This window comes from Sphingomonas cremea (genome assembly GCF_021502585.1).
GTDB classification, from domain to species: domain Bacteria; phylum Pseudomonadota; class Alphaproteobacteria; order Sphingomonadales; family Sphingomonadaceae; genus Sphingomicrobium; species Sphingomicrobium cremea.
In genome coordinates this window covers 332,269-1,224,729 of the sequence record NZ_JAKFGM010000001.1, presented here as the reverse complement: position 1 = coordinate 1,224,729, position 892,461 = coordinate 332,269, and the positions used below count along the sequence as shown (strand labels likewise).

The window sequence follows — 892,461 nt, the reverse complement described above, 5'->3', positions numbered from 1 at the left end:
ACTCGAGCGAGGCGGACGAGCCGGCGAGGCCATAGGTTGGGACGTCACCGATATCAGGATCGGTGGAAGTCAGCGTTCCTGTGACGTTGGGGAAAACATCATTGGCAGCGGTATCGCTGATGGTCGCATCGGTAACGGCACGCAGAACCACGTCGTCGTTTGCGCCGGTGATGTTGATCTTGACGGTCGCCTCGCTGAGCGTGCCGTTGCCAAGGCGGATTGCGTAGACGAATTGGTCGCAAAAGACCTGTCCGGCGCCCAGCGAGTTTACGTCAGCTCCCTGGCCGGGGATCCCGGATCCGTCGGCGATCCGATATTCGATCTTGCCATTGTTGATGCGGACCCAGTTGCCGCCCAGGGTCGCTTCCCATGGCGAAATGCCGCACGAACTCACGTCTTTGGCGAGCAGCTCATAATCGGCGGTGATCGGGTTGCCATCTCCGTCTTCGACCGAGAACAGGCTTTTGGCGCTTCCGCCCAAGTCGTTCGACATGACGTCGAGAAAGATGGTGTTGGTCGCGATGTTGTAGAGCGTCGCGTTATTCCGAAGCGTATCTTCGAGAAATGCGTAATAGTCGTCTTTTGCCTGCGGCGTGTTCGTGAACGATGTCGTCGAGCCGCCGCCCGTCATTTGAGTAGCCATGTCCAAACCCCCGATATGTCCCGATTTCGACTCGGGCTTTTATTAAATTCGTATTAACTATGATTGATTTACGAATTAGATCAAAGAACTAAGCGAGGTTGTTGTCCCAAATCGAGACCGGTGGCGTCCTGGTTAGTTCGCAAGCGACCGGTTTTGCACCATGAGCCCGCACTTCTTGCCCCCAACACCCCTTTGGGCTATGCGCGCCACCGTCCGGCGGGTGCAGTGCGCTCGCGGAAGCCCGTCTCCTGGCGAGCGCGTAGGTCCGAGGCCCAGCGGGTCCGGCACCTGACGCGCTTTTTGCCTTAGGCGGCTTTCGCGCGTTCCGTCATCCAACGGATGCTTCACCGGCATGGGGCCGGCGAGGCGGCAAGGGTTTCTCAAAGCCCGCCAGATGGAAAGCCGACCATGGTGGTCCGGCTGGCGGCCGAAACGCTTAATATTTGAAAGAAGTTTTTCTTTATGGCCACTACGGCATTTCCCAGCCGCGACGATTTCGCGGCGCTTCTCAATGAATCACTCGGCGGCGAAAACGAAACCTTCGAAGGCAAGGTCGTCAAGGGCATCGTCACCGGTATCGAGAATGACCTGGCGGTCATCGACGTCGGCCTGAAGAGCGAAGGCCGTGTCGCGCTGCGCGAATTCGCCGCGCCGGGCCAGAAGGCCGACATCAAGATTGGCGACGAAGTCGAAGTCTATGTCGACCGGGTCGAAAATGCGCAGGGCGAAGCGATGCTCAGCCGCGATCGCGCCCGCCGCGAAGCCGCTTGGGACAAGCTGGAAAAGGAATTCGAAAAGGGCGAGCGCGTCGATGGCGTGATCTTCGGCCGGGTCAAGGGCGGCTTCACCGTCGATCTTGGCGGCGCCGTGGCCTTCCTTCCGGGTAGCCAGGTCGACATCCGCCCCGTGCGCGACGTCCAACCGCTGATGGACCTGCCGCAGCCGTTCGTGATCCTGAAGATGGATCGCCGCCGCGGAAACATCGTGGTTTCGCGCCGCGCCATCCTTGAGGAAACCCGCGCCGAGCAGCGTTCGGGCCTGATCCAGAGCCTCGAGGAAGGCCAGGTCATCGACGGCGTGGTCAAGAACATCACCGACTATGGCGCCTTCGTCGATCTGGGCGGAATCGACGGCCTGCTGCATGTCACCGACATCAGCTACAAGCGCGTCCAGCACCCGAGCGAAGTCATCAACATCGGTGACACGGTCAAGGTGCAGATCATCCGCATCAACCGCGAGACGCAGCGCATCAGCCTTGGCATGAAGCAGCTCGAGAGCGATCCGTGGGCCGGCGCCGCCGCCAAATATCCCGTCGACGGAACCTTCACCGGCCGGGTCACCAACATCACCGAATATGGCGCGTTCGTCGAACTGGAGCCGGGCATCGAAGGCCTGGTCCACGTCAGCGAGATGAGCTGGACCAAGAAGAACGTCCACCCGGGCAAGATCGTCAGCACCAGCCAGGAAGTCGAAGTGAAGATCCTGGAAGTCGACGAGGAAAAGCGCCGCATTTCGCTTGGCCTCAAGCAGGCGCAGTCGAATCCCTGGACCGACTTCGCCGAGAAGCATCCGGTTGGATCGACCGTCGAGGGCGAGGTCAAGAACTCGACCGAATTCGGCCTGTTCATCGGCCTCGACGGCGACGTCGACGGCATGGTCCACATGTCGGACATCGCCTGGGGCGTTTCCGGCGAGGAAGCGCTGGCGCTTCACCGCAAGGGCGAGACTGTCAAGGCGGTCGTGCTCGACGTCGATGTCGAGAAGGAGCGCATCTCGCTTGGCATGAAGCAGCTTGAGCGCGGCGGTGTTGCGGTCGGCGGCGGTGCATCGGCAGGCGGCGTGAACAAGGGCGAGACGGTTACCGTCTCCGTGCTCGAAGTTCGCGACGGCGGGCTTGAAGTTCAGGTCGGCGATGATGGCGCGACCGGCTTCATCAAGCGCACAGATCTTGGCCGCGATCGCGACGAGCAGCGTCCGGAGCGGTTCCAGGTCGGTCAGAAGTTCGACGCGCTGGTCACCGGCTTCGATCGCTCGAAGAAGCCTAACTTCTCGATCAAGGCGCTGCAGATCGCCGAAGAGAAGCAGGCGGTGGCACAGTACGGATCGTCCGACAGCGGTGCGTCGCTTGGCGACATCCTCGGCGCCGCGCTGAAGGAAAAGGAAGCCGCGAAGAAGAAGAAGTAGGCTTCGACCGTAAGCCATTGCTGGCGGGCGTTTATCGTCCCACAGCGATACGAAATGGAAGGGCGTGGATGCAGTGTTGCATCTGCGCCCTTTTCCTTTGGCGAACAGGCTGATACGCAAAGCGCCAACGCCGGGGGGCGGCGCTTCGAAAATTAAACAAATGCGGGGACCTTAATGATCCGTTCCGAGCTGGTGCAGAAGCTGTGCAGTGACTTTCCCGACCTCAGCCAGCGCGAGGTTGAAAATGTCGTCAGCGCGCTGTTCGACTCCATTACCGACCAGCTTGCCAAGGGCGGCCGGGTCGAGCTGCGAGGCTTTGGCGCTTTTTCCACGCGCCAGCGAGATGCGCGCATGGGTCGCAATCCGCGCACCGGCGAAGCCGTCGACGTGGAAGCCAAGCGCGTCCCCTATTTCAAGCCGGGCAAGGAAATGCGCGAGCGGCTGAACTTAAATGGTGAAGTCAGCGCCGAATAGTTGCGCTCCCGCCGGTCCAGCGGCAGGAGAAGCTTAGCGGACGTGGCGGAATGGTAGACGCTGGAGACTTAAAATCTTCTGCCCCTAGAGGCGTGCGGGTTCGAGTCCCGCCGTCCGCACCATCGATAGCTGCATTAGATCCCAGGGATCGGCATTGCTTGCGGTCAACCTTGCGCAGTTGGCGGCAGGCGACCAATTTCACTCCGGCGTGGAGAAAAAATTAAGCAATCCCGATTAATTCTCGGAGTTGTGGGTAGTAATTCGTCAGGAAAGTCCGCGTCGCGGGACTGGAGTAAGTCGCTCGCCAATGCCCGGCGGGACGTGTTGGTCCTTGGCATCCTGATCGCCGCCGTCGTCCTGTTGATCTGGAACGGTAGCGAATTCTTCCAAAAGCTGACCAACGCCCGCAACGGGCTTGGACCGAGCCTGAAGATCGCGCTGATTGCGCTTACCCTCAATGTCGCGCTGATCCTGTTCGGCTGGCGCCGTTACGTCGACCTGCAGCATGAGACGGAGATGCGGATCGAGGGCGAGGAGCGGGCGGCCCTGATCGCGTCGACCGATGGCATGACCGGCCTGCTCAATCGGAAGGGGTTCGCGGACCGGGGGGAAGAATTGCGAAATCGCGCAGCTATCGACGGGCAGCAATTGGTGATCTTCTCGCTGCAGCTGCATCGGTTCAAGGCCATCAACGATCGCCACGGCTATGACGTCGGCGATCGAGTGCTGCGGATGATTGCATCGGCACTGGAGCAGATGGCTGGACCCGATGACCTGGTCGCGCGCCTTGCCGGTGACGAATTTGCGATTGCCCTTGCGATTGCGCCGGAGAAGCTGGCCGAGATCGAGCAATTGGCCGAGCGGGTGCTTCGCACGGTGACCAGGCCCATGGAGGCCGAGGGCCGGCTGGTGCAGGTAGGAGCATTTCTCGGGATCGCTGCTTCGGACCCGGGCGAAGGACAAATTCCCGACTATCTTCGGAGGGCCGACATTGCGCTCGACCGGGCAAAGTCGAGCTGTTCGGCCCGGCCGGTCTGGTTCGATGAAGGCATGGAGCGCGCGCTGATCGTCCATAGCGAGATCGAGCAGGGGATCCGCTACGGTCTGGAGCATGCCCATTTCATTCCCTACTTCGAACCTCAAGTGGAACTGCTGACCGGGGAGATCGTGGGTTTCGAGGTGCTGGCGCGCTGGGATCATCCGCTAAGCGGCCTGATCGAGCCCGATCGCTTCATTCCGGTCGCCGAGGAACATGGCCTGATTGGCCGCCTGTCCGAACAGGTCATCCTTGCCGCCCTGATTCAAGCAGCCAATTGGGATCCGGCGATCAAATTGTCGGTCAACATTTCTCCGTCGCAACTTACCGACAGCTGGCTCGCCCAGCGCATCGTGCGGCTGCTGGCGGAAGCGGGTTTTCCGGCCGAGCGGCTGGTCGTCGAAATCACCGAAAGTTCGCTATTTGCCGACCTGGACCTGGCCCGGACGATCGTCACCAGCCTCAAGAATCAGGGAATCCGGCTCGCTCTCGACGATTTCGGAACCGGCTTTTCATCGCTTGCCCATCTTCGGTCGCTGCCGTTCGACGTGATCAAGATCGACCGAAGTTTCGTTTCAAAGCTGGTCGACGATCCGGAAAGCGCGGCGATCGTTCGCGCCGTTACGACGCTGGCCGAGGCTATTCGGGTTCCAGTCACAGTCGAGGGCATCGAGGATGCTGCCACTCATGCGGCGGTCGCCGGCTTCGGCTGCGCAGTCGGCCAGGGCTGGTACTTCGGCAAGCCGATGAGCGGCGACCAGGCGACAGCGTTGCTGCGATCGCGCCATAGCGTGCCAACGCCGACAGTTTCCGCCCGCCGAAGCGGCTGAACTTCGATCATTGCAGGACTATATCGTCCCGTCGTGGGACGCGTGGATCAGTGTGCCGGTTGGAACCGTTGATGCCTTGGTAAAAAAGGCGTTAAGTATTTCCCATGCTGACCGACGAAACTTCCGACCGCCAGCTCCAATCCAGCCGCTTTGGCCGGAAGGACAACTATGCCGCCGCGGCAGTCGCTGCTCCGTCGACCCTAGCCGACGATATCAGGCTCTTCGCCATTACCTTTGTCGGCGGCTTCCTATTCATGACGGTCTTTCTCGCCTGAATTGGCCGCGCTTAGTCGCAGGCAAGATGAAGCTTCCAACCAAGCCATGCCGCGACAAGGCTGGCCAGGGCGACGATCAGCAGGCTGTCGGCGACGGTCACGCCCGCCTGAACTGCCGCGGTCAAGATCAGCGTTGCCGCGACCATAAGGCCCGAATTGACGATATTGTTGGCGGCAATGGTGCGCGCGGTTTCCGCCTTGGGGACGGTGGTTGTCAGAAACGCGTAAAGGGGGACTACGAACATGCCGCCCGCAATTGCGACGCCCAACAGGTCAAGGACAATCATCCAGGCATTCGGCAGGGCGAGGAATGCGGATAAATCGCGCAATTCAACCTCAGCCGCCGGCCAGCCTTTGATGCGGCGATATAGGTCGAGGACGAAAAGTCCCATCAAAAGGGCGGATGCGGGAGCGTATTGGGCGCCGACCTTCCCCTTGAGCAGGCGGTTCACGGCAATCGAACCGATCGCGACGCCGACAGAAAAAGTAGCCAGAAACAGGGTGGCGACGGTCTGGTCGGCGCCAAGGGCATTTTTGACCAATGGAGGGAATTGGGCGGCAAGCACTGCGCCCATAGCCCAGAAGAAGCTGATCGCCATTATTGCCAGGAACAGCCGGGGGATATGCATGGTCGCCTTCACCAGGGTGATGGACGCCCGCAAAATATGCCAATCCATTCCGCGCGCCGGAAAGCCGGGAATTTCCTTGTCATGCGCGGGCAGGGCGGCGGGGACAAAACCTCCAGCGAACCGGCCGATCGCCGCAACCAATATTACCGCCAATGCTGCCCATTCCGCATGGTAGCTGCCGTCGGGCCTCTGGAGGACCAATATGCCACCGAGAATCGTTCCGCCCAGGATTGCTATGTAGGTACCCGCTTCGATCAGCCCGGTTCCGCCAAGCACCTCATCGCGTTCAAGGTGCTGCGGGAGAATGGCGTATTTGATCGGGCCGAAGAAGGTCGAGTGAATGCCCATGGCGAACAGAGCAAGCAGCAGCAGCGGAATGCTATGAAGGATCAGGCCGGCAGCGCCGGCAAGCATGATCAATATCTCGGCATTTTTGACGATCCGAACGATCAGCGCCTTGTCATGAGCGTCAGCGAGCTGGCCGGAAAGGGCGGACAACAGGAAAAAGGGGGCGATGAAAAGGCCGCCGGCGATGGCGCTGAACGTCGCTTCCTGCTCCGCGTCGCGATAGATGCCATAGATGACCAGCATCACCATCGATGTACGGAATAGGTTATCGTTGAAGGCGCCCAGAAACTGAGTGACGAAAATCGGCAGAAATCGCCGAGTCCTCAAAAGATGCGCACTGTCCTGCATGTCGGCACCCACGCTGATAGCGGCTCAGGCCACACTCGCAAGCGTGACGTTTTGGGTCTGTCCAATCGTTGCGCCTTGCCTTAGCCAGTGTTGCGATGCTGACGCTGCCCAACCTGCTGACCTTGTCACGGATCCTGGCGGTGCCGATCCTGGTCTTCCTGCTGTGGCGTCCGACGCCGATCGACTATGCAATTACGTTCGTCCTCTACTGCATGGTCGGAATAACCGATTATTTCGACGGCTACCTGGCTCGCGCGCAGGGGCGCATCTCCCGGCTGGGGCAATTCCTCGATCCGATCGCCGACAAGATCATGGTGGCGGCGGTAATCCTGATGCTGTCTGCCAGCCGCAAGATGTCCGGCGAACCGGTGATACACGGACTCCATATCATCCCGGCGATGGTCATCCTGCTGCGTGAGATCATTGTCTCCGGCCTCCGCGAGTTTCTTGCCCCGCTGAACGTGTCGATGCCGGTCAGCCGGCTGGCAAAGTGGAAGACGACTTTTCAGCTGGTTTCGCTCGGCGCGCTGATCCTGGGCGGAGCTTTTCCGAACGACCTGTGGGTCCACCAGGTGGGGCTTGCCACCCTATGGACCGCGGCCGTGCTTACCCTGGTCACCGGCTACGATTATCTTCGGATTGGCATCAGACACATGGACTAATCGAAATTCTTGCTCGCACTGAGCAAGTTTAATCGTTTCCGCCGTTCCTTCCGCGGGCCTAGGGCTAATCCGAACGCAAACCAGAGGAGAGGCAGGACCATGGACGCAAAGACCGGTGAATCGATGGGTTGTCCGATGGATAAGCCCTCCACCGCGCGCTCGCTACTCGGCCGCCAGAACCGCGACTGGTGGCCGCAAGCGCTGCCGATCGACATCCTTCATCAGGGCGGCAAGTCGCCGGACCCGATGGGCAAGGATTTCGATTATGCCGAAGCGTTCAAGACGCTCGACTACCAGGCATTGAAGCGCGATCTCACGGCGCTCATGACGGACAGCAAGCCATGGTGGCCTGCTGATTATGGGCATTACGGCCCCTTCATGATCCGGATGGCCTGGCACGCCGCGGGCACTTATCGGACAGCTGACGGGCGTGGTGGAGCGAATAGCGGGCAGCAGCGGTTCGCGCCGCTCAATAGCTGGCCGGATAATGGCAATCTGGACAAGGCGCGGCGGCTGCTGTGGTCGGTCAAGCAGAAATACGGGAAGAATATCAGCTGGGCCGACCTGTTCATCCTTGCCGGCAATGTCGCCATCGAATCCATGGGCGGTCCGATCTTCGGCTTCGGCGGCGGGCGTGCGGATGTGTTCGAACCTGAGCGCGACATTTATTGGGGCGCCGAGGAGAAGTGGGTCAGCGAGGGCGCCGAAACGCGCATCCAGCCCGACCGCGAGTTGGACCTGGAGAATCCATTGGCGGCGATCCAGATGGGCCTGATCTACGTCAATCCCGAAGGGCCCGGCGGCAATCCCGATCCGCTGCAGTCGGCACGCGACATAAAAGTGACGTTCGAGCGCATGGCAATGAACCATGAGGAAACCGTCGCGCTCACCGCCGGCGGCCATACGTTCGGCAAGGCCCATGGAGCGGGCGACGCGAGCCTGGTCGGCGCTGCGCCGGAGGGCGCAGATATCGCCCTGCAGGGGCTGGGTTGGGCTTGCAGCTTCAAGAGCGGGATGGGCGAGCACACCATCACTAGCGGGATCGAAGGCCCGTGGGTGAACACGCCTACCCATTGGTCGGAGAATTATTTCCGCCTGCTGCTCGACTATGACTATGAACTGGTAAGGTCGCCGGCCGGCGCGCAGCAGTGGCAGCCGATCAACCAGCGCGAAGAAGACATGGCGCCGGCAGCGCACGATCCTTCGAAGCGCGTGCCGACGATGATGACCACCGCCGACATGGCGCTGAAGATGGACCCCGAATTCCGCACGATTTCGGAGAAGTTCCGCAACGACCATGAGGCCTTCAAAGACGCCTTTGCTCGCGCCTGGTTCAAATTGACCCACCGTGACATGGGGCCGAAGGTCCGTTACCTCGGCCCGGAAGTACCGGCCGAGGACCTGATCTGGCAGGACCCGGTGCCGGCCGGAACAACGCCGTCCGCCGCAGATGTCGCGGCGTTCAAGGCGAAGATCCTGGACGCGGGCTTCAGCATTGGCCAGCTGGTCAAAACCGCCTGGGCATCGGCGTCGACCTACCGCCGGTCGGACCATCGCGGCGGCGCCAACGGTGCGCGCATCCGCCTCGCGCCGCAGAAGGACTGGGCGGTCAACGAGCCGGATGAGCTCGCCAAGGTCCTGGCCAAGATCGACGAACTGCGCGGCGGCCTGTCGATGGCGGACGCCATCGTCCTTGCCGGCACCGCCGCGGTCGAGCAGGCGGCTAAAGCTGCCGGCTATGCCGTTGACGTGCCCTTCACCGGCGGGCGCGGCGATGCGACGCAGGACTGGACCGACGTGGATAGCTTCGAGGTAATGGAGCCGGCGGCTGACGGTTTCCGCAATTACCTAAAGACGAAGCATTCGGTGCGGACCGAGGAACTGCTCCTGGATCGCGCTTCGCTGCTCGGACTGTCGGCACCGGAGATGACGGTGCTGCTGGGCGGCCTGCGCGTGCTGGGTGCCAACCATGGCGACAAGCCGCATGGGGCCTTCACTAGTCGCAAGGGGCAACTGACGAACGATTTCTTCGTCAACCTGCTCGACAACGACACCTTCTGGGAGGTGGTCGACGAAAGTGGCGACGAGGAGTTCATCGGCTACGACCGCGGCGGCAGGCGCGAAAAATGGCGCGCAACCCGGACCGACCTTATTTTCGGATCGAACAGCCAGTTGCGCGCAACTGCGGAAGTCTATGCCGAGAAGGGCAATGAGGAGAAATTCGTGCGCGACTTCGTGGCCGTATGGACGAAGGTGATGAACGCCGATCGCTTCGATCTGGCATAGCGAACGCGGGATCAGGCGGAACCGGACTCGGCCAAAGCGGGCGTTACCTGCGGCGCGGCTGCGCCGGGTGAGGCCGGTTTGCCTGTCGCTGGGATTCGAATAACAGAGGCGGCGATTTGACGCAGCGTTTCGGCGAGCATCTGGAATTCGACTTCGCGCGGGCTCGACCGGCGCCAGACCAGCGCAATTCGCCGGAAGCCATGGTCGGACTTTAACGGCCGCACGTCGACGCCGGTCCCTTCGAGAATACCTGCGTCGATCGCCATTGCGGGCACGAACGTAAGGCCGAGGCCATTGTCGACCATTTGAACCAGCGTATGCAGCGAGGTCCCCATGATGGCCGCCTCGGCACGCAGTTCGGGCCTGTTGCACGCAGACAATGCATGGTCCTTCAGGCAGTGTCCGTCTTCAAGCAAGAGCAGCCGATTCTCATCGATCGTGCCAGGGTCGACCGCCGCTTCATCGGGAGCTTCGCCTCGGGGAAAGGCGACGAAAAGCCGGTCGTCGAACAAATTGGCCTTGTCGACCTCGCCGCATGCGTAAGGCATGGCGAGAAGTACGCAATCCAGCTGGCCGCGGTGGAGGGCATCGCAGGCGGCCTGGCTGGTTTCCTCCCGCAGATACAGCTTCAGGCTGGGCCATTGATTCCGAAGGCGCGGCAACATGGCCGGCAACAGGAACGGGGCGATGGTCGGTATGACGCCCATTCGCAGCTCGCCATGCAGCGGCTGACCTTCCGCGCGGGCGATGTCGGCCAACTCCTCGCATTCGCGAAGCACCCGAACCGCCTTGTCGGACACCTTTAGGCCCAAAGGGGTAAAGCGAACGACGCGCCTGGTCCGCTCGACGAGCGTCACGCCAAGCAAGGTTTCCAGCTCCCGAAGTCCAGCGGAAAGCGTCGATTGAGTAACGAAGCTGGCCTCGGCCGCTTTGCCGAAATGCCCATGCTGTCGAAGCGCGACCAGATATTGCAGCTGCTTAATTGTCGGAAGATAGGCTGTCATCGATAAATCCAATCAATCCGATTGATATAATGAACTTGAACGATTACGGCCAGCGACTTAGATGCTGCAGTGCACAAGTATAGGAGTAGTAGTTAATGCTGACCGTTGGCGACAAATTGCCCGGCCTTTCCGTTCCAGTTCAGCAGGGTGTCGCTGCGCTTCCCGCAGGGGAAACGCTCGACCTCGGCAAGACCGACGGCAAGTGGAAGATCCTCTTCTACTGGCCCAAGGATTTTACCTTCGTCTGCCCGACCGAAATCGTCGGCTATGGCGAATTGAAGAATGATTTCGCGGACCGCGACGCCGTATTGATCGGCGCCTCGACCGACACCAGCCACGTCCACTTCGCCTGGCGCAAGTCGGATGAGCAGCTGGCGAACGCCGACTTCCCCTGGATCGCGGACAATTCGAAGAAGCTGGCCGAGGCTCTTGGAATTCTCGACCCGGAAGAAGGAGTGGCTTATCGCGCCACTTTCATCATTGATCCGGACAACGTGATCCAGCATGTCACGGTCAATGGGCTCAACGTCGGCCGTAACCCTGCTGAAACATTGCGGGTGTTGGATGCGTTGCAGACCAACGAACTTTGTCCTTGCAACTGGAGCGAGGGTGAAGATTTATTGAGGCCGGCGGCCTAACAGCCGGCCACGAGAAACTGCTGCATCCGCGACGCGAGCAGCAGCGACGGCGGGGGCGTTCTCCCCTATAGAGCCCCCGCCGTCAAACCTCCCGGATTTGGTTCGAGAGCGCGCGTCTTAGGTGATTGCTCGATATAGCCCGAAGCTGCTGGTGAGTGTGAGAAGCGCCCCGACGAACGTTAGTAGCCGGTCGGGGTTAACCCTTTTGGCGATCCACGCTCCAAACGGGGCGGCGATAACGCCGCCGATCAAAAGTCCCAACGTCGCTCCGGTGAATGCAGCCCAACCCAGAGTCGCGATGAAGGTAGCTGAGATGGTCACGGTCAGGAAAAATTCGGCGGTATTGACCGTACCGATGGTTTTGCGCGGATTGCTGCCCTGAACCAGCAGGTTGGACGTGACGATAGCGCCCCAGCCACCGCCGCCGGCCGCGTCGAGGAAGCCGCCGATGACGCCCAGCGGGGCGACGATCTTTGGCTGGCGCTCCGTATGCCGGTGCATCACGCCGCGATAGAAGAGATAGCCGCCGAGGCCGGTGAGATATGTCAGCACAACAGGCTTGGCGGCCTCGGCGCTGATCTGGGTCAAGAGATAGGCCCCGGTAATCCCCGCGAGCACGCCCGGAATGACGATCCTGAAGAACAGCCGCCAATCGACGTTGCGATGGGCGACGTGGCTGATTCCGGATACCGCCGTGGTGAACGTCTCCGCAGTGTGCACGCCGGCCGATGCCGCAGCAGGAGGGACGCCAAGCGTAATCAGCAGCGTGCTGGAAATCTGCCCGAAGGCCATGCCCAGGGCGCCATCGATCATTTGCGCCGCAAATCCAATAAGGATGAAGGGCACGAGGACGGCTGGATCCGCCAAAAAATCCGTGGGAATGTGCTGTCTCCGCCCTGTTTATATTACGTTACCTGCCGAAGATGTTGCGGTGCGACAAGCCATTCCGGCGCGCAGAAAAGGCTATTCGGCTTTTCATTACGGCCCAGACACCTTAAATTGGGGGTAAGTTGATCGAGGATGTAACGCTTGGCTTCGACCCTTGTTGATTATCTGGACTCGGTAAAGGCCCGCGACCCCGCGGCCCGGTCCCGGTGGGAGATTTTGCTCTATCCGGGGGTTTGGGCCGTGGCCTTTCACCGCGTCGCCCATTGGCTTTACGGCGGAAAGCTTTTCTTCCTGGCCCGTTTTGTGAACCATTTTTCGCGAATGGTCACCGCAATCGATATTCATCCAGGCGCGAAGATCGGCGAGCGCTTCTTCATCGACCACGGGTTTACCGTGATCGGAGAAACTGCGGAAATCGGCGACGACGTCACCATCTATCAGTGCGTCACGCTGGGCGGCACCAATCCGTCAACCGGTGTCGGAGGGAAGCGTCACCCGACGTTGAAGTCAGGCGTCGTCATCGGTTCCGGTGCGCAGGTATTGGGGCCAATCGAGGTCGGCGAGGGCGCGAAGATCGGCGCCAATGCCGTGGTTACCAAGGATGTGGAACCCGGAGCGACGATGGTGGGCATCCCGGCAAGGCCGGTGCCGATCGACGCCGTCCATTACAGCCCCGGATTCGTGCCGTATGGAACTCCGTGCGGCGAAGACTGCGATCCCGCTCGCGCACGCCAGTGCGAGCTGGAAGAGCAGATTGAGGCGCTGCGCCGCGAAGTCGCCGAACTTCGCCCCCGTCGCCAGTCCGAGCCAAAGGTCAAAAGCGCTTGAGCGTGGTGACGCCGTTTCCGCATCCGCGGGATCGGCGTCCTGTTGCCGCATTCGACCGAGCGGAACTGCAGCGGATCCTAGACCTTTACGGACGAATGGTCGCGGCCGGTCACTGGCGCGACTACGGCCTGTGGTTCGACCCCGACGTGGCGGTGTTCGCAGCGTTTCGCCGTTCGGCCGAGCGGCCCGAGGTGCGGATAGAAAAGCGCCCCCAGCTTCATTTGAAGCAGGGGGCGTACGCATTGGTTTCCGAACATGGAGCGGTGCTCAAACGGGGCCATGAACTCCATGGAGTCCTGGCCCCGCTCGAGCGCCGGCTCATGCGGCTGGTTGGGGAGTAGCCTGCCGGTCGATCAGGGGCAGCTTTGCCTTCAGCGCTTCCGGCAACTGGCGAACGACCAGCGATCGCGACTGATGCCAGAAAGCCGATAGCAGGAGCAGGGCCGAGCCGATCACCAGCGCCGTTAGCGCAATGTTGAGCTCAACCGCACCGACCTGCTTGAACAGCTCACTCAGCGCGTAGAGGACATAGGCCAGCGCGGAGACGAGCAAGGCGCGACGATCGATCGCAAGCGCCGTGATTCCGAGCACGACGTAAAGCGCAATAACGATCAGGCCCTCGCTGATCGTTGCCGTACCGTCATTGAGGCCGAGCAAGGTGAAGACCGGATGGACGATCATCGGCGCCGCCAGCAGGTGGAGCCAGAAGGCGACATCGGAGCGGCGGGTGACGCGCGCCGGATCGGACGAATCCCAGCGCATCGCGAACAGGAACACGCCGATGCCGAGGACGAGGACGAAGCCGAGCAATATGTCTTCGCGGTTAGGTAGGTTGCCGATAACATATGCAAGGAAGCCCATCGCCATACCGACTACCGCTGCTGCTCCGGCGGCAATGGTGATTGGAACCCGGAACTGCTTCCAGTGCATCCACGCTCCGAGCGCGGCAATTGCCGCCGATGCCGCGACAACAATTCCGACCGCAGGTTCATTATTCTCGAAGAAAGCAGCGCCAATCACCGAGCCGATCGTCAAGGCCGCAGTTGCGAACACACCGCCTACGAATGACAGCAACAGCAATATTGACGGGAGTGCCATTCGGCGCTTGGCCGTGAAGAATAACGCGAGGCCCCAAGCCGTGGCTGCGATCGCCGCTGGAGCGAGGAAACTTGGTCCGTCACTTCCATGCTCGTTAACGATTAGCCCCATCGACTGGCCGATCGATTGACCGATCCAGCCGACCGCGAACAGCAGGATCGCGCTGGCGATCGAAACGAAGATGTCGTTGAAGCCGGTGATTAGCCGGAAATTTTCTTCGTCGGCAGCGGGTGACGCCCTCTGGCTGTCGACGAAGGCGCGAAGCGAAGCGGCGGCATCGGCGCTGAGCGCGCCGGCAACAACGGCCTCGTCGAGATCGTTCTGGCTATACATGAACAATATCCTCCCTGATGCGCGCTAAGTCGCACAGGTGTATTATTGTGTCAATACAGTCAGTCAGGAAGGGGTGGCCGGCGCCCTATCAGGGGGTGGGGGTGGGCGCCGGCCGAGCTCGGTAATTCAGATAATCAGCGGCAATGCACCCGGCTGCGATCGATCTCGCGGCCAACCAAGGCACCTGCGGCAGCGCCAAGGATGGTGCCGGTGGCGCGTTCGCCGTGTGTATCGATCGCGCGACCGAGCAATGCTCCTCCGGCCGCTCCGACGATCATGCCGGTGGTGCCATTGGGCCGCTTGCAGCGATAACGGCCATGGGAGTCCCGCCAAACTCGGCCTTTATAATATCCATCATTGGCGACCGCAGTGCTGGGCAATGCCGGAATGGTCAGAGTGGCGCCGGCAACGACCAGCAAAATCCCCCGCATATTTACTCCTAACTGTCGGTTGTGGCGGCGTCACGCCACGCTTGAGAGCTTGGTTTCATGAAGCCCTGGCAATGCCAAGGCGCGTTTACCGGTTTTGCAGCGGTTTACGACGAACGGTTGGGCTTCGAACGTTGGGAGACCTTGACGGTATGCGCAAGCTTTACGGTGGTGAGCTTGAGGTGCGCTTGCCAAGGGCGGCGGAGGCGAGGATAGGGCGGTTCGATGGCATCGCGCGGGGAACATCTGGTTCGTTCAGGGCGGCTTTTCGTCAATGGCAGCGGCGTGCTTGGGCGGATTGCCGCTCCGGCGTTTGCCGCGCTGTTGGACGAACTTCATGGACGGCTGGACGCGGGTGGGATCGAAGCAACGCTACCTGACGGTTCGCAGCGGCGGATCGGCTTTCACTCGCCTGGCCCGGTAGCGGTCGTCCATCTGCACAGCTGGTTGTCGATGGTCCGCCTGGCGACATCGGGATCGGTGGGATGGTATCGCGCCTGGGAACGGGGAGAATGGTCTTCACCCGATCCCGTGCCGTTGTTCGATTTGTTTATGAGGAACGCAGCACCGCTTGGGGAGGTCGGCCGCGCCAAGGGATCGGCGCGCTGGTTTAATCGTCTGATGCACCGGCGGCGCGACAATGATCGGCGGACCGCCCGGCGCAACATCGCCGCGCATTACGACCTGGGCAACGATTTCTATGCGGCCTGGCTGGACTCCAGCATGACATATTCGTCGGCTCGGTTCGCGCCCGGAGACACGCTGGAGCTAGCCCAGCGCCGTAAGGTAGCGACGCTTCTCGACCGGCTCGATTTCAAGCCGGGAGATCGGCTGCTTGAAATCGGTTGCGGGTGGGGAACGCTGGCCATCGAGGCGGCGCGGCGCGGTGCGAAAGTGGTTGGGCTGACTTTATCTGCGCAGCAGAGAAGTTGGGCAGAGAAAAAGATTGCCGAAGCTGAACTTTCGGACCGGATTGAGATCCGGCTGCAGGATTATCGGGAGATTTCCGAACATTTCGACGCGATCGCCTCGGTCGAGATGGTCGAAGCTGTCGGGCAGCGCTGGTGGCCGGCCTATCTCGATTCAATTGCGCGCAACCTGAAGCCGGGCGGACGCGCGGCGCTGCAATATATCAGCATCGATCATTCGTTGTTCGACGGCTATTCGAAGAATGCCGATTTCATCCAGGCTTATATTTTCCCTGGCGGAATGCTGCTCAACGAGCTGCGGTTCGAGGCCTTGGCCACAGAGCGCGGGCTGAGTTGGGAACAGCGAGAAGGATTCGGCCAGGACTATGCCGAGACGTTGCGCCAATGGCGGCTGCGCTATGATGCGGCGGTTCGGGACGACCGGCTGTCTGGATTTAGCGAAAAATTCCACGACCTTTGGCGTTACTACCTGATGTATTGCGAAGGTGGCTTCCGAGGCGGCGGAATTGACGTCGCGCAGGTGACGATGGTCCGCCGCGGATGAGGGCAATAGTCGATCCGACCAATGCGTTGGACCGTGGGCTCGCCGCAATCCGCCAGCAGTTTCAGGTTCCGGGTAGTTTTCCCCCGGATGTGCTGGCGGCTGCGGAGGCGGCCGCCCGGCGCCCGCCGACGGAACATGTCGATCGAACCGATGAGCGCTTTGTGACGCTTGATCCCGCTTCGTCGACCGACTTGGATCAGGCCTTCGCGATCGAGCGCAGCGGCAACGACCTGCTGCTCCATTATGCGATCGCTGATGTCGCCTGGTTCGTGGACGATGGCGGCCCAGTCGATGCAGAAGCATGGCGGCGGGGGACAACGATCTACCTTCCCGATGGCAAGGCGGGACTTTATCCTCCGATATTGAGCGAGGGCGCAGCCAGTTTACTGCCGGGCGGGCCGCGGCCGGCGGTGATCTTTACCGTTCGTGTCGATTCCGATGGTGAGGTTCGCCTTGACGGAGCCGAGCGGGCGATTGTCCGGAATGCCGCCAAGCTCGCTTACGACAGCGCGGAGCCGGCCGAACTGCCCCCGGACTTTGGCGAATTGGCACAGCGGATCGCGGCAGCCGAGGCTCGTCGCGGCGCGGCCAGGGTCGATCCGCCGGAGCAGGAGGTAGTTCCGCTGGGCGAGGGCCGGTACGAACTGGCATTTCGGCCCATGACCCGATGCGAACAGAGCAATGCGGCACTGTCGCTAGCCGCCAATATGGCCATTGCGGACGCGCTTATCGAACATCACACGGGATTGTTCCGGGTGATGGGCGAGCCTGACAAACGCGCGATCAGGCGGCTGAGGCATACGGCGAAGGCGCTTGGCGTCGACTGGCCCCAGCAAATGACACTCGATGCCTATGAACGGACTCTGGACCACCGCGATCCAAAGCAAGCCGCGTTCATGCTCGCGATTCGTCGGGCCGGGCCGCCCGCGGCCTACATGCCCTTCACCGAAGGCGTGAAGCCCTGGCATTCGGCCATGGCTGCGAGCTACGCGCATGCCACTGCTCCGCTCCGCCGCTTGGCCGATCGTTATGTGGTGCAGGCCACGCTGGCCGTCGCCAATGGCCGGGCTGTTCCGGAGACGGTGACCCAGGCTTTCCCGAAACTGCCGCAGGTCATGGCTCGCGCGGATGCACGGAGCGCACAGGTCCAGCGCGCGGCGGTCGATCTTGCCGAGACGGTGATGCTACACGGCCATGAAGGCGAGAGCTTTTCGTCGGTCGTCACCGACATCGACGAACGTGGCGCGCGGATTCAGCTATGCAGCCGTCCCGTAGTCGCCCGGGTGGATGCCCAAGGCGTTCAGGCCGGCGAAGACTTGCAGGTGCGGCTGGTGTCTGCCGATCCTGACCGCCGCGAGTTGAGGTTCGCGCGCGCCTGATCAGGCGGCGCTGTCGACCCTGGTGCGGGAGCCTGTCGGCGCGTCGCCGAGAAGATGTTCGACGATCGCCGCCGCCACGACTTCGGGGGCCTTGACCGCTTCCGGTTCTTCGCCCGGGAAGGCGAGCTGACGCATTCGGGTGCGGGTAGCGCCTGGATCGATGATCTGCACGCGCAGGCGCCCTGCGTGGGCGGTTTCGTCGGCATAGGCGCCGAGCAAGGTGTCGAACGCCGCCTTGGACGCGCCGTAGCCGCCCCAGAAGGCGCGCGGTTCTTCGCCGACCGACGAAGTGATGCCGATAACTTCGGCCTTGTCGGCGCGGCGGAGGAGAGGGTCGAACGCCCCGATGAGCGCCTGGTTGGCGAGCACGTTCAATTTGAAGACGCGCTCCAGCTCCTTGGGGTCGAGATGCTCGACAGGCGAAAGGCTGCCCAGCATTGCGGCGTTGAGGACCAGGATATCGAGGCTGCCCCAGCGCTCTGCCACGGCCTGGGCCAGCTTGCCGATATTCTCGTGATCATTGAGATCCATTGGCGCGATCGTCGCCGTTCCCCCGGCCGCGTGGATCCTTTCCTCCACCTGCTCAAGCGGTGTTGCTCCGCGTGCCGTAAGGATGACGTGAGCGCCGGCCTCGGCCAGCGCTTCGGCGGTGGCGGCGCCAATGCCGCGGCTTGCACCAGTGACGAGCGAGAGCTTGCCGTCGAACGGCTTCGGGTCGGACATGAATTCCTCTTAGCGGCTGGCGACGAGCGATAAAGGCTTGGGCTTGCCCTCTACATCGCAATCGGTGAGCGTGGTCGGATAGTCGCCGGTGAAGCAGGCATCGCAGCGCTGCGGCGCGGCCCCATCGCGCTGGTCGCCGAGCGCACGGTAGAGGCCGTCGATCGAGATGAAGGCGAGGCTGTCGGCATTGATGTAGCGCGCCATCTCCTCGACGTTCATTTGTGACGCGAGCAGCTTCGAGCGTTCGGGCGTGTCGACGCCGTAGAAGCAGCTGAACTTGGTCGGCGGCGAGGCGATGCGCATGTGCACCTCCTTGGCCCCGGCATCGCGCATCATCTGAACGATCTTGAGGGAAGTCGTGCCGCGGACGATGCTGTCATCGACCAGCACCACCCGCTTGCCGTCGATCAGCGCCGAATTGGCGTTGTGCTTCAGCTTGACGCCCAGGTTGCGGACGTCCTGGCTTGGCTGGATGAAGGTCCGTCCGACATAGTGGGAGCGGATGATGCCCAGCTCAAACGGGATATCCGCTTCCTTGCTGAAGCCCAGAGCGGCGGGCACGCCGGAATCCGGCACCGGCACGACGATATCGGCCTCGACCGGGGCTTCGCGGGCAAGTTCCGCGCCGATGTTCTTGCGCACTTCATAGACCGAAGTGCCGTCGACGATGCTGTCGGGGCGCGAGAAATAGACATGTTCGAAGATGCAGGGGCGGGCCTTGGCCGGCGCGAAGGGCCGATAGCTGCGGACGCCCTGGCCATTGACGATGATCAATTCGCCCGGCTCGACATCGCGCAGGTAGGTCGCGCCGATCACGTCGAGCGCGACGGTTTCGGAAGCGAAGATGGTCGCCTCGCCGAGCTTGCCCATGACGAGCGGGCGGATGCCGAGGGGATCGCGGCAGGCAACTAGACCCTCGGGCGTCAGGCAGACCAGCGAATAGGCACCTTCGACCTGTCCCAACGCATCGGTCAGTCGATCGAGCGGGGACGAATAGCTTGAAGTCGCGACCAGGTGGATGATGACTTCGGTATCGCTGGTCGACTGAAAGATCGAGCCGCGGCGGATAAGCGCCGCGCGGAGCGTCATGGCGTTGGAGAGGTTGCCGTTATGAGCGACCGCAAAGCCGCCTTCTGCGAGGTCGGCGAACAGTGGCTGGACGTTCCGCAGCGCGGTCTCGCCCGTGGTCGAATAGCGGACATGGCCGATCGCGACCTTGCCCGACAATTTTCGGATGATGTCGTCGCGGTCGAAGTTGCCGGCGACATGGCCCATGGCGCGGTGGGCGTGATAGTTGGTGCCGTCGAAGCTGACGATACCTGCGGCTTCCTGCCCGCGATGCTGAAGGGCATGGAGGCCGAGCGCGACGAAGCTAGATGCGCTTTCCGCGCCCCAGATTCCGAAAATGCCGCACTCCTCGCGGAGCTTGTCGTCGTCAAATGGGTTGGTCGTCAGCATGAAATGTTGCGAATCCCTGGGGGCGATTGCGGCGCCTATAACCGCATGTCACCGATTTGTCGCCTTTCGCCTTGCGGCAAGCTGAAGCAAGGTAGGGTCATGCGACCCATGATTCCAGTGGCACTGTTACTCGCCGCCTGCTCGCAGCAGGTGAAAGATCCTTCAATTCCTACAGGTAGTTACGCCGGGCAAGGCCGGGATCGGCTGTGCATCGCTGGAGAAGCGGGCAATTATCGCGGCGGGCTGATCGCTTTTGGCGATGGCGAGACCAACTGCAGTGCGAGCGGCCGCCTATTGGCCGAGGGCGGGAAATATGTGCTCGTTCCGCGCGGAGAGGGCGATTGCCGTATCCCGCTGGAGATCAAGGCTAATTTGGTGAGAGTTGGCCAGCCGCCGGCGGCCTGCGCCTATTATTGTGGACCGGGCGCCGAGATGGCCGGGCGGGCATTTAACAAGGCGGACATGGGTTCCCAGGCCGTCGACCTGGCAGGCGATCCGCTCTGTTGACCTTTACGGAAACGTAAATTAAGCGATGGCACATGCTTCAGCACAAGACCCACTATTCGATTGGCGAGCTGTGCGACGAATTCGACGTAACCGCTCGCGCGCTTCGCTTTTACGAGGATGAGGAGCTGATCGCGCCCGAAAGAAGGGGCACGCAGCGGCTCTACACGGATCGCGACCGAGCCCGCCTGGCGTGGATCCTGCGCGGCAAGCGGGTTGGCCTCAGCCTCGCTGATATCAAGGAACTGCTCGACCTTTACGACATCGGCGATGATCGCCGGACGCAGCGCCTGAAGACGATCGAGCGCTGCCAGGCGCAGGTCGATAGCCTCAAGCGCCAGCGGGTCGACATCGATGCGACGATCAAGGAACTCGAGGGCTTCATCGAGCTGGTGAAGGCCCAGACCGCCGAATAAGCCCGATCAGGAGAAGATGATGCCCATTTACAGCGCGCCAGTCCGCGACACCAAATATGTGCTCGATCACATCGTTGGGATTCAAAACTACTCGAACCTGCCGGGCTTCGGCGACGCTACGCCGGACCTGGTCGAGGCCATTTTGACTGAGGGCGGGCGGTTCTGCGAGGAGGTTCTGCAGCCCCTGAACCGGGTAGGCGACGAAGAAGGTTGCACCCGGCATGACGACGGATCGGTGACGACACCGACCGGATTCAAGGATGCGTGGAACCAGTTCGTCGCCGGGGGGTGGACGACCCTCCACGCGCCGCAGGAATATGGTGGACAAGGACTGCCTTCCGTAATCGCCACCGCGGTCGCCGAATATCTGGGTTCCGCCAACCACAGTTTCGAAATGTACAATGGCCTGACCCAGGGCGCAGTCGCCTCCCTGCTGGTAAAGGGTTCGGACGAGCTCAAGCAGAAATATGTGCCCAACATGGTCGCGGGCCGCTGGACCGGGACGATGAATCTGACCGAGCCGCATTGCGGCACCGACCTTGGCCTGTTGAAGACCAAGGCCGACCCCAATCCCGACGGCAGCTATTCGATCACGGGTACGAAGATCTTCATCTCGTCCGGCGAGCATGACCTGGCCGAGAACATCATTCACCTGGTGCTGGCCAAGATCGCCGGCGCTCCGGACAATGTGAAGGGCATTTCGCTGTTCGTTGTGCCCAAGTTCCTTGTCAACGAGGACGGGTCGCTGGGCGAGCGCAACGGGGTCAGCTGTGGCTCGATCGAGCATAAGATGGGTATTCACGGCAATTCGACCTGCGTGCTCAACTATGACGGGGCCAAGGGTTGGCTGGTCGGCGAGCCGGAGAAGGGCCTTGCCGCAATGTTCATCATGATGAATGCGGCGCGGCTGGGGGTTGGGCTGCAGGGCCTGGCGCAGGGCGAGGTCGCCTATCAGAACGCAGTGGCTTATGCGAAGGACCGGCGGCAGGGCCGGGCCCTGAAACCCGAAGATCGCGATCCGAACGCCAAGGCGGATACGCTGTTCGTCCATCCGGATGTCAGGCGCATGCTGCTGGAAGCCAAGGCGTTCAACGAGGCAGCGCGGGCACTGATCCTGTGGGGCGCTCTGCAGGTCGATCTGAGCCGGAAGGCGCAGACTGAGGAGGAGCGGCTTGCCGCCGACGACCTGATTTCGCTGCTGACGCCGGTCATCAAGGGATATCTTACGGATCGCGGGTTTGAGGTTGCGGTCAATGCCCAGCAGGTCTTCGGAGGACACGGCTATATCCGCGAATGGGGGATGGAGCAGTTCGTTCGCGATGCCCGCATCGCCCAGATCTACGAAGGCACGAACGGCGTCCAGGCGATGGACCTGGTCGGTCGCAAACTGGCCAAGGACGGAGGGCGCGGCGTGCGCGCTTTCTTCGAATTGGTCGGCCACGATATCGCCGAAGCCAAGGCCGCGGGCGATCCGGCGGGAATTGCCGAGCCGCTGGAGAAAGCAGTCGGACATTTGCAGGCAGCGACCATGTGGCTGGCCCAAAATGGAATGGCCGACCCCAACAACGCCGGGGCAGGCGCCTATGCCTATATGCAGCTGATGGGCCTCGTCAGCCTTGGCTGGATGTGGCTGAAGATGGCCGGCGTCTCAGGGCGGCTGAAGGGCGAAGGCGCAGAGGATCAAGCTTTCCATGAAGCCAAGATTGCCACGGCACGCTTCTTCGCGGAACGGGAACTGGTGGTGGCCGGAGCGCTTCGCCGCAAGGTCGAAGCTGGGGCGGATAGCCTTATGGCGTTACCGCTGGAGGCTTTCTGATACGTCGGGCCTAGCTGGCGACCTTGCCCTGACCGACGTACCATGGGCGAAGCATCGTGACGTCATTCGACTTTGGCGGCTTCACCGAGAGACGCGCAAGGTCGAAATGCTCGGTGAATTGAACGCCAAACTTGCCGGCCTGCGCCCAGCGAACGGCGCCGACAACGGGCCCGACGCCGACGATGTCGATCGTCAGGCTGTCACCAGGGGTGACCGGCTGATCGCACTCGACGAGAGCGCCCATGGCGGAAATATTGCGCAGTCGGATTTCCGTCGTCCGGCCGTTGATGGCGGCAATGGCCCGGCGCATCAGGCGCTGCCGCGGTTCGCGAATGCACTGGAAGCCGTCGGCTTCGACACGGCTGCTATTGGCCAGTTCGCGTGCTTCCTCAGCTGGCATGGGCTTGCCGAAAATATAACCCTGGACCTGGCTGACGCCGAGTTCTCGAATAAGGAACAGGTCATCGTGCGTTTCCACGCCCTCGGCCGTGGTATCCATGTCGAGGCTGTCGGCAAGGGTGACGATTGCACGGATGATCGCGCCGTTCCGCTTGGTTGTGGAGGCGGCACCGCGAACGAAGCTCTGGTCGATCTTGATCTTGTCGAACGGTGCGTTCTTCAAATAGCCGAGCGAGGAATAGCCGGTGCCAAAATCATCGAGCGCCAGCCGCACGCCGAGCGATTTCAACCGGGCGAAGGTGCCGGCGGTGGCGTCGCTATCGGCAAGGAAGACCCCTTCGGTAATCTCCAGCTCCAACCTTGAGGGCTTGAAGTCGAAGTCGGCCAGCACTGCCGCGATCGTATCGCAGATGTGGGGATCGTTGAATTGTATAGGCGAAAGGTTGACAGCGATTCGAACCTGTTCGGGCCACTGGGCGGCTTCCGCGACAGCCGAGCGAAGGACGAATTCACCAATCTTGCCGATCATCCCGCATTCTTCGGCGAGGCCGATGAACTTGTCCGGCGAAATTGGACCGCGTGCTGGATGATTCCAGCGTACCAGCGCTTCAAAACCGCTGATCTCTTCACTCGCGGCCCGGACAATCGGCTGATAGGCGATCGTCATTTCCTGTCGCTCGAGTGCCTGGCGAAGGTCGTTTTCGAGGACCTGGCGATCAGTCGCCTCGCTATGCATCGATGCTTCGTAGAAGCAGTGTTTGCCGCGGCCAGCCGCCTTGGCAGCGTAGAGCGCAAGGTCGGCGTTTCGGATCATGCTGTCCGCGCAGCTACGCCCCGGATCGCCGATGGCAACGCCCACGGAGGCTCCGATGACTACCCGGTGACCTTCGATCATATAGGGACGTGACACCTGCTCGATGAGGGTGCGGGCCAGGCTTTCCAACAGGCCCGTCTCGACCGTGCCGGGTAGGACCGCCTTGAATTCGTCGCCACCTAGCCGTCCGACTTGTCCATGATCGCCCATGACGAGTTTGAGGCGATCGGCGACTTGTCGCAGCAGCGCGTCGCCAATCGGATGGCCGAGGGTGTCGTTGACGTTCTTAAACCTGTCGAGATCGATCAGGAACAGCGAGCAGCCTTTTCGCCGGTTGGTAGCATTGCGCAGGGCCTCGTCGAGCGTTTGACGCATCAGTGCCCGATTTGGCAGCCCGGTCAGTGAATCGAAGCGGGCGAGTCGGCTGATTTCCTGTTCCGAGCGGCGCTGCTCGGTGAGGTCGGTTCCGATGCCGCGGAAGCCGAGGAAACGGCCGCGGCCGTCAAACAGCGGGTTGCCGGACAGGGACCAGTGAATATCTTCGTCGCTCGCGGCGCGCACGATCACGTCACTGAACGGGAAGCGCGCGGACAGATGGAAGCCGAGCGTGCGTTCCTCGCGCAGGCTGTCGGGCGAACCGCTGTCAACCGACAAGAGGTCGGTGAACTGCCGGCCGAGCAGGTCTTCGGGATTGCATTTGAAATCGTCGGCAAGCTGCTGTGAGACATAGGAAAGAGTGCCTAGGTTGTTTGTTTCCCAGAACCAGCCACGGCCGCTGTTTTCGAATTCGTCGACGAACTGCAAGGCCTTGCGCGCCTGCGCCTCCAGCTGAAGCCGGGCGCGAGCATTGGTCAGCACCGTTCGGGCGCCGGCCACGCTGTAGGCAATGTTGACGAAGGCGAGGAAGGTGATGCCCGCCAGCACTTCCGGCTGACGCGAAACCGCGGTCGCACCGGCCATTGCAACCAAGGCGTTGACGATCGCGACCGGCGGAGAGGAAATGGAAACAATGGTCGCGGCGCTTAGTCCCGCCCCGAAAGCGAGCGCGATAAAACTCTCGCCCGGCGCATGGCTGGAGGTGCTCAGGCTTAGCCCATAGGCCATCCATAGCGCCCCGCTGATGCCGATATAGATGCAAAGGCCCCATGACAGGATCCGTGGCGGGACGCGGGTCCGATCTCGATACCAGATGGCGGCGAACGCAAGACCGTCAAACAATAGAGCGGCCACGACCGGCACGAGCGGATTGTCGCTAAGCGACGCACCGGCCGCGGCAGGATGGAGCAGGAGGCAGGCGAGGCCCCAGACAAGATGGGTCGCCCCAAGCAGGGCAGGCGCAAGGTCGAACATGGCGACGCGCTGCGCCGCCAGATTTTCGTCATCGATCGTTTCAGGCGCCCTGAGATCGAACGTCAGCGCGTCCTTGACCGATGCCCTTTCATTGATCCTGTCGCCGTCAGAAACGGCGAACCTTGCCCTACGCATCGCCCGAATATGCCCCTTCAGGCGTAAGGGATTAACGGCAAAGGATTAACGGACGGTCAAATGGAGGCGGTTTTCGGTCCTTTAACCTTGTTCTTCGGGAAGGAAATCCGGCACTGACAGATAGCGTTCGCCGGTGTCGTAGTTGAAGCCCAAAACCCGCGGATTTTTGCCGAGCTCCGGCAGCTTCTGGGCAATCGCCGATAGGGTTGCTCCGGAGGATATCCCTACCAGCAAGCCCTCTTCCCTTGCGGAGCGGCGCGCCATTTCCTTGGCATCTTCAGGCGCGACCTGGATGACGCCGTCGAGCACTGAGACATCCAGGTTCACCGGGATGAAGCCGGCGCCGATGCCCTGGATCGGGTGTGGAGAGGGCGCCCCGCCCGAAATAACCGGCGACAGCGTCGGTTCGACTGCAAAAACCTTTAGCGAAGGCCAGGCCTGCTTCAGCACCCGCGCGCACCCGGTGATGTGGCCGCCGGTACCGACGCCGGTGATCAGCACATCGATTGGTTGGTCGCGAAAGTCGCTCAATATTTCCTGGGCCGTGGTCCGAACATGGACGTCGACATTGGCGGGATTATCGAACTGTTGTGGCATCCAGGCGCCGGGTGTTTCATCGACGATTTCCTGTGCCCGGGCGATCGCACCCTTCATTCCCTTTTCACGCGGTGTGAGATCGAATTCCGCGCCGAATGCGAGCATCAGCCTGCGCCGCTCGATCGACATGCTGTCAGGCATGACCAGGATCAAGCGATAACCCTTGACTGCGGCGACCATGGCGAGACCGATGCCGGTGTTGCCGCTTGTGGGCTCGACGATCACCCCTCCGGGCTTGAGCTTTCCCGACCGCTCGGCATCGTCGACCATCGACAATGCAATTCGATCCTTGATCGACGCTGCCGGATTGGATCGTTCCGACTTGATCCAGACTTCCGCCTTTCCGTCGAACAGGCGGTTGATGCGGATGTGGGGCGTGTTGCCGATGGTTTCGAGGACGTTGGCGGCCTTCATGCTATCGTCTCCTTTTCAGCTGTAGCACCATCGGGCGGGCCGAAGCCGGTTGCAAGCGGTCAGGCGCCTCCGGATATCACGGTCGCTTCCTCAGGGGGCGGATCTGTCAATGCGAAGCTGCGGGCGCGACGCAGCTCCGGGAACCACAAGGCCCAAAGCAAGGTCACGCAGATTGCGGCCACGCCCCCAGCGACTGTGGCGGCCACGGGTCCGAGCAATGCAGCCGTGAACCCGCTGCGGGTTTCCCCAAGCTCGTTCGACGCGGAAATTGCCAGCGTGGAGGCAGCTGCGACCCGGCCGCGCATTTCGTCGGGCGTGTGCAGCTGAATGAGCGACTGGCGAATATAGACCGAGAACATGTCGGCGCCGCCGAGCAGGGCGAGCATCGCCAGCGACAGGAAATAGGATTTGGAGAGGCCAAATACGGCGGTAGCCGCCCCGAACACCACGACCGCGGTTAGCATCTTGACGCCCACATCGGTGCGAAGCGGTCTCACAGAGAAGAAGATGGCTGTTAGCGTCGCGCCTGCGGCCGGCGCCGCCCGGAGCGGACCAAGGCCGTCCGCGCCGACCTGCAGGATGTCGCGCGCATAGAGCGGAAGCATTGCCGTGACGCCGCCAAGCAGCACAGCGAACAGATCGAGGGTGATTGCGCCGAGAACGAGGCGATTGCGGCGGACATAGGCCAGGCCGTCGACCATTTGCTGCCAGGGGGTACCGGGCTTCAGGGCCGATCGGGGGATCGGCCGTATCGTGAACAAACACAGGGCGGAGAATGCGAACAGGAATGCGCTCAAGGCATAAGGCAGGTGGGGTAAGACGTCGTAAAGTATGCCGCCGAGCGCAGGGCCGAGGATCGCCCCAGCCTGCCAGGCCGTCGAGCTGAGCGCGATGGCGTTGGGCAATATTTCGCGCGGCACCAGATTGGGCGCCATGGCGCCAAGCGCGGGGCCGGCAAAGGCGCGGGCGACGCCGAGCAGCGCGGCCACACCGAACAGGATAGGCAGGCTGATGAACCCGCCCCAAGTCGCGCCGAACAGGATAAGGGCGCAGACAAGTTCGAGGAGGATAACCGCCCGGGCGACATGACGCCGGTCGAGCCGGTCGGCAACCCAGCCGCTTACCGGCGTCAGGACAAACAATGGGACGAACTGGACCAGCCCGATCAGCCCCAGCTGAAATGCGGCTTCGCGAATTTCCATGGTGGAGCGGGCAATATCGTAGACCTGCCAGCCAATCACGATCACCATCGCCATCTGACCGATCGTCGTGGTCAACCGCGCCAACCAGAAGGCTCGAAAATCGGGAATCCGTAGCGGTTCGGGGATCAAGGACATCGGCGCGCGGTAGCGATGGCAAGCGCGCTAGGCAACCGAGCGGCGGGCCGCTAGCAACAGCTTCATGGCCAAGCTCAAAAGTCGATATGTCTGCCAGGCGTGCGGTTCGGAACAGCATCGATGGCAGGGGCAATGCCCCGACTGCGCGGAATGGAACACGCTGGTCCAGGAAGCGAGTGCGCCGACGGTATTTTCGGCCAAGCATGATCTACGCTCCGGCGGGCGGGCGGTTGATCTGGTCGGGCTGGACGCTGTTGTGGCGTTGCCCGACCGGATGCGGACGGGAATTGCGGAGTTCGACCGCGCGATAGGCGGCGGAATCGTGCCCGGATCGGCGATGCTGCTGGGCGGCGATCCGGGCATCGGTAAGTCGACGCTGTTGCTGCAAATAGCTGCGGAGCTCGCTGCTGCAGAGCGCAGGGTGGTCTATGTTTCGGGCGAGGAAGCGGTCGACCAGGTGCGACTTCGCGCGATCCGGCTGGGGCTTGGAGGGGCGCCGGTCCAGCTGGCGGCGGCAACTTCGGTGCGCGACATATTGACGACCGTCACTACCGGCGAGTCACCGGCATTGCTGGTCATCGATTCGATCCAGACCATGCACAGCGACTTGATCGAAGGGGCGCCCGGGACGGTCAGCCAGGTGCGCGCATCGGCCCAGGAGCTGGTGCGCTTCGCCAAGGAGCGGGGCACGGCGGTGGTGCTGGTCGGTCATGTCACCAAGGACGGAACCATCGCGGGTCCGCGAGTGCTCGAGCATATGGTCGACACGGTGCTCGGCTTCGAAGGCGAGCGCAGCCACCAATATCGGATCCTGCGCGCCGCCAAGAACCGCTTTGGCGGGACCGATGAGATCGGCGTATTCGCGATGGAGGGCGGTGGACTGAAGCAGGTCCCCAACCCGTCGGCGCTGTTCCTGACGCAGCGCGGCGAGGCGGTTAGCGGGACCAGCGTATTTCCGGCGCTGGAAGGGACGCGTCCGGTACTGGTCGAGATACAGGCCCTAACGGTCAGGCTGGCAAGCGGGGCGACGCCGCGCCGGGCGGCGGTGGGCTGGGACAGCGGCCGGTTGGCGATGATCCTTGCCGTTCTGGAGGCGCGTTGCGGGATTAGCTTTGCCACTACCGAGGTATATCTCAACATCGCAGGCGGCTATCGGCTGAGCGATCCGGCGGCTGACCTTGCGGTGGCGGCGGCGCTGGTCTCGGCGATGAGCGAGCGGCCGGTGCCGCAGGATGCGGTGGTCATGGGGGAAGTCGCTCTATCGGGCGAAGTCCGGCCCGTAGCTCATGCCGGCTTGCGCCTGAAGGAAGCGGCGAAGCTGGGCTTTGACCGGGCGTGGGTGCCAAAGGGAACCGAAGGCCCCAGCGGCATTGCTCTGACCCGCTTCGACCGGCTTCGCGAGCTGGTCGATCAGATTCTCGGCCGATAGGGGGCTGGCGGAGGGCCGCGCGGGACGCTAGCCGGAACCGATATGACTGCGCTCGATATCTTCGTCATCCTGTTGCTGGGCGGAGCCGCCCTAATCGGTTTCGTCAGGGGCTTTACCCATGAGGTGCTGGCACTGCTCGCCTGGGTGGCGGGAATTGCCGCGCTAAAGCTGTTCCATACGCCGCTCCAGGAGCGGTTGGTCGAGACGGTGGGAACCGAGGCCGGGGCCAGTGCGGTTGCCTTCGCGCTGCTGTTCCTGCCGGCCTATATCGCCGTGAAGCTTTTTGCCCGGGCGATCGGGGGAAGGGCCCGAAAATCGGTACTGGGTCCTGTCGATCGGCTGCTCGGTGGCGGTTTCGGGATGCTCAAGGGGATGATCGGGGCGACCCTGTTCTTCCTGCTCGCCAACCTTGCGACCGACATGATTTATGGCGGCGATGCCGACCGCCCCGAGTGGATGACCAGTTCGCGCACCTATCCGCTATTGAACGCGACCGGCCGCGCGGTGGTCGACTGGGTCGAGACGCGGCGGCACCCGGGAGTAGAGCTGTGATCCGCCTGCATGACACACTGGCGCGGGCAAAGCGCGAGTTCGAGCCGCAGGATCCGAAGCGCATCACCATGTATGTGTGCGGACCAACCGTCTACGGCCGCGCCCATATCGGCAATGCTCGGCCTGCGGTGGTGTTCGACTTGCTGCGACGAGTATTGGAGCATGAGTATCCGGACGCCGAGGTGATCTATGCGCGCAACGTCACCGACGTTGACGACAAGATCATTGCCTCGGCGAGCGACGAAGGCGTCGACACCTCAGTTATCACCGAGAGGTATGAGCGCTTCTACCTAGAGGACATGGGTGCGCTGGGCGTCGTGCCGCCGACCATCGCGCCGCACGCGACCCAGGAAATCGGGCCGATGGTGGCGATGATCGAGGAACTGATCGCCAAGGGCCATGCCTATGAGGCGGAAGGTCATGTGCTGTTCCATGTCCCGAGCGATCCCGACTATGGCGCCCTGTCGCGGCGTGACCGCGAGGCGATGCTGGCGGGGGCACGGGTCGAGGTGGCCCCCTACAAGCGAGATCCGGCCGACTTTGTGATGTGGAAGCCGAGTGGCGATGGAGTGATCGGCTGGGACAGCCCGTGGGGATGCGGGCGGCCGGGCTGGCATATCGAGTGCTCGGCCATGATCCGCTCTCACCTCGGCGAGACCATCGATATCCACGGAGGGGGGCTCGACCTCATCTTTCCTCACCATGAGAATGAGATAGCGCAGAGCCGTTGCGCCCATGATGGCAAGCCGCTGGCGCGATATTGGGTGCACAACGGCTTCGTCGACATGGGCGCGGAGAAGATGTCCAAGTCGCTCGGCAATGTGATCACGGTCGATCAGCTATTGCATGACGGCCATCGCGGCGAAGTGCTGAGGCTAGCGTTGCTGTCAGCGCATTACAGGCAGCCGCTGCCCTGGACCGAAGGCTTGATTGCGCAATCCAAGACGACACTCGACCGGCTCTATCGCGCAGCAGGCGATGCTAGCTCGGGCGAGGTCGATCGTGGCGTGGCCGAAGCGTTGGCCGACGATCTCAACACGCCTTTGGCCTTGTCCAGGCTGGTGGCGATTGAAGATCCGGGTTCGCTCAAGGCATCCGCGCAGCTGCTTGGCTTGCTGTCGATGAGCACGGAGGAATGGTTCCAGGGCAAGGGCGACGCCGGCGATATCGAAGAGCGAATTGCGGCGCGGACCGCCGCAAAGGCGCGGCGCGATTTCGCCGAAGCCGACCGGATCCGTGATGAGCTGAAGGCCGAAGGCGTGCTGTTGGAGGACAGCGCCTCCGGCACCACATGGCGCAGGGAATGAATGCGCCGCCCTATACTCGTGAAATTCTGCGCCTGGCGGCGGCGATTCCCTACCTTGTACCGTTCGAAGAACTGGAAGTAGCGTCCGAGCGACGCTCTCCGACTTGCGGCAGCCGGATGCGGGTCGCGGTTGAGCTCGATTGGGCGGACCGGGTGAAGAGGCTGCGTCAGGCGGTAGAGGCCTGCGCTTATGGACAAGCGTCGGCGGCATTGATGGGCGGCCACGCAATGGGCCGGAGCGCGGAGGAGATTGCGTTGGGACTAGCCGAGCTCGAGGCCTGGCTCGCAGGCAAGGGCGACCTTCCGACCGCATGGCCCGGCCTCGAGGCGCTGGCGCCCGCTCTGTCCCGCAAGGGACGGCACGGAGCGATTCTTCTGCCGTTCCGGGCGCTACTCGCGGCAATCGAGGAGGAGCGATGAGCGCGGAGGTCCAGGCACTGCAAACGACCAGTACGATGCTTGAAGGCGGGGCGATCATGCTCGGCACCGCGCTGGTTTTCGTCATGCTGTTCCGCAAGCTCGGGCTAGGCGCGACCCTGGGCTATATCGTCGGCGGAATATTGATCGGGCCGCAGGTGCTCGGGCTCATCGCCGATCCAGAGCAGATGGCGAGCATATCCGAAATCGGTATCGCGCTGCTGTTGTTCATCGTCGGCCTGGAACTGCAACCCAGTCGATTGTGGCGCCTGCGCAAGGATATATTCGGGCTGGGCCTGGTCCAGGTCGTGCTGTGCGGACTGGCACTCAGCCTGTTCATCCATCTGGCTTTGTCGGTCACGCCGGCCGCCGCCCTGGCGTTGGGCCTGCCACTGGCGCTTTCGTCGACCGCCCAGGTGTTGCCGATGCTGCGATCGGACAATGAGCTAAACACGCCGCAGGGCGAGCGGGCCTTTTCAATCCTTCTGTTCCAGGACCTGTCGATTGTCCCGCTGATCACCATCGTATCGGCAATGTCCCGGGTGCCGCGCGATCCAAGCGACCCGAGCGGCTGGACGCTCGCGCTGTATACATTGGGGGCGATTTTCACGCTGGTGGCAGTCGGACGGCTGGTGCTCAATCCGATGTTTCGGCTGATCGGCCGGCTTGGCGAGCGGGAGTTGTTCGTAGTCGCCGGTCTGTTCACGGTCATCGCCGCGTCGGCGCTGATGCATATGCTCGGCCTGTCGGTTGCCCTCGGCGCATTCATCGCCGGCGTGATGCTGGCCGAATCGCCCTATCGCCACGAGCTGGAAAGCGATGTCGAGCCGTTCCGATCGATCTTGCTCGGCCTGTTCTTCCTGGCGGTCGGAATGCTGCTCGACCTTGCGACAATCGCCGCGAGGCCCCTGCTGGTGGTCGGGATGGCGCTGGCGGTGATCGTCATCAAGGGGCTGATCATTGCCGGATTGGCGCGCACTTTCGGAAATAGCTGGCCGCGGAGCTTCAGGCTTGGGCTGCTTCTCAGCCAGGCGGGCGAATTTGGATTTGTTCTGTTCGCCCAGGCGGCAAGCGCACAGCTGATCCTTCCTGAAGCCGCCTCGTTATTTGGGGCCGTGGTGACGCTGTCGATGGCGACGACGCCATTCCTGATGCGCTTCATCGACTGGCTGGAACGGCGAGAGGAGCGGGGCGGTGAAGGCCTGGAAGGACCGGAATTGTCGCCAGAAACCAGTGTCATCGTGGTCGGTTATGGCCGCTTCGGGCAGACCGCGGCGCAAATGCTGATGGCCAAAGGCGTCGGCGTGACTCTGATCGACAAAGAACCGGAGATGATCGAGACCGCCGGAAGCTTTGGCACGAAGGTCTATTATGGTGACGGGATGCGGCTCGATTTGCTGCGCATCGCGGGCGCAGAGACCGCGAAGGCCATCCTCTTTTGTAACGACAATAAGGACGGAGGCCTGACGCGCGAGGCGGTTGCGCGAGTGCTGGAGGCGTTCCCGCAGGCAGCGGTGATGCTGCGTGCCTATGACCGAGTGCACCTCATGTCATTTGACGGGCTCGACCTGAATTTCGCGCAGCGCGAGTTGTTCGAAAGTGCCGTGACCATGGGCCGGGCGGCGCTGAAGGCGGTCGGAATGGCGCAGGACGAGGTCGAGCGGGTCGACCGGGAGTATCGGCTGCGCGATTGCGAGCGACTTGAACGTCAAAGCGCCACGGGAGACTTGCGAGCAGGGCTTGAACGATCCTTCTCTCCTGACCGGGCGCTCCCGGACGTTGAAGCTTAGGAAGCGCTATCGAGAAATGCCGCAAGGCGCTGTGTGTCGACGGCCTGCTCAAGGAACGCGCGCCCGATCCCGCGGGTGAGAACCAAGGCGCAGCGGCCCGCACTATTCTTCTTGTCGCGGCCAATCCAGCGAGTGAGTTCCATTCCGCGCTTGCTCAGGCCGATGTCTGCGAGGCGTGTTGGCAAGCCGCAGGCGGAGAAGTGGCTGGCGACCCGTTCCGTATCGGTTGCCGGGCAAATTCCAAGCTCTGACGACAAGCGGAAGGCGAGGACGATGCCCAGGGCAACTGCCTCTCCGTGAAGCATGGCACCGATTCCTCGCTCGGCCTCGATTGCATGGCCGAAGCTATGGCCAAGATTGAGCAATGCCCGCCTGCCGCGGCGGTCTTCGAAATCTTCCACAACGATCCGAGCCTTGGCCCGGACAGCGCTGGTAATCGCCTGATGGCGAAGATCCCGATGTCCGGCGAGGACGCCCCGGCCGTTTGCCTCGCACCATGCGAAGAAGGCGGGATCGTCGATCAGGCCATATTTGACGACTTCGGCATAGCCTGAGCGAAGTTGCGTGGGATCCAATGTATCGAGGAAAGCGGGGTCAGCAACGACCAGCGCAGGCTGGTGAAACGTGCCGATGAGATTCTTTTCGCCAAATGCGTCAATCGCGGTCTTGCCACCGATCGCGCTATCAGCCTGTGCGAGCAGCGTCGTTGGCAGATGGACGATCGGGCAGCCGCGCTTGAACAACGCCGCCGCCAACCCCGCGAGGTCGCCGACGCTTCCGCCACCAAGCGCAACGATTGGCGTGTCGCGGGATGCGTTTCGCTCGGCGAGCCCGGCGAGCAGCTGGTAAAGGTTAGTCCAATCCTTGGCTGATTCTCCCTCCGGCACGAGAATTGGGTCGGCGCCGAGTGCGTCGGCGATGGCCGTTCCATGCAAGGCAAACACCCTCGGTTCGCTGACGAGGATCGGTGCGGTGCCGCGAGCGAGATCTTGAATCCGGTCAATGCTGGCCTCGACAGCACCAATCAACACCTCATAACTGCGTTGGGGAAGGTCGACCCGGATAACGGTCATTCGCCGATATGCTCGCGAATTGCAGCGATAATTGCATCGACAACGTCGCTGTGGGCGCCACTGCTGCTTCGGACGTGAATTTGCGCTTCGGAATAGCTGTGGTGGCGCTCCTCTGCGAGGCGGGCGAGGATCTCGGCCCGATTGCCCTTTTTCAGCAATGGCCGGTTGTCGCGCCGGGCCGTGCGCTCCGCCAACACCTCAATCGGTGCGTCGAGCCAGATGGTTATTGCGCGCTCGTTGAGGAGCTGCCGGGTGCGGGGATCGATGAACGCGCCGCCTCCGGTCGCGATGACCCTAATGTCTCCTTCGACCAGCCGGGCGACCAGCCGTCGCTCGCCGTCGCGAAAGTCATGCTCGCCATAGCGTTCGAACAGATCCGCGGTAGTGGCCCCCGACGCTTCCTCGATTTCGACGTCACTGTCGACGAACGGTAGGCCAAGGCGCTTGGCAAGCCGGCGGCCAACCGTCGATTTTCCCGCGCCCATCAGCCCAACGAGGACAATGGGGCGATCAAGTAGGTCTGTCAGCTTTTGCACGGTTCGGGGCTATACATAGAGGCTCAAGGTCGGGCAAAAGCCTTTCTCCTAATGCCACCCGAAGCGGAGTTACCATGCCTCGAGGCCTGATTTTCCTGATTGTCGTTGTGCTTCTGCTGGTCGGCGGAATGTTCCTGCTGTCGCGGAGTGCGGAAGAGGTCCCGGTACAGACGATGGAAGCCGACGTTTCAAGCAATGCCGCTGCAAACTAAGCAACTTTTGATCGGCGGGGCGGCGCTTGTCGCTGCCATCGCCATCCCGGCGATCGCACAGGATCGACCGGAATCCATTTTGCCGCCTGGCTTCGGCGACCCCGCGACGCCGGCGCCGGAACCGGCGACGAACGAAAGCCAACCGGCCGCTTCGACCGCATCCCGGCGTCCGTCGATCGAAGACTCGATCGTTGAAATGGTCGATTCGCTGATCGGAGAGGAATCGCAAGCCGCGGCTCCCGTGCGTCAGGTCGAATATCCCAATTTCTCGAGGCGTGATCCACGGTTTGCAGGCACGCTCGACCCGGAAACCGTTGGAATCGGCATCAGGCCATGGGGCGCCGCGAGCGGCAGGGCGCTAGAGATTTTGATGCGGCGGATGGATACTCCATTCGCTTCGCGCTGGGCGCAGATCGGCCTCCGCAACGTCCTGCTTGCAAAGACGCCGGGCCCATCGGACGTCAATTCAGCGGATTGGGCAGCGGAACGGGCCTGGTTGCTGCTTCGAATGGGCGAGGCCGATGCCGCGCGGTTGCTGATCGCGAGTGTCGACACCGATCGATTCACCCCCAAGATGAGCCAGGTCGCGCTTCAATCAGCATTGGCGAGCGGCGATCCATCGGCGATGTGCCCCCTTGAAGAGAGGCTAGGAAAGCTGGAGCCCCGGGTATCCGGTGTGGTGGCGGCAATCTGTGCCTCTCTTTCGGGCGACGGCGAGCAGGCCGCAGCGGATATCGAGGCGGCGCGCCGCCGGGGCCGGGTCGGCGGGATCGACCTCTCCCTGGCCGACAAGGTCGTCGGCGCCGGAGCCGAAACGTCGCGCGCGGTGACAATCGAGTGGGAGCCGGTCGATCGGCTCAACAGCTGGCGCTATGGACTATCTACCGCGACTGGCATGATGCCGCCGGAACGGCTGATCAATGCGTCGAGCCTTCAGACCCAGGCGTGGCTTGCCCGGGCGCCGATGTTCTCGGCGGCCCAGCGGTTGCCCGCGGCGCGGATCGCGGCGGCGCTCGGTGTTTTTTCGAGCCAGTCGCTGACGGATCTTTATTCGACCTATTATGATTCCGCCGATCCCGACGAGTTGGGCGGAACCGACGCCTGGCAGTTGAGGCTAGCCTTCATCGGCAAGGACCTGGATGCGCGACTTGCGGCGATGAGGGTCATTTGGGGCAATGCCCAATCGCCGCTTGATCGAGTAGCGGCCCAGGTGTTGCTGGCGCGGCCCGCTAGGCGCGTGGTGCCTGATGCCGAGCTTCAGTCGGATGCGCCTGACCTCGTCGCTTCCCTGCTTGCCGGGGGATTTGACCGCGAGGCCGCACGCTGGGCGCGGACGATTGGCGATATGGATGACGAGCCGGCCGATAAGGTATGGGCGATGTTGGCGCTGGGCGCGCCAGATGCACGCCCGCTCGGGATTGGTGCTGCCCGGATCGAGGAATTTGCCGATCGCGACCAAAGCGAGGACAAGCATCGAACGGCATTGCTGATCGCGGGCCTGGCGGGGCTAGGCAGGATCGATGCCCGGACCGCCGGGAGGCTCAACGCAAAATATAAGCTCGGCCTTGGCGCCCAAACCGGATGGTCGCGAATGATCGACGGAGCCATGCAGCGCCGGCAGGCTGGCACTGCCATGCTGCTGTCGGCCAGCGCGTTGCAGGGCCGCGAATTTGATACGGTCGAGGCGGTATATCTTTATCATTCGGTCAATGCCCTGCGGCGCACCGGCCAGGACTATCTGGCGAGAATGATCGCTGCTGAGGCGCTGGCGCGGACGTGACACCTGACGACCGGGCGCTGGTCGATCGCTTCTGCGACATGCTTGCGGCAGAGGTTGGAGCCTCGCGCAATACATTGCTCGCCTACCGCCGGGATCTGGAGTCCACGGTCGAGGCCATCGGTTCACTGGAAAAGGCCGGGACCGGCGAATTGACGCAGCTGGGCGAAGCCTGGGCCGATCTGGCGCCGTCCACCGTTGCGCGGCGCTCCGCCGCACTTCGCCGCTTTTACGGTTTCCTCCTCGATGAGGGACTGCGCCCGGACGATCCGTCGTCTGCATTGCCGCGCCCAAGCCTGCGGCGGCCACTGCCCAGGATACTCGATACGGGCGAGGTCGAGGCGATGTTTGCGGCAATGGGAGAGCGCGCAGCGAGCGGTGAGCCGCTGGCGCTTCGCAATCTGGCCTTGCTCGAACTGCTGTACGGCTCCGGCCTTCGAGCGACAGAGCTGGTTTCCCTACCGCGACGCGCTGTTCGGCCGAACCAACCATTCCTGATGCTTCGCGGCAAAGGGGATAAGGAGCGATTGGTGCCCGTTTCGTCGCGCGCCGCCGAAGCGGTGCAGAACTGGCTGCCGCATGTCCCCGACGGCAGTCCATGGCTGTTCCCCAGCGGCAAGGCCCATTTGAGCAGGGTCCGATTATTCCAGGTCGTCCGTGCCATGGCGGCGCTGGCGGGGATCGCCCCGGATCGTGTCAGCCCGCACGTGCTCCGTCATGCTTTTGCCACTCACCTGCTGGCCGGCGGCGCGGACCTGCGCGTGCTCCAGTCCCTCCTCGGTCACGCGGACATCGCAACGACCCAAATCTATACCCATGTCGATGCCGCGCGCCTGGTAGAGCTGGTGAATGCGCGCCATCCGCTGGCAACCGGGATTGGCCAGGGCGTTGGCGTTGACGGATGAGCCGCCGCCGCTTACCCCGCGCCGCCAATGCTGACCTATCTTGAATTTGAAAAGCCGATCGCTGCGCTCGACCAGCGGATCAATGAGTTGCGCGACACCGCCACCGCCGGTGACATCGACATCGAGCCCGAGGTTGCGCGGTTAGAGGCCAAGTCCGACAAACTGCTGCGCGAGACCTATGCCAAGCTGTCGCCGTGGCAAAAGACCCAGGTCGCCCGCCACCCCGAACGTCCGCACTTCAAACATTATGTCGCTGGGCTGACAGACGATTTCATGCCGTTGGCCGGCGATCGAGCCTTCGCCGACGATCCCGCGATTATCGGCGGACTGGCGCGGATCGAGGGCCGGCGAGTGATGCTGATCGGCCATGAAAAGGGCGACGATACCGCCAGCCGCCTCAAGCATAATTTCGGAATGGCCAAGCCGGAGGGGTACCGCAAAGCGATCCGTCTGATGCAGCTGGCCGACCGGTTCGGCCTTCCCGTCGTCAGCCTGGTCGACACGTCGGGCGCCTTTCCGGGGGTCCAGGCGGAAGAGCGCGGCCAGGCCGAGGCAATTGCCCGATCGACCGAGCAATGCCTGGCCATGGGCGTACCGATGATCGCCGCAGTCGTGGGCGAGGGCGGATCGGGCGGAGCCGTAGCGATCGCCGCGGCGAACCGGGTCCTGATGTTCGAGCACGCCGTTTATTCGGTCATTTCCCCAGAGGGCTGTGCTTCGATCCTGTGGAGGACCGCGGACAAGGCAGCCGATGCGGCCGAGGCGATGCGGGTCACTGCCGGTGATTTGCAGGCGCTTGGAGTGGTGGATCGCATCGTACCCGAGCCAATGGGCGGAGCGCACCGGGCGCCGGCAGAGGCGATTGGAAATCTGAAAGCGGCGATCCTCGAGGAATTGGATGGCCTGGCCAAATTGGATCGCGCCCAGATTCTCGATCAGCGCCGAGCCAAGTTCCTAGCTATCGGCTAACACGCACGGAACCATCGTTGCCGAATTTCCGTTCATTCGCGGGAAATCCGCTGTCGGCGATGGAGTTATTGATGCGTACGCCTTTTTCCCTGCTCGCCGCGGCTGCGGTGTTCGTCGTGCCCGCTGCTGCGCAAGTCCAGCAGCCCCGCTACCTCAATCCGCGGGACGTCCAGGAAGCTGCCCAGCAGCATAGCGAGGTACTTGCGGAATTCGGCGGTGCCGAGACGGGCCCGCGTGCCGCTTATGTGGAAGGCGTCGGACGTCGCATCGCGGCATATTCCGGCACTGCAAATGCCGGCCAGGTCTATCACTTCACAACGCTGAATAGTGCGGTCGAGAACGCTTTTGCCGTGCCTGGCGGCTATGTCTACATCACCCGTCAGTTGATGGGGATCATGAACGACGAGTCCGAACTGGCGTTCGTCGTCGGCCATGAAACCGGACACGTCGCCGCCAATCATGCCCAGGCTCGACGCTCGGCGGCAAACAATACTGCGATCCTCGGAGTATTGGGGCAAATCCTTGGCGCGGTGGTGGGCAACAATGCCTTTGGCGGGCTCATTTCTCAGAGTGCGCAGCAATTTTCCAAGCTGCGGCTGCTGAGCTTCACCCGCGATCAGGAATATCAGGCGGACGTACTCGGTATCCGATACATGACGGCGGCCGGATATGATCCAAACGGCAGTGCTGGGATGCTTGCCCAGCTGACCAGCACATCGGCCCTTGAGGCGCGTATCCAGGGGGACAAGAACCGCTCGACCCCGGAATGGGCAAGCACCCATCCCTTGAGCGAGAATCGTATGGCCCAGGCGGCGCAGATCGCGCGTCAGACCGGTCGGGCCGGGAATGGTATTCGCAATCGCGATCTGTTCCTGGCGCAGCTGGATGGCGTGATGGTCGATGACGACCCTGCACAGGGCGTCATCGATGGCAGAAGCTTTACTCATCCAGACCTTAGACTGCAGTTTTACGTACCCACCGGCTATCTGATGCAGAACGGGACGCGCGCCGTTACGATTCAAGGCTCCGGCGGCCAGGCCCAATTCTCCGGCGGCCGTTTCTCGGGCGGGATGGACGCATATGTCGCGCAGGTCTTGCAGCAGCTCACCGGCGGGCGCGTGCAGCTTGCGATGGGTCCGATGCAGCGGACGACAATCAACGGAATCCCTGCATCCTACGTGGTCGGGCGGGCCAACACCTCTTCAGGCGGAGTCGATGTTGGGGTCTTCGCATATCAGTGGGACCCGAACACCATCTATCACTTTGTCACCCTGACCAAAGCAGGACAGGGCCTGGCGCCGTTCGCCCAAATGTTCGACTCGCTTCGAAGGATAAGCACCGCCGAAGCTTTGGCTATTCGGCCGAGAATCATCGATGTGGTAACAGTGGGGAGGGGCGATACAATCCAGTCGCTTGCCGGACGAATGGCTTACAAGGACTTTCAGCTGGATCGATTCCTGACACTTAACGGCTTGGCCGCCAGCAGCCGGCTGACCCCCGGTCAGAAGGTCAAGCTGGTCGTCTACGGCAATCGGCAGAGTTAGTTCGAAGCTTCGGAAACTTTCTGGTCAAGCTTCGACCACATCCCACCGGCTCCCCCGCCCAAAGAGCGGAGCGCGCCCATGATCGCAATCGCAATCAGGGCGACGATCAAGCCATATTCTATAACGGTCACGCCCCGCTTGTCCGAGCGAAGCTTGCGACCTATCGTCCGGACAGCGAGCACGCTACCCTCCTCTGGTCTTGGTCCACGAGGCGGGTTTAGCGCCGAAACGATTAAGATTTGATTGGCGGAACGAGGTTAACTGGCCGCTTTCCGCGATTATTTCGCCCAGGCAAGGAAATGCAGAATTTCCACAATTTCCTCGGTGCGACCCTCATTCCCAAGCGCTGAAAACGCCATTCGGGCTTCGAGGGCTTCAGCCTTTGAAAAGGCCGGCGGCCGCTCGGACAAGATGCAGGTGGCGGCCATCGAACGAAGGTCGCTGACGAGACTGCCGAGGTTCTCGTAACGAAGCCGGACCCGGTCGACATCAATCACCGGCATGGCGAAGTCGGCGGCATTGAGCAGCTGCCCCAGCGCTGCCGGTTCGATCCGCGGATGCGTGCGTCCCACGACCCTACCCGCTGAGCGGCCCGCTTCGATAAGGCTGGCGCGCAAGGCCGGCAGGCTGTTGCCGCCAACAATCGCGCCAATCAGCGGGGCATCGGAACGGAGCGAGCGGCAGATCAATTGCAGGGCCCGCTGCACGTCGTTGACCGTGTCCAATGTGCCGATCGCGACGCAGAGGTCATATTGCCGCTCGCCGAAATCGTGGCGATCTTCTTCGGCCTGCGATCCACCGGCCCGCGTTGCGAACGACGCGCCTGGGTCGATGACGTCAACCTGCGTGGAAATCGCACGTAGCCGTTTCGGCCAGTCCACGGACGGGCACCCAAGCAGTAGCGCTCGTGCGAATGGCCGCGAAATATCGCGCAGCCGATCAAGGCAATCTTCAAATGCGCGATCGTACAGGAATGAATCCGCGCCAAATCTGGCGGCACGGTCGCGCCGCAGCACACGGAGATTACGGTCGAACAAGTCTCGGGTCACGGCGGCGCTTGTGCGGCCCGCGGACGCAGGCGACAAGGGGGGGATGACAGGCGACCTTACCCGTCCGATCCGCAATCTGGCCAAGCTAATTCTCGATTTCGCTTTACCGGCGCGCTGCGCCGGTTGCGCGGAGATCATCGACGAAGTCGGAGCTTTCTGTCCTGCCTGTTGGGGCAAGATGGAGTGGCTCGGCAATTCCGGCTGCCGACAGTGCGGCTTGCCGCTGGCCGGTACGGAAGCCGACACCTGTGGCCGCTGCCTTGCCGATCCGCCCAAGCTGGATCGGATGCGCGCAGCGGTTGCCTATGACGATCTACCTCGATCGGTGGCGCTACGCCTTAAATATGGGGGGAAGGTGGCGCTAGCCCGGACGATGGCCCGTTACATGGCACCGTTGAAGGGCGAATGGGAAAGTAGTTCGGTCATCATCCCCGTGCCGCTGCACAGATGGCGACTGTGGAGTCGCGGATTCAACCAATCCGGCCTGATGGCGCGCGAATTGAGCAGGACATGGGGCCTGCCTATGCACAGCGAGTTGCTGCGGCGTGTAAAGCGGACGCAGCCGCTGAAAGGCATGAATCATGCCCAGCGTCGCAAGGTCGTCTCGGGCGCCTTCAAACTTGCCGACGCCGATCGTGTCAGGGGAAGAACCGTCATCCTTGTCGACGATGTGCTGACCAGCGGCAGCACTGCCGAAGCCTGCGCCAAAGTGTTGCGGCGTGCCGGGGCAAGCCGGGTCGAACTGATTTGCTGGGCCAGGGTGGTTCGCCCGGCGCAGCTGATGCGTTAACCCTTGGAGAAATTCGATTCGCGAAGGAGGGCCGAGTTGGCCAAGGTCGAGATTTACACCAAGATGGCTTGCGGCTTTTGCTATCGCGCCAAAAAGCTTCTCGAAATGAAGAAGGTGCCTTTCGAGGAATATTCGATTGACCTTGGCGGGGCCAAGAAGTCGGAAATGCTGGAGCGATCAAATGGCCGGATGACCGTGCCGCAGATCTTCATCAACGGTCGCCACGTCGGAGGTTGCGATGAGCTGATGGCGCTTGAGTATCAGGGCAAACTGGACGAATTGCTGGCCGCATGAGTCGCGTGCGCATCGCCCTTTACCAGTCGCAAACCGGGATCGATCCTGCAGCGAACGCCGAGCGCCTAGTGGGCGCAATTCGCGATTCTGCCGCCGCAGGGGCGGCCATGCTCTTCACCCCGGAAATGTCCGGAATGCTCGACCGCGATCGGGGCAGGGCACTAGGCAAGGCCAAGATTGAAACCGAAGATGAGGTGCTGGCCGCGGTTCGGGTGGCTGCGAAAGAAGCGGGAATCTGGGTCCATCTAGGTTCGTTGGCACTCAAGGGTGAAGGCGGAAAGCTGGTCAATCGTGGGTTCGTGATCGACGACCAAGGCGAGGTGCGGGCGCGCTATGACAAGATCCATTTGTTCGACGTCGACCTGCCGACCGGCGAGAGCTGGCGCGAATCCGCCTTGTACCAGTCCGGCCGGGAGGCGGTCGTGGTGCCGGACACGCCAGTCGGAAAACTTGGCCTCACCATCTGCTACGACCTTCGGTTCCCGGCCCTGTTCGAACGGCTGAGCGAGGCTGGCGCCGACATGATCACCTTGCCAGCCGCATTTACCGTCCCCACCGGACAGGCGCACTGGCAGGTCCTGCTTCGGGCGCGGGCGATCGAATCCGAGCTGTTCGTGGTTGCGGCCGCGCAGGCGGGCCGGCACGAGGATGGGCGGGAAACCTACGGGCACTCCATGGTTGTCGACCCGTGGGGCGAGGTGTTGCTGGAGATGGACGGGGAGCCGAAGCTTGGCTTTGCCGTGATCGACCTCAGCCGCATCGCGGACGTAAGGGCTCGCATTCCCGTCCTGCAGCATCGTCGAGAAATCGGACCGGTCGCGGGCCAATAGATATCCGCTCACCTACGTAGTTCAGCGGATGGACCGCCGTCTTTGCACCCTCTAGGCGCGGCTCATCCGGTTGAGAGGAGCGCTGAATGCGCAAAGCTGTTCTCGCAGGTCTGGCGGCCATAGCTGTTTCCATGACGTCCCCCGCGCGCGCCGACGGCTACTATTACAATCAGCATCATCATCATGATGATCACGATGATGCAGTTGCCGGGGCGGTCGTGGGCGGGCTGATCGGCGCGGTGATCGGCTACGGGATCGGCGGCGGCTATGGATACCGCGGCTACCGCTCGGGATATGGCTACGGATATCCCGCATATGGTTATCAGCAATATGGGTACGTGCCTTATGGCTATGCTGTGCCGGCCTATCCTTATCCCCCGGTCGGCTATGGCTATTATGGATACCGCCCAACCTACGGCTATTACGGCGGCTATCCGGGATACCGGGGTTATGCCGGCGGCTACGGCTATCGTGGAGGTCGCTACGGCAACCGCGGTGACTACGGCCACTATCGCCGCCACCACTAGCGACCACGTAATTGCTGCAATCCGCGCTGCTCCATCTCGCTGGGGCCGTGGTCGATTGATTCGAGTGGCGCGCTTTCCTAATGGGAGTGCGAATGGCTCCGTAGCTCAGCAGGATAGAGCAACGGTTTCCTAAACCGCAGGTCGGGGGTTCGAGTCCCTCCGGGGCCACCATAAGTTATTGAATTTGCAAACAAGGGGACAGACGAGATGCTGGGCCGGCTTTTCTGGGATCACCCGCAGTCTCTGGGGATGAGCTGGGCGGAGCATGGCGCGGGTGCGGTGGTGATCGGCGCGCGGATGGTCGGCGCCGGCCTGGCCTGCGTCATCCACGCCGCGGTCCCAGCCCTGTTTACACAGACCGCGGGGCGGACGATCATGAGCCTCCACGACCATATGATCAGCCGCAAGGCCGGCGCCGCCAACCCCAACGCCTGGCCCGACTATGAAATCTGACGGCTTTGCCGCCGACGTCGTCATCGTCGGCGGCGGCTTTTCGGGAACGATGCTGGCCGCCGAGCTGGCACGCCGGGGCGTGAAATCTCTGTTGATCGAAGGCAATGGCCGCGCGGGCCGCGGAACAGCCTATTCGACCGACGAGGCAGCGCATCTGCTCAATGTTCCCGCTGGGAAAATGGCTGCATGGGCGGATCGGCCGGACGACTTCGCCAAGGCGGTGAAAGCGGAAGGCTATGGACCGGGCGACTTCGTGCCCAGAAAGCGGTTCGGTGACTACTTGCGCTCCACCCTCGACGCCGCGCGTTCTAGCGGGCTCGTGGCGACGGCGGAACGTAGGGCCGTTGGAGTCCAGCGACTGAACGACGGTTGGTCGGTAGGGCTGGATGACGGGTCGGAAGTCGATGCACGGGCGCTAGTGCTTGCACAGGGCAACCAGCCGCCGGGAACTCTCGGATTCGCGCGCTCGATCCCCGAGCATTTGTTCATCAACGACCCGTGGAGCGACGGGGGCCGGGCGGCGGTGGCGCGGGTTGCCGCCAGCGGGGCGGATGTGCTGATCATCGGGACCGGCCTGACCATGGTCGATGTGGTGCTGAGCCTGGATGAGGCGGGGCATCGCGGGCGAATTGTCGCGCTGTCGCGGCGCGGACTTGCGCCGAGGGGCCACTCCGCATTCGATTCCGCTCCAGTCGATCTGGACGATGTCCCGCAGGGATCGGTGCTGGGCCTGTGGCGCTGGCTCAGGCGGCGCGGCGCGAAAGTTGGCTGGCGAGCAGCGGTCGATAGCTTGCGGCCGCATAGCCACGCCTTGTGGCAGGCGCTCGATGACGGCCAGCAGCGGCGCTTCATTCGCCATGCGCGGCCGTGGTGGGATGTTCACCGGCATCGCATCGCGCCGGAAGTGGCCGCGCGGATCGCCCGGTTGATCGGCGAGGATAGGTTGGAGATTGTCGCCGGACGGATCGTCTCGATGCGCGAGGAGGAGGGTGCCCTGTGGGTCGAAATTGCACGGCGGGGCGCTTCCGCGCCCTCCGGCGGTGAGCCGCAGTCCTTTGCGCTGACAGTTAACTGCACCGGGCCCTTGGGGAGCATCGCGGACAGCGGGGACAAGGTTCTGCAAGACCTGTTCAAGGCCGGGCTGGCGCGGCCGGACGGCCTTGGCATGGGGCTCAAAGTCGACAATGGCTCGCGCGTGTTGGGTGCGGAGCAGGCCTGGGCCCTGGGACCGCTGACCAAAGGGAAGTTTTGGGAGATTGTCGCGGTGCCTGATATCAGGGGGCAAGTCGCGGCGGTTGCGGCCGATATTGCCATGGAGCTTGAACATGCCGTGCAGTCCTGAAGATGGCGACCTGGTCCAAGGGGCGCCCAAGGTCGCGGTCCCCGATGACGTGGCGGAGGCGGTGCGAACCTTGATCCGCTGGGCAGGCGACGATCCAGACCGCGAGGGGCTGCTCGATACCCCTAAGCGGGTCGCCAGGGCATGGCGCGAATATGCGCGGGGCTATGCCGAGGACCCGGCGCATCATCTTTCGCGGATCTTTTATGAGGTAGGCGGCTATGACGAGATCGTGTTGCTGAAGGACATTCCGTTCCAGTCGCATTGCGAGCACCATATGGCGCCGATCATCGGCAAGGCGTCGATCGCCTATTTGCCGGCCGATAAAGTGGTTGGAATCAGCAAATTGGCGCGGGTGTTGCACGCTTTTTCGCGCCGGTTGCAGGTCCAGGAGCGGCTGACCGCCGAGGTCGCCGACTGCATCTGGGACAATCTGAACCCCAAGGGTGTCGCAGTGGTGATCGAGGCGAGCCATGCCTGCATGACCGCGCGCGGGGTGGGCACGCCTGGCGTGATGATGACTACCAGCCGGATGATGGGCTGCTTCCGCGAAGATGAGCGGAGCAGGAAAGAGGTATTGGCCCTGATGGGTTACTAGGGCGCTTAGCCCAAAAGGGGGAACCGCAACCTTCCTCCTCCGTTACCACCGGCGTTACGCGAATATATTCGAGGCGTTCGCTGAGCGCCGGCGCGGACCTTATTGCCCCGGCGGCTCCTGTTCCTCTTGCCTGACGAAAGGGGAGGAAGATGACGCACATTGGCTATCACAGCACTTTCCATCGGGCTTGGCTTGCAACCGCGGCGTCGGTCGCGATCGCGCTGCCGGCGGGGACGGCAGCGGGCGGGGTGGTTTCAATCCCGTTCAACACTGCCAATTTCAGCAACCCGCTAACCATCGACAATAAGTTGCTGCCGATGGTGCCGGGCACGACGCAGACCTACAAGGCCGATGGAGCCGACGGCTGCGAAGTGGACGTGGTGACGGTGACCAATGAGACCAGGGCGATCGCAGCCGGCGTGACGGCCCGGGTCGTGCGGGACCTGGCTTACGAGGATGCCGAATGCAACGGCACGCTACATTTGGTCGAGAGAACGGACGATTGGTTTGCACAGGATAATACCGACAATGTCTGGTACCTGGGCGAACATAGCGAAAACTGTGACGGGCCGAGCAATTGCACCTTGAGCGGCGGCTCATGGGAAGCCGGGGTCGATGGCGCCAAGGCCGGCATCATCATGCTGGCCCACCCCAAGGCGGGCGACCAATATCATCAGGAATTTTACGCGGGCCATGCCGAGGACGAGGCCAAAGTTAGCGGTGTCGGCGTGACAGTGAAGCTGACGAGGGACGACGCTTTCCCGCCCGGCACCTTCACCGGATGCCTGAAGACCAAGGAGTGGTCAGACCTGGATACGGGATCCATTGAGCAAAAATATTATTGCCCCGGCATCGGAAATGTCGCGGTCGACGAGCATCACGGCAAGATTCTCCGTGCCGAACTCGTCGATCCGGACGCGGGCGCGGCCGCGAAATCGGATGCATTCCGGTTCCGTACGGTGCCGCCCCATCGATAAGGGAAAGTAGAATTAGAGGGACGCCCAGCCCCCCGGCCAGGCGTCCCTCGGGCGGCGCAAATAACATAGGTTAAGTTTATTTGCGAATCCGCCCACCGGCATTGGCCAGCCGACGTTGACGGCAACCTTGAGGAGATAGAGATGAGCAGCAACTTCAGTTCAGGAACCATCGGTTTCGCGCTTGGGATAGCCTTGGCAGCAGTGGCTGCGAAGGCGGCGCAGCCCGCGCAGCACGAGCATCAAATGGCACCGTCAGCGCAGGGCGCACCCGCTCATGGCATGGACCAGATGCATCAAATGATGGCCGACCCTGCGAAGCATCAGCAGATGATGGAGCAGATGGCCCAGTGCAGGGACATGATGTCCATGATGGTGGAGCATATGAAGTATGAAGGTATGAACAAGGACCAGCCCGCCCCGCATCAGTAGGTAAATCTAAAATTGAACTCGTCGCAATCGTAGCGAGTTTCCGATGACCGCTTTCCACCCATTGCGAATGGGCCGTTAAACAGCATCTATTTTTTGAGCGAATGCGTTCCGAGCGATGCCGCAAATTCAGAGAGTGCCGCGGCAAAGCGATCAGGTTGATCGAGGAACACCGCGTGCGCCGCGTCTCCGATCTCGACGAAACGTGCGTTTGCAATCTGCTTCGCTTCTTCTCGCTGCTCGGCCAACTCCTCCGAATTGCTGGAGGCGATGATGAGGACCGGGCAATCGATATTTGCCAAGGCCGGCGTTCGATCAATTCCAAACATATCCGCCACGAGCATGGCGACCCCTATTGACGGCGGTGTCTTCATGCCTGTTGCGATCGCCCGATCAACCAGGCCGGGCGGTTGCGGTTTGCTGATGATCGCTTCGAACATACCGCGCAGATATTCCTCCTGATCGGTGGCGTAGCTGGCCAGTAGTCTGAATTGGAAGGCAGCCTGCTCCGGACGCGCAGCGATTGATTTAGCGCCGTTGGAAATAGTCGCATCGACAAGGACGATCCCGGCGATATCTCGCGTGCCGTAGAGCGAGACATAAGCCGCAATATCCTGCACAGCTTGCGACCAGCCGACGAGTATCGGCCGGCTGACCTTTCTCTCAGCCAATAGCGCGTGGAGGTCCGCCGCGCGCTGCTCCGGCGTATTGCCGCTCGCTACCTTGGTTGAGTCACCTTGCGAACGAGGGTCGAAGGCGATGACGCGATAGGCATCGTCAAAACGGTCGATCTGGCCCTGCCAGATATCGGCGCCAGCGCTCCAGCCGGGAATGAATATGATTGGAGGCCTTGAATTTGCATCGCCGCTTTCGGTGACGCGAAGAGTGACGCCAGAAGCCACCGGCACCCGGCTTTCAACTGAAGCGTAAGCGGGCCCTGCAAGAGCAACTCCGACGGTCGCTCCCGCGAGCAGCGCCAAGAACCCAATGCTGACGGCAATTTTCACGCTGGACTCTCCGACAAAAAGGGCATGCACCCGGCAACCGCGAGCTGCCTTCAGCAAGACAGCGCGCTTCTTCTGGACACAACTGCGCGGCCATTGAACGCCGGAAATATCTCGCCGAACGTCGGCCTCCATATCGATCCGGATTGATTGCCCGGGCTTAATCCCTTGTCCGTCTTGGACGCATTGCGGGCATTAGAGCTCAGTCAGCTGCGGACTCTTTAGGCGCGGCACGATTGCCGAGCACATAACCGGCGATTCCGCTGAGGAGGGCTATCACCGCCTCGCCAGCGATGACTCCAAGAAGGCCAAGCAGCGAAGCAGCCAGGACTATAAGGATAATGGTCGCCAGTTTCGGAATATCGGTTTGCTGCAATATCCGGGCAATGCTCGCGCCGGAGAAGTTTCCCTTCCAGAACATGGTTGAGTAGACAACGGCCGCACCCGCGATGAGTATTCCGAACGCAATCAGCATGAGCTGACAAAGCGTGATGATGAAGTTCAGTAGCTCCGGGGTGACTCCATTTGGCATGATCGGTCTCCTCCACCCAGTTCGCGGGCTTACCCGATTGGCTTTGAAGTCTCCAACGGATTTACGGACAGCCGGAGCCGGAGCCGGAGCCGGAGCCGTGCCGCCTAATGTGCGCTTTCCACTCATTGCGGACATTAGCTCATCTGTTAGCGTTGCCGTTTCGAGAGGGGGTGGATCATGCTGAAGCGCCGTGACGTCCTTGCCGCCGGGCTTGTCTTGCCGATGGCCGCGCAGGCGGCACCTGCGAAACATCATTCGCAGTCCCGCGTCCCTCTGGTCGGCGCATGGTCGCTGATTGATGCAATGACGGTTCAAAAGGACGGAAGAACGGGCCCCTGGAATGATCTTCCTCGACCTTACAGCGGACTCATCGTTTACGAACCGAACGGCATGATGTCAGTGCAGATCGCGAGTGCCAGGCCGCCGTTGCCGGAGGATGTCGACTTTAAGAATTTGCCGGCCGATCAGCAGCTTGCCTATCTCCACAGCTACTATGCCTATTACGGACGGTATGAGTTCGACCGAGCGAAATCTGTGGTCACTCACTTCGTGGTTTCTTCCCTCGATCCGACAGAGATCGGCATTGATTATCGCAGGAAGGTGAAGCTCGTCGGAGATGTCGTCACACTGACAACCATACCGCGTGCCACTTCCACATCAGGCAGCCACAATGTTTTGAGTTGGCGTCGGGTCTGACTGAGGTTCGTTTCAGTTCGTTGGCAACGTCCGATTTCAGCTCATTGCGGACCTAAGCGATGCGGGACGACTGGCCGAAACTATTCGTCCGCTTTGCTGCGCAGCGGCGCTGCCAGCCTTAGCTTGAGTGCGGCGATCTCCTCTTCTTCGAGCTCTTCGATTCCCGCCAGTTCCTTGCGAGCCAATTTCTCTGCGCGGAGCAACTCGTCAAGCTTTGCATGCATGGCTACGTCGCGGCGACGATCATCTTCCTCTCGCAATTTTTGCCGATTGAGAACCATCTGTGTGAGTGTGATTGCCAGAATGGAAAGTGTTGCCGTCAACACATCAGTGGGTAGGCCAGTGGCCCACCACAGGATGCAAAAGGCAATGACCCCAGCTTGGCAAAGCGGTTGCGCGGCAGCATCAGCGACGAAGCTGGAAATGGAATGACCTGCCTCCGCTATTGTGGTCGCTAGTCGCCGCCGCACCATAAGGTCCCGCCATTCCGTGAGAATGGCAAACTGAACGAAGGCCGACCTTCGAACCATACGTGGATTCCCGGACGAAACACTTGCCGCCTCAACCGGAGCAATGCGCCTATAAAGGGAATCAGGCTGCCAGTTGCTCCAGTTGCTCGCTTGCTTCGAGCCAGCGTGCTTCCGCTGCCTCCAGATCCGCCGCGAGCTTTGCACGACGACGGCTGAGTTCGGTCATTGGCAGCGACGCCAAATCTGGCTCGGCGCTAGCGGGATCGAACATCGCTCGGTCGAGCGCCGAGCATTGCGCGGCGAGCCGGGCGCTGGCCGCTTCGGCCTCCGCGGCGGCCTTCCTGAGCGCGCGCGCGTCCTCGCGTGCTTTTGATCCGGCCTTGCGGTCGGCCTTCGAGATCTTCGGCTTTCGCTCCGCCTTCGGTTGGTTACGGCCGAGGACGAAGTCGATATATCGTCGATGCTGCCGGCATAATCGACCGCCTCTCCATGATCGACGAGTACCAGGCGATCGGCGGTCAGTTCGACCATGTGGCGGTCGTGGCTGATGAGGATGACGGCGCCATCATAGCCGTTAAGCGCCTGGACCAGTGCTTCACGGGCATCGACGTCGAGGTGGTTGGTCGGCTCGTCGAGGATGAGCAGGTGCGGTGCATCGCGGGTGATCAGCGCCAGGGCCAGGCGAGCGCGCTCGCCGCCGGACAGCTTACCAACCAGCGTCGTGGCCTTTTCGCCTGAAAAGCCGAAACGGCCCAGTTGGGCACGCACTGCACCTGGGGTCATCCCCTCCATCGCCCGGGTCATGTGCTGGAGCGGGGTATCGTCGCCGTGCAATTCTTCGACCTGGTACTGGGTGAAATAGCCGACGCGCATCTTACCGGAGGCGTTGACGGCGCCTTCCATCGGCTTGAGCTGTGCGGCCAGCAAGCGGGCGAGGGTGGTCTTGCCGTTGCCGTTGCGGCCGAGCAGCGCGATGCGATCGTCGGGATCGATGCGCAGGTTGAGCCGCCGCAGGACCGGCGTGTCAGCGGCATAGCCGACCGATGCCATGTCAAGCGTGATCAGTGGCGGCTTCAGCTCCGTCGGGCTCGGAAAATCGAAACTGAGGCTCGGGTCGTCGACCAGCGCGGCGATCGGCTGCATTCGCGCCAGCATTTTTGCGCGGGACTGGGCCTGCTTGGCGGTCGATGCCCGTGCGCTGTTACGGGCGATATAGTCCTGCAGTCGGGCCCGTTGCGCGTCCTGTGACGCGCGCGCAGCGGCGATCTGCGCGGCGCGCTCAGCGCGCTGGCGTTCGAAGCCGTCGTAATTGCCGGAGTAGAGGCTAATCTTTCCGCGTTCCAGGTGGAGGATGGTATCGACGACATTGTTGAGAAGGTCGCGTTCGTGACTGATCACGATCAGCGTGCCGGCGTAATTTTTCAGGAAGTTCTCGAGCCACAACGTGGCTTCAAGGTCGAGGTGGTTTGACGGTTCGTCGAGCAGCAGCACGTCCGGCGTTGAGAAGAGCAATGCCGCGAGCGCGACCCGCATTTTCCAGCCGCCCGAATAGCTGTCGAGGGGCAAGCCCTGCATTTGCTCGTCAAATCCAAGGCCCAGGAGGATACGCCCCGCCCGCGCAGGCGCGCTGTAGGCATCGATCGCGAGCAATCGATCATGGATGTCGCCAAGCCGGTGAGGGTCCGTGCAGTGGTCGGCCTCGGCCATCAGGTCCGCGCGCTCGAAATCGGCAGCAAGCACGGTTTCGAACGGAGTCGCGGTGCCGCTCGGCGCTTCCTGTGCAATATAGCCGAGCTTCGTGCGCCGAGGCATTTCGATTTCGCCCTCGTCGGCTTCAAGCTGGCCAACGATGACTTTCATCAGCGTGGACTTGCCGGCGCCGTTCCGCCCGATCAGCCCCAACTTGCTTCCCGGCGGGATCGCAGCGGTGGCGCGGTCGAGGATTGTACGCCCGCCAAGGCGCACGGTGATTCCATTGATGGTCAGCATGGCGGCGCACCTAGCCGCCAATCGTGGCAAACCCAAGACGTATAAGTGTGGAATTCGGCCAGTCGGCTAATGACGACTTGCGACTTGAAGCCAATGCGAAGGGAAGGGCGCCGCACATCGCTGCGGCGCCCTTCGTCAACTTATCGTGACCAAACCAATTCCTGGAGCAGCATATCGCCTCTCAGCTTGCGATATGTGGCGCGGTGCCCGCTACCAGCCGCCGACTGACGCGTAGATTGCGCCATGAACGCATTCATTTCCTTTTCGCGCTGAATGTCTTCAGCGGGCGTAGACACATGATCGAAAATCGTGACGAGATAGAGGTCGGGCTCGCCATCCCGGGGATTGACGTTGGCAAAGATGCGATAGCCTTTGATCCAGCCCTTCGAAACCGAGAAGTCATTCCGCTTGCGGAACTCTCCGGCCAGGAAATCAACATAATCAGGGAAATGCCCATCATCGACGGAGATCGCTGCAACGTCCCAATATTCCCCGGACTTCAGCGGCAGTTCCTGGGCAGGGGCCGGAACGGCAAATGCCATTGTTGCTGCGCCGAGCGCAGCCAAAACCAACTTTCGCATAGATTTGCTCCCTCTTGCGGAAAGCTGACGCTTCCGCAGCTCTTGGGAACGGCATCGCGGTTCAAAGCGGCACGCCTACTAGCGGCGTCGTTCCTCGACCGGCCAAGCATTTTCGTTAATTTAACGCAAGTTTAATTTCAGGAGGGCATCTCGGCGCCTAGGGTGCCCCTCGTTCCCGGGTTATCCTAATTGCTAGCAGTGCGCTCCTATTTCCCTGAGCAGGCGCTCGCGATCCTCATCCGATGATAGCATTCCGGCAAGCCTGCATCCCAATTGCCTGACAGTGCCAGAGGTCTTGCTTTCTTCCCTAACCACGATCGTCGCGATCGGGCCCAGGAATTTGGTCAAGGCAGTTGCAATCCTCTCTAGCTCGAACGGGGAGATGGACTCTGTTTTCGCTGCCGGGTCCATCGTTGCCACGGGTCTTTCGTCATCGGTCGCACCGACGACCCGGGGCGTCATCGAAACGAATTGCTCGCGATCCCTATCATTGGGGATATGCCGTGCCAGGAGGCTGTAGATATCCTCGATCGACGTGGCGCGGGCGGCCGCGCGATCGACCAATATGGAAGCGATTGGTCCCATCACTTTGGCGAGGTGGCCTTTGACCGAGGCCAAGCTCTCCGGATCCGGCGCCGGCGGAGGCGAGTTTCCGGACACGATGCTTCTGATCTCGGCAAGGCACTGCTTCAGGGCGGACGCATAGCTGGCGGTCGCGTCGATCAGGTGCATTCGCGTCAAACGCAGAGGCAATCTGCACGGCTCGATCATCACCGGCAGGATGGTCTTGCGCAAATCGATCGAAAGACTGATCTCGTCGGCGACATTTTCGGAAGCGACCGAGCGGGGCGAAAGTAGCACGACAACGCAGCGACAGCCGACAATGGCGCGCTCGACTGCGCGGTCCCAATGCTCGCTGGGGCGGATGTCGAGCTGATCAACCCAAGTCGCGACCTCCGCGGACCGGAGATCGTTGGCAAAGCGCAAGGCGAATTGTTCGTCGTTGCGGGAATAGCTGATGAAGCAGAGGTCCTTCTGGGCTGCGCCGGCGAGCGACATTCGACTAACCCTGTCCAAGCATACGAAATGCCTGGATGATGCTGCGGTGCATCCTGGTGAAGGATGAGCTCAATCGGCCGAGCTCGTCGGAGCTTTCATAGACATATTCGGGTGCATCGAGATCACCCAGGCTGACTGCTTCGGCGGCCGTCGTGATTCCTTCGATCGGCCGGATCACAACGAAATGCAGAAGGAGATTGATGGCGATAAACAGCATTACGAGGAAGGCGCCGAAGGGCACGACGAACAGCCGTCGAATATGCTCGGCACGGATCAGTGATGCGTTCATCGGCACCGAAACGACTTGCGCGGCAATAATATCATTGGGCTTCCATCCGAACCCGTTCTTGTCACCATAAATTTCGACCATTGAAGCCGGGGCGCTGGCCGCAGTACTGTGACACTCCATGCAGGCGGGCTTGGCCGCAATCGGGCGGGAAAGTACGATAAACCGCCCCGTCGGCGTCGATCGCACGAGCGAAATTTCTTCCTTCGACGGGCTGGCCCGGAATTGCTCGATTATGTCCGCCTCCCAGTCGGAAGCGCGATCTTGAGGATTGGTGGGGTTCAGGGCGGCTTCGCGATAGGTAAATTCAGGATTCTTGGAGTGTATCACGTCGGCGCTCCGCTTCGCTGCATAAGCTGACACCGCTTGAGGATAGAACTGATGTTCGATCCGATCATTGAGCAGCGGTGTGATCTGCTCCGACGTGTACTTTCGGGCGCCAGACGCGCTTTCCATCATGATGCGGGCACTTTGGAGGACTTCGTCCCGGGCCACGCCGTCAACCAGGGGGTTGGCCGCAAGCACGAACAGGCCGACTCCCACGATGGCAACCGCAAGCACCATCAGGTTGAACTTGGCGCGAATTCCCAAAGGAGATTTCCTTTTCCGGGAGCGCCGAAGATTCGGGGCCCCCGCGTAAAATGCCAGATCGGCAATCCGAGCTTAAGTTCACGAATTGAAGGAACCCGCTACAAATTCTATAGCAATGGGCATCCGCGCGTCTGAATGCTTGTTACGACCCCGCGCCAGGAATGACCCTTTATGAATTATGGACAATTTTGTCCGATTGCCAAAGCCACCGAGATTCTCGGGGAGCGGTGGACGATCCTCATCGTCCGCGAATTGCTCATGGGCGGGCGACGGTTCACCGATCTTCAGAGCGGCCTGGGCGATATTTCACCCGCGCTGCTTACGACCCGGCTGAGGTCTCTTGAGCAGCAAGGGCTTGTGTCGCGGCGCCGGATCAGCGGCCAGCGAGGGTATGAATATTTCCCTACCGCGGCTTGTGAGGCGCTGTTACCGATCGTCGTTTCGCTGGGCGAATGGGGACTGACCTGGGCTCGACACATGCTCAACGATGACGATTTCGACATCGATTTCCTGATGTTTTACCTGGGGCGAAGTGTCGATCCCGAACGGTTGCCGGGTGGCGCAACCGTGATTCAATTCAAATTTACGGACCTTAAGGAGCAGCGCGATTGGTGGCTGCTGATCGAAGGCGAAGACGTGCAAATCTGTATCAACCGGCCCTCGCGCGATGTGGACGTCTTTTTCACGACCACGGTTAGAACGATGCACGATGTCTGGATGGGCGATCGGACCTATCGAGAGGCGATCGACGCGGATGACCTGGTCATCGAAGGGGAGCCTGCCCTGACCAGGAATGTCAGCCGGTGGCTGCGCCCTAGCGTTTTCGTGTCAGCGCCGCGTAGCCCGGTCCCTCCGTCGCTTCTGGCATCGTGACTTGGTCGGAGGGCAACCAGACTATGCGGGAACGAATATCTGGTAGCGGCGAAGCCATGCCGGAGTGATCTCCTCGCCGGACGGCGGCTAGGGCCCACGCAACCACTGCCTCTCGAAAGCCAAAGATGCTTTGTTCAATCCCGCTTCTTCTGTCGCTTCGGCCGCTCGAACGGTAGAACTTCACCGCCATCCTGCTGGTTCAGCAAGTCGGCTATCCAGCGCGATAATTCCGCCTGGCCATAGGGCTTGCCGAGCCTCGGAAATTGGGCGCCGGGGCCTTCCGCAATGGTGGAGTAGCCCGTCACCAGCAGCACCTTCATGTCCTTTGCCAGCGCGGTGGCATGTTCGATCAGTGCGACTCCATTCATACCCGGCATCAGGAAATCCGAAATCAGCAGTTCGACCTCAACCCCGGATCGCAACATGCGCAGCGCTTCGGCACCGGAACTTGCCTGAACGACTTCATATCCCAGATCGGTAAGCATTTCGGCTGTCCCAGTCCGGACCATGTCCTCGTCGTCGACCAACAAGATGGTCGCCGCCTCTCGGGCCAGCGTCACGGTCGCCTCATCGCCGACTTCCGTGGCAGGCGTGTCTGTCGAAACCGGAAGCCAGATCGCGGCGGCGGTTCCCTCGTCGGGCTCGCTCTTGATGTCGAGCATGCCGCCCAACTGGGCAGCAAGGCCGTGTACCATCGAAAGGCCAAGCCCAGTCCCCTGGCCAACGCCCTTGGTCGAAAAGAAGGGCTCGATCGCCCGTGCGAGCGTTTCCGGGCTCATTCCCGTTCCCGTGTCTCGAACGGTAATGCAAACATAGTCGCCTGGCGGCAGCCTGTCGTCAGTCCCAACAGTTTCGGATAGCGCCTCGATCCAGAGTGTTCCCCCCGAAGGCATGGCGTCGCGGGCATTGATGGCCAGGTTGAGTATCGCCAGTTCGAGCTGATTGGGGTCGACGCGGGCAGGCGGGAGTCCCGGCTGGCTGTCGAAGCGGACCTTGACGGTCGGGCCTATCGATCGCTGCAGCAGGTCGGTCATCCCATCCAAGAGGACTCCAATTTCCACCGCCCTCGGCTGGAGGTCCTGCCGCCTGGCAAAGGCCAGGAGCCGCTGGACCAGCGTACCCGCACGGCTGGCGGCTTGCAGCGCACCGTCGATCAAGCGGTGACTCTTGTCGCCCGCGGGAAGCCGCCGTCGAAGCAGATCGAGGTTGCCGATTACCGGGGTAAGCAAATTGTTGAAGTCGTGCGCCACGCCCCCGGTCAGCTGGCCGAGTGTTTCGAGCTTTTGGGCCTCGTGCAGCTTGGCGAGCGCGGCCTCACGCTCTCGAGTCCTCTGGTCCACCCGGGCTTCAAGCGTCTCGTTGGCGCGCTGAAGGTCGACGCGACTTTGCCGCAGATCTTCCTCTATGGCCTTTCGCTCGTGAATATCGTCGGTCGTGCCATACCATTTGATGATGCTTCGGGACCCGTCACGCCGCGGCATCGCGCGCGAATGCATCCAATGCCAGCCGCCGTCCTTCATTCGAACGCGGGCTTCGACGTCATAAGGGGTGCCGGTTGCGCAGCTATGTGACCAGGCGGCCATGACCGGCCCAACGTCATCGGGATGAATTGCGAAATTGACATCCGTCCCGATGCCGGTTCTGCCGGTCCATTCGAACCAGCGCGGAGACATTTGGTCGACTTCGCCGTCGGGCGCCGCCGTCCATGCGACCTGAGGGTTCAGCTCGACCGTATGGCGAAAGTGATCCTCGCTCTCTTGAAGCTCTTCCAATCGCGCTCGGGCGTCATATTGACGCCTGCGGGCACGCAGGGCGGATTGCCCGAGGCTGACCAGTGTGGTCGGATGAAATGGCCGCTCCAGGAAGGTGACGTTGCCGAGCGTGTTGAGAAACCGCCCGGCGTCGGGATTGCGTTCCAGGCCTCCGCCGCGGTGAGTGAGGAGCACGAAGGGCATATCCGACCATTCGGGCTGCGAATTAATCCAGGCGGACAGGCCGCGAAGATCCGAGCCAAGGAAGGCTTCCTCCGTCACCAGCACAAACCCCGCACCCGATTCGAGTTCGGCGACCAGCGTCTCGATACAATCGCAGGAAACGCTCCTTATGCCTGCTTCCAGAAGGACGCCGGCGGCAATTTCGCTGTCGCGGCCAATTGGAGCGAGGATGAGCGCCCGTTCGGGCCGTGGCTTTCTCACGCAAGGCCGTCGTTCAATAGGGTGTTTTCACCGATCCATTCAGGCACCCCGCGAAGAACGCCCTGGAAGTTCGTCAGAGGTTCACCTAGCGTAATGCCGTCGGACCCGATCCGATATTCGCGGATCGTATCTTCATGCGCGCTGGTTCTCTTCTTGATGATCGAAATGGCGCGCCTGACCCGCCCGGCCGCCTCGAAATAGCGAAGGAGGACGACCGTGTCGGCGAGATAAGTGACGTCGACCGGCGCTTGCATGTCCCCGACCAGGCCGTGCTGCGCCACGGTCAGGAAGGTGTTCGCACCCTGGCGATTCAGGAACTGCAGAAGCTCGTGCATGTGCAAGACCAGCTGCTTTTCCTCTGGCATCGCCTGCTGGTAGCCATTGAGGCTATCGATGACGACGGTACGCGCGCCCAGACTTTCGACGCACGATCGTACTCGTTGCGAAAATTCGCCCGGACTCATTTCTGCGGCATCGACCTGCTCAATCAACAGGTTTCCGCCATCCTGGAGTGCCTGGAGGTCGATCCCGAGGCCCCTGGCCCGCTCGAACAGCAGCCCGAGTTCTTCGTCGAAAATGAACAACGCGGCTTTTTCGCCGCGCTCGACCGCCTGGACGGCAAAGGTCAAGGTGACGAGCGATTTGCCGGTTCCGGCCGGTCCGAGAACAAGGGTACTGGAACCGCGCTCGATCCCGCCGCCAAGCAGCTTATCGAGCGCCGGACTATTGCTGCTGATCGTTTCGCGTTTGAACTCGGTGCGATGCTCGCCGGAGACGAGCCGCGGAAATACCCGCACTCCGCCCGTCTCGATCACCATGTCGTGATGGCCTCCGCGAAAGCGCTGGCCGCGATATTTGATCACCCGCAGCCGCCGTCGTTCCGCGCCATAGTCGGGTGCCGTCTCCTCCAGGCGGATGACTCCGTGAGCGACGCTGTGAACGGTCTTGTCGAGATTTTCGGTAGTAAGATCGTCGAGCATCAGCACGGTCGCGTCATTGCGCGAGAAATAATGCTTAAGCGCCAGCACCTGGCGCCGGTAACGCAGCGAGCTTTGAGCGAGAAGGCGGATTTCCGACAGGCTGTCGAGGACCACTCGCTTCGGCGACTTGCCTTCTATCGCCTCGAAGATCCGCTTGGTCGTCTCGCCAAGTTCAAGATCCGATGAGTAGAGGAGGCTTTGCTGTTGCTGATCGTCGAGCAGGCTTTCGGGGGGGACGAGTTCGAAGATTGCGTTGGGCGACCCGAACGTCCAGCCGTGCGACTCCGCCGTTTCGCGCAACTCCTCTTCGGTCTCGGAAAGAGTGATGTAGAGCCCGGGCTCGCCATGCTTGGCGCCCTCCAGAAGGAACTGGGCAGCAATGGTTGTCTTGCCGGTGCCCGGGCTTCCTTCCAACAGGTAAACCCGCCCGCGGCGAAAGCCGCCTACCAGGATGTCGTCAAGGCCCTCGATCCCGGTCCCGGCTTTCAAACTTTCTGATTTCATTCGGACAAGTAACGCTCAGGCCGCGAAAAGTTCCGGCTGCTTGAAGGATGAAAGTGCCGCCGGAGGTCGCGCTATCCACGCGCTACCGTCTGATTTTCACCATATCTGGTTCAATTTACGCCGTCGGGGTTAAGCCCGATACGGCCCGCACGCGCGCTCGGCTATTGGCCGATCAGTTCTTCATGATTGGTTCGACTTACGGGAGATCGCCATGCGCTTCGTTATAATTGCTGCCGGACTTCTGCTGGCATCGCCCGCATCCGCGGCCGATCCCATCCAGGGTGAGTGGATTGTCCAGGGCGGGGGAAGCAAGGTTCGAATGGGCGTATGCCCCGGTGACGCCAGCCTGCTGTGCGGCGTGGTCTCGTGGCTTCCCGCCGCCGAGACCAATGACCTGGACTCCAAAAACCCCAATGCGGCGCTGAAGGGCCGGCGAATCCTCGGATCGCAGACTGTCATGGGCTTCAAGCAGTCATCGCCCGGCAAATGGGCCGGCGGCAAGCTGTACGATCCGGAAACCGGCAAAACCTATTCGGGCAAAATTTCGATGAACCCGGACGGCACGCTCAAGGTCCAGGGCTGCGTCATGATGATTTGCGAGGCGGAAACCTGGAAGCGCGACTAGATGAACCTAGCCCCGGCTTTAAAGCGGATTTGGCGCCTTGGATTTCGTCTTGCCGCGCTGGCCGTCGCTTTATGCGCGGCAATTTTGGTTGGATTTGCAGTCTATGCATCGAGCACGCTGCCATCATTGCAACCATGGCATACCGACATTTTGGCCCAAGAGTTTTCGGCGCAACGGGACGGCAATCTCGACTTCGACGGCTACCTGAAGCTTGAAGATCGGCTGTTTGCCGAAATGCGTAACCGCGCGGCTAGGTGGAACGTAAAGAACGAGGCTTATATCTATAGCCGGTTCAATCCAGCCAGCCGGGTGAACCGCCTTGTCGCGGGCGCGCCATTCAACCGATCGTTCCGCCTGAGGCAACCCGACGCCATCGGCCATGCCCTGCTGATACATGGTTTAACCGACTCCCCCTATTCCATGAAGGCATTGGCCGAGTCCCTTCACGCGAAGGGATTCGAGGTGACGGTCTTGCGAATGCCCGGGCACGGCACATTTCCTTCGATGATGACCAAGATGACCGTTCGAGACTGGACGGCTGCGGTGCGGATCGCCGCGCGCGACGTCGCAGCTCATACGCCTCCGGGCCAATTATTTTATGTGGGCGGCTATTCCACGGGCGGGACCCTGGCGCTGGAATATGCGCTCGACGCTTTGGCTGACCCTGCGCTTCGGAAGCCCGATCGCGTCCTGCTGATTTCCCCGGCCATTGAAATTACGAAGGTCGCCGACGTGGCGAACCTGCTGGAGATTCTCACGGTAGTTCCGATCCCGCAGCTCCAGAAAGCCCGCTGGCAGCAGGTGGCTGTCGAATATGATCCCTACAAGTTCAATTCCTTTCCCATCAATGCGACGCGACAGGTCAACCGGGCAACCAAGATCTTGCAGTATGAGCTGGAAAAAGCGGTCGAAACCGGCCGTATCGGAAGGATGCCGCCGGTCATCGCCTTTCAGTCGGTAGTCGATGCGACCGTCGGCGCGGAAGGCGTGGCAAACATCCTGTTCGCCAAATTGCGCGGGCCCCAGCACCGACTGGTCCTGTTCGACGTCAATCGACACGATGCCTTGGGAAGCGTGCAACGGCCCGCCGCCGGCGCCTTGATTAATCGGCTGGCGACTGGGGCACGTTCGTACACGCTGGATGTCGTCAGCAATACCAGTAGCCGGGATCGCCGGGTCAGCGTCCGCCACATGACGCCGGATGGCAGCGTCGCCGTGCAGGATACTGCACTGCAGTGGCCGGAGACTTTGGTCTCGGTTGGCCACGTCGCCCTGCCGTTCCCGCCGAACGACCCGGCCTACGGGGTTCTTCCAGGCAGCGGGCGCAATGGCCTGCCCAGTATCGGCACCTGGCTATATCGGGGGGAGAGCGGCGCGGTCACCGTCGATCTGGGGTCGCTGACCCGCCCGCGAAGCAACCCTTTCTGGGCTTTGATCGACGCGGACGTCAGGGCGTCCGTCGATTCCGATTTGGTCGCTACTCACCATTAGCGGCCACCCGGTTCGTTGCCGGTCCTAGGTGAAAATCCCTTGGTCAAATCTAAGGGATTCGATCGATGGTTGCCTTGCGGCACTATGACCATGTCGTATTCGACCCATCGCCTGGCCTTGCACGCAACTAAGATGCCGTCGAAGCAATCCGCGCCATGAAATGATCAGTTCGTCTTGGTCATTGGAGGCGCCTTCCATTTCCCGTCGAGCGCTTCCTGCTTGGGCCAGTAAAGGCGCATTGCCGAGACGAACGGCCCCTTGGGCGCCGGCAGCCAGTTGGGCTCCTTGTCCTTCCCCGGCGATTCATTCTGGATGTAGAGGGTGATGCCGCCATCAGGATCTTTCACCAGTTGCGGCAGCATCGGCGAGTTGATCAGGTAGCGGTTGATGGGGTTGGCTACGAGCAGGCTTTTCGGCAGCTCATACATCGTCAGCGACCAAAAGGCGTTTACGGGCGGCAGCTGGCCGGGGCCAAAGTGCACGGTATATTTGTTGGCGCCATTGAGCTTCTGGCCGGAGGCGTCGACCGCGTACATCGGGTACATGGCCTCCTCTTTGGAGTTGCCGTAAATGCCGAGCACTGCGGCCGCCATGCGGTACAAATAATTATCCTTGAGGGAGGTGCGCGTGCCGAACAGGTCCCCGGACGTCACCTTCCCAGTTTCAAGCTCCGTCTTCTGAAGATTGGCGAGATCGGCCCAGGCGTCGGCCATTCCCTGTTGATAGGCAGCTTTCAGTTCGGGCGAGAGCGAGCCCACGTCCAACGTCTTACCGGCAGCAATTCCCGCCCGGGCGAAGCGCGCACGCACCGCCTCCTCAGATGGAACGGTCGGAGCGAATTGCATGACGAAGTTGAGGATGTTGAAGAATTCAAGCGAGGTCTTCTCCTCGTCCGGGGTCAGCGGCTTGATGAAGTTGATCGGCGGCGCGGCTGTCGGCGCCGGCTGTCCCAAAAATGCGGAAAGCGGCTGCAACTTATAGCCGGCCTGGATCTTCTTCACATTGTCGAGATCGGCGGGATTGAAGAGTTGCGTGCGAATAACGGGGGACACGAGATTGGTCTCAGACCGAAAGACTTTCTTTATCCCCTTGGGCGTCTCACCCTTCCAGCCTGGCCCGGCGATGACATAGCTGCCGCCGTCGTTGCCGGTCGTGCGGCTGCCGATATAATCGAAGTTGAAGGTGTAGGCGTCGATCAGCTGGACGCTGTAATAGCGCCCTTTCTCGATCGGCGGCACGGTTAGCACCATGGGTTCGGTACGCAGGTCCAGTCCGGCAAAGGAATAAGGCGTATCCGAATTGGGGGTCTGAACTGCCGTGTCGGCAGGGGTGTATACTCGAGGAATATTGACGAGCGTGTTCAAGGGCGCCTTGTATTCAGGATTGGCCTTGTCGACGAAATAGGCGTGCTGGATGCGGTAGCTGTCCACCATCGGGAAGCCGTAGATATAGGCTTCCTTGGCGATCGCCCGCACCTCGGCAGGGGTAATGCCGCTCTCCGCAACCTGCCCGCCCGGGCCAGCTTGCTTGCATGCCGGCAGGAGCTGGCAAATGGCGACCAGGGCCAGTCCGGTAACAACTGTTCTGCGGGTCAAGGCTGCGGTCATGGGGCTCTCCTGGATCGGTAGGGTAGGCCCAGGGGCATATTTCAGCGTCGGGTTCTGTGCCTATCGGGCAAATCCCCTAGGATGACGTTCGGAAGAGATTGCGGGCATTCCTAAAGGGTCATCAGTAGCTCGGCGGGACAGGGCATGGCCTTGGCCGGCGTCGTTACTCGTTGCCGCAAATTTCCGGCGACAAATCGCGACTGCGGGGAACATAGGCTGGCGTTATCCGAATGTGGCGCGCCCGGCGTCCTGTTCATCGGAACTGGTTCAGTAGGAATGATGGCGAGCACTCTCGTGCCCTGCCGGAGTCGGTGGATCGAAAGCTGCCCACCCAATAGTTCGGCCCTTTGCCGCATGCTCGCCAACCCGACGCCGCCGCGAATTTCGAATGTTGGGCAGGAGGCAACGCCCAGGCCGTTATCGTCAATGGTCAGCTGGATCAGTCCCGATTCAACTTTCAACCTAACTGCAATCCGCGATGCGCGAGAATGCCGATGGACATTGACCAAGGCTTCCTGGGCAATCCGGTACAATCCCTGACCAACGGCATGGGAAGCTCCAGCTGCTTCGGGATCAATTTCCAGTTGAGCCTCGATCCCGGCCCGCTTGCCAAATCCGGTTGCAAGGGAATGGATCGCCTGAGCCAGACCGCCGCCATCCAGCTCCTTCGGGTAATGGAGGAATGAAATGGTCCTGATTTCGCTCTCGATCGCATGGATCGTATCGGTCATTTCATCAAGCAGGCCACCAGGCGAATGTTCGGAATGCGCGCTATGCAGCTGCAAAATATTCAGGCGCAGCACGAGAAGCAGCTGGCCGGTCGAGTCGTGAAGCTCCTGCCCGATGCGGCGCCGCTCGGCGTCCTGCCCGCGAAAATAGCTTGCGATACTGTCGTCCGACATCGGCGATCCATCGGCCATCGCGCCCACCCTTAATCCCAAACCTGATGCCCCTGCGTCTCAGGATTAAGGAAAAGTTACCAGCCTGACCCACGCGAGATTGTCCCGTATGTCCCAATCGGTCTTTTTGTGCTGTTTAGTTGACGCACGTTAGTATCGGTTGGGGGGGGTGGGGTGGACAGCCAGAGAGCCAAGGCGTTCCTGCTAGAGCAAAGTTGGCTGAGCGGAACGCCGACCGAGTTTCGGGACGCTGTCGTGTCCGCATGTTACTTTCGTTGGTACGATTCGGGTCAGACGGTTGCCTATGCCGGGATGAAGGAGTCGGGCATTTTCGCAATTGCTTCCGGCTCGATGGCGGTAACTTCGACGAACGGACCAAGGGACGCCAAGCTGACTTACATCATGGGGCCTGGCATCTGGTCAGGCATGGTTCCATTGTTCACTGGAACCGCCCGCACCGCCACCCACGTCGCGCGGGAACGAACATTGATCGCTCATCTAGAATCGAGCGCGATCAAGCGAATGCTGGATGAGAGGCCGGTGTGGTGGCGGCATTTCGGTTACCTGGCCACGATATTCTCGGAAGCGGTGGTGGGCTTTGCTTCCGACTTGCTCATCCAGGACAATCGGCGCCGATGCATTGCGGTCCTGCTGCACAGCGCCAATCTGCGGTGGGGCGCGGTGCCCGAGGGTCCAATAATCGTGCAGGTCAGCCAGGATGAGCTCGGAGCGATTGGCGGCCTTTCCCGAAAGACCGTCGGCCGCGTCTTAAAAGACCTGGAACGGCAAGGACTCGTTGCGGTCGGATACCGGGAAATCCGCATTATCGATCCCGGCCTTTTGCGACATATCGCCGATGGCGATTAATCTTGGCGTGCTGGCAATAGACCCAATGAGTTCTGCGGAGACTATGTCGCGACGAGTTCAGCGAACTTGTTGAGGTCGATGTTGCCTCCGGAAACGATGCACACGATTGGGCCTTGCCCTGCCTGGCCGGTGAGTGCGGCGGCAAGCGAAAGTGCGCCTGCTCCCTCCGCGATTGTCCGCGACTTCTCGGCAATCAGGCGCATGGCCTCGGCGGTTTGCTTGAGCGAGATGGTGATCGTCCCGTCCGTGACCGGCCGCATCCGCTGCCACATCCGTTCGGTGACGCTTTTCCCACCTGCACCGTCGACAAAGGAAGCTTGCCAGTCGGGGAACTTACGAGGGCCGCCTTCGCGCAATGATAGGGCATAGGGAGCGGCTGTTTCGGGCTCCGCGCCAAGGACGGTGACATCCGGGCGTCTCGCTTTGATGGCGCTGCCGACCCCGCTGATCAACCCGCCGCCGCCGATCGCGGCGATCACGGTGCGAACGTCTGGCGCGTCCTCCAATATCTCAAGGCCCATGGTGCCGTGGCCGGCGATGAAATCATGATTGTCGAAAGGATGGATGAAGGTCGCATCGAGGCCGGGAAATTCATGGCTTTCCGCAGCTTTCCAGGCGTCGTCGTAGGTCACCGGCACAATGGTCGCGCCGAGCGCCCGCATGCGATCGAGCTTGGTCTGCGGCGCTGTCTCGATCGCAACAACGGTGCAGGGAATGCCGATCTGCCGCGCGGCATAGGCAACGCCTTGGCCGGCATTGCCCGCGCTAATCGTCCAGACACCGCGCGCGCGCTCGGCGTTGGAGAGTCGTGCAACGGCATTCGTCGCGCCGCGAATCTTGTATGCATTGGTTGGCTGCAGGTTCTCGAGCTTCAGGCGAATGTCCGGCGCGCCGTCGCCCATCTCTAGTTTCACCAACGGCGTACGAAGCACGGTTCCCGCGATCCTGGCGCGCGCCTGCCCGATGTCGTCGATTGAGATCGGCCGTACCGGTTCAATCATCTTCGTTCCTCGCTAATCTGCATCATCCACAGCCGCAGTGCCGTCCGTCCAGCCGTAAGCCAGCAATTGATCGCTTTCCACCAATTGTGGGGAGAAGAATTCCGGCTCCTTCACCCGATCACCGAAAGCCTGGCGGTCGGCCGCTTGCGAGATGATGCGCCTTTGACCGCCTGGCTCAGGATGCGGCGGAACGTCGGGCACTCCATGTGACTTGGTGCGGGGCAAGCAACTGCGTGGCGCAGGCCGTCGCGCATGGCGGTCAGCTTTTTGATTAGCCGGTCCAGTTCGTCCGCTTTTTCCGCAAGTTGCTTCCGATCGATTCTTGGACGTCCGTCTTGTGCGAACATGCTCGCCATTTCGTCGAGCGAGAAGCCGGCGGCGCGGCCGATCCCGACAAGTGCGAGCCGCTCGAGAACCGCGGGCTCAAAAACACGGCGCAGGCCACGCCTGCCGATCGACGAGATCAGCCCCTTTTCCTCATAGTATCGAAGCGCCGAGGCGGGCACTCCGGAGCGTTTTGCCACTTCCGTTATATCCATGCCGAGTTTCCTCTTGACCTCAAGTGAACTTGAAGTGGCACAATGCCTTCGCTGCTTCTGAAACACAAGCAAGAGGAAATGAAATGGACGTTCAGCGCCAGGCGTATGCAGAAGGCCCAGGAAGCGCGATTGGCGCACCCGCCGTCAACTGGGCGCTGGCCAGCCTTTCGCTTGCGATGCTGCTTTCATCGCTTGGTACCAGCATCGCCAATGTAGGCTTGCCCTCGCTTGCCGATGCGTTCGACGCTTCGTTCCAGAAGGTCCAGTGGGTCGTTCTCGCCTATTTGCTGGCGATTACTACCCTAATCGTCGGCGTCGGACGGCTCGGCGACATCATCGGGCGGCGGCGGCTGCTTCTGGCAGGGATTGGCCTGTTCACGCTTGCCTCGGGATTAAGTGGAATCGCGCCCTCGCTCGGGATGCTGATTGCGGCACGTGCGGTTCAAGGCGTTGGGGCGGCGATCATGATGGCCCTCACCATGGCCTTTGTGGCTGAGACGGTTGTGAAGGAGAGAACCGGGAGCGCCATGGGCATGCTCGGATCAATGTCCGCAGTAGGGACCGCACTTGGCCCGTCGCTTGGCGGACTCTTGATTGCCGGGTTCGGTTGGCGGGCGATCTTCCTGGTGAACGTCCCATTGGGTATCGTCGCCCTTGGGTTTGCGTATCGCTACCTGCCGATCGACCGCGTCGCGGCCAAGGCCGATCGACCCGGCTTTGACGTCGCGGGAACGGTTCTGCTTGCGCTGACGCTCGCCGCTTTTGCACTCGCAATGACGATTAGGAGGGGCGAATTCGGGCTGCTCAACCTGGCCTTACTGCTGCCTGCTATCCTTGGCGTCGGCCTCTTCCTGCTTGTCGAGGCGAGGGCTGCCGCGCCTCTGGTCCGGCTGGCAATATTCGGCAATCCGGTGATGAGTTCGAGCCTGGCCATGAGCGGACTCGTCTCGACGGTGATGATGGCGACGCTGGTAGTTGGTCCATTCTATCTCTCGCTTGCGCTCGGGCTTCGCGCGGCAGCCGTCGGACTTATCCTTTCTATCGGCCCGATTGTCGCGGCACTGTCAGGCGTACCGGCTGGCCGGAGCGTCGATCGGTTTGGTGCGCAGAGGATGACCATCGCTGGATTGATCGCAATGGCGGCCGGTTCTCTCGGCCTGTCCATCATTCCGTCGAGCTTCGGAATTGCGGGCTACGTCGGCCCAATGACGGTCATTACCGCCGGCTACGCGCTGTTTCAGGCGGCCAACAACACCACCGTTATGTCGAACGCTCTGACTGACGAGCGGGGCGTGATTTCGGGGATGCTCAACCTATCGCGCAATCTTGGACTCGTTACTGGCGCGTCGGCCATGGGAGCGGTGTTTGCATTCGGCTACGCGACGAACGACATCACTACTGCGCGTGCCGAGGCAGTGACCACCGGTATGCAGACGACCTTTGCAGTCGCGACCATATTGATCGTAGGCGCAATCCTTATTGCAGTTGCATGCGGTGCATTGGCACGGTCGCGAAGTATGGCGATGGCGGGCGGCTGATATCCGCTTTCAACTGAGCGATGACGTCAGTTGAAAATTCGCTGCCATCCGACATTGGAAATTCACACGGGTGTCTACTGATTTGCCAGCTATCGCAGCGCCTGCTGCACCTGTGCGATAGGCTCTACGACAAATGACACGTTGTGAAAGGCCTCGCTGGCGATTGCGTCGGCTACCGCGCGCGTATCCTTTGTATTTGATCCGACGACGATGATCCTCGTGTTATGATCCTCCATAGGCAGCCGGCCATCATCCTTGGCCTGCTTCATCACCCCTTGGTCCTTCCCGGGAAGGAGGCCACTAGCCGCAATATTGCGCGCTCCCAAAATGGTACCGGCCTTGTACGCAGCCGGTTCTCGCGCATCAATCCAAACTGCCGTCTTGTCACCAGTGATGTAGTGCAATGCGGCTAGGTTCGTTTGCATTGCCTCACTTGAAAGCGTGCGCCAGCCAGGGGCCCCAAGTTGATAGCGCCTTACATTCGTATACCCGGCTCCTAGCAGCTCGGTCGCGAGCCGCTTTGTCTTCCCGCAAAACGGACCATTGCAATAAAGAACGAGGGCCTTCTCCTTCGCACCACCCAGCAGGCGTCCGACCTCGGCTACGTCAGAGATGTACAGGTGGGCGGGACGGCCGGGCTGCGGCGCAACGTTCAGAGCACCGGGTATGTGACTAATCGCATATTCCATCGGAGGTCGCGCATCCAACAGAACAGTGTCGCCGTTCTTTATAATTTGCTTCAGTTCCTGCGTGGAGACTTCTGCTGTCTTCTGATTGGCCTCACCCAACGTCGCGTTGAACACGTTTTGAGCTACAGCGGATGTCGCCCCTAGCAAGATGATTGCGGCCCAAGCGGCACAAAGCTGGCGCATGATTGCCTCCTTTGCTTATCCAATGAACGGTCATTTCACCCCGAAACTTGCATGCTCATTCCAGAAATTCCTCCACCACTCGCGCATATTTGGGCCAGCCGGGGTCGGTTTCGAGAAGGAGGTGGTTGGGACTTTCGACGGCAATGAAGCGGGCGCCGGGGATCCGGGCGGCCAGCACCCGACCGGCTTCGAACGGAACGACCGCGTCGCGCGTGCTGTGGCCTACCAGGGTCGGGGTAGTCACCTTGCCGAGCAGGTCACGCACGTCGATCCTTCCGAACACCCGCTGCAGCTCCGCCGCGTTTTCCGGCGACGTGGTGACGCGCTGCATCTCATTATACCAATTGGCCTGCTCCTTGGTCGCTTCGGGCAGGTAAAGTGAAGTGAACATCTGGCGATAGGCGGGGTTGTCCATCGCCCAGCCCTGGAGGGTCAATTCAATCATCATTTCGCGCCGGGTGATCTCCTCAGGGTCGCCGCGGTGGACCCAGCCGAACGCGTAGCCGCCCCATAAGTGCATTTTCCTGACGCGTTCGGGATGGCGGACCGAATAGGCGATCGCGACCGCGGCACCCTGGCTGATCCCGAGCAGATCGAAGCGGTCGAGGCCGGCGGCATCAACAACGCTTTCGAGGTCATTGACGAACGCGTCGAAGTTGAGCGGCGCGTTCCAGTCACTGAGACCATTGCCGCGCTCGTCGTAGCGCCACAACGAACGGATGCTGGAAAGCGCCTTGATCCAGTGTCGCCACAGCGGGCTGGCGAGGTCGGCCTCTAGGTGATTGAGCCAGTTGGCTGCCTTGACCAGCGGCGGGCCCGAACCGGTAACCGCATATGCAAGCGTGGTTCCGTCGCTGGCGGAGCAGAAGCGAATGTCTTGCTTCAGCGGTGCGGGCTTCAGGGCTGAAGACTGGACAGGGACCGGCGCGTCGCGAAGCACAGCAGTTGCCGGGATTCCGGCATCGCCGAGGCGGCGGATGGCGAGCGAGCGCTGCTGCTCCGCCTCGCCATCGCGGCCGGCGGCGTCGAGCAACCTGATCAGCGCCTCGTTGGCATCTAGGTCGTGCGGGCTCCGTTCAACCCAGCCGCGGACGTAGGGGAGCAGCCTGTCGGGGGCTAAGTCGCGCGAGACGAGCTCGGCGGTAACGCGGTCGAGCCAGGAGCGGGCGTCCTCGCATATGGCGATCCGCCAGGCGTTGAATTCGTCGCAATTGGCGAGGTCGAGATCTTCGAGGAACAGGCCTGTGGCCGCCGAGCAAAGCTGCTCCAGTTCCTCGTCCGAGCGGGCCAGGTCATGGTCAATTGCGGATCGAAGGTCGAGATAATCGACCGCGATGCGGCTCGTATCGAGCGTTGCGGTTTCGCGGTCGGCGACTATCGCGTCGCCAAACAGGCCGCGAAGCTTGCTCAGGCTCCAGCGGAGCGCACCTTTGGGGTCGTCGGGGATCTCCCAGAACAAATGGCACAGCCGGTCGCGGCGGACCGGGCGGGACTCGGCCGCGAGATAGCCGAGTAGCGCGCGAGTCTTGCGCGAGGCGGGGAGCGATAAAGGCTCGCCCTCGCGGATGACCGCCATTGGACCCAGCAAGCGCAGTTGCATCGACATCCGCCCCACCGTGGAATCGGACAATGGCGCCGAAGGACCGCCATTCCAACGCTTTTTACCACGGCTGCTTCCACCTTGAAGGCCCAATCGAGCGATGCGGACGAGATGGGGTTCGCTTCAACGGAGCAAAACCATGTTCATTTCCACCTACGGCCAAGACCGGTTGGCCTGCGCGTTCGGCGCGCTGACCTTTGCCGGCCTGTCGCTCGCCGCCGCACTCTATCCCCTATTCTGAACCGGCAAAGGAGTGACATCATGTTTCATGACTTTCGTTATCCGGCGATCCTCGCCGCCTCGACCCGCGCCGCTTGGCAGATCGACGATGTGATCAGCCCTGATGCGGAACTCGATTTCAAGCGGCCGTTCCTGCCGGAGAGTCTGGCCCGGACCGCTCCGCTGCCGATGCTGTCGGGCAAGGAGCGGCTGACCCTGAACCATATCCGGGCGCACGACTATCTGTGCCTGTTCGGCCTGGTCGAGGAATTCATCCTGCCCTTCGTGATGGATCATATCCGTGCCGAACTGCCGGCTGCCGACGACCATCGGATCCGTGCGATGCTCAACTTCGCGGCGGAGGAAGCCAAGCATATCCAGCTGTTCAAGCGCTTCCACGAGACCTTCACCAGGGACTTCGGAATCGATTGCGAAGTGATCGGCCCGCCGGAAGCGGTGGCCAAAGTTGTGCTGGCCCATGAACCGCTCAGCGTCGCGCTGTTCATCCTGATGATCGAGTGGATGACGCAGAGCCATTATGTCGGAAGCGTTCGTGCGGATGCGAACCTGGATCCGCTGTTCGCCAACCTGTTGCGTTGCCACTGGATCGAGGAGGCGCAGCACGCCAAGCTGGACACTCTGATCGTAGAGGTGCTCGCAGAAGGGATGAGCGAGGAGCAGATCCGCTCGGCCGTAGAAGGCATGATCACGATCTGCAGCTTCATGGACACCGGGCTGCTCCAGCAGTCCAAGTTCAACCTCGATGCGCTCGAGCGGGCGACCGGACGGACGTTCAGCGACGATGAGCGCAGGGCGCTGGAGGATCAGCAGCACCAGGCGCTTCGCTGGACCTACATCGGGTCGGGCCTTCGCCACGAGAATTTCCGGGCGACCCTGGGCGCGCTTTCGCCGGACGAGCTGAAGCGCATCGACGCACTCGCCCCCAGCTTTTGCTGAACTTACCCAAGGATAAAATCATGTTGAGTCCGATCATGAAGAGAATCGTCAACGACATTGACGTCGACGCGATCGAGGCGTTCGTCGCCGATGCCAGCGCCAACCCCGAGAATGCGACATTGGAGTTCGGAGTGACGACCCGCTGGACCGGCCAGCTGCGCAGCGAAAGCCGCCCGGCGCCGATCGTGATGGGCAATGGCGAAACGATCGACCGCGATTTCGCGATCACGGCTGACGAGCCCGAGCAGATCTTCGGGAGCAATGAGGCGCCCAACCCGCAGGAACTGCTGTTGGCGGCGCTCAATGCCTGCATGACGGTCGGCTATGTCGCCGGCGCGGCCAATCGCGGGATCAGCCTTTCCAAGCTGGAAATCGAGACCCGGGGCACGCTCGACCTGCGTGGCTTCTTCGGCCTCTCGGACGCAGTGCCGCCGGGTTATCCCGCCCTGGAATATGTGGTGCGGATCGCCGGCGACGGCACGGCGGAGCAGTTCGCCGAGATCCACGCCGAGGTGCAGGCGACCTCGCCCAATTTCGACAATCTTGCCCGCGCCGTTCGATTGAACGCGACGCTCCAGGTGGAAGGCTAGGCGAGGCGGGCGCCGCCCTTCCCCCCACCCCGGGGCGGCACCTTGCGACGGGACCGGATTTCCGTGGGAAGCCCGGTCCCGGCTTTGCAGTTGGAATTAGGCCCGCCGGAAGGCACGCACCGGCGGGCCTGTCCAAGGACCACAAAACGCGTCGGGCCAAAGAACGCCATTCGCGTCGCTGCGTTCCGCAAAAAGAAAACCCCCGACTGTCGGGGGCCAGTCGGGGGTTCTTCCCTGGGGGTGGCATGTTCTCCCCCTCATGCCGAAGAGCTTCCTAGGGTCGTTGGCGACCGGGCAGAAGCTATCTTTAGTTAGTATCTTTGCTTTGGCGGGTGGGGCAAGATGGCGGACTCCGGACGATCAAATCGCCAATGGGAGCCTGCAACCGAAGGCCGGCATCGCAGGGGGAGAAAGCCCATGGCGCCATCGACCCGCCGGAGTATATAAGCACGGACCCCAAAATGGCCCTGCTCCATAAAGTTGCCGCGCAATTGATGCGCCAGATTCCGAGCTCCAAGGCGTTCGGCCTAGCCGGCTATTGGCGCGACCTTGACCGACTCGACAGCGCTGACGTGGCGCTGGTGTCTTTTCCAAAATCGGGCCGGACCTTCGTCCGCGTCATGCTGGCCCGGCTGTATCAAAAGCAATTCGGCATCGACGAGCGCGAAGTTTTGAAGTTTGCGACGCTCCGCGAAGCTCCTCTCGCGGTTCCGCGCATCCTGTTCACCCACAACGGCGACGCGATGCGCCGGCCCGGCAAGATCGCCATCAATCGTAAGGCATATCGGGGACGCAAAGTCGTTCTCCTTGCGCGCCATCCGGGCGACATCATCGTTTCGCGCTATTATCATTTGAGGCACCGCAGCCTTGATCCCGCTCGTCAACGGCTTGCCCAACAACCGCTTGAGGATTTCATCTGGACGAAGCACGGCGGCATCCCATCGATCGTGCGTTTCCTCAACCAGTGGAAGGTGTTGTCCGAACAGCGCGGCGATATTTTGATCCTGCGTTATGAGGATTTCCTAAGCAAACCGGAGCTGACCCTGCGCGCGCTTTCCGATTTCGTCGGGCTGAAAAGCAGCGAAGCAGACATCACGGAAGCGGTAGAGTTCGCACGTTTCGACAACCTCAGGCAGAAAGAGCGCGAGGGGTATTTTTCATCGGGGCGGATGGGCCCCGGCAGGGCGGGGAACCAGGAGTCATACAAGGTGCGTTCCGGGAAGTCCGGTGGATTTCGTGCCAAACTAAGCCCGGACGAACAAAGCCGCGTGGAGGCATATTTTGCCAAGCACCTGGACCCCTCATTCGGCTATTCGGGTTGCTCGCCCCTCATTGTCACAGCCGTGCATCGGGGCTTGGCAGCGGAGACGAGATAGTCGCTTTCTGCACATTGCGGATATTCAGCCAACCCGGCGGAAAGCGCACCAGTTGAATGCCTGTTTCGCACCCCACGGGGTGACATGCACTTCTCGCCATGCGTCAATGAGTTGCAACGACTCCCCTAGAGCGTCGGCCAGGCTTGCCGGATCATAGCGCCGCACTGGCAGCCCGCTGCACCGTTCTGGCCCATCGAGCGCAAATGTGGCGACGATTGCCAGCGCACCTGCAGCAAGTCCCTTCAAGAGTGCTTGACGATAGGCCACGTGTTGTTTGGGTTCAGTAAGGAAATGGAAAACGGCCCGGTCGTGCCAAACGTCAAACTTGCGGGCCGGTGTCCATTCAGTGATGTCGGCCACTTCCCAATGGACCCTGTCTGCCATCGGCCCAATCCGTGACTTGGCAGCTTCAAGGGCGGGCGCGGCTATGTCTAACACGGTGATGTCCTGCCAGCCTTGTTCTAGGAGCGCGTCAACAAGGTTCGACGCACCGCCGCCCACATCAATGAATGCCGAGGACGGGTGCGCTCCAAATCGGCTGAGCGCACGGAGCGAAGGCTCAGGAGAAGCCTGGTACCAGCTCACCTCTGTGGGGGCTTTCCCCTCGTAGACATGGGTCCAGTGTTCTTGGTCGTTGGAAGTCATCACTGCTTGTCTATAACAACGGCGTGTCCGCTTGCCACAGGCCATACTTGCGCGCACACTTACCTGCCCCCTGCAAAGTTCGCGGAGATCGCTATGCGCACGCGTCACTGGTCCAGGTTATTGTTCATTATCGCGCCACTGTTCCTGAACGCCGGATGCCAAACGGCAGAGCAGGAACCCACGCTCGATGAGGTGCGATCAATCGCTGAAAAGTATCGCGATGTGAACGTCGCCAAGGCCGAAGGCTTTACGACCGACAACAAATGCGTGACCGCCGAGATGCTGGGCCATCCCGCAGCGATGGGCACAATGGGATTGCACTACGTCCGCCGCGATATGCTCGGGCTTCCTCCCAAGCCTGCGCCGCCTGGCAGCGGGCGCGTTCATGGCACCGGCACGCACACCGATTTCCGCCAGCCGGCGATGCTCGTGTACGAGCCTCAGCCCGATGGCTCGCTACAACTGGTAGCCGTCGAGAATTTGGTTTTCGCGTCGGCGTGGCACCAAAGGAATAAGGAGCCGCCGACATTCCATGGCCGCACCTACCCTTTGCTAAAGGACGACCCGAACACGAAAGTGGATGAGGCGCACGGATGGGAGCCGCACTACGAGCAGCATCTGTGGGTTTTCCGGGACAATCCGAACGGCGCTTACTCGCCCTTTAACCCGAAGGTGACCTGCAGGTACCACAAGCCGCCTCTGCCAGCGCCGCAGCCGATGTAAGGGGGTTGGAGCATCGTTATGCGGTTTCTTCACAAAAGTTGAACGGCCGGACCGTTCGGCGCAAAATGGTCGCCCAATAGGGGAGCTGGATGGCATCGCTGTTCCTAAGCTACTCGCGCGAGGACGCCAGCCAGGTTGGTCCGCTAGCGGCTGCACTGGAGGGTGAGGGCCACAAGGTCTGGTGGGACCAGCATATCTCGGGCGGGCAAGTATTCGCCGACGCGATCGAACGCGCATTGGAGTCCGCCGATGTCGTGATCGCGTGCTGGACCGAAAAGTCGGTTCGCTCCGGCTGGGTCCGTGACGAAGCCGCCGTCGGGCGGGACAAGAACCGGCTCGTTCCGGTGAGTCTCGACGGCTGCCTGCCCCCGTTGGGCTTTCGCCAATATCATACGATCGACCTCTTGAGCTGGAATGGGCAGCCGCAATCGCCCGCGCTCGTCCCGCTCAAGGTGGCAATCGCAGAAAAGACCGGCGGCATGGCGCAGCCCAAAGCGGCATTCCCGGCGCACGGTTCCGGTTCGCGCACTCGTATCATGTCGCGCCCCTGGGCTCTTGCCTCAACCGCCGCGCTCCTGCTGCTTGCCGGGGGCGCCTTCCTTTATGCCCGCGTTTCGGCGGGGTCCGGCAATGTCGAGCCAAGGGTTGCAATTGGGCAATTCTCCCTGGCCTCCACGGACCTACCTCGGGAGACTCCAAATATGCTCGGGCAGGAAATCGTCGCCGCCTTTGGCGCCGAGAATGCCGTCACCGTGATCTCGCCTGCCGACCGTAAGGCTGGCGCGAAGGCGCCCTTCGTTATGGACGGAAGCGTCAGTCGGCTCGGCCCCGCCGTGCGCTACACGGTCAATCTGAAGAACCAGCGCTCAGGCGTGGTTTTGTGGTCCAACGCATACGAGCACGAAGCCGCCGACGCTGTTGCTGCTCGTCAGGCCGCCGTGGGCGCAAGCCAGGTCGTGCGCTGCGGATTGTGGGGTGCGTCCTCTTACAAGAAGCGCATGTCTGACCAGGCACTCTCTTTGTACTTCAAATGGTGCAACGAACATTGGAGCGGATCGACAAACGAAACGGCGGAGCTGGACGCAGCAAGGCGGGTCACGGTCGCAGTACCTGATTTCTCCTTCGGCTGGTCGGCACTGGCTCTAGCGGCCGTACCACTCGTCGCATCACGGTCGGCCGAAGCAAATCAGCTGCGCACCGAAGCGGATGCCGCGGCGCGCAAGTCGATGCAGCTGGATAGCCAAAACCCCGAGGGGTACATGGCGCTCGCGGGGCTGCTTCCGCTAGACCGTTTTGTCGAACGAGAGGCCCTGCTGAAGAAGGCGCTGAGCGTGCGGCCGACTGAGTGCGGTTGCGAGCGTCAGGCCTATGGCGATTTCCTGGCGTCGGTCGGGCGAATGGAGGAGGCCGTAGAGGAATATGAGCGGGCGCGCGACATGCGGCCGCTGGCTCCATTCAGCAATCTCCGTTTCGCTCAGGCGCTCTATATGACTGGACGCAATGACGAGGCTGACCGGGTTCTCAGCTCGACATTCGAGCTTTGGCCGGATGCGACGTCGCTTCGCTTGCTTAAGATCAAGTCCGCCTTGTGGACCCACCGCTATGATGAAGCGATTACTCAGCTGAGCGCGCCTGACCTCCCGCTGACCAGCATTCAGCGACAGACGCTAGCTGAAGCATTCGCGGCCTTGAAATCCGGGAACCCCGCGCTTCGCGCCAAGTCGGTCGTCGACCTCGAAGGCTTTGCTGGCGACACGCGCTACAATGACAAGGTCGTGGTTGGAGTGCTTGCAGCGCTTGGCGCTCGTGAATCAGCGCTCAAGGCTGCAGCAAATCTTGTACGCACCCGCGGCCTTTTCGACGCGGAAGTGTTGTTTGAGCCCAACATGGCCTTGGCGCGCGCGGAGCCCGGCTATGCCGATCTACTTCGTAAGCTCGGGCTCATCGGCTATTGGCGCTCGACCCCAAACCCGCCGGACATTTGTAGGGATGCTGCACGTCCTCGCTTCTGCTCGCTCGCGTAACGAAAGGAATGGCGATGAAACATCTTGTGCTGCTGATGGCGCTGGCGGCCTCGGCCTGCAACAGCGAACCGCGGGAGGGCGCAGCTTCGCCCGAGCCCCGCGAGCCGAATGAGGTGCTTGTTACACAGGCACCCAAGAGTAGCGCTCCATTGGTACTGCCAATGCCCAAGGACCAGGCAGAGCTGGATCGCATGATCCTAGCCGGCTACACGCCGCACGGAAATCATCTCCATCCCCCAGGCGTCAAGAAATGCCCGCTCGCACAGGAAGGCAGCGAAGCGGTGATGTAGTTTCGGGATGATGACCGCAATCCAGCCATTCCGGTCATTAGCAGAATGTCCGGTTTCGACCCGCCCTGGCCCGCAATGTGCGCGATTTCGGCCTGGCGGGGGATGGGCTGATTACGACCCTCCCACGCTCGCACTTAGAGTGGCCAGAAGCTCGTCGAGTTGTTCGAATTGTTCGGGCATGCCGTCTTCCATCCCGACGATGGCGTCGTCGAGCGCTTCCTTCGATGGATAGAGTTCGCGCAGGGTCAGCAGCGTCTTGTCGCCCATTTCCTCGAAGGTCACCGTGGTGACCGCACCGTCATCACCTTCTTCATTCGTCCAGACGAGGCGCGAGTGAGGTACTACGTCGAGATATTTGCCAAAGAACGCCATGGACGTTGAGGCATCATGGCCGAACTCGACACGGTAACCTCCGCCGGCGCGTACATCCATCTCGCAGGAAAGCATTGGAACGCCGGCCGACTTCGGCGCCCACCACCGCATGAACAGATCGGGCGTCGTCCACGCCTCGAACACGAGGCTCGCCGGGGCGTCGAAGGTTCGCGTAACGACCAGCTCCCGGTCGGATCTCCGTTCGATTGTCGTGCGGCTATTCATCGACCTTCTCCCTGCGTTTCAATTCCTCGACAACATTGTCCAATGCGTTGAAGCGTGCGTCCCAGAGCCGGCGATACGCCTCGATCCATGCCGCCTCTTCCTCCAGTCGGCGCAGGCCTAGCTTGCAGGTCCGCACGCGCCCGACCTTTTCCGTCGTGACGAGTCCCGCCCGCTCCAGGACAACGACGTGCTTTTTCATGCCCGTGAGGGTCATGTGGAATTTCTCTGCAAGCTGCGTGATCGAAGCCCCTTCACGCCCGAGCTGCTCCAGAACGCCGCGTCGGGTGGCGTCCGAGAGCGCGGCAAAAGTGGCATCAAAAGGAGGCATATTACACTGAACCATATGGTTCAGTGTTTAACCCATGGCGTGACGGCGTGCAAGGGGAGGACGCTTTCGGTTCAAAGCCGACGTTAGCGCGGAGAATGCTGGAGGGCGGTGCGAACGCTTGCCAGCCACCCAACGCATGCTAGCCTTGCTGGCAAAAGGGGGGGCGGAAATGAAAGTAACCTGGCTTTTGACAGTTGCGGTAATGGTTGCGGCGCCGGGTTATGCACAAAGCGGCCCGCATACGATGCACGCGGACATGGCCGCTCCGAAAACGCCCATGCTGCTTGAAGGCTATGGCAGCGGCGGGTTCAAGATCACGACCGCCAATCCAACGGCGCAGGCCTATTTCGACAATGGCATGCAGCTTGCCCACGCCTTCGCTCACAAGGCGTCGATCGAGGCCATGACGGAAGCCGTACGGCTCGATCCGCAATGCGCGATGTGTCTGTGGGGCGAAGCTTGGGCCTCGGGGCCCACAATCAATTTCGGGAAGAGTGAGGATGAGACGGCGAAGCTCGCCGAAATGGCCGAAAAAGCGGCGGAGCTCGCCAAGACGAATGGCACCGACCGCGAACGCGCACTGATTCACGCGCTCCAACTGCGTTACAAAAGCGGCGGCGTTGCCAAGAGAGGCGATCTCAATTTCGCAAGGGCGATGGCGGCGCTCGCCAACCGCTATCCAAACGACAATGAAATCGCGGTGATCTCCGCGGACGCATGGCTGATGGCGCCGGCGGATAATGCAGAGGAGTGGAAGCTCAACGCGGGCCTTGCGATGCCGCTGCTGGAAACTGCGCTCAAACGCAACCCTGACGATACCGCCGCGATTCACTTCTACATCCACGCGACCGAACTCGCCGGAGTTCCCGCAAAGGCGGAACCCTTCGCCGACCGACTGGCTGGGCTTGCGCCCAAGGCTAGCCACCTCGTGCACATGCCCAGTCATACCTATTACTGGGTCGGCCGTTACGAAGACGCGGCGAATGCCAACATGCGCGCGGTCGAACTGGGTATCGACAATGCCAAGCGTCTCGGCCTGCCGCCACCCGACGGCGTATGGGGACTGCCGTATCACTCGCACAATGTGACCTTCGGCCTGGGCGGAGCGCTTGAGGCCGGAGATGCCAACATCGCCTTGCGGCTAGGTCGCCCCCTGGTCGCGAGATCGCAGGAACGCAAGGAGGCTTCGCCGGCAAGCCAGCTGATCGCTGCAAACGGATATTACGCCATGGCGCGCTTTGCAGATCCGGCTGAGGTCTTGTCTCTCCCCAAGCCGAAATTGCCTTTTCTCGAGGCAGCCTGGCACTATGCGCGCGGAGAAGCCTTCGCTCGCCGTAATGACATAGCTGGGGTTCGCGCTGAGGCCGCCGCAATCCATGGAGTCACCGGCGAGCTGAGCAAGGACGATGGGTCGCTACAGGCCCAGACCATGACCTTTATTGCCAGGAACGTCCTGATCGGCAGGGCCGCGATGATGGAGCACCGCCCGAAGGAAGCGGCCATGGCCTTCGCGCAGGCCGCCGAGCTCCAGGAGAGCGACGATTTCAGTTCGTTTTCCGACCCGCCAGCCTGGCACTATCCAATCCGGCGCGATTTCGCTTCGGCGCTATTGGCAAGCAACGATCCGGTGGCCGCCCGGCGCGAGGCCGAGGGCGCGCTCAAATATCGCCCGAAAGACCCTGGAACGCTTGCTCTATTGGAGACGCTTGGGGCCGCCACTGCCGCGCGCTAGTTGGGCGGCAACGACGTCATTCCACCGGCCTTGGATGACCGCTCGGTCCGGCCGCGCGCCCGCTTTCCACCCATTTCTGCCATAAACGTAATGGCAGCTTTCGACCCATTCCTGCCATTAGGCTCTGGGTCGCAACCACCACCAAATGAGCGCGCAAGTGCAACCGTAAAAGGCGCATAAGGCGGCGCCTGTTGCCCCACTTTCAGGAAAGATGATGAGGCCTGATAATGTGCCAAATGCCGCACCAGCTAATCCGAAACTAAGTGCATTTTCTGCCTTGAGCCGATGTAGCAAATACGTGGAGGGTAAGCCGAGGACTATAAGACCTACGAGGATGAAAGGGGCCGTAATCGCGGCCATGAATGCAGCGCGCGCCAAGGGCGGCCCCATCGCATAAAGGTCTGGTGCGACGAACAGTTCATAGAGCCAATTTTCAACAGCTCCGACGATTGCAGTGAGTAGCGTCGTAGCAACTACCCGAGCCACCAAGTAAGCAGCGGCACGGCCAATGGGCTGTCGTTCGGCGGAAGCATTCATTGGGCCAATCTTGCACGCCTAATGGCAGCTTTCCACCCAAACCTGCCATTAAGCTAATGACCGCTTTCGACCCATTGCAGACATTAGGAGGCTGGGTAAGGGGGCTGGCTACCTGATATTGCCAGCCTGCCCCTCGAGGAGGCCGACTTTTTCCAGGGTCGCGAGAAATTCGGTGACTTCCTCAATCGGAACAGGGGCGATGGTTGAAGACAAGAAGTCCCGAATTTCCTGGACGTTGCGGGTCCCGTCGACCAGATTCAGCGCTTCATAGGCGAAGCTTGCCGTGTCGCCCGGACCCTCCCGGTCGAGTAGGGCAGGCCGCGGCAGGCCTAGTTTTTCGAGCTGGCTGTCCAGCCAGGAATAGCCGAAGCCAGTCATCGGCCCCTTCGGACCGGCTTTTCGCCGGTAGATCAAAGCACCCGACCCTTGCGTCGCTGCCGCCGGAGCAATGGCCGCTCCGACCATCTCGGTGCCATTTGCCAGTTGAAGTCCAAATCGCGATAGTGATTGCGCTTCGGCGACGTCGGCATTTCGAGAGTAAAGGTCGACTAGGGCGGCGTCCGCAGGCGCCATGGCAGCTGTCTTGCGCAGTTCGGCGGCGTGGCGATCCAGCCGTTCCGCATGCATCATCCGATCGAGCGCGGGGACGTCGTTCTGGCCGAGGTTGGCAAGATACCATCCGGCACTAGCGCCGATGAAAATCGCTCGTTTGAGTTTGGTCGGGTCGAGATTCTCGGGAACGTCTCGCTGGGTGTGGATGAAGCGATCCGGCCAGTCAGCCAGGTAGATGACCGGAATGCGCCAGCTGCTCTCGGCCCAGACCGTGTGATCGCTACCTTCGGTAAAACCGCCGACTTTCGCCTGCAGTGGCCGCTTGCTCCCCTCGGAATCGAGCAGGGGCCAGTCGGCGGCGCCGGTATCCGCGTAGGCCAGCGACTGGCCGTTGACCCACCTGGCGATCGCAAAGGCCACGTCGTCCACGAAACTCGGGAGGCTGGGAGGCGAGCCTTCGACACGGAGGATCGACTTTGTCTTTTCCGTGTCGCCCCCGATCATGTCGAGGTGGATCGTGGCGAGCGTGCGGCTGGCAAACTCTGGCCGCGCATTGAGCAACGAGATGGTGCATTCCACCTCGCATGGCCAGATGAAGCGGATCGTCCGTTCGGGCTTGGGTAACTTCCCTTCCGCAATCAGGCGGTTCAGGACCCGGGCGATTTCCAGTTCACCGGCACAGCCGCTGGCATTGTCGTTGGCGCCCGGCGACGGATGATCGAGGTGGCAGGAAAAGACGATCTCGTGCCCGCGGTCCTTGCCGGGAATGACGGCGGTGGGAATGAGATAGGATCCCGGCGACCTCCCAGCCTCGACACGGGCACGTAGCCGAACCTGCTGGCCGTGACGGAGGCGTTCCTGCCATTCATGCGCACGGGCCGGCGACACCATGAATGCGAAAGCCGGGTTCTTCCAAGTATCGAGATGTCCCCAGCGGATCAGGCTCTCGTCTTCGCCCCACCAGCCCTGCTTCTGATTCTGCGCCCAGGAGACGATTCCGGCAGCGCCATATCTATGCACCGCCAATCCGGCCGCCGCCTCGGGCTGGGCGGAGACCAGGACCAGCTTTCCGCGAACATCCTTGCCCGCATAATCCGCCTCAGTGGTACCCGTGCCGACGTCGACCAGGTCGGCATTGGCGCTTCCGCTGATGCTGTCCTGGGCCAGGGTGATCGGCTGGTCATTCCACGAGGCCACCCGTTCTGCGTCGGCCCAGGCGTTGCCGTTACGGCGCTGTTCCCAAAGCTCCGCGAAGCTGGCGTTCCATGCAGGCCGCGCGCGCTGCGTTCCGTAGAAAATCTTTCCGTCGGCCGGCAGGGCGATGATTTCGACCTCTTCCAGCCCGTAGCTGCGGAGGCGGTCGCGGATCAGCTCGGCGGCCTGACGATAGCCTTCGGACCCGCGCATGCGATGATGAAGTGACAGGAACTGGACGGTCCGCTTGGCAGCCGTCCCCGAAGCTTCGGATGAGATCAATGATGCGGAAGCGGCATCGATTAGCGGAGGCCGTTCCTGAGCTGCGGCAGGAACTGCCATCATCGAACCAGCAAGTAGCAGCAGTTTGCGCAGCATCGACCCATCCCCCTATTCGCTACAACGTTATGCTGAGCCCGGAGCGATGACCAGCGATGTCCGCTTTCCACCCATTCCGGTCGCAAGCCGAATAGCAGCTTACGACCCAAAGCGGACGTTAGGGTTTGTCCTCGAATGCCAAGCTTTTGGCCAAGCGCGTTTGCGCATGATTGCGCGCCGGACTATCCGCGAACCTTGGCGGCGACTGCCGGATCAAAGAAGGGACGAAGGTGAAAATCACCCGCATTGCATTGTGCGCGGCTGTATTCCTCATGCCGTATCAGGCGACGGCACGTGAGAGGGCCGACGTGCTCATTCGCCATGCAGCCGTCGTGGATGTCGAGCACGCCCGTATCATTCCAGATCAGGCGATTGCGATCGAGGGAGACACAATTCGCGCTGTTGGCCCGGATCGTTCCCTGGCCCGCAAGTTTGCCGCACCGCGCACAATCGATGCGGCCGGCAAGTTCGTCATGCCCGGCCTGTGGGACATGCACGTTCATTTCGGCGGCGAAGAGTTAATCGGAGAGAATAAGGCCCTCCTGCCGCTCTATGTGGCTTTTGGAGTCACCACGGTCCGCGATTGCGCGGAGGATATCAGCGCCTCGGTTCTGGAATGGCGGTCCGGGGTGGCCGAGGGCCGGCTGCTTGGGCCTACGATCTACACGTCCGGGCCGAAGCTCGAGGGCTACAAGCCGATCTGGAAGGGTACAATTGAGGTGGGAACGCCCGCCGAGGTCGATGCAGCGCTGGATCGCCTGCAGGCAATGAAAGTCGACTTCGTCAAAATTACCGACAACACGTTGAAGCCCGAGATATTCCTGTATGCAGTGAAGGCCGCCAAATCGCGCGGCCTCAAGACCTCGGCGCATACGCCCTATGCCCTGACCATTGAGCAAGCCGCCACGGCCGGGCTCAACTCGGTCGAACACCTAGATTATCTGATCAAAGCAGGCTCGCCCCAGGAAGCGTCCATCGGTGCCGACTTTGCAGCCAAGAAGCTGAACTATGGCGAGGCCTCCGACAAGTTCGTCGAGACCTTCGATCCCAACTATGCCGTCGAGGAATATCGGCGGCTGGCGGCACTAGGCGTTTACGTCACGCCCACGCTCAACATGAGCCGGATTCTTGCCTATCTCGACCGGGAGGATCACTCGGGCGATGCCGCCCTTGCCTACGTCGGACCGGGTTTGCGCAAGACCTACCAATGGCGGGTCGAACGAGCCGCGAAGGCGACTTCGGCCCAAGTCGAGGCGAGACACCGGGAGTATGAGCTTAGCCTTAAAGTGCTGCCGATGCTTCGTGACGCCGGCATCCCCATCCTCGCAGGAACCGATGCCGGCTATCTCAATAGCTTCAACTATCCCGGCGAAGGCCTCCACGAAGAGCTGGAACGCTATGTGGAGGCCGGGCTGACGCCCCAGCAGGCGCTGGTCACCGCGACTATCACCGGCCCCGCTTTCCTGGGGCATAGTGACCGGTACGGCGGGCTGGCCGATGGAAAAGCCGCGGACATCCTCGTTCTCGACGCCAATCCTCTCAATGACGTAAAAGCCACGCGTGCCATCCGCGGTGTCATGCTCCACGGACAATGGCTGGATCGCGCTGCGCTCGACAAGCTCCTGGCCGACGCGAAAGCGACAGCCGCGCGCTGAGACTTAAGGGAGGGGCCCGCTTCCGCTTTCCGCCCAAAGGGGACGTTAGAGGGCAGTTATAAATTATGGCCGGCCGGATCGGTTGTACCGAGCATGATGCACCGATCCGGCCGCCGATATTCAGAGCGATCGGATAGCGATGGAGTTCAGCACCCAGGCTGAATCGATCGAAATGTCGATGCTGACGTCGTTTATCCACGAGTAGATCCGGTCGGACAGGCCGACATAGACCCATAGATTCTGCCCCGCCGGGAAGGCCATGCTCGTGAACAGGTTTACGATGCGACGCTCGCCCGGTGTGGCCTGGACGCTTGTGCCCGGGAAGCTTTCCCCGTCACCGGAGCAATCCAGCCCCGCGACGAACCAGTCCTGGCTGACCTCGTTCGCTGGGTCATTGTCTTCCCAATTCCAGAACACCGCCGCGATCAGGCGCCCACGCGTGGTCGCGTGGAAGTCGGACCAGCCCCATTCGTCGTAGGTCGACACGTGGTGCCGGCAAAGCAATGCGGTGAGGTCGGCCTTGACCTGCAGGATGCCGGCCTTGAGCGTCTTGAACGGCACGAGGTAGCCGCCCTCGCGATAGGCGCAGATGAGGTCGATGTCTCCGGCGTCATGGTTATGCGCCGAGAGCCGCGCGCCGAACCGCGCCATGCTGCCGTCGAGGTAGGAGAAATTCTCCGTGACCGTCCCGTCGCCGGAAGCCTGGTTCTGTTCGAACCGGTCCCACGATCCATCATAGGCTGGGAAGAACAGCTTTTCCTTGTCGGGATCCGGGGGGAAGAAAAGGATCGGCGGCAGTTCCAGCACGTCGGCCAGGCTTCCAACGACATTTTCGTGAATGTTGAAGGCGGTGTGGCCCTTCACGATCTCGTTGAACCTGCCGTGGAGCCTTTCGTGAAGGCTTTTCAGCCGGATCAGGTCGACGCCATATTCGCGTGCCTTGGCGAGCGACTGGAATCGCTGGCCCGGTCCACGCGGATCTCCGCCGCGCACGATGCTTCCCCGAATCTTCTCGCGCACTTCGGGCGAGAGGATCTCGCGCTGTTCCGCCGCAAACTCTCCGCGCAAGGCGTCGAGCTGGTCGGTCGTCTTGCGCCACTCCGTTTCACGACTGCGCTGGTGGATGGCCTGGAGCCGTTCCAGAAGCAACTCATCCGCGCGCGTGGTCGCCGGCGCGGACGTTGGGCGTTCTAAGGTGTCCTGAGACATAAATCTCTCCTTCCAACGAGAGACTCGGCACGTGCGCTTATAACATGGATCAAGTCTAAACTGCCTGTCGAAATGTGCCCCTGCTCGCCGAGCGTAACGGCAGATTTCGACCCACTGAGGACATTAGGGGGTCCCACCCAAAGCGGAAATTGGCGCCCAAGCCATGAGGGCCTGGGCGCCAATAGCTGAATTAGCTGGCCTTCGATGCCTGCTGCTTTCGATATTCCGGTAGCGGCAGGCCGCCTTGGGACCAGTCTTCTAGTTCGACTTCCTGGAAGATCACCCAGGTCCGGTCGACCTGCTTGTCGAGCACGTCGAGCAATAGCTGGCTGATCCCCTTATAGATCGCGGCCTTCTGGTCGGCGGTCACCCGATCGACGCCAGGCAAATTGCCCTCCCGCGTCACCTGAACGGTTACCATCGGCATGGTCTCACTCCTTCAAATTCAAGCGCTTAGTGACCGGCGACCTGGCCGCCGTCGACGTGCAGTATCTCGCCCGTCACGAAAGGAGCGTGGTCGAGGTAAAGGATTGCATCGACCACATCGGAGACCTCGCCCAGCCGGCCGACCGGATGCAAAGTCGCCAGGAACTCATGCGTTTCGGGGGAATGCATCGGCGTCTTGATGATGCCCGGCGACACGGCGTTCACGCGAATTCCGCGGGTGGCATATTCGACCGCCAGGTTCTTGGTCGCCGCCGCAATTCCGCCCTTTGTGAGGGAGGCGAGAACCGAGGGGACCTGCGAAGTGGGGTTGTCGACCAGCGTGGTGGTGATGCTGACGATATGGCCGCTGCCCTGCTTTTCCATCGCGGCGATCGCCGCCTGGGTCGTGTAGAAGAAGCCGTTCAGGTTGGTCGACACGACGTCGGCATATTGTTCGGCCGTATAGCTAGTGAATGGGCTGGCGATGAAGATGCCGGCATTGTTCACCAGCGTATCGATGCGGCCGAATGCCTTTTGCGCCGCTTCGATCACCTTGGGCCCGGTGGCCGGATCGCCAATGTCGCCGGCAACGGCCAGGACATCGGGGTTGTCGGAAGGCTTGATCGAACGAGACGTGGCGACAACGCGGTAGCCGCGTTCCAGGAAGGCTTCGACGATGCCCGCGCCGATACCCTGCGACGCGCCGGTAACGACGGCGACCTTGCGTAAATCATTCATTTTGCACCTCGACGATTAATTGATCAGGCGCCCGATTGCGCCGCCTGGCCTATCTAATTGACGCCATGTGGCGTGCGAATAGCCGACGTGAGGCAGGCACTCTTCCGATTTTCGCAATAATAGTTATGAAGGGGTGGTGGACCGTATCGATGCAATGAAGGTGTTCATCGCCGCGCTCGACGAGGGAAGCCTCGCCGGAGCGGGAAGGCTGCTCAAGCGGTCGCCGGCCGCGGTCAGTCGCGCGATCGCCTTCCTCGAAGCCCATGTCGGGGTCGAGCTGCTCCATCGAACGACCCGCTCGATCCGGCTAAGCGAGGCGGGCGAACGCTATGCCGTGGCATGCCGCCGAATCCTGACCGAGCTGGAAGAGGCGGAAATCCTGGCCGTCGGAGAGAAGTCGGCGCCAAGGGGACTGCTGACATTGTCGGCTCCGCCGATCGGCGGCGAGGACATATTGCGGCCGATCGTCGATGAATTTCTCGACGCCTACCCGATGGTCTCGGCCCGGCTTCTGCTGCTCGACCGGACGGTCAACCTGGTCGAGGAAGGCGTGGACGTTGCGCTGCGCGTCGCCCAGCTGCCGGATTCATCGCTGATCGCCACGAAGGTCGGCAGCGACGTGCGCCGCGTCGTGGTCGCCTCCCCCGAATATCTCGCGAGCCGGCTGCCGATCGTCGAACCCGCCGACCTCGCGGGGCACGAAATCATCGCCTTTACCAACTTCGGCCTGGACAGCTGGAGCTTCGCGCCGCCGGCAGGCTCGACCATCCCGCGGACGGTTTCGTTTACGCCCCGCCTGACGGTGAATAGTGTTCGGGCGGCAATGGCTTCGGCAATCCGGGGGAGGGGCCTCACCCGCCTCTATTCCTATCACGTCGCCGAAGCGGTCAAGAATGGCGAGCTCAAGGTGGTGATGGCGAGCGCCGAATATCCGGCCCTTCCGGTCCACCTCCTTACCCCGAAGGGTCGCGTTTCCGTACCGAAAGTCAGGGCCTTCCTCGACTTCGCAGCCCCGCGGCTGAGGTCGATTTTCTCGAGGCTCGCGAACGAGGCCCGCGCCCTCAGCTCGTTCGATTATGCCGAGCGCTGAAACTAGGCGCCGCCGAGCGTCCGGGCGAGATCGTAGATGTGCTCAATTCCGTCATAGAAGCTCTTGGCGGGGATCCGCTCGTCGAGGCCGTGTGCGAACATCTCGTCCGGCTTGATGAATACGCCCGACGAAGCCCAGGTCGGAATGCCGACGGTTCGATAAACCATGCCGTCCGTGCCGCCCGACTCCAGATAGGGAGAGAGGGCAACGCCCGGATATGGTTTGTGAATGGACTGGGCGATCGCGCGTTCGATGTCGGGACGCAGCTCCGAAACCGGGCTAGCAAAGGGTGCGCCCACGACCGTCACCGCGATCTTCGGGTCTGCGACGACATTGCTCAGCTGCTGGCGAACGTCGTCGACCGTAACTCCCGGAAATATGCGGCAGTTGACCGTGGCGGTCGCCTTCTGCGGCAGCGCGTTTTCCGCATGCCCGGCGCTGAGCATGGTGGCGACGCAAGTCGTGCGCGTCGTGCCGACGAATTCGGGGTCACCCCAGATTGCATCAGCGGCGGCACTGTCCGCCGGATTGGCGGCAAAACGCCTCAGCGCTTCGCCCGCCGGCCCCGGAGTGACTTTGCCGACGGCGCCCAAATAGGCGCGCGTTAGCTCGTTCGACATGACCGGGAAGCGGTACTCGCCGACCCGCGTAACCGCCTTTGCGAGGTCGTAGATCGCGTTGTCGGCGCGCGGGCGCGAGCTGTGGCCGCCGGGATTGGTTGCCGTCAGCTGGAACGTCGCAAAGGTCTTCTCGGCACCCTGCACGAGGTAGATAATGGGCTTGCCGTCGGGGGCCAGAATACCGCCGCCGGCGTCCGTGTTGATCGCATATTCGGCGTCTTTCACCCATGGATGAGCGGCGATCTGGCGCGTCGTGCCGTCAGCCTCGTCGAGCCCCGTTTCTTCATCGCCAACAAAGGCGAAGACAAGGGTCCTGCGCGGCTTCACGCCTTCCTTGTGCAGGCGAAGGATGGTGGACATGAGCGCGACGACGCCCGCCTTGTTGTCGAGCGTTCCCCGGCCATAAAAATAGCCATTCTCTTCAATCAGCTTGTACGGGTCACGCTTCCAGTCCTCAGGCCGCGCATCGACCACGTCCATATGGGCCGAAAACAGTATGGGCTTCGCGTTGCGGTCGGTGCCCGGGATGCGCACCAGCATGCCGACGGTTTCGCCCTTCGGCAGCTTGGCGATGTTGTCGGAAGCAATGCCGGCATCGCGCAACATGGCTTCAAGGTAATTGGCCATTGCCGGCACCTGGGCGTTGCCCTGCGACGTCCTGAACTCGACCACCTTTGCGAAAATCTGCCGCGATTGGACCTGGTCCGCGTTCTGCTGCGCGGCCAATGAGACGGTTGTCGCGGCAAGTGCAGCGCCGACCGCAAAGCGAAGAAATTGTGGCATGCGACCTCCCCCAATTACCGGGGCAGACTAGCGCGTCGGCGAGCAATGTCGATTCACGGTAGCAGGCATGCATGCCCTATCGCCGGTTATCCAGGGCCCAGTCTGCTAGTTGGTGGATCCGTGTGTCGGAGGTTCGGGCGAGATCGGGCTCTCGGCTTCGATTTCTGCAAGGAGCGCCTCTTCCTGGGCCAGCAGCTGCGTCAAGGTAGCTCTTTGGCGCTCGTCCGCACAGGTCTCCAACTGTTGCCGGAAGCGTTTGATGTTTTCCCGCGCGATATACTTTTTCACGGCGCTTCTCCCGCAACCCGAGCGCTGCAATGTATAATCCCGAAACGGTCCTAAGCACAGCATGTGTAATTTATGCCCGCTGTCGATCAATTACGGTAATTCAATTGTTTATGCGCGAGGCGGCATTAAACGGGTGCCGATTCACCATCTGCGACACGGCGAAGCGATGCAGGATCAAGGATGTCAATTTGGTTGTAATGGCGCGCCACAAGGCCATTTAATTCAAAGTCGCGGAGGATAGCATTTGCGGTCTTGCGCGACAGATTTGCAATGGCGGCGAGGTCGGTTTGGCTGACCGAAGCAAACGCTGGTGCCTGGCCTTGAAAGCGACAGTCGGCAATCCGCAGGAGCGTTGCTGCGCAGCGCCTATCACTTTCCCGTATAAGCAGATCAGCGACGATGTTTGCGGCAACCTCTCCATAATAAAGCGCCAGGCGAGCGAAGTGTTTCCACCGCCCTGGATTTTCACTTAGCAAAGCTTCGGCTGCCGATTTCGTGGCGACAGCAGCATAAACCGGTGTGCGGGCAACAGTAGCGTTGTCCGTTGGCCGCCCGGCGATCAAGGGCACGTAGCCGGCCCACCAGCCGGGATGGCAGATATGGGTAAGCGGCGTGTCTGGAGGGCCTAGTGACGTAACCACTGCAGCCGATCCGGATGCAATACCAACCAGCGGAGCGCAGATATCGCCAGCGGATATCAACGTTTCTCCGGGTTCGAAGTGCCGCCACCGGCAAATTCCCAAGAGCGCTTCCTGAAACTCGCTGTCCCTGTCCGACAACCAGCCCCTGCTTTTCAGGATTGCCGCACCTTCCGCAGGGGAGGAGCTGACCGAAGCTTCAATCAGGAATTCCGCGCGGTTTGACATCAATTGGGACGTTTTGGACAATTGTGTTGTGAAAGCAAGTTAGACGCTCGTCAGAACAGGCGGGAGGCACCCAGATGAAATCGAAGCTTAGATCCTTGGCGTTCTATTCCATGACGGCGTTGACGCCGGTCGCGGCAGGGACCCTGTCAGCCGCGCCGGCCCAGGCACAGCAGGCGGCCCGGCCGAACATCCTCGTCATCATGGGCGACGACATCGGCGGCTTCAATATCAGCGCCTATAACCGTGGCATGATGGGCTATCGTACGCCCAATATCGACAGCATCGCGAACGACGGGTGCCTGTTCACGGATTGGTACGCCCAGCAGAGCTGCACCGCAGGACGCGCGGCATTCATCACCGGCCAATCGCCGATCCGGACCGGCCTGACCAAGGTCGGTTTGCCAGGCGCGAAGGAAGGCATGACGGAGGCGGATCCGACGATCGCGACACTTTTGAAGGCGCAGGGCTATGCGACCGGCCAGTTCGGCAAGAACCATCTTGGCGACGCGGATTCAACGCTGCCGACCAACCACGGCTTCGATGAGTTCTTCGGCAACCTTTACCACCTCAACGCCGAGGAAGAGCCGGAGAATGTCGACTATCCGAAGAACCCCGAGTTCAAGAAGCATTTCGGACCGCGTGGCGTGATCCACAGCTATGCCGGCGGATCCATCACGGACACCGGTCCGCTGACCAAGAAGCGAATGGAAACGGTCGACGAGGAAGTCACCGGCGCGGCGCTCGGCTTCATGGAAAAGAGCGTGCAGGAGGGCAAACCCTTCTTCGTCTGGTGGAACTCCACCCGAATGCACATCTTCACCCACCTGAAGCCGGCGTCGGAAGGGCGGACCGGACAAGGGATCTATGCCGACGGCATGGTCGAGCATGATGCCATGGTTGGGCAGCTGCTGGCCAAACTGAAGGAGTTGGGCGTCGATCAGAATACGATCGTCGTCTACACCACCGACAACGGCGCCGAGACATTCACCTGGCCCGACGGCGGCACCACCATGTTCCGAGGCGAGAAGAATACCCAATGGGAAGGCGGCTATCGCGTGCCCGCGATGGTTCGCTGGACGGGGGTCTGCAAGCCGGGCACCGTCGTCAACGACATTGGCAGCCATGAAGACTTCCTGCCGACCCTGGTCGCCGCAGCCGGCAACCCCAACGCCACCCAGTCATTGCTGGCCGGCCAGAAGATCGGTGAGCGGAATTACAAGGTACACCTTGACGGCTACGATCTGGCGCCTGCCATGCGGGCGCGGAGCGAAGGCCGCACCGACGTCGCATGGCCTCGGCAGGAGTTCCTGTACTGGACCGACGACGGAAGCGTTGCGGCACTGCGTTTCAACGACTGGAAGATCACATTCCTCGAGCAGCAGGCCGAAGGCTTGAAGGTCTGGCAGGAACCATTCGTCCAGTTACGGGCACCCAAGATCACCAATTTGCGGATGGATCCGTTCGAGCGCGCCGAAGAAGAAAATGCGATGGGTTATCAGCGCTGGTACATGGAACGCATGTTCATGATCGCGCCCGCCGGTGCATATGTCGGGCGTTGGTTACAGAGTTTTCGCCAGTTCCCGCCTCGCATGAAACCAGGCAGCTTCAACCTCGACCGGGTCATGGAGGAAGTGTCGAAGCCGCAGGGTACGGGTAGCTGATAGCGGCGCTGCCAGCGCCTGCTACAACAAGGCATTCCTTAACCCGTGAGGGAATGGTGTGCATCCCGGGCGGGCGCTGCATCGCAGGAGGGGGCGGGGCGTAACTTAGAAATATCGATCCGCCCTCGATTCCGACCTGTCATGGCGGCTTGGACAATTTCCTGTTGTGCTGCGGGGCCGCCTCAGCGCACGATGCGGTGCTATGCCCGACAACCATGCCCCGCGCACGATCAGCACGACCAAGTTCTGGCAGGCATATGGGCGTCGTCGCTACGCGATCCTATTCTATGCGTTGCTGCTGATGCTTGTGGCCGAGCCAGTCGCGGCAAGCTTCAACACTCCGCCAATCGTAATCAAGCTGCTGGTCGCCACCTGCCTCTTGCTCGCCGTGCTGCCCAACGCGACCAAGCGAAGCCGGCGCTTTCTTATCGGCGCCATCCTGTTGCTGATCCTGGTCCGCCTAGTGTCAGAGCGTGACGATGTCCCGATCCACTTCGGCATAGTGCTTGCCTTGTTTGCACTGACGGGGTTGGTCGCCGCCGGCGGAACGCTTCGCTTCGCAGTGACATCCCCGAAGGTCGACGGCGAGACGATCCACGCTGCCTTGAGTACCTACCTGCTCGCCGGCCTGTTCTTTGGCGTTCTCTATTCGGCCATCGAATTCAGTTGGCCGGGCAGCTTCACGGGGCCAGACAAGTTTACCGATTCCAGCGCGACCTATTACAGCTTCGTCACCTTGGCGACGCTGGGTTACGGCGACTTCCTGCCTCGCTCGGAACTGGCGCGAGGCATCGCCACGCTCGAGGTCATTGGCGGACAGCTATATCTTGCGGTCATGGTCGCTCGCCTCATCGCTGCATTCGAATTGGTAAAGAAGCCCTAGCGCCGACCTACGCAGCCATCTGCCCGGCATGGGCTCGCTCGATTTCCAGTTTAAGACCGCTTTCCACGCATTGGGCTCATCACCCTGCGCGAAGTCGAAGCAGGCACAGCTGCCAACTACTCAATGACTATTGCGAGCCAGCCGCTTTTTGAACCGCTTGGCTCATCTGGGGGCGCGCGCTGGCCCACGCTTCGTCCCTGCAAGGCTTAGTCATTTCCTCGCCATAAGAGGGTATCGGTGTCGGAATAGCGCACATCTCCATGACAGCCTGGTCGACGCGTTTTTCCATCGCTTGCTGACCGGCAGCAGATTTGAGATCCAGGTCACCGATGTAGACGGACCGCATCAGCCGATCACGCGATGGCGGCAACCCTCGAACGACAATAATCTCATGTTCTTGAGCAGTTGTTTCCGGCACCTGTGCGACTGCCGGGCTTGAAGTCGCAGCTAGACCAATCAGCGCCAACAATGCGAGTTGGGGATTTGGCATCTAACGTCTCCCTTCCTGTATGCTTCAAATGCAGCCAAGGGCACAGGGCCGAATATACGGAATTCCCCGGAGTCAGCAGCCAACAACTGGCTTCTGCTTTTGTCGGTCAGCTTATGGAACCACGGCATCTTCAAGGCGCGTAATTGAGCGAGACAAAATCTACCGGCACAAGGACGCCATCGGCCACGAAAAATACGACTTATTTATTGAATTTAATATCCGATTTCCGCGCTTTGCCCCCGGAACGGGAGATTAATTCCCGCCGCACGCGGCTTGCGTCAGGCAACTGATCCTCTGGGCCTTTTCGGTTTCGTCACGATCTTGCCGGCGTTTTTCTGCCCATTCGGCGCGCGTCGCACAAACGCGTTTGGTCGCAAGCCTGCTGCCGACCGGCTTAATGGTCACTCAGACCTTTTCATTGGGATCGGGCGGTTTCTTGGCCGTGTCGGGTTGGGCCACGGCATTGGTTGCCAAGAAAAGGCCGGTTGTGGCCAGCGCTGCCAAGGGAGGCCTGCCAAGCATAGGAACCTCCTTGCAAGCGGGCATTGGCGCACGGCTCATCCGAGTACGCAACCTCTATTCGACAAACGTGAGTGGGACGTTGCCGCTCCGTCCTAGCCATGGGCTAACGAAGCGCGAACTGAGTTCATGGCAAGCCGCCCCGGTTTCCCGAGGCGGCAGCCGTTTCATCGTGGAGGCAAGCGGGGCCTAGGCGGATGCGTGCCCCTGGCTATGCAATCGGTTGGAGCGATGCATCATCGCGGCTTCGTCGACCATTCGGTCCGGCAGGCCCGCGTCGGCATCGACCGGTTCAGCCTCGCCCGCCGCGACCTGACGGTCGCGCTGGTCGAAGAAGGCGGCTCGCTTCAGCCGCTTCTTCAGCGAAAGTGAAGGGTTGTCGGGAGTCGGGCCGCGCATCGCGCGATCGACATGGCTCTCGGTAGAGCCGCTTCCTGCATTTTGCATGTTCATCGTCATCATGAAGACACAACAACCGCCGGGGCGCCTTGGTCCCACGTTTCCGACGACGCGAGGGTCGGCAGCGCCAGGCCGACGACTTCGTTTGATCGGCAATTTCTGGATCTGATCAGGGTTTGCCCGGATTATTGGGCCATTAGCTGGCGGCTAACCTTCAGGGAGGGGAAGGCGCGCCGGGGCGGCCGGGGCGGACCAAACCGATCGGAGCCAAACGCCCCGGGGAGAGCGACATGCTGCAAAGCTTCGAAGAATGGCTTGCGACGGTACCCCTGTGGATGTTCGCATTCATATTATTCGGCGGAATGTTTGCGTCCTCTGCCACCGGAACCTGGCTTCGCAAGCGCCTTGACCGAAGCAAGGGAACTGATGGGAAATCCCGGGAGGAGGAAAGCGGCCAGCAGGCGCTGATGGTTTCGTCGGTAATGGGGCTGCTGGCCCTGCTGGTCGGCTTCACTTTTTCGATGGCGGTGGATCGTTACGACGCGCGGCGCCTCAACGTGCTGTATGAAGCAAACACCATCGGCACGACATATTTGCGCAGCCAATTGCTGGAGGAGCCGCACAGGGCGCGATTGAGCAAGCTGTTGGTTGATTACACCGATGTGCGCATCGATCTCGCCACCGCGACGCGACGTCCCGATGCGAAAAAGCTTTCTGAAGAAAGCGACCGGCTGATCGCCGACTTATGGACAGCCACTGTGGCTGCGTTTCCATCGATGCGGCCATATGATTTTTCAAACTCTTACCTGCAGGCGATGAACGCGCTGATCGACATGGACTCGGCCCGACGGGCCGGCCGTTCGGCCCATGTGCCATCCGAGGTATTCCTGGTCCTTCTCCTCTATCAGTTCGTCGCGGCGGGGGTGGTCAGCTATGTGCTGATCCGCCACCGGGGACGGGGGATCGCGATTTTCCTGTTCATACTGTTCGGGATCGCCTTCCTTCTGGTCCTCGATATCGATCGGCCAACCAGCGGCGGGATCAAGGAATCGCAGCTGCCGATGCTGCAGCTTCGTGAGTTCATGAAGGCCCAGCCGCCGGAGTCGTTCGATCGGTTCAACCTGCCCGCGAAGGTCCCACCCGAGGCACAATGATCAAAGGAGCGCGGGAGTACAGCGCTGATTGAAAGGGCCGATAATGGACAGCGTCGAGAAGCAGGAAAGCCCCTTCGATACACCGGCATTGGAACTGGCTTCCTGCCAGGCATCGCTTGCATTCGAGCGCACGCTGATCAGCCTCGATCAATCCTTGATGGGCGCGGTCCGAACGTCTTTGGCGCTGATTACCTTTGGGTTCGCGATGGTTCTGTTCTTCCACGAGCTGAGCGGGCAAATCGGCGTCAACCTACGCGTCCCCGCACGCAATTTCGGGCTGGGCCTGGTGGTGATCGGGATAGGATTGGTGCTGATCGGGCTGCTCGGGCATCAAAAGCGCTTCACCGAACTGCGGCACAAGATGGACGACCTGCATAGCAGGAAGCTGCTGATCGAAGGCTGTCCCTATAAGCATTCGCCAATTGCGATAGTCGCCCTGCTGCTTTTACTCGCGGGCCTATTCGTCATGGCGGGGATTGTGGTGCGAATGGGGCCGTTCAAATAATATTAGTGCGAACCATATCGGTAAAAATATCTTGACATCGTCACGCTGATCTGGCACATCATCATATTGAGAATTGCGAGTCGGGCCGGCCTTCCAAGGTTCGGCCCGTTTTTGTTGGCGTTCAGGCTGGAGGGGCGAAGTTTGGCGAAAGGGCTGCAGCTCGGGGGAAGCAAGAAACCCCAGATGCGGGTGCCGGAAGGCCGTAGCTGGACCGCGAAGAAGGAGCGCATGTTCCTCTCGTCACTGGCCGAGACCTGCAACGTCAAGCTGTCGGCCAAGCACGCAGGCGTTTCGCACAATTGTGTCTATGAGCGTCGCAACAAGAACGCCTCGTTCCGTGCCTCTTGGGATGCGGCGCTGGCAACCGGTTATGCGCAGCTAGAGATCATGATGCTGGAGCGCGCGCTTCACGGCGTGGAGAAGACCGTGGTTACGCGAAACGGAACGACGGTGGTGATGCGCGAATATAGCGACCGCACGGCGCTGGCCCTGCTGCGGATGCATCGCGAAAGTGCGACCATCGCCAACGAGAGCGTGGACGATGGCGAGTGGCAGGAAGCGCGAGATCGGATTGTCGCCAGGCTGCAGCGGATCAGGGAGCGCGACCAAGAGGTTGAAACGAAATCGGCGGCGGACCGGGTCGAGCTGGTCCGCTGGGGATTGGGTGGGCGATGAAGCCCAAATTGGGGCCCCAGGATGCATTATGCCTGTCGCGGATGAGCCCCGAGCAGCTGCAGGAGCTTTTGTCGAAGTGCCGGCCCAGGGGCCTGCTGTTGCTCGATGCCGCATTCGAAATGTGGGCTTCGAAGGGGCAGATTGCGCCGAGTGGCGACGGCTGGCGGGTTTGGCTGATGATGGCCGGCCGCGGGTTCGGCGCTCTTCCCGGCGGCCAACCTTGGACTGTCGCTGGGCTATCCCTCTCTAAAATGGAAGGAACTGCACATCGGTTCGGCCGGGGGGATCAAGGTTGACGGGGCGAAGGTAGTGGGAGCGCAGGGCGCAGCGGTGCCCGACGCCAGCGGCGGGACGACGGTCGACGCCGAAGCACGAGCCGCGATCAATTCACTGCTGGCGAAATGCCGGGCGCACGGACTGATCGCGGCATGAAGCGACCCGTCGCATTAAGAAGCGGGCGCTCGACGAGGAGGAAATAGGCGATTCCGGCAGCCATGCCGGCGGCAAGTGCGCCGACAAGTACCAGGGCCCAGGATCCCGCAAACAGGCGCCCGGCGATGGAAATGGCAGGGCCGTGAACGAGGTAGATGGAGTAGGAGGCTGCGCCGAGGAAGATGAGCCAACGGGGGACAGCCAGCCTGCCGGTGGCTTCGGCCCCGACCATCCGCCAAACGAGGAGGGCACAACTCGCACCAACCAGGATCGACCACTCCCTGGACATGCCGATGGCAAGCCAGAGCAACGCGGGAATCGCAGCGAAAGGCAATGGAGGCGGGCGTCGGTGCAGGAACGTTGCGACACCAACGCCCATCAGGAATTCGAGATTGACGATCGCGAGCGGGATGGCGTCCAAGTGGAAGACGGCCGAGTTGAGGATGATGGCAATGCCCCAAATTGCGAGGGTGAGACCGACGCGATTGCAGAACCATGCCACCCCAAAGACGAAATAGAACAGGACCTCATGCTGTAGCGTCCAGGCCACGGTCAGTGCGGGCGACGAAATGGGCAGAAGGGTCAGTGTCGCAAGCCATGACCAGCTGCCGTCACGGCCGCCAATGGCGGGAAGGAACGCATAGATTAGCGCGATGGCGAGGCCGATCGGCAGGTAGGGGATGTAGATCCGCCTGGCCCGCGCGGCGGCATAGGAGCGCGCGGTCTTCGAGCGGCCGACGGTCGAGTGATAGATGATGAAACCCGACAGGACGAAAAAGAAGTCGACCCCAAGGTAACCGAGTTCGAGCCAGCGCTGGCCCGCGAACGGGCCGCGAAAGTCGCGTGCCGCCAAGGATGCATGGTGGATGACAACCGCGATTGCCGCGATCCCGCGCCCCGCCTGCAGGATTTGAATGGTGGCGCTACGGGACGACACGACGGCCCAGCCTAGTGGCTGTCAACCGGAGGTCAACCGGCCGGAAGCAGATGCCGACCGCCCAGTAAAAGGAGACGAGCGAATGGCCATTTCCGCCAATGCGATTGGCGACGCCAGTATTTCCCAGCCTGCCCCGAAATCCGGCGGCAGGAAGGTGGCTCCAAATCGGAAGCTGGTTGCGCTCGGCGACCGGCATGCCGTGCCCGAGCCGCGCTGACGACATCCAGATATCCAAGGAACAAGCATGACGCTTTTGCTCAAGGACCCGGAGGCGACGCTCGATTACAGCGTCGACTGGGGCTGTGAATATCTGGCGGGCGACGCGCTGGCATCAAGCGACTGGGCGATCAGTCCCGCCGAAGTGGGCGGTGTGTCGGTCGTCAGCAGCCGGTTCGACCTTCTTATGGCCGCCGTGCAGGTCGAGGGAGGGATCGCCGGCCGGCTGTATCGGCTGGCCAATCATGTGGTGACGGTCGAGGGGCGTGAGGACAGCCGGTCGATCATGTTGCGCGTGGAGAAACGCTGATGATTGCGACCAATATTGCCGAAGCGGCCGTCAGAATGGCCGAGGCACAGGCCTATGCGCGGGTCGAGACGGGCGAGGAGGAAGCGCGGCCGGCGCCCTGTTGACCGCCACTGCCCATGGCGTCGGCGACGTGCCGCCCTTGCCAAGTGCGCAGCGATTGGTGAGTGGCGAGAGCCAGCGCCCAATATCGCCTTGTCATCTCAAGGTGTTGCGCGAAAGCACCGCGCTCCATTTGCAATGGACCCGTCGCAGTCATCGAGGATGGAGTTGGGTCGATAGCGCAGGCGACGCTGACGACCCGTTCGCCGAGCTTTACCGGCTGACGATTGCCGGGCCGGCGGGGCAGGTGTTGGTCGAGTGCGCCACATCTACCGCGAGCGTCAGTCTGAGCGAACTGCCGGCCGTACCGGGCCAAATGGTTACGCTAAGCGTGGCGACAGTCGGACCAATGGCGCCGTCACACGTGGCGTTCGCAACCTTCATGATTTGAAAGGCACGACATGGATCAAACCCCTCGCTTCGCATTGCCGCATCTGTACCCGGGACAGACCCAGAAGGAATGGTTCCACAATGAGGCTCTCCAGCGCATCGATGTACTGCTTTGCCCCGCGGTTGACGGCCCAGCGATGACCTCGCCCCCCGCCAGTCCCGCGGTCGGCGCCTGCTTCCTGATAGCCAGCGGAGCGACCGGGGCGTGGGCCGGAAAGGACGGGTCGCTGGCCGCCTTTACCGACGGCGGGTGGCGGTTCGTTGCGCCGGTCGAGGGAGCGCAGGTGCTGGACCGGTCAAGCGGGCAATCAGTCATTTACAGAGAGGGAAGCTGGGAAACCGGGATCGTCCGGGCGCAGGAGATACGCATCGATGGGCTGACGATCCTGCGCGATCGCCAGCCGGCAATCGCCGATCCGGCCGGCGGAAGCATCGTCGACGGCCCATGCCGGGCGGCGGTGGCAGCGATGCTGACCGCACTTCGAACCCATGGCCTGATCGCCTAGCGGGCCAATGCTGGGGGCATGGCGGACGATGTATTCGCAAGTGCGGCATTTGGGCAACAGACTGGAGAATTGTAATCTTGCACCGCAACGGACCCTCTCATAAGGTGTTCGGGCAGTTCTGTTTCGGAACTCACGTGAAAGGGGATATCTATGCGGAAGCTGGCCATTATGGCAGCGCTTGCTTCGACCGCGCTGGCGACCCCAGCTGTCGCTCGCGACAATAGCTGGTACGTCGGCGTCGAAGGCGGCGCGATGATCGTCGAGGACACCAGGCTCGACTTCGATATCGACGACGGCGAATTCGTCGACAGTATCAACGATGCAGTCATTGTTGATTATAACACCGGGATCGATCTCGACCTTGTTGGCGGGTACGACTTCGGCGGGTTCCGCCTTGAAGGCGAACTCGGCTGGAAGCGGGCTTCGGTTGGCGACGTGACGTTCGCCGGTCCGTTGGTCGACAGCACGTCGGACTTTACGTTCAATGCTGACGGTCATGGCAATGTCCTGTCGGCAATGGTCAACGGCCTGCTCGACTTCGGCGACGACGATGGCTGGAGCGGCTACGTTGGCGGCGGTATCGGCTGGGCCAAGGTCAAGTACAGCTTCGACACCGACGATATCCTGAGCAGCGATGTCAGTGACAGCGACACCGGTGTCGCGTGGCAGGCCATCGCCGGCGTCCGTCGGGCGATCAGCCAGAACATCGACCTGGGCGTCAAGTATCGCTTCTTCAACACCACGACCATGACGTTTGGCGACAGGCATGATGGTGGGCGGCTTGAAGGCCGGTATCGGTCACACTCGCTGCTGGCGAGCTTGATCTACAACTTCTACACGCCGCCGCCGCCTCCGCCGCCGCCTCCGCCACCGCCTCCGCCGCCCCCACCGGCGACGCAGACGTGCCCGGACGGCTCGGTGATCCTGGCGACGGACGCATGTCCGCCACCGCCGCCGCCGCCGCCGCCGCCGCCGCCTCCTCCGGAACCGGAACGCGGTTAAGCCAAGCAGGCTTAGGCTAAAAGTTACCCCGGGAGCGCTTTGGCACTCCCGGGGTTTCTTTTTGCGCGTTGCCCGGGGACATGGTGCGCCCTAAGCCTTGCCGGTAATGATCAGCGAGGCGAGCCATATGTTGAAGCAGTTGATTGCCGGATCCCTCTTGGTTGCGATTTGCGGGACGGCCGCGTGCCAACAACCCGCCGCGGCGCCGATCGGTGAGACCCCGGCGCAGGCTACCATGCCGGTTCCCTTTCCGATTGCCGGGCCGAACGGTGAGCCGCGCGGGTTCGCCAGCTTCTTCAGCGATGGAAAGCGCACGGCGATCAAGGTCGAAGCCGAAGGACTGGCACCCGGCGCGCACGGAATCCATCTGCATTCGGTGGGGCGCTGCGACGGCCCTGATTTCAAGAGCGCGGGGCCGCACTGGAACCCAGCGGGGCGGCAACATGGGCATGATAACCCGCAAGGCGCGCACCTGGGCGACCTTCCCAATTTGGTGGCAGGGGCGGACGGCAAGGCGACCGCGAGCTTCACGATCGAGGGGGATATGGCTGATGCGGACGGCACCAGCCTGGTGATCCACGCCAAGCCTGACGACAATAAGACGGACCCAAGCGGCAACAGCGGCGACCGGATCGCCTGCGCCGCACTGACGACGCCGGCTGGCCAATAAGAGCGGGATGAACTCGGCAAGGATCATCTTCTACGACTGGCCCTATTCGCCCTTCTGCATGAAGGTGCGGGCGATCCTTGATTACAAGCAGCTAGAATATGAGCGGGTGAACCCGGTCGGGCGCATCGGTGCGATCCGGCGGCGGGGCGGAATTGGCAAGGTCCCGGCGATCGAGATCGATGCTGAGCTGATCGTCGATAGCACCGACATTGCCCATGAGCTCGACCGGCGCTTTCCCGACCCGCCGTTGCTACCAGTCGATCCGCGAGAGCGGGCGTTATGCCATGCGATCGAGGATTGGGCCGATGAGAGCCTCTATTTCATCGGGCTCTATTATCGCTGGTATGAGGCGGAGGGACGCAAACCCATCCCGCGCGCATTTGGCCAGTCGCCGATGGGGCGGATTACCTATCGTTTCTACCTGAGGCGGATCCTGGGACAGCTGCGCGGGCAGGGGACTTCGCGGAAGGCCCCGGAGCATGTGGCGCGCGACCTGGAGCGTCATTTGGACGCGATCGAGGCGATGCTGACGCCGGGGCCATATCTTTTGCCGGAGCCCCATAGGGGTGCTCACTTGTCCCCCGAACAAGCTGCGCGCCCCTATCTGTGCGATTTCGCGCTGTGGGGGCAGCTAAATTATCTGAGCCGCACGCCGGTCGGCGGGAAGGCGATCAAGGGACGACCGGCAATCCAAAACTATTTCGAACTCATGGCCCTGCGCTAGCAATCGCTATTTGCCGAGGCACTTCTTGCAGGGAGTGTCGTCCAACTTGCAGCCGTTGTTGGCGCGGCAATATTTCTGCTGCTCGGTCAGCACACGCTTTGACGATGGCGAAGACATGCCGGAGGCTTGCGGAGCTACCTGGGAAGCCGGCGGTTGCCTCGGCTTGTTGTCTCTTGGCTGTGCCACGGCGGCCGTGGCGAGCGCCGAGGCGGCGCAGGCCGCGACCAGGCAGGAGGCAATCGCCCGCGTCAGGGGCGTCAGCATTGCGCCACACATGGAGCCGACTTTTTCTCCACAACAGTGCCGTTGAAGGTGTCGACGATCTCGTCGAAGCAGCCCTCCGGCGTTTGAACACGGCGCAGGAGCCGGCGGCTGTCGAGGAACTTCTGACAGAGCACGGTCGCGGTCTGGGCGCGATGGAACATCGATGCGGCTGGCCTGGAAAGGCCGAACGGCGCCAGGCCGGACAATGTCGTGGCACTAGCGGTCGGGATGACCGACGCTTCCGACGGTGTAATTTTCACCACCACGTCGTCGAGCGCCAACCAGCGCATGAACCGCTTGTTATCCGGCGTCACGGCCTGCACGAAAATGTCGCCGCTATTGCAGATCGTCGCATCGATCTTCACGTCGTTCGGGCTGTTATACCAGGCAAAAGGTGCGGCGGAGCAGCTGAGATTGCGCTGCCATAATGCCGCTTGCTTGAGTGCTTCTTGCAAACGATCCTGGGCGACGTTCAAACGATGCGCCTGATATTTTTCGATCCACTGCGGCACCGCAGTGATCAGGGCGATCGCCAGCGTCGGATAGACAAGGATCGATTGCCAGACGCTTCTTCTCGATCGGCCGCTACTTGTTTGTCTGGGCTTATTCGCTGCGCTTGTGGCCATTGGACCCTCCCAAGCCTTCCGAGCGCTGTATTAAATAGCAGGTCACGTCATTTTTGTGAACTATAGGTTAACAAAAACAATGAGGCCGGACGGCGGCGGCCCGTCGCCTTATCGGTTGCAGTAGCTTATGATCGGTCGTCGGGGGCATATGAAAACACTCCGCCATAGCGCCTCGATCGCTTCGCTCTCGCGATGCTGCGGCATCGCCGAGGCTTGCTCGCTTACTCCATATGAAGCTGCGGCTAGGCGCCGCGCCGTGGTCGGTGTCTCATGACTCCCTTTGAATTCGTATTCTCGTTGCTGGTGATCCTGCTCAGCCTTGCGCTGGCCGAGGTGCTTGGCGGGCTGGCGCGCGTGGTCAAGCGGCGGCCGAAGATCAGGGTCGGCCTGGCGACCTGGCTGCTGGCGACCTGGGTGACGACCGAAACGATCCTGTTCTGGAGGGTCGTGTGGCGGGCCCGCGATTTCCTGACCGACCAGTCGGCGGTGCTGTTCGCCGGATTTATCGTCACCGCGGCCTGCTATTTCGCCGCCGCCCTGGTGTTTCCCGACGATCTTGAGGGGCGAACCAGCCTCGACGATTATTTCGCGCAGGAGAAAGCGAAGGTGATCGGCGCGCTGCTCGCGGCCAATGCGCTGGCGTTCGGGTTGCGCCCTGCCGCCATGGGCTGGGCGTCGTGGAGCTACATCGAATGGTGGGGTTGGATCCTGCTCTGCTTGCTCTTCGCGGCGGGGATCGTGGCGATCGTGACTAAGCGGCGGACCTTGGCGATCGCCGGCCTGGCGGTGCTGGTCGCGATCGACCTGCTCGACCCGATCGAGAGCATCATCGTGCGGAACTAACGCTCCGCCGCCGCGCAATGAGTGGAATTCCACGGAAATCCGGCTAATCTTCGCGTCATGCCGGTGAAGGGATCATGCCATTGCGGCGCCGTCCGCATAGAAGTGCCGCATGCGCCGGAGTGGGTGGGATCGTGCAACTGCTCCTTGTGCACCAAGACCGGCTGGCTGGTGGCTTATTACCCCGATGCGGACGTCAAGGTGGAGGGGGAGACCGTCGCCTACGTGTGGGGCGACCGCATGATCGGCATCCACCACTGCCCCACCTGCGGCTGCGGGACGCATTGGAAGACGCTGGGCGAGGATTTCGGCAGGATGGGCGTCCATGCCCGGCTGCTGGACGGGTTCGACGCGAGCAAGGTTGAAGTGAGACTGTTCGACAACGCTTGAAGCTGTCGCTGAGGGGAGAACAAGGGCGGCATTGACGTTTTCGCAACCGAGTGGGCATCATTTGTCCGCAATGCCTCCTGAAATACTCACGCTAATCGATCATCCCTTGTCGCTGATCGCAGTATTATTTGTCGGCGCACTTGCCGGGATGATGGTCGAGCAATTTGTCAGCAAGCAACGCCGTGAGGCGTGGAAGCGCAAGAATGAATGGCGCTGGAAGAATAAGGGCAAGGTGAAGGCAGGGCCGTGGACGCCGAAACCCGACGCGGCGCCGGCCAAGGTCCCCGATGCAGCGGACCAGTTGCGGACGGTAATGAAGGCCGATTTCAAGGCGCAGCCGCTGCTCAACAAGAGCGAGACGCGGCTGTTCAAGGCGTTGGACAAGATGGTGATCGAGATGCGCCCCGGATGGCAGGTGATGGCGCAAGTCAGCCTGGGCGAAATCCTCAAGTGCGAGGACAAGGACGCCTACCTCTGCATCAATTCAAAGCGCGTCGACCTGCTGATCGTCGATGGCGACTGCAAGCCCATCCACGCAATCGAATATCAGGGCAGAGGGCACTTCAAGGGCGCGCACCACACCGCCGCGCGCGACGCGGTCAAGAAGGAAGCGCTGCGGCGGGCGGGGATTGGTTATGTCGAGGTGGTTGCTGGTGACACGCCTGCGGAATTGCGGCGAGTGGTGGAGCGGTTGGTGCGGCAATGATCGTCTGCCTGGGATGGGGCTCGCTAATTTGGCGACCCAAGAAATTACCTCTTGTGGATCCTCATCCGCTTGCCTGGAATCCCGACGGACCGAAGTTACCAATCGAGTTCCTCCGCCAATCAAGCAATGGCACTCTCACATTGGTCATAGATAAAGGCGCGGCGCCCCTTCCGGTACTTTGGGCTCCTTTACGGACAGCCAACTTGCAGGAGGCAGTGGAAGCCTTGCGAAGGAGAGAGCGTGCGCCAGTTGACCGAGTAATTGGACGTTGGCCGAGCAACAGCAGCTACGAATTTGCCAATGTCATTGGAGAGTGGGCGCAAGAGCGGGAACTCAAGGGCGTCGTCTGGACCGACCTAAAGGCTCAGTTTGATGGGAAGCGCGGCGTGGGGCCCTCGCGGGTTGAAGCTATTGAATATCTCAACGGTCTGTCGCGGTGGAAGCGTGTCCTTGCTGAAACGTATGTTCGTCGAGCGCCAATGACGATCGACACACCTTACCGCCGCGCGATCGCGCAGAAATTGGGTTGGCAGCCAGTTCCATTGACGCAACCCGTTGAAGACGCATAGCCTCTGCCCTGCTCGGGTAAGGGGGTAATGCGTGCTGGAGAAAACTGCCGTCGACCGAGCGTTGCTGCATTTAACATCCCTCGGCGACACCGACATTTTTCCTTCGCCTTTCGAGTTCGTCTTCTATTCTGAGAAGTCCGAGGAAATTTCGAAACGCGTATGCGAACTTGATCCGTCGAAATATGCACCAAAGAGTTGCATCGAGATTCTCTGCCCCAAGCGAGAACTCGCCTATCGAATAGCGCAGCAACTCTATCCAGCTGACACCTTACTTTACACTAGCGCTGTCATTCAGATTGCACCTTCAATCGAGGCAATGCGCCTTCCGATTGAAAAGGGACCATTTTCATATCGATTCATTGAAAATCCGGAGGAACCTCGCCTCTTTTCAGAAGCTTCCGGGTTTCACGATTGGCTGCTTCATGTTCGAGACGTTTGTACAAACAGCAATCCGTTCGCCGACGTGCGATACGTAATTGAAACCGATATCTCGGATTTTTACTCGCACATTTACTTTCATCGCCTAGAGCACGTTTTGGATGATTGTGGCGCGCCAAATATCGTCCGAAAGATCATCGAAGGTATTATCAAGCACAGTCGAGCAAGGCAGTCGTACGGGCTTCCTGTCGGTACCTCGGCGTCACGGCTTCTAGCCGAAGGTCTACTGAACGATACCGATCAGATGCTGGCCGAACGATCCAGCGGTTACACACGCTACGTCGATGATTTCAGGATCGTCGTAGACCATCAGAGCGCAGTTCACAGTACACTCTGCAAGCTGGCAGAACATCTCATGCTTACCGAAGGATTGGCTCTCAATGCTAGTAAGACACGAACATATAGCACTGATGAGGCAGTAGAGCAGGTTGAGAGAAAACTCTCCGACGTGTTTAACGATGCTGAACTCGCGTCCCTAAACAAGTATATTCGACAAGTTTATGACGATGAAGAGGTGTCCGTTGAGGAAATAGAGGACGTAGAACCAGAAGCTCTTGGGCAGAAGCTCGTAGAGGTATTATCAAGAGACTCAACAGATTATGCAGCCGTCCGTGTCATCCTCAAGGCGCTTAGGGCGGTTGAATATCCAGATCCTTTGGGGTTGATTGAGAGCACATTCCAGCTTCTCTACTACGTCCCGCGAGACTATTGCATACTAGTTGGAGCTTTTGCCCAAAGAAGCAGTGACCTGGCGCCAGAGATCGCCGAAAAAATGGTCAGTTTGCTGGAGACACAACCGTTCTCTGAAATGACGCTTTCACGGGTCTGGGTTACTCATCTCTTTGTTTCCCAGGCGCTGCCGATCACTCGAGCACTTCTCAATAGACTAAAGTTATCGGAATCGACGCTTGAGAAGCGTCAGAGGTTGCTCCTGCTTGGCGTTCTCAATGATCGTAATTATTTTCGGGAGAGTAAAACCAGGTTCGACGAAGCTAGCGATTGGGAAAAGCCAGCGTTACTCTTTGGAGCGTCCTGCCTTTCAAAAGGCGAATACGCTACCTGGCTGAACACGGTCAAAGGACACATCACAGACCCGTTCGGCGATATCTACCGAAGCTGGCTGGAAACAAATCAAGGTGAGTTGTTTTCAAAGCTAAAGGTTCAGTTTGCCGTGAAATCCAAGGCTGAAAGAATAGCAGAGTTGTTCGACGACCTGCCATTCTGAAGCGAACCTGATTTCTACCTACTTCGCCGCCAGCAGGTCCGGCTCGTCCGCCGCAACGCGTTTGGCGCGTTTGCTCGGCTTGGGCACCTTCACCGGTTCGGAACTGACGGGCGTTTTCGCCAGCGTCTCCCGCAGATACTGCCCCGTGAAGCTCCGTTCGTTCGCCGCGACCGCCTCCGGCGTTCCCTCGGCGACAATCTCCCCGCCGTTGACCCCGCCGCCCGGACCCAGGTCGAGGACCCAATCCGCCGTCTTGATGACGTCGAGGTTGTGTTCGATCACGACCACGGTGTTGCCCTGCTCGACCAGCGCGTGGAGGACGTCGAGGAGTTTGCGGACGTCTTCGAAGTGGAGGCCGGTGGTGGGCTCGTCGAGGATGTAGAGGGTCTGGCCGGTGGCGCGGCGGGACAGTTCCTTCGACAGCTTGACCCGCTGCGCCTCGCCGCCGCTAAGGGTCGTCGCCTGCTGCCCGACCTTGATGTAGCCGAGGCCGACTTCGGCCAGCATGGCCATCTTGTCGCGGATGCCGGGGACCGCCTTGAAGAATTCGACCGAGTCTTCGACCGTCATGTCGAGCACGTCGGCGATGCTCCGCCCCTTGAACTTCACCTCCAGCGTTTCGCGGTTGTAGCGCTGGCCGTGGCAGACGTCGCAGGTGACATAGACGTCGGGGAGGAAGTGCATCTCTATCTTCAGCAGGCCGTCACCGGTGCAAGCCTCGCAGCGGCCGCCCTTGACGTTGAAGCTGAACCGGCCGGGCTTGTAGCCGCGGGCCTGGCTTTCGGGGAGGCCGGCGAACCAGTCGCGGATCTGGGTGAAGGCGCCGGTGTAGGTCGCTGGGTTGGAGCGCGGGGTGCGGCCGATCGGCGACTGGTCGATGTCGATGACCTTGTCGAGATGTTCGAGCCCGGTGATGCGGTCATGCTTGCCGGCGAGGATGCGCGCGCCGTTCAGGGTGCGGGCGGCGGCGGCGTAGAGTGTGTCGATGGTCAGCGACGACTTGCCGCTGCCCGAGACGCCGGTGATGCAGGTGAAGGTTCCGAGCGGGATGGACGCGGTAACGTTCGCCAGGTTGTTGGCGGTGGCGCCATGGACGGTGAGCTTCTTGCCGGTGCCCTTGCGGCGGACCCCGCGCATCGGAATGTGGCGGCGGCCGGAGAGATAGTCGGCGGTGAGGCTGTCCTCACAGGCGAGCAGGTCGTCGAGCGTTCCGGCGCAGACCACTTCGCCGCCATGAACGCCCGCGCCGGGGCCCATGTCGATGACATGGTCGGCGGTGCGGATCGCATCCTCGTCATGTTCGACCACCAGCACGGTGTTGCCGAGGCCGCGAAGGCGCTTCAGCGTTTCGAGGAGGCGATCATTGTCCTTCTGGTGGAGGCCGATCGACGGTTCGTCGAGGACATAAAGCACGCCCGACAGGCCCGAGCCTATTTGCGACGCAAGGCGGATGCGCTGGCTCTCGCCACCCGACAGGGTGCCGCTGGTGCGGTCGAGATTGAGGTAATCGAGCCCGACATTGTGGAGGAAGCCGAGGCGCTCGTTGATTTCCTTGAGGATGGCCTTGGCGATTTCGTTCTGGGTCGGGGTGAGGTGCCGGTCGAGGCTGGTGAACCAGGCCAGCGCGTCGGCGACCGAGCGGCGCGACGAGAGGGAGATATCCTCTCCGGCGATCTTGACCGCCAGCGGTTCGGGCCGGAGGCGGGCGCCGCCACAGGTCTCGCACGGGTGCGACGCCTGGTACTTGCTGAGCTCCTCCCGCATCCAGGCGCTTTCGGTCGACAGCATGCGGCGCTCGAGATTGCCGATCACGCCTTCGAACGCCTTCTTCACCTCATAGGATTTGCGGCCGTCGACGAAGCGAAGGGTGACGGGCTTGCCGCCGGTGCCGCGGAGGACGACCCGCTGGGCGTCCTCAGGGAGGTCCTTCCACGGCGTATTGAGGTCGAAATCGTAGGCGCGGGCGAGGCTGCCCAGCACCTGCATATAATAGGGGGAGGGCGGCTGGCTCTTGGCCCAGGGCACGACCGCGCCCTTGGCGATGCTGAGCGAATGGTTGGGGACCACGAGGTCCTCGTCGAACTCGAGCTTCTCGCCGAGCCCGTCGCAGGCAGGGCAGGCACCCTGCGGTGCGTTGAAGCTGAACAGCCGGGGCTCAATCTCGGCGATGGCGAAGCCGCTGACGGGGCAGGCGAATTTTTCGGAGAAAGTGATGCGGCCCTCGGGCGCGTTGGTGGCCAGCACCTGTCGCTCTGCCGCCGCTTCAAGGGCCGCGGCGACGCCGGTGCGCTCGCTTCCGGCAGGGTGGGGCACATCGGCCGGGTCGAGGTAGGCGAGGCCTTCGGCCAGCTTCAGCGCGGTCTCGAAACTGTCGGCGAGGCGGGTTTCGATGCCTTCGCGGATGACGATGCGGTCGACCACCACCTCAAGGTCGTGCTTGTACTTCTTGTCGAGCGCGGGGGCTTCCTCAATCTCATGGAAGACGCCGTCGATGCGCACGCGGGTGAAGCCGGCCTTCTGCCATTCGGCCAGTTCCTTGCGATATTCGCCCTTGCGGCCGCGGACGACCGGGGCGAGCAGGTAATGGCGCGATCCTTCGGGCAGCTTCATGGTCCGGTCGACCATCTGGCTGACTTGCTGCGCCTCGATCGGCAGGCCAGTGGCGGGGGAGTAGGGCACTCCGACCCGCGCCCACAGCAGGCGCATATAATCGTAGATTTCGGTGACGGTGGCGACGGTCGAGCGCGGGTTGCGGCTGGTCGTCTTCTGCTCGATCGAGATGGCCGGGGAGAGGCCGTCGATATGCTCGACATCCGGCTTCTGCATCATCTCCAGGAATTGGCGGGCATAGGCGGAGAGCGACTCCACATAGCGACGCTGTCCCTCGGCATAGATGGTGTCGAAGGCGAGACTGGATTTACCCGAGCCGGAGAGGCCGGTGATGACCGTCAGGCTTTCGCGCGGGATCTGGACGTCGATCCCCTTGAGGTTGTGCTCGCGCGCGCCGCGAACGGTTATGTGAGTCAGCATGGTTCCGTTATTTGTTCCACATTTGTTCGCTTGTCGCAAGTGCAACCGCCGCCAATAACGCTCTGCCGCAACGCGATTTCCGCGTCAAAACAATCATGTTCATCGAACGCAGGGCGTCTCTCGTCGATGGCCGTTAGATTCGCTGCCGCGAGCGTTCAGAGTCCCGCGTTCACGAATCCAGACAATCAGATGGGGGTCATCATGAGTGTTGCAAGGCTGCGGAATTTCCGCGCTGTCCGGAATTTGTTGCTTTTGGCGGCTGCGGCGCCGCTGGCGATGGCGGCGCCAGCCGCTGCGGCCGAGACGGCGGCTGCCGCCACCGACGGAAGCGTCCGTTTCGGAACCTGGGGCGTGGACCTCAGCTCTCGCGACCTCAAGGCTAATCCCGGCGACGATTTCGAGCGCTACGCCAGCGGCGCGTGGATGGATGTTACCGAGATCCCGGCCGACAAGTCGCAGAACGGCGTCGGATCGGAGCTCAGCGACCGCAACCAGGAACGGCTGAAGGAGATCGTCACCGGCGCTCCGACGGACAGCCAGCTTGGGGCGCTTTACGCGAGCTACATGAATGAGGCGCTGCTCGAGCAGCTTGGCGCGGCACCGCTGATGGCCGACCTCGCCCGGATCGACGCGATCAAGACCAAGGCCGACTTCACCAAGTCGATGGCAAGCAGCTTGTCCGACTTTGGCGGGACATTGTTCGCGGCTGGGCTGCTTCCCGACCCGGCCAACCCGACCATCAACATCGCCTTCATCGGAACGGCCGGGATGGGGCTGCCCGATCGCGACTATTACCTGCTGGACAAGTATAAGCCGCAGCGGGATGCCTATCGCGCCTACATCCAACGCACGCTTGAGCTGACGAATACGCCGAACGCTTCGGCAACGGCGGACGCGATCCTGGCGTTCGAAACGGAGATTGCGAAGCTGTCCTGGCCTCAGGCCGACCTTCGCGACCTCGATAAGCTCAACAATCCGATGACGCCGGCCCAGCTTGCGGCCTATGCCCCGGGCCTCGACTGGGATCGCTACCTGACGGATACCGGGGTCGTGTCGCCCAAGCTGATCGTCGGCGACAATACGGCGGTGAAGGCGCTGGCGGCGCTTTACGATAAGACGCCGCTCGACACGCTCAAGCTTTGGCAGCGGTTCAAGGTTGCCGACCAGGCTTCGGATTATCTGTCCAAGAAGTTCGTCGACAGCCGGTTCGAATTCACCAAGAGCCTGACCGGAGCAAAGGAGCTTCGCCCACGCTGGCGCCGCGGTATCGGCCAGATCGACGGCCGGCTCGGCGAAGTACTCGGCGAGACCTATGTACGGCGCTACTTCTCGCCAGAGTCTAAGGCGATGATGGAGCAGCTGGTCATCAACCTGAAAAAGGCAGCGGCGCTGCGGATCCAGGCCAATAGCTGGATGGAAGCCGCGACCAAGCAGGCCGCGATCGCCAAGCTCGACAAGATGGACGTGATGGTCGGCTATCCCGACAAGTTCCGCGACTATTCGAAGCTGGTGATGAAACCGGACGACCTCTACGGCAACGTCAAGCGCAGCGCGGCGTTCGAGTGGGACTATCAGCTCAGCGATCTGGGCAAGCCGGTCGACCGGAAGAAATGGTCGATGAGCCCGGCGACGGTGAACGCCTATAATGGCGGGCTGGAAAACAAGATCGTCTTCCCGGCCGGGATCCTCCAGCCGCCTTTCTTCGATCCGGAGGCCGATGCTGCCGTCAATTACGGTGCGATTGGCGCGATCATCGGCCATGAGATCATGCACGGCTTCGACGACCAGGGGCGGAAAATCGACGCCACGGGCGCAATCCGCGATTGGTGGACGCCCGCCGATGCCGCGCGGTTCAAGAAGCTGACCGATGAGCTCGGCAAGCAATATGCGGCCTATGAGGCGGCGCCGGGCGTGTTCATCAACCCCGACCTGACGATGGGCGAGAATATCGGCGACATGTCCGGCCTGGAGGTCGCTTATGAGGCGTATAAGATTTCGCGCGGCGGGAAGCCGGCGCCGGTGATCGACGGCCTGACCGGCGACCAGCGCTTCTTCCTGTCATTCGCCCAGGCGTGGCGCGGCGAACAGCGGGACGACGCGATCAAGACGCAGGTCGCTTCCGACCCGCACAGCCCGCGCCGGTACCGCGTGATAGGGCCGACCCGGAACCTCGACGCCTGGTACACGGCGTTCAACATCCAGCCCGGATCGAAGTTCTACATCCCGCCGGAGAAGCGCGTCAGGATTTGGTAGTCTCGCGAGCTTGCCAACCTCATGGCGCACGCTAGCGTGGGCGCCATGAGGAAATCTCGTCTTGGGCTGATTGGCCTTTCCGTCCTGCTGGCGTCCTGCGCCACAGTGCAATCTCCACAAGCGGCAGCTGACATCATCCTGCGCGGCGGGACGATTTACGACGGCTCTGGCGGGACGCCCTATGTCGGCGACGTCACGATCAAGGGTGACCGCATCGTCTGCGTGGGACGCTGTGCGGGCTCCGCGAGGCAAAGCATCGATGCCCGCGGGCTCGCGGTGGCGCCGGGTTTCATCAACATGTTGAGCTGGGCAGGCGAGACGCTGATCGCCGACGGGCGCGGGCAAAGCGACATTCGGCAGGGCGTGACTCTCGAGGTGATGGGTGAGGGCGAGTCCATGGGTCCCTGGAACGCCGAGATGAAGGCCAAGGAAGCCGAGCGTCAGGGCGACATCAAATATAACATCGATTGGACGAGCCTTGGCGAGTATCTCCAATATCTTGAGCGGAAGGGGGTTTCTCCAAACGTCGCCAGCTTTGTCGGCGCCACCACCGTCCGCGTACATGAGTTGGGCGAGGGCGACGTTGACCCGACGCCGGAGCAACTGGCGAGGATGCGGGCGCTCGTCAGGAAAGCGATGGACGAAGGGGCAATGGGGGTTGGCTCCTCATTGATCTATGCCCCGGCCAATTTCGCCGAAACGCCGGAGCTGATCGCGCTTACAAGCGAGGCCGGGCGCTGCGGCGGCATGTACATCAGCCACATGCGTGATGAAGGCCCCAAGCTGATCGAGGCGATCGACGAGCTGGTGCAGATTAGCGAGAAATCTGGCGCACCGGCGGAAATCTATCATTTCAAGCAATCGGGGCGCGAGAATTGGGGCAAGATCGACGCGGCGATCGGTCGCGTCGAGGCAGCGCGGGCTCGGGGCCTCAGGATTACGGCGGACATGTACACTTATCCGGCGAGCTCCACCGGCTTTGACGCTGCGATGCCGCTGTGGATCCAGGCCGGCGGGATCGAGCAATGGGTCGAGCGGCTCAAGGATCTGGCGCAGCGGGCGAAGGCGCTAGCTGAGATGAAGCGGCCGGACGCGTCGGAGAATAGCAAGCTTGTTGTCGACGAGCCGGACAAGGTGATCCTCGTGGGGTTCAAGACCGACCAGCTAAAACCGCTGACCGGCAAGACGCTAGGCGAAGTGGCGCGGAGCCGCGGGAAATCGCCCGAAGAGACCGTTGCCGACCTGATCGTCGAGGACGGGACGCGTATCCAGGTGGTCTATTTCGGAATGAGCGAAGAGAATGTCGCACGCGAAATTACGCTTCCGTGGATGAGCTTCGGGTCGGACGCGGCGGCAATGGCCCCGGAAGGAGTGTTCCTCAAGTCTAGCACCCATCCGCGGGCCTATGGGAATGTCGCGCGTTTGCTGGGTAAATATGTTCGAGACGAACAACGAGTGCCGTTGGCCGAGGCAGTCCGGCGCCTCTCAGCTCTACCGGCAAGCAATCTGGGCATAAACGACCGAGGCGCGCTCAAGCCCGGCTATTTCGCCGATATTGCGATATTTGATGCCGGCAAAGTTGCCGACCGCGCAACTTTTGCCAAGCCGCAGCAATATGCCATTGGCATGGTCCACGTTCTGGTCAACGGCGTCCAGGTGCTTCGCGACGGCGAGCATACCGGCGCTATCCCTGGACGCTTTGTGAAAGGGCCCGGCGCAGGGCGCTGTCGTTAGCCCAGCGGATATTCCGCTATCGCCTCGTAATAAGCGCCTTCGTGGCCGAGGCGGCTTTCATAGAGAATGAAGTGGTCAATCGTCTCGGGAGGGGCGCTGAGGCCGGCATGCGCTTCGAGCCAGGCCATAGGGTCGATGGCGGCCTTGCGTCGACGTGCAAGCGTGATGTGAGGGAGGAAGGCGCGACGATCTGGTACCATTCCAGCACCGACCAAGGCCCGGTCGACCTTCTTGTGGAGCGCTTCAAGCGGCTCACGCTCAGTCGCCCGAGCGAACAGCATGCCCTGGCGGCCCTGATCGAAAAAGCCGACTCCGTGCAGCCCGAGATCAACTGTCGAGGCGTGGATTGAGGCCAACGCGGATGCAATGTCCTCCGCCATCGGTCGCTCAACCTCCCCGATGAAGCGAAGCGTGAGGTGCAGCTGATCCTCGCGCTGCCAGGCCCAGCCGGGCGGGCCGCCGGCGATGGCGTCGAGGCAATGGCGGCGGAGGACGACCGAAGGCCGGAGCGCGACGAACAGGCGATGCATGGCGATGTCGTTAGTCGAATGGCCGACTTGCGGCGACCGGTTTTCCTTGAACAAGGGGCGAACATTGCCGATATATCGCGGAGTGAAGGCCTTTCCTTCACGAAGGAGTGAAAATGCAGAACCAATTTGACCCGCGCACGACGACAGGCGGATTTGATCCGGCCGTGTCGGTCGGCGTCCCGCGCGCCGCACGCGATGCGGGCCTTCGGTCCTACATGCTCAGTGTTTACAACTACATGGCGTCCGGTGTGGCGCTGACGGGCATCGTCTCCCTATTGTTCGCACCCTATGCGCGCGAAGTATTGATCAACGCCAACGGCACCGGCCTATCGGGCCTCGGCTGGCTGATCACCTTCTCGCCGCTGGCGTTCGTGTTCGCGATGAGCTTTGGCATCAATCGAATGTCGACGGCCACGTTGCAGCTGATGTTCTTTGCTTTTGCGGCAGTGATGGGCCTGTCGATGTCGACGATCTTCATCGTCTACACAGGCGTGTCGATTGCCCAGACCTTCTTCGCGGTGACCGCGGCGTTCCTGGGCCTTAGCCTGTACGGCTATACGACAAAGAAGGATCTGTCGGGTTTCGGCACTTTCCTGATCATGGGCGTGATCGGCCTGTTGGTGGCGATGGTCATCAACATGTTCCTGCGCTCGCCAGCGATGTATTATGCGATCAGCGCGATCGGTGTCCTGCTATTCGCGGGCCTCACCGCCTATGACACGCAGAAGATCAAGTCGATGTACGCCTATGTCGCGGGCACTGACATGATGGGCAAGACTGCGATTATGGGCGCGCTGAACCTCTATCTCGACTTCATCAACATGTTCCAGTTCCTGTTAAGCTTTATGGGCGACCGCCGCTAAAGCCTATTGCATTGGACAGGTTGGAGGGCTGGCGGAAACGCCGGCCCTTTTTCCATGGGCCGCCCACGGATTTGGCTCGGGCTCGGCGACTCTTATCAAGCGGTTCCGATCGCGATGAAGGAAGGGTTCATCCCGGCCGTGAACAAGAAGGGTGGTATCCAGGATATAACTCCAGGCGCCATCGTCGTGAAATTCGACCTCGATCCGATATGAATCCGTCCGAAAGGCGAGATCGAGGAACGACGTCGAGCAAATGCCATACTCGGTCTGTCCGCGCTCGGCCGTAAGTATGAGCTTTGCGGAATCCGGTTTGGCATGCCCAGCGGCGATCGCCACTTGTCCGCGCGGTATGGCTACCGTCTGGAGGACCAGGCCGGTCGCTGGCTCCCACAGCCAATAGCCGACCTGGTCGTGAAAGGTGATTTGCTCTTCCGGCGTATTGATATGGACATGGTAGCGCAGGCCATAGAAGAGCTGCGGCCCGTTGGCCTGCGCATCGATCGGCTGCATTTCGATGCGCTCGTAATATTCACGCTGCTCAGGGCCTTCGGCCTTTGGATTAATGTCTACGCCGCGACGTCCCTCCCAAACCCCCGCCAGCCGGCGCAGGGGCCCGAGATTGGCGAGAGTTTCAACCGCGACATCTTCTGGCTCGGTAAAGATGTCGGCCGGAATATCCATGCGACTGCCCTCCAAATTCGAATGGGGCAGTCATAGCTCAGCCTCCGGCCGCAAAGGAAGGAATGCCAATCGACCGTTCGCATCCGTCTTGCTCGTCAGGCCAGGCATTGCGCCTGGACAAGCGCGAGTTGAGGAACAGGATGGGAAGCTTCAGGAGCAACAACTCCGAATGTATGAAGCCGTCAATCGCGCGTTCCCACCAGCTCGACTGCCGCCTGCCGTGCGCTTCAAGCCATGCATCATATGGCGCCCAGTGACTGGGTTCGTCCTGCTCGATGATACGAAAGATCTTCATCAATCCCTTTTCGGCGCGAACGATCGGATGTCGAAGCAGGATTTGCACCTGCCGATGCCCACGCTTTTCGGTTAGCGAAATGACGCGGCACATCCGTTCGAACAGTCCGTCATTCGCAATGATCCGCAAGGGATCCAGGTCGTCGATCTTCGACCCGAACATGATTCCGACGAAGCGATCAATATGTCCGCAGGTCCGGTCGACGGCAAGTGGCATGATGCCGCGCCGCTCGAACCAGCTTCGAAACATCAGATAATGTTTGCGCTCGTCAGTGCGGTGGCTTTCGATCGTTGATATCAGCGCGTGATCGTCGGGCCAGCGTGCCCGCACCGCCGCCAGAACGCGGTCGATCGCAGTGTAACCCCGATGTTCGTTGTAGATGTAAATCGATCCGAGCAGATCGAGATATCGGCGCTGAAATCGCTTGATCATCTTGCCTCACTTAGTGGGATAGCATGTCGTCAACGAAGCGTGCGACTGTCGGCTCCGCAATCAGCTCATCACGTCTGCCGGGAGGCGCGCGGCCACGCGCGCTCGATCCTGCCTGCCACAAACCAAATCGCGAGCATGCCGGCGGCTCCGGCCAACCCGTCACTCCCATAGTGCCAGCCCAATTGCACCGAAGCGACCCAGACAAAAATGAAATAGCAGAATGCGACTGGCATAGCGCGGGGCGCCAGTGTCCGCGCGGCGAGGTAGATCCACAGGCTGATTGCGACATGAAGAGACGGAAAGGCCGAGATTCCGGCAACCAGTCCCGGGCGGCCGCTCGCCAGTGCGCCCCACATTGCGTCGGATTCGGCAAGCACGACCCAGGCGCCGCGGGCGCGGAGCATCTCTCGAAGCGGTTCGAACTGGTTGCCGCCGAAGATGCGGTTATAGAAAATTGGTCCCGCCGACGAAAAAGCTGCAGCTGACGCCACCCCCAGCGCGAACCACGCCAGCCCATAGGCGATCAACGCGCGGGACTTTGCCTGCGATGGCGCCGCTAGGATGACGCAGAATAGGGCAAGTGACTGAACCGGAAGCCAGAAGCCGTATATTCGATCAACCGGGATCAGCGCCCAACCCAGGATGCGGTCAAGCAATAGCCAGAGGTCGGCGCCAAACAGGCTCGCTTCAACCGACGCCAGCATGGGATCGAGCCAGAATGCGACTTCAAAAGGGATCGCATATTTCAGCGGGAGAAAGAGGCTTGCCCCAACGCCGACCAGCAAGGTGCCTGCAATGACACCGGGCCATGGCGCTTGCTGCGAACGTGGGCGCACGACCAGGCGGATCACAAATGCCGCCGCAAGTGCTGAAAATGCCAGCATCAGGTAGGTGCCCAGCAACGGCATGGGCGCGTAGCCCGCACTCCAGCTGATCGCCCACCATGCGGTCTCGGCCAGCGTCAGTACCGCCATCACCATAAGCCAGCGGCGGTCCTCACCGAAATTCGGTGTCATGTCAGTTACTTTGGTGTCGTGAATATCCGTTCTCTCCGGGCGCGAAGCCCAACGATGCAAAGTGCAAGCTTAGCTGAGCTCGAGATGGCTGCAATGGGCGGGCGGGGATCGATATTTCGAGCCAACCGACGATGCACGGAACGCTGTTAAACCGATCCAAACGGAGCATGGGCCGAGTTGGGGGCGCGATTTTCCGTGCAGGGCGAAAGATTGCTATGCCAAATGGCGCCTCAAAAAGCACAGGGTTCGCTGCCACGCCAGGTTTGCCGCCGCCCTGTTATAGCGCTCGGCCGACGTGTCGTTGTTGAAGGCGTGGTTGGTGCCGTCATAGTTGAAATAAGTGACGCTTTTGCTGGCCTCACGCAGCGCCGTGATCCACGGGAAGGCGGTCTGGGCTACTCGGTCGTCCAGCCCGGCGAGGTGAATCATTAGCGGAGCCTGGACTTTCACAGCCTCAGACGGATCGGGAGCGGGGCCGTAATAGGAGACCCCGGCATCGAGTTTGTCCCCGGCAGCGACCGCGAGCCGATTGACGAAGGCGCCGCCCCAGCAGAAGCCAACCGCGCCGACTTTGCCACCGCGGCTCGATTTGGAAAGCTCCTCCAGCATCGCCGCCGCTTCTGTCGTCGATTTTGCGAGGTCGAGCTTGCCGATCGCCTCGCGCGCAGCATCCTCATTGGCCGACGTTCCACCCGACGGAGACAGGAAGTCGGGCGCCACAGCCCGGAAGCCTTCGAGCGCGACTCGCCGCGCCACATCACGAATATGGTCGTTGAGACCGCGGTTCTCATGGATCACCAGTACGCTCGCCTTGAGCGAGCGAGTGCGGGGCTCGGCGACATAGGCCTTGTAGCCAGCCGGCCGGTCGAACGTCATCGAACGGGTGGTCAGGCGCTTGTCGTCGGGAGGGACGATTGCCGCGGCGGCCGGACTCGCGGAAATTGCGCCGATAAGGCTAGTCGCGGCAGCAGCACTGCCGGCAATCAGCGTCAACTGGGCGAAGAAGTCCCGCCGACCCATGCCGTCGTGAGTGAAGCGGTCATAGAGATCGATCGCCTGCCGAAGCTTGTCCGGATTCATTGGCGCCCCTCCAAGTATTTCCGACTCAGCCCGCGGCCTGCATCTCCGAGATCAGCTGATTGTCCTCGGCCTTGCCGCGCCGGTAGGCTTCGCGCTGCGACAGGCGATCGGCGTAGGCTACGAAACTGTCGCGCTTTGGCAGGGTGCCGAATTGCGTCCCCCACATCACGGCACTGCCGACATAAACGTCGGCGGCATTGAAGCGGGTGCCGCAAATATAGTCGCGACCCGCGAGGTGATCTGCCAGTGCATTTACTGCCAAGTCGTAATGGCCATAGCCGAACATGCGCTGTTGCTGCTCGCTGCCTTCGAACCCCGCTGCCTTGTTTGTCACCGCCTGTTCCAGAGGCCCGGCAGCGAAAAACAGCCAGCGATAATAGTCGGCCTTTTCCTCCTCGCGCGGTCCGAGACCCGCTTCAGGGAAGACATCCGCAAGATAGGCGCAAATCGCAGCCGCCTCAGTCACCACTCGCCCCTTATGGACGATGGCTGGTACCTTCATCATTGGGTTGATGGCCCGATACTCGTCGCTCTTCATGCTTGAAGTATAGTCGAGGATCTCGGTGTCGTATGGCGCTCCAATCTCCTCCAGCATCCAGCGGATGATCTGCCCTCGGCTCATTGGGTTGGTGTAGAATGTCAACTCACTTGCCATGACGGGTCTCCTTCCCTCGGATTGGATGAATGGCCGGCTCGCCAACATAATTGACCAGCCGGCACATTCGTTTCGTTCATCCACGCTCGCCTGGCTTGGCCGGCGCAGCGGCCGGCTCGCCTCGCTCGCTTGCCGTAGCGTCACGCGCGGCGCGGAATTCACTGTCAGGGCTCCAGTTGGGCCAGTCGTTGCTATTGGCGAGCCTCAGGCCGACGGCGTGCAGCAACTCGGCATCCTGGGCCATCCCGGTGAAATCCCAATCTGGCGAAAACTCATCGTCCGGCTGGTGATACATCTTGGCGGTGTAGTTGGCCTGCCAGGCTTGGTCCCGCGCGCTACCGCCGTCGACCAGGTCCTCGCCGGACTTAAAGCTCATCGCGGGGATGCCGATCTTGGCCAGCGTGAAATGGTCGGAGCGGAAGAAGCCGCCGGTTTCCGGGTGCGGATCGGGGGTATAGGTACGACCGCGCTTTGCGCCCTCCTCGACGAGTATGTCGAGCAGACCGAACTTTTGATTGCCGCGGATCGTGAAGTCGCGCGCCGGACCAAGCACACCAAGGACGTCTGTGTTGATCACGCCGGCGGTCTTGGCCGCCGGATAGAGCGGATTGGCGGCGTAATATTCGCTGCCCAGCAGCCCCTTTTCCTCCGCCGTGACCGCCATGAACACGACAGACCGTTGAGTCCGCGGTCCGGACGCGAAGGAGCGACCTTGCTCGATAAGCTGGGCAAGCCCGGTGCCGTTATCGATCGCGCCGTTATAAATGCGATCGCCGTTGGCGTCCGGCTCACCGATGCCGAGATGGTCCCAGTGCGCGGTATAGATGACCGTCTCGTCGGGCCGTGCCGTGCCGGGCAGCAGCCCGACAACGTTGTGCGAGGTGATAACCTCCGTCTTGGCGTCGCCATGCACGTCGAGCGTGGCTTTCAGGGGAACCGGCTTGAAGTCCTTCCGCTTGGCTGCGGCCTTCATCGCCTCAAAGCTGGTGCCGGAAGCAGCGAACAGCTGCGAAGCGAGATCGCGCTGAATCCAGGCTTCCAACAACGGATGCTCGGCCCGCGGGTTCTTGCGGACGATGTCGAACATGGCATTGGTGTTGGAGTTCTTGACCGTTGCCCAGCCATAGCTGGCCGGTTCGGTCTCGTGGATTACCAATACCCCGACGGCACCCTGCCGGGCACCTTCCTCATATTTGTAGGTCCAACGGCCATAGTAGGTCATCGCCTTGCCGCCGAAGTTGCCTTCACCACCTTCGAAATCGGGGTCATTGACGAGCATGACGAGGATCTTGCCCTTGGCGTCGAGCCCCTTGAAATCGTCCCAGCCTCGCTCGGGCGCCTTGACTCCATAGCCGACGAAAACCAGCTCGGCCTTGTCGATCATCATCGACTTGTCGCCGTTGGTCGGGGCACGGACCGCGATTTGGTCGCCTTGCGCCAGGGCCGTCGGCTTGCCCGCAATGTCGATGCTGACGTGTGGCGGCGCGACGAATTCGGAGCGGAGAAGCGGGACCGCCTGCGTCCACACGCGTTTGCCGTCCTTGATGTCGCCACCGGGTTCCAAACCCGCCTTGGCAAACTGATCAGAAAGATAGGCAACCGTCTTTGTCTCGCCTGCGGTTGCCGGCGCGCGTCCCTCGAAGGCGTCGGAGCCCAGCGTTTGGACGTGAGCCGAAAGCCTCGCCGTATCGAAGGTCGCGGTCTGGGCAGCGAGCGGCGTCGAGGCAAGCAACAGGCCGAGCGACGAAATCAGGGCAAGGTTACGCACGTGTCGGTTCTCCTGGTGGAAAGGGATCGGCGCGGACCTTGGTCGCGCCGACCGTCAGCCGTCAAGCGAACGGATTACTGTCCCGCCCGTTCCGCGGTCTGCGGCTCCCTGCGGGTGCGATATTTGTCGAACCAGGCGATGATTGCCGCCGCCTTCGCCGCAGATTGGGACGGACGCCCAGCGATCCCGCCGTGGCTGGCGTTGGGGACCTTGACCAGCATGGTTGGGACGCCTCTCAGCTTGAGCGCGGAATATAGTTGCTCGGCCTCGCTAACCGGGGTGCGGTAATCTTCCGCGCCGACCACGACCAATGTCGGCGTCTTGACATTGGCCATCAGGCTGAGCGGCGAGCGCGCCCAATAGGATTGGTAATTTTCCCACGGCAGCGCACCCATCCAATAGGGCCCGAAGAACTGAATCCCGTCGCTGGTCAGCGACATGCTGGTCCAGTTGATTACTGGCTTTTGCGATGCGGCGGCGCGAAAACGATCCGTCTTGCCGATCAGCCAGGCGGTAAGAATGCCGCCGCCCGATCCGCCGGTCACAAACACATTTTCAGGATCGGCAATGCCGCTTCCCACCGCGGCATCGACAGCCGCCAACAGGTCTGCGGTATTGCTGTCGGGATAGGTTTTCTCGATGCCGTCGGCGAAGGCCTGGCCATAGCCAGTCGATCCCCGAGGGTTGGTGTAGAGAACCGCATAGCCAGCAGCCGCGTACAGTTGATAGTCCGTCGAGAAATGCTGTCCGTAGGCGGCATAGGGTCCGCCGTGGATTTCCAGGATCGTCGGCACCCGCTGGCCATCCTGGTAGCCAGGCGGAAGCAGGATCCAAGAAGGCACCGGCGATCCGTCCGGCGCCGTAACCGCGAGGGTGCGCAAAGTTCCTAACGACTTCCCCGACAGGGCCAGATCGTTAAGCCGCGTCAACTGTCGCACCTTGCCGCCTGTCGCAACCGCCACATCCGGGGGCCGGCTGACGCTGTCGGTCGTGAATGCGACCGTTCCGTTCCTGGCAAGGCTGAATCCGCCGCCGGCATAGGGCCGGTCGAGGCCACCCCCGGCCACGTCACTGGCTATCCGGGAGACGCGGCCGTCGAGGCCGATCCGGCTGACCACCACCGATCCAGCTTCCTCATAGGAAGCCACGATCGAATGCCCGTCGGACGCCCATTCGAATTGGTCGATCGAGCGGTCGAGCGCAGGGGCAACGCGGCGCGATCCGCCGCCGTCGGCGTTCATCACATAGAGGTCGCCCTGTTCGAACCCCTTCTTGTGATCATCGAAACCGACATAGGCGATGAGGCGGCCGTCGGGCGAAACCTTGGGCGCGTTGTCCGGCCCGCGCCGGTCGGTCAGCGTGCTGACGGTGCCGCTGTCGACATCGAGCCGATAGACTTCGCTATCGTTGGCGATCATCTCCCAATCAGGCTTGCGCACCGCGCTGAACAGGATCGCACGACCGTCCGGCGTCCATGCGGGATTGCCGTCGTGATAGGCGCCGAAGGTAAGCTGGCGCGGTGCGCCGCCCAATGCATCCACCACGAAAATATGATCGAAGCCGGGCTTTACATAGCCGCCATCATCGGTGCGGTATGTGACCTTGTCGATGATCTCCAATGGCTTCGCCCATTCCGCTCCCTCCGGCTTTGGCGGCGCGGATCCAAGCTTGGCGCCCTCGTCCGGCACCGTCATCAAATAGGCGATACGCCGGCCGTCAGGCGACCAAGCGATTCCGTTCGGGCTGTCGGGAAGTCCAGTGATGCGCGCACACTGACCAGTGTCCATCCAGCGCACGAACAGTTGGGGAGCCCCACCTTCGGAGGTCGAATAATAGGCCAAGCGCTTGCCGTCGGGCGACCAACGCGGGCTCATATGATTGCCCGAACCGGCTACCAGTGGCCGCTGATCGCCGGTGGTCGTATCGATGAGCCAGATCGACGATCGGGCGCGGTCGGTCATGATGTCGTTCGACCTGCGCACATAGGCGATCGAGCGACCATCGGGGCTTATCTGCGGATCTGACGCAGCGGCGAGGTTGAACAGATCGCCGCCACTGAATCTGGGATCCGGCGCATTCGCCGGGGCCGCGATTGCGGTCCACGATGTGCCCAACGCAAGCGCAGCCAGCGCGACTCGCCAATGATTCATGAATTACCTCCCTTGCTCGGGCGGCAACAAAGCAGAATGGCGTCGTCGCACAAGAGGCTGCCATCATTCATTTCGCGATCCACAGTCGGACTTATGGCTCGGTGCTGGATTTCTATTGGCTCGATCTGCGGAGCCCCAGTTGAAGTTGATGTTCGAGTTTGACGAGTCTGTTCGGGAAGCCGCGACAGCCGCGACCGCATAACCGCGACCCATAGATGAATTGATTTGGAGACTAGTCGATGAAGTCATTCCCGCGTGTTTTCGGGGCCGTGCTTGCATGCTCGATGTCCGTCCCGGCCCATGCGGCAACGTCAGCGGATGCCGAGATTGCGACCGCGGAACGCTATCGGGCGGCCATGCAGTCCGCTCGCTGGACCGGGCCGATGCTTGCATCGAATGCGGAGACGATCCCCAAAGGCCACTTCTACACAGAGCCCTATTTCTTCGATGTCATTTCCGGCGGCGAACATAGCCCGGGATCGAGCGGCTTCTATCAATATGGGCTGTTCAATGGTTTTACGGTTGGGCTTCAGCCGAATTTCGCGCTCGGCACGGAACAACCAAACCGAACGATAAAGCTTGGCGACTTCAAACTATTGTCGCAGCTTCGCCTGACCCATTTCACGCCGGAAAATCGCATACCGACCGTATCCATCGTGCTCCAGGAAGCGATTCCGACCGGAAAGCACGATCGCCTAGATCCGTCAGAGGACGGTCACGGTTCCGGTTCCTATGCAACTGAGATCGGTGCAAATATTCAGCATTATTTCCTGCTCAAGAACGGTCGCCTGCTGCGAGCCAGGATCAATGTCCTCAAATCCTTTCCGCACGGTTCCGACGTAACTGGCCGAAGCGTATATGGAACCGGTCCCGGCTTTCGCGGCCATGCCAATCCCGGCTCAAAGACGACGCTGATCGGAGCCGTGGAATATAGCCTTACTAAGGAATGGGTGCTGGCGCTCGATGTCATCCGCGAGTCCACGACTGAAACCACTATCAAGGGCCGCTATGGGAGCGTCGGACCGCAAGTGAAGCAGACCTTTCCTTCAAGCCGGCACGTCGGTTTTGCTCCTGCGATCGAATATAACTGGAGCGACAGGACCGGAATCCTCCTTGGCGTATGGATCAATCCAAAAGGGCATAATTCGCCGGCGTCCGTCATTCCGGCACTTGCGTTCAGCCGATTCTGGTAGTGGGGCCGGGCTGATCATCCCGGCCCCAAACTTGATTATCCGACGCTACTCGGCCGCCGGAGCGTTTCCGCTGGCCTTGCGCTTGGCCTTCGCCTTGGGCGGCTCCGGCTTTTTGCCCTTTGGCGCCTTGGGCGGAGCAGGGACGATCTCGAACGACAGGGCATTGTCCTTGATCCGGACCTTTACCTCGCCGCCGTCGACCAGCTTGCCGAACAGCAATTCCTCGGCCAGCGGCTGCTTGATCTTTTCCTGGACCAGCCGGGCCATCGGCCGGGCACCGTAGAGCTTGTCGTAGCCGCGGGTTGTCAGCCATGCGCGCGCCTCATCGTCCAGTTCGATATGGACGTTGCGGTCGGCTAGCTGCAGCTCCAGCTGAAGGATGAACTTGTCGACCACCCGAGCCACGACTGCCGGCGGAAGGTAGGCGAACGGCACTACCGCATCCAGGCGGTTGCGGAATTCGGGCGTGAACATCTTTTTGACCGCATCCTCCTGCGCATCCTCGCGGGTCATCGCGCCGAAGCCGATGCTCTCGCGCGCCATGTCGGCAGCGCCGGCATTGGTTGTCATGATCAGGATGGTGTTGCGGAAATCGACCGTCTTGCCGTGGTGGTCGGTCAATTTGCCGTGGTCCATCACCTGCAGCAGGATGTTGAACAGGTCGGGGTGGGCTTTCTCGATCTCATCGAGCAGCAGCACCGAGTGGGGATGCTGGTCGACCGCGTCGGTCAAGAGGCCGCCCTGGTCATAGCCGACATAGCCTGGCGGCGCGCCGATCAGCCGGCTGACCGCGTGGCGCTCCATATATTCGGACATGTCGAACCGTTGAAGGGGGATGCCCATGACCGAGGCGAGCTGGCGCGCGACTTCGGTCTTGCCGACGCCGGTGGGGCCAGAGAAGAGATAATTGCCGATCGGCTTGTCGGGATCGCGCAGCCCGGCGCGGCTGAGCTTGATCGCCGACGCAAGTTTCTCGATCGCCATATCTTGGCCGAAGACGACGCGCTTCAAATCCGCTTCCAGAGTTTCGAGTACCCGCTTGTCGTCGCTCGACACCGATTTCGGCGGAATCCGCGCCATCGTCGCCACCACCGCCTCAATTTCCTTGGTCGTGATGGTCTTCTTTCGACGGCTGGGCGGGACCAGCATCTGCATCGCGCCAACCTCGTCGATCACGTCGATTGCCTTGTCGGGCAACTTGCGGTCGTGGATGTAGCGTGCGCTGAGCTCGACCGCCGATTTGATCGCGTCGGGCGTATATCGAACTCCATGATGCTGCTCGAACGACGAGCGCAGTCCGGCGATGATCTTGATCGTGTCTTCGACGGTCGGCTCATTGACGTCGATCTTCTGGAACCGGCGGAGCAGCGCCCGGTCCTTTTCGAAGTGATTCCGGAATTCCTTGTAGGTCGTCGAACCGATGCAGCGGATCGCACCTGAGGAAAGGGCAGGCTTCAATAGGTTCGAAGCGTCCATCGCCCCGCCGCTGGTCGCGCCGGCGCCGATCACGGTGTGGATTTCGTCGATGAACAGGATCGCGTTGGGCATTTTTTCAAGTTCGGTCACGACCGACTTCAGTCGTTCCTCGAAATCGCCGCGATAACGGGTGCCGGCTAGCAGCGCGCCCATATCGAGCGCATAGATTACCGCTTCCTTCAGGACATCTGGTACGTCGCCTTCGATAATCTTGCGGGCGAGACCCTCAGCGATGGCGGTCTTACCGACGCCCGGATCGCCGACATAAAGCGGGTTGTTCTTCGACCGTCGGCAGAGGATCTGCACGGTTCGGTCGACCTCCGGCATGCGGCCGATCAGCGGATCGACTTTCCCCGCCCTGGCCTTGTCGTTGAGGTTGACCGTGAATTGCTGGAGCGCGCTTTCCTTTTTGTCACCGCTCTTCTGCTCGGTCTTTTCCTCGGTTCCCTGAGGGGGATTCGGCTCCGCCGAAGTGTCGCCCTTGCCGACGCCATGGCTGATGAAGGTTACCGCATCGAGGCGGCTCATATCCTGCTGCTGCAGGAAATAGACGGCATAGCTCTCCCGCTCACTGAAGAGAGCGACAAGGACGTTGGCGCCAGTGACCTCGTCGCGGCCCGAAGATTGGACGTGTAGGATGGCGCGCTGGACCACTCGCTGGAAGCCGCTGGTCGGGGTCGGATCAGTTGCGCTGTCCGCGACCAGGGCCCCCAACTCGCTATCAAGATATTGCTTTACGGTCGCCTTCAACTCGTCCCGGTTGACTCCGCAACTGGTCATCACCTGGCTGGCGTGCGCATCGTCGACCAGCGCGATCAGGAGATGCTCGAGCGTCGCATATTCGTGGCGGCGCTTCGATGCTTCGCCGAGGGCATTGTGGAGTGTGGTCTCTAGTTCACGCGCAAAACTGGGCATTCGGGTCTCCTTACCCGTTGAATGTCGTGAGGTGGGGCGCTCCGATCAAGGGCGCAGCGGCAAAGTGCAGGATCAGGCTACCGCTTGAACAACTCATCGGCGGCGTTTCGATGGCGGGCGGTATCCGCCAAATGCTGTTCCACCCTGGCGATCTCGGCCTTGAGCGCTTCGATCCGCTCATTGAGCTCGTCGACAGACAGGGGGCCGAGATCCTGGCGAACGAGCAGGGTCAGCGGGTCGCTAGGCTTGCTCGTGAAGAAATCATCTTCGTCCATGACTTTGGCAAGCGTTGACCGATGCAAACGCCAAGTCAATAAGCTTGCGCCGGGTTGAGCGTAGGGGCCGAGAATGAGCGAAATCATCCCGGACGTAATGAGAGCGGTTGAGATCAAAGATGGGCAACTGCATCTTGGATCTCGCCCGACTCCGCGTCCGGGGAAGGGCGAAGTGCTGGTCAAGGTCGCTGCCGCAGGCGTGAATCGGCCGGACGTCATTCAGCGCAAAGGGCTCTATCCGCCGCCCCCGGGCGCCAGCGACATACCGGGATTGGAAATTTCCGGAACGGTTGTCGCAGCGGGGCAGGGCGCGACTCACCTCATCGGCGGCAAGATTTGCGCGCTTGTCACGGGCGGGGGCTATGCCGATTACTGCCTCGCGCCCGCGGGAACCTGCCTTCCGATCCCCGAAGTACTTCGGATGAGCGAGGCGGCGGCAATGCCCGAGACCTTGTTTACCGTTTGGGTGAATCTGTTCGAGCGCGGATTCGCCGCCGAAGGCGACACGGTTCTCGTCCACGGCGGGACCAGCGGGATCGGCACAATGGCGATCAGGCTGGGTACGCTGTTCGGGCTTGAAGTGATCGTTACGTGCGGATCGGACGAAAAATGTGCCGCGGCGATCGAGCTGGGCGCTGCCCATGCGATCAACTACCAGACAACCGACTTTGTCGACGCGGTTCGCCGCTGGACCGAAGAAGATGGCGTCGCCGTCGTGCTCGACATGGTTGGCGGCGATTACGTCGCCCGCAATCTCGCCTGCTTGGCGGACGACGGTCGCCATGTCTCGATCGCCTTCCAGCGTGGCCCCTCGGCGGAGATATCCATCGTCGACATCATGCGCCGCCGCTTGACCTTGACCGGATCGACGCTGCGCCCCCGCGATATTTCCTTCAAGACGATGGTGCGTGACGAGATCGCCCAGACCGTCTGGCCCTATGTCGAGGGCAATCGGCTGAAACCGGTAATGGACATGAGCTTTCCGCTGGAGGAAGCCGGCGCCGCCCATGCGCGCATGGAGGCGGGTGACCATATCGGCAAGATCGTGCTAGTGACCGGCGAATGAGCGGACTTATCCTCCACGAAGATCCGCGGTCGGGGAATTGCTACAAAATCCGACTTACGGCTGCGCATCTCAAGCTACCGCTCGAACGGCGCAGCTACGATATCATGAAGGGTGAGACGCGGACGCCCGAATTCCTCAGCAATATCAGTGCGAATGGCCGAATCCCGGTGTTACAGGACGGCGATCGTTTTCTTACAGAGAGCAACGCCATCTGCTTCTACATCGCCAACGGCAGCGATCTCATTCCCGACGGCCATTACGACCAGGCCGACATGCTCCGGTGGATGTTTTGGGAGCAATATAATCATGAACCCACGATCGCCACTCTGCGCTTCTGGATGCGGTTTGTCGGGCTGGAAGCGCTGACCGACGCACAGCGCATGCAGATCAGCCCGAAGCGCGAGATGGGACTTGCTGCCCTAGACCTAATGGACAAGCATTTGGCCGAACGTAAATGGTTCGTCGCCGACAAGTTCAGCCTCGCGGACATTGCCTTGTTTGCCTACACTCACGTCGCCGACGAGGCCAATTTCGACCTGGAGGCTTATCCCGAGATCGTTCGCTGGATGGAGCGGATCATGGTGATGCCAAAGCATGTCGAGCTGGACGGCTAGACTCTTCTTGCTCTCCGCACGGCGCCGGACTACATCGCCCGGCAACGCTGGCCGCTCCGTGAAGGGGCGGCCCTTATTGTTTGTGGAGACCTAAATGGCCCAGCCGCTCATGCCCCATGCGACCGCTTCCTGGCTGGTCGAGAACACTTCGTTGAGCTTCACCCAGATCGCCGATTTCTGTGGCCTGCATGTGCTCGAGGTACAGGCGATCGCCGACGACACTGCCGCGACCAAGTTGACCGGGCGCGACCCGATCCGTTCGGGCGAGCTGACTCATGAGGAGATCGAGAACGGCCAGGCCGATCCTGACTATGCGCTTCAGATGCATAAGGCGCCGGACCCGGTCACCCGAACCAAAGGCCCGCGCTATACGCCGGTTTCGAAGCGGCAGGACAAGCCGGACGGCATTGCCTGGATCATCCGCAATCATCCGGAAGTCTCTGACGGCCAGATTTCCAAGCTTATCGGCACGACCCGGACGACCATCGCGGCGATCCGGGACCGGACCCATTGGAACATGGCTAACATTCAACCCAAGGATCCGGTGACGCTTGGCCTAACCTCGCAGCGCGAGTTGGATGCAGCGGTGGCCAAGGCACAGAAGGCGGCCGGCACCCAGGCGCCGACCGATACTCGGCTGGACAGCGACCGCGAGGCGTTGATCGTGGAGCTTCGTGCCGAGCGCGAGCAACATGCCCGCGATGTGGAAGCTGCGCTTGCGGGGGAAGCGGGCATCGACACTTCAGACGAGATCGTCCCGGGCATCAAGGACCCGTTCAAGCATTGATTCGCGGCCTAGCAGAGGCCAAGAGTTGATCGATGGAACAGGGCGACATCGAGCAGATGAGCTTCGAGGCGGCGCTGGCCGAGCTCGAGCAGATCGTGCGCAGCCTAGAGCAGGGGCAAGCGCCCCTCGATGAGTCGATCGAGCTTTACCAGCGCGGCGACCGGCTGAAACGGCATTGCGAGGCCCGCCTCAAGGCGGCGCAGGCCCGGATTGAGAAGATTGCACTCGGTCCCGACGGCCAGCCAGAGGGAACGAGCCCGTTCGATGCTGGTTGAGACCGGCGTGTCCGGGGCCGAGCTTCGCTCAGAGGCATCCCGCATCGCCGCGCAGGTCGAAGCGGTTTTTTCCGGATATCTTGTCGGCACCGGCGATGGCCGCGATCGGCTGTTCGAAGCCATGCGCCACGCCGGACTCGGCGGTGGGAAGCGGCTTCGGCCGCTGCTGACCGTTGCCACCGGCCGCCTGTTCGGACTGGCCGAGGACCGGATCGTTCGCGCCGGCGCGGCGATCGAGGCGATTCACGTCTATTCGCTGATCCATGACGATCTTCCGTGCATGGACGATGACGATCTTCGCCGGGGCAAGCCAACCGTTCACCGCGCATTCGACGAATCGACCGCAGTACTGGCAGGCGATTGTTTCCATGATTTGGCGTTCGAGATCATCGCCGACCCGGCCACCCATGAAGACCCATTCGTTCGTGCCGAACTGGTGCTGGAGATGGCGCGTGCCTCGGGACCGCGGGGAATGGCGGGCGGACAGATGCTCGACCTGGTCGCCGAGGGGCAAGCGCTCGACATCGGTTCGATCACGCGATTGCAGCAGCTCAAGACCGGCGCATTGATAGAATTCGCGGTCGAAGCGGCCTGCATCATGGGCCGGCTCCCGCCGGAAGCACGCACCCCATATCGCGGCTACGCTCACGACATCGGTCTCGCCTTCCAGATTGCAGACGACTTGCTCGACCATGCGGGGGACGAAGCTACCGCAGGCAAAAGGCTGCGCAAGGACGAACGCGCGGGCAAGGCAACCTTCGTCTCGCTACTCGGAGAAGACCGCGCCCGGCGGCAGTGCGCGATGCTGGTCAGCCAAGCGATCGAGCATCTTCACGATCATGGGACGGAGGCGGACTTGCTCCGAGCCGTTGCACAATATGTCGAGGAAAGGGACCGTTGATGGCAGCAAGAGAGCGCGTCGGCGTCTACCCAGGAACATTCGACCCAGTCACCCTGGGTCATCTCGATATCATCCGTCGCGGCGTGCATCTGGTCGACCGGTTGGTAATTGGCGTGACGACCAATCCAGCCAAGGAGCCGATGTTTACGGTTGCCGAGCGTTTGGACATTGTCCGACGTGAAGTCGCCGACATCCCTGGCGTTGCGGTAGTCGAGTTCGATTCACTCCTGATGGATTTCGCAGAGGCGCAGGGGGCAAGCCTGATCCTGCGGGGCCTCAGGGCAGTCGCCGATTTCGAATATGAATATCAGATGGCGGGCATGAACCAGCAGCTGAATGACCGGATCGAAACCGTCTTCCTGATGGCTGACGTTTCGCTCCAGCCAATTGCGTCAAGGCTGGTGAAAGAAATTGCGCGCTATGGCGGCGCCATCGACAAGTTCGTGACGCATGCCGTCGCCAACGACGTCGCGGTCAAGCTTGGCCAGAAATAGCGCTGGCATCGGTGGCGGTGCTGCGATAGTCGGTGTGGCCGTTTGGGGGCCGGGGAGTAAGCTATGAACAAGAGCCTGTTTGCGTTGCCTTTTTTGGCCTTTGCGTTGATTGCGGCGAAGCCCGCGCCGACATCTCCGCCCACACCACCAGTGGTACTGGTCACACCAGCCGAGGTTGCTGCCGATCCCGCCAATCGCTGGACACTTGAACTTTCCAACGGCGGCAAGGTCGTAGTGCAACTGAGGCCGGACCTGGCTCCCGGCCATGTCTATCGAATCCAGCTCCTGACGACCCAGGGCTTTTACAACGGCCTTACCTTCCATCGTGTCATCCCCGGCTTCATGGCCCAGGGGGGCGACCCCAAAGGCACGGGGGAGGGCGGATCGACGCTGCCGAACCTGACCGCGGAGTTCAACGACCTGCCGCACTTGCGCGGCGTGACTTCGATGGCCCGGACCGAAGAGCCCAATAGCGCCAACAGCCAGTTCTTCATCATGCTGGCGCCGAAGATGAGCCTGGACCACAAATATAGCGCGTTCGGACGGGTGATAGAGGGAATGGCGACGGTTGACGCGATCGCCGTTGGCGAACCCCCCGCAAATCCGACCCGCATCGCGCGCGCAAGCATTGGCGGACCCCTGCCCGCGCCTCCGGTAATCGCAGCAACGCCAGTCCCCGAAGCGACAAGTGCGCCAGCGCCAGCAGCGGCCTCGCCGCCGACTACGCCGCCCGCTCCGGCTGCGGAGCCGGCACCGGAAGCCGCGCCACCGGTCGAAGGGGTGCCCGACCCCTCGCCAACGGAGCCCGTCCCGCAAGAGGCGCCGCAACCACAATAATGCGCGTCGACCTTTTCGACTTCGACCTTCCTACCGATCGCATCGCCTTACGTCCCGCGCGCCCGCGCGATGCGGCGCGCATGCTGCTCGTGGAAGGAAAGCGCATGTCCGACCGCGGCGTGCTCGACTTGCCGGATATTCTCCGACCCGGCGATGTGCTGGTGTTCAACGACACCAGGGTCATCCCGGCCCAGCTCGAGGGACGGCGGGGCGAAGCAAGCGTCGGCGCGACACTCCATAAACGTGAAGGGCTGAGGAGTTGGTGGGCGTTCGTTCGCAACGCCAAACGGGTCCGTGACGGTGACGTCATCGAGTTTGGGAATCAGGTCAAAGCCAGTGCGGTTTCACGCGACGAGGATGGAGCGATCCTGCTTCACTTTCACGGCGAGGAGCCCGTCGAGCTGCTGCTTGAGCAAGCAGGGCAGATGCCGTTGCCGCCCTACATTGCGAGCAAGCGCGGCACTGACGCGGCCGACAGGGACGATTATCAGACGATGTTTGCGCGGGAATCCGGGGCAGTTGCCGCGCCGACAGCTGCCTTGCACTTTACCGACCGCTTGATTGCGGCACTCGACCGGCGTGGCGTGAAACGAGAGACGCTGACGCTGCATGTCGGTGCGGGCACTTTCCTTCCGGTCAAGGCAGACGATACGATCGATCATCGGATGCATTCGGAATGGGGACGGATCGATCAGGCGGCTGCAGACCGGCTTAATGCCGTGCGCGCCTCGGGAGGCCGGGTAATTGCGGTCGGCACCACATCGCTGCGATTACTGGAAAGCGCTGCAGATGAGGAAGGCACGATTCAGTCCTTCGAAGGCGACACCGCAATCTTCATCACGCCGGGTTATCGATTCCGGGCGGTTGACGGGCTGATGACCAATTTCCACCTGCCCAAGTCGACATTGTTCATGCTGGTATCGGCGCTGATGGGCATCGATGTGATGAAAGCGGCCTACGCCCATGCGATCGAGCAGGGGTACCGCTTCTACAGTTACGGCGATTCCTCGCTGCTGCTACCCGGCTAGACGCTTAGCGCCGCTGTGGCCCTCGGGTTCGCTTCCGGCACACCGCCGAGCCAGTGGCTGAGGTCGCGATCAATCACGCGCGACAGATGAATGACATCATCGCGCATGCGGTCGATGATCGCCTGGCGAAGTTGGGGATCGAGCGGCTCGCGCTTTGCGGATACCTTGTTCCAGTCGAGCAGCCGCTTGCGAACTGCAAAGACAGCGGTGATCGCCCGGCCCTCACCTGCATCCAGCTTCTTCTCGCGAGTGCGGAACTTTTCGCCTGCAAGGACGGTGCGCACGGCTTTCGGCGGACGCTTCAGCAGCCGCTGGAGCCAGCCGATCCGAAACGTCTTGTTGGCGCGCCGTGCGCCGAATTTGGTGCCCGGCCAGGGGTCGAGACCTAGGAAACGGCAAAGTTCGCCATAAGCCCGCTCCGGGTCGCTTGCCAAATCATCGAATAGAACGATGTGGCAACGTTCGCGCCCCACAGCAGCGAGGAACCGGTCGACATGTTTGCCGAGCGCGCCGGCCTCGTCATAGCGCAACCAGCGCGGGTCCATTGCCGAACGGGGAATCGACTTGCCCTGTGCGCGGTCATTGATCTTCGCCCAAGCCTTGGCGAAGTCGGTGATGTTCTCGTCACCGGTCACCAGCAATCGTTGATGGAGCGAGGGAAGCATCGCCAGCGGATCGCGAAGCGCAATGATGAACTTCGCATCGGGCCATCGTTCGAGGATTGGGGCCATTCGCTCAGGCGTATAGAGATAGGTGACCGAGCCTTCAGCACGAAGCTTTTCGGTGCCGCTGCACTGACCGAAAAAGCGCTCAAGATATTCCTCTTCAATCAGCTGGTTGAATTGCTGCTTTCCCAGGCCCTGAAATTCATCGCGGGAAAAGAAATGTGGCTCCTTGACGGCCGAAAAGCAGACTTCCGGATGCTGCTGCAGAAAGCCGGCCAAGGTTGTAGTTCCGCAGCGCGGAGCACCGACAATGAACGCGAAGCGGAAATGATCGGTCAAGGGTAAAGCCTTTGTTTGGCGGGGTCAGGGGGGATTTAGGTCGAGATTGCGGCGGGAGTCAGGCCGTAAAGTATGTCCATAATAGCCTGGCGGTCAGGCCGATCGATAAGATGACCAGCAATGGCCGGATCAGCCGGGCGCCAAAGCGCATCGCGGTATGGCTGCCGATCCAGCCGCCCGCCATTGCCCCCGCGGCCATGCACAGCCCGAGCAACCAGAACATCTTTCCGCCGATCGCGAAAAACAACACGGAGGCGACATTGCTGGTCAGGTTGAACAGCTTGGTTAGCGCGGTCGCCCTAGTCAGTCCCAAACCCCGAAGGCCAACTAGAGTCGCAGTGAAGAAACTGCCCGTTCCCGGTCCGAAGAAACCGTCATATGCGCCGATCGCGGCCCCGACCGGCGCATAGCCGCGAGCGCCAATCCGCTGGTGTGCATCCTCGTCGCTCATTCGAGGGCTGACCAGCACATATAGGGCGACGGCCATGAGGAGCATCGGGATGATTAGCGAAAGCGCCCTGGTATCGATGGTCTGGACCACGATCACCCCCGCAGTCGCCCCGGCGAAAACGAGGCAGATCGTCAGCAAGTTGGCCCGCCAGTCAATCAACCCCGCCCGGGCATAGTTCGAGCAGGCCACTGACGTCCCGAACATCGACTGCAGCTTGTTGGTAGCCAGCGCATTGATCGGCGGTACTCCAGCGGAGAGGAGCGCAGGCATCATGATCAGCCCGCCGCCACCGGCAATAGCGTCGATAAAGCCGGTAAGGACGGCGGTGGCGGTGAGGGCGGCATAGACCCAGGGTTCGATCATGCCGCGAGCCTGTAGCGGCGGCTGCGCCAACCGGCTAGGGAGCGCGCCCAATGACCCGCTTTTCCTTTAGTATCGCTGCCACCGATGGCGCCGCGCGCACTGGTATTATTTCGATGCAGCGCGGAGAAATTCGCACCCCGGCCTTCATGCCGGTCGGCACCGCCGCAACCGTCAAGGCGATGAAACCGGAGAGCGTACGCGCAACCGGGGCCGACATCATTCTCGGCAATACGTATCACTTGATGCTGCGACCTGGCGCGGAGCGGGTGGCGAAGCTGGGCGGGCTACACCGGTTCATGAATTGGGACAGGCCGATCCTGACCGATAGCGGCGGCTACCAGGTGATGAGCCTGTCCGACCTGACGAAAATCACCGAGGAAGGCGTGGCCTTCAAAAGCCACCTCGACGGGTCGCGGCACATGCTCAGCCCGGAACGATCAATGGAGGTTCAGCGGCTACTTGGGTCCGACATTGTCATGGCCTTTGACCAGCTAGTCCCGACCACTTCCACTGATAAGGACCAGCGCGAGGCGATGGAGCGCTCGATGCGCTGGGCGCGGCGTTCTCGCGAGGCGTTCGACCAGGGTGGCGAGCATGCATCTGGGGCTGCGCTGTTCGGGATCCAGCAAGGCGCGCTCGACGATCGGCTCCGCAAGCAGTCTGCCGACGCGCTCATCGACATCGGGTTCGACGGCTATGCGGTCGGCGGGCTGGCCGTCGGCGAGGGGCAGGAGGCAATGCTCGGCTGCCTCGACTTCGCGCCTGGCCAGCTTCCGATAGACAAGCCGCGCTATCTGATGGGCGTCGGCAAGCCCGACGACATCGTGGAGGCGGTCCGGCGCGGGATCGACATGTTCGATTGCGTACTACCGACCCGATCGGGCCGGACCGGCCAGGCTTTCACTGCAGACGGACCGATCAATATCCGCAATGCACGCTTTGCCGAAGACCAGGAGCCTCTGGACCCCGGCTGCGGATGCCCGACCTGCGGGACCTATTCACGCGCCTACGTCCACCACTTGGTAAGATCAGGCGAAATCCTCGGCGCGATGCTGATGACCGACCATAATTTGAGCTTTTACCAGCGGCTGATGCAGGGCTTGCGCGATGCTATCGGCGAGGGCCGTTTCGCGACCCACGCAGCTGAATTCCTCGCCCGCTATCGGCAGGGGAAGAAGGCTGCCTAGACCGCGCTGAACTGGAGGAAACTGGGAACGGGACCGTTCCAGCCGCCGGCCGCATTCTCGCTCCGCTTCGGTTCTACGGTTGTCGCCACCGGCGCATCCCGCACTTCAGGCTCAACTGCGGCAGCCGGAGCCTTCGCCGGCCGCTCGGGCCGGGGCGCCCTTTCACGGGACCGTTCGCGCGATCGGCCGCGGCCCTTGGCCGGCCGTTCCTCACGCGGAGCCTCTTCTTCGACGGTTGCGGCGGCCGGTTGCTCACCGTCACTGCGCGGAAGCTTGATTCCGGTCAGCTTCTCGATCGCCGAAACGGCCTCGTTGTCCTCTCGGGTCGCCAGCGTGATCGCGATGCCCTTGGCACCGGCGCGGCCGGTACGGCCGATGCGGTGGATGTAGTCGTCGGGCTGCCAGGGCACGTCGAAATTAACGACGTGGCTGACTCCCTTGACGTCGAGGCCGCGTGCCGCGACGTCGGAGGCGACGAGGATGGTAATCTCGTCCTTCTTGAACCGGTCGAACTCGGCAATCCGGTCGCTCTGGTCCATATCGCCCTGAATCTGCCCAACCGCGAAGCCGGAGCGCTTGAGGCTGGTGTAAAGCTCGCGAACGGTCGTCTTCTTGTTGCAGAAGATGATGGCGTTCTTGAATTCCTCGCCGCGCAAAATGCTGCGCAGCACGTCGCGCTTCTTGTCGCCGCGAGTGACGACCAGGCGCTGCTCGATATTGACGTTGGCTGTGGCGGGCCGGGCAACCTCGATCGTCTTCGGATCGGTCAGGAACTTGTCGGCCAGCTTCTTGATCGGCGGCGGCATGGTTGCCGAGAACAGCAAGGTCTGGCGCTGTTTCGGCAGCTTGGTGCAGATGTCCTCGATATCGGGGATGAAGCCCATGTCGAGCATCCGGTCGGCTTCGTCGATGACTAGCAGGTTGCAGTCATTGAGCATGATTTTGCCGCGGCTGAACAGGTCCATCAGGCGGCCGGGTGTCGCGATCAATACGTCGACGCCCTTTTCCAGCGCCTTGACCTGGTCGCCCATCTGCACGCCGCCGATCAGCAAGGCCATCGAAAGCTTGTGATATTTGCCGTATTTCTCGAAATTCTCAGCAACCTGGGCCGCGAGTTCACGGGTCGGCTCGAGGATTAGCGAGCGCGGCATGCGCGCCCGGCTGCGGCCTTCGGCGAGGATGTCGATCATTGGCAGCACGAAGCTGGCGGTCTTGCCGGTTCCGGTCTGGGCAATGCCGATCAAGTCCTTTCCCATCAGCACCGACGGGATGGCGCCCTTCTGGATCGGGGTCGGCACATCATAGCCGCTGTCCGCGATGGCGCGCAGCAATTGGTCGGAAAGGCCGAGATCGGCAAAAGGCATTGAATAATCCGGAAAATGAGAATGCGCCCGCGATCCGCGGCGCGCTTGGGCGCGCTACAGGGCAGAGGGGCAAAATGTCAAGGAAGCATCGCGAGCAGGTGGTGCCTCAGTCTGAAATCGCGGGTTATGGAAACTAACACCGTGTTCAGTTTGGCTAACATTTGTCAGCCCGCACCGAGGGGATGCTCTAGCTGGATCGCCGATCATCGCCGTGGGCCTCGGTAACCACCGGCATTGCGATACGAGCCAATGCAAACGTTGCATACAGCATGGCGGTCAGGCTCTAGCGCGGCCGCCGCTACCATGGCGCTCTCTTGCGAATAGAACGGAAGCCATTCCCCCGCTTTCTGATTGCCGCGCCGCTGTCCCTCACCGTGCTTGCAATGGTAACAGTCCGCAGCGTGGACCTTTGCGAGGTAGTGCAAGGTGCTGCGATAGACCCAATGGGTCGGTATCGCATCAGAACTGACCTCCTCGGCCGGATCATCATTTGCCACCTGATTCCTTAGCCTCTCGGCGAGGAATTCACTGGTGCGCTGGACGATTTCATCGACCTCCCAAATGTGATCACTGAGACCGGCGGCCATCGCTGGAGGCATTCTCAACGCCTTATGGACACGGCAGAAGTTGAAATAGAGCGCCCATAGCGCGAGGTGCCGTTTCAGGTTGAGTAGCTTCTTCGAGAACGCGTTCGATTTCCGGCCCAGGCGCTTGATATCCATGCGCAAGTTGAGATTGGTGCGTTCGATGTACGACGTGTGGATGTCCTCATACTTGGGACTTCCAATCAAGGTGACCCGATCAGCTCCGATATATCGCTCGCGTGAGAGCTTTTGGCCCTTTTTGCCCACATCCGAGTATTTCTTGATCATCATGCCGACATCGGCATCTGTGCCGAAGGCGATGGCGGTGGCTTCCTTGCAGGCCGGTAATCCATCTGTGACGATCGTCGGCCGAACTGCAAACCTGCCAAAGGAATCGCGACGCAGCTTGCTCGCTATTGATTTCATAAATCTGGTAGCGTCGTAGACTTCCCGCGTGCCCGGCAGGAAATCCACAATCATCTTGGTGTCCGCATCGACCGCTACGTAGACCCACACGGTCCCCAACCCGGAAGCCACTTCGCCAGTGAGCCGATCAAACCGGTCGCGCGTGCCCACGAAAGTGTGCATCTCGTCAGCTTGAATGCGCGCGCATTCAAGGTCCTTGAGCCCATCAAAGTAGGCAATCGCCATATCCCCAGCGTCTTCAAAGAGCTTCATCACGGTGTTGAAGCTCACTTGATGTTTCCGCTCCGCCGATCGAAGCGAGCCGCCTTCTACTAGGTCGTGAATGATTGCAGCCTGCTTATGCGGGCTCAGCCGGTTCATTGTGGATGTGCCTCCCTGTTTCCGATTCTCGATTCATGGAGACGCATTGCCCGATTTGACACATAGGGTCAAGATTCACGGTTGACTATAAATTGCGAATCGGTAGAACAAAGGGCGAATGGGAGCTCAATTTTGGGACAATTTCGCATTTTCCTCATCGGATGTTCGGAAGGAATGCCGATCCAACTACCGGTCTCATCGCTCGCTCAAATCGAGCGGTTTGCCGGGGCAACTCGGTTTTTGGTCGGAGAACTAATCGACGTGCCGGATGTGGATGGCGTGTGCTCGAACCGGCAAGCACTGATCCCGATTTCGCGGATTCAGATGATCATGGAGGACAATCTGTGACCGACGCGATCAATACGATGCTGCATGCCGGTCGCTGCGAATATGCGGAGTACTCGCCCGGCGAACTCCAAAGGATCAGCGGATTGACCACAGACTTGCAGCGAGTTTGGCGGCGCAGGGGCCAGCTGGTTCCTCACCGTAAATCTGGGCACGCCAAGTTCAGCCCGCTTGAGGTGGTTGAAATCACAATCCGCTACGCTCTTAGTAAGCTCGGCATCCCACCGGGTGAGTGCGAGTTGGACCTATTTGATGCCTTCTCGGGCGCACTATTCCACGCGCTGTTAAACGTGGACGGCGCTTGTGAGGTATTCGGTCCCTCCGAAGATGTTGACTCTTTCCTGGCCGACTTTGCCGAATCAGGCCGAATTGCTCACTACCTCGCGGGAAGCCCGTCCGCCGCCAATTACTTGGTTGTGAACGAGGCACACGAAGTCCGTATCGTCGACGATCCCCAATACGTGTTCGACAAGACAGACCCCTTCCTACTGGTGGTTGATCTGGAGCTAATTGGAGGTCGCCTTGTGGAACGCGGGCGAAAGCCAATTGTGGCGTTCTACCTTCCTGAGCGGAAAGGGACGCGAACCGTCCGCCGACTTACCGGGCTCGGCGCTAACGATTGCTAGACCCCGGATTGTGACTGCCCGAGGTTTCGGGCACCAAGGCCAAGGGTCGAGGGCCGAGGCTAGTCAATCTGACGAGTCCCGGCATCAACAAAAATGCCAAGTACTGAGTGAATGAGGGGGCCTATTGTGTCGCGGCTGACGGACTTAATTGCGGAGACGAAGACTAGAAACGCTGCTCTGGGTCAAGAACTCGAACGGGAGTTCAAGGCGCTGTCGCAGCGTCGTGCCTTCGGGCTGAATTTTGAGCGGCACACACCAGAAACCGTAGAACTTCCTGGCCGCCCGGTCCGCAAAGGCGACAAGGTGCGGATCATGCAACCGCGCCGATCGAGCGCTAAGGGCGACCAGCGCCTCTGGAAGGTGATGGAGCTTGAAGGTAGCGGCACAGCGCGGCAAGCCAAGTTGGGTCTGTTGGCCGGCGAAGAAATCGAAACGCAGACCATTCCCATTGCCGATCTGGTCGTGGTCGCCGAGTTCAAGGATTACATCTACCCGGGCCTTGTTAGCACAGGCAACATACGTCGCGGCGGTAACAAACCATCCCACACTGTAATCAACGGCGAAAACTTCCACGTCCTCGAAGCACTGACCTTTACCCACCGCGGCAAGGTGGATGCGATATACATCGATCCGCCGTACAATACCGGTGCGCGCGACTGGAAATATAACAACGACTACGTCGAGGGTGACGATCTCTATCGCCATTCCAAGTGGCTTGCCATGATGGAGCGCCGCCTACTGGTGGCCCGTCAACTTCTCAAACCGGAAAACTCGGTATTGATCGTCACGATCGATGAGAAGGAGTATCTGCGACTAGGATTGCTGCTTGAGCAGACCTTCCCAGATGGGACCATCCAAATGGTTAGTAGCGTAATCAGTCCCAAGGGGTCTGCTCGGCGCGGGCTATTTTCACGAACAGATGAATATATCTTTTTTGTGTTGATGGGTGCTGCCTACGTCGGCTCGGCTTCATCAGACATGCTACGAGATGCCGCGCCAAAGTCTTCAGCTGTCCGCTGGAAATCATTGCTTCGATCCGCAGGCAACGGGCTTCGCACAGCGCGACCAAATCTCTTCTATCCATTGTATTTCAGCAGGGCGGATGGAAAGTTTGTGGGCGCGGGCCAGGTCCTTCCCAAGGACGCCGCTATTGAGAGTTCGCTTCCACCGGAAGGTGCCGTGGCAGTCTGGCCGCTTGGGAACGATGGAAGAGAGCTGACATGGTCCCTTAGTCGCGAAACCATGCTTGCCAATTTTTCGAAGGGCTATGTTCGGTTCGGCCCTTGGGATGGGAGCAGTCGAACCCCCTATTACCTCACGAGTGGCCAGATAAAAGACATTGAAGGAGGCGGCGGACAGTTCTCAACTTCGGGCTGGGATGACGATGGAGCGCTTATACTTTCTTATGGGGATATTGGCCGCCAATACCAACCTCTCACTGTCTGGAATCAAGTTTCGCATTCAGCGACCGAACACGGTACCGGCGTTCTCAAATCCTTGCTTCCCGGTCGCAATTTCCCATTCCCAAAATCGCTATATGCTGTCGAAGACGCGTTGCGGTTCTTCGTGTCCGACAAGCCTGATGCTGTGATCCTCGACTTCTTCGCTGGGTCCGGCACGACAGCACATGCTGTGATGCGACTAAACCGCCAGGACGGCGGTCGACGGCAGTGCATTTCAGTCACCAATAACGAGGTCGGTGCTGATGAGGACAAGCGATTGCGCGCAAAGGGCCTACGTCCCAACGATCCTGATTGGGAGAAGTGGGGCATCTGCGACTACATCACCAAGCCGCGTATCGGGGCGGCCATCTCGGGTCAGACACCGAACGGTCAGTCAATTCAGGGGGACTACAAGTTCAATGATGTGTTCCCCATGGCAGAGGGTTTCGAGGAGAACGCAGAGTACTTCACGCTGACTTATGAAACGCCCGTCGCTATCAGCCATAACCGGGCCTTCGAGCGTATCGCCCCCCTTTTATGGCTCCGTGCCGGGAGTGAAGGTCGGCGGATCGAAAGGCTACCCGGCCGGGGTTGGGAAGTAGCTGATACCTATGGACTGCTGACTCAACTCGATGATGCAGGCCCCTTTGTAGAAGCAGTAGCGAATGCCGGAGGTATCCGCGTGGCGTACATCGTCACCGACGATGAACGGCGGTTTCAGGCCGTTGTTCGGCAGCTTCCTAGCACTGTTGAGCCGGTGCGGCTCTATGAGAGCTACTTTACCAATTTTCGCTTTTCGACGGTGCGTTGACCGATGAAGTTCACGCTTAAGGATTACCAGGACGACGCCGTCCGCGAAGTTCTCGAACGCCTGAAAAGAGCGCGCAAACGCTGGCACGACGACGGCGACAAGCACGCCTTCTCCCTCTCGGCAACGACCGGATCGGGCAAAACCGTGATGGCCGCTGCTGTGATCGAAGCATTATTTTTTGGGAATGATGATTTCGACTTCGAAGCCGATCCGGGAGCCGCGGTCATCTGGTTCTCTGACGATCCATCACTGAACGAGCAGTCAAAATGGCGCCTACAACAAGCTTCCGACAAGCTGACCGTATCTGATCTGGTCACGGTGGAAAGCACCTTTGGGCGCGAGCGGTTTGAAGCCGGGAAAGTCTATTTTCTCAACACCCAGAAGTTGGGGAAAAACAGCCTGCTGGTCCGTGGCCATGATCCAAGTGATGCATCCATCGAAAAGGATGACCGGCAGGTACCGATAATGCCGGACATGCGATCGCACACCATATGGGATACGATCCGCAACACCGTCGAGGACCCAGACCTTACGCTTTATCTCGTCTTGGACGAGGCTCACCGCGGCATGCGCGACGGCGGCCTTGTAACAGTCACCGGTCGGCCGACGATAGTGCGGCAGTTGATCAATGGTACCGGATCCGTTCCGGGCATTCCCGTCGTTTGGGGAATCTCAGCGACCGTTCAACGGTTTAACGCTGCGATGGAGGGGATGACTGGGCACGACACCCTACGTCCGGTCATCGTCGATTCGAAGTTGGTGCAGGATTCGGGCCTAATTAAAGACACGGTTGACCTCGACTATCCCAAGGAGGTCGGTGACTTCGCTACCAGTTTGTTGAAGCGAGCCACGATCAAGCTCAGCGATATTTCCAAGGCGTGGGCGACGTATGCGAAGCAGCAGCACGATGTGGATACGGTGCTGCCGCTAATGGTGCTGCAAGTGCCGAATTCGCCCGATCACAACGAGATTGCGACTTGGCTGGACGTCGTATTTGAGACCTGGCCTGAGCTTTCTCAGGATTGCATTGCCAATGTGTTTGGAGAACATCGTACGGAGACGTTCGGGAAATACTCTGTACCCTACATCGCACCGGAACGGGTGCAGGAATCGGACTGGGTTCGCATACTCCTTGCCAAAGATGCGATCAGCACGGGATGGGACTGTCCGCGTGCAGAGGTGATGGTTTCTTTCCGGGCTGCCACTGACAAGACACACATCACGCAATTGTTGGGCCGAATGGTACGCACGCCGCTGGCTCGGCGCATCCCGGGTAACGATCGCCTGAATGCGGTCGATTGCCTCCTTCCCCGATTCAACAAGGATGCGGTCAACGCGGTTGTCAGCACCCTGATGAATGGTGGCGAAGCGGGTGATGACCTGCCTATGCGCCGGGTACTGATCAACCCGATCGAGGTCTTGCCTAATAGCGAAATCCCGGCTGGTGTCTGGAACAAGCTGCTTTCGCTCCCCTCCCAAGCCTTGCCCAAAAAACAGGCCCGCCCTGCAAAACGGTTGACTGCATTGGCGCACGAACTGTCCGTGGATGGACTGCTGCCCGGTGCAGGGCTCAAAGCCCATGCTGAGATGCATAAGGTTCTTGACCGAGCGCAGGCCCGGCTGGCTGACCGGATCAAAGAAGCGCGAGAGGCTGTGCTGACAGTCGAAGGCTCAACACTCACCGCCAACACCCAAACGCAGACCAAGACGTTCAACGACTTCGTGATGAAGGCTGACTATGCCGTAATTGAGGACGCCTACAAGCGGGCAGGCCGCGTGATCAGCCCCGATCTTGCCCGGACATATGCTGAACACCTGGCCAGTCAGGACAAGGAAGCGGAAGATGACGACGAGGCGCTCATCGACGCCCACACTACGATAGCTGCGCTGGGCCTCATCGGCAGCATCAAGGAGGAATTAGAGACGGCGGCGGAAGTGCTATCGAAGCAATGGCTAGCCGAGTACCGGGAGTCGATCAGGGTACTGACCGACGAGCGGCAGGAAGCATACCGCGAAATCAGGGAAATGAGCGCCGATCCCGTGGATGTCGATCTAGCGCGGCCGAACGCCTGGCTACAGCCGACAACTGCAAAGGAAGCGAACGGCACCGAAGTCGCCCTGCCGAGATACGAACGACACCTGCTATGCGATCCTGAGGGAAAATTCCCAGATGAGTTGAACAAGTGGGAGCGAGCCGTACTTGAGGCAGAAATGAAGCTTGGCGATCGGGTGGCTTGGTATCGCAACCCGGCGCGCGCGAGCCAAGAATCCCTTGGCATTGTCTACGATGACGATGGGGAATCAAAAATTGTGCGGCCGGATTTCGTATTCTTCTCGGCCACTGACGGGGGTGGAATCGTTGCCGATATTGTTGATCCCCATGGGCATCATTTGGCCGACGCACTCCCCAAGCTAAGAGGCTTAGCCCGATATGCGGCTGCGAATGGTTCGGTTTATCGCAGGATAGAGGCGGTGTCGGAGATCGACGGGAAATATCGGATGCTTGATTTGACCAATGATGAGGTCCGAGATGCCATCGCATCGGCAGCCAGCGCCAAGTCAGTCTACCTCGGGGCCATGGGGCGCGACTATGATGGCTAGGCGCTCTCAAAACGCCTCAACGCTAGCCGCCAGAATGTTAGCGAAACTAAACAACCGTTAGTTTCCATAACACCCCATTTCAAACTGAGGCACCACCCGCGAGCAAGTTGTCCGAGAGAAAGCCAAGTATGGTGCTTCGCGCGCAGGTAATCCGAGCGCGATCGGGCACCGTGCTCAGCGTTTGACCTGCTTATACTGCGGCACCAGCATCTTGAACTTCTCGATCCGGCAGCTTCCGCCGATCCGCGAATGGATCGTTTCCCGCTTCGCGCAAATAAATTCATCATCGGGTTGCAGGTAGAATCGGCCGTAAAAATCGAGGGCAGGACAATCATTGTCCATCAGCGCCCGGACTCGTTGCCGGTTGCGCATTAGGAAGTCGATCGACGATGGCCCAGACAGGACTGCCCCCGCGATGCGGTTGGCAGGGAGGCATTTCGGCCCCTTCTTCTCGACCCATTCGATCGGTCGAGACAGGCGCGGCCGGATCGGGATCCGCAGAATCACTTCATCGCGAATGATCACGCGGCGCACGACCTGGTCTTCGGCGGGCGCTTGCGCAGCCGCGCCGAACAGGGCGGGGAAAAGGCCAAAAAAAGCCAATAGGGTCATGCTGAAAGAACCATTGCGGCAAGGCGGTCTAGCGGCAAGCGTTGAATGGATGATGAACTCATCGGCGGCGACTGTCCGCGTGCAAATTTACAAGCCCCGCAAACGCCTTGCACTTGGCTGGTCCTGCCACTAGAGGCGGGCGCGCAGTTTTCCGCGAGGCAGGCCGACGGATTGATTCCAGGGCCAGTCCGCCCCTTCTTTGGAGTCGATCCTATGGCGAGCCAAGCGCCGAACATGTTGCCGCTTCTCTATAACGGCCTGGAGGCGCTCAACCGCAATCTCCATGCCAATTACAAGGTTCGCCGCCTGAACGGTCTCGACCGGGTGGCGTCGACGCACGCCATCCCGGTGACCGTGGACGAATTCGCAATGATACAGCGCCACTTCCCGATCGTCTTCTCCGCCGGCGAATCTCCGGTGCCGATCGCTCTGATGGGCTTGCACGAAGGCACCAACACCTTCTTCGATGAGAAGGGGGTTGCACGCGAAGGCAATGTCTATTTGCCCGCCTATCTCCGCCGTTTCCCGTTCGTGCTGGCTCGCCTGCGCGAGGATAGCGATGAGCTGTCCCTGTGTTTCGATCCGACCTCCGGCGCCGTAGGCGAGTTCAGTGAGGGAGAGCCGCTCTTCGAGGGCGAGAATCCGTCGGAAGCGACCAATGCCATTCTTCAGTTCTGCGAGCAGTTCGAGCAGGCAGGTCAGCGCACGCAGTTCTTTATGAACGAGCTCAAGGAAGCGGGCCTCCTCATGGAAGGAGAGGTCGCGATCCAGCCGGAAGGCTCCGAGCAGCCATTCATTTATCGCGGCTTCCAGATGGTCGACGAAGAAAAGTTCCGAAACCTTCGCGGCGACGAGCTGCGCAAGCTGAACCAGAACGGCGCCCTTCCGCTGATCATGGCCCATCTTTTCTCCCTGTCGGTGATCCGCGAAATCTTCGCGCGCCAGGTCCAGCAGGGGACCGGACCCATCGCCGCGCCGCAGCCGGTACCTGCCGAGGCGTGACGCGCATGAGGCGGAGCGTTGCTCCGCGGGATTGAAATGGCGCGGCGGTCACCCACATCGGATCATTGCCGCGCCGTTTTTTTGCCTGTTTCCCCTTCAGTCGAAAAAGCGACCGGCGCGCACCTTCTGGTGCGTTCCTCCCTGACTTCCGGCCATCCCGGCGCCAATGCCGGGGTGGCCGCTTTTTTATTCGGCGGCCTCGCGCAGGCCACGAACGCAAAGCGCGTCACCGAGCTTTGTCGCCAGGACCTCAATTAGCGAAGCAATTCGGTCGAACCCAGGTCCGGCCGTCCGTCCATCCGATTCGAGATAAAGCGACCGGTCGATCTCCAGCTGAAGCGCGTGGATGCCATTCCGCGGCGTTCCGTGCCGGGCAACGATCGCCCCACCAGCATAGGGGTCGTTGAGCGCCGCGCGAAAGCCGGCGGCCCTCACGATCCGAAATGCTTCCGCGCTGACCCAGGCCGAGGAGGTGGTGCCGTGGCGGTCTCCAATGACGATATTGGCTTGGCCGCTCGGCCGGACGGGCATGGAATGACAGTCGAGCAGCAACGCTTCACCATGCATGCTCCGCAGCGCTTCCAGCCCGTCGGCGAGCGATTGATGGTAGGGGCGATGGATCTCATCGATCCGGCAATAAAGCTCCGTCCGGTCGATTGGCCGTCGCCATAGCGCGCCATGGCGATGCGTGCGTGAGGGCACCAGGCCGAGCCCGTGCCGGGCACGCTGTCCCACCGGGGCCGGGCTGACTCCGGCAATTGCCGCTGGATCGACCTCCGTCTCGTCGCGATTGCAGTCGATTACGGCGCGCGGCACCGGCTGGACGACCGCACCGGTCCCTGCAGCGATCGCCCGCCATGCCAGCCGATCTACCAGCGGGTCTTCCAGCGTCTCCAGCGCCCGACGGCCCTGCGCCGCGTTGGCAAGAACTGCGGTTTCATAGTCCCGCCCGGAATGGGGCACCGACAACAGCACTGGCAGTGCGCCGCGCGATGCATGGATTATCGGGGAAGGATAGCGGCTCATGTGCAACAGGGATGAGACTAGTCGTACCATTTGCGGACAGCAATCTGCATAAGGAACGGCAAGCGCTGGAAAATCTTTACGCATGCGAGCATAGAGAGGTCACGATGATCAGGATCCTTCTTGCCGAAGACGATACGTCGATGCGCGAATATCTGCAGCGCGCTCTGCAGCGTGTCGGCTATGAAGTTGAATCCGTCGGCTGCGGTACCGAGGCGATGCCATTGCTCGAGGCCGGCAAATACGACCTGCTCCTGACCGACATCGTCATGCCGGAAATGGACGGGATCGAGCTGGCTCAGAAGGCCAGCGCAATCGATCCGGCCATCCGGGTGATGTTCATCACGGGCTTCGCCGCGGTCGCGCTTCAGGGCGGCCGGACCGCACCGGAAGCGAAGCTGCTGTCGAAGCCTTTCCATTTGAAAGACCTTGTGGCCGAGGTCGATCGGCTGTTTCAGTCCGAAGACCAGCACGGGCGGCTATAGTCCGCCTTTAACCCCTTGCGATAAGCGGATCGGCCCCTTAAAGGCCCCCTTCAGAGTGGGCGTGTAGCTCAGTGGTAGAGCACTGTGTTGACATCGCAGGGGTCGCAAGTTCAATCCTTGCCACGCCCACCATTATTTTCCCGTAAGAACAGCTATTTAGGGATTGAATTTGCTTCCCTGCCGCGGGGGGAAGTGGGTCAGGCCGATTTGGCCGCGGAGATACCCCAGCTGTTCTTTTCCGCAGGGTGCATCATCACGGCGCCGCTGTCGCCAACAGTGAAGCTGTCCGTGTGCCCGAAGCCTTTGCCGTAATCGAGCACGGACACATATTTGCAGGCGGCGCACATCAGCGCCGCTTCGGACTCGTCCGGTACTCCGAAGTCGGCGAGGTTAGGGTGCCGCTGCGTAAGCAGCCGCCACGCATGGGTCCGTTGGTCGGCATCCGTCACTTCCCACGCGTTGGCGCCGGCAAAGACGGCCTTGAGGCTTTGGAAGTCCCTCGGTTCGTCGCCGACCGCAATGGAGACGCGGTCATCGCGCTGGATGTTGGCCAATTTCTGGCTCGATCGGAAAATCATGAAATAGAGAAGCAACCCGTCATTGGCGTAGCCAACGATCGTGGTCTGCGGCCATCCATCGGGACGAAGCGTCGAAATAGCCATAAGCCGATGCGATTCCAGTATTTTGACGGCTGATTGTTCCATCTGGTCCTCAAGTCATGAAACGGAATTGCGCGCCTCGGCTATGCGCAATCAATGCGCTTTGTCAGGATCGTGAGGTTCGTGTCATCAGTGCAAGGACGTCCGGTAAACCCCATTTCCTCTTCGAGCGCGATAGTGGACCGATTGTCGCTAAACACGACGGTGTGGAGTTCCTTGATCCCGCGCGCCTTCGCGTAATCGCAGGCGTGCTGAAGCATTGCCCATCCGACACCCCGGTCCTTAAGGTCGGAGCGGACCGAAACCGCCACTTCAGCGCCGCCGCCTGAATCATCGGCGGCAATCATGGCCGTGGCGGCCAGCTTGCCATCGCTGGCGTCGAAGGCAAGCAGGCTCTCCGTTTCTGTATGGTCGACGTCGACAAGCTGCTGAACCAGCCCCGGGCCGATTGACTTGATGGAGCTGAGAAACCGGTAGCGAAGATCGTCGGGGGTTACCCGCCGATAAAATTCGCCAACGTCTGCCTGGTCCTGGAGCGAGGCTGGTCGAACATTCAGCTTCAGGCCCGATCGGGTTGTGAGCTCGGCGCTCCATTCGGGCAGCATCAATGGTTTTCCACTGATCTCCACGGTATCTCTCCTTTCAAGCGCACGGCCCAATCATAGTCTTGTTGGCGCAACCGGGCTGCAACGTCATTCCGTAGATGTCCCTATTGGGAGAACTCCGGAGTGAAATGCGCCACGAGCATTGGTATGCCGACTGGCCTATGCGCCGACTTTATTGCGTCGAGCGCCCTTCTTTGCCTTTTTCGCCTTGGGTACATTGACGGTCAAAACCCCGCGCTTGAACTTGGTCTTGATCGCTTGGCCCGCATCGACTGAAGGTAGCTCAATGAAGCGTTCGAAGGCACCATAGCTTCGCTCGGACAAGCGATAGCCTCGCTCCTTCTGGCTTCGCCGCTCCCTCTTTTCTCCGGCAATGCGCAGGATGCCCCTGTCGAAGGTGACGTCCACATTATCGGGCTCAATTCCCGGCAGCTCAGCGGTGATCTTATAGGATTTGTCGGTCTCGCTCATCTCGATCGCCGGAGCGGCAAAGTGGAGGCGCGCGAACTCGAGACCCGGCAGGCCCAGCGGAAAGCTTTCGAAGAGCCGGTTCACCTCATTTCGCAATTGCGTAAACGGCTCGATGAGCTGCTCGCTAAAATCCGGTGCCTGGCGCTTTGCTACGGCCGGCGAGCGAGTTGGTTTCTCTTTGACGTCCATGAACTTACTCCTTTCAGAGCTTGGCTCTTAGGCTGCCGGGATATCGCAATCCGATACGCAATCTTCCTGATGGCTGCTCGCTGCCGGTTTGCAGGCGGGGGCCATCAAAAGCCGTCTAGGTAGCATTACGAACTGCACAGCTGATCATTTCCGCCGATCCTGCCCGAAGGAAGGAGATCGTCATGCGGAATATCAGTCCGGCGAAAGCTGCCATTTCCGTAGGCTTGGTGATTGCTCTTTATCACTTGGCGTGGGTCATCCTGGTCGCGGCAGGGCTGGCAAAGCCGTTCATGGACTTCGTGCTGCGCCTTCACTTTATCAAATTCGACTTTGCGATGGCGCCGTTCGACCTTGGCACTGCTGCGGCACTCCTGGCGCTGACCTTTTCGATAGGGGCGGCCTTTGGGCTGGTGTTTGCGCTCGTATGGAACTGGCTTGCGCGCAGGGCCGAAGGCGTGGCCAATTGACGCGCCCGGCCAGCATAGTTGCCGACAGAGGATGACCGCTTAAGTCAGGCCGTCCGTTCAGCTTTCCTGGGCAGCGAATGCAAGGCGAAGCGCCTCCGAGAGGCTGCGGACTTCCAGCTTCGTCATCAGGTTGGCGCGATGAATCTCGACCGTGCGCGGGCTAATGCCCAGGTCGTAGGCAATGGTCTTGTTAGGCAAGCCATTGGCGAGGCCGTCGAGCACTTCACGTTCACGCGGCGTGAGAACGTGCAGCCTTATCTGCGCTTCATTGGCGCGATCGCGACCGGTTTCGGACTTCTGCAGCGAACTGAACCCCAGTTCGATTGCTGCAAGGAGAACTGCCTTCTCGAATGGTTTTTCGATGAAGTCGATCGCCCCGGCTTTCATTGCCCGGACCGACAGCGGCACGTCGCCATGTCCGGTCATGATGATGACGGGGAGGATCACTCCTTGGTCCCGAAGGGCTTGTTGCACCTCCAGCCCGTCCATACCCGCCATTCGAATGTCGAGGAGAATGCAGCCTGCCTCAAGCGCTTTGACGTCTTTCAGAAGTTCCGTGCCGGATTCATAACTCTTCACCCGATACCCGGACGTCTTGAGCATGAAACCCACCGATCGCCGGACCGATTCATCGTCGTCAACCAGGTGAACCAATTTCCCTTCGCTCATTCCTCTGCTCCAGCTGTGGGAATTGTAAAGCGGAACGCCGTGCCCCCCGCGGCCACGGGTTCGAACCAGATTCGGCCGCCATGATCTTCGACGATGGTGCGGCAGAGTGAGAGGCCGATACCCATTCCTGTCTTCTTCGTCGTGATGAATGGTTGAAACAGGTGGCTGGCAATTTCGTCGCTGATGCCGCTGCCCGTGTCGACAACGCTGACGGTCACAAAGCCTTTCGGTTTGCACTCGGTTTGAACGGTGAGCGAACGGAATGGACTGTCCAGCATCGCATCAATGGCATTGCGGATGAGGTTGGTGAGAACCTGCTGAATCTGGATGCGGTCGACGAAGACGCTGTCAGCAATTGAATCCAGTCTAAGTTGAACCTCGATCCCATGCTCTCTCGATCCAACCAGCGCCAATGCATTGGCTTCGGTGACGAGGCGCGAAAGGCTTTCGACGCGGCGCTCGGCGTCCCCATGGCTTATAAAGTCGCGCAACCGTCGAACAATTTGCCCGGCACGAACCGCTTCCTTGGCGGCGTCTTCCAACGCCTCGCGCACAATTTCGGTCGTCTCCTCGTCGAGTTCGCGGGCAAGCAATTCGCGCGCGCCTTCGCAATAGTTTGCAATTGCCGTCAGCGGTTGGTTGAGCTCATGAGCGAGTGACGACGCAAGCGTTCCCATTTCACTGACCCGGCCAACATGCGCCAACTCGGATTGAAGGTCCTGCAGCCTGGACTCAGCCTCCTGGCGATGAGTGATGTCATGGATGAAGCCGGTGAAAATTCGCTTTTCGCCGAGCCAGGCTTCGCCGATCGATAATTCGATGGGGAAGGTGTAGCCGTCTCGGTGCCGGGCGGTTGTTACTCGGCCAATGCCGATAATCTTGCGCTCGCCGGTTTGGCGGTAATTGGCGAGATACCCATCATGCCGTTCGCGGTCCGGCGACGGCATCAACATCTCCACATTTTCTCCGACAACTTCGGTTTCCAGGTATCCGAACATCTTTTCGGCGGCCGCGCTGAACGAGAGAATAATGCCGAGCTCGTCGATAACGACCATCGCGTCCGGCACGGTGGCCAGAATGGAGCGAAGGTGGGCCTCGCTCTCGTCAAAACCAATCGGTCCGGAATTGCCCGCCTCGTCCATCCGCCGACTTGATAGCATCAGTTCGTGAAATGACTATCGCGTGCGCGGCGGGGAGGTGTCGAGCTGCTTGACGCTTGTCACTCGGAACCGGGAAGGAACGCCGTCGGGTCCTTCGACCGTTACTTCACCTCCAAGATGGAGAGCCTCCGAGCGCAGCCGGAAAATCGCTTCGCCGGCGTCGCGGTCATAGCAGAGCAGCCAATGCCCATCGGCCCGGACGACCTTTCCATATTCATCGGGCTCTGACGACCAGAAACGCCGCACGGTTGCGCGCGTGGGGTAACGCTCAATTTCGACAGCATCGATTTCCCCGCTCTCGTTCACCGGCACCTGCAGCAGGTATGACCGCCCAGGAGAGCCCTTAGGAAAGCCGGGGGTTGGAGCCAGTTCTAGCCTGACCTTTTTCCAGTATAATGGACACATACGGCATTACTGCCAAACATGGGCGGGAACACAGAATACGCAATGTTACGGAATGCGCTGGCGGGTCACTAGGACCAGACTATCCATTCGGATTGCCAACCCTGCATTGAGGCCGACCATTGCTGACCCAACTCTCTCTAGCCAGTGTGATGGTGCTGATTACGGTACTTGTGCACCTTACCGGACTGGCGATCCTCGTGCGCGTTCTCCGCTCGCACCATAAGCTGGTTCGCCCCTTGAGGGGATCTCCCCTGGCGCTACTCCTTGGCGCCTCCCTCGGCATCTTTGCGATCCACACGATCGAAATCTGGCTCTATGCATTGCTCTACGTCTGGATTGGCGCGAGCCATCATTTCGAGCAGGCGCTGTACTTTTCAACGGTAACCTACGCGACGATTGGTTACGGGGACCTGATTTTGTCCAAGGATTGGCGGATCCTTGGAGCAATTGAAGGCACTACCGGGATTATCATGCTCGGCTGGTCAACCGCGTTTCTCGTTTCGTTGCTCGCGCAGCTGCGACTTTTGGCACATGATTGGCTGACCCCCGATCTGTTCGAAACAGATCGAAGGGAATCGTCACAAGAGAATAAGAAGTAAGGAAATTCGCCAAGCAATTTCAGAGAAGGCATAAGGACTATTCCCTATGAAGATTGCCAAGAAGGAAGCCTAATCTGAGATTTGAGGATTTATCATCGGAGCGCCGATATGCGATCGAATATTGGAAAGGCATCGCGAATGCTTTTCGGATTGACGCTGTTCGCATCGATCGCTGCATGCACGACTGCAACGCCATATCAGCCGTATCGGCCCGAGTCCGTTAGCGGCGTGCACGGCGGATATTCCGACCAGCGGATTGCAGCCGACCAATATAGGGTGCGCTTTCACGGCAACGAACTCACTTCGCGAGAACGCGTCGAAGGCTATCTGCTCTATCGGGCAGCAGAATTGTCGCTGCAGCAGGGTTATGACTGGTTCACGATCCTGGACCGCCATACCGAGCACGACGTCCAAACCTATGTCGCGCCCGACCCACTGTACCGGCCTTATTATGGCAGCGGCTACGGTTACTGGCGCCCCTACTGGCGCTACTACGATCGGCGTAATGGCTGGGATGTGTGGTATCCCGAATGGGGCACGTCCTTTTGGTATGACCGGGTGGACGTAACCAGGATCGAATCATTCGAGGCGGATGCGGAGATTCAATTGCATCACGGACCGTTCCCCGTCGGTGAGCCGCGCGCGTTTGACGCTCGCAAGGTGATCAGCGATCTTGGACCTACAATAGAGCTGCCGAGGAAGCCGTGATAATTGGATACGCAGCATTACCTATTTCGCCAGTGAGCATTTTGGCCGAATTTCAATATTAAGGTCTTCCGGAAAGCGAATGACTCCCCCAGCCCCGCCAACCGGAAGACCTGACTTTAACGGGTCAGCCGCATCGGCGGCCGAGCGGACTCCGAAATGGAGGAACCTGTGGAGACCGTGCTGAAGCCAACGCAAAGATCAAATCGTGCGCTGTTCATCGGCGGAGGCGGGGTTGCCATTATCCTGCTGGCCGCCCGGGCTGCATTCATGCCAACTGACAAGGGTTGGTCCGACGCTGACTTGGTCGCCACGCTGCTCGTATTTGCAGGACTAATCGAGCTTGCTGCAGGCGCGGCGCGCGACAAAGCTAAGGTGCTCGCAATGCTCGCTGGCGCGATATCACTGACGGCTGGCTTGATGCTGGCCGCAGAGCCTAGCGCTTCTCTTGTAAGGGTAACCTACCTTATCATTGCGTGGCTCGGCCTGCGGAGCTTGGTTCTCTTCAGCTCTGGCTTGTTGGCCAATGGTTTCGTCCAAGGCTGGACGATCCTTTCGGCGGCAACCGATTTGATCCTGGCCATAATGATCCTGACCGGATTGGCCGCGGCGGCCGCTCCAATTGCTTTCTTTGGGCCAACAACCGCCGTGATCAGCAGCTTTGTCTGGGTTTTGGCGCTAAGTTTCGTTGCCACGGGAACATATCTAATAGGGGTCGCGTACGCCGTTCAAAGGCGTCTCTGATTGGCAATGCCGATCTTCAACCAACCCCAAGGCGGCTGCGTGAAGTAACCGCAGCTTGCGAGGCAATTAAAGGCAGGCTTCGAGATAGGGTTGGTCGAATCCGTACTGCTTGGCTTTTTCGAGGGAATATGGGCGAAGGCCCATGGAGCGATATTCGCCGACGATTTTGCCGTCTGCCGTCTCGTCGAGATATTCGAAACGGAACAGTTCCTGGGTAACGATGACGTCGCCCTCCATCCCGATCACCTCGGTAATATTGGTCGTGCGGCGCGAGCCGTCGCGAAGACGCTTTACCTGGACGATCAGGTCGACCGAGTCCGCGATCTGGCGGCTGATCGCCTCCTTCGGGATCTTGATTTCGCCCATCATGACCATGTTTTCCATACGCGCCAGGCACTCGCGCGGGCTGTTCGAGTGGAGCGTCGCCATCGATCCGTCGTGACCCGTGTTCATCGCCGCCAGAAGGTCGAAACACTCCTGGCCGCGAATTTCGCCCAGGATGATGCGGTCCGGGCGCATACGCAGTGCGTTGATGACCAGGTCGCGAATGGTGATCGCACCCTGACCCTCAAGGTTCGGCGGGCGGGTTTCAAGCGGCAGCCAGTGCGGCTGCTGCAACCGAAGTTCGGCCGCGTCTTCGATTGTGATTACGCGCTCGCCCGGGTCGATCATTTTCGACATGGCGTTGAGCATCGTCGTCTTGCCCGAGCCGGTACCGCCAGAGATGACGACATTCATGCGGCTGGCACCGGCGATCTTCAGCACCGTCGCCATTTTCTCCGACATCGAGCCGAAGCCGCGCATCATGTCGAGCGTGATCGGCTTTTCGGAGAATTTACGAATGGAGATAGCGGTGCCGCGCAGCGACAGCGGCGGAATGATGACGTTGACGCGGCTGCCGTCCTGAAGGCGGGCGTCGGCAAGCGGGGTGGTCTGGTCGACGCGGCGGCCGACCTTGTTGACGATGCGCTGCGCGATCTGGAACAAATGTTCCTCGTCGCGGAACTGGATCTTGGCGAGCTCGAGCTTGCCCTTGCGCTCGACGAATGTCTGGTCGGGTCCGTTGACCATGATATCGCTGACTGCCGGGTCGGACAGTAGTTCTTCAAGCGGACCAAGGCCGAGCAGTTCGTCGACCAGCACTTTTTCCAGCGCGAACTGCTCACGGCGATTGAGGTTGATTTTAAGCTCGGTGAGGACCTCACCGATGATCGGGCGAAATTCCTCGGCCAGCTCTTCCTTGCCGAGCGTCGCTGCCGCTTCCGGATCGACGCGCTCGAGCAGGCGGGGAAGCACCTGTTCCTTGATGCGGTGGACCGAGGCTTCGAAGCCCTCGCTTTTCGACGATGCAGCCTCACCGCTGGCGTTCTGGCGGTGGTTGAGGCGGTCCATCGCGCCGACTGGCGGTCCAGCGGGGCTTGCCTCAGTGTCCGGAGACTCCGGCTCTTCTGGAAGGTCCTCAACCGGCGGGAATTGTTCGCCACCGGCAGGAGCTGCTCCGCCTTTCATGGGACGAGCGACGCCGAAACTCGGACGCTGCCCCGCGCCGCCGAGACCGTTACGCTTGCCGAATGCGTTCATAACCCATGAATCCCAATGCTATCCCGCAGAAAACCAATATGGTGAATAGCGCCCAAACTTTGAGAAAAGACTAATTTCAATCAAGCGGCGCCATTCAGCGTCTCGTCCACGTTAGCCACCCACTGGCGACGTAATTCCAAACCGAGCCGACAATCGCCCCGGCGATGCCCGCGATCCACCAGCCGTGGAACTGGTCGTAGACCAGGCTGCCGATGCCGACATTGGCGACGGCGCCCAGCGAGCAGACGAGATAGAAAGAGAGCAGGCCACCGATCCAGGCGAAGCCCTTCAGCTGCCGGTCGCGATAAGTGAACCGATTGTTCAATGCGAAGTTAAAGGTCATTGCTCCAACGACCGCCGCAGCTTGCGACCAGGCGAAGGCCAAGCCCAGCGCGTTGAGCGCAAGATCGAGCAACAACAGATGCACGCCGACGCCAAGCATCCCAACCGCACCGAACTGCACCAGCTTGACCGGCACGAAGCGGCCGACGGTCTTGTCGAGCAATAGTTCGACATATTCGAGCGCGACCATTTCATCGAGCTTGCTGGCTCCATGCTGCCGCGTGCCGAAAGTGTAGCCGACCTCCGCGACCTTGAGCGGGCGAGGCATGGAAGCCACCAGATCGAGCAATATCTTGTAGCCGACATTGCTCAGGCGGGGCGCAGCTTCGAGCAGGACGTCACGCCGTACGGCAAAGAAGCCGCTCATCGGGTCGGACAGGCGCGTCTTCATAATCGGGCCAGCGAGCGCGGTGGCGAACCGGCTGATTTTCAGTCGGCTTTCGGCCCATTCGCCAGTCGAGCCGTTACCGGCATATCGCGTGCCGATCGCCAACTCATGGCCCTGGTCGGAAATGGCACGAAAAAGGTCAGGCAGGATTCGCTCATCATGCTGCAGATCGGCATCGATCACCGCGACAATCGGCGTAGTCGATGCCAGCGCGCCCTCGACCACGGCCGAGGAAAGACCGCGGCGGCCGATGCGGCGGACCATGCGGACGCGGCGATCCGACTGGGCAATGCCAGTAAGCAGTTCCGGCGTGCCGTCGGTCGAACCGTCATCGACGAAAATTGCCTCCCACTCGATCCCGGCGAGCGCGATGCCGAGCTTTTCGAGCAAAGGCTTGACGTTGCCGGCCTCATTAAGCGTCGGAATGACCACGCTCAACTGCAGCGGTGCTTCGCGGGCAATGGTCTGAAGTTCAACGGCCTGGTGCAGCATTTATCGATACCCTGCGGAGTGAAGGCATCATCCAAGCAGTTTAAGGTGAAAGGAGTGTTAACTCCCGCTATCGCGCAAGGTCGCGGCGTTGCCAGATATGAAGTGTCCGGATCTCCACGGCGCCATCGGCGGGGACATGGGCGATCTCTCGGTAATTCGCCAAAAGCTCCCGATCGAGAAGATCTCGAACGGCAGCGGACTGCTTCGGTCGCTTGTCATCCTGCGTTACGACGATCGCTGGTCGGGCGGCGAAGATGCGCGCGATCTCGGTTTGTTGGTCCACGCCTATTGAGCTTGCCTCGGTCGCCAACGTCAGATGATAGGGGAAAAGATAGGTCGTCAGCCGGCAGGCGGGCACTGCTGCGTAGAGCCCTACCGGGCCGTTGGCGACATATAGACAGCCTCCATGACGCCTATCTTGGACGGTAGCCGCGATGCGTCGGAAATCGGCCGCAGCGCGCCGGTTGGCGCCCCAATCGGTCAGCCGTCCGCTGATGATACTGGAGGCAACCAATGCGACGAAAAGCGGAAGGCCGATCTTCTGGTCATATGCGCGGGCGGCCATGATCGACAGAGGAACCAACATTGGCAAGGCATAGTGAGGGAAGAAATTGGGAATGAGGAGGTAGCCGACAAAAGCTGCCGCAACCCACATTGCGGCAAGGCGATGGGCGAGGGAGGCTTTTGATTCCTTCCATCCGGCAACGGCGCCGATCCCCGCCGCCAGCAACAATGGGCCGCCGAATAGGACCAGATAACCGACGCCAGCCAGTGCCGACCGATCGGCCCCCGACGTCTTGGCGAAGATCGATAGATAGCTGGCCTGCACGTAAGTCGCCACCGCATCCTCGCCGTGTGCCGCGAACAATGCGACACCCAGTATAGTAGGGAGCAGCGCTACAACGATCATCGTCGCCGCCATCGCGATATTGCGCGCCATTCGTTCGCCTGCACGGTGGAGCAGGAACAAGAACGCCAACCCGAAGAAGACGCCTTCCGCAACACTAACCTGCTTGATCACCAATGCTGCGCCACAGAGCGCCATTGCCGCGACCGCGCGACGCCTGACGACCGACGCGTCGACGTTGGTACTCGATGCAAGCAACAACAGGCCGGCGGCCGCCATGAACAGGTTATAAAAGACGGGGGATTGGCCCGATTGGCCCCCGAAGAGCGGTAGAGTCAGCAGGTAAGTGAACGCCGCGAGTAGCGCGCTGCGCGGACTGGCGATCCGCAAAGAGGCAGCGCGTACAAAGATAGCGGTCCCCGCCGCGAAAAGGGTTGCGGCAATCTGGACCGCCAAAATGGACCGATCCACACCGGCGAAGGCACCATAAAGCAGGAACAGCCCGACCGGCTTGCGATCCCATATGTCGAGGATCGGCCAGATCCCATGCCACATCGATCGGCCGACCAGCCAGTAAAACTGGTCATCCATGTCCACCAGCGGATTGCCGAACGTGACGGCGCGCGTGGCGAACGCGGTAATCAGGATTAATAGCAGAGCCACCGGGCTGCGCGCCCAGCGCGGCGAATTACCCGCCTTAGATATCATTCGCGGGCCGGGAGAGGTCTGGGACAATAGCCGGGGCAGGACCCAAATCGCGACGCTGCCAAACCTGCAAGGTGGCCAGCGAGGGCGAAGCGTCGGGGCCGATCATCGCGACCAGTTGGTAATCGTCACGCAGGGCGTCGCGCAAGAGCCGTTCGGTCGCCGGATTGTGGCGCCGCGCGGTTGAAGGCTGAAAGGTTATAACTGCAGGGCGTTCGACGAGGATGCGCCGGGTTTCGGCAACCGTGTCCACTCCGATCGAATTGACCTCAGTGATCAGGTTGAGATGGCCGGGGAATAGGTAGGGCGTCAGCCAGCAAGCAGCGGTTGAGCGATAGAGCCATGTCGGGCCTTCATTAACCAGGATGCAGCCGCCCTTACGGGCTTCGTCCACGGAATGGGAAAGGCGCGCGTAGGTTTCCACATCGGCTCGGTTCGGCGACCAGGCAATAACTTCGCCGGCTATCACGCTAAATGCGACCAGCGCGGCGAAAATCGGCAGCCCGGTCCTGCGATTGAGAATGATCCCTGCGCTGACGCTGAGCGGCACGATCATCGGCAGTGCATATTGGTCGTAAAATTGCGGTACGATCAAATAGCCACCGACCGCCGCCAACAACCAACCTAAAAGCAATCGTGCTCGAATATCGGCGCTGTTTCGCAACCGTTCGACAAGCCCGAGTGCCGCGAAGGCGATTAGCGGTCCCATAAACAGGAGTAAATAGAGCAGCCCGGCCTTCTGGGCTCCGAAACCCAGCGAATTCTTTTGGAATATCGAGATGAAATTGGCGTGAAAGAAGGCGGCAAAAGCCTCTCGTCCTACCAAGGCATAGCCGAGCATCGGGACTAATGTCGGCAGAAGGGCGATGACGATCATAGCTGCCGCATTTGCCGCAATGGTCGCTGGTGACATGCCGCGGCGAAGCATCAGCCATAGAAAGGCCAGGCCGAAATATGCGCCCTCGACCACTGCGACCGGCTTCATCGATATTGCCAGCCCGCAGCCGATCATGGCCAGGAAGGCGAAACGGCGGATTTCCTTTGGCTCGGCATCAGCAGCCTTGAACTGCGCCAGGGCCGCCAGCGCCATTGGTAGGTTGAAGAATACCGGTGCTTGCGCCGTCTGGCCCGAAAACATCGGCAGCATGAGCAGGTAGACCGCACCCGCCAATGTCGCGCCCTGATTGCCCGAGAAGATCAGTACAATCCGGCGCACCACCAGCGCCGTCGCAAACGCGAACAACAGGGCAATGATGTCCATCATCAGGATCGACGCCCCGCCCAACCGCGCGATTAATGCGAACAAGGCGAATAGGCCGAACGGTTTGCGGTCCCAGATGTCGATATAGGGCCAATTGCCATGCCACATGGCGTCGCCGACGAGCAGATAGAATTGATCGTCGGGGTTAGCGACAGGGTTGCCGAGCGCGACGTAGCGCGTGGCAATCGCCACTAGGAGTAGGAATAACGCTGCCTTGAAGCTCCACGCCGAAGCAACATGATCCGTCTGGCGGGCGGCGAAGGCTCCCCCGCCAGATGCCACGTTATTCGCCGGCGCTTTCCGCCAGGACGGTCAGTCCATTGTCTCCGACTTCGGCGAAGCCGCCTGCGACGTTAATGCTCTCGGGCTGGCCGCCCGCGGTTTTGTAGATCTTGAGTTCGCCGTCCTTGAGCACGGTCATGACAGGCGCGTGGCCGGCCATTGCGCCGAAATCGCCTTCGACGCCGGGAACGACGACCATGTAAACGTCTTCCGAACGAACCAGCCGCTCTGGGGTCACCAGCTCGAAGTGAAGGTCAGCCATCGTTCCTATTTCTTTCCCTCGATCGCAGCGTCGAAGACCGACGCCGCTTTCTCGAACTTATCCCGGCAGCCCGGGTTGCAGAAGCCGACGACTTCGCCCCGATATAGCGTCAGGCTGTCGGCACTGACCGGGTCGCCGGACCAGGGGCAGCGCTCATTGACGCAATCTTCCAGGCGAAGGTTTCCGGCCATTATGCTTCGTGAGCCATCTTTTCAGCCTTGGCGACAGCCTCATCGATACCGCCAACCATATAGAAGGCCGTTTCCGGCAGATGGTCGTAATCGCCGCTGACGACCGCCTTGAACGAACGAATCGTATCTTCGATCTGAACGAATTTGCCGGGGATGCCGGTGAACACTTCGGCGACGTGGAACGGCTGCGACAGGAAGCGCTGGATCTTGCGGGCGCGGCTAACGGTGAGCTTATCTTCTTCCGACAGCTCATCCATGCCGAGGATGGCGATGATGTCCTGCAGCGACTTGTACTTCTGCAGCGTTTCCTGGACCGCGCGAGCGGTCTCATAATGCTCCTGGCCGACAGTCCGCGGCTCGAGCACGCGGCTGGTCGAGTCCAGCGGATCGACCGCGGGATAGATGCCAAGTTCCGAAATCGCACGCGACAGAACGGTCGTGGCGTCCAAGTGGGCGAACGAGGTCGCGGGCGCCGGATCGGTCAAGTCGTCGGCCGGAACGTAGATGGCCTGCACCGAAGTGATCGAGCCCTTGTTGGTCGACGTGATGCGCTCTTGAAGCTGTCCCATGTCGGTCGCCAGCGTCGGTTGATAGCCCACCGCCGAAGGAATACGGCCGAGCAGCGCCGACACTTCCGAGCCCGCCTGGGTGAAGCGGAAGATGTTGTCGATGAAGAACAGCACGTCCTGGCCTTCGACGTCGCGGAAATATTCGGCCTGGGTCAGGCCCGAGAGTGCGACGCGGGCACGGGCGCCCGGCGGCTCGTTCATCTGGCCGAACACCAGCGCAACCTTGGAGCCTTCGCTGATCGCGTTGCCGTCCTTGTCCTTGGCAATAACACCCGCCTCGAGGAACTCGTGGTAGAGATCGTTACCCTCGCGCGTACGCTCTCCGACGCCGGCGAACACGGACGTGCCGCCGTGGCCCTTGGCGATGTTGTTGATCAACTCCTGGATCAGCACGGTCTTGCCGACTCCGGCACCGCCGAACAGGCCGATCTTGCCGCCCTTGGCGTAGGGGGCGAGGAGGTCGATGACCTTGATGCCGGTGACCAAGATCGAGCTGTCGGTCGACTGGTCGACGAACAGTGGTGCCTCGGCATGGATCGGGGAAAACATGTCGCTACCGATGGGGCCGCGCTCGTCGATCGGCTCTCCGATAACGTTCATGATGCGTCCCAACGTCTTGGGTCCGACCGGCACGCTGATTTGGGAGCCGGTGGCGGTAACGCGCTGGCCGCGGGTCAGGCCCTCGGTCGCGTCCATCGCGATCGTGCGAACGATATTCTCACCGAGGTGCTGCGCGACCTCGAGAACCAGGCGCTGGCCATTATTGTCGGTCTCGAGCGCCGCGAGGATCGGCGGAAGCTCACCCTCGAACGCGACGTCGACGACCGCGCCGATGACCTGCGCGACCTTGCCGACGATATCGCCGGTGATCGGAACAGTCGCGGTGGTCGCCGATGCAGCGGCCTTCTTGCTGCGGGGCTTGGCGGGAGCGGCGGTGGCCATGGTCAGTTTCCTTGCCTTCTAGTCCGTTAGAGCGCTTCGGCGCCTGAGATGATTTCAACGAGTTCTGTCGTGATCGCCGCCTGGCGTTGGCGGTTGTACTGGATCGACAGGCGATTGATCATATCGCCTGCGTTGCGCGTCGCATTGTCCATCGCGGTCCTCTGCGATCCGTAGAAGCCCGCCTGATTCTCAAGCAGTGCGCGATAGATTTGCACGGTGATGTTCTTGGGCAGCAAAGCGGCGAGGATTTCTTCCTCGTCAGGCTCATATTCAACCGCTGCGGCAGCGGCGGAGTCCGCCTTATTGCCGGTGACAGCCGCAGGAGGTGCCGCCGGAATAATCTGATCGACCTGCGGTTCCTGCGATAGCACCGACTTAAACTCGCTATAGGCGAGATGCGCGACGTCGAACTGACCGCTGTCAAACCGGTCGATGATGTCGTCGGCAATGGCCTGAGCATCGGAATAGGCGGGAGCCTTCATGGCCAGCGTGTCATGCTGGCCGATGATCGCCTTGGGATAGAATCGCTGGATCGCCGGGCGGCCCTTGCGGCCAACGATGTAGAACAACACCTGCTTGCCATCGGCCAACAGGTCCTCGGCCTTCTTTCGCGCGGCACGGACGATATTGGTGTTGAACGCGCCTGCCAGCCCGCGATCGCCAGTGACGACTATAATCAGGTGGGTCGCGTCCTTGCCCGTGCCCGCGATCAGCTTGTGCGACTGCGGGCCGACCGTGATCCGGCTGGCCAGCGAGCTCACTACCTCGGCGATGCGGTTCGAATAAGGCCGGGCTGCCTGCGCGTTCTGCTGCGCACGACGCAGCTTCGACGCCGCGACCATGTTTAGCGCCTTCGTGATCTTCTGCGTCGACTTCACCGAGCCGATGCGAAGTTTCAATGCCTTGAGGCTGGCCATCGCCGCTTGGTTCCTAGCTTACGCGAACTGCTTGCCGAACGCGGTCAGCGCGTCCTTGAGCTTGGCGGCAGTGTCGTCGTCAAGGACCTTGGTGTCGCGGATCGCCTTCAAGACGTCGGCATGTTCCGACCGGAGGAAGCCGAGCATTGCGGCCTCATAGCGGGTGACGTCCTTCACATCGACGGTGTCGACGAAGCCGTGGGTGCCCGCATAGATTGACGCAACCTGCTCTTCGACCGGCATAGGCTGGAACTGCGGCTGCTTCAGCAGCTCGGTCAGGCGCGCACCACGAGCGAGAAGCCTCTGGGTCGAAGCGTCCAGATCCGATCCGAACTGGGCGAAGGCGGCCATTTCGCGATATTGGGCGAGCTCGAGCTTGATCGAGCCGGCGACCTTCTTCATCGCCTTGGTCTGCGCGGCCGAGCCGACGCGGCTGACCGAAAGGCCGACGTTGATCGCCGGGCGGATGCCCTGGAAGAACAGGTCGGTTTCAAGGAAGATCTGGCCGTCGGTAATCGAGATGACGTTGGTCGGAATATAGGCCGACACGTCGCCTGCCTGGGTTTCGATGATCGGCAACGCGGTCAGCGAGCCGGAGCCGTTGTCTTCGTTCATCTTCGCGGCGCGCTCGAGCAGGCGTGAGTGAAGATAGAACACGTCGCCCGGGTAGGCTTCGCGGCCCGGAGGACGGCGCAGCAGCAGGGACATCTGGCGGTAGGCGACGGCCTGTTTGGAAAGGTCGTCATAGACGATCACGGCATGCATGCCGTTGTCGCGGAAATATTCGCCCATGGTCACGCCCGTGTAGGGCGCGAGATACTGCAGCGGGGCCGGCTCAGATGCCGTCGCGGCGACGACGATCGAATATTCCATCGCCCCATTTTCTTCGAGTGCGCGGACGATCTGGGCGACGGTCGAGCGCTTCTGGCCGATGGCGACGTAGATGCAGTATAGCTTCTGGCTCTCGTCCTTGCCTGCATTGACCTGCTTCTGGTTGATGAAGGTATCGAGCGCCACGGCGGTCTTGCCGGTCTGGCGATCGCCGATGATCAGTTCGCGCTGGCCGCGGCCGACGGGAACCAGCGCATCAAGCGCCTTGAGCCCGGTTTGAACCGGCTCGTGCACCGATTTCCTGGGGATGATGCCTGGCGCCTTCACTTCAACGCGGCTGCGCTTCTCAGCGACGATCGGTCCTTTGCCGTCGATCGGGTTGCCGAGCGCGTCGACAACGCGACCGAGCAGGCCCTTGCCGACGGGCACGTCGACGATGGTTCCAGTGCGCTTGGCGGTAGAGCCTTCCTTGATCGCGGCGTCGGAGCCGAAGATCACGACGCCGACATTGTCGGCTTCGAGGTTGAGCGCCATTCCCTTGGTGCCGTCCTCGAACTCGACCATTTCGCCCGCCTGGACGTTGTCGAGCCCGTGGATACGGGCGATGCCGTCGCCGACCGACAGCACGCTGCCGACTTCAGAAACCTGCGCGTCGGCGTCGAAATTCGCGATCTGGTCGCGAATGACGCGGGAAATTTCAGCGGCGCGGATATCCATGTTCAGCCTTTCATCGCCAAAGCGAGATTATTGAGTTTGGTGCGGATCGAAGCGTCGATCATCCGGCTGCCGAGCCGGACAATGAGGCCTCCGAGAAGTTGAGGTTCGACCTTGGCCTCGATCGTGACGTCGCGGCCGAGCCGGGTCTTCAAATTGGTCTTGAGCCGGGCGACCTGGTCATCGTTCAGCGGATAGGCCGATGTCACCTCGGCGGTAGTTTCGCCCCGTGCGTTGGCAGCGAGCGTGCGGACCGCCTTGATAACGGCCTTGAGCTCGCTGAGCCGGCCATTGTGCGCCAGCACGCCGAGGAACTTGGCTGTGATCGCGTCAATGCCCAGGGTGGGGACCAGTGCACGGATCGCCTTGCCGGCATCAGTGCGGTCGATCAACGGGCTGGTGGCCAATGTCCTGAAATCAGCCGATTCGTTCATCGCCGCCTCGATCTTTTCGAGGCTGCGGATCACCGCATCGATCTGCTTTTCATCACGGGCAAGGCCGAACAGAGCAGTTGCGTAACGCCCTGCTAAGCTGGCCTGAATGCCGCCGGAATTCTCCACGCGCTCGAAGCTCCAGACATAGAAATGTGCCCCATGCATTGAACGGGGCACAGCAGTGTAAACCGCGCGCCCCTCATGGGATGGCGCGCCCCTAGCAGGGGGTCGGCGAGGATGCAAGGACTCCAAAAGCCTTCATGCTGAACTTGGCGATTGTTTGGCCGCAAGACGCGGGAAGCGCGCGCATCGGGGGTCCGCTATTGCACTGCCATGACTTACAAAATTGCAGGCCTTGAGCCCTCCGCCTTTGCCCATTTGTCCAACCTCAGCGAAGCCGAGCTTGCCGAGCATGGCGCCGTGCGCATGACAGCGGACAAAAAACCCGGCTTCCCTTGCCGCCTCACGCTTGACGATGCTGAAATTGGCGAGACGCTATTGCTCGTCAACCACTGCTCGCACGAAGGTAAAAATCCATACCGCGCGAGCCACGCCATCTTCGTCAGCGAAGGAGTGACCGAAGCCGCGAAGTATGAAGGCGAAATTCCACCGGCGCTCGATCGCCGGATCTTGTCACTGCGCGCCTTCGACGGCGACGGAATGATGGTTGATGCAGCGCTTGCCCAGCCGGGCGAGGCGGACAGTATAATTCGGCGCCTGTTCGCGGACGCGCAAGTCGATCACATCGACGCTCACAACGCGATCCGGGGTTGCTTCGCCGCTCGGGTAGATCGCGGCTAAATCTCCTTGCTGAAGAACCGGGTGAAGGGTGTGTCCGTATAGTCCCCGAAGGGGCCTGTCCGTTCAAACCCTTCCTTCTCATAGAGCTGGTTGGCGGCCGCAAATTGGTCCGTTGAGCCGGTTTCAAGTCGGATGCGGGCCATGCCCTCCAGTTTCGCCGTCGCGATCAGATGGCCGAGCAACGCTTTGCCGACCCCACGTCCCAGCGCCGCGTCCGCAGTGCGCATTGACTTGATTTCACCTTCAGCGCCGCCAAGCCGCTTGAGCGCGCCACAGCCCAGCAACGCGCCACGCTCGCGCAATGTGAAGAACCGAATCGATTGGTCCTTCAGTCCGTCAACCGGCAGGACGTGACAGGCCTCGGGCGGCGAACCTGCCTGCATCTCGGCAAAATGCTGGGCTAGCAGTATCCGCACGTCATCAAGATCAACTTCGCCCTCGAAAATTTGCCACATGCACCTACCTCTTCACTTTGACCGCAAGCCGTGGGAAGCGCGACCTAAGCCGGTCACCTATTTTGGGTCCATGCTGATGCGAACAATTGACATTGATGCCGCCTGGTCCGCCTTCGATCGCCGCGACCGGAGCTGGGACGGACGGGTGATCGGCGCGGTCAAGACGACGGGGATCTACTGCAAGCCCAGTTGTCCGGCTCGCCGCCCGAATCGGGAGAATGTCGAGTTCTTCCTGGATGGCGATTCCGCACGCTCAGCCGGCTATCGGCCGTGCCTGCGTTGCAAGCCGGACGAGGTCGGCCGCGACCGCGAGGCTGTGGCAAAGGCAGTCAGGCTGATCGAGCAAGCTGACGAGCCGCCGTTGCTCGCCGACCTGGCCAGCGCGGTTGGCTATGCCGAACATCATTTCCAGCGAATCTTCACCCGCGACATGGGCGTTTCGCCCGCGGCTTACGCTCGTGCGATCCGGGCTCGTCGGGCAGAAGCGCATCTGGACGAGGACAAACCCGTGACCGCAGCCATCTACGATGCCGGCTACCAGGCGCCCAGCCGCTTCTACGCCGATGCGAAGCAGCGGCTTGGGATGACGCCGTCGGCCTGGCGCGACGGCGGGCGGGGCGAGACGATCCGATATGTCGTGACCGAAAGCCCGCTCGGACCTCTGCTGGTAGCGGCGACACCCAAGGGCATCTGTCGTTTGACTTTTGACGAGGACGAGAGCGCGCTTCGGAGGCGCTTCCCCAATGCCGACATTCGCCCCGATGATGGCACGATCGCTCCGTGGGTTGAGGGCGCTCTAGCGGCGATCGATCGACCGCAGGCCGCACCCGAACTGCCGATCGACGTGCATGGCACGGCCTTTCAGGAGGCTGTGTGGCAGGAGCTGCGCAAGATACCGCTTGGCGAGACCCGCAGCTATGCCGACATCGCACGGGCGGTTGGCGATCCGAACGCCACCCGCGCCGTAGGAACCGCTAACGGCTCCAACCCGGTCGCCGTGCTCGTGCCGTGCCACAGGGTGATCCGCTCCGACGGGACGTTGGGCGGCTACGCCGGTGGACTGGATCGGAAGAAGAAATTGCTCGCTGCGGAAGGGGCAATGATTCCGCAGCCGGATCTCAATCTTTAGAGAAAGCTGTAAGGATCGACGTCAACCGCCACGCGGATCTTGCTTCCCCACTCCAGCTCGCCCAGCCAGTCGCGGATGACATCTTGCACGTCCAGCTTGCGAGCGGCGTGGACCAACAGGCGTTGGCGATGGCGTCCACGTAACATGGCGAGCGGAGCAGGCGCGGGGCCGAATACCGCCATCCCCTCGACCTTTGGTGCCGCATGGCCGATGCGGCGAGCAACTGCTTCGGCGTCGCCTTTGTCCTCCGCCGAGACAATGATCGCGGCCAGGCGGCCGAACGGCGGCATCGCCGCCTCGCGCCGAGCCTCGGTCTCGGCGGCGTAGAAGCCGGGCGCGTCGCCCGAGACCAGCGCCGCAATCACCGACGCTTCCGGGTCGTGGGTCTGTACCAACACTCGCCCCGGCTTGTCGCCGCGGCCGGCGCGCCCCGCGACCTGCTGTATCTGTTGGAAGCTGCGCTCGGCTGCGCGAAGATCGCCACCCTGGAGGCCAAGGTCGGCGTCGACTACTCCGACCAGTGTCAAATTGGGGAAGTGATAGCCCTTGGTAACCAGCTGCGTTCCGACGACGATGTCGATCTCGCCGGCGTCCATCGCGCGAACGAATTCCGCAGCGCGGGCTGGCGACCAGATGGTGTCGCTGGTGACGATCGCGGTTCGCGCGTCTGGAAATAGCGCGCTTACCTCGTCGGCGATCCGCTCGACCCCGGGTCCGCAGGCGACGAGGCTGTCCTCATCGCCGCATTCCGGGCAAAGGCGCGGCGGCGGCATGACATGACCGCAATGGTGGCAAGCCAGCCGGTGCATCAACCTATGCTCGACCATCCAGGCGGTGCAGTTGGGACACTGGAACCGATGCCCGCAAGTCCGGCATAGGGTGAGTGGCGCGAAGCCGCGGCGATTGAGGAACAGCAGTGATTGCTCGCCAACGGCGAGGTTGGCTTCTAGTTCGGCGACTAGGCTTGGCGCCAGCCAACGGCCGCGCGGCGGTGGGTCCTGGGTCAGGTTGACCGCGCGGATCGCGGGCATTTCGGCAAGGCCATGACGCTCGGTCAGCTTGAGCTCGCGATAGCGGCCGATTTCGACCATGTGCCGCGTTTCGATGGCTGGAGTGGCGGAGGCGAGGATTACCGGGATTTCCTCGAAATGCCCGCGCATCACGGCCACGTCTCTAGCGTGATACTGAACGCCCTCTTCCTGCTTGAATGACGGCTCATGCGCTTCGTCGACCACGATCAAGCCCAGCTTGGCGTAAGGCAGAAACAGGGACGAGCGCGCTCCGACCACGACGCGAGCGTCGCCGCTGGCGATCGCGCGCCAGGCGCGACGGCGTTGTGACGAACGCAGGTCCGAATGCCAGGTGACCGGCTCGCAGCCGAAGCGAGCAGTGAAGCGGGTAAGGAACGGTTCGGTCAATGCTATCTCGGGCAATAGGACCAGCACCTGCTTGCCCTGCCTGATCGCTTCGGCGATCGCTTCGAAATAGACTTCCGTCTTGCCTGATCCGGTCACTCCGTCGAGCAGGATCGGGTCGAAACCCCGTCCGATCGCTTGTTTCAGGCTGTCCGACGCCTGCAGCTGCTCGGCATTTAGTAATGGCGGTGCAAAGCCAGGGTCAGGGGCAGGAAATGGTTGGTCTCCGTCGACCTCAATCCGTTCAAGTGCGCCGGCGTGCACCAGCCCGCGCATAACCGCCTCGCTGACCTCGGCATGGGCGGCAAGCTCTCGGACTGTGCCTTGCCGGCCGTCGATCCTGCTCAGCGCTTGCTCCCGTTGCGGGGTGAGGCGGGGAGGGACGGCGCCGGTAGAGTGATATTCGACCAGCCGTCGCGGACCGGCCAGGGCTGCTGACGATGGCATCACCATTCGAAGGACCGCTGCGAGCGGGGAAAGATAATAGTCCGCCGTCCATTCGCACAGACGGCGGAGAGGAGCGGGGATTGGCGGGACACCTACCAGCCCGGCCAGAGGCCGCAGTCGGTTGTCGCCGACTTCTTCGGTCTTGAGCCGATCGGCTTCCCAGGCAACGCCGATTAGCTGTCGCGGGCCGAGCGGTGCGACGACCACTCTGCCCGGCTCAACCGCCATCCCATCTGGAACCCGATAGTCGAGGGGGCCAAGCGCCGCGTTGAGCGTCACCACCCGAACGCGGGGCAGCGCCATGTCCCGGTCTAACGCCCCCGCTTCTTGCGGTGGCTGTCGAGATCGAGGACGGCGCTTTCCTCGCTGTCCTCAGGCAGCAGGCCGAGCCGGCGGGCAACTTCCTGATAAGCCTCGGCCTCGCCGCCGAGATTCTGGCGGAAGCGATCCTTGTCGAGCTTTTCGTTCGACTTCATGTCCCAAAGGCGGCAGCCATCCGGCGAAATCTCATCGGCCAGGATGATGCGGCTGAAATCGCCGTCATAGAGCCGACCGAACTCCAGCTTGAAGTCGACCAGGCGAATGCCGATGCCGGCGAACAGTCCGCACATGAAATCGTTCACGCGGATCGCCATGTCGGCGATGTCGTTCATCTCGTCCTGGCTGGCCCAGCCGAAGCAGGCGATATGCTCGTCGGCGATCATCGGATCGCCCAGCGCATCGTCCTTGTAATAATATTCGATAATCGTGCGGGGCAGTTGCGTGCCTTCTTCGATCCCCAACCGCTTCGAAAGCGAGCCGGCGGCGACATTGCGCACGACCACCTCGATCGGCACGATTTCAACCTGGCGGACCAGCTGTTCCCGCATGTTGATGCGGCGGATGAAGTGGGTTGGGACGCCGATTGTTTGCAGCGCGACGAAGATATGCTCCGAGATGCGGTTGTTGAGCACGCCCTTGCCGCTGATCGTGCCGCGTTTCTGGGCGTTGAACGCCGTCGCGTCGTCCTTGAAATATTGGATAAGCGTACCGGGCTCGGGGCCTTCGTAAAGGATCTTGGCCTTACCTTCGTATATCTGGCGGCGACGAACCATAGGTGCTGAAGACTCCGGCAAGAAACGAGAAGAGGGGCGGCTATAGGCGAGCCGTCCCTCGTCCGCAATTGAGCGCGAAGTTCAACCTTCGATGATGTCGAAGTGCACTACCTCCGGCTCCAGTTCGAGCAGGAATGCCGGGTCGAAATCATAATATTTGGCGCGGGTCATATCATGCCCGGCAAAGCGGTGGATCGCTGCTTCATCCTCCCAGAGGGTGAACATTTCCACATGGACGATGTCACCCTCCTGGCGATGCAGGCACAATGCGCCGCGGTTGCCCTCGGTCGAGCGATAGTCGGGAAGCCCGACGGTCGCCATCAGCTCCAGATATTCCTCCGCCTTTGCGGCGGGGACGCGGCCATGCCATCTCCGTGCGATCATTGCTGGTCAGCAATCCCCGCTACAGTAGCGTTGCCGCGACCAGTGCGATTCAAGGCGTGACGACGCCGACATGCCGCGGAAGGCGTCGGCGATCGCTTCGAACAAAAGGGCGAAGTCGTCGCCAAGCGTGTCAGGCTTGGCGAAGACCGTGCCGTGATTGATGTCGAGTCGCATCTTGGGACTCCTCAGGCCGCCTTTGCGCGGCCGTGGCTGGCTCCGACGCGCCGCTTCCAAGGTGCGTCGAACTGGATCTTGTGGAGCATGAGCAGTGACTGCCCGGCTCCGTGGATCAACCGGCTGATGCTGTCGTTGAGGGCAGCGCGTCCGGCCTGATACTCGCGGTCGAAGATCTGATCGTTCATCATCGCCTCCATCATTTTGCGCCGGTGGCTGGGGGTGGGAGAGGGTTGCCACCGGCGCTGATATCCATTTAGTCGAGGCGGCCTTTTCCGCCCAATGAAAGGCTGGACAGAGTCAATAAGCTGGACTTATAGAGATTGACGATGAGACGACTTCCTCCACTGGCTGCGGTTCGCGTATTTGAAGCGGCGGCTCGCCTAGAGAATTTCACTGCTGCAGCGACCGAATTGGGAATGACCCAGGCAGCGGTATCCTATCAGGTCAAATTATTGGAGGAGCGGCTTGGCGCGTCCCTGTTCGTGCGCGAACGCGGGCGGGCGCGACTAACACCGTTGGGCCAGCGCCTGCTGCCGCAGCTGAGCCAGGCATTCGATATGATCGAACAAGCCTTCGCCGCGCATCGGGAGGAAGACGAGGCGCTGCTGACCGTGGCGACCACCTTTACCTTCGCCAACACTTGGCTCGCATGGCGGCTGGGAGGTTTCCAGGTCGAGCACCCCGACCTGGCTGTGCGCCTGGCGACCGCCAACAAGCTGGTCGACCTGAAGGCGGGCGAGGCCGACGTCGCGATCCGCGCCGGGGCGGAGCCGTGGGAAGGGCTGGATTGCACCGAGCTGATGACGGTCGATTTCACGCCGATGTGCGCTCCGTCCTTCTGGAAGCGGATGACAGAGGAGCTTGGCCGACCGCCGGAGCCTGCCGACCTTCCGCACCTGCCGCTGATCAGCCCGGAAGACTATTGGTGGGACCGCTGGTTCGCGGCGGCGGGGGTCGAGGCCGAGCATCGGCCGCGCAAGCCGGGCCTCAGGCTCGATAGCCAGGCGGACGAGGGCCATGCGGCTATGGGCGGGCAGGGCTTCGTGTTGCTGACCCCGGCTTTCTGGAAAAACGACCTGAAGGACGAGCGGTTGTGCCAGCCGTTCGACCTGACTGCCACCGCCGGCTTCCGTTACTGGCTGTGCATATCGCCGGAACGACGCAACGTCCCCAAGATCAAGCGCTTCAAGCAATGGCTGCTGCGCCAGGTCGAGGCGTCCAAGGCATCGCCGCTGGAGGCGGCGGCCTAAGAGGTCCGGCGCCGTCGTGCGCCTTCATCGAATAGGAAAGTAGCTGCGAGTGCGGCCAGCAGGGCGCCGGCAAGCTGTGCGGCGATGAACAGCGGGACATCGCGCGGGGCGATGCCGGCGAAGCTGTTGCTCAAGCTCCTGATCACCGTGATCGCCGGATTGGCGAAGCTGGTCGAGGAGGTGAACCAATAAGCGGCGGAGATATAGAGTGCGACCGACGCGGGGACCGCACTGGGTCGATGCTTCAGCGTCCCGAGAATGGTGAGGATGAGACCGAAGGTCGCGACAAGCTCGCCAGTCCATTGGCCGATGCCGGTCCGGGCCTTGAGCGAATATTGGATGATCGGCAGGTCGAACATCACATGCGCCGCCCAGGCACCGAGGAGTCCGCCAGAGAGCTGAGCTAGGATGTAGGGCGCCGCGTCGCGCCATGGCAGTGCGCCCCGCCCGGCCATCACCAGGGTCACCGCGGGGTTGAAATGGGCGCCCGATATCGCGCCCAGCATGGTGATCAGAACGAACAGCATCGCGCCGGTCGCAAGCGTGTTGCCGAGGAGGGCGATGGCGATATTTCCCCCCGCCAGCGCTTCGGCCATGATGCCCGACCCGATGACGGTGGCGAACAGGAAGAAGGAGCCCAGTCCCTCCGCCGCCAGCCGCCGCGAAAGCGGTTCGCCGCTCATGGCTCGACGTCAGGCGCGACCGCGTCGCCAGGGCCGAGCGATTTCTGCATGTAGAGCGTGTCGAGCCAGCGGCCGAGCTTGCGGCCGACCGAGCGCATCCGCCCGGCCTCGACGAAACCGGCCCTGGCGTGGAGTGCGGCGGAGGCACGCTCGGCGCCGCCGACCACCGCGATCATCTGGCGGAATCCAGCACGCTCCGCCGCGTCGATGAGGGCAGCGAGCAGCTGCGAGCCAATCCCCTGGCCGAGATGGTCGGGGTGGAGGTAAATGCTGTTCTCGCAGGTCGAAGTGTAGGCCGGGCGGTCTCGGAACTGGGTGGCATAGGCATAGCCGACCACCTCGCCGTCCGCCTCTGCCACGAGGAACGGCCAGCCGCGCGCGGTGCAGTCCCCGATTTTCGCCGCCATTTCGGCTTCGCTGCGCGGTTCGGTGTCGAACGAGGCGGTGCCGTGGGCGACGTGGTGGGCATAGATCGCCGCGGTCGCGGCTGCGTCGCGGGGGTCGGCGGTGCGGATCGTCAGCTGGTCAGCCAATTGTCGATTTCGCGTTGCTGGAATTGCAGACCGGCGCTTCCCGCAAGGCCGGCGCGCAGCAGGTTTCACTCGATGCGTTGAGCGAAGCAGCGGTCAGCGTCGGACTTTCGCCGTAGACGGTGGCGTCGCCGCCGGTGAAGAAAGTTTCCCAAACGACGCCATCGGGGTCGCTGATCCAGTTCTTCTCGCTCTTGGCGTAGCAGCAAGTGGTCGCGCCTTCTTCCAGCACCGGGCGGTCGGCGGCCTTCAGCCGGCCATAGACCTCGGCCAGCTCCTCGCCGGTTTCGACCTGTATGCCGAGATGCTCGATGCCCTTCACCTCATGATGGCCCGCGGAGATAGCGAAATTGACCCGCGGGTCGTCCAGCATCCACTTGGCATAGTCATGCTTTGTGACGGCCGGATCGGCGCCGAACAGGGTTGAATAGAATCGGGTCGAGGCGTCGAGATCCTCGACCCCGACATGGACATGCATTCGCTTCACGCGCTTTTCCTTTTGGCTTGGGGAACAGGGGAGGCGGGGGCCGAGCAGTCGGCGCCGGCGCAGCAGTTTTCGGTGAGGTAGGCGACCAGCCCGTTCGTCGCGGCATAGTCGGCGCGGTAGATCAGCGAGCGGTGCTGCCGTTCCTGCGTGATCAGGCCGGCTTCGCGGAGCTGGGCAAGGTGGAAGGACAGCGAGCTGTTGGGAATGCCCAGCTTCCCCGCGATCGCGCCGGCAGACATGCCCTCGTCACCGGCCTGGACGAGCAGGCGGAAGAGGGCAAGTCGATGCTCCTGCGCCAAGGCGCCGAGGGCTACGATCGCGGCGTCGATATCCATTAGCGGAAATTGGCAAAATGGATGGGGCAGCCGGAGCAGCAGGGAGCGGGCGGAGCGGCGGTCCAGCGATTCCACAGGCCGCGCAGGATAGCGATGAGTCGCATAAATCCTCCTTTCGATAGAAATCGAAATGACAAATCAACCAGGCGGAGTCAAGCCTTATTTCGATAAGTATCGAATTGATTTCGATAGATACTGTGGGAGATAATGGGGGGCAGGCCTAGTGCTCGGTAAACCTGCCCCCGTTTTACCGCGCCGCAGGGGAGCCGCGCACGGGTTAACAAGGATTTTCTAATCCCTACTAGATTAGTAGGCAATATGTCCCAAAGTCGTTTCGGCGCTGAAAAAATGAAACTCGTCGCAGCCGCAAGCGGCGGTTAGCGGAGGCGCCGGTCGTTGGCGGCGACCTTGCGCTTGTAATGGGCAAGGGTGCGGCGGGTGGCGGTTACGGGGCTGGCGCTGGACCCGCGGGTCAGCAGGTCGGCATGAAGCTCCGCCGCGGCCTGCCATTTTTCCGACAGCATCAGCCATGCCTCGATCCCCGCGGCGGGACCGCCCTCGGCCATTTTGGCGGTGCGAAGGCCCATGACGCGAGCGGCTTGCCAGCCGAGCGACCAGGCGTCGACGCCAAGCTTAAGCCAGGCCGCATTTTCGGAATGTTTCATGGGGACGGGCTTTCGAACCGAGGGGTGGGCAGCGCCGGAACGGGCGTCTTCATTCAACCGCCGGCGGGTGCGAAAGTTCATTTGCGGGCGGGGCGGCACGTGGGCGCCGTACATTGGCGCCCACGGCCCCGCCTCGCGTGACATATTGGCCGGGAGGGGAGTCCCGGCGCGCGATCGAGTTAGATCCGTCCGAGATTGATGGCGCAGGGCTGGCTGTTGAGCGTGCCCTTGTCATAGGACAGGCGCTGGCCGACGGTGGGGGCCTTGGGTGCGTCCCAGCTAATGGCGCTGCGTTCGAACATCAGCTCATCGCCGCCGGTTTCGGGCTTCAGCGAGCCGGTGCCCGTATCGGTGTCGAACGATTTGACGGTTCCGAAATATTTCATGGGAGTGGTCCTTCCTTGCCGACACGGCCAAGATTGACCGTCTCGCGGCTAAGAGGCGTAAAAGATGGAAAAAGGCGCGGCTCAGTGCCCAGGACCGTCGATACCGACTGTCAGCATATGCCTTAACGGGTGGCCTGGAGCTTTAGTTGCAAAATGAAAGGCGCGAACCGCGGAGCGGTCAGTCGGCGAGGGCCGGTTCGCGCTCTCGCGCCGCTTCCTTCGCCATTCGATCGTACATCGCCGCCAGATCGTCATGGACGCGGGCGAGGCTTGCGTTGGGCGCGCTGGCCGCGGCGTCGCGCTCCTCCGCCGCGCGCCTCAGATAATATTCCGGTTGCTCGGAGGGCATCGAGCGATCCTTGTCCTGAGAAGCGGGCGGTCATAGTCTATTTAACAGGAAATTAATAGCGCGCCCTGGCAGGATATCGGCGCCTCAAACGAGCAATGAAAGAAAGATGACAGTGTAGATGCAAAAGGTGATCGGAAGCATCCACCAGACGGGGTGGACGGGTTCCGGGGGACGCGTCTGAATAGGCTCGGGATGGGCCATAATGCCTCCTGATCGACCGAGCGAGGTTGGTTTAGCAGGAGAGGGGGTTAGCGCCAAGGTTGCGGAAGCGGAGAAGGCATCGTCGCCATTCATTTACATGCCAACCTAATGGCAGCTTTCGACCCATTCCGGTCATTCGCATTGACCAGTGAACAACAATGCCTTGCGGAAGTTATTGACGGTCAAGGAGAGAGCTGTGCGGTTTGTGGAGGTTACCGTCGCCGTAGTCGCGTTACTGGCAGCAAGCTTGTCGATCCTATGGCTCCTCTTTCCGGTTCAACTGATGGTGCTGATTGTCCGGCTCCGCCGGCCGGTGAAACCGACGCAGCCGGTGACGTGGGAAAGGGGTCCCGCGGCGCTGCCCACTGGCGACCGCCCGCCCAACATCGTCTTGATCGTTGCCGACGACCTTGGCTTCAACGACATCAGCGTTGAGGGTGCCGGCTGCGGCGTTGCCGGCGGTCTGGTCCAGACGCCCAAAATCGACGCCCTGGCCCATGAAGGCGCTCAGTTCACGCAGGGCTATGCCGCCCACGCCACCTGTTCGCCTTCGCGCGCGGCACTATTGACCGGCCGCTACCCCGCCCGGTTCGGCTTCGAATTCACTGCAGTTCCCAGCCAGCTGGCAAAGTATGTCCCGCGCCACTCCCCCAAGGGGCGGCCGTATCCGACGATCTATCACGCTGAGCGCCAAGGCCGGGTGCCCCCGATGGAAGCAATGGGCTTACCCGGCGGCGAAGTGACAATCGCCGAGATACTGAAACAGAGCGGCTATCACACCATACATCTGGGCAAATGGCATGTTGGTGAGGCGCCCGGGATGCGACCCGAGGAACAGGGTTTCGACGAGAGCCTTGGCTTCCTGGCTGGAGCCATCAAATATCTTTCCGACCATTGCGTCGAGGCCAGGATTGCAGGTGATCCCCTCGACCGACTCCTTTAGTTGGCCCTGACCGACGCCGTCCAGTTCAACGGCGGCCCGCATTTTCACGCCGGCGAGTATATTACCGACTATCTCAGCGGGCAGGCGGTCGCGGCGATTGAGGCCAACCGCAACCGGCCGTTCTTCCTGTACCTCGCCTACAGCGCGCCGCACACGCCGTTCCAGGCAACTCAAAGCGACTATGACGCACTGTCGGCGATCACGGACCACAAGACGCGTGTCTATGGCGCCATGGTCAGTGCGCTCGACCGAGGCGTTGGTCAGGTCATGGACGCATTGAAGGCGCAAGGCATCGATGACGACACCATCGTCATTTTCACCAATGACAATGGTGGCGCGTGGTATGCGGGTCTGCCCGACCTCAACAAACCCTTTCGCGGTTGGAAGGGGACCTTCTTCGAAGGCGGCATTCGCGTGCCCTTCTTCATCCGCTGGCCAGGCAAGATTGCTGCCGGCCAGCGGCTGTCGATGCCGGTTCAGCACGTCGATGTCTTCGCCACGGCGGCAGCAGCGGCGGGCGCGGCAATGCCGAGCGACCGGCAAATGGATGGCCTCAACCTGTTGCCCTTCGCGACAGGGAGCGCGGCGTCCCCGGTCGAACGTAAGCTGTTTTGGCGGTCGGGCGACTATAAGGCGATCCGGCACGGCGACTGGAAGTTGCAGGTTTCGAAAAATCCGGCCCGGACCTGGCTGTTCGACCTGGCGACCGATCCGACCGAACGGGCTGATCTTTCAACCCAGCGGCCCGATCATGTGCAACGCCTTCACGCCGAGCTCATTGCCCACGATCGCGAGATGCCCAAGCCGCTGTGGCCGGCGCTGCTTGAAGAACCAATCCGCATCGATTTCTCAGCCGACGCGCCTTGGAGTGCTGACCAGGAATTTGTCTACTGGCCTAATTAGCTGGTCTCTGATTACAAACCAGCGGTCAGAACCTGCGCTAGTGTCCGCCTTCCACCCAATGCAGTCGTTTTACGGCAGGGGTACGCCCGCATTGAGCGCTGCCGCCGTTTCAGATATTCGCGAGGTATCGAGCCTGGCAGCGCAGGCCCGGAAATCGGAGGCAGCCAATCAATATTTTCGGTGAAGCGATTATACTGACGGTCGGCACTCTATTCCCGATCATGAACCCGCTTAGTACCGCTCCCCTGTTCCTTTCGCTGACGGCCCGGTTCGAAAAGAAAAGGCGTGATCGCGATGCGTTGATGGCATGCATCTATGCCTTTGGTATCCTGGTTCTATTCCTTCTCCTCGGATCGGCGATCATCGAATTCTTCGGAATTTCAGTTCCTGGCATCAGGATTGCGGGGGGGCTGATCATATCGGTGCTAGGTTTTCGAATGCTCTTTCCGGCGATTGCGCCGGACGCCTCGCAAGGAGCAACGCAGCCCGAGCTTGAAATTGCATTCACGCCGCTTGCCATGCCCAGCCTTGCAGGCCCGGGTTCAATTTCGGTTGTAGTGACGGCGGCGTCCCAGATCGAAAGCAACCATCCAGAAAATTACAGCCTTATTTACGCCGGGGTCATCATTGGCATTACCGTGACGCTGTTCATCGCCTGGCTCATCTTGCGAACGGCGGCTTCAATGGCGCGGGTTCTCGGCCCGTCAGGCATAGACGCCCTAACGCGGATTTTCGGCTTCCTGCTGGTCGCGATCGGCATCCAATTCCTGCTCACCGGATTCAGTGACTTCTTCGGATTGCGCCCCGCTTAGCCAACCTCGTTTCGTCCGCTTTCCGCCCAATCCGGCCATTGCGGATGGTTGGCTTCTTCCGATGATGCCCGCTCGGCCTCAAAAATCGGATGTCCGGGATGACGGGAAGGGGACGCGCCTGCTAACCCTAACCAATGCAACCGACCGAATCCGAAATTGAAATCCCCTTCGACGCCGCGCTCTCCGAACGCTACCTCGTCTACGCCCTGTCGACGATCACCGCCCGGTCGCTGCCGGACGTTCGTGACGGGTTGAAGCCGGTGCACCGCCGCCTGCTGTGGGCGATGCGGTTGCTGAAGCTGGATCCGGCCTCCGCCTACAAGAAATGCGCGCGGGTCGTCGGCGACGTCATCGGTAAATATCATCCGCACGGTGACCAGTCGGTCTATGACGCGATGGTGCGCCTGGCGCAGGATTTCGCGCTCCGTTATCCGCTGGTCGACGGGCAGGGCAATTTCGGCAACATCGACGGGGATAATGCCGCCGCCTACCGCTATACCGAGGCGCGGCTGACCGCGACGGCGCAGCGGCTGATGACCGGGCTGGACGAAGGAACGGTCGATTATCGCGCCACTTATAATGGCGAGGAGGAAGAGCCCGAGGTCTTCCCCGGACTGTTCCCCAACCTGCTCGCCAATGGCGCGAGCGGGATCGCGGTCGGAATGGCGACCAGCATTCCGCCCCACAATGTCGGCGAGCTGATCGAGGCGGCAAGCCACCTGATCGACAATCCGCATGCCGAGGATAGGGCGCTGATGGACTTCGTCAGCGGGCCGGACTTTCCGACCGGCGGCGTGCTGGTCGACAATCGCGAGACCATCGCCCACGCCTATGCGACCGGGCGGGGCAGCTTCCGGCTGCGCGCAAAGATCGAGGTGGAGCGGGAGAAGGGCGGGGGCTGGCACCTGCTGGTCCACGAAATTCCCTATGGCGTGCAGAAGGGCAAGCTGATCGAGCAGATTGCGGACCTGATTGCGCTGAAGAAGCTGCCGATCCTGGCCGACGTCCGCGACGAAAGCGACGAAAAGGTGCGGATCGTGCTGGAGCCGCGATCGAGGACGGTCGACCCGGAACTGCTTCTGGAAAGCCTGTTCAAACTGACCGAGCTGGAGGTGCGATTTCCGCTGAACCTCAACGTGCTCGACAAGATGCGGACGCCGGGGGTGATGAGCCTGCGGCAGGTGCTGCTCGCCTGGCTTGAGTTCCAGATCGAGGTGCTGGTCCGGCGGTCGACGACGCGGATCGGGAAGATCGACGACCGGCTGGAGCTGCTCGACGGGTTTTTGGTGGCGTTCCTAAACCTCGACCGGGTGATCGAGATCATCCGCACCGAGGACGAGCCCAAGGCGGTGATGATCGAGGAGTTCAAGCTCAGCGATCGGCAGGCCGAGGCGATCCTCAACATGCGGCTGCGTAGCTTGCGCAGGTTGGAGGAAATGGAGATCGGCAAGGAGCGCGCTGCCCTCGCCAAGGAGCGGGAAGGGCTGGCTGCACTGGTCGAGAGCCCGGCGCGGCAGCGGACCCGGCTGAAGAAGGACCTGGCGGTGCTGAAGGAGGCTTATGCCGGCGACGAGCGGCGGACCGTTGTGCAGGAACAGGCGCCAGCCCGCGAGCTCGACTGGAGCCAGATGATCGAGAAGGAGCCGATTACGGTGATCCTGTCGCAGCGAGGCTGGATCCGGGCGATGAAGGGGCATGTAGCGCTGAGCGAAATGGCCGAGCTCAAGTGGCGCGAAGGCGACGGGCCGCACATCCATTTTCACGCGCAGACCACCGACCGGCTGCTGGTCGCGGCGGACAATGGGCGGGTCTATACGCTGGGCGGGGACAAGCTGCCCGGGGGGCGCGGGTTCGGCGAGCCGATCCGGCTGACCATCGACCTGGAGGCGGAATGCGAGATCATCGCCATGCTCGTAGTGCGGCCGGAGCATAAGATATTGGTCGCAAGCACCGACGGGCGCGGGTTCGTGACGACGGGCGAAGCGACCCTGGCGGAGACGCGCAAGGGCAAGCAGCTAATGAACCTTCGGCCCAAGGCGAAGGTGGCGGTGGTTAGGCGGGTAGGGGCGCAGGCGGACTCCGTCGCGGTGATCGGCGAGAACCGCAAGATGCTGGTGTTCAAGCTGGACGAACTGCCCGAGCTTGGCCGCGGGTCGGGGGTGCAGCTGCAGCGTTACCGCGACGGAGGCCTCAGCGACGCGATGGCCTTTGCGCTGGCCGACGGGATCAGCTGGCCGCTGGGTGGGGACAGTGGACGGGTGAGGTCCGAAACCGACCTTACGCCATGGCGCGCGATCCGCGGCGCGAGCGGGCGAATTGCGCCCAATGGTTTCCCCCGATCGAATAGGTTCGATGCGGTTCCGATCAGTCCAAAAACGAGCGAATTAGTCGGATAACCGGCATAATTCCTAACCTGCATCAACCTCGCTCGAAACTGCCCATTAACCTCCTTCGGTTAACGCGGTTGCCATGCAGGCTGCAGCGCGCCGCTCGGCCACGCCTAAAAGCGTAGGTCCTGCGGTCCAGAATGACCCCTCAAGCGTCCGCGCGTCGGCGGACGATCATGCATTGCTTGCCGCCCTGCCGATCGCAGCCGCGATCGTCGGCCAGACGTCCAGAGGCGTGCTTTGCCTGATCGACCGCAATTCGCGCTTCGACGAGGTCATCGCGCTGACCGGCGACGAAGCGATGATGAGCGGCGACTTCCGCCAGTGCCAGCACCTGGGAATCGCCCAGCTGATGCAGGAGTTCCTGGCCGATTTCGACGCGACCAACGAGCTGGACTTTTGCGAGGGTGAGGGGATCGGCGCGCGATATTTCCGGATCAAGCTGGCGCCTCTGTCGCGGTGCGCGAAGGGGCGCCCGCGTTGCCTGGTCAGCTTGGTCGACCGCACGGTCGAGGTCCAGGCCGAGCGCACGTTGCGCGCCGAGATGCTGCGCGACAGCCTGACCGGCCTACCCAACCGCCTGTCCTTCACCGAAACGATCGAGATCAAGGGCAGCACCAGCGCCCGCGATTGCGAATATGCGGTACTGGTGGTCGACATGCTGCGCTTCAGCCGCATCAACGAGTCGATGGGCAGCCTTGCCGGCGACGAGCTGCTGATCACTTTTGCGCGGCGGCTGATATCGGCGCTGCGTGGCGGCGACGTGCTGGCCCGGACCGGCGGGAACGAGTTTGGAATCCTGGTCGGCCTCAAGCGCGGGGTCGAGGATGCGCTGGCCGCGGCGGAGCGGATCCAGCAGGTGATGGCGACGCCGTTCAAGCTGAGCGAGCTGGAGATCCGCATCGAATGCGGAATTGGCGTCGCGCTAATGCAAGCGGGCCAGGATCCCGAGGAACTGTTCCGCAATGCCCAGTTCGCAGTCAAGCAGGCCAAGGCAGCGGGCAAGCCGCAGGTCTATGAGCCCAAGGAAGCCAGCGCCGCGCGCCGCCGTTTCTCGATCGAGACCGAGCTGCGCCGGGCGCTCGACAAGGACCAGCTCAAGCTATTCTATCAGCCGCTGATCAACCTGAAGTCGGGCGAAGTTGCCGGGTTCGAGGCGCTCGCGCGCTGGAATCATGAGGACCGCGGCGAGATCAGCCCGACCGAATTCATTCCCGTGGCCGAGGAAAGCGGGCTGATCCTCCAGCTCGGCCGCTGGGCGATGGACAAGGCCGCGCAGACGGTCGCCGAGTGGGACCGGGAGGCGGGCGCGCCGCTGCCGCTCTATGTCGGCGTCAATTTAAGCGCCATCCAGGTCGCTCGAGACAATATCGCCGACGTGGTCGAGAGCGCGCTTCGGTCGAGCGGGCTCAAGGGCGAGCGGCTAACGCTCGAGCTCACCGAAAGCTCGATCGTCCAGGACCCCGGCCGGGCGATGCGCGTGTTCGAGGCGCTGAAGGCTCTGGATGCGACCGTGGCGATGGACGATTTCGGCACCGGTTATTCGAGCCTGGCCTACCTCCAGCGCCTGCCGATCGACGTGCTGAAGATCGACAAGAGCTTCGTCACCGGAATGATGCGCGACCCCGACGCGGTGGCGATCGTCCGCGCGGTGCTGAGCCTGGCCGACGCGCTTGGCATGTCGACGACGGCGGAAGGGATCGAGACGGTAGAGCTGGCGACGACATTGGCTGCGCTGGGCTGCTCATCCGGCCAGGGCTTTTACTTTGCCAGACCGCTCGAGGCCCAGGCCGCGCTTGAATATTGGAAGAGCCGCCGACGGCATTGATTGCGGATCGGGACTATCCCGATGACGTCCACCATTTATTGGACCCGGGTTCGCCATTGAAGAAGATCGGCGAATTGGGGTTTACCCCGATAATGCAATTGTACCGAGCGATTTAAGATCGCCAAGGTCCACTCGACAGAGGAGCGGATGGCGATGAGTCATTTCGCAAACAGACGCCAGCTTATATTGCTGTCAGCCATCCTGGGACCGGTGTCTTTCTTTGCAACCCCGGCCTATGCGTCGGAAGGCGGCGCCAGCTTCTACTTGCTTGGGTCGGGCGGACCTGGAGCCGCGCTCCTGCCGCCGATCCGGGGAATATTCTTCGATAATACCGCTTTTCACCTGTCCGGCAAGGCCAAGGGCGATCGTGAATTCGTCGTCGGCGGTAATGTGGTTGCCGGACTCAAGGCCAAGATCAACGCAGACTTCGCGACATTGCTATGGGTGCCAACAACCGATTTTCTTGGTGGTACTTTGGGCGTCGGAATGGCCTTGCCTATCGGGCGACCCGACGTCGACGTTGATGTCATACTCACCGGACCCCGCGGAAATACGATCGAGCTTTCGGCAGATGACGCGGCAACGATAATAGGCGATCCGATCACTTCCGCGACCCTGAGCTGGCCCGTGGCGACCAATACCCATGTTGCGCTCAGTACCGTCCTCAACATCCCGGTCGGCAACTATCGGGAGAGTAAGCTGGCCAATTTAGCCTTTCACCGCTGGGTCGTAGATACGTCACTGGCGCTCAGCTGGCATGACGCCAAGGCGGGCTGGGATGTTTCGAGCAAGGCCGGCCTAACGTTCAACGGAGAAAATGATTTCACCGATTACGACACGGGGACGGAATTCCACCTCGAAGCATCGGTAGAAAGAATATTCTCGCCGAAATTTTCAGCGGGGCTGCAGGCATATCACTTCCAACAGGTTAGCGGCGACAGTGGCGAAGGTGCCAGGCTAGGCGCCTTCAAGGGCCGGACTACGGGTGTTGGAGCGACGGCCGCCTTTAATTTCAACCTGGGGAAAATCCCCGTCGTGGCCAGGGCGCGTTTCTTTGAGGAATTCGGCGTCAAGAATCGCCTCGACTCCACCACAGCTTTTTTCTCACTGACGATGCCCCTGCATGTGATCATGCCGCCCGGTGTCCCTCAATCGGAATGAGCCATCCGGCCATGCAGAATCCTGGAAAGTCCCCGCGCCAGACATAACGCAATTCTCTGATTCTCTCCTGCAGATTAACAATATTAATAAAGATATCAGGGATTCACCCGATTGGGTGGCACGGCCCTGGGCGTAATTTTGGGTCTTTCCCAACGTTCCGCAGGAGCGACTCCCATGCCCAACGGCAAACCAAATATCCTGTTCATCATGGGGGACGACATCGGCTGGTTTAATCCCAGCTGCTACAACATGGGCCTGATGGGTTATCGCACGCCCAATATCGATCGCATTGCGCATGAGGGAGCGCTTTTCACGGATTGGTATGGCCAACAAAGCTGCACGGCAGGCCGGGCCGCGTTCCTAACCGGTCAGTCGCCGATCCGGACCGGCCTGACAAAGGTGGGCCTTCCGGGCGCCCAACTGGGCCTCGGGCCGAACGATCCTTCAATTGCCGATGTGCTGAAGACTTACGGTTATGCGACCGGTCAGTTCGGCAAGAACCACCTCGGTGATCGCAACGAACATCTTCCCACCGTGCACGGCTTCGATGAGTTCTTTGGCAATTTATACCACCTCAATGCCGAAGAGGAGCCGGAGAACGACGATTATCCAAAGGACCCGAAGTTCCGCGAAAAGTTCGGGCCGCGGGGTGTCCTGAAGTGCAAGGCTTCTGACAAGGATGACGCCACCGTCGATCCCGCATTCGGCCGCGTAGGCAAGCAGGTTATCGAGAACACCGGCCCCATGGGCAAGAAGCGCATGGAAACCATCGACGAGGAATTCCTCGCCGCTGCCAAGGACTTCATCAAGCGGAAGCACAAGAGCGGCGACCCTTGGTTCTGCTACTTCAACAGCACCCGGATGCACATCTTCACGCACCTGAAGAAGGAATCACGCGGCAAGACCGGCCTCGGCGTCTATCCGGACGGAATGGTCGAACATGACGGACACGTCGGTCAATTGCTGGCCCTGGTCGACGAGCTTGGCGTCGCCGACAATACGATCGTCGTTTACACGACCGACAATGGCGCCGAATGCATGAGTTGGCCCGATGGCGGATCGACACCGTTCAAGGGCGAGAAGGCGACGAACTGGGAAGGCGCGTTTCGCGTGCCCTGCGCAATCCGCTGGCCAAGCGTCATCAAGGCCGGGACAGTCGTCAACGACATCTGCGCGCATGAGGACTTCATGCCAACCTTCGCCGCAGCCGCAGGCAACACGGATCTCGTTAGCAAGTTGAAGAACGGCCACACGCTCAACGGGAAGAAGTTCAAGGTACACCTCGACGGTGAGAACCTCATCCCCTTCCTTGCGGGCAAGGAGAAGTCCAGTCCGCGGCAGGGATTCCTCTATTGGAGCGACGATGGCGATCTCATGGCGCTCCGCGTCCGCAATTGGAAGATGAGCTTCATGATTCAGGAGCATCACGGAATGGATGTCTGGAAGCGCGAGTTCACGAGGCTGCGCGTACCCTATATGACGAACATCCGGGCCGACCCGTTCGAACGCGGCATCGAGAGCAGCTGGTTCCCCGATTGGGAATGCCACCGAGCGTTCCTGCTGGTTCCGGCACAGGAAATCATCGCGAAGTATATGGAAAGCTTCAAGGAATTCCCGCCGCGCGCCAAAGCTGCAAGCTTCACGGTCAGCGACGTCATGGAGAAAATCGAAACGGCAGGTCCTCACCAGAATTGATGTGCACCGAGCGTGGCGTCCGCAGGGCGCGCGTCAAGCCAGACGGTTGATTTCGATTGGTAACGGATTCGGTCGATCCGGTTGTAAAATTGAGCCGTTTTGACTTGATTTTAATATATATTAGCTAGACCTATTGCGTTCGAATGGGGGCATTTCATGCGGGAGCCTGGTGAAATCAAACGCGCGCCGCGCGTGGATACAAGGTTCGATACGACGTTGATCGACAGCGACGGCAACACCGTTTCGGTCGTGGTGATCGACATCAGCCGCGAGGGCTGCCGGATGGAAACCGAGGGCACGCTAAAGATCGGTGAGAATGTCCAGATCAAGGTGCCGAAATATGGCACCTTCCCGGCCCAGATCCGCTGGGCACTCGGCAACGAAGCTGGCGCGGTGTTCCTGGAGCCGGTGTTCGTAGCCTAGCGCAGGGCTTCTTCGACGATCCGTTTGAAATCACCGCCCTTGGGGAAGCCTGCCTTTTCCCAGGCGTCCTCGATCCGCTTGATCGCTTTTGCGATTGCCGGGCCTTCGGCGATCCCAAGCGCCATCAGTTCCCGGCCGCCGATCGGCAGCCGGGGCGGGGCCCAATTGGCGATCCGGGCTGCGTCCGCCGGCTTCGACGCCAACAGCAATCGATCAACCGCGCCTTCGGTACCAAGCCGATAGGCAAGCCCCTGAGGCGTTTCGCGCAGCGACAGGTCGGCGGCACTGGCAAGGCGTTTCCTGGCCTTGTTCGACAGCTTGAGGCGCGCGGCCACGCGCTCGGCGCTCGGCGGGTCGGGCGGCAATAGTGCGGAGAGGCGGCGCAATGGGTCTGGTGCGATATTGGCCTTGCGCTCGGCGGCGACCAGTTTGGCGAGACGTTCGACGCCGGCAACTTCCGGCACCACCGGTTCGAACAAGCCGTGCGCGTGCATCAGCCGAACAGTCGGGGTCGGATAGGATAGGGAGAGCAGCTTCAACAGCTCGTCGGCAATCCGCTCCCGCGATAAGGCCATGAGGTCGTTGGCGCGATCGGTGCAGGCCTTGAGCGCCGCGGCGTCGGGCGCCCCATGGCCATAGCGGGCGTGGAACCGGAAGTAGCGGAGGATGCGCAGATGATCCTCGGCAATGCGCTGCAACGGATCGCCAATGAAGCGGACCGTGCGCGTATCCAGATCATCGAGCCCGCCGAAATAATCGAACAGCTCGCCAGTGTAGGGGTCGGCGTAGAGGGCGTTGATGGTGAAATCGCGCCTTCCCGCATCCTGCCGCCAATCGTCGGTGAAAGCGACGGTGGCGCGGCGGCCGTCCGTCGAAACGTCGGAGCGGAGGGTCGTGACTTCGACCACTGTTCCGGAAGACACGGCGGTGATGGTGCCATGTTCTATTCCCGTGGGAACGGCCTTGATGCCCGCCGCCTCGAGCCGGCGGGTCACGTCGTCCGGCGGAAGCGTCGTGGCGAGGTCGAGGTCGTCATGGGGTACGTCGAGCAACTGGTCGCGGACGGCGCCGCCGACGAAGCGCGCCGTGCCGTGTTTTGCATCTAGCGCCTTCAACAGCCGATTGATTCCCGGACGCTTGAGGAAATGTTGCGGATCGAGCTTCATCCGAGCCGCCTGGACAGGTTGACCAGCATCGCGGCGGTGGCGCCCCAGATTTGGCGGCCCTTCCAGTCGATCCTGTAATAATGCCGAAGCCGGCCTTGATATTCAGCACTCATGCGTTGCTGGTTGGCGGGATCGAGCACAAAATCAAGCGGCGCCTCGAACCAGTCGGCGACTTCGGCGGGATTGGGAACAAGGTCGAGGTCCGGTGGAACAACGCCGACCACGGGAGTTACGCCATATCCGGTGACAGTCCGGTAGGCATCGGCGGTCCCGATCAGCCGAACGAGCGCGGGGTCGAGCGCCAGTTCTTCCAGAGCTTCGCGCAGCGCGGCGGCCGGGGCGTCCTCACCATCGTCGATCCGCCCGCCGGGGAAGGCGACCTGGCCCGCGTGGGTTCGAAGATGCTCCCTTCGGACGGTAAGAATCAGCCCCGGATCGGGCCGGTCGGTGATTGCAACCAGCACCGCTGCCTGTCGCGGTTCGTCGTCATGGCCTTCGATGAGGTCGCCAGGCAACAGGTCGTGCGGCGGGTCGGCGGCCAGCGATAGGGTGATGCGTTCGATCAGGTTCATGGGACAAGCGGGAAGAAAGCACCATCGGACCACACGCCGGGCGGCTCATGGCCTTCAGCCAGCGCGATATCGGCGAGCTCATAATATAAAGGCCGTGCAAGCTCGGCTTCCAGGCCGAAGCGCACCGCAACGCGAGGCGACGGACCTTCGGCCGTTTCGATTACGGTCAACGGATGGGCAGGCCCGACGATCAGCGCATCGCCGCTATCCAGCATGACGCCAATGCGACGCTGTTCCCGCTCGCCCGCCATGGTCATTTGCGTGGCGCGGAAGGCCGTCGCCTCGACGTCGATCGTCAGCTTTTCGACCGGGGTGACCAATACATGGCTGCCGTCGGGTTCCCGTCGCAGCACCGATGCGAACAGCCGGACCATCGCCGGACGGCCAATCGGACTGCCTTCGTGAAACCAGCTGCCGTCGCGGGCGATCCGCATGCCCGAGTGGCCACAGTGCCGGGGGTTCCAGCGATCGACCGGCGGAGATTCGCCACGCGCTTCGATCGCTGCGGCGAGGTCGGCAAGGCTCTGTCCCTGGGCTTCGATGGGTGGACGTCGTTCGGGCATCGGAGCGGCGATGTAGGCGAGCGCGCAGTTGGATGATAGTGCCGTCCAATGAGCAGGACAGCAATCGTTACGGGCGGCGGCAAGCGGGTCGGCGAGGCGCTTGTGCGGGCGCTGATAGATGACGCCTGGACAGTCGTTGCGCATGTCCACCGCACGGACGATGCCGTGCCTGAAGGAGCGGTGAAGTCGGTTGCCGATCTGGCCGAAGCGGACTGTGCCGGCCGGATATTCGCAGCGGCCGACGGCCTGCCGCCGGTTCGGCTGCTCGTCAATAATGCCGCCCGGTTCGCATTTGACGGATTCGGCAATGCGAGCGCCGAGGAATTCGACTCGCATATGAAGGTCAATGCTCGGGCGCCGATGCTGCTGATTGACGAGCTGGCGCGGCGGCATGCGGGCGGGGAGGCGCTGGCGGTCAACCTGCTCGATTCCAAACTGGCCGCGCCCAACCCCGACTTCCTTAGCTATACATTGTCCAAATATGCCCTGGCCGGCCTCACCGAGGTCGCGGCGAGGGCGCTGGCGGGGCAGGGCATCCGGGTGAATGCGATTGCACCGGCACTGATGCTGCCCTCGGGCGAGCAGGACCGGGCCAATTTCGCAGCAGTGCATGAGCTCAATCCGCTGCGTCGCGGCGTGGAAATCGGCGACGTCGTCGCCGCGCTGCGCTTCCTGATTGATTCGGCGAGCATGACCGGCCAGACGCTCGTCCTCGACGGTGGCCAGCATTTCATGAACCTGAAACGCGACGTGCAATTCCTGGAGGGCTTGAATGAGCGATGAGGCGATCAGGCTGCAGGGCATGGTGCCGGACCATCTGAAGGTCCGGCAAAGCCGAATCCTCCTCGATTCGCTGGAGGTGATGACCGATATCGGTTTCCATGAATTCGAGGTTGGGACCCCGCAGCGCCTGCTGATCACCATCGAGCTTTGGCTGGAGGATCTCGAACCGCCAGGCGACGACGATCATCGGTCCGCCTGGAACTATGACTATCTGAAAACCGAGGTCATCCGGCTTGCCCAGGAGCGGAGATACAATCTCCAGGAAACGCTGGTTCACGCTATTTTTCAGCGGGTTGCAGCCTATCGTGGAGTCAAGGCGCTAAGGGTCAAGAGCGTCAAGCCCGACATCTATTCCGAGGCCCAGGGGGTGGGAGTCGAAATTGCCTCCTTCCCCGGACAAACCCCATAAAACGTAGGGGAATAGCATCGGGCGCGCCGCGAATTTGCGCGGTCCTTGCCGCATTCGGAACAAAATTCGTTGCGCGGCCATTATCGCTTCATTAAGGGTGGCGCGTATCTGCCGATGATATGTTAGTACATCGGCGGTTTCACGACAACTCGGGTCGCGTTGAATTCGCCGTCTCCGGGAAGTCATGGAATCGACCATCGAGGAGATTTGCGGCTTAATGTCTTACGCCAATCGCAAACAGATGAGTTCCAACCGCACTGCGGCGATCATCATCGTGGCACTCATCCATATTGCTCTCGGCTATGCCTTGGTGACCGGCCTTGCCTATAACGTCATCAAGAAAGCTGCAGAGGATCTGAAGACTTTCGACGTGGAGGACGAACCGCCGCCGCCGCCGGAAGAGCCGCCGCCACCGCCGGACCAGAATACGCCGCCGCCGCCGCAGGTGGTTGCGCCTCCGCCGATCGTCCGAACCAATTCGGTCGCGCCGCCGGTCATTTCGGTTCCCGTCGCGCCGCCGCCGGTGATCACCGAGCGCCCGGCTCCGCCCGCGCCGTCGGCTCCGCCGCCGCCAAGGGTCTCGCAGGCCGCGAAGGCGAAGGCGAACCTGACGTCGCTATTCTCGACCGACGATTATCCGCAGTCCGCGATTCGCAATGAAGAGCAGGGCACCACGGCGGTACGCCTCAGCATCGGCACCGATGGCCGAGTGACAGACTGCTCGATCACCGGATCGTCGGGATCGTCCGCGCTCGACGCAGCAACCTGCAACATCCTGAGGCGCCGTGCGCGATTCACACCGGCCAAGGATCAGGCAGGAAACCCGATTTCGGACACATTCTCCCAGCGCATTCGCTGGGAACTGCCCGAAGACTGATTTTAGCTCAACTTAACGAACCCAAAGTTTCAATAGGAAAGTCAAACATATGGCAGCTCCCACCACCCCCGCCGGCGACAACCCGTACGGCCTGCTGCAGGCTCTGCAAGAAGGCGGCCTGATTTCATGGACCGTGTTCATCATCCTCGTCGCCATGTCGATCTTCAGCTTCTACATCCTGTTCACCAAGCTGCTTCAGCAGCAGAAGATCATGAGCCAGGCCAACAAGGTCCGAGCCAGTTTCTGGAACTCGCCGAACCTGCGTGAGGCTGCCAACAAGCTAGAGCAGCGCAGCGCCTATCGCGCGATCGTCGAAGACGCGCTGCTTGCCCAGGACCAGCACAGCAAGCTGACCGACCCGGTCGACCAGCATGACTGGATGGCCAATTCGCTCGCTCGTTCGCAGGGTGCGATCACCAACCGCCTCGGCGAAGGCCTGGCCTTCCTGGCGACCGTCGGTTCGACCGCGCCGTTCATCGGCCTGTTCGGTACCGTCATCGGCATCTATCGCGCTCTGATCAAGATCGGCGCGACGGGTTCGGCGTCGATCTCGACCGTGGCCGGCCCGGTCGGCGAAGCGCTGATCATGACCGCGCTCGGCCTGGTCGTCGCGGTTCCGGCGGTGCTCGCCTACAACTGGCTGATCCGTCGCAACAAGTCGATCACCGAGGATCTCGCCGCCTTCACCAACGACGTCCACGGCTACCTGATGTCGAACGGCGCGGTGAAGCCGGTCATGGCAAGTGCTGCTCCGAAGCAGCCGGCGCAGGCTGCCCGTCCGGCACCGGCCGCTGGTACGGCCGCGCGCTAAGCCGAACCTTTCCGGGCCTGCCGCGCGATCGTGGCGGGCCCGGTGAGACTTGAACGAAGAAGGATTGACGCCTCATGGCAATGAACGCGGGCTTTGCCGACTCGGCCGACGAAGACGTCCCGATGTCGGACATCAACACCACGCCGCTGGTCGACGTGATGCTGGTGCTCCTGATCATCTTCCTCATCACCGTCCCGGTGGTGATCCAGTCGGTGCCGATTACCCTGCCGGATGTCCGCAACGAGCCGACGGAAACCAAGCCGGAGAACGTCTCGCTGACGATCCGCGGCGGGCCCGGGGGAACGTGTGAGGTCTACTGGAACCTGATTCCGGTGACCAACGAGCAATTGCTCGACCGTGCGGTGAAGGCGCTGGAAGACCAGATCAAAAAGGTCGGCGGCGTCGAGAACATCACCGAAGAGAATATGCCCGAAGTGCATATCCGCGGTGACATCAACACGCCTTACAAGTGCATTGGCGGCGCGGTGTTTACCATGCAGCGCGCCGGCTTCGCCCGCGTCGGGTTCATTTCGCAACCTCCGGCCGGTGGGCCGGTCACGCGGCTGTAAGTTTAGGAGCAAGCCACCATGGCGATGCAAACCACTGGCTCGAATACCGAAGGCGAGCCCATGATGGACATCAACACGACGCCGCTGATCGACGTCTTGTTGGTTCTTATCATCATGCTGATCATTACCATCCCGCCGCAGACCCATGCCGTGAAGCTGGACTTGCCGCAGGATCAAAGCGACCAACCGCCGCCGCCGATCGATCCAGTCAAGAACAAGGTCGTGGTCACGCCGGAAGGCGCGGTGCTGTGGAACGGAACGCCAGTCAATCTGACGCAGTTGCGCCAGTATCTGGACGTGACGCAGCAGATGGACCCGATTCCCGAGCTCCACCTGCAGCCCGATCCCAACGCGCGCTACCTGGTTGTTGACCAGGTGCTTGCGGTGACGAAGCAAGCGAAGGTCAGCAAAATGGGATTCGTCGGTAACGAAGCCTATATGACGGTCTTCTAAGGCAAATCTGCCTTGAACGAGATTTGGGCGGTCCCGAAAGGGGCCGCCCTTTTCGTTGCAGCAGAAACGTCGGGAAAACTGCTTCTGAAGCAGTGGCGGGGTAACCGCTTTTCAACCGGTCGGCGGCTAGTGCGAGACTTATGGACATTATAGCAGCGCACCAGCACGGGCTGATCGAGCAGTTGGAGGCGGACGCCGCGGCGCTTGCCGGACGTGCGCGCGACCATGGGCAGCGGACCGTGGTGCTCCATCACCTTTATGACCATGCCCGCGGAAGTCATGGCTGGGCGCTTGGGGAAGCCCGCCAGGGTTTGCGAATTGCCGCTGGCCTGGAGGCGCTGGGTAAACGGATCGAGCGATGGGGCTGGATGACCAAGGGGCGCGACGAAGCGCGGGCGGGGCTCAACCTGCTGGCCGAAGCGCTGGGGGAAGCCGCGCGGTCGCGCACCGAAGCGGCCTATCGCGCCTACAGGCTAAGCGCCACAGCAGCGTTGCGGTGCGAAGCCGAAACGAATATTCCGCCGGGGCTGCTGGCACTGCTCGATCGTTGCCATTCGGCCAGGCGGGCGGGAGAATATCTTTCGGTCGAGGAAGAGTGCGCGCTTGCCGAGGAGAGCGAGCGGTTTGCAGCTGCCACGGTCGACATGCAGTCGATTGAAGATGCGTGGACGGCGGTCAGCGCGACCGCCCTGGGGCGTGCGGCGCGACGGCTAGTAGGTGCGAAGGTCCTGTCGCGACATATGTGCCGAGACAAGCGGCGTGGCTGGGCGCGGGTCGAGCGGCAACTCCGTAACGAAACCACGCTGCCTCCGTCCTTCCGAGCCAATCCAGCACAGCATTTCTATGCGCTTCAGCATATGTTGCAGGAGCGGCGACGGCAGCAGTGGCGCGAGGCCTGCGACCGGGAGCCCGGCGCCTTCGAACTGGCAGCCTAAGAAGGGTTTCCCCTGATTGCCTTGATGGTGGGGCTGGGCACATTGGCCCCCAAACGGGGGCCGGAATCATGGACTTCTTCAAGCTGCTCCAGTCGCTGGACGAACTTCTCTACGAGGTGGTGAGCTAGCTGGTCTTCTATCCGATTACGTTGTGGCGGATCATTCGTTCGCCCATTGCAACGCTGAAGCTTGCGGAAAAAGACGCGCTGGAGCCCGGAAAGGCGCTGTTCGACGAGCTGGTGTCGCCGCCAATATTCCTGCTCCTTACGCTGATCCTGGTGCATTCGGTCGAGCTGGTGACGGTCGGCGAAAGTGAAATAGTGACCAACACCCAGGGCTTCAGCGGACTGATCAGCAGCGATACCGCCCTCATCATCTTCAGAATCCTGACATTTGCCGTACTGCCGCTGGCGGCTGCCGTCAGGCTGCTCAGGCTGCGTGGAATCAAGCTTGGAAAGGAGTCGTTGAGGGCGCCTTTTTATGCCCAATGCTATGTCACGGGTCTATTCGCACTGATGTGGGACGTAGCGTCGCTTTTCGCCGCAGAGCGCTTTTCATTGCCCGTCGCCGTCTATTTTTCGCTGTTGGCGCTCTCGCTGCTCTGGCTGCTCGTGGTGGAAGCACGGTGGTTCGCAGTCGAGGCAAAGGGGTCGCTGGCGGTGGGGTTCGGGAACGCAGCCATCATGATCGGGCAGTGGCTCCTATTGGTTGCCATGACCGTGATGTTGCTGCGCTAGCCGAACGTGAACGCGTAGGCCTCGGCGCCGGGTTCGAGGAACTCGATCGTGAAAAGCCGTTCCTGTGCGGCATTTTTTTGGCGGACGAGTTGGTAGAGGCGTTGTTCGGAAACCTGGCCGAAGCCGGTGGCGTCAATGTCCATGCCGTGGTCACTTCCCGGCGCCTTGCCATCGAGCAGTACGCGGAAGCGGACAGGTCTTCCGGTTGAGCTGCCGAGCACGAGGTGGAGGTCACGCGCGCGGAACTGGAAGGCGATCTTTCCGCCTGCACTTTGGACGATCGACCGTTGGGGCTCGACCTTCCAGCGGCCGTCGAAGGCCCAATCATTGAGCTTGAATGAGGGCGGCAAGCGATAGTCGTTGACGCCGGCACGCAGTCCGCCAGGGGAGGCGAACGACCGCCCGCGGCTGCTGCCAACATAGGTTTCGGGGCTCCGGATCGACGCGAAATCGGCAGCGGCGCCGGCACCCGACGCGGCGACGCGGGCAGTAGCGCCGAGCTTGGCTCCCTTTTCGGCCAGCAGCGCGCGGATCGCCTGTTCCGTTTCGTCGGTATGGCCCTCGCCGAAATGATGATAACGGATCCGCCCTTGCGCATCGACGAGGTAATGGGCGGGCCAATAGCGGTTGTCGAAAGCGCGCCAGATGGCGAGGTTGTTGTCTAGCGCGACCGGGTAGCGGATGCCGAAGTCGCGTACGGCCTTGCGGACGTTGACAGCATCCCGCTCGAACGCGAATTCGGGCGCATGCACGCCGATCACCACCAGCCCCTGGTCCTTGTACCGCGCCGACCAAGCCTTGGTGTAAGGAATGGAGCGGATGCAATTGATGCAGCTGTAGGTCCAGAAATCGATTAGCACGACCTTGCCGCGCAGCTGCTCGCGGGTCAGCGGCGGCGAGTTGATCCACAGGACCGCGCCGTCAAGCGACGGTAACGGTCCTTCGACAGGCAACATGCCCCCGGTTTTCGTGCCGAGCTCTTCCTCCTGCATGCCGAGCAATTGGGCGATGCGATGTTCGAAACCGAACGTCTGTGCGGTCGACAGGCGGGCCAGGACGCGGGTGTCGAGGCCAAGTGCGATGGTTGCGACGCCGATGAGGATGAGCACGCCCAGCACCTTGCGCACGCCCTCGCCGGCACCGATCGACCTCTTCATGGCCGCGAACATCCTGCCGCCGACCAGCAGGGCAAGGGCAAGGCTGGTCGCGGCGCCAAGCGCATAGGCGAGAAGCAGGCCGGCAGTGGCGGCGCTGGCTCCCGACAAGGCTGCACCGGTCAAGATGATGCCGAGAATGGGTCCCGCGCAGGGCGCCCACAGCAGGCCGGTTGCGACGCCGAGCAGTAAGGCTCCGCCGATCCGGTCCTCATTACCCTTGGTCGACAATCGCTCCCCAAGGCCGACCAACGGGCGCATGGCGCGTTCCGCCATTTGCGGAAAGATCAGCAGCAGGGCGAAGCCGGCGAGCAGGACGATAGCGATCCAACGGCCCGCACTATTGGCTGCGACCGCCCAGCCACCTCCGACCGCGGCCAGCGTAGCGACACCGGCGAAAGTAATCGCCATTCCGGCGAGAAGGGGCAGGCCGTTCCTGAGGAAGGGGCGATCCGCGCGGGCAAAGACGAACGGCAGCACCGGCAGGATGCAAGGCGATAATATGGTGAGAATGCCGCCAAGATAGGCGAGGAGGAAAAGCAGCATCAGGCGGGCTTGAACGTTAAGGAAAGGCCGTTGATGCAATGCCGCTTGCCGGTGGGCGGCGGTCCGTCGTCAAACACATGGCCAAGATGCCCGCCGCAGCGGCGGCAATGTTCCTCGGTCCGGACCATTCCGAGCGTCAGGTCGCGGCGATATTTGATCGAGTTGGGCAATGCCTTATTGAAGCTGGGCCAGCCGGTGCCGCTGTCATATTTGGCGACCGAACTGAACAGCGGCAGGTCGCAGCCAGCGCAGGCGAAGATACCCTTGCGATGTTCCTTGAGCAGAGGGCTGGTGAACGGACGTTCGGTGCCCGCCTCGCGCAGGATCTGGTAGCGTGCCGGTCCAAGCCGGCGAAGCCAGTCGTCCGAGCTGCGCCGGACTTCAAAATCCGCAGCAGCGGTACGTCCGCTGGCCAGGACGCAAATCGCGGCGGCAGTCGCTGCACCCGACAGGCCAAGAAAGGCGCGGCGGTTCGATTGGGCTTTCATCGGCATCACTTCCGCTATCAGTTAACATGGTCAGTCGGCTCGCGACGTTGCAAGGGCCATCATGCAGGATAGTTCGAAATGACCGGCCCAAAGGTTACAGCGTGTGGGCGAACGTCGGTTTATTGATTCCCGGCGATCGCGCCCGCGCCGTAATTGCTCCTCAAATGCCCTCCGTAAGCTCGGCCATTGCCGGGGCCAGCCGCCTCGCGCCCGGTGTCGTGACCTGACCCCAAGCCTGCTCCAACCGCTCGACGACCTGGAGCAGCCGGTCGGTGGGCAGCGCATAGGGCAGGCGGACAAATCGTTCGAACGCGCCGTCCACTCCGAAGCGATTGCCTGCTGCAATTCGAACGCCGAGGCTGTGCGTCGCCGCCGCCAGCGCGGTGCTGACTGGGCGTGGGAGTTCCGCCCAGGCCGATAATCCGCCCGAAGGACGCTGAAATCGCCATTCAGGCAGGCGTTCCGCAACAAGATCGAGCAGATAATCGCGTTGTCCGCGGATCGCCTGCCGCCGCTCCCCCAGCGTCGGCTCCGGGTCGCGAAGCAGAATGGCTGCAGCGAGCTGCTCAACGATCGGGCTACCCATATCCACTGCCGAGCGGACAACGTTGAGGGCGGCAATCAATTCGCGGTCCGCCCTGATCCAGCCCATACGAAGGCCACCCCAAAAGCTTTTGCCCATCGACCCGATGGAAATGACCTTGGCGGCCCGATCGAAGGAGGCGAGCGGCGGTGGCGGTGGCTGGTCGAGCCAAAGGTCGCACATGGTTTCGTCGACGATCAAGTGGCAGCCTGTCTTCGCGGCAATAGCTGCAGCCCGAGACCGGCAGTCGAAACCCATCAAACGGCCGGTCGGATTGTGAAAATCGGGCAGCAGATAGGCTAGCCGCGCCCCGGTTTGCACGATCGTCGCCCGCAACTGGTCCAGGTCCCAACCCGCGGCGGGCAATTGGACGGGAATGGGCTGGCAGGATGCGCCGCGGATGGCCTCGAGCGCCTTGGAATAGGTGGGGTGATCGACCACGATCGGGTCGCCCGGGCGGGCGAGCAGGCTCAATACCAGCACCAGTCCGTGCTGCGCGCCCTGGGTCACCAATATTTCGTCCGCCGAAGTGGGCACGCCACGCCAGGTGTAACGCTCTGCGATCGCCGAACGGAGGCTGGGAATGCCGGCCGGTTCATAGCCGATTCCGGGAAGGTGTCGGGGCAGCTCTTCCAGCGCCTGGGCATAGGCGGCGTGCACTTCCTTGGGTGCCGGCATGGCGGCGATCGAAAAGTCGATATCTGTCTCATCAAGGGCGCCCGCCGGGTCTGGCGCCGCCCCGCGCGGAAGCCTGGTCACGCTGCCGGACCCGTGCCGGCTGGCAATGAAGCCCTGTGAACGAAGCCCGGAGTAGGCGGCAGTCACGGTCGTTCGACTGACACCCAGCTCCGGCGCCAGCAGGCGCTCCCCGGGGAGGCGGATTCCCACAGGCAGCCGGCCGTCGAGAATGAGCAGCCGCAGCGCCTGTTCAATTTGCCGGTAGGTCGGCACCCGGGCCGCATCCGCCCGCCAGCCGCCCATCAGCCGTTGTAGCGACGCCGCTCCGATCTTCCGCATGGTCATCAGGCCACCTTCACGAAAGTGGCTATATTAATCAATGCCACTTGTAACGATCCTATAGGCATGACTCGTCGATTGATCCAGCTTTTCCTCGGCCTCGCGCTATACGGTCTTTCGGTCGGCCTGATGGTCAGGTCCGACCTTGGCGTTAACCCGTGGGACGTGTTTCACCAGGGCCTATCGGCCCGCACAGGCCTTGGGCTTGGCACGATCATCATCATCATTGGCGCGGCGGTGCTATTGTTGTGGATTCCGCTTCGGCAGCGGCCCGGCATCGGTACAATCAGCAACGTCTTCCTGATCGGTATCTGGACCGACATCAGCCTGTGGCTGATCCCGCCGGCGGGTTCCCTGACAATGGCCTGGGCGATGCTGTTCGCCGGCGTCTTCCTGAATGGCGTGGCCGGGGGAGCCTATATCGGCGCCGGCCTGGGCCCCGGTCCGCGTGACGGGCTGATGACCGGACTGGTCAAGCGCACCGGGCGGTCGGTACGGTTCGTGCGCACGTGCATCGAGCTGGTCGTGATCGCGACGGGCTGGGTAATGGGCGGCACGCTGGGTCTCGGGACGGCGCTATATGCAATTGCCATCGGGCCCATCGTTCACCTGATGCTGCCCATTTTCACCATCGCCGACGAGCGTGAAAGCGCTGAACCAGAGCTTCTGATCGATCCGGATTGCTGTCCCCAGCCGCGTTGAATCCTCTGGGCTAAGGCTACCTCAGAGGTTCAGTGCGGCTGACAAGCGCGTGGCACGACCGCTTCACGCGGCGTTCCCGAGACGGTGTAAAGACGCTCGGCAGGAAACTTCACCACCATTCCGGTAGCGGGCAGTGGAAAGTCGTAAACCGCACCTTTCAGCCCCGCCATGCCGCCGCCGCAGAGCGGCTTGCCGATTGCCTGCAGGCCGATGGCAAGGCCTTCACCCATACTGCCAGTCCACCGACCCACCTTGATCTCGACGGGACCTCGGTAATATTTTCCAGGGCGCGGCAGGACTTGCTCGATCCATTGACGCGGAATGCCGGTCTCGCGTTCCTCGGCTGGCAGCTGATGAATTTGATACGACACCGGCCGGTCGACGAACCAACCCATTATTGCCCGAGCAACGGTTGTGTTTCCGCCGCTCGGCGTGTCGCTCAGGTCAAGGATCAGACGGCTCCCAGTAGGGATCGCAGACATCGCCGCATCGAATGCCGCGATCGTACCATTCTCCCCGAGGGAATTGTTGAGCCGTATCTCCGTATCGCCACGGCCATTCCGAAGAACCGTCAGCGGCGGCATGTCCGCAGACTTTACATAGAGATTGTCGAGCGTGACGGCCCGGCGGCCTCCCACTCCATCGAACACAAGCTGGCGCTGTCGATCACGCCGGCCGGCAGCAAGCACCCGGGCGGCAAAGGCGGATCGCTCGGGAGTTTGCTCCAATCCGAGAGCCGACCAGAATTGGGCAACGGCTTCTGCGACCGGTTGAGTGCCGATCTTCGTCAAATGATCGCCTGGCCTGATCCCCGCGGCGGACGCCGGACTATTCTCCCGCACCGCATCGACAACATATCCCTGCGAATCCATGACGATCCAAAGGTCGCTATAGGTAGGCACGACCGCCCAGCTGTCCCCAAACGAGCTACCGGTGATCGCATGATGATCCGCAAGCGAAGCCATCATGTCTTCGGCATAATGAAGCAGGGAATCCCGGTCGTGCACCGCATCCCGCTCGGCGATCAGTTTCGGCGATGAAGGAACGCTGCCATTCGGCAGATGGTCGAGATAAGCATAGTTCGCGGCGATCAGCGGTTCGAGCGCTCTGGCGTCGATGGCATAGTCGCTCGCGGTTTGGCCGGTTTGCGCCAATGCTCCTCCGGCCAGATTGGCAAACATCAAGATGGCCGGAATATTTGTCCTTCGCCTCGGTGAGGACGTCGATCCGGCCTTTGTGCTGCGCATGCCAATGCCATAGGGCCGGCAGCGGCCGTTTGCCACCTCCCGAACCTCATTGAGCCAATGCCCGGAAATGCGGTGCGATCAACCGCTTCTTAACTGCCTGCGTGCGATGAAGGGCGAATGCGCACCCAACCGCGGAACATCATTCGACTGCTGGTGAAGGCCGGCTTTGCTGCTCTTGTGGCGAACGAGGTTCGCGGGCTCATTCTCGCTGGCCCGGTGCTTTACGGGATGTACGAAGCGGGCGGTACGGCAATGGCAATGTGGTTGGCCTTCTGCTCGCTCACCGGAATCGCAATTTCGGTGTTTGGGCCACTATTCGTCGCTAGAAAATTTAAGCTCGTTTAGGAGCTGCAAAGGCAGCGAATCCTATGCCGCCAGCCCGTCGAACTGGAGGCGGGCCAGGCGGGCGTATAGGCCGCCCTGGGCGGTGAGGGTACCGTGGTCGCCTTCCTCGACAATCCGGCCATGGTCCATGACGATGATCCGGTCGGCGGCGCGGACGGTGGCGAGGCGATGAGCAATGACGATGGTGGTGCGGTCGCCCATCAACCGGTCGAGCGCTTCCTGAACCAACCGCTCGCTTTCAGCGTCTAGGGCAGAGGTGGCCTCGTCGAGCAGCAGCAGTGGCGCGTTGCGGCGAAGCAGGGCGCGGGCAATTGCAATGCGCTGCCGCTGGCCGCCGGACAGGCGCGCGCCGCCTTCGCCCATGAAAGTATCGAGGCCTTGCGGAAGCGCGCGCAGGAAGGCTTCCGCGTTGGCGTCGCGGGCGGCCTCCCAGATCTCGTCCTCGGTTGCTTCCCAATTGCCGTAGCGGAGGTTGTCGCGGGCCGAGGAGGCGAAGATGACGACGTCCTGCGGAACCATGGCGATGCGCTGGCGGACGTCGGCCGGGTCGGCGTCTTTCAAGTCGACGCCGTCAAGCATCACTCGGCCGCTCTCAGGGTCATAGAAGCGCTGGGCAAGCTGGAAAATGGTGGTCTTGCCGGCTCCCGACGGGCCGACAACGGCAAGTCGCTCCTTCGGCCTTACTGCAAGACTGAATCCGTCGAGCGCCGATGTTTCGGGGCGGGTCGGGTAATGGAACGTCACCTGATCGAAGACCAGCCGGCCCTCGGCCGGATTGGGGAGGGGGACAGGGTTTTCGGGAGCGCGGATTTCAGGCTTGGCCGAGAGCAGCTGGTTGAGCCGTTCCGACGCTCCCGCGGCGCGAAGCAGGTCGCCATAGACTTCGGAGAGGGCACCGAACGCGCCGGCGAGCAGGCCGCCGTAGAGTACGAACGCGGCAATGGTGCCGCCGGTAATCACACCAGCGCGCACGTCGATCGCGCCCTGCCAGATGACCAGGGTGATCGCCGAGAACATCAGGGCGATGACAATCGCCGACATCAAGGCGCGAAGGAGGATTCGGCGTTTGGCCACCGAGAACACGGTCTCGGTCGCCTGGGCGAATCGCTCGGTCTCCCGGCCCTGCTGGCCGAACGCCTGGACGATCTTCATTGCGCCGAGCACCTCGCTGGTGACGGTGCCAACATCGGCGATGCGGTCCTGGCTCTTTTTGGAGATGGCGCGAACCCGGCGGCCGATGAACGTGATCGGAACCACAACCAGCGGAATGCCGAGTAGCAGGTATGCGGCAAGTTTCGGTGCAAGCACGAACAGGATGACCGTACACGCGATGCCAAGTACGACGTTACGTAGCGCGACCGAAATGGTCGTTCCGACCACCTGTTCGATGATAGTCGTGTCGACGGTCATGCGACTGGTGATCTCCGCCGGGCGATTTTCCTCGAAAAAGCCCGGGGCGAGGCGGAGGAGATTGCGGTGCACGGCGAGGCGAATGTCGGCGACGACCCGCTCCCCAATCCAGCTGACGAAATAGAAGCGGACGGCGGTCGCAAGCGCCATCACCACCACCAGCATGAGCAGATATTCGAACCAGCGGGAGATATCGCCGCCGCCGGAAAAGCCGCGGTCGATGATCAGCTTGAAGGCATAGGGCACGCCGGTCGTGGCGGCCGCGGCGACCAGTAGCGCCACCGCAGCGATGGCGAGGTGGCCGGGATAGCGGCGCGCGAAGCTCCATACCATGCCGAGGTTGGAGAGGCTCTTCTTCTGCTTATCGTCGGGGACGCTGGCCATGGGTACGCGACCTAGCAGTGTGTCCGCTTTGCCTCAATTGCCGCGACGCCGCGGGTGCGGCGCAGCAATTTACTTGCCGTTGCGGGAAAGCGGTTCCACATTCCCTTTCCACGTGCTCCACATCTCAAGGATCTTTGATGCTTTACGACGCCTATGAGGTGCAGCGTTCGCTGCTGACCAGCGCGAGCAAGCTAGCGGGCCTCGGCGCCGGATGGCTCAGCAACCCGAGCAATCCGTTCGGCTATGCATCGATGGGCCCGCTGGTTGCAGCGGGCCTTGAAGTTTTTGCCCATGCATCGGCACCGCGCGGCAAGCCCGAATTCGGCATCGAGGAAGTGCTGGTCGGGAAGAAGCAGGTCGCGGTCGACGAGGATATCGCGCTGAGGAAGCCGTTCGGGCAATTGAAGCATTTCCGCAAAGTAGGGGCGGAGCCAGGTGAGCCCCTGCTGATCGTCGCGCCGATGTCGGGTCACTATGCGACGCTCCTGCGCGGCACGGTGCAGCGGATGCTGCCGAAGCATGACGTGTTCATCACCGACTGGCGTGATGCCAAGCTGGTGCCGATGGACGAGGGCAGCTTCGACCTCGACGATTATATCGATTATCTGATCGAGTTCAGCGAAGCGGTCCTAAAGCGGACTGGCAAGCGGCCGCATGTGCTTGCGGTGTGCCAGCCGTCGGTGCCGGCATATGCCGCGACCGCGATCATGAACGCCGACAAGCATCCGGCGACCCCGAAGACGCTGACGATGATGGGCGGGCCGATCGACACGCGACGCGCGCCGACCGCCGTTAACACGCTGGCGACCGAGCGCCCACACGCATGGTTTCAACGCAACGTGATCGCCACCGTACCGATGATTTACCCCGGATCAGGCCGCAAGGTTTATCCGGGGTTTTTGCAACTGGCCGGGTTCATGACCATGAACCTTGGATCGCACCTCGTCAGCCATTGGGAGATGTTCAAGCATCTCGTCGTCGGCGACGATGAGAGCGCCGATGCAACCCGATCATTTTACGACGAATATCTGTCGGTGTGCGACATGACGTCGGAATTTTACCTCCAGACCGTCGACGTTGTCTTCCAGCGCCATTTGCTGCCCAAGGGCGAATTCAAGCATCGCGGGAAGCGGGTCGACCCGGCGGCGATCAAGAATACGGCCCTGCTGGCGATCGAAGGCGAGCGTGACGATATTTCGGGCATTGGCCAGACCCGCGCCGCGCTGGACCTGGCGACCAAGTTGCCAGCGGCCAAGAAACAATATCATCTGGCCAAGGACGTCGGCCATTACGGCATCTTCAACGGCCGCAAATGGCGCGAGAAAATTGCGCCGGTAGTCGAGAAATTCATCGCGGCGAACGACTGACGCCGCTTGAAATCGCGCGCGCCGACGATAAGCGCGCTTTAAAAAATGAGGGAGAGCGGCCTGATGTTGCAACTGGCACGGCGTGAATTTTTGGGCGGCGTTGCCGCTGCAGGTCTTCTTGGTGGCTGCAAGGTTGGCAACCAGCAGGTAAAGCCCGGCGCGGAGCTTCCCAAGCAACTGTCCGACATGGCGGAGCAGATGCTCGCCGAATATCCCGAGAATGCCACCATCCTCGGCATCGCGACCGGCGCCCGCGAGCCACTTGCCCATCGCCTTACCGACCGCACGGCAGAGGGGCGGGCGGCATTGGCCGAGGCGGCGCGGGCGCGGCTTTCCCAGCTCAAGTCACTCGACCTTTCCGACCTTGGCGTCCCCGCCAACCTGGATGCGGCGGTCGCGCTTTCTGCGCATGAGATCACCGACGAGGGTTATCGCTTTCCCTATGGCGACGTCGTCAACCTCGATCCCAACATCGGCTATCGCAACACACCCTATGTGGTGAACCAGCTGGCCGGCGCCTTCATCGAGATTCCGGATTTCCTGAGCAGCCGGCACACGGTCGCGACTACAGCGGATGCCGAGGCTTATGCCGATCGGGTCGAGGGCTATGTCAAAGCGCTCGATGGCGAAACCGATCGAATGGCCCATGATCGCGGTATCGGTGTGGTTGCGCCCGATTTCGTGCTCGACAAGGCAATTGCGGTCATCAGCGGCGGTGCGGCGCAAAAGCCGGATGAGACGACCCTGGTTTCTTCCATTTCCAAGTCGGTGGCCAAGGCAGGGCTCGATCCGAAGATCGTCGAGCGGGTTCGGCAAACGGTTACGACAGGTGTGCTTCCGGCGCTGCATCGGCAGGCCGACGAGCTGAAGCGCCACCGGGCGGTCGCCAAGTCCGATGCGGGCGCGTGGCACCTGCCCGATGGAGACGCCTATTATGCCTGGGCGCTGAAAGCCGGAACGACCACCAATCGAAGCCCCGACGACATCCACCAGCTCGGCCTGGAGCAGGTCAAGGCGATCCAGACGCGGATGGAAACGATCATGGCCAAGCAGGGCATGACCGGCGGAACCGTTGGCGAGAGGATGGCGGCGCTCGGCAAGGACCCGAGCCAGCTTTATCCGAACACGGCGGCGGGGCGTGAGCAGTTGCTGGCCTATTTGAACGATCGGGTCGCGGATGTCAGAGGTCGCCTGCCGCAAGCTTTTGCAACGCTGGTCCCGGGCAAGCTCATTATCAAGCGCGTGCCGCCGGAGATCGAGGCCGGCGCTCCTGGCGGCTATGCTTCGGCCGGATCGATCGACGGCAAGGTGCCGGGCCAATATTACATCAACCTCCGCGACACGGCGGAATGGCCGCGCTTCTCGCTGCCGACGCTGACCTATCACGAAGGCATTCCGGGCCACGTCTGGCAGGGCGAATATGCCAACCGCATGGCGCTTATCCGGTCGATGCTGGCGTTTAATGCCTATAGCGAGGGCTGGGCGCTCTACGCCGAGCAGCTGGCGGACGAGCTCGGTGTCTACGCCGACGATCCGATGGGCCAGCTTGGCTACCTGCAGTCGTCGAGCTTCCGCGCCTGCCGCCTGGTGGTCGATACGGGGCTTCACGCCAAGCGTTGGACCCGTGATCGGGCAATCGACTGGTTCGTTTCGACCAATGGGGATGATCGCAACTCTGTCACTGGGGAGGTTGACCGCTATTGCTCGATGCCCGGACAGGCATGCGGCTACAAGGTCGGCCATCTCGAAATCGTCCGGCTGCGCGACAAGGCCAAGGCGGCGCTTGGACCAAAATATGACCTCCGCAAATTCGACGACGCCGTTGTCCTTGGCGGGAGCGTTCCGATGACCCTGCTCGAAACGGTGATCGATCGGTACATCGCAGCGAACCGCTGAGCGCTGCCTAGAGTCTTCAGCCGTTCTTCGCTAAGCTAATCCCGTCGGCGTGACGCCGGCAGGGGAACAGTGCCATGGCAACGATTGAAGCCCCGCGCCGGCGACCGATGGTCGGCAAATTCTACGTGACGATGGCGGCGATCTTCGTGGCCATCGCTTTCGGCGGCTTCTTCGAGACTTACTGGCTGCAGATTGCCCAAGGTACATTCACCGGCTCGCCGATGATGCACCTCCACGGCTTGCTGTTTTCGCTTTGGACCGTGTTCTTCCTGTCGCAGGCTTTACTGGTCGCCAACGGCAAGATCAAAAAGCACCGGGCGTGGGGACTGCTCGGCATTTCGCTTGCGACGGCGATGCTGTTCACCGGCCTAGCGGTTACCATCGAGGGCCTCCAGGCGAGGCTTGATCTAGGGTATGGCGACGGGGCGCGCGCTTTCACTATTGTACCGGTTACGGCGGTGCTGCTGTTTGCGGGATTTGTCGCTGCGGCGGTGGTCAATCTCAAGCGGCCGGAATGGCACAAGCGGCAGATGCTGCTGGCCACCACCGCCTTGCTGCAAGCGGCCGTAGCGCGCTTTTTCTTCCTCGCCGCGACCGGTGGAGGACCAGGGCTTCGGCCGGGGCTCGCGCCGCCTTTGCCGATCGAACGGACGATGGTTCCGGTTTCCCTGGTCGTACTATTGATCGTCGCGGCCATGGTTCACGATTGGCGCAGCCAAGGCCGAGTCCATCCGGCCTATTGGTGGGGTTTTGGCGTGACGATTGCGGTACAAGTGTTGCGGCTGGTGGTCGGCTATAGCGACGCCTGGTACCGGTTCACCGACTTCCTGCTCGCTTTCTAGCCTTAAATTCGCTCCATCTTCAGCCAGCGATAGTCGCCCAGCCAGGCGCGGCCCAGCGCTGCCCTGGCCGCCGCTGCCTGGGCCGGGCGGCCCTGCGCCCGTTCGGCCATCGCCAGCCCGTAGAGCGCCCAGCCGTTACCCGGATATTTGGCAAGCGCGGCGGTGAAGGCTTGGCGCGCCTCCTCATATTTTCCGGCGCGGTAGAGGGCTGCGCCCAGCGACTGGTTGACAGGATAATACCACCAGGGCGGTTCCATGTAGGGAATGCCGTTCTCTATCGCGAGCGCCGCACGGAAGTGATCGGCGGCCTGCAAGTGGCGGCCACGGAACGAGGCCTGCTTGCCCAGTGCGACATGTTCCGCCAGCGCCAGGAGGTCGGGCGCCGGCATGCCCTGGTCGACCATCGGCTTTAGCAATTCGGAGCCTTGCAGGCGCTTGAGATCGGCCAGTTCCCTGTCGAAGCCGCGCCGGTTGTTCTGTTCGGCGTAGGCAACCGCGCGAACATAATGGCGGATTCCCTGGACGTATACGAGGCGCGGATCGGGTTCCGGCATTGCAAGCACTTCCGCCGGTGAGGCGAATTGCAGCGTCGCGAAATATGGCGCGGCATTGATCGCCTGCACCCAGGCAAGCTGCGCCGCGGTGCCGGCATCGACGATGGATGCAAGCCGCTTCGCTTCGCTGATCGCGGTCGGCAGGTCGCCGCCCATTTGGGCGGACGTCACGATGAAATGGACGTTATGCGGATAATATCCGTAGCGGACGAAACCTTTGTCCCCGGATTCCTTGATATAGGCCTCGTCCTGATGGGCGGCGTCGATGTTGACGCGGATGGAATCCTTCCACCGGCCCAGCCGGTAGTAGATGTGCGCCGGCATGTGGACGAGGTGCCCGGCGTCGCCGGCAAGCGGCCTCGACAGCCGGTCGGCCGCCGCTTCGGCGCGCTTCGGGTCCGGACCATTTTCCATCAGGTGGATATAGAGGTGCGCGCCCTGCGGGTGGTCCGGGTTGCGTGCCATGACCATCTCGACCAGGCGAATAGCCTCACCGAGCCGCGGCTTGGCGCTTTGCTTGTCTGGTTCCCAATAGTCCCAAGGCAATGTGTCCATCGCCGATTCCGCGGCCAACAATGCTATGTCGTCATGCTGCGGATAATAGCGCGCAATGGTCAGCATCGCGTCGGCATAGGCGCCGTCGAGATCGGTCCGTTTCGCATTGGGATCTGCCGAATAGCGCTTGGTCAGGGCCATGATCAGCGCCCGCTCCGGCGGCGTTACGCTGGTCGACAATTGCTGCGCCCGGGCAATCGCTTTCAATGCCAACTCATTGGCGTCGGGCGTCAGCGGTGCATTGATGTTGGGGCCATAGGCGAGGGATTCGCCCCACCAGCACATGGCGCAGGAGGGATCGAGCCGCTGAGCCTCCCGGAAGGAGGCGATCGCGGCGGCGTGGTTGAAGCCATAAGCGAACGCCATCCCCTGGTCGAAATAGCGCTGGGCCTCTGGGCTGGCCGTCGTGATCGGGAAGTGGACCTTGCCCAACCCGTCGTAGAGCCGGATGCCCGCTGGAGATTGAGCCATCGCCTGGACGATTGCCGCTGACATGGCCAGCTTGCCCCGCATCGAGGGACTGCCGCCTCCGCCGCAAAGCGCCGTAAAGGCCGCCGACGGATCCAGCATTGATAGCGTTTGAGAAGAAAATTCCAGAGGGGCCGAGGCGCCAAACAATGTGGTCGACGCCAGGGCCAATGCTGCGCGATCTACGCGATTCATTGCCACCTCCCACTGAGTCGAGGTGGTTATTTATCACAAAATATACGGGAGTCGCGGTAGCGCTTGCGCTGCTGCTATTCGGCTTGCCGGATCGCCACTTTGACCATCTTCCGCCAGGTCTCGGTATCCCCTGCGGCGGCCATTTTCTCGTCCGGTTCGCGCATGGTGTGCAGCACGGCCAACGCCTGGTTCATATGCTCCGGCCAGGCCGCGTCGACCTTGCTGCCGGCTGAGGGATCGCTGCCCTCGGCATTGCTGCTAAGCTGCGATCCGGCGAGCACCCGGGCAATGCGCTGGGCCAGCGGGGTTGCGGATTCGGGCATAAGCGAAACCTCCTGATTGCCGGTTCAAACCCGCGTCGAGGCAGACAGTTCAATCAGCTCAATGGCTCGGGGTTTCGAATCCATTGACCGCGCAGGCCGAACAGGGCGCAAAGTCCACCGAGCGCGGCGATAATGCCCATTGCGATCAGTGCTTTGGCAAATGGCGCTAACAAGGCGTCGCCAGTACCGGCCAGGACCGCGCCAAGTAGCGCGACCACGATCAATCCGCCAAGCCGCGCCACCGCGCTGTTGAAGCCTGATGCCATTCCCGTCTGGTGCTTGTCGACCGCGGCCAGGACGGTGCTGGTCAGCGGCGCCACCGCCAGGGTCATTCCGATCGACATGACGAGGATCGCCGGGAAGGCGTTGGTCCAATAGGCCTGGTCCGACGCAATCCGCGTGGCGAGGATCAGGCCGGCGCCGACGATGATCGGGCCGAGGGTCAAGGGCAGCTTCGGCCCGACCCGCACCGCGAGCTTGCCCATGATGGGTGACGCAAGGCCGAGCAGGATCGAGAGTGGAAGGAGCGACAGGCCGGCCTGGATCGGCGAATAGCCGCCGGCCTCGATCAGCACATAGGGAATGAGCAGCATGGCGCCGCCGAATGCCCCGTAGAGCAGGAAGGTCAGCAGGTTGAGCGCCGAGAAGCAGCGATTGTCGAACAATGACAGCGGAACCATCGCCTTCAGGCCAAGGCGCCGTTCCCAAAGCAGGAATATGAGCAACAGGACGGCTCCGGCGGCCAATCCGACCGACGCGGCCGGTGTGAGCGAAAATGTCTGCGACCATAAAGTCAGGCCGTAGGTGGCGGCGCCTAGCCCGAGGGTCGCGAGCAAAGCTCCAATCAAATCGAGCCTTGCCTTTTCAGGCTCCTTGACCTCCCCAACCTTTGTCTGCGCGATAAATATCGCGGCGGCGACAAAGGGCAGGTTGATGTAGAAAATGCTCGGCCAGCCGACATTCTGGACCAGCCAGCCGCCGATCATCGGGGCGATTGCCGCCGCGATCGCTCCCGACGCTGCCCACGTCCCGATGGCACGGCCGCGGGCCTCGCCATCATAGGCACCATTGAGCAGCGCCAGGCTGTTGGGGAGCAGCAAGCCCGCACCAATCCCCTGCAGCGCGCGGCCGGCGAGGAGCGGTTCGAGCGACCCGCTGAGGGCGCAGGCCAGGGAGCCAAGGCCAAACAGGGTGGTTCCGATTACCAGCCAGCGCCGGCGCCCCTGGTGGTCGCCGAGCGCGCCGCCCAGCAGGATCAGCGCCGCGAGCGGCAATGTGTAAACATTGACGACCCATTGTACCTCGGCGGCACCGGCGCCGGTTCCCGCGCGGATCGTGGGAAGGGCGACGTTGAGGATGGATCCGTCGATGAAGCTGAGCGAGGAGGCGGCGATCGACATGACCAGCGTCCAGCGTGGCTCGTGCCGGGCCGAAGACGTTTCTCGGTTCACACGCCAATCCGGGGCGGATTCAAACGATCGATGAGGCGACGCAAGGCGCGGCGGGCGGAAATTACGAGCCAGAGAGACAGCAATACCAAACCTACCGCGATGATCGCCGCAGCAATCGGATTGGCGATGGCCAGGGCCAGGAGGCCGCCGGTCGCCACATCCTCTGCGGTAGAGACGATAACATTGGAGAAGGGCTCGGGACTGACGTTTACCAGCGTTCGCGCGCCTGCCTTGCCGGCATGAGCGACCAGCGCGGCGCCGCCGCCCAGCAGGAAGCTGCCGACCTGCCAGGCCGGATCGGCGCTATCGACGATGGCGAGGCTGAGCAGCGCGCCCCCAAGCGGGCGGATAATGCTGTGGACCGTATCCCAGGCGCTATCGACCCAGGCGATCTTGTCGGCGAAGAATTCCATGAAAGTGCCGACCGCGGCGATGCCTAACACCCAGGGATTGGCGAGCACGTCGAGCGCATGGAGATGCTCGGGAAGGGCGATCCAGCCGAACTTCATCGCCAGTCCAGTGACCAAGGTCACCAAGTAAAGCCGCCAGCCAGCCAGCAGGCTGGTGGAGGCGGCGAGGGCGACGAGTTCGACCGGCGTCATTCGGCCCTAACGCGCAAGGATCGTTGCGGTGCCGTCAAGACTCAGAGCACCTCAAACAGGCCCGCCGCGCCCATTCCGCCGCCGATGCACATCGTCGCAACGACATATTTGGCGCCCCGGCGCTTGCCTTCGATCAGCGTATGGCCGGTCAGGCGCGCGCCTGACATTCCGTAGGGGTGGCCAATCGAGATGGCGCCGCCATCGACGTTCAAGATGTCATTGGGAATGCCGAGTTTGTCGCGGCAGTATAGGACTTGCACCGCGAACGCCTCGTTCAATTCCCACAGGCCGATGTCGTCCATCTTGAGGCCGAAACGCTGGAGCAACTTGGGAATCGCGAACACCGGGCCGATGCCCATCTCGTCGGGCTCGGTGCCAGCGACCGCCATGCCGATGTAGCGGCCGAGCGGTTCCAGCCCGCGCTTCTCGGCGGCAGCGGCATCCATGATGACGCAAGCCGACGAGCCGTCGCTCAGCTGGCTGGCGTTGCCGGCAGTGATGCTGGTGCCCGGGCCCAGCACCGGCTGGAGCGAGGATAGACCTTCCAACGTGGTGTCGGGACGGTTGCCCTCATCCTTGTCGATGGTCACTTCCTTGAACGAGACCTCGCCGGTTTCCTTGTCCTTGATGGCCATGTTGGTCGTAACGGGGACGATCTCGGCCGACAGGCGGCCCTCGGCCTGGGCGGCGGCGGTGCGCTGCTGCGACTGGAGCGCATATTCGTCCTGCGCCTCGCGGCTGATGCCGTAACGCTGGGCGACGGTCTCGGCGGTCCCCAGCATCGGCATGTAGACGTCCTTGTGCATGGCAATCAGCGAGGGATCTCCGCTGATCCGCATCTCCGGCGTCTGTACAAGGCTGATCGAATCCTGGCCGCCGGCGGCGACGATATCCATGCGATCGATAATGACCTGCTTGGCGGCGGTGGCGATCGCCATGAGGCCCGACGCGCATTGGCGGTCGATAGTCTGAGCGCTGACGGTTACCGGGCATCCGGCGCGGAGCGCGACCTGGCGGCCGATGTTGCCGGCCTGGGTGCCCTGGGTCAGGACGCAACCCCATACGACGTCGTCTATTTCGCCTGCCTCGATCCCCGCGCGTTCGATTGCGGGTGCGAGCGAAAGCGCGCCGAGGGTGGCGCCGGCGGTGGCATTGAACGCGCCCTTGTAAGCGCGGCCGATCGGCGTGCGGGCGGTGGAGACGATGACGGCGTCGCGGACGGACATTGGGGGTTCTCCTAGGTAAAAATCAGGCCGAGCCACTGGGCGGTGAGGGCGGGTTTGTCCTCGCCCTCAATCTCGACCGTGACGGTCTGGCGGATGAGCAGCTGTCCGGGAGATTTCTCGTCGATCCCATCCAGCGTGAAATGGCCGCGGACGCGCTTCCCAGCCTTGACCGGGGCTAGGAAGCGAACGCGGTCGAGGCCGTAATTGAGCGCCATTTTAGTGGTGTCGGGGATCAGCATGACGTCGGCGGCCATGCGGCTGAGCAGCGACAGCGACAGGAAGCCATGGGCGATGGTCCCGCCCAAACCGGCCGCCTCCGCGGCCTTGGGATCGACGTGGATGAACTGGTGATCCTCGGTCGCGTCGGCGAATTGGCTGATGCGGTCCTGGCCGACCTCGATCCAGTCGGAGGAACCGACCGGCTGGCCGATCTTGGAGCGGATTTCGTCGAGCGTGGAAATGGGCATCGGCCGATGTCCTAGGCCTCGCCGAGCGATGCTGGCAAGGCCCGCGCCGCCGACGCTACGGCAAGCCTATTTTCGGTCGATTGGCGGAGCCCAGGGCATCACCAGCGTCCCGTCCGGCGCGGCGGTGTAGGTGGTCTGGGTCGGGTAAGCGAACTCGATCTTCTCTCGCACGAATGCGCGGGCGATGCCGACGATGACGTCCGCCTTGTGATGCGCCAGCGTGTCGGGGTTGATGGTGCGGTCGTCATAGACCAGCTCACAATCGATCGAGCTTGGCGCAAATGCCGTGGGGATGCAGCGTACAAGCTTCGCGGTCTTGACGGCCTTGATCACGTCTTCGGCTATCGCGGGCAATCGTTCGAGCGTTTCCGGCGATGTCCGGTAGGTCAGGCTGAACGTCAGCGCGACGCGCCTGACCTTTGCTTCGGCCAGGTTGCGAACTTCCTGCTCCAGCAGCTTGGTATTGGCCATGATGACCTGCTCGCCAGTCTGGCTGCGCAGGCGGGTTGTCTTGAGGCCGATGCGCTCGACCGTGCCGATCGTGACATCGGTGCCTGAACCGTAGCGGATCGTCTCCCCGCGGCGAAAAGGCTTGTCGAAGAGGATCGAAAGCGCGGCGAACAAGTCGGAGAAAATGCCTTGGGCGGCAAGGCCGATGGCAATGCCGCCGATGCCGAGGCCAGCCACCAGCGCGGTTACGTTGACGCCAAGATTGTCGAGGATGACGATGATTGCGATGGCGAATACGGCCACGCTGACCAGCACGCGAATGATGGCCATCGCATTGCCCAGCGTCGAACTTGCCGGATCGTCGCCGACGCGGGCCCGGATCATGCCGATGATGACCTCGCGAGCCCAAATCGCCACCTGCAAGGTCGAAGCAATGATGAAGAATATGTCGGCGAGGCGCGCGAGCTTGGGCGGAACGTCGGTATAGGTGCAGACAATGTCGACCGCCGCCGCGACCATGAAGAGGACGCTGGTTTTCGAAAGAACACGGCCGATTATGCCTTTCCAGCCGAGGACTTCGGTGTCGCCTGCGAGGATTCGATTTCCAATCCAGCGCATGACCAGCATGATGCCGACGATGGCGGCAGCAACGATTGCCCCGATCGCCAGCCGGTCCAGATTGGCCAGCAGCCAATCGATGACATTCCCAAACTCTCGAGGAGCGGTGGCCACGTCCAACTTGTTCATGAACGGGCTTGTGAAGGCGGACGCGGCAAGGTTCAAGCCACGGTGTCCCGCTTGCGGCTCCGTCCCTTCCGTTTGAGGAAGGCCAGGAAGGCGGTTTCAGCGCTCGACAAGCGACGACGCGCAGGCGGCGGGGTGAAGCCGCGAAGCGGATCACGGGGATCTTCCTGAAGCACATCAATCAGCATCGGGTGGACGTAGCTTTTGCGGCTGATGGCGGGCGTGTTGCCGAGCGCTTCGGCGACCGGCTCGAGCGCGGTCTTGAGGCTAAGGCGCTTCTCCTCGGCCTTGGCGAGCATTTGCTTGAAGAAGAGGACGCTGGCGCCCCAGGTGCGAAAATGCTTGGCGGTGAAATCACCTCCGGTCGCGTCGCGGATATAGTCATTTACGTCAGCGGAGGTGACCGCCTGAGGATTGCCATCGCCGTTCACATATTGAAACAGCATTTGCCCTGGCAGGTCCTGGCATTTCTTGACGACGCGCTGCAGGCTGCGATCGGTGATGGTCTTTTCGTGGATCACACCGCTTTTGCCCGCGAACCGCATCTTGAGCTTGCCGCCTGTCCGCTTCACGTGCCGGGCGCGCAGCGTTGTCGCGCCGAAGCTCTTGTTTTCGCGTGCATATTCTTCATTGCCTACGCGGATATGCTCGCGATCGAGAAGTCGCACGACCGCGGCGATCACGGTGGTGCGTTCCAGCTTGCGTTTCTTGAGATCGCGCTCGACCCTGGCGCGCAGTCGTGGCAGTGCCTCACCGAATTCGCGGCAGCCGGCGTATTTTGAATTGTCGCGCTTCGAACGAAATTGCTCGTGATAGCGATATTGCTTGCGCCCGCGGTCGTCGCGGCCGGTTGCCTGGAGGTGGCCGTCAGGGTCCTTGCAGAACCATGCGTCGGTATAGGCCGGAGGAAGCGCGATTGCGTTCAGCCGGTCGATCGCAGCGCGGTCGGTTACCCGCTTGCCATGTTCGTCGAAATAGGCCCAGGAGCGCCCTTTCTTTTGACGGCTGTAACCCGGCTCGTCGTCTGAGCTATGACGCAGCATCCTTTTGGCGCTTTCCATCGTTGGTCGAGTCATAAGCGTGCTGAGGCGAAGCGGTTCCGCGGCCGGTTTAAAACAGGAGAAGTCCATGCCCCCGATCGGCGAAGCCAAGGTGCTGATCATGGCCACTAATCGGTTCGAGGAAAGCGAGCTCTTCGGCCCGCGCGAGCGGTTGCTTGACCGGGGCGCGGAGGTGACGCTTGCGTCGCTTAGCCTGGACGAGATCATGGGCACGGTTCACGACGAGCCGGGCAAGCGGATCACTCCCGACATTTTTATCAGTGAGGCGACGGCTGCCGATTACGACGCATTGCTGCTGCCCGGGGGGGTCGGCAATCCGGACCAGCTGCGCATGCATGAGGACGCGGTCGATTTGATCCGAGAATTCGCCAATACGGGAAAGCCGGTTGCGGCGATCTGCCACGGCCCCTGGCTGCTGGTCGAAGCCGATGTGTTGCGCGGCAAAAGGGCGACCAGCTGGAAATCGATCCGAACCGACCTCAGGAACGCAGGTGCCGATGTCGTTGACGAAGAGGCGGTGACCGACGGCAACATCATCACCAGCCGCAAGCCCGACGACGTCCCCGCCTTCACCAACGCGCTGATCAAGGCGATTGAAGCAATGGCCTGAGGCTTAAACCGCTTGGCAAGCAATTTGCCCTATGGTGTGGTTCATGGCCTGGGCAAAGAAACATCCCGTCGAAGTCACCGCCGAATGGGTTGCACCCGCCTTGTTGGCGGCTGCGGCCAGCTGGGCTGCGTGGATGGCTGGGCTGTCCCAGGCCGCAACTGCGGCTGTTGGCGTCGTTGCGGTGTCTGTCGCAATTGTCGCATTGCGGTTTGCAGGCGGAGCCGCGAATGCAACTGAAGCGGGCTTTGAGCCGGTGCCGATCGAGGGTGCGGCAAGCACGTCGGACGAGCTGCTGCTCGACGATCCGCTGGTAGAGATCGCAGGTGATTCGCGCGTTGTGCAGCTGTTCGCGCGGACGGAGCCCACCCCCGGAGAGCTTGTCCTGCGGATCGAAGATTATTTGAATGACGGGCGCCGTGCACCCCAACCGGACCCAGCGAAGCCCGACCAGCGCCCGGCCGATGCCAGCGCCGCACTACACGCCGCACTGGCCAATATTCGCGCGTCGCTGCGCTAACCTTGTTCCGAGATTGTCAGCGCCTCGATATAGAGGCTGACCGAGCCGTCGAAATTGCGGATCGGCGGCAGTTCGAGGCCGATGTCAGCGACAATCTGCCCCGGAATGGAGAATTCGGCATCCGCCAGTCCTTGGGTGAGACGCTCGGCCAGCTGTATTGCGTCCGGGCCCGGCACCCGAAGCTCCATTTCATGCCGTTCGCCTAGGAATATGAGCGATTGCCAATCTGTTGACCGGAAATCGGTAAGCAAAATCCTATCGCGATCAATTCCACCTCTGGCGATCAGGGCGCGCAATAGGCCTGCCGCGGCAGGCGAGAGGGCCGGCTTCATCATTGAACCGTCTCCAGGAAAGCGCGGACGCGTTCGACGGTCCGGGCCCGCGGTTCGCGGCCCCTCCGCAGATCGAATGCGAATCGAGGATCGCCCATTGCTTCGCGCCCGAACCGGGCGGCCGGGGTGTTGCTGCTCTTAAGATATTTTTCCACGTCCCTGAGAAGATGCACGGTTGTCTGTCCCCATCACTTTGGCGACTCGGCCTCCGCTTCATTTCCAATGCATTTCCTACTTGTCTAGGAAATTTCCTAGGGTTAATGCTTTGCTATGAGTTCGAACCCTCGCCAGGTGCTTGAGTCGCTTTGTGCGGAGAGAGGGGAGAATTTTGCCTCCTTGTCGCGGCTGGTCGGTCGCAACGACGCATACATCCAACAATATCTGCGCAAGGGCACGCCTCGCCAGCTCAAGGAACGCGAGCGGAGGACGTTGGCCCGCTATTTCCAGATTCCCGAATCCCTACTCGGCGGATTGCCCGAGGACTCGACTGCCCAATATGGCCAGCTGGTGCCGGTGATGCGCAGCCCGGTCCGGGCATCGGCCGGTCCCGGCGCGATTCCCGGCGAGGAAGGAACGCAACCATATTTTGCCTTTGACCCACGTTGGCTCAAGGCATTGACCGGGTCGCCCGCATCGAAGCTGTCATTGATCCGGGTCGAAGGAGATTCGATGGCGCCGACGTTGAGTGCGGGCGATGACATATTGGTCGACCTGGCCGACGGCCCCGAGCGCCTGCGTGACGGCATTTACGTTTTGCGGGTCGACGGCACTCTGCTGGTCAAGCGGCTGGCGATTCATCCGGTCGGACGGCGGGTCACGGTCCAGTCGGACAATCCGGCTTATGGCGATTTGCCCGATTGCAGCCTGGACGAGATCGAATGCGTGGGCCGAGTAATCTGGACCGGGCGGAAGATCGCCTGAGCGGTCAGCCCCGCCGCTTGTCCACCAGCCAGATGATAACCGCCAGCGCGAAGCCAATGCCGAAGCCGTAGAGCATCCAGAGGATCGGTTCGCCGCGGCCGATTCCGTACAATGCGCCGATGACCGGGCCAAGGAAAAGGAAGATTCCGCCGGCGGCGGGGGTGCGAGGTTTTGGCATGGACATGCCATGCCCACCACTAGCCCCTCGTGCAATACGGAGGTCAGAAATTCATGGTTGACAGTTCGTTGACCTTGTCTGTGCCCCGAAATGCAAGGACCGGCGAGTTATTTGGGGCAAATGGATACGCCCTTCATCCCTGACCGCGCTGCGCTGGCGGATGCTGCGCTGCTGCTCGAAACCTTTGGCGACGACGCCGGATTCGAAGCCGCAGCTCGAGCCGAGGACAGTCGTGGAAAGGGGAATGTCCTGAAATTCTGCCATTGGCGGCAGATCGAGCGAGTGATCGTCACCCTGTCCGACCAGGAAGTTCGCGGCACGATACATTAAATCAGCGTCCACTTCCCCGCGCGCGGGAGGTGGAGTCTCTAATCACCCATGCTAGGCTGACGCCTGATGGGTCAGCGTAGCACCGGGCGGGTAACCGCGTCTTTTTGGCTTGCGGGCTGTGCCGGGCTTGCGCTCGGCGCGGAACCCTTGCGCGCGCAATTGCCCCCGCAACCGGCGGATCCGGCCGAACTGGACCCGTCGGCACCGCTCGACCCCATGCCCGACCTGGGGGTGGAATGGCCCGACCTTAATCAACCTGAACCCGCCGCGCCGCCCGAGGTCCAAGGCGTAGCGCCCGAGGCTGCGGCCGAGGCAACCGAGAACGCCGCCGAGCAGGTAGAAGACGCTTCCGCCGCCCGCGGCTATCGCTGGACAATCAGCGGGCTTGAGGGGGTTGCGGAGGCGGATTCCATCCTTGCCGGCTTTGACGAGCGCTCGACACTAAAGTCCGACCGAAAGCAGACCGCCAATGCCGCACAGATCGACCGCAGGGCGCGGGCGGACGCAGAACTTCTGGCCGAGCTGCTCCACAGCAAGGGCTATTATGATGCCACGGTCGAGCCTCAGATCGACGTGTCGGATAATGGACTGATCGTGGCGCTTATGGCGACGCCGGGCCAGCTTTATCGGTTCGAGAGCGTCGAGCTGCCGGGCCTCGACCAGGCCGCTGGCGACGATGCACAGCTGCTTCGAGAGGCGTTTGCGGTGAAGGCAGGCGACCCGGTTATAGCTCAGAAGGTGATTGATGCCGGGATCGCGCTCCAGGTTGCGCTGGGCGAGCGAGGGTTTGCCACAGCCAAAGTCGGCGAGCAGGACATTGTCATCGATCATGAGGCGCAGGCGGCCCGACTGGTGTTGCCGGTAACTCCCGGGCCAGTCGCGCGATTTGGCGAGCTTACCGTTAGCGGCGAGCCGCCCTTCTCCAACCGGCACGTACAGCGAATTGCGCGATTCAAGGCAGGCGACCGCTATGAAGCCGACGAAGTAGCCGATCTTCGCCGCGCACTGATCGCGACCGGGCTGATTTCTTCCGTCGAAGTAACGCAGATTCCGCGCGACGAGGGGCGGACAATCGACCTAGCGGTCAAACTGGAGCCCGCGCCGATGCGGACCATCGCGGGCGAGCTGGGATATGGAACTGGGGAAGGATTCCGCGCCGAGGCCAGCTGGCAGCACCGCAACTTCTTCAACCCCGAAGGTGCGCTGACCGTTCGAGGGGTAGCTGGAACCCAGGAACAACTTGCCGCCGTCTCGCTCCGCCGCAACAATTGGCTGCGGCGCGACCAGGTGCTCAATGCCCAGGCACTGGCCAGCCATGTCGACCGCGACGCCTATTCCGCCAAAACACTGTCGTTGTCGGCCGGCTTCGAACGGCAGAGCAATTTCATCTGGCATAAGAAATGGACCTGGAGCCTTGGCGGCGAACTGATCGCAACTGACGAACGGGACACGATCAAGGCAACCGGCGAGCCAAGGCGGCGGACCTTCTTCATCGGGGCCATCCCGGGGACCCTTGGTTATGACGCAAGCGATGACCTGCTGAATCCGACCAAGGGCTTTCGATTGCTCGGCCGGGTCAGTCCGGAGCTGAGCTTCGAAGGGGGAGCATTCCCCTATGCGAGGACGCAGTTTGACGGCAGCGCCTATCATCCGCTGTCGGATACGATCGTCGCGGCGGGCAGGATCCGGCTGGGCACGATCGTGGGCGCGCAGCGCGACGATATCGCGCCATCGCGACGTTTCTATTCCGGCGGTGGCGGATCGGTGCGCGGCTATGGCTACCAACGGCTTGGCCCGCGCGATATCGATGGCGATCCCATCGGCGGACGCAGCCTGGCCGAGTTCGCGCTGGAGGCGCGGATCAAATTGAAGGCCTTCGGAGGCAATTTCGGAGTCGTTCCGTTCTTTGACGGCGGCACTCTGTCGACAGGCGCGTTTCCAAGCATGAAGGACTGGCAGTTCGGCACGGGGCTTGGGGTAAGATATTATTCGAGCTTCGGCCCGATCCGTCTCGACATCGGGACGCCGCTCAACCGTCAAGAGGGCGATGGCCGGATCACGGTTGTGGTCGGCCTTGGGCAGGCCTTCTGATGGCGGACGTCGCCGTCTCTTCCGGTGAAGCGGGCGGCGGGCGGATCGTCATAGCCAGGCGACGACATTGGGCGAAGCGGCTGGCCACCGAACTTCTCGTCCTTTTGCTGGTGCTTCTGGCGCTGGCGTTCGGCGGGCTGTTGCTGCTCGACACGGCGCCGGGACATCGCTTCATCGTCGACCGCATTGGCCGGGTCGAAACCGCCACGGGCCTCAGGATCCGCGTCGCCCGGATCGAGGGATCAATCTACGGGGAGGCGAAGCTTAAAGGCGTCGCGGTGAGCGACCCGCAAGGCGTGTTCCTGACCAGTCCCGAAATTATTGTCGATTGGGCACCGGGAGCGTGGCTCTACAATAATCTGCACATTGACCGGCTGGAGTCGCCGCTGATCCGGGTCGAGCGACTGCCCAAGCTGCGCAAGACCGGGCGCAAGGGACCACTGCTTCCCAAGTTCGACATTCATATCGGCAGCCTGCGGATCGACCGACTGGAGCTTGCCCGTGGGGTAAGTGGAGCTGCTCGAACCGGAAGCCTGCTCGGCGAAGCAGAGATACGCGCCGGGAGGGCGATGATCGGCCTGCAGCTGAGAATGCTGAACGGCGACAAGCTGGCGGCCAAGCTGGACGTCGAACCCGATCGCAACCGCTTTGATGTCGACGTTCGTGCAATCGCGCCTCGCGACGGCCTCATCCCGGCGCTAATCGGCCTGAAGCGGCCGATCGATCTCACTATCGAAGGCGATGGCAGCTGGACTCGCTGGCGCGGGACAGCGCGGCTCGTGGTTGAGCACCGCAAGTCCGCTGACCTTGCGCTGGCGGCGGACAGCGGGCGCTATCGACTGTCGGGTTTGGTAGCTCCAGCTCCATTCCTGAAGGGCAAGCTGCAGCGGCTGACCAACCCAGTGGTCAAAGTCGCTGGAAACGCCACTTTCGTTCAGCGGGTGTTGGACGGCAGGCTGACGCTCGCTTCGCCATCGCTCCGGGCAGTGGCGTCGGGTAAAATGAATTTTGCCGAGGGGCGCTACGACAAGGTCAGCCTGGGCCTCGACCTGCTTCAGCCGCCGGCGCTATTTCCAAACATGACTGGCCGCAACGTTCGCTTCGTGTGGACGCTCGACGGGCCTCGAGACCGGGCCGATTACGCCTACCGCCTGACCAGCCCGCAAGTGGCGTTCGACAAGACCGGCTTCGTTGACGTTCGAGCGGAAGGGCGGGGCAAGCTGACGCCGTGGCCGATGCGGGTGCCACTGCTGCTGAAAGCGCGGGCGATTACCGGGGTCGGCGATGTTGCCGGCGGGATCCTGGCCAACCTCAGCGTCGAGGGAATGTTGTCGATTACGCCGCAGCTGGTGCGAGGGGAAAAGCTCAAGCTCACAAGCTCCCGGCTCAACGGCACAATGTCGTTGCTTATCGACCTTCGAAACGGCCGGTTCGACATCGCCATTTCCGGTGGACTCAAGCGCTATTTGATTCCCGGTATCGGGATCGTTGATGTCGAAACCCAGCTGCAAGTCGTCCCCGGTCCGAACAACAAAGGTTCGCGTGTCGTCGGCAAGGCCCAGGCATGGGTCCGGAGGCTGGACAATGAGTTTTTCGCCGGGCTGACCGGCGGACTGCCGCGGTTGACCACCGATCTCGAGCGCGGCAATGACGGCGTTCTCCACTTTACCAACCTTCAGCTTTATTCGCCCAAGCTCCGGCTGTCGGGGCAGGGTATCCGGCGCAAAGACGGAACCTTCCTGATCGAAGCGCGGGGCCAGCAGGCGCAATATGGGCCTGTGCGGATGCGGCTCGACGGACGGATCGAGCGGCCCAAGGTCGAACTTTTCCTCGATCGTCCGAACGAGGCGCTTGGGATCCGCGACATGCGGCTATTCCTCGACCCCACAGCAGCAGGGTTCGATTATCGCGCCGATGGCCAGTCGCGACTTGGGCCGTTCACCTCGCACGGGCAAATCCTGCTGCCGAAAGGTGCCCGCACAACCATTGCCATCGCCGCGCTCGACGTAGCCGGGACTACCGGAAAAGGCTCGCTCAGGGCGGATCCGGGCGGCTTTTCAGGCCGGCTGCAGTTGGCGGGGGGTGGGCTCAACGGGTCGCTTGATTTCGCGCCAATCAATGACGACCAGCAGATTGAAGCGCACCTTCTTGCCAATAATCTGAGCCTGCCAGGGCCGCCGGCATTCAGCGTCCGTTCGGGCCGGGTCGACGGGACGATCCTCCTTGCCGAGGGGCGCACGACGCTTGACGGGGTGGTTACCGCGAGAGGCCTGACAACCAGCGGCGTATCGCTTGCCCGGCTGACTGCCAACGCGCGGCTAGTGAACGGATCCGGCGAGGTGCGGGCGGCATTTGCGGGGACGCGCGGGTCTGCATTCCAGCTGGTTACTCTTGCCAATGTCACGCCGGACAGCATCAGCGTTACCGGCCGAGGCGAGCTCGACCGGCGTCCGCTGATATTCGACGGGCCGGCGGTGTTGACCCGGATCGACGGTGGATGGGAAGTGGCCCCGACCCGTGTGCGCTTCGGCGGCGGGCGCGGCACTTTGTCCGGCCGTACCGGGGACCGGCCCGAATTCCGGGCGGACATTGAGACGATGCCGATGCAACTGCTCGACATCGTATGGCCCAAGGCGAGCCTCGGCGGCATCGCTAGCGGGCATGTCGAATATCGCTGGGAAGGCCAGCCGTCAGGCAGCGCCAATCTACGGATTCGCGGCCTGTCGAGAGCCGGGTTGGTCCTGTCATCGAAGCCGATCGATGTCGGCTTCAACGCGGTGCTCGGTGGCGGCCGGGCAGCGATGCGCGCGGTGGCGGTCAGTGACGGCAAGACCATTGGCCGAGCACAGGCCCGTTTCGCGCCGATCGGCCGCGGACCAATCGCAGCTGAGTTGATGCACGCGCCGATGCTTTTGCAGATGCGATATGCCGGGCCGGCCGACACGCTTTGGCGCTTGTCGGGCGTCGAGGTCTTCGACCTGTCGGGGCCGGTGGCGATCGGCGCCGACATCAGCGGGCGGCTGGTCGATCCCCAGATCCGTGGATCGCTACAGGCCAACGGCGCGCGGATCGAGAGCGCGGTCACCGGAATGGTGGTCGACAAGATCAACGCCAGTGGCCGGTTCAGCGGGCCGCGCCTGGTGCTGAGCGGTATCAGCGGTTCGACGCCTGGCGGAGGATCGGTTAGCGGTGGCGGCGTAGTGGACTTTTCAGGTGGGCGCGCGGGCCTCGACTTAAAGTTCGAAACGAGCCGGGCGCGGTTGCTCGACCGCGACGATATTGCGGCAACGGTCACCGGGCCGATAGCAATCAAATCGAACGGGCAGGGTGGGACGATCAGCGGCAAGCTGCGGCTCAACAGCGGGCGTTTCACGCTGGGCCGGGCAAGCGCCGCCGCCTCCGTGCCGCAGCTGAAGGTGCGAGACGTCGGGCAAGACGCCGATACCGTGATCGAGGTCGCCGAACTGCAGCCATGGAAGCTTGATCTGAATGTTAGTGGCGGTGACCTTACCGTTCGCGGACTTGGGATAGACAGCCGCTGGACGACGGACCTAATCATTGGCGGCTCGGTCGACGCGCCGAGGCTAACCGGCCGGGCCGACCTTACGCGAGGCGATTATGAATTTGCGGGCCGCAGCTTCCGGCTGGAGCGCGGAATCATTCGTTTCCGCGGCGAAAGTCCGCCTGACCCGCTGCTCGATATTCGCGCCGGCGCACAGGTCCAGGGGCTCGACGCAAGCATCCTGGTAACTGGCACTGGCCTGAAACCCGAAATCCGCTTCGCATCGGTCCCGCAGCTGCCCCAGGATGAGTTACTGTCGCGGCTGTTGTTCGGTACGTCGATCACCAACCTTTCGGCACCCGAAGCGCTCCAGCTTGCCTCGGCAGTGGCCGCGCTCCAGTCGGGTTCCGGCAACCTCGATCCGATCAATGCCTTGCGACGAGCTGTTGGACTTGACCGACTTCGGATCGTGCCGGCCGACGTGGCGACGGGTCAGAAGACCGCCGTTTCCGCGGGCAAATATATCACCCGAAAGCTGTTCGTGGAGGTAATCACCGACGGGCAGGGCTATTCGGCGACCCGCGCCGAATATCAGGTCACGCGCTGGCTTTCGATTTTGTCGTCGGTCTCGACGATCGGCCGGACCAGTGCCAACGTGCGGGTCAGCAAGGACTATTGAGGGGGAATCTCGGTGAAGAATTGGAACGTCCGCAAGGTTATAATTGCCCGGGAGGATATGCCGGAGCATCATCGGCTATCCCAGACCTTGTCGTGGCCGCATCTTGTCGCGCTGGGCGTTGGCGCAATTGTCGGAACCGGCATCCTGACGCTGACCGGCGTGGGTGCGGCGAAGGCCGGCCCTGCGGTGATCCTTAGCTTTGCCATTGCGGGCGTAATCTGCGCCTGCGCGGCGCTAGCTTATGCCGAAATGGCGACCATGTACCCGGCCTCGGGTTCAGCCTACACCTATAGTTACATCGTGTTCGGGGAGCTCGTTGCCTGGGTCATCGGCTGGTCGTTGATGCTCGAATATAGCCTTGTGGTCAGCGCGGTGGCGGTCGGCTGGTCGGGTTATGCCAGCGGCTTTTTGAACAGTATCGGCCTGGGCTTGCCCACAGCGCTGATCCAGGGACCGGAGCTGGGCGGCGTCATCAACCTGCCCGCCATCTTCATCATCGCCGCGGTCGCCGGCTTGCTGATCTACGGTACCCGCGAAAGCGCAACCCTCAACGCGATCCTGGTGGTAGTGAAGCTGCTGGCGCTGGCGCTATTCATCACGGTTTGCCTGCCGGTGTTCGACGCAGGCAATTTCGAGCCTTTCATGCCTTATGGCTTCCCGCGCTCCGGTCCTCCGGGGGCCGAGGTTGGAGTGATGGCGGCAGCTGCGATCATCTTCTTCGCCTTCTATGGCTTCGACGCCATCGCAACCGCCGCCGAGGAGGCCAAGAACCCTGAGCGCGACCTCGCAATCGGAATCGTTGGTTCGATGGTCGTATGCGTGCTTATCTACATGGCCGTCGCTGCTGCTGCGATCGGTGCATTGGCCTATACGCATTTCGCCAATTCGCCCGAGCCCCTCGCACTGATCTTGAGAGAAATCGGCCAAGGCTGGGCTGCAAAGATCCTTGGTGTCTCGGCGGTGATCGCGCTGCCGACCGTGATTCTCGCCTTCTTTTACGGTCAAAGCCGGATCTTCTTCGTCATGGCGCGCGATGGACTGCTTCCCGCCAAGCTGGCACGGGTGTCGTCGCGCGGCACGCCGGTTCGGATCACGCTTTTCACCGCAGTCATCGTGGCGATGATCGCCGGCATCTTCCCGCTGGCCGAAATCGCCGCGCTGGCTAATGCGGGGACCCTGGCAGCCTTCGTCGCCGTCTGTGCGGCAATGCTGACAATGCGGCGCCGCGCGCCCGATGCACCGCGGAAATTCACCACGCCGCTGCCTTGGTTGATCGGCACGGCGGGAATTCTCGGCTGTGCCTATCTTTTCTGGAGCTTGCCGGTGAAGACGCAGACTTATTTTCTGATCTGGAATGCGATCGGGCTGGTGGTCTATTCGGTGTACGGCAGCCCACGTGCGGAGCGGGCCCGGGCGAATGCATGATCAGCGCCGCCGGCTGATCAACATCATTGGTGGGTCAGCCGGCAACCTGGTCGAATGGTTCGACTGGTACGTCTATGCCGCGTTCGCCCTCTATTTCGCGCCGAGTTTCTTTCCCAAGGGCGACCAGACCGCGCAGCTGATGTCGACTGCGGCGGTGTTCGCGGTGGGCTTCGTGATGCGGCCGATTGGCGCCTGGGTGATGGGCATTTACGCCGATCGTCGGGGGCGAAAGGCGGGCCTCACGCTGTCGGTCAGCCTGATGTGCCTGGGCTCCCTCGCAATTGCCCTGTCGCCGACGTACGCGCAGGTCGGACTACTGTCGCCCGCGATCCTGGTCGTGTCGCGAATGGTTCAGGGATTGAGCCTGGGCGGCGAATATGGGTCGAGCGCGACTTATTTGAGTGAAATGGCAGGCGAGAAACGCCGCGGTTTCTGGTCCAGTTTCCAATATGTGACGCTGATTGCCGGTCAGCTGTTCGCACTGGCGCTGCTGCTGTTGCTGCAGGCCACGATGGGCGAGCCGGAGCTTGAGGCCTGGGGTTGGCGCATTGCCTTTGCCGTTGGAGCCGTGCTGGCGATCGTTGTCTTTTTCATCCGGCGGCGCCTGACCGAGACGGCCAGCTACGAGCGGGTCGTGGCGATGGGCGAGGGGCGGCCAATGTCGAGCGGGCGCAACCTGATCCTGGAGCATCCGCGTGAGGCACTATTGGTAGTCGCGCTGACTGCTGGGGGCACGCTCGCCTTCTATGCCTACACAACTTACATGCAGAAATATCTGGCCAACACGGTCGGCTTTGACCGCGAGACCGCGTCGCAAATCATGACGCTGGCACTGGCAGTCTTCATGTTGCTCCAGCCGCTGGCCGGAATGCTCAGCGATCGGATTGGCCGCAAGCCGGTGATGATCTTCTTCGGTGTCGCCGGAATGGTGCTGACCTATCCGATTTTCACCGCGCTGGAGACGGCAACGAACCCCGTAACAGCGTTTCTGCTGGTGATGGCCAGCCTGTTGATTGTGACAGGCTATACGTCGATCAACGCCGTGGTGAAGGCGGAACTGTTTCCCGGCCATATCCGCGCTTTGGGTGTCGCGCTGCCCTATGCCATCGCCAACACGCTGTTCGGCGGCACCGCCGAATATGTTGCTCTCAAGCTCAAGGACATCGGCCATGAGCGATGGTTTTATGTCTATGTGAGCGTCGTGATTGGATTGAGCCTGATTACCTACGCGACCATGCGAGATACCAAGCGCATCAGCCTTATCGAAGAATAACGCGCAACTAGCGCTTGAGGTAACCTTCGAGGTCCTCGCGAAGTTCGTCGAGAGACTGGCGCTGCCATCCCTCGGCCCAGGGATTGTCCTGGTCGGCGTAGATTCGGCTGGGCCCAGGGCGGATCATCATTGCCGGGGCGACCTCGGGCTTCGATTTGCCGAGCAGCCTCAAATCGAACGGGTTTTGGAATTTGAGCCCGACCTTGTCGCCGCGCGTCCAGCTGACCGTCGCGAAATGCTGCCCGGCGTCGTCGAGATCGAGGTAGATTTCCGCGCCGAGCGGGTAGCTGATCGGGGCCTCAATCAATGCGCCGTTAGCGGAGATGTTGCGCAGCCGAACCTTTTCGCTGCCGTGGTTGTAGAGGACCTGGCCTTTCCAAACCAGCGGGTGGCGGCGCTCAGTTCGGCGACTGTTGGCGATGGCGTCATTGTCGCGCTCTTTGGCAGCGGGTGTGGCTCGCACGGGCTCGACATCCGGCCTTGCGATCGAAATTGTCATATCGGCGAAGCTGCGGCGGATAACGTCGAGCAATAGCGCGTCTCGCGTCTCGGGATCGCAGTCGATCCGGGTTTCATGGGCGAATTCAAGGCCAACGCGATCGTAACGGAGCCAGCGCACGGCGCATTCAATTTCCGCGCCTTCGCCAAAAATAAGGTCGATCCGTTCCCACAGGCGCGGGGCGAAATCGGCGCGGATCATCGCGCCGCCACCGGACAGGTTGATGAGGTCTACCTCATACTCCTCTCCGTCGAAGCGAACGGTTGCGGTTTCCTGGTCGAGCCGATGGCGATCGTCGTCGCGATGATTTTCGCTGCGGGCTTCGCTGCGCGGCACTTCAACCGATGACAGATCGTCAGGCTCGGCGCCGCGCGCCAGTTTATCATGCTGCAGGGGGTCGCCCGAATTCGGGCCCTTCCCTGACAGGATGGCCTTCCGGAAACTGTTCATCGATACGACCTCGCACGCCATGGCGCGAACACCATGTCGTGCGAAGGGTTACTATCCGGTAACTTTAGCGGGAAAATTACGCCGAATAATACATGTCGAATTCGACCGGTGACGGCGTGGTTTCCCAACGCATTACTTCTTCCCACTTAAGTTCGATATAGGCGTCGATCTGGTCGGCGGTGAAGACGTCGCCCTTCAACAGAAAGTCCTTGTCGCTGCTTAGTGCGTTAAGCGCTTCGCGAAGCGAGCCGCAGACGGTGGGCACGTTGACCAGTTCCGCCGGCGGCAGGTCGTATAGGTTCTTGTCCATCGCTTCACCCGGATGGATGCGGTTCTGGATGCCGTCGAGGCCCGCCATTAGCAGCGCCGCATAGGCGAGATAGGGATTGGCCATCGCGTCGGGGAAGCGGAACTCGACCCGCTTCGCCTTCTCACCAGCGCCGTAGGGGATGCGGCAGGATGCCGAGCGGTTGCGGCTCGAATATGCCAGCAGCACCGGCGCTTCGAAGCCCGGGACCAGGCGCTTGTAGCTGTTGGTGGTCGGGTTCGTGAAGGCATTCAAGGCGCGGGCGTGCTTGATGACGCCGCCGATGAAGTAAAGGGCCATTTCGCTAAGCCCGGCATAGCCGTTGCCGGCGAAAAGCGGCTTGCCGTCCTTCCAGATCGACATGTGGGTGTGCATGCCGCTGCCGTTATCCTGGGCGATCGGCTTGGGCATGAAGGTTGCCGTCTTGCCATAGGCATGCGCGACCATGTGCACGACATATTTGTAGACCTGCATGCGATCGGCGGTCTCGACCAGCTTGCCATAGGTCAGGCCAAGCTCATGCTGGGCGGCGGCGACTTCATGGTGATGCTTGTCGCAAGGAAGCCCCATCTCGAGCATGGTCGAGACCATCTCCCCGCGAATATCGACGGCGCTGTCGACCGGTGCGACCGGGAAGTAACCGCCCTTGGCCCGCGGGCGGTGGGCGAGGTTGCCGCCTTCATATTCGCGACCCGAGTTGGTCGGGAGCTCGATGTCGTCAATCTTGAAGCCGGAGGCATTATAGCTGTCCTCGAAGCGGACGTCGTCGAACATGAAGAATTCGGCTTCGGGGCCGACGAACACGGTGTCGCCGACGCCAGTAGCCTTCAGATAGGACTCGGCGCGAGTGGCGGTCGAGCGCGGATCGCGGGCATAAAGCTCGCCGGTCGAAGGCTCGACCACATTGCAGACCAGGATCAGCATCGGAGTAGACGAGAAGGGGTCGACATAGACTGCGTCCAGGTCGGGCATGAGGATCATGTCACTCTCGTTGATTGCCTTCCACCCCGCGATCGACGAGCCATCGAACATAAAACCGTCGGTCAGCATGTCTTCGTCGATCACGCTGGCAACCATGGTCAGGTGCTGCCACTTCCCCTTCGGATCGGTGAAACGCAGGTCGACATATTCGATCTCATTTTCTTCGATCTGCTTCAGCACTTTGGATGCGGCGTTCGCCATGACGGACCTCGTTTGAATGAAAAGAATCGCCCAAGGCCGTCGGCCCCGGTTCCAGGCCAGCGATTCCAGCGCGGAGCATGAGAGTCACGAGCAGGGTGAATATTTGACGTGAACTAAAGGAAGCGAGGGGCCATTCTAGCGATTGGGAAACTTCCACGGATTCCCCGGCCGGCTCCTATGCCAGCATCAGGGTTCTCTGGTCGAATTTTAACAAATGCAATTAATGTATATTGGTTGTCTTGACCGACTCGCGGTCGGAGCGCAGAGCGGCGCCGGGCCGCCAGTCCGGTTGCGCACCAGCTTATTCTTACGGCCGATTTCCGCGTTGCTTAAGCTTACAAAGCCCCCTCAGACCGGAGAATGAACATGGCCGAAACGAAGCCAGGTGGTGCCGACACACTGGCGCCCGCACCGTCGACTACATCCACAGGCGCCCCAGCTGCCGAATCCCCAGCGATCGGTTTCGTGGCAACCGGTGAGGCGTCGATAAGGCCATTCCAGTTTCGCGCGTCCGATGAGGATCTTGCCGACCTCCGCCGCCGAATTTTGGCAACCCGATGGCCCGATCGCGAGACGGTCGCTGACGACACTCAGGGAGTGCAGCTCGCGACGATGCAGAAGCTCGCCGACTATTGGGCTAGCGAATATGACTGGCGCAAGGTTGAGGCTCGGCTGAACTCGTTCCCGAACTTCATCACCGAGATCGACGGACTAGACATCCATTTCATCCATGTCCGCTCGAAGCACGAAAATGCGCTGCCGATCATCATTACCCACGGCTGGCCCGGATCGATCGTCGAGCAGCTCAAGATCATCGAGCCACTGACCGACCCAACCGCGCATGGAGGAAATGCCGAAGACGCCTTCGATGTCGTGATCCCGTCAATTCCGGGCTATGGATTCTCCGCCAGGCCGACTGCTGCCGGATGGAATCCGGCACGTATTGCGCAGGCTTGGGTGACGTTGATGAAGCGGCTTGGATATACCCGCTTCCTGGCCCAGGGCGGCGACTGGGGCGCGCTGATGACCGAGATCCTTGGCGTGATGGCGCCCCCGGAACTGGCGGCGATCCACACCAACATGCCATCCACTGTGCCGCCGGAAATCTACCAGGCGTTACGTGATGGGAAGGGCCCGCCCGCCGACCTTTCGGACGAAGAACGCCGCGCCTACGAGAGGCTCGACTTATTCTTCACCCATGGTCTCGCCTATGCGCAGCAGATGGGCCATCGCCCGCAGACGCTGTACGGGATCGCGGATTCGCCAATCGGCCTCGCCGCCTGGTTCCTCGATCACGATATTTCGAGCTACCAGATGATCGCCCGCACCTTTGACGGCGAGCCCGAGGGACTGTCGCGCGACGACGTTCTCGACAACATCACGATCACCTGGCTGACCAACACGGCGATTTCTGGGGCGCGGCTCTATTGGGAGGCGTTGCCGCGCACTTCTGCCGGCTTCGGCATCGAGCGCAACAACGTTCATTTCTTTGAGCCGTTCGGCGTCTCGGTTCCGATTGCGGTGAGCAAGTTCCCCGAAGAGCTCTACCCAGTTCCGCGCAGCTGGGCGGAACGGACCTATCCGAAGCTCATCCATTATGGCGAGGTGCCGAAGGGCGGGCATTTCGCCGCTTTCGAGCAGCCGGAGTATCTAGTCGCGGAGCTAAGGACTGCGTTCAAGTCGCTGCGCCAGTAAGGGTTGGCAATGGACCGGGCATCGGCCGCGCTAATGGCAGCCATTCTGGTCGCGGGGAGCGGTTCGCCGCTCCCCGCTCAACCGCGTCCGGCCGGCACTGCACGCACAGACCTGCAGCGCCACGACCTCATCATGAATGGTTGGGAAGTGCTCCAGGCGCGTGTCGATTTCGCGCCTGGAGCATCCTTCCCCCGGCACAGCCATCCGGGTGAAGAGATCATCTACGTTCTCAGTGGTACGCTAGAATATGCCCTCGACGGCAAGCCCCCAGTCATATTGAAAGCCGGGGACGTGCTGTTCGTCCCGAACGGCGTAATCCACGCCGCTCGGAACGTCGGAACCGACAGCGGTGCCGAACTCGCGACCTATGTCGTCGAGAAGGGGAAGCCGCTGGTGGTGATTGCCAAGTGAAGGCCGCGCGCTCGGCCATTGAAGCCGAACTCAAGCCAAACAATCACCGCATCGAGGCATTTTCGGATGGCGTGTTCGCGATCGTCGTGACGATCATGGTGATCGAAATTCATATCCCCGACAGCCTCGCCTTCGGCCACGACTACACCGAGTTATCACTCTTGGGGTCGGTGGTGGCCGCATATGGCCTGAGTTTCCTCGTCATCGCCAACCTGTGGACCAGTCATCATTATCTGATCTTCACAGTGACCATGCCGACCAGGGGCACAATCTGGTTCAACAACCTTCTGCTGTTCTGCGTCACGCTCGTTCCGCTCTCGACACGCTTCCTGGGGATGCACCCAACTTCGCCCAGAGCCCAAGCCGCCTACGGCCTGGTCGCGGTCGCTTGCACGGGCTCATTCATGCTGCTTCGGTCCCATGCCGCCCGAATGACTCGCAATGAACTGCATAAAGAAATCCACAAACGCATTATCCGACGGACATGGCTGTTTCTAACCATCTATGCCGCTTCGATCCCGCTGGCCTTCGTAAATCCCTGGCTGGCATGGGTCTGCTTTGTGATTGTTCCGCCGATGCTGTTCCTGCCGATCATTCGCGCTCCGGTGAAAGTCCCACGTTCGGCGGACAATCACGGGCTTGAACGATCATGCCCCTGAACCAAATCGTGCGAGTTGATATGAAGCTGTAAGCGCCTATCCCGAAAGGACCGAACATGAATGATGCTGCAACGATCCAGTTCGACCTTACCCCGCCAACAGAGGATGAACTGCGCTCGCTTGAATCGGATCTCAGCGAAGAGGAGCGGCATGTCCTCCTCGAACATGGCACGGAAGCGCCGTTTTGCGGCGTTTTCCTGGATGAGAAGCGCGCCGGGGTTTATACCTGCAGGCTATGCGGGCTGCCCTTGTTCATGGCTGGCGAGAAGTTCAATAGCGGCACGGGATGGCCTAGCTTCACATCGCCTTTCGCTGAAGGCCATCTCCGCAATATTCGCGATACAAGTTTCGGCATGATCCGGACCGAGATCGTCTGCGCCCGTTGCGGCGCACATCAAGGGCATGTCTTCCCGGATGGACCGCCACCGACCGGCGAACGTTATTGCATCAACTCCGTATCGCTTGAATTCACGCCCAAGGGAGATCCGCTTCCGGACAAGCTTGATCGCGGCGCTCCGGAGGGAGAGCCGTTACTCTAGGTTAGAAGGCTCGCCTTTGCGCTCCGACCAGCATGCGGAGCAGCATTGCCACCGGACGTGGCACGCCGACCTTGCCTTCCAGCCACAGGCTGACCGCCGAGCGACTGACCCCGATCGCGTTGGCGAGGTCGCTTTGCGTTTTGTAGCCGAGCGCCCGCATGTGGCGCCGAAGCTCGTCTGGAGACATTGAGGCGAGGCGGGGGTCGTCCATGAATTCAGACGCTAACCGTCATTGCGAGCGAAGCGAAGCAATCCATTTGTCTAGATTGCCGCGTCGCTACGCTCCTCGCAATGACGATGTAGGTCAGATCGCGTCCGGGCCGCGGTCGCCGGTGCGAATACGGATCGCCTGTTCGACCGGGATCACGAAAATCTTGCCGTCGCCAATTCGCCCGGTGCGCGCGGCATTCTCGATCGCCTCAACCGTTCGATCGGCAAGATCGTCCTCCACGACCACCTCGATTTTAACCTTGGGCAGGAAGTCGACGACATATTCAGCGCCGCGATAGAGCTCGGTGTGCCCCTTCTGCCGCCCGAAGCCCTTAACCTCGGTCACGGTGATGCCGGAAACGCCGACTTCGTGAAGGGCGTCCTTCACATCATCCAATTTGAACGGCTTGATGATCGCTTCGATCTTCTTCACGGCGCTCACGTCCCCTTTTGGCGTCCCGCCATCATAGGCACAGGCGGCGGAAAAGCGCCATAACCCGATAGAAGGGTGCGACGAATGTAATTTTCTCGCCAAACCTCTGCCGCAATTTGCGGGCAGTCGGGTGCTTGATATGAAGAAAGCCATCATCCTTTCTGCCGGCCAGGGCTCGCGTCTGGGCCATTTGACGACCGATCGGCCCAAGTGCCTGATCGAGTTCAACGGTCGCACGCTGCTCGACCGGCAGCTGGACGCGCTCGCGGCCAACGGCGTCGACGACGTCGTTGTGGTGACGGGCTTTCGCGATGACCAGATCGAGGCGGCGTTGAAGCGGCGTGGCGAAATGGGCCCCAATGTCCGGACGATCTACAATCCCTTCTACAAGGTGGCCGACAATCTCGGTTCGCTGTTCGTGGCCCGCCACGAGATCGAGGGCGACCTGCTGGTGTGGAACGGAGATACGCTGGTCAGCGAGGAGCTGATGGCGGGTGTGGTCGGCAATGGCGATCAAGACGGCATTTGCATCACGATCGATCGCAAGGACGGATATGACGAAGACGACATGAAGGTTGTCGTCGACGATGCCGGACGGCTTCATGCCATCGGCAAGCGGCTGGATATGTCGACCGTCAATGCGGAATCGATCGGCCTGCTCGCCTTTCGCGGCGCCGGTGCCCAGATCTTTCGCCACGCTATCGAACGGGCGATCCGTACCGCCGAAGGCACGACCATCTGGTATCTTCGCGTGATCCACCAGATCGCCCAGGAGGCCCCGGTGTGGACGTTGGACATCAACGGCCATGAATGGGGTGAGGTAGACTTCCCGGAAGATATGGCGGCCGCCGAGGCGCTGACCGCGCGTTGGGACGAGGTCAGGAAGGCCAAGGCCGCCTAGTAGGGCGGCTTATCCAGTCCTTTGGGGCTTTTTGTAAAAATCTCGCAGCCCGTTTCGGTAATCCCGATCGAATGTTCGAACTGGGCCGACAGACTGCGATCGCGCGTAACGGCGGTCCAGCCGTCTTCGAGCAGCTTCACGTCCGCCCGGCCAATATTGATCATCGGCTCGACCGTGAAAAACATGCCGGGCTTGAGCTCAGGGCCGGTACCGGGACGCCCGGCGTGGATCACTTCCGGGCTGTCGTGGAACAGCCGGCCAAGGCCGTGTCCGCAGAAATCGCGAACGACGCCATAGCGGTGTTTTTCCGCATGGCTCTGAATAGTATGGGCAACGTCGCCGAGGCGGTTGCCCGGCCGTGCCTGTTCCAGTCCAAGCATCAGGCACTCGAAGGTCACGTCGACCAGCTTTTTCGCCTTTAGCGGCACGTCGCCGACCAGGAACATGCGGCTGGTGTCGCCGTGCCAGCCGTCCAGGATGGGGGTCACGTCGATATTGACGATATCGCCGCCTTTCAGGACTTTGTCGCCCGGAATTCCATGGCATACGACATGGTTGATCGAGGTGCAGCAGCTCTTGGTGTAGCCGCGATACCCGAGGGTCGCAGGGACACCGCCGGCCTCAAGCGTCATTCGCTGGACGATCGAGTCAATCTCTCCGGTCGTGACGCCGGGAACCACTTGCGGCACCAGCGCGTCGAGTATCTCGGCGGCAAGGCGCCCGGCGCGGCGCATGCCCTCGAAGCCTTCAGGCCCGTGGAGCTTGATCACATGGCTGCGTGGCTCGGCCCGGTCTTCGGGGCCGACTTGGATATATTCGGTCATGGTCCCAAGATAGGGTAGGGCAGCCGGAAAGTCGAATAGGAGGCGATGGTTTGGCGAAGATTTGGACTGCCGGGCTGGCGATCATCGGCGATGAAATCCTGTCCGGGCGGACCCAGGACAGGAACATCGCTCAAGTTGCGACCTGGCTTAATGCGCAAGGCATAAGGTTGGCAGATGTGCGGGTCGTTCCCGATGTCGAGGAACGGATCATCGAGGCGCTTGATGTCCTACGTTCGTCCTACGACTATTGCTTTACGACCGGCGGGATCGGGCCGACCCACGACGACATCACCGTCGATGCGATTGCCAAGGCATTAGGCGTGCCCGTCGTCATCCATCCAGATGCCCGTGCTATCCTCGAGCGTTACTATGCCGATAAGGGCGGGCTCAATGAAGGGCGGCTCAGGATGGCTCGGGTACCGGAAGGGGCCGAGCTGATCCCTAATCGGATGTCGGGTGCGCCGGGCATCAAGCTAGGCAACCTGTTCCTGATGGCCGGGGTGCCGCACATTACCGCCGGAATGCTCGACGCGCTGACCGGGACGCTGGAAGGCGGCCGGCCGCTGGTTTCGGTGACCGTTGGAGCGTTCGCGCCCGAAAGCGAGGTTGCCGACCTGCTGCGTCAGGCGGAGCAGTCGGCCGATGGTATCTCGATAGGCAGCTACCCATTTTTCAAGGAAGGGCGGGTGGGATCCAATTTCGTCGTTCGCTCCGAAGACGAGCAGAGGGCGAGGGCAGTCGCCGACGACTTGGCCATCAAGCTGGCGGAAGTCGGTTATGACCCCGTCGAAGGCGGAATTTAGGCGGCCAGCAGCGCCGCAGCGTCGTTTCTCGGCAATGCGCCGTTGCGATAATCGGACGGTGTTACGCCCAATGCCGCGCGAAATGTCGCGGTGAAATGGCTATGACTGGAAAAGCCGAGGTCCAGCGCCAATTCGGTGATGTCCTCCTGTTCCGGTAGCGCGGCTAGAGCTTTGCTTAAGCGCAACCGCGTCTGGTATCGGTAGAGGGGCAAGCCTTCCGAGCGCTTGAACGCCTGTGTCAGGTAGATCGGCGATACGTCCAGCATTGCGGCGATGGCCCCGAGGGTCAAGCGCTCGCCCGACGCGGCGTGCAGGATTGCTTTGGCGCGGCGGGCACAGCGCGAATCCTCTGCGGCGACGCGTCCGGATGCACCTAAGGCCAGCAGCAACAGCTCGCTGGCGATTTCGTCATGTGCCAGCCGATCGGGGTTGCGCCTGAGAAGCTGCACCAGCATCTGGAGCCGTAACGGGCTACTTCGCACACGATCGGCAAAGGCGGAGCGGGCCAAGTCGGACAGTTCATCGAGCAGCACCTCGGCCGGCGCGATGATCACGCTGGCATGGCCTACGCCGGGAATAGGGTGATGGTCCGCAAATTCTTCCCCAGCCTCGGCGAATAGCAGTCGCGTTGGATCGAGCCAGCTGGTCCTGCGCCCGACCCGATACTCAAAGGTGCCAGCGGTCGGTATGGCCAGCTGCCGACGCGTATTAAGCCCGCTCGGCGGCAGCTCGTGTATCGCCCGCACCTCGTCCACGACGAACAGCTCCGTCTCGGCAAGTCTTTGCCTTGAGTTTTCCCGGATTGGCGGGGCGATTTCCATCACCGGATCATATCTGCAACCGCGATATGGCGCAAAAGTCATGGTCAGGATTGCGTCAGGGGTAGCGAGGCCTGGCCGAACAAATAGCGCCATCCCGCGGGCGTTCGAACATAGGTGTCGCTGAACCAAAGTAGGCGATCGAATGCTTTGCCTTCCCGATGTCCCTTCAGCCGCAGCTTGGCGGTGACCACAGCCGTGTCGCCCTCGACCATCACCGACTGGCTGCCCGGCTCTTCATCCTGGATTTCATAGTGAATCCGGCCTGATCGGGACTCCTCCAGCAACTCTTCGCGGTCCACGACACGACCGTCACCCAGGACGAGTTTGTAGTTGGCATGCAGGATCCGATCCATCGTCGCGGCGTCATTCTGTTTGACCGCGAACTGGAACTTCCGATCCAACTCCGCGACGATGCTCGCGTCTCCAGATGTCAGCGACGGCGCTGCGTTAGCGGCGGCGATCTGCCGGTTGCGGTCGCTTGCGACGCTCGCCAGCGTCTCCGCGCGGCAACGTCGGACGTCATTCTTGCCCGTGATGTGAGCATCGGAAGTGGTCCCGCAAACTTCCTTTGCGGCGATCGACAAGCGACGGTCGAGTGCGCGTTGGCCGGCCTGGCTCGACAGGTCGAGGTCGGCGGTCTGGACTGTGCTGGTGGCGATTACCGGCGGCGCTGCGATGGCGGTGGCAAACAGGGGGAGACTGGAGATCAATGGCGGTGCCGCAACCGCGGCGGCAATTAAGGAAAACTCTGAAACCAGTGATGGCACTGCAATCGCGGCGGCGGAAAAGAGAAGGCTGGAAAGCATCGACAATCTCCGTAACGGTTTGATGCAACACGTTTCGCAGCCCTTCGAAATCGCCGCTATCGAGAAACTAAGCTCGTGGATTTTGCCGCGTTGACGCCTGACCGGACGACACCTAAATCGTCCCTCGGCCGCGGGTATGATGTAATGGTAGCCTGTCAGCTTCCCATGCTGAACGCGCGGGTTCGATTCCCGCTACCCGCTCCAAAAACCCTTCCGACAGCTTCCGTTTTCTTCCGCCAAGGCGGATGATTTTCCTCGTAAAACAGCGATTTTTCTGTCCGAAGTCTTCCGTTGCCTTCCGTCTCGTTCCGGCGTAAATCTATGGGACATAGTTTGGGGACAGGCCCAAGCTTGAAAAGTTTGGCGGAATCGAACTTTTCCATTCGTAATCGAACTTTCAAGGAAGGTTTGGGACAATGGGCAAATTGACGGTGCTGAGCATAAGGGCCGCACTGAAAACACCAGGGCGGTATGGCGACGGCGATGGGCTTTATTTGCTGGTGAGAGGGCCGGGGCAGGCTTCATGGATGGCCCGGTTACAGCATCAGGGAAAGCAGCGTGATTTCGGCCTTGGCTCTGTAAAGACGGTCGAGCTGGCCGAGGCTAGGGAGCTGTGCCGCCAGTATCGGCGTGAACTTAGAGCCGGTCGTGACCCGCTCGTCCTGACCCGACCGGTGAAGGGCATGACTTCCACCTTCAAGGACGCGGCCACTGAATTCATCAATGGCCGCTTCTCCGGTGCCGCGCTCAGTGCAGCGAAGGCACGGCTGGAAACATACATCCTGCCGAAGATCGGCAGGTATCAAATCCAATCCATAGATGCCGAGATGATCGCCGAATGCATTCGTCCAGTCTGGACCGCGAAGCCAGAAACGGGTCGTCGGCTCAGAGACCTGATCATTAGGACGATACGGCATGGCCGACCGGATGGTCCGCTCCTTGAGGCGACATTGGCGAAGGCGGTGAGCGACCGCCTGCCGCGTCAGCCCAGCAAGGCCAACTATCTCGCTTTGCCCTACAGCGAAGTTCCGGCGCTCGTGAAGCGGCTGGAGGCCAAGGGCGGGATTGGCGCTTTGGCATTGAGAGCCGTCATCCTAACCGCCGCGAGGTCCGGCGAGGTCCGGGGCGCGAACTGGGACGAGGTTGATCTTGATGCCGCCGTCTGGACCGTTCCAGCCGAGCGCATGAAGATGCGCCGACCTCACCGAGTTCCGTTATCGGCGGAGGCGGTGGCAATCTTTCGAGCAGCCGAGGCCCACAGGAGGGTCGGAACCGATCTCATCTTCCCTTCACCGGGCGGCAAGGTTCTCTCCGACATGACGCTCACGAAGGTTCTTCGCGATCTGGAAGTGGCTGCTACCACCCACGGCTTCCGCTCAAGTTTCCGCACTTGGGCAGCAGAGCAGACCAGCGTCTCCGGTGAGATCGCCGAGGCCGCGCTTGCCCATGCAGTCCCGAATGCCGTTGAGGCGGCTTACAAGCGGACTGATTTCTTCGACCGTCGTGCTGAGCTGATGGCTGCATGGGGACGTTTCACGACCGGTGGCGGCGGCAAGGTGGTGCCGATCCGGCAAGGAGACGCGGCGTGAGCATCGACCAGTTCAAGGCGGAACTACGTGCCCATAGGTTGAAGGAGTTTGAAGAGACTTGGGCGGAATATGAAGCTGAGGACTGGGCGCAGCAGCTTCGCCTGCGGCTTGCCGCAACAAGGAGGAAGCTGGCCGGACTTGCCAGTGATCCTGCTTTCCAACAATTTCTCGCCGTCGCTCCGAGCGGCATGACGCATGACCACCAGCTCTTCACCCGCTTTCTTGATGAGGCCGAACAATGGATCGCGGGCGGCAATCTCCGAGATGCCGAGAGCAGGCTCGATGGGGTGGAGGAGGTAATCAGGAGAAAAAGGGACGCCTTGGCGCTCTGGAACAAGGCGAAGGTTTTGGCGGGTCAAACACAACGCGTAGGAGCCGGTAGGGCATCTAAGCGCAGGTCGTGGGCCGACGCCGTGGCCAAGGAATTGATGCTGCCGGGCAGGACCAAGGACGACTGTTGGAATAGACTTCCTGATCATGAGCAGAGATGTCTGGAGACCGAATGTGATGGCGCAGACCTGCGCTTTTGGCGCGACGGCGATACGCTCATGTGCATTGAGAGCGGCAACGATGGCGTGGCCAGCCGCTGCATGAAGAAATCGACCTTCAAAAAAAGGTACATGAGGCGGGGACAGTAACGCCGTTAGTGTCCCCATAGGTCTGCGAAATTCCGTCTTCTTCCGGATTCTTCCGAATGGAGATGGAAATGATCAGACTGATGCGCCTTCCCGAAGTTGAAGCCGCCGTCGGGCTAAAGAAAACCGCGATCTATGACCACATCAAGAAGGGCCAATTCCCCGCGCCGGTCAAAACCGGAGCTGGCCAGATCAACGCCTGGGCGAGCGATGAAATTCAGGCATACATCGAGCGCCTCAAGGCCGCCCGGGAGGCCGCCTGATGGAAAACCCCCGCGCCGAGGAGGGCGCGAGGGCTTCGAAGCTGGCAGGCTCTTCGAAGATCTCTACGCCGAAGCCGACCGGCTCTCAACCGCCGAAGCTTTCGCCTCAGGCGAAATGGAAGGCAGCGAACCCCAAGGCCGTCTGGGCGCACGTTGCCCTGAAATCCGCACTTCGGCGCGGGCTGATCGAGCGCCAGCCCTGCGCGGTCTGCGGCACGACCAGGCATGTTGACGGTCATCATCCTGATTACGACCAGCCGATGGCAGTGGTCTGGCTCTGCAGGGCACATCATGTCGCCGTCCATCGGCAGCGCGGTCGTGATGGCTAGTGGCAATTGGAGCGAGTGCCGGGCCATCTGCGTCATGGCGGCTAGAGCGGGTCTATCGGCCTCAGAACGCCTCGTTCTCTTGGTGCTGCGCTTCCATCAGGCGGAAAACCCGATTGGCTGGCCGTCTCAATCGACGCTGGCTCAAGAAACGGGAATGAGCGAGCGCTCGGTGCGACGAGCCTTGATCAAGTTGAGACAGTCCGGGCTGATCCAAATCACCGAAAGCATCGGAAAGGTGAGTGCATATTCCATCACTCTGACCCCGGTCACAGTGTCCGGGGTTGGTAGCACTAAACCCCGGACACAGCGTCCGGCCACCCCGGCCAAATGGAACACTAAACCCCGGCCACCATGTCCGCCGAATAAAGAAGGAATAAAGAAAGAAAAAAGAAGTGACGCTCCGCGCTTGGGCTTTGAAAGCCCGCTCGTCGCTTCCGAACCATCACCGTTGTCAGCCGAGGAATTCGCGGCGGTCGCGGAGGGTTTCGCGGAATTGCTCGGCAGAAAAAGTGCCAAGGCGGACCGTCGCGATAAATCCTCGAACGACAGCAACTTCAACGATGGCGCAGCCAGTCAGGCCGCGCACCTATCAGCGGTCGAGCAGGCCCAATGTCAGGCAGACCCGATCAGGTTTTGGGCTGAGCAGGAGCGGCTGGCCGCTGCGAAGAGCGAGGCGGGGCAATGAACGATCCCGGCGAAGTTACGGCGCGGGTCAGGTCCATCATGCAGCGCATCACCGATGCTCAGTCTGCGCGCATCCTCGCCGCCTCGCGTATAGCGAGTGAGTTGGAAGGGCTGCTCCGTCCGCTGGGCGATCGCCGCCTGCTCGGGACCGTCGAGGGTCTGCAGATCGCGCTGGCGGAACGCCTGCCAGCGAAGCCTGAGGCCGACACCAAATGAACCGTCAGGGAATGGTTGCCGGGAGCGGTAGGACGATCTGCCCGCATTGCCACGGCGCTGGCTACTTGCCCGAAGTCGTTCCGCTCGACCAGCTTCGCGCTGCCTGTCGAGCCAATGGCTACCCAATCTCCTGGGATAATCGAGTGCGCGAGGATGCTGCTGCAACGCTGCTTGGCATCGAGGCGAAAACTCTCCGCAACTGGCGCTATGCGCTCGATCCTAGAACACCGGCATTCGTAAAGCGCAACGGGCGCGCCATGTATGAGCTTGCAGCAATCGCTGCGGCGCTCGGCTAAATTCGATGCCCGGAGCTGCCCGCAACTGCCCTTCCCAACATCGCAAGGCTCGCCTGCTTCGCCGAAACTCGTTTCGACAAACCGAGAGGCGGGAAATGGCAGACCGAGTAGTTACATTGCGGGATAGGCGTCACGACACGATTAAGTCCGCAATCGCCTTTTCAATGACTGGCAATACGCACCCCGCAGCACGTTCATGGGCGGTTGAACGCTGGGGCGAAACCGGTGCCCCGACTGTCATCACCAAAGCCGCCGAGGGGTCGAGCATCGTCAATGACCTCGATAGCACCTCAACAAGCGGCCTGCTCGACCGCGAGCTTTTCCAATCCGTGCGCGAGGGCGCAATTCTCTTCAAGCTCCGAGGCGTTCGCCGCACTGGCTGGCGGGTGAGATCAATTTTGACGGGCGGAACAATTTCCACTTGGGTCCGAGAGGGCACGCCGATCCCGGTTCATAAGGCGACATTCGACAATGCAGGTCTGCTTCCGCACAAAATCGGGGCAATAACGGTCGCAACCGAGGCATCGCTGGAGGCAGCGCCCGGAATTGAGGCTCAACTATTCAGCGATCTGAGCAGGGCCGTCGTGGATACCCTGGACCGTGACTTTCTCGATCCAACGAACAGTGGAGTAGTTGGAGTTACGCCGCCGTCGATCACCAACGGCGTCAGTGCGATTGCGGCCACAAGTGACCCTGCGGCTGATCTGGCCGCACTGGTCGAAGGCTTCGATGGAGACCTACTGGGCGCCTTTCTCATCATGCCACCTTCCGTTGCCGTGAAGCTCGCCGCAACTGGCGACTTCCCCGATTTGGGAGCGAGAGGCGGTGAAACGATTGGGCTTCCAACTCTCGTGTCGCGCAGCGCCCCGATGGAGCATGTCATCCTCGTCGACCCGGGCGGCATCATGGCCGCATTTGATGAGCAAATCCTGCTGGAAACGGGTCGGGAGGGCACGCTGGAAATGGACACGGAGCCGACCAATGACGCGGTAACGCCAACTGCCGCGAACCTGACGAGCCTATGGATGGCCAACTCGGTTGGCTTCCGCGCCATTGGCCATTTCGCATGGGCGAAAGCGAGGCCCGGTGGCGTTGCTATGCTGCAGGGTGGCTCGTCCGATTGGCTTGATATAGCCGGTGTGAGCTGATGGAGCGGCGGTCGGGAAACGGCGAAGCGCTCTGGGTACAGGTCGCTGCTGCCGGTCGGCGGGCAGTGGTCGAGACGAAGGCCCTGCCGAGCTACGAACGATCCACACCGGCCATGCGAATGGCCGCTGAGGCGCGAGGCTGTGGCGTGGCGATGGCCCGGGCGCTGGCCGAACGAGTTGCCGACCTTGAGCGCCGTCAAGCTGAAGGCACGGTCAAATATGTCGGGGTCTGGCAGCCGGGCACCCACTATTCCAAAGGCAATCTGGTCACGTTCCACGGCTCCGCCTGGCACTGTAACGGACCGACCAATGGAAAGCCCGGCGAGGACCATGATGGTTGGACGCTGGCGGTTCGCCGAGGAAAAGACGGGAGGGACGCAAGGCCATGAGCCATTATCTTGAATTCGATCCGCGGCATGAGACCGTCACTTTCCTCGCGGCGCACTTCGCGACACAGCCGGGTCTCAAGGAGATGGCCGACGCCGTCGGGTGCCACACCCGGATCCTCGCCCGGATCGCTGCCGAGAGGCTTTACGCGACCGGTACTAGGACGACCTACATCGGCGACGGCATTCGCCTAACGCATCGCGTCGAAAATCCGGTTGGCCCGGTCGACGATGACCCGCCTCCGGGCGGCAGGATCGCGGCATAGGCCGGGGGCCGCTGGAAGAAAAACGGGGGTAATCCCCCCGACCGCGCCCCACCCCCCTGCCGCCCAAAGCCTGAAATCGAACACGGGGTCAAAAGGAAGATCAAGCGATGGCTCAACGAGGTCGAAGGCCGAAACCCACCCACCTCAAACTGGTGACCGGCACCGCCCGCAAGCAGCGGCTAAACCCGCATGAGCCGCAACCCGATCCTGCCCTTCCTGATCCGCCTGACTTTGTTGTCGAGGATCCCGTGGCGCTGGGCGAGTATCGCAGGGCCGGTGAGCAGCTCGTAAGAATGGGGGTCGTGAGCGACCTCGATCTAGCGGTCCTCTCGGCCTACTCCGCCAGCTTCGCGCTTTGGGTTTCGACCGAGAAGCTGATCGCCCAGATGGCGGCGAATGACCCGACAACCAGTGGCAGGATGATCAAGACCACGAACGGCAACATCGTTCAAAACCCGCTTGTCGGTGTGGCCCGTCGAGCCAAGGCCGACACGATCCGCTACGCCGTCGAGCTTGGCCTGACGCCTGCCTCCCGGTCGCGGGTGGACGGGCATGGCGGACATGGCTCCGACCCTGCCAGCCGGTTCTTCAGTTAATGCGCCCGCTCTAAGGCGGCCTTGGCATCGTCGGCCCGTGCCTGCGCCCGCTCATAGCGCTCCTCTAGAACGTCCCCGATCTGCACTTTCAAGCTTGTCTGTTGCAACGATTGCATGCACTTCGTGTCGTGGCAAACAGCCGATGCGTTGAAGGGCGTAAAAGGGCCGCACTTTGCGATTATCGCCTTGGCGACAGTCTCCGCTGGCATCTTGCCATCGTCGCGGCGTTTGATGTTGTCGGCACACTGGACCTGCGCGAAAATCTGACCGGTCACCCTGTCTTGCTCCGCACGCTGCGCGTTGGCTTTGGCAATGGCGGTCGGAGTATGGCGCGCATAGTAGTAGTAACCAGGGACACCGAAGAGCAGGCCTATCCAGAAGATTGAACCGGCTATCTCCCCTCGTGTCATGGCCGAACCTGCCCATTGCAGCTTAGCCGCGCCTGATCTGCGGGGACGCCTCCCTCTTTCTGCCAAGCCAAGCACTGACGCATGGCGGCGGTGTAGACCTCGGAACGCGTGCGCCAAGCCATGACACCCGGCCATACGACCCATACCGCAGCCAGCGCGACCGCTCCGAGGATGGCCCAAAGGGCGAGCTTGTGTCGTCGACTGTCCATGCTGCGCATCTCCCGGCGGATGGAAGTGCATGTTGCCGCCCCCCAGCGACGGAGGTGAGCCTAACAGAAGAGCTAAGGTCTGCAATGGGTCGAAAGCAGCCAGCGCCGTAATGGCAGGAATGGGTGTCAAGCTGACGCTTCATCAATGGCGATTGCGCCCCGCGCCGATAATATTAGGTAATGTAAGTGTTTGGGTGATCAACCAAAATGTAGGCGCGCTCGTTTAAGTTCGCTTGCGTCTTCAGGTCTCGAAGTTCTTTGTCGAGCAGCGCCAGCGAATGGGCTTCGACGGTGCATCGTTGCTGGCCCAAAAAGCGGTATCTAAGCCCGACTACAAGATAGAGGTTTGGCGGCTTGGCGTGACCTCTGGCCGCCGCTACGGCCCCATTTTCGCTAAAGGCGGTGCTATCTAAGGACTCGGGCTTATCCGGAAAAACGGTGCGGCCAAACTCAACCATGCCGCCCTCCCAATGCTTGAAAACGGCCAGCGCGGTATCGCGGGCGATGTAAATAGGAAAGTCTTCGTCTTCGCTGAGTATGAGCAATCTCGAAAATGCCACAACGTGCACAGCTGGCGATTTCCCAGAGTTTGTGGCTGTGAGGCTAAAATTCACCGTGACTTGGTCAGCCGAAATCGTGAGCGCTCCCGGTTTGATATCAAGGTGAAGCCATGGTCGGTTGGCATCCTGAGCCGCGTCGGCGCTTCGCTTGTTCGCTCGGAAGGTGGCCAAGACCAGAACAATTCCAAGCATGCCGAAGGCGGTGCCGAAGATCGCGGCGAAGCCCATGTAGCGCGTCCAGATTGCGGTCGCTCTTTGGGCCGCAAGGTCATATTCGTCATGCCTTGCCTGGCGGGCGGCGTCGTCTTCCTTGGCCTCGCATTCAGCTCTTGCCGACGTCGCCAATGGGAGACATCGATCTTCTTTGGCCATGTTAGCGCGATTAGAATAGGAATTGGCGTTGCCGCTGGCCTCCAATTCAGCTGAGATTTGTTCGCGGTTGGCATAGTTGACCATCATGATCGCGCCGCCAATTGGCACGGCAGCGGCAAAAACGATGCCCGCAGCAACAGCAACTTCGCGAGCGCTCCACCCCATGGGCGCGTTTGTCACTCAACTATGCGATGATGTCAAAATGACTTGGCATGATCGATAACACCGCCTTCCCAGACGGCATCTTTGGGTCGAAAGTGGTCATTAGGGCAGCTATGCTCAAGAAATGTGCAACCTCTACCGACTGTCGAAAGGTCCCGCCGAGATCGCAAAGCTTTTCCGAGCGCAGGCCGATCCGCCCGGCAATGCCGGTGAGAGCGTTTATCCCGGCTATCCCGGCCTCGTGGTTGCCGAGGGCCGTGTTCGCCAGATGGCTTGGGGCTTCCCGCTCGCGCTGAAGGGCAAGAGCGGGCAACTGCTGAAGCCCAAGCCGGTCAACAACGCCCGCACCGATAAGTTGGACAGCTTCATGTGGCGGTACAGCTTTCAGGACCGCCGCTGCCTGATCCCGGTCACCGAGTTCTGTGAGGCGGAAGGCGAGAAGGGTGCCAAGACCCGGACATGGTTTTCGCTGCCCAACGAGGAGGTTTTTGCCGTCGCCGGTATCTGGCGCGACACCGACGAATGGGGTCCGGCCTACTCGATGATCATGACCGAGGCGTGCGCCCATGTGCAGAGCGTCCATGACCGTATGCCAGTGATCCTTGCGCCGGAGACATGGAGCGATTGGCTGGATGGCCAACCCGACGATGCTCGGCTGCTCTGCCAGCCCTATCCGGCAGAAATGGTCATCCGCCGCACTAGCGATCCTTGGGTCATACGATAAGACGTGGTGACGGCGCAGCCGCTTTCGCCAGCTTATAATGTGCTGAACTTCTCGCCCCTGATCTGAAGTTCAAATGCGCCGGGGCGAACCGTGCGAGAAAGCTCTTCCATCTGCTGCCAAACGTAGAGGACGCGGGATGCCTTTCGGTTCAGGGGCAGCTCCATCACGGCCTTTCTTGGGAAAAATCCGACTAGACCAGCCCGTAAGAATAGCTCCCGCGTCGGGCGTTTTTTCGGAATGTTCAGGTCGCCCGATAGGACAACCCAATCTCCCTCCGCTCCGAGAGCCGGGATCCATTCCTCGTCCTTGATGTGTGTGGTGCCGAATTTGTCCTTATGGCAGGTAACTTCATGCTCGCCGGCGAATAACGCCCCTAATCCTCGGGCCAGCGCCGGGGGTAGGTTGTGGTCAATGAAGACCTTCAAGTGGCGTCGGCCAATTCGCCAGCTTCGAACTCTAGCGCATCACGAATAGCGCGGCCCGAAGTCTCATAGAGCCGCGCAACGCGTTCGACCGACCCCTCGGCCTTCACGTCCTGTACGACCCTCGATGTCAGGAGGCCTATGTCGGCCACGATGGGCTGTCCGAATGATCGCTCCGGATCGATGACGATGGTTTTTCGGCTCGGAATGAGCCACCAGCGCTCGACCGCCGCGTCCCCGAATTCGAAGCCTGACAAGGTCGGCAAGACAAACGCCCGGAAGACGTGTTGCCTGTCCTTGAGATCGATGAGCCGGGGTTCCTCGACCCCTTGGGTGATATCTAGGAAAATGCGGCGACCGTCGGTCTTAAATGCCTTGGTGGAGAACGGGTGATCGCCCAAGATTTCCTTCGCACGGTCGATGCAGAGGCGAATGGTTGGAAGTCCGATCCTGGAGCGCCTCAGCCCATTTACAATTCGGGCCTCGACCAGATCGCGGAACCCGAGAAGGGGACCATCATCATCGCAACCGTATTGGGGTTCCCACAGCGGCGGCATTTCTCGCGGCCCGTCGCCATGATCAAAATCATATCCGTAGAGCCAGCGGCGAAGGGTAGCAGGCTGCATACGAAGCAGTTTCGCTGCCTCTGATGGCGTATAAGCTCCGACCCCGAATGCGGCGCTGGCCATCTCGTCTCCCTTCGAGCGGACAATTACTGGCATGACGCATAAAGGCAACCACCGGCAGTTTTGCCGGGTCATCCCGCACCCGTCTCACGTGGGCCGGAACCGGTCCTTCCAGCGCGTCGAATGAAGCAGCGGCTGCGGGCCGCCCAAGCGCTGTCAGTTGCAGGTGACGCACGTGACCGCCGAGCGCTTCTTGCTTGGCGCGGCAGGTTTTGCTGGCGTTACAGTCTCGACCGGCGGCTGTGGCGAGGCCTTCGAAGTTTGACCACTTGCCACTTTCATTCGCGCTATCTCATCATCACTGAGAAACTTGATTGCCTGACCTGATGCATGACGACGCCCCCACGTCAGCCCACCATAGAGCGTCTCGCTATATTTCGCGTTGACCACCGCATCAGCTCCAAGCTTGCGGGCACGTTCCCAAAGTTCATTGTACACGTGCTGCTCAGACGGGTTTTTTTCAAAAATTGTCCACTTGCGGACGTTGGTCTTAATTTCGGCGATGACCCGATAAGGCCGGTCGGTGATGTCACCGGCCACGACTGGGACTGGCATTGTCCTGACCTGAGCGTAACCCGGTAAAGACGGCGCTGGCTGCGGGTTGATATTCTGAAGCGCTAGAATGATGCCCAACAACACGGTCATGTCGCCCCCCACACGTGGTGACGAAGTCTAACCGGAAGTAGGTGGAGCGGCAAATTGGCGGGCCGGAACCTGCCCTTCCCAGCGCGTCGAATTGAAGCGGCGGCGCGGGGGCCGCCCAAGCGACTACCTCTCGCTAACGGGCCTATTAGGGGCCTTGGCGCGGGCTAACGCTACTATGGGTCGTTCGTCCGACGCTGGAACAAACGTATCACCATTTGCCGAAGCCCTAGAGGTCAACGGCATCGGTCGTCAGGGGGCCGTGAGGGGCCTTGGCGCGGGCGACCTCGTGCCGAAACGAGTGTGGGGATTGGTTTGGGACAAGCCAATTCTGCGACGTAAAGTAGCGTCAGTTTATCGAGGCATTTCAAAAGCGTAGGAAAAATCGGTTCTATTCCCGCTACCCGCTCCATATCTCGACAGTCCGGCGGACTGACGAGATATGGGCGCCCGAGCGAAACTTGGCGCGACGATCCACCCAGAAATTCGAATTGCCTCCTCAAAGTCAGGGCAGGCGCAGAGCTCGACGGCTGCGCCCGCCCTTCATCGGCAGCGTGAGTGCAAAACGCTCACTCTTCTGCGTGCGAAAAGGAGGCTAATCGCACGGGGTTCAAACGCTTACGGCGCGATGAAGTTTCGCAGAAATCCGCCAACTTGGATTAGTAGACGATGCGAATTTGAGTCGCCGGTGTCTCAATTGGGCGAGTCAAGCCTGCGACCAAGCGCAACAAAGGCGTAGATCAGAGGCGGGACAAGCACCATCGATAGCACCACCTTGGCCAGCATCTGGCCCAAAAGGAGCTCCGCGATCGGGAATACGCCGTAAAAGGCGACCGTGATGAAAATCAGCGTATCGACAATCTGGCTAAGCACACTGGCAATGCCGGAACGGAGCCAGAGCAGGCGATTGCCTTCGCGGCCCTTGAGCTTGCTGAAGATCGTGACGTTGAGCAGCTGTGAGGTTCCATAAGCCAGGATTCCGCCGGCCCAGATGCGCGGAGTTCCCCCCAAGATCGTTTCAAATGCGCTCAAGCGGACAGGATCCATGTCATTGGCCGCAGGCACAGCGAGCACCGCAATGCTGATCAGCAGCGAGGCAATCAACGGTACGAAGCCGATCAGAACCAGCCGATTGGCGGTATCGCGGCCATGCAATTCGGCCACGGCGCTGGATGTCACAACCAACAGCAGGAAGGCGAAAATGCCCGCCTCGACCGCCAACGGCCCAAGCGCGACCTGCTTGTTGCCGAGTACCCCGGCGATACAGACCATTCCGCCGTAGAAGATGGCGAAGGCGAAAAGCGAAGGAGAAATGGCGGGCCGGGCATTGCCCTGAACGGTGTCGGTCATGGGGGCGATGGCCTAGCGGCTTTGCGCGTGCCCGCAAGCCCATTTCCGTTGACCCTGACCTAACGCGCGGTTACGCGCCGCGCTTCTCCGCTTTCGCTCCAGGATTGACCGGCAACCTCATGGCCGACGCCACTATCGACATCGTTGCCATGGGCGATGCCATCGTCGACGTCATTGCCAGCTGCGATGACGAGTTCCTGAAGGCGCATGACCTGCCAAAGGGGTCGATGCAGCTTCTATCGCTCGAACAGGCAGACAAGCTTTACGCGGCGATGGGCGTAGCTCGGGAAATGTCGGGCGGATCGGCGGCCAATTCGATGGCCGGGATCGCGGCGATGGGGGGAAGATCGGCGTTCATCGGCCAGATTGCCGAGGATCAGCTAGGCCTGATCTTCGAGCATGACATGCATGCGCTTGGCGTTCATTTCGACACGCCGCCGATAATTGGAGGGCCGCCGACCGGGCGCTGCCTGATCCTGGTTACGCCCGACGCACAGCGGACCATGAACACCGCTCCAGGGGCGAGCCATGAATTGCACGCCGACGTGCTCGACGCCGATCTGATTGCGTCGGCCTCAATCCTCTACTTGGAAGGCTATTTGTTCGGCCCGGAAAAGCCGCGCGCAGCCATGATGAAGGCAATCGACATCGCCCACGGGGCGGGACGGCAAGTAGCCTTTACCCTGAGTGAGAGCGTGTGCATTGCCGGCCGCAAGGAACGCTTTGGCCAGATGATCGACAGCGGCGGAGTGGACCTGTTGTTCGCCAACCAGGACGAAGCATTGCAGTTGACCGGAAGAGCCGACGTGGAAAGCGCGCTTACCGAGCTTCGCGCCAAGGTGCCGACGCTGGTCATCACCAAGGGACCAGACGGTGCGATCGCGATCGAGAATGGCGAGCGGATTTCAATTCCCGCTGCGCCCGTCGGTTACGTGGTCGACACTACCGGCGCGGGCGACCTGTTCGCGGCGGGCTTCCTCACCGCGCGGTGCAAGGGAGCGAGCCTGGAACGTTGCCTGTGGACCGGGGCGATCGCGGCGGGCGAAGTCATCCAGCATTATGGTGCGCGACCAATCACTGACCTGAAGGCGCTGGTGAAACTATGAACCACATCAAGAAGCTCGCGGTTTATTGCGGGTCGGCGCCAGGCGTCGATCCGGCCTTCGCCGATATGGCGCGCGCCCTGGTCCGGGAAATGGCCGCGCGCGGTGTCGAGATGATCTATGGCGGCGGGCGGCTCGGCCTGATGGGCATCATTGCCGATGAGATGCTTGCGGCCGGTGGCAAAGTATTCGGCGTTATCCCGCAGGCATTGGTTGACCACGAGGTAGCGCATACCGGCCTTACCGAGCTGCACATTGTCGCCAACATGCATGAGCGAAAGGCGAAGTTCACCGAGCTTTGCGATGCCTTCGTCGCGCTGCCGGGCGGGATCGGTACGCTCGATGAGCTGTTCGAGGCCTGGACCTGGAATGCGCTCGGCTATCACGCCAAGCCCTTCTGCCTGCTCAACGTCCACGGTTTCTGGGATGGGTTGGCCGGTTTCATGGATCATGTTCGCGACAGCGGATTTTTGAGCCAGCCGCGACGGCTTCAGCTTCTGAAAGCCGAAACACCTGCTCAAGCGCTCGACCTACTGGACGAAGCGGCGAAAAACGCGGCACAAGGCGTGACCTGGTAAAGGCGTCCGGGGGAGGGGCGGCACTTTCTCATGAACCAATATTTGCTTGGGGTGGCAGGAATCGCCGCCATCTTCCTGATTGCTATTGCTTTTTCTTCAAATCGTAAGGCGATCCGTCTCCGCGTAGTCGGGGCCGCGTTCGCGCTTCAGGCGTTCATTGCCTTCATCGTTTTGAGGACCAGCGGAGGGCGGGCGACGATCCAGGCCATGTCAGACGGCGTCGCCAGCCTGCTCGGCTACGCCACCAAAGGCACCGAGTTTCTGTTCGGACCGACTGAGAGCAATCCCCTGGCGCATAGCTTTGCCATCGCCGCACTTCCGGTGATCATCTTCTTCGCCAGCCTTGTCGCCATCCTCTATCACCTTGGCATCATGCAGCGGATCGTCCGCTGGGTCGGCGGCGCGATCGGCTGGGTGACGGGGGTCAGCCGGGTGGAATCGCTGGGCGCGGCGGCGAATATCTTCGTCGGACAGTCAGAAAGTCCGCTGGTCGTGCGGCCCTATTTGTCCGCGCTTCCGCCGTCGCACCTCTTCACGCTGATGAGCGTGGGCATGGCCGGCGTCGCAGGCACGATCCTCGCCGCTTATGCGGGGCTGCTCGGCGAGCGCTACCTGCCTTATCTGCTAGCAGCCGCGTTCATGTCCGCTCCGGGCGGAATTTTGATGGCCAAGCTCATCATGCCCGACGACCCGCCAGAGCCCGATGAGCTGGCGTTAAAGGGCGGTCGGGCAGCCAAGGCGCCTGAGGACGATATCGAGGTTCACACGTTCGAAGAAGGCGAGCGGCCGGCAAACATCATCATGGCGGCGGCCCAGGGCGCGCAGACCGGTGTAAAACTGGCGGTGGCGGTGGGGGCGATGGTACTGGCCTTTGTCGCACTGGTGGCGCTGGCCAACGGCATTCTCGGCGGAATCGGCGGCTGGTTCGGCCGGCCCGACCTTTCGTTCCAGGCCATCGTCGGCACGCTTTTCTCTCCTGTCATGTTCCTGATCGGCATTCCATGGAGCGAAGCGGGGGTTGCCGGCGGACTGTTCGGGACCAAGGTTGTCCTGAACGAGTTCGTTGCCTTCATCGACCTTGGCAATGCTGCGGGACCAGCGGCGGCACTGAGTGACCGAAGTCGGGCAATCATTACCTTTGCACTGTGCGGCTTCGCCAATTTCAGCTCGATCGCCATCCAGATGGCTGTGACTGGCAATCTCGCGCCCAACCAACGACCGATGATCGCCAGGCTGGGGCTGCGAGCGCTGCTGGCTGCGTCGCTCGCCAACCTGATGAGCGCCGCGCTAGCCGGGCTGATGATCATCTGATTTTTTGCTAAGAGCCTGACATGACCGACGTAATTACCAGCGACACTGTCGCTTCCGTATCGCTCGCCGATGTGGACAAAGACCCAAAAGCCTTCTCGGACGAGCTCGGCAACAGCTTCGTCGAATATGGCTTCGCCATCGTGCGCGATCATGGCATCCCGCTAGCGCTCATTGACCGCGCCGAAGAATTATCGACGCAATTCTTTGCTTTGCCAGAAGATATTAAGAAGAAATATCTGATTCCGGGCTCCGGCGGCGCGCGCGGCTATACCGCGTTCGGGATCGAGACCGCCAAGGGCCACCAGGCATTCGATCTGAAGGAATTCTGGCACGTTGGCCGAGAGCTGCCCGCCGGTCACAGCTTCCGCGAGGTGATGGCCGACAATATCTGGCCGGAGGAGATTTCCGGCTTCAAGGAAACTTTCCTCGCGCTCTATGACGCGTTCGATGCGGCAGGAGTGAAGGTGCTGCGTGCCATCGCTCGGTTCCTGAAGGTCGACGAGGATTATTTCACCGACACCGTCCGCGACGGCAATTCGGTGATGCGCCTGCTCCATTACCCAGCCCAGACCGAGCCTACCGGCAATCACATCCGCGCCGGCGCGCACGAGGACATCAACGCCATAACGCTGCTGCTAGGCGCCGAGGAAGCCGGGCTGGAGCTGAAGACCAAGGACGGCCGCTGGATCCCGGTAAGCCCCAAGCCGGGCGAGCTGGTGATCAACATCGGCGATATGCTGCAGCGACTGACCAACGGCGTTCTTCGCTCAACCAGCCACCGTGTGGTCAACCCGGCGCCCGACCGAGCGAGCCATGCACGCTACTCGATGCCCTATTTCCTGCATTTCCGGCCGGATTTCATGATCGAGGCGCTGCCGGGCACCGTACCGCCCGGCGAGCAGTCGAAATGGCCGCGGATCAGCAGCCATGACTATCTGCAAGAGCGGCTTAAAGAGATTAAGCTGAAGTAGGGCGAGGCAGCTAACCCGCGTCCTTTAGATTAGCCGGTCCGAAGCCATGCGGGATAAGGGACGTGATCGAGTGTCGATCGATGCTTGTGCCATCGCCAGAGGCGCAGAGTATCTCGATGTCGCTGCCGCTCAGTTGGGCGGCTTCAAGGATCGCCTGTCGGCAGCCGCCACATGGAGTTACGATCTTTTGCCCAATCAGCGTGCCGGCACCGACGTTGCCGCCCGTGACCGCAATTCGCGCGACGTTATGAAGCCCGAACGCCTGGGTAGCGGCGGATAAGGCGCTCTGCTCCGCGCAGATGCCGAGGCGGTAGCAGGCGTTTTCGACATTCACCCCGGTGACGACTTGGCCGTCAATGCTCTCGATTGCGCAACCGACTGAAAAGCCGGAGTAAGGGGCGTAAGCTTTGAGCGCGGCATCCCGGGCAGCGGCGATGAGGACTTCGTCGGTCATTGGGTTGGAAATAGGCAGAATGGCAAGCATCCCGCAATGCCGTCGCCCCTGGCTTCGCTTAAGGCGAGAATGCCTTGCCTCTAACGCAGTGGCGGCTCGTCGAAACTTCTGAGCTTGCGGCTGTGAAGGCCGTCGCCCTCCTGCTTGAGTATGGCGAGCGTCTCGATGCCGATGCGGAGGTGCTGGCTGATCGCTCGCTCGTAAAAGGCGTTGGCCTGGCCTGGGAGCTTCAGCTCGCCGTGAAGCGGCTTGTCGGAAACGCAGAGCAAAGTCCCATAGGGCACGCGGAAGCGGTAGCCCTGGGCGGCGACCGTCGCCGATTCCATGTCGATCGCAACCGCCCGGCTCTGGTTGAAGCGCAGCGCGCTCAAAGTGTAGCGCAGCTCCCAGTTGCGGTCGTCGGTGGTGACCACGGTGCCGGTGCGGAAGCGGTTCTTGATGCTGTCTTCGTCCTCGCCGGTGACTTCCAGAGCGGCGTTGTAGAGCGCGGTCTGGACCTCGGCGATGGCCGGAATGGGCACTTCGACCGGGAGTACGTCGTCGAGCACATGGTCGTCGCGCAGATAGGCGTGGGCGAGGACATAGTCGCCGATCGTCTGGCTGGGACGAAGGCCGCCACAGTGGCCGATCATCAGCCAGGCTTCGGGCCTAAGCACCGCGATATGGTCGCATATGGTCTTCGCATTGGACGGCCCGACCCCGATGTTGACCAGGGTGATGCCGTCGCCCTCCGGCGTCATAAGGTGATAGGCCGGCATCTGGTGGCGGCGCCACAAGCCCGCGGCGATTTGTTCCTCAGCATCGGCCAGGTCGCCATGCTCGAACGTGCCGCCGGGCACCGAAAGGCTGGTGAAGCGGCTGGAAGGATCGCGTAGCGCGGCAATGGCGAACCGAACGAACTCGTCGACATAGCGGACATAGTTGGTGAACAGCACAAAGCGCTGGAAATGCTCGGCCGGCGTTCCGGTGTAATGCTTCAGCCGCGCGAGGCTGAAGTCGGTGCGGAGAGCATCGAACAGCGCCAAAGGCCGGGTCGGGTCCAGCGCTACGTCCCAGGCACCGTCGGCCACTTCATCACCGATATGGACGAGATCGGTAGAAGGAAACCACCGCGATAGCTCGACGGTCGAAATGCCCTCCAGGTCGAGGTCGCCGCCGTCCAGCACATAGGGGTAGGGGATTTCGCTTGCCGATGTGCCGACGCTTACCTGGACCGGATAGTCGCGAACCAGATGTTCGAGCTGTTCGCGCAAATAATCGCGGAACAAGGCGGGGCGGGCGATCGAGGTCGTGTAGATTCCGGGCTGATTCAGTCGGGCAAAGGCTCGGGCCGGGGTTGGCGGGGGTGACTCCGGATCATATTCGATGCGGAGTTCGGGATAGGCGAACGCGCCGTCGTCACGATCCTTGGGATCGGGGCGAACCCCTCGTGCGGCATATTCCGTCAGTGCATTTCTAAGGCGATCGACCGAAGCATCGTAACGGGATTCAAGCTGGTCGAGGATTGTTTCGATATCGTTCTGTTCTGTCATGAGTAACCCGATTGGCTTGATAATGTGGCACTTGCAAGACAGCTTGAAATACTAAGCAAGCTTATTATATGCAGGCGCATGAAAGAGCTTGCCTGGGAAATTGCCGAAACAAGCCGGATGATTCGGCGCCATTTCAACCGGCGTGCCGCTGTGCTTGGCGTCACCAGCGCCCAATGGCGCGCCCTTGCCTGGCTTGGCCATGAGCCCCGGCTGAAACAGGTCGAATTGGCCGAGCGCCTAGACGTGGAACCGATTACCGCCGGGCGGATTATTGACCGCCTCGAGGAAGCCGGACTGGTGGAACGGCTTTCCGATCCTGTTGACCGGAGAGCCTGGCGCCTGGTGGTGACCGACAAGGCGCAGCCCATCATCCAGCGGCTGGGAATGCTGGCAGAAGATATGGCGGGCGACATTTTCGCCGGCTTGGAAACGTCAGAGGTGGAAGAGGTTCGCGCCACGCTCGCGCGGGTCCGGGAAAATATCGGCCGCACAGAAACGGCTCAGAGGAAGTCGGCATGAACAAGATGACCGCCGTTGAAGCTGAAACGGCTGGGAACGCTTCCGTAACAGCGCCGGCAAAGCGCAAGCGGCTCGCGCTGATGATCTCGCTACCGCTGCTGATTGCCGTGGTCGGGCTATATTTTTGGCTGACGAGCGGCGCGACGGTCAGCACGGACAATGCTTATGTGAAGCAAGACGTCACCGCCATTTCGACCCAAGTCAACGGACCGGTCGCGGCGGTCTACGTCCGCGAGAACCAGCATGTGAACCGGGGCGATATACTTTACCTGGTCGACCCAGCGCCGTTCGAGGCAGCGTTGCATGCGGCCGAAGCCCAACTTGCCGCCGCGCGGCTGCAAACCCACGAACTGGTGGTCGAGGCTGCTGGTACCGGATCCGACATTCGCGGCAGCGAGGCCAATCTGGCGATCGCGCGACGGGCGTTCGAGCGTCAGGCGGCGCTGATGAAGCAGGGTTTCACCACCAAGGCCGACTACGATGACGCCGCCAATGAATTGGCGAAGGCCGAAAACGAGCTTGGCAATGCCCGCGCAAAGTCCAACGAGGCCACTGCCGCGATTGCTCCTGGCGGCAATCAGCCCGCTATCGCCGCTGCCCTCGCGCTGATCGAGAAGGCGAAGCTGGACCTGGCGCACACGGTGATCCGCGCTCCGACAAGCGGAACTATAGTCAAATCCGACCGGCTGTTGGTTGGCCAGACCGCCATTACCGGCGTCGCCATGTTGTCGATCGTCGGCGATCGCCAGGCTTGGGTGGAAGCCAATTTCAAGGAAGGCGATTTGGCAAAAATGGCTGTCGGTCAGCCGGCCGAGGTGACATTCGATGCTTACCCCGGCGTCAAGATCAAAGGCCATGTAGCGTCGATCGGTGCCGGCACTGGCAGCGAATTTTCGGTGCTTCCGGCCCAGAATGCCAACGGCAACTGGGTCAAGGTCACCCAGCGCGTTCCGGTGCGTATCGCCTTTGACTCCAAGCCACCGCGAGAGATGATCGCGGGATTGAGCTCGACCGTCGAAGTCCGCGTCGACGGCAAGCGCTGAGGCACCACCGATGACCGTCGAGCATCAGCTCGAGCCGATGGAGCGCATCCTCGTCACCATCGCGGTGATGTTGGCGGTGTTGATCCAGGTGCTGGACACGACAATTGCGAACGTCGCACTGCCGCATATGCAGGCGAGCCTCGGCGCAACCCAGGAGAGTATCAACTGGGTGCTGACCAGCTATATTGTCGCGTCGGCAATCGCCCTGCCGATCGCTGGCTGGTTGGCCGATCGCGTCGGTCGAAAGCGGCTGCTGTTTTGGGCGGTGGTGAGCTTCACAATCGCCTCGTTCCTGTGTGCGATCGCGCAATCGCTGCCGGAAATGGTTGGCTTTCGCATCCTTCAGGGCATTTCCGGAGCCTTCCTGGTACCACTGAGCCAGGCCACGCTGTTCGACATCAACCCGGCCGAACGCCACGCGCGGGCAATGGCGCTGTTTGGCGGCGGCATCATGATCGGGCCGATCCTCGGGCCGGTCCTGGGGGGCTGGCTGACCGACAGTTTCAATTGGCGCTGGGTTTTCCTGGTCAATATTCCCATCGGCACGATCGCGGCGCTGATGCTCCTTCGATTCATGCCGAAAAGCCCGAAATCCAGGCATCGCTTCGACCTGCTCGGTTTCGCGCTCCTTGGCCTTGCGCTCGGCGGGCTGCAGCTGATGCTCGACCGTGGCCAGCACGAGGATTGGTTTGATAGCGCCGAAATCTGGATCGAAGCTGCGATCTTCGCCGCCGCGTCGTGGATGTTCGTCATCCACACGCTGACTTCCAAGACGCCCATATTCAGCCGGTCGATGTTCACCGATCGCAATTTCGCACTAGGCCTCCTCTTCATGATGGTCACCGGCGTGCTCCTTCTGGCGGGCCTCGCGCTGTTGCCGCCGATGCTCCAGCACCTCTACGGCTATTCGGTCCTTCAGTCGGGCATCATGACCGCGCCGCGCGGTGTGGGGACGCTCATTTCCATGCTCCTTGCAGGTCGGCTGGTCGGAAAGGTCGATCTTAGAATACTAGTCGCGCTTGGCATGGGCCTGATGGGCTGGTCGCTTCATGTCATGACCGGCTTCGCGATCGAGATGGGACATGGGCCGATCGTCTGGTCGGGCTTTATCCAGGGCCTGGGCCTTGGCCTGGTGTTTGTCACGATGCAGAGCCTGGCCTTTGCCACGCTGGCGCCAAGGATGCGGACTCACGCTGCCAGCCTGCTGAACCTGTCACGCAATATTGGCGGGTCGATCGGCATCAGTTTGGTGACGACGTTGCTGGCGCGCAACATGCAGATCGCACATGCAGACATGACCGGCCACATCACCGAACAGGTGCTGCCTTCGATCAGCAGCGGGGTCGTGGCCCAGTTGGGCATGCCGGCGTCAAGTGCACTGGCAATGGTCGACGCCGAAATTACTCGCCAGGCCGCCTTCATCGCCTACATCGACGATTTCTGGATCATGATGTGGCTGACCTTTGCGTCGATTCCGCTGGTCTTGCTGCTTCGCCCGGCAAAAGCGAGGCCATCTGGCGAGCCCCAAATGGCGATCGCCGACTGATCAATCTACACGGCCGTCAGGCGGCAACAAAGCCTCCGTCGATCATGTAGATCGACCCGTTGCAATATGACGATGCATCGCTGGCGAGAAACGTGATCAAGTGGGCGACTTCCTCGCTGGTCCCATAGCGCTTCATCGCGATGCTCGCTTCGATACCCGCCCGCAAAGCCGCAGGGTCGTCAGGCGCAAGCTGGTTCTGCAGGGAATCGATCATACGATTGTCGATCGGGCCAGGCCCGACGGCATTCACGCGAATATTCGACGCGCCCAGTTCCAGGGCGGCAGTCTTCACCAGGCCATAAACCGCATGCTTACTGGCGATATATGGAGCCATGGCCGGAAAACCGATGCAACCGGCGATCGATGACAGGGCTACGATGGATCCGCCGCCACGGCTCTTGAGCGGTGCGACGCAATGCTTGATCGACAGCCAGACGCCGGTGACGTTGGTGCGCATCGTGTCCTCAAACTCTTCGACGCTTAGCATGTCGACTGGCTTTAGCGTGCCTTCGGTTCCGGCATTTGCAATCAAGATGTCGAGCCCGCCGAACCGATCGAGCGTTGCTGCGACCACCGCGGCAAAGGCGGTTTCGTCGGCCGCTTCGGCCAAGCTTCCCTCGACTTCACCGAGCGGCTTCAAGCGGGCAAGGGTGGCGGCCAGCTTGTCGGCGGAGCGCGCGACCAGCATTACTTTTGCGCCGAGTTGCAAGAAGAGCTTCGCCGTGGCTTCGCCGATGCCGCCGGTGGCACCGGTGATGATGGCAACCTTGCCGTCGAGGCGTTGCTTGTTCATCTCGTCAGTCACGTCGAGTCTCCGTCTTGGTGGGGGTCCCGATGAACGACTGGGGCCAATCGCCTAGCATGGCAGGCAGGAGATGACGCAATGAAAAGGCCGGATGCCGGGTGCGCAATTGCTATTCGGGTGACCACTCGCTCGTCAAAGCCGGGCATCGGCGACTGGCGTAAAGACGCGGATGGACGAGAAGAGCTTGAGATACGGGTCTCGGCCGCTCCCACCGATGGGGAGGCAAATGCAGCCGTAATCAAGCTGCTCGCCAAGAAGCTTGGCATTCCCAGGAGTTCGATCGAAATCGTGAGCGGCGAATCCAGCCGCCATAAGCGCATCGCGCTGGCAATCGACGAAGCCGAGCTTCGAACACGCTTGAGCTAGGCATCAGTCGGCAATCAAGCTCATGCACGTGCCGCCAGCCTCGGCCTTCTGCAATTCGGACAGGTCCAATTCGACGACCTCGAACCCGCGCTCCCGAACTTGCTCCGCGGTCCGAGGGCTCCCCGCCGCCATCACGAGCCGGTCTGCGGCGCGCACGATATTTGCCGCATAGGGTTCGTCTTCATCCACATTGATCGCATCCGTTCCTGCAAAAATGGCCGGGTCGACCCATTCAGGATTCACCAGCACGGTAGGGCGTCCATGCTGGTCAGGTCCGGCGAAAGTCACCGCGGTCTTGAGGTGCAGGCATCGGCCCAGCTCGACCGGCACCACTTGAAAACCCAGCGTTTCAACGATTGCCCTTAGCGCGCACATACCCTGGCTGTCGGTCCTTCTTGACCGGCCAAGGTACAGTGTCTGGTCAATGCGGAGCACGTCGCCGCCGTCCAATATCCCCGACTCCAGGAAATGAATCGTGAAATAGGGTGCCAGGCCCTCCGCGGTCGAAAAAATCTCATCGAACCGCGATGGGATTCCTGGCCGGGTGATGACGGCGTGGTCGCCCAGCAAGATTGCCGTATCTTCGACGAATACACCGTCGGGATGATCGTCGAGCGGCGACAAGCGGTGGATTGTCAGGCCGGCATCCGCCAGCGCTAATTCATAAGCGGCTTGTTGCTCCGCTGCACGCCGTACGTCGATGGGCTGCCGCTTCAGGTGCGTCAGCGCGCAATCGGCAAGTCGCGGGCTGACCGCGCGAGTGAAGGCCATCGGCATTGGTCAGTCCTAACCGAGGGAGCCAAGGATGAAACTCGGCACATTTACCTAGGCGAAACTCGGATCACCAAAGAGAAAGGGCGGCCCGAACGGACCGCCCTTCCTTGTTTGGGTTGAAGACGTTTAGCGCTTCGAGAACTGGAAGCTGCGGCGAGCCTTGGCCCGGCCGTACTTCTTACGTTCGACCACGCGGCTGTCGCGGGTCAGGAAGCCTTCGCGCTTGACCGCGCTGCGAAGCACCGGCTCGTAGCGCGACAGCGCCTGGGCGATACCGTGCTTGACCGCGCCGGCCTGGCCCGAAAGGCCGCCGCCCTTGACGGTGGCGACGACGTCATACTGGCCGACCCGCTCGGTGACATCGAACGGCTGGTTGATCACCAGGCGCAGGGTAGGGCGGGCGAAATAAATCGACTGATCGCGGCCATTGACCTCGATCTTGCCCGAACCCGGCTTCAGCCAGACACGCGCGACGGCGTCCTTGCGGCGCCCGGTCGCATAAGCACGACCATATTTGTCGAGCTGCTGCTCACGCAGCGGGGTTTCTACCTGCGGAGCAACCGGGGCCGGTGCCTCAGCGGCTTCGACTTCGACGGTGTCGACCGCGGCGGTCTCGGCTGCCGGGGTTTCGGCAACGACAGGCTCTTCAACCTGCTGGCCGGTCAGCTTGCCCAGGTCGGAAAGGGATTTCTTAGCGGCCATCTTATGCGCCCACCTTGTTCTTGCGGTTCATGCCAGCGACGTCGAGCAGCTCGGGGCTTTGTCCAGCGTGTGGATGCTCTGTGCCATTGTAGAGGTGCAGGGCGCGCATCTGGTCGCGGCCCAGGGGACCGCGAGGGATCATGCGCTCCACGGCCTTCTCGAGCACGCGCTCGGGAAAGCGGCCTTCGAGCACCTTGCCCGCGGTCACTTCCTTCAGGCCGCCGGCATAGCCAGTGTGCTTGTAATAAAGCTTCTGGTTCAGCTTGCGGCCGGTGAAGCGCACCTTGTCGGCATTGATGACGACGACATGGTCGCCGCAATCGACGTGCGGGGTAAAGCTCGGCTTATGCTTGCCGCGCAGGATGTTGGCGATGATCGTCGCGACGCGACCGACCACCAGGCCGTCGGCATCGATCAGATGCCACTTCTTTTCCACCTCGGCCGGTTTGATCGACTTGGTGGTCTTCATCAGCGCCTTCATGGGCTGGACCTCTTCTCAAAAATGCAGGAAGCGCCGCCAGAGGGCAGCGCTGCTGGGCGGGCTAATGATGATGGGGGGTGAGAAAGTCAAGCAAAAGCGGTGCTTTGCTGACGGGTAAAATATTACCGGAGCTCTGCTTCGACCCACTCGCCATATTCCGCCAGCAGCCGTTCGACTGGCCAGACTACGATGGCTGGGACCGAGTAGCTGTGCAGTTCCTTGATCCGCATGATCAGCCCATCAACCTTATCCAGCGTGGTCTTGAACAGCGCCGGCGTTTCGGTCGCAGTTTCGATCGCGCCTTCCCAGCGGTAGATCGAACGGCAAGGGCCGAGGATATTGATGCAGGCCGCCAGCTTTTCCTCAACGACGATCATGCCGATCCGCTGTGCCTCGGCAGGATCGGCGAACACCGCGTAGACGGTTACGATGCTCATTCGCGTGGCGTGCCGTACGAATGCGCACCCCAGGTGACGGACGCGACAACAAGCGCGCCTACCGCCTGGTGCAGCACGGCGAGGACGATGTTCATTCCGGTCATTACGGTAGCGATGCCGAGTAATATCTGGGTGCCGAACGCCCGGTGGATGAATTTGGACGCCTGCCGGTCGATTGGCTTCACCTTTCGCGCGAAAACCACAAGCGCGGCGACCACCACCCACGCCCACCAGCGGTGGAGGAAGTGAAGCAGGTAAGGGTCGTGGGTGAACGCCCAGGATGCACCCATCGTCCAATCGATGCCGTCAGGGATGAATTTGCCCTGCATTAGCGGCCAGTCGCTGGCGACATAGCCTGCGTTCAAGCCTGCTACCCAAGCGCCCAGTAGCAACTGGACGAAAAGAATAAGAGCCGTAACGAGGCCGGCACGGGTCAGGCGGGCCGGGCGATTTTCGTCGGTCCTTGCCAATTGTCGAAGGTCGAGCGCGGTCCAGATCAGCGCAGCCATGATAAACAAGGCCAGCAGCAAATGCGCCGAAAGGCGAAAATGGCTGACGTCGGTGCGGTCGACCAGCCCGGACATCACCATGTACCAGCCGAGCAGGCCCTGGCTGCCGCCGAGGAGCAGAAGCGCCACCAGCCTCCAGCCATAGCCGAGGGGGATTGCCCGTTTGATCGCGAACCAGGCGAGGGGGAGGGCAAAGGCAAGGCCGATCAGGCGACCGATCAGCCGATGGACCCATTCCCAGAAGAAGATGAACTTATATTGGGCAAGGTCCATTCCCGCCGGGCCATTGATCTCGCGAAATTCGGGGGTCGCCTTGTATAGGTCGAAGGCATGCTGCCATTGCTCGTTGGTCAGCGGTGGAATGGCTCCGCGGATCGGGTTCCATTCGGTGATCGAAAGGCCGCTCTCGGTCAGCCGGGTGATCCCGCCGACCACGACCATGAGGAATACCATACCGGCAACGAACAGCAGCCAGTTGGCGATTGCGAGGGGGCGGGGAGCGAGCTTCAGCTGGGAAGCGTCGGGCGCGAGAGTGGAGTCCATGTCGCGGGCGATATGGCCGGATAACAGGGCGTTGCCAACAATCTCGATTCCAGCGTGAATGTAATGTTGTAACTTTGTCAACGCGACGTTATATCCTGCGGCATGTCGCCACTAGCGATTCCCACTCATCGTCTCGACCGTATGGCCATCGGCCTGTCGGGACTTTGTGTCGTCCATTGTTTGGCGACATCGGTTTTGCTTGCGCTGGTTGCGAGTCTCGGCAGCACGCTGGGCGCCAACTGGATTCATGAAGTTGGCCTCGGCCTGGCAATGATCATGGGAGCGATCGCGCTGGGCCGGGGCATCCTCGAGCACGGCTATACGATGCCGAGTGCTGTCGGCGGCCTTGGACTTGGTGTCATGGCCGGCGCATTGACCATGCCGCATGACGGCACCGAGGCGCTGTATACCGTCGTCGGGGTGGCGATTCTGGCGCTTGGTCACCGGCTCAATCACATCGCTGCCCAATAGCCTTCACCGCGCTTGCGAGTGAGGGTTGGGGAGCCTATCTTCACACTATGTCTGCACATACTCACCAGCTTCACAAAGGTGCGTCGCTTCGCGATGCCGCGGCACGGAGAATGGCCGAGCGGGGCGAGCAATGGACCGACATGCGCGCATCGGTATTCGATTCACTGGCTGGTTTCGAACGGCCAGCGAGCGCCTATGACATTGCCGAGGCAGTCTCCAAGGCGCGCGGAAAGCGGGTCGCCGCGAACAGCGTTTATCGCATCCTCGACTTGTTCGTTGGCACCAACTTGGCCCGGCGGGTCGAGAGCGCCAATGCCTATATCGCCAACCAGCATCCCGGCTGCCTGCACGACTGTATCTTCCTGATTTGCGACAATTGCGGACAGGCTACTCATATCGACGACGACAAATTGTCTGGCGGAGTTCGAGATGCCGCCGAACATGCCGGTTTTGCCGAGGTTCGCCCGGTAATCGAGGTTCGCGGCCGCTGCGGCGATTGCAGCTAAGTGCTGGATAAGCACCCCTTAAGGGGTTAGTGGCGATCCAATGTCCGAGCGCCCAGTCACGCCTTTACTAGACCAGGTCCATTTCCCGGCCGATATTCGCAAGCTGCAGAAGTCCGAGCTGCCGCAGCTAGCCGACGAGCTTCGCGCCGAGATGATTTCGGCCGTATCGACCTCCGGCGGCCACCTGGGCTCGGGGCTCGGCGTGGTCGAACTGACTATCGCCATTCACTATGTATTCGACACGCCCAACGACAAGCTGATCTGGGACGTCGGCCACCAATGCTATCCGCACAAGATCATCACCGGGCGGCGCGATCGGATCCGGACGATCCGGCAGGGCGGGGGTCTTAGCGGATTCACCAAGCGCGCCGAGAGCGAATATGACCCGTTCGGCGCGGCGCACAGCTCGACAAGCATTTCTGCTGCGCTTGGCTTTGCCATTTCCAACAAGCTTGCCCACAAGCCGGGCCGGGCGATTGCGGTGATCGGCGACGGCGCGATGAGCGCGGGGATGGCCTATGAGGCGATGAACAACGCCCATGAGGCGGGTAACCGGCTGATCGTCATCCTCAATGACAATGACATGTCGATCGCACCACCGGTCGGCTCTCTCCGCAACAGCCTCGCGCGGTTGGTATCGTCGCGGAAATATCTTGCTCCCCGGCGGCTGGCGCAGAAGCTGGCGCGGGCGATGCCGGGACCGCTTCATCGTGCAGCGCGCAAGATGGAGGAATATACCCGCGGCTGGGTGACCGGCGGGACCCTGTTCGAGGAGCTGGGCTTCTATTACGTCGGCCCTGTCGATGGTCATAATGTCGAGGCGCTGGTCGAGATCCTCGAAAATGTCCGCGATGCCGAAGAGGGTCCGATCCTAGTCCATGCGGTGACCAAGAAGGGCAAGGGCTATGGCCCGGCCGAGAACGCCGCCGACAAATATCATGGCGTGGTCAAGTTCGACATTGTGTCGGGCAAGCAGGACAAGGGCCCGGGCGGCGGTCCACCGGCGTACACGTCGGTGTTCGCCGATGCGTTGAAGGCTGAAATGGCACGCGACGAGAAGGTCGTGGCGATTACGGCAGCCATGCCTTCCGGTACCGGCCTGGACAAGGTCGAGGCCGCTTTTCCTGATCGCACATTCGACGTCGGGATTGCCGAGCAGCATGCCGTGACCTTCGCGGCCGGGCTTGCCGCGCAAGGACATCGGCCGTTCTGCGCCATTTACTCGACATTCCTGCAACGTGCCTATGACCAGGTGGTGCATGACGTTGCGATCCAGAATTTGCCTGTGCGCTTTGCATTGGACCGTGCCGGGCTGGTCGGCGCCGACGGCTGCACCCATGCCGGGTCGTTCGATCTCGCTTACTTGTGCACCTTGCCCAATTTCGTGGTGATGGCTGCGGCCAATGAAGCCGAGCTGGTCAACATGGTGCATACCATGGCGCTTCACGACAGCGGGCCGATCGCCGTGCGCTATCCACGCGGCAACGGCCGCGGCGTTCCGCTACCCGTCACGCCGCAAGCGCTGGAAATCGGGAAGGGCCGCATCGCTCGCGAAGGCAAGACCGTCGCAATCCTGTCGTTGGGGACGCGGCTTGAGGAGGCGGAGAAGGCAGCGGATATGCTCGAAGCCAAGGGCCTGTCGACAACGGTCGCCGACATGCGCTTCGCCAAGCCGCTCGATGAAGAGCTGATCCGCAAACTGCTCACGACCCATGAAGTTGCGGTGACGATCGAGGAGGCAGCCATCGGCGGGTTTGGAGCGCACGTCCTCACATTGGCCAGCGACGATGGATTGATCGATGCGGGGCTCAAGCTTCGTACCCTACGACTGCCGGATAGCTTCCAGGATCAGGACTCGCCGCAGAGACAATATGACGAGGCCGGCCTAAATGCCCCGCATATCGTCGAAACGGTGCTCAAGGCACTCCGCCGCAATGACATCGATGCTGATGCGGGAGCGATCGCCTGACTCTCGAATGGTGGCTTGTCTTCGGGCTCGTCGGCCTGATGATCCTGTTTTTCGTCACAATGCCAATGTCGCGCCGGCGGCATCTCCGCCTCGCGCGCAAGAGGGGCTGGATCGAATTTGACCGGTTCGAGCGGACGATGGCGCGGGCGTTCGTTTCGGCAACGACCATTCGCTTCCTGTGGCGCGAGCTGGCGCCCTTCTACCATCCGCCATTGAAGCCGCTGCCCGATGACCGGCTTGAAAGCCAGATATTAGTCGATAGGCCCGAAATCGAAGGACTGATCATCCACTTCTGGCGTTCGATGCGAGGGGCAGATCCTTTGCCGGCCTTCTCGCCACTCGCGCCCGACCCGAGCGTCGCGGAACTCGGTCGGCATCTGGATCTTATGGCCGGATGGACCGTGAGGAGCGCGGCGTGAACGGATGGCGCGGCTGGGTCCGCCGCCTGCTGATATCCGCTATATTGTTGCTGGTTACCGTGTCGTTCCTACCGCTTTGGTGGACGGATCGATGGTGGGTCCGGCTGTGGGATTATCCGCGGCTCCAGGTTGCGGGTCTGCTCATCATTTTCGGCGCGGCGCTTTTCTTCATCAAGGTTCGGCGGACGCCTGCCTTTTGGGCGCTAATCGCGATGGTTGTGGCCGCGCTCTCCTGGCAGATCAGCCATTTCATCCCCTATTTCCCGCTCTACCCCCAGCAAGTCGCCAGTGCGAAAAGCTGCCCTGCCAAGCGCCAGCTTTCGTTGCTCAATGCCAATGTCCTGTTGAGCAACAAGCAATATGGAAAATTGCTTCGCCTGGTCGAGCAGCGGCGGCCGGACGTGCTGCTCCTGCTTGAGCCCGGACTGGAGTGGGAAAAGGCTGTCGCACCGCTCGCGAAGGATTATCCGTATCGATTATCGGAAGTTGCCCCAAATACTTACGGGATGATCTTGATGTCGCGCCTTCCGATGGAAGGGGGTATTGCCCATTTGCTCCAGCCGGGCGTTCCATCAGCTTCTGTCAGCCTGCGATTGCCCGGCGGGGACGAGGTCATGTTCCACGCGCTTCATCCTGAGCCACCTTATCCCGGTGACGACAGCGGTGAGCGGGACGCCGAGCTGGTCAAGGTGGGCCGGACCGTTCGCAACAATGGGCAAGCAGCGATTGTCATGGGCGACCTCAACGACGTTGCGTGGTCGCGAACCTCGCGCCTGTTCAAGCAGGTTGCCGGCATGGGCGATCCCCGCGTCGGTCGGGGATTCTATCCGACCTTCAACGCCAATTATCCGCTCTTACGCTGGCCACTCGATCATTTGTTCGTGAGCCCTCATTTCGAGCTCATGGCTATCGACCTTCTGCCCGACATCGGATCCGATCATCTGCCTATCTTCTTCCGGCTGTGCTTGAAGGCGGATGCATCGATACGGAAGGTCAGCCCATCGGCGCCAGCTTCGGTCGAAGCCGAAGCGAACCAGGAGTTCGGCGAGGGCATCGCCGAGAAACGCGAGGAAGATCGTGGCCGCTAAACTTCGGGCAGACCAGCTTCTGGTCGCGCGCGGACTGGCCGAAAGCCGGACCCGCGCGCAGGCCTTGATCCTTGCCGGAAATGTGTTTGCAGGTGACAAAAGGGTCGGCAAGGCCGGCGACATGCTGTCCGAGGACGCAGCACTGACAGTCAAAGGCCGCGATCATCCGTGGGTGTCACGAGGTGGGATCAAGCTTGACCATGGGCTTAGCCATTTTGGGTTTGACGTCGCTGGCGCGGTGGCGCTGGATGTCGGCAGTTCGACTGGGGGCTTCACGGACGTGCTGCTGAGCCGCGGCGCCGCCAAGGTCTATGCGGTCGACGTCGGCACCAACCAGTTGGCGTGGAAACTGCGCAGCGATCCGCGCGTCGTCGTCCATGAGCAGACCAACGCCCGCGAATTGACGACGGCGATTATTCCCGAACCGGTTGACATCGTCGTTTGCGACGCCAGTTTCATCTCACTCGCCAAGGTGCTCGACCGGGCGCTCGACCTTGCCAAGCCCGGGGCCAAGCTGGTTGCGCTGGTGAAGCCGCAGTTCGAGGCGGGGCGCGAAGAGGTTGGCAAGGGCGGGGTGGTTCGTGATCCGGCGGTCCACAATCGCGTCTGCGACGATGCCGCCGATTGGGTCCGCTCCAAGGGTTGGCGCGTTCTGGGGATCGAAAGAAGCCCAATCACCGGCCCGGAAGGCAATGTCGAATTCCTGCTCGGCGCGATCAAGGAGGATTGAATGGCAGCACAAGTAAAAGGCGGTCGCAGCCCTTGGAAGATGGCGCTGATCACGGTTCCTGCAATCGTGATCATCGGTTCGCTGATGGGTTATTTGTCGAACAGCGGGTTTGAGAATGGGTGGTACGCCATCCTCCAAAAACCTTCCTTCCAGCCGCCGGCGTGGATGTTCGGCGTAGTGTGGACGATCCTTTACACGCTGCTCGGATTGGCCCTTGCCATCATTTTGCAGGAACCGCCGTCGAAGCAGCGGAGAGACGCCCTTTGGCTTTTCGGAGGCCAGCTCGCTCTGAATTTCGCCTGGTCGCCGATCTTTTTCGGGCTGCACATGATCGACGTCGCGTTTTTGACCGTTGTCGTCATGCTGATCATGGCGATCGCCACCGCCAGCCTTTTTCGCAGGCTTAAGCCGGTGGCGGGCTGGCTGATGCTGCCCTATCTTCTATGGTTGTGCCTTGCCTCCGCCCTCAACTATGAGACGGGAAGGCTGAATCCATCTGCCGATGCAGCGCCGCTGGGGATCACGGGAGTAAGATCATAATGCAGTCGCAGAACCGAATATTCGACGACCTGGTCAAGATGATGAACGGAGTTGCCGGCACCATGGCCGGGATGGGCCGCGAGGCCGAGACGTCGATGCGCGACAAGATGCGCGAATGGGTCGGCGGGATGGATTTCGTCGCCCGCGACGAATTCGATGCGGTGAAGGCCATGGCGGTGGCTGCGCGCGACGAAAATGAGGCACTTAAAAAGCGGATCGAGGCGCTTGAGCTTGCTGCCAGGCCTGCGCCGGCAAAGCCGAAAGCGGCCAAGGCGACCAAGCCGGGAGCAAAATCCTGACCGACCAAGTCGAAAACGACGAGCGTGACGACGGCGCGCCGATCGAGGTGCTCGAACAATATTTCGAAGCGCGCGGCTGGGCCTGCGAACGGGCTGGCGATGGCGAGATTATCGCCTCGGCAACGGGCAGCTGGGCGCAATATGAATTGCGCGGTGTCTGGCGCAGCGAGGACCAGGTGCTGCAGTTCCTGGCTTTCCCCGACATCAAGGTCGGGCCGGAAAAGCGGGCTGCAATCTATGAAGCCATTGGCCTCATCAACGAACAGTTGTGGCTGGGCCATTTCGAGCTTTGGTCGGGTTCAGGCCTGATCGTGTTCCGCCATGCAGCGTTGGTTGGCGAAGGCGAGTCGATGAGTTTCGAACAGGCCGAGGCGATCAGCGAGGCAGCGATTGAAGAGTGCGAGCGCTTCTACCCCGTGTTCCAGTTCGTACTGTGGGGCGGCAAGTCTCCGACCGAGGCGATCTCGGCGGCATTGATCGATACCGCAGGCGAAGCCTGACGCCATGACGGCAGCGATCCCGGTGCCAGCCTGGCTGGTTGGCTGTGGCAACATGGCCGGGGCGATGGTGGACGGATGGCGCGCTTCGGCCGTGGATTTTTCAAACGTGGCAGTAATCCGGCCCAGCGGAGCGCCGGTTGAGAGCATCCGAACCCTAACCGATTATCCGGACCAGCAGCCGCGCTTCGTCATGCTCGGGTTTAAGCCGCAAAAGCTCGATGAAATTGCGCCAAGGCTGGAGCCGCATATCGAGTCGGACACCATCATCGTGTCGATGCTGGCAGGCATAACAGCTTCCATACTTCGTCAGCGCTTTCCCAATGCGCGCGCCATCATTCGGATCATGCCCAATCTTCCGGTCGCGCAGAGGCAAGGGGTGATCCCGCTTTATTCAGAGGATCGCGACGATCAGGCATGCGACGCGGTTGAAGGCCTTATGGGGCTACTTGGTCTCGCGCCCTGGTGTGAGCATGAGGACCAAATCGCCGCCATCGGCGCCATTTCGGCTTCCGGGCCAGCTTATTTTGCACGCTTCGCCGAAGCGATCGGTCGGGCGGGGGTGACTCACGGGCTTAGTTCAACTCTGGCGCACTCCATTGCCGCACAGACGCTAATCGGGACCGGTGCATTTGCAGCCGCAACCGGCGAATCCATGGGCGAGGTCGCCCGTCGCGTCGCCAGTCCCAAAGGCACCACCGAACAGGGTCTCGCCGTGCTGGACGGGCCCGAAGGGCTGCAACCGCTGGTCGATCGGATGCTTGGCGCCGCGCTCAAACGTGTCGAGGAACTCGCCGAGGCAGCCCGGCGCAATTGACGGCCAATGGCTGCTCGCCTAGGCGCGGGCGCCTGACTGAGAGGATTTGAATGGCCGACACGCGCAGCTTCGACGACCGCGACGGATGGATCTGGATCGACGGCAAGATTGTTCCCTGGCGCGAGGCCAATGTCCATGTCCTAACTCATGCGATGCATTATGCGTCGTCAGTGTTCGAGGGACAGCGTGCATACGGCGGGGTGATCTTCAAACTTTCCGAACATAGCGCTCGGCTGCGGCGGTCCGCTGAGCTGCTTGGCTTCGACATCCCCTGGTCGGTCGAGGAAATCGATGCCGCGTGCAACGAAGTGATCAAGGCCAACGGTTTCGTCGATGCCTATGTCCGCCCCGTTGCGTGGCGCGGGTCGGAGCAGATGGGGGTTTCGCCGAAAGGCACCAAGCCGCATCTGGCGATCGCAGCGTGGGAATGGGGCAAGTATTTTGCGCCTGAAATCGCGGCCAAGGGGCTGCGGCTGGACATTGCGCCATGGCGGCGGCCGGCGCCCTATACCGCACCCGTACATAGCAAGGCGGCCGGCCTTTACATGATCGCCTCCCTTTCGAAGAAACATGCCGATGAGCGCGGCTATGACGATGCGCTGATGTTCGACTGGCGCGGCCAGGTAGCGGAAGCTACTGGCGCCAACGCCTTCTTCGTGCGCGACAGCAAACTCTACACGCCGACCCCCGACTGCTTCCTCGACGGCATAACTCGCCGTACGGTTATGGATCTGGCCCGGCGTCGCGGCGTCGAGGTAATAGAAAAGGCAATCTGGCCAGAAGAGTTGGAACGCTTCGAACAGATGTTCATCACCGGTTCTGCTGCGGAGGTGACCTTTATCCAATCGGCAGGTCCGTGGAACTTCGAAATTGGCGAATTGTCTCGCCAACTTTGCCAAGACTATGACGATCTGGTCAACGGACGGCTGGTCAACGCCTAGGCGATTCACGGTTTCTTCGCATTCTCCTGTCTAAGTCGGGCGGCCGGATCATTGAAAGCAGGCGGCAGTATCGAGTGGCGGGGGCGACGGTAACATCAGCACAGGATCGTCGCAGCCACCCGCGTGGGTTGAGCTGCCGCGAAATGCTGTCGCTCGCCCCGCCGCAAGACCGAATTGGCCGCGCAGTCCGCCAGGCTCAAATCGATGCCCTTGTACGGCTCGTTCCGGCGACGGTGGCGATCCAGATTTTGACGGCCGCCGTGATGGTCGTCGCGCTCCGTGACACAACGGATCATTTCCAGCTTGGCCTCTGGTTCAGCGCAGCATTGCTGATCTGCTTCATGCGCGGAGTGAGAGCGGTGCGGCTGCGCCACGACCCCGAATATGCCGAACGCTATCCGGCGCGGACGGAGACCATCTGCCTGCTGATCGCCGTCCTTGCATCGCTGTGGCTGGTGCCGCCGCTTTACTGGTTCGATCGAGCTGCGCCGCCCGAGCAGATATTCATGTGCGTAACCATGGCGGCTCTGGTCAGCGCCGGGAGTATTACCCTCGTATCGTTGCCCCAGGCTGCGGTTCTTTATGTCGGAATGCTCACAATCGGCTGCGCAACCCTGACATTGAAGCTCAACAGTCCGGGGATGTTCGGACTGGTAATCGTCTATGCCGGAGTACTGATGAGCAACGTGCTCAGCACGGCGCGACAGTTCATCACGCATAGCCGCGATCGGATTGAGCTTCGCGAACAGGGCGAGATCATCCAGTTGCTGCGTGAGCTTGAAGCGACCGGCTCCGGCGGGCTGTGGGAGCTCGACGGCGACCTCCGGATCGTCAAGATGTCGCATGAGCTGCTGGCGGCAATGCGCTTGCGCGAAGAGCAGGTTATCGGTCGTCACTACAGCGCGCTGCTCGACCCCGCTGGACAGATCGCGAACCTCTCGACCGGCATGCGTGCACTGTTCCGGGACCTCGATAGCGGCATTCCGTTCCGCGACCGTGCGATTCCTTCTGCGGACCGGGAGCGGTGGTGGTCAATTTCGGGAAAGCCAATCCACGACAGCAAAGGGCAGTTGGTGGGCTGGCGCGGGGTCGCGTCCGACATCACCGAGGCGCGTCTTTCCGGCAGCGACTCGGTGCGCGCAGCGCGGACGGATCCACTCACCGGGCTGGCGAACCGCCTGTTGGTGCGCGAACTGCTGGAAGAAGCCGTGATGCGTCAGTGGGAGGTACAGAGCGGTTGCGCCTTGCTGCTGGTCGACCTCGACCGGTTCAAGCTAGTCAATGATACGCTCGGCCACGCCATCGGCGACCAATTGCTGGTCGAAGTCGGACGCCGCCTGGAACTCGCCATGGGTCAGGGCGGGCGGGTTGGACGGATCGGCGGCGACGAATTCGCAATCATCTGGAGTGCCGGCTGCGACCGTGATCGCCTCTCCTCGGTTGCCGATCAGATTATCGCCGACCTGTCGAAGAGCTTCACCATTGGCGCGGCGACACTTCATGTTGGCGCGACGATCGGAATCGCCGTCTGCCCGGCCGATGGCATTCTCGAAGAGCAATTGATGCGAAGCGCCGATCTTGCGCTTTACCGTGCCAAGGAAGCCGGCCGCGGTGGCCACGCCTTCTTCGAGCGTTTCATGTTCGAGCAGGCCGAGGATCATCGCCTTCTCGAGCAGGACGTGCGCGAGGCGCTGGGCGGCAATGGGCTGGCGCTCGCCTATCAACCGATCATCGATTCGGAGAGCGGCGAAGTCGTCGCCCGGGAAGCCCTTCTGCGGTGGCGCCATCCCAAGCGCGGCGATATTCCCCCCGACCAATTCATCCCGATCATCGAGGATGCCGGCCTAATCCACCAGATTGGCGATTGGGTCATTCGCGAGGCCTGTGCCGAGGCTGCCCGTTGGAGTGGTGACATGCGGGTCGCGGTCAATATCTCGGCGGCGCAGCTGACCGGTGCCGGACTGGCCAAGACGGTTCTGGGCGCGCTCGCCGCGACACGTCTTGAGCCAAGCCGGCTGGAGCTTGAAGTCACCGAAAGCGTGTTCCTGGGTGACGATGCAGCGACCCTTGCTTCGCTAGAGCGGCTGCGCGCGCTTGGCGTCCGGCTGGTGCTCGACGATTTCGGCAAAGGCTATAGCTCCTTTGGCTACTTGAGCCGCGCTCATTTCTCAAAGATCAAGATCGACCAGAGCTTTGTCCGGGGAGCCGCGGAAGGCGCGAAGGATTGCGTCGCCATAGTTCATGCGATCCTGGCGCTTGCGCGTGGTCTCGGCGTCGAAACCACCGCGGAGGGGGTCGAGACCGAGGAGCAGGCCATCGCGATGCGCCAACTTGGCTGCACCCAGCTTCAGGGCTTTCACTTCGGCAGGCCCGTACCCTCCGCTGAACTTTATGAGACTGTTCGGCGGCCACGTCGCCGACGCGCCTGATTTGCGCTTTTCATAGGCGGATGAGCGGCTATAAGCCGCCCCGCGAGCGAGCGCCCGATTTCCACGGGTGGCCCATGCTGGGGCGTCGCCAAGTGGTAAGGCACCGGTTTTTGGTACCGGCATTCGCAGGTTCGAATCCTGCCGCCCCAGCCAGCTGCTAAAAACGCAGCTAATGCATTTCCTCCGGTGTAAATTCCACGGAAGACCTCATGGATTGCGCTTGCGGTACGGCGGCCCAGGGGGTCCGCAATAATAATGGGATCACAAAAAGGGGTAGGCCAAGGCCTACCCCTCCATATTGTTTCACTCAGCCTGCAGACTATCCGCGTTCCGGCTCCGGCGGTGGTGGAGGCGGCGGTGGTGGCGGGGGCGGTGCCGGACACGCGTCGGTCGCCAGGATTACCGAACCATCCGGGCAGGTCTGTGTCGCCGGCGGTGGCGGCGGCGGTGGCGGGGGAGGCGGCGGCGCTGGCGGTGGCGCGGCCTCGGCCGATGGGCCGAACAGGACGCCAACACCGAGCAGGCCGGTCAGTCGCGCTGAGTTGGTCTTGTAATTGGCGTAGCGCCCTTCAGCCTTCACATAGAAATGATCGCTCAGCATATGCTCCATGCCGGCGCCGGCGATCCAACCCTTGGTCTTGTAATGGTTGTAGTAGCTGCCAAGCGGGGTGAATGCCTCAAATCGCTTGCGCTGCTCGTTAACACCATAGCCCAGCTTTGCGTAAATCAGGGTCGAGGGAGTGGCCATTATGCCGGCGCGAATGGCGCCCGCCCATTCCTGGAACGATTTGCGGGACGCCACCCCCGGGCCATCCACGGTTTCGTTCTCAGCGCCGGACCAAAGGAATGATCCCTCAACACCCAAGACGAAATTGTCGCCCACAAAAGTGTCGACGCCAGCAGTGCCCTGCCAGGCAACATGACCGTCATGATTGCCTTCGGAATAAAACCGATCGATGCCGACGGACGCATCGGCGCGGACGCCGCGCAAGGAGATTCCTTGTGCATTGGCCGGCTGGGCCGCCAATCCAACCACCAATGCTAGCGCTGATAGACGTCCTATACACTGTCGCTTCATACACTTCTCCATATACTCACGCAAAAATACTAATTTAATCTAAAATTTAATTAGCCAAGGATTGATGACTAACAGTATAGACAGTTGTTTATTAGCTAAATTTTTCAGCATTCAACGCAATATATTATATTACACTAGGCAATATTACTTTGAATTGTTAATTAATCTCTTCAACAGCGCACTCAACGTGATATAAGCAGCGGAGGTTCCATGCATTGGCAGGAATAATCCGACCTTGTTGCTGAAGCACAACATGTGTCCTGGAAGCAAAGTGTCGACAATCAGACGTATCGGCTGTGCGGTGCGAGTAATCGCTATAAGTCGAGTCGGAATCGACAGGCTTGGCGCTGTTAATATTTTGTTTTCTGGGTGCTGTGCCGTAAAATGCTGCTTGAAAAGGCAAAAATCATCGCCTAGTTGCTTCGCCGTTTTTGGCAGCGCGGACAGGAACCGCAATATTTCAATCAGCGAGTGGAATGGCGCAAGTCGATATTATTGCCCGGCCTGGGCTAATTGTGTTTGACGTCTCGAGCATTGAGTTGGGGGACTTAAGTGAAGGTTCAGGCCGCGACAATCGAGGGGCCTTCGGGACAGTCAAGATCGCCTGTGTGACGTGGGTGAAAGGTCCATTGAAACAAATTAGCCAATCAGCAGCAGGGGCGGGCGCAATATAGATAGCCGCAGGCTGTTCGTCAGAGTGCCTATTCCAGGAAACTAAAATGTATCAGGCTCGTATCGTCGCGGCGATTACAATATTAATATATATTATAGATGTGATTGATAATGTTACCACGAAACTGGTATCTAACGCTTATGTTGTAGCAATGCTTAACCGATTTTGCAGAAAATTGCACAAATTGTTTGGAAAACCGACAAAGCAATTATGTGGTTGTTAAGACACAATCGCTAACTTATTTCCGTCCTGTAAAAGCTCCGAAGGATCGAGGTTTGTTCACTATCAACGGATCATATTGACCTTCGCCGCAATTTCGTTAATACGTCGTTGGCTTTTTGATGCTTCGTTCAATTCAATTAAATGATCAACGTAAGCTGAACTGAGGTTCGCGTTTAACGCAGCTTTAGTATTGTCTTCTATTCGCGCGTACGGGCTCGGGTATCGCGCTACGTGGGTTGGGAAGCGTAAGTAATGTCGATGCAAAATACTGTCCGGTCCGCGTATCCGGCCGACACAATACTCGAGCGCGGAATAGAGGTTGTAAGAGTTGAGGCCGCGGCGCTCCAACTGCTGGCGGCATCACTCGATCAATCCTTCGTCATGGCTTGCGATGCGATCCTGGATTCGCGCAGGCGCGTCGTAATCACCGGAATGGGCAAGTCCGGGCATGTCGGCCGCAAATGGGCATCAACAATGGCCGCTACGGGTACCCCGGCCTTCTACGTCCATCCCGGCGAGGCTTCCCATGGCGATTTGGGGATGCTTATCCCGGGCGACGTGCTCATCGTCATTTCCAATTCGGGTAATACCAGCGAGCTTCGTGCCTTCCTTGAATATGCAAGCAAGATCGGCGTTCCGGTGATAGGCGTCGCGTCGCGTATGGATTCGTTGGTTATGCGCAATGCCGACATCAAACTCTGCCTTCCAGCAGCAAGGGAGGCCTGCCCGGCAAATATCGCACCGACCACATCGACGACAATGCAGCTGGCACTCGGTGACGCACTTGCAATGGCATTGATGGATATTCGCGGATTCACTGCAGATTGCATGAAGACTCTTCACCCGAATGGGTCGCTTGGCCTGCGTCTAACGCCAGTCAGCGATATTATGCATCCGTCGTCCCGAGTGCCGCTGGTCGATCAATCGACTCACATGCGTGACGTGATCTTGACGATGACATCGATGGGCTTCGGAATTGCTGGTGTCGTGGACCCCGCCGGCCGGCTGGTTGGAGCGATTACTGATGGCGACCTTCGTCGCCATTTCGAGGAGCTTTCTGCGGCTACGGCTGAAGAGGTGATGACCACCGATCCCATCACGGTGAACGCGAATATGCGGGCTGAGGAAGCACTGCAGCTGCTCAACGACAGCAAGGTTACCGCTGCCTTCGTGATTGAACCCAATGCACCAGTGAATACGAACGTGCCAATCGGGATCGTACACATCCACGACTTCCTGCGTCTTGGCCTGAATTAAAGCGTCTCTAGAAACTCATCGACCAAGGCGAAGTGGTTGCGCCAGTCCGGGGCCTCATAAGCGGATGCGGCAGCCAATTGCCTCCGACGTTCAACACTGTTGCCGCTGTAATCGATGACGGCGTTGGCCCAGGCCGTACGATCATGGGGATCGATATAGGTCGGGATGACGTCCGCAATCTCGCGGAAGACCGGTATATCGCTGGCAATAACGGGTACGCGTTGGTGCAATGCTTCAACGACGGGCAGGCCGAAGCCTTCAACGAAGCTGGGCATCAGCATGGCACGGGCGCCAGCAAGCAATTTGCTCATCTGTGCATCGTCGCATCCCGCCATTTCGTGAACATAACTTTTCAAAGGCCCGGGATCGTCAAGGATTGCGATAGCGTCCGCTGCTTCCCAGCCACGCTGGCCGATGATGATCAGGTCCGGGGCCTGGCTGCCCGGCCTAGCGACGATGTCGCGCCATGCTTCGAGTATCGCGAGGTGGTTCTTCCGGGCCTCGATCGTGCCGACCATCACGAAGTACGGTCGATCCTGAAAGGTGGCGTCGACGGAAGGGTTCGTAGGCCTGGTATCAATTCCCAGCCAGGCGATGAGGCTTGGCGGCATGGTGATTCTGTGGTCGTTCGCAAAGTCGGCGAGGACGCGCCTGGTCGCCGCCGAGTTAATGATCAGCCCTTTCGCTGACCGCAACGCCGTTTCCATGCGCAATTTGTGCCGGGCATCTTCGCCTTCGCGGCAATATTGCGGATGAGTTATCGGGATCAGGTCGTGAATCAGGAACACCGGCCGCAGCCGTTGCCGCGCAAGCCAAGGTCCCATATGCGGTGAATTCAACCCCGTATGCCCGACGTTCAAATAGATTTGTCCGGCAATGATGCGGTCCGCACTTCCAGCAGTGGCGGCCAGTGTCGCGACTAAATTCGAACGAAAGTGTTTCGATCCGCTCAGCAGTAGATCAAATATCCGTTTGCTGCCCGTGCGGTCAAAGATCCGGCGGAAACCGCGAAACTGAACAGCCGCCAAGGTCCTGGATTGAAAATGCTCGAGATAGGCCAGGCAAACCCGATCAATTCCGGTGGGGAGCCGACCGGTCCACTGCCGCCAAATGAGGCGGCTTACATCGAACAGAATTGGTGCGTCAGACATTGAGGGTGGGCTTAACTTAGGGCCGATGAACGGAGCTGACGTTCGGCATCCAAGTTGATTAACCCGCCTTTATGGGAATGGAGCGGCATCCAGTCTTCAGCCAACAACCGCTCGACACTGTTGATGACCAGCGTTTCCGTAGCCGATGCGCTGGCAAGTCCGCCCCGGACCAGGCACTTGGCGTGCAGTGACTTTTTGAACGCGGCATAAAGGTCCGGATCGGGCCGTTCGGGACTGCGCCAGAATCTATCTAACCCGGATTGATGCGTTATGCCTGGAACGTCATAGACCGCGTCGCCTAGGACCACGACCGGGATACCGGTTTCAAGGGCAAGTGTTCCGGAGGTACTGTTTACGCAGACCATGCCAGAGGCCGTCGTAGACAACTGCTGCAAATCGCCGCCGTCGATGCAGATAACCCGATCGCCGATTCTGAGCCGCTTCGCGCGCAATGTCAGATAAAGTCGCCAGTTCCGCCACGACGCATCGAGCGGGTGCTCCTTGACTAGGAGCAGCTGGTTCGGCGCAGCATGGGCAGCAAAACTGTCGAGCACATAGTCGACTGCCTGCGGCATCGAGTCGAACGGCGAGTGGGCCCTGATCTGATAATCGCCGGTGAGTTGTAGCGGGAACAGCACGAATTTCTTGCCGTCTATCGCGGCAAGCGCCTCTTCGGCCTGCCGCGCCCGCCGGCTGCTTCGAGCAAATTTCATCAACCATCCGAAACCTTCGCCGATAATCGAGTGGCTGCGGTGCGTTCGATAGAATGGGAAGCTGAGGCGACCAGTCACCACGTGGTGGTAATGCCAGTAGCTATCGCGTGCCCGGCGCCGAAAATCAGCAGTGATTGAAGGCAGGTCCGGAATTTCCGGCAGCCAGCTGCTCGAGGCAAGGATCAGTCCCGGATCGCGGTCGAACGGCGAATGACCGTTCACCCCGTCACGCTCCAAGGTCATCCAGTCGGGACGGATATAGCCCTCCTCGAACACGAACACTCGAACTCCGCGGAGCTTGGCCATTCGGACCGCGGCCTGGTGTACCGGTCGGCAGTCGCCATAGAGAATGACGTCGGTAATTTGGTTGGACCTCAGGAAACGGTCGAAGAACATCGGCCAGGCCGACATAGTCCCGCGATAGTTGGTCGCGCCGACAGGCCAATCGTAGCGGTCGCCGCCAGACAGGTTGATACGGTGGATGCAATGGCCGAGTTCGCGCAGCCGCAATGACAAATTTAGGAAGAAGGGTCCGGGTGGCCCCTGGAGGAACAGGAAGGACCGGCGTGGCGCCTCGGGAAACACGGTCATGCGGCCGCATCCCAAATACGGCGAAGCGCCGCCTTTAGCTTCCCCTGAGACGACCTTAGCCAGGCCAGTGGTGTCGCAAGCCTGTCTTCGTTGTTGGCGATGCGGTTAACGAGCACCTCAGGCGGGCAGGGTAATCGTGTCACGGGATCCAAATAGTTGGGATAAAGGATCAGTGTCGCAGCGACCAATTCATCGAGGCTGCGTCGCCTAGTGCGGCGCGACGGGATCGGGCCAAGGTCGATCGTCAGACCCCATCCGGCGTAGAATGGCACTCCGTGGGTGGTTACCTGCTTTCCTCGAAGCAGTGCTTCAAACCCGCCCAACGACGTAATGCAGTGCACGCCGTCAACGCTGTCGATGAGCGAGGCGATTGAGTTGCCACGCTCGATCTCATTGGCGAACTGAAGGGCGCGGTGATCGGGGATATGTCCCTTTCGATGCCCGGCTTCTACGTCGGGGTGGGGCCGATAAATGAGCCACGCGTCCGGTTCGAGCTGGCGAGCGCGCATCAATAGCCCGAGGTTGGTCTGGCCCGGGCCGCCGTTCAGAACGGACCGATCATCCTCTACTTGTCCCATGACCAGGATCCGATGACCGCTTTTGGATTTCAGCTCCTGGCGCGATCCGGCATCATATTTGCTGATCCCTCCATCGAGGACCGTCCGTTTCAATCGCGCGGCCCGATCAAGCAATGCTTCATCCATGTCCGCGGTTTGGAGGATGCGCTCGAGATCGCTTGTTTGGGTTGGGTCAAAATAAATGCCGGTGAAATCGACCACGATCGACAAAGGCGGGACGCAATTGGCACCAAGGCCTCGTCCGCGGATCATCCCATCCTCGATTTCGGCGACGGGTAGCCCGGCCTCGGAAATGCGGTTGAGGAGGGTGGTAGATGTCCGTGACTTCCACACTGCCACGACCGAACCGCCGCGAAATGATGGACTGAGCTCGGTAGAGCGGCGCGGCATGTCCGACCCGTCCCAGAGCATCGGATCGACCGTTGGGCGCTTCCAGCCTGCGATGCCAAGTACAGATGAGATTGATCGATTGCGATCGATCAGCCGGCGCCAGTCTGAAAGCAGCTTGATCGCCCGGGCGGGAGTAATTGCCTCACCGCTAAATGGGCAAGAGTAGGTCCAGCCGGAAACGGCTTGCTGAACAACGTGCTCCAGGCGCCGGTCGCCCGAAAGACTGCCGAACCTGCCGCCACAAAAGTACCTTACCGATCGCCCGAGCAAAGAAGCTACCAGCGACAGCTCATGGTCGGCGTTCGCCCAAATCGCGGCAGCCCCATCGGCAATATGCCATAGGTCGATACTACCGGTAAGAATCGGCGCCTCGGTGCTGAACGCTCCCAGCCCATGGGAATCGATCATGACGCACCGGCCGCTTAGGCCCTCGGCATTTGCCGCCTTCAGCATCTCCAGCGCCAGGCCGCGCGACGAAGGAGCAATTATTAGGTCGCGCCCTTCGGGAAGCTTTGGCTGGCTACCCCAAAAATTTCCGCCGACCCGACTGGACTTCAACAAGCTGACTAGGTCCAGGCCCATTCCGTCGTCGATTGGCGAGCCACCTGCCGACGCCAGCGGCCGCGAGCAGTGGCCAGGGAATGGAGGCAGTCTGAGAAAGGCTTCGGCCATCTAGGCCTCAACGCCCGCCAATGCGGAGCCTTTTACGGCCGAATCCACGGCCTTCGCCTGTCGAAGGAAATCGCGGAGATCTGAAAGATCCAAGGCGCTTGGCCCGTCGCAAAGCGCCTTTAAAGGATTGGGGTGTGCCTCGACGAACAAACCGGCAATTCCGACCGCAAGCCCTGCGCGTGCCAGTGGGGCGGCCTGCGTTCCGCGGCCGTCAGCGCTGTCGGGCCGTCCGCCCGGCCGTTGCAGTGCATGAGTCACGTCGAAGATGACGGGAGCCATGCTTCTCATATCATCAATGCCAAGCATGTCGACGACGAGGTTGTTGTAGCCGAAGCTACTTCCTCTCTCGCACAGCAGGATCTTGTCGCTACCAGCTTCGCGGAATTTCTCGATGATATGCCGCATTTCGGCCGGGGCGAGGAACTGCGGCTTCTTGACGTTTATGACCGCGCCCGTCCTTGCCATCGCAGTCACCAGATCGGTCTGCCGGGCGAGGAAGGCCGGCAGCTGGATGATGTCTGCAACTTCTGCTGCCTGCCGCGCCTGCCAGGGTTCGTGAACGTCCGTCAGGACCGGAACGCCGAAGCGCTCCTTAACGCGAGCCAGCATCGCCATTCCCGCTTCCATCCCGGGGCCGCGATAGGAATGGATCGACGATCGGTTGGCTTTGTCGAACGACGCCTTGAACACAAAGGCAATGCCCAACTCCCGCGTCACTGTAACGAACTCTTCGGCCACGCAATGCAGCAATTCCTCGCTTTCAATCACGTTCATTCCACCAATCAGCCCGAACGGCCGGTCGTTGGAGAATGTGATACCTCCTGGAAGGCTGACGGCGGTCACGGACATGGCTATTCGATCCCGCGCTGCCGAAGGATCTCTTCGATCGGTGCCACGTCGCTTGGATTGTTGAGCTCGATACAGTCCCAACCCACCGGATCTACCGGTACGATCTTTACGACTTGGCCTTCCGCGAGAAAGCGGAGCTGCTCCAACCCTTCCAGCGATTCCAATGTCGACGGTGAGGCCGCGGCATAGCGGGCGAGATCCTCGCGCCGATAGGCGTAGATGCCGAGGTGGAGGTGGACATGGCCGGCCGGGAAGGGAGTCTCCGGCGGAATGTAGGGAAGTACCCGCTTCGAAAAGTAGAGCGCTTGGTTCAGCCGGTTGAAAATGACGGTTGTCCCGCCGACGCGGCCTGCGGCGCTATCAGCCTCCAGATGCGCGTATGTCGAGGGTGAGCATTGCAGGGCCGGTGTCGTCATTGCGGCGTACGGGTCCTCGGCAAGCGCAGCGGCCAGCTGTCCGATCAAAGCTGCCGGCGTTAGCGGCGCATCGCCTTGGAAGTTTACGACGACATCCGGGCAGTCGGCTATTTGCACGGCCGCTTCAGCGCAGCGCTCGGTTCCATTTCGGCATTCGCTGGAGGTCATGACGACCTGGCCGCCGAACCCGCAGACCTCATCGGCAATGCGTTCGTCGTCAGTGGCAACCCAAACCTGGTCCTTGTCGCAGGCGGCGACAGCGGCCTCCCAACTTCGCTGGATCAGCGGTTTCGCCGCGCCGGTCGACCCATGCAGCTTGGCCAAGGGTTTGCCGGGGAAACGGCTGGACTCGAACCGAGCAGGAATGATGACCGCAAAGCGCGGCGCAGCGGAGTTGGCCATAACAGCTGATCCGTTACTGCCCGCTATCGACTGCGTTAGCGACGCCAATAACGGAGAAGGCGGCGGACGAGACCATATTCATGAACTTCTGAAGATCGGCGAGCGGAGCGTCGGAAACGTAAAGCACGTCCCTGTTCCGCATTGGGAAGCTTTGGGCGACGAAGAGGCTTCCTGGTTGCTTCAGGTCAAGCTGGTAGATGACGGGAAGTTTGCCGTCGGACGTAAGTCGGGCATTGGGCGGCAGCTGGCTACCCAGCGCCGCCGGGTCCTCGAGGCGGAAGACGAACACACCGCGAATGTCGGCCCGATCATCGCGCAGCCCGCCTACCCGGCCCATGGCCTGCGCCAGGTTGATGCCGGTTGCTTCGAACGGAAGCTCGCTATTGCTGCCCGTCGCGCCGAGGGCGATGAAGCTGTAGGGTTGATAAGCCACCGTCACGATGTCGTCCGGCTGGACTACGATATTCTGACTAGGATCGCGGATGACGGTTTCCAGCGGCATCGAGGCGAGCCGGTCGCCCCGCGTAATTTGAACAACCGTCTTGCTTACGGCCTGTTTGACCCCGCCGGCACCGGCGAGCACATCGAGCAAACGCTCGCCCTTCGGCGTGAGGGGTATCCTGCCACTATTGGCGACATCGCCGACAACTGTGACATTAGTTGCCTGGTTTCGGACCAGGCGGACCATCGCCTGCGGCTGATGGGCCTTGCCGCGGAGGCGCGACACAATGTCCTGCTCGATTTCGGCCGGGGTGCGGCCGGCGGCACGGATGGAACCAGCAAACGGAACCTTGATCAGCCCATTTTCGTCAACCACCTGGCCGGGCTGAGACAGGCTGTTCGACGCGACCGGAGCACCGGACATAAGGCCGGCTACCGACCCGAACAGCACGGCAGGCGGCGCCTCCCAGAGCGTAATCTCCAGGACGTCGCCGCGCCCAAGGCGCGATCCCATGACTTCGGTTTCGGTGAACATATGCGAGAAGTTCGGCGTCCGGTCCGCCGCCGCCAGTTGGCGTGCAATGTCCTCGGTCAAGGGGGCGACGCTGATCGTCGCGCTGGCCAGCGGCTTGTCCGCCGCATTCATGATGGCACTCCCACTCGGCCCGCTTGCCCCGAACGACGAACAGCCGGACATGATGCCCATCGCGATCACCAGGGCACTAATTCTTATTTGCATACGCTCTAACTATCTTGCCAATGAGATTGATGAATTCTGGGAATGTCAGACGACCCATGCACAGCAACTTCACGGAGGCGGGCAGGGAGGCCGCAGTGTCTAAGCAACTACTGACTTCAGCCAGGTGGCAAACCAGCTGCGCTTCGATCCGCTCCGCATCGAAAGAAATGGATTCAGTGTCCGAGCCGAGAATCCTTGCATCGTTCGCGACCTGCAATGCTCCTTCAAACCGGCCCATGCGTTCCAGGATGCTCGCCTTGAAGCGCAAATGCTCTCCCTGGTCAGGTTTCAGCTCAATCACCTTGCCCATCCAATACAGAGCGTCGGCAAGCATTTCCTCGGCAGCACAAGCGTGCGCCAACTGTACCAGGTCGTCGACGTCGACTTCCGCGGACGATGCCAGTTTCATTCCAATACGGATACGCTCGGCACCGCAGACGGTCATACTCCTTCGTTGCCGATAAATCGAAGGCAGGAGTTGCTCCGCCATCGCTTCAAGGTGGGCGACATGCTGGCCGTTTATCCGATCGATGTCGGCGGAAATGGCATCAGGCTCGGCTCCGAGCTCCTTAGCCTGTTGCGCGGCATGCAATGCTTCTTCGAACCGGCCCATGCGTTCCAAGATGCTCGCCTTGAGCCGAAGTAGCTCTCCGTTTTTCGGTTGAAGTTCGACTGCCATCGAAATCCGGTACAAAGCTTCAATCAGGCATTCTTCGGCGGCGTAAGCGTGAGACAGTTGTACAAGATCGTCGATGGCGGGGGTTGCATTTGCGATGACCCTTTCGCCATGGCTGATCCGATCGGCGTTGCAGGCAGCGTTATTCCGTTGCCGTCGATGAAAATCCGGCAAGACCTGGCCGGCCACTGCTTCCAGCATGTGACAGGTCCAATTCGGGTCAAGGCGCGCTTCCTGTCCGATTATGGCCAGCACCGGCGCAATGGTTTCAGCAGTTTCGTGATCGAATGCCATGTCCTGTCCCGTCAGGCGTAAGTTGTTGAGTAGGCCATCAGGTCCAGCATTGCCTCTGGTGGAGGAGCGCTTTCCGTCCGGAATTCGGCCATCCGTCCAGCTCGACCGACTGGCTGCAGATATTTTTCGACGACATGGTAGTGCGGCCGTTCATGGTAATCGTCGAACAATATGGTCGTTCCCGGCCTGGAAAAGTGCAGAGTTGCAAGGAAGCATGCGACGCGGAATCGCCCGTCGATTAGGACTAAGTCTGGTTGCACTAGGCCCTGCGAAACAATCTCGTTCCAGATCGAGGAAGCGTATAGTGGCCAACTGGCCGTCTTACTGCTGTCTTTCGGGTTGCCCCATTCAACGGTGGGGCCGATGTCCACGTAATGATCGAATAGCACAGCCGCGGACGAGTTTTCAGAAACCGCACCTTTGACGGCGTTCAAAAAGCCACGATCGGACTCCACCGAATAAATAGTGCTGACGCCCATTCCACCGGCCAAAACTGTGCTGCCGCCCGCGCCATACTCCAAAAAGCAGTCGACATCTGCTAGCCGGGCGGCCAGCAGCTCCAGCCCTTCCGGTTCCATGTGCGGTCTGCGTGGAATATCTGCGGGAGACCAAGTCGGAGCCTCATCGGGCACCTGCAGTGCAACTTCAATGTCAGCTGAGCTCGGAATATTTTGGGGAGCCAACGTGCCACCGAGAACAAGATTTTCCCATTGTACCGGCGTTGGAAACTGATGGGCGTCCTGCAAGCATGCCGCCTGCTGCGACCGCAAGATTTCCTGAAACTTTTGGTCGGTCAGGTCGCCGGGCGCATGTATCGGGTGATCGCAAACGACTGTCTTGTCGAAGCCAAGTTTGGAGAACAATTCCGGTTTGCTGTGCAGGCCAGTTCGTCCAATCGGCAATCCGAAATTAGCAAAAGTAGAAAGACGTACCGTTCCAAGACTGACAGTAGCGCACTGCTTCACATAATCCTGGCTAGAGGCACTTGGCCTGAAACCACAGCGTTCGAGCCACGCATATACCGAATTGTGTGATCTTTTCCTGTATGGTGTGCCCTCAATTAAATTGAGATACAGTTCAACGAACGGCTGTCTTCTTTCCCAAAATGAGCGAAATAGGCCAAACCCCCAATTATGACCAATTTCAGTATATTCATATAGGTTATGAAGTTGCTTGATTTTGGGTCGTAATGAGTCATGTGGATGGGCAGAAATCATGCCAACCCGCCTATCGTCCTTGAATTTTTCGACTAATTTTTTGATGATCGAAACATATTGTGATGACAGAATTAGGTCGTCCTCGCAAAAGAGCACGAAATCATAACCCTTTTCACGAAAAAGTAGCTTCTCGATGAAATCGAAGTGCAGGGCGACGCCTAGATTCTTGGGCTGCTGGTACGTCTCGATGTGGTCCGGTAGGCGACGCATGATCTTGGACACCTGCTGGTGGCCAACAACGTCGCTACGGCTGTCCTCATGGCAGAAGCCATCCTGAAATACATGGATGTCGAAATGTTCTTGGATTGGACGACCGTCGATCGTCTGAGCCAAAATCGATGGCAGGACCAGGGAAAGGTAATGTGCGCGGTCGTAGGTGATGACCGCCAGCGCCATTTTCATTTAGGTTACTCGCTATACACGCTGTATTGATCAGTCAGGCGGCTTTGGCCGTGTTGGGCGTCGGCTGCTGAGTTGGTTGCAAGCATGGCTCCTCTATCGACGACCCATTTCCCGCAGGGACCGCCTTCAGTCCGGTCCTCGAGCTAAGTTGCGCCAGAAATTGCTGCCATTTAGGAAGTATCACTTCCGGCTGGTATCGGCCGCTGACCTGTTGTCCGCGCTCGCGCAATTGCTCTTCCACTTCCGGCGACACATCTTCGTACAAGGCCTGCTTGAGTGCCTGGACTAGGCTGGCTGTCGAATAGGGGTCAAAGAAGAGCGCGGCATCGTCATAGACCTCGCGGTGTACCGGAATGTCGGATGCAATGGTGATGCCGCCCGAGGCCATCGACTCGACGCCTGAGAAGTCGAAACCTTCGCCAAGGCTGGGGCAGACGGTAGCTAGGGCGTTGCGATAGAGAGTTCGCAGATCGCCGGTGGGCACAGCATTGAGCATGAACAGCTCGCCCCGTTCCATCCACCCCGAAACTGCTGTCTGTATTGTGCCATAGTCCCATCCAAGCGTTCCGACCGTAATTAGCTTCAGATCGGGGTCGATGTTCGCCTTAATATATTCCCAAGCTGCGATGAGCCGCGCATGGTTCTTTCGGGGCTCAATAGTGGAAACCATCAGCAGATAGCGAAAGCCGGATGAATCGATGTGCTTTCGGTAAAAGCTTTCCTTCTCCCGACTGGTCAGGAACTTGGGCAGCCAACCTGACTGCTCATAGAGCCGAGTACGCACCACACGTTTGGCTGCCTGAATATCCGGAGATTCTGCGAAATAATTGTGTGACACCATGTTGTGAATGGTGATGGCGCGGGGCTCCGCTTCGGGAAAGATCTTTAAAAGGTCCTGGCGGGTTGTTTCCGAAACGCAGGCGAACCAGGCCCCATGGCGGACATTGGCTTCCAGCGCGCGGAAATGGGTGGCCTGGTGAATCGACTTGTCGGGAATGGTGTGCGGCATCAGGACTGGGATGGCATCGTGATAGCGGATGACCATCTTCGTCCCCTTGGCAACGCGCCCGGGATAGGGTGTCTGGCCGATAAAGACGTCGACGTCGGGTGTGACTAGCGTCGGATATAGAGCCGTACGCCGCCAAGTCAGCGTCGATAGGCCTGTCATGTGCATCGTGTTCCACGGAACCGAGCAAATGCGGTGGTCGGCGGATGCAACGCTACCGAAATCGCGGGCAGGCAGGCTCTTGGAGAAAAGGATGCGCCATGTGAAGTCTTGGAATTCCTTGGATTCGAACCGGCCAAGACGGATCTTGCCTAGGCCCAGGCTCAACAGGACCGTCAGCTGGAAGGCGTTCAGCTTGCGACGCATGAAACGGCTAACGCGGTCAAAAACATTTTCGAACGGCTGCTCGGCGAGCGAGACAATCACCTTCGAATAGCGGTTGAGGGCGTAGGTGTTCTTGAACTTCTTGCGCCCCTTTTCGGGCATGCCTGCCGAGAGGAACCGGTGCGAGGTCTGCAACAGCCCTTCGACTTCGACACCGTTTAGCTGCCGAAGACCGCGGAACAGAAGGCGCACTTCTTGCGGGATGCCGGCAAAGCCCTCAAGAGCAGGGCGCATTTCTACCAGAACGGATATCTTCCGGTTCTTTTTACTCTTACTCATCCGTAATAGCTTTCTTTGAATCTTAGTTTGTTATGGATTGATTATCGGACGAATAGACATGATAGGCTTTATCCATGTCATCAAAGTAAGTAAGAAATCCATTTTCCAGCATTACGACACGCTTGCAATGCTGCTTTATGTAATCATGACTGTGTGACACGATAATCATCGCCCTATCGCGACGCTTTTCAAATAATTCTTCCTGACATTTTCTGGTGAATCGATCGTCTCCGACCGCAACAACTTCGTCGATAAGGAAGCAGTCAAAATCGATCACCATGGAGATCGCGAATGCAAGTCGCGCGCGCATGCCGGAAGAATAGTTCTTAACCGGTTCTCTCAAGTAGCGACCAAGTTCGGAGAACTCTTCGACGAAGGCGATCTTGTCTTCTGGGGCGACGCCGTAGATTCGGCAGATGAAACGCAAATTGTCGAGGCCAGTCAATGTGCCCTGAAAGGCACCTCCGAAGGCGATTGGCCAGGACACGGTCATTTGGCGAGTTACCGTCCCGCGGTCGGGTTGCTCGGCGCCGCTGATCAAACGGATCATCGTAGACTTGCCGGCACCGTTTCGGCCGAGGATGCCGACTTTCTCGCCACGCTTTACTTGCAGGTTGATCCGGTCGAGTACCTTCACCCATCCCCCGCGAGTCCGGTAACTCTTTGAAACGTCCGTCAGCGTGATCATGCCGGGATTACTCGATTGCGAAGTGCACGTACGCGAAGTAGCCCCAGAAATGTCAGCGTTGCGGAAAAACTGGCCATATAGGCCATGTCGTAATGGGCGGTGATCGCCGAACCGAAATAGCCTTCACGCAGCAGCTCAACGCCATGGACCATCGGAATGTATAAAACCAATTCCTGCGCAGCCTTGGGCAATGCATCGACCAGGAAGGCGGCGCCGGATAACGGGAAGATCAGATATGAGGCTGGATGCCAGATCTTGTCGACCAGCTCATTGTCATAGGCAAGCGAGCCGAGGAAAATGGCTAATGCGCCTCCGAACCAAGTCAGCATGGCCCAGCCGGCAAAGACCTTCAGCACGTCCTCGGGCGGCTCCAGCCATTTGATCGAGATGAAGAAGATTGTCAGGATAACGAAGGAAATGGTCGCTCCCATGGCCTCCAGGGTCAGCCGCGCGTAGTAGATGTCGATGATCTTGACGTAACGGTGATAGAGCAGGGACAGGTTTGGCTCGATCGCCGAGATGCAGCGGCCCGGCATGTTTCGCCAGAGCAGCACGCTGGAATAGCCGGTCAGCGCGAACGCCACGATGGGTAGTGAGGACCCATGTCCGGCCTTCGCAAAGGTCCACAGCGCGGTGACGCCGAGCGTGAACATCATCGGTTCGACGAACAGCCAGAGAAATCCGATATTGTGGCGGCCAAAGCGCGTCAGTATCTCGCGCAGCAGCAAGGCGCCGATTACCCGTCGCTGGATTGTCCACGAGCGCGACAGTGATCGCTCGCCCATCGGGTTGATCGCATCGAACATCAGTCGTGGTGTTCCCGAACCCCAGCAAGCAGCAGGCTCAGGATGCCAAAGGCAATAAGTCCCAGCACGAGAGTCGCCAAAATCCCCCGCAAACGCCGCGGCTCGAGCGCCTCATCGGGCAAGTTGGGCTGTACGATCCGCTCGACATATGCCTGCTTCCTGCGCGCCTCATTGCGAGCCTCCTGAAGCGAGGCCATCGCTCCCGCAAGCCGCTTGTCGGCCCATTCACGATCGAGGGCCAGGCGTTGATACCGCACGGCACTTGCCGAAAGCGAACGATTGCCGCCAGCCGCGCGGCCAAGCTCTGAATCGATTTGCCTCGATAATCCGGCGATCCGGGTCCGAAGGAGGGGAATCTGGGGATTTTCAGGAGCCAACGCCTGAAGCTGCTGAAGCTGGAGCCGAGCGCCGATCACCTCGTCCTGTAACTTCGAAACGAGCTGCAATTGCACCGTGGCCTGACGCTCCGGGTCAACAATTCCCTGGGTGTTACGAAATGCCGCTAGGGCTTGCGAGGCACGCCTTGCCTCAACCTCGGCTTCCCGCGCTTCGCGCTGGGCGTAACCGAGCAAGTCTACTTCTCCGCGATTATTGAGGCGATTGACCAGGCCCTCGGCAAGTTCGAGCAATCGCTCGTTCATTCGCTGCGCATCCTGGGCGCGAAATGCCTTAACCGTCAGGGTCGTGATTGATGAGGTCGTATTATGCTCGACGTCAATCTTCCTGCCATAATAGTCGTAAAGATCTTCGAAGCTCTGATCTAAGCCGAGCGGATTAAACCGATCCCAAATCGACACCGAAGGACTTCCGAATGCTTTTTCGACTTGCCCCTGTTCATTCAGCGCCTTCAGCGCGTCGCGGGATTTGACGTAATCCTGCGTGATGAAGATCTCGTCGCCGGCGTTGGAAAAACCGACGCTCTTCAGCAAAATCCCGAGGCCGGATGCGGCAGGCTTGTCCGGGCTCCGGACGACGAATTGCGACTGAGAAATATATACGTCTGAAGCCAGGAAACCAAAATAAACCGTAGCAATAAATGTCGGCAATACGACAGTGGCAAGGAATAGTGGGTTCGTCCGGCGAAACAGCCGCCTGTCCCTCGTATCCGAACGCAACTCGCTGATATCAGGTCGAAAGAACAACATATTCACGGGGAGGGGTCCTTAGCTACAGACGATTGATTGCGCTATCAGTTTTCTGTAGTAATTTGGGCCATAGACATTCGAATTTCCTGGCAGTGCTCTTATTGCATCACCACATTTGGTCTGCAGCCGCGAATGCCAAAATTCTGCAAGTGAAGGCGAATTTGTAAGTCCTTTATGCTGGCCGTTTCATCCTTCAAGGATATCTCTGCGAGTTCCGAGCCGGAATCGCAAGCGGTTGAGGCAGCCAATCCTAGATAACCAATGAGCGGTCAAGCCAATTTAGCTCCGTTGTATACTTGCGGATTAGAAATTGTGTCACGCGTGCCAATTAGTTACTTAAAATAAATTAAAACGATGGATTGGCAAAGTTAATTAGACTTCATCGAACCAAGGCTCGCTGAACCGGCCGTGACGGGTACGTTGCGTTAGTCGCGAAAACTCCGCGTCTTCCATGGGCACCAGCGATTTGTGATAACCGGCTTCGAAGTAGACGTCGGTCTGCTGCTCCAGCGTTTCGTCGACGATCGTCGTGATGCCCGTATTCCACCGGTGGGACCGAACCCAGCTCAGCTTGAAGCCTCTTGTTATTGCCATTCTCGGCGATGTTCGTATCGTCCGTCTTCACCCAACGCTCTGCGAAAGGCAGCGACTGTAGCCAAGGATTAATTCGCCCGGAGAGCGAGTTGAAAGATTCACGGACTTAAAGCGTTAAATTGGCCGAGTTGGTTTCCTGCCAACCCAGCGAAAATTCCATGCGGTATTGATTCTGCCAGGCAATTGCGCCTAGTCCCTGAGGTTCTTCGTGACGACAAGAACAGGGGTCGTCCATGGTGCCAAGATCGAGGGCCGGGCTTCGATTTCTAGGAGGCAAAACCGGCCTGCTCGCGGGCTTGGCGGTTCCGCTTGCCGCATGCAACCGAGGCATTCTCGACCCGGTTGGACCCGTCGGCGGCGCCGAAAAGACCATCCTGATCAATTCGACCGCGATCATGCTGGCGATCATCATCCCGACGATGCTGGCGACCGTGGCATTCGCCTGGTGGTTCCGGCGCGGTAACAACAAGGCGGAATACCGCCCGGACTGGGAATATTCGGGGGCAATCGAGATGGTTGTCTGGGGCATTCCGGTGCTGACCATCATGCTACTGGGCGGCATCACCTGGATCAGCAGTCACGACCTCGAACCGAGCAAGCCGCTCGATTCCCCCGTCAAGCCGCTGACGGTGGAAGTCGTCTCGCTCGACTGGAAATGGCTGTTCATCTACCCCGACCAGGGGGTCGCGACGGTCAACCAGCTGGTCGTGCCGGCCGGCACGCCGCTGAACTTGAAGCTAACCTCCGCGACCGTGTGGAACAGCTTTTTCGTCCCGCAATTCGGGTCGATGATCTACACAATGCCGCGGATGACGACCCGCTTAAACCTCCAGGCCGACCGCCAGGGTATCTATGATGGGCTTTCATCTCATTTCAGCGGCGACGGTTTTCCCGGCATGCAGTTCAAGGCCCATGTCGTCCCGCCGGAGCAGTTTGCTGCCTGGGCCAACGGCGCGCGCAGCAATGGGCTGGCGCTCGACGCGAAAAGCTATGCCGACCTGTCGAAGCCGAGCAGCTATGTGAAGCCGATGACTTATGGGACGGTGACTCCCGGCCTGTTCAACGCGATCGCCACCAAGGGCGGGCCGCCGCCATTGCCGCCGGTCCCGCCGGCAACCGAGCAGGGGGGCTAAGGCATGTTCGGCAAGCTGACCTGGGACGCCATTCCCTTTGACGAGCCGATCCCGCTGGTCACGTCGCTGGTCGTGATCCTGGCGGTAGTCGGCACTGGCATCTGGGTCTGGCGCAAGGGCTGGTGGCCCGCTCTTTGGCACGGCTACATCACATCCACCGATCACAAGAAGATCGGTATCATGTACATCGTGCTGGCGCTGCTGATGCTGGTCCGCGGCTTCGCCGACGCGATCATGATGCGGGCACAGCAGTCGCTGGCGATCGGGGCATCGCAGGGATACCTCCCGCCCGATCACTATAACCAGATCTTCTCGGCGCACGGCACGATCATGATCTTTTTCGTGGCGATGCCATTCGTCATCGGGTTCATGAATTTCGCGGTCCCGTTGCAACTGGGCGTGCGCGACGTCGCCTTTCCGACGATGAACAACGTCAGCTTCTGGCTGACCGCGTCGGGCGCGCTCCTGGTCAATCTCAGCCTGTTCATCGGCGAATTCGCCCGGACCGGCTGGCTCGCGTTCCCCCCGCTCAGCGAGAAGGAATTTTCGCCCGGTGTCGGGGTCGATTATTACCTCGTGGCGTTACAGATATCCGGTGTCGGGACGCTGCTGACAGGGGTCAATTTCGTCACCACGATTTTGAAGACCCGTGCGCCCGGCATGAGCTATCTCAGGATGCCGGTATTCTGCTGGACCTCGCTGGCGTCAAACCTGCTGATCATCGCCGCCTTCCCGGTGCTGACGGTGACCTTGGCGCTGCTGATGCTGGACCGCTACCTCGGCTTCCACTTCTTCACCAATGACGGTGGCGGCAACTCGATGCTCTACATGAACCTGATCTGGGTCTGGGGGCATCCGGAAGTCTATATTCTCGTCCTGCCGGCGTTCGGCATCTTTTCGGAGGTCGCCGCGACCTTTTCGGGCAAGCCGCTGTTTGGCTATCGCTCGATGGTCTTCGCCACACTGGCAATCTGCATCATCTCATTCTGCGTCTGGCTGCACCATTTCTTCACCATGGGCGCAGGCGCGAACGTCAACGCCATTTTCGGCATTGCCAGCATGATCATCGGGATCCCGACCGGGGTGAAAATCTATAACTGGCTGTTCACGATGTACGGCGGCCGAGTCCGTTTCAACGTGCCGATGTACTACTTGATCGGCTTCATGCTGACCTTCGTCCTGGGCGGCCTTACCGGCGTCCTGCTAGCCATCCCGGCGGTCGATTTCCTGGTCCACAACAGCCTGTTCCTGGTGGCGCATTTCCACCATGTGATTATCGGCGGTGTCGTCTTCGCGATCATGGCCGGCTACACCTACTGGTTTCCCAAGGCGTTCGGCTTCACGCTGGACGAGCGCCTCGGCAAGGCGATTTTCTGGTGCTGGTTCATCGGCTTCCACCTGGCCTTCATGCCGCTCTACGTGCTCGGCTTCTGGGGCGCGACGCGACGGATGCAGCACATTCCCGATGCTAGCTGGGCACCGTGGCTTAACGTCGCCTTCTTCGGCGCCGCGATTATCGGGCTGGGGATTGCCTTGACCGTGGTGCAGCTCCTTTATTCGATCAAGACCCGCGACCAGCGGCGGGATGTTACCGGTGATCCCTGGGACGGCCGGACGCTGGAGTGGCTGACCTTGTCGCCGCCGCCACATTATAATTTCGCGGTGCTGCCTGACGTTCATGGCGAAGAAGCCTATTGGACCCGCAAGCAAACCGCGATCAAGGAAGACAGGCTGATCGACGAGCCCAACTACCAGCCCATCGAAATGCCGATCGATACGCCGACCGGCGTGATCTGCGCCTTATTCGCCTCGATCTGCGGCTTTGCCGTCATCTGGCATATCTGGTGGCTGGCGATCCTCGGCCTGATCGGCGCGTTCGCTATCTTCGTCTGGTACGCGTGGCAGGACGAGCATGAGCATATTATCCCGGTCGACGAGGTCAGGGAGAATGCCCGCGAGCGCCGCCGGATCCGCATGGAACATCTCCACAGCCTGAGCCAGTCGACATGACCGCGTCGGAAGCACCTGCCATTGGCCTGACCCACGTCGGCTCCGAAGACACCGGGCTGGGTCATCGCGGCCCGGAATCGAAGAGCATCGTCGTCCCTTACGGCTTCTGGCTGTTCGTCCTGTCGGACATGGTGCTGTTCTCAGCCCTGTTCGCGACCTACGCATCGCTGGCGCATGCCACGGACGGCGGTCCGACTTCGAACCAGTTGTTCGATCGCAACTTGGTGGCGATCGAGACGATGGCGCTTCTGTTGTCGAGTTTCACCTGCGGCCTTGCAATGATCGTCGCCAAGCGCGGCAACATGAAGTGGACCCTCGGCTGGCTGCTGGTCACCGGTCTGCTCGGGTTCGTATTCCTTTTCATCGAGCTTTATGAATTCGCTTCGATGATTGGCGAAGGAGCGGGGCCGCAGCGTAGCGCCTTCCTCTCCGCCTTCTTCACCCTAGTCGGCTGCCATGGCGCGCATGTCACTGTGGGCCTGCTGTGGATCGGCACGATGATGGCGCAGATCTGGTCCAAGGGATTCCGCGAGCACATCATGCGCCGCCTGCTGTGCCTTAGCGTCTTCTGGCACGCCCTCGACATCATCTGGGTCGCCATTTTCACCATCGTCTACCTGATCGGGACGTTGCCATGACCGAACATGATCCCGAAAAGCTGAACGTCGCGCCCGGCCAGCCGCACAGCAACATCCTGAGCGAAACCGTGGCCTACGTGATCGGTCTCGCCCTGGCGCTGGTCCTGACCGGCGTTTCCTTCTGGGTGGCGTCGACGTCGGCGCTTTGGGGCCCGGGCGTTGCGGTTGGGCTGGTCGTACTGGCGATCGCCCAGATGGGCGTGCACCTGGTCTTCTTCCTCCACATCACCAGCGGCCCGGACAACACCAACAATGTGCTGGCGTTGGCCTTCGGTGTGCTGATCGTCTTCCTGGTGATGATCGGCACGATCTGGATCATGGGCCACATGAACGCCAACATGGCGCCCGATCCTGCGTTGATGAACCTGCAGATGCAGCACTGAGCGATCCGTCGCGTGAACGACGACGTACCAAGAGTGGCACAGCCGTAAAAATACGCGTCGCTAACAGCCGGCAGTAACGCTTACTCGATCAACATTGGCTCGCTGAACTGCCCATGGCGGGCACCTTGCATGACGCGCGAAAACTCATCGCGGTTCATGTGCACCAGCGAGGCATGATCGCCAGCTTCGAAATAGACGTCCGATTGCTGTTCGAGCGCATCGTCGACGATCGCCTTCAGGCCATAGCCGGTCGGCGGAACCGCGCCGATATCGCAGTCGTCGAACAGGCTCTTGATCTCTTCCTCGCTGGCGAGGCGGGGTTTGTGGCCGAGCTCGCTCCGCAACTCGGACAATTCGACCTTCCGGTCCGACGGCAACACGGCAAGCAAATATTCGTCGTCGGTGTCGAGTAGCACGACCTTTGCGACCTGTTCGGCAGGGACGGAGCTGGCCGATGCGGTCTCGAGCGATGATTTGGTCGGTTGATGCTCGACCAGATCATAGTTCGCCTTCACCTGGTCCAAATATTGGCGGAGTTTGGGCGCGATGGTCATGTGGGCCTCCTTTGATGCGCGCGGCGTCCAATGGGGCGTCGAAAGTCGGAACGCCTTGCCGAGAAGGCTGTTCCTTGGCTCAGCTGATGCTGCGCCCAATTAGCTCATCGCAGCGGACTGTCCCCAACAGTCCGACCGATGAGCTCTTTCATGATCTCCGACGTCCCGCCGTAGATTCTCGCGACCCGTGCATCGCGCCAAAGGCGGGCAATGGGATATTCGTTCATATAGCCGGCGCCGCCGTGGAGCTGGAGCGCTGTGTCGCAGGCGTCCCATTGCATTTCGCTATGCCAAAGCTTGGCCGCGCTGGCCTCGGCTGGGGTGAGCTTGCCCGCGACGTGGCGCTGGATGGCCCAGTCGAGGTGCGCCCAGCCGACCTGCAACCGCGCCTTCAAATCAGCCAGCGTGAAGCGCGTGTTCTGGAAGTCAATGATGCGCTTGCCGAACGCCTTGCGGTCCGACGTGAATTTGACTGCTTCGTCGAACGCTCTTTGGGCCGCGGCCTGGCACTGTACGGCGATCGAAAGCCGCTCTTGCGGCAATTGCTTCATCAGCATGATGAAACCGCTATTTTCAGCACCGAGCAGCCGATCGGCAGGAAGTTTGACCTCATCGAAGAATAATTCCGATGTGTCGTTGCCGTGCAGGCCGATTTTGTCGAGGTTGCAACCGCGGCTGAAGCCCTCGTCGCCTGCCTCGACCAGGAACAGCGAGATGCCCTTGGCACCGCCTTCTTCGGTCGTTCGGGCGGCGACGATGACGACATCCGCCGCCTGGCCGTTGGTGATATAGGTTTTCGAGCCGCTTAGCTTCCACCCATTGCCATCGGTCCGGGCAAGGGTCTTCATGCCCTGCAGGTCGCTGCCGGCGCCAGGCTCGGTCATGGCGATGGCGCTGATCGTCGAACCGTCAACCATGCCGGGCAGGTAGCGGCGCTTCTGCTCCTCGCTGCCATAGTGGACCAGATAATCGGCTACGATGTCGGATTGCAGCGTGAAGCCCGCGGCCGAGCCCATATAGGCAAGCTCCTCGGCAACGATGGCATTGAACGAGAAGTCTAGGCCGGGGCCGCCATATGCTTCGGGGACTTGCGGGCAGAGCAGGCCGGCCGCGCCGACACTCTCCCATGCCTCGCGCTCGACGATGCCCTCGCGCTCATGATCGTCCAATCGGGGTTCGATCACATCGGCGAGTACCTTGCGGACGGTGTCGCGGAATGCGTGGTGGTCGTCGCTGTACAGCGAGCGTTCTGATGCTTCTATCATGGCCGCCACCGTAGCGGAGGGTTGCGGGGTTGCAATCGGACGCTAGCATTGCGGCAATGGCAGGCCCGCTTTCCGGACTGAAGATCGTAGAGATGGCGGGGCTGGGGCCGGGGCCTTTCGCGGCGATGATGCTGGCCGATCATGGCGCCGAGGTAATTCGCGTCGAGCGAACGGGGATGATCGGTGTGCCGAACGATCCGCTGCTCCGCAATCGCCGGTCGATTTCGCTCGATCTGAAGCGGGAGGAAAGCCGGGGCGTGGTCCGGCGCCTTGCGGAGCGTGCGGACGGGCTGATCGAGGGCTATCGGCCGGGAGTGATGGAGCGGCTCGGACTAGGACCGGACGAATTGCTGAAAACCAATCCAAAGCTGGTTTATGGCCGGGTTACGGGCTGGGGACAGGACGGGCCACTGGCGCGGGAGGCGGGTCACGACATCAATTATATCGCCATCAGCGGGCTGCTGCACGGGATTGGGCCGAAGGAGCGGCCGACAGTGCCGATCAATTATCTGGGCGACTACGCCGGCGGAGGAATGCTCCTGGCATTTGGAATGGTTTCCGCGCTTCTTGCCGTTCAGCGGGGAGGCGAGGGTCAGGTGATCGACGCTGCAATGAGCGACGGCGCGGCGCTGATCGGCGCGTTGACTTACGGACTGCGGGCGGCTGGCCTGTGGCGCGACGAGCGTGAGGCTAACCTGCTCGACGGCGGTGAACCCTTTTATGGGATATACCGCTGCCTCGACGGTAAATTCATCGCCATCGGCGCGATCGAGCCGCAGTTCCAAGCCCGGCTAGCCAAAGGGCTGGCCTTGCCGTTAGGCGCGACCCGGGAAGAAATCGCGGCAGTGGTCGCAACGCGAAGTCGCGACCAATGGGCGGCTCATTTCTCCGGGACCGACGCCTGTGTCGCCCCTGTGCTCGATCTTGGCGAGGCCCCTGTTCACCCGCACAATTTGGCACGGCGGGCCTTTGTCGATCTGGCGGGGGTGTTCCAACCCGCGCCGGCACCACATTATTCCGTTACTGCAAACGATCGACCGGATCCGCCACGGCGTGAAGGGCAGGACGGACGGGCCATCCTCGCCGAGCTCGGATATGGACCAGACGAGATTTCTCATTTCCTGAAAGACGATTGATGAACCCGCTCTACGAGCAAATGAAAACCAGCGTATTTGAACGCATGTCGCTGGCCGCGGCAAAGCATGGCGCGGTCAATTTGGGGCAGGGCTTTCCCGATTTTGGCTGGCCGCCCGAGATTCTCGAGGCGGCGGCAAAGGCGGTTGTGGAGGGATCCAACCAATATGCGCCGTCTCGCGGTTTGCCAGCGCTGCGAGATGCGGTTGCTGCTCATTATGGGCGCCATCAGGGACTGGAACTTTCGGCCGACAATATATGCGTGACCAGCGGAGCGACGGAGGCGCTGGCGGCGGCGATTCTGGCGACGGTGGAACCGGGCGATGAGGTAATCCTGCTGACGCCCGCTTATGACGCATATGCGCCGCTGGTGCGCCGCGCTGGCGGCGAAGTGCGCGAGGTTGCCCTGCAACCGCCCGGCTGGAGGATAGAGCGAAACGCGATCGAGGCGGCAGTCGGCCCTAGGACCAAGGCGATCATCCTCAACAATCCGCATAACCCAACGGGTCGGCTGTTCGATGCCGACGAATTGGCGGCGGTTGCAGAAATAGCCGTCGCCAATGACCTGATCGTCATTTCCGACGAGGTCTGGGAGCATATTCTGCTCGACGGCCAGCAATTCACGCCGGTCGCGTCGCTATCCGGCATGGCAGGGCGGACTTTGAAGTGCGGATCGGCAGGGAAGATATTCTCGCTGACGGGGTGGAAGATCGGCTGGCTGGTCGCTTCGCCGGAGCTGGCGACGCTGGCGGCCAGGGCGCACCAGTTTCTGACTTTCGCCTCGGCGCCCAATCTTCAGACGGCGGTGGCCTTCGGTCTCGCTGAGGGTGACGCCTGGCTCCAGCCCATGCGGGAACGCTTCACCCGGGCCCGGGACCGGATGGCCGCCGGGCTCGACGCCGCGGGATATGCCGTTTTGCCGAGCGCATCGACCTACTTCCTCTGCGTCGATCTTGCGGCGTCCGGGATCCCGCTTGACGACGAGAGCTTCGCCAAGCAAGCGGTCGAGCAGGCTGGCGTCGCTGTGGTTCCACTGTCGCCATTTGCTGAACAGGACCCGTCGAGGCACCTGATCCGCCTGTGCTTCGCAAAGCGCGATGATACAATTGATGCCGGCGTCGCGGCGCTGGCAAAAGCCAGAGAGAATATGAAATGACCCCCGCCGAAGAAGCCCACCAACTGCTTGCGAGCCTTGGCGTCAAAAGCGGTGGGGATTTGGAAAGTCACTCACCAATCGACGGAAGCCTGATCGGTAGCGTTCGTCAGGCGAACGCGGCGGACGTCGCCGCTGCCTGCGAACGGGCGAGAGAAGCGTTCCTCAAATGGCGTTCGGTCCCGGCACCGCGCCGGGGTGAGCTGGTACGGCTTATCGGCGAGGAACTTCGCGCGGCCAAGGAGCCTCTGGCGCGGCTGGTTACGCTGGAGGCCGGCAAGATCGTCCAGGAGGGCCTCGGCGAAGTCCAGGAGATGATCGATATCTGCGACTTTGCCGTGGGCCTGTCGCGCCAGCTCTATGGCCTGACGATCGCCAGCGAGCGGGCCAATCATCGGATGATCGAGCAATGGCATCCCTTCGGTGTTGTCGGAGTCATAACTGCATTCAATTTCCCCATCGCCGTATGGGCGTGGAACGCGGCGCTGGCGCTGGTGTGTGGCGACCCGGTAATTTGGAAACCGAGCGAAAAGACGCCGTTATGCGCCGCGGCGGTGATGGCGCTGGCGGAACGGGCGCTAGAGCGCTTCGGCGATGCGCCCGAGGGCCTCTTACAATGTGTCCAGGGCGGACGTGAGGTCGGCGAGGCACTGGTGGATAACCCGCACGTCGCTCTGCTTTCAGCGACGGGATCGACCGCGATGGGCCGAGCAGTCGGCCCGCGCGTGGCGCAGCGTTTCGGCCGGACCTTACTCGAACTTGGCGGCAACAACGCGATGATCGTCGCGCCATCGGCTGACCTGAAACTTGCCGAGCGGGCGATTTTATTTTCGGCTGCAGGAACGGCGGGACAGCGCTGCACGACGCTTCGTCGCTTGATTGTACATGAGTCCGTTGCCGACCAGCTGGTCACCCGGCTCAAGGAATTATTCCACCGGGTGAAGATCGGCGACCCGCGGGAGCCGGATACGCTTGTCGGTCCGTTGATCGATGAGGCAGCCTTCGCCGGCATGAACCGAGCGATGGGAGGCGAGGCCGAGCGAGTTCAAGCGGTGGATGGCGGCTTTTATGTCCGACCGGCAATCGTAGAGGTCGAGGCGCAGCAAGGCATGGTCCTGCAAGAAACCTTTGCGCCAATCCTCTATGTCCTAAGATATCGCGAATTCAGCGACGCAATCGCGCTGAATAATGATGTTGTGCAAGGACTTAGCTCATCGATTTTCACAAATAACCTAAAGGAGGCCGAGCGCTTCCTTTCGGCTGCCGGGTCGGACTGCGGGATCGCCAACGTCAATATCGGCCCATCCGGGGCGGAGATTGGCGGCGCATTCGGCGGGGAAAAAGAGACTGGCGGCGGGCGCGAAAGCGGATCGGACAGCTGGCGCGCCTACATGCGGCGCTCGACCAACACGATTAACTATGGGGACGACCTGCCGCTGGCCCAAGGCATCAGGTTCGACGCCGAGGCATGACCTAAGGGTTATTTCCGATGGTCTGGCGCCTACAGTTGGTTCGAACATGCGCTTGGGACTCAATGGCTCAACGGAGGGGCGCCAGATGTTAAATTTAGTGCCGCATTTTATGCCAGATGCCGATCGCCTGGCTCGTATTTTCGCCTCTGCGACCTCTCCAACCTTTTTCCTTGGAGCTGTTGCCGCCTTTGCAACGCTAATGACTTCAAGAATGTCCTCCACCATGGAGAGGGTACGAACTCTAAATGCAATCAAGGAGGACGATCAGGATCGCGCGCACCTCAAGGCCGACCTCAATCGGCTACTGCGCCGCGCTGCATTGCTGAAAAGCGGCATTTTCGCTTCATTGGTAGCGGGCGTTTGCGCGACGGTGCTCCTGGCCGTCTTGTTCGCCACTGAATTCTTCGGGCTGACTTATGCCTATGGCGCGGGCATATTGTTCACCATCGCCACCATCTTTCTGGGCGTCGCGCTTGTGAGGTTTGCCCAGGAGGTCAGCATCAGCCTGGACGAGCCCGACAAATATTAGCCTTGCCCTAGCCCATGAATCGACGGGGCAGGCGGAAGGGCAGCTGCGGCTCGTCCCGGATAAGCAGGTGCCAGCGTTCTTCGAACTCGTCGAGCCAGGGGATCAGCTGCTTGGGTTCAAGCGGGCGAGCGACGAAATATCCCTGGGCAACATCGCAGCCTAGATCGCGGAGCAACCTTAGCTGGTCCTCCGTTTCCACGCCTTCAGCGGTCACGGTGAGCCCAAGCCCATGAGCAAGGTCGATGATGCTTTTGACGATCAATGCGCTTTCCTTGGAGCTGGGCGCATCCTCGATGAAAAAACGGTCGATCTTGAGTTCGGTGAACGGCAGCTGGCGAAGTTGCATCAACGTCGAATAGCCGACCCCAAAGTCGTCGATCGCGAGGCCGATGCCCTTGATCCGGAACCGCGTCAGCGTGTCCATCAACTTGACCAGCGGCTGGGTCGCGCCCTCGGTGAGTTCAAGTACCAGCCGGTCGGTCGGCACATCGAGCGCCCGGCACATCCGCTCTACCAGGTCGGGAAAGTCGAGTTGGTCCAGGCTTAGCGCCGAAATGTTGAAAGCGAGGCAGGTATCGAGCCCATCCTCGCGCCAGCTCAGCCATTGGCGCAGCGTCGTGCGAAGCCCCCACTGCGTGAGTTCGTCGATCAGCCCATGCTTCTCCGCCAGGGGCACGAAACGCGAAGGAGGAACGGCGCCCAGCGAAGGATCGTCCCAACGAACCAGCGCTTCGACCCGCCGAAGCCGCCCGTCCGACAGGGAGACTTTGGGCTGATAGGCCATGCGCAGTCGGCCGTTGATCAGTGCCCGCTCGAATCCGTCGAGCAGTCCGATGTCGGCCTGGGCGATCATGGCACCAACGTTGGCCTCAACCCATTGAGGATCTCTTCCAGTTCCTCAAGCCGTGCCGGCTTTTCCATCGGTCCAACCATTTGCAGACCCAGCGCAGTCCCAAGACGGAAAGCACTGTCCAATATACGGCGATCGAACCCCGAGATGATCAACACGGGCTCCTCGTAATTTTCGTCCGCAAGGAAGCGGAGCAATTCCACCCCATCCATTCCCGGCATGCCCAGATCCAGCACCACCATTTGCGGTCGCTGGTCATGGAAGCTGTCGCGAAATTCCTGGTCTTTCTCGGCGATGACAGGGGCGAAACCGCACATATCCGCCGCTTTCGCCACAAATGCGGCAAGGGCCGGCTCGTCGTCGATCAACAGCAACCTCGGCAAGGCCATCCTAAATGGTCTCCCACGCTCTCTCTTTCTCGCCCCCGAGGAAAGTGAATCACATCAGCTTTCCGGGCCGCCGTCAAACGCGTGAAACCGGATATTAACCCAAATACACATAATGTCCCGGTTTGGCGCGATTTTCCTTCGAATTGGAAGAGGTCCCTGCATGTTTGGTTCACTCATCCGGCGCAAACAGACCAAGCTACCGCTGGGCGAAGACAATATTGCATTCGAGTCGACCACTTTTTCGCTGAGCACTGCGGTTCCGCGGCCGGACGAGCGCCGGGTCGATGAGCGGCTTATTGCGATGCTGCGGGTGGCCAAGCTGACCGACGCGCAGGGCCACGAACAGCTAATCAGGGTCCGTAATGTATCCGCGGGAGGGCTGATGGCCGAGGCCGGTCACCCGGTTCGGGTCGGCGAAGCGGTTTCCATCGAACTGTCATCGCAGACTATTCAATCGACCGTCGTTTGGACCCGCGAAGGCACTGCAGGCTTCAAGTTCGATCAGAATATCGACCTTGGCGAACTCCTAGCCGGCCGTAAGCCGCGCCATGGCTTTCGCCCGCGCCCGCCGCGGCTCGAGGTCAACTGCAAGGCCAACGTCAAGCTGGAAAGCAGCTATTACACAGTCGACGTGCACGACATTTCGCTGGGCGGAATGAAGGTCGAGCCGATCGAGGAATATTGCCTGGGCAAGAAGGTCGTCGTCGTAGTCGAAAGCCTCCGCCCCGTTCGCGGCGAAGTTCGCTGGTTCTCCGACCGCAAGGCCGGCATCGTGTTCGACCAGCCGCTGAAGTTCGAGGAGCTGGCCGAATGGATCGGCAAGCGGCTCGAAATGGCCACGCTCAAGGCCAGCATCAAGCGCTAGACCCCTTCACTCGGGCCGACCCAGTTCCTATTTCCTTCATTCATTCAATGGAGGAACAATCATGACCGACGAAGTCGCGGTACTTGCGGGCGGATGTTTCTGGTGCACCGAGGCGGTGTTTCTTGACGTCATCGGCGTGAAATCGGTCGAAAGCGGCTATACCGGCGGCCACACCGTCAATCCGACCTACAAGCAGGTCTGCGGCGGCGATACCGGCCATGCCGAGGCAATCCGCATCACCTTTGACGCCGATCTGCTCAGCTACGACGACCTGCTCGACATCTTTTTTGCCATTCACGATCCGACCCAGCTCAACCGCCAGGGCAACGACATCGGCACTCAATATCGTTCGGCGATTTTCCCGCTTAATGATGCGCAACGCGAGGCTGCCAAGGCCGCGATCGCACGCGCCAACGAGCAAAATGACGGCAAGGTCGTGACGACCATCGAGCCCAAGTCCGAATGGTATCCGGCAGAGGATTACCACCAGGACTATTGGGCCGGCGAAGGGCAGAGCAATTCCTACTGTATCGCCGTCATCCCACCCAAGCTGGCGAAGCTAAGGAAGAGCTTCCAGGCGCGGGTAAAGAGCACAGCGAACGTTTAGAATTTCCGTTGGGCGTTCGGATCGACCGCTTCGCACTGGCCGGAGTATGACCCTGCTTTACCGTTGATAGTAATTGTGCCGGTCAAGCGGTCGATATGCACTTTCGGATTGTTTATGAAATTGACTGCCGCCGAAGCTGTTATTGCTCGATCGGTTACCTTGATATCCTTTAGTTTGAACCATCCATCGCTGCCGCCGTGTATTGGTGGCAGCATCGTCCGTGGCATACGGATGCGGTCGTCACCAGAAAACAGCCTCACATCCACTTGATCGGCAAAGCCTTGATGCCGCTGCGTCATGATAGTTCCGGAGCTGCTGCCACTCATGCTAATCGGCGCTGTGCCTACCATTCCCGAAGCGCTCGACGTGCCGTAAATACTCGTAACGCTGGGCTTGTTAGCCGTTCCGCCGCCGCCACAAACTAAGCTCAGTGGACTGGTTGAAGCCGCAGTGGATGGTTGCACCGAAGTAACCGCAGGCGTGGGATTAGTGGAAGCTGGTTCAGGCAGTGGTTTGTCCGAGACCGGCTTTCCCTTAAGCTCTGCCGGAGCTGGATCCGGCCGAAACGCGCTAGGGTCTGTAATTGATGTGATTTGTACGCCTGTGGCTGCGCTCACGCTCAAGAGGCTACCTATTATCACTAGCCCATATCCCATCACTTACCCCTCGATTGGGCGACTCGGCCATCGCACACTGCGGTCGAGTTAGCGAGAATTCAACAACGTTGGGGCGTTCGTCCTGCTGGAGGTTAACTTCGGGGCGCCGCTGCCCGCCTAAGCCGATCCCGTATGGCCGCGGCAATGCCGTTGCCGGGGATAGGTGCGACCGCAATTCGCGGTTGGGGCGCGGCGTCGGCCTGGTGGAGCAAGTCGAACAAATGGGCGGCGGCTTCGATCGGGTCGCCGCTTTTGCTCAGCGTGACGGTGCCGGCGACAGGCCCGAAGCCGATTAGATATTCGCTGTCCTCCGCCTCGCTGGCATCAAGCCTAAGCGGCTTATGGGGCGCATAATGGCTGGCGAGCTGCCCCGGCGCTTCGACGGTTGATCCACGCTTTTCGACGGCATCGATACTGATCGGGCCGCGGCGGAGAAGGCGCAACCGCCCACCCGTCGCCGCAACGATCGTGGACTCGATCCCGCGCTGGGTCGCCCCGCCATCGATCACCAAGGGGATCCTGCCACCAAGTGACGCCAGCACATGGCTGGCGCGGGTAGGGCTGATCAGGCCGCTGGCATTGGCGGACGGCGCAGCGAGTGGGCGGCCGCAAGCCTTGAGCAGCGCCTGCATGGCGGGATGGGCCGGCACGCGAAGCGCGATGGTGGGGAGTCCTGCGGTTACGATACTGGCAATGCCGGCGTTATCGCGAAGCGGCACCACCAAGGTCAGCGGTCCCGGCCAATACGCCTTGGCCAGCGTCCTTGCTTCCTCGTCGAACTTGCCGATTAGCTCAGCGGCGGCGAGGTCGGGGACGTGGACGATCAGCGGGTTGAAGCTTGGCCGGCCCTTGGCGGCATAGATGCGCGCAACCGCTTCCGCGTTGGTCGCATCGGCGGCGAGGCCGTAAACCGTCTCGGTCGGAACTGCCACCGCTTCGCCCGCAAGCACCAGCCGCGCGGCCTCGGCGATGGCTTCATCGCTTAGGGGCAGCACTTGCGTCTCGGGTAGCGGGCTCATTGACTGCCCGCTATATCGCCCCGGCGTTATCATCAAGGGAACCGCGATGAGCTTTGCTGCACCTGTGACCGACCAGCGCCTGACTCTCGACGCGGTGGTGAGGATCGGCGAGCTAAACGGCGGGCCCGATGCCGAGATGGTCGATGCGGTGCTTGAGGGTGCAGCCGCGCTGGCGGAGGGCGAGTTCGCCCCGCTCGATCGGATCGGCGACACAGTGGGCGCTCGCTGGGACAATGGCCGGGTCACCATGCCGGCAGGGTTCAAATCCGCCTGGCAATCCTTTGTCGATGGCGGCTGGATGACGTTGGCGGCGCCTGAGGAGCATGGGGGGCAGGGGTTGCCGTTCGCTCTGGCGGCAGCGTTGATGGACAACCTCAATGCCGCAAACATCGGCTTTGCGCTGTGTCCGATGCTGTCGATGGGGGCGATCGAGGCGCTCGACAGGCATGGGTCCGCCGAACTCAAGCGGGACTATTTGCCCAAGATCGTGACCGGCGAATGGCCGGCGACGATGAACCTGACCGAACCGCAGGCAGGCAGCGACGTTGGTGCGCTCAAGACCCGGGCCGAGCCCAACGGCGACGGCAGCTGGCGGATCACGGGAACCAAGATTTTCATCACCTATGGCGAGCACGACCTGACCGACCAGATTCTGCACCTGGTGCTCGCCCGCACGCCTGGGGCGCCGGATGGAACGCGCGGAATCTCGCTGTTCCTTGTGCCCAAACTGCTCCCCGATGGATCCCCCAACGACCTGCGCTGCGTCTCCATCGAGCATAAGCTTGGCATCCACGCCTCGCCTACCTGTGTGATGAGCTATGGGGATCAGGGCGGAGCGACCGGCTGGCTGGTCGGGCCGGAAAATGGCGGCATGGCGGCGATGTTCACGATGATGAATAATGCGCGATTGAACGTCGGATTGCAGGGCGTTGGGATTGCGGAGCGCGCCACCCAGCGAGCGGTGGCCTATGCGCTGGAACGCAGGCAAGGCCTTCGCAACCGGCTGCCGGTGCCGATTTCAGAGCATCCCGACGTGCGCCGCATGCTCCTTCGCATGCGCGCGTTGACCATGGGAGCGCGGGCGCTGGTCTATTACGCCTTCGGCCAGGTCGACCGCGCCATTCGCGGCGATCCACTCGCGGCGATGCGGGCCGAGGTGCTGACCCCGCTGGCGAAGGCCTGGGGCACGGATGTCGGCTGCGAGGTGGCGAGCCTTGGCGTCCAGGTCCACGGCGGCGCGGGCTATATCGAAGAGACCGGCGCGGCCCAGCATCTGCGCGATGCGCGCATTGCCCCGATCTACGAAGGCACGAACGGGATCCAGGCCGCGGACCTGGTTGGGCGCAAGCTTGGCCTCGACGGTGGCCTCGCATTCGACGGACTGATCGCGGACATCGAAGCCGAGGCGCAGGATCCGCGGCTGGTGGCATTGGCCGATGCGGTCGAGGTGGCAGCGGCCAGCTTGCGCGAGGCAGCGCCCGACGACCGGCTGGCGGGCAGTTATCCGTTCCTCACCATGACCTCGGTCATGGTTGCCGGCTGGCTGGTCGAACGGATGGCGCGCAGCGAGGGAGCGAACGAACGCGTGGTGGCGGCAGCGAATTATTTCCTGGCGAGCATCGTGCCCGAAGCCCTGGGCCTGGGTGCGGCGGCGGAAGAGGGCGCGGCCCTGCTATACGCCGTGCCGGCGGAGGCGCTCGCCTAGGCGCGTTGGAAAAGTTCGGCTGGATCGATGCCCAGCCGCGCCATGCGGTCGCGAATTTCGGGCCATTCATTGGATATGAAGTCGTTGCGCTGGCTGGAGCGTAGCCGTGCCTGCGCGCCGGGGGCGACAAACATGCCGACCCCGCGCTTCACGACGATCAGCCCTTCGTCCTGAAATCCCTGATAGGCCTTTGCCACGGTCAACGGGTTGGCGCCCTGCTCTGCGGCCAGCGCGCGGACCGAGGGAAGGGAATCACCGTCGCCGTATCTGCCGGCGAGGATTGCATCCGCGATCACCTCGCGCAAGCGAACGTAAACAGGCTTTTCATGGAAGGATCGAAGCGTCATGCTGTGACAATACAGCAAAGCGCAATAGATTCAATCCCTTTCCGCCGGCTGCCAGTCGCGGACAAGGTCGGCGAGAAGCGGGCGCGGACGCTCCTCGACAGGGTTGGCTGGAGTGCCGATGAAGATGAAGCCGGCGATGCGTTGCCCCTCTTCGCAAAAGGCGGCGCGAACTCGATCGTTATATGCCTGCCAGCCGGTAATCCATCCGCCGACGTAGCCGAGGGCATTGGCGGCATGAAGCAGGTTCATTGCCACCGCGCCGCAGCTCAATTCCTGCTCCCATACGGGGATTTTGTGCTCACGTACCGGAGCCGAGATCAGGACGATCATCACTGGCGCCTGATGGGCGAACTCCAGGGCCTTGGCATAATGGGCCGATGTCGCCCCCGGATCATGCTCGGCAAGTGCGCGGGCAAGAAGGTCGGCCAGCGCCTGGCGCTGCTTGCGGTCGACGATTACAAACCTCCATGGCGAAAGCTTGCCATGATCTGGTGTCCGGATCGCGATGTTGAGGATATGCTCCAGCTCCGCGTCGGATGGGCCTGGCCCAATCAGGTCGCGTGGCTTGCCCGATCGGCGGGTTTCGAGAAAGGCGAGCGCGGACGACCGGTCGTTCAATGTCATGCCGTTCGCATAGCCGCGCAACCCGTTGGCAACAATCGACTTCACAACCGCGTTTTCGCCGTTAGGGTGCCCCGCAATCCAACCGGCCGCGAGAGACGGCCTTTGACGAATCCAAGGGGAGAAGATCGACATGGTGGAAACGCCGACCGCGGATAATCCGCGCGAGCCGGATATCAGCCACGAAAATCCAGCAAGGCGGGCCGAATGGTTCGGCCACCCGCGCCAGTTGGCACGCCTTTTTACCACCGAGGCGATGGAGCGTTTCGGCTATTACGGCATGCGTGCGCTGCTGACGCTCTACCTAGCCCAGCATTTCCTCTTTTCAGATCAGACAACCACCGGCCTCTACGGCGGCTTTACCGCACTGGTTTACCTGACCCCGCTGATCGGCGGCCTGATGGCCGATCGCTACCTTGGATCCAAGCGGTCGGTAAAATTCGGCGCGATCCTGATGAGCCTTGGATATCTGACTTTGTGCTTCGGCGGGCAGCCGGCGAAGCCCTACGCGATGATCGACGGCCAACGTTATGAGGTCGTCCAGCAAGGCACCGGCGAAGAACTGAAGCAATTTGTCGTCGACAACGGCGCGCAGCTTCAAATCAAGGGTAATGAGGACAAGAGCGTATCGTTGCTCGCACCTGACGGCACCGAAGCGCGCAAGATCGCTCCGGGCGGCTTCGAAGCCCAGGGCGAACGCAATCCCTTCTACACTTTCCTGCTGCTGATCGGCCTCGCGCTGGTCGTCATCGGTAACGGCTTCTTCAAGCCCAATATCTCGACCATGGTCGGCACGCTTTACGCCGAGGGTGACCGCCGGCGCGATGCGGGATTCACAATCTTCTACATGGGCATCAACCTGGGCTCGCTCTTCTCGCAGATCCTTTGCCCGCTGCTTGCGGTCGGAATGGGCAGCTGGGGCGGGCTTGGCTGGTGGGCCGGTTTCGGCCTAGCGGCGGCGGGAATGCTGGTGTCCTGGACCTTGATCCAGTTTGACGGTGGCAAGCTCAATGGTGTGGGCGATCGTCCCGAGGGTGCGCCGGCCAACCGCGATTATGTCATTTACGTCTGCGCGATCCTTGCGATCCCGGTGGCGTGGTTCCTGTTCAGCAATCTGATGCACAGCGTCGCGCCGGCCGAGGGGACTGGCATTGTCGGTTACGTCGCCAATTTGCCGATCATGGGCAAGATCATGTTCGGTACGTTTCTCGTATCGGTTCCCGGCATTCTGATTTGGTCCTTCCTCAAGGGTTCCAAGGCCGAGTTCCAGATGATGATCGCGGCGATGGTGCTGATCACCTTCAACACCGTCTTCTGGACCCTGTTCGAGCAAGCGGGTTCGTCGCTGACCCTGTTCGCCGACCGCAATACGGATTTGAGCGTATTCGGCCTGTTCAGCATCTCGGCTGGGCAAACCCAGTTCTTCAACGCCGCGTTCATTGTGCTCCTGGCGCCCTTGTTCTCGATGTTGTGGAATGGCCTGTCACGCAAGGGCCTCGAGCCGCCGATCCCGATCAAGTTCGGCCTCGCCCTGATGGGCGTTGGGGCAGGGTTCCTGTTCCTCGTCTGGGGCGCCCAATTCGCCGGGCCTGACTTCAAGGTCGGGCTGTGGTGGCTTGCGGGCCTCTACCTGATCCATTCTGTCGCCGAACTCTGCATTTCGCCAGTTGGCCTCAGCATGATCACGAAGCTGTCGATCGCCCGGATCGTCGGCATGATGATGGGCGTGTGGTTCCTGTCGATCGCGGTAGCGCAATATGTTGCCGGAATGGTCGCCCAGGTCGCGTCGGTCGAAACCGTCGGCGGACAGGTTACCAACCTGCAGGTCAGCCTCGACACCTACGTGGGCGTGTTCACCGCCATCGGCTGGGTCTCGGTGGGCATTGGCGCGGTGCTGTTGCTGCTCAGTTGGCCGCTCAAATATCTGATGCACGGAGTGAAATAATTATGCGGAGGGGCTTGGGGGCGCTGCTGGCAATCCTTGTGGTGGCCGGTTGCGCCACCACCCCTCCGCCCAAACCGGGTTCGATCCGGATCAATGAGAATCCTTATCCTTCGACCTATCGCCCTTATGGCGGCGTTCCGACGCTGATCCGTGGGGCGACGATCTTCGATGGCGAAGGGGGAAGGATCGACAATGGTTCGATCCTGATCGCCGACGGAAAGGTCCAGGCGGTCGGTGGGGCCGACCTTGCCGGGCCTGAAGGCGCTACGGTGATCGACGGGCAGGGCCGCTATGTCACGCCAGGAATCATCGACGTGCATAGCCATTTGGGCGACTATCCCTCGCCGGGGGTTCAATCATTAAGCGATGGCAATGAGGCGACGTCGCCGGCCCGGCCCGAAGTTTGGGCGGAGCATAGCGTCTGGCCACAGGATCCGGGCTTTTCACGTGCGCTGGCCAATGGCGGCATCACTTCGCTGCAGATATTGCCGGGATCGGCCAATCTGTTCGGCGGTCGCTCGGTTGTCCTGAAGAACGTCCCCTCGCGAACCGTCCAGGGAATGAAGTTCCCGGGCGCGCCTTATGGATTGAAGATGGCCTGCGGGGAGAATCCCAAGCGGGTCTATGGCTCCAAGAGCCAAATGCCCCAGACGCGGATGGGCAATATCGCCTATGTCCGTCAGACGTGGATCAAGGCCAAGGAATATGATCGCAAGTGGACGAAATATGAGAAGACCGGCGGAGACGTCCCGGCCGAAGACCTGGCGCTCGACACCCTAAGAGGCGTGCTCCACGGTAAGATCCTGGTCCACAATCATTGCTACCGCGCCGATGAAATGGCGATCATGATCGATGTGGCGAAGGAGTTCGGCTACAAGATTGCCAGCTTCCAGCATGGGGTCGAAGCCTACAAGATTGCCGACCTGCTGCAGGAGAATGGCATCTGCGCAGCGCTGTGGGCCGATTGGTACGGCTTCAAGATGGAAAGCTACGACGGGATCAACGAGAATATCGCGTTCGTCCAAAATGCAGGCGCATGCACAATCGTGCATTCAGACGATTCCAACGGAATTCAGCGATTGAACCAGGAGGCAGCCAAGGCCGTTGCCGCCGGTAAGCGCGCCGGCATAGACATCAGCGAAGCGACTGCCTGGACCTGGCTCAGCGCCAACCCGGCCAAGTCGCTTGGCATCTTTGACCAGACGGGCAGCCTCAAGGCCGGCAAGATGGCCGATGTCGTGCTTTGGAACGGCAATCCGTTCAGCGCCTACACACGGCCCGACAAAGTTTGGATCGACGGCGCATTGCTCTACGATTCGACTAATCCCAAGCTTCGCCCCGTTAGCGACTTTGAGCTGGGCCAGCCCGGCGAAGGGGACGTAAAATGAAGCGCCTGATCGCGTCGGTCATCCTCGGCTGTTCTTCGCCACTGGCGGCCCAGACGGTCGTCATCACCAACGGCACGCTGGTGCTGGGCGACGGATCGGAACCGGTCCAAGGCGGAACGGTGGTCGTTCGGAACGGCCGCATCGTTGCTGCCGGAACCGGCGTGTCGGCGCCCGCCGGGTCGGAGGTGATCGATGCCAACGGCAAATGGGTAACTCCAGGAATCGTCGCGGGTTTCTCGCGCCTCGGCCTTGCCGAGGTCGATCTGGGTGCGGACGGGTCCGATGATACGGACAGCGGCAATGGTCCGTTCAATGCCGCGATTGACGTCACGCCGGCGATCAATCCGAAGGCTTCGACCATCGCCGTCAGCCGCGCTGACGGAGTCACCCGAGCGGTTGTCGCGCCAGTCGCCGGCAAGAATATTTTTGCCGGCCAGGGCGCGGTCATCGATACCGGCGACGACATGGACGCTGTGCTGCGAGCCCGGGCATTCCAGTTTGTCGAGCTAGGCGAGGGTGGGGCGGGTATTGCCGGCGGTTCGCGAGCTACTGCTTTCGTTCTGTTTCGCAATGCGCTGCGCGAGGCGCGAGACCTGCGCGGACGCCTCGACGGCCAGCGTCGCGACGATGTCTTGCTGACGCGGTTCGACGCGGCTGCTCTGGTACCCGTGATCCAGGGCAAGCAATTGCTCCTCGTCCATGTCGAGCGTGCAAAGGATATTCTGAACGTCCTCGAACTTCGCCAGGAATTCCCCGGCCTCAGGATTGCGCTGGTTGGCGCCAGCGAGGGCTGGCTGGTCGCCGACCGGATCGCACAATCCGGGGCCTGGGTGATCGCCTCGGCACTCAATGATTTGCCGGCCAGTTTTGAAATGCTGGCTGCAACCCAATCCAACATCGGCCGGATGCGCGCCGCCGGCATCAAGGTGGCGATCGGCATGATCGACGACAATGATACGCGCTACGTACGCAATCAGCGGCAATATGCCGGCAATCTCGTCGCCCTGGGTAAGCTGCCGGGTGCTGCGGGTGTCAGTTGGGGCGAAGCCTTCGCGATGATTTCTTCGCGGCCGGCCGAAGCGGTCGGGCTTGGCACGGAGATCGGGAGCCTGGCCGCCGGGCAGCGCGGCGACGTCGTGATCTGGTCGGGCGATCCGCTCGAACTTTCTTCGTCCCCCGAAGCGGTCTGGATCGACGGCGTTCGCCAGCCGCTCGACAATCACCAGACGAAGTTGCGCGACCGTTATCGTTCGCTCGAGCGAAACGCATTACCGGAGGCATATCGAAAATGACCGCGATCGGGATGCTTGCACTTGCTTCGGCAACCTTGGTCGGCACCCACTTCCTGTTGTCGCATCCTTTGAGGGCACCGCTAGTTGCCAGGCTGGGAGAAAAGGGGTTCACCGGCCTTTATTCGCTGGTCGCGCTGGTAACCTTTGTCTGGATGATCCGCGCCTACGGTCCGGCTTCTGCCGAGGCGCCCCAGCCGCTTTGGGAGTCGGGCGAAGCAGAGTGGCTGGCCGCCACACTCGTTATGTGGCTTGGATCGATCCTGTTTCTGGGCTCGCTGCGCCGAAACCCGGCGCTGCCTCGTCCTGGGCGGCCAATTGAGAAAATTGACGATCCGCGCGGCGTCTATGCCATCACCCGCCACCCGATGATGTGGGGTTTCGCGCTTTGGGCGGCAGTTCACGCGACGGTCAATCCCACCAAAGCCAGCCTCGTATTGAGCAGCGCCATTGCCATCCTCGCGCTTGGCGGGGCGGTGATGCAGGACGCCAAGAAAGCAAGGTTGCTGGGCGAGGTCTGGCGAGACTGGCAGATGCGGACGAATTTCCTTCCTTTCGGCAAGGGGTTTGCGATGCCCGACACGTTCGCCTTCGTGGCCGGCACAATCGTCTGGCTGGCCGCAACATGGGCGCACGGAGCACTTGGTTATCGGTCCGCGGGAATCTGGGACTTTTTCGCTTAACCTATTTCGCGCTAAGGCCCTTTCATGGGACGGAAATACTTCGGCACCGATGGGATTCGCGGGCGGACCAATGTGGCGCCGATGACGGCCGACGTTGCGATGCGGGTCGGGCAAGCGGCAGGGACATATTTCCTGCGCGGCGACCATCGCCACCGCGTGGTGATCGGCAAGGATACCCGCCTTTCCGGTTATATGATGGAATCGGCAATGGTTGCCGGTTTCACTTCGGTGGGCATGGATGTGGTGTTGCTTGGGCCAATGCCTACGCCGGCGGTGGCAATGCTGACCAAGGAACTGCGCGCCGACCTTGGAGTCATGATTTCCGCCAGCCACAATCCCTTTTTCGACAATGGAATCAAGCTGTTCGGGCCGGACGGCTATAAGCTGAGCGACAAGGCCGAGTTAGCCATCGAGCGGCTGATGGAAAGCCGGCTCGACCTGATCGATGCGCCAAGGATCGGCCGTGCCAAGCGGATCGACGACGCCCGAGGCCGCTACATCCATTTCGCCAAATCGACCTTCCCGGACCATCTCCGGCTCGACGGGCTGAAGGTCGTGATCGATTGCGCCAATGGCGCCGCCTACCAGGTCGCACCCGATGCATTGTGGGAGCTGGGGGCGGAAGTGATCGCGCTGGGAACGAGTCCCAATGGCACCAACATCAACGACGGCTGCGGCTCAACCTCGCCGGAAATGCTTCGCGAAACCGTCGTCGCATCCGGCGCCAACCTTGGACTGGCTCTCGACGGAGATGCCGACAGGCTGATCGTCGTCGACGAGCGAGGGGACATGGTCGACGGCGACCAGCTGATGGCGTTGATCGCCTTGTCGCAGAAGCAGGGCGGTACGCTTCGCGGCGGCGGCATTGTGGCCACAGTGATGTCCAACCTGGGACTCGAGCGAAAACTTGGCGAGCACGGCCTCGAAATGCACCGCACCGCCGTTGGCGACCGCTACGTGCTGGAAGCAATGCGCGAAAAGGGCTGTAATGTCGGCGGCGAGCAATCGGGTCACATCATCCTGAGCGATTATGCGACCACTGGCGACGGCTTGATCGCCGGGCTGCAGGTTCTGGCGGCGATCGTTGAGCAGGGGAAGCCCGCCAGCGAATTGCTGCATATGTTCGAGCCGGTGCCCCAATTGCTCAAGAATGTGCGCTTTGGCGGCGGCGCCCCGCTTGAAACGGATGCGGTAAAGGCCGCAATTGCCGGCGCCGAAAGCGAACTTGGTGGGCGAGGCCGCCTGGTCATTCGCAAATCGGGCACCGAGCCCTTGATCCGGGTAATGGCCGAGGGCGACGATCCCATCATGGTGGAGCGCCTGGTCGACCGCATTTGCGAGGCAGTTGCTGCTGCTTAAGGTTTTGCCTCTAAAGGGCATCAAATGACAGGCAAGACACCTCGAATCCTTATTATCGCCGGCTCGGATTCGGGCGGAGGCGCGGGAATCCAAGCCGACATCAAGACCGTCACGATGCTCGGCGGCCATGCGATGACCGCCGTTACGGCGGTAACGGCCCAAAACACGCAGGGCGTGAGTGCCGTCCACACGGTACCGACCGAGACGGTGATGGCCCAGATCGACTCGGTGATCGAGGATATAGGGGTCGATGCGGTCAAGATCGGCATGATCGGGTCGCCCTTTACAGCGTTGCACATAGCAGCCCGGCTTGAGGCACAGGAAAATGTGCCGATCGTGTTCGATCCGGTCATGGTCGCTACCAGCGGAGCGACCCTGGCCGACGACCAGACCATCGCTGCCTTCGGGAAGCTGATGGACGTCGCGACCATTACGACCCCGAACCTGCCAGAACTTCGCAGGCTGACTGGCGAAGAGGATGAAGTGGCCGGTGCGTTGAAACTGGTGTCCGACCATCGCTGCGCGGTGTTGATCAAGGGCGGGCATGAGGAAGGCGACGCGCTCGCCGACGCGCTGATCGAAGAAGATAATATGACCAGCTGGCAGGGCCAGCGGATCGAGACCACGTCGACGCATGGAACGGGATGCACTCTTGCCAGTGCGATCGCCTTCTATCTGGGCGCCGGCATTGGCCTGGTCCAGGCAGTGGAGCGTGCGCGGCTGTTCGTGCGGATGGCGCTGCATGAGGCACCAGGGTTGGGCCATGGGCATGGCCCTCTCGGGCACCAGTCGGTCCGGCTCGACACAGGACTGGGGCTTCGCCTTAACCAGGTCACGGTGACCGGTAAGGATTACGCCAAGATGGTCGATTTCTATCGGCGCCTTGGCCTGAAGCAGATCGTCGACAGCCCGGAGAATCAATATGCGCGGTTCGAGGCTGGGGGCGCGACGTTTTCGGTTCAGTGCGACCCTGATTCCGAAATCGGGGAGACCGTCGCTGTCTATTTCGAATGCGACGACCTGGACGAGCGGGTGGAGCGATTGGCCCGGTCGGGGATTCCGTTCGAACATGGGCCCCGCAATCAGCCCTGGATGTGGCGCGAGGCGCGGCTTCGTGATCCGTCGGGCAACACCATCTTCCTGTATCGCGCCGGTGAGGCAAGGCGGTTCCCGCCGTGGCGACTTACCGAATAATCCACAAAAATTTCAAAGTGCTACTGGCGGGACGCTGCTACCGGAAATATCGTCGCCATCGTGAAGCGGCCATGTTTCAAGCTTGAGCTCGAGTTCCCTATGCCTCTTGCCGGGGTCGATGAGGCCGGTTGCGCACCCCTGGCAGGGCCAGTGGTCGCCGCCGCGGTCGTTCTCGATCGCGAAAGATTTCCGCGCGGAATTGATGATTCGAAGAAGCTGGACCTCGACGCGCGCGAGGCGATTTACGGACGGCTTCAAAAAGTCGCGCGGATCGGGGTCGGAATGGCTTCGGTCGAGGAAATCGACCAGATCAACATTTACTGGGCGCGGATGCTCGCAATGACGCGGGCGGTCGAGGCGCTGGGTTTCGAGCCCGCCTGGGTGCTGGTCGACGGAAACGCTACCCCGCGTTGGCAACGCCCGTCGAAGGCGATCGTCGCCGGCGACGCCAAGTGCCGCTCGATCGCCGCCGCGTCGATCGTCGCCAAGGTAACGCGTGACCGGATCATGTCCGACTATGCCCGGGATTATCCCGGATATGGCTGGGAGCATAATCGCGGCTATCCAACGCCCGAACATATTCGCGCGCTCGATACGCTTGGCCTTACACCGCTTCATCGTCGCAGCTTCGGTCGGGTTCGAGAGCGAGCGGAACAAATAATGGCTTTGCCGCTGGAATAATTAGGCCCGAGTCTTTCGAGTCACACCACTAGGGATTGAGTCTCACCGAGCGCCGTAGACTCAACATCTGGTGTTTGGAATCCGGCGGATTCCTTTTGTTCTCATCCTTTCGCAGATCGGCCATGGTTACGCCCGCCTTGACCGCGAGTCCGGCCTGAATCATCGCTGGACCCGAGCAAAAATGGGATGGCCAGCAATGAACATGATCGCGCCGGTAGCGGAGAATCTTGGGCGCTCGCGCCCGCGCACCAGTCCCAAGGCAAAGGTGCTGCCGATCGATTCGATCCTCGAAGGGGATTGCATCGCCGAAATGGCGCGGCTGCCGGACAAGTCAGTCGACATGATCTTCGCCGACCCGCCTTACAATCTTCAGTTGCAAGGTGACCTGTTCCGGCCAGAGGGCGGCCGGGTCGACGCGGTCGACGACGATTGGGACAAGTTCGACAGCCTCACCGTCTATGACGATTTCACCCGGGAATGGCTGGCGGAGGCGCGGCGGATCCTGAAGGACGATGGCACGATCTGGGTGATCGGCAGCTATCACAACATCTATCGGGTCGGGGCACTTCTGCAGGATGCGGACTTCTGGATCTTGAACGACATCGTCTGGCGCAAAGCCAATCCGATGCCCAATTTTCGCGGTACGCGCTTCACCAATGCCCATGAAACATTGATCTGGTGCGCAAAGGACGGGCGCGCAAAATATACGTTCAATTATCGCGCGATGAAGGCGCTCAACGACGATTTGCAGATGCGATCGGATTGGATGCTGCCGATCTGCTCGGGATCGGAGCGGGTCAAGGACGATGCGGGCGACAAGGCGCATCCGACGCAAAAGCCCGAGGCGTTACTCTACCGGATCCTGCTTGCGTGCACCAAGCCGGGCGATGTCGTGCTCGACCCTTTCTTCGGCACCGGCACAACCGGCGCAGTGGCGCGGCGCCTTGGCCGCAGGTGGATCGGGATCGAACGCGAGCGCAAATATGTGAAGGTGGCCAGCGAACGGATCGCAGCGACGCTGCCTCTCGACGAGAGCGCGATGACCGTGATGGGCGAAAAGCGAAGTCAACCCCGCGTTGCCTTCGGCCTGCTGGTGGAAAGCGGAATGGTCCCGGCCGGAACGCAGCTGACCGATGCCAAGCGCCGCTGGTCGGCCAGTGTCAGCGCGGATGGCTCGATCGTGTGTGAAGGACAGGCTGGGTCGATCCACAAGGTTGGCGCCGCGCTGCAGGGTGCACCGTCGTGCAACGGCTGGACCTTCTGGCATGTCGAACAAGAGGGCAAGCTGCAGCCCATCGACGCGTTGCGGCAAGCTCATCTGTCAGCGCTATAAGCGGGGATGCGCACCCTTCTTCGGCCAACTGGCTTCATTGATTCCCCATTCGGCCATGACGGCAAGGTTGCGCGCCTCGCCGGCGGGCTGAATTGGTTTGGCCTGGTCGAACTCATCCGGGTGGAAGAAGACAGGCGCATTTCAACAGAGCTCGTGCCGGTCGAAGGTATCGAGGCGCATTTTGACGAGGCAATGGCCGCCGACTGGGCACGAACCATAGCGCCTCGGCCAGCGCTGCAAGTCGGCCAACGCACCATCCGCCTCGACCAGCCGCAGGTAATGGGGATCATCAACGCAACGCCGGACAGCTTCTCCGATGGTGGCGTTTATGCGGATGCCGTTGCAGCTGCTGAAGCCGGCGCCAATATGGCTGCCCAGGGCGCCGCGATTATCGACGTTGGTGGCGAATCCACACGACCCGGCGCCAGTGCTGTGTGGGACGGCGATGAGATCGAACGTGTGTTGCCGGTGGTTCAGCAATTGGCCGCTGCCGGGACCGCGGTTTCGATCGACACCCGCAAATCGGCCGTTATCAGCGCCGCGCTGGGCGTTGGTGCGGGCATGGTCAACGACGTTTCGGCGCTGACTTGGGACCCGCAATCGGCCGACCTTGTGGCCAAGGCGAGCGTTTCGGTCGTGCTGATGCACCACCAAGGCGATCCTCAAACCATGCAGAAGGATCCGCGATACGGCGATGTCTTGATCGAGGCCTATCTGTGGCTCGAGGAGAGGATCGAGGCGGCTGAGATGGCCGGCATCGCCCGTGACAGGATCTTGATCGACCCCGGCATCGGCTTTGGCAAATCGGTCGCGCATAACCTTGAGCTGCTGAATGGCCTGGCGCTGTTTCACGGGCTCGGCTGCCCGGTTGTGCTGGGCGCCAGTAGAAAGCGGATGATCGGTGCGCTGTCAGGCGAAGTGCCAGCGGATCAGCGACTTGCGGGAAGCCTGGCGCTTGCGCTGAAGGCCGTGGAGCAGGGCGCCCAGATCATCCGCGTCCATGATGTCCCCGAGACCGTCCAGGCGCTCAAAGTCTGGCGGGGGTTAAGGGACGCCGCACTGACGCCTCGCGCCTAAGCCTACTTCGTGACGACAATATCGCCAGCCTGGATGGTGCGGGGGCCATCCGCATAGGGCAATTCGACATCGGTAAATGTTGGCGGGATGCCCGCGCAGTGTAGAGTACTGGGCGCATCGCAGAGATGAAAATGGAGGTGCGGCTCGGTCGAATTACCGGAACTGCCGAGCAATCCGATCTGCGTCCCGGAAGTCACTCGCTGGCCGACCTGGACCAAAGGCGGTCCTGGTTTCAAATGGGCATATACCGAATATTCGCCATTCCCATGGTCGATCAGCACCGAATTCCCGACGAGCGCATGGTCGCCACGTTGCAACAAGGCTTGCTGGATTTCGCCGGAACGCGCCGCATAGGCTTCCAGGCTTTCGCCAGGCCGGCGAAGGACGGCCGGGTCTTCGGGCTGATCCGAAATCACTTCCCGCACCGTACCATCGGCCACGGCAAACACAGGCGATCCATATGCATAATAGTCCTGGAATCGCTCGCCTTTGTTCTTGTAGCTCAAATTGCCGCTGCCAAGCGCCACGATATCGTAGGCAAATGCCTCCGGTAGCGCCCAGCGATGCGCTCCATGGGGCGTCCCGGCAACCGCGACAAACCAGGTCCCAGCCAACGGAAAGCGCATTGCCGTTTTCGACCCCGCGGCGTCGATTGGTAGCGACAGGCTGATGCTTTCAGGCTTGCCGCCTACCATTGCATCGATTTTGATCCGAACGGAGTCCCGACTCCCGCGCCAGGCGAATGTCTCGTTAGGGATCAGAATCGCAGCCCCTGGCGCCACGCTGGTTGTGACGGACAGTTTGGGATCGGTGCCCAGCAAAGCGCCGTCACAAAATTGCGCTGGGAAGAGCTGCAACAGTCCGTTTTGAACTGCTGATCCCGCCTTGGTCCGCGCCGCGAGTTCCTGTCCCGACAACCGTCGCGTGTCGAAAACCGTCGCACTGGATAAAAGCTCAAATTCGACGGCAGTGATTTCGGCGGCTCCGGGGCTGCCGTTGCGAATGGCGACGTTCGGAACCACCAGCGACTGGAATCGAGTTCCCGGTCCCAGCGCAAATGCATGCAGCGATTTGGAAGGGCATGTTGCGACAGAAAGCGGCCCCTCAGCCGCTTGAGCCGAAGTGGCGAGCGAAAACAAAGCCAACGCAGTCGAGCAGGTGAGATAGCGCATCATGGAGAATTCTCCGCGGCGATCTTCGATTACAGCCATAGCCCGCAGAAGGTCGCCGAGCCCCCGCTATACGCGCATTCAATTGGAATTGTTACGCCGCAGTGTCGATCCCGAGCTCGCCCAGCTTGCGATAGAGGGTCGAGCGACCAATCCCGAGGCGACGGGCGACTTCGGTCATACGGCCGCGATAATGGCCGATGGCGAGGCGGATAATGTCAGCCTCGATTTCCTCCAGGCTCCGCAAGTGTCCGTCCTGATGGTACAGCGTCACCTGAGGCGCGCCAGCCATGGCTGCGTCGGCCGATGCCTTGCCGATGTCCGGCGACACATCGCTTCGGCGCCCGGAAAAGCGCGACTGGATGGCGATATGAGGGAAATCCTGGGCCGTTAGCGAATTGCCCTCCGCCTGGAGCGCAGCGCGGAACAGCACTCCGGCCAGCTGGCGGACATTGCCCGGCCAGCCATAGCGCATCAGCACCGCAAGCGAATCATTGCCAATCGACAGGGCGCGCATGCCCGGTTCCTCGGCAAAGCGAGTTAGAAAGTGACGGACGAGCGCTGGGATATCCCCACTGCGATCGCGCAGGGGAGGGATGGTTACAGTTGTTGTAGCAATGCGTTCGGCGAGGCCTGGGTGAAAATCATCAGGCAATGCCCGACTAGATGTCGCGATAAGTCGAATGTCGATCGAATTGGAGCCGTTACAGCCTACCGGGCGCACTTCGCCGGTAGCCAGCACGCGGTCGAGCCGCTCTTGGGTTTCCTTCGGCAACGCGCCGATTTCGTCGAGGAGCAGCGTTCCGCCATCGGCTTCGACCATGCGTCCGACGCGTTCGGAAAAGGCGCCAGGGAAGGCGCCCGGGACATGGCCGAATAGCTCGCTGTCGATGATGTTGGCGGCAACCACCTTGCAGTCGAGCTGGACCAGCGGCCCGCGTGCCCGGAGACTGGCGTGATGGATGGCCCGGGCAAATGTTTCCTTGCCCGCTCCCGCCTCGCCAAAGATCAGGATCGGCAACCGATTGCGCGCACCCTTGGCCGCGACCGCCAGGGCGGATCGAAATTCGGGCGCGGCGCCCACCAGTTGGTCGAGCGACAGGTCCGGTGCGATCTTTTCCGACAACGGCGCCAATTCGCCCGACGCGCGACGGCGGTCGGCATGAGCAGCAAGTGCCTCGATCAATCGTTCTGGCGCGATCGGCCTGGACAAATAATCGGAAGCACCTGCGCGCATCGCATCGACCGCGAGTGCGATGGAACCGCCGTCGGCCAGTACGATGATCGGCAGATTCGGGCGGCATTGCCGCAGCGCCGCGATCAGTTCCGGACCTTGTTCATCGGTCCAGTTGGATAGCAGGGCGGCTCTAACTTCGCGCCCATGTGGCCCCTGGAGCAAACCGACCGCGCTCTCCGCGCAAGCGGCGCCAACCATGCTCCAACCGGCACGCGACGCGACTGCCGAAAGTTGCCGTCGCTCATTGGCATCGGCATCGACTAACAAAAGCGATCGGAGGACAACTTCTTCGCGCATGAGACGAATCTAACGCAAAGGAGTAAAGCTCCTCTTAAGCGCAGCGAAAAAAGGCGCTTGGGCAGCAGCAGTAGGCTTGTTAAGACGCCGGCCGAGGCAAAATTCCAAAGGGGACGAAAGCATGGCCGACGAACAGGCCCACCCGACTGCAACCGAGATGGATTACCCGGCGCACGAGCGCAATTATTCGGGTTTTCTCAAACTATTCAAATATGGAATGATCGCGACCGCGATCGTCGCCGCCATCGTCATCTACACCATCGCCAATTAGGCCGCGCGCTTGAAGATCGCGGTCTTGCGTGAAGGTGGCGCGGAAACCCGTGTCGCCGCCATCCCCGAAACGGTGAAGAAGTTTGCCGGGCTGGGAGCGGCAGTTTCCGTTGAGCAGGGGGCGGGCGAGGCTGCGTCGATTTCGGATGACGATTTCAAGGCTGCGGGTGCGACCATCGGTTCGCGCGCGGACGTCCTGAAGGACGCCGAAATTATATTGTGCGTGATGGGGCCTGAGCCCGGGTCGCTCGACGGTGCAAAGGCTGGCGCACTTCTGATTGGCGCGCTCGATCCGCCAAAGCATGGTGACGCAATCAAGGCCTATGCTTCCGCCGGCCTGGAAGCGCTGGCGATGGAGTGGATGCCGCGTATTACCCGCGCCCAGTCGATGGACATACTTTCTTCCCAATCGAACCTTGCCGGATACAAGGCCGTCGTCGACGCAGCTTCGATATACGGCCGTGCCTATCCCATGATGATGACCGCTGCAGGCACAGTGAGCCCAGCCAAGCTGTTTGTGATGGGCGTGGGAGTTGCCGGGTTGCAAGCGATTGCCACCGGCCGCCGGTTGGGAGCCCAGGTCAGTGCGACCGATGTGAGATCGGCGACCAAGGAACAGATCCTCTCGCTTGGCGCGAAGCCGATCTTCGTCGAGGGCGTTGCCGGAATTGAGGGCGAAGGGAAGGGCGGATACGCCAGCGAAACCAGTGCCGAATACCAGGCGGCACAAGCCGAGCTGGTATCAGGGCACATCGCCAAGCAGGACATCGTCATAACCACTGCGCTTATTCCGGGCCGTCCCGCGCCGCGATTGGTTAGCGACGCGCAACTGGCGACCATGAGAAAGGGCAGCGTAATCGTCGACCTGGCGGCCGAAGCCGGAGGCAATGTGGAGGGGTGCGTCGCTGGCGAGACTGTCCAGCGGCATGGCGTCACGATTGTTGGCGCGGTTCAGCTGGCGCGTTCCCTGGCTGCCGATGCTTCAGCTTTGTTTGGGCGCAACCTGGCCAACTTCCTTATTGCCTTTTGGGACAAGGAATCCAGCGGGCCAGTGCTGCCCGATGACGACGAGATCGTCGCTGCAATCCGGCTAACCAAGGCAGGCTCAATCGTTAACGACCGCCTCAAGACGTCCCAGTAACAATTTCCGATTAGGTGCCAGAAGCATTGTCGAGGCGGGGCTGTTTCAGCCGCACACTCGGCAATGGCGACGCCGATGTGTCAGACACGCAGGATGACGATCCGCGCCGAGTCGCAGATCGTCGAAATTCTGCAGAAATCCGGCCTTAACGGCCGGAATTCGTTCAGCCGCTGCCGCCAGCTCCGCTCCAGCCATGGCCGAACAGCCAAGACCAAAGGCCCCGGGTCGAGCTCGCTTTCTTGTACTTCATGATCGTCCCCTGTCGTAACGCGGCGACTCATGCCGCAGACGGGGACATTAACCTTAAGGGAAATGGTTAGCAAGGAATTAACCAATTCAGGCAGCTCGTCGCTTCCTCTCGCCAAATAGACGCTTAGACAAATCGTTAAGACTGCTTGGACGACCGACAACAAAGCCTTGGGCAATCTCGCATTTCATCGCGACAAGCATGTCGAGGATTTCCCGGCTCTCGACTCCTTCTGCGACAACCGTCCTGCCAAGCGAATGAGCAAGTGCGATTGTCGATTGGACCATGACCAGATCGCTGCGATGGTCGCGCATCGACTTGACGAAGCTTTGATCGATCTTGATCTCGCTCGCGGGAATCTTCTTGAGATATTCGAGCGTCGACAGGCCGGTGCCATAGTCGTCGATCGAAATCCGGATCCCGAGGTCACGCAGGTCGAATAGAGGACCGATGTCTGCGCCGCTCGACAGTTCGGCGGTCTCGGTCAGTTCAAGCGTGAGCCGCGCCGGATCGAGACCGTGGCGGTCGAGTATTTCTCGAACTCGCGAAGGCAGCGTTTTGTCACTTAGCATCCGGGCGGACAGGTTTACGGCCATGTGGAATTCGCCATGGTCGCGGTTGATGGCGGCGGCCGCGGCTACGGCATGATCAAGCACGAAGAAAGTCAGCTTTTCGATGCGGTCGCTCTGCTCCGCCGCGGCAATGAATTCGCTTGGGCTGATGGGACCCTTTTCAGGGTGGGTCCAGCGCGCCAGCGCCTCGGCGCCCCGCATGCGGTTCGTGCGCAGGTCCAACTGCGGCTGATAGGCGACCCAAACCTGGCCACAGTCGATTGCATCATCAAGCTGGCTGAGAAGCGACAGCCGCCATTCGGCATCCTTTAGCCTCTCGGGGTCATGATATTTCCACCTCAGGCCCTCTACGGTCGCCTCGTCGGCGGCAACCAGCGCGCTACCCAGGCGGTTGGCGATTGAGCGCCCGCTGCCGATTTCAACGCCGAAGCTGATCGGAATATCGAACGGTTTGCCATCGACCTTGGCCGGGCTGCGAAAGAGGGCGTGCAACGCCTCGACATGGTGGCCAATGGCCGTTCCTGCGGGAACGGTCCAGGCGAATACTCCCTCGTCGCCCTGGTATACTGTCGATACTTCGGATCCGACTTTCAGCCGAGCGGCAATCTGTTCGGTCAGGCTTCGCTCGTTGGCCTGGGACAGAGTGGACACGATTTGCGGATAATTGAGGACGCGGGCCACAATCAGCGGGCGCTCCCGCTCGTGCCGGGCTCGGCGAAGCGCATTGAGGTTGGGAAGTCCGCTGACGGTGTTGGTCAGCCCGCGGCGCTTCACATTCTGCATCGCGAGACCAATAACGACCCAAAGAATGACAAACAGGCCAGGCGTTACATCGGCAAAAATCTGATTGCGCTCGAGCATTAGCGGTCCCGCGAGCAGCATGACCGTTCCGCCGCCAAGTATCCCCGCCTGCACCGTGGTCCGCCTTGATACTGCCAAACCGACCAGTAGCGAGGCAATCAGGAAGGCCGGCACCCAGCCGACATCGACGGGCGTGCCTGCCTTCAGCGTTTCCGCGCCAATAATGTGGATGAAGACGCCGCTCGCCTTTCCCCAGCCGGGCAGCATGAACTGATCCCCAAGTCGCTCGGCAGCCGTACCGACGATAATAGTCTTGCCCCGCAGCCTGGCAGGATCAACCCGTCCCGACATGACATCGACCGCGCTGTAGGTGGGAATGGAACCAGGGTCGAAGGAGTAATTTGCCCGGAATTCCTGGTCGGTGACCGTCGTCTGGTCAGCCAGAATTGAGGCCAGTGACGGGATGACGGTCATACCACGACGCGTTCCCCGTGGCAGGAGCCATGCTTCGTTGGCGTAATTGTAGCGAAGGCCGATCGTGCCGATTTTTGAAAACTGCCTGAACTCGGCGAGCGGGCGGACGTCTTCATATTTGCCGTCCTGAGCGCCAGAGCGCGGCAGGTAGGCAAGCGTGACGTTCCCGCTCCGGGCCAGTGCGTCGACCAGCATACGGTCCTGAACCGGATCCGACTTGTCGGGGAACATGATGTCATGGACCTGTTGTTTGGGTCCAGCGGCGCCAATCGCGTCCACCAGCTCCGCATATCGCCCGCGCGGCCAGGGCCAGCGTCCGATCTTTCCAACCGACTTCTCGTCGATCCCGACCAGCACGATGTCACCGCTAACTGGGCGCTCGTTGATGTGATTGCGGATGACCCGGAGCCGATCCTCGGGAAGTTCGCCGGCGCCGACCAGCCCGAACAGCATCCCAACGATGATGGCCCAGGCAAGCATCCTCGCAGGGCGTTTTGCCCCGGGTTCGCGGTTGCGGCGGTTCGGCCATCGCATGGGCGGGCATATCCTTGTCGTCGTCGCTCCGGCCATGCCCAGAAAAGAGTTAACAAATCGGAAACCGTGAACGGATTAATAACGGACCGGGGCGCCCTTGCCGTCGCCCTCGACAACCTCGCCTGGGCTTGCCAGAACATCGGCCACCATTTGGGGGAGGCCGTCCGCGTGGACTTCATCTCGATCCTGTCGATTTTCGTGCTGGCCTGTTTCGTCGGCTATTATGTGGTCTGGTCGGTAACGCCCGCACTTCACACGCCGCTGATGTCAGTGACCAACGCCATTTCATCGGTGATCGTCGTTGGCGCGCTGATCGCGGCCGCGGCGGCGGGCAGCGCATCGTCGAAATGGCTCGGCTTATTGGCCGTGGCGCTTGCCAGCGTGAACATCTTTGGCGGCTTTGCCGTCACGGCCCGAATGCTGGCGATGTACAAGAAGAAGGAGCGTCGCGATGCATGAGGTCGCGGCGACCCCATCCTGGGTCCTGATCGCTTACCTGATTTCAGGGATCTGCTTCATCCTCGCCCTGCGCGGGCTGTCGAGCCCGGCAAGCAGCCAGCGCGGCAACCGCCTCGGCATGATCGGCATGGCGATTGCCGTGGTGACGACGTTGATAGTTCATGCTCCACGAATGCCGGGGACTTTGTCCGATGGGCACGTAATTAGCCTGAACCTGGAATTAGCCTCTGCTGGCGAAATCTTGATTGCCATCTTGATCGGTGCGGCCATCGGCTTGGTAACGTCGCGCCGAATTCAGATGACAGCCATGCCACAGCTGGTCGCGGCATTTCACTCGCTGGTCGGCATGGCAGCGGTGTTGGTCGGCTCAGCGGCATTCCTTAATCCGTCGGCGTTTGGCATCGTAGATGCAGCAGGATCGATCCTGGGCGTCAGCCGTATTGAGATGGGGCTGGGCGTTGCCATTGGCGCCATTACCTTCTCTGGATCGGTCATCGCGTTCCTGAAGCTAAACGGCAATATGAGCGGCAAGCCCATCCTCTTGCCAGCGCGCCACTGGATCAACCTTGCCGCGATGCTGGCAATCTTCTTCTTCCTCTTCGGATTCTATGACTCACAAAGCCCAATAGATTTCTGGACTCTTGCCGCCCTGAGCTTCGCTATTGGCTTCCTCCTGATCATCCCCATTGGCGGGGCCGACATGCCCGTCGTCATCTCCATGCTCAACAGCTACTCAGGCTGGGCCGCGGCGGCGATGGGGTTTACGCTTCACAACAGCGCGATGATCATCACGGGCGCGCTGGTCGGCTCATCCGGTGCAATCCTCAGCTACATCATGTGCAAGGCGATGAACCGCAGTTTCATCTCGGTCATAGCCGGCGGCTTTGGCGCGGTCGCTTCGTCGGGGGCGGCCGAGGCGATCGACCGACCCTACAAGCGAGGTTCGGCGGAGGACGCCGCCTTCTTGATGAAGCAAGCGGACAAGGTGATCATCGTCCCCGGATACGGCATGGCGGTCGCCCAGGCGCAGCATATCCTTCGGGAAATGGCCGACCTGCTGAAAAAGGAAGGGGTGGAGGTCAAATATGCGATCCATCCCGTCGCGGGTCGAATGCCGGGGCATATGAACGTGCTGCTGGCCGAGGCCAATGTCCCTTACGATGAAGTTTTCGAACTGGAGGACATTAACAGCGAGTTTGCTACTGCGGACGTCGCCTTTGTGATTGGTGCGAACGATGTCACCAACCCAGCCGCCAAGACCGACAAGGGGTCGCCCATTTACGGTATGCCGGTGTTGGACGTGGAAAAAGCTCGCACCGTCTTGTTCGTGAAGCGGTCGATGGGGGGCGTGGGTTACGCCGGCGTCGACAATGAATTATTCTATCGCGACAACACGATGATGCTTCTCGCCGACGCCAAAAAAATGGTCGAGGAGATCGTTAAGGCCTTGGGTTAATGGCACTTTTCCTGCTACACCCAGAAGGCAAATCGCATCTGGGTTAAAGCCCCCAGCCGGACTCCCGGCGGGGAGTCGGGAGGGTGGCACGGCGTGAAGAAACTGGGGATCGTCGGGGGTGCAAGCTGGGCCTCCACTGCGCTTTATTATGAACAGATCAACCGCGGCATCGCTCATCGACTTGGTGGGCTGCATAGCGCGGTGCTGGCGATCGAAAGTCTTGATTTCGCACCCCTTGCAGCGATGCAGCAGGCCGAGGATTGGGCCGGCGTCGCCCAGGGTGCGGTTGAGGCTGCACGTCGGCTGAAGGCCAGCGGCGTGGAGGGGTTGCTGCTCGCGTCCAACACCATGCATCGCGTGGGGGGCGAAATTGTCGAAGAGACCGGGCTTCCAATTCTTCACATCGGCGACGCCGCGGCCGAGCGGATCGTTTCTGACGGCCGAACAAGGGTAGCGCTGCTTGGCACCCGCTTCGTTCAGACCGAAACTTTCATCCGCGAACGTTATGAAAGTCGCGGGATCCAGCTCATCGACCTGAACCCGATGTGGCGGACAGAGGTCGACCGGATCATCTATGAGGAACTAGCTGCCGGGCGCGTGGTCCGTGAAAGCCAACGAAAGCTGAAGACCTTGATTACCGAGCTGGGCAAGCAGAAGGTGCAGGCGATCGTGCTCGGTTGTACCGAGCTAGTGCTTGCCGTCGACGTCCGCGCCAACGTCCTGCCGGTCTATGACACAACGGCCATACATGCACGAATGGCAGTCGACTGGATGCTTGGCGAGCAGGAACAGGCACGAGCTGCCGCTTAGGCGACCCGCTCCCCAAAGGACGAAAGATCCGGATTGCTGATCAGCAGCGTTGCCGGAAGCAAGAAAGCCAATATCGTGTAAACCAGGCGCAGGCCGGTCGGCACGTCGAGGATCCACAGCGGGGCCACGACAACCGCAGCCAGAAGCAGCAAGAGGATAAAGGCCCTCGCTTCGACTGCGTCACGTTCAATCGCGTCAATCATACCTCGATCCTCGATCAAATGACCAAGGTGCCGGACGATCCGGCTGGCAGTGCTGGTGCAAGCAGCCGGAATGACGGCATGGATTAGAGCTGCAATGCCCGCCGCCGTCGCCAGCAGTCCAAAGGTCGTGGCAAAGCGGAAATGTTGCCAATAGCTTTCACCCGCCGCCTGCAGGTGCGCCCTAGTTTTTCCGATCATCGCCCTCTCCAACCCTGCAATGGGTGGAAGCAGCCAGATCGATTCGCAGTCGTCAATGGATGGGCGACGAGTTTCACACTGGATGCGCCCAACGGACGTTCCCTCGTCCTTCATCGATGAGCAGCACCACGCTGGAAAAAATCACAAACCGCAGAGAATTGAATGACTTGTATATCGCGCTAAGCAAACCTATCCCATTGTTGGGAACGGACGGGATAGCAAGTTGGAAAAGAAGAAGTGGCGCAAGCCCAGAGTGGTTCGACTTGAGGCGGGTTCCGCCGAAGCGAACACGAAACCAGGCAACGACGGAGCCGGCGGGCACACAGGTTCCTGATCCTGGACCCAAGTGCGGCGCCAAACTTGCGACATCACTAATGCGGTCCTAGCCTCCTGGTCGTGGGGGAGACAGGCATGGGTCGCCGAATTGCATTTTTGCTAGCCGTGAGCGCCTTGGGGGCCGTACCGGCCATGGCGCAACATCTACATGATGCCGGATCGGCGCCGCCTGCGGCAAGCAAGTTATTGACCTCAAACTATGCGCGCGGCCTCTATTGGTTGCACAATTTCGAATATGGCAACGCCGCCTCCGCATTTCGCGAGGCGCAGGCGGCTGACCCTGGCGATGTCATGGCCTATTGGGGCGAGGCGATGACTTACAATCATCCGCTCTGGGCGTTCCAGGATCCTGTCAAGGCAAGGGCCGTCCTCGCCAAGCTCGGCCCCACTCGCGAGGCGCGGAGTGCAAAGGCGCGCAGCCCGCGCGAGGCAGCGTGGCTCGATGCGGTGGAAACCCTATACGGCGATGGCGACAAGGTTGAGCGCGACCGCCGTTACTATCAGAAAATGATGGCCATTTTCGTCTCCGATCCCAGCAATGTGGATGCACGAAGCTTCGCTGCCCTTGCGACCCTTGGGCTCGCAAGTGAGGGGCGCGATGTCGCAACCTACATGAAGGCCGCGGCGATGCTGGAGGAGGGGTTCGAGCTGCATCCCGACCATCCCGGGCTGCTCCATTACCTGATTCACAGCTATGACGATCCGATTCACGCGCCGCTCGGCCTGCGGGCGGCAAGGCGCTACGCAAACGTCGCTCCTGACGCCGGGCATGCCCAACATATGGTCAGCCACATCTATCTCGCGCTTGGAAATTGGGAGGCGGTCGAAAGGACGAATGTTCAGGCAATAAAAGTCGTCAATGCCCAGCGCGCCGCGGAAAAGAGGCCCCCAGCCAATTGTGGACACTATAACGAGTGGCTGATCTATGCGCTTGACCAGCAAGGCAAAGACAGCCGCGCAAACGTGCAAGTCTGCCGGAGCCAAGCGTTGGCCGAAGTGGCAGGAGGGACCGACAAGAGCGTACTTGGCGAAGACCGCAATGCGTTCAACAGTTGGGCGACCATTGCGGTTCGGACGGGCGTCGATACTGGCCATTGGCCGGATTCGCATGCGGCGTCCGGGGTAGAGGCGTATCTGCTTGGCCGTTTCGAACTAAATTACGGCGCACTAATCGCTGCCCGCAACGACGCGGCAGCGGCCGAACATGCGCTAGCTGAACTGAAGCGCGACCGCGTCACAATTGATAAGGCTATGCCGGTTGAGCGGCCCGACGACCATGAAAGCGCGGCATGGCTCGATCGTGCCGTCGCACAGGGTGAAGCGGTTGTTGCGCTTGCCAGAGGCGACCGCGAACGCGGGCTTGCCCTTCTGTCCGCATGCGCCGACGCAGAAGGCAAACTGCCACCGCCGTTCGGCCCACCGGTTCTTGCAAAGCCGAGTGCCGAACTGCTTGGCGATGAACTGCTGGCAATGGGCCGCAAGCCAGAGGCCGCCAATGCCTATGAGCGCGCGCTTTCAGCGGCCCCAGGGCGGCGCCGTTCGCTTGAAGGCCTTAAGGAAGCAACGTCGTCCTAACTCTCGCAAGGCGCGATGGAAGTCCCTAAGTCTGGTTTGTGAGCAAGGCAGACCGACCCGACCACCCGCGCGCTTCGGAGCGCTTTAACGAGGAGAATGCGACCTACGCGCTCCGCGGCTCGGATGCGCCTGACTTGGATGCGGGGACCAAGGCAATCCGCAACGTGCTGAAAACGCTGCCGGCGCGTCCGGGCGTCTATCGCATGCAGGATTCCAAGGGCGATGTCCTATACGTCGGCAAGGCGCGGACACTGAAGAACCGGGTAAACAGCTATACCCAAGTCGCGCGGCTGCCCAAACGGCTGCAGCGAATGGTCTCCCAGACGAGATCCATGACGATCGTCACCACGCGGACCGAAGCTGAGGCGCTGCTCCTCGAAGCGCAGCTGATCAAGCGCTTCAGGCCGCCGTACAATGTACTCCTTCGCGACGATAAGAGTTTCCCCTTTATCCTTCTGCGCGAGGATCATGCCTTTCCGCGAGTGCAGAAGCATCGCGGCGCACGGCGCGCCAAAGGTCAGTATTTTGGTCCATTCGCAAGCGCAGGGTCGGTCACCAGTACGCTTAACGCGCTTCAGAAACTATTCCTGCTAAGAAGCTGTTCTGACAGTTTTTTTGCCAATCGAGCCCGACCTTGCCTGCTTTACCAGATTCGCCGCTGTTCGGCGCCATGCGTTGGTCGGATCAGCGAGGCGGATTATGCGGACCTGGTTGCTGACGCGAAGCTGTTCCTGGCCGGTAAATCGACCGGCGTGCAGGCGCGGCTTGGCAAGCAGATGGCCGAGGCGGCTGAAAGGCAGGATTTCGAGCTGGCCGCAGTATATCGCGACCGGTTGCGGGCTCTCACTTATGTCCAGGGCAGCCAGACGGTCCATGCCGAGGGGCTCGGCGACGGCGATATCTTCGCGCTGGCTGGCAAGGCAGGACAGATGTGCATCCAGGCCTTTTTCATCCGCGGCGGCCAGAATTGGGGCCATCGAAGCTTCTTTCCCGCACACACTGCCGATGTTCCCGAGGACGAGGTGCTGAGCACCTTCCTCGTACAATTTTACGAAGAAGTCCCACCCCCGCGGCGCATCCTTCTCGATCGTGATTTGCCTGAGGCAGAACTGATCGCCGAGGCGCTGTGCGAACGTGCTGGCCACAAAGTCGAAATCTCGCAACCTCAGCGCGGCGCTCGCCGCAAGCTGATCGACCAGGCGCGACGCAATGCGGAGGAAGCGCTCGATCGACGGATGGCGGAGTCGACGACCCAGGGAGAACTGTTGCGCGAGTTGGCCGAGGTTTTCGAGCTTCCCGAGCCGCCAAAGCGCATCGAGGTCTACGACAACAGCCACATCATGGGCACCAATGCCACTGGTGCGATGATCGTCGCCGGGCCCGAGGGGTTCCGCAAGAACGCCTACCGTAAATTCAACATCAAATCGGGCATTACGCCCGGCGACGACTTCGGAATGATGCGCGAGGTGCTGGAGCGGCGCTTCGCCCGGTTAGAGAAAGACGACCCTGACCGGACTGGTGGCGAGTGGCCGGACCTGCTGCTAATCGATGGCGGAAAAGGGCAAATCTCGGCGGTTTGCGAGATATTGGAGGGCGCTGGCGTCCATGACGTGCCGGTGGTCGGAGTTGCCAAGGGGCCCGACCGCAATGCTGGGCGGGAAGTCTTTCATCTGCCCGGTGGGCGGGAGGTAACCTTCCCTCCCAATGCGGCATTGCTGTTTTACCTTCAGCGGTTGCGCGATGAAGCGCATCGCTTCGCAATCGGCACACATCGGCAGAAGCGGGCAAAAAGCCTGACAACGTCGAGCCTCGATGAGGTTCCCGGCATCGGCCCCAACCGGAAGCGAGCACTGCTCATGCACTTCGGCACCGCGCGAGCGGTGAAGGGTGCGGCGCTTGATGACCTCGAACGTGCACCCGGCATCAGCAAGGCAATGGCCCGCCTGATCTACGACTTTTTCCACCCGAGAGGCTGATGCGTTTTTCAACGCCAGCCCTTGTCGTCGCGTTGCGCCCGCATGGTGAACATGGTGCGGTCGCGCGCCTGATGACTCCCGATCACGGGCTCCAGGCTGGCTATGTCCGCGGTGCCAGGGGGCGGCAACTGCGGCCGGTCTTGCTGCCCGGTAACCAGGTTCAAGCTACGTTGACCGCACGAACTGAGGCGCAATTGCCTCAAGCTACTGTGGAATTGCTGCACAGCCGGGGACCGCTGATGGCCGAGCCATTGCCCGCGGTAGCGATAGACTGGGCATGCGCGTTGACCGCTACGGCTTTGCCTGAGGGCCAGCCTTATTCGCGCATTTACGCGGCGCTCGACGGATTGCTCTCGGCGGTAGAGGCCGCGCCATCGGCGTCGGGATGGGGCGCCGCACTTGTCCGATATGAGCTGTTGGTGCTGGCGGAGCTGGGCTTTGGGCTCGATCTGGAAAGTTGCGCGGTGTCAGGCAGCAGCAGTGACTTGGTCGCTGTAAGCCCTCGGTCGGGACGGGCGGTGAGCGCGGCGACTGCGGTGCCCTATGCCGGCAAGCTCCTACCGTTGCCGCATTTCATCCGTGACGGCGGAGCCGCTCCCTGGCCGGACATCCTCGACGGGCTTGAACTCACCGGCCATTTCCTGCTGCGCGATCTGCTCACCGACCGGTCGGCGTCAGTTGCGGATAGTCGGGTGCGGCTTGTTGACCGCTTGCGCCGAGCTGCCGGACGGGCCTAGCGTCTGCCATGGCCGACACGCTTGCACTGCTATTCCCTCATGTCGCGGTCAGTGGCGAGCTCACGGTGCGTGCTGCGGTCAGCTATTTGCCCGAGCAATCCGCCCCGGAGCAGGGGCGATGGTTCTGGTCTTACCATGTCCGGATTGAGAACGGCGGCGAGCGGACTGTCCAGTTACTGGAGCGCTACTGGAAAATTGTCGACGGCCGAGGAAATATTCATGAGGTGCGGGGGCAGGGAGTAGTCGGCGAGATGCCGGTGATTACCGCCGGCGATAGCTATGATTATGTGTCTGGATGCCCGCTTGAGACGTCGGCGGGTACGATGAGCGGCCATTATGTACTGGTCGACGAAGAGGGCGACCCCATAACCGCTGAGATTCCCGAATTCGCATTGCTTTCGCCGCCAGAGCCTGGGAGGCGGCTGTAGCTGGAAATACCTGCTCGTCCGATATTCATTCGGAAATTAGCAAAGGCTAGGACGGGCTAACTGGAAGCTCGATGCCCAGCTTGTCATCATCATCCTGGAGCAGGATGTAGACAGCAGTCGCGATCGTCGCGAGGATAACGACAAGTGGCTCTTTCGGAGGATCGCCCTCCTTGCCCCCGTCCTGTGCGGCCGCGGCACCCGAATCTGCCGCAGATCTGGTTGTCAGCGCACTGAGCGTGATCCATGGATTTGAAGATGCCGAAACAATCGGCGCAGGCGACGTGGTCGCTGCGGTTGACGCCGTGGCAACTGCTGAAGCCGAGCAAAGTGCAACGGCGGCGGAGGCAGCGGCGAGGTTGCGGGCGAAACCGGGCATTAAACTACTCCACATACGGCTGCGTGCGGCGGCTATTCGCTTTGGAGTTCCACCACTTAACGTAGCCGATGTCGAGCAATTGAGACACCGATTCTCTAGAAATGCTGGCATTCTACAGAAGGTGTTACCGAAAATCCGCCATTGCACGGGCTGGCCGGATGCCGTCCTGCTACCTATGGTTCAACCGTCAGCAGTCCAACGTTGGATTGCGAATGCGAGGGTGGAATGGGGCAGCGGAAGTTTGCGAAAGCAGTGCAGTCGCGGGCGCCAAAGTCGATCCTCATCTCCGCCAACAGCTTTTGGAACATCGCAAATTTTCGCAGCAGCCTGATCGAGGCACTCGTGGACCACGGCTATCGGGTGGTTATTGCGACCCCTCAAGCTGACGTGGAATGGGCCGAGGCTCGCGGAGCGGAAACCGCCGAGATCGCGGTCGACCGATCCGGACTTAATCCCATCGTCGATGCCGTGCTATGGCTCGATTACCTCAGGTTGTTCCGCCGCACGGGCACAGTCATGTTCCTGGGATTTACCGCCAAGCCCAACATTTATGGATCGTTGGCAGCAAACGTAGCGGGCGTATCGATCTTACCGAATGTAAGCGGCTTGGGCACGGCCTTCATGAACGATGGCCTGCTGTCGCGTTTCGTCAGTCTGCTCTACCGGCTCGCCTTCCGCAGGTGCCCGATCGTATTTTTCCAAAACCCTGACGACCTCGCCTTGTTCGAAGCCAGGGGCATAGTCCGGCCCGGCCAATCGCACTTGCTGCCTGGGTCGGGCGTCAATCTGGACCGGTTCGTACCCGCAGCTCAGCCGGTCGAGGGATTGGTGCGATTCCTGTTCGTTGGTCGCTTGCTCGGCGATAAGGGCGTCCGCGACTTTGTCGAGGCGGCGCGGGGCCTTCGATCCGAACAGCCTCATTGGAAATTCCAGCTGCTCGGCCCGATCGATGAGGGCAATCGCAGCGGCATAAAGGCAGATGAGCTTCGCGAGTGGATTGAGCACGGATGGGTCGAACATCTCGGCAGTGTCGAAGATGTCCGGCCTCATATTGCAGAAGCGACGGCAGTGGTACTTCCATCTTACCGCGAAGGCATGCCGCGTTCGCTGCTCGAAGCGGCGGCAATGGGCCGACCGCTGGTGGCGACCGATGTCCCGGGCAATCGCCAGATCGTTCAGGAAGGAGTGAACGGCCTGTTATGCAAGCCGCGCGATCCCCAATCCCTCGCCGGAGCATTGAGACAGATGGCCATGATGGGGATTGCGCGACGAGACGAAATGGGGCGCGCGGGCAGGGCGCTAGTCGAGCGGGAATTCGGCGAGGAGAAAGTCACTGGCGCTTATCTCAATGCAGTGAAGCAACTGCTGTCGCCGGCGCGGGTTTAGGCATCGATGTTCAATCGGCGCAAACAAGAGGCAAGGGGCTCATCCACTCCCTGTGGCCATCGCGCCTATGCGGTTGGAGACATTCACGGTCGGCTCGACCTGCTGGACCGGCTCCTGGAAGTGATCGACGAAGACTTGGAACGAAGGCCGGCTCGCAAGGCGGTGCTGGTCCTCCTTGGTGATCTGATCGATCGCGGACCCGATTCACGCGGGGTTGTCGAGAGGCTTCGTACCCACCGTCATGATGTGCTCCAGCCCTATTGCCTTGCGGGTAATCACGAGGAGGTGCTGCTCCGCCTTTTGGCCGGCGAGCGCGGAATTTTGGACAGTTGGCTGAAATACGGGGGAGCGGAATGTCTGCGAAGTTATGGCGGCGACCCAGCTACCCTTGCCGACCTCGACGAGCGGGCGGCTTTGAGGACGATCAAGGAAGCCATTCCCGCTGAGCACGTCCGCTTCATCGCTAGCTTCGCCGACACGCTGACATTTGGCGACTATCTGTTCGTTCATGCCGGAATCCGCCCCGGAGTTGAGCTGTCGATGCAAAGCCAGTCCGATCTGCGATGGATACGCGCGCCGTTTCTCGACCATCAAGGGGAGCATGGCTTTGTCGTTGTCCATGGCCATACCATTACCGATGGCGTGGATGTGCAGCCCAATCGCGTCGGAATCGACACTGGCGCTTACCGAACCGGTATCCTGACGGCGCTGGTATTGGATGGCGAAGAACGCTGGACCCTTGATACCGCTGTGACGGAATCGTCCCGGTGAACGCATTGATTCCGACCCACTAGAACAGTAGGAATTAGTCCGAGGATGCTTCATTAAGGTAGTCGCGCGTAATGGCGGGGAGGCATCGTGAAACTAGCTGTAAAGCCTGACTTCTTTTTACCGCTGGCCGCATCCTTTGCCGCTGCCATCTCGCTCGCCGGTTGCGCTGACAGCCGTGGCGGCCCCATACCCTACAATGTTGCGAGTTTCGGGGCTCCAGACGCACCGGAACTGGTGCCGCTGGAAGCGGGATACAAGATTGCACCGATGGACATATTGACGGTCAAGGTCTTTAAAATGCCCGATCTGTCGGGAGATTATGAAGTGGACTTGGCTGGCCGTATCTCCATGCCGCTAATCGGCGAAGTCCCGGCATTCGATCTCACGACCGAGCAGCTCGATGAAGCGCTGACCCGGAAGCTGGGCGAGAAATATCTTGAAAATCCTGACGTCAGCGTCGGGATCAAGACTTCGACACGTCGAAATGTCACGGTGGATGGCGCGGTCAACAGGGCGGGATCATTTCCGGTCTATGGCCCGACCACGCTCATGCAAGTTGTGGCGGCCGCCGGTGGCACCAGTCCTGAGGCGAATGCCCGCCGGGTCGCGATATTCCGCAGCATCGGCGGCAAGCGCCAGGCTGCGGGATTCGATCTCACCAGTATCCGCCGCGGGGAAGCCCCGGATCCGCAGGTTTATGCGGGCGATATTGTTGTAATCGACGGATCGTCGGTAAAGGCAGCGCAAAAGCAGATACTTAATACCCTTCCGTTCCTCGCCATCTTCAGGCCATTCTGACGATATGGCGCGGCCAGCAACCCCGCGAACGGTCGCCAGTGAATAACAACCTGGCAATTCCCGACGGCGATCCCTGGGCCGTAGAACGTTACTCTCCCGACTCCAGGCGTGGAGTTGGGCCCGTGCCGGATCCTTCGCGCGATGGGCCAGGGCTCGATTTCGCCGCGCTGCTCCGGATTATCTCCAACTGGAGGTGGCTGATCCTTGGTGCAATTGCGCTTGGCATTGTCGGATCAATTGTCGTGACGCTGCTGACCACGCCGATTTACAGGTCCTGGGTAACGCTCGAAGTAAGCCCGCCGACGGTCGAGATCATGGACGAACAATCGCGCGAGCGAACGGCGTCCGGGATCAACAATTGGGACTATGTGATTACCCAGGTCGGGCTACTGTCGAGCCGCAGCATCGCCCAACGCGCAGCGCAAGATCTCAACCTTGCCAATAACCCGGAATTCGTCGGCAAGGGTGGGGATGCAGCATCCAGGCTTAGTTTGGCGGCGGCCAAGGTTGCCGGGGGGCTGAACGTTGAGGTCCCGGAGGAAGGGCAGCTGATCAAATACAGCTTCGACGCGGAATCGCCTCAGCTGTCAGCAGCGATTGCAAATCAGATCGCCGAAAGTTTTATCAATTCCAATCTCCAGCGGCGCTATGAAGCCTCGGCCTATGCCCGCAACTTCCTTGAGCGGCAGATCGCCAGGACCCGCACCGACCTGGAAAAATCGGAACGGCAATTGGTAGCTTATGCCCAGGCACAAGGCATCATCAGCACCGGGGGAGGGGAGGACGGCAGGTCGAACGGCGACACCAACTCGCTGCAGGGGGAATCATTGATTGCCCTGAACAGGGCACTGGCTGAGGCCACCGCGCGCCGCGTAGCGGCAGAAGGTGCTTATCGTTCGGGCGTTGCGGTCGGCGTGACCTCCGATGTCAATGCCAGTACGCAGTTGCTGCGCCAGTCGCGCGCCGCGCTGGAGGCCGAATATCAGGATAAGCGCACCCTGATGAAACCGGACCATCCGGACATGGTCAGCCTTCGGTCGCGGATTGACGAACTCGATCGTCAGATATCTCGTGAGGCGTCACGAGCAACATCAGGGCGGACCAATACGTTGCTGGCCGAGTTTCGTGGTGCGCAAGCGGCGGAAAATGCGCTGCGTGGGCGTGTCGCGGGGCTCAAGGGTGCGGTGCTCGACCTGCGGGGACGGAGCATCAAGTACACCATACTTCAGCGGGAAGTTGATACCAATCGCAGCCTCTACGATGCGCTGCTGCAGCGCTACAAGGAGGTTGGCGTTGCAGGCGGCGTCGGCACATCGCCGGTATCGATCGTCGATCGTGCCGATCTTCCCGGGGGACCATATAAGCCCAACCTGCTTTTGAACCTATTGATGGGGCTAGGGCTCGGCCTTGCCGGTGGGCTGGCGGCGGCGGTCGCACTCGAATATCTCTATGACACGATCAAGACGCGCGATGATGTCCGCAATAAGCTCGGGCTCGCTTGTCTTGGCGCTATTCCGAAAACCCTGGGTCAAGAGAGCTTCATCGAGGAGCTGAAGGATCCCCGCTCGATCGTTTCGGAGGCCTATTCGGCGGTTGTCGCTTCGCTGCGATTCAGCACCGAGGAGGGCTTGCCGAAGTCCATGCTCGTCACCAGCACGCGCTCGGGAGAGGGTAAATCGTCCTCGGCACTGGCAGTTGCTCAAAATTTCGCGCGGCGCGGCGTATCGGTTTTGCTGGTCGACGGGGATCTTCGCAAGCCGGCCTTTAAAGCGGCATCGGACAAAGTCGGCCTGACCAGATTGCTGACGGGAGAGGAGGAATCGGCACGGAGCCATGTCGTACCGACTCAATTCTCCGACCTGTGGCTGATGCCCAGCGGCCCGCTGCCTCCAAATCCTGCCGACCTTTTGTCGACCGGTCGTTTCCAGGAGATTCTCTCAGAAGTCACTTCGCAGTTCGATATCGTCATCGTCGATGCACCGCCCGTGGCCGGCTTGGCGGATGCGCTGTTACTCGCCTCTGTCGTCGGAAATATCATGCTTGTCATTGAAAGCGGCAAAACGCGACATAAGGCAGCGCTCGAGGCGCTTCGAATGCTCGGCGGGTCAGGAGCGCATATTCTCGGCGCCGTTTTGACAAAGTCGAAAGAGGATTTGGGCGGCTATGGCTACAAAGCTTATGGCTATGGCGCCCTCGACCGAAAGCGTACCGAAATTCTGATGATCCCCCATGAGGCCGGCCACTGACCGAAGCGAGGATTATCGCGAACCGATGAGAGCGCGAGCGGTGATCATTATAGCGCTCGCGCTATTGGCCGCAGTGCTGGTCGTTCGAGTGGCATTTGTTGCCGCTTATGCGTCGCGGCAACCTGCAAAGGCCGCGGCGATATGGCCAAACCATCCGGAAGTGATTTTCGCCACGGGCCTTCAGGAGGCCAGGCGGTCGGGGGCGGCGGGGCGGCCCGTCGACAGTGCATTAGTAGAAAAACTGCTTTCTGCCGCCACCAAGTCGCCACTTGCCCCTGAGCCTTATCTGGTTCGGGGTGTCCAAGCTGAGCTGGCCGGCAACCGAGCGCTTGCCGCCAAAGCGTTTCTCGAAGCGCGGCGTTTAGATCCACGTTCGGTCGCCGCCCGCTATTTCCTTGCCAACCATTTCCTCCAAACCGGAAAGGTTCGGCTAGGGCTTTCCGAAATTTCCGCGTTGGCGCGCCTGGTCCCTCAAAGCCTTGACGATATCGCGCCCTATCTTGCCGCCTATGCGCGCAGCCCTGGCGGGGCTCACGAGGTAAAGGCAATGCTCGCCGATCACCCCGAGCTCGAGCCATTGCTGCTCAATATCCTTGCGGCTGATGCAGGCAACGACCGGCTTGTTCTTTACTTGTGGAGTGGCCGCGGCGGAAACGATGCCAGTGGCTGGCAGGTACGCCTACTCAACTCCTTGATCGATGCCCGTCGCTATGGCCAAGCCCAAGTTGCCTGGACCCGATTCAGCCCCAATAGTTATCGGGAGCAGGAATTGGTCGATCCGAAGTTCGAGCTTAGCGCGTTGCCGCCTTTCGGCTGGACTTTTGCATCGGGACCGGCTGGCGTCGCCGAGGCTGAAGAAGAAGGGCGCCTCCATATCATATATTATGGCCGCGATGACGTGTCGCTGGCCAAGCAACTGTTGATGATGAGGCCCGGTTCCTATCGCCTCTCGATGCGGGTCAGCCCCGGGTCGCAGGCGTCGAAGGCGCTAGCCTGGACCGTTCGTTGCCTTCCTTCATCCGACGAAATCGCGAATGCTGGAATGGTGGGCGCACACAACGGCGAGCTGGCTGTAAAATTCAAAGTTCCTCCAGCCGGATGCATTGCCCAACAACTCGAACTTGCCGGGACGGCGCCCGAACTTCCCGCACCGGCCGACCTTACTGTCGCAGATTTTCGGCTGGTCCAGGAAGCGGGATGATGATCGATCGGATCCGGCCTGTCGTTACCCCAGCCTATCTGTTTCTTTGCCTGCTTCTTGGCGGAAGTAGCCAGGGCATTTGGGCAAACGTTTTCCTTCGGCTCACCGCCATCAGTATCATCGCCTGGGCCTTGCTCGAATATCGGCATTCGCTCCAGCCCCGCGCAATTCGACGGTTGCTGGTGCTGGTCGGATTGGCGCTGGCGCTGGCCGTGATCCAGCTGGTGCCGCTACCCGTTTCGATATGGAGTTCTCTGCCTGGGCGGGAGCAGTTCCTTGAGGGCTTCCAATTGCTTGGTATTCCGCCAGGAAGGCTTGCACCGTCGCTTGCCCCCTATGACAGCATCGCGACTGTGCTGGCGCTGCTTCCCCCGCTTGGGATGTTGGCGGCAATGATCGGTTTGCGCGGCTACTCGACCAACTGGCTGGCGGCCGCTTTGATCGCAGGAACGGTCGGTGGAGTTCTGCTCGGCATCCTCCAGGTCACCAGCGCAAATCCACTGACGTCCCCATGGTATCTCTATCGGCAAAGCAACTTTGGCGTCGCGACCGGTTTTTTCGCGAACAGTAATCACATGGCCAGCCTGCTCTTGGTCAGTATACCCTTCATTGCCGCGCTTGGTGCGTCTGCACGCGAGCGGACAAAGGAAATGTGGCGGAAGTCGGCCATGTTGGCGTTGGCCGGCGGGGGGCTGATCGTGGTCATCCTTGGGCTGATCCTCAACGGCTCGTTGGCCGGCTATGGCCTTGGCTTGCCCGTCGTCTTTGCCAGTCTCCTGATGCTGATCGGACCCCGATCGCGCTTCGTTCAAATCGGATTGATCGCGACGGCGATTGCCGGCGTGATTGCCCTCGGCCTTCTCTGGACCGCACCCGTTAGCCGCGGCGCAATTACGTCAGTGAACTCGCGTCAGGCGATTTTGTCGAACAGCATAGAACTGGTCCGTGATTATGGAATGGTCGGATCAGGACTCGGCACGTTTGAGAAGGTCTATCGGATGACCGAGGATCCGGCTTCAGTTGATCGCTATTACATCAACCACGCCCACAATGATTACCTTGAGCTTGCGATTGAAACCGGGCTGCCGGGAATCATCCTTATGCTGTTGTTCCTCGCCTGGTGGGGCCAGGCGGTATGGGCCCTGCGCTCGCCCGCGGCCGACTATTTCGCGAGGGCCGCCGCAATCGGCTCCGCGGCAATTCTATTGCACAGCATGGTCGATTACCCACTGCGCACCGCGGCAATGAGCGCGGTTCTCGCCATGTGCCTGGTGTTGACGGTCCAATCGCGGCGGCGCGCGCAAAGCGCTACTGATTTGCGTCCTGCCCGGCACCTGGTCGTTGGTTAGTGGATTGTGTCACCCATGATGGCCGCCAGCGCGCCATCACGAGGATCAGCGTGGGCAATGTTATGGTCAGTAGTACGTCCTTGAAGCCTTCGCCGAGTTGACTGCCCAAGGACGGCCAACGCTCGACGTAAAGGTCATATGCTTCGTTGATCAGCTCGATAACGAGCAGCGCAAGCAAGGGGCGTGGAGAGGCGAGGGGTGCCCTCAGCAAGCGCGCGACCAGCAAGAATAAGCTGAAGCCCACCAGTATATGTAGCGCATCCATGCTGACGCCCAGTGCGTGCTCAACGAACAGCTTGGCCTGATACCAGCGGAGGGCATCCATCACGATCAACTCCGCGCGGTGGCGTTCATTTGCCGGATCGCTTCCGACAATTTGAAGCGCCAGCCTGGTAGAAGGAAGGGTTGGGACAAGTGGATGGTGGCCGTGCCCAATGGCCGGCTAGTCGGTTCGGAAATCCTCGCGATTTGACGCCAGGCGAGCTCCGCCAGCCAACGTATGATTGGGTCGCTATAGAGCTGGCCGTGAAGCCGTTCTCCGATGTCGATTGCGTAAAGCCGTTCGCCAAGGAGCAAAGCTTGGCCGGCGGCTCGACCAGCTCCGAGCTGTTGCGAACATTCATAGAGCCGCTCGATCTCATTGGCGCATTCGCCGTGCAACAGTGCCGCGAGATCGGTGATCCATTTCAGCCGAAACCAGGCGCTCGAGGCGCCATGCACGGTGAGATAGGCGAACAGCTCGTCCCTGCCGAGCGTTGGCAGCTCGATCCCCTTGGCGATCGTTACGACTTGGGTCGGACAATCGATGCCTAGCTTGGACAGCAGGGCAGGGTGGTCAGCTAGCCGAGTATGGAGATCGAGGTGAATTCCATAAGCCGCATGACGCCACACCGATTCCTTGCGCCTGTCATGCCATTGCTGAAGCTCTACTCCGTCGGACTTGGGGGTCGTTGAAGCGTATCCAGCCGTCCGAAGCAGAAGCGCCGCCTCTTGCAGCCGTTCTGGCGCAATCAGGAGGTCGATATCCCATCCCATTTTGAGGAATGGGCTGCGATATGCCAGGGCGTCGAGTGAAAGCCCTTTGAGGAAAAGCAGAGGCAAACCTGCGGAGCTGAACAAAGCGAGTAGCCGGGCCGATTCGGCAGCGATCCTAAGATTGGATTCGATGATTCCTACGGCTTTGAGCCGCAAATCGTCTGCGATGTCGGATGGGATAAGGTCGTGGATCGGCTCAAGACCGTGCCAGCACAACGCCTGCACCCGATGGCGCGCCGCCACTTTAACGAAGCGGTCCCATGTCACGGAGCGAGCAAGCGGCTCCAACTCCGCCGCCGAACCGCCGGCAAATGCAGATCGACAGGCGGCGGTCGCCAACTTGAATTCCGCATCGCTCACTGCAACGGTCATAGGGAGAGTGGCGACAGCTAAACAACGACTTTTCAATTCGACGAGCCCGCCAAATTGGCAGGCCCGGCTCACCTGTCTAAGGTGGCAGAGAAACGTCCGGCTGACCCACCCGGTTTGCCGACGAGTACGAGGAGTTCGCGGCCGCCCGTGGGGAAGCAAATTGCCTACAGCGCCTTTGGCCTAGCAATCCGGAGCGACATCGAACTTCCGGAACTGTTTCCAAGCCAGTCCGATGCTGTTGCCGATGTCGTAATTGCCCTTGGCGCTGTTCCTGCCCCGGAGCGACCTGACACAGACGTTGTGGTCAACGGAGAGGGCGTTTTTCTCTATATAAGTGGCGTCGCGCGGTACTGGATACGTGACGGATTGCGGATTCTGATCGAACCCGAGCCAGGCGTGCCGCAGCGCAATGTCAGGCTCTTTCTGCTCGGCTCCGCGATGGGCGTTCTACTCCTCCAGCGCGGCCACCTGCCGTTGCATGCCAATGCAGTTGAGATCGAGGGCAAGGCCTTTGCCTTCATGGGCGGATCCGGTTCCGGCAAATCGACGCTGGCCGCTTCGCTCCACGACCGGGGACACCGGGTGATAGCGGATGATGTCTGTGTCGTGCGGTTTGGGAACAACGATGCGGTCTTTGCCTGCCCCGGAATCCCGCGGCTGCGGCTTTGGGAGCGGGCGCTGAACGCCACCGGTCGCGACCCGGCGGTCTATGAGCGTTCCTATGCCGGCGATGCGGCAATCCGGAAATTCGACGTGCCGGTGGCCAATGAAATGGCAGCAGGCGAAGCATTGCCGTTGGCCGGCCTGTTCATCCTTGCAACCGGGGATGAATTTGAGATCAGCCGGTTAAGCGGACTGGAGGCGGCAGAGCTAGTTTACGCCAATACATATCGCGGGAAATTCGTTGCGTTGACCGGCACGGCGACCGACCATTGGCGATCGGCGATCCGGCTCATCAACTCGACGCCAATATTTCGCTTCGAGCGCCGCTGGGGCTTCGACGAGTTTGACGAGCAGCTTTCGAAGTTGCTCCGCTATGTGAGTTGACGGCCGTTGAACCATGACGCCCCAGCCAGCCTCAGCCAATCATGCCGCCGAGGATGATCTTCGCCCTGACCGCGGTCTATGTTGCGAAAGACACCTGCTTTGCCACGGAGGCTTGCGGTTTGGCAGCACGACCAACGGACATGGGATCGCGCTCCACCTCGGCGATGAACAGGCCGGTGGCCAACGCATTGGTAAGGTTTCGGCCAAGTCGAGCGACATAGGTCGCACGCCCTGCGTCCAGCCTCGCCCAGTGGGAAATCGCCGTCGTCATCTTTGCCAGATCGAGGATCTCTCCGGCTCGGCTTGCCGAAATCTCCTCCATGATCGCGTTCATATCGGAAATTCTTAGGCGGGCGAACCAATCCGCGCCCTGATATCCGCGCGATCGCTGCGCAAGGACCTGGCCGGGCACCCGATCCGCAAGTGCGGCCCGCGCGACCGGCCGGTAGACGCCATCGGCCAGCAAATGTTCCGGGGGCATCCACAGGCAATATTCGACCAGCCGGCGATCGGAAGTGGGATCGCGCTCTTCAACGCCTGTTTGAGCGAGCAGACCCTTACGGCCAAGCCCAACGTCCATGGATCGGATCATGGCCAGCCGGTCCTGGAACGGATCCCCGTTGATCTCGATCGATACATGCTTTGAACAGTCCATTACCTCTCGGCGGAGGAAATCGATGTGGCGCTCAGTCGGAGCCCCCAGAAACCACGTGCCAATTCGGCTGATGGATTGGGGGGAGAGCCAGGGGTCGAACGATGCCATCAGCAGACCGCGCCAGCGGACGTCGTTCTTGCGCTTCGCCGCACGAACTTCGGCTAGCCAATGTAGCCAATGGCCCGTCCGCAGCCAGTAGGGCAGCACCGAAAGTCCGCCGTGGCTGATCGTGAAATTGCCGGCTGCGCCACTTAGCATGGTATCGGCACCCATGCTTGAGGCCGTCTGCGCGACCTTTGCCCACCACCCCTGATTGAAGACGTTGCCGACTGGCTGTTGGTAGAAACGGGCATGGCCTAGCATCGCGTCAACCAGCGGAGAGCTGTCTCGCACAATGACATGCTCGATCCCAAATGCCGCGGCAGTCGAAGCGGCGATTGCCGATTCATCCGGGATACGACCGCGGAACTCCAGCTGTTGCAGACCTGGAGCTGGTGCGGAGGTCAGGGCGAACATCCTCTCCCCCGGCTTGAGGAATTTGGCGGCGGTTCCGGCAACCGCGCTGCTGTCGTAGCCAGAGCTGAGATGTGTTGCGAGCGCAGCTGAACGGTGGCGCATTCGCGCCCGGACTGCGCCGTCGAGGCGATCCTGTAGCTCGACGCTGGACTGTTCTGCTGTGCTCCCCCGATCGTAATGCTGCTGAGGATCCCAGTGGCGTGCTCGCGTCATGCCGGCAGCAGAGAACCGAACCAGCTCGCCGGGCGGAACAGCGTCGATGTCTTCGAAGCACGTCCGTCCGCGAGGAAGGCGATTTGCCAACTGGATCGATAACGCCGCCAAGTCCGTGTTCAGCCGGCCGTGCGCAGCAACGCCACTCGGCATCGAAGCGAAGCGGAGACCCTCTGGGTCCACGCGATAACAAAGTGGCCTTTCTCCAGCGATGTCCCTCGCGAGGGTCAGTTGTCGCCTGTGCCGGTCATAGATGGCAAGGGCGAAGTCGCCGACAATCCTTTGCATGCAGTCAGCGTCCCAGCACTGCCAGGCGAGCAGGAGAATTTCCGCATCCGACCGTTCAACAAATTGCGATAAAGGTAGTCCGAGTTGAGCCACGATGTCGGCACGATTGTCGAGCCGCACATCTGCAACCAGCATGTATCGGTCGTTCCACAGCGGCTGGCGATCAAAATGGTCTTCCGGAAGCAAAGCACGAAGGTCAATTCCGAGAGCTGCCTCGTCCACACGGCGGACGGCGGTTTGACTGCCCCCGTAAGCCGACTGCGCGGCGAGAGCCGAAGTGCAAATATCCTCGAGAGGCAAATCGTGCCGAAAGCTGATAATGCCCGCGATCGCTGTCATTCAGGAGCCATAACGACGTCATGGCTACATAACCAATGGCGAAGTTGCTTAGGCGCCAACTCGCTTGAAATCCTGATCTCTCGTCAACCGTCACCCGATACGATTCGAACCAGGCCTTGGGCTTCCAGGTCGGCCAGGCAGGATCGAAGCTCGGCTCGGCATTCATCGGCATCGACCTCATACTGACCTGTCAGCGCGTGATGCAGGGCATCGAACGCGATCGGACGGTCCAGCAGCTGCCAAATGTCGGCAGCAACGGCATTGAATCCGAAACAATGCCCACCCTCGACATCCAGCGCGACCAGTTCGTCGCCAAGCTTTGCTTCAAGTAGCTCCTTGGCTCTGACGTAACGGATCGATGCCATAGCGGCTGGCATAGCGTTGTTCCCCGCTGGATTAAATCGGTGCGCTGCGATTTTGGGACTGTGCTCAAGTCGTTTAAGACGATTTGATGATCGCCATCGCTAAATGACCGGAAAACGAAGCCCTCTCTTGCGCGACTATCTCCGCGTTGCGGAGGCCTCGACAGCGTTGGTACTGGCCGCCGCAATAATTGCGCTCCTTCCGTTCCGGATAAGCGCGAAGACAGCCGCTTGGCGTGGGTTCGACAGGCGGCGTTCGGATGCGAAGTCAGACGCCCGTCAGGCGGTGACTGCAGTGCAGCGCGCAGCTCGGCGGCTTCCGTTGCGATTAGTCTGTATTCAGCAAAGCCTGGCGGTGCTTTGGATGCTCCGGCGTCGAGGACACGCGGCGCAGCTTCACTATGGGGTGCGCAGCGGCGATGGGGAAATTTCTGCCCATGCTTGGGTCAGCATGGACGGCCAAATCCTGATCGGCGAGGCGGAAGCCGGCACTCACGCATGTGTGGCGACCTTTCCGGCAGAGGCGGCGTAGCCACCACGCTGGACGCACGATTGCGTCGCTCCTAGAGTTTTTGGTTCCCGGCTCCGGCCGTGCTGGAGGTGGCGTTCTTTGCTTGTCTACTGGCTGTTGTTCGCCTTTTTTGCCTCCGGGGCCCTGCTGCGACGCGGCGGGACCACCCGCCAGCCCGCACCGACGGCCCTGCTAGTTGGGGCTGTCCTAATTTGGATGGCAATCGGCCTTCGCTACGAGGTTGGCGCCGACTGGCGGACTTACAAATTCCTCTACTCATATGCCGGCTTGGCCGACCTTGGCCGTGTCCTGGCTATTGGCGACCCCGGCTACCAACTGGTGAGCTGGTGCGTCAGGCAGACGGGTGCCGAGATCTGGGCGCTGAACCTCATTTGCGCCCTGATCTTTACCTGGGGCCTCTATCGGTTCGTCCGAGCGCAACCCGACCCGTGGCTCGCTTTCGTTGTTGCCATGCCTTACCTGATCGTCGTCGTCGCTATGGGTTACACCCGCCAGGCAGTCGCAATCGGCATATTGATGGGCGGGCTCGCCGCTCTAAAGCGGGGAGCGTCGATAGCCCGCTTCGCCCTCTATGTCGCAGCGGCGGCACTGTTCCACAAAACCGCGGTCGTCGTCCTGCCTTTGGTGATCTTCGCCGGGCAGCGAAACAAGTTCCTCAATGCGCTTGCCGGCATTGCCAGCTGTTACCTTTTCTACGACCTTTTCCTCGCGGATTCGGTCGAAGGATTTGTCCGTAACTACATCGAGTCCGAATATTCGTCCCAGGGAGCGGCGATCCGGGTCACGATGAACCTGGTTCCAGCGGTTATTTTCCTGCTGTTCCGCCGACGGCTCCGGTTCGACGAGGGCGAAGCAGGCGTTTGGCAATATTTCTCACTGGCGTCATTGTTGATGCCAGTGCTTTTGATTGTCCTGGCATCGTCGACCGCCGTCGATCGTCTTTCCCTTTATCTTATACCGCTCCAGATCGCGGTGCTGCCCCGCGTCTCCTTTCTGTTCAAGAACCATCAGGCGGGTCGGGCGGTGATCGTATTTTACGCGATGGCGGTGATGTTCACCTGGCTGAACTTTGCCGCTCACGCGCAATATTGGGTGCCATATAAAATTTACCCGGGCCTGCTCGGGTGAAGCTCAGGGGGCCGCTTGGGTTGCGGCAGCGCCTTGGCGCGGACTAGTGTCCATTTCCGGCAGGCGAGCGCAATCGTCCCGGCTGACTGACGGAGCGTTCAAGTGAAAGGTATCGGGTCGCCGGCATGAGGGTGATGGTGATGGGAAGGAGCGGGCAACTCGCCCGCAGCCTTGCCGAACGCGCCTCCAAGCTTGAATTGATCGCGCTGGGGCGGCCTGAGCTTGACCTGGAATGCCCTGGATCGGCCGACGCTGCCATCCGCCAATTCGGGCCGCACATCGTAATCAACGCCGCCGCATATACCGATGTCGACGGAGCGGAAGTGGAACCCGGCCGGGCATTCCGGATCAATGCCGAGGCAGCTGGAGAGATCGCCTCTGCTGCGCGGGCGTTGGACATACCTGTCATTCACCTTTCGACCGATTACGTCTTCGACGGCTCGGTGACGGGCGCATTGATCGAGGACGCGCGGACCGCGCCGCTTGGGGTTTATGGGCGATCGAAGCTGGAGGGAGAGGAGCAGGTAAGCGCTGCCAACCCGAAGCATATGATCCTGCGTACTGCATGGATCTACAGCCACTTCGGTCGCAACTTCGTAAAGTCGATATACGAGGCAGCAGAATCCCGAGGCGAATTGAGCGTCGTCGCGGATCAGCGCGGCAGCCCAACGTCAGCCATGGATCTGTCGGATGCGCTGATCGCCTTGCTCGATCGCTGGGATGGGCAAGGATCGACTTACCATCTCGCCGGCTCCGGCGAAGCAAGTCGATATGAACTGGCATGCGAAGTGATGGCCGTCCGAAACCGCCTCGGCCTGCATGTTGCCAAGGTCGAGCCGATCGAAAGCGATGATTGGCCGGGCAGGGCCAAGCGCCCACGAATTTCAATCCTCGACTGCAGCAAGTTTGAACGCGATTTCGGAATCCGGCTTCCAGAATGGCGGAACTCGGTAGCCGAAGTCGTCCAGCGACTGGCAGCTGCGCGGTGACCCCAGGCATCTTGTACATCAGTTATGACGGCATGTTGGAGCCACTCGGCCAGTCACAGGTGCTCGCTTACCTGGAAAGGCTTGCTAGCGGGCGGCAAATTCACCTGATTAGCTATGAAAAGACGCGGGATTGGCGCGATAGCGTGCGGCGTGTCTCAACGGCGCGCCGAATTTCAGAGGCGGGAATTCGATGGCACCCGCTGCGCTACCATAAGAGCCCGACCGCACTAGCGACCGCTTATGACGTCGCCGTGGGGACGGCGCTAGCGATCGCGTTGGCGTGGCGCCATAAGCTGAACATAGTCCATGCGCGCAGTTACGTCGCAGCGCTCATCGCGTTGGGAGTCAAACGAGCTTCAGGCGCCAAATTCCTGTTCGACATGCGCGGGCTATGGGCGGATGAACGGGTTGACGGAGGCCTGTGGCCGGCGAACGGATGGCTCTATAGAACATCCAAGTCATTGGAGCGCCGCTTCTTAAAGGCGGCGGACCGGGTCATCACATTGACCCACGCATCGGAGGAGGAAATCCGGCGCTTCGAATATCTTCGAGACAATGCACCACCGATTTCCGTCATCCCAACCTGTGCCGACCTGGATCGCTTCACCATCGAGCGTCCCCCGGCGTCCGATCCGTTCGTGCTAGGTTACGTTGGGTCGGTAGGGACATGGTACCAGCTCGATGACATGTTGCGCTGCTTCAACTACCTCAAGGAACTGGAATCGGACGCCCAATTGCTGGTCGTCAACCGAGATGAAAAAGAACATATCCTCGATAGCGCAAGCGCACTTGGAATAGACCTTTCTGCGATCGAGATTGTTGCAGCCGACCATCGCGAAATGCCTCGGCTGATTGGGCGGATGAGCGCGGGCATGGCGCTGATCAAACCGCTTTACTCGAAAATCGCCAGTGCGCCGACGAAGCTCGCCGAATATCTTGGCTGCGGCGTGCCGGTGCTTGGAAATGAGGGCGTTGGGGACATGGCCGCGATACTCAACGGCCGTCGCGTCGGTGTCGCGGTAAGCGATTTATCCGAACCTGCACTGCGCGAAGGGATTGGCCGCCTCGTAGGCCTCTCACGCGAACAGGGCCTTCAGGAGCGATGCAGGCAGGTCGCCCTAGAGCTATTCACTTTGGAACGAGGGGCCGCCCGCTACGCGGAGGCCTATCAAGAGCTTTTGGAAGGCCAGCGGTAATGCGCGTGCTGGCCTTCGCTCGCTATGGCCCTCAGGCGGCCAGTACAAGGCAGCGCCTGCTACAATATATTCCGCACCTCAGCGGCGCTGGAATCGAGGTGGATTATCATTGGCTGCTACCGGACGATTATGTGCAGAGTTTAGTGCGGGGAGAGCCTTATCCGCGATGGCGGATCGCCGGACATTACGCACGTCGCATGCGACAGCTTTTCCGTCCGGATTATTATGACGTCATGTGGGTCTATTCGGACCTATTTCCCTATTTTCCGGCTTTCCTGGAGCGCTTTTTCTCCAGTAGGCAAAGGCCGATTGTCTACGATCTCGATGATGCATTTTTCCACCAATATGATGACAGCGCGAGCCCGTTGGTTCGTGGGTTTCTTGGGGGGAAGTTCGCAAGCCTGCTTGATCGAGCATCGGCTTGTTGCTGCGGCAATGGCTATCTCCGCGAATATGCTGCCCGCTATTGTTCAAACAGCGTCGTCATTCCGACCGTGGTCGACACCGCAGTCTACAAACCCCTGGTCCAGAAACCGGGCAAAGGGCCAGTTGTTATTGGCTGGATCGGGTCGCCGACGACATGGCCAAACGTCCGGCCGCTCCTTCCGCTGCTTCAACATTTATGCGCAGAGCAGGACGTTTGCGTCCGGGTGGTTGGTGCGGGGCCAGCGGCGGAGCGCGACCGCTTCCCCGGCCTTGAGCTAGTCGAATGGAATGAAGCCACCGAGGTCGCCGAGGTTCAACGCATGGACATCGGGATCATGCCCCTCTTCGATGGCCCATTCGAACGTGGAAAAAGCGGCTACAAACTCATTCAATATATGGCTTGCGGGCTGCCGGTCGTGGCATCTCCCGTCGGAGTCAACCGAGAGATTGTCATTGAAAGCGAAAATGGCTTCCTTGCGACCGACGAACCGGAATGGCGTGATGCGTTGACTCGCTTAATCTCCGACCCCGCGATGCGATTTAGGCTTGGCAGCGTTGGACGCAGCATCGCCGAAGCAAAATTCTCAGTCGCCAGCCAAGCGCCCCGGCTTGTCGAAATTCTCAAGTTGGCGGCAATGGGGGATTTGGCTCCATCCGCCCACGCTACAGCCGCTTCAGCACAAGGTATCCGCTGATCGCGAATGGCACGAGCGCGGGAAGCAGGTTGACGGGCGAATTGCCGAATTGGCGGACATGGAGCAGGCCTAAGCAAACCGCACTCAATGCCACTACCAAGATTCCGATTGTCGAGAGAAATCTACCGCTGATCTGGCCCCTGCGCCAGCTGACCAGGCCGGCCGCACCGAGCATCACTACCGACGCGCCAACGTGTGCGGCGACATAGCCGGTGCCGCCGGTCATGGGAATCAGCAGGGCACCTGCCACGACGAGCAGCGTAATGTAACCGAGTGTGAATGCCAGATAGTTGCGCTTCAGGCTTACGGTCAGCTGGTAGGCGGTGAACATCGAGAGCAGCTGGAAGCAAAATTCGCCAGGTATGTAGAAAATGAGCTGGTCGGTCGCCCCTAGGAACTCATGAGAATAGAATAGGGGAATGAGGAATGGCGCCAGCACGGCTGCCGCGCCGCAGCCAGTGAACGAAATGAGCAGGCCGAGTTCAAGCGACTTGGCCAATTCGTGGCGTGCCACTGCCGTATCTCCTTCGGCCGCAGCACGCGCGTGGAGATGCCCCCAAAAGCCGGTCATGACGAAGGCGAGCAGGTAGCTCGAGAGGCTGGTGACAGCCTGCAGATAGCCGTTTGCGGTAGCGCCCGCTTCGACAAGCACCCGCGATCGGAGGAAGGTTGATCCAGCGTTGGTGAGCGCAACGGTCAAAAACATCATCGCCGAGTAGGAGAGCAAATGAGGCAATAGGCTGACCTTGGCTGACAGGTTTCGGAGCAGCTCACGCGCCGTCGGATCGCGGCCAATAGATATTGCATAGGCTCCGAACATGACCGCCGTTCCGATTGGCAGCGCAATGACCGCCCCCTGAAGTCCAAAGGCGGCCGCGGCACCGGCAACCAAAACCATGTCGGCAACTGCGCCAATCATCCCGACCCGCACGTAGATGTCGAAGCGGTCGCATAGGTAGCTGATGCCCTCCCAGAAGGCTCCCGAGCAGGCGCTGATGACGATTGCCGCGACGATCGGCCAGACGAGGATCGGGGCGGCGCCGCCGACGCCGAGCTGCGCGAGCAATGTGTCCCCAAATGCCGCCGCGAGCAGGGCCAGCAGAAGCGCATTGGCCCCAACGACCACAAGCGAGGTTCCGGCAACACTGCCTGCTTCATTGATCTGATTAGCAACGAGCCTGGGCCGGCCAAGGTTGATGATCGGGACTGCCAGGCTCATCGAAACGGCTGCAACGCCGGTCAGGTACAGTTGGAGCAAGATCGCATATTCGCCTACGCCTGCGGCCCCGAGCGCCAGAGCGACTACCTTGACCCGAACGATGCCGGTGAGCAGGCGAGTGAGACTTAGCAGGCCACCCCGGGTTACGGCAGACCCGACGGTTCGCGTCATGCAGCCAGCCTTTGATACCAGCCGATCAACGCGTCGCGATAAGCCTTCCTGCTGAATTCGCGTACCGCTCGATCACGGCCGGCGCCTCCCATCATCCTGGCAAGCCTTGGATCGGCCGCCAGACGGTCCATCGCCGCGGCCAGGGCCTCAACGTCGCCTTGCGGTACGATCAATCCCTCGACGCCGTCGGTCACCGATCGCTCGCTGCCGGGGAAGTCGGACAGAATCACGGGCTTGCCGGCGACCTGGGCTAGAACCGCGGTGAGCGCCGGGCCGCCCTCGTCGTCGCCACGCGTCGCGCGGATCGAGGGAGCGAGGACCGCGTCATGTCGGCGGAGTTGTTCGAGATAGGCTGCGTCGAAGGGACCTCCGGCCTCATTGTTGATAACGCTGACCGACGATTCCAGGCCAAGTGATTGGGCAAGTCCGCGAAGCCTGTCGTCATCGCCATAGCCCCAACATGTGAGGAGATGGCCGGGATGGCGCTTAAGGTGCAAGGCAAATGCCTTGAACAGAATTTCATGCCCCTTCTTTTCGACGAAACGGGCAGGGATCAGCCAGCGATGAAGTGGGCCGTCAGTACCGACATAGGGGTAGCGTTCGAGCGGAAGTGGCAGGTTGGCATCGACTATATTGGCGGGTGGGGCGCCCATGCCGATTGCGCGCCGCGCCGCCTCCTTACAAAGGATGTGGACCAGCGGCCGGTGATGCATCATCCGGCGATACGCCGCACTTGTGCGTGCATCCTGGACGCTTTGGGAGATATCGAACCCATAGAATGACACGAGAAACGGTTTCCGAAGGATTTCCGGATCGGGGGCCAGCAACGCACCTGTTGTGCCATAGTGGATGTGCATTGCATCAGGTTGAAATCGTGCGATTTCATTGCGAACCAGCCGGCGAAAGGCGCGTTCGTCGATGAAGCGGTGGAGGCGCCTTTGCATCCGTGCCGCGAAGCTTCGGGAGGGACCCGCTCGATCGACGCGCCGAAGGAAGCGGATATCGGTTGGACCGGACTCATCGATCAGATTCATGCAAACCAGCGCCGCCACGAGCCCTTCTTCGCGGCAAATAGCAAAGCTCTGATCAAATAGTCCTGGCGCATAATTGTCCCAGACGTGCAGGACCCGCATGTTCAGCCGCGCCGGGCTACGGCGATGATCGATTTTCGCCCGATACTGGGCAATTCGTCGTCGCGTCCACGTTCCAGCATCAGAAGCAGTCGATAAATCCGGAACTCCAACCACTGAAGCAAGCGATAAAGCCAGCTTCCGCCCGATTGCGCACCGACCAGCCGCTCGACACTCAATCCATTCCATTCAAGCAATCGCCTAAGCCCCAGTTCGGTATAGGCGGTGAGGATCGCGGGATCCTTCAGCTCGGTGAAACGACTGGAAAGCAGCGCGCCGTTGAATATCTCGACTATCACTCGGCCGTCGGCATTGAGAGAGCCGGCAAGCGAGCGGACGAAAACAGGCGCCTGACGTCGGTCAAGGTAGTAAATCATCTGCCTGATGACGATCAGGTCCCAAGGGCCTGACAGCTGGGCGGGCAACTGATCGGTGATTTCTTGCCGACGCGCAGTGACTCCCTCGAAGCCCTGCAACGTGGCGATCACGTCCTCGTCCATGTCGACCGCAGTGATATTACGGTAGCCGAGACTGTGAAGGTATCGCACGAAATCGCCCCGGCCGCAGCCAATGTCGAGGATCGCTGCTTGGCGGTCGACGGGAAGGAAAGACCGATAATTTTGTTCGTAATACGCGCTCATTCAGTCGCTCCGTTGCCGCCGAAGCAGATACACATGCGCGATCCCGCCGACCAACCCGCCAATTCGGCGCCGAGCCGCCATGTCGAGCAGGGATCCCAGCAGATAGTCCCCTGACGCAATCAAGCCATTGTTGCGATATTCGATAATTTCCCAGCCGCGTTGTTGAAAAAAACGATCCCAACTTTTGCGGGAAAAGCGGCTTATCTCGCTGAAGGCGTTGCCAACTGATCCGTGGGCAGGCGGCACAAGCCGCTTCAATGCCTTACCGGGCAGCGATGTGCTGCCTGACCGATGAGTTTTCGGGTCGACCTCCTTTCGGGCTGCACGGGCAGAAGATGCGCGCTTCCTTAGGTAGCGCAGCAGATCGATGGCCTGGCCGGGATAGTAGGTAGCAAGGGATAAGATACGCCACTGAGGGTTGGGCAATAGGTGCAGCGCAATGCCGTCAGGGCGAAGCACCCGCTCCATCTCGTTGGTCAACGCGTCGAGGTCGGCGACGTGTTCCAGCACGTTTGAGCTGTAAATTATGTCAAAGCTGGCGTCGCCATAGGGGATGTTCATCCCATCATAGTCGCGGATCGGCCACTTCCGGTTGCGTGCGTGACCGCTGTTGGCCGAATGGGCGGGAAGATCGATGGCCTCCACCCGATATCCCGCCTGGCTCAGCGCTTGCGCCTGCCAGCCTGTGCCGGCGCCGATTTCGAGTAGGTCGCCCGATGTTCGGCCATGCTTGCGCATAAGAATGATCGCATCTTGAATTTCGGCAAGTCGAAGCGCCTCGAATGCCGAGGATCGAGGGGCAACGGTTTGCTCCGTCATGCCTCTACCGCTTGCAGCACCGCTTCGGCCACCTGCTCGATATCGCCCGGTTTCATGTGCGGGCCCATCGGGATCGACAACACCGTATCGGCGAGCCTCGTCGCTAGTGGCCAGCGGCCAGCTTCGGTCTTCATTTCCGCATAGGCCTGCTGAAGAAATGGCGGGGTGGGATAGTGCGGCATGCTGGCGATTCCACGTTGATCAAGTCGCGCCGACACAAAGTCCCGATTGTCGACCCGGATCACGTAGAGATGCCATGCCGGTAGCACGCCAGTGCTAGTGGTTGGCGCAATAACACGATTGGATCCTGCAAATAGATCCGCATAGCGGTTCGCGACCCGCTGGCGGCGCTGCTGCCATTCGTCGAGATACTCGAGCTTGGCCGACAGGATGGCCGCCTGGATCGGGTCCAGCCGACTGTTTACGCCTTTGACCTCATGGACGTTCTTGGCGTTCGATCCATAGTTGCGCAACAGGCGCAGCCTTTCCGCGATGTCCGTCCTGTTGGTCGTAACGGCACCCGCATCGCCAAAGGCGCCCAGGTTCTTGGTGGGGTAGAAACTCCAGGCAACGGCATCGCCGTGGCTGCCGATCTTGCGCTTGCCCAGCGCCGCGCCATGGGCCTGTGCAGCATCCTCGACCACCACCAGGCCATGGATTCGCGCGATGCTTATGATCTCGTCCATGGCGCAGGGATGGCCATAAAGATGGACCGGCATGATGCACCGCGTGAGTTCGGTTATTGCTTCGGAAATTCCTGCGGGATCGATGCAATGGGTGGCTTCATCGGGCTCCACCGGTACAGGGATTGCGCCAACCATCGACACCGCAAGCCACGTTGCGATGTAGGTATTGGATGGAACGATAACCTCGTCGCCCGGACCGATATCGAGCGCGCGAAGCGACAGCGCCAATGCTTCAAGCCCATTCCCGACGCCGATGCAGTGGCTGGCGCCGCAATAGCGGGCATATTGCTCCTCGAACCGTTCGACCGGAGGTCCGCCGATGTACCATCCGGATTCAAGCACCTCACGTACGGCGCGGTCTATTTTCTCTCGCAGTTCCTCATAGGTCGCGCCGACATCCAATAGCGGGATCAAGGCTGGCCCTTTCTAAACGCGACGTACTCGGCATAGTCGGAAAGATAGTCGTTGCTGTCATAGGTGTCGGAGGCAAGCACCAGCAGGCAAGCATCTTTGCCCACATAATGCTGCTCGCCCCAAATTCCCGCTGGAACGTGAAGTCCTTGGTCGGGACGCTCCAGCAGATATTCGGACCGTTCCCGACCATCGTCCAGGGTTACCAGCACCGTTCCGCACACTGCGACGAGATATTGTTCGCATCGCAGATGCGCGTGGCCGCCACGCTTCGTGCCGGGTGGCACGTCGAAGACCAGAAAATAACGTTGTGGAGCGAAGGGCAGGCCGCTTCCAACCTGGGCAAAGGTAAGCGCCCCTCGCTCATCTTTGAAACTCTGGTGATGCGACAGGGAGGGAAGCATGGCTTTCTCTTCCGACAGAAAGAACGACAAGGCAACGCGTGGTGCCCTTGGTCCGCTTGACCGGGCAGTTTCAAGGGGGGAATGTGCTCGGACCATGTGCGGAATTGCCGGCATCATATCCTCACGGCCGGTTGCGGCAGATACGCTGCGGGCGATGACCGAGAGGCTGCGTCATCGCGGTCCCGATGATGAAGGTACCTGGGTCGACGACAGTGGGCGGATTGGCGTCGGGCATCGGCGACTGGCGGTCGTCGACTTGTCGCCAGCCGGTCATCAACCGATGAAGTCGGCCAACGGCCGATACTTGCTGAGCTACAATGGCGAAATCTACAATCATGCCGAAATCCGGCGTGAGATCGAGACCGGCTTCGGTCCGCGGCCTTGGCGTGGTCATAGCGACACAGAAACACTGGTGGAGGCAATTGCGTGCTGGGGTCTGACGGCTGCCCTGACGCGCTGCGTCGGCATGTTCGCCTTTTCACTTTGGGATGTGAAAGAACGCAAGCTTCACCTTGTGCGGGACAGGTTTGGCGAAAGGCCCCTTTATTACGGCTGGGTAGGGGGCGATTTCGTCTTCGCGTCAGAATTGCCGGCGATCCGGCTTCACCCGCGCTTCGATAATCGCATCGATCGCGGAGCATTGCGACGGTTCGCTGCCCATAATTATGTCCCCGCTCCGCTGTCGATTTACGAGCAAATTTTCAAATTGCAGCCTGGCTGCATTCTCAGTGCCTCGGTCGACGTTGCCGAGTATGAACCGGCAAGTCCACCTCAACCCGGTTACGCCAACCCACACCTTGGGCTGGAGCGTTACTGGTCATATCGACAGACCATATGTGACGGGCTGGCCATGCCTTTCGAGCATGAGAGTGTCGCTCTCGAAGAGCTTGAAGCGGCCTTGTCGCAAGCGGTGATCGGTCAATCGCTGGCCGATGTGCCTGTTGGCGCATTCCTCTCCGGCGGAATCGATTCATCGACGATTGTCGCGCTTTACCAGAAATATACGGCGCAGCCGGTCCGCACCTACACACTTGGATTTGAAGATCCGGCCTACGACGAAGCGCCGGCATCACGGGAAGTGGCGCGGCATTTCGGAACACAGCATCATGAACTTTATGTCACCTGTCGCGATGCACAGGATGTTATCCCTAAACTGCCCACGATCTACGGCGAGCCTTTCGCCGATTCCTCACAGATACCAACCTATCTGATCAGCGCATTCGCTCGGACGGAGGTGACGGTCGCGCTGTCGGGCGATGGGGGTGATGAGCTATTCGGAGGATATAACCGCTATTTGGGACTGGCCAACGCATGGAAGCAGTTCGGGCGCATGGGCCCGTCGATGCGCGCAATGGCCGGCAATGCACTCAGCGCAATTCCTTCAGGCTTTTGGGATGGCGCGGCTCGTGCCGGCTTGAAGAGCCATCAACCCAATTTCGGGGGCAAGATTCAAAAGTCCTTCCGGATAATGGGCCATGCCGCAGGCACCGACGAGTTGCTCAGCGGATTCCTCGATGAATGGTGGGGCGAGGATGCGCCAGTTCTGGGGGATGACGATGCCCATGTTGCGCAAGCAGAGGCCGGTCTTGGCTCCTACCTGCCAGCGCCAATGAGGATGATGTACCGCGACGCTACCGACTATCTACCCGACGATATCCTGTGCAAGGTCGACCGGGCGTCGATGGCGGTCAGCTTGGAATCCCGAATGCCGTATCTCGACCACAGGGTCGCGGCAATTGCCGCGCGCATTCCGCTTGGCTTCAAACTGCGCCGTGGGCGCGGCAAGGACATTCTTCGCAAGCTACTCTACCGTGAGGCTCCGCGATGCTTGTTTGAGCGGCCGAAGGCAGGCTTTGCGATCCCAGTCGGCCAATGGATCAAAGGACCCCTTCGTCCCTGGGCCGAGGAGCTGCTCGACCGGGCCCAAATGAGCGAGGAGGGCTGGTTCGACCCCGATGTCGTTCAGCGCCGCTGGCTCGCCCATCTTCACGGACAACGAGACTCCACGCCAGCGCTTTGGGCAATTTTGATGTTCCAGGCCTGGTTACGCGAACAAAGGCGGCCGATGGCGCTTGCCGCCTAGCAGCTGCCCGCCGAAGCCTGTTCGCCAAACAATGGCTCGCGACTGCCAGTAACGACCAAGCGCCCCTGGTCGAGTCGAAGAATCAGGTCGCAGCCGTCGATGGTCGAGCTCCGGTGAGCGACGATGATAATCGTGCGGCCTTGAGCACCGAGCTGATCGAGCGCTCGGAAGAAGCTCGCCTCTGTAGCTTCGTCGAGCGCATTGGTTGCCTCGTCGAGCACAAGCACCGGCGCGTTTTTGTAGATGGCCCGGGCGAGCCCCAGCCTCTGACGCTGACCGCCCGAAAGCCGCACGCCTCGTTCTCCGACTTGCGTTTCATATCCGTCGGGCAAGGATTCGATGAAGTCTGCCAGTTGTGCGGTCTCGGCTGATCGGCGCAGCTTCATCATGTCCTTCTCAACCCCGGGCGATCCACGAGCAATATTGTCGGCGATGCTTGCGTCTTCCAAGAAAATGGCCTGCGGCACATGTGCGATTGACTGGCGCCATGCACCAAGACTCTCGTCCGTCAGCGCCACACCATCGATCCGGACCCAACCGTCATTGGGCTCGATCAGCCCCATCAGCAGGTCGGCAAGCGTGCTTTTGCCGCTCCCGGTTGGGCCGACAATTGCAGCGCGTGCGCCCTTTGGGATTGTCAGGCTTAGGTTGTGGAGCGCGGGCCGAGATCGGTCGGCATATTGGAAACTTACATCATCGAATTTTATGGAGTTGATCAGCGCCATGGGGGCGCTTTGCTGTTCGTGGCTTTCCTGAAACGGGAGCCCCGCGAGTGCTGCCACTTCGGCAATGATTGGGCGGGACGCGGTGAGATTGGCCCAACCGGAGTAGAGCTGGTTAATCAGCGGCAACAGCCGCTGCGCGCCCAAAGCCATTGCCCCAATGACAGGCAGTGCAGCCAGGAACCCACCGGGGCGTCCCGAAATTATCACTGTCAGCAGGGCAATCAGCATGAGCCCTAGCGCTTCGACCATGAAACGAGGTGCCGAAACCAAAAACGCGGTCTCGGCGCGGGCGCGCATGAATCGCTCGTCTATCTTTCGAAATCGTTCGAGTTGAACATCTTGCGACTGATCAAGGATCACGTCGCGGATTCCGCCCAGGCTCTCCTGTAACGCCTTCAGGCGCTGCTGATATGCCGATCCAACTATCTTGGCGCGTACTGATAGCCGCCGCCGCGTTGCAACCAGAACCAATCCGTAAAGCCCGCCTACCAGTAGGACGGCAAGCGCTGCGGTCATCGGATCCAGGCTTACCAGCACAATGACTATCAATAGCGTGATGAGCATTGCGCTCATTGCCTGGATCGCCTGCGGCACCAGGTTGAAAATCAGGTGATCGACCTTGTCGAGTGACGACAACAGCTCGCTGGAATGTTGGCTAAGGTGAAACTGATATGGCTGGTGAAGCAGCCGGCGCTGGATCCCGACCGCCAAATCATGCCCCATGCCCAAGGCGAAAACCTGGCTCATCCTGGTCAATGCGAGGCGCAACAGGCCGGTGGCCAGCGCCGCAAGTGCAAACAGGGTTGCCGAGGCAATCAACATGTTGCCAGGTGCCACTCCTGCCATCGCTTCGAGCAGCGGAAATAGAATCGGCCAAGATGATTGCGCCGGCGAGCCGGCCAGAAGCGCAAGAAATGGCACGATAGCAGCAACCATTACCATTTCGGCAATTGCGGTGACGGGCATCAATAACCCTACCGATGCGAGTTGCCGACGCCTTCTATCCGATAGCGAACGATAGAGAGATACGAGCTCGGTTCGGAGGCTTGCTGCCATTAGCCATCTCCGAAGCGCTCGGCCAGATGTTCAAGGCCTGGCTCGTGGGTCAGGTCCAGGAACAATGGCGTCACCGAGATATAGCCATTCGCAACGACTTCCAGGTCGGTAACATGCCCAGGCGTTTCGACCGTTGGCGCCAGGCCGAACCAATAATAGCGATAACCCCTGGGGTCGGTTCGTTCGACGATCCGCAAACGACCATAGTCGCGGATACCCTGTCGGCAGATTCGAATGCCCTTTACCGCATCGGGCGAAAGCGCGGGAAAGTTGACATTTACCAGTGTTCCCGGAGTGAACGGCGCGTCAGCGAGCGGGCGGATCACTCGTTCCGCCCAGGCTTCGGCTGCGGCAAACGGGACCGTGTCGCCCATGCCTTCTCGCGCATAAACCTGGCTCAAGGCGATCGACCGGACGCCGGCCAGCGCGCCTTCCATCGCCGCCGAGACGGTTCCCGAATAAGTGACATCTTCGGCCAGATTGGCTCCACGGTTGACGCCGGACAGGATGAGATCTGGTGGGCTGTCCTTCATGATGTGGGCGAGCGCCATCATCACGGCGTCTGTGGGTGTGCCACTGACCGAAAATTTTCGATCGCCATGACGGCGCATGCGGATTGGACGGCTAAGCGTTAGCGAATGGCCGGCGCCCGACTGTTCCTCCGCGGGAGCGATTGCCCAGACGTCCTCCGAAAGACGGGATGCAATGGATTCGAGCACCGTAAAGCCCGGCGCATGGATGCCGTCATCGTTGGTCAGGAGGATGCGCACAAACGTCGCTATGCAAATTGTGCGGCCCTGGGACAACCGTCTGCGGCGCATCAGCAACAATCCACAGTTAAATTCATTTGCGCTCGGTCAGTCCTTGTTAAGGCGCCCGCGCTTAACTATGAGCGCGTTGGGGATACTGATTGACCCGGCTAAGTGTCGGGAAAGTCGAATGTATTTGCCTCCGGCCGTTACCGGTGGCCCGGTCACGGCAGTGGCAGGCGCTTGTATCGGGGAGGGTTAGATGGCTACCGCTCTTGTTGATCTGTATGGATCGGGCTCCGAACAATTTGATCAAATCATATTGCCGGAGGGCTATAGTCCTTCGGATGCCGAAGAATTCATGTGCGTCGAACAACGCGCCTATTTCCTGCAAAAATTGAGGGACTGGAAAGAGTCGATCGTCGAAGAGAGCCGCGCAACGATGGCGCAGCTTCAGGTCGACTCACTACGAGAGCCTGACATTGCCGATCGCGCGTCGAGTGAGACCGACTGGTCGATCGAGCTTCGTACCCGTGACCGGCAGCGCAAGCTGATCTCTAAGATCGACGCCGCCGTCCGTCGGCTTTACGATGGCGAATATGGCTATTGCGAAGTGACCGGAGAGCCGATTTCGCTGGCCCGCCTCGAAGCTCGTCCGATCGCGACGATGACGCTCGAAGCGCAGGAAAAACATGAACGAATTGAGCGCGTTTCACGCGACGATTAAGAGAGTATCCGAATAAAAAAGGCCGGCCGCTCGCAGGAGCCGCCGGCCTTTTTTCTGGCCTACGCGCGCTAGTGTCCGACCAGCGCGTCCTTCAGCCTAAGCTTTTCTTTCTTCAATCGTGTCAGCAGGTCCATGTCCGGGTGAGGGCGATGCTCTTCGGCATCGATTATCGCGTGTAGTGAAGCGTGTTTAGATGCGATTGCCTCGGCATAGGCCTTGTCCATCGGTCAATTTCCTTTCGTTGGCTGACGCGTGACAGATCGGTGAATAAATCACGAATCAGCCCGTTTGTCGCTAGCAAAACGAACAGTTTGGCCGGTCCAGCATGCGACTTGCCGTTGACAGGCTGAAGCGTGACGATGGTGCGAGCTTCCTGTAAGACGAGCACATGAATGACGATGATCCGCGAGAGGTGCTGACCATGCTCAAGGTTGAGCACCGGCGCCTCGACGAGGAAATTGAACGGATGCGCGAGACGGGCAATTGCGACCAGCTTGAGCTTGCACGGATGAAGAAGCGCAAGCTGGCTCTCAAAGACGAAATTCAGCAGCTCGCGGACCGTATCGTTCCCGACATTATCGCCTGATCGGCTGTCCGAACGCGGGACGCCGCGCGCTTGGGGGTTGTCGAATGCCCGACTCAAGCGTTTCATCGGACATCGACCCATGGCAACATTGGCAGCAGGATGACCGAATCGATCAACGAGCATGGATTGGAAGCGCGGATCACTCCGCGCCTGATTGACGCCCTTTACACCGAGGCGATGCTGCTGGCCGACGAGGCGCGTGCCTATTTCGATGAGGCGGGCCGGGACGACCGGCAATCACTCGAGCCTTTTGCTCGGGTCGGCTTCGCATGCGAATCGCTAAAGGTCACGACCCGGGTCATGCACATCGTCGCCTGGTTGTTGACCCAGCGGGCGGTTGAGAGCGGCGAAATCAAATCATCCGATGGGCGGCGCCCCGAGCGGCGGCTCGGCCATGCCAGTGAAAGCGATGCAGTGGTTGTCGAGCAGATGCCCGAAGCCGCGCAAAAACTGATCAACGCAAGCGCCGATCTATATTCGCGCATCCAGCGGCTTGATGAAGGGCAGTTGATCGACGAGCCGTTACCAAGCCCCGCGCGAGCGCTGATGGGCCGCCTGGAACGCGACTTCATCTGGAACCGCAACGGCTGACGGCATAGGGTCGTCGGCATTATGCGACCCTTTATCTTCTACCCGGGCCCGAAGCTTATATCTGGTGACGGGTCGGCAACGCAGCTTGCCGATGTCCTGCCCCATGGCCCATGCCTGTTCGTTACCGACCATGACATTCTGGCGCTCGGTCTTACCGACGCGTGCCGTGCGTCGCTTGAAGCCAGTGGCCGGGAGATTTTCCTGTTCGACGCGGTCGAAGCCGATCCATCCAAGGAAACCTTGCTTGCCGCTGTGGACCTAGGCCGACGCCATGACGTCACCCACGTCGTCGGTTTTGGCGGCGGTAGTCCCATGGATGTCGCCAAGCTCACTGCCTATCTGCTGGGATCGGGCGATGTGCTTGATGAAATATGGGGCGTCGATATCGCCCAGGGCCCGCGACTGCCCCTCGCGCTGGTGCCGACCACCGCCGGCACAGGGTCGGAGGCTACCCCGATTTCGGTGATTACCTGCGAGAGTGGCGTGAAGCTGGCCGTAAACTCGCGTCCGCTTGTAGCCGACTGGGCAGTGCTCGATGCCAGCCTGACTTTGGGGTTACCGGCCCATGTGACGGCGGCAACCGGGATCGATGCGATTGTCCATTCGGTGGAGGCATACACATCCGCGCGACTCAAGAATCCTTTGTCCGATGCACTGGCCCGCGAGGCGCTTCGGCTCTTGTCGGCAAATCTGATCAAGGCGATCGAAGAACCCCGGAATGTCGAGGCTCGCTCGGCGATGCTGCTTGGTGCGCATCTGGCGGGTCTCGCCTTCGCCAATGCGCCGGTCGCCGGCGTCCATGCCCTGGCCTATCCGCTGGGTGGAATTCATCATCTGCCGCACGGGCTTAGCAATGCGCTGATGCTGCAAGGCGTACTCCAGCATAACAGCGAATCCGCGCGTGAGTTGTATGCGGAACTGGCGCCAATCCTTGCTCCCGAATGCGAAGGACTGGGCAGCCAGGCCCGTTGCGCAACGTTGATCGACCGGCTCGATCAGCTGGTCATTGCCAGTGGAATTGCGCCACGGCTGCGGGATCATGGAATTTCGGAGGACGGGATCGCGATGCTGGCTCAGGAAGCGATGAAGCAGCAACGGTTGCTGGTGAACAATCCCTGCCCGATCGATGAAAGCGATGCACGTCGCCTCTATGAGGCGGCCTGGTGAGCCGTCCGACCCCGCACGGGCGGGGGCATTATCGTCACTTCATCACCATTGCGACGCGCTGGGCCGACAATGACGTTTATGGGCACGTCAACAATACGGTCTACTACCACTGGTTCGACACGGCGGTGAACCAGTGGCTGGTTGCGCAGGGGTTGCTAGACATTGCCCACGGCGATCAGATCGGCCTCGTGGTCGAAACCGGCTGTTCCTATTTCACCCCGCTCAGCTTTCCCGGTGACGTCGATGTCGGCCTTGCTGTCCAACGGCTTGGGATTTCAAGTGTTACTTATCGCCTCGGAATATTCGCAGCGGGGTCGTCCGAGCCGAGCGCGCAGGGCCAGTTCACCCACGTTTATGTGGATCGGGAGAACCGACGCCCGGCAGCACTACCGGATGCCTGGCGAAAATTGCTCGAAACGCTAACCTAGCCGCAAATTCGGGCCTTCGCCGCCGAATATTCGCGGGCAATCCGAGCAATGAGTTCAGACGCCGGCTCGACCTTGTCGATTACGCCGATGCCCTGGCCCGAACCCCAAATGTCGCGCCACGCCTTGGCGCCCGTCGCAGACTGGAAATTCATCGCATCGGGGCCGGGTTGAGGGAGATCGTCGGGATTGAGACCTGCGGCAACGATCGAGGCACGGAGGTAATTGCCGCTGACGCCGGTGAATAGCGCCGAGGTTACGATATCCGCGGCACCGCTCTCGATGATGCCCTGTTTATATTCGTCGGTGGCCCGGGCCTCGGGCGTGGCGATGAAGGGTGACCCGATATAGGCGAAGTCGGCTCCCATTGCGGTCGCCGCCAGTACCGCGCCGCCGGTCGCGATCGCCCCGGACAAGGCCAGCGGGCCATCGAACCATTTGCGGATTTCCTGAACCAGCGCGAACGGCGACCAGCGGCCGGCATGGCCTCCGGCCCCTGCCGCCACCGCGATCAGTCCGTCCGCGCCCTTTTCGATGGCCTTTCGGGCATAGCGATCGTCGATAATGTCGTGCAGCGTGATACCGCCCCATCCATGAACGGCGTCGTTGAGCTCCGTGCGTGCGCCGAGGGAAGTGATGACGATCGGCACCTTCCACTTGGCGCAGGTTATCATGTCTTCCTCGAACCGGTCGTTCGAACGATGCACGATCTGGTTGACTGCAAAAGGCGCCGACGGCGCATCGGGATGGTCCCGATCATATGTCGTCAGCTCTTCTGTGATCTGGTGGATCCATTCGTCGAGCTGACTCTGTGGCCGGGCGTTCAGCGAAGGAAAGCTGCCAACGATTCCGGCCTTGCACTGGGCGATGACCAGGTCGGGGTTGGAGACGATGAACAAGGGCGCGCCGATGACGGGCAGGCGCAGCCGATCGAAAATGGCGGGAACGGGCATCCGAGCTCCTCAATCGATATGGTGATATTGTTTGAACCATTCGACGAAACGCGGAATTCCGACGTCGATGGTGGTACTGGGCTCGAAGCCATGGTCACGCTGAATGGCGGTGATGTCGGCATATGTGTCTTTTACGTCGCCGGGTTGAATTGGCTGAAAGTTGAATGCCGCGGTCTTGCCTGTAGCCTGTTCGAGCAACGACACCATCCGCATCAACTCCTCCGAACGATGGTTGCCGATATTGTAGATCGCGTGCGGGCTCTTGCTGCCCCCGGCCTTCCTCTTGCCGTCGTCATTCGGCGGGCCGTCGACGCATGACAGGACTCCGCGAACGATATCGTCGATGTAGGTAAAGTCGCGGCGCATGTCGCCGCCGTTGAAGATTTGCAGCGGCGTGCCTTCATAGAGCGACTTGGTGAAGATCCACATCGCCATGTCGGGGCGCCCCCAGGGACCATATACGGTAAAAAAGCGCAGGCCCGTCATCGGCAGCCGGTATAGATGGGCGTAGCTTTCGCCCATCAATTCATCCGCCTTCTTTGTCACTGCATAGATTGAGATCGGATGGTCGACCCGATCCTCGACCCGAAACGGCAGTGATTCATTGCCCCCATAAACCGAAGATGAGCTGGCATAGACGAAATGCTCAACCTCGCGATGGCGGGCCAGTTCAAGCATGTTGATCTGCCCCATCAGGTTTGATCGGACATAGGCCTGCGGGTTGACCAAGGAATAACGCACGCCTGCCTGCGCGCCGAGGTGTATGATCCGATCGAACCGGTGCGGCGCGGCAAATGCTTCGAGTGCTTCCTGGTCAGCGAAGTCGACCTTTTCGAAGGTGAACGCATTACCATGAGCGGCACCCAAGCGTTCCAGCCTCGCGCGCTTCAGTGCCGGATCATAATATTCGTTGAGATTGTCGATGCCGATGACCTGTTCACCACGCGCAAGCAGCGCCGCAGCGACTGACGATCCGATAAAGCCGGCGACACCGGTGACTAGCAGGGCCATGAGCGATTGCTAGCCGAGCGCGAGGCGCTGTGCGAGGGGCTTTGCACGGACGCTACGGCAGCTAAGCTGTATGGGAACAAGGAGGAGCTGGCATGACCGACGCCGTGTATCCGGTATCTGAAGAATGGGACCGAAAGGCACTGATCGGCAGCGACCGATATGCCGCCATGTATCGCGAGTCGGTCGATGATCCCAAAGCCTTTTGGGGGCGGGAGGCGCTCCGCATTGACTGGATACGGCCGTTCACGACGGTCAAGGAGACCAGCTTTCACGAAGCCGATTTCGGAATTCGCTGGTATGCCGACGGAACGCTCAATCTTTCCGCCAATTGCCTCGACCGCCACCTTGCCGTGCGCGGCGACATAACCGCAATCATATGGGAACCCGATGATCCCGCCGAAGAAGGCCGGGCGATCAGCTATGCCGAGCTCCATCGGATGGTTTGCCGCTTTGCCAATGCGCTTAAGTCGAACGGAGTCTGTCGAGGCCACCGCGTCACAATCTACATGCCGATGGTTCCGGAAGCGGCCGTGGCGATGCTCGCCTGCGCGCGAATCGGCGCCATCCATTCCGTAGTGTTTGGCGGTTTTTCGCCCGAAGCGTTGGCGGGCCGGATTCAGGATTGCGACAGTACCTTGGTCGTCACGGCCGACGAGGGATTGCGCGCAGGCAAATCAGTGCCGCTTAAGGCGAATGTCGATGAGGCGCTCAATCATTGTACATCGGTCGAGCGGGTGATCGTCCTGAAGCGCACCGGCAAGGACATCCCGATGCAACCCGGCCGCGATGTCTTTTGGGACGACGCGTTGGCGGGCGTCGAGGACAATTGCGTTCCCGAGGAGATGGGTGCCGAGGATCCCCTGTTCATCCTTTATACCTCTGGCTCGACCGGCAAGCCCAAGGGCGTCCTGCATAGTACCGGCGGTTATGCCGTGTGGACTTCGATGACCCACGAATATGTTTTCGATTATCGGCCGGGGCAGATCTATTGGTGCGCTGCGGATATCGGCTGGGTCACCGGGCATAGCTATATTGTTTACGGCCCGCTGGCGAACGGAGCGACCAGTGTGATGTTCGAGGGCGTGCCGAATTGGCCCGACCCGAGCCGCATCTGGCAAGTCGTCGATAAACATCGAGTCGAAATCCTCTACACGGCGCCAACCGCGCTCCGAGCTTTGATGCGAGAGGGTGACGAATGGGTTGCGCGCACGTCGCGAGCATCCTTGAAGCTGCTCGGCACGGTTGGCGAGCCGATCAATCCCGAGGCATGGGGCTGGTACCATCGCGTTGTCGGTGAGGGGCGCTGTCCGATCGTCGATACCTGGTGGCAGACCGAAACCGGCGGGATCATGATTTCGCCGCTTCCTGGCGCAACGCCACTCAAGCCGGGCAGCGCGACCAAGCCAATGTTCGGGGTAAAGCCTGCACTTGTCACCGGCGATGGCGAGCAAATTGACGGGGCGGGCGAAGGCTCGCTGGTCATCGCCGACAGCTGGCCCGGCATGATGCGAACCGTGTGGGGCGACCATGAACGCTTCTTCCAGACCTATTTCACGACTTATCCCGGCGTCTATTTCACCGGCGACGGCTGCCGCCGCGACGAGGACGGCTATTACTGGATCACGGGAAGGATCGACGACGTCATCAACGTCTCGGGCCACCGCATGGGCACTGCCGAGGTCGAAAGCGCGTTGGTTGCTCACAAGGCGGTTGCCGAAGCTGCGGTCGTCGGAATGCCCCACGACATAAAAGGGCAGGGGATCTATGCTTATGTCACCGTCAATGCCGGTTGCGAGCCGGATGAGGCGATGCGCGTCGAATTGGTGCAATGGGTGCGCAGGGAGATCGGCCCGATCGCTACTCCCGATGTTATCCAGTTTGCTCCGGCGCTGCCCAAGACTCGATCCGGCAAGATCATGCGGCGGATCCTGCGCAAGATCGCGGAAGGCGATGTAACGAACCTCGGCGATACTTCGACATTGGCCGATCCGGGGGTCGTCGACCAGCTAGTCGCAAATCGTCCTTAGCAGGGGATCGACGATGCGAACGATCTCGATTGCTATTTTGCTGGCTGTCCTTGCTGCCCCGGCAGAATCGAAGCGACGTCCGGAATCGGCGCTGGCCCATGGTGCGCCGTGGCAGGCCGAAATCTATACTCCGAACCAGGACTGGACGGCGGAGGACCGGGAAGGCGGGAAGGTTCAATGGGAGCTGGCCCATAAATGCGGTGGCTCGCTGATTGCGCTCGATTGGGTGCTGACCGCCGCCCATTGCATCAACAAGAAGCGGATCGAGAACGGCTATCGAGTTCGCCTCGGCGCTCAAGACCTGCGTGAGGAGGGCGGTGTGACCTACCGTATCGACCGGATGATCCGACACGCGCGCTATGACGACAAGAGCAAGGTAAATGACATTGCCCTGGTCCACCTTGCGGCGGACGGGCAGACCGACAAGTCGAAAGGCGGGCGGATTTCGACGATCAAGCTTTATAATGGGCCCGAATTGGGCGTTGGTGTCGCGGTTAGCGTAGTCGGCTGGGGACAGACGGGGGCGGGACCCTCCGGTCGATACTCGGGCGAACTGCTGGAAGTCGGCCTAAAGACGATGCCGTGCGAGCCCGCGCTTGGCGGAACCACCACCGGTGACATGCTTTGCGCGGGAGCGCGTGGGAAGGACGCCTGCAAAGGCGACAGCGGCGGTCCGCTAGTCAAGAGTTGGGGCGAGCCCATGCTGGTCGGAATCGTCAGCTGGGGCAAAGGGTGCGCGCAAGCCGGCAAGCCGGGCGTATACGTCCGGATCGACCAGTCCCATTATGTCGACTGGATCAGGCGCGCGATGGCGGCCGATCCGTCAATCGACAGCCTCGACTAGCGATCGTCACCACTGCCGCGGTCATCACCGCTGCCGCGATCGTCGCCGCTACCACGGTCATCACCGCTTCCGCGATCGTCGCCGCTGCCGCGGGCAGCCTTCTTTTCGACTTTGCCTTGCTGCCATTGGTCCCTGACGGGTTTTCCACCGATAACCATGACCGAGCTCCCTGAATATGAACCGCCTAAAGTCTCACGGATTGAGGTTCCGTGATAGTAAATAGAATATTAATGCATCATGTTCGCGCTATCGCATTGAGAAGATTGCGAAATCGTGGCTGGTCGCGAATCGGGTCGAGTAGCGGATCGGTCGACAGATAAATCAGTCCCGAGTCGCCGACCGCGCGTGCGCGCTCGAGCGCCGTGAGCGCTTCGTCGCTTCGACCCCATTGTGCCAAGACCTGCGCCTGCTGGTAGAGGGCGGCATCCCCAACTTCCGATACCAATTGATCATATGCTTTTTTCGCAGCTGCGCCGTCACCCAACCGCCGGTCCACGATGGCAAGTCCCGTAAGCTTGAACATGTTCTGCGGCTCCGCATCGAAAGCGGCGCGGGCTTCGGGCAATCTGCCGAGCTGCATTAGGCTGTTGCCCCGGAGGGCATTGGCGCTAGTGATCTTGGGATTTAATTTCAGCGCCTTGTCGAGCGGCGGCAGCGCATCGGCGTAGCGGCGGGCTGCATAATCGATCGAACCGGAGGCGCGGTAGGTGCGTGGGTTCAGCGGATCGAGGGCAACTGCGCGGGCGATGGCTTCCCGCGCATCTTCGGGTCGGCCGGCGCGTGAGCAATACAGGGCGTAGAGAAGTAAGATGTCGGCATTGCCGCGGCCCAGCTGATACGCTCTTTCATAGAAGGGACGGGCACCCGCGACGTCGAGCTTCCCTGTGAACAGTGCGAATCCGAGCGCAAGGTGCCCTTCGGCCAGGTTCGGGGCGAGCTCGATTGCTTTGTGGGCGGCGGTGATCGCTTCTGCGTAAAGCTGCTTTAGCTCATCTGCCTTGGCATATTGGACCGCGATAGCCGAAAGCGCCCGGGAACGGGCGGCGTGAGCCATCGCGAATTTGGGATCTGCGGCGATAGCCAGCTCATATAGCGCCAGCGCCTGACGGTCGCTTTCCTCGTCCTTCGCCTGATTGAAAAGAGCGCGGCCACGCAGGAAATTCTCATAAGCCCGGACGTTGTGCGTGCCTCCGGGCGCCGGCGCACTGGTCGCGACACGAACCGACATGGCATTTGAAACCGTAGCGGCGATCTCGCTCTGGAAGGCGAACAGGTCGGTAAGCTTCCTGTCCACGGTCTGAGACCATTGGCTGAACCCCGTCTTGCCGTCGGTGAGGTCAGTCGAGACCCGGACAGTGTCGCCCGCGCGCCTTACCGAACCTTCGAGCAGGTATTTGACACCCAGCTCCCGAGTAATCGACTTTACATCATCGCCAAGATCGTGGGCCGCATTGGACGATGTCGCGGCCAGCACTTTCAGCGCCGGATTGCGCGCCAGCGCGGCCCGGATTTCCTCGGTCAGCCCTTCCGATAGAAAGTCCTGGTCGGAATCGCCGCTCAGATTGCGGAACGGCAGTACCGCGATGCTGAGGCCGGAGGCTTGAGCCGGCCCAATCAATCCGCTCCGCCACGCAACGAAGGCCCCACCGCCAATCGCCAGAACACCGGCACCGGTTCCAATTGCCAACATACCTCGACGCGAAATGGGTTGAGCTGTTGAAGAGAAAACCGGACCCTGGCCGGTCGCTGCTGCAATCGCCCTGTGAATAGCTGCGATCTGCGGAGCGTCCGGTTTGCCGCGCCAATGCGACACATCAATTGCCTGATATTGGCGGAATCCGAGAGGGGGCCGGGTTCCATCCAGTGCCAACGGAATCAAACGGTGTCGATCGCGCCCCAGTGCGGCTTCGTCGCGGACCCAGTCGGAGTCGACTGAGTTCTTGGACCAGAGGACAATTACGGCGTCGGCCGTTTCGAGAGCTTTCCGGATCGAGGCCGCGAACTGCGCACCACCTTCGATCAGCGCATCCCACCAAACCGTGTACCCGGCATTGGTTAGCGCATCGGCAAGCCGTTCCGCTCGCGTACGATCGGCGCGCGCGTAGCTCAGGAACAACGTCGCCGGCGCTTGGCCGGCGGGTTTGTTCTCGTCACTTGCCATGTTCCAATCGTCCCCTCGATGCGCTGCAAGCTAGCGCGAGGGCGAGGCGGTGAACAGGGGCGGGATTAGCTAAAAGACTGCCCTATTTGCTGCGCCGATATGTCGGCTTGATCGTGGCGCGACGCGGCGGCGGGCCATGCCGCTTCTGCGGAGCCGAACGCGCGCGGCCTTCGTCAAATTTTTGGCCGGGGCCCGATTCCGCGAGCACGATTACCACGCCATCATCCTCGCCGGTTATCGCGCCTTTTCGCATCAGCTTTAGGAAGCCAGGCGCGGCTCGGCCGGTAACCTCAAAATAGCTTTCCGAGGCAGCAATGCGGATCGCACCGATATCGGCGCGGCCGACATGCCCGTGGCGGCAGATTAGGGGGAGCAGCCAGCGCGGGTCCGCCTTGTGCTGTCGACCGACATTGATCCGGAACCAGGTTGAATTCTCAAAACCAGGCCGCGGGCCTTCGTCGCGTCCGGAACGCTCCGCTCGAGTTGACTGATCGAGGATGTCCTCGGGCGCCGGAAGATCGGTGCGCAGCGCCTTGACCAGGGCGGTAGCAATAGTTTCCGCATTAAGCTCTGCCATTAAGCGGCCAGCCAATTCGCGGTCCTCTTCTTCCGCTTCCACCGGCTGGCGAAGCATGGTCATCAGCCTGTCCCGGTCGCGATGGCGGATCTGTTCGGGCGTCGGGGTCGAAACCCAATCGGCTGCAATTCGGGCACCGCGCAGCATTCCATCGACCCGTCGTCGCCGCTGGTAGGGGACGATCAGAACGGCGGTACCCTTGCGGCCTGCACGCCCGGTGCGGCCAGAGCGGTGTTGTAGCGCTTCGGCATCGCGCGGCAGTTCGACATGGATCACTAGCGAGACCGATGGAAGATCGATCCCGCGCGCCGCGACATCGGTTGCGACGCACACGCGGGCGCGGTGGTCGCGCAAGGCCTGAAGCGCATGATTGCGCTCGTTCTGGCTGTGCTCGCCCGATAGCGCGACGGCCTGGAAACCGCGCTCGGTCAGGCTGGCATGAAGTCGGCGCACTGCGTCGCGAGTGGCGCAGAACAGGATCGCGGTCTCCGCCTCGTGGAAGCGCAGTAGGTTGACCACGGCATGCTCAATGTCCGTCGGTGAAACGGCCACAGCCTGGTAGGCAATGTCGCCATGACCCTGGTTGTCGCCCAGCGTCTCGATCCTGAGCGCGTCCTTCTGGTAGCGGCGAGCCAGCGCGATGATTGGCCGCGGCATGGTCGCCGAAAATAGCAGCGTGCGGCGCTCGTTCGGGGTCGCGTCGAGGATTTCCTCAAGCTCTTCGCGAAAGCCCATGTCGAGCATCTCGTCGGCCTCATCGAGTACGGCGACGCGCAATGCGGACAGGTCCAGTGCGCCGCGCTCGAGATGGTCGCGCAACCTCCCCGGAGTGCCGACGACGATATGCGCTCCGCCGGCTAGCGCGCGACGTTCCTTGAACGGGTCCATCCCGCCAACGCAGGTCACAACGCGGGCTCCGGCGGCGGCATATAGCCATTCAAGTTCTTTGCTGACCTGCAGCGCCAGCTCACGGGTGGGTGCAATAACCAGTCCCAGCGGGGTGCGCGCCCAGGGCGCCTGGCCATTTTCGATCAACTGGCCGGCGACGGCAAGGCCGAACGCCACCGTCTTGCCGGATCCGGTCTTGGCCGAAACGATCAGGTCGCGGCCCTCGGCTTCCGGAGCGATCACCGCGGCCTGAACGGGTGTCAGCGTATGATAGCCGCGCGCGTCGAGGGCCTGCGCAAGGGCAGGGGGTAATTGAGAAATAGGCATATGTCGGTCGTAGCCTTGAGTTCGTGGCCGACGCGATCACCATGGCGCGGCAGGGAATGGTGGACGCACTAGGGCTCGAACCTAGGACCCGCTGATTAAGAGTCAGCTGCTCTACCAACTGAGCTATGCGTCCATGCCTGTCAGGCGTTGCGCAGGGCCGCTTGCAGCGGGGGCGCGGGCGGGCCTCTAACAGCGTTGCACCCGCCGCGCAACCGACTTTTCAGCTCAGCGAGGAGCGGGTTCGCGACTGACGCTCGAGCGCCATCAAAATGCCAAGGCAGATCATCACCGTCATCACTGCCGACCCGCCAAAGCTAACCAGGGGTAGTGGAATGCCGACGACCGGCGCCAGGCCCATGACCATCATCAGGTTGATCGACACGTAGAAGAAAATGGTCGCGGTTAGGCCCGCAGCTGCGAGTTGGCCGAAGCGTGTCTTTGCCTTGCGGCTGACCGACATTCCCCAGCGGATGACCATGAAAAAGGCAATGATCAGAAGCGCGCCACCGACCAGTCCCCATTCTTCGACGAAAGTGGCAAAGACGAAGTCGGTGTGACCTTCAGGCAGGTAATCGAGGTGGCTCTGGCTGCCGTTCAAATAGCCCTTGCCCCACACTCCGCCCGACCCGATCGCAATCTTCGACTGGCTGATGTGATAGCCCGCGCCGAGCGGATCGGACTCGGGGTCGAGGAAGATCAGCACCCGCTTGCGCTGGTAGTCATGCATCATGGTGAACAGGATCGGGCCAGCGACCGCTGCTGCCGCCGCGGCGGCGCCGAAATACCACATCGGCAGGCCGGCGATAAACATGACGGTGACACCGCCCAGGATGACCATCATCGCGGTGCCGAGGTCGGGCTGGACCAGGATCAGTCCGGCGGGCACGAACACCAGCGCTGCCGCCGGCCAAAGACCGCGCCAACGGCGGACATCGCTCGACGGCAGCAGGTCGTAGAAGCGGGCTAGCACCAGCACGATCGCCGGCTTCATGAATTCGGAGGGCTGGAGGCGGATGAAGCCGAGATCGACCCAGCGCTGCGCGCCCTTGCCGACAAAGCCGATCATTTCAACTAGCACCAGCAGCATAAAAATCCCAACATAGGCCGGGAAGGTCATCTGCTTGATAAAGCTTTCCGGGACGTAGCTGATGCCGATCGCGACACCGAAGAAGGCCAGCATCGTAATCGCCTGTTTCAGGGCCCATGGCGAAGCGGACCCGCCAGCTGCCGAATAAAGGGTGACGATGCCGATCGTGCAGATCAACGCCACCAGCCAGATCAGCCGCCACGGCAGCTTGGCAAGTGGCTGCGGGATGATCGCCGAGGAAATCATCATGCCTGGAGATTCGCTTTGGAGGCAGCCTCGAACTGGGCCTGGCGCCGGGCGGTCCGCTCCGCCAGCGTTCCGCCCCATTGCTTCTCGAGCGGCGCAAGCGCGTCCATCGCCTTTTGCCGGTCGAAAAGATACGTCATGCAATCGCGCACGATCGGCGCGGCGGCCGAGGCGCCGAAGCCGCCATGTTCGATAATGCAGCCGATTGCGAAGCGCGGCGCGTCCGCAGGCGCGAAGGAAATGAACAGCGCGTGGTCGCGCAGCGCCCAATTGGATTGGTGTCCGCGCTGACCAAGTTTGAACACCTGGGCGGTCCCGGTCTTGCCGGCCATCAGAATGCCCTCGAGCGGAAGCTTCGACCCAACCGCCGTGCCGCGCTCGTTAACGACGGCGGACATGGCCTTGCGGACGATTTCGAGATGAGCCGGATCGACGTCAAGGTTCGGTGTCGGCAGCCGCCTATCGGGCATCAACAGGCGGGGTAGGAGCAGTTTTCCGGACGCCAGGCGCGCCGGCATAACCGCCAGCTGCATGGGGTTGATGAGGACATATCCCTGACCGATCGACGTGTTGGCCGTGTCATAGCCCTGCCACTCGCGATGATATTTTTCCTTCAGCCATTTCGGGCTGGGCATGGTGCCGAAGCGTTGGCTCGGGATTGGAAGGTCGAATTTCTCACCATAGCCGAGATATTGGACCATCTCGGTCGTTTTCTCGGGATCGGTGATGAGGCCCGTTGCCCAGAAATAGGTATTGCAGCTGCGCTCAATCGCCGAATGCATGTCCATCGACCCATGCACTGCGTCGCAACGGAAATAGCGATTTCCAATCCGGATCCCGCCCGGGCAATTGACGCGCCTGGCAGGGTCTATGCCTTGTTTCAGGAATGCCAGCGCCATTGCCGGCTTGATAGTCGATCCTGACGGGTACAGCCCCTGCGCGACCTTGTTGAGGAGCGGAATATGATCGTCCTCGGACAGCATTCGCCATTCGGTCCGGCCGATACCATCGCTAAAACTATTGGGGTCAAACGCCGGCATTGAGACATAGGCCAGCAGGTCGCCGCCCGTTACGTCCATCGCCACAAGAGCCCCCGACTGGTCACCCATGCGGCGGGCCGCATATTCCTGGAGGTCTGCGTCAATGGTCAGCTGCACCGTCTGGCCGCTGCGGTCCGGCTTGGGCTCCAGTTCGCGCACCAGCTTGCCCCTCGCCGTGAGTTCTACCCGCTGCCCTCCCGGTATGCCACGCAGCTTCGGTTCTAGAACCTTTTCAAGACCTTCCTTGCCGATCTTGAATCCCGGTGTCACAAGAAGCGGGTTCTTTTCCTTCTCATAATCCTTGGCCGAGGCAGCGCCGACAAAACCGACCAGGTGGGCAACCGCCGGACCGGCCGGATAGAAGCGGGAAAAACCGCGCTGCGGCGAGACCCCGGGGAGTTCCGGCAGGCGTACCGTGATCGCCGCATATTGGTCGTAGGGGACGTTCTCCGCCACTTGCACCGGCTGGTAGCCCCGCGAGGCCTTCATCTCCTTGATGATCCGGTCGACGTCGTCCGGCGTGAGCTGCAAAATGTCGGTCAACGTCCGAAGCGTCTCGGTCGGGTGCTCGACCTGCTCGGGAATAAGGTCAACGCGAAAGTCGGACCGGTTGATGGCGATTGGCTTGCCGCGGCGATCGACAATCCAGCCGCGGCGCGGCGGGACGATGATCAGCTGGACGCGGTTGCTCTCGCTGAGCAGTCGATAGTGCTTGTTCTGGGCGACAGACAGATATCCCAGCCGGGCAACCAACAGCCCGCCGAACGCTGCCTGCGCCCCGCCTACCAGCATCATCCGCCGCGAAAAAGTCATTGACTGATGGGCCGCGGTAAAGCGCGAGGCCTTCATCGCCCAAGCCTCCAGCGGTCGATCCGGGCAGCAAGGAAGGCCGCGACCGGGAAGGATAGCACTCCGACCAGGATCGCCGGACCGGCGGTGACACCGAGCGGAACGGACGCTCCCATCAAGGCGGCGAACCGCCACTGGGCCAGTTCGGCAAGCGCGATGAACAAGGCAGCAATACCCCATTCGATCCAATAATCGCGCCACTGCGTGCGACGGTCGAGGATGTCCATTGCGATCATCATCGCGGCCCACAGCGCTACCGACAAGCCGATCGGATTGCCGACGATCATGTCATTGACAAAGCCAAGTGGCGCCGCCCACCATGCCGGCCAAGCGTCGGCGCGCAGCAATCTCCATGCCACCAGCATCAGCAAGCCCCAGTCGGGCCACCAGCCGGTGGCCGACACGATCGGCAGGAGCGAAATCATGGATCCAAATACAACCGTTGCCGCCGGGATGTAGTCTGCACCGGTGCGTGGCCCTTGGTTGAGGCGCGATCCCTGAGTGGCCAGCGCCGAGCGAACCATCAGGGAACCTCGCTGTCGGGCGAGGCGGCAGCGGCAAGCGCCGCGGGTTCATACGGTGGCTCGACGATAGCGAAGCTTACCTGGGCAGGATCGGCAATGGGGATTGCGACGGCTCCATCGTCATCAAGCCGAATGACTTTCGCGATGGGGACCAGTGGCGGATAGAGGCCGCCGGTCCCCGAAGTAACGATAATATCTCCAGGCCTGAACGGATTCTTGCCGACTTCCAGCGGTCTTACGTCGATGGTTCCGTCACCGCGCCCGGTGGAAATGACGGGCTGGCCGCCCTTCAGGATCCGCGCCGGGACGATATTTGCCCGATCGCTAACCAGCAGTACCCGACTGGCGGTGATGCCGGCGTCAATGACCCGTCCAATCAGCCCTTCGGGTGCCCGCACCGGCATACCGATTCGTACTCCATCGCTGCTGCCGACCGAAATGATGGCGAAGCGTCGCGGGCTTTCGAAGGATGAACCAACCACCCGGCCGGCTGCGACTGCCTCTCCACTACGTTCGCGCAACTGGAGTGCGGCCTTGAGCTGCTGATTTTCTTCTAAAATCGCGCGCGCCTCGACCATGCGGCGCATCAGAGCGGCCCGCTCTCGCTTCAGTTCGCCGTTTTGGCTGGCGGCGTCCCAATAATCTCCGGCGCCGCTGGCCAGGCCGGTAACTGTGGTGGTGACTTCGTTAAGCGCGCCACTTATCGGCGCCGTGAGGTCGAGCGCGAAACCGCGTACCGTGGCATAGCTCTGCGGAGCAACCAGCGACAAAATCAGCAAAACCAGCCCGACTATGAGCCCGGCGATCACCGCCAAGAAGCTGAAGAACAGGCTATATTGCGCGCGCCTCGACCAGCCTGGGCGCGGTCCCGCCGAGGCCGCCATCGTTAGCGCTTAGGCCGTCTGGAGGACGCCGCGGAACTGCTCCTCTTCGAGCGCGCGGCCGGTGCCGAGCGCAACGCAGGTCAGCGGATCCTCGGCCACGGTCACCGGCAAGCCGGTTTCATCGCGAAGCACTTCATCGAGGCCCTGGAGAAGTGCCCCGCCGCCAGTGAGGACGATGCCCTGGTCGCAGATGTCGGCGGCGAGTTCAGGCGCGGTATTCTCCAGCGCGATGCGGACGCCCTCGACGATCGTGCCGACCGGCTCGGACAGCGCCTCAGCGATCTGGCCCTGGTTGATCGTAATTTCCTTAGGCACGCCGTTGACCAGGTCACGACCTTTGATGTGAACCGTCTTGCCAATTCCGTCGACAGGCGGCTTGGCAATGCCCACTTCCTTCTTGATCCGTTCGGCCGTGGCTTCGCCGATCAAGAGGTTGTGGTTGCGGCGGACGTAGGAGGAAATCGCTTCGTCCATCTTGTCGCCGCCGACCCGCACCGAGGTGGTGTAGGCGAGGCCGCGCAGCGAGAGGACGGCAACCTCTGTGGTGCCACCGCCAATGTCGACTACCATTGATCCGATCGGCTCGGTGACCGGCATGTCTGCGCCGATCGCAGCAGCCATTGGTTCCTCGATGAGGTAGACGGCCGAGGCACCGGCGTTCGATGCGGCGTCACGAATTGCGCGCCGTTCGACCGAAGTTGAACCGGATGGGACGCAGATCACGATTTCGGGGAAACGCCAGGCGCGCATCTTGCCGCCATGGACCTTGTGGATGAAGTGTTTGATCATCTGCTCGGCGACGTCGATGTCAGCGATAACGCCGTCGCGCAGCGGGCGGATTGCCTCGATTTGGTCAGGGGTCTTGCCCATCATCAGCTTGGCGTCTTCGCCGACTGCCTTGACCTTCTTGACCCCGTTAATCGTCTCGATCGCGACCACGGAAGGCTCGTTGAGGACAATGCCGCGACCACGGACGTAGACCAGCGTATTGGCCGTACCCAAGTCGATCGCCATGTCGTGCGACATCCATTTGAACCAGCGTGCCCAGAACATGCTTTACCCGTCTCTCGCTTACTTGTTGGGAAATGAGCCGCCACCCAGCCGGCCCGATTCACGATTCCTTATCCAAACCCTTGTGAAAACAGGATGAATCTCAATGGAAATTCAGTGCTTCGCAGGGTGCTTCGGATTGGGCTAGGACCGTTAACATGTCAATAAGAAGGCTGCCCAATGAGCTCATCAATCGCATCGCCGCCGGCGAGGTGGTTGAGCGGCCGGCAAGTGCGCTGAAAGAGCTGGTCGAAAATGCCCTCGACGCCGGTGCCCGTTCGATCTCGGTGCGGCTGTCCGCGGGCGGCCTCGAGCTGGTGGAAGTAACGGACAACGGCAGTGGCATGAACCCTGGCGAGATGAGCCTGGCGCTTGAACGGCATGCAACATCCAAGCTGCCGGACGATGTAATAGAAGCCGTGACCAGCTTTGGCTTTCGGGGCGAGGCGCTGCCGTCCATCGCCAGCGTATCTAGGCTGGCTCTGGAAAGCCGCGAGCGTGGAGCGGACGGCTGGCGGATCGAGATCGACCATGGAATGAAGCTAGGCGAGGGGCCGGCCGCACTTCCCCCTGGGACGCGGGTGCGCGTGGAAGGGCTGTTCGACAAGGTACCGGCGCGGCGCAAGTTCCTGCGCAGCCCGCGCGCCGAATATGCAGCCTGCCTTGACGCGGTAAAGCGGCTGGCAATGGCTAGTCCCGATGTCGCCTTCAGCCTCGAACACGACGGACGACGAAGCCTTTCGGTCCAGCCTTCGGATGAGCCGACTCGCGTTGCAGCACTATTGAGCCATGAACTCGACCGCCATGGTCTCGGCATCGATTGCGTCCGCGATGGGCTTCGCCTGACCGGAGTTGTCAGCCTGCCAACTTTCAACCGCGGCATGGCAGACCAGCAGTTCCTGTTCGTCAACTCACGTCCGGTAAAGGACCGGTTGCTGGTGGGCGCTCTGAGAGCCGCCTACCGTGACCTGCTCGCCCGGGACCGCCATCCGATCGCTGCGCTGTTTGTTGAGGTCCCCTCGCAGGAGGTCGACATCAACGTGCACCCCGCCAAGACCGAGGTTCGATTCCGAGACCCTGCGGCGGTACGTGGACTGATTGTCGGTGGCTTGCGCGCGGCATTGGACGAGGCGGGACATCGAAGCGTGGCGAGGGAGCAATTTGCGGCCGCGGTAAACTGGACTTCCGAATTTGACCGCCGTTCCAGTGAAGTACCGTACCCAGGCAAGAACGCGGAAAGGCCGTTGGAGGAAAGGGCATGGGCACCAGCCTTTGCCGGAGTGACGGAAAAGTCCCTTGGGTTTGGCCACTTGCCAGCAGCCCGCGCCGAGCCGGCGACCGCGCCTGTCCCGTCTTATCCCCTGGGAGTCGCGCGGGGACAGGTCGCGGCAACCTACATTGTCGCCGAGGCCGAGGACGGGCTGGTGATAGTTGACCAGCATGCGGCGCATGAGCGGCTCGTGCTCGAAAGGATGCGCAAAGCTGCTGATGGCGGGCAGGTGGCACGACAAGCGTTGCTGATCCCGGACGTAGTAGAGCTCGACGAACCCGACTGTGACCGGCTCGAATCCGCTATTGCCGAGCTTGCCGAACTTGGCCTTGAGGTCGAGCGCTTCGGCCCGACCGCCATGCTGGTCCGTGCCACTCCGGCGCCTCTCGGCAAGGCGGACATTCCGGGCCTGCTTCGCGATGTCGCCGCTGAGTTGGCAGAGCTTGGCACCGCGCTCGCATTGCGCGATCGGCTCGATCATGTTGCCGCGACCATGGCCTGCCACGGGTCGGTCCGCGCCGGGCGTATTCTTTCGGTTGCGGAGATGAACGCATTGCTGCGCGAGATGGAGATTACGCCGCATTCGGGCCAGTGCAATCACGGCCGCCCAACCTGGGTTAAGCTTGCCCATGCGGACATCGAGAAGCTGTTCGGCCGCCGCTAGCGCCTAAATTCGGCCCGTCCCAAATATTTTTCGCGCCACCCAAGCTTCTGACATTGCAAGGGAACCTCGCAACGCTGGGCGGCTTATGACCAGATCGTTCATTGAAGCGACAAGTCGCGACCCTAATTGAACGCACCGGGGCTGCCGTTCCCCACGGCAAACAACAGGTAAAAATGGCTGATTCGCCCGATTTCGCGGTGATTCCGTCGATGGTCCCGCTTGCCCTCTTGGTTCTCAAGAGGGTGCCAATAATGGAGTATAGTTGTGAAAAAGATTTTGTTTGCTTCGGCCACTGCGGCCGCCGTTCTCGCTTCCACCCCGGCATTTGCCCAAACTGCTTCGATCGCCCCGGCTGGTCCGCGGATCGAAGCCGTAGTCGGTTATGACCGGGTGAAGGCCCTTGGCGAAAAGGACGGCGGCTTACTGTTCGGAATCGGCGCCGGCTACGACTATCCTGTGTCCAACGCGGTATCCATCGGCGCCGATATCGAAGCAACCGGCTCCACCCAGAAGGAAGGCGCGGGCGTCGTCGAAGTGAAGTCCGGCCGCGATCTTTATGCCGGCGGCCGAGTCAACTTCGCCGTCAGCCCGACCGCCAATCTTTATGTGAAGGGCGGTTACACCAATGCCCGCTTCAAGGCGGATGATGGTGTCGACAGCGCTTCGGAGAATTTCGACGGCTATCGCCTCGGCGCGGGCGGCCAGATCAACGTCAGCGGAAAGGCCTATGTGGGCGCCGAATATCGCTACTCTAACTATGAGCATGGTCTTTCGCGCAACCAGGTTGCGCTGACCGTCGGCACCCGCTTCTAAGCGGAGCCAAGCGAAGGGGGGCGTCCGCATTGCCGGACGCCCCTTTTACTGGTGGGACTTTGCAGCCGAACGATGATAGTCTTGACCTTCGTCTTTCCTGGAGGCGACCATGAGCGATCACGATAAAAGCTATTTTGCACGCCGTGCAGCCGAGGAAGCTGAGCTAGCGTTAGCCGCAGCCGATCCTGAGGCCCAGGAAGCCCATCGCCGCCTGCAACGCGCCTATACTGAGCGCGCGTCGGTCGGGGAGCGCGTGTCGAATGAAGCCGAAGTTATCGGCTAATCGATCAGTTTTCGACGCGCCTGTTCAACCCGCAAGCCACTCGCCCGATCGCGCGCGGCGCGCAGCCGGGGGTAGGCTGACGCTTCTTCGTCGCGAAGCGTATTGCTGAATCCACCCGCTCGAATATCTTCCAGGATCGAACGCATTCGCGAGCGCACCCCGTCGTCGACGATGCGAGGCCCGCCAAGGACTGCACCCAGTTCGGCGGTGTTGCTGATCGCCTCTCGCATACCAGCGATCCCGCGCGCTTCGATCAGCTCGGCTATGAGCTTCAGCTCGCCGACGCATTCCATATAGGCCACTTCCTCGCTTACCCCGGCCTCTACAAGCGTATCGAAGCCGGCGATAAGGATCTCCGGGACCGCGCCCCACACCACCGCCTGTTCGTTGAACAAGTCGGCCTCACATTCCTCCGCAAAGGTCGAGGGCAGCAGTCCGGCACGCCCACAGCCGAGCGCTCGGCCATACGCAAGCGCCAGTGCTTCGGCGTGGCCGCTTGCATCCTGCTCGACCGCGTAGAGGCCAATCATGCCCTTGCCCTCCAGGTACAGCGAACGAAGCGCCGTTCCCGGGCCCTTGGGAGCAACCATTATGACGTCGAGATCGGGGCGGGGTACTATGAAGCCGAAGCGGATGGCGAGACCATGACTGAACCCCAGCGCGGCCCCTTCGCGGATATGTCGTTCGATCAATCGATAAATTGCCGCCAGCGCCTCGTCGGGGGCCAGCAGCATGACTAGGTCCGCTGACGCTGCAGCTTCGAGCAGCGGTGCCGTGGCGATACCATCGCCCCTGGCTCCGGCAATGCTAGGAGATCTGTCGCGCAGACCGACCACGACGTCGATGCCGCTATCGTTCAGGTTGAGCGCCTGGGCGCGGCCCTGATTGCCGTAGCCGATGATCGCCACTCGCTTGCCTTGCAGCGGTTTGGGGTCGATATCGGTATCGCGGAGGGCGTCCATTGGGATTGGCTACTCCGGCGGGGCGAGCAGCGCCAGCGCCCGATCGAACGCATCGCCTTCGACTGCTTCCTCGAACCGCTGCCAGCCGGGCGGAGGCTGGTGGGCGAACCACGTATATTGGCGCTTGGCATATCGCCGTGTCGCCTGCTGCCCTGCAGCAGTGGCCTCGTCCTTGCTGCTTTCACCTCGAAGCAATGACGCCAATTCCGCAACCCCGATCGCGCGCATGACAGGCAGTTGGGGGTCGAGCTTGCGGGCGAGCAGCTCCTCGACCTCTGTCATCGCGCCTTCCTGGACCATGGTCGAGAAGCGCCGGTCGCAACGCTCGTAAAGCCAGGGGCGAGATGGAAGCAGGATGAGCGGCCGTAACTCGATCTCGCCCCCGATTCCGCCATCCCGCCGCAATTGCCACTGGGCGAGCGTCCGACCTGTCGATCTTATGACTTCGAGCGCGCGCGCGATGCGGGTTGTATCAGCAGGGTTCAACTTGGCCGCTGCAACCGGATCAAGCTCGGCCAGGGCAGCCAGGTTTTGGCCAACCTCCGCCGCGCGCACGCCAGCCCGGATTTCGGGCTTGATAGGTGGGACGGGAGCAATTCCGTCGAGCAGCGTACGCAAATAGAGTCCGGTGCCGCCCACCAGGATCGGCAGTCGCCTCTCATCGTGCAGTCGAGCGATTTCCGCCTTCGCCAGTTCCGCCCATTCCGCGGCTGAACAAGGTTCGGCCCCATTACGAATGCCGTAAAGCAAATGCTCGGCGCGAGCTCGATCGGCAGGGGAAGGAGCGGCGGAGAGGATTGGGAGATCCCGGTAGATTTGTGCGCTATCGGCATTGATGATTGCGCCACCGGTCCGCTCGGCCAGCGCCAGTGCCAGTGCCGACTTGCCGCTGGCGGTCGGACCGGCGATGAGGGCGACGGGAGGCTTCGCATTGACCATTGCCACGCTGATAGCAGCCGGACGGCTAGACGAAAGACTGCTGGATGCGGCGCTGGCACGCTTGCCGCGCGCACGCTTTGTGCGGTGGGTCGATGAAGGCGACGCTGCAGATATCGAAGTCGATGCGGATCAATCGTCTATTCGGGCGACTTTTGAAGGCTGGTCCGGCGTCGACATAATCGCACACCCGCCTGGCCCGCGCGAGAAGAGGCTACTCGTCGCAGACATGGATTCGACCATTATCGGTCAGGAATGCATCGATGAGCTGGCCGACTATGCCGGGTTCAAGCCGCAAGTCGCCGCCATCACCGAACGAGCGATGCAGGGTGAGTTGGACTTTGCACAGGCGCTGGCGGAGCGGGTAGCACTGCTTAAAGGCCTCGATGTCGCCGTTATCGAGCAGTGCCTCGCTGAGCGCATCCGGCCTAACCCCGGCGCAGCGACACTTGTTCGGACGATGCGGGCGAAGGGCGCGGAAACGATCCTCGTTTCAGGCGGCTTCACGGCTTTCGTGGCACCAATCGCCAAGCAGGTCGGATTCGATCGGTTCGTGGCCAATGTGCTAGGCATTCGAGATGGCAAGCTGACCGGGCGGACCGAAGGGAGGATTGTCGATTCCCGGATCAAGCACGACGAACTGATGGAGGCTCGCGCGCGACTGGGCCTGATGCGCGAAGCTACAATGGCGATTGGCGACGGGGCCAATGACATCGCGCTGGTAACCGAATCCGGCATGGGCGTCGCCTATCGTGCCAAGCCCGCGCTGGCAGCGGTGGCCGACGCACGGCTTGATCACAATGATTTGAGCGCCTTGCTCTGGGCTCAGGGAATCCCGCGCGCCGACTGGGTCGAGGCCTAGGGCGCTGCCACCGCAAAGCAGGGCTGGGGTGAAAGGCTTGCGCAGGCAGCCGATGCCGCGGCCCGGCTTTCGTACGGCCCCACCTGGAGCCTGACGACTGCTCCGACAGGCACATAATAGGCCTGCCGGCCGCCAAGCTTGACCGACAATTTACCGAACAGCGCCTCCGCCGACTTCTTTTGCCCGAATGCGCCCAGCTGGATCCGCCATTTTCCTCCGGCTGGTACGACGGGCTTGGGCACAGCTGCTGCAGGTTTCGCTGCCGCGGTTTTTGGGGGCGCGAGCTTGCCAGCCACTGTTTTGGTGGGGGGTTGGGCAGGCACTGGCCTTTTTGCGCCAGCCATAGATTGCGCCAGCGCCACGCCCTTCTGCCGCTGCTCAAGTGGCATTACTGCGTCCATGTCCGCCAAAGTGGCCTTCGCAGGCACCAGCCCCTGCGCCGCCGCGCGGCTGACATAGGCATAGGCGGTTACCGGGTCAGCCGGCACTCCATCGCCGTTATATAGTGCCGTCCCGACCATCAGCAGGGCGCGCGGTTCGCCCGCGTCGGCCGCGGCCTTAAGCCAGCGCATTGCCCCGACCTGGTTCCCGTTCTGGAAAAGCAAAAGCCCAAGCGTCGATTGCGCGTCGACATGGCCCGCGCGTGCCGCGCGTTCCAGCCAGCCCTGGGCCTGGGCAAGGTCGAGCGGAACGCCTTTGCCGAGCCGATATGCCTGCCCAAGGTTGAACGCCGCGTCGGCGTCACCCTTTTCGGCAAGCGGCCGCCAAATTGCGACCGCGCCCGCGGTATCGCCCTTCTGCCAGGCGGTTATCCCCGCACGCACCGACTGAGCGCTTGCAGGCGCGGCGACTGCGGCAATGGCCAAGGCAAGCAACAGGTTACGCATATTTTCCAAACCCATGGAAGGTCATTTTTTAACCCTAGCCGCCCTAGTGTGCGCCCAACAAGGTCGTGCCGATATTAACCAGTTTTTAGGGCCTTTGCTGTCAGGTGAGGCCAGATCACCGTCATTTGGCGAGGGGAATGGAATGCGCGTTCTGGCTATGGCATCGCAGAAGGGCGGGTCGGGCAAAACCACCTTGTCCGGACATCTTGCGGTGCAAGCGCAACTGGCGGGTGCCGGCCCCGTCTGCCTGATCGATATCGATCCGCAAGGTTCGCTCGCGGATTGGTGGAATGAACGGCATGACGATATGCCGGCCTTCGCGCAGACCACGGTCGCAAGGCTCGCTTCAGATCTTGAGGTGCTTCGCCAGCAGGGTTTTCGCCTTGCGGTGATCGATACACCGCCGGCCATTACGATGGCCATACAGTCAGTCATCGCTGTCGCCGAGTTGATCGTGATCCCGACCCGTCCGAGCCCGCACGACCTTCGCGCTGTCGGCGCCACGGTCGACCTGTGCGACCGGGCCGGCAAGCCGCTGATCTTCGTCGTCAACGCTGCCACGCCAAAGGCCAAGATCACATATGAAGCCGCGGTCGCACTGTCGCAGCACGGCACCGTTGCCCCGGTTACGTTGCATCACCGCACCGACTTCGCCGCATCAATGATCGACGGCCGCACGGTGATGGAAGTCGATCCGAACGGCCGCTCGGCCCGCGAAGTCACCGAGTTGTGGGATTATATTTCCGACCGCCTCGAGAAGAATTTCCGCCGCACCGTATTTGCCGCGCCGAACCAGGCGCCAGGCATCGGCGTCTCCAGTCCGCGTCCCGTCGGTGGCTTCGGCCGCCGCGTGATGGGCCAGTAAGGGGTAGGCGCGATGGGAGAACCCAAAGCATTCGCTTCGCTCTCTTCCGGCCTGTTGGCTCGTAAGGGTGCTGCCCGTCCGGCAATGCGTCCCCAGGGCTTCGGTCAGGGCGCGTCAGGTCTCGAAGACCTGGGTTGGAACGACATGGGCTTTGAGCCGCCCAAGCCTGCGATCGTACCGGTACGCGATGAGGATCATGACGCTTTCGGTGAAGAGCTACCCGATCAGCCGCTCCGCAATCCGCTTGCCGCGCTGACACCGATCGCATCGCCAGTCCATGACCAGCATGCCGAGATCGCCGAGCGCTTCGCCGCACACGATGAAAATGGCGAGGATGAGGACGGCGAATATATCGACGAAACCGCGGAGCTTTATGATCCGGATGCGGAAGACGTCGAGCCAATCATGGCGGCAGCGTCGCCAGAGCGCGAACCCGAGCCCGAGCCTGAACTCGTGCCGGAGCCGGCGCCCGTAGCGGTTGTTGCTGTTCCGGCCCGCGCTGTCGCTCCGGTTCGTCCGCGCCGTCCTCGTGCGGCAGCCGGAAGCAAGGGCAAGGCTGCCTTCACTTTGCGTCTCGATCCGGCGCGGCACCTGAAGCTGCGATTGGCCTGCGCCGTCAACGGGCGTTCGGCCCAGCAATTGGTGACCGATGCGCTCGATCAGTTGCTGAACGGCATGCCCGAGCTCGACTCAATGGCCGAGCGGGCACCGCGCAAACGCGCCGAGGGCTAAAACAACAAAGGGGAAGTGTCATGACCAAGCCGAATCGCCTGGGGACCGCGCTAACCGCCGCCTCGATGATTGCAATCGTCACGGCTTGCGCTGGTCCGGGCACTTCGGGGCCGCGTAGCGCGTCGATGTTCGGGGGGGAGGTCAAGTCCGGCAAGCTAGGTCTCGCTACCAAGGCTCAGCTCGCGCTTGCGTCGAATGACATCGCCACCGCCATCCCGCTCGCTGAAAAAGCTGTCGAGGGGAGCCCACAGGACGCCGGCTTCCGCGCCTTGCTTGGCAATTGCTATCTGGCAGCGGGTCGCTTCGCTTCGGCGGAAGCGGCCTATCGCGACTCGCTCACCATCTATGCCAACCAGCCGCAGGTCATCCTGAAGCTCGCGCTGGTCCAGATTAGCCTGGGCAAGAACGAGGACGCCAAGCAGTTGTTGGCTCAGGGGCAGGGCCTGCTCGACCCGTCTGACACAGGCCTGGCGCTGGCGCTAGCCGGCGATCCTCAAAATGCGATTGCGCTCCTGGAGCCCGCGGCGCGCGCCGTCGGGGCCGATTCGCGTTCGCGTCAGAACCTTGCGCTGGCCTATGCCTTCGCCGGCGACTGGACACAGGCCCGCAATGTCGCGGCGCAGGATGTTCCGGCGGATCAACTCGATGCGCGCATTCAGCAATGGATGGTGTTGGCGAAGCCTGCCCGCGCATCGGATCAGGTCGCGGCCCTCATCGGAATTCAGCCGGTCGCCGGCGACCCTGGCCAGCCAGTGCGGCTTGCGCTCAACCAGGGTGAAGCCGTTCGCCAGGCCGCCGCAGAGCCGGCGCCAGCGCCTGCCACAGAGCTCAGCGCCGTTGCGGTTGTCGATCTGCCTCCCGCAGCCGAGCCGACGCCTTTTGCCGAGCCGACCCCCGCGATCGAACCGGCTGTCGTAGCCGCTGCCGAGCCCGTCGCCGTTCCAGCGCCACGACCCGCAGAGACCATCGAAGCCTCCGCTTCGCCAATCCGCAAAGCTCGTCCGGCATTTTCGCCGGCCGCCGTCCGGCTTTCGGGTTCGGCACCCTTGCTTCGCAAGGCCGCGGCGCCGAAGCCTCGTACCGGTAATAGCCGGGCCGTTGTCCAGCTTGGCGCCTATTCCTCGCGCGATCGCGTTGCTGTGGCGTGGAGCAAAGTTGCTGGCAAACATGGTTCGCTAAAAGGCTATACGCCGGTAACCGCCCGCTTTGCTGGGCCGCGCGGCACGGTTTATCGACTGTCCGTGAAGGGCTTTGTCAGCAACGGCGAGGCAGCCAAACTATGCGCGTCATTGAAGCGCGCCGGGGCAAGCTGCTTCGTTCGATCCGTTTCGGGTGACGCCCCAGTTCAGTTCGCTTCGCGTTAAGCCTGACGCAGCCGCTCGGCCGCCAATAGGTCGAGGCAGGCCATTCGTACCGCCACGCCCATCTCGACCTGCCGCACGATCAGCGAGCGGGTGGGATGGTCGGCCAGCGATCCCTCAATCTCGACCCCGCGGTTGATCGGTCCGGGGTGCATTACCACGGCGTCCGGCGCAGCAGCTGCCAATCGCCCTTCCGTAAGCCCGTAGCGCGTAAGGAACTCGCCCGGCCCGTCGCCCAGATCCTCCTCCATCCGCTCTCGCTGGACTCTGAGCATCATCACCACGTCGGCGCCGTCGACAGCTTCATCGATGCCGGTCGCGCCGAGATGGTCCGGAAGCAGCGACGGCGGACCGGCGAAGCGCAGCTTTGCTCCAAGCCGTTCAAGCAGCTTGGCGTTCGATCGGGCGACCCTGCTGTGCTTCAAATCCCCGCAGATCGCGATTTTCAGTCCTTCGACCCGCCCGAAATGCTGGCGAATAGTCGCGGCGTCGAGCAATGCCTGGGTCGGGTGCTCACCGATGCCGTCGCCGGCGTTGATCACCGGGCAGTCCATGATTGCCGCAACGTCGGCGGGAGCACCCCTCGTTCCGTGGCGAATAACCAGCGCATCGGGCCGCATGGCGTTCAAGGTTCGCGCTGTATCATCCAGCGTCTCGCCTTTTTTGATCGAGCTATGCTCGACCTGCATCGTCACCACCTGGGCGCCGAGGCGGTTGGCGGCGATTTCGAACGACAGCAAGGTCCGCGTCGAATTTTCGAAGAAGGCGTTAACGATGGTGAGGCCGTCCAGCCGATGGTCGTTGCGCCGCGGCTGGCGGTTATAGGCGAACCAGCGCTCGCCCTCGTCGAGGATTGCGGCGATCTGACCGTCGCTGAGGTCATCAATGGAAAGCAGGTGCATTAAAACCGCGCCCTAACGCGCCCCGGGCAAATTGACCAGCGCATCGATAGCGCCCTGCAAAATGTGCGCGGCGGCATGGGCGTCGACCTTCTGAGCGCGCTTGGCCCGGCTCATTTCCGCCTCGATCATCGTCCGCTCGACCGCGACCGTCGACCAACGCTCGTCCCAAAGGAGCACGGGGAGGGCGAGCGGGGCGAGGTTACGGGCAAAGGCACGGACAGACTGGGTGCGCGGGCTGTCCGTGCCATCCAGGTTGAGCGGGAGGCCGACGACAAGTCCGACGGTGCCATGCTTGGCGATGAACGTCCGCAATGCTTCGAGATCCGCGCCGAACTTGGTCCGCTTGATGGTGTCCGCCGCCGTGGCGAAGCTCCAGCCGGTATCGCAGGTTGCAAGACCGATCGTCTTGGTCCCGACATCGAGCCCCGCGAGGCGCCCGCCCGACGGCGGCAGCGCCGTCGCGAATTCTGCTGCGCCGGTCGCGATCATCGTGTCTGCCATGCCGCCAACCGGCGCTCCGCATCGGCGCGGACAGAGCCCCAGAAAAGCGCATAATCATAGACGTGGTAATTGTTGCCGGGCAGGACATAGGGGCCAAGGTTGGGAATGTCGCCCTCGATCTTGAGGAAACCCCGGTCGCAACGCGCCCCGATCCGGCTTGGTTCGAGCTTCGCCTTGGCGAAATTGCCGTCGGGCACGAGTGTCCCCTTGTTTGTCGAACGGTCCGCCGAACCATCCTTTGAACCGGTCAGGGGGTTGGTGCAAAGCATGTCCTCTCGCTGCCGCTCCTTGCCGTTCAGGCCCCTTGTTCCCACCCAGGCCTTCGTCACCAGCGACGGATTGGCTGGTTCTGCGAAACTCTGCCAGCTGAGGACGCAGCCGACCTCGTCAGGGCGCGCACAGGCGGAAAGTCCCATGGCGGGCAAGTCGGCGCTTACCGACAGAGGCCAGCCGACCAGATAAGCCGCGACGAGTCGGCCTTTCAGCGCATCCTTTCGGTCGGCCAGCAATCGCGAAAGATGAAGCGAACCCTGGCTGTGTCCGGCGAGGATGATGGGGCGATCGGCAGGCTGCGTTTGGAGAAAGGCGTCGAAGGCAGCGAGCACGTCTCGATACGCCAGATCGAGCGCCTTGCTCGCATCCTCGTCCGTCAACAGGAACGCGCCATAGGCAGCCTGGCGATATTTGGGGGCCCAGGCGTTGGAGACTCCGTTGAACGCGCTCGCCTGACTCTCGACAAACAGGCTCGCGCGCCGTGCCGGGTCGCCGTCAGCATCGATCGGCGCGTTCCATCGATCGCGTTCCAAATAGGTGGTTGGGTGGACATAAAAGGTCGCGGCAACCTGGGCTGGCCTGGTCAGGAGGACGCCTTCAGGCACCCACGTTGAAGGATTTTCGGCGAGCCCCGGTTTGGCAATCCAGGAAATATCGGCGGAATAATCCGGCGCCAAAGCTTTAGGCGGCGCCTGAAAATGTCCCTTCGGGGTCGCCATTCGAACAAGCACTTGGTCGCCGAATTGATAAAGCGCGAACGCCCCGCCGACGAAAATCAAGGTTAGTATGACGATTAGAGCAAGAAAGCGGCGCGCACACATGGTCGTGCGCCCTAGGAAAAGCCTGGGTTCCCGGCAAGCTTGCCAGCTTGGCCCCGCCCCGTCATCGTCTGCTTGCAGTCGGGAAGGGGCACGCCATGCGTTTCGACAAACAGGACCAGGATTGGCCGATTCGCCCTTGGATCATGGCGGGGGTCGGCGCCCTTGGCGGGCTGGTCATCCACCTGCTGACCGTTCACCTCTATGACGTAAATGGGACCATTTCACTGTGGCGGCAGGCGGCAACGACCTTCACGGCCGTGGCGGTGCTCGCACTGGTCCTGACGATCGAACCGCGTCGTTGGTGGTGGGCGGTCATCTTTGCCCTGGGGTGGGGGGTAGTCATCTCGATGGTTGGCTCGTTCACCGCCCAGTATAATCATCATTCGACCATCTTCGAATTTCCCTTCTGGTCGGGGATATTGGCGGTGCTGATTGCCGCGCCCCTGTTCCAGACAATCCGCGACGAGGGTGCGTGGCGATTTCCCTATGCCCGCCTTCATCGCCACGCCTGGACAGACGCCGTGATCGGCGCTGCCAGCTTAGTCTTCACTGGCATCACCTTCCTGATGATGTGGCTGATCGCGTCGCTGTTCGACGTCATCGGGATCAAGGCGATCAAGGACCTGCTTCAGGAGGAATGGTTCAGCTGGATGCTGGCGGGATTTTCCTTCGGCGGCGCGGTCGGTTTGCTGCGCGAACGCGATGCGTTGCTGGCAATCCTCCAGCGACTGGTCATGATCGTCCTGGCCGTGCTCTCGCCGGTCCTGGCCGTGGCACTGGCCGCCTTTCTCCTGTCGCTACCATTCACCGGCCTCAGCGGACTATGGGAATCGGGCATTCCGGCTACACCGATGTTGTTGCTGTCGGGAGCAGGAGCCATCCTTCTGGCCAACGCGGTAATCGGTGATGGCCGCTATGAGCGAGATTCGAACATCTGGTTTCAGCGCGCAGCGCTTGTGCTGGTGCTGTGCGTCCTGCCGCTCGCCATCTTCGCCGCCCTTTCGATGGGGCAGCGCATTGCCCAATATGGCTGGACGCCCGAACGGATGTGGGGCGTGATCGCTGTGGCGATCGCAATTGCCTACGGCGCCGCCGGATGGTGGGCGGTATTCAAGGGTCGCAAGGATTTCGACGACCATTTGCGCCCGCTGCAGACGGGGATGGCGATCGGATTATGCGGACTCGCCTTGTTCTTGGCACTCCCAATTCTGGATTTCGGCGCGATCAGCGCTCGCTCGCAACTCGCCAGGCTGGAAAGCGGCCAGGTCAAGCCGGAGGATTTCGACTGGGCGGCAATGGCGTTCGATTTCGGTCCGGCGGGCCGGAAACGACTGGCCGAAATTCAGAGGTCGGGGCCGCCTGCTCAGCGTCAACTCGCCGAGGCCGCGCTCGCCAGCGACAATCGCTACGCCGTTTCCGAAAAGAGCGAAAGCATCTCCAAACAAGCGCGTCTCGACCAATATCTCCGCGTCATTTCCCCGGATATTGCCATGACCCCTGGGCTGCGGTCGGCGGTAACCACCGGTTATGACAGCTGCAACGACAAGCCATGCGCGTTAGTCAGGCTGGACGCCAACCGGCTGCTCCTGGTCACCACGGGCTATGACAAAGCCGTGCAGTCGCGGATCATCGAACTGGACGAATTGGCCACGGGTAAAGAGCAAACCGCCGCGATTACCGTGCCGCCCCAGGTGAAGGGCGTGGACCTTGCCCGTGCGCAGATCGAGATTCGCCCAATTGGCCGCCGCCAGCTCTTCGTGGATGGGAAGCCGGTCGGAGAACCGTTCGAATAGGCGTTGATGGCGCGGGGACGTCCTGCTAGCCGCGCCACCATGTCTGTAAACGCCGAACAGGTGCGCCATGTCGCCAAGCTGGCCCGTATCGCGATGAGCGATGCGGAGGTCGAGGCAATGGTCCCCGAATTCAACAATATCCTGCACTGGGTCGAGCAGCTGGCGGAGGTCGACACCGACGGGGTCGAACCCCTGACCGCGGTTATCGAAAACCATCTTCGCCTTCGCGATGACGTCGTCGACGACGGCAACTGCCGCGATGACATCCTCAAGAATGCGCCCGACGCGCAGCACGGCTTCTTCGCCGTGCCCAAGGTGATCGAATAGTGAGCGAGCTGACTTCCAAGACAATCGCCGAGCTGCGCGAGGGGTTTCGCGCCGGCGATCATTCTGCGCGAGAGATTGCCGAGGCGTTCAACGCGGCCGTGGTCGCTGGGCGATCGCTCAATGCCTATACGGTCGAGACGCCCGAGCTCGCTCTGGCGGCGGCCGACGCAGCCGATGCGGCGAGGGCGGCGGGCGAATTGAAGCCGCTCTCCGGCATCCCGCTGGGCATCAAGGATCTGTTTGCCACCGAAGGCACCGATTCAACCGCGGGCTCGAACATCCTCAAGGGCTTCAAGCCGACCTATGAAAGCAGGGTCTCCGCCAATCTGAAGGCGGCAGGCGCGGGGATGCTCGGCAAGCTCAACATGGACGAGTTTGCAATGGGCTCGTCGAACGAGACCAGCGCTTACGGTCCGGTCATCTCGCCCTGGCGTCGCAACGACGGCTGGAATGCCGCCTTGACCCCGGGCGGCTCCTCGGGCGGATCGGCGGCGGCGGTCGCGGCGGGACTAGCTCCAGGCGTGACCGGGACCGACACCGGCGGCTCGATCCGCCAGCCCGCGGCCTTCACCGGCATCAGCGGTATCAAGCCTACCTATGGCCGCTGCTCGCGCTGGGGCATCGTCTCCTTCGCGTCGTCGCTTGACCAGGCCGGGCCGATGGCGCGAACGGTGCTCGACTGCGCGATCATGCTGGAAGCAATGGCGGGGTTCGATCCTCGCGACGCGACTTCGCTCAATCTGCCGGTGCCGCAGTGGGAAGCAGGGCTTTCCAGCGACCTTCGCGGCAAAAAGGTCGGCATTCCAAAGGAATATCGCATTGACGGCGTCCCCGCCGAGATCAATGCGATCTGGGACCAGGGTATTGAGTGGCTGAAGGACGCGGGCGCGGAAGTGGTCGAGATCAGCCTGCCGCACACGAAGTACGCGCTGCCCACCTACTACATCATCGCCCCGGCCGAAGCCTCGTCCAACCTCGCCCGTTATGACGGGGTCCGTTATGGGCTGCGCGAAACAGGGGTGAAGACCCTCGACGACATGTACGCCGCGACCCGCTCCGCCGGCTTCGGCGCGGAGGTCAAGCGCCGTGTGATGATCGGCACCTATGTACTGTCGGCGGGCTATTACGATGCCTATTTCACCAAGGCGCAAAAGGTCCGCACCCTGATCAAGCGGGACTTCGCGCAGGCGTTTGCCGGGTGCGACCTGATCCTGACGCCGACGGCGCCTTCGGCCGCGTTCGGACTTCAGGAGAAGACCGCTGACCCGATCGCCATGTATCTGAACGACGTGTTCGCGGTCCCGGCCAGCCTTGCCGGCCTGCCGGCCATGTCGGTGCCCGGCGGGCTCGACAGTCAGGGCCTGCCGCTCGGCCTCCACCTGATCGGCCGCGAGCTCGACGAGCAGGGCGTTCTTAATGCCGGTTTGGCCATCGAGGAACGCGCCGGCTTCACTGCACGACCGGAGAAATGGTGGTGAGCGACTATCGCATTAAAGGCGCTACCGGCGACTGGGAGGTCGTTGTCGGGCTAGAGGTTCACGCACAGGTCGTATCCGACGCGAAGCTCTTTTCCGGCGCGGCGACCGCGTTCGGGGCCGAGCCCAATACGCAGGTGTCGCTGGTCGACGCGGCCATGCCCGGCATGCTCCCGGTCCCCAACTGCGAATGCATCCGCCAGGCGGTGCGCACCGGCATGGCGCTGGACGCGGTGATCAACCGCTGGAGCCGCTTCGACCGCAAGAATTATTTCTACGCTGACCTGCCGCAGGGCTATCAGATCTCGCAGCTCTACCATCCGCTGGTTGGACCCGGCGAAGTCGAAATCCTGCTCGACGAGAAGGACGAGAATAGCGTCAAGCAGATCGGCATCGAGCGGATCCATGTCGAGCAGGACGCTGGCAAGCTGATGCACGACCAGCACCCGACCATGAGCTACGTCGACCTCAACCGCTCGGGTGTCGCGCTGATGGAGATTGTCAGTCGTCCTGACATGAGTTCTCCCGCCGAAGCAGGGGCATATCTTCGCAAGCTCAGGGCAATTCTCCGCTATGTCGGCAGCTGTGACGGCAACATGGAAGAAGGCTCGATGCGCGCCGACGTTAATGTCAGCGTGCGGAGGCCCGGCGGCGAGCTTGGCACCCGCACCGAGACAAAGAACGTCAATTCGGTCCGCTTCGTCATGGCGGTGATTGAGCATGAAGCGCGCCGCCAGGTTGACCTGATCGAGGAAGGCGGGGAGGTCGCACAGGAAACGCGCCTCTATGATCCCGACAAGAATGTAACGCGGACGCTCCGTTCGAAGGAAGATGCGCACGATTACCGCTACTTCCCCGATCCCGATTTGCTTCCGCTCGAGCTCGATGAAGCATTTATCGAGGAATGCCGGGCATCGCTGCCAGAACTGCCCGACGACAAGCGCAAGCGGTTCGAAGGGCTGGGTATCACGCCCTACAATGCGTCGGTGCTGACTGCCGAGGTTGAGACGGCTCGCTGGTTCGACGCGCTGCTCGATGCGGGCGCGGAGGCGCGGCAGGCGGCCAATTGGGTCGTCGCGGAGCTTTTCGGCGCCCTGAACCGGCTCGGAAAGACGATTGTCGATGCCCCGGTTTCGCCGCAGCAGGCGGCCGAGTTGCTGGGCCTTGTCGCCGATGGAACGCTCAGCGGCAGTCTTGCCAAGCAGGTGTTCGAAATCATGCTCGATACCGGCGACGATGCCGGCAAGATCGTCGACGAGCGCGGGCTCAAACAGACTAGCGACACGGGCGAAATTGATGCGAAGATAGATGAAATTCTCGCCGCCAACGCCGACAAGGTCGAGCAGTATAAGGCCGGCAAGGAAGCACTGTTCGGCTTCTTCGTCGGCCAGACGATGAAAGCGATGGCCGGCAAAGCCAACCCGCAGATGGTCAACGAGCGGCTGCGTGCGAAGTTGAACTAAGTCGTCTTTGCGAGGGGGTATCGCGCACAGCCTGTCCACTAGACAGGCGAGCACGATGCGGCGACGAAGCAATCCAGGATGGGCGTCGGCAAAGCTGGATTGCTTGGCTTCGCTCGCAATGACGGGAGAAGGGTAATTGCGCAACTTGATGCTGGCAGCCGCTGCGGTGTTCGCCTCGACTAGCGCTATCGCTCAGCCAGCGCCTCCACCCAAGTTGATCATAGCCTTGTCCATCGACCAGTTTTCGGCCGACCTCTTCGACGAATATCGGCCGGTATTGTTGGGCGGTATCGGGCGCCTTTCGCGCGGGACGGTGTATCGCAACGGCTATCAGAGCCACAATGCGACCGAGACCTGCCCCGGCCATTCGACCATCATGACCGGATCGCGCCCCTCGCGAACCGGGATCATCGCTAATTACTGGTTCGACCTTTCGCAGGACCGCAGCGACAAGGGCGTCTTTTGCGCCGAGGACGAGCGGGTCCCGGGTAGCTCGTCCACCTTATACACTGTCTCTCCGTACCATCTTCGTGTGCCTACCCTCGGTGACTTGTGGAAGCCGGCGCATCCTGGGGCGCGAAACGTTGCCGTGGCCGGCAAGGACCGGGCGGCCGTGATGATGAGCGGCCACGTCGCCGACCAACGCTGGTATTGGGATGGCAAGACCTTCGTCACCGACTTGAAGGATGCGGCCATGCCGCGCTCCGTTGCCGCTGCGCGCACCGCCGTTGCCAATGCCATTGCCGAGGATCGCTCGGCGCTGGAGATGCCTTCGCTCTGCCAGGCCAAGTCGCGGGTCATCCCCATTGAGGGCGGAGGTCCGCCGGTCGGAAACACAGCCTTTGCCCGCAAGGCCGGGGATATCCGCAATTTCCGCTCCTCGCCGGAGTTCGACGGGGCCGTGCTGGCCTTGGCTGCCTCTCTGATCGAAGAAATGCAACTCGGCCGCGGATCGTCCACGGATGTAATCTCGATCGGATTGTCGGCCACTGACTTTGTCGGCCATAGCTACGGCACCGAAGGCGCAGAAATGTGCCTCCAGCTCTTCTCGTTGGATCGCGACCTTGGCGATTTCTTCCGCCTGCTCGACAGCAAGGGCATCGACTATCTGGTCGTGCTGACCGCTGACCATGGCGGCCAGGACATTCCCGAGCGCCGGCGAGAGCAGGGGGTTCCCGGTGCGGCACGGGTCGATGCGGCGCTAACCGCGGCGGCGGTGGGCAAGGCCGTTGGCGCCAAGCTCGGCCTGACTGGGCCGGTGCTCTATGGTGAGGGCAGCTTCGGCGACGTCTATATCGATCGCGCCCTGTCCAGCGCCGATCAGGCTCGGGCCAAGGCTGCCGCGGTCGCCGCTTACCGTGCGCACCCGCAGGTCGAAGCGGTGTTCACGAAAGAGCAGCTCACGGCCACCCCATCGCCAACGGCTTCGCCAGACAAGTGGAGCCTGATCGAGCGCGCGCGTGCCAGCTTTGACCCTGAGCGCACGGGCGATTTCATCGTGCTGCTCAGGCGAGACATCACACCGATTGCGGACACGCGAAGCTATGTCGCGACACATGGCAGTCCGTGGGACTATGACCGGCGCGTGCCAATCCTGTTCTGGCGCCGCGACATGGCGGCAGTCGATCATGCCGAAGCGATCGAGACTGTCGACATCATGCCAACGCTGGCCGCTTCGATCGGGCTCCCGGTCGACGCCAGTTCGATCGACGGCGAATGCTTGCGTGCCATCCAAGGGATAGTTTGTCCTTAACCATAAGCATTTTGAAAGACTTGCTTTTTTCAACTAGGGCGGCAACTCTTCCTATCGGGTGTGACTTCGGCGGGAGGGTCTATGCGCCGGTTGGGTATCGCGCTGTTGGCGTCCGTTGCGCTGTCTGGCTGTGTCCAGACCCGGCAATATGCCGACGTCGAATTTTCACCGCCCCAGGGGAATTACAAGTTGCTGGTGATGCGCCCCGACGTCAGCGTCGGCTCGGTCACCACTGGCGGACTAGTCGAACCCAGGGCTGACTGGACGGAGTCGGCACGGGCAAAGCTCCTCGCCGCGCTTCGCGCCCAGCAGGCGGCGCGGGGCGGTGATGTCTTCATCATGGAAAAGCGGAGCTCGCTACCCGGCGTCGATCCTGAGATGGTCGCGGAATTGGAGCGGCTGCACTACGCGGTCGGCAGTTCAATCGCGCTTCACAAATATTCCGGCGACTATCTTCCAACCAAGCGTGGCAAGGGCCTTGATTGGACGCTCGGAGAGGACGCAGTCGCGCTTGGCCGCCGCACCGGCTACGATTTTGCCTTGTTCCTATATGCCGAAGACAGCTTCGCATCATCCGGTCGCGTCGGGCTTCAGGTTCTTGGCATTGCTGGTTGTTTCGTCGGGTTTTGTGCCGCTAACATCGGTGGTGGAGGGCAGTTTGCATATGCCAGCCTGGCCGATCTCAGGACCGGTGACGTGGTCTGGTTCAATATCGTCAGTGCCCGAAGCCAGATCGCCGGCATCAAGATGGGCGATATTCGCACCGACGAGGGAGCGGCTCAGTTGGTCGACCGACTGCTCGACCGCATGAAGCCCGGCCGCAATGTCCAGCGACGACAGGCAAAAATCCAGTGAGCCCGGCGCTTTCTCGTCGGGTCTTGCTTGGCGGTGCTGGCGCACTGGCAACCAGCTTCGCAACCGGCATTGCTCACGCTCGCGTCCTCCCCAACGACATGGGCCCGCTGATTGGCGCCGGCTATCGCGCGACCGAGCCCGATGAAAAGGGCATGTGGCAGCAGATGGAGCGGGTTGAGGAGGAGGTGTCGGGCTCCAACCTGTTGATCAAAGAGCCTCGGCTAACCGCTTATCTTAGTAGCCTGATTGGCAAAGTTGGCGGTCCCGCGGCCAAGGATATGCGAATCTATCTGGCACGCATTCCGGAATTCAACGCCATCATGTTTCCGACCGGATTTGCAGTAGTTTTCTCCGGATTGCTGCTGCGGATGCGAAACGAGGCGCAATTGGCGGGCGTTGTGGCGCACGAAAGCGCCCATTTCCTGAGGAAGCACCAGCTGCGGCAATGGCGCGACATGCGCCGCAAGACGGATGCCTTCAGTTTCCTCATGATGGGTGCTGGGCTCGCCGGAGGAGCGGCAGGCATATATGCCGGCGACCTGGTCCAGCTTGCCCAACTTGGCACCGTTCTTTCGCTGCTCAAATATAACCGGACCCTGGAAGCCGAGGCGGACGCAATGGGCGTTCGGTTGCTTGCCGATGCTGGCTACGACCCAATGGCTATGAGCGAGACCTGGGAACAGTTGATTGGTGAACTCGACCTTTCGGCAAAATACCGGCGCAAGAAGCGCGATCGCAACTTCTCGCTGTTCGAAACCCATCCCGCGCCCGAAGCCCGCATGGCAGACCTCAAAATTTCGGCGGCCGAGGTAAAACAGCCAGGCAGGACATATGACGCCTATTACAGCCGCTATCAGGAAGCGTTGGCGACGATCCGGCCGACGTTGCTGGACGACCAGGTCAAGCTGAACGACCCGGGGGCCAGCCAATATGTAATCGACACGCTGGCCAAGGATGGCTGGGATGGGCTGTTGCGATTTCAGGAGGGGGAAATCTGGCGGCTGCGCAATCGTTCGGGTGACGACGTGCGCGCGGCGCAGGGATATGCGGCGGCGGTCCTCTATCCCGATGCGCCGCCCAATGCCTGGCGCTGGCACGGCATTATGCTGCTGAAGCAAGGGCACAGGGCCGAAGCACGGTCGGCCTTCGCGCGTTATTTGCAGATGGCGCCCGACGCCCCGGATGCCGCGCTCGTCCGTCAAATGATGATCGGCTGAGGAGGACCGTGATGCGTATCGGAAGATCAATCCTTCTTGTCGCTGCGGCCCTGACATTGAATGCCTGCGCGAGCGGCGGCACTGGCGGGTTTGGCTACGGCGGCTACACGCTGGTTCGAGTCCAGGAAGTGCGCGTCGGCGACGATAGCATCGCCGTTACTCCGCCGCACGAATGGAACCGGATTTCGGCCACGCTCTTCCAGGATATCGCGGACGTCGAGGACTGGACCCAGAATGGCCCTTACCTTGACGGGATCAGCTTCGTTACCGGGCTAAAGGACGGCAAAGCGCTCGTCCGGCAGCGTAGCCGGGACGATCGGCAAGTGCCCAAGTTTCGGTCCAACATGACGCCACCCGAAATCGCGGCGATGATCGAAAGCCTTTTTCGAGTGCGCGGAGGGACGGTCGATTTCAGAACGACCTCACTCGCCCCGCGGCCATTTCTGGGGGGGGATGGATTCCAGTATGACTTCGAGCATCTCGACAGCGACGAAGTTCGCCGGCGCGGACGTGCGGTCGGAGCGGTAATCGACGGCAGGCTTTACCTTATCCTGCTCGACGCGGCTCGGTCCCATTATTTCGAAGCCTCGCTTCCTGATTTCGAGGCCATCGTTAGCTCGGCGCGCCGGGTCTAGACCGGGTCGGGTGGGGGAGGCTGTTCCGGTTCCCCGGGTAGGCGCGGTATGTGGCCCGGCTCATCAGCGGGAGGAGGCGCACCGGGCCTTGGCGGGCGGCTGGCCATCTCAGCCTGTCGGGGTTCCGCTGCCCGGTGCGGGAATGTCGATGTCGGGCGGTGGTTGCGGTGCCTCGGCCGGTGGCACTGTCGGCTGGGCGGGTTGGCTGGGTTGCACGGGCTCGGCCGGCCGGGGTGGCGTCTCGGGCGGCGGGGTCGTGGGATTGGGCACATCTTGCATGTGAAGCTGCTCCTTCAAGTATATAACCCTGTGGTAATGGTGAAGTTGCAAGTCCCGTTGCTCTTGCCCCAGCGCCGATCCTTGCTATAGGCCGCGCACCCTAAGGGCGTCCGCGCGGGCGTGGCGGAATTGGTAGACGCGCTGGTTTTAGGTACCAGTATCGCAAGATGTGGGGGTTCGAGTCCCTTCGCCCGCACCAATTTCGAGCACAGCCTGTCCGGGGGACAGGCGCGCACGGATTTCACGGGCGCCGGACGCAGCAGATTAATTCGAATTAGGAATGCGCAAGTGATGAAGACCGTCGAGACGGAGAACGAAGGCCTGAAGCGGGCCTATAAGCTGATCATCCCCGCCAAGGATATCGACGCCCGCGTCGACGGCGAGGTCAAGCGCATTGCGCCGACCGTGCGCATGCCTGGCTTCCGCCCGGGCAAGGTGCCGCCGAATCTCATCCGCAAGATGCATGGCGAAGCGCTGATGCGCGATGCGCTTAACACGGCGGTGCAGGATAGCGTTCAGCAGCTTCTGGATGACAAGAAGCTTCGTCCAGCGATGCAGCCGGAAGTTGAGCTCGACGAGGATTATGAAACCGGCAAGGACGCCGAGATCAATATTCGGCTTGAAACCCTGCCCGACGTTCCCACGCCCAAGATCGAGGGCCTTAAGCTAGAGCGCTTGACCGTTGAGGCTGACGAAAAGGCCGTCGACGATCAGCTCAAGCAGCTCGCCCAGTCGCAGACGCGGTATGAGGATGCCAAGAAGGGCCACAAGGCCGCCAATGGCGACCAGGTTGTGATCGACTTCGTTGGCAAGGTCGACGACGTCGCGTTCGAGGGCGGTACCGGGGAAGGAATGGCAGTCGTGCTCGGCTCCGGCCAGCTGATTCCTGGTTTCGAAGACCAAATGGTTGGCCTCAAGGTAGGGGACGAAAAGCAGCTCAACGTGACTTTCCCAGCCGACTATCAGGCCGAGAATCTGAAGGGCAAGCCGGCGACGTTCGACGTCAAGGTTACTGCTGTGAAGACCGCCGCCGAGACCAAGTTCGATGATGAATTTGCAAAGCAACTCGGCCTCAACGATCTTGAGCAACTCAAAAGCCTGTTGCGCGACCAGCAGCAGCAGGAACTGAACGGTCTTACCCGTACGCACATGAAGCGGCGTCTGCTTGACCAGCTGGCCGCCGATCATGATTTTGAGGTGCCGCCCTCAATGGTCGAGGCCGAATATGCCAACATCATGGCCCAGCTTCGGCATGAAGCGAGCCATGAGGCGGACCCCGAGGCCGCGCTCAAGGAAATCGAGGCGGATGCTGACGATTATCGCAACATCGCCGTTCGTCGCGTGCGTCTGGGCCTCCTTCTAAGTGAAATCGGTGCCGCCAACGGCATTGAGGTCAGTCAGCAGGAGATGAACCGCCTGATTGGCCAGGCCGCGGCTCAATATCAGCCAAAGGACCGCGAGGCTTTTGTCCGCTATGTCCAGCAGAATGCGATGGCCGCCGCCCAGCTTCGCGCGCCTCTGTACGAGGACAAGGTCGTCGATTTCCTCTTTTCCAAAGCGAAGATCAGCGAACGGACGGTAAGTCGCGACGTGCTCGAGGCCGATCTCGAGAGCGAGGAAGGCCATGTCCATGGGCCCGGTTGCGGCCATGATCTTGGCGAAGCGAAGCCGACCAAGAAGGCAGCGAAGAAGCCGGGTGCAAAGAAGGCGGAAGTGCCGGCAAAGGCCGCAGCCAAGGCTCCCGCGGTGAAGAAGGAATCCGCCCCGGCCAAGGCCGAGAAGGCGGAACCGAAGAAAACTCCCGCCAAGAAGCCGGCTGCGAAAAAGACCAAGGCTTAAGATTCCGATCGGCTTGCGCTTGTCGAAGGCCGGCCCTTCTCTTTACTGTGGTGAAGAGAGGGCCGGGCCTTTGGCCTTGCTCGGTCCGCACGGGGTTGGGGAAAGATGATGGACTCATTGCGCATCGCAGTCATCCTGCCCTGCTACAATGAGGAAGCGGCGATCGCGGAAACGGTCGCCGGCTTTCGAGCGGCCCTGCCGGCGGCAACCATCTACGTCTATGACAATAACAGCCGCGACCGGACGGTTGAGCTGGCGCGTGATTCCGGCGCGGTAGTCCGGACTGAGCGGCAACAAGGCAAGGGGCACGTCGTCCGGCGGATGTTCGCGGACGTCGATGCCGACATTTATGTCATGGCCGATGGCGACCTGACTTACGATCCCAAGGCAGCGCCCGCGATGGTGCGGATGCTGGTCGACGAGCAACTCGACATGGTCGTCGGCACCCGCCAGCATGAGGCGGCCGAGGCCTATCGCGGTGGGCACGTCATCGGCAACCGGCTGTTCACGGGACTGCTTTCAAGGCTGTTCGGACGCAGCTTCACCGACATTTTTTCGGGCTACCGTGTCTTCTCCCGTCGATTCGTCAAAAGCTTCCCGGTGCTTTCGGAAGGCTTTGAGATCGAAACCGAGATCAGCGTCCATGCGCTCGAGCTTCGTATGCCGGTGGGAGAGCTGGAGACCGCTTACGGCACCCGGCCGGAAGGCTCCGCATCCAAGCTCAGTACCTATCGCGATGGCTGGCGCATCCTCAAAACCATCGGCACGCTTTATCGGATCGAACGGCCGGTATTATTTTATGGGGGCATCGGCGCACTTCTGATCCTTGCTGCCATCATTCTCGCGATCCCGTTGTTGCTGACCTATTTCGAGACCGGGCTCGTGCCACGACTTCCAACCGCCATCCTTGTTACGGGAATGGTCGTGATCGCCGTGTTGAGCTTCTTTGCCGGATTGATCCTGGACACGGTGACGAGGGGCCGTCGCGAGATGCGCCGGCTCGCCTACCTCGCGCACCCAGCGCCCTTTGTGGCAGAAAAGTAACAGTCGCGGCCTTTCGGTTGCGGTAGCTGTTCCGCTGGCCATCTTCTTTGTTACTCTCCCGTTTCAACGAGAGACTTTGACCGGTCGTCGTATAACAGGGAGATAATGATGAGCCGAGTGTTGACGGGGCTTCGTTGCGGAGCCGGTGTGCTTGCATTGGTTATCGGCAGTGCCGCCGCGGCGCAAAGTGCCCCACCACCAGCAGATCAGCCCGAGACCCAGGCCGCCGCTTCCGAGCCCGCTTCGATGGGCGAGATTGTTGTCACCGGCTCGCGCATTCGCCGCAATCCGCTCGATCAGGATTCGCCGGTTATCACGCTCGATCAAAGCGATCTGGCGGAGACGGGCCTATCAGCGGTCGCCGATATTTTGCAGCGCCTGCCAAGTGCGAGTGGCGGTCTTAACTCCAAGGTCAATAACAGCGGCAACATCGGCAATCCGCCCGATGGCGGCGGTGTCGGCGCCGGCTCGGCGGAAATCGATTTGCGCTACCTGGGCGCCAAGCGCACGCTGGTCCTGGTAGACGGATTGCGCTTCGTCAACGGAACAAGCGCCAGCGGCATTCCCGCGACGGTCGACCTCAACACGATCCCGGCGAATATGATCGAAAGGATCGAGGTGCTGCAGGCCGGCGCCTCGCCACTCTACGGTTCGGATGCGATCGCCGGTGTGGTCAACGTCATTACGGTTTCACACCAGAAGGGCCTGCGCGCTTCCGCCCAATACGGCAAATATATCGGTGAAGGCGACGGCCAAACGCAGGACTACCAGCTCAGCTGGGGGAATGGCACCGATAACTCGACCGAGATCGTGGTCGGCGCAGCCTATGTGAAGCAGAAGCCCGTTCGGACCGCGGATCGCGATATTTCGCAATTCCCGAATCCGGGGCAGAAATCCTGTACCGATCCCATCGGTGGTTGCAGCAGCGCGGCAGCCAATGGCCGTTTCGACTTGCGTCCTTATTTTGTAGCTACCCCTACTTTAAATGGTAATTTTACCATCGGCTCCGGACCTGACAGCACGCCTACGTTCGCGGAGTTGCGGCAGTTTACTGCCGCCGATCGGTTCAATTTCGCGCCATTCAATTACATTATTACGCCAAACGAACGCTGGGGCGCATGGTTGTCGGTCAAGCAGGATCTTGGCTCGGATATTAATCTGCGCGTCAGCGGCATTTACAATCATCGCAAGTCGCAGAACCAGGCGGCTTTCGAGCCGTTGTTTATCGGCCCCGATGCCGGCAATGGCGCGGGTAGCCTGTTCGATACGCTATCGTTCGACGCAACCAACCCTTACAACCCGTTTGGATACACGCTGGAATCAGGGCGCAATCCGGATGGTACGCCCAACGGCAGGGCGCAGAACTATTCATTCGTAGGGCGCCGTCTCATCGAAGCAGGCCAGCGCACCTTCAATCAGAAGGTCAACACCTATTCACTTACGGCGACCCTGGACGGCAAGCTCAACATGTTTGAGCATGACTGGTATTGGGATGTGAACGGCCTGGTTGGGGTCAACGAGGCCCACCAGAGCTTCACCGGCAACGTCCGCGCGGACCGAGTCGCCCTTGCAATCGGCCCTCTCGCGACCTGTCTAGCGACGGCCGGCTGCGTGCCGCTCAACCTGTTCGGCGGCGCCGGGTCGATTACTCCAGACATGCTCGATTGGATCGGTTTTACCGAGCATGACAGAAGCAAACAGAAACTAGCCGGCTTCACCGCAAATATTACGGGCGATGTGGTCGAACTTCCGGCTGGTCCGGTCGGCGTTGCGTTCGGGTACGAGCATCGTTTCCAGAGCGCGAATTTTCATCCCGACGAGATTGTGGCGGCAGGGCTCGGCGCTGACATTCCCGCGCAACCGGCATCCGGCCACTATAACGTTGACGAAATCTACGGGGAAATTCGCGTCCCGATCTTGAAGGATCAGCCTTTCGCCAAATCATTGGAAGCCAATGGTGCCGTTCGCCATTCCAACTATTCGATCAGCGGCAGCAGCACGACCTTTACGGTGACCGGATTGTGGAAGCCGGTGTCCGATGTTCTGTTGCGTGGATCCTATTCGACCGGATTCCGTGCACCGAGCTTGGGTGAGCTCTTTGGCGGGCGATCGCGCTTCGATTTGCCTGCTACGGACCCCTGTTCCAACCTCCCAGGCTCGCCATGGGCGACCAGTGCCACGGTACGGGCCAACTGCATTGCCAATGGCGTGCCAGCTTCAGGCAGCTACCAGGAGGAACCGGGACAGCTGCCGGTTATTACCCAAGGCAACGAAAACCTGAAGCCGGAGAAATCGAAGAACCTGACTTTAGGCATCGTATATTCACCGGAGTGGGCGCGTAGCGGTGGCAGCAATTTCAACGTTGAGTTCAATTATTACGACATCAAGGTCACCGACGCGATCGGCGCGGTCGATCCCAACGTCACGCTCAACGATTGTGCCTTGCTTGGTGACGCGGACAGCTGCGCGCTGGTGATCCGCACTTCCAACGGATTTGTGAACGAAATCGATGGAACATTGGATAACCTCGACAGCATTCGCACCAAGGGCATAGACGCGACGCTCAATTACCGGTCGCCGGCCACGTCAGTGGGTCGGTTCGGTCTGACGGCGAACGTCAACCATTTGTTCAAATATGTGCTGACGGCTTCAAATGGATTCGTCGTGCTTAACCGCAAGGGGACCGAGCGCGGCAGTCCCGATCAGGCATTCCCGGAATGGAAAGCTAATGCGACGGTCGATTGGTCGCTTGGCGACGTCATGGCCCTTGTCACAGGTCGATATATCGACAGCGTCACAGAACAAGCCGCGATCGGGCCGAACACGCTCAACAGCCGCTTCTATACGGACATACAAGTGAACTACACGCCGAGCCAGCTCGACAAGCGGTTCACTTTCACCGCCGGTGTCAACAACCTCTTCGATAAGGATCCGCCGGGCTGCTACACCTGCAGCGGCAATAACTATGATCCGACGACCTATGACGCGCCGGGTCGCTACGGATACCTTCGGGTTAGCTACCAGATGTAGTTGAAGGTGTAAGGCGGATCCTAGGAACCGCCGAACGGGGGAGGGCGGTCGGCCATGCGCCGGCCGCCCTTTCGTATGTTTGAGCTCACAGCGGCTTGAACCGGCGGACGATCCGCCCGATGTAGGGCGCAACGCAACGCAAGGACCAGATTTTCCCATGGACCATCAAGACATCGTTTCCGGACTCGTCCCAATCGTCATCGAGCAGTCAAACCGGGGCGAGCGCAGCTTCGACATTTACTCGCGGCTGCTGCGCGAACGAATCGTCTTCATCACCGGCCCGATCGAAGACCATATGGCCTCGCTGATCACCGCCCAGCTGCTCTTCCTCGAGTCCGAAAACCCGAAGAAGGACATCTTCATGTACATCAACTCGCCGGGCGGCGTGGTGACGGCCGGCCTCGCGATCCACGACACGATGCAGTACATCCGGCCCAAGGTCAGCACCGTCTGCATCGGCCAAGCCGCTTCCATGGGCAGCTTCCTGCTCTGCGCTGGCGAGCCGGGCATGCGCATCGCGCTCACCAACAGCCGGATCATGATTCACCAGCCGTCGGGCGGCGCCCAGGGCATGGCGTCCGATATCGAGATCCAGGCTCGCGAAATCCTGCGCATGCGCACACGGCTGAATACGCTCTATGCAAAATATACTGGCCAGCCGATCGAGGCGATCGAGATTGCGATGGACCGCGACAAATTCCTCGAGGCGGACGAGGCCAAGGAATTCGGCCTGATCGACGAGGTGTTTGACCGACGTCCTGATCAGGGTGAGGGCGACACCACCGGCGCTGCAGACATTACGCCGGCCTAACTCGGGCGGCGCATTTCTCCTTTTAGACGGACTCCGCCGTCCGAAGCCTCGCAAGCCACCCTTGCCCGATGGGTTGCGGCGTTCCATATTTGGGACAGATACTTGGCAGCGGACGGCGTTAACGTTCTTGCCAGTTTGATTGTGCGATAAACCGGTTTAGCATGACCGGCCGGCCGCGGACGCGGCTGGCACGAAGACAAGGAACGGTATGACGAAGCTTTCCGGCGGCGGCGATAGCAAGAGCACGCTTTACTGCAGCTTCTGCGGCAAGTCGCAGCATGAGGTGCGCAAGCTGATTGCGGGCCCGACCGTCTTCATCTGTGACGAATGCGTCGAGCTGTGCAACGACATCATCCGAGAAGAGACGAAGTCCGCCTTGGTCAAGACGCGGGACGGGGTTCCGACTCCGTCGGAAATATACAAGGTCCTCGATGATTATGTGATTGGCCAGAATCGCGCCAAGCGGGTGCTCTCGGTCGCGGTCCACAATCACTACAAGCGGCTTGCGCATGGCTCCAAGACCGGCAATGAGGTTGAACTCGCCAAATCCAACATCCTGCTGATCGGCCCGACCGGCTGCGGCAAGACATTGTTGGCCCAGACGCTGGCGCGGATCCTCGACGTACCCTTCACGATGGCCGATGCAACGACGCTGACCGAGGCGGGCTATGTCGGTGAGGATGTCGAGAACATCATCCTCAAGCTGCTCCAGGCATCGGACTATAACGTCGAAAAGGCGCAGCGCGGGATCGTCTACATTGACGAAATCGACAAGATCAGCCGCAAATCGGACAATCCTTCGATCACTCGCGATGTGTCTGGTGAGGGTGTCCAGCAGGCGCTTCTGAAGCTGATGGAAGGCACGACTGCCTCTGTCCCGCCGCAGGGTGGCCGCAAGCATCCGCAGCAAGAATTCCTGCAGGTCGACACCACCAACATCCTGTTCATCTGCGGCGGTGCTTTCGCCGGGCTGGACAAGATCATCGGCGATCGCCTTCAGGGCAAGTCGATTGGCTTCGGGGCTCACGTCGCCGCGCCCGAGGATCGGCGCCAGGGTGAACTGCTCAAATCGACTGAGCCCGAAGATTTGTTGAAGTTCGGCCTGATCCCGGAGTTCATCGGCCGCCTACCGGTCATCGCCACGCTCGAGGATCTCGACGAGGAGGCGTTGGTCAAGATCCTGATTGAGCCCAAGAATGCTCTAGTTAAGCAATATCAGAAGCTGTTCGACATGGAGGATGTCGAATTGGGCTTCTCCGAGGAAGCACTGCACGCGGTCGCCAAGAAAGCCATCGAGCGCAAGACCGGGGCCCGCGGCCTCCGCTCGATCCTTGAGGGCATTTTGCTCGACACCATGTTCGACCTGCCTTCGATGGAAGGTGTCGACGAGGTCCATATCGACAAGGACGTGGTCGGCGGGAGCAAGGACCCGGTTCGCGTCTATGCCAAGAAAGACAAGACCGCCTCCTCGGGCGGCGACGCGGCCTAGCAGGTGGCGAGCGCAGAACTGACCGTCCCAGAGCCCGGTCGGCTGTTTGACGATAATTTCCTGCGCTTCCTGCCGGCGCCTTTGCGCGAGCCGCGGAGAGCGTGGCTGGCTATCCTGACCGGATGGGCGCTCAGTATTATCGGCAGCCTTGCCCTTGCCGCTTTGTCGAAGGCCTTCGCGCCCGCATTGCCGACCCCCGAATTCCCAATGAAGGGGCCGATAGCCTTTTTCATGCTGGTCGTTTTCGCGCCCCTGCTCGAAACGTTGATCATGGCCGGCTTTCTGTCGCTGTTCCTTCGCTTCATGCCGCCCGTGGCCGCGATCCTGCTTAGCGCTGGTGGATGGGGTATCGCCCATTCGTTGGAGGCCGTGGGTTGGGGCCTCGTCATCTGGTGGCCGTTCCTCATTTTCTCGACGCTGTTTGTCGTATGGCGTCAGCGCGGCTTTTGGGCTGGCGTGGCTGTAGCCGCTACCACTCACGCGTTGCAGAATGTCGGTCCGGGCTGGGTAGTTGCTTTCGGCTAGTCATCCGTTGCGCTGGAGCAGCCCGCCGCCCATATATGGACGATGACAACTCGTACTCTTCCAGTCCTGCCCCTTCGCGACATCGTCGTTTTCCCTCATCGAATCGTTCCGCTGTTCGTCGGACGTGAAAAATCCGTAGCGGCACTTGAGTCGGCAATGGCCGCGGGCAAGGAGCTTTTCCTCGTCGCCCAGCTCGACCCGAGCGAAGATGATCCCGATCGCGATGCTCTCTACGACCTTGGGGTCATCGCCACTGCTATGCAGATGCTAAAGCTTCCCGATGGCACTGTTCGCGTGCTGGTTGAGGGCGCACAGCGAGCCCGGCTCGTCAATCTGACGGATTCCGATGGGCACCAGCAGGCCGAGGTCGAGCTAGTCGACGAAGAAGAAGCCGAGGGACCCGAGGCCCAGGCGCTGATGCGCTCGGTCATCGATCAGTTCGACAATTATGCAAAGCTCAACAAGCGACTGCCCGCCGAAACTTCGATGCAGCTTGGCGAAATTGAAGATCCATCGATCCTGGCGGACGCCGTCGCTTCCAACCTGTCGATCAAGGTCTCGGACAAGCAGGCACTGCTGGGAGAGCTTAACCCGGCCCGTCGGCTGGAGATGGTGTTTGCTTTCATGGAAGGCGAGCTTGGCGTCCTGCAGGTCGAGAAAAAGATTCGCAGCCGCGTGAAGCGGCAAATGGAGAAGACCCAGCGCGAATATTATTTGAATGAGCAACTGAAGGCGATCCAGCGCGAGCTCGGCAACGAAGGCGAGGAGGGTGGGGACGACCTCAACGAGCTTGCCGCGAAGATCCGCAAGACGCGTCTCAGCAAGGAGGCCCGCAATCGCGCCAATGCCGAGCTGAAAAAGCTGCGCGGAATGGCGCCGATGAGCGCCGAAGCGACGGTTGCGCGCAACTACCTCGACGTGCTGCTTGGCCTGCCATGGGGCAAGAAATCTCGACTGAAGCGCGACATCGCCGAAGCTCAACGGGTGCTCGATGAGGATCATTACGGGCTGGAGAAGGTCAAAGACCGGATCGTCGAATATTTGGCGGTGCAGGCCCGAACGAACCGGCTCAAGGGACCGATCCTCTGCCTGGTCGGACCGCCGGGCGTAGGCAAAACCTCACTCGGCCGCTCGATTGCCAGGGCGACGGGGCGCGAATTTGCGCGCCAGTCATTAGGCGGTGTGCGCGACGAAGCCGAAATCCGCGGCCATCGCAGGACCTATATCGGGTCGCTGCCGGGCAAGATCATCACCAATCTGAAGAAAGCGGGGACGAGCAACCCGCTGTTCCTGCTCGACGAAATCGACAAGCTTGGCCAGGATTTCCGCGGCGATCCCGCTTCGGCGCTGCTCGAAGTGCTTGACCCCGAACAGAACAGCCGCTTCCAGGATCATTATCTGGAGCTGGATTACGACCTATCCGATGTGATGTTCGTCACCACCGCCAACTCGCTCGACATGCCGCAACCATTGCTCGATCGCATGGAGATCATCCGGCTGGAGGGTTACACCGAGGACGAGAAAGTCGAGATCGCCAAGCGACATCTCATCCCAAAGCAAATCGAGGCGCACGGTTTGAAGGAGGGGGAACTTGTCTTCACTGACGAGGGCCTTCGAGCGATCATTCAGCATTACACGCGCGAGGCCGGCGTGCGTACGCTCGAGCGCGAACTTGCCAAGGTTGCACGCAAATCGCTCCGCCAGATTCTTGAGGCAAAAACTGAGACAGTCGCACTAACCGCTGATAATGTTGGTGAATTTCTTGGCGTTCGCCGATTCCGCTATGGCGTTGGGGAAGAAGAGGATCAGATCGGTGCCGTTACCGGTCTTGCCTGGACCGAGGTTGGTGGCGAATTGCTCACAATCGAAGCGGTGACCGTACCCGGCAAGGGACAGATCAAGACTACCGGTAAGCTCGGCGAGGTCATGACGGAGTCGATCCAGACAGCGATGAGCTTCGTCAAGGCGCGCAGCCCAAGCTACGGGGTGAAGCCGTCAATCTTCGCCCGCAAGGACATCCACGTCCACCTTCCCGAAGGTGCCGTCCCCAAGGACGGGCCGTCGGCCGGCGTTGGCATGGTCACCGCGATGATCTCGACGCTGGCGGCGATCCCCGTTCGTCGTGACATCGCAATGACGGGAGAAGTGACGCTTCGTGGCCGCGTACTGCCTATCGGTGGTTTGAAGGAGAAACTACTGGCGGCGTTGCGTGGCGGCATCCGCACCGTGCTGATCCCTGCGGAAAATGAAAAGGATCTGGCCGAGATCCCTGCCTCAGTGAAGGAAGCGCTGGAGATTATTCCGGTCAGTCATGTCGATGAAGTTTTGGCCCGGGCGCTAGCGAAGCCGATGGTTCCGATCGAATGGACCGATGCCGACGAGCAAGCGACTGAGCCGATCGTTCACCCGCCAGTCGGTGGTGAAGGCGCGGCAGTTCGTCACTAGCCCTTTGACTTGGGGCGCAGAAATAGCCTTAAGTTAGTCGTTTCTGACGGCCTGCGAGTCTCGCGGCGCCAATCCGGGAGCGTAAAGCATGAACAAGCAGGAACTTATCGGCCACGTAGCGGATCGCGCTGGCCTCTCCCGCAACGATGCAAGCCGCGCTGTCGAAACCATGCTTGAGGTGATCACGTCGACCCTGAAGCGCGGCGATGAGGTTCGGCTGGTTGGATTCGGCAATTTTTCGGTGACCCGTCGTAAGGCGTCCACCGGACGCAATCCGCGCACTGGCGAGCCGATGCAGATCAAGGCAACTTCGCAGCCGAAATTCCGTCCCGGGAAGGTACTTAAAGACGCCGTCCAGTAGGATTTGAGAAGCACCTGGCGTGGCGGCTGGACAGGGGCCGGGCGCTCGCCTAATGGCGCTCGACCGTCGGGATGGGCGCGTAGCTCAGTGGTAGAGCACACCCTTCACACGGGTGGGGTCGTAGGTTCAATCCCTACCGCGCCCACCATCCTGACATGGCCCTTCCGGTGGCTTGCTACTGCAGATAGCCAGGCTGGAAACCCGCAACCCGGCGCATCTCGGCCCAGTCCGTAAATATGATTTCACGACCGCGACGCTTGATGAGCCCTTGTCGCTCAAGATCGGCGAACACTCGGTTGACGTTGACTGACGTCTGGCCGGTGATGTCGGCGATCTGCTGTTGGGTAAACGGGTTTATCATCGGCTGCCGACTGGCATCGATCCCCATCCGCGCAGCGGTTTCGCAAAGGAGATGCGCAACCCGGGATGTCGAATCTCGGCGACCGGTATTGACCAGCCATTCGTAGCTGATGGCATTCTGGCGCTGGACCAATCTCCAGAAAAACCGCGCGAGCTCAGGGTTGGCATCGACGATCGCGTCGAAATCATCAGCCTTGCCAATCAATATTTCGGTGCGGACTATGGCTTGCAGGCCATAATCGGCAACGCCCTCGTGTGGGAGGATGCCCTCGCCTGGAAAACGCAACGCAACGATCTGTCGTCGTCCGCTGCCATCGCTTTTGAATTTGGCCAGGATTCCCGATCGCACCACCATCACTTCATCGCGTGCGACGCCGGGTTCACGGAACGGCCGGCGGGAATCAATGTGGACCACCTTATGCGGCATTTGCTCGAGCATGTCGGCGTATTTTGGCGCAAGGCCAGCTCGCAAGAGTATATCGCGCAGCTCCATACCGGTTTCACCCGGCGAGCGCGCTCGTCGAATCGTCATTCTGTTCTCCCCGCGCGGAGGGATGCTCTGCTTGTTACGCTCGCGCAAGCAATATGTGATACCACGAAATTACAATTATAGTTAATAAGTTAATAACCAAAATTGCATGATTCTCTGGCGGAGCCTGTGGAACACCTCTTCCGGCATCGTTTCGGCAGATTTAAGGTCCGGAGGTCCGGGCCAACCCTTGTCCCATATTTCCAGGTTTTCAAAGGTGCGTGAGCCTTCGTAGCGAGGGATGATGTGGAAATGGACGTGCGGGTCGACCATCATCAGCATTAGATAGTTGATCCGCTGATAATCGACCGCCGCTGATAAAGCCGCTTCGACCTCCGCGGATATCCGCGCCAGTTCCGCATGCGCGCCCGCCGGCAGGTTGCCAAATGCGGTCGCGTCGTCCTTCGTCGCCAGCACCAGGGAACCCAGGGTCACTTGCGCAGGGCGGAGGAGGAGTACCCAATACTCATAATCGCGGACTAGCGTTTCGGGGAATCCAAACTTCCGAATTGTGTCATTGACCATTACCCATGCCTTTGTCGCATCGCTTGCCAAGCTTGGCGTGCGACCTTAAGGAGCCCCCGCGCCCCTTCCAAGGCGCTTCATGGCGATCGTAGCTCAGTTGGTTAGAGCACCGGTTTGTGGTACCGGGGGTCGCGGGTTCAAGTCCCGTCGATCGCCCCATTTTTCCGTGGCCAAACAGGTAGTTAGGCGATCCATGAACACCCCTTGGGGCTATCCCGATTTCGACGCGCACGAAGCGCTGCATTTTGTAACCGATGAGAAAAGCGGGCTGCGCGCGATTATTGCCATGCATTCGACCCATCTTGGTCCGGCCGCGGGCGGGACGCGCCTGTGGTACTATGCCGACGATGCGGACGCTTTGACGGACGCGCTGCGCCTGTCGCGCGGCATGAGCTACAAGAACGCTATGGCGGGTCTGCCGCTGGGTGGCGGCAAGGCCGTTGTGCTGGCCGATAAGGATCGCACCAAGGCACCCGAAATGCTCGCTGCATTTGGCCGCGCAGTAAATTCGCTTGGCGGCAAATATGTTACCGCCGAGGACGTAGGAATGTCGGTCGCGGACATGATCGAGATTTCGAAACAGACCAAGTTCGTAGCCGGCCTTCCTGTCGAGGGCGGCGCGGTTGGCGGCGACCCTGGGCCTCACACGTCACTGGGCGTGTTCCTCGGCATCAAGGCCGCGGTGAAGCGTGCGTTGGGCAAGGATAGCGTTGCGGGGCTTCACATCGCAATGCAGGGCGCGGGCAGTGTTGCCGGCGGTGTTGCCCGCCTAGCAGCCAAGGAAGGTGCCAGGATCTCGATCGCCGACGTCGATGCCGCGCGGGCCGAAAAGCTGGCGGCAGAAACCGGAGGCACGGTTGTCGCGCCGACCGACATCCTGTTTCTGGAAGCTGACGTCGTCAGTCCCTGCGCCCTCGGCGCGATCCTCACTGAGGAGTCGATCGCGGGGCTAAGAACCCCGATCATAGCCGGCGGCGCAAACAACCAGCTCAAGACGCCCGAGGATGGCAAGCGGCTCGACGCTCGCGGCATTCTCTATGCTCCCGATTATGTCATCAATGCCGGCGGGATCATTAACGTGTCGACCGAATATCTTGGCGATGGCGGGCCTGACCTGGTCCGCTCGCGGATCGAGGCGATCCCGGGCCGGCTAGACCAGATCTGGGCGGAAAGCGCCGCCACCGGCCGCGATCCCGCTTCGGTTGCCGACGCGATGGCGCAAAAGCTGATCGGGCGAGGCTAAGGGGGAGCACGTAGTTCCCATGGGCCGAACCAGCCGCTAAACGGCCTGCACCCATGCACGGTTATGCCAACCCCGCTCGATTCCTGAAGCTTGCCCGGCCCGCTACCGGCTGGTTGCTTGGCGTTGGCGCGTTGTTGCTGGCCGCCGGTATCTACGGCGGCCTGTTCGTTACCCCTCCGGACTATTTGCAAGGCGAAACGGTTCGAATTCTCTACATCCATGTTCCCGCGGCCTGGCTGGGCATGGCCGGCTGGGCGTCGATCGCCGCTTCCTCGATCAGCCAGCTGGTTTGGCGGCACCCCCTTGCCGCCGTTGCAGGTCGCGCATTGGCGCCCGTTGGCGCCGTCTTTGCCGCGCTTTGCCTGGCGACCGGTTCGATCTGGGGGCGGCCAACCTGGGGGACTTGGTGGGAATGGGACGGGCGTCTCACTTCGATGCTCATCCTTTTCTTTCTGTATCTCGGCTACATCGCGCTCGCGTCGGCCGAGAGGGAACGGGGCGGCGAGGGGCGCATGGCGGCGCTGTTCGGCCTGGTGGGCGCGGTCAACCTGCCGATCATCCATTACTCGGTGCTGTGGTGGCGTACACTCCACCAAGGCCAGTCGATCAGTATTGCCCAAGGCTCGTCGATTGCGCCCGAATTATTGTGGCCGTTGCCGCTGACGATGGTCGGCTTCACTGCCATTTTTGCCGCCGTGACCCTGATGCGAATGCGCGCCGAACTCGCCCGCCAGAAGCTTGAAGCGCGATTGCGCCGAAGTGCCGCCGAATGAGTCAGTGGACTTTCGTCGTGGCTGCCTACGGGTTGGCAACATTGGCCACCGTCGGACTGGTCGTCGTATCGCTCCTGTCGATGCGGGGCGCGGAATCGGATGCTGAAGCTGTAAAGCGCCGACAATGATGGTTCGGCCCAAGCATCAGCGTCTGGTACTGCTTATCCTGGCTGTCACTGCCCTGATCGGTGCTGTCTTGTTTGCCATGTGGGGCTTGCAGGATCGCGCGGCCTATTTCGTGACGCCATCCGACATCGCTGCAGGAAAGACGGCTCCTGGCAAGTCAATGCGGCTCGGCGGAATGGTGGTCAAAGGATCGCTCAAGCGCAATCCCGACGGTCTTACCATTCGCTTTGCGGTCAGCGACACAAAGGCGGAAACAGCCGTCGTCTACCGCGGCATCACACCCGACCTGTTCCGTGAAGGAAGCGGGGTGGTCGCCGAAGGGCGGCTCGGTCCCGGTGGGCTGTTCATTGCCGACACCATCCTCGCCAAGCATGACGAACGTTATATGCCGCCGCAAATGGCGAACCAGTGATAGCTGAAGCTGGGCTTGCCGCTTTGTGGCTGGCAGCCGCACTTGCGGCGCTGCAGCTTGCGTTGGCGTGCGGGCTGGGCGGTGATCAGGGCCGTCGCATTTCAACCGTCCGCGCGCTCGCGCTTTCCCAGGGACTATTGACCCTGTTCGCTTTCGGCGCGCTGATCTTTTTGTTTCTGCGCAGCGACATGAGCGTGCTGCTCGTTTTTGAGAACAGCCACAGCCAGAAGCCTTGGCTTTACAAATTTGCTGGCACCTGGGGAAACCATGAGGGATCAATGCTGCTTTGGGTGGCAGTGCTGGCCGTGGCAGGTGCCATCGTCGCGTTGTTCGAACGGCGGCTTGGTGAGCGCACCCTCAGTGCGGCGCTCGGTGCCCAGGCGGCGTTGGCCCTGGGCTTCTTTGCATTTCTCCTGTTTGCTTCAAATCCGTTCGAACGGTTGAGTCCGGCCCCCTTGGATGGGCGCGGTCTCAATCCATTGCTTCAGGACCCGGGCTTGGCATTTCACCCGCCGACTCTCTACCTCGGTTATGTCGGGCTGTCGGTTGCGTTCAGCCTTGCGGTCGGCGGCCTGGTTCGGAGCGAGGTAGGTCCAGCCATCGCTCGGGCCATGCGGCCATGGGTGCTTGGCGCCTGGATTTTGCTCACCCTTGGTATCACCGCTGGTAGTTACTGGGCCTATTACGAGCTCGGTTGGGGTGGCTGGTGGTTCTGGGACCCGGTCGAGAATGCCTCGCTGATGCCATGGCTGGCCGCGACTGCGCTATTGCACAGCATTAATGTCCTTGCGGCGCGAGGCGGGCTTCGCGCCTGGACGATGATGTTGGCGCTGATTGCCTTTTCCCTGTCGATGATCGGTACCTTCCTGGTGCGTTCGGGAATCCTGACGTCGGTTCATGCGTTTGCGGTCGATCCGACGCGGGGTACGTTCATACTCTGCCTGCTAGCACTTTACATCGGCGGCGCTCTGACCCTGTTCGCCGTTCGTATCGCACATGTGAAAGAGGGCGCGCCGTTTGAGATTGTCAGTCGCGAAGGCGGGCTTGTAGCGAACAACCTGCTTCTTTCGGCAATCCTCGGCATTGTGTTCGTTGGCACGCTTTACCCGCTGATCGCCGAAGCATCGTCGGGCGAAAAACTGTCCGTCGGCGCGCCTTATTTTAACAGTGTCGCCAGCCCGCTCGCGCTGTTGCTCGCGGGGCTGATGCTGATCGCCCCGCAGCTCAAATGGCGACGGGATGCGGCGCCAATCCTGCCTCGGCTCGCTCCCGGCCTGCTTGTCGCGCTGGCTGTATTGATCACGAGTTTCATTTTGGCGCCCCAGATCGGCTGGCTGCCTCGCCTAGGCCTGTCGATAGGTGCCGCCCTGCTGCCTGCAAGTCTGTTACCGCTGTTCGGTCGATCGCTCCGCCGAACGCCGCTTGCCGTATGGGGCATGGCGCTGGCGCATTTCGGCGTTGCCGTTGCGATTCTCGGTATGGCATCGGACAGCGCGTTCACCGAAGAGAAGCTCGCGGTTGCCCGGCTCGGCGACCGGATCGAAATTGGGCCCTGGCTGGTCGAGTTCCGCGACGTGACGCCCGTGGCGGGGCCGAACTGGTCGGCGCTCGAGGCTGAACTTCGTGCTTCGCGGGGGTTGGGCGTGACGATCCTCGAACCGCAAAGCCGCTTCTTTGCCGAGCCACCGACGACGACCAACGAGGCTGCCATCGACACTAGCTGGAATGGCCAGCTCTATGCGGTGTTGGGCGAACAGGACGGCCAAGGGCGCTGGCAATTGCGATTGTGGTGGAAGCCGTTCGTCACCCTGATCTGGCTGGGTGGCATATTGATTGCACTGGGCGGCACATTAGCTTTGCTAGGCCGTCTGACCCGAGAACGTCGCCAGCGGATACTCGGCGAGGAGGCCTTCGCTTGAACCGCGCTCTTCGCTTCCTGCCGCTGCTGGTATTGATCGCCTTCGTCGGGGCCGTCGCCTGGCGGTTGAGCAGTCCGGCCGACCAAAAGATTCCGTCGAAGATGATTGGCCAGCCCGTTCCGACCTTCGCACTTGCACCCGCAATCCCGGGGAGGCAGGGCTTGTCCTCGGCAGACTTCTCAAGCGGCCGGCCCCGCCTGATCAACGTTTTTGCGAGCTGGTGCGTGCCATGCATTGCCGAAGCGCCATTGCTGACCGAGCTCAAGCACCGCGGATTGCCGATCGATGCCATCGCTGTGCGAGACCGGCCGGAGGATGTCGCGGCCTTTATCGAGCGCAATGGTGACCCATTTGACCGAATTGGCGCGGATCCGGAAAGCCAAGTCCAACTTGCGCTTGGCTCATCGGGAGTACCGGAGACTTTCGTTATCGATGGGCGCGGTGTCGTTCGCTACCAGCATATGGGCCCGATTGAGCCTGGTGACGTGGCGATGATCGTCCAGGAGTGGGAGGCAGCAAAGTGAAGCACTGGTTTGCCTTCCTGTTGCTGGTGGCTGCGCCGGCCTGGGCGGATAGCGAACTGCCGCCTGCACGGTGGGCTAATGAACAGCTTCCAGATCCGCGGCAGGAAGCCCAGGCCAAGGCATTGATGGAAGAATTGCGCTGCCTGGTCTGCCAGGGTCAGTCGATTGCCGACAGCAATGCCGAAATGGCTGGCGACATGCGGGCCCTGGTGCGTCAGCGGATAGCCGCTGGAGAAAAGCCGGAGACGGTCCGTCGCTGGCTGATCGCGCGCTATGGCAATTGGGTCAGCTATCGTCCGCCGGTTGAGCCAGTCACCTGGCCGCTTTGGGCAGCCCCACTGATCTTCTTGCTGGCCGGCGCCTGGCTGCTGCGCAAGCGGATGGTGAGGAGGCGCAGCTGATGGGTTTCGCCTGGCTTGCCTTGTTGGCGCTGCTAACTGCCGCACTGCTGTGGCTATTGAAGCTGCGTGGGCCGATGCTGACGCTCGCGGGTGCCGCCGTTGCTTTCGGCTGCGCCGGCTATTCGCTTCAGGGCAGCCCTGGCTTGCCCGGAACCCCACGCACATCGGCTGAACGGCTGCCGTCGATGCCGCTCACGGGCGCACGTCAAGCGTTGATGGGGCAGTTCGACTATTCCGACACATGGCTCAATATGGCCGACGCATTGGCATCCCGTGGCAATACCCAGGATGCGGTGAATTTGCTTCGGACTCAGATTGCAAGGAGCCCGGGCGACTATAAATTGTGGGTAGGGCTCGGCAATGCGCTGTTCGATCACAGCCGCACGCTCAGTCCTGCGGCCCGTTATGCTTATGTGCGGGCAGCGCAGCTTGCACCAGGTTATCCGGCGCCGCCCTTTTTTCTAGGGCTGGCCGAAGCTCGCTCAGGCAATCCCGATGAGGCCATCCGACTGTGGAGCCAGGTCTTGGCCAACGCCCCAGCAAATGCCAGCTGGCGTCCGATGGTTGAAGACGGCCTGCTATTAATGACGAGAGGGGCGGCGACCAAGTCACCACCCCCCGAGAAAGTTCAGGCCGGCTCGTAGGCCAGGTCGAGCGCCTCGGCCACCGCCTCATGCCGAATCTTGCCGCCCGACACATTGAGCCCGTTGGCCAGATGCGCGTCTTCGGCCATCGCCGCTTCGGCCCCCATATTTGCGAGCTTCAGCGCGAAAGGAAGGGTGGCGTTGTTGAGTGCGAAGGTTGACGTGCGGGCAACAGCCCCGGGCATGTTGGCAACGCAATAATGGATCACGCCGTCGATCTCGTAGACGGGATGGTCATGAGTGGTCGGCTTCGAAGTCTCGAAGCAGCCGCCCTGGTCGATGGCGATGTCTACCAGCACCGAACCCCGCTTCATCGTCTTAAGCATGTCACGTGTGACAAGCTTGGGAGCAGCGGCGCCCGGCACCAGCACCGCGCCTATGACCAGTTCGGCTTCCGTCACTGCCTGGGCGATCGCGGCCTTGGAAGCGAAGGCAGTCTTGATCTGGCTGGAAAAGAACATGTCCAGCTCTGCCAGCCGATCATTGTTGATGTCATAAATAGTAACGTCGGCACGCATGCCAGTCGCCATCTGCGCTGCATTGACGCCCGCGACGCCGCCGCCGAGAATTGCAACCTTGGCCGGCGCCACGCCGGGAACGCCGCCGAGCAGAACGCCCCGGCCACCCTGTTCTTTTTCAAGATAATGAGCGCCAACCTGGACCGACATCCGGCCCGCAACTTCCGACATTGGCTTGAGCAGCGGCAGTGCGCCGGAACGAGACGTAACGGTTTCATAGGCGATGCAGGTCGCACCTGACTTCATCAGTCCTTCGGCCTGGGCCTTGTCCGCAGCGAGGTGGAGGTAGGTAAACAGGATGTGCCGCGGCTCGAGCATCGCGATTTCCTGGGGCTGTGGCTCCTTCACCTTCACGATCATGTCGCTCTGCGCGAACACGTCGGCCGCTGTCGGCAGGATCTTGGCACCTACCTTCTCATAGGCAGCGTCGGAAAAGTCGATCCCCGTGCCGGCCTTCGTCTCGACGAACACCTCATGACCCGCCGCGACCAGTTCCGCCACTGACGCTGGCGTCAGGCCGACGCGATATTCATGAACCTTGATTTCCTTTGGTACTCCGACGCGCATGATGTGCTCGCTCCGATTTTGTAAAGTGGCGGCCCTATAGACCTCAACTCGGACGATTACAGCGCCTTTTTACCGGTGCATTTTGGAGCAAGCCCCAATTCAGTGTTGACGGACTGTTGAGCCTGAAACGATCAGGGGCTAAGGCGGCGCGCCGCGCCAAGGGGCGCCTGAGGGCTGTATTAAAGTATGAGCATTACCGCCACGGGAACCGCCGAGGTCGCGACCGAAGAGAATTTTGGCGGCCAAGGCCACGCCCACGGCTCCCTTCCCAAGCTGATGGTCGGTGCGGTGGGCATCGTGTTTGGAGATATCGGCACCTCGCCGATCTACGCCTTTCGTGAGACATTTGCCGGGCATCATACGCTCGTGCCCGACGCGCTGCACATCTATGGCGTACTAAGTCTCATCTTCTGGTCGATGCTGATCATCGTGGCGTTGAAATATGTCACGATCATCATGCGTGCCGACAACAAGGGAGAGGGTGGCAGCCTCGCCCTGTTGGCATTGATCAATCGCACCGTAGCCGAGGGCGAAAAGAAGAAGTGGACGATGGGCATCGTCATGCTCGGCGTCTTTGCTACTGCCCTGTTCTATGGCGACAGCATGATTACACCGGCGATCTCGGTGCTTTCGGCGGTGGAGGGCCTGACAACGGTCCAGGCCGGCTTCGCGCCTTATGTTCGCCCAACCGCGATCGCCATCCTTGTAGGACTGTTCGCGATCCAGGCACGCGGAACGGCGAAGGTCGGGGCGCTTTTCGGGCCGATCATGCTGATTTACTTCGTCACGATCGCTGTCCTCGGTGGAATGCACATCGTCCGGCATCCGGCCGTGTTCCTCGAAATGTTCAACCCGTTGAATGCGGTCCAATTCTATCTCTCGGAACCCCTGCGTGCATTCATCGCCATGGGAAGCGTCGTTCTGGCGGTGACGGGCGCTGAAGCGCTCTACGCGGATATGGGTCATTTCGGTCGGCGGCCGATCAAGTACAGCTGGCTCTATTTCGTCATGCCGGCGCTGCTGCTCAACTATATGGGGCAGGGCGCAATGCTATTGTCGCAAGACCCCGTTGACGCGCTTGCGACGGTCAAGAACCCCTTCTTCTTCCTAGCACCCGAAATGCTGCGCTTGCCGCTTGTTATCCTCGCTACGCTGGCGACAATTATTGCCAGCCAGGCGGTAATCTCGGGCGCGTTCTCAGTAACCCAACAGGCGATCCAGCTGGGCTTCATCCCACGTCTCAGGATCACCCACACCAGCGAACATGCGGCAGGGCAGATCTATATCCCGGTAATCAACTGGGCACTGCTGGTAATGGTCATCCTTCTCGTGATCATGTTCGGCTCCTCGTCGAACCTGGCCGCGGCCTATGGCATTGCCGTCACCGGCGCGATGGCCATCGACACTGTCCTGATCTCGGTCGTCCTGTTCACCTTGTGGAAGTGGCCGTCGTGGAAAGCCATTCCCCTATTGGCGATCTTCTTCACGATCGACCTGCTCTATTTCAGCGCCAATCTGCTCAAGGTGCCCGCTGGCGGCTGGTTCCCGCTGCTGATCGGCGCCATCGCCTTCACCTTCCTCACAACCTGGGCCAAGGGCCGCAAGTTGATGATCGAGCGCATGGCCGAGGCGACGTTGCCGATCGAGGTGTTCATCAAATCCGCGGCGACCAGCGCGGCGCGAGTGCCGGGAACGGCGGTGTTCATGACGACCTCCATGACCGGCGTACCGCATGCATTGCTGCACAATCTCAAGCACAATAAAGTGCTGCATGAGCGTGTCATGCTTCTGACCGTCCGGATCGAGGACGTTCCCTTCGTCAGGGGCGAACGCAGGATTGAAACCAAGGATTATGGCGCTGGCTTCTTCAGGATCATCCTGCGCTATGGGTTCATGGAGGAAATCGACGTTCCCTCGGCCCTGGCCCAGGTCAAGGCATGCGGACCGCAGTTCAAGATGATGGACACCAGTTTCTTCCTGGCCCGGCAAACGCTAATCGCGTCGGCACGGCCGGGGATGGCGATCTGGCGCGAGAAATTGTTCGCCTGGATGCTGCGCAACGCCGAAAGCGCGATGGAGTTCTTCAAGCTGCCGACCAATCGCGTCGTCGAATTGGGTAGCCAGGTGGAGATTTAGTCAGCTGGCCATGGGCGCGCTGATCGTCACTGCCGAATTTGCGCCAGATGATTTTGCCTGGCTGGAAGGCCTTCGACGGGCCAATTATCCGCCGGAGCTCAACCGGGTGTCGGTCCATTTAACGCTCTTCCATGCGCTGCCGCCGTCAGCTGAAGAGGAGGTCCGGCGCCAGCTCGCGTTGCACGCCACAGGACCAGCGCCGAACGCCGCCCTGGCGGGGTTGATGGACCTCGGTGGCGGAATTGCCATTCGCGTCGTGTCGGAGGAGCTCGACTCCATCCGCAACGAAATTGCCGATCATTTTCACGGACTGCTTAGCGCGCAAGATTCGGCGGGGTGGCGGCCGCATGTAACCATCCAGAACAAGGTGCCGCCGAAGATTGCGCGGGCGCTGTTGGCGAAGCTTGCGCGCGATTTTCGGCCGCGGCCGCTCGGTCTCGCGGGACTGGCGCTGCACCGTTATCTGGAGGGCCCGTGGGAAACGCTGGCGCGTTATCCCTTCCGAGGCCGCTAGCTGAGGTCGCCGATTCCGTCGCAGTTGATATCGAAGGCGGCCATGCCCGCTTCGAGTACCGAGGCCAGCATTGGCATATCCATCAATTCTTCGACGACATTATTCTCCTCGGTCGCTGCTTCGATCGCTTCGTCCCAATCGGCCGCTTCATAGGTCCCCTGGCCGACCCAGGCGAAGGCTAGCAGCTCGGCCTGCTGGTCCTCGGCGAGGTCTTCGAGCGATGCGATCAACTCTTCCTCAACGCTGGTGTTGATGGCGTCGTCCAGGACCGAAAGTGTCTCATGACCCTCATCATCGACATTTTCCGGCGCTTCGCCGCCGTCATAATCGGTCGGGACCTGTGCCTCATATTCTTTCGCGCGAAGGATGATGCGGCATAGCGTTTCGAGGGGGGTCAATGGTTCCATCGGGTCGAGCTCTCCATTCCTCGGACTGAACGAGGTTGGGGGTGGTGGGTTCCACCTCTTGTTGACGCTTAAATACTTGCTACCTATAGGCTCGCCCGCGCCCATCGGGCCATGCCTATACGGGGCGGAGTAGCTCAGCTGGTTAGAGCAGCGGAATCATAATCCGCGTGTCGGGGGTTCAAGTCCCTCCTCCGCTACCATTTTCTGTCCCATGCCACTGCCGCCCAACTGGCCATGGCCAATGCCATTGCTCGGGCGTAGGGCGCCGCACCATGAAAATAGGCCAATATCGCGACCTGTTCGAGGTGCCCGACGGGATCGCCTACTTCAACACCGCCTATAATTCGCCGCTTTTGCGCCGATCGCGAGAGGCTCTGGAGAAGGCGGCGCGGGCGAAATCGCGCCCATGGGAGCGCGCGTCCGCAAATTTCTTCGAAGATGCGGAGACGCTCCGCCTGACCTGCGCCGACCTGTTCGGTGGAGCGGCGGACCATTACGCAATCGTCCCGGCCGCCAGCTATGGCATCAGCACCGCCGCGCGGATCCTCGAACCCACGTTGCGCGCAGGCGACCATATTTTGTTGATGGCGCAGGAGTTCCCGTCGAACGTCCTGGCATGGCGGCGCGTCGCGGCAGAAAGTGGGGCGGAAATAAGGACCGTGCCCACTCCGCCCAACGGGGACTGGACGTCGGCCATACTCGCCAGCCTGGACACCTCCGCACGCGTTGCATCGCTCTCGGCAGCTCACTGGACGGATGGCGCAAGGATTGATCTGGCGGCGATTGGCGAAACCTGCCGCCGGCTCGGCACCGCACTTGTCCTCGATCTGACGCAATCGCTGGGCACGGTGCCATTCGACCTGGCAGCGGTGCAGCCGGACTTCATGGTGGCAGCCGGCTACAAGTGGCTTCTTTGCCCATATGGCTTCAGCTTCATGTATGTCGCGCCGCAGTGGCATGGCGGGCGGCCTCTCGAGGAGACCTGGTTGGTGCGGGCAAATGCCGGGGATTTCGCGCGATTGGTCGAATATTGCGACGAATATCGGCCCGGGGCTCGTCGCTTCGATGTCGGCGAAACCTGTGTAACCACCATACTTCCCGGCGCGATTGCCGCGCTCGAGCAGCTCCGCGAATGGGATATCCGTAATGTTTTCGAACTGATTTGCCAGACCAACCAGCGAATCATCGAGCGGATCGAGCCGCTCGGATTCGGCGTGCTGTCTCGTGACTTTCGTTGCGGTCATATCCTGGGCGTCAGCTTGCCGCCCGGTGCACCGGCCGATACCGTTCAAAGTCTTGCAGCCAACGGTGTGCACGTCAGCCGAAGGGGCGATGCAATCCGAATCGCGCCGCATCTCCATGTCACGGAGGCGGATATCGAGCAGCTCGTGGCGGCATTGGGCAAAATCGACCGCGCATAAACAAAAACGCCCGGGCTAGAAGCCCGGGCGTCCTTGCGTGACGATTGCTCGTCAGCCCCCTTGGAAGTTCTGAAGCGCCTTTGCCCCCTGACAGGCGTCGGCTCCTCCCCGGACTTCCGGCCTGACGACCTCGTCCGTGGGAGGAAGCGCTACGCCCGCCAAACGGCGCTTGTCACGCCCAAACGCACATGAACGACACATTCTTTGTTAAGCTGTGACTGTCGTGCCACATCACTGCCGGCGATTGCCTTCATGAGGGCCGCTGACTAGGACAGCGCTCAATTCCTGCCTCACTTTATCGGAAAGTTCCCTCACTTGCGTGTCTCCCGATCCTTCCTCCCGGTCATGAAGGAAAGCCCTTCGGACGCGCAGATTGTCAGCCACAAGCTGATGCTGCAGGCAGGGCTGGTGCGCCAGACTGCCGCAGGCATTTATGCATGGTTGCCGATCGGCTGGCGCGTCCTGAGTAAGATCGAGCAGATCGTGCGCGAGGAGCAGGACCGGGCAGGGGCGATTGAATTGCTGATGCCGACTCTCCAGTCGGCCGATCTGTGGCGCCAATCGGGCCGCTATGACGCCTATGGGCCGGAGATGTTGCGCATCAAGGACCGGCACGACCGCGATATGCTATATGGGCCGACCAACGAAGAGATGATCACCGAGATCTTCAAGGGTGACGTCAAGAGCTATCGCGACCTGCCGCGGACCCTCTATCACATCCAGTGGAAATTTCGGGATGAGGTTCGCCCGCGGTTCGGCGTGATGCGCGGCCGCGAATTCCTGATGAAGGACGCATACAGCTTCGACCTCGACGAGGCAGGAGCGCGGCTCAGCTACTATACTCAGTTGCTGGCCTATCTTCGGACGTTCCAGCGGATGGGCATTCGCGCGGTACCCATGAAGGCGGCATCTGGCCCCATCGGTGGAGACCTGAGCCACGAATTTATCGTTTTGGCCCCGACCGGCGAGAGCGAAGTGTTCTACGATTCCAAGTTCGAGGAATTCGACTGGAGCCAGGCGGACCTAAGCTACGACGACGCGGCGGGGCTGGAGGCCTTATTCGAGCAGGTTAGCTCGACATATTCGGCGACTGACGAGACCCATGACGAGGCGCGATGGGCCGAGGTGGCTTCTGAGCGTCAACGCCAGGGCCGCGGGATCGAGGTTGGCCACATCTTCTACTTCGGTACCAAATATTCGAATTCGATGGGCCTGAAGGTCTCGGGCCCCGACGGATCGATGGTAACGCCTGAAATGGGCAGCTACGGGATCGGCGTGTCGCGTCTGGTCGGAGCGATCATCGAGGCCAGCCACGACGATAATGGCATCATCTGGCCCGAGGCTGTGGCCCCGTGGAAGGTCGGGCTGGTCACGATGCGCGGCGACGACGAGGCATCGGTCAAGGCGGCCGACGAAATCTATGCGAAATTGACCGTCGCTGGCATCGAAACTCTTTATGACGACCGCGACGAGCGGGGCGGGGTGAAGTTGGGCTCCATGGACCTGATTGGCCTGCCATGGCAGCTGATCATCGGGCCGCGCGGCCTTGCCGCAGGTGTCGTAGAGCTCAAAAATCGCCGCACGGGGGAAAAGCAGGAACTTTCGATCGAATCTGCGCTTGAGCGACTAACCGCATGATCCTCAACGCTTATGAGAAAATGATCGCCAAGCGATATCTCGTTCCGATCAAAGGTGAGCGGTTCATTTTCGTTGTGGCAGGCTTCTCGGTTGGCGCAGTCGCGCTAGGCGTTGCGGCGTTGATCATCGTGATGAGCGTCATGAATGGCTTCCGGGCGGAACTGTTCGACAAGATCGTCGGCCTGAATGGCCACGCCATTATCCAGGGTTATGACGGCCGCCTGGCGAACTGGGAGCAGGTTGTCGAAGCGGCCCGCAAGACCCCCGGTGTCCGGTCGGCGACGCCGCTGATCGAGCAGCCTTTGATGGCTTCGGCGAACGGCAGGGTCGAAGGCGTGCTGGTTCGCGGCAACACGCTGAAGGACATCCGGGAAAATCCGGTCCTCAACGGCAAAGTCGTTTCCGGAGACCTGCGCAATATTACGCCGGGCAGCGGACGTGTTGCCATAGGCGCTCGGCTGGCGGAAACACTGGGCGCCTTTCCCGGCAGCGAAATTTCGCTGATCAGCCCGGAAGGCCGCTCGACCCCGGTCGGCACGGTGCCGAGGATCGTTACTTATACCGTTGGAGCGATCTTTGAGGTCGGTATTTTCGAATATGACAAGGCATTCGTCATCATGCCGATGCAGGACGCGCAAACGCTGCTGATGCTCGGCGACCAGGTCGGTATGGTCGAAGTGCAGGTCGACGATCCCGATCGGGTTGGCCCGACGCTCGCACCCCTCCAGCCGTTAGTTCAGAGTAAGGGCATCATCGTCGACTGGCGGCAGATGAACTCGGCGTTGTTTGAGGCGCTGGAGGTCGAGCGGATCGCCATGTTCGTCGTGTTGTGCATCATCATCCTGGTGGCGGCCTTCAACATCGCCTCGTCGTTGATCATGCTTGTCCGTGCCAAAACGCGCGACATTGCCATCCTCCGAACGATGGGCGCCAGCCGGCGCTCGATGCTCAAAATCTTCATGACCGTAGGTCTCACAATCGGCCTTATCGGCATCGCCATCGGGGCGTTGATCGGGGCGATCTTCCTCTTTTTCCGTCAGGGCGTGGTCGACTTCATCCAGCTGATCACGGGCCAGAATCTGTGGGATCCCTCGGTTCGCTTCCTGACTGAGCTGCCGTCGCGGACGGACCCGTTCGAAGTCGCGGCAATCGTAACCGTGACCTTGGTACTGACATATGTCGCCACGCTGTTCCCGGCGCGCAATGCGGCCAACACGGACCCGGTCCAGGTGCTGCGCTATGAGTGAACCGGTCCTCCAGACGCGCGACCTTAAGCGCAGTTTCATCCAGGCCGATGTCACCATCGAGGTGCTGCGCGGCGTCGATCTCGCGGTGCAGCCGGGCGAGATAGTGGCTTTGCTGGGCCCATCCGGTTCGGGCAAGTCGACGCTGCTCCAGGCGGTTGGGCTACTCGAAGGAGGATTCGAAGGCTCGATTCGCATCGCAGGCCAGGAAGCGGCATCGCTCGATGACGATGGGCGCACCGCTCTTCGGCGCGACACGTTGGGCTTCGTCTATCAGTTCCATCATCTGCTGCCCGATTTTGATGCACGCGAAAATGTGATGCTGCCTCAGATCATCCATGGCGTTGACCCAGCTGACGCCCGAACTCGCGCAGAGTCATTGCTTGGCAAGCTCGGACTGTCCCAGCGCCTCGACCATCGCCCGTCCAAGCTGTCGGGCGGGGAGCAGCAGCGCGTCGCGGTTGCCCGGGCGCTCGCCAATCGCCCGCCGCTCGTGCTGGCCGACGAGCCAACCGGCAACCTTGACGAGGCGACGGCTGACCGGGTGCTGGGTGAATTCCTGGCACTGGTCCGCGGCGAGGGCAGCGCTGCGCTGGTCGCCACGCACAATGAGCGCCTCGCAGCGAAGATGGACAGGGTGGTAAGGTTGCACGAAGGAGTGCTGGAATGACCGACTTCACCACCATCCCGATCAAGGCCGCCGACGGATCGACCACCGATCTTTCATCGCACAAGGGCGAGGTGATGCTGATCGTCAATGTCGCATCCAAATGCGGCTTTACTCCGCAATATGAGGGGTTGGAGGCACTGCAGCGGCGCTACGGGGACCAGGGGTTCACCGTGCTCGGATTTCCCTGCAACCAGTTCGGTGCCCAGGAACCCGGCAATGCCGAAGAAATCGCCAATTTTTGCAAGCTCACCTACGACGTCAGCTTCCCCGTAATGGGCAAGATTGACGTCAATGGCGACGATACCGCGCCAATCTACCAACGCTTGAAGGACGAGGCACCGGGCCTGCTCGGCAGCAGGGCCATCAAGTGGAATTTCACGAAATTCCTGGTCGACCGCTCTGGCAAGGTCCTCAAGCGCTATGCCCCACAGACTAAGCCCGAAGAGCTTACGAGAGATATCGAGGCACTGCTGTAGCAGCTGCTCCGCAGAGGGAGAAAAGCATGATATCCCTTCTGTTACTGCTTGCCCAGGCGGCTTCCCAGCCAGCACAGGCTTCGCAGTCTCCCTGCGCAGGGCCCGAGCATCGCCAGTTTGATTTTTGGGTCGGAGAGTGGGTCGTGACTCCGACCGGCAAGCCAAACACGGTGGCAAATAGCTTGATAGAGAAACTCTATGGCGGTTGTGCGATCCGCGAAAACTGGATGCCGTTGAAAGGAACGCCTGGCGGCAGTCTAAACAACTATGTGGCGGAGGATGGCCGCTGGCACCAAACATGGATTGATTCCAGCAATTCGAGAGTGGAATTTGCAGGCGGCTATACCAACGGCAAAATGGTCCTCCTGGGATTTTGGAAAGGCGTCAATGGTCCCGGCCAGGACGCGCTCATCCGCATGACCTATTCAAAAAATGAGGACGGATCGGTTCGCCAGCATGGCGAGCAGTCGACCGATCACGGGCTTAGCTGGTCGAACAATTTCGACTTCACATATCATCCAAGGCCGAAGCCCGCGCCCTGATGCAAATCTGGGGATAAGTCGCGCAGGCGCTAGCGACTCGCGGCCGCTTTCCCCATAGTCGGACAATGTCCGGCCCGTATGTTCCGCTGCGCGTTTTTTCCTGCTTCACCATGCTGGAAGGGGCGATTGAGCCAAAGGCGATTGCCAAGCAGGCCAGGAAGCTTGGATTTCCCGCCGTCGCGCTTGTTGACCGCAATGGCCTTTATGCAGCGATGCCGTTCGGCGAGGCCTGCATGGCGGAGGGAGTTCAGCCAATCGTCGGCGCAATGCTGGCGGTGGCGCGGTCGATTGACATCGGTCCTGCGGGGACGCTCGATTGGCTTGCGCTGCTAGCCCAGGACGAAACGGGCTATCACAATCTCTGCCGCCTCGTTTCCTCCGCGCACCTCGACCGCCCAATCCAGCAGGAACCGCACGTCGCGTTCGAAGCGCTTCGCGGCGCGACTGATGGTCTGATCGTGCTGACCGCGGGCGGGGAGGGGGCACTGGCTCGACTGTTTGCTGATGGGCAGGCCGACAAGGCGGGTACCTATGCCGGGCAGCTGAAAACACTCTTCCCTGATCGACTGTACATCGAATTGTCGCGCCGCGGCGATCCCATCGAAGAGGCAGCAGAGAGCCAGTTGATCGACCTTGCCTACGCCCTCGATCTACCGTTGGTCGCCACAAATCCGGCCCATTATTCGGAACCCGGCTTCCACGCCGCCCATGATGCGATGCTGTGCATTGCCGGCTCGACCTATGTTGAAAATAATGAGCGCAAGACTTCATCTCCCGAAGCCTGGCTGAAGCCGGCAGAGACGATGGAGCAGCTGTTCGCCGATATTCCCGAGGCGATCGCCAATACGGCCGTCATAGCCCAGCGCTGCGCCGTCGCCGCGCCGCAGCGTAGGCCGATCCTCCCACGCCTCAGCGATGATGAGGACGAGACACTGCGGCGCGAGGCTCATGCGGGATTGGAACGTCGCCTCGAAGGCAAGGCGGAAGTGGAAAAGCCCGCCTATCGCGAACGCCTCGACTTCGAAATCGATGTCATCACCCGAATGGGCTTTGCGGGCTACTTCCTGATTGTCGCCGACTTCATCCAGTGGGCCAAGGCGAACGACATCCCGGTCGGCCCCGGACGTGGGTCCGGCGCGGGTAGCGTGGTCGCATGGGCGCTGACCATCACCGACCTCGACCCGATAGAGCTGAACCTGCTATTCGAGCGCTTCCTCAATCCCGAGCGCGTGTCGATGCCCGACTTCGACATCGATTTCTGCGAAACCCACCGCGACAAGGTCATCCAGTACGTTCAGCAGAAATATGGGCGTGACAGGGTGGCGCAGATTATCACCTTCGGGCGGCTGAAGGCGCGGGCGGTGCTCAAGGACACCGGCCGAGTTCTGCAGATGAGTTATGGCCAGGTCGACCGGCTGGCTAAGCTGATCCCTAACCACCCGACCGACCCGTGGACGCTCGAACGCAGTCTCAATGGCGTTGCCGAGTTGGCGAAGGAGTATCGCTCCGATCCGGATGTGAGGCGGCTACTGGACCTGGCGATGAAGCTCGAGGGTCTGCCGCGCCACTCGTCGACCCATGCCGCCGGCGTGGTGATCGGTGACCGCCCTCTTCACGAACTGGTACCGCTCTATCGCGATCCCCGTTCCGACATGCCGGTGACCCAGTTCGACATGAAATATGTCGAGGGCGCGGGCCTGGTGAAGTTCGACTTCCTTGGACTCAAGACACTGTCGGTGCTCAAGGAGGGCCAGCGCCTGCTCCGACAGCGCGGGATCGAAGTCGATTTCGCAAGGCTGCACTGGGACGACCCGGCAGTCTATGAACTGCTCCAGCGCGGCGACACCGTCGGTGTCTTCCAGTTGGAATCGGAAGGCATGCGTCGGACGCTCGCCGCGGTCCGGCCCACCAGCTTCGGCGATATCATCGCGCTCGTGTCGCTGTACCGTCCCGGACCGATGGACAATATTCCGCTGTTCGGCGACCGCAAGAACGGCCGGGTGCAGATCGCCTATCCGCACCCGATGCTTGAGTCGGTTCTCAAGGAAACCTACGGAATTTTCGTCTACCAGGAACAGGTGATGGAAGCCGCCAAGGTGTTGGCGGGCTATTCGCTTGGCGAAGCGGACCTACTGCGCCGCGCGATGGGCAAGAAGATCCAGGCGGAGATGGACGCCCAGCGCGCTCGCTTCATCGAGGGCTGCGCGGCAAATAATATCGACGCGCTCAAGGCCAACGAGCTGTTCGATTTGATCGACAAATTCGCCGGCTATGGCTTCAATAAGAGCCACGCCGCAGCCTATGCGCTGGTTGCCTATCACACCGCTTGGCTGAAGGCCCATCACCCGGCCGAGTTTTTCGCGGCGTCGATGAGCTTCGACATGGCGCAGACCGACAAGCTGTCGCTGTTCGTCGAGGATATTCGCCGCAGCGGGGTCGAGTGCCTTCCGCCTGACGTCAATAAGTCACGCGCAGACTTCAGCGTCGAGGACGGCAAGGTCCGCTATGCTCTGGGCGCGCTAAAGGGGGTCGGCGAAAAGGCGATGGAAGCGCTGGTTGTAGAGCGTGAAGCGAACGGTCCGTACAAGAACCTGGACGATTTCGCCGAGCGGATCGATCCCAAGTTGCTTAACCGTCGCCAACTCGAAAGCCTGGCGGCGGCAGGCGCGTTCGACAGGCTTAAACCTGATCGCCCGTCTGTTCATGCTGCCGCCGAGACAATTTTGGCTCATGCAGCGGCTGCGCACGACCAGAGAACAAGCGGCCAGCATGGCCTGTTTGGCGGAGGCGGCGAAAGCAGCGTCGCGCCCATCCGGCTTCCGCGCGACGCTCGCTGGACGCTTGCGGAGCGGATGGCGGCCGAGCGCGATGCATTCGGGTTTTTCTTTTCCGCTCATCCCGTCGATACGCAGCGCCACCTGCTCACAGCTCACAAGGTTCGCAGTTTCGCCGAGGTTGCGGCTTTGCCGGCGCCTGTCGACGGCGGGCGATCGACGTCGATGCTCGCGGGCCTGGTCGAAGGTGCACGGTGGAGGGTCTCGGCAAAGGGGCGGCGGTTCCTTACTGCGACCCTGTCCGATGCAAGCGGGCAATATGAGGCTACAGCCTTCGACGAAGAGCCATCGGCCGACCTCGAGAATGCGGCCAAATCAGGTACGTGTGGACTGATGACCGTCGAGCTCGATCGGCGGCCGGGCGACGATATGCCTCGCGTTACCGTCAAGAGATTCGAGGCTCTGGACAATCTGGCAAAGAAAACGCGGCTGCGGATGCATTTGAGAATTGCAGATCCAGCGTCGCTGTCAGAAGTTGCCCGCGAACTCGCGGGAAAGCAGGGTGGCAGTGGATCCCTCCGTGTAATCTTGCCGGTGAGCGAAGGCCGGTATGCGACGATGCTCCTTGGTCGCGACTTCAATCTTGATGCTGATCTCGCTTCCCGCCTTACCCGAATTTTGGGCGAGGGTGCGGTCGAGTTGAGCGCGCAGGAGCCGCCAAGACTGGCATTGGTCGGCTAGCGTCTACTGTTAGCTTGGCGGGGCCGGCGGCGTGCCTTCCGGTGGCGGCTCCTTCTGTGGCATCTCCTCGACCGGTTGAGGCTCAGTCCCGACCAAATCATTTGTAGTGGGCGCTACGGTCTCCGGTGGTTCTTCCACCGGGGTCGTGTCCACCGACGCTTCGGGTGGGGGCGGAGTCGCAGTCTCATATTCCTCGCCAGGCAGTTCACGCGGTGCCTTACTCGGCGGCGGGGCTTTTTCCTTCGGAGCAGTGGAGCTGGCATAGACGCAGGCGTCGAGCCCGTCACGGCGGACCTGGCCGATGCGTGCCGCGATGGTATTGCCGTAGCGGCGGGTGAAGCCCTTTGGAGCAATTGCGCCGCGCTTCTTCGGCAACGGCAATATCGCCGCGATCCGTGCCGCTTCCGTCGCCGACATGGCACTGGCGTCATGGCCGAAATAGCGCTCGGACCCCGCATTTGCGCCATAGGTGCCGATGCCGGTTTCGGCGATATTGAGATAGACCTCCATGATCCGCCGCTTGCCCCAAAGGTGCTCGATCAAGAAGGTGAAATAGGCCTCTGCGGCTTTCCGCGGATAGCCGCCGCCCTGCCACAGGAAGGCATTCTTTGCGGTCTGCTGGCTGATGGTTGATCCGCCGCGAATGCGCCCGCCCGAGGCATTGCGCTTCATCGCATCTTCGATCGCTTCGAAATCGAACCCGTTATGCTGGCAAAATTTGCTGTCCTCTGCGCCGATCGCCGCCCGGACCATGTCGCGATCCATCTCGTCGAGGCTCATCCAGTCCTTCTCGACCCCGCGTCCGGCGAAGAAGTCGCCAAGCATCGTTGCAGTGATCGGCGGCGGAACGAACCTGTAAAGCAAAACCCAAAGGATGCTGAACAGAAACAGGCCCAAGAACATGCGAACTAGCCATCCCCAAAAGCCGCGCCCCTTGCGCCGGCGCTTGTAGGTCGGGATGCTGCTTTTGGGTCGCTTGGCCATGCGCCTTGCTAATCGGCGATGTCCGGGCTGACAATCGCGGCCAGGGAGGGAAAATGAGAATAGTCGTCACCGGTGCCGCCGGGCTCATTGGCAGCGCCATTGTCGATCGGTTGGCCGGCGAGCATGCTGTAGTGGGAGTCGATCTTCGTGCTGCCTCGCAAGTCGACATCGTGGCAAATTGCACCGATGCGGCCGAATGGGGCCGGCGAATCGGTGCACTCGATGCCATCGTCCACGTCGCCGCGCTTCATGCGCCGCACGTCGGGCACCGGAGCGATGAAGAATTTCGCCTGGCCAACGTCGAGGGGACCGAACGGCTTATCGACTTTGGGATTAGCGCGGGGGCAAAGGCCTTCGTCTTCACCAGCACGACCTCGATCTACGGCAACGCGCTGGAGCCGAACGATCGAGCAGCGTGGATTGATGAGCAAGTCGCCCCCCGTCCGCGCGACATTTATGACGAGACCAAGTTGGAAGCAGAGGAGCTGGTAGCGTCGGCGGGAAGCTCGCTGACTTGCACCAGCCTGCGCATGTCGCGCTGCTTTCCGGAGCCAGCGGAACTGATGGCCACCTATCGCCTTTATCGTGGCGTCGACCGTCGCGACGTGGCCGAGGCTCATGCCCTGGCATTGGATCGCAAAGGACCTCCCGCGACTTATGTAATTAGCGCGGCGACGCCCTTCCATCGCGAGGATGCGGAGGAACTACTTCATTCAGCGCCGACGGCGATCGAGCGGCGCTGCCCCGGCTTAATCGACAGGATGGCGGTGAAAGGCTGGACGCCTCCGCGGTCGATTGACCGCATTTACGACGCCAGCTTGGCCGAACACGAACTCGGCTTCCGCCCTCGCTTCGGCATCGAAGCGTGCCTCTCAGGCGATTGGGATCCACCTCCGTCGCGGTGACGCCACGTCTTGCCGCATTGCAGCAAGGAACGTATCTGCCATTCCATGACATCGACGAACGACATTCGCCGCGGCTTCCTCGACTATTTCGAGAAGGAGGGACACGCGCGAGTGCCGTCCGCGCCTCTGGTACCGCACAACGACCCGACCTTGATGTTCGTCAACGCCGGCATGGTGCCGTTCAAAAATGTCTTCACCGGCTTGGAAACACGACCCTATGTTACCGCCGCAAGTAGCCAGAAATGCGTCCGCGCCGGGGGCAAGCACAACGACCTGGATAATGTGGGCTACACGGCGCGACACCATACTTTCTTCGAAATGCTGGGGAATTTCTCGTTTGGGGATTATTTCAAGGAGCAGGCGATCCACCATGCCTGGACCCTGCTTACACGCGACTGGGAGCTTCCCGCCGACAAGCTGACGGTCACCGTCTATCACACTGACGACGAGGCGTTCGGCCTGTGGCAGAAGATCTCCGGCCTGCCTGACAGCCGCATCATCCGCATCCCCACAAAAGATAATTTCTGGGCAATGGGCGACGACGGACCGTGCGGCCCATGTTCCGAAATCTTTTATGACCATGGCGATCATATCTTCGGCGGCCCGCCCGGATCACCCGACGAACACGGCGATCGGTTTGTCGAGATCTGGAACCTCGTGTTCATGCAGTTCGAGCAGGCCGCGGGAGAGATCGTCTCCGAGCTGCCCAAGAAGAGCATCGACACCGGCATGGGCCTCGAGCGCGTTGCTGCGGTCATGCAGGGCGTACACGACAATTATGACACCGACACCTTCAAGGCCCTGATCGCGGCGTCGGAGGAGCTGACGCGGACCAAAGCCGTGGGAGAGCAGCAGGCAAGCCATCGAGTAATCGCCGATCACTTGCGGGCCAGCGGTTTCTTGGTCGCTGACGGCGTGCTGCCGGCGAACGAGGGCAGGGGCTATGTCCTTCGCCGCATAATGCGACGTGCAATGCGCCACGCGCACCTGCTCGGCGCCAAGGATCCTTTGATGTACCGCTTGGTACCCGAGCTGGTCGCTGAGATGGGTGCCGCCTATCCCGACCTGGTCCGTGCCCAGCCGTTGATCGAGGCGACGCTGCTGCAGGAAGAAACCCGCTTCCGCCAGACGCTCGCCAACGGCCTCAAATTGCTCGACGAAGCGACCGGCGAGATGCCCGAGGGTGGTACCTTGCCCGGCGAAACCGCCTTTAAGCTCTACGACACCTACGGATTCCCGTACGACCTGACCGAGGATGCGCTTCGTGCCCGCGGCCTAGGCGTTGATCGTGCCGGCTTCGATGCCGCCATGGCCGAGCAGAAAGCCGCTGCCCGGGCTGCCTGGAAAGGCTCGGGCGAGAAGGCCTCGGACGAGCTGTGGTACGACATTGCCGAAGAGGTCGGGCCGACCGAGTTCACCGGCTATTCGGGCCATGAGGGCGAGGGCGTAGTGCTCGCCCTGGTCAAGGAGGGCACCCGCGTCGAGGAAGCCAAGCAGGGCGAAACCGTCACCATCATCCTCAACCAGACGCCCTTCTACGGCGAAAGCGGCGGCCAGGTAGGCGATGCCGGAAAATTAAGTTCGATCATTGGTTTCCAGGGGAACGTTGAGGACACATTGAAACCCCTGGGCAAGCTGCACGCCCTCAAGACCAGGGTGATTAAGGGCGCGGTCAATGTCGGTGACGTGCTGCAGCAGCAGGTCGATGTCGAGCGCCGGGCCGCGACCCGCGCCAATCACAGCGCGACCCACCTGCTCCACGCTGCCCTGCGCAATCGCCTTGGCGGGCACGTCACCCAGAAGGGCAGCTTGGTAGCGCCCGACCGCTTCCGGTTCGATTTCTCACATCCCAAAGCGCTGACGCCCGACGAAATCGCCCTGATCGAAGCCGATGTGAACGCCGAGATCCGCGCCAATGAGCCGGTCCTGACCCGGCTGATGACGCCGGATGAGGCGGTCAATTCAGGCGCGCTTGCCCTGTTCGGGGAGAAATATGGCGACGAGGTCCGCGTGCTCAGCATGGGACGCGAGGATGACAGCCGCTATTATTCCGTCGAGCTGTGCGGCGGGACTCACGTCGCCGCCACCGGCGACATCGCCATTTTCAAGATTATTTCCGAGAGCGCGGTTTCGTCAGGGGTGCGCCGAATTGAAGCGTTGACCGGAGAAGGCGCGCGGCTATGGCTCAATGCCCGCGACGAGAAACTGCGTGAGGCCGCTTCGGCCCTGAAGGCGTCGCCAGACGAAGTTCCGGCCCGTGTCGCCGCGCTGGTCGATAATGCCCGCAAGCTGGAGCGCGAGCTGGCCGACGCCAAAAAGGCGCTGGCTATGGGTGGCGGTTCGAAGTCCGAAGCTGCCGGTCCGGAGCAGGTTGGTGGTCGCGCCTTCCTCGGCCAGGTGGTCGATGGGCTCGACCCCAAGGGCCTCAGGGGCGAAATCGACGGGCTGAAACAACGCTTGGGTAGCGGTGTCGCCGTGCTGGTTGCAGTTAACGAAGGCCGTGGCAGCGTGGCGGTCGGGGTTACCGATGACCTTGTAGGTCATGTTTCGGCGGTCGAACTGGTCAAGGCCGCGGTCGAGGCGATGGGCGGGCAGGGCGGCGGTGGCCGCCCCGACATGGCGCAAGGCGGCGGGCCTGACGGATCTAAGGCCAAGGAAGCGCTGCAGGCCGTCCGCGAGGCGCTGGAGAAGGTCGCGGCCTGATGGATCTGAAGTCGTCGGAACCAGTCACCCTCAACGGCTTATGCCACTGCGGCGCAGTCAAGTTCACCGCACGCCTGCCTCTCGGTTTCGCGTCCGCTCGGCGATGCACGTGCAGCATCTGCCGGATGCGCGGCGCAATCGCGGTGACGTCGACGGACGATAATTTCACGATCCTGGAGGGCGCGGAGCAGCTCGCGACCTACCGCTTCAACACCCGCACCGCCGAGCATCATTTCTGCCGGAATTGCGGAATTTACACCCACCACAAGCGCCGCTCGAATCCCGACCAACTGGGCGTCAACGTTGCATGCCTGGAGGGGATCTCGCCGTTCGATTTCCGGGAGGTAGTGGTCTACGACGGCCAGCGCCATCCCGGGGACAATCCCGCGCACAGGACTTATACCGCGGGAACCCTGACGTTCACACCTGTCGAATAGTAGAGTCCCTCACTCGTCGCCGCCCCAAACTAGGCTCCACTTCCAGTTGCCCTGCGTCCATGATCTCGGCTCGCAGTTCGCTGCGCTTTTCGTGGATGCTGGCGATCACCGGGCCCATCGCGACGCCGATGTCGACCAGCACAGCTTCCGATAGCTGCAGCGATGCTTCCAACGCCTCCGGAACCGCGTCGGTTACCCCGGCGCGGTAAAGTGCGGCGGCGTGGTCGGTGTCGCGGGCTCGGGCGATGATCGGAAGGGAGGGGTGTTCCGCGCGCAGCCGTTTCGCAACTCGCTTGGTCAGCGCCGGGTCATCCATCGTCAACACCACCGCCTTTGCCTGGTCAAGGTCCAGCTTCTCGATCAATTCACGTCTCGATACATCGCCGTAAAGTACGGAATAACCCGACTTTCTTGCGTCAAGAAATCCGTCGATGTCGCTGTCGACCGCCAGATATTGCTGGCCGTGCTCATTGAGCATGTTGGCAACCATTCGGCCAACGCGACCGAAGCCGAAAATGATCGTCTTGTCCGTCGAAGGCCCGATTTCCGTTCCGGACAGGGTGGTATGATCGACCCTGCGCGCCGCAAAACGCCCGAGGCTTGCGAGCATTGGGGTAATTGTTAGGCCAATCGCGGTGGCCGCGGACCAGAAGGCGACGGCGTCTGGCTGGAGGATGCCGACCGCGCCTGCTGCGCCGAGGACGATCAGCGTGGTTTCGGACGGGCTGGCCATCAACAACCCGGTCTCCGCGGCAGTCCCGAGTCTCGCGCCGACCATTCTCAGTAGAGCTCCGGTGACCAACGCCTTGACCAGAATAACCGCCACCAATGCCCCGAGCAGTTCCGGCCAGGCGTTCAGGAGGGCACCTACATCGATGCGCATTCCAACCGTGATCAGGAAGACGCCAAGCGCGAGGCCCTTGAACGGTTCGATGACCACTTCGACTTCGTTGCGATATTCGGTTTCCGCGATGACCAGGCCAGCAACCAGCGCGCCGAGGATTGGCGAAAGGCCGACCGAACGGGTCACGGTGGCGGCAAGGATTACCACCAGCAGCGAAATGGCCAGGAATAGCTCGGGCTTCTTCGATCGTGCGGCCTGGGCAAACAAGGCGGGTAGGACAAAGCGGCCAACCAGCAAGATTGCGATAATGACAACAGATCCTTCGACAGCGATCCAGCCAAGGCTGCTCGTCGCGGCTCCGCCGGCGGCGCCGATAAGGAACAGCATGGGTACGAGCGCCAGATCTTCGAACAGCAACATGGCAAGCGCGGCGCGTCCCACCGGACTTTGCGTGCCCGATATCGGCAGCACCAGTGCGGTCGAAGACATGGCCAGTGCCAGTGCAAGCCACAGCGCGCTGATTGGCGGCAGGTTGGCGACGATTAGCGCTCCACCGATCAGGGCGGCGGTCAACATCATCTCTGCCGCGCCGATTCCGAAGACCATTTTGCGCATGGCCACCAGGCGGCGGAAGCTGAGTTCGAGCCCTATCGAGAACAGCAATAATACGATGCCAAGCTCGGCGAACGGCCTGATCCCCTCCGGATCGGTGATCGAAACCCAATCCAGCACGGGGTAGCGCCCGGTTAGCGCACCGAGCCCGAAGGGTCCGGCGACGATACCTACCAGGATGAAGCCGATTACCGGATTAATCTTGAAGCGCGCAAAAGTCGGGATGACGATGCCCGCCGCGCCTAAAATAGTGATCGCGTCGCTTAGTGCCGGAGTAATTTGAGTGTCGCCCGCCATGCCTCATACAAGCACGGCGGGCGGCGTCTGTCGATTAAGCTCCGACCGCCTCGGCGGCCATTGCCGCTTCCAGATTCTCGCGGATCGCCTCGAAGAATTGCTCAGTGGTCATCCACGCCTGGTCGGGGCCGACGAGGATGGCGAGGTCCTTGGTCATCTTGCCGCTCTCGACCGTTTCGACACAGACTCGCTCGAGCGTTTCGGCAAAGCGGACCACTTCGGGCGTGTCGTCGAACTTGCCGCGGAACTTGAGGCCCCCGGTCCAGGCAAAGATCGATGCGATCGGGTTGGTCGACGTGGCCTTGCCCTGCTGGTGCATGCGGTAGTGGCGAGTGACGGTACCGTGAGCTGCCTCTGCCTCGATGGTCTTTCCATCGGGGCTCATCAGCACCGACGTCATCAGGCCCAATGAGCCAAAGCCCTGGGCGACCTGGTCCGACTGGACGTCGCCGTCGTAATTCTTGCAGGCCCAGACGAACTTGCCGCTCCATTTGAGCGCGCTGGCGACCATGTCGTCGATCAGGCGGTGCTGATATTCGATGCCGACCTTATCGAACGCAGCCTTGAACTCGGCATCGAATACCTCCTGGAAGATATCCTTGAACCGGCCGTCATAGGCCTTGAGGATGGTATTCTTGGTCGACAGATACACCGGCCACTTGCGCTGCAGGCCGTAGTTCAGGCTGGCCCGCGCGAAATCGCGGATCGAATCGTCAAGGTTGTACATCCCCATGGCGACTCCGGCCGACGGGAAGTCGAACACCTCATGCTCGATCTCCTCGCCATTCTCACCAACCCATTTGATGGTCAGCTTGCCCTTGCCCGGCACCTTGAAATCGGTCGCCTTATATTGGTCGCCGAAGGCATGACGGCCGACGACGATCGGGTCGGTCCAGCCCGGGATGAGACGCGGGATGTTCGATATGACGATCGGTTCGCGGAAAACGACGCCGCCAAGGATATTGCGAATAGTCCCGTTAGGCGACTTCCACATTTTTTTGAGGCCAAATTCCTCGACCCGTGCCTCGTCCGGAGTGATTGTCGCGCACTTGACGCCGACGCCATATTTGCTGATCGCCTCCGCCGCCTCGACGGTAATACGGTCTTCGGTCTCGTCGCGCTTTTCGATACCCAAGTCGAAATACTTCAGGTCGATATCGAGATAGGGCAGGATCAGCCGTTCGCGGATCCATTGCCAAATGATGCGAGTCATTTCGTCGCCGTCGAGCTCGACGACCGGGTTCTTCACCTTGATCTTGGCCATGTCTTCTTGCCTTGCGGGAATTTGGAGGGTCGCGGCGCGCCTTAGGCAAGCAGGCGGTGATAGGCAACTCTGGGCGATTGCGGGGGGGGCGGCTTGCCCCTAAGGGACTTGGCATGCCCGAGATCGATAAGCCCAACAGCCACCTGACGACCGTCAAATGGCGTTTCCCGTCGGTTCACCCGGAGGGGCGAAAATACACTTTGATCGCTGCGTTTGCCGCGCTGGCTACGTACAGCTTGCTCAATCATTTCCTTGGCTGGTTGCTGATCGGTCTGACGATCTGGGTCGCTGCCTTCTTTCGCGATCCGATCCGGACCACGCCGGCAGATCCCAAGCTGATCGTCGCCCCAGCCGACGGTCTGGTGACGATGATCAGCCGCGTCACCGCTCCGCTGGAGCTGGCGGGCGAGGGTGGCCTTGCGGGCGAATATACTCGCGTATCGATTTTCATGAGCGTGTTCGACGTCCACATCAATCGATCGCCAATCTCGGGGACCGTGAGGCGGATCGCCTATGTCCCTGGCAAATTCTTGAACGCCGACCTCGACAAGGCCAGCGAGGACAATGAGCGGCAGCATTTCCTTGTCGAGCGCGAGGATGGGTTGAAAATCGGCTTTACCCAGATCGCCGGCCTAGTCGCACGGCGAATCCTGTCGTTCGTCAAGGAGGGCGATCGGGTGGAGGCTGGCGAACGCATTGGCCTGATCCGTTTCGGCAGCCGGGTAGACGTCTATTTGCCCGCCGGCACGGGTTCGCAGGTGCTGCTGGGCCAACGGGCTATCGCCGGAGAGACCGTTATCGGTGAAATCGGCGTCGATCCGCAGCGTCTCGGCATCAGCCAATGACCTCCCAGGCGGAGCGCCACGGACTTCCCATCAGGGCATTTGCGCCCAACGCGATAACCGCGCTGGCCTTATGCTTCGGCCTAACCGGTGTCCGGTTTGGAATCACCGGCGATTGGCCACAGGCGTTGGCCTGTATTGTCGGCGCCGGGGTTCTGGACGGATTTGATGGCCGCATCGCACGATTGTTAAGGGCGCAGAGCAGGTTCGGAGCCGAGCTCGATAGCCTGTCGGACAATATCGCGTTCGGCACAGCCCCGGCGCTGATTATCTTTCTCTGGTCGTTGAAGGATGCGCCCCGGTTCGGCTGGATAGCCGCGCTTGCGCTGGCAGTTTGCTGCGCGCTTCGCCTGGCCCGATTCAATGCGCGGATCGATATGGACGATCAGCCGCACAAGTCGGCCGGATTCAATACCGGCGTGCCGGCGCCGGTCGGGGCCGGGCTCACCTTCGTGCCGATGTACTTATGGCTGATCAGCGGCAACGACGCCTTCCGCAGCTGGGCGCTGGTCCTGCCATGGACGTTGTTCATTGCCCTGATGATGATCAGTAGCGTGCCGACCTATACCTGGTCTTCGATCCGAATCCGTCGCGGCTGGCGATTAAGCGCGCTCGCGGGAGTCGCACTGCTTGGTGCAGCGCTGCTGAATGAACCTTGGTGGACGCTGCTGGCGGTTTCCGTCCTTTACCTTGCCCTGCTGCCATTCAGCATTGCCGGCTATGCAAGGGTCAAGCAGCGGCGCGCAGCAAAGGCGGTGCCCGCAACGGCTGAATAGCCGGATAGCGGTGGCTGAAGCGCACTGTCATTGGACGCGGGCTTTGCGGCTGGGAAATCCAGGAACGTCCCTGGAGCGCTGCTAGGATTTTCCGCCCGTCACGGCGAAGCATTTCGGCAAGCATCGCCAGGGCAAATCCGAACAAGGCCAAGGTAGCAAGGGCTGCGAGCATCAGCGTTCCTTCCGTGTTGCCGCTGAACACATCCGGACCGGTGAGGTTCCAAAATGGCCAGCAATCGGTTCAATTCGCACGATGTTCTATAAATGTTCTATCTCTGTCAAGCGATATCGTTCCTTTTATGTTCTCATTTGGCCGAAGCGCTTGAAATGACAGGCTTCATCGGCTAGGGGCCGCGCCATCCCACAGGCGGGTTCAATCATAGCGGTGCCGGACGAAAGCCCGGTTACTCGGATCCGCCGAGGCATAACCGCAAGGAGATATCCCTATGGCGACTACCGTCGTCACCATGCAGCAATTGCTCGAGGCCGGCGCACATTTCGGCCACCAGACCCACCGTTGGAACCCGCGGATGAAGCCGTACCTGTTCGGCGACCGCAACGGGGTCCACATTATCGACCTGTCGCAAAGCGTTCCGCTGTTCGCTCGTGCGCTCGACTTCGTGCAGCAGACAGTTGCCCGTGGCGGTAAGGTCCTGTTTGTCGGCACCAAGCGCCAGGCCCAGGACGCGGTGGCCGAAGCCGCCCGCGCATCCGGCCAGCATTTCGTCAATCACCGTTGGCTCGGCGGCATGCTGACCAACTGGAAGACCATTTCCAACTCGATCAAGCGCTTCAAGAGCCTTGAGGAGCAGCTGTCGGGTGACACCGCCGGACTAACCAAGAAGGAAGTGCTCCAGCTTACGCGCGAGCGCGACAAGCTGGAGAACAGCCTGGGCGGTATTCGCGACATGGGCGGCCTTCCCGACGTGATGTTCGTCATCGACACCAACAAGGAAGAGCTGGCGATCAAGGAAGCCAATGTTTTGGGCATCCCGGTCATTGCCATCCTCGATTCCAACTCGAACCCGCAGGGCATCGCATTCCCGGTTCCGGGCAACGACGACGCCAGCCGCGCAATCCGCCTTTATTGCGAGGCGATCGCCAATGCCGCGAACGCTGGCAAAACCGGCGGCGCTGCAGCGCGAGGCGAGGACATCGGTGCGATGGCCGAGCCGCCGGCGGAAGCCGCGCTCGAGGCTTAAGCCCTTCGCGACCAATATTCGGGGCGCGTCGCGGGGGTGAAATATCCCGCGACGCGCCCCATTTTCCCATTTTGGAGGTTTGAATCATGGCTGAGATCACCGCCGCTTCGGTGAAGGAACTGCGCGAGCGCACGGGCGCCGGCATGATGGATTGCAAGAAGGCGCTGGCAGAGAACCAGGGCGAAATGGAAGCGTCGGTCGACTGGCTGCGTGCCAAGGGCCTCGCCGCCGCCGCGAAGAAGGCCGGCCGCACTGCTGCCGAAGGCCTTGTTGGCGTCGCGGTCGAGGGTGCCAAGGGCGCTGTGGTCGAGGTCAACTCTGAAACCGACTTCGTCGCCAAGAACGAGCAATTCCAGGAATTTGTCCGCAATGTCTCACAGCTGGCGCTGAGTACCGGCGGCGACGTCGAGGCGTTGAAGGGCGCCGCCTATCCGACCGGCGGAACCGTCGAAGAGAAGCTGACCGACAACATCGCCACCATTGGCGAGAACCAGTCGCTGCGGCGCACCGCGGTGCTAGAGGTCGCTGAAGGCGCCGTGGTCAGCTATGTCCACAATTCGGTTGCTCCCGGCATGGGCAAGATCGGCGTGCTGGTCGCGCTGGAGAGCGGTGCTCCGGCAGAGACGCTGCAAGCGCTGGGTAAGCAGATCGCGATGCACATTGCCGCGGCCAATCCGCTGGCGCTTGACGCCGAGGGTCTCGATCCGGCGCTGGTTGAGCGCGAGCGCGCAATCGCAACCGAAAAGGCCAAGGAAAGCGGCAAGCCGGCCAACATCGTCGAGAAGATGGTTGAGGGCGGCATTGCAAAGTTCCGCAAGGAAAATGCTCTGCTCAGCCAGCTTTTCGTAATCGACAACAAGACCCCGGTCGCCGACGTCGTAGCCCAGGCGGGCAAGGACGCCGGTTCGCCGATCACCTTGAAGGCGTTCGAGCGCTTCCAGCTTGGCGAAGGCATCGAGAAGGCCGAGAGCGACTTCGCGGCCGAAGTAGCCGCCGCCGCCGGCGTCAAGAAGGACGAGCCGGTCGCCTAATCAGCGCAGCTTGCTGCAGTGAAATGCGGTTGGCAGAGGGGCGGGTGCGCCGTAAGAGCGCATCCGCCCCTTCGCGTATCCGGGCCAGATGAGAGGAATTGCCACGAATGCCCCGACCTCGCTTCCATCGCATCCTGCTGAAGCTGTCGGGCGAGGCGTTGATGGGCCAGGGCCAATTCGGCATTGACCCGGCAACAGTAGCCAGCATGGCTGGAGAAATCGCAGCGGCCAAGGAAGCCGGCCACGAACTCTGCCTGGTTGTGGGTGGCGGCAATATCTTCCGCGGAATCGCTGGTGCCGCCCAGGGCTTTGACCGGGCGACAGGCGACTATATGGGCATGCTGGCGACCGTGATGAACGCATTGGCGGTCCAGAATGCACTCGAAAAGATCGGGGTCGACACACGTGTGCAGTCGGCCATTCCGATGTCGAGCGTGTGTGAGCCTTACATTCGGCGCCGTGCCATGCGGCACATGGAGAAAGGCCGAATCGTCATCTTCGCCGCCGGCACAGGCAATCCCTATTTCACCACCGACACCGCCGCTGCACTGCGCGCCGCGGAGATGGGTTGTGACGCATTGTTCAAGGGCACCAGCGTCGACGGCGTTTATGATGCCGATCCGAAGAAAGTGGCCGGCGCCACGCGTTATGACAGCCTCAGTTTTAACCGGGTCCTGGCGGACGACCTCAAGGTGATGGACGCCAGCGCCGTCGCGCTTTGCCGCGACAACAAGATTCCGATCGTCGTGTTCAATATCCGGCAGCCCGGAAACCTCGCAGAGGTGCTCGCCGGACGTGGGATCGCGACGATCGTTCAGAACGAGGAGTAGAGGATGCCCGCCTACGACAAGAACGATATCAACCGCCGGATGCACGGCGCGCTGGAGGTGCTGAAGCACGATCTCGCCGGTCTTCGAACCGGGCGTGCCTCAACGGCGTTGCTCGACCCGATTGCAGTCGAGGTTTATGGCGCCAACATGCCGATCAACCAGGTCGCAACGGTATCGGTACCTGAACCGCGGACGATTTCGGTGCAGGTCTGGGACCGTAGCAACGTCAGCGCGGTGGAAAAGGCGATCCGCAATGCCGGTCTCGGCATCAACCCCATCACCGATGGTCAGATGATCCGCCTGCCAATTCCGGAGCTGACCGAGGAACGGCGAAAGGAACTCGCCAAGCTTGCCGGCCAATATGCGGAAAAGGCGCGCATTGCCGTCCGCAATGTTCGCCGCGACGGAATGGACGCACTGAAGACCGACGAGAAAAAGCACGAGATCAGCGAGGACGAGCACAAGCGGCTTGGCACCGAAGTGCAGAAGATGACCGACGACACGATCAAGGACATCGATGCCGCCGCACATGCGAAGGAACAGGAAATCCTCGGCAAGTGACATCCCAGCCCGCCGCGACCGGGGGGGCGCCTTTGCACGGCAGTGCAGGAGGAGTTGTTCCTCGCCATGTCGCGATCATTATGGACGGCAATGGCCGGTGGGCTTCCAAGCGTGGTCTGCCACGTGTCGCCGGCCACCGCGCAGGGGCGGAAGCTGTTCGCAAGGTTTTGCGGGCAGCTGTAAAATCCGGCGTTGAAGTCCTTACTCTCTATGCGTTTTCTTCGGAGAATTGGCGTCGGTCGGAAGAAGAGGTCAGCGACCTGAAGGGCCTGCTAGGCTATTATTTGGAGCGCGAGCTCGACGAATTGGAGCGGGAAGGTGTTCGGCTTCGCCTGATCGGCGACCACAAGGCCTTTGGCCCACAGCTTGTAGAGCGCCTTGAGCGGGCCGTGGAGCGGACCGCGCACAATCGCCGGCTGACGTTGGTAGTAGCGCTAAACTACGGTGCTCGCAGCGAAATCGCCGCCGCTGCTCGCAAGCTTGCGATGCAAGCCAAAGACGGCAAGCTTGATCCGGCCGAAATAGACGAGGCCAAGCTCGGCATGGAGTTGATGACGAGCGATCTTCCCGAACTTGACCTTTTGATCCGGACATCGGGTGAAAAGCGATTGTCCAATTTCCTGCTTTGGCAATCGGCTTATGCCGAACTGGTGTTCACCGACACTTTGTGGCCCGACTTTGACGAGACCGCCCTCAACGCAGCGCTTCAAGAATTTGCGGGCCGGCAGCGCCGGTTTGGTGGCCGATGAAGGAATTGGCCACCCGCACCGCAGTGGGAATCGTCCTGATCCTAATTGCGCTGGTTGCGGCGCTGCTCGGCGGCTGGCCCTTTGCGATCCTCGTAGCGGCCGTTGCGACGATCATGTACGTCGAATGGTCGCGTATCGTCGCGCGATGGAGCTTTGGCTGGAAGCTGCTCGGCTTCATCTATTGCCTGCTGCCCGCCATCTCGCTGCTGTGGATACGCGAGCGGGCAGAGTTTCAGGGCATTGGCAAGAGCTTCGACCTCCTAATCTGGGTATTTCTCGTCGTCTGGTCGACGGACATCGGCGCCTATTTCGCCGGGCGCGCCATCGGCGGGCCAAAACTTGCACCATCGATTAGCCCAAACAAGACGATTGCAGGCTTGGTCGGTGGTGTCGCCAGCGCTGCCGTTATTGCAGGGGCTTGGGCGAACATGGTCGGCCTCCCGGCGGTTTTGCTGTGGCTGGCGGTCCCGTTTGCGATTGCGGCACAGCTCGGTGACTTGTTCGAGAGCGGGCTCAAGCGCCGCGCGGGGGTCAAGGACAGCGGTACTTGGCTGCCGGGCCATGGCGGGTTGCTTGACCGGCTCGACGGGCTTGTTCCGGTTGCCGTTCTCACTGCCGCCCTAATGTTGTCGGGTTGGCTATGAGCCGGCGGCGCGTCTCGATCCTCGGCGCGACGGGGTCAGTGGGTAGTTCCACATTGGATCTGATTGAGCGCCATCCTGATCGCTTCGAGGTGATCGCCTTGACCGCTGCGCGCAATGTGGCTGCGCTGGCCGATGCTGCCAAGCGGACGGGCGCCAAGCTCGCGGTGATCGATGACGCCGCACTGCTTCCCGAGCTCGAGCAGCGCCTCGAGGGCAGCGTTTGCCGGGCCGGCAGTGGACGAGAGGCGCTGGCCGAGGCAGCCGCAGGCGAAGCCGAATGGGTCATGGCCGCTATCGTCGGATGTGCCGGCCTGGAGCCGGTAATGGCGGCGATCGAGGCTGGGCGGACTGTGGCACTGGCCAATAAGGAAGCGCTCGTTACGGCAGGCGAACTGATGATCGCCGCTGCACGCGCATCAGGAGCAGCAATCCTGCCGGTGGATAGCGAACATAACGCTATTTTCCAGTGTCTTGCTGATACTCGCTCTTGCGACGTCGCAAAATTGATCCTGACTGCCAGCGGAGGACCGTTCCGGGACCGGAGCCGCGACCAGATGGCGGCGATGACGCCTGAGCAGGCGGTTGCGCATCCCAACTGGTCGATGGGCGCCAAGATCAGCGTCGACTCAGCCACGATGATGAACAAGGGCCTTGAGCTCATCGAAGCACATCACCTCTTTGGCGTGCCGAGCCGCCGGATCGAAATTATTGTTCATCCTCAATCGGTCATTCATTCGATGGTCGAATATGTGGACGGGTCGGTGCTTGCCCAGCTAGGCAGCCCTGACATGCGCATTCCCATCGCTCACGCCCTCGCATACCCGGAACGGATGGAAACTCCCGCCGAGACGCTTGATCTTTCACGGATCGGGTCTTTGACGTTCGAAATGCCTGATTTCGATCGATTTCCGGCCTTGCAGGTAGCTCGAGAAGCGCTGGAGGCCGGCGGGGCGGCGCCGATCGTTCTCAACGCCGCCAATGAGGAGGCGGTCGCAGCTTTCCTTGGCCGCCGGATCGGCTTCCTGGACATTGTCCGGACTGTTGAGCAAACATTAGCTCGGACGAGCGCAGCCGCGCCCCGGTCCATCGCCGAAGTGATCGACATCGACCGATCTGCGAGGGCATTGTCCGGGGTTCTGATGAGCGAAATGGCCGCCTGATGCTCGCCCAGCCGCCGCTGTGGTTCGTAGCGATCGCATTTTTGTGCGCGATCGGGCCACTCGTGCTGTTTCACGAACTTGGGCATTATTGGGTCGCGCGCCTGTTCGGCGTCGGCGCCGAGCAATTTTCAATCGGTTTCGGGCACGAGGTCGCTGGCTGGACCGACAAGCGGGGCACGCGCTGGAAAATCGGCTGGTTGCCGCTCGGCGGCTATGTCCGTTTTGTCGGCGACATGAATCCGGCAAGCCAAGCCGATTCCCATGCCGATCTTGCACCGGAATTGCGATCCGGCGCCTTCCACCTCAGGCCCTGGTGGCAACGTTTCTTGATCGTGCTTGCTGGCCCCGTAGCCAATTTCATTCTTGCGATCGTCATATTCGCTACATTTTTCCTGGCGTTCGGAATGCCGAACACGCCACCTGTTGCCGGAGGTGTCCAGTCCGGTAGCACCGCGGCAAGCATCGGCCTCGTCACCGGCGACCGAATCTTGAGCATCGCAGGTCAGGAGACGGCCTCATTCGAAGATTTGCGGAGGATCGTCTCGATCCGGCCGAACGAAGAAGTAATTATCCGCTTCGAACGCGAAGGGTCAATTCGATCGACCAATGCGCGCATCGGGACGGAGCAGCGCGCCGACGAATTCGGGCAAACCTATCAAATAGGCTTGCTGGGGTTGATGCCGCCCGAACCGAACTTCGACCGGATGTCGATCTTCGAGGCCGTTCCCGCGGCAACGGTGGTGACCGCCAAAATCACGCGATCAATCGTTGATGTCGTAGGCCAGATCGTCATGGGCCAGCGATCTGTGAAGGAGGTTGGCGGACCTTTGAGAATGGCCCAGGTCGCCGGCCAGCAAGCGAGCCTAGGCATTTTCGACTTCACTTACTTGCTGGCGTTGTTCTCCATAAATCTCGGGTTCATCAATCTCTTGCCAGTTCCTATGCTCGATGGAGGTCACCTCGTCTTTTACGCAGCGGAGGCGATCAGGCGCCGGCCGGTTAGCGAAAGGGCACAGGATTGGGCGTTTCGTGGAGGCCTGGCACTCCTTCTGGCGTTGCTCCTTTTCACCACAGTCAATGACTTAGCGACTTTCGGGCTGTTTGAGCGACTTGGGCGCTTGATTGGATAGATTGGTTGGGGCAGGGCTAGGCATCATCTGCGGCGCCGTTGAAGGAGCCGCCAAGCAACATAGGCGGGGAAGCGTGAGTTCCAGCAGTACTCAATTTACCAAGCGGATGGGCAGAGTTTTTCTGGTCGGTACCATCCTTGGCGGCTGGTCCGCACCCATCCTGGCCCAGGAATCAGCTCCTACTGCGCAGACTGCCCCGGCAGCGGCGCAGCCGGCACCGGAGGCAGTTCAGCCGACGCCCGAACTGGCGCCTGTCCCGGCTGCCACAACTGGCACGATCCGGTCGATCAAGGTCGTGGGGGCGGAGCGGCTCGAGCCCGAAACCGTTCGCAGCTATGCCTCCCTCTCGCCAGGTCAGAGCTATACGGCTGAGACACTCGACCAGGCGCTGAAGGACCTCTACGCGACCGAATTGTTCGCCGACGTCGTGATCACTGGCGCGGATACGGGCAATTTGGTGATTACGATCCGCGAGAACCCGGTCATCAACCGCATTGTCCTCGAGGGCAACAAGCGGATCAAGAACGACAAGATCACCCCGGAAATCAAGCTGGCTCCTCGCCAAATCTTTACCCGGTCCAAGGTTCGTGCCGACGTCGACCGGATCATAGAGCTTTATCGTCGCCAGGGCCGATTCGCTGCGTCTGTCGAGCCCAAGATTGTGCAGCTGGACCAAAATCGCGTCGACCTGATCTTCGAAATCAGCGAAGGCGACAAGTCCAAGGTCCGCGCCATCAATATTATCGGCAACGAGGAATATTCGGACGGCCGGCTGCGCAAGGAAATGTACACGAAGGAAGCTGGCGGCCTGCTCGGCTTCTTCAAGTCGAACGACAGCTACGACCCGGACCGACTTGCCGCCGACCAGCAAAAGCTGCGCGCCTATTACCTGACCCAGGGTTACGCTGACTTCCGCGTCGTCTCTGCGCTGGCCGAGCTGACCCCGGACCGCAAGGACTTCATCATCACTTATGTGGTGGAAGAAGGGCCTCGCTATAAATTCGGTACGGTCGAGGCCGAAAGCGAGCTCCGCGATTTCAACGCCGACTTCGTCAAATCTATCGTCAAGATCAAGCCGGGTAACTGGTTCAACGCAAAGCTCGTCGAGGACACCGTCACCGGCCTCAACGAACTGGCCGGGGCGAGGGGATATGCCTTCGCCGATGTTTCTCCGTCATTCGACCGTGACGCCGAAAAGCGAGAGATGAATCTCACCTTCCGCGTCGGCGAAACTCCGCGTGTCTACGTTGAGCGGATCAACATTCAGGGCAACACGGTTACGCGCGACAAGGTCATTCGCCGCGAATTCCGCCTGAACGAGGGCGACGCTTTCAATGCCTTCAAGGTCAAGCGCAGCCAGGATCGAATTCAGAGTCTCGGCTTCTTCCAGGAAAATCTGGAGATCAAGCAGGCACAAGGCTCTTCAAACGACCGGGTTGTTCTCAACGTCGACGTTGAGGAAAAATCGACCGGCCAGCTTGAGCTGTCCGCCGGCTATTCCAGCCTAGAGCGGTTCATCCTTTCAACGTCGATCACCCAGCGCAATTTCATGGGCAAGGGCCAACAGCTCCAGACCGGCGTGAGCTACTCGAAGTATGCCAAGTCGATTTCGGCCGGTTTTACCGAGCCTTTCCTGTTCGACAAGAACGTCTTGTTGGGCGGCGAAATCTTTTACCGCACCTATAATAGCTTCAATTTCGACGCGAGCGGCGATCGCAACCAGACCTATGGTCAGAACTCGATCGGTGGCGCGATCCGGCTTGGATTCCCGGTCACCGAATATATTAGTTTCGGCACCCGTTATTCGCTCATCCGCGACAATATCACGCTCGACAAGGGTACCTTCTTCACCGATCCGGACGGCGATGGTCCACTCCCGACGGTGTGTAACCCGCTCAAAGCCGGCCGCTATCTCTGCCAGGAACTGGGCAAGCGACTGACCTCAGCCATCGGTCATACCGTCGCCTATGACGATACTAACAGCGTTCGCCCGACCCGCGGCCAACGCATCGTTTGGGGCCAGGATTTTGCTGGCTTGGGCGGCGACGTGAAATACATCCGCACGCGGCTGGATGCGACGAAATTCATCGGCCTCCCGATGGGCTTCATCCTCTCGATCCATGGCGAAGGTGGCTATATCCATTCGCTGGAGAAATCTGACGAAGTGGGACAAGATCCGATCCGCATCAGCGACCGCTTCTTCGGCCCGACCATGCGCGGATTCGATATTCGCGGCATCGGCCCCCGCGTCGTACGTTTCGCTTATACAACGCCCACCGAGGTAGATACGTCAGACAGCCTGTTCACCGATGCGCTTGGCGGCAAGGCCTATTATATGGGACGGCTCGAAGTCGAATTCCCGGCTACCTCTGCTCTAAAGAATCTGGGACTTCGTCCTTCGGCGTTCGTCGATATCGGGTCGGTCTGGAAACTGACTACGCCGGACTTGCTCGACGTTCCGGGAACCTGCACCGAGCCGGACAACTCGGATGAAGGCAGTGCCCCTCAGGTGCAGATTTTATTGCCAGGCCAGACCTGCAACACCGGCTTCACCTATGTTCCGGGGTCTGGCTTCAAGGAATTCTTCCAGGGGAATTCGGCCAAGCCCCGACTGTCAGTTGGCTTTGGGGTCAACTGGGTATCTCCGTTCGGTCCGCTGCGTATCGACATTGCCAAAGCCCTGCTGAAGCAGGAAGGCGATGAAACAAAGCTCTTCTCATTCAATGTAGGAACTCAATTCTAATGAAGAATCGTATTGCTGCCGCTCTGATTGCGGCTTCCGCCCTGGCTTCTCCGGCGCTTGCACAGCGCGTGCCGGCCGCCCAAGTCGCCGTTGTCGACCTGGAGCGAGTTGGTCGAGAGTGTAATGCCTGCAAGACCGCCTCGGCTGCGCTCCAGTCGCAGGTCAATGCCTTCAACACGCGCCGCCAGACCCTCACCACGCAACTCCAGCCGGAGCGCCAGCAACTCCAGACGGCGGTGACTGCCTTGGCGGGTAAGCAGCCCGATGCCGCGCTCACCCAGCGGATCCAGGCGTTCCAGCAGAAGGAATCGACCGCCGCGCAGGAACTCGAGCGCCAGCAGACCCAGATCCAGCGCAACCAGGCGTATATCAGCCAGCAGATAAACGCGAAGCTCGTGCCACTGCTGCAGCCGGCAATGGAACGCCGGGGCGCGAACGTCCTGGTGGACACTGGCGCCGCGCTCCGCTTTGCCCCGGGTCTCGACATCACCAATGACGTGCTCGCCGACCTCAATGGAGCGCTGACCAGCGTATCGACGACTGCTCCAGCACAAACGCAGCAGCAGAATCCGCAGGGCCGGTGAACGAAGTAACGACAAGCGCCGCCGTCGGTCCGCTGGATGTCCGGCGGGTGATGGCGGCGTTGCCGCATCGCTACCCGATGCTGTTGGTGGACCGGGTCGAAATGATTGTCCCCGACCAGTTGATTACCGCCATCAAAGCCGTGAGCATGAACGAGGGGTTCTTCCAGGGACACTTCCCTGGGCGCCCGATCATGCCCGGCGTGTTGATTGTCGAGGCGCTGGCCCAGGCCGCAGGTATATTGGCGGTTGAGAGCCTTGGTCTCGCGAACAGCGGCAAGCTTGTCTATTTCATGGCGATCGAGGGCGCGAAGTTTCGGGCTCCTGTAGAGCCTGGGTGCCTGCTTCAGCTCGATGTAGAGTTCGTCCAGAAGCGCGCCAGTGTATGCAAGTTTGCGGGCCGCGCTTCTGTGAATGGCAAGCTGGCGGCCGAGGCGCAGTTTACGGCGATGATTGCCGATCCGCCTAGCGCCTGATTGCCCACCCTCCAGCCGGCTCTGCCCGGATTCGGAATATCTCCGCGAAGCGCTCGCTGGCCATCAGGTTAGCGGGCGCTTCGCTCATCTGGATCTTGCCGTCCGCTATCAACAGTGCTCGATCGAAGCGACCGAGAAGGCTTAGGTCATGGAGCGCCACCAGCACGATTTGACCTTCATCCGCTGCCATCCTGAATTGCTCAAGAAAACGCAGCACCCAATAAGGATCGAGATTCGACATCGGCTCGTCGAGCAACAAAGCAATTGGCCGCGCAGCCAGTGCACGGGCCATCAGGACCCGGGCGCGTTCGCCGGTCGACAGGCGATTGACCGGGCGACCAGCTAGGCGCTCGAGCTCAAATTGCTCAATGAGGTAGCCGATCCTTCTTGCATCGGGTCGGTCAAGACCAAGGGCGATGACATCGCGAACGGAAATTGGCCAGGTCATATCCCGCGATGCGGGGAGGAAACTCAGCAGCCGTCTTCGCCGCGCCGGTGGCGATGCGTCGACCTCCTCGCCGTCGATCATCACCTTGCCGCCCGCATCTTCGATCCTGGCCAGGGCACGCAGCAGGCTGGTTTTGCCGCCGCCATTGGGGCCGACAAGCGCCACGAGTTCGCCCGCCGTCACATCCAGGTCCGTCTGCAAGAGCCTTTCGTCGATTGCGACCTGGCGAGCAATTAATGACGTCATGCCGTCACCCGCCGCCGCATCGTGAGGACCAACCACAGGAACAGCGGGGTCCCAAACAGGGAGGTAACGACTCCAACGGGGATCGGGCGGTCGAGATGGACCGAACGAACAGCCAAGTCCGCAACGGCGAGCAGGATGGCGCCGATGATTGCCGCCGGTACCATCGCCGCGCCCGGGTGTCCGCGGCTTAACTGTCGCCCGAAGAAGGGTGCTACCAGTCCGACAAATCCGATCGCTCCGGCAACCGACACACAGGCGCCGACGGCGATTGCCGACAAGGCAATGACTTCTAGCGAAAGCTGCCGCGGCCGAAGCCCGATCGACGCGGCCACGTCGTCGCCCAGGGCAATTAGGTCCAGCGCCTTCGAACGGCGCAACAGAAAAGCGGTAGCTAGGGATGCCGGGATCAGTGCCGCCGCGGCTTGCAAAAGGCTACGATCGGTAAAATTGCCCATCAGCCAGTCGAATGCATCGTAAAAGGCGAATGGCGATGGGGCGAGCGCCAGGGCGAGGCTGGTCGCCGCACCTGCGGCCAGTGAAATGGCGAGCCCGGCGAGAAGCAACGTTGCGGTGTCGGACCGCCGTCCGGCCAAGGCAACGAGGAATGCCAATGCACCCAGCGCGCCAGCAGCACCACAGGCAGCCAACGCGATTGGCTGGCTGAATCCCAGCCAATAGCCACCCAACACCGCGCCAAGCGCCGCCCCGCTGGAGGCACCGCTGATGTCGGGCGAAGCCAGGGGATTAGCGAACATCGCCTGCAAGGCAGCGCCGCTTGCGCCGAGCGCCGCGCCGTAGCCTAAAGCCAACAGGGTCCTCGGCAGTCGCAACTCCAGCAGAATGAGGTTGGCCAGACCCGGATCAATGGCTTGAGCTTCCCTCAGAGGGGCAATCGGCAGAAGCAAGTGGGCCGCGGCTACGACCAACAGCAATGCCACGACGGCCAGCCTCATTTGGGGCTCCGCAACCGAGCGATTTCGTTCACCATAAGCGGACCGGCGCAAGTCCATGGACGTCCGTCGGTTACCAAGGTGCGAGATTGTCTCGGCCTGGCAAGGGGATGATCGAGCCAGGACTGCCCGAGCGAACGCTCGTTGCGGCGGTAGGAGGAGCGGAGAACGACGGCTGGTGGCTTGGTCGCCAACAGTTCGAGGCTGGCTCGTCCACCTGGAAGCATCCGCTGGCGGAGCCCGGCCAGCAGCATCCATTGCGCTTCCAGCGATGTGGCCGCGACGCTGTTGCCTCCCGCTCCGAGGAAAATGGCATCAGCAGGAGGGGATTGCGAACGGCGAAGCGCTGCCAGCGTTCGCCTCCAGGGGATGGCGCGCCGAATGTCTCCGAGCGCGGCAGCGACCCGATCGAGGTTACGCTCGACGTCATCAATTGTAGCGGGGAAGGGCAGGTCGAGGGTCTGCAATCCCATGCGCCTGGCGATCGAAATAGTAGCGCGGCCGCCGCCTCCCATCGTGAGCAGCAAGTTTGGCCGGGAAGGTAGCGCGCTTTCCAGATCGCCCCGGTTGCCCGGGAAGCGCCGGCCAATTCGCCAAAGCGATGAATCCGACGGATCGCGCGAAAGCCGGCTGACGCTTGCAACCTCTGCTGGACGGGCGAGCAGCAGAAGATACTCGTCGGCGCACATATTGAGCGACGCGACCCGGATCGCGGCGCTAGCGGTCAAGAGCGACGCGAACGCCGACATTGATGCTCCTTCCTTCGGTACGGTAGCCGACAGCGTCCTGATAATCGTCGTTGAATGCATTGGCGACGCGCAGGTGCGCTTCGACCTGATCGATGATGCGATAACCCAGTTGTGCGCTGGCCAGCCAATAAGCGCCCAAGCGCACACGCTCTGCCGGAAAGGCATCGAAGTTGGTGTCGATCCGGTCGCCTGTGTAGGCAATCGCCGCGCCATAGGTGAGCCGACCGTGAGCGCCATCGATTGACACGCTGCCACTATGTTTGGGGCGGCGCTGTTCTTTCAACTGCCCTCCGTTGACGCCAGGCTCGCTGGCGTCGAGCCATGTATAGTTAGCCGTTATGCGAAGCGCATCAGAAGGGCGATAATAGCCCTCCACCTCAATGCCTTGACGTCTGCTCTTGCCTGTTGCGTTGGTAGTGGATGACAGGAAAGTCGAAGCATCGAAGATATCGACAATCTCGTCCTTCAGTCGCTGGCGGTAATATGTCAGCGACCCGCCCAACGGCCCCGCCGAATATCGCAGCGAAATATCTCCGCCACGGCTCGATTCCGGTTTCAAATCCGGATTGCCGACAAACGATCCGGGAAAGAATCCATAGAGATCAAAAAAGCTAGGCTGGGCAATGCCTTCCCCATAGTTTCCTGCGATGGAAACTCCGCTCCCAATCTCGACCTTTAAAGCTGCACGATAGGTAAGGGCATCCTTGAACCGGGAATACACATCCTGACGGATGGCGAAGTCGGCACTCACAGGCCCTAGGTCTGTTGCCCGCCATTCCGCGGTGACAGACTGATGTTTGCGCGTGCGGTCCTGGTTAGTGAATCCACCATATGCAGCGTCGCGCGCCTCGAACATTTCTCTCTCGCTTTCCAGCGCAGCGATGAGCTGGTGCTTTCCAAAGCGGTGGCCCCCCTCCAAGCCAAGGGTTCGACGGCTAGCTTCGGTTCGATTGACCGTAGTGTCGCCAATCTCGTTGCGGTTCGATGAACCGAGTAGGCTGGCGGAAACGATCCCGTAGCTTGCCTCGCGTCGGCCAATCTCGGCATATAGCCTGCCGGCAGCGAGCTTGCTGTGCGTTTCGTCGAGCGTGTCGGCATGAGAGAAAGTGATTGGGTCGAACCCGTCGAATTCACTTTTACCGCGCAGGGCAAAGCCTGAGGCGCCAAGCAGAAGGGTGGGGGAAAGCCGGTAGCGACCAGCGCTGCGGAGCCCGAGGTTACGATACCCGTCTTTTTCGCCACCGCCCCGAAAACTGTCGATGCCGTCACTGCGCTGACCGGCCATGCCAACCGAGAAGCCGCGTTCCAAGTCGCCTATGCTGGTCCGGGCCGCGCCCCGCCAGCTTTCGTGGCTGCCACCCTCGGCAAAACCCTGCGTGCCGCCCGAACCTGGCGCTTCGCCGCTGACGGCAATGACTCCGCCAATCGCTTCCGAGCCCCAAAGCGCGGATTGCGGCCCGCGGACGACCTCGATCCTGCTGGCGAGGTCTGCGTTGAGGAGTTCGAAGCGCGGTTCGTTGCCTGCGGCCGGGTCGTTGGCTCTAATCCCCTCGACGAACAGTAGCGTCTGATTGGCCTCAGCCCCGCGAATTCGAACTTGCGTCAGAGAACCTACAGGCCCGCTGACCGCGACCGAAACCGAGGGAATGAGGTGCAGAAAATCGGAGACCATCGGCGCGCCCAGCCGCTCGATATTCAGCGAATCGATCAGGGTGACGCTGGCGGGTGTCTCGCTGGCAGTTTGCTCGACGCGCGAGGCAGTAACGATAATGGCGGGGGGGTCGCTAATCGGGAGTTCGGGCACATTCTTCCTTCCTGGTTCCATGACATGTCGTCACGGAGGGAAGGCACACGCCTTTAAAGCGCGGTCGGCCCACGTCCCGCGGCTGGTCCCGGCCGGGAAACGGACGACGGGCCAAGGCGGGTATCTGACTTGCCGCTCTTGGAGCGGCTCACAGTTGCGGGCACAGTGCCGGATATTCGCCGGCTTCCCCCTTCGCCGACGGCATTACGCCGCCGGACCCTGGTCCTGGCGTGCGAGTGCTCCGCCCAACGCTACCTTGTCAAGCGCAGCGCTCTACGCTAGGGGCGCGGCTCACTTTTCAGGCTGGTCGGAACCAGCCAATCTAAAGGAATATGTCATGAAGAGCGGGACGCACCCCGATTATCACTTCATCACGGTCCAGATGACCGACGGCACGACCTACCAGACCCGCTCGACGTGGGGCAAGGAAGGCGACACGCTGCAGCTCGAGATCGATCCCACCGCGCATCCGGCCTGGACCGGCGGCCGCGGCCAGATGCTCGACACTGGCGGACAGGTCGCGCGCTTCAACAAGCGCTTTGGCGGCCTCAGCCTCAGCAAGAAGTAAGCGCAAGCAGTGGTGCGCTCGGCTCCGACCCTGGAGACCGAGCGTCTCTTGATCAGGCCTTGGCGGAAGGAGGACTTCCGCCCTTACCATCAGCTATTGCAGCATCCCGACGTGCATCGGCACTTCGGGCCCGAGCCGATGGGCCAGGAGGAATGCTGGCGCCGCTTACTCGCTGCTGTTGGCGGATGGCAGATCAATGGCTTCGGTACATGGGCCATCCAACGGAAGAGCGACGGGAAACTGGTCGGCAATGCCGGCCTGTTCACCGCATGGCGCGCGCTTGACCCCGAATTTGGCGACGAGCCGGAAATGGGCTGGATCTTCAGCCATGAGGTCCATGGGCAGGGAATGGCCGGCGAAACCTGCCGCGCCGTGCTGGAGTGGGCCGAGGCAACGCTCGCCCCGACGCCAATCTGGGCAATCATCGCCCCCGCAAACGCCCCCTCGCTAAGGTTGGCGGAGCGATTGGGGTTCGAGCAGTTGCACGAGACCGATTACGATGGCGACCCGACGATCGTCTTGCGGCGCCCGGCCTGGGATTAAGCGCCCTTACCAGCCGCCACCGCCGCCACCGCCACCGCCGCCGCCCGACGACCCTCCGCCGCCCGATCCGCTCGAGGAGCCCGGTGCAGTTGATGCGGAGCTGATCGTACTGGCGAGTGAAGAGCCGATCGAATCGACAAAGCCGCCGGTATCGCTCCATGGGCTCGACGAGCCCGAATACCAGGCAAAGCCCTGGCTCGATCCGGGCGCGGCAGCTGCGGCTGCCAGCAGGCCGGTATAGCGATCGGCCCAACGGTTCTCGACGCCCAGGGCTATGGCATAAGGCAAATAGCGCTCGAACAACTGCAAACTGTCTTCCGGCGCCTGCATTCGGTCTAGCCGGTCGCGTTCGGTTATCGACAGATACTGTTTGAATCCGGCGATCCGATCGAGAACCCCACGGCCTTCTTTCGTCGGCGCCGACATCCACCAGAAGCTGCTGATCACGAATGGCAGGCCGATTAGCGGAATTGCGAGGGGTATCCATCGGCCGCTGTTGAGCGCCTCGGCAAGGATAGGAAATCCGACCAGCACTGCCGCGCCGCCGATGAGCGCGGCAAGCAACTGCAGCAGACATCGCCCAGTGCCTACGCCGGGCCGCGCGTGGAAAAGCAAGAAGGCAATCGCCAACCCGCCACATGACAACAGAGCCAGTGGCGATCGCCCGCCGCTTTCCGCCAAGACCACCGCCACAGCCGCAAGCCAAAGGGCCGCGATCAATATGGCGACCGCAGCGCCCATCCAGCCGTAGTTGCGGTTAAACAATCGACCTTCATAGGCTTCGGCAAATCGGTCGCTTAGTGTCTTTTGGGCGGCGGCGAAGGTGGCATGGTTCTTTTGCTCCATCACAAGCGAAGCATCCGGATCGACCAGTGCGTCAAGGGAGGCCATTTCCGCAGGCGCGAGTGGCTTGGCATCGGGGAGGTCATGGCGCTCGATCCGCCGTTCGTTGCTTCGAAAGAAGCCGCGGTCTTCCTCGACCAGCCGGACATGGCCCTTGACCGCCGCATCGACCAGCGCCGCAGCAAAGCCGCGATTATCGAGCTTCTGCTCGACGACATAGCGCATTGCGGCAGGGGAGAGGTCATCCGGAGGCGAAAACAGTGGAACGACGGTACCCTTTGCCGGGTCGCGCCCCGCCTTTCTCCAGGCATAGAATAAATAAGCGAGCACTCCGCCAAGGCCTCCGGCCCCAACCAGCGGCGGCCCCCAGTCGGACAGGAACCAAGCCAGGCGCGACGAAGCTGGCGGCGCCGCGATCACCTGCTTTGGAAAGGCCGCCGCAACGGTCAGTCCTTCGCGCGGACCCAACGGTCGGGTCGTTTCGAACCGGATCGTCCCCGCATCGTCCTCGACCACTCTCGCAGCGCTCTCGGTCGAGCCTTGTGCACCAGTGTAGACAGCGCGCTGCCCAAATCGTGCGGGCGAGGGCAGTGTGATCGTGGCGGCTGCCCGGTCGATCGGAAAGTCCCACCCGTTACCCGTTACATTCCAGTAGAGCTCGTCATAATCGTCGAACCGGCCAATCATTCGAGTGGCATGGTAGCGGATGGTGTAGCGATGCTCGCCCGGTGACACGATACGGTCGGCGGTGCCGATACGGATGCGGACCCCATTGTTCAGCATCTCGACCTTGGCCGGCTCCGGCTGTCCGTCGAGCGAGGTGCTGACCAGGTCGAAGTCGACCTTGACCCGCCGGCCGCCGGGCGCATCGTATCGGGTAGGAAAGTCGCGATAGATGCCATGGTTGATCGCGACATTCTCTGCCCGGACATGGATCGTTTCGCTGACGTCCAGCATCCCGTCAGGTCGAATTGCAATGTGGCTATCGAAACCAAGGATCCGCTCTTCTGCGGCCGCAGTCTGCGGAAGAATGAGCGCAAACAGCGCGACGATTGCGGCGACGATGCGCATCGTCGTCAGGGCCGCTGGAATTCGACCTTGGGCGCAGTCTGGATGCTGGAGTCGGCATCCTCGTAATAGGGCTCTTCGCCAAAGCCCAACGGGCCGGCGAAGAATAGGTCCGGGAAAGACCGCACGCGCGTATTCAGGTCACGGGCGGTTGCATTGTAGTAGCGCCGGGCCAACTGGAGCTCGCCTTCCAACGCCGAAAGTTCGCTCTGCAATTGGCGGAAATTGTCGTCGGCCTTCAAATCGGGATAAGCCTCGGCGACCGCGAACAGCCGCCCGAGCATCGCAGTCATGGCCGTGTCGGCCTGGGCGGTAGCCTGAACGCTTCCCGCATTCACCGCGTCGGCGCGATGCGCAGTTACCGCATCGAGCGTCTCGCGCTCGTGGGACGCATAGCCCTTAACCGTCTCGACCAAATTGGGGACGAGGTCAGCGCGGCGGCGTAGCTGGACGGTAATTCCGCTAAAGCCCTCTTTCACGAGGGCACGGAGCCGGACGAGCCTGTTGTAGACCGTGACGCCATAGAGCAGCGCCAGGACAATCAGGCCAATGATGATCCAAGTGATCATGACGATGCTCCCCCCGAGGTTCGGGCAGGAGCATAGTCGCGGTTAGGCGGCCTAGAAAGCCGGAATTCCGGTAATCGCGCGGCCGAGGATCAGCGCATGGACGTCATGCGTGCCCTCATAGGTATTGACCGTCTCCAGATTGGCGGCGTGACGCATCACCTGGAACTCGGCGCTGATGCCGTTCCCTCCGTGCATGTCGCGGGCCATCCGGGCGATATCCAGAGCCTTGCCGCAGTTGTTGCGCTTGATCAGGCTAATTGCTTCGGGGATCAATTCGCCCGCCTCGAGCCGCCGCCCGACGCGCAGCGCCGCCTGCAAGCCCAGCGTGATTTCCGTGATCATGTTGGCAAGCTTCAGCTGGACCAACTGGTTGGAGGCGAGGGGGCGACCGAACTGAGCGCGGTCAAGCGTATATTGGCGCGCTGCCGCGTAACAGGCCTCGGCTGCGCCCATCGCGCCCCAGCCAATGCCGTAACGGGCGCGATTCAAGCAGCCGAACGGCCCCTTCAACCCCTGCACGTTTGGCAGCAACGCATCCTCACCGACCTCGACCTCGTCCATCACGATCTCGCCGGTAATCGAAGCACGCAGGCTGAGCTTCTCCTTGATCTTCGGGGCGGAGAGGCCCTTCATCCCCTTTTCGAGGATGAATCCGCGGATCGCACCGCCATGCGTCTCCGATTTCGCCCAGACGATGAAGACGTCGGCGATGGGCGAATTGGTAATCCACATCTTGCTGCCTGTCAGGCGATAGCCGTCGGCTGTCTTGGTGGCCCGGGTGCGCATCCCTCCAGGGTCGGAGCCGGCGTCAGGCTCGGTCAGTCCGAAGCAGCCGACCAGGTCGCCCTTGGCCAGCCCGGGAAGATATTTTTGCCGCTGTTCCTCGGAACCATAGGCATTGATCGGATGCATGACGAGTGACGACTGCACCGACATCGCCGAGCGGTAGCCGCTGTCGACCCGCTCTACCGCGCGGGCGATGAGGCCATAGCTGACATAGCCTAGGCCGGCGCCGCCGTATTCAGGCGCGATCGTCGCTCCGAGGAGGCCGAGAGCGCCCATCTCGCGCATGATCTCGCGGTCGAAATTCTCGTTCAAATAGGCCTCGGTCACCCTCGGCTGAAGATTTTCCTGGGCATATCCCTCAGCCGTATCGCGGACCATCCGCTCTTCGTCGGTCAGCTGATGGTTGAGGTCGAAAGGATCTGCCCAATCGAACGGCAGGATGGCAGGCTCGGCCACGTAAATCTCCGCGAAAGGATGAGTGTCGCGCCGCCCTTTAGCGGCGCTAACCGCCCTGCGCCACCCCACTGCCGTTGTTGCCGTTTCGTCCGAAGCTCTGCTTCAGCGTCAGGCCGAAGTTGAGATGGCGGTTGCGCTCTCGAAATTCGTTGATGCGGAAACCGGTTTGGCCGCGATTGGGAATGAACCGCAAACGGTTGCGGTTACCCGACGTGCCGAACGCATTGTCGAGATCTAGCGTAATCGTGGTTCCAGGCCGCGGCCGATATTCGACGAACGCGGTTCCATAAGGTCCGCCATTGTAATTGGTATCGAATTCGTCGGTTCGGAAGAAAGTGAACTGGTCACTGTCATTGACGGTAAAACCGTACGAGAAACTCTTGAGATCGTGACGAAACTCAACTGTCCAATCCCAATCGGGAAACTCGCCAGAGAAATTGCGCATCTCGCCGCTGATCGGGTCTTCTACCCGCGTATGCTGAAGCTGCCCATTGAACTTGAGGCGCATGCCCTTGAGGCCGATTTTTCCGAGCGAAGCGTCCAGGGTCAGCTTGGCAAAGTAGAGTTTGCCGGTGCCGATATTCCCGGGCGCATCGAATCCGTTCCCTTCGTCGTCAAAGATCAGGATGCGATCCTGAAGATCGTTGATCAGGTCGTATCCGACATCGACCTTGGCAACGCCATCGCCGAGGATTGGATGTTCGATCGTGCCGCGAAATTCCCAGGCCTGTTGGGGGACCAGGTCGGGATTGCCCGCGTTGACCCTGTCGGTCGACAGCTCGGCCGAGCTGATAAAGTCGTAGAAATCCAGCTGCGCGACGGTTCGCTTGGCTGAAATCTGGCCATGCCAACCTTTGCCACCCTTCCAGTCTAGAGTGAGGCTTGGCTTCCAGAAGCGCAATGATCGGTCGGCCGTGGTATCCCCACGGACCCGGATGCTTGAATATTCGTAAGTCACTCCGCCATCGATACGGATCGATTTCGAAAGCTGACGACCGAAATTGACGAAGGGTTCTGCGCGCTTTTCCTTCACCGTTGCGGAATCGACTGGCAGGTCGATCTGCACGGGCTGGCCCCCGGCGAGAAATTCGAACAGCCGGACGTTCTGGTCCAGCGTGTTGAGCACTCCTTCTACCCCGGTTTCAAAAGAGAAGCCGAGCAAATTGTCGCGAGTCCAGGTGAGGCGCAGTAGCGTCTCGTTGCGCTGCGCGTCCTGGAACTGCTCGAACCCGCCAAGCACCTCACCGCCGCCTTCTGTGCGGAATCGATAACGTTCCCGCCATCCATTGCGCTGCTGGCGATTGACCAGTCCGATCAATTTGATTGCGCCTTTGGCGAGCGGCCGGGAAATGTCGCCGCCGATCTCCCAAACCGGGCTTTTGAAATCTTGCAGCAGGTCGTCGTCGCGTTCTGGAAAACCTACCGGAACAACATGGTTGGATTGCGTCAGGTAGAAGCTGCCGGGTGACCATCGCCCATTGAGATGGACGGCGCTGCTACCCGACTGCTCAAGCCCCCAGCTACCCGACACGTAAGGATTGAAGTCACGGTAGCTATTATGCTTGCGCCTGAACTCGACGAGTTCGCCTGTATCGGGATCCGTCAGCGTGTCGGTGCCTTCCTCCAGGTTGAGGACATTGCTGGTTCCGGCCGACAGGTTGAAGGTCGAGTTGCCGCGGCGGATCAGGGCCGATCCTGATACGTCGGGGATGATCCTCCCCGTGTAGAGCCGCCGGAAAGAGCCGGTTATGTTCCCGTCGATACCGCCTTCTGCCGACAGGATCACATTTAGCACCTGGCTCTTGGTCGAATATTCGGCGCCGTAAAGGTCGCCGGTCCCCACTTCGACCCGGACCACCCGGCTAGCGGGGATGTTGCGGAGCGTGTCCGTCAACGTTTCCGACTTCGAGCTCGGCCGGGCCCCGTTGATTACGACATTGCCGGCTGCCCCGGCAAAGCCGCGCGTGGAAACGTCGCCAAGATCGAGCGAGAAGCCGGGGACGAGCCGGGCGATTTCGAGTGCGGTCTGGGGCGCTGACGGCGCGAAGAATGCGGCGTCATAGACGGCGGTCTGGGCTCTTTGGCCCGCACCGGATGACGGCGCATCGCCCTGCTGAGCAAGGGCAGGAGAAGCCAGGGCAGCCGAAAGTGCGAGCAAGCTAAGTTGTGACAGGCCGCGACGCATCGATACTCCCCATTGGAACGCTGGCTGGCGCTAGACCGGGGGCGGTAGGGGGAGGAGAGCAGTTCGACTAATCGACGAACGGCTCGATCAACCGCGTCGTTCGAATTCGCAGCAAGGAGCGGCTCCCGATAACGAGCGCCAACTTGCAACAGCGCAAAACTGCGAAATTCTCCGTATATTTACCTACAGAAAACGCCGGCGAACTACGGCTATTCCAATCAGCCTCGGCAACTTGGACAAAGTCGAGTTCAAGTTGAATTGGGATGCGAGCTTGGTCCTTGAACATCAAGTTCTGCGAACAGAGGAGTGAGAAATGCCCTCATTTGGAAAGAGCATTGGGACCGCCGGAATGGTCGTCCTTGGCGGTTTAAGTCTGAGCGCCTGCGCCACCACAAAATATGTGGATGAGCAAATCGCCGGTGTGAATAGCCGCATCAGCGCGCTTGAAGCGAAAGTTCAGCAGGTCGACGCCACAGCACAGTCAGCCAACTCTGCGGCGCAGGCCGCCGGGGCGTCTGCCCAGCAAGCTAACCAGCGTATCGATCAGCTGACTAGCCGAGTGGACAGCATCGAGCAGCAGTTGGCTGCAAAGCGGCCTCGGAACTAACCGTTTGACTGCAGGGTTCGTTAGGCATTCTGGTCTATCGAACTCTGTTGTCAAAATTGGTTTGAGGTAGCGGATATTGGTTATGCGCGATCGCGCGACGGCAGCATTGGTTGCGCTTGCGCTTGCAGGCGTGGCCTTTCCGCCGTTCGCGATGGCGCAGTCCATTCATACGACGAGTGGCGCCGTGCCGATGACACCGGCGGATGAGGTCATGGACACCGGCGGTTGGTCCCTCAGAGCATTCGCCCGCCCCAGCGAAGGCACAGGTGGGGCGGACCCATTGGCACCAGAAGGTCATGCCGAACTTGCGGAGCCGAGATCCGCCGAACAACCGACCGAAATATCTGAAGCTTCCAGGCCGCGGATGGTTGCAGGCGAACTTGCGGACTCAGACAAGCCGCCATCCGAAACGGTCTCCATTGTGACGAACTGGATTATCGCATCGGGCGACAATGGCGGATTGCCGTTCATCGTGATCGACAAGGTCGCGGCCATGGTGTTCCTGTTTGACGCCGAGGGCCAATTCATCGGCGCGACACCCGCGTTGCTCGGCATCACGGCCGGAGACGATTCCGCGCCCGGAGTTGGCGATCGCGAACTTTCCGATATCAAACCGGAAGACCGGACGACGCCAGCAGGACGTTTCGTTGCCAAGTTCGGGCTTGCCAGCGGCAACCGCAATGTCTTGTGGGTAGATTATGAAACGTCGATTTCGCTGCACCCAGTGGTCACGACGAACAAGAAGGAGCGGCGCTTGCAGCGCCTGCGTTCGCCCACGGCGAACGATAATCGCATCACATTCGGCTGCATCAATATCCCGGCCAAGTTTTACGATGACATGGTGAAACCGCTTTTCGCGGAAACTAATGGAATCGTTTATATATTGCCGGAATTCAAATATTTGTTTGAGGTCTTTCCGGCATTTCGGCCAGATGCCCGGCCCCAATCGCGCGCCGATGTAGGGCGTTGACGCTGGCGGAGAGGGTGGGATTCGAACCCACGGTGAGCTTGCACCCACGGCGGTTTTCAAGACCGCTGCCTTAAACCACTCGGCCACCTCTCCATGCGCCGGTCATCCGAGCTTCATGCTCGCCCGCCTAAGCGACGACGATGGGCTGTGCAAGGCACGGGTTGAATGCATTCGGTTCATTGGCCAACCATCGCTAGCGTAGGTTGAGAACCCCGTAAGGAGGCGAAATGCGATTTTGGTTGGCGCTTGGATTATCGGTTACCGGAACAGGCGCCGTTGCCCAAACCGACCCGCTCGCGCCCTTGCCGGACTCCCAGCCGGTCGCAATGGCGCCGGTCAGTCAATATTCCCCGCCTCCGCTGGCCACCCCGGCGCTAACCGGCTTCGCCGCCTATAAGTCGCGCCTTTCCGGCGCCGCCCGAAGCGCGGGGGTGAGGGAGGCGACGATCCAGGCGGTGGTGCCCTTCCTGTCGCTGAACAGCCGAGTGATCCAGCTCGACCGCGCCCAGCCAGGCGGAGTGAACAATCCCAACGCTATCCCGCCCTTCGCGCCATACCGACGCGCCCATGTTACCAGCGACCTCATCCGTCGTGGGCAAGCACGCTATGCCGCCAATTACACCAGGCTTCGATGGATCGAGCAGCGATTCGGAGTCGAGCCACAGGTGCTGATGGCCATTTATGGCCATGAAACCAGCTATGGCACGGTGACCGGCGGCTTCGACTTGCTCGAAGCCCTGGCGACGCTGGCCTATGAGGGGCGTCGGCGGCCGCTGTTCGAGGCAGAGTTCGTGGCGGCGCTCCAACTGCTCGATCGCGGCACGCCGCGAAGCCGGTTGAAGGGCAGCTGGGCAGGGGCAACCGGTTATCCCCAATTCATGCCATCGGCCGTACTTCGCCTCGCGACCGACGGCGACGGTGATGGTGTGGCCAATATCTGGCGGAGCGAGGCGGATGGATTGGCTTCCATCGCTGCTTATCTTCGCGATGCCGGTTGGAAGCCGAATGTCCACTGGGGAATACCCGTGCGTGTGCCGCCAACGCTCAATCGCGCCGCGATCGTCTCCAAGCTGGTCGCACCGCGCTGCGCACCGGTCTATAAGCGGCACAGCCAGTGGAAGACGATGCGTGAATGGCGCGCGCTGGGGATTCAGCCGCTCGGGCGTAACCTTCCCGAAAATGAAATGGCGACACTGATCGAGCCGGACGGCCGCGACTCCACCGCCTATCTGTTGACGACCAACTATCGAGCGATCCTCGATTATAATTGCTCCAATTTCTACGCCTTGTCGGTCGGGCTGTTGGCGGATGCGATTGCGGGATGATGCCACTCGCGCCGGACGTTAGCAGTCGTTAGACAAGAGACTCTGCCCCTCAAGCACCCGGAGCCGATACGTCCGATGATTCGAGCCACGTTTACCCTTACTGCCGCCTCGCTCCTGCTGGTCTCGGCCGCGCCGGCCAAGGCACCGCCTTTTGATACGCCGGCCCCGGTTGCTTATCTGATCGACCTGTCGTCCGGGGCGGTGCTGCTTGCGAAGGATGCGGATCGGCGCATGCCGCCGGCGTCGATGGCCAAGATGATGACCACCAACGTGGCATTCGAGCTGATCGACCGCGGCGATTTGGCACTCAACAAAATGTGCACGGTGAGGCCGGAAACCTGGCAGAAATGGCATGGGCCTCAGGCTGGATCGACGATGTTCCTCTCGCCGAACGAACAGGTCAGCGTCGAAAACCTCCTTCACGGCATCGTCACGCTGTCGGGTAACGACGCGTCTGTCGTGCTGGCCGAATGTATCGCCGGAACCGAGGAAGCCTTCGCCAACGTCATGAATGAGAATGCCAAGCGGCTGGGCCTCGCCAACAGCCAATTCGGCAATTCCAACGGTTGGCCGGACGAGGGACGGACCTATGTCACCGCGCGCGATCTTGCGACGCTGGCCCGGGCCGAGATCGAGAACCATCCCCAGCTTTATAAGAAATTCTACAGCCAGACGAGCTTCACCTGGGGCAAGACCCTTGGCTCGGGTACCGACATCACGCAGGCGAATCGCAATCCCTTGTTGGGCCGGGTACCTGGTGCGGACGGACTAAAGACCGGTCATACTGACGAAGCCGGCTACGGCTTCACTGGGTCGGCGGAGCAGAATGGCCGGCGGCTCGTCATGGTCATTGCCGGGCTGGACAGCTTCAACCAGCGCATCGAAGAGTCGGTACGCTTGATGCAATGGGGATTCAGCGCCTGGCAAACCAAGCCTTTATACAAGGCCGGCGCTTCGGTCGGCAGCGCCAAGGTCCAGTTGGGCAGCGATAGCGAAGTGGCGCTGGTGGCGCCCCGCGACCTGGCGGTGACAATTCCTGCCGGAGTTCTGTCCAAGATCCAGTCAACCAAGATTCGCTACCAGGGACCGGTCAAGGCGCCGATCGCCAAGGGCCAGCACATCGCAGACCTGGTTGTGACGACATCGGATGCCGGCGAGCAGGTTATGCCGCTGGTCGCGGCCGAAGCCGTCGGCGAGGCCGGCTTCTTCGCCCGCGCCTGGATCGGCTTCAAGCAACTGCTTGGTATGGCCTGAGCCGGCGCAATGGCGCGCGGGCGTTTCATTAGCCTTGAGGGCGGGGAAGGGGTTGGAAAGTCGACCCAGCTGACTGCGCTGGCCGAGGCTCTGCAGGGCAGGGGCCTTCAACTGCTCGTTACCCGCGAACCGGGCGGGAGCCCGGGAGCGGAGGCGATTCGCAAGCTGTTGCTGGAGGGGGAGGATACGCGTTGGAATCCACGCGCCGAGGCCCTGTTATTCGCGGCGGCTCGTGCCGACCATGTCGAAAAGACCATATTGCCTGCGCTGGAGCGGGGGGAATGGGTGCTTTCCGACCGTTTCCTGGACAGCAGCCTTGCCTATCAGGGCGAAGCCGGGGGGCTTGGAATCGAGGCCGTTCGCGCCCTCCACCGCTTCGGCAGCAGCGACTTCCTTCCCGATCGCACCCTGGTGCTGGTCCTGGATGAAGCCGAGGGAGCTGTCCGGGCGCGGGCGCGGGATGGCAATCTCGGCGACCGGATCGGATCCCGCCCGCCAAGCTATCATGCAGCGGTCGATGCCGGATTCAGGGCGATTGCTACCAATGAGCCAGACCGGGTCAAGCTGATCGATGCCAGCGGTCCGCCGGCAACCGTCACCGCACGGCTGCTCTATGCCCTGGGGGACTTGCTGCCGTGATTGTGGGCCAGGACAAGGCGGTCGAGCAATTCTCCAACGCATGGGCGTCGCGCCGGCTCCATCATGGATGGTTGCTGGCGGGTCCCAAAGGCGTCGGCAAAGCCAGTTTCGCCCGGATCGCGGCAACTCGGGTCCTTGCGGAGGCGGCCGGCCCGCCGGTAGGGCTACCAGGCCTTTCAACGCAGCCTGATCATCCGATCGCTCGACTCATCGCTGCCGGCAGCCACCCCGATTTTCGCTGGCTGGAACGGTTGGAGCGACCCACGGGAGGCTTGGCGCGCAATATCAGCGTCGACCAGGTCCGCTCGCTCGGTGACCTGCTATCAGTAACTCCTTCGATGAGCCCGTGGCGGGCAATCGTGATCGATTCCGCCGATGACCTTGAGGCATCGGCGGCAAATGCACTGCTCAAGATGCTCGAAGAGCCGCCACCAAATACGCTGTTCTTCCTCGTCAGCCACGCGCCCGGCCGCCTGCTGCCCACCATTCGCTCGCGATGCCGTAGGCTGGATTTCGAAAGGCTCGACAGCGACGCCATGACGTCACTGCTAAGTTGCTCATTTCCTGAAGAAAAAGCCGACAGGATTAGATCATTGGTAGAATTCTCCAACGGCTCGATCGGCCGCGCGATGGATATCGCCGCACTCGACCTGGCGCCGCTGGAGGGCCAGGCATTGGCAATCCTTCGTGGGGGGGATGGCGACAATTCACGCCGTTCCAAGTTGGCCAATACCCTTGGCCCCAAGGCGGCGGCCGATCGCTATGCCGCGTTTCTCGAACTTGTCCCCGGATTGATCGCGCAAGAGGCAATAACCCTGGAAGGGGATGCTCGGGGACGGGCGCTCGATGCCTATGCCAACGCGCGAGAGATGGTTGCACTAGCGCCGCGGCTATCGCTTGATCCCGCGGCTACCGTGTTCCAGCTTGGCGGAATCCTGGCGTCGGTCGCCTTGAAGCCTTAGGGCGAGGCCGCTAGGGGCAGGGCCATGGCCGAGCCCTATTACATCACGACCGCGATCAGCTATCCAAACGGCAAGCCGCACATTGGCCACGCCTATGAGGCGATCGCCGCCGACGCCATGGCTCGTTTTCGCCGCGCCCAGGGTCGCGACGTGCGGCTGGTTACCGGGACCGACGAACATGGGCTGAAGATGGTCCAAACGGCCCGCGCGGAAGGTCGCGATACGCTCGAGTATGCCGACGAAATGTCGGGCTATTTCCGTAAGATGTGCGACGATTTAAATATCAGCTATGATGCATTCGTCCGAACCACGGAACCTCGACATTATGAGGCGAGCGTTGCGATTTGGAAGGCGATGGAGAAGGCCGGCGACCTCTATCTCGACCGATATGAGGGTTGGTATTCGGTCCGGGACGAGGCGTTCTACGACGAGAGCGAGCTGATCGACGGGGACGGGGGCGAACGGCTTTCGCCCCAGGGCACGCCGGTTGAATGGACCACGGAGGAAACTTGGTTCTTCCGCCTATCGAAATATCAGGATCGCCTGCTTAGCCTCTACCGCGACAATCCGGACTTCATCCGGCCCGAGAGCCGCCGCAACGAAGTCGTCCGGTTCGTGGAAGGCGGACTAAAGGACCTAAGCGTTTCGCGCACCAGCTTCGATTGGGGCGTGCCGGTGCCTGGATCGCCGGGCCACGTCATGTACGTCTGGGTCGACGCGCTAACCACCTACATGACGGGAGTAGGCTTCCCCGAGCGGGAGGGAGAGTATGCGCGTTTCTGGCCCGCGGATGTCCATCTGATCGGCAAGGATATCGTCCGCTTTCATGCGGTCTATTGGCCGGCCTTCCTGATGTCCGCGAACCTGCCGCTGCCCAAGCAGGTGTTCGGCCATGGCTTCCTCCTCGCGCGCGGCGAGAAAATGTCGAAATCACTCGGCAATGTGGTCGATCCCATGGACCTGGCAGCCGACTTTGGGGTCGACCAGCTGCGCTATTTCCTGCTGCGCGAGATCAGCTTCGGGCAGGATGGCAGCTATAGCCGCGAAGCGATCGTCAACCGCGTTAACAGTGAGCTGGCGAACAGCTTCGGCAACCTGGCCCAGCGCAGTCTATCGATGGTTTTCAAGAATTTGGGCGCTGTTCTTCCTGCGGCCGGGGAAGCCGACGAAGACCGGGCATTGCTTGATCAGGTTCGCCAGGCTTGCGAGACGCTGGCCGCGGAGTTTGACCAGTTCGCATTCTCGGCTGGGCTGGAGGCGTGGATGGGCGCAGTGTTCGCCTGCAACGCATATATCGATACCGCCGCACCTTGGGCGCTCAAGAAAACCGACCCTGAGCGTATGGCGGCCGTGCTCGGCACGCTGGTCGTGGCAGTTCGGGAATTGGCTGAGGCAGTGAAGCCCGTGATCCCTGCGTCCGCCGAGAAGCTGATTGCGTTGATCGACAGCGGCAAGGATGGAAATCCGATCGCCCAACCGACACCGATCTTCCCGCGCCTCGAACTTGGCGAGGAGGAGGAAGCGGCGGCATGAAGCTGATCGACAGCCACTGCCACCTCAATTACGCCGGCCTCGCCGAGCGGCAGGAGGAAGTGCTGGCCAATGCGCGGAAGCGCGGAATTGGCGGTTTCCTCAATATTTCTACCCGCCAGAGCGAGTGGGCCGATGTGGTCGGGGCGGCCGAGCGCAATGATGACGTATGGGCTAGCATTGGCGTCCATCCCCACGAGGCAGATGCCCATCCCGATCTCGGCGCCACGGCACTTGCCGAAGCGGCGGCGCATCCCCGCGTGATCGCGATCGGGGAATGCGGTCTCGACTATTATTACGACAAGTCGGATCGCTCGGCGCAGCGGGAGCGCTTCCAGGCGCATATCGAGGCGGCGCGGACAACCGGGCTGCCGCTGATTGTGCATACAAGGGAGGCGGAAGCCGACACTGCGGAGATTCTTTCCCGGGAAGTCGGGAAGGGGGGCGTTGCCGGCGTCCTGCATTGCTTCACCGGCACCGCCGACCTGGCCCGGACTGCACTTGGCCTCGGCTTCTATATTTCCATCTCCGGCATTGTGACCTTCAAGAATGCCAAGGACTTGCAGGAGGTGGCAAAGGCGATCCCACAAGACCGCCTGCTGGTCGAAACGGATTCTCCCTTCCTTGCACCGGTCCCGCATCGAGGCCAGACGTGCGAGCCTGCGTTCGTTGCAGACACCGCCGCATTCCTGGCCGAGTTGCGTGATGAACCGCTCGACGAGCTCGCCGAAGCGACCACCGCCAACTTCTTCAAGCTGTTCGGAAAAGCCGCCGCGTGAAAGTCCGGATCCTGGGCTGCGGGGCATCGTCCGGCGTTCCGCGGATCGGGAATGATTGGGGCAATTGCGATCCCGATGAGCCCAGGAACCGTCGTACGCGCTCGTCCATCCTGGTCGAAAGTGCTGGCGAGCGGCTGCTGATTGATTGCGGACCCGACCTGCGCGAGCAGCTTCTTGCGGCCGACACTGCCATTGTGGATCGGGTAATTGTGACCCACGACCATGCGGATCATTGCCACGGAATCGATGATCTGAGGCAAGTTGCTCATCAGCTAGGCTGGCCGGTACCACTCCATGCGCGCGCCGATACGTTGCGCCTCCTTGGCAAGCGGTTCGCTTATGCTTTTGAAGGAACTCCCTTTTATTCGCCATCAATCACGCCGGTGGCGATCGACGATCGCTTGGCTCTGGGGGAGGCAATGCTTCGTTTCGTCGACCAGCCTCACGGAGGAATCACTTCGCTTGGCATCCGGGTTGACGAGCGAGACCGGTCGTTCGGTTATGCGATTGATTTTCATGAATTTTCGCCAGACATGGCAGTTATGTATGAAGGGCTCGATGTCTGGATCTGCGATTGCCTGCGGAGAGAGCCTCATCCGACCCATGCGCATCTCGATGCCGTGCTAGGTTGGGCCCGCGAACTGGGGGTCGGGCAATTGCTCCTGACCCATCTCGACAAAAGCATGGATTATGCCACGCTGATCGCGGAGCTGCCGGATTGGGCGGAACCCGCATTTGACGGCCAGGAAGTGACGCTTTGACCAACGATTGGATGCTCGGCAGCCTTTACTTGCTTATGGCGATGATGCTCGTCGCAGGAGGGCTGATCGCCAGGCGTGAGCGCTTTGCGCGGCTGGCAACAATGGCTTTGGCGTGGGTCGCGATTTTTACCGCGGGCTTCGTTCTGTTCACTTTCCGAGACGACCTTGGATATGTTGCGCAGCGGCTCAAGGCCGAAGCCACAGGTGAACCGGTGGTTGAAGGCAGAGAAGTTCGGATTCCGATGGCGATCGACGGCCATTTCTGGGTCCAGGCTTCACTTAACGGCGTTCCGGTCAAATTTCTGGTCGATAGTGGTGCCACCATGACGACGATCGGTCGTGACACTGCGGAAGATGCCGGCGTGGCCGTCAGCAGCAGCCGCAACCAGGTCGTCCGAACTGGCAACGGCATGCTGCGTGTCGCGTCGGCTCGGGCCGACAGTCTTGCAATCGGTCCGATCGAGCGCAGCAATATTGGGCTGCACGTTGCTGACCATGACGATTTGAACGTGCTTGGAATGAACTATCTGTCGACGCTGGAACGCTGGGGGGTCGAAGGCCGGTGGTTGGTCCTTCAGAGCTGAGAGGCGACGCAAAGCCCCCTGTACATCATCCTATTACTTTACATAATATATATTATCATACTCAGAGATTGCAGCCAGCGGAGTGGCTAAAGGCCTTCTCCGAAGCTTTGGAGGACCAATGAGCCTGGAACGACTGGTCGACATTATGAAGCGGCTCCGCGACCCGGTCAGCGGATGCGAATGGGACAGCGTGCAAACCTTCGAAACGATCGCGCCCTACACCATCGAAGAGGCTTACGAAGTGGCCGACGCGATCAATCGCCGCGATATGGACAGCTTGGTCGACGAGCTTGGCGATCTACAACTGCAAGTCGTGTTTCATGCCCGGATGGCCGAGGAAGCCGGTCATTTCTCGCTTGCCGACGTTCTGAACGGCATTTCCGACAAGCTCGAGCGGCGCCATCCCCATATCTTCGGCGATGCGCAGGAAGGCGGTCATCATCTTTGGGAGGTCATCAAGGCCGAAGAACGGTCCAAGAATCCCGACAAAAGTGCGCTTGCCGGCGTCGCTCAAGCACTGCCTGCCCTGGAACGGGCTGCCAAGTTGCAGAAACGCGCGGCGCAAACGGGTTTCGATTGGCCCGATATCGAAGGCCCCAAGGCCAAGATTCGCGAAGAACTGGACGAAATTGCCGAAGCTCCGGCCGATGAGCTTGAGGAGGAGGTCGGCGATCTGCTTTTCGCCGCTGTAAACTTCGCACGTCATCTTAAAATTGACCCGGAAGAAGCACTGCGTAAGGCCAATCGCAAATTTGAAAAGCGCTTTCGTGCAATCGAGGCGACGCCCGGCTTCCAGCAAATGAGTCTGGCCGAAATGGAAGCGCTCTGGGTCGAGGCAAAAAAAGCCTAAAGCCGCTCGAACCTGGCCCAGTTTTCCGGGCTTAGCTTCACTTCGAGTTGGAGTTGGTCCCCGTCCGATAGCTGCTCGATCACCTCTCCGCGCGCATGGAGCCATGCGATGCGCGTCCCATCGCCCGCGTTGAGGCGGATGTGGTGGGTCTGCGAGCCTGAATGGAGCAGGTGAGAGATCGTTTCCCTTAGCTCGTCAACACCTTCCCCGGTTAATGCGCTAACAGCCACCACATCGTCGCGCCTTTTCGCTTCACCCAGGGCTTCGTCCCTTTCGCCCTGGGAGAGCAGGTCAAGCTTGTTCCAGACCTCAAGCCGCGGCGGCGAATCCTCCTCCGCCAGCCCGAGGGACGACAGCACCGTCTCGACGTCCGCGGCCTGCGCCTCGCTGTCGGGGTGAGCGATGTCACGCACGTGAAGGATAAGGTCCGCAGCCGACACTTCCTCCAAAGTTGCCCGAAATGCCGCCACCAGCTCAGTCGGCAGGTTGGAAACAAATCCAACGGTGTCGGACAATATCGCCTTGTCAAAGCCAGGGATGTTCACCTGGCGCATCGTCGGATCGAGTGTCGCGAACAGCAGGTCCTCAGCCATTACCGACGCTTGCGTCATGCGGTTAAACAGCGTCGATTTGCCTGCATTGGTATAGCCGACCAGGGCAATCACCGGCCAGGGCGCCCTCTGCCGCCGGCCGCGATGCAGCCCGCGCGTGCGACGAACCTGGTCGAGCTCGCGGCGGATTCGGGCCATCCGATCACGGATCAGCCGGCGGTCGGCCTCTATCTGGGTTTCGCCCGGACCACCGAGAAAGCCGAAGCCGCCCCGCTGGCGTTCGAGGTGGGTCCAACTGCGGACCAGCCGTCCCGCCTGATAATCGAGATGGGCCAACTCGACCTGCAATCGCCCTTCGGCTGTCGCGGCCCGTTCACCGAATATTTCGAGGATCAGGCCAGTACGGTCGATGACCTTGCATTTGGTCAGATCCTCCAGCGTCTTCTGCTGGACTGGCGTCAGCGCGGCGTCGACAACCAGTAGCGTGGCTTCATGCGCCTCTGCGAGACCGGCAACTTCCTCAGCCTGTCCTTTGCCGAACAAGCTCGCGGGCCTGATCTGGCGGAGGCGGAAGGAACGGCGGGCGACCACATCGATTCCGATCGCCTCGGCAAGGCCAGCGGCCTCTTCGACCCGGGCTTCCACCGAGCGCAGCCCCCCATCCCCAACCCGTTCGGGCACGACGAGCACGGCACGCTCGCCGCGCGTTACGCCACTGTCATCGCTACGATTGAAAACGCTCAGTCGTCGTCCCCCGGGTTGGTTTCACCCCCCAGATTGAGCGGATGACCCGGCTGCATGGTCGAAATGGCGTGCTTATAGACAAGCTGGACCTGCCCGCCGCGTTCAAGCACCAGTGAAAACTGGTCGAACCCCGCCACTGCGCCCTGCAACATTACGCCATTGACGAGGAATACCGTCATCGGCTCCCGCTCGCGCGATGCCGCTTGCAGGAACAGGTCCTGAAGCATTGGTTTCTTTCCATTGCCCCCTTCCCCACCTGTCGAAAGTTCCAGGTCAGCGGGCGGCTGTGCGGGCATGATGGTAGAGATACCATGCTTGTAGACCAGCTGGGCGCTACCATCGCGACGGAGCAGCAGCGAAAAGGGGTCAAACCAGGTGACAATCCCCTGCAGCTTGACGCCTTTCACCAGGAAGATTGTCACCGGGACCTTCGATCGGCGAATTGAATTCAGGAATTGATCCTGCAGGCTCAGCGCTTTGTCAGCCATTATTGTGATTAATCCTCATCGCGCTTGTCGCCAAGTCCGAGGGCCTTGAGCTTCCGGTGCAGCGCCGAGCGTTCCATCCCGATAAACGAGGCAGTTCGCGAGATATTCCCCGAAAATCTGCGGATCTGGATCTTGAGATATTCGCGCTCGAAGCTTTCCCTGGCTTCGCGCAGCGGTGATCCCATGATGGCCATCGATGCCCCGCCCAGGCCGGCAGATCCCTGGGAGTCGATAATCTCTGGCGGCAACAAGTCGACCTCAATGCATCCTACCCGGTCGCCCGGGGTCAGGATCAGCGTCCGCTCGATGATGTTGCGCAGCTGCCGGACATTGCCAGGCCAGTCGTGTGCCTGGAGAGCAGCCATTGCTTCCTTGGACAGCTCCGGTGTCTGGATCCGCTTCTCGGCCGCGAAGCGGGCAAGGAAATGGTTGACCAGCTCGGGAATGTCCTCGCGGCGTTCCCGCAAGGGCGGAATCCTCACGGGGACCACGTTGAGGCGATAGTAGAGATCTTCGCGGAATCGACCCGCCGCTATCTCGTCCGCCAGGTTGCGAGAAGTCGCCGAAAGTACCCGAACGTCCACCTTGACCGGCCGCTGGCCGCCGACCCGCGTATAGCTTTGGTCGGTAAGCACCCGCAAAATCTTGGCTTGGGTGGTAAGCGGCATGTCGGCGATTTCATCGAGGAAGATGGTTCCGCCATGCGCTTGCTCGAGCAATCCTGGGCGCGACACCCCGCCCTGCTCGCTACCGAATAATTCCTCCTCCACCCGCTCGGGACTCATCATCGCTGCCGACAGGACGATGAACGGCGCACTGGCACGCGGACTCCAATTATGGATCATGCGGGCAGCGATTTCCTTGCCGACCCCAGCCGGGCCGTTGATCATCACCCTGCTACCTGTCGGCGCCACTCGTTTCAGCGTTGCCCGCACCGTATTGATTGCCACCGAAGTACCATCGAGTTGGTCGTCAGGACCCACCTGCTGACGGAGCGTAGCATTCTCGCGTCGCAGCCGATCGGTTTCGGTCGCGCGCCCCACTAGGTGCAGCAGTCGATCCGCCTTGAACGGCTTTTCGATGAAATCGACTGCGCCTTCACGGATCGCCGCCACTGCGGTGTCGAGGTTGCCGTGCCCCGAAATCATCAGGATCGGCAACGTCGGGTCGCGCTTCTTGATTTGCTCGAGCAGTTGCAGGCCGTCCATCTTCGACCCCTGCAACCAGACATCGAGCAGCACCAGGCTGGGCCGGCGATCGTCGATTGCATCGAGTGCCGCGCTGCTGTCGGCAGCCGAGCGCACCGCATAACCCTCATCCTCCAATACCCCGGATACGAGCTCGCGGATGTCGGCTTCATCGTCGACGACCAGCACTTCAAGCGCCATCAGCTGGGTTCCTCCTCATCATATTCGTCATCTTCACCACGGCCTGCCAACGATGTTTGCGGTTCCTCGGTCGCAAGCGCTTCCAGCCGGTCGGCGTCGAATGCGATACGAACGCGGGTTCCACCCCCTGGCCTGTCGAGAAATGCGATCTCCCCAAGATGTTCCTCGACGATCTTCTTGACGATCGCGAGTCCGAGGCCAGTGCCGCGGATCCGCGTTGTCATATACGGCTCCATCAGACGCTCGCGATCCTGTGGCAGGCCGACGCCGGTGTCGGTTAGGTCGAATACAAGCTGGTCGGCCTCGCGCCGGACGGATAGGTCGATACGGTCGCCGTCAGGATTAGGTTCGCCGCGATTTCTGCGCAATTCAATCGCTTCCACTGCATTTTTGACAATGTTGGTCAGCGCCTGGCTAAGTTGGCGGCGATCGCAAACCAGGCGAATGTCACCTGATGGGGGATCGAGGCTGAACGAAATTCCCGGATGGGCGACTTCGTGCAGGAAAAGCGCCGCTCGCGCGATCTCATGCACATTTTCTTCCCGGAACACCGGCTTGGGCATCCGCGCGAAGTTGGAGAATTCGTCTACCATGCGCCTGAGGTCGGCAACCTGGCGAATGATGGTGTCCGTTAATCGCGTGAAGGTTTCCGGATCGGAGGCTACCTCCTCACCATATCGCCGCTGCAATCGCTCGGCAGCGAGTTGAATCGGAGTAAGGGGGTTTTTGATCTCATGAGCAATACGACGGGCGATGTCGGACCACGCGGCGCGGCGCTGGTCGCTCAACTGGTCGGTGATGTCGTCGAACGTCAGAACCGACCCATCGGCATAGCGCATGCGCTTTACCGCCAGCGTTCGTTGCCCCTCGGCCGAATGGACCAACACGTCAGCGTCGCGCGTCTCGCCGCTAAGGAATTCCGCCAGTTCGGTGGAAACCTCGGCCAACTCCCGCCCTTCGATGTTCTCATCGCCGTGGCGGAGCAATGTTTCCGCCGAGCGATTGGTGAGCAGAACGCGGCCCTTGCCATCTAGGGCGATCACTCCCGCCGTAACGCTGGATAGCACTGCCTCAATGAAAGCACGGCGGGTATCGAGTTGCTGGTTGGCGGCCATCAACGCCCCGGTCTGTTCCTGAAGCCGTCCGGTCATTCGGTTGAATGCCGTGCCAAGCGTCGCAATCTCATCGTCTGCCGGCCCGATAATGGGCACCCGGGCACTGAGGTCGCCTTCCTCGATCCGTCCTGCGGCGTCGACCAACTCTTCAACTGGTCGCAACAGCCGGTCCGCCAGCTTCAACGCGGTGAAGATCGCCAGGGCAACGATGATCAACGCTCCGGCCAGCAAGGCGCCGTTGAATTTCAGCTGGTTGGAACGGCTGCGCTCAAGCAGCCCGCGGTAATCCGACAGCACGCCGGTCGCCCGCTCGATCTGCTGTCGGAAATCGTCACTGACCTGGCGTGAAACGAATAGATATTTACCGGGCTCGTCGGTGAGCGGGGTAATCACGGCAATACGTCCCTGAGTCACCACTTCCGCAGCTTGGGTTTGCCCCCTCAGCTGGCCAAGGGCCTGGGCAAGCCGGGACTGGTCGATCAGTCCGTCGTAATAGTTGACGCCGCGGCTGATGGTGACCTGGCCCGTTTGGGAAATGGCTATGATCGCTGCTTCGTTGAGGCCGCGCTGGTAGGTCTGGAAGGCGAGATATTCGTCAAAACGGGGGTTATCCATCGGCTTGGCGCCAAGATATTTGCTGAAGTCGGCGACCATCGTGACCGCTTCGGCTCCGACTCGATTGACCTCGCTGGTATAGGTCGACTGGGCAAGCTGCACGGTATTCTCGAGCATTCCCCGCGCCCTGTCGGAAAACCAGAATTCCAGTCCCGACTGGAGCAGCAGCGACGCAAAAATGGCGACGATCACCGTCGGAACCGCGGCAATTACCGAAAAGAGCGCGACCAGGCGCGTGTGAAGCTGGCCCGTGCCGATTGCCCGGGCGACTGCCCGCGCCCTTGCTATCTTTCGCGACAGCAGCACCATCAGCGCAATTGCAGGAACCAGATTGGCAATGAGCAGCAGCGCGATCTGAGGAGGCGACAGCATGGAACCCGGCTCGGCTTCGCGGCTGAGCATGGTGTAGCTGAGCGCCAAGGTACTGGCGAGCAACACCCCGCTACCGATGGTCGCCCAATCGTAGATCCGGCCGCTCTCCTTCTCGCGAGCAAGCCAGCGGGCCCTGGGCTTTTCGATCAGGTCAGAGTCGGCGAACTGCATTTCCATGCTAACGCGGGCCTAGCATGGTCCCGTTGCATAAAAAACACAGTTTGTGGGTCAGGCCGCAGATCGCGCCAGCCAGGGCGAATAAAATTCGCGCAACATCTGGGTCACGACCTTCGGATCGTCGATGAAATTGACCCGATTGCGAAACTCGGCCGAGCCGGGAAGTCCCTTGGTGTACCAGCCGATATGCTTGCGGGCGAGGTTGACCCCCGTCTGCGTGCCGTAGAGCGATTGCATGGCGTCATATTGCTCAAGGATCAGGTCGAGTTGCTCGTCCATCGACGGATCGGGACGATGTCCCCCTCCGACGAGGTCGCTCATCACCTGGCCGAGCAGCCACGGTTTTCCATAGGCGCCGCGACCGATCATCACTCCGTCGGCGCCGGATTGGGCCAGCGCCGTACGGGCGTTTTCCAGGCTGCAGATGTCACCGTTGACGATGACCGGTAGCGCGGTCGCTTCCTTCACCTTGCGCACGAACGTCCAGTCCGCGCTGCCCTTGTACATCTGGCATCGGGTCCGGCCGTGAACGGTGATTTTCCTGATGCCCAGGTCCTCGGCAATGCGTGCCAATTCGGGCGCATTGAGTGATCCATGGTCCCACCCCATCCGCATCTTCAGCGTAACGGGCACATTCACTGCCTTCACGGTCGCCTCGATGATCGACGCGGCCAGCGGCAGGTCGCGCATCAGGGCCGATCCGGCGTCGCCGTTGACGACCTTTTTCACCGGGCAGCCCATGTTGATGTCGATAATTGCGGCGCCGCGCTGCTCGTTGAGCTTGGCAGCCTCAGCCATTTCCGCAGGCGCGCACCCGGCGAGCTGGAGCGACACCGGCTCTTCGCTCGGATCCCACGCAGCCTTTTGCAGCGACTGGCGGGTCTCGCGAATCATCGCCTGGCTGGCGATCATTTCGCTGACCGTAAGCCCCGCCCCGTAACGCTTGACGATCTTACGGAACGGCAGGTCGGTCACGCCCGTCATGGGCGCGAGGATGACAGGCGCGTCGATGGTCACCGGACCGACGGAGATGGGCTTGACCAGGCTCATGGGAAGGCGCGCCTTTACAGGAAGGGCTCCAAGCGGGCAAGGCGCGGCTCATGACGGTCACCGCGCTTATCGTCGCCGCCGGATCGGGAAGCCGGCTGGGCGGCGGACTCCCCAAACAATATCGGCCGATTGCCGGCACCGCGGTCCTGGCCCGCGCGGTCGACGCTTTAGCGTCACATCCGGCGATCGACTCCGTGCGCGTGGTAATTGGCAATGGCCATGAGGAACTGGCCCGGAATGCGCTCGGCAGCCGCGATGTCGGCGAGCTCATTATCGGCAGTGCGGAGCGCGCCGACAGCGTCCGCGCCGGCCTTGCAGCGATTGAGACTGACGTCATCCTGGTTCACGACGCCGCCCGCCCTTTTTGCCCGCACGACGTCATCGACCGACTGCTCGACGCGCTGCCGACGGCTGACGGAGTGGTTCCTGCAATCCCAATCGCCGACACGATTGCCCGAGCTGACGGCTTGCTGGGAAAAGCGGTGGATCGGCAGGGACTGGTGCGGGTTCAGACGCCGCAAGCCTTCCGGCTCGACACGTTGGAACAAGCATATGCGCAATGGACAGATATTGGCGCCACCGACGAATCGACCGTCGCGCGCGCTGCAGGGTTTGAGGTCGCGGTGGTCTTAGGAGATCCCCTGCTCGAAAAATTGACCACGGCCTCTGATTGGGACCGTGCCGAGGTCTACCAGGCGACGCGCCTCATATCCCGGACCGGCATGGGCTTCGATGTCCACGCCTTCGCAGGCGAGGGCCCGATCATGATGGGCGGCGTCGAGATACCGCATGAGCGCGGCCTGGCCGGGCACAGCGATGCCGATGTGGTCCTTCACGCAATCACCGATGCGCTTTTGGGGGCAGCCGTGCTCGGCGATATTGGGGAGCATTTCCCGCCGAGCGACCCCCGGTGGAAGGGCGCCAGCAGCAGCATTTTCCTCGCCCATGCCGCCGACGCGGTCCGCCGCGCCGGCGGCCGGATCGATTTCGTCGACTGCACCGTGATATGCGAAGCGCCGAAGGTCGGACCCTATCGTGACGCCATGCGGTCGCGGGTGGCGGAAATTCTTGGGCTTCCGATTTCCTGCGTCAGCATCAAGGCCACGACCACCGAAAGACTGGGCTTCACGGGGCGTGGTGAAGGGATCGCCGCCCAGGCTGTCGCATCGGTCCGGCTGCCGCCCGTCGGCTTGTAGCGCCCTGCCCCTCTGCTAGGTTGATTGCGTGCAAATGAAGGGGGAGCCATGACTATTCTCAGATCTTCGGCCGCGACCTTGCTGGCATTGTCGCTTGGCTCGGCAACGATTGCCTCACCTGCGGAAAATTGCGTTAGCGAAGCCGAAGCGGTGGCGGTTTTCGCCGCGATGATGCCCGATATGATCGATGGGCTTCGCGGGAAATGCGCTGCCCATCTCCCTGCCAATGCCTATCTGGTCGCCAGCGGCGACGCGTTGATCGCGCGCTACAAGGTGCTCGCCGACCAGCGCTGGCCTGCGGCCAAAATTGCTTTCGGCCGGATCGCTGGAGACGAAGAAATGACCAGCAAGATGCCGGACCAGTATCTTCGACCCTTGATCGGCTCCGTGGTCGGATCGGAACTGATCAAAGACTTCAAGGTTGAAGATTGTCCCGGCGCCGACCGCATCGTGGAAAGCCTGGCTCCGCTTCCGCCGGAGAATGTCGCGGTGCTCGTCGGCACGATCGTGGTCTTGGCAGACGGCAAAAAAGGGCAGAAGGACAGCTTTCCGATCTGCAAGGCTTAGTACGATTTTCGAATGACTTACCTCCTCCCTGACGATCTCGTCGACAAGGCGCGCCAAGTAATCGAGGCCAACCGGGCCGTGGGCCGCCGTATTGCGGTGGCGGAAAGCTGCACCGGCGGGTTGGTAAGCGCGGCATTGACCGAAATCCCAGGCTCCTCGGCGGTGTTCGAATCAGGCTATGTGACCTATTCCAATGCCGCCAAGATCGCCGAACTCAACGTGTTTCCCGATGTCGTCGACACATTTGGCGCAGTGAGCGTGGCGACGGCATGGGCAATGGCCCAGGGCGCTCTCGAGGCATCCGGCGCCGATGTGGCAGTGGCCATCACCGGCATTGCCGGTCCTGATGGTGGGACCGATCAAAAGCCGGTCGGCACGGTGGTGTTCGCCCGCGCCGAACGTGCAGCAGGTTCCGACGATATCGTCGCCGACCAAAAGCTTTTTGATGCGAAAGAAGGCAGGTCGGGAATCCGCCGTCAGGCGGCGCTTTGCGCGCTCGATTTACTCATGCCGTAAAGCGCGTCTGCGCGCTTTTCGAACGCGCCGGTCATTCGCCGCAGCGCCCGATCGAACATCTGCCCGGCCAAGCTTTCAAAAAGCCGTGATTTGAATGCGAAATCGACCGAGAAATGGACATAGGTGCCGCCCTGCGGCGCGGGGTCGAACCGCCATTCATTTTTCAAATATTTGAGCGGGCCCTCGATATAGTCGACGCAGATGCTTTTAGGGCGGTCCTTGGTTACCCGGCTGGTGAAGCGCTCCTTGAACGCATTGAACCCGACGATCAGGTCGGCGATCATTTCACGATCATTATCTGAGCGGATTCGAACCGCGCTTACCCAGGGCAGAAATTCGTCATAGCTGCCGACGTCCGCGACAAGGTCGAACAGCTGATCGGGCGTATATGGGAGGTGCTTGGTCTCGCTATGCCTCGGCATCAGGCGATAACGCCCCCTGCCCTTGCCAGCTGCGTATTGCGGGCTTCGCGCATTTTGTTGAAGTCGTCGCCGGCGTGGTAACTCGAACGCGTCAGAGGCGATGCCGCGACCAGCAGGAAACCCTTTGCCCGGGCGATCGACGCATAAGCCTTGAACGCGTCGGGCGTGACGAATTCCTCGACGTTGGCGTGCTTCGGCGTCGGCTGGAGATATTGGCCCATGGTCAGGAAATCGATCCCGGCCGAGCGCATATCGTCCATCACTTGATGAACCTCCAGCCTCTGCTCGCCGAGCCCAACCATGATGCCCGACTTGGTGAAGATCGAGGGATCAAGCTTCTTGACCTGCTCGAGCAAGCGCAACGACGCATAGTAACGTGCCCCTGGCCTGATGGTCGGATAGAGCCTCGGGACCGTCTCAAGATTGTGATTGTAGACATCGGGCCGCGCCGCCACGATTGCCTCGACTGCCGCCTCATGCTTGTTGCGGAAGTCGGGCGTCAGAATCTCGATCGTCGTATCAGGCGTCTCGCGGCGCAGCGCCTCGATTACCTTTACGAACTGCGACGCGCCGCCGTCGGGCAGGTCATCCCGGTCGACCGAGGTCACGACGATGTGCTCCAGCCCCATTTTGGCCGCAGCGATCGCGACATGCTCCGGCTCCAGCGGATCGACCTTGCGCGGCATCCCGGTCTTGACGTTACAGAAGGCGCAAGCCCTGGTGCAGGTGTCGCCAAGGATCATCACCGTCGCATGCTTTTTGGTCCAGCATTCGCCGATGTTCGGGCAAGCCGCTTCCTCGCACACCGTTGCCAGGTTGAGCTCGCGCATCAGCCGCCGGGTTTCATGATAACCTTCGCTGACAGGCGCCTTGACCCGGATCCAATCCGGCTTGCGCTGCTTGGGGGGTATTGGGAGCGGAGCGTTCATGGGGTGCCAGATAGCGATTAGGCAGCGGCCTTGCCACCCCTGCTCTGCCCGACTAACCGGCGCGTGAAGCAAAGGGAGCATTGATGCAAGGGTTCGGCAACCTGCTTGAGGGCTATCGGCGGTTTCGCGCCAATCGATTCGATACAGCCAGGGAAAGATGGCAAGAGCTTGCCGAGGGGCAAGCGCCGCGTGCAATCGTCATTGCCTGCAGCGACAGCCGCGCCGATCCGGCGACCATCTTCGACACTAACCCCGGCGAGATATTCGTGGTGCGCAACGTCGCCAACCTAGTCCCGCCGTTTGAAACCGGCGGCGGACGTCATGGCGTCTCGGCAGCGTTGGAGTTCGGCGTGACTCAGTTGAATGTAGCCGAGATAGTAGTGATGGGCCATGAAGGGTGCGGCGGCATTTCTGCGGCGCTCACCGGCCAATTCCACGACGCGCCGGAAGGCGAAGGGGGGTTCGTCGCAACCTGGATGGCCCAGATAGGCGGGCCGGCCGACGCGATTGCCCGGGAACATGGCATAGGCGAAGATGCTCACCGCCTCCTGGAAGAAATCGGGATTCGCCAGAGCCTCGCCAACCTTCGGAGCTTTCCGTTTGTCGCCGAACGCGAAAAAAATGGCACCCTCAAACTGTTGGGGTGCCATTTTTCCATTCGCGATGGCGAACTTTGGCTGCTCGACGAGGCGGAAGACAAGTTCCACCCCGTCTGAGCGATCTAAATTAACCTACTAACAACGAACGTTATAATCGTAGATCGGATTGCCGTACTGATCGACGTAATAGCAATAGCCGCGGGTATCGCGATAATATTGCTTGCCCTTGACCACCGCGCCAATGACTCCGCCGAGGACCGCGCCTACGACAGCGCCCGTCACCGGATTGACACCCGGAACAACCGCGCCAACGACCGCGCCGCTCGCGCCGCCGATCGCCGCGCCAGTTACTGCACGCGTAGCCTGCGGGTTATTGTTATAGCCATAGGGGTCGGTCGCGCATCCCGAAAGGGCGACACTGCTTGCTATGGCTGACGCTAACACTAAACGTTTCATCACTTCGGTCCTCCTGTACACTTCCCGCACACTGTAAATGCTATGACGTGTAGACGCCGATTTCGTTCCGTCCCCGTTGCGGTATGAACGGCAGATAAACAGAGCGAAAGACTCAATGACTGACCGTAATGATTACGCAGAAGCCGAGCTGAACATTGCCTTGCTGATCGATGCCGACAATGCGTCGCCCGAACATCTTGACGAAGTCCTGCTGGTTCTTGGCGAGCTTGGAACCATCAATATCCGCCGCGCCTATGGCAATTGGGCCAAGGCCAGCCTCAAGAGCTGGGGCGCGCTTACCGGCATGCATTCGATCGTGCCGATGCAGCAGTTCGACGTCGTGAAGGGCAAAAGTTCGACTGACATGCGGATGACGATCGACGCGATGGACCTTCTCTACCGCGGCCATGTCGACGGTTTCGGCATCATGTCGTCGGACTCGGATTTCCTGCCGCTCGCACAGCGAATTCGCGAGGACGGGCTTCCGGTCTACGGCTTCGGCACGGCCAAGACGCCGACCAGCTTCCAGCAAGCCTGCACCCGTTTCTTCGACGTGGCGGCGCTGGCTGCCAACAAGGACGAAGCGCTGGAGGCGCCACCGGCGGCCGAGGGCCAGCGGACGATCGATTCGGAATTGCTCCAGGTGCTGGGCGCCGCGTTCAAGGCGTCGAAGCGCGACGAGGATGGCTATGCTTCCTTGAGCGAAATGGGGCAGCGGGCAAAGGCCGTATCCAGTTTCGCGGTTCGCAACTACGGGTTCAACCGCCTGTCCGACCTCATCAAGGCCCTTCCCAATTTCGGGACCAAGGTCGGTGACGACGGACGGATGATGGTCAAGCGGCTACGTTAAACCCCTGTTGCCCCATCATCACAGTACCAGTCATTCGTCGCAGGGGTGGAACCGACCGAACCTTGCATAGTTGAGCACGCCAAGTCGGAAACTCATCAAAAGCCATGCTCGCTTCGACAAACGCCCAAGATTACCTGGACTATGCGCTTCAGGCGCTGGAAACCGCTGACGGTGGCTTTGAGTCCTTGCTCGATGCCATGCCGGTGCCGGTTTACGTGACTGATGCCGAGGGCATGGTGACCTACTGGAACAAGGCGTGCGTCGACTTCGCCGGCCGCGAACCTGAGCTGGGCCGCGATCGATGGTGCGTGACCTGGCGGATCCATACTCCAGCAGACGAACATCTGCCCCACGACCGCTGCCCGATGGCGATTGCAGTCCGCGAAAAACGCGAGATACGCGGCGAGCTCGCGATCGCGATGCGTCCTGACGGTAGCCGCAAGGCCTTCGTACCCTACCCCACCCCCTTGTTTGACGACGACGGCGAGCTCTCCGGCGCCGTCAATGTGCTCATCGACGTCAGCAAGGAGCAAGCCGACGCGTTGGCCGAGCAGGCGGAGCGTTGCCGCCGCCTCGCTGCGGCGATTTGCGACCGCCACACTGGGGAAGTGCTTCGTGCCATGGCCACGGGCTACGCGAACAACGCCGCCGCACTGCGTGCTTCCCATCCCGTTTGACATCGGGCGAGCAAGAACGCACCACCCTGCCGTCGTTTGGCAAGGCAGGGCCCAATCTATGGGTGAAGGTCGTTACGCATCGCAGGCGCTGAGCTTGCTCCGCATCGTCGCGGCGCTGCTGTTCTTTCAGCATGGCACCTCCAAGGTTTTGGGCTTTCCTCCCTTCCCGATGGGCGACGTGCCGGTTGGATCGCTGTTCTGGATCGCGGGGGTAATCGAGATCGTCGGAGGTCTGCTGCTGCTGATTGGGCTGCTGTCGCGGCCGGTGGCATTCATCCTGTCGGGCGAGATGGCCGTGGCCTATTGGGTGACCCATGCCCCGCAATCGACGTTCCCGCTGCTCAATCATGGTGAAGGAGCGATTCTGTTCTGCTTCATCTTCCTGCTAATCGCCGCCGCCGGCCCGGGAGTGTGGAGCCTCGACGCGTCGCGCGGCCGGAAGCTCGTCGTCACCGAGGATGCCGGCGAACCGGTCCCCTAACCCAGGATTTCCAGCTCAACGGTGACGTCATCGCCGGCGGCGATGCCTGCCTGGCGCCGCACCGCTGCCTTGACCGGCAGAATGTATCCGCCAGACTTTTGCGGAAAGACCGAAGTCTGCCAGCGAACCTCGCCAATCGTCACTTCCACCCTGACCGACCCGAAACCGCCGCGGCTCATCAGGCTGTGGGCGCGCAATTCGCCCGCCTGATCCTCCGGCACGGTGACGAAATGCCAGCTGGCCTGGCTGCCGCTCCATAGCCAAAGGGGTCCGGTAACGAGGATCATTGCGCGGCGCTTAAGTTCACTAAGTTCACAAAAGTCTCGGGATGAGGCGCCATTTTGGCGCTGGGACGAAAAGAATGACACTTCAAATCGACTTATAATCTCACCGATGAAAAAGAGCCCAGCCCATGCTGGCAGGCGATATCCTACATTGCCAGTGCGGCGTCGCGCGATCGTTTCCCCAGAAGCTCGGCGCCTTTTCAGGCTCTCTGCTTTCATCTCCGGAAGTCGGCTGCGGTGGGGCAGCATGTGGCTTGCTGAGCCATCCGCTGATCCACTAACAGAGGGGTTATGTACAACGTTGCCATCGATCTAACTGACGAGCCCGGCTCGCTCGCCAGTTTCGGCGAAGCGCTGGGCGCGGCAGGTGTGAGCGTCGAAGGTGGTGGCGTGTTTACCGTGGATGGCGTTGGGCGCGCCCACTTCCTGGTCGAAGATGGCGCTGCCGCCCGCAATGCGCTCGAGATTGCGGGTCTCGGCACCGCGACTATCCGCCCGGCCCTAATTAGGCGCCTCAAGCAGGAGGTGCCTGGCCAGCTTGGTGCCATTGCCCGAGCGCTTGCCGATGCCGGTGTGAACATCGAGACTCAATATAGCGATCATTCGAACCGGCTGGTTCTGGTCGTCGACGATCCTATGACCGCTGAACTGGTGACCAGCGACTGGGCGGCCTAAGCCGCCGGACACTTATCGCGTCAGCTTCTTGTACGTCATCCGATGCGGCCTATCCGCCTCCGGGCCCATCCGGCGGCGCTTGTCTTCCTCATAGGCTTCGAAATTGCCTTCGAACCATTCGACATGGCTGTCGCCTTCGAACGCCAGGATGTGGGTCGCGAGACGGTCGAGGAAGAAGCGGTCGTGGCTGATGACCACGGCGCAGCCGGCGAAATTCTCCAGCGCGTCCTCAAGCGCACGTAGCGTCTCGACGTCCAAGTCGTTGGTCGGCTCGTCAAGCAGGAGGACGTTGCCGCCCTCCTTCAGCATCTTGGCGAGGTGAACGCGGTTGCGTTCGCCGCCCGACAGCTGGCCGACCTTCTTCTGCTGGTCTGTGCCCTTGAAGTTGAATGCGCCGACATAGGCACGGGTCTGCATTTCCTGCTTGCCGACGGTCATCAGCTCATGCCCGCCCGAGATTTCCTCCCACACATTATGCTTGGGATCGAGCGCGTCGCGGCTCTGGTCGACATAGCCCAAGTGGACGGTGTCGCCGATCGCAATCGAGCCGCTGTCGGGCTGTTCCTGGCCGGTGATCAGCCGGAACAAGGTCGTCTTGCCGGCGCCGTTGGGACCGATAATCCCGACAATGCCGCCGGGTGGCAGGCTGAACGAGAGGTCCTCGAACAGCAGCTTGTCGCCATAGGCCTTGCTGAGGCCATTGGCCTCGATCACCTTGCCGCCGAGCCGCTCTGGTGACTGGATGACGATCTGCGCCTTGCCGACGGTGCGCTTCTCCGACGCCTCGACCAGCTGGTCGAATGCCTTGATGCGGGCCTTGGACTTGGCCTGGCGGGCCTTGGGCGACTGCCGGATCCATTCCAGCTCTTCCTTGATCGCCTTCTGGCGTCCCTCGTCCTCTCGCTCTTCCTGCTCGAGCCGCTTGGCCTTCTTGTCGAGGTAGGTCGAATAATTGCCTTCGTAGACAAAATATTTTCCGCGATCGAGTTCGAGGATCCAGTTGACCACATTGTCGAGGAAGTAGCGGTCGTGGGTGACGAGGATGACGTTGCCCGGATAGTCGACGAGATGCTTTTCCAGCCACTGGACGCTTTCGGCGTCGAGGTGGTTGGTGGATTCGTCGAGCAGCAGGATGTTCGGCTTTTCGAGCAGCAGGCGACAGAGCGCCACGCGGCGCTTCTCGCCCCCCGACAGGTTGGTGACACTGGCATCGCCCGGCGGGCAGCGAAGTGCGTCCATCGCGATTTCGAGCTGGTTGTCGAGGGTCCAGCCATCGACCGCGTCGATCTTTTCCTGCAGCTCGCCCATTTCGGCCATCAGCGCGTCGAAATCACAATCGGCAGGAGGATCGCCCATCAACATGCTGATTTCGTTGAAGCGATCCATCATGTCGGCGACCGGCTTCACGCCTTCGCGGACATTTTCCATGACCGTCTTGGATTCGTCGAGCTGCGGCTCCTGCTCAAGATAGCCGACGGTAATGTTGGTGCCCGGCCAGGCCTCGCCCTGAAACTCGGTATCGCGGCCGGCCATGATCTTCATCAGGGTCGACTTGCCCGACCCGTTGGGGCCGACAATGCCGATCTTGGCGTCAGGATAGAATTGCAGGTGGATTCCATTGAGGACCGGCTTGGGCGCGCCGGGGAAGGTCTTGGTCAGACCCTTCATCACAAAGCTGTATTGAGCGGCCATGGGGTCGCGGTACTCCGAAACGGGTTGGGATTTGCCGGCCAGATAGGGGATGCTGGCCAAATCGTCTAGGCTGGCGTTCTCCGACGGCCGCCGGGCTAGTCCCGCCCGACCATTTCCTGCGCATCGGCAAACCGATAATCCCGGAATTGCTCGCGCAGCGTCTTCTTGCTGAGCTTGCCTGTTGCAGTATGCGGAAGTTCATCCACGAACTCGACCGCGTCAGGAAGCCACCATTTGGCGACATGGCCCGTCAGATGCTCGCGAACCTTAACCGCACAGACATCGCTGCCAGATACCCGGACGCAGACCAGTAACGGCCGCTCGTCCCATTTGGGATGGGGAATGCCGATCGCCGCAGCCTCGGCAATACCAGGGCATCCAACCGCGGCATTTTCCAGCTCGATCGAACTGATCCACTCGCCGCCCGACTTGATCACGTCTTTCGACCGGTCGGTGATCTGCACCGTGCCATCGGGATGGATCGCGGCAACATCGCCAGTGTCGAACCACTGGCCGTCCTCGGTCGCGTCCTTTTCTTCCTTGAAATAGCGCTTGATCACCCAAGGCCCACGCGCCTGCAGCCGGCCCGACGAAATGCCGTCGCGCGGCAGGACGTTGCCGTCATCGTCCACCGCGCGCAGTTCGACACCGAAGGGTGGACGCCCCTGGAGCGCAATATGGTCCACCTTTTCGTCCAGGCTATATTCGTCCCAGCCGAGCGGGCGCGATCCGCAAGTGCCGATCGGCGACGTTTCGGTCATGCCCCAGGCGTGGCCGACCTCGATACCACGCTCGAGAAACCAATGAATCATCGCCCTTGGCGCGGCCGACCCCCCGATCGTGACCTGCTTGAGGTCGCCAAGCTCATCGCCAGTCCTCAGGATATGCTCGATCATCGTCAGCCAGATGGTTGGGACCCCGGCAGAATGCGTGACTCGCTCCTCGCGGAATAGCCGGCACATCTTGTCGGGACGATAATCGGCCGAAAGGACCAGCTTGCACCCGACCATCGGCGCCGCCCATGGCACGCCCCAGGCGTTGGCATGAAACATCGGGACGATCGGCAGCACGACCGCACGCTTCGAAAGGTTGAAAATGTCGGGTGACGCCTCGGCCAATGTGTGGAGCATGGTCGAGCGATGCTCATAAAGCACGCCCTTGGGATTACCGGTGGTTCCGCTGGTGTAGCAAAGTCCGCACGGATCGCGCTCGTCGCCTTCTACCCAATCATAGTCGCCGTCATATGGCGCGAGCCAGTCGACGAACGAAACGTCTCCACTCCATCCCTCCGGCGGATCGAAGCAGACATAATGTTCGATCGTCGTCCACTTGGGCTTCATCCGCTCGACCAATGCAGCGAACGCATGATCGTAGATCAGCACCCGGTCTTCGGCATGGTTGGCGATATATTCGAGCTGGTCCTCGAACAGCCGCGGGTTGATGGTGTGCAGCACCCCGCCCATGCCGATGGCGCCATACCATGACGTCAAATGGTGGCTGTGGTTCATTGCCAGCGTCGCGACCCGATCGCCGGGTTTGATGCCCCAGGCTTCGAGCGCCTGGGCCATTCGGCGCGCGTCGTTCGCAATATTGCGCCAGTTGGTCCGCGTAACGGAGCCGTCGGACCAGGCCGAGACAATCTCGCCATCGCCATGTTCGCGTTCGGCGTGATCGACCAGCCGCGTCACACGCAGCGGAAAGTCCTGCATTGCACCAAGCTTCTGCACGCCTCGTCCCCCGCGCGTAGCCAAGCGTGCAGCTTCGCCGCACTCCCGTGGGGTTACAAGCGGAAATTAACGTCGCGGATTTGAAGCTTAGAAGGGCAGCTTGAATCCCGGCGGAAGCGGCAAGCCGGAAGTCATCGCCTGCATCTGCTCGCCCGCAGCGGCATCGGCCTTGCCGCGAGCATCGTTGATCGCGGCGGCAATCAGGTCCTCCAGCATCGTCTTTTCGCCCGGGACGAGCAGGCTGTCGTCGATCGAAACGCCAAGGATCCGGCCCTTGGCGGTGGCCTTGATCTTGACCAGGCCGCCGCCCGACAGGCCTTCCACCTCGACCTTGTCGAGATTTTCCTGGGCCTGGGCGAGTTGAGCCTGCGCGGCTTCCGCCATTTTCATGATTTCGTCGAGGCTGGGCATGTCAGGCTTCTTTCCGTTCGATGGATTCTAAAGTTGCGTCGGGAAATTCATCAAGCAGCGCGCGGACATTGGGTTCCTCTAACACCGCCGCGCGCATCCGCTCTTCCGCCATCGCTTCCTGCTGCTGGAGCGACGGAGAGCCGCCTTCATCGGTCAACCGGACTTGCCAGTTTTGGCCAGTCGCCTGCTTGGCCGCGGCGGCCAGCTCTCGTGAAAAATCGGCGCCCAGCGGCTTCAGCGGCTTCAACACCATCTCACCGGGGGCAAAGCTTACCAGCCCGACATGGTCGCGAAGTTGGACTCCGAGCAGTTGCTTGCCCTGGCTTTCGACCGCCTCGACCAGAGCAGCGAAGTCGAGCGGCAGGCTGGCCTTTGGTTCAGCCGCCGGCTTGGCCGCGGGGACCGAAGGCGCGCCGGCGACAGCCGCTCCTCCCGCCAACATTGCCGCCAGGGCCGACGGATCGGGCATTTCGGCGGCATGGATCAGCCGGAGCAGTGCCATGGTCGCCGCCTCTTGCGGGTCGGGCGCGATCCGTATGTCCTCAAGGCCCTTGAGCAACAGCTGCCACAGCCGATGGAGATTGCCCCAGCTCAGCCGGGCAGCGAGCTCCGCCGAATGCTCCCGCTCCTCGGCCGACTGGAGGGGATCGGCCGAAGCCCCAGCCTTGGCGCGGGTTACCGAATGCATCGATTCCATCAGGCCCCGGAACAGCGAGCCTGGATCGATGCCGAGCGAATGGGTTTCGTCGAGTTGAGTCAGCGTTGCCGCGACATCGCCGGTCAGCAATGTTTCCAGCAGGCGGCGAATTCGGCCCCGATCCGCCTGGCCCAGCATGTCGCGGACCTGGTCGGCGGTGACCTTCCCTTCGCCATGGGCAATCGCCTGGTCGAGGATCGACAGGCCGTCACGGGCAGAACCTTCGGCCGCGCGGGCAATGGCCTGCAGCGCCTCTTCCTCGACCTCGACCCCTTCCGCCCGGGCGACATTGGCGAAATGCTCGGACAGCTTTTCAGCCGGAATACGGCGCAGGTCGAACCGCTGGCAGCGCGAAAGGACCGTCACCGGGACCTTGTTCACTTCAGTGGTCGCGAACAGGAATTTCACATGTGCCGGCGGCTCCTCAAGCGTCTTCAGAAGCGCGTTGAATGCACTTTTCGACAGCATGTGGACTTCGTCGATGATGTAGATTTTGTAGCGCGCCGAGACTGAGGCGTAGCGCACCGCCTCGATGATCTCACGGACGTCGTCGACGCCGGTGTGCGACGCAGCGTCCATTTCGATCACGTCGATATGGCGGCCCTCGGCGATCGCCCGGCATGGCTCGCACACACCACAGGGATCGATCGTTGGCCCACCCTGCCCGTCCGGTCCGATGCAATTCAATGCCTTGGCGACAAGACGCGCGGTCGACGTCTTTCCAACCCCGCGCACGCCCGTCAGCAGGAAGGCGTGGGCAATGCGGCCGCGCTCAATGGCGTTGCCCAGCGTCTTCACCATCGCATCCTGGCCAATTAGTTCGGCAAAGGTCTGCGGGCGATATTTGCGGGCGAGCACGCGGTAAGGCGATGCATCGGCCGGCTTCTGCGGCTGTTCAGGGAGGTCCAGCCCGAGGCCGGGCGATTCGTCGTCCATATGTCGTGATGTAGGACCAATCGTCATCCGCGCGAAAGCGGGGATCCGGCATTTCTTCGACCGGACGTGCAAAGCCGGCACGGAGTAAATCCGCGCCGTCGGTCCTGTCCGCTGCGCGGCAGGCCGTCCGCCCCTCAATGGCACTACGCGCTGCTCACGATTGCATTGCAATCGTTTCCCTACGCTCGGCATTTCGGGGAGGTGGAAGCCGACGACCCGGCACGAAATCGTTGTGGCTGCTTCCTTCCGGACCTGACCAGGTTGGCGACAGCGCCGTCCGCCGACTTCCGAGCGCGCATATGGGTTAAGATATTGCTTCTCGCAAGCCCACATGGGTGCTTCATCGACCGTTCACGCGGCCGGGTTGACTAATGTTTGGCCAAGACGGAGGTCAGCTGATGCCCGTTCCCGCGCTGATCGTCCCGTTCCTCATACTCGTCGCCGCGGCAGAGGAGCCGCCGATTGTCGTCAAAGCATATCCATGGGCGCCGTTCATCAGCCCGATGGGCGAACCGTTCCGCCCACCCACCACCGGCGAAGCCCCGATCGCACGCTGGTTTAGCCGGGCCGATCAAAACGGGGACGGCATCCTGACAGCCGAAGAAATGCTGGCCGATGCAGACCGCTTCTTCGCGAGACTGGATGACAACCATGACGGCCTGATCGATCCGCAGGAAATTGCGGAATATGAGTATGAACTCGCGCCCGACGTCCAGGTGAATTCGCAATGGAAGCGACCGCGCGGCGAAGCTGCCCCAAAACCCGAATGGGAGCCTCCATGGGACGACCCGCGGAAGCGCGAGGACCGCTATGACGGATATCGCACCGACGGGCTGCAAGGCGCCGCCCGTTATGGCCTCCTCAATATTCCGCAACCCGTTGCGAGCGCCGACGCCGACTTCAACCGGGTAATTACGTTGGCCGAGTTCAGGCAAGCTGCATCATACCGGTTCAAGTTGCTCGACGATCAAGGCCAAGGCCGGATCGCGTTGCCGGAACTCGAAGCGCGGCTCCCGGCACGGCCAAAGGGCAAGCACGCCAAGCCCCGCAAGGACGTGGTCGATACCCGAATCGGCCTTCCGCTGCCCAAGGGTGAATAGCGGCCTTCGGCGGGAACTTATCGGTCCAGGTTGTAGGCGCCGCCCGGCATCTGCACCGTCAACGTGCCGAGATCGTCGGTCAGGTTGATTTGGCACGCGAGGCGCGATGTTCGCCGCACCTGCCAGGCGAGGTCGAGCAGGTCGTCCTCCTCCTCGCTCGCATGCGGAAGGCGGTCGAAATCTTCTTTCGCAACAATCACATGGCAGGTGGAACAGGCCATCTGCCCTTCGCAAGCGCCCTCAAGCGGCTGCCCTTCCCGCTGCGCGAGATCGAGCAAATTGGTGCCTGCAGGCGCGTCGATTTCATGATCGAGCGTTCCGTCGGCCTTGAGAAAACGCACCTTGATCACGCGGGAAGCGCCTGCTGCGCCTTGGCTGCCTCATCGATCCGACGGCAGGCGGAGGCCAGCTCCTCCTCGCCGGTGTAGCGGCCGAAGCCAAGTCGAATTGACGAGCGGGCTTGCGGCTCGGTCAGACCGATCGCCCGCAGCACGTGACTTGGCCGTCCTGAACCGCTGGCGCAGGCCGAACCGAGCGAGAAGGCGATATTGCGCATGTCACTTATCAGCCGTGCACCATCCAGCCCATCGCGCCGAAGATTGAGGTTGCCGTGGTAGCGCTGGGACTTACTTCCGTTAATTATCCAACCTTGTCCGAGCGTTGCCAGCGCTAATTCAAACAGTTTCGCAACATGGATCCCATCAGCATCGCGCCGTTGGGCGGCTAGGCGCGCGGCCTCGCCCATGCCGACACAGAGGGAAGGCGAAAGCGTGCCCGAGCGCAGGCCCTGTTCCTGCCCCCCGCCATGCAACAACGGCTCCGGCTCGGTCCCGGCACGGATCCACAGGCCACCTACGCCCTTGGGACCGTGAATCTTGTGCCCGGAAACGGCGACCAAGTCCGGGCCTTCGGGTATTTGGAGGCGCCCGAAGCCCTGAACCGCATCGCAGAGCATCAGCGCACCCACGGCATGAGCCATCCGCATCAGTTCGACGATGGGCTGGATGACGCCGATCTCGTTGTTGACCAGCATCACCGCGACGAGGGCGGTTTTATCGTCGATGACAGCTTCGGCCATGTCGAGGTCGATCAGCCCATCTGCGCCGACCTGGAGGCGGACTACCTCGACGCCCTGGCCTTCAAGCCATTCGGCGGTGTCAAGCACGGCAGCATGTTCGGTCGCGACGGTGACCAGCTTCCGGCGTTTGGCAGTCTGGAACGTGCCCTTGAGCGCCCAATTGAGCGATTCAGTCGCGCCACAGGTGAAGGCAAAGCGGCCGCCGGAAAATCCTAGCTCCTGTTCAACTTGGCTCCGCGCCACCTCGATCGCCGCCGCGGCCTCGCGGCCCCACCTCGACGGGCTGTGGGGGTTGGCGAATTTTTCCTCGATCCACGGCCGCATCGCCGCCGCCACTTCGGGCGCAACGGGCGTCGTCGCTTGATAATCGAGGTAAATCATGCCGCCCGCTGGCGTGAAGCAATCCGCGCCCACTCCGCCAGGAAGGCATCGATGTCGGCTTCGGTGGTGCGTGGGCCGAAGCTGATACGCAGGAAGCCACCTGCAACTTCTGGTGTCACACCCATTGCGGCCAGCACCGCGCTTTCCTTCATCTTGCCCGACGAACAGGCACTTCCGGCCGACACTGCAATTCCAGCGAGGTCGAACTGAACGAGCAGGGAGGCATTCGACGCGCCGGGCAGCGAGACGGCGCCGATGGTCGGAAGTCGTGGGCTGTTTTCGCCGATCACGACACCGCCGGCACCTTTCACGCCGTCGTCCAGCCGATGACGAAGTGTCGCAAGCCGCTCCATGTCATAGGGCCTTGTCGCCAGCGCAGCGGCGAAGGCCATTGCGCTGGGCGCATCCTGCGTGCCGCGGCGATAACCTTTCTCTTGCCCTCCAACCGGCTCCAGCGTGGCCAGATCCTTGACCAGCAAGGCGCCAACTCCCGGCGGCCCACCCAATTTGTGGGCCGACAGGGCGATGAAATCCGCGTCGGGCAGCGGAAACTTGCTTGCACTTTGCGCGCAATCGGCCAGCAGCAACGACCCCGCCGCGCGAACTCGCGGCGCGATCCGCGCAAGCGGCTGGAGGATGCCGGTTTCGTTATTGACCTGCTGGATTGCGATCAGCGCCGGCCCTTGAGCCAGGATCTCATCCAGCGCGGCCTCGTCGATCAGCCCATCCGGCCCAACCGGAATGACTTTCGACTTGGGCCCCATGGCGTGCGGGACGATGGCATGTTCGGTTGCGCCGTGTGCCCGCCCCGGTATCCGGGCACGCGCCGCCGCGATTTCCACCGCCTCGCTTGCGCCGCTGGTGAAAATGACGTCATGCCGCCAGTCGAGCATCTCACACAGCGTCGAGCGCGCTTCTTCGAGCAAAGCCCGTGACTTGCGCCCTTCGGCATGAGGCGAGCTTGGGTTTGCCCAAGCGTCATAGCCGCGTTCCAGGGCGGCACGCGCCTCCGGAAGCAGGTTGGTTGTGGCGGCGTGATCGAGAAAGATTCGGGTCTTGTTGTCAGTCATTGGAAAAGCGTCGGAATCCTGCCGTTGCCAGAGCTTGCGCCCGCCCTATATAGGAGCCGCCGTCACGGTGCATCCCTTCCGCGGCATTTCAGTTTCTTATTCCGACCAAGCGAGCGCCCATGCCCGAAGTGATTTTCCCCGGACCCGAAGGCCGTCTGGAAGGCCGATTCAACCCGGGACCGCGCCCGCGCGCTCCGGTCGCGTTGATCCTGCACAGCCACCCGCAGGCCGGCGGGACGATGAACAACAAGATCGTCCAGCTGCTCTACAAGGATTTCGTCCGCCGCGGCTTCGCCACGCTGCGCTTTAACTTCCGTGGCGTCGGCAAGAGCCAGGGGACGTTCGACAATGGCATTGGCGAGCTCAGCGACGCGGCAAGCGCGCTCGATTGGGTTCAGCAGATTCACCCGGAGGCCGAGGTTACTTGGGTCGCCGGAGTCAGCTTCGGCGCCTGGATCGGCATGCAGCTTTTGATGCGCCGTCCCGAAATCCGCGGCTTCATCTCGATCGCGCCGCCAGCCAACATGTATGATTTCAGCTTTCTCGCCCCTTGCCCGGCTTCGGGCATCATCATCCAGGGCGAAGCGGATGAGGTTGTCACCCCGGGCGCAGTCCAGAAGCTGGTCGACAAGCTGCGTACTCAAAAGCACATCACCATCGCCCATGACACCATTCCGGGTGCGAACCACTTCTTCGCCAACGAGCTCGACCTTTTGATGAAGAGTGTCGACGGCTATCTCGACTATCGGCTCGATCCCAGCTGCCCGATCCGCTGATCTACAGCGTCCAGATCAGCACGTTGCCGATGAAGATGATCCCGCAAGCGATCATCAGCAGGCCTCGCAGACGGTCGTCAGGGCGCATCGCCAGCCGAAATCCGAAGATCAGCAGCAACATTGCAGCAATCATCGTGATTGCGAGCGCCGCTGAGGCAATGCTTCCCACTTTTAAGGCCCTTCACTGCTTCTTAACTGCATTGCCCCATGCTTCCGGGCATGCGTGATGTCCAGCAGCAACAGGCACGCCTCGAAGAGGCGTTCGAGCGGATCGAAGAGACGATCCTGCCCTGCATCGCGATGATGCTCGATACGCTTCTCGACGCCTCGACCAATCTCGCCGAAATCGATCCCAAGGCGCTGGCTGCAGAGCTTCAAACCCTGGCTGCCGAGCTGGAGGAGCTGACCCGAGCCGTCGAGCGCAATTCTCCGGCCCATGTCGAGCCGGGCGAATATCGCATCGCCAACGGCTAATCGACCAGCCGCGCATGAAGCGCGGGGTCGATATTCCCGCCAGACACCAGCGCCACCGTTTCCGGCACGATTTCCGCCTTTCCAGCTAAAAGCGCCGCAATCGAAGCTGCGCCGCCGGGCTCGACCACCAAGCCATGCTCCTGCCATGCCCAGCGCACCGCAGCAGCAATTTCATCCTCGCTGACAGCCACTCCCTTCACTCCGCGTGCCTTCAGAATGCCGAAGGTGATCGGTGAGACCTTGGGGGTCTGGAGAGCGTCGCACAGCGTCGGAGGTGCGTCGGCATCGACCGGCACGATCTCGCCCAGCTCCAGCGATCGGCGCATGTCGTCCCACCCTTCTGGCTCGACCGGCACAATGCTGGAGTCAGGGCAGGCCAGCGCAATACCCGCGCTGAGTCCGCCCCCGCCGCAATTGACAAGTATCTGCGCCGGACCAGCAACGCCGGCCTCTGCAAGCTGTTCGAGAATTTCGAGGCCCGCCGTTCCCTGCCCGGCGACAATGTGCGGATCGTCGAAGCTCGGGACGACCACCGATCCTTTCTCGGCGGCAATGCCAGCGGCGATTTTTTCCCGGCTTTCCGTACGGCGATCGAAGAAAATAATCTCAGCGCCCTGGCTCCGCGTTCCTTCGATTTTCAGTTTGGGGGCATCGGACGGCATGACGATAATTGCGGGAATCCCTAGCCTTTTGGCCGCAATCGCTACGCCCTGGGCATGATTGCCCGAGGAAAAGGCGACCACTCCCCTGGCCCGTTCCTCCTCGCTGAGAAGCATCAGCCGATTGGTGGCGCCCCTGAGCTTGAACGAACCGCCGGTTTGAAGGGATTCGCATTTGAGCCAGACGCGCGACCCGCGAATCTTCGCTTCGACCAATGGCGTACGCTCGACGGAGCCGGAAATGCGTGCGGCAGCGGCCAGCACATCATCATGTGTCACTTGTGGACAATGTTCCAAGCCGTTCAACTCCTTGGGATTTCGGCAAAACGTTGCAAGCCGGGGATTAACGCAAACTCGAAGGTTCAAAAAATCTTTACATGGGGGACCCCCACACATATATCGCGCTTCCGCTGCCCCATGGGACTTCCAACCGCAAGGCAGCTTTTTGTCGAAACTACCCGTTGGAGGTCCCTTGAGTTGCACAAGCATCATAGCGCGCTGGGGCTAGCGAAAGCCCCTAACGGCAACAGCGATGTTGCCGCGATTGTCGAGCAACGCCCGGTTCAACCGGTCACGCTCCTCCGTCCGCATGCCGCCAAGCGTGCCGCCCGCTTCTTTGCAGAGAAGTTTCCGGGCAAGTCGCTCTATGCGGTCAAGGCCAATCCCTCGCCGGACCTGCTCAAGGTCCTGTGGGACGCGGGCGTCACCCATTATGATGTCGCTTCGCTCGGCGAAGTGCGGCTTGTCGCGGAAACGCTGCCGGGTGCAACCCTGTGCTTCATGCATCCGGTCAAGGCCGAGGAAGCGATTGCGGAAGCCTATTTCACTTATGGGGTGAAGACCTTCAGCCTCGACACGGTGGAGGAGCTGGAGAAGATCCTGCGCGCCACCAAGGGGGCGACCGACCTCAACCTGCTCGTCCGCCTGCGGGTATCCTCCGATCATTCGAAGCTGAGCCTCGCGTCCAAATTCGGTGCCGAGCCCCATGAGGTGAAGCCGCTGCTGATGGCCGCCCGCCAGGCTTCCGACGCGCTCGGCCTTTGCTTCCATGTCGGCAGCCAGGCGATGAGCCCCGCGGCATATGGCGAAGCGATGGGCCGCGTGCGTGACGCGATCGTCGAAGCTGCGGTCACGGTCGACATCGTCGATGTCGGCGGCGGCTTCCCCAGCTGGTATCCGGGTATGGAGCCGCCCGCGCTCGAGGCTTATTTCGACGTCATCTATCGCGCCTTCGAAGAGTTGCCGATCAGCTATTCGGCGGAGCTGTGGTGCGAGCCGGGCCGGGCGCTTTGCGCAGAATATGCCAGTGTGCTTGTCCGCGTCGAAAAGCGTCGCGGCGATGAGCTGTACATCAACGACGGCGCCTACGGCGCCCTGTTCGATGCGGCGCACATCGGCTGGCGCTATCCGGTCAAGCTGATCCGCGAGGAAGAGTCGAACGCCCGGGAAATGCCGTTCAGCTTCTACGGGCCGACCTGCGACGACCTCGACCATATGGCGGGCCCATTCGAGCTTCCGGCAGACGTCCAGGCCGGCGACTATATCGAAGTCGGGATGCTCGGCGCCTATGGCTGCGCCATGCGCACCGGGTTCAATGGCTTCGGCGTCGAGGATAAGGTTATCGTCGGCGACGAGCCGATGGCCTCGCTCTATGGCGGTTTCGCGGAACGGGAGCGCCGCTCGAACGTCGTCAAGCTGTAGGCTTTCCAGTCCATGGCGGCATCGTCGCATTGAAGCGGCGATGTCGCTTGTATTCCGTTGACAGTCGCGAGTAGCGGGGAACCGTTTCCGCGGGAATGACAAGGTATTGATCAAATGACTACCGACACGCTGAACAAGGTCCAGGACGAGAGCCTGATCAATGACAAGCGCAAGGCGGAATTGCTGTCGAGCGAAGTCGAGCATATCGACATCACCTCATTCGACGCCCGCCCGCTGGTCGAGGCGATGGGCAAGATGAGCTTCACCAGCCGCGACCTCGCGCGCGCCGCGGGCATCTACAACCAGATGCTGTCGGACCCTGGCTGTTCGGTCATCCTGGTGATTGCCGGCTCGACCTCGGCCGGCGGCTGCATGGATCTTTATGCCGAGTTGGTGCGCAACAACATGGTCGACGCCATCGTCGCCACCGGCGCGACCATCGTCGACATGGATTTCTTCGAAGCACTTGGGCACAAGCATTACCAGGCGCTAGAGATCCCCGACGACGACACGCTGCGCTCGCTCTACATCGACCGCATCTACGATACCTACATCGACGAAATCGCGCTGCAGGATTGCGACTATACGATCGGCAAGATTGCCGACAGCCTGGAGCCCCGCCCCTATTCGAGCCGCGCCTTCATTCGGGAGATGGGCAAATGGCTGGCGAACGGCAACGGCAAGAAGGACAACAGCCTGGTCAAGCTAGCCTATGAGCATGACGTGCCGATCTTCTGCCCGGCCTTCACCGACTCCTCGGCCGGCTTCGGCCTCGTCAAGCATCAGGTCGATGCAATGAAGCGCGGCGGCCATTACATGACGCTCGACTCGATCGCCGATTTCAGGGAACTGACCGACATCAAGATCAAGGCGGGCACCACCGGCCTGCTGATGATCGGCGGCGGCGTCCCCAAGAACTTCGCGCAGGACACGGTCGTGTGCGCCGAGATCCTCGGCCATGAGGATGTCGAGGTGCACAAATATGCAGTGCAAATCACCGTCGCCGACGTTCGCGACGGGGCCTGTTCGTCATCGACCCTCCAGGAAGCGGCCAGCTGGGGCAAGGTTTCGACTGCGCTCGAGCAGATGGTCTATGCCGAGGCGACCTCGGTGCTGCCGCTGCTGGCCAGCGACGCCTACCACCGCGGCCACTGGCGCAGCCGCGACAAGCGCCGCTTCGCCCGGCTGTTCGACTAGAAGCATTTCTCGGGGAAAGCCTGAGTGAATTAGCCTCCTCGCGAAAAGAACCGCGAGGAGGCTTTCTCATTTTCTGTCTGCTGGTTTCTACTGATTGCGCGCCAACCGCTGCGGGTCAAAATGTGGCGAGTTCCAAATGGGGAGACGCACATGGCAACCCGCAAGCTTGTTCTATCGGCAGCCGCTATCATTTTCCTTCTGGTTGCATTGGGCGCGCTTTATCGACTGCTGGTCGGCTTCCCGATTTCGATTGGGGGCGTGGAAATTGGCCAGGTCGGTACATTTTTCGCCCTGGTTGTTGGAGCTGGCCTCAGCCTGATGCTGTTCAACGAAGCCAGAAAATAGACGGTCTGCCGACGGCAGCCGGCTCAGCAACTTCGACGATGCGGCCGGCATTTGTTACGGCTTGAGTAGTCCCGCTTTCTGACGCAGGCTTCCTCCTTTCCAAATAGGGGGAGGGAAATAGTGAATTATAGCCCGTTGCTTGCGCCGGTCGTGGCGCTGGTCGCCTGGACCTTGGTCATCATGGTCTGGATGGTCGTGGCCCGCTTTGCGGCCTTCAAGAAAATGGGAGTCTCGCTGGGTAAGGTGCCCGCTGGTGCGCGCGGCGTCGATATGGACGGCAAGGCTCCGAACGAGGCGCAATGGAAGTCGCACAATTACAACCACCTCATGGAACAGCCGACGATTTACTATGCAATCGTGATTACGCTTGCGCTGATGGGCATGGATCAGCCGGTCAACATTTGGCTAGCCTGGGGCTATGTCGGGCTTCGCGTCATCCACAGCCTGATTCAATGCACGGTCAACGTGGTCCGCTATCGCTTGCTGGTTTTCGGGCTGGCCACATTCTGCTTGCTCGGCCTCACCGTTCATGCGGCGGCGCGGGTGGCGCACGACTGCTTGGGTTGGTGATCAGCGGCTGAAAGCGGCTGCCAGCTCGACATGGGTCGACCATCGGAACTGCCCGACCGGTCGCACCCAACGCAGCCGGTAGCCGCCTGATGCCAGTATCTCCGCATCGCGAGCAAATGTCGCAGGGTTGCAGCTGACATAGGCGATGCGCGGAGCGGCGGAATTCGCGAGTTCGCGCACCTGTTCCACCGCGCCGGCACGGGGTGGGTCGAGCACAACCGCATCGAATGCCGTCAGTTCCTTGCTGTCCAATGGGCGGCGATAAAGGTCGCGATGCTCGGCCTGGATGGTTTTGCCAGCCCTGCCCGTTACGGTCTTAATTGCCAGCACCGCATCCCGCGAAGCTTCCGCGGCGGTGACATGACCCTCCAGCGAGAATGCAAAAGTCCCAAGGCCGGCAAACAGGTCGGCAATGCGCTCTGCCCCGGCGATCGCCTCCCGGACCGCGGCGACCAGCGCGGCCTCGCCATCCTCCGTGGCCTGCAGGAATGCGCCAACCGGCAGCGCCACCGGCACTCCGCCGAGAGTGACCGTCACCGGTTGCGGCTCGAAACGCGGTTCTGAGCCGAAGCCTTCGTCGATCGCCAACCGCGCCAGGGACTGGCCCTCGCTGAAAGCCGTCAGCGCTTCGACGGCTTCGAGGCCGGAAACGGTCACTCCTTTGAGCAGGACATCCGGCCCTTGGTCAGCCAAGGCTAGCTGTACCTCGGCGGTACGCTTCGGCAAAAGGATCGAAGGGAGCAGCCTTCGCAAGGGGGCCAACAGTGCGAACAGGCGCGGATGGAGGATATGGCACTCCATCATGTCGACGATCTTGTTGCTGCCGGCCTGGTTGAAGCCGATCAACACTCGCCCCCCGGCCGTCAACGCCCGAAGGGTTGCCCGGCGGCGGGTCCGGGGCGGCGACAGGTGCGGCGCTCGTATTTCCGTTTCCAAGCCGTGCTGGGCAAGCGCGCCCTCCACCCGCGAAATGCAATAGTCAGAATAGGCGGCGTCGGTGAGGTGCTGGAGCTGGCAACCGCCGCATTCGGGAAAATGGCGGCATGGCGGCACCTGATGGCCCGGGCCCTGCCGAATGGTGCCGTCGTCCAGAAGAAGGTCGCCCGGAACTGCGAACTGGATGTGCCGGCCGCTTGCGGTGACCCCATCTCCGCGCGCGGCGATGCGAACGATAGTCTCATTCATGAAAGGGCGCTTGGGATTGCAGCCACCAGATCGTCCGCGATCATCCCTGGCCCCGCAGCCTCCGCGGCGCGGCCATGTACCCATACCGCGGCGCATGCCGCTTCGAACGGATCGAGGCCGCGAGCTCGCATGGCTGCAATCATGCCGGCCAGCACGTCGCCAGTTCCGGCACTGGCGAGCCAGGCTGGAGCGGGCGGCGCGAAGCCGAGGCGACCGTCCGGCGACGCGACCAATGTATCGGGCCCTTTGTAAACGATGACCGATTGCGATCGCCGAGCCGCTTCCAGCGCGCGGTCGGCCTTGCTGCCGGATAGATCGCCGAACAGTTTGATGAATTCCCCTTCATGGGGCGTGAGGATGGTGTCGTGGCCATGCAGGCGTTCGGGATCGCCGACCAATCCTATCGCGTCGGCATCTATGACGATCGGCCGTGGCGCCGTCAGCGCCAGTGTCAGGACTTGCGGTGTGTCGCCAAGGCCTGGCCCGACAAGGATGCACCCGATCCGCTCGTCCTGGAGGTCAGCGCCACCGGTCTGGACAACGGATGATGGTAAGTTGGTGATTGGCAGCGAGGTCGAAACCCGAACATAGCCGGCTCCGCTTCTTGCGGCCGCAGACGCGGCAAGCGCAATTGCTCCCGGCATTTGCCCAGCCAGGCAATGGACCAGTCCTCGGCTATACTTATGACCCTGCGGGTCGAGCGGGGGGATCTCCAGACGGCCGATTTCAAACCATTTTCCGTCCGCCTCGACTCCAATATTCGCCAGAACGACCCGGCCCATCTTCGCCATTGCAGGCATCAGCCGGTGCGCGGGCTTCAGCGCGCCGAAAGTAACGGTCAGGTCATAAGAAGCGATCGGCGAAAGTGATGCGCCGCCGTCGGTAGAAACACCGCTCGGCAAGTCGCAGGCCACAGCGACAAGTGCATCATCGACGAGCCTGGAAAGCCGTTCCGCAACAGAGGCTTCCAATCCGCGGCTGAGTCCGGTTCCAAACAGGCAGTCGACGACGATCGGCGCCGCGGCAGCTTCGGCAAATCGCTCAACCGGGCCATCCCATTGGCTTCTTGCCCAGCGAGATGCTTCGGTCCGGGGCTCATCCAGCGCGGCAACGCGTACGGTATAGCCATGCTTCGCGAGGTGGCGCGCGGCGACATAGCCGTCTCCGCCATTATTGCCGGGTCCGCACAGAATCAGCGTTTCGCGCGGACCAGCGTAGAAGCGAATGGCCTGGGCCATCCCCGCCCCTGCCCGTTCCATAAGGGTCGTCTCAGCAATACCCGCCTGGATCGCGGCTGCTTCGGCAGCGCGCATCTGGTCGGCGGTGAGGATCGGGCGGGCCATCAGGCGGCCCTATCGCAGAAAAGACGCCAAATGCCACCAGTTCGAAGGGCAGGCAGCTGCGGCGTCATCGCGCGCGCCTTCATTCTCGAACGAAGCGAAGCATGTTGCGCCGCTGCCTGACATTCGGACGAAGTTCGCGTCATTCCGCTGCTCCAGCCAGTCAAGGACTTCGCCAATCTGCGGAACCAACATCCGTGCCGCGCCTTCGAGGTCGTTGCGGCCTTCGCGCCAGTCGCCGAGCGGACCGCGGTCGTTTCCGTCCCACTTCGCAAAGACATCGCGTGTCGAGAGCGCCGTTCCCGGATTGACCAGCAATACGGGCGTTCCGGCGATCGTGGGATCAACGAGCAGTTGGAGCGCATCGCCCACCCCCTCGCCCCGCGCCGTCATGCTGAGCAGGCAGGCGGGCACGTCGGAGCCTAGTTTCGGAGCCACGGCCGAAGCATGTTTCGGATCGATGCCCCACAGTCGTGTCAGTAATCGGAGCGCCGCTGCGGCATCGGCTGATCCGCCACCGACTCCCGAGGCAATCGGCAGGTCCTTATGGAGAATAAGGCTTGCCCCCGCCCCAACGCCTGCTGCTACCCGCAACTCTTTGGCAGCACGCAGGACCAAATTGTCCTGATCCTGCAGGGCATCGGCGAAGGGACCGACTACCGCCAGGGCCATATGGTTGGCAGCTTCCGCTTCCAGCCGATCGCCATCGGTGCAGAAGGCAAAGACCGTCTCCAGCGCGTGACGCCCATCGGGCAACTTGCCGCGCACATGAAGGGAGAGGTTGAGCTTGGCCGGGGCCGGCTCTGAAAGCTGCATCAGGGCGCGGCGTTGGCGGGGGTAAGCCCGGCTTCCAACTTTCGCTCGAGCCGCGACTTCGCCTTGTCCTGCGCATTGATCAGCGCCGCCTGCCACGAAAAGCGCGCTTCGATCCGCCGACCCGAAGTGTAGAGTGCGTCGCCGAGATGTTCATGAATCTCCGACTGGCCCGGGTCACCCGCCGCGGCACGGCTCAGCGTTGCGATCGCTTCGGGCAGTTGGCCTCGTTTGTAGAGCGCCCAGCCGAGCGAGTCGGTGATCGATGCGTCGTCGGGCCGAAGCGCGCTGGCCTTCCGGATCATCGCCTCAGCTGCGTCCAGATCCTCGCCGCGCTCCAGCTTGCCGTAGCCGAGGAAATTCAAAAGCAGCGGATTGTCCGGTTCCAGCTTCATCGCAACTTCCAGCTCGGCCTTAGCCTCTGCCCAGCGGTCGGCCTGCTCGAGGCTGGCAGCGCGGAGCAGGTACAAGGTCCAGAGCGTCGGGTTGGATCCCCGTTCCGTCCGAGTGATGGCATCGCGATAGGCAGCGGCTGCTTCCGCGTGCCGGTCCATATCGCCCAGGACATTGGCCAGCCGGGCATAGTCCTGCGGCCCGGCCCCGGGTGATTCCACTGCGGCACGGGCGCGCAGCAGCGCCCCATCAAGATTGCCTTTATCAACCAATATCCGAGTTTCTATATCCAGCGCTTCGCCGGCCAGCAGGTCGTCAGGCTTCATGGTGCCAAGCAACCGCAGCGCATCTTCCGGCTTTCCGTCATCATCGAGGAGCAGGCCAAGCAAGATCGTTGCCTCGTGATTGCCAGGATTGGCATGGCGCGCGACCTGGGCCAGCGCGATCGGAAGCGCCTTACTGTCGTCGCGGCCGAGGTCGATCGCCAGGGCGAGGAGCATCTCGGCATAGCCCGCGGCCGGCGTATCGATCTTCGTGTCAAGCGGCCGGCCGGCGGCCAGTCGCGCCCGGGCAGCGGCCAGTGCCTCATCGTCGCCCTGGAGCATTGCAAGCGCTTGTTCGGGCTGTTTTAGCCGCACCAGGGCATCGGCATAGGCAAGCCTGAGGCGAGTGTTACGGCCGCCACCTTGGAGCAAAACCTTTTGGGCCAATGGCAAGGCATCGCCAGGCTTGCCCAGCGTGAACAGCATGGCGGCCCTCTGTTCGTCGGCAATCGACACGAGCGGGCTTCCATCCGGGAGTGCGGCGAGCGAGGCTGCGCCGTCGTCCTTGCCACGCGCCGTCCTTTCCCAAGCCTTCACCAACGGTGCGAAAAGTTCGACCTCAGTCGAGGTGGCGCCTTTTTCGAGATCGGCAACCGCCTGTTTGGCCTTGCCGTTGCGAAGAGCATCGGCGGCGAGCATCAGCCGGGCGTCGATCGGCAGTTCCGCCGGAGGAATTTTCTTGGCGAGCGATATCGCCAATTCCGCCTGGCCCGACTGGATCGCCGTAGCGATAGCGCGCCGCGCGATGGTCCGATCGCCGGGATCGGCGGCCGACATGGCAGCGAACAGGCGGGCCGAACGCGCTTCGTCGCCATTCATTTCCGCCGCTCGAGCTTCGACATAGGTCGCGAGCGGCGCGGAATTGCTGTTCGCTTGCGCCGAGCTTGCAAGCGCAAATGCGATCACGGCGGCAAGGCAATCACATGTTCGGATAATTCGGTCCTCCGCCACCTTCCGGAACGACCCAGTTAATGTTCTGGGTCGGATCCTTGATATCACAAGTCTTGCAGTGGACGCAGTTCTGCGCGTTGATCTGAAGCCGCGGTGAACCGCCTTCTTCGACAATCTCGTAAACGCCCGCCGGGCAATAGCGTTGCTCCGGCGCGTCGTAGAGCGCGAGATTGACCTTGATCGGCACCTCGGCGTCCTTGAGCGTCAGGTGGATCGGCTGATCCTCCTCATGATTGGTGTTCGAAATGAACACGGATCCGAGGCGATCGAAGGTGAGCTTGCCGTCGGGCTTGGGGTAATCGATCGGCTGGTAATGTTCCTTGCGGCCAATCTGCGTGTGGTCGGCATGGTGCCTGAGTGTCCACGGCGTCCTGAGCTTCAGATAGTTGAGCCACATGTCGAGCCCGGCAAATGCGGTGCCAACCGTTCCACCCCAGCGCGACACCGCGGGCTGGGCATTGCGGACGATCTTGAGTTCGTCGGCGATCCAGCTTGAGCGGACGGCGGGTTCGTAGGAATCCAGCATATCTCCGCGACGGTCGGCGGCAACGGCCTCGAATGCCGCCTCGGCTGCAAGCATGCCCGATTTCATCGCAGTGTGGCTGCCCTTGATCCGCGGCACATTGACGAAGCCCGCGGCGCAGCCGATCAGCGCGCCGCCCGGGAATGCCAGTGTCGGAATGGCCTGCCATCCGCCTTCGTTGATCGCCCGCGCGCCATAGCTGACCCGCTTGCCGCCTTCGATCTCGGCGCGGATCGCCGGATGCGTCTTCCAGCGCTGGAATTCCTCGAATGGCGAGAGGTATGGGTTCTTGTAGTCAAGCGCGACGACGAAACCGAGCGCAACCTGGCCATTGGCCTGATGATAGAGAAATCCCCCGCCCCAAGCGTCGTTCAGCGGCCAGCCTTGGGTATGAATCACTCGCCCTGGTTGATGTTTGTCAGCAGGAACGTCCCACAGTTCCTTGATTCCAATACCGAATACCTGTGGCCCACTGTCCTTCCTCAAATCGAAGATCCGGGTCAGCTCCTTGGTCAGGTGACCGCGGGCGCCTTCGGCAAAGAAAGTATAGCGGGCATGAAGCTCCATTCCCGGCTGGTAGTCGGGCTTGTGCGTGCCGTCGCGCGCCACGCCCATATCGCCGGTGGCGACGCCCATGACCGATCCATCGTCGCTGAACAGCACCTCCGCGGCCGCGAATCCGGGGAATATTTCGACTCCAAGCGCCTCTGCCTGCCCCGCCAGCCAGCGCGTCACATTGCCGAGGCTGGCCGTATATTTCCCGTCATTGTGCATGAAGGGCGGCACCAGGAATTGCGGAATGGCCCACTTGCGCTTCTTGCTGAGCACCCAGTGAAGATTATCGGTGACCGGGACGGTGAGCGGACTGTCCTTTTCACGCCAGTCCGGGATCAGCTCGTCGATCGCTTTCGGATCGATCACCGCGCCTGACAGGATGTGCGCGCCAACTTCGCTGCCCTTTTCAAGGACGCAGACCGAGATGTCGCGGCCCTTCTCCTCGCCCCGCTGCTTCAACCGGATCGCGGCAGCCAGCCCGGCGACGCCCGCGCCGACGATGACGACGTCATATTCCATCGATTCGCGCTGGGTCATTCGCTCTCCTCGCTCTCCCGCTCGCGCGGTTCGGTTTGCGCCTCTCGTCGCGCTGCACCGTCTTTCGGCCTTGCCAGCCCTGCCAATTCCTTGACCGCGCCGTCAACCTTGGATGACAGAAGGCGGATGGGTGGGGAAATGCAAGCGATTGACCGCAAAGCGGCCGACAGCCTGATCGGCTGGTGGATTGAGGCGGGCGTGGATGAGCCTGTCGGCGAATCGCCGCGCGATTGGCTTCGCCGGAGTCCGACGGCTGCACCGCTCGATCAGCCATATCCCGTGGCAATGGCCGAGCAAGCCGGAACCCTGGCCGCCTTCCAGGACTGGCTGGCGACAGGCATCGGCTTGCCGATGGATCGACCAGGTGCGATTCGAATTGCGCCCCAGGGGATCGAAGGCGCCAAATTGATGCTGATGTCCGATCTTCCCGGCAGGGAGGATGCGGCCGACGGAAAACTAATCGGCGGCGAAGCCTGGGGCCTCGCCAAAAACATGCTGGCGGCAATCGGTATCGAACCGGACGCGGCCTATGTCGCGTCATTGACCTGCTTTTATACGCCGGGAGCGCGATTCAACGGGGAATTGGAACCCTGTGCGGCCATCGCGCGTGACCATATCCGCTTGGCCAGGCCTGAACGATTGCTCCTCTTTGGCGACGCCCCCGCTCGCGCGCTGCTCGGCGAACCGTTGGCCAAGGCGCGAAGCCGTGTCCATCGGATCGAAGGAATCCGCACGGTTGCAACCTTCCATCCGCGCTGGCTGTTGCAGCGGCCATCTGACAAGGCGCTCTCCTGGCGGGATCTCCTGCTGTTGATGAGCGAGAATGATTGATGCGTTTGAACCTGATCTTCTGTGCAAGCGTCGCATTGGCCAGTCCGGCCCTGGCACAGGACGCCGATCCTCTCGCCCCGCTTGAACCGTCGGCCACGGCCGAACAGCCCTCCGCGCCTGCGCCGCAAGCAAACACGACCCAACCCCTGCAGCCTTTGACGCCGCCACCCCCGCCCAAGGTTATTCCGAAGGACTGGCGTGGAGTGTTCGCGGCCATTGGCCAAGGGGATTGGGAGGGCGCGAGGCTCGGGATCGACGGGCTGCCGGACGACCCGCTCAAGCCTTATGCGAAGGCCGAACTATTTACCGCCAAAGGTTCCCCGAAGGTCGAATTGGGCCCGCTTCTTGCCGTCGTGACGGAAGCGCCGGAATTGCCCCAGGCGGCACAGCTGCAGCGGATGCTGGTGGCTCGCGGTGCAGTCGAACCGCCCGCAATTTACTGGCCTCGTCCCACGGTTTCGCTGGGCAGCGCTCCGCGCCGGGGCAAGACCCGGCCGGTAGAGGGCGAGCCGGTAGCGGACGAGCTGCGCCTAGCCTTCGAGCCATACGTCAAGGTCGACGACGGCCCGGGTGCCGAAGCGCTTTACCTGCAAGCTTATCCCAACCTGTCCTATGAGGCGCGAGCCGAGGCCGCGAACCGGGTCGCCTGGATCTATTACGTCGGTGGCCGCGATGCGGATGCCCGGCGCATCGCCGACCAGGGCCGGCTTGGCGCCACGGGCGATTGGGCAGCCCAGGCGGCCTGGATATCCGGGCTTGCCGCCTGGCGCATGGCCGACTGGAACGCGGCCTATGGCGCTTTCCGCGAGGCGGCGTCTCGAGCCCGCGAACCGGAGTTCAACGCCGCCGCCTATTATTGGACCGCCAGGGCGGCGCAGGCCAGCCGGCGGCCGAAGGAGGTCGCTCCGCTCCTTCGCGCCGCCGCGCGATCGCAGGAAAGCTTTTATGGGCTGATGGCGCGCGAAGTGCTTGGAATGGACAAAAGGCTGCCCAAGACCGCCGCTCCGCGCGACCTGAGCCGGGTCGAAGCCTTGCCAAATATTCGACGGGCGACGGAATTTGTCGCGATCGGCATGCGCTCCAGCGCCGAGGAGCTGCTCCGTCATCAGTCCAAGATTGGTAGCCCCGCCGACCAGCGATCGCTGATACGCATCGCCGACAAGCTTGGCCTTCCCGGCGCACAATTCTGGCTGGCGCACTTCGGCCAGCCTGGTGCCCAGGTCGATGCCGCCGATCGTTACCCCATACCCAACTGGACGCCATACAATGGCTGGAGGGTAGATCCGGCGCTGGCCTATGCCCACATCATCCAGGAATCCAATTTCCGCTCGGACGCCGTCAGCCCGGCCGGCGCCGTTGGATTGATGCAGGTACGACCCGGCACCGCCGGAGATACCGCCCGCAGCCGCGGCACCAGCGTCAGCGCCGCCGCCCTCAAGGACCCGCTGACCAATATCGATTATGGCCAGGCCTTCATCGAACTGATCCGCGGCAGTTCCGCTACCCGCGGCCAGCTTCCCAAGGTCATTGCCGCTTACAACGCCGGGCCCGTCCCGGTCGAGCGCTGGGCCTATTATGACCGCGGCGACCCGCTGCTGTGGATCGAGAGCATCCCTTATTGGGAGACCCGCTTCTACGTCCCGTCGGTCCTTCGTAACATGTGGGTGATCCAGGGGCTGGAGGGCGCAGAGACGCCGACCTTGACGGCTCTGGTCCAACATAAATGGCCAGATTTTCCTCAACGCCGGCGTTGATTTGTTCTTGATATGTTCTGCGCGCGGTCGCATGATCGCGCCATGCCGGTCGAGTCGATCAAGGCGCGGGGCGCAACCCGCAATGCGACACCGACGCGCTTCAACCTGAAGGAGCGCGTCGCGGAAGGCGACTGGCTGGACAGCGTCGATGACCTGGACGGGATTGCCCCCCGCAGGACGACGGTGACGATCGAGCGGCCGAAGACGATTTTAACCCGAAACCGCTCCCCGGACATCGGCTTCGACCGCTCGATCAACCCCTATCGCGGCTGCGAGCATGGCTGCATCTATTGTTTCGCGAGGCCGACCCACGCCTATCACGACCTTTCGCCTGGGGTGGATTTCGAAAGCAGGCTGTTCGCAAAGCCCGATGCCGAGAAGCTGCTGCACGCAACGCTTTCCCGGCCCGGATATGAAGTGGCGCCGATCGCGCTGGGGACGAACACCGATCCCTACCAGCCGATCGAGGATCATTGGCGGATTACTCGCTCGATCCTCGAACTGCTGCTGGAAACCAGGCACCCTTTCACCATCACCACCAAGTCAGACCGGGTGCTGCGCGACCTCGACATCATCGAGCCCGCGGCAAGGCTTGGCTTGGCGGCCGTAGCGATTTCGGTGACCTCACTCGACCCGAAGGTCCACAAGACGCTGGAACCTCGCGCGCCCGCTCCGCGCAAGCGCCTGGCAGCCATCAAGACGTTAAGTGGCGCCGGTGTCCCGGTGTTTGCCTCCATTGCTCCGGTGATCCCTCAAATCACCGATCACGAGCTGGAATCGATCGTCGCCGCCGCCTCTGAGGCTGGAGCACGCGGTGCAACCTTCCTGCCCATCCGATTGCCGCATGAGGTCGCGCCGCTGTTTCGCGCCTGGCTCGACGAGCATTATCCCGATCGCGCGGCGAAGGTGATGGCGACAATCCAATCGTTAAGGGACGGCCGCGACAATGACCCCAATTTCTTCACCCGAATGCGCGGCAAGGGTCCGTGGGCGGACCTGATCAGGACCCGCTTCGACATCGCTTGTCGCAAACATGATTTGGCGCGGTTGAAGATCCCGTTGCGCCGTGACCTGTTCGAACCGCCCCAGGGCGATCAGCTGCGCCTTTTTTAATCGCTATTGTTGGAGTTTTTATGACCGGTTTTCGACGAACGGCGGTGACAATGTTTCATGTCGCCGTTAGCTCTTCGCCCATGCTTCGTACCCTTGCCGCAGCATCGCTGCTCGCCGCCGCTTCGCCCCTCGCCTCCCAGACCCTTCCTGATCCGGTGAAGGTCGGCGGGCTGCGCGATGCTGCGTTGGATAATGACCACTATGCCTGGGACATCGTCGAGGGACTGACGACGGAAGTGGGCCCGCGCCTGGCCGGGACCGAGGCAGAGGCACGTGCCCGCGAATGGGCGGTGAAGAAACTGACCGCGATGGGCTTTGCCAATGTCCGGGTCGAACCGTTCGATATGCCGGTATGGGTGCGCGGACAGGAAAGCGCGGAGATCATCGCACCCTTCCCCCAGCGTATGGTCGTCTCGGCGCTCGGCAATAGCGGTTCGACAGGCCCGGCGGGCATCACCGGCGAAATTGTTGCTTTCGACAGCGTCGACGCGCTTCGTGCCGCGCCCGACAGCGCGGTAAAAGGCAAGATCGTGTTCATCGACCACCGGATGGTCGCGACGTCCGATGGCATCGGCTACGGTCAGTTCGGCGCCCCTCGGCGGCAAGGCCCCACGGTTGCCAGCAAGAAAGGCGCGCTGGCGATCGTAATTCGCTCGATCGGTACCGACCACCACCGCAATCCGCATACCGGCGTACAGGTCTTCTCCGATGGAGCGACGCCGATCCCGGCAGGTGCGCTGTCTGTGCCGGACGCCGAACAGATGGTTCGCATCCTGAAACGCGGCCAGCCGGTGACGATGAGGCTGGTTCTCGTCAGCCAGAACATCGGCACGCGCCAGTCCGGAAATGTCATTGCCGAAGTGCCGGGCCGGGACCCGACTCTGCCGCCGATCCTGGTTGGCGGCCACCTCGACAGCTGGGACCAGGGCACTGGCGCGATCGACGACGGCGCCGGTGTGGCGATTGCCGCGGCCGCAGCCAAGCGGATCATGGACGCCGGGCGGCCATTGCGGACCATTCGCGTCATATGGTTCGGCGCGGAGGAAGTGGGGCTGTTCGGTGGTCTCGATTATCGCGCCAGGCATGGCAAGGAACCGCATTATGCGCTGATCGAAAGCGATTTCGGCGCCGACAGGATCTACCGTGTCGACAGCAAGCTGGGCGAAGCTCGGCGGTCCGAAGCCGAAGCGCTTGGCAAGGTGCTCGCACCCATCGGCATCGTTACCGGCAAGTTCGAGGAGGCGGACGGCTCGGACATTGGTCCGATGCTTGCCGACGGCCTGCCTGGCATCACGCTTGCGCAGGACGGCACCCGATATTTCGACATTCATCACACTCCGGACGATACGCTGGACAAGATCGACCCCGCCCAACTCCGGCAGAATGTGGCGGCATGGACCGCCGTGCTTGGGGTGCTGTCGGGCAGCATTGAGGAGCCGAAACGACCCAAGCGGCGTTAAAGCCCCGACCGACACATGGTCCGGGAGGAAAGTCATGCGAGTAGTTATTGCATTGCCCCTGCTGGCGCTCGCCGCCTGCCAGGTAACCAAGGACGACGCCAACGACAGCGTGAGCGTCGAATATAACCAGGATGTCGCTGAAAACGGCGTTGCCGCCGCCACTAACGAGGCAGGCAATATCGCGGAAGACATCGTCAATGACGTCCAGCAGAGTGCCGACAAGGTCGGGAACAAGGTCGATGAGGTCCAGGCAGACAGCAAGGACACGAATAGGGCGAATTAGCCTTTTCCCCGCAATGATGCGCTGCTAGGCGGCCCTTTCCGGTCGGGGAGTGGCGCAGCCTGGTAGCGCATCTGCTTTGGGAGCAGAGGGTCGCAGGTTCGAATCCTGTCTCCCCGACCATTTTCGATTTCGACAATCCGGGGGATTGTCGTTGAATCGAAAATCAGATTACCCCGATAACGGGTGGGGCCTGTAGCTCAACGGTAGAGCTGGCCGCTCATAACGGCTTGGTTGTAGGTTCGAATCCTGCCGGGCCCACCATCGCCACGCGCAGCCAGTCCGGGGGACTGGTGAGCATGGCAATTCAGCCGCGAACAAGCGGCAGGATCAGCGTCAATTCCGATTGCGACAGGCGAAGGTCGCCGCCCGCCAGCCTTGCCAGGCCGCGTACCAGACGCAGCGCAAAGCCTAGCCCTAGTCTTGCCCCTTCTCCGTCGGCAGCGGTCGAATAGGACGGATCCAGCAATTGGCTGTCGCCAAGGTGCGCGGTCGAGGCCGGACGGGTGGCTGAAATGGTCAGGCGGCCCCTGCCCTCACCGGTTTCTATGCGGATCAACTCTCCTGCGGCGGCGGCCTCGATAACCGCGCCGATGAAGCGCTTGAGCAGCCTGTTGGCCAGGTCATTGTCCAATTTCAGGCGGGCCTGGCCGTTCAATGGAGCAATTCGTAGCTGCACCCCGCGGCTCGACGCCTGGTTGGCCCATTCCTCTGCAAGCGGCGGAACGATGTCGGCCAAGGTAGCCGCTTGGCCCGCGCCCGGCCCGCGACTTATCCTGGCGGCAAAATCCAAATCTTCGATCGCGGCAAGCAATGTCCTCGCCTGTGCCACAATCTCGGCCGCGCGAAGGCGGTAGTTTCGATGAGCCGGCCCGAGGTATTGGCCGTCGATGATTTCGGCAAAACCGATAATCGCATTCAGCGGGGTCTTTATCTCGTGGATCGTCTCGCGGAGCGCCTCTGCGTCCGCGCCGATGGCAAGATCAGGCGCGGCGGGCTCCAACTCATCCGGTTCGCCCTCTCGGCGGGCAATTCCGCGATAGCCAAGGAAGCGGCCATCGACCGGCGAAAAAGCGGGTATCCCGCTCAATCGCCATTCGCCTTCTAGTGCCGGCGCCGGGATGTTGATGGGCGCTCCTTCGAACGGAAGCCGGTCGGTAAAGGCACGAACCAGCTCTCGCGGCGCGCCCTCGTCGCCGGGCAGGCTGCGGCCGATCAGCGCCCCGCGCGGTGCGCCTTCGACCCAACCGATCTGCCCCGAAGCGTCGCATTCCCAGCGAAACAGTCCAGGCCCACTAACCGCCTCGGGCCGGGCGGGTGGCGGGCGAGCTTCATCGACGACTTCGCCGGGTTCGGCCGGGGATGCTTCGCGTTTGTGCTTCAGCCGCTCGATCCGCGCCACCATGTCGCCGATCGACGGTGCAGGCTCCGCAGGTTGCGGTGGAGTTTCGGCGCCGGCGGGTGGCGGTGCAGCGTCGCCGCGAATGGTGCGGATAAAATCGGAGACCTCCTCGCTCGCGGACGAAATGACCGTCGCCCACCCAGCCTCATCCAGCGGCGCGGCAGCAAGAAGCGGCGCGGCGACATCAAGCCGATCGGCGGCGAATATGGCGATGAGGCGCGGCTCGCTGGCACGTCCGGCGATGCTGCGCGCCGTTGCTGCGCGGATCGGCCGGGCAACCGATTTGACGCCCGACCGAACCATGGTCAGCGCGGCATCGAGCAACGCCGGGTCGATTTCATCATGTGGCCGTGACAGGAGATCGACGAGTTGGCGCCATCGGACGGTCCGGTCGTGCGAGTCCGCGACCGGTTGGGTCATTACCGTCCTAAGGCGGTCGTCGAAACGCACTTACCCATTTCCCCTGCACGCTTTTTTGCGCCCCAGCCTTGCGGTCTCGGAGCTGCGCACGACAGGGGGTGGGGATTAACCATCCCATATTGGGACGAATAAGGGGCGCCCGATCCGTCGACCCGGCGCCCCTCAGCTACCCAATATTCAAAGTCGAACGCTTTGCGTCAGGCCTGCTGCGCCAGCCACGTCAGCCACAGGCTGGCAACCTCGGCCTGTGCGCCGCCGGCGGCCTTGAGCGCTGCTACTGCACCCGCCTTGTCGCCGCTCCGGGCCAGGGACATGCCAAGCCGCAGATTGGCCAGGTCCTTGTCGACGCCCGATTTGCCAAGCGCGGCACGGAACAGGTCGGCCGCCTGCGCATAGTCGCCATAACCATAGAAGGCTTCACCGGTGACCATCGCCTTCTTGGCATCGGCGGAAGCTTTCGCCGCCGTCGCCGACGCAGCCAGCGAAGCGCGGTCGCCCTGCGACCGGGTGCTTGCGAGCGTATAGAGCTGGCTGAAGGTTGCCCTGCTCTTGTCTATCGCCTTCGAGGCGAAACCCTGGTCCAGGACTGCCTTGGCTTCGCCGGGGAAACCCTTCGTCACCAATGTATTGGCAAAGCGGAAATAATCATTCTCGCCCGACAGGGCGCCAGCCGCCTGAGCCAAGCGCATCGAATCGAGCAACGAAGCGTCGTCGAGGCCGCTGGTCGACTGGTAGATGCGGATGGCATCGCGCCAATTCTTCTGGCTCGGATAGGCCGCGACCCATTCGCGGGCGATGGTCGGAGCGCTTGGCATCTTGGCGTCGAACGACAGCTTCACCGCGCGCTTGTACCAATTTTCTTCCGGCTTCTGGCCAGCCGCGACCCGGGCGGCGATCGCCTTCTGGATCAGCGTGACCGCTTCCGCAGGCCGCCCTTGCGCGTTGCGCGCTTCCGCCAGCATGACGGTCGCTTCGACATTATTGGGCTCAATCTGCAAGGCGCGCTCGAATGAGGCGGCGGCCTTGTCATATGCCTTGGTATTATACTGCAGCTTACCAAGGTTGACGTAGAGCGGAATGGTATTGGCGGGGGGCAGGACGTCGGACGCAAGCACCGCGTCGATCGCCGTCATGATTGCGGCATTGTCCTGCACATCGACTGCTGCCTTCAGCTGCAACTGGGCGATCACATAACGATCGTCCTTGGTCTTGGCCTTGGCCTGCGCCGCGGCCAGCTTGGCCGGGATATTCGCGGCGTCCTTGGCATTGACGGCGGTCTGGAGCTCAACGATCTCCTTGCGAGCCGAGCTGGAAATATTGGGCTTATACTCGCCGGTCGAAGCTTCGGCCGGCGGTGCTTCCCCCTTGGGCGGCATAGCGACCTTCGGCGGCGCGCTGGAGCCATATTGCGCCATTGCAGGCGAAACCATCGCAAGGCTGCTCGAGGCGAGCACCAGAGTCAGCGCGGTGGGAGTCAATTTCATGCCATTCTCCTGTTGCGCCAGCTCGTCCTTCGCGGCGGGCGCGATCTTCTGAATATGTTGCCGAAGACGCCCATAGACGCCTTGTTCGGCCGCGAAAAGCGCCAATGGCGGCAAGGTGCTGAATGCCATTTGAACCGTGCCTCCTTGCGCGCGCGCGTTGCGCGCGTGGGGTGGCGCTCGCCGCCCCTATCGGCTAGCAGCTTTGTGGGGGTGCGACTTCCGCATGGCGGTGATTCCCCCGCGCATCATTTCGAACAAGAACGACAGGAAAAACCTTGGCGACCCAGCCTCCCGCCGAAGAACATAATCACGGCGATATTGCTCCCATCTCCATCGTCGAGGAGATGAAGACCAGCTACCTCGATTACGCCATGTCGGTGATCGTCAGCCGTGCGCTGCCCGACGTGCGCGACGGCCTGAAGCCGGTTCACCGCCGGATCCTCCACGCCTGCCAGGAGGCGGGTTATGTCGCCGGGCGGCCCTACCGCAAGTCGAGCCGCATCGTCGGCGACGTCATGGGTAAATATCACCCCCACGGCGACCAGGCGATCTACGACGCGCTTGCCCGAATGACCCAGGATTGGTCGATGCGCGTGCCGCTGATCGATGGCCAGGGCAATTTCGGGTCGATGGACCCCGATCCGCCGGCTGCGATGCGCTACACGGAAGCGCGGCTCGCCAAGGTCGCCAACTTCCTGCTTGGCGACATCGACAAGGACACGGTCGACTTCCAGCCCAATTACGACGCCAGCGAGCGTGAGCCGCAGGTGTTGCCCGCGCGCTTCCCCAACCTGCTGGTCAATGGCGCCGGCGGAATCGCGGTCGGAATGGCGACCAACATCCCGCCGCACAACCTTGGCGAAGTACTGGCTGCGTGCCGCGCCTTCATCGAAAATCCGGCGATCAGCTCCGAAGGGCTGATGGAACATGTGCTGGGTCCGGATTTCCCGACCGCACCGATCATCCTCGGCACCTCGGGCATCCGCAGCGCCTACACGACCGGTCGCGGCTCGATCATGATGCGCAGCCGTGCGCATGTCGAGGAGGGCCGCAACGACCGCCGCTCGATCGTGCTCACCGCCATTCCATTCCAGGTCGGCAAGAACGGCTTGGTCGAAAAAATTGCCGAAGCGGCGAAGGACAAGCGCATCGAAGGCGTGTCCGACATTCGCGACGAGTCCAATCGCGAAGGCGTCCGGATCGTCATCGAGCTGAAGCGCGACGCAACGGCAGAAGTGGTCCTCAACCAGCTGTGGCGGCACACGCCTGCGCAGTCGAGCTTCCCGGCCAATATGCTCGCGATCCGTGGCGGACGGCCCGAGACGCTGGCGCTTCGCGAGATTATAGAAAGCTTCGTCAAATTCCGCGAAGAGGTGATCACCCGGCGCGCCAAATTCGAATTGTTCAAGGCGCGCGAGCGGGCCCATATATTGCTGGGCCTGGTCGTCGCGGTCACCAACCTCGACGAGGTGGTCAAGCTGATCCGCAGTTCCGCCAGCCCGGCCGAGGCGCGCGAGAAGCTGATCGCCCGCGAATGGCCGGGCGACCAGATCCGCTCCTACATCGCACTGGTCGAAGCGGTCGAACCGCAGGCGAAGGGCGAAACCTACCGCTTGTCCGAAGCCCAGGTGAAGGCAATTCTCGAGCTTCGCCTCCACCGCCTCACCGCGCTGGGCCGCGACGAAATCGGCGATGAGCTCGAAGGACTTGCCAAGAGCATCGGCGAATTGCTTGAAATTCTTGGCAATCGCGCCCGCCTCTATGAGGTAATGCGCGAGGAATTCGACGAGGTGGAGGCCGAGTTCGCGACCCCTCGCGTCACGGAGATCGCCGCCGCCGCCGACGGCATCGAAGACGAGGACCTGATCGAGCGCGAGGACATGGTCGTGACGGTGACCATGACCGGCTACATCAAGCGCACGCCCCTGGCCTTGTTCCGCGAACAGAAGCGCGGCGGCAAGGGCCGATCGGGCATGTCGACCAAGGACGAGGATATCGTCACGGAACTGTTCGTCACCTCGACCCACAATCCTGTGCTGTTCTTCTCCAACACCGGCCGGGTCTACCGGATGAAAGTGTGGAAGCTGCCCGAGGGCGGACCGACGGCGAAGGGCCGTCCCATGGTCAACCTGCTTCCATTGGCAGAAGGTGAAACCATCACCACCGTCCTGCCGCTTCCCCAGGATGAGGCGGAATGGGGTGGACTCCACATCATGTTCGCCACCGCCAAGGGCACGGTACGGCGCAACTCCATGGATGCTTTCACCAATATCCCTACCGCCGGCAAGATCGCCATGAAGTTCGGCACGTCCGAGGATGGCGAGGAGGAAGAAGACAGCCTCGATCGGATCATCGGCGTCGAACTTTTGACCGAGGAAGACGACGTCCTGCTCGCAACGCGCAACGGCAAGGCCATTCGCTTCATGTCGACCGACGTGCGCGAATTCCAGAGCCGCGCGTCAATGGGTGTCCGGGGCGTCCGCCTGATCGACGACGATCAGGTCATCTCGATGTCGATCCTGCATAGGGTCGGAACGACGCAGGAGGAGCGCGAGGCCTACCTCCGTTGCCCCGCATGGCGGGAAAAAGACGAGGAATGCACTTTGCCGCCCGAACGCTACGCAGAGTTGGCGGAAGGCGAGCAGTTCCTGCTGACGATCACTGAAAACGGCTATGGCAAGCGCTCGTCAACTTATGAATATCGCCGCACCAATCGCGGCGGCCAGGGCATCATCAACATCGTCACGTCGGAGCGGAACGGCGGCGTCGTGGCGAGCTTCCCTGTCAAACCGGGCGAGCAGCTGATGCTCGTCACCGACCAGGGCAAGATGATCCGCACCACCGTCGGGGATATACGTATAGCCGGTCGTAACACCCAGGGTGTTACTATCTTCAACGTCGCCGAGAACGAGAAGGTCGTTTCCGTCGCCCGGATCGACGAAAGCGACGAGGAAGAGGTCGAGTTGGACGGCGGCGACGAACTGGCGCCCGACACGGGTGCGACGGTTGGAGAAGATTTAGCGTCCGGAGACGAAGCCTAGCGAGGAACGCAGGCGTCTGGGGGCGCGTTGGTTGGAGGAGATAGTTTCCATGCAGGAGAAGCCGATGCCGCTCGCTAACAACGCCCTCGTACTTGTCACCGACGGCCGCAAGACGCTCTTCTTCCGCAACCAGGGCGATCAGAATCAGATCGACCTTCGCACGGAAGCGTTCGACGAACGCGAAGACCTTTCAAATGGCGAGATCAAATCCGATGCCGCCGGATCTAATGCCCAGTCGGGAGGGTTCGGCCGCCCGGCTTATGAAGAGACGGACTTCCATCAGCAGGAGGAGGATCGGTGGGCGCTAGGCGCGGCCGAAGAGGTCAACCGGCGGGTGCTCAAGAACGATTTCGATCATCTTGCAATCATCGCTCCTCCGAAGACGTTGGGCCTCGTCCGCAAGAAGCTTCATAAGGAAGCCGAGCGCCGCCTGGTTTGCGAAATCCCCAAGGAAATGACCGGTCGGACTATTCCCGACATTGAAGCGCTGATCGTCAGCGAAACCAAGGCGGAGGAGCTCGCCCCTTTTTAGGGGAAGAGATGCGTGACCTCGGCGTCGGGCGCCGTCGCGGCAAGTAACAGCGACCGGTGGCACTGTGCCGGCTCGCGCTCGAAGCAGAGCAACGCACTGGGCTTCGCTTCCGCCAACTCACGCATCTGCTCCGTCGCAACGATCGCTTCAGGCAAATCGAGCTGCGCGGCATAGATGCGCTCCAGGTCGGACTGCCTGCCTGCGCGCGCAGCAGCACGACCATCGGCCGGCGTGCCCAACGGCTTCAAGTGCACATAATCGATGCCCGCTTCCGCTAGGCCGGCCTTGAGAATATTCTTCGAGAATCCCGGTTTCCGGGACAATGGCACCGCACGAACGTCAATGACCCGCTCGACGCCGGCTCCCTGGAGCGCTGCGATGAACTCGTCGACGGTCGATCCTTCATAGCCAATGGTGAAGATGCGCATGGACGCATTTTAGGCGAAGGCTTAGGGGAGCGCCATGTCTCATGACGTCCATATCATCGGCGGTGGCCTGGCCGGCTCCGAGGCCGCGTGGCAGCTGGCCAAAGCAGGATTGAGGGTCCGCCTTAGCGAAATGCGCGGCGGCGGCGACATGACGCCGGCACATGAAACCGACCGGCTGGCGGAGATGGTTTGCTCGAACAGCTTCCGCTCCGACGATGCGGAAAACAATGCGGTCGGGTTGCTCCACCAGGAAATGCGCGCGTTGGGGTCGCTTATCATGTCCGCGGCCGACCAGCACCGGGTTCCCGCCGGTTCCGCCTTGGCCGTGGACCGCGAGGCCTTCGCCACCGAAGTTTGCGCCCGGATCTCGGCCCACCCTAATATCGAGGTGGTGCGCGAACGGGTCGACTCGCTGCCCGTTTCAGGCCTGACCATCGTGGCTACCGGCCCACTGACTGCACCGGGCCTGGCCGATGCCATTGCCAAGGTCACGGGAAGCGACGCCCTCGCCTTTTTCGATGCCGTTGCACCGATCGTTCACCGCGACAGCATCGACATGGATGTCTGCTGGATGGCCGCACGCTGGGACAAGGGCGGCAAGGATTACATCAACTGCCCGATGGACAAGGTTCAGTACGACGCCTTCGTCGCCGCGCTGAACGAAGGCGAAAAAACCGAATTCAAGGAATGGGAAAAGGACACGCCCTACTTCGAAGGCTGCATGCCGATCGAAGTCATGGCTTCGCGCGGCGTTGAAACGCTGCGTTACGGCCCGATGAAAGGGGTCGGTCTCGACGATCCGCGCACCGGCCGCTGGCCCTATGCAGTGGTCCAGCTTCGCCAAGACAATGCGCTCGGCACGCTATGGAACATGGTCGGTTTCCAGACCAAGCTGAAGCATGGCGAACAGGTCCGCATCTTCCGCACCATTCCGGGACTTGAGAATGCCGAATTCGCCCGGCTCGGCGGGATTCATCGGAACAGCTTCATCCGTTCGCCGGAACTGCTCGATGGCGAGCTTCGCTTGAAAGCGATGCCCTACGTCCGCTTCGCCGGGCAAATCACCGGTTGCGAAGGCTATGTCGAAAGCGCCGCCATCGGCCTGCTGGCGGCTCGCTTTGCAGCCGCCGAAGCGCAGGGCCGCGCCCTTTCGGCCCCGCCATCCGAGACCGCGCTTGGCGCCCTGCTTGGGCATATTACCGGCGGCGCGGACGCGGAAACCTATCAACCCATGAACGTCAATTTCGGCCTGATGCCGCCGATCGAAGGCCGCACCAAGAAGGCCGATCGCAAGCGCATGTACACTGACCGGGCCAGGGCTGCGCTAAAGGATTGGCTTGGAAGTCCGGACAGGCACGCCGGGGCAGACGAGGGTGGGATTGCCGTCGAAGCGTCGGGGGCCGCATTCAGCGGCAGTCCCACCCTCTAACCCCCTCCCGCAAAGGGTTCCCACGAAAGCGGTACTTTCGTGGGGCCCAGCGGGGGAGGATACTCAACAGCTACAGACCGGCTTCTTTCGTGCCGGCTTGGGCGCGGTCGTGGCATACTCCGCCGGAGTCAGCCATTTGCTTTTGTCAGCGTCCGCGCCTTCGAATTTCTCGATCGTTTTTGCCGCCCATTCCTCGAAGCTTAGCTTACCGTCATGGTTGAGGTCGAGCTTGGCAAACGCCTTGCGGCGAGGCTCTACCAGTTCGGCAAGGCTGATCCGCCCATTGTCGTCCTTGTCCGCCCGGGCAAAGCGCTTTTCTTCCTTGCTCTTCGGATCCGCTTCCGGTGCAGCCGGGATTGCCGAGAGCGTCATCGGTCCCGGGATGGCTGCGAGTCGCGGATTTGGCGCAGGTGGAATGGTCGGCTCCTCAGCTCGCCCCTGCCAGATGATCAAGCCACCGGTCAGAAGCAGGATGAATGCAATTACGCCAGACAGGATACGGGCCATTCGCCCCTCCGATAAAGGGCGATCCGGCAGGCTTTGGTTAGGACCAAAGCCGGGCGAATTCAATCCGCCTACGCAATGAATCCGAAGAGCCGATGCGATAGCAACGCCGCGGCCCTTCCCGGCGTGGCCTCTGGTTCCTGGACTGGCGCCTTCCCGATATCGCGAGCGGCAAGCCGGGCCAGCGCGGTAAGAGGTCGCAGCGCTTTTGGAAATCGATGGCGAGAGAGCCTGCGAATCTCCTCCTTCGGCTGATCGCCCGGATCGAAACCCGCCCGGCAAGCCGCCGCATAGGCGTAAAGCCGCCCGGCTTCCTCTAGCTGCCGATCGGAATTGCCGAGAAGCCTGGCGCCAATTTCGAATATTTTTGCGCCCCTCTCTGCAATCCGCCCCCAGTCTGGCTTTTCGTCCAGCTGCGCGGCCCAGCCATCTTCAAGTTCGGCAAGCAGTGCCCCGGAAACCCCGCGAGGCAGCAGCTCCGCCGCAACCGCCTGCAGGCGCGGCTCGGGCGGTGGAGGATTGGTGTCGAGCCGTTCCAGCGCCTCTCGCCACCAGGCCAGGCGGATCGCGCCCAGCGCCGGCTGGGTCGAGTTCGCAACAATCGCGGCCAGCGCATCGTCGATGGCAAACAGCGCATCGAAGGCAGGGCGGAGCTCGGCCGGCCAGTAGTGCCGAACGAGTTCCCGGTCCCGCTGCGGCTCAGCGATAGGTGACCGCCTTTGCCGCCTTCACGACGTCGCTGGCCTTGATCAACGCCAATTTCTCGAGGTTGGCGGCGTAGGGCAGCGGTACGTCCTCGTTGGTAACGCGAAGCACCGGAGCATCGAGGTCGTCGAAGCCCTCCTCCATGCAGATCGCCATGATTTCGCTAGCAATGGAGCAGGTCGGCCAGCCTTCCTCAACCACCACCACCCGGTTGGTCTGGGCAAGTGACGTCAACACCGTCTGCTTGTCGAGCGGGCGAAGTGTGCGGAGGTCGATGACCTCGGCGTTGATCCCTTCGTGCATCAGCTCGTCGGCAGCCTCCAGCGCAACGGCCACTCCGATCGAATAGCTGACCAGGGTGACGTCCTTGCCCGGGCGCACGATCCGCGCCTTGCCGATCGGCAGGACGTAATTGTCCATGTCAGGCACATCGAAATGCTGGCCGTAGAGCAGCTCGTTTTCGAGGAATACGACCGGATCCTCGCTGCGGATTGCCGCCTTCAGCAGGCCCTTGGCGTCGGCCGCGCTGTAAGGTGCGATCACTACCAGCCCAGGGACCGCGGCATACCAGGGCCCGTAATTCTGGCTGTGCTGGGCCCCGACCCGTGCGGCAGAGCCGTTCGGCCCGCGGAACACCACCGGGCAGCGCATCTGGCCGCCCGACATATAGTTGGTCTTGGCGGCCGAATTGATGATGTGGTCGATCGCCTGCATGGCGAAATTGAAGGTCATGAACTCTACGATCGGCTTCAATCCGCCCATCGCGGCGCCAGTACCGAGCCCGGCGAAACCATATTCGGTGATCGGCGTGTCGACCACGCGCTTCGGCCCGAATTCGTCGAGCAGCCCCTGGGTGACCTTGTAGGCGCCCTGATACTGAGCGACCTCCTCGCCCATCACGAAGACCCGCTCGTCTCGGCGCATTTCTTCCGCCATCGCGTCGCGCAATGCCTCGCGGACGGTCATGTTGGTCAGCGGCGTGCCTTCGGGCACCTCTGGAGCGTCGTGAGCCTTGGCGACGTCTGCCACCAGGTCGCGAGCCGCGGTTTCCATCAAATGCGGGGTCGGCTGCTCCGATTCCGGACGGGAAATGGGCGGCGCGGCCGCGGGCTCGGCCTCGACTTTCGGCGAACCAGCTGCCGCGGCTTCGGCACTTTCACCTTCGGCGGCCATGATGGCGATCGGCGCACCGACCTTCACCCCGTCCGTACCTTCCGGCACGAGGATTTTGGCAATGGTCCCCTCGTCGACCGCTTCGAACTCCATGGTGGCCTTGTCGGTCTCGATCTCGGCCAGGATGTCGCCCGAAACGACGGTATCCCCTTCCTTGACCAGCCATTTGGCGAGCGTGCCCTCTTCCATCGTTGGCGAGAGCGCCGGCATTCTGAGCTCGATCCCCATTAGTAGCTCTCCACCAGAACGTCGGTGTATAATTCGGCCGGCGCTGGCTCCGGCGCGTCTTCAGCAAATTTCGCAGCTTCAACGACGATGTCCTTGATCTGCTTGTCAATTGCCTTGAGATCATCTTCCTTCACGCCAAGCTTCTCCAGCTCCGCGGCAGCATGGCTGATCGGGTCGCGATGCTCACGATAGTCCTGCACTTCTTCCTTGGTCCTGTACTTCGCCGGGTCGGACATGGAGTGACCGCGATAACGGTAGGTCAGAAGCTCAAGGATGATCGGTCCCTTGCCGGCCTGGGTCCAGGCCATTGCCTCTTCGGCAGCGCCCCGAACCGCGAGCACGTCCATTCCATCGACCTGGATTCCCGGAATCCGAAAACTCTCGCCGCGCTTGTAGAAGTCCGGCTCGGAGGCCGAGCGCTCGACGCTGGTCCCCATTGCATATCGGTTGTTCTCGATCGCGTAGATCACCGGCAGGTCCCATAGCTTCGCCATGTTGAAGCTCTCATAGACCTGGCCCTGGTTGGCCGCGCCGTCGCCAAAATAGGCCAGGCAAGTTCCGCCGTCGCCGGCATATTGGTGCTTGAACGCCAGGCCGGTGCCAAGCGCGACCTGCGCCCCGACGATTCCATGACCGCCGTAAAAGCCATGCTCGACCGAGAACATGTGCATCGAGCCGCCCTTGCCTTTAGAAATACCGGCTTCGCGCCCAGTCAGTTCGGCCATGATTACCTTCGGGTCGATGCCATAAGCCAGCATATGGCCATGGTCGCGATAACCAGTGATGACGCTGTCACGCCCGACCTTCATTGCCGACTGCAGGCCGACAGCGACCGCTTCCTGGCCGATGTAAAGGTGGCAAAAGCCGCCGATCAGCCCGAGGCCGTACAGCTGCCCGGCCCGCTCTTCGAAGCGACGAATCAAAAGCATCTGCTTGTAGAAGTCGAGCAGCTCGTCCTTCGACGCCTTGTAGCGCTGCGGCTCTTTGGGCCGTTCGCGATTAGGGCTCGCTGGCGCCTTGCTGCGGGGCGCGGCCTTGCGGGCGGTTTTCGCCACTTACCTCTCCACTCTTTTCACGTGTCGGGCGCGCTATAGGAGCGGCAGGCCCGAAAGGGCAATGCCGTAGCGTCAGCGCACAGCTATTCAATTATCGAGCGGGACGACCACTTCGTCGGAGCGGATCATGCCCAAATCCTTGCGAACCATCTCCTCGGCAAGGTCGGGATCGGCCTTGCGCGGGTCGAGCAGCGCGGATTTGTGCCGGAGCTGGCTGCGCTCCGCCTCCAGGGCCGCCAGCTCGACTTTTCGGGCTTCAAGCTGCTCTGAATAGCCGCGCCAGGCGAACAGTCCGTTCTGCCCGGCGATGGCATGGCCTGCAAAGGTACCGACCACGAGCAGCGCCATCGCAGGCAATGCCGCACGACGGATCAGTCCGATGCTCTTGGGCTTCCCCCTCATATCTTCAAAGAATCAGAAAGACGCCATGAAGGCAAGCGCTTTCGTCGCTGGATTCACAGAAAAATTTCCGTGGCTTATGCGGGCTTGTAGGCACGCAGCGCAGCCGCGCCCAAATAACCTGCTGCTTCGCCGAGCTCTTCCTCGATCCGAAGCAGCTGATTGTACTTGGCCGTACGGTCCGAGCGGGCGAGGCTGCCGGTCTTGATCTGGCCGCAGCTAAGCGCGACCGAGAGGTCGGCAATGGTCGAATCCTCGGTCTCACCCGACCGGTGCGACATGACCGCGGTATATCCTGACGACTGGGCCAGCCGGACGGCATTCACCGTCTCCGTCAGCGTTCCGATCTGGTTGACCTTGACCAGGATCGAATTGGCGATGCCGCCACGGATCCCGTCAGCCAACCGATCTTCATTGGTCACGAACAGGTCGTCGCCGACCAGCTGCACCCGGCTGCCGAGGCGATCGGTCAGTGCCTTCCACCCGGCGAAATCATCCTCGGCCATGCCATCCTCGATCGAGGCGATGGGATAAGCGCCGGCTAGTTCCGCCAGATAATCGACCATCTCGTCCGGCGAGAGGCTGCGCCTCTCACCTTCCATGGCATAGGCTCCATCCTTGAAGAATTCGGTCGACGCGCAATCGAGCGCGATCAGCACTTCGCTGCCGAGCTTGTAGCCGGCCGCTCCCGTCGCCTCGCCGATCAGGTCGAGCGCGGCCCGCGCGGATGCGATGTTCGGCGCAAAGCCGCCTTCGTCGCCAACCGCGGTTGACAGGCCCTTGGCATGAAGCGCGCTCTTCAGCGCATGGAAAATTTCCGCTCCGCAGCGCAGCGCCTCGGCAAAATCGGGGGCCCCGACCGGCATGACCATGAATTCCTGGAAGTCGATCGGATTGTCGGCATGGGCGCCGCCATTCAGGATATTCATCATCGGAACGGGCAAGATCGTCGCACCTACGCCCCCGACATAACGGTAGAGCGGCAGGCCGCGCGCCTCTGCCGCGGCACGAGCGGTTGCCAGGCTGACCCCGAGAATCGCGTTGGCGCCGAGTTTTGCCTTGTTGGGCGAGCCGTCGAGATCGATCATGGCTGCGTCGATTTCGGCCTGGTCCTCGGCCTCGTAGCCAATGATGGCGTCGGCGATCGGCCCGTTGACCGCGTGTACCGCCTCGCTGACTCCCTTCCCGCCCCAGCGGGACTTGTCGCCGTCGCGCTTCTCGACCGCTTCGTGGGCCCCGGTAGAGGCGCCGGATGGTACCGCCGCGCGGCCCATCGATCCGTCCTCCAGCGTGACGTCAACTTCGACCGTCGGATTGCCCCGGCTGTCCAGGATCTGCCGGGCATGGATGTCGACGATCGCGGTCATTGGACCCCCTTTTTCGATGAAATGGCGCTTGAACTCGATGCCGCCCCTATACGGCGCGCGGCAAAGGGTGCAACTTTAGCGCGTCGCCGGAACGAGAAACCGGTTGCCGGGGTTGACGGGGGATAAGGAGGAGATTGCAATGCCTGACCCGAAAGACGATCTGCCCGAAGGCACTGACACCATCATCGCCGGAGCATCGACGACCGAGAATGAGGAGGCCCTGATCGTGCGTGAACCTACAGCCCGCGACAAGGCGCTGGAAAAGATCAAGAGCGGCAGCGGCAAGCTGTCGAGCCAGGCCGCCGACAAGGCACGCGGACTTGTCGGCCAGGGACTGGAACGGTCGAGCGAAGCGCTGGCCAATGTCTCGAAGCTGGTCGGCGACACTGCCGCGGGACTCGATGAGCGGCTCGGCGAAGAATATGGCGAATATGCCCGCAAGGCAGCTGGCGCTCTCGAGGAAGCGGCAAACAAGATCGCGGCCAAGGACGCCAACGAACTGATCGACGACACGCGCGAATTCGTCCGCAAGAGCCCGGGCGTCGCCCTGGCCGGCGCGGCGATTATCGGCTTCGCGCTGGTCCGGCTGGTCAAGTCGGGACTCGACCAGGACAAGGACGACGAAAGCTAGAATATGGCGGACGGGGGCGACGACGAGGACGAAAGGCCGATCGGCGAGCTGTTCGGGCAACTGATCGACGAAGGAAAGGCATACGCCAAGGCGGAGCTAGGCCTCGCCAAGGCGAGCGCCGAGGCCAAGGCCGAGGCGGCCAGGAAACCGGCATTGCTCGGCGCGGCGGCATTCCTTTTCCTCCAGGCCGGCGTGGTTGTCTTGTGCATGACCCTGGGACTGGCGCTGGCCACGTTGATCGGCCCGCTTGCGGGTGGGCTGGTGGCGGCTCTGGCCACCTTCGGCCTCGCCTACGGCCTTTACCTGCTGGCAATGCAGGAATTGAGGAAGCTCAAATGATCGACCCGTCCAAGGTCGCCGCGGCACGGATCGAGGTGGAGCGGACTCGCGCCGCCCTGCTCGAAACGGCCAAGCAGTTGCAGCAGCGCTTGCAGCCGAAGTCATTGGCCAGCGAGGCATGGGACAAGGCCAAGATCAAGGGCGCCGACCTTGCCGAGGATGCGGTCGATGCGGTCAAGAAACGGCCCGTCGCGGTCGGCGGGGTAGTCGCCGCTTTGACCATGTTCCTTGCCCGAGACTCGATTAAGGATGCAGCCGTCGGCGTGTACGACGCCATGACGTCATCTAAGGAACCCGAGCGCAAGGCTGCGACGTTGACTGCCAAAGACAAGCCGGCTCCGCCGCCGGCGCGGCGGCGCGCCCGAACGCCCGCCCGCACCAAGGCGGTGGCCAAGAAGACTACGGAGAACGCGACATGAGTGCCAAGCAGACCATTGAGGCCCCGAGTTCCCCGTCGCTACGCGAGCGAGCGATCGAGGCCTATGACACGGCGCGCGAGCGCGCGGCGACCGCGCGTACCGACGCCAAGGAAGGCCTCGGCAATGCTCCATTGCTCACCTTGGGTGGCGGGCTGGCGCTGGGCGCCGTCATTGCCGCCTTGCTCCCGAAGACGCGCGTCGAGGATCGAGTGCTCGGCAAGGTTGGCGGAAAGATTACCGACAGCGCCCGGGCTGCGGCAGATGCGGCCAAGGAAGCGGGCCGGGAAAAGCTTTCGGAGCTCAACATCACCCGCGACGCTGGCGCCAGCGCGGTTCAGTCGCTGGTCGATGGCTTGCGCGAGGCGGCCAGGACCTCGGGCGAAGCGGCCCTGGGTGCGGTCCGCAACAAGGGCTGAATGGATGATTTGGCCGGTTCGCAAGCGCCGCTTTTGATGCTAGCGGGCCGGTCATGAGCAAACTTCACCTAGTCTTCGGCGGCAAGGTCAAGGACCCGCAGGGCCTGGAGTTCGTCGACCTCGAACATATCGACCTGGTCGGTCTTTACGACAGCTTTGCCGCGGCCGAAGAAGCCTGGCGCGCCGCCGCCCAGCGCTCGGTCGACGATGCCGAGATGAAATATGTCGTGGTCCATCTCCACCGGCTGCTCGAACCGGGCATGGACGGCATCTCGCGTCCCAAGGATGCATCGAACGCTTAAGCTTTGCGGTATCGCCACAGCAACAGCGGACGCTGAAGCAGAAGCCCGGCGATAAATCCGCCTATATGGGCGGGCGTCGCCAGCATGATGCCCTGCCCGCCCGCCAAAATCCCGGACATCCACTGCAACACCACCCAAGTCGCCAGCAACCAGGCAGCATGAATCCAGCGGTTAATCTTCTGATTTGCGGTCACCTGCTTAGGGCGACCGAAAAACAGGGCATAGAGGCCGAACAATGCACTGAGCGCCCCGCTTGCCCCGACCATCGGGATCGCGTTCGATGGATCGACCGCATATTGCGACAGGCAAGCGGCGACGGCGCCGACGAGGTAGGCCAGGACGACACCTGAGGCCCCGATCACCCGTTCGACCCGGCTGCCGATGAACAGCAGCATCACCATGTTGACGAACAGATGCAGCCAGCCGCCGTGCAGCAGCGCGGAAGACCAGGGCGTCAGCCACACCGGCAATGCATCGGGAAGCTGCAACAGGCCCGACAGTCGCGCGGGAATAAACCCGCCCATGGCGACAAAATAATCGAGCCCGCTGAAGATCGCGATTGCCGATATCGCCACCGTCAAAAGGGCGATGATCGCGGTCGCGCTCCGCAATTGCAGCATCAGATGAATTCGATCTTCGCAATCTCATAAGATCGGTCGCCGGCCGGAGTCGACACATCGACTTCGTCGCCCTTCTGGCGGCCGATCAGGGCGCGGCCGAGCGGAGAATTATAGCTGATCCGCCCGACCCGGGCGTCGGCTTCGGTCTGGCCGACCAGCTGGTAGCGGACCTTCTTATTCTCCTCGTCGATGAGGGTGACGGTCGCTCCGAACACCACCTTGTCGCCGGACAGGGTCGTGGGGTCGATTACCAGCGCCCGGCTGAGCCGATCCTCAATGTCCATGAGCATCGCCTCGATCTGACCCTGCCGCTCCTTGGCGGCATGATATTCCGCATTCTCGCTGAGGTCGCCATGGGCGCGCGCCACTTCGATCGCGTCGATCACTTCGGGACGCTCAAGCTTGAGGCGCTTCACGTCCTCGGTCAGCTGGCGATATCCCTCGGCCAACATCGGCACCTTGTCGCTAGCCATTTCACTTCACCCTTTATCGCATTGCCAAAACCTGCCCCGGCGCCGCTTCGATTCAGTGGCGCATCCTCGGGCGGGTTCTGAGGAAAATTATCGTTTCGAGGCGGAATAATAGGATTGGAGCGACTTTACTTCAAGCGCGTGGCCGCGAAGCGCCCCAATCGCCCGTGCGGTCGCAAGGCTGGCCGGCGCGGTGGTGAAATATGGAACCTTGTTCTTCAGCGCGGCCTCGCGGATGGTCTGGCTGTCCTTCAACGACTGCCACCCCTCGGTCGTATTGAAGACCAGCTGGACATCGCCATCGACGATCCGATCGACGATATGCGGCCGGCCCTGGGCGACCTTGTTGACCCGCTCGACCGGCAGCCCCTGGGCCTCCAGGTGCGCCGCCGTTCCGGCCGTTGCGATCAAATGGAAGCCCAGCTCGACCATTTTCGCGGCTGCAGGGACGATATGATCCTTGTCGGTATCCTTCACTGAGATAAACACCGTCCCGCTTTCCGGCAAATGCACCCCGCCGCCAAGCTGCGACTTGGCGAAAGCGATGTCAAAATCGCTATCGATTCCCATGACTTCTCCGGTGGACTTCATCTCCGGTGACAGGACGGGATCAGTCCCCGGGAAGCGGGCGAACGGGAATACCGATTCCTTGATCGCGATATGGTCGATGTCGCGGTCGATCGGCTCGAAATTGGCTAGCGGTTCACCCGCCATCACCCGGGCCGCGATCTTCGCGATGGGGCGCCCGATCGCCTTGGCAACGAAGGGCACGGTGCGGCTGGCGCGCGGATTGACCTCGATCAGGTAAACATCGCCGTTCTTGACCGCATATTGGACGTTCATCAGTCCCTTGACGTTGAGCGCCAGGGCAAGTGCCCGGGTCTGCCGCTCGATTTCGGCGATGACCTCGTCCGTCAGGCTATAGGGCGGGATGGAGCAGGCGCTGTCGCCCGAATGGACCCCCGCCTCCTCAATATGCTGGAGGATCCCGGCGACCGCCACGTCTTTCCCATCGCAAATCGCGTCAACATCCACCTCGACCGCGTCGCGCAGATAACGGTCGATCAGGACCGGTGACGTACCCGACACCTGGACAGCCGTGGCGATGTAGTGATCGAGTTGCTCGGGACCGTCGACCACTTCCATGGCGCGACCGCCAAGGACGTAGCTGGGGCGCAGCAGGACCGGGTAACCGATGCGCTCGGCCACCGCGATCGCCTCGTCGCGGCTTCGGGCGAGGCCGTTGGCGGGTTGCTTGAGGCCAAGCTTGTCGACCAGCTTGGCAAACCGCTCGCGATCCTCGGCCAGATCGATGCTGTCGGGCGAAGTGCCGAGAATGGGGATGCCGTCGGCCTGGAGCTCCGCGGCGAGTTTGAGCGGCGTCTGCCCACCGAGTTGGACAATCACGCCCTCAAGCCTTCCCTTCTCCGCCTCCCGATGAAGGATTTCGAGTACGTCTTCCGCCGTGAGCGGCTCGAAATAGAGGCGGTCGCTGGTGTCCGGATCGGTCGAAACCGTCTCTGGATTGCAATTGACCATGATCGTTTCGAAGCCCGCTTCCTTCAGGGCGAACGAGGCGTGGCAGCAGCAATAGTCGAACTCGATCCCCTGCCCGATCCGGTTGGGACCGCCGCCGAGGATGACCACCTTGCGTCTGTCGCTGATCTCCGCCTCATCTTCGGGCTCGCCGAACAGCGGCGCTTCATAGGTCGAGTAGAGATAGGGGGTCGCGGCATCGAATTCGGCGGCACAGCTGTCGATCCGCTTGAACACCGGGCGCACGCCCAACTTCATTCGTGCCTTGCGCACTTCCGCCTCGGTCACTCCGCCGGTGAGTCCCTTCAGCGCATCATGGACAATGCCCGATCCACGCGCCGCTGCCTCCGACATCTCGCGCTCGACATGGGCCGAACGGAGCGCGAGCTGGGCAAGGCGGGCATCGGAAAAGCCCATCGCCTTCAAACGGCGAAGCCCGGCCGCATCGTGCGGGATTCCCTCGTCGCGCACCTGCTCCTCCGCGGCGACGATCTCTGCCAGTCGCTCCAGGAACCAGGGATCGAAGCCCGATATGGCGTGGATCCGTTCGACCGAGAAACCATGGCGAAGCGCTTCGGCCGCAACCAGCAGGCGGTCCGGCGTGGATCGGCCGAGTGCATTTTCGATTTCCGCCGGCGCGGCGTTGATCAGGGCGTCGACCCGGTCGAGCCCGCACAGCCCGGTTTCCATCCCGCGAAGCGCCTTCTGCAGGCTCTCGGCGAAACTCCGCCCGATCGCCATCACCTCACCGACCGACTTCATCGCCGTCGACAGCATCGATGAGCTACCCTTGAACTTCTCAAAGGCGAAGCGCGGAATCTTGGTGACGACATAGTCGATCGTCGGCTCGAAACTGGCCGGGGTCGCGCCGCCGGTAATATCATTGGCAATCTCGTCCAGCGTGTAGCCAACCGCCAACCGCGCCGCGACCTTGGCGATCGGAAAGCCGGTCGCCTTGGACGCCAGCGCCGATGATCGCGAAACGCGCGGGTTCATCTCGATCACGATCATCCGCCCGTCCTTCGGATTGACCGCGAACTGGACGTTGGAACCGCCTGTTTCGACGCCGATTTCCCGAAGCACGGCGATCGAGGCGGAGCGCATCCGCTGATATTCCTTGTCGGTCAGGGTCAGCGCCGGGGCGACCGTAATACTGTCTCCCGTATGGACCCCCATCGGATCGACATTCTCGATGCTGCAGATGATGATGGCGTTGTCGGCGCGGTCGCGCACGACCTCCATCTCATATTCCTTCCAGCCGAGCAGCGATTCCTCGATCAGCACTTCGGTGGTGGGAGAGGCATCGAGCCCCGACTTGACGATCGCCTCGAACTCCTCGCGATTATAGGCGACCCCGCCGCCGGTCCCGCCAAGCGTAAAGCTCGGCCGGATGATCGCCGGAAGTCCCGTCGTCTCAAGCAGTTTGAGCGCGTCCTCAAGATTGTGCGCGATTCCGGATCGGGCGCTTTCCAGCCCGATCTTGTCCATTGCCGCCTTGAACTTCTCGCGGTCCTCGGCCTTGTCGATCGCCTCGGCCTGGGCGCCGATCAGCTTGACCCCATATTTCTCGAGAATGCCGTCGCGGTTGAGAGTCAGCGCGGTGTTGAGCGCGGTTTGCCCGCCCATCGTCGGCAACAGGGCGTCGGGCCGCTCCTTTTCGATGATCTTGGCAACAACCTCGGGCGTGATCGGCTCGATATAGGTCGCGTCGGCGAGCTCGGGGTCGGTCATGATCGTCGCCGGATTCGAATTGACGACGATGACCCGATAGCCCTCGGCCTTCAGCGCCTTGACCGCTTGGCTGCCCGAATAATCGAACTCCGCCGCCTGGCCGATGACGATCGGGCCTGCGCCGATGACGAGAATGGAGCTGATGTCGGTACGGCGGGGCACTATTTTTCCTCGGGAAAATTGATGGCGTCGATGACGACCAGTTTAAGATGCTGTTTGCGCGCCCAGTCATAGACGCAGCGACGATGTTCGGGGGTCGGCTTGGCGCGGAACAGGATCAGCAGCTTCTTGGCTTCCTCGTCCTGGATCAGCTCGCCGTAGGTCAGCCCGCAGGCCAGGCTGGCACTGTTCAGCTCATCCTCGCTATGCATCCGCGGCGTGGCACAGGCGGAAAGGGCAAGAACGCTGGCCATCAGGATTATGCGGAAGCCCAGACGGCTCACCGCATCATCCCCACGAACTTCTCGAACAAATAGAAGCTGTCCTGGGGGCCGGGGCTGGCCTCCGGGTGATATTGGACGCTGAACGCCGGGCGGTCGGTCAGCTCGATCCCGCAATTGCTGTCGTCGAACAGGCTAACATGCGTTTCGCGGACATTGTTCGGCAGCCCTTCCCGTTCCACCGCAAAGCCATGGTTCATGCTGGTGATCTCGACCGCGCCGTCGGCGAGCCGCTTGACCGGGTGGTTGGCGCCGCGGTGACCCTGGAACATCTTGGCGGTCTTGCCGCCCACTGCGAGGGCCAGCAGCTGATGGCCGAGGCAGATGCCAAACAAGGGTCTGCCGCTATCCAGCATGCCCCGGATCACCGGGATCGCATATTCGCCGGTCGCGGCGGGATCGCCCGGGCCATTGGAAAGGAAGAAGCCGTCGGGCTTGTGGCTCATTATCTCGTCGATACTCGCCGTCGCCGGCAGCACCGTCACTCGAGCTCCAGCCTCGACCAGATTGCGGAAAATATTGCGCTTGGCTCCATAATCGATCGCCACGACGTGCGGCTGCGACATGTCATGGCCGCCCATGCGATATCCCTCGCCGAGCTCCCACTTGCCGCCGCTCCACGCCTCCAACTGGTCACGGCTTACCTCCTTGGCCAGGTCCATGCCTTCGAGGCCAGGCCATTCCGCAGCCATCTGCTGAAGCGCATCGAGGTCGAAATGGCCTTGCGCATTATGGGCGATGGCGATCGTCGGTGGTCCCTCGCGCCGGACCAGCCGGGTCAGCGCGCGCGTATCGACCCCGGAAATACCAATCCGCCCGGTTGAGGCCATCCAGCTCGGGAAATCCTGCTGGCTGCGGAAGTTGGAAGGTGACGTCACCGCCTCGCGCACCAGGCAGCCCAGCGCATGCGCCTCGCCAGCTTCGACATCTTCTTCATTGGCTCCGACATTGCCGATGTGCGGGAAGGTGAAGGCGATGATCTGCCGCGCGAACGACGGATCGGTCATGATTTCCTGGTAGCCGGTCATGGCAGTGTGGAAGCATAGTTCGCCGACGACTTGCCCCTCGGCGCCAAAGCCCCTGCCCCAGATCGTGCGACCGTCCGCGAAAACAATGACTCCTGTGGCCCCGTCAGGTTGCTGGGTGCGCGCAGGATGTGCATCGGCCATCGGCGGGAAGTGCCTTTCCGTTATAGGTTTGCGTCAATGTCGCTAAGCGATGGCCGCTACGCGCGATTGGCCTTCAGGTCAACGCTGTGAAACTCCGCGATTCGCCGTTAGGACTGGTCCTTTCTGGTGAATTGAAACGGTGAGCGGATGATTCGCGACGACATCAAGGCCGCGCTGGTTGGCGCGATGAAGGGCGGCGACAAGGCCGCGACCCAGACGATCCGCCTGATCCAGTCGGCAATCAAGAATCGCGACATCGAACTTCGGACGTCTACGCAGACGCCCGATGACGATGCGCTGGTCACCGAAGTGCTTCAGAAAATGATCAAACAGCGCCGCGAATCGGTCGAACTTTACCGCAAGGGCGCCCGCGAGGAGCTGGCCGCAGTCGAAGAGGCCGAAATCGCGGTCATCGAGCGATTCCTCCCCGCCCAGCTTAGCGAAGCCGAGGCCAGCGCCGCGATCCAGTCGATCATCGCCGACACCGGTGCTTCTTCGATGAAGGACATGGGACGCGTCATGACCGAAGTGAAAGCCAGGCTCGGCACCCAGATCGAACCGGCCCGGGCAAGCGCTTTGGTCAAGTCAGCACTTAGCTGAGCAAGACTGCTCGTTGAAAAAGGGCCCCGCCGCAGTATGCGGCGGAGCCCAGACACATACAGATGACGGCAGCTATTTGCTGGTGGCTGTGAGCCCCTTCACCCCGTCCATCGTAAGCTCGTACAGGAAGATGGCCATTGCGCTGGCCAGCGCGCCGGCAACACCAAGTTGGAGATTGGTCATAACGGCGCTGAGCTTGTCGCCGATTGCCGGGACATTGGCGAGCGCTGTGCCGACCAGCGGCAATGCTATGACGGTCGCCGCAGCCAGTACCAATCTGTCCCTTGGCATCGAGATGCCGGCGATCAGGCCGAGAACGACCAGCGCCAATGCAACATTCAACCCGCCCAGGGCGACAAAACCGGCGACGATTGCGAGAACAATATAGAGCGAGCGGCAAAGCCCGCTGACCTTGTTTAACATATATTTCCCCTCCCTTTTCATTCCGCTCCTGCGATCTTTGCCGCCGTTACCCGGAATGGAGAGAGAGTAACCCTAATCGTTGATATTCACAGCGAGAATTAATCGTTCTGGATCAAGCCGATGGCGGCGGAGTTAAATTTTCACATAATGGATTGGCCACCAATTGGCCGACTCGGTTGAGCAGCATCGTCCATCGCACTATCGCTGTTCCGGTGACCCGCTCCCCCAATTCGCCCGGAAGGCCTCTCCCATGAGCCTGTCCGCACAATGGCTCGATGAATTGCGCGCGCGAACCCTGCTGTCGTCTGTCATCGCCCCCTCGGTGAAGCTCATCAAGGCGGGGCGCGAATTCAAGGCCTGCTGCCCGTTCCATAACGAGAAGACGCCCAGCTTTACGGTCAATGACGAAAAGGGCTTCTACCACTGCTTCGGCTGCGGTGCGCATGGGGATGCGATCCGGTTCCTCACCGACCAGCGCGGTCTGCCATTCATGGATGCGGTCAAGGAACTGGCCGGCAAAGCGGGCATGGAAGTCCCCGCGCCCGACCCCCGCGATCGCGAACGCCAGGAGCGTTCGGCCGGACTTCACGACGTCATGTCCGCCGCCCAGAAATGGTTCGCCGAACAGTTGAACGGGATCGAAGGCGGAGAGGCCCGCGCCTATCTTTCGAATCGCGGCATCGACCCGAAGGCCGTCGATCGTTTCGGGCTTGGTCTAGCTCCCGATAGCCGCGGCAAGCTGAAGGCCGCGCTCAAAGACATGGGCGAGGGCAAGCTGGTCGAAACCGGCATGCTGATCCAGCCCGAGGAAGGCAACAAGGCGAGCTATGACCGTTTTCGCGGGCGGTTGATGATCCCCATCCGCGACGCGCGCGGTCGGGTGATCGCCTTTGGCGGGCGAATCCTCGGCCCCGGCGAGCCCAAATATCTGAACTCCCCCGACACACCGCTCTTCGACAAGGGCCGCACCCTCTACAACATCGACCGAGCCGGCCCCGCCAGCCGCGCGGCCAAGCGGCTGATCGTTGTCGAAGGCTATATGGATGTAATCGCGCTCGATCGCGCTGGAATTGCCGAGGTCGTTGCCCCGAATGGAACGGCGGTCACCGAGGCGCAGCTGGAACGGATGTGGCGGCTCGACGCTCAGCCGATCTGCTGTTTCGACGGCGACGCCGCAGGGCAGAAAGCGGCGATTCGGGCCGCGACGCGCGCCCTGCCCCATCTGGCTCCCGAACGGACGCTGCGCTTCGTCGCGCTGCCTTCGGGCCTGGATCCTGACGACCTGGTCCGCTCCGGGGGCCGCGCCGCCATCGAACAGTTGTTCGCCGCGCCCGAGCCGCTGGTCGAGCGCCTGTGGCGTTACGAAGTCGAGGCTGCCCCGCTGGACACGCCCGAGGCTCGCGCCGGATTGAAGCAGCGCCTGATGGAACATGCCCAGGTGATCGGCGACCCGAACCTCCGGCAGCTGTATCGCGACGAATGGCTTCGCAAATTCGATGCGCTCGTTCGCCCGCAACAGCAGCAGGGGCGCTCACTTTATCCGCGTCGCGAATGGCGCAAGCAGGGCGGCCGCTTTGTCCCCCCCGAAAAACCCCCTGGTCTGGCGATGCGTTCAATCGGCAAGGGTGGAATCGATCGCGAAACCGCCCGAGCGCTGGTCCTGGGCCACGCATTATATCCCGACGCCATCGGCGATCATGTCGAGGCGCTGGCCGCCCTGCCGATAACCGACAAGCCCGCCGCTAAGCTGCGCGACCGGATGGTCGATCTCATCATGTCCGGTCAAATGCTTGATCGGCCTGAACTAACCACCATATTAGCTTCCGAGGATACGGCCGCCGCTTGGCGCGACGTATCCAATGGCGGCGATATTGGCTTCAGCTTCACCCGTACCAAGGGCGATCCCGAGCTTGCGAGACGTGACCTTGGCCTGGCGGTCGAGGCGCTGATCGCCAAGTCCGAGATCGAGTTGGCGCTGGCTGAGGCGACGCGGCGGCTCGAGCGGGATTTCAGCGAAACCGCCTATGCAGAGCAGCAACGGCTGATCGAAGCCAAGAAGAGTTACAACGATAGGCTGGCGTCTCTCGCCAGCAATGAGTAAGCGGGCGCACAATGGCGAAAACTGACACCCCCGAAACCGAAATCGAAACCGGCGATGCGCCGCTGATCGACCTCAATGACGTCGCGATCAAGAAACTGATCGCGCGCGCCAAAAAGAAGGGCGTCATCACCTATGATGAGCTCAACGAGGCGCTGCCGCAGGACCAGATGAGCTCCGAGCAGATCGAGGACATCATGTCCGCGATCAGCGAGATGGGCGTGAACATCGTCGAGAATGCCGATTCGGACGACGAAGAGGAAGAAGAGAAAGAGCCCGAGGAGGAGATTGATCCCCTCGACGACGGCGGTCCCCGCCCGGCGGTCGCGACCAAGAAGGAAGCGGTCGATCGCACCGACGACCCGGTCCGCATGTACCTGCGCGAGATGGGCGCGGTCGAACTTTTGAGCCGCGAGGGCGAGATCGCCATCGCCAAGCGCATCGAGGCCGGCCGCGACACGATGATCTGGGGCCTGTGCGAAAGCCCGATCACCTTCAACGCGATCATCGAATGGTCGAACGCCCTCAACGAGGGCACGATGCAACTGCGCGAGATCCTCGATCTTGAGGCGATGCTGTCGAAAGGCCCCACGGCCGAACAGATCGATGCCAGCGACGAAGATGCGCCCGAGGGCGAAATCAGCGCCGCCGTGGCCGGCCCCGCCTTCAAGGAGGAGGAAGAGCCGGAAGAACCCGAAGTCGCTTCCGACGACGAGGAAGACATGGTCGAGCGCCGCACCCAGCGGCCGACCGAGGAAGATGACGACGACAACACCCTCTCCCTCGCCCAGATGGAAGAGGCGCTGAAGCCGACGGCGCTCGAGAAATTCGCCAGCATCACCTCGCTCTACAAGAAGTTCGCCAAGCTCCAGCAGTCGCGCCTCGATGCGATGGGCGCCGGCGGCGAATTCGCCCCGGCCGACGAGAAGAAATATCAGAAGCTTTCGGAGCAGCTCACTGCCGAGGTCGAGAGCGTCCAGTTCCACGCCGCCAAGATCGAATATCTGGTCGACCAGCTCTACAGCTACAACCGCCGCTTGACCGCGCTCGGCGGCCAGATGTTGCGCCTGGCCGAGCGTCACCGCGTGCCGCGCAAGGCCTTCCTCGACAGCTATATGGGTAGCGAGCTCGACGACAGCTGGCTCGATCGCGCTTCGAAGCTCGACAAGAAATTCGCCGCCTTCGCCGCAGCCGAACAGGACAGCGTCGAGCGCATCCGCGGCGAGATTGCGGAGATCGCCCAGTCGACCGGCATGGCGCTCCCCGAGTTCCGCCGGATCGTCAACCAGGTCCAGAAGGGCGAGCGCGAGGCGCGTATCGCCAAGAAGGAAATGGTCGAGGCGAACCTGCGCCTGGTCATCTCCATCGCCAAGAAATACACCAACCGCGGGCTGCAATTCCTCGACCTCATCCAGGAAGGCAACATCGGCCTGATGAAGGCGGTCGATAAGTTCGAATATCGCCGCGGCTACAAGTTCAGCACCTATGCCACCTGGTGGATTCGCCAGGCGATCACCCGGTCGATCGCCGACCAGGCGCGGACCATCCGCATCCCGGTCCACATGATCGAAACGATCAACAAGCTGGTCCGCACCTCCCGCCAGTTCCTGCACGAAACGGGCCGCGAACCGACCCCGGAAGAGCTGGCCGAGCGCCTCTCCATGCCGCTCGAGAAGGTTCGCAAGGTGATGAAGATCGCCAAGGAACCGATCAGCTTGGAAACGCCAATCGGCGACGAAGAGGATTCGCACCTCGGCGACTTCATCGAGGACAAGAATGCGGTGATCCCGGTGGACGCCGCGATCCAGGCGAACCTCAAGGAAACGGTCACCCGCGTCCTCGCCTCGCTGACCCCGCGCGAAGAGCGCGTGCTGCGCATGCGCTTCGGCATCGGCATGAATACCGATCATACGCTGGAGGAAGTCGGTCAGCAGTTCAGCGTCACCCGCGAACGCATCCGGCAGATCGAGGCAAAGGCGCTTCGGAAGTTGAAGCATCCGTCGCGCAGCCGGAAGATGCGGAGTTTCCTCGATCAGTAAGTCTTGAGCGAAGAGAGAGCGAAAGCCGGTTCAATTCACAGCTCTGACAGCTTCTCTTTCTTAGGGCCGTTCTCTTGACCGCGACCCACTACGTTCATCCGTCGGCCCAGCAGCGCCCCTCTCCCCGGCGGCGCGCTGCGTCCTTCCTGCTTGCGCTAGCGATCGAGGTACTTCTCATCCTGGCGTTCCTCACCCTCGATTTCACGCCCAGGATTCCCCAGTTCAAAGGCGGCACCCTCTCCACCTTCGACCTTGCGGCAAATGAGGAGGAGTCCACCGCCAGCAAGGCGCAAAAGCCCGCTCCCGCCACCAAGAAGCCGCCTCGCCCGGTCCCGCCCGAGTTCAAGCCGAAGATCGTCCTGCCCGAACGCCCCCTCGACCTGCTGCCGTTGAGCAAGGAAGAGTTTGAGGCTTCGGACATTGCCAAGCTCGGCACCAACGCCCCTGGCGCCGGGGCCGCCCTCGCACAGGGCAGTGCCCCTGGAGACAGCCAGCGCGTCGGCACCGCCCCCAACGGTGAGCCGCTCTACGCCGCCGAATGGTATCGCGAGCCGACCAACCAGGAACTGTCCACCTACATGCCGAAATTCATGCCGGATGGCGGCGGCTGGGGCCTGATAGCCTGCAAGACGATCGATCGCTTCCGCGTCGACGATTGCGTCGAACTGGGCCAAAGCCCGCCCGGGTCCCACCTCGCCGGCGCCGTCCGCCAGGCGGCGTGGCAGTTTCTGGTGCGGCCGCCCCGGGTCGGCGGCAAGACGCTGGTTGGAACGTGGGTGAGGATCCGTATCGACTACCATGTTGAGCGCGCAAGCTCAGGCCAGTGACTTCGAAGCGGACGAGGATGCCGGCGAAATCGCCTTCAGCTTGCGACGGGGCTGATCGGCGCCGGCTCGATCCCCAAACGCAGATGGGCATCCGCAAGCGCTTTTTCGAAGCGCTCGTCACCCCTCAGGAAGTCCAGGTCCGGGTCGACGACGGCCCCCTTCACCAAGGTCAAATTGGCCTCTGCGAGGACAGGCACCAGCAAATCAACGGATGCTTTCCGGTCCTGTAGGTAGGCGCTCAGCACGCAGCCAAAATTATACCGCATGTTCAGATTATCGGGATCGATCAGCAAGGCGCGCTCTATCGTTTCCATCGCCTGGTCGCGGTTTCCGGCGATCGCATGGCCGCCCGCGCAAATGCCCAACGCCGCACCGTTGCTCGGGTCCTCGGCAAGCACCTTCTCCGCCTGCGAGTGCATCATTTCCGCGCCGCGAAGCACGCCTTCGCGATCGCCCAGCGCTTGGTAACACATCACCAGCATCGCCCAGGAATGAAAGTCGGTCTCGATGAGTTCGACGGCCTTCTCATAGTGGCGCATTGCATCCACTGTCTTCCGTTGAGCCGTGGCGATCCGGGCCGCTTCCCGGTTCACCTCCCATGAGTCTGGACCAAGCTCCAATGCTTTGCGGATTTGCCGATTGGCGGAATCAAGATCGCCTTGTTCGGCAAAAATGCGCGATCTGACGGCATAAGCTTCGGCGATGGTCGGGTCGATCGCGAGCGCCCGTTCCGCGGAGGCTTCGCCGACTTCGTCCGTGACGCCGAAATAATAGCGAAGGCTGACCTGTGCCAGCGCCATCAGGGCCCATGCCTGCGCATAGTTCGGATCGATTTCGACCGCGCGCCGGGCAAGGCGGATCACGCGCTGCTCGCGCTTGATGTCGCCATAATTGCCCGAAACCCAATATTTTCGGGCCATGAGATAGAGATTATAGGCGTTGGCATCGCCGGTTCCGCGGCTCTCAATGGCCGACTTCTCTTCGGGGAGCAGATTGACCTTGAGCGCGCTTACGATCGCCTGGCTGATCTCGTCCTGGATCGCGAAAATGTCGGTTAGGTCCCGGTCATAGCGTTCCGCCCAGACGTGGCCGCCGCTCTTCCCGTCAATCAGCTGGGCCGTGATCCTCACCCGGTTCCCGGACTTGCGCACGCTTCCCTCGAGCACATGGGTGACGCCCAGTTTCTGCGCGATCTCGCTGACGTCGATGGCCAGGCCTTTCAGCGAGAAGGCGGTATTGCGAGCGATCACCTCCAGGGCCGACACCTTCGAAAGATCGGTCGTGATGTCCTCGCTGATGCCGTCGCTGAAATATTCCTGTTCGGCGTCCCCGCTCATATTTTCGAACGGCAGGACACAGACGGAGACGGGCCGCCCGGCGACCCGGGATTTGGTACCTTGCTCGATGGCGGCTCCCGCCAGCGCCTGTACGCTCGCCTTCAGCTTGCGCCAGCCGGGCGTGTCGGAGCCACCGTCCCAATCCTTAAGGTCGGCGCATTGTATCTGGTTGAACGGCATTGGCGGGATGGTGGCGTCAAGGCTGGCCTGAACCAGTGTTCCCAGCTGGCGCGCGACGTCGGCCTCCGATCTCACCCATTGCGACTTGGTCGAATCCGCGGACCACAGGACGAGGACCGCCTTGGCCGACTTCAGCTGCTCGTCGATAACGTCTGCATAAGCCCGGTGCGCCGGAAGCTCGTCGTCGCGCCACACTTCGTAGCCCAGCGCTTTCAACGCATCCACCGCGCGCGCGCGGCCAACGACTCGTCCGGCCGCGCGTAAGATACAAAGACCTGCGCCATGCTTCCTGGCGGTCGTTAACAGGACTCGATGCCGATGTCATGGAAACCGGGCAGTCGCCTCGCAGGGTCCGCTAATGTCGGGAATGGACGGTGGGCGGACCTTGCCCTCTAAATTTTCGGCGCCGACTTGGCGTTGACCATTCGTTTCTCAAAAATTTCATGCGGCTTCTCTTGCACATAAAATTGGGCGGCATTCTCCCCCGCGAAGATGATCTTTGATCCCAGCCCAAACTGGTCGATCTGGATTGCCGCGACGAGATCGATGTTGATCCACACCGGCTCACCGCCGCCCTCCTTCTTGGCCTGAAGTGTGCAGCAAATGAATCGCGCCATATCGTCTCCATGCTTCGCCCGAAGCTTGACTTGTGTACCGGGCAAAATCAGGAGCGCCAACTTTTCGACTGGCACTACCGGCCATCGCATTCGCCGATCATCGTAAATTCGCCGCACACCCTTAATCTTAAAGGAAAATTTGCCCTTGCAGGCGGCCTGATGTCGTCGAAGGAGTGTGCAATGCAGACGCCCCGGACGCGTAAGCAGGCCGCGCGCAATCCAAACCTGACGGCGACGATCCTCAAAGACGGGGGATCGTCCTGCGACGCGCGCATCACCCGCCTTTGGTACGACGGGTGCGAAATGGTGTCGGACGATCGTTTCGATGTCGGCCAGAAGGTCAAGGTCGTGATACGCGGCCTGGGCAGCATCGACGCCAACGTGATCAACACGGCTGACGGCACAGTCTCGGTTCACTTCGAAGAGGAATGCCCGGTCTAGCAAAGGCGCAGCGGCAATGACCGCTTTGGGTGGAAAGTGGAAATTGGAAAACGGAAATCAAACGCCCGGTCTGGATCGCTGCGCCTTCCGCGCGCCATCGGGCCATTGCAACACCATTTCGCATACGAGCAGCGGCCCAACCCACGACAGCCAGATGAAGGCATCGTCGCCCATTGGCACGAACCGCGAGGCAATGCGGCAGAAGACGAACGACCAGACGAGCACGTAGCTTCGCACCATCCACTGCGAATGGCTCTGGAAACGGCGGTTCCGCGCCGCTCGCAAGCCGAGTGCCGCAAAGCACAGCCAGGCAGTCGCGAGCGTGAGTAATGATACGCTGATAGCGGTCAGGATCGGCCCCCCGGGCGTCTTGTGCGCTGGACTTGCTGTAACGAACATAGCTACGACCGCGCCGAACGCTCCGAAGGCAAGATATGCTTTCCCGATCGTCCGGTGCAGCGGGAAATTGTTGTTGCGCGCGGCAAGATAAAGATTGAGTCCACCGAGAAAGAGCATCCCGGTGCCGCCGACCATGTGCGCAAAGGTCAGCGCGAAGTGGCCCGTGTGCGCGCCGACGTTGGACAGGGTAGCGACTGGCCAGGCGATCATCCACCAAGCGACCGCACTGCTGACGATGGCAGCAGCGAGGAGAACCCCGTTCCGCGTTGTCCAAAGCGACCGTCGCCGTGCAATTACTGCTTCTGACGCCATAGAATGCGCCCCCCTCGCTCCGTTTTCCGGAAGAATGGTACCGTGGTCAATTCCCAACGCCGCTAATGTCCGCAATCGGTCGAAACCTGCCATTAGAGATTGGCAGCCAATTGACGCGCTTTTCGCTGTCCTACACGCGAATTATATGTTCCAAATAGGTTCGTGAACAACGAACCCAATCCTCTCCCTGACTTTACCCCCGTCAACCTGCGCTCTCGCCACGATGGCTGGAGCCCTGAAAAGCAAGTCGCATTCATCGAGGCGCTGGCGGAAAGCGGTTGTGTCGACGAAGCCTGCAAGCGCGTCTGAATGGGCCGCGCCTCCGCCTATGCGCTGCGCGCCCGGCCCGACGCCATCGCCTTTCGCATGGCGTGGGAAACGGCGCTGGATCATGCCATCGGCGCGCTGACCGATGCTGCCTTTTCGCGCGCCCTGAACGGCGTGGTCCGCCCGGTCTTCTACAAGGGGGAGCAGGTCGGCGAGCGCCGTTATTACGACGAACGGCTGACCATGTTCCTGCTGCGCTACCGTGACCCAATGCGCTACGGCGCATGGCTCGACCGCACCATCGCCCGGCGCCCATGCGATCATGAGGCGCAATGCCTCACCGACCTGCTTGACCGGATCGAGCTCGACGCATGGGCTGCCGAGCGCGGCCAAATCCTTTCCGACCGGCCCTATCCCGCCACCGCCGCCCGCCTCGCCAGCGAATCCGAATGGAGCGCGACAGAGGCCGCCAACTCCCGCAAATCGAAGCGCACATAGTGTCTGCTTTGTCTGTTTCCGCACGAGCCCCCGAGCACATGGGAGATTTTGCGAAAGCAAAGTCGAGCTTGTGCCTAAGAGAGGGCGAGTGCCGGCCGACGACCGGCTCTGCCGCGTCGATCGACGTCACGGATTGACTCCGTGACGGCTCACTATCCCCTAGCGAAAATTCCCAACCCATGGCGGCCGACCCCAATCAGGCCTGTCTCGCGCCGGTCATCATCCCATCATAAAAGCGCAGAAATCCGCCGCTACCGGCCTTTGGCACGCCTCTTGCTGAATGTCTGGCATCAGTCATTCAACGCTTACGCCAAAGGGACCGAAAATGCCGAATACCAACACCAACATCCTCGTCGGCCGCAACGACACCATCCTCGGCGTGTGCGAAGCAATCGGCCAGGATTTCGGCTTCCATCCCAACTGGCTTCGGGTCGCGCTTGCCGTGATGGTCTATTTCGCCCCGGTCGCGGTGATCGGCAGCTATTTCGCGCTTGGCCTGGTCGTCGCCGCTTCCCGCTGGTTCGCCCCGGACGAGATCCTTCCCGAATCGCTTGCCAACGGCCAGTCGGAGTCGGACGAATTGGCCCTCGCCGCCTGACCCTTGTCCCGTGCCCCGGTACTGGACCCGCCTTCTCATCCCTGTTTTCGCCGCTCGGCCGTGCCCCCAGCATGGCCGGGATACGAAAATGTCCCGTTTCGAGCCAAAAATTAATCTCGCTCACCAAAAGATGAAGCGCTCCTAAACCCTGTCTTTACGCCCTTGGGTTAGAAGCGGGGTCTAAGGTCCACCGCCAGAGCCAAAGCGCAAGACAGGAGAAACTCGGGATGGCGATCAATCAGGCATTCGACCGGGCGGTAATGACTGCTGCCGAGGCGCAGCTTGCGCGGGTCGACGCCCAGGGTTCAGCTGACCATCCCTATCGCCTCGCGCTGGTCGGCGCGAGCGGTCACAACAGCGCTCGCGACCTGGCCGACGCCGTCCACCTCTTCTGCTCGCTTTATGGCCGTCATCCCGGCCTCATCGAGCTTGCGCTCAACAATTGCCCTGCCGGCCCGGTCCGCGATTGGCTGCGCGAAGCGTCGGACGCCTATGAGCGCGAACGGCTTTACCTCGTCCGCCTGACCGCGTCGGTCGGTCCCCTGCCGTCGACCCCCGGCGCCGCCGAGACCGAGGCGACTCTCGTCGCCCAGCGCCATGCCATCGAAACCCTGGCCAAGTCGGAACGCCGCGGCTGTGCGCTTGGTGCGGCGACGGCCCTGATGGCCGATTGGCACGCGATCCGCGCAGTCCTCGATCGCGCCGCCGATCGCATGGGCATGCAGAAGCCTGTCCTCAGCCTTCCCGACCAGGACTCAATCGTCCGCGTCATCGCCGATGGCACCGATGGCCTTCCCAGCGAACGCGCGCTCGGCTTCGGCGGCGAGCAGTTGCTGTTGCAGAATCGCGGCCTGTTCGACCTGCTTGAAGCCCGCGCCGCCGCTCGCATCGACTGAAAGACCCGTTCGCCCTGGGCTAGTCGAAGGGCGCGCTTGCAACGTTGGAATCCAGCCCATAGGGCGGAGGAATGCGTTTCGAAGGCACTCCCGAATATGTCGCGACCGACGACCTCAAGGTCGCGGTCAATGCCGCGGTCCAGTTGCGGCGCCCGCTCCTGGTCAAGGGCGAGCCCGGCACGGGCAAGACCGTCCTCGCCCATGAAATCGCAACCGCGCTCGGCGCTCCGCTCATCGAATGGCACATCAAGTCGACCACCCGCGCCGTCCAGGGGCTTTACGAATATGACGCGGTCGCCCGCCTCCGCGATGGCCAGCTTGGCGACGAGCGGGTTCATGACATTCGCAACTACATCAAGCGCGGCAAGCTATGGGACGCCTTCACCTCGCCCCAGCTTCCCGTCCTGCTGATCGACGAGATCGACAAGGCCGACATCGAATTTCCGAACGACCTGCTTCAAGAGCTCGATCGGATGGAGTTCCATGTCTACGAAACCAACGAGACGGTGAAGGCCATCGACCGCCCGATCGTCGTCATCACGTCGAACAACGAGAAGGAACTGCCCGACGCCTTCCTGCGCCGCTGTTTCTTCCACTACATCCGCTTCCCGGACCGCGACACGATGACCGAGATCGTCGAGGTGCATTTCCCGGGAATCCAGAAGATGCTGGTCAGCCGTGCGCTCGACCTATTTTATGAGGTCCGCGACGTACCGGGCATCAAGAAGAAGCCGTCGACCAGCGAGCTGCTGGATTGGCTAAAGCTGCTATTGCATGAAGACATGCCGCTTGAAGTGCTGCAGGAACGCGATCCGACCAAGGCGATCCCGCCCCTTCACGGCGCACTGCTGAAGAATGAGCAGGACGTGATGCTGTTCGAGCGGCTGGCATTCATGGCCCGGCGAAAGGCCTGAAATCTATTCGTCGCGGTAAGCCAGTTCGAAATTGCCCCAGCGACGCCCTTTGAAGAACAACGCCACGAAGACATTCTTTACCGGGATATATTTATCGCCCAGTTCCATCCGGTAGGTCGCAAGCATCGCCGGCTTGTCGCTTTCGCAGGCCTTGCGCGTGGTCTCGTCCATGAAGATGCGCTTGTTGCGGCAATGTTCGTCGTTCCACACCGGATCCGGCCCCGGCGTGTGGCAGCGTTCCGAAAGGTGGGTCGGAAGATAGCCGTCCAGGTTGGTGATGGCCGAACCGATGATCCGCGAATCGCGCGCCTTGAAACGGTCCAGCAACGGACGGACGTGCTTGTCGGCGAAATCGGAAAAGCCATTGTTGTATTGAGGCGGGTTCGAACCTTCGATCAGCACATAGTTGCGGTCCATCACCTCGCCGATGCTGATGTCGCCCCGGTCGATACCTTGCTCGACCGCGGTCATGATCGCCCGCATGGCTTCCTGCGCCAGCAGGATCATTGGCGTGTCGTCGATCTCGGCGCCGGAGTTGGCGAGCGTATCTAGCATGTTGTTCGACAGCATCTCGAGATGGCTGAGGCGCTTCTGCGCCTTGATCAGCTTGCCCCCATTGTCGCGGGCGTCGCCGGCGAAATCGCTGAGGCCCGCTTTCACCCGGTCGACGCTGGTCTGGATGAGGCTGGTAGAATGGGCGATGCCCTCGGTCTGGCGGTCGACCATCGATACGATCTCGGTCACTTCCTTGACCGTGTCACTAATCTGGCCGAACCCCGACTGGGCGGCGCGGCTGCGCTCGACGCCGGTCTTGATCTCCGACGTCACGGCGCTCGCCTCGCGGGTCAGTTCGCCGATGGTGGACGCAATCTGGCTGGTCGCCAAACGCGTATCGTGCGCCAGCTTCTTCACTTCGGCGGCAACCACCGCAAAGCTGCGGCCGGCATCGCCGGCGCGAGCAGCTTCGATGGTCGCGTTCAGCGCCAGCATGTTGGTCTTGCGGGCGATCGTCTCGATTGTCGAGGAAACAGTCTGCACCTGGTTCATCGCCGACGCGAACCCGGCCATCCGCTCGCCGAGTTGTACGACCAGGTCGGTCAACCCCTTGAAGCCCGCGATGGTGCCTTCGATGGCCTCGCGTCCCGCTTCGAGCTTGGCTTTGGCCTGTTCGGAGAGCAGCCGGGCCTCATCGGTCGAATCCGAAACGCGGGCCTGATCGGCAAGCAGGCGGGTGGTCACTTCCTCAAGTGTATCCAGCACCTTCAGATGCTCGCCAATCCGCTCCGCCACGCCTTCGACATAGCCGGCAACGTCGCTGCACTCGATCGACAGCGAGCCGCAGTCGCGTGCGACTGCCCGAATTGCGTTTTCAGTGATTTCTTCGATGCCCAGCGTGGCCATTGGACGCGTTTCCTTGAGTGCGATCTGGGCATGGCTTACGCACCAAGTGCTAAAGCGAAGTTAACCACGCGGCCGATGGCATCGCTTCGTTCTCCGCGCTAAGGCGTCGCCATGTTCATCGGCTTTGTCGAAGCGTTGCGCCGCGGCGGTATACCAGCCTCCTTGAAGGAGCATCTTTTGCTCCTCGAGGCTTTGGACGCCGATGTGATCGGTGCCGAGCCCGAGCAATTTTATTACCTCGCCCGCGCAACCTTCGTGCACGACGAAAGCCAGCTCGACCGGTTCGACCGGGTGTTCGCCGAAGTGTTCAAGGGACTGATCGCGGGCGGCGAAGAGATCAAGGCCGACATTCCCGAGAAGTGGCTGCGACTGGTTGCCGAAGCCTATCTGACGCCTGAACAAATGGAAGCGATCAAGAGCCTCGGCTCCTGGGAAGACATCATGCAGGCGCTCAAAGACCGGTTGGCCGAGCAGCAAGGGCGACACCAGGGCGGCAATAAATGGATTGGAACTGGCGGCACGTCCCCCTTCGGCCATGGCGGCTACAATCCTGAAGGCGTTCGTATCGGCGGGCCAGGGCAACATGGCCGAGCGATCAAGGTGTGGGAGAGACGAGAGTTTCGCGATCTCGATGGCGAACGGGAACTTGGCACCCGCAACATCAAGGTCGCCCTTCGCCGCCTCCGCCGTTTTGCTCGCGAAGGTGCCGCCGAGGAGCTGGACCTTGACGGCACGATCGACGGAACCGCACGGCGCGGCTGGCTCGACGTTAAACTTCGCCCGGAGCGGCACAATGCGGTGAAGCTGCTGCTGTTCCTCGACATCGGCGGATCGATGGACGGCCATGTGAAGGTGGCGGAAGAATTATTCTCCGCCTGCCGGGCAGAGTTCAAACACCTCGAACATTATTACTTCCACAATTGCATCTACGAGGGCGTTTGGAAGGACAATCGGCGCCGCCATGTCGAGAAGACCCCGACCCATGATGTCATCCACAAGTTCGGCCGCGACCATAAGCTGGTGATCGTCGGAGACGCGGCGATGAGCCCCTACGAAATCACCCATGCCGGCGGATCGATCGAGCATTTCAATGAGGAAGCGGGCGCGGTCTGGCTCAAGCGCCTGACCGATACTTATCCCAGCGCTGCCTGGATCAACCCGACGCCCGAGGCCTACTGGGGCCACAGCGCCTCAACCGCGATCCTGAAGCGGTTGATGGACGAGCGCATGTATTCACTGACCTTGGACGGCCTCGACGAGGCGATGCGAGAGTTGAGCCGGAAACGCTAGTAAAGCAGGAACCGCTCGCGCTCCTCTGTCCACGCTCGCTCATCCGGTGTCGCAATTGCGTCGAGGTCACCGGCTTCGGAACTGGGATCATCGACCCATTCACGCAGTGCAGGGCCACCGTTGATGACGTCGATCGGGAGCTTCCCGAACGCATATTCATAAGGGAAATCGCGCCAGAGCTCATATTCCGGAAAGAGGCTCCGGATCGCTTTGAAGGCAAGAGCCTGCACTCGCCAGGGTTTGAATGCCTGATGATCGTAGGCCTGCCCCTCAGCATGAATATGCACGCCGTTGCACAACTGGCCGACATGCTTGTGGAACGTCGGCTCGAACCAGATGTCTCGGAGCACGCAGCCTTCAAGCCATTGTGGCGCAAGGTCGCACATGATCTGGATAATCGCCCGCGCCTCAATGCCGGGTGCTCCGAACAGTTCGAGCGGGCGGGTTGTTCCCCTGCCCTCGCTCAGCGTCGCACCTTCCAGCATCACCGTCCCGGCATAGCAGCGCGCCATGTTGAGGTTGGGTGCGTTAGGTGACGGGTTGACCCAGATGCGCTCCGCCGGCCAGCCGAAGCCCGGTCCATCGTCGGGCCGATAGCCCTCCAACTCAATCACCCGATAATCGACGTCGAGCTTGAAATGGTCGACGAACCAGCGACCGAGCTCGCCCAAGGTCAGGCCGTGTCGCATTGGAAATGGCCCGGCGCCGACAAAGCTTTCCCAGCCGGGCCTAAGGGTCAGGCCTTCGATCGGCCGACCGGCGGGATTGGGGCGGTCAAGCACCCAGACGCTTTTGCCATGCTCAGCGGCGGCTTCGAGCATGTAGAGCAAAGTGGTGATGAAGGTGTAGATGCGGCAGCCGAGGTCCTGCAGATCGATCAATACGACATCGAACGTCGACATCATTTGGCCGGTGGGACGCCGAACCTCGCCGTAGAGGCTGAATACCGGGATTTCATGCACCGGATCGATGAAATCCGGGCTTTCAATCATATTATCTTGCTTGTCGCCGCGCAGCCCGTGTTGGGGGCCAAACGCCGCCGAAAGGCGAATACCGTCAATCGCGGCAAGCGCATCAAGGGTGTGCGTAAGGTCGCGGGTGACCGATGCGGGATGTGCGACCAGTGCCACCCGCTTTCCCTCAAGCGGACGCCGCAGTTCGGGATCGGAAAGCAACCGTTCGACGCCAAGCTTCATTCCGCACTCACTCCATCGAACAGCAGGGACCGCACCGAAGCGGCGTGGAAATCGGGTTTGCCCGGGGCAAATGATGTTGACCAGTAACGGACGACGCCGTCGCTTTCCTCGATCACTGCGGCGAGACCTATTTGGGCCGGGTTTGGGAATTCAGCACTGATCTTAGCACTGAACGAGAACTCATTGGTTGTTTGATATATCTCTGTCTCAATATCAGCTGGTGCGTTGCGCATTCCGGCTCGATAGCCGTCGAATTCATATGCTGCCCATTGGCCCGACGGCGAGAAATTAAACTCGCGATAAGCGGTTCCGTCGCCCGTGACGAACAATTCGAAGCAGGTCGTTCGCCACAGGCCGTCGGTTCGCGACGGCTGAGCGGGAGGAGGGATTACAAGTTTCGCGATTTCGCCACGGACCTTGAATGTCGCGATCGCCCCTCCCGGCAAGCGATCGAGTTCCGCATCGATCGAGGTTATCGCGCCGGGCGGCGTGTCGGGATGGCGAACCAGGCTGGGCACGAATGCTGCTATTGCCTGCCGCTCGCCCGCTTGCAACCGGCCCCGCAACCGCTAAGCGGGCATTCGATGAGCGAATATAAGTCCTCCCTACTCCGCCTGCTCGATCAGCGCGGCTATATCCATCAGGCGACCGATGCAGCGGCGCTCGACGCTTTGGCATCACGAGAGATTGTTGCCGGCTATATCGGATTTGACGCCACGGCGCCGTCGCTCCACGTCGGCAGCCTGGTGCAGATCATGATGCTCCGCCGCATGCAGCAGGCGGGTCACAAGCCGATCGTGCTGATGGGCGGCGGGACGACCAAGATCGGCGACCCTTCGGGCAAGGATGAAAGCCGGCAGCTGCTGACGCACGACGCGATTCAGGCAAATATCGCTTCCATCCGCCGGGTGTTCGAACATTATCTGAGCTTCGGCGACGGGCCTACCGACGCAGTAATGGTCGACAATGCCGACTGGCTCGACCAGCTAGCCTATATCGACCTGCTGCGGACGGTCGGGCCGCACTTCACCATCAACCGCATGCTGACCTTTGATTCGGTCAAGCTGCGGCTCGAGCGTGAACAGCCGCTCACCTTCCTGGAATTCAACTACATGATCCTCCAGGCATACGACTTTCGCGAGCTGTCGTTGCGGCTGGGCTGCCGGCTGCAGCTCGGCGGTTCGGATCAGTGGGGAAATATCGTCAACGGCATTGAGCTTGGCCGACGGATGGATGGAGCCGAACTTTATGGCGTCACGACGCCCCTCATTACTACCGCCGACGGCGCGAAGATGGGCAAGACCGCCAGCGGGGCGGTATGGCTCAACGCCGACCAACTGCCGGCATATGATTATTGGCAATTCTGGCGGAACACGGCCGATGCCGATGTCGTCAAATTCCTGAAACTGTTCACCGACCTGCCGCTTGAGCGGATCGAAGCGTTGGCCAAGCTCGAAGGCCAGGCAATCAATGAAGCGAAGATCGTGCTGGCCAACGAGGCGACGGCGATGCTGCACGGACGCGAGGCTGCCGAAGCCGCGGCCGAAACGGCGCGGCGCACGTTCGAAGAAGGGGCCGCCGGCGGTGAGCTACCAACATTGAACGTGCCGGAAGGCAGCATCGGGATTGTCCACGCGCTGACTGGCCTCGGGTTTGCAGCATCCAACGGCGAGGCGAGGCGCAAAATAGGCGAAGGTGCGGTCAAGCTTAATGGCGAGACTGTAAGCGATCCGCAGTTGACCTTGGAACTTGGCAGTGAGCCGTTGAAGATCAGCCTCGGTAAAAAGAAGCACGGGCTTCTTACCCGCTAGCCGCTCCTGAGCAGCCCCACGGCCGCATCCCGCTCGAAAAGATAGAGGCACAGCCTGGCCGCCTGGCCGCGCTCGCTGGCGAGGCCACCGTCGCGGTCTAGCAGTAGGCGGGCGTCGCCCTGGGCAACCGGGGCAAGCTCAGCCACATCTTCCTGCGAAGCGACCTTGAACGCCTGCTCGCCCGACTGACGCGTTCCAAGGATTTCGCCTGGCCCACGCAGCCGCAGATCCTCTTCGGCGATGCGGAAGCCGTCATTGGTTTCCCGCATCAGGGCAAGTCGTGCCCTACCCGTCTCGCTGAGTTGCTGACCGCGGAGCAGGATGCAGCGGCTCGCTGCCGCGCCTCGCCCAACCCGGCCACGCAGCTGGTGCAACTGGGCAAGACCGAAGCGCTCGGCTCCCTCAACGATGATTAGCGAGGAATTGGGCACGTCGACCCCGACCTCGATCACCGTGGTGGCGACCAGCACGCCGAGGTCGCCATTGGCGAATGACGCCATGACGTCATCCTTGTCGGCGCCCTTCATCCGCCCATGGACCAGGCCGACGCGATCTTCGCCGAAGCGGCAGCGCAGCAACCTGGCCCGATCCTCCGCCGCGGCGGCATCGATCGCCTCGCTCTCCTCGACCAACGGGCAGACCCAATAGGCCTGGCCGCCTGCGGCGAGATGCCGCCCCAGCCCGTCGATCACGTCACCGAGCTTCTGGTCACTAATCACAAGCGTTTCGACCGGAGTTCGGCCGGGCGGCATCTCGTCGATTCGGCTGACGTCCATCTCGCCATAATGGGTCAGGGTTAGGGTGCGCGGGATCGGCGTGGCAGTCATCGCCAGCAGATGCGGCGGATGCTCGGCCTTTTCACTCAGCAGCAGGCGCTGCGAGACGCCGAAACGGTGCTGTTCGTCGATCACGATCAGGCCGAGCTTCTTGTAGGCGACATGCTGCTGGAAGATGGCGTGGGTGCCGATCAGGATATCGATCGAGCCGTCGGCAAGGCCCATCAGCACCGATTCCCGTGTCCTCCCCTTTTCGCGGCCGGTGAGGATGGCGATGCGGACGCCGATAGCCTCGCACTGGCGTTGCAGCGTCGCTTGGTGCTGGCGGGCAAGGATTTCGGTCGGGGCAAGCATCGCCGCCTGGGCGCCGGCCTCGACCGCTTCCAGCATTGCCAGCAACGCGACCAGTGTCTTGCCCGAGCCGACATCGCCCTGCAGCAGCCGCAGCATCGGTTTGTCCTGCGCCATGTCGCCGCGGATCTCGCCAATCACACGCTGCTGCGCATTGGTCAGGCGGTAGGGTAGCTGCAGCTTGCCGCTTAGCCGCCCATCCCCCTGAAGCGGCACGCCACGCTTCCGGCGCGCCACCTGACGAAGCAGCATCAGGGCTAGCTGGTTGGCGAATATTTCATCGTAGGCCAACCGCTTGCGAGGCAATGTTGAGTTTGGATCGGAATGTGCTTCCGCAAGCCCAGCGCGCCAGGCCGGCCAGCGCTCGCGGCCAAGCAGCGATGGTTCAATCCATTCGGCGAGCTGCGGCACCCGCTCCAGCGCGGCCAGCGCCAACTCACGCATCCGCTTGTTGGAAATGCCTTCGGTAAGGCCATATACGGGCTCGCGAAGGGCCACCTCGCTGGCCATAACGAGGTCGATCACCTCGGGATGGACGATTTGCCATTCCTGCCCATAAGCGTCGAGTTTGCCGATTACGGTGCGCTTCTGGTGCAGCGGCAGCTGCCTTTTCGCCCAGGCCGGATTGTTGAAGAAAGTCAGGGTCAACGTGTTGTCGTCGCCGTCGCGAGCGAAAATGCGTAGCGGGGCCTTGCCAGATCCGGCCCGGACTTCGACGGGAGTGACATCGAGGACCACGATCCGCCCAAGTAACGCCTGACTGGCATGTGGCGCGCGAACCCGGTCGATCGTCCCCGTCGGCAGGTGATAGACAAGATCGATCGCCCTTTTGAGATCGAGCCGCGCCAGCGCCTTGGTAATACCCGGCCCCACGCCTTTCAACGCCTCCACCTCAGCGAATAACGGATTGAGGATTTCGGGCCGCATTAGGCGCGCTTGCCCATCAGGAGAGCCGGACGCTCCAGGAAGTAACCGTGAATGGCTTCGAATAGATCCCGTGCCGCAGGCCGACGGACGATGGCGCGGCGAGCGATTAAATAAACCGGCACATCGAACTGCTCGAGCGGTTCGAAACAGCGAACCAGGTTCGGATCAGAATCGCCCATCGTGCAAGGGAGCGCGGAAATTGTGGCCCCAGATGCAATCGTCGAGGCGAGAGCACGGAAATTGGCACACCGAGGCGATGTGATTCCCGGCTCAACTAGCGATGCAAGCCATTGATATACCGGTAACTGCCCTGGCGGTCCGTCAAGCACTGCCAGCGAATGACGCCCCACTTCCTCGACGGACGATGGCCTTTCTTCAGATGAACTATCGGCCGAAGCATAGATCGCAAAGCCGCAACAAGGGAGATCGCGGGTAACGAGTTCGTCGCTGGGGGTGCGATCGCGCCCACGAACGGCAATGTCCGCCTCCCCTCTCGCCAGGTCGTAGATGCGATCACTCGGCAGTAGCTCGACATGAACCGAGGGCCACCGTTCTCGGAAGCCGCGCAACAGCGGCACCATTAGCTGTTCGAAATGATCGAGCAGCGTCACTCGAATGATCCTGAGACTGGATTCCGTAAGGGACTCAACTTCGGCTGTGAATTCGCAAATCCCTCGCTCGACTTGCTGGGCTGCGTTGAAAAGACGGCATGCAGCATCGGTTGGCGCAAGACCGTTGGCACGTCGTTCAAACAGTGTCAGGCCGATCTCCCTCTCCAGGCCTGATAGCCGGCGAACCACGGTCGGCTGGCTGATGCCCAGGTCCGTTGCTGCACGCCCCGTCGTTCGCTCACGATAGAGCGCGAGGAACAGCTTCAGATCGTCCCAAGCGAACATTGTCCAAAGCTATTCACATTTGCATACCCCACTGCAACCATTTCGATTGAGTGGCACAGCGGGGGCCGATATCTGGCCCGGCTCTGCCGCACCTCGAACGCGCGGCGAGGAGAAAATTAGCATGAGAGCAAAAATCGGCGGCGCCGTTCTGGCCGCGGTCATGGGGGTATACTCGCCTGCGGCCCTGGCGGGCAACAAGGCGGAACCGAGCCTCAACGAGGTCCGGGCGCTGACGGCCAAATATCAGGACGTGAACGTGGCCCTTGCAGAAGGCTATATCCGCGACCCGGCCAACATGTGCGAAACGGCCGATATGATGGGGCGGCCGAAGGCGCTGGGCGCCATGGGCATCCATTATTTCCGCCCTGACATGCTCGGCATCTCGGCCCCGCCCAACCCGCGAGTGAATGGAAATGGGACCCACACCGATTTTCGTAAGCCGTCGATCCTGATTTACGAACCGCAAGCTGACGGATCCTTAAAGCTGGTCGCGGTAGAGAACCTGGTGTTTGCCAAAGCATGGCACGAGGCCGGAAACGTACGGCCGCCCAGCTTTCATGGGGTCGAATATGACTCGATGAAGGATGACCCCGCGACGGCGATCGACGAAGCGCATATGTTTGAACCACATTACGATCGTCATGTGTGGCTATACCGCAAGAATCCGAGCGGAGTTTTCGCCCAATTCAACCCGAAGGTGAGCTGCGCAGCTTATGCCGCCGCAAACTTTGCGCATTCGGACCACGCCGCCCGCTAGCGGCCTTGCCCTAGCCTTTAGCCACTCCTAGATCGGCGAATGAGATCCCGCGGCGAAATTCGCCGCGGGCCATTTGCGTTTGGAGGAAGGCCGTTCATGGATGAAGTGTTGAGGGCGCTACGGTATCGCGCCTGGCACCGCGGCACGCGCGAGGCGGACATGATGATTGGCGGCTTCTTCGATGCCTACCACAACTCATGGGACGCGCATGAGCGCGCACTGTTTGCAGCACTGCTGACCGAGACGGACGTTGACATCATGGCGTGGGCGATCGGGACCGAGCCCATCCCCGAGCGCTTTCAGGGCCCCATGATGGATGCCTTTCGACGCCTCGACTTCATCAAGGTGGCGAAATGAGCGACGCCCTCTCCCGAATCTTGAGGGCCAGTGCGCCGGTAACGCTGGCCGGAGTTCCCGCGGGATTCCTGCCGTGGCTGGCGGCGGATCTCGCCCGCGCCGTTCATGGGACGGGCAAGGGTGGCCGTGCAATTATCGTCGCGGCGGACGAAGCTGCGATGAGGGCATTGCAGGACACGGTGCCGGTTTTCGCGCCTGATGTGGAAGTGCTGACGTTTCCGGCTTGGGATTGCCTGCCCTACGACCGTGCCTCCCCGGCCCTACGCGTAATGGCCGAACGACTGGCAACGCTTGAAAAGCTGCAGGGCAAGCGCAAGCATCCTCAGCTTCTCATCGCCACTGCCAATGCGGCGACCCAACGAATTTTGACGCCCTTCCGGATTCGCCAATTGACCCGGCGCCTGGCTGCCGGCGAAAGGATCGAGCGGGACCGGCTGGTCGAACTGCTTATCGCCAATGGCTATCAGCGGACCGACGCGGTCCATGACGCCGGCGAATTTGCCGTGCGCGGCTCGATCGTCGACCTGTTTCCGGCGGGTGAAGAGCTAGCGATCCGGCTGGACTTCTTCGGCGACGAGATCGAGACGATGCGCCGCTTCGACCCCGCCGACCAGCGGACGACAGGCAAGGCAGAGGCTTTCACCCTGATGCCGGCGAGCGAGGCACTACTGGACGAGGAAACGATCAAGCGTTTTCGCGCCCGCTACCGCGAGCAATTCGGCGCCAATGCCACCGGCGATCCGCTCTACCAGGCCATCAGCGACGGCCGGCGCCTGGCCGGCATGGAACATTGGCTGCCGCTCTTTGAGGAGAAGCTGTCGACCCTGTTTGACCATCTCGGCGAGCATGACGTCATTCTCCGCGATTCGAACACGGACGGCGCGCTCGAGGCCCGGCATGAGGCGATCGAGGATTATTTCTCTAATCGCGAGCGGGCGATGGTTACCGAGCCGGGCAGCTACCGCCCGCTGGCGCCCTCAACCCTTTATCTTGGCAGCAAGGAATGGCGTTCGGTGATCGAAGGTCGGCCTATTCACGCCACAACACCGTTCTCGCAGCCCGGAAGCGACAAGGTCATCGATTTTGGAGTCGACGGGCCGCGCGATTTCGCGGCCGAGCGGGCGCAGGGTGCAAATGTTTACGAGGCCGTCGTCAAGCATGTCGCCAAGCTTAAGAAGGACAAAAAGAAAATTGTCCTCGGCAGTTACACCGTCGGCGCCCGCGAAAGACTGTCGGGCCTGCTGGAGGATCATGGCCTCAAGAGCCTGAAGCTGGTCGACAGCTGGCAGGAAGCGCTCGGCGCCCGCGCGGATGTTGCGCTGATCGTCCTGCCGCTCGACCATGGCTTTGCCGGTCCTGAAGTTGCCGTGCTTACCGAGCAGGACATGCTCGGTGACCGCCTGGTCCGCCGCAAGCGCCGCCGCAAGAGTGCCGATGCCTTCTTGGCCGAACTTGCCGCACTTACTCCCGGCGACCTGGTCGTCCACGCCGATCATGGCGTCGCCCGCTATGAAGGGCTGACGTCCGTCATGGTCGGCAAGGCGCCGCACGACTGCGTTGCCCTGTTTTACGCCGGGGGCGACAAGCTTTACGTCCCGGTCGAGAATATCGACGTCCTGTCGCGCTACGGCAGCGACAGCGAAAGGGCTACGCTCGACCGCCTAGGCGGCGAGGCATGGCAGCGGCGCAAGTCACGAATGAAGGAGCGCATTCGCGAGATTGCCGGTGAATTGATCAAGACCGCGGCAATCCGTGCCACCCGGCCCGGCCAGGTCGCAGAAGCCGATGCCAGCCTCCCCGAATTCATCGACCGCTTCCCCTATGAGGAAACCGATGACCAGGATCGGGCCATCGCCGAGGTGCTCGAAGACCTGGAAAGCGGCAAGCCAATGGACCGGCTGGTGTGCGGCGACGTGGGCTTCGGCAAGACCGAGGTAGCGCTTAGGGCCGCCTTTGTCGCCGCCATGGCCGGCTATCAGGTCGCGCTGATCTGCCCGACCACGCTCCTGGCCCGCCAGCATTATTCAAACTTCATCGCTCGCTTCCAGGGATTCCCCATTGAGATCGGACGATTGTCACGCCTTGTCCCAGCGGCCGAAGCAAAGGCCACCCGCGAGCGACTTGAACAGGGCAAGGTCGACATTGTCATCGGCACCCACGCGCTGCTTTCGAAATCGATCAAGTTCAAGAAATTGGGCTTGGTTATCGTCGACGAGGAGCAGCATTTCGGAGTCGCCCACAAGGAAAAGCTCAAGGCCTTGAAGGAGGATGTCCATGTCCTCACGCTTACCGCGACGCCGATCCCGCGGACGCTGCAAATGGCGATGTCGGGCCTACGCGAGCTCAGCGTCATCCAGACCCCGCCGGTCGATCGGTTGGCGGTACGCACATATGTCGCGCCCTGGGATCCGGTGGTGGTCCGCGAAGCGCTGCTGCGCGAGCATTATCGCGGCGGGCAAAGCTTTTTGGTCGCGCCGAGGATCGCCGACTTGCCTGATCTGGAGAAGTGGTTGAGCGAGGAAGTACCCGAAGTGAAGGCGGTGACGGCGCACGGCCAGATGAGTCCGACCGAAGTAGAGGAGCGGATGAGCGCCTTCTACGACAGGAAATATGACGTGCTCCTATCAACTACCATCGTCGAAAGCGGGCTCGACATTCCATCTGCCAATACGCTCATCGTCCACCGGGCCGACCGGTTCGGGCTTGCGCAGCTTTACCAATTACGCGGCCGCGTCGGCCGGTCCAAGACCCGCGCCTATGCCTATCTGACGACGACCCCCGATCGCGCGCTGACCGAAGGCGCCGACAAGCGCCTTCAGGTACTCGCCAATCTCGACAGCCTGGGCGCCGGGTTTCAGCTGGCCAGTCACGATCTCGATATCCGTGGGGCCGGCAACATCCTCGGCGACGAGCAGTCCGGGCACATCAAGGAGGTCGGCTTCGAACTTTACCAGTCCATGCTGGAGGAGGCGATCCTCGAGCAGAAATCCGGGGCTGCAGAGCGGCAGGAAGAGTTCACTCCCCAAATCAACGTCGAGGCGCCGATTCTCATTCCGGAACATTATGTGTCTGACCTTGACCTGCGCATGGGCCTCTATCGCCGGCTCGGCGAGCTCGACGATCGGCAAAGCGTCGAAGCCTTTGCAGCCGAGTTGATCGACCGCTTTGGCAAATTGCCATCTGAAACGCAGAACCTACTGCAAATCGTTGAAACCAAAATCAATTGCAAGAAAGCGCGGATCGCCAAGCTGGACGTGGGAGCGAAGGGAGCAGTGGTAACCTTCGCACCTAGCGGCTTCCCAGATCTTGCTGGCCTGTTGGGATACGTCGAACGGCTGAAAGGCGCCGCGAAGCTCCGGCCAGACAGCAAACTGGTGATCGGCCGGGAATGGCCAACCGGCGAATCCCGCCTCCAGGGTGCCCTGCAAATCTCGCGCGGGTTGATGCGGGTACTTGCGGCGGGAGAGGTGAAGCAGGAACTGGAGCCGGCCTAGGCGGCGGCGGTCTGCTCGGCTGCAATCACGAAGCGCGCCAGCTCTGCTTCGTCGAGTGCGCCCGCACCAAGAAAGCCTTGATAAAGGTCGCAGCCCCACTCCTCCAAGAGGTGAAGTTGGGCCAGGTTCTCGACGCCCTCGACGATCACCTTGAGGTCCAGTTCCCGGGCGAGCCGGATCATCGCCTTGACCACGATCCGGTCGCGGCTGCCGCCAACGATGTCGGATATCATCGCCCGGTCGATCTTGATCGCGTCCAGCGGAAGCGTCGTCAGGTAGGCAAGGCTCGAATAGCCGGTGCCGAAATCGTCGATCGCAATGCGCACCCCCGCGGCGCGGAGTCGAGCCAGCCGGGCGGCGACCTTCGGATCGTCGGCCATCACGCTGCTTTCGACGATCTCCACGGTAATGCGCTCCGGATGGAGGCCTGCCATTTCAATCTCTCCCAGCAGCCACTGAGCATAACCGGCCCGATCAAGGTCTCGAGGCAAGAGATTGATCGAAAGAGGAAGCGACGCCAGGGGCCCGCGCCAGCCACTGGCGATCCGTAGCGCCTTGCGCTGGATGGCGCGTGAGAGGCGCTCGGCAAGTCCGGCAGCCTCCGCCCGGGCGAACAAGGATTCAGGACTCTCCGCCTCGCTCCACCGTGCTAGGGCCTCTACCCCGATGACGCGCCCGCTGGCTGGCTCGATCTGCGGCTGGAAGCGTAGGCCGATGCGGTCGCGGCGGATCGCATCCTCAAGCGCTCGATCGCGTCGATTCGAAGCGGGCGCCGGAATCTCGCGATCCGACGCCCGCTTGCCCCCGAACACTGGCCAATGCCAAATACGCATGGGCAGCGGTTTACCTGTGCTGCCGCAGGGCAACCAAGCCGCCAGTCGGGCGCGCTCCGTTTCGGGACAGTAGCGCTTTTGCCGCAAATCCTTATGCTATCGGCTGTGAACCGCGCCGGTCCATCACCCCGCCCGCCCGAGCGCGACCTTGCCGCGCGGCGCATCGGTCTCGTCTCCTCTCCAGGCGAAGCGGCCAAGGCCGCCGAGGCGATGTTGCGCCGGCGCTATAGCTGGGCCGATGAAGACGAGGCGGAAACGCTGGTCGCGCTGGGTGGCGATGGTTTCATGCTGCAAACGCTTCACGCCATGCTGGAAGACGGCAGCGCTCGACCGGTGTTCGGGATGAACCGGGGCACTTTCGGTTTCCTGATGAACGACTGGCGGCTTGATTGCCTCCAGGAGCGGATCGCCAACGCCAAGCATATCCGCGTTGCGCCACTCAACATGGAAGCGACCACGATCCGCGGCGAAACCTGGAACCATCCGGCGATCAACGAGGTCTCGCTGCTGCGCGAAACGCGTCAGACGGCCAAGATCGAAATTAGCGTCAATGGCCGGGTGGTGATGCCGGAACTAGTTGCGGACGGCGTGCTGGTGGCAACGCCGGCGGGCTCGACCGCCTACAACCTTTCGGCCCATGGTCCCATCTTGCCGCTAGCCGCAAAGATGCTGGCACTAACGTCGATCAGCCCATTTCGTCCGCGCCGTTGGTCGGGCGCGATCCTGCCTGACGACGTATCGGTGAGATTTCGGGTGCTGGAAGCGGATAAGCGGCCGGTTGCGGCCGTCGCCGACCAGTTTGAGGTGCGCGAAGTCTGCACGGTCGACGTCAGCCTCGACCGGTCGCGTTCCCTGACATTGCTGTTCGATCCGGAACACGCGCTCGACGAGCGGATCGCAATGGAGCAATTTGCTACTTGAAGCCTTGCAACGCGCGGCGGGCACGCTATTAGGCGGCGTCGCTCCCGCCCGGGACCCCCATCGAAGTGATACTTTGATGGGAGCCCATGGGAGCTGCTCCCCGGTAGCTCAGCGGTAGAGCGTTCGACTGTTAATCGAATGGTCGCCTGTTCGAATCAGGCCCGGGGAGCCATTTTTCTTCAAGCGCATCGTCATATGAACGAAGCGGCCAGGCACAGGCCTGACCGCTTCGGCGAGATGCGTTCTTGTCCCCGGAGAGACCATCCCACACGGTCTTCAACCACTCCAGTTGGCATCCGCTCAAGAGGCTATTTGAGCGCGTATCAACCTGGGACAGATGCCGTGCCGAGCCGCTTCTCCATGCGAAAATTGTGGATCGGAACTCCGGTCAGTTCGAAATCGCGCCGTTCGATCACCTCAAACCCCTGTTTGAGGAAGAATCTTCGGGCGGGCTCGCTTGCCTCAACGTAGAGCGAGTCGATACCTGCCCTGACTGCTTCGGCTTCAAGCTCGCAATAGAGGATTGCGGTGCCACCCGTTCCGGCAGCTTCGGGCCGGCAGAAGAGGTGGTCGATATGTCCATCTGGCTCCAGATCGCCATAGGCAAGTGGCCGATCATTCTCATCGGTCGCGACGAAAATCTTTCGTCCATCCGCTGCTCGCGCGGTGAACCGCTCCGTCGCCGGCACAATCGGCGCCCACGCCTTAACCTGCTCTTCGGAATAATGGCGGCTTGCGATCTCGCGCACGGCCGTAAAGAATATTTCGGCAAGATCGGCCTCGTCGCCGGGCCTGAACGGCCGAATGCGCACCCTAGCCCTCCATAGCGGCCATCAGCGACGCATTGCCGCCTGCGGCCGTCGTATCGATGCAGGTGACGCGCTCGGTTGCGAAACGGGCGACATAATGTGGGCCGCCAGCCTTGGGACCGGTGCCCGACAATCCCTCCCCGCCGAACGGCTGGCTTTCAACGACCGCGCCAATCTGGTTGCGGTTGACGTAAAGGTTTCCGACCCTGGCATTGGCTTCGACATATTGGCGGGTGGTGTCGATCCGGCTTTGAAGGCCAAGCGTCAAGCCATAGCCGGTGGCGTTGATCGCCTGGATTACCTTGTCGAGTTCTCCCGATTTCCACCGCACAACATGGAGGATCGGGCCGAAATGTTCGCGGTCCAACTCCTTCAGAATCTTGATCTCATACATCGACGGGGTGACGAAATGGCCGCGCGCGGCATGGCCCGGCAGCCTGACCTCCGCCAGTAGCCGGCCCTTGGATTTCAATTCTGCGAGATGGGCATCAAGCGCGGCCCTGGCATCGGTGTCGATTACGGGGCCGACATCGGTCGTAAGGTCACTGGGGTCGCCGACATTCAGCGCTTCCATTGCCCCGGCGATCATTTCCAGCATCGAGTCCGCCACATCGTCCTGGACGAACAATACGCGGAGCGCCGAACAGCGCTGACCGGCACTCTGGAAAGCAGAAGCGACGACGTCGCGGGTGACCTGTTCAGGAAGTGCCGATGAATCGACGATCATCGCATTCTGCCCGCCGGTTTCGGCGATCAGCGGGACGATCGGGCCCTCGCGGTTGGCGAGACCGCGGTTGATCGCTTTTGCAGTGTCCGTCGACCCAGTGAAAGCCACGCCGGCGATCAGCGGATGACTGGTCAAAGCCGCGCCGACGCGGCCGTCGCCCGGAGCCAACTGGACGATTGCCTTGGGAATTCCGGCGGCATGCATCAGCTCAATCGCCCGGGCACCGATAAGGGGGGTTTGTTCGGCAGGCTTGGCGATTGCGGCATTGCCGGCGGCAAGGGCCGCCGCAACTGGACCGATGAAGATCGCCAGCGGGAAGTTCCAGGGCGAAATACAAGCGAACACGCCGCGACCGTGGAGGCGGAGCTCGTTCAGTTCGCCGGTCGGACCGGGCAACGTGGTGACATTACCGCACAAGCGACGCGCCTCGCTGGCGTAATAGCGTAGGAAGTCGACCGCCTCGCGTACCTCCAAAACGGCATCGGGGACGGTCTTGCCGGCTTCGCGAACGCATAGCGAGAAAAGCTCCTCGCGGTGCTGCTCAAACAGGTCGGCGGCGCGGTTCAGCAGCCTCGCCCGTTCCCAACCGCCAAGCTGGTCCCAGCCTATCTGCGCGGCATGAGCGGCGCGTACCATGCGGTCGACGTCGGCCTCGCTCGCCCAGGTCGCTTCGCCGACGATCAGCGACGTGTCATATGGCGCGGCGATCTGCACCTTTTCGCCTTTGCCACCCCCAGTAGGGACAGCCGTCCAATGCTTTGCCTCAAGCTTGGCCAGCTTCTTCATCAACGGTTCGCGGACCAGAGGATCGCTCAGGTCGACGCCTGCACTATTGATGCGATCTTCGCCGAAAATGGCATTGGGCAGCGGGATGGCGGGATTGCGCTTCGGTTGGAGCTTTTGGAGCTCGGCAACTGGATCGCGGACGAGATCGTCGACCGGGATTTCGTCATCGGCGATGCGGTTGACGAAGCTTGAATTAGCGCCGTTTTCGAGCAGGCGGCGTACAAGATAGGCCAGCAACTCCTTGTGGCTGCCGACGGGGGCGTAGATGCGCACCGGGGTGGGTTCGTCGCCGATGCCCCGCTCGAGCTCGGCCAGCTCCTCGTAAAGCCCCTCACCCATGCCGTGCAGCCGCTGGAACTCGAACGGCGTCTTTCCGGCCAGCGCCTTCACCGCCCCGATCGTATTGGCATTATGAGTGGCAAAGGCCGGGTAGATGCAATCGCTCGCGGCAAGCAACCGCTTGGCGCAGGCAAGGTAGCTGACATCAGTCGCCACCTTGCGGGTGAACACAGGGTAGTCGGCAAGCCCAGCGACCTGTGCAACTTTGATTTCGCTATCCCAGTACGCGCCCTTAACCAGGCGGACCATCAGCTTGCGCTGGTGCTTGCGGGCAAGCTCGATCGTCCAGTCGACCAGCGGCACGGCTCGCTTAGAATAGGCCTGAAGCGCCAACCCGAAACCGCCCCACCCATTGGCGAACAACACATCGTCTGCGGCCAGCGACTCAATGATATCCATCGACAACTCAAGCCGATCGGCTTCTTCCGCGTCGATGGTGAAATGGACGTTGGCTTTTGATGCTCTGAGCGCGAGATCGTGCAACACCGGAAGAATCGCTGCCTTGGCTTCTTCGGCGTGGCTCCATTCATAGCGCGGATGAAGCGCGCTGAGCTTTACCGAAATCCCTGCTGCCTTGCGGAATCCACCCTTCGCGCTTGCCGCGATCGTGTCGAGCGCGCCAGCATAGGCCCGCGCATAGCGCGCCGCGTCAGAATGAGTTTTGGCCGCCTCACCCAGCATATCGAAGCTGTGGCTCCATCCCCTGGCTCGCTCAGGCGCCGCGCGCTTCAGCGCCTCGCCTATCGTGCGCCCGAATACGAACTGGCGACCGAGGATCTTCATCGCCTGGCTGACCGCGGTGCGGATCACCGGTTCGCCAAGGCGACCGACAGCACGGCCAAGTGCGGCACGCCAATTGTCCGACTTGTCATTTGCCTCTTCAAGCACCTTGCCCGTCAGGAGCAGCGAGAAAGTCGCAGCATTGACAAACGTCGATCGACTATCGCCCAGCTTCTCGGTCCAATCCGGCCCTGAAAGCTTGTCGGCAATCAGTTCGTCAGCGGTCTCTGCATCGGGAATGCGAAGCAGCGCCTCGGCAAGACACATGAGCGCAATGCCCTCATCCGAGCCGAGGTCGTACGCCTGTAGGAATGCGTCCAGCCCCGCCGCCTTGTGAGACCGTACTGCCTTGACCAAGGTCCGAGCCATTGCGTTGGCCTCGGCCTGCTGCGCCGCGCTCAGCTTGGCTTGGGCAAGTCGCTCCTGCACCACTTCATTCTCGTTGGGCCGATAGGCAAGTCGAAGCGCGGTTCGGTCGATCATCTGGTCTTTCCGGGAAACTCGTTTGCGCGGCGAAATAGGCGCTCCGGGCTCCGCTTACCAGCGGTCAATTACGGGATTTCAGTAACCATTTTCCCGTATGGGGCGACTATGGGATATTCCCGGCCAATAGACCTTCAGGCCAGCGTGCCATTCGAGTGCACCGTGGCGGCGCGCCCGGAAAGCGACAAGCTCCTGGGGCTCGAGCTTTTGCGTTTTGCCTCGGCGATGGCCGTCCTATTCTTTCATTATCGCCACTTTGCCCGGATGGCCGGGATGGAAGCGGTGAGCAGGGCCGAGGCCCCCTTCTATTCGCTATTTTGGCTTTTCTACGACTATGGCCAATTTGGCGTTCAGGTCTTTTGGGCGATCAGCGGCTACATCTTCTTCTGGAAATATGCCGCATCCATCAACGCAGGCGCGGTGGCAGCGCGCGACTTCTTCTGGTTGCGCTTTTCTCGGCTCTACCCGCTCCATATCGTGACGCTGGTCGGCGTCGTCGGACTGCAATATGTCTACCGCCACTTTGCGGCTTCGAATTTCATCTACCCCACCGACGACCCGGGCATGTTCGTCCATCAGATCTTCCTCGCGACCGACTGGGGTGAGTCACCGCCGTTCAACTTCAACGGTCCGATCTGGTCGATTTCGGCCGAAGTAGCAGTGTACGCATTCTTCTTCTTGCTGTTGCGCCGCTTTGCGCCGTCCAGAGAGCTTTGCATCGGAGTCGTCGTAGCCGGGGTAGCGTTATTGCTGGCCGGGATTGAATGGGCGTCGATCGGCTGCGCGACCTTCTTCTTTGCCGGCGGACTGGCCTCGCTCGCGCCACCGAAGGCCCGACGGTTTGCCGGTCCCGTCCTCGTCGCCGTCATCGTCATTTTCGCGGCCACCGGAGCACTTGCCGAGCGGGCAAAGATTCCGACTTTCCTGCTGGTTGCGGCGCCGTGCATGCTGGTGTTGCTGGCGCAAATGCCACTTCCACGCCGCTGGCATCGGCCTATCCAGGCGGCAGGCAACCTTACCTACTCAAGCTACTTGCTGCATTTCCCGTTGCAGCTGATGCTCGCGATCGGCGTCGCTGCGAGCGGGCTGACGCCGCCGTTGACCAACCCGCTATTCCTGGCTGCCTATTTGGGCGTCACTTTGACGGTGGCCGCGATCAGTTACCGATGGTTCGAACTACCAGCGCAAAACTGGCTGCGACGACGCATGCTGCAAAGCCGCCTCGCCGCCTGATCGTCAGGCCGTTTGGCCGTGGCAATGCTTATATTTCTGCCCCGATCCGCACGGGCATGGAGCATTGCGGCTGGCCGGCGCAACGATGGTCTCCCCGTCGGCAGTTTGCTCCGGCAGCGACGGCCGCGGCGCCTGCATCGGCGGCAGGCTGGAAAGCAATGTCCCGCCTGAATCAAAGTCAGCGGTATCGTCATCGCCCGACAGCGGGTCGATATGGTGGGTGATGAAGTCCGGAAGCACCGATGCGCCCATCGGCATCATCTGCACGGGCGCGGGCTCGTCGAACTGGACCTGGGCACGAAGCAACATGCGGGTGACGTTCTCTCGGATTTCCACCAAAAGCCGCTCGAACAGCAGGAATGCCTCCTGCTTATATTCATCGATCGGCTTCTTTTGCGCATAGCTGCGAAGATGGATGACAGCCCGCAGCGCATCGAGCGTGGCCAAATGCTCTTTCCAATGATGGTCGAGCGTCTGGATGAGCACGCTCTTTTCGATATCGATCCAGCGTTCGCGCGCGACCGCATCGGTCTTTGCCAACATCTTGGCGTTCGCCATTTCCTGCAGGCGCTCGATGACGATGTCCTGCTCGACAGCTTCTTCGGCAAGCCATTCATCGAGCGGCGGCTGCAGGTCGAGGACTGCGTCGACGCTCTCTCTTAGGCCACCGACATCCCACTGTTCAGGGTAGGTTCCAGGCGGGCAATGGGTAGCAACCAGCGAGGCTATGGTTTCGGCCCGGAAATCCTCAACCACGTCGCTTACGTGGTCGGCGTCCATGATCTCGGCGCGCTGCTCGTATATCACCTTGCGCTGGTCGTTCATGACGTCGTCGAACTCAACGACCTGCTTGCGGATGTCGTAGTTGCGCGCTTCGACCTTCTTTTGCGCCGTTTCGATCGCCTTGGAGATCCACGGCGAAATGATTGCCTCCCCATCCTCGAGGTTCTTGTTCATTAGCCGGGCAAAGGCCGTCTGCGGCCCGAAGATGCGCAAAAGATCATCGTCCAGGCTCAGGTAGAATCGCGAAAGGCCGGGATCGCCCTGGCGCCCCGAACGGCCGCGCAGCTGGTTGTCGATGCGACGGCTCTCGTGGCGCTCCGTGCCCAGCACGAACAGGCCGCCCGCCTCTAGCACCTTCTGCTTTTCGGCTTCGATCTCCTCTTCGATCTTCGCGATCGCGGCGTCCCGCTCAGGCCCCTCGGGAACGTCCTTCAATTCATCTTCGACGCGGAAATCGATATTGCCGCCAAGCTTAATATCAGTGCCGCGACCGGCCATGTTGGTGGCGATGGTGACCATGCCGATCCGGCCTGCCTGGGCGACGATATGCGCCTCACTCTCATGGAAGCGGGCGTTAAGAACCGAATGCTGGATGTTCTCTTTGTTGAGAAATTCGCTGAGCATCTCCGACTTTTCGATCGAAACTGTGCCGACCAGGACCGGCTGGCCCTTTTCCTGCCGTGAGCGAATTTCCTTGGCGATCGCGCCGAACTTGTCGGTGATATTCTTGTAGAATTCGTCGTCCTCGTCGATCCGCTTGACCGGGACGTTGGTTGGAATCGACACGACGTTCATTCGATAGATGTCAAAGAATTCCGGAGCTTCGGTCGCCGCCGTGCCGGTCATGCCGGCCAGCTTCGGATACATGCGGAAATAGTTTTGGAAGGTGATCGACGCGAGAGTCTGGTTCTCTGGCTCGATCTGGACACCCTCCTTGGCTTCCACCGCCTGGTGAAGCCCATCCGACCAGCGTCGGCCATCCATCATTCGTCCGGTGAATTCGTCGATGATGACGATCTTCCCGTCCTTCTCGATGTAATCGATGTCCCGCTTGAACATCTTGTTGGCTTTGAGGGCCTGGTTGAGGTGATGAACCACCTGGGTGTTGGCGATATCGTAAAGATTCTGGCCTTCGATCAATCCGGCCGTCTCGAGCATCCGCTCGGCTTTTTCGGTGCCCTCTTCGGTAAGGACGATGCTTTTCTGCTTCTCGTCCTTCTCATAATCGCTTTCGTCAAACTGCTTCACGATGGCGTCGACGCCCATGTACAGATCGGATTTGTCGTCGGTGGGGCCGGAAATGATCAACGGAGTGCGCGCCTCGTCGATCAGGATCGAGTCAACTTCGTCGACGATCGCGTAATTGAACGGTCGCTGGACCATCTGCTCGCGCGAATATTTCATATTGTCGCGGAGGTAGTCGAAGCCGAGTTCATTGTTGGTCGCGTAGGTGATATCGGCCTGATAAGCCTCGCGCCGCTCATAATCCGAAAGGTTGGGAACGATGACCCCGACAGTCAAACCGAGGAATCGGTAGATCTGCCCCATCCACTCGGCATCGCGCCTGGCCAGATAGTCGTTGACGGTGACGACATGGACGCCCTTGCCGGGAAGCGCGTTCAAGTAGGTCGCCAACGTCGCGACCAGCGTCTTGCCTTCGCCGGTGCGCATTTCAGCGATCTCACCGCGATGGAGTGCGATGCCGCCGATCATCTGGACATCGTAATGGCGCTGGCCAAGCGTTCGCTTCGCGGCTTCTCGCACCGTTGCAAATGCTTCGGGGAGCAGGTCGTCTAGCTTGGCGCCATCGGCCAGGCGCTGCCGGAACAGCACCGTCTGACCGCGCAATTCCTCGTCGGTCATCGCCGAAATGGTCGGCTCAAAGCCATTGATGGTGTCGACGAATCGCCCGAGCGAGCGGACGTAGCGGTCGTTGGCCGAACCGAAGATGCTTTTGGCCAGGGAGGCGAGCATGTTGCGAAAAATTCCTCAATAAACCGGATGCGCGAGGGCAGCAGGAAAGGTCGCCCGCGCGCGGGCGATGTTGCGCTGCGATGTAGGGAGCGGCCCTGCCCTAGTCAATTGACCGGGCGGGGCCTCCGATTCGGCCAAATCGCCAAAGCGGCTTAGGAGGCCAATTCGCCTTCCAGCCATTGCTGAATGTTGCTGCGCGGCGCCGCGCCAACCTTTTGGGCAACCGCTTCACCGTTCTTAAACAGCAGCATCGTGGGAATGCCGCGAACTCCGTAGCGGCCGGGCGTATCGGGGTTTTCGTCGATATTGATCTTCGCGACGGTGACCTTGTCGCCCAGCTCGGCCGCGATCTCCTCAAGGGCCGGTGCAATCATCCGACATGGACCGCACCATTCCGCCCAGAAATCGACGAGGACGGGCTTATCTGAGCCCAGCACGTCCGCCTGGAAGCTCTGATCGGTTACGGTCTTGGTATTCTGGCCCATTCGAGGACTCCTTCGTGTTCACTTGACCCCTCATATGGGGGTTGAATTCGTGCGGCTCAACCGGGCAGCGAGATAAGGCGCGGACCAGAGGTGTAGAGAAGCGAAGCTTCAATACGGCGACCGGGAAAGATTACCCTAAGCGCCTCGGCATATGCGTCCATTTGGGCACGGTGGGCAGCTGGGATTCCGGCGAGATCTGCGGGCACCCCACGCCCGGTCTTGAAATCGATCACCCGAACCAAATCCTGGTCAATACAAAGCCGATCGACGGTACCAGCAATCACTCGGCCATCCGCCAGGGTCGCGGCAATCGGCGCTTCGGCCAGCGCTTCGGTGCTGAATAGATCGGCGAAAGCCGGATCTTCGATCAGGGCGCAGGCGGCGCTCGCAATTTCCTGCCGCGTCTGATGATCGACGCCCGCCCGTTCGAGCCAGCGGACTGCGAGCGTACGGCGGGTACCTGCCGGTACCCCTGGCAGGCGCTCGAAAAGCGCGTGAAGCAAAGTGCCGCGAAGAGCGGCCTCCCGCATCTCGGGCCCGGGAGGCGGGGCGGCATCGCGATCTTCGGCAATCTGCGACGGCGCCAATGGGCGTGGGGGTCGTGCTTCGGGCGGTGCCGGCTGCCGCAGCCAATCAGGCACGGCGATCGGCTCTAGCGAAGCCTTACCGGCCTTGCGGGCCGAGACGCCCCTGCCCTCACCAGCCCAGACCAGTGCGTTGCCCCAGCCATCGATTTCAGCCGGGGCCGCACCGAGCGATTGCATTGCCCGCCCAACCGCGGAGTGCCAACTCATTTGGGCAACATCCCGCTTCGGCTTCACGCCCGCTACGACCAGCCGCTCCGCTGCACGGGTCAGGCCGACATATGCAAGCCTCCAATGCTCCTCCTGGCCCGCTGCCTTCGCCGCGTCGATCAGGGTTCGAAAAATCTTTGCGCACTCGTCCTTGCGCGGCCTGATCAGCGGGATGGTCCCTGCCCCAGGAAACGGCACGTCAAACGTTGGCGAGGGGCCGCCAACCTTATCCGGGTCATGCGTTGCATCGGCCAGCAGCACCAGCGGCGCTTCCAAGCCTTTGGCTCCGTGCACGGTCATCACCCGCACCGCATTGGACGGTGCCGAGGGGTCACGCTTCACTTCCACGTCGCCCTGGCCGAACCAGGCCAGGAAGCGATCCAGCGATGCAATTTCCTCCTGCTCGAACGCCAGGGCGCTGGAGACCAGTTCTTCAATCGGGTCGCGGGCCGCCTCTCCCAAACGCCTCAACAGCTTGCGCCGGCCATCGAGCGGCCCCGAAAGGATCGTTTCCAGGAAGCGCGACGGAGTAACGTAATCGGCCATCGCCAACCATCCGCCGAGGATCGCATGCGCTTTCTCAAAGTGGGCCTGTTCACCGCGCCGGGCAGCTAGTTCGGTCCAAAGCTTGCCGTTGCGGTCGTGGGCAAGTTCATAAAGCTGATCCTGGCTCCACCCGATCAAGGGCGATACCAACAGGTTGGCGAGGTTGAGATCGTCGAGCGGCTGCACCGCGAAACCAACCGCCGACAGCAAATCCTTGACCGCCAGCGGCTTGTGAAGGTGCAGCCGGTCGATCCCGGCGACCGGAACTCGATGTGCATAGAGCCGGGCGACGATAAGCGACGCCAATTCGGTCCTGCTTCTAACGAGAATGAGAATGTCGCCGGGCGCTAGAGGCCGCCCGGTCGTGGCCATGACTGGCGCCTCGGCAAGCCAGTGACTGACCTGCCGGGCAATTGCGTCCGCGTAGAGGCGAGTTGGCTCGTCGATCCAACCCTCCTCACCCTCGTCAATGTCTTCCGCCTCGATCTGCGGCGCATAGGCCGGCCACAATTCAACCCGGCCCGGGCGGCTTGAAAAATGAGGTCGGTGCGGATTGGGCGGAGCGCTCAACCCCATCGCCTGGTGACCGACTTCTGCGATCAGCGCATCGACCACTTCCAGAACGGGCGGCGAAGAGCGAAAACTGGCATCGATCGACAGGTTTTGGAATGTACGCGCCCGGGTTTCAGCCTCATCGGCGGCAACCAGCAACGCCTCGGCGCGGGATGCGATATTGGCCCGGAATTGCTCATACTCCCTGGGATTGGTGCCCTGAAACCCGAAGATCGCCTGTTTGTAGTCACCCACCATGAACAGGGTCCGCCAACGGTTCTCGGCTTCGGGATTGCCTGAGAAAAACTCGGCAGCGAGGGCATCGACGATCGCCCATTGGTCAGCATTGGTGTCCTGCGCCTCGTCGACCAGAATATGGTCGGTCCGCTGGTCGAGCTTGTAGCGAACCCATTCGCCCATGCCGGGTTGTTCGAAAAGTCGCCGAGTCCAGGCAATCAAATCATCGAAGTCCGCAACGCCAGTCGCACGCTTGGCCCGAAAATAGGCGCGCGAGAAAGCCTGGCCCGCCCGCAACCCCGCTGCCTGGACACCCGCCAGCTGGGAGGCCCGGATCAAGGTGCGAAGGGCAGTGAGCCAGCTTGCGAATTCTGCAACCAGTATTTCATAGTCGGAGTCCGCTGCGAGCTGCTTCGGTTTCGACTTGCATGGCTCGCCCCTGCCGGTCACCAGCCCATACCCGACCTCTTGCAGCAGGGCCTGCCTCCCATTGGGTGAGGCAGCCAAAAATGCCGAAAGATTGCTTACAATTTTGTCACCGGTCGCCGTCCCCCAGGCTCGATTGGCGGCGATCAGCCTTTCGAACAGGGCGAGGTCGATCGCATCATCGACAAGCTGGTCAGTAATTTCAGTTTCGGGATCGCCACTCTCGATCCCGATCAACGCAAGCAGCCTGGCTTCAATTGCCGACGGATCGCCCAATTCCTCCATCACCTCATGCGCGGCGGCACAGGCCATGAGGTAGTCCTCGGCTCCCGTCTCCCCCAATCGGCGACTGAGCGTCGACACGTCGGTAATCAGTTGCTCGTTCCCACCCGCTTCAGCTGCCTCCAGCAGGGACGCCAAGGTCCGTCGCGCCAGCTCGGCCTCTGCCCGCCCCTCGATCGGTCGAAAGCCGGGGGTAATTCCAGCCTCCATCGGAAAGGACGCGAGCAAGGTCTGGGCGAAACTATGGATCGTCTGAATCCTGAGCCCGCCTCCACGTGCATCAAGTACTTCAGCGAACAATCGGCGAGCGCGTTCGCGCATCGTCGGATCATAATCCTCGCAAAGATGCTTGAGCTCGAGCCCGAGATCGGCATCGGGTAAGCGCACCCAATACGCCAGCCTCTCGCCGATGCGATTGGCCATTTCCGCCGCGCCTGCCTTCGTGAAGGTCAGGCATAGGATCGACGAGGGTGCAGTCCCCCGCAGCAGAAGGCGCAAAACTCGCGACGTCAGCACATGGGTCTTGCCAGTACCGGCCGACGCGGACAGCGCCGCATGCACCAACGGGTCAGACGCCGCCGCCTGAGCCCCTTCGAGCGCATGAAACGGTTTCAGGCGGCGACGCATGATGCTTCGAAGCTTCCAAATTCGCTACGTTCCGAATAGGTACGAGCACGGCATTCCAGTGAGAGGATCGAATGAGCGACAGCGAAAATGAGCGACGGACCAAGCTTGTTAAAGCGGGGGTAGCAGTTGGGATCGGATCGGCTGCAATAGTCGCGGCGTTGCTCTATGCCTCGAAGATCAAAAAGCCCAAGCGCAGTAGCCCGAAGGTCGACGACACGGACTAACTCAGTCACGGCCATACCACTCCTCCAGCCGCATCAGCTGATCATAGTCCTCATATGGCGCGTAGGCGGGATTAAGCTTGGCCTGGAACGGCTCGTCGCCCAGCAACCACTTCTGCGCCGCTTCCGCAAAATGGACGTAGGCATGTGCAACAAACGCTTCGGACCCTTCGTCTCCGTCGGGTGACCAGCGATAACCGATGCGGCCGTTCTTCTTGGCCAGCGACCAATATTCATGCGCTCCAGCTTCGCCCTTGATGTCTCCAAACCCGCCATCTCGCGCGATTAAGGACAGCAGGCCGAGCTGCAATGCAAATCCCTCGGCGACCGCCTTGGGTCGCGGCGCCTGGCCGGTCTTATAATCGACAATGGCCAACTTCCCGTCCGGCAGTCGGTCGACGCGGTCGATCTTTCCGTAGAGTGTGACGCCCGCCACCTCTGCCTCGCCGAATTCCTCGGCCACAATTGGCACCCTCCCGGACTCCAAATCCTTCACGCTTTCGCCTGCGATCCAGTCGATGGCCTCCCTCAGCCGCGGCGCCCACAAAGCACGGAGCATTGGGTGGATTGCCTCGTCGGCGACCATGGCCTCCGCTCTCGCCGCAAGCTTTGCTGGATCGCAACCGTCCTGCTTGAACCAAGCTTCCAGCACCTGATGAACTGCAGTGCCCTTCCAGGCGGCATGATGTTCGGCATCGACCGCCTCCTCGGGTCGAAGGCGAAGGATCGCCTTGGCGTAGAAAGCGAAGGGATCCGCCTTGAGCCGGTCAAGATCCGTAACCGCAATTTTCTTTGGCCGCGCATCGACCGGTGGCCTGGGTGCTGGACGCGCCACCGGTTCGACGGTGGCACTGGCGTCCAATGTTGCAGTCAACCGTTCCAGCCGCTGGTCACGAGTCATTCCCCCGGTCATCGCCTGCAGCCTGAGCCAAAGTCGCGATGCGACCGTGGGCGAACGGCTATCGCGACGGGCACGGGTCAGCAGTACCCGCGGGGCGCCCAAAGCGCTCATGAAGTCATGCGCCGCCAGCCCGGTGCGATACTCAAGGCCTGGCAGGCTCAGTTGGCGGCGGATTTGCGGAGCCAGCCATGGATCGGGACTGGGCAAAGACGGCCAGACGCCCTCGTTCATTCCACCGAGGATCATCAGGTCTGCTTTCTGCAGCCTGGCTTCGATCAGGCCCCAGATCGAAATGCGCGGGTGGCCGCCATAAGGTCTGCGAACCGGAATTGCATCCATCAAGCCGCGCAGCAGCGGCAGCATATCGTCAGGCGCGACGGTAATGGCCAGGGCATCAAGCGACTGCTCGAGCTCGGCCAATAGCTCAGCGGCGTGTCGGCCATCGGGCCCCCGCCACGCAGCATTCCCGGCAAGGGCGCCAATCACGCCGCGCAAGGTGCCGGCGAACTGGGCGAGCGACATGGCCGTGGCAAGCGCGTCGCTCAACGGAGCCACCTGCTTACGAACGATCTGCCATTCCCGGCCCACCTTCTTCTGGGCAAAATGCTCATCCAGGCCAATTAGGCCCGCCCGCGGGCGTGGCCCGCGCAACGCCAGGTCGAGCGCGCGAACCGCTTCGAGCCAGGCAAATCGCTCGTCGCTGTCCCCGCCCACCAACGGATGTTTCAACAACGCAAGGAGCGGAACTGGCGCCAGATTTTCGACCGCCGCCGCCACGACGGCAAGCAGCAGAGTACCGGCTGGAGTGGTGGACAGTGGCTGGCCGGCGCTGTCATCCGCTTCGATGCCCCAGCGTTGAAGATGGGCCGATACTCGCGCCGCAAGGGTTCTGTCCGGAGTGACCAGGGCAGCCGTGTTGCCTGGAACCTCGATCGCCTCGCGCAGCGCAATAGCGATCGCCTGCGCCTCGCTCGCAGGATCGGGCAATTCCGCGACGCGGATGCCAGTCAGACGTCGCTCAGGCGCTTCCAGTTGAGTCCATTTGTCGCTGAAACGGGGGGCCACCATTGCATTGATTACCGCCCTTCCCCGTGCCGCTGAGGATGACGCACGTCCGCGAGCCGGCCAAGGCAGCACTTCCTCCCGCGCCACCCCAATTCGATCGAGCAATCTTTTAAGGTGGTACTGCGGATGGACTTCTTCGCCGCGCTCATCCTCGTCCGGACCGAGCGCTTCCCATTCCTCGTCCGGCATCTCTATCTGTTCGGCCATGGCGGGAAGTATCACTGCCCCCTGTCCGAGCCGTGACACAGCGCTCAACAGGCTGGCAATTGCCGGTGCCGAAGTCGTGACGCCAGCCGCCAGTGTAAAGCCTTCGGGTGGCTTATCGGTCCACCCCTTTGCCAGCGCGCGAAGCAACAAACTGCGGCGATCGGCAAGGTCGATGACGCCGCGCTCATCAAGCAGAACAGGCCAGCGTTCGATGACGACACGGAAGCGCTCGATCGACCGCAACCAGTGGTCGGCAAGATCAGGCGTTTCAGCGACAGCTTCGGCAAGCCGGGAAGCCGGGATTTCCTCGACAGCGAGCGCATCCATTGTCCGAGCCAGTTCGACCGCGAGCCTCATCGCCTCGGCTGCGCTTTCCCCCTCGGAGCGGAGCAAGCTGGCCAAAAGCAACTGCCTTCCCAGCGGCTCTATCGCAGGCGGGATTTCTTCGACCAGTTCGATCGGGTCGAGCGCCCCGCCTATTCGCTCACCCAGGTCAGGGTCGCCAATTGCGATGAGGCGCGGCAGAACCAGACCGCCCGCACTTGCCCGGACGAAAGCCTCGGTCACTGTCCGTATGGCCCGGTTGTTGGGAAGGAGAATTCGACCTTTCGCCAGCGCCAAGGGGTCGCGACCGATGTTGGTAATCAGCCCAGTTGCCAGTGCGTCGGCGAAGCTGCGGTGCGCGGCGATCGAATAGACGAGCGGGGCGCCGGGATGTCTGCGGTGAAACAGGCCCGGTTTAGCCATGCTGCAATGCGCGCTCGGTTGCCTTGATTGCCAATGGATTGCCTACGTCGAACCAAAGTCCCTGGTGGACGGCGCCAAAGCAGCGGCCTTCGTCAATGGCCCGGTCCCAGAGGATATTGGTTGAAAAAGGCCCTTGCGGCGAATCGCGAAGCAACCGCTTGGACACCATCTGAATGCCCGTAAAAACGTACGGCGCAACCTTGCCTTTCTGCCGCCGCGCCAAGCGCCCGTCCGCCTTCATGTGGAAATCGCCCTGGCCGCTATGATTGCCGGCCCTCGCCTGAGGGACGAGCAGGAGCAATGCGTCCATGTCATCCTCGCGCCATAATGACGCGAGCAGGTGCAGCGTGTCGGCAGGCCCGTCGATCCAGAAATTATCGCTGTTGATCACCAGGAAGGGATCGGCCTCAATCATTGGCTCCGCCCGGATCATGCCGCCGCCGGTTTCCAGCAGCTGATTGCGCTCGTCGCTAATCTTGACGTCAAAGTCGGCGGCGCTGGTTTTGAGATGTGCTTCCAACGCATCCGGCAGGTAATGGACGTTGACGACGATCTTGCCGACCCCCGCAGCGCGCAACCGATCCAGAACATGATCGATCAATGGCTTCCCAGCCACCTCGACCAATGGCTTGGGTCGCGTCGCAGTCAGCGGGCGCATGCGCTTGCCAAGTCCTGCGGCCATGATCATTGCGGTGGCCGGCGCGGCCGCCTTGATATCCGGCCGAAGAGCCAGCGCGCGGGCCTTGCCACTCATGCGGCCTCCTCCTCCCATACCGCTGAGCGGGCCGACTGAGGCACATTCTTGTCGAACCAATGCTTAATCGGCTCAAGTCCCGGCTGTGCAAGGTCGCGCTCCAAAAGGCCCCACATGCGCGGCTGGAAGGCTTTGTATCGATCCTTGCCGTCACGCTTCCAGAGACGGCAGAAGACTCCGAGAATGCGTGTGTTGCGCTGCGCCGCAAGCGCCCAATAGGCGCGCTCAAACCGCTCGTCCGCGCCCGTCTGCGCCAAGTAGCGATCGATCATCGCGCGTTCCAACTCAGGGGGAACGTCGCGCCGGGCATCTTCGAGAACCGAAACCAGGTCATATGCGGGATGGCCCGCCAGCGCGTCCTGGAAATCCAGCAAGCCGAAGCGTTCGATTCCGCCGCGGCCGTCGACCAGCATGACATTTTCGGCATGATAGTCTCGAAGAACAGTCACCCGCTCAAGGCCGTCATTTGCAACCAGCTCGAGCACCTCGCGCCATGCTGTCTCCCACCCTTCGAGATCGACACTCCGAAGACCGACTGCAGGGAGATACCAATCTGGAAAGAGCTGCACTTCGTTCAGCCATTCCTCAAGGCCATGTCTCGGCAGCCCCGGCATCGGCGGTTGTCTATGGAGGTGAACGAGGACATCGACCGCAGTCTCGTAAAGCTCACTTTCCGCTTCCGGATCGGCGTCCAGCGCCTCGCGCATCCGGGCGTCTCCCAGATCGTCGAGGAGAAGCAATCCCCGTTCTATGTCGGCGGCGATAATTTTCGGTGCGACCAGTCCGATCTGCGCGAGCCAACCGGCCACCGCAACGAAGGGACGGACATCCTCCTGCGGCGGCGGTGCGTCCATCAAGACCGCACGCTGATCCCCCGCTTGGATGCGGAAATAGCGGCGGAAGCTGGCATCGCCGGCAAGCGGCAGAATTTCTGCTTCAGCCCAACCATGGCGGGCGAGAAAGTCAGGTGCACTATCGGGAGGAATCATCGGGGCGGCCATCGCCCTTCCCATGCCGTCGGCACCTCTGCTGTCAAGGCGCGTGTGCCATCTTCAGCCACCGCAAGCGACAGGGCGAGGGCATGTGGCCACGCATCGCGCCCGGTATGTTCGGGCCATTCGACAATCAGAACCCCGTCACCGCAGATCTCCTCCAATCCCAACTCGTCGAGATCTGACGGATTATCGATGCGGTACAAGTCGACGTGCCACACGGGCGGCGACAGTGATTCATAAGGCTGCACGATTGCGAAGCTCGGGCTTGGGACCTCACCCGCATATCCCAGCCCAGCGAGCAGGCCGCGAACCAGTGTGGTCTTGCCTGCGGACAGTTCGCCCGACAAGGTCACGACGTCGCCGGGTTTCAACGCCTTGGCCAACTTGCGCCCCAACGCCAGAGTGGCCGCCGCGTCCTTCAGCTTCATTGCGGGGCCCGCGGAACTGTAATTGTGATGCTGGTCCCTTCACCAAGCGCCGACTCCAGCCCGACCGTGCCGCCATGGGCTTCGACGAACTGGCGTGTCAGGGGCAGGCCCAGGCCAAGCGCGGCATCCCCCCGCATCGCCCCCGATCGGTGGAAGCGCGTAAATACCTGTGCCTGGTCTTCCGGTGCTATACCCGGCCCGTCGTCGACAATGGTGATCGTCGCCTGTTCGTCGTCGCCGCTCGCCTTCAGCCAGATATGACCGCCCTCGTCCGTGTAAGCCACTGCGTTACGCAAGATGTGTTCGACTGACTCCCTTAGGCGCCGGGCGTCGCCGATCACGCTGCCGGCGCTAGGCTCAAGCGCGAGTTCGAGTTTCTGACCCTTCTCGTCCGTGCGGACGCGTAGCGCTTCGGCTGCCGCGCGACACATCCCGGCAATGTCGACACGCTCACGTTCAAGCACGACGCCTTGGGTATCGCCCTGGGTCAGGTCGAGCACATCGTTGATCAGCTTGGAAAGGCGGTCGACCGATTCCAGGATTGCGGCAACATAGTCGACTGCTGCCGAGGGTAGCTTGCCCGCATAGCCGGCGGCAAGCATTTCTCCGAAACCTCCAATGGACGTAAGCGGAGTCCGCAATTCATAGCTCATGTTGGCAACGAAGTCGGTCTTGACCCGGTCGGCCTCCTCAAGTGCGGTGGCACGTTCGCGCAGGGCTGCTTCGATCCGGCTCGAATCCGTTACGTCGATCATTGTGAAAAGCGCATTGCCGTCGGGCAGTGGCACCGCGGCGAAATCGAAGTGCCGTCCGTCCGTCAGCGAGACGCGCCCGGTTCCGGACTGGCGCCCGCTGGTCGTTGACCGAACCAGCTCGCGCACTTGAGCCGCCGCTGTTGGGTTGACCAGCCGCTTGGCCATGGCAGGCACCAGTTCATCGACCCGCGGGTGTTCGGCCAGCCACCCCTCGTCGAGGTCCCACAATTCGCTGAACCGGCGATTCCAAAGATAAAGGCGGCCATCGGAGGCGAACACACTGATCACCTCAAACAGATTGTCGAAGGTGGCGGCACGGACTCGCAGCAACGTATCGCGGGCCGAAGCAAGTCGCACTTGCTCCGTTCGGTCTTCGAAAATCAGCCGAAGCCCGCCATCAGGCAACGGCTGGCCCAGTATCCGTAAATGATCGCCATTGGCGAGAATCCAGTCCTCCTCGATCGTTTCCTCCGCTGAGGTAAACCAACCTCGCCGCTCCGCTTTCCAAGCGGGAAAGTCGCGCACCTCGGGCAATCGCCCATTCTCTCGCATGCGCTCAAGGACCCGGTCGAACTCGGGCCGCTCGGCAAGCCATTCCGGCTCGATCTGGGCCATGATTGCAAACGGCTGGTTGAAAAAGGCGAGCTGCCGTTCGCCGTCGAACTGCACCGCGCCCGCGGTCATTCGGTCGGCCAGCTCGCGCTGCGACTCCTGGTGACGGGCAAGCTCGATGCGCGCATCTTCCAGGTCCTGGATATCGACCGCGAAACCAGCCACGGCTCCGGTCGGCAGGGGAACATCGACGAGGCGAAGCATTCGCCGTTCCTGGCCGATCGTTGCCGGATGCATGCGCGAATAGGGGCGACCGGTTTCGATCGCTTTCTTGGCACCGGCGCGCGCACTTTCATCGCCCACCGCATCGATGAGCTCGCTGCCCCGTTCGATGACTTCAGCTGCGTCCCGTGCTTCTACGGCTGCAACGAACGCGGCATTGACCAATCCCAGGCTGAGGTCCGGTCCGCGGTACCACATAGGGAACGGAGCGCTTTCGATCAGATGCGTCAGTGCGTCGAGCGCACCCTCCGTTTGCTGAAGGCGCCGTGTGAGCTTAGCCCGATCGGCGTCGGCATCGCTGATGTCGAAGATCCAGATCAGGATTGTGCCGGGCCTTGCGGGAGGTGGGGCCAGGGCTGCTCGAAGTTCCACTACACGGTCGCGCCCCGCAAGCCGCAGCTGGCGACGGAGCGGCGTCCCACCGAGGCGAACATCGTCCAGGGCTGATGTAAGGGCTGCGAGATCGCCCTGATCTATTCCCGCCTTCTCGCCGCCAAGCTGTTCCAGTCGTTGCGGAGCTTCGCCCAAGCCCAAATCGCGAACCAGCTGAGCGTCGGCTTCTATCTTACCATCCGGATGCACGAGCATCGCCCGCGCCGGAGCGGCATCGAGCAGCGAACGCATAGCGCGCGCGGCGCTAAGCACTGAATGCGCCCGCCGCATTCGGCGGGCAGCGAGAATTGCCAGAATCGCAGCAAAAGCGAGCCAAAGTGCCGCGATGATGATGATCGCCGCCGCGGCCTTTGCGCTACTGACCATCGACCATTGCCATGTTCAGGACTTTTGACCGCTGCAACCCCATCAATGCTTCATAGAAAACCGGTGGCGCGACACAAGCTCGGCCGGGGCAATGATGTCGCAAAAATGCCACAGCCGTCCAATGACATATCTGGGCCCGTTGACTTCGCCGCGCCCACATTGAAGAAATTAACCCACGTTTATCTAACGCAAATGCGTCCGTCAGGGTGGCCAAAGGGGATGTCAGCATGAGTTTCCGGAACGACAGCAGTACCTATATCCGCGCGAGCTTGATGCTCGGTGCGTCGATCGCCGCTCTGGTGGGCAGCCCGGCATTGGCGCAAACGGCACCTGAAGCCGCCCCGGAGACAGCCGCCCCGGAGGCATCCGCGCCGGTTGCAGCCGCTCCCGATCAAGAACCCACGGTGACCGAAGATTTTGAGTCCGCCGAAGGTACGATCGTTGTCACCGGTTCTCGCATCAGGCGCCCGAATCTGGAGTCTGTCGTCCCGGTAATATCCGTATCGGGCGGCGAATTTTTCGAGACGGGTCAGACTTCGGTCGGCGACGTCCTCAACGAACTGCCGGCCCTTCGCAGCACGTTCAGCACGGCGAATTCCACCCGCTTCCTCGGCACTTCGGGCCTCAACCTGCTCGATCTCCGCGGCCTGGGAACGCAGCGCACGCTCGTCCTGGTCAATGGCCGCCGCCACGTTGCGTCGAACATCCTCGGCAACGCCGTCGAAGTCGATACCAACACCATTCCAACCGATCTGATCGAGCGCGTCGACGTCGTAACCGGCGGCAACTCGGCCATCTACGGTTCGGACGCGATCGCCGGCGTCGTCAACTTCATCCTGAAGGACGACTATGAGGGCGTCCAGCTTCGCGGTCAGGGCGGCGTCAGCAAATATGGCGATGCCGGCAATTATTATGTGAGCGTGCTCGCGGGTACAAATTTCGCTGACAATCGGGGCAATGTCGCAGTCAATCTCGAATATGCTCGGCAGGAGGACTTCTACGCTTCGCAGCGTGGTAAATGTTTCAGCACGCAGTGCGGCTATGTGAGAGTTGATACCGATCCGGCCAGCGCGCCATCGGACGGCACGCCCGATCGGGTCTTCTTCGAGAATATTCGCAGCGCACTCTACACCAATGGCGGCGCGATGTATTTCTGCTGCCAAGCCCTCGATCCCGCCGACCCATTGATTGGCGGGTCAGGTTATTTCACCGTTCCCTATAAGTTCCAATCCGATGGTTCGTTGGTGCCGATTACAGGGCAACGGGTCGGCGTGAGCTATTTCGGCTCATTTATCGGCGGCAACGGTAACAATTTCCGTGACGGGAAGCAGTTCGGCCTGTCGCCTAAACTGGACCGCTATGCGATCAACCTGATCGGACATTATGAAGTTTCGCCAGCGCTCGTGCCGTTTGTCGAAGCGAAGTGGGTCCGCACCGAATCTTTCGGCAATGCGTCTGGCCCGTTTTTCGCGCCGGCCATTGGCGAAATCTGGCAGGACGGACCGCTCGCCGGTTTCGATCGTGAAGCTCTCTTCACGGACAATCCATATCTTAGCGACCAGGCACGTACGCTCCTGGAGGATAACGGACTGTCGTACTTCTACATGTTCCGCAATTACGTCGACCTAGGAAATCGCGAGGAGAAAGCTCGCCGCGACACGTTCCGCATCGTCGGCGGCGTTCGCGGGGATTTCAATGAAGATTGGTCGTACGAAGTCTCGCTCAACTACGGCAAACTGAAGGAAAAAACCCGGATTCTGGGTAACGTCAATCTGCAGCGCTACCTACTTGCGGTTGATACGGTTGACGAGGGTGTTTTTAATGGCGGACCGGCCAACGGCAACATCGTCTGCCGTTCGAAACTTGATCCGACGGCCGCACAGCCGTTGCTCAACAACCTCGATCCGGCATTCGCCGCGGGCCAGCTCGCTGGGGACGTGGCGGCGTGCGTCCCGCTAAATCCATTCGGCTCCGGCAATATCAGTCAGGCAGCGAAGAACTACGTCCTTCAAGACTCGTTGGCCAAGGGCTGGATTAAGGAATTCGTCATAAACGGCTTCATGTCGGGCGATACCAGCCAGTTCCTGAACCTGCCGGGCGGGCCGATCGGCTTTGCCATCGGCGGTGAGCACCGGTCAAACGATGTCAGCTACAAGCAGGACGAGTTCACCTCGGCCGGCATGACTTTCTACAATGCCATTCCAGACTTCACTCCGCCGACTTTCAAGGTGAATGAAGTCTTCGGCGAACTTCGGCTGCCCATCCTGAAAGGTCAGCTAATCGACGAACTGACTGTCTCGGGTGCTGCCCGTTACGCGAAATATAAGACGTTCGGTGGCGTCTGGGCGTGGAATATTGGCGGGGAACTTGCTCCGATCCCCGACATTCGCTTCCGGGTTAACTGGTCGCGCGCCGTGCGTGCTCCCAGCCTTGCTGACGCTTACACTCCGCTCGGGCAAAACTTCTCGCCCGGCTTCGCCGATCCATGCGACAATGACCAGATCGGGTCAGGCTCGGCAACCCGCGCGGCGAACTGTTTGGCGGCCGGCGTGCCAGTGGGCTTCAACTATAATTATACTGCATCACTGGGCTTCCTGTCGGGCGGTAATTCGGACCTCAAGCCGGAAACCTCGAACTCGTTCACGGTTGGCGGAGTAGCACAGCCACGCTTCCTGCCGGGCTTCGCTGTGTCGGTCGACTATTACAACATCAGGGTGTACGACGTCATCACTTCACCTTCGGCGCAGGACGCGATAAACGCTTGCTACGACTTACCTGACCTCAACAATCAGTTCTGCTCATTGTTCGAGCGAGCGGGACCTGGGGGCGGTCCTCGCGGTGAGATCCCGGGGCGGATCCTGGAAAACAGCCTGCAACTCGTTCCGCTCAATTACGCAAAACTGCAGGTCCGAGGGATCGATGTCGACGCATCCTACCGGCACCAGATCGGCAATGTTGGGTTGCTCAACACGCAGGTCATCTACACTCACGTGTTCCAGAACGACCAGTTCCTTGATCCGACCGATCCAAATTTCGCTGATCAGCTCAATCTGGAACTCGGCGATCCCAAGGATGCGTTCAACTGGAATACCAGCCTGAAGACGGGGAGATTCACCTTCGGCTACCAGATGCGCTATCTCGGCAAGATGCTGCTGAATGGCGCGGCCTATGAATTCTTCTTCAGCAAGCAGGGCCGCGACCCAGAAGACCCCGACTGGGCCGAGGACCGTTTTTACAGCCCGCAATTCTACCACGACATTCGCGCGCAGATTGACATCAAACCAGGCTTCAATTTCTACCTCGGCATTGATGACCTTACCAACAATCTGCCTCCGAAGGGCCAAACCGGCATTGGCGGCGGAAGCGGTATCTATCGCAATATCGGCCGCTTTATGTACGCAGGCGTCGTGGCGAAGTTCTGATTGCCCAAGGCGTAAGATTATGGGGCCGGGCCTATGCTCGGCCCCCTTTTCTTTGGATTAGATAAGGACAGCCGGGTCCTTCTATCTGAATGCCAAAAATTTCCTTTATTTCCGCGCGCCTAGCGTGTTGATGGAACCGCATGACAACAGCAGCAGCACAACCAACCACCAGTGTCGGAGACGCGCTGGCCAATGCGCGTAGACTTCTTGCGACGCATCCTGACGCAGCTGCAGGACAGGCGCGTGCAATTATTCAGGCAGAGCCAGGCATCGCCGAAGCGCATTTAATCCTGGCTGCGGCGTTGCGAGTGCTCGATTTGCTTTCTGAAGCCGAGATAGCAGAACGAGAAGGGCTTCGGGTTTCTGCCGCCGACCCCGTGCTGGCCCAAGTCAAAAAGCTTTTATCATCAAACAGACTAGAGGATGCGGAAAGCCTGCTTCGGCAATATCTCGACGATACGCCGAACGATCCCGAAGGCCTCCGGCTTCTCGCCAAAATGGCCGTCGAGGCAGGACATCTGGACCGCGCCGAACGTCTCCTTTGGCGCGCACTTGCATTGGCTCCGAACTTTTCCAGGGCCAAAGCCGACTTTGAAGATCTGATTGAAAGACAGGCACGCGCTTTTGCGCCTGACGCCAGCAGACCGCCGACGATACCCGAAGGGGAAGAGGAGTTCCGGACGGCAATACGGCTTAACGAGGAAGCGCTTGAGAAGCAGCCTCGCAACCCGCAGATCTGGTTGGGGTATGGACATGTTCTGCGCATTGCGGGGCGCCAGGGCGACAGTGTCTCGGCCTATCGAAAGGCCATTGAACTGAACCCAAGTTACGGGGAAGCCTGGTGGAGTCTGGCCGACTTGAAGACGGCCAAAATCAGCGAAACCGACATGGCAGCGATGCGGGCCTGTCTCGACTCCAGCACCCTTGCCGGCGCCGATGAGATCGGTCTGCACTTCGCTTTGGGCAAAGCCTTGGGCGACGCCGGAAGATACGAAGAGGCCTTCAAAGAATATTCCGCTGGCAATTCGCTAAAGCACAAATCCCTCAAGACCCACGCCTCGGCCATTGGCAATCATGTTCAGCGATGTGAAGAAGTTTTCACACGGGAGTATTTCTCCGCACATGGCAGGTCGGGGCACGAGGCTAAAGACCCCATCTTCATTGTTGGAATGCCAAGGTCGGGGTCGACCTTAATCGAGCAGATCCTTGCCTCCCATCCGTCCATAGAAGGCACTGAAGAGCTCGTATATCTTGGCAATCTCGCCAGCTTGCTTTCAGAGGGGAGGAAAGCAGGGATTGAGCCAAGCAAGTTTGTTGATGCGATCGCAAACCTTCCCTCCCCGAAATTGGATAGCATTGGCGGAGCCTATCTGTGGAATGCCGACAAGCATCGTCACAGCAATCGGCCTCGTTTCATCGACAAGATGCCGCGCAACTGGCTTTACCTTCCACTGATCAAACTCGCCCTGCCCAACGCCAAGATCATCGACGTCCGGCGCAACCCCATGGATTGTTGCTGGTCGAATTTCCGGCAACTCTTCGCCGACAGCGGAGAGTTCAGCTACGACCTGGCCGAACTGGGCGACTATTATCGATCATATGTCCGAATGCTCGCCCATTTCGATCGCGTCCTGCCGGGCATGGTGCATCGCGTGATCTACGAGCATCTGGTGACCGACACCGACCGCGAGGTTCGGCGACTGCTGGATTACCTTGATCTGCCGTTCGACGCTGCTTGCCTCGAGTTTCACAAAAATCCTCGGGCGGTAAAGACGTCGAGTTCTGAACAGGTGCGGCAGCCAATTACCGACGCTGGAATCGATCAATGGCGGCCCTATGACCCGTGGCTGGGACCGCTCAAAGAGGCACTGGGCTCTGTGCTCCAATGCTATCCGAACGTGCCGGAGAATTGGAATTAAGGATCGGAATGGATAGCAAGTTAACGGACGAGGTAGGCAGCAAGACTAAGGCACTTGCCAACGCGCGTCACCTTTTGCGCAATGGTCAGTATCAAGAGGCTGCCGAGCAGGCCCACGAAGTGATTGAAGGCGACGAAGATTGCGCCGAAGCACATCGACTGCTCGGAATGGCGCTTCGTCAACTCGGCGACATCGAAGGTGCTCGATTGGCGGAATCGCAGGCGATCGAGCTGTCGTTGCTGCACCCGGACATCTTTCAGGCCACCATGGCATTAGCCGACGGCCGGCTGGATAGGGCCGAGAAGCTGCTTAGGCCCCATCTCAAAGAATACCCGGATGATGCCGCGGCTCTTCGGCTTCTCGCCGAGGTGGGTGCCAGGACCGGTCATCTGGACGCCGCGGACTCCTTCGCCCGCAAAGCGTTACAAGTTGCGCCTGACTATGTTCGTGCGCGCGAATTGCTGGAGAAAGTGAGCGCAGCCCGGCAAGACGCAGCATCAGGCGAATCCCGCGCAAGCGTCATCCTGCCGACCGGCGAGGCGCAATATGCGGAGGCCCTGGAAGTCTATGAAAAGGTTGTCGCCAAATTCCCCGATGCTCCGGAGAATTGGACCAGCTACGGACATGTCCTCCGCACTGTCGGCTCACAGGACGAAGCGGTTGCGGCCTATCGTCGTGCCATTGAACTTCGACCTGACTCGGGCGCCGCTTGGTGGGCGCTCGCGGACTTGAAGACACGGCCTTTGCGCGATGAGGACATCGCTCAGCTGGAAAAGGTGCTTGAGGGCGATATCCCTGATGAGAACAATCGAAGTAGCATTCATTTCGCATTGGGGCGCGCGCTCGAGCAGGCCGGCCGGTTCGATCGTTCCTTTGAGCAATATGCCGAAGCCAATCGGCTGAAGTCTGCAACTTCGGGACATGATCGAGCTGCAGTTTCACGGCATGTCGATGCCTCGTTGCAGCTATTCGACGTCGGGTTCTTTGAGTCTCGCCGAGGAGCCGGGTTCGATGGAAACGACCCCATATTCATTCTTGGCATGCCCCGCGCTGGTTCCACGCTGATCGAGCAGATCCTGTCCTGCCATCGCGATGTAGAGGGTACGATGGAATTGGGCGACCTGCCTGCAATTGCCAGATGGCTTGGCGATGGGAGGCATGCTGGCTTCGAAGACAGCAATTATCTGGCGCGGTTAGCAGCCCTACCGCCCGTCGAACTAGGCAAGTTGGGCCAGGGGTATCTTTGGGGCACGAGGCTTCGCCGCCAATCCGACAAGCCCTTCTTCACCGATAAAATGCCGAACAACTGGCTGCATATCGGGATGATCTTGACGATCTTGCCGAATGCGAAGATTATCGACGCACGTCGTCATCCCCTAGCCTGCGGATTGTCGCTCTTTCGCCAGAATTTCGCACGCGGTCAGGATTTTAGCTACGACCTCGCCGATATCGGCTCCCTTTATGCCGACTATGTTAGGATGATGGAGCATTTCGACCGGATCATGCCGGGCCGTATCATCAGGGTCATTCACGAGGATTTGGTGGCGGATTCTGAAGGGGAGATACAAAAGCTACTGGACAGGTTGGAGCTTCCTTTCGACGAGCGATGCCTCAATTTCCATGAGAGTCGACGCGCCGTTCGCACGTCCAGCTCCGAGCAAGTCCGCCGCCCCATCAATCGCGAAGGGGTCGACCAATGGCGGGCTTTCGAGCCCTGGCTAGGTCCGTTGAAGCGAGTATTGGGCTCAATCGCCGATGAATATCCTGCTGTTCCGCATGATCTCGTTCGGTAAATCGCGCACACAACTGAGATCGGGATCGACTCACAGATTAACTCACAGTATTCAATGTTTTTGATTACGATTAATTTCCAGAATTAGCCTTTGCGCCACTGCATGTGACTTTCATGCTACAGGGCATGGAGGAATGAATTGCGCTTATTCTTGCCCAGTTGAAATTGTCGCGGTTTTGAAGATTAGAGCCCCCACTATTCGTATCAGGGGTTCCCATAAATGACTAAGAAGATGCTGTTGGGCGCAACCGCGCTCAGGACTTTTGCAGCCTGTGGCTTTGCGTTCGCGATGGCCAATCCGGCGTTTGCCCAAGAAGTGACGGAGCTGGCCGAACTGGCGCCCGCCCCCACCGCCGAGGTGGCAGCCGAGCCGGCTCCCGCGCCAACCAGCGAAGTGGCCATCGAATCGGGCACGACTCCTGAGGCCGACGAGCCCAACGCCATTGTTGTTACCGGATCGCGCATTCGCCGGCCCAATCTTGAATCGACCGTTCCGATTACTTCCATCGGCGGCGAATCGCTGTTGAAGCAGGGTCAGAACAATATCGGCGACGCACTCAATGAGTTGCCGCAGCTGCGCACAACATTTGCGCAGTCAAACCCCGGTCTTGGCGTAGGGGTTGCGGGTCTCAACCTCCTCGATCTTCGCGGCCTGGGAACGGTTCGCACTCTCGTACTGGTCAACGGACGCCGTCACGTCGCCGCCGACATTCTCAACAACGCGGTGTCTCCGGACGTCAACACGATCCCAAGCGATCTGGTCGAGCGCGTTGATATCGTGACCGGCGGCAATTCGGCCATCTACGGCTCCGACGCGATCGCGGGCGTGGTCAATTTCATCTTGAGGCGCGATTATGAGGGCCTGCAGGTGCGCGGACAGGCCGGCGTCTCCGGACGAGGTTTCGGCGGCAACCAATATGTCTCGGCCTTGTATGGCCACAACTTCGCCGACGACCGAGCGAACATCACCGTTCATGGCGAATATTTCAATCAGCGGCGCGTCTTTGGATCCGAAATTCCCTGGCTCCGAACCGTTAACGGCCTGGTCGTAACCGACGTAGACCCGGGCGGCGCGCCGAACGGCAGCGACGGCATTCCGGATCGCACTTTCCTTCGGGATATCCGCAGCTCGACGATCCACCGTTTCGGCCTCATCCCGATTACGCAGGATTCGAACCCGGCGATCACCAATCCCGCTTGCGGCCGCGGCATTGCGTCTGGCGCTCCGTCGAGCGGAACCGCATATAGCTGCACCTATCTTTTCGACCAGCAGGGCGACCTCTTTGCGCAGACTGGAACCCGCTTCGGTCAAGGCCCGACCGGCGGTATCATCGGCGGCAATGGCCAAACCGGCCGTGAGGGCGAAATCCTTTCAGTCATCCCTGAGATGCAGCGCTATAACTTTAACGCGCTCGGTCACTTCACGGTCAGCGACGCGTTTGAGCCATTCTTCGAGGCCAAGTGGAACCGGGTTACTGCGCAGGGTTCGAACGCCGGTCCTTCGTTCATCCAGGGCCAGAGGACCCAGTTTGACAGTCGCGAGCGTATCCGTCTCGACAACCCCTTCCTGAGCTCGGCGGAACAGACCTTCATCACCAATGCCATACTGGCGTCGGGCTGTAAGGTAGGCCTCACGGCGGTCTGTAATTCGGCAAATCCAAATCCCGTAACGAACGGTCGGCTCGATGCGACGGATTTGACCCAAATCGCCAATGGGTCCTACCGCTTCGTTCTGTCCCGCCAGCTGCTCGATGCCGGCATTCGCGACGAACATTTCCGTCGTGATACACATCGCATCGTCGTCGGCGCTCGCGGCACCTTTAACGAGGATTGGAACTACGAGCTTTCCGCCAACTACGGAAAGTTCAAGGAGAAGACGACGACCTTCGGCTACCTCGATCGCCAGCGCTTCCTGCTGTCGCTCGACGCGGGCCGGAATCCGGTCACAGGGCAAATCCAGTGCCGCTCGCAGTTTGATCCGACAGCTGCGGTCCCCTTCACGCCCACCGGACCTGCTCGTCTTGCAGCCGATATTGCCGCCTGCGTTCCTTACAATCCGTTCGGCGGCCAGGATAATAGCGCTGCAGTCAACTACTTCAGCTATGACGCGACGAACCACGCTTCGCTCAGCCAGTTCGTCCTCAACGGCTTCGTTTCGGGCGACTCCAGCCAGCTGTTCGAACTGCCAGGCGGTCCAATTCGGTTCGCGCTCGGCGCCGAATACCGGAAGGAAAAGGCCAACTACAAGAACGATCCGTTCATCGTGGAGGGCGCCACGAACGCCGTCGTGGTCGGCATTTTCGATCCGGCTGCATTCAAGGTGAAGGAAGCGTTTGGCGAAATTCAGGTGCCGATCCTGAAGGACACGCCCTTCTTTGAAGAGCTGACCGTGAGCGGAGCTGCTCGCGTTGCCGATTACAAGGGCGGCGCGGGTACCGTCTGGGCCTATAATGCAGGGGCTGACTGGGCCCCGATTCAGGATATCCGGTTCCGCGCCAACTACAGCCGCGCAGTTCGGGCTCCGAACCTTTCGGAGACTGGCTTCCCGGTGGTTCCGAACTTCGCGCCGGGCTTCGTCGATCCCTGCTCATCCGGGGCAATCGCCAACAATCCCAACCGTACGGCAAACTGCAATTCGCAGTTTAGTGCAGCCCAGCTCGCGCTCCTGACGAACGGTGGCTACTCCCTGCCAATCCTCAGCGGTAGCAACCCGGACCTCAAGCCGGAGACTTCGGACTCCTATACGGTCGGAGCTGTCATCCAGCCGCGGTTCGTTCCTGGCCTGTCGATCAGCGTCGACTGGTACAAGATCAAGGTTAAGGACGTCATCGTCTCGCTTTCCGCGCAGGCGATCGCGAACAACTGCTACGATCAGCCGAGCTTGAGCAACCCCTTCTGTGCGCTGTTCGAGCGGAACGGGGCCACTGCGACACCGGCGACGTCGCCGGGCGGATCGACGCTTCCGTTCCACATCCTCGCCAACTCGCTACTCTCGGCCGGCGTAAACTTCGCCGCCCGCGAGCGTAAGGGGATCGACGTCAATGCGTCTTATCGCACTGACATCGCGGGCTTTGCCAAGCTCAACACTAACCTGATCTACACCCACAATCTGAAGATCAGCAATTACGAGAACCCGACGCTTCCGGACTTCGAGAACCGGATTCTCGGGGAGCTCGGCGATCCCAAGGATGAATTCCAGTGGAATGTCGATCTGACCAAGGGACCGATCACCCTCGGTTACCAGATGCGGTATATCGGGCCGATGTGGACGGGTGCTTATGAAGACTTCAATGAGCTATCTGGGGCATGCTCCACGAGCGGCTGCCCGCCGTTCAACGAGGACTTTGCCGATATTCGGAAATATCAGGCAACATTCTATCACGACATCCGGCTGGAATGGGACCTCAAGAACGGCGGTGGCATCGGCCGCGACTTCAACTTCTATGTTGGCGTCGACAACCTGCTCGATACGCACCCGCCGCTTGGATTGGCCGGCACTGGTACCGGCGGCATCACGGATCGTGGCACCGGCAATGCCGCCATCTACGATGTCCGCGGCCGCACCTTCTATGCCGGTTTCAATGCCCAATTCTAAGTCAGGCCCAACCAACGTTAACTTCCGGGCCGGGGCTATATGCTCCGGCCCTTTTTTTTGTGGCGATGCGGCGGGCGGCCTGCCAACAAGATTGAATGACGAGCAACGTCGTTGAAGAAGCGCAAAGGCTGTTCCACTCGGGACAGCCCCAGCGTGCGATGGACCTGCTTGGCCAGGCCGCATCCCGCAACGACCCGGGCGCGCTCGAATATCTCGCGAACCTTTGCCTGGCGGGAAAGATCGTAAATCGCGACCTGCCGCTCTCGCGCGACCTTTTTCACCGCGCAGCCATCGCGGGAAGCGAGACGGCCGCCGCCATATACCGGGCGTTTATGGCTAGCGGGACTGGCGGACCGGCCGACTGGAACAAGGCTATTGAACTGCTCGAGCTCGCCTCACGGTCGGACCCGGAAGCTGGGCGGGAACTGCAGCTGATTTCAGAAATGCGGCTTTCTAGTGAGGGCGACCCACTCGGCACCTTTTCGGCGGATCGGATCTCTAACTCACCAGATGTGGTCATGTATCGATCGCTGTTTACCGACGCCGAATGCGATTTCCTGATCGCGCGCGCCATGCCGGGCATGGTGCCGTCAACGGTAGTCGACCCACAGACAGGCGAGCTGGTACCAAATCCGATCCGAACATCGGACGCGACAGGCTTTCCGCTAGTGTCGGAAAGCCCGGCAATCCATGCGCTTTGCCGCCGGCTTGCCGCTGCCAGCGGAACTCACGTCAAACAGGGAGAGCCGCTCCAGATACTTCGCTATCGGCCTGGACAGGAATATCGAGCTCATTTCGATGCCATCGGCAATGCCGACAACCAACGCGTCCTTACTTTCCTAGTCTACCTCAATGACGATTTCGAGGGCGGCGAAACTCACTTCGCCAAGCCCGACATCAAGGTAAAAGGGCGCAAAGGCGATGGCCTCTTGTTCCGCAATGCGGATGCCGACGGCCGCCCCGACCTCAACTCGCAGCATTCGGGTCTGCCAGTAACGGCTGGCGAGAAATTCCTCGCCAGCCGATGGATCCGAGAGCGTCCGCTGCAATATTAGCCTATTTTAGTAGCGATAGTGATCGGGCTTGAACGGGCCTTGCGGGGTCACGCCAATATAGGCGGCCTGCTTGTCGCTGAGCTTCGTCAGCTTGACACCCAGCTTGTCGAGATGAAGCGCCGCGACTTTTTCATCGAGGTGCTTGGGCAAGACATAGACGTCATTCTGATACTGATCGGACTTGGTCCACAGCTCAATCTGCGCAAGCACCTGGTTGGTAAAGCTCGACGACATGACGAAGCTGGGGTGGCCGGTGGCATTGCCAAGGTTGACCAGTCGGCCCTTCGACAGAACGATGATGCGCTTGCCGTCGGGAAAGGTGACTTCGTCGACCTGCGGCTTGATCTCGTCCCACTTCATGTTGGCCAACGCGCCGATCTGAATCTCACTGTCGAAATGGCCGATGTTGCAGACGATCGCCATGTCCTTCATGTCGCGCATATGATCGAGCGTGATGACGTCCATGTTGCCGGTCGCGGTGACGAAGATGTCGGCGCGCTTGGCGGCCTCCTCCATCGTTACGACTTCATAGCCCTCCATCGCCGCCTGCAGGGCGCAGATCGGGTCGACTTCGGTTACCAGAACGCGAGCGCCGCCGTTGCGGAGCGAGGCCGCTGAGCCTTTGCCGACGTCACCGAAGCCGGCGACCGTCGCGACCTTGCCGGCAAGCATGACGTCGGTCGCGCGGCGGATGGCGTCGACCAGACTTTCCTTGCAGCCGTAGAGATTGTCGAACTTCGACTTGGTCACGCTGTCATTGACGTTGATCGCCGGGAACGGGAGCTTGCCCTGCTTGGCGAGTTCGTAGAGGCGGTGGACGCCAGTGGTGGTCTCTTCGCTGACGCCCTTGATCGCCTCAACCGTCTTGGTCAGGTAGCCCGGCCGCTCGGCGAGGAAGCGCTTCAGCGTCGCCGCGAAAATCTCTTCTTCCTCGTTCTGCGGCGCGAACAGCGTCTCGCCCGCCTCGACCCTGGCACCCCACAGAGCGAACATGGTGGCATCGCCGCCGTCGTCGAGGATCATGTTGCAAGTCTGGTCCTGGCCCCAGTCGAAGATGCGGGCGGCATAGTCCCAATATTCCTCGAGCGTCTCTCCCTTGACTGCAAACACCGGGACACCCGACGCCGCGATCGCCGCGGCGGCATGGTCCTGCGTCGAGAAGATGTTGCATGATGCCCAGCGCACCTCGGCGCCGAGCGCGGTCAGTGTTTCGATCAGCACCGCGGTCTGGATCGTCATGTGCAGCGAGCCAGTGATGCGGGCGCCCTTAAGCGGCTTTGATGCGCCATATTCGGCACGCAGCGCCATCAGGCCCGGCATCTCGGTTTCGGCGATATCGATTTCCTTGCGACCGAATTTCGCAAGGCTGATGTCCTTGACCAGATAGTCGCGAGTAAGGGTGTTGGCGGGGGTGGCCACGGGGCAATTCTCCGAAGAAAGAAAGTCGCGCCGCCCCTACCTTCGCAGCAAGGCAAAAGCAAACATCAGGCCGCTCCAGCGCCGCTGTCGAGCAGGCGGGGATCGATGCCTTCGGCTTTGAACGTCGCTTCCCAGCGTTCCGCGGTCGGCGTTTCGAACAAAATTTGCTGCCGCCCATCGGCTGCGAACCAGCCTGGTCGAGTCATTTCCTCGTCTAGCTGGCCCTCGCCCCAACCGGCGTAACCGAGTGCGATCAAATAGCGGCTCGGGCCCCGCCCTTCCGCAATGGCCTTAAGCACGTCGATCGTGCCGGTCAGTGCGCCGAGTCCCGTCACTGCGATCGTATCCTGGCCGCCCCAATCGTCGCTGTGGAGGACAAAGCCCCTGCCCGGCTCGACTGGTCCGCCGTGAAGCACTGGCGTATCTGGCGTCTCGCCCGGATCAATGCCCAGTTGCTCGAGCAGGCCACGCACTCCGATCCCGGCGCGTTGGTGGCCTATACCGATGCCGACTGCGCCATTTTCGTCATGCACGCACATGGCAATGACAGCATGCTCAAAGCGCGGGTCGCCAATGCCCGGCATCGCCAGCAGCAGCTTGCCCGACAGGAAGCGGGGACTCTCCATGCGCTGAAAATGCGCCTCGACCGCCTCGGTCGCAAGCCTTGAGAGTGTCACGCGCCGTGCCTATGTCCCGGCCTGACCTTTTGCAGGAGATTTCCCGATGGCCATCCAGGTCGGCGACCGCATTCCCGATGTTCCCCTGACCCTTGCGACGCCGGAAGGCCCGATACCGGTCAAGAGTGGCGACTATTTCGCTGGCAAGCGGGTCGCGATGTTCGCTGTCCCCGGTGCTTACACACCGACCTGCTCGGCACGCCACCTCCCCTCCTATGTTGAAAAAGCCGCCGAGCTGAAGGGCAAGGGCGTCGATGAAATCGTTGCAACCAGCGTCAACGATGCGTTCGTGCTGGGCGCATGGAACAAGGACCAAGGCTCCGAAGACATCACGATGCTCGCTGATGGCAACGGTGAATTTGCCGAGGCGCTTGGGCTAACCATGGACGCGTCCAAGTTCGGCATGGGCAAGCGCAGCCAGCGCTATTCGATGATCGTCAATGACGGTGTGGTCGAGCAGCTCAATGTCGAAGCTCCCGGGGAATATTCGGCTTCCAGCGCGGAGACCATGCTCGGCCAGCTCTGACGTTCGTCGCGTCGTCTCTTCCCCCTGCCTTTCAACAGCAACGCGGGCCTTGCTGGCGCGTTGATGATGAGGGGGCGGTAAAGGAGAGTAAGATGGCGAGAAAAAGAGATTCAAAAGGCCGTTTCGATAATGGGAGTTTCATGAGTGCTGCGTACGAAAGGCCACTGGCCGGCGTCGCGGTTGCGGCAGGTGTAGCTGCAGCGGGCGCTTTTCTCTGGTCCCGGCGCGGGCAGATCGGTGAAGCGTTCAGCAGTGGAATGGACCGCTTGAGCGAGCTCAAGGCAGAGCGGATGGGAAACACTCGCTCCCAAGAAGAGATTAGCGAGGAAGCCTTGACCCTGAAGGAGACAGGCAGGAAATCCAAAGTGCCGCGCAATGTGGCTCGACAGGAAACTCAGCCCGGCATTCCAACGGTCAGCTAAGTCAAAATCAAAAGGGGAGCGCGCCGAATGGCCGCTCCCCTTTCTTTGCGACTTAAATCACCATCCGCACTGCTTGCCCGCGTTCTGCTGTTTGAGCCACGCCTGCAGCGGGGCGAAATATTCGAGCATCGGCTTGCCCGAAATATCGCGGCTACCGGTGAAAGCCTCGAGAGCGTCGGGCCAGGGTTTGGATGCGCCCATCGCCAGCATCGCGTTCAGCCGCTGCCCTACCTCCTTGTTGCCATAGAAGCTGCAACGGTGCAGCGGCCCCTTCCAACCGGACATGTCGCAAGCAGCCTTGTAAAATTGGAACTGAAGCAGCCGCGCGAGGAAGTAGCGCGCATATGGTGTGTTGCCGGGAATGTGGAACTTGGCGCCCGGATCGAAGTCCGCCTCGCTGCGAGCGACGGGCGGAGTAATGCCCTGATATTGGCGTTTCAGGTCGGCCCACGCCTGGTTGTAATTGGCCGGCGTAATTGAACCGTCGAACACGCCCCAGCGCCATTTATCGACCATCAGTCCGAACGGCAGGAAGGCGACCTTATCCATGGCTTGCCGAAGCAGAAGGCCGGTGTCCTTGTCGGCCGACGGAACCTTCGATCGGTCGAGGAGGCCAATCTGGGTCAGATATTCGGGCGTGATCGAAAGGGCGATGAAATCGCCGATCGCCTCGTGGAAGCCGTCATTGGCCCCATTCAGGTAGAGATAGGGCTGCTGATTGTAGGCACGCTGGTAATAATTGTGTCCAAGCTCGTGATGGATAGTGACGAAGTCGTCGCCATTGACCTTGGTGCACATCTTGATGCGCAGATCGTCCTTGTTGTCGAGGTCCCACGCCGAGGCATGGCAAACCACTTCGCGATCACGCGGACGAGTGATCTGGCTGCGATCCCAGAAGCTGGCCGGAAGCGGCGCTAAGCCGAGCGATTTGTAAAAACCTTCGCCAATCCGGACCATGTCGACAGGCGACTTCTTCTTGGCTTCAAGCAGCTCGGTCACGTCATAGCCGACGTCGCCCGCGCCCTTGGGGGCGACGATGTCATAGATGTTACCCCATTCCTGCGCCCACATATTGCCGAGAAGGTCGGCGCGGATCGGGCCGGTCGCCGGTTGCACGGCATTGCCATATTTCTGGTTGAGCTTGGTCCGGGTGTAGCAGTGAAGGTCGTCGTAAAGCGGCTTCACCTCCGACCACAGTCGATCGTACATCGTCGCGAACTGTTCCGGCGTCATGTCATATTGCGAGCGCCACATTGCGCCGGTGTCGGCATAGCCCAGGTCCTTGGCGCCCGCATTCGCCAGTTCGACCAGGCGGGTATAGTCAGTTCGCATCGGCCGGCCGACATTCTCGTGCCACGTGCGCCACATCTCGGCGAGCTCTGCCGGATTGCGGTTTGTGCCCATCTGCGCCTCGACGTCATCGCCGGTCAGCGGCTTGCCGTGCAGGCTGGCGCGGCCCTTGCCGTAGGTCGACTGGAGCCGGGTGGCGATGGTGTTGAGCTCATTCGCCGCGCCCGGGGTGGTCGGGGCCGGAAGGACCAGCGCGCCGCGCAGGATGTTGAGCTTTCGCGCCGTGTCGAAATCGAGACCGGGGACGCGGGCATATTTTGCGGCTTCGCCTGCATATTGGACGCCCTTTTCGGTCGCGATCGTGCCGAAATATGCGGCGAGGGCGTCGGTATCGTCGGTGATGTAGGTCGCGTTGACCCATGCGGCGCGGCCGCTGATGATGCTGAGATCGAACAATTCTTTCTCGACCTGGGCCACAAATGCGCGGGCGCCGTCGGGGGTCAGCGGAAATGTAGTCGCCGTCGATGCGTCGGCCGGCACGCCAGCAGCCGCAACGGCAGGCGCCGAAGCGGCCATTTCGGCCGGCGGAGTTGTGGCACAACCGGCCAGCGACAGCGCAACAAGCGACACGGAAGCAGCAAGTATCTTCAAGGGTAGGCTCCTCGTCCTGAACGTCATGATTTTCGCGTGGGGCGAGGAATGTGACGCCGTCGCGCCGACGTCAAGCAGGGGAAAGCCATTCCGCCAATGCCACTCCGAATTCGGCTTTGGCAACGCTGCTCATATGCGTTCCGGGCACGGTTATTTGGGTCGCATTGGGCAGCGCTTCGGCCAGGTTGGACGCCGAGCCATTGTCCTGATCTTCCGAACCACACAAAATCAGAGTCGGCATCATGAATTCATTGAGCCATTCGGGATGCGCATCCTCAAAGGTGCGCAACAAAAGCCCCGCCGCGACCCGGTCGACCTTCATCGTCTTCATGAACTGGATCGCCATCCACCACGGATCGCCGCGCCGCGCGATATCGAACTGAGCAATCGCTTCGTGGAAGAAGGCCTGACGCCGATTCCAATCGCTAAGACCCTCAAGCCCCATGCCGGCGAGGATCGCCTTGCGCGGACGCTCACCCTCACCGACCGCCTGCACCGTCGTTCTTGCGCCCAGCGAGAAACCGCCAAGGTCGAAATCCGTCAAGTCGAGATGGGCGATGAACTCATGCAAGTCGCGGGCAAGTACGCCGCATGGGTATGCCTGGGGATCCTGCGGCTTATCGCTGAGCCCATGCGCGCGGAGGTCCGGCATGATCACGCGGAAGCCAACAGCCGCGATCCGCTCGGCATGGCCGAACTTGATCCAATTTGTATTGGCATCGCTAAACAGGCCGTGGACCAGGATAACCGGCCGACCTTCGCCCAATTCACGCCAAGCAAGCTTCACGCCATCCGACGCCGTCCAAAAATGAGTCTCCGCGCCAATCATGGCTCAATCGCAACCCCTGCTACTCGGGCATCTTGCCCACTGCTTCGACCCACCTGTCGACCAGGGCCTGATACTCATCAGAGCGGTATTCGGGCAGCCCTTCAGTGTTGATCCACGCCCGATGCATGCTTTCGATCCCGAAGTGATGCTTGGGGCGGAATGGCGCTGGGTCGTCGAAGCTGCCCACCGCCAGGTCCATCTTTTCAGCGTCTTCGCTGAACATGAACCCCAGCGACGTGCCGCATCGAGCGCAAAATGGCCGCCGCGCAATCGGCGAGCTTTCGTACCAATCCGGCTCGCCGGCCCATCGTACGTCGCTGAGCTTGGCATTGACGAACGCTATTGAAATCGAGCCGGTCGAGCGCTGACACATTCGGCAGTGGCAGAGATAGGCCTCATGCGGCTCAACGGCGGCTTCGAACCTAACCTTGCCGCATGCGCAGCCGCCAGTCATCATTTCGCTCACCTTGGTCTCCTGCGGTTACAGCCCTTCCTGAGGAAGGCCGTCTGCGATCTCGTAATAATCGCCCTTGTCCGCGACGAAGATATGTTTTTCCAAGTGAGTATTCGTCGGCTGGTCGAACGCACCCATCGCGATGGCAAGTCGTGGCCGCCCTTCGACATCCCAGAAAAGCGAAGAACCGCAATTCACGCAGAATCCGCGCCGCACCTTCTCGGAGGACCGATACCAGCTGACCCGATCCTCGCCGATGATCGTCAGCATTTCCCGAGGGACATCGGTTGAGGCCCAATAATGACCGGACGTCTTGCGGCATTGACGGCAATGGCATGCATCAGGCGGTTGCAGTTCGCATCGGACCTGGAAAGTTACGGCCCCGCACAAGCAAGACCCGGAATGCACGCTACGCAGCCTTCTGCAAATGCCGCCGGCCAAGCAACTCCGCAATCTGCACCGCGTTCAGGGCGGCACCTTTGCGGAGGTTATCGCTTACCACCCACATGGAAAGGCCGCTGTCGACGGTCGGGTCCTCGCGCACCCGGCTAACGAAGGTAGCATAATCGCCAACGCATTCGACCGGAGTGACGTAACCGCCGTCCTCGCGCTTATCGACCAGCATAACGCCCGGCGCCTCACGCAGGATCGCCTGTGCCTCCTCTGCGCTGATCTCTTCTTCAAACTCGACATTGACCGCTTCCGAATGACCGACGAAAACCGGTACGCGGACACAAGTCGCGCTTATCTTGATCCGGGGATCGAGAATCTTTTTGGTCTCGACCACCATCTTCCACTCTTCCTTGGTCGATCCGTCCTCCAGGAAGCTGTCGATGTGGGGAATGACGTTAAAGGCGATCTGCTTGGTGAACTTCCTGGGCTCATTGGCGTCGCCAACGAAGATATTGCGGCTCTGCTCGAACAACTCGTCCATGCCGGCCTTTCCAGCGCCGGAGACCGACTGATAGGTCGCGACCACCACGCGCTTGATCCGTGCGACGTCATGGAGTGGCTTCAAGGCAACGACCATTTGCGCGGTCGAGCAGTTGGGATTGGCGATGATGTTCTTGGCCCGATAGCCGTCGATGGCGTGGGCGTTCACCTCCGGCACGATTAGCGGAACGTCCGGGTCCATCCGGTAGAGCGACGAATTGTCGATCACCGTGCAACCGGCTGCGGCGGCGCGAGGCACGTGGACCTTGGAGATTTCCGAGCCGGCGGCGAACAGCGCCATGTCCCAGCCCTCAAAATCGAAGTGGTCGAGGTTCTTGACCTTCAGTTCCTGGCCGGTATCGCCAAAGTCGATGATGTCCCCGGTCGAGCGAGCGCTGGCGACTGCGGCCACTTCGGCCAGCGGGAATTGCCGCTCCGCGAGCACATTGAGAATCTCGCGTCCGACGTTGCCCGTCGCGCCTACCACTGCAACCCGGTAACCACTCATTCCCGTTCTCCTTGCCGGACCACATAGGCCCTTGGCGTTGAGCCGCAAGACCCTCGGATCAGCGGCTCAATACATATCGAGGTCCGGGTCCTTCGAGCGATGCGCTGTCCTCTCGATTGACGAGCCCGCAACGTTCAAGCGACAGGCATCCGCAGCCAATGCATTCACAAAGCTTGTCCCGGGTCCGTTCAAGCAAGGCAATGCGGCGCTCTATGTCCTGGACAAATGTGCGGCTAATCCGCTGCCAGTCAGTCAATGTCGGCGTTCGGCCCATTGGCAGCTTTGCCAACTCCGCCGCAATTTCGTCGATTGTCAGTCCGCACTTCTGGGCGATCATCGCGAACGACAGTCGCCGGATGTCAGACCTCAGGAAACGCCGCTGATTGCCGCGCGTGCGGATCGGCTCGACCAGTCCCCTGGCCTCGTAGAAGCGGATCGCAGAAACGCTCAGCCCGGTTCTGGAAGCGAGCTCCCCAATGGTGATCAGATCATTCTTATGCATGGCGCTTGACCTCAACTTATATTGAGGTTGTATCGAATCGGGCGCAACGCAATCAACACAGGATTATCGGCATGCGAACCGCCTTCATCGAACATGTAAACTTGACCGTAACCGACCCGGAACGCAGCGCGGAATTGATGAACCGCCTGTTTGGGTGGAAGATTCGCTGGAGCGGCCCGGCCCGTGATGGAGGGCGCGCCGTCCACGTCGGGGACGACACATTTTACCTGGCCCTATTCGCTCCGGCAGAGGGCGGCGAACAACAATACCCCAAGGGTGAACCCCTTAATCACGTCGGGCTGGTCGTCGACGACCTGGACGGCGCCGAGCAGCGGGTCATCGAAGCCGGTCTCGCTCCATTTGCCCATGCCGATTATGAGCCTGGCCGGCGGTTTTACTTCTTCGATCACAATGGGATCGAGTTTGAGCTGGTCAATTACGCTTGAACGCGAAAAGGGCGCCCGGATCGCTCCGGACGCCCCTTAATCGACGAGCAGTGAGGATGATTATTCCTCGCTGCTTCCCTTCTCCGGTCGCGTGTCGCGGCGCTCGGCGATACGCGCCGACTTGCCGCGGCGGCCGCGGAGATAATAGAGCTTGGCGCGACGGACGGCGCCGCGGCGGACGACGTCGATCGAATCGATGATCGGCGAATAGAGCGGGAAGACGCGCTCGACACCTTCGCCGAACGAAATCTTGCGGACGGTGAAGTTGGAGTTCACGCCCTTGTTGGCGCGAGCGATGCACACGCCTTCATACATCTGGACGCGGCTGCGGTCACCTTCGACTACCTTCACGCCGACACGCAGCGTGTCACCGGGACGGAATTCGGGGATCTTGCGACCCTTGGAGAGCTCGGCGACTTGTTCCGCCTCGAGCGTCTGGATCAGGTTCATTGTCTTGTCATTTCCTAATCTTCACGCTGCGCACCAGAGGGCGGTGCCTCCCGAGCGCCCCCATGGCGCACGATCAGGTCCGGCCGCCTTAGCCGTGTGTCCTCGATCGCACGTTGCTTTCGCCACTGAGCGATCTTCGCATGATCCCCCGATCGCAGCACCTCAGGGATCGTGCGCCCTTCCCATTCGACAGGTCGGGTATAGTGCGGATATTCTAGGAGCCCTTCTTCGAAGCTCTCCTCCTCTCCGCTGGAGGTCGCGCCCATTATCCCGGGAAGCAGCCGAACGCAAGCGTCAAGCATCGCCATAGCGCCCAGCTCTCCGCCGGAAAGGACATAATCACCGATCGAAACGGGTTCTACCGGCCTTGCTTCGAAGATCCGCTCGTCGAAGCCTTCGAACCGGCCGCACAGGATGATCGCCCCCTCGCCCGCCGCCAATTCGCGGACACGATGCTGGGTCAGCGGCTTGCCGCGCGGCGTCATCGCCAGCATCGGCCGTCCGTCGGCGACCGCGTCCAGCGCAGCGGCCAGTACGTCGCAACGCAACACCATCCCCGCCCCGCCTCCGGCTGGCGTGTCGTCGACCGTACGATGCTTGTCGATCGCATGGTCGCGGATATTCCGCGCTTCGAGACTCCACACGCCCTCCGCCAGCCCTCGCCCGGCGAGGCTCGCGCCAAGTGGGCCGGGGAACATTTCCGGATAGAGCGTCAGAACGGTGGCGCGAAAGCTCATGGCCGGCGCTCCTAGCCCAGCGGGAACAAGCGCGGAAGGCCCGGCATTGGGCCCTGATGGATGACAAACCACTCGACTGCCTTGTGATCGGAGGCGGCCCTGCCGGCCTGACTGCGGCCATTTACCTCGCCCGCTTTCACCTCGACATCATGGTCGTTGACGGCGGTAAAAGCCGTGCAGCAACCATTCCCTGCACGCACAACCATGCCGGCTTTCCTGACGGCATCACAGGCAAGGACCTTATCCAGCGGATGAAGGCACAGGCGCAACGCTACGGCGCGAAAATCGCCGACGGCTTTGTCAGCCGCCTCCACCAGGATGAGGAGGCCGGCCCGTTCGAGGCGGAGTGGGGCTCAGGAAAATGGCTGGCTAGGTCCGTCTTGCTTGCGACAGGAGTAACCAACCGGCGCCCGCCGATGGACGAAGCGCTTCATGATGATGCGCTGGCGCGCGGCCTCATCCGCTACTGCCCAATCTGCGATGGCTATGAGGTGACCGACAAGAAAATCGGCGTGATCGGCAGTGGCGGTCGTGGCGTGGCTGAGTCGCTGTTCCTGCGTGGCTATACCGCGGACATCACACTGATCGCACCGGACAAGGCAATGAAGGTCTCGGCGGCCGACCGGGTGGCTCTTGATCAGGCAGGCATAAAGACGGTCGATGGGCCGGCAGAGGCGGTAGCGATCGCTCATGACAGCATCACCGTCGACACTGCAGAGGGACATTTTACCTTCGACAGCGTCTATCCAGCTCTTGGTTCGGACGTGCACTGTCAGCTGGCGGAAATGGTCGGCGCGCGGCTGGGCGACGACGGTTGCGCGGGGGTCGATGCACACATGCGGACCAGCGTCGAAGGGGTTTATGCAGCGGGCGACCTGGTCATCGGGCTCGACCAGATCAGCAACGCCATGGGCCAGGGAGGAATTGCGGCGACGACCATCCGCAACGATCTGGCGAAGGATCGACCGCTACTACGCTAGGAATTCGGGATCGATGACGATCCGCTCGCCATCTTGGCGCGCGATGGGTTCACGAAACGGGATCAGCGAGCGCTGGCCGTTGGATCGCTCAACCTCGAGGAGGTCACCGGCGCCGAAATTCTCGACCGCGACGACCTTGCCGAGTGGATTTCCGCTATCGTCTACGCACGAAAGGCCGATCAGGTCGGCGTGATAATATTCGCCCTCTTCGAGAGGAGGGAGCTTGTCGCGATCGATCTCTACCAGTTGGCCGCGCAGCGCTTCGGCTGCGGAGCGGTCAGAGACCCCTTCGAAGCGGGCGATGGCAGTCTTGCCGCCACCCTTCACGTCACGGAGGATCAATTCGCGGCCGCCGACGTACAAATGCGAATGACGAGCGAGGCTATCGGCGCTGTCCGCGAACAGCTTGAGCCTCAACTCGCCCTTCACTCCATGAGCCCCGGCGACCGCCGCGAGCGCGACGCGCTTGTCGGTCGCCGGTGACGTCATGGATTACTTGGCCTTCTCTTCGCCGGCCGATTCCTCGGCAGCAGCTTCGGCTGCTTCCTCGGCAACCGGCTCGGCCGGGGCTTCTTCGCCCGCCGATGCTTCAACGGCAGCTTCTTCGGCGACCGGTTCGTCTGCCGGCAGGTCGGCGGTATCCGACGGGGCCTGCTCTTCGGCGATTTCCTCTGCCTCAGTCACGGCTTCCGCGGCAGCTGCCTCGGTGGCCGGAGTTTCTTCGGCGACTGCTTCTGCAACGGCTTCGGCCTCAGGGGTCGGCTCGGCGGTTGCTTCCTCGACCGCCTCGGCGACTACCGCCTCGGCCTCTTCAACCTTGGCTTCCTCAATGGCCGGCGCGGCAGCGGCTTCAGCAGCCTCTGCAGCCTTGTTGGCGCGCTCTTCGGCGCGCTCCTTGGCCTTCTCGCCCGGCTCACCCTTCTTCGGGTTAAGCTTCGCGGCGCGTTCGCGGATGCCGGCGGCATCGAGGAAGCGGGCGACGCGGTCCGAGGGCTGGGCGCCGACCGACAGCCAGTGCGCGATGCGATCGGCGTCGAGCTTTACGCGCTCCGGCGAATCCTTCGCCAGCAGGGGATTGTAGGTGCCGACCTTCTCGATGAAGCGGCCGTCACGCGAATTGCGGCTGTCCGCCACCACCAGGCGATAATAAGGGCGTTTCTTGGAGCCGCCACGGGCCAAACGAATTGCAACTGCCATTTTTCTTATCCTTTCAGTAAATTACGCTATTTTTTTGTAAACTTGTCAAAACCTGGAGGCAGGTTGAATGGTGAGCTTCCGCCCGGAAGTCCGGGCAAGCCACCAGGCAGCTGGCCACCGGGCGCTACGCCCGCCAGCGCCTTCTCCATACCGCCACTGGAAAACATCGATGCCAGCTTGCCGAAGCCGCCGAGCTTCTTCAGCCGCTTCATCGCGTTGGACATCTCCTGGTGCATCTTGAGCAACTTGTTGACCTCCTGGACGGTGGTCCCGCTGCCCTTGGCCACGCGGATCTTGCGCTTGGCATTGATGATTTCGGGCCGCGCGCGCTCCTTGGCAGTCATTGACGACATCATCGCCTCAAGCCGCACCAGCGCCTTGTCGTCGACATTAGCACCCTTCAGGCCCTTCATACCCGGAAGCATGTTGGCCAGCGCGCCAAGCCCGCCCATGCGCTGCATCTGGCTGATCTGGAGGCGCAGGTCGTCGAGATCGAACTTGCCCTTCTCCATCTTGCGGGCGAGCTTCTCGGCGTCCTCGATCTTAACCGTTTCGGCTGCACGCTCGACGAGACTGACGACGTCGCCCATTCCGAGGATACGACCGGCGACCCGGCTGGGGTGGAAAGCCTCGAGTGCGTCGATCGCCTCGCCCACGCCGGCAAACTTGATCGGCTTGCCGGTGACCGCGCGCATGCTGAGCGCCGCGCCGCCGCGGGCATCGCCGTCCATGCGGGTCAGAATGACGCCACTAAGGTCGACCTCGCCGGCAAAGCCCTTGGCGACATTGACCGCGTCCTGTCCGGTCAGGCTGTCGACGACCAGCAGCGTCTCGACCGGGTTGGAGGCGGCAGCGACCGCCTTCATCTCGGCCATCAAGGTGTCATCAACATGGAGGCGGCCCGCAGTATCGAGCAGCAGGACGTCATATCCCTGCAATTTTGCCGACTGCAGCGCGCGCTGGGCAATCTGGACCGGGGTCTGGCCAGCAACGATCGGCAGCGTGTCGACGCTCGCCTGGCGGCCGAGCACTGCCAGCTGCTCTTGCGCCGCTGGGCGGGCGACGTCGAGCGAGGCCATCAGCACCCGCTTGCGCTCGCGTTCCGCCAGTCGTTTGGCGAGTTTCGCAGTGGTGGTCGTCTTGCCCGAACCCTGAAGGCCGACCATCATGATCACGGCGGGCGGATTGACGTCGATGTGAAGCTCGGCAGTGTCGCTACCCAGCATTTCGACCAGTGCGTCGTTGACGATCTTAACGACCATCTGGCCCGGCGTAACCGAGCGGATGACCTCGGCGCCGACCGCGCGCTCGGTGACCTGGTCGACGAAATCGCGCGCCACCGGCAGCGCGACGTCGGCCTCGAGCAGTGCGACACGCACCTCGCGCATCGCCGAGCGAACGTCGTCTTCCGAAAGAGCACCGCGGCCGCGGAGCTTGTCGAAGACGCCGGCAAGGCGATCGCTAAGGCTGTCGAACATCAAAATTCCTCATCAAACCAACGGTCACAACGCAAACGACGCCGGCGGGTGAAACCTCACCGGCCAGCGTGCCCCGAAAGGCGTCAGCGATGTATGTCCGTAAAGACGGGGCGCGCCCTAGCCCAAGCGGTCGAGAAGTTCAACTCCTCGTTGGACCGCCTGCTCCCGACGCGACGAACATCGGGTCGCACGTCTTGACCTCGTTGAGGAACGCGTCGCTGACGTTATCCGGCTTGATCGGCTTGATGCCCAGTTCGTCGGCGATTTTCCTGGCGACCGGCATGTTGGAGTCCCAAGAAGCAGTTTGCCGCATGGCGTCATTCAACGTGCCGATGATCGCGCGCCGGTCGTCGATCGAGATCGGTCCCCTGATCACGTAGCGCTGGAGTTCCGCCCACGCGCGCTCCTCCATCTCCAAGCGGCTCATGTTCCCTGAAAGTTCGTCGTAGAACTCCGCATATTTGCGCCGCGCCTTGAGCGGGACATTGGCGAACACAGTGCCATCGCGCGAGTCCCACGAACTGCGATAACCGGCCATGTACGGCGGGCCGTAAGGCTCGATCTGCGGCAGCGGAGTTCCGTCGCGAGCATCGCGCACCCACGTTGCCAGTTCCCGAATCCGCTTTTCGTTGCAGGCGCTGCCTTGGCTGCGGACATCGTAGACGAACAGGTTCAGCCCGATTTCATGATCGATGGTCTTGCGGAATTCACGCACCTCGGCGCGCATCTGGATGTCCTCGACGAGCTGTTGCGCGCCAAGTGCCAACAGCACGCCGAGCACGATGACTCCGACCTCGCCCGCGAAAACGCGCCAGCCATTGAGTGGTGATGGAATCTTCACGCGTCGCTCCCCCCGGCCAAGGATTGGCAAACGCGGCACGCGGATGCAATCAAAAGGCCGCGCCGGCCTCCAACGCTTCCCGCTCCTCGGGCGTCGAGACACGGCCCAACGCCCGGTTGCGGCCGGGGAAGCGGCCGAAGCGCTTGATCTGGTCGCGGTGGAGGATGGCGAAGCGGTAGTTCTGGGGATCACGCTCGCGGAACTCGGCCACTGACCGCTCTTGATCGGCCAAATTCTCGCTGTGCTGGAGCGGCATCAGCATGAAGCTCGGCAACGGTTTGGGTACCTTGTCGACCCAGCCCTTGGCGAGCGCCTCCTTGCATAGCTCCAGCGCAAGACCATCGGCCTCGAACGCTCTGGCCTTGCCGCGAAACATGTTGCGACTGAACTGGTCGAGCAGGATGATCGCCGCGACCAAAGTTTCCGGCTCGTCGCGCCAGCCCGCGGCCCTGCTCTTCAGCACCTCCTCGCGGATCGTGCCGAACCGCTCGGCGATATGCCGATCGACCGCCGGATCCTTCTTCCAATACTGCTCCGGCGTGAGCTCCTCGCACCAGAATTGAATGACGGCGCGGGCGAAGTCGGCGGGGCCGCCTCTCACTTGGTCGGCTTGCCCCGCGGAGGGCCGCCACGGTGCCCTCCACCCGGGGCGCCACCCGGGCGTTCAGGCCCTCTCCGCCCTGGATTCTGGCGGAAATCGCGGCGATCCTGCGGGCCGCGGCGGTCGCGCTCCGGAACCCGGTCCATTGGCCGCGATTGCTGGACGGCTTGCTTGGGGCCGACCGCATAGCCCTCCTTCAGGAACTGCGTGAAGGCGGCCCGCACGCTCTGCGCAATCGAATCCTGCACCGACTTGGGCAAGTCGGCAAAGGTGGTGTTGCGGTGGACGCTCTGCAGATCGCGCAACATATTGTTGGGCACGCCGCCCGACGCGGCCTTCATTGCCTCCAGCGCGTCGATGACCGCCGAAAGCAGGATCGATTGCATGACTTCGGACGCGGCTCGTTGCACCTTAACTCTCCTGCTTCGTCGAAGCCCCAGTGGACTCGGCGCGACACGCTCCCTAAGTCCCGCCGCGTGACGCGGCAATTCCATAAGATGCATGGGCTTGGAAACGACTTCGTGATCCTCGACGGACGCGAGCAGTCGATTGCCATGACGACGACGCTGGCCAAGACACTTGCCGACCGCCACCTCGGCATTGGCTGCGACCAGCTGATCCTGATCGAGCCGTCAATGATCGCCGACGTGAAAATGCGCATTTGGAACCATGATGGCGGCGAAGTTCAGAGCTGCGGCAATGCCTCGCGCTGCGTCGTTGCGCTGACTGGCGCCAAGACTCTCGAGACCGGCGGCGGCATCGTCGAAGGATCGAGCCAGGGGAGCGAAGTCGAGGTCAGCCTTCCTCCACCGCATTTCGCCTGGGACGAAGTGCCGCTGACCTATCCGATGGATACCGCAAAGCTGCCCCTGGCCTGGGGACCGCTTGAGCATCCGATGGCGCTCAGCGTCGGCAACCCGCACCTGATCTTCTTTGTACCTGACGAGACCAAGATCGACCTGGAGGCACAAGGCCCAAGCATCGAGCATGACCCCGCCTTCCCAGAGCGGATCAACGTCAACGTCGCATCGATCCATGAAGACGGCATCCACCTCCACACCTGGGAGCGCGGGGCGGGACTGACCTTGGCCTGTGGCACCGGAGCTTGCGCAACCGCAGTAGCCGCGATCGTCCAGAAGAAGGCGACGTCCCCGGTCAAGGTCCATATGCGTGGTGGCGCGCTGACGATCAGCTGGGCACAAGGCGAGCCGATCAGGATGCGTGGCGGCGCAACCCTTGTCTTCAAGGGTGAGATCGAGCTGGAGCAGTTCGGCTGATGGCTGCCCAAACGATCACCCTGGGCTGCCGGCTCAACTTCGCTGAAAGCGAAGCGATGCGCTCGCTCGCGGGAGACGATGCGATCATAATCAACAGCTGCGCCGTAACCAACGAGGCGGTGCGCCAGACCCGGCAGGCCATCCGCCGAGCCCATCGCGAAGCGCCGGACAAGCGGATCATCGTCACCGGCTGTGCTGTACAGCTGGACCCAACGGGCTTTGCGGCAATGCCTGAGGTGGCCAAGGTCATTGGCAACGCAGACAAATACAGCGCCGACGCTTTTGCCAATGAAAACAAGGTAGTTGTCAGTGACGTCATGGCGGCACCCGCACCGCCAGTTGCCGCCGGTTTCCTCGCCAGGGTACGCAGTTTCGTGGCCGTCCAGACCGGTTGCGACCATCGTTGTACTTTTTGCTCGATCTGGCGGGCGCGCGGGGCGAGCCGTTCGCTGCCCTACGAAGCTGTGCGAGACGCAGTTGCCAGTGAATTGGACGCAGGCGCTAGGGAGATCGTCCTCACCGGCGTCGACATCACCAGCTACGAAGATGGCCTTGGTCCGCTGTGCCAGCGCCTACTGGCCGACTTGCCGCGATTAAACCGATTACGCCTTTCCTCACTCGATAGCATCGAGATCGACGAAGCTCTGATGGAACTGATCGCTGGCGAGCCTCGCCTCCTGCCCCATTTCCATTTGTCGCTGCAGGCCGGCGACGATCTCGTCCTCAAGCGAATGAAGCGGCGGCACAGCCGCGCCCAGGCAGTGGCGACAGTCGAGCGCCTCAAGGCAGCGCGCAAGGATGTCACGATCGGCGCCGACCTGATCGCCGGCTTCCCCACCGAGAGCGAGGAAGCTGCGCAGAATTCGCTGCGCCTGCTTGAGGATTGCGACATTATTGCCGCGCATATCTTCCCCTTCTCGCCAAGACCGGACACGCCGGCAGCCCGGATGCCCCAGCTGGAACGGGAAATCGTCAAGGCGCGTGCCGCGCGACTCCGTCAAGCTGCTGCACTGCGACGTGCCCAATGGCTGGATAGCCAGATCGGCACTCGCCAGGCGGTGCTGATCGAGAATAGCGAGAAGGGCCACAGCGACGGATTTGCGCCGGTCCATGTCGAGGGATCCAGGCGCGGCGACCTCGGCATCGTCCAAATTGTACGCAAGGACGGCGACACACTTATCGGGATTTTTGAATGAGTTGGCTCGAACGCCTGACAGGCGGTTTCAAGAAAACAGCAGATCGCCTGGGCGAGAATTTGAGTGGGCTCGTAAAGGAGCAGGCGCTCGATACGTCGACCCTCGACGACATTGAGGAGGCGCTGATTGCATCCGACCTCGGCCCCGAGGCGTCGAAGCGGATCCGCGAAAGCATTGCCGCCAGACGCTTCGAACAATTGGACGAGCGCGGGCTGCGAACCATCCTGGCCGAAGAAATCGAGAAGATCCTTGCGCCCGTGGCCAAGCCTCTCGACGTCTGGGGCTTCCCCCGCCCGCACGTCATTTTGGTTATCGGGGTCAACGGGTCGGGCAAGACCACTACCATCGGCAAGCTTGGCCACCTGCTACAGGAGCAGGACTATGGGGTGATGCTGGCTGCCGGCGACACTTTCCGTGCCGCGGCGATCGAGCAACTGAAGATCTGGGGTAACCGGATCCATGCGCCGGTAATTGCCGGCAAGGAAGGCGGAGACGCGGCAGGGATCGTTTATGACGGCGTGAAGCAGGCAACCGCGACCGGTATCGACGCGCTGATCGTCGATACGGCTGGCCGGCTGCAGAACAAGGCGCATTTGATGGACGAGCTCGCCAAAATTAGGCGAGTGCTGGGACGATTGAACCCCGAAGCCCCACATGACGTTATTCTCGTCCTCGACGCGACTACCGGGCAAAATGCGCTCAACCAGATCGAGGTTTTCCGCGACATGGCTGGAGTAACGGGGCTGATCATGACCAAGCTGGACGGCACGGCGCGCGGCGGCGTGCTGGTCGCGGCGGCGGAGAAGTTCGGCTTGCCGATCCACGCGATCGGCGTTGGCGAAGGCGTTGATGATCTTCGACCGTTCGAGCCCAGGGCGGTTGCCCGGGCCATTGCGGGGTTGCCGCTATGAATCTTGAAAACAAGCAGGAGCCAGCGGGCGCTGCACGCCTGATGATTGATATTGGCCCACTGCTGGTCTTCTTCCTGGTTAATTTCCTGGCGCCGGTGCCTGGCCCGCTGAAGATCTTCGTCGCAACCGGCGCGTTCATGGCGGCGATGGTGACCGCACTGGTCTTTTCAGCCGTCCGCTACAGATATGTTTCGCCATTGTTGCTGTTTTCGGCGGTGATGGTGGTTGTACTTGGTGGGCTAACCATTTGGTTGCACAATGAAAATTTCATCAAGATCAAGCCGACCGTCTATTACGCACTCGTCGCCGGCTTGCTAGCCTTTGGCTTGGCGACCGGACGCCCGTTACTGAAAGCAGTGCTGGGCAGCACCTATCCCGGCCTAGACGAGGAAGGTTGGCGCAAATTGACCCGGAACTGGGCGATCTTCTTCGCGGTCATGGCGGCGATCAATGAGTTGGTCTGGCGCAATACGTCGACTGATTTCTGGATTGGCTTCAAGCTTTGGGGAGCAATTCCTGCGACCCTGCTGTTTGCCCTCGCCAATGTACCCATGCTGGTACGTCACGGACTTGCAACCGAAGACGCCGCCAAGCCTGTAGAACCGGGACCGATCGAATGAGTGATCCGATTATCCGCATTGAGGGTCTCAAGAAATCCTACGCCGGCGGCGTCGAGGCGTTGAAGGGCGTCGATCTCGACATCGAGAAAGGCGAAATCCTCGCCCTGCTTGGACCGAACGGGGCGGGGAAGACCACGCTAATTTCCATCGTCTGCGGAATTGTCACGCCGACCAGCGGCAAGATCCTTGTCGATGGGCATGACAATCAAGGTGATTTTCGCGCAGCCCGGTCGATGATTGGGCTGGTGCCCCAGGAACTAACCACCGACGCATTCGAAAGCGTTTGGGCCACGGTGAGCTTTTCTCGCGGCCTGTTCGGCAAGCCGCGCGATGACCGGAAGATCGAGGACATCCTCCGCCGCCTGACGCTCTGGGACAAGCGCAAGGCCAAGATGATGGAGCTGTCAGGCGGGATGAAGCGGCGCGTCATGATCGCCAAGGCGCTTAGCCACGAGCCCGAAATCCTGTTTCTCGATGAGCCGACCGCGGGCGTCGATGTCGAGCTCCGCCGCGACATGTGGGAGCTTGTGAGAAAGCTCCGCGCCGACGGCACGACGATTATCCTCACCACCCATTATATTGAAGAAGCCGAAGAGATGGCGGACCGGGTCGGCGTGATCCGCAAGGGTGAGCTTGTAGCGCTAGGCGAGAAGAAAGCATTGATGGCGCAGATGGGCCAACGAACGCTCAAGATCACGCTCGACGATGCCATTGCTGAAATTCCCGCCGGCCTGGCTGAATGGGGCCTGGCGCTTGAGGATGATGGCCACGCACTCTGCTACCGGTTCGATACTCATGCCGAGCATACCGGTATTCCCGGGCTGATGCGTAGGCTCGACGAACTGCACATCTGTTACAAGGATCTCGCTACCCACCAATCGAGCCTCGAGGACATATTCGTCAGCCTGGTCCATGAGGAGCGCGCAGCATGAACCCCTATGGCATCAAGGCGATCTACCGCTTTGAAATGGCGCGGTGGGGCCGAACCCTTTGGCAGAGCCTGGTCGCGCCGGTCATCACCACCTCACTCTATTTCCTAGTTTTCGGGTCGGCCATCGGTAGCCGGATGAGCGACATGGCGGGGGTCAATTACGGCAGCTTCATCGTGCCCGGGCTGATCATGCTGTCAGTACTCACACAGGCGATCATGAATGCCAGTTTTGGCATTTATTTTCCGAAGTTTACAGGCACAATATACGAACTTCTCTCAGCTCCTATCTCTCCGCTGGAGACCGTCATTGCCTATGTCGGCGCAGCGGCGACCAAGGCGGTGATCCTGGCGCTGGTGACTCTCGCAACCGCCACTTTATTCGTTGAGGTCAGTATCGACCATCCGCTGTGGATGCTGGCGTTTCTCGCAACCATTTCGGTCGGATTCTGCCTGCTCGGTTTCGCGATCGGTATCTGGGCCCAGAATTTCGAGCAGCTGCAGGTCGTGCCGATGCTCGTCGTCACTCCCCTCACCTTCCTTGGCGGCGTATTTTATTCGGTCGCCGCCATTGCGGAGCCATGGCGGACGGTTACGCATCTCAACCCGATCCTCTATCTCGTGTCGGGCTATCGCTGGACATTCTTCAACGTCATCGACGTGCCCCTATGGACAAGCGTCGCGGTTATGGCCGGTTCCATCATACTTCCGCTGACGATGATCGTGTGGATGTTCAGGTCAGGCTATCGGCTGAAGTCCTAGCCCCTTCCTGGTCTGCGCTGGCAATGCCGCTGCCCTCCAGGTTGCGAGATACGAAGTCCCAGTTGACGATATTTTCGATCACGCTCTCGACAAACCTGGGCCGCTCGTTGCGATAGTCGATGTAATAGGCATGTTCCCACACATCGATCGTCAATAGCGGCGTCATGCCGTGGGCAACCGGCGTATCGGCGTCGTGGAGCGACGTGACTTCCAGCGCACCGTTGTTGAGCAGCAACCAGCCCCAGCCGCTGCCAAAATGATTGATGCTCTCCTGGGCAAGCTTGTCGAGCAGTGCCTGCTCGCCGCCGAAGTCCTCGTTGATCATCTCACGAAGCTTACCCGATGGCCGCGTGGAGCCCTCGGGAGCCAGGCATTGCCAGAAGAAGCTGTGGTTCCAGATTTGTGCTGCGTTGTTGAACAGCGGCTTGTCATGATGGCCATGAGCGGCACAAATCACCTCGACCAGCGAAGCATCCTGGAGATCAGTTCCGCCAATCAGCTTGTTGACCTTGTCGACATAGGCCTTGTGATGCTTGCCATGGTGAAAATCGAGCGTTTCCGCAGACATATGCGGGGCTAGAGAATCCTTGGCGAAGGGTAGGTCGGGAAGCGTGAAGGCCATGTTCCACTCCGATAGTTTGGGCTGAGAGTCTGCAGTTTAACGAACCGGCCGCGTTGCGGCTCCATACCCGGCCGTCAATCTCTTGCCCCCCGCCCCTTACCGGTCCTAAACCCGCAACCAGGAGGGGGCGGAAGCGACCGTCCTCCGAAGGGGGAAGTGATGGGAAAGATACTCGAAAACCTGAATCTGGTCTTGCTGATCGGGATTGTCGCCGCGATCGCCTTGATCATGGCGCCATATTATTCGCCGGCTACCCTGGCGATCGGCGTGTTCCAGTGGCTGCACGTTTTCTTCGGCGTGATGTGGATCGGTCTGCTCTATTATTTCAACTTCGTGCAGATCCCTACCATGCCGGAAATTCCGGCCGAACTTAAGCCCGGCGTGTCCAAGCACATCGCACCGAAGGCATTATTCTATTTTCGCTGGGGCGCGGCCTTTACGGTGCTTACCGGCCTGATCCTTGCCTATCTGTACGGTGAGGAGAAATCGCTGCTGCTCAACGATCCGTCGAACCGCCTAATTGGAATTGGCATGTGGTTGGCGCTGATCATGGCGTTCAACGTCTGGTTCATCATCTGGCCGAACCAGAAGAAGGCTCTAGGCCTGGTCGAGGCCGATGATGCTGCAAAGGCCAAGGCGGCCCGGGCGGCAATGCTGACCTCGCGGATCAACACCCTGCTTTCGATCCCGATGTTGCTGGCAATGACCAATTTCCGTTGAGTTATGACAAGGCCGCGCCCGCCGGGGCGCGGCCTACTGCCCATGGAATTACCGCTAAAGCTGGCGGATCTTGAACCGCCTAAGCTCAATCGATGGCTTGGCTCGCCTGGGACCCAACGCACTAGTTGAAATGAAACTTTTCAGCCGCTGATTGCCAACTGATGCCGCTTCATCGCGTGGCGAAGCTGGTCGTAGCTCAATCCCAGCGCCGCCGCGGTGGAACGTTGGTTGTAACGGTGGCGCGCCAGCGCGTCCTCAAGTAGCGCCTTTTCATAGGCGTTGACCGCGCCGCGCAAATCCGAAGTGGTGGCGGGTGGCGCGGGAGCGGCCGCCTCGCTTGCAGCCGTCGTCGGCTGGGACGCATGAGCCGCAACCTCGACCGCACCGGCCGGATCATGGCTCAGCACCCAAGGAGATGCGAACGGGTCGAACTGGATCGCATCTATTTCGCGCTCCGGATCATCGGCGCGATAGACCGCGCGTTCAACGACATTGCGCAGTTCACGGACATTGCCCGGCCATTGATATGCCTCAAGCTCCGCCAGTGCGCTGGCGGAAAAGCCCGGCCAGTTGGGCCAATCGAGCTCAACAGCCATTCGACGGCCGAAATGCTCTGCGAGCAGCGGAATATCGCCTTTGCGCGCGCGAAGCGGCGGAAGGGTTACAACCTCGAACGACAAGCGATCCAGCAAGTCGGCTCGGAACCGCCCCTCTTCCACCAAGCGTGGAAGATGCTCGTTGGTCGCCGCGACAATTCGCACATCGACAGAGATTGGCTTGGAGGCGCCGATGCGGGTGATCTCGCCATATTCCACAGCGCGAAGAAGCCGATCCTGCGCCGGCGACGACAGAGTCGCAAGCTCATCCAGGAACAGGGTGCCGCCGTCAGACTCTTCGAACCGCCCGTGACGAGTCTTCGCGGCGCCAGTGAAGCTGCCAGCCTCATGCCCGAACAGTTCGGCCTCAATCAGATTTTCAGGCATGGCGGCGCAATTCATCGCCACGAGCGGCCCGGCCCAGCGCGACGAAAGGTGATGGAGGCGCTCGGCAATCAGCTCCTTGCCGGTGCCACGCTCGCCGATTACCAGCACCGGGCGATTGAGCGGTGCGGCACGGCTCGCCCGCTCGACAGCGTCGAGAAAGGCCAGGCTTTGACCGACAAATTGATTGGCCCGCTCCAAATTTCACTCCAAAAATGCCGCCAACATGTGGTGGCAAATCCCACCATGTGGCAAGATATTTCGCTCCGCCGTTGGTCGAATTTTGGCGGTTTTACTGGAATTCATGACTTATTTGGATTTTGGCATAAAGCCTGCATATGAATTGGCAACAGGACTATCTAGCTGGAGTGCTCGATGGGTATTTTTTCCCGAACTCGGGATATTTTCGCAGCCAATTTCACTGAGCTGCTGGACCGTGCCGAAGATCCGGCGCGGATGATCCGCATGATCATTCTAGAAATGGAAGAAACGTTGGTCGAGGTTCGTGCCTCGGCCGCGCGTTCGATTGCTGACAGCAAGGAAATGAAGCGGGCGCTTGTCCGTCTCAACGAATTGCAGTCGAGCTGGACCGAAAAGGCCGAACTGGCGCTGAGCAAGGACCGCGAGGACCTGGCCAAGGCGGCGCTGATCGAACGGCAAAAGGCGGCCGACATGGCCGAAGGCCTTCAGGCCGAGCTGACGTCAATCGAGGATACGCTGAAGGGCTATGAAGCTGACATCGCCAAATTGCAGGGCAAGCTGCGCGAAGCTCGGGCTCGCCAGAATGCGATTGCGACGCGGATCGAAAGCGCGGTGACCCGGGCCAAGGCACGGGAACTGCTCAACGGCAGCCGCACCGAAGATGCGTTTTCGAGATTCGACCAGTTGGAGCGGCGCGCCGACTTTGCAGAGGGCCGCGCCGATGCGCTGGGCATGACCGGGCCGAAAAGCCTGGAGGAAGAAATCGCCGAACTGCGTTCGACCGACAAGGTCGATGCGGAGCTGGAGGCAATGAAGGCCGCACTCAAGGCCAAGGGGGCTTAGTAAATGGAAGACGTCCTGGTTCCGCTGATCGTCGTCCCGGTCCTGTTCATCGGGCTGCCGTGGCTGATTTTCCACTACATCACCAAATGGAAGACGTCGGCTCGGCTCACTGGATCCGATGAGAAACTGCTCGACGAATTGCATGATGCCGCCCGCCGCCTGGACGATCGGCTGAACACGATCGAACGGATCATGACCGCAGAAAACCCCAACTGGCGCCAGCACGCATTGCCGGAAAGCAATCGCCAGCGCCTCCTGACCGACGACGAGTATGCCAAATGACCCAGCCTCCAAGCCGAACGAAATTCTATCTCGACAAGCGCCATGGCAAATTGATGGGCGTGTGCTCGGGCATTGCCGACTACACCGGACTGGACGTGACGCTTGTCCGCATCATGTTCGTCAGCGCCGTTCTCATGAGCGGCGGAAGCGTCCTTCCTCTCTATTTCATCGCCGGCTTCATCGCCGACGACAAACCGCGTGAATTGGCGCTGGACGACCGCGAGGAGCAGCGCTTCTGGCAGGGCGTACGGCAGTCGCCGGCCCGCTCGGCCCGCGATATTCGCAGTCGGATGCGCGACATCGACCGGCGCATTGCCGACATCGAAAGCTATGTCACAACCGAGAACCGCAGCCTTGCCCGCGAAATCGAGCAGCTGCGATAGTTTAAAGCCCATATTCCGGGGGAATGCATGAATCCTGAGAACGCAATTTGGCTGGAAAAAGTCTCCGAGATGTTCCCATTCATCATCACCATTGTCGCGATAGGGGTCGGCGGCTGGGTTTTGACGACCTGGCTCAGGATCAAGAACGGTTATCCGCTGGATGGTGCATGGGGCCAGGCGCTTCATCCCCGCACCGACAAGGAAGCGATGGAGCGGATCAAGCTGCTTACTGGCGAGAATGCGCAGCTCCGCGCCGAACTTGGCTCGGTCAAGGACAGGCTTGAAACGATTGAGCGGATTGTCACCGACCAGCCTCTGCGACTGGCCAAGGAAATCGATCAGCTGGCGATCGACAATGGTGGACATGCATGATCGGCCCTGGGGAAGTCTTTGTTGCCCTGTTCGTGGTTGGAATTCCCGTAATCGGGCTGACCCTGATCCTGCACCGATGGTTCACCCTCAAAGAAAAGCGGATGGAGATTGAGGCGAACCGGGCTGCGGAAAAGGCCGCGCAATATGCCGCATCGAACGCGGAGCTTGAAGCGCGCGTCAGGGTGTTGGAAAAGATCGTCACGGACGGCGGAATCGAAACCGCCGCTCAGATCGAGGCGCTGCGCTCACCGCGCCTGACCAAGGGAGACAAGGTCCAGTGAACCCCTTTGAAATGGTAGCGGTTATCGTGGTGGCCGTGATGGTCGCGTCGGTCCTCCGTGCGAAATATGGCCATAGTCGACATCGCGGGCCTGAAGTTTCGGCCGAAGAGCGCGCGGAAACGCTTCGGCTGCGCGATGAGGTCAAGCAGCTCAAGGATCGCATCCATGTTCTGGAGCGGATCGCGGTCGAGAAAGAGGATACGCTGTCCCGCCAAATAGAGGAATTGCGCGACCGCTAGATGACTTGAGGTGCGGTCCGCGCTAGGCGCTCGGGCAATGACCGCCCTCCCCGCCCTTGCCGATATTGCCGAAGAATATGAGTTCCTCGACAGCGAGGACCGCTACCGGTTGCTGATCGAGCTGGGCCGAAAGCTTGAGCCGATGCCCGAGGCGCTTAAGACTGACGCTACCAAGGTCCGTGGCTGCTCGTCCTCGACCTGGGTCTACCCGACACGCCTGCCCGATGGCCGACTCCATTTCCTTGCCGACAGCAATGCCGCGATCACCAAGGGCGTCGTGGCGCTGATCCTGTCGGCAGTCCAGGATCGCCCGCCAGCCGAGGTCGCGGCGATGGACATTCGACAGCTGCTCGAGCCGTTCAACCTGACCCGCGAATTGTCGTCGAACCGCACGCAGGGGGTGCCGAACATGATCGCCCTGGTTCGCGAGACCGCCGCGCGGCTAGCCGCAGCATGAGCGAAGACCCTGAAATCGCCGCGATGCGTAAGAGCGGCAGCTTCGATCCCCAGCAATTTTTCAAGCTTGCACGAAGCGTCGGGCATGGCCGCGCGCTGGGCCTCGAGTATCGCCAGTCCGCCGACAATTGGATCGAACTGGCCCTCCCCTGGCGCGAAGAGCTGGTCGGCATCCCCGAGGAAGGCATCCTGGCATCGGGGGCAATCGTCAGCTTGCTGGATACATGCGGCGGATCGTCAGTATGGATGGCACTCGGCCATTTCCAGCCGCTCGTCACCATCGACTTGCGGCTCGACTATCTCCGGCCCGCTGTGAAGGGCGAGACGGTCATTGCTCGCTGCGAATGCTATAAGCTGACCCGGCAGGTGGCATTCATTCGCGGCGCTGCGCATGGCGGCGATGCTAACCGCCCGATTGCCTATGCAACCGGCACCTTCATGCTCAATCCCTAGAGCTTCGTCCCGGTCTTCCGTTCCTCGGACCGGCGCAGCACATCGTAGGCGGCCTGAACCGCCTGGAACTGCTTGGCCGCTTCCCGGTCCCCTGGCTTGCGGTCGGGATGTACTTCCTTGGCAAGGCGACGGTAGGCGGCCTTTACGGCGGTGAAGTCGGCGTCCGCGTCGAGCTCGAGCACATCAAGCGCGCGCATTTCGTCGCGGCTGCGGCTTCCGTCGCCCGGACCCGCCCACTCATAGTGCGCGCTCTGGCGAAAGGCCGAAGCGCCGCTCTGTTCCTCCGCCTCACGCTTGGCCGCTTCCTCGGCGGTGAGGCCGGCGAAGTAGTTCCAGTTCTTGTTATATTCGGCGGCGTGCGATTCACAGAACATCCAGCGCTCGCGGCTGTGCGGGGCCTTGGGCGCCGGGCGATCTCCGGGCTGGCTGCAACCCTCGCGGTCGCACAGCCGCACGCGCGTCGCCGCGCGGCTCTTGGCGCCATAGGGTCGCCAGCGGGGAAAGCCCCAGTCATCGGATCGGGTCGGCTTGGCCATCACTCTCGTTATTAAAGGGCGGCGCGGCGGTTCGCCAGCGCTGCAGGAAAACAAATTGCCAGGGGACCTGTAAGCCGGGTTCTGTCCAGCGCCTTGCGGCACCTGGGCGACCATTCCTCTAGGACGAAGGTTGCCCTTCGCCTCCAGCGACCAACCCGGGCGACGAGCCGGAACAGGCCCATATGCCGCCCCTATTCGGTCTTGCACCCGGTGGGGTTTACCGTGCCGCGTCCGTTGCCGGCCGCGCGGTGCGCTCTTGCCGCACCCTTTCGACCTTACCCGTCCGAAGCCGGGCGGTATGCTTTCTGTGGCACTTTCCCTGAAGCGGCCGAAGCCGCCCCGCCGGGAGTTACCCGGCACCGTTATTCCGTGGAGCCCGGACTTTCCTCGCCTCACCGAAGTGAGCCGCGGCCGCCCGGTCCCCTGGCAGAGGCCATATAGGAGGAACCGCAAGCTTTTTCGAGTCGGCCGCTAACTTCACTAATTTCATGGGGACAGGCGCCATTTTTGTGAATTTAACAGTTTGGGAGGGCGCGACGATTCTTGCCTGGTTGACGATGCGAAGGAGCGAGCCTTCCTCATCTCACGTCAGACTAGCTGTAGGACAGCAAATTCGAACGGCGACTAATGACCGCAATGGGTGGAAAGCGGCCATTACCTAGTCGGGCCGCTCCTCAAACTTCCAGAACACAAGCCAGAAGAACGCGAGCGCGCTCGCGACGAAGGCGACGGAGCAAATCGCCCGGAGGATTGGGTGCTCCCCAAAGCCCCCGAGGGCGCCCAAGCCCAGTGGAATGGTGACCAGAAACCACACGCCCAGCGCAGCCCAGCCGTTAGGGTGAACTGGCTTGATGCCAAGCAAATATGACCATCCGAACCAAGGCTCCATGCAGAAGCAATAACGGTTCGGAGCCAATGGCCGCAATGGGTCGAAAGCGGTCATTCGCTCCCGGCGCTTAGCCTCCCCTAATCTGCCAGTTCGAACTTGCGTCGCCATGTAGCGGGCGGCTCGCCAAATTCGCGCTTGAAGGCTCGGTTGAAAGCGGCCTCACTATTGAAGCCGACTGCATAAGCAATGCTGGCGGCATTATCCTTTCCGTCTCTCAATTTATTGGCCGCCACTCTCATCCGCCACTTGGCGCAATAGCGCATGGGTGGCTCTCCAATCAGCTCGGCGAACCGATCTCCCAGTACCGACCGAGACACACCAACCTCGCGCGCAATGCCTTCGACATCCAGATCCTCTGCGTAGCGACTATGAATGATCGACAATGCCTTGGAGACAGCAGGATCGACCAGTCCTCGCAGCCAGCCCTGCGCTTCAGCCGGCATCTGCTCCACATATTCGCGGATCGCCTGCGACAATAGCAACTCGGCGAGGCGTGCAACGGTCTCGGACGGCGGATTCTGTTCGGCGACGAACCGCATGGAGCTGTCGAGCCACTGTGCCTGGCCCTGCGTCACGTTGAGTGTCAGCAGCGCCGGCAGCGCATCGAGCAGCGGATGCTCGCTTGACTTGGCTGTACCGAGAAAGCCGCACCACACATCCGCCCGCCGGCCGTTCGTTCCCGCCGACACGTGATGCACCCCTTCGTCGGTGATCCAGCCGATTTCGTCCACCTCCGCCGCAGGCAGGCCGCAACGACTGGCGAGAATATGCGGGTCGTTGCGTGGCAGGATGGCGATGCTTCCTGCCTCCAGGGTGACCGCCGGCTGATCATCGATCTGAATAATAAGCCTTCCCGATCGAACGTAATGATAGCTGATGAGCGTATCCGGCAAAGGGAAGAAGGGGGCGCAATGTTGCGGCGTGAATTCGGCGTGTACGCAAAACTCTCCGGAAAATCCGCCGTCGATAACGACCCCACCGGTCAGCCTCAGCGATGCGAGAATATCGTCGAGAACGTCCATGCCGGCTCCCAGTTCGGCGTTTCAGTCAATTTATCCGGTAACCCAATCATTTTGGCAAACCGGTATCTGATTTAAACAACAATCATCAAACACGGCGAATGATCCCGCAATTGGAATGGCATTGCCCTGCCAAGCAGAAGAGCTCGCGGTCAAGAAATGCAGAGGGAAGAATATATGTCGAGCAATACGACCCTAAACCAGAGAAAGATTGTGGCAGTGTTCTTCACTGCCCTGGCAAGTCTCACGATGATTGCCGCTGCGGTTACGCCAGCCATTGTCTAGATCTTTAGCAAAGAGACATTTTCATGCAGTTTAATTACGATTTTCGAAAAGCGGAGGCGTCATCGTTTAGGCCGCAGCCGCAGTCGGACAGTGTCGCGCACCTGGATCGGGATTTGATGGCTGAGGCCAGACCCAATCCCAACCCGGTTGAAACCGTCATCGGCTGCCAGCTGCAAAGCCGCTGGGCGCGAGCCACCTACGCGGATCCGCGTTTCCGTTAAGTCACCCGCCACCTACTAACCCAAGGAGAAAATGATGTTGGATACCGTAAAAAATGCCCCCGTGAACGGCCTGGACCTCGTCGCGCTTGGCGAGGTTGTCGATGCCATCGGCAAAGACCCGACCAAGGCGATTGTCGAGTTCGATGTGGCCACTCGTTGGGCGGGGCAGACCCGCAGTGAATCGACCGTTACCGGCTTTACGATGGCCGGTGAGCGAATTCAGCGCAGCCACAAGATAATCGCCGACGAACCGCACGAGCTGCTCGGCGCAGATGGCGCTCCGAACCCGCAGGAATTGCTGATGAGCGCGCTCAACGCCTGCATGATGGTTGGTTATGTGGCCGGCGCCTCGCTTCGGCAAATCAACCTGGAATCGATTGAAATCCTGACCAAGGGCAAGCTCGACCTGCGCGGCTTCCTGGGGTTGAGCGACGAGGTCGCTCCTGGGTATGAATCGATCGATTACGAGGTTCGAATCAAAGGCGATGGATCGGCCGAGGATTTCGAGGCGATCCACCAGACAGTCATGAAGACCTCACCCAATTACTTCAATATCAGCCGCCCGATCCGGATGAACGGCAAGCTGACCGTTTACTGATTTGTCGATCGGGTAGGCAAAATTCGAGCGGGCGTCCGGCCAGGGCGCCCGCTCTTTTTGGTGCCCGCAATGGGTCGAAAGCGGACACTAGGCTAGCCCGAGCTAAGACAGATCTGCTTGCGACGGACGTGCCGAGAGCACCGCTATTTCGTCAGCCTCCCAAAAGGAATGCATCGGGCACGCGATAATGCTCCGGCCCGACATCCACATCGGTCCAGTCATCCACCCTGCTGGACGAGATCTTGTAGTCGGCGCTTCCGTCGGCGCGCGCGGTACCGGCGGTTATGAACTGACCTTTGGGGCTGAAGATTAGCGTTCGCAGTGCCCCGTTTGGAAGCGTGACGTGAACGGTGATGCGCTCGCTTCCCCGCTGGACTCCCGCGTCGCAGCTCTTAACATTGCCGAAGCCGCTGCACGGGATAGCCGCCGTCGCGTCGAAGCCCGTACCTTCAACCTTCGCATCGACACCTTCGATGGGAAGAACCTTGTCATTGGGTATTGAGACCAGCGCTATCCCCCTCACCCTTCCGACAATTGTCCCTGGAATCGCGCGCGCGTCACTCTCGGACGGGCACCCGATCAAGGTCGCGTCATGATCGAGGAAAGGCGATGTCGCCGGCGTTTCCCCAAGCAGCCGGCAAGAATTGCCGGGGCTAGGGTATATGCCCATGACCTTGAGATTGTCCGGCCAGACGAAAACCATGTCCTCGTCAAGCTCAACGCCATTCACGACAGGGTCAGGCCCTCTCTGAGCGCAGCCGCAGAGGAGAGTGAGAAGAGTTGCCCCAGCCAGGAGCGTCCGGCCCTTCATGCCTCAATTCTCGGCGACGACGAGGGCGAAGTCGCCCCAGCGGAAGATGCCGCCGTTTGGCAGGTCCGTGAATTGGGTGCGGTCAGGACCGTGCATCCAATTAGAACTGCCCCGCTGGCCGGCGAACATGAACGGTTCAGTGTCACCCATCTTTACTGAAAAGGTCGTGTTCGCTCCGCTTTGGCTTTGCTTTACCCGGCAAGGCCCCTCGAACAGGGTCGTGCCCTTCGCGGTATTGGTAAGCTTGCACGTAGCGGTTTCTTTGACCTGCGCAGTGGCAGGTGCAGCCAGCGCAATTACTACTGCCGGCAAAATAGCTGACGCTTTCAGGAAAGGCATGCGCATTAGATTCTCCATTAGGTCGTGTGAGATACGCGTGACACGATCGCCTCCAGCCCGAAAAATAGGCTGAAGTCGAAAATCATTACTCCGATCAGCCCGGCAAGCAGGACCGCAGGGCTGAACAAGGATAAACACCAGCTATGAACCGCGCGATCTTCAATCCACCACCGAGATGCGCAGTGTGTAGTTCGCCGTCACTCCGCGCCGCGCATCATTACGCATGAGGTAGACGCGGATGACCTGGTCGCCGCTTGCCGGAACGGGCCCGTTAAAATCATTCCCGTCCCGCGAGCCTATGAAATAAGCCGTCTCGCTGCCTTTCGGCATGATATTGAAATAGTTTGATCCGCGGTTGGTGGTCAGTTTGACGGCCATCTGCTGGCCGCCGCGCGCGTTAATCACGTAATCGACATAGTCGTAGCCCTTGATGGACCCTTTGACGGTCTTTGAACTGGCGCCCTTGGCGAAAGTCACCCGCTCGGTCCTGGGTGCCGCCTCGGCGATCAGCGGAACGGCAACCGCGCTAAATGCAAGGACCGCTCCAATCCTGAGGAAATATCCCTTCATCAAGCCTCCTCCGAGATCGCCATTGAAATGGATGCGATGCAAAGTAGCGAAGGGAAGCGAGCGTGACACTCAGGTAAGTCCCTTACGGACTAAAGGCTGTATTCCGCAGGTCATTGAGCCGGGTGTCCGCAATGGGTGGAAAGCGGACATTAGAGCCGTTGCTCACGCATGCCCCCGGCATGCGCTGCGCCACGACTTACTGCGGCCTTGGCAGCAAGAGCGCGAGCAGCTTGGCTCGGCATTCCCCGTCGATGATCCCGTCAATCAGGTCGGGCCGGAATCGCCGCTGGAAGGCAATTACTGCCTTCTGATTGTCGGTGACGTCGTAACCGAAGCGTTCCAGCGCGAGCAGGAAGCCGGCGTCGGTCCAGTATGGGTCCATCAAATCGCGCGTCGGGCTGGGTAACGCGAGGCGGCGCTTGGCCAGTGCGGCCCAGGGAAACAGCTCGCCCGGATCTTCCTTCCGGCCCGGCGCAACATCGCTGTGCCCGACGATATTGCCGCGGCCGATGCCGTGCCGATCCTTGATGTCGGCAACCAAGGGGATGACGGAAGCGATTTGCTCGTCCGGAAACGGGCGGTAGCCGAATTCGTGTCCGGGATTGACGATCTCGATCCCGATGCTGGCGGAATTAACGTCGGTCGTTCCCCGCCAATAGCTTTTGCCGGCGTGCCAGGCGCGCTTTTCCTCATCGACCAGCTGCAGCACCTCCCCGTCTTCCTTGACCACATAATGGGCGGAGACCCTGGCATCGGGCGAGGTCAGCCGATCGATCGCGCTCTCGGCGTCCGGCATTCCGGTATAGTGAAGAACGATCATCGAGACCGGCAGCGCACGCTCGTCGAAGTTCGGCGAAGGGCGGAGCGTAACGTCCATGGCCGCATGGCACATGGGATATGGGTAACGGTCAAGCCCCCAATGCGATTTGGGCTGCTTCACCAAGGTTGACGGGCCGGTAGAGACCCCGGGATTCCGCATCAGCCTCGAACCGTTTGGTCTGTCCGATTACGGTTTCGCCTGCCCCGAGCATCAGCCAGCCGTCAGGAGCCATCGCGGACCCGATTCGCTCAAAGATCTGCGACCTGCGCTCGATGTTGAGGTAGAGGAGTACGTTGCGGCACAGCACGATGTCGAACTGGCCGGGATGCGGCGGCGGCTCGAGCAAATTCTGGACCTGGAAGCGAACCATTCGCCGCAATGGCTCGATCGCACGCCAACCGTCATCGGATTCCTCGAACCAGCGAATCATCTGGGTCACGCCAAGGCCCCGCTGGACTTCGAACTGGCTGTATATTCCGTCCCGGGCGCGGCGAACGGCGCTCTCGCTGACGTCAGTGCCCAATATGTCGATCGTCCAGCCCGCCCAGCGCACCGGATCCTCGGCGAACAGCATCGCCAGCGAATAGGCCTCCTGCCCGGTCGAGCAGCCGGCCGACCAAATGCGGAGCCGTTTGGAACCTTCCCGACGCCGCGCCAGCTTGGGCAATGCCGCCTTGGCCAGCAGATCGAACGGGGTCCGATCGCGGAAGAAGTAAGTTTCGTTATTCAACAGTGCCTCGACTACCTGGGTCGCCAGGCTCGGCTCGCGGCCCATGACCAGGATGGTGATGAGCTCATCCAGCGTCGGGATCCCGCGTTCGCGCAGCAGGGCTGCAAGCGCGGTCTCAATCCGCCACCGACGGCTCATGGTAAGCTGCTGCCCGGTGCGTGCTTCGAGGAGGCCGGCGAGAATGCGGCTCGAACTGTCGCTTACTTGCACGAGCCGTCCTCGATCCGTCCGGCAACGCGCCGGGCAAGCTTGTCAGGCGGCAAGACCGCGCAGGCAAGCCCGGCATCGGCGATCGCGCGCGGCATCCCCCAAACGGCCGAACTTTGCTCGTCCTGAGCCATTACTGATCCGCCGGCCTCGACCAGCCGCTTGGCCCCTTCGGCGCCGTCGCGACCCATTCCGGTGAGCACCACGCCGAGGGCGCCTGCGCCGAGAATCTTTCCGGCCGAAGCCAGCATCGGATCGACCGAAGGCATGCAGCCGCTTGAAACCTTCGTCTGAAGCAGGCGCGCGACGAGCTTTCCCTTGACCTCATCGACCAGCAGGTGAGCTTCGCCCGGAGCGACGACGATCCGGTCGGGCAGAAGCTCCGTCCCGTCCTCCGCAACCACGGCCGGGCGCCCGGCCGCAACCGAAAGCTGGCGGGCGAACACGGTCATGAAGGCTGGCGGCAGATGCTGCGTGACAAGGATTGGCACGCCGATCCGCTTGGGCAGCGCAGCGAAGAAGACGCCCAACGCGTGAATTCCGCCGGTCGACGCGCCGATGGCCAGCAGCTTTAGCGGCTGGTCGTTCGGCTGGCGGAGCAAATTGGCCGGCGGGGCTGCCAGGCTGACACGGGGAGCGGCGCGATCGGCGTAGCCGAGCTCGCGAAGCTTGCCGAGAAGCACTTCGGAGAAGCGGCCGTTGAACCGGCCCGTGCCGGGCTTGGGCAATGTATCGGCTGCACCCAGCGCGAGAGCGGCAACGGTTTCCTCGGCACCTTCTTCGGCAAGCGAGGACACGATAAGCACTTTCGCGCCCTTGGCTGCCTCAAGGATACGGGGAATTGACTTCAACCCGCCGAGGCCCGGCATTTCCAGGTCGAGCAGGACGATGTCGACCATTACCTGGCCGAGCGCCTCGATCGCATCTTCGGCGGTGCCCGCGACGCCAGCGATATCAAAATTGCCGTCGGCATCGATCATCCGGCTGAGAACGGCGCGCGCGACCATCGAATCGTCGACGATCATCAGCTTGATCGGCCGACGCGATTGTTGGCCGGAACCAGCCCGCTCGCTGGACCGGGTGATGGCGTGCGCCCGGTTCACGACCAGAGCCTCAGGCTACGCCGACGAGTTGCAGCTTGATGTGGAGCGTTTCGCGATCGAACGGCTTCATCACATATTCGTCCGCGCCGGCTTCGAGGGCGGCACGTATATGGGCCATGTCATTTTCCGTGGTGCAGAACACGACCTTCGGCTGATCGCTATGGCCGCGCTGACGAAGCAGTTTCAGGAATTCCATCCCGCTCATCACCGGCATGTTCCAGTCGAGCAGGACCACGTCCGGCATCTTCGCTTCGCAACGGTCGAGCGCTTCACGCCCGTCGCCCGCTTCCTCGACCTGGAACTCCAGGGTTTCGAGAATGTGCCGGGCAACCTTGCGGATGACCTTGCTGTCGTCGACGATGAGGCAGGTTTTCATAATTTCTTCCGTCCGATTTAACGTCGTCTCTAAGCGATAAGGGTAACGAACCTCTTAAGCTGCACGGGCCTCGGCGCCCGGCCCGGCCACCAGCGCAACAATGTCTACCAATAGCAGCGGGCCTTCTTCCGTCTCGACCATGCCCTTGGACACCCGCTCCCATCCGTCGCCCATGGCGGCGCGGATCGGTGCCGGATCGGACAAGGCTTCGACCACATCCTCGACCGCATCGACGGTCAGCGCATAATGATGGCCATCCATCTCGACGACCGCGGCCTCGTGCAATTTGCCGTCGTTGAGGTTGGTTGAGCCAAGTTCGAGCGAACGCTGGCAGTCGATGACCGTCAAAACTCGGCTGCGGAGCGCAGAAAGCCCGGCGAGATGATTGGGGGCCCGGGGAACGGGAATTAGCGATTCCAGCTCGACCACGCTCTCAACCGCCGCCGCGGGCAACGCGACCCTGCTTCCGGCGATGGACACGATTAGCAAAAGCTCTTTCATCAGCGTTTCCCCGCGCTCGAGGTCTTGAGTGCCATCAGCAGTCCGGCACGATCATAACGGTAGACACTGTCTTCTCCGTCGGCGGCGTCCGGATCGGTTGCGAGGCGGAGAATTCGGCCACCTTCATCCGGCTCGATGTCCTTGCCCTGCGACACGATGGTCACGTCCGCACTGAGTTCGTCATTTTCGCCGATGACCAAATAGCCGGCCGCCTCGACGATCGGTCGAAGCATGTTCTGCATCCAGGCATCGCCTTCCGGCAGTCTGCAAACCAGCTGCGTCTGGGGACGCACGATCGCCCCCAGGTGCTCGGCGAACAGCCAATGGGCGTCGATCAGCTCGGCCGGCTCGCCGTCGATCAGCGTGACACCGCTGATGGCGCCCGGAATTTCGGCGGGGATGACCTCGCGGTCGATATTCATCAGGTCGATGACTTCGCGAAACGCATATCCGATCTCATGTTCGCCATCGTTTAGGCGGAACACCCGGACCTTGCCCTCAAACTCATCGACGTTCTCGACGCCGGCCAGCGGCAGGATTGCTTCGCCGAGTTGCACCCGAAGCTGACCGGCGCTCGGCCGGATCGCCTCGCTCGCGACCACTTCCTCGATGCGGTCCACGACGCCGAGGCGAAGCGCGCGTCGCGCTCCGTCGAGCCCGCGAAACAGCAATACGGGTACATCATTCGAGTTGACGGGGACGGCACTTTCGACACCCCGTCCGCCGCGCTCAACTGCCTCCAGGCGAACGCCGCCAACCTGGGCAAGGCCGGCCGGATCAAAAAGCAGGATCGGGCTTCCATCGTCAGCCAACGTCGTTCCGGCATATAGGCCAGTTGCCATCACCGCCGGTGCAGCCGGCTTCACGACCAGCTCTTCATGGTCATGGATCCGGTCAACCGCCAGGGCATAAACGTCCCCGCCAGCCGGCCTCAGCACCACCAGGGTGCGCTCATTGTCTTCCATCGAACTGGGCAAGCCCAATATGTCGGCAAGTGCCACTTCCGGAACGCGGCGTCCCCGGATCGTGGCAACGCCCGCTCCACCAATTTTCTCGAGGGTTACGCTGCTGCCGTTGGCGCGAACGATCTCTTCAATGGCGGATCGTGGAATCGCGAAATGTTGAGTTCCGATCGATACGGTCAGGGCCGGTATGATGGTCAGGGTGAGCGGGACCCGCAGGATCATCCTGGTGCCCTTGCCCGGTGTCGAATCAACCTCAACCACGCCGCCGATCCGCTCGACATTCGAGCGAACGACGTCCATCCCCACCCCGCGCCCGGAAATGGCGGTTACGGATTGGGCGGTCGACAGGCCGGCCTCGAAGATCAATGCCAGCTGCTCACCGCGAGTCATTTTCTGCGCCGCGTCGCGCTCGATGACGCCATTGGCGACAGCCTTATCGACCAGCTTCGATGCTTCTATGCCTTTGCCGTCGTCGGCGATCTCGATCAGGATCTGGTTGCCCGACTGGCGTGCCGAAACCGACAGGAGGCCGATTTCGCGCTTGCCCGACTTCATGCGCTCGGCGGGCAATTCGATCCCATGATCCACGGCATTACGGATAATGTGGGTCAGCGGGTCGCGGATCATCTCGATCATTTCGCGATCCAGTTCGACGTCGCCGCCGTCGATATCGACCAGCACCTGCTTGCCGAGCTCGGCCGACAGGTCGCGGACCATGCGCGGCAGGGCCACGAACAGATTCTCGATCCGCTGCATGCGTGTCCGCGTAATTGCGTCGCGCATTTCGGCGATGATGCCGGAAAGCCGCTCGAACGCGCCGTCAACCTCGACCTCGCCCGGGGCCTCACGCAGTCGGCGAGCAAGTTCGTTGCGGGCCAGTACCATGTCGGACACCCCCGACATCACCCGATCGAGAAGCTCGACGGAAAGGCGAATGGTGCGCGGCGTGGAAGTGCCCTTCAGTCCGGCTTCCATTGCCGCAGGTGTCGCCGCCTGGGCGGCCGCTCCTTCCGCACCCGGGGCGAGCGCGTCGATCAGCGAGCTGTCATCGCCTTCAGGAAGTTCCTCTCCGGCATCGATCGCCGCGATCATTTCGCCGATACGGTCGATAATGGCGAGAACAGCGCTAACCAACGTCGCGTCTGGTGCACGGCGCCCGGTCCGGCAATCGGCCAGTGCATCCTCGGCGGCATGGCTAAGCGCTTCAAGACGCGGAAAATCGAAGAAGCCGCAATTGCCCTTCACCGTGTGCACAAAGCGGAAAATGCTGTCGAGGCGTGCGCGATCGTCAGGATTGGCTTCCCAGGCGACTATTTCGCCGCCCAGCGCTTCAAGCATTTCCCGGCACTCGGCCACGAAATCGGCAATAAGATCGTCCATCGGTGGCAGGGCCCCACGCAGATAAGTTGCAGGTCCTCTATGCCGCCAAGGAGTTAACGCCCCGTTAGCCCTGTCCCCAATTTGGCAAGCCCAACTAGCCGTTGGGTAAGGTCACACCAATCAACAGGACGTCGGCTGCAGGATCGCTGAGCTGGATTGTGCCGTTCGCTTCTGCCGCCAGGCTGTGCGCCAGCCAGGCACCGGCGGCACGCGGCTCGACCTCACCCCCCGATTGGCCGGTCGCAATGGTTTCGCGCAACTTGGGATCGAGCAATATCCGCGGTCCCTCGGCCCTGATCACCATTTCCAGAGCACCATCGCGATGCTCCGCCCCGACATCCAGTCGACCGCCGCGGACAAGTGCATCGCCTGCGATCATCGCCAGGTTCAGCAACAGCTTCACCGCACCCTTGGGCAGTTTGTCGTCGGCAACCATCCAACCAAGCTCGATCCGCTTGTCCGCGCCGTACAAGCCTTCCAGCGCGACCTTTGCTTCGCGCGTGTCGATCTCGTCGCCAAAGCCGCCGCCGGCGCCAAATGCCAATCGGAAGAATTTCAGCTTGTTGGCGCTTGCCCGGGCGCTTTCGGCCAACAGTTCCAGGCAGCGCTCGCGCATCTCCGGGTCCTGCTCGTCGGCGAGCAATTCAATTCCGTTATTTAGCGCGCCAACCGGTGACAGAAGGTCATGGCAGAGACGCGAACAGAGAAGGCTGGCAAGCTCAATTGCATTCATGGCCTGCTGATGCGCGAGAGTTTAACCTGAAGCAAGAGTATGCACCATTGAAAGGCCTCGACACTGTTCCCAAATAGGATCCACATGGCCGGGGGGCATACCAAAATCGAAATAGCGCTGGACGCCAGCCATGCCGGGTGGCGGCTGGACCGGGCGCTGGCCGCTGTCGTCCCCAGCCTGTCGCGTGAACGGCTTAAAGTACTGACAAAGGCCGGCGCGCTGACTCGTGAAGGCAATGCGCTCCGCGACCCCGCAGTAAAGGTTAAAGGCGACGAGCGTTTCACGCTGGCTCTGCCTGACCCGACCCCGGCGCATAATGAACCGCAGGAAATAACCCTGCCGATTGTGTTTGAGGACGAGCATCTGCTGGTCGTCGACAAGCCCGCAGGGCTGGTCGTCCACCCGGCGGCGGGTAACCGCGACGGGACACTGGTCAACGCCCTGCTTCACCATTGCGGCGGAACGCTGAGCGGCATTGGCGGGGTTGCGCGCCCGGGAATCGTCCACCGGATCGATAAGGACACGTCCGGACTGCTCGTCGTCGCCAAGCATGACAAGGCACATGTGGGGCTGGCCAAGCAGTTCGCCGATCATTCGATCGACCGTCGTTACCTGGCCATCGTCTCCGGCGTTCCGCGGCTTGCCGGGGACGTGGTCGACGCCCCCCTCGCCCGCTCTGCCCACGACCGGAAAAAGATCGCGATTGTTAAGGAAGGTCGCGGAAAACGGGCAGTAACCCACTGGAAGCGGTTGATAATTCTCAAGGACGCCGCGCTTGTCGAATGCACGCTTGAAACCGGGCGGACCCATCAGGTCCGTGTGCATATGGCCTCAATCGGCCACCCGTTGCTCGGCGACCCGGTCTATGGCCGTGGAAAAAGCGTTCACAGAGATTTGCTCAATCAATTGGACTTCAAGCGTCAGGCGCTGCACGCCGCACACTTGGGCTTCATCCACCCCGTCACGAAGGGTCGTTTGTCGTTTGACAGTGCTCTTCCGTCGGACATGCAGGAACTGTTCACCGCACTTGGTGTATAGGAATAACAAGGCTATGGGCGGCGGCTTGCCGTCCCGGCCAGGGAGTGAACGATACGATGGCGAATGCGAAAGGGGTTGTGTCGATTCCCGCTTCGGGCGGGGAAGCCGGGCTCAACCGCTACCTCAGCGAGATCAAGAAATTCCCGATCCTCGCTCCTGAGGAAGAATATATGCTGGCCAAGCGATGGAGCGAGCATGGCGACACCGACGCTGCCGCCAAGCTCGTCAATTCGCACCTGAGGCTCGTCGCCAAGATTGCGATGGGCTACCGCGGCTATGGCCTGCCGGTGAGCGAGCTCATCTCCGAAGGCAATATCGGCCTGATGCAGGGCGTGAAGAAGTTCGAGCCCGACCGGGGTTTCCGCCTTGCCACCTATGCGATGTGGTGGATCCGCGCCTCAATCCAGGAATTCATCCTGCGTTCGTGGAGCCTCGTCAAAATGGGCACCACCGCTGCGCAGAAGAAGCTGTTCTTCAACCTTCGCCGGATGAAGAACCAGATCGACGCGTTCGAAGAAGGCGACCTTAAGCCCGAAGCGGTCACAAAGATCGCCACCGACCTCGGCGTGACCGAGGAAGAGGTGGTCTCGATGAACCGCCGCATGGGTATGGGCGGCGACACCAGCCTGAATGCGCCTCTGCGCGACACCGATGGCGAGGGACAATGGCAGGATTTCCTGGTCGATGGCGGGCCGCTGCAGGATGAGGTTCTTGCCGATGACGAGGAGCGCCGCGTCCGCCATGACCTGCTGGTCGAAGCGATGGAATGCCTCAACGACCGCGAGAAGCATATTCTCACCGAACGGCGACTGATCGACGAGCCCAAGACCTTGGAAGATCTCTCGCAGGTCTATGGAGTAAGCCGCGAGCGCATTCGGCAGATCGAGGTTCGAGCTTTCGAAAAGCTACAGGCGGCTCTCATTCGGCTCGCGGGGGAGCAGCGGCTTCTTCCTGCCGCTTAACCGGTTCTTCCGCAGGACTGGGGGGACCGGCCTCCCCAAGGCTCGGGCCGTCTGATGTGCCATCATCGGTAACACCTGCCACATGGTCGGCGGCCCAAGCGCCGCGTTCGCCCAATGGTTCGGGGCGGCCGGTGGTGCTGTCGATGGCCGTCTGATGCTCAAGCTCGGCATTCAGTTCAGCACCGAACAGGAAGACATAGGCGGATAGGTACATCCACGTTAGGAGCATGATGACAGCGGCGATCGATCCGTAAATTGCGTTATAGTCGGTTAGCCGGGTCACGTAGAAACCGAAGCCGTTGGTGAGGGCGAGCCAAACGGCAGCGGTGAAAATCGAGCCCGGCGTCAGCCATTGCCATCGTGCGTCCTCACGCGACGGACCGTAGCGATAGAGAGTTGCCGCAACCGCGGCCGCAATCAGCGCAATCAAGATATAAAGGCCCGCTTTTCCCACTGCCAATGTGGAGGTGCCGGACAATGGGGGGATCAGCCTGTCGAGCGCCTGAACCGTAGCCGTTGCTGCCAGCGCCACCAGAGCCAGGAGTACGGCGGCCGCCGTGATGGTGAACGCGATCAGATAGAAGCGGGACAGGCTTCGCTTTTCCTCCTCCTCATAGGCAATGTTGAGCGCCGTCATGATGGATCCCGCCCCATTCCCCCCGGCATAAAGTCCAACAAGAACGGCAATCAGGAAGCCGAACCCTTTGGTCTGTTCCGACGTCTGAACGGCATTCATCAATAATTGGCCGATCAGCACCGCCACATCGGCCGGCAGCACGTGGATCAATACCATAACGTGGCTCACGACCGTGTCCGGATCGGTGACCATGCCATAGCTGAGAACCAGGAGGCCGAGCAGCGGCACCACTGCAAGAAAACCATAAAAGGCAACGCCGGCGGCAACCAGGCCGATATTGTCGACCCAGCTTTCGTTCCACACCCGCATGGCCACATCTTTCCATGCGGATAGCGGCATTTGCCACGGTGAGGCCGCCTTGCGGCCCCGATCCGTTGGATCAGGATTTGCGTCCATATCGCTCAATCGCAGTTTTGACGGACTCGTTCCAACCCTATTGCCTTCCGCCCGAAAGAGTCCGACGCTCTTCCTTTGGAGAGCGCTGGCCGCTCGACATGCGACTCGGCGCCCCCGCCAACACCGGAGGAAGGAGAGTCGCATGCCTGGAGAATCCAAAGGCACGAGGGTTATCGCGCTGGTCGGTCCGGCCGGCGCGGGCAAGACTAGCTTGGCGGAGGCCTTACTCTATGCCAGCGGTACGACCGACCGACAGGGATCGGTGGCCAACGGATCGAGCATTGGCGACAATAGCGCCGAGGCTCGCCAGCGAGGCGGATCTACCGAAACCAACCTCTATAATTTCACCTATCTCGGCGACAAATACGCCCTCATCGACGCACCCGGCTCGATTGGTTTCGCAGCCGACGCCGCGCGCGGCGTGGCGGTGGCCGATATGGCGATCGTCGTGGTCGATCCCGATCCGGCACGTGCCGCCCTGGCCGCGCCGGCGCTTCGCATGCTCGATGAGCAAGGCATTCCGCACATCCTGTTCGTCAATCGGATCGACCAAGCGCACGGACGGATCCGCGATCTCCTGACCGCACTCCAGCCAATGAGCGTTTCGCCTTTGATCGCCCGGCAAATTCCGATCCGCGAAGGCGAAAAGGTGACTGGCTTCGTCGATGTCGCGCTCGAACGCGCCTATCATTATGTGCCCGGCAAGCCGTCCGAACCGATCGCCCTTCCGGAGGAACTGGCTGAACGTGAAGCACAGGCGCGAACTCAGCTGCTGGAACAGCTGGCAGACCATGACGACACGCTGCTTGAACAATTGCTGCTGGACCAGGTGCCCGAACCGGGCACGATTTTCGCGGACCTTCGGCGTGAGACCAGCGACAATCTTGGTGTCTCGGTCCTGTTCGGATCGGCCCATAATCGCTGGGGCATCAACCGATTGCTGAAGGCGCTTCGCCACGAGGCGCCCGGGCCCGAGGCCACGGCGGCGCGCCTGGGGGTCGACGCACCTGCCGTTTATGCCTTCAAAGTCTCGCACGGCGGCTCGGCGGGCCGCCTAGCTCTGGCCCGCGCCATTGGTGGCCCGGTCCATGAAAGCAGCGATTTCAAGAGCAGCAGCGGTGAAGTCGGACGGCTTGGCGCGCTTTTCGCAATTCAGGGCGACAAGACCACCAAGATTGCCGAGGCAGGCAACGGCGACTTGGTCGCCGTGGCCAAGGCCGATGGAGTGAAGGCTGGCGATTGGCTCGGTTCCGGCAAGTTGCCGCCGCCAATCGAAACCGCCCTTCCCTCCCGCAACTGCGCGTTCGCGATTGAGCCTGCGGATCGGAAGGACGATGTCCGCCTATCCGGCGCGCTCGCCCGGATCCTCGAAGAGGATGCAAGCCTGTCGCTGGAGCAGGATGAGGCGAGCCATGAAATGCGGCTTCGCGGTGTCAATGACGAACATCTGAAGACCACGCTGGCCAAGCTGAAGCGCCGCTATGGCGTGGACGTAAAACATCATGCTCCATCGATCGGCTATCGCGAGTCCATCCGCCGGCCCGTGACCCAGCGTGGCCGCCACAAGAAGCAGTCAGGGGGCCACGGCCAATATGGCGATGTGATCATCGAGCTTCGCCCACTGGCGCGCGGCGAGGGCTTCCGCTTCGAGGAGAAAATCTCCGGCGGCGCGGTACCCAAGCAGTGGATCCCGGCGGTCGAGCAAGGCGTCCGCGACGCGATGCAAAAGGGGCCGCTCGGCTTCCCGGTAGTCGATGTCGCGGTGACCCTGATCGACGGCAGCTACCACAGCGTCGATTCGAGCGAGCTTGCGTTCCGCCTGGCCGGGCGGATTGCGATGCAGGAGGCGCTGGCCGAGGCCGTACCGCACCTGCTCGAACCCGTGCACAAACTGGTGCTGGTGGGCCCTGCCTCCTCCGCTAGCCGCATGTCGTCGGCGGTCGCCAGTCGGCGCGGTCAAATGCTCGGCATGGGCCCGCGCGATGGGTGGACCGGATGGGACCGGATCGAGGCACTGGTTCCCGAGGCCGAACTCGATGGCCTGGAGGCGGAGCTGCGCTCCTTGAGCCAGGGATTGGCGAGCTATGAGGCCGAGTTCGACCATTTGGCCGAGCTTAACGGGCATCTCGCCGACAAGGTGGTGCAGCAACAGGTCGCCGAGCCGGCCTGACGATCAGGCGAGGCCTTTAACGGTCATTATTGGGTGCCAGTCGCCCAGCCCGTGCCGTGCGGCAAAATCGTCCGGCACGGGTTCGCCTGCGTGAATTCCGTGGCTGACATAGATTGCGTCGATGCCGTAGCGGCCCGCGCCCAGCATGTCGGTCTGCAGGCCGTCGCCAATCGCGAGCATCGCTTCCCGGGGCAGGCCGCCGATCAGCGCTCTTGCATGATCGTATATCGGGCCATGTGGCTTACCATACCATTCGACCGTGCCTGCCAGTGCCTCATAAATGTCGGCCAAGGCTCCGGCACAGGCTTCGCGCCTGCCGCAGTGGATAACGATGCGGTCTGGGTTTAGGCAGTGCATGACCGACCCCCGCTCTGCCCATTCAACCAGTTGCGAACGATATTCCGCCGGATCATCGCGCCATTCGTCCAAGCCTGTGCAAGCGAACTCGGCAAAATCTTCTTCGGCCAGCATCACACCTCGCCTGACCAGGTCCGCTCGATCCATCGTCGTACCGAGAAAACCGACCGGGCGTGACGGATTGGTCAAGGCATCGATCCCGACCTCGCCACTGCTGCTGATTTCGTCATAGGCAGCCCGCGGCAATCCCAGCTCGTCCAGACGCCGTTGAACCGCGTCCGCGGATCGCGGAGCGTTGGTCAGGAGTACGACCGCGCGGCCTTCGGATTTCCAGCGAAGCAGGCGTTCCTCGACCCCCGGCAAGATGCGGCCGCCATCATGGACCACACCCCAGATGTCGCACAGGATCGCGCGATAGCGTGCGTCGAGGTTGTCGAGATCATCCATGCCGCCGCGATGGCGCGACGGCCAGGCCATGGCAAGGTGCCTTGACGCCATCGCGGCCAGCGGCTTGGGTGAAATCAGTTTCAGGAGGGCGTATTGGCCAAGAATCTCACCCGCTACATATTGTTCGCGCTGGTCCTCGGGATCGTGGCGGGATGGGCGACAAATGCCGCGATTGACGACGGCTCGGCCCAGTCCGCGGAGCAACTCAAATCGATCGCGGAATATCTCGGCATTATCACCGCGCTGTTCCTGCGCCTGATCAAGATGATCATCGCGCCGCTGGTGTTTTCGACCCTTGTGGTCGGAATCGCTCACATGGGCGACACGGCTGCGCTGGGGCGGGTCGGCTTGCGCAGCCTTATCTGGTTCGTCGGCGCCAGCCTGGTCTCGCTCACCCTCGGGCTAATCCTGGTCAATGCACTTCAACCAGGGGTCGGACTCAATCTGGCCCTGCCGGCGGCGGATGCGGCAAGTGGCGTCGAAAAGGCCGCATTCTCCCTGAAGGAATTCGTGACCCACCTGGTGCCGGCATCGATCGCCGATGCAATGTCCAAGAACGAAATCCTGCAAATCGTAATCTTTTCTGTCTTCTTCGGCGTGGCGATCACCGCGCTGGGAGAGAAAGCGCGTCCGCTTGTGAAGGGAATTGAAGCGCTCGTTCACGTAATGCTGCAGGTAACCGACTATGTGATGCGCGTTGCACCGGTCGCGGTGTTTGCCGCCGTATCCGCCGCGATCGCTGAACAGGGTCCGGCGATCATCATCGATTTCGGCCGATTTGTCGGTAGCTTCTTCCTTGGCCTGGCGATCCTTTGGACGCTGCTGATCGGCGCCGCCTACCTGTTCGTCGGCGCGCGGACCAAGTATCTGATCCGATACATTCGCGACCCGATCGTGCTCGCCTTCTCCACCGCGTCATCCGAAGCGGCCTATCCCCGCACGCTCGAGGCGCTGGACCGGTTCGGCGTGCCGCCCCGGATCGCCAGCTTCGTCCTGCCGCTCGGCTATTCGTTCAATCTGGACGGCTCGATGATGTACATGACCTTCGCGTCGATCTTCATCGCGCAGGCCTATGGCATCGACCTGACGCTCGGCCAGGAAATCACCATGCTGCTGGTGCTGATGATCACGTCCAAGGGCATGGCAGGCGTCCCAAGGGCGAGCCTCGTCGTCATTGCCGCCACGCTTTCGCTCTTCAACATTCCCGAGGCCGGCTTGCTTTTAATCCTGGCTGTCGATCATTTCCTCGACATGGGACGGAGCGCGACGAACGTCGTCGGCAATGCAGTCGCCTCGGTCGCCGTGGCCAAATGGGAGGGGACGCTAGACCCGATGGAGCCGGCCGATATCGAGCCCCCCCATGCCCCGACGCATGTTGTGCGAACCGAGCCCATCGACGACCATTTCTAGATCGCGCCTAATCAAATGGTCGATCGATGCTCGGCGGCGGCGTGGTGAAGAATTTCGGTCCGCTCTCGGTCATGTGGAAACAGTCCTCAAGTCGGACTCCGAACTTGCCCGGAGCGTAGATCCCGGGTTCGTTGGAGAAGCACATTCCGACGGCCAGCGGGGTCATTTCGCCGTGGACGAGATTCACCGGCTCGTGCACCTCCATGCCGATACCGTGTCCCGTGCGGTGCGATGTCCCGGGTAGCTTGTATCGCGGCCCATAGCCCCAGCTTTCATAGGTGCTGCGCACTGCATCATCGACGCTGCCGGCAGGGGCGCCGATCTTCGCCGCGGCCATGGCGATCTGCTGCCCCCGATGCACTTGGTCCCATACCTTGCGCTGTTCCGCGCTGGCATCGGCATCGAAAACGAATGTGCGGGTAATGTCAGCCTGGTAGCCATGCACCGAGCAAGTGCAGTCGAGCAATATGACCTCGCCGCGCTTGACGACATGCTGCTGCTTGCTGCCATGCGGATAAGCACTGGCCTCGCTGATCAGGATCAGGCCGCCGTCATAATCCGCGCCCAACTTCTTCTGAGCGGCGGCGATCATGGCATCGACCTCCGGCGGAGCCATTCCCTCTCGGGTCCGCTCGCCGGCATAGCGCAATGACGCTGCCATAATGTCCGCCGCAGCCTGCATAAGCGCAATTTCGGCGGGCGACTTGATCATCCTGAGCCCGCGTACAACCGGGTTGGCGCTGACGATCGGCGTGGACGGCAATTGCTGCTGGAGCCGATCCATCAGGAAGAAACGGTTGGTTTCTTCAAAGCCGATGGGCTGGGAGGCAAGATTCCGCTCCTTGAGGAAATCTGCGACCAGCTTGAGTGGTTCATCGTCCTCCTGCCAGGTTCGAATCTCGGCCGGAACCGCCAACATTTCCTTGATTGTCGGCTGTTCGAAGAAAGGCGTGACGATGATCGGGTCGCCCTCGGCAGGAATGACGACGCCGGTCAGCCGTTCGCTGCGCCACCATTGGATGCCGGTAAAATAATCGAGGCTGGGGCCAGACTCGACCAGCACCGCGCCAATGCCGCGGCGCTGCATCAGGTCGCGTGCCTTATTGAGCCGTGAAAGCCGCTCGGCGGGGGTGATGGGTGGGGGGAGCGGGATTGGCTTGAGCTCGGCCGCCTGCTGGACCGCGCCCCAAGCTGCCGAACTTCGTGGAAGCAGTGCGGCGGCGGCCAGTGTAGCCCCTCCACCAAGCAGGTTGCGGCGGCTGGTCGAGACAGAAATCATCGCTTCCCCCATCTTTTGGATGCACGACTGTTGCACAGCAGTAATTGATCCGCCAGCAGCGGCCGATGTTCGAACAATCGGGAATCGTCGGAACCAGGAAACTTCCGGGCACGCGGGAAACTGTCGCGCTGCTTGCCGGACTGATGGCGCTCAATGCCTTTGCGATCGACGCGATGATTCCCGCGCTTCCGGCTATCGGTGCCGAGTTGGGAGTCGAAACGGAGAACCGCCGCCAACTGGTGGTGGTCGCATATTTCCTAGGATTTGGGTTCGGCCAGATTTTCTGGGGCCCACTGGCCGACCGGTTCGGGCGAAAGCCGATCCTTGGCGCGGGAGTTGCCCTCTACACCGGTTTCGCCCTGCTGTGCGGGATCGCGGAGAGCTTCACCTTGCTGATCGCCGGCCGGATCGCGATGGGCGCTTCGGCAGCCGTCACGCGAGTCCTGGTCACCGCCATGGTCCGCGACCTGTTCGAAGGCGAGGCCATGGCCCGGGTGATGAGCCTGGTGTTTATGGTCTTCATGCTTGTGCCGGTGCTCGCCCCCAACATTGGCCAGGCGATCCTGCTGGTTGGGCCGTGGCGGACGATCTTCCTGGTCTTGGCCAGCTATGGCGTGACGATCTGGCTGTGGAGCTTCATCCGGCTGCCGGAGACGCTTCACCCCGAATACAGGCGCGACCTCAACACCGGTGAAATCTGGCAAGCGGTCAAAACCGCCGCAAGCGACCGGCTTTCCATTGGCTACACGCTGGCCCTGACCGCGGTATTCGGCGGGCTCACCGCCTATATATCGTCCATCCAGCAGATCGTATTTGATGTGTTCGATGCCGCCAACTTTATCGGGCTGGTGTTCGCGGCGATTGCCGCGCCGATGGCGTTAGCGAGCTGGGGCAATGCAAGCGTCGTCGGCCGCTTCGGCCTGCGCCGAACGGGGCATTCCGGGCTTCTGGCTTTCGTCACCGTGGCGACCGCCCATGTGCTGATCGCGGAACTGACCGTCGAGCCGCTTTGGCTGTTCATCGTCATGATGGCGCTGACCTTTGTTGCCTTTGCCTTCACGACGTCGAATTTCGGCACGTTGGCGATGCGCAACATGGCACCGATCGCGGGCACCGCTTCATCGTTCCAGGGCGTGACCGGGACCATAGGCGGTGCGCTGATCGGCCTTACGATCGGCCAGTCGTTCGACGGAACGCAACTGCCGTTCCTGGCCGGCCTGGCGGTGTGCGGCGCCACTGCACTGGTGCTGGTCCTGTGGACCGAGCGCGGACGGCTGTTCGGGGGTATCGACCCTCAAATCGAAAGGGCGGAGGTCATCCCCCCGCCCGAACTTTGATTCACTACCATGAACGCTGACGACTAGCCTTCAATATCGTCGTCTGCGGGTCCGACCATCAGCGCCTCGGCCACCTCTTCGGTCTTGCCGCGGATCGCATTTTCGATCCGTTGCGCCACGTCGGGATTTTCCTTCAGATACTGCTTGGCGTTCTCGCGACCTTGGCCGATGCGGATCGAGTCATAGCTGAACCAGGAACCTGACTTTTCGACCAGCCCGGCCTTGACGCCGAGGTCGAGTATCTCGCCGACCTTGCTGACGCCCTCGCCATACATGATGTCGAACTCGACCTGCTTGAACGGCGGCGCGACCTTGTTCTTTACCACCTTCACCCGGGTAGTGTTGCCGACGATATCGTCGCGATCCTTGATCTGGCCGGTGCGGCGGATGTCGAGCCGGACGCTGGCATAGAATTTCAACGCATTGCCGCCGGTGGTCGTTTCCGGATTGCCGTACATGACCCCGATCTTCATCCGCACCTGGTTGATGAAGATGACGGTGCAACGCGATCGGCTGATCGATCCGGTCAGCTTTCGCAGCGCCTGGCTCATCAGCCGGGCCTGGAGGCCGACATGGCTGTCGCCCATTTCACCCTCGATTTCGGCCCTCGGTACCAGCGCCGCCACCGAATCGATCACCAGCACGTCGATTGCGTTGGATCGGACCAGCGTGTCGACGATCTCCAGCGCCTGCTCGCCAGTGTCGGGCTGCGACACGATCAGCTCGTCGATATTGACGCCCAGCTTCTTGGCATAAACGGGATCGAGCGCGTGCTCGGCGTCGACGAAGGCGGCGGTTCCACCCTCCTTCTGCGCCTCGGCAATGGCATGCAGCGCCAAGGTCGTCTTGCCCGAACTTTCCGGACCATAGATTTCGATCACCCGGCCGCGCGGCAGGCCGCCGACGCCAAGCGCGATGTCGAGGCCCAACGAGCCGGTCGACACGGTATCGATCTCGATTTTTTCCCGGCTGCCAAGCTTCATTGCCGAGCCCTTGCCGAACGCGCGATCGATTTGCGCGAGCGCCGCATCCAATGCCTTTTGACGGTCTGTGTTCACGCTGTCCCCATTCATGCCGACGACTTTGAGCTGCGCTGCCATGGCCTTTATCCCTTCGTCAATCGGGTAGCTATTTGCCCCCGGAGAATGCCATGTCGTATCCTATTTGTTCACTTGGAACAAGGCGCGAACAAATACATTCATTTCGCTGTCGAAACAACCACTTTCAGGGCCTGACGAAGACTCTCCTGAAAATCATCCATTGCATAAACGTCGTTATGCCCTGCCCCGGCAATCGTCCGGTCAAACACCAAGTTTGGCACGCGGTTTCGCAGGGCGGCAGTCCTGGCCGGAAGGACAATTTCGTCGCGCTCCCCGGCAAGAACGGCAACTGGAGTTCTTCCGCCCTCCAACTCCTCGGCAGTCGCGAGTTCATGCTGGAAAATTGGCCCGACCGGCAGCCAGGGAAACATGTCAGCGGCAACAGCCTTCAGCGAATCGAATGGCGTCACCAAAATCAGTCCATCCAAATCGCGCCTTCGAGCGAGACTGGCCGCAACCCCGCTACCGATGCTGAACCCGACCGCCACGACCCGTTCCGGCTTTACCAGATCGACGGCCAGATCGTGCACCAGCGGCGCATCCTTCATTAATGCTTCGGCGGACGGGCTACCGGTGGATGGAGTGTAGCCGCGATAATGGAACGCGATCACATCCGCCTCGGGGAAGACTTGGTGCAGATATTCGGCGACGTCCTGGCCATTCCAGGCATTGCCGCCGAATCCGAGAATTAGCGTTCGGGGACCGACGCCATTCGCTTTTGGCTGGATATGCACGCCACGGAGCCGATCGCCGGCCGCGGTTTTCAACTCCAGTTCCGCCGCGCCTGGCGGCAGAGGCCCGGCCGGCGGCACGGCATGGGTCGGGAAGAGCATCTCGGTCTGCGAAAATCTCATGATGAGCAATAACGTAGCAGCCGCCAGTAACGCCGCAAAAGCCAGTTTCAGGATCATGGACGCCCAGATTCTCTGGGCCCCGACCACGGCCTAGGTCTCGGAGCTCGCCAGCACCGCCTCGATGATCGGCGTAACCCGATCGATCGTATAGGGTTTCTCGATCATCGGAACGTTTGCGAATTCGGCCGGTGGAGGATCGACGTGGCCGCCTGAGGCAAGGACGAACGGCGTTCCCTTCTTGCGCAGCGCCGTCGCGACCGGCCAGACGCTCTCACCTTTCAGGTTGACGTCGAGAATGGCGAGATCGCATTCGCCGTTCTCAATCTCTCGAAGTGCGGCTCCGACGCTGTCGCAGCTTCCGCTCACCTCGTGCCCGAGCGAGAGGATAAAATCCTCCAGCATCATCGCGATTAGCGGCTCGTCCTCGACGATCAGGATTGAACGCGACCCCATCATGACCGCAGGGAATAGCAGCCGTTACGGCGGAAGAAAGAATTAATTGTCGGACAAGGCCTTACGCACGGCCTCGGCCAGCTCCTGAACCGAGAAGGGCTTGGGCAGAAACGCGACATTGGCGATGTCGATCGACTTTCTGAGCTGCTCTTCGGCATAGCCTGACATGAAAAGTATCGGCAGGTCCGGCCGCGTCTTGCGTGCCTGCCTGACCATGGTCGGACCGTCCATCAATGGCATCACCACGTCGGAAATCAGCAGTGCGATCTCGTCGCCTCGGTCGATGATCTCCAGTGCTTCCTCGCCATTGTTGGCGGTCAGTACTTTATAGCCATGCCTGGTGAGCGCGCGCTCGGCCACCGTGCGAACCATCGGCTCGTCTTCGACCAACAGGATCGTACCCGTGCCCCAAAGCTCGTTTTCAGCAGCTGCCTTGGCCGGGCGGCGGCCGGACGACTTCTCTGCTTCGACATGATGAACCGGCAGGTAAATGGTGAAGCGGGTCCCTTCGCCTACCTTGGAATCGGCAAAGATGTATCCGCCAGACTGCTTGACGATGCCATAGACCGTGGAAAGACCAAGGCCGGTGCCCTTGCCGACCTCCTTGGTCGTAAAGAAAGGTTCGAAAACCTTGCTGAGGATCGATGCGGGGATGCCGGTCCCCGTATCGGAAATCGACAAAGCGGAATAATCGGCGATCGGCAGGATCTCGCTTCCAAGGTCGGCAACCTGGTCGGCCCGAACCGCATAGGTTTGGATGGTCAGCGCCCCTCCTCCCTTGGACATCATCGCGTCGCGCGCGTTGACGGCCAGGTTGACGATCACCTGTTCCAACTGCCCCGGGTCGGCGCGGACGGGGCCGAGATCGCGTCCATGCTTGACCACCAGCTGGACCGTCTCACCCAGCAGCCGCTTCAACAGGTGCGAAACTTCGCTGACGACATCGGGCAGCTGCAACAGCTGGGGGCGAAGCGTTTGCTGGCGGGAGAATGCGAGCAGTTGGCGGGTCAGGCCGGCGGCGCGGTTCGAATTCGACTTGATTTGCTGGATATCGTCATAGTCGGTGTCGCCGGGCGTGTGCCGCATCAGCATCAGGTCACAATGACCGATGATCGCAGTCAGAATGTTATTGAAGTCGTGGGCTACGCCCCCGGCCAATTGGCCGACCGCCTGCATTTTTGTTGCCTGGGCGATCTGGCGCTTGAGCTTGGCTTCCTCGCTATTGTCCTTGAGCAGCAGGAGTACCGCCGCATCGCCCAGGCCCCGCAGACCCGCCACCGTCAAGGCCACCGGCTCCCCAGGCTGGTGGGCCAGTCGCACCGGAAGATCGCCCGACATCGAGGGCCCGCGGGCGTTGCGCCGTACGGCATCGGCGACCGCGGCCTTGTCTTCCTTCACGACCAGGTCGCCGGGATAGGAGGGCATTTCGTCTGTCGGCAGGCCACCGGCGACACGAAACGCCTTGTTCATCATCAGGAAGCGTCCATCGCGATCGACCAGCGCAAGTCCGATCGGCAGCATCTCCAGCAGCACCTGCACGTTGGTGGAGGTGGCAAGGCTTGGCCCTTCTTCCCAATCGAACAGCAGCATCGTCGCTGCGCCGCCCTCTCCCGCTGGTTCGAGCGGAATGCTGATCAATCGAAGCGGCCGCCCTTCCGGCCCTTCGGCTACAAGCCTTACTGCGCCTTCAGATGAAGTTTCGATGACCTCGGGAAACGGCGGAACCTCGTTCAGCGTCAGCGGGCCCGTCAAAGCCCGCTCGGTAAACAGGCCATTGGCAGCGATTAGCCGGCCATTGCCGTCTACCAGCGCTGCCAAGACTCCGGCTGCTGCAAGGCGGTCGCCGGTGGCACCCGAGACACGCTTGGCAGCGACGGCCAGAAGATCGGGAGGGGCGGCCCCAACAAACCGCCACAATAGCAGGTCGCCATTGGCCCCAGCCCGCGCGACTTGCACGTTTGCCGGGCCGCCGGTCAGCGGAATGTCGGCCATCGAGCTTTCGCCGTCGCGTACGGCGCTTTCCCGCAACGACTGGATGGCCTTGGTTGCCTGCTTGCCTTTGCCAAGGTCGAGCGGAGCCTGCTGGCCGAACCGGACTTTGTAGGCCGGGTTGATCGACTTCAGCGATCCATCTGCCTGGGTCATCGCCGCCGGATCCGACGAGAACCCCAAGGCCGATCCTACCAATGCCAGGTCTGGCAGGATCACGGGTTCGACCTCGATCCGCCGAGCTCCGCGGCGGTCGATCACGAATGCCGCCACCAACATGGCGACGAAGCCGGCCAGGAACAGACCGCCGTAAAGCGGCAGCCCAATCAGGTAGAAAAGCAGCGCTCCGCTGGCGGCCGCGGCGACGACCAACGCCGGTACAAGCCAGCGAAGGCCGCCGTCGAGCGGCTTTGATTCACCGAGGTCGAACTGCTCGTAAAGCAAGGCTCACCACATTCGGACGCGTTGTTCCGGCGCCAGATAGAGCTTCTGCCCCGGCTGCACCTGGAACGCAGGATACCATGGGTCGAGATTGCGCACGACCCATGTACGCTGTTCCGATGGCGAGTGCGGATCGGTGATCAGCCGTTGGCGAAGGTTCGCCTCTCGATAATTGCGCCGCCACACCTGCGCCCAGCCGAGATAGAATCGCTGATCGCCGGTCGTGCCGTCGAGAACAGGCGCCTCGGCTCCGCCAAGCGAATGCTTATAGGCGTCATAGGCGACGGTAAGCCCGGCAAGATCACCGATATTCTCGCCCAGCGTGAAAGCGCCCTTCACATTCGCGCCTGGGAAAATTTCATAGGCATCATATTGGGAGATCAGCGCCTTTCCGGCCGCCTCGAACGCCTTCCTGTCCGACTCCGTCCACCATTCGTTGAGCCGGCCATGCTCGTCATACTTGGCGCCCTGGTCGTCGAAGTGGTGGCTGATCTCATGCCCGATTACCGCGCCGATGCCGCCATAGTTGATCGCTGGATCTGCGTTGGGATCGAAGAACGGCGGTTGCAGGATCGCGGCGGGGAAGACGACTTCCTGCATGCCGAAGTTGGCATAGGCATTGATGGTCATCGGGGTCATGCCCCATTCCCAGCGACGTATCGGTTCGCCGAGTTTCTTGACGTTGTCTTCATGCTGCCACTGAGCAGCGCGCATCGCATTGCCGAGGGCATCGCCGGCCTGGATCGTCAGCGCCGAATAATCCTGCCAGCGATCCGGATAACCTATCTTGGTCGTGAAGTTGGCCAGCTTGGCTCTCGCCCTTTTCTTGGTCTCTGGCGCCATCCAGCTTAGTCCGTCGATCCGGCGGCCCATTGCCTCGACGACATTCTTGACCAGCTTGTCGGCTGCGGCCTTGGTCTCCGGCGGGAAATAGCGCTCAACATAGATTTTGCTGACATCGTCGGCCAGCGCGCCGGTGACGAAGGTCACGCCCCGCTTCCACCTGACCTCCTGCTGCGGCGTCCCTGACAATGTTGTCCCATAGAAGGAGAAAGCTTCCCTATCGAACGCGGAGGGCAGCACAGGCGCGTATTGGTCGAGCGAGCGGATCAGCAGCTGGTCCTTCAACACGCCCAGCGGAGCCTTGGCCACCAGCCTGGAGATGCCGTTAATTGCGCTTGGCTGGGCGACATTGACTTCGGTGGCGGCTGAAAGGCCGCTGTCCCGAAGGAATGTCGCCCAATCGAAACCTTTTGCGTCGGCATTCAGCTTCGACAGTGGCATCAGGTTATAAGTCTTGGTCGCATCGCGGCTATCGACCTGGGTCCAGTGAACCTTGGCGACCTCGGTCTCGAAAGCGAGAAGAGCCTTGGCCCGCGTAGCGGCATTTGGCTCCCCGGCGAGGGTCAGCACATTGGTAAGATGCTGGAGATAGGCGGTCCGAACCGCAGCAATCTTGGCGTCTTTCGACAGGTAATAGTCGCGGTCAGGCATACCGATCCCGCCCTGGAACATGGCGGTTACGTAACGATCGGGTTGCTTGTCGTCCTGCCCGACGAACAGGCCAAACGGGATGCTGATGCTGTTGCGACCTGCCTTGGCAACCAGCGCAGCATAGCCGGATCGGGCGTTGAGCCCCTTGATCTCGTTGAGCCACGGCTGGATTGGCTGAAGCCCCTTGGCTTCGATCCCGGCGGTATCGAGATAGGAATTATAGGCCACGCCGATCTTGTTGGTCGGATCCTTGGCGACCTCGTCGATGATCAACCGAGTCCGTTCTTTCGAAAGATCGTCGAGCTTGGTGAACATTCCATAGTTGGACTTGTCCTCCGGGATGGGCGTGTTCTTGGCCCAGGTGCCATTGGCATATTGGTAGAAATTATCGCCCGGAAGAATGGAGCGTTCCATTCCCGCAGTATCGAACCCGAACGTGCCGAGCTCGGGCTTCGGAGCCGGTTCGGGAGCCGCGACTTCCGCCGGCGCGGCGTGGGCTGCGACCTCCGGTGGTGGTGACGCCGTACATGCCGCAAGTGCCGTGCTCGCGGCGAGAAAAGTCATCCAACGAACCATCAATACCCTCCCGATCTCGAATTATTGTCAGCCCAAGACTTCTTCCGGCCGCGCGAAGCGCTGCCGCCATTTGCGGCCAACCCACCAGCGCCATCCGACCAGCGACACGATATAGCCGACCAAAGCCACGCCGAGCCCGATCAAGAAAAGGCCCGAAACCAATGCCGGGGCGGCATCGGAAAGCAGCCACGCGATCCATTGACTGGCACTTTCGCCGCGCAGGGCGAGGAACGCGGCCAGATCGGTATGGAAGCCAATCCGGGTGCCGACTCCAATGGCCGCATAAAGGAAGAAGGGGGTCGTCAGCGGGTTGGACAGGAAAGTCATGGCCACCGCGATCGGGATATTGGCCCGCATAGGTATCGCCAAAAGGGCAGCCCCGACGATTTGAAGCCCGGGCACCATCAGGAAGATGCCGATAAACAAGCCGGCAAACACCGCACGCGGGACCGAGCGCCGCGTGAAACGCCATAGCTCGCTATGCCGGATCCGCTTGCCGAAGGGTTTCAGCCACGGGCTGTCGAGGACTTCTTCGCGCGATGGCGCATGCCGATGCATGAGGCCACGGACAAAATTTGCGATGTCAGCCACGTTGCCTCATCAATCGTCCTTGCTCACGCTTCCAGTCGCGTTCCTTGATTGTTTCCCGCTTGTCGTGGACCTTCTTGCCCCGAGCCAGCGCGAGCTCGACCTTCGCTCGTCCCCGCGAATTGAAGTAGACCGACAGCGGAACGACCGTCAGTCCCTGGCGAGTGATCGCGCCCTGGAGCTTGGCGATCTCCCGAGCCCGCATCAGCAGGCGTCGCCGGCGCCGAGGCTCGTGGTTCATTCGGTTGCCATGGCTATATTCGGGGATCGACGAATTGATCAGGAACACTTCGTCGCCTTCCACCAGCGCATAACTTTCGGCGATCGATCCTTCGCCAGTGCGCAGCGCCTTCACCTCCGTGCCCCGAAGCTCGATTCCTGCTTCGAACCGTTCTTCGACAAAATAATCGTACCTGGCGCGCCGGTTCTCGGCGACGACCTTGACCTTGTCGAACTCGGTGACGGGCGGCTTGCTCACGGGCGTCAGATCAATCCTGCATGGACAAGCGCCTCATCGACCGACGCTTTCGACGCCGCCGACGGCTCGGTCATCGGCAGGCGAAGTTCGGTCGAAAAGCCTGGGCGAACCCGGGACAGTGCATATTTGGCCGGTCCCGGCGACGCGTCGCTGAACAGCGCGGCGTGCAGTGGATAGAGGCGGTCCTGCAGTGCCAACGCATCATCCCAGCGGCCTTCACGCGTCGCCGCCTGGAACTCGGCGCACAACTTGGGCGCGACGTTGGCCGTAACAGAGATACACCCCGCGCCGCCCATGACATTGAAGCCGAGCGCCATATCGTCATTGCCGGACAGCTGGATAAACCCTTCTCCGCAAGCCAACCGCTGCGCCGAAACGCGCGCAAGATTACCCGTCGCATCCTTCACGCCGATGACGTTTGGCAGACGCGACAAACGCTTCATCGTATCCACCGATATGTCCGTGATGGTCCGCGAAGGCACATTGTACAGGATGATCGGCAGATTGAGTTCCGCGACCGCGGCCAGGTGCGCGTAAATGCCGTCCTGATTCGGCCGGTTGTAATAAGGCGGCACATGAAGCGCAGCATCGGCGCCCGCTTGCTTGGCATTCCTGGTGAGCTCAATCGCGTGAGCCGTATTGTTCGAGCCGCAACCGGCGAGAATGGGAACCCGGCCACGGGCCACTTCCACCGTCACTTCTATGACCCGGCGATGCTCCTCGGCCGACAAGGTCGCGGATTCGCCTGTGGTGCCGCAGGGCACCAGTCCGTTCGAACCTTCGTCAATCTGCCACTCGACCAAGTCTCGGAATGCCGCCTCATCCACTCGGCCTGCCGCAAAAGGCGTCAACAGCGCCGGTATCGACCCGAAAAACATGAATTTTTCCTTCACCGGGACTCGCTCGCGGAGTTAGGCTCGCGAAATCGAGGGTGTTGTTCAGCGGCTGATAAGGACTCGGGGCACATTATGTCCAGTATGAGGAGCGTAGGGATTTTCGGTTCGCTGCTTTTGTCGACCATGGCGGCTGCCTCCGTTCAGCAAATCACCCCTGCTCCGAGCACCCCCGCTTCAATCCAGGCCACCAGCCAAGCTGCCGTCTATGACATCAACTATGCCCTGGCCGACTGGCGGCGACTGCGTGCCAGCGATGGATACTCATTTGCCGATTATGCCCGCTTCGTGAACGCCAACCCCGGCTGGCCCGGTGAAGCCGGGATTCGCCGTAGTGCCGAAAAAGCCATGCGGCCGGGCGAAGCCGCGGTTACGGTCCTTGCCTTCTATCGGTCCACCGAGCCGCAAAGCGGCAATGGCTGGGCCCGGCTCGCCGAGGCCTATGCTGCGACCGGCAAGACCAGCGAAGCGCTCGCCGCCGCGCGTGGCGCATGGGTTTCGGGCGACCTCAGCCAATATGACGAGCAATTGCTCTTTTCCCGCTTCGGGTCTCAGCTGACCGCCGACGATCATGACAAGCGGGTCGACGCGCTCCTGTTCGACAAGAAAACTACCGATGCCTACCGAATGCTGCCCTGGACCAGTCCCGGACGGCGTGCTTCGCTCTCGGCACGGATCGCGATGCTATCGCGATCGCCAGATGCCGAGCAGCGCTATCAGGCGGTGATTGGACAGGTCACCACCGATGCCGGCCTGATGATGGACCGTGCCCGCTATTTGCGGGAGAGCGGATATGAGCAGGCCGCCCGCCAGCTGTTGGCGCGCTCGCATAGCTTCACCTATCGCCCGACGGACCCTGAGCGTTTCCTGGACATGATGGTTTTATTGTCCAAGGCGGCCATGGGCGACCGGCAATGGCAGATCGCCTATGACATTGGCCGCCAGACCGATGACCTGTTTGGGCCCGGCGCCGATATCAGCCTGAAGAGCTATGCGATCCGCGACGATTATACGACATTGACCTGGAACGCGGCCACCGCCGTGCTCGAGCGCATGAATCGGCCCCGCGACGCGATCGGCCTGTTCGACAAATATGCCCGTGCCGGCCGTTCGCTCCAGGTCGCGACGAAAGGTTGGTACTGGGCTGGACGAGCTTCGTCACAAAGCGGCGACCCGTTGCGGGCCAGGTCCTATTTCGAGCGCGCCGCCGCGACGCCGGAGCTTTTCTACGGCCAACTTGCGCTAGAACGGCTCGGCCGCATCGTCCCGGCACCCGCAGCCGCGCCTGCACTGGTTGTGACCGACGCCCAGCGTCAGGCCTATTATCAGAAGCGGCTGGTCCGGGCGGTCCGGCTGCTAGGCCAGCAAGGGCGGCGCGACGAGCAAAGCCTGTTCATTCGCGCTCTGTCTGAAGACACTGACACCGACGCCGAACGGCTGTTGTCGGTTGAGCTGGCAAGCCAAATTTATCGGCAGGACCTTGCGGTATGGACTGCGCGCTCGGCACGCAACTCCGGCTCGGCCTTCTTTTACAGGGCAGCTTTTCCGACCCATTTGGCCAATGTGCCTTCGGGCCGTGCCTGGTCCTTGGTTCATGGCATCACGCGCCAGGAGTCGAGCTTTGATCAGGGCGCGGTGAGCCCCGCTAATGCCCGGGGAATGATGCAGTTGATGCCCGGCACGGCGCGTGAGCAGGCAGGGAAAATGGGCATCGGCTATGATTATGGTCGGCTGACTTCCGATCCAAGCTATAACGTCATGCTCGGCAGCGCTTACTTCCAGCGGTTGGTCAACATGTGGGACGGCAATTATCCGTTGGCGGTCGCCAGCTATAATGCCGGTGCCGGCAACGTCCGCCGCTGGGTCAACAGCTACGGTGACCCGAGAGGTAATGTCGACATCGTCTCGTGGATCGAGAAAATCCCGTTTGAGGAAACCCGGGGCTATGTGCAGCGCGTGTTGGAAAACAGTGTCGTCTACGACCGTTTGAACCCGTCGCTTCCCGCACCCCAGCCGGTCCATATCTCGGCCTATCTCGGCAAATCGTCGCGGCCGGGCTAAAAGCGCCACATGTCAGACCGTCCGCCGCGGTTCATCACGCCGCAGGGTTTCGCTCGGCTCCGCGCCGAATATGAAGAGCTGTTCTCCGTCGAGCGGCCGAAAATCGTCGAGACTGTGTCATGGGCGGCGTCGCTCGGCGACCGGTCGGAGAATGCCGACTATCTCTACGGCAAAAAGCGCCTGCGCGAGATCGACCGGCGGCTGTCCTTTCTCGCCAAGGTGATGAAACTGGCCAAGGTGGTCGATCCCGCCAAGCAGGGGCAGCTCGACACCGTGCGATTTGGAGCAACCATCGAGCTGGCTGACGAGCAAGACGAGCGGCGCATCATCACGCTGGTTGGCGAGGACGAGGCCGACGCTTCCAACGGTCAGATCAGCTGGGCCGCCCCGATTGCCCGCGCGCTGATTGGAGCGAGGGTCGGCGACGAGCGCCTGGTTCGCCTTCCCGCGGGTGAGAAAAGCTACGAAATCCTGTCGATCCGCTATCCGGGTTAAGCGCGGTTGGGCTCGCCTGTCTTGGAGCGAAACTGAACGACCGTCTCTCCGCTAGCCGGCGGTTCGGCTGGCATCGCCTTTTCCATCAGGTCGCAAATCGTCGCCAGCGCGGTAATGCAGCCCCCCACCCTGTCATTGGCGTCGACGACGCTCCAGGGGGCCCAGCGCGTATTGGTGTGGGCAAAGAGGTCATGCACCACATCCATCGTGCGGTCGCGCTGGCCAAGTCCTGCCACGGCGTCCTGGGACAGGATATGGCGAAGCCACGGATCCTCCTGGCGCTCCCTTAGATTTGCGGCCTGCTGCTCGGCCGAAACATGAAAAAACAGCTTTGCGACCAGCGTTCCATGGTCCTTCTGCTGCGCCTCGAACTCGTTGATCTCGTCACAAGACCGTGCCCAGCGCTTGTCATCGAGTTTGCCCGACACCCGCTCCTCGATGATGCGGCGGTACCAGCTGCGATAGAAGATAGTCGTATCGCCAGCGGCTGGGATCCGGCTCCAGAACGGCGCCAGCCAGTGACGATCGTCGTCGGCCTCGTCAGCACCCCCGACATTGATCACTCGAACATGGGTCGGATCCAGCGACCCGACCAGCTGCTTCAATGCTGATTTCTTGTTCGAACCGGTCCAGCCTTCAAACAGGATGATAGCCCGACGGCGATGGACGATCTGGGAAAGCTGAAGGCGCGCAAGGCGGTCCTGAAGCGCCACAAGCGCTTCAGCCGGGTCTCCGTTGAACGGAGCTCCCCGTTCAAATTTTGTTAAATCGATCGGCACAAGCGAGGCCTAACCGAAAGGATTATCGCCCGCAATTGCCCTGCGTCGACTGTCCTACAATGAGAGCGCCTTGCCGTGGCAAGTTTGCCATGAACCGTTAGGAGGCCTTCGGAGCCTCCGGCGCGACGATGCGAATATGCAGTTCCTGCAACTGCTTAGCCATCACCGACGCAGGCGCGTTCATCATCAGGTCTTCCGCCTTCTGGTTCATCGGGAAGACGATGACCTCGCGAATGTTCGGCTCATCGGCCAGCAACATCACGATGCGGTCGATGCCTGGCGCCGACCCACCGTGCGGCGGCGCGCCATATTTGAACGCGCCGATCATGCCCGGGAAGTTCGTGTCGACCTCTTCGCTGCTATAGCCGGCGATGTCGAACGCCTTGTACATGATGTCGGGGCGATGGTTGCGGATCGCGCCAGAGCTCAGCTCCACCCCATTGCAAACGATGTCATATTGCCAGGCGAGGATGTCGAGCGGATCCTTGCCTTCCAGCGCTTCCATCCCGCCCTGAGGCATCGAGAAAGGATTGTGGCTGAAGTCGATCTTCTTCTGCTCTTCGTTGTACTCGAACATTGGGAAGTCGACGATCCAGCAGAAGCGGAAAGCGTCCTTCTCGATCAGGTCAAGTTGCTCCGCGACCCGGGTTCGGGCCAGGCCAGCGAGCTTGGCGGCCTCGGCCTCATTGCCGGCAGCGAAGAAAATTCCGTCATCCGGGCCGAGGCCCATGACCGCGGCGATCTTGTCCATGCCTTCGGTGCCATGGTTCTTGGCGATCGGCCCGCCCCATTCACCGCCCTTGCGGGTGGCATAGCCAAGTCCGGCAAAGCCTTCGCCGCGCGCCCAGTCGTTCATATCGTCGAAAAATTTTCGGCTCTTTTCAGCCGTTCCCGGCGCCGCCACGGCTCGAACCACGCCACCCTTCTCGACGATTCCGGAGAACAGACCGAAACCAGAGCCAGCAAAGTGCGGGCCGACATCGTGGACGATCAGCGGATTGCGCAGGTCGGGCTTGTCACTGCCGTACTTCAGCAATGCTTCCTTGTAGGGGATGCGCGGATATTCGCCCGCGGGAGTCACATATTTTCCGCCCGCGAACTCGTCGAACACGCCCGAAAGGACCGGTTCGATCGCCGCAAACACATCGTCTTGCGTGACGAAGCTCATTTCGAAATCGAGCTGGTAGAATTCCCCCGGAGAGCGATCGGCGCGCGCGTCCTCGTCCCGGAAGCAGGGGGCGATCTGGAAATAACGATCGAATCCGGCGACCATCAGCAGCTGCTTGAACATCTGCGGTGCCTGCGGGAGCGCGTAGAATTTGCCGGGATGCACACGGCTCGGCACCAGATAGTCGCGCGCGCCCTCTGGGCTCGACGCGGTCAGGATCGGCGTCTGGAACTCGGTGAAACCCTGGTCGATCATCCGGCGGCGGATCGACGCGATCACCTTCGATCGGAGCATGATGTTCTGATGCAGCCGGTCGCGGCGAAGGTCGAGGTAGCGGTATTTGAGGCGAATCTCCTCGGGGTAATCGGCCTCGCCCGCGACCGGCATCGGCAGCTCGGCCGCCGACGACTGCACGGCGACTTCCTTGGCAACCACTTCGATTTCACCGGTGGCCAGCTTGGGGTTCACCGCCCCACCTTCGCGTTCGACAACCTCGCCGGTGATGGTCACCACCGATTCGACCCTAAGGCCGTCGAGGATTTTCAGTGCTTCGCTTCCGGCTGCGGCGACAATCTGAGTGAGGCCATGATGATCGCGCAGGTCGACGAACAATACGCCGCCATGATCGCGCTTGCGATGGATCCAGCCCGACAGGCGGGCGGTTGATCCGACATCGCTGGCACGAAGGTCGGCGCATGTATGGGTACGATAGGCGTGCATGAAAATGGGCTCGCTGAGGATAGGGGCAGTTCGCAGGTGCGAAATTTCGCGCCGCCGCTTCGCCTTTCGTCCATCCCTTTGTCAAGGCGCGTAGAGGTCGCTATGGGCCGCCCCAGATGAAAATTCACCCGCTGATCACCACTACCGACGAACTAGCCGCCCTAGTCTCCCGCATTTCCACCGACGACTTTGTCGCGGTCGACACCGAATTCATGCGCGAGAACAGCTACTGGCCCGACCTATGCCTGGTGCAGATTGCCGGCAACGGCGAAGCGGCGGCAATCGACCCCAAGGCGGACGGCATCGACCTGGCGCCGCTGCTCGACCTGTTGGTCGACAATCATGACACGCTAAAGGTATTTCATGCCGGCGGGCAGGACCTAGAGATCATTCACAACCTGACCGGCAAGGTGCCCAATCCGCTGTTCGATACCCAGATCGCGGCAATGGCCTTGGGCTACGGCGAGCAGATTGGTTATTCGAACCTGGTCGAAAGCGTGCTCGGCCATACGCTCGACAAGGGCGCGCGCTTTACCGACTGGTCGCGGCGGCCGCTCGACAAGCGCCAGATCGATTACGCCATCGCCGATGTCACGCATCTGGCCGAAATCTTTCCAATGCTGGTCAAAAAGCTGGTCAAGACGGGCCGCGGCGACTGGCTTGACGAGGAAATGGACCGGCTGGCCGATCCGTCGAGCTTTGCCTTTGAGCTGGAAGATGCCTGGAAACGATTGAAGCTTCCCAGCCGCAATCCGGCCATCCTGGGCCGGTTGAGGGCACTTGCGGGGTGGCGCGAGGGCGAAGCCCGATCGAAGAACCTTCCACGCGGCCGGATCGTCAAGGACGATACGCTGAACGAACTCGCCAGCCATCCTCCCAAGACCCAGGACGACCTCGGCAAGGTTCGCGGCCTTTCTTCGGGCTGGAGGACCAACGACATCGGCGCACGGCTGATGGCGGCGCTGGCCACGGCAAAGCCGATGGATCCCGAAGAACTGCCGGCCCGCGAGCCGCGCCGGCCCGGACTTACCAAGGATGCAGCCTTGGTCAGCGATTTGTTGAAGCTGCTGCTCAAGATCCGCGCCAAGGAGGCCGGCGTGGCGGCCAAGCTGATTGCCCGTTCCGACGAGCTTGAGTCCCTTGCCGCCGGGGTTCGCGACAATCTCAACATACTGGATGGCTGGCGGTACCAAGAGTTCGGCCGCGATGCGCTCGACCTCGTGGAAGGGCGCCTCGCATTCGCCACCGCGAACGGAAAACTTAAATTGAGCCGAATCTCAGGCGATTCAGCAACCGATCAGGCTGCCTAGGGTCATATTGCCGCGCAACCTGAAGGAGCATAGCATGCACCGTCCGATTATCGCCCTCGCCATGATCCCGCTGGCAGCCTGTACGATCGCCGAATCCAAGCCTGTCGACGGAATGCCGATGGCTGCTTGCCGCCAGGAAAAGCTGGATAGCTTCTTAGGGCAGCCGGCTAGCCAGGAACTGGGTGCCCGCATTCTGGCCGCATCCGGTAGCCGGGTCATACGCTGGGTGCCCAAGGGGGGCGCGGTAACGATGGATTTTCGCGCCGACCGGGTCACCGTCGCCCTCGACGAGGCAAATCGCGTCGAGCGTGCAAGCTGCGGCTAGGTAAAGCGCGGTTCACCAATCCGGCCAAGCGACTTGGCAAGTTGCTGGAGCCGCCGCTCAACCGCACCCGCATATAGTTCGCGATATTTGGCCGGGATCATCAGGACCACCCTGCCGGGCTCGAGCGCAATCTCCGTCCTTCTTAGCAATGCCTCGGTCCCTCCCGATAGGCGCTGGGCAAGGCGCAGCGCGCGTCCCCAGGAGAGTACCCGGTCGGATTCTCCAGGCTTCAACAGCGCCGCCAAGCGAGGATCGAACCCGCTGTCTCCGCCGAAAGCAGCGCTCAGGCCCCGACCCAATACCGCTCGGCCATGGGCGTCTATGCCGACCCAATTGCCATGGATCGCCATGTCGACAGCGCGCTCGGCACGAAAGTCGGGATGAGCATTCCAAGCGATGTCGCCCAAAAGGCAGGCGGCCAGGCGCAAACGCTGCATTTCGGCGCTTTCGTCGGGAAAGATCGGATCCATCCACTGATCGATTGCGGCGCCATGGTCACCAAACCTGCCGAGCTGCTCCCCAACCTCCACGGCCGCGGCGAGCAGCGGATCCTGATGTCGCACATCTTCCGTGAGGTCACGGTAGAGCAGGCCTTCACGAAGGCCGAACGCCGAAACCACGATTCGCTTCGGGCCAAGCGTCTCGATCATCGCCTCTAATATTGTTGCGGCCGCCGGAAGCGTCGGGATGCGGGAGCTGGAAATTCCCGTCAGCATCCCCAGTTCTTCGATTGCCAAGGTACCCAGTATGGCTCGAAGGTCGGACAACCGCCCTGCCGCGATCCGATGATTGTGGACGATCGGGAGCGGGTGCCCGGACGTCTTCATGTCGAGCAGCGCGAGGGCGCGGAACGATCCGCCGACCAGGTAGAGTCCTTGGTCCCGGGCGGCACTGCGCAGCCGGCTTTGCTTAAGTCCGGCCTTGAGCGCGCCGACGATCACGGCCTTGTCAGGGGCGCTGCCGACCCGAAGCGAGCCCAGCGGAAGTGACACCCCCTCCCCCGCCGCTCCGCGCGCGACACCGATCAGCTCCAGGCTGCCGCCGCCAAGATCCGCGACAACTCCTCGGGCCTGCGGAATCGCGGAGATGACCCCCAGCCCCGACAATTCCGCTTCCTCTTGTCCAGGCAGCAGCCGCGGCTTGAGGCCGAGCGCCGCAATGCGTTTGAGGAATGCCGGCCCATTGCTGGCATCGCGCACTGCGGCCGTTGCCACTGTGTGAAGCTTCTTGAGCCCCATCTCCCTCCCCAGCTGACGAAATCTCGCCAGCGACCGGAGGGTCAGCTCCATCGCCTGCTCGTCCAGCATTCCATCGCGCGCCAGGCCGCGGCCCAGCGCGGCCATCACTTTCTCATTGAAGAGAACCGACGGAACGCGGGCAATTCCGCCATAGGCCACGAAGCGAACGCTGTTCGATCCGATATCGATGATCCCGATCGGACCGAATTGCTTGGCCGCCATGTCAGCCGCGCTGCGTCAGGCGCAGCTTTGGCACCGCCTTGCCGGCCAGTGCCTGGCCGCGACCGGAAAGCGATGGATTGGTCATGAAATAACGGTGGAGGTTGAAATGGCGTTTGCCCGGCTTGAGACGAGTGTAGCTCCCGTCGGAGTTGAGGACCCAGCTCTGCTCATTATCGATAAGATTGGCGATCATGACCTGGTCCAGGACCTGGGCATGAACCGTCGGATTCTCGATCGGCAACATGCATTCAACCCGCCGGTCGAAGTTGCGCGGCATCCAGTCGGCGGAGCTTATGTACACGCGCGCCTTGCGGCTCGGCAGCCGCGCGCCGTTGGCGAAAACGAAGATGCGGCTATGTTCAAGGAATCTGCCGACAATCGATTTAACTCGGATATTCGAGGATAACCCAGGCACGCCCGGCCTCAGGCAGCAAACACCGCGTATGACAAGCTCGATTGAAACGCCCGCCTCACTGGCCTGATATAGCTTTTCGATAACGGCGTTATCGACCAGGCTGTTCATCTTGGCCCAGATTGCCGACGGCTGCCCGTCTTTCGCGTTGGCGATCTCCGCATCGATTAGGGCCAATATCTTCTCGCGCATGCCGACCGGGCTGAGCGTCAGCAGCTCAAGACCTTTGGGCTGCACATATCCCGTGGTGAGGTTGAACAGCTTGGCGGCATCCCTCGCCGCGCGGCGCGATGAGGTGAAATAGCTGAGGTCTGTATAAATTTTGGCGGTGGTCGGGTGATAATTGCCGGTCCCGAAATGGCAGTAGGTTCGCATCACACCGCCTTCGCGACGGATGACCATCGACACTTTGGCGTGGGTTTTCCATTCGACGAAACCGTAGATGACCTGCACCCCGGCACGTTCGAGACGGCTTGCCCAGAGCAAGTTCTGCTCCTCGTCGAACCTGGCTTTCAGCTCGACGACGGCAGTGACCGATTTGCCGGCCTCGGCCGCCGCTACCAGCGCATCGATAATCGCCGATTGCTTTCCCGCGCGATAAAGCGTCTGCTTGATCGCGACCACGTCCGGATCCTCGGCAGCCTGCCGAAGAAATGCAACCACCACCTCAAAGCTCTCATAGGGGTGGTGAACGATGAAATCCTTGGCCTTGATGGCGGCGAAACAGTCGCCGTCATGCTCCAGGATTCGCTCGGGAAAGCGGGGCGTGTAGGGCGGGAATTTCAAATCGGGCCGATCGACGTCGACCAATTGGCCCAGGTCGGCAATGCCGATAAATCCCGCGCTTTCGACGACCAGTGCGGTATCGGCGTTTAGGCCATCTCGGACCATCTTCTCGAGGTCGGACGGAGTGTCGGCTGCGAATTCGAGCCGGATGACCCGCCCGCGGCGGCGGCGCTTGATGGCGCTGCGGAAGTAGCGGACCAGATCCTCCGCTTCTTCCTGAACCTCGATGTCGCTGTCGCGGATGAGCCGGAATGCACCTGCGTGGATCTTGTCGAAGCCCGGGAAAAGCTGGTCGAAATGGGCGCGGATCGTATTTTCGATCGAGATGAATCGAACCTTCGCGCCGGGAAGTTTCAGGAAACGCGGCAGCGTCGGCGGAATCATCAGCAGCTCTACGACAGTTTCGGCCTTCTTCCCTCGCTTTAGGTCGAACACCAGGCTGAAGCCGCCATTCGGGATGAACGGGAACGGGTGAGAGGGGTCGATTGCCTGGGGCGTCAGAACGGGCAATATCTGTTCGCGAAAATGATCGGCGAGCCATTCGCGTTCGGTCGCCGTCAGCTCATCTTCGCCGATGACCTGCAACCCTTCGTCGGCCAGGGCTTCTCGAAGCAGGATCCACTCCGTCTGTTGGGCAACCACAAGCGAGTCAGCTTGCTCCGAGATGGCGTCGAGCTGCTGCGTTGCGGTCATTCCGTCTGCGCTTAAATCCTCAATTCCCTGCAGCTGGTGACCCATAAGGCCCGCGACCCGGACCATGAAGAACTCATCCAGGTTGATTCCCGAAATCGAAAGGAAGCGCAGGCGCTCAAGCAGCGGGTGCGCCGTATTGGTGGCTTCTTCCAAGACACGCCGGTTGAAGGCTAGCCAGCTCAACTCACGGTTGAACAGCCTGGCCGGAGCGGCCCTGATCGCCTCTCCCTGCACGGTCATGCCGCACCTCGGGTATCGATGATGCCGCCTTCGCCAAGCGCACGGCGAATCGTCGGAAGGGTAAGTCGGGCGCGCTCGGCAATTGCAAATCTATCGATGGCTTCAACGACCCGCTCGGCCATCAAATAGCTTCGCTCGACCCGCTCACCGATAAATTTGAGGCCTTCATCGGGCATGTGCAATCCGCGGTCGGCGAACAGCAGGCGAATCAGGGAGCGAAACAGCGCATCGTCAGGCTGCTCTATGCGCGCCACCGGGGTGATCGCCAGCCGCGTTCGAAGGTCAGGCAAGGCCACTTCCCATGCCGGGGGTACTTCGTCGACAACCATGACAATCGGAAGACCGCTATCCTGGGCCGCGTTCCAGGCATGGAACAGTTCTGTCTCGTCATGTTGCTCGGCCGATTCGAACAAGCGCCCTCGAACTCGCGCAACGAATGCCCGGGCCAGTAGTGAACGACCCGAGCGGCGCGGCCCCGTCAGCATCGTCGCCTTTACGGGCCACAGGCTCCAGTTGCGAAAATGGTCGAACGCCGCGCGATTGGCTTCAGACAGGATAAACCGGCTGTCGTCCTGCGCTTGCGGCCAGTCGAGCGGTAGCGCGATCTGATCCGCGGGCGTCTTCATTGCGACTGGCCTGGCGGCGGAACTGGCGCGATGCCTGGCGCAGCTCCGCGAGTGACATAGAGGACCCCGCCCCGATTGGTGACCGCCCATCCGCGCGAAGTCAGTAGCGATCCGAGAGCCGACGCGTCGCCGCGGAAATTGACCGAGAGATTGGCGCCTCCATTCGGCAATGCAGCCTGGGTGACCCAGATGACGCCGGCAAGGCCCCGTATTTGAGCGACGCTCTGCGCCACTGCGCCCGCATCTCCACGCTCGGTGACGAGCACCTGCACGACCGTCGGCTGGATGACAGGCGCTGTCGGCGCTTCCTCTTCCTCTTCAACGGGCGGCGGGGGCAGCTGGATGATGAGGTCGGGATCGCCGCGGACGATCCCTGCCGCCAGCGCCTGGGCAAAAAGGTCATCCATCCGCTGAACGCCCTCGCTCATCATGCGCGGAAGGTCATTGCCATCCTTGGCGGTCAGCTCGAAGCTGCCGATGGTCTCTCCGTCGGGTCCGAATCTTCCAACGAACAGCGCCTTGCTCGGCCCGCCCGGATAAAGGCGGTCGAGACGCACCTCGGCGACCAGGATGTTGGCGGCGCCATAGAGGTCGAGGATATTCCGCCACCAACCCCGCCCGGGCCGGCGCGTCTGGGCTGCGTTGACAAGCAGCGGATCAACCCCAAGCCCGCTAACGCGGACATAATCGATCGGACTTTGCGAGGTCCGGAACTGGGCCCATGCTCGCTGCCACGGATTACGCAGTTCGACGCTGGTTGCGGTTCCCCCCGAAACAAGGACCGGGATCAGCAGCATTGGCGCCGACCGCCTTATCTGGCCGGCGAAGCCAAGTAGTTCGCCAGCACGCGCCCGGTCGAACAACAATCCGAGGGTTGCGATATAGCGATTGGGACCGATCTGCTCGCGCTCGACGACGATTGAACTCACCAGCCCGTCCAGGGTGGAATCGGATAGGTTGGGAGCTTCGCTTGCCGGGCGCTTGTTCGTCTTGGCCCATAGCGCCTTGAAACCCTCGCGCTGGGCAATCCGCCAGCCGGCGTATCGCGCGCTATCGGCATCCTTGCCGCCGACATCGACCTGGATGCCGGTGATCTCCAGCGTGCCCGAACTGTCGATCGGCAGGATTCCGCGCTCCCCGCTCTCCATCTGGGCAATGACGGCGCCGCCCAGTCCGGCGAGCACGAGGAAGGCAGCGGCAATGATGGCGGCGGACCGGCGGAACAGCATCAGGGGGCTTTTGGCGACAATGGCGTGGAAATCCAAGCATGATATGGCTAGGCGGCATTTCCATGACGGAAAAGCCGCTTACCTACGCCGACGCGGGCGTCTCGATTGCCGCTGGCAACGCGCTTGTGAAAACCATCGCGCCATTGGCCAAATCCACCGCTCGGCCCGGCGCCAATGCCGAGCTCGGCGGATTCGGCGGATTCTTCGACCTCAAGGCGGCGGGATATGACGACCCGCTGCTGGTGGCGGCCAATGACGGCGTCGGAACCAAGCTCAAGCTGGCGATCGACACCGGCAAGCATGACGGCGTTGGGATCGACCTCGTCGCAATGTGCGCCAACGACCTGATTGTTCAGGGCGCCGAACCCCTGTTCTTCCTCGACTATTATGCGACCGCAAAGCTCGACAATGAGGTTGCAGCGTCGGTGGTCGCCTCGATCGCCGAAGGATGCCGCCAGGCCGGCTGCGCCCTAATCGGCGGAGAGACTGCGGAAATGCCCGGCATGTATGCGCCGGGCGACTATGACCTTGCCGGCTTCTGCGTCGGGGCAGTCGACCGCGCAAAGGCACTAACTGGCAATCGGGTCGCGCCCGGCAATGTGATCCTTGGCCTGGCTAGTTCAGGCGTCCATTCGAACGGCTACTCGCTGGTCCGGCGACTAATCGAGGTCAACGGCTGGAAGCTCGATCGACCCGCCCTGTTCGATCAGGATCGGCTGCTCGGCGATATCCTGCTCGAACCGACCCGCATCTATGTGAAGAGCTTGCTTCCCCTGGTCCGCGAAGGGAAGATCAGTGCGCTGGCACATATTACCGGTGGCGGGTTGCTGGAGAATATTCCTCGCGTCCTGCCTGAAGGCGCCCATGCCGTCGTGAATGCCGACAATTGGCCCCTTCCCCGCCTGTTCGCCTTCCTTCAGGCCGGTGGCGCGATCGAGCCGGCCGAATTGGCGCGCACTTTCAACTGCGGGATCGGAATGATCGCCATTGTCCGCGCCGAAGACGCCTCCGACGTGACAGCAAGCCTTGAAGCCGCCGGGGAGCAGGTCCACCGAATCGGCCAGATCGAATCCGGTGAAATGGGATGCACCGTCAGGGGCGATGCCGGCACTTGGAGCGCGCGCGAAGACTGGTCGGCAATTCACCATGGATGAACGCAGCCGGGTCGCGGTACTCATCTCTGGCCGCGGCTCGAACATGGCTGCGCTGATCTACGCAGCCCGCGCCGACGATTGCCCCTATGAGGTTGCGGTCGTTGCAAGCGACAAGCCCGACGCACCCGGGCTGGTTTTGGCGGAAGCCGAAGGCGTTCCGATTGCCCGCCTGCCAAGCGCAAAAGACAAGACGCAGTTCTTCGCTGGCTTGCAGTCCGCCCTTGAAGCGGCCGGCGTCGACCTGGTTGCGCTGGCCGGCTTCATGCGCATCATTCCCGACGATTTTCTCGCCCGGTGGGAGGGCCGGATCGTCAATATCCACCCTTCACTCCTGCCAAGGCACAAGGGTTTGAAGCCCCACCAGGCCTGTCTTGACGCAGGCGAACGGATCACGGGCGCGACGGTTCACCTTGTCACCGCTGAACTGGATTCCGGAGAAACACTTGGCCAGGTCCAGGTCGCGGTGCTTCCTGGAGACACGCCGGATACGCTGGCCGAACGGGTCTTGGTCGCCGAGCACCAGCTTTATCCTCGGATCCTTGGCCAATATCTAGGCCGCACCCGCGATTTCGACTGGATCTCGAATAAGGTCGGCGAACTCGCCCTTACCCTTCCCGAATCACGGTACCAGACCAGCCATGGATCGCCCGGCTGGAAAGTCGGTAGCCAAAGCAGCAGCAAATTCTTCGCGATCATGTGGAATCGGCACCATGGCGAGGAATCGGTCGGGGTGCTGGTGAAATGCAGCGGCCAGGATGAAATGGCGCAGCTGATCGAGGCCGAGCCCGACCTTTACTTCCGCCCGGCCTATTATGGACCGTCCGATTGGATCGGGATCAGACTCGACCGGCCACGGGTCGATTGGGATCATGTCATGAATTGGCTTCAGCGCAGCTGGCAAGCGATGGCGCCGGCGCGTTTGACCAAAATGATACGGATCGCCAACGAGTTTTGATCGACGGGACGACGATGACTGGACGCTGACCGGGGAATTGCGCCAAACCCGAGCATGCAGCCGTTTCAAGCGATCGTTACCGGGCTGATTCTCATTGCCGAGATCGCGGTGCTGATGCGCGCGATCCTTCGGCCGAATCGAGAGCCGGCGTCGCGGCTGGCATGGGTGATCGTGATCCTCGTCGTGCCGATAATCGGGTTGATCGCCTATTTGCTCCTCGGCGAAGCCCGCATCAGCTACTCCCGCCGCCAGAAAGGCCGGGAGATCGACGCCAGCCTTCCGCGGCCGGCCGCCGACGCCGCTAGCGTCAAGGCGCTCGCAAACGGCGCATATGTCTCGCCATTTGCCCTTGCCCATTCAATCAACGGGCTTGGCCCGACCGGCCGAAATAGCGCGCTGCTTGCCGCCGACAGCAATGCGGCCATCGATGCCATGGTCGAAGACATCGACGCCGCCTCGAGCAGCGTCCATCTCTGCACCTATATCTGGCTAGGCGACGGGAACGGCTGCAAGATCAAGGACGCTTGCATCCGCGCCGCAGGTCGCGGCGTCGCCGTTCGCGCGCTGGCCGATGCGCTGGGATCGCGTCAGTTCATCAGGTCGGTGCATTGGCAAGAACTTGCAAACGCCGGCGTCGATGTCCGCGTTGCCCTCCCGGTCGGCAATCCGCTCTGGACCTGGATCCGCGGCAGGGTCGACCTGCGCAATCACCGCAAGCTGTTGATCGTCGACAATCGGATCGCCTGGTGTGGAAGCCAGAATGTCGCCGATCCGGAATTCCGGGTAAAACCTCATTACGCGCCGTGGGTCGACATCATGACGCGATGGGTGGGCCCGGCCGCCCGACACTGCCAGTTCCTGTTCGTCTCCGACTGGATGGGCGAAGGCGGCTGCGACATCAGCGGCCTCCTTTCGGAGCCGTGGCCGGCAGAAGCGCCTGATTCGGGAACGATCGTAGCACAGGTGCTGGGCACCGGGCCGACCATCGATTTCGACGCGATGCCGTCCTGCTTTGCCGAACTCATTCACTCCGCTCGACGGGAGCTCGTCATCACGACCCCTTATTTCGTCCCCGACGAACAGGTCCTGTATGCGCTGACCTCCGCGGCCCGGCGCGGGGTCGACACCACACTTGCCTTGCCCAAGCGCAACGACAGCAGGATCGTCGCGGCCACCTGCCGCAGCTATTATGGAGACTTGATCGATGCCGGGGTGAAGGTCCTGGAGTATCGCTGCGGATTGCTCCACGCCAAGACGATGGTCGTCGATCGAAGCGTCGGGCTGATCGGTTCAGCAAATCTCGACAGGCGAAGCTTCGAACTCAATTTCGAAAACAATATCCTGTTCGCCGACCCGGCATTCGCAGAGGTTATTCGTGCTCGCCAGGACGAGTTCATCGCCCAGTCGGATTTGGTCACCGCGGAAGTAATCGCCGACTTTAGCCTTGCCGCGCGGCTCTGGCAGAACGGAATGGCCATGCTTAGCCCGATCCTCTGACGCATGGAAAAGGCCGCCCGGATTGCCCGGACGGCCCTCACCTTGCGAACCTAGGAAGGCTTCAGCCGACGATTTCTTCCGGCTTGAAGAAGAATGCGATCTCGATCGCCGCATTTTCATCGCTGTCCGATCCGTGGACCGAATTGGCCTCGATCGACTCGGCATAGCTCTTGCGGATGGTGCCTTCCGCGGCGTCGGCCGGGTTGGTTGCGCCCATCACGTCGCGGTTGAGCTTCACTGCATCCTCGCCCTCGAGCACCTGCACAACCACTGGACCCGACGTCATGAAGGTGCACAGGTCATTGTAGAAGGGCCGTTCCTTGTGGACGGCATAGAAGCCCTCAGCCTGGTCACGGGTCATGTGGATGCGCTTCGAAGCGACGACGCGCAGGCCCGCATCTTCCAGCATCTTGGTGACCGCGCCGGTCAAGTTGCGGCGGGTGGCATCGGGCTTGATGATCGAAAAGGTGCGGTTAACCGCCATTGCAAGGGCTCCAGATTGTCAGGGGTTGGGATTGGCCGCGCCACTAGCCGGAGCGTGGGAGAAGGGCAAGGCTCAGGCCTTCTTGACCCACTTGCCATCCTCAAGCGCCCAATAGTTGCGCTCGACGCCTTCCCGGCCCGCGAGTAATTTCCACGCCAACCGCGCTCCTTCCAGCGTGTCCGCATCGAACAAGTAGAATGAGCGGTCATATCCCAGCGCAGCCTCTCGCCATTCGCCGTCGGCGATGAGAATATTGCGCGCCAGGTTCGGCGCATCGGTTCCGGTCGACAACAATATTGGCTGGGCCGCGTCGTCCGCTCCACCAGCCAGTCCGTGCGGAAGGAAGCTGGCCGCGCCCTGGTCCCACAATTGGCGATCGAGCCTGGCGAGCGTGCCTTCGTCGCCGGCAACGACCAGTAGCCGTTGCCCGGCCTCGAGCAGTTTTCCGGAAATGCTGGCGACGACTTCGTCGGGTGGCGCCGCGCCGAGCTGGTAAAAATCCACCCGCACGCCGGCGCCCTCGGTCAGGCTTCGACGGTATCGGCGATATACTGGTCGAGCAGCCGCACCCCATAGCCTGTGGCACCCTTGTCATAGGTTGCCGATGCCTTGTCCGACCAGGCCACACCGGCGATGTCGAGGTGAGCCCAGGCAACACCATCGTCGACATAGCGCTTGAGGAATTGTGCTGCGGTGATCGACCCTGCTTCGCGCGGGCCGACATTCTTCATGTCCGCAATCTGGGAGTCGATCAGCCGGTCGTATGCCTCGGCCAGCGGCTGTCGCCACAGCTTGTCGCCGCTCGTGCCAGCCGCCTTGATGAGATCCCCCGCCAGCTTCTCGTCGTTCGAAAAGACGCCGGCATATTCATGGCCGAACGTGATAACCATTGCCCCGGTCAGCGTCGCCAGGTCGATCATCACCTTGGGCCGAATGTTCTTTTGCGCCCAGGTCATCGCGTCGCACAGCACCAGGCGGCCTTCCGCGTCGGTGTTAATGACCTCGACCGTCTGGCCCGACATCGTAGTGACGACGTCTCCGGGCCGCTGCGCATTGCCGTCCGGCATATTCTCGACCAGGCCGCAAATACCGACGACATTGGCCTTTGCCTTGCGAGATGCGAGCGCTTTCATCGCTCCCGCTACCGCGCCGGCACCGCCCATGTCCCACTTCATTGCTTCCATGTTCTGGGCCGGCTTGATCGAAATGCCGCCGGTATCAAAGGTCACTCCCTTGCCGACGAACACCACTGGCGTGTCGCCCGGCTTGCCGCCATTCCACTTGAGGATCAGCATCTTGGGTTCGCGGACCGAACCCTGCGCGACTCCGAGCAAAGCGCCCATCCCCAGCTTGGCCATCGCCGCGCGGTCCAGGACCTCAAACTCGAGGCCGACACCTTTCACGCTTTCAAGGACCCGATCAACGAACGTGTCCGGATAGATGATGTTTGCCGGTTCGGTGACCAGTTCGCGCGTCAGCGACACGCCGTCCACCAACCCCGCATAGCGACTGGCGTAGCGCTGTTCCGCCTCGGCGCCCCCACCGACGATTGTCACGCTGATCAAAGTGGGCTTCTGCTTGTCCTTAAGCCGCGTGCGATAATGGTCGTAACGCCAGCTGCGCAGGGCCGCGGCCAACGCGACTTTGGCCGCCGCGTCGGCATCATAGCCGAGGCCGCTTAGATCGATCACCGCATCGGTTTCGCCAGAAATCAGAAGCCGTGCGACCGCCGTCCCGCCCAACTTTTCCGCCGCATCAGCCGGTTTCGCGTCGGAGCCGGTGCCAATCACCAGCAGCCGCCGTCCGCCTTCATCCAGGAAAGCTTCCACGACCGAACCTGAATCGCCATCGAACCGGTTGCGCTTGATCGCTGCTTCAACCGCAGCCTTGGCCGTACCAAGGCTATCGAGCCCAGGCCGAACGGATCCTGCGGAAGGGAGTACCAGGGCGAAATCACCGGTCGGGCGGGCATCGGCAAAACGGATCTGCATGGATTTCCTCAAGTGCAATCGGGCGAAGTAGCGCGCTCCTTAGGCTGTGCGCCGCGCCATGGCAAAGGGGCGCTTAGGCCGAAGGCGGATTGCCGCCTTTGGCACAAGGTGCAATAGGCTGGTTTCCATCAGTTTGGAGCGGGCGGGACTTGTTGCAGTGCGATCGATTGGCCTGTGTTTGACCGCCCTGCCACTGTTCCTGGCACTGCCGAGCGCGGCGTGGGCCCAGCAAGCCCCGGTTTCAACCCAATCGGAAGTCGAATCCCAGATCGAGTTCAGCGCTGACGAGGTCACCTACGACACCAACGCTGATGTCGTCAGTGCTCAAGGCCAAGTTCGAATGGAGCGCGACGGCAATTATCTCGCCGCCGATCGGGTTACTTGGGACCGAAAGACCGGGCGCGTCATCGCCGAAGGAAATATCGTCGTCGTCAATCCCGAAGGCGATAAGCTGATCGGCGACCATATCGATCTGACCGACACATTGCGTGACGGAACCGTTGAAAACTTGCTGCTGGTGCTGGAAAGCGGCGGGCGGATTGCAGCAGTTCGGGGAACTCGCAGCGAAACCCAGACCGAGCTGGTCAATTCGGTCTATACTCCCTGTCCGGTAACGACCGACAGCGGCTGCCCCAAGAACCCAAGCTGGAAAATCTCAGCCGCCCGAATCGTTCAGGATCGTACCACCGGCCGGATCCACTTTGTCGGCGGCCGGCTGACGATACTCGGAGTGACGCTGCCGCTGCTGCCCATCTTCGCAATTGGCGGTGGCACGCAGACAGGCGGATATGACGGAGTGCTGGTCCCCGGAATCCGGATCAACAGCAACAATGGGCTGGAATTCAACCTTCCCTATTATTGGCGCTTCGACCGCAATCGCGACCTGACCGTCACTCCACATTTGTACACCGGTGCAGCCCCCGCGCTGGAAGCTCGCTGGCGTCATCTCACCTCGATCGGCGCCTACCAGGTAGGTGGCTTTGTCACTTACGGACGGGTCCCGGATTCAGATGCCGTTGACATCAATCCGGAGAGCCGCAAGGGCATTCGCGGCTATTTCGAAGCCAACGGCCGCTTTCAGCTCGATCCATATTGGACCGTAAGCAGTTCGCTTCGCGCCGCGACAGACAAGACCATCACCCGACAATATGACATCACCCGCGATGACCGGTTGCGGAGCTTTATCAACGCGGAACGGATATCCCTCGACAGCTATGTCTCTATCGAAGGCTGGGCGTTCCAGGGCCTGCGCAGCACCGACAAGCAGGATCGGATCCCGTTCGCGCTTCCAGCCATCGATGCCCGCTTCAGGTTCGAGGACGTTCTTGGCGGACAGGTGGAGGTGCAGGCCAACAGCCTGGCAATTCTCCGGCTGGATGGCCAGGACACCCAGCGCGCGTTCGCCAGTGCCCGGTGGGACCTCCGCCGCCTGACGCCAATGGGCCAGGAAATTACCTTCACCGCCCTGGCTCGCGCGGACGCCTATCACACCGACGAATCCCTGAAGACGCCGGTCGACATCTATCGGGGACGCGATGGCTGGCAGTTCCGCGGCATTGGAGCGCTTGCCGCTGATTTGCGCTGGCCACTGGTCGGTCCGCTTTGGGGCGGCACTCATCGGGTGACACCCAGGATCCAGCTCGTCGTGACGCCGCAGACCGACAACATGGATATCCCCAACGAGGATTCGCGCTCGATCGACCTTGAGGACACCAACCTGTTCGCGCTTAGCCGGTTCGCGGGTTATGACCGGTGGGAAGACGGGTCGAGGATAACCTATGGAGTGAGTTGGGCATTCGACCGCCCCAAATGGTCCCTCCAGGCGGACATTGGCCAAAGCTACCGCCTCACCCGGGAGCCCAGCCTCTTCCCCGATGGAACCGGGCTCACCGATCGATTCTCGGACATCGTCGGACGGACCCGCGTTCGCTTTGGCAGCCTTGTCGACATCACTCACCGATTCCGCCTCGACAAGGACAATCTGGCGCTTCGCCGCAGCGAGGTCGACCTCACCGTCGGCACCGATCTCACTTATGTGCAGGCCGCCTACCTAAGGCTCAACCGCGATATTTCCCCGACCGTGGAAGATTTGCGGGACAAGGAAGAGGTTCGCCTGGCCGGCCGCTGGCAAGTCATGCGCTATTTGTCCGTGTTCGGATCGACCGTGTTTGACCTGACCGGGCAGGCCGAAGACCCGTTGAATTTGGCCGACGGTTTTCAGCAGGTGCGGCACCGTCTAGGGATCATATATGAGGACGAATGCCTTGAACTTGGCGTGGCGTGGAAGCGCGACTATGAACGCGTCGGACAGTTTAAGGCAGGCAGCACATTTTCTATTAATTTCGCGCTGAAAGGCATAGGCCGCTAAGCTGCGGTTCAGCCCGCCTGCGTAAAGGCGACTCCTTACAGCGTTGGCGACAAAGGGAATTTTGAGGGTGGTAGTGAATCAGATCAAGCATACTGCGCGATTGACGCGGGCTTTCCCGCTCGCTCTCGGCCTCGCCATCGCGACGGCCGGACTCGCACAGCAGGATTCTCCCAGCTCCGTCAGCACGCTCAACCTGCCGGATAATCCTCAGGTGTTCGGATCGCCGCTACCGTCGGTGATCAAGGCGACAGCCATCGTCAACGGCGAAGTCATCACCCAGACCGACATCGATCAGCGCCTGGCCCTTCTCGCCATCGCCAACAATTCGCCCATTCCCGCTGACCAGGTCGATCGGCTGCGCCAACAGGTCCTCAGTAACCTGATCGACGAAACGCTCCAGATTCAGGCGGCGAAGGCCGAAGAAATTGTGATTAGCGATGCGGATGTCGACAAGACGGTCGAACGCGTCGCCGGGAACGTAAAGCAGACCCCGGAACAGATGGCCGAATATTTGAAGGCTCGCGGCTCGTCGATTCGCTCGATCCGCCGACAGATCATGGGTGAAATCGCCTGGCGTCGACTTCAGTCGAAGAAGATCGAAAGCGGCATCAGTGTCGGCGACGAGGAAGTCCAGGCGGTCATCGACAAGTTGAACGCTTCAAAGGGCGCCGAAGAATTCCGGGTTGGCGAGATTTTCATCGCGGCCAACAGCGCCAACGACGCGGAGGCGCAGGCTCAGGCCCAGCAGATCTATAGCGCGCTGCAGCAGGGCGGCTCGTTCGTGGGCTATGCACGCCAATATTCGCAGTCCTCGTCACAGGCGGTTGGCGGCGACCTCGGCTGGATGCGGCCCGAACTGCTCCCGGCGGAGCTGGCCAGCGTAGTTGAGCAGATGCGCCCGGGCATGATTTCGCAACCCATCAAGGTCCCCGGCGGCTATTCGATCGTCGCCGTTCAGGATACCCGCAAGGTCCTTACGGCGGATCCGCGCAACGCGGTCCTCAGCCTGAAGCAGGTAACGGTGCTTTTCCCCAAGGGAACGACCCGCCAGGCCGCTGAGCCTCAAATCGCTCGCTTCTCCCAGGGCGCCCTGAATATCGGGGGCTGCGGTGGCGCGGACAAGCTTGCTGCAGAAATGAACGGCGAAGTGGTCGAATCCGACCAGGTCAAGGTTCGCGACCTTCCACCGGCGCTGCAGGACATGATTCTGCAAATGCAGGTCGGCCAGGCCACGCGTCCATTCGGATCGATCGAAGACGGTGTCCGAATCCTCGTTTTGTGCGGTCGTGATGAGGTTGATCCCAGCGTGCCAAGTTTCGATCAAGTCTATGCCCAGCTCAACGAGGAACGCATCAACACTCGCTCGCGCCGATATCTGCGCGACCTGCGACGTGACGCGGTGATCGACTACCGCTAAGGCGGGGGCCTATGGCAACTATCTATCGACCCCTGGCGGTTTCGCTTGGCGATCCCGCGGGAGTCGGCCCAGAGGTCGTCGGCAAGTGCTGGGACCACCGCGCGCGCTTCGACCTGCCTCCTTTCGTCGCCATCGGCGATCCGCGCAGCCTGGCGGCTGTCTGGGACGGCCCCATCGCAACGATCGACGATCCGCGCGAAGCCGACAGCGCATTCGATGTCGGCCTGCCCATTCTTCCCATCGCCTCGGTCGAAGCCGACCTGCCTGGGCACCCGAGCGTTGCCGGGGCTCATTGTTCGCTCGATGCGCTGGAGCTTGCAGTCGGATTGGCCCGATCGGGATCGGCCGCTGCGGTGGTGACGGGCCCGGTTTCCAAGCAACAGCTTTACGGCATCGGATTCAGCCACCCGGGCCAAACCGAATTCGTCGCCGAACGCTGCGGCGTGTCGCCCGCCAATGTTGCGATGATGCTTGCCGGGCCGACCCTGCGCACGGTGCCGGTGACTACCCACATCCCGCTCGGCGCGGTTGTCGAAACGCTGACGCCAAGCCTGATCGAAGCCCGGGGTCGGGCTGCATTGCGCGGTCTCCAGCGCAACTTCGGCATTTCCGACCCGAAGCTGGCGGTTGCCGGCATCAATCCGCATGCCGGAGAGGGGGGAACGCTGGGGCGGGAGGAAATCGACCTCATCATACCCGCTATCGAGGCGTTGCGCGCCGAAGGATGGCGGGTGACGGGACCGCATCCCGCCGACACCATGTTCCATGCCGCGGCGCGCGCAAACTATGATTGCGCGCTGTGCATGTATCATGATCAGGCCTTGATCCCGCTGAAGGCGCTGCATTTCGAAGACGGCGTCAACATCACCCTCGGCCTGCCGATCATCCGCACGGCGCCCGATCACGGCACGGCATTCGATATCGCCGGTCAGGACCGGGCCGATCCCCGGGCGATGGCCGCGGCCATCCGCGTTGCCGCACAAAGCGTGGTCCACCGCGCAGCCGTTGCGGCCTAGCTTTCGTGCCGGAGCCGCTACGCGACGTCATTGCCCGGCACGGCCTGCAGGCGACCAAGTCCCTCGGACAGAATTTCATCCTCGATCGCCAATTGCTGGCTCGCATTGCTGCCATCCCGGGATCGCTGAACGGCGCGACGGTCTATGAAGTCGGGCCGGGCCCCGGGGGATTGACCCGTGCGCTACTCGACACCGGGGCAAAGGTCGTTGCGGTCGAGCGCGATCGGCGATGCCTCCCCGCCCTCGCCGAACTCGAAAATGAATTTCCCGACTGCCTGCGCGTCATTTCCGGTGACGCGCTTGAGATCGACGAGCGTCGCGAAGCCGGAGACGGCGCGCACATCGTCGCCAACCTTCCCTACAATGTCGGCACCGCCCTGCTGCTGCGCTGGCTCGAAGGCCCCTGGCCGCCATGGTGGTCGTCACTCACGCTGATGTTCCAGCGTGAGGTTGCCGAACGGATCGTAGCCAGGCCGGGAAGTGAGCATTACGGGCGACTGTCGGTGGCGGCCCAGTGGCGTTCGACCCCGCGCATCGCAATGGCCGTCCACCGGTCGTCCTTTGTCCCGCCACCCAAGATTGCCTCGGCTGTGGTGCACATCGTACCCGCAGGGGAACCACCCGGCGTCGACCCGCTGGTACTGGAAAAGCTGACCGCTGCTGCATTCGGCCAGCGACGAAAAATGCTTCGATCGAGCGTGAAAGGAATGCCGGGCGCTCTCGATGCCCTGGCCGAACTCGGCATAGATTCGGAGCGCCGAGCCGAAACGGTCAGCGTCGAGGAATATGTCGCCTTGGCGCGACGACTGTCCTAGTTTTTCTTCGGAATTTCAGGGGCCTTGACCGCCGCAAGTGCGGGACCACGCGCAATCGCGGTCGAAAGCACTGCCACCTGCGGGCATCCGGCGTTCCCGCATAGCTGTTGCAGCTTGGCGAGGTTTTCCTTGGCCCGAGGTAGCGCCCCCAGCTCAACCATCGCCTCACCTTGAACGGCAAGCGCGTCGCGGTCGGTCGGTTCCAGCGCCAGCGCCTTGTTGGTCAGGCGGATGGCCTGGCCGAACAGCTTTTCCTTGATCGCCACCCGAGCCATCACGGTAAAGGCGGCACGGTTCTTCGGATCCACCGCAAGCGCCGTTTCCAGTGCGTCATCGGCTTCGACATATTTGCCTTGGGCCAGCAATGTCTCGCCCCGCTTCATAAGCTCCACCGACTTGGGCGCGATCTGGTCGTCGGGCCGCTGTCCGACCACCGCGACCGACATGGTCGAGGCGGCAAGACCAAGGCAAAGTACAAGCGGTGTAAGGCGCATTATCATCTCCAACCAATCGCGCAGCCCTAGCATGGCCGAACAAAACGCGCGACGAAAAAGCCGTCCGTGGCGTCGTGCTTGGGGGTCAGGAGCCGTCCCGGCCCATCGGCACGCCCGCCAGCGAATGGCACATCCTGCACGATCCAAGATGAATGGCGTCCTAAGAAGTTCCTCGCTTGCTCAGCGCCTTCGGCCGCAATCAAGGAGCAGGTGGCGTAAACCAGCGCTCCGCCGGGCTTCACGAGCGGCGCTGCGATATCGAGCAATCGGGCCTGCAGCTTCACCACGCGGTCGAGCCGGCCCGGCGTCAATCGCCAGCGTCCCTCGGGATTGCGTCGCCACGTTCCCGAGCCGCTACACGGCGCGTCGACCAAAACGACGTCGCACTGACCATCCAGCTCGGCCAGCTGTACGGATTCGCGACCGCCGTCAAGTAACCGCACCGCGATCGTCGCACCCGCCCGCTCGGCACGAGGACCAAGCTGGGCCAATCGCGCACGGTTGGTGTCGCTGGCGATGATCGCTGCCTTGGGAACTGCCGCGGCGAGCGCAAGGGCCTTGCCACCAGCACCTGCGCAAAGATCGAGGATTTGAGCGCCGCGTTCCGGCTTGCAGGCAAGGGCGATCAGCTGACTGCCCTCGTCCTGCACTTCGACGAGCCCTTGGGCGAATGCAGGATGATTATCCACTCGGGAATCCGCCGGTAGGCGCAGCCCCCATGGGCTTAGCCATGTTGGCCCAGCTCCTTCGAACTCGGCGACCATCGCTTCGCGCGATCTTCGTGCGATATTGATCCTGAGATCCAGCGGAGCGCGCTCAAGAAGTGCTGGCCATTCGTCCTCGGTTACCAGTGTCGAAAGCTGTGGGGCGATCCAACTCGGCAATAGCGCGGCGGGCGTCCCGGTCTCGCCCGGGCGAAGCGCTGCCGGTCCATGGACCGAACCATCGAACAGTCCGGCAATTTCCTCGTCTTCTTCCGCAACGCCCAGCATAGCGGCCCGGCCGGTTTCGGGCATGTCCCCGCTCCGCCGAATGGCGCGATAGACCAGCTCTCGAACGGCGCGCCGGTCCTTGGACCCGGCATAACGCCTCGCCTTGAAGTATCGCTGGACGATCGCGTCCGCCGGTGGGCCATCGTCACGGGCGGAAGCAATGACCTCGTCGAGGATCTCGATCGCTGCCTGGACGCGCGCCGATGGAGTCATGGCCTAGCGCGTCGGGTAATTGGGCGCCTCGCGGGTGATTGCGACATCATGGACATGGCTTTCGCTAAGGCCCGCGTTGGTGATCCTGACAAATCGGGCGCGCTGTTGCAGCTCCTCGATCGTGGTCGACCCGGTATAGCCCATCGCCGCCTTCACCCCGCCGACCATCTGGTGAATCACGTCGCGGACCGGGCCCTTATAGGGCACCTGGCCCTCGATACCTTCGGGCACCAGCTTCAGCTGGTCCTTGATATCCTGCTGGAAATAGCGATCCGCAGAGCCGCGGGCCATGGCTCCGACGGATCCCATCCCGCGATAGGCCTTGTAGGCCCGGCCCTGGTAAAGGAACGTTTCGCCCGGCGCTTCCTCGGTCCCTGCCAGCAGCGATCCCACCATCACGGTCGAAGCTCCGGCCGCAAGCGCCTTGGCAATATCGCCCGAGGTGCGGATTCCGCCGTCGGCAATGACATGCACGCCGCGCTCCGCGGCCGCCTTTGACGCTGCCATCACCGCGGACAATTGCGGGACGCCCACCCCGGCGACGATGCGCGTCGTGCAAATCGATCCCGGTCCGATACCGACCTTGATCGCGTCCGCACCGGCATCGGCCAGGGCCCGCGCTGCTTCGGCGGTGGCGACATTGCCGGCAACGACCTGGACGCTGTTGGACAGCCCCTTCGCGCGCTCGACCGCCGCGCCGACTTCGCGATTGTGACCGTGGGCAGTGTCGATCACGATGCAGTCGACCCCCGCATCGATCAGGGCAGCGCTTCGCTCATAACCCTTGTCGCCGACCGTGGTCGCGGCGGCGACGCGAAGACGGCCCTGGGCGTCCTTCGTGGCCAGCGGCGATGCGACCGCTTTCTCAATGTCCTTGACGGTAATCAGGCCGACGCAATGATGCCCTTCATCGACCACCAGCAGCTTCTCGATCCGCCGCTGATGAAGAATGCGCCGGGCCACTTCCTGGCTGGTGCCGAGCCCGACCGTCGCCAGATTGTCTTTGGTCATCAGTTCGCTGACCGGCTGCTTGGGATTTTCGGCGAAACGAACGTCACGATTGGTCAATATGCCTGCCAGCTTGCCCGATCTTTCGACGATGGGGATGCCGCTGATCCGATTGACCCGCATCAGCTCCAGTGCCTCCGCCAGGGTCTGCTCGGGGGTCATGGTGATCGGGTTGACCACCATTCCGCTTTCGAACCTTTTGACCGCGCGGATCGCCGCCGCCTGTTCCTCAATCTCCATATTGCGATGAAGGACGCCGATTCCGCCCAAGTGGGCCATGGCAATGGCCATGTCGGCCTCGGTCACCGTGTCCATCGCCGCGGACAGGATCGGAATGTTGAGTGGAATTTCGCGGGTAAGATAGGTGCGTGTATCGGCACCGCTCGGCAGCACGCTCGATTCAAGCGGCTGGAGCAGGACGTCGTCAAACGTCAGTCCAAGGGGGATTTCGTCGTGGAGAAGTTCAGCCATGCGCGCCTTTGGCAGACGAGCCGCGATTCGCCAAGGGGCGAGGCTTTGGGCATTAGCGCGGCATGCTTTCGCAATTGACGATCCGCGACGCCGAATCGCCCGAACAGCTCGAAGCCGTGCGGGCGCTTTTCCTCTCCTACCAGGACGCGATTGGGATCGACCTTGGCTATCAAGGATTTGCCGAGGAGATTGAGCGGCTTCCCGGCCAATATGCCCCGCCCGGCGGCGCCTTGCTCCTGGCAAGCGATGCCCAGGGGCGTGCGCTGGGATGCATCGCAATGCGCCGGATCGACCATGAACGGTGTGAAATGAAGCGGCTCTTTGTCGCGCTCGCGGCCCGTGGCGCGAACCTCGGCGAGTGGCTGGTGCTGGCCCTGCTCGATCGGGCTAAGGCCTCGAGTTACCGGCAGATGCTGCTCGATACGTTGCCTTCGATGAACGCGGCGATCGCACTTTATCGCAGGCTCGGTTTCCGACCCGGCGAGGCCTATGGCAAGGCAGCGCTTGAGGAAGCTCTCTTCTTCGTTCGCGATCTCGCCTAGCTCTTCGCTCGCGTCAGCAGGCGCCTCGCAGCGTCGACATGCATCTGCTCGACCATCTCCCCTTCGAACCGCTCGGCACCGCCGGTGGCGGCCGCTATCAGCCTTTCGGCCCGCTCGATTTCCGCATGCGTCGGCGCAAATGCAGCGTGGCATGGCGCAATCTGGTTGGGATGAATCAGCGATTTTCCGTCGAAACCGAGCATCCGGCTTTCCATGGCTTCCGCCAGGAAGCCCTGCTCGTCGTCCAGGCGGTTATACACGCCGTCGAATACCGCAACGCCTTGAGCCCGGGCAGCAAGCACGATCGATTGGAGCGCCATCTGCAGCGACGCCCGGCGTGCCCCCGGCGGCAGCCGCAGGTCGGCAGCAAGATCGTTGGTTCCTGCAATCAGCGCCGAGGCCTCATGCGCAATGACATGAGCGGCCACCACGCCCTTCGCCGTTTCGATCATCGCCAGGACCGGCCGCCCCGTCTGATTGCGGACGAAGCCCAGCTCTTCCTTCTTTTCGACCCGTGGAACGACGACCAGTTGCGCCTTCGAATGCATGACCGCAACGACGTCTTCGCCATGCCAGTGGGAATGTGGGCTGTTGATCCGGATGGCGACCGGCATCGGCCAGTCTTCCGCGACCGCAGCTACTGCGGCTTTGCGCGCGGCGACCTTGTCCTCGGGCTTTACCGCATCTTCCAGGTCGATGATGACGAGGTCGGCGTCGCTTTCCCGCGCCTTTGCAATGGCGCGCGGATTGCTGGCGGGAAGGAATAGCAGCGCCCTTTTGTCGAACAGGTCCGGCGTCATGCCGATTTTCCTTCACGAAGCTGAAAAGCCGTTCCATCATGAGGGGCTTTTTTGGGGATAAACATGCTGCAGATTTTCCTGATCGCATTGGCCGTACTGGTGCTGATCGTCATCATGATGAGCGTCAAGATCGTCAGCCAGGGTTACCGTTACACGATCGAGCGTTTCGGCCGGTTCGTCCGGGTCGCGGAACCGGGCCTGAACCTGGTGACTCCGTTCGTCTATCGCGTCGGCCACAAGATCAACGTAATGGAGCAAGTGGTCGACATCCCGGGGCAGGAGATCATCACCAAGGACAACGCCATGGTGGCGGTCGACGGGGTGGTTTTCTTCCAGGTGCTCGATGCGGCCAAGGCGGCCTATGAAGTCAGCGATCTCTACACCGCGATCATGGCGCTTTCGACGACCAATTTGCGCACCGTGATGGGCTCGATGGATCTCGACGAGACCTTGTCGAAACGTGACGAGATCAACGCGCGCCTCCTCGTGGTGGTTGATCAGGCGACGGAGGCATGGGGGGTCAAGATTACCCGGGTCGAGCTGAAGGACATCCGCCCGCCCGCCGACATCGTCAACGCCATGACCCGCCAGATGAAGGCCGAGCGTGAAAAGCGCGCCGCCATCCTGGAATCGGAAGGCATGCGCGCCTCCGAGATTCTCCGTGCCGAGGGCGAGAAGCAGGCCAAGATCCTCCAGGCGGAGGGCCTGAAGGAAGCCGCCTTCCGCGAAGCCGAGGCCCGCGAACGTTCCGCCCAGGCCGAAGCTTCGGCAACGAAGGCGGTCAGCGACGCGATCGAAAGCGGCAGCGCCCAGGCGATCAACTATTTCATCGCTCAAAAATATGTCGAGGCGATCGGGATGTTCGCCACTTCGCCCAATGCCAAGACCATCCTGTTCCCTGTCGAGGCCACCCAATTGATGGGAACGCTCGGCGGGATCGGCGAACTCGCCAAGGAAGTGCTGGGCAAGGAAGTGGGCGGCACGCCGGCCATCAAGGCGAGCGTACCCAAGGCCGGCCAATGATGGGTCTGGATATCGAGCCGGGTTGGATCTGGGCGATCGCCGGGGTCCTCCTGCTGATCGCGGAGATCATCGCCCCGGGGTTCTTCCTCGTTTTCGTCGGTGTTGCGGCGATCGCGACCGGCCTGTTCACCCTGTTGTTCGACCTGGGGATCGTGCCGCAGATCGTCCTGTTCGCAATCTATTCCGCGCTGGCGGTAATGATCGGCAAGCGCTGGTATGGGGAGCCTCATTCGATCGACGAGAATTTGCGGCTCAACGACCCTGCGCGACGGTTGGTCGGAAAGACGGTGACGGTCGTCGACCAGGTCGACGACCATGGCGGACGAGTTCGCGTTGGCGATGGCGAATGGAATGCTCGTGGCGGTCCCGCAGATCCGGGAGAGAGGGCGAAAGTGATTGGAGTCGAAGGCAACTGCCTGATCGTCGAGACATTGCGACCCTTACCCCCGGCCTGATCAATTGGAGAATGTAGTGAACGATCTCAGCTTCTCGCGCCGCCAGGCGCTTGGCGCCCTCTCGGCAGGTGTTGCCGCCATTGCCCTGCCCGGCGGTGCCCGAGCCCTCGCGACCGGTCCGTCCGCGGCCGATGAGGCGGGCGTCACCGCACTGCTCGATTCGATCGGCGAGAACCTCCTCGCCTTGTCACCCGAAGGCGCCACCAGCCTCGGCGTCGATACCGGCGCACGCGCCTATCTCCGTTCGAAGCTCGCCGATCGCAGCCAGGCTGGGCAGGACGGGCTTGCCAAAACGCTTCGCGCCGACCTCGCGCGCGCCGAAGCAGTCAACACCGCCGCGCTTACCCACTCCACCAAGACCAGCGTCGAGGTCGTGAAATCGGCATATCGCGTCGCGCTTGACGGCCTTGCCCAGCCCTATGGCGATGTCGCGGTCGGCGGCTGGCGCAACACCCCCTATGTCGTGATTCAGAATGTCGGCGCTTACCTCGACGTGCCGCGCTTCCTCGACAGCGAGCACCCGGTCAAAAATGCGGCGGATGCCGACGCCTATCTCGCCCGCCTCGAAAGCTATGCGGTCCAGCTGGATGGGGAGCTCGGGCGGCTCAAGGCCGCCGGCGCGCAGGACCTGATCGCCCCCGCCTTCCTGATCGACAAGGCGACCAACCAGATGACGATGAGCGTCAAAGGTGCCCGCGAAGGGGGCGGGCTGGTCGAATCGCTGGATCGGCGAACCAAGGATATTCCGGGCGACTGGGCCAATCGCGCCCGGGCCATCGCCCAGCAGAAGGTCGCCCCCGCCCTCGAACGGCAGTTGGCCGAGCTGACCGCCCAGCGCGCCCGAGCGACGATGGACGCCGGCATGTGGGCGCGCCCGCATGGCCCGGAATTCTACCGCTGGGCCCTGCGTGCATCGACCACCACCACGATGACCCCGGACGAAATCCACCAGATGGGCCTCGACCAGGTCGCCGAGCTGCATGGCCGGATGGACGTGATCCTGAAGAGCCTCGGCTATACGCAGGGTTCGGTCGGCGCGCGCATGACCGCGCTCTCGGACGATCCGCGATATAAATTCCCGGAGGGCGATGCCGGACGGGCCGAGATCATGGCCTTCATCCAGGAACGGCTGAAGATCATCCGCGCCCAGCTTCCCCGCGCCTTCCGCACGCTGGTCCCAGGCAACCTTGAAGTGAAGCGCCTGCCGCCCGAGGAAGAGCCCGGCGCACCCGGCGCCTATGGCGGCGCCGGGTCGATCGATGGTTCGATCCCCGGCAGATTCTGGATCAACCTTCGCACTACCGACCTGCACCGCAAGTACGACCTGCCCGACCTTGCCCACCATGAGGCGATCCCGGGCCATGTCTGGCAGGGCGAATATTCGAACCAGCTGCCGCTGATCCGCGCCCAGCTGGCGTTCAACGCCTATTCCGAAGGCTGGGCGCTCTATGCCGAGCAGCTGGCCGACGAACTGGGCGTCTACGACGATTTCCCGGTCGGTCGCCTCGGCTATCTGCAGAGCCTGGCTTTCCGCGCCATCCGCCTGGTCGTCGACACCGGCATCCACCACAAGCGCTGGACCCGCGAGCAGGGCGTCCGTTACTTCGTCGAGACCAACGGCTCGAAGCCCGAGGAAGTGGCAAGCGAAGTCGACCGCTATTGCAGCTGGGTCGGCCAGGCCTGCGGCTACAAGATCGGCCATACGGAGATCGTCCGCCAGCGCAGCCGTGCGCAGAAGGCGCTCGGCGCCCGCTACGACCTTCGCGATTTCGACGACACGGTAGTCAAGGGCGGCAACGTCCCGCTCGACGTGCTCGCCAGGAACATCGACGAATATATTGCGATAACGAAAGCGTCCGCGGCCTGATCAAGGGCGAACCGCAATGGGTCTAATGGCCGCTTTCGACCCATTGCGGTCATTAGCGCAAAGGCTATTGTCTCATCATGAGCGAAGACCTGCGAAACTCATGGAAGCTTTGGGCGGGCGGGATCGCCTTCCTTGCAATCTTCTGGCTTCTGCTCCGTTCGGGCCTGCTTAAGAGCTTCGTTGAAGACGTGCCGACCGCTTGGTTTTGGCTAGTGGTCGGTATGCTGGCCATCTGGAACCTGGGTAAGTTTGGCTGGGGATTGTGGCAACGCCGAGCCTCCAAGCCGCATTGAGCTAATGGCCGCTTTCCACCCAAACTGGCCATAAGCGTAATGTCCGCTTTCGACCCATTGCGGTCATTCCGCCCTAAGTCCATTATCCTTTGACATTAGAAACATCAGCTCTACGCCGGAAAGGCGACTAAACTTCGTGGGACGACTGTTCTCCCTAGGTGCTACCATTCTCTTGCTCTGAAAGGTGTTTTTCGGTGGCGGTCAGTGGATGTTGTGGGCCGCTACCGCGATGTTGCTGATTGCGGTCGTCGTCTACTGGAAAGCCCTGCCACATTATTCGTAGTGGAATGGCTTCTTTCCACCCATTCCGGCCATAAGCCATAGTGGCAGCTTTCGACCCATTGCGGTCATTAGACCCTACTGCCAAAAGCCTTGGATGATCATCGCGTCCTTCGCTGCTGCGGCCCTCGCAGCGCAATCGCCAAATGTAGCCGAAGATCCCCGCGCAACAGCGGGAGTGGCGGTGTTTTTTGATCTTTGTGGCAGCACCGTTGCCAAGGTCGAGACGCCTGTCGATCCCGCTCGATTTAAGTTCACGAAATTGAGCGCCAAAACCGTCAACGAGATAAGGCCGGAGTCCAAGGGGCAGCCTTTCTGGGATGTTCAAGACCAGCAAACCGAATTGCGAGCCTTGGTGCATATTGAAACAAACGGCGTCTGCGCCTTGGAAATTGTGGAAGCTAGTGAGGACGCAACTCGGTCCCAGTTTGCCAACAGACTTCAAACGCTTGCTGGCCGATTGGGTGGAACGCTTGTGCCTCAGCCCGACAAGGTGAAGAAGGTAAAGGGCAAGCCCATGACTTCCTCCGAATGGCGGATTGTCACACCCTCTCAAACCTTCCGGGCTGGGCTGACAACATACCCGGACGCGCGGTTTATGACCCAGCACATTGCGATGCTAACCGAAGATCGTTGAGGCGCTCAAAAGCCAATTAGCTAATGACCGCTTTCCACCCATTCCGGCCATAACAACCTACAGCATCCAATCGCGCGCTTTAGTCCGCACCAGACCCAATCTCCTTGGTCAAAAAGGCCCATAGCAGGGCGGCGCGCATGGCGTCTTCGCTGCGATCCGCCCCGACCGAGTGGCCGCCTTCCATATATTCGTGAAAATAGATGCGATTGCCGTCGGCGCTGAGCCTAGCCGCCATCTTGCGGGCATGGCCGGGATGCACCCGGTCGTCCTTGGTCGACAGGTAGAAGAAGGTCGGCGGATAGCGAACGCCTGGCCGCACATTCTGATAGGGCGAGTAATTGGACAGGAACGCCCAATCCCCGGGCTTGTCGGGGTCGCCATATTCGTCGACCCAGGACGCGCCGGCGAGCAGGTGCGAATAGCGCTTCATGTCGAGCAGCGGCGAACCGGCAATCACCGCCGAATAAAGCTCGGGATGCTGGGTCATCGCCGCTCCGACCAGAACGCCGCCGTTCGACCGGCCGGAAATCGCCACGCCGTCCTTGCGGGCCACACCGGTGCGGATCAGGTCGCGGGCAACCGCCTCCAGGTCGTCGAAGCTGTTCTGGCGCTTTTCGCGCAGCGCGGCCTGGTGCCACGCCGGCCCATATTCGCCGCCTCCCCGGATATTGGCCAGCACGAAGGCGCCGCCCTGCTCCACCCAAAACAGGCCGAGCGGGCCGGAACGATAGGGCTGGGCCGTCAGATAGGTCGGCGTCTGCGCGGCGCGGAAGCCGCCATAGGCATGGATCAGCGCGCCGGTCGGCCTGCTATCGCCCTTCCGGCGAACCAGGAAATAAGGAACGCGGGTCCCGTCCTTCGATGTCGCGAAGCGCTGGTCGACGCTGAACTTCGACGCGTCGAACTGGGCCGGAAGGGCCTGGATCGTGGCCGCCTTGCCGGTCGAATCCACCGACATCAACGTTGTCGGGCTTAGCATTCCTTCGACGGCGGCGAAGGCAATGTCCTGCTTGTCCGCCGTACCCGCAATGTGAACCGTGCTGTGGTCGAGAAGCGGCATGGCCTTGCTCGACCAGCTGCCGTCCGGCTGGCGGCGAAGCGCGAACAATTTCCCCGAAACATCGTCCAGCGCCTTCACCCAAAGCACATTGTCGGTGGCGGCAACCTCCTCGATCGCCTGGCTCTTGGTCGGTTCCATGACCAGCGCCGGCTCGGGTTTCTGGCCGCTGAGCATCTGCGCGATGTCGAACGCCACGACCGAGCCCGGCTTCAGCTGGCCCAGCGACTCGACTAGCCTGGCTATCGCCTGGCCCGAGACAACCGCGTCGAAAATCGCGGTCTCGGGAATCGGCAGCTCGACCCAATGCCCATCGGGCGCGCGCATCGACACGCGTGCCGCATAGAAGCCGACGTTGCGGCTGATTGCGACGCGGCGGATATCGCCATCCATCACCGCGAATGGACTGATCCCGATATCGCTCTCACTCGCTTCCGCAACCTTGGTCGCCGCACTCCACGGCGTTCCGCGCTTCCACTCCTTGACGATCCGCGCATAGCCGGAGCGGGTCACGGTCCCCTCGCCTTCGGCCATTGCGACAAGAAGCGTGTCGCGATCCGCCCAGGTGACGCTGTTCTTGCTCTCGGGCACGGTGAACCCGCCTTCGACGAATTTGCCGGCGGCGAGGTCGAACTCGCGAACGACGTCGGCATCGCTGCCGCCTGGGCTCAGCGAAACGAGGCAGCGCTGATATTCGGGCGGAAGGCAATTGGCGCCGTGCCAGACCCAGCTCTTGCCCTCGGCTTTGCCCAGCGCATCGACGTCGATCAGCGTCCGCCACACGGGCTTGCCGGCCAGGTAAGCGGACAGCGGCGACACGCGCCACAACCCCCGCTTGTGGTCGGCATCAACCCAGTGATTGGCGACCAGGTCGCCCATCACCTCATCAGGGGTTGCGATCTGGTTGGGATCGTTGAGCAGCTTCAGCGCACGCGCCCGCCGTTCCTCGAATCCCGGCATGGTTGTCAGGCTGGCCTCAGTCGCCGCATTCCATTGCTTGACCTGCGCGATCGCCCGCTGGCCCTCGATATCCTCAAGCCAGAGATTGGGATCCTCCGCCTGCGCCAGCGCGGAAGTGGAAACGGCCGCGGACAGCGCGGCGAACAGGATGGTGCGCAATGAAATTACCCCTCCGGAATATCGACCCGAACGGTGGCCGCACCACGCGCGACCGTCAACGCATCGTTCGACAGGCGGACGAAGGGCGGAAGTGGCAGGCGAGAGAGAAGCTACGCAGTTTGAGGTGCAGGAAGCGGAGCCGTTCCAACCTGCGAATGAAGTATCGCCGCGACCAGCATCACCTCGTTGATGTCGCGGTGATCTTGCCAGGTTGAGACCCTCTGGTTTTGCAGCTCGGACCAGAAATCCACGATGGCCCGGTCGACTTTGCCAAACGACAATAGCGAGCTGAGAGAGGCTGCGATGCTCCCAGTCATCATTCCCAGGCGATTTGCTGCGATGGCGATGGCCGGCAACGCCTGCAATCCGATCGCCAGGCCCAGCTCCCGGAATGCAAGGCGCATCGCGGGCTGCCCCTGCATCGCACCGCTTCGCAAGAACTGCTGAACGCCCGCTTCAGCGCCGAATATGATGTTGCCAAGGAGCTGCTTTTCCGAGGTTTGCAAGTCCGGCAGGGTTGCGAGCCGGAATGCGTCGAGCAAAAGCCCGCCGATGCCCAGCGGATCGCTTGTGCCCCACTGAACGTCGATGCAAAGCTGACGCAGCACGTTGATCTCGCTGCTGATTTGCGGGGAGTTGGAACCCCCGCCAATCTCCTCGACCAAGCGATAAGTGACGTATCCATCCAAAGCATCGTGAGGATTGCTCCCCGCAACCAGCGGGCGCGAAAGATCCATGCTCATCTTCCATGATAGGCCGACCGGGCGTCCGCTTGGTGAGGTCAGCAGGAAGGGTCTGAATACGGCTTTGGCCAACTCCGCCGCCTGCGTACGGAAATGGGGCGCGTCGAGAATGACCGCTGCCCGGATGAGCGCATCGATCCATTTCGTCAGATAATGGAAATATTGCCCCTCGCGCTCCCATTCGAGGCGATCGTCGAACGGCTCGTTCGTCCGACGCTCCGGAAGTGGCTTTCCGATCCGAAGCCCGCCCGCCGTCGGGTGGAGCGCTCCTTCTTCCTCGGGCAGGCCACTCAACCAGCCCGTTCTGCTATCGTCCGGGCGGTGGCGGCCAAGGACGAGGTGGACTTGTTCGATGAGTGTCGCGGCCAGGTCACGGTAGCGCTCGTCCCGGCTCTCTCGATAGAGCTCCAGCCAGTTGCAGAGCGCGAACGCATCCGTCCAGAGATAGCGTTTCGGCCCGGCATCGGAGGTTAACCCCGTCCGCTCCGCGAAGCCGGACATTATGCGGATCGCATCGGCTGCATGGGCCGGCATCGCAATCTCCCTTCGCCTCTGGCCAGATTATTACGCCTTTCGCGCCGAATGTCTGCTTTCGACCCATTAAGGCCATTAGCCCAACTGCTCTTCCCGCCAGGACGGCTAAATCACCGTGGCGGGGGCCAGGGCGCAGGCTTCATGTTCGTCCCGCTCCACCTGGATGGTCGAATGATCTATCTCGAACCGGTCGTGAAGCATGGCGCTCGCGTCGTGGAGGAAGGAATCTCCCGGGCAGCCTGCGGGCATAACTAGGTGGCAGGTCAACGCGACATCCGTCGTGCTCATTGGCCAGATGTGGAGGTCATGGACACGGATTACGCCGGGTAACGCCATCAGGGCCGATTCCACTTCGGCGGGCGCGATCCCATCCGGTACCCGATCCAGCGACATGGCGACGGAGCTACGCAGCAACCCCCAGGTTCCAATCAGGATGACGATGACGATGACGAGGCTTGTCGCCGGATCAAGCCACAACCAACCGGTGCGCGTAACGAGGAAACCGGCGACGACCACGCCCGCCGACACCGCCGCGTCCGCCGCCATGTGCAGGAACGCTCCCCTGATATTGATGTCGCTTTTCAAGCCGCCGGCGAAGAGCAATGCGGTGAAGCCATTAATTACTATGCCCACGGCAGCGACGGCCATAATGACACTGCCCTCGACGGGTTGCGGATGGATCAGGCGTTGCACCGCCTCGAAAGCGATTGCGCCAATGGCAACCAACAGGAACACGGCATTGAACAACGCCGCGAGTATCGAGGTTCGCCTCAGCCCGTAGGAGTAGTGTGCGCTGGGCTTGCGCTTCGACAGCGTTGCCGCCCCCCATGCGATCAGCAGGCCGAATACATCGGACAGGTTATGACCTGCGTCGGCGAGCAGCGCGACCGAGTTGACCGCAATGCCATAGCCGGCCTCGACGATGACAAACCCGACATTGAGCAATGTACCGATCAGGAATGCGCGTCCGAAATTGGCAGGCGCGTGACTATGTCCGGCGCCTCCGTGCACGTGACCGCACTCTACCGACCCAGTCGTCATCCAACCGGCCTGAACATGAAACGGCAACCAAGTCCAGCGAGTGAGATAATGACTGCTTTCCACCCATTGCGGACTTCACTAATGGGGGTCGCGTGGACCTGTGCGGATCGTACACTGGGGGTTGTCTCTGCGGAGCGGTCAGGTTCCGCGCCATTGGCGAACCCGTTAGCGTAGGTTGGTGCCACTGCAGCAGTTGCCGCAAACACACTGGTGCGCCTGCTAGCTGTTTCGCTGACTACAACCGCGACAATGTCGAATATACGAAAGGTCGACCAGCCTATTTTCAGAGCTCGCCTGGAGTAATGCGTGGCTTTTGTGCGGTCTGCGGTTCCACCCTCACATTTGAGGAAGCGGCGGCAACCGGCATGTTGTTTCTGCATCTCGGCAGCTTTGATGACCCCAGTTCATTCGAGCCCGTTACCTCAAGCCATGCGGGCGAACGCCTGCCGTGGATGCCTGCCTAGAAGGGCGCCGGCCTTAATTTCCTCGCTCCGCCCATTTCAGCCTCAATATTTACTTCCTAGTAGCATCCCAGTGCTAGGCCATCACAGTCGCGAGAAATGATGGCAAACCCCGTCCCATCCCCCTTGAACCATGATCCTTATGAGGATCGCCGCGTCTATCCGCGGGTCCCGGTGGCGTTACCGGCGTTTCTGCAGGCCAACGAAGAGCGCCATGCTGTCCGGCTCCTCGACCTATCTCCCGGTGGCGCGAAGCTGGACTGTGCGGCAAGCCTGCCAACCGGAACGACGGTGATTTTGGACTGTGGGACGCTTGGCCGTGGTGCGGTGGTCAGGTGGAACAGCGCCGGGGTAATGGGCATTTGCTTCGACAGCGAACTGGACGCGCGGGACGTCGCGGCCCTGATCGATCGATCCAGAGCCCTCGACGTCCGAATGAAAATCCGGGATTAAGAACTTGCGCGCCGCAGCTAATGTCCGCTTTCGACCCATTGCGGTCATTAGGTAGGTGCCAATAGGGTGCGCCCATGACGCGCCATCACCAGTTCCGCTTTGCTCGACCGCCTCGCTTGGGCGCTTACCTCCCGACGGCGGGGACACTCGCGCTTGCCGTTGGGCTTACAGCCGCTGCCATCGTCACGGTATTGGATCCAAATCAACGGTCCGGAAATGCGTTCGACAACTACGGGATTTGGTTTGTCGCAGCGGCTGCATGGACAACGCCAATTGTTTTCGGTTTGGGGATTTGGCGCAGGATAAGGGCCTATCACAATGGGGAGCCGGCCATAGCGGTCGACGACAATGGCATAACCCTACGAGGCTGGACTGGGAGACCCCTCGACTTGAAATGGTCCGAAGTCGCCGACCTGGAACTCGAACAGAGCAGCGGCAAGTCCGCTGTCCTAATACGAGCTGGAAGCGTCTCGGGCGCAGCTTCGCTCGACGACCTGCATGTTCACCCGATGGGCGTGTGGGACGTGGTCAAACGATGCCGCGAACGAGCGTTAGCGTAATGACCGCTTTCCACCCATTCCGGTCATTAGCCTGTCAAAAATTCCTGTCCTACAGGCGACAAGCTGTGGGATGGCGGGCCGGCTCTTTCTCATCGCCGGTATAGCTTGAACGACGCGGGCCCTAACTTCACAAAAATGGCGCCGAGGCCCGTGAAAATAGTGAATTTAGCGACCCCGATACGGGGTCACGGCATATCCTGAAGGTCCGGTTCGATCCACTTTCGCCGCGCCTCGACGGACATCAGCCGGTCCTTCGACCAGAAACGCAGCGGCCAGTCGCGCTTGCCCATCGGCGAATGCAACAGTTCGTTGACCAGCTCATGGATCGGCCGGCGAGTATCCGCTTCGTCCAGGAACAGCCGAACTCCGCGCAAAAAGGCACGCGTGATCGTGTCATGATAGCCCTGAGTATCGTCGTTCACCCCGCCTACGCTCTCGTTGTAGCGGGAGATGATCCCGGGCAACTCAGTGTCGAGGTCGATATCCAAGCGGCGAAGCGTCAGGTAAGTGGTCGCGGCGAGGTGGGCCTCATGGGTCCATTCCTCGCGAGGCAGGGTGCGTGACAAAAGGCCCTCGCCAATATGGGCGACGGCATCGTCGGACAGGAAATGGCGAACGGGAAACTCGGTCATCTTTTCGGACTTTCTTTCGAAGGAGCCCGATCGGATGACCGGGCGGATCAGGCGGCGGCGCTTACTTGGGGCCCCGCTTGTCGCACTCCCTCCTCGACATGCTCCGCGAACTCGGCGAAATTCTCGACGAACAGGTCGACGAGCTTGGCCGCGGTGCGGTCGTAATCTGCCTTGTCGGCCCAGGTCGAACGCGGATCAAGGATGGAGGTGTCGACCCCCGGGACCGCCACCGGCACGTCAAAGCCGAAGTTCGGGTCCTTGCGGAATTCGACATTCTTCAGCGACCCGTCGAGCGCCGCGTTCAGCAACGCGCGCGTCTCCTTGATCGGCATGCGCTTGCCGGTGCCATATTTGCCGCCGGTCCAGCCGGTGTTGACCAGCCAGCAATCGACGCCGCCCTTGGCGATCCGCTCCTTGAGCAGATTGCCGTAGACCGCCGGATGGCGCGGCATGAACGGGGCGCCGAAACAAGTCGAAAAGGTCGCTTCCGGTTCGGTCACGCCGATCTCGGTGCCGGCGACCTTGGCGGTGTAGCCCGACAGGAAGTGATACATCGCCTGGTCGGGTGTAAGCTTGGCGATCGGCGGCAACACGCCGAACGCATCAGCGGTCAGCATCACGATGTTCTTCGGCACCGGGCCCATATTCTTTTCCGACGAATTCGGGATGAACTCGATCGGATAGGCGCCGCGGCTATTCTCGGCGAGGGTCGCATCGTCGAGGTCAAGCTCGCGCGTCACCTCATCCATCACGACATTCTCGAGGACCGTGCCGAACCGCTTGGTCGTCGCATAGATCTCCGGCTCGCTCTCAGCCGAAAGGCGGATCATCTTGGCGTAGCAGCCGCCCTCGAAATTGAACACGGCGGTATCCGACCAGCCATGCTCGTCGTCGCCGATCAGCGTGCGGTTCGGGTCGGCCGACAGAGTGGTCTTGCCAGTGCCGGAAAGGCCGAAAAAGATTGCCGTATCACCCTTGGGGCCGATGTTCGCCGAACAGTGCATCGGCATGGTGCCCTCGGCCGGCAGAATATAGTTGAGCAGGCCGAAGACCGACTTCTTCATCTCGCCGCCATATTCGGTGCCGCCGATCAGGATCAGCTTCTCGCTCAAATTGACCGCAATCACCGTCTCGCTGCGACAGCCGTGCTTGTCCGGGCTGGCGCGGAAGCTCGGCAGGTCGATGATCGTGAATTCGGGCACGAACGAGGCCAGCTCGGCCGTCTCCGGCCGCACCAGCATCGTGCGGATGAACAAATTGTGCCAGGCATATTCGTTGATCACGCGGACGTTGACGCGATGCTCGGGCTGTGAGCCGCCGAACAGGTCGGCCACGAAAAGCGTCTCGCTCGTCTTCAAATGAGCAAGGAAATCAGCCTTCAATGAGGCGAACGCTTCCGGGCTCATCGGCTTGTTCGACTTCCCCCACCATACGGTGTTCTCCGTCTCGGCGTCGCGAACGGTGAACTTGTCCTGGGCCGAACGGCCGGTGTGCTTGCCGGTCTTGACCACCAGCGGACCGTCCTTGGCGAGATGCCCCTCACCGCGAGACACGGCAATTTCGACCAGCGGCGCAGTCATTAGGTTCCAGTGAACCTTTGCAGCCGTTTCGATGCCCTGTGCCTCCAGCCGATGCGCCGGGGTCCGCTCGCTCACGCCGATTCTCCCTTAAATATCAAGGGCGACGCCCATCCCCGGACGCCGCCGCATACGTATGCGAGGGGCCTATACATATCGGCGGGGTCCGGGTCAAAGCGGCCTGGCCCACCCTTGTTTCGCAAGATCGCGTTGGCTATCGGTCTTCGCCGGAGCCATAGGAGCCGGCATGAGTTATGTGATCGCGCTCGTCGATGACGATCGCAACATCCTGACTTCGGTTTCAATCGCGCTCCAGGCCGAGGGTTTTTTGACGCGCGTCTACACCGATGGTCAGACCGCGCTGAAAGCGTTCATCGACAATCCGCCTGATCTCGGCGTCTTCGACATCAAGATGCCCCAGATGGACGGCATGGAGCTTCTGCGCCGGGTGCGCGAAATGGGCGGCCCTGCGGGCACGATGCCCGTTATCTTCCTGACCTCAAAGGATGATGAACTGGACGAAGCGCTCGGACTGGCGATGGGCGCCGACGACTATATATCGAAGCCGTTTTCCCAGCGGCTGTTGATAGCGCGCATTCGTGCCTTGTTAAGGCGACAGGATCTTGCGCGCGGTACCGGCGCGGCCGCTACGGACAATGGCGACGAGGAACTGCCGCTGATAGATCGCGGAAGGCTCGTCATGGACCCGGCGCGGCACAAGGTTCTGTGGGACAGGAAGGACGTCACCCTGACAGTTACCGAATTCCTGATCCTAGAGGCACTTGCCCAGCGCCCGGGCGTAGTGAAATCGCGCAATCAACTTCTCGACATCGCATACCAGGACGACGTCTATGTCGACGACCGGACAATCGACAGCCACATCAAACGAATTCGCCGCAAGTTCCGTGGCGTCGATCCCGAATTCGATGCGATAGAAACCCTTTATGGCGTCGGATACCGTTTTGGAGAAGAATGACGAAGTCGACCTGGCCCTGACCTGGTCGGGACGTTGGACGCTCGCGCACCGCATCCTTGCGGTCAATGTGCTGACACTCGCTCTAGTCGCGCTCGCTATTGTCTACCTCGACAGTTACCGCAATCGACTGGAGAAGGAGCGCATCCACAAGGTTTCCGCCGAGGCCAGTATGGCCGCGATCGCGCTTAAATCAGTGCCGCCCGGCCGCCACGAAGCCCTGCTCGCCGACTTGTCGCGCCATAATGAAAGCCGCATCCGCCTTTATGGACCGGACGGCAAATTGGCGCTCGACAGCTGGCATCTCACTGGCCCGACTTATCGCCTGCGTGACCCAACCACCCAAAAATGGACAAAGGACGTTGCCCGCGCGCTGGATCGCGGTTTCAATGCTCTTGTCGGGGAAGAGAGCCCGGACGAATTTGTAGAGCCGGCAGCTGATACCGCGGATGCCTGGCAAGAGGTCATGGCTTCGCGACGCTCGGGCCGCACTGAAACGGAAATTCGCCAGGCACCTGAGCTGACCCCTGTCTTTTCGGCGGCCGCGCCTGCCGCTGGCGGATACACTCTCCTCGTTACGGATAATGACCGCGCCTTCACCCGGACCGTGCGGAAACAGCGTAGGTCATTGATGGTCGCCCTTGGCGCGGTGGCAATCTTGTCGATCCTGTTATCGCTCTTCCTTGCTCGAACCATCGTCAGGCCATTGCGCCGAATTGCCTTCGCAGCTCACCGTGTGCGACTGGGCCGGGCGCGTGAGGTCAAGGTGCCGCGCCTGCCATCGCGGACGGACGAGATCGGCCTGCTTGCCCGCTCGATAAGCGACATGAGCCAGTCTCTGCGACATCGCATCGACAATATCGAAGCGTTCGCTGCCGACGTTACTCATGAGCTCAAGAATCCACTCGCTTCCTTGCGCTCGGCTGTGGAGGGTCTCGAGCGGATTGAAGATCCCGCACTTCGCAAGCAATTGGTCGATGTTATCCGCCAGGATGTCGTTCGCCTCGACCGGTTGATCAGTGATGTTGGCGAAGCAGCACGCACCGATGCCGAGCTCGCCCGTGCACGGTTTGAGCCGGTGGACCTTGGCGCATTGATCGGACAACTGGTCTCCGCCTGGGAAACCCGGCGCGAAACTGGAAATGTCCGGATCGCGTTCGCCCGGCCACGTAGGGCGAGCGCGATCGTCATGGGGGAGCCGGGCCGCCTTGCCCGCGCGATCGACAACATCATCGACAACGCAATCAGCTTCTCGCCGCCCGGCGGCCTGGTCGAGATCGCCGCCACCCACGTCGGAGATGAAATCCTTATCCGGATTGACGATGAAGGACCCGGCGTTCCTCATGAGCTTCGTGAGGCGATTTTTAACCGCTTCCATTCAGTAAGACCGAAGGCCGAAAGCTTTGGCCGCCATTCGGGATTAGGCCTGGCAATCGCGCGCGCGATCGTCGAAGGCCATGATGGGGAGATTGACGTGGCCGACCGCGATGACGCGCCTTCGGGCGCACGCTTTACGATCAAGCTGAAAGCGGCGGACCGCGCATGAACGGATCACGATTGAGTTCCGAGAATCTCCATGCCTCGACGGTGGCTGTCGAAGGTCGCGCGGTGCTGATTTCAGGTCCATCGGGATCGGGCAAGTCCGACCTCGCGCTTCGCTTGTTGGACCGAGGATTTACATTGGTCAGCGACGATCGAACGATCGTTCGCAGAGAGGATAGCCGGCTCGTCGCGTCAGCCCCCGAAACGATCAAAGGCAAGCTGGAGGTCCGCGGCGTCGGAATTGTGGAGATGAACACGGTTTCCGATGTGCCCGTAGCAATGGTGGTCGAGCTTAGGAGCGATATTCAGCGCCTGCCGGATGATGCCCGCGAACGGCTGATCCTCGGTGCGGCGATCCCCCTGATAAGCGTCGATGCGATGACCGCTTCCGCTCCATCCAAAGTTGCGCTCGCGCTCGACCTGTTGGGGCTGAAGTTTTAGGGCGTGGACTTGCCGCCACCAACCTTGCCGCGCCTGCTTCTCGTCACCGGCATGTCCGGCGCCGGCAAGTCGACGGTTCTCGACGCGCTTGAGGACATGGGCTGGGACTGCGTCGATAACTTGCCCACTGCGCTGCTCGAGCATTTCGTCCACGGAGAGCGCGAAGCTCGGCAAACGATTCCGGTAGCGGTTGGCATGGACGTTCGCAGCCGGGGCTTTGACCCTTGGGACCTACCCGCACTTTTAAGATCAATTGAAGGGGTCAGACCCGAAATCCTCTACCTCGACTGCGCTGGATCCGAGCTGGTCAGGCGTTATGACGAGACCAGGCGGCGCCACCCCCTTGCCCCGGACCGCCCACCGGAAGACGGCATTGCACGCGAACGCGATATTACGGCACCGCTCCGCAGGCTCGCAGACGCGGTAATCGACACGACCGATCTGACCCCCGCGGAATTGCGCGAAGAATTGCTTCGCCGCTACGGCGGCGATGTCGACCAGCCGGTGCTGACCGTTACGTCATTCGGATTCGCGCGGGGAATTTCGCGTTCGGCCGATCTCGTGTTCGATTTGCGCTTTGTCGCAAACCCTCACTGGGTCGATGATTTACGGCCGTTGACGGGACAGGATCAGTCAGTTCGCGACTATTGCGCGGAGGACCCCGCGTGGAACCCGATGATGGAACAAATTGAATCGCTGTTAATCGGACTCATTCCCCGCTATTGGGCCGCCGGCAAAAGCTATCTGACGGTGGCGTTTGGCTGCACGGGAGGGCGTCACCGGTCGGTGGCCGCTGCAGTCGAAATGGCGGAACGGTTGCGCGGCGCGGGATTTTCTCCGAATGTCCGACACCGCGACCTCGCTACGCCGCCGAGCGATACGATCGAGGAGCAACCCGCGAAATCCAGGGGCGCGGGCGAGTGATGAAGCGGGTGAGTGAATGATCGGATTAGTGCTGGTGACCCACGGCCGACTCGCGGCCGAGTTCATCACCGCAATGGAACATGTCGTCGGGCCCCAACAGGCGGTCGAAGGTATTTGCATCGATGCCGAAGACGACATGGAGATGCGCCGCACCGAGATTGCCGACGCCATCCAGCGTTGCGATCAGGGCGAAGGAGTCATCATCCTGACCGACCTGTTCGGCGGGACTCCGTCCAACCTGGCGATCAGCCTGATGAAGAGCGAGAATATCGAGGTGATCGCCGGGGTGAACCTGCCCATGCTGATACGCCTGGAGGGCGCCCGAAAGGCAATGTCGGTCCGCGCAGCGGTCGCGGCGGCCCGGGAAGCTGGCCGCAAATATATTTCGGTCGCATCGGAGATACTTGGCGAGGCGGCCGCTTGAGCGGCTGCTCAAAGACGATCGAAATCACCAATCGCAGGGGCCTTCACGCCCGGGCGAGCGCAAAATTCGTCAACGTTGCTTCGGGGCTATCGGCCAAGGTCGAGGTCGAGAAGGATGGCAATCGGGTCGTCGGCACGTCGATCATGGGCTTGATGATGCTTGGCGCCGCGATGGGCGACAGCATTACCATCCATTGCGAGGGCGACGGGTGCGACCAGGCGATGGCCGAGTTGACGGCCTTGGTCGAGGGCAGGTTCGGCGAGGAATAGTGCCTCGCCAGATCACATCCTTTTCCAACGAGACCGTGAAGCGGCTGCGCGCGCTGCGCGACAAGAAGGCCCGCAAGAGCGAAGGACTGTTCCTGGCCGAAGGATTGCGCATCTTGGCCGAGGCGCGGGATAGCGGCCGATTGCCGGAAATCATTGCCTATTCGCCGGCAGGAGGCGTTCATCCGCTGGCCGCCGAGATCATAGCTGATGCTGAGTCAGCGGGCGCGGACGTCATTGAAACCTCGCCCGACATCCTTTCGAAGATGTCCGGGAAGGACAATCCGCAGGCGATTCTCGGCGCCTATCGCCAGCCAGACACGTCCCTAGCCGCCATCGACCGCACCATCTCTCCACTTTGGATCGTCGCACAGGCGCTGCGTGACCCGGGAAATATCGGCACAATCCTGAGGACCGGAGACGCCACCGGGGCGGGCGGCTTGATCCTCATCGACGACAGTGCGGATCCCTTCTCGGTCGAAGCGGTTCGGGCGTCGATGGGAGCGATCTTCACCCAGCAGGTGGCGACCGCGCGCTGGGACGAGTTCATTCCCTGGCTTCGTTCGGGTCCCGGGCAGCTGGTCGGTACCAGCCTGAAGACCGATAAAGACTATCTCAATCCGGTCTATGAGCGGCCCTGCTTCCTGCTCATCGGAAATGAAAGCCAGGGACTTCCCGAGGAGTATGAGGCGGAATGCGACCTTCTGGTGAAAATGCCGATGCTGGGCCGCGCCGACAGCCTCAATGCCGCGGTTGCTGCGGCAGTGATGGCCTTTCAGGTTAGGGCAAGCTGGCGGAACTCATAAAAGGCTCGGAGGTTTGTTCCGCCATGAAAACGATTATCGCGCTTCCGCTGCTAGTTCTCGGCCTCGCCGCCTGCCAGCCATATCCTCAAGGTCCCGGCTATCCGGGCGGTCCGCAGCCCTATCCGCAGGACTCGACCGGCTATCCGCCCTACCCGCCCGGCCCCGCTTATCCGGGCCCCGGCGGACCGCCTTATCCACCCGGTCCTGCTTACCCCGCGCCTGGATACCCGCAGCCGGGATATCCCCAGCCAGGCTATCCGTCGGGCGAAGCCAGTTATCGCGCTATCGGTACCGAGCCCTTCTGGGACCTGGAGATCGGCCAGAATCTCACCTTCACCGATCGCGGCAATAATATGAGCGTGGTCCAGCCGACGCCGCGGCCGATCAACGGAACGGCAGGGGAAATCTATCGAACGCAGCGGCTGGAGGTGAACATCGTCCATTCGCGATGCAGCGATGGGATGAGCGATCGCACCTATCCCGACACCGTCCAAGTCTATGTCGATGGCCGCCAGTATCGCGGCTGCGGCGCGCCGAACGCCTTTTTCAGCCAGGTCGGCGAAACCGGCCAACCCAATTATCCGGGGACTCCCGTGGCGAATTTGAGCGGAACCAATTGGCGCGTGGTGGCGATCAACGGCACCCGCACTCCGGCGAGCAATTTCTACATCAACTTCATGCCCGACCGGATCAGCGCCAAGTTCGGATGCAACTCGCTGGGCGCGGGTTACACCCAGACCGGGAATGTGGTGGATGCGGGAGCCGTGATGGCGACGCGCATGGCCTGCCCCGATATGAGCTTCGAGAATCAGGGTTCGGCAATCCTCGCCGATCCGATGACCATCTCAGGCGTCGGCAATCAGCTGACACTCAGCAACCGCGCCGGCTCGATCGACCTCGTCCGGGCGGATTAGGTCGATCGACAGCCCTTAAATTCACTAATTTCATGGGGCCAGGCGCCATTTTTGTGAGGTTAAGGGGTCGGCGGCGATTTCGGGGTTTCTATAGTTCGACGGTTCAAAGATCCGCCGAAACGCTGGCAAATACATTCCTACAATGCCAGCCAATTGATCAGGCCGCGGCGTCATCCTCGTTGGCGGTCGGCTTGGGTGATGCCAGCTTGGTCATCGGGCGCGGCGCGGCTTCGACCATTGGCGGCTCCGGCAGTTCCTTGGCGCTGCCGGCGCCAAGCGCTTCGAAACGGCGTGCCTGGGTGAACACCTGGCTTTCGAAACTTCCCACCATCTGGTTGTAGGCGATGTTGGCGGTGGAGAGGTTCTTGCCGACCCGCTCCATATGTTGCGCCATGGTCGCAAGACGCGAGTGCAGCTCCTTGCCCAAAGCCGCAATTTCACTTGCCGCTTCGCTCAGCTTTTCCTGTTGCCAGACACTGGAAACGGTGCGGGCGATGGCGACCAGGTTGGTCGGCGTCGCGAGCAGAACCCGGCGTTCGAACGCCCAGTCCCAAAGGCTGTCGTCCTGCTCTAATGCGGCGGTCAGGAAATGTTCGCCCGGAATGTACATGACGACATAGTCGGCGGCATCCCCGAACTGCGCCCAATAGGCTTTCGAGCCCAGTTGCTGGGCATGGTTCCGCATCGAGGCGACATGGGAGCGGATACTTGCGGCCCGCTTGTCCTCATCCACCTCATCGCAAGCGTCCAGATAGGCATTCAGCGAACATTTGGCGTCGATGATCAAGTGCCGGCCGCCCGGGAGGCGGACAATCACATCCGGCCGAAGGCGCCCATCGTCGGTGTCGACCGAAACTTCCGAACGGAAGTCGGCGTAGGGGCTAAGCCCTGCCTGCTCGAGCACGTTGCGAAGGCTTTGCTCGCCCCAGCGGCCGCGCGCCTTTGGGGATGAGCGAAGCGCATTGACGAGGTTGCGAGTCTCGTCCCGGACCTGCCCCTGCCCCGTGCGCACCAGCTCGACCGCCTCGCGAAGGCCGGCATAATGGTCGACCCGCTCCTTCTCTACCTTGGCCAGCCCCTCTTCGTAGCGCTTCAGCGTGGTCTGGACCGGCTCGAGCAGCGACTTGAGCTTTTCCTCATGCTTTTCGCCAGCCTGGTTGAAGCGGGCATCGGCCCGTTCGAGGAAGGCTTTTTGAGCCTCCCCCAATAGCTTGCCGCCGATTTCGGAGAATTGCGCCGAGAGCGCCTCCTTGGCTTCCCGTAACGATTCGATCTGTTCGCGGAATGCCTTTTCGCGCTCGCCCTGCGCGGCCTTCAGGGCGGCAAGCTCCTGCGCGGCAGCGCGATGTTCGTCCCGTTCCTCGCGAACGCCGTCGAGCTGCAGGCGAAGCGAATCGATCACCTCGCGCGCCGCTGCACCCGAGCGGCTGCCAAACAGCCAACCGACCAGCGCACCGAGCGCTAACCCAGCGATGGCGACAAAGACGAGATTCACGTCCAACCGGCCCTCCGAATGCGGAACGAAATGGGAACATACGCGACCGCTTGCACTTGCTCAAGCGGAACCTAAGGCCCATGGTCCGGTTGGCAAGGAAAAGGGAGAGCATATGTCCATTCGCAAGATGATCTCGCTGCATCCGGCGTCGAAGGGTCATTTCAACCAGGCGCTGGCCGACGCCGTGCATCACCTGATGTACTGCGCGAAAATGTGCCTGAGCTGCGCCGACTCCTGCATGGCCGAAACAATGGACATGACCCAGTGCGTGCGCCTTTGCCTCGATTGTTCGGACATATGCGAAGCGACGGCGCGGCTAGGCCTCAGGCGGACAGGCAACGACCAGCCGATGCTGCGCGAACTGCTCGAGCTATGCGGGCGGATGTGCGAGCAATGCGCCGCGGAGTGCGAGTGTCACAATCATGAGCATTGCAGGCTGTGCGGCTTGATCTGCCGCGAATGCGCCAGCGACTGCGCCAACGCGGCTGCGTCGATCGCTTAGCCGATTGCGATGTGGGCGGGCAGCTTCTAGCCTTCGCCAATGCACAAGCATTTGACCCGCCCAACCCTTGCGACCCTGTCGCTGATCCTCGCCAGCGCGCCCATCGCGGCCGCGCCGCCCGCAACACTGGCGCCGATGACGCCGGACGGCGTCGCGAGCTACGACCAGGTCCGGCCCGAGGCTGATTTCATCCGGCGCGTCGCAATGGTGCCGATGCGCGATGGAGTGAAGCTCTACACCGTCATCGTCTTCAAAAAAGGTACATCTGGCGGGCCGATCCTGCTTTCGCGCACGCCCTACGATGCCAAGGGCACGACTGCGCGGACAGCCAGCCAGTCGATCGTCGACATTTTGCCGATCATGGACAAGGAGTTCGTCAACGACGGCTATATCCGTGTCTACCAGGACATCCGCGGCCTCCATAATTCGGAGGGCGAATTCGTCATGAACCGGCCGATCGCTGGGCCGCTCAATCCTACCGGGATCGATGAATCGACCGACGCCCATGACACCATCGAATGGCTGGTGAAGAATATTCCGGAAGCTAATGGCAAGGTCGGGGTGATCGGTTCATCCTACCTTGGCTTCACCACGCTGTCGGCGGAGATCAACCCGCACCCCGCGCTCAAGGCCGCGGTGCCTGAGAGCCCCATGGTCGACGGCTGGATAGGCGACGACTGGTTCCACAATGGCGCGTTCCGGACGTTCAGCCTGGGCTTCGCCGTGTCGCAAAGTACCGGCAAAGCCGAAGGCAGCGGCCTCGCGCTGGGCAGCGGGGACGATTACACCCGCTATCTCGAGGGCGGCTCGATGGCCGATTATGCCCGCAAGCTGGGTATCGATCATTATCCGTTCGTACAAAAGCTGTTCCAGAACCCTGCCTACACTGAATTCTGGTCGGGCCAGGCAGTCGACAAATGGATGGCCGCGCACCCGTTTACCGTGCCGACCATGATCGAGGTGGGACAGTGGGACCAGGAAGACAGCTATGGCGGACCGGCCGTCTACAAGGCGCTAGCGCCCAAATATGAAGGCACCGGCCTGCTCCATTTGGTCATTGGCCCGTGGCGGCACTCCGGCGCCAACCATTATGGCTATGACCTGGGGGCGCTGACCTTTACCGGCGACACGGCGGCGGAATGGCGCACGCGCTGGGTGAAGCCCTTCTTCGACCATTATCTGAAAGGCGCCCCGGACCCGCGCATTCCGCCCGTGCTTACCTATGCGACCGGCGTGAACCGATGGAATGAATCGCCGCGCTGGCCCATGGGAACGCCGACGCCGCTGTTCCTGCGCGACGGCAACGGGGCCAGCTTCGACAAGCCTGCGGCGCCTGGCCATGACGATTATGTGTCCGACCCGGCCAAGCCCGTGCCGTTCATCCCGCGCCCGATCAATGTGGCAGACCCCGATCAGTGGAGGACCTGGCTGGTCCGCGACCAGCGCTTCGTCTCCGATCGTCCGGACGTGCTCAGCTACACGACGGCCCCGCTGACGAGCGCGGTCCATATCATGGGCGCGCCCGAGGTCGACCTGTTCGCCGCAACCAGCGGGACGGACAGCGACTGGGTCGTCAAGTTGATCGACGTCTATCCGAATGAAGCGCCCGAGGCGGCCACACAGGGTTCAAAGCCCGACATGTCGGGGTTCGAGTTGCCGATAGGAATCGAGATTTTCCGCGGTCGTTACGTCCACAGCTTCGCGAAGCCGGAGCCGCTAAAGCCGGGCAAGGTCGAGCATTATCGCTGGGCGCTTCCGAACGTCGACCATGTGTTCCTGCCGGGGCACCGGATCATGATCCAGGTGCAGTCGAGCCTGTTCCCGCTCTACGACCGCAATCCCCAAACCTATGTCGACAATATCTTCTACGCCAAGCCCGGCGACTATCACCGGGCGACGCAGACCATCTGGTGGGGCGGCGAGAACGCCAGTGCGGTGATGTTGCCAATCGTCCGCTAGGCCGCGTGTAAAGCTCGCTCTTTCCGCGCCTTGGCGAGCTTTTTCAGGACCATGTCGCGCTTCAGCTTCGACAGATGGTCGATGAACAATACTCCCTCGAGATGATCCATCTCGTGCTGCAGGCAGACCGCCAATAGCCCGTCGAGGTCTTGCTCGTGGCTCTTGCCATGTTCGTCGAGCCAGCGGGCGCGGATGCGGTCGGGCCGCATGACCTCGGCATATTGATCGGGGACCGACAGGCAGCCCTCTGTGTAGGGAACCTCATGATCCGAGTGCGACAGGATTTCGGGGTTGATGAACACCCGCGGTTCTTTGACCGGCTTGCTTTCCGGATCTTCCGGATCCTCCGGCTCCTGCAGGTCCATGACGAGGACGCGCTTGGGAACGCCGACCTGAACCGCGGCAAGGCCAATTCCCGGCGCCTGGTACATCGTTTCGAACATGTCAGCGATCAGCGCGCGCAGCTCATCGTCCACCTTGTCGACCGGGGTCGAAATCTGGCGGAGCATCGGATCGGGCGTTTCGAAAATGCGCAAAATGGCCATGGCGGCGATTTAGTCTTTCAGGGCAAGGGGTTCAAGCAACAGGGCGGCGCGCGCGAAGGGCCTGGGCAAGCGTGCCTTCGTCGAGATAGTCGAGCTCCCCCCCGACCGGAAGACCGTGCGCCAACTGGGTGAGGCGAATAGGAAATTTCTCCAGCCGCTCGGCCAGATAATGAGCGGTGGTCTGGCCTTCCAGCGTGGCATTCATCGCCAGCACGACCTCATCGATCCCGCCGGCGGCTACCCGGGCGACCAGCTTGTCGATCGACAGGTCCTCGGGCCGCACCCCTTCCAGGGCCGAAAGGCGGCCGCCGAGAACATGATAGCGACCGGGAAATAGCCGCGATCGGTCCAGTGCCCACAGGTCGGCCACTTCCTCGACAACGCACATCAGCCGCTCGTCACGGCGCGGATCGCGGCAGATGCTGCAGGGATCGCTGGTGTCGACATTGCCGCACGTCGAGCAGGTCGAAAGCGTTTCCGACACCGCCTGAAGCGCGGCGAGCAGCGGCTCCAGCGCGCCCTCCCGCTTTTTCATCAGGTGCAGCACCGCGCGCCGCGCCGAGCGCGGCCCGAGGCCTGGCAGGCGCGCCAAGGCTTGCGTCAATGCTTCGATCTGATGGCTGGCCATTAGCCGCGACATAGGCGGCGCTTGGCGGCGGGCGCAAGCCGCGCCATAGGCGAGAGCCATGAGAGTTATCTTCATGGGCAGTCCCGACTTCGCCGTGCCGACCCTCGATGCGCTCGTCGAGGCGGGTCATGAACTGGTCGCGGCTTACACCCAGCCGCCCCGACCTGCCGGGCGTGGCAAGGCGGAAAGGCCGACACCGGTCGAGGATCGCGCAGGCGAGCTGGGCATCGAAGTGCGGAGCCCCAAGTCGCTGCGCAGCGAGGCTGAGCAAGAGGCGTTTGCGGAGCTGGATGCGGATGTTGCGGTCGTCGCCGCTTACGGCCTGATCCTGCCCCAGCCGATCCTTGATGCGCCGATGTTCGGTTGCATCAACGTCCACGGCTCGCTGCTGCCGCGCTGGCGCGGCGCGGCACCGGTGCAGCGCGCGATCATGGCCGGGGACGAGGTCACCGGCGTGACCATCATGCAGATGGAAGCGGGGCTCGATACCGGGCCGATGCTGCTGAAGCGCGCGGTTGAAATCGAGGACAAGAACGCTGCACAACTGACTGACGAATTGGCGAAACTTGGCGCGGCCATGATGGTTGAAGTGCTGGCCGACCTGCCCTCGTTCGAACCGATCCCCCAGCCCGAGGACGGGATCACCTACGCTGCCAAGATCAAGAAGGAGGAGGCGCGGATCGATTGGGCGCGGCCCGCGCGCGAGCTCAGGCGTCATGTCCAGGCCCTTGCGCCTTTCCCGGGCGCCTGGTTCGAGGTCGATGGCGAGCGGATCAAGCTGCTGGCCGCCGAAGGCGCACGCGGCCACGGCACTCCGGGAGAAATACTCGACGGCGAACTGACCATCGCCTGTGGCAATGGCGCGCTTCGGCCGACGCTTTTGCAGCGTGCAGGCAAGGGAGCGATGAGCAGGGATGAGTTGCTGCGCGGATTTCCGATCCTCGAAGGAACGCGCCTTAAATGACGCGATGGCGCCTAACGATCGAATTTGACGGCGGGCCGTTCATGGGATGGCAGCGGCAGGACCATGGTCCGTCGGTGCAGGAAACTGTCGAGCAGGCGCTGTTTCGAATGACGGGTGAGCTGGCAACGCTGCATGCCGCGGGCCGGACCGATGCCGGGGTCCATGCTCTGGCGATGACCGCCCATGTCGATGTGGTGAAGCATTTGACCCAGCATCGCCTGCGCGAAGGGTTGAACGCGCTGGTCCGTCCCGCGCCGGTCAGCGTGACGGACGTCTCACCGGTCGCCGATGACTGGCACGCGCGCTTTTCGTGCATCGGGCGGCGCTACCTCTACCGGATCCTCAACCGCAGGGCGCCGCCGGCGCTCTACAAGGGCAAGGTGTGGCATGTGCCGGTTGCGCTGGATGCCGAGGCGATGGCCGAGGGGGCGATGCATCTGGTCGGCAACCACGACTTCACCACCTTCCGATCGGTCCATTGCCAGTCGGCAAGCCCGGTGAAGACGCTCGACAGCTTGACGGTCGAGCGGACGGGAGAGGAAATCCACATCCGCGCCGCAGCACGCAGCTTCCTGCATCATCAGGTGCGATCGATGGTCGGTTGCCTGGCGTTAGTCGGACGTGGGCGTTGGACGCCGGAGGACGTGAGGACGGCGCTTGAAGCAAGGGATCGGCAGGCGTTGGGACTGAATGCGCCGCCGGAGGGGTTGTATTTCGTCGAGGCGATTTACCCCTAGACGAGCATCTCCCGCGCCATCGGCTGGCTGAGGAACGCGGTCGGGCTAGCAGTCAGGCCATAGGCGCCGGCGCAAAAGATCGCGACCAAGTCACCGACCTCGGCCATCGGTAACATTGCCTCGTCGGCAAGCAGGTCGAGCGGGGTGCAGAGGCAGCCGGTTATGGTTGCTTCCTCGACCGATTCGGCGCCGAAGCGGCTGGCGATGGCGACGGGGTAGTTGCGGCGGAGGAGCTGACCGAAATTGCCGGTAGCGGCGAGCTGGTGCTGTAGCCCGCCGTCGGTGACGAGGAATGTCCGGCCCCTACTTTCCTTCCGGTCGACGATTCGGGTCAGATAGACCCCGGCCTCGCCTACCAGCCAACGCCCAAGTTCGATTGCGAATTTGGTTTCGGAGAGAATTTTCGGGCGCTCGGCCAATGTGTTGGCAAGTGCTGTTCCCACTGCATCGACGTCCAGCCGATCGTCCTTGGCGAAATAGGGAATGCCGAAGCCACCACCCAGATTGATTTCAGGCGGCGCTTGCCCTGCTTGCTCGGCGATCGCGGCGGCAAGCACGACAGTCTCACGCTGCAGGTCGATCAGCGCGTCGGCGTGGAGCGCCTGGCTACCGGCGAAGATGTGGAGTCCGCGCCAATCCGCGCCTGCTTCGACGATCCGCCGGACGAGCGCCGGTGCGCGGTCGTGGTCGATCCCGAACTGGCTGGGCAAGCCGCCCATCTTCTGGCCCGAGCCCTTCAGGCCAAAAGGCGGATTGACCCGCACCGCCAGCTTGGCCTTCAGCCCTTCGCGTGCGCAGATCGCCAGCGCCCGCTCTGCCTCGCCCTCGCTCTCGAGATTGATCGTAATCCCGGCGCGGATCGCGGTCTCCAACTCCTGATCGCGCTTGCCGGGGCCAGCGAAGCTGATTGGCAGGCCGAGGTGAGCGACGCGGCCCAATTCGCCTGCCGATGCGACATCGAACCCGTCGACCATGGTTGCCATGGCTTCAAGCAACGGCCCGTACGGGTTTGCCTTGACGGCATAATGCAGCGCCACACCCGGGAAGGCTGCCCGGAACCGCGCCGCCTGGTCCGCGACGCGGCGCGTGTCATAAACGAACAAGGGCGTGCCGCGGGCTTCGGCGACCAGCGCTTCGACATCCCAGCCCCCGATCAGCAGGCGCCCTTCAGGATTTGCCTCGAAACCCGGTGGAATCGGCCCAAGTGCCTTCATGCGATTTCGGCCTTCAGCGCGGAGCGATCGAGCTTGCCATTGGGACCGACCGGCAAGCTATCCTTCCACAATATTGTCTGAGGCTGCATGTGGGGCGGCAATTCGCGGCGGAGATATGCCTTCAGTCGCTCGTCCGGCGCTTCGCCCCTGGCTACCGCTACAAGAATGATCGCCTGGCCCAGCTTCTCGTCTGCAATGCCAAAGGCGGCGGCGTCGCTGACGGCATTGCTGGCAAGCGCCGCCTCCTCGATTTCAGTTGGGCTGATGCGGTTGCCGCTGACCTTAATCATCGCATCGTCACGGCCGCGGAAGCGGAGGAGGCCGTCCTTGCCTTTCACAACTGTATCGCCTGACCAGACGGCGGTGCCGCCATAGGCGCTGAAGGCAGGCGCCGGCCTGAACCGCTCGGCTGTCCGATCGGCATCGCGCCAATAACCCTGCGCAACCAGAGGCCCGGCGTGAACCAGTTCGCCTTCGTCGCCCGCTGCAGCTTCACTGCCGTCAGGCCGGACGACCATCAATTCTGCGAATGGAATGGCGGTGCCGATGCTATCTGGGTGCTGGTCGACCAGCGCTGGGTCGAGGCTCGACGAGCGGAAGGCTTCGGTGAGGCCGTACATCAAATGGAGCTTGGCCGTGGGAAACAACGCCCGCAAGCGCCGAACCAGCGGCTCTGGCAGATGACCGCCGCTGTTGGTCAAGGTGCGGAGGCTATTGCCCGCTTCACCCCACTGCTGTTCAGCTAGCTGGAGCCAGAGCGGCGGTACTCCGGCGAGGACGGTGACTTCATGACGCCCGACCGCGCGAACCACGTCGCGCGGCAGGAGGTAGTCGAAGCCGATCGCGCAACCGCCCGCAGCCCAGGTCGAGAGCATTTGGTTCTGGCCATAGTCGAATGCCAGTGGCAGCACCGCAAGCGTGCGGTCGTCGGGCTTGAGTCCAAGGTAATGCGCCACGCTGATCGCGCCGAGCCAGAGGTTGGCATGGCTCAACATCACGCCCTTGGGTCGCCCGGTGGAGCCGCTGGTATAGAGCAACGCCGCAAGTTCCTGCGGATCGCGCACCGACGGCGGCAGCGCGTCGCCTCCTTCAGTCCAATCCTCGAGCGCGATGGCCATGGCATCCGCCAGGTCGCCGCTCTCAAGGCTATCCAGCCGCGACCGGTTGGCAATCAGCAGCCTGGCACCGCTGTCGGCGAGGATATGCGCGGCCTGGGCGTGCTTCAGGACTGGGTTGATGGGAACATGCACTAGCCCGGCCCGCGATGCGGCCAGCGGCATGAGGCACGCCAAAATGGTTTTCGCCATCCAGGTGGCGACCCGATCTCCAGGTTGCAGACCGGTCGTGAGCAATGCTGCTGCGGTCGCGCCTACCTTGGCGTCGAGCTGGCGATAGGTCAGCCGCTCTTCGCCAACAATTAGTGCCTCGGCCTCCGGCGCGCCGCGCAGCGTCAAATGGTCCAGCGGATATGGCGTCGGGTCAGGCGCGGTCACGCCCCCCGCCTAGCGCCCCACAACCAACCGTGCAAAGCTTGCCTCCGCGCTCCGCTTTTCCTAGGGGCGCGGGCGAAATGGTCATGGGGGAAGGCGTCTTGGCGTTGGAGGATGGCGGCGAAGTCGAAGCGACGCTGCGTGCGCTGCTGGTCGAGGTGCTCGGCCTCAGCTCGGCTCGTGTCGCCGGGTTCGACAGCGAGACCGAATTGTTCGGCGCACTTCCCGAGTTCGATTCGATGGCGGTCGCCAATCTGCTCACCGGAATTGAGGAGCGCTTCGGCATCCTGATCGAGGATGACGACGTCGAGGCCGAGGACTTCATGACCTTTGGCCGGCTGCTGTCCAGGACCCGGGCGCTTTCCCTGCATTGAGATGCGCCCGCCAGGCCGCAGACCTGTTCAGCCGGCCAGGATTGTGGAAGCCGTTTCTTCGATGGTTCCGGCCACGAGGATTGGAGCTCCCCCGATAACGCCCACCTGGGTTTGGCCATTTTCATGCGCGCGCAACCAGGCGACGTTTTCCGCGACGACCAGATAGTCGCCGCCGCGCGACTTCAACAAAATGAATTTCATGATAGCGTCTCCTGACGCTGCACATCTAAGGCAACGATCTCTGCTTCAGGTTAACGCCCGCGCGCCTGCGGTCCGATTAGGGCTTTGGTCGGCGTTATGTTAAAAGCGTTCTATCGCACCCCTGAATTTTCGTAGGCGATGTGCGACTGAGAGACCTGCACGTGCTCCCGCTTACCAGTTTGGAGCCGTCATGGACCTCAACTATCTATACCAGCGATATTGCGTTTCCCTGCAGATGGCCGAGCGGGCCGCCTGCGATTGTTCGCGAATGGTCCATGAGAAGCTGGCGGAAGGCTATGCGGATCAAATCGCGGACGCCAAGCTGAACGGAACCCTGGTGCTGGCGCGATGACCCAGCCTGTGCCTTCGCAAAAGACAGAGCAAAGCGAGCTAAACCGATACGGCATCATCACCGTGCCGACGAAAGTCTATACGTGGGGCGGATTTCGGTACACCAATGCCCGCGACGCCCTCGCCGCGGCCAAGCGTGGCGGCGACCCTTCACCCGGAAAGTGAGTCCGAATGACCCAAACGCCAAATATCATCGAGCGAGCGTTCCAGCTCGCCGAAGGGTCAGCCAATGTCGAGGAAATCAGGGCCAAGCTGAAAAGAGAGGGCTATCCCAGCGTGGATGCCCATCTTTCAGGAAAGAGCATTCGCGCGGATCTAACCAAGATCATCAGGCGGGATGCCTAGCCGCATGCAGAACCGCGCCGACCACTAGCAAGGGGTTTAATGCCTCAGGCAACGCACAGGTTCGATGACCGGGTCACCGATGATTGTGTGCATAAAGTCATCGACAACGTGGAAGTAGGGCGGCAACTGCGCGACAACCGGCCCGACAAGTGAGGCCGCCTCGGCCTCGCGCGCCTTGGCGCAATATCGATCTGCCATTTCCTCATGAACCAGTCGCGCTTCATTCGAAGTCGCGCACCGGGCCATTTCGATTTCCACCCGCTTGCGGGTAACCCAATAGTCCAGTTCGACTTCCACTTGCCCATTCCTTTTCGTTGAAACGACCGTATTCGGGCCGGATCATTCCGTCGCCAGCTTTCGTAAGGAAGGGGAAAGGAGCGGCTTAGCGCCAATCACCGTCGTTGCGAATGGTTCCAGGGTTCGAAGTGGTGGGGCTGAATTAGCTTACAAGGGGGAGCCTGAAATAGATTGCCGATGGCCCGCATGGCGGGAGAGTAGCCGCCGTGCTATGACGCATGCATCACCTGCTGTGGCCACAAGCAACTTGTGACTGAGAGACATTGCGCTCTCGCTTGCCGAAGGTGAAAACCATGTCCTCAAAATCGCAATCGCTTTTGCCGAAGCGTCCGCCGCCAGTCACCGATCGACTTGCGATCGATGGATGGCTGGATGACGGGGGCAGCCTTGCACCCGCTCGCGAGTGGCGATCCGTTAGAAGGCCCCGCTCATTGAAATTGCCGGCGGATACAGTGACGGGCTGCATGGATCGCGCCGCCGCCGACCTCCTTGCCGCAGCGGCGATGACGACCAAAAATGGACGGTTGCGGATGGAAGCTAGTTCGGCCAGCTGGGCGGAACGGGCCAACCTGATTCAGCAAATGGACGACAGTTTTGAGGCGCGACGCAAACTGATTTACTAGCCCTTAGAAGCACCACTGGGTCCGATGTCCGGCTTCTCCCTATTGCGGATATAGATTGGTTATCGTCACGCACCGTTCATCGGCAGCAGTCTAAATGAACTCATCACCTGAGATCGCAAGCGAGCGCCCTGTGACAGAGAAACACTTCAATAATCTCGCTCACGGGAGAAGATAATGGAAAAAGCATATTGGCTCGGCCGGAAACGCGCTTCCTTAAAATTGGCTCAAAATGCAGCGAGTTCCGAAGCTAGATTAGTTCATTACGATCTTGCGGGGCGCTACAGCGTAAAGGCAAGTTCTGCTGAAACACAAACGAATGACCTTGCTAGCGCTTTGCCCTGCTCGATCTATCCGGCCCGTTCCGGCCAGGGACACGAGGGTGTCGACGATGCTTGATGCCGCACGCATTTTCGCGAGCTTCGCCGTGATCTTCATGATCGCGGCAATGGCTGCATGGTTGAACCCGGTAGGCCGTCCGGTGTTGCGCCGCCTGAACAATATTGCCGTGGCAAAAGGCAGCAACCCGACCATCGCGGCTCTGCTGTTACTCGTGGCGCTCGGCTTGAGTGCCGTGGCGGTCATGGTGGTAATCGCGGGTTGGTTCGCAACGTAATTCCCGGTACGAAGTCAGGACTTACTGGTTCAGGACTTCCCGAACCGCGGCTTGCACTTCGTTGACCTGGAACGGCTTGCTCAGGATGATATGCTGAGGCATGCGCGACCGCGCTGTATCTGCCCGTCCGGTGATAAATATGACCGGTATCACGCTGCTCGAACAGATGGTTTGCACCGCATCGATGCCGGAACTGGCGTTCAACTCCACATCTGCGGTGATCAAGTCAGGGCATCGCGCGGTGGCTGCGGCAACCGCCTCATCGAGTGACGCCGCCACATCGAAGGTGGTGAAGCCACAGTCCGAAAGGACTTCTTCGATCGACATTGCGATCAAGTCATCATCTTCGATAATGAGTGCGTGCATGGGGGACTCCGCTGAGAAGGCGGAGCGCCAATGCTACGCAACACCGACCCTCAGGACCGCCTGTGCTACCGCTACAACTCCCGGCGAGTTCAAAAGGGCCCGCCTTGGCGGGTATCAAATCGACTATGCGACGTGAACGATGGAGACCTTGGTTCCGGGCGCCCGATCAGCCACCTCAACGATAGCACCGAGCTGTCGCGACAATGCCTCGACAATTCCCGTGCCTAGTCCGGGCTTCAGTGCTCCTTCGCCTTGCGGCATCCCCACACCATCGTCGTCGACCGTCAACGTCCAGCCCTTTTCGTCGGCGAGATAATCGACGTTGATGTGGCCTCCCTTTTTACGGCTGGGAAACGCGTGCTTGAGCGAATTGATGACCAGTTCGGTAACGATCAGGCCCAAGCTGACTGAGACGTTTGCCTTGGTCACGGTATCGTCCGCACTCGACACCAACGAAATGCGATCGGCATTGTCGATCATCGATGCGCCGAGGCTCGCGCATAGATCCTCAAAATATTTTCGTAGCGCAACGTCGTCGCTGCTCGAAATCGCAAGCTGTCTCTGCAGGGTGGCAATCGACATGACACGATGATGGGCGTTGTGAAGCTGAACTCGCGTTTCCTCCGACTGCACCCGGCGCGCACTCTGCATTAGAACCGAGGCGATGATCTGGAGGCTATTGGCGACGCGGTGCTGAAGCTCCTGAAGCAGGATGTCCTTCTCCTGCACCATGTCATCCCTGAGCTTGGCGGCGAGGAGCGCCGTGGTGACGTCGGTGACAGTCAGCAACACTCTTGGCACTTCGCCATCGCCATAGTCGAGCCTGAGCGCATTGAGCAGCAGGCGGGCCGGCTTCTGGCCTTCGCGGACAAGATCCATCTCATAGGCATCAATCGCGGCGGCGCCGCTGAAAGTGGCCCGCAGCAGGGCGTGAAGTTGCGGAGCGTTCCACTCGCCTGCGCCCAGCTTGGCCAAAGCAAGGCCGTTGACGGTATCGGGGTCGCATCCAAACGCGTCGCAGAATGACCTGCTCGCTCCGACGATAGCGATGTCATCGTCGAGAAGCAGCAAGGGCGCTTGCGACGAGGCGACAAGCGCCATGGCGAGGCCGGGTGAGGTGTCAGCATGCAGGGGCGTGAAAAATTCCATGGCCAAGGCCTTCGGGAGCCGGAAGGTTCGCGAAATGAAAGCCAACCCGGCAGCGTCGTTCACGAAAGCGGGGTCGAAACAACACCCAGGAGAAGGACGGAGTCGGACCATACGCCTTTAATGGCCGAACCTTGCATCAATTCGCTCGCCCTCATTTCACGAGCGGCCCGGGCATCCCAAGGAAGAGAGGCGGGAGGTCCTACTCCCGCCTCATCAGCTTAGATCGTTTCGAGATTCAGCGCGCAGGGCTTTTCGTCCTTCGTGCCGACCTCGTATGATAAACGCTGGCCGACCGTGGGCGGTGTCACCTTGCTGTCCCACGACATGGCGCTCTTCTCAAACGCGAGATTTTCGCCACCGGTTTCCGGCTTGATCGAGCCACGGCCCTTATCGATGTCAAATGAATTGACGGTGCCAAAATACTTCATCGTTAGTTCCTTCGTTTCCAGGCGCCAGAATTGGCGGCCTGTTGGCTAGGAGACGTTAAAGATAGGAGGAGGGCGCCGCGGGCACCCCAAACCGTCTTGCGACTGGTAGCAATTTACAAAACAGTCGGCGGCCCCAAAACGTTGCGAACGGTGCCGATCATCCGGCTTCCGCTCACCCCGTATTGTACTCCGACGGGGCCGTCTGGGAGGACCGCACCGCTGGAGCTTGCGCAAATTTGACGGTCGGACTCAACTACCGAAATGCGGGAGCCCGCTCACCACCAAAACAAACGTTGTATCAGCCATCTATTCGGCCGCCTGAAGCGCCCCAAACTCCTCGGCGGCGAGGAATTTCTCGGCGTCGAGCGCGGCCATGCAACCGGTTCCGGCGGCAGTGACCGCCTGGCGATAGATTTTGTCCATGACGTCGCCGCAGGCGAATACGCCCGGGATTGAAGTCCGGGTCGTGCCCGTCTCGACCTCGATATAGCCGTCGCTGTCGAGCTTTAACTTGCCTTCGAACAACTCCGTCGCCGGCTTGTGGCCGATCGCGACGAACGCTCCGTCGACGTCGATCCGTGTGATCGAGCCGCTCTTCACATTGCGGATATCGAGGCCGACCAAGGCTTCGGGCATCCCGCCGGCGACAAATTCGGCGACTTCACTGTCCCAGACGATCTTGATGTTGGGATGGGCGAACAGCCGGTCCTGCAGGATCTTCTCGGCGCGCAGCGAGTCGCGGCGGTGGATCAGGGTCACGTCATGGCTGTGATTGGTGAGGTAAAGCGCTTCCTCGACCGCGGTATTGCCGCCGCCGATCACCGCGACCTTCTTGCCGCGGTAGAAGAAGCCGTCACAGGTAGCGCAGGCGGAAGCGCCCTTGCCCTTCATATGCTCTTCCGACGGAAGGCCGAGCCACTTGGCCTGGGCACCGGTGGCGATGACCAATGCATCGGCATGATATTCGGCGCCGCCGTCGCCTTTCAGCACGAATGGGCGGCGCGACAGGTCGACTTCCGAAACATGATCCCAGACGACCTTGGTCCCGACATGCTCGGCCTGGGCCTGCATTTCCTCCATCAGCCAGGGTCCCTGGATGACGTTGCGGAAGCCCGGATAATTTTCGACATCGGCGGTCGTGGTCAGCTGGCCGCCGGGCTGGATGCCCTGGACGACGATCGGGTTGAGGCCCGCGCGCGCGGCATAGATGGCGGCGGTGTAGCCCGCGGGGCCCGAGCCGAGAACGATCAGGCGACTGGAAATGACATTGCTCATCGCGATCAATTAGGGTGCGAGTCGCGTGGCGGCAATGGGGTGGAATTCAGAGCAGGAAGGTCGGGGTCGGATCGACAACCGGCGGGATCATGCGCTGCACCGAGCATCCTTGCGGCTTGGCCCGTTGCGGCTGCGCCGGCTGCTGGCGCTGCTGCGTCTGTTCGGTCTTGTTGCAGGCCCAGCGTTTCACCGGCTCAGCGGCAATGGCGGCGGACGATCCGAAGGCCGCCAATGCGATTGCGCCGATGATGAATCGCCCCTGCATGTCTGAAAGGTAACGCCTCTGCTGATGAACGGCAAATGAATCATACGAATGGATCAATAATCACGGCTTATGGCAGACACCAGCCGCAGAAGCAGACGGCAGGTGCGGGCCGGAAGCGCGTTTAATACCTCGGGCCCGCACTTCGATCAGTCGGCCTTCGGCACGTCGGTATTGATGTCCCGGACGATCTTCCAGCTGCCGTCCGGTTGTTTCTTATAGATGGAGATGTTGTACCGGTCGCGCGTTTCGACCGCCTTAGTCGTCAGATTGGTGAAGGTGGTTTGGTAAGTGACCTCCCCGTAGGCCACGTCGCCGCCGGGTGAGACTGTAGTCGTTTCCGCGCCAGGAGCATATTTGCCCGCTGCATCGGCCGCATATTGCTTATAGTCACCGATGATGGCGTCGACGCCCTCGAACGGAGCCTGGTTGGGTATGACCATCACCGCATCGCTGGCATAATGCGCCTTGATCGCGTCCAGATTTTTGGCCGCGATATCCGCGTTGAAAGCCGCAAAGTCCTGCTTGACCGTCGCGGCATCAGCCGTGGCTCCTTCCGCTGTCTCCGCCACATTGGCCGCGGTGGGCGCGGACTTACGATCGCAAGCGGCTACTGACAGGACCAGCGCCATGCTGGCCGGAATCACGATCGAGGATTTCATGATTGCCTCCCATTCAGGAAGCAGGGGAGACAATACCCCTTACCCTGTCTTGGCAAGGCATTTCGCCAAAGCAACTAAACCAGCCGGCCTCGCAGAACTTGCACTTAACAGGTTAGACAAGGCGAGACTGCTTGACCGCGGCACCGACGAAGCCGGCGAAGAGGGGATGCGGATCGAACGGCCGGCTCTTCAGCTCCGGATGGAATTGCACCCCGATGAACCAGGGATGGTCTGGCCGCTCCACGATCTCGGGCAGCTCTCCGTCGGGCGACATTCCGGAGAAGATCAGGCCGCCCTTTTCCAGCGCGTCGCGATAGTGGACATTGACCTCGTAGCGGTGCCGGTGGCGCTCGCTGATCTCGGTCGTGCCATATTGCTCGGCAACCTTGCTGTTGTGGCCGAGCTTGGCGGGATAAGCGCCGAGCCGCATGGTCCCGCCGAGGTCGGTATCGGCATTGCGCTTCTGCAAGCCTTCCGGGCTCATCCATTCGGTGATCAGGCCGACCACCGGCTCGCTGGTTTCGCCGAATTCAGTGGTCGAGGCGGCCGAGATGCCGGCGGTGTTGCGGGCACCCTCGATGCAGGCCATCTGCATGCCGAGGCAGATTCCGAAGAAGGGCACTTCGCGCTCGCGGGCGAACTGGACGCTGGCGATCTTGCCTTCGCTGCCACGCTCCCCGAACCCGCCGGGAACCAGGATGCCGTGGAGCGGCTCGAGCTTGGCAGCCAGCTCGACATCCTCCCCTTCGAACATCTCCGCATCGAGCCACTGGATGTTGACCTTGACCCGGTTGGCAATGCCGCCGTGGACCAGTGCTTCGCGCAGGCTCTTATAGGCGTCGGGCAGGCCGACATATTTGCCGACAACGCCGATCGTCACCTCACCCTCGGGATGGTCGATGCGATCCATTATGTCGTCCCAGCGCGCCAACTCCGGCTCGGGCGCGTCGGTGATGCCGAACACCTTCAGCACTTCGGCATCGAGGCCCTCCGCATGATATTGCAGCGGGACGTCGTAGATCGACCGCGCGTCGAGCGCCTGGATCACGGCTTCCTGGGGAACGTTGCAGAATAGGGCGATCTTGGCGCGGTCGCTTTCCGGGATCGGCCGGTCGGCGCGGCACAGCAGCACGTCGGGCTGGATGCCGTAGCTGGTCAGTTCCCTGACCGAATGCTGGGTCGGCTTGGTCTTCAGCTCGCCGGCCGCAGCGATGTAGGGCACCAGCGTGGTGTGGACGAAGCAGGCCTGGCCGCGGCCGAGGTCGTTCTTCAGTTGGCGAATCGCTTCGACGAACGGAAGGCTTTCAATGTCGCCGACGGTGCCGCCGATTTCGCAGATGACGAAGTCGAGCCCGTCGATATCGGCCTGGGCGAATTCCTTGATCGCGTTGGTGACGTGCGGGACCACCTGCACGGTCGCGCCGAGATAATCGCCGCGCCGTTCCCGGGCGATGATGTCGCGATAGATGCGTCCCGAGGTGATGTTGTCGGACTGATGCGCGGAAACGCCGGTGAAACGCTCATAATGGCCGAGATCGAGGTCGGTTTCCGCCCCGTCGTCGGTCACATAGACCTCGCCATGCTGGTACGGCGACATCGTCCCCGGATCGACGTTCAGATAGGGGTCGAATTTCCTGATGCGGACCGAATAGCCGCGCGCCTGGAGGAGCGCCCCGAGTGAGGCAGCCAATAGACCCTTGCCAAGCGAAGAGACCACGCCGCCGGTGATGAAAATATACCGCGCCATGGGAGTCGGGCCTTACGGGCGCTTTGCCAATCAAGGCAAGCGCCCAATTCAAATAAGCTTGAAAAAAGCGACTGAGGCTCATGCTCGGCAATCCCCCGGATTGCCTGCGCCTGTCCCTACTGCGCGAGCGGTACTGCCGGAGCGGTTTCGTTGGAGGCGGGACCGGTTGCCGGCGGTGCCGCTGGCGCCTGTCCGGCGGGCTGGAACGGCTGTTCCTTGACCAGCGACGTATCGACCGTGGTCGATTCGCGGCTGACTCCGGCGATCGCGGCAAGCAGGATCGAGAGGAAGATGAACAGGCCGCCAAGGATCGCGGTCGCGCGAGTCAGGAAGTCCGCCGCGCCGCGCGCGGTCATCAACCCCGCCGAAGACCCGCCGACGCCAAGCCCGCCCCCTTCCGACCGCTGCATGAGAATTACCGCGACCAGCGACGCGGCAACCAGCGTCTGGACGATCAGGAGGAAGGTGAACATGAAAACTGCCAGTCTGTCTTGAGGTTTCGGGGGCCTTAGCCAGCGCGCGCGGAAAACTCAACGCGCGCCGGCCTTGGCTGGTCCTTAGTCGGTGGCCTGGGCTTCGAGGTCACCAGCGGAGAGGCCAATCACCGCCCCGTTTGCGCTGCCGGCGATTCCGGCGCGCGGAATTCGGATCGACTTGCCCGAAGCAAGCTTGAGCGTGACGAATTCGGCGTTGATTGCATGAATCGTTCCCGCCGAAGCGCCGGCGGTATCCTTAACCTCCGCGCCGACGGCGAGCGAGGCCTCGGCCGCCGCCTGGTCCTTTTCGATCGCCGCATTGAGGTCGGCCTGGGCCATGCCGACCAGCAGCTTGCCGTCCTGGTCGGCAAAGCTGGACTTCGACAAATTGGTTTCAAATTTGTCAGTCTTGATCGTGACGACATCGCCATTGACGGCGGTCACGGTGCCGACCGGGCCGCCATTGGCGTCGGTAACCTGCGCGCCAACGGTGAATCCGCTGGCAGCCTGGCCAAAAGCAGGAGAAAGCGGCGCAGCGAGCGCCAGGGCCACGGAAGCAACAACGATAGAAATGCGCATTTCGACCTTTCCGATTGAGAAGAACGAGTTTTCTTAGCGCCCCTTGGCCGATCGGCAAGAGAGCGAATGGCTCATTCGGCGCAGGCGCAAGCCGCTTCGACGATAGGTAGGAAGTCGGCGGACTTGAGACTGGCTCCGCCGACGAGCGCTCCATCGACGTCGGGGACGGCAAAAATCTCCGCCGCGTTGGATGGCTTGACCGAACCGCCGTAAAGGATCCGGACCTGATTGCCCGCCCCTCCGAAAGCAGCCTGTAGCCGGGCGCGAAGCGCCGAATGCATTTCGCCAATGTCCCCGACCGACGGCACCTTGCCCGTCCCGATCGCCCAGATCGGCTCATAAGCGACCGAGAAGCGGGCGGGATCGGCGATCGCCGCGGGAAGCGAAGCATCGAGCTGGGCCGACACGGTTTCGACCGCCTTCCCTGCTTCGCGCACCTGGTCGCTTTCGCCTACGCAGAGAATCACATCCAGTCCCGCAGCCAGCGCCGTCTCCGCCTTTGCCCGGATGTCCGCGTCGCTCTCCCCTTGGGCCTCGCGCCGCTCGCTGTGGCCGACGATTGTCAGCCTTGCGCCGGCATCGAGCAGCATTGCCGCAGCAATGCAGCCGGTGTGCGCGCCCTTTTCGGCGTGGTGGACGTCCTGCCCGCCGATCGCGAAACCCGGAGCGGCGCGCGCCGCGCGCTCGATCAGTGTCGCCGGCAGGCACAAGGCCACATCGATTCCCGCCGTTTCAGCCGCGAGCGAGATACTCGTTACCTCGCCAAGGTCGGCCGAAACCCCGTGCATCTTCCAGTTACCCGCCACCAGCTTGCCCCTTGCCACGTCGAACGCCTTCCTTTGCTTGCCGTCAGTAGATGCCGCCCCTAAAGCGGCCGTCGAACTTTATCAAAGCACGAGATCCGCATGCTTGCTTCATTCCGCCGCCTGTCCAAATCCGCGGTCGGCACATCCTTGATGGTTATTGTCCTGCTGATGATCCTTGCCGGCTTTGCCATGCAGGACATCCGCAGCGTTTTTTCGGGCGGTGCCGGACTGAGCAAAGGCACGCTCGTCAAGGTAGGCGATGAAGAGCTGACCGAACGCGACCTGAGCAACGCGATGCGCCGGGCGCTCAATCAGGCCCGGCAGGAAAATCCGGAAGCAAGCTATGCGACGCTCGCCAATCAGTTCGATCCGATCCTGGGATCGCTGATCGACGAGCGCGCCCTGCTTGCCTTCGCCGATGATCATGGGTTCGCCCTGTCCAAACGGCTGATCGACAAGGAAATCGCCGAGCTGCCGCAAAATCGCGGATTGAACGGCAAGTTCAGCGAGACGGCATACCGGACATTCCTGCAGCAGCAGCAAATGACCGACGCGGACGTCCGCCGACTTATTACGGCCGGGCTGACCCAGCGCCTGGTCCTTGCCCCGGCGGCGGTAGATGCTCGAATACCGGTGGGCGTGGCGCGAAACTATGCGGCCATGCTTCTCGAGGGCCGCCAGGGCCAGCTCGTGCTGGTGCCGACAAAGGCCTTCCGTGCGGGCCTCAACCCCTCGGACGGCGACATACAGTCCTTCTATGCCCAGAACCGGCAGCGCTACACAGTCGGCGAGCAGCGCGTCATCCGGATCGCCAAGATCGGTCCGGAATCCGTTGCGAACGTCGCCCCCAGCGACGCCGAAATTGCCGCTTATTACAAGGCCAACCAGGCGACTTATGGAGGCGCTGAAACCCGCGTCATCAGTCAGGCCGTCGTCCAGGACAAGAAGCAGGCCGATGCGATTGCGGCTCGTGCCCGCGCCGGCGCGGCCTTCGCCGCGGCAGCAGCGCCTTTTGGCCTTTCGGCCGAAGACGTAAGCGTGGGGCCGCAGGATCGGGCGCAATTTGCTGGCCTGGCTGGGGAAGCGGTTGCAAACTCCGCTTTCACCGCCGCCAATGGGGCGATCGTCGGCCCGATCCGCTCAGACCTTGGCTGGCACGTGATCAAGATCGACGAGATCCGCGGAGCAACCGGCAAGAGCCTTGCCCAGGTTCGCGGCGAAATTGCCGCCCAACTTGCGACCAACAAGCGCAAGGAAGCTCTGACCGAACTGGTGACCAAGGTCGAAGATCAGATCGACGGAGGAGCAAGCTTTGCCGAAGCCGTCGGTGCGGCGAAGTTGCCGGTGACGACCACACCGCCGATCAACAGCGGCGGCGCATCGCGCAAAGACCCGGCCTACCGCCTTCCAGCGGAGCTTGCGCCGGTGGTGAAGGCAGGCTTTGCAATGATGCCCGATGACGATCCGGAGGTCGTCACGCTGCCCAATGAGGCAGGATTTGCCGTCGTTGCGGTGGATAGCGTCATCGAGGCCGCGCCGGCCCCGCTGGCCGAAATCAAGGACCAGGTTCGCGAGGATTGGATTCATCGCAAGGCTTCGGATCGCGCCCGGGCAATCGCGTCGCAGATCGCCGCCAAGGTTGCTGGTGGCATGGCGGTCGACAAGGCCGTCGCCGAGGCGGGTGTCCCACTCCCCCCAGCACAGGAGATTTCCGCCCGCAGGATCCAGATCGCACAGGCCAATCCGGACGCGGTAGCCCCGCTCCGCATGTTGTTCTCGCTCACCGAAGGCAAGAGCCGGCTGATGGCCGACCCGAAGGATCGCGGCTTCTTCATCATCAAGACGAACAAGATCACGCCGGGTAATGCCATCACCAACCCGCTCCTGATTGCGCAGACCCAGACCGAATTCCAGCGGACAGTCCCGGATGAGCTTGGCCAGCAGCTGCTGGCGGCGATGAAGGCCGACCAGGGCGTAAAGAGGGACGAAAAAGCGATCCAGGCAGCCAAGCGACGGATTACCGGCGCCGATCAATGACCGGGCGCGACCGGCGGCCATGAGCGTTCCGCGCGTCCTCGTGGTCGATAATGTCGACAGCTTCACCTTCATGCTGGTCGATTATCTTGCCACGCTGGGAGCCGACGTCGCCGTAAAGCGAAACGACGCGCTGGACATCGACGAAGCCATTGGTTCGGGAGCGAGCGGGATCCTGATTTCGCCCGGTCCCGGAAAGCCGGAAGACGCCGGTATTTCGGTCGCCCTGGCGGCTGCGTGCATCGAGCGAAAATTTCCGTTGCTGGGGGTTTGCCTTGGCCACCAGGCCATTGCCATCGCCTGCGGATCGAGGGTCGAGCGGACGCCGCCTGTCCACGGCAAGGTCGCAGAGTTGCGCCATGACGGTAGCGGCCTGTTTAGGGGCATTCCCTCACCTTTCGCCGCGACCCGCTATCATTCCCTGGCGGTGCAGGATCCGCGCCCGCCCCTGGTTGCCAATGCATGGAGCAATGACGGAACGGTCATGGCGATGCGCCACATCGCTGCACCGGTCCATGGCATCCAGTTCCACCCAGAGAGCATCGCATCGGAGCAAGGTGAGGCGTTATTGGCCGCCTTCATCCACAGCTGCCGCGTTGCCGCTTGACGGCAGCCGTTTCGTTGCCTACACGTTCCCTGTTCGTTCCGATACGGAGGGGCCGATGCTCACTGCAAAGCAACATGAGTTGCTGCACTTTATCCATGATCGCCTGTCCGCGACGGGAGTTTCCCCGAGCTTTGATGAAATGCGCGAGGCGCTGGATCTCAAATCGAAGTCGGGCGTGCATCGGCTGATTTCGGCTCTCGAGGAACGGCAGTTCATCCGCCGCCTGCCCAATCGGGCACGGGCGCTTGAAGTGCTGAAAATGCCAGAAATCGCTGCCCCGGCCGTTGCCGCTGCCGCAATGGCGACGCGGCTGGCGGTGCCGGTGGCCGCAAATGATACGGTCGAAATTCCCCTGCACGGCCGGATTGCCGCCGGCACGCCGATCGAGGCGCTTCAGGGCACGGAAGCCTTTGCCGTGCCTGCCGCGCTGCTTGGCCCAGGCGAACATTATGCGCTGGAGGTTTCCGGCGATTCGATGGTCGAAGAAGGCATTCTCGACGGCGACTATGCGCTGATCCGCAAGGTCGACAGCGCGCGCGACGGCGAGATTGTGGTGGCGTTGATTGACAATGAGGAAGCGACACTCAAGACTTACAGGCGCGAAGGGCAAATGATCCGGCTCGACCCGGCCAATCGGTCATATGAGCCGCAGCGCTATGAAGAGGGCCGAGTAACCATTCAGGGCCGGCTTTCCGGCCTGATCCGGCGTTATTGACGATGGCCCGGATCGATTATGTGGAGCTTCCCAGCGTCACTGCGCATGAGCTGACGCGCGGCTTTTATTCCAAAGCGTTCGGATGGCAGTTCACCGACTTTGGCGGCGACTATTCAGCAACGACGAGCGGCGACGTCGACCTTGGCCTCAACGGTCAGCCGAACGAGGCGCTTGCGGCTCCGCTTCCGGTCATCCGGGTCGATGATCTGGACGCCACGCTGGACGCGGTCGCGGCGGCGGGCGGCGTCATTTCACGGCCGATCTTTTCATTTCCGGGCGGTCGTCGATTCCACTTCATCGATCCGTCCGGCAGCGAGCTGGCTGCATGGAGCGAACGCTAGGCTCAACTCGCCCACGGGTGGGCCCTGATGCGGCTTGAGACGCTTTCCACTCTTGGCGCTTCGTTAAGATAGATCGCCACTCCGCCCGTCTGCTCCAGCGCCTTGCGGTCGAGCTTCAACCAGCGCGGACTGCACCCCTTCGGAAGCCACCGGTCGGCGACGACAATATCCGCGTTCGCGCAAGCGCCGGTGAGCTCTGCCCAATCCATGCGGTTCCGGCTGCGAATGGCAAGCAGCCGCCAGGCCGATTTGCCTTCGACGATATCGGCGATGCAGGCATCGCGGCTGCAGCGGGCGAAGCGTTGCTCCTCCAGCGGCAGCGGATCGCCGTCATAGGCCGAAGCCTCGCTCATCAAGTCTCGCACGAAATCGCCGCTCCGGCTGCGCAGCAGGACCGGCACGCCATCGTGACGGACTAGCGCCAAATGCTGGCCGTCACCGGTGACCAGCAAGCTCGGCACCGGTGCGAGGGCCGCGCCAAGCGCGCCGGCCATGAAGGGAACAAGGCCCCACCGCCGGATCCGGCTGGTCCAAAGGCACAGCCACAGTCCGCCACCGATCATCGAGGCGAACGCCCAGCGCGGCATCGTCGGTAGCATGGCAACGGATCCCTCGGCCGACCCAATATGGCGCGCAAGGCCGAGCAGCGCGTCGATGGTCCACCCGACCGCAACCCAAATCGGCCCGCCAAAACCCACTGAATCGAGGAGCAGAGCGGCGGCCTCAAGCGGCATGATGACAAAGGTGGTCAACGGGATTGCGACCAGGTTGGCAGCAACGCCGTAAAGTCCGGCACGATGGAAATGGTATAGCGCGAAGGGCATCAGCGCGACCTCGACGACGAGGCCGCTAAGCAGCAATCCAACCAATCCCCGTACCACACGCAAAGGCCAACCTTCCTCGCGCGGGGAAAGCCAATGGCGCACGGATGCCCATTGGTGCAGCACGATAATCGCGGTTACCGCCGCGAAGCTCATCTGGAAGCTGGCGCCGGCCATTGCCTCGGGTCTGAACAGCAGCACGAGCAGCGCCCCCACTGCTACCAGCCGAAGGCTGATAGCATCGCGCCCAAGCGCAATTCCTCCGAGGACCAGCAGCGCAGCGATACATGAACGAACAGTCGGCACCTGCATTCCGGTCAATAGGGTATAGGCAATGCCCGCGATCGCTCCGACCCCAGCTGCCACCAGCACCAGGTTGAAGCGCAGGGCAAGGCGCTCGCTCAGGGCCAACAGCCTCAACGCGAGCAGCATTGCCGCGCCGACTACGGCTGCAATGTGCAGCCCGCTGACCGAGAGGAGATGTGCAAGGCCAGAACGCCGCATTGCTTCGGCGTCCTCTTCGCCGACCGCAGCCTGATCGCCGGTTGCAAGTGCATTGGCGATGCCGCCGCTGGGACCCGGCAATTGGGAACGGATGTGACGGCCGAGGCGGTCGCGCATGGCGTCGAGGCCTCCGCCGCTCGACCGTTCGATGATCTCCACCGGCCCGATCGCCCGACCGACACCGCCGATACCCTGGAACCAGGCGTCGCGCGCGAAATCATGGCTTCCCGGAAGTGCCATCGGCGGTGGCGGCTGGAGCCGGGCCCTGACCCGAATGCGGGCCCCATCGCCCAGGCCCGACGGCGCCTCCCTTTCCGGTAACGACAGGCGTACGACGGGCAGAAGGTCCGCCGCCGTCGGGGCCAGCGTCAATCGTAAATCGCCTTTGGCGGCGCGGCTCTCGATCTTTTCAACCCGTGCCTCGAATGAGACGATCGTCGGCCGTTCAAGGCGCGGCGAGGCGACCCAATCGCTGCGCCACCAGATCAGAGCGCAGCCAGCAGACATGGCGAGGCCAACCAGGATCAAGACCCGCCTGCATCGCCCGTGATTAAGTGCGGCCCCCGCAGCCGCCAGCCCCAGCGCAATCGTTAAGAAGGCCATCCATTGGCGTGGTCCCGGCAACCAAAGCCAGGCGGCAATCCCCGTACCGAACGCAACAGTAAACCATAAGGGCAGCTGCGCCCTCTCCCGTTCCAGGAACGCTTCTATCCGATCAGCGAAATGGCCGATTTTTGCGAACAAAAAGCGTCGAGGCGCCGGTTCCAGCGGCGCGTCCTCTATGATAGGGGCGCTCACCCAGTCCATCGGCCCCAGCAGAAAAAAGGAAAGAGCGCCTCGGCGCAAGCGACAAAATTATGGCCAGCGCAAGCAACAAGATTTCCGGAGTGGTCACCCGCTTCGCGCCCTCGCCGACCGGCTACCTGCACATCGGCGGAGCCCGCACCGCTTTGTTCAACTGGCTGTTCGCCCGGCATCATGGGGGCCAATATCTGCTGCGTATCGAGGATACCGACCGCGCCCGTTCAACGAAAGAAGCGATCGACGCCATAATCGATGGGCTCGATTGGCTCGGCATCAGCGGCGACGGCGACCCCTATTTCCAGTCGCAATTCGAAAAACGCCACGCCGAGGTTGCCCATCAACTGATCGAGCGCGGGGCGGCCTATCGCTGCTATCTGACGCCCGAAGAATTGACGGCCCGCCGCGAGAAAGCCCAGGCCGAGCGCCGCCCGTTCCGTATCGACAGCGAATGGCGCGATCGCACCGACTGGCCTGACGGCGAACCCTATGTGGTCCGCATCGCGGCGCCCCGCCAAGGGGAAGCTGCGATCGACGACCTTGTCCAGGGGACGGTGACGGTCGCCAATGCGGAGATTGACGACTTCGTCCTGCTCCGTTCGGACGGTACCCCGACCTATATGCTGGCAGTGGTAGTCGACGACCACGACATGGGCGTCACCCATATCATTCGCGGCGACGACCATCTGAACAACGCCTTCCGCCAGCTGGCGATCATCCGCGCGATGGGCTGGACCGAACCAACCTATGCCCATATTCCGCTGATCCATGGCCAGGATGGCGCCAAGTTGTCGAAGCGGCATGGCGCATTGGGCGTCGAAGCCTATCGGGACGAGCTTGGCATCTTGCCCGAGGCCCTGTTCAATTATCTGCTCCGCCTTGGCTGGGGCCATGGCGACGACGAGATCATTGGCCGGGAGCAGGCAATCGAATGGTTCGACATCGATCATGTGGGCAAAAGCCCGTCGCGTTTCGACCTGAAAAAGCTTGAGAATCTGAACGGCCATTATCTGCGCGAGGCCGACAATGGTCGCTTGGCGACGCTCGTTTCGCCCAAGTTCGGGCTAAGCTACGAGGAACTTCCGCTCCTGATCCGCGCTATGCCGGAGTTGAAAGCACGCGCCCATAATCTGAACGAGTTGGCCGAAAGCGCGGAATTCCTGTTCGCCCAGCGGCCGCTTGCCCTGGACGACAAGGCCGCAGCCCTTCTGTCGGACGAAGCGCGTACCCATCTCGCACTTGCACACGCAGCGCTCGCTGCAGTGCCGAAATGGGAGCATGATTCGTTGGATGCTGCAGTGCGGGAGGTTGCGGAAAGCAACGCACTTAAGCTAGGCAAGCTCGCCCAGCCGTTGAGGGCGGCGCTGACGGGCAAGACAACCTCGCCAGGCATCTTCGACGTGCTCGTACTTCTCGGAAAAGACGAAAGCCTCGCGCGGATCGCCGATCAAATGCTGGAGCCGAACGCATGACTGCAAAGACCGTCAAACTCACCACCGAAGGCGGCGAAATCCCCCTTCCGCTGCTGGAGGGATCGGTCGGGCCGGATGTCGTCGATATCCGCAAATTCTATGCCGATACGGGCAAGTTCACCTACGACCCCGGCTTTACGTCGACCGCCAGCTGCCAGAGCGCGATTACGTACATCGATGGCGATGATGGCATTCTTCTGCATCGCGGCTATCCAATCGACCAGTTGGCGGAGAAGTCGAACTTCATGGAAGTCGCCTACCTGCTGCTTCACGGCGACCTGCCGAAGCAGAAGGAGCTGGACGAGTTCTCCTACACCATCAGCCGCCACACCATGCTTCATGAGCAGCTGGCGACTTTTTACCGGGGCTTTCGGCGCGACGCCCATCCGATGGCGATCATGTGCGGCGTGGTCGGCGCGCTCAGCGCTTTCTACCATGACAGCACCGACATCACCGATCCGCAGCAGCGGCTGATCGCATCGCACCGGCTCATCGCCAAAATGCCGACCATCGCCGCGATGGCCTTCAAATATTCGATCGGCCAGCCGTTCCTCTATCCGCAGAATAATCTCAGCTACACGGGCAATTTCCTGCGCATGACGTTCGGCGTTCCGGCCGAAACCTATGACGTCAACCCGATCATCGAGAAAGCGATGGACCGGATCTTCGTCCTCCACGCCGACCATGAGCAGAATGCGTCCACCTCAACCGTCCGGCTGGCCGGCTCGTCGGGCGCCAATCCATTTGCCTGTATTGCAGCGGGTATTGCCTGCCTGTGGGGCCCGGCGCACGGCGGTGCCAACGAAGCCGCGCTCAACATGCTGCGCGAGATTGGCGACGTGAAGCGCATCCCGGAATATATCGCCCGCGCCAAGGACAAGAACGACCCCTTCCGGCTGATGGGCTTCGGCCACCGGGTCTATAAAAACTACGATCCGCGCGCGAAGGTCATGCAGCAAACGGCCGAAGAGGTGCTAAAGGAGCTGAAGCTGACCGACCCGGTGCTGGATGTCGCCCGGGAGCTTGAGCACATCGCGCTAAACGACGCCTATTTCATCGATAAGAAGCTGTACCCCAACGTCGATTTCTATTCAGGGGTGATCCTCAACGCGATCGGTTTCCCGACCGAAATGTTCACTGCCCTTTTCGCCCTCGCCCGCACTGTCGGCTGGGTCGCCCAGTGGAACGAGATGATTTCCGACCCCGAGCAGAAGATCGGCCGTCCCCGCCAGCTTTATGTGGGCGCGACGCAGCGCGACTATGTTCCGGTGAAGGAACGCTAAGCCGATTTAAAGGTCAGGCGGCCGCCAGCAGGAGAGTGAAGCGGGCCCCTGATCCCGGCTTGCTTTGCAGCTCGATATCGCCCCCCATCGATCGCGCCAGCCGGCGCGAGATGGCGAGCCCGAGACCGATGCCGCCGGGTGAATCGTCGGCCCGCTCGTAGCGTTCGAAGATCCGTTCATGATCGTCTTCGGCAATGCCGGGCCCTTCATCGGCAACGGTTACGGCAATTTGCTGCCCCAGGCTCTGGACGATCAATGCGACGTTGCCGTTGGCAGGCGAATGCCGCACCGCATTGGCGAGCAGGTTGACGAGGATCTGCACCGCCCCGCGCTGATCGCCGATGGCCAATAATGGCTGGTCGGCGCCGACGAGCTCTATCTTCACGCCTTGCTTCTGGGCGGTTTCCTGGACCAGCTGGAGAGCTTCCGCTGCCAATTGCGACATGTCGACGTGGCCGCTTGCGCGCGCGGCTTCCTGCTCGGTCATCGTGTGAATGACCGAAAGCAGGTGACGGCCGGCCGCGGCGATATCGCCGGCATAAGCCGCATAGTCGCTGCGAAGCGGACCCTCGCTGCGATCGACGATCCGCTCCGCGGCGGCGATGATGCGGTCGAGCGGAGACCGAAGCGCCACATCGAGCGCGGGATCGAAGCTTACGGAGGCGGATGGCTCCGGCTCACCTTCGATGACTACGATGATTTCATAGCCGGTGAAGCCCTCGCGTCGGTGCTGAAGCGCCGAACCTTCAAGAGTCACCTGAATTTCGTCGCCGCCCCCGCGAACTCGCGCCCGCTGGCCCGAGAAATGCTGGCGACTGACCAGAGCGGTCAGCAAGGGCATGACCCCATCGCCATTGTCGGTCAGCAGGAAGAAGCGGGTAAGGGGCTGACCGATCGCGTCGGTCGCAGCGATGTTGAGCCGGTCGGCCAACTGCTCGTCGATCCGGCTTATCTTGAGCTCCGCATCGGTGGTAAAACCCAGCGGGCCGGATGAAGCGGCATCCTCGTCAGGTAAAGGTTCGCTCCCCACCAGGGTAAGCCGTGGAGGCGCCGGCGGTCGCGCTTTCCAGCCGTCGATCGTCAAGTTGGCCCCGTCTTCGTCGGGCTCGGCGCGGACCCACAGGTCGAGGTCCTGATCACTCGATGCCGCAATGACCGATCGGGACAGCGGAACGCCAAGCTTCATCGCCGACCGAGCGACCGCTGCCAGCTGCGGCAAGGCGAGTGGCGCCCCCAGCCTTGAGCCTGCTTCCTCCTGCAACCTCAATAGCGCGGGATCGGCCGCCGTCAGGCGACCCTCACGATCGACGCGCCCGCTAACGGGCCCAAGGTCGAACGGAGCGCTAGCCACGGACTTGCTCCATGGCGTCGGATGCCGATCGATAATGGACATCGAGGCGCATCCAGCGGCGGCAGCGTTCGACCGCAACGTCGTCGATCGCTTCGAAGCCATCAATGATCCGGTCTGCTGCGTGAGCACCCGACATAGGCTCGAATCCGGCCAGGATCTGGGCCGCAGTCGTGCGGTCGCAGCCGGCCAGCCGCGCCAGCATCATCGCGTCATTGCCAGTGAGGAAATTCCAGGCGTCGAGATAATCGATCCCGGCACGCCGGGCGAGTAGCCCTACCAGAAGCGCGGGATCGCCGTCCTCTGCTAGCTTTCTGATCATCGTTTCATCGGCCTGGCCCGCGGCCTCCAGCGCCCGCGCCAGAGCGATGACGCTCGCCTCCAGCCTGCGACCTTCGTCATGGCGAGCCAGCAGGGCCTGGGCAGCGGCGGCCAACGGCTGGTCGGACTCGGCGGGCAGGACGTCGCGCAGGCCCGCGGCAACCGCATATACGGTGGCCACTGCATCTTCCGCAGCGAGGTCGTCAAACTCCAGGCCTGCCCTGCCAAATCGATCCCGGCGCCTGCCCCGCGCAAGGACCAGGGCCATTGCTGCCTCGGCGACCTGACTGTCATCATCCCCGACCAATGCGGACAAAGTGGGCTCGCGGCGGTCGGTGCGGGCCGACAGCTGTTGCTCATCAGCCCGGCGCAGCAGCAAGGCGACCAGCCCTTCCCGCTCCAACAGTCGCGCCCGGCGCAGCCGCCGGTACAGCCCCTCACGGGCCTGTTCTGCCTGAGCGGCAAGCATTGGCGGGAGGACGGAAATCAGCTCATCGGCAATGTCCGTGACCAGACCGCGGAGCATCGCGGCCATCAATGCGCGCTCCTCGTCTGTCAGCCGGCTGGCCTCATCAAGGAAGAAATCGGCACTGGCGACAGCCAGCCGACCGCGCCCCGTACGCGGGCGCGCGGGCTCGACCTGGCGGTCGGCTGCCGATGCAGCGAGCGGCCATTCCACGGGCATCATCCCGACGTCATAGAACAGATTGGGTTAACGCGCGGTCAATCGCGTTCGAAGCCATGCCGCACGTGCTGAAGGATGAAGAAGCTGGCCGCCGCATAGAAAGCGACCAATCCGAGATAGAGGCTCCACCAGCCTCCGATGGCGAATGGAAGCGCTAACCAGATCGAGGTTCGGCGGTTGAAATGCAGTTCCGCGCTCGGGACGCTTCGGCCCCTGCGCTCGATCCGCCCTGCCTCCGCGAATGCAGCGGCCCCAAGCGCTGCCATCATCGCACCCCAGCCGGATCCGTGCCTTGCCTCAAACCATCCAAGCGCGAGGAGTGCCAGTCCGGCTGCCGGCCACAAAAGGCGTCGCGAAGGCATTGAGGGACTGAGCGGCCTCAAGCGCAGCATCGCCAGGCGCTGGGCAACCAGGTCGAGCGGGGTCGACAGGATGAGCAGGGCGACCGCGGCCCAGTGCCAGCCACGGGTGAAACAAAATGCAGCCGCGACAGTCATGACCAATGCCGCATGGACCAGCCAGGCGGGCCTGACGCTGGTTTCCATGAGTTTTTCGGTGGAAACTTCCTCAATAATCGGAAGGACATAACGGCTAATCACGTCCTCGCGCGCGGTGCGGGATGCGACAAGCAAGCGCCGCTCATAGCTTGCCATCGATTCTTCATCGCTTGCGAGAAACGGGCCACGACCCTCCCCGGACGTTGAAGGGACCAGTCGTGCCCCCGCCTGGACCGCGCGGCGCAGCAATGTCGATTGAAGGTCCCAATCACCCAGCATCGCCGCAGTGGCGCCCAGTATGTTGGCATCGAGCCGGGCAAGGCCCGCCCAGCGGTTGGTGCCGTCGATCCGCTCAAAACCGGCGTGCGCCTCCTCGTCTGGCACGGTGAGGATCGCAACGTCATCTTCAAGGAGCTTCGCAAGGTCGCCCATGTCCGGTGCAACACCGTCGGCCAACAGGACTAGTTGGCTGCCGGCTTCGAACCTGCTGGCAGCCTCATTGCCATCGCTGACCGGAACGACCGCAATCCCCTCTCCGCGCAACCGATCGAATGCATCATTGAGCGCGACGGGGATGCGCTCCACAAGGACGATCAAAGGGGAAGCCCCCGCCGCGGCGAGGCAACGCGCCTGATATTCGATAAGCGTCCTACCGGCGAGCGGAAGCAGGGCGCGCAAGCCCCCGGCATCATCTTCCTGATAGGCACCGATTAGGGCGCCGAGCGCCATGGCTTTCCCCGCCGCTTGATGATTTCCCCCCTGAAAGACCAGCCATAAGGCAGGCTGCACAAGGATTTCCAGTCCGCACTGTGGCCATTTGTCGCTTTCGCACGCAAACAAAGGTGGTAAACTCCTCGGTTATGAGCATCAGCCCGCACCGCGCCCACAGCGATCCCAACTACGGCGTCGAGGAGCACATCCCGACGGTCGAAGGTGAGGAAATTTCCTCCGAGTCGAGTTTCGACCGGATGAGCTGGGCGGAAAGGCGCGACTTGCACGGCGTCGCCAGCGAGGGCGGGCGAATGGTGTTGGGTTGGGCCCTGGCGATCCTGGCCCTGCTGTGGACCGGCTATACCGCCTGGTCCGCTGGCCGCGCGCTTGCGGACGAGCCCCTGTCCAGTCCGGCAATTGCCCAGTGGATGGCGATCCTGGCCGGGCCACTGGCACTGATGGGTCTCGTCTGGCTGATGTTCGGCCGGACCCGTCGCAAGGAAGCGGAGCGATTCACCCGATCGGTGATTTCCATGCGGACCGAGGCGCGATCGCTCCAGGACGTCTTGGCGGCATTATCGCGCCAGATTGAGGAAAATCATCGAACCTTGGGCCTGATGGCCGGGGACTTGATGGGGCTTGGCGATCAGGCCGCGGCCAGGCTGGGCGGAATCACGGCCGATCTCAACGCAGGTTCGCTTGCACTCAGCGAACATGGAGCGGCGCTCGACCGAGCGGCCGAGGCCGCCCGCAACGATATTGGTGTGTTGCTCGCCGACCTTCCCCAAGCCGAAGACTGCGCCCGGCGAATGGCGGATACGCTGCGCGAAGCAGGCAGGTCTGCAATCCAGCAGGCCGGCGCCTTCGAGGGCCAAGTCACCCAGCTTGCCGAACAGGCGCAGCAGGCCGATGCACTTGTTTATCAAGCATCGGAGCGATTGATTGCTCACCTCACCCACATCGAAAGCGCCGGCACGGCCGCCGCACTGCGTGTGTCCGAGGCGGGCACCGAAACGGGTGCGGTCGTTGACGCCTTGCTGGCTCGCTCGGCGGAGGCCCTGGCGGAAATCCGTGGCGGCATCGACGCCCAGGCTGCCGCGGTGTCGGCGCTGGTTGCGCAAAGCCAGGCGGGAATTGGACGGGCGGGCATCGATGCGTCCGAGCTGCTCGGAGAGCGGCTGGCCAGCGCCGGCGCGGCGCTGGACGGACTGACGTCCCGCATTGCGGAACAGGAAAGGTCGTCGCAGCGCCTGATCGCTGACCTGGATACAGGCCTTGCGGCGCTCGACGAACGTTTCCTCGACCTCGCCCGATCAGGCGACGAGCGCGCGAACCATGTCCAGACGGCACTGGCCCGGCTCCGCTTGGAACTGGAGTCGCTGTCGGAGACAACCGCTTCCCAGGATTCCGGACTCGACGGGTTGGCGGAGCGAACCCGGCGACTGCGCGAAGGATTGGATCAACTTGGCGAGGTGCTGCACGGCGAGATGAGCGGCACACTTGGCGAAGCCGAAGCGGGTGCGGCGAGATTGCTTGCCTCGGCCGAAGCGGCGGTGCCGCGCGTCGAACAAATGCGCAATGCCGCGATCGAGGCTGCGAACCGCATCGAATCCGGTGCCTCCAATGTCGAAGCCCAGCAGGAGCGGCTAGCGGCATTGATGACCTCCGTCGATCTTGGTGTCGGTCAGGCCGAGCAGAGGCTCACCGAACTTAGCGCCGCGATCGCCGCAGCCGGCGCCGAAGCGGGCCAACTGTCCGCGGAAACCGGCCCGGCATTGGTTGCCGCGCTGGTGCAGGTGCGCGAAGCGGCCAGCCACGCTGCCGAACGTGCTCGCGAAGCCATTGGCAAGGTCATCCCCGAGAGCGCTGGAGAGCTTAGCCGGCAGACTCGTGCGGCGCTCGAAAAAGCTGTTCGCGACAGTGTCGAAGACAAGCTTGTGGAACTTGACCAGGTCGCGACGCGTGCGATCGAGACTGCGCGTGAGGCATCCGGGCGCCTTACCGCGCAAATGTTGTCCATCGGCCAAAGCGCCGCGGCGCTGGAAGCGCATATCGAACGCAGCCGCGAGGCGCAGATGAAGGACAGCGGCGAAGAATTCGCCCGCCGCGTCTCATCGCTGATGGATTCGATGCATTCCGCCTCAATCGACGTGCAGAAGATTCTCAGCGACGAAGTCGATGAAAAGGCATGGAGCCATTATTTGAAAGGCAACCGTGGCATCTTCACTCGTCGCGCGGTGCGCCTCCTTGGCGGGACGGAGAGTCGGGCAATCGCGGCGCAATATGAGAGCGACCACGAATTCCAGAATGCGGTCAATCACTATGTGCACGACTTCGAAGCAATGCTTCGCCGAGTGCTGGCCGAGCGCGATGGCGGAATGATCGCAGTCACGCTGATGTCCAGCGACATGGGCAAGCTTTACGCCGCCCTGGCACAGGCGGTGGAAAAGAGCCGTTGAGCGGACCGGGACTGCCCCCGGCAGTCCCTCTTGCCGCTCAATTATAGAAATCGAGGTCGTCGACCGCGATCCAGCCGTAGATATAATTGGCGATGTAAAGCGCCGTCAGCAGAGCGGCGAGAATTGCTGCCTTCACCAGGTGACGTGGCAAATCGAAGTGGTGCGGCGCGCTGTCGGCCTGCCCGGGCACCCGCTCCGCCCCGACTTCCTCATGGGTTCTTACCCCGAACGGCAGCAGCAGGAATGCGCTGAGGCAGAAGATTAGGAAGTAGATCGCCAGCACCGAGGTCCACTTCATGGATTCGCCTCGACCAGCATCACTTCAACCACTGGCTTCTTACCAGTCCACAGCGTCGCACAGCGCCGAACCGCTAGCCGCACCGCCTCTCGCACCTTTTCGAGGTCCTGCGTCGGCTCATAGGCACGCTCAGCGGCGTCCGCGGCGTCGGCAAGAAAATCGTCGCGATCTTCCTCTACCGGCACCCCGAACGGCCGGATCAGCGCCTTGCCGACTTGGCGCCGTTCGCCATCGACCGGCAACGCGACGGTGATAAGGCCGTTGATCGCAATCTTGCGCCGTTCATTGAGGGTAGCACCGTCGGCGGGCAGGATGACGTCGCCGTCGAGCACCAGCCGGCCCGTCCGCTCTTCGCCGATTTTCTGGGGTCCATCGGGGGTAAGGCGGATCAGGTCGCCATTGCGTTGAACCATGGCACTGGGAATGCCTTGGGACAGGCCAAGCCGCGCCTGCTCGCGCATGTGCCGAATTTCGCCGTGCACGGGTACGAGAATTTCCGGGCGAATCCAGCGATACATCGCGGCCAGCTCTGGCCGTCCGGGATGTCCCGAGACGTGAACATGTGCCTGCCGGTCGGTGACGATCAGCGCGCCCAGGTCCGACAGCGCATTCATGATCCTGCCGATGGGAATCTCATTGCCTGGGATCTGCTTGGACGAGAAAATGACCGTGTCGCCCTCGCTCAACTTCAATTCGTGCATGCCGAAGGCGATTCGCCCGAGCGCTGCCCGCGGCTCCCCCTGACCGCCTGTAGCGATCACCAGAAGCTCCTCGCGCGGAAGCCGCATTGCCTCGTCAAACCGCACCGGCTCGGGAAAATCGCGCAGATAGCCGGTTGCCTTGGCGACCTTTAGGATCCGGTCGAGGCTTCGCCCAGCGACGCAAACCCGGCGCCCGGTCTCAAGGGCTACACGGCCAATGGTCTCAAGCCGCGCCGCATTGGAAGCGAACGTCGTGATCACCACTCGCCCTCGCGCCTGGATGACTGCGTCGAGCAGCCCGGCGTGAACGCCCGCCTCGCTACCTGAAGCCGCATCCTGGAAGGTGTTGGTGGAGTCGCAGACTAGCGCCAGCACGCCACGGTCGCCGATCGCCGTCATCGTTTCGGCCGAACTGGGCAGGCCAAGCACCGGCGTCTCATCGATCTTCCAGTCGCCGGTATGGAAGATATTGCCGAACGGCGTTTCGATCAGCAGGCCGTTGCCCTCGGGGATTGAGTGAGCAAGCGGAACATAGGTCACCTTGAAGGGATCAAGGTCGATCGAGCCGCCGCGCTCAATGACGCGCAGGCTGACCTGGCCGGTCAGCCCTTCCTCCTCAAGCTTTCCCGCAATCAGCCCAGCGGTGAAGGGCGTCGCGTAGAGCGGAACCTTGAGGTTATCCGCCAGATAGGGCAGCGCGCCAATATGGTCTTCGTGGCCGTGGGTCAGGACAATGCCCACCAGGTCGTCCATCCGCTGCTCGATGAACTCGAGGTCCGGGAGGATGAGGTCGACGCCGGGATAGTCGGAGTCGGCGAAAGTGAGGCCAAGGTCGGCCATCAGCCATTTGCCGCGGCAGCCGTAGAGATTGACGTTCATGCCAATCTCCCCCGACCCGCCCAGGGCCAGGAACAATAGCTCCTCGCCGGGGGTCATCGACTGGATCCGGCCGCAAGCAATGCCAGGCCCTGGATCGTGAGATCGGGCTCAATCACGTCGAATGCATCGGTGTGCTTGGCGAATAGGACCGCGAGGCCGCCGGTGGCGATGACGGTGACCGGGCGCCCAATCTCCGCCTTCAACCGCGCTACCAGCCCTTCGATCATCGCCACATAGCCCCAATAAACGCCGATCAGCATCTGGGTTTCGGTGGTCCGACCGACCACGCTTTCGTCGGCCGGAGCGGCGATTGCGATGCGCGGAAGCTTGGCCGCCGCCGAAACCAGTGCGTCGAGGCTGAGGATGATACCCGGAGCAATGATGCCGCCTTTATAAGTGCCCGAGAAATCCACGACATCGAACGTCGTCGCGGTTCCGAAATCGATGACAACCAGGTCGCCGCCGTGCCGGGCATGCGCCCCCATGGCGTTGAGCGCCCGATCGGCGCCGACGCTTTCGGGTTCCGGCACGTCCAGCTCGATCGGCCATGCAGCCTCGCCCTGCCCCGCGACCAGCGGCTTCACGCCGAAATATTTCTCGCTGAGCACTTCGAGGTTATGAAGCGCCCGAGGGACAACGGTGCCGATGATGACCATGGCTATGTCGCCGCGCTGATAGCCTTCAAGTTCGAGCAGCTGGTGCAGCCATACGGCATATTCGTCCGCGGTGCGGCGGGGGTCGGTCGCGATCCGCCAGCGCGCCTTGATGTCGCCGTCGTCGACCAAAGCGAAGACAAGATTGGTGTTTCCGGCATCGATCGCGAGCAGCATGGGTGCGCCCCTAACCCGAAGCGCCGTCAATTGCGAGGGTCAGCCAAGGCTGACGTCGCCTGCGCGGATAATGTCGATCATGCCGTCCTTGCGCTTCAGCCGCATGGCGCCGTCGCGTTCGATACCGTCGAACGATCCACTAACGCGCTCGCCCGGCCCGCTATGCACTTCCAGGGTCGTGCCAATGGGGTGGGCGCGTGCCATCCAGGCCTGGCTAAAGGCAGACGGATCAGCCGTTCGCCAAAGTGCGAGAACCTGGGAGAACTTGCCTGCAATCAACGGCGCAAAGACTTGCGGCGCAATAGCTTGGGCAGGACTCAGTGCCGCCGTCTTCCTTCCCGGAATCTGCGGAGCACCCGCCAGATTGACACCGAAACCCGCGACGACCCGGTCCCCGGACCGTTCGAGCAGGATCCCCGCGAGCTTGGCATCGCCGAGCATCAGGTCGTTGGGCCATTTGAGCGCCAATTGCGCGTTCGGAGCGGCGACTTCGACTGCCTCGATTAGTGCTAGGCCGGCGGCAAGCGCCAGGGAGGGCGCCGGCGGGTCATCGGGCCTCAATTGGATCAGGGTCGAACCGAAGAAATTGCCTTCGATCGATTCCCATGGCCGGCCATGACGACCGCGACCGCCCTCCTGGCGCAATGCGACCAGCCAATCAGATTCGACCGCAGTGGTATCTGCAAGCAGAGCGAAGTTTGTCGACCGCAGCTGCTCGACGATTTGGATGCGGCTCAGAAGAGTGACCCCGCTGCGTTGTTCGTCAGCTGGCCGAGCGGGCGAATCAGCAAATAGCCGAGGGGCGAGACGATCAGCGCGGCAATCACGATCAATCCGCTTTCAACCGCGCTGCCGGGTTTGGACAAGGGACGACCGGGCGCGTCGAAATACATGACCTTGACGATCTTCAGATAATAGAAGGCGCCTACGACGGTGCCGAGAATGCCGGCCACCGCCAAGGGATAGAGCCCTTCGGCAACAGCAGCGTTGAACACCATCAACTTGGGCCAGAATCCGAACAGCGGAGGAATGCCCGCCAGGCTCAGCATGAATGTGGCAAGGGCCAGGGCGAGGCCAGGGCGGGTCTGGGACAGGCCGGACAGGCTGTCGATCCCCTCGATCGACTCGCCCTTTTCATCCTTCATTCGCAGGACGCAAAGGAAGGCGCCCAATGTCATGACAACATAGACCGCCATGTAGAACAGAACCGCGGATGCCCCCGCTACGCCGCCGGCAACCAGGCCGATTAGCGCGAAGCCCACATTGTTGATCGAGGAATAGGCCAGCAGTCGCTTTATGTTGGTCTGGCCATAGGCGGCGACCGCGCCGAGAAGGATCGAGGCCAGCGCGGCGAAGATCATGATCTGCCGCCAGGCATCGATCGCGGGTGCCAGAGCGTCGAGGCAGACGCGAACGCTAAGCAGGACGGCGGCGACCTTGGGCGCCGATGCGAAGAAGGCGGTCACCGGGGTCGGCGCGCCTTCGTAAACGTCGGGCGTCCACATGTGGAACGGTACCGCGCTGATCTTGAACGCCAGGCCGGCGAGCAGGAACACCAGGCCGAACAACAGGCCGATCGACTGAGTGCCTTCGCGGGCGAAAGCCGCCGCGACGCCTTCGAACTGGGTGGTTCCTGTGAAGCCGTAGAGCAGCGAGATGCCATAGAGCAGGATGCCTGACGCAAGCCCGCCGAGGACGAAATATTTGAGACCGGCTTCGGCGGATCGGTCGTCGGTACGGCGGTAGGCGGCGAGCACATAAGCCGACAGGCTCTGCAGCTCCAGGCCGACATAGAGCGAGATGAGGCTAGTGGCCGAGACCATCACCGACATGCCGATCGCCGACAACAGGATCAGAACCGGATATTCGGCGGCATGCTCGAAGTCCCGCTCGAACCAATTGTGCGCCATGACGATTGCAACGGCAGCGCAGAGGTAGATGACCAGCTTGCCGAACGCGCCGAACCCGTCGGCCTGGATCAACCCGCCGAACAAGGCCCCGGCGCTCTGCGGCTCGCCGAGGAGAGTCACCGAGGCGCCGAGCAGGAGGGCCACCGATGCCCAGCTGCACAGTGCGCTGCCGCGGCGCCCCATGAAGGCGGCGACCATCATCAGCACGATCGCGCCGACCGTCAGGATGAGTTCGGGTAGGATTGGCGCGAGGTTCATCAATGCGCTTCCGCGTGAGCTGGTGTGGCAGGTGCCGGCTTGCCGGCAGTCAGGTGCGAGTCACCTGCAGGCTTGGCGCGATCGATCCGTTCGAGCAGGCGGCCCACGTCGGCACGCATCGGGCGAAGGAAACTTTCCGGATAGACGCCCATCCAAAAGACCACTGCGGCGATCGGCGCGAGCAGCCACATTTCGCGGCCGCTCAAATCCTTCATGGCGGCTGCGTCGGCGTGGACCAGCTTGCCGTAGCAAATGCGCCAGTAGAGGTAGAGCATATAAGCGGCGCCAAGGATGATGCCGGTGGTGGCAACGACCGCCGCCCAGGTCGACACCGCATAGAGCCCCACAAGGCTGAGGAATTCGCCGACGAAACCGCTGGTTCCGGGCAGGCCGACGCTGGCCATGGTGAAGACCATGAACAGCAGCGCATATTTGGGCATATTGTCGGACAGCCCGCCGTAACGACTGATTTCGCGGGTGTGCAGGCGGTCGTAGATGACACCGACGCACAGGAACAATGCGCCCGACACCAGGCCGTGGCTGAGCATGACGATCATCGCACCTTCGATGCCCTGCCGGTTGAAGGCGAACAGGCCGAAAGTAACGAACGCCATGTGGGCAACCGACGAATAAGCGATCAGCTTCTTCATGTCGTGCTGGGCCAGCGCGATCAGCGAGGTGACGACGACCGCGATCCCGCTCAGCACATAAACGAACGGAATGAACTCGGCCGATGCTTCGGGGAACATCGGGAGCGAAAATCGGATGAAACCGTAACCGCCCATCTTCAGCAGCACGCCCGCCAGGATCACCGAACCGGCGGTCGGTGCCTGCACGTGGGCATCGGGAAGCCAGGTGTGGACCGGCCACATCGGCATCTTTACCGCGAACGAAGCGAAGAAAGCGAGCCACAGCCACCATTGCAGGCTTGGCGCGAAGTCATAGGCCATCAGCGCCGGGATCGAGGTCGTGCCGGCGGTCAGGATCATCGCCAGCATGGCGATCAGCATCAGCACCGACCCGGCCAGCGTGTAGAGGAAGAATTTATAGCTGGCCTTGATCCGTTCGGCCCCGCCCCAGATGCCGATGATGAGGTACATCGGAATGAGGCCGCCTTCGAAAAAGATGTAGAACAGCAGCAGGTCCTGCGCCGTGAACACGCCGATCATCAGCGCCTGCATCATCAGGAATGACGCCATATATTCCGGCACGCGCTTCTCGATCGCGCGCCAGCTGGCACCGATGCAGATCGGCATCAGGAACAGGGTCAGCATGATCAGCATCAGCGCGATGCCGTCGATGCCCATCGCCCAGGCAATGCCGCCGCCCAGCGCATAATGCTCTACAAACTGCCATTGCGACCCGCCCGGATCGTAGGCGCTCCACAGCCATACGCCGAGGGCGAAGCTGACCAGCGTCGTGACTAGCGCCAGCCACCGCGCTCCGCTGGCCGACAGGAATAGCGCGACGATGCCCGCAATCAGCGGCAGCGCGACCAGAATGGAAAGGATCGGAATGCCGGTCATTTGGCCGCTCATCGCACCCACCAGAAGACCCAGGTCGCGGCGCCGATCAGGCCGAGCAACATGACAAGGGCATAGCTATAGACATAGCCCGACTGCAGCCGGGTCGTGATGCGGTTGCCGACGTCGACCGCATAGGCCGCACCGTGCGGGCCGAAGCGATCGATGGTTTGCTCGTCGCCACGCTTCCAGAAGAAACGGCCGAGCGCCATGGCCGGGCGGACGAAGATAATGTCGTAGAGCTCGTCGAAATACCATTTGTGCATCAGGAATTTGTGGATGCCCGGGAACATGGCGACGAACGCCGCCGGGGCATCCGGCTTTGCGATATAGTTGCGATAGGCGATTGCGAGGCCGATCAGCATCACGACGAACGGCGACCATTTCACCCACGCTGGCACCTCGTGCATCGCATGCGCCAGATGCTCGCTGAAGGCGACGCTGCCACGCCAGAATTCCGGTCCGCCCTCGGGCTGAATGAACGCGCCGTTGAACAGGAAGCCGGCGAACACCGCGCCCAGCGACAGCAGGACGAGCGGAGCAAGAATTACCCATGGACTTTCGTGGGGATGGTAGCCGGCCGTCCCCTCAACTTTTGGCACGCCATGGTCCTGGGCGCTGTCATGATCGGACGCCATTTCGCCTGCATCTTCATGCACATGATGAACCGCGTGCTGGATATGCTCGCTGCCGGCCCAGCGCGGCTTGCCGTAAAAGGTCAGGAAGATCAGGCGCCAGCTGTAGAAGCTGGTTAGGAGCGCGGCACCAATGCCGACCGCGTAAGCGATGGTGCCATGGACCGTTCCGCTGGCGAAAGCGCTCTCGATGATCGCGTCCTTGGAGTGATATCCGGCGAACCCGACTCCGAACAGGCCGACGCCGGTGATTGCCAGCGTCCCGGCGATCATCGTCCAGAAGGTGATCGGGATCTCCTTCCTTAAGCCGCCATAGTAACGCATGTCCTGTTCATGGTGCATCGCGTGGATGACCGAACCCGCGCCGAGGAAGAGCAGCGCCTTGAAGAAGGCATGGGTGAACAGGTGGAACATCGCGGCGCCGTACGCGCCGACGCCCGCGGCGAAGAACATGTAGCCGAGCTGAGAGCAGGTCGAATAGGCGATCACCCGTTTGATGTCGTTCTGCACCGTGCCGACGGTCGCGGCGAAGATGGCAGTCGCCGCGCCGACATAGGTGACGACGGTAAGTGCCGTTGGCGACACTTCGAACATCGGCGAAAGACGGCAAACCATGAACACGCCGGCAGTGACCATCGTCGCCGCATGGATCAGCGCGCTGACCGGGGTCGGGCCTTCCATCGCGTCTGGTAGCCAGGTGTGAAGTCCCAGCTGGGCCGACTTGCCCATCGCCCCGACGAACAGCAGCAGGCAGAGCAAGGTCATCGTTTCGACAGTCATGCCGGCGAAATGGATGGTCGATCCGGCCATCGACGGCGCGGCGGCAAGGATCGCCGGGATCGACACGGTTCCGAACACCAGGAAGGTGCCAAAGATGCCGAGCGAGAAGCCGAAGTCGCCGACGCGGTTGACCACGAATGCCTTGAGCGCCGCGGCGTTGGCCGAGGGCTTGTGGTACCAAAAGCCGATCAGGAGATAGGAGGCGAGGCCAACACCTTCCCAGCCGAAGAACATCTGCACCAGGCTGTCAGCGGTCACGAGCATCAGCATGGCGAAGCTGAACAGCGACAGATAGGCGAAGAAGCGAGGCTGGCTCGGGTCCTCCTCCATATAACCCCAGCTGTAGAGGTGGACGAGGCTCGACACCGTCGTAACCACCACCAGCATTACCGCGGTCAGCGCGTCGACCCTTAGTGCCCAGTCGACATCGAGCGCGCCCGATTTGATGAACTCCAGCACTGGAATGACCTGCGGTTCCGCATGGCCGCCGAGATAGCTGAAGAAGATCGGCCAGCTCAGGGCCGCACCGATGAACAGCGAGCCGGTCGTAACCACCTTGGAAGCGGTCTTGCCGATCACGCGACCGCCAAGGCCAGCGATGATCGCAGCCAGGAGCGGCAGGAAAACGATGAAGATTACAGGGTGCATCAGCCGCGCATCCGGTTGACGTCATCGACCGCGATCGAACCGCGGCGACGGAAGAAGATGACAAGGATGGCGAGGCCGATAGCGGCCTCTGCGGCGGCAACCGTCAGCACGAACATGGCGAAGACCTGGCCGACCAGGTCGCCGAGGAAGGCGCTGAATGCGACCAGGTTGATGTTCACGGCGAGCAGGATGAGCTCGATCGCCATCAGCATCAGGATGATGTTGCGGCGATTGAGGAAGATGCCGAGCACGCCGAGCGTGAACAGGATCGCCGCGACGGCGAGATAATGGGTCAGGCCGATCACAGCTTCACCCCCTCACCCACCTTCGGCTGAAGGTTCCGGATCGCGTCTTCTGGGCGGCGGTCGACCTGCTTCCACACCTTCTGCCCGCGGACGTCGCCGCGGCTACGGTGGGTCAGCACAATCGCGCCGATCATCGCCACCAGCAGGATGAGGCCAGCGATTTCGAACGGGAACAGGTAGCGGGTGTAGAGCAGCTCGCCGACCGCCTCGATGTTGGGCTGGTTGGTCGCCGCCGGCTGGACGCCGCCGGTCACCGGGCCTGCCTTCCATGCCGAAACTGCGACGATGATCTCCGCCAGCAGCACCAGCGCCACCACCAGGCCGAACGGCAGGTTGCGGGTGAAGCCGGATCGCAGTGCGGCGAAATCGATGTCGAGCATCATGACGATGAACAGGAACAGCACCGCCACGGCGCCGACGTAGACGATCACCAGCAGCATCGCAATGAACTCGGCACCGAGGATCAGCATCAGGCCGGCGGCGTTGAAAAAGGCGAGGATCAGCCACAGCACGCTATGCACCGGATTGCGCGCGAAGATGACGAGCACCGCCGAAGCGATGGTCAGCGTCGCGAACAAATAAAAGGCGAAAATTGCAATCATCGGATCCCCGGTTGGCGGCGGCGCTTAACGGTACGCCGCGTCGGCGGCAAGGTTGGCGGCGATCGCTTGCTCCCAGCGGTCGCCGTTGGCCAGAAGCTTGGCCTTGTCGTAGAGCAACTCTTCACGCGTTTCGGTCGCGAATTCCAGGTTTGGTCCCTCGACGATGGCGTCGACCGGGCAGGCTTCTGCGCACAGGCCGCAATAGATGCACTTCACCATGTCGATGTCATAGCGGGTGGTGCGCCGGCTGCCGTCCTCGCGCGGTTCGGCCTCGATCGTGATCGCCTGCGCAGGGCAAATCGCCTCGCACAATTTGCAGGCGATGCAGCGCTCTTCGCCGTTGGGATAGCGGCGCAGCGCATGCTCGCCCCGGAAGCGCGGCGACTGCGGCGTCTTCTCATAGGGATAGTTGATCGTCGCCTTGGGCTTGAAGAAATATTTGAGGGTCAGGGCATGCGCCTTGACGAATTCCCACAGCGTGAAGGCCTTGATGGTGCGCGCGATCATGCCGCTACTCCATAACGGGTCCACATGATCCAGCCCGAGATAAGGACAACGAACAGCAGCGACAGCGGCAGGAAGATCTTCCAGCCCAGCCGCATCAGCTGGTCATAGCGGTACCTGGGCACGGTCGCCTTCACCCAACCGAAAACGAAGAAGAAGAAGCACATTTTCAGGATGAGCCAGACCCATCCAAGCGAGAAATAATGGTCGAACAGGGTGAAGCCGTAGAGGAAGTCGAGGTTCAACGGTGGCAGGAACCCGCCCCAGAACAGGATGGCGTTCAGCGCGCACATCAGGATGACGTTGGCATATTCGCCGAGCCAGAACAGCGCGAAGCTCATCGACGAATATTCGGTCTGGTGGCCGGCGACGAGCTCGCTCTCCGCCTCGACCAGGTCGAACGGGGTGCGGAAGGTTTCGGCCATCGAGCTGATCAGGAATACCACCGCCATCGGGAACAGCAGCGGGTTGAAGGCGTAGCCGTTCAGGATGCCGAAGATGTTGCCCTTCTGCGCCATGACGATCCCGGTCAGGTTGAAAGTGCCGGCATAGAGCACGACGCAGATCAGCACGAAGCCGATCGACACTTCATAGCTGACCATCTGCGCCGCTGCACGCAGCGCGGAGAAGAAGGGATATTTGGAGTTGGATGCCCAGCCGGCGATGATCACGCCGTAGACGCCGAGCGAGCTCGCCGCGAGGATATAGAGCAGGCCGACATTGATGTCGGTCAGCACCACGCCGACGTCGAACGGCACTACTGCCCAGACGATCAGCGCCACCGTGAAGGTGATGATCGGCGCAATCAGGAACAGCCCCTTGTTGGCGCTGCTCGGGATGATCGTTTCCTTAAGGAAGACCTTGAGGCCGTCGGCGAAGCTTTGCAGCAGGCCCCACGGGCCGACCACGTTGGGGCCCCGGCGGAGCGCAATGGCTGCCCAGATCTTGCGCTCGGCATATATGATCATCGCCACCGCCAGCATCAGTGGCAGGGCAATCAGCAGAATCAGGATGAGATTGGCGAGGAACCAGCCGCCGCCTTCTCCGAGCCATGTGCCCTGGAACCAGGCGGTCATTCCGCGGCCTCCAGATATTCGCGGCCCTGCACCAGCTCTTCCGAGCAGCGGCGCATGGTCGGGCTGGCGCGACAGATGGCGTTGGTCAGGTAGAAATCCTTGAGCGGATAGGCGACCGGGCCTGACGCCTTGGCGTCGAGCTTGGGCGGCGCCCAGGGCATGTCGATAATCCCCTCGTGCCCCAGCTCCGGAACTTCGGCGATCATTGCCGCCCGCAGCTGGTCGAAGCGATCGAACGGCAGCGGCTTGCCAATGAGGTCGCTTAATGCCCGGAAGATCGTCCAGTCCTCGCGCGCATCGCCCGGCGCGAAGGCGGCGCGCTCGCCGCGCTGCACACGTCCCTCGATGTTGACGTAGGTGCCGTGCTTCTCGGCATAGGCCGCGCCCGGAAGGACCAGGTCGGCATTGGCCGCGCCGGCATCGCCATGATGGCCGACATAGACTTTATAGGCACCCTTGAACCGGTCGGCCGCGGCCTCGTCGGCGCCAAGCAGGATCACCAGTTCCGGCTTGGCCTTTTCGATGTCGGCAATGCCACCCTTCTGGGCATATCCGAGCATCAGGCTCGCCATCCGCGCCGCCGCGATGTGCAGCACGTTGAAGCCGTTCCAGCCGTCACGCATGAACGCGCCGGATGCGGCCAGCGCGGCGCCAAGCGCCCCTGCCCCGAGCGCGCCCGGGCCGACGATCATCACGGGTTTCTTCGCAGCCTTGATCGCGTCAGCAGCCGCCTTGGGCAGCTTGCCGATCAATGATAGGTCATTGCCCAGCCATTCTACCTTGTAGGTAAGGTCGACGTCCGGCCCGATGGCGAAGACCTTGGCCCCGCGCCGCACCGCCTTGCGGACGCGGGTGTTGGCCAGCGGCGCTTCCCAGCGCGGGTTGCTGCCGACAAGCAGCACGACGTCGGCATTTTCCAGTTCGGCCAGCGGCGTGTTGAACCGCACGGCAGCGAGGCTGGTCACGTCATAGTCGAGGCCGGTCTGCCGCCCTTCGAGCAGCTTCGAGCCTGCGCCAGCCAGCAGCGCCTTGGCCGCATACATGGTTTCGGCATCGAGCAAATCGCCGGCGATGGCCGCGACCTTCTTGCCGGCCTTCTTGAATTGCTTGGCAAAGACGTCGAGCGCCTCCGACCACGATGCCTCGCGCAGCTTGCCTTTTTCGCGAACCCACGGCCGGTCGAGGCGGCCCCTGACCAGCGCGTCGACATGGTGGCGCGTCTTGTCGTGCGCCCATTCCTCGTTCACCGCATCGTTGATGCGCGGCAGGATGCGCATCACCTGGCGCTGGCGGACGTCCATGCGGATGTTGGTGCCGACCGCGTCCATCACGTCAATGCCCGGAACCTTGCGCAACTCCCACGGCCGCGCCTCGAAGCTGTAAGGCTTCGACAGCAGCGCACCGACCGGGCAGAGATCGACCAAATTCCCAGCCAGCTCCGAGTGGAAGGCCTTTTCGAGGTAGGTGGTGATCTGCGCGTCTTCGCCGCGATAGAGCATGCCGATCTCCGGCGTCCCCGCCACTTCATCGGCGAAGCGCGCGCAGCGGGTGCACTGGATGCAGCGCGTCATCGCCGTCTTGACGATCGGACCGAAATATTTGTCGTCGACCGCCCGCTTATTTTCTTCGAAGCGCGAGTGGCCGCGGCCATAAGCGATCGCCTGATCCTGCAAGTCGCACTCCCCGCCCTGGTCGCAGATCGGGCAGTCGAGCGGGTGGTTGATAAGCAAAAACTCCATCACCCCTTCGCGCGCCTTCTTGACCATCGGCGTGTCGGTTCGGATCGTCTGCCCTTCCGCGGCGGGAAGCGCGCAACTCGCCTGCGGCTTGGGCGGCCCCGGCGCGACCTCGACGAGGCACATGCGGCAATTGCCGGCAATGCTGAGACGCTCATGGTAGCAGAAGCGCGGGATTTCCTTCCCCGCCAGCTCGCACGCCTGCAGCACGGTCGCGCCCTGCGGAACCTCTATCTCAACGCCGTCGACGGTAACTCTAGGCATTATTTCGTGCCTCCAGCCGCACTGGTAGCGGTGCTCCGCGCATGGCCCAGGCGGTAATAGTTCGCAGCAATGGTGGCGCGAAGCTCATCGATGCTTGCGGCGTAACTGGATTCCCACTTGGGGCAGCCATCGAACGCAGGCTTGAGGGCCATCAAAGCCTCGGATTCTTCACGAGAATTCAAACCACTTTTCAGAAGGCGGTCTGCCCCATTGACGTCAGCGCGCACGACGCACTCGCCAGCCTTAAAGAGCATGTACATTGCGTCCATGAATTTCAGCGTGTCGGCGTCTACCCGCCGCCGTTCCGCCGCGTTGACGGGCTCATGATTCAATGGCGCGATGTTCTTGGGATCCTGCAACGGCCCGCGGGTCGGCTCCGCCGCCAGTAATACCTCAGCCAGGATGCCCTGAAGTTTCAAACCCGTCGTTGCAATCGGGGGTTGCAAACCAGTTGAGGCGCGCCAGCAGGCCCCATCCAACATTTTATTACGAAGGCGCGTCGTTTCCTGTTCGCTCAAATCCTCGATGACGTAGATCTGCGCATCACGCTCATTTTTGCTCACGACGCACTCAGCGAACTTCTTGAACGCAACGCGAACCTGCCGAGTCCGCGCCTCCGCCTCGGCCAGTTGCACAGCCGGCGCCGGCTTGGTCAGGCGCTGATACAGCGCGTCCGCCAGCGCGGCGCGGAGCGCCTGACGATTGGCTTGCAGCTTGGCACCGGCACGAAGGCAAGTTGCCAGGCTCGGCATTGCGCCGCCGAACGCAGCCGCCTCTTCCTTGGAGTAGGCGGATGTCGCCAGAATAGCTGCGGCTCCATTTGGATTGGTGTCGACAACACAGGCGCCCATTTCGTCGATAACCGGGCTTCGGCCGGTCGCCGCGAACCAGGGCCGCGAATAGTCCTTGACCAGCGGCAGCGCCGGAAGCGCCGCGATCGCACTCGACTGGTCCTTGAGGAATGCCTCGGCGAATTTGCCCCGGATCACGTCGCGAGGGAAGCTAACCTGCATGGTATCGGACATGCCGCTGAAGCCCACAAACGACAGGCAAGAGACGTCTTGGAATAGTTCGTTGCGCTGTTTGTCCGATTCATCGGCCGAGTAGGCGTCGAGATAAGCCCGCGCCGCTGTTGGCCGCTTGGTGACCAGGCAGGACGCCATCTTGGTCGCCGAGTTATCGGCCTCCTCTTCGGAATATTTGATGCTTCCGGCAAACCGGCTGCCGAGCCGCGAACCGGTTGGCGGATCGGCCAGAACGGCAGACGACGCGGCCATCCCAAGGATCAAGCCAAAAAGCAGGTTACGCATTACGCCCCTCTCCCGCCGCCCCCGCGGCTCCGCATTTTGGATTCCGATCACTCCGCCGCCTCCCGCACATCGCCTTGCCGCTCGGCGATGCGGCGCTCGAGCTCGGGGCGGAAGTGCTTGATCAGGCCCTGGATGGGCCAGGCGGCAGCGTCGCCGAGCGCGCAGATGGTGTGGCCCTCTATCTGCTTGGTGACGTCGTAGAGCTTGTCGATGGTCGACACCTGGGCGTCGCCTTCGCGAAGGCGCTCCATCGTCCGCCACATCCAGCCGGTGCCTTCGCGGCACGGGGTGCACTGGCCGCAGCTTTCATGCTTGTAGAAGTAGCTGATGCGGCTGATCGCGCGGACGATGTCGGTCGACTTGTCCATCACGATCACCGCCGCCGTGCCGAGGCCCGAGCCGAGGTCCTTCAGCCCGTCGAAATCCATCGGGGCGTCCATGATCTGCTCGGCCGGTACCAGCGGCACCGACGATCCGCCGGGGATCACGGCGAGGAGGTTGTCCCAGCCGCCACGGATGCCGCCGGCATGCTTGTCGATCAACTCACGGAACGGGATCGACATGGCTTCCTCGACCACGCATGGGCAGTTCACATGGCCGCTGATCTGGAACAGCTTGGTGCCTTCGTTCTTCTCCCGCCCGAAGCTCGCGAACCAGGCTGCGCCGCGGCGGAGGATGGTCGGCACCACCGCAATGCTCTCGACATTATTGACCGTGGTCGGGCAGCCATAGAGGCCCGCGCCGGCCGGGAACGGCGGCTTCAGGCGCGGCAGGCCCTTCTTGCCTTCCAGGCTTTCGAGCATCGCCGTCTCTTCGCCGCATATGTAGGCGCCTGCGCCGCGGTGGACGAACAGGTCGAAGTCATATCCCGATCCGGCGGCGTTCTTGCCGAGCAGGCCGGCGTCATAAGCCTCAGCGACGGCTTTGCGAAGCGCTTCGGTCTCGACGATGAATTCGCCGCGGACATAGATGTAGCCGGCGCGCGCGCGCATCGCGAAACCGGCGATCAGCGCGCCTTCGACCAGCTTGTGCGGATCGTGGCGAAGGATTTCGCGGTCCTTGCAGCTGCCCGGCTCTGACTCGTCGGCGTTGATCACCAGGAAGTTGGGACGTCCGGCGGTCGGTGCCTTGGGCATGAAGCTCCACTTCATGCCGGTCGGGAAGCCCGCGCCGCCGCGGCCGCGCAGGCCCGACGCCTTGACCACCTCGATGATCTCATCCTGGCCGATCTTCATCAGGCCGGCGGTGTTGTCCCAATCCCCGCGCGCCTGCGACGACTTCAGGTCCGCACCCTGGAAGCCGTAGAGGTTGGTGAAGATCCGATCCTTGTCGGTGAGGGAGGTGATGCCGGTCACTTACGGCCCTCCAGCAGCTTGACGCCGCCGTAGACGACCAGCCCGGCAATCGCGACGCCGATCAACAGGCCGATGATGCCGGTGATGATCTTGAACGCGATCACGACGATGATGATTGCGACGACGGCTTTCAGGATGTCTTTCATCACCACTGCCCCCGATAGTCGTAATTGCGCTCGGCCATTTTCTTGAGCGTGGTCGGGCCGCCTTCGGGGCAGCTGGTCGTGCGGTCAACCTGCGGTCCAGGCTTGGGCGTCTGCCCGGCGGCAAGCGCGTCGAGGATCTTGCCCATGCTGTCCTCGGTCAGGTCCTCATAATTGTCGTCGTTGATCTGGACCATCGGCGCGTTGGCGCAGGCGCCGAGGCATTCGACCTCGGTCAGGGTGAACAAGCCGTCCTCGGTGGTATGGCCCTTCTTCATCCCTCGCTTGAAGCAGGCGGAAAGCACGTCATCCGACCCGCGCAGCATGCAGGGCGTGGTGCCGCACACCTGGACGTGGAATTTGCCCACCGGAGCGAGGTTGAACATGGTGTAGAAGCTGGCGACCTCCATCACTCGGACCGGCGGCATGTCGAGCTCCCGCGCGACGAATTCGATCACCGGGATCGGCAGCCAGCCCTGGGTGTCGGTCATCGCGCCGACCTGACGCTGGGCCAAGTCAAGGAACGGAATCGAGGCGGATGCCTGCCGCCCCGCCGGATAGCGGGCGACGATCTCCGCCGCGGCCTTGGCGTTGGCCTCGGTCCAGGCGAAGCCGTCCCACTCGGCGCGGAGCTCGGGCGTGTCGGGATGGAACTGACGTTCAGCCATTAGCGGTCGCACTCCCCGAAGACGACGTCGATGGCGCTCAGCACCGCGGTGGTGTCGGCGAGCATGTGGCCCTTCATCATGAAGTCCATCGCCTGCAGATGGCTGAACGCGGTCGGCCGGATCTTGCAGCGATAGGGCTTGTTGGTTCCGTCCGCGACAAGGTAGACGCCGAACTCGCCCTTGGGGCTTTCGGTCGCGACGTAAACCTCGCCAGCGGGGACGTGATAGCCTTCGGTATAGAGCTTGAAGTGATGGATCAGCGCTTCCATCGACTGCTTCATCTCGGCGCGCTTGGGCGGGAACACCTTACGGTCCAAGGTCGCGATCGGGCCGGACGGCATTTCCTTGAGGCACTGGCGCATGATCCGCGCCGATTGCCGCACTTCCTCGACCCGGACCATGAAGCGGTCGTAGCAGTCGCCCCTGGTGCCGACCGGAATGTCGAACTCCATCCGGTCATAGACTTCATAGGGCTGCGAGCGGCGCAAATCCCACGGAATGCCCGCTGCGCGGATCATCGGGCCGGAGAAGCCCCAGGCCAGCGCGTCCTCCTTGCTGACCGTGCCGATGTCGACGTTGCGCTGCTTGAAGATGCGATTGTCGGCGACCAGCGAAATCGCGTCCTCGAACAGCGGCATGCGCTTGTCGAGGAAGGTCGCCATGTCGGCCAGCACCTTCTCCGGAATATCCTGGTGCACGCCGCCGACGCGGAAGTAATTGGCGTGCATTCGCGCGCCCGACACCGCCTCGTACAGCTGCAGCGTATCCTCGCGCACTTCGAACAGCCACAGGTTGGGCGTCATCGCGCCCACGTCCATGATGTGGCTGCCGAGGTTCAGCATATGGTTGGAAATGCGGGTCAGCTCCGCCATCAACACCCGGACATATTGCGCGCGCAGCGGCACCTCGAGGCCCATCAATTTCTCGATGGCGAGGACGTAGCTGTGCTCCATGCACATCGGCGAGCAGTAATCGAGCCGGTCGAAGTAAGGCAGCGCCTGAGCATAGGTGCGATATTCGATCAGCTTTTCGGTGCCGCGATGAAGCAGGCCGATATGCGGATCGACCCGCTCGACGATCTCCCCGTCCAGCTCCATGATCAGACGCAGAACGCCGTGCGCGGCCGGATGCTGCGGGCCGAAGTTGATCGTGTAGTTGCTGACGGTCTGGTCGCCCGCGGTGGGTTTGTTGCCGGGGGCAAGCTTGTCGGTTGGAGAGCCGACCAGAATATCGATCTGGGTGGTCATGCGTCACCCTTTTTGGCGCGCGGCTTGGTGGATGCCTTGGCCTTTGGTGCGGCCTTGCTCTTCTTCGTCGCCGCCTTGTTGGCCTTGGCGCCAGCGCCGGTCTTTGCAGGCGTGTCGGTCGTCTTGGGCTGGGGTGGCTGGGCCTTGGCCTCGACTTTCTGCGGTCCTCCGGCAGGCGCAGGGCTCGGCGCGCCAGGTGCCTGCGCCTCTGCCTTTTCGTCGCCGGGAAGCCGATATTCTGGGCCTTCCCACGGCATCAGGAAGTCGAAGTTGCGGAAATCCTGGGGCAGCTGGACTGGCTCATAAACAACGCGCTTCTCAGCTTCCGAATAGCGAAGCTCGACATAACCGGTCTGCGGGAAGTCTTTGCGCAGCGGATATCCTTCGAACCCATAATCGGTGAGGATGCGGCGGAGGTCGGGATTGCCGGAGAAAGTAACGCCGTAAAGATCGAACACTTCGCGTTCGAGCCAGCCGGCTACCGGCCACAGTCCGGTAACGCTTGGCACCGGCGTATCCTCGTCGGTCGTGACCTTGATGCGGATGCGGTGATTATGGGTGACCGAAAGCAGGTGGTAATTCACCTCGAACCGCTCGGGCCGCTCGGGATAGTCGACCCCGGCGATCTCCATCAGCTGCTGATAGCCGAACTTGTCGCGGGCGATGCGGCAGGCCTCAACCAGCCTATCGCGAGTGACGGTGACGGTCAGTTCGCCGACATAATCGCGCGATGCCACGAACGCGTCGCCGATTGCCACGCGATAGGCGTCAACAAGTCCTTCGCGGGCCTTGATCAGGGGCGCAGGGCTGCTCACCGGTCGAGCGTCCCTTCGCGGCGGATTTTCCGCTGCAGCTGCATGATCCCGTAGAGCAAGGCCTCGGCGGTCGGCGGGCAGCCGGGAACATAAATGTCCACCGGCACGATACGGTCGCAACCGCGGACAACCGAATAGCTGTAATGATAATAACCGCCGCCATTGGCGCAGCTGCCCATCGAGATGACGTAGCGCGGCTCGCTCATCTGGTCGTAAACCTTGCGAAGCGCGCTCGCCATCTTGTTGCACAGCGTCCCGGCGACGATCATCACATCGGACTGGCGCGGGGACGCGCGCGGTGCCGCACCGAACCGTTCCAGGTCATAGCGCGGCATGTTCACATGGATCATCTCGACCGCGCAGCAGGCGAGGCCGAAGGTCATCCACCACAAGGAACCGGTCCGGGCCCAAGTAAACAGATCCTCGGTCGTGGTGACCAGGAAGCCCTTTTCGTCCAATTCCTTGCGCAACTCGAGGAACTTGGCCTCTTCGACGCTGCCCGGAACAAGTCCGGCAACCCGAGCAACCTCTTCCTCGGACGGAAAGCGATCCTCGGCCGGGCTCAACATCACTCCCATTCGAGAGCTCCCTTCTTCCAGGCATAGGCAAGGCCCAGCGCAAGCTCGATGAGAAAGATCATCATCGCGAACCAGCTGGTCCAGCCAGTGCCCATCAGGCTGACCGCCCAGGGGTAGAGGAAGGCCGCTTCCAGATCGAAGACGATGAACAGGATCGCGACCAGGTAGAAGCGTACGTCGAACTGGGCGCGACTGTCCTCGAATGCGGGGAAGCCGCACTCATATTCGCTCAATTTCTCGGCGTCCGGCCGGTGCGTGCCGGTCAGGCGACTGACCAGCATCGGCAGCACGACGAACGCAGCCGACAGCGCAAGCGCGACGGCCAGGAACAAGAGGATCGGCAGATATCCGGCGGCAACGCTTGCCAAGATAGGACTCCCGGTGGGCTTACAGATTGGCGGCTCTCTAGGACGCTGCCCCTATCGGGGCAAGCATCTGAAACAGTGAGAATGACTCGCAAAAAGACTTAACGGAGCGCTCCGGCAAGCAGCTTGTGCAGCCGGCTGTGCAACTCTCCGCTTGCAGCCAGATATTCACGCCGTTCGTACATGCGATCCTGGCCACGGTAATCGCTGACGAAGCCGCCCGCTTCCTTGACCAGCAGCACGCCTGCGGCCGAATCCCAAATGTCGAGATCGTCTTCCCAGAAGCCATCGAAACGGCCTGCCGCGACCCAGGCGAGATCGAGTGCGGCAGATCCCAATCGACGGATCCCGGCTACTTCGGGCGCGATTGCACCAAAGATTCGCGACCAGCGAGCGACATCGCCGCGGCCGAAATGGGGAATACCGGTGCCGATCATCGCTTCCGACAAGTCGCGCCGCGCCGAAACCCGAAGCCGCCGGTCGTTGAGCCATGCGCCACGGCCCTTTTCCGCCCAGAAAGTCTCATCGGTCAGCGGTTGATAGACGAGGCCGTGGCTGATGCCGGTCTTGCCACCGGGAAGCGGCTCCTCGACCGCGATGGAGATTGAGAAATGTGGGACGCCGTGGAGGAAGTTGGTCGTTCCATCGAGCGGATCGACGATCCACCGCGGCTTCGAGGGATCGCCGGCAATCTCGCCGCTCTCTTCCAGCAACATGCCCCAGTCGGGCCGGGCATTGCGCAGTTCCTCGACCAGGGTGGTCTCGGCGCGCTTATCGGCCATCGACACGAAGTCGGCCGGGCCCTTCTTCGACACCTGAAGCTGCTCGACTTCGTTATAGTCCCGCCGAAGCCGCGGCGCCGCCTTGCGGACCGCGCGGGTCATGACAGTGATCAGGCCGGAATGGGAAACCATTAATCGGCACGCCGGACGTAGGTCTGTTCATAGACGTCGACGACGATCTTGGTGCCCGCGCTGATATGCGGCGGGACCATGACGCGAACGCCATTGTCGAGCATCGCGGGCTTGTAGCTTGAGCTGGCTGTCTGGCCCTTCACCACGGCGTCCGCCTCGACGATCGTCGCTTCGATCGTGTCGGGCAGCTGGACCGAAATCGGCCGCTCCTCATGAAGCTCCATCACCACGTCCATGCCATCCTGGAGGAAGGCGGCGGCATCACCGAGCAGGTCGCGCGGCAGGCTGATCTGCTCGTAGCTTTCCTTGTCCATGAACGTCAGCATGTCGCCGTCGGCGAACAGAAACTGGAAATCCTTGGTGTCGAGGCGGACGCGCTCGACCGTTTCGGCCGAGCGAAACCGCACATTATTCTTGCGGCCGTCGATAAGGTTCTTCAGCTCGACCTGCATATAGGCACCGCCCTTACCGGGCTGGGTGTGCTGGATTTTCACGGCGCGCCAGATGCCGCCTTCATATTCGATGATGTTACCGGGACGAATGTCCACGCCGCTGATCTTCATTAGGTGATCCGCCTATATGCCTGAGAGATGAAAAAGAGCCGTGGGCGGCAAGCCGCCCAAACAAGTCGGCGCCCATAAAGCCTGATCGCCGTGGTGGGAAGCCTTTGCTGCCCACCATGGCGTGAATCAGGCTTTCATCTCTTGTGGTGACCAAGATTCACGTTTCAGATCAATGATCTGAAACGACCTTAGTCATCGCGTGACTGGCTTTCCGGCAAGCAGCGGATAAGGATTGATCGGCGTCCCCTGCCACCATTTCTCCCCCGGGTTCATGCGGTTGACAGCAAAATGGAGATGAGGACCGGCCGGATTGGCATTACCGGTCGCGCCGACATAGCCCACCGGCGCGCCGCGCTGCAGGAGCTGGTTCTCATGCAGCCCCGGCGCATAGGCGCTCAAATGGGCATAATAATAGCTCCAGCGCCCATCGTCGGACCGGACGTAGACGGAGATCCCGCCGCCGCCCTCGCTGAAAAACAGTTTTTCGACCCGGCCGGGTGCGGCGGCAATCACCGGCTGGCCGGTCGGCGCCATGATGTCGATCGCATCATGGGTCCGTTGCCCACCGGCGCGCGCCTGCGTGTAGGTATCGACCAACTGGTCCGCCTTCACGCCCACAACTGGAATGGCGAGGCCGGCGGGCCCGACGACAACGCCCTCCGCAACCATGACCGGTGGTCCGCCCTTTGGGTCGAACAGCTGCTTTCCACCGGCCACCGTCACGTCGCCACGACCGGAACCATAGCCGATATTATAGGCGAAAATGGAAAAAGCGCCGATCAATACGGCAATCACCACAGTCCAGCCGATTTTGGTGACGACCGTATCCATCAGGCCCGGAACTCGGCCTTGAATCCAGGCTTCAGCATCCGCGAAAGCCTGAGCACGTCCCAATTGGTCATGCGAATACAACCGTGACTTTCGGTCCGGCCGATCGTTTGCGGTTCGGGCGTGCCATGAATGCCGTAATGGTCTTTGGTGAGGTCGAGCCAGGCAACGCCGACCAACCCGTTCGGTCCAGGCGGGAGCATCTTCTCGTCCTTGCTGTCGTCGACATCCCAGAACAGGTCCGGCTGGTAGTGGAACGGCGGCAAAAAGGCGTAGGTCGAGACCTTCCAGTTGCCGAGCGGCAGCGGGTCATGCTGCGAACCCGTCGTCACCGGAAATTGAGCGACCAGCCGGTCGCCGTCATCGATCACCTTGAGCAAGCCTTCCGACTTGTCGATGACGACATGATCGCCCTGAGGCTCGTTGGCGTCGATATTGAGTTTCACGAACCAGGCGCGATGTTCAGGCTTGAGCGGTGAGCCCTGGTAGTCGGTGCTGGCTGGCAATACGTTGGGCAAGCGCAAGTTCTGCCCGATGCCGATCAACGCCGTTGGCCCATTGAGCGCGACGATCGTGTCGGGGGTCGTGTGATACCGCTCGGCAACCTCTTCAAGCATGTTTCGGTATCCGGCCCACTTCAGCTTGGCCTGCCCCTCGGCTTTCTTCGGAAAGGGATAAACATAATTGCCGCCGATGTCGGCGCGGCCGAGCTTCACATTGACGGTAGAAGGCCGGTTGCGATCGAGCAGCGCTCGGCGGGTCGCGATGTCGAGTTTTCCTGTCGCCGGCAGGCCGCGCGACTGCTGGAACCCGCGCACCGCCGCCTTGAACGACATGCCGTCTTTCCCGTCGATCACGCCTGACGAAAAGCCGGCTGAGCTCAGCAGCACCTGGGCATGGAACACCGCTCCGTTGATCGGACTACCCGGCGTTCCGGGTTGCACCCAGACAGGCTTGGCGGTGCCCGGTGGCGTGAAGACATTCGAGCCGGGTTGGGCGGTTGCGGTGGTTGCTGCGAAAACTAGGCAGTACGACAGGATCGGCAGAATCGGGGTACGCGGCACAGGCAGGCTCCTTGGATTTTCACCAAGGAACGCCACAGCATCTCGCTTTGTTTCAGAACGTCAGGAGGTCGAAGCGAACAGCTCGGCGAATTTCGCGACTTCGCCCGATGGGTCTTCCTTGCTCCAGACCACATTACAGACGGCAATGAAGTCCGCGCCAGCGGTGACTAGCGGCGCGGCATTTTGCGGCGTTATGCCACCAATCGCGACGCACGGAATTTCGAACAGCGATGACCACCAACTTAGGATTGCCGGATCGGGTCGATGTTCGCTCGGCTTGGTGGTGGTCGGGTAGAAGGCGCCGAACGCGACATAGTCGGCCCCCGCCTCGCCCGCTTCCATCGCAAGGTGCCGACTGGCATGGCAGGTAACTCCAATCTGCTTCGACGGTCCCAGGATAGCCCGGGCCTCGCGCGGATTGCCGTCGCCCTGACCGAGATGCACGCCATCCGTGTCGAGCCGCTTGGCCAGACTGACGCTGTCGTTGACGATAAAGGCAACGTCCGCTTCGGCGCATATGCGTTGCAACGGCTCGGCCAGCCGTGCCAACTCATGCTGCTCGACATCCTTGACCCTCAGCTGGAATGCCGCGACCGGACCGCCGGCGAGCGCCGCCTTCAATCGATCGGGGAAAACTCCGCCCACGTCCTGCGGGCTGATCAGGTAAAGCTGGCAAGGATCCTTTCGCAACGGCGGCGGGAAGGCGGAAAGGTCGACATCGTCTTCATTCATGCGCCGCTCATTAGCTGGAACGGAAGCTGCGTCCAATGAAAGCACTTGCCCCATTCTCAGCATTCGCACTTGCCGCATGCATGACCGCACCGCCGGCGACGGCCGGTCCGTCGGCCGCTCTCGGTCAGACCGCCTACGCCAACGGCCTTCATGTTCGACCGATCTCGGTGGTCGAGGACAGCCGCTGCCCGACCGATGTCACCTGCGTATGGGCAGGGAGGCTGGTCGTGCGCAGCGAGGTCAGCGGCGGAAGCTGGCACCGGACGCTCGAACTTGAGCTGGGCAAGTCCCAGCAAGTCGCCGACGGTGCGCTGACCCTAGTCGCAGCAGTTCCAGCGAAAGTCGCCGGGACGCAAACCGATCCCCGCGCTTACCGATTTACCTTCGACTTCCAGGGCGGGCTATAGGCCTCGGGCCACCGAGGCGCTGTGAATCTCGTCGATCGCGGTGCCGAGCGTGCGGTCGAACTCCTCGTCGCTTTGCTGGGCGCGAAGGTCGGACAGCAAAGCGCGGCTGAAGCTGGCAATCATGCCCGAGTTCTTGGCAAGCTCGATGCAAGCGTCCGCGCGGCTGAAACCGCCAGACAAGGCGACGACACGCAGCACCTTGGGATGATCGACCAGCGGCTGGAACAGACCTGCCTCAACCGGCAGCGACAGCTTCAGCATTACCCGCTCGCCCTCAGGGATGGCGTCGAGGCTCTTAAGGATTTCAGCAAGCAGGATGCGGTCGGCGGCATCGCGCTCCGGGCTCTTGATGTTCACTTCCGGCTCGATGATCGGCACCATGCCGTGCGCCAGTACCTGGCGGGCGACCTCGAACTGCTGCGCAACCACGGCAGCAATACCAGCCTGGTTGGCGAGGTTGATCACCGACCGCTCCTTGGTCCCGAACACGCCGAGGCCCTTGGCGCGGATCAGCAGCGCATCGAGTTCCGGCATCGGTTTCATCAGCTGGACGCCGTTCGCCTCTTCCTCCAGACCCTTGTCGATCTTGATGAACGGGACCACCCCCTGGTCGATCAGGGCTTGCGGGGTCGGTTTGCCGTCGACCGTTCCTTCCATGGTGCGTTCGAACAGGATCGCGCCGATAACCTTGCCGCTGCCGAACGACGGAGAGGTAATGATCCGGCTGCGCATGGCATGGATCAGGCCGAACATTTCCTCGTCGCTGCCCCACTCGCCTTCCTCGATGCCATAGCCCTTCAGAGCCTTGGGCGTGGAGCCGCCGCTCTGGTCGAGCGCTGCGATAAAGCCCTGCCCTTGCTCAATCTTGCGAAGCATTTCGTCATGCCGGCTGGCGGTCGCTGTGGCGTTCATGGGGTCCCCTAGGAAGCTGATCTGGATGGATATGCGGCGCGCTCTAGCTCCGGCCTGCCGGACTCGCAACCGGTCGAAGCTGGCATTCGACCACATCCCTTGATCGAGAGGCGCTTGACCGGTTCTGGTGACGGGGGCAGCGTCCTGCCTGTCGGGGGGAGGAACTGACGATGATCCTACGTGTCTTGATAACCGCCGGAGCCCTGCTGTTCACGGGCGCGGCAATGGCCAAGCCGCCCAGCCTGGGCACGCTGGTAGCCGATACCACCTTCACGACCGCGAGCGGACAGTCGCTTAGCATCCGCGATCTGCGCGGGCAGGTGGTGGTGCTGACCTATTGGATGCGCGATTGCGGGGCATGCGACGTGCAGGTGGCGATGCTGGACTATTATTACCGGCAACGTCGCAACCTCGGCTTGCAAATACTTGCCATTCCCGCCGAAGATTTAACCGACTTTCAGCTTCGCGAAGCGTTCAAGGGCAAGGGTGTCCACCCGCTCTCACGTATTCGGGGGCCGTTTGAGCCGCTGGATCGCCTACCGACCACCTATGTTATCGACCGCAACGGCCAGGTCCGTGCGGCGGAGTCGGGCCTGCTCGGGGTCGAGCGGCTCAACAAGTTGCTGGTGCCGCTCCTTCGCCAGCCGCAGCCTTAGTGCTGCAGCGCGGCAACGCCAGGGAGCGTCCGCCCCTCCATCCATTCGAGGAAGGCACCGCCCGCGGTTGAAACAAAAGTGAAGTCTCCTGCGACGCCAGCATGGTTCAAGGCAGCGACCGTGTCGCCGCCTCCCGCAACCGACACCAGGCTGCCATCCTGGGTCAGCGCCGCTGCGGTTTGAGCAAGCGCCACCGTGGCGGCGTCGAACGGAGGTATTTCGAATGCGCCCAGCGGCCCGTTCCAGACCAGTGTGCGGCAGGTCTTGAGCGCGTCGGCCAGCGCCTCCACGGCGGATGGGCCGACATCAAGGATCATCTCGTCGGCCGCGACCTCATGGACGTTGCAGGTTCGCAAGGACGGCGGATTTGGCGCGAATTCCTTCGCGACGACCACATCGTACGGTAGATGGATCGTGCAACCGGCCGCGTCAGCGCGCTCGAAAATACTCTCTGCCTCGCCAACGAGGTCATGCTCGCAAAGCGACTTGCCGACATCAACGCCGCGCGCGGCAAGGAATGTGTTGGCCATGCCGCCGCCGATAATCAGATGATCGACCTTTCCGACCAAATTGCCGAGCACGGCGAGCTTGGTAGAGACCTTTGCCCCACCGACCACCGCCGCCACCGGGCGGTCAGGCGCGCCAAGCGCCTTCTGCAAGGCCGTCAACTCCGCCTCCATCGCCCGCCCGGCAAAAGCCGGAAGGAAATGGGCAATGCCTTCGGTCGATGCATGAGCACGGTGCGACACGGAAAAGGCGTCGTTGACGTATAGGTCGCCAAGCGCTGCCATGCCCTTGGCCAGTTCCGGGTCGTTCTTTTCCTCGCCCAAGTGGAAGCGAGTGTTCTCAAGAATGCCGATCGAACCCGGTAGCATGATCGACACCGCGCGCGCCGCTTCTTCGCCCTGGCAATCCTCGATGAAGCGAACCGAGCGGCCGGTCAGCTCGGCCAGCGGCTTGACCAGCAGCGCAGTCGACATGTCGGGCCGGTTCTGCCCCTTGGGCCGGCCGAAATGCGACAGCAGCAGGACGATCGCACCTTTGTCGCTCAACTCGGCAATGGTCGGAACTGCGGCACGAAGACGGGTGTCGTCGCTGACTGTGCCATCCAGCATCGGCACGTTCAAATCGACCCGTACCAACACCCGCTTGCCGGTCAGGTCGTCCGGCAAGTCATCAAGTGTCTTGAAGGCGTCCGCCATCAGCTCAGATCAACTTAGCGAGCGCGCCGGCGGTATCGACCATGCGGTTCGAGAAGCCCCACTCATTATCGTACCAGCTGACTACGCGGACCAGCTTGCCTCCGAGCACCGCGGTCTCAAGGCTGTCGACGGTCGAGCTGGCCGGATCGCCGTTCAAGTCGATCGAGACCAAGGGTTCGTCGGTGTATGCAAGGATTCCCTTTAAGGGGCCGCTCTCGGAAGCTGCCTTTAGTGCACCATTGATCTCTTCCTTGCTGGTGTCGCGACCGGGGGTGAAGGTCAGGTCGATCAGGCTGACGTTCGGGGTCGGCACGCGCACGGCCGAGCCGTCGAGCTTGCCCTTGAGTTCCGGAAGCACCTCTCCAACCGCGCGGGCAGCACCGGTGGTGGTCGGAATGATCGACATGGCGGCGGCACGGGCCCGGCGCATGTCAGGATGGATCTGGTCCAGGATCTTCTGGTCGTTGGTGTAGGCGTGAATGGTGGTCATCAACCCGCGCTCGATGCCGACCAGGTCGTTCAATACCTTGGCGACAGGCGCCAGGCAGTTGGTGGTGCAGCTGGCGTTGGAAACAATCACATGTTCCGCGGTCAGCTTGTCGTGGTTGACACCGTAGACGACGGTCAGGTCGGCGCCCTTGGCCGGGGCGGAAATCAGCACGCGCTTGGCGCCTGCGTCGAGATGCTTCTGCCCGCCCTCGCGATCGGCAAAAAAGCCGGTGCATTCGAGCGCAATGTCGACACCGAGTTCGGCGTGCGGCAACTTGGCCGGGTCGCGCTCGGCGGTCACCTTGATGCGCTTGCCGTTGACGATCATTGAATCGCCTTCTGCGCTGACATCACCTGGGAACAACCCGTGCACGCTATCCCGCTTGAACAGCATCGCATTAGATTTGGCGTCGGCCAGGTCGTTGATCGCGACCAATTCCAGGTCATGATCGCTGCGCTCAAGGATGGCGCGGGCGACAAGGCGGCCGATGCGGCCGAATCCGTTAATGGCGACTTTGGTCATGCAGTTTCCCTTATTTTTAGGTGCGCGAGGACGCGCTCAGTGATCTTCGGGGCAGTCAGCCCGAAATGCTCATATAGGTCGACCGCAGGGGCCGAGGCGCCGAAGCGGTCAATGCCGATGCGAAGCCCGTGGAGACCGGTGTAGCGTTCCCATCCGAACGTCGTCCCCGCTTCGATCGATACGCGGAGGATTTCGCGGTTCGACACGTCGGGCAGCAATTCCTCCCGATAGCCTGCTGGCTGGGCGTCGAAAGCTTCGGTGCAGGGCATGGAAACCACATCGGCCCCGATCCCCTGCTTTTCCAGATTGGCCGCGACGCCCATCGCAATCTCAACCTCCGAACCGGTGGCGATAAGGATGACCTTGCGTGGCGCTTCGGCACTTTTGAGGCGGTAGGCTCCCTTGGCCGACAGATTTTCGCTTTCGGCCCTGGTGCGGAGGGGCGAAAGATTCTGACGAGACAGCGCCAGCAGGCTCGGACCGTCATTGGCGAGCGCTGCCGCCCAGCATTCGGCGGTCTCGACCGCGTCCGCGGGTCGATAGACCATCAAACCGGGCATGGCCCGCAACGATTGAAGATGCTCGATCGGCTGGTGGGTAGGCCCATCCTCGCCCAGCCCGATTGAATCATGCGTCATGACATGCACGACCTTGGCGCCCTGAAGCGCGCCAAGACGGATCGCGGCGCGGCTGTAATCCGAGAAGACCAGGAAGGTACCGCCATAGGGCAACACGCCCCCGTGAAGGGCCATGCCGTTCATGGCCGCCGCCATGCCGAATTCGCGAATGCCGTAATAAATGTAGCGGCCGCCATAATTATCGGTGGTCAGCGGCTCCAGGCCCTTGGTCTTGGTATTGTTGGAACCGGTAAGATCGGCCGAGCCGCCGATTGTCGCAGGAATCGCCGCGTTAATCGCTTCGAGAGCCATCTCCGACGCCTTGCGGGTCGCAACCTTTGGCGGATTGGCGATCAGAGTGTCGAGATAGGGCGCAAGCCATCCATGATCGAGCTTGCCGGCGATGCGGTGCTTGAATTCGTCCGCCTTGCCGCTTGCATCTAGCCGCCTCTGCCATTCCGCACGCGCCTTTGAACCGCGAGCTCCGGCCTCCCGCCACGACTTGGCGACGTCATCGGGAATTTCAAACGGCGGCAAGTCCCACCCGAGTTCCTTGCGAGCGGCGGCGACTTCGTCGGCACCTAGCGCGGCTCCATGGGTGGCAGCGGTTCCCTGTTTATTGGGTGCGCCATATCCGATGATCGTCTTGCAGCGAATCAGCGAAGGCCGCGTATCGGCCACCGCTTCATCTATCGCCTTCGAAACCTTGCCCGAATCCAGCCCGTCGCATTCGATCGTGTGCCAACCCATCGCTTCGTAGCGAGCGAGCACATCTTCCTTGCGGCTGAGGTCAGTCGAGCCGTCGATGGTGATCTTGTTGTCGTCCCACATGACCACCAGCTTCGACAGGCGCAAATGACCCGCCAGCCCGATCGCCTCGTGGTTGATGCCCTCCATCAAACAGCCGTCACCGGCGATGACAAAGGTGCGGTGGTCTACCAGTTCGTCGCCATAGACGGCGTTCAGATGGCGCTCGGCAATCGCCATCCCGACTGCGGCTGCCAGCCCCTGTCCCAACGGCCCGGTAGTCGTTTCGATGCCCTCAAGCTCGAAATTCTCTGGGTGGCCGGCACAGGGAGAGCCCAACTGACGGAAATTCTTGATGTCTTCCATCGTCGGCCGGGCGTAGCCGGTGAGATGCAGCAAGGCGTAGATTAGCATCGATCCATGGCCCGCCGACAAAACAAAGCGGTCACGATCGGGCCAGTGTGGGTCAGCCGCGTCGAACTTCAGATGCTTTGTGAATAAAGCCGTGGCGGCATCGGCCATGCCCATCGGCATGCCCGGATGGCCCGAATTGGCGGCCTCAACTGCATCCATCGCCAGAGCGCGAATGGCGTTGGCGAGTCGGCGTTGCGTCGGCATGAAATCTCCCATGGGTCGGCCACGTTGAGAGATTCGGCTGGCCGATGGTTTGGTGCCTATTGTCGCGCTGCAGCGCGGCGTCAACCTCGGCGCCTGCTTGCGGACGCCCTTCAATCTGCTACGCCTTCTGAACCATGAGCAATACACCCCTGGAAGAAGCCATGGATCGGGCGGAACGAGCCTTGCTCCGCATTGAGCGCGCGATCGAGCGTGGGACCATGCACGATAGTCACGATGGCGCCCTGCGAGCCAAGGTGGCGGACGTGCTTGCCGAATTGGACGTGATTATCCGGGAGGCCAGTCACTAATGGCAGAGGTCGAACTCACCATCGCCGGCCGTCCCTACAAAGTAGCCTGCCGCAATGGCGAAGAAGAAACGCTGCGCCAGGCCGGCGCGCTGGTCGATGCCAAGAGCCGTGAGGCGCTGTCGGGTCTCGGCACCCTGTCCGAATCGCGCCAGCTGCTATTCGCTGCGCTACTTCTTGCCGACCAGATTATCGACGGTCGCGAATTCGAGCTCCCCAAGGGCCCCGATGCCGAACTGGTCGAACGGACCCAGCGACTCGCCGAGCGGCTCGAATCGCTCGCCGACGCCCTTGAGCGAACGAGCATTGACGCCTAGATAGGTGGCGACGGGTACTGCCCGGTACGAGGCCAGCAAAATCCCTGAGGCGATTAAATATCCTAGGGGACTGTCCCTGTCCGGACCACTCTCTTCGCATTGGGGTCCGGTGCACATGGTTCCCACCTGACGTTTGTGGCGTCAGAGGATTTCCGGCAAACGGCCATGGTGGTCCCGTCACTTTCTCCCGCTTCGGCCGACAAGGTCGCCCTTCGCCGCCAGGCGCGCGAACGCCGACGCGCATTCATCGAACAGCTTGATCCGCAGGATCGCGACAAGCTCGAAGTGGCGCTGGCCGGCCAGTTGGCGCCATTGATTTCCAGATCGCGAATCATCGGCGGTTATTGCCACCTGCCAAGTGAGGTCAGCCCGCTTCCCGCAATGCAGTTGGCAGCGGACGGCGGGGCGACCCTCGCTTTCCCCGCCTTTGCCGATCACCAGAGTGTGTTTCGCTTTCTCGCCGGCGATCCTGTCGAGCCCGGACCCTGGGCTTGCTTCCAGCCCCCGCTCACTTCGCCTGAGGTATTTCCCGACCTCGTCCTCGTGCCACTGGTGGCAATCGACGGCAAAGGGACCCGACTTGGCCAGGGCAAGGGCCATTATGATCGGGTACTAGCCAGGCTTCGCGAGCGTGGCGCGTTGCTGATCGGCGTCGGCTGGCAAGTCCAGAAGCTGAAGGAGCAGATCCCGGCCGACCCATGGGACGTTCCGCTCGATGGGTTCGCGTCACCTGACGGTGTGGAGATGTTCCGATGACCGAGCCAAGTTGGCGCAAACCAACGGGTATTTTTGCCATCCTGGCGCTGATCGCTGCCTGGGCGGCGCTCGTGGCTTCCCTCTCCACCATGGTCGAGCGATGGCCGGTCCTGGTTCAGGCCATTTTTTACCTGATTGCCGGAATCGCGTGGATCCTTCCGCTGAAGCCCCTCCTCCGCTGGATGGAAACCGGTCGGTTCAAAGACTGATTCGGCCCGTTCGTCGACGGTTCATTGAAATTGCTGTATTGGGCAACCAAATCACCGCCTCCCATGACTTTGGCCCTAACCCTCCAGCCCTTAAGGCCCTGGCGCACTCATCCGCGTGAAACGACCGCCGTGGCGGTCGTTGGCGCAGTGCTGCTCGCGCTTGCCGGCGTCAGCGGAGCAACACCGGTGCTGCCGTCATTCGGCGCTGGCACTGCGGCCGAGCCAGCGGCAGCCCTGCCTAAGCCCGTGCCGAGCGACGTACGCGACTTGCCACCCGAGACCGCGCTTGTCGTCAATTCAAAGATTCCGCTGGCCAGCGGGCCCAACCCGGCCGCCATGCCGTTCACGACGGCAAATGCGTCGGGCGATGCGGGCGCTCGCGCCCTCGAATGCCTGACCAGCGCAATTTATTATGAAGCGGGCCAGGAAAGCAGCGACGGCCAGCGTGCGGTTGCCCAGGTGGTCCTGAACCGGGTCCGCCATCCTGCTTTCCCGAACAGCGTCTGCGGCGTCGTCTATGAAGGCTCTACCCGGACCACCGGATGCCAGTTCACCTTCACCTGCGATGGCTCGATGTCCCGCGCACCGGTTCCCGAGCTTTGGAACCGCGCTCGAAAGGTTGCGGCAGAGATGCTGGCCGGGGCCGTCTACGCGCCCGCAGGCCACGCCACCCATTATCATGCCAATTATGTCGTGCCTTACTGGGCGTCGAGCCTGGTGAAGACGACGGTCGAAGGCGCGCATATCTTTTATCGCTGGCCGGGCGGTTGGGGCCAGCCTGCGGCGTTCAGCGATCGCTGGTCGGGACGAGAGGGCAATCCCGCCGCGCTCCGGCTGGCTGCGCTCAGCACGCCGCATGTCGTGACGCCCCTTAACAGAGCCAATGCGACCATCCAGAAGCTCGAAGCCGCTGGCGCCAAGGTTTCGACCCAGCCGGGCGGCCGGGTGCGGGTCCTGTTCTCGGCAGAGGCACGTGAGGCGGTCGAGAAGGTGAAGGTCGTCCCTTACGTCGAGCGCACCGCCGCATCCGACAATCTCCGCTTCGCCCTGAACGGCAGCGAAAAGGAAGGCGAGCAGCAGGCGTTCGGTCGCCCGACCAAGGACGTGGCCACCGCGGCCGGCGCCCAATAACGGCGGTCCAAGCCATTCTAACAATTTGGGAAATGGCGCGAGTGACGGGGCTCGAACCCGCGACCTCCGGCGTGACAGGCCGGCGCTCTAACCAACTGAGCTACACCCGCGTTTTGGCGTGGGCGGCCAACTAGGTCAGCCCCCCCACCCTGTCAACAAGCTCAATCGTCTTTTTCTTCCTCGTCGCCGACATGGGTCAGCGTCCCTTCTTCGAACAGGAAGCCGGCGATGTCCGGAGTGCCCGCCGCGGCGAAGACGGTCTTGAAGATGATCAGCAAGGGTACGGCCAGAAGCGCTCCGGTCGTTCCCCACACCCATGCCCAGAACGATAGCGAAACCAGAATCAGTAGCGGGTTGATCGTCAAGCGATGGCCGACGATCAGCGGAGTAACCGCATTGGCCTCGATCACATGCAGGGAGATGAAGATCAACGGCGGGAGCAGCGCTGCCCACGGATCGACGAAGGTCATCAGGCCGCCCAGCGCCAACAGCAGTGCCGCCGCGATCGGGCCGAGGTAGGGAATGTAGTTCAGCACCGCCACAATGCCGCCCCACATGATCGGCGAGTCCATTCCCAGGGCCCACAGGATCGCCGCGGTGAGGCCGCCAAGCGCAATGTTGATAACCGTTATGGTGCCGATATAGGTCGAGGTCGCATCAACGGTCTGCTGGATGACCCGGGCCGTGGTTAGCGCGCCTTCGAAGCTTCCCCGGCTGACGATCGTGCGCTTGCGCATCCCGGTCCAGCCGGCGAGGAAAAAATAGATCACCAGCAGCGCGAAGAAGAGCTGGATCGCCGCATGCGGCGCTGAAGCGGTAATTATTCCCAGCATTGAATTGGGCGTTTCGACCCGGACAGTCCGCGCCTGGCTGGCCTCGATCGAAATTCGCGCGGCGGTCTGGTCGATGAATTTCTGGAGGTTGGAATATAGGTCAAGCAGGGGCGCCAGCGCCTGGGTCACCCGGTCGATCCGCTTGGGAATCAACGCCACCCAATCGATCGCGGGATAAACGATTGCCGCCAGCGCAAATATCGTGACGGCGAGGAACACGAGCACGCACAGGCCCGAGGCAAGCTTCGCCGGGACGCCGCGTCGCTCGAACCATTCAAGCATCGGGACCAAGGCGATCGCGACGACCAGCGCGGCGGTCACTGGAAGGAAGAATTCCGCGCCGGCCCTGAGTGCGAATGGCATGGAGATGAGCAGGCCAATGCCCGCCATCAGCGTCAGCGAAGCGAGCAACCTGACCCGCTTTAGCTGAAGCGCTTCCATTTCATGTGTGGGCGAATCGCCCGATGCCCCTGTGCGCGCGTCCATGACCCCATCTTAACCAACATGGGCCAAGCCGCCAGATGGTTGCAGAAACGAACCGGCTGAGCGTGCCGCCTGCTCGCGGCTCGCGTGGCTGGTGCCCCCGGTCCGAGTCGAACGGACACTCCTTGCGGAACTCGATTTTGAGTCGAGCGCGTCTACCAATTCCGCCACGGGGGCACGCAACGCGCCCTTAGCACGACCCGAACGCGGGGCAATACTGCACTTTTGAGGCCCTGTGCATCTGCATCGCGCCGGGCGCGCCAAGCGACTGCGGCACATACGCACGTCGAATATACCGACCATATGTCTACTTTGCATGGCAAGCGGACGCAGAGAGGGATAGCTTGCTACTGCCAATGCAAGGAGTGGGAGTGATTGTCTAAACGTCGTTGGAGCCTGGTGCTGGGTATGGGGCTCACATTGTCGGCGATGAGCGCCGACATGGCAGGGGCGGCGCGAACTCCCAAAATTCAAAAGCCGCGCATTGTTCCGCCGTCACAAATGCCACCGCTGCCACCGGCGGTGATCGACGATACGCTGGCGATCGGCGGGGAAGACATCAACGCCCGCAAAGTCAGCACGCGCATGACCGTCGAGGTGCAGGTGAACGGCCGCGGCCCCTATCGCTTTCTCGTCGACAGTGGCGCCGACACGTCAGTTGTGGGCCTGCGGATCGCCCGCGAACTGCAATTGCCGGTGGGCACAAAGGCGATCCTGCACGGCACCACAGCCAGCGCCGAAGTGGATCGCGTCCTCGTCGACCAACTCTCACTCGGGCAAAGCACGATCAGGGACCTTGAGGTTCCTGCATTGAAAGAGGAGGATTTAGGCGGCGAAGGAATGATCGGAATCGATGCGCTGGTCCAGCAGCGCCTGATGATGGATTTCGAGAAGCGCGTGATCAAGGCCGAGGACGCGCGGCAGCCCGCCAAACTGCTCGACGGCGAAATCGTCGTGACGGCACGACGCCGGCGCGGTCAATTGATCCTGACGCAGGTTAGCGCCGCCGGATTGCCCGTCGAAGCGGTCGTCGATACCGGATCGGAAATCACGATCGGCAACCTAGCCCTTCGCGACAAGCTTATCCGAGGGAATCGCCACAAGTTCGTGACGGTTGCAGTCACCGGCGTCACGGGAGTGACCGTCGATCTGCAACTTGCGCGCGTCGGGGAGCTTCGGCTGGGCTCGGTGACCCTGCGCGACGTGCCCATCGCCTTTGCCGACGTGCCGCCCTTTACGGTGTTCGGCCTGTCCAAGGAGCCATCATTGCTGCTCGGAACCGACCTGCTTGAAACATTTCGCCGCGTGTCGCTCGACTTCCGGGCGCGCAAGGTACGCTTCCAGCTGAGGCGATGCGGTTCGACCGGGGTCATCATCAGCACGTCGCCCACATTTTGGTCGAGCCGCCTATCGTCCGGCACCAATATGGAGGTCTGCCGAAGATAGTCGGAGCAGCGACCTCGGCTATGAGTTAGCCGACGCCAATTGCCCGCGTGGGGTCGAAAGCAAAGCTAGTTCCTGGGCGCCTGGCGGCGATAGCTTAGCGCTTCCGCTACGTGGATCCGGCCCACCTGCTCAGTTCCGGCAAGGTCGGCGATGGTCCGCGCCACGCGCAATACCCGATGAAACCCCCGCGCCGACAACCTCATTGCTGCCGCCGCGTCTGCCAGCAGCTTTCGGCCGGGTTCGTCGGGAGTCGCCACTGCGTCCAGTAATTCGCCGTCCGCCTCGGCATTGGTCCGCACGCCATTGCCGTTGAAGCGCTTCGACTGAACCGCGCGTGCCGCCGCGACCCGCCTCGCCACCTGGTCGCTGCCCTCGGCCGGCGGCGGCAGGGTCAAGTCGGCGGCGCTGACACCCTGCACCTCTACGTGGAGGTCGATGCGATCGAGCAAGGGGCCCGACACTTTCGCCTGATAGTCGGCGGCGCACCGCGGCGCTCGGGCGCAGGCCAGCGCCGGATCCCCCAAATGGCCGCAGCGGCAGGGGTTCATCGCGGCAACCATCTGCACCCGCGCCGGAAAAGTCACATGCATGTTGGCGCGGGCGACGCTGACGGTGCCGGTCTCCAGCGGCTGCCTAAGGGAGTCGAGCACGCCGCGCTGGAATTCGGGCAGTTCGTCAAGGAAGAGCACGCCGAGATGGGCCAGGCTGATCTCTCCGGGGCGAACCTTGAGCCCGCCACCGACCAGGGCCGGCATCGACGCGCTATGGTGCGGGGCTCGAAAAGGGCGGCGCCGTCGCAGCCGCCTGCCATCCAGCTCGCCGGCGACACTGGCAACCATTGATACTTCGAGCGCCTCCGACGGTTCGAGCGGCGGCAAAATGCCGGGAAGGCAGGCGGCGAGCAGGGACTTGCCGGCCCCAGGCGGTCCGCTCATCAAGAGATTGTGACCGCCGGCCGCGGCGATCTCCAATGCCCGCTTGGCGACTTCCTGGCCTTTTACCTGGCGGAGGTCAGGTCCGCTCGCGGCCGGTTCGGCCTCGCCCGGCTCAGGCGGCCGGAGGAGCTGCGTCCCCTTGAGATGCGACAGAAGCGCGAGCAAGTCGGGCGCGGCCAGCACTTCGACATTGCCCGCCCATGCGGCCTCGCTGCCCTGCGAAGCCGGGCAGATCAGCCCCATGTCTTGTCCGCTGGCATGGATTGCGGCGAGCAATACACCCGGCGAGGGAGCAATGCGCCCATCCAGTCCCAATTCGCCCACCGCTACATAATGCGACAGGCTTTCCGCATCGGTCGCACCGATCGCCGCCAGCAGCCCAAGGGCGATCGGAAGGTCGAAATGCGACCCTTCCTTGGGAAGGTCGGCGGGCGAAAGGTTTACGGTGATCCGCTTCGGCGGAAGCGCGAGACCGATCGCCGATAGCGCTGCGCGAACCCGTTCGCGGCTTTCGGCGACCGCCTTGTCCGGAAGTCCGACGATGACGAAGGCGGGCAAGCCGGCGCTGAGCTGGACCTGCACTTCGACAGCGCGTGCCTCGAGCCCGAGATAGGCAACGGTGGCTACGGTGGCGACCATTAGCGGCCGTCCCCCGCTACACCCCGACAATATTGACGCAAACGTCCTCCTGGCTCGGCAACTCGTGATTAGACCGCTTCCGAAACGACAGGCAAGCGCCCTCTTGCCGAGCGACGAACCCCTGCCCACATGGGCACGAATGTGGAAACGCGAGCAATGGCGCTCCTTCGTGGACCAGCCCTGGGTTGAGTGGGGAATGTTTGCCCTTGGGATGATCCTGATGATCGTCTCTCCGCTTGCCGGCGTGCTCCCAGGGCCAGGAGGCATATTCGTTTTCGCCATCGGCCTGGCGCTGGTCTTGAGGACCAGCATGTGGGCCAAGCGCCGCTACGTCCATTTCAAGCGCTGGCAGCCAAAGGTCGGTCGCTGGGCAGACTGGGGCCTCAGACGCCGCAGCGCCAAGCGGCGTGAAGCCCTACGCAAGGAACGCGAGGAACTGGGCTGTACGCCGCCCGCTGATGAAATGAACGAAGGCCCGATTGCCTCGGCCATTCCGGGTCCGCCGGCTCGTGCGCCCGAATTGCCGGGCGACCCTGAACGCTAATTGACTTATGGGCCCTCTCCGACTATCGGCGCCCTCGACATCGGCCGCTTCGGCGGCCCTTTTTCATTCGATATTTGAAGGCATGAGCGATGAAGCGCACTTTCCAGCCGAGCAATCTGGTCCGCAAGCGGCGGCACGGGTTCCGCAGCCGCATGGCGACGGTCGGCGGCCGCAAGGTGCTGAACGCGCGTCGCGCCCGCGGCCGCAAGAAGCTCAGCGCCTAATCACGCTTACCAAGCGCTCGGATTTTCTCGCCGCCAACCGCGGCAAGCGCGCCCCCATGCCCGGATTCGTTTTGCTGGTCCGACCGCGCGACGACGGGGATGAGACAATTCGCGTCGGCTTCACGGTGACGAAGAAGATCGGCAATGCGGTCGTTCGCAACCGGATGAAGCGCCGCTTTCGCGCCCTCGCCCGCGAAATCCTGCCCGAGAAGGGTATTGCCGGTGCCGATCATGTGCTGATCGGCCGTGCCGGCGGAATCGAGAGGGACTACGCCAGCCTCGCCACAGAGCTGAAGCGCGCGCTCAAGAAAGTTGCTTCGGCGTGATTGCCAAGGGCCTGATCCTGCTGACTCGCGGCTGGCAATTGGGCCCGAGCAAGATTCTTCCGCCCAGCTGTCGTTATCAGCCGAGTTGTTCGGCCTATGCGATCACCGCACTTCAACGCTATGGCGCGGCCAAAGGCGGCTGGCTCGCGCTAAAGCGAATCTGCCGTTGCCATCCCTGGGGGGGACAGGGCCCGGATCCGGTCCCCTGACAGTCAAGGAAATCTGATTACCGTGAACGACAACCGCAACATGCTCCTCGCGATCGTGCTGAGTGCCCTGGTGCTGATCGGCTGGACCTTTTTGTCCGACAAATTCTTCCCGACCGCCGGCCCGCAGACCCAGCAGGTCGAGAACGGCAAGGTCCGTCCTGCCCCGCAGCCGCAGGCGACGCCTGCTGCCGACGCGCCGGCGGCGATCCGCGATCGTGCGATTGTCCTGACTGAAACACCTCGCGTCCGCATCCAGACGCCCAGCCTTCAGGGGTCGATCAACCTCAAGGGCGCTCGCTTCGACGATCTGGTGCTGCTTAACCAGCGGGAGACTATTGCGAAGAATTCGCCGCCGGTCCGGCTGCTGTCGCCGGCAGGCGCCAGCGACAGCTATTTCGCCCAGTTCGGTTGGACCGGCCAGGGCGTTGCCGCACCGGACGCCAATGATGTTTGGACCGCCAGCGCGCCCGTACTGACGCCGGGCAAACCCGTGACGCTCAGCTGGACCAACCCGACCGGTCAACGGTTCGAGCAGATTGTCTCGGTCGACGACGGCTATCTGTTCACCGTGAAGCAGCGTGTCGTGAATGCCGGCGTCGGAGCGGTTGCGCTGCGCACCTATGGCCTCGCCAGCCGCTCGTCGAAAAGCAAGGATCCGTCGACCTGGACCAACCATGTGGGTCCGATCGGCTTCCTGGCTGACAAGGCGGACTATGATGTCGATTGGAAGACGCTGGACGAAAATAAGACGGGAATCACCCGTGACAGCCGCGGCGGCTGGCTCGGCTTCACCGACAAATATTGGCTGACCGCGCTCGCCCCGGCGAACGGCGCGCCGATAGAGGCCAGTTTCCGGAAGAGCGCGGCTGGGGCCTATCAGGCCGATTATGCCGGTACGTCGTTCGCCGTCGGCCCGGGCCAGGCGGTCTCCAGCGAAACCCGCCTGTTCGCCGGCGCCAAGGAAAAGCGCCTTCTCGACCGCTATGAAAACCAGGGCATCGCCAAGCTGTCGAAGTCGATCGACTGGGGCTGGTTCGAATGGTTCATGCGGCCGATATTCGGCCTTCTCCAATGGCTGTTCCACGCCACCGGCAATTTCGGCGTCGCCATCATCTGCCTGACGTTCATCGTCCGGCTGCTGATGTTCCCGATCGCCGACAAGCAGTTTCGATCGATGGCTGGCATGCGCAAGGTTCAGCCGAAGATGAAGGCGCTGCAGGAGCGCTACAAGGACGACAAGCCGCGCCTCCAGCAGGAGATGCTGAAGCTTTACCAGGAAGAGAAGATCAATCCCGCCGCAGGCTGCCTTCCGATCCTGCTTCAGATCCCGGTATTCTATGCGCTCTACAAGGTGCTCATGGTCAGCGTCGAAATGCGGCACCAGCCGTTCGCGCTGTGGATCAAGGATTTGAGCGCGCCGGATCCGGCAACCGTGGTCAACCTGTTCGGCGCCCTGAATTTCACGCCGCCCGGATTCCTGGCAATCGGCGTGCTGCCGATCCTGCTTGGCATTACCATGTGGATCCAGTTCAAATTGAATCCGCAGCAGATGGACCCGGTTCAGCAGCAGATTTTCGGTTTCATGCCGTGGATCTTGATGTTCGTCATGGCTCCGTTCGCGGCCGGGCTGCAGCTATACTGGGTGGTCTCAAACCTTTTGACGATCGGACAGCAGGCGTGGCTGTACAAGCGCTACGACATGCACCTGTCCGATACCCACCCGGTCAAGACCTAGAACCGGCATGGACGAGCTGCCTGACATTGGCGAACGTGCGCGGAAGCTCTTCTCGGGGCCGATCGACTTTCTGAAGTCGGCCCCGAAGCTCGAGCACCTGCCCGACCCGATCGTGCCTGAGATCGCCTTTGCCGGCCGCTCCAACGTCGGCAAGAGTTCGCTGATCAACGCGGTGACGAATCGCAGCAAGCTGGCCCGCGCGTCGAACACGCCGGGGCGGACGCAGGAACTCAATTACTTCGACGTCGGACGGCCCCTGGTCTTCCGGATGGTCGACATGCCCGGCTACGGATTCGCCGAAGCACCAAGGGATATGGTCAAGCGCTGGCGCTTCCTGATCAATGACTTCCTGCGCGGTCGGCAGGTTCTCAAACGGGCACTGGTGCTGGTTGATGCACGACACGGACTCAAGGATGTCGATCGCGACATTATGGGCATGCTCGACGATGCGGCGGTCAGTTACCACCTGGTCCTGACCAAGGCCGACAAGATCAAGCCGACCGAACTGGCAAAGATGTTCGAAGCCATTCGTACCGAAGCCGCCAAGCATCCGGCCGCGCATCCGCTCATTTTGCCGACTTCCAGCGAAACCGGTGAAGGCATCGCCGAGTTGAGGACCGCGATCCTGGAGGCAGTTCTTCAATGAAGTTGATTATCGGAAACCGGGCCTATTCGAGCTGGTCGATGCGCGGCTGGCTGGCGTTGAAGCACGCCGGGTTCGAATTTGAAGAGTTGGTTGTCCCGCTGTTCGACGAGGCATGGGAAAAACGCCGCGAAGGCGACGAGTTCGCGCCGTCGCTCGGCAAGGTTCCAATCCTGTGGGACGAGGATTGCGTGGTCTGGGACAGCCTGGCGATCATCGAATTTTGCGCCGACCGTGTCGGTCGCGAGCGTTTCTGGCCCGATGACGAATCGGCCCGCGGCATGGCCCGTTCGATGGCCGCCGAAATGCATTCGGGATTCGCGGCCCTGCGCCGGGAATTGCCATTCAATGTCCGTCGGAATTTCGGCTCGGTCGATCTTTCCGCCGAGGTCGAGGGCGAGGTCGACCGGATTCTCAACCTTTGGGCCCAGGCCCGTGCTCGCTTCGGCGGATCGGGCGAATATCTGTTCGGCGACTGGAGCGCGGTCGACATCATGTTCGCCCCGGTGGTCACCCGCTTCGTCACTTATGGCGTCAGGATCCCGCCGTTCGCCGCCACCTATATGGAGGCAGTCCTCCACCGCGCCGACGTGGTCGAATGGATCGAACTTGCGCAGGAGGAGCCGTGGGTGATCGAGGAGTATGAGGCGGCACCGGCCGCCTAGCGTGCGGGCTTTGGATATTCCGTACCGTCGCGCCGGCAAAAACGGCTGTCGTCGGTAAATATCATGTCGATGTCGCTGTATCCGCCGCCTGTGCGCGGACCCGCGCTGATCGCGACGAACGTGCAATCTTCGTCCGAACGATTGATGAGTTGATGGCCATTGGTGCTGCCCTTGGCCCATGCCAATATATCGCCCGCCTTGACCTCGGTTTCGCCGTCGTCCTCGACCAGCACCGCTGTTCCCGAAAGAATGATGACCATTTCATCCTCGCCGTCATGCCAATGCCGCTGACTTGACCATGCTCCCGGATCGAGAGTCACATGGCTTGCGCCGAGTTCGGTAAGTCCTGCGAGTGGAGCGATGCGCTTCCACCATCGTCCTTGCACCTCCTTGTGGAACGGATCGGGGTAACCGGTCGAATTGGACGCAGAGATAGACTCAAGATCGACTTTCGGCATGGCGATACAGTTGCTACGCGAGCGGTATGAATTCGTCTATCGATCCGGTCGAGCTTGCCTCCCGGCTCATTGCTTGCCCAAGCATCACTCCCGCCAGCGGCGAGGTGTTCGACCTGCTCGACAACGCGCTCCGCGGCATCGGGTTCGAAGTGCATCGCTGGGTGATGGGTGAGGCGCCGGACGGACCGACGGAAAATATGGTGGCGATGCGGGGATCGGGCGGGCCCCATTTCGGCTTCGCCGGTCACCTTGACGTGGTGCCGCCAGGCGACGGCTGGGCAAGCGATCCGTTCGAACCGGTGATCGAAGACGGCGTGCTGATCGGGCGCGGCGCAAATGACATGAAGAGCGCGATTGCCGCCTTTGTCTCCGCGGCCGCCATGGTACCGCAGGAAAAAGGTACGCTGTCGCTGCTGATTACCGGCGACGAGGAAGGCTATGCCACTTACGGCACGCCTCGCATCATCGATTGGCTGAAAGAGCGGCAAATCCGTCCGGACATGATCCTGATCGGCGAGCCGACGTCGGTCGACCAGCTGGGCGACACTATCAAGATCGGGCGGCGCGGATCGGTCAATATGTGGATCGATGTGCCGGGCACGCAGGGTCACGTCGCCTACCCGCATCGGGCCGACAATCCCGTGCCCAAGCTGGCACGGGTAGTCGATGCGCTCAATGACTTGCACCTCGACAAGGGCACCGATGCGTTCCCGCCGTCGAATCTGGAGTTCACTGCGGTCTCGACGCCCACGCAGGCAAGCAACGTTATCCCAGCATCGGCAACCGCCCAGCTCAACATTCGCTTCAACAATTTGCAGCGCGGCGCCGACCTGGTGCGGCTGGTCGAGCAGATAGCAGAGCGTGAGGCACCCGGGTCCGAAGTCCGGGCGCGCATTTCGGGTGAAGCGTTCCTCACTCCTCCGGGCGAACTTTACGACATCATCGTTTCGGCCATCCGGGAAGAGACGGGAATCGAGCCGGGGCTATCCACCAGCGGCGGAACATCCGATGGTCGCTTCCTGATCCAGCTATGCCCGGTCGTCGACTTCGGCCTGACCAATGCGAGCATGCACAAGGTTGGCGAGCATACGGCCGTCGAGGATATTTACGCGCTCAGCCGGATCTATAGCCGAGTCATCGAAAAGGTGTTCGGTTAGGCGACGCTGCGCGAGCCGCGGTCGGCGTTGCGCGTCCAGTTGAGATATTCTTCCTCGAACATCGGGTGGGCGAAGACAAAGCCCTGGACCGTGTCGCAACCCATGGCACGGAGGATGTCCGCCTGTGCGACTGTCTCGACCGCCTCCGCGACGATTTCCGCACCCACGCCCTTGATCAGCTGGACAACGGCTTGGACGACGACGCGCGCTTTCTCGCTGGTTTCGATATCGGCGATCAGCGACGGGTCGAGCTTGACCCGGTCGAGCGGCATCGCGCGCAGTCTCGAGATGTTGGAATAGCCGGTCCCGAAATCGTCGATGGCGATCGATGCTCCATCGCTACGAAGCGCGGCGATTTCACCCAATACCACTGCGGAGCATTCCATTGCCGCAGACTCGGTGAATTCCAATTCGACCATCGAGAGCGGGACCCCCGCCTCGTTGAAGGTTGCCCGCAGGCGCTGAAAAAAATCGGCCCGGTCGAGCTGGCGCGGACTGACATTGAAGGCCAGCCTGCGCTTGACTCCACTGGCATGCCATTCGGCAAGCATCGATGCGACTTCGGCAACCACCCAATCGCCGATATCGGCGATAATTCCGGTTTGCTCGGCGATCGGGATGAACGTCGCGGGCATGCGCATGCCCTCGCGCGGATGGTTCCAGCGCAGCAATGCCTCCGCGCCGCTAACCTCACCAGTGACGAAGCTTAGCTGAGGCTGCAGCGCCAACAGGAATTCCCCGCGCTGAACAGCCTCACTAAGCGCACTTTCCGTATCGATCTTGCGCTGGTGCTCGGCAGCCAATTCTTCGCTGAACAGGCAGTAGCGGCCGCCGCCGTTGTTCTTGGCGCGATACATGGCGATATCGGCCGCACGCATCAGTCCTTCGATCGCCGTGCCATGGTCGGGACAGATTGCGACACCGATCGAGGCCCCAATGTCGATGCTGTGACCGTGAAGCTCGAATGGTTCTGAAATGGCGAGGGCAATGCGGCGAGCAACGCGCTCGGCGTCCGAAGCCTCCTCAATTTCGGGAAAGAAGATAGTGAATTCGTCACCAGCAAGGCGGGCCAGCAACGGACGTTTGACCGGAGCTTCTCCCAACTCCGCCGTAACGACTACGCGAAGGCGGTTGGCGACCATGATCAACAATTGGTCACCGCGTGCGTGACCCAAGCTGTCGTTCACGTTCTTGAACCGGTCGAGATCGACGAACAGCATCGCGGCCTTTGTCTCGGACGCGCGGGCTGCCAGCAGCTTATCCGCCTCCGCCCGGAAATGAAGCCGGTTCGGCAATGAAGTCACCGGATCGTACATGCCCAGCGCATGGGCATTCTCGATCGAGGCACGAACCTCCGCGAACAGGCTATCGACTGCCGTCGCCAGCTTGGGCATGCAATCGCGGACAATCCGGGGAGTGGGACTCGTGAGGTCACCCTGTTCGACCGCCAACAGGCGATCGCCCAGAGCGGCCAGGGCGCGCGCGCTCTCGCTGTTGGGCCGTTCTGAGGCAATATAGCTGACCAGCAGGCAGAACGCGCCAGCCACGATCGATGCGACAACCTGTTGGTCGAAGCTGGTGATGTAGAGGAAGGCGGTCAGCGAAAAAATGAACGAGGCAAAGCCCGCAACGCCCGACAACAGGGCGTTGCTGATTTTTTGTGCCGTACCGTCCGCTACCTTGGAAATCGATCTGCCCCTTGTCGCCCGCCAGACAACGACGGGAAATTCAGGGAAACAGGACTAAACAGGTGAGGTTAAAAAAGGATGGAAACCGCTAAGCCTTGCGAAGAATAATATAAAGGCTTCCGCCCCCTCCATGCCGGCGATGCGCGCCGCGGACCGCAGCAATTCGATTTGCATGTCGTGAAACGGCCAGCCAATCATGCACCGCGGCGCGGATCCTGCCCCTTTCCAGGGGAGGCTCGCCCTTACGCTCATGACCGGTAACTAACAGCAAAACCCTGTCATTTGAGGCAATTGCCTGTTCGAGGGCGCGATCGATCGCCGTCCACGCTTGGTCAAGACTATGGCCATGGAGGTCAAGCGCCCGATCGGGTTGGACCCGGCCGGAACCCAGTCGACGGTCCCAGCCACCATCGAGCGTGGCGTCGCTAAGATTTTTAGTCCGTTTCGGAGGCAATTCAGCAGCACGGCTTGGCGGTACGCGGCCTTTTGGGCCGACCGGAGTCACCAATCCTGGCTTTGTCGCGATTACCGGCTCGGTCGTCGGATCACGAGACAGCGGGCGGATGGTCTCAGTGACTTTGGCCCAAAGCGCAGCCTCCTCAGGGGATAGCTTGCGCACGAGCCACAATTCCCTTGGGGAGCAGAATGATCGCCCTACCCTTTGCAGACATTCCGCCAGCCATGCGACGGGCGGCATCTCCGTGCCCCCAGAAGGTGTCGAACCGGTTGGCGCCCTTGATGGCGCCGCCAGTATCCTGTGCGATCCACAAGCCCGAGGCTTCCGGGCGGTCTAAGGCTACCACGACTGGCGCACCAAGCGGCACGAACTTGGGGTCAGCGGCTACAGACACTTGCGGTGTCACCGGAACGTTGAGTGCCCCAAGCGGGCCAGGCCCAGTCAGTTCCTTGAAGAAGACGTAGCTCGGATTTTCGAGCATGAGACCTCGCCCGCCATCAGGCTGCGACCGCATCCAGGATAGGATTGCATTCATGTCGGCACCGCCGGGCGGAAGAATGCCGCGATCTCGGAGCAATCGCCCGATCGCCACATATTCGCGGCCGTTCTGATCCGCGTAGCCAATGCGCACCTCTTGTCCGTCCGGAAGCTTCAGTCGTCCGGAGCCCTGGATCTGCAGGAAGAACAGCTCGACCGGATCGGCAGCCCATCCGATCTCCAGGCCGCGCCCCGCCAAGGCGCCACCCTCTATCTCAGCCCGTGCGTAGTAAAGGACACAAAGGCCTGTGGGATCCACCCGACCCCGGCCCTTTCCGTCCGGCCCGTAACATCGGACGAGATCGTCGGGTTTGGAATAGATTGGGACATCATAGCCTGGTGCCTGGACCCTCGAACCAGCGATCTCGGGCTCATAATAGCCGGTCGCAAATGCCTCGCCATTGCCGACCCGAGCCCAGTCGAACCGGTCGCGGAAAAAGGCCGACGCCTGTTCGGACGCAAGCGTAGCCGCCTCGCCGCAGAGCGGTTGCCAGTCGGTGGGTAGGGTCAGGCCGCTTTGGTCGGTACGCTGAACCAGCGCGGGGCAACTCAGCTTGAAAGCCGCAAGCGCCCTGGCCGCCTTCGCCGATTCCAGCGCGACAGGAGCCGCAAGCGCTACCCCTGCTTCGCGAGCGGTTGCGGGTGGAGGAGGAACAGGGGCGGGAGCAGGCGCAGGCGCAGGCGCCGGAGCAGGTGGCTGTGGCGCGGGAACGGGACCGCGCGTAGCGCAGGCGGCAAGCAGCAGGCTGGCGGAAAGCGCTAGCGCGCGTAAGAGCGCGCTCACTCTTCCTCGTCAGTTTCGACAAGCAGCCAATTGGGATCGTGCGAGGAAATATCGCGACGGAAGGTCCAGCGGTCGCGAGTCTGGACCGCATCGGACAGCGAGCCGGCGACGACTTCGCCAGCGGAATTGCGAGTCACCGCGGCAATGTCCGCCTCGAACCTTACGGTGACCATAGCAATGCTGCGATCGACCTCGGCCCCCGCGATCAGTGCCTGGTCGATCGCGACCAGCCGGTTATCGAGAACCAACCCATCCTTGGTTCGCTGCTCGACCGCGGCGGCAAAAGTCTCGTAGACATGGGCGTCGACGAACGGCTTCATCGCCGCAAGGTCGCCCTTCCAAAACGCCTCGAGGATCAGGCGATAGGCCGCCTTGCTGCCCTCCAGGAACCGGGCAACGTCGAAAGTCGAGTCCGCTGCCAGCAGTGCGCGCACCCCAGGGCCTGCCATCGGAAGGAAGGCAAGTTCGTCCGGCTCGCTCGGCATGGAAGGCGCCGACGCGCGAGCCGTGGCCCGCGGCTCAAGGCGTGCTTCAGCCTCCGGATCGGCGGGCTTCAGGATCGGCTGCTCATGCCCGGTGCGCTCTCCAAGCACACTGTACAGCCGAAGGCCGATGAACAGGGCAACGAGGGCAAGAATGACAATGGCGGTCAATGATGATTCCGTTCAAAACAAAAAATGCGCGTCCAACATAATCCCGACAACGCTCATATTCAAAGGGCGCTCCATCGGATGCCCCCGGCATTGCACCGCAAAGGCGCGGCTGCTAGTCGCTCGCGCCAAGCGGGCGGGCCTCAAGCAGGCTTACCTAATTACACCAACCTTCCCGATTCTTTGAGGAAATTCCATGGCCGACCAGGATCCGATCAACCCGACCCCAGAGGGCAATGGCGAGGGCGGCGGCGAAGCGCCGCAGGCCAGCACTATTGCTCAATATATCAAGGATTTGTCGGTCGAGAGTCCATCGTCGCCCCAGGTTTTTCAGTGGCAGGCTCCGCCGTCGCTCGACGTCCAGTTCGGAATCACCGGCAACAAGGTTGCCGACGACGTCCATGAAATCGTGCTGAAGATCGAACTGAACGCCAAATCGGATGGCGGCACGCATTTCATTGTCGACCTGAGCTATGCCGGCCTCTTCGGTTTCCGCAATATTCCGGAGGAAGCACTTCCGCCATTCCTGCTGGTCGAAGCGCCGCGCCTCTTGTTCCCCTTCGCGCGCCAGATTGTCGCGGATGCGGTGCAGAACCTCGGCTTCCCGCCTGTATTGCTCGATCCGATCGACTTTGCTTCCGCCTATATGGCGCAGGCCGAGAGCCAGCAGCAGGTCGAAGGCCAGCCGGGCGGTGGCGGCGAGCCGCCGGTCGGCCACGCCTGACCTCCGCGCAGCCCGGCCGATGAACCTCGTCAAGGCGACAGGCACGATCGGCGGCCTGACGCTGGTCAGCCGCATCGCGGGCTTCGGCCGCGAAATGCTGATGAGCCGGGTGATGGGCGCCAGCTGGCAGGCCGACGCATTCTTCGTTGCCTTCAGGTTACCGAACACATTTCGGAGGCTGTTCGGTGAAGGCGCGTTCTCGGCCGGCTTCGTGCCGCTCTATGCACAGCGGCTCCATGGCGAGGGCGGCCAGGAGGAGGCCAGGCATTTCTCGGAAGAGGTGCTTGCCGTTTTTGCGCCGACCCTCGTGCTGTTCACGATCGTTTTCGAGATCATCATGGGGCCCTTCGTCTTCTTGATCTCGGGCTATCATGCGGAAAAGCTGGCGCTCGCCACCCTCCTCACCCGCATCACTTTTCCCTACCTCGTCCTGATCAGCCTGGTTTCGCTTTTCTCCGGCATCCTCAATTCGCTGACGCGATTCACCGCGGCGGCATTTGCCCCGGCGCTGCTGAACCTCGCCATGCTCGCCGCGCTGATCTTCGTGCCAGTCGGCGGGCAGACGACGGCGATTGCCCTAGCTATCGCGGTTACGTTCGGCGGCGTGTTGCAGTTAGGGCTGCTCCTCCTTGCCTGTGCCCGCGCCGGGATTGTGCTGAAGCTGACACGGCCGAAGATCACGCCGGGCGTTCGACAGTTTGTGAGGGTCGTGATCCCGGCAACGCTGGGCGCAGGCGTCTACCAAATCAGTGCCTTCATCGACACATTCTTCCTGGCCCGGCTGGGGACGGGCTCGCTCAGCTATTTCAACTACGCCGACCGCCTCAACCAGTTGCCGCTCGGGGTCATCGGTGCTGCCCTTGGCACCGCCATCCTTCCACAAGTAAGCCGCCATGTCGGCGCAGGCGAACCGGGCAAGGCAGCTTATGTCCAGGCGCAGGCCGCCGAACTGGCGATGCTGCTGTGTCTCCCGGCTGCATTGGCCCTTTCGGTTGCATCGGGCCCGCTGATCTCCGCCCTGTTCGAAGGAGGGCGTTTCACTTCGCAGGATGCAGCGATCACCGCCCTGACCTTGGCGATTATCGTTACCGGCCTGCCTGCCTACGTCCTGGTCAAGGTGCTGACCCCTGGTTTCTATTCGAGGCAGGACACGGCCACCCCGGTAAAGACGGCAGGTGTCACGCTGATTGCCAATGTCCTGCTGAATTTCGCGCTGATTCCGCCCTTCGGAATTGCGGGCCTGGCGGCGGCAATCGCAATTTGCTCGTGGCTCAATTGCCTGATGCTCTATGTCATCCTGCATCGTCGCGGTCATTTCCGGATCGAACCTTGGCTTGCGCTTCGCATCGGCAAGCAATTGATTGCTGGGGCAGCGATGGCGGCGGTGCTGTGGGTGGTCAAGGGGCAGTTGGCCGACTTCTTCGCCGGATCGGTCGGTCATCGCCTGATTGGGGTTGGCGCGCTGATCGCAAGCGGCATGGCGGTTTATTTCCCGATCGTTTGGGTGATTGGGGGCATGGGCAAGGAAGATATTCAGGCGTTGCTGAGCCGGCGCGGCAGGCGCGGGAGTGATTCAGTATGAAAAAGGACATGCGCGTCGTCTCGGGGATTCAGCCGACTGGCGGCCTTCATCTCGGCAACCTTCTCGGTGCGATTTTGCGCTGGGTGAGAATGCAGGATGAGGCCGAATGCCTGTTCTTCCTCGCCGACCTTCATGCGCTCACCATCGACGTCGATCCGGCCAAGCTTCGGGCGAATGTGCGCGAAATGGCTGCGGCGCTGATCGCCAGTGGCATCGACCCGGCCAAATCGACCCTCTTCGCGCAAAGTGCGGTCCCGGCTCACCCGGAGCTGGCGTGGATCCTTAATTGCACCGCGCGGATGGGCTGGCTGAATCGCATGACCCAGTTCAAGGAAAAATCGGGCAAGAGCCGGGAAGGAGCCAGCGTCGGGCTATTCACCTATCCGGTGCTGCAGGCTGCGGACGTACTGGTTTACCAGGCGACCCATGTCCCAGTCGGCGAAGATCAGAAGCAGCATATCGAACTCGCCCGTGACATTGCCCTGAAGTTCAACAACGACTTCGACGTCGAGCTGTTCATTCCGCCTGAGCCGTTCATTGGCGGGGGTACAGCGGCACGGGTCATGAGCCTGCGCGATGGCTCTGCCAAAATGTCGAAATCCGATCCGTCCGAGCAAAGTCGGATACATTTGACCGACAGCGATGATGAGATCGCCCAGAAGATTCGCAAGGCCAAAACCGATCCCGAACCGTTGCCCGAAGATCCCGATCAGCTCGAACAGCGGCCGGAGGCAAAGAACCTCGTTGGGATCATGGCCGCAATGACCGGCGAAACGCCTGCTGCCGTGCTCCAACGCTTTACCGGCCAGGGTTTTGGAATGTTCAAGCCGGCGCTGGCCGATGCTACCATCGCCCTTCTGGAACCGCTCCGGAAACGACTGATTGAGTTGCGTCAGGATGAAGCGGCACTCGATGCGATCCTTGCCGCCGGCGCCGAAAAAGCATCGGCGCTAGCGGCGCCGACCCTGGCTGAGGCTTATCGAGCGGTGGGCCTCAGGCAGTGAAGCGACCGAGTCGCGATGCCGACTCTCACGCTTCATCGCCTATTCAGCACGTTTCATGTAGTGTCACACAGTACCAACGGATAATCCGACTCGGGGTGTGACATGATGCGTATCAACAAGCTCGCCGCGGCCGTGTTGCTGGGCGTTTCCGCGCTGGGCCTTTCAGCATGCGCAACAGGACTCCAAACGAAGGTCTCCCGTTACCAGGCAATGCCTGCCCCGCAGGGTCAAAGCTTCGTGGTAGTACCGATGAATCCCAATGACATGGGTGGGCTCGAATTCTCGCGCTACGCGGAACTGGTAGCCCAGCGGATGCAGGCCCAGGGCTATGCCCGGGCAGCTTCTGTCGACCAAGCCACAATGATCGTCCATCTTGGCTACGGCGTGGACGACGGAAACACTGAAATCGTCAGTGACCCCTTCTACGGCGGCTACGGCGGCTATGGTGGCTGGGGCTATGGCCGCTACGGCGGCGGCTGGGGCCACGGATATTATTGGGGCTGGAACGACCCGTTTTGGGGTGCACCCTATGGCAGTTCAATTCGGTCTTATGTCTACTATGTAAGCCAACTGGACCTCGACATTCGCCGCAAGGTGGACAACGCCTCCCTGTTCGAGGGCAAAGCCAAGGCCCGCTCGCGAACCGACGAGCTTGCGCGCCTCGTGCCAAGCCTGGTTGACGCGATGTTCACTGGTTTTCCTGGCCAGTCGGGCGAAACGATCAAGATCACCATTCCCAACCAGCCGAAGCAGGCAACCGCCGGCTACTGATCGTCGAGCCAAAGCAAAGCTCGCCGGGAGTTTTCCTGGCGGGCCTTGCTTTGGCTTTGAAAATAGTAGGGCCCGCCCGGTTTCCCGAGCGGGCCCCCGACCAGTTGGGGACTGGACCTCTACCCCGGTCATCCCACCAAATTGATGGGACAACCTTAACCCCCCAGATCAGCCCTCCAGCTGGCGCGTAAGCAGGCGAATGTCGGCGTCGAGCTCCGAATCCGCAGCGCGCAGCCGTTCGATTTGCTTGACCGCATGAATTACAGTCGTGTGGTCGCGCCCGCCGAAACGGCGGCCAATGTCGGGCAGCGACTTAGGCGTCAGCTGCTTCGACAGATACATCGCCACCTGCCGCGGGCGAGCTACTTCGCGGGCGCGGCGCGCAGACGTCATTTCCGCCTTGCGGATTCGGTAATGCTCGGCGACCTGCGTCTGAATCTCATCGATCGAGATACGGCGCTGGTTGGCGCGCAAAACATTGGCCAACACTTCCTCGACGAATGCGACATCGATCACACGACCGGTCATCATCGCATAGGCAGCGATACGGTTCAGGGCGCCCTCGAGCTCGCGAATCGAGCTGGTGATGCGCCGGGCAAGGAATTCCACCACGCCGCGCGGCATCTCGACCCCCGGAAGTGCCGAGAGCTTGGCGTCGATGATATTGAGGCGGAGTTCATAGTCCGCCGGGTTGATGTCGGCGACGAGGCCCCAGCTGAGGCGCGAAAGGATCCGCGGCGCGATTCCGTCAAGATCCTGGGGTGCACGATCCGATGTAATCACCAGCCGTCGGTTGGCAGTGATGATTTCATTCATCGTGTGGAAGAATTCTTCCTGGGTCGAATCCTTGCCGGCAATGAACTGGACATCGTCGATAAGCAGCAAGTCTGCTGAACGAAGCCGGCTCTTGAAGCCGATCGTGTCATTTTCGCGAAGCGCGCGGATGAACTCGACCATGAACTTTTCGGCCGACATCGACACTACGCGCGCGGTCGGGCGGCATTCGAGGAACGCCTGGCCAATGGCGTGGAGCAGGTGCGTCTTGCCGCGACCAGTGCCACCATGGATGAACAGCGGATTGAAGGCGATATTGTCTGCAGTCGCCAGGGTCTTCGCAGCGGTCGCCGCAACCTCGTTGGCCTTGCCGACCACAAAGGTTTCGAACCGATAGCGCGGGTCAAAATTGGGAGCCGAAGGATCACGTTCGCGCGGGCCCACCGGCGCCGCCGGGATTTCTTCCAAGATCAAGAGTGGCGCCGGTCGCGGCCCATCGGCAGCGGCAACGATTCGAACGTCTCGAACGATGGGCAGAACCGTGCGCCACGCCAGTGCAAGGCGTTCCCCGAAATGGCTTTGCACCCAATCGGCCATGAACTGGCTGGGCATGACGATTTCCAGTTCGCCCGCTTCTCCATTGAAGGCGCCTAGCTCGGCGGGCTTCAGCCAGCCGTCGAAGGTACGTGCACCGCAGTCACGGCGAAGTCCGGCGCGGATCGTTTCCCAGGCTGCTTCAAGGGGTGCGGGGACCGTGCCAGAATCGGAGACACACAAATTTTCCCGACTGCCGTGCACTGGCGCGCGCCTCCCAAACTCAAAACTTTCCGGACATGAAGACTCGTCCCGCGCGACGTGAGTCGCGACGCAAAAAGCAACTTCAGTCTCTAGCCCCCCGGAGCGGATTCGCCGCCGGAAAGATCGTTTTGAGAGTCTGGAGCGCGTGATTCAAGAGCCGAATTTTCATCAATGTGAAATAAACTGGCTTGACAGAGGGAAGCCGCCAAATCCGCCTGAATTCGGCGGATTTTAGCCTTTCCTGACAGAGCCAGTAAAAACCCATCCTCGCGAATCGCGGGAATCCCTAGACTTTTTTCAGTCAACAAAATGAAACGGGCCGCCGGTCGCCCGGCAGCCCGTCCCGAAATATAACGTAAACGCGAAATTAACCGAGCGATGCGACCCGCTTGGTGAGGCGCGAAAACTTCCGCGAAGCGGTGTTTTTGTGCATCACGCCGCGCGCGACTCCGCGGGCAATCTCCGGCTGGGCCTGCTTCAAGGCGGCTGCAGCATCGTCCTTCTTGCCGGCGGCAATGGCCGACTCGACGGCTTTGATGAAGGTACGGATGCGGCTCACCCGGGCGCCGTTTATGGCCGCACGGCTGGCGTTGCGACGGATGCGCTTCTTGGCTTGCGGCGTGTTCGCCATCGATCGACCTCTAAAACTCTATGGTGTCTAAAGAAAAAAGCGGCGCAAACCCGTGGGCAGCACCGGCGTGGCGCTCCCCTAGCGAATGGCCTGAGTCGCGTCAACAGTCAGCGCTGGCATGCCGGGCAGAAGAAGGTCGACCGGCCGCCCTGGACGATTCGCCGGATACCGCCGTCTCCTCGGCGGCAGAGCTCCCCTTCCCGGTCGTACACGTCGAACCGCTTGGAGAAATAACCGAGCTCGCCATCGGGTGCGGCAAAGTCGCGCAGCGTTGAGCCGCCTGCCTGGATGGCTTCTTCCAGCACCGCGGGAATTGCCTCCGCCAATGCATCGAGTTTGGCCCGGCTCACCTTGCCGCCCGGCTTGCGCGGGTCGATCCGCGCTCGGAACAGGGCTTCGCAGACATAGATGTTGCCCAGGCCCGCAATCATTCGCTGATCGAGGAGGAGTAGTTTTACTGCAGCAGTTCGCCCCGCAAATCTTTCCTTGAGCCAGCGCCCGTCGATAACCCCGCCAAGCGGTTCGGGTCCGAGTTCCGCGAATGCCGGCCAATCGGCGAGGCCATCAGTCGAAACCAGGTCGATCGCACCGAACCGGCGCGGGTCACGGAGGCTGAGCCGCCTTCCCTCATCAGTCTCAATCAGCAGGTGGTCGTGCTTGCCGATGTCGGTCGGATCGACCCGCCAGGCCCCGGACATGCCGAGGTGAAAGACCAATGTGTCGCCGCGATCGGTGCCTATCAGCCCATATTTGGCGCGGCGGCCGAGCGAAATTACTCGTGCACCAAACAGCCTTTGGCCGAGGTCCAGCGGGAAGGCCCGGCGAAGATCGGCACGGCGCGCTTCGACTAGCGCCAAGCGGCGGCCCTTCAATACATGCTCGAGCCCGCGGACGGTTGTCTCGACTTCTGGAAGTTCTGGCATAGCATCCTTCGGACAAACTCGGGCGTTCCCCGCCCCTGATCTCCCTGCTAGGGCGCGCTCATGGACAAGGTCAATTTTGGTGACGAACTGGTCGACCCCGACGAAAAGACACGCCGTGTCGGCGGGGTCTTTAGCTCGGTCGCGCGCAACTATGACTTGATGAACGACCTGATGTCGGGCGGCATGCACCGGCTGTGGAAAAACCGCTTCGTTGCGAAAGTGAAGCCCAGGGCCGGCGAGCAAATTCTCGACATGGCCGGGGGCACCGGCGACATTGCCTTCCGAATGGCGGCAAAAGGCGCGAATGTCACGGTCAGCGATATCAATCCCGACATGCTTGCGGTCGGCATGGAGCGCGCAAAGAAGCAGGGCATCGGCGGTCTTATCTGGCAGGTCGAAAATGCTGAAAAACTGACATTCGCCGATGCGAGCTTCGACGCCTATACGATCGCCTTCGGCATCCGAAACGTGACCGATATCCCGGCCGCCTTGAGGGAAGCTCACCGCGTCCTGAAACGCGGTGGCCGCTTCTACGTCCTCGAATTCTCGACCAGCGAATGGCCAGGTTTCGGCGAACTCTACGACCGCTATTCGGAGCATCTGATTCCGCGTATCGGCAAGACAGTTGCGAAGGATGAGGAAAGCTATCGCTATCTGGTCGAATCGATCCGGCGTTTCCCGAAGATGGGCGAGTTTCGGAAAATGATCGAGCAGGCCGGCTTCCGATCGACGAGCGTCGAGCCAATCCTTGGCGGCCTGGTCGCAATTCACGGCGGCTGGAAGATTTGACGGCCACCGTTACGCATCTGTGGCGGCTGCTCAAATGGGGCAGGACGCTGGCCCGGCACGGCGCGTTGCAAGGGATCGAGCGCGATCCCCTGACGCCATCCAACGTGCGCCGACTGTGCCGGATTGCGCGCGTCGGACTTAGCATGCCTACAGCGCCCGACTATGCCGCGGCGCTACAGGCCATTGGCCCGGCTGCGATCAAACTCGGCCAGGCGCTGTCGACCCGCCCGGACCTTGTCGGGGAGTCGGCAGCCGAGAATTTGCTGCAACTGCAGGATTCGCTACCTCCGGAGCCGTTCCTACCGATCAAGGCGGCGATCGAGTCTGCGCTCGAGGCTCCGCTCGAGTCCCTGTTCAGCCAGTTCGACGAGGAGCCAGTAGGCGCAGCCTCGATCGCGCAGGTCCACCACGCGATAACGACCGAGGGACGGGAGGTCGCGGTCAAGGTGCTGCGCCCCGGCATCGAGGAGGAGTTCGCTAAGGCGATCGATACTTATGAATGGGCGGCTGCGCATGTCGAATTGCTCGGCGGTGAGGCCGAGCGGCTGCGCCCGCGAATGGTCATCGCCTATTTCAAACAGTGGGTAAGGCGCGAGCTCGACTTGCAGCGCGAAGCTGCCTCCGCGTCGGAACTTCGCGACAATATGGTGGCCGAGCCGAACTTCCATGTGCCCGAAATCGACTGGAGCCGCACTGCGCGCCGAGTGCTGACTCTCGAATGGCTCGATGGGATCAAGCTCAACAAGCGTGACGAGCTGATTGCCGCGGGCCATGATCCTAAGGTGCTGGCGACCACCCTGGTCCGCGCCTTCCTCCGCCAGGCGGTGGTCGACGGCTATTTCCACGCAGATCTCCACCAGGGAAATCTCTTCGCGCTTGCGGATGGGCGCGTAGCGGCGATCGACTTCGGAATCATGGGGAGGATCAACCGCCAGGCCCGCCTGTGGCTGGCCGAAATCCTCTACGGGCTCATCACCGGTAACTACATGCGCGTCGCGGAGATTCACTTCGAGGCGCAATATGTCCCCGCCCACCATGACGTCGCCGAATTCGCCACCGCGCTTCGGGCCGTCGGCGAACCGATCCGCGGCTTGCCGGTCAAGGAGATCAGCATCGGCCGGATGCTGGAGGGCCTGTTCAGCATCACGCGCGACTTCGACATGCCGGTACAGCCGCACCTGCTGCTGCTGCAAAAGACAATGGTGATGGAAGAAGGCGTAGCCACCGCGCTCGACCCCGACATCAACATGTGGGAGGCAGCAGAGCCGTTCCTCAAGGATTGGCTTCGTACAGAGCTGGGACCGGAGGCCTATTATGCCGACCGGATCGTCGATGCGGTACGCGCCTTCAAACTGATCCCCGATCTTATCAGGAGGATCGACGCCGCCTACCCGCCGGCTGGGGCCGCGCCTCCGCCGCCTCCATTGGCTGAGGTTGCAGTCATCGAACACAAAGGTTGGATGGCGCCGCTTGCCATTGCAATTGGATCGGCGGCGGCGGCGGCCGCCGCAACTTTCCTGCTGATGGGCTGACGATGGACTTGGGGGCGATCCGGACACGCTACGAAGGCTGGTCGAGAGGACCGGCACTGGCGCTGATCGCCGCACTCATTGCGTTGCTGGCCCTTGCCAGGTGGTCGCCCGCAAGCGCCCCGGCACCCAAGGTCAGAACTTCCGCCGCGCAGCATAGTGACCTTCAGCTTTACCGCGACATCATCGCCGGCGTTCACGCAGGTGGCGGCTATTATAAGGTCGCTGCGGACGAGCTTCGCAAGGGAGGATACCCGCTCAAGCCCTTCTTCACCTTCCGCCTTCCTACACAGGCTTTAGCTTATGCGACGTTCGGCGAACGAACCATGATCGTCGTCGTCTGGCTTTTGTGCGCAGGGCTGATCGTCGCCTGGTGGCAGCGCTTGAAGCCGTGCCTGCCACTTCCCCTACTGGCTGCGGCGATGATCCTGATTGCCGGAGGGCTCGGCGGGATGCTGCAGCCCATGACCGGCCTGTTTCATGAAAGCTGGGCCGCCCTGCTGCTCGCATTGATGATCGGCATCTACCGGCCCGAGCGCGCCTGGCCCGCAATCATTGCCGGGGCAGCTGCACTGATGATCCGTGAGTTGGCATTACCCATGATCCTGGCAATGGGCGGACTCGCGTTGATCGAGAGGCGATGGCGGGAAGCCGCGGCGTGGGCAGCAGTGGTTGCGGTATTTGCTGCGTACATGGTGCTTCATGCCCATTGGGTATCAGAAGTCGTTCGGCCCGGCGATCCTGCGTCGCAGGGCTGGTCGCGGATGCTCGGCGCGCAATTTGCGCTGAAGAGTATCGCCAAGGTGACTTTCGGAATCCGCCTTCCCGAGGCAGTCGCGGCGGGACTTCTGGTCCTTTCGCTGTTCGGCTGGGTCTCGGTCCGAAGCGGATGGGCGGTCAGGGCCACACTGCTGCTGGCTGGCTATGGCGCAATGGTCGCATTGTTCGCTCGCGCCGATACATTCTACTGGGCGCTGCTTGCGGCACCGCTGTCCTTTGCCGGGCTGGCCTTCCTGCCCAACGTCTTCACCGACCTTGCGAAGGCAATGCGTAAGGTACCCAATTTTTCCCGCTGATCCCTGGACGATGGAGTTTCATCATGAGCCGATTTGCCCTTTGTACCGCCGCCGTCCTTTCCTTCGCCGCACCATTGGCCGCCGCCCCGATAGGGTCCCCGGCAGTTGCCGCTCCAAGTCAAGCTACCCACGCCCAGTTGGTCCGCCTTTTTGCCGACTGGCGAGCGTTCAACCACCCGGCGATCGTCGATGGCCGCCCCGATTATAGCGCCGCTGCCATGGCTGCCCGCGCGGCGCGGCTTCCTGCGTTCCGCCGCCGCCTGGCCGCGATAGACAGGCGCGGGTGGACCGCGTCGCAACTTGGCGATTACCGGTTGGTCGAGGCGGAAATGAACGGCCTCGACTTCTTCCATCGGGTGCTTCGCCCATGGGCGCGCGATCCGGGCTTTTATCAGACCATTTTCGCCGAAATGAGCGACGTCCCTGCTCATGAAGGCTCCTCGGCCGAGCCCAATATCGACCTTCACAACTTCGCCTATCCCCTCTCCCCAGCGGATGACCAGCGATTGACCGAATTGCTGAGCGCTGTCCCTGCGATGTTGACCGACGCCCGGGTAAACCTTGCCGGCAGCAAGGCGCATGACCTGTGGGCCTTTGGCGACCGCGCCTTTAACGAGCAGGCGGAGGTTTTGGCCGGGCTGGAAGCCGGTACGCTGACGATGAACGATCTCGCGGGAAAGCGACGCGCGAGCCTCGACGGCGCCAGTCCCGCCCTTCGCAAGGCGGTCCGCGACGCCCGGGTTGCGACTGAGCAATTTGCCGCCTGGATCAAGGCGGAGGCACCGCGCCGCGTCGGCCCGTCAGGCGTCGGCAAGGCCAATTATAATTGGTACCTCACCCACGTCCTGCTCAACCCTTATGATTTCGACGCTCAGCAAGTGCTGCTTCAGCGTGAGCTCGACCGGGCGCTTGCCTCTCTCCGCCTGGAGGAAGTGCGTAACCGCGCTGTCCCGCCACTAACCGAAATCACCGATCCAGCGGCGTATCGCGCCATGACTGAGCAGCGCACTGCCAAGCTTTACACCTTGCTGACCGACGCCGGGTTCATCGCCGATCGCCCTTGGTATCGTGCAGCGCTCGCTGCGCAGATGGGTAGCTACACCCCTCCTGGACAGCGCAACTTCTTCACTCATGTCACGGCGCTCGATCCGCTGCCGCTTTCAAGTCATCAGACCCACTGGATCGAACTCGCGCGATTGCGCCACGAGCCGCACCCCAGCCCGATCCGCCAGCAGCCGCCTTTGTTCAACATCTTCGCGGATCGATCCGAGGGGTTTGCCACGGCGATGGAAGAGCTGGTCATGCAGGCGGGGCTGTATGACGACAGTCCGCATGGCCGAGAGCTGGTATGGGTGATGCTAGCCAACCGCGCCGCACGCGGCCTTGCCTCATTGCGCGTACAGGCCAATGAAATCGGGCTGGACGAGGCAGGACGGTTCCACGCCGAATGGACGCCCAGGGGCTGGTCCGATGCCTCGAGCCGCCTGGTCGGATTCGAGCAGCTGCTCTATTTGCGCCAGCCCGGCTACGGCCCGAGCTACATTATCGGCAAGATCCAGCTCGACCATCTGATCGCCGTCGCATCGCATCGCGCGGAGGTCGAACATCGCCCGTTCGATGCACGCGGGACCTTCGCTGCGATCCTGGACTCGGGTATCGTCCCTCCGGCCCTGATCGCGGCTGAGATGGTTGAAGCCGGCAACTCACGCTGAAGCCTGCTCGACTCCGGACCGTCTGTCCGGCTAGTCGGCAGGAATGGCGCGCATTCTCCTCATCGTCGGCGGCGGCATAGCCGCTTACAAGGCGGCCGAATTGATCCGACTGCTGCGGAAGGAGGGTCATTCGGTCACCCCCGTCCTGACCGAAGGCGGAAGTCATTTCGTCACGGCAATGAGCCTCGCCGCGCTTGCTGAAAGCCCGGTCTATACCTCGCTCTGGGATCTGAAGGATGAGGCCGAGATGGGCCACATCCAGCTTTCGCGTGCCGCGGACCTTGTGCTCGTCGCCCCCGCCACCGCCGATTTGATCGCCCGCATGGCCGCGGGTACCGCCAACGACTTGGCGACTACGCTGCTGCTTGCAACAGACAAGCCGGTCGTGGTGGCCCCGGCGATGAACGTTCGCATGTGGCAGCATGCCGCAACCCGGCGAAATATCGATCAGCTGAAGGCCGACGGGATCACCGTACTCGAACCCGATGAGGGGCCGATGGCTTGCGGCGAATTTGGCCCGGGACGGCTTCCCGAACCAGCCGACATCCTTGAGCGGATCAAGCCTATGCTTGGACCGGCAATTGCGGTGAACGCGGTCGAGCCTGGCCCGCTCACCGGCAAGCATGTGCTGGTCACTGCCGGGCCGACGCACGAGCCGATCGACCCTGTCCGAGTGATCGCCAATCGCTCTTCGGGCAAGCAAGGATTCGCGATAGCGGCCGCCGCCGCGCAGGCCGGTGCGCGAGTGACGCTGATTGCTGGTCCGGTGTCACTTCCGACCCCCGGCGGCGTCGCCCGGATCGATGTCGAGACCGCGCAGCAAATGGCTGACGCAGTTGAGGAGGCACTACCTGCCGACGTAGCGATCCTGGTCGCAGCAGTGGCGGATTGGCGGGTCGAGCCCTCATCAGCGAAGCTGAAGAAGGCCGATGGCCCGCCGCAGCTAAGCTTTGCCCCGAATCCCGATATTCTCGCCATATTGGGCGAGCATCCCGACCGGCCGACCTTGCTGGTCGGTTTCGCGGCCGAAACGCAAGACGTTGTCAGCAATGCCGAAGCAAAGCTTCGTTCCAAGAAGGCAGACTGGATCGTCGCAAATGACGTATCGGGCAACGTCATGGGCGGCAGCCACAACCGCATCCACCTGGTCACCAAACAAAGTGTCGAGGACTGGCCGGAGGCGGCCAAGGAAGATGTCGCCCGGCACCTCATCACCCGCATAGCGCAGGAACTTGAATGACCATCCGGATCCGCCTGACCCGACTTCCCCATGGCGAGGGGCTGCCCCTGCCCAGCTATGCGACCCACGGCGCGGCAGGGATGGACATTGTCGCCGCGGAGGACTTCGACCTGATGCCAGGACAGCGTCACGCAGTTGCCACGGGGTTCAAGGTGGCCATTCCCGAAGGCTATGAAATCCAGGTCCGGCCGCGCTCGGGACTGGCGCTGAAGCACGGCATCACTGTCCCCAATACGCCGGGCACAATCGACAGCGATTATCGCGGCGAGGTGAAGGTGATCGTGATCAACCATGGCGACCAGGCCTTCCCGATCCGCCGCGGCGAACGGATCGCCCAGCTTGTGCCGGCCGCAGTGACGCTGGCCGAATTCGACGAGGTTGAGGAGCTGTGCGAGACGGCGCGCGGCGCGGGCGGCTTCGGTTCAACCGGCGGCCATGGCTCTCTCTGACGAAGAGCTCGACCGCTACGCGCGGCACATCGTCCTTCCCCAGATCGGCGGCGCGGGGCAGTTGAGGCTGAAGGCGGCCAATGTGGCTGTGGTTGGAGCTGGCGGGATCGGCGCCGGCATCATTCCCGCATTGGCCGGTGCCGGCATCGGCCAGCTCACGATCATTGACGATGACCGGGTCGAGCTTTCGAATCTACAACGCCAGCCCCTCTACGCGAGCAATCAAATCGGCGAGCGCAAGGTCGATCTTGCAGCTCGGTTCATCGGCAAACGCAATCCACACGTCGAATGTCGGACGGTTGCTGACCGGATCGAAGCCGATAATGTCGACGCCATCCTTTCAGGCCATGACCTGATCGTCGACGGTACCGACAATTTCGCTACCCGGCTGATAGTAAGCGATGCCGCCGTAAGGCTCGACATTCCCCTGATTTCTGCCGCCGCGCAGCAGTTCCAAGGGCAAGTCGCCCTGTTCCGCGGCCAACCCTGCTATCGCTGCTTCGTCGGAGATGCGTTCGACGCCGATGATTGCGACACATGCGCAGAGTTGGGGGTGCTGGGTGCCCTCACCGCTACGATGGGAAATTTCGCAGCGCTGCTCGCGATCAAAGTCATCACCGGGATCGGTCCGGATGCGGCAGGCAAGCTCCATTTGCTCGATGGCCTCTCGCTGACTTGGCGCCAGCTTCGACTGGTGGCAGACCCGGCATGTCGGAGCTGTGGGACAGATAATGCGGCGGATCGGTGACCTCGACTCCAAGGATCGCGAAATCCTCGCGCTGCTTGAGGCAGACGCACGGCGAAGCGTCAGCGACATCGGGCGAGTGACCGGCCTGTCGGCTCCGACAGTCACCGAGCGGATCGCGCGCCTTCGCGACATTGGTGTTATCCGCCGCTTCGCAACCCAAATCGACTATGCCAAGGTCGGCTTGCCTACGGGCGCCATTATCGAATTCAAGCCGCACCAGAACCGCGATGCCAAAGCCTATGAATTTGTATGCGGAAGGGAAGAGGTGCGCGACATCTACCTGGTGACCGGATCAGCGATGATGGTGCTGATTGTCCGGGTTGCCGACAATGTCCTGCTTAATGAATTGCTGGTCCAGCTTACTCAATTCGGCGAGACCCGAACGTCAGTCATTCTGAATACGATCGAAGAATGGCGCCCTGTGTTTGCTCGCGAGTCGGCCGGTCGGGAGGACGAAGCGAAGATTTGAAGAAGATTCCTAGGCCTTGCCTAAATATGCGTTGCAAATCGGCGCTTTAAGCCTTGGCTTTCGCATGGCCCTTTCATGCCATTCGAATGATAATCTTGCCCATGAGATATCTGGTCGCCCTTGCCTCTCTCGTCGTCCCCGCGATGCTTATGGCGAAGGCTTCTTGCCCGATGACGCAGGCCGCTCGGCAGCCGACGACTGTCGAATATAGCCTTACGTCAGGCTGGCAAGGTTCGCCGATCATCACCGACCGTATCCTTTAAGGATCAGCCGGCTTTCTTTTTCCGTGACGGCGATTTGCGCTTCGCCTTCTTTGTCGGCCCCTTGGCCGCCTTGGCGTTAATCAGCGCAACCGCTTCGTCGAGCGTCACCGACTTTGGATCGGCGCTTTTGGGAAGCGTGGCATGGGTGGCGCCGTCGCTGACATAAGGGCCATATCGACCCTCCATCACCTTGATCTCCTTGCCCGATTCCGGATGCGCGCCGAGCAGTGCGATGGGCTCGCGTCCGCCGCCGCCGCGCTGGCCCTTGGCCGCCTCAGCTTCCGCCAGCTTGACCACGGCAGCATTCATGCCCGTGTCGAACACCTCTGCTGTTGATGTTAGCCGCGCATATTTTCCGTCATGCATCAGGTAGGGGCCGTAGCGGCCAATGGAGGCGACGATCGGTTTGCCGCTTTCAGGATGCGGGCCGATTTCACGCGGAAGGGACAACAGATTCTCAGCCATCTCCAACGTTAGCCCGTCCTGCGGGACGTCCTTTGGCAGCGAAGCGCGGGCGCCGTCGCGTTCCAGATAGGGTCCGAACCGCCCGCTCTTCAGCACGATCCCGTTGCCGAGCTCGGCGGGGCCATCGCTCGCCGCCTCTTCGCCTTGGCCGAATCGGCGGGTATATTTGCAGTCGGGATAGTTGGAACAGGAAACGAAGGCTCCGTAGCGCCCACCACGAAGCCCCAGCTTGCCCTCTCCGCAAAGCGGGCACAGGCGCGGATCGCTGCCATCGCCCTTGTCTGGAAACAGCCAGGGCGCGAGGAAATCGTCGAGCGCAGCGGTCACGTCGGACGGCTTCTGGTCCATGACCTCGCCCGCCTTGGGTTTGAAGTCTCGCCAGAAATTCTCAAGCAATTTCTGCCAGTTGAGCCGACCGCCTGACACGTCGTCGAGCTCTTCCTCAAGCTCCGCGGTATAGTCGAAGTTCACATAGCGTTCGAAGAAGCGCTCAAGGAATGCGGTGACAAGACGCCCGCTCTCCTCGGGAAAGAAGCGGTTCTTCTCGAGCCGCACATATTCGCGGTCCTTCAACGTCTGAAGCGTCGCCGCATAGGTCGATGGCCGGCCGATGCCGAGCTCCTCGAGCCGCTTGACCAGGCTTGCTTCGGAGTAGCGCGGAGGAGGCTGGGTGAAACTCTGAACCGCGTCGACCCCGGTCTTGACCGGAGCATCGCCGGAACGCAGCGCGGGCATTCGGCCGCCCTCCTCGTCATCCTTGTCGTCCCGGCCTTCTTCGTAGAGCGCGAGGTAGCCTGGAAAGAGCACAACCTGCCCCGTCGCGCGGAGCATCGCCCTGCCCGCGCCGTCAATCAGTTCGACCGTGGTTCGCTCGAGCCGCGCCGATGCCATCTGGCTCGCCAGTGCGCGGTTAAAGATCAGCTGGTACAGCCTGGCATGATCGCCCGAACCCGCGTGGTCCCTGGAGAAATCGGTCGGCCGAATTGCTTCATGCGCTTCCTGCGCATTCTTGGCCTTGCTGCTGTATTGGCGTGGCTTGTCGGGCAAGTAACCCGCGTCATAACGGTCCGCGACGGCCCGACGGGCGGCACTGATCGCCTCGCCCGCCATCTGCACACCGTCCGTGCGCATATAGGTGATAAGGCCGTCCTCATAGAGCTGCTGGGCGATGCGCATCGTGTGACTGGCCGAAAAGCCAAGCTTGCGCGCCGCCTCCTGCTGCACGGTCGAGGTTGTGAAAGGCGGCGGCGGGTTCTTGGACAATGGTTTGGTTTCGACCGACGAGACCGTGAAACGGCCGTCCTCAACGACCTTCATCGCTGCGTCCGCCGAACCACGATCGCCAATTGAGAGCTGGTCGAGCTTCTTGCCATCGAGCGCGACCAATCGCGCGTTGAACGGTGTGCCGTCGGCCTCGAAATTAGCCGAAACCTGCCAATATTCCTGGCTCTTGAACAGCTCGATCTCGCGTTCGCGGTCGACGATTAGGCGCAATGCCACCGATTGCACCCGGCCGGCCGACTTCGCGCCCGGAAGCTTACGCCAAAGGATCGGCGAAAGAGTAAAACCAACGAGATAGTCGAGCGCACGGCGTGCACGATAAGCGTCGATCAGATCCTCATCGAGCCCGCGCGGATGGGCCATCGCCTCTGTCACCGCGGATTTGGTGATGGCGTTGAAAGTGACGCGCTCAACCGACTGCGGAAGGGCCTTTTTCTTCCTCAGGACTTCCTGGACATGCCAGCTGATCGCTTCGCCCTCACGGTCAGGGTCGGTGGCCAGGATCAGCGCGTCCGCGGTCTTCGCCGCGTCGGCGATAGCTTTCAATTGCTTAGCCTTGTCGGGGTAGGTGTCCCACTCCATCGCGAAGCCGTTGTCGGGATCGACCGACCCGTCCTTGGCGGGCAAGTCTCGGACATGGCCATAGCTTGCCAGCACGCGGTGGCCGGGTCCGAGGTATTTTTCGATGGTCTTCGCCTTGGCTGGCGATTCAACGACAACGAGTTTCAAATGGGGAGTCCCTTTACGTACGTACGCGCGATTGTCGGGTTGCGCTTCTGGCGGCGTCAAGCGCCGTTGAGGCTGACATTGTTCCCGGCATGACGATCAAGTCGCCCGGCAAGGTCGAGTTCGAGCAGGACCAGTTGGACGGCGCCTGTCTCGGCGCCCGACAACCGGACGATTTCGTCGACTGGCACGGCCGAGTGCCCGAGCAGTTCCTCTATTCGCACCCTGATCTCGGGTTCGGCGACGGTCGGCGGCGTAGCAGCGGGATGGTCGAACGTAACCAACGGGCTGGCGACCTTGCCGTTCAGGCTGCTGATGCTTTCCAGCACATCGGCCGCGGACTGGATGAGGGTCGCGCCATCGCGAATTAGCAGGTTGCAGCCCTGCGCTCGTGGATCCAGCGGCGAGCCGGGAACCGCCATCACTTCACGCCCTGCCTCGGCCGCCAGCCTAGCGGTGATCAGCGAACCCGATTTCGGCGCTGCTTCAATGACCACCGTGCCTGCGGCAAGCCCGGCGATTATCCGGTTTCTATAGGGAAAGTGACGCGCTCGTGGCTCGGTCCCGGGCGGCATTTCGGCGATCAGCAGGCCTTGCTCGGCAATTTGATCCTGGCGGGACTGGTTCTCCGGCGGATAATGGACATCGATGCCGCCGGCGATGACGGCAATGGTACCACTGTCCAGTGATCCATCATGCGCTGCGCTGTCGATGCCGCGGGCAAGTCCCGAGACTACCGTCACCCCTTCCCGGCCCAGATCATGTGCCAGCCCACGGGCGAAGCGGCATGCGGCGGCACTGGCATTGCGGGCGCCGACGATGGCGATCATCGGCCTTTCAAATAGGGAGAAATTTCCCTTGGCGGTGAGCAGCGGCGGGGCATTCTCAAGTTCAGCCAAGGCGCGCGGGTAAAGCGCCTGCCCCATCGCCAGGTACCGAGCTCCGGCCTTATGGACTGCCTCGATTTCCTCCTCGGCCTTGTCTTTCCCGAACAGTACCGGAATTTTGCCCCCACCGCGCCGGGCGAGATCGGGAATGGCTGAAAGCGCGGCGGCCGCACTTCCGAACCTAAGCAGCAATTGGCGATAAGCGATCGGCCCAATCCCCGGCGTACGGATCAACCGAAGCCGGTCGATCAAATCCGGCCCCGCACTCACTTCTTACCGCCCACACGTGGCTCCTCGCCGACGGCTAGCCGGCGGATATTTTCACGATGCTTCCAAATGACCAGCAGGGCAAAACCCAGCAGCATCGGGAACAGCGCCTGTTCATTGAGGATTGCCGCGGTCACCGGCGCGCTGGCGGCGGCGGCCATGCCAGCCACCGAACTGATGCGGAGGATGAGCAGCAGGCCGACCCAAATGACGACATAGACGAGGGCCGCCTGCCAGAAGAGCGGGACCAGGATGCCGAGCATGGTTGCGACGCCCTTCCCGCCCTTGAAACGCAGCCAGGCGGGATAGAGATGACCAATCAGCGCGCCGGCCGCAGCGAAATTGACGGCGCCCGGCCAGAACTGCTGAGCCAGCAACACGGCCACGGCGCCTTTGCCGGCATCAAGCAGCAGCGTTGCCGAGGCCAGCCCCTTGGAGCCGGTCCGAAGCACGTTGGTCGCGCCGATATTGCCTGATCCGACATCGCGGATGTCGCCCTTTCCGCCGAGCCTCGTCAGCAGCAGCCCAAACGGGATCGACCCGAGCAAATAACCGGTGATGAGGGCCAGGATCGTCGCGCTGTTCATATGTGATTGCTAGCAGATCGTTTGGCCGCCGCAATGTTGCGTGGCGGAGGGGTTGGCCCTGTTGCGTGGCGGAGGGGTTGGCCCTAGCGCAGCGCACCATGGATCCGGCGGCGCCCCTTATTTTTTTCGATTCGGGGGTGGGTGGCCTTAGCGTGCTTGGCCCGACCCGCGCGCTGCTCCCTAACGCGCCGATCGTCTATGCCGCGGACAGCTCCGGCTTTCCTTACGGGAAGCGAAGCGAAGCGGAGCTGGCAACCAGGGTTCCGGCGCTGCTTGGCCGCTTGGTAGAGCGATTCCGCCCGCGCCTGGCTGTCATCGCCTGCAACACCGCCTCGACCATCGCACTCGACCATGCCCGCGCGGCGCTGGACATTCCGGTGGTCGGCACGGTTCCGGCGATCAAGCCGGCTGCGGAGATTTCGAAGAGCCGGGTGATCGGCGTGCTCGGCACCGAGGCAACGGTTCGCCAGCCCTATGTCGACAATCTGGCGGCCCGCTTCGCTGCCGATTGCACGGTAATCCGTCACGGAAGCCCGGAGCTAGTTGAGCTTGCCGAGGCCAAGCTTGCGGGCCAGGAGATACCGGTCGAAGCTGTTAAGGCCGCGATCGCCCCGATGATCGATCAGCCTCATGGGGACGAGATGGACGTGATGGTGCTTGCCTGCACACACTTCCCACTGCTCGCCGACGAAATCACGGCCGCTTTCCCCAATATCGTACAGGTCGACGGTGGCCCGGGAATTGCCCGGCGCATCGCCTATTTGACCCAGGGCCAGCCCTGGCCGGTTTCGCCACCGGGCGGAATCGCGATCTTCACAGCCGCGCATCGCGCCCCGCTCGCATCGTCGCTGGCCCGCTTCGGCCTCGACGATATTCGCGAGCTCTAACCTATTGCGAGTCGTTCTCAATGGCCTTCGCCGCCAAGGGAGGTTAATTGGCCGCCGAGCGGAGCGGGGAAGGTCAGGCCATTCCCTTAATCGGCAGGCGGATCGCGATCGGATAAGCTTGGCATATGGACTATCACGGCATCTTCAAGGCAGCGATCGATCGCTTGCATGACGAGGGGCGCTATCGCGTCTTTATCGATATCTTGCGCACCAAGGGCAGCTACCCGAATGCGCGCTGTTTTCACGGCCACAACGGCCCGAAGCCGATCACCGTTTGGTGTTCCAACGATTATCTGGGCATGGGCCAGCATCCCGCCGTCGTCGCGGCAATGGAGGGAGCGCTTCACGACGTAGGCGCAGGCTCGGGCGGCACGCGCAACATCGGTGGCAACACCCATTACCATGTCGACCTGGAGGCCGAACTCGCCGACCTGCACGGCAAGCAGGCGGCGCTGCTGTTCACGTCGGGCTATGTTTCGAACGAAGCAGCGTTGTCGACGCTTGGTAAACTGCTTCCCGGCTGCATCATTTTCTCGGACGAGCTCAATCACGCCTCGATGATCGCCGGTATCCGCAGTTCCGGCTGCGAGAAGCGGGTGTTCAGGCACAACGACCTCGAGCATCTCGAGCAGCTGCTGATGGAAGCGCCGGCCGAAACGCCGAAGCTGATCGCGTTCGAGAGCGTCTATTCGATGGACGGCGATGTCGCCCCGATCGCCGCAATATGCGATCTCGCCGACAAATATGGCGCGCTAACCTATCTTGATGAGGTCCACGCGGTCGGCATGTACGGCGCTCGTGGCGGCGGGATTTCGGAGCAGGATGAAGTCGCCGACCGGGTGACGATCATCGAGGGCACGCTAGGCAAGGCGTTCGGCGTGATGGGCGGCTATATCGCGGCCGACAAGACCATCATCGACTGCATCCGCAGCTATGCCCCGGGCTTCATCTTCACCACCTCCCTGTCGCCGGTGCTGGTCGCGGGAGCACTCGCTTCGGTCCGACACCTCAAGCAATCGGGTGAGGAGCGCGCCGCACAACAGTTGGGTGCGGCAGCACTCAAGGCCAAGTTCCGCGATGCCGGCCTTCCGGTGATGGACAGCGTCACCCACATCGTCCCGCTACAGGTCGGGTGCCCGGTCAAGGCCAAGCGGATCAGCGACATCCTGCTTGCCGAATATGGGCTTTACGTACAGCCGATCAATTTCCCGACCGTCCCCCGCGGCACCGAGCGCTTGCGCTTCACCCCGGGACCGACTCACAGCGAAGCGATGATGGACGAACTGACCAAGGCCTTGGTCGAGATCTGGGATCGGCTCGAGCTAGAGTTGCGGAAAGCCGCCTAGCGCTTCTTGTCGGACTGCTTGGCGACGGTGACTTCGCCCTCGCCCTGCACGATCGGCATGCCCTTTGCTTCCTTCCAGGCATTTTCGGTCATTGGATCGGTCCAGTAAGTCTTGAATAATGTCTTCATCCGCTCGGTCTTGCCGAAGACCGCGGCGTAGCGACTGAAATCGACCTTCCTGCCGACCTCATCCAGCGGCATGCCCGCCTTTGCCAAGGGGCCGACCTGGGCGCGGATATCCTCGATCGAACCGCTCAGTTGGTCGATATAGACGGTATCGGTCTGGGGTTCGCCATGGCCCGGAATGAGGATGGAATAGCCAAGCGCCTTGAGCTTTCCGAGGGTCTGAACCCATTCGCCCGGATAGCTGAAGAAACCGAAGGGGGTCGGCCACACCACGATGTCACCCGACATCACGATCTTCTGCCTGGGTAGCCAGACAACCGCGTCGCCGGCGGTATTGGCGCGGCCGAGGAACATGACCTTCACCGGCGCGACCGGATCGTCGATCAGCAATTCCTTGTCGAACGTCTCGGCCGGCGGGACGATATAGGTGTCGGAGTAGGTTGCAGCGAAAGCCGCGAAATCGAGCTTGGCCTTCCTCGCGCGTTCCCGTCGGTCGGGAGTTGTGGCGGGATCGGCGATCAGCTTGTCCAGCGTCGCCTGCTGCTCCGCGTTCAGCTTTTGCACCTTCTCGACATATTGCGGGCCGGGTTCGAGGCCGACCAACTCGTCGACCTCCGGCCCAAGCATTCCCGCCTTCGTCGCGGCCGTGGCGATGATGCGCACCTTGGGCCAAGCCTGGCGGATTGCCGATACGCCTTGCGGATGGTCATTGTGCCAGTGGGTGATGACGACGGCCTTGACCGGCTTAGCCGAGCGAGCCTTCACATAATTGACTATGGTGCGACCGTTCCCTGCGGATAACCCGCTGTCGACAAGGACATAGCCGTCACTCTGCTCGATGATGCTGACGTTGCCGACAGCCGGACCGTAATAGTCCTGCGGCGTGGACAGAAGGTGGACCTGCGGATCAATTTCCCGGGCCGCAAAGGGACGTACGTCGATCAATGGCACTGCGGCCATCGCAGGCATCGCAGCAACCGATACGCATATGAAAAGTGATGCAGACTTCACCGACCCGAGCATAAAATCCCCTGTTGCTTCTGGATCGACATCCGGCGTGAAAGGAAACCCCTCGGCGCGACCTGTCAAACCGGCTTCGACCGATGGACGAAATGATAGCGATACGGGTGGCGAATCTTCGGCGCTTGGCCTAGATGCTGGGCATGCGCATTGCCCTTGCCGCCGACCATGCCGGATATCTTCTGAAGGATGAGCTTGTCGCCTGGCTTCGCGAAGCTGGGCACGACGTCAGCGACCTTGGTACCCATGGGCCAGAAAGCGTCGATTATCCGCAGTTTGGCGCCAAGCTGGCCGATGCAATCGCCAGCGGTGACGCTGAACGGGGTATCGCTATCTGCGGCTCGGGCATCGGCATTTCCATTGCGATCAACCGTAATTCAGCCTGCCGCTGCGCCCGGGTGGACGAACCGCTGTCTGCAGCACTTGCCCGCGAGCATAATGACGCAAACGTCCTTGCATTCGGCGCTCGGCTGATCGGCAGCGACATGGCCAAGGACTGCGTTACGACCTTCCTCAACGCCCAATTCGCCGGCGGGCGCCACCAGCGCCGCGTCGACCAGCTCTCTCACCTTCTGCAGGACAGCGACTGATGGCCACTGCTCCCGAACTTACCGATGTCCAGCCGCTGGGCTTTTTTACCGAGCGACTTACCGACGCCGATCCCGAGATCGCGGCGGCCATCAAGGCCGAACTGGAGCGCGAACAGACCCAAATCGAACTGATCGCTTCGGAAAATATCGTCAGCCGTGCCGTGCTGGAGGCACAGGGTTCGGTCCTGACCAACAAATATGCGGAAGGCTATCCCGGTCGCCGATACTACCAAGGTTGCGGACCGTCAGATTCGGTCGAAACTCTTGCGATCGAGCGGGCCAAGCAGCTGTTCGGCTGCGGTTTCGCAAACGTCCAGCCTCATTCCGGCGCCCAGGCCAATGGTGCGGTGATGATGGCGCTGCTTAAGCCCGGCGACACGATCATGGGTCTGAGTCTCGCCGCCGGCGGTCACCTCACCCACGGCGCTCCGCCAGCCCAGTCGGGCAAATGGTTCAACGCCGTCCAATATGGCGTACGTCGTGACGACCACCTCGTGGATTTTGATGAGGTCGAGCAACTGGCCCGCGAGCATCAACCCAAGCTGATCATCGCAGGCGGGTCTGCATATCCACGGCACTTCGACTTCGCCCGCTTCCGCGCGATATGCGATGAGGTCGGCGCTTATCTGATGGTCGACATGGCCCATTTCGCCGGGCTAGTCGCGGCCGGCGAGCACCCGACCCCGTTCGGCCACGCCCATGTTGTCACCACGACCACGCACAAGACTCTACGCGGGCCGCGCGGCGGCATGGTGCTGACCGATGACGAGGCGATCGCCAAGAAGGTCAACTCGGCGGTCTTCCCCGGCCTGCAAGGCGGCCCCCTAATGCATGTCATCGCTGCCAAGGCCGTGGCATTCGGCGAGGCGCTGGAGCCGGGCTTCAAGACCTACGCCAAGGCCGTGATCCGGAATGCCCAGACCCTCGCCAATCGCCTCAAGGAACGCGGCGCCGACCTGGTTGCCGGTGGCACCGACACGCATGTGGCGCTTGTCGACCTTCGTCCGCTCGGCCTCACTGGCAAGGATGCGGACCAGAGCCTCGAACATGCCGGCATCACCTGCAACAAGAACGGTGTTCCGTTCGACCCGCTGCCACCGATGCAGACAAGCGGCATCCGCGTCGGCTCACCCGCCGGCACGACCCGTGGGTTCGGCGAAGCGGAGTTTCGCGACATCGCCGATATGGTTGCCGACGTATTGGACGGGCTCCAGAAAAACGGGGCCGATGGCAATGGCGCGGTCGAACAGGACGTCAATCAGCGGGTGCGCGCCTTGTGCGCCCGCTTCCCGATTTACGAGGGCTGAGGCTTGCGCTGCCCATTCTGCGCGCATGAAGACAGCCAGGTGAAGGACAGCCGCCCGTCCGAGGACGGTGCTGCGATCCGGCGCCGGCGGCAGTGCGAAGGCTGTGGGGCGCGCTTCACTACGTTTGAGCGGGTTCATTTAAAGGATCTCATCGTGGTCAAGAAGGACGGCAAGCGAGAGCCGTTCGACCGCGCCAAGCTGGAACGCGCCATCGGCCATGCCTGCCGCAAGCGCGACATCGATGCGGCCAAGATCGACCAGCTCGTCAGCGGCGTTCAGCGGCAGATGGAAACTCTTGGCGATGAGGTGTCATCGGTCCGGATCGGCGAGGCGGTAATGGCCGGATTGAGGGCGCTCGACCACGTCGCCTACATTCGGTTCGCCAGCATCTACAAGGACTTCAGCGATCCGGGCGATTTCGCCGAGATTGCCGAGCGGGTCGAGAAGGAATCGATCCCGCCGGGCCATTCCAAATTGCTATGAGCGGCGAACCGCCGATCATCGTCCTTGTCCGGCCGCAGCTCGGCCAGAACATCGGCAAGGCAGCGCGGGCGATGCTCAATTTCGGGCTGACCGAGATGCGGCTGGTAGCGCCGCGGGACGGCTGGCCCAACCCTGACGCCGGACCAGCAGCAAGCGGTGCCGACATAGTGTTGGAGGGCGCGAAACTGTTTGAAACGACGGCCGAAGCCATCGCGGACTGTAGTTTGGTCTATGCCTCGACCGTACGCAGGCGCGACCTAGTGATGCCGGTCGTCGGGCCAGATGAAATGGCGCGCGAGATGCGTGCTACCAGTGGTCGCTCGGCAATATTGTTCGGTCCAGAGCGGTCGGGCCTCGAAACCGAGGATGTTGCGCTCGCCAGCCGCATCGTCACGGTGCCGATCAATCCCGAATTCGGCAGCCTCAACCTCGCCCAGGCGGTGATCCTGCTTGCCTATGAGTGGTCGCGTGGCGCCGATCTCGCCCAGCCCACGGCGAAGGAGATCGAGCCGCCTGCGGCCATGGCAGAGCTGGAAGGGCTAATCGGCCAGCTGGAAGGCGCGCTCCGGGAAGCGGATTACTTCCACCCGCCCGAACGCACGTCCGCGACAAGAGCGACGATCCGAACCATTTTGACCAAGCCATTATGGTCGAGCAGAGAAATCCAGGCGCTACGTGGCATCATTCGCGCTCTTTCAACCCACCGCTCGTCGAAAAACTGACTTTATTGACTTCAAAGTATTGGTTGGATCCGTCTAAGGTCCAGCAATCCCAGCCGATATGATAGGAATTTCCATGATCTCCGCCCTGTTCAGCGTACTTTTGCTTGCATCCGAAACGCCCGCAGCCGCGCCCGAAGCAGTTAGCGCTCCCGTCCAGGAGGCGCAGGCCGCAGAGCCGACCAAAAAGGCCGAGAAAAAGATCTGCCGCGTTGATCCGGCGCTAACCGGCTCACGGATGAAGTCCAAGCTTTGCCTGACCCAAACCGAATGGGATCGGCGCGCCGCCGGCAAGAGCGTGGGCGATTTGAAGACGATGGGCGCTCGCTAGGACCGGCGGCGATCGAATTCCGCCAGCTCATGCGCGATGGAGGTCTCGATCAGGTCTTCATAAAGTCTGGCAGCTAGCTTGCGGTCGAGCCCTAGCGCGTCCGCCGCCGCATCGACTTTGGACAGCACGTCGGCCTTGCGCCATTCGTCGCGCACCGCCGAGCGGTCGGGTTTGATGCGGGCGGCAGCGTCCATGTAGCCGAACCGGCGCTTAAGCAGCGCCACGATCCGGCGGTCGACATCGTCAACCCCGGCGCGAACTTCGGTCATGGTGGTGCAGTCGTCGGGATCGCGGATCATGTCGTTCATGGACGAGGCCATGCCAAAGCCGCGAGCCGTTGCAAAGCTTGACCTTTCGAGCCTGCCCCGCTAGGCGCGCGGCTCGCAATTGACCCTGCACGTCCGGTGAAGCGGTGGTCGCGGTTGGCATCAGGCCTTCCGGTGCGGTCCGGGCACGAACTGAAAAAGCAAATTGGAGTGAAATCACATGTCGAAGCGCTCAAGCGCCAAGTATAAGCTCGATCGCCGCATGGGCGAGAACGTCTTCGGGCGTCCCAAGAGCCCAGTAAACCGTCGCGAATATGGTCCAGGCCAGCATGGCCAGCGTCGCAAGAGCAAGATTTCCGACTTCGGAATCCAGCTGCGCGCCAAGCAGAAGCTTAAGGGCTATTATGGCGACGTCACCGAAAAGCAGTTCAAGCAGACCTTCCAGCAGGCCAGCCGGATGAAGGGCGACGCTTCGCAGAACCTGATCGGCCTGCTCGAGCGCCGCCTCGACATGATCGTCTATCGCGCCAAATTCGCGCCGACGATCTGGGCGGCCCGCCAGCTGGTCAGCCACGGCCACATCCGCGTCGACGGCGTGAAGTGCAACATCGCCTCGCGCCGCGTCGACGTCGGCAGCGAAATCACCTTGGGGCCCAAGGCTCAGGAAATGGCGCTGGTAATGGAAGCCCAGAGCCTCGCCGAGCGCGACGTTCCCGATTATGTCGCGATCGACGGCACCGCCAAGGCCACCTTCACCCGCGTCCCGACGCTCGATGAAGTGCCCTATCCGGTGAAGATGGAACCGAACCTGGTCGTCGAATTCTATTCGCGCTGATCCGAGGATCTGCCTGAAAACAATGGGCGGTCCCTCACGGGGCCGCCCTTTTTCGTTGGATCTCGTTTCCGGTCGTCCAGTCGTGCATTGCGCCGATTGGAAAATCACCCGAATTTAACGGCCAATCGCGCCGCCTAGCCGGTCGGATGCAAGCCCGACTTGGCGCATCTCGAATGCACTGGTATCGCGCCGCCCGATGATCACGCCTCCCCTCCCCGAATGGGCGCCGCATGCAGCCGTCTGGATCGGATTTCCGAGCGCTGCAGACCTTTGGGAAACCGATCTTGTGCCTGCGCAAGCCGAAGTGGCGGCATTTGCCGCCGCGGTTCATGCGGAGGGCGCAGGCGAAGCGGTGTGGCTGGTCGCGGCCGACGAGTCCGCTGCAGCAGAGGCACGGCGCTTGGCCCCATTCGCAATGGTAATTGTCGAACCATTCGGCGACATCTGGCTTCGGGACACTGGCGCGATCGTCTGCGGCACTGGCGCCGATCGCCGTGCGCAGGGGTTTGGCTTCAATGGCTGGGGCGGCAAATATGACCTTCCCGGTGACGACAGCATCGGGGAGCGTCTGTCTCGTGCCGCCGGCCTGCCCTACGCCAAGGCCGACTGGGTCCTGGAAGGTGGAGCGATCGACGGTGATGGGACCGGCACCTTCCTCACCACCGAGCAGTGCCTGCTTAATCCCAACCGTAATCCCGACTTTGACAAGGGCGAGGTCGAAGAGCGCCTGCGCCGGGATCTCGGCGCTACACGCGTGGTTTGGTTGGGCGACGGCCTGATCAACGATCATACCGACGGCCATGTCGACAATCTCGCCCGCTTCGTCGGAGTCAATCGCGTCGCAATCCCGGAAGCGATCGATGAAGACCCTAATGCCGCAGCCTATGCCGACGCGGCCGAGGCACTGCTCGATGCCGACCTCGAGGTAGTCGCCATCCCGTCGCCAGGCCTTATCGAGCGACACGGCGAGGTCATTCCGGCGAGCTATATGAATTTCTACATCGGTAACGCGACCGTCGTCGTCCCGCTTTATGGTGCGGCCAATGACATTGCCGCCGTGGAGGCCATTCAAGCGCTATTTCCCGACCGGCATGCAGTCGGGCTTCGCGCCGACCATATCCTGACCGGAGGCGGAAGCTTCCACTGCATCAGCCAGCAGGTACCCGAATGACCAAAATTACCGTCGCCGCCCTTCAGCTTGCTTTCACCGAGGATACGGTCGCCAACATCAAGGCAGTCGCCGAGTTGGTGCGCGAAGCTCATTCGAAGGGTGCCAGGGTCGTCCTGCCGCCCGAGCTGTTCGAAGGACACTATTTCTGCAGGGTCGAGGATGAGGGACGGTTCGCCGATGCGCGGCCTACGTCCGAACATCCTTCCGTCCTGGCGATGCAGGAGCTGGCGGCGGAGCTCAAAGTCTGGATCCCGACCAGTTTCTTCGAGGCGGATGGCCCGCATTATTATAATTCGCTGGCCATGGTGAATCCCGACGGAAAGGTCGCCGGCGTCTATCGCAAGAGCCACATTCCCGACGGTCCCGGCTATGAAGAGAAATTCTATTTCCGTCCGGGCAACACTGGCTTCAAGGTTTGGCCGGGGGCTGGGACGACGCTAGGCGTCGGCATTTGCTGGGACCAATGGTATCCGGAAATAGCGCGTTCGATGATGCTGATGGGGGCGGAAGTCCTTTTCTACCCGACCGCGATCGGCACCGAGCCGCATGATCCCGACCTCGATACGTCAAGGCTTTGGCGTCGCGCGATGATCGGCCACGCCGTTTCGAATGTCGTACCGGTTGTAGCCGCCAACCGCATCGGTACGGAGGGCGGCCAGCGGTTCTACGGACACAGCTTTATCTGCGACGAACGCGGCGACATGCTCGCCGAATTCGGCGCGGAGGAGACGGGGGTCCTGGTCGCGACGCTCGACATCAGCCAGGCCAAGCGCCATCGCGCCGCATTCGGTTTCTTCAGGGATCGACGGCCCGAGCTTTATGGCAGGCTGACCGACGACGTTTAGAGCAGTAGCCTGAAATAGACGCTGTCGCACAGCTCGTCGCCGATCTGCCAAGTGCCGGTGGCGCGCCCGGATTCAACAAATCCATGACGCGCAAGCAATCGGAGCGAGCCCTCGTTGCGGGGATCTACATCGGCCGTAAGCTCCGTCGAGCCAAGCCGGCGGCGCTGGTTGATGAAGGCGGCCAAGGCCTCGCTTGCATAGCCCCTGCCCCATTGCTGTCGATCTATGAGGAAACCGATTTCGGGAAGTTTCCACGCTCCGAGCTTACCAATCAGGTCTCCGTTCAGCGTGACGATGAAATCGTCGCTGGAGGAAGGATCGGCGTCGACCATCGACGCCATCCACCGCGCCGTTTCGTCAATGCTGACGTGCGGGGGGGTCGACCAATAGCGCATGGCTTGAGCATCGCTCATGATGCGGTGCATCGCCTCGATATCGTTGGCGCAGGCGCGGCGGAGCAGCAGACGATCGGTCCGGATCTCTTCGCTCACCGAAATATAGCCCTCTTCAGCCCGACCTCGCCTCGAGAGTCCATGTGAAGACAGGCGGGGCTAGCGAAATTCATCGACGCAGCCTAGGCGAACGGCAATGGGGCGAGCAACGCATCTCTACGCCATCGCGATCGGCTCCAACCGTCGCCATATCCGCCACGGCCGACCGGCGGGCGTGGTCGAAGCGGCGATCGGCCGACTTGATGCGGAATACTCCCTTTTCGATGCGTCGCCGATCATCCTCAACAAAGCGGTCGGTGGTGCGGGTCGAGACTTCGCCAATGCTGTCGCGTTGGTGGAGAGCGATCTGGAACCGGCGGAGATGTTGGATGCGCTCAAAGGAGTTGAGCGGGACTTCGGTCGCCGCCGCGGCCGCCGCTGGGGGGAGCGGGTGCTCGATCTCGATCTCGTCGCATGGGACGGTGGTCGCTTCGTTACTCGGCGCCTGACAATCCCCCATCCAAGGCTCGCACAGCGCGATTTCGTGATCGGGCCCTTGGCTGCCATTGCGCCGGGTTGGCGGATCGACGGCAGTTTGACGCCCCGTCACCTCGCCTCGCGCCTTGGCAAGCGGCGGCGAGCAAGCTAACGGGCTGACCGTCAGGTGAGGGCCGTTAGCTCAGTCGGTAGAGCAACTGACTTTTAAGGCCAACAGAACACCCTTATATTTCAATTGCTTAAGCTTAGCACGACTCCTTTTGAGGAGTCTGTGTGCGGAAAATGTGCGGATTTTCGTCGTTTTTCGTGCGAGAAAAGTCGCACACTGGGGGAGTAAGCGGGAGCTGTAGTCTTGCGTATCATCGATAAGATCAACTTGATCGACAATATCGGACGCGAACTTCAAAGCCGTTTCACATACGAGGAAATCAATGGTTTCCTCGCGGAGTTCGCCGTCTCGCCTCCGCAGAATGTTACAGTCAACAGCAAGTGGATTTATGTGAAGACTGCCCTGCGCGGCGTCGCGACGGAGACAATCCTTAAGATTGCAGACGAACTTGGGATGGAAGTTAGTGCTAGTCCGACAAGTGCTTCCTTGCCCCCAGAAAATTGGCAAGACACAAAGCTGTTCCGGCTTTTTATCAGTCACATTTCCAAAGACGCCCAAAAGGCTACCCGGTTGAAGGAAGCGCTGGTGCCGTTCGGGATCGACGCTTTTGTTGCCCATGAAGACATCCATCCGACGCTGGAGTGGCAATCAGAAATTGAGCGAGCCTTGCGCACGATGGATGGCTTTATTGCAATGCTCACCGAAGGATTTTCGCAGAGCAATTGGACGCAACAGGAGGTGGGGTTTGCCTTTGGCCGGGGGGCAAAGGTGATCTCGTTCAAAATGGAAGACGAAGATCCGACTGGCTTCATTTCTAAGCAGCAGGCTCTACCTAGGCGCGGTAGGAACGCCGACGCCATCGCGGCAGAGATAGAAATGATCCTCGCTAAGGATGAGCGAACGTCCGGACGCCTAGCTGAAGCAAAGAAGGCGCTGAAGGGCGAAGAGCCTGACGAGGACTTACCGTTCTAGCGACCGCTTTCGACCCATTGCGGACACTACGCCGGACCGGCAGACTGGCTACATGAACGACCAACCGCACCCGATCACCCCTTGCTGCTTCTGCGGCAAGATCGACTACTCAAATGCCGATCCAAGCTATCTAACGGTCGGAACGAGGAGCGAGGTAACGAAGACGTGGTGGTGCCACATCGCGTGCTTTGAAGAGCGACTTCCTGACTTGCCGGAACCATGGAATGTCTACGACCGCGACGCTGATGCGGCTTCAAACGTGCATTAGCTAATGACCGCTTTCCACCCATTGCGGTCATAAGCTGGCCTGCATAGGCTCGCCGCATGTCTGACCCTTGGTTCCGCCCTTATGCTCGCATCAGCTACCAACCCGTGACGTGGCAGGGTTGGGCCGTCATTGCCGCGATGGCAGCTGTGGCTGTTCCATTGGGCATCGCATCTGTCATCTATGCCAAAGCGCATCCCCTGATGGCCTGGACGGCGGGCATAGTTGCGGTGGTCAGCGTTGCCGTCGGCCATGTTATTGTGGTCTGGAAGATGGACCGAGAATACCGGCGGAGATAAGTCCGCTTTCCACCAAAAGCGGACATCGAGAATTGGTGAGCCGTGCTGGATTCGAACCAGCGACCTACTGATTACATACCCACCACGGCTTTCGCCGCCGCCCGACAGGGCGTTTGGAGTCTGGACTTTCCCTTCGCCATGCCAGCCTACGCTGGTTTAGGCGGGTGCCATCAAGTCTCTACACCTTCCAGAGTTTCCCCTGGCTTGGCTCGGGATTGCCATCGCCGCGACGCGGAAGGGTTCCCCGAGTTTGACACCTGTTCACCAAGCAGTTTCCTGCTTGGGCTTCCTCCGAAAGTCAGTTGCTCTACCGACTGAGCTAACGGCCCACTGGCGCGGCATTAGTGGGGGATTTCAGTAAGTTCAAGGATTGCGCTCAACTCGCCGGAAATGTGCCGGGAAAAGCAGTAGGTCTATGTGCGAGAAGAACCCCCGATAGGTTCCGGCTTCTTCGCCTAATTTTGCGGCCCAGTGTGCGGATAGTGTGCGGATTTCCAGTCGCTCCCTGTCGCTTCCAGTCCCTTCCAGTCCCCACACTGACCGTCATGAATTGGCGGAAATCTAGGAAAACAGCCGTTTTTGTGGCGGCTCCCTAGTGACTTTTAATCAGTAGGTCGCTGGTTCGAATCCAGCACGGCTCACCAGCCTGAAATTGCGACTGTCCGCAGCATAGTTGAAATCCCCGGCGCGCGGCAGGCAACCTCATGGAGCCTCCGCTACGTCGGTATGCTCTACCTCGCCGATGTCCCGCCCAAGGAAGTAGCTGAGCGCGATCCGGATCGCGGCGATGGCTCCAAGCTGCCCAATCTCGTTCCAATCGGGCCTGACAATCGTCCGAATGATGTCGGCGGCCAGCGCGAATTCGAGCGCCAGCAGAATCCAGGCAGCATAGTGAAGCCAGATTTGCCGTACTGCCGGGGCAAGCGCCTGCCGTGCTGCCAGCCGGCCGACCATGGCCGCAATTGTCCGCACGGTACCAATGACAATCACCAGCACCATGATGACTTCTATCGCCGTTGCGACGGTATCGGAGGCCCGATCTACAAATTCATTCATGGGCGGGCAGATTACGTGAATGCGCGGTCCCCGACATCGGGAAATGCCCTGAGCTTTGGCTTCCCTCACATCTGATCGTGCTGATCGGGAAGGCGAGGGTAAATCCCGATGGAAATTGGCGGAATTCCTAGCCAAAAGTGACTTAGGGCCCGCCACAAGGCGCTTTGCATTGTCGTTTCCAAGTGGGGAACAGCGAAGGCACGCCGACTGACCGTTCCTCGGTTCCAAGGCGTTCGCAATCTTGAGCGAGTGAACCATGGCTAAATCAGGCCGCCGCATTTTGATTGCCGATGCTCACGATGTCCTTCGCCGGGGCGTACGGACATTTGTTGAATCGCGGCCTAATCTCAGCGTGGTGGCTGAAGCGACAACGGGCCCGGAGGCGCTACTGACGGCGCATCGCTCATCCCCGGATATCGCGATCGTAGACTATGACCTGCCGGGGATGAACGGTCTAAATCTGACCATCGCCCTCAAGCGCGAAATGCCCTGGATTGAAGTGCTGGTGTACACAACGCAGGATCAAGAAGATCTTGTCATGGATATGTTGCGGGCGGGCGCGCGCGGCTTCGTGCTGAAGTCGGACAGCGGACGGCATTTGTTGGCGGCGATTGAGGCTCTATCGGTCCACCAGCCCTATTTCTGTGCCGCGGCGTCGGAAGCCCTGTTGGAACAGTTCCTGCGGAATTTTCCGACATCAAGCCTAAGTGGCCTGACGCATCGCGAACGGGAGGTTGTGCAACTGATTGCCGAAGGCAAGATCAACAAGGAAATCGGGGAGATGCTTAAGATCAGCGTCAAGACGGTAGAGACTCATCGCGCCGCCGCAATGCACAAGCTTAACCTGAGGACGACGGCAGAATTGGTGCGCTACGCAGTGCGTAACAACATCATCGAGGCTTAGAGGCTCAAGACCCCGCGCCCGCTGCCTGGACCGCGGCTGCGGCGGTGATGGTCGACTGGGCATCCCAGCCATAGATATCCCTTACCAGCCTTGGCTCTCCGATATTCGGCTGGGCGGTGAGGTAAGTGACATAGACTGGAACGCCCTGCGGCAACTGGACGTGCTGCTCCATGCCCGCGCCCGGAGCAACCGGTTCCCGGCCCAACAGCCAGCGACCAAGCCTTTGGGCATCCTCTAACCGGATGCATCCATTGCTGAGCGCGCGATTGCTGAGCGCGAACTTCGATTTGGTGGGCGTGTCGTGCAGGTAAATCCCTTCGGGGTTGGCGAAGTTGAACTTGAGCTTGCCCATCGAATTGGTCGGCCCGGGCAACTGGCGGATCTTGACGTGAACAGTCCCATCTGCGGCGGCTTTCCAATCGACGCTGGAGGCCGGCAGGATCTCGGTGGCGTTCCAGTCCGATACGACTTCATACCCATTCTTTTTCAGATAGGTCTCGCCGTCATTGATCACATGCGGAGCCAGCGTCTTCCTCACCAGGTGATCGGGTACGTGCCAATATGGATTGAACGTCGCATACCAAATCACGCTTGCGATCATGGGCGTCGGCAAGCCTAGCTTTTCCTTGTCGCCAACGATGACCTTCATTGAATCTATCGGGCGCCCGTCCTGATACATCCAAAGGCGCGCGGTAGCAGCGTCGACGAGCACAAACTTACCCGTGGCCGGAATTGAGCGGGCGCGCTCCAAATTGGCTGCATAGCGGGCGGACTGCCCTCCGCCCGGCAGCTTTGCCTCGGTAATGGCGAGATCGCGGAGCGAGGAATAAATCGGGTTGATATCCGAAACGCTCTTCAAATGCTGTGCAAGCGATGGGGCTTTAAGTGCCAGTCGAAGCACCTGGAACGAGGATGGAACGACCGGAGTAACCCACTTCTCGCTGTAAAGCATGCGGGGAGTCAGCGCGCTAATCGCCTGCGAGTAGGAAATCCATGCACTCGACATCAGTCGCTCTGCAGCCTGGACTGAGGAAGGATCGCCAGCCTGGGCCTTGGCCATCGCCGCCTCGATTTCCATCGCCAATTGCGGCCCTCGGGCAAAGCCATCGATTGGGGAGCGCTTGAGGATGCTGACCAGCAGTGGTGGGGCGTCGGCTTGGCCGGCCCGGAACCAGATCGGAGCATTCTTGCTGGCCGTATAAAAACGGGAAATGTCGTCATTTCCCTGGAGTACGGTCAGCTGCGGGCTTGCCGCCACGGCCGTGCCCGCTTGAGCAGCCCCCGCAGGGACCGAAGACAATGCCAAAGCCATAAAGGCGGCGCTTTTCAACAGGTTCCGTTGCACGAGCAGCTCCCTACGCAGCCCTATATTAACCAAAGCTGCGTGTCACCGTTCAACCAACTTCTGGCCCCCCGGGCAATTCCCGGCCCTTCCCGTCTTACCTGTTACCAGTAAGCCACAATCAGTTTGGGAAATATTTCACGGTCCTTGGATGCCGCAACTTTCCCGCAAGGGAGGGGTTTGGCCCTTTGAAATTCAAGGTTCCGCAATAAGGGGATTTATACATGAAAGTTTACCTACTCACCGCAGTGGCGGCAGTCGCTATCGCTGCGCCGGCCCAGGCCCGTGATGGTCAGGCCTATGTGGGTGTCGAGGGCGGTGTCCTATTCGCACCAAGCCATGATGCCGACATTTTCGCCGACTATACGACCACGCAGACCCCGCTGACGCCAACGATCCCAGTAGCGCCGCCCGTCGACACGAACTTCAACAACGCCCTCAATCTCGACTACAAGACGGGCCTCGATCTCGACGCCATTGTTGGTTACGATTTCGGTATGTTCCGGCTCGAGGGTGAGGTCGGCTGGAAGAAGGCGAAGCTAAAAGATCTCAACATTGATAACAGCTTCGTCTCAGACCTGAACTCGGCGCTGAACCGTCCGGCTACCGCCCTTCCAGCACCCGCGGATCCGGTCGTTCCTGGTTTGCCGGCGCTGGCATCCGGCGATTTTAACCTGGACGGCAAGACCACCGTCTTCTCGGCGATGGTCAACGGCCTGTTCGATTTCGGTAACGAGGATGGCCTCTCCTTCTACGCCGGCCTTGGATTGGGCTGGGCGAAGGTGAAAGTCAGCAATGACTTCGTCAGCCAAAGCGATGGCGCATGGGCGGGTCAGCTGATTGCCGGCGTGCGCTACGCGATCACTCCGAACATCGATCTTGGCCTCAAATATCGTTACTTCCGGACCGCCAAGGTCCATTTGGCCGACAATGACGTCCTTGCGATCTCTGGCAACGCTGACCGGTTTACCGTTCTCGACAATGCCGGAGCGCCGGTTACGGTCGACAGGACGACGAACGCGGTCTTGTCCACCGACTTTGATAACAGGTTCCGTTCGCACAGCCTGCTGGCGAGCCTGATCTTCAACTTCGGTGCGGCCGAACCGCCGCCCCCGCCTCCGCCGCCGCCCCCGCCGCCTCCGCCGCCTCCGCCGGCGACGCAGACTTGCCCGGACGGTTCGGTGATCCTGGCAACGGACGCATGTCCGCCTCCGCCGCCTCCGCCGCCACCTCCGCCTCCGCCGCCGGAGCCCGAGCGCGGCTGATCGCCGGGACTGGGTGAAATCAATGCCCGGGCGAGTAGGTCTCGCCCGGGCATTTTTTAATCCTGTAAATGGCCGAAGTTCCTAGATCCCGCCCGCGGCCGCCAACCGTACCGATTGGCGCATGCTGGTTCCCGGCAACACGAACCGGACCTTCTTGGATTCGAAATCGATCGAAATGCGGTCGAATGCCCGCATCGCATTCATCCCTAGAAGCAGTGCGGGTTGATGCTGGAGGTCGAGCTGCTTGAAGATATGAGCATCCGCAAATGCCACGGCCAGGTCGTCGACACGAATCCCGCCAAGTTCAAGCTGCTTCACGTTCGACACCCGTGCATTCAACACCTCGCCCGTCACGCTTTCGATCGTCACTGCGCTAGGCACTGACCACGACCTGCGCTTCATCAGGCTGCGCTGTAGTGCAAAGTTGCCGATCGTGACCTGTGACCCGGTGTCGATGATGACCGTAACCTTCTGGCCATCAATCTGAGCCTGTGAGAAAATCAAACGTCCGTGGCGCGCGCGAGCGCGAACCACGATCGTTTCGCCATCAAGGCGCTCAAGGGGCCTCTTAGACGGTGTGATCGACATGGTCTTGGCCTTGAAATCGAACAGCACGCGCTGTGATCGCAAACTATCGATGCCAAGCATTCCGTCGGCCCCGATGTTGGACGCCTCGAGGGCCGGCGCATCGACTACCGAAATGATGCTGTTGCTAACCTGAAGGCGCGGGATGAACACCGTACTCACGTCATTTACGCCGACCACGCTGTGAAGGATGGCATCCTTGCCACTTTCAAGCTGCAATCGCTGGGCAAGTTGGCGGGAAATTACGGTCCTTTCGGAGCCGGTATCGACGAGGAAGCGATATGGTCCCCGCCCCCCTACCGAGACGTCGACCGTCATCCGGTCCCCAACATCTCGTCCAAGGGCGACCTCGTCGGTAATTGTCGTTCGATCGATCGGCTCGCTCGGGGTAACTTCGACATCGAGGCGGTTTGGTTCGGCTACCGCCGTCGAACCGCTAACGATCAAGGCCGCGGCAAGCCAGTGAGAAATCATCATGAGCAAAGCTCCGGGACCCCTGACAGGTTGGTCCTTGGCCGAAGCTACGCCTCGTCCGCGCCCACCGCAAGATAGGCATGGTTGAGCGGCGCATTGATGTAGGGGAGCGTTATCGAACCACAACGGAGCGGCCATCAACAGATTGGTAAGGCTGGCTTAATACAGTCGACGGTGGATTGGGCCGAATGGCTTGGCGACGGTGAACTCGGGACCGCGCGTTGGTGGAGTGAAGAGAGTGGAAACCCAGCCCGTCGAAACAACAGTTTACTCACTCTCCGGAGCGGCACCGGGTCCCATCGCGGATTCCGATCGCCGCGAAGGCGATCGCCTCACGACTCTCTATCGCGTTGGTTCGATCCTCATCGAGCAGAAGCGAGAGCTCTGCCTCATCAAGAACATCTCGGCCGGCGGAATGATGTTGCGCCTCTATTGCAGTGTTGCCGAGAGCACGCCCGTCACGATTGAGCTAAAGAGCGGCCAGCCGATTTCCGGCAGGATCAGCTGGACACGCGACCATCACGCCGGGGTCAGCTTCGATCAGCCGATCGACGTCATCGACATATTATCCGCAACGATGGACGGCCCGCGCCCTCGCATGCCGCGGGTCGAGATCGAATGCTTCGCAACGCTTAGAGAAGGCGCAAACACGATAAGGGTCAAAGTCTGCAATGTTTCGCAAGGTGGCGCGAAGATCGCGTGCGAAACGCTGCTGCCGCACGGCGCGGACGTCATCATCACGCTTCCTGGCTTGCCGCCCCAGCCAGGCGTTGCCTGCTGGACGGACGGCGGTTTTACCGGAATTACGTTCAATCGACTGCTTCCGCTAAGTGAACTGGTCGCCTGGTTGCAAGAACGGCGCAATACTCATCATAGCGCAAGTTGATCGACGATTTGCTACCCGCGAGAAATCATTCGGTTGTCGGAAACCGCCAAACCCACTTCTCGCCGTACCGTTTTTCCTCCGCGGTCAGCGTGCCCTTCAACCCCGGTCGGCGAAAGTCTGGGGTTACCCGCGGTCGCGGCGCGGGAACGTGGCGAAGAAGCTGGTCCGGATTGAGATTATAACCGAACGCGACTCCTGCCTGCCGGCCCTTTACCCAAGCAACCTGGCCGGGAATGCTGAGTTCGCCTTTGCGAAACAGCAGCGACGCTCCCTCGACTGGCAGCTTGTCCCCTTCCACCAGCGCCCCATCGGCACTGAGGTTACGAAGCTTGACGGGCAGCGACGTACCCGACAGCTCCAGGCTGGCCGACATCAACACATTGGACCGCCGCGCCTTGCGATTCTGTGGGTTGTTGCTTTGATCCATGACGGCAATGCTAGGCCAAAGCGGTAAACCTTCATTTAACGTGGGAACACCATGAACATAATTACACGACCCATATTCGTGGCTGGCCTCATTCTGACATTTATTCTGGCGGGGTTTCTAGGCGGCCCGGGCAGCGGGGCCGAACCTGCGCTGATGCACGTGCTGGCAAAAATGCGGGCCGATTTGCCGGCAATGACCCAGGCCGCTGCCCTGCTTACTCAGATAGGGAGTGCTCCCATCACCTTGAGCATCGCTGGTTTGGCGGCATTGTCGCTGCTCTTGAGGCGCGCGCCAGGGTTGGCCTTGCTACTGGCCGTAACGGTCCTAGGGGAACGGTCGCTCGTCGACGGTCTCAAACAATGGATAGGGCGCCCACGGCCACCGCTGGATCCGGCTTTGATCCACAGCCTTGCCTACCCAAGCGGCCATAGCGCCAACAGCATGACAGCATTTCTCGCCACTGCGTTAATCGCGTGTCCGGCTGCGTATCGAGCGAAAGCTGTATGGGCCGCCTTGGCTTTGGCCGTCCTGGTCGGCTTCACCCGCGTCTGGCTCGGAGTTCATTGGCCAAGCGATGTTATCGGCGGATGGGCGTTTGGATTGCTAGCGGTGGCGACAGCACTAACCGTCGCATCGCGTTCAGATACCCTTCGCGAAGAAGCGCAGCATAATATTGTTGGCCGGCATGGTTCGGCGCTCGGCAAGGGTGATGTGGCGTAGTGCGGCCTCCGCAGCAAAATCCTCGACACTTCGAAGGCCCCAATGTGGGTCGCGATCTTTGAGGCTTTGGTCGAACGCAAGGTTCGATGGGGCGGTTACCACGTCAGCCTCCAGCCACGGCCCATAGAAAATAAGCGGAGCGCCCTTGCGAAGGAGCGTTGCAGCCCCATCAATTAAGCCCCGAGATGCCTCCCAAGGGCTGATGTGAACCATGTTGATGCAAAGGATCGCATCGGCTTCCCCGACTGACCAATCGGCCTCACAAACGTCGAGTTGAAGCGGTGGCAAAAGGTTGTCGGGACCTTCCGCGCACCACGCTTCGATTGATGCCAGCGCGTGCGGGTCCGGGTCGCTAGGTTGCCATGTCAGGCTGGGGAAGCGGCGCGCAAACGCCAACGCATGCTCGCCCGTCCCGCTGGCAATCTCCAGCACTGTTCCCCTGGTCGGCAGCCAGTCCGCGAGTACGTCGCCGATCGGGCCAACGTTTCGCGCAGCGGCGGGCGATTGGCGACGAACGCCTGTTCCAAGATCGCCTACGTTGTAGGGTGGGAAGCTGGGTTTCGCCATCAGCCCCCGCCGAAGTGAGCGCCAAGCCCCGTGCTCGATCCATCGGGCGCCGGCGTCTTGTAGGCCAGCACCGGCTTTCTGGCCGCAAGCGTCTCGTCGAGGCGACGCCGTGGGGCGTAGACTGGTGCCGCCTTCAGCGTCTCATCGCCAACGCGCGCCCGCTCGGCGATCGAGCGGAGCGCCGCAATGAACTGGTCGAGATTAGCCTTGGACTCGGTCTCGGTCGGTTCGACCAGCATGGCCCCATGGACGACCAGCGGGAAATACATGGTCATCGGGTGGAAGCCCTCGTCGATCAGCGCCTTGGCAACATCGATCGTCGAGAAGCCCTCCGCGAAGCCTTTGTCGCTGAAAATCGCCTCGTGCATGCAGGGGCCGCTGTGCGCGAAGGGCGCGTCGAGCACGTCTTCAAGGCTGCGAAGGATGTAGTTGGCATTTAAGACGCTATCCTCGGCAACCTGGGCAAGCCCGTCGGCGCCGTGGCTAAGCATATAAGTCAGGGCGCGGGTGAACATGCCCATCTGGCCATGGAATGCGACCATCCGGCCGAATGCGTTGGGATGCTCTTCGGCGGCATGTTCTTCTTCGACCAGCTTGTAGGTCCCATCGGGATATTTTGCCGCAAACGGCAGCGGCGCAAAAGACGCCAGCGCCTCTGACAGGACGACCGGCCCCGAACCCGGGCCGCCGCCGCCATGCGGGGTCGAGAAGGTCTTGTGCAGATTGATGTGCATCGCGTCGATGCCGAGATCCCCAGGGCGGACCTTGCCGACGATCGCGTTGAAATTGGCACCATCGCAATAGACGAATCCGCCGGCGGCATGCACCGCGTCGCTGATCTCCTTCATCTGCGGCTCGAACAAGCCGCAGGTGTTGGGGTTTGTGATCATTACCGCGGCAACGTCGGGCCCAAGGCGAACCTTGAGCGCCTCAAGGTCAACGCGGCCAGCCTTGGTCGCCGGAATATTCTCGACCCGATAGCCGCAGAAGGCGGCAGTCGCCGGATTGGTGCCATGGGCGCTTTCCGGCACCAGCACCACTTCGCGGGCGTCGCCGCGCGCTTCAAGGGCAGTGCGGATGCAAAGCAGCCCGCACAACTCGCCATGGGCGCCGGCCTTTGGGCTCATCGCCACGCCATGCATGCCGGTAAGTTCGAGCAGCCAGAAGGCAAGCCGGTTGATTAGTTCAAGCGCACCCTGCACTGTTTCCTGCGGCTGGAGCGGGTGGATATCGGCAAAGCCCGGTAGCCGCGCCATCTTTTCGTTGAGGCGCGGATTATGCTTCATTGTGCAGGACCCAAGCGGGAACAGGCCAAGGTCGATGGCGTAATTCTGCCGCGACAGGCGGGTATAGTGGCGCACCGCTTCCGGCTCGCTGAGGCCGGGGAGATCGAGACCATGACGCTCGAGGCCCCCGAGGCGAGAGGCGCCTGCTTTCGCTGGCTCCAGGTCCACGCCAGTCTGGTTGCGTCCGCCGATCTCGAACAGGAGGGGCTCTTCGAGCATCAGTGCACGGTTACCGGTGACGGTCGCAACGGCGGTACCCTCGTCGTTTGACGGGGCGGACGGGCGCCAGCCCGACGGATTGACGGCGGTCACTTGCATACCTCCTTGAGCGCGGCTTCCAGCGCGTGGATATCTGCGTCGCTGACAACCTCGGTGACAGCGACCACCAACCCATTTTTAAGCGCATCAACACCGGGATAGAGCCGCCCGAGCGAAACGCCGCCCAGCACCCCATTCTCGACCATCGCATGGACCGCCGGCCGTGCCTCTATCGGCAATTCCAAAGTGAATTCGTTGAAGAAGCTATCGTTCACCAGGCGCACGCCCGGGATGGCCGACAGCCGTCCTGCCGCCTCGCACGCGCGCGCGTGATTCAATTTAGCAAGCTCCGTTAGGCCCTTTTCGCCCAACAAGGTTAGGTGGATCGAGAAAGCCAGTGCGCAAAGACCCGAGTTGGTGCAAATGTTGGAGGTCGCCTTCTCACGGCGAATATGCTGCTCGCGGGTCGACAGGGTCAGCACAAAGCCGCGCTTGCCCTCGGCATCGACCGTTTCACCGGCCAGACGACCCGGCATCTGACGAACAAATTTCTCGCGGGTGGCGAACAGGCCGACATAAGGTCCGCCGAATTGCAGCCCGACGCCGATCGACTGGCCTTCGCCGACGACAATATCCGCCCCCATCTCGCCCGGCGCCTTGATGAGGCCCAAAGCCACCGGTTCGGTAACCACGGCGATCAGCAGCGCGCCCTTGGCCTGCGCCGCTACGGCGATCGGGGTCAGGTCGGTGATCCGGCCGAGGATGTCCGGATACTGCACCACGACGCAGCTCACCTCATCGTCGATGCTGGCGATCAGCCGCTCGGCATCGGTCGCATCGTCGAGCGCCGGCAATGCCGTCTCCAGCGTGTCGCCGGTGAATTTGGCCATCGTATTGCAGACGGAGACATAATGCGGGTGAAGGCCCGACGAGAGGATCGCCTTCGATTTCCGGGTGATCCGTCGCGCCATGCCGATCGCTTCCCAGCAAGCAGTCGAGCCATCGTACATCGACGCGTTGGCGACCTCGCAGCCAAGCAGCCGCGCGACCTGGGTCTGGAACTCGAAAAGAACCTGCAGCGTGCCCTGCGCGATTTCCGGCTGGTAGGGCGTATAGGCTGTAAGGAACTCGCCGCGCTGGATCAGATGATCGACGCTCGCCGGTACATGGTGCTTATATGCCCCGCAGCCGAGGAAGAAGGGTACCTCGCCCGCGACCATATTCTTCCGGGCCATGGCGGTAAGGTCCCGCTCGACCGCCATTTCGCTGGCGTGCATCGGCAATCCGTCGATTGGCCCCTTCAGCCGCGCCTCCTCGGGTACGTCCCGAAATAGCTCGTCTATCGAGGTGGCCCCGACCTTCTCAAGCATGGCAGAGCGATCGGAATCGCTCAGCGGCAAATAACGCATCAGTTTGGCTTCCTCATGATGAAGCGAAGGCGGACGTAATCCGCGATGTTCGAGCCCACGCGATCGGCGACCGCCTCTGCGATCGAGCGGCGTTCCTCATGCGGAACACCGGCACGATCGAGCCACCCGGCGCGGAACGTGGTCACCCAGGCAGCGACGCCGTGATCGAGCGGAGTCGGCCGCTCAATCAGCCGAGCGTCGATTTCCTTGAACCCGGCCTGCTCATAGACGGCGGTGAACTCTTCCACCGAAGGATACCAGTTGGCGGCATAGGTTGGCGGACCAAAGCCACGAGCGACCAACTCATCATCGAGCGCCTCACGCAGTTTGGCGAGGTTCCCCTGCCCACCCATCTCGCCGGCGAAACGGCCGCGGGGCTTCAGCGCGAACCAGATCGCACGCGCCGCACGCTCCTTGTCGAGAACCCAGTGCAGTGTGGCATTGGAAAAGGCCGCGTCGAACGCTTCCGAGAAGCGAAGGTCAGCGGCATCCATCAGCCGCGCATCAAGGCCTTTGGCCTTGGCCGCCGCGACCATGCTCAGGCTATTGTCGATACCGATTACGTCGGCGCCCATTTCCTTGATCTTGAGCGTCAGCGTTCCGTCGCCGCAGCCGACATCGAGGATGTGCTCGCCCGGTTGAGGGTCGAGTAGCTCGAGCGCGGCCTGCCCCAATGCGGGCACGAACCCACCGATGCGGGCATAGTCCTCAGCATCCCATTTGCTGGTCGAGGCGGGAGCGTCAGTCAGAGCGTCTTTACCCATTCGCGATAGGCAGCCTCATCCATCAGCCCATCGAGTTCGTTTGTGTTCGCGAGCCTGAGCTTGAAAAACCAGCCCTCGCCTTCGGGGTCGCGATTGATCAACGAGGGATCGTCGGCCAGCGCGGAATTGCCTTCGATCACTTCGCCGCCGACCGGGGCATATACATCGCTGGCGGCCTTGACCGACTCCACAACAGCCGCATCATCGCCCTTGGAGAGGCTCTTCCCCGCATCTGGCACTTCAGCGAACACGATATCACCCAAGGCTTCCTGAGCGTGATTGGAAATTCCGACCGTCGCTACATCGCCGTCAACGCGGATCCATTCATGGTCTTTGGTGAAATAGAGGCTCATGCGGTTGCTCCCTGTTTGCGATGATAGCGATGGGGGACGAATGGCATCGGCGCGACCGTCGCCTGGAAAAGCTTGCCACGCTGTTCGATGGTCAGCACGGTCCCCGTCTCGGCGCGATCGCTCGCGACATAGCCCATGGCGATCGGCCTTCCGAGCGATGGTGAATGTCCGCCCGAAGTGATCCTCCCAATCTCGCTTCCCTCGGCATCAAGGATTAGGGCGCCCTCCCTGACCGGCTGGCGACCCTCGACCATGAGTCCGACGCGCTTTAGCGCCGATCCGTTGTCGAGCTCGGCCATGATCCGCAGTGAACCGGCGAAGCCACCCTCCGCTCGGCGGCGCTTGCCGATCGCGAAATTCAGGCCGGCCATGATCGGTGTGGTCGTCCCATCAAGGTCATGGCCGTAAAGGGGAAGACCAGCCTCAAGCCGGAGCGAATCGCGTGCTCCCAAGCCGATCGGCTTGACCCGTTCGTCCGCGGTGAGAGCGTCCGCGAGCGTCTCAACGTCCCGTCCGGCAACTGAAATCTCGAACCCATCTTCGCCCGTGTAGCCCGAGCGGCTGATCCACAGCGGCCTGCCATTCCAATGAAACAGGCCGGCCTGCATGAAGCTCAGTTCGCTGACCCCCGGGACTACCGTATCGAGCACAACAACCGCCTCTGGCCCCTGAAGCGCCAAGAGCGCCTGTTCCCTCATATGGTCCATGACAATCGTGCGCGGCAGTCGCTTCTCAAACTGCTCTATGTCGCCGTGCTTGGTCGCACCATTGACCACGAGGTAGAAATGTTCGCCGCGGCGGGTAGCCATCAGATCATCGATGATCCCGCCATCCTCGGCCAGTAGCATCGAGTAACGAAGCCGGCCGTCATTCAGCGCCAGCAAGTCGCCAGGAAGCAGTGTCTCGAGTGCGCGATCGATATCGGGGCCGTGGAACAACAGCTGGCCCATATGGCTGACGTCGAACAGGCCCGCATGTTCGCGGACCCACAAATGCTCGGCCATGATGCCTTCAAACTGAACCGGCATTTCATAGCCGGCGAATGGCACCATCCGGCCGCCACGGCTGCGGTGCCAGCTGTCGAGCGGCAATTTTGCCAGATTATCATTGATCTCTGTCACGCCGCTGGTCCTCGAAAGCCCGGCACGCGGGACGGCTGTCCGCACGCGCAAATTGATCCGGGCCCCCTTCTGTCGCGGTGACCTGAGAGCTTTCACGGCATTGAGAGCCGCTTACCCCTTCGGTGGCTTCCGCTAGACAAAACGGAAGCGCTTTCCAGAGCGTCAGGCGAGCGCGGTCCTTTTGCCTGAGAGATTCCGGGGGCGGTTGCTCCTTCGGCGCCCGGCCAAGGCCGGGTCTCTCCCGCGATCGCCTCCCTCAGCCGAATTTAGCCTTGGGTGACGTGAGCCGCTCTGGCGGCGCCAGCCAGCGCTGTCAATCGAATCAACGAGTAGCGTTGTAGCGAAGCTGTTCCTGGGTAAGCTGGAAGCCGATAAGATGCTCGAACGAAGCCCGGGCGACCGCATCGCGGATCTTGGGATCTGACAAGGGATCGATCGCTGCGTCGGCATCGCTGGGCTTACGTTCCCGTGTCAGTTCTTTCCGAACATCTTCGGGCAAGGTCGCAGCTGCACGAGATACCTGAATCGTTGCTTGGCCCGAAGTCTGGGCTCGGATGCTGCCGGCGGCGAAATTCAACCCGATATTGCCGATATGCTTTGCTACGACCTGGGTGCCGCCCTGCATTGCAACGGTGAAGTATGGCAGGACGACCGTGCGAGCTTCGCCGGCATCGCGACGCGTCGCGACCACGTCGAAGGAAGCAGTGGAAACCACGTTGGCTCCAGTATCGTTGCAGGACGCGCGGACGTTGGTGATGGCCGCGGAGACATCGATCGCTGCTGCGTCGCTGCGATTCGCCGGGTTGAACAAGGTGATGTCCCCGGTCGCGGCGGGCACTCCGACCTGCGGGCAAATCGAGCGGGTGATGTAAATGCCGCCTTGCGTGATCTCGCCTTCGCGCGAGCAGCCCGTGGCGAGAATGACCAGGGCAAGAGCAGTGAGGCGAAGCTTCACGATGGTTGATTCCTTTGATGACGCGTAACGCAGTGGTGCGGCCCGTTCATAGGAACCGCCTAGCAATGCTGCAAGCGAGGCCTTAAATCGCCGCCCATGAGCCTTTCCAAGCCTCGCCTTCATGTGCTGATTGCCGCGCCGCGTGGCTTTTGCGCGGGCGTCGACCGCGCAATCAAGATCGTCGAACTGGCGATCGAGCGGTTTGGCCCGCCTGTCTATGTCCGGCATGAAATTGTTCACAACCGCTATGTAGTCGATCGGCTGCGCGGACTTGGCGCGGTGTTTGTCCAGGAACTGGACGAGGTGCCGGACGGAAGGCCAGTGGTCTTCTCCGCCCATGGGGTACCCAAGGTTGTGCCAGCGGCCGCACAGGCCCGAGGGCTCGACTATCTCGATGCGACCTGCCCGCTGGTCAGCAAGGTCCACCGCCGGGCTGAGCGCCTGGTCGAGGCTGGCACCCATATCTTGTTCATTGGCCACGCCGGCCATCCCGAGGTGATTGGTACATTCGGCCAAGTGCCCGAAGGGCAGATGACACTCATCGAAACGACCGAGCATGCCGAGAATGTTGAGGTCGCGGATCCCGCACATTTGAGCTTTCTTACCCAGACGACGCTATCCGTCGACGATACGGCGGAGATTGTCGCGACCCTTCAACGGCGCTTTCCGGCGATTCTCGCGCCGCGCAACGAAGACATTTGCTACGCCACGTCGAACCGGCAGGGAGCGGTCAAGACGATCGCCGCGCGTTGCGAGAAACTGCTGGTTATCGGCGCTCCGAACAGCAGCAACTCGCTACGCCTTGCAGAGGTGGCAGAGCGATTGAACGTTCCCGCCCGGTTGATCCAGCGCGCAAGCGACATCGACTGGGATTGGCTTGGAAGCCCCTCAACTGTGGGCCTCACTGCCGGCGCCTCCGCCCCCGAAGTCCTTGTCCGCGAAGTCATCCAGGCCCTGTCCGAGCGGTTCGACGTGACGGAGGAAGAGTCGGAGCATGTGCTGGAGGGCATGACCTTCAAGCTTCCGCGCGAACTGGTCGCCTGACCCAGATGGACGAACTCGCAAAGGTAGAGATTTTTACCGATGGCGCCTGCAAGGGCAATCCAGGACCAGGCGGCTGGGGTGCCATCTTGCGCTTTGGCGACAAGGAACGCGAACTATCGGGTGGCGAGTCTCCGACGACCAACAATCGCATGGAACTGATGGCTGCGATCGAGGCCCTGAAGGCGTTGAAGCGGCCCTGCCATGTACAGCTGACAACCGACAGCAATTACGTGCGTGACGGAATTACAAAATGGATCCACGGTTGGCGGAGGAACGGCTGGAAGACCGCGGACAAGAAGCCGGTCAAAAATGCCGAGCTATGGCAGGCGCTGCTCGAGGCGTGCCGACCGCACCTCATCGAATGGCATTGGGTAAGGGGCCATGCGGGCCATCCCGAAAATGAGCGCGCCGACCAGCTTGCCTGCGCAGAAGCCGAGGCGCGACGCTAAGCCTTAGAGCGAGGCGAGAAGTCGGAAGGGTCAATGCCGGCCAATTCGGCGGGCAAAGGCTCGTCGCCGATCAGTGAGGCGCACAGCAACGATGCCGCAGGTGCGGTCTGGATGCCCATCCCGCCCTGGCCAACGCACCAGAAGAATCCATCGGCAATCGGATCGAACCCGAACTTCATGGCCCGGTCGGGCGCGAAGGTACGAAGGCCAGCCCATTTGCGCTCCACTGCCTCGACCGGCCAGTCGACCGCCTTTTCAAACCGGTCGATCGCGGTGGCCACGTCGATCTCCTCCGGCGCCGCATCGCATGGTTCGACCAAGGTCTCATCAAGGGGGCAAACCCACACGCTGTTGTCGCCCTCCCCCTTGAAATAAAAGCTTTCATGAAGATCGGTGACGAACGGCAGGTCGCGAAGCCCCCGTTGCCCGACGCGCAGCTGGACAACGGTTCGCCGCCGTGGTTCGAGTCCCATTCGCTGCACATCGGCGCACTCCGCAACCTGATCGCCCCAGGCGCCCGCGGCATTGACCAAGATCGGCGCCTCAACCTCACCGTCGCTAGTCTCGACTTTCCAGGTGCCACTTGTGCGAGTAGCGGCCAGCAATGCAGCATCCGTCGCTACCTTTCCGCCCTGTCGGCGGATCGCAGCGAGGCACGCCGCGTGGAATGCTGCGACCTCAATATCTGCGCATCCGGCTTCGAACCACGCGCCGGTCCATTGGGCCCGAAGTCCCGGAATCAGCTGATCAATCTGGGCACGGCTGAGGTGCACCGGGGCATATTCCCCAGTTAGGTCGTCGACCTCATCCATCCGCTCCCCGCAAGGGCCCGTCAGGTGAACCGCGCCACGCTGGCGCAGCAGTGCGGTCGAGGTGCCAGGCCAACCGGCGTCGAACATCGGCTTGGAAAGGATGCTCAGCAGGCGTTCCGGCGTTGAGCCGCCAAGGCTCGCTTGCCAGAAGGCCGCCGATCGCCCGGTGGCATGGCGACCGCACATATCCTCCGCCTCGATCAGCATAACGCTCTTCGATGCGGCAAGGCGGGCGCCCAAACTGGCCCCGGCGATCCCGCCGCCGACAATCAAGACGTCAACTTTTGTCATTCCATTGGCTGGTTACGGTTTGGAAAGGCGCGCCGTCTAGAGGTGGTGTCATGATGAACATTGGATTCACCTTGGCGCTGCTCGGCCTGCTGGCTGTCTTTCTCGTTTGGATCGCCGTCGTCGACGTGCGTACCTACACGATTTCTGACGGCCTCAACCTTACGATCGCGCTGCTTGCACCCGTCTATTGGTGGTCGGCCGGGGTACCTTTTTGGCCCGATGCGGCGATCCGCGTCGGAGTGGCAGTCGTCGTCTTCCTGCTGTTTGCAGGCGCTTTCTACATGAATGTCATGGGGGGTGGCGATGTGAAGCTCGCCGGTGCGCTCGCGCTATGGTTTACGCCCTACGAGACAATAACCCTGATTGTCATCATGTCGATCGCCGGCGGCGTACTCACGTTGCTTGTCATGGGCATTCATCATGCACGCAAGAAAATTGGCCGTCCGGAGGTTCCGTACGGCGTCGCCATCGCGGTGGGCGGAATGTGGTTACTCGCCCAACGCTTTCTTAACCATTTTGCCTGATGGTCCCCAGCATTGAAGAGGACCGTTTGCGGGAGGCGTGTTCGCCATGGACGTCAAGAAAGTCGCGCTGCTCATCGGAGCGCTGGTCATTGCGGTGGTTACCGCCGTCATGGCCAAGAACATGTTCACCGGAGCTGGGGCCGAAGCAGCCAATGCCGCGCCCGTAGTGCCGATGGGGCCAAAGGTCCTCGTTGCGCGCAAAGCTCTTCCGGTCGGCACGATCGTCGATGCTGAGTCACTGACCTTCCAGGCCTGGCCGAAAGAACTGGTGCAGAATGCCTATTACACCGAAGGCGCGCCTGACTCCGACATCAGCAAGTTGCTCGGTACCGTCGTCCGCAATCCGGTTACCGCCGGCCAGCCGCTAACCAAGGGCGCGCTGGTTGGCCCGAACGATCGTGGCTTCCTTGCCGCGGCATTGGGCCCGGGAATGCGCGCCGTCACCGTGCCGGTTTCGAGCACAACCGGCGTCGCGGGTTTCGTCTTTCCAGGTGACCGCGTTGACATGGTCCTCACTCAGGACGTCGCCGGCGGCGGCGATGGCCCGCCGCTCAAAGTATCGGAAACCATCATCCGCAACTTGCGCGTGTTGGCTACCGACCAGCGGATCGACAGCAAGGATGAGGAAGGCAAGACGGTCGTCAAGACCTTCTCCACCGTCACGCTGGAAGCTACTCCGCGGATCGCCGAAAAGATCGCCGTTGCCCAGTCGCTTGGCCAGCTGAGCCTGGCGCTGCGCTCGATCGCCGACAATACGGCCGAGCTGGAGCGTGCGGTTGCGGCCGGCGAGGTCAAAGTCCCGGCAGGCACTAATCCGGCCGAGGAGCGCCGCATGCTCTTGGCGGTCGCCAATCGTCCGGCGGACAACAACACTACTTATGTCACCGGCGGCGACGTTTCGCGCTTCCAGCGCCGTAGCGTACCGGCCCGCTCGTCTTCGCAGGGCGACCAGGGCGGTGACCCGATGACCAAATTTGCCAATGCCATCATGGGTAAGGGCAATTCGTCGGCCCCAGCGGTGCAATCCGTACCGTCAGGCCCCGTCGTGCGCGTCGCTCGCGGCAACAATGTCACCGTCGTTCCGGTGGGAGCTCGCTAAGATGACCAATATTTCTATCCGCCGCCACGCCTGCCTGGGCACTGCCCTCGCCGCCCTGGCCATGAGCGTCAGCACTGTCGCTGTCGCCGCGCCCGCCGCCGCGCAATCTCGCGCTGCCCGGCCGTCGGAAACGTTAACCCTGTCACAGAACACCGGAACGCTGGTCCGACTGTCGGCCCCGATGACCGACGTGTTCATCGCAAATGACTCGATCGCTGATGTCCAGGTACGCTCGTCGACTCAGCTTTATGTGTTCGGCAAGGCATCGGGCGAGACGACCGTCTATGCCACCGACCGGTCCGGCCGTGTGGTCTATGCCGCGAATGTCCGTGTCGGCACCAACACTGGCTCGGTCGGCGAAATGCTACGCCTAGCAATGCCGGATGCAAGCATACAGGCGACCCCGATGAACAACCTCGTGTTGTTGACCGGCACGGTCGCTTCGCCTCAGGACGTCGAAGAGGCTCAGCGCCTCGTCCAGGCCTATGTCGGCCAGGGCACCCAGGTGGTTAGCCGCATTCGTTCGGCGACTCCGCTGCAGGTCACGCTGAAAGTCCGGATTGCCGAAGTCAGCCGCAGTCTGATCAAGCAAATCGGCGTCAATATCCTTACGCGCGATCCAACCAGCGGCTTCCAGTTCGGTATTGGCCAAGGCAGCCCAGGGACCTTTGGAACGCCGGGTGTCGGAACGACACCGGCTGTACCAAAGTCGTTCAACATCCTCGAAACCGGGACTACCCTGGGGTTCGCGGGCAAGTTGTTCGGCCTCGATATTCTCTCGACGCTTGATCTGTCGGAAAACGACGGCCTCGTCACGATCCTGGCCGAACCGAACCTGACTGCATTGTCGGGTGAGACAGCCAGCTTCCTGGCCGGCGGCGAATTCCCCGTCCCGATCTCCCAGGCTCTGGGCGCCGTGACGATCGAATATAAGCAATATGGTGTTGGCCTGGCCTTCACGCCGATCGTGCTTGCGGACGGCCGCATTTCGATGCGCGTTCGTCCGGAAGTCAGCGAGCTCAGCAACGAAGGTGCAGTCAAGCTGAACGATTTCCTGGTTCCTGCGCTGACAACGCGTCGTGCAGAAACCACGGTCGAGCTTGGTTCCGGACAATCGTTCATGATTGCCGGGCTGCTCCGCAACACCAATACCAATGACATCAACAAGGCACCGTTCCTCGGCGATCTGCCGATCCTCGGCGCTCTGTTCCGTTCGACCAAATATCGTCGCGCGGAGACCGAGTTGGTCATTGTCGTTACGCCTTACCTGGTACGTCCAGTATCGAGCCAGGCTGCGTTGCCGACCGACGGCTATCGCGCTCCGACCGCTGGCCAGATGGTGCTTGAAGGTCAGAGCTACACCGGTGTCTCGAGCACTCGGCCCGGCCAAGGCGCCCCGGTCCCTGCGATCAGCGGATCCAGCGCGGTAACTGCCGCGCCGGCTAGCCCGGGCTTCAAGCTATGACCCGCCCCGTGGAAATGAAGGAACAGACGATGTGCCGTTCAATCACTCTCCTGGCCCTCGCCACCGCACTGGCTGGCTGTGTTACGCCGGATCCTGAGTCACGCGGAGTTGCGGCGATCAACGTGCCGGTCGTGAGCCGGGCCGACTATGCTCTCGATCTCACCGCTCCCGGCGGTTCGCTTCCTTCATCGGAAGCCGGACGTCTCGACGGTTGGTTCCGCTCGCTACAGCTCGGCTATGGCGATTCGATCTACGTCGACGGACCGGACGCATATAGTGCGAAGGCCGACGTTGCCCGCGTCGCTGGGCAATATGGTCTGTTGGTAAGCAACGGTGCCCCGGTCACTACCGGCGCGATCCAGCCGGGTACGGTCCGGGTGGTGGTCAGCCGGGCCCGCGCGAGCGTACCGAACTGCCCCAACTGGTCAGTTCCGTCTCAGCCCAACTTCGAGAACGCTAGCATGTCCAATTTTGGATGCGCGGTGAACAGCAACCTCGCCTCCATGGTCGCCAACCCGGTCGACCTGATCGAAGGGCGCGAGGGTAGCAGCGTGGTCGATAGCCTGACCGCAACCAAGGCGGTGGAAACCTATCGCAAGGCAACTCCCACAGGCATCTCCGGCCTGAAGGACATCAGCACGAAGAAGGGCAACTAGTGATGAACGCTCCGTTCCAAGCCCGAGCCGGTCTACGTGACCCCTTCACCGCATTCGTCTGTGACGATGCGACGGCCGACATGCTTCGCCCCGTTGCGGTCGAACATGGCTGGTCGCCGGAGAAGGTTCACAAGGGCGGCCTGCGTAATGCGGTCCAGTCGCTGTCCGTCTCCGCCAGCCCGACGATCCTGTTCGTCGACCTTTCGGAATCGGCCGACCCGCTGAATGACATCAACGCACTTGCAGAAGTGTGTGAGCCCGGCACGGTGGTGATTGCGTCCGGTCAGGTCAACGATGTTCGCCTGTACCGCGACCTGGTCGCAAGCGGCATCCACGACTATCTGCTGAAGCCGTTCACGGTCGACCAGCTGCGCGACACATTCGCCCATGCCCAGTCGATCCTGTCCGGCCCGCGCGGCGAGGCACAGGCCGACAAGCCGCACGTCATGGCCGCCGTCATCGGCGTCCGTGGTGGCGTAGGCGCCTCGACGGTCGCTACCAGCCTTGCCTGGTTGATGGGCGAAAAGGCGCATCGTTCGACCGCGCTACTCGACCTTGACGTGCACTTCGGTACCGGCGCGTTGGCGCTCGACCTGGAGCCGGGTCGCGGTCTCACTGACGCGATTGAAAACCCGAGCCGCATTGATGGCTTGTTCATCGAACGCGCCATGATCCGCGCCAACGAGCGGCTGTCGGTCCTGTCGGCCGAAGCCCCGCTCCATCAGCCGCTGATCACGGACGGGACCGCCTTCTTTCAGCTCCAGGAGGAGATGAAGAACGCGTTCGAGTCGACCGTGCTCGACCTGCCGCGCCAGATGCTGATCCAATATCCGCACATGGTGCATGACGCCCATGTCGCGGTTGTGGTCAGCGAACTGACGCTGGCCGGTACTCGCGACACGATCCGGGTGCTCGCCTGGCTCAAGGCCAATGCGCCGCAGACCAAGGTCATTGTCGCAGCCAATCGCGTTCCAACCGGCGGTGCGCTCGAAATCAGCAAGAAGGATTTCGAGCAGTCGATCGAGCGCAGCGTGGACGTCATGTTCCCGGAGGATCGCAAGGTTGCGGCCCAGGCCGCCAAGCTGGGCAAGCCGATGGCTGAGATTGCGACTGGCAAGATGGCTGCGCCATTCACGCAGTTGTCGAACATGGTCCTTAGCCATTCGAGCGAAGAAGGTGCGCCTTCCGAAGCCAAGTCGGCCAATGCCAAGTCGCTGGTCGACAATCTGAAGTCGATGCTTGCCAAGCCGAAAGACAAGGCCGCGTAACGCATCAATTCGCGAGCGGAGGGTCAGCCCTCCGCCGCTACGACGAGCAGGACGAACGGACGGATCATGATTTATATCATCATCGTGGCGATCGGCGTTTTGGGCGCCCTCCTGCTCGGCGGCAAAGCGATGAGCGGCCCAAATCCGCGCAAGTCGCTTAAGCGCCGGGTAGAGCTGATTAAGGAGCGCCATGCCGAAGGCGGCATGCTTGCAGCCAATGCCCAGGCGCAGATCCGCAAGCTAATGGCCGCCCGCGCCAGCCGGGTCGAAGGCATATTCTCGACGCTGATTCCCAAGCCGGCGTTGCTTCGGCGACGGCTTGATCAGACCGGCAAGGATATTTCCCTTGGCAAATATGCGATGGCCTCGCTGGGCCTCGGTCTCTTCGTTGCGGCGCTGCTTATGATCAAGGGCGCGCCCTTTTTCCTGGCATTCTTCGTTGGATTGTTTGCCGGTGTGGGCGTTCCCCACTTCGTTATCGGCTTCCTCATCAAGCGCCGGATCAACAAGTTCAATTCCAACTTTCCCGACGCGATCGAATTGATGGTCCGCGGCCTCCGTTCGGGCCTGCCAATCACCGAAACACTCGGCATCGTGGCAGGCGAAATTTCGGGACCGGTCGGCGTGGAATTCCGCGCGGTCGCCGACAAGATGAAGATTGGCCGGACTATGGAGGCCTCGCTTCAGGAGACGTCGGACCGGCTCGGTACGGCAGAATTCCAGTTCTTCGTCATCACCCTGGCGATCCAGCGCGAAACCGGCGGCAACCTGGCGGAGACACTGTCGAACCTTGCCGACGTGCTGCGCAAACGCGGCCAGATGAAGTTGAAGATCCGTGCAATGAGCTCGGAATCGAAGGCTTCGGCCTACATCGTCGGATCGCTTCCGTTCATTGTCTTCGGCCTCGTGACGATGGTGAACCCCGGCTACATGGGCGGCTTCTTTGAAGATCAGCGGCTCATTGTCGCCGGCCTCGGCGGGCTCTGCTGGATGAGCATCGGCGTATTCATCATGGCCAAAATGGTCAGCTTCGAGATTTAGTGGGAACGGATGATGGCAGCCCCCAACGGACCAACACTACTCGGCGTCGACGTCATTTGGGTTGCAACGGTGCTCAGCGCCGTCGCAACCCTGGCCGTGCTCACCGCAATTTACGCAGTGACAACTGTGCGCGACCCGATGGCGCGCCGGGTAAAGGCGCTCAACGAGCGGCGCGAGCAGCTAAAGGCTGGCATCGTCGCGTCGACCAACAAGCGCAAGAAAATCACAAACAAGAATGTCGCGGCCGACCGCGTACGGGGAATCCTCAGCAACTTCAGGATGCTGCAGGACGATCAGATCAAGAAAACCCAGATGCGCCTGATGCAGGCCGGTATCCGTACCAAGGACCTGGCCTTCTTCATCATCTTCGCCCGTTTCGTCATGCCGGTCGTGCTCGGCATCGGCGCGATCGTGTTGATTTATGGGGTCGACTATTTCCCCGACTGGTCGTGGTTCAAGAAATATGCGTTCGTCGCGGTCACCCTGGTAGGAAGCTATAAGGCGCCAGACCTGTGGCTCAGCAACAAGGTCAAGAAGCGCAGCGACGCAGTTCGCAAAGGTCTGCCCGACGCGTTAGACTTGCTGGTCATCTGCGCCGAGGCCGGCCTTACCGTGGACGCGGCGTTTAACCGCGTGGCGAAGGAATTGGGCAAAGCATATCCGGAGCTGGGCGACGAGTTCGGCCTGACCGCGATTGAGCTTGGCTTCCTGTCGGAACGCCGCCAGGCATTCGAAAACCTCGCCAGCCGCGTCGACCTTGAAGCCGTCCGCGGCGTGGTCACGACCATGATTCAGACCGAAAAATACGGCACGCCATTAGCCTCTGCACTTCGCGTGCTGTCGGCAGAGTTCCGCAACGAGCGGATGATGCGCGCCGAGGAAAAGGCAGCCCGCCTGCCGGCGATCATGACCGTGCCGCTGATCCTGTTCATCCTGCCGACCCTGTTCATCGTCATTCTGGGTCCGGCGGCCTGCTCGATCAGCGACAATCTATTCAAGCATTAGTCGCGCGACGCCGATGTTCGGGGGGACATTGGCCAAAGCGGGGCTCGTCCCATCGGGGGTGGGGAAATCGCCGTCGCTCCTCAGTGGAGCGGCGGCGGTTCTCGTTTCGGGAACGAATTGAGGCCGAGGCGGGTTGATGCCCTGAACGAAACGCACAGGGGTTCGACGCGATGCTTCAATTCAGCACCGACCAGTGGATTATCGTCTTGCTGGTGTTCCTGCTCGGCCTTTTCATTGGAGGCTTCATCTTCTCCGGCGGCGGCAGGAAGTGGAAGACCCGCTACAATAATGAGGTCGATCGACGCGCGGAACTCGAGCGCATCCACGCCGAGCGCGAAAAGGAATGGCGCGAACGGGATTCGTTAAGAGCGGCTGCGCTAAAGGATCGCAACGTCGACGGCGTCATCGACGAGCGGGACATCTAGCCCTCGATTTTCGAGAAATCCGCGACCGTGTGAACGGCGTCCCGGAAGCGGGCGAGCAGGTTTAGGCGCCTTGCCCGGACCGCCGAATCGGGGTCGTTGACCGTCACCTTGTCGAAGAAGGCGTCGATCGGCCCGCGCAGCGTCGACAATGCCTCCATCGCCCCGGTGAAATCCTCCTGCTCAACCGCTTCAGCGGCATGGGGCTGGGCATTGTCGAGTGCATCCACCAGCGCCTGTTCGTCCGCTTCTGGCGCGGAGGTGGAAGCCGCATCGACGGGCCATTTTTCCTTCTTCAGGATGTTGGCCGCGCGCTTGTAGCCGGCGAGCAAATTGGCGCCTTCCGGCTTCTCGACAAAGCCCTGTAGCGCCTTCACCAACCCTAGGAGTCGAACGTAATCATCAACGAAATCGGCTGAAACGGCGGCGTCGATGATGTCATGCCGGACGCCGGTTTCCCGCTGTTGAACCTTCAATCGATCGGTGAAGAAATCTGGGAGAGCGCCAAAGGCAAGATTTATGCCCACTTTGAATTGGTCGAGCAGCTCCTCGCCCATTCCGTTCCAAGTCAACTTCTTTGTAAGCTCTCCGGTCGTTGCGCTAATGGTGTCGGTGACTGGCAAGCGAATGCCGTTAGTCACAACCGTATCAAGCACGCCCAGCGCGGCGCGACGCAAAGCAAAAGGATCACGAGACCCGGTTGGTCTCTGATCGATCATGAAAAACCCAACCAACGTATCAAACTTGTCGGCCAAGCTCACCGCCACCGTCACTGGTGCAGTCGGCACCTCATCCCCCTGCCCGACCGGCTTGTAATGATCGCGGATGGCGTCGGCGACCGCATCCGGCTCGCCTTGCGCGCGGGCGAGGTAGCCGCCGATCACGCCCTGCAGTTCGGGGAATTCACCGACCATGCCGGCAACCAGATCGGCCTTGGCCAGCCGCGCCGCGCGCTCGGCCTGGTCGGCCAGCTCAGCAATTTCTTCGTCATTCCCGCGCAAGCGGGAACCCAGTTCTTCTTTGCTCTGCTGGGCCCCCGCCTTCGCGGGGGTGACGATTTGTTGTTCGACCAGCCAGCGCGCCAGCTTGGCGACCCGCTCGACCTTGTCGGCAACAGTGCCGAGCTTGTCGTGGAACACGATCTGTTCGAGCTTCTTCGCCTGCTCTTCGAGCGGGACCTTGAGGTCCTGCTCCCAGAAGAAGCGGGCATCGCTCAAACGTGCGGCGAGCACGCGCTCGTTGCCGGCGACAATCGCCTCACCGCCGTCGTTAGCGGCGATGTTGGCGACGCATACGAAATGCGGAGCGAGCTTGCCGGCGCCGTCGCGCATCACGAAATATTTCTGGTTGGTCCGCGCGGTCAGCTGGATGACCTCTTCGGGGACGTCGAGAAAATGATGATCGAACGATCCGAACAGCGGCACCGGCCATGAGGTCAGGCCGGCATTCTCGACTACCAGGCCCTCATCCTCGACCAAAAGCAAGCCGGCGTCCTCGGCCGCGTCGATCGCGCCCTTGCGGATCGCCGCCTCGCGCTCCTCCTGGTCGACGATGACGTGGCAGGCACGCAGCTTTTCGACATAGTCATTGGCGCTGCCGATCGTGATAGGGCCGGGATGGTGAAAGCGATGACCGCGTGTCGTCGCTCCGCATTCAATGCCGTCGATCGCTACTGGAACGATGTCATCGCCGAGCAAGGCGACGATCGAATGCAACGGGCGCACCCAGCGGAGTGAACTGGTCGAAATACTCTTCGCGCCCCAGCGCATCGACTTGGGCCAGGGAAAATCGCGAACAATCGCCGCGATCGCATCGGCCAGTACGTCGGCTGTCGAGCGACCCGGCCGGTCGATAACCGCAAACCAGGTGCCGTCGCGATCCTGTAGCTGGTCTTGGGTAAGCCCGGTCTTGCGCAGGAAACCTTCAAGCGCCTTCGCCGGCGCCGAGGTCCGCGGCCCCTTCACTTCTTCGCTGACTGCCTCGGTCGTTGGTGGCAAGCCGCGCGCGATCAGCGCCAGCCGACGCGGCGTCGAGTAGGTGACGATGCCGTCATGGCCAAGCCCGGCCTCGGTCAGCTTTTCAGCGAACATTCGGGCAAGGTCGTTGCGCGCCCGCGCCTGCATGCGCGCCGGGATTTCTTCGGATAACAGTTCGAGCAGGAAATCGGCGCTCATGCCTCATATCCCATGTGCGCCATCCATGCGCCGCAGGCGCCCTTGGCCATGTCGCGGACGCGTCCGATATAGGCCTGGCGCTCGGCAACCGAGATCACGCCACGCGCTTGCAGCGTATTGAAGATGTGACTGGCCTTGATCGCCTGCTCATAGGCAGCAATCGGAACGCCCGCCTTCAGGCTGTTTTCGCTCTCCGCTGCAGCCCGTTTGAAGAGGTCGAATAGCGCCTCGGTGTCGGCAACCTCGAAGTGCCATTTCGACATCTGCCGCTCGTTTTCCAGGAAGACGTCGCCATAGGTGACCCCTTCATTATTGAAGGCGAGATCGAACACATTGTCCTTGCCCTGGATGTACATCGCCAGCCGCTCGAGGCCGTATGTCAGCTCGCCCGCAACCGGCTTGCAGTCGAACCCGCCGACCTGCTGGAAATAGGTGAACTGGGTCACTTCCATCCCATCGCACCAGACTTCCCAGCCCAATCCCCATGCGCCGAGCGTCGGGCTTTCCCAGTCATCCTCGACGAAGCGGATGTCGTGTTTCAACGGATCGATGCCGATCGCGTCGAGCGAACCGAGGTAAAGTTCCTGCAGGTTCTCGGGACTGGGCTTCAGCATCACCTGATACTGGTAATAATGGCCAAGCCGGTTGGGATTCTCCCCATAGCGGCCGTCGGTCGGGCGGCGACACGGCTGTACGTAGGCGCATTTCCACGGGTCGGGCCCAAGCGCGCGCAACACGGTAGCCGGATGGAACGTCCCCGCCCCCATCTCCATGTCATACGGCTGCAGGATTACACAGCCCTGCTCGCCCCAATAGCGGTGGAGGGTCAGGATCAGGTCCTGGAAGCTCAAGCTCACGCGCAAAATCCCGTATCGAAACAGTCGGGCGGCTTTGGCGCATGAATTCAGCGGCGGCAAGTGGACGAGCGCGGCCCGGCACCTTACCTTTCACTCGAACCGTTGGAGATTGAGATCGCATGAGCCTGTTCAAGCGTTGCGGCCGCAAGCTGGCCGCCTTCGGAGCGATTGCCGCGACGGCCTGCGCCCCTGCACCGGCGATCGAGCCCAAAGCTGCCAGTCCGGCGATGTGGAAGGTCGCCGACAAGGATACCACCATCTATTTGTTCGGGACGATCCACCTGCTGCCGAAGGATACAAAGTGGCGCAGCCCGGCGTTCGATCGGGCCGCCGCTGGATCGGACACTCTGGTGGTCGAAACCAGAATCGACGAGGCTAACCCCACAGCGACCATTGGCGAGCTGTTCAAGCTGGCGATGGCAGATGGGCTGCCGCCGATCGCCGAGCGCGTGCAGCCGGATAAAAAGGCGGCGCTGGCGTCTGCCATCGCCAAGTCCGGCCTACCGGCCCAAGCCTTTGACAAGCTTGAGACATGGGCGGCGGCGTTCCTTCTACTTGGAGTTCAATTCCAGGAGCTTGGCCTGGATCCAGGATCCGGCGTCGAATCCGCCTTGAAGAAGCAATTCGAGGCAGGCGGAAAGCCCATTGGCGAGCTTGAAACTAACGCCGAGCAGCTCGGCTTTTTCGACAGGCTGTCGGAAGATGCCCAACGCAAATTTCTTGCGACCGTTCTTGAGGACCCGGCTACGATGAAGCCGCAGTTTAAGGGCATGCTCGATGCGTGGAGCCGCGGCGACGTCCGGGGCATCGCCGACAGCTTCAACGCCGATCTTGGAGATTCTCCAGAGCTTAGGGATGCGCTATTGTTAAAGCGTAACGCCAATTGGGCACGTTGGGTCAAAGGGCGGCTCGACCAGCCGGGTACCGTGCTTGTTGCGGTTGGCGCCGGCCACCTTGCTGGCGATCAGTCGGTACTGACCGTGCTCAAGCAACAGGGCGTCAAGATAACCCGCGTCCAATAGCAGCGGCCAGGCACTCCGTTCGTCGCAAAAGTCAGTGAAAAATCAACAAGCTAATTGACCGTTAACCATTTGTGGCCGACTGTTTGACTCTGAAACGGCGGGGGGTCGCCAGTGGCACGGACACAGATAATCGGTGGGCAAGGAACGCCCCCGAAACGACTCTTTGGCAAGGGCGCAAACGCCATTCTGGCGCTCCTAGTGACGACTGCGGCTCCTACCCAGGCCGCTCCAGTTCCTGCAATCGCAGCTCCGGCCCTGGTCCGGGCGACACCAGCCCTTTGGGAAATCCGTGACGCCGACACCACCATCTATTTGTTCGGAACGTTCCACACGCTGGACGGACGTACGGTGTGGTTCGGCGACAAGGTCCGCGACGCGTTCGATCGCTCTGGCGAGCTGGTATTGGAAACCATCGTTCCTGATCCGGACGCGATCCAGCGGGCAGCACGCAATCAGGTCACCGAAAGCGCCCCTGATGGAACGGCTAGAGTTAAGCCATTCTTCGCGCAGACCCAGATGGTCGTTAGCCAAAGCCGCACTGCTGGCTTGTCCGTAGAAAATGGCGCCGACACCGTACTTCGACGCGTTGCCGAAAATGTTGGAAAGCCAGTCGGGGGATTGGAACGCTTCGAGGATCAACTTGGCGCCCTTGCCAATATCCCTGCCCCTTCTACCGCTGCTCCGCAGCCAACGGCCTCGGCGATCTCAGTCACCGTCAATGACCTGCTCAGCGCCTGGGCGACGGGGAATACAGGCGCCTTTTCTACCATGCTCGCCGGTTTCGAAGCCAAATCGCCGGTCGCCTATCGCATGTTGATCGCCGACCGAAATGCGCGCTGGGGGCAGTGGATTGCCAAGCGGCTGGAACAGCCGGGTACGGTCTTCGTTGCGGTCGGGACCGGCCATCTTGCCGGTAAGGACAGCGTTCAGCATTGGCTCGCGTCGCGCGGCATCACTACCACCCGCGTGAGCTAGTCCGCCAGCCCTTCTTGCAGGGGGTTCGTGGTGCGCCTATTCCGGCGACCCGGGGAGCCTGGCTATGCTTCGACGAACGTTCTTACGCGTCTTTTTGGTTATCGTGCTGGGCCTCCAGGCAATCCCTGCGCAAACCGTATTGGCGGCCGACAAGCCGCAGATCCTGCTAGTTTGCCAGTTCGGTTCGGTCAAAAGCGCAATAGCCCGCGAGCTGCTGATCCGCCGCGCCGCTTCGCGTGGGATTGCGCTTCATGCGTGGTCGCGTGGGATTACTCCGGAAGAACATTTGTCGCCGACGTTAAGTGTCCAGCTGCGCGCCGAACAAATCGACCCTACCCGTCAGCCGTTGACCGCCCTTACCTCCGATGACCTTAAGGCAGCGGACCTCGTCATCGCGTTCGACCCGCTTCCATTTGCGGTTCCCGAAGGCAGGCTTCTGAACTGGTCGGATGTTCCATCGATGAATTCATCCTATGATGCGGCACGAAAAGTGCTGGACCCAAGGATCGACGCATTGCTCGACCGGCTTCAGCAGATGCGCTGACCTTGCCAATTTGGCTCGCCGCCCCTATAGGCGCGCGCTTGCCCACCCATGGTCATCCCTGGAGGCGTGGCGGGGCATGAAAACCTAGAAGGAATGCGAAAATGAGCGAACAGCTGACGCTGCCCGCCGAAGCGCGCGATCGGGCTGGCAAGGGAGCCTCCCGTGCACTGCGCCGCGAAGGCCGGGTCCCTGCCGTGGTATACGGCGACAAGCAAGAGCCACTCTCGGTGCATGTCGAGGAAAAGCTCCTCGCCAAGATGCTGTCGACCGGCCACTTCATGAATTCGGTCGTTATGGTCGAAGTCGGCGGCAAGCCGAACCGCACGCTCCCCAAGGACGTGCAGTTCCACCCGGTTACCAGCCGCCCCGTCCATGTCGATTTCCTGCGCATTGGCGAACACAGCAAGGTCACGGTCGCAGTGCCGGTCCGCTTCGACAATGAGGAAGCCTCTCCGGGCCTCAAGCGCGGCGGTGTGCTCAACATCGTCCAGCACGATCTGGAACTGGTTTGTGACGCGGCTGAGATCCCTGACGAGATCCATATCGATCTGACCGGGCTCGAAATCGGCGATTCGATCCACATCAGCCAGGTCAAGCTGCCCAAGGGCGTCGAATCGGCGATCGACGATCGCGACTTCACAGTCGCCACCGTTGTTGCTCCGTCGGCGATGAAGCAGACCGAGGAAGAAGCCGCGCCTGAGGGCGAAGTCCCGACCGTCGGCGAAGAAGAAGCCGAAGGCGAGACCAGCGGCGAAGCCGAAGGCGGAGAGGAAGCCTAAGCTTCCTTTTCAGAGCTTTGAGAACAAGGACGCCCATCCCGCTTGCGGGGTGGGCGTTTTTGCTGGCAGGGACAGCGCCCATGCAGATCTGGGCCGGCCTCGGCAATCCGGGTGCGCAATATGCGCTCCACCGTCATAACGTCGGCTTCATGGCTGTGGACGCCATCGCCGCGGTTTATGGATTCGGTCCATGGCAGAAGAAATATCGCGCACTGGCCAGCGAGGGACGGATCGGACGGCACAAAGTGCTTCTGCTAAAGCCACAGACCTATATGAACGACAGCGGTGATGCGGTTCAGCAGGCGCTGCGCTTTTACAAACTCAACGTCGACGCGCTTACCGCCTTTCACGACGAGCTCGACCTGGGACCGATGAAGGTCAAGGTGAAGACCGGCGGCGGCACGGCGGGCCATAACGGCCTTCGCGCCATCGACGCGGCGCTGGGCCCCGATTTCCGGCGTGTGCGCATCGGCATTGGACACCCCGGCCACAAAGACCGGGTGACGCCGCATGTGCTCGGCAACTATGCCAAAAGCGAAATGGAGCCATTGTCCGACCTGCTTGGCGCGATAGCTGCCGAGGCCGAATGGCTCGCCGACGGTAATGACGTCCGCTTTATGAGCGAAGTGGCATTGAGGACGAATGCGGCCGATCCCGGATAAGTGAAGCTTATCGTCTCGGACAAACGTTCGATTGGTTCATGAGAAATGAGGGGCGCATGCTAGCGGCGATGACCGATCGAGCAGCTCCCAATATCCCCACTATCGTCGATCCACTCGCACTGAGCCGGACCGTCGCCGATGCGTATCGCAACATCTCACTCGCCATGGTCAATGATCACGAAATCCGGATGAGCGTGATGACCACTCAGTTTCGTTGGCATCATCATCCGGATTCGGACGAGACATTCTATGGGGTCGATGGCTATCTGATCATCGAATTTCCGGATCGCGAAGTCGTTGTGCGGCCTGGCCAGTTCGTTACCGTTCCGGCGGGCACGCTCCATCGAACCAGACCGGCTGGCCAGCGCTCGGTAAATTTGACGTTCGAGCGAATTGGTGCGGAGACAATCTTCGCCGAATAGGAGGCGGTCAGCCGAATCCTAGTTCTTGGCGTGCAGCATTGCGTTAAACGCGATCGTCACCCTCGACTTGCTGCTGTCGTTGGGGTGCACCCAATGCGGCAGCTGCCCGGGAAAGATCAGCAGGTCGCCGGCTTTTGGCTGATAACGAATCCTTTCCGCAAACATTTCCGCGTTCAACAGGCCGCCGATCAATCTAACGGGATGTGGCGACAGGAATTCGATCGCTCCGCCCTTATCCGAGGGGCCACGCGGCACGTCGACGTAATAGACGCCCGACAGCACCGCGTTGGTATGCTGGTGCGGACCATTGTAGCCGCCGGGCGGGTTGACGTTGACCCATCCGTTCATGGTTACGTTGAACTTGCCGAAATCCGCAGCGGGATCGATCGATTGCAGCGTCGCCTTCAACACCTGGGCGATCGTCCGCGCCAGCGATCCATGCCCCTCTTCCTTGCGCGCAAAGAAGTCATGCTCCGACTGCCACCCTTGTCGATTGCTGTTGAACATACCGCCCTCAGCCTTGCGGCGCTTGGCGATTTCCTTGGACAGATTGTCGTTGAGGTTCGCGTCTTCGACCCGATAACGGAACAGCGGAATGGGAAACAGCGTGTCCACCCCCGCCAGCTTAAAGCTCATCTCCAATCCCTCCGGCAGCGCGGACGCTTACTGTCGTCATTATCGTTCAAAGCCTCTCGCTCCGCCGGGCGCAAGGGGTTAAGCGCTGGGCCATGCCCATTCGCAGCCTGTTCGCCACCCAATTGTACCAAGCCGCCATCGAAGATCAGGCGCTGCTCGGCGATCTGGCACATTCGATCCGTACGTTGGCTGCGGATGACAAGGCCGGCCAGCGCTGGAGCCGCGACAAGGGCTACAAGGGTTACACCAGCTACGCTTCGCTGAACGACCTGCCGCGGCGGGATCCGGCGTTTGCTGACCTGCAGCGGCTTTTGCTTCGCCATGCTTCCGACTTTGCACGAGAGCTCGCATTCGACCTTTGCCGAAAGCCCAAGCTCGACAGCCTATGGGTCAATTTGTTGAAGGCCGGCGGGCATCATAGCGCCCATATTCATCCGCATTCGATCCTGTCGGGGACATTTTACGTCGAGACTCCAGCGGAAAGCGGCGAAATTCGGTTCGAGGATCCTCGGCTGCCGATGATGATGGCCGCGCCCGTACGCCGCGACGATGCGCCCGAGGAATTGCGCCCTTTCGTCACAGTGACGCCGACCGCCGGACTGCTGCTGATGTGGGAAAGCTGGCTGCGGCACGAAGTCCTACCCGGCTTGGCTAAAGTCGATCGGCTCAGCATCAGCTTCAATTTCTCCTAAAGCGCCGCTAAGGGCCACAAAACTCCTTTCATTCCAGGACATACAATGGGCTTTAAATGCGGCATCGTCGGCCTGCCGAACGTTGGCAAGTCGACCCTCTTCAATGCATTGACGGAGACGCAGGCGGCGCAGGCGGCAAACTATCCCTTCTGCACGATCGAGCCCAATGTCGGCCAGGTCGCGGTGCCCGATCCCCGGCTGGACAAGCTTGCCGCGATCGCTGGATCGGCCAAGATCCTCCCGACCCAGCTCGCATTCGTCGACATTGCCGGGCTGGTGAAAGGCGCGTCGAAGGGCGAAGGGCTTGGCAACCAGTTCCTGGGCAACATCCGCGAAGTGGACGCAATCGTCCATGTCCTGCGCTGTTTCGAGAATGACGACATTCAGCACGTCGAAAATCGGGTCGATCCGGTGGCCGACGCAGAAGTGGTCGAGACCGAGCTGCTGCTTTCCGACCTCGAAGGCCTTGAAAAGCGTGTCCCAAACCTCATCAAACGCGGCCAGCAGGGCGACAAGGAATCGAAGTTCGCCGCATCGGTCCTGAGCCAGGCTCTCGATCTTCTTCGCGAAGGCAAGCCCGCCCGGCTGACCAAGCCCAAGGACGATGAAGAAGCGCGGGTCTTCGCCCAAGCGCAGCTGCTGACGGCCAAGCCGGTACTCTATGTCTGCAACGTCAATGAGGATGAAGCGGCGAACGGTAACGACCATTCGGCACGCGTATTCGAAAAGGCCAAAGCCGAGGGTGCAAATGCGGTGGTCGTATCCGCCGCGATCGAGGCGGACCTTGTTACCATGGACATGGACGAGCGGCTGGCCTTCCTCGAGGAGATGGGGCTGCACGAAACGGGCCTCGCTCGGGTCATTCGGGCCGGATACGACCTGCTGCACCTCATTACCTTCTTCACGGTTGGGCCAAAGGAGGCGCGCGCGTGGACGGTCGAAAAGGGCTCAAAAGCACCGCAGGCGGCGGGCGAGATCCACACCGACTTCGAGCGTGGCTTCATCCGCGCCGAAACCATCGCCTATGACGACTATATCGCGCTTAATGGAGAAGCCGGCGCACGGGATGCGGGCAAGCTTCGGCAGGAAGGCAAGGAATATGTCGTGAAGGACGGTGACGTCCTCCACTTCAAGTTCAACGTTTAGCGCTTCGCCTCGCGGAACAGTCCGTAGCTCAGCAACCCAGTCAGGACCACCGCGACCCAACTCAGACCTTGAGCGATCGTGTGACTACCGATGATTAGCTGGAAATGAGTGGCTAGCCGATAGGCGTGAAGCAACGCCATCAGTCCGAATATAATGGCGGCTATCGTCGTGAAGGGTCTCACGGCTGTCCCCTCAAATATGGAGCGCCATCTTCAGATGGCGCTCCATTATGCAGATCAGAACTTCGCACCGAGCCTCAGGCCGATTGTTCTTGGCGTTCCCGGCACAATCTTGGTTGACGTGCAGATGCTGCAGACCACGAATCGCGACAGTTCATTGCGCTGATCGAAGACGTTCGATGCATAGAGTTCGACACTGTAATCGCTCCAGTCGAACCCGGCAAAGAGGTTGACCAGCGTCGAAGATTTAATCCGGCCAAGAAAGTCGTTTGGATTATAGATCACGCCCAAAGGCGCCTCGGTGGCCTTGCGAAGGTCGGCGCTCGCCGAACCCTGGTGAGCAATTCCGGCTTGCACATGGGCCCTGCCAACGCTGACGGGCCAGGAATAGCGCGCGGTTGCTGTCATCTTGAACTTGGGCGTGACAGGCAGACGCGTGCCGGACGGCGCAACGACAAAATCGTCAGGGCCTGAACAATCGGAGTTGCCATCGGCAAGGTTGCAAATATTACCCTTGGTCTTGGCATCCGTGTACGCCGCTGCTGCTCTCAGCGACAGGCCCCCTGCGGCATAGCTAACGTCCGTCTCGATGCCGTTAATCTTGGCATCGCGGCCGTTCTGAACCACCGTCAGGCTGTTTTCGCCGAGGTAGCTGAATTGGAACGTCTTCCATTTCTGGTGATAGACTGCGCCATTCCATTGGAAGCGGCCAAAGGTCGTCTTCCAGCCTAGCTCGTAATTGATCAGGAAATCCGGGTCGTAGCCGGCGAGACCTGGCTGGCGATTGATGCCGCCCGGCCTGAATCCCTTTGACCATGTCGCATAAAACATGAGGTCGTCGTGCGGCTTCCAGGTTCCATTGAAACGATATGTCCAGCCATGGTCCTTGCTCTCCTTGGGCTTGACCTCGCCGTTCTGGAACTCGCCAACATTGATACAGGGCGTGCCATTGAGCTCGCCATCGTGGATTAGGGTAGTGTCCGCTCCCGCAATCTGTGCGTTGCGCAGCGTCAATCCGCTGACAGTAAAGCACTGAGCCACGCCCGTTTTGGAACTGCCCGCCGCATTCGGTGGCGGATTATCTTCTGCGTCTTGGAAGTAGTCAGGATTGCGTCCGAAACCGGCGAATCCGAACACGGTATTGCGGAACTTGTAATAGCGTCCACCGCCGGTGAGCGTGATCGTCGGCGTGACGTCGAAACTGGCCTCTCCGAACAGCGCAAAGTCGCGGTCGATCCGTTCCTGCTTGGTCAGCCAAATTGTTCCCGGAACGCCATTGACCGACAAATCGTCAGCAAGATTATCGACTTTGTAGTCTTGGAAAATATCATTGCTCTGGTGCTGGTAGAAGATACCAGTAAGCACGCGGAATCGATTTTCCGACGGCGATGCAACCCGCAGTTCCTGACTCCACTTTTTGAAATTATTCGTGCCATGAATGTATTGCGTGGGATCGATCGGGTTGCCCGCGTTGTCGGAGAAATAAAAGTAGTTCGCGAGACCGCCATATGACTCGTAATAATCGTCGTAGACGGCCGTATATTCACTATAATCGCTGATGCTGTCGGTTGGCCGATGCATGTATGCGCCGGCATAGGTAATGTCGAAATTGGCAATCTTACCTTCGATCGTAAGTGCGACTTGGGTGAATTTGTCCTTGCTGGGTTCTTTGCGGTACCGCACGACATCTAGATCGGGCTGGTCTTTGTCCATGAAGAACACACCGTGCGATTTCGTGTTCTGGTGCATAATGGTCGGCGTAATCGTCCAATTTTCATCGAGGTCGATTTTGAGCGCAGCGCGCCCGCCGTAAGTCCGCAGATCGTTGAAATTCTTCTCGACCACGTCCTTATTGTCGATGGTGAACCCATTGTGCACACAACCAACGGTTATTTCCTCGCCAGGATTGTCGGGATCAGGCGCTTTTACCGCATCGCCGCAATAAGTGTGGGTGCCCCGAACATTGTCGATATAACCGGCATCGCGCTGGTAAAATGCGACTGCCCGGAACGCGATATTATCGGTCACCGGCAGATTTATCATGCCCTCAACGTTGCCGCCCCAGCCGCCATGAGCGGTCTTGTTTATCTCGCTGTCGATACGTCCCGTCGTGATACCTAGCTCGGGCTTGTTGGTAATGAGGCGGATCGTGCCGGCCTCGCTAGACGCACCGTATAGCGTGCCCTGCGGGCCAGCGAGGCTCTCGATCCGCGCCATGTCGTAAACATGGACGTCGAGCGTGCCGCCGATCGTCGTGATTGGCTGCTCGTCTAGATAGGAACCGACCGAGGGCAGCGATCCTGTGTGATTGCCGTCCCCGCCAGTCGCAACACCGCGCATATAAACCACGGTCGAGCCCGGTGCGATCGTCTGATAGCTCACCGACGGTAGTTGCTGGGTATATTCTTCAAAATTCGAAATATTGAGCTGGTCGAGGCGCTTTGTACCGAGCGCCTGGATGCTGACCGGGACGTCCTGTAGATTCTCTTCGCGCTTGGTTGCCGTAACGACGATAACATTGGACTCGTCGGCCGTGGCCTCTTTTGGGCCTTCCTGTTCGCGAGTGTCCTGTGCGGCTTGCGCCGCCGCTTCGGGGGCAGCAGGAACCTCCTGTGCGAATGCCGGTGCTACGAATGCGGTGGAAGCGAGCAGAGCCAAAGTCAGCGCGCGAGTCGTCCGGTCAGTCATCAATCCCCCCATTTGACTTGTATGTCGGCATAGCGACAGAGCGATTGCAGCTTGTCAACTTGCAAACCGTTGCAACGGCGCATCAAACCGCGCGATTGTTGATTCAGCGTTGCACGAAGGTCGCGGGCACCTCTGGATATACATCCAGCACGCCGCCAAGCGCTTCCTTCAGCGGGCCCAGGAAAGGTTCGTAGCGGCGCCATTCCTCGGTCGCATCGCGATAGATGGGCTGGCGCACCTGCTCCGAGCTGGCGGTCCGCACCGCGCGCTTGGTTTCGTGGAAATCGAGGCAGGCCGTTTCGAACTCAACGCCGCAATAATCAAGCAATGCGCGCACTTCGGCCTCAGTATCGTCGACCATTCGTTCATAGATGACCCGGTGGACCTTGCCCGGCAGAACCGCGTCCACATGCGCCATCAGCCTGACATAGTCGGCGTAATATTTGCCGACATCCGTCAGGTCGTAGGTAAACGCCTGCCCTCGTGCAAAATGCTGCCGGAAATTGGAAAAGCAGCATCCCAACGGATGACGTCGCGCATCTATGATCTTCGCGTTGGGAAGGATCAGCTGGATGAAGGGAACGTAGAGCCAGTTGTTGGGCAACTTGTCGATGAAGAAGGGCTTGTCGGTCCGTCGATGAATCGAAACCCGCTCAAGATATTCCTTGCCAAGGGCCGTTCGCTCCTCCGCCGACAGGCTCAACACACTCTTCGGATAGCCGGGATTTTTCCTCGCGAGGGCCGGGAGGTCGGGAAGCTCCGATGTTCCTTCCACCAGCGAATGCGACGACAAGATCTGTTCAACCAGGGTTGAACCGGCGCGCGGCATTCCGACGATGAATATGGGGTCCGGATCCTCGCAACCGCTGCCACGCCGCTCTTCGAAGTTTTCGCGGGTGAAACTGGCAATGGCACGATCTACTGCTCGGGTCGTATCGTCACGGTTGTAGGGCTGGCTCTTGCGCCGCAGGGCGTTACCAGTCGCGAAATAGGCGAAGGCTTTATCGGTCTCCCCGGCATCATGCATCGCCTTGCCGAGAGCAAACTCCAGGTGGAAGCGGTCCTCCTCACGCAGTTCGGGCCAATCGAGAGCGGCCCGCATCGCCGCGATATCGTTGCCGTCGAACTTCACCGTTTTTAAGTTGGCCAGGCTGAACCAAGCTTCACCCAGCCTGGGGTTGAGATCGATAGCTTTGCGATATGCGTCGACGCCGTCTGCCTGCCGACCGACCGTCTTCAGGATATGACCATAGCTCATCCACACCCGCGGTTGCTTGGGCGCGCGCTCCAGCACATTTTCATACAGCTCGATCGCTTCGTCGAAATCGCCAAGGCGGGCTATGGTCGCCGCCTTCAAATTGAAATGGCCGAGGTCCTCGCCATCCTCTTCGAATAGCTGGTCTAGCAGCGGCAAGGCTTCCGCCGGACGACCCATCCGTCCCAGCACGAGCGCCAGCTGCGCACGAACAGCCGTGAAGCCCGGCGCGATTTCGAGAGCTCGGCGCAAAAGGTGCTCGGCATCGCGCTGCCGTCCGATCCGCCAGGCCAATTCCGCCAGCATTCGGATCGCCTTAGCGTCGAACGGGTCTTCCTTGAGGTGCGGCTTCAGCAACCGCTCGGCCACGTCCAATCGATTCTCGTGCAACGCCAGCGCGGCCTCCAAGAGCCGCGGATGCCAATGATGAGTGCCCTGCGTTGCCACGGCACCTCCCTAGCCCGCCATTCGCGGCCGCGCCAAGTCGCGGATAAAAGTTTCGATTTAGGACTTTCCTCAACAGCCCAAAATAGCGATGAAGGTGCCCATGAAATATTTCGAAGACATGGAAGTCGGCGCCGAGACCGAGTTTGGCCATTACGATGTGACACGCGAGGAAATCCTCGAGTTCGCGCGCAAATATGATCCGCAGCCGTTCCACCTGAGCGATGAAGCGGCAGCTGAGACCCACTTCGGGCGCCTGGCCGCGTCGGGTTGGCACACCTGCGCCATGACCATGGCGGTGATCGTCGGCCACCTTTCAAAAGATCGCCAGGCGGGACTTGGCTCTCCGGGAGTGGACGACCTCAGATGGCTTAGGCCGGTTTATCCGGGCGATCGGCTAACCGTCAGCGGCAAGATCATCGAGAAGACTCCGTCACGGTCCAAGCCCGACATCGGCAGCATCAGGACCGAAACAATCGTCACCAATCAGGACGGTGTCCGGGTGATGCGGTTTATCTCGATTGTCCTGATGCGCCGCCGTCCGGCGGAGACCTAAAGCCTACTCTTCCCGATTGGCTTTACGCCCGCGACCGTTGGAACGGCTTTCCCGCTCCTCGCTGGCCTGCGCAGAGCGCGCGTCGGAATGACGCTCCCGGCGAAGGTTCGCCTTGTCTGCGCGCTGTTCCCGAATGACGGTGCGCTCAACTTGCGCCGGCCGAGCGCTGCGCTCCACCCGAACCTGCCGATCGATGTTGCGAGTGACGCGAGGCGGGCGAGCCGCGGTACGATTGCGTGGGAAATCGTTCCAGTTTTCACGGATGACCACGCGCTGGCCATCACTGGTGCTTTGCGAAGCACGCTCACGGCGATCGGTCCAGTAACGACGCTGGGTGTCAGTCCAACGGTGCGGCTGACGATAGGCGTCGTAAACATAATAGCCGGTGCCGGGATAATAGAAGTCGTCGTACCAGCCCCAGTATGGCGCATAGCCAAGGCCATAGCCCGGGTAGCTTGCACCATAGCCGTAGCCATAACCTGGATATCCACCGTCATAGCCGTAGCCCGGATATCCTCCGCCATAGCCATAGCCATAGTCGGAACCATAGTAGCCGTTGCCGCCCCCAACCGACACGCCACCGTAGCCGTAGGGCGTTGCGCAGGCCGAAAGTCCGAGGGTTGCCGCAACCGCGATTGCAGCGGCGCGAAGTCGATACGCATACATAAGAGCTCTCCGATACTCCTGGAGTTTGAAGACTCTTTTTAACTCAATAGCTTGAACCCGCTGTGAACCAGTTGGCGCGCATGCGGCGCGCTCCAGGGGCTAGTGACCCTTGAAGTTCATGAGGCTGGCAACACCAATACCCGCATCGGAAAGCGCCTCCGAACCACCCAACTCGGGAAGGTCGATAACGAACCTTGCGCCTACCAACTCGCCCCCTGCCCGCCTGATGAGCCGCGCTGCCGCCAGTGCCGTTCCACCCGTCGCTAATAAGTCGTCGACGATCAACACCTTCGCGCCCGGGGCACAAGCGTCTACGTGCATGGCAAGGCGATCCGTACCGTACTCGAGCGCATAGTCTTCGGCGATGGTCGCTCCGGGTAGCTTCCCGTCCTTGCGGATCAGCAACAACCCTGCGCCAAGCTTGACGGCCAGCGCGCCGCCAATCGCGAACCCACGCGCTTCAACCGCGGCGACCAGGTCCACCGGGCCCTCGACCGTCGTAGCAAGCGCATCGATCGTTCGAGCAAACCCGGCAGGGTCGAGCAGCAGGGTGGTAATGTCGCGAAACTTGATCCCCGACTTCGGAAAATCCGGGATGGTGCGGACCAGCGCCCTCAAATCGTCATGAGCGCTGGTCACGCAGGTATCATTACTCGTCGATGCCAGCCTTCTTGCTGGCACGAGTTCGCTTCGCCTTGTTTGCCGGATCCATCGGGCCGACGGGAGCGACCTTGCGCTTCGCCTCCGCCCAGATGTTGCGATAGCTCAAATAGGCCAGGATCGTCGCGACGATCAGGAACAATATCACCGGCCAGCCGGCCTTGTGACGGCCCTGAAGGTTCGGCTCCGCGGTCCAAACCAAAAACGCTGCAACGTCCTTTGCCATCTGATCCACGGTCGGCTTCGGATTGCCCGGCGCGTAGGTGACCTGGCCTTCGCTGGTCAGCGGCTGTGGCATGGCGAGGTTGAGGTTGGCGAAATAAGGATTGTAGTGCAGCCCGGCCGGGGTCTTCGCCGTCGGGAACTCCTTAAGCAGCGCCGCCGGCTGATTCTGATAGCCGGTGAGCAGCGAATAAATATACGCCGCCCCACCCTCGCGCGCTTTGGCCATCAGCGACAGGTCGGGCGGCAATGCATTGTTATTCGCTGCGCGTCCCGCGGTTTCGTTGGCGTAGGGCGATGGGAAATAGTCGGACGGAATCGCCTTGCGGGTTGCCGGTTCGCCGGTTTCCGGATTGATCGAAGCGACTTCGGTCGGCCACTGGTTGGCGATCGCCTTCACCTCAGCCTCGTTATAGCCGAGCGCATGGAGGTCGCGGAACGCAACCCGGTTGAGGCTGTGACAGCCCGAGCAAACTTCCTTGTAAACCTGGAAGCCGCGCTGCAGCTGCTGCTTGTCGAACCGGCCGAACGGACCATTCGAAGCTAGGTGAAGCTCCTTCGGCTCCTTGTGAAACTCATGCTCGGCGGTCGCCGGGGGGGGCGACTGGAAATAGGCCTTGAGATTGCTGCCGAGCGCCCACAGCAGGACGACAACAAAGGCGAAGCCGATAAGACGGGCAATCCAACGGATCATGAAAAACTATCCCCCTTAATTCGCCGGTGCCGCTTGACCGATCGGCGCTGCTTCCGCCTCTTCCCCGTGCAGCACAGACGCCGTGATCGACGAGGGCAATGGCAGCGGGGTCTCATATTTGGAGACAAGCGGCAGTATGATCAGGAAATGCGCGAAATAATAAGCTGATGCGATCTCGGAAAGCGCAACGAAGAAGGGCGTCGCCGGCGATCCGCCGCACCAGCCCAGGATCAGCACGTCGACCACCAGCAGCCAGAAGAAGCGCCTGAACACCGGACGATAGGCGCCCGAGCGAACCGGTGACTTGTCCAGCCAGGGCAGGAAGAAAAGAAGCAGGATCGAGGCGAACATTGCCAGCACGCCCCACAGCTTCGCCGGCAGGATGAAGTCCGCGGTGAAGGCGCGCAGGATCGCGTAGAAGGGCCAGAAATACCATTCGGGCACGATGTGCGCAGGCGTCGCCAGCGGATTGGCCGGGATGTAATTGTCAGGATGGCCAAGCGAGTTCGGCGCAAAGAATACGACCGCCGCATAAATCGTCAGGAACGCTGCCGCGAACCAGCCATCCTTGGCAGTGTAGAATGGATGGAAAGGCAGCGTGTCCTTCTCGCTCTTGACGTCGACCCCGGTCGGGTTGCCCGACCCCGGGATATGAAGCGACCAGATGTGGAGGATGACCACGCCGGCAATCACGAACGGCAACAGATAGTGGAGCGAGAAGAAGCGAGTCAGCGTCGCCTGGTCGGGCGCATAGCCGCCGAGCAGCCAAATGCGGATCGGCTCGCCAACCAGCGGGAATGCCGAGAAGAAGCCGGTGATGACTTGCGCGCCCCAATAGCTCATCTGCCCCCATGGTAGGACGTAGCCCATGAACGCAGTGGCCATCATCAGCAGGTAGATGACCAGCCCGAGCATCCACACCAACTCACGCGGCGCTTTGTACGATCCGTAATAAAGGCCACGGAAGATGTGGATATAGACAACGATGAAGAAGAAGCTGGCGCCATTGGCGTGTGCGTAACGCATCATCCAGCCGGCGTTAACGTCGCGCATGATGTGCTCGACCGAAGTGAACGCCCCGTCGGCCGATGAGAAATACCACATCGCAAGGACGATGCCGGTTATGATCTGGATGGTCAGGAATATCCCCGACAGGACGCCGAAGTTCCACCCGTAATTGAGGTTGCGCGGCACCGGATAGCCGCCGCCTACGGCATTGAAGACCAACCGAGGGAGCGGCATGCGCTCATCCATCCAGCGGCCAAGTTCGGTTTTGGGTTCGTAGGGCTTGGCCCAGGCAAAGCTCATGACTCGTCTGTCCCCTGTTAGCCGATGGTCACGACGGTGTCGGAATTGAATTCATAATCCGGCACCATCAGGTTTAGCGGTGCCGGTCCCTGGCGAATGCGCGCGGCAGTGTCGTAAGCCGAGCCATGGCACGGACAGAAATAACCGCCGAACGGCCCACGGTTCTCGCCCTCGCCGACGCCCAGCGGCACGCATCCCAAGTGGGTGCAGACGCCAAGAGTGATGAGCCAATTTTCCTTGCCGGGCTTGGTCCGTTCGGCGAGGGTTTGCGGGTCGCGCAACTCGCTAAGCGGCACCGCATTGGCCTCGGAAATTTCCTTGGGCGTCAGGTTACGAATGAACACCGGCTGCTTGCGCCAGCTGGTCTTGATCGCCTGGCCCGGCGCGATCTTCGAAATATCGACCTCGATCGAAGCGAGCGCCAGCACGTCGGCCGGCGGGTTCATCTGGTTGACCAGCGGCAGCGCGACGGCAACCGCGCCGACGCCAGCAAAGCTGACAGCGGCGATATTGATGAAATCGCGGCGGCGTAGGCTGTGGTCAGCCTCGATCTGCTCGGCGTATTTTTCTTCCAGCGTGGCCATGCTCACCCTTAAGACCGAATTTCGCGTAAATACCAAAAGGCATCGGAACTGGCCGCTCCGGGTGCTTCCCAGCGCGGTTGGCGGGCCTGATAGCGCCTCACTTCGCATATGCAAATGGTCAAATTGCCCGGCTTGTGCCGTAAGCCTAGGGCGGACTATCGCCACGCAATGCGGCTATGCCTCTACCAGCCCGAAATCGCCGGCAACGTCGGTGCTGTGATGCGCCTGGGCGCCTGTTTCGGCGTGCCCGTCGATCTGATCGAACCGATGGGTTTCAAATGGGACGACAAGAGGGTGAGGCGCACGGCAATGGACTATATCGATCATGTCGACGTCGCGCGGTATCCCTCATTCGAGATGTTCCGCGGCACGGTCTCCGGTCGGCTCATCCTTTTTACCACCAAAGGCGAGCGGTCCGCTTATGACTTCGAGTTTCGGTCCGACGACATACTGATGTTTGGCAGGGAAAGTGCCGGTGTTCCCGCGGTCATCGCCGATGAGAGCGACGCGCGCTTGCGGATCCCGATCCGGGCGCAAGTGCGCTCATTCAATCTTGCTACGTCTGCGGCCCTGGCACTTGGTGAGGCGCTGCGACAAACTCGAGGACTGCCCGAATGAACCCTCTCGACGACCAGCAACAGGCGGCCCGCGACTGGTTCGAATCCCTGCGCACACGAATTTGCGACGAGTTCGAATCGATCGAGCGTGAAGCAGGCAGCGACGCAAGATTTGAGTTTATCCCCTGGGATCGAACCGAAGAGGACGGGACCCCCGGCGGTGGCGGAGTGCGCGGACAGATGGGCGGCGCCGTGTTCGAAAAGGTCGGGGTCAACGTTTCAACGGTCGGTGGCCGGTTCTCGCCGGAATTCGCTAAGCAGATTCCCGGCGCCGAAGAAGACCCGCACTTCTTTGCCACCGGAATTAGCCTCGTTGCACATATGGCCAATCCGCACGTACCCGCCGTGCACATGAACACCCGCTTCCTGACTACGACGAAGCGTTGGTTCGGCGGCGGGGCGGACCTCAATCCGGCCATCCCCTATCAAGAAGATACTGACGCTTTTCATGCGCGGATGCGCGCTGCGTGCGCCGCGCACGATCCGACCTTCTATCCGCGCTTCTCAAAATGGGCGGAGGAATATTTCTGGCTCCCGCATCGCGCGCGCTCGCGCGGGGTCGGCGGCATTTTTTACGACCGGCTCGAAGGTCATTTCGACGAGCACTTCGCTTTTACCCGCGATGTTGGCGAAGCCTTTCTGGACATATTTCCGCAGATCGTCCGCAAACGTAGGGCAATGGACTACAACGATGCGGACATGGAGGAACTGCTCGAATTTCGCGGCCGCTATGTCGAGTTCAATCTGCTCTATGACCGCGGAACGCTCTTCGGCCTTAAGACCGGCGGCAACATCGATGCGATTCTGATGAGCCTGCCGCCGCTGGCAAAGTGGCGTTGAAAAAACTACCCGTTATGCCGCACTTCCGGCACGCTTGGCTGGCCGGCGCTGAGTTGGGCGTAGATCCGTGCGAGCATGCCCGTGTAGACCAAGACAAAGCCGGCTTGGACCAGGCCGCCGGCAAGCGCGATCAGCAGCAGCGAAATCGACCATGATTCAGGTTGCCCGAAAGCCAGTGTCACCATCCCGCCCACCACAATTCCCACAACCATCGCGACGATCAAAAACCCGATCATCAGCATGACGATGAAGCCAAGCAGCTGCCAGAAGTGACCCGACGTGAGCGCAAAGCAGCGCTTCAGCGTGGCAATTGGGCCAGTAGTTTCACAGGCGGCGACGGCCACGAGAGGTAAAAGCCGAACCGCAACGTAGAGCAGAAGCAGGAAGCAAACGGCGAGCATCAGCCAGCCCGTCCCGCTGATGCTAGTCCAGTCGAACTGCCCGCTTTCCAGGGAATCGATCGCAGTGATGGCTAGAACTGCTGAGAACAACAGAATTACCGGCACTGAAACGGCAAGCGCCGCGAGGATCAGCGTCGGAACTCGCCGCGACGACTGCTTGATGGCCTCGCCGACGCTTCCCTTCCAGCCGTTGACCAGCAGCACGATCGCTATCTGGCCCGCCATCATGACGATGAGCATCGCCAGCGCCACCAACATCCAGGGGCCGGGGGGCGGTTCCTGGCCCGCCGGCACCTGCGGCTCGACCATGGACACGATCACCGCGGGTAGCAGGACCATGCCTAGCGCGACTGGAACGATCAGCTTGCGGTGAGCTTGAAGCGAGGCCTTGGCCTCGTCCCATGCTTTTCCAATCGACAATGCACTCATGGCTGCCCCCATTTGAACGTTATGCCCGTTATGCGTAGCCCAGCGGCCGCTGGCAATCGCCCTTGCCCGAATGACGTTGCAGGGCCATGTCGCACCCAATGCATGATGAGATCGAATGGCGAGTGAGCGAAGGGCTCGTGCCCTATCCGGCCGCGCTGTCTGAAATGGAGGACCGCGCCGCTGCGGTACGCGCTGGGAAGGCGCGGGAGCTGGTCTGGCTGCTTGAACATCCGCCGCTTTTCACTTCAGGCACCAGTGCCGATCCGGCCGAGCTGTTCAATCCGATGGGTTTCCCGGTTTTCGAGGCAGGACGAGGAGGCCGTTACACCTATCATGGGCCGGGGCAGCGCGTCGGCTATCTCGTTCTCGATCTTGAGAAGCGCGGTCGCGATATCCGTCGCTTCGTGCATTCGCTGGAAGGCTGGATGATCGACGCGCTGGGCGAACTTGGCGTTCCCGCGAGGCGCGAGCACGGCCGCATTGGCATTTGGACCGGAGCAGGGGCGGCCGAAGCAAAAATTGGCGCGATCGGGGTTCGCGTGCGCCGCTGGGTGACAATGCATGGCTTCTCGATCAATGTCTCACCGGACCTGTCCCATTTCGGCGGAATCGTGCCCTGCGGGATTGCTGAATATGGCGTGACTAGCCTTGCAGCCTTGGGAAAGAGCGACGCGATGGACCGGCTTGATGTCGCTTTGGAACGGACATTTCGTTCTTTTATCAATAGTTTGTCGGATATCTCACAAGCCGCTTGAGGCAAATGCGCCTCCCGACTATTGTGCGCGCGATTTGCGATGCGGGGCAGCCCCTCGGCAGATCTAACAATCAAGGGAGTTTTGAATGCGTGCTCTGATCCTGGTCGCCGGTGCGGCCCTGGCAGTTTCGGCTTGCAGCAGCAACGAAGCAGCTGAAAACACGATGAATGTCGACGAGACCCTCACCACTGAGAACGTCGTCGCCAATGACACCACCGCGATCGACGCTTCGACCGGTATGGACGCCAACATGAGCATGGACGCCAACGCCGTTGACGCCAATGCGACTGCTGACGCGAACGCGACCGCCGAGACCAACGCCCAGTAATTGGCGCGCAGGGCCGCTCTGTCGGCCTTTCGGTAAAGGAAAGGGGCCGCCGGTTCACCCGTCGGCCCCTTTTTCTATGGCAGGCCGACGACCTTGTGCGCCTGCAGCGTCAGGTGCCAGCGTGGCCGGGTCATCGCTAAATCGATTGCCGCGTCGATCGAAGCCTTGAGGTTCGGCCCGTCCAGCGGCTGGACAAGGAAGTGATCGAACTCCCACGTCTCAAGTTCCGCCGGATCGATCCCCTTTTGAGGCCATACCAGCTTGAGCTCGTCCCCAGAGCGCTGGACCACGACGGTCCCTGCTTTCGGACTTACGCACAGCCAATCGATTCCAGGCGTCGCCGGGAGCGTCCCATTGCTTTCGACTGCCACCCGGAAGCCACGTTCGCGCAGAGCCTCGACCAACCCCTCATCCAGTTGCAGCATCGGCTCTCCCCCGGTGATGACCACCAGGCGCGCCTCGGTCCCCTCTCCCCACAGCGCTTCGACATGAGCGGCAAGTTCTTCGGCGCCTGCGAACTTGCCCCCGCCCGGACCGTCGGTGCCGACAAAATCAGTGTCGCAAAAATTGCATTGGGCCATGGCACGATCCTGCTCGCGCCCGCTCCAAAGGTTGCAGCCGGCAAAGCGGAGGAAGACCGCGCGGCTCCCGGCTTGCACGCCTTCGCCCTGGAGCGTCAGAAATGCCTCTTTCACGGCGTAGGTCATGAGCGCGCGTAGCGGGTCGGATCAGGCAGGCCCGCGTCCTCAAATCCCTTAGCGCGCAGCCGGCAGGCGTCGCACAATCCGCATGCCCCGCCATCCGGTGCCGGATCGTAACAACTGTGGCTGAGCGAAGCATCCAGGCCAAGTCGCACTGCCTCGCGAGCAATGTCTGCCTTGGTCATATGCTGAAGCGGAGCGTGAACCGTGAAGCCCACCCCTTCGACCCCCGCCTTGGTCGCCCGATTGGCCAGCGCCTCGAACGCAGCGATGAACTCCGGACGGCAATCGGGATAGCCCGAATAATCGAGCGCGTTCACCCCGACATATAGGTCGCGTGCACCGGCGGACTCGGCCCATGCCAGGGCCAGGCTAAGAAAAACCGTGTTGCGCGCCGGCACATAGGTAACCGGAATTCCTTCGCCAACACCGCCTTTCGGGACCGCGATATCGCTGGTCAGCGCCGAACCTCCAAATGCCGTGAGATCCAGTGGCAGCACGATGTGCCGGTCGGCCAGATCAGCGGCGATCCGCCGCGCCGCTTCCAGCTCGACCCGGTGGCGCTGGTTGTAATCAACGGTCAACGCAAGCACGCCGAACCCGGCCTCCCGCGCCAAGGCGGCACAGACCATCGAATCCAGGCCGCCGGAAAGCAGCACGACCGCGTCTCGCCGGATCACAATATGATCCCCACTTTCGGAGCGATCCAGTTCATTGCGGCATACAGTGCGATCGTCATGAGGCAGGCAATTGCCATGGTTGCGACGAAGCTGATTCCCCGGTGCAGCAGCGCCGGAATAACCAGGAACATGGGTATCGAGGGCAGGAAGAACCAGAAGGCTCCTATCGACAGGCGAGCCACGCTCTCCGCGTCGCCAGTTTCGCCGTATAGCCATATCATCGACAGCACCGACACTAGCGGCAGCGATGCGATCAGACCGCCCCATCCCGGATAGCGCTTGGCGATCGTCGAGATCGCGGCGACCAGGAGGCCCGACAGGATCGCCTTGAGAATGAACAGGAACATTTCGTCCCCTTGCCGCGCAAGGCGAAAAAAAGAAAGGCCGCCCGAGGGCGGCCTAGTTGCGGGCATAAAGCCCGACAGGGAGGAAAACGTGCCGAAGAAGGGCACGGACCAAGCAATAATCCAAACATGGTTAAGAGGGGCTTAACGAGCCCCGCAATTCCCCATCCGCCGAGCATAAAGTTTGTAGTGGAAAGGAAGACCTCCCGAAATGCCCTGCGTATCGATCGTCAGGGAGCGCGGGGTAACCAGCGTCACCGCTGACCGACCGAAACCGCCATCGGCACAGGTGTAGTGAATTTCGGCCAGGTTGCCGCTGTCGCGAATCACCACGCGCGTACATCGGCCCTGTCGGTGTTCGAATTGGGCCAGCACCTCCGGCGATGGGACGCACAACTTGGTCGGATCGTGGCCCGAAGCGCTTTGGCTGACTTCCCACATCCCTCCGGCCGCAGGCGCAAGCGCACGCGGAACGGCGGCTACGGCCGCCAGGGTTGCCGACAAAGTTACGAGGGCCGCGAGGCCGATTCGCGCCGAGCTACGCATGGGTCGCCGTTTACCACGCACCCGTTAACCGGAAGCAACTTTTTGCATAAGGTCAGGCGGCTTCGGCTGCGATCGGAAAGCTGGTTGCGCAAAAGGCGCAATCGACCCTGATCATGCCGTCTTCGCCGGCCATTTCGGCGCGCTCTTCCGGTGGAAAGCGGGAGATGACCGATGCAATGTAATCCGGACTACAACGGCAGCCCTTCGAAAGCACCACCGGCGCCAGGGTTCGGACCTCCTCTTCCTCGTGAAGCAGTCGCCAGACCAGGTCGTCTAGCGGCAGGTCGCGGTCGAGCAGCTCTTCCGGCTTCACTGAACCGACGAGCACCGCCACATGCGGCCATTCGGGGTGGTCGAGCCGGGTGTGCAGCCGATCGCGGCCCTCCTCGCCCTCCGGCAGATGCTGGAACATGAGCCCACCGGCAACCCAGCCCGAATCGTCCTTCTTTGCTGCTAGGCGAACAATCGATGGTATCTGCTCGGACTGAGCGAAATAGCTTTGCGCCGCTTCGGCCAACCCCTCGCCTTCCAGCGGGACGATTCCTTGATAGCGCTCGTTTGTCGCTGGCTGGTCGAAGGTGATCGCGAGATAGCCTCGTCCAAACAACGAAAAGAGCGTCGGATGCGGCCCAGCCTCGGCCAGCCGCTCTGGGTCATGGCGGACATAGCCGCGCAACTCGCCGCCCTTATAATCGCACACGAGAAGCTCGACGATTCCGGCTTCCGTCTGCGCCTGAACAGTCAATTGGCCGCCAGGGTCCTTGAGCAGGGAGCCGAGCAACGCGGTCAGGACCAGCGCCTCGGCGAGCAATTGCTCGATCACCGGCGGATAGCCATGGTTGGCGAGGATCGTGTCGAGCGTAGGTCCGATACGCGCTGCACGCCCCCTGGCATGTCGCGAAGGCACTGTGACGCCCAGCGCGACGTCCTGTTTCATCGAGATTTCAGTCATCAGCGGCCAAATGGGCACGGGCGCGAGAAATCGCAACCTAGCCGATTTTCCCCATGGCCCAGAGGAGCAGCGCTTTCTGCGCGTGGAGCCGGTTTTCCGCTTCGTCCCAAACCGCTGACTGTGGCCCGTCGATTACCGCGTCCGTTACTTCTTCACCGCGATGGGCAGGCAGGCAGTGAAGGAAGGTGGCGTCCGAAGCCGCCAACGCCATCATGCCCTCGTTGACCTGGAAAGGCGCGAAGGCTTCTTGCCGATACTCGTCGTCTTCCTGGCCCATTGAAACCCAGGTGTCGGTGACTACCACCTCAGCCCCGCCAATTGCTACCTTGGGATCGTGGGTAAAATTTATGCGGCCGCCGCGGGCGACGGCCGACGACGCAATGACCATATCCGGCTCGAACCCGCCGGGGCAGGCAACCGCAAGCTCGAAATGCAGCAGCGACGCCGCCTCGATCAGTGAGTTGCAGACGTTATTGCCGTCGCCAATCCATGCCCATCGCGATCCGGCCAGCTTGGCTCGCTTCTCGATCACCGTCTGCATGTCCGCCAGCAGCTGGCAGGGATGCGACAGGTCGGTAAGTCCGTTGATCACCGGTACCGTCGCATGCTGCGCCAGCTCCTCGGCCTTCTTATGATGATCGGTGCGGATCATGATGACGTCGGCAAATCGCGACAGGACGCGGGCCGTATCGGCGATGGTCTCACCCCGGCCAAGCTGGGACAAGCTGCTGTCGAGGATGATCGCCGAGCCACCGAGCTGGCGAATCGCCAGGTCGAAACTGGTGCGCGTCCGCGTTGAACTCTTCTCGAAGATCATCGCGAGCACCGCGCCGTCGAGCGGGCGATCGGAATCGACCTTGCCCTTGGGCCAGCCGGCCCGAAGCTCCTTCCTCTCCATCGCCTCGTTCAGAATATGCGCGATGGCCTCCCCGCCCGCGTCGGCGAGGCTGAGGAAGTGCCGAAGGTTCATGCTGCTTCGGGAACGTCGTATTCGGCTGCGGCGGACGAAAGGCCCTCGACGAATTCGGCGATATGACCTTCCTCGATATTGAGCGGAGGGAGGACGCGAATGACATTGTCGCCGGCCGCAACCGTCAAAATGCCCTTGGTCCGGAGATAATTGACGAACGCTCGGCTGTCGGTCTTCATCTTGACGCCAAGCATCAGGCCCAGCCCGCGCACGCTCTCGAACAGATGGTCGTGATTGGGAATCATCTGCTCCAGCGCAGAGCGCAGCCGCTCGCCCATCTTGCGGACGTGAGAGAGGAACTCGTCATTAGCGACAACATCGAATACCGCCTGGCCGGCCGCCATCGCCAGCGGGTTGCCGCCATAGGTTGACCCATGGGTGCCGATGACCATGCCCGCCGCGGCCTTTTCGGTGGCGAGGCATGCGCCCATCGGGAATCCGCCGCCGATGCCCTTGGCCGACGCCATGATGTCGGGCGTGACCCCATAATATTCATAGGCATAGAGATATCCGGTGCGCGCTACTCCGCACTGCACCTCGTCGAACACCAGCAACAGGTCGTTGTCGTCGCAGGCCTTGCGGAGGCCGGCGATAAATTCCTTGCTGGCGGGGCGGATCCCACCCTCGCCCTGGACCGGCTCGACAAGGAAGCCGGCGGTATTTTCGTCAACGGCCGCCAGCGCCGCCTCGAGGTTGTCGAACGCTACAACCTTGAAACCTGGAAGTAGCGGCGCGAATCCGTCGATCATCTTGGCCTGATCCGTCGCGCTGATCGTCGCCATCGTCCTGCCGTGGAAGGCGTTGGAGAAAGTGATCAGCGTATGCTTATGCGGATTGCCCTTGACGTGGTGATAGCGGCGAGCGGTCTTGATCGCGCATTCGACGGCTTCCACGCCAGAGTTGGTGAAGAATACCGTGTCGGCAAAGGTCAAGTCGGTAAGCCGCTTGGCAAACGCTTCGCCCTGAGGGCTGCCATAAAGATTCGACACATGTATCAGCGTCGCCGCCTGGTCCTGGATCGCCCTGGTCAGGACGGGATGGCCGTGACCAAGCAGATTGACAGCGATACCGGCGGCGAAGTCGAGATATTTCTCACCCTGCTCGCCGTAGAGATAGACCCCCTCGCCCCTGACCGGCCGCACGGGCGAACGCGGGTAAACGGGCATGAGCGGCGTGATGGCCATGGGGGCTCCTTATCGACGATGTAAAAAGGCAAAAGCGGCTTCGCACCGCCTTTGGCGAGCCTATAGCCATGACGCCAATTAAACGAAAGGGGCGGCCCATAAGGACCGCCCCTCCCTTACGCATTACCCGGAGCAAAGAGCTCCAAAAGGTTAGTCGTCGCGATCTTGGCCTTGATCGTCCTCATAGCGATCGTTGCGGCCGTCACGATCATAGTCGCGCCAGTTGTCGCGATCGCCCCAATGGTCGCGATTGTCGTTATACGCCCAGCGACCGTAGCGGTTGCCATCACGCGCCTCGCGCTGGATATGCACCTCAAGTCGCTGGATACCGCGCTCGATCTCATAACGCTCCCGGCCGTTAAGGCCGTAGCTGGATGCATAGCGCAATCGGCGCTCAAGCTCGCGTGACTCCACGCGCAGGCTTCTGGCCTCTCGCTCGGTCAATATGTTTCGGCTGTCGAGCTGGCTGATCTGGCGCTGCAACTGGTCGATCCTTACCTGCAAGCGACGGACCTGGCCGTAATTGTTATAGCCGTTGGCATAGCCCTGTGGCTGCGGCGGATAATATTTGGCGGCGGCCGGCGCCGCGGCGACTAGGGTCGAAGCTGCAAGGGCCGCCGAAATAAGAAACTTACGCATCTGGCTCTCTCCTTTGAGAAGCGGTTGATGCGTATCTTCTGGGGCTTGGGCAGTGAGGCGACGCTGAACGCGACCGTTATCAGCCGTTCAGCGACCTTAACTGTTCAACCGGTTGGAAAGGCTCAATTCTTGATCTTCCACCCGCTTTTCAGGACCGCATAGCAGGCCGAAAAGAGCGCTACGTTTATAATCAGAAGTCCGATCGCCCCGATAATGATCGGCGAATCCGATTCGCTGAGGAACCCGTGGCGGAAGCCCGAAATGACATAGAAAAAGGGATTGGCATGACTGATCGCGCGGAACGTGGGCGATAGCTGCTCGACCGAATAAAATGTTCCGGACAACAGCGACAGCGGCGCCACGACGAAATTGCTGACAACTGCCGCATGATCAAACTTGTCAGCCCAGACGGATGTCAGCAGGCCGAGGAATGCCAGCATCAGCGATCCCATCATTCCGAACCAGATTATGGACAACGGATGGGCAATGCCGACATGAACGCCCGGCCATAAAGCCATGATAAACCATACCGCTAGGCCGACCAGGACAGCACGGGTGACCGAAGCGCCGACCAGTCCTGCGATCAACTCGCCGACCGACAGCGGCGGCATCAGATAATCGACGATCGTGCCCTGCATCTTGCCGACCAGCAGCGAGAAGCTGGAATTGGCGAAGCTGTTCTGGAGCATCGCCATGACGATTAGGCCCGGGGCGATAAAATCGGCGAAGGGCACGCCCAATACCGTCTTGCCTTCGCGGCCCAGCGCGACGGTAAAAATGATGAGATATAGGAGCGTGGTGACCGCCGGTGCCCAGACCGTTTGCATCTGCACCTTGAAGAAGCGCCTCACCTCCTTGATATAAAGGGTCGAAAGGCCGCCCCAGTTGACGCCTTCGAGCGTCGCCTTGCCGGGCTCGCTTCGAACCCAAGAGGGAGTCTGGTCGTTCACGCGACAATCGCCTATCGGCTGCCGCGGCGGCACGCAACAATGCACGGAGTTTGAAATTCAATGAGCTGGACCGACGAGCGCATCGAGCGCCTCAAGACCATGTGGACCCAGGGCTCCACCGCCAGCCAGATCGCCGAGGAACTGGGCGGGGTCAGCCGCAACGCGGTAATCGGCAAGGCGCACCGCCTTGGCCTCGAATCGCGTCCTTCGCCTGTGAAGCCGGGCGAGGAGAAGGAAAAGAAGGCCAAGCCTGCGCCCGCCCCAAGGGCAGCGAAACCATCGCCGTCCCCGAAACCAGCCCCGGCAACTAGCGAGCCGAGGGAGACGGCCGCCGAAGCTCGTCAGCCCGCCACCCCAGGTATCCCCGCACAAGCAAAGCAGGCGGATGCGACAACGATTCAATATCGATCGGTTGGGCCCGGCGGCTTCATCCGGCAGGGCCCCGGCGACACGCAGGCGCCGATCCCGCCCGCCCCGCCTCGACGCCTGGTACCGGCCAAGCCATCTGCGGAAGTCGCGGACAAGACCTCGCTGCTGGATCTGAATGATCGGGTCTGCCGCTGGCCGATGGGTCACCCTGGCGAGCCCGACTTCCATTTCTGCGGGCAGCAGGCCAACCCCGGCTATCCTTATTGCGTCGAACATTGCGGGGTCGCCTACCAGGCCCAGCTGCCGCGGCGCGATCGCCGTCCACCCCCGCCACTGCCATTCGGCGGCCCACGCGTACGCTGAGCTAGGTTCAGATGGCTGGCCGTGGCTGGTCGTGGTGGCGCGCCCCGATCTGGGCAATCCAGCTTGCGACCGGCGCCAAGAGTTTTGTCGACAATCCAATCCTGGGTTCGCCTCGCCTTAACCAGCTAGGCCTTCATGCTGCACGCGTCCGAATTGCTCATCGGCTTGCCTGGTGGCGACGACAGCGATTGACCAGGCACTTGCCACCTGCGGATCGCCTCGCATTTGATCGCGATGGTTATATTTGCATCCCGGATTTTCTCCCGGCTGATGAATTTGCACGATTGCAGCATTTCCTCCTGAGCTTCGAGGGGCTAGGCAGGGAGCATAGGCAGGGCGACACCGTTACTAGGCGAGTGCCTATCGATGGCGAGTTGGCCCGGCAGTGCCCTGAGATAGGCCGGTTGCTCGGCGCAAGGCGCTGGAAATCGTTGATGAGATATGTGGCCAGCACAGCTGGTGAGCCACTCTATTATTTGCAGACGATAATCACCGGACATGAAGGTCCGCCCGACCCGCAGGTTAAGCTTCATGCCGATACTTTTCATCCTTCGATGAAGGCCTGGCTGTTTCTGACAGACGTGGCGGAAAATGAGGCCCCGCTGACCTATGTTCCGGGATCGCATCGGCTCACGCCAGCCCGGCTGGCGTGGGAGAAAGGCAAGAGCGCGACAGTAGCGGCGGAGGGAGATCGGCTGTCGCAGCGAGGGTCATTTCGAATCTCGATGGACCAGGTGTCTGACATGGGGCTGCCGGCACCTCGCAAATTCGCCGTTCCCGCCAACACACTAGTGGTAGCTGACACTTTCGGCTTCCACGCACGGGGGACGGCCGAGCGGCCTACTGTGCGGGTCGAATTGTGGGCCTATCGACGCCGACCGCCCTTCCTTCCCTGGGTCCGACTGGATTTGCTTTCGCTCCCGGGGCTTGCGCTTAGGCGCGCACAAATGGCTTATCGGTTAACGGATTTTCTGAGCGATCGCGGACTCCTGCAACAGCATTGGGCCCCATCCGGCAGAAAGCGTGCGCTCGATCGCTAGAGCCTGTCCGTAGGCGCGACATCGAAAGTCCCCTCGTTCGCTTGGATCCGGCGGCGGATGACCCCGGAAGCATGGCTTCCGGGGCCTCCCTTCTTGCCGGACTTGGATCAGGCGTCGGAAGGCTCGCTGGCCTTTGCCTCGATCGTATCCTGCTTTGGCTCGGCCCCGCCGATAGAAATCTTCTTGGGCTTCATCGCCTCGGGTATCTCGCGCACGAGGTCGATCGATAGCAGGCCGTCCTTGAGATCCGCTTCGGTCACCTTGACGTGATCGGCGAGACCGAATCGCCGCTCGAACGAACGGTTAGCGATACCGCGATGGATGTAATCGGCCTTGTCATCGTCGGCCCTTTTGCCCGTGACGACCAGCTGGTTCTGCTGGGCCACGATATCGATCTCATCGGTGCCGAAGCCGGCTACCGCCAGGTTGATGCGATAATGATTGTCGTCGAGCCTCAAAAGGTCGAACGGCGGATAATTCTCCCCGCCTTGGCCAACAGCACTATTTTCGAGCAGGTCGAACAATCGGTCGAAGCCGATGGTGGAGCGCCGGAAGGGCGCAAAATCAAATGCACTGCGCATGTCATGTCCTCCATTGAGCAACACTAAGGCGGGAGTTTGGCCCATGTCGGGCCCTGCGTCCCGTCACCGGCCCCATTTGGCGGCCGGCGGCAATTATTTGGGAAAAGCCTCCGCCGTTTCAAGATGCTTGGCAGTAACCGAAACCGCCTCCTATAGCAGGGATAATGTCCGATCTTTTCGCTTCCGGTTCCGCACCTTCGTCCGACAATTACGACGCTTCCGCGATCGAGGTCCTTGAAGGGCTCGAACCGGTCCGGCGGCGACCCGGCATGTATATCGGTGGCACCGACGCCCGTGCGCTCCATCACCTTGCCGCCGAAGTCATCGACAACAGCATGGATGAGGCGGTCGCCGGTCACGCCAGCCGGATCGAAGTGTCGCTCGAGCCGGGCAATCGCCTGACGGTCGCCGACAATGGTCGCGGTATCCCGGTCGACCCGCATCCTAAATATCCAGGCAAATCGGCGCTGGAGGTCATTCTCACGACGCTTCACTCGGGCGGCAAGTTCGAGGGCAAGGCTTATTCGACGTCCGGCGGCCTCCACGGTGTCGGTGTTTCCGTCGTCAACGCGCTTTCGACTGAAACGGTCGTGGAAGTGGCGCGGGAGAAGAAGCTCTATCGCCAGGCCTTTTCAAAGGGGGTTGCAACGTCGCCGCTCGAAGAGGTCGGTGCGGCGCCCAATCGGCGCGGTACAAGCGTCAGCTTTACCCCCGATCCGGACATTTTCGGCAAGGACGCCGACTTCTCCCCCGAACGAATCTACAAGCTGGCCCGTTCGAAAGCTTATCTGTTCGCGGGGGTCGAAATCCGCTGGCGCTGCGACCCGTCGCTGACCAGCGAGCAAGTGCCCGAGCAGGCAGTATTCCAGTTTCCGGGCGGGCTTGCCGACCATCTGCGCGAGCAGCTGGCGGATCGCGAATGTGTCACATCGCCGCCGTTCGCCGGTCGACAGGATTTTCCTGATGAACAGGGATCGGCGGAATGGGCGGTCGCATGGCCGCTGTGGACCGAGGGCTCGAACGAAAGCTATTACTGCAACACCATTCCCACGCCGGACGGCGGCACCCATGAGGCGGGACTTCGTGCCGCTTTGACCAAGGGCATCCGTGCCTTTGGCGATTTGGTTGGGCAGAAGAAGGCCAAGGACATTACCGCCGACGACGTGTTCAACGGCGTCGAACTGATGCTGTCGGTGTTCATCCGCAACCCGCATTTCCAGAGTCAGACGAAGGACCGATTGACCAGCCTCGAAGCCGCGCGGTTCGTCGAGGCCGCGGTGCGAGACCACTTCGACCATTATTTGGCCGATAATATGGATCGCGGCCGCGCATTGCTGGGCGCTGTGCTGGAACGGATGGACGAGCGGTTGAAGCGTCGCGCCGAGCGCGAGGTGAAGCGCAAGACTGCGACCAGCGCTCGCAAACTACGCCTACCCGGCAAGCTAACGGACTGCGCCAATGACGATGCCGAGGGGACCGAGCTGTTTATCGTCGAGGGCGATAGCGCGGGAGGTTCGGCCAAGCAGGCGCGCGACCGCAAGACCCAGGCGATCCTCCCGATCCGCGGCAAGATTTTGAACGTTGCCTCCGCCACTGCCGACAAGATTCGAGCCAATCAGGAAATCGCCGATCTCCAGCAGGCGCTCGGCTGCGGCACCAAGGACAAATGGGCCGAGGACGCGCTGCGCTATGAACGGGTCATCATCATGACCGATGCCGACGTCGACGGGGCCCATATCGCTACGTTGCTGATGACTTTCTTTTTCCAGGAAATGCCCGAACTCGTGCGGCGGGGACATTTGTTCTTGGCCCAGCCGCCGCTCTATCGCCTGACCTCGGGTTCCAAGTCAGCCTATGCGCGGGACGACGCGCATCGCGAGGAACTGGAGCGCACCGAGTTCAAGGGCAAGAAGGTCGAGGTCGCCCGTTTCAAAGGCCTCGGCGAGATGAACCCGCAGCAGCTGCGCGAAACGACTATGGACCCGGCGTCGCGGTCGCTTATCCGCATCACATTGCCGGCCGAATATCAGGACCGCCAGCCGGTCCGGGACCTAGTCGAGAGGCTGATGGGCAAGAACCCCGAGCACCGCTTCCAGTTCATCCAGAGCCGCGCAGCGGCGGTGTCTGACGACGAAATCGACGCGTGAACGAAGGCATCGGCGAGGCGGTATCCCAAATCAGGGGAATTTCCCGCAGCTCGCTGGCGATCGCAGCCTTCTCGACAATCGTCGAATGGTACGACTTCACACTTTACCTCTACTTCGCGACCGTCCTCTCACGCGTTTTCTTCGGGGGCGGAAGCATGTCGCTGCTGACGACCCTGGGTGGGTTTGCAGTTGCCTATCTCATGCGCCCGCTCGGCGCGGTCTATTTCGGCCATATTGGCGACCGCCAGGGACGGCGACACATGTTGTTGCTTTCCGTGGCCCTGATGACTGCGGCAATGCTCGCGACGGCGGCTCTTCCAACCTATTCTCAGATCGGGGCGATGGCCGGCTGGCTGTTGTTCCTGTTGCGCTGCGTGATGGGTTTCTCGGTCGGTGGCGAATATACCGGGGTCGTCGCCTATTTGCTGGAAGGCGCGCCGCTTAAGCGGCGCGGGCTGGTTGCTTCACTGGCTTCGGCGGCGAGTGAAATCGGCGCCTTGCTGGCTGTCGGCATATCGGCCGCCACCGTCGCGCTGATGGACGAAGCCAGCCTGCAAAGCTGGGGTTGGCGCATCCCCTTCCTCGTCGGCGCGGTGCTGGCGGCCACGGTATGGATCGCGCGATCGACAATCGAAGAATCACCTGAATTTCATCGCCAAGTTGCAGAACAGACTATCCCGGACAGCCCGCTGCGCCACAGCATTGGCAATCATTGCGGGGCCATCGGCCGTGCATTCGCGATCTCGGCCTTAGGATCGATCACCTACTATGTCGGAATCACCTATGTTCCTGCTTTCCTGACGTCCGCTGGCGCGCTCAGCGAACGGGCGTCGTTGTGGCTTTCGACTGCGGCGGCTGTTGTCGTAATCCTGGTGACACCTATTGTCGGTGTTCTGTCCGACCGGATCGGCAGGAAGCCAGTGCTTACAGTGCTCGCGTTGGCCAGTGCTTTATTCCCGATGGCGATGTTCGCCCTGATGGCCAGTGGCTCGCACTTGCAGGCGCTTGCGGGGGCATTCGTGTTGGCCGGACTGGCAGGCGGCGTCAGCGCGGTGGGCGCAGTTGCAACAGCGGAGCAATTCCCCGGCGAAGGCCGCGTGACCGGGCTTGCACTGGGTGCGACCGGGGCCACCGCAATCTTCGGAGGACTCACTCCGTTTATCGCCCAACTGCTGGTTGAGCGCACCGGTTATGCCATCGCGCCCGGTGCAATGATCGGGATCGTCGGCCTGTGTGTCCTGCCGCTGTTCCTGATGATGAAGGAAACTGCGCCTCGGCACTCCGGCTAACGCGAACCGAACCCGGTCAACATTGTTCGAATCGTCCGAAACGTGATCAATATGTCGAGCCAGGCCGAGAAGTATTTGATGTAGTAGAAGTCATATTGCAGCTTGGCGTGAACTTCGTCGACGCTCGCGACATGACCCTGATTGACCTGCGCCCAGCCGCTAATTCCCGGGCGCACCACATGTCGATATCGGTAGAACGGAATCTCGCCAGTGTACCAGTTGGATAGTACCTCCGCCTCCGGTCGCGGCCCGATCCAGCTCATCTGTCCGGCGATGATGTTCAAGATTTGCGGCAACTCATCCAGCCTGGTTCGGCGGAGATAGGATCCGACTCTCGTCACGCGGATATCGCCATCGGAGGTGATCGCCTCGCCGCGCTCTCCATTGACCATGCTGTGAACCATGGTCCGGAACTTGAGCATGTCGAACAACTCACCCGCCTGGCCGATGCGCCGCTGTCGGAACAACACCGGCCCGGCACTGTCGAGCTTTATTGCAAGTGCGATTGCCGCCATGGGGATTATTGCAAGCGGTAGTACTGCTAACGCTACCAGCAGGTCAGCCATCGACTTCAGATGAAAATAGCCCCGGGCGGGCACCAGACTGCCAAAGCTGTTTTCGGAAAGGTGATCGATTGCAACGCGGCCCGTCAGGGACTCGAACAACTGTTTCACTTGGTAAACCATTCGCCCCTGAAGTGCGGCGTCCGCCAGCAGCGCCTCCCATTCAGGCGGGATTTCAGCACTAAAGTCGGCAACCAATCCGTCGCAGATCACCGCTTCGTCGAGCGAAGGATGTTCAAGTCGCTGCCAACCGACATTGTCGATCGCTTCCAACCGATCCACCTGGCCGAACGGCACAATCGCGATTCGGTGGCGGATGTAACGCTGGACCGAAAAATAGAGGCCGTAGCTCCAAAGAATGTGAGCGACGAATCCAGCAACGAGCGCCAACCGATCATAAGGGAGGCGCGCAAATAGGAGGATGGTAATCATCGTCGCGTGCGCAACAACGATCGAGGGCAGGATAACGTGCGTCGATCGGTTGCCTGGATAAGTCTCGATCGACAGCCGGGTCCAAAAGGCGATGACCACGGCAGCGGCATTGAAAAGCAATGAGTTGATCGAAGAGGGGTGGAAGGTGTCGATCGGCGTAACCACCGACCTCAGCAGGAATGGTAGCAAGGCCGTCGCAACCATTGCACCAAGCAGATTGAAACGCTGGCGCGCGACGAAGCGGCGATGGATTCTCAGCGTGGTCGGTGGCGCGTGGAGCATCTGCCTCTTTATTCCGACCTGCAGACGCATGTCGCGGCTAGCATTGTCGGAAGGCATCTTTACCCGCCGGCCACCATCAAGCAATCGAAACTCTTGGGACCTACCTTATGGACGACCGCGGCCGATGCCGCGGTAAGACAGTCCGGCCTCTTCTGCGTCCGCTTTGTCATAGATGTTGCGCAGGTCTACCAGCATATTTCCGCGCATCCGGCCCGCAATATCGTGGAGATCGAGAGCGCGAAATTCGTCCCACTCCGTAACGATCACCACCGCATCCGCCCCATCGGCCGCCTCTTCGGCGCATTTGGCAAAGACAATTCCCGGGAAAAGCGGCTCGGCCTGCTCGCGTCCGACCGGGTCAAATGCCGCGACGCTCGCGCCACCTGCCAGCAGGCCTTGGATCAACGGGATCGACGGCGCGTCGCGCATATCGTCGGTATTGGGCTTGAAGGTGAGGCCGAGCACGGCGATCTGCTTACCTGCCAGGCTTCCGCCCAACGCGTCGCGAACGCGGCCCGCCATCGCCTCCTTGCGGCGGTCGTTGACCTCCACCACGGTGGAGACGAGGTCCTGCCTGATCCCGGCTTCCTCCGCCGTGCGAAGCAGCGCCAGCGTATCCTTCGGAAAGCAACTGCCGCCATAGCCAGCGCCGGCATGAAGGAACTTGGTGCCAATCCGATTATCGAGCCCGATTCCGCGAGCGAGATCCTGCACATCGGCGTCGACTGCCTCACATAGGTCAGCCATCTCATTGATGAAGCTAATCTTCATCGCCAGGAAGGCGTTCGCCGCATATTTCGTGAGCTCGGCCGTCCTCCGGCCAGTGAAAAGCATCGGCGCCCGGTTGAGAAACAGTGGCCGGTATATTTCCGCTAGCACCTGGCGCGCATGATCATCCTCGGCGCCAACCAGGATTCGATCGGGATGTTTGAAGTCAGCGATCGCCGCGCCTTCGCGCAGGAATTCGGGGTTGGACGCGACCGACACGCCGTCTGGAGCGCCCTTTTCCTTGAGCAGGGCTGCAATCTTGTCACCGGTGCCAACCGGGACGGTCGATTTGGTAACGACGACAACAGGATCCTTGAGCAGGCCGGCCAGTTCCTCGACCGCAGCAAATACATAGCTTAAGTCAGCATGGCCGTCCCCGCGGCGCGATGGGGTTCCGACCGCGATGAACACCGCCTCCGCGCCCTCAAGTGCCTTAGCAAGATCCGTCGTGAATTCGAGCCGCCCGCGCTCGACATTGGCCTTGACCAGCGATTCAAGCCCAGGCTCCCAGATCGGCATCCGGCCTGCAAGCAGCCCGTCGATCTTGGCTTGGTCCTTGTCGACACAAGTCACGTGATGGCCGAAATCGGCCAGGCAGGTACCGGAAACCAGTCCGACATAGCCGGTGCCGATCATTGCGATACGCATGCTTGTCTCTTCCTTATGCGGGTTTGGCCCGCGCTTTAGCCAGCGGCGTCAACAATGGCCACCCTTTGAGACAGTGCAAAGTCGGCCTCGCTTTCGCCGCGAATCGACGTTAAAGGGCGCCGCTTCCCATGGCTACGAAACTCCCCTCTGCGCCGCGCGTCGGCATGGTATCGCTTGGCTGTCCCAAGGCATTGGTCGACTCCGAGCGGATTCTCACCAAGCTACGTGCTAACGGCTATGACATGTCCCCCGACTATGCCGGGGCCGACGTTGTTTTGGTCAATACCTGCGGCTTCCTCGACAGCGCCAAGGAAGAAAGTCTCGAAGCGATCGGCGAGGCCATTGCCGAGAACGGCAAGGTCGTAGTCACGGGCTGCATGGGCAAGGAAGCCGACGTCATCCGCGCCCGCTTTCCGCAAGTGCTCGCCATCACCGGGCCGCAGCAATATGAGGAAGTGGTCAGCGCGGTGCTCGAGGCCGCGCCGCCGGTTGCCAACCCCTATCTTGACCTGGTGCCGGAACAGGGCCTGAAGCTCACCCCGCGCCACTACAGCTATTTGAAAATTAGCGAAGGCTGCAACCACCGCTGCAGCTTCTGCATCATCCCGTCGATCCGCGGCGATCTTGCGTCACGTCGGCCCGATGCAATCCTGCGCGAGGCCGAAAAGCTCGTCGCAGCCGGGACGAAGGAATTGCTGGTGATCAGTCAGGACACCTCGGCCTACGGCGTAGACATCCGCCACCAGCCGCGGGAATGGAAGGGCCAGGAGGTACGCGCTCACATGACCGACCTCGCCCGCGAGCTCGGCAAGCTACGGACGCCCGAGGGCCAAACTCCCTGGGTCCGCCTCCACTACGTCTACCCCTACCCGCACGTTGACCAGGTTATCCCATTGATGGCCGAGGGGCTGGTCCTCCCCTACCTCGACATCCCCTTCCAGCATGCGTCCCCAAAGGTGCTCAAGGCCATGAAGCGCCCGGCCAATGAGGCCAAGGTGCTCGAGCGCTTGAAGAACTGGCGCTCGACCTGCCCTGACATCGCCATCCGTTCGAGCTTCGTCGTCGGCTTCCCCGGCGAGACCGAGGAGGATTTCCAATATCTCCTCGACTGGCTCGAGGAAGCCCAACTCGACCGCGTCGGCGCCTTCCGCTTCGAACCCGTCGAAGGCGCCGCTGCCAATGACCTGCCCAATCCGGTGCCGGAGGACGTCAAAGAAGATCGCTACCAGCGTGTCATGGATCTCACCGCCCGCATTTCAGCGGAGAAGCTCGCTGCCAAGGTCGGCCAGACCATTGAGGTGCTGATCGACACGGTCGACGAGGTCCCCTCGCTCCCTGCAGCGGGAGAGGGCAGGGAGAGGGGGCACTTCGATGGCCACCTCGACGCCCCCCATCCTCAGCATCATCATGAAATCGGCGCCACCGGCCGCTCCAAGGCCGATGCCCCCGAGATCGACGGCGAAGTCCACCTCCGCGACGCCGGCGGTCTCAAGCAGGGCGATATCGTCAGGGTCAGGATCGAGGATTCAGACGAGCACGACCTCTTTGGAGTGCCCGCCTAACCTCCGCTCCTCTTGAGGACGATGCCGAAGGTGGGCCAGAGCGATTGCGCAGGATTGGCGCGCCTTGCCCAAATGGCGACGTCGACGCGAACATGATCACATTCGAAGGGGAGTTGGCTCGGGTTTGCCGTGGCGGTGGAGCAAGTACGCGACCTCGGCTAAAGGCACTGAATGACCGACTTCGCTTCGCTCTTGCAGCCCGACCGCGGCGGCCCCGCCCGCGCCATCCACCTGGTCGACAAGGATAGCTTCGCCGGGTGGTCCAAGCGCCAGAGCTCTGCCCGCAGGGCGCTGCTCGATGCAGCACGATTCGAGGGTAAAAACGGCTTTCAATATTTGATCCTGCCCGGTGTTCAGGGCGCGGACTGGGAGGTCGTCTCGGCGGTTGCCAAGATAAGCGAACTGTCGCCCTGGTGCCTCGCCAAGCTTGCCGAATCCCTGCCTGAAGGCACTTATCGACTGGCTGAGGGCGAAGCCGGACCCGCCATGCTTGGTTGGCTCCTCGGCCAGCATCGCTTCACCGCCTACAAGTCCAAGAATGACGACGAGCGAGGGCCGCGCGTGCTCCTTACGAGGGAGGCGGCCGAGATCGATCGAACGATCCGGCTGGCCGAAGCCACAGCGTATGTCCGCAACCTGGTCGATACGCCTGCCGCCGATCTGGGCCCGGCGGACTTGGAGGCAGCAGCACGCGACGTTGCCAAGCAATTCGGCGCGAAGTTGGAAGTAATTTCCGGGGACGCCCTGTCGCAAGGCTATCCGATGATCGCCGCCGTCGGCCAAGGCGCCACGCGCGAGCGCGCCCCTCGACTGATCGAATTCACCTGGGGCAAGGAAGGCGCCCCACGCGTCGCAATTATTGGCAAAGGGGTATGCTTCGACAGCGGTGGTCTCGACATCAAGCCGGCCAGCGGCATGCGCCTGATGAAAAAGGATATGGGCGGGGCGGCTCATGCGCTGGCGCTCGCCAAGCTGGTCATGGCTGAACGCCTGCCAGTGCGGCTGCACTTGCTCGTTCCGGCGGTCGAAAACAGCGTGTCCGCAGCCGCTATCCGACCCGGCGACGTCATTGGCAGCCGCAAAGGCCTGAAGGTCGAGATTGACAACACCGACGCCGAAGGACGGTTGATCCTCGGCGACGCGCTTGCCCGCGCAGGCGAGCAGCAGCCGGAGCTCATCTTTGATTTCGCGACGCTCACCGGCGCTGCACGCGTCGCCTTGGGCCCCGACCTGCCCGCGATGTTCACCAACAACGACGAACTCGCGAATGACCTTCAAAGCGCTTCAAGGGAAATTGCCGACCCGATTTGGCAAATGCCTCTATGGGATGGCTATGACGAAATGTTGAAATCTGAAGTCGCGGACCTCGCCAACGCGGCGGATTCGCCGATGGCCGGGGCCGTTACCGCCGCCCTTTTCCTTCGACGATTCGTTCCGGAGGGGATTGCCTGGGCGCATTTCGACACTTTCGCATGGCGACCAGCAGCCAAGCCTGGACGTCCCAAGGGGGGAGAAGCCATGGGACTACGCACCGCTTTTGCGCTACTCAGGCGGCGCTACGGCGCTTGATCTCGTCGCAACGAGCAACCGCAGCACCGGATTTTAGCTAATTTGGCAGATCGTTACGCAACCAATCCGCCTTTGCGCGGTTTCTCTCTTGCCACGCGACGATGGGAGAAATCGGACCAATGGGCGATGCTTCGCTATCGGGCTGGATGAGCGCGCTGATCGAATATGTTCGATCTGGCGAGCCCGACCTTACCAATCGACAGATGGCGCTGTTGATGCTCGTTTATTTGACCCCTGGGCCGCACACCGTGCGCGGACTTGCGCGCTTGCTCGGAGTATCCAAGCCGGTCGTCACGCGCGCCTTGAATACCTTGGGTGCCCTCGGCTATCTGCGCCGCGAGCGGGATCAGGACGACCGCCGCAACGTGTTTGTCGTCCGCACCAAAGACGGGGCCAATTTTCTTGAAGGGTTCAAAAGATACCTCGGAGCCGGGGAGGACGAAGGCCGGCGCGCAGCACACAGCCACCGGAGCAAGGAACCCGCGTTCGCGTCCCGTTGAGGGTTTCGCCCTCGTCGGCGTTTCCAATTTTCCCGATCCATTGACACATGCATATCGCAAGGACCTGGCCGACACTTCACTGGCCGGTCAGGTGATCGCGTCGCACTATGCGGATCCCCTCATACGCCACTTGGTTACCGCTGCCGACTTCCTGCGAGAGCCCCATGATAGTGCGGACCTCCTGGACAAATTGCAGCCCGGCCAGGAAATCCGAATGCTGGATATGAGCCTCGGCTGGGCGTGGGGCTATGGCCCCGACGGCCGCGTAGGCTATGTTCGGGCTGCGGCGGTTGCGCCCTAGCTACATCTCGCCGCGCGCGCGGCGGATCGCATACCATCTGGCAACGTTGGCATTATGCTCGGCCAGCGTGTCGGCAAACACGTGCCCTCCAGTGCCGTCAGCGACAAAGTAGAGCGCCTTGGTTGGCGCCGGGTCGAGTACCGCGGCGATGCTTTCGCGACCCGGATTGGCGATCGGTCCTTGGGGTAGTCCCGGCTCGCGGTAGGTGTTGTAGCCCGTAATCGCATTGAGTTCTGATCGCTTGATTCGCCGGCCAAGCGGTTTACCCTTTGTGATCGGGTAGATGACGGTCGGGTCGGCATCGAGCTTCATGCCGATGCGCAGTCGGTTGCAATATACGCCTGCTACCGTGCGACGCTCCGAAGGTTTGCCCGTTTCCTTCTCGACGATCGACGCCAGTGTGACCGCTTCTTCCTTTGAATTGACCGGGCAGTTCCATTTGCGCTTGGCCCAGAGTGCGTCGAGCTCCCTGGTCATCGCGTCCGTCATCCGTTTCAGCACCGCAGCGCGCATTTCGCCTCGCTGCCAATCATAACTGTTGGGCAGCACCGATCCCTCGGCGGGCAAGGGCGTTGGGCCGGTCAACTCGGGAATTGCCGCCAGCTTCTCCTGCACCAGGATCGAAGGCATGCCCTCGGGGATGGTGATAAGGCGCACCATCGGGCGGCCATGTTGGAGGATTTCCAACACCCGGGCACCGCTGGAGCCCACCGGAATTTCGAATTCGCCAGCCTGCACCGGGTCGGACGAGCCAAATATCCGCGCCATGGCGCGGTAGGTTCTGGCGGTTCCGGGTATGACCCCGTCCGCTTCGAGCTTGCTGGCCACGGAGGCGAGGGTTGAGCCTTCCTCAATCGTCACTCTATGTGGCCCTGCCTTGGGCCCCGGCGATGCCCAAAGCAGCCAGAAGCTGCCCGCGCCAGCAGCCAGGCCGAGCAGGGCCGCGATCAGAATCAGCCGGCGAAGCATGGCTGGACCTTAGTCTACCGCCTTTACGATCAGCGAGGCGTTGGTCCCGCCAAAGCCGAAGCTGTTGTTGAGGGCCGCTCGCACAGGGCGCTTCTTGGCCTTGTGCGGCACGAGGTCGACTCCCGTCGTGCCCTCGCTAGGATTGTCGAGGTTGAGGGTCGGCGGTACGATCTGGTCGCGAATGGCGAGGATGCAAAAGATCGTCTCCACCGCGCCCGCGCCGCCAAGAAGATGACCGATCGCCGATTTGGTCGAACTCATCGAAAGATTGGCGGTCTCGTTGCCGAAAAGGCGGCGAACCGCGCCGAGCTCCAGCTCGTCTCCTAATGGAGTCGAGGTGCCGTGGGCGTTGATATAATCGATATCGCCCGGCGTCATACCCGCCTTCTTGAGCGCCATTTCCATCGAGCGAAATGCTCCCGAGCCCTCGGGATGTGGTGCGGTCACGTGATAGGCGTCTCCCGACAGGCCATATCCGACTACCTCCGCGTAGATTTTGGCGCCTCGCGCCTTGGCGTGCTCATATTCCTCGAGCACCACCACGCCCGCACCTTCGCCCATGACGAAGCCATCGCGGTCCTTGTCATAGGGTCGGCTGGCCTTTTCAGGCTGATCATTGAAGGCAGTCGACAGCGCGCGAGCCTGCGCGAAGCCGGCGATTCCGATCGGGCAGATCGTTGCTTCGGCGCCACCGGCCAGCATGACGTCCGCATCGTCATCCTTGATCATACGCGCGGCATCGCCGATCGAATGGGCGCCCGTCGAACAAGCAGTGACGACCGCGTGGTTCGGTCCCATCAGCCCATATTTGATCGATACCTGACCAGATATAAGGTTGATCAGCCGGCCGTGAACGAAATGCGGGCTGACCCTGCTCGGCCCCTTTTCGTGCAGCACGAGCGATTCGCTCTCAATGCCCGGCAAGCCACCGATGCCCGAGCCGATCGAGCAGCCGGCGCGAAACCGGGTCGCCTCATCCATTTCGAGCAGGCCGGCGTCTTCGATCGCCTGGCCAGCGGCATCGATACCATAAATGATGAACGGATCGACCTGACGCTGGACCTTATGGTCGACCCGCTTGCCCGGGTCGAAACCATATTCATGGTCCGCCGGCTTCACCTCGCAGGCGATGTGGCACTTCTGGTCACTGGCGTCGAACCTGGTGATCTTTCCAGCACCGGATTTCGCTGCGAGGATATTCGACCAGGTCGTTTCCACATCGCCGCCAAGAGGCGTCACCAGACCCAATCCTGTCACCACCACACGGCGCATACGATCATCCTTGTCCACATTCTCGCAAATGCAAACGGCCTCCCGTTGAAGCGGGAAGCCGTTCGTGCCGCCTCGACAGGCGGGCGGCAGCCGATCGGTTCCCGATCAGCCCTTATTCTGGTCGATATAATCGATCGCGTCCTTCACGGTCGCGATCTTCTCCGCCGCATCGTCCGGGATTTCCACGCCGAACTCTTCTTCGAAGGCCATGACCAGCTCGACGATGTCGAGGCTATCGGCGCCTAGGTCGTCGATGAAGCTTGCTTCCTCGGTGACCTTCTCAGCTTCGACGCCAAGGTGTTCGACGACGATTTTCTTCACCCGATCGGCGGTCTCGCTCATGTGGAATTTCCTCCGTTAGATTTTGCGCTGCCCTAGCGGCGCGACGGGCTGACGGCAAGGGCCGAGCGCAGCTTGCTCTAGGGGAGCAATTGAGCATCGTCCCCTCGACGCGACGATGATGGCCTCCTAACTCTCTCCCCACGATGAAAGGTGCACGTTCCCTCACGCCCGGCGAAATAGAACTCGCCTTATCGGTGTTTGGTGATGCAATCGATTATGCCCGTGTTCGCCTTGTCAGGCGCAAATGGTGGCCGTTCCAGCCAAAGGGCGTTGTCATGGCCCCGACCGGCAACATCCACTTTCACCCCCGAAGTCTGTTGTGGTCGGATGATTTCTCCAATGAGCGACTTTCGCTGCAGGGCCTATTCATTCACGAAATGACCCACGTTTGGCAGGCGCAGACGCGCGGGCGCTTCTACTTGGTGATGATGCGCCATCCGTTTTGCCGATATTCCTATCGGCTGAAGGACGGGCGACCCTTTGATCGTTACGGGCTGGAGCAGCAGGCCGAGCTTGTCCGGCATCGGTTCATGGCGGACCAGGGGCGGCCGATTGGGCCATTAACGAATCGCGGTTTCCTGCCCTTCAACCGAACTGTTACACTTTCGCAACAGTCTTAGCGCTAAACGCACACCCCCCTTTTCGCAGGCGCGCAGAAGAATAGTCTGCAACCCGACATAAATTCCAACTGGGGGAATTTCCATGACGATCACTACTCAAGTTGCGCGTGGCCTGCTGCTCAGCGCCTCCGCCCTGGCACTGGCTACGCCGGCCTTCGCGCAGACGCCCGCTGAAGCCGAGGCACAGGCGATAAACAACGTAGAGGAAAAGGTGCAGCCTGCGCCCGAGCAGGACAGTGACCTGATCATCGTCACGGCGACCAAGCGCGCGTCGACGGTTCAGGACGTTCCCTTCTCGATCAACGCGCAGACGCAGGAAGACATTCAGCGCGCCAACGCGAACACGATAGAAGACATTAGCCGCAACGTTGCAGGCCTTACGGTCCAAAACCTCGGGCCGGGTCAAAGCCAGGTTTCAATTCGTGGCGTTTCGGCTGGCCAGATCATCCGCGACCAGCCTGGCGTGAAGGAGCAAGTAGGCGTCTACCTCGACGAATCGGTCATTTCGCTATCGCTGTTCACGCCCGACCTCGACCTCTTCGACTTGAATCGCGTCGAAACTCTTCGCGGACCGCAGGGTACGCTTTTCGGCTCGGGCAGTGTTGGCGGCACGCTGCGTTACATCACCAACCAGCCGAAGCTGGGTAGGACGGAAGGCCTGGTCGAGGGCAACGTCAATCACGTCCACGACGGCGACTTCGGCGGTCATGTGAAAGGCGCGATCAATGTGCCTCTGGGCGACACGGCAGCCGTGCGCGCCGTTGGATACTACACCAAATATGCCGGCTTCATCGACGCCATTGGCCCCGCGAGTGGCAACAACGTCAACGACGGCGCGCGATATGGCGGCCGCGTTTCACTGTTGTGGGAACCGACCGACAACCTTCGGATCACTCCACGCGTCGTCTATCAGAAGGTTAGTACCGACGGTTTCAACCGCGAGGAATTCTACAACCTCTACGACAATCAATTCACGACTCCGTCGGACCCGGGCGGGCCTGGCGAGCGGACGCAATATCTGAAGCTTCGCGAGAAGTTTACGGACAAAACCTGGCTTGCCGACCTCACGGCGGCCTACGATTTTGGTGGTGTCGAGCTGACCTCGATCACCAGCTACATCAACCGCGACATCCTGGTTTCGCGTGACGCGTCGGCACTGACGGGGTCGGTTACGATTTCCTTCACCGGGGTCGAACCGCTGGTTGCGCCCGGCGCAAACTTGGCTTCAAATCTGCGTGACACCACTGACCTGAAACAATGGACCCAGGAACTGCGCCTTTCCTCAACCGGATCGGGCCCGTTCCAGTGGGTCGCTGGCGGCTTCTACAGCCACGTCGACCGCAAATATGAGCAGCGGCTGCCAACCCCCGGCTTCGACGCCGCGGTCGGAGATCCGTTCCTGAATGGTTTATGCCGTAACCTCAACCCGCCGGACAACGCATGCGCGTCGAACGGAAACGATCCGAACCCGCTATTAAGGGTCCCGCTGGTATCGTCCCAGCTTGCAAATGGCTTCCCAGCCGACTCCCCATACAATGCAGACTTGCCGTACATCATCAAGCAAGGCGCGCTGTTTGGTGAAGCGAGTTACGAGATCGGCACCTTCAAGCTGACGGCCGGCGGTCGCTACTACGACTTCAAGGAAAAGCGTGACTTCGTCTCGGGAGGTGTCTTCTCGAACGGTGACACGCGGATCGGCGACAAGACCAAGTCGAGCGGCTTCAGCCCGCGCGTCATCTTGACCTGGGAGCCGTCAAACAACCTCAACGTTAATGCCCAGGTCGCCAAGGGCTTCCGGCTGGGCGGCGTCAATGACCCGCTGAACATTCCGCTCTGCTCCGGCGGTGCCACCGGCATCGACGCGCTAACCTACGGCAACCATCCAACCTACGACGATGAAACGCTGTGGAACTACGAGGTCGGCTTCAAATATCAGAAGCGCGGCATCACGATGAACTCGGCGGTGTTCTACACCGACATCAGCGACCTGCAGGTCACTGCCGATGCCGGCAGCTGCTCTTCACGCGTCGTGTTCAACGTGCCGAAGGCCCATACCTTTGGCATTGAGGGCGAGTTCGCCATCTCCCCGGCGCCCGGCCTCGACCTGTCCCTGGCGGGCAGCTACGTCGATGCCAAGTTCGATTCTAACGTTCGTACCGCTGGCGGCGCGATCATCGCAGGAATTCGCGACGGCAACCGCCTTCCGAGCGTTCCCAACTTCCAGTTTGCGGCCAGCGCCACTTATGGTCAGCGGTTCCGCGATGACGGCGACTGGTATGTTTCGACGAGCTGGCAGCATGTCGGCGATCGCTGGTCGCAGCCCGGTGATCAAGAATCCGGCGCCGGGAATTTCAACAACATGATCTTCTTCGATCCGGAGTCGGGCGCCTATGGCCAAGGGTCCTTTGATTTCACTTCGCGCCTGAAGCTGAAGTCCTATGACCTGGTGAACCTGTCGGCCGGCATCGACTTCGATAGCGGCCTGGGCGTTGCGCTCTACGTCAACAATGTGTTCGACGAAAATGCCAAGCTGTCGTTCGACCGCGAGCGCGGTGGGCGCGCGCGGCTCGGCTACAACATCGGCCAGCCGCGCACGGTCGGGATGACTGTCCGCTATGCGTTCGCCTCATCTCCGGCTCTTCCGCCTGCCCCGCCGCCTCCGCCGCCGCCACCTCCGCCTCCGCCGGCGACGCAGACCTGCGCTGACGGCTCGGTGATCTTGGCGACGGACACCTGCCCGCCGCCACCTCCACCGCCACCTCCGCCTCCACCACCGCCTGAGCCGGAACGTGGCTAATCAATGGAAAAGGGAGACGGCAAACCTCCGGGCGTGCCGTTTCCCAACCTTTCGCGCCGCTCGCTCCTCATCGGGGCGGGCGGCGTCTCCATTTCACCGGCACTATTGAGGGCCGCGGTGCCCGGTTCGTCCGCTCGCGTCGCGGTGATCGGGGCCGGCACCTTCGGCGCCTGGACTGCCGAGCACCTTCGCAGAAGCGGCCACAAGGTCACACTGGTCGACATGGCCGGCCCGGCCAACAGCCGCGCCAGTTCTGGTGGCGACAGCCGAATGACCCGCGGAGCCTATGGCAAGGACGCCGTATACACCCGCATGGCGCTCGACAGTCTTAAGGAATGGAAGGCGCTCAGCGCTACCGCTGGCCTCCCGATTTTCACTCCCTGCGGCGTGCTGTTCTTTTTCCCCAGCGAGGAAGCTTATCTAACCGACAGCATCGCCGCCCACCGGGCCCTAGGGTTGCCGAGCGAGCTATTGGATGGCCCGGCACTGGCGCGCCGCTTTCCGATGATCAATTTCACCGACGTCCATGCCGGCATCTACGAACCCGGCTTCGGTGCGCTGATGGCCAGGCGCGCGGTACAGACCCTGGTAAAGAACTATGTCGTGGCAGGCGGCGAGTATCGGCAAGACCTAGTCCAGGCGCCCGTGCAGGATGGTGCGCTCAAATCTGTGAAGCTTGCGAGTGGCGGAACGCTGGAGGCCGACGCGTTTGTGTTCGCGCTCGGCCCATGGCTTCCCAAATATTTCCCGGGCGTGCTCGGCAGCCGCATCTTCGCCACCCGGCAGGAGATCTTCTATTTCGCTCCGCCCGAGGGCGACCGCCGCTTCCTCCCGGACGTCATGCCCGGCTGGGCCGACTTCAACGCCGGCGACATGTATTATGGTTTCCCCGACCTCGAAGCTCGGGGCGTCAAATTTGCCCATGACCAGCATGGTGTCGCGGTCGATCCCGATACCCAGTCGCGCGAGCACACCCAGGCCGCGCTTGACGAGGTGATCTCCTTTCGGGACCGCCGCTTTCCACTATTGAAGGGCGCGCCGGTGCTGGGCGCTGAGGTCTGCCAATATGAAAATAGCTCAAACGGCGATTTCCTGATCGACCGCCACCCGACAATGACCAATGTCGTGCTGGTAGGGGGCGGCTCGGGCCATGGATTCAAGCATGGCCCGGAAGTCGGAAGGATGGCAGCGACGCTGGTTTTGGCTGGCGGCGCTCAAACCGAGCCGCGCTTCAGCCTTGCAACCAAAGGTGAAACTCAACGGCGCGAGGTGCATTGAGGCCTTATCCTTAAGGAGGTCCCGATGCTGCAATTCATCGATTCGCCCGACAACACCATCGCACTGAAGATCAGCGGCGCGATAAAAGGCCAGGAACTCGATTCAATCATGGACCGGTTCGACGCGATCATGGAGCGCCATGACAAGGCTCATATATTTGTGGAGACGCAGGGGGTCAGCAGCCTAGAGCTCGCGAGCCTTCCCCACTATTTCAGTCGAGCAATGCCCCTGTTCGCAAAACTGAACAGGTTCGGCCGCGTTGCCGTTGTCGCCGATCAGGCCTGGATAAGGGTTGGCACGCGTATCGAAAGCGCGCTGCTGCCCTTTATTAGCTACCGAGTCTTCGAGCCTGAGGACCGCGACGAAGCGCTCGCCTGGGTAATCACCGGCAATGAGGTGGAAGCGGCCTAACCGGCCTTCGCAACCGCCACCAATGCCGGTCGCAGCAATCGGTCCTTGAGCATATAGCCCGACTGCATTTCCTCGACGATAGTCCCCGGCTCCGCCTTGTCTGTTGCGATCTCGATCATCGCCTGATGCTTATGAGGGTCCAGCGGCTGTCCCAGCGCCTCAACGCGGACGATCCCCTGGCGAGCGAACACCGCGTCAAGTTCGCGCAACGTCGCTTCGATCCCGTCGACGAAACTCTTCACTTTTTCGTCGGGGAGCGCGGCTTCCGGAACGTGGCTGAGTGCCCGCTCAAGATGATCGCGCACCGCCAGCATGTCGCGGGCGAAGCCGGTTGCGGCATAGGCCGAGGCCTGTTGCTTTTCCGATTCAAGCCGCCGCCGAACATTCTGCGTCTCCGCAGCGGCATAGAGCGCCTTTGCGTTCGCCTCTTCGAGCAGCTTTTCCAGCTCAGCCACGCGGTCGTGCTCGGCCAGCTCAGGGGCGTCCGCGGCGGTTTCGGCGCGGATCGATTCGGCTTCGTCGTGAAGTTCGTTCTTGTCCATCATCTCATATATCTCGTGAGGGCTTGCGCCGTGAAATCCACCATGGGGACGACTCGGGCATAGTTCAATCGCGTCGGCCCAATCACCCCGACAACACCCACTACCTGCCCTTCGCTCCCATGATAGGGGGCGGCAATGACGCTGGATCCCGATAAAGCGAACATCCGGTTCTCGCTGCCGATGAAGATTCGGCACCCTTGCCCTTCCCTTGCCCCTTCAAGCAAGCGCGCAATTTCCTGCCGGTCTTCAAGCTCGTCGAGCAAGCGTCTGACGCGTTCCAGGTCCGCTGCTGTTCCCTCGTCGATCAAATTGGCCTGGCCGCGCACGATAAGCACCGGCCGGTGGGCATGGTCCTCGCTCCAGTCGGCAAGGCCGCGCGCAACCAATTCCGCCGCGGCAGCATCCAACGCCTCGCGTCGTTCAGTTATTTCGACGCGCAGGCGCGCCTCGGCTTCGGTCAACGTAAGTCCGGCCAACCGCGCGCTCACATAGTTGGCGACCTCGGCCAGCGCGACGGCACTGGTATCGCCGGGCAATGGAACGACCCGGTTTTCGACACTACCGTCGGTGCTGACCAACACCGCAAGTGCCCGGTCGGGG

General features: G+C 61.5%; 901 protein-coding genes, 16 tRNA genes, 2 other RNA genes, 4 pseudogenes and 3 riboswitches (1 of these 926 only partly in view). Of the genes and pseudogenes, 491 read left to right on the top strand and 432 right to left on the bottom strand.

The genetic code is table 11. From position 1 onward, the window contains the following. Window positions 1-643, bottom strand: a 643-nt coding sequence (locus LVY65_RS06320) for a hypothetical protein (RefSeq protein WP_235067131.1), incomplete at its 3' end; no start/stop codon positions are given. A gap of 462 nt (window positions 644-1,105) precedes the next feature. Between LVY65_RS06320 and rpsA the strand changes: the two genes are divergently transcribed. The 5 genes from rpsA (at window position 1,106) to LVY65_RS06295 (ending at window position 5,442) form a co-directional block, all read left to right on the top strand. Then, window positions 1,106-2,827 carry a 30S ribosomal protein S1 gene (gene rpsA / locus LVY65_RS06315; RefSeq protein ID WP_235067130.1) on the top strand — a complete coding sequence of 574 codons (1,722 nt, stop codon included), beginning with the start codon at window positions 1,106-1,108 and terminating at the stop codon, window positions 2,825-2,827. A 174-nt stretch (window positions 2,828-3,001) separates the two neighbouring features. After that, window positions 3,002-3,301 (top strand): integration host factor subunit beta, encoded by a 300-nt coding sequence (locus LVY65_RS06310; protein ID WP_235067129.1) that lies wholly within the window; start codon window positions 3,002-3,004, stop codon window positions 3,299-3,301. A gap of 36 nt (window positions 3,302-3,337) precedes the next feature. Next, window positions 3,338-3,423: transfer RNA gene (locus LVY65_RS06305), tRNA-Leu, on the top strand. Between the two features lie 199 nt (window positions 3,424-3,622). Continuing rightward, on the top strand, window positions 3,623-5,167 hold the full coding sequence (locus LVY65_RS06300) for a putative bifunctional diguanylate cyclase/phosphodiesterase (protein WP_235067128.1): 1,545 nt from the start codon (window positions 3,623-3,625) through the stop codon (window positions 5,165-5,167). Window positions 5,168-5,271: 104 nt separating this feature from the next. Next, window positions 5,272-5,442 (top strand): hypothetical protein, encoded by a 171-nt coding sequence (locus tag LVY65_RS06295; protein WP_235067127.1) that lies wholly within the window; start codon window positions 5,272-5,274, stop codon window positions 5,440-5,442. A gap of 11 nt (window positions 5,443-5,453) precedes the next feature. On the opposite strand, the gene LVY65_RS06290 is transcribed toward LVY65_RS06295, so the two are convergent. Beyond that, entirely contained in the window at window positions 5,454-6,767 is a 1,314-nt protein-coding gene (locus LVY65_RS06290; RefSeq protein ID WP_235067185.1) for an MFS transporter, read from the bottom strand. Between the two features lie 95 nt (window positions 6,768-6,862). Here LVY65_RS06290 and pgsA point away from each other — a divergent pair, with 95 nt between their 5' ends. Then, window positions 6,863-7,429: a CDP-diacylglycerol--glycerol-3-phosphate 3-phosphatidyltransferase gene (gene pgsA / locus LVY65_RS06285; RefSeq protein ID WP_235067126.1), complete on the top strand. Its 567-nt coding sequence runs from the start codon at window positions 6,863-6,865 to the stop codon at window positions 7,427-7,429. Window positions 7,430-7,528: 99 nt separating this feature from the next. Beyond that, complete coding sequence (gene katG / locus LVY65_RS06280; RefSeq protein ID WP_235067125.1) at window positions 7,529-9,715, top strand: catalase/peroxidase HPI; 2,187 nt, start codon at window positions 7,529-7,531, stop codon at window positions 9,713-9,715. Window positions 9,716-9,726: 11 nt separating this feature from the next. Here the strand turns inward: katG and LVY65_RS06275 are convergent, their stop codons facing one another. Beyond that, window positions 9,727-10,719 carry a hydrogen peroxide-inducible genes activator gene (locus LVY65_RS06275; protein WP_235067124.1) on the bottom strand — a complete coding sequence of 331 codons (993 nt, stop codon included), beginning with the start codon at window positions 10,717-10,719 and terminating at the stop codon, window positions 9,727-9,729. Window positions 10,720-10,814: 95 nt separating this feature from the next. Here LVY65_RS06275 and LVY65_RS06270 point away from each other — a divergent pair, with 95 nt between their 5' ends. After that, complete coding sequence (locus LVY65_RS06270) at window positions 10,815-11,357, top strand: peroxiredoxin (protein ID WP_235067123.1); 543 nt, start codon at window positions 10,815-10,817, stop codon at window positions 11,355-11,357. Between the two features lie 117 nt (window positions 11,358-11,474). Here the strand turns inward: LVY65_RS06270 and LVY65_RS06265 are convergent, their stop codons facing one another. Further along, complete coding sequence (locus tag LVY65_RS06265) at window positions 11,475-12,239, bottom strand: sulfite exporter TauE/SafE family protein (RefSeq protein WP_328282493.1); 765 nt, start codon at window positions 12,237-12,239, stop codon at window positions 11,475-11,477. Between the two features lie 147 nt (window positions 12,240-12,386). On the opposite strand from LVY65_RS06265, the gene cysE reads away from it, so the two are divergent. Together cysE and LVY65_RS06255 are read left to right on the top strand one after the other, a co-directional pair. Next, window positions 12,387-13,073 carry a serine O-acetyltransferase gene (gene cysE / locus LVY65_RS06260; protein ID WP_235067121.1) on the top strand — a complete coding sequence of 229 codons (687 nt, stop codon included), beginning with the start codon at window positions 12,387-12,389 and terminating at the stop codon, window positions 13,071-13,073. Next, window positions 13,070-13,414 carry a DUF2794 domain-containing protein gene (locus LVY65_RS06255; RefSeq protein ID WP_235067120.1) on the top strand — a complete coding sequence of 115 codons (345 nt, stop codon included), beginning with the start codon at window positions 13,070-13,072 and terminating at the stop codon, window positions 13,412-13,414. Before cysE ends, LVY65_RS06255 begins: the two co-directional genes overlap by 4 nt. On the opposite strand, the gene LVY65_RS06250 is transcribed toward LVY65_RS06255, so the two are convergent. Together LVY65_RS06250 and LVY65_RS06245 are read right to left on the bottom strand one after the other, a co-directional pair. Further along, window positions 13,392-14,504, bottom strand: coding sequence for a hypothetical protein (locus LVY65_RS06250; RefSeq protein WP_235067119.1), 1,113 nt, complete (start codon window positions 14,502-14,504; stop codon window positions 13,392-13,394). The genes LVY65_RS06255 and LVY65_RS06250 overlap by 23 nt on opposite strands. Before the next feature lie 134 nt (window positions 14,505-14,638). Next, window positions 14,639-14,935, bottom strand: coding sequence for a glycine zipper 2TM domain-containing protein (locus LVY65_RS06245; protein WP_235067118.1), 297 nt, complete (start codon window positions 14,933-14,935; stop codon window positions 14,639-14,641). A 222-nt stretch (window positions 14,936-15,157) separates the two neighbouring features. On the opposite strand from LVY65_RS06245, the gene LVY65_RS06240 reads away from it, so the two are divergent. After that, window positions 15,158-16,405: an SAM-dependent methyltransferase gene (locus LVY65_RS06240; RefSeq protein WP_235067117.1), complete on the top strand. Its 1,248-nt coding sequence runs from the start codon at window positions 15,158-15,160 to the stop codon at window positions 16,403-16,405. Next, window positions 16,402-17,784 (top strand): RNB domain-containing ribonuclease, encoded by a 1,383-nt coding sequence (locus LVY65_RS06235; RefSeq protein WP_235067116.1) that lies wholly within the window; start codon window positions 16,402-16,404, stop codon window positions 17,782-17,784. Before LVY65_RS06240 ends, LVY65_RS06235 begins: the two co-directional genes overlap by 4 nt. Here LVY65_RS06235 and LVY65_RS06230 read toward each other — a convergent pair whose 3' ends face one another. Together LVY65_RS06230 and purF are read right to left on the bottom strand one after the other, a co-directional pair. Then, window positions 17,785-18,507 carry an SDR family NAD(P)-dependent oxidoreductase gene (locus LVY65_RS06230; RefSeq protein WP_235067115.1) on the bottom strand — a complete coding sequence of 241 codons (723 nt, stop codon included), beginning with the start codon at window positions 18,505-18,507 and terminating at the stop codon, window positions 17,785-17,787. It abuts the gene before it with no gap. A gap of 9 nt (window positions 18,508-18,516) precedes the next feature. Beyond that, a complete protein-coding gene (gene purF, locus LVY65_RS06225) occupies window positions 18,517-19,965 on the bottom strand; it encodes an amidophosphoribosyltransferase (RefSeq protein ID WP_235067114.1) in 1,449 nt (482 codons plus the stop codon). Between the two features lie 108 nt (window positions 19,966-20,073). On the opposite strand from purF, the gene LVY65_RS06220 reads away from it, so the two are divergent. From LVY65_RS06220 to LVY65_RS06210, 3 genes are read left to right on the top strand one after another with little or no spacing between them, the layout of a single operon-like run. Then, window positions 20,074-20,472: a hypothetical protein gene (locus LVY65_RS06220; protein WP_235067113.1), complete on the top strand. Its 399-nt coding sequence runs from the start codon at window positions 20,074-20,076 to the stop codon at window positions 20,470-20,472. 32 nt (window positions 20,473-20,504) lie between these two features. Further along, on the top strand, window positions 20,505-20,885 hold the full coding sequence (locus LVY65_RS06215) for a MerR family transcriptional regulator (protein ID WP_235067112.1): 381 nt from the start codon (window positions 20,505-20,507) through the stop codon (window positions 20,883-20,885). A gap of 19 nt (window positions 20,886-20,904) precedes the next feature. Further along, the gene (locus LVY65_RS06210) at window positions 20,905-22,701 is read left to right on the top strand and encodes an acyl-CoA dehydrogenase C-terminal domain-containing protein (RefSeq protein ID WP_235067111.1); all 1,797 of its coding nucleotides are present in this window, start codon (window positions 20,905-20,907) and stop codon (window positions 22,699-22,701) included. A gap of 10 nt (window positions 22,702-22,711) precedes the next feature. On the opposite strand, the gene LVY65_RS06205 is transcribed toward LVY65_RS06210, so the two are convergent. From LVY65_RS06205 to LVY65_RS06195, 3 genes are all read right to left on the bottom strand, one after another. Continuing rightward, a complete protein-coding gene (locus LVY65_RS06205; protein WP_235067110.1) occupies window positions 22,712-25,399 on the bottom strand; it encodes a putative bifunctional diguanylate cyclase/phosphodiesterase in 2,688 nt (895 codons plus the stop codon). 81 nt (window positions 25,400-25,480) lie between these two features. Further along, complete coding sequence (gene cysK / locus LVY65_RS06200) at window positions 25,481-26,410, bottom strand: cysteine synthase A (protein ID WP_235067109.1); 930 nt, start codon at window positions 26,408-26,410, stop codon at window positions 25,481-25,483. Window positions 26,411-26,469: 59 nt separating this feature from the next. Next, window positions 26,470-27,747, bottom strand: a complete 1,278-nt coding sequence (locus LVY65_RS06195) for an MFS transporter (protein ID WP_235067108.1) — start codon at window positions 27,745-27,747, stop codon at window positions 26,470-26,472. A gap of 64 nt (window positions 27,748-27,811) precedes the next feature. On the opposite strand from LVY65_RS06195, the gene radA reads away from it, so the two are divergent. Genes radA through LVY65_RS06170 form a run of 5 tightly spaced genes read left to right on the top strand, consistent with a single transcriptional unit; the run spans window position 27,812 to window position 33,241 of the window. After that, entirely contained in the window at window positions 27,812-29,176 is a 1,365-nt protein-coding gene (gene radA, locus LVY65_RS06190; protein ID WP_235067107.1) for a DNA repair protein RadA, read from the top strand. Window positions 29,177-29,218: 42 nt separating this feature from the next. Further along, complete coding sequence (locus LVY65_RS06185; protein WP_235067106.1) at window positions 29,219-29,728, top strand: CvpA family protein; 510 nt, start codon at window positions 29,219-29,221, stop codon at window positions 29,726-29,728. Then, a complete protein-coding gene (cysS, locus tag LVY65_RS06180; RefSeq protein WP_235067105.1) occupies window positions 29,725-31,035 on the top strand; it encodes a cysteine--tRNA ligase in 1,311 nt (436 codons plus the stop codon). Before LVY65_RS06185 ends, cysS begins: the two co-directional genes overlap by 4 nt. Beyond that, window positions 31,032-31,454: an iron-sulfur cluster assembly scaffold protein gene (locus LVY65_RS06175; protein ID WP_235067104.1), complete on the top strand. Its 423-nt coding sequence runs from the start codon at window positions 31,032-31,034 to the stop codon at window positions 31,452-31,454. Before cysS ends, LVY65_RS06175 begins: the two co-directional genes overlap by 4 nt. Further along, window positions 31,451-33,241, top strand: a complete 1,791-nt coding sequence (locus LVY65_RS06170; protein WP_235067103.1) for a cation:proton antiporter domain-containing protein — start codon at window positions 31,451-31,453, stop codon at window positions 33,239-33,241. The genes LVY65_RS06175 and LVY65_RS06170 overlap by 4 nt, the downstream gene beginning before the upstream one ends. On the opposite strand, the gene aroB is transcribed toward LVY65_RS06170, so the two are convergent. Further along, window positions 33,238-34,314 carry a 3-dehydroquinate synthase gene (gene aroB, locus LVY65_RS06165; RefSeq protein WP_235067102.1) on the bottom strand — a complete coding sequence of 359 codons (1,077 nt, stop codon included), beginning with the start codon at window positions 34,312-34,314 and terminating at the stop codon, window positions 33,238-33,240. The two genes, LVY65_RS06170 and aroB, sit on opposite strands and share 4 nt — an antisense overlap. Further along, window positions 34,311-34,850, bottom strand: coding sequence for a shikimate kinase (locus LVY65_RS06160; protein ID WP_235067101.1), 540 nt, complete (start codon window positions 34,848-34,850; stop codon window positions 34,311-34,313). The genes aroB and LVY65_RS06160 overlap by 4 nt, the downstream gene beginning before the upstream one ends. A gap of 74 nt (window positions 34,851-34,924) precedes the next feature. On the opposite strand from LVY65_RS06160, the gene LVY65_RS06155 reads away from it, so the two are divergent. From LVY65_RS06155 to LVY65_RS06135, 5 genes are all read left to right on the top strand, one after another. Continuing rightward, the gene (locus LVY65_RS06155; RefSeq protein WP_235067100.1) at window positions 34,925-35,062 is read left to right on the top strand and encodes a hypothetical protein; all 138 of its coding nucleotides are present in this window, start codon (window positions 34,925-34,927) and stop codon (window positions 35,060-35,062) included. Continuing rightward, window positions 35,046-36,842: a hypothetical protein gene (locus LVY65_RS06150; protein ID WP_235067099.1), complete on the top strand. Its 1,797-nt coding sequence runs from the start codon at window positions 35,046-35,048 to the stop codon at window positions 36,840-36,842. The genes LVY65_RS06155 and LVY65_RS06150 overlap by 17 nt, the downstream gene beginning before the upstream one ends. Beyond that, entirely contained in the window at window positions 36,839-37,744 is a 906-nt protein-coding gene (locus LVY65_RS06145) for a tyrosine recombinase (protein ID WP_328282487.1), read from the top strand. Before LVY65_RS06150 ends, LVY65_RS06145 begins: the two co-directional genes overlap by 4 nt. A gap of 27 nt (window positions 37,745-37,771) precedes the next feature. After that, window positions 37,772-38,713: an acetyl-CoA carboxylase carboxyltransferase subunit alpha gene (locus LVY65_RS06140; protein WP_235067098.1), complete on the top strand. Its 942-nt coding sequence runs from the start codon at window positions 37,772-37,774 to the stop codon at window positions 38,711-38,713. A gap of 71 nt (window positions 38,714-38,784) precedes the next feature. Beyond that, window positions 38,785-40,257 carry a M48 family metalloprotease gene (locus tag LVY65_RS06135; RefSeq protein ID WP_235067097.1) on the top strand — a complete coding sequence of 491 codons (1,473 nt, stop codon included), beginning with the start codon at window positions 38,785-38,787 and terminating at the stop codon, window positions 40,255-40,257. On the opposite strand, the gene LVY65_RS06130 is transcribed toward LVY65_RS06135, so the two are convergent. Both LVY65_RS06130 and LVY65_RS06125 read right to left on the bottom strand, forming a co-directional pair. Next, complete coding sequence (locus tag LVY65_RS06130; RefSeq protein ID WP_235067096.1) at window positions 40,254-40,439, bottom strand: Flp family type IVb pilin; 186 nt, start codon at window positions 40,437-40,439, stop codon at window positions 40,254-40,256. The two genes, LVY65_RS06135 and LVY65_RS06130, sit on opposite strands and share 4 nt — an antisense overlap. A 96-nt stretch (window positions 40,440-40,535) precedes the next feature. Further along, the gene (locus tag LVY65_RS06125) at window positions 40,536-41,306 is read right to left on the bottom strand and encodes a class I SAM-dependent methyltransferase (RefSeq protein WP_235067095.1); all 771 of its coding nucleotides are present in this window, start codon (window positions 41,304-41,306) and stop codon (window positions 40,536-40,538) included. A 43-nt stretch (window positions 41,307-41,349) separates the two neighbouring features. Here LVY65_RS06125 and LVY65_RS06120 point away from each other — a divergent pair, with 43 nt between their 5' ends. From LVY65_RS06120 to LVY65_RS06075, 10 genes are all read left to right on the top strand, one after another. Further along, window positions 41,350-42,096: a ComF family protein gene (locus LVY65_RS06120; RefSeq protein ID WP_235067094.1), complete on the top strand. Its 747-nt coding sequence runs from the start codon at window positions 41,350-41,352 to the stop codon at window positions 42,094-42,096. 36 nt (window positions 42,097-42,132) lie between these two features. Further along, the gene (gene grxC, locus LVY65_RS06115) at window positions 42,133-42,390 is read left to right on the top strand and encodes a glutaredoxin 3 (protein WP_235067093.1); all 258 of its coding nucleotides are present in this window, start codon (window positions 42,133-42,135) and stop codon (window positions 42,388-42,390) included. 5 nt (window positions 42,391-42,395) lie between these two features. Next, window positions 42,396-43,220, top strand: a complete 825-nt coding sequence (locus LVY65_RS06110; RefSeq protein WP_235067183.1) for a carbon-nitrogen hydrolase family protein — start codon at window positions 42,396-42,398, stop codon at window positions 43,218-43,220. A gap of 86 nt (window positions 43,221-43,306) precedes the next feature. Continuing rightward, window positions 43,307-43,747, top strand: a complete 441-nt coding sequence (locus tag LVY65_RS13315; RefSeq protein WP_328282486.1) for a hypothetical protein — start codon at window positions 43,307-43,309, stop codon at window positions 43,745-43,747. Window positions 43,748-43,841: 94 nt separating this feature from the next. Continuing rightward, window positions 43,842-43,918 (top strand) — tRNA-Arg (locus LVY65_RS06100). A 36-nt stretch (window positions 43,919-43,954) separates the two neighbouring features. Further along, window positions 43,955-44,200 carry a DUF6356 family protein gene (locus LVY65_RS06095; protein ID WP_235067092.1) on the top strand — a complete coding sequence of 82 codons (246 nt, stop codon included), beginning with the start codon at window positions 43,955-43,957 and terminating at the stop codon, window positions 44,198-44,200. After that, entirely contained in the window at window positions 44,190-45,542 is a 1,353-nt protein-coding gene (locus LVY65_RS06090) for an FAD/NAD(P)-binding protein (protein ID WP_235067091.1), read from the top strand. The genes LVY65_RS06095 and LVY65_RS06090 overlap by 11 nt, the downstream gene beginning before the upstream one ends. Further along, window positions 45,526-46,137, top strand: a complete 612-nt coding sequence (folE, locus tag LVY65_RS06085; RefSeq protein ID WP_235067090.1) for a GTP cyclohydrolase I FolE — start codon at window positions 45,526-45,528, stop codon at window positions 46,135-46,137. The genes LVY65_RS06090 and folE overlap by 17 nt, the downstream gene beginning before the upstream one ends. A 149-nt stretch (window positions 46,138-46,286) precedes the next feature. Further along, window positions 46,287-47,114, top strand: a complete 828-nt coding sequence (locus tag LVY65_RS06080; protein WP_235067089.1) for a hypothetical protein — start codon at window positions 46,287-46,289, stop codon at window positions 47,112-47,114. A 141-nt stretch (window positions 47,115-47,255) separates the two neighbouring features. Continuing rightward, window positions 47,256-47,543, top strand: coding sequence for a hypothetical protein (locus LVY65_RS06075; RefSeq protein ID WP_235067088.1), 288 nt, complete (start codon window positions 47,256-47,258; stop codon window positions 47,541-47,543). An 86-nt stretch (window positions 47,544-47,629) separates the two neighbouring features. On the opposite strand, the gene LVY65_RS06070 is transcribed toward LVY65_RS06075, so the two are convergent. Next, window positions 47,630-48,448: an alpha/beta fold hydrolase gene (locus LVY65_RS06070; RefSeq protein ID WP_235067087.1), complete on the bottom strand. Its 819-nt coding sequence runs from the start codon at window positions 48,446-48,448 to the stop codon at window positions 47,630-47,632. A 298-nt stretch (window positions 48,449-48,746) separates the two neighbouring features. Next, entirely contained in the window at window positions 48,747-49,076 is a 330-nt protein-coding gene (locus LVY65_RS06065) for a hypothetical protein (RefSeq protein ID WP_235067086.1), read from the bottom strand. Window positions 49,077-49,253: 177 nt separating this feature from the next. Between LVY65_RS06065 and LVY65_RS06060 the strand changes: the two genes are divergently transcribed. After that, window positions 49,254-49,772: a lipocalin-like domain-containing protein gene (locus tag LVY65_RS06060; RefSeq protein WP_235067085.1), complete on the top strand. Its 519-nt coding sequence runs from the start codon at window positions 49,254-49,256 to the stop codon at window positions 49,770-49,772. 80 nt (window positions 49,773-49,852) lie between these two features. On the opposite strand, the gene LVY65_RS06055 is transcribed toward LVY65_RS06060, so the two are convergent. The 5 genes and pseudogenes from LVY65_RS06055 to LVY65_RS06035 form a co-directional block, all read right to left on the bottom strand. Next, a complete protein-coding gene (locus tag LVY65_RS06055) occupies window positions 49,853-49,996 on the bottom strand; it encodes a low affinity iron permease family protein (protein WP_235067084.1) in 144 nt (47 codons plus the stop codon). A gap of 367 nt (window positions 49,997-50,363) precedes the next feature. Continuing rightward, window positions 50,364-52,231, bottom strand: a pseudogene (locus LVY65_RS06050) (ABC-F family ATP-binding cassette domain-containing protein). Between the two features lie 140 nt (window positions 52,232-52,371). Then, the gene (locus tag LVY65_RS06045) at window positions 52,372-52,812 is read right to left on the bottom strand and encodes a hypothetical protein (protein ID WP_235067083.1); all 441 of its coding nucleotides are present in this window, start codon (window positions 52,810-52,812) and stop codon (window positions 52,372-52,374) included. Window positions 52,813-53,004: 192 nt separating this feature from the next. Then, entirely contained in the window at window positions 53,005-53,871 is an 867-nt protein-coding gene (locus LVY65_RS06040; protein WP_235067082.1) for a toll/interleukin-1 receptor domain-containing protein, read from the bottom strand. Window positions 53,872-53,875: 4 nt separating this feature from the next. Next, window positions 53,876-54,748 carry a c-type heme family protein gene (locus tag LVY65_RS06035; protein WP_235067081.1) on the bottom strand — a complete coding sequence of 291 codons (873 nt, stop codon included), beginning with the start codon at window positions 54,746-54,748 and terminating at the stop codon, window positions 53,876-53,878. Window positions 54,749-54,919: 171 nt separating this feature from the next. On the opposite strand from LVY65_RS06035, the gene LVY65_RS06030 reads away from it, so the two are divergent. Then, window positions 54,920-55,621: a winged helix-turn-helix transcriptional regulator gene (locus LVY65_RS06030; RefSeq protein WP_235067080.1), complete on the top strand. Its 702-nt coding sequence runs from the start codon at window positions 54,920-54,922 to the stop codon at window positions 55,619-55,621. 134 nt (window positions 55,622-55,755) lie between these two features. On the opposite strand, the gene LVY65_RS06025 is transcribed toward LVY65_RS06030, so the two are convergent. Further along, complete coding sequence (locus LVY65_RS06025) at window positions 55,756-57,816, bottom strand: hybrid sensor histidine kinase/response regulator (protein WP_235067079.1); 2,061 nt, start codon at window positions 57,814-57,816, stop codon at window positions 55,756-55,758. Continuing rightward, entirely contained in the window at window positions 57,813-59,300 is a 1,488-nt protein-coding gene (locus tag LVY65_RS06020) for an ATPase domain-containing protein (protein WP_235067078.1), read from the bottom strand. Before LVY65_RS06020 ends, LVY65_RS06025 begins: the two co-directional genes overlap by 4 nt. A 211-nt stretch (window positions 59,301-59,511) precedes the next feature. On the opposite strand from LVY65_RS06020, the gene LVY65_RS06015 reads away from it, so the two are divergent. Together LVY65_RS06015 and LVY65_RS06010 are read left to right on the top strand one after the other, a co-directional pair. Then, complete coding sequence (locus LVY65_RS06015) at window positions 59,512-59,925, top strand: DUF2147 domain-containing protein (protein WP_235067077.1); 414 nt, start codon at window positions 59,512-59,514, stop codon at window positions 59,923-59,925. Next, window positions 59,926-61,416, top strand: a complete 1,491-nt coding sequence (locus LVY65_RS06010) for an alpha/beta hydrolase (protein ID WP_235067076.1) — start codon at window positions 59,926-59,928, stop codon at window positions 61,414-61,416. Between the two features lie 164 nt (window positions 61,417-61,580). Here LVY65_RS06010 and LVY65_RS06005 read toward each other — a convergent pair whose 3' ends face one another. Further along, window positions 61,581-63,023, bottom strand: coding sequence for a DUF1254 domain-containing protein (locus LVY65_RS06005; protein WP_235067075.1), 1,443 nt, complete (start codon window positions 63,021-63,023; stop codon window positions 61,581-61,583). Between the two features lie 110 nt (window positions 63,024-63,133). Then, window positions 63,134-63,943 carry a sensor histidine kinase gene (locus LVY65_RS06000; RefSeq protein ID WP_235067074.1) on the bottom strand — a complete coding sequence of 270 codons (810 nt, stop codon included), beginning with the start codon at window positions 63,941-63,943 and terminating at the stop codon, window positions 63,134-63,136. 153 nt (window positions 63,944-64,096) lie between these two features. On the opposite strand from LVY65_RS06000, the gene LVY65_RS05995 reads away from it, so the two are divergent. Beyond that, a complete protein-coding gene (locus tag LVY65_RS05995; RefSeq protein WP_235067073.1) occupies window positions 64,097-64,789 on the top strand; it encodes a Crp/Fnr family transcriptional regulator in 693 nt (230 codons plus the stop codon). A gap of 41 nt (window positions 64,790-64,830) precedes the next feature. Here LVY65_RS05995 and LVY65_RS05990 read toward each other — a convergent pair whose 3' ends face one another. Together LVY65_RS05990 and LVY65_RS05985 are read right to left on the bottom strand one after the other, a co-directional pair. Then, window positions 64,831-65,790, bottom strand: a complete 960-nt coding sequence (locus LVY65_RS05990) for a threonine ammonia-lyase (protein WP_235067072.1) — start codon at window positions 65,788-65,790, stop codon at window positions 64,831-64,833. 110 nt (window positions 65,791-65,900) lie between these two features. Next, window positions 65,901-66,329, bottom strand: coding sequence for a helix-turn-helix domain-containing protein (locus LVY65_RS05985; protein WP_235067071.1), 429 nt, complete (start codon window positions 66,327-66,329; stop codon window positions 65,901-65,903). 83 nt (window positions 66,330-66,412) lie between these two features. Here LVY65_RS05985 and LVY65_RS05980 point away from each other — a divergent pair, with 83 nt between their 5' ends. Next, on the top strand, window positions 66,413-67,867 hold the full coding sequence (locus LVY65_RS05980; RefSeq protein ID WP_235067070.1) for an MFS transporter: 1,455 nt from the start codon (window positions 66,413-66,415) through the stop codon (window positions 67,865-67,867). Between the two features lie 89 nt (window positions 67,868-67,956). Here the strand turns inward: LVY65_RS05980 and LVY65_RS05975 are convergent, their stop codons facing one another. Together LVY65_RS05975 and LVY65_RS05970 are read right to left on the bottom strand one after the other, a co-directional pair. After that, window positions 67,957-68,739: a rhodanese-like domain-containing protein gene (locus LVY65_RS05975; protein ID WP_235067069.1), complete on the bottom strand. Its 783-nt coding sequence runs from the start codon at window positions 68,737-68,739 to the stop codon at window positions 67,957-67,959. Window positions 68,740-68,794: 55 nt separating this feature from the next. Beyond that, a complete protein-coding gene (locus LVY65_RS05970; protein WP_235067068.1) occupies window positions 68,795-70,345 on the bottom strand; it encodes an alpha/beta fold hydrolase in 1,551 nt (516 codons plus the stop codon). A 255-nt stretch (window positions 70,346-70,600) separates the two neighbouring features. Between LVY65_RS05970 and LVY65_RS05965 the strand changes: the two genes are divergently transcribed. From LVY65_RS05965 to LVY65_RS05955, 3 genes are all read left to right on the top strand, one after another. Then, window positions 70,601-71,515 carry a diiron oxygenase gene (locus LVY65_RS05965; protein ID WP_235067067.1) on the top strand — a complete coding sequence of 305 codons (915 nt, stop codon included), beginning with the start codon at window positions 70,601-70,603 and terminating at the stop codon, window positions 71,513-71,515. 20 nt (window positions 71,516-71,535) lie between these two features. Continuing rightward, a complete protein-coding gene (locus LVY65_RS05960; RefSeq protein ID WP_235067066.1) occupies window positions 71,536-72,105 on the top strand; it encodes an OsmC family protein in 570 nt (189 codons plus the stop codon). Window positions 72,106-72,566: 461 nt separating this feature from the next. Next, window positions 72,567-73,481, top strand: a complete 915-nt coding sequence (locus tag LVY65_RS05955; protein WP_235067065.1) for a sulfotransferase domain-containing protein — start codon at window positions 72,567-72,569, stop codon at window positions 73,479-73,481. Window positions 73,482-73,505: 24 nt separating this feature from the next. On the opposite strand, the gene LVY65_RS05950 is transcribed toward LVY65_RS05955, so the two are convergent. After that, on the bottom strand, window positions 73,506-74,126 hold the full coding sequence (locus tag LVY65_RS05950; protein WP_235067064.1) for a class I SAM-dependent methyltransferase: 621 nt from the start codon (window positions 74,124-74,126) through the stop codon (window positions 73,506-73,508). Window positions 74,127-74,219: 93 nt separating this feature from the next. Here LVY65_RS05950 and LVY65_RS05945 point away from each other — a divergent pair, with 93 nt between their 5' ends. The 3 genes from LVY65_RS05945 to LVY65_RS05935 all read left to right on the top strand — a co-directional run bounded on the left by LVY65_RS05945 (window position 74,220) and on the right by LVY65_RS05935 (window position 77,163). Then, window positions 74,220-74,849 (top strand): hypothetical protein, encoded by a 630-nt coding sequence (locus LVY65_RS05945; RefSeq protein WP_235067063.1) that lies wholly within the window; start codon window positions 74,220-74,222, stop codon window positions 74,847-74,849. A gap of 89 nt (window positions 74,850-74,938) precedes the next feature. Continuing rightward, window positions 74,939-76,873: a toll/interleukin-1 receptor domain-containing protein gene (locus tag LVY65_RS05940; RefSeq protein ID WP_235067062.1), complete on the top strand. Its 1,935-nt coding sequence runs from the start codon at window positions 74,939-74,941 to the stop codon at window positions 76,871-76,873. A 14-nt stretch (window positions 76,874-76,887) separates the two neighbouring features. Beyond that, complete coding sequence (locus tag LVY65_RS05935) at window positions 76,888-77,163, top strand: hypothetical protein (RefSeq protein WP_235067061.1); 276 nt, start codon at window positions 76,888-76,890, stop codon at window positions 77,161-77,163. A 111-nt stretch (window positions 77,164-77,274) separates the two neighbouring features. Here LVY65_RS05935 and LVY65_RS05930 read toward each other — a convergent pair whose 3' ends face one another. Together LVY65_RS05930 and LVY65_RS05925 are read right to left on the bottom strand one after the other, a co-directional pair. After that, entirely contained in the window at window positions 77,275-77,760 is a 486-nt protein-coding gene (locus LVY65_RS05930; RefSeq protein WP_235067060.1) for an SRPBCC family protein, read from the bottom strand. Further along, the gene (locus LVY65_RS05925; protein WP_235067059.1) at window positions 77,753-78,088 is read right to left on the bottom strand and encodes an ArsR/SmtB family transcription factor; all 336 of its coding nucleotides are present in this window, start codon (window positions 78,086-78,088) and stop codon (window positions 77,753-77,755) included. The genes LVY65_RS05930 and LVY65_RS05925 overlap by 8 nt, the downstream gene beginning before the upstream one ends. 169 nt (window positions 78,089-78,257) lie before the next feature. On the opposite strand from LVY65_RS05925, the gene LVY65_RS05920 reads away from it, so the two are divergent. Further along, window positions 78,258-79,820, top strand: coding sequence for a hypothetical protein (locus tag LVY65_RS05920; RefSeq protein WP_235067058.1), 1,563 nt, complete (start codon window positions 78,258-78,260; stop codon window positions 79,818-79,820). 645 nt (window positions 79,821-80,465) lie between these two features. On the opposite strand, the gene LVY65_RS05915 is transcribed toward LVY65_RS05920, so the two are convergent. Further along, window positions 80,466-82,481, bottom strand: a complete 2,016-nt coding sequence (locus tag LVY65_RS05915) for a M28 family peptidase (protein ID WP_235067057.1) — start codon at window positions 82,479-82,481, stop codon at window positions 80,466-80,468. Window positions 82,482-82,711: 230 nt separating this feature from the next. Between LVY65_RS05915 and LVY65_RS05910 the strand changes: the two genes are divergently transcribed. Then, complete coding sequence (locus LVY65_RS05910) at window positions 82,712-84,136, top strand: amidohydrolase family protein (RefSeq protein WP_235067056.1); 1,425 nt, start codon at window positions 82,712-82,714, stop codon at window positions 84,134-84,136. A 120-nt stretch (window positions 84,137-84,256) separates the two neighbouring features. Here LVY65_RS05910 and LVY65_RS05905 read toward each other — a convergent pair whose 3' ends face one another. From LVY65_RS05905 to LVY65_RS05895, 3 genes are all read right to left on the bottom strand, one after another. After that, window positions 84,257-85,345 (bottom strand): hypothetical protein, encoded by a 1,089-nt coding sequence (locus LVY65_RS05905; protein WP_235067055.1) that lies wholly within the window; start codon window positions 85,343-85,345, stop codon window positions 84,257-84,259. A 190-nt stretch (window positions 85,346-85,535) separates the two neighbouring features. Further along, window positions 85,536-85,772, bottom strand: a complete 237-nt coding sequence (locus tag LVY65_RS05900; protein ID WP_235067054.1) for a tautomerase family protein — start codon at window positions 85,770-85,772, stop codon at window positions 85,536-85,538. Window positions 85,773-85,798: 26 nt separating this feature from the next. Continuing rightward, on the bottom strand, window positions 85,799-86,509 hold the full coding sequence (locus LVY65_RS05895; protein ID WP_235067053.1) for an SDR family NAD(P)-dependent oxidoreductase: 711 nt from the start codon (window positions 86,507-86,509) through the stop codon (window positions 85,799-85,801). Between the two features lie 136 nt (window positions 86,510-86,645). Between LVY65_RS05895 and LVY65_RS05890 the strand changes: the two genes are divergently transcribed. Next, on the top strand, window positions 86,646-87,599 hold the full coding sequence (locus LVY65_RS05890; protein WP_235067052.1) for a LysR family transcriptional regulator: 954 nt from the start codon (window positions 86,646-86,648) through the stop codon (window positions 87,597-87,599). Between the two features lie 2 nt (window positions 87,600-87,601). Here LVY65_RS05890 and LVY65_RS05885 read toward each other — a convergent pair whose 3' ends face one another. The 3 genes from LVY65_RS05885 to LVY65_RS05875 form a co-directional block, all read right to left on the bottom strand. Then, window positions 87,602-89,002 (bottom strand): M20/M25/M40 family metallo-hydrolase, encoded by a 1,401-nt coding sequence (locus LVY65_RS05885; RefSeq protein ID WP_235067051.1) that lies wholly within the window; start codon window positions 89,000-89,002, stop codon window positions 87,602-87,604. A 105-nt stretch (window positions 89,003-89,107) separates the two neighbouring features. Then, window positions 89,108-89,290: a hypothetical protein gene (locus LVY65_RS05880; protein WP_235067050.1), complete on the bottom strand. Its 183-nt coding sequence runs from the start codon at window positions 89,288-89,290 to the stop codon at window positions 89,108-89,110. Between the two features lie 125 nt (window positions 89,291-89,415). Beyond that, complete coding sequence (locus LVY65_RS05875; RefSeq protein ID WP_235067049.1) at window positions 89,416-90,177, bottom strand: Crp/Fnr family transcriptional regulator; 762 nt, start codon at window positions 90,175-90,177, stop codon at window positions 89,416-89,418. Between the two features lie 89 nt (window positions 90,178-90,266). Here LVY65_RS05875 and LVY65_RS05870 point away from each other — a divergent pair, with 89 nt between their 5' ends. Further along, the gene (locus LVY65_RS05870; RefSeq protein WP_268828580.1) at window positions 90,267-91,817 is read left to right on the top strand and encodes an arylsulfatase; all 1,551 of its coding nucleotides are present in this window, start codon (window positions 90,267-90,269) and stop codon (window positions 91,815-91,817) included. A gap of 202 nt (window positions 91,818-92,019) precedes the next feature. After that, on the top strand, window positions 92,020-92,700 hold the full coding sequence (locus LVY65_RS05865; RefSeq protein ID WP_235067048.1) for a potassium channel family protein: 681 nt from the start codon (window positions 92,020-92,022) through the stop codon (window positions 92,698-92,700). 127 nt (window positions 92,701-92,827) lie between these two features. On the opposite strand, the gene LVY65_RS05860 is transcribed toward LVY65_RS05865, so the two are convergent. Together LVY65_RS05860 and LVY65_RS05855 are read right to left on the bottom strand one after the other, a co-directional pair. Beyond that, a complete protein-coding gene (locus LVY65_RS05860) occupies window positions 92,828-93,190 on the bottom strand; it encodes a UrcA family protein (protein WP_235067047.1) in 363 nt (120 codons plus the stop codon). A 708-nt stretch (window positions 93,191-93,898) separates the two neighbouring features. Next, window positions 93,899-94,171: a hypothetical protein gene (locus tag LVY65_RS05855; protein ID WP_235067046.1), complete on the bottom strand. Its 273-nt coding sequence runs from the start codon at window positions 94,169-94,171 to the stop codon at window positions 93,899-93,901. A gap of 227 nt (window positions 94,172-94,398) precedes the next feature. Here LVY65_RS05855 and LVY65_RS05850 point away from each other — a divergent pair, with 227 nt between their 5' ends. From LVY65_RS05850 to LVY65_RS05840, 3 genes are all read left to right on the top strand, one after another. Beyond that, window positions 94,399-95,262 (top strand): bestrophin-like domain, encoded by an 864-nt coding sequence (locus tag LVY65_RS05850; RefSeq protein WP_235067045.1) that lies wholly within the window; start codon window positions 94,399-94,401, stop codon window positions 95,260-95,262. A 43-nt stretch (window positions 95,263-95,305) separates the two neighbouring features. After that, window positions 95,306-95,767, top strand: a complete 462-nt coding sequence (locus LVY65_RS05845; protein ID WP_235067044.1) for a DUF202 domain-containing protein — start codon at window positions 95,306-95,308, stop codon at window positions 95,765-95,767. Between the two features lie 141 nt (window positions 95,768-95,908). Next, window positions 95,909-96,442 carry a hypothetical protein gene (locus LVY65_RS05840; protein WP_235067043.1) on the top strand — a complete coding sequence of 178 codons (534 nt, stop codon included), beginning with the start codon at window positions 95,909-95,911 and terminating at the stop codon, window positions 96,440-96,442. Window positions 96,443-96,824: 382 nt separating this feature from the next. On the opposite strand, the gene LVY65_RS05835 is transcribed toward LVY65_RS05840, so the two are convergent. After that, the gene (locus LVY65_RS05835) at window positions 96,825-97,811 is read right to left on the bottom strand and encodes an acyltransferase family protein (RefSeq protein WP_235067042.1); all 987 of its coding nucleotides are present in this window, start codon (window positions 97,809-97,811) and stop codon (window positions 96,825-96,827) included. An 82-nt stretch (window positions 97,812-97,893) separates the two neighbouring features. Here LVY65_RS05835 and LVY65_RS13210 point away from each other — a divergent pair, with 82 nt between their 5' ends. From LVY65_RS13210 to LVY65_RS05800, 7 genes are all read left to right on the top strand, one after another. Next, complete coding sequence (locus tag LVY65_RS13210; RefSeq protein ID WP_268828579.1) at window positions 97,894-98,028, top strand: hypothetical protein; 135 nt, start codon at window positions 97,894-97,896, stop codon at window positions 98,026-98,028. Window positions 98,029-98,055: 27 nt separating this feature from the next. Beyond that, entirely contained in the window at window positions 98,056-98,337 is a 282-nt protein-coding gene (locus LVY65_RS05830) for a phage fiber-tail adaptor protein (RefSeq protein WP_235067041.1), read from the top strand. Between the two features lie 100 nt (window positions 98,338-98,437). Continuing rightward, a complete protein-coding gene (locus tag LVY65_RS05825) occupies window positions 98,438-98,827 on the top strand; it encodes a hypothetical protein (protein WP_235067040.1) in 390 nt (129 codons plus the stop codon). A 10-nt stretch (window positions 98,828-98,837) separates the two neighbouring features. Continuing rightward, window positions 98,838-99,332, top strand: a complete 495-nt coding sequence (locus LVY65_RS05820; RefSeq protein ID WP_235067039.1) for a DUF2793 domain-containing protein — start codon at window positions 98,838-98,840, stop codon at window positions 99,330-99,332. A 150-nt stretch (window positions 99,333-99,482) separates the two neighbouring features. Further along, window positions 99,483-100,334: an outer membrane protein gene (locus tag LVY65_RS05815; RefSeq protein ID WP_268828578.1), complete on the top strand. Its 852-nt coding sequence runs from the start codon at window positions 99,483-99,485 to the stop codon at window positions 100,332-100,334. Window positions 100,335-100,440: 106 nt separating this feature from the next. Next, window positions 100,441-101,004 carry a superoxide dismutase family protein gene (locus LVY65_RS05805; protein WP_235067038.1) on the top strand — a complete coding sequence of 188 codons (564 nt, stop codon included), beginning with the start codon at window positions 100,441-100,443 and terminating at the stop codon, window positions 101,002-101,004. A gap of 7 nt (window positions 101,005-101,011) precedes the next feature. Beyond that, complete coding sequence (locus tag LVY65_RS05800; RefSeq protein WP_235067037.1) at window positions 101,012-101,728, top strand: glutathione S-transferase family protein; 717 nt, start codon at window positions 101,012-101,014, stop codon at window positions 101,726-101,728. 6 nt (window positions 101,729-101,734) lie between these two features. Here the strand turns inward: LVY65_RS05800 and LVY65_RS05795 are convergent, their stop codons facing one another. Both LVY65_RS05795 and LVY65_RS05790 read right to left on the bottom strand, forming a co-directional pair. Then, on the bottom strand, window positions 101,735-101,992 hold the full coding sequence (locus LVY65_RS05795) for a hypothetical protein (RefSeq protein WP_235067036.1): 258 nt from the start codon (window positions 101,990-101,992) through the stop codon (window positions 101,735-101,737). Beyond that, on the bottom strand, window positions 101,986-102,618 hold the full coding sequence (locus LVY65_RS05790) for a hypothetical protein (RefSeq protein WP_235067035.1): 633 nt from the start codon (window positions 102,616-102,618) through the stop codon (window positions 101,986-101,988). Before LVY65_RS05790 ends, LVY65_RS05795 begins: the two co-directional genes overlap by 7 nt. A gap of 270 nt (window positions 102,619-102,888) precedes the next feature. Here LVY65_RS05790 and LVY65_RS05785 point away from each other — a divergent pair, with 270 nt between their 5' ends. The 5 genes from LVY65_RS05785 (at window position 102,889) to LVY65_RS05765 (ending at window position 106,786) form a co-directional block, all read left to right on the top strand. Continuing rightward, a complete protein-coding gene (locus LVY65_RS05785; protein WP_235067034.1) occupies window positions 102,889-103,461 on the top strand; it encodes a hypothetical protein in 573 nt (190 codons plus the stop codon). 57 nt (window positions 103,462-103,518) lie between these two features. After that, window positions 103,519-103,848 (top strand): GFA family protein, encoded by a 330-nt coding sequence (locus LVY65_RS05780; protein ID WP_235067033.1) that lies wholly within the window; start codon window positions 103,519-103,521, stop codon window positions 103,846-103,848. A gap of 70 nt (window positions 103,849-103,918) precedes the next feature. Further along, the gene (locus LVY65_RS05775) at window positions 103,919-104,554 is read left to right on the top strand and encodes a DUF2726 domain-containing protein (protein ID WP_235067032.1); all 636 of its coding nucleotides are present in this window, start codon (window positions 103,919-103,921) and stop codon (window positions 104,552-104,554) included. After that, window positions 104,551-105,123, top strand: a complete 573-nt coding sequence (locus tag LVY65_RS05770) for a hypothetical protein (protein ID WP_235067031.1) — start codon at window positions 104,551-104,553, stop codon at window positions 105,121-105,123. Before LVY65_RS05775 ends, LVY65_RS05770 begins: the two co-directional genes overlap by 4 nt. Before the next feature lie 31 nt (window positions 105,124-105,154). Beyond that, on the top strand, window positions 105,155-106,786 hold the full coding sequence (locus LVY65_RS05765; RefSeq protein WP_235067030.1) for an RNA-directed DNA polymerase: 1,632 nt from the start codon (window positions 105,155-105,157) through the stop codon (window positions 106,784-106,786). Window positions 106,787-106,804: 18 nt separating this feature from the next. Here LVY65_RS05765 and uvrA read toward each other — a convergent pair whose 3' ends face one another. Continuing rightward, the gene (uvrA, locus tag LVY65_RS05760; RefSeq protein ID WP_235067029.1) at window positions 106,805-109,816 is read right to left on the bottom strand and encodes an excinuclease ABC subunit UvrA; all 3,012 of its coding nucleotides are present in this window, start codon (window positions 109,814-109,816) and stop codon (window positions 106,805-106,807) included. A gap of 243 nt (window positions 109,817-110,059) precedes the next feature. On the opposite strand from uvrA, the gene LVY65_RS05755 reads away from it, so the two are divergent. Next, on the top strand, window positions 110,060-112,069 hold the full coding sequence (locus tag LVY65_RS05755) for a M13 family metallopeptidase (protein WP_235067028.1): 2,010 nt from the start codon (window positions 110,060-110,062) through the stop codon (window positions 112,067-112,069). 45 nt (window positions 112,070-112,114) lie between these two features. Then, the gene (locus LVY65_RS05750) at window positions 112,115-113,803 is read left to right on the top strand and encodes an N-acyl-D-amino-acid deacylase family protein (RefSeq protein ID WP_235067027.1); all 1,689 of its coding nucleotides are present in this window, start codon (window positions 112,115-112,117) and stop codon (window positions 113,801-113,803) included. Here the strand turns inward: LVY65_RS05750 and thpR are convergent. Then, the gene (thpR, locus tag LVY65_RS05745) at window positions 113,800-114,387 is read right to left on the bottom strand and encodes an RNA 2',3'-cyclic phosphodiesterase (RefSeq protein ID WP_328282484.1); all 588 of its coding nucleotides are present in this window, start codon (window positions 114,385-114,387) and stop codon (window positions 113,800-113,802) included. The two genes, LVY65_RS05750 and thpR, sit on opposite strands and share 4 nt — an antisense overlap. Before the next feature lie 59 nt (window positions 114,388-114,446). Here thpR and LVY65_RS05740 point away from each other — a divergent pair, with 59 nt between their 5' ends. Further along, on the top strand, window positions 114,447-115,196 hold the full coding sequence (locus tag LVY65_RS05740; RefSeq protein WP_235067026.1) for a Bax inhibitor-1/YccA family protein: 750 nt from the start codon (window positions 114,447-114,449) through the stop codon (window positions 115,194-115,196). Between the two features lie 3 nt (window positions 115,197-115,199). Here the strand turns inward: LVY65_RS05740 and LVY65_RS05735 are convergent, their stop codons facing one another. The 7 genes from LVY65_RS05735 to LVY65_RS05705 form a co-directional block, all read right to left on the bottom strand. Beyond that, the gene (locus LVY65_RS05735; RefSeq protein ID WP_235067025.1) at window positions 115,200-115,877 is read right to left on the bottom strand and encodes an FABP family protein; all 678 of its coding nucleotides are present in this window, start codon (window positions 115,875-115,877) and stop codon (window positions 115,200-115,202) included. A 37-nt stretch (window positions 115,878-115,914) separates the two neighbouring features. After that, window positions 115,915-116,604: a ferritin-like domain-containing protein gene (locus LVY65_RS05730; RefSeq protein WP_235067024.1), complete on the bottom strand. Its 690-nt coding sequence runs from the start codon at window positions 116,602-116,604 to the stop codon at window positions 115,915-115,917. A gap of 68 nt (window positions 116,605-116,672) precedes the next feature. Beyond that, the gene (locus tag LVY65_RS05725) at window positions 116,673-117,620 is read right to left on the bottom strand and encodes a phosphatase PAP2 family protein (protein WP_235067023.1); all 948 of its coding nucleotides are present in this window, start codon (window positions 117,618-117,620) and stop codon (window positions 116,673-116,675) included. A 213-nt stretch (window positions 117,621-117,833) separates the two neighbouring features. Beyond that, window positions 117,834-118,700, bottom strand: a complete 867-nt coding sequence (locus LVY65_RS05720) for a dienelactone hydrolase family protein (RefSeq protein WP_235067022.1) — start codon at window positions 118,698-118,700, stop codon at window positions 117,834-117,836. Between the two features lie 25 nt (window positions 118,701-118,725). Next, window positions 118,726-119,355, bottom strand: a complete 630-nt coding sequence (locus LVY65_RS05715) for a glutathione S-transferase family protein (protein WP_235067021.1) — start codon at window positions 119,353-119,355, stop codon at window positions 118,726-118,728. A gap of 76 nt (window positions 119,356-119,431) precedes the next feature. After that, window positions 119,432-121,123, bottom strand: coding sequence for a M28 family metallopeptidase (locus LVY65_RS05710; protein WP_235067020.1), 1,692 nt, complete (start codon window positions 121,121-121,123; stop codon window positions 119,432-119,434). Between the two features lie 74 nt (window positions 121,124-121,197). Further along, entirely contained in the window at window positions 121,198-123,273 is a 2,076-nt protein-coding gene (locus tag LVY65_RS05705) for an alpha/beta hydrolase family protein (protein ID WP_235067019.1), read from the bottom strand. A 284-nt stretch (window positions 123,274-123,557) separates the two neighbouring features. Between LVY65_RS05705 and LVY65_RS05700 the strand changes: the two genes are divergently transcribed. Further along, window positions 123,558-124,466: a hypothetical protein gene (locus LVY65_RS05700; protein WP_235067018.1), complete on the top strand. Its 909-nt coding sequence runs from the start codon at window positions 123,558-123,560 to the stop codon at window positions 124,464-124,466. A 45-nt stretch (window positions 124,467-124,511) separates the two neighbouring features. Here LVY65_RS05700 and clpA read toward each other — a convergent pair whose 3' ends face one another. Next, a complete protein-coding gene (gene clpA / locus LVY65_RS05695) occupies window positions 124,512-126,857 on the bottom strand; it encodes an ATP-dependent Clp protease ATP-binding subunit ClpA (protein WP_235067017.1) in 2,346 nt (781 codons plus the stop codon). Window positions 126,858-126,934: 77 nt separating this feature from the next. After that, a complete protein-coding gene (locus tag LVY65_RS05690; protein WP_235067016.1) occupies window positions 126,935-127,132 on the bottom strand; it encodes a DUF1192 domain-containing protein in 198 nt (65 codons plus the stop codon). Window positions 127,133-127,205: 73 nt separating this feature from the next. Between LVY65_RS05690 and LVY65_RS05685 the strand changes: the two genes are divergently transcribed. The 8 genes from LVY65_RS05685 (at window position 127,206) to queA (ending at window position 133,134) form a co-directional block, all read left to right on the top strand. After that, window positions 127,206-128,198 (top strand): NAD(P)H-quinone oxidoreductase, encoded by a 993-nt coding sequence (locus LVY65_RS05685; protein ID WP_408021968.1) that lies wholly within the window; start codon window positions 127,206-127,208, stop codon window positions 128,196-128,198. Beyond that, entirely contained in the window at window positions 128,195-128,812 is a 618-nt protein-coding gene (locus LVY65_RS05680; protein ID WP_235067015.1) for a glutathione S-transferase family protein, read from the top strand. The genes LVY65_RS05685 and LVY65_RS05680 overlap by 4 nt, the downstream gene beginning before the upstream one ends. Window positions 128,813-128,906: 94 nt before the next feature. Next, window positions 128,907-129,599, top strand: a complete 693-nt coding sequence (locus tag LVY65_RS05675) for a DUF1013 domain-containing protein (protein ID WP_235067014.1) — start codon at window positions 128,907-128,909, stop codon at window positions 129,597-129,599. A gap of 32 nt (window positions 129,600-129,631) precedes the next feature. Further along, on the top strand, window positions 129,632-129,874 hold the full coding sequence (locus LVY65_RS05670) for an exodeoxyribonuclease VII small subunit (protein WP_235067013.1): 243 nt from the start codon (window positions 129,632-129,634) through the stop codon (window positions 129,872-129,874). After that, a complete protein-coding gene (locus tag LVY65_RS05665; protein ID WP_235067012.1) occupies window positions 129,864-130,775 on the top strand; it encodes a polyprenyl synthetase family protein in 912 nt (303 codons plus the stop codon). Before LVY65_RS05670 ends, LVY65_RS05665 begins: the two co-directional genes overlap by 11 nt. After that, window positions 130,775-131,269, top strand: coding sequence for a pantetheine-phosphate adenylyltransferase (gene coaD / locus LVY65_RS05660; protein ID WP_235067011.1), 495 nt, complete (start codon window positions 130,775-130,777; stop codon window positions 131,267-131,269). Before LVY65_RS05665 ends, coaD begins: the two co-directional genes overlap by 1 nt. Before the next feature lie 63 nt (window positions 131,270-131,332). After that, entirely contained in the window at window positions 131,333-132,106 is a 774-nt protein-coding gene (locus LVY65_RS05655) for a peptidylprolyl isomerase (RefSeq protein ID WP_235067010.1), read from the top strand. Next, window positions 132,106-133,134, top strand: a complete 1,029-nt coding sequence (gene queA, locus LVY65_RS05650) for a tRNA preQ1(34) S-adenosylmethionine ribosyltransferase-isomerase QueA (RefSeq protein WP_235067009.1) — start codon at window positions 132,106-132,108, stop codon at window positions 133,132-133,134. The genes LVY65_RS05655 and queA overlap by 1 nt, the downstream gene beginning before the upstream one ends. On the opposite strand, the gene LVY65_RS05645 is transcribed toward queA, so the two are convergent. Together LVY65_RS05645 and LVY65_RS05640 are read right to left on the bottom strand one after the other, a co-directional pair. Next, on the bottom strand, window positions 133,131-134,138 hold the full coding sequence (locus LVY65_RS05645; protein ID WP_235067008.1) for a sulfotransferase family protein: 1,008 nt from the start codon (window positions 134,136-134,138) through the stop codon (window positions 133,131-133,133). The two genes, queA and LVY65_RS05645, sit on opposite strands and share 4 nt — an antisense overlap. Window positions 134,139-134,196: 58 nt before the next feature. Continuing rightward, complete coding sequence (locus tag LVY65_RS05640) at window positions 134,197-134,952, bottom strand: TSUP family transporter (protein WP_235067007.1); 756 nt, start codon at window positions 134,950-134,952, stop codon at window positions 134,197-134,199. Between the two features lie 50 nt (window positions 134,953-135,002). On the opposite strand from LVY65_RS05640, the gene tgt reads away from it, so the two are divergent. Further along, window positions 135,003-136,139, top strand: a complete 1,137-nt coding sequence (gene tgt / locus LVY65_RS05635; protein WP_235067006.1) for a tRNA guanosine(34) transglycosylase Tgt — start codon at window positions 135,003-135,005, stop codon at window positions 136,137-136,139. On the opposite strand, the gene LVY65_RS05630 is transcribed toward tgt, so the two are convergent. Next, window positions 136,136-137,503 carry a DEAD/DEAH box helicase gene (locus LVY65_RS05630; RefSeq protein ID WP_235067005.1) on the bottom strand — a complete coding sequence of 456 codons (1,368 nt, stop codon included), beginning with the start codon at window positions 137,501-137,503 and terminating at the stop codon, window positions 136,136-136,138. The genes tgt and LVY65_RS05630 overlap by 4 nt on opposite strands. 203 nt (window positions 137,504-137,706) lie before the next feature. After that, window positions 137,707-138,873, bottom strand: a complete 1,167-nt coding sequence (locus tag LVY65_RS05625) for an IS1 family transposase (protein WP_235067004.1) — start codon at window positions 138,871-138,873, stop codon at window positions 137,707-137,709. 344 nt (window positions 138,874-139,217) lie between these two features. Between LVY65_RS05625 and LVY65_RS05620 the strand changes: the two genes are divergently transcribed. The 3 genes from LVY65_RS05620 (at window position 139,218) to LVY65_RS05610 (ending at window position 144,698) form a co-directional block, all read left to right on the top strand. Then, window positions 139,218-139,844 (top strand): MerR family transcriptional regulator, encoded by a 627-nt coding sequence (locus LVY65_RS05620; RefSeq protein WP_235067003.1) that lies wholly within the window; start codon window positions 139,218-139,220, stop codon window positions 139,842-139,844. 126 nt (window positions 139,845-139,970) lie between these two features. Next, window positions 139,971-142,097, top strand: a complete 2,127-nt coding sequence (locus tag LVY65_RS05615) for a site-specific DNA-methyltransferase (RefSeq protein ID WP_235067002.1) — start codon at window positions 139,971-139,973, stop codon at window positions 142,095-142,097. 3 nt (window positions 142,098-142,100) lie between these two features. Continuing rightward, on the top strand, window positions 142,101-144,698 hold the full coding sequence (locus LVY65_RS05610; RefSeq protein WP_235067001.1) for a DEAD/DEAH box helicase: 2,598 nt from the start codon (window positions 142,101-142,103) through the stop codon (window positions 144,696-144,698). Window positions 144,699-144,872: 174 nt separating this feature from the next. Here LVY65_RS05610 and LVY65_RS05605 read toward each other — a convergent pair whose 3' ends face one another. Continuing rightward, window positions 144,873-145,310, bottom strand: coding sequence for a hypothetical protein (locus LVY65_RS05605; protein ID WP_235067000.1), 438 nt, complete (start codon window positions 145,308-145,310; stop codon window positions 144,873-144,875). Between the two features lie 213 nt (window positions 145,311-145,523). Here LVY65_RS05605 and LVY65_RS05600 point away from each other — a divergent pair, with 213 nt between their 5' ends. Then, window positions 145,524-146,312, top strand: a complete 789-nt coding sequence (locus tag LVY65_RS05600; RefSeq protein WP_235066999.1) for a SapC family protein — start codon at window positions 145,524-145,526, stop codon at window positions 146,310-146,312. Window positions 146,313-146,498: 186 nt separating this feature from the next. Here the strand turns inward: LVY65_RS05600 and LVY65_RS05595 are convergent, their stop codons facing one another. After that, window positions 146,499-147,338, bottom strand: coding sequence for an N-formylglutamate amidohydrolase (locus LVY65_RS05595; protein ID WP_235066998.1), 840 nt, complete (start codon window positions 147,336-147,338; stop codon window positions 146,499-146,501). Between the two features lie 104 nt (window positions 147,339-147,442). Here LVY65_RS05595 and cpdR point away from each other — a divergent pair, with 104 nt between their 5' ends. After that, the gene (cpdR, locus tag LVY65_RS05590; RefSeq protein WP_235066997.1) at window positions 147,443-147,820 is read left to right on the top strand and encodes a cell cycle two-component system response regulator CpdR; all 378 of its coding nucleotides are present in this window, start codon (window positions 147,443-147,445) and stop codon (window positions 147,818-147,820) included. A 57-nt stretch (window positions 147,821-147,877) separates the two neighbouring features. Further along, window positions 147,878-147,952, top strand: a tRNA-Val gene (locus LVY65_RS05585). Window positions 147,953-148,017: 65 nt separating this feature from the next. Here the strand turns inward: LVY65_RS05585 and LVY65_RS05580 are convergent. From LVY65_RS05580 to LVY65_RS05570, 3 genes are all read right to left on the bottom strand, one after another. After that, the gene (locus LVY65_RS05580; RefSeq protein WP_268828577.1) at window positions 148,018-148,524 is read right to left on the bottom strand and encodes a pyridoxamine 5'-phosphate oxidase family protein; all 507 of its coding nucleotides are present in this window, start codon (window positions 148,522-148,524) and stop codon (window positions 148,018-148,020) included. A 38-nt stretch (window positions 148,525-148,562) separates the two neighbouring features. Beyond that, window positions 148,563-149,108 carry a GNAT family N-acetyltransferase gene (locus LVY65_RS05575; RefSeq protein WP_235066995.1) on the bottom strand — a complete coding sequence of 182 codons (546 nt, stop codon included), beginning with the start codon at window positions 149,106-149,108 and terminating at the stop codon, window positions 148,563-148,565. A 135-nt stretch (window positions 149,109-149,243) separates the two neighbouring features. Then, the gene (locus LVY65_RS05570; RefSeq protein WP_235066994.1) at window positions 149,244-149,744 is read right to left on the bottom strand and encodes an Hsp20/alpha crystallin family protein; all 501 of its coding nucleotides are present in this window, start codon (window positions 149,742-149,744) and stop codon (window positions 149,244-149,246) included. Window positions 149,745-149,926: 182 nt separating this feature from the next. Here LVY65_RS05570 and LVY65_RS05565 point away from each other — a divergent pair, with 182 nt between their 5' ends. Further along, on the top strand, window positions 149,927-150,211 hold the full coding sequence (locus LVY65_RS05565) for a hypothetical protein (RefSeq protein WP_235066993.1): 285 nt from the start codon (window positions 149,927-149,929) through the stop codon (window positions 150,209-150,211). 57 nt (window positions 150,212-150,268) lie between these two features. Here LVY65_RS05565 and fixJ read toward each other — a convergent pair whose 3' ends face one another. The 3 genes from fixJ to LVY65_RS05550 are packed head-to-tail and all read right to left on the bottom strand — an operon-like array spanning window position 150,269 to window position 152,346. After that, window positions 150,269-150,880 (bottom strand): response regulator FixJ, encoded by a 612-nt coding sequence (gene fixJ, locus LVY65_RS05560; protein ID WP_235066992.1) that lies wholly within the window; start codon window positions 150,878-150,880, stop codon window positions 150,269-150,271. Then, window positions 150,877-152,022 (bottom strand): sensor histidine kinase, encoded by a 1,146-nt coding sequence (locus tag LVY65_RS05555; RefSeq protein WP_235066991.1) that lies wholly within the window; start codon window positions 152,020-152,022, stop codon window positions 150,877-150,879. The genes fixJ and LVY65_RS05555 overlap by 4 nt, the downstream gene beginning before the upstream one ends. Window positions 152,023-152,055: 33 nt before the next feature. Continuing rightward, complete coding sequence (locus LVY65_RS05550; protein WP_235066990.1) at window positions 152,056-152,346, bottom strand: sortase family protein; 291 nt, start codon at window positions 152,344-152,346, stop codon at window positions 152,056-152,058. A gap of 218 nt (window positions 152,347-152,564) precedes the next feature. Here LVY65_RS05550 and LVY65_RS05545 point away from each other — a divergent pair, with 218 nt between their 5' ends. The 3 genes from LVY65_RS05545 to LVY65_RS05535 all read left to right on the top strand — a co-directional run bounded on the left by LVY65_RS05545 (window position 152,565) and on the right by LVY65_RS05535 (window position 154,493). After that, on the top strand, window positions 152,565-153,044 hold the full coding sequence (locus tag LVY65_RS05545; RefSeq protein WP_235066989.1) for a potassium channel family protein: 480 nt from the start codon (window positions 152,565-152,567) through the stop codon (window positions 153,042-153,044). Window positions 153,045-153,182: 138 nt separating this feature from the next. Beyond that, complete coding sequence (locus LVY65_RS05540) at window positions 153,183-153,752, top strand: CC0125/CC1285 family lipoprotein (protein WP_235066988.1); 570 nt, start codon at window positions 153,183-153,185, stop codon at window positions 153,750-153,752. 156 nt (window positions 153,753-153,908) lie between these two features. After that, on the top strand, window positions 153,909-154,493 hold the full coding sequence (locus LVY65_RS05535) for a hypothetical protein (protein ID WP_235066987.1): 585 nt from the start codon (window positions 153,909-153,911) through the stop codon (window positions 154,491-154,493). A gap of 66 nt (window positions 154,494-154,559) precedes the next feature. Here the strand turns inward: LVY65_RS05535 and LVY65_RS05530 are convergent, their stop codons facing one another. The 10 genes from LVY65_RS05530 to LVY65_RS05485 form a co-directional block, all read right to left on the bottom strand. After that, window positions 154,560-156,074: a CpaF family protein gene (locus LVY65_RS05530; RefSeq protein ID WP_235066986.1), complete on the bottom strand. Its 1,515-nt coding sequence runs from the start codon at window positions 156,072-156,074 to the stop codon at window positions 154,560-154,562. A 94-nt stretch (window positions 156,075-156,168) separates the two neighbouring features. Then, window positions 156,169-157,296 carry a glycosyltransferase family 2 protein gene (locus tag LVY65_RS05525; RefSeq protein WP_235066985.1) on the bottom strand — a complete coding sequence of 376 codons (1,128 nt, stop codon included), beginning with the start codon at window positions 157,294-157,296 and terminating at the stop codon, window positions 156,169-156,171. A gap of 67 nt (window positions 157,297-157,363) precedes the next feature. Further along, on the bottom strand, window positions 157,364-158,806 hold the full coding sequence (locus LVY65_RS05520; RefSeq protein WP_235066984.1) for a hypothetical protein: 1,443 nt from the start codon (window positions 158,804-158,806) through the stop codon (window positions 157,364-157,366). 34 nt (window positions 158,807-158,840) lie between these two features. Continuing rightward, window positions 158,841-160,391, bottom strand: coding sequence for an ArnT family glycosyltransferase (locus tag LVY65_RS05515; protein WP_235066983.1), 1,551 nt, complete (start codon window positions 160,389-160,391; stop codon window positions 158,841-158,843). A 1-nt stretch (window position 160,392) separates the two neighbouring features. Beyond that, a complete protein-coding gene (locus tag LVY65_RS05510) occupies window positions 160,393-160,653 on the bottom strand; it encodes an ATP synthase F1 subunit epsilon (protein ID WP_235066982.1) in 261 nt (86 codons plus the stop codon). Window positions 160,654-160,658: 5 nt separating this feature from the next. Next, window positions 160,659-160,844: a glutathione S-transferase gene (locus tag LVY65_RS05505; RefSeq protein ID WP_235066981.1), complete on the bottom strand. Its 186-nt coding sequence runs from the start codon at window positions 160,842-160,844 to the stop codon at window positions 160,659-160,661. Next, entirely contained in the window at window positions 160,844-162,355 is a 1,512-nt protein-coding gene (gene atpD / locus LVY65_RS05500) for a F0F1 ATP synthase subunit beta (protein WP_235066980.1), read from the bottom strand. The genes LVY65_RS05505 and atpD overlap by 1 nt, the downstream gene beginning before the upstream one ends. A 26-nt stretch (window positions 162,356-162,381) precedes the next feature. Next, entirely contained in the window at window positions 162,382-163,272 is an 891-nt protein-coding gene (locus LVY65_RS05495; protein WP_235066979.1) for a F0F1 ATP synthase subunit gamma, read from the bottom strand. An 18-nt stretch (window positions 163,273-163,290) separates the two neighbouring features. After that, window positions 163,291-164,820: a F0F1 ATP synthase subunit alpha gene (gene atpA / locus LVY65_RS05490; protein ID WP_235066978.1), complete on the bottom strand. Its 1,530-nt coding sequence runs from the start codon at window positions 164,818-164,820 to the stop codon at window positions 163,291-163,293. 2 nt (window positions 164,821-164,822) lie between these two features. Next, the gene (locus LVY65_RS05485; protein WP_235067179.1) at window positions 164,823-165,377 is read right to left on the bottom strand and encodes a F0F1 ATP synthase subunit delta; all 555 of its coding nucleotides are present in this window, start codon (window positions 165,375-165,377) and stop codon (window positions 164,823-164,825) included. A 207-nt stretch (window positions 165,378-165,584) separates the two neighbouring features. On the opposite strand from LVY65_RS05485, the gene LVY65_RS05480 reads away from it, so the two are divergent. Next, window positions 165,585-166,052, top strand: a complete 468-nt coding sequence (locus LVY65_RS05480) for a DUF1203 domain-containing protein (RefSeq protein WP_235066977.1) — start codon at window positions 165,585-165,587, stop codon at window positions 166,050-166,052. Here LVY65_RS05480 and LVY65_RS05475 read toward each other — a convergent pair. Then, window positions 166,049-166,507: a GNAT family N-acetyltransferase gene (locus LVY65_RS05475; RefSeq protein ID WP_235066976.1), complete on the bottom strand. Its 459-nt coding sequence runs from the start codon at window positions 166,505-166,507 to the stop codon at window positions 166,049-166,051. The two genes, LVY65_RS05480 and LVY65_RS05475, sit on opposite strands and share 4 nt — an antisense overlap. A 76-nt stretch (window positions 166,508-166,583) precedes the next feature. On the opposite strand from LVY65_RS05475, the gene LVY65_RS05470 reads away from it, so the two are divergent. Further along, the gene (locus LVY65_RS05470) at window positions 166,584-167,636 is read left to right on the top strand and encodes a bifunctional transcriptional activator/DNA repair enzyme AdaA (RefSeq protein ID WP_235066975.1); all 1,053 of its coding nucleotides are present in this window, start codon (window positions 166,584-166,586) and stop codon (window positions 167,634-167,636) included. Here LVY65_RS05470 and LVY65_RS05465 read toward each other — a convergent pair. The 5 genes from LVY65_RS05465 to LVY65_RS05445 form a co-directional block, all read right to left on the bottom strand. After that, entirely contained in the window at window positions 167,633-169,801 is a 2,169-nt protein-coding gene (locus LVY65_RS05465) for a primosomal protein N' (protein WP_235066974.1), read from the bottom strand. The genes LVY65_RS05470 and LVY65_RS05465 overlap by 4 nt on opposite strands. Before the next feature lie 8 nt (window positions 169,802-169,809). Continuing rightward, the gene (gene purC, locus LVY65_RS05460; RefSeq protein WP_235066973.1) at window positions 169,810-170,592 is read right to left on the bottom strand and encodes a phosphoribosylaminoimidazolesuccinocarboxamide synthase; all 783 of its coding nucleotides are present in this window, start codon (window positions 170,590-170,592) and stop codon (window positions 169,810-169,812) included. Window positions 170,593-170,673: 81 nt separating this feature from the next. After that, on the bottom strand, window positions 170,674-170,976 hold the full coding sequence (locus LVY65_RS05455; RefSeq protein WP_235066972.1) for a hypothetical protein: 303 nt from the start codon (window positions 170,974-170,976) through the stop codon (window positions 170,674-170,676). A 6-nt stretch (window positions 170,977-170,982) separates the two neighbouring features. Continuing rightward, complete coding sequence (locus LVY65_RS05450; RefSeq protein WP_235066971.1) at window positions 170,983-171,150, bottom strand: hypothetical protein; 168 nt, start codon at window positions 171,148-171,150, stop codon at window positions 170,983-170,985. An 11-nt stretch (window positions 171,151-171,161) separates the two neighbouring features. Then, window positions 171,162-171,338, bottom strand: coding sequence for a hypothetical protein (locus LVY65_RS05445; RefSeq protein ID WP_235066970.1), 177 nt, complete (start codon window positions 171,336-171,338; stop codon window positions 171,162-171,164). A 141-nt stretch (window positions 171,339-171,479) separates the two neighbouring features. Here LVY65_RS05445 and LVY65_RS05440 point away from each other — a divergent pair, with 141 nt between their 5' ends. After that, complete coding sequence (locus tag LVY65_RS05440) at window positions 171,480-172,403, top strand: LysR substrate-binding domain-containing protein (protein ID WP_235066969.1); 924 nt, start codon at window positions 171,480-171,482, stop codon at window positions 172,401-172,403. Here LVY65_RS05440 and LVY65_RS05435 read toward each other — a convergent pair. From LVY65_RS05435 to LVY65_RS05405, 7 genes are all read right to left on the bottom strand, one after another. After that, window positions 172,400-173,086, bottom strand: a complete 687-nt coding sequence (locus LVY65_RS05435) for an aquaporin (protein ID WP_235066968.1) — start codon at window positions 173,084-173,086, stop codon at window positions 172,400-172,402. The two genes, LVY65_RS05440 and LVY65_RS05435, sit on opposite strands and share 4 nt — an antisense overlap. Next, entirely contained in the window at window positions 173,083-173,619 is a 537-nt protein-coding gene (locus LVY65_RS05430) for a GNAT family N-acetyltransferase (protein ID WP_235066967.1), read from the bottom strand. The genes LVY65_RS05435 and LVY65_RS05430 overlap by 4 nt, the downstream gene beginning before the upstream one ends. Then, window positions 173,612-174,103 carry an ArsI/CadI family heavy metal resistance metalloenzyme gene (locus LVY65_RS05425; RefSeq protein ID WP_235066966.1) on the bottom strand — a complete coding sequence of 164 codons (492 nt, stop codon included), beginning with the start codon at window positions 174,101-174,103 and terminating at the stop codon, window positions 173,612-173,614. Before LVY65_RS05425 ends, LVY65_RS05430 begins: the two co-directional genes overlap by 8 nt. Then, the gene (locus tag LVY65_RS05420; RefSeq protein WP_235066965.1) at window positions 174,100-174,438 is read right to left on the bottom strand and encodes an ArsR/SmtB family transcription factor; all 339 of its coding nucleotides are present in this window, start codon (window positions 174,436-174,438) and stop codon (window positions 174,100-174,102) included. Before LVY65_RS05420 ends, LVY65_RS05425 begins: the two co-directional genes overlap by 4 nt. Window positions 174,439-174,815: 377 nt before the next feature. Then, window positions 174,816-175,103, bottom strand: coding sequence for a hypothetical protein (locus LVY65_RS05415; RefSeq protein ID WP_235066964.1), 288 nt, complete (start codon window positions 175,101-175,103; stop codon window positions 174,816-174,818). Between the two features lie 179 nt (window positions 175,104-175,282). After that, the gene (locus tag LVY65_RS05410; protein ID WP_235066963.1) at window positions 175,283-175,489 is read right to left on the bottom strand and encodes a cold-shock protein; all 207 of its coding nucleotides are present in this window, start codon (window positions 175,487-175,489) and stop codon (window positions 175,283-175,285) included. Between the two features lie 178 nt (window positions 175,490-175,667). Next, window positions 175,668-175,838, bottom strand: coding sequence for a hypothetical protein (locus LVY65_RS05405; protein WP_235066962.1), 171 nt, complete (start codon window positions 175,836-175,838; stop codon window positions 175,668-175,670). 484 nt (window positions 175,839-176,322) lie between these two features. Between LVY65_RS05405 and LVY65_RS05400 the strand changes: the two are divergent. The 7 genes and pseudogenes from LVY65_RS05400 (at window position 176,323) to LVY65_RS05370 (ending at window position 186,191) form a co-directional block, all read left to right on the top strand. Further along, a pseudogene (locus LVY65_RS05400) lies at window positions 176,323-177,885 on the top strand (sulfatase-like hydrolase/transferase). A gap of 98 nt (window positions 177,886-177,983) precedes the next feature. Next, on the top strand, window positions 177,984-178,697 hold the full coding sequence (locus LVY65_RS05395) for a MarC family NAAT transporter (protein ID WP_328282492.1): 714 nt from the start codon (window positions 177,984-177,986) through the stop codon (window positions 178,695-178,697). Window positions 178,698-178,831: 134 nt separating this feature from the next. Next, window positions 178,832-181,093: a DNA topoisomerase IV subunit A gene (parC, locus tag LVY65_RS05390; protein WP_235066960.1), complete on the top strand. Its 2,262-nt coding sequence runs from the start codon at window positions 178,832-178,834 to the stop codon at window positions 181,091-181,093. Window positions 181,094-181,166: 73 nt separating this feature from the next. Further along, window positions 181,167-182,912 (top strand): putative bifunctional diguanylate cyclase/phosphodiesterase, encoded by a 1,746-nt coding sequence (locus tag LVY65_RS05385; RefSeq protein WP_235066959.1) that lies wholly within the window; start codon window positions 181,167-181,169, stop codon window positions 182,910-182,912. A gap of 153 nt (window positions 182,913-183,065) precedes the next feature. Next, window positions 183,066-184,073: a SphA family protein gene (locus tag LVY65_RS05380; protein ID WP_235066958.1), complete on the top strand. Its 1,008-nt coding sequence runs from the start codon at window positions 183,066-183,068 to the stop codon at window positions 184,071-184,073. A 174-nt stretch (window positions 184,074-184,247) separates the two neighbouring features. Further along, window positions 184,248-185,768, top strand: a complete 1,521-nt coding sequence (locus LVY65_RS05375) for an arylsulfatase (protein WP_235066957.1) — start codon at window positions 184,248-184,250, stop codon at window positions 185,766-185,768. 156 nt (window positions 185,769-185,924) lie between these two features. Further along, window positions 185,925-186,191 (top strand): PilZ domain-containing protein, encoded by a 267-nt coding sequence (locus LVY65_RS05370; protein ID WP_235066956.1) that lies wholly within the window; start codon window positions 185,925-185,927, stop codon window positions 186,189-186,191. Here the strand turns inward: LVY65_RS05370 and LVY65_RS05365 are convergent. From LVY65_RS05365 to LVY65_RS05355, 3 genes are read right to left on the bottom strand one after another with little or no spacing between them, the layout of a single operon-like run. Beyond that, window positions 186,188-187,357, bottom strand: coding sequence for a CCA tRNA nucleotidyltransferase (locus LVY65_RS05365; protein WP_235066955.1), 1,170 nt, complete (start codon window positions 187,355-187,357; stop codon window positions 186,188-186,190). The two genes, LVY65_RS05370 and LVY65_RS05365, sit on opposite strands and share 4 nt — an antisense overlap. Beyond that, window positions 187,354-187,929, bottom strand: coding sequence for a CoA pyrophosphatase (locus LVY65_RS05360; RefSeq protein ID WP_235066954.1), 576 nt, complete (start codon window positions 187,927-187,929; stop codon window positions 187,354-187,356). The genes LVY65_RS05365 and LVY65_RS05360 overlap by 4 nt, the downstream gene beginning before the upstream one ends. Continuing rightward, entirely contained in the window at window positions 187,926-188,492 is a 567-nt protein-coding gene (locus LVY65_RS05355) for a DUF1285 domain-containing protein (RefSeq protein ID WP_235066953.1), read from the bottom strand. Before LVY65_RS05355 ends, LVY65_RS05360 begins: the two co-directional genes overlap by 4 nt. Window positions 188,493-188,540: 48 nt before the next feature. Between LVY65_RS05355 and LVY65_RS05350 the strand changes: the two genes are divergently transcribed. The 8 genes from LVY65_RS05350 (at window position 188,541) to LVY65_RS05315 (ending at window position 194,066) form a co-directional block, all read left to right on the top strand. Continuing rightward, on the top strand, window positions 188,541-189,275 hold the full coding sequence (locus tag LVY65_RS05350) for an SDR family oxidoreductase (RefSeq protein ID WP_235066952.1): 735 nt from the start codon (window positions 188,541-188,543) through the stop codon (window positions 189,273-189,275). Continuing rightward, window positions 189,265-189,684, top strand: coding sequence for a dihydroneopterin aldolase (locus LVY65_RS05345; RefSeq protein WP_235066951.1), 420 nt, complete (start codon window positions 189,265-189,267; stop codon window positions 189,682-189,684). The genes LVY65_RS05350 and LVY65_RS05345 overlap by 11 nt, the downstream gene beginning before the upstream one ends. Window positions 189,685-189,901: 217 nt before the next feature. Beyond that, entirely contained in the window at window positions 189,902-190,561 is a 660-nt protein-coding gene (locus tag LVY65_RS05340; protein ID WP_235067178.1) for an energy transducer TonB, read from the top strand. A 49-nt stretch (window positions 190,562-190,610) separates the two neighbouring features. Beyond that, entirely contained in the window at window positions 190,611-191,372 is a 762-nt protein-coding gene (locus LVY65_RS05335; protein ID WP_235066950.1) for a MotA/TolQ/ExbB proton channel family protein, read from the top strand. 74 nt (window positions 191,373-191,446) lie between these two features. Beyond that, window positions 191,447-191,941, top strand: coding sequence for an ExbD/TolR family protein (locus tag LVY65_RS05330; RefSeq protein ID WP_235066949.1), 495 nt, complete (start codon window positions 191,447-191,449; stop codon window positions 191,939-191,941). An 18-nt stretch (window positions 191,942-191,959) separates the two neighbouring features. Continuing rightward, a complete protein-coding gene (locus tag LVY65_RS05325) occupies window positions 191,960-192,394 on the top strand; it encodes an ExbD/TolR family protein (RefSeq protein WP_235066948.1) in 435 nt (144 codons plus the stop codon). Window positions 192,395-192,534: 140 nt separating this feature from the next. Further along, the gene (locus LVY65_RS05320; protein WP_235066947.1) at window positions 192,535-193,329 is read left to right on the top strand and encodes a hypothetical protein; all 795 of its coding nucleotides are present in this window, start codon (window positions 192,535-192,537) and stop codon (window positions 193,327-193,329) included. A 149-nt stretch (window positions 193,330-193,478) separates the two neighbouring features. After that, window positions 193,479-194,066, top strand: a complete 588-nt coding sequence (locus LVY65_RS05315; protein ID WP_235066946.1) for a hypothetical protein — start codon at window positions 193,479-193,481, stop codon at window positions 194,064-194,066. Here the strand turns inward: LVY65_RS05315 and LVY65_RS05310 are convergent. The 3 genes from LVY65_RS05310 to yczR all read right to left on the bottom strand — a co-directional run bounded on the left by LVY65_RS05310 (window position 194,063) and on the right by yczR (window position 197,860). Beyond that, on the bottom strand, window positions 194,063-195,766 hold the full coding sequence (locus LVY65_RS05310) for a cytochrome c biogenesis protein DipZ (RefSeq protein WP_235066945.1): 1,704 nt from the start codon (window positions 195,764-195,766) through the stop codon (window positions 194,063-194,065). The two genes, LVY65_RS05315 and LVY65_RS05310, sit on opposite strands and share 4 nt — an antisense overlap. Continuing rightward, the gene (msrB, locus tag LVY65_RS05305) at window positions 195,766-196,254 is read right to left on the bottom strand and encodes a peptide-methionine (R)-S-oxide reductase MsrB (RefSeq protein ID WP_235066944.1); all 489 of its coding nucleotides are present in this window, start codon (window positions 196,252-196,254) and stop codon (window positions 195,766-195,768) included. Before msrB (LVY65_RS05305) ends, LVY65_RS05310 begins: the two co-directional genes overlap by 1 nt. A gap of 160 nt (window positions 196,255-196,414) precedes the next feature. Then, entirely contained in the window at window positions 196,415-197,860 is a 1,446-nt protein-coding gene (yczR, locus tag LVY65_RS05300; RefSeq protein ID WP_235066943.1) for a MocR-like transcription factor YczR, read from the bottom strand. A 60-nt stretch (window positions 197,861-197,920) separates the two neighbouring features. Between yczR and yczE the strand changes: the two genes are divergently transcribed. After that, window positions 197,921-198,556, top strand: a complete 636-nt coding sequence (gene yczE / locus LVY65_RS05295; RefSeq protein WP_268828575.1) for a membrane protein YczE — start codon at window positions 197,921-197,923, stop codon at window positions 198,554-198,556. Between the two features lie 29 nt (window positions 198,557-198,585). On the opposite strand, the gene LVY65_RS05290 is transcribed toward yczE, so the two are convergent. Further along, the gene (locus LVY65_RS05290; protein ID WP_235066942.1) at window positions 198,586-199,803 is read right to left on the bottom strand and encodes a S41 family peptidase; all 1,218 of its coding nucleotides are present in this window, start codon (window positions 199,801-199,803) and stop codon (window positions 198,586-198,588) included. Window positions 199,804-199,920: 117 nt separating this feature from the next. Here LVY65_RS05290 and LVY65_RS05285 point away from each other — a divergent pair, with 117 nt between their 5' ends. Then, on the top strand, window positions 199,921-200,148 hold the full coding sequence (locus tag LVY65_RS05285; protein ID WP_235066941.1) for a hypothetical protein: 228 nt from the start codon (window positions 199,921-199,923) through the stop codon (window positions 200,146-200,148). Window positions 200,149-200,169: 21 nt separating this feature from the next. Here the strand turns inward: LVY65_RS05285 and LVY65_RS05280 are convergent, their stop codons facing one another. Further along, on the bottom strand, window positions 200,170-201,942 hold the full coding sequence (locus LVY65_RS05280; protein ID WP_235066940.1) for an ABC transporter transmembrane domain-containing protein: 1,773 nt from the start codon (window positions 201,940-201,942) through the stop codon (window positions 200,170-200,172). Window positions 201,943-202,079: 137 nt separating this feature from the next. Between LVY65_RS05280 and LVY65_RS05275 the strand changes: the two genes are divergently transcribed. From LVY65_RS05275 to LVY65_RS05265, 3 genes are all read left to right on the top strand, one after another. After that, complete coding sequence (locus LVY65_RS05275; protein WP_235066939.1) at window positions 202,080-203,309, top strand: polyhydroxyalkanoate depolymerase; 1,230 nt, start codon at window positions 202,080-202,082, stop codon at window positions 203,307-203,309. A 63-nt stretch (window positions 203,310-203,372) separates the two neighbouring features. Continuing rightward, window positions 203,373-205,205 (top strand): DUF885 domain-containing protein, encoded by a 1,833-nt coding sequence (locus LVY65_RS05270; RefSeq protein ID WP_235066938.1) that lies wholly within the window; start codon window positions 203,373-203,375, stop codon window positions 205,203-205,205. A 74-nt stretch (window positions 205,206-205,279) separates the two neighbouring features. Continuing rightward, window positions 205,280-206,047 (top strand): hypothetical protein, encoded by a 768-nt coding sequence (locus LVY65_RS05265; RefSeq protein ID WP_235066937.1) that lies wholly within the window; start codon window positions 205,280-205,282, stop codon window positions 206,045-206,047. Window positions 206,048-206,049: 2 nt separating this feature from the next. Here the strand turns inward: LVY65_RS05265 and LVY65_RS05260 are convergent, their stop codons facing one another. The 8 genes from LVY65_RS05260 to LVY65_RS05225 all read right to left on the bottom strand — a co-directional run bounded on the left by LVY65_RS05260 (window position 206,050) and on the right by LVY65_RS05225 (window position 214,158). Then, window positions 206,050-207,819 (bottom strand): tetratricopeptide repeat protein, encoded by a 1,770-nt coding sequence (locus LVY65_RS05260; RefSeq protein WP_235066936.1) that lies wholly within the window; start codon window positions 207,817-207,819, stop codon window positions 206,050-206,052. Between the two features lie 74 nt (window positions 207,820-207,893). Next, window positions 207,894-208,142 (bottom strand): hypothetical protein, encoded by a 249-nt coding sequence (locus LVY65_RS05255; protein ID WP_235066935.1) that lies wholly within the window; start codon window positions 208,140-208,142, stop codon window positions 207,894-207,896. A gap of 53 nt (window positions 208,143-208,195) precedes the next feature. Continuing rightward, entirely contained in the window at window positions 208,196-209,593 is a 1,398-nt protein-coding gene (locus LVY65_RS05250) for an MFS transporter (protein ID WP_235066934.1), read from the bottom strand. Beyond that, window positions 209,590-210,195 carry a DUF4126 domain-containing protein gene (locus tag LVY65_RS05245; protein WP_235066933.1) on the bottom strand — a complete coding sequence of 202 codons (606 nt, stop codon included), beginning with the start codon at window positions 210,193-210,195 and terminating at the stop codon, window positions 209,590-209,592. Before LVY65_RS05245 ends, LVY65_RS05250 begins: the two co-directional genes overlap by 4 nt. Window positions 210,196-210,236: 41 nt before the next feature. After that, window positions 210,237-211,421 carry an acetyl-CoA C-acyltransferase gene (locus LVY65_RS05240; protein ID WP_235066932.1) on the bottom strand — a complete coding sequence of 395 codons (1,185 nt, stop codon included), beginning with the start codon at window positions 211,419-211,421 and terminating at the stop codon, window positions 210,237-210,239. Between the two features lie 11 nt (window positions 211,422-211,432). Next, a complete protein-coding gene (locus LVY65_RS05235; RefSeq protein ID WP_235066931.1) occupies window positions 211,433-211,888 on the bottom strand; it encodes a MaoC family dehydratase in 456 nt (151 codons plus the stop codon). Window positions 211,889-211,954: 66 nt separating this feature from the next. Further along, complete coding sequence (locus LVY65_RS05230; protein WP_235066930.1) at window positions 211,955-213,085, bottom strand: mechanosensitive ion channel family protein; 1,131 nt, start codon at window positions 213,083-213,085, stop codon at window positions 211,955-211,957. A 32-nt stretch (window positions 213,086-213,117) separates the two neighbouring features. Beyond that, window positions 213,118-214,158 (bottom strand): DNA topoisomerase IB, encoded by a 1,041-nt coding sequence (locus LVY65_RS05225; protein ID WP_235066929.1) that lies wholly within the window; start codon window positions 214,156-214,158, stop codon window positions 213,118-213,120. A 52-nt stretch (window positions 214,159-214,210) separates the two neighbouring features. Between LVY65_RS05225 and LVY65_RS05220 the strand changes: the two genes are divergently transcribed. Both LVY65_RS05220 and LVY65_RS05215 read left to right on the top strand, forming a co-directional pair. After that, window positions 214,211-214,753, top strand: a complete 543-nt coding sequence (locus LVY65_RS05220; RefSeq protein WP_235066928.1) for a type 1 glutamine amidotransferase domain-containing protein — start codon at window positions 214,211-214,213, stop codon at window positions 214,751-214,753. A gap of 43 nt (window positions 214,754-214,796) precedes the next feature. Further along, window positions 214,797-215,270 (top strand): hypothetical protein, encoded by a 474-nt coding sequence (locus tag LVY65_RS05215; RefSeq protein ID WP_235066927.1) that lies wholly within the window; start codon window positions 214,797-214,799, stop codon window positions 215,268-215,270. Here LVY65_RS05215 and LVY65_RS05210 read toward each other — a convergent pair. After that, window positions 215,267-215,458 (bottom strand): hypothetical protein, encoded by a 192-nt coding sequence (locus LVY65_RS05210; RefSeq protein WP_235066926.1) that lies wholly within the window; start codon window positions 215,456-215,458, stop codon window positions 215,267-215,269. The two genes, LVY65_RS05215 and LVY65_RS05210, sit on opposite strands and share 4 nt — an antisense overlap. A 414-nt stretch (window positions 215,459-215,872) precedes the next feature. Here LVY65_RS05210 and LVY65_RS05205 point away from each other — a divergent pair, with 414 nt between their 5' ends. Further along, on the top strand, window positions 215,873-216,523 hold the full coding sequence (locus tag LVY65_RS05205) for a S24 family peptidase (RefSeq protein WP_235066925.1): 651 nt from the start codon (window positions 215,873-215,875) through the stop codon (window positions 216,521-216,523). Between the two features lie 4 nt (window positions 216,524-216,527). On the opposite strand, the gene LVY65_RS05200 is transcribed toward LVY65_RS05205, so the two are convergent. Next, a complete protein-coding gene (locus LVY65_RS05200) occupies window positions 216,528-216,701 on the bottom strand; it encodes a hypothetical protein (RefSeq protein ID WP_235066924.1) in 174 nt (57 codons plus the stop codon). Window positions 216,702-216,821: 120 nt separating this feature from the next. On the opposite strand from LVY65_RS05200, the gene LVY65_RS05195 reads away from it, so the two are divergent. The 5 genes from LVY65_RS05195 (at window position 216,822) to LVY65_RS05175 (ending at window position 226,001) form a co-directional block, all read left to right on the top strand. After that, window positions 216,822-217,031, top strand: coding sequence for a hypothetical protein (locus LVY65_RS05195; RefSeq protein WP_235066923.1), 210 nt, complete (start codon window positions 216,822-216,824; stop codon window positions 217,029-217,031). Window positions 217,032-217,097: 66 nt separating this feature from the next. Further along, the gene (locus LVY65_RS05190) at window positions 217,098-219,122 is read left to right on the top strand and encodes an autotransporter assembly complex protein TamA (RefSeq protein WP_235066922.1); all 2,025 of its coding nucleotides are present in this window, start codon (window positions 217,098-217,100) and stop codon (window positions 219,120-219,122) included. Then, window positions 219,122-223,303 carry a translocation/assembly module TamB domain-containing protein gene (locus tag LVY65_RS05185; RefSeq protein WP_235066921.1) on the top strand — a complete coding sequence of 1,394 codons (4,182 nt, stop codon included), beginning with the start codon at window positions 219,122-219,124 and terminating at the stop codon, window positions 223,301-223,303. The genes LVY65_RS05190 and LVY65_RS05185 overlap by 1 nt, the downstream gene beginning before the upstream one ends. A 57-nt stretch (window positions 223,304-223,360) precedes the next feature. Then, window positions 223,361-224,728 carry an amino acid permease gene (locus tag LVY65_RS05180; RefSeq protein WP_235067176.1) on the top strand — a complete coding sequence of 456 codons (1,368 nt, stop codon included), beginning with the start codon at window positions 223,361-223,363 and terminating at the stop codon, window positions 224,726-224,728. After that, complete coding sequence (locus LVY65_RS05175; RefSeq protein ID WP_235066920.1) at window positions 224,721-226,001, top strand: MFS transporter; 1,281 nt, start codon at window positions 224,721-224,723, stop codon at window positions 225,999-226,001. The genes LVY65_RS05180 and LVY65_RS05175 overlap by 8 nt, the downstream gene beginning before the upstream one ends. Before the next feature lie 7 nt (window positions 226,002-226,008). On the opposite strand, the gene LVY65_RS05170 is transcribed toward LVY65_RS05175, so the two are convergent. Together LVY65_RS05170 and glnA are read right to left on the bottom strand one after the other, a co-directional pair. Then, on the bottom strand, window positions 226,009-226,950 hold the full coding sequence (locus LVY65_RS05170; protein WP_235066919.1) for a PilZ domain-containing protein: 942 nt from the start codon (window positions 226,948-226,950) through the stop codon (window positions 226,009-226,011). A 76-nt stretch (window positions 226,951-227,026) separates the two neighbouring features. After that, entirely contained in the window at window positions 227,027-228,439 is a 1,413-nt protein-coding gene (gene glnA / locus LVY65_RS05165) for a type I glutamate--ammonia ligase (RefSeq protein WP_235066918.1), read from the bottom strand. A gap of 360 nt (window positions 228,440-228,799) precedes the next feature. On the opposite strand from glnA, the gene LVY65_RS05160 reads away from it, so the two are divergent. The 4 genes from LVY65_RS05160 to msrB (LVY65_RS05145) are packed head-to-tail and all read left to right on the top strand — an operon-like array spanning window position 228,800 to window position 231,743. Beyond that, window positions 228,800-230,134, top strand: a complete 1,335-nt coding sequence (locus LVY65_RS05160) for an epoxide hydrolase family protein (protein ID WP_235066917.1) — start codon at window positions 228,800-228,802, stop codon at window positions 230,132-230,134. A 9-nt stretch (window positions 230,135-230,143) separates the two neighbouring features. Beyond that, window positions 230,144-230,545 (top strand): cupin domain-containing protein, encoded by a 402-nt coding sequence (locus LVY65_RS05155; RefSeq protein WP_235066916.1) that lies wholly within the window; start codon window positions 230,144-230,146, stop codon window positions 230,543-230,545. Beyond that, a complete protein-coding gene (locus tag LVY65_RS05150; protein ID WP_235066915.1) occupies window positions 230,542-231,204 on the top strand; it encodes a TMEM175 family protein in 663 nt (220 codons plus the stop codon). The genes LVY65_RS05155 and LVY65_RS05150 overlap by 4 nt, the downstream gene beginning before the upstream one ends. Window positions 231,205-231,260: 56 nt before the next feature. After that, window positions 231,261-231,743, top strand: coding sequence for a peptide-methionine (R)-S-oxide reductase MsrB (msrB, locus tag LVY65_RS05145; protein WP_235066914.1), 483 nt, complete (start codon window positions 231,261-231,263; stop codon window positions 231,741-231,743). Between the two features lies 1 nt (window position 231,744). On the opposite strand, the gene LVY65_RS05140 is transcribed toward msrB (LVY65_RS05145), so the two are convergent. Then, window positions 231,745-231,954: a helix-turn-helix domain-containing protein gene (locus LVY65_RS05140; RefSeq protein ID WP_235066913.1), complete on the bottom strand. Its 210-nt coding sequence runs from the start codon at window positions 231,952-231,954 to the stop codon at window positions 231,745-231,747. A 93-nt stretch (window positions 231,955-232,047) separates the two neighbouring features. Then, complete coding sequence (locus LVY65_RS05135) at window positions 232,048-232,386, bottom strand: P-II family nitrogen regulator (protein ID WP_235066912.1); 339 nt, start codon at window positions 232,384-232,386, stop codon at window positions 232,048-232,050. A gap of 139 nt (window positions 232,387-232,525) precedes the next feature. Here LVY65_RS05135 and LVY65_RS05130 point away from each other — a divergent pair, with 139 nt between their 5' ends. Next, window positions 232,526-233,287: a phosphocholine cytidylyltransferase family protein gene (locus tag LVY65_RS05130; RefSeq protein ID WP_235066911.1), complete on the top strand. Its 762-nt coding sequence runs from the start codon at window positions 232,526-232,528 to the stop codon at window positions 233,285-233,287. On the opposite strand, the gene map is transcribed toward LVY65_RS05130, so the two are convergent. Next, entirely contained in the window at window positions 233,284-234,111 is an 828-nt protein-coding gene (gene map, locus LVY65_RS05125) for a type I methionyl aminopeptidase (protein ID WP_235066910.1), read from the bottom strand. The genes LVY65_RS05130 and map overlap by 4 nt on opposite strands. Before the next feature lie 50 nt (window positions 234,112-234,161). Between map and LVY65_RS05120 the strand changes: the two genes are divergently transcribed. Next, window positions 234,162-234,914: a competence/damage-inducible protein A gene (locus LVY65_RS05120; protein WP_235066909.1), complete on the top strand. Its 753-nt coding sequence runs from the start codon at window positions 234,162-234,164 to the stop codon at window positions 234,912-234,914. On the opposite strand, the gene LVY65_RS05115 is transcribed toward LVY65_RS05120, so the two are convergent. Continuing rightward, entirely contained in the window at window positions 234,911-235,777 is an 867-nt protein-coding gene (locus LVY65_RS05115; RefSeq protein WP_235066908.1) for a helix-turn-helix transcriptional regulator, read from the bottom strand. The two genes, LVY65_RS05120 and LVY65_RS05115, sit on opposite strands and share 4 nt — an antisense overlap. A 2-nt stretch (window positions 235,778-235,779) precedes the next feature. Next, window positions 235,780-236,541, bottom strand: coding sequence for a UrcA family protein (locus LVY65_RS05110; RefSeq protein WP_235066907.1), 762 nt, complete (start codon window positions 236,539-236,541; stop codon window positions 235,780-235,782). Window positions 236,542-236,671: 130 nt separating this feature from the next. On the opposite strand from LVY65_RS05110, the gene LVY65_RS05105 reads away from it, so the two are divergent. From LVY65_RS05105 to LVY65_RS05050, 12 genes are all read left to right on the top strand, one after another. Then, window positions 236,672-236,745, top strand: a tRNA-Gly gene (locus LVY65_RS05105). A 212-nt stretch (window positions 236,746-236,957) separates the two neighbouring features. Continuing rightward, complete coding sequence (locus tag LVY65_RS05100) at window positions 236,958-238,130, top strand: tyrosine-type recombinase/integrase (protein ID WP_235066906.1); 1,173 nt, start codon at window positions 236,958-236,960, stop codon at window positions 238,128-238,130. Continuing rightward, on the top strand, window positions 238,127-238,768 hold the full coding sequence (locus LVY65_RS05095) for a hypothetical protein (protein WP_235066905.1): 642 nt from the start codon (window positions 238,127-238,129) through the stop codon (window positions 238,766-238,768). Before LVY65_RS05100 ends, LVY65_RS05095 begins: the two co-directional genes overlap by 4 nt. Before the next feature lie 68 nt (window positions 238,769-238,836). Then, window positions 238,837-239,028 carry a helix-turn-helix transcriptional regulator gene (locus tag LVY65_RS05090; RefSeq protein WP_235066904.1) on the top strand — a complete coding sequence of 64 codons (192 nt, stop codon included), beginning with the start codon at window positions 238,837-238,839 and terminating at the stop codon, window positions 239,026-239,028. Beyond that, window positions 239,028-239,357, top strand: coding sequence for a hypothetical protein (locus LVY65_RS05085; RefSeq protein ID WP_235066903.1), 330 nt, complete (start codon window positions 239,028-239,030; stop codon window positions 239,355-239,357). The genes LVY65_RS05090 and LVY65_RS05085 overlap by 1 nt, the downstream gene beginning before the upstream one ends. Continuing rightward, a complete protein-coding gene (locus tag LVY65_RS05080) occupies window positions 239,254-240,042 on the top strand; it encodes a helix-turn-helix domain-containing protein (RefSeq protein WP_328282483.1) in 789 nt (262 codons plus the stop codon). Before LVY65_RS05085 ends, LVY65_RS05080 begins: the two co-directional genes overlap by 104 nt. Then, the gene (locus LVY65_RS05075) at window positions 240,039-240,257 is read left to right on the top strand and encodes a hypothetical protein (protein WP_235066901.1); all 219 of its coding nucleotides are present in this window, start codon (window positions 240,039-240,041) and stop codon (window positions 240,255-240,257) included. Before LVY65_RS05080 ends, LVY65_RS05075 begins: the two co-directional genes overlap by 4 nt. Beyond that, window positions 240,254-240,553, top strand: coding sequence for a hypothetical protein (locus LVY65_RS05070; RefSeq protein ID WP_235066900.1), 300 nt, complete (start codon window positions 240,254-240,256; stop codon window positions 240,551-240,553). The genes LVY65_RS05075 and LVY65_RS05070 overlap by 4 nt, the downstream gene beginning before the upstream one ends. Before the next feature lie 164 nt (window positions 240,554-240,717). Next, entirely contained in the window at window positions 240,718-241,701 is a 984-nt protein-coding gene (locus tag LVY65_RS05065) for a phage major capsid protein (RefSeq protein ID WP_235066899.1), read from the top strand. Then, window positions 241,701-242,090: a hypothetical protein gene (locus LVY65_RS05060; protein ID WP_235066898.1), complete on the top strand. Its 390-nt coding sequence runs from the start codon at window positions 241,701-241,703 to the stop codon at window positions 242,088-242,090. The genes LVY65_RS05065 and LVY65_RS05060 overlap by 1 nt, the downstream gene beginning before the upstream one ends. Beyond that, window positions 242,087-242,353 (top strand): hypothetical protein, encoded by a 267-nt coding sequence (locus LVY65_RS05055; RefSeq protein WP_235066897.1) that lies wholly within the window; start codon window positions 242,087-242,089, stop codon window positions 242,351-242,353. Before LVY65_RS05060 ends, LVY65_RS05055 begins: the two co-directional genes overlap by 4 nt. Window positions 242,354-242,460: 107 nt before the next feature. Continuing rightward, complete coding sequence (locus tag LVY65_RS05050; RefSeq protein ID WP_235066896.1) at window positions 242,461-242,949, top strand: P27 family phage terminase small subunit; 489 nt, start codon at window positions 242,461-242,463, stop codon at window positions 242,947-242,949. Here LVY65_RS05050 and LVY65_RS05045 read toward each other — a convergent pair. Both LVY65_RS05045 and LVY65_RS05040 read right to left on the bottom strand, forming a co-directional pair. Continuing rightward, window positions 242,946-243,359, bottom strand: coding sequence for a hypothetical protein (locus LVY65_RS05045; RefSeq protein ID WP_235066895.1), 414 nt, complete (start codon window positions 243,357-243,359; stop codon window positions 242,946-242,948). The genes LVY65_RS05050 and LVY65_RS05045 overlap by 4 nt on opposite strands. A gap of 382 nt (window positions 243,360-243,741) precedes the next feature. Beyond that, window positions 243,742-244,665 (bottom strand): hypothetical protein, encoded by a 924-nt coding sequence (locus LVY65_RS05040; protein WP_235066894.1) that lies wholly within the window; start codon window positions 244,663-244,665, stop codon window positions 243,742-243,744. A gap of 121 nt (window positions 244,666-244,786) precedes the next feature. Here LVY65_RS05040 and LVY65_RS05035 point away from each other — a divergent pair, with 121 nt between their 5' ends. Continuing rightward, window positions 244,787-245,386, top strand: a complete 600-nt coding sequence (locus LVY65_RS05035; RefSeq protein ID WP_235066893.1) for an SOS response-associated peptidase — start codon at window positions 244,787-244,789, stop codon at window positions 245,384-245,386. 32 nt (window positions 245,387-245,418) lie between these two features. Here LVY65_RS05035 and LVY65_RS05030 read toward each other — a convergent pair whose 3' ends face one another. From LVY65_RS05030 to LVY65_RS05015, 4 genes are all read right to left on the bottom strand, one after another. Further along, entirely contained in the window at window positions 245,419-245,811 is a 393-nt protein-coding gene (locus LVY65_RS05030; RefSeq protein ID WP_235066892.1) for a PIN-like domain-containing protein, read from the bottom strand. Continuing rightward, the gene (locus LVY65_RS05025) at window positions 245,808-246,497 is read right to left on the bottom strand and encodes a MerR family transcriptional regulator (protein ID WP_235066891.1); all 690 of its coding nucleotides are present in this window, start codon (window positions 246,495-246,497) and stop codon (window positions 245,808-245,810) included. Before LVY65_RS05025 ends, LVY65_RS05030 begins: the two co-directional genes overlap by 4 nt. A gap of 153 nt (window positions 246,498-246,650) precedes the next feature. Further along, a complete protein-coding gene (locus LVY65_RS05020; protein WP_235066890.1) occupies window positions 246,651-247,139 on the bottom strand; it encodes a hypothetical protein in 489 nt (162 codons plus the stop codon). A gap of 690 nt (window positions 247,140-247,829) precedes the next feature. Continuing rightward, window positions 247,830-248,486, bottom strand: a complete 657-nt coding sequence (locus LVY65_RS05015) for a queuosine precursor transporter (protein WP_235066889.1) — start codon at window positions 248,484-248,486, stop codon at window positions 247,830-247,832. 119 nt (window positions 248,487-248,605) lie between these two features. On the opposite strand from LVY65_RS05015, the gene LVY65_RS05010 reads away from it, so the two are divergent. Genes LVY65_RS05010 through LVY65_RS04995 form a run of 4 tightly spaced genes read left to right on the top strand, consistent with a single transcriptional unit; the run spans window position 248,606 to window position 252,449 of the window. After that, the gene (locus LVY65_RS05010) at window positions 248,606-249,592 is read left to right on the top strand and encodes an adenosine kinase (RefSeq protein WP_235066888.1); all 987 of its coding nucleotides are present in this window, start codon (window positions 248,606-248,608) and stop codon (window positions 249,590-249,592) included. Window positions 249,593-249,597: 5 nt separating this feature from the next. Then, a complete protein-coding gene (locus tag LVY65_RS05005; RefSeq protein ID WP_235067175.1) occupies window positions 249,598-250,167 on the top strand; it encodes an LOG family protein in 570 nt (189 codons plus the stop codon). A 30-nt stretch (window positions 250,168-250,197) separates the two neighbouring features. Continuing rightward, window positions 250,198-251,478, top strand: a complete 1,281-nt coding sequence (locus LVY65_RS05000; protein WP_235066887.1) for a NupC/NupG family nucleoside CNT transporter — start codon at window positions 250,198-250,200, stop codon at window positions 251,476-251,478. Between the two features lie 20 nt (window positions 251,479-251,498). Then, entirely contained in the window at window positions 251,499-252,449 is a 951-nt protein-coding gene (locus LVY65_RS04995; RefSeq protein ID WP_235066886.1) for an isopenicillin N synthase family dioxygenase, read from the top strand. A gap of 10 nt (window positions 252,450-252,459) precedes the next feature. On the opposite strand, the gene LVY65_RS04990 is transcribed toward LVY65_RS04995, so the two are convergent. Both LVY65_RS04990 and LVY65_RS04985 read right to left on the bottom strand, forming a co-directional pair. Further along, window positions 252,460-252,903 carry a cytidine deaminase gene (locus LVY65_RS04990; RefSeq protein ID WP_408021967.1) on the bottom strand — a complete coding sequence of 148 codons (444 nt, stop codon included), beginning with the start codon at window positions 252,901-252,903 and terminating at the stop codon, window positions 252,460-252,462. Between the two features lie 80 nt (window positions 252,904-252,983). After that, entirely contained in the window at window positions 252,984-254,435 is a 1,452-nt protein-coding gene (locus tag LVY65_RS04985) for an AMP nucleosidase (RefSeq protein ID WP_235066884.1), read from the bottom strand. A 78-nt stretch (window positions 254,436-254,513) separates the two neighbouring features. Between LVY65_RS04985 and LVY65_RS04980 the strand changes: the two genes are divergently transcribed. From LVY65_RS04980 to LVY65_RS04970, 3 genes are read left to right on the top strand one after another with little or no spacing between them, the layout of a single operon-like run. After that, window positions 254,514-254,954, top strand: a complete 441-nt coding sequence (locus tag LVY65_RS04980) for a MarR family winged helix-turn-helix transcriptional regulator (RefSeq protein ID WP_235066883.1) — start codon at window positions 254,514-254,516, stop codon at window positions 254,952-254,954. Further along, window positions 254,951-255,997, top strand: a complete 1,047-nt coding sequence (locus LVY65_RS04975) for an HlyD family secretion protein (RefSeq protein ID WP_235066882.1) — start codon at window positions 254,951-254,953, stop codon at window positions 255,995-255,997. Before LVY65_RS04980 ends, LVY65_RS04975 begins: the two co-directional genes overlap by 4 nt. A gap of 10 nt (window positions 255,998-256,007) precedes the next feature. Then, window positions 256,008-257,543 (top strand): DHA2 family efflux MFS transporter permease subunit, encoded by a 1,536-nt coding sequence (locus LVY65_RS04970; protein WP_235066881.1) that lies wholly within the window; start codon window positions 256,008-256,010, stop codon window positions 257,541-257,543. Window positions 257,544-257,559: 16 nt separating this feature from the next. Here the strand turns inward: LVY65_RS04970 and LVY65_RS04965 are convergent, their stop codons facing one another. Continuing rightward, window positions 257,560-258,348, bottom strand: coding sequence for an SDR family NAD(P)-dependent oxidoreductase (locus LVY65_RS04965; protein WP_235066880.1), 789 nt, complete (start codon window positions 258,346-258,348; stop codon window positions 257,560-257,562). 78 nt (window positions 258,349-258,426) lie between these two features. Here LVY65_RS04965 and LVY65_RS04960 point away from each other — a divergent pair, with 78 nt between their 5' ends. Then, window positions 258,427-258,714: a DUF167 domain-containing protein gene (locus tag LVY65_RS04960; protein ID WP_235066879.1), complete on the top strand. Its 288-nt coding sequence runs from the start codon at window positions 258,427-258,429 to the stop codon at window positions 258,712-258,714. A gap of 3 nt (window positions 258,715-258,717) precedes the next feature. Here LVY65_RS04960 and LVY65_RS04955 read toward each other — a convergent pair whose 3' ends face one another. The 5 genes from LVY65_RS04955 to LVY65_RS04935 form a co-directional block, all read right to left on the bottom strand. After that, complete coding sequence (locus LVY65_RS04955; RefSeq protein WP_235066878.1) at window positions 258,718-259,491, bottom strand: dimethylarginine dimethylaminohydrolase family protein; 774 nt, start codon at window positions 259,489-259,491, stop codon at window positions 258,718-258,720. Window positions 259,492-259,614: 123 nt separating this feature from the next. Next, window positions 259,615-260,190 carry a 30S ribosomal protein S9 gene (rpsI, locus tag LVY65_RS04950; protein WP_235066877.1) on the bottom strand — a complete coding sequence of 192 codons (576 nt, stop codon included), beginning with the start codon at window positions 260,188-260,190 and terminating at the stop codon, window positions 259,615-259,617. Between the two features lies 1 nt (window position 260,191). Then, on the bottom strand, window positions 260,192-260,671 hold the full coding sequence (gene rplM, locus LVY65_RS04945; protein ID WP_235066876.1) for a 50S ribosomal protein L13: 480 nt from the start codon (window positions 260,669-260,671) through the stop codon (window positions 260,192-260,194). 122 nt (window positions 260,672-260,793) lie between these two features. After that, window positions 260,794-261,108: a divalent-cation tolerance protein CutA gene (gene cutA, locus LVY65_RS04940; protein ID WP_235066875.1), complete on the bottom strand. Its 315-nt coding sequence runs from the start codon at window positions 261,106-261,108 to the stop codon at window positions 260,794-260,796. Beyond that, window positions 261,105-262,160 carry a COX15/CtaA family protein gene (locus LVY65_RS04935; RefSeq protein ID WP_235066874.1) on the bottom strand — a complete coding sequence of 352 codons (1,056 nt, stop codon included), beginning with the start codon at window positions 262,158-262,160 and terminating at the stop codon, window positions 261,105-261,107. The genes cutA and LVY65_RS04935 overlap by 4 nt, the downstream gene beginning before the upstream one ends. A gap of 102 nt (window positions 262,161-262,262) precedes the next feature. On the opposite strand from LVY65_RS04935, the gene LVY65_RS04930 reads away from it, so the two are divergent. The 13 genes from LVY65_RS04930 (at window position 262,263) to LVY65_RS04870 (ending at window position 273,019) form a co-directional block, all read left to right on the top strand. Next, complete coding sequence (locus tag LVY65_RS04930) at window positions 262,263-262,631, top strand: MerC domain-containing protein (protein ID WP_235066873.1); 369 nt, start codon at window positions 262,263-262,265, stop codon at window positions 262,629-262,631. A 47-nt stretch (window positions 262,632-262,678) separates the two neighbouring features. Further along, entirely contained in the window at window positions 262,679-263,137 is a 459-nt protein-coding gene (locus LVY65_RS04925) for a Fur family transcriptional regulator (RefSeq protein WP_235066872.1), read from the top strand. A gap of 40 nt (window positions 263,138-263,177) precedes the next feature. Then, window positions 263,178-265,106, top strand: coding sequence for a 1-deoxy-D-xylulose-5-phosphate synthase (gene dxs, locus LVY65_RS04920; protein WP_235066871.1), 1,929 nt, complete (start codon window positions 263,178-263,180; stop codon window positions 265,104-265,106). A gap of 38 nt (window positions 265,107-265,144) precedes the next feature. Further along, window positions 265,145-265,525 (top strand): hypothetical protein, encoded by a 381-nt coding sequence (locus tag LVY65_RS04915; protein ID WP_235066870.1) that lies wholly within the window; start codon window positions 265,145-265,147, stop codon window positions 265,523-265,525. Next, the gene (locus tag LVY65_RS04910) at window positions 265,522-266,613 is read left to right on the top strand and encodes an endonuclease/exonuclease/phosphatase family protein (protein WP_235066869.1); all 1,092 of its coding nucleotides are present in this window, start codon (window positions 265,522-265,524) and stop codon (window positions 266,611-266,613) included. The genes LVY65_RS04915 and LVY65_RS04910 overlap by 4 nt, the downstream gene beginning before the upstream one ends. Then, window positions 266,603-267,343 carry a TlyA family RNA methyltransferase gene (locus LVY65_RS04905; protein ID WP_235066868.1) on the top strand — a complete coding sequence of 247 codons (741 nt, stop codon included), beginning with the start codon at window positions 266,603-266,605 and terminating at the stop codon, window positions 267,341-267,343. The genes LVY65_RS04910 and LVY65_RS04905 overlap by 11 nt, the downstream gene beginning before the upstream one ends. Then, window positions 267,344-267,883 (top strand): TspO/MBR family protein, encoded by a 540-nt coding sequence (locus LVY65_RS04900; RefSeq protein WP_235066867.1) that lies wholly within the window; start codon window positions 267,344-267,346, stop codon window positions 267,881-267,883. Beyond that, window positions 267,883-268,182, top strand: a complete 300-nt coding sequence (locus tag LVY65_RS04895; RefSeq protein ID WP_235066866.1) for an accessory factor UbiK family protein — start codon at window positions 267,883-267,885, stop codon at window positions 268,180-268,182. The genes LVY65_RS04900 and LVY65_RS04895 overlap by 1 nt, the downstream gene beginning before the upstream one ends. Then, window positions 268,176-268,682 (top strand): type III secretion system chaperone family protein, encoded by a 507-nt coding sequence (locus LVY65_RS04890; RefSeq protein WP_235067174.1) that lies wholly within the window; start codon window positions 268,176-268,178, stop codon window positions 268,680-268,682. Before LVY65_RS04895 ends, LVY65_RS04890 begins: the two co-directional genes overlap by 7 nt. A gap of 4 nt (window positions 268,683-268,686) precedes the next feature. After that, on the top strand, window positions 268,687-269,496 hold the full coding sequence (locus LVY65_RS04885) for a pyrroline-5-carboxylate reductase family protein (protein WP_235066865.1): 810 nt from the start codon (window positions 268,687-268,689) through the stop codon (window positions 269,494-269,496). A 50-nt stretch (window positions 269,497-269,546) separates the two neighbouring features. Next, window positions 269,547-270,437, top strand: coding sequence for a branched-chain amino acid aminotransferase (locus LVY65_RS04880; protein WP_235066864.1), 891 nt, complete (start codon window positions 269,547-269,549; stop codon window positions 270,435-270,437). 143 nt (window positions 270,438-270,580) lie between these two features. Beyond that, on the top strand, window positions 270,581-272,866 hold the full coding sequence (locus tag LVY65_RS04875) for a putative bifunctional diguanylate cyclase/phosphodiesterase (protein WP_235066863.1): 2,286 nt from the start codon (window positions 270,581-270,583) through the stop codon (window positions 272,864-272,866). A gap of 78 nt (window positions 272,867-272,944) precedes the next feature. Beyond that, window positions 272,945-273,019: transfer RNA gene (locus LVY65_RS04870), tRNA-Gln, on the top strand. Window positions 273,020-273,185: 166 nt separating this feature from the next. Here LVY65_RS04870 and LVY65_RS13205 read toward each other — a convergent pair. Next, window positions 273,186-273,944: an outer membrane protein gene (locus LVY65_RS13205; RefSeq protein WP_268828573.1), complete on the bottom strand. Its 759-nt coding sequence runs from the start codon at window positions 273,942-273,944 to the stop codon at window positions 273,186-273,188. A 1,153-nt stretch (window positions 273,945-275,097) separates the two neighbouring features. On the opposite strand from LVY65_RS13205, the gene LVY65_RS04855 reads away from it, so the two are divergent. Continuing rightward, window positions 275,098-276,096 (top strand): KpsF/GutQ family sugar-phosphate isomerase, encoded by a 999-nt coding sequence (locus LVY65_RS04855; RefSeq protein ID WP_235066862.1) that lies wholly within the window; start codon window positions 275,098-275,100, stop codon window positions 276,094-276,096. On the opposite strand, the gene LVY65_RS04850 is transcribed toward LVY65_RS04855, so the two are convergent. The 13 genes from LVY65_RS04850 to LVY65_RS04790 form a co-directional block, all read right to left on the bottom strand. Continuing rightward, complete coding sequence (locus LVY65_RS04850) at window positions 276,093-277,124, bottom strand: glycosyltransferase family 4 protein (protein WP_235066861.1); 1,032 nt, start codon at window positions 277,122-277,124, stop codon at window positions 276,093-276,095. The genes LVY65_RS04855 and LVY65_RS04850 overlap by 4 nt on opposite strands. 134 nt (window positions 277,125-277,258) lie before the next feature. Then, window positions 277,259-278,551 carry a capsule biosynthesis protein gene (locus LVY65_RS04845; RefSeq protein WP_235066860.1) on the bottom strand — a complete coding sequence of 431 codons (1,293 nt, stop codon included), beginning with the start codon at window positions 278,549-278,551 and terminating at the stop codon, window positions 277,259-277,261. Further along, window positions 278,548-280,101, bottom strand: a complete 1,554-nt coding sequence (locus LVY65_RS04840) for a capsular polysaccharide export protein, LipB/KpsS family (protein ID WP_235066859.1) — start codon at window positions 280,099-280,101, stop codon at window positions 278,548-278,550. Before LVY65_RS04840 ends, LVY65_RS04845 begins: the two co-directional genes overlap by 4 nt. A 90-nt stretch (window positions 280,102-280,191) precedes the next feature. Beyond that, complete coding sequence (gene kdsA, locus LVY65_RS04835) at window positions 280,192-281,040, bottom strand: 3-deoxy-8-phosphooctulonate synthase (protein WP_235066858.1); 849 nt, start codon at window positions 281,038-281,040, stop codon at window positions 280,192-280,194. Window positions 281,041-281,042: 2 nt separating this feature from the next. Next, a complete protein-coding gene (locus tag LVY65_RS04830; protein WP_235066857.1) occupies window positions 281,043-281,858 on the bottom strand; it encodes a 3-deoxy-manno-octulosonate cytidylyltransferase in 816 nt (271 codons plus the stop codon). Window positions 281,859-281,871: 13 nt separating this feature from the next. Next, window positions 281,872-283,038 carry a polysaccharide biosynthesis/export family protein gene (locus LVY65_RS04825; RefSeq protein ID WP_235066856.1) on the bottom strand — a complete coding sequence of 389 codons (1,167 nt, stop codon included), beginning with the start codon at window positions 283,036-283,038 and terminating at the stop codon, window positions 281,872-281,874. Then, window positions 283,022-284,008 carry a tetratricopeptide repeat protein gene (locus LVY65_RS04820; RefSeq protein ID WP_235066855.1) on the bottom strand — a complete coding sequence of 329 codons (987 nt, stop codon included), beginning with the start codon at window positions 284,006-284,008 and terminating at the stop codon, window positions 283,022-283,024. The genes LVY65_RS04825 and LVY65_RS04820 overlap by 17 nt, the downstream gene beginning before the upstream one ends. An 11-nt stretch (window positions 284,009-284,019) precedes the next feature. Further along, the gene (locus LVY65_RS04815; RefSeq protein WP_235066854.1) at window positions 284,020-285,627 is read right to left on the bottom strand and encodes a bifunctional glycosyltransferase/class I SAM-dependent methyltransferase; all 1,608 of its coding nucleotides are present in this window, start codon (window positions 285,625-285,627) and stop codon (window positions 284,020-284,022) included. A gap of 34 nt (window positions 285,628-285,661) precedes the next feature. After that, window positions 285,662-287,296: a glycosyltransferase family 4 protein gene (locus LVY65_RS04810; RefSeq protein WP_235066853.1), complete on the bottom strand. Its 1,635-nt coding sequence runs from the start codon at window positions 287,294-287,296 to the stop codon at window positions 285,662-285,664. Between the two features lie 22 nt (window positions 287,297-287,318). Beyond that, a complete protein-coding gene (locus LVY65_RS04805) occupies window positions 287,319-287,984 on the bottom strand; it encodes an ABC transporter ATP-binding protein (protein ID WP_235066852.1) in 666 nt (221 codons plus the stop codon). Beyond that, window positions 287,981-288,790, bottom strand: a complete 810-nt coding sequence (locus LVY65_RS04800) for an ABC transporter permease (protein WP_235066851.1) — start codon at window positions 288,788-288,790, stop codon at window positions 287,981-287,983. The genes LVY65_RS04805 and LVY65_RS04800 overlap by 4 nt, the downstream gene beginning before the upstream one ends. Next, window positions 288,790-289,935 carry a hypothetical protein gene (locus tag LVY65_RS04795; RefSeq protein WP_235067173.1) on the bottom strand — a complete coding sequence of 382 codons (1,146 nt, stop codon included), beginning with the start codon at window positions 289,933-289,935 and terminating at the stop codon, window positions 288,790-288,792. Before LVY65_RS04795 ends, LVY65_RS04800 begins: the two co-directional genes overlap by 1 nt. Window positions 289,936-290,307: 372 nt before the next feature. Then, window positions 290,308-290,529 carry a hypothetical protein gene (locus tag LVY65_RS04790; RefSeq protein ID WP_235066850.1) on the bottom strand — a complete coding sequence of 74 codons (222 nt, stop codon included), beginning with the start codon at window positions 290,527-290,529 and terminating at the stop codon, window positions 290,308-290,310. Window positions 290,530-290,762: 233 nt separating this feature from the next. On the opposite strand from LVY65_RS04790, the gene cyoA reads away from it, so the two are divergent. Genes cyoA through cyoD form a run of 4 tightly spaced genes read left to right on the top strand, consistent with a single transcriptional unit; the run spans window position 290,763 to window position 294,693 of the window. After that, complete coding sequence (gene cyoA, locus LVY65_RS04785) at window positions 290,763-291,662, top strand: ubiquinol oxidase subunit II (protein WP_235066849.1); 900 nt, start codon at window positions 290,763-290,765, stop codon at window positions 291,660-291,662. A 3-nt stretch (window positions 291,663-291,665) separates the two neighbouring features. Further along, window positions 291,666-293,672 (top strand): cytochrome o ubiquinol oxidase subunit I, encoded by a 2,007-nt coding sequence (gene cyoB, locus LVY65_RS04780; protein WP_235066848.1) that lies wholly within the window; start codon window positions 291,666-291,668, stop codon window positions 293,670-293,672. Continuing rightward, window positions 293,669-294,310 carry a cytochrome o ubiquinol oxidase subunit III gene (gene cyoC, locus LVY65_RS04775; protein WP_235066847.1) on the top strand — a complete coding sequence of 214 codons (642 nt, stop codon included), beginning with the start codon at window positions 293,669-293,671 and terminating at the stop codon, window positions 294,308-294,310. Before cyoB ends, cyoC begins: the two co-directional genes overlap by 4 nt. Then, window positions 294,307-294,693: a cytochrome o ubiquinol oxidase subunit IV gene (gene cyoD, locus LVY65_RS04770; RefSeq protein ID WP_235066846.1), complete on the top strand. Its 387-nt coding sequence runs from the start codon at window positions 294,307-294,309 to the stop codon at window positions 294,691-294,693. Before cyoC ends, cyoD begins: the two co-directional genes overlap by 4 nt. Before the next feature lie 80 nt (window positions 294,694-294,773). Here the strand turns inward: cyoD and LVY65_RS04765 are convergent, their stop codons facing one another. Continuing rightward, window positions 294,774-295,247: an aminoacyl-tRNA deacylase gene (locus tag LVY65_RS04765; RefSeq protein ID WP_235066845.1), complete on the bottom strand. Its 474-nt coding sequence runs from the start codon at window positions 295,245-295,247 to the stop codon at window positions 294,774-294,776. 104 nt (window positions 295,248-295,351) lie between these two features. Then, window positions 295,352-296,512, bottom strand: coding sequence for an acyl-CoA dehydrogenase family protein (locus LVY65_RS04760; RefSeq protein ID WP_235066844.1), 1,161 nt, complete (start codon window positions 296,510-296,512; stop codon window positions 295,352-295,354). 56 nt (window positions 296,513-296,568) lie between these two features. On the opposite strand from LVY65_RS04760, the gene LVY65_RS04755 reads away from it, so the two are divergent. The 4 genes from LVY65_RS04755 to LVY65_RS04740 are packed head-to-tail and all read left to right on the top strand — an operon-like array spanning window position 296,569 to window position 300,800. Then, window positions 296,569-297,648 carry a CaiB/BaiF CoA transferase family protein gene (locus LVY65_RS04755; protein ID WP_235066843.1) on the top strand — a complete coding sequence of 360 codons (1,080 nt, stop codon included), beginning with the start codon at window positions 296,569-296,571 and terminating at the stop codon, window positions 297,646-297,648. A 20-nt stretch (window positions 297,649-297,668) separates the two neighbouring features. After that, window positions 297,669-298,802 (top strand): aminotransferase, encoded by a 1,134-nt coding sequence (locus LVY65_RS04750; protein ID WP_235066842.1) that lies wholly within the window; start codon window positions 297,669-297,671, stop codon window positions 298,800-298,802. Continuing rightward, window positions 298,799-300,271 carry an L-piperidine-6-carboxylate dehydrogenase gene (amaB, locus tag LVY65_RS04745; RefSeq protein WP_235066841.1) on the top strand — a complete coding sequence of 491 codons (1,473 nt, stop codon included), beginning with the start codon at window positions 298,799-298,801 and terminating at the stop codon, window positions 300,269-300,271. Before LVY65_RS04750 ends, amaB begins: the two co-directional genes overlap by 4 nt. After that, complete coding sequence (locus tag LVY65_RS04740; RefSeq protein ID WP_328282481.1) at window positions 300,219-300,800, top strand: DUF2721 domain-containing protein; 582 nt, start codon at window positions 300,219-300,221, stop codon at window positions 300,798-300,800. Before amaB ends, LVY65_RS04740 begins: the two co-directional genes overlap by 53 nt. Before the next feature lie 7 nt (window positions 300,801-300,807). Here the strand turns inward: LVY65_RS04740 and LVY65_RS04735 are convergent, their stop codons facing one another. Together LVY65_RS04735 and LVY65_RS04730 are read right to left on the bottom strand one after the other, a co-directional pair. Further along, window positions 300,808-301,653, bottom strand: coding sequence for an EAL domain-containing protein (locus LVY65_RS04735; protein ID WP_235066839.1), 846 nt, complete (start codon window positions 301,651-301,653; stop codon window positions 300,808-300,810). Next, window positions 301,650-302,039 carry a response regulator gene (locus tag LVY65_RS04730; RefSeq protein WP_235066838.1) on the bottom strand — a complete coding sequence of 130 codons (390 nt, stop codon included), beginning with the start codon at window positions 302,037-302,039 and terminating at the stop codon, window positions 301,650-301,652. Before LVY65_RS04730 ends, LVY65_RS04735 begins: the two co-directional genes overlap by 4 nt. Window positions 302,040-302,199: 160 nt before the next feature. Here LVY65_RS04730 and LVY65_RS04725 point away from each other — a divergent pair, with 160 nt between their 5' ends. Both LVY65_RS04725 and msrA read left to right on the top strand, forming a co-directional pair. Then, on the top strand, window positions 302,200-302,904 hold the full coding sequence (locus LVY65_RS04725) for a PilZ domain-containing protein (RefSeq protein ID WP_235066837.1): 705 nt from the start codon (window positions 302,200-302,202) through the stop codon (window positions 302,902-302,904). A 61-nt stretch (window positions 302,905-302,965) separates the two neighbouring features. Then, window positions 302,966-303,511: a peptide-methionine (S)-S-oxide reductase MsrA gene (gene msrA / locus LVY65_RS04720; RefSeq protein ID WP_235066836.1), complete on the top strand. Its 546-nt coding sequence runs from the start codon at window positions 302,966-302,968 to the stop codon at window positions 303,509-303,511. Here msrA and LVY65_RS04715 read toward each other — a convergent pair. Next, the gene (locus LVY65_RS04715; RefSeq protein ID WP_235066835.1) at window positions 303,508-303,810 is read right to left on the bottom strand and encodes a hypothetical protein; all 303 of its coding nucleotides are present in this window, start codon (window positions 303,808-303,810) and stop codon (window positions 303,508-303,510) included. The genes msrA and LVY65_RS04715 overlap by 4 nt on opposite strands. Before the next feature lie 449 nt (window positions 303,811-304,259). Continuing rightward, window positions 304,260-305,186: an L-threonylcarbamoyladenylate synthase gene (locus LVY65_RS04710; RefSeq protein WP_235066834.1), complete on the bottom strand. Its 927-nt coding sequence runs from the start codon at window positions 305,184-305,186 to the stop codon at window positions 304,260-304,262. 46 nt (window positions 305,187-305,232) lie between these two features. Between LVY65_RS04710 and LVY65_RS04705 the strand changes: the two genes are divergently transcribed. Then, the gene (locus tag LVY65_RS04705; protein WP_235066833.1) at window positions 305,233-306,891 is read left to right on the top strand and encodes an acyl-CoA dehydrogenase; all 1,659 of its coding nucleotides are present in this window, start codon (window positions 305,233-305,235) and stop codon (window positions 306,889-306,891) included. Here LVY65_RS04705 and LVY65_RS04700 read toward each other — a convergent pair. After that, window positions 306,888-307,238: a GntR family transcriptional regulator gene (locus tag LVY65_RS04700; RefSeq protein ID WP_235066832.1), complete on the bottom strand. Its 351-nt coding sequence runs from the start codon at window positions 307,236-307,238 to the stop codon at window positions 306,888-306,890. The genes LVY65_RS04705 and LVY65_RS04700 overlap by 4 nt on opposite strands. Before the next feature lie 30 nt (window positions 307,239-307,268). Beyond that, on the bottom strand, window positions 307,269-307,862 hold the full coding sequence (locus tag LVY65_RS04695; RefSeq protein WP_235067172.1) for a nitroreductase family protein: 594 nt from the start codon (window positions 307,860-307,862) through the stop codon (window positions 307,269-307,271). 130 nt (window positions 307,863-307,992) lie between these two features. On the opposite strand from LVY65_RS04695, the gene LVY65_RS04690 reads away from it, so the two are divergent. The 9 genes from LVY65_RS04690 to folP all read left to right on the top strand — a co-directional run bounded on the left by LVY65_RS04690 (window position 307,993) and on the right by folP (window position 318,808). After that, window positions 307,993-309,804 carry a peptide MFS transporter gene (locus LVY65_RS04690; protein ID WP_235066831.1) on the top strand — a complete coding sequence of 604 codons (1,812 nt, stop codon included), beginning with the start codon at window positions 307,993-307,995 and terminating at the stop codon, window positions 309,802-309,804. Between the two features lie 2 nt (window positions 309,805-309,806). Then, window positions 309,807-311,192: an amidohydrolase gene (locus LVY65_RS04685; RefSeq protein WP_235066830.1), complete on the top strand. Its 1,386-nt coding sequence runs from the start codon at window positions 309,807-309,809 to the stop codon at window positions 311,190-311,192. Continuing rightward, complete coding sequence (locus tag LVY65_RS04680; protein ID WP_235066829.1) at window positions 311,189-312,484, top strand: amidohydrolase family protein; 1,296 nt, start codon at window positions 311,189-311,191, stop codon at window positions 312,482-312,484. Before LVY65_RS04685 ends, LVY65_RS04680 begins: the two co-directional genes overlap by 4 nt. Beyond that, window positions 312,481-313,164: an NnrU family protein gene (locus LVY65_RS04675; RefSeq protein WP_235066828.1), complete on the top strand. Its 684-nt coding sequence runs from the start codon at window positions 312,481-312,483 to the stop codon at window positions 313,162-313,164. The genes LVY65_RS04680 and LVY65_RS04675 overlap by 4 nt, the downstream gene beginning before the upstream one ends. Before the next feature lie 24 nt (window positions 313,165-313,188). Beyond that, a complete protein-coding gene (glmM, locus tag LVY65_RS04670) occupies window positions 313,189-314,523 on the top strand; it encodes a phosphoglucosamine mutase (protein WP_235066827.1) in 1,335 nt (444 codons plus the stop codon). 24 nt (window positions 314,524-314,547) lie between these two features. After that, window positions 314,548-315,717 (top strand): bifunctional hydroxymethylpyrimidine kinase/phosphomethylpyrimidine kinase, encoded by a 1,170-nt coding sequence (gene thiD, locus LVY65_RS04665; protein ID WP_235066826.1) that lies wholly within the window; start codon window positions 314,548-314,550, stop codon window positions 315,715-315,717. A 60-nt stretch (window positions 315,718-315,777) separates the two neighbouring features. Continuing rightward, the gene (locus tag LVY65_RS04660) at window positions 315,778-316,398 is read left to right on the top strand and encodes a ribonuclease HII (protein ID WP_235066825.1); all 621 of its coding nucleotides are present in this window, start codon (window positions 315,778-315,780) and stop codon (window positions 316,396-316,398) included. A gap of 196 nt (window positions 316,399-316,594) precedes the next feature. Beyond that, the gene (locus LVY65_RS04655) at window positions 316,595-317,731 is read left to right on the top strand and encodes a site-specific DNA-methyltransferase (RefSeq protein ID WP_328282480.1); all 1,137 of its coding nucleotides are present in this window, start codon (window positions 316,595-316,597) and stop codon (window positions 317,729-317,731) included. A 6-nt stretch (window positions 317,732-317,737) separates the two neighbouring features. Beyond that, window positions 317,738-318,808: a dihydropteroate synthase gene (folP, locus tag LVY65_RS04650; RefSeq protein WP_235066824.1), complete on the top strand. Its 1,071-nt coding sequence runs from the start codon at window positions 317,738-317,740 to the stop codon at window positions 318,806-318,808. 2 nt (window positions 318,809-318,810) lie between these two features. On the opposite strand, the gene LVY65_RS04645 is transcribed toward folP, so the two are convergent. Then, complete coding sequence (locus LVY65_RS04645; protein ID WP_235066823.1) at window positions 318,811-319,983, bottom strand: M23 family metallopeptidase; 1,173 nt, start codon at window positions 319,981-319,983, stop codon at window positions 318,811-318,813. A gap of 88 nt (window positions 319,984-320,071) precedes the next feature. Beyond that, window positions 320,072-321,511 carry a sigma-54-dependent transcriptional regulator gene (locus LVY65_RS04640; RefSeq protein ID WP_235066822.1) on the bottom strand — a complete coding sequence of 480 codons (1,440 nt, stop codon included), beginning with the start codon at window positions 321,509-321,511 and terminating at the stop codon, window positions 320,072-320,074. Window positions 321,512-321,632: 121 nt separating this feature from the next. Between LVY65_RS04640 and LVY65_RS04635 the strand changes: the two genes are divergently transcribed. Together LVY65_RS04635 and LVY65_RS04630 are read left to right on the top strand one after the other, a co-directional pair. Beyond that, entirely contained in the window at window positions 321,633-321,782 is a 150-nt protein-coding gene (locus LVY65_RS04635; protein WP_235066821.1) for an aa3-type cytochrome c oxidase subunit IV, read from the top strand. A 9-nt stretch (window positions 321,783-321,791) separates the two neighbouring features. Continuing rightward, window positions 321,792-322,922: an NAD(P) transhydrogenase subunit alpha gene (locus tag LVY65_RS04630; RefSeq protein ID WP_235066820.1), complete on the top strand. Its 1,131-nt coding sequence runs from the start codon at window positions 321,792-321,794 to the stop codon at window positions 322,920-322,922. A 336-nt stretch (window positions 322,923-323,258) separates the two neighbouring features. Here the strand turns inward: LVY65_RS04630 and LVY65_RS04625 are convergent, their stop codons facing one another. Next, the gene (locus LVY65_RS04625; protein ID WP_235066819.1) at window positions 323,259-325,496 is read right to left on the bottom strand and encodes an EAL domain-containing protein; all 2,238 of its coding nucleotides are present in this window, start codon (window positions 325,494-325,496) and stop codon (window positions 323,259-323,261) included. A 222-nt stretch (window positions 325,497-325,718) separates the two neighbouring features. On the opposite strand from LVY65_RS04625, the gene LVY65_RS04620 reads away from it, so the two are divergent. From LVY65_RS04620 to LVY65_RS04610, 3 genes are all read left to right on the top strand, one after another. Further along, a complete protein-coding gene (locus tag LVY65_RS04620) occupies window positions 325,719-326,009 on the top strand; it encodes an NAD(P) transhydrogenase subunit alpha (protein ID WP_235067170.1) in 291 nt (96 codons plus the stop codon). After that, window positions 326,002-327,465 carry an NAD(P)(+) transhydrogenase (Re/Si-specific) subunit beta gene (locus LVY65_RS04615; protein ID WP_235066818.1) on the top strand — a complete coding sequence of 488 codons (1,464 nt, stop codon included), beginning with the start codon at window positions 326,002-326,004 and terminating at the stop codon, window positions 327,463-327,465. The genes LVY65_RS04620 and LVY65_RS04615 overlap by 8 nt, the downstream gene beginning before the upstream one ends. A gap of 93 nt (window positions 327,466-327,558) precedes the next feature. Continuing rightward, the gene (locus LVY65_RS04610) at window positions 327,559-328,275 is read left to right on the top strand and encodes an aspartate/glutamate racemase family protein (RefSeq protein ID WP_235066817.1); all 717 of its coding nucleotides are present in this window, start codon (window positions 327,559-327,561) and stop codon (window positions 328,273-328,275) included. Here the strand turns inward: LVY65_RS04610 and LVY65_RS04605 are convergent. Next, window positions 328,272-328,676 carry a DUF6356 family protein gene (locus LVY65_RS04605; RefSeq protein ID WP_235066816.1) on the bottom strand — a complete coding sequence of 135 codons (405 nt, stop codon included), beginning with the start codon at window positions 328,674-328,676 and terminating at the stop codon, window positions 328,272-328,274. The genes LVY65_RS04610 and LVY65_RS04605 overlap by 4 nt on opposite strands. Window positions 328,677-329,117: 441 nt before the next feature. Between LVY65_RS04605 and LVY65_RS04600 the strand changes: the two genes are divergently transcribed. From LVY65_RS04600 to apaG, 4 genes are read left to right on the top strand one after another with little or no spacing between them, the layout of a single operon-like run. After that, the gene (locus LVY65_RS04600; protein ID WP_235066815.1) at window positions 329,118-330,587 is read left to right on the top strand and encodes a hypothetical protein; all 1,470 of its coding nucleotides are present in this window, start codon (window positions 329,118-329,120) and stop codon (window positions 330,585-330,587) included. A 38-nt stretch (window positions 330,588-330,625) separates the two neighbouring features. Next, window positions 330,626-332,563, top strand: a complete 1,938-nt coding sequence (gene uvrC, locus LVY65_RS04595) for an excinuclease ABC subunit UvrC (RefSeq protein WP_235066814.1) — start codon at window positions 330,626-330,628, stop codon at window positions 332,561-332,563. Then, window positions 332,563-333,300 carry a DNA repair protein RecO gene (gene recO / locus LVY65_RS04590; RefSeq protein ID WP_235066813.1) on the top strand — a complete coding sequence of 246 codons (738 nt, stop codon included), beginning with the start codon at window positions 332,563-332,565 and terminating at the stop codon, window positions 333,298-333,300. The genes uvrC and recO overlap by 1 nt, the downstream gene beginning before the upstream one ends. A gap of 8 nt (window positions 333,301-333,308) precedes the next feature. Beyond that, on the top strand, window positions 333,309-333,728 hold the full coding sequence (apaG, locus tag LVY65_RS04585; RefSeq protein ID WP_235066812.1) for a Co2+/Mg2+ efflux protein ApaG: 420 nt from the start codon (window positions 333,309-333,311) through the stop codon (window positions 333,726-333,728). A 46-nt stretch (window positions 333,729-333,774) separates the two neighbouring features. Here the strand turns inward: apaG and LVY65_RS04580 are convergent, their stop codons facing one another. After that, window positions 333,775-334,104, bottom strand: a complete 330-nt coding sequence (locus LVY65_RS04580; RefSeq protein ID WP_235066811.1) for a hypothetical protein — start codon at window positions 334,102-334,104, stop codon at window positions 333,775-333,777. 225 nt (window positions 334,105-334,329) lie between these two features. Between LVY65_RS04580 and LVY65_RS04575 the strand changes: the two genes are divergently transcribed. The 6 genes from LVY65_RS04575 (at window position 334,330) to LVY65_RS04550 (ending at window position 341,855) form a co-directional block, all read left to right on the top strand. Further along, window positions 334,330-335,490 (top strand): glycosyltransferase family 4 protein, encoded by a 1,161-nt coding sequence (locus tag LVY65_RS04575; protein WP_235066810.1) that lies wholly within the window; start codon window positions 334,330-334,332, stop codon window positions 335,488-335,490. Window positions 335,491-335,496: 6 nt separating this feature from the next. After that, on the top strand, window positions 335,497-336,261 hold the full coding sequence (locus LVY65_RS04570; protein ID WP_235066809.1) for a metallophosphoesterase: 765 nt from the start codon (window positions 335,497-335,499) through the stop codon (window positions 336,259-336,261). Between the two features lie 87 nt (window positions 336,262-336,348). Beyond that, window positions 336,349-337,059 (top strand): polysaccharide biosynthesis/export family protein, encoded by a 711-nt coding sequence (locus tag LVY65_RS04565; RefSeq protein ID WP_235066808.1) that lies wholly within the window; start codon window positions 336,349-336,351, stop codon window positions 337,057-337,059. Between the two features lie 122 nt (window positions 337,060-337,181). Continuing rightward, window positions 337,182-339,305 (top strand): GumC family protein, encoded by a 2,124-nt coding sequence (locus tag LVY65_RS13310; RefSeq protein ID WP_235066807.1) that lies wholly within the window; start codon window positions 337,182-337,184, stop codon window positions 339,303-339,305. Further along, window positions 339,289-340,506: a tetratricopeptide repeat protein gene (locus tag LVY65_RS04555; RefSeq protein WP_235066806.1), complete on the top strand. Its 1,218-nt coding sequence runs from the start codon at window positions 339,289-339,291 to the stop codon at window positions 340,504-340,506. Before LVY65_RS13310 ends, LVY65_RS04555 begins: the two co-directional genes overlap by 17 nt. Next, window positions 340,506-341,855 (top strand): O-antigen ligase family protein, encoded by a 1,350-nt coding sequence (locus LVY65_RS04550; RefSeq protein ID WP_235066805.1) that lies wholly within the window; start codon window positions 340,506-340,508, stop codon window positions 341,853-341,855. The genes LVY65_RS04555 and LVY65_RS04550 overlap by 1 nt, the downstream gene beginning before the upstream one ends. On the opposite strand, the gene LVY65_RS04545 is transcribed toward LVY65_RS04550, so the two are convergent. Beyond that, window positions 341,815-342,183 carry a hypothetical protein gene (locus LVY65_RS04545; protein ID WP_235066804.1) on the bottom strand — a complete coding sequence of 123 codons (369 nt, stop codon included), beginning with the start codon at window positions 342,181-342,183 and terminating at the stop codon, window positions 341,815-341,817. The two genes, LVY65_RS04550 and LVY65_RS04545, sit on opposite strands and share 41 nt — an antisense overlap. A 2-nt stretch (window positions 342,184-342,185) precedes the next feature. After that, window positions 342,186-343,262: a nucleotidyltransferase domain-containing protein gene (locus LVY65_RS04540; protein WP_235066803.1), complete on the bottom strand. Its 1,077-nt coding sequence runs from the start codon at window positions 343,260-343,262 to the stop codon at window positions 342,186-342,188. Window positions 343,263-343,409: 147 nt separating this feature from the next. Between LVY65_RS04540 and LVY65_RS04535 the strand changes: the two genes are divergently transcribed. After that, window positions 343,410-344,309 (top strand): HPr kinase/phosphorylase, encoded by a 900-nt coding sequence (locus LVY65_RS04535; RefSeq protein WP_235066802.1) that lies wholly within the window; start codon window positions 343,410-343,412, stop codon window positions 344,307-344,309. 76 nt (window positions 344,310-344,385) lie between these two features. On the opposite strand, the gene LVY65_RS04530 is transcribed toward LVY65_RS04535, so the two are convergent. Beyond that, window positions 344,386-346,320 carry an asparagine synthetase B family protein gene (locus LVY65_RS04530; RefSeq protein ID WP_235066801.1) on the bottom strand — a complete coding sequence of 645 codons (1,935 nt, stop codon included), beginning with the start codon at window positions 346,318-346,320 and terminating at the stop codon, window positions 344,386-344,388. 83 nt (window positions 346,321-346,403) lie between these two features. Further along, window positions 346,404-346,697, bottom strand: a complete 294-nt coding sequence (locus tag LVY65_RS04525; protein ID WP_235066800.1) for a PqqD family protein — start codon at window positions 346,695-346,697, stop codon at window positions 346,404-346,406. A 91-nt stretch (window positions 346,698-346,788) separates the two neighbouring features. Between LVY65_RS04525 and LVY65_RS04520 the strand changes: the two genes are divergently transcribed. The 5 genes from LVY65_RS04520 (at window position 346,789) to LVY65_RS04500 (ending at window position 351,648) form a co-directional block, all read left to right on the top strand. Then, window positions 346,789-347,214 carry a lasso peptide biosynthesis B2 protein gene (locus tag LVY65_RS04520; protein ID WP_235066799.1) on the top strand — a complete coding sequence of 142 codons (426 nt, stop codon included), beginning with the start codon at window positions 346,789-346,791 and terminating at the stop codon, window positions 347,212-347,214. Between the two features lie 78 nt (window positions 347,215-347,292). Then, entirely contained in the window at window positions 347,293-348,342 is a 1,050-nt protein-coding gene (locus tag LVY65_RS04515) for an EpsG family protein (protein WP_328282479.1), read from the top strand. A 125-nt stretch (window positions 348,343-348,467) separates the two neighbouring features. Beyond that, a complete protein-coding gene (rfbD, locus tag LVY65_RS04510) occupies window positions 348,468-349,331 on the top strand; it encodes a dTDP-4-dehydrorhamnose reductase (protein WP_328282478.1) in 864 nt (287 codons plus the stop codon). An 11-nt stretch (window positions 349,332-349,342) separates the two neighbouring features. Then, window positions 349,343-350,527, top strand: a complete 1,185-nt coding sequence (locus LVY65_RS04505) for a glycosyltransferase (RefSeq protein ID WP_235066796.1) — start codon at window positions 349,343-349,345, stop codon at window positions 350,525-350,527. After that, the gene (locus tag LVY65_RS04500; RefSeq protein ID WP_235066795.1) at window positions 350,527-351,648 is read left to right on the top strand and encodes a glycosyltransferase family 4 protein; all 1,122 of its coding nucleotides are present in this window, start codon (window positions 350,527-350,529) and stop codon (window positions 351,646-351,648) included. The genes LVY65_RS04505 and LVY65_RS04500 overlap by 1 nt, the downstream gene beginning before the upstream one ends. Here LVY65_RS04500 and LVY65_RS04495 read toward each other — a convergent pair. The 6 genes from LVY65_RS04495 to LVY65_RS04470 all read right to left on the bottom strand — a co-directional run bounded on the left by LVY65_RS04495 (window position 351,617) and on the right by LVY65_RS04470 (window position 357,129). Next, on the bottom strand, window positions 351,617-353,038 hold the full coding sequence (locus LVY65_RS04495) for an MATE family efflux transporter (protein WP_235066794.1): 1,422 nt from the start codon (window positions 353,036-353,038) through the stop codon (window positions 351,617-351,619). The genes LVY65_RS04500 and LVY65_RS04495 overlap by 32 nt on opposite strands. After that, entirely contained in the window at window positions 353,035-354,072 is a 1,038-nt protein-coding gene (locus LVY65_RS04490) for a glycosyltransferase (RefSeq protein ID WP_235066793.1), read from the bottom strand. Before LVY65_RS04490 ends, LVY65_RS04495 begins: the two co-directional genes overlap by 4 nt. 101 nt (window positions 354,073-354,173) lie before the next feature. Next, entirely contained in the window at window positions 354,174-354,809 is a 636-nt protein-coding gene (locus tag LVY65_RS04485) for a class I SAM-dependent methyltransferase (RefSeq protein WP_235066792.1), read from the bottom strand. Beyond that, the gene (locus tag LVY65_RS04480; RefSeq protein WP_235066791.1) at window positions 354,810-355,628 is read right to left on the bottom strand and encodes a class I SAM-dependent methyltransferase; all 819 of its coding nucleotides are present in this window, start codon (window positions 355,626-355,628) and stop codon (window positions 354,810-354,812) included. Further along, entirely contained in the window at window positions 355,625-356,728 is a 1,104-nt protein-coding gene (locus LVY65_RS04475; RefSeq protein WP_235066790.1) for a DegT/DnrJ/EryC1/StrS family aminotransferase, read from the bottom strand. The genes LVY65_RS04480 and LVY65_RS04475 overlap by 4 nt, the downstream gene beginning before the upstream one ends. Further along, complete coding sequence (locus LVY65_RS04470) at window positions 356,725-357,129, bottom strand: sugar 3,4-ketoisomerase (protein ID WP_235066789.1); 405 nt, start codon at window positions 357,127-357,129, stop codon at window positions 356,725-356,727. The genes LVY65_RS04475 and LVY65_RS04470 overlap by 4 nt, the downstream gene beginning before the upstream one ends. On the opposite strand from LVY65_RS04470, the gene asnB reads away from it, so the two are divergent. Further along, complete coding sequence (gene asnB / locus LVY65_RS04465; RefSeq protein ID WP_235066788.1) at window positions 357,128-359,212, top strand: asparagine synthase (glutamine-hydrolyzing); 2,085 nt, start codon at window positions 357,128-357,130, stop codon at window positions 359,210-359,212. The two genes, LVY65_RS04470 and asnB, sit on opposite strands and share 2 nt — an antisense overlap. Here asnB and LVY65_RS04460 read toward each other — a convergent pair. Both LVY65_RS04460 and surE read right to left on the bottom strand, forming a co-directional pair. Then, window positions 359,209-360,903: an ABC transporter ATP-binding protein gene (locus LVY65_RS04460; RefSeq protein WP_235066787.1), complete on the bottom strand. Its 1,695-nt coding sequence runs from the start codon at window positions 360,901-360,903 to the stop codon at window positions 359,209-359,211. The genes asnB and LVY65_RS04460 overlap by 4 nt on opposite strands. Before the next feature lie 89 nt (window positions 360,904-360,992). Then, the gene (surE, locus tag LVY65_RS04455; protein WP_235066786.1) at window positions 360,993-361,763 is read right to left on the bottom strand and encodes a 5'/3'-nucleotidase SurE; all 771 of its coding nucleotides are present in this window, start codon (window positions 361,761-361,763) and stop codon (window positions 360,993-360,995) included. A 241-nt stretch (window positions 361,764-362,004) separates the two neighbouring features. Here surE and dksA point away from each other — a divergent pair, with 241 nt between their 5' ends. Further along, entirely contained in the window at window positions 362,005-362,469 is a 465-nt protein-coding gene (dksA, locus tag LVY65_RS04450) for an RNA polymerase-binding protein DksA (protein WP_408021966.1), read from the top strand. 68 nt (window positions 362,470-362,537) lie between these two features. On the opposite strand, the gene LVY65_RS04445 is transcribed toward dksA, so the two are convergent. Beyond that, on the bottom strand, window positions 362,538-362,693 hold the full coding sequence (locus tag LVY65_RS04445; RefSeq protein ID WP_235066785.1) for a YdcH family protein: 156 nt from the start codon (window positions 362,691-362,693) through the stop codon (window positions 362,538-362,540). Between the two features lie 164 nt (window positions 362,694-362,857). On the opposite strand from LVY65_RS04445, the gene LVY65_RS04440 reads away from it, so the two are divergent. The 4 genes from LVY65_RS04440 to LVY65_RS04425 all read left to right on the top strand — a co-directional run bounded on the left by LVY65_RS04440 (window position 362,858) and on the right by LVY65_RS04425 (window position 365,241). Next, window positions 362,858-363,055 carry a YdcH family protein gene (locus tag LVY65_RS04440; protein ID WP_235066784.1) on the top strand — a complete coding sequence of 66 codons (198 nt, stop codon included), beginning with the start codon at window positions 362,858-362,860 and terminating at the stop codon, window positions 363,053-363,055. Between the two features lie 99 nt (window positions 363,056-363,154). After that, complete coding sequence (locus tag LVY65_RS04435; RefSeq protein ID WP_235066783.1) at window positions 363,155-363,646, top strand: DUF1465 family protein; 492 nt, start codon at window positions 363,155-363,157, stop codon at window positions 363,644-363,646. Between the two features lie 21 nt (window positions 363,647-363,667). Next, window positions 363,668-364,813, top strand: a complete 1,146-nt coding sequence (locus tag LVY65_RS04430; RefSeq protein ID WP_235066782.1) for an iron-containing alcohol dehydrogenase — start codon at window positions 363,668-363,670, stop codon at window positions 364,811-364,813. Beyond that, entirely contained in the window at window positions 364,810-365,241 is a 432-nt protein-coding gene (locus tag LVY65_RS04425) for an acyl-CoA thioesterase (protein WP_235066781.1), read from the top strand. The genes LVY65_RS04430 and LVY65_RS04425 overlap by 4 nt, the downstream gene beginning before the upstream one ends. Here the strand turns inward: LVY65_RS04425 and LVY65_RS04420 are convergent. Together LVY65_RS04420 and LVY65_RS04415 are read right to left on the bottom strand one after the other, a co-directional pair. Next, a complete protein-coding gene (locus LVY65_RS04420) occupies window positions 365,238-366,191 on the bottom strand; it encodes an NAD(P)H-dependent flavin oxidoreductase (protein ID WP_235066780.1) in 954 nt (317 codons plus the stop codon). The genes LVY65_RS04425 and LVY65_RS04420 overlap by 4 nt on opposite strands. A gap of 9 nt (window positions 366,192-366,200) precedes the next feature. Further along, a complete protein-coding gene (locus LVY65_RS04415; RefSeq protein ID WP_235066779.1) occupies window positions 366,201-367,202 on the bottom strand; it encodes an NAD-dependent epimerase/dehydratase family protein in 1,002 nt (333 codons plus the stop codon). A gap of 92 nt (window positions 367,203-367,294) precedes the next feature. Between LVY65_RS04415 and acs the strand changes: the two genes are divergently transcribed. Continuing rightward, window positions 367,295-369,229, top strand: coding sequence for an acetate--CoA ligase (gene acs, locus LVY65_RS04410; RefSeq protein ID WP_235066778.1), 1,935 nt, complete (start codon window positions 367,295-367,297; stop codon window positions 369,227-369,229). A 13-nt stretch (window positions 369,230-369,242) separates the two neighbouring features. Continuing rightward, window positions 369,243-370,073: a serine protease gene (locus tag LVY65_RS04405; RefSeq protein ID WP_235066777.1), complete on the top strand. Its 831-nt coding sequence runs from the start codon at window positions 369,243-369,245 to the stop codon at window positions 370,071-370,073. On the opposite strand, the gene LVY65_RS04400 is transcribed toward LVY65_RS04405, so the two are convergent. From LVY65_RS04400 to LVY65_RS04360, 9 genes are all read right to left on the bottom strand, one after another. After that, window positions 370,070-370,231, bottom strand: coding sequence for a hypothetical protein (locus LVY65_RS04400; RefSeq protein ID WP_235066776.1), 162 nt, complete (start codon window positions 370,229-370,231; stop codon window positions 370,070-370,072). The genes LVY65_RS04405 and LVY65_RS04400 overlap by 4 nt on opposite strands. Window positions 370,232-370,308: 77 nt before the next feature. After that, on the bottom strand, window positions 370,309-372,234 hold the full coding sequence (locus LVY65_RS04395; protein ID WP_235066775.1) for a TIR domain-containing protein: 1,926 nt from the start codon (window positions 372,232-372,234) through the stop codon (window positions 370,309-370,311). Window positions 372,235-372,316: 82 nt separating this feature from the next. Then, a complete protein-coding gene (locus tag LVY65_RS04390; RefSeq protein WP_235066774.1) occupies window positions 372,317-374,026 on the bottom strand; it encodes a DEAD/DEAH box helicase in 1,710 nt (569 codons plus the stop codon). 57 nt (window positions 374,027-374,083) lie between these two features. After that, a tRNA-Lys gene (locus LVY65_RS04385) sits at window positions 374,084-374,159 on the bottom strand. Between the two features lie 87 nt (window positions 374,160-374,246). After that, the gene (rodA, locus tag LVY65_RS04380; protein WP_235067168.1) at window positions 374,247-375,359 is read right to left on the bottom strand and encodes a rod shape-determining protein RodA; all 1,113 of its coding nucleotides are present in this window, start codon (window positions 375,357-375,359) and stop codon (window positions 374,247-374,249) included. Beyond that, window positions 375,359-377,248 carry a penicillin-binding protein 2 gene (mrdA, locus tag LVY65_RS04375; RefSeq protein ID WP_235066773.1) on the bottom strand — a complete coding sequence of 630 codons (1,890 nt, stop codon included), beginning with the start codon at window positions 377,246-377,248 and terminating at the stop codon, window positions 375,359-375,361. Before mrdA ends, rodA begins: the two co-directional genes overlap by 1 nt. Continuing rightward, the gene (gene mreD / locus LVY65_RS04370) at window positions 377,245-377,772 is read right to left on the bottom strand and encodes a rod shape-determining protein MreD (RefSeq protein WP_235066772.1); all 528 of its coding nucleotides are present in this window, start codon (window positions 377,770-377,772) and stop codon (window positions 377,245-377,247) included. Before mreD ends, mrdA begins: the two co-directional genes overlap by 4 nt. Beyond that, complete coding sequence (gene mreC, locus LVY65_RS04365; protein ID WP_235066771.1) at window positions 377,772-378,656, bottom strand: rod shape-determining protein MreC; 885 nt, start codon at window positions 378,654-378,656, stop codon at window positions 377,772-377,774. Before mreC ends, mreD begins: the two co-directional genes overlap by 1 nt. A gap of 9 nt (window positions 378,657-378,665) precedes the next feature. Continuing rightward, the gene (locus LVY65_RS04360; RefSeq protein ID WP_235066770.1) at window positions 378,666-379,709 is read right to left on the bottom strand and encodes a rod shape-determining protein; all 1,044 of its coding nucleotides are present in this window, start codon (window positions 379,707-379,709) and stop codon (window positions 378,666-378,668) included. Between the two features lie 155 nt (window positions 379,710-379,864). On the opposite strand from LVY65_RS04360, the gene mutL reads away from it, so the two are divergent. The 3 genes from mutL (at window position 379,865) to LVY65_RS04345 (ending at window position 382,736) form a co-directional block, all read left to right on the top strand. Then, the gene (gene mutL, locus LVY65_RS04355; RefSeq protein WP_235066769.1) at window positions 379,865-381,640 is read left to right on the top strand and encodes a DNA mismatch repair endonuclease MutL; all 1,776 of its coding nucleotides are present in this window, start codon (window positions 379,865-379,867) and stop codon (window positions 381,638-381,640) included. Between the two features lie 264 nt (window positions 381,641-381,904). Continuing rightward, window positions 381,905-382,453 (top strand): outer membrane protein, encoded by a 549-nt coding sequence (locus LVY65_RS04350; protein ID WP_235066768.1) that lies wholly within the window; start codon window positions 381,905-381,907, stop codon window positions 382,451-382,453. 109 nt (window positions 382,454-382,562) lie between these two features. Continuing rightward, complete coding sequence (locus LVY65_RS04345; protein ID WP_235066767.1) at window positions 382,563-382,736, top strand: hypothetical protein; 174 nt, start codon at window positions 382,563-382,565, stop codon at window positions 382,734-382,736. Here LVY65_RS04345 and ilvC read toward each other — a convergent pair. Both ilvC and miaA read right to left on the bottom strand, forming a co-directional pair. Next, on the bottom strand, window positions 382,733-383,698 hold the full coding sequence (gene ilvC / locus LVY65_RS04340) for a ketol-acid reductoisomerase (protein WP_235066766.1): 966 nt from the start codon (window positions 383,696-383,698) through the stop codon (window positions 382,733-382,735). The two genes, LVY65_RS04345 and ilvC, sit on opposite strands and share 4 nt — an antisense overlap. Window positions 383,699-383,707: 9 nt before the next feature. After that, on the bottom strand, window positions 383,708-384,637 hold the full coding sequence (gene miaA / locus LVY65_RS04335; RefSeq protein WP_235066765.1) for a tRNA (adenosine(37)-N6)-dimethylallyltransferase MiaA: 930 nt from the start codon (window positions 384,635-384,637) through the stop codon (window positions 383,708-383,710). On the opposite strand from miaA, the gene serB reads away from it, so the two are divergent. Continuing rightward, window positions 384,630-385,496 carry a phosphoserine phosphatase SerB gene (gene serB / locus LVY65_RS04330; protein ID WP_235066764.1) on the top strand — a complete coding sequence of 289 codons (867 nt, stop codon included), beginning with the start codon at window positions 384,630-384,632 and terminating at the stop codon, window positions 385,494-385,496. The two genes, miaA and serB, sit on opposite strands and share 8 nt — an antisense overlap. Here serB and LVY65_RS04325 read toward each other — a convergent pair. After that, complete coding sequence (locus tag LVY65_RS04325; protein WP_235066763.1) at window positions 385,493-386,383, bottom strand: SPOR domain-containing protein; 891 nt, start codon at window positions 386,381-386,383, stop codon at window positions 385,493-385,495. The genes serB and LVY65_RS04325 overlap by 4 nt on opposite strands. A gap of 142 nt (window positions 386,384-386,525) precedes the next feature. Here LVY65_RS04325 and LVY65_RS04320 point away from each other — a divergent pair, with 142 nt between their 5' ends. The 3 genes from LVY65_RS04320 to LVY65_RS04310 are packed head-to-tail and all read left to right on the top strand — an operon-like array spanning window position 386,526 to window position 389,344. Continuing rightward, a complete protein-coding gene (locus tag LVY65_RS04320) occupies window positions 386,526-387,248 on the top strand; it encodes a ParA family protein (RefSeq protein WP_235066762.1) in 723 nt (240 codons plus the stop codon). 12 nt (window positions 387,249-387,260) lie between these two features. Then, entirely contained in the window at window positions 387,261-387,980 is a 720-nt protein-coding gene (locus tag LVY65_RS04315) for a hypothetical protein (protein ID WP_235066761.1), read from the top strand. A gap of 20 nt (window positions 387,981-388,000) precedes the next feature. After that, on the top strand, window positions 388,001-389,344 hold the full coding sequence (locus tag LVY65_RS04310; protein ID WP_235066760.1) for an SPOR domain-containing protein: 1,344 nt from the start codon (window positions 388,001-388,003) through the stop codon (window positions 389,342-389,344). Here the strand turns inward: LVY65_RS04310 and LVY65_RS04305 are convergent. The 3 genes from LVY65_RS04305 to LVY65_RS04295 are packed head-to-tail and all read right to left on the bottom strand — an operon-like array spanning window position 389,341 to window position 391,622. Continuing rightward, complete coding sequence (locus tag LVY65_RS04305) at window positions 389,341-390,243, bottom strand: aspartate carbamoyltransferase catalytic subunit (protein WP_235066759.1); 903 nt, start codon at window positions 390,241-390,243, stop codon at window positions 389,341-389,343. The two genes, LVY65_RS04310 and LVY65_RS04305, sit on opposite strands and share 4 nt — an antisense overlap. A 12-nt stretch (window positions 390,244-390,255) precedes the next feature. Further along, window positions 390,256-390,732, bottom strand: a complete 477-nt coding sequence (gene ruvX / locus LVY65_RS04300) for a Holliday junction resolvase RuvX (protein WP_235067167.1) — start codon at window positions 390,730-390,732, stop codon at window positions 390,256-390,258. Beyond that, window positions 390,729-391,622 carry a DUF3089 domain-containing protein gene (locus LVY65_RS04295; RefSeq protein WP_235066758.1) on the bottom strand — a complete coding sequence of 298 codons (894 nt, stop codon included), beginning with the start codon at window positions 391,620-391,622 and terminating at the stop codon, window positions 390,729-390,731. Before LVY65_RS04295 ends, ruvX begins: the two co-directional genes overlap by 4 nt. 311 nt (window positions 391,623-391,933) lie before the next feature. Between LVY65_RS04295 and LVY65_RS04290 the strand changes: the two genes are divergently transcribed. The 8 genes from LVY65_RS04290 to LVY65_RS04255 all read left to right on the top strand — a co-directional run bounded on the left by LVY65_RS04290 (window position 391,934) and on the right by LVY65_RS04255 (window position 401,356). Then, window positions 391,934-393,631, top strand: coding sequence for a DUF4153 domain-containing protein (locus LVY65_RS04290; protein WP_235066757.1), 1,698 nt, complete (start codon window positions 391,934-391,936; stop codon window positions 393,629-393,631). Window positions 393,632-393,670: 39 nt separating this feature from the next. Continuing rightward, a complete protein-coding gene (gene gatC, locus LVY65_RS04285) occupies window positions 393,671-393,958 on the top strand; it encodes an Asp-tRNA(Asn)/Glu-tRNA(Gln) amidotransferase subunit GatC (protein WP_235066756.1) in 288 nt (95 codons plus the stop codon). Then, a complete protein-coding gene (gatA, locus tag LVY65_RS04280; RefSeq protein WP_235066755.1) occupies window positions 393,958-395,436 on the top strand; it encodes an Asp-tRNA(Asn)/Glu-tRNA(Gln) amidotransferase subunit GatA in 1,479 nt (492 codons plus the stop codon). Before gatC ends, gatA begins: the two co-directional genes overlap by 1 nt. After that, the gene (gene gatB, locus LVY65_RS04275) at window positions 395,427-396,896 is read left to right on the top strand and encodes an Asp-tRNA(Asn)/Glu-tRNA(Gln) amidotransferase subunit GatB (RefSeq protein ID WP_268828569.1); all 1,470 of its coding nucleotides are present in this window, start codon (window positions 395,427-395,429) and stop codon (window positions 396,894-396,896) included. Before gatA ends, gatB begins: the two co-directional genes overlap by 10 nt. Before the next feature lie 148 nt (window positions 396,897-397,044). After that, the gene (locus LVY65_RS04270) at window positions 397,045-398,649 is read left to right on the top strand and encodes an alkaline phosphatase family protein (RefSeq protein ID WP_235066753.1); all 1,605 of its coding nucleotides are present in this window, start codon (window positions 397,045-397,047) and stop codon (window positions 398,647-398,649) included. An 81-nt stretch (window positions 398,650-398,730) separates the two neighbouring features. After that, window positions 398,731-399,504 (top strand): hypothetical protein, encoded by a 774-nt coding sequence (locus LVY65_RS04265; RefSeq protein WP_235066752.1) that lies wholly within the window; start codon window positions 398,731-398,733, stop codon window positions 399,502-399,504. Further along, window positions 399,501-400,721 carry a M48 family metallopeptidase gene (locus LVY65_RS04260; protein WP_235066751.1) on the top strand — a complete coding sequence of 407 codons (1,221 nt, stop codon included), beginning with the start codon at window positions 399,501-399,503 and terminating at the stop codon, window positions 400,719-400,721. The genes LVY65_RS04265 and LVY65_RS04260 overlap by 4 nt, the downstream gene beginning before the upstream one ends. Window positions 400,722-400,732: 11 nt before the next feature. Next, window positions 400,733-401,356: a hypothetical protein gene (locus LVY65_RS04255; RefSeq protein ID WP_235066750.1), complete on the top strand. Its 624-nt coding sequence runs from the start codon at window positions 400,733-400,735 to the stop codon at window positions 401,354-401,356. 108 nt (window positions 401,357-401,464) lie between these two features. Here LVY65_RS04255 and LVY65_RS04250 read toward each other — a convergent pair whose 3' ends face one another. After that, complete coding sequence (locus tag LVY65_RS04250) at window positions 401,465-401,635, bottom strand: hypothetical protein (protein ID WP_235066749.1); 171 nt, start codon at window positions 401,633-401,635, stop codon at window positions 401,465-401,467. A gap of 114 nt (window positions 401,636-401,749) precedes the next feature. On the opposite strand from LVY65_RS04250, the gene LVY65_RS04245 reads away from it, so the two are divergent. The 10 genes from LVY65_RS04245 (at window position 401,750) to LVY65_RS04200 (ending at window position 413,327) form a co-directional block, all read left to right on the top strand. Continuing rightward, window positions 401,750-401,834 (top strand) — tRNA-Leu (locus tag LVY65_RS04245). Between the two features lie 92 nt (window positions 401,835-401,926). Then, window positions 401,927-403,474, top strand: coding sequence for a trigger factor (gene tig, locus LVY65_RS04240; protein WP_235067166.1), 1,548 nt, complete (start codon window positions 401,927-401,929; stop codon window positions 403,472-403,474). A gap of 105 nt (window positions 403,475-403,579) precedes the next feature. Continuing rightward, window positions 403,580-404,518 carry a glycosyltransferase gene (locus LVY65_RS04235; protein ID WP_235066748.1) on the top strand — a complete coding sequence of 313 codons (939 nt, stop codon included), beginning with the start codon at window positions 403,580-403,582 and terminating at the stop codon, window positions 404,516-404,518. Between the two features lie 108 nt (window positions 404,519-404,626). Next, on the top strand, window positions 404,627-407,548 hold the full coding sequence (locus LVY65_RS04230; protein WP_235066747.1) for a TonB-dependent receptor: 2,922 nt from the start codon (window positions 404,627-404,629) through the stop codon (window positions 407,546-407,548). 157 nt (window positions 407,549-407,705) lie between these two features. Further along, complete coding sequence (gene clpP, locus LVY65_RS04225; protein WP_235066746.1) at window positions 407,706-408,359, top strand: ATP-dependent Clp endopeptidase proteolytic subunit ClpP; 654 nt, start codon at window positions 407,706-407,708, stop codon at window positions 408,357-408,359. 208 nt (window positions 408,360-408,567) lie between these two features. Beyond that, window positions 408,568-409,848: an ATP-dependent Clp protease ATP-binding subunit ClpX gene (gene clpX / locus LVY65_RS04220; RefSeq protein ID WP_235066745.1), complete on the top strand. Its 1,281-nt coding sequence runs from the start codon at window positions 408,568-408,570 to the stop codon at window positions 409,846-409,848. 3 nt (window positions 409,849-409,851) lie between these two features. Further along, a complete protein-coding gene (locus tag LVY65_RS04215) occupies window positions 409,852-410,373 on the top strand; it encodes a hypothetical protein (protein ID WP_235066744.1) in 522 nt (173 codons plus the stop codon). A 42-nt stretch (window positions 410,374-410,415) separates the two neighbouring features. Next, window positions 410,416-412,818 (top strand): endopeptidase La, encoded by a 2,403-nt coding sequence (lon, locus tag LVY65_RS04210; RefSeq protein WP_235066743.1) that lies wholly within the window; start codon window positions 410,416-410,418, stop codon window positions 412,816-412,818. Window positions 412,819-412,906: 88 nt separating this feature from the next. Continuing rightward, on the top strand, window positions 412,907-413,179 hold the full coding sequence (locus LVY65_RS04205; protein WP_119530479.1) for an HU family DNA-binding protein: 273 nt from the start codon (window positions 412,907-412,909) through the stop codon (window positions 413,177-413,179). Between the two features lie 73 nt (window positions 413,180-413,252). Then, window positions 413,253-413,327: transfer RNA gene (locus LVY65_RS04200), tRNA-Val, on the top strand. Window positions 413,328-413,354: 27 nt separating this feature from the next. On the opposite strand, the gene LVY65_RS04195 is transcribed toward LVY65_RS04200, so the two are convergent. Together LVY65_RS04195 and LVY65_RS04190 are read right to left on the bottom strand one after the other, a co-directional pair. After that, window positions 413,355-414,071, bottom strand: coding sequence for a Crp/Fnr family transcriptional regulator (locus LVY65_RS04195; RefSeq protein ID WP_235066742.1), 717 nt, complete (start codon window positions 414,069-414,071; stop codon window positions 413,355-413,357). Between the two features lie 81 nt (window positions 414,072-414,152). Continuing rightward, window positions 414,153-414,593, bottom strand: a complete 441-nt coding sequence (locus LVY65_RS04190; RefSeq protein WP_235066741.1) for an HIT family protein — start codon at window positions 414,591-414,593, stop codon at window positions 414,153-414,155. 82 nt (window positions 414,594-414,675) lie between these two features. Between LVY65_RS04190 and LVY65_RS04185 the strand changes: the two genes are divergently transcribed. From LVY65_RS04185 to LVY65_RS04150, 9 genes are all read left to right on the top strand, one after another. Beyond that, a tRNA-His gene (locus tag LVY65_RS04185) sits at window positions 414,676-414,752 on the top strand. A 34-nt stretch (window positions 414,753-414,786) separates the two neighbouring features. Further along, on the top strand, window positions 414,787-415,836 hold the full coding sequence (locus LVY65_RS04180) for a Leu/Phe/Val dehydrogenase (RefSeq protein ID WP_235066740.1): 1,050 nt from the start codon (window positions 414,787-414,789) through the stop codon (window positions 415,834-415,836). 53 nt (window positions 415,837-415,889) lie between these two features. Continuing rightward, a complete protein-coding gene (locus LVY65_RS04175; RefSeq protein WP_235066739.1) occupies window positions 415,890-416,609 on the top strand; it encodes a heme ABC transporter permease in 720 nt (239 codons plus the stop codon). Next, window positions 416,606-416,737: a hypothetical protein gene (locus LVY65_RS13195; protein ID WP_268828568.1), complete on the top strand. Its 132-nt coding sequence runs from the start codon at window positions 416,606-416,608 to the stop codon at window positions 416,735-416,737. Before LVY65_RS04175 ends, LVY65_RS13195 begins: the two co-directional genes overlap by 4 nt. Continuing rightward, window positions 416,734-417,147 (top strand): cytochrome c maturation protein CcmE, encoded by a 414-nt coding sequence (ccmE, locus tag LVY65_RS04170; RefSeq protein ID WP_235066738.1) that lies wholly within the window; start codon window positions 416,734-416,736, stop codon window positions 417,145-417,147. The genes LVY65_RS13195 and ccmE overlap by 4 nt, the downstream gene beginning before the upstream one ends. Beyond that, window positions 417,144-419,066, top strand: a complete 1,923-nt coding sequence (locus tag LVY65_RS04165; protein ID WP_235066737.1) for a heme lyase CcmF/NrfE family subunit — start codon at window positions 417,144-417,146, stop codon at window positions 419,064-419,066. The genes ccmE and LVY65_RS04165 overlap by 4 nt, the downstream gene beginning before the upstream one ends. Next, window positions 419,063-419,590 carry a DsbE family thiol:disulfide interchange protein gene (locus LVY65_RS04160; protein WP_235066736.1) on the top strand — a complete coding sequence of 176 codons (528 nt, stop codon included), beginning with the start codon at window positions 419,063-419,065 and terminating at the stop codon, window positions 419,588-419,590. Before LVY65_RS04165 ends, LVY65_RS04160 begins: the two co-directional genes overlap by 4 nt. Further along, entirely contained in the window at window positions 419,587-419,991 is a 405-nt protein-coding gene (locus LVY65_RS04155; protein WP_235066735.1) for a cytochrome c-type biogenesis protein, read from the top strand. The genes LVY65_RS04160 and LVY65_RS04155 overlap by 4 nt, the downstream gene beginning before the upstream one ends. After that, window positions 419,991-420,635, top strand: coding sequence for a tetratricopeptide repeat protein (locus LVY65_RS04150; RefSeq protein ID WP_235066734.1), 645 nt, complete (start codon window positions 419,991-419,993; stop codon window positions 420,633-420,635). The genes LVY65_RS04155 and LVY65_RS04150 overlap by 1 nt, the downstream gene beginning before the upstream one ends. Here LVY65_RS04150 and ald read toward each other — a convergent pair. Next, window positions 420,620-421,720, bottom strand: a complete 1,101-nt coding sequence (gene ald / locus LVY65_RS04145; protein WP_235066733.1) for an alanine dehydrogenase — start codon at window positions 421,718-421,720, stop codon at window positions 420,620-420,622. The genes LVY65_RS04150 and ald overlap by 16 nt on opposite strands. Window positions 421,721-421,906: 186 nt before the next feature. On the opposite strand from ald, the gene LVY65_RS04140 reads away from it, so the two are divergent. Next, window positions 421,907-423,856, top strand: a complete 1,950-nt coding sequence (locus LVY65_RS04140) for a potassium transporter Kup (protein WP_408021965.1) — start codon at window positions 421,907-421,909, stop codon at window positions 423,854-423,856. Window positions 423,857-423,866: 10 nt separating this feature from the next. After that, window positions 423,867-424,370: a 2'-5' RNA ligase family protein gene (locus LVY65_RS04135; protein WP_235066732.1), complete on the top strand. Its 504-nt coding sequence runs from the start codon at window positions 423,867-423,869 to the stop codon at window positions 424,368-424,370. On the opposite strand, the gene LVY65_RS04130 is transcribed toward LVY65_RS04135, so the two are convergent. Next, window positions 424,367-424,777, bottom strand: a complete 411-nt coding sequence (locus tag LVY65_RS04130) for a DUF3775 domain-containing protein (RefSeq protein ID WP_235066731.1) — start codon at window positions 424,775-424,777, stop codon at window positions 424,367-424,369. The genes LVY65_RS04135 and LVY65_RS04130 overlap by 4 nt on opposite strands. 123 nt (window positions 424,778-424,900) lie before the next feature. On the opposite strand from LVY65_RS04130, the gene LVY65_RS04125 reads away from it, so the two are divergent. The 8 genes from LVY65_RS04125 to dnaE all read left to right on the top strand — a co-directional run bounded on the left by LVY65_RS04125 (window position 424,901) and on the right by dnaE (window position 434,283). Beyond that, window positions 424,901-424,977, top strand: a tRNA-Met gene (locus LVY65_RS04125). Window positions 424,978-425,049: 72 nt separating this feature from the next. Beyond that, on the top strand, window positions 425,050-426,198 hold the full coding sequence (locus LVY65_RS04120; RefSeq protein WP_235066730.1) for an aminotransferase class V-fold PLP-dependent enzyme: 1,149 nt from the start codon (window positions 425,050-425,052) through the stop codon (window positions 426,196-426,198). 315 nt (window positions 426,199-426,513) lie between these two features. Then, window positions 426,514-427,836, top strand: coding sequence for a proline--tRNA ligase (proS, locus tag LVY65_RS04115; RefSeq protein ID WP_235066729.1), 1,323 nt, complete (start codon window positions 426,514-426,516; stop codon window positions 427,834-427,836). Continuing rightward, entirely contained in the window at window positions 427,833-429,083 is a 1,251-nt protein-coding gene (locus tag LVY65_RS04110) for a lipoprotein-releasing ABC transporter permease subunit (RefSeq protein WP_235066728.1), read from the top strand. The genes proS and LVY65_RS04110 overlap by 4 nt, the downstream gene beginning before the upstream one ends. Continuing rightward, a complete protein-coding gene (locus LVY65_RS04105; protein ID WP_235066727.1) occupies window positions 429,076-429,750 on the top strand; it encodes an ABC transporter ATP-binding protein in 675 nt (224 codons plus the stop codon). The genes LVY65_RS04110 and LVY65_RS04105 overlap by 8 nt, the downstream gene beginning before the upstream one ends. Beyond that, window positions 429,747-430,226 (top strand): glutathione peroxidase, encoded by a 480-nt coding sequence (locus LVY65_RS04100; protein WP_235066726.1) that lies wholly within the window; start codon window positions 429,747-429,749, stop codon window positions 430,224-430,226. Before LVY65_RS04105 ends, LVY65_RS04100 begins: the two co-directional genes overlap by 4 nt. A gap of 26 nt (window positions 430,227-430,252) precedes the next feature. Further along, window positions 430,253-430,768 carry a hypothetical protein gene (locus LVY65_RS04095; RefSeq protein WP_235066725.1) on the top strand — a complete coding sequence of 172 codons (516 nt, stop codon included), beginning with the start codon at window positions 430,253-430,255 and terminating at the stop codon, window positions 430,766-430,768. Between the two features lie 65 nt (window positions 430,769-430,833). Then, window positions 430,834-434,283, top strand: a complete 3,450-nt coding sequence (dnaE, locus tag LVY65_RS04090) for a DNA polymerase III subunit alpha (protein ID WP_235066724.1) — start codon at window positions 430,834-430,836, stop codon at window positions 434,281-434,283. Between the two features lie 264 nt (window positions 434,284-434,547). Here the strand turns inward: dnaE and mtgA are convergent. After that, window positions 434,548-435,186, bottom strand: a pseudogene (mtgA, locus tag LVY65_RS04085) (monofunctional biosynthetic peptidoglycan transglycosylase); the annotation flags it as partial. A 134-nt stretch (window positions 435,187-435,320) separates the two neighbouring features. On the opposite strand from mtgA, the gene LVY65_RS04080 reads away from it, so the two are divergent. The 3 genes from LVY65_RS04080 to LVY65_RS04070 are packed head-to-tail and all read left to right on the top strand — an operon-like array spanning window position 435,321 to window position 439,312. Continuing rightward, a complete protein-coding gene (locus LVY65_RS04080) occupies window positions 435,321-436,172 on the top strand; it encodes an NAD-dependent epimerase/dehydratase family protein (protein WP_235066723.1) in 852 nt (283 codons plus the stop codon). A gap of 45 nt (window positions 436,173-436,217) precedes the next feature. Continuing rightward, complete coding sequence (alaS, locus tag LVY65_RS04075; protein WP_235066722.1) at window positions 436,218-438,875, top strand: alanine--tRNA ligase; 2,658 nt, start codon at window positions 436,218-436,220, stop codon at window positions 438,873-438,875. Continuing rightward, window positions 438,875-439,312 carry a GFA family protein gene (locus tag LVY65_RS04070; RefSeq protein ID WP_268828567.1) on the top strand — a complete coding sequence of 146 codons (438 nt, stop codon included), beginning with the start codon at window positions 438,875-438,877 and terminating at the stop codon, window positions 439,310-439,312. The genes alaS and LVY65_RS04070 overlap by 1 nt, the downstream gene beginning before the upstream one ends. Here LVY65_RS04070 and LVY65_RS04065 read toward each other — a convergent pair. Both LVY65_RS04065 and LVY65_RS04060 read right to left on the bottom strand, forming a co-directional pair. Continuing rightward, a complete protein-coding gene (locus tag LVY65_RS04065) occupies window positions 439,296-441,065 on the bottom strand; it encodes a cation:proton antiporter domain-containing protein (protein WP_235066720.1) in 1,770 nt (589 codons plus the stop codon). The genes LVY65_RS04070 and LVY65_RS04065 overlap by 17 nt on opposite strands. A gap of 34 nt (window positions 441,066-441,099) precedes the next feature. Further along, on the bottom strand, window positions 441,100-442,329 hold the full coding sequence (locus LVY65_RS04060) for an NADP-dependent isocitrate dehydrogenase (protein WP_235066719.1): 1,230 nt from the start codon (window positions 442,327-442,329) through the stop codon (window positions 441,100-441,102). 113 nt (window positions 442,330-442,442) lie between these two features. On the opposite strand from LVY65_RS04060, the gene LVY65_RS04055 reads away from it, so the two are divergent. The 13 genes from LVY65_RS04055 (at window position 442,443) to fabZ (ending at window position 455,054) form a co-directional block, all read left to right on the top strand. Next, window positions 442,443-443,174: a phosphatidylserine decarboxylase gene (locus LVY65_RS04055; protein ID WP_235066718.1), complete on the top strand. Its 732-nt coding sequence runs from the start codon at window positions 442,443-442,445 to the stop codon at window positions 443,172-443,174. Next, window positions 443,171-443,947 carry a CDP-alcohol phosphatidyltransferase family protein gene (locus LVY65_RS04050; protein ID WP_235066717.1) on the top strand — a complete coding sequence of 259 codons (777 nt, stop codon included), beginning with the start codon at window positions 443,171-443,173 and terminating at the stop codon, window positions 443,945-443,947. The genes LVY65_RS04055 and LVY65_RS04050 overlap by 4 nt, the downstream gene beginning before the upstream one ends. Window positions 443,948-444,393: 446 nt before the next feature. Beyond that, on the top strand, window positions 444,394-445,149 hold the full coding sequence (gene rpsB, locus LVY65_RS04045) for a 30S ribosomal protein S2 (RefSeq protein WP_235066716.1): 756 nt from the start codon (window positions 444,394-444,396) through the stop codon (window positions 445,147-445,149). Window positions 445,150-445,235: 86 nt separating this feature from the next. Beyond that, a complete protein-coding gene (gene tsf / locus LVY65_RS04040; RefSeq protein ID WP_235066715.1) occupies window positions 445,236-446,180 on the top strand; it encodes a translation elongation factor Ts in 945 nt (314 codons plus the stop codon). Window positions 446,181-446,287: 107 nt separating this feature from the next. Further along, window positions 446,288-447,010, top strand: coding sequence for a UMP kinase (pyrH, locus tag LVY65_RS04035; RefSeq protein WP_235066714.1), 723 nt, complete (start codon window positions 446,288-446,290; stop codon window positions 447,008-447,010). Between the two features lie 3 nt (window positions 447,011-447,013). Next, the gene (gene frr, locus LVY65_RS04030) at window positions 447,014-447,571 is read left to right on the top strand and encodes a ribosome recycling factor (protein WP_235066713.1); all 558 of its coding nucleotides are present in this window, start codon (window positions 447,014-447,016) and stop codon (window positions 447,569-447,571) included. Window positions 447,572-447,651: 80 nt separating this feature from the next. Beyond that, window positions 447,652-448,320 (top strand): polyprenyl diphosphate synthase, encoded by a 669-nt coding sequence (gene uppS / locus LVY65_RS04025; RefSeq protein ID WP_235067164.1) that lies wholly within the window; start codon window positions 447,652-447,654, stop codon window positions 448,318-448,320. Further along, window positions 448,317-448,964, top strand: coding sequence for a phosphatidate cytidylyltransferase (locus LVY65_RS04020; RefSeq protein ID WP_235066712.1), 648 nt, complete (start codon window positions 448,317-448,319; stop codon window positions 448,962-448,964). The genes uppS and LVY65_RS04020 overlap by 4 nt, the downstream gene beginning before the upstream one ends. After that, a complete protein-coding gene (locus LVY65_RS04015) occupies window positions 448,961-450,124 on the top strand; it encodes a 1-deoxy-D-xylulose-5-phosphate reductoisomerase (protein WP_235066711.1) in 1,164 nt (387 codons plus the stop codon). Before LVY65_RS04020 ends, LVY65_RS04015 begins: the two co-directional genes overlap by 4 nt. Further along, complete coding sequence (rseP, locus tag LVY65_RS04010; RefSeq protein ID WP_235066710.1) at window positions 450,124-451,254, top strand: RIP metalloprotease RseP; 1,131 nt, start codon at window positions 450,124-450,126, stop codon at window positions 451,252-451,254. Before LVY65_RS04015 ends, rseP begins: the two co-directional genes overlap by 1 nt. Before the next feature lie 106 nt (window positions 451,255-451,360). Continuing rightward, window positions 451,361-453,997: an outer membrane protein assembly factor BamA gene (bamA, locus tag LVY65_RS04005; protein WP_235067163.1), complete on the top strand. Its 2,637-nt coding sequence runs from the start codon at window positions 451,361-451,363 to the stop codon at window positions 453,995-453,997. Further along, entirely contained in the window at window positions 453,997-454,581 is a 585-nt protein-coding gene (locus tag LVY65_RS04000; RefSeq protein WP_235066709.1) for an OmpH family outer membrane protein, read from the top strand. Before bamA ends, LVY65_RS04000 begins: the two co-directional genes overlap by 1 nt. Further along, window positions 454,578-455,054: a 3-hydroxyacyl-ACP dehydratase FabZ gene (gene fabZ / locus LVY65_RS03995; RefSeq protein WP_328282474.1), complete on the top strand. Its 477-nt coding sequence runs from the start codon at window positions 454,578-454,580 to the stop codon at window positions 455,052-455,054. The genes LVY65_RS04000 and fabZ overlap by 4 nt, the downstream gene beginning before the upstream one ends. Here fabZ and LVY65_RS03990 read toward each other — a convergent pair. From LVY65_RS03990 to LVY65_RS03975, 4 genes are read right to left on the bottom strand one after another with little or no spacing between them, the layout of a single operon-like run. Next, on the bottom strand, window positions 455,044-455,748 hold the full coding sequence (locus LVY65_RS03990) for an ABC transporter ATP-binding protein (RefSeq protein ID WP_235066708.1): 705 nt from the start codon (window positions 455,746-455,748) through the stop codon (window positions 455,044-455,046). The two genes, fabZ and LVY65_RS03990, sit on opposite strands and share 11 nt — an antisense overlap. Further along, a complete protein-coding gene (locus LVY65_RS03985; RefSeq protein ID WP_235066707.1) occupies window positions 455,745-456,701 on the bottom strand; it encodes a FecCD family ABC transporter permease in 957 nt (318 codons plus the stop codon). The genes LVY65_RS03990 and LVY65_RS03985 overlap by 4 nt, the downstream gene beginning before the upstream one ends. After that, the gene (locus tag LVY65_RS03980) at window positions 456,698-457,447 is read right to left on the bottom strand and encodes a substrate-binding domain-containing protein (RefSeq protein ID WP_235066706.1); all 750 of its coding nucleotides are present in this window, start codon (window positions 457,445-457,447) and stop codon (window positions 456,698-456,700) included. The genes LVY65_RS03985 and LVY65_RS03980 overlap by 4 nt, the downstream gene beginning before the upstream one ends. Then, entirely contained in the window at window positions 457,416-459,251 is a 1,836-nt protein-coding gene (locus LVY65_RS03975; RefSeq protein WP_235066705.1) for a TonB-dependent receptor plug domain-containing protein, read from the bottom strand. Before LVY65_RS03975 ends, LVY65_RS03980 begins: the two co-directional genes overlap by 32 nt. Before the next feature lie 98 nt (window positions 459,252-459,349). Further along, window positions 459,350-459,488, bottom strand: a riboswitch (cobalamin riboswitch). 100 nt (window positions 459,489-459,588) lie between these two features. On the opposite strand from LVY65_RS03975, the gene rpmE reads away from it, so the two are divergent. Next, the gene (gene rpmE / locus LVY65_RS03970) at window positions 459,589-459,819 is read left to right on the top strand and encodes a 50S ribosomal protein L31 (protein ID WP_235066704.1); all 231 of its coding nucleotides are present in this window, start codon (window positions 459,589-459,591) and stop codon (window positions 459,817-459,819) included. A gap of 9 nt (window positions 459,820-459,828) precedes the next feature. Further along, the gene (locus tag LVY65_RS03965) at window positions 459,829-460,362 is read left to right on the top strand and encodes a GNAT family N-acetyltransferase (protein WP_328282473.1); all 534 of its coding nucleotides are present in this window, start codon (window positions 459,829-459,831) and stop codon (window positions 460,360-460,362) included. Between the two features lie 6 nt (window positions 460,363-460,368). Here the strand turns inward: LVY65_RS03965 and LVY65_RS03960 are convergent, their stop codons facing one another. Genes LVY65_RS03960 through LVY65_RS03945 form a run of 4 tightly spaced genes read right to left on the bottom strand, consistent with a single transcriptional unit; the run spans window position 460,369 to window position 466,269 of the window. Continuing rightward, window positions 460,369-462,276 carry a DUF2207 domain-containing protein gene (locus LVY65_RS03960; RefSeq protein ID WP_235066702.1) on the bottom strand — a complete coding sequence of 636 codons (1,908 nt, stop codon included), beginning with the start codon at window positions 462,274-462,276 and terminating at the stop codon, window positions 460,369-460,371. A gap of 5 nt (window positions 462,277-462,281) precedes the next feature. After that, entirely contained in the window at window positions 462,282-462,842 is a 561-nt protein-coding gene (locus LVY65_RS03955) for a LemA family protein (protein ID WP_235066701.1), read from the bottom strand. Window positions 462,843-462,893: 51 nt separating this feature from the next. Next, the gene (locus LVY65_RS03950) at window positions 462,894-464,084 is read right to left on the bottom strand and encodes an acyl-CoA dehydrogenase (RefSeq protein WP_235066700.1); all 1,191 of its coding nucleotides are present in this window, start codon (window positions 464,082-464,084) and stop codon (window positions 462,894-462,896) included. Between the two features lie 46 nt (window positions 464,085-464,130). Then, window positions 464,131-466,269 (bottom strand): outer membrane beta-barrel family protein, encoded by a 2,139-nt coding sequence (locus LVY65_RS03945; protein ID WP_235066699.1) that lies wholly within the window; start codon window positions 466,267-466,269, stop codon window positions 464,131-464,133. Between the two features lie 313 nt (window positions 466,270-466,582). Here LVY65_RS03945 and LVY65_RS03940 point away from each other — a divergent pair, with 313 nt between their 5' ends. Both LVY65_RS03940 and LVY65_RS03935 read left to right on the top strand, forming a co-directional pair. Then, a complete protein-coding gene (locus tag LVY65_RS03940) occupies window positions 466,583-466,876 on the top strand; it encodes a hypothetical protein (protein WP_235066698.1) in 294 nt (97 codons plus the stop codon). 82 nt (window positions 466,877-466,958) lie between these two features. Then, entirely contained in the window at window positions 466,959-467,846 is an 888-nt protein-coding gene (locus LVY65_RS03935; RefSeq protein ID WP_235066697.1) for a hypothetical protein, read from the top strand. Between the two features lie 3 nt (window positions 467,847-467,849). Here LVY65_RS03935 and LVY65_RS03930 read toward each other — a convergent pair. Further along, window positions 467,850-467,939: transfer RNA gene (locus LVY65_RS03930), tRNA-Ser, on the bottom strand. A 233-nt stretch (window positions 467,940-468,172) separates the two neighbouring features. Here LVY65_RS03930 and LVY65_RS03925 point away from each other — a divergent pair. The 9 genes from LVY65_RS03925 (at window position 468,173) to mazG (ending at window position 476,530) form a co-directional block, all read left to right on the top strand. Further along, the gene (locus LVY65_RS03925) at window positions 468,173-469,171 is read left to right on the top strand and encodes a lytic murein transglycosylase (RefSeq protein ID WP_408021977.1); all 999 of its coding nucleotides are present in this window, start codon (window positions 468,173-468,175) and stop codon (window positions 469,169-469,171) included. Window positions 469,172-469,246: 75 nt separating this feature from the next. After that, on the top strand, window positions 469,247-470,425 hold the full coding sequence (locus LVY65_RS03920; protein ID WP_235066695.1) for a D-alanyl-D-alanine carboxypeptidase family protein: 1,179 nt from the start codon (window positions 469,247-469,249) through the stop codon (window positions 470,423-470,425). Between the two features lie 9 nt (window positions 470,426-470,434). Beyond that, a complete protein-coding gene (tmk, locus tag LVY65_RS03915; RefSeq protein WP_235066694.1) occupies window positions 470,435-471,064 on the top strand; it encodes a dTMP kinase in 630 nt (209 codons plus the stop codon). Then, on the top strand, window positions 471,061-472,026 hold the full coding sequence (locus LVY65_RS03910; protein ID WP_235066693.1) for a DNA polymerase III subunit delta': 966 nt from the start codon (window positions 471,061-471,063) through the stop codon (window positions 472,024-472,026). The genes tmk and LVY65_RS03910 overlap by 4 nt, the downstream gene beginning before the upstream one ends. 24 nt (window positions 472,027-472,050) lie before the next feature. After that, a complete protein-coding gene (metG, locus tag LVY65_RS03905) occupies window positions 472,051-473,559 on the top strand; it encodes a methionine--tRNA ligase (RefSeq protein WP_235066692.1) in 1,509 nt (502 codons plus the stop codon). Beyond that, a complete protein-coding gene (locus LVY65_RS03900; RefSeq protein ID WP_235066691.1) occupies window positions 473,556-474,335 on the top strand; it encodes a TatD family hydrolase in 780 nt (259 codons plus the stop codon). The genes metG and LVY65_RS03900 overlap by 4 nt, the downstream gene beginning before the upstream one ends. Further along, entirely contained in the window at window positions 474,332-475,096 is a 765-nt protein-coding gene (locus tag LVY65_RS03895; RefSeq protein WP_235066690.1) for an MBL fold metallo-hydrolase, read from the top strand. Before LVY65_RS03900 ends, LVY65_RS03895 begins: the two co-directional genes overlap by 4 nt. Continuing rightward, window positions 475,093-475,680, top strand: a complete 588-nt coding sequence (locus LVY65_RS03890) for a retropepsin-like aspartic protease family protein (RefSeq protein WP_235066689.1) — start codon at window positions 475,093-475,095, stop codon at window positions 475,678-475,680. Before LVY65_RS03895 ends, LVY65_RS03890 begins: the two co-directional genes overlap by 4 nt. Window positions 475,681-475,798: 118 nt before the next feature. Continuing rightward, on the top strand, window positions 475,799-476,530 hold the full coding sequence (mazG, locus tag LVY65_RS03885; RefSeq protein WP_235066688.1) for a nucleoside triphosphate pyrophosphohydrolase: 732 nt from the start codon (window positions 475,799-475,801) through the stop codon (window positions 476,528-476,530). Here the strand turns inward: mazG and hflX are convergent. From hflX to dusB, 5 genes are read right to left on the bottom strand one after another with little or no spacing between them, the layout of a single operon-like run. Continuing rightward, on the bottom strand, window positions 476,527-477,825 hold the full coding sequence (gene hflX / locus LVY65_RS03880) for a GTPase HflX (RefSeq protein WP_235067161.1): 1,299 nt from the start codon (window positions 477,823-477,825) through the stop codon (window positions 476,527-476,529). The genes mazG and hflX overlap by 4 nt on opposite strands. Continuing rightward, window positions 477,822-478,313 carry an RNA chaperone Hfq gene (gene hfq / locus LVY65_RS03875; protein WP_235066687.1) on the bottom strand — a complete coding sequence of 164 codons (492 nt, stop codon included), beginning with the start codon at window positions 478,311-478,313 and terminating at the stop codon, window positions 477,822-477,824. The genes hflX and hfq overlap by 4 nt, the downstream gene beginning before the upstream one ends. 8 nt (window positions 478,314-478,321) lie before the next feature. Further along, window positions 478,322-479,701 carry a nitrogen assimilation response regulator NtrX gene (ntrX, locus tag LVY65_RS03870; protein WP_235066686.1) on the bottom strand — a complete coding sequence of 460 codons (1,380 nt, stop codon included), beginning with the start codon at window positions 479,699-479,701 and terminating at the stop codon, window positions 478,322-478,324. Further along, entirely contained in the window at window positions 479,701-481,974 is a 2,274-nt protein-coding gene (locus LVY65_RS03865) for a sensor histidine kinase NtrY-like (RefSeq protein ID WP_235066685.1), read from the bottom strand. The genes ntrX and LVY65_RS03865 overlap by 1 nt, the downstream gene beginning before the upstream one ends. A 57-nt stretch (window positions 481,975-482,031) precedes the next feature. Next, window positions 482,032-483,030: a tRNA dihydrouridine synthase DusB gene (gene dusB, locus LVY65_RS03860; protein WP_235066684.1), complete on the bottom strand. Its 999-nt coding sequence runs from the start codon at window positions 483,028-483,030 to the stop codon at window positions 482,032-482,034. A gap of 50 nt (window positions 483,031-483,080) precedes the next feature. On the opposite strand from dusB, the gene LVY65_RS03855 reads away from it, so the two are divergent. The 3 genes from LVY65_RS03855 to LVY65_RS03845 are packed head-to-tail and all read left to right on the top strand — an operon-like array spanning window position 483,081 to window position 485,309. Then, a complete protein-coding gene (locus LVY65_RS03855; protein WP_235066683.1) occupies window positions 483,081-484,226 on the top strand; it encodes a bifunctional 2-C-methyl-D-erythritol 4-phosphate cytidylyltransferase/2-C-methyl-D-erythritol 2,4-cyclodiphosphate synthase in 1,146 nt (381 codons plus the stop codon). 48 nt (window positions 484,227-484,274) lie between these two features. After that, window positions 484,275-484,793 carry a hypothetical protein gene (locus LVY65_RS03850; RefSeq protein WP_235066682.1) on the top strand — a complete coding sequence of 173 codons (519 nt, stop codon included), beginning with the start codon at window positions 484,275-484,277 and terminating at the stop codon, window positions 484,791-484,793. A gap of 12 nt (window positions 484,794-484,805) precedes the next feature. After that, complete coding sequence (locus LVY65_RS03845; protein ID WP_235066681.1) at window positions 484,806-485,309, top strand: CinA family protein; 504 nt, start codon at window positions 484,806-484,808, stop codon at window positions 485,307-485,309. Here the strand turns inward: LVY65_RS03845 and LVY65_RS03840 are convergent. Both LVY65_RS03840 and lipA read right to left on the bottom strand, forming a co-directional pair. Beyond that, entirely contained in the window at window positions 485,270-485,731 is a 462-nt protein-coding gene (locus LVY65_RS03840) for a type II toxin-antitoxin system RatA family toxin (protein ID WP_235066680.1), read from the bottom strand. The two genes, LVY65_RS03845 and LVY65_RS03840, sit on opposite strands and share 40 nt — an antisense overlap. Further along, window positions 485,731-486,660, bottom strand: a complete 930-nt coding sequence (gene lipA, locus LVY65_RS03835; RefSeq protein ID WP_235066679.1) for a lipoyl synthase — start codon at window positions 486,658-486,660, stop codon at window positions 485,731-485,733. Before lipA ends, LVY65_RS03840 begins: the two co-directional genes overlap by 1 nt. An 83-nt stretch (window positions 486,661-486,743) precedes the next feature. Here lipA and LVY65_RS03830 point away from each other — a divergent pair, with 83 nt between their 5' ends. Beyond that, window positions 486,744-487,376, top strand: coding sequence for a carbonic anhydrase (locus LVY65_RS03830; RefSeq protein WP_235066678.1), 633 nt, complete (start codon window positions 486,744-486,746; stop codon window positions 487,374-487,376). 18 nt (window positions 487,377-487,394) lie between these two features. Here LVY65_RS03830 and LVY65_RS03825 read toward each other — a convergent pair whose 3' ends face one another. Beyond that, window positions 487,395-487,715, bottom strand: a complete 321-nt coding sequence (locus LVY65_RS03825; protein ID WP_235066677.1) for a YMGG-like glycine zipper-containing protein — start codon at window positions 487,713-487,715, stop codon at window positions 487,395-487,397. Between the two features lie 115 nt (window positions 487,716-487,830). Between LVY65_RS03825 and LVY65_RS03820 the strand changes: the two genes are divergently transcribed. The 3 genes from LVY65_RS03820 (at window position 487,831) to LVY65_RS03810 (ending at window position 489,723) form a co-directional block, all read left to right on the top strand. Continuing rightward, on the top strand, window positions 487,831-488,565 hold the full coding sequence (locus LVY65_RS03820) for an NYN domain-containing protein (protein WP_235066676.1): 735 nt from the start codon (window positions 487,831-487,833) through the stop codon (window positions 488,563-488,565). A 104-nt stretch (window positions 488,566-488,669) separates the two neighbouring features. Next, window positions 488,670-489,242, top strand: a complete 573-nt coding sequence (locus LVY65_RS03815; protein ID WP_235066675.1) for a PAS domain-containing protein — start codon at window positions 488,670-488,672, stop codon at window positions 489,240-489,242. Window positions 489,243-489,300: 58 nt separating this feature from the next. Then, window positions 489,301-489,723, top strand: coding sequence for a DoxX family protein (locus LVY65_RS03810; protein ID WP_235066674.1), 423 nt, complete (start codon window positions 489,301-489,303; stop codon window positions 489,721-489,723). Here LVY65_RS03810 and LVY65_RS03805 read toward each other — a convergent pair. Then, window positions 489,720-490,010, bottom strand: coding sequence for a DUF1905 domain-containing protein (locus LVY65_RS03805; RefSeq protein ID WP_235066673.1), 291 nt, complete (start codon window positions 490,008-490,010; stop codon window positions 489,720-489,722). The two genes, LVY65_RS03810 and LVY65_RS03805, sit on opposite strands and share 4 nt — an antisense overlap. A gap of 288 nt (window positions 490,011-490,298) precedes the next feature. Between LVY65_RS03805 and LVY65_RS03800 the strand changes: the two genes are divergently transcribed. Continuing rightward, entirely contained in the window at window positions 490,299-490,682 is a 384-nt protein-coding gene (locus LVY65_RS03800; protein ID WP_235066672.1) for an amino acid-binding protein, read from the top strand. A gap of 12 nt (window positions 490,683-490,694) precedes the next feature. On the opposite strand, the gene ettA is transcribed toward LVY65_RS03800, so the two are convergent. The 5 genes from ettA to ffs all read right to left on the bottom strand — a co-directional run bounded on the left by ettA (window position 490,695) and on the right by ffs (window position 496,437). Then, window positions 490,695-492,374, bottom strand: coding sequence for an energy-dependent translational throttle protein EttA (ettA, locus tag LVY65_RS03795; RefSeq protein ID WP_235066671.1), 1,680 nt, complete (start codon window positions 492,372-492,374; stop codon window positions 490,695-490,697). A gap of 95 nt (window positions 492,375-492,469) precedes the next feature. Beyond that, window positions 492,470-494,083: a long-chain fatty acid--CoA ligase gene (locus LVY65_RS03790; protein ID WP_235067160.1), complete on the bottom strand. Its 1,614-nt coding sequence runs from the start codon at window positions 494,081-494,083 to the stop codon at window positions 492,470-492,472. 105 nt (window positions 494,084-494,188) lie between these two features. Beyond that, on the bottom strand, window positions 494,189-494,512 hold the full coding sequence (locus LVY65_RS03785) for a YbaB/EbfC family nucleoid-associated protein (RefSeq protein ID WP_235066670.1): 324 nt from the start codon (window positions 494,510-494,512) through the stop codon (window positions 494,189-494,191). Window position 494,513: 1 nt separating this feature from the next. Then, window positions 494,514-496,145 (bottom strand): DNA polymerase III subunit gamma/tau, encoded by a 1,632-nt coding sequence (locus tag LVY65_RS03780; RefSeq protein WP_235066669.1) that lies wholly within the window; start codon window positions 496,143-496,145, stop codon window positions 494,514-494,516. Between the two features lie 197 nt (window positions 496,146-496,342). After that, window positions 496,343-496,437, bottom strand: an RNA gene (gene ffs / locus LVY65_RS03775) — signal recognition particle sRNA small type. A gap of 106 nt (window positions 496,438-496,543) precedes the next feature. On the opposite strand from ffs, the gene LVY65_RS03770 reads away from it, so the two are divergent. Then, on the top strand, window positions 496,544-497,245 hold the full coding sequence (locus LVY65_RS03770; protein ID WP_235066668.1) for an EF-hand domain-containing protein: 702 nt from the start codon (window positions 496,544-496,546) through the stop codon (window positions 497,243-497,245). 17 nt (window positions 497,246-497,262) lie between these two features. On the opposite strand, the gene LVY65_RS03765 is transcribed toward LVY65_RS03770, so the two are convergent. From LVY65_RS03765 to LVY65_RS03755, 3 genes are read right to left on the bottom strand one after another with little or no spacing between them, the layout of a single operon-like run. Then, a complete protein-coding gene (locus tag LVY65_RS03765; protein WP_235066667.1) occupies window positions 497,263-497,595 on the bottom strand; it encodes a 2Fe-2S iron-sulfur cluster-binding protein in 333 nt (110 codons plus the stop codon). Beyond that, window positions 497,592-498,704 (bottom strand): cysteine desulfurase family protein, encoded by a 1,113-nt coding sequence (locus LVY65_RS03760; RefSeq protein WP_235066666.1) that lies wholly within the window; start codon window positions 498,702-498,704, stop codon window positions 497,592-497,594. Before LVY65_RS03760 ends, LVY65_RS03765 begins: the two co-directional genes overlap by 4 nt. Continuing rightward, on the bottom strand, window positions 498,701-499,774 hold the full coding sequence (locus LVY65_RS03755) for a cysteine desulfurase family protein (RefSeq protein ID WP_235066665.1): 1,074 nt from the start codon (window positions 499,772-499,774) through the stop codon (window positions 498,701-498,703). The genes LVY65_RS03760 and LVY65_RS03755 overlap by 4 nt, the downstream gene beginning before the upstream one ends. Window positions 499,775-499,893: 119 nt before the next feature. On the opposite strand from LVY65_RS03755, the gene LVY65_RS03750 reads away from it, so the two are divergent. Then, window positions 499,894-500,550, top strand: coding sequence for an alpha/beta hydrolase (locus LVY65_RS03750; RefSeq protein WP_235066664.1), 657 nt, complete (start codon window positions 499,894-499,896; stop codon window positions 500,548-500,550). A 1-nt stretch (window position 500,551) separates the two neighbouring features. Here the strand turns inward: LVY65_RS03750 and LVY65_RS03745 are convergent, their stop codons facing one another. Then, a complete protein-coding gene (locus LVY65_RS03745) occupies window positions 500,552-500,719 on the bottom strand; it encodes a hypothetical protein (protein WP_235066663.1) in 168 nt (55 codons plus the stop codon). 50 nt (window positions 500,720-500,769) lie between these two features. Between LVY65_RS03745 and LVY65_RS03740 the strand changes: the two genes are divergently transcribed. Beyond that, on the top strand, window positions 500,770-501,024 hold the full coding sequence (locus LVY65_RS03740; RefSeq protein ID WP_235066662.1) for a hypothetical protein: 255 nt from the start codon (window positions 500,770-500,772) through the stop codon (window positions 501,022-501,024). Here the strand turns inward: LVY65_RS03740 and LVY65_RS03735 are convergent. Further along, window positions 501,021-501,962 (bottom strand): threonine ammonia-lyase, encoded by a 942-nt coding sequence (locus LVY65_RS03735; protein ID WP_235066661.1) that lies wholly within the window; start codon window positions 501,960-501,962, stop codon window positions 501,021-501,023. The two genes, LVY65_RS03740 and LVY65_RS03735, sit on opposite strands and share 4 nt — an antisense overlap. A gap of 198 nt (window positions 501,963-502,160) precedes the next feature. Between LVY65_RS03735 and LVY65_RS03730 the strand changes: the two genes are divergently transcribed. From LVY65_RS03730 to LVY65_RS03715, 4 genes are all read left to right on the top strand, one after another. Further along, a complete protein-coding gene (locus tag LVY65_RS03730) occupies window positions 502,161-503,384 on the top strand; it encodes a type III PLP-dependent enzyme (RefSeq protein WP_235066660.1) in 1,224 nt (407 codons plus the stop codon). Between the two features lie 114 nt (window positions 503,385-503,498). Continuing rightward, window positions 503,499-504,581 (top strand): 1,9-bis(guanidino)-5-aza-nonane synthase, encoded by a 1,083-nt coding sequence (locus LVY65_RS03725; protein ID WP_235066659.1) that lies wholly within the window; start codon window positions 503,499-503,501, stop codon window positions 504,579-504,581. 150 nt (window positions 504,582-504,731) lie between these two features. After that, the gene (locus LVY65_RS03720) at window positions 504,732-504,926 is read left to right on the top strand and encodes a hypothetical protein (protein ID WP_235066658.1); all 195 of its coding nucleotides are present in this window, start codon (window positions 504,732-504,734) and stop codon (window positions 504,924-504,926) included. A gap of 120 nt (window positions 504,927-505,046) precedes the next feature. Continuing rightward, entirely contained in the window at window positions 505,047-505,496 is a 450-nt protein-coding gene (locus LVY65_RS03715; RefSeq protein ID WP_235066657.1) for an MAPEG family protein, read from the top strand. Here LVY65_RS03715 and LVY65_RS03710 read toward each other — a convergent pair whose 3' ends face one another. Genes LVY65_RS03710 through LVY65_RS03690 form a run of 5 tightly spaced genes read right to left on the bottom strand, consistent with a single transcriptional unit; the run spans window position 505,497 to window position 512,116 of the window. Further along, window positions 505,497-506,681: a class I SAM-dependent RNA methyltransferase gene (locus LVY65_RS03710; protein WP_235066656.1), complete on the bottom strand. Its 1,185-nt coding sequence runs from the start codon at window positions 506,679-506,681 to the stop codon at window positions 505,497-505,499. Continuing rightward, a complete protein-coding gene (locus tag LVY65_RS03705) occupies window positions 506,678-508,024 on the bottom strand; it encodes an NAD(P)H-hydrate dehydratase (protein ID WP_235066655.1) in 1,347 nt (448 codons plus the stop codon). Before LVY65_RS03705 ends, LVY65_RS03710 begins: the two co-directional genes overlap by 4 nt. A 9-nt stretch (window positions 508,025-508,033) precedes the next feature. After that, the gene (locus LVY65_RS03700; RefSeq protein WP_408021976.1) at window positions 508,034-508,840 is read right to left on the bottom strand and encodes a 4-(cytidine 5'-diphospho)-2-C-methyl-D-erythritol kinase; all 807 of its coding nucleotides are present in this window, start codon (window positions 508,838-508,840) and stop codon (window positions 508,034-508,036) included. Further along, window positions 508,837-510,456, bottom strand: coding sequence for a tetratricopeptide repeat protein (locus tag LVY65_RS13305; RefSeq protein WP_235066653.1), 1,620 nt, complete (start codon window positions 510,454-510,456; stop codon window positions 508,837-508,839). Before LVY65_RS13305 ends, LVY65_RS03700 begins: the two co-directional genes overlap by 4 nt. A 13-nt stretch (window positions 510,457-510,469) precedes the next feature. Further along, window positions 510,470-512,116: an electron transfer flavoprotein-ubiquinone oxidoreductase gene (locus tag LVY65_RS03690; protein WP_235066652.1), complete on the bottom strand. Its 1,647-nt coding sequence runs from the start codon at window positions 512,114-512,116 to the stop codon at window positions 510,470-510,472. A 138-nt stretch (window positions 512,117-512,254) separates the two neighbouring features. Here LVY65_RS03690 and LVY65_RS03685 point away from each other — a divergent pair, with 138 nt between their 5' ends. From LVY65_RS03685 to LVY65_RS03655, 7 genes are all read left to right on the top strand, one after another. Continuing rightward, window positions 512,255-512,947, top strand: a complete 693-nt coding sequence (locus LVY65_RS03685) for a uracil-DNA glycosylase family protein (RefSeq protein WP_235066651.1) — start codon at window positions 512,255-512,257, stop codon at window positions 512,945-512,947. Then, the gene (locus LVY65_RS03680) at window positions 512,947-514,701 is read left to right on the top strand and encodes a lytic transglycosylase domain-containing protein (RefSeq protein ID WP_235066650.1); all 1,755 of its coding nucleotides are present in this window, start codon (window positions 512,947-512,949) and stop codon (window positions 514,699-514,701) included. The genes LVY65_RS03685 and LVY65_RS03680 overlap by 1 nt, the downstream gene beginning before the upstream one ends. 42 nt (window positions 514,702-514,743) lie before the next feature. Then, window positions 514,744-515,814 (top strand): PA0069 family radical SAM protein, encoded by a 1,071-nt coding sequence (locus LVY65_RS03675; protein ID WP_235066649.1) that lies wholly within the window; start codon window positions 514,744-514,746, stop codon window positions 515,812-515,814. An 80-nt stretch (window positions 515,815-515,894) separates the two neighbouring features. Then, a complete protein-coding gene (locus tag LVY65_RS03670; RefSeq protein WP_235066648.1) occupies window positions 515,895-517,274 on the top strand; it encodes a M20/M25/M40 family metallo-hydrolase in 1,380 nt (459 codons plus the stop codon). A 34-nt stretch (window positions 517,275-517,308) separates the two neighbouring features. After that, window positions 517,309-517,557, top strand: a complete 249-nt coding sequence (locus LVY65_RS03665) for a hypothetical protein (RefSeq protein ID WP_235066647.1) — start codon at window positions 517,309-517,311, stop codon at window positions 517,555-517,557. Between the two features lie 43 nt (window positions 517,558-517,600). Next, window positions 517,601-517,677, top strand: a tRNA-Pro gene (locus LVY65_RS03660). A 66-nt stretch (window positions 517,678-517,743) separates the two neighbouring features. Continuing rightward, window positions 517,744-517,818 (top strand) — tRNA-Ile (locus LVY65_RS03655). A 43-nt stretch (window positions 517,819-517,861) separates the two neighbouring features. On the opposite strand, the gene LVY65_RS03650 is transcribed toward LVY65_RS03655, so the two are convergent. Beyond that, window positions 517,862-519,406, bottom strand: coding sequence for a sensor histidine kinase (locus tag LVY65_RS03650; RefSeq protein WP_235066646.1), 1,545 nt, complete (start codon window positions 519,404-519,406; stop codon window positions 517,862-517,864). A 167-nt stretch (window positions 519,407-519,573) separates the two neighbouring features. Continuing rightward, window positions 519,574-520,989: a tetratricopeptide repeat protein gene (locus LVY65_RS03645; RefSeq protein WP_235066645.1), complete on the bottom strand. Its 1,416-nt coding sequence runs from the start codon at window positions 520,987-520,989 to the stop codon at window positions 519,574-519,576. Window positions 520,990-521,135: 146 nt separating this feature from the next. On the opposite strand from LVY65_RS03645, the gene gyrA reads away from it, so the two are divergent. After that, window positions 521,136-523,901 carry a DNA gyrase subunit A gene (gene gyrA, locus LVY65_RS03640; RefSeq protein WP_268828564.1) on the top strand — a complete coding sequence of 922 codons (2,766 nt, stop codon included), beginning with the start codon at window positions 521,136-521,138 and terminating at the stop codon, window positions 523,899-523,901. A gap of 49 nt (window positions 523,902-523,950) precedes the next feature. Next, window positions 523,951-524,433, top strand: a complete 483-nt coding sequence (locus LVY65_RS03635) for a host attachment family protein (protein WP_235066644.1) — start codon at window positions 523,951-523,953, stop codon at window positions 524,431-524,433. On the opposite strand, the gene LVY65_RS03630 is transcribed toward LVY65_RS03635, so the two are convergent. Beyond that, window positions 524,430-524,861, bottom strand: coding sequence for a DUF488 domain-containing protein (locus LVY65_RS03630; RefSeq protein ID WP_235066643.1), 432 nt, complete (start codon window positions 524,859-524,861; stop codon window positions 524,430-524,432). The genes LVY65_RS03635 and LVY65_RS03630 overlap by 4 nt on opposite strands. Before the next feature lie 34 nt (window positions 524,862-524,895). Between LVY65_RS03630 and trmFO the strand changes: the two genes are divergently transcribed. Further along, window positions 524,896-526,290, top strand: a complete 1,395-nt coding sequence (trmFO, locus tag LVY65_RS03625; RefSeq protein WP_235066642.1) for a methylenetetrahydrofolate--tRNA-(uracil(54)-C(5))-methyltransferase (FADH(2)-oxidizing) TrmFO — start codon at window positions 524,896-524,898, stop codon at window positions 526,288-526,290. A gap of 63 nt (window positions 526,291-526,353) precedes the next feature. Here the strand turns inward: trmFO and LVY65_RS03620 are convergent, their stop codons facing one another. The 6 genes from LVY65_RS03620 to eno all read right to left on the bottom strand — a co-directional run bounded on the left by LVY65_RS03620 (window position 526,354) and on the right by eno (window position 531,721). Then, window positions 526,354-526,797, bottom strand: a complete 444-nt coding sequence (locus tag LVY65_RS03620) for an EF-hand domain-containing protein (protein WP_235066641.1) — start codon at window positions 526,795-526,797, stop codon at window positions 526,354-526,356. A 68-nt stretch (window positions 526,798-526,865) separates the two neighbouring features. Next, complete coding sequence (locus LVY65_RS13430; protein WP_408021975.1) at window positions 526,866-527,501, bottom strand: squalene/phytoene synthase family protein; 636 nt, start codon at window positions 527,499-527,501, stop codon at window positions 526,866-526,868. Continuing rightward, entirely contained in the window at window positions 527,494-528,900 is a 1,407-nt protein-coding gene (locus LVY65_RS03615) for a pyruvate dehydrogenase complex E1 component subunit beta (protein ID WP_235066640.1), read from the bottom strand. The genes LVY65_RS13430 and LVY65_RS03615 overlap by 8 nt, the downstream gene beginning before the upstream one ends. Further along, complete coding sequence (gene pdhA / locus LVY65_RS03610) at window positions 528,900-529,955, bottom strand: pyruvate dehydrogenase (acetyl-transferring) E1 component subunit alpha (RefSeq protein WP_235066639.1); 1,056 nt, start codon at window positions 529,953-529,955, stop codon at window positions 528,900-528,902. The genes LVY65_RS03615 and pdhA overlap by 1 nt, the downstream gene beginning before the upstream one ends. Before the next feature lie 87 nt (window positions 529,956-530,042). After that, window positions 530,043-530,357: an FtsB family cell division protein gene (locus LVY65_RS03605; RefSeq protein WP_235066638.1), complete on the bottom strand. Its 315-nt coding sequence runs from the start codon at window positions 530,355-530,357 to the stop codon at window positions 530,043-530,045. A gap of 74 nt (window positions 530,358-530,431) precedes the next feature. Continuing rightward, on the bottom strand, window positions 530,432-531,721 hold the full coding sequence (eno, locus tag LVY65_RS03600) for a phosphopyruvate hydratase (protein WP_235066637.1): 1,290 nt from the start codon (window positions 531,719-531,721) through the stop codon (window positions 530,432-530,434). 139 nt (window positions 531,722-531,860) lie between these two features. On the opposite strand from eno, the gene LVY65_RS03595 reads away from it, so the two are divergent. Genes LVY65_RS03595 through LVY65_RS03575 form a run of 5 tightly spaced genes read left to right on the top strand, consistent with a single transcriptional unit; the run spans window position 531,861 to window position 533,828 of the window. After that, window positions 531,861-532,352, top strand: a complete 492-nt coding sequence (locus LVY65_RS03595; protein ID WP_235066636.1) for a hypothetical protein — start codon at window positions 531,861-531,863, stop codon at window positions 532,350-532,352. 3 nt (window positions 532,353-532,355) lie between these two features. Further along, entirely contained in the window at window positions 532,356-532,691 is a 336-nt protein-coding gene (locus tag LVY65_RS03590) for a phage holin family protein (protein WP_235066635.1), read from the top strand. Further along, complete coding sequence (locus tag LVY65_RS03585; RefSeq protein ID WP_235066634.1) at window positions 532,688-533,110, top strand: DUF3618 domain-containing protein; 423 nt, start codon at window positions 532,688-532,690, stop codon at window positions 533,108-533,110. The genes LVY65_RS03590 and LVY65_RS03585 overlap by 4 nt, the downstream gene beginning before the upstream one ends. Beyond that, on the top strand, window positions 533,107-533,526 hold the full coding sequence (locus LVY65_RS03580) for a hypothetical protein (RefSeq protein WP_235066633.1): 420 nt from the start codon (window positions 533,107-533,109) through the stop codon (window positions 533,524-533,526). The genes LVY65_RS03585 and LVY65_RS03580 overlap by 4 nt, the downstream gene beginning before the upstream one ends. A gap of 53 nt (window positions 533,527-533,579) precedes the next feature. Further along, the gene (locus LVY65_RS03575; RefSeq protein ID WP_235066632.1) at window positions 533,580-533,828 is read left to right on the top strand and encodes a DUF4170 domain-containing protein; all 249 of its coding nucleotides are present in this window, start codon (window positions 533,580-533,582) and stop codon (window positions 533,826-533,828) included. Here the strand turns inward: LVY65_RS03575 and LVY65_RS03570 are convergent. The 5 genes from LVY65_RS03570 to carA all read right to left on the bottom strand — a co-directional run bounded on the left by LVY65_RS03570 (window position 533,825) and on the right by carA (window position 539,794). After that, window positions 533,825-534,448, bottom strand: a complete 624-nt coding sequence (locus tag LVY65_RS03570; protein ID WP_235066631.1) for a rhomboid family intramembrane serine protease — start codon at window positions 534,446-534,448, stop codon at window positions 533,825-533,827. The two genes, LVY65_RS03575 and LVY65_RS03570, sit on opposite strands and share 4 nt — an antisense overlap. After that, a complete protein-coding gene (gene greA, locus LVY65_RS03565) occupies window positions 534,448-534,921 on the bottom strand; it encodes a transcription elongation factor GreA (protein WP_235066630.1) in 474 nt (157 codons plus the stop codon). The genes LVY65_RS03570 and greA overlap by 1 nt, the downstream gene beginning before the upstream one ends. Before the next feature lie 87 nt (window positions 534,922-535,008). Further along, entirely contained in the window at window positions 535,009-538,347 is a 3,339-nt protein-coding gene (gene carB, locus LVY65_RS03560) for a carbamoyl-phosphate synthase large subunit (protein WP_235066629.1), read from the bottom strand. After that, a complete protein-coding gene (locus tag LVY65_RS03555) occupies window positions 538,347-538,628 on the bottom strand; it encodes a hypothetical protein (protein WP_235066628.1) in 282 nt (93 codons plus the stop codon). Before LVY65_RS03555 ends, carB begins: the two co-directional genes overlap by 1 nt. Next, entirely contained in the window at window positions 538,625-539,794 is a 1,170-nt protein-coding gene (gene carA / locus LVY65_RS03550; RefSeq protein WP_235066627.1) for a glutamine-hydrolyzing carbamoyl-phosphate synthase small subunit, read from the bottom strand. The genes LVY65_RS03555 and carA overlap by 4 nt, the downstream gene beginning before the upstream one ends. Before the next feature lie 147 nt (window positions 539,795-539,941). Between carA and LVY65_RS03545 the strand changes: the two genes are divergently transcribed. After that, the gene (locus LVY65_RS03545) at window positions 539,942-540,394 is read left to right on the top strand and encodes a GatB/YqeY domain-containing protein (RefSeq protein ID WP_235066626.1); all 453 of its coding nucleotides are present in this window, start codon (window positions 539,942-539,944) and stop codon (window positions 540,392-540,394) included. Between the two features lie 72 nt (window positions 540,395-540,466). Here LVY65_RS03545 and LVY65_RS03540 read toward each other — a convergent pair whose 3' ends face one another. Beyond that, entirely contained in the window at window positions 540,467-540,838 is a 372-nt protein-coding gene (locus tag LVY65_RS03540) for a hypothetical protein (protein ID WP_235066625.1), read from the bottom strand. 229 nt (window positions 540,839-541,067) lie between these two features. On the opposite strand from LVY65_RS03540, the gene dnaG reads away from it, so the two are divergent. From dnaG to LVY65_RS03525, 3 genes are all read left to right on the top strand, one after another. After that, on the top strand, window positions 541,068-542,918 hold the full coding sequence (gene dnaG / locus LVY65_RS03535) for a DNA primase (protein WP_235066624.1): 1,851 nt from the start codon (window positions 541,068-541,070) through the stop codon (window positions 542,916-542,918). Window positions 542,919-542,929: 11 nt separating this feature from the next. Beyond that, on the top strand, window positions 542,930-544,954 hold the full coding sequence (gene rpoD, locus LVY65_RS03530; RefSeq protein ID WP_235066623.1) for an RNA polymerase sigma factor RpoD: 2,025 nt from the start codon (window positions 542,930-542,932) through the stop codon (window positions 544,952-544,954). 74 nt (window positions 544,955-545,028) lie between these two features. Further along, a complete protein-coding gene (locus tag LVY65_RS03525; protein ID WP_235066622.1) occupies window positions 545,029-545,781 on the top strand; it encodes a hypothetical protein in 753 nt (250 codons plus the stop codon). A 35-nt stretch (window positions 545,782-545,816) separates the two neighbouring features. On the opposite strand, the gene LVY65_RS03520 is transcribed toward LVY65_RS03525, so the two are convergent. Both LVY65_RS03520 and LVY65_RS03515 read right to left on the bottom strand, forming a co-directional pair. Then, complete coding sequence (locus LVY65_RS03520) at window positions 545,817-547,523, bottom strand: TIR domain-containing protein (RefSeq protein ID WP_235066621.1); 1,707 nt, start codon at window positions 547,521-547,523, stop codon at window positions 545,817-545,819. A 167-nt stretch (window positions 547,524-547,690) separates the two neighbouring features. After that, window positions 547,691-547,915, bottom strand: coding sequence for a hypothetical protein (locus tag LVY65_RS03515; RefSeq protein WP_235066620.1), 225 nt, complete (start codon window positions 547,913-547,915; stop codon window positions 547,691-547,693). A 180-nt stretch (window positions 547,916-548,095) separates the two neighbouring features. On the opposite strand from LVY65_RS03515, the gene LVY65_RS03510 reads away from it, so the two are divergent. Further along, window positions 548,096-548,356, top strand: coding sequence for a hypothetical protein (locus LVY65_RS03510; protein WP_235066619.1), 261 nt, complete (start codon window positions 548,096-548,098; stop codon window positions 548,354-548,356). Window positions 548,357-548,413: 57 nt separating this feature from the next. Here LVY65_RS03510 and LVY65_RS03505 read toward each other — a convergent pair whose 3' ends face one another. Next, complete coding sequence (locus LVY65_RS03505) at window positions 548,414-548,965, bottom strand: DUF2306 domain-containing protein (protein ID WP_235066618.1); 552 nt, start codon at window positions 548,963-548,965, stop codon at window positions 548,414-548,416. A 264-nt stretch (window positions 548,966-549,229) separates the two neighbouring features. Between LVY65_RS03505 and LVY65_RS03500 the strand changes: the two genes are divergently transcribed. The 5 genes from LVY65_RS03500 (at window position 549,230) to LVY65_RS03480 (ending at window position 552,240) form a co-directional block, all read left to right on the top strand. After that, window positions 549,230-549,376 (top strand): hypothetical protein, encoded by a 147-nt coding sequence (locus LVY65_RS03500; protein ID WP_235066617.1) that lies wholly within the window; start codon window positions 549,230-549,232, stop codon window positions 549,374-549,376. Continuing rightward, the gene (locus LVY65_RS03495) at window positions 549,377-549,832 is read left to right on the top strand and encodes a hypothetical protein (protein WP_235066616.1); all 456 of its coding nucleotides are present in this window, start codon (window positions 549,377-549,379) and stop codon (window positions 549,830-549,832) included. 325 nt (window positions 549,833-550,157) lie between these two features. Then, entirely contained in the window at window positions 550,158-550,430 is a 273-nt protein-coding gene (locus tag LVY65_RS03490; protein ID WP_235066615.1) for a PspC domain-containing protein, read from the top strand. Between the two features lie 227 nt (window positions 550,431-550,657). Next, entirely contained in the window at window positions 550,658-551,326 is a 669-nt protein-coding gene (locus tag LVY65_RS03485; protein WP_235066614.1) for a DUF6975 family protein, read from the top strand. Window positions 551,327-551,397: 71 nt separating this feature from the next. Next, window positions 551,398-552,240, top strand: coding sequence for an AAA family ATPase (locus tag LVY65_RS03480; RefSeq protein WP_235066613.1), 843 nt, complete (start codon window positions 551,398-551,400; stop codon window positions 552,238-552,240). A gap of 3 nt (window positions 552,241-552,243) precedes the next feature. Here LVY65_RS03480 and LVY65_RS03475 read toward each other — a convergent pair whose 3' ends face one another. Further along, a complete protein-coding gene (locus LVY65_RS03475) occupies window positions 552,244-553,641 on the bottom strand; it encodes a methyl-accepting chemotaxis protein (protein ID WP_235066612.1) in 1,398 nt (465 codons plus the stop codon). A 111-nt stretch (window positions 553,642-553,752) separates the two neighbouring features. On the opposite strand from LVY65_RS03475, the gene LVY65_RS03470 reads away from it, so the two are divergent. Further along, entirely contained in the window at window positions 553,753-554,931 is a 1,179-nt protein-coding gene (locus LVY65_RS03470) for a vWA domain-containing protein (protein WP_235066611.1), read from the top strand. On the opposite strand, the gene LVY65_RS03465 is transcribed toward LVY65_RS03470, so the two are convergent. Both LVY65_RS03465 and LVY65_RS03460 read right to left on the bottom strand, forming a co-directional pair. Next, complete coding sequence (locus LVY65_RS03465) at window positions 554,928-556,127, bottom strand: exo-beta-N-acetylmuramidase NamZ family protein (RefSeq protein WP_235066610.1); 1,200 nt, start codon at window positions 556,125-556,127, stop codon at window positions 554,928-554,930. The genes LVY65_RS03470 and LVY65_RS03465 overlap by 4 nt on opposite strands. After that, window positions 556,124-556,645 carry a DOMON-like domain-containing protein gene (locus LVY65_RS03460; protein ID WP_235066609.1) on the bottom strand — a complete coding sequence of 174 codons (522 nt, stop codon included), beginning with the start codon at window positions 556,643-556,645 and terminating at the stop codon, window positions 556,124-556,126. The genes LVY65_RS03465 and LVY65_RS03460 overlap by 4 nt, the downstream gene beginning before the upstream one ends. Window positions 556,646-556,711: 66 nt before the next feature. On the opposite strand from LVY65_RS03460, the gene tyrS reads away from it, so the two are divergent. After that, window positions 556,712-557,938: a tyrosine--tRNA ligase gene (tyrS, locus tag LVY65_RS03455; protein ID WP_235066608.1), complete on the top strand. Its 1,227-nt coding sequence runs from the start codon at window positions 556,712-556,714 to the stop codon at window positions 557,936-557,938. On the opposite strand, the gene recG is transcribed toward tyrS, so the two are convergent. Both recG and LVY65_RS03445 read right to left on the bottom strand, forming a co-directional pair. After that, a complete protein-coding gene (recG, locus tag LVY65_RS03450) occupies window positions 557,935-559,992 on the bottom strand; it encodes an ATP-dependent DNA helicase RecG (protein WP_235066607.1) in 2,058 nt (685 codons plus the stop codon). The genes tyrS and recG overlap by 4 nt on opposite strands. After that, entirely contained in the window at window positions 559,992-560,888 is an 897-nt protein-coding gene (locus LVY65_RS03445) for a LysR family transcriptional regulator (RefSeq protein WP_235066606.1), read from the bottom strand. Before LVY65_RS03445 ends, recG begins: the two co-directional genes overlap by 1 nt. A gap of 121 nt (window positions 560,889-561,009) precedes the next feature. Here LVY65_RS03445 and LVY65_RS03440 point away from each other — a divergent pair, with 121 nt between their 5' ends. The 3 genes from LVY65_RS03440 to mfd all read left to right on the top strand — a co-directional run bounded on the left by LVY65_RS03440 (window position 561,010) and on the right by mfd (window position 565,496). Further along, the gene (locus LVY65_RS03440; protein ID WP_235066605.1) at window positions 561,010-561,645 is read left to right on the top strand and encodes a hypothetical protein; all 636 of its coding nucleotides are present in this window, start codon (window positions 561,010-561,012) and stop codon (window positions 561,643-561,645) included. 96 nt (window positions 561,646-561,741) lie between these two features. Then, on the top strand, window positions 561,742-562,002 hold the full coding sequence (locus LVY65_RS03435; RefSeq protein ID WP_235066604.1) for a succinate dehydrogenase assembly factor 2: 261 nt from the start codon (window positions 561,742-561,744) through the stop codon (window positions 562,000-562,002). After that, entirely contained in the window at window positions 561,999-565,496 is a 3,498-nt protein-coding gene (gene mfd, locus LVY65_RS03430) for a transcription-repair coupling factor (RefSeq protein WP_235066603.1), read from the top strand. The genes LVY65_RS03435 and mfd overlap by 4 nt, the downstream gene beginning before the upstream one ends. Here the strand turns inward: mfd and LVY65_RS03425 are convergent. Further along, window positions 565,493-566,329, bottom strand: a complete 837-nt coding sequence (locus tag LVY65_RS03425; protein WP_235066602.1) for an EAL domain-containing protein — start codon at window positions 566,327-566,329, stop codon at window positions 565,493-565,495. The genes mfd and LVY65_RS03425 overlap by 4 nt on opposite strands. Before the next feature lie 105 nt (window positions 566,330-566,434). Here LVY65_RS03425 and LVY65_RS03420 point away from each other — a divergent pair, with 105 nt between their 5' ends. Next, complete coding sequence (locus LVY65_RS03420; protein ID WP_408021964.1) at window positions 566,435-567,250, top strand: NAD kinase; 816 nt, start codon at window positions 566,435-566,437, stop codon at window positions 567,248-567,250. Between the two features lie 97 nt (window positions 567,251-567,347). After that, window positions 567,348-567,422 (top strand) — tRNA-Asn (locus LVY65_RS03415). Window positions 567,423-567,573: 151 nt separating this feature from the next. Here the strand turns inward: LVY65_RS03415 and LVY65_RS03410 are convergent. Beyond that, complete coding sequence (locus LVY65_RS03410) at window positions 567,574-568,062, bottom strand: GNAT family N-acetyltransferase (protein ID WP_235066601.1); 489 nt, start codon at window positions 568,060-568,062, stop codon at window positions 567,574-567,576. Window position 568,063: 1 nt separating this feature from the next. Continuing rightward, window positions 568,064-571,174, bottom strand: coding sequence for a bifunctional proline dehydrogenase/L-glutamate gamma-semialdehyde dehydrogenase PutA (gene putA / locus LVY65_RS03405; RefSeq protein ID WP_235066600.1), 3,111 nt, complete (start codon window positions 571,172-571,174; stop codon window positions 568,064-568,066). A 144-nt stretch (window positions 571,175-571,318) separates the two neighbouring features. Here putA and LVY65_RS03400 point away from each other — a divergent pair, with 144 nt between their 5' ends. Beyond that, entirely contained in the window at window positions 571,319-572,407 is a 1,089-nt protein-coding gene (locus LVY65_RS03400) for an acyltransferase family protein (protein WP_235066599.1), read from the top strand. 3 nt (window positions 572,408-572,410) lie between these two features. On the opposite strand, the gene secA is transcribed toward LVY65_RS03400, so the two are convergent. From secA to addA, 3 genes are all read right to left on the bottom strand, one after another. Beyond that, window positions 572,411-575,164 (bottom strand): preprotein translocase subunit SecA, encoded by a 2,754-nt coding sequence (secA, locus tag LVY65_RS03395; RefSeq protein ID WP_235066598.1) that lies wholly within the window; start codon window positions 575,162-575,164, stop codon window positions 572,411-572,413. A gap of 152 nt (window positions 575,165-575,316) precedes the next feature. Then, window positions 575,317-575,649, bottom strand: a complete 333-nt coding sequence (trxA, locus tag LVY65_RS03390) for a thioredoxin TrxA (protein ID WP_235066597.1) — start codon at window positions 575,647-575,649, stop codon at window positions 575,317-575,319. 56 nt (window positions 575,650-575,705) lie between these two features. After that, entirely contained in the window at window positions 575,706-579,113 is a 3,408-nt protein-coding gene (addA, locus tag LVY65_RS03385) for a double-strand break repair helicase AddA (protein ID WP_235066596.1), read from the bottom strand. Window positions 579,114-579,184: 71 nt separating this feature from the next. On the opposite strand from addA, the gene LVY65_RS03380 reads away from it, so the two are divergent. Further along, entirely contained in the window at window positions 579,185-579,337 is a 153-nt protein-coding gene (locus tag LVY65_RS03380) for a hypothetical protein (protein ID WP_235066595.1), read from the top strand. 1 nt (window position 579,338) lies between these two features. On the opposite strand, the gene addB is transcribed toward LVY65_RS03380, so the two are convergent. Genes addB through LVY65_RS03355 form a run of 5 tightly spaced genes read right to left on the bottom strand, consistent with a single transcriptional unit; the run spans window position 579,339 to window position 586,779 of the window. Beyond that, on the bottom strand, window positions 579,339-582,254 hold the full coding sequence (addB, locus tag LVY65_RS03375; protein ID WP_235066594.1) for a double-strand break repair protein AddB: 2,916 nt from the start codon (window positions 582,252-582,254) through the stop codon (window positions 579,339-579,341). Then, window positions 582,247-583,008: a nucleotidyltransferase family protein gene (locus tag LVY65_RS03370; protein WP_235066593.1), complete on the bottom strand. Its 762-nt coding sequence runs from the start codon at window positions 583,006-583,008 to the stop codon at window positions 582,247-582,249. The genes addB and LVY65_RS03370 overlap by 8 nt, the downstream gene beginning before the upstream one ends. Further along, window positions 583,005-584,009 carry an aminoglycoside phosphotransferase family protein gene (locus tag LVY65_RS03365; RefSeq protein WP_235066592.1) on the bottom strand — a complete coding sequence of 335 codons (1,005 nt, stop codon included), beginning with the start codon at window positions 584,007-584,009 and terminating at the stop codon, window positions 583,005-583,007. Before LVY65_RS03365 ends, LVY65_RS03370 begins: the two co-directional genes overlap by 4 nt. Further along, a complete protein-coding gene (gene tsaE / locus LVY65_RS03360) occupies window positions 583,994-584,431 on the bottom strand; it encodes a tRNA (adenosine(37)-N6)-threonylcarbamoyltransferase complex ATPase subunit type 1 TsaE (protein ID WP_235066591.1) in 438 nt (145 codons plus the stop codon). The genes LVY65_RS03365 and tsaE overlap by 16 nt, the downstream gene beginning before the upstream one ends. After that, window positions 584,428-586,779, bottom strand: coding sequence for a sensor histidine kinase (locus tag LVY65_RS03355; protein ID WP_235066590.1), 2,352 nt, complete (start codon window positions 586,777-586,779; stop codon window positions 584,428-584,430). The genes tsaE and LVY65_RS03355 overlap by 4 nt, the downstream gene beginning before the upstream one ends. A gap of 227 nt (window positions 586,780-587,006) precedes the next feature. Here LVY65_RS03355 and LVY65_RS03350 point away from each other — a divergent pair, with 227 nt between their 5' ends. The 5 genes from LVY65_RS03350 to LVY65_RS03330 all read left to right on the top strand — a co-directional run bounded on the left by LVY65_RS03350 (window position 587,007) and on the right by LVY65_RS03330 (window position 598,562). Beyond that, window positions 587,007-590,201: a TonB-dependent receptor domain-containing protein gene (locus LVY65_RS03350; RefSeq protein WP_235066589.1), complete on the top strand. Its 3,195-nt coding sequence runs from the start codon at window positions 587,007-587,009 to the stop codon at window positions 590,199-590,201. Between the two features lie 140 nt (window positions 590,202-590,341). Next, window positions 590,342-592,120 carry a tetratricopeptide repeat-containing sulfotransferase family protein gene (locus LVY65_RS03345; protein ID WP_235066588.1) on the top strand — a complete coding sequence of 593 codons (1,779 nt, stop codon included), beginning with the start codon at window positions 590,342-590,344 and terminating at the stop codon, window positions 592,118-592,120. 8 nt (window positions 592,121-592,128) lie between these two features. Then, a complete protein-coding gene (locus tag LVY65_RS03340; RefSeq protein ID WP_235066587.1) occupies window positions 592,129-593,913 on the top strand; it encodes a tetratricopeptide repeat-containing sulfotransferase family protein in 1,785 nt (594 codons plus the stop codon). Between the two features lie 219 nt (window positions 593,914-594,132). Then, window positions 594,133-597,507, top strand: coding sequence for a TonB-dependent receptor domain-containing protein (locus LVY65_RS03335; protein WP_235066586.1), 3,375 nt, complete (start codon window positions 594,133-594,135; stop codon window positions 597,505-597,507). Window positions 597,508-597,602: 95 nt separating this feature from the next. Then, the gene (locus LVY65_RS03330; protein WP_235066585.1) at window positions 597,603-598,562 is read left to right on the top strand and encodes a 2OG-Fe(II) oxygenase; all 960 of its coding nucleotides are present in this window, start codon (window positions 597,603-597,605) and stop codon (window positions 598,560-598,562) included. 6 nt (window positions 598,563-598,568) lie between these two features. Here the strand turns inward: LVY65_RS03330 and ahcY are convergent, their stop codons facing one another. Beyond that, entirely contained in the window at window positions 598,569-599,981 is a 1,413-nt protein-coding gene (gene ahcY, locus LVY65_RS03325) for an adenosylhomocysteinase (protein ID WP_235066584.1), read from the bottom strand. A gap of 65 nt (window positions 599,982-600,046) precedes the next feature. Continuing rightward, window positions 600,047-600,607, bottom strand: coding sequence for a YqgE/AlgH family protein (locus tag LVY65_RS03320; RefSeq protein WP_235067157.1), 561 nt, complete (start codon window positions 600,605-600,607; stop codon window positions 600,047-600,049). Window positions 600,608-600,704: 97 nt separating this feature from the next. On the opposite strand from LVY65_RS03320, the gene LVY65_RS03315 reads away from it, so the two are divergent. Together LVY65_RS03315 and LVY65_RS03310 are read left to right on the top strand one after the other, a co-directional pair. Beyond that, entirely contained in the window at window positions 600,705-601,184 is a 480-nt protein-coding gene (locus tag LVY65_RS03315) for a peroxiredoxin (protein ID WP_235066583.1), read from the top strand. A gap of 140 nt (window positions 601,185-601,324) precedes the next feature. After that, window positions 601,325-601,606, top strand: coding sequence for a hypothetical protein (locus tag LVY65_RS03310; RefSeq protein WP_235066582.1), 282 nt, complete (start codon window positions 601,325-601,327; stop codon window positions 601,604-601,606). A gap of 57 nt (window positions 601,607-601,663) precedes the next feature. Here the strand turns inward: LVY65_RS03310 and LVY65_RS03305 are convergent, their stop codons facing one another. The 6 genes from LVY65_RS03305 to soxR form a co-directional block, all read right to left on the bottom strand. Continuing rightward, a complete protein-coding gene (locus LVY65_RS03305) occupies window positions 601,664-603,472 on the bottom strand; it encodes a M2 family metallopeptidase (protein ID WP_235067156.1) in 1,809 nt (602 codons plus the stop codon). A 145-nt stretch (window positions 603,473-603,617) separates the two neighbouring features. Next, the gene (locus tag LVY65_RS03300; protein WP_328282472.1) at window positions 603,618-604,334 is read right to left on the bottom strand and encodes an alpha/beta fold hydrolase; all 717 of its coding nucleotides are present in this window, start codon (window positions 604,332-604,334) and stop codon (window positions 603,618-603,620) included. A 61-nt stretch (window positions 604,335-604,395) separates the two neighbouring features. Then, window positions 604,396-604,842 carry a GFA family protein gene (locus tag LVY65_RS03295; RefSeq protein ID WP_235066580.1) on the bottom strand — a complete coding sequence of 149 codons (447 nt, stop codon included), beginning with the start codon at window positions 604,840-604,842 and terminating at the stop codon, window positions 604,396-604,398. A gap of 15 nt (window positions 604,843-604,857) precedes the next feature. Further along, the gene (locus tag LVY65_RS03290) at window positions 604,858-605,238 is read right to left on the bottom strand and encodes a GFA family protein (protein WP_235066579.1); all 381 of its coding nucleotides are present in this window, start codon (window positions 605,236-605,238) and stop codon (window positions 604,858-604,860) included. Between the two features lies 1 nt (window position 605,239). Continuing rightward, the gene (locus LVY65_RS03285) at window positions 605,240-606,271 is read right to left on the bottom strand and encodes an aspartate-semialdehyde dehydrogenase (protein ID WP_235066578.1); all 1,032 of its coding nucleotides are present in this window, start codon (window positions 606,269-606,271) and stop codon (window positions 605,240-605,242) included. A gap of 58 nt (window positions 606,272-606,329) precedes the next feature. Then, window positions 606,330-606,773, bottom strand: coding sequence for a redox-sensitive transcriptional activator SoxR (gene soxR / locus LVY65_RS03280; protein ID WP_235066577.1), 444 nt, complete (start codon window positions 606,771-606,773; stop codon window positions 606,330-606,332). Between the two features lie 71 nt (window positions 606,774-606,844). On the opposite strand from soxR, the gene LVY65_RS03275 reads away from it, so the two are divergent. Next, window positions 606,845-607,219, top strand: coding sequence for a VOC family protein (locus LVY65_RS03275; protein WP_235066576.1), 375 nt, complete (start codon window positions 606,845-606,847; stop codon window positions 607,217-607,219). Between the two features lie 60 nt (window positions 607,220-607,279). On the opposite strand, the gene rplS is transcribed toward LVY65_RS03275, so the two are convergent. Both rplS and trmD read right to left on the bottom strand, forming a co-directional pair. Beyond that, on the bottom strand, window positions 607,280-607,669 hold the full coding sequence (gene rplS / locus LVY65_RS03270; RefSeq protein ID WP_235066575.1) for a 50S ribosomal protein L19: 390 nt from the start codon (window positions 607,667-607,669) through the stop codon (window positions 607,280-607,282). Between the two features lie 14 nt (window positions 607,670-607,683). Beyond that, entirely contained in the window at window positions 607,684-608,406 is a 723-nt protein-coding gene (gene trmD, locus LVY65_RS03265) for a tRNA (guanosine(37)-N1)-methyltransferase TrmD (RefSeq protein WP_235066574.1), read from the bottom strand. Window positions 608,407-608,462: 56 nt separating this feature from the next. Here trmD and LVY65_RS03260 point away from each other — a divergent pair, with 56 nt between their 5' ends. Continuing rightward, entirely contained in the window at window positions 608,463-609,386 is a 924-nt protein-coding gene (locus tag LVY65_RS03260) for an NAD(P)/FAD-dependent oxidoreductase (RefSeq protein WP_235066573.1), read from the top strand. Here LVY65_RS03260 and rimM read toward each other — a convergent pair. The 6 genes and pseudogenes from rimM to LVY65_RS03230 all read right to left on the bottom strand — a co-directional run bounded on the left by rimM (window position 609,378) and on the right by LVY65_RS03230 (window position 613,913). After that, window positions 609,378-609,875, bottom strand: coding sequence for a ribosome maturation factor RimM (rimM, locus tag LVY65_RS03255; RefSeq protein WP_235066572.1), 498 nt, complete (start codon window positions 609,873-609,875; stop codon window positions 609,378-609,380). The two genes, LVY65_RS03260 and rimM, sit on opposite strands and share 9 nt — an antisense overlap. A gap of 258 nt (window positions 609,876-610,133) precedes the next feature. Next, window positions 610,134-610,583 (bottom strand): annotated as a pseudogene (gene rpsP, locus LVY65_RS03250) (30S ribosomal protein S16); the annotation flags it as partial. A 26-nt stretch (window positions 610,584-610,609) separates the two neighbouring features. Then, window positions 610,610-612,061 carry a signal recognition particle protein gene (gene ffh, locus LVY65_RS03245; RefSeq protein ID WP_235066571.1) on the bottom strand — a complete coding sequence of 484 codons (1,452 nt, stop codon included), beginning with the start codon at window positions 612,059-612,061 and terminating at the stop codon, window positions 610,610-610,612. Window positions 612,062-612,200: 139 nt separating this feature from the next. Then, window positions 612,201-612,842, bottom strand: a complete 642-nt coding sequence (locus LVY65_RS03240) for a hypothetical protein (RefSeq protein WP_235066570.1) — start codon at window positions 612,840-612,842, stop codon at window positions 612,201-612,203. A gap of 109 nt (window positions 612,843-612,951) precedes the next feature. After that, the gene (locus LVY65_RS03235; protein WP_235066569.1) at window positions 612,952-613,503 is read right to left on the bottom strand and encodes a DUF924 family protein; all 552 of its coding nucleotides are present in this window, start codon (window positions 613,501-613,503) and stop codon (window positions 612,952-612,954) included. Further along, window positions 613,500-613,913: a hypothetical protein gene (locus tag LVY65_RS03230; protein WP_235066568.1), complete on the bottom strand. Its 414-nt coding sequence runs from the start codon at window positions 613,911-613,913 to the stop codon at window positions 613,500-613,502. Before LVY65_RS03230 ends, LVY65_RS03235 begins: the two co-directional genes overlap by 4 nt. A gap of 66 nt (window positions 613,914-613,979) precedes the next feature. Between LVY65_RS03230 and dapF the strand changes: the two genes are divergently transcribed. From dapF to LVY65_RS03200, 6 genes are read left to right on the top strand one after another with little or no spacing between them, the layout of a single operon-like run. Then, window positions 613,980-614,780, top strand: a complete 801-nt coding sequence (gene dapF, locus LVY65_RS03225) for a diaminopimelate epimerase (protein ID WP_235066567.1) — start codon at window positions 613,980-613,982, stop codon at window positions 614,778-614,780. Next, the gene (gene mtaB, locus LVY65_RS03220; RefSeq protein ID WP_408021974.1) at window positions 614,777-615,976 is read left to right on the top strand and encodes a tRNA (N(6)-L-threonylcarbamoyladenosine(37)-C(2))-methylthiotransferase MtaB; all 1,200 of its coding nucleotides are present in this window, start codon (window positions 614,777-614,779) and stop codon (window positions 615,974-615,976) included. The genes dapF and mtaB overlap by 4 nt, the downstream gene beginning before the upstream one ends. Continuing rightward, window positions 615,973-616,887, top strand: a complete 915-nt coding sequence (gene ftsY / locus LVY65_RS03215) for a signal recognition particle-docking protein FtsY (protein WP_235066565.1) — start codon at window positions 615,973-615,975, stop codon at window positions 616,885-616,887. Before mtaB ends, ftsY begins: the two co-directional genes overlap by 4 nt. Next, complete coding sequence (locus LVY65_RS03210; RefSeq protein ID WP_268828561.1) at window positions 616,884-617,507, top strand: septation protein A; 624 nt, start codon at window positions 616,884-616,886, stop codon at window positions 617,505-617,507. Before ftsY ends, LVY65_RS03210 begins: the two co-directional genes overlap by 4 nt. Then, complete coding sequence (locus LVY65_RS03205; RefSeq protein ID WP_235066563.1) at window positions 617,504-618,439, top strand: ABC transporter ATP-binding protein; 936 nt, start codon at window positions 617,504-617,506, stop codon at window positions 618,437-618,439. Before LVY65_RS03210 ends, LVY65_RS03205 begins: the two co-directional genes overlap by 4 nt. After that, window positions 618,436-619,197 (top strand): ABC transporter permease, encoded by a 762-nt coding sequence (locus tag LVY65_RS03200; protein ID WP_235066562.1) that lies wholly within the window; start codon window positions 618,436-618,438, stop codon window positions 619,195-619,197. Before LVY65_RS03205 ends, LVY65_RS03200 begins: the two co-directional genes overlap by 4 nt. On the opposite strand, the gene LVY65_RS03195 is transcribed toward LVY65_RS03200, so the two are convergent. After that, a complete protein-coding gene (locus tag LVY65_RS03195) occupies window positions 619,169-619,819 on the bottom strand; it encodes a superoxide dismutase (protein WP_235066561.1) in 651 nt (216 codons plus the stop codon). The genes LVY65_RS03200 and LVY65_RS03195 overlap by 29 nt on opposite strands. Before the next feature lie 159 nt (window positions 619,820-619,978). Here LVY65_RS03195 and LVY65_RS03190 point away from each other — a divergent pair, with 159 nt between their 5' ends. Next, window positions 619,979-620,539: a urate hydroxylase PuuD gene (locus LVY65_RS03190; protein ID WP_235066560.1), complete on the top strand. Its 561-nt coding sequence runs from the start codon at window positions 619,979-619,981 to the stop codon at window positions 620,537-620,539. Window positions 620,540-620,679: 140 nt separating this feature from the next. Here LVY65_RS03190 and pspF read toward each other — a convergent pair whose 3' ends face one another. Further along, window positions 620,680-621,720, bottom strand: coding sequence for a phage shock protein operon transcriptional activator (pspF, locus tag LVY65_RS03185; RefSeq protein WP_235066559.1), 1,041 nt, complete (start codon window positions 621,718-621,720; stop codon window positions 620,680-620,682). A gap of 174 nt (window positions 621,721-621,894) precedes the next feature. On the opposite strand from pspF, the gene pspA reads away from it, so the two are divergent. The 8 genes from pspA to LVY65_RS03145 all read left to right on the top strand — a co-directional run bounded on the left by pspA (window position 621,895) and on the right by LVY65_RS03145 (window position 625,029). Then, complete coding sequence (gene pspA, locus LVY65_RS03180) at window positions 621,895-622,563, top strand: phage shock protein PspA (RefSeq protein WP_235066558.1); 669 nt, start codon at window positions 621,895-621,897, stop codon at window positions 622,561-622,563. Between the two features lie 3 nt (window positions 622,564-622,566). Continuing rightward, a complete protein-coding gene (gene pspB / locus LVY65_RS03175; protein WP_235066557.1) occupies window positions 622,567-622,845 on the top strand; it encodes an envelope stress response membrane protein PspB in 279 nt (92 codons plus the stop codon). After that, a complete protein-coding gene (gene pspC, locus LVY65_RS03170) occupies window positions 622,842-623,228 on the top strand; it encodes an envelope stress response membrane protein PspC (protein WP_235066556.1) in 387 nt (128 codons plus the stop codon). The genes pspB and pspC overlap by 4 nt, the downstream gene beginning before the upstream one ends. 69 nt (window positions 623,229-623,297) lie before the next feature. Beyond that, a complete protein-coding gene (locus tag LVY65_RS03165; RefSeq protein ID WP_235066555.1) occupies window positions 623,298-623,600 on the top strand; it encodes a hypothetical protein in 303 nt (100 codons plus the stop codon). Next, on the top strand, window positions 623,597-623,881 hold the full coding sequence (locus LVY65_RS03160) for a hypothetical protein (protein ID WP_235066554.1): 285 nt from the start codon (window positions 623,597-623,599) through the stop codon (window positions 623,879-623,881). Before LVY65_RS03165 ends, LVY65_RS03160 begins: the two co-directional genes overlap by 4 nt. Next, window positions 623,878-624,120 carry a DUF2255 family protein gene (locus tag LVY65_RS03155; protein WP_235066553.1) on the top strand — a complete coding sequence of 81 codons (243 nt, stop codon included), beginning with the start codon at window positions 623,878-623,880 and terminating at the stop codon, window positions 624,118-624,120. The genes LVY65_RS03160 and LVY65_RS03155 overlap by 4 nt, the downstream gene beginning before the upstream one ends. A gap of 37 nt (window positions 624,121-624,157) precedes the next feature. Continuing rightward, window positions 624,158-624,577, top strand: coding sequence for a SufE family protein (locus LVY65_RS03150; protein WP_235066552.1), 420 nt, complete (start codon window positions 624,158-624,160; stop codon window positions 624,575-624,577). Then, window positions 624,574-625,029 (top strand): PaaI family thioesterase, encoded by a 456-nt coding sequence (locus LVY65_RS03145; protein ID WP_235066551.1) that lies wholly within the window; start codon window positions 624,574-624,576, stop codon window positions 625,027-625,029. Before LVY65_RS03150 ends, LVY65_RS03145 begins: the two co-directional genes overlap by 4 nt. On the opposite strand, the gene LVY65_RS03140 is transcribed toward LVY65_RS03145, so the two are convergent. The 4 genes from LVY65_RS03140 to LVY65_RS03125 all read right to left on the bottom strand — a co-directional run bounded on the left by LVY65_RS03140 (window position 625,026) and on the right by LVY65_RS03125 (window position 627,476). After that, window positions 625,026-625,565 (bottom strand): J domain-containing protein, encoded by a 540-nt coding sequence (locus LVY65_RS03140; RefSeq protein WP_235066550.1) that lies wholly within the window; start codon window positions 625,563-625,565, stop codon window positions 625,026-625,028. The genes LVY65_RS03145 and LVY65_RS03140 overlap by 4 nt on opposite strands. A 54-nt stretch (window positions 625,566-625,619) precedes the next feature. Next, an RNA gene (gene rnpB / locus LVY65_RS03135) (RNase P RNA component class A) lies at window positions 625,620-625,992 on the bottom strand. A 231-nt stretch (window positions 625,993-626,223) separates the two neighbouring features. Then, complete coding sequence (locus LVY65_RS03130; protein WP_235066549.1) at window positions 626,224-626,454, bottom strand: hypothetical protein; 231 nt, start codon at window positions 626,452-626,454, stop codon at window positions 626,224-626,226. Window positions 626,455-626,531: 77 nt separating this feature from the next. After that, window positions 626,532-627,476, bottom strand: a complete 945-nt coding sequence (locus tag LVY65_RS03125; protein ID WP_235066548.1) for an AraC family transcriptional regulator — start codon at window positions 627,474-627,476, stop codon at window positions 626,532-626,534. A 156-nt stretch (window positions 627,477-627,632) separates the two neighbouring features. On the opposite strand from LVY65_RS03125, the gene LVY65_RS13185 reads away from it, so the two are divergent. Continuing rightward, on the top strand, window positions 627,633-627,758 hold the full coding sequence (locus tag LVY65_RS13185; RefSeq protein ID WP_268828560.1) for a hypothetical protein: 126 nt from the start codon (window positions 627,633-627,635) through the stop codon (window positions 627,756-627,758). Between the two features lie 255 nt (window positions 627,759-628,013). Further along, window positions 628,014-628,577 (top strand): OsmC family protein, encoded by a 564-nt coding sequence (locus tag LVY65_RS03120; RefSeq protein ID WP_235066547.1) that lies wholly within the window; start codon window positions 628,014-628,016, stop codon window positions 628,575-628,577. A gap of 151 nt (window positions 628,578-628,728) precedes the next feature. On the opposite strand, the gene LVY65_RS03115 is transcribed toward LVY65_RS03120, so the two are convergent. The 10 genes from LVY65_RS03115 to LVY65_RS03070 form a co-directional block, all read right to left on the bottom strand. After that, entirely contained in the window at window positions 628,729-629,307 is a 579-nt protein-coding gene (locus LVY65_RS03115) for a hypothetical protein (RefSeq protein ID WP_235066546.1), read from the bottom strand. 84 nt (window positions 629,308-629,391) lie between these two features. Further along, window positions 629,392-629,733 carry a hypothetical protein gene (locus LVY65_RS03110; protein WP_235066545.1) on the bottom strand — a complete coding sequence of 114 codons (342 nt, stop codon included), beginning with the start codon at window positions 629,731-629,733 and terminating at the stop codon, window positions 629,392-629,394. A 153-nt stretch (window positions 629,734-629,886) separates the two neighbouring features. Further along, window positions 629,887-630,297 (bottom strand): hypothetical protein, encoded by a 411-nt coding sequence (locus LVY65_RS03105; protein WP_235066544.1) that lies wholly within the window; start codon window positions 630,295-630,297, stop codon window positions 629,887-629,889. A gap of 196 nt (window positions 630,298-630,493) precedes the next feature. Next, window positions 630,494-631,174 carry an N-acetylmuramoyl-L-alanine amidase gene (locus LVY65_RS03100; protein ID WP_235066543.1) on the bottom strand — a complete coding sequence of 227 codons (681 nt, stop codon included), beginning with the start codon at window positions 631,172-631,174 and terminating at the stop codon, window positions 630,494-630,496. Between the two features lie 31 nt (window positions 631,175-631,205). Further along, window positions 631,206-632,057, bottom strand: a complete 852-nt coding sequence (locus LVY65_RS03095; RefSeq protein ID WP_235066542.1) for a CheR family methyltransferase — start codon at window positions 632,055-632,057, stop codon at window positions 631,206-631,208. Next, complete coding sequence (cheB, locus tag LVY65_RS03090; protein ID WP_235066541.1) at window positions 632,048-633,157, bottom strand: chemotaxis-specific protein-glutamate methyltransferase CheB; 1,110 nt, start codon at window positions 633,155-633,157, stop codon at window positions 632,048-632,050. The genes LVY65_RS03095 and cheB overlap by 10 nt, the downstream gene beginning before the upstream one ends. Window positions 633,158-633,167: 10 nt before the next feature. Continuing rightward, window positions 633,168-633,533, bottom strand: coding sequence for a response regulator (locus tag LVY65_RS03085; RefSeq protein ID WP_235066540.1), 366 nt, complete (start codon window positions 633,531-633,533; stop codon window positions 633,168-633,170). Between the two features lie 54 nt (window positions 633,534-633,587). After that, window positions 633,588-634,034 (bottom strand): chemotaxis protein CheW, encoded by a 447-nt coding sequence (locus LVY65_RS03080; protein ID WP_235066539.1) that lies wholly within the window; start codon window positions 634,032-634,034, stop codon window positions 633,588-633,590. Further along, the gene (locus LVY65_RS03075) at window positions 634,034-636,379 is read right to left on the bottom strand and encodes a chemotaxis protein CheA (RefSeq protein WP_235066538.1); all 2,346 of its coding nucleotides are present in this window, start codon (window positions 636,377-636,379) and stop codon (window positions 634,034-634,036) included. The genes LVY65_RS03080 and LVY65_RS03075 overlap by 1 nt, the downstream gene beginning before the upstream one ends. Window positions 636,380-636,473: 94 nt before the next feature. Next, entirely contained in the window at window positions 636,474-637,112 is a 639-nt protein-coding gene (locus LVY65_RS03070; RefSeq protein WP_235066537.1) for a histidine phosphotransferase family protein, read from the bottom strand. Between the two features lie 84 nt (window positions 637,113-637,196). Here LVY65_RS03070 and LVY65_RS03065 point away from each other — a divergent pair, with 84 nt between their 5' ends. Together LVY65_RS03065 and rpoH are read left to right on the top strand one after the other, a co-directional pair. Then, entirely contained in the window at window positions 637,197-638,150 is a 954-nt protein-coding gene (locus LVY65_RS03065) for an RluA family pseudouridine synthase (RefSeq protein WP_235066536.1), read from the top strand. A gap of 56 nt (window positions 638,151-638,206) precedes the next feature. Then, window positions 638,207-639,112 (top strand): RNA polymerase sigma factor RpoH, encoded by a 906-nt coding sequence (gene rpoH / locus LVY65_RS03060; protein ID WP_235066535.1) that lies wholly within the window; start codon window positions 638,207-638,209, stop codon window positions 639,110-639,112. Here rpoH and LVY65_RS03055 read toward each other — a convergent pair. Beyond that, window positions 639,069-640,058 (bottom strand): YihY/virulence factor BrkB family protein, encoded by a 990-nt coding sequence (locus LVY65_RS03055; protein WP_235066534.1) that lies wholly within the window; start codon window positions 640,056-640,058, stop codon window positions 639,069-639,071. The two genes, rpoH and LVY65_RS03055, sit on opposite strands and share 44 nt — an antisense overlap. A 229-nt stretch (window positions 640,059-640,287) precedes the next feature. On the opposite strand from LVY65_RS03055, the gene LVY65_RS03050 reads away from it, so the two are divergent. Next, window positions 640,288-642,315 carry an elongation factor G gene (locus LVY65_RS03050; RefSeq protein WP_235066533.1) on the top strand — a complete coding sequence of 676 codons (2,028 nt, stop codon included), beginning with the start codon at window positions 640,288-640,290 and terminating at the stop codon, window positions 642,313-642,315. A 3-nt stretch (window positions 642,316-642,318) separates the two neighbouring features. On the opposite strand, the gene LVY65_RS03045 is transcribed toward LVY65_RS03050, so the two are convergent. Next, window positions 642,319-643,119 (bottom strand): TIGR01459 family HAD-type hydrolase, encoded by an 801-nt coding sequence (locus LVY65_RS03045; protein WP_235066532.1) that lies wholly within the window; start codon window positions 643,117-643,119, stop codon window positions 642,319-642,321. Between the two features lie 93 nt (window positions 643,120-643,212). On the opposite strand from LVY65_RS03045, the gene LVY65_RS03040 reads away from it, so the two are divergent. After that, window positions 643,213-644,529, top strand: a complete 1,317-nt coding sequence (locus LVY65_RS03040) for a dicarboxylate/amino acid:cation symporter (RefSeq protein ID WP_235066531.1) — start codon at window positions 643,213-643,215, stop codon at window positions 644,527-644,529. Window positions 644,530-644,536: 7 nt separating this feature from the next. Here LVY65_RS03040 and LVY65_RS03035 read toward each other — a convergent pair whose 3' ends face one another. Then, window positions 644,537-645,808: a M24 family metallopeptidase gene (locus tag LVY65_RS03035; RefSeq protein WP_235066530.1), complete on the bottom strand. Its 1,272-nt coding sequence runs from the start codon at window positions 645,806-645,808 to the stop codon at window positions 644,537-644,539. A gap of 65 nt (window positions 645,809-645,873) precedes the next feature. Between LVY65_RS03035 and LVY65_RS03030 the strand changes: the two genes are divergently transcribed. Beyond that, window positions 645,874-647,145 (top strand): multidrug effflux MFS transporter, encoded by a 1,272-nt coding sequence (locus LVY65_RS03030; protein ID WP_235066529.1) that lies wholly within the window; start codon window positions 645,874-645,876, stop codon window positions 647,143-647,145. 23 nt (window positions 647,146-647,168) lie between these two features. Here the strand turns inward: LVY65_RS03030 and recA are convergent, their stop codons facing one another. The 8 genes from recA to dapA all read right to left on the bottom strand — a co-directional run bounded on the left by recA (window position 647,169) and on the right by dapA (window position 655,996). Continuing rightward, window positions 647,169-648,245 (bottom strand): recombinase RecA, encoded by a 1,077-nt coding sequence (gene recA / locus LVY65_RS03025; RefSeq protein WP_235066528.1) that lies wholly within the window; start codon window positions 648,243-648,245, stop codon window positions 647,169-647,171. 98 nt (window positions 648,246-648,343) lie between these two features. Beyond that, window positions 648,344-649,099, bottom strand: coding sequence for an alpha/beta hydrolase (locus tag LVY65_RS03020; protein WP_235066527.1), 756 nt, complete (start codon window positions 649,097-649,099; stop codon window positions 648,344-648,346). 90 nt (window positions 649,100-649,189) lie between these two features. After that, window positions 649,190-649,552, bottom strand: coding sequence for a response regulator (locus tag LVY65_RS03015; RefSeq protein WP_328282470.1), 363 nt, complete (start codon window positions 649,550-649,552; stop codon window positions 649,190-649,192). A 42-nt stretch (window positions 649,553-649,594) separates the two neighbouring features. Further along, on the bottom strand, window positions 649,595-651,985 hold the full coding sequence (locus tag LVY65_RS03010; RefSeq protein WP_408021963.1) for a response regulator: 2,391 nt from the start codon (window positions 651,983-651,985) through the stop codon (window positions 649,595-649,597). Between the two features lie 3 nt (window positions 651,986-651,988). Next, entirely contained in the window at window positions 651,989-654,052 is a 2,064-nt protein-coding gene (locus LVY65_RS03005) for a M13 family metallopeptidase (RefSeq protein ID WP_235066525.1), read from the bottom strand. A gap of 27 nt (window positions 654,053-654,079) precedes the next feature. Next, complete coding sequence (locus LVY65_RS03000; RefSeq protein ID WP_235066524.1) at window positions 654,080-654,643, bottom strand: DUF2062 domain-containing protein; 564 nt, start codon at window positions 654,641-654,643, stop codon at window positions 654,080-654,082. Then, complete coding sequence (gene smpB, locus LVY65_RS02995) at window positions 654,636-655,118, bottom strand: SsrA-binding protein SmpB (RefSeq protein ID WP_235066523.1); 483 nt, start codon at window positions 655,116-655,118, stop codon at window positions 654,636-654,638. The genes LVY65_RS03000 and smpB overlap by 8 nt, the downstream gene beginning before the upstream one ends. 5 nt (window positions 655,119-655,123) lie before the next feature. Then, window positions 655,124-655,996, bottom strand: coding sequence for a 4-hydroxy-tetrahydrodipicolinate synthase (dapA, locus tag LVY65_RS02990; protein WP_235066522.1), 873 nt, complete (start codon window positions 655,994-655,996; stop codon window positions 655,124-655,126). 90 nt (window positions 655,997-656,086) lie between these two features. On the opposite strand from dapA, the gene LVY65_RS02985 reads away from it, so the two are divergent. Beyond that, window positions 656,087-658,072: a lytic transglycosylase domain-containing protein gene (locus LVY65_RS02985; protein ID WP_235066521.1), complete on the top strand. Its 1,986-nt coding sequence runs from the start codon at window positions 656,087-656,089 to the stop codon at window positions 658,070-658,072. Between the two features lie 9 nt (window positions 658,073-658,081). Next, a complete protein-coding gene (gene greB / locus LVY65_RS02980; RefSeq protein ID WP_235066520.1) occupies window positions 658,082-658,567 on the top strand; it encodes a transcription elongation factor GreB in 486 nt (161 codons plus the stop codon). Here the strand turns inward: greB and LVY65_RS02975 are convergent. Further along, window positions 658,564-659,346: a polyphosphate kinase 2 family protein gene (locus LVY65_RS02975; RefSeq protein ID WP_235066519.1), complete on the bottom strand. Its 783-nt coding sequence runs from the start codon at window positions 659,344-659,346 to the stop codon at window positions 658,564-658,566. The two genes, greB and LVY65_RS02975, sit on opposite strands and share 4 nt — an antisense overlap. Before the next feature lie 97 nt (window positions 659,347-659,443). Continuing rightward, window positions 659,444-661,234, bottom strand: a complete 1,791-nt coding sequence (gene aspS, locus LVY65_RS02970; RefSeq protein WP_235066518.1) for an aspartate--tRNA ligase — start codon at window positions 661,232-661,234, stop codon at window positions 659,444-659,446. A gap of 116 nt (window positions 661,235-661,350) precedes the next feature. Between aspS and rnd the strand changes: the two genes are divergently transcribed. Both rnd and LVY65_RS02960 read left to right on the top strand, forming a co-directional pair. After that, complete coding sequence (rnd, locus tag LVY65_RS02965) at window positions 661,351-662,544, top strand: ribonuclease D (protein ID WP_235066517.1); 1,194 nt, start codon at window positions 661,351-661,353, stop codon at window positions 662,542-662,544. A gap of 34 nt (window positions 662,545-662,578) precedes the next feature. Beyond that, window positions 662,579-662,869, top strand: coding sequence for an I78 family peptidase inhibitor (locus LVY65_RS02960; RefSeq protein ID WP_235066516.1), 291 nt, complete (start codon window positions 662,579-662,581; stop codon window positions 662,867-662,869). On the opposite strand, the gene LVY65_RS02955 is transcribed toward LVY65_RS02960, so the two are convergent. Genes LVY65_RS02955 through LVY65_RS02940 form a run of 4 tightly spaced genes read right to left on the bottom strand, consistent with a single transcriptional unit; the run spans window position 662,866 to window position 668,315 of the window. Further along, entirely contained in the window at window positions 662,866-664,329 is a 1,464-nt protein-coding gene (locus LVY65_RS02955; RefSeq protein WP_235066515.1) for a Ppx/GppA family phosphatase, read from the bottom strand. The two genes, LVY65_RS02960 and LVY65_RS02955, sit on opposite strands and share 4 nt — an antisense overlap. A gap of 1 nt (window position 664,330) precedes the next feature. Next, entirely contained in the window at window positions 664,331-666,460 is a 2,130-nt protein-coding gene (locus LVY65_RS02950; RefSeq protein WP_235066514.1) for an RNA degradosome polyphosphate kinase, read from the bottom strand. Then, window positions 666,457-667,086 carry a P-loop NTPase family protein gene (locus LVY65_RS02945; RefSeq protein WP_235066513.1) on the bottom strand — a complete coding sequence of 210 codons (630 nt, stop codon included), beginning with the start codon at window positions 667,084-667,086 and terminating at the stop codon, window positions 666,457-666,459. The genes LVY65_RS02950 and LVY65_RS02945 overlap by 4 nt, the downstream gene beginning before the upstream one ends. Continuing rightward, window positions 667,083-668,315, bottom strand: coding sequence for a heavy-metal-associated domain-containing protein (locus LVY65_RS02940; RefSeq protein WP_235066512.1), 1,233 nt, complete (start codon window positions 668,313-668,315; stop codon window positions 667,083-667,085). The genes LVY65_RS02945 and LVY65_RS02940 overlap by 4 nt, the downstream gene beginning before the upstream one ends. Window positions 668,316-668,377: 62 nt before the next feature. On the opposite strand from LVY65_RS02940, the gene purM reads away from it, so the two are divergent. From purM to cls, 3 genes are read left to right on the top strand one after another with little or no spacing between them, the layout of a single operon-like run. Then, window positions 668,378-669,469, top strand: coding sequence for a phosphoribosylformylglycinamidine cyclo-ligase (gene purM / locus LVY65_RS02935; protein WP_235066511.1), 1,092 nt, complete (start codon window positions 668,378-668,380; stop codon window positions 669,467-669,469). Continuing rightward, the gene (gene purN, locus LVY65_RS02930; protein WP_235066510.1) at window positions 669,462-670,424 is read left to right on the top strand and encodes a phosphoribosylglycinamide formyltransferase; all 963 of its coding nucleotides are present in this window, start codon (window positions 669,462-669,464) and stop codon (window positions 670,422-670,424) included. Before purM ends, purN begins: the two co-directional genes overlap by 8 nt. Before the next feature lie 54 nt (window positions 670,425-670,478). Next, the gene (gene cls, locus LVY65_RS02925; RefSeq protein WP_235066509.1) at window positions 670,479-671,921 is read left to right on the top strand and encodes a cardiolipin synthase; all 1,443 of its coding nucleotides are present in this window, start codon (window positions 670,479-670,481) and stop codon (window positions 671,919-671,921) included. A 61-nt stretch (window positions 671,922-671,982) separates the two neighbouring features. On the opposite strand, the gene ndk is transcribed toward cls, so the two are convergent. The 3 genes from ndk to LVY65_RS02910 form a co-directional block, all read right to left on the bottom strand. Further along, the gene (gene ndk / locus LVY65_RS02920; RefSeq protein ID WP_235066508.1) at window positions 671,983-672,405 is read right to left on the bottom strand and encodes a nucleoside-diphosphate kinase; all 423 of its coding nucleotides are present in this window, start codon (window positions 672,403-672,405) and stop codon (window positions 671,983-671,985) included. A 72-nt stretch (window positions 672,406-672,477) separates the two neighbouring features. Next, entirely contained in the window at window positions 672,478-672,915 is a 438-nt protein-coding gene (locus LVY65_RS02915) for a DNA polymerase III subunit chi (protein ID WP_235066507.1), read from the bottom strand. 14 nt (window positions 672,916-672,929) lie between these two features. After that, the gene (locus LVY65_RS02910; RefSeq protein WP_235066506.1) at window positions 672,930-674,396 is read right to left on the bottom strand and encodes a leucyl aminopeptidase; all 1,467 of its coding nucleotides are present in this window, start codon (window positions 674,394-674,396) and stop codon (window positions 672,930-672,932) included. 178 nt (window positions 674,397-674,574) lie between these two features. On the opposite strand from LVY65_RS02910, the gene LVY65_RS02905 reads away from it, so the two are divergent. The 4 genes from LVY65_RS02905 to rsmA all read left to right on the top strand — a co-directional run bounded on the left by LVY65_RS02905 (window position 674,575) and on the right by rsmA (window position 680,012). Further along, the gene (locus LVY65_RS02905; protein ID WP_235066505.1) at window positions 674,575-676,764 is read left to right on the top strand and encodes an LPS-assembly protein LptD; all 2,190 of its coding nucleotides are present in this window, start codon (window positions 674,575-674,577) and stop codon (window positions 676,762-676,764) included. Between the two features lie 73 nt (window positions 676,765-676,837). Then, a complete protein-coding gene (locus LVY65_RS02900) occupies window positions 676,838-678,181 on the top strand; it encodes a peptidylprolyl isomerase (RefSeq protein WP_235066504.1) in 1,344 nt (447 codons plus the stop codon). 11 nt (window positions 678,182-678,192) lie between these two features. Then, window positions 678,193-679,197 carry a 4-hydroxythreonine-4-phosphate dehydrogenase PdxA gene (gene pdxA / locus LVY65_RS02895; RefSeq protein ID WP_235066503.1) on the top strand — a complete coding sequence of 335 codons (1,005 nt, stop codon included), beginning with the start codon at window positions 678,193-678,195 and terminating at the stop codon, window positions 679,195-679,197. Between the two features lie 5 nt (window positions 679,198-679,202). Next, on the top strand, window positions 679,203-680,012 hold the full coding sequence (gene rsmA, locus LVY65_RS02890) for a 16S rRNA (adenine(1518)-N(6)/adenine(1519)-N(6))-dimethyltransferase RsmA (protein WP_235066502.1): 810 nt from the start codon (window positions 679,203-679,205) through the stop codon (window positions 680,010-680,012). Here the strand turns inward: rsmA and LVY65_RS02885 are convergent. Genes LVY65_RS02885 through guaB form a run of 3 tightly spaced genes read right to left on the bottom strand, consistent with a single transcriptional unit; the run spans window position 680,009 to window position 683,190 of the window. Continuing rightward, window positions 680,009-680,506, bottom strand: a complete 498-nt coding sequence (locus LVY65_RS02885) for a tetratricopeptide repeat protein (RefSeq protein ID WP_235066501.1) — start codon at window positions 680,504-680,506, stop codon at window positions 680,009-680,011. The two genes, rsmA and LVY65_RS02885, sit on opposite strands and share 4 nt — an antisense overlap. 26 nt (window positions 680,507-680,532) lie before the next feature. Then, window positions 680,533-681,711: an RsmB/NOP family class I SAM-dependent RNA methyltransferase gene (locus LVY65_RS02880; protein ID WP_235066500.1), complete on the bottom strand. Its 1,179-nt coding sequence runs from the start codon at window positions 681,709-681,711 to the stop codon at window positions 680,533-680,535. Between the two features lie 3 nt (window positions 681,712-681,714). Next, window positions 681,715-683,190: an IMP dehydrogenase gene (guaB, locus tag LVY65_RS02875; RefSeq protein ID WP_235066499.1), complete on the bottom strand. Its 1,476-nt coding sequence runs from the start codon at window positions 683,188-683,190 to the stop codon at window positions 681,715-681,717. Between the two features lie 62 nt (window positions 683,191-683,252). Between guaB and LVY65_RS02870 the strand changes: the two genes are divergently transcribed. Further along, window positions 683,253-683,732 carry a GNAT family N-acetyltransferase gene (locus tag LVY65_RS02870; RefSeq protein WP_235066498.1) on the top strand — a complete coding sequence of 160 codons (480 nt, stop codon included), beginning with the start codon at window positions 683,253-683,255 and terminating at the stop codon, window positions 683,730-683,732. On the opposite strand, the gene LVY65_RS02865 is transcribed toward LVY65_RS02870, so the two are convergent. Continuing rightward, the gene (locus LVY65_RS02865) at window positions 683,729-684,532 is read right to left on the bottom strand and encodes an HpcH/HpaI aldolase/citrate lyase family protein (RefSeq protein WP_235066497.1); all 804 of its coding nucleotides are present in this window, start codon (window positions 684,530-684,532) and stop codon (window positions 683,729-683,731) included. The two genes, LVY65_RS02870 and LVY65_RS02865, sit on opposite strands and share 4 nt — an antisense overlap. Window positions 684,533-684,595: 63 nt before the next feature. Here LVY65_RS02865 and LVY65_RS02860 point away from each other — a divergent pair, with 63 nt between their 5' ends. From LVY65_RS02860 to LVY65_RS02840, 5 genes are all read left to right on the top strand, one after another. Continuing rightward, window positions 684,596-685,555: an SPFH domain-containing protein gene (locus tag LVY65_RS02860; protein WP_235066496.1), complete on the top strand. Its 960-nt coding sequence runs from the start codon at window positions 684,596-684,598 to the stop codon at window positions 685,553-685,555. Further along, window positions 685,552-686,010, top strand: coding sequence for an NfeD family protein (locus LVY65_RS02855; RefSeq protein ID WP_235066495.1), 459 nt, complete (start codon window positions 685,552-685,554; stop codon window positions 686,008-686,010). The genes LVY65_RS02860 and LVY65_RS02855 overlap by 4 nt, the downstream gene beginning before the upstream one ends. A 16-nt stretch (window positions 686,011-686,026) precedes the next feature. Then, the gene (locus tag LVY65_RS02850) at window positions 686,027-687,877 is read left to right on the top strand and encodes a DUF885 domain-containing protein (protein WP_235066494.1); all 1,851 of its coding nucleotides are present in this window, start codon (window positions 686,027-686,029) and stop codon (window positions 687,875-687,877) included. 77 nt (window positions 687,878-687,954) lie between these two features. Beyond that, a complete protein-coding gene (locus LVY65_RS02845) occupies window positions 687,955-688,170 on the top strand; it encodes a hypothetical protein (RefSeq protein ID WP_235066493.1) in 216 nt (71 codons plus the stop codon). A gap of 376 nt (window positions 688,171-688,546) precedes the next feature. Next, window positions 688,547-689,086 (top strand): NMCC_0638 family (lipo)protein, encoded by a 540-nt coding sequence (locus LVY65_RS02840; protein ID WP_235066492.1) that lies wholly within the window; start codon window positions 688,547-688,549, stop codon window positions 689,084-689,086. Window positions 689,087-689,165: 79 nt separating this feature from the next. On the opposite strand, the gene LVY65_RS02835 is transcribed toward LVY65_RS02840, so the two are convergent. The 3 genes from LVY65_RS02835 to LVY65_RS02825 form a co-directional block, all read right to left on the bottom strand. Further along, window positions 689,166-691,262, bottom strand: coding sequence for a prolyl oligopeptidase family serine peptidase (locus LVY65_RS02835; RefSeq protein WP_235066491.1), 2,097 nt, complete (start codon window positions 691,260-691,262; stop codon window positions 689,166-689,168). A 110-nt stretch (window positions 691,263-691,372) separates the two neighbouring features. Continuing rightward, the gene (locus LVY65_RS02830) at window positions 691,373-692,539 is read right to left on the bottom strand and encodes a hypothetical protein (RefSeq protein ID WP_235066490.1); all 1,167 of its coding nucleotides are present in this window, start codon (window positions 692,537-692,539) and stop codon (window positions 691,373-691,375) included. A 105-nt stretch (window positions 692,540-692,644) separates the two neighbouring features. After that, the gene (locus LVY65_RS02825) at window positions 692,645-693,580 is read right to left on the bottom strand and encodes a cation diffusion facilitator family transporter (RefSeq protein WP_235066489.1); all 936 of its coding nucleotides are present in this window, start codon (window positions 693,578-693,580) and stop codon (window positions 692,645-692,647) included. A gap of 92 nt (window positions 693,581-693,672) precedes the next feature. On the opposite strand from LVY65_RS02825, the gene LVY65_RS13425 reads away from it, so the two are divergent. The 3 genes from LVY65_RS13425 (at window position 693,673) to LVY65_RS02815 (ending at window position 695,054) form a co-directional block, all read left to right on the top strand. Then, complete coding sequence (locus LVY65_RS13425) at window positions 693,673-694,044, top strand: GFA family protein (RefSeq protein WP_408021962.1); 372 nt, start codon at window positions 693,673-693,675, stop codon at window positions 694,042-694,044. 123 nt (window positions 694,045-694,167) lie between these two features. Continuing rightward, entirely contained in the window at window positions 694,168-694,494 is a 327-nt protein-coding gene (locus tag LVY65_RS02820) for a PilZ domain-containing protein (RefSeq protein WP_235066488.1), read from the top strand. Window positions 694,495-694,883: 389 nt separating this feature from the next. Continuing rightward, window positions 694,884-695,054 (top strand): hypothetical protein, encoded by a 171-nt coding sequence (locus LVY65_RS02815; RefSeq protein ID WP_235066487.1) that lies wholly within the window; start codon window positions 694,884-694,886, stop codon window positions 695,052-695,054. Between the two features lie 185 nt (window positions 695,055-695,239). Here the strand turns inward: LVY65_RS02815 and LVY65_RS02810 are convergent, their stop codons facing one another. Both LVY65_RS02810 and LVY65_RS02805 read right to left on the bottom strand, forming a co-directional pair. Next, entirely contained in the window at window positions 695,240-695,686 is a 447-nt protein-coding gene (locus LVY65_RS02810) for a hypothetical protein (RefSeq protein WP_235066486.1), read from the bottom strand. Between the two features lie 47 nt (window positions 695,687-695,733). Beyond that, the gene (locus tag LVY65_RS02805) at window positions 695,734-697,341 is read right to left on the bottom strand and encodes a phosphoenolpyruvate carboxykinase (protein WP_235066485.1); all 1,608 of its coding nucleotides are present in this window, start codon (window positions 697,339-697,341) and stop codon (window positions 695,734-695,736) included. A gap of 169 nt (window positions 697,342-697,510) precedes the next feature. Here LVY65_RS02805 and LVY65_RS02800 point away from each other — a divergent pair, with 169 nt between their 5' ends. The 8 genes from LVY65_RS02800 to LVY65_RS02765 are packed head-to-tail and all read left to right on the top strand — an operon-like array spanning window position 697,511 to window position 703,553. After that, the gene (locus tag LVY65_RS02800; RefSeq protein WP_235066484.1) at window positions 697,511-698,239 is read left to right on the top strand and encodes a response regulator transcription factor; all 729 of its coding nucleotides are present in this window, start codon (window positions 697,511-697,513) and stop codon (window positions 698,237-698,239) included. Next, window positions 698,208-699,782, top strand: a complete 1,575-nt coding sequence (locus LVY65_RS02795; RefSeq protein WP_235066483.1) for a sensor histidine kinase — start codon at window positions 698,208-698,210, stop codon at window positions 699,780-699,782. The genes LVY65_RS02800 and LVY65_RS02795 overlap by 32 nt, the downstream gene beginning before the upstream one ends. 11 nt (window positions 699,783-699,793) lie before the next feature. Next, entirely contained in the window at window positions 699,794-700,219 is a 426-nt protein-coding gene (locus LVY65_RS02790; RefSeq protein WP_235066482.1) for an HPr kinase/phosphorylase, read from the top strand. A gap of 9 nt (window positions 700,220-700,228) precedes the next feature. Further along, a complete protein-coding gene (gene rapZ, locus LVY65_RS02785) occupies window positions 700,229-701,143 on the top strand; it encodes an RNase adapter RapZ (RefSeq protein WP_268828619.1) in 915 nt (304 codons plus the stop codon). Window positions 701,144-701,159: 16 nt separating this feature from the next. Then, window positions 701,160-701,567, top strand: a complete 408-nt coding sequence (locus LVY65_RS02780; RefSeq protein WP_235066481.1) for a PTS sugar transporter subunit IIA — start codon at window positions 701,160-701,162, stop codon at window positions 701,565-701,567. Next, the gene (locus LVY65_RS02775; protein WP_235066480.1) at window positions 701,564-701,836 is read left to right on the top strand and encodes an HPr family phosphocarrier protein; all 273 of its coding nucleotides are present in this window, start codon (window positions 701,564-701,566) and stop codon (window positions 701,834-701,836) included. The genes LVY65_RS02780 and LVY65_RS02775 overlap by 4 nt, the downstream gene beginning before the upstream one ends. Then, a complete protein-coding gene (locus LVY65_RS02770) occupies window positions 701,836-702,639 on the top strand; it encodes a TrmH family RNA methyltransferase (protein WP_235066479.1) in 804 nt (267 codons plus the stop codon). Before LVY65_RS02775 ends, LVY65_RS02770 begins: the two co-directional genes overlap by 1 nt. A 23-nt stretch (window positions 702,640-702,662) precedes the next feature. Beyond that, window positions 702,663-703,553: an META domain-containing protein gene (locus LVY65_RS02765; protein ID WP_235066478.1), complete on the top strand. Its 891-nt coding sequence runs from the start codon at window positions 702,663-702,665 to the stop codon at window positions 703,551-703,553. Between the two features lie 157 nt (window positions 703,554-703,710). Here the strand turns inward: LVY65_RS02765 and rmuC are convergent, their stop codons facing one another. Continuing rightward, the gene (gene rmuC / locus LVY65_RS02760) at window positions 703,711-705,048 is read right to left on the bottom strand and encodes a DNA recombination protein RmuC (protein ID WP_328282491.1); all 1,338 of its coding nucleotides are present in this window, start codon (window positions 705,046-705,048) and stop codon (window positions 703,711-703,713) included. A 112-nt stretch (window positions 705,049-705,160) separates the two neighbouring features. Between rmuC and LVY65_RS02755 the strand changes: the two genes are divergently transcribed. Together LVY65_RS02755 and LVY65_RS02750 are read left to right on the top strand one after the other, a co-directional pair. Continuing rightward, on the top strand, window positions 705,161-705,550 hold the full coding sequence (locus tag LVY65_RS02755; protein ID WP_235066476.1) for a four-helix bundle copper-binding protein: 390 nt from the start codon (window positions 705,161-705,163) through the stop codon (window positions 705,548-705,550). 39 nt (window positions 705,551-705,589) lie between these two features. Further along, on the top strand, window positions 705,590-707,509 hold the full coding sequence (locus tag LVY65_RS02750; protein ID WP_235066475.1) for a CocE/NonD family hydrolase: 1,920 nt from the start codon (window positions 705,590-705,592) through the stop codon (window positions 707,507-707,509). On the opposite strand, the gene def is transcribed toward LVY65_RS02750, so the two are convergent. Beyond that, entirely contained in the window at window positions 707,506-708,054 is a 549-nt protein-coding gene (gene def / locus LVY65_RS02745) for a peptide deformylase (RefSeq protein ID WP_235066474.1), read from the bottom strand. The genes LVY65_RS02750 and def overlap by 4 nt on opposite strands. A gap of 31 nt (window positions 708,055-708,085) precedes the next feature. Continuing rightward, complete coding sequence (recR, locus tag LVY65_RS02740) at window positions 708,086-708,682, bottom strand: recombination mediator RecR (RefSeq protein ID WP_235067153.1); 597 nt, start codon at window positions 708,680-708,682, stop codon at window positions 708,086-708,088. Between the two features lie 58 nt (window positions 708,683-708,740). Between recR and fmt the strand changes: the two genes are divergently transcribed. Together fmt and truA are read left to right on the top strand one after the other, a co-directional pair. Next, complete coding sequence (gene fmt / locus LVY65_RS02735) at window positions 708,741-709,646, top strand: methionyl-tRNA formyltransferase (protein ID WP_235066473.1); 906 nt, start codon at window positions 708,741-708,743, stop codon at window positions 709,644-709,646. Further along, a complete protein-coding gene (gene truA, locus LVY65_RS02730) occupies window positions 709,643-710,383 on the top strand; it encodes a tRNA pseudouridine(38-40) synthase TruA (protein ID WP_235066472.1) in 741 nt (246 codons plus the stop codon). Before fmt ends, truA begins: the two co-directional genes overlap by 4 nt. On the opposite strand, the gene LVY65_RS02725 is transcribed toward truA, so the two are convergent. Then, window positions 710,380-711,597 carry a pyridoxal-dependent decarboxylase, exosortase A system-associated gene (locus tag LVY65_RS02725; protein WP_235066471.1) on the bottom strand — a complete coding sequence of 406 codons (1,218 nt, stop codon included), beginning with the start codon at window positions 711,595-711,597 and terminating at the stop codon, window positions 710,380-710,382. The two genes, truA and LVY65_RS02725, sit on opposite strands and share 4 nt — an antisense overlap. After that, window positions 711,594-713,090, bottom strand: coding sequence for an acyl-CoA ligase (AMP-forming), exosortase A system-associated (locus tag LVY65_RS02720; RefSeq protein WP_235066470.1), 1,497 nt, complete (start codon window positions 713,088-713,090; stop codon window positions 711,594-711,596). Before LVY65_RS02720 ends, LVY65_RS02725 begins: the two co-directional genes overlap by 4 nt. An 83-nt stretch (window positions 713,091-713,173) precedes the next feature. Between LVY65_RS02720 and LVY65_RS02715 the strand changes: the two genes are divergently transcribed. Next, window positions 713,174-713,461 carry an acyl carrier protein gene (locus LVY65_RS02715; protein ID WP_235066469.1) on the top strand — a complete coding sequence of 96 codons (288 nt, stop codon included), beginning with the start codon at window positions 713,174-713,176 and terminating at the stop codon, window positions 713,459-713,461. Window positions 713,462-713,488: 27 nt separating this feature from the next. Here LVY65_RS02715 and LVY65_RS02710 read toward each other — a convergent pair whose 3' ends face one another. Continuing rightward, complete coding sequence (locus LVY65_RS02710) at window positions 713,489-713,662, bottom strand: hypothetical protein (protein WP_235066468.1); 174 nt, start codon at window positions 713,660-713,662, stop codon at window positions 713,489-713,491. Window positions 713,663-713,852: 190 nt separating this feature from the next. On the opposite strand from LVY65_RS02710, the gene LVY65_RS02705 reads away from it, so the two are divergent. From LVY65_RS02705 to LVY65_RS02695, 3 genes are read left to right on the top strand one after another with little or no spacing between them, the layout of a single operon-like run. Next, entirely contained in the window at window positions 713,853-714,014 is a 162-nt protein-coding gene (locus tag LVY65_RS02705; protein WP_235066467.1) for a hypothetical protein, read from the top strand. Further along, the gene (locus tag LVY65_RS02700) at window positions 714,011-714,178 is read left to right on the top strand and encodes a hypothetical protein (protein WP_235066466.1); all 168 of its coding nucleotides are present in this window, start codon (window positions 714,011-714,013) and stop codon (window positions 714,176-714,178) included. Before LVY65_RS02705 ends, LVY65_RS02700 begins: the two co-directional genes overlap by 4 nt. A 6-nt stretch (window positions 714,179-714,184) precedes the next feature. Further along, a complete protein-coding gene (locus LVY65_RS02695; protein WP_235066465.1) occupies window positions 714,185-714,358 on the top strand; it encodes a hypothetical protein in 174 nt (57 codons plus the stop codon). Window positions 714,359-714,394: 36 nt separating this feature from the next. Here LVY65_RS02695 and LVY65_RS02690 read toward each other — a convergent pair whose 3' ends face one another. Next, window positions 714,395-714,655 (bottom strand): hypothetical protein, encoded by a 261-nt coding sequence (locus LVY65_RS02690; RefSeq protein WP_235066464.1) that lies wholly within the window; start codon window positions 714,653-714,655, stop codon window positions 714,395-714,397. 293 nt (window positions 714,656-714,948) lie between these two features. Here LVY65_RS02690 and LVY65_RS02685 point away from each other — a divergent pair, with 293 nt between their 5' ends. After that, window positions 714,949-715,278 (top strand): hypothetical protein, encoded by a 330-nt coding sequence (locus tag LVY65_RS02685; protein ID WP_235066463.1) that lies wholly within the window; start codon window positions 714,949-714,951, stop codon window positions 715,276-715,278. A gap of 388 nt (window positions 715,279-715,666) precedes the next feature. Beyond that, window positions 715,667-715,891 carry a hypothetical protein gene (locus LVY65_RS02680; RefSeq protein WP_235066462.1) on the top strand — a complete coding sequence of 75 codons (225 nt, stop codon included), beginning with the start codon at window positions 715,667-715,669 and terminating at the stop codon, window positions 715,889-715,891. 21 nt (window positions 715,892-715,912) lie between these two features. On the opposite strand, the gene LVY65_RS02675 is transcribed toward LVY65_RS02680, so the two are convergent. The 10 genes from LVY65_RS02675 to tpiA all read right to left on the bottom strand — a co-directional run bounded on the left by LVY65_RS02675 (window position 715,913) and on the right by tpiA (window position 723,659). Then, complete coding sequence (locus LVY65_RS02675) at window positions 715,913-716,257, bottom strand: response regulator (protein ID WP_235066461.1); 345 nt, start codon at window positions 716,255-716,257, stop codon at window positions 715,913-715,915. Window positions 716,258-716,380: 123 nt separating this feature from the next. Then, the gene (locus LVY65_RS02670) at window positions 716,381-717,406 is read right to left on the bottom strand and encodes a sensor histidine kinase (RefSeq protein ID WP_235066460.1); all 1,026 of its coding nucleotides are present in this window, start codon (window positions 717,404-717,406) and stop codon (window positions 716,381-716,383) included. Between the two features lie 218 nt (window positions 717,407-717,624). After that, window positions 717,625-717,834: a cold-shock protein gene (locus LVY65_RS02665; protein ID WP_235066459.1), complete on the bottom strand. Its 210-nt coding sequence runs from the start codon at window positions 717,832-717,834 to the stop codon at window positions 717,625-717,627. A 306-nt stretch (window positions 717,835-718,140) separates the two neighbouring features. Next, entirely contained in the window at window positions 718,141-719,109 is a 969-nt protein-coding gene (trxB, locus tag LVY65_RS02660) for a thioredoxin-disulfide reductase (protein ID WP_235066458.1), read from the bottom strand. 46 nt (window positions 719,110-719,155) lie between these two features. After that, window positions 719,156-719,374, bottom strand: coding sequence for a hypothetical protein (locus LVY65_RS02655; protein WP_235066457.1), 219 nt, complete (start codon window positions 719,372-719,374; stop codon window positions 719,156-719,158). A 146-nt stretch (window positions 719,375-719,520) separates the two neighbouring features. Continuing rightward, window positions 719,521-720,033 carry a YybH family protein gene (locus LVY65_RS02650; protein WP_235066456.1) on the bottom strand — a complete coding sequence of 171 codons (513 nt, stop codon included), beginning with the start codon at window positions 720,031-720,033 and terminating at the stop codon, window positions 719,521-719,523. Between the two features lie 112 nt (window positions 720,034-720,145). Beyond that, window positions 720,146-721,780 carry a CTP synthase gene (locus LVY65_RS02645; protein ID WP_235066455.1) on the bottom strand — a complete coding sequence of 545 codons (1,635 nt, stop codon included), beginning with the start codon at window positions 721,778-721,780 and terminating at the stop codon, window positions 720,146-720,148. A gap of 116 nt (window positions 721,781-721,896) precedes the next feature. Next, window positions 721,897-722,253 (bottom strand): preprotein translocase subunit SecG, encoded by a 357-nt coding sequence (secG, locus tag LVY65_RS02640; RefSeq protein WP_235066454.1) that lies wholly within the window; start codon window positions 722,251-722,253, stop codon window positions 721,897-721,899. An 84-nt stretch (window positions 722,254-722,337) separates the two neighbouring features. Beyond that, entirely contained in the window at window positions 722,338-722,835 is a 498-nt protein-coding gene (locus LVY65_RS02635; RefSeq protein WP_235066453.1) for a hypothetical protein, read from the bottom strand. 71 nt (window positions 722,836-722,906) lie between these two features. Next, window positions 722,907-723,659 (bottom strand): triose-phosphate isomerase, encoded by a 753-nt coding sequence (gene tpiA / locus LVY65_RS02630; protein WP_235066452.1) that lies wholly within the window; start codon window positions 723,657-723,659, stop codon window positions 722,907-722,909. A gap of 81 nt (window positions 723,660-723,740) precedes the next feature. Between tpiA and LVY65_RS02625 the strand changes: the two genes are divergently transcribed. From LVY65_RS02625 to LVY65_RS02610, 4 genes are read left to right on the top strand one after another with little or no spacing between them, the layout of a single operon-like run. Continuing rightward, window positions 723,741-725,678 carry a peptidyl-prolyl cis-trans isomerase gene (locus LVY65_RS02625; RefSeq protein ID WP_235066451.1) on the top strand — a complete coding sequence of 646 codons (1,938 nt, stop codon included), beginning with the start codon at window positions 723,741-723,743 and terminating at the stop codon, window positions 725,676-725,678. 19 nt (window positions 725,679-725,697) lie between these two features. Then, the gene (locus tag LVY65_RS02620; RefSeq protein ID WP_235066450.1) at window positions 725,698-726,282 is read left to right on the top strand and encodes an anthranilate synthase component II; all 585 of its coding nucleotides are present in this window, start codon (window positions 725,698-725,700) and stop codon (window positions 726,280-726,282) included. 55 nt (window positions 726,283-726,337) lie between these two features. Beyond that, window positions 726,338-726,997, top strand: coding sequence for a transcriptional repressor LexA (lexA, locus tag LVY65_RS02615; RefSeq protein WP_235066449.1), 660 nt, complete (start codon window positions 726,338-726,340; stop codon window positions 726,995-726,997). 2 nt (window positions 726,998-726,999) lie between these two features. Continuing rightward, a complete protein-coding gene (locus tag LVY65_RS02610) occupies window positions 727,000-727,338 on the top strand; it encodes a VOC family protein (RefSeq protein WP_235066448.1) in 339 nt (112 codons plus the stop codon). Window positions 727,339-727,340: 2 nt separating this feature from the next. On the opposite strand, the gene LVY65_RS02605 is transcribed toward LVY65_RS02610, so the two are convergent. After that, window positions 727,341-729,266: a ComEC/Rec2 family competence protein gene (locus LVY65_RS02605; protein WP_235066447.1), complete on the bottom strand. Its 1,926-nt coding sequence runs from the start codon at window positions 729,264-729,266 to the stop codon at window positions 727,341-727,343. 254 nt (window positions 729,267-729,520) lie between these two features. On the opposite strand from LVY65_RS02605, the gene gltX reads away from it, so the two are divergent. After that, window positions 729,521-730,936, top strand: coding sequence for a glutamate--tRNA ligase (gene gltX / locus LVY65_RS02600; RefSeq protein WP_235066446.1), 1,416 nt, complete (start codon window positions 729,521-729,523; stop codon window positions 730,934-730,936). Next, window positions 730,933-732,219: a citrate synthase gene (locus LVY65_RS02595; protein WP_235066445.1), complete on the top strand. Its 1,287-nt coding sequence runs from the start codon at window positions 730,933-730,935 to the stop codon at window positions 732,217-732,219. The genes gltX and LVY65_RS02595 overlap by 4 nt, the downstream gene beginning before the upstream one ends. A gap of 13 nt (window positions 732,220-732,232) precedes the next feature. Here LVY65_RS02595 and LVY65_RS02590 read toward each other — a convergent pair whose 3' ends face one another. From LVY65_RS02590 to LVY65_RS02580, 3 genes are read right to left on the bottom strand one after another with little or no spacing between them, the layout of a single operon-like run. Then, the gene (locus tag LVY65_RS02590) at window positions 732,233-733,612 is read right to left on the bottom strand and encodes a sensor histidine kinase (protein WP_235066444.1); all 1,380 of its coding nucleotides are present in this window, start codon (window positions 733,610-733,612) and stop codon (window positions 732,233-732,235) included. Then, on the bottom strand, window positions 733,563-734,567 hold the full coding sequence (locus LVY65_RS02585; protein WP_235066443.1) for a DUF2336 domain-containing protein: 1,005 nt from the start codon (window positions 734,565-734,567) through the stop codon (window positions 733,563-733,565). The genes LVY65_RS02590 and LVY65_RS02585 overlap by 50 nt, the downstream gene beginning before the upstream one ends. Before the next feature lie 44 nt (window positions 734,568-734,611). Beyond that, window positions 734,612-735,799, bottom strand: coding sequence for a glycosyltransferase family protein (locus tag LVY65_RS02580; protein WP_235066442.1), 1,188 nt, complete (start codon window positions 735,797-735,799; stop codon window positions 734,612-734,614). A 131-nt stretch (window positions 735,800-735,930) separates the two neighbouring features. On the opposite strand from LVY65_RS02580, the gene LVY65_RS02575 reads away from it, so the two are divergent. Beyond that, entirely contained in the window at window positions 735,931-738,240 is a 2,310-nt protein-coding gene (locus tag LVY65_RS02575) for a coiled-coil domain-containing protein (protein ID WP_235066441.1), read from the top strand. A gap of 37 nt (window positions 738,241-738,277) precedes the next feature. Here LVY65_RS02575 and LVY65_RS02570 read toward each other — a convergent pair whose 3' ends face one another. The 25 genes from LVY65_RS02570 to thiE form a co-directional block, all read right to left on the bottom strand. Continuing rightward, a complete protein-coding gene (locus LVY65_RS02570) occupies window positions 738,278-738,538 on the bottom strand; it encodes a DUF1467 family protein (protein ID WP_235066440.1) in 261 nt (86 codons plus the stop codon). After that, entirely contained in the window at window positions 738,535-740,175 is a 1,641-nt protein-coding gene (locus LVY65_RS02565) for a ribonuclease J (RefSeq protein WP_235066439.1), read from the bottom strand. The genes LVY65_RS02570 and LVY65_RS02565 overlap by 4 nt, the downstream gene beginning before the upstream one ends. Then, entirely contained in the window at window positions 740,172-740,948 is a 777-nt protein-coding gene (locus LVY65_RS02560; protein ID WP_235066438.1) for a type III pantothenate kinase, read from the bottom strand. The genes LVY65_RS02565 and LVY65_RS02560 overlap by 4 nt, the downstream gene beginning before the upstream one ends. A gap of 39 nt (window positions 740,949-740,987) precedes the next feature. Continuing rightward, window positions 740,988-741,671, bottom strand: a complete 684-nt coding sequence (locus LVY65_RS02555; RefSeq protein ID WP_328282490.1) for a biotin--[acetyl-CoA-carboxylase] ligase — start codon at window positions 741,669-741,671, stop codon at window positions 740,988-740,990. Window positions 741,672-741,682: 11 nt separating this feature from the next. Then, window positions 741,683-743,116, bottom strand: coding sequence for an NADH-quinone oxidoreductase subunit NuoN (gene nuoN / locus LVY65_RS02550; protein WP_235066437.1), 1,434 nt, complete (start codon window positions 743,114-743,116; stop codon window positions 741,683-741,685). Further along, complete coding sequence (locus tag LVY65_RS02545) at window positions 743,116-744,642, bottom strand: NADH-quinone oxidoreductase subunit M (RefSeq protein WP_235066436.1); 1,527 nt, start codon at window positions 744,640-744,642, stop codon at window positions 743,116-743,118. The genes nuoN and LVY65_RS02545 overlap by 1 nt, the downstream gene beginning before the upstream one ends. An 8-nt stretch (window positions 744,643-744,650) precedes the next feature. Beyond that, window positions 744,651-746,702: an NADH-quinone oxidoreductase subunit L gene (gene nuoL / locus LVY65_RS02540; RefSeq protein WP_235066435.1), complete on the bottom strand. Its 2,052-nt coding sequence runs from the start codon at window positions 746,700-746,702 to the stop codon at window positions 744,651-744,653. Then, window positions 746,702-747,007, bottom strand: a complete 306-nt coding sequence (gene nuoK, locus LVY65_RS02535) for an NADH-quinone oxidoreductase subunit NuoK (protein WP_119531037.1) — start codon at window positions 747,005-747,007, stop codon at window positions 746,702-746,704. The genes nuoL and nuoK overlap by 1 nt, the downstream gene beginning before the upstream one ends. Further along, window positions 747,004-747,609, bottom strand: coding sequence for an NADH-quinone oxidoreductase subunit J (locus tag LVY65_RS02530; RefSeq protein WP_235066434.1), 606 nt, complete (start codon window positions 747,607-747,609; stop codon window positions 747,004-747,006). The genes nuoK and LVY65_RS02530 overlap by 4 nt, the downstream gene beginning before the upstream one ends. A 24-nt stretch (window positions 747,610-747,633) precedes the next feature. After that, window positions 747,634-748,116, bottom strand: a complete 483-nt coding sequence (gene nuoI / locus LVY65_RS02525) for an NADH-quinone oxidoreductase subunit NuoI (protein ID WP_235066433.1) — start codon at window positions 748,114-748,116, stop codon at window positions 747,634-747,636. Beyond that, window positions 748,113-749,189, bottom strand: coding sequence for an NADH-quinone oxidoreductase subunit NuoH (nuoH, locus tag LVY65_RS02520; RefSeq protein WP_235066432.1), 1,077 nt, complete (start codon window positions 749,187-749,189; stop codon window positions 748,113-748,115). Before nuoH ends, nuoI begins: the two co-directional genes overlap by 4 nt. Then, a complete protein-coding gene (gene nuoG / locus LVY65_RS02515) occupies window positions 749,186-751,189 on the bottom strand; it encodes an NADH-quinone oxidoreductase subunit NuoG (protein WP_235066431.1) in 2,004 nt (667 codons plus the stop codon). The genes nuoH and nuoG overlap by 4 nt, the downstream gene beginning before the upstream one ends. Further along, window positions 751,189-752,499 (bottom strand): hypothetical protein, encoded by a 1,311-nt coding sequence (locus LVY65_RS02510; RefSeq protein ID WP_235066430.1) that lies wholly within the window; start codon window positions 752,497-752,499, stop codon window positions 751,189-751,191. Before LVY65_RS02510 ends, nuoG begins: the two co-directional genes overlap by 1 nt. A 47-nt stretch (window positions 752,500-752,546) precedes the next feature. After that, window positions 752,547-753,845: an NADH-quinone oxidoreductase subunit NuoF gene (nuoF, locus tag LVY65_RS02505; protein WP_235067151.1), complete on the bottom strand. Its 1,299-nt coding sequence runs from the start codon at window positions 753,843-753,845 to the stop codon at window positions 752,547-752,549. 5 nt (window positions 753,846-753,850) lie between these two features. Next, window positions 753,851-754,000: a hypothetical protein gene (locus LVY65_RS02500; protein WP_235066429.1), complete on the bottom strand. Its 150-nt coding sequence runs from the start codon at window positions 753,998-754,000 to the stop codon at window positions 753,851-753,853. Then, complete coding sequence (locus tag LVY65_RS02495) at window positions 754,000-754,665, bottom strand: complex I 24 kDa subunit family protein (protein WP_235066428.1); 666 nt, start codon at window positions 754,663-754,665, stop codon at window positions 754,000-754,002. The genes LVY65_RS02500 and LVY65_RS02495 overlap by 1 nt, the downstream gene beginning before the upstream one ends. Beyond that, window positions 754,665-755,912 (bottom strand): NADH-quinone oxidoreductase subunit D, encoded by a 1,248-nt coding sequence (locus LVY65_RS02490; RefSeq protein WP_235066427.1) that lies wholly within the window; start codon window positions 755,910-755,912, stop codon window positions 754,665-754,667. The genes LVY65_RS02495 and LVY65_RS02490 overlap by 1 nt, the downstream gene beginning before the upstream one ends. Then, window positions 755,909-756,727, bottom strand: coding sequence for an NADH-quinone oxidoreductase subunit C (locus LVY65_RS02485; protein ID WP_408021961.1), 819 nt, complete (start codon window positions 756,725-756,727; stop codon window positions 755,909-755,911). Before LVY65_RS02485 ends, LVY65_RS02490 begins: the two co-directional genes overlap by 4 nt. Continuing rightward, window positions 756,724-757,305: a NuoB/complex I 20 kDa subunit family protein gene (locus tag LVY65_RS02480; RefSeq protein WP_235066426.1), complete on the bottom strand. Its 582-nt coding sequence runs from the start codon at window positions 757,303-757,305 to the stop codon at window positions 756,724-756,726. Before LVY65_RS02480 ends, LVY65_RS02485 begins: the two co-directional genes overlap by 4 nt. Then, a complete protein-coding gene (ndhC, locus tag LVY65_RS02475; RefSeq protein ID WP_235066425.1) occupies window positions 757,296-757,673 on the bottom strand; it encodes an NADH-quinone oxidoreductase subunit A in 378 nt (125 codons plus the stop codon). Before ndhC ends, LVY65_RS02480 begins: the two co-directional genes overlap by 10 nt. A gap of 98 nt (window positions 757,674-757,771) precedes the next feature. After that, window positions 757,772-758,584, bottom strand: coding sequence for an inositol monophosphatase family protein (locus tag LVY65_RS02470; protein WP_235066424.1), 813 nt, complete (start codon window positions 758,582-758,584; stop codon window positions 757,772-757,774). Beyond that, complete coding sequence (gene efp, locus LVY65_RS02465) at window positions 758,584-759,147, bottom strand: elongation factor P (protein WP_235066423.1); 564 nt, start codon at window positions 759,145-759,147, stop codon at window positions 758,584-758,586. Before efp ends, LVY65_RS02470 begins: the two co-directional genes overlap by 1 nt. A 192-nt stretch (window positions 759,148-759,339) precedes the next feature. Continuing rightward, a complete protein-coding gene (locus tag LVY65_RS02460) occupies window positions 759,340-759,978 on the bottom strand; it encodes a M23 family metallopeptidase (protein ID WP_235066422.1) in 639 nt (212 codons plus the stop codon). Continuing rightward, window positions 759,978-761,039, bottom strand: a complete 1,062-nt coding sequence (locus tag LVY65_RS02455; protein WP_235066421.1) for a L,D-transpeptidase family protein — start codon at window positions 761,037-761,039, stop codon at window positions 759,978-759,980. Before LVY65_RS02455 ends, LVY65_RS02460 begins: the two co-directional genes overlap by 1 nt. A 60-nt stretch (window positions 761,040-761,099) precedes the next feature. Further along, complete coding sequence (gene thiE / locus LVY65_RS02450) at window positions 761,100-761,771, bottom strand: thiamine phosphate synthase (protein WP_235066420.1); 672 nt, start codon at window positions 761,769-761,771, stop codon at window positions 761,100-761,102. Between the two features lie 80 nt (window positions 761,772-761,851). Here thiE and LVY65_RS02445 point away from each other — a divergent pair, with 80 nt between their 5' ends. Then, window positions 761,852-762,178, top strand: coding sequence for a hypothetical protein (locus LVY65_RS02445; RefSeq protein WP_235066419.1), 327 nt, complete (start codon window positions 761,852-761,854; stop codon window positions 762,176-762,178). Here LVY65_RS02445 and LVY65_RS02440 read toward each other — a convergent pair. Next, entirely contained in the window at window positions 762,173-763,090 is a 918-nt protein-coding gene (locus LVY65_RS02440; protein WP_235066418.1) for a fructose bisphosphate aldolase, read from the bottom strand. The genes LVY65_RS02445 and LVY65_RS02440 overlap by 6 nt on opposite strands. A 170-nt stretch (window positions 763,091-763,260) precedes the next feature. Between LVY65_RS02440 and LVY65_RS02435 the strand changes: the two genes are divergently transcribed. Continuing rightward, the gene (locus LVY65_RS02435; protein ID WP_235066417.1) at window positions 763,261-763,746 is read left to right on the top strand and encodes a TlpA disulfide reductase family protein; all 486 of its coding nucleotides are present in this window, start codon (window positions 763,261-763,263) and stop codon (window positions 763,744-763,746) included. Here LVY65_RS02435 and LVY65_RS02430 read toward each other — a convergent pair. From LVY65_RS02430 to tkt, 3 genes are read right to left on the bottom strand one after another with little or no spacing between them, the layout of a single operon-like run. Beyond that, a complete protein-coding gene (locus LVY65_RS02430; protein WP_235066416.1) occupies window positions 763,743-764,948 on the bottom strand; it encodes a phosphoglycerate kinase in 1,206 nt (401 codons plus the stop codon). The genes LVY65_RS02435 and LVY65_RS02430 overlap by 4 nt on opposite strands. A gap of 4 nt (window positions 764,949-764,952) precedes the next feature. After that, window positions 764,953-765,960 (bottom strand): type I glyceraldehyde-3-phosphate dehydrogenase, encoded by a 1,008-nt coding sequence (gene gap, locus LVY65_RS02425; protein WP_235066415.1) that lies wholly within the window; start codon window positions 765,958-765,960, stop codon window positions 764,953-764,955. After that, window positions 765,957-767,942 (bottom strand): transketolase, encoded by a 1,986-nt coding sequence (gene tkt / locus LVY65_RS02420; protein WP_235066414.1) that lies wholly within the window; start codon window positions 767,940-767,942, stop codon window positions 765,957-765,959. Before tkt ends, gap begins: the two co-directional genes overlap by 4 nt. 134 nt (window positions 767,943-768,076) lie before the next feature. Here tkt and LVY65_RS02415 point away from each other — a divergent pair, with 134 nt between their 5' ends. The 5 genes from LVY65_RS02415 (at window position 768,077) to LVY65_RS02395 (ending at window position 770,660) form a co-directional block, all read left to right on the top strand. Further along, window positions 768,077-768,250 carry a hypothetical protein gene (locus LVY65_RS02415; protein WP_235066413.1) on the top strand — a complete coding sequence of 58 codons (174 nt, stop codon included), beginning with the start codon at window positions 768,077-768,079 and terminating at the stop codon, window positions 768,248-768,250. Beyond that, a complete protein-coding gene (locus LVY65_RS02410; RefSeq protein WP_235066412.1) occupies window positions 768,250-768,564 on the top strand; it encodes a cell division protein ZapA in 315 nt (104 codons plus the stop codon). Before LVY65_RS02415 ends, LVY65_RS02410 begins: the two co-directional genes overlap by 1 nt. Window positions 768,565-768,729: 165 nt before the next feature. Then, window positions 768,730-769,320, top strand: coding sequence for a 5-formyltetrahydrofolate cyclo-ligase (locus LVY65_RS02405; RefSeq protein ID WP_235066411.1), 591 nt, complete (start codon window positions 768,730-768,732; stop codon window positions 769,318-769,320). Beyond that, window positions 769,317-769,529 (top strand): DUF2842 domain-containing protein, encoded by a 213-nt coding sequence (locus LVY65_RS02400; protein WP_235066410.1) that lies wholly within the window; start codon window positions 769,317-769,319, stop codon window positions 769,527-769,529. Before LVY65_RS02405 ends, LVY65_RS02400 begins: the two co-directional genes overlap by 4 nt. A 63-nt stretch (window positions 769,530-769,592) precedes the next feature. Then, a complete protein-coding gene (locus tag LVY65_RS02395; protein WP_235066409.1) occupies window positions 769,593-770,660 on the top strand; it encodes a cell wall hydrolase in 1,068 nt (355 codons plus the stop codon). Between the two features lie 33 nt (window positions 770,661-770,693). Here LVY65_RS02395 and LVY65_RS02390 read toward each other — a convergent pair. The 3 genes from LVY65_RS02390 to LVY65_RS02380 form a co-directional block, all read right to left on the bottom strand. Further along, window positions 770,694-770,770, bottom strand: a tRNA-Asp gene (locus tag LVY65_RS02390). Window positions 770,771-770,821: 51 nt separating this feature from the next. Beyond that, window positions 770,822-771,979, bottom strand: coding sequence for an AI-2E family transporter (locus tag LVY65_RS02385; protein WP_408021960.1), 1,158 nt, complete (start codon window positions 771,977-771,979; stop codon window positions 770,822-770,824). 89 nt (window positions 771,980-772,068) lie between these two features. After that, a tRNA-Leu gene (locus LVY65_RS02380) sits at window positions 772,069-772,153 on the bottom strand. Window positions 772,154-772,351: 198 nt separating this feature from the next. Here LVY65_RS02380 and LVY65_RS02375 point away from each other — a divergent pair. Continuing rightward, window positions 772,352-773,422, top strand: a complete 1,071-nt coding sequence (locus LVY65_RS02375; RefSeq protein ID WP_235066408.1) for a retroviral-like aspartic protease family protein — start codon at window positions 772,352-772,354, stop codon at window positions 773,420-773,422. A 65-nt stretch (window positions 773,423-773,487) separates the two neighbouring features. Here LVY65_RS02375 and LVY65_RS02370 read toward each other — a convergent pair whose 3' ends face one another. Further along, a complete protein-coding gene (locus LVY65_RS02370) occupies window positions 773,488-774,996 on the bottom strand; it encodes a YifB family Mg chelatase-like AAA ATPase (protein ID WP_235066407.1) in 1,509 nt (502 codons plus the stop codon). Between the two features lie 139 nt (window positions 774,997-775,135). Here LVY65_RS02370 and LVY65_RS02365 point away from each other — a divergent pair, with 139 nt between their 5' ends. The 7 genes from LVY65_RS02365 (at window position 775,136) to LVY65_RS02335 (ending at window position 779,342) form a co-directional block, all read left to right on the top strand. Further along, the gene (locus LVY65_RS02365) at window positions 775,136-775,540 is read left to right on the top strand and encodes a hypothetical protein (RefSeq protein ID WP_235066406.1); all 405 of its coding nucleotides are present in this window, start codon (window positions 775,136-775,138) and stop codon (window positions 775,538-775,540) included. Between the two features lie 89 nt (window positions 775,541-775,629). Continuing rightward, complete coding sequence (rpmH, locus tag LVY65_RS02360) at window positions 775,630-775,764, top strand: 50S ribosomal protein L34 (RefSeq protein WP_037504084.1); 135 nt, start codon at window positions 775,630-775,632, stop codon at window positions 775,762-775,764. Further along, window positions 775,764-776,090: a ribonuclease P protein component gene (gene rnpA / locus LVY65_RS02355; RefSeq protein ID WP_328282489.1), complete on the top strand. Its 327-nt coding sequence runs from the start codon at window positions 775,764-775,766 to the stop codon at window positions 776,088-776,090. Before rpmH ends, rnpA begins: the two co-directional genes overlap by 1 nt. Next, window positions 776,087-776,299 (top strand): membrane protein insertion efficiency factor YidD, encoded by a 213-nt coding sequence (gene yidD / locus LVY65_RS02350; RefSeq protein WP_235066404.1) that lies wholly within the window; start codon window positions 776,087-776,089, stop codon window positions 776,297-776,299. Before rnpA ends, yidD begins: the two co-directional genes overlap by 4 nt. Window positions 776,300-776,321: 22 nt before the next feature. Beyond that, on the top strand, window positions 776,322-778,034 hold the full coding sequence (gene yidC, locus LVY65_RS02345) for a membrane protein insertase YidC (RefSeq protein ID WP_235066403.1): 1,713 nt from the start codon (window positions 776,322-776,324) through the stop codon (window positions 778,032-778,034). 7 nt (window positions 778,035-778,041) lie between these two features. Further along, window positions 778,042-778,680, top strand: coding sequence for a ribosome biogenesis GTP-binding protein YihA/YsxC (gene yihA, locus LVY65_RS02340; protein WP_235066402.1), 639 nt, complete (start codon window positions 778,042-778,044; stop codon window positions 778,678-778,680). After that, window positions 778,677-779,342 (top strand): glutathione S-transferase family protein, encoded by a 666-nt coding sequence (locus LVY65_RS02335; RefSeq protein ID WP_235066401.1) that lies wholly within the window; start codon window positions 778,677-778,679, stop codon window positions 779,340-779,342. The genes yihA and LVY65_RS02335 overlap by 4 nt, the downstream gene beginning before the upstream one ends. On the opposite strand, the gene LVY65_RS02330 is transcribed toward LVY65_RS02335, so the two are convergent. Then, window positions 779,339-779,800: a cupin domain-containing protein gene (locus LVY65_RS02330; protein ID WP_235066400.1), complete on the bottom strand. Its 462-nt coding sequence runs from the start codon at window positions 779,798-779,800 to the stop codon at window positions 779,339-779,341. The genes LVY65_RS02335 and LVY65_RS02330 overlap by 4 nt on opposite strands. 26 nt (window positions 779,801-779,826) lie before the next feature. Here LVY65_RS02330 and dapE point away from each other — a divergent pair, with 26 nt between their 5' ends. Continuing rightward, window positions 779,827-780,957 (top strand): succinyl-diaminopimelate desuccinylase, encoded by a 1,131-nt coding sequence (gene dapE, locus LVY65_RS02325; protein WP_235066399.1) that lies wholly within the window; start codon window positions 779,827-779,829, stop codon window positions 780,955-780,957. Here dapE and LVY65_RS02320 read toward each other — a convergent pair. The 4 genes from LVY65_RS02320 to LVY65_RS02305 all read right to left on the bottom strand — a co-directional run bounded on the left by LVY65_RS02320 (window position 780,954) and on the right by LVY65_RS02305 (window position 785,076). Continuing rightward, complete coding sequence (locus LVY65_RS02320; protein ID WP_235066398.1) at window positions 780,954-782,597, bottom strand: putative bifunctional diguanylate cyclase/phosphodiesterase; 1,644 nt, start codon at window positions 782,595-782,597, stop codon at window positions 780,954-780,956. The two genes, dapE and LVY65_RS02320, sit on opposite strands and share 4 nt — an antisense overlap. A gap of 136 nt (window positions 782,598-782,733) precedes the next feature. Then, a complete protein-coding gene (locus LVY65_RS02315; RefSeq protein WP_235066397.1) occupies window positions 782,734-783,342 on the bottom strand; it encodes a Smr/MutS family protein in 609 nt (202 codons plus the stop codon). Next, window positions 783,245-784,423, bottom strand: coding sequence for a murein transglycosylase A (mltA, locus tag LVY65_RS02310; protein WP_235066396.1), 1,179 nt, complete (start codon window positions 784,421-784,423; stop codon window positions 783,245-783,247). The genes LVY65_RS02315 and mltA overlap by 98 nt, the downstream gene beginning before the upstream one ends. Next, a complete protein-coding gene (locus LVY65_RS02305; RefSeq protein WP_235066395.1) occupies window positions 784,420-785,076 on the bottom strand; it encodes a Tim44/TimA family putative adaptor protein in 657 nt (218 codons plus the stop codon). The genes mltA and LVY65_RS02305 overlap by 4 nt, the downstream gene beginning before the upstream one ends. 193 nt (window positions 785,077-785,269) lie before the next feature. Between LVY65_RS02305 and secB the strand changes: the two genes are divergently transcribed. The 4 genes from secB to LVY65_RS02285 all read left to right on the top strand — a co-directional run bounded on the left by secB (window position 785,270) and on the right by LVY65_RS02285 (window position 789,154). Next, window positions 785,270-785,797: a protein-export chaperone SecB gene (secB, locus tag LVY65_RS02300; protein WP_235066394.1), complete on the top strand. Its 528-nt coding sequence runs from the start codon at window positions 785,270-785,272 to the stop codon at window positions 785,795-785,797. Window positions 785,798-785,816: 19 nt separating this feature from the next. Beyond that, window positions 785,817-787,379 carry a murein biosynthesis integral membrane protein MurJ gene (murJ, locus tag LVY65_RS02295; RefSeq protein WP_235066393.1) on the top strand — a complete coding sequence of 521 codons (1,563 nt, stop codon included), beginning with the start codon at window positions 785,817-785,819 and terminating at the stop codon, window positions 787,377-787,379. An 8-nt stretch (window positions 787,380-787,387) separates the two neighbouring features. Further along, window positions 787,388-788,383, top strand: coding sequence for a tryptophan--tRNA ligase (gene trpS / locus LVY65_RS02290; RefSeq protein ID WP_235067148.1), 996 nt, complete (start codon window positions 787,388-787,390; stop codon window positions 788,381-788,383). Window positions 788,384-788,485: 102 nt separating this feature from the next. Further along, the gene (locus tag LVY65_RS02285; protein ID WP_235066392.1) at window positions 788,486-789,154 is read left to right on the top strand and encodes a DUF4136 domain-containing protein; all 669 of its coding nucleotides are present in this window, start codon (window positions 788,486-788,488) and stop codon (window positions 789,152-789,154) included. A gap of 168 nt (window positions 789,155-789,322) precedes the next feature. On the opposite strand, the gene dnaA is transcribed toward LVY65_RS02285, so the two are convergent. The 3 genes from dnaA to mutM form a co-directional block, all read right to left on the bottom strand. Next, window positions 789,323-790,726: a chromosomal replication initiator protein DnaA gene (gene dnaA / locus LVY65_RS02280; protein ID WP_235066391.1), complete on the bottom strand. Its 1,404-nt coding sequence runs from the start codon at window positions 790,724-790,726 to the stop codon at window positions 789,323-789,325. A gap of 367 nt (window positions 790,727-791,093) precedes the next feature. Further along, window positions 791,094-791,357 (bottom strand): 30S ribosomal protein S20, encoded by a 264-nt coding sequence (gene rpsT, locus LVY65_RS02275; RefSeq protein ID WP_235066390.1) that lies wholly within the window; start codon window positions 791,355-791,357, stop codon window positions 791,094-791,096. A gap of 107 nt (window positions 791,358-791,464) precedes the next feature. After that, window positions 791,465-792,280 carry a bifunctional DNA-formamidopyrimidine glycosylase/DNA-(apurinic or apyrimidinic site) lyase gene (gene mutM, locus LVY65_RS02270; RefSeq protein ID WP_235066389.1) on the bottom strand — a complete coding sequence of 272 codons (816 nt, stop codon included), beginning with the start codon at window positions 792,278-792,280 and terminating at the stop codon, window positions 791,465-791,467. Window positions 792,281-792,340: 60 nt separating this feature from the next. Here mutM and LVY65_RS02265 point away from each other — a divergent pair, with 60 nt between their 5' ends. The 9 genes from LVY65_RS02265 (at window position 792,341) to LVY65_RS02225 (ending at window position 800,555) form a co-directional block, all read left to right on the top strand. Then, the gene (locus tag LVY65_RS02265; RefSeq protein ID WP_235066388.1) at window positions 792,341-793,069 is read left to right on the top strand and encodes a class I SAM-dependent methyltransferase; all 729 of its coding nucleotides are present in this window, start codon (window positions 792,341-792,343) and stop codon (window positions 793,067-793,069) included. Further along, entirely contained in the window at window positions 793,066-794,601 is a 1,536-nt protein-coding gene (gene ubiB, locus LVY65_RS02260; RefSeq protein ID WP_235066387.1) for a 2-polyprenylphenol 6-hydroxylase, read from the top strand. Before LVY65_RS02265 ends, ubiB begins: the two co-directional genes overlap by 4 nt. Before the next feature lie 2 nt (window positions 794,602-794,603). After that, window positions 794,604-795,674, top strand: a complete 1,071-nt coding sequence (locus tag LVY65_RS02255; RefSeq protein ID WP_235066386.1) for a hypothetical protein — start codon at window positions 794,604-794,606, stop codon at window positions 795,672-795,674. Window positions 795,675-795,697: 23 nt separating this feature from the next. Then, window positions 795,698-797,386 carry a DUF885 domain-containing protein gene (locus tag LVY65_RS02250; RefSeq protein ID WP_235066385.1) on the top strand — a complete coding sequence of 563 codons (1,689 nt, stop codon included), beginning with the start codon at window positions 795,698-795,700 and terminating at the stop codon, window positions 797,384-797,386. Between the two features lie 43 nt (window positions 797,387-797,429). Then, on the top strand, window positions 797,430-798,626 hold the full coding sequence (coaBC, locus tag LVY65_RS02245; protein ID WP_235066384.1) for a bifunctional phosphopantothenoylcysteine decarboxylase/phosphopantothenate--cysteine ligase CoaBC: 1,197 nt from the start codon (window positions 797,430-797,432) through the stop codon (window positions 798,624-798,626). Continuing rightward, the gene (dut, locus tag LVY65_RS02240) at window positions 798,623-799,075 is read left to right on the top strand and encodes a dUTP diphosphatase (protein ID WP_235066383.1); all 453 of its coding nucleotides are present in this window, start codon (window positions 798,623-798,625) and stop codon (window positions 799,073-799,075) included. The genes coaBC and dut overlap by 4 nt, the downstream gene beginning before the upstream one ends. Continuing rightward, window positions 799,062-799,823, top strand: a complete 762-nt coding sequence (locus LVY65_RS02235; protein WP_235066382.1) for a HesA/MoeB/ThiF family protein — start codon at window positions 799,062-799,064, stop codon at window positions 799,821-799,823. Before dut ends, LVY65_RS02235 begins: the two co-directional genes overlap by 14 nt. After that, entirely contained in the window at window positions 799,807-800,292 is a 486-nt protein-coding gene (locus LVY65_RS02230; RefSeq protein ID WP_235066381.1) for an Lrp/AsnC family transcriptional regulator, read from the top strand. Before LVY65_RS02235 ends, LVY65_RS02230 begins: the two co-directional genes overlap by 17 nt. Window positions 800,293-800,393: 101 nt before the next feature. Beyond that, entirely contained in the window at window positions 800,394-800,555 is a 162-nt protein-coding gene (locus LVY65_RS02225) for a hypothetical protein (protein ID WP_235066380.1), read from the top strand. A gap of 3 nt (window positions 800,556-800,558) precedes the next feature. Here LVY65_RS02225 and topA read toward each other — a convergent pair whose 3' ends face one another. From topA to plsY, 3 genes are read right to left on the bottom strand one after another with little or no spacing between them, the layout of a single operon-like run. Continuing rightward, entirely contained in the window at window positions 800,559-803,030 is a 2,472-nt protein-coding gene (gene topA / locus LVY65_RS02220) for a type I DNA topoisomerase (RefSeq protein ID WP_235066379.1), read from the bottom strand. Window positions 803,031-803,086: 56 nt separating this feature from the next. Then, window positions 803,087-804,184 (bottom strand): DNA-processing protein DprA, encoded by a 1,098-nt coding sequence (gene dprA, locus LVY65_RS02215; RefSeq protein WP_235066378.1) that lies wholly within the window; start codon window positions 804,182-804,184, stop codon window positions 803,087-803,089. Next, window positions 804,181-804,768, bottom strand: a complete 588-nt coding sequence (gene plsY / locus LVY65_RS02210; RefSeq protein ID WP_235066377.1) for a glycerol-3-phosphate 1-O-acyltransferase PlsY — start codon at window positions 804,766-804,768, stop codon at window positions 804,181-804,183. The genes dprA and plsY overlap by 4 nt, the downstream gene beginning before the upstream one ends. 98 nt (window positions 804,769-804,866) lie before the next feature. On the opposite strand from plsY, the gene murI reads away from it, so the two are divergent. Together murI and hemA are read left to right on the top strand one after the other, a co-directional pair. Then, complete coding sequence (murI, locus tag LVY65_RS02205; protein ID WP_235066376.1) at window positions 804,867-805,655, top strand: glutamate racemase; 789 nt, start codon at window positions 804,867-804,869, stop codon at window positions 805,653-805,655. 125 nt (window positions 805,656-805,780) lie between these two features. Then, window positions 805,781-807,001, top strand: a complete 1,221-nt coding sequence (hemA, locus tag LVY65_RS02200; protein ID WP_235066375.1) for a 5-aminolevulinate synthase — start codon at window positions 805,781-805,783, stop codon at window positions 806,999-807,001. On the opposite strand, the gene LVY65_RS02195 is transcribed toward hemA, so the two are convergent. Beyond that, complete coding sequence (locus tag LVY65_RS02195) at window positions 806,998-808,095, bottom strand: MBL fold metallo-hydrolase (protein ID WP_235066374.1); 1,098 nt, start codon at window positions 808,093-808,095, stop codon at window positions 806,998-807,000. The genes hemA and LVY65_RS02195 overlap by 4 nt on opposite strands. A gap of 194 nt (window positions 808,096-808,289) precedes the next feature. Between LVY65_RS02195 and rpiB the strand changes: the two genes are divergently transcribed. From rpiB to LVY65_RS02170, 5 genes are all read left to right on the top strand, one after another. Next, window positions 808,290-808,736, top strand: coding sequence for a ribose 5-phosphate isomerase B (gene rpiB, locus LVY65_RS02190; protein WP_235066373.1), 447 nt, complete (start codon window positions 808,290-808,292; stop codon window positions 808,734-808,736). After that, complete coding sequence (gene glyA / locus LVY65_RS02185; RefSeq protein ID WP_235066372.1) at window positions 808,736-810,043, top strand: serine hydroxymethyltransferase; 1,308 nt, start codon at window positions 808,736-808,738, stop codon at window positions 810,041-810,043. Before rpiB ends, glyA begins: the two co-directional genes overlap by 1 nt. 3 nt (window positions 810,044-810,046) lie before the next feature. Beyond that, the gene (gene nrdR / locus LVY65_RS02180; protein ID WP_235066371.1) at window positions 810,047-810,526 is read left to right on the top strand and encodes a transcriptional regulator NrdR; all 480 of its coding nucleotides are present in this window, start codon (window positions 810,047-810,049) and stop codon (window positions 810,524-810,526) included. After that, window positions 810,523-811,248 (top strand): RNA methyltransferase, encoded by a 726-nt coding sequence (locus LVY65_RS02175; RefSeq protein ID WP_235066370.1) that lies wholly within the window; start codon window positions 810,523-810,525, stop codon window positions 811,246-811,248. Before nrdR ends, LVY65_RS02175 begins: the two co-directional genes overlap by 4 nt. Window positions 811,249-811,321: 73 nt before the next feature. After that, window positions 811,322-811,576, top strand: coding sequence for a hypothetical protein (locus tag LVY65_RS02170; protein ID WP_235066369.1), 255 nt, complete (start codon window positions 811,322-811,324; stop codon window positions 811,574-811,576). Here the strand turns inward: LVY65_RS02170 and LVY65_RS02165 are convergent. Further along, window positions 811,573-811,884 (bottom strand): chorismate mutase, encoded by a 312-nt coding sequence (locus LVY65_RS02165; RefSeq protein WP_235066368.1) that lies wholly within the window; start codon window positions 811,882-811,884, stop codon window positions 811,573-811,575. The genes LVY65_RS02170 and LVY65_RS02165 overlap by 4 nt on opposite strands. A 178-nt stretch (window positions 811,885-812,062) precedes the next feature. On the opposite strand from LVY65_RS02165, the gene rpsD reads away from it, so the two are divergent. The 3 genes from rpsD to aguB all read left to right on the top strand — a co-directional run bounded on the left by rpsD (window position 812,063) and on the right by aguB (window position 814,693). Continuing rightward, the gene (gene rpsD / locus LVY65_RS02160; protein WP_235066367.1) at window positions 812,063-812,677 is read left to right on the top strand and encodes a 30S ribosomal protein S4; all 615 of its coding nucleotides are present in this window, start codon (window positions 812,063-812,065) and stop codon (window positions 812,675-812,677) included. A 196-nt stretch (window positions 812,678-812,873) separates the two neighbouring features. Continuing rightward, window positions 812,874-813,848, top strand: a complete 975-nt coding sequence (locus LVY65_RS02155) for an agmatine deiminase family protein (RefSeq protein ID WP_235066366.1) — start codon at window positions 812,874-812,876, stop codon at window positions 813,846-813,848. Beyond that, the gene (gene aguB / locus LVY65_RS02150) at window positions 813,845-814,693 is read left to right on the top strand and encodes an N-carbamoylputrescine amidase (protein WP_235066365.1); all 849 of its coding nucleotides are present in this window, start codon (window positions 813,845-813,847) and stop codon (window positions 814,691-814,693) included. The genes LVY65_RS02155 and aguB overlap by 4 nt, the downstream gene beginning before the upstream one ends. Here the strand turns inward: aguB and LVY65_RS02145 are convergent. Then, window positions 814,690-815,184: a GNAT family N-acetyltransferase gene (locus LVY65_RS02145; RefSeq protein ID WP_235066364.1), complete on the bottom strand. Its 495-nt coding sequence runs from the start codon at window positions 815,182-815,184 to the stop codon at window positions 814,690-814,692. The two genes, aguB and LVY65_RS02145, sit on opposite strands and share 4 nt — an antisense overlap. 97 nt (window positions 815,185-815,281) lie before the next feature. Here LVY65_RS02145 and folK point away from each other — a divergent pair, with 97 nt between their 5' ends. From folK to LVY65_RS02125, 4 genes are all read left to right on the top strand, one after another. Next, entirely contained in the window at window positions 815,282-815,773 is a 492-nt protein-coding gene (folK, locus tag LVY65_RS02140) for a 2-amino-4-hydroxy-6-hydroxymethyldihydropteridine diphosphokinase (RefSeq protein WP_235066363.1), read from the top strand. 201 nt (window positions 815,774-815,974) lie between these two features. After that, window positions 815,975-816,703 carry a toll/interleukin-1 receptor domain-containing protein gene (locus LVY65_RS02135; protein ID WP_235066362.1) on the top strand — a complete coding sequence of 243 codons (729 nt, stop codon included), beginning with the start codon at window positions 815,975-815,977 and terminating at the stop codon, window positions 816,701-816,703. Window positions 816,704-816,755: 52 nt separating this feature from the next. Then, window positions 816,756-816,971, top strand: a complete 216-nt coding sequence (locus LVY65_RS02130; protein ID WP_235066361.1) for a hypothetical protein — start codon at window positions 816,756-816,758, stop codon at window positions 816,969-816,971. A 56-nt stretch (window positions 816,972-817,027) separates the two neighbouring features. After that, window positions 817,028-817,267 carry a hypothetical protein gene (locus tag LVY65_RS02125; RefSeq protein WP_235066360.1) on the top strand — a complete coding sequence of 80 codons (240 nt, stop codon included), beginning with the start codon at window positions 817,028-817,030 and terminating at the stop codon, window positions 817,265-817,267. Window positions 817,268-817,969: 702 nt separating this feature from the next. Here LVY65_RS02125 and LVY65_RS02120 read toward each other — a convergent pair. Next, window positions 817,970-818,323: a DUF1622 domain-containing protein gene (locus LVY65_RS02120; RefSeq protein WP_235066359.1), complete on the bottom strand. Its 354-nt coding sequence runs from the start codon at window positions 818,321-818,323 to the stop codon at window positions 817,970-817,972. 256 nt (window positions 818,324-818,579) lie between these two features. Here LVY65_RS02120 and LVY65_RS02115 point away from each other — a divergent pair, with 256 nt between their 5' ends. Then, the gene (locus tag LVY65_RS02115; protein ID WP_235066358.1) at window positions 818,580-819,227 is read left to right on the top strand and encodes a response regulator; all 648 of its coding nucleotides are present in this window, start codon (window positions 818,580-818,582) and stop codon (window positions 819,225-819,227) included. Between the two features lie 4 nt (window positions 819,228-819,231). On the opposite strand, the gene LVY65_RS02110 is transcribed toward LVY65_RS02115, so the two are convergent. Further along, window positions 819,232-820,572 carry a L,D-transpeptidase family protein gene (locus LVY65_RS02110; RefSeq protein WP_235066357.1) on the bottom strand — a complete coding sequence of 447 codons (1,341 nt, stop codon included), beginning with the start codon at window positions 820,570-820,572 and terminating at the stop codon, window positions 819,232-819,234. A 221-nt stretch (window positions 820,573-820,793) separates the two neighbouring features. Here LVY65_RS02110 and LVY65_RS13180 point away from each other — a divergent pair, with 221 nt between their 5' ends. Further along, a complete protein-coding gene (locus LVY65_RS13180) occupies window positions 820,794-821,834 on the top strand; it encodes an outer membrane beta-barrel protein (protein ID WP_268828558.1) in 1,041 nt (346 codons plus the stop codon). Between the two features lie 81 nt (window positions 821,835-821,915). Here LVY65_RS13180 and LVY65_RS02095 read toward each other — a convergent pair whose 3' ends face one another. After that, complete coding sequence (locus LVY65_RS02095) at window positions 821,916-822,896, bottom strand: retroviral-like aspartic protease family protein (protein ID WP_235066356.1); 981 nt, start codon at window positions 822,894-822,896, stop codon at window positions 821,916-821,918. A gap of 226 nt (window positions 822,897-823,122) precedes the next feature. Between LVY65_RS02095 and LVY65_RS02090 the strand changes: the two genes are divergently transcribed. Further along, the gene (locus LVY65_RS02090) at window positions 823,123-823,779 is read left to right on the top strand and encodes a PilZ domain-containing protein (protein ID WP_235066355.1); all 657 of its coding nucleotides are present in this window, start codon (window positions 823,123-823,125) and stop codon (window positions 823,777-823,779) included. 25 nt (window positions 823,780-823,804) lie between these two features. Here LVY65_RS02090 and LVY65_RS02085 read toward each other — a convergent pair whose 3' ends face one another. Then, window positions 823,805-824,206, bottom strand: a complete 402-nt coding sequence (locus tag LVY65_RS02085) for a PilZ domain-containing protein (RefSeq protein ID WP_235066354.1) — start codon at window positions 824,204-824,206, stop codon at window positions 823,805-823,807. Between the two features lie 51 nt (window positions 824,207-824,257). On the opposite strand from LVY65_RS02085, the gene LVY65_RS02080 reads away from it, so the two are divergent. After that, complete coding sequence (locus LVY65_RS02080; protein WP_235066353.1) at window positions 824,258-824,926, top strand: phosphatase PAP2 family protein; 669 nt, start codon at window positions 824,258-824,260, stop codon at window positions 824,924-824,926. Here the strand turns inward: LVY65_RS02080 and LVY65_RS02075 are convergent. The 7 genes from LVY65_RS02075 to LVY65_RS02045 all read right to left on the bottom strand — a co-directional run bounded on the left by LVY65_RS02075 (window position 824,846) and on the right by LVY65_RS02045 (window position 831,639). Next, window positions 824,846-825,493: a DUF938 domain-containing protein gene (locus LVY65_RS02075; RefSeq protein WP_235066352.1), complete on the bottom strand. Its 648-nt coding sequence runs from the start codon at window positions 825,491-825,493 to the stop codon at window positions 824,846-824,848. The two genes, LVY65_RS02080 and LVY65_RS02075, sit on opposite strands and share 81 nt — an antisense overlap. Beyond that, a complete protein-coding gene (gcvPB, locus tag LVY65_RS02070) occupies window positions 825,493-827,091 on the bottom strand; it encodes an aminomethyl-transferring glycine dehydrogenase subunit GcvPB (protein ID WP_235066351.1) in 1,599 nt (532 codons plus the stop codon). The genes LVY65_RS02075 and gcvPB overlap by 1 nt, the downstream gene beginning before the upstream one ends. Further along, entirely contained in the window at window positions 827,088-828,446 is a 1,359-nt protein-coding gene (gcvPA, locus tag LVY65_RS02065) for an aminomethyl-transferring glycine dehydrogenase subunit GcvPA (protein ID WP_235066350.1), read from the bottom strand. Before gcvPA ends, gcvPB begins: the two co-directional genes overlap by 4 nt. Then, entirely contained in the window at window positions 828,446-829,210 is a 765-nt protein-coding gene (locus LVY65_RS02060; protein WP_235066349.1) for a class I SAM-dependent methyltransferase, read from the bottom strand. Before LVY65_RS02060 ends, gcvPA begins: the two co-directional genes overlap by 1 nt. Beyond that, on the bottom strand, window positions 829,192-829,563 hold the full coding sequence (gene gcvH, locus LVY65_RS02055) for a glycine cleavage system protein GcvH (protein WP_235066348.1): 372 nt from the start codon (window positions 829,561-829,563) through the stop codon (window positions 829,192-829,194). The genes LVY65_RS02060 and gcvH overlap by 19 nt, the downstream gene beginning before the upstream one ends. Further along, window positions 829,560-830,684 carry a glycine cleavage system aminomethyltransferase GcvT gene (gene gcvT, locus LVY65_RS02050; protein WP_235066347.1) on the bottom strand — a complete coding sequence of 375 codons (1,125 nt, stop codon included), beginning with the start codon at window positions 830,682-830,684 and terminating at the stop codon, window positions 829,560-829,562. The genes gcvH and gcvT overlap by 4 nt, the downstream gene beginning before the upstream one ends. A 68-nt stretch (window positions 830,685-830,752) precedes the next feature. Then, a riboswitch (glycine riboswitch) is annotated at window positions 830,753-830,843 on the bottom strand. A 4-nt stretch (window positions 830,844-830,847) separates the two neighbouring features. Next, window positions 830,848-830,938: riboswitch (glycine riboswitch) on the bottom strand. Between the two features lie 68 nt (window positions 830,939-831,006). After that, complete coding sequence (locus tag LVY65_RS02045; protein WP_235066346.1) at window positions 831,007-831,639, bottom strand: hypothetical protein; 633 nt, start codon at window positions 831,637-831,639, stop codon at window positions 831,007-831,009. A gap of 96 nt (window positions 831,640-831,735) precedes the next feature. On the opposite strand from LVY65_RS02045, the gene ispH reads away from it, so the two are divergent. Together ispH and rnhA are read left to right on the top strand one after the other, a co-directional pair. Next, complete coding sequence (ispH, locus tag LVY65_RS02040; protein ID WP_235066345.1) at window positions 831,736-832,683, top strand: 4-hydroxy-3-methylbut-2-enyl diphosphate reductase; 948 nt, start codon at window positions 831,736-831,738, stop codon at window positions 832,681-832,683. Window positions 832,684-832,688: 5 nt separating this feature from the next. After that, a complete protein-coding gene (gene rnhA, locus LVY65_RS02035) occupies window positions 832,689-833,132 on the top strand; it encodes a ribonuclease HI (RefSeq protein WP_235066344.1) in 444 nt (147 codons plus the stop codon). On the opposite strand, the gene LVY65_RS02030 is transcribed toward rnhA, so the two are convergent. Then, on the bottom strand, window positions 833,129-834,235 hold the full coding sequence (locus LVY65_RS02030; protein WP_235066343.1) for an NAD(P)/FAD-dependent oxidoreductase: 1,107 nt from the start codon (window positions 834,233-834,235) through the stop codon (window positions 833,129-833,131). The two genes, rnhA and LVY65_RS02030, sit on opposite strands and share 4 nt — an antisense overlap. 50 nt (window positions 834,236-834,285) lie before the next feature. On the opposite strand from LVY65_RS02030, the gene LVY65_RS02025 reads away from it, so the two are divergent. The 8 genes from LVY65_RS02025 (at window position 834,286) to LVY65_RS01990 (ending at window position 841,718) form a co-directional block, all read left to right on the top strand. Next, window positions 834,286-834,759 carry an A24 family peptidase gene (locus LVY65_RS02025; RefSeq protein ID WP_235066342.1) on the top strand — a complete coding sequence of 158 codons (474 nt, stop codon included), beginning with the start codon at window positions 834,286-834,288 and terminating at the stop codon, window positions 834,757-834,759. A gap of 46 nt (window positions 834,760-834,805) precedes the next feature. Beyond that, complete coding sequence (gene cpaB, locus LVY65_RS02020; protein ID WP_235066341.1) at window positions 834,806-835,858, top strand: Flp pilus assembly protein CpaB; 1,053 nt, start codon at window positions 834,806-834,808, stop codon at window positions 835,856-835,858. Window position 835,859: 1 nt separating this feature from the next. Continuing rightward, on the top strand, window positions 835,860-837,323 hold the full coding sequence (locus tag LVY65_RS02015; RefSeq protein WP_235066340.1) for a type II and III secretion system protein family protein: 1,464 nt from the start codon (window positions 835,860-835,862) through the stop codon (window positions 837,321-837,323). Window positions 837,324-837,352: 29 nt separating this feature from the next. Beyond that, window positions 837,353-837,979, top strand: a complete 627-nt coding sequence (locus tag LVY65_RS02010; RefSeq protein ID WP_235066339.1) for a CpaD family pilus assembly protein — start codon at window positions 837,353-837,355, stop codon at window positions 837,977-837,979. A gap of 2 nt (window positions 837,980-837,981) precedes the next feature. Beyond that, window positions 837,982-839,247, top strand: coding sequence for a pilus assembly protein CpaE (locus LVY65_RS02005; protein ID WP_235066338.1), 1,266 nt, complete (start codon window positions 837,982-837,984; stop codon window positions 839,245-839,247). A 66-nt stretch (window positions 839,248-839,313) separates the two neighbouring features. Further along, on the top strand, window positions 839,314-840,288 hold the full coding sequence (locus LVY65_RS02000) for a type II secretion system F family protein (RefSeq protein ID WP_235066337.1): 975 nt from the start codon (window positions 839,314-839,316) through the stop codon (window positions 840,286-840,288). A 12-nt stretch (window positions 840,289-840,300) separates the two neighbouring features. Further along, window positions 840,301-841,293 carry a type II secretion system F family protein gene (locus LVY65_RS01995; protein WP_408021959.1) on the top strand — a complete coding sequence of 331 codons (993 nt, stop codon included), beginning with the start codon at window positions 840,301-840,303 and terminating at the stop codon, window positions 841,291-841,293. A gap of 170 nt (window positions 841,294-841,463) precedes the next feature. Then, complete coding sequence (locus tag LVY65_RS01990) at window positions 841,464-841,718, top strand: hypothetical protein (RefSeq protein ID WP_235066335.1); 255 nt, start codon at window positions 841,464-841,466, stop codon at window positions 841,716-841,718. Here the strand turns inward: LVY65_RS01990 and glyS are convergent. Next, entirely contained in the window at window positions 841,715-843,889 is a 2,175-nt protein-coding gene (glyS, locus tag LVY65_RS01985) for a glycine--tRNA ligase subunit beta (RefSeq protein WP_235066334.1), read from the bottom strand. The two genes, LVY65_RS01990 and glyS, sit on opposite strands and share 4 nt — an antisense overlap. After that, entirely contained in the window at window positions 843,886-844,752 is an 867-nt protein-coding gene (locus tag LVY65_RS01980; protein ID WP_235066333.1) for a glycine--tRNA ligase subunit alpha, read from the bottom strand. The genes glyS and LVY65_RS01980 overlap by 4 nt, the downstream gene beginning before the upstream one ends. Before the next feature lie 113 nt (window positions 844,753-844,865). Between LVY65_RS01980 and LVY65_RS01975 the strand changes: the two genes are divergently transcribed. The 6 genes from LVY65_RS01975 (at window position 844,866) to LVY65_RS01950 (ending at window position 849,150) form a co-directional block, all read left to right on the top strand. Beyond that, window positions 844,866-845,768: a TraB/GumN family protein gene (locus tag LVY65_RS01975; RefSeq protein ID WP_235066332.1), complete on the top strand. Its 903-nt coding sequence runs from the start codon at window positions 844,866-844,868 to the stop codon at window positions 845,766-845,768. Between the two features lie 198 nt (window positions 845,769-845,966). Beyond that, window positions 845,967-846,743, top strand: a complete 777-nt coding sequence (locus LVY65_RS01970; protein WP_235066331.1) for a TraB/GumN family protein — start codon at window positions 845,967-845,969, stop codon at window positions 846,741-846,743. 64 nt (window positions 846,744-846,807) lie between these two features. Further along, window positions 846,808-847,287 carry a hypothetical protein gene (locus LVY65_RS01965; protein ID WP_235066330.1) on the top strand — a complete coding sequence of 160 codons (480 nt, stop codon included), beginning with the start codon at window positions 846,808-846,810 and terminating at the stop codon, window positions 847,285-847,287. Window positions 847,288-847,388: 101 nt separating this feature from the next. Further along, window positions 847,389-848,066: a 50S ribosomal protein L25/general stress protein Ctc gene (locus LVY65_RS01960; RefSeq protein ID WP_235066329.1), complete on the top strand. Its 678-nt coding sequence runs from the start codon at window positions 847,389-847,391 to the stop codon at window positions 848,064-848,066. A gap of 80 nt (window positions 848,067-848,146) precedes the next feature. Beyond that, on the top strand, window positions 848,147-848,728 hold the full coding sequence (gene pth, locus LVY65_RS01955; RefSeq protein WP_235066328.1) for an aminoacyl-tRNA hydrolase: 582 nt from the start codon (window positions 848,147-848,149) through the stop codon (window positions 848,726-848,728). Window positions 848,729-848,796: 68 nt separating this feature from the next. Beyond that, a complete protein-coding gene (locus LVY65_RS01950; RefSeq protein ID WP_235066327.1) occupies window positions 848,797-849,150 on the top strand; it encodes a cupin domain-containing protein in 354 nt (117 codons plus the stop codon). Between the two features lie 18 nt (window positions 849,151-849,168). Here LVY65_RS01950 and LVY65_RS01945 read toward each other — a convergent pair whose 3' ends face one another. Further along, entirely contained in the window at window positions 849,169-849,786 is a 618-nt protein-coding gene (locus LVY65_RS01945) for a 2OG-Fe(II) oxygenase family protein (protein ID WP_235066326.1), read from the bottom strand. Window positions 849,787-849,878: 92 nt separating this feature from the next. Between LVY65_RS01945 and LVY65_RS01940 the strand changes: the two genes are divergently transcribed. Both LVY65_RS01940 and ychF read left to right on the top strand, forming a co-directional pair. Continuing rightward, window positions 849,879-850,478: a TIGR02466 family protein gene (locus tag LVY65_RS01940; protein ID WP_235066325.1), complete on the top strand. Its 600-nt coding sequence runs from the start codon at window positions 849,879-849,881 to the stop codon at window positions 850,476-850,478. A 45-nt stretch (window positions 850,479-850,523) separates the two neighbouring features. Next, a complete protein-coding gene (gene ychF / locus LVY65_RS01935; RefSeq protein ID WP_235066324.1) occupies window positions 850,524-851,624 on the top strand; it encodes a redox-regulated ATPase YchF in 1,101 nt (366 codons plus the stop codon). Here ychF and LVY65_RS01930 read toward each other — a convergent pair. The 3 genes from LVY65_RS01930 to LVY65_RS01920 all read right to left on the bottom strand — a co-directional run bounded on the left by LVY65_RS01930 (window position 851,621) and on the right by LVY65_RS01920 (window position 856,193). Further along, window positions 851,621-851,806 carry a hypothetical protein gene (locus LVY65_RS01930; RefSeq protein WP_235066323.1) on the bottom strand — a complete coding sequence of 62 codons (186 nt, stop codon included), beginning with the start codon at window positions 851,804-851,806 and terminating at the stop codon, window positions 851,621-851,623. The genes ychF and LVY65_RS01930 overlap by 4 nt on opposite strands. Window positions 851,807-851,860: 54 nt before the next feature. After that, window positions 851,861-854,491 carry a TonB-dependent receptor gene (locus LVY65_RS01925; protein WP_235066322.1) on the bottom strand — a complete coding sequence of 877 codons (2,631 nt, stop codon included), beginning with the start codon at window positions 854,489-854,491 and terminating at the stop codon, window positions 851,861-851,863. 103 nt (window positions 854,492-854,594) lie between these two features. Continuing rightward, on the bottom strand, window positions 854,595-856,193 hold the full coding sequence (locus LVY65_RS01920; protein WP_235066321.1) for a tetratricopeptide repeat-containing sulfotransferase family protein: 1,599 nt from the start codon (window positions 856,191-856,193) through the stop codon (window positions 854,595-854,597). A gap of 100 nt (window positions 856,194-856,293) precedes the next feature. On the opposite strand from LVY65_RS01920, the gene LVY65_RS01915 reads away from it, so the two are divergent. After that, window positions 856,294-856,746 (top strand): MaoC family dehydratase, encoded by a 453-nt coding sequence (locus LVY65_RS01915; protein ID WP_235066320.1) that lies wholly within the window; start codon window positions 856,294-856,296, stop codon window positions 856,744-856,746. Between the two features lie 3 nt (window positions 856,747-856,749). Here LVY65_RS01915 and LVY65_RS01910 read toward each other — a convergent pair whose 3' ends face one another. The 5 genes from LVY65_RS01910 to petA form a co-directional block, all read right to left on the bottom strand. Beyond that, entirely contained in the window at window positions 856,750-857,412 is a 663-nt protein-coding gene (locus LVY65_RS01910; RefSeq protein WP_235066319.1) for a hypothetical protein, read from the bottom strand. 99 nt (window positions 857,413-857,511) lie between these two features. Continuing rightward, window positions 857,512-858,051 (bottom strand): adenine phosphoribosyltransferase, encoded by a 540-nt coding sequence (locus tag LVY65_RS01905; protein WP_235066318.1) that lies wholly within the window; start codon window positions 858,049-858,051, stop codon window positions 857,512-857,514. A 10-nt stretch (window positions 858,052-858,061) separates the two neighbouring features. Then, window positions 858,062-858,988, bottom strand: coding sequence for a cytochrome c1 (locus LVY65_RS01900; protein ID WP_235066317.1), 927 nt, complete (start codon window positions 858,986-858,988; stop codon window positions 858,062-858,064). Between the two features lie 15 nt (window positions 858,989-859,003). Beyond that, the gene (locus LVY65_RS01895) at window positions 859,004-860,296 is read right to left on the bottom strand and encodes a cytochrome b (protein ID WP_235066316.1); all 1,293 of its coding nucleotides are present in this window, start codon (window positions 860,294-860,296) and stop codon (window positions 859,004-859,006) included. 17 nt (window positions 860,297-860,313) lie between these two features. After that, window positions 860,314-860,880 (bottom strand): ubiquinol-cytochrome c reductase iron-sulfur subunit, encoded by a 567-nt coding sequence (petA, locus tag LVY65_RS01890; protein WP_235066315.1) that lies wholly within the window; start codon window positions 860,878-860,880, stop codon window positions 860,314-860,316. Window positions 860,881-861,048: 168 nt separating this feature from the next. On the opposite strand from petA, the gene LVY65_RS01885 reads away from it, so the two are divergent. After that, window positions 861,049-861,498, top strand: a complete 450-nt coding sequence (locus LVY65_RS01885) for a tRNA (cytidine(34)-2'-O)-methyltransferase (RefSeq protein ID WP_235067147.1) — start codon at window positions 861,049-861,051, stop codon at window positions 861,496-861,498. After that, window positions 861,495-862,337 (top strand): oxygen-dependent coproporphyrinogen oxidase, encoded by an 843-nt coding sequence (hemF, locus tag LVY65_RS01880; protein WP_235066314.1) that lies wholly within the window; start codon window positions 861,495-861,497, stop codon window positions 862,335-862,337. Before LVY65_RS01885 ends, hemF begins: the two co-directional genes overlap by 4 nt. 5 nt (window positions 862,338-862,342) lie before the next feature. Here the strand turns inward: hemF and LVY65_RS01875 are convergent, their stop codons facing one another. Then, window positions 862,343-863,167 (bottom strand): hypothetical protein, encoded by an 825-nt coding sequence (locus LVY65_RS01875; RefSeq protein ID WP_235066313.1) that lies wholly within the window; start codon window positions 863,165-863,167, stop codon window positions 862,343-862,345. Between the two features lie 98 nt (window positions 863,168-863,265). Here LVY65_RS01875 and lipB point away from each other — a divergent pair, with 98 nt between their 5' ends. Continuing rightward, a complete protein-coding gene (lipB, locus tag LVY65_RS01870) occupies window positions 863,266-863,922 on the top strand; it encodes a lipoyl(octanoyl) transferase LipB (protein WP_408021958.1) in 657 nt (218 codons plus the stop codon). Between the two features lie 85 nt (window positions 863,923-864,007). Further along, window positions 864,008-864,250, top strand: a complete 243-nt coding sequence (locus tag LVY65_RS01865; RefSeq protein ID WP_235066311.1) for a hypothetical protein — start codon at window positions 864,008-864,010, stop codon at window positions 864,248-864,250. Between the two features lie 74 nt (window positions 864,251-864,324). Here the strand turns inward: LVY65_RS01865 and queE are convergent, their stop codons facing one another. The 9 genes from queE to LVY65_RS01820 form a co-directional block, all read right to left on the bottom strand. After that, window positions 864,325-864,957: a 7-carboxy-7-deazaguanine synthase gene (queE, locus tag LVY65_RS01860; RefSeq protein ID WP_235066310.1), complete on the bottom strand. Its 633-nt coding sequence runs from the start codon at window positions 864,955-864,957 to the stop codon at window positions 864,325-864,327. Continuing rightward, window positions 864,954-865,631, bottom strand: coding sequence for a 7-cyano-7-deazaguanine synthase QueC (gene queC / locus LVY65_RS01855; protein WP_408021957.1), 678 nt, complete (start codon window positions 865,629-865,631; stop codon window positions 864,954-864,956). The genes queE and queC overlap by 4 nt, the downstream gene beginning before the upstream one ends. Continuing rightward, on the bottom strand, window positions 865,628-865,978 hold the full coding sequence (locus LVY65_RS01850) for a DUF3147 family protein (protein ID WP_235066309.1): 351 nt from the start codon (window positions 865,976-865,978) through the stop codon (window positions 865,628-865,630). The genes queC and LVY65_RS01850 overlap by 4 nt, the downstream gene beginning before the upstream one ends. A gap of 141 nt (window positions 865,979-866,119) precedes the next feature. Continuing rightward, on the bottom strand, window positions 866,120-866,521 hold the full coding sequence (locus tag LVY65_RS01845) for a DUF3617 domain-containing protein (protein WP_235066308.1): 402 nt from the start codon (window positions 866,519-866,521) through the stop codon (window positions 866,120-866,122). 52 nt (window positions 866,522-866,573) lie between these two features. Further along, window positions 866,574-867,473, bottom strand: a complete 900-nt coding sequence (gene hslO / locus LVY65_RS01840) for an Hsp33 family molecular chaperone HslO (RefSeq protein WP_235066307.1) — start codon at window positions 867,471-867,473, stop codon at window positions 866,574-866,576. A 37-nt stretch (window positions 867,474-867,510) separates the two neighbouring features. Next, window positions 867,511-868,443, bottom strand: a complete 933-nt coding sequence (gene argF, locus LVY65_RS01835; protein ID WP_235066306.1) for an ornithine carbamoyltransferase — start codon at window positions 868,441-868,443, stop codon at window positions 867,511-867,513. After that, window positions 868,440-869,627 carry an aspartate aminotransferase family protein gene (locus tag LVY65_RS01830; protein WP_235066305.1) on the bottom strand — a complete coding sequence of 396 codons (1,188 nt, stop codon included), beginning with the start codon at window positions 869,625-869,627 and terminating at the stop codon, window positions 868,440-868,442. Before LVY65_RS01830 ends, argF begins: the two co-directional genes overlap by 4 nt. Window positions 869,628-869,777: 150 nt before the next feature. Then, window positions 869,778-870,266, bottom strand: coding sequence for a hypothetical protein (locus LVY65_RS01825; RefSeq protein ID WP_235066304.1), 489 nt, complete (start codon window positions 870,264-870,266; stop codon window positions 869,778-869,780). Between the two features lie 122 nt (window positions 870,267-870,388). Beyond that, on the bottom strand, window positions 870,389-871,216 hold the full coding sequence (locus tag LVY65_RS01820; protein ID WP_235066303.1) for an ABC transporter permease: 828 nt from the start codon (window positions 871,214-871,216) through the stop codon (window positions 870,389-870,391). Between the two features lie 60 nt (window positions 871,217-871,276). Between LVY65_RS01820 and LVY65_RS01815 the strand changes: the two genes are divergently transcribed. Together LVY65_RS01815 and LVY65_RS01810 are read left to right on the top strand one after the other, a co-directional pair. After that, window positions 871,277-871,948 carry a GcrA family cell cycle regulator gene (locus LVY65_RS01815; RefSeq protein WP_235066302.1) on the top strand — a complete coding sequence of 224 codons (672 nt, stop codon included), beginning with the start codon at window positions 871,277-871,279 and terminating at the stop codon, window positions 871,946-871,948. An 11-nt stretch (window positions 871,949-871,959) separates the two neighbouring features. Beyond that, window positions 871,960-872,988, top strand: a complete 1,029-nt coding sequence (locus tag LVY65_RS01810; RefSeq protein WP_235066301.1) for a phytanoyl-CoA dioxygenase family protein — start codon at window positions 871,960-871,962, stop codon at window positions 872,986-872,988. A gap of 107 nt (window positions 872,989-873,095) precedes the next feature. Here LVY65_RS01810 and LVY65_RS01805 read toward each other — a convergent pair whose 3' ends face one another. Further along, entirely contained in the window at window positions 873,096-873,569 is a 474-nt protein-coding gene (locus LVY65_RS01805; protein ID WP_235066300.1) for an Hsp20 family protein, read from the bottom strand. A gap of 161 nt (window positions 873,570-873,730) precedes the next feature. Between LVY65_RS01805 and parE the strand changes: the two genes are divergently transcribed. Then, window positions 873,731-875,716: a DNA topoisomerase IV subunit B gene (gene parE / locus LVY65_RS01800; protein WP_408021973.1), complete on the top strand. Its 1,986-nt coding sequence runs from the start codon at window positions 873,731-873,733 to the stop codon at window positions 875,714-875,716. Next, window positions 875,713-877,005, top strand: coding sequence for an MFS transporter (locus LVY65_RS01795; RefSeq protein WP_235066298.1), 1,293 nt, complete (start codon window positions 875,713-875,715; stop codon window positions 877,003-877,005). The genes parE and LVY65_RS01795 overlap by 4 nt, the downstream gene beginning before the upstream one ends. Here LVY65_RS01795 and LVY65_RS01790 read toward each other — a convergent pair. Beyond that, window positions 877,002-878,339 (bottom strand): sugar transferase, encoded by a 1,338-nt coding sequence (locus LVY65_RS01790; RefSeq protein WP_235066297.1) that lies wholly within the window; start codon window positions 878,337-878,339, stop codon window positions 877,002-877,004. The two genes, LVY65_RS01795 and LVY65_RS01790, sit on opposite strands and share 4 nt — an antisense overlap. 48 nt (window positions 878,340-878,387) lie before the next feature. Next, window positions 878,388-879,698 (bottom strand): UDP-glucose dehydrogenase family protein, encoded by a 1,311-nt coding sequence (locus LVY65_RS01785; RefSeq protein WP_235066296.1) that lies wholly within the window; start codon window positions 879,696-879,698, stop codon window positions 878,388-878,390. A gap of 128 nt (window positions 879,699-879,826) precedes the next feature. Here LVY65_RS01785 and rimO point away from each other — a divergent pair, with 128 nt between their 5' ends. From rimO to LVY65_RS01765, 4 genes are all read left to right on the top strand, one after another. Next, entirely contained in the window at window positions 879,827-881,260 is a 1,434-nt protein-coding gene (rimO, locus tag LVY65_RS01780) for a 30S ribosomal protein S12 methylthiotransferase RimO (RefSeq protein ID WP_235066295.1), read from the top strand. A 171-nt stretch (window positions 881,261-881,431) separates the two neighbouring features. Continuing rightward, on the top strand, window positions 881,432-882,829 hold the full coding sequence (locus LVY65_RS01775; RefSeq protein ID WP_235066294.1) for a leucyl aminopeptidase family protein: 1,398 nt from the start codon (window positions 881,432-881,434) through the stop codon (window positions 882,827-882,829). A 146-nt stretch (window positions 882,830-882,975) separates the two neighbouring features. Then, window positions 882,976-883,329, top strand: a complete 354-nt coding sequence (locus LVY65_RS01770) for a MarR family transcriptional regulator (protein ID WP_408021972.1) — start codon at window positions 882,976-882,978, stop codon at window positions 883,327-883,329. Window positions 883,330-883,369: 40 nt separating this feature from the next. Then, the gene (locus LVY65_RS01765; RefSeq protein WP_235066292.1) at window positions 883,370-883,630 is read left to right on the top strand and encodes a hypothetical protein; all 261 of its coding nucleotides are present in this window, start codon (window positions 883,370-883,372) and stop codon (window positions 883,628-883,630) included. On the opposite strand, the gene mltG is transcribed toward LVY65_RS01765, so the two are convergent. The 3 genes from mltG to LVY65_RS01750 form a co-directional block, all read right to left on the bottom strand. After that, window positions 883,631-884,599 (bottom strand): endolytic transglycosylase MltG, encoded by a 969-nt coding sequence (mltG, locus tag LVY65_RS01760; RefSeq protein WP_235066291.1) that lies wholly within the window; start codon window positions 884,597-884,599, stop codon window positions 883,631-883,633. A gap of 9 nt (window positions 884,600-884,608) precedes the next feature. After that, window positions 884,609-885,871, bottom strand: a complete 1,263-nt coding sequence (gene fabF / locus LVY65_RS01755; protein ID WP_235066290.1) for a beta-ketoacyl-ACP synthase II — start codon at window positions 885,869-885,871, stop codon at window positions 884,609-884,611. Window positions 885,872-885,976: 105 nt separating this feature from the next. Then, window positions 885,977-886,213, bottom strand: a complete 237-nt coding sequence (locus LVY65_RS01750) for an acyl carrier protein (protein WP_106639538.1) — start codon at window positions 886,211-886,213, stop codon at window positions 885,977-885,979. Between the two features lie 143 nt (window positions 886,214-886,356). On the opposite strand from LVY65_RS01750, the gene LVY65_RS01745 reads away from it, so the two are divergent. The 4 genes from LVY65_RS01745 (at window position 886,357) to LVY65_RS01730 (ending at window position 891,319) form a co-directional block, all read left to right on the top strand. Next, window positions 886,357-886,833 (top strand): basic secretory family protein, encoded by a 477-nt coding sequence (locus LVY65_RS01745; RefSeq protein WP_235066289.1) that lies wholly within the window; start codon window positions 886,357-886,359, stop codon window positions 886,831-886,833. Between the two features lie 82 nt (window positions 886,834-886,915). After that, complete coding sequence (locus LVY65_RS01740; protein ID WP_235066288.1) at window positions 886,916-889,630, top strand: TonB-dependent receptor; 2,715 nt, start codon at window positions 886,916-886,918, stop codon at window positions 889,628-889,630. A gap of 3 nt (window positions 889,631-889,633) precedes the next feature. After that, complete coding sequence (locus tag LVY65_RS01735; RefSeq protein ID WP_235066287.1) at window positions 889,634-890,908, top strand: FAD-dependent oxidoreductase; 1,275 nt, start codon at window positions 889,634-889,636, stop codon at window positions 890,906-890,908. Between the two features lie 24 nt (window positions 890,909-890,932). Continuing rightward, window positions 890,933-891,319: a SpoIIAA family protein gene (locus LVY65_RS01730; RefSeq protein ID WP_235066286.1), complete on the top strand. Its 387-nt coding sequence runs from the start codon at window positions 890,933-890,935 to the stop codon at window positions 891,317-891,319. On the opposite strand, the gene grpE is transcribed toward LVY65_RS01730, so the two are convergent. Beyond that, window positions 891,316-891,861: a nucleotide exchange factor GrpE gene (grpE, locus tag LVY65_RS01725; RefSeq protein WP_235066285.1), complete on the bottom strand. Its 546-nt coding sequence runs from the start codon at window positions 891,859-891,861 to the stop codon at window positions 891,316-891,318. The genes LVY65_RS01730 and grpE overlap by 4 nt on opposite strands. Next, a protein-coding gene (gene hrcA, locus LVY65_RS01720) for a heat-inducible transcriptional repressor HrcA (RefSeq protein WP_235066284.1) crosses the window boundary here: on the bottom strand, window positions 891,861-892,461 show its 3' portion. Its footprint extends 431 nt past the window's final position; only the last 601 of its 1,032 coding nucleotides appear in the window; its start codon lies beyond the right edge, outside the window — the gene reads right to left on this strand; it ends in the stop codon at window positions 891,861-891,863. The genes grpE and hrcA overlap by 1 nt, the downstream gene beginning before the upstream one ends.

Bases quoted from the DNA above. Each gene is read 5' to 3' on its own strand.
- LVY65_RS02645 (WP_235066455.1), bottom strand. From the start codon at position 721,780: ATGGCGCGGTATATTTTCATCACCGGCGGCGTGGTCTCTTCGCTTGGC.
- LVY65_RS02755 (WP_235066476.1), top strand. From the start codon at position 705,161: ATGTCCATTCGCAAGATGATCTCGCTGCATCCGGCGTCGAAGGGTCAT.
- LVY65_RS05335 (WP_235066950.1), top strand. From the start codon at position 190,611: ATGGCAGCTCCCACCACCCCCGCCGGCGACAACCCGTACGGCCTGCTG.
- thiE (WP_235066420.1), bottom strand. From the start codon at position 761,771: ATGAATGAAGACGATGTCGACCTTTCCGCCTTCCCGCCGCCGTTGCGA.
- LVY65_RS05750 (WP_235067027.1), top strand. From the start codon at position 112,115: ATGAGGAAATCTCGTCTTGGGCTGATTGGCCTTTCCGTCCTGCTGGCG.
- LVY65_RS05510 (WP_235066982.1), bottom strand. From the start codon at position 160,653: ATGGCTGACCTTCACTTCGAGCTGGTGACCCCAGAGCGGCTGGTTCGT.
- LVY65_RS02625 (WP_235066451.1), top strand. From the start codon at position 723,741: ATGCTTGCTTCATTCCGCCGCCTGTCCAAATCCGCGGTCGGCACATCC.
- LVY65_RS05785 (WP_235067034.1), top strand. From the start codon at position 102,889: ATGACTCCCTTTGAATTCGTATTCTCGTTGCTGGTGATCCTGCTCAGC.
- LVY65_RS02470 (WP_235066424.1), bottom strand. From the start codon at position 758,584: ATGGTTTCCCATTCCGGCCTGATCACTGTCATGACCCGCGCGGTCCGC.
- LVY65_RS03310 (WP_235066582.1), top strand. From the start codon at position 601,325: ATGAGTGCTGCGTACGAAAGGCCACTGGCCGGCGTCGCGGTTGCGGCA.
- LVY65_RS03750 (WP_235066664.1), top strand. From the start codon at position 499,894: ATGCCCGAAGTGATTTTCCCCGGACCCGAAGGCCGTCTGGAAGGCCGA.
- tsf (WP_235066715.1), top strand. From the start codon at position 445,236: ATGGCTGAGATCACCGCCGCTTCGGTGAAGGAACTGCGCGAGCGCACG.
- thiD (WP_235066826.1), top strand. From the start codon at position 314,548: ATGACAGGCAAGACACCTCGAATCCTTATTATCGCCGGCTCGGATTCG.
- LVY65_RS04055 (WP_235066718.1), top strand. From the start codon at position 442,443: ATGCCCGAGATCGATAAGCCCAACAGCCACCTGACGACCGTCAAATGG.
- trmD (WP_235066574.1), bottom strand. From the start codon at position 608,406: ATGAGCTTTCGCGCCACCGTTCTGACGCTCTATCCGGAAATGTTCCCC.
- LVY65_RS04480 (WP_235066791.1), bottom strand. From the start codon at position 355,628: ATGACGGAGCAAACCGTTGCCCCTCGATCCTCGGCATTCGAGGCGCTT.
- LVY65_RS03720 (WP_235066658.1), top strand. From the start codon at position 504,732: ATGGCAACCCGCAAGCTTGTTCTATCGGCAGCCGCTATCATTTTCCTT.
- map (WP_235066910.1), bottom strand. From the start codon at position 234,111: ATGACCGAATATATCCAAGTCGGCCCCGAAGACCGGGCCGAGCCACGC.
- LVY65_RS02985 (WP_235066521.1), top strand. From the start codon at position 656,087: ATGTCCAGTATGAGGAGCGTAGGGATTTTCGGTTCGCTGCTTTTGTCG.
- miaA (WP_235066765.1), bottom strand. From the start codon at position 384,637: ATGGTCAATGCGAAGCCTCCCGTCGCCCTCATCGCCGGTCCGACCGCC.
- lon (WP_235066743.1), top strand. From the start codon at position 410,416: ATGACAACTCGTACTCTTCCAGTCCTGCCCCTTCGCGACATCGTCGTT.
- LVY65_RS04580 (WP_235066811.1), bottom strand. From the start codon at position 334,104: ATGCCCGGTTTCGCCCGCAACCTCGCCGCTGCCTCCGCCGCCGTTGCA.
- LVY65_RS03845 (WP_235066681.1), top strand. From the start codon at position 484,806: ATGACTTACCTCCTCCCTGACGATCTCGTCGACAAGGCGCGCCAAGTA.
- LVY65_RS01735 (WP_235066287.1), top strand. From the start codon at position 889,634: ATGGAAAAGGGAGACGGCAAACCTCCGGGCGTGCCGTTTCCCAACCTT.
- LVY65_RS03365 (WP_235066592.1), bottom strand. From the start codon at position 584,009: ATGGCCGCCCCGATGATTCCTCCCGATAGTGCACCTGACTTTCTCGCC.
- LVY65_RS03065 (WP_235066536.1), top strand. From the start codon at position 637,197: ATGGCCGGGGGGCATACCAAAATCGAAATAGCGCTGGACGCCAGCCAT.
- addA (WP_235066596.1), bottom strand. From the start codon at position 579,113: ATGCGTCGCCGCCTGAAACCGTTTCATGCGCTCGAAGGGGCTCAGGCG.
- glyA (WP_235066372.1), top strand. From the start codon at position 808,736: ATGGCCACTGCTCCCGAACTTACCGATGTCCAGCCGCTGGGCTTTTTT.
- LVY65_RS05270 (WP_235066938.1), top strand. From the start codon at position 203,373: ATGTTGCAACTGGCACGGCGTGAATTTTTGGGCGGCGTTGCCGCTGCA.
- LVY65_RS04990 (WP_408021967.1), bottom strand. From the start codon at position 252,903: ATGACCGACGAAGTCCTCATCGCCGCTGCCCGGGATGCCGCGCTCAAA.
- LVY65_RS05985 (WP_235067071.1), bottom strand. From the start codon at position 66,329: ATGGATATAACGGAAGTGGCAAAACGCTCCGGAGTGCCCGCCTCGGCG.
- LVY65_RS04900 (WP_235066867.1), top strand. From the start codon at position 267,344: ATGGCAGCACAAGTAAAAGGCGGTCGCAGCCCTTGGAAGATGGCGCTG.
- LVY65_RS03830 (WP_235066678.1), top strand. From the start codon at position 486,744: ATGCAAGGGTTCGGCAACCTGCTTGAGGGCTATCGGCGGTTTCGCGCC.
- LVY65_RS05740 (WP_235067026.1), top strand. From the start codon at position 114,447: ATGCAGAACCAATTTGACCCGCGCACGACGACAGGCGGATTTGATCCG.
- LVY65_RS05185 (WP_235066921.1), top strand. From the start codon at position 219,122: ATGGCGGACGTCGCCGTCTCTTCCGGTGAAGCGGGCGGCGGGCGGATC.
- LVY65_RS02545 (WP_235066436.1), bottom strand. From the start codon at position 744,642: ATGACCGGCATTCCGATCCTTTCCATTCTGGTCGCGCTGCCGCTGATT.
- LVY65_RS06020 (WP_235067078.1), bottom strand. From the start codon at position 59,300: ATGAAATCAGAAAGTTTGAAAGCCGGGACCGGGATCGAGGGCCTTGAC.
- coaBC (WP_235066384.1), top strand. From the start codon at position 797,430: ATGGCGCGCATTCTCCTCATCGTCGGCGGCGGCATAGCCGCTTACAAG.
- LVY65_RS05355 (WP_235066953.1), bottom strand. From the start codon at position 188,492: ATGCCCGAACGACGTCCACCCATCGAAGCCCAGGGACAGAGCCTTGCC.
- LVY65_RS05415 (WP_235066964.1), bottom strand. From the start codon at position 175,103: ATGAAACATTCCGAAAATGCGGCCTGGCTTAAGCTTGGCGTCGACGCC.
- LVY65_RS05410 (WP_235066963.1), bottom strand. From the start codon at position 175,489: ATGAAATATTTCGGAACCGTCAAATCGTTCGACACCGATACGGGCACC.
- LVY65_RS04490 (WP_235066793.1), bottom strand. From the start codon at position 354,072: ATGAATCTGATCGATGAGTCCGGTCCAACCGATATCCGCTTCCTTCGG.
- LVY65_RS05715 (WP_235067021.1), bottom strand. From the start codon at position 119,355: ATGGCAAGTGAGTTGACATTCTACACCAACCCAATGAGCCGAGGGCAG.
- LVY65_RS06005 (WP_235067075.1), bottom strand. From the start codon at position 63,023: ATGACCGCAGCCTTGACCCGCAGAACAGTTGTTACCGGACTGGCCCTG.
- LVY65_RS01805 (WP_235066300.1), bottom strand. From the start codon at position 873,569: ATGCGCAGTGCATTTGATTTTGCGCCCTTCCGGCGCTCCACCATCGGC.
- LVY65_RS05790 (WP_235067035.1), bottom strand. From the start codon at position 102,618: ATGGCCACAAGCGCAGCGAATAAGCCCAGACAAACAAGTAGCGGCCGA.
- rpmE (WP_235066704.1), top strand. From the start codon at position 459,589: ATGAAGAGCGGGACGCACCCCGATTATCACTTCATCACGGTCCAGATG.
- LVY65_RS02410 (WP_235066412.1), top strand. From the start codon at position 768,250: ATGGCAGAGGTCGAACTCACCATCGCCGGCCGTCCCTACAAAGTAGCC.
- LVY65_RS03080 (WP_235066539.1), bottom strand. From the start codon at position 634,034: ATGAAAGAGCTTTTGCTAATCGTGTCCATCGCCGGAAGCAGGGTCGCG.
- LVY65_RS05480 (WP_235066977.1), top strand. From the start codon at position 165,585: ATGACTTACAAAATTGCAGGCCTTGAGCCCTCCGCCTTTGCCCATTTG.
- LVY65_RS04135 (WP_235066732.1), top strand. From the start codon at position 423,867: ATGGGCGCGCTGATCGTCACTGCCGAATTTGCGCCAGATGATTTTGCC.
- pspA (WP_235066558.1), top strand. From the start codon at position 621,895: ATGGGTATTTTTTCCCGAACTCGGGATATTTTCGCAGCCAATTTCACT.
- LVY65_RS01770 (WP_408021972.1), top strand. From the start codon at position 882,976: ATGAGCGCGCTGATCGAATATGTTCGATCTGGCGAGCCCGACCTTACC.
- LVY65_RS04100 (WP_235066726.1), top strand. From the start codon at position 429,747: ATGACCGACTTCACCACCATCCCGATCAAGGCCGCCGACGGATCGACC.
- LVY65_RS05195 (WP_235066923.1), top strand. From the start codon at position 216,822: ATGGATACGCCCTTCATCCCTGACCGCGCTGCGCTGGCGGATGCTGCG.
- def (WP_235066474.1), bottom strand. From the start codon at position 708,054: ATGGCCATTTTGCGCATTTTCGAAACGCCCGATCCGATGCTCCGCCAG.
- LVY65_RS03105 (WP_235066544.1), bottom strand. From the start codon at position 630,297: ATGAAGGGATATTTCCTCAGGATTGGAGCGGTCCTTGCATTTAGCGCG.
- LVY65_RS02015 (WP_235066340.1), top strand. From the start codon at position 835,860: ATGACCAATATTTCTATCCGCCGCCACGCCTGCCTGGGCACTGCCCTC.
- LVY65_RS01815 (WP_235066302.1), top strand. From the start codon at position 871,277: ATGAGCTGGACCGACGAGCGCATCGAGCGCCTCAAGACCATGTGGACC.
- rpsB (WP_235066716.1), top strand. From the start codon at position 444,394: ATGGCGACTACCGTCGTCACCATGCAGCAATTGCTCGAGGCCGGCGCA.
- LVY65_RS02370 (WP_235066407.1), bottom strand. From the start codon at position 774,996: ATGGTCGCCACCGTAGCCACCGTTGCCTATCTCGGGCTCGAGGCACGC.
- LVY65_RS04525 (WP_235066800.1), bottom strand. From the start codon at position 346,697: ATGCCAGCCGCTATGGCATCGATCCGTTACGTCAGAGCCAAGGAGCTA.
- LVY65_RS06205 (WP_235067110.1), bottom strand. From the start codon at position 25,399: ATGCGTAGGGCAAGGTTCGCCGTTTCTGACGGCGACAGGATCAATGAA.
- LVY65_RS01810 (WP_235066301.1), top strand. From the start codon at position 871,960: ATGGCTGGCCGTGGCTGGTCGTGGTGGCGCGCCCCGATCTGGGCAATC.
- LVY65_RS04130 (WP_235066731.1), bottom strand. From the start codon at position 424,777: ATGGAACCATTGACCCCCCTCGAAACGCTATGCCGCATCATCCTTCGC.
- coaD (WP_235067011.1), top strand. From the start codon at position 130,775: ATGGCAGCAAGAGAGCGCGTCGGCGTCTACCCAGGAACATTCGACCCA.
- soxR (WP_235066577.1), bottom strand. From the start codon at position 606,773: ATGCATAAGAATGATCTGATCACCATTGGGGAGCTCGCTTCCAGAACC.
- LVY65_RS02460 (WP_235066422.1), bottom strand. From the start codon at position 759,978: ATGGATACGGTCGTCACCAAAATCGGCTGGACTGTGGTGATTGCCGTA.
- LVY65_RS04825 (WP_235066856.1), bottom strand. From the start codon at position 283,038: ATGCAAATAAGAATTAGTGCCCTGGTGATCGCGATGGGCATCATGTCC.
- LVY65_RS03805 (WP_235066673.1), bottom strand. From the start codon at position 490,010: ATGATCCTCGTTACCGGACCCCTTTGGCTATGGAGCGGCAGCCAGGCC.
- LVY65_RS05175 (WP_235066920.1), top strand. From the start codon at position 224,721: ATGCATGATCAGCGCCGCCGGCTGATCAACATCATTGGTGGGTCAGCC.
- LVY65_RS06045 (WP_235067083.1), bottom strand. From the start codon at position 52,812: ATGCGAAAGTTGGTTTTGGCTGCGCTCGGCGCAGCAACAATGGCATTT.
- yczE (WP_268828575.1), top strand. From the start codon at position 197,921: ATGACTCGTCGATTGATCCAGCTTTTCCTCGGCCTCGCGCTATACGGT.
- LVY65_RS13180 (WP_268828558.1), top strand. From the start codon at position 820,794: ATGAAAGTTTACCTACTCACCGCAGTGGCGGCAGTCGCTATCGCTGCG.
- LVY65_RS05905 (WP_235067055.1), bottom strand. From the start codon at position 85,345: ATGTCTCAGGACACCTTAGAACGCCCAACGTCCGCGCCGGCGACCACG.
- trxB (WP_235066458.1), bottom strand. From the start codon at position 719,109: ATGAGCAATGTCATTTCCAGTCGCCTGATCGTTCTCGGCTCGGGCCCC.
- LVY65_RS05225 (WP_235066929.1), bottom strand. From the start codon at position 214,158: ATGACTCGACCAACGATGGAAAGCGCCAAAAGGATGCTGCGTCATAGC.
- LVY65_RS02125 (WP_235066360.1), top strand. From the start codon at position 817,028: ATGTCTGACCCTTGGTTCCGCCCTTATGCTCGCATCAGCTACCAACCC.
- amaB (WP_235066841.1), top strand. From the start codon at position 298,799: ATGACCCCCGCCGAAGAAGCCCACCAACTGCTTGCGAGCCTTGGCGTC.
- LVY65_RS02165 (WP_235066368.1), bottom strand. From the start codon at position 811,884: ATGAACGACATGATCCGCGATCCCGACGACTGCACCACCATGACCGAA.
- cls (WP_235066509.1), top strand. From the start codon at position 670,479: ATGCAGCCGTTTCAAGCGATCGTTACCGGGCTGATTCTCATTGCCGAG.
- fixJ (WP_235066992.1), bottom strand. From the start codon at position 150,880: ATGAGCGAAGGGAAATTGGTTCACCTGGTTGACGACGATGAATCGGTC.
- LVY65_RS02230 (WP_235066381.1), top strand. From the start codon at position 799,807: ATGCGGCGGATCGGTGACCTCGACTCCAAGGATCGCGAAATCCTCGCG.
- LVY65_RS03475 (WP_235066612.1), bottom strand. From the start codon at position 553,641: ATGGCCACGCTGGGCATCGAAGAAATCACTGAAAACGCAATTCGGGCA.
- LVY65_RS03210 (WP_268828561.1), top strand. From the start codon at position 616,884: ATGAATCTTGAAAACAAGCAGGAGCCAGCGGGCGCTGCACGCCTGATG.
- LVY65_RS01965 (WP_235066330.1), top strand. From the start codon at position 846,808: ATGCTTCGACGAACGTTCTTACGCGTCTTTTTGGTTATCGTGCTGGGC.
- murJ (WP_235066393.1), top strand. From the start codon at position 785,817: ATGAACCTCGTCAAGGCGACAGGCACGATCGGCGGCCTGACGCTGGTC.
- LVY65_RS02655 (WP_235066457.1), bottom strand. From the start codon at position 719,374: ATGCAGGGGCGATTCATCATCGGCGCAATCGCATTGGCGGCCTTCGGA.
- LVY65_RS04700 (WP_235066832.1), bottom strand. From the start codon at position 307,238: ATGACGCTTCGATCCTTCCATGAAAAGCCTGTTTACGTTCGCTTGCGC.
- LVY65_RS01990 (WP_235066335.1), top strand. From the start codon at position 841,464: ATGCTTCAATTCAGCACCGACCAGTGGATTATCGTCTTGCTGGTGTTC.
- LVY65_RS06140 (WP_235067098.1), top strand. From the start codon at position 37,772: ATGCTGACCTATCTTGAATTTGAAAAGCCGATCGCTGCGCTCGACCAG.
- LVY65_RS06290 (WP_235067185.1), bottom strand. From the start codon at position 6,767: ATGCAGGACAGTGCGCATCTTTTGAGGACTCGGCGATTTCTGCCGATT.
- LVY65_RS05345 (WP_235066951.1), top strand. From the start codon at position 189,265: ATGAGCGATGAGGCGATCAGGCTGCAGGGCATGGTGCCGGACCATCTG.
- pyrH (WP_235066714.1), top strand. From the start codon at position 446,288: ATGCCCCGACCTCGCTTCCATCGCATCCTGCTGAAGCTGTCGGGCGAG.
- LVY65_RS02750 (WP_235066475.1), top strand. From the start codon at position 705,590: ATGCACAAGCATTTGACCCGCCCAACCCTTGCGACCCTGTCGCTGATC.
- LVY65_RS06075 (WP_235067088.1), top strand. From the start codon at position 47,256: ATGAGCAGCAACTTCAGTTCAGGAACCATCGGTTTCGCGCTTGGGATA.
- trmFO (WP_235066642.1), top strand. From the start codon at position 524,896: ATGTCTCATGACGTCCATATCATCGGCGGTGGCCTGGCCGGCTCCGAG.
- LVY65_RS04750 (WP_235066842.1), top strand. From the start codon at position 297,669: ATGAAAACCAGCGTATTTGAACGCATGTCGCTGGCCGCGGCAAAGCAT.
- LVY65_RS04205 (WP_119530479.1), top strand. From the start codon at position 412,907: ATGAACAAGCAGGAACTTATCGGCCACGTAGCGGATCGCGCTGGCCTC.
- LVY65_RS05990 (WP_235067072.1), bottom strand. From the start codon at position 65,790: ATGATTGAACCGGTACGGCCGATCTCAATCGACGACATCGGGCAGGCG.
- plsY (WP_235066377.1), bottom strand. From the start codon at position 804,768: ATGAACAGCGCGACGATCCTGGCCCTCATCACCGGTTATTTGCTCGGG.
- LVY65_RS04845 (WP_235066860.1), bottom strand. From the start codon at position 278,551: ATGACCGTGTTTCCCGAGGCGCCACGCCGGTCCTTCCTGTTCCTCCAG.
- LVY65_RS05800 (WP_235067037.1), top strand. From the start codon at position 101,012: ATGAACTCGGCAAGGATCATCTTCTACGACTGGCCCTATTCGCCCTTC.
- LVY65_RS03690 (WP_235066652.1), bottom strand. From the start codon at position 512,116: ATGACCCAGCGCGAATCGATGGAATATGACGTCGTCATCGTCGGCGCG.
- LVY65_RS05965 (WP_235067067.1), top strand. From the start codon at position 70,601: ATGTTTCATGACTTTCGTTATCCGGCGATCCTCGCCGCCTCGACCCGC.
- LVY65_RS03980 (WP_235066706.1), bottom strand. From the start codon at position 457,447: ATGTCGGCGTTCGCGTCGCTCTTGACCGCTAGCGCCGCGATCCGGGTC.
- LVY65_RS02860 (WP_235066496.1), top strand. From the start codon at position 684,596: ATGCTGCAGATTTTCCTGATCGCATTGGCCGTACTGGTGCTGATCGTC.
- recR (WP_235067153.1), bottom strand. From the start codon at position 708,682: ATGGCCAGCCATCAGATCGAAGCATTGACGCAAGCCTTGGCGCGCCTG.
- LVY65_RS03925 (WP_408021977.1), top strand. From the start codon at position 468,173: ATGGCGCCGGTCAGTCAATATTCCCCGCCTCCGCTGGCCACCCCGGCG.
- LVY65_RS02000 (WP_235066337.1), top strand. From the start codon at position 839,314: ATGATTTATATCATCATCGTGGCGATCGGCGTTTTGGGCGCCCTCCTG.
- LVY65_RS05310 (WP_235066945.1), bottom strand. From the start codon at position 195,766: ATGCTGCTTTTCCTCCTCGCCTATCTTGGCGGCATTCTCACCATATTA.
- LVY65_RS06080 (WP_235067089.1), top strand. From the start codon at position 46,287: ATGACGCACATTGGCTATCACAGCACTTTCCATCGGGCTTGGCTTGCA.
- LVY65_RS05900 (WP_235067054.1), bottom strand. From the start codon at position 85,772: ATGCCGATGGTAACCGTTCAGGTGACGCGGGAGGGCAATTTGCCTGGC.
- LVY65_RS03545 (WP_235066626.1), top strand. From the start codon at position 539,942: ATGATTCGCGACGACATCAAGGCCGCGCTGGTTGGCGCGATGAAGGGC.
- LVY65_RS05210 (WP_235066926.1), bottom strand. From the start codon at position 215,458: ATGGAGCTTCGGGTGCCGGGCCCGGACGCAATACAGCTGGCCGAGCGT.
- glyS (WP_235066334.1), bottom strand. From the start codon at position 843,889: ATGAGCGCCGATTTCCTGCTCGAACTGTTATCCGAAGAAATCCCGGCG.
- dxs (WP_235066871.1), top strand. From the start codon at position 263,178: ATGTCCGAGCGCCCAGTCACGCCTTTACTAGACCAGGTCCATTTCCCG.
- LVY65_RS02885 (WP_235066501.1), bottom strand. From the start codon at position 680,506: ATGCGCCTTACACCGCTTGTACTTTGCCTTGGTCTTGCCGCCTCGACC.
- LVY65_RS05015 (WP_235066889.1), bottom strand. From the start codon at position 248,486: ATGACCGACACCGTTCAGGGCAATGCCCGGCCCGCCATTTCTCCTTCG.
- LVY65_RS05455 (WP_235066972.1), bottom strand. From the start codon at position 170,976: ATGATCGCACGGAGATGGCATGGCCGCGTCCCCGCCGCAAAGGCGGAG.
- LVY65_RS05290 (WP_235066942.1), bottom strand. From the start codon at position 199,803: ATGCGCAGCACAAAGGCCGGATCGACGTCCTCACCGAGGCGAAGGACA.
- LVY65_RS04180 (WP_235066740.1), top strand. From the start codon at position 414,787: ATGAACACCCCTTGGGGCTATCCCGATTTCGACGCGCACGAAGCGCTG.
- LVY65_RS04730 (WP_235066838.1), bottom strand. From the start codon at position 302,039: ATGGCCTTGCCGAGGTTGCTGTTGATCGACGACGAGCCGGCCCTTGCC.
- LVY65_RS04190 (WP_235066741.1), bottom strand. From the start codon at position 414,593: ATGGTCAATGACACAATTCGGAAGTTTGGATTCCCCGAAACGCTAGTC.
- LVY65_RS06310 (WP_235067129.1), top strand. From the start codon at position 3,002: ATGATCCGTTCCGAGCTGGTGCAGAAGCTGTGCAGTGACTTTCCCGAC.
- LVY65_RS02095 (WP_235066356.1), bottom strand. From the start codon at position 822,896: ATGATGATTTCTCACTGGCTTGCCGCGGCCTTGATCGTTAGCGGTTCG.
- fabF (WP_235066290.1), bottom strand. From the start codon at position 885,871: ATGCGCCGTGTGGTGGTGACAGGATTGGGTCTGGTGACGCCTCTTGGC.
- LVY65_RS04735 (WP_235066839.1), bottom strand. From the start codon at position 301,653: ATGATCGCCCAGGCCGACATCGGACTGCTCGACGGATTCGAGCGGGCA.
- LVY65_RS06170 (WP_235067103.1), top strand. From the start codon at position 31,451: ATGAGCGCGGAGGTCCAGGCACTGCAAACGACCAGTACGATGCTTGAA.
- LVY65_RS02225 (WP_235066380.1), top strand. From the start codon at position 800,394: ATGAGATATCTGGTCGCCCTTGCCTCTCTCGTCGTCCCCGCGATGCTT.
- LVY65_RS03790 (WP_235067160.1), bottom strand. From the start codon at position 494,083: ATGCAGGACTTTCCGCTGCGTGTGACGCGGCTGGTCGATCACGCCGAA.
- LVY65_RS04495 (WP_235066794.1), bottom strand. From the start codon at position 353,038: ATGACGCGAACCGTCGGGTCTGCCGTAACCCGGGGTGGCCTGCTAAGT.
- LVY65_RS01940 (WP_235066325.1), top strand. From the start codon at position 849,879: ATGCCCATTCGCAGCCTGTTCGCCACCCAATTGTACCAAGCCGCCATC.
- LVY65_RS03150 (WP_235066552.1), top strand. From the start codon at position 624,158: ATGACCGCCCTCCCCGCCCTTGCCGATATTGCCGAAGAATATGAGTTC.
- LVY65_RS05895 (WP_235067053.1), bottom strand. From the start codon at position 86,509: ATGAATGATTTACGCAAGGTCGCCGTCGTTACCGGCGCGTCGCAGGGT.
- LVY65_RS03075 (WP_235066538.1), bottom strand. From the start codon at position 636,379: ATGGACGATCTTATTGCCGATTTCGTGGCCGAGTGCCGGGAAATGCTT.
- LVY65_RS04635 (WP_235066821.1), top strand. From the start codon at position 321,633: ATGGCCGACGAACAGGCCCACCCGACTGCAACCGAGATGGATTACCCG.
- LVY65_RS05245 (WP_235066933.1), bottom strand. From the start codon at position 210,195: ATGACGCCGGTCGAACTCGTCGCCCTCGCCGCCTCCACCAGCCTGCTG.
- LVY65_RS01875 (WP_235066313.1), bottom strand. From the start codon at position 863,167: ATGAGTGCATTGTCGATTGGAAAAGCATGGGACGAGGCCAAGGCCTCG.
- LVY65_RS04530 (WP_235066801.1), bottom strand. From the start codon at position 346,320: ATGACAGCGATCGCGGGCATTATCAGCTTTCGGCACGATTTGCCTCTC.
- rplM (WP_235066876.1), bottom strand. From the start codon at position 260,671: ATGAAGGCGCTGATGAAGACCACCAAGTCGATCAAACCGGCCGAGGTG.
- LVY65_RS05530 (WP_235066986.1), bottom strand. From the start codon at position 156,074: ATGAACGCATTCGGCAAGCGTAACGGTCTCGGCGGCGCGGGGCAGCGT.
- LVY65_RS02440 (WP_235066418.1), bottom strand. From the start codon at position 763,090: ATGAACGCCACAGCGACCGCCAGCCGGCATGACGAAATGCTTCGCAAG.
- kdsA (WP_235066858.1), bottom strand. From the start codon at position 281,040: ATGTCCGTGACCGCCGTCAGCCTTCCAGGAGGTATCACATTCTCCAAC.
- LVY65_RS04015 (WP_235066711.1), top strand. From the start codon at position 448,961: ATGAGCCGGCGGCGCGTCTCGATCCTCGGCGCGACGGGGTCAGTGGGT.
- LVY65_RS02590 (WP_235066444.1), bottom strand. From the start codon at position 733,612: ATGTCCATTATCGATCGGCATCCGACGCCATGGAGCAAGTCCGTGGCT.
- LVY65_RS03800 (WP_235066672.1), top strand. From the start codon at position 490,299: ATGTACAACGTTGCCATCGATCTAACTGACGAGCCCGGCTCGCTCGCC.
- LVY65_RS04995 (WP_235066886.1), top strand. From the start codon at position 251,499: ATGACCGACGTAATTACCAGCGACACTGTCGCTTCCGTATCGCTCGCC.
- mfd (WP_235066603.1), top strand. From the start codon at position 561,999: ATGAGCGACGCCCTCTCCCGAATCTTGAGGGCCAGTGCGCCGGTAACG.
- LVY65_RS05010 (WP_235066888.1), top strand. From the start codon at position 248,606: ATGGCCGACGCCACTATCGACATCGTTGCCATGGGCGATGCCATCGTC.
- LVY65_RS05805 (WP_235067038.1), top strand. From the start codon at position 100,441: ATGATCAGCGAGGCGAGCCATATGTTGAAGCAGTTGATTGCCGGATCC.
- LVY65_RS05705 (WP_235067019.1), bottom strand. From the start codon at position 123,273: ATGAATCATTGGCGAGTCGCGCTGGCTGCGCTTGCGTTGGGCACATCG.
- LVY65_RS04575 (WP_235066810.1), top strand. From the start codon at position 334,330: ATGGGGCAGCGGAAGTTTGCGAAAGCAGTGCAGTCGCGGGCGCCAAAG.
- LVY65_RS04420 (WP_235066780.1), bottom strand. From the start codon at position 366,191: ATGCCCGTTCCCGCCATTTTCGATCGGCTGCGCCTGCCCGTCATCGGC.
- LVY65_RS03705 (WP_235066655.1), bottom strand. From the start codon at position 508,024: ATGGCCCGCCCGATCCTCACCGCCGACCAGATGCGCGCTGCCGAAGCA.
- LVY65_RS03585 (WP_235066634.1), top strand. From the start codon at position 532,688: ATGATCGACCCGTCCAAGGTCGCCGCGGCACGGATCGAGGTGGAGCGG.
- LVY65_RS03820 (WP_235066676.1), top strand. From the start codon at position 487,831: ATGACTGACCGTAATGATTACGCAGAAGCCGAGCTGAACATTGCCTTG.
- LVY65_RS03320 (WP_235067157.1), bottom strand. From the start codon at position 600,607: ATGGAGAGTCCCCGCTTCCTGTCGGGCAAGCTGCTGCTGGCGATGCCG.
- LVY65_RS05060 (WP_235066898.1), top strand. From the start codon at position 241,701: ATGGAGCGGCGGTCGGGAAACGGCGAAGCGCTCTGGGTACAGGTCGCT.
- LVY65_RS02195 (WP_235066374.1), bottom strand. From the start codon at position 808,095: ATGCCTGCGATGGCCGCAGTGCCATTGATCGACGTACGTCCCTTTGCG.
- LVY65_RS02800 (WP_235066484.1), top strand. From the start codon at position 697,511: ATGAGTTATGTGATCGCGCTCGTCGATGACGATCGCAACATCCTGACT.
- LVY65_RS05525 (WP_235066985.1), bottom strand. From the start codon at position 157,296: ATGCTGCACCAGGCCGTTGAACTTCAGACCATTGCCCGCGAAGCACCG.
- LVY65_RS03680 (WP_235066650.1), top strand. From the start codon at position 512,947: ATGCGTTTGAACCTGATCTTCTGTGCAAGCGTCGCATTGGCCAGTCCG.
- nuoL (WP_235066435.1), bottom strand. From the start codon at position 746,702: ATGCACCCTGTAATCTTCATCGTTTTCCTGCCGCTCCTGGCTGCGATC.
- aguB (WP_235066365.1), top strand. From the start codon at position 813,845: ATGACCAAAATTACCGTCGCCGCCCTTCAGCTTGCTTTCACCGAGGAT.
- LVY65_RS04645 (WP_235066823.1), bottom strand. From the start codon at position 319,983: ATGATGCGCTATCTCACCTGCTCGACTGCGTTGGCTTTGTTTTCGCTC.
- LVY65_RS04000 (WP_235066709.1), top strand. From the start codon at position 453,997: ATGAAGAATCGTATTGCTGCCGCTCTGATTGCGGCTTCCGCCCTGGCT.
- LVY65_RS04675 (WP_235066828.1), top strand. From the start codon at position 312,481: ATGACCGCGATCGGGATGCTTGCACTTGCTTCGGCAACCTTGGTCGGC.
- LVY65_RS03985 (WP_235066707.1), bottom strand. From the start codon at position 456,701: ATGAGGCTGGCCGTCGTGGCATTGCTGTTGGTCGTAGCCGCGGCCCAC.
- LVY65_RS04615 (WP_235066818.1), top strand. From the start codon at position 326,002: ATGCATGAGGTCGCGGCGACCCCATCCTGGGTCCTGATCGCTTACCTG.
- LVY65_RS05815 (WP_268828578.1), top strand. From the start codon at position 99,483: ATGCGGAAGCTGGCCATTATGGCAGCGCTTGCTTCGACCGCGCTGGCG.
- LVY65_RS04415 (WP_235066779.1), bottom strand. From the start codon at position 367,202: ATGGCCCTGCTAGTCACCGGTGTCGCCGGCTTTATCGGATCGTCAGTC.
- LVY65_RS04250 (WP_235066749.1), bottom strand. From the start codon at position 401,635: ATGCAAGATGTGCCCAATCCCACGACCCCGCCGCCCGAGACGCCACCC.
- cyoC (WP_235066847.1), top strand. From the start codon at position 293,669: ATGACCGCGTCGGAAGCACCTGCCATTGGCCTGACCCACGTCGGCTCC.
- LVY65_RS05190 (WP_235066922.1), top strand. From the start codon at position 217,098: ATGGGTCAGCGTAGCACCGGGCGGGTAACCGCGTCTTTTTGGCTTGCG.
- LVY65_RS04325 (WP_235066763.1), bottom strand. From the start codon at position 386,383: ATGCGTAACCTGTTGCTTGCCTTGGCCATTGCCGCAGTCGCCGCGCCT.
- LVY65_RS03815 (WP_235066675.1), top strand. From the start codon at position 488,670: ATGCTCGCTTCGACAAACGCCCAAGATTACCTGGACTATGCGCTTCAG.
- LVY65_RS03160 (WP_235066554.1), top strand. From the start codon at position 623,597: ATGATCGGCCCTGGGGAAGTCTTTGTTGCCCTGTTCGTGGTTGGAATT.
- LVY65_RS03355 (WP_235066590.1), bottom strand. From the start codon at position 586,779: ATGGTCAGTAGCGCAAAGGCCGCGGCGGCGATCATCATCATCGCGGCA.
- LVY65_RS06120 (WP_235067094.1), top strand. From the start codon at position 41,350: ATGACAGGCGACCTTACCCGTCCGATCCGCAATCTGGCCAAGCTAATT.
- LVY65_RS06060 (WP_235067085.1), top strand. From the start codon at position 49,254: ATGCTGAAGCGCCGTGACGTCCTTGCCGCCGGGCTTGTCTTGCCGATG.
- LVY65_RS05265 (WP_235066937.1), top strand. From the start codon at position 205,280: ATGGCAACGATTGAAGCCCCGCGCCGGCGACCGATGGTCGGCAAATTC.
- LVY65_RS03485 (WP_235066614.1), top strand. From the start codon at position 550,658: ATGGCGATCAATCAGGCATTCGACCGGGCGGTAATGACTGCTGCCGAG.
- msrB (WP_235066914.1), top strand. From the start codon at position 231,261: ATGAATGATGCTGCAACGATCCAGTTCGACCTTACCCCGCCAACAGAG.
- LVY65_RS03990 (WP_235066708.1), bottom strand. From the start codon at position 455,748: ATGACGTCATTAATTGCTCGCCAGGTCGCAATCGACGAAAGGCTCTTG.
- clpX (WP_235066745.1), top strand. From the start codon at position 408,568: ATGACGAAGCTTTCCGGCGGCGGCGATAGCAAGAGCACGCTTTACTGC.
- LVY65_RS03725 (WP_235066659.1), top strand. From the start codon at position 503,499: ATGACTACCGACACGCTGAACAAGGTCCAGGACGAGAGCCTGATCAAT.
- LVY65_RS04500 (WP_235066795.1), top strand. From the start codon at position 350,527: ATGCGCGTGCTGGCCTTCGCTCGCTATGGCCCTCAGGCGGCCAGTACA.
- rnhA (WP_235066344.1), top strand. From the start codon at position 832,689: ATGGACGAACTCGCAAAGGTAGAGATTTTTACCGATGGCGCCTGCAAG.
- LVY65_RS03770 (WP_235066668.1), top strand. From the start codon at position 496,544: ATGCCCGTTCCCGCGCTGATCGTCCCGTTCCTCATACTCGTCGCCGCG.
- LVY65_RS04765 (WP_235066845.1), bottom strand. From the start codon at position 295,247: ATGACCATCGCGCCCAAACTCCGCCAATATTTGGACCAGGTGAAGGCG.
- yczR (WP_235066943.1), bottom strand. From the start codon at position 197,860: ATGACCATGCGGAAGATCGGAGCGGCGTCGCTACAACGGCTGATGGGC.
- LVY65_RS02405 (WP_235066411.1), top strand. From the start codon at position 768,730: ATGGTGGTCCCGTCACTTTCTCCCGCTTCGGCCGACAAGGTCGCCCTT.
- LVY65_RS02710 (WP_235066468.1), bottom strand. From the start codon at position 713,662: ATGAAATTCATTTTGTTGAAGTCGCGCGGCGGCGACTATCTGGTCGTC.
- LVY65_RS05170 (WP_235066919.1), bottom strand. From the start codon at position 226,950: ATGAACAGTTTCCGGAAGGCCATCCTGTCAGGGAAGGGCCCGAATTCG.
- hfq (WP_235066687.1), bottom strand. From the start codon at position 478,313: ATGGCTGACAAAGCGCTGAGCCTGCAGGATCAATTCCTGAATTCAATT.
- LVY65_RS03045 (WP_235066532.1), bottom strand. From the start codon at position 643,119: ATGGATGATCTCGACAACCTCGACGCACGCTATCGCGCGATCCTGTGC.
- LVY65_RS03195 (WP_235066561.1), bottom strand. From the start codon at position 619,819: ATGGCCTTCACGCTTCCCGACCTACCCTTCGCCAAGGATTCTCTAGCC.
- ettA (WP_235066671.1), bottom strand. From the start codon at position 492,374: ATGGCCGCTCAATACAGCTTTGTGATGAAGGGTCTGACCAAGACCTTC.
- rodA (WP_235067168.1), bottom strand. From the start codon at position 375,359: ATGATTTCCTCGGCGATCATCCCGCAGCCACTTGCCAAGCTGCCGTGG.
- rimO (WP_235066295.1), top strand. From the start codon at position 879,827: ATGGCTACGAAACTCCCCTCTGCGCCGCGCGTCGGCATGGTATCGCTT.
- LVY65_RS05160 (WP_235066917.1), top strand. From the start codon at position 228,800: ATGAACATGGCCGAAACGAAGCCAGGTGGTGCCGACACACTGGCGCCC.
- LVY65_RS06150 (WP_235067099.1), top strand. From the start codon at position 35,046: ATGCCGCTGCAAACTAAGCAACTTTTGATCGGCGGGGCGGCGCTTGTC.
- aroB (WP_235067102.1), bottom strand. From the start codon at position 34,314: ATGACCGTTATCCGGGTCGACCTTCCCCAACGCAGTTATGAGGTGTTG.
- LVY65_RS03665 (WP_235066647.1), top strand. From the start codon at position 517,309: ATGCGAGTAGTTATTGCATTGCCCCTGCTGGCGCTCGCCGCCTGCCAG.
- LVY65_RS03370 (WP_235066593.1), bottom strand. From the start codon at position 583,008: ATGAGTGGCAAGGCCCGCGCGCTGGCTCTTCGGCCGGATATCAAGGCG.
- LVY65_RS05275 (WP_235066939.1), top strand. From the start codon at position 202,080: ATGCTTTACGACGCCTATGAGGTGCAGCGTTCGCTGCTGACCAGCGCG.
- LVY65_RS04460 (WP_235066787.1), bottom strand. From the start codon at position 360,903: ATGCCCGTCACCGCAATTGCCGAAATGGTAATGGTTGCTGCTATCGTG.
- LVY65_RS05065 (WP_235066899.1), top strand. From the start codon at position 240,718: ATGACTGGCAATACGCACCCCGCAGCACGTTCATGGGCGGTTGAACGC.
- LVY65_RS04195 (WP_235066742.1), bottom strand. From the start codon at position 414,071: ATGACGATTCGACGAGCGCGCTCGCCGGGTGAAACCGGTATGGAGCTG.
- LVY65_RS03035 (WP_235066530.1), bottom strand. From the start codon at position 645,808: ATGATTTCTGTCTCGACCAGCCGCCGCAACCTGCTTGGTGGAGGGGCT.
- LVY65_RS03780 (WP_235066669.1), bottom strand. From the start codon at position 496,145: ATGGACGACGAATCGCCCGGCCTCGGGCTGGACCTCCCTGAACAGCCG.
- LVY65_RS02870 (WP_235066498.1), top strand. From the start codon at position 683,253: ATGCTTTCGCAATTGACGATCCGCGACGCCGAATCGCCCGAACAGCTC.
- apaG (WP_235066812.1), top strand. From the start codon at position 333,309: ATGGCCGACACGCTTGCACTGCTATTCCCTCATGTCGCGGTCAGTGGC.
- LVY65_RS05045 (WP_235066895.1), bottom strand. From the start codon at position 243,359: ATGACACGAGGGGAGATAGCCGGTTCAATCTTCTGGATAGGCCTGCTC.
- LVY65_RS03330 (WP_235066585.1), top strand. From the start codon at position 597,603: ATGACGAGCAACGTCGTTGAAGAAGCGCAAAGGCTGTTCCACTCGGGA.
- LVY65_RS03615 (WP_235066640.1), bottom strand. From the start codon at position 528,900: ATGGGGATCGAGCTCAGAATGCCGGCGCTCTCGCCAACGATGGAAGAG.
- nuoN (WP_235066437.1), bottom strand. From the start codon at position 743,116: ATGAACCTCGCGCCAATCCTACCCGAACTCATCCTGACGGTCGGCGCG.
- carA (WP_235066627.1), bottom strand. From the start codon at position 539,794: ATGGCCGATGCACATCCTGCGCGCACCCAGCAACCTGACGGGGCCACA.
- purN (WP_235066510.1), top strand. From the start codon at position 669,462: ATGGATGAACGCAGCCGGGTCGCGGTACTCATCTCTGGCCGCGGCTCG.
- LVY65_RS05320 (WP_235066947.1), top strand. From the start codon at position 192,535: ATGGACATTATAGCAGCGCACCAGCACGGGCTGATCGAGCAGTTGGAG.
- LVY65_RS03275 (WP_235066576.1), top strand. From the start codon at position 606,845: ATGCGAACCGCCTTCATCGAACATGTAAACTTGACCGTAACCGACCCG.
- LVY65_RS05920 (WP_235067058.1), top strand. From the start codon at position 78,258: ATGAAAGTAACCTGGCTTTTGACAGTTGCGGTAATGGTTGCGGCGCCG.
- metG (WP_235066692.1), top strand. From the start codon at position 472,051: ATGGCCGAGCCCTATTACATCACGACCGCGATCAGCTATCCAAACGGC.
- LVY65_RS01900 (WP_235066317.1), bottom strand. From the start codon at position 858,988: ATGATCCGTTGGATTGCCCGTCTTATCGGCTTCGCCTTTGTTGTCGTC.
- LVY65_RS02495 (WP_235066428.1), bottom strand. From the start codon at position 754,665: ATGGCTGAACGTCAGTTCCATCCCGACACGCCCGAGCTCCGCGCCGAG.
- mazG (WP_235066688.1), top strand. From the start codon at position 475,799: ATGAGCCTGGAACGACTGGTCGACATTATGAAGCGGCTCCGCGACCCG.
- rpmH (WP_037504084.1), top strand. From the start codon at position 775,630: ATGAAGCGCACTTTCCAGCCGAGCAATCTGGTCCGCAAGCGGCGGCAC.
- recG (WP_235066607.1), bottom strand. From the start codon at position 559,992: ATGCGGCCCGAAATCCTCAATCCGTTATTCGCTGAGGTGGAGGCGTTG.
- asnB (WP_235066788.1), top strand. From the start codon at position 357,128: ATGGCTTTCTCTTCCGACAGAAAGAACGACAAGGCAACGCGTGGTGCC.
- LVY65_RS04625 (WP_235066819.1), bottom strand. From the start codon at position 325,496: ATGCTTGCCTGGGCCATCATCGTTGGGATGCTGTTCGGGCTGGTCGGC.
- LVY65_RS02950 (WP_235066514.1), bottom strand. From the start codon at position 666,460: ATGACCGTGCAGGGAGAGGCGATCAGGGCCGCTCCGGCCAGGCTGTTC.
- LVY65_RS01785 (WP_235066296.1), bottom strand. From the start codon at position 879,698: ATGCGTATCGCAATGATCGGCACCGGCTATGTCGGACTGGTTTCCGGT.
- LVY65_RS04915 (WP_235066870.1), top strand. From the start codon at position 265,145: ATGATCCTGTTTTTCGTCACAATGCCAATGTCGCGCCGGCGGCATCTC.
- LVY65_RS04395 (WP_235066775.1), bottom strand. From the start codon at position 372,234: ATGGCAAGTGACGAGAACAAACCCGCCGGCCAAGCGCCGGCGACGTTG.
- LVY65_RS03510 (WP_235066619.1), top strand. From the start codon at position 548,096: ATGCAGACGCCCCGGACGCGTAAGCAGGCCGCGCGCAATCCAAACCTG.
- LVY65_RS03850 (WP_235066682.1), top strand. From the start codon at position 484,275: ATGACTATTCTCAGATCTTCGGCCGCGACCTTGCTGGCATTGTCGCTT.
- LVY65_RS01950 (WP_235066327.1), top strand. From the start codon at position 848,797: ATGACCGATCGAGCAGCTCCCAATATCCCCACTATCGTCGATCCACTC.
- LVY65_RS02330 (WP_235066400.1), bottom strand. From the start codon at position 779,800: ATGCCGAAAGTCGATCTTGAGTCTATCTCTGCGTCCAATTCGACCGGT.
- ffh (WP_235066571.1), bottom strand. From the start codon at position 612,061: ATGTTCGACAGCCTTAGCGATCGCCTTGCCGGCGTCTTCGACAAGCTC.
- queA (WP_235067009.1), top strand. From the start codon at position 132,106: ATGCGCGTCGACCTTTTCGACTTCGACCTTCCTACCGATCGCATCGCC.
- rpsA (WP_235067130.1), top strand. From the start codon at position 1,106: ATGGCCACTACGGCATTTCCCAGCCGCGACGATTTCGCGGCGCTTCTC.
- LVY65_RS04400 (WP_235066776.1), bottom strand. From the start codon at position 370,231: ATGGTTATCGGTGGAAAACCCGTCAGGGACCAATGGCAGCAAGGCAAA.
- LVY65_RS05820 (WP_235067039.1), top strand. From the start codon at position 98,838: ATGGATCAAACCCCTCGCTTCGCATTGCCGCATCTGTACCCGGGACAG.
- LVY65_RS06240 (WP_235067117.1), top strand. From the start codon at position 15,158: ATGGCATCGCGCGGGGAACATCTGGTTCGTTCAGGGCGGCTTTTCGTC.
- LVY65_RS02365 (WP_235066406.1), top strand. From the start codon at position 775,136: ATGTGGAAACGCGAGCAATGGCGCTCCTTCGTGGACCAGCCCTGGGTT.
- LVY65_RS02445 (WP_235066419.1), top strand. From the start codon at position 761,852: ATGACCGCACCGCCGGCGACGGCCGGTCCGTCGGCCGCTCTCGGTCAG.
- purM (WP_235066511.1), top strand. From the start codon at position 668,378: ATGACGGAAAAGCCGCTTACCTACGCCGACGCGGGCGTCTCGATTGCC.
- LVY65_RS02530 (WP_235066434.1), bottom strand. From the start codon at position 747,609: ATGATTGCAATTTTCGCCTTTTATTTGTTCGCGACGCTGACCATCGCT.
- LVY65_RS05570 (WP_235066994.1), bottom strand. From the start codon at position 149,744: ATGGACGTCAAAGAGAAACCAACTCGCTCGCCGGCCGTAGCAAAGCGC.
- LVY65_RS04310 (WP_235066760.1), top strand. From the start codon at position 388,001: ATGACCAAGCCGAATCGCCTGGGGACCGCGCTAACCGCCGCCTCGATG.
- LVY65_RS05505 (WP_235066981.1), bottom strand. From the start codon at position 160,844: ATGGCCGGAAACCTTCGCCTGGAAGATTGCGTCAATGAGCGCTGCCCC.
- LVY65_RS03955 (WP_235066701.1), bottom strand. From the start codon at position 462,842: ATGATCACTTGGATCATCATTGGCCTGATTGTCCTGGCGCTGCTCTAT.
- LVY65_RS04815 (WP_235066854.1), bottom strand. From the start codon at position 285,627: ATGAAAATGGCGCTGGCGGTCATCACCTACGACCGCGCACATTACCTT.
- gltX (WP_235066446.1), top strand. From the start codon at position 729,521: ATGGCCAGCGCAAGCAACAAGATTTCCGGAGTGGTCACCCGCTTCGCG.
- tmk (WP_235066694.1), top strand. From the start codon at position 470,435: ATGGCGCGCGGGCGTTTCATTAGCCTTGAGGGCGGGGAAGGGGTTGGA.
- LVY65_RS03345 (WP_235066588.1), top strand. From the start codon at position 590,342: ATGACAACAGCAGCAGCACAACCAACCACCAGTGTCGGAGACGCGCTG.
- LVY65_RS02795 (WP_235066483.1), top strand. From the start codon at position 698,208: ATGGCGTCGGATACCGTTTTGGAGAAGAATGACGAAGTCGACCTGGCC.
- greA (WP_235066630.1), bottom strand. From the start codon at position 534,921: ATGGCTAGCGACAAGGTGCCGATGTTGGCCGAGGGATATCGCCAGCTG.
- LVY65_RS02435 (WP_235066417.1), top strand. From the start codon at position 763,261: ATGATCCTACGTGTCTTGATAACCGCCGGAGCCCTGCTGTTCACGGGC.
- trpS (WP_235067148.1), top strand. From the start codon at position 787,388: ATGCGCGTCGTCTCGGGGATTCAGCCGACTGGCGGCCTTCATCTCGGC.
- LVY65_RS02945 (WP_235066513.1), bottom strand. From the start codon at position 667,086: ATGAAGACGCCCGCGGATCAGATCGCGCTACCGCTCGACTGGCCGCAA.
- LVY65_RS04880 (WP_235066864.1), top strand. From the start codon at position 269,547: ATGGCCGACACGCGCAGCTTCGACGACCGCGACGGATGGATCTGGATC.
- LVY65_RS05435 (WP_235066968.1), bottom strand. From the start codon at position 173,086: ATGAGCGGCGAACCGCTTTCGCGGCGGCTGGCGGCGGAGGGACTGGGC.
- petA (WP_235066315.1), bottom strand. From the start codon at position 860,880: ATGGCCACGCTGGAAGAAAAATACGCCGAGCAGATCGAGGCTGACCAC.
- radA (WP_235067107.1), top strand. From the start codon at position 27,812: ATGGCCAAGCTCAAAAGTCGATATGTCTGCCAGGCGTGCGGTTCGGAA.
- LVY65_RS04445 (WP_235066785.1), bottom strand. From the start codon at position 362,693: ATGGACAAGGCCTATGCCGAGGCAATCGCATCTAAACACGCTTCACTA.
- LVY65_RS05420 (WP_235066965.1), bottom strand. From the start codon at position 174,438: ATGGATATCGACGCCGCGATCGTAGCCCTCGGCGCCTTGGCGCAGGAG.
- LVY65_RS03130 (WP_235066549.1), bottom strand. From the start codon at position 626,454: ATGGAGCCTTGGTTCGGATGGTCATATTTGCTTGGCATCAAGCCAGTT.
- LVY65_RS05610 (WP_235067001.1), top strand. From the start codon at position 142,101: ATGAAGTTCACGCTTAAGGATTACCAGGACGACGCCGTCCGCGAAGTT.
- LVY65_RS01885 (WP_235067147.1), top strand. From the start codon at position 861,049: ATGCGGCTATGCCTCTACCAGCCCGAAATCGCCGGCAACGTCGGTGCT.
- LVY65_RS03635 (WP_235066644.1), top strand. From the start codon at position 523,951: ATGCAGGAGAAGCCGATGCCGCTCGCTAACAACGCCCTCGTACTTGTC.
- LVY65_RS05330 (WP_235066949.1), top strand. From the start codon at position 191,447: ATGGCAATGAACGCGGGCTTTGCCGACTCGGCCGACGAAGACGTCCCG.
- LVY65_RS03315 (WP_235066583.1), top strand. From the start codon at position 600,705: ATGGCCATCCAGGTCGGCGACCGCATTCCCGATGTTCCCCTGACCCTT.
- LVY65_RS02235 (WP_235066382.1), top strand. From the start codon at position 799,062: ATGGCTCTCTCTGACGAAGAGCTCGACCGCTACGCGCGGCACATCGTC.
- LVY65_RS01925 (WP_235066322.1), bottom strand. From the start codon at position 854,491: ATGACTGACCGGACGACTCGCGCGCTGACTTTGGCTCTGCTCGCTTCC.
- LVY65_RS03645 (WP_235066645.1), bottom strand. From the start codon at position 520,989: ATGGCATTCAGCACCTTGCCGCCATTGGCGCTTTTCGCGGCCGAACAA.
- LVY65_RS05670 (WP_235067013.1), top strand. From the start codon at position 129,632: ATGGAACAGGGCGACATCGAGCAGATGAGCTTCGAGGCGGCGCTGGCC.
- LVY65_RS05690 (WP_235067016.1), bottom strand. From the start codon at position 127,132: ATGGACGAAGATGATTTCTTCACGAGCAAGCCTAGCGACCCGCTGACC.
- LVY65_RS06250 (WP_235067119.1), bottom strand. From the start codon at position 14,504: ATGTATAGCCAGAACGATCTCGACGAGGCCGTTGTTGCCGGCGCGCTC.
- LVY65_RS04930 (WP_235066873.1), top strand. From the start codon at position 262,263: ATGTCGCCACTAGCGATTCCCACTCATCGTCTCGACCGTATGGCCATC.
- LVY65_RS05960 (WP_235067066.1), top strand. From the start codon at position 71,536: ATGTTGAGTCCGATCATGAAGAGAATCGTCAACGACATTGACGTCGAC.
- LVY65_RS02620 (WP_235066450.1), top strand. From the start codon at position 725,698: ATGAGCGTTCCGCGCGTCCTCGTGGTCGATAATGTCGACAGCTTCACC.
- LVY65_RS05035 (WP_235066893.1), top strand. From the start codon at position 244,787: ATGTGCAACCTCTACCGACTGTCGAAAGGTCCCGCCGAGATCGCAAAG.
- LVY65_RS05730 (WP_235067024.1), bottom strand. From the start codon at position 116,604: ATGATCAAGCGATTTCAGCGCCGATATCTCGATCTGCTCGGATCGATT.
- LVY65_RS03505 (WP_235066618.1), bottom strand. From the start codon at position 548,965: ATGATCGCCTGGCCAGTCGCTACCCTGTCCAACGTCGGCGCGCACACG.
- LVY65_RS03120 (WP_235066547.1), top strand. From the start codon at position 628,014: ATGTTGGATACCGTAAAAAATGCCCCCGTGAACGGCCTGGACCTCGTC.
- pspB (WP_235066557.1), top strand. From the start codon at position 622,567: ATGGAAGACGTCCTGGTTCCGCTGATCGTCGTCCCGGTCCTGTTCATC.
- rpoD (WP_235066623.1), top strand. From the start codon at position 542,930: ATGGCGAAAACTGACACCCCCGAAACCGAAATCGAAACCGGCGATGCG.
- mutL (WP_235066769.1), top strand. From the start codon at position 379,865: ATGTCAATAAGAAGGCTGCCCAATGAGCTCATCAATCGCATCGCCGCC.
- LVY65_RS06090 (WP_235067091.1), top strand. From the start codon at position 44,190: ATGAAATCTGACGGCTTTGCCGCCGACGTCGTCATCGTCGGCGGCGGC.
- LVY65_RS05655 (WP_235067010.1), top strand. From the start codon at position 131,333: ATGAACAAGAGCCTGTTTGCGTTGCCTTTTTTGGCCTTTGCGTTGATT.
- LVY65_RS02250 (WP_235066385.1), top strand. From the start codon at position 795,698: ATGAGCCGATTTGCCCTTTGTACCGCCGCCGTCCTTTCCTTCGCCGCA.
- LVY65_RS01775 (WP_235066294.1), top strand. From the start codon at position 881,432: ATGACCGACTTCGCTTCGCTCTTGCAGCCCGACCGCGGCGGCCCCGCC.
- dapA (WP_235066522.1), bottom strand. From the start codon at position 655,996: ATGTTTTTCGGGTCGATACCGGCGCTGTTGACGCCTTTTGCGGCAGGC.
- LVY65_RS04520 (WP_235066799.1), top strand. From the start codon at position 346,789: ATGACCGGAAAACGAAGCCCTCTCTTGCGCGACTATCTCCGCGTTGCG.
- LVY65_RS06000 (WP_235067074.1), bottom strand. From the start codon at position 63,943: ATGGCCGATGGATCGCCGATGTCGGACGACAGTATCGCAAGCTATTTT.
- LVY65_RS05375 (WP_235066957.1), top strand. From the start codon at position 184,248: ATGCCCAACGGCAAACCAAATATCCTGTTCATCATGGGGGACGACATC.
- LVY65_RS02825 (WP_235066489.1), bottom strand. From the start codon at position 693,580: ATGACGACTGGGTCGGTAGAGTGCGGTCACGTGCACGGAGGCGCCGGA.
- LVY65_RS04985 (WP_235066884.1), bottom strand. From the start codon at position 254,435: ATGACAGAACAGAACGATATCGAAACAATCCTCGACCAGCTTGAATCC.
- LVY65_RS02865 (WP_235066497.1), bottom strand. From the start codon at position 684,532: ATGACGCCGGACCTGTTCGACAAAAGGGCGCTGCTATTCCTTCCCGCC.
- queE (WP_235066310.1), bottom strand. From the start codon at position 864,957: ATGACCTACGCCGTGAAAGAGGCATTTCTGACGCTCCAGGGCGAAGGC.
- LVY65_RS04315 (WP_235066761.1), top strand. From the start codon at position 387,261: ATGGGAGAACCCAAAGCATTCGCTTCGCTCTCTTCCGGCCTGTTGGCT.
- bamA (WP_235067163.1), top strand. From the start codon at position 451,361: ATGGGCAGAGTTTTTCTGGTCGGTACCATCCTTGGCGGCTGGTCCGCA.
- LVY65_RS03840 (WP_235066680.1), bottom strand. From the start codon at position 485,731: ATGCCGAGGCATAGCGAGACCAAGCACCTCCCATATACGCCCGATCAG.
- LVY65_RS02265 (WP_235066388.1), top strand. From the start codon at position 792,341: ATGGACAAGGTCAATTTTGGTGACGAACTGGTCGACCCCGACGAAAAG.
- LVY65_RS04050 (WP_235066717.1), top strand. From the start codon at position 443,171: ATGACCTCCCAGGCGGAGCGCCACGGACTTCCCATCAGGGCATTTGCG.
- dapE (WP_235066399.1), top strand. From the start codon at position 779,827: ATGAATTCGTCTATCGATCCGGTCGAGCTTGCCTCCCGGCTCATTGCT.
- LVY65_RS02010 (WP_235066339.1), top strand. From the start codon at position 837,353: ATGTGCCGTTCAATCACTCTCCTGGCCCTCGCCACCGCACTGGCTGGC.
- cysK (WP_235067109.1), bottom strand. From the start codon at position 26,410: ATGAAGGCCGCCAACGTCCTCGAAACCATCGGCAACACGCCCCACATC.
- LVY65_RS02955 (WP_235066515.1), bottom strand. From the start codon at position 664,329: ATGGCGGCCAAGCAATTCGGTCCGATCGGGATCATCGATATCGGATCG.
- LVY65_RS04715 (WP_235066835.1), bottom strand. From the start codon at position 303,810: ATGACGCAGCGGCATCAAGGCTTTGCCGATCAAGTGGATGTGAGGCTG.
- LVY65_RS05975 (WP_235067069.1), bottom strand. From the start codon at position 68,739: ATGCGCCAGCTTTGTGCCGCTTGGGCCGCAATCATCTTGCTAGGGGCG.
- LVY65_RS01975 (WP_235066332.1), top strand. From the start codon at position 844,866: ATGAGCCTGTTCAAGCGTTGCGGCCGCAAGCTGGCCGCCTTCGGAGCG.
- LVY65_RS05140 (WP_235066913.1), bottom strand. From the start codon at position 231,954: ATGGACGACCCCCGCCTCGCCTCAATGTCTCCAGACGAGCTTCGGCGC.
- LVY65_RS05665 (WP_235067012.1), top strand. From the start codon at position 129,864: ATGCTGGTTGAGACCGGCGTGTCCGGGGCCGAGCTTCGCTCAGAGGCA.
- katG (WP_235067125.1), top strand. From the start codon at position 7,529: ATGGACGCAAAGACCGGTGAATCGATGGGTTGTCCGATGGATAAGCCC.
- LVY65_RS04550 (WP_235066805.1), top strand. From the start codon at position 340,506: ATGATCGATCGGATCCGGCCTGTCGTTACCCCAGCCTATCTGTTTCTT.
- LVY65_RS05855 (WP_235067046.1), bottom strand. From the start codon at position 94,171: ATGATGACGATGAACATGCAAAATGCAGGAAGCGGCTCTACCGAGAGC.
- trxA (WP_235066597.1), bottom strand. From the start codon at position 575,649: ATGGGCCAGAATACCAAGACCGTAACCGATCAGAGCTTCCAGGCGGAC.
- LVY65_RS04345 (WP_235066767.1), top strand. From the start codon at position 382,563: ATGAGCGATCACGATAAAAGCTATTTTGCACGCCGTGCAGCCGAGGAA.
- LVY65_RS05780 (WP_235067033.1), top strand. From the start codon at position 103,519: ATGCCGGTGAAGGGATCATGCCATTGCGGCGCCGTCCGCATAGAAGTG.
- folP (WP_235066824.1), top strand. From the start codon at position 317,738: ATGCGCACCCTTCTTCGGCCAACTGGCTTCATTGATTCCCCATTCGGC.
- efp (WP_235066423.1), bottom strand. From the start codon at position 759,147: ATGAAGATCAGCGGCGTGGACATTCGTCCCGGTAACATCATCGAATAT.
- LVY65_RS04795 (WP_235067173.1), bottom strand. From the start codon at position 289,935: ATGTTGTTCTTTCGACCTGATATCAGCGAGTTGCGTTCGGATACGAGG.
- LVY65_RS04485 (WP_235066792.1), bottom strand. From the start codon at position 354,809: ATGAGCGCGTATTACGAACAAAATTATCGGTCTTTCCTTCCCGTCGAC.
- LVY65_RS04320 (WP_235066762.1), top strand. From the start codon at position 386,526: ATGCGCGTTCTGGCTATGGCATCGCAGAAGGGCGGGTCGGGCAAAACC.
- LVY65_RS03920 (WP_235066695.1), top strand. From the start codon at position 469,247: ATGATTCGAGCCACGTTTACCCTTACTGCCGCCTCGCTCCTGCTGGTC.
- LVY65_RS13195 (WP_268828568.1), top strand. From the start codon at position 416,606: ATGAGTCAGTGGACTTTCGTCGTGGCTGCCTACGGGTTGGCAACATTG.
- LVY65_RS05860 (WP_235067047.1), bottom strand. From the start codon at position 93,190: ATGCCAAATCCCCAACTCGCATTGTTGGCGCTGATTGGTCTAGCTGCG.
- LVY65_RS02715 (WP_235066469.1), top strand. From the start codon at position 713,174: ATGGGGGAAGGCGTCTTGGCGTTGGAGGATGGCGGCGAAGTCGAAGCG.
- LVY65_RS02575 (WP_235066441.1), top strand. From the start codon at position 735,931: ATGAGCATCAGCCCGCACCGCGCCCACAGCGATCCCAACTACGGCGTC.
- LVY65_RS04540 (WP_235066803.1), bottom strand. From the start codon at position 343,262: ATGACCGTTGCAGTGAGCGATGCGGAATTCAAGTTGGCGACCGCCGCC.
- LVY65_RS04470 (WP_235066789.1), bottom strand. From the start codon at position 357,129: ATGCTTCCCTCCCTGTCGCATCACCAGAGTTTCAAAGATGAGCGAGGG.
- LVY65_RS02510 (WP_235066430.1), bottom strand. From the start codon at position 752,499: ATGCGTAACCTGCTTTTTGGCTTGATCCTTGGGATGGCCGCGTCGTCT.
- LVY65_RS05465 (WP_235066974.1), bottom strand. From the start codon at position 169,801: ATGGCGCTGCCCCGCGTTCGGGTGGTGACGCTCAACGCGGCGCTTGGC.
- dnaE (WP_235066724.1), top strand. From the start codon at position 430,834: ATGTCCGGCCCGTATGTTCCGCTGCGCGTTTTTTCCTGCTTCACCATG.
- LVY65_RS03335 (WP_235066586.1), top strand. From the start codon at position 594,133: ATGACTAAGAAGATGCTGTTGGGCGCAACCGCGCTCAGGACTTTTGCA.
- LVY65_RS05200 (WP_235066924.1), bottom strand. From the start codon at position 216,701: ATGCCAAAACCTCGCACCCCCGCCGCCGGCGGAATCTTCCTTTTCCTT.
- tig (WP_235067166.1), top strand. From the start codon at position 401,927: ATGAAGACCGTCGAGACGGAGAACGAAGGCCTGAAGCGGGCCTATAAG.
- LVY65_RS06135 (WP_235067097.1), top strand. From the start codon at position 38,785: ATGCGTACGCCTTTTTCCCTGCTCGCCGCGGCTGCGGTGTTCGTCGTG.
- LVY65_RS03620 (WP_235066641.1), bottom strand. From the start codon at position 526,797: ATGGCCCGTATCCTGTCTGGCGTAATTGCATTCATCCTGCTTCTGACC.
- LVY65_RS06155 (WP_235067100.1), top strand. From the start codon at position 34,925: ATGCCTCGAGGCCTGATTTTCCTGATTGTCGTTGTGCTTCTGCTGGTC.
- LVY65_RS03760 (WP_235066666.1), bottom strand. From the start codon at position 498,704: ATGATTTACCTCGATTATCAAGCGACGACGCCCGTTGCGCCCGAAGTG.
- LVY65_RS05725 (WP_235067023.1), bottom strand. From the start codon at position 117,620: ATGACACCGAATTTCGGTGAGGACCGCCGCTGGCTTATGGTGATGGCG.
- LVY65_RS05445 (WP_235066970.1), bottom strand. From the start codon at position 171,338: ATGAACGATCAGATCTTCGACCGCGAGTATCAGGCCGGACGCGCTGCC.
- LVY65_RS05685 (WP_408021968.1), top strand. From the start codon at position 127,206: ATGAGCGAAATCATCCCGGACGTAATGAGAGCGGTTGAGATCAAAGAT.
- secB (WP_235066394.1), top strand. From the start codon at position 785,270: ATGGCCGACCAGGATCCGATCAACCCGACCCCAGAGGGCAATGGCGAG.
- LVY65_RS04760 (WP_235066844.1), bottom strand. From the start codon at position 296,512: ATGATAGAAGCATCAGAACGCTCGCTGTACAGCGACGACCACCACGCA.
- clpP (WP_235066746.1), top strand. From the start codon at position 407,706: ATGGACCATCAAGACATCGTTTCCGGACTCGTCCCAATCGTCATCGAG.
- LVY65_RS02025 (WP_235066342.1), top strand. From the start codon at position 834,286: ATGATGAACATTGGATTCACCTTGGCGCTGCTCGGCCTGCTGGCTGTC.
- LVY65_RS03495 (WP_235066616.1), top strand. From the start codon at position 549,377: ATGGGCCGCGCCTCCGCCTATGCGCTGCGCGCCCGGCCCGACGCCATC.
- LVY65_RS05925 (WP_235067059.1), bottom strand. From the start codon at position 78,088: ATGCCTCCTTTTGATGCCACTTTTGCCGCGCTCTCGGACGCCACCCGA.
- LVY65_RS03015 (WP_328282470.1), bottom strand. From the start codon at position 649,552: ATGGGGTCGCGTTCAATCCTGATCGTCGAGGACGAGCCGCTAATCGCG.
- LVY65_RS04710 (WP_235066834.1), bottom strand. From the start codon at position 305,186: ATGAGCCCGCTACCCGAGACGCAAGTGCTGCCCCTAAGCGATGAAGCC.
- LVY65_RS05130 (WP_235066911.1), top strand. From the start codon at position 232,526: ATGAAGAAAGCCATCATCCTTTCTGCCGGCCAGGGCTCGCGTCTGGGC.
- LVY65_RS05370 (WP_235066956.1), top strand. From the start codon at position 185,925: ATGCGGGAGCCTGGTGAAATCAAACGCGCGCCGCGCGTGGATACAAGG.
- LVY65_RS04110 (WP_235066728.1), top strand. From the start codon at position 427,833: ATGATCCTCAACGCTTATGAGAAAATGATCGCCAAGCGATATCTCGTT.
- LVY65_RS06235 (WP_235067116.1), top strand. From the start codon at position 16,402: ATGAGGGCAATAGTCGATCCGACCAATGCGTTGGACCGTGGGCTCGCC.
- LVY65_RS03605 (WP_235066638.1), bottom strand. From the start codon at position 530,357: ATGAGGGGGAAGCCCAAGAGCATCGGACTGATCCGTCGTGCGGCATTG.
- LVY65_RS05450 (WP_235066971.1), bottom strand. From the start codon at position 171,150: ATGCGACTCGACATCAATCACGGCACGGTCTTCGCCAAGCCTGACACG.
- cpaB (WP_235066341.1), top strand. From the start codon at position 834,806: ATGGACGTCAAGAAAGTCGCGCTGCTCATCGGAGCGCTGGTCATTGCG.
- LVY65_RS03540 (WP_235066625.1), bottom strand. From the start codon at position 540,838: ATGAAAAGGGAGGGGAAATATATGTTAAACAAGGTCAGCGGGCTTTGC.
- fmt (WP_235066473.1), top strand. From the start codon at position 708,741: ATGAGAGTTATCTTCATGGGCAGTCCCGACTTCGCCGTGCCGACCCTC.
- cutA (WP_235066875.1), bottom strand. From the start codon at position 261,108: ATGAGCATCGTAACCGTCTACGCGGTGTTCGCCGATCCTGCCGAGGCA.
- LVY65_RS06030 (WP_235067080.1), top strand. From the start codon at position 54,920: ATGAATTATGGACAATTTTGTCCGATTGCCAAAGCCACCGAGATTCTC.
- atpD (WP_235066980.1), bottom strand. From the start codon at position 162,355: ATGGCCACCGCCGCTCCCGCCAAGCCCCGCAGCAAGAAGGCCGCTGCA.
- LVY65_RS04065 (WP_235066720.1), bottom strand. From the start codon at position 441,065: ATGGCGGGCGACACTCAAATTACTCCGGCACTAAGCGACGCGATCACT.
- LVY65_RS03570 (WP_235066631.1), bottom strand. From the start codon at position 534,448: ATGCTGCAATTGCGGAGCGCGACCGCGATCATCGCCCTTTTGACGGTG.
- LVY65_RS05440 (WP_235066969.1), top strand. From the start codon at position 171,480: ATGAGACGACTTCCTCCACTGGCTGCGGTTCGCGTATTTGAAGCGGCG.
- LVY65_RS13185 (WP_268828560.1), top strand. From the start codon at position 627,633: ATGCAGAGGGAAGAATATATGTCGAGCAATACGACCCTAAACCAGAGA.
- LVY65_RS05380 (WP_235066958.1), top strand. From the start codon at position 183,066: ATGAGTCATTTCGCAAACAGACGCCAGCTTATATTGCTGTCAGCCATC.
- LVY65_RS04390 (WP_235066774.1), bottom strand. From the start codon at position 374,026: ATGCCTATTTCTCAATTACCCCCTGCCCTTGCGCAGGCCCTCGACGCG.
- rpsD (WP_235066367.1), top strand. From the start codon at position 812,063: ATGTCGAAGCGCTCAAGCGCCAAGTATAAGCTCGATCGCCGCATGGGC.
- hslO (WP_235066307.1), bottom strand. From the start codon at position 867,473: ATGACTGAAATCTCGATGAAACAGGACGTCGCGCTGGGCGTCACAGTG.
- LVY65_RS02880 (WP_235066500.1), bottom strand. From the start codon at position 681,711: ATGACTCCATCGGCGCGCGTCCAGGCAGCGATCGAGATCCTCGACGAG.
- LVY65_RS04360 (WP_235066770.1), bottom strand. From the start codon at position 379,709: ATGTTCTGGGCACGCTGGTTCAAATGGATGTCGCACGACATGGCGATC.
- LVY65_RS01960 (WP_235066329.1), top strand. From the start codon at position 847,389: ATGAGCGAACAGCTGACGCTGCCCGCCGAAGCGCGCGATCGGGCTGGC.
- LVY65_RS05000 (WP_235066887.1), top strand. From the start codon at position 250,198: ATGAACCAATATTTGCTTGGGGTGGCAGGAATCGCCGCCATCTTCCTG.
- LVY65_RS04695 (WP_235067172.1), bottom strand. From the start codon at position 307,862: ATGACATTGAACGACCGGTCGTCCGCGCTCGCCTTTCTCGAAACCCGC.
- LVY65_RS01825 (WP_235066304.1), bottom strand. From the start codon at position 870,266: ATGCGTAAGTTTCTTATTTCGGCGGCCCTTGCAGCTTCGACCCTAGTC.
- LVY65_RS05915 (WP_235067057.1), bottom strand. From the start codon at position 82,481: ATGCTGCGCAAACTGCTGCTACTTGCTGGTTCGATGATGGCAGTTCCT.
- LVY65_RS05260 (WP_235066936.1), bottom strand. From the start codon at position 207,819: ATGAATCGCGTAGATCGCGCAGCATTGGCCCTGGCGTCGACCACATTG.
- LVY65_RS03490 (WP_235066615.1), top strand. From the start codon at position 550,158: ATGCCGAATACCAACACCAACATCCTCGTCGGCCGCAACGACACCATC.
- LVY65_RS04980 (WP_235066883.1), top strand. From the start codon at position 254,514: ATGAAAGAGCTTGCCTGGGAAATTGCCGAAACAAGCCGGATGATTCGG.
- LVY65_RS06270 (WP_235067123.1), top strand. From the start codon at position 10,815: ATGCTGACCGTTGGCGACAAATTGCCCGGCCTTTCCGTTCCAGTTCAG.
- LVY65_RS03145 (WP_235066551.1), top strand. From the start codon at position 624,574: ATGAGCGAAGACCCTGAAATCGCCGCGATGCGTAAGAGCGGCAGCTTC.
- LVY65_RS06245 (WP_235067118.1), bottom strand. From the start codon at position 14,935: ATGCGGGGGATTTTGCTGGTCGTTGCCGGCGCCACTCTGACCATTCCG.
- rpiB (WP_235066373.1), top strand. From the start codon at position 808,290: ATGCGCATTGCCCTTGCCGCCGACCATGCCGGATATCTTCTGAAGGAT.
- dusB (WP_235066684.1), bottom strand. From the start codon at position 483,030: ATGAGCCTGGTCAAGCCCATCTCCGTCGGTCCGGTGACCATCGACGCG.
- LVY65_RS05235 (WP_235066931.1), bottom strand. From the start codon at position 211,888: ATGCCCATTTCCACGCTCGACGAAATCCGCTCCAAGATCGGCCAGCCG.
- LVY65_RS05475 (WP_235066976.1), bottom strand. From the start codon at position 166,507: ATGTGGCAAATTTTCGAGGGCGAAGTTGATCTTGATGACGTGCGGATA.
- LVY65_RS01830 (WP_235066305.1), bottom strand. From the start codon at position 869,627: ATGGCCATCACGCCGCTCATGCCCGTTTACCCGCGTTCGCCCGTGCGG.
- LVY65_RS01745 (WP_235066289.1), top strand. From the start codon at position 886,357: ATGAAAGGTGCACGTTCCCTCACGCCCGGCGAAATAGAACTCGCCTTA.
- LVY65_RS04855 (WP_235066862.1), top strand. From the start codon at position 275,098: ATGCAAAATACTGTCCGGTCCGCGTATCCGGCCGACACAATACTCGAG.
- LVY65_RS02650 (WP_235066456.1), bottom strand. From the start codon at position 720,033: ATGAAATCCTCGATCGTGATTCCGGCCAGCATGGCGCTGGTCCTGTCA.
- LVY65_RS05675 (WP_235067014.1), top strand. From the start codon at position 128,907: ATGGCCCAGCCGCTCATGCCCCATGCGACCGCTTCCTGGCTGGTCGAG.
- purC (WP_235066973.1), bottom strand. From the start codon at position 170,592: ATGGTTCGTCGCCGCCAGATATACGAAGGTAAGGCCAAGATCCTTTAC.
- LVY65_RS03755 (WP_235066665.1), bottom strand. From the start codon at position 499,774: ATGACTGACAACAAGACCCGAATCTTTCTCGATCACGCCGCCACAACC.
- LVY65_RS03445 (WP_235066606.1), bottom strand. From the start codon at position 560,888: ATGTTCGCTTGGGACGATCTGAAGCTGTTCCTCGCGCTCTATCGTGAG.
- LVY65_RS03200 (WP_235066562.1), top strand. From the start codon at position 618,436: ATGAACCCCTATGGCATCAAGGCGATCTACCGCTTTGAAATGGCGCGG.
- LVY65_RS04805 (WP_235066852.1), bottom strand. From the start codon at position 287,984: ATGATCACGCTGACGGACGTTTCAAAGAGTTACCGGACTCGCGGGGGA.
- LVY65_RS04120 (WP_235066730.1), top strand. From the start codon at position 425,050: ATGAAAATAGGCCAATATCGCGACCTGTTCGAGGTGCCCGACGGGATC.
- LVY65_RS04140 (WP_408021965.1), top strand. From the start codon at position 421,907: ATGAGCATTACCGCCACGGGAACCGCCGAGGTCGCGACCGAAGAGAAT.
- hemA (WP_235066375.1), top strand. From the start codon at position 805,781: ATGGACTATCACGGCATCTTCAAGGCAGCGATCGATCGCTTGCATGAC.
- mreC (WP_235066771.1), bottom strand. From the start codon at position 378,656: ATGGCGGCCTCGGCGGGACCGCGCCCAGGCTGGTCGAGGCGCGCGCAA.
- cyoD (WP_235066846.1), top strand. From the start codon at position 294,307: ATGACCGAACATGATCCCGAAAAGCTGAACGTCGCGCCCGGCCAGCCG.
- LVY65_RS06095 (WP_235067092.1), top strand. From the start codon at position 43,955: ATGCTGGGCCGGCTTTTCTGGGATCACCCGCAGTCTCTGGGGATGAGC.
- LVY65_RS04955 (WP_235066878.1), bottom strand. From the start codon at position 259,491: ATGCCGATGGCCTTCACTCGCGCGGTCAGCCCGCGACTTGCCGATTGC.
- LVY65_RS03945 (WP_235066699.1), bottom strand. From the start codon at position 466,269: ATGCGTCGCGGCCTGTCACAACTTAGCTTGCTCGCACTTTCGGCTGCC.
- LVY65_RS02695 (WP_235066465.1), top strand. From the start codon at position 714,185: ATGACCCAAACGCCAAATATCATCGAGCGAGCGTTCCAGCTCGCCGAA.
- LVY65_RS04640 (WP_235066822.1), bottom strand. From the start codon at position 321,511: ATGCGCGAAGAAGTTGTCCTCCGATCGCTTTTGTTAGTCGATGCCGAT.
- grpE (WP_235066285.1), bottom strand. From the start codon at position 891,861: ATGGACAAGAACGAACTTCACGACGAAGCCGAATCGATCCGCGCCGAA.
- LVY65_RS05180 (WP_235067176.1), top strand. From the start codon at position 223,361: ATGCCGGAGCATCATCGGCTATCCCAGACCTTGTCGTGGCCGCATCTT.
- mltG (WP_235066291.1), bottom strand. From the start codon at position 884,599: ATGCTTCGCCGGCTGATTCTGATCGCGGCCCTGCTCGGCCTGGCTGCT.
- LVY65_RS03785 (WP_235066670.1), bottom strand. From the start codon at position 494,512: ATGCCCAGCCTCGACGAAATCATGAAAATGGCGGAAGCCGCGCAGGCT.
- LVY65_RS05215 (WP_235066927.1), top strand. From the start codon at position 214,797: ATGGCCTGGGCAAAGAAACATCCCGTCGAAGTCACCGCCGAATGGGTT.
- gatB (WP_268828569.1), top strand. From the start codon at position 395,427: ATGGTGGTGAGCGACTATCGCATTAAAGGCGCTACCGGCGACTGGGAG.
- uvrA (WP_235067029.1), bottom strand. From the start codon at position 109,816: ATGCTGACTCACATAACCGTTCGCGGCGCGCGCGAGCACAACCTCAAG.
- LVY65_RS05605 (WP_235067000.1), bottom strand. From the start codon at position 145,310: ATGACCCTATTGGCTTTTTTTGGCCTTTTCCCCGCCCTGTTCGGCGCG.
- hemF (WP_235066314.1), top strand. From the start codon at position 861,495: ATGAACCCTCTCGACGACCAGCAACAGGCGGCCCGCGACTGGTTCGAA.
- folE (WP_235067090.1), top strand. From the start codon at position 45,526: ATGCCGTGCAGTCCTGAAGATGGCGACCTGGTCCAAGGGGCGCCCAAG.
- LVY65_RS02700 (WP_235066466.1), top strand. From the start codon at position 714,011: ATGACCCAGCCTGTGCCTTCGCAAAAGACAGAGCAAAGCGAGCTAAAC.
- LVY65_RS05555 (WP_235066991.1), bottom strand. From the start codon at position 152,022: ATGGACGAGGCGGGCAATTCCGGACCGATTGGTTTTGACGAGAGCGAG.
- LVY65_RS04975 (WP_235066882.1), top strand. From the start codon at position 254,951: ATGAACAAGATGACCGCCGTTGAAGCTGAAACGGCTGGGAACGCTTCC.
- LVY65_RS03935 (WP_235066697.1), top strand. From the start codon at position 466,959: ATGCGCGATCGCGCGACGGCAGCATTGGTTGCGCTTGCGCTTGCAGGC.
- LVY65_RS02060 (WP_235066349.1), bottom strand. From the start codon at position 829,210: ATGGGTAAAGACGCTCTGACTGACGCTCCCGCCTCGACCAGCAAATGG.
- LVY65_RS05770 (WP_235067031.1), top strand. From the start codon at position 104,551: ATGATCGTCTGCCTGGGATGGGGCTCGCTAATTTGGCGACCCAAGAAA.
- LVY65_RS03085 (WP_235066540.1), bottom strand. From the start codon at position 633,533: ATGAAAACCTGCCTCATCGTCGACGACAGCAAGGTCATCCGCAAGGTT.
- LVY65_RS02960 (WP_235066516.1), top strand. From the start codon at position 662,579: ATGCACCGTCCGATTATCGCCCTCGCCATGATCCCGCTGGCAGCCTGT.
- pdxA (WP_235066503.1), top strand. From the start codon at position 678,193: ATGGCAACTATCTATCGACCCCTGGCGGTTTCGCTTGGCGATCCCGCG.
- LVY65_RS06210 (WP_235067111.1), top strand. From the start codon at position 20,905: ATGCCCATTTACAGCGCGCCAGTCCGCGACACCAAATATGTGCTCGAT.
- LVY65_RS03480 (WP_235066613.1), top strand. From the start codon at position 551,398: ATGCGTTTCGAAGGCACTCCCGAATATGTCGCGACCGACGACCTCAAG.
- LVY65_RS05935 (WP_235067061.1), top strand. From the start codon at position 76,888: ATGAAACATCTTGTGCTGCTGATGGCGCTGGCGGCCTCGGCCTGCAAC.
- LVY65_RS04690 (WP_235066831.1), top strand. From the start codon at position 307,993: ATGGTGGAAACGCCGACCGCGGATAATCCGCGCGAGCCGGATATCAGC.
- rpsI (WP_235066877.1), bottom strand. From the start codon at position 260,190: ATGGCCGCTAAGAAATCCCTTTCCGACCTGGGCAAGCTGACCGGCCAG.
- LVY65_RS03140 (WP_235066550.1), bottom strand. From the start codon at position 625,565: ATGGCCAAGCCGACCCGATCCGATGACTGGGGCTTTCCCCGCTGGCGA.
- LVY65_RS05625 (WP_235067004.1), bottom strand. From the start codon at position 138,873: ATGAACCGGCTGAGCCCGCATAAGCAGGCTGCAATCATTCACGACCTA.
- LVY65_RS05930 (WP_235067060.1), bottom strand. From the start codon at position 77,760: ATGAATAGCCGCACGACAATCGAACGGAGATCCGACCGGGAGCTGGTC.
- LVY65_RS05720 (WP_235067022.1), bottom strand. From the start codon at position 118,700: ATGAATCCGGACAAGCTTCGGCAGGCGATCGATCTCTATGACCGCTTC.
- LVY65_RS04175 (WP_235066739.1), top strand. From the start codon at position 415,890: ATGCACGGTTATGCCAACCCCGCTCGATTCCTGAAGCTTGCCCGGCCC.
- LVY65_RS05470 (WP_235066975.1), top strand. From the start codon at position 166,584: ATGCGAACAATTGACATTGATGCCGCCTGGTCCGCCTTCGATCGCCGC.
- LVY65_RS03855 (WP_235066683.1), top strand. From the start codon at position 483,081: ATGACGGTCACCGCGCTTATCGTCGCCGCCGGATCGGGAAGCCGGCTG.
- LVY65_RS03425 (WP_235066602.1), bottom strand. From the start codon at position 566,329: ATGCGTATTTGGCATTGGCCAGTGTTCGGGGGCAAGCGGGCGTCGGAT.
- pgsA (WP_235067126.1), top strand. From the start codon at position 6,863: ATGCTGACGCTGCCCAACCTGCTGACCTTGTCACGGATCCTGGCGGTG.
- ispH (WP_235066345.1), top strand. From the start codon at position 831,736: ATGAGCCTTTCCAAGCCTCGCCTTCATGTGCTGATTGCCGCGCCGCGT.
- LVY65_RS04150 (WP_235066734.1), top strand. From the start codon at position 419,991: ATGGGTTTCGCCTGGCTTGCCTTGTTGGCGCTGCTAACTGCCGCACTG.
- gatC (WP_235066756.1), top strand. From the start codon at position 393,671: ATGTCTGTAAACGCCGAACAGGTGCGCCATGTCGCCAAGCTGGCCCGT.
- LVY65_RS01730 (WP_235066286.1), top strand. From the start codon at position 890,933: ATGCTGCAATTCATCGATTCGCCCGACAACACCATCGCACTGAAGATC.
- LVY65_RS02665 (WP_235066459.1), bottom strand. From the start codon at position 717,834: ATGAAGTATTTTGGCACCGTCAATTCATTTGACATCGATAAGGGCCGT.
- nuoI (WP_235066433.1), bottom strand. From the start codon at position 748,116: ATGATCGCGCGCACCATCAAGGCCTTCACGCTGTGGGAATTCGTCAAG.
- LVY65_RS05565 (WP_235066993.1), top strand. From the start codon at position 149,927: ATGCGGAATATCAGTCCGGCGAAAGCTGCCATTTCCGTAGGCTTGGTG.
- LVY65_RS05050 (WP_235066896.1), top strand. From the start codon at position 242,461: ATGGCTCAACGAGGTCGAAGGCCGAAACCCACCCACCTCAAACTGGTG.
- tkt (WP_235066414.1), bottom strand. From the start codon at position 767,942: ATGCCGACGCAACGCCGACTCGCCAACGCCATTCGCGCTCTGGCGATG.
- LVY65_RS02030 (WP_235066343.1), bottom strand. From the start codon at position 834,235: ATGACAAAAGTTGACGTCTTGATTGTCGGCGGCGGGATCGCCGGGGCC.
- LVY65_RS02395 (WP_235066409.1), top strand. From the start codon at position 769,593: ATGACTTTGGCCCTAACCCTCCAGCCCTTAAGGCCCTGGCGCACTCAT.
- LVY65_RS05865 (WP_235067048.1), top strand. From the start codon at position 92,020: ATGCCCGACAACCATGCCCCGCGCACGATCAGCACGACCAAGTTCTGG.
- lipB (WP_408021958.1), top strand. From the start codon at position 863,266: ATGCATGATGAGATCGAATGGCGAGTGAGCGAAGGGCTCGTGCCCTAT.
- LVY65_RS05540 (WP_235066988.1), top strand. From the start codon at position 153,183: ATGCTTTTCGGATTGACGCTGTTCGCATCGATCGCTGCATGCACGACT.
- rplS (WP_235066575.1), bottom strand. From the start codon at position 607,669: ATGAACCTGATCCAGACGCTCGAGGCGGAACAAGTCGCCGAGCTCTCC.
- LVY65_RS06230 (WP_235067115.1), bottom strand. From the start codon at position 18,507: ATGTCCGACCCGAAGCCGTTCGACGGCAAGCTCTCGCTCGTCACTGGT.
- tgt (WP_235067006.1), top strand. From the start codon at position 135,003: ATGACCCGCTTTTCCTTTAGTATCGCTGCCACCGATGGCGCCGCGCGC.
- lexA (WP_235066449.1), top strand. From the start codon at position 726,338: ATGCTCACTGCAAAGCAACATGAGTTGCTGCACTTTATCCATGATCGC.
- gcvPA (WP_235066350.1), bottom strand. From the start codon at position 828,446: ATGCGTTATTTGCCGCTGAGCGATTCCGATCGCTCTGCCATGCTTGAG.
- LVY65_RS01850 (WP_235066309.1), bottom strand. From the start codon at position 865,978: ATGTTCCTGTTCATTCTCAAGGCGATCCTGTCGGGCCTCCTGGTCGCC.
- LVY65_RS05940 (WP_235067062.1), top strand. From the start codon at position 74,939: ATGGCATCGCTGTTCCTAAGCTACTCGCGCGAGGACGCCAGCCAGGTT.
- LVY65_RS02005 (WP_235066338.1), top strand. From the start codon at position 837,982: ATGAACGCTCCGTTCCAAGCCCGAGCCGGTCTACGTGACCCCTTCACC.
- clpA (WP_235067017.1), bottom strand. From the start codon at position 126,857: ATGCCCAGTTTTGCGCGTGAACTAGAGACCACACTCCACAATGCCCTC.
- LVY65_RS03575 (WP_235066632.1), top strand. From the start codon at position 533,580: ATGAGCAAACTTCACCTAGTCTTCGGCGGCAAGGTCAAGGACCCGCAG.
- rseP (WP_235066710.1), top strand. From the start codon at position 450,124: ATGCTCGCCCAGCCGCCGCTGTGGTTCGTAGCGATCGCATTTTTGTGC.
- dut (WP_235066383.1), top strand. From the start codon at position 798,623: ATGACCATCCGGATCCGCCTGACCCGACTTCCCCATGGCGAGGGGCTG.
- ruvX (WP_235067167.1), bottom strand. From the start codon at position 390,732: ATGATCGCGACCGGCGCAGCAGAATTCGCGACGGCGCTGCCGCCGTCG.
- ychF (WP_235066324.1), top strand. From the start codon at position 850,524: ATGGGCTTTAAATGCGGCATCGTCGGCCTGCCGAACGTTGGCAAGTCG.
- LVY65_RS05950 (WP_235067064.1), bottom strand. From the start codon at position 74,126: ATGACTTCCAACGACCAAGAACACTGGACCCATGTCTACGAGGGGAAA.
- LVY65_RS05885 (WP_235067051.1), bottom strand. From the start codon at position 89,002: ATGCCACAATTTCTTCGCTTTGCGGTCGGCGCTGCACTTGCCGCGACA.
- LVY65_RS05595 (WP_235066998.1), bottom strand. From the start codon at position 147,338: ATGAGCCGCTATCCTTCCCCGATAATCCATGCATCGCGCGGCGCACTG.
- LVY65_RS04840 (WP_235066859.1), bottom strand. From the start codon at position 280,101: ATGGGCCTGGACCTAGTCAGCTTGTTGAAGTCCAGTCGGGTCGGCGGA.
- nuoH (WP_235066432.1), bottom strand. From the start codon at position 749,189: ATGACCGCCTGGTTCCAGGGCACATGGCTCGGAGAAGGCGGCGGCTGG.
- LVY65_RS03205 (WP_235066563.1), top strand. From the start codon at position 617,504: ATGAGTGATCCGATTATCCGCATTGAGGGTCTCAAGAAATCCTACGCC.
- LVY65_RS02315 (WP_235066397.1), bottom strand. From the start codon at position 783,342: ATGCCGCCCGTCGCATGGCTGGCGGAATGTCTGCAAAGGGTAGGGCGA.
- LVY65_RS03020 (WP_235066527.1), bottom strand. From the start codon at position 649,099: ATGAGATTTTCGCAGACCGAGATGCTCTTCCCGACCCATGCCGTGCCG.
- LVY65_RS05085 (WP_235066903.1), top strand. From the start codon at position 239,028: ATGGAAAACCCCCGCGCCGAGGAGGGCGCGAGGGCTTCGAAGCTGGCA.
- LVY65_RS05100 (WP_235066906.1), top strand. From the start codon at position 236,958: ATGGGCAAATTGACGGTGCTGAGCATAAGGGCCGCACTGAAAACACCA.
- addB (WP_235066594.1), bottom strand. From the start codon at position 582,254: ATGGCTAAACCGGGCCTGTTTCACCGCAGACATCCCGGCGCCCCGCTC.
- LVY65_RS03865 (WP_235066685.1), bottom strand. From the start codon at position 481,974: ATGCAGTTCGCCGACTCTGACCTGATCGAAAAGCCCAGGGCCCGCTGG.
- LVY65_RS03740 (WP_235066662.1), top strand. From the start codon at position 500,770: ATGCGTGATGTCCAGCAGCAACAGGCACGCCTCGAAGAGGCGTTCGAG.
- LVY65_RS04270 (WP_235066753.1), top strand. From the start codon at position 397,045: ATGCTGGCAGCCGCTGCGGTGTTCGCCTCGACTAGCGCTATCGCTCAG.
- LVY65_RS02085 (WP_235066354.1), bottom strand. From the start codon at position 824,206: ATGGATCAAAGCAACAACCCACAGAATCGCAAGGCGCGGCGGTCCAAT.
- LVY65_RS03285 (WP_235066578.1), bottom strand. From the start codon at position 606,271: ATGAGTGGTTACCGGGTTGCAGTGGTAGGCGCGACGGGCAACGTCGGA.
- LVY65_RS03900 (WP_235066691.1), top strand. From the start codon at position 473,556: ATGAAGCTGATCGACAGCCACTGCCACCTCAATTACGCCGGCCTCGCC.
- LVY65_RS06015 (WP_235067077.1), top strand. From the start codon at position 59,512: ATGCGCTTCGTTATAATTGCTGCCGGACTTCTGCTGGCATCGCCCGCA.
- LVY65_RS03340 (WP_235066587.1), top strand. From the start codon at position 592,129: ATGGATAGCAAGTTAACGGACGAGGTAGGCAGCAAGACTAAGGCACTT.
- LVY65_RS03030 (WP_235066529.1), top strand. From the start codon at position 645,874: ATGTTCGAACAATCGGGAATCGTCGGAACCAGGAAACTTCCGGGCACG.
- LVY65_RS02635 (WP_235066453.1), bottom strand. From the start codon at position 722,835: ATGCGCATTTCTATCGTTGTTGCTTCCGTGGCCCTGGCGCTCGCTGCG.
- LVY65_RS05580 (WP_268828577.1), bottom strand. From the start codon at position 148,524: ATGGAACAATCAGCCGTCAAAATACTGGAATCGCATCGGCTTATGGCT.
- LVY65_RS06215 (WP_235067112.1), top strand. From the start codon at position 20,505: ATGCTTCAGCACAAGACCCACTATTCGATTGGCGAGCTGTGCGACGAA.
- LVY65_RS05280 (WP_235066940.1), bottom strand. From the start codon at position 201,942: ATGGCCAGCGTCCCCGACGATAAGCAGAAGAAGAGCCTCTCCAACCTC.
- LVY65_RS05980 (WP_235067070.1), top strand. From the start codon at position 66,413: ATGGACGTTCAGCGCCAGGCGTATGCAGAAGGCCCAGGAAGCGCGATT.
- LVY65_RS05945 (WP_235067063.1), top strand. From the start codon at position 74,220: ATGCGCACGCGTCACTGGTCCAGGTTATTGTTCATTATCGCGCCACTG.
- LVY65_RS05325 (WP_235066948.1), top strand. From the start codon at position 191,960: ATGGCGATGCAAACCACTGGCTCGAATACCGAAGGCGAGCCCATGATG.
- ftsY (WP_235066565.1), top strand. From the start codon at position 615,973: ATGAGTTGGCTCGAACGCCTGACAGGCGGTTTCAAGAAAACAGCAGAT.
- LVY65_RS05360 (WP_235066954.1), bottom strand. From the start codon at position 187,929: ATGAACCTGATCGAACGCATCACCCTATCGCTGGCCGCCGACCCGCCG.
- LVY65_RS03190 (WP_235066560.1), top strand. From the start codon at position 619,979: ATGGGAAAGATACTCGAAAACCTGAATCTGGTCTTGCTGATCGGGATT.
- LVY65_RS02080 (WP_235066353.1), top strand. From the start codon at position 824,258: ATGAACATAATTACACGACCCATATTCGTGGCTGGCCTCATTCTGACA.
- dnaG (WP_235066624.1), top strand. From the start codon at position 541,068: ATGAGCCTGTCCGCACAATGGCTCGATGAATTGCGCGCGCGAACCCTG.
- LVY65_RS05955 (WP_235067065.1), top strand. From the start codon at position 72,567: ATGGCCCTGCTCCATAAAGTTGCCGCGCAATTGATGCGCCAGATTCCG.
- LVY65_RS05110 (WP_235066907.1), bottom strand. From the start codon at position 236,541: ATGCTTTCCAGCCTTCTCTTTTCCGCCGCCGCGATTGCAGTGCCATCA.
- LVY65_RS03380 (WP_235066595.1), top strand. From the start codon at position 579,185: ATGAGCGACAGCGAAAATGAGCGACGGACCAAGCTTGTTAAAGCGGGG.
- LVY65_RS03055 (WP_235066534.1), bottom strand. From the start codon at position 640,058: ATGCGGGTGTGGAACGAAAGCTGGGTCGACAATATCGGCCTGGTTGCC.
- LVY65_RS01995 (WP_408021959.1), top strand. From the start codon at position 840,301: ATGGCAGCCCCCAACGGACCAACACTACTCGGCGTCGACGTCATTTGG.
- recA (WP_235066528.1), bottom strand. From the start codon at position 648,245: ATGGCAGCGCAGCTCAAAGTCGTCGGCATGAATGGGGACAGCGTGAAC.
- ccmE (WP_235066738.1), top strand. From the start codon at position 416,734: ATGATGGTTCGGCCCAAGCATCAGCGTCTGGTACTGCTTATCCTGGCT.
- LVY65_RS04265 (WP_235066752.1), top strand. From the start codon at position 398,731: ATGCGCCGGTTGGGTATCGCGCTGTTGGCGTCCGTTGCGCTGTCTGGC.
- LVY65_RS05115 (WP_235066908.1), bottom strand. From the start codon at position 235,777: ATGACTTTTGCGCCATATCGCGGTTGCAGATATGATCCGGTGATGGAA.
- LVY65_RS03825 (WP_235066677.1), bottom strand. From the start codon at position 487,715: ATGAAACGTTTAGTGTTAGCGTCAGCCATAGCAAGCAGTGTCGCCCTT.
- LVY65_RS04755 (WP_235066843.1), top strand. From the start codon at position 296,569: ATGGCAGGCCCGCTTTCCGGACTGAAGATCGTAGAGATGGCGGGGCTG.
- LVY65_RS04290 (WP_235066757.1), top strand. From the start codon at position 391,934: ATGCGTTTCGACAAACAGGACCAGGATTGGCCGATTCGCCCTTGGATC.
- LVY65_RS03710 (WP_235066656.1), bottom strand. From the start codon at position 506,681: ATGAATGAGACTATCGTTCGCATCGCCGCGCGCGGAGATGGGGTCACC.
- LVY65_RS05385 (WP_235066959.1), top strand. From the start codon at position 181,167: ATGCAGGCTGCAGCGCGCCGCTCGGCCACGCCTAAAAGCGTAGGTCCT.
- LVY65_RS05040 (WP_235066894.1), bottom strand. From the start codon at position 244,665: ATGGGGTGGAGCGCTCGCGAAGTTGCTGTTGCTGCGGGCATCGTTTTT.
- LVY65_RS03260 (WP_235066573.1), top strand. From the start codon at position 608,463: ATGGATGACAAACCACTCGACTGCCTTGTGATCGGAGGCGGCCCTGCC.
- LVY65_RS05075 (WP_235066901.1), top strand. From the start codon at position 240,039: ATGAACGATCCCGGCGAAGTTACGGCGCGGGTCAGGTCCATCATGCAG.
- msrB (WP_235066944.1), bottom strand. From the start codon at position 196,254: ATGAAAGCCCAATCGAACCGCCGCGCCTTTCTTGGCCTGTCGGGTGCA.
- LVY65_RS02565 (WP_235066439.1), bottom strand. From the start codon at position 740,175: ATGACCCCCGGCGAGGAGCTATTGTTCCTGGCCCTGGGCGGGTCGGGG.
- LVY65_RS04555 (WP_235066806.1), top strand. From the start codon at position 339,289: ATGAGGCCGGCCACTGACCGAAGCGAGGATTATCGCGAACCGATGAGA.
- mrdA (WP_235066773.1), bottom strand. From the start codon at position 377,248: ATGAAGGCCTCGCGCTTTACCGCGGCCCATCAGTCAATGACTTTTTCG.
- LVY65_RS05020 (WP_235066890.1), bottom strand. From the start codon at position 247,139: ATGACCGTGTTGTTGGGCATCATTCTAGCGCTTCAGAATATCAACCCG.
- LVY65_RS05205 (WP_235066925.1), top strand. From the start codon at position 215,873: ATGAGTTCGAACCCTCGCCAGGTGCTTGAGTCGCTTTGTGCGGAGAGA.
- LVY65_RS02400 (WP_235066410.1), top strand. From the start codon at position 769,317: ATGACCGAGCCAAGTTGGCGCAAACCAACGGGTATTTTTGCCATCCTG.
- LVY65_RS02940 (WP_235066512.1), bottom strand. From the start codon at position 668,315: ATGCTGTTCCGCCGGTCCGCCGCCATCATTGCCGCTGCCTTCCTCGTG.
- LVY65_RS01910 (WP_235066319.1), bottom strand. From the start codon at position 857,412: ATGTATGCGTATCGACTTCGCGCCGCTGCAATCGCGGTTGCGGCAACC.
- LVY65_RS02725 (WP_235066471.1), bottom strand. From the start codon at position 711,597: ATGAAGGCACTTGGGCCGATTCCACCGGGTTTCGAGGCAAATCCTGAA.
- LVY65_RS13205 (WP_268828573.1), bottom strand. From the start codon at position 273,944: ATGAAGCGACAGTGTATAGGACGTCTATCAGCGCTAGCATTGGTGGTT.
- murI (WP_235066376.1), top strand. From the start codon at position 804,867: ATGGATCCGGCGGCGCCCCTTATTTTTTTCGATTCGGGGGTGGGTGGC.
- LVY65_RS02675 (WP_235066461.1), bottom strand. From the start codon at position 716,257: ATGCACGCACTCATTATCGAAGATGATGACTTGATCGCAATGTCGATC.
- LVY65_RS05090 (WP_235066904.1), top strand. From the start codon at position 238,837: ATGATCAGACTGATGCGCCTTCCCGAAGTTGAAGCCGCCGTCGGGCTA.
- LVY65_RS04970 (WP_235066881.1), top strand. From the start codon at position 256,008: ATGACCGTCGAGCATCAGCTCGAGCCGATGGAGCGCATCCTCGTCACC.
- LVY65_RS05680 (WP_235067015.1), top strand. From the start codon at position 128,195: ATGAGCGGACTTATCCTCCACGAAGATCCGCGGTCGGGGAATTGCTAC.
- pspC (WP_235066556.1), top strand. From the start codon at position 622,842: ATGACCCAGCCTCCAAGCCGAACGAAATTCTATCTCGACAAGCGCCAT.
- LVY65_RS04885 (WP_235066865.1), top strand. From the start codon at position 268,687: ATGACGGCAGCGATCCCGGTGCCAGCCTGGCTGGTTGGCTGTGGCAAC.
- cpdR (WP_235066997.1), top strand. From the start codon at position 147,443: ATGATCAGGATCCTTCTTGCCGAAGACGATACGTCGATGCGCGAATAT.
- LVY65_RS03685 (WP_235066651.1), top strand. From the start codon at position 512,255: ATGCAAGCGATTGACCGCAAAGCGGCCGACAGCCTGATCGGCTGGTGG.
- LVY65_RS02685 (WP_235066463.1), top strand. From the start codon at position 714,949: ATGTCCTCAAAATCGCAATCGCTTTTGCCGAAGCGTCCGCCGCCAGTC.
- LVY65_RS04060 (WP_235066719.1), bottom strand. From the start codon at position 442,329: ATGGCCAAGATCAAGGTGAAGAACCCGGTCGTCGAGCTCGACGGCGAC.
- LVY65_RS03005 (WP_235066525.1), bottom strand. From the start codon at position 654,052: ATGGTTCGTTGGATGACTTTTCTCGCCGCGAGCACGGCACTTGCGGCA.
- argF (WP_235066306.1), bottom strand. From the start codon at position 868,443: ATGAACCTTCGGCACTTCCTCAGCCTCGCCGACGCGGGCGGGGAGGCC.
- pth (WP_235066328.1), top strand. From the start codon at position 848,147: ATGCAGATCTGGGCCGGCCTCGGCAATCCGGGTGCGCAATATGCGCTC.
- LVY65_RS01790 (WP_235066297.1), bottom strand. From the start codon at position 878,339: ATGCCTTCCGACAATGCTAGCCGCGACATGCGTCTGCAGGTCGGAATA.
- rfbD (WP_328282478.1), top strand. From the start codon at position 348,468: ATGAGGGTGATGGTGATGGGAAGGAGCGGGCAACTCGCCCGCAGCCTT.
- LVY65_RS03165 (WP_235066555.1), top strand. From the start codon at position 623,298: ATGTTCCCATTCATCATCACCATTGTCGCGATAGGGGTCGGCGGCTGG.
- cyoA (WP_235066849.1), top strand. From the start codon at position 290,763: ATGGTGCCAAGATCGAGGGCCGGGCTTCGATTTCTAGGAGGCAAAACC.
- LVY65_RS05240 (WP_235066932.1), bottom strand. From the start codon at position 211,421: ATGTCCGTCCGCGACGCCGTCATCGTCTCCACCGCCCGCACGCCGATC.
- ntrX (WP_235066686.1), bottom strand. From the start codon at position 479,701: ATGGCGCTTGAAGTGCTGGTCGTCGACGATGAAGCCGACATCCGCGAG.
- LVY65_RS04605 (WP_235066816.1), bottom strand. From the start codon at position 328,676: ATGATCGGAAAAACTAGGGCGCACCTGCAGGCGGCGGGTGAAAGCTAT.
- LVY65_RS06195 (WP_235067108.1), bottom strand. From the start codon at position 27,747: ATGTCCTTGATCCCCGAACCGCTACGGATTCCCGATTTTCGAGCCTTC.
- frr (WP_235066713.1), top strand. From the start codon at position 447,014: ATGCCCGCCTACGACAAGAACGATATCAACCGCCGGATGCACGGCGCG.
- LVY65_RS05070 (WP_235066900.1), top strand. From the start codon at position 240,254: ATGAACCGTCAGGGAATGGTTGCCGGGAGCGGTAGGACGATCTGCCCG.
- LVY65_RS04800 (WP_235066851.1), bottom strand. From the start codon at position 288,790: ATGTTCGATGCGATCAACCCGATGGGCGAGCGATCACTGTCGCGCTCG.
- LVY65_RS05405 (WP_235066962.1), bottom strand. From the start codon at position 175,838: ATGCCCTCCGAGCAACCGGAATATTATCTGAGGCGCGCGGCGGAGGAG.
- LVY65_RS05155 (WP_235066916.1), top strand. From the start codon at position 230,144: ATGGACCGGGCATCGGCCGCGCTAATGGCAGCCATTCTGGTCGCGGGG.
- LVY65_RS01845 (WP_235066308.1), bottom strand. From the start codon at position 866,521: ATGCGTAGCTCGGCGCGAATCGGCCTCGCGGCCCTCGTAACTTTGTCG.
- LVY65_RS05495 (WP_235066979.1), bottom strand. From the start codon at position 163,272: ATGGCCAGCCTCAAGGCATTGAAACTTCGCATCGGCTCGGTGAAGTCG.
- LVY65_RS05025 (WP_235066891.1), bottom strand. From the start codon at position 246,497: ATGGCCAGCGCCGCATTCGGGGTCGGAGCTTATACGCCATCAGAGGCA.
- LVY65_RS04020 (WP_235066712.1), top strand. From the start codon at position 448,317: ATGAAGGAATTGGCCACCCGCACCGCAGTGGGAATCGTCCTGATCCTA.
- LVY65_RS03100 (WP_235066543.1), bottom strand. From the start codon at position 631,174: ATGGACGTTACGCTCCGCCCTTCGCCGAACTTCGACGAGCGTGCGCTG.
- LVY65_RS02705 (WP_235066467.1), top strand. From the start codon at position 713,853: ATGGACCTCAACTATCTATACCAGCGATATTGCGTTTCCCTGCAGATG.
- LVY65_RS04895 (WP_235066866.1), top strand. From the start codon at position 267,883: ATGCAGTCGCAGAACCGAATATTCGACGACCTGGTCAAGATGATGAAC.
- LVY65_RS04655 (WP_328282480.1), top strand. From the start codon at position 316,595: ATGAACATGATCGCGCCGGTAGCGGAGAATCTTGGGCGCTCGCGCCCG.
- LVY65_RS02910 (WP_235066506.1), bottom strand. From the start codon at position 674,396: ATGCAGATCCGTTTTGCCGATGCCCGCCCGACCGGTGATTTCGCCCTG.
- LVY65_RS04305 (WP_235066759.1), bottom strand. From the start codon at position 390,243: ATGCACCTGCTTTCCATTGATGACCTCAGCGACGGTCAGATCGCCGCA.
- LVY65_RS02610 (WP_235066448.1), top strand. From the start codon at position 727,000: ATGGCCCGGATCGATTATGTGGAGCTTCCCAGCGTCACTGCGCATGAG.
- glnA (WP_235066918.1), bottom strand. From the start codon at position 228,439: ATGGCGAACGCCGCATCCAAAGTGCTGAAGCAGATCGAAGAAAATGAG.
- recO (WP_235066813.1), top strand. From the start codon at position 332,563: ATGCGTTTTTCAACGCCAGCCCTTGTCGTCGCGTTGCGCCCGCATGGT.
- LVY65_RS05970 (WP_235067068.1), bottom strand. From the start codon at position 70,345: ATGTCGATGCAACTGCGCTTGCTGGGTCCAATGGCGGTCATCCGCGAG.
- LVY65_RS01865 (WP_235066311.1), top strand. From the start codon at position 864,008: ATGCGTGCTCTGATCCTGGTCGCCGGTGCGGCCCTGGCAGTTTCGGCT.
- LVY65_RS05795 (WP_235067036.1), bottom strand. From the start codon at position 101,992: ATGCTGACGCCCCTGACGCGGGCGATTGCCTCCTGCCTGGTCGCGGCC.
- rimM (WP_235066572.1), bottom strand. From the start codon at position 609,875: ATGACGTCACCGGCGACCGACAAGCGCGTCGCGCTCGCGGCGGTCGCC.
- LVY65_RS02595 (WP_235066445.1), top strand. From the start codon at position 730,933: ATGACTGCAAAGACCGTCAAACTCACCACCGAAGGCGGCGAAATCCCC.
- LVY65_RS03435 (WP_235066604.1), top strand. From the start codon at position 561,742: ATGGATGAAGTGTTGAGGGCGCTACGGTATCGCGCCTGGCACCGCGGC.
- LVY65_RS02385 (WP_408021960.1), bottom strand. From the start codon at position 771,979: ATGGACGCGCGCACAGGGGCATCGGGCGATTCGCCCACACATGAAATG.
- alaS (WP_235066722.1), top strand. From the start codon at position 436,218: ATGACATCGACGAACGACATTCGCCGCGGCTTCCTCGACTATTTCGAG.
- LVY65_RS04570 (WP_235066809.1), top strand. From the start codon at position 335,497: ATGTTCAATCGGCGCAAACAAGAGGCAAGGGGCTCATCCACTCCCTGT.
- LVY65_RS04820 (WP_235066855.1), bottom strand. From the start codon at position 284,008: ATGGCATTCGATCACGAAACTGCTGAAACCATTGCGCCGGTGCTGGCC.
- LVY65_RS06175 (WP_235067104.1), top strand. From the start codon at position 31,032: ATGAATGCGCCGCCCTATACTCGTGAAATTCTGCGCCTGGCGGCGGCG.
- greB (WP_235066520.1), top strand. From the start codon at position 658,082: ATGTCAGACCGTCCGCCGCGGTTCATCACGCCGCAGGGTTTCGCTCGG.
- LVY65_RS02430 (WP_235066416.1), bottom strand. From the start codon at position 764,948: ATGGCGGACGCCTTCAAGACACTTGATGACTTGCCGGACGACCTGACC.
- LVY65_RS02500 (WP_235066429.1), bottom strand. From the start codon at position 754,000: ATGAAAGACATCCTGAAAGCCGTCGTCGCAATCATCATCGTCGTGATC.
- secA (WP_235066598.1), bottom strand. From the start codon at position 575,164: ATGCTCGCCTCCCTGGCCAAAAGCATCTTCGGTTCGGCCAACGACCGC.
- rpoH (WP_235066535.1), top strand. From the start codon at position 638,207: ATGGCGAATGCGAAAGGGGTTGTGTCGATTCCCGCTTCGGGCGGGGAA.
- LVY65_RS02830 (WP_235066490.1), bottom strand. From the start codon at position 692,539: ATGCCGGCCCATGCAGCCGATGCGATCCGCATAATGTCCGGCTTCGCG.
- LVY65_RS04095 (WP_235066725.1), top strand. From the start codon at position 430,253: ATGATATCCCTTCTGTTACTGCTTGCCCAGGCGGCTTCCCAGCCAGCA.
- LVY65_RS05220 (WP_235066928.1), top strand. From the start codon at position 214,211: ATGCCCCCGATCGGCGAAGCCAAGGTGCTGATCATGGCCACTAATCGG.
- LVY65_RS02560 (WP_235066438.1), bottom strand. From the start codon at position 740,948: ATGCTGCTCGCGATCGATGCCGGAAACACCAATCTTGTCTTCGCTTTG.
- LVY65_RS04960 (WP_235066879.1), top strand. From the start codon at position 258,427: ATGAAAAGGCCGGATGCCGGGTGCGCAATTGCTATTCGGGTGACCACT.
- LVY65_RS05350 (WP_235066952.1), top strand. From the start codon at position 188,541: ATGAGCAGGACAGCAATCGTTACGGGCGGCGGCAAGCGGGTCGGCGAG.
- LVY65_RS02570 (WP_235066440.1), bottom strand. From the start codon at position 738,538: ATGAAGTGGACCTCGGTGCTGGCGATCTACTTCCTAATCTTCTGCCTC.
- dksA (WP_408021966.1), top strand. From the start codon at position 362,005: ATGGCTACCGCTCTTGTTGATCTGTATGGATCGGGCTCCGAACAATTT.
- rpsT (WP_235066390.1), bottom strand. From the start codon at position 791,357: ATGGCGAACACGCCGCAAGCCAAGAAGCGCATCCGTCGCAACGCCAGC.
- LVY65_RS05870 (WP_268828580.1), top strand. From the start codon at position 90,267: ATGACGGCGTTGACGCCGGTCGCGGCAGGGACCCTGTCAGCCGCGCCG.
- LVY65_RS05845 (WP_235067044.1), top strand. From the start codon at position 95,306: ATGGACAGCGTCGAGAAGCAGGAAAGCCCCTTCGATACACCGGCATTG.
- LVY65_RS03580 (WP_235066633.1), top strand. From the start codon at position 533,107: ATGAGTGCCAAGCAGACCATTGAGGCCCCGAGTTCCCCGTCGCTACGC.
- mreD (WP_235066772.1), bottom strand. From the start codon at position 377,772: ATGGTTCGCTCGGCGCTGGCCACTCAGGGATCGCGCCTCAACCAAGGG.
- LVY65_RS02840 (WP_235066492.1), top strand. From the start codon at position 688,547: ATGATCATCGCGTCCTTCGCTGCTGCGGCCCTCGCAGCGCAATCGCCA.
- nuoG (WP_235066431.1), bottom strand. From the start codon at position 751,189: ATGCCTAGAGTTACCGTCGACGGCGTTGAGATAGAGGTTCCGCAGGGC.
- gap (WP_235066415.1), bottom strand. From the start codon at position 765,960: ATGACCAAAGTCGCCATTAACGGATTCGGCCGCATCGGCCGCCTTGTC.
- LVY65_RS05850 (WP_235067045.1), top strand. From the start codon at position 94,399: ATGCTGCAAAGCTTCGAAGAATGGCTTGCGACGGTACCCCTGTGGATG.
- LVY65_RS03630 (WP_235066643.1), bottom strand. From the start codon at position 524,861: ATGCGCATCTTCACCATTGGCTATGAAGGATCGACCGTCGACGAGTTC.
- putA (WP_235066600.1), bottom strand. From the start codon at position 571,174: ATGATCGACCGAACCGCGCTTCGACTTGCCTATCGGCCCAACGAGAAT.
- LVY65_RS02120 (WP_235066359.1), bottom strand. From the start codon at position 818,323: ATGAATGAATTTGTAGATCGGGCCTCCGATACCGTCGCAACGGCGATA.
- LVY65_RS03590 (WP_235066635.1), top strand. From the start codon at position 532,356: ATGGCGGACGGGGGCGACGACGAGGACGAAAGGCCGATCGGCGAGCTG.
- LVY65_RS13210 (WP_268828579.1), top strand. From the start codon at position 97,894: ATGGCCATTTCCGCCAATGCGATTGGCGACGCCAGTATTTCCCAGCCT.
- aspS (WP_235066518.1), bottom strand. From the start codon at position 661,234: ATGCACGCCTATCGTACCCATACATGCGCCGACCTTCGTGCCAGCGAT.
- guaB (WP_235066499.1), bottom strand. From the start codon at position 683,190: ATGGCTGAACTTCTCCACGACGAAATCCCCCTTGGACTGACGTTTGAC.
- LVY65_RS04830 (WP_235066857.1), bottom strand. From the start codon at position 281,858: ATGGCCAACTCCGCTGCGCCGCGCTTTGCGGTCATCATTCCTGCTCGG.
- LVY65_RS03960 (WP_235066702.1), bottom strand. From the start codon at position 462,276: ATGCGCATCGTCGCCGCAATCGTCGCGCTGTTTGCGCTCATTCTTCCG.
- LVY65_RS03440 (WP_235066605.1), top strand. From the start codon at position 561,010: ATGAGAGCAAAAATCGGCGGCGCCGTTCTGGCCGCGGTCATGGGGGTA.
- LVY65_RS02580 (WP_235066442.1), bottom strand. From the start codon at position 735,799: ATGGCGCTCGGCGCCCTAATCGGTGCCTATCAGGAAGATGATGCCGGG.
- LVY65_RS04935 (WP_235066874.1), bottom strand. From the start codon at position 262,160: ATGGACTCCACTCTCGCGCCCGACGCTTCCCAGCTGAAGCTCGCTCCC.
- LVY65_RS03810 (WP_235066674.1), top strand. From the start codon at position 489,301: ATGGGTGAAGGTCGTTACGCATCGCAGGCGCTGAGCTTGCTCCGCATC.
- ilvC (WP_235066766.1), bottom strand. From the start codon at position 383,698: ATGGACGCCCTCCGCGATACCGATATCGACCCCAAACCGCTGCAAGGC.
- LVY65_RS03350 (WP_235066589.1), top strand. From the start codon at position 587,007: ATGAGTTTCCGGAACGACAGCAGTACCTATATCCGCGCGAGCTTGATG.
- LVY65_RS05735 (WP_235067025.1), bottom strand. From the start codon at position 115,877: ATGGATATTCCGGCCGACATCTTTACCGAGCCAGAAGATGTCGCGGTT.
- LVY65_RS04405 (WP_235066777.1), top strand. From the start codon at position 369,243: ATGCGAACGATCTCGATTGCTATTTTGCTGGCTGTCCTTGCTGCCCCG.
- LVY65_RS01915 (WP_235066320.1), top strand. From the start codon at position 856,294: ATGAAATATTTCGAAGACATGGAAGTCGGCGCCGAGACCGAGTTTGGC.
- secG (WP_235066454.1), bottom strand. From the start codon at position 722,253: ATGTTCACCTTCCTCCTGATCGTCCAGACGCTGGTTGCCGCGTCGCTG.
- LVY65_RS05080 (WP_328282483.1), top strand. From the start codon at position 239,254: ATGTTGACGGTCATCATCCTGATTACGACCAGCCGATGGCAGTGGTCT.
- LVY65_RS03305 (WP_235067156.1), bottom strand. From the start codon at position 603,472: ATGGCCGCTTCGGCGCCTGCCGTTGCGGCTGCTGGCGTGCCGGCCGAC.
- LVY65_RS04080 (WP_235066723.1), top strand. From the start codon at position 435,321: ATGAGAATAGTCGTCACCGGTGCCGCCGGGCTCATTGGCAGCGCCATT.
- LVY65_RS06040 (WP_235067082.1), bottom strand. From the start codon at position 53,871: ATGTCGCTCGCCGGCGCAGCCCAGAAGGACCTCTGCTTCATCAGCTAT.
- LVY65_RS04235 (WP_235066748.1), top strand. From the start codon at position 403,580: ATGATGGACTCATTGCGCATCGCAGTCATCCTGCCCTGCTACAATGAG.
- LVY65_RS03940 (WP_235066698.1), top strand. From the start codon at position 466,583: ATGCCCTCATTTGGAAAGAGCATTGGGACCGCCGGAATGGTCGTCCTT.
- rnd (WP_235066517.1), top strand. From the start codon at position 661,351: ATGAAAATTCACCCGCTGATCACCACTACCGACGAACTAGCCGCCCTA.
- uppS (WP_235067164.1), top strand. From the start codon at position 447,652: ATGGACGGCAATGGCCGGTGGGCTTCCAAGCGTGGTCTGCCACGTGTC.
- LVY65_RS03670 (WP_235066648.1), top strand. From the start codon at position 515,895: ATGCTTCGTACCCTTGCCGCAGCATCGCTGCTCGCCGCCGCTTCGCCC.
- ndk (WP_235066508.1), bottom strand. From the start codon at position 672,405: ATGGCGGTTAACCGCACCTTTTCGATCATCAAGCCCGATGCCACCCGC.
- acs (WP_235066778.1), top strand. From the start codon at position 367,295: ATGACCGACGCCGTGTATCCGGTATCTGAAGAATGGGACCGAAAGGCA.
- LVY65_RS02670 (WP_235066460.1), bottom strand. From the start codon at position 717,406: ATGGAATTTTTCACGCCCCTGCATGCTGACACCTCACCCGGCCTCGCC.
- LVY65_RS04435 (WP_235066783.1), top strand. From the start codon at position 363,155: ATGACCGAATCGATCAACGAGCATGGATTGGAAGCGCGGATCACTCCG.
- lipA (WP_235066679.1), bottom strand. From the start codon at position 486,660: ATGAACGCTCCGCTCCCAATACCCCCCAAGCAGCGCAAGCCGGATTGG.
- LVY65_RS02155 (WP_235066366.1), top strand. From the start codon at position 812,874: ATGATCACGCCTCCCCTCCCCGAATGGGCGCCGCATGCAGCCGTCTGG.
- parC (WP_235066960.1), top strand. From the start codon at position 178,832: ATGCAACCGACCGAATCCGAAATTGAAATCCCCTTCGACGCCGCGCTC.
- LVY65_RS06275 (WP_235067124.1), bottom strand. From the start codon at position 10,719: ATGACAGCCTATCTTCCGACAATTAAGCAGCTGCAATATCTGGTCGCG.
- eno (WP_235066637.1), bottom strand. From the start codon at position 531,721: ATGACCGCGATCGTCGACATCCATGCCCGGCAGATCCTGGACAGCCGG.
- LVY65_RS02115 (WP_235066358.1), top strand. From the start codon at position 818,580: ATGGCTAAATCAGGCCGCCGCATTTTGATTGCCGATGCTCACGATGTC.
- LVY65_RS05600 (WP_235066999.1), top strand. From the start codon at position 145,524: ATGGCGAGCCAAGCGCCGAACATGTTGCCGCTTCTCTATAACGGCCTG.
- LVY65_RS04440 (WP_235066784.1), top strand. From the start codon at position 362,858: ATGAATGACGATGATCCGCGAGAGGTGCTGACCATGCTCAAGGTTGAG.
- LVY65_RS03595 (WP_235066636.1), top strand. From the start codon at position 531,861: ATGCCTGACCCGAAAGACGATCTGCCCGAAGGCACTGACACCATCATC.
- LVY65_RS05640 (WP_235067007.1), bottom strand. From the start codon at position 134,952: ATGATCGAACCCTGGGTCTATGCCGCCCTCACCGCCACCGCCGTCCTT.
- LVY65_RS04810 (WP_235066853.1), bottom strand. From the start codon at position 287,296: ATGAGTAAGAGTAAAAAGAACCGGAAGATATCCGTTCTGGTAGAAATG.
- LVY65_RS02845 (WP_235066493.1), top strand. From the start codon at position 687,955: ATGAGCGAAGACCTGCGAAACTCATGGAAGCTTTGGGCGGGCGGGATC.
- LVY65_RS04105 (WP_235066727.1), top strand. From the start codon at position 429,076: ATGAGTGAACCGGTCCTCCAGACGCGCGACCTTAAGCGCAGTTTCATC.
- cyoB (WP_235066848.1), top strand. From the start codon at position 291,666: ATGTTCGGCAAGCTGACCTGGGACGCCATTCCCTTTGACGAGCCGATC.
- LVY65_RS04705 (WP_235066833.1), top strand. From the start codon at position 305,233: ATGAGCTTTGCTGCACCTGTGACCGACCAGCGCCTGACTCTCGACGCG.
- LVY65_RS03070 (WP_235066537.1), bottom strand. From the start codon at position 637,112: ATGAATGCAATTGAGCTTGCCAGCCTTCTCTGTTCGCGTCTCTGCCAT.
- LVY65_RS05775 (WP_235067032.1), top strand. From the start codon at position 103,919: ATGCCTCCTGAAATACTCACGCTAATCGATCATCCCTTGTCGCTGATC.
- LVY65_RS06055 (WP_235067084.1), bottom strand. From the start codon at position 49,996: ATGCATGCAAAGCTTGACGAGTTGCTCCGCGCAGAGAAATTGGCTCGC.
- tsaE (WP_235066591.1), bottom strand. From the start codon at position 584,431: ATGAAGCTGAAGGACGCGGCGGCCACTCTGGCGTTGGGGCGCAAGTTG.
- LVY65_RS02810 (WP_235066486.1), bottom strand. From the start codon at position 695,686: ATGACCGAGTTTCCCGTTCGCCATTTCCTGTCCGACGATGCCGTCGCC.
- LVY65_RS05055 (WP_235066897.1), top strand. From the start codon at position 242,087: ATGAGCCATTATCTTGAATTCGATCCGCGGCATGAGACCGTCACTTTC.
- LVY65_RS04725 (WP_235066837.1), top strand. From the start codon at position 302,200: ATGTTTGGTTCACTCATCCGGCGCAAACAGACCAAGCTACCGCTGGGC.
- LVY65_RS05340 (WP_235067178.1), top strand. From the start codon at position 189,902: ATGTCTTACGCCAATCGCAAACAGATGAGTTCCAACCGCACTGCGGCG.
- truA (WP_235066472.1), top strand. From the start codon at position 709,643: ATGACGCGATGGCGCCTAACGATCGAATTTGACGGCGGGCCGTTCATG.
- LVY65_RS02285 (WP_235066392.1), top strand. From the start codon at position 788,486: ATGATGCGTATCAACAAGCTCGCCGCGGCCGTGTTGCTGGGCGTTTCC.
- LVY65_RS02335 (WP_235066401.1), top strand. From the start codon at position 778,677: ATGAAGTTGATTATCGGAAACCGGGCCTATTCGAGCTGGTCGATGCGC.
- LVY65_RS04925 (WP_235066872.1), top strand. From the start codon at position 262,679: ATGTCTGCACATACTCACCAGCTTCACAAAGGTGCGTCGCTTCGCGAT.
- LVY65_RS04740 (WP_328282481.1), top strand. From the start codon at position 300,219: ATGGGGACGACCTGCCGCTGGCCCAAGGCATCAGGTTCGACGCCGAGG.
- LVY65_RS03050 (WP_235066533.1), top strand. From the start codon at position 640,288: ATGCCTGGAGAATCCAAAGGCACGAGGGTTATCGCGCTGGTCGGTCCG.
- LVY65_RS06185 (WP_235067106.1), top strand. From the start codon at position 29,219: ATGACTGCGCTCGATATCTTCGTCATCCTGTTGCTGGGCGGAGCCGCC.
- LVY65_RS03125 (WP_235066548.1), bottom strand. From the start codon at position 627,476: ATGGACGTTCTCGACGATATTCTCGCATCGCTGAGGCTGACCGGTGGG.
- purF (WP_235067114.1), bottom strand. From the start codon at position 19,965: ATGCTGACGACCAACCCATTTGACGACGACAAGCTCCGCGAGGAGTGC.
- LVY65_RS05285 (WP_235066941.1), top strand. From the start codon at position 199,921: ATGCGCACCCAACCGCGGAACATCATTCGACTGCTGGTGAAGGCCGGC.
- LVY65_RS06065 (WP_235067086.1), bottom strand. From the start codon at position 49,076: ATGCCAAATGGAGTCACCCCGGAGCTACTGAACTTCATCATCACGCTT.
- LVY65_RS02765 (WP_235066478.1), top strand. From the start codon at position 702,663: ATGAAAACGATTATCGCGCTTCCGCTGCTAGTTCTCGGCCTCGCCGCC.
- glmM (WP_235066827.1), top strand. From the start codon at position 313,189: ATGGGACGGAAATACTTCGGCACCGATGGGATTCGCGGGCGGACCAAT.
- LVY65_RS02680 (WP_235066462.1), top strand. From the start codon at position 715,667: ATGCTTGATGCCGCACGCATTTTCGCGAGCTTCGCCGTGATCTTCATG.
- LVY65_RS04230 (WP_235066747.1), top strand. From the start codon at position 404,627: ATGAGCCGAGTGTTGACGGGGCTTCGTTGCGGAGCCGGTGTGCTTGCA.
- LVY65_RS05535 (WP_235066987.1), top strand. From the start codon at position 153,909: ATGGAGGAACCTGTGGAGACCGTGCTGAAGCCAACGCAAAGATCAAAT.
- LVY65_RS04680 (WP_235066829.1), top strand. From the start codon at position 311,189: ATGAAGCGCCTGATCGCGTCGGTCATCCTCGGCTGTTCTTCGCCACTG.
- LVY65_RS04790 (WP_235066850.1), bottom strand. From the start codon at position 290,529: ATGGCAATAACAAGAGGCTTCAAGCTGAGCTGGGTTCGGTCCCACCGG.
- LVY65_RS03110 (WP_235066545.1), bottom strand. From the start codon at position 629,733: ATGCGCATGCCTTTCCTGAAAGCGTCAGCTATTTTGCCGGCAGTAGTA.
- LVY65_RS02130 (WP_235066361.1), top strand. From the start codon at position 816,756: ATGAACGACCAACCGCACCCGATCACCCCTTGCTGCTTCTGCGGCAAG.
- LVY65_RS05255 (WP_235066935.1), bottom strand. From the start codon at position 208,142: ATGCCCGAATCCGCAACCCCGCTGGCCCAGCGCATTGCCCGGGTGCTC.
- LVY65_RS02605 (WP_235066447.1), bottom strand. From the start codon at position 729,266: ATGGCCTTCTTAACGATTGCGCTGGGGCTGGCGGCTGCGGGGGCCGCA.
- folK (WP_235066363.1), top strand. From the start codon at position 815,282: ATGGGGCGAGCAACGCATCTCTACGCCATCGCGATCGGCTCCAACCGT.
- LVY65_RS04685 (WP_235066830.1), top strand. From the start codon at position 309,807: ATGCGGAGGGGCTTGGGGGCGCTGCTGGCAATCCTTGTGGTGGCCGGT.
- LVY65_RS04070 (WP_268828567.1), top strand. From the start codon at position 438,875: ATGGATCTGAAGTCGTCGGAACCAGTCACCCTCAACGGCTTATGCCAC.
- tyrS (WP_235066608.1), top strand. From the start codon at position 556,712: ATGAGCGAATATAAGTCCTCCCTACTCCGCCTGCTCGATCAGCGCGGC.
- LVY65_RS02490 (WP_235066427.1), bottom strand. From the start codon at position 755,912: ATGACCACCCAGATCGATATTCTGGTCGGCTCTCCAACCGACAAGCTT.
- mutM (WP_235066389.1), bottom strand. From the start codon at position 792,280: ATGCCAGAACTTCCAGAAGTCGAGACAACCGTCCGCGGGCTCGAGCAT.
- LVY65_RS05830 (WP_235067041.1), top strand. From the start codon at position 98,056: ATGACGCTTTTGCTCAAGGACCCGGAGGCGACGCTCGATTACAGCGTC.
- LVY65_RS06010 (WP_235067076.1), top strand. From the start codon at position 59,926: ATGAACCTAGCCCCGGCTTTAAAGCGGATTTGGCGCCTTGGATTTCGT.
- msrA (WP_235066836.1), top strand. From the start codon at position 302,966: ATGACCGACGAAGTCGCGGTACTTGCGGGCGGATGTTTCTGGTGCACC.
- ald (WP_235066733.1), bottom strand. From the start codon at position 421,720: ATGCGCGTCGGAGTACCAAAGGAAATCAAGGTTCATGAATATCGCGTC.
- yihA (WP_235066402.1), top strand. From the start codon at position 778,042: ATGGACGAGCTGCCTGACATTGGCGAACGTGCGCGGAAGCTCTTCTCG.
- LVY65_RS02480 (WP_235066426.1), bottom strand. From the start codon at position 757,305: ATGGGAGTGATGTTGAGCCCGGCCGAGGATCGCTTTCCGTCCGAGGAA.
- LVY65_RS13315 (WP_328282486.1), top strand. From the start codon at position 43,307: ATGCGCAAAGCTGTTCTCGCAGGTCTGGCGGCCATAGCTGTTTCCATG.
- LVY65_RS01750 (WP_106639538.1), bottom strand. From the start codon at position 886,213: ATGAGCGAGACCGCCGATCGGGTGAAGAAAATCGTCGTCGAACACCTT.
- LVY65_RS02175 (WP_235066370.1), top strand. From the start codon at position 810,523: ATGAGCGGCGAACCGCCGATCATCGTCCTTGTCCGGCCGCAGCTCGGC.
- LVY65_RS02170 (WP_235066369.1), top strand. From the start codon at position 811,322: ATGATCTCCGCCCTGTTCAGCGTACTTTTGCTTGCATCCGAAACGCCC.
- gcvH (WP_235066348.1), bottom strand. From the start codon at position 829,563: ATGAGCCTCTATTTCACCAAAGACCATGAATGGATCCGCGTTGACGGC.
- LVY65_RS01740 (WP_235066288.1), top strand. From the start codon at position 886,916: ATGACGATCACTACTCAAGTTGCGCGTGGCCTGCTGCTCAGCGCCTCC.
- LVY65_RS06295 (WP_235067127.1), top strand. From the start codon at position 5,272: ATGCTGACCGACGAAACTTCCGACCGCCAGCTCCAATCCAGCCGCTTT.
- LVY65_RS03515 (WP_235066620.1), bottom strand. From the start codon at position 547,915: ATGGCGCGATTCATTTGCTGCACACTTCAGGCCAAGAAGGAGGGCGGC.
- LVY65_RS03465 (WP_235066610.1), bottom strand. From the start codon at position 556,127: ATGAAGCTTGGCGTCGAACGGTTGCTTTCCGATCCCGAACTGCGGCGT.
- LVY65_RS02075 (WP_235066352.1), bottom strand. From the start codon at position 825,493: ATGGCGAAACCCAGCTTCCCACCCTACAACGTAGGCGATCTTGGAACA.
- LVY65_RS05700 (WP_235067018.1), top strand. From the start codon at position 123,558: ATGTCCGTCCCGGCCCATGCGGCAACGTCAGCGGATGCCGAGATTGCG.
- LVY65_RS06220 (WP_235067113.1), top strand. From the start codon at position 20,074: ATGATTCCAGTGGCACTGTTACTCGCCGCCTGCTCGCAGCAGGTGAAA.
- LVY65_RS04430 (WP_235066782.1), top strand. From the start codon at position 363,668: ATGCGACCCTTTATCTTCTACCCGGGCCCGAAGCTTATATCTGGTGAC.
- LVY65_RS01945 (WP_235066326.1), bottom strand. From the start codon at position 849,786: ATGAGCTTTAAGCTGGCGGGGGTGGACACGCTGTTTCCCATTCCGCTG.
- LVY65_RS02415 (WP_235066413.1), top strand. From the start codon at position 768,077: ATGAGCAATACACCCCTGGAAGAAGCCATGGATCGGGCGGAACGAGCC.
- atpA (WP_235066978.1), bottom strand. From the start codon at position 164,820: ATGGATATCCGCGCCGCTGAAATTTCCCGCGTCATTCGCGACCAGATC.
- LVY65_RS05365 (WP_235066955.1), bottom strand. From the start codon at position 187,357: ATGAAGCTCGATCCGCAACATTTCCTCAAGCGTCCGGGAATCAATCGG.
- LVY65_RS03675 (WP_235066649.1), top strand. From the start codon at position 514,744: ATGCCGGTCGAGTCGATCAAGGCGCGGGGCGCAACCCGCAATGCGACA.
- LVY65_RS02255 (WP_235066386.1), top strand. From the start codon at position 794,604: ATGGACTTGGGGGCGATCCGGACACGCTACGAAGGCTGGTCGAGAGGA.
- LVY65_RS02855 (WP_235066495.1), top strand. From the start codon at position 685,552: ATGATGGGTCTGGATATCGAGCCGGGTTGGATCTGGGCGATCGCCGGG.
- LVY65_RS02780 (WP_235066481.1), top strand. From the start codon at position 701,160: ATGATCGGATTAGTGCTGGTGACCCACGGCCGACTCGCGGCCGAGTTC.
- LVY65_RS01895 (WP_235066316.1), bottom strand. From the start codon at position 860,296: ATGAGCTTTGCCTGGGCCAAGCCCTACGAACCCAAAACCGAACTTGGC.
- LVY65_RS04875 (WP_235066863.1), top strand. From the start codon at position 270,581: ATGCTGTCGCTCGCCCCGCCGCAAGACCGAATTGGCCGCGCAGTCCGC.
- LVY65_RS05630 (WP_235067005.1), bottom strand. From the start codon at position 137,503: ATGCCTTTTGCCGATCTCGGCCTTTCCGACCAATTGCTGCGCGCCATC.
- LVY65_RS05230 (WP_235066930.1), bottom strand. From the start codon at position 213,085: ATGAACAAGTTGGACGTGGCCACCGCTCCTCGAGAGTTTGGGAATGTC.
- LVY65_RS04255 (WP_235066750.1), top strand. From the start codon at position 400,733: ATGCGTATCGGAAGATCAATCCTTCTTGTCGCTGCGGCCCTGACATTG.
- LVY65_RS03470 (WP_235066611.1), top strand. From the start codon at position 553,753: ATGTTCATCGGCTTTGTCGAAGCGTTGCGCCGCGGCGGTATACCAGCC.